The sequence below is a fragment of the Nostoc sp. UHCC 0870 genome, from assembly GCF_022063185.1.
GTDB lineage: Bacteria > Cyanobacteriota > Cyanobacteriia > Cyanobacteriales > Nostocaceae > Trichormus.
In genome coordinates, this window is the sequence record NZ_CP091913.1 from 2,912,570 (window position 1) to 3,667,500 (window position 754,931).

Below are 754,931 nucleotides of genomic sequence, written 5' to 3' on the forward strand. Positions count from 1 at the left end.
TGCTTGTTTCCAATCACCAATTTGTTGATAAGCTAGTGCTAAATTACTCAAAGCTACAGATTGTTTTAAACTATCTCCCTGCTGTTCATAATCTTGGACAGCCTGCTTTAAAATTTGTACTGCCTCAGCAAATCTACCACTTTCATATAAGATTTGGCTTTCAACAACTTTCGATGGTGAATTTTGACTTATAGAACTACTTGCTAAAGCCGGAGTCACTATAATACAAATACTCAACACAACCAGCAACCAAAAATTAATAAACTTCTTCTTCACCACTCCCCACTCCCTTAAACAGAAACCCCTACTAAAAACGTAAAATTTCAGGCTCATACTCTCTCGGTAAAGGTATAACTTCCCAAACCAACCCTTCACCAGATTCCAACATCACCTCCACAGATAATTCTTCTACAGGAGTTATTGCTCTATCTTCATTATTGGGAAATTGTTGTAAATCTTCCGTCAGTAGCCTCAGTTCAAACCCGACAGGAATCATATTTTCTGGATTTGCACAGCGTAATTCAAAACGCCAAATTTGTTCATCTGGATTACCTTTAGGGAAAACTCTTAACTCATAAGTATTTCCAGCTACTAGTATTTGTCGAGATAAGCCGAGAATAGACTCTTGACTTTCTCGACTCCTCATTCCTGAAGATAGTGCGGTAAATTGCTGTCGTTTCCAGCCGAGTTGTTGAGCAAAATTTGATACACCTTCCTCAAGCCATTTTCCTATGGATGCGGGTTGAACAATTCCTTGGCGCAACTCATACAAACGTTGTCGCCAACCGCCGTGTGCTATCAATGCTCCCCAAATAGGAAAGGGAACTTCTAGGCGGGGAAATTTGATATCTGCATTACTTAATCTTTGGAGTAAATTGTCTGCTTGGGTTTGGGGTAAAGGTGGTAGAGGTGCAACCGGCGCACGGGTGATTTCTTCAGGAGATAATTGGCGAGTGACCCAGAGTACATTCAAATCTGAGATTAGATGATCAGATTCTAAACTGTAAGTGCGATCGCCTGCATCATAAACCCCCACAGTTTTCAGTTGTTGATGAGTTGTATAACCAAAAACTCGCATCCAGCCTGCATCTGAATTTAATTGCACCGCCAAGTAATAATCAGCCACCAATTCGGGAATATCTACCCATTCTTGAGGTACGCGCAACTCATCTACATCCATCGCTAAGGTAGGAAGTAACACCAAGCGCGAGTTATCAAAACTTATAGCCGTACCGTTGACTACTTCCCAAAAACTCGGTAAAGCAGCCGTGTTGGGATGTACTCTAGCATGGGGTGTAATGTCCCCCTGCAACCAATCTAAAAACGTACTTAAACAAACATGATTAATCCAAGCACGCTGAAACCCACCAGACGTAGAGTAATTATGCTCTAGATTTGGTGATGTCTGAATCATTTCTAGAACCAAGTCATTATCAACAGCGAAACCCACAGCAGCATCAAACATAATCTCAAGAGGTTCTATAGTAATTGTTGAGCCATTCTTCCAGACTTTTACTTACGCCATCCACTACGACAGATGTCGGCGAAATATGCAAACTATCGCTGCTCCACTGGGTTAAGGTAGTGAGTAATGAGCGTTTAATACTGCTCAGACGGCGAGAAACTGAATATTGCTTAATTTCTAGCTGTTGGGCAATTTGTTGTTGAGTCAGCTTTTGCTCATAATAAGCTTGGAGTAATTTTTGAGACTGAATATCCAAAGCTGCTAAAGCATCTATTAAAACTTGGTTTAATTGTGCTTGTTGTGTTTGTCTAGTTGCAGCTTCCTCTTGGGCGATAATTTCTGTAAGTAATGATGCTGATAAATCTGCGGGTAATGTATCTAATAAATTACCTGATTCTTGCCCAGGAATAGGAGCATCTACAGATAAAAACTTGGGGTAAAGAAACTCTCGTACAGCTTTGGCGCAGGAACTCAGCCATTTGTCCAAAGTTTCTGGAGTCATTTGGCTTAAGCTTTGTCTATTATATAGCTGAGTAATTCCCTGCCATGTTGCAGTGTCCGGTTTTCCCAACTGACGGATAGTTTGACTCTCACTGGTGTAGAGTTCCTTAAAACATTCCCAAGCTAGGACGTAATTATTAATAATTTGACTATTAAAACCAGCATGATTTAGGGAATTTAGCAACCGCTTGCGGCTAATTTTATGCAGTAAAGCCCAGTCAGTGCAGATATCTGCTTCCTTCCCCAGACGTAGGGAGTCTTTAAGAAAACGCTCAAAAGCATATTCTGCATAGCTTTTTAAGCTTGTGCTGTATTCAGGATTAAAATTTTTGAGGATTTTATAAATGCAGGAAATAGCCATCTGAAAACAATCAGCAACAGAAAATTGACTCGAAAAATTTACGGCTATTTTTCTAGCAACCCAGAAGCATACCTCTTGTAAATAAGCTGAAATATGCCCCACCGCTAGAGGACTAGATTCTATTTCCCAGATTTTGTACCAGTAAAGCACCCAAAAATGATCAGATGTCTGTTGTGGGTATTTTTCTAAGCACTTTTTGATACTTCTGTTCAGTTTGCTGTCTGTCACCCAAACACTGAACCTATCTGCATCAAACTGCATAAAGTTAGAGAAGGTTTCAATAATACCCTGTCGGGGTTGCATGAAAATTTTGTGAGTATAGAAAATTAATAGTTTACGAATTTCTACTTAATTTTAGCATTTTCCACATTTTTCAAAAAAATTTTTCTTACTAGGTGCATAAAGACTAAAAGCCATCGTAGTAATGCTCAGAAGGAAGGTTCACTGAGACAACACTCAGAACTAAGTGCTGAGTAAAAAATACAAGGTTCATTAGGGACTACTTTCTTCAATATTTATCTAGCTTACGCATTAAAATTACACTCTCTCAGGAGAAATTAACATGGCTACCATTATTGGAACTTCAGGCAACGACAACAATTCTTTTCAATTCGTTAATGGCCTACTTGTTTATCGGGCATCACTAGCAGGCACTGCACAAAATGACAGCATTTTCGGGCTTGCAGGTAATGATATCCTCTACGGTAACGGTGGTAATGATATCCTCAATGGTGGTACTGGTGCAGATAAAATGTACGGTGGCACTGGCAACGATACCTACTATGTCGATAATGTTGGCGATGTAGTCACCGAATATGCTTTTCAAGGTACGGATACAGTCCGTTCTTCCATTTCCTATACTCTCGGTGCTAACGTTGAAAACCTAACTCTAACTGGTACTGCCTACAGTGGATATGGCAACACCCTCAACAACGTCATATCGGGCAACAGTTATAACAACTACCTCTCCGGCGGTGCAGGTAATGATACCCTCTACGGTTACGGTGGCAATGATATTCTCGATGGTGGTACTGGTGCAGATAAAATGTACGGTGGCACTGGCAACGATACCTACTATGTCGATAATGTTGGTGATGTAGTCACCGAGTACGCGTCACAAGGAGCTGATACAGTCCGTTCTTCCATTTCCTATGCTCTCGGTGCTAACGTTGAAAACTTAACTCTAACTGGTACTGCCTACAGTGGATATGGCAACACCCTCAACAATGTCATATCGGGCAACAATTCTAACAACTACCTCTCCGGCGGTGCAGGTAACGATACCCTCTACGGTAACGGTGGTAATGATACTCTGCTGGGTTATACAGGTAATGACAAGCTCTACGGTGGCAGTGGTAATGACAAGCTCTATGGTGAAGCTGGTAATGACTGTCTAGTTGGCGGTTTTGGTAATGATACCCTTTGGGGTGGTGCTGGTGCAGATAAGTTTGTCTTCAATTCTAAGTTTGAAGGTGTAGACACTATTAAAGACTTTAGTTGGGGTGAAGGCGACAAAATTTGTCTTGGCTCATCCTTTGGCGCAACCTCAACTAACCAGATTTCCTACAACAGCCTCACTGGTGCATTATCTTTCCAAGGTACTGTATTTGCAATTCTCGAAAATAAACCTGCTGCTTTCTCTACTTCCCTGGATATCCAACTCAATTGCAACTGTTAATTAGCTTGATAATTGAAGGGTGCAAAGAAAGCACCCTTTGATACTACAGCTAATCACTAGTAACCAATTTACTAGACATAAATAGACAATCGTAGTCAAATATTTATTGCTCTCTAAATATTTTCTCGATAGCATCACTTGAAACCGAATCAGATATAAATCCTTATTCCTTGTCATCTAGCTAATTTTTTTCATAAAAAATTTATGTTGATCTAGTAGAAATACGGAAATTTATGATTTAATTATATCTGAGATACAAAAATCTTTGATATTAGCCTAAATAGTCATCTACAGCAAACTAATTTAACAGAAGCTTCGGAGGAAGTTTGATGAAACTAATAATGGCTTTAGCTGCGTGTACCTTCATTGTGACATCAGCTTTTATACAACCAGCAGCAGCACAAAGAAGAACAGGTAACAGTTATTCACAAATGGGGGAAGATGAAACATTTGTAGGAGTGCAATTTGATTTAGTAGATAGAGATAAAGATGGCAACATCATAAATGAAAGCGAAGCTGATGAAAGTGGTAATACAACTGATGATTTGGTAGGATTCTTTCCAGGAGCAATAGAAAACTATAAGAAAGGTAATATAGCAAGAGCTTGCCTTTCTTTTGATGAACAACCAATTTGTAATTCTGGTTTAGCTAATGGAAGATACGTGTTTGATGATTCTGGATTTTTGATTCTTTTACAAGAGTTTGATACTTCTTCTATTACTCCAGTAGATGGGAATTTAAAGGCTGAATTAATAGTTAATGATCCTCTATTTCCAGGTAATCCCAACACCATAGCTTATAGCATTTTTAGAGCAGGAGAAACTGAGCCTGATCAACGCTACAGGTTAGATTTCTCTGCTTTTGGTTTTGATCAGTATCAAGCTATTAATGATTTGTCATATATTCTAGAGCAAAATTTATTAAGTAAAGTCAGAGTATTTAGTACATTTGATGAAAATGCGCTAGGAATTGCTGATGTCCTTCTACAAAATACTTTTGAGGAAGACATTGCTAGTGTCCCAGAATCACCAGCAACAAATGGTGTAATGATATTAGGATTTTTGGGAGTTATATCGTTGATTAAACGTCAGATTCGCGATTATATAAACTGAGTTTCAACACTACGCAGTGATCTATCATCCTGGAATACATTTAGTGTGATGGTTCTGCTTTATTTACACTAATTCGTCAAAACAGATAGCACAATGCTACAAATTTAAAAATTGGAATTTTCCCCTCAATATAGAATGATCTGATGAAATTAATAATAGCTTTAGCAACAACTAGTGTGATTGTGACATCAGCTTTCATACAACCAGCAGCAGCGCAAAGAAGAAGCACTGGTAATACATACAGTGTCATGGGAAGTAATGGAACGCAAATATATTATAAATTTAATTTGTTTGACACAGACAACAGAGGAAATCGTGTTTATGACACTGCACCAGATAATCCGCTAGTTGGTATTTTTAGAGGAGTGGTGAGGAACTATGTTCGTGTACCAGATTTATCTGGTGTAGGTTTTGGTGTACAAATTTGTGATCAAGAAGGAAGAAATAACTATGATTCAAATGGTTATCCTCTTCTATATAATGTTTATGACGACGTTATTGGCTGTGGTGAAGATAGACCTATTCTTACAGATCCATTTCGTTCAGCAACAACATTATTTGATGTTGGAGATTTCTTGGCTGACTTAATTACATTAGATGGGAAGCAATACGTTAGATACAGTATTTTTGATGAATATGGAAGACCTAGACCCTACAGCAACTTTATATTAGATCCTGAGAATCTTGCTCCAAGTTTCAGTCCTTTGAGTGAGCCTATTGAGCTAGAAAAAGCAGTTAATGATTTGGCATATATATTGAGTAATAATTTGCTGGATTATGTGGCAAATTATGCTGATTTTCGTCCTATACTTGGTCTTCTTGCTGTGGATACTGATGAAGAAATAGTCAATGATCTAGAAGTATTTTCTATAATTAAACAGGGATTTATAGAACCTCAAAGAGTCCCTGAAAATAATAACTTGATATCAGGTCTATTCGCTATAATCTATTCTGCTGTAACTTTGTTGATCAAACCCAAAGTTAAAGGTAATCCAAGAAATAAATAAGTTAAATAACCAGAATTTTTTGGTGATATTTCTGGTATTTGCTCTACTTAAAAAATTTTCAATTGGAATTGATATACAAAGTAATTGTAAGCGTTGTGAATCACAGTTTAATATATTAAAATGTTCAATAGAATATTCTGCAAATTTATTATTAGATGTTTGTTGTTAAATTGCAGCTTTGTACTTTATGCCCTGACCTCTACGCCAAGCCAAGCAGAAATAATTCCAGAACAAACATTACCAAATAACTCTGTTGTCCCGCCAAATTGCATAAATTGTGAAATCACAGGTGGTACAAAAGTGGGTAATAATCTGTTTCATAGTTTTGAGAAATTTTCTATTCCTACAAATGGAGTAGCACATTTTCAAAATTCAGCAGACATACAAAATATTATTACCCGTGTTACAGGTCAATCTCCATCTATTATTGATGGGTTAATTCGGACTAATGATGCAGCTAACTTATTTTTAATTAATCCGAATGGAATTGTTTTAGGTTATAATGCCACTCTCGATGTTAGTGGGTCATTTATTGCGACTACAGCCAATAGAATTAGATTTGCTGATGGGACTGAATTTTTAGCTACACCTAACCAAGTTAACCCTCTACTAACTATCAGTGTGCCTGTGGGGTTAGGTTTTGGGGAAGTACCAGGAAAAATTATTAATCAAGCGATCGCACTAGACCCATTTGAATTTCCTCTAGGTTTACAAGTGCCATCCCATAAAACCCTAGCACTGATTGGTGGCGAAATAGCCTTAGATGGAGGTTTCTTAACAACACCAGGCGGCAGAATTGAGTTAGGCAGTGTCTCAGGTAACAGTTTCGTCAACCTTATACCTACAGATAAAGGTTGGACTTTCGGTTATGAAGGTGTACAGAACTTTCAAGACATCACCCTATCTAAAGCCGCCTTTGTCGGTTCTAGTGATTTCCTGGGTGCTGATATTCAGATGCAGGGAAAACGTATTATTATCACTGAAGGTAGTCAAGTAAGTTCTGTGGCTGATTTTGATGGACAAGCAGCTAATGTCAACATCCTCGCTTCAGAACAATTAGAATTAATTGCAACGACACAAGACTTTTTCCCCACAGGTATTTTTAACGAAGTTGACGGAGACGTTACAGGGGAAGGAAAGACTTTGACAATTGCAACTCCCAATTTAATTGTGCAAGGAGGCGCACAGATTTCAACGACTACCTACGGAGCAGGCAGAGGTATAGATTTATCAGTCAAAGCGTCAGAATCTATTCAACTTGTAGGAAACTCCCCTGTTTTTGATATTCCTAGCGGTTTATTTGCTCGAGTTAATTCACAGGCTACAGGTGATGGCGGAGTATTAACCATTGAAACTGGAAATCTCCTAGTGCAAGGAGGCGCGCAGATTTCAGCCGCTACTTTTGGAGCAGGGAATGCTGGAGAATTGAAAGTTACAGCATCTAAGTCAATAACTGTGGAGGGAAGAACCCCAGATGACTTAATTGGAAGTGGTTTATTTGCTCAAGTGGAAGAGGATGCTACAGGCGACGGTGGTAATTTAACGATTAATACTCAAAAGTTAAATGTTTTAAGTGGAGCGCAAATTTCCACCTCAGCGCGGAGTGGTGGAAAAGGGGGGTTGTTAACCATCAATGCTACTGATTATATCTTGGTAAGTGGTATAGGAGCGATCGCAGACGATTTTAGCAGAAGTAACATCCTCGTGTCTGCTGAATCAGGAGCTATCCGTGATGGGGGAGCATTACAAATCACCACTCCTACCTTAACTGTAGAAAATGGCGGGAGAATCTCAGCAGATAACTTTGGTTCAGCCAAGGGAGGAATTGCAACTTTAGATGTCAAAAAATTACTGATTCGCAATGGCGGGGAAGTAAGAGCTGGTTCTTTTAGTCAAGGTGATGGTGGAACTTTAAATGTCAATGCTACCGAATCTGTAGATGTGGTTGGTATTGCTAATATTGGTGGTAAAGAAACCCCCAGTACCTTATTCTCCCAAGCTCAAGACAGTGGTAAAGCCGGAAATCTAATTATCACTACACCAACTTTTAACGTTAGTGATGGCGCATTAGTCACTGTCAGCGCGATAGGTACAGGCGAAGCAGGTAACTTAACAGCTACAGCCAACATTATCCGGCTCAACCAAGGTAAACTCACCGCCGAAACTAATGCAGGTGCAGGCGCAAATATCAGACTAGAAGATGTAAAACTGTTGGTGTTGCAAAATCAAAGTCTGATTTCTGCTCAAGCTTTTAATAATGGTAACGGTGGTAATATTACCATTGATGCACCAGATGGTTTTATTGTCGCCACCGCCAATCAAAATAATGATATTGTGGCTAATGCCTTTCAAGGGCGAGGTGGCAATATTAACATTAATGCTCGGAGTATTTTTAATTTAGAACAACGCCCATCACTACCACCAAATAATACTAACGACATTGATGCTAGTTCCCAATTTGGCTTAACAGGTACAGTTACAATTAATACACCCGATGTAGATCCGAGTAGGGGTTTGGTACAGTTACCCAGTAATCTTACGGATGCGTCACAACAAATTGTCTCTAGTTGTAACCCCGGTAGTGCTGCTAGGCGTAGTTCTTTCACCGTCACAGGACGGGGAGGAATTGCTCGCAGTCCCATAGAACCATTTCAAGGTGATGTATCTACAGCACGATGGATAACATTAGATACAGTCGATGCTGATCAAAATAGTAATGTCATGAATGAAAGTCCGCCATCTTCCCCAGCGAAAATAGTCGAGGCGCAAGGCTGGATTGTCGATAAAAACGGTAATGTATCTCTAGTAGCTCAAGTACCGAATACTACCCCTCGTGGTTCGTCTGTATCTAGTGGTACTTGCTCCTGAGAAATATTAGGTGACAGGTGACAGGTTACAGGTGACAGTAAAGAGGAAAAAAGAGTTTTTCTTTAATTCGTGGCGAGTAGTAACGCCGCCAGTGCGGTTGCTCTTAAGTAAAATCTGAATTATTTATGCGGCGAGACTCAATTTTTTACAAACTATTCCAACAATCGCCTAGTTTATTATTTGAACTATTGACAAATCCTCCAGAAAATGCAGATAAATATAACTTTGACTCAGTAGCTGTCAAAGAACCCAAATTTGAAATTGATGGGGTATTTTTACCACCAGAAAATGCGAGTCCGGGGACGGTGTATTTTTGTGAAGTGCAATTCCAAAAAGACGAAAAGCTTTATGAAAGGGTATTTGCAGAATCTTCTCTCTATTTCTACCGCAACCGTGACAGATTTAGCGATTGGCAAGCAGTCATCATTTACCCATCACGCAGCCTCGAACAAAGTGATATTAATCCCCATCGCTCATTTTTAAATGGCGGACAATTACATCGAGTTTATTTAGATGAATTGGGGGATATTCGCGCCCTACCTGTTTGGGTAGCACTGATGGTATTAACTACGGTACAGGAAGAACAAGCACCAGAAGCAGCAAGGTATTTGTTAAGTAGAACTCGTCAGGAAATCTCATCACCTAAGAGTCGCGCCATAATAGAAATGATCATGACAATTATGGTGTACAAGTTTGAGCAATTAAGTAGAACGGAGGTAGAAACAATGCTGGGAATAACACTCAAGGAAACGCGTGTTTACCGAGAAATTAAGGAAGAAGGTCGTGAGGAAGGTCGTGAGGAAGGTCGTGAAGAAGGTCGTGAGGAAGGTCGTGAGGAAGCAACTGTTAATATAATTATCCGACTGCTAACGAAGCGATTTGGTGAACTTTCTCCAGAAATGCGATCGCTAATTTCTAGTTTACCTTTGTCTGTCCTCGAAGATTTGAGTGAAGCACTGTTAGATTTTACCAGTGTTGCTGATTTGCAATCTTGGTTAGAAGCACGTTGACAACTTATTTACTGCATATACCCTAACAACAGTCGTACATAGTAGTGTAACCTTTCGTACTAAAGTAAGTTACATTGCCATATTTGGGGTACTGACGTTGGGTAAGTTAGTAGTTTTAAAGTTAGGCACAGGAAGTTTTGAGGCGGGATTTCCTGTCACATTGCAAATTGGTGATGAAAATGTCCGACCAATTGTAGAAATTATTGGCGAACTACCACCAAACCCAGAAATTCCCCTTTTTTACCATCAATGGCAGTCTATTTATCGTCAACTTAAATTTTCTGGTCGTCCTATCGGTATTCCTAAGCAATTAAAACAAACCCTTTCCTTAGAAGATTGCCAAAAAGCGGCGGATAATTTGAGGTTTCACTTAAATACTTGGCTATCATCCCATAGTTTTCGTCCTATCCGTGAAAAATGGCTGGAAAAGCTTGTACCGGAGGACCATATCCGCGTACTACTACAAACAAATGACCTGAGATTGCAAAAACTACCTTGGCATTTGTGGGATTTATTAGAACGTTATCCCAAAGCCGAAATTGCTCTGAGTGCGCCTAGTTATGAACAAGTTAGCCGCAACTCACCGCCTAAATCACAGGTGAAGGTTTTAGCAATTTTGGGTAATAGTCAGGGAATTGATATCCAAACGGACAGTCAAATCTTGGCAGAATTACCTCACGCCAATACTATTTTCCTAGTTGAGCCATCAAGCAAAGACCTGACTGACCAGCTATGGAAACAAGACTGGCAGATTTTGTTTTTCGCCGGACATAGTGCTACTGATGGAAGCGGTGATGCGGGGAAAATTTATATTAATCAAACAGAAAGCTTGACGATTACTCAATTAAAGTATGGCTTGCGGAAAGCAGTAGAACGGGGTTTACATCTAGCAATTTTTAACTCCTGTGATGGTTTGGGTTTGGCGCGGGAGTTTGCAGATTTGCATATACCCCAAATCATCGTCATGCGCGAACCAGTTCCTGATAGGGTAGCGCAAGAATTTCTGAAGTATTTTTTAGAGGCTTTTGCTCGCGGTGAATCTTTATACATAGCTGTTAGAGAAGCACGGGAACGGTTGCAAGGACTAGAAACTCAATTTCCCTGTGCTACTTGGTTGCCTGTAATTTATCAAAATCCGGCAACGATGCCTTTATTATGGCGAGAATTACACGTCAACCAGAATAGTCAGCAAATAACATCTGTACCCAAAACCCCAACTAGGAGAGGTATCAAACTACGACAAGCTTTGTCTGCGGTCATGCTGACGAGCATAGTCATCACACCATTTTTAATGGGTGTACGATATTTTGGTTTCCTGCAATCATGGGAGTTAATGGCGTTTGACCATATGCTGCGTTTGCGTCCCCAGGAAAAACCAGATTCTCGCATACTGGTAATTGAAATTACAGAAGAAGATGTACAAGCCCAATCTTCTAATAGGCGGGGGTCTTTGTCTGATGAGGCTTTGGATAAGTTATCAGCCAAATTGGAAGCGTATAAACCACGAGTTATAGGTTTGGATATATACCGAGACTATGCTGTACAATCGGCTTATCCAAAGTTGGCGGAACGGATGAGAAATAGCGATCGCTTTGTGGCAGTATGTCAAGTTAGTAACCCCCAAAGTAGCAAACCAGGTATCAAACCCCCGCCAGAAGTTTCTCCTGACTCTCTCGGCTTTAGTGATATTGTTATCGATGCCGATAATGTGGTACGCCGTCATCTTTTGGCTTTAACTCCCCCTCCCTCATCTCCCTGTACTGCACCCTATGCTTTAAATGTGCAGTTGGCTCTACGTTATTTATATCCTGAAGGAATTCAGTTACAATTTACCCCTGATGGAGCATGGCAATTAGGTCAGCTGAAATTTCAACCCATCGAAACCCATACCGGAGGATACCAAGGTGTTGACGCTTTGGGACACCAGATTTTACTCAATTATCGCTCGTTTCCGAACTTAGAAGCCATTGCTCCCCGCATCACATTACAGCAAGCATTAACTGGTAAAATACCAGCCGATGCAGTTAAAGACAAAATAGTTTTAATTGGCACAACAGCCGAAAGTTTTCGGGATTATTCATTGACTCCCTATGCTTCCTCTCAAGGTAAGTCACAGGAAATCGCCGGAGTTTCTTTACAAGCACAGATGGTAAGTCAATTGTTGAGTGCGGCTTTAGATGGGCGGCCTTTGTTATGGACTTGGAATATATGGGGTGAAGTGATTTGGGTTTGGGGTTGGGCTGTTATTGGGGGCTTACTTGCTGCATATCTGCGACAACCCACTTATTTAAGCTGGGCAGTTGGGGGGTTATTCCTGAGTTTATACGGGTTTTGCCTGATAATATTAATACTATACAGTTGTTGGATTCCTTTTGTACCTGCGGCGATCGCTTTAGGAGCTAATACCGTCATTCTCATAACAGTAATTAAGCCTATCAAACAATCATAAAAATATATTTTTAATTGACCACAAATTATGAAAATCCTACAATTAACCATAGCCTTGGGGATAGTATTCACCAGCAATATATCCTATCCTTTAAAACTCCAAGCTTTACCAGTTAATCATCATCTTGCCTCAGTCAAATTTGTCCCCCCACCGCCACCACCAGACCGCAGTGCAGCCGGTTCTAGAAGTGGGGCTGCAAGCCGTGGATGCGACGCAGGGAGTCAAACAGTAACAGCCTTAGTCCCAATCTATCAACAGACTATTAACCAAGGTCAGCAAGCGGTTGTTCCCATAACTCAAGTTTGGGGTTTAACAAACGCTGAACATCCTAACTTCTTCTTTTTTGTTCCCTACAATGCTTCATCTATCGCCAACATAGAGTTTGTTTTGCAAGAAAAAACAGGCAATAAAAGTATAACTTTATATCGTACTTATCTGACACCACCAGAATCACCAGGAATCATCAGCGTTAATTTACCCCCAACCGAAGCCTCGTTGCAGGTGGGAAAAATGTATCACTGGTTTTTTAAGGTACGGGTTCAATGCGACAAAAAACAACCTAAAAAACTGGATTATGCAGATGGTTGGGTGCAGAGGGTTAACCAAAATTCAACATTAACAGAACAACTCAAACAAGCAGAAATCCCAGAAAAGGCAACGCTTTATGCTGTAAATGGTATTTGGTATGATGCTATCACGAGTTTAGCAGAATTACGCCTTAAAAATCCTCATAACGAGCCTTTATTGGCAAAGTGGACAACCTTGCTTAATTCAGTTGGCTTAGAGGAAATAGCTAATCAACCACTGATTAATTGTTGCAAACCCAGCACTCAGTAATGAGTAATGAGTAATGAGTGCTGAGTAATGAGTAATGAGTGGTGGGTGTTGGGTGTTGGGTGTTGGGTGCTGAGTATCGACAGTCTTTAAACTCGGCACTCACTACGCTGCTCAATGCACCGCTACCGCTAACGGAACCGGCTAAACGCCGCGCTACCGCTAACAGCACTCTTCATTTGCGGCTACCTAACCACTTGGCGGCGGCTATACCGATAATCCCTGCAACTACAGGATTGCTGAGGAACTTGATAATACCTGGCTGTTCGGCTAGGACTTCGCGGAAAATGTCGGGGTGATTGTGATAGGCGAAGGATGCAAGCCGACTGACATCATCAGCATTCATGCGGCTGGCGTGGTGTGTGGAAAGACCTAATTGCTGTTCTAGGTGGCGATCGTCTAAACCTCTTTGCTTGAAATGTTTGAAAAAGGCGCGTGCGACATCATCCCGTTCATTGGGTTTAATTTGTGCGATCGCTTTTTGCAATTCGGGTTCCATTTGACTGGGGGGAATCCGTTCTGGTTGCAAGGAACGATTGAATAAATTACGGCGTTGATCTGGTGTTGTCCGTTGAGCAAAATCATCGAAGGTTTCGTATTGAGTCCCAGAATCACTACTCACATCATCTAGAGATTCAATATTTCCTCCAGCCAAATCCTTCATGATTTGCCGTCTGTATTCTTCACTGCTGGTCACTTTTCTCATCTCCTTGGGAAAATGGGGACTAATCAATTCAAAATTCAAAATTAAATACTGTCACCTGTCGCCTGTCACCTGTCACCTATTCCCTTCTTAGGTATACTGAATCTGATTGGTTTGAGTATCGTATTTGGCAGTTACAATTAATTTTTTGTCAGGCCCATAAATCAGAACAGTTAAATTTTGATTGGGGAAATTCTTCCGAAAACCTTGTGCTAAAGATTTGGCTAAAGGTTTCACCTCATTCGGACGTACTTGAGGAGAAATCACAACACCTAGTTTGTTGTTATCCCGTACATAAGCATCTTGAACTAATCCCCTAGATGTTTGTACAACCCAGTTACCAAAACTTTGCCCTGTTGGGGTATTACCTCTCTCTAACTCTGAATAAGTTATGTCTCGACCAATTGCTGGAGGCGAGGTAATACGGTCACTTTGTGTTACTGTTCCACCACCACAAGCGGTAACTATCATTAACACCAAAATTAAAACAAAAGTCGTCATAATTTTGCGACTTTGTTTTAGCAGAATCATATTTTTTCCTCCCATTAAAATCTTTGCTAGACAATTTACTAATTTTTTTATTTATTAAAAATGAATTATATGCTCAGAACCAGTGTAGAAAGGTAGAGATATGATATACATATCCCTACTGTGAATGCTATATCTCCACCTGGAAAAGCCTTCAAATACCTAAAAACCACTACAGTTAATCAAGCTTTTTCTTCACGTTATCTTTGACATCTTCAACGCCATGACGCACTTGACTTTCAGCTTGCTTGGCTTTGCCTTCAGCTTGATCTTCAGGATCACCGGTCACATTTCCGAGTGCTTCTTGGGCTTTACCTTCAATATTTTTACCTGTAGCTTTTGCTCTTTCTTCTAGACTCATTTTGCGACTCCTAAATTTATGAAAGATTAGCTCAAAGCAATAAATTAACTTTGAATTTATTTGGTTATCACTCTACACAATCTAACTTTATAAATTTCTGATAACTTCCCCCACAGGGTACATTGTTGACCTATACACAAAGACATAAAGCCAACAAATACGGCTTTTCTATCTATTGTGTGATAAATATGAAACTTGATAAACTAGCTTTATCTATATGTTGCACCAGCTTTTTATTCTGACAATAAATTAATTTCTTGGTGGAGCAAAAAAAATTAGTTTGCTTTGATTGTCTTTACTATATAAAATACCTCAAGAATTAGGGGGAAAATATATAAAGCTGCCGCCAAAGGTAGTGATGACTTAATTGTAGATTTAATCCAGCAACTTACTTTAGAAAATACAATTTTACAAGAATATTTCAGTTATTTAGCCCATAATTTTCAATTTGAAAAAATTATGGAATTAACTAATGATTTAGTTAATCAGGAGCAGAGAGAAGTTGGATCAGAGACTGCTTCTGCTCCAAGCTTTGCAGGAAAAATCAACACAGAGAAGAGCAAAAATTAAGACATAATGGATTATTTTCTTGGGACTACCTCTATCGATGAGTTTAGTAATGTCCATAGCTGCAAGTCATTAAAATCTGGAATTGCCATAAAAGCACCAACTTCTCGCAAACCTTGAGGATCATGGGTTGAAGCAATACCAATAGTACGGATATCAGCCGCAATCGCTGCACGAATCCCAGAAGGGGAATCCTCTAAAGCATAGGTTTGTTCTGCTATAACACCCAATTGTTTTAAAGCAACCAGATAGGGTTCAGGATCAGGTTTCCCTGCTACACAATCCTCTGATATTACAACTTGATGGAAGATTTCTTTAATTTCCAAAACCTCCAGCATAAACTCTACATTTAATCTAGGTGCATTTGTTACCAAAGCTCGTTTTAGCTGATGTGTTTCTGTCCACGCTACTAACTCAGAAAATCCTGTTAATGGTTTAAGATGGGAAGCAAGTTGACGAAACATTTCCTCTTTTTCATCAGCAAACTTTTCACCCTCTGCTGGTGATAAATGTGGCAAAATATCTTTGACGATTTCTGGGTTTAATCGACCACTAATCCGAGATTTATAGAATGTTTCATCAATTTTAATACTGTATCTCAACAGCATTTCTTGCCAAGCTTGGTAGTGTATAGGGTCAGTGTTGACAATAGTGCCATCTAAATCAAAGAGAATTGCAGCTAGCATGATTTTTAGGACAATGTAAATAATTGTTAATTTAGTGACAATAGTCTAAGTAAGTCGGTGGGAATAAACCTAACTATGTTAAGTAATATAAAGTTATTATGACCGAGTTCGTAGTAAGGACTTCAGTCCTTATTTTAGGACTAAAGTCCTTACTACAAACCTTTAATTATTTACGCCGTGCTGTACTAGTGCTGTTAAGCATTAGCAAAAAACGAAATAACCACTCTTCTCTTCTCTGTCCCCTGTCCCCTGTCACCTGTCCCCTGTCCCCTGTCCCCTGTCCCCTTAAGCAAATGATAGCCGCTACAAAATCTTTTCATGTCGATCGCCTCTCAGTACAGATTTACAAATCTGAATCAGACATGGCTCAAGACGTTGCAGGTATCACCCACAAGTATTTACAATCTATTCTCCAGCATCAGCACACAGCTGCTGTTTTATTGGCAACAGGTAATTCTCAGCTCAAATTTTTAGAGGAGTTGATTGCTTTGGGTGGTGTAGATTGGTCACGAATTACTTTATTTCATCTAGATGAATATTTGGGAATTAGTGCTGACCATCCTGCTAGTTTTCGGCACTATATGCGCGAACGTGTAGAAAAGCGAGTAAGTCCCCAAACGTTTCACTATATTGCAGGTGATACATTAGAACCATTAACAGAATGCGATCGCTACACCAAACTACTGCAAGCACAACCTATTGACCTTTGCTGTCTTGGGATTGGCGAAAACGGACACTTAGCTTTTAACGACCCATCTGTAGCCAATTTCCAAGATCCTTACAGCGTTAAACTAGTAAAACTAGATACCGCTAATCGTCAACAACAAGTAAATACAGGACAATTCCCGAATCTTGATAGCGTCCCCCAGTACGCTTTTACTGTAACATTGCCTTTGATTTGTTCAGCCAAAAAAATCCTTTGTCTAGCACCACAACAACGTAAAGCACAGATAATACAAAAAATGCTCCAAGGTTCAGTAACCACAGATTGTCCAGCATCTATCCTGCGTCAACAACCACAGGCTAATTTATTTTTAGATGCCAATTCTGCTAGTTTACTGTTTTAGTCATTAGTCATTAGTTTTCTTCCTTGTCCCTTTGTCCCTACTCCCCAATTGCTTAAAATTAGACAAACAAGCTTCCAGATAAACACAGTCTTCACACTGTAGTTCTTTTCCTGGATTGGGACAACCACAAGGGGGATTGACAAAACATTCAGATGGATTTTGAGGCGGTAAATATTTTTTATATATCAATTGTAAAGCTGCTTCTTGTAGACAAAAAATACAATCTCGTACAATCATTATCATTCTTAAAAAGTGGGAATATTATGCTACTGACCACCTAATCCATGCTGACACTTTATCTTCCACTACAAACACTCGCTTTTGCGAATTAGCAGTTTCAGCTACAACAACTTTTAATGTAACTGTGTATACATTATTAATGAGGTAGTTGCCGTAACCAACAACTTTACCTAAATGTCCAGTTTGTTGATTAAGCACATAGTCTCCAATAGATAACATAACAACACTTCAACATTCAGTAATATATCAACTACACTTTTTATTCTCCGCAAGTAGATAAATAAAAACTTCATACTTCTAGTGAATTCTATTTTCCACTTTAGAAATAACTTGTCAATGATCAATCTCTTCCCTAGGGTATACATCAAATACTACCGACATCCCCAGTTAACAATTCAAAATTCAAAAATAAATTTAATTTGTATATGACTGCATGATTAAAAATTATTACCACTCTCTGGAAGTAGATGAAGATTAATGTGTTTCCAGTTTCCATCAATTCCACTTCTCCGAAGAGAAGTGACACACAAACTTTGTTCAAGTAGAAGAAGAGTTCTCTGGAGTGCGAGTTTCCATTAATTCCACTTCTCCGAAGAGAAGTGACCAGATATTAAAGTACCTATTTGGGAAGAAAGTGAAGTACAAGTTTCCATTAATTCCACTTCTCCGAAGAGAAGTGACATAACGGCGTGGACGATGTTCGCAGTTTGAGAGAAAGTATTGTTTCCATTAATTCCACTTCTCCGAAGAGAAGTGACACGATTGGAGCGATCGCCATGAAGCTTGATGAGTTTCCATTAATTCCACTTCTCCGAAGAGAAGTGACTATTATCCTGCGTTGTATCCTGCGCCAGTCAGTAAAACAGTTTCCATTAATTCCACTTCTCCGAAGAGAAGTGACCATCCCAGGAGTCATTTACCGCCAGCCAAGAATGCTCGTAATGTTTCCATTAATTCCACTTCTCCGAAGAGAAGTGACTGACTCTAGGTTAGGGCTAGCTTCAATTAGCGGATTATGTTTCCATTAATTCCACTTCTCCGAAGAGAAGTGACCCTTCTTATTAAACCCCTTACGCAGCCTAATGTCCAGATGCCATTTGCGACGGGGTATACACATACAGCCAAATTAAACCATAATAGATAGGAATAAAACGCTGTAACCCTTACTAGAAAAGACATCGGCGGGGTCAACGAGAGAATAAGCATTTGTAGCTTTTGCCGACCCTGCCGCAGAGAAAGTAGGTTAAAAAGAATCTATGTACTGAGTTTGATATTACTAGTTAATCAAAATCAGGGAAATTACTTAGAACCCTAAACAAGCATTAAAGCAGTATGTATTTAAGTAATTGGCATAGGTAAAATAATAACTTATTACCCATGATCCATTACTATCACTGATTAAATAACTAGTAACATAAATTACACATAAATTCTTATCTATTGACTGCTAATTCTTGTTTCCTTTTCATGATTTCCAAATATTCATTGCGAGTTCCATCTATTCGGTAGTGGTCGCAGATTTGACAAAGTTTAAGCAGATCCAAACGGCTGAATACCTTTTGGCGTTCTATTCCATTATCATTTCTCCAACGCCAGAAAGTTGTGCGATCAATACGGCGATCGCTCTCAGGCCATCTTCGGCGTGATAGAAAATCTATTACTTCTTCTTCATAAAATGAGTAACCTTTTGGCAACTTGATTAGTTCATCTTTTAAACAGTTAAGCGGGATGAGTGGATCTAACGTAGATAGTCTCATGCCAGCAAGCCCTTATAGTCTTTGTAAATTAAATTAAACAGCCGGCTTCATGCAAAACGGTATCATCAAATTTAAATTACATCAAAACACTGTGCAATTTATAGCTAATGAAGTAATGAGGTAATCACGGAAAATTATATGTAAAGTATCCTTACCTCCATACCTGTCACTACACTTGAACAACAGTATCTTTGATATAATTATATCAAATAGAATAAATATATTTAGACATAATTTCAATCTATATGCAACAGAATTAGACTAATAATTTATTCATGTTTATCATTAAACCAAGTTGTAAAGTAGTCAAAAAAATTTGAATAAAGAATTTTTCATACCATAGATAGATTAGTTGGTTTTAAAAAGTACATTTAATAGAAATCTTGAATACAAATAGGAATTATGTATTTTTTTAATACACAATTTTACTAGAATTTTGTTGTATAAAAAATCAGTTCTAAGTATTTTTAATAAAATCAAAGTAAGCTTTATATGCTAATAAATATATATTTATTAGTGAAATTAATTGCATAGATAGGTGACAAAGAACAGGTAATCAGTAAAAAAAAGCTGATACATATTCCCTACTCCCTACCTGACTTTTCACGTTATGTGGAAAAGCTAACGCGAAACCTAACCCCCTTTGATTTATTCCCGTCGGCTTACAATATGTGATGCTTTTATACTAAGATTTGTAAATGATCATGTTTCCTAGCTGTGAATGTCAGCCAGCAAATTTCATGGGTGTGCATTTACATAGGATGCTGGTTGATTGGTTAGTGAGTATTTGTAAATGTCTATTGTTTCTTCAGTTACGGTTAATGTTCCTGGGACAACTGCTAATTTAGGGCCTGGTTTTGACTGCATCGGTGCAGCTTTGACGATATATAATCAGTTCAACTTCACCCGCCTGGAAGCAGGTAGCTTCATTATTAACGTCACAGGAGCGGAAGCGGAACGAGTACAAACTGATGAGAGTAATTTACTTTATCAGGCGTTTGTCAAGTTATATCAATATATAGATAAAACACCGCCACCTGTAAAAATTGAGATTGGTTTAGGTGTACCCCTAGCGAGAGGTTTGGGGAGTTCCGCCACAGCGATTGTTGGTGGTTTGGTTGCAGGAAATCAACTAGCGGGTGAGCCTTTATCTCAAACGCAGGTGATGGAATTAGCGATCGCAATGGAAGGACATCCTGATAATGTAGTTCCAGCTTTGTTGGGGGGATGTCGTCTAGCAGCTACTAGTCCAACAGGCTGGGAAATCTGTGATGTTCCTTGGGATAGTGATATCGTCCCAGTAGTAGCGATTCCTGATTTTGAATTATCAACCTCAGAAGCGCGGCGAGTTTTACCGACAGAATTTAGTCGTGCAGATGCGATTTTCAACACGGCTCATTTAGGGTTATTGTTACGCGGCTTGGAAACAGGTAAGGGACAATGGTTAAAGGCAGCCCTGCAAGATAAGTTACATCAGCCTTATCGCCAAGCTTTAATTCCTGGTTACGATGCTGTGAATGCGGCGGCTATGGCGGCTGGTGCTTACGGGATGGTGATTAGTGGTGCAGGTCCAACGCTGTTGGCTTTAGCAGATGTGTCTCACGCTCAAGCAGTAGAAGCAGCGATGTCTACAGCTTGGAAAGAAACAGGAATTAATGCTGTAGTGCGATCGCTTTCTCTCGATACCCAAGGCGCAATTGAAAATTCAAAATTTAAAATTCAAAATGAAACAACTTAACCCTGGCTGGCCTTTGGAGCAAATTCAGTCGGAGATTGCAGCACTCAAGTCGGAAATTCAAGTTCTTCAGCAAGAACGTGCTGACCTGACTATTAATCATGATGTCATAGCTAGTGAGCATGATTCCCCTCTGGCTATGGTGCAAGCTTATCGCCTGCAAGCCAGAGAAAATCCCCAATTATCGGCGGAACTCAAAGGCATAGATGATGCGATCGCAGCTTTAAAGTCACAGGTACAGCATAAACAAACTGAATTAGCCCAGTTACCTAGGAAAACACAACTAATTAGGCAACAACAACAGTTAGAAGAAGCCAAGGAACTGGCGCAAGTCCATGCTGAACGTATTAATGAACTCGCCGGGGAACTAGCAAAAGAAATTCGCAGCTTAAAAGCTTGTGCTGATCATCTGAGTCCTTTGTATTGGCAAGTGTACTACAAACCATTTATCACCGGATTTAAAACCATCTCTGTTCCTTATGTACGTTCAGACGGGGAAGTATGGATGATTGTCAATCGCATTATTTAGGAGTGGGAGCGTGGGGAGTAATGAGTGCTGAGTGCTGAGTAGTGAGTAGTGGGTAGTGAGTGGGCATTGTATTTTTCTCCCCCTGCTCCCCCTGCTTCCCCTGCTTTCTTTTCCCCAGTCCCATCAACTTTTGTAACGGCAGTTAAAGCTGCCGTTTTTTATTGACGTTGCAAAAGTTTACATTTAGGATAGACTTGCAGTCAAATTTTATAGGTATTTATTCTCTTTTATGCTGATCATCGTAGTTTTGTTAAGTATATATTCCTATGAAAAGCCTGATTTTTCTTTTTATAGGGATAAATAACATTTACAAAAGTACGAATTCCTTAATATAATGTAATCAAAAGCGGACAAAAAAAACGATTGTTAGAAGTGATGAATCCAGTTGAATTTCCCTGGCTAACAGCCATAATTGCCTTACCGTTGGTGGCATCCTTAGCCATCCCCATAATTCCAGATAAAGAAGGTAAAACAGTTCGTTGGTATGGTTTAGGAGTTGCGATCGCCGATTTTGCCTTAATGATTTACGCCTTTTGGCAACATTACGATTTTCAAAACTCAACTTACCAATTTGTCGAAAAATATGCTTGGATACCCCAAATAGGCTTGAATTGGTCTTTAGCCGTTGACGGCTTATCAATGCCTCTAATCTTGCTCACAGGATTAATTAACACACTAGCAATCTTCGCGGCTTGGAAAGTAACCAACAAGCCGCGATTATTTTATGGTTTGATGTTGGCGATGTACAGCGCACAGTTGGGTGTCTTTCTAGCCCAAGACTTGCTGTTATTCTTCCTCATGTGGGAAATCGAGCTAGTTCCCGTTTACTTGCTAATTGCCATCTGGGGCGGGCCAAAACGCCGTTATGCAGCTACCAAGTTTATCCTTTATACTGCTGCTGCCTCTATATTTATTCTCGTATCCGGTTTTGCACTAGCATTCTCTGGAGATACATTTACTTTCGATATCGCATCTTTGGGAATGAAAGAATATCCCAAAGCAGTTGAATTATTAGCTTATGCAGGATTCTTAATTGCCTTCGGTGTAAAACTACCAATTTTCCCTCTACATACCTGGCTACCTGATGCTCACGGTGAAGCGTCTGCACCTGGTTCGATGATTTTGGCTGGTGTGTTGTTGAAAATGGGTGGTTATTCTCTCATCCGCTTCAACATGGAGATGTTACCTGATGCCCATGTTTACTTTGCGCCAGTCTTAGCAATCTTGGGTGTCGTTAACATTGTCTACGGTGCTTGTTGTGCCTTTGCTCAAACCAACCTCAAACGTCGCCTAGCTTACTCTTCAATCGCCCATATGGGTTTTGTACTCATCGGTTTAGCTTCCTACACAGAAATTGGTGTCAGTGGAGCTATGCTACAGATGGTTTCCCACGGTTTAATTGCTGCTAGCTTATTCTTCTTAACTGGTGTGACTTACGAACGCACACACACCTTGTTGATGGACAAAATAGGCGGTATGGGTAAAGTAATGCCCAAAACCTTCGCACTCTACACCGCCGGCGCAATGGCTTCTCTCGCCTTACCTGGAATGAGTGGCTTTGTAGGTGAGTTGATGGTGTTCCTCGGTATCGCTAGCAGTGATGTTTACAGTTCCAGCTTCAAAGTTGTAGTTATCCTGCTGTCAGCAGTGGGTGTGATTCTGACACCGATTTACCTACTGTCCATGCTGCGTCAAGTGTTCTATGGTAAGCAAAGTGAAGAATTACATTTAGATGCTGTAGTTCCTGATGTAAATCCCCGTGAGTTGTTCATCACCGCTTGTTTGATTCTTCCCATCATCGGTATCGGTTTGTATCCCAAGTTGGTAACACAGACCTATGATGTGAAAACAGTAGAAGTTGCAGCCCATGCTCGTCAAGTATTACCAGTTGTGGGTGGACAACAGCCAACAAGTCTTTACTCACAGATTTTCACTGCACCAACACTAGCTTCGGCTGAAGTTGAAAGTTTAGTTAATCTTTCAAAGTAAATATACTTCCCAATCAGGGAACGAAAAGTAAATTCTAAATATGAGGGGAATATAGGGGTGGTTGCAAAACTACCCCTTAAATTTTTAGTTATTTTTTGGTAAATTATTTTGGCAATTTTTTAGACCATTCATAAAAATCATTTTCATATGATTCCCCACTAGTTTTATAAGCCTTCATACCAGAAAAGAACAAACCTAATCCCCAACCTAAAAGGGGGAAAATTGCCCAGAAATATGAAGGGCTTGTAAACAGATTCAACACAATCAAAAATCCATTGACACCAATAAAAGCAATTAGGTGTGATTTAAACTCATCACGTCGTTGAGCATGAAATCTCTGCCGCTTTTTCTCCCCTATTTCTTGGGTCAACCATTCTTGTTCAGCCGCTTGCAGCGATGCCGATGAAACTCCTAGTTCTGAGGCAATTTCTATAATCTGCTGCCGGGAAATTTCTCCCTGTTGCTGACGAGCAAAAGCTTTTTGGAGAATCTGTTGCATTTGTTCGGAATTGTAAGTCATATAAATACCCAAGAATGCGAAAAAATAGCTGGGAGAACTAATTGAGTTTTGAAACTTTAGCTACAAAATCATTAACAATATATTTATCCGTTGTTACGAACTCCTAAGACACATATTTTATCTCTGAAAAAATAAGCGATGCAGTAATCGAAAACACAAATTATGGATATATTGGCTTGTGTTTTATTGTTTGATATGTTCAATAAAATTTTGCTAATTCTGTATATTTAGCAACACAAAAAAATAGTAAATAGTCTAGCTTAGGGACTTCCAGATAAAAAAATATCCAATCTGTAGGGTGCGTCAGTGCGATAGAACCTAACTATACTCAGAAATTATTCATACTGACGCACCCTACCCAACTATCAATTGCGGATAATTTATTTTTTGGTGTTCCCTTAAGTGAAATTATAAAATTAAGAATACCCGGACTTTCCCAACAAATGAATATAGTGTTTGCGTAGCTTGTCGTTCACGATAACGTTGTCGAGTAAAAATAACTCCACCCCCAACCCTCACCACAGGCAAGGAGGGGGCTATAATATATCTCATGTGATTAGGAAACGCTATAGCAATCTATGGCAGCGAAAGACATATTCCATGATGCAGTAAAACGCGCTTTGGAGAAAGAGGGTTGGCTCATCACTAATGACCCGCTTTTCCTCCGTTTTGGTGGTTTGGATATGTACATTGACCTCGGTGCAGAGAAAGTTTTAGCAGCTGAACGAAATCAAGAAAAAATTGCGGTTGAAGTCAAAAGCTTTGTTGCTCCATCTACTGCAACTGAATTTAGTACCGCTCTAGGACAATTTCTCAAATATCAACTAGCACTTGAAGAAGAACAACCAGAGAGACTTCTGTATTTAGCCGTTCCCTTAGATACCTATCGTTCTTTTTTTACCTTAGAACTACCACGCTTGTTAATCCGACGTTACCAAGTCCGGCTGATTATTTTCGACCCAGAAGATGAGGTGATCGTGAAATGGCAAAAGTAGAACAGTACCGTCAAATTATTCAAGAACTGTTGCTAGCTTACAGCGAAATCAAAGCCAGTAACGAAGAAGTCGAAGCAGAAGTTATTTTTGATAGAGAACGCGATCGCTACCAACTTGTCCACGCGGGGTGGTCAAATAAACGTCGTGTATATGGCTGTGTTTTGCATCTAGATGTTAAAAACGAAAAAATTTGGATTCAACATGATGGTACTGAAGGAGGTATTGCCAATGAACTGATTAGTCGAGGTATACCCCAAAAAGACATCGTATTAGCTTTTCATTCCCCCTTTAAGCGACAATTTACTGAGTTCGCTGTGGGTTAAGAGAGTCCAAGTAATTCTAATTTTTCACTGTCGCTCAGGATTTACATAGCGCATTTCAAACCGACTCTGTTCCCAGAGTGGTAACAAAGCCTCTTTTGTGGCATTTAATTGAGATTGAGAGAACCGAGTCTTGCCATGTTCTATAATCCAGATAAAAGTTCGAGTGATTAAATCGGCTTTAAAACTTTGCTCGTATTGATAATTATTTATTCTGCCTACTTGAGCATCTAAATAATACAAAGCCTCTTTAAAATTCCATTGAGAAAAATTGCTATTCATTCTGTCTTTGGTATTACCTGCTTCCATTAAAGTCAAGTTGCGGATAATATAGTCCATCCCTTCTATTGATGAGTCAGTATTCCGTACTAGATTTGTTAGTGTTTGATAATATTCTTTTAAAAGCACAGCCGGAATATTTTCAACGTAATTATTTAACCAAGCTTGTATATCTCGAAGATAAGGCACTAGTTCTAGAATATCGTTAATTTCTGTAATAGGAGTGCGATGGTTAGCATAATCTGCAATATTTTTATTTAATTCTGATGCTGATAAATTATTTTTTTGTGCATAATAATCAATAACTTTAGGAATGAAAATTTTCAATAACCATTGTTTAGTATATTTGGCTGTCCAAGTTCCTCGCGTGCCAATATCTTGATGCCATGAATTAATTTCACCATTTTCTAAAGACTGGAGATGAATATGATTAATTTCATAAACTATGTTAATAATGCCATTGGGTAATAAAGAAAAATAATTAACAGGTCGAGGTAAAATAAACGCATGATCGCGAATTCCTCTACTTACGCGAATGGAAATTTCTTCTTGCTGAAATAAGTGCCATTCTGATTTACCTTGCACATAGTTAAATTCATTAGCAAAATCGTGCATTAACCGCCATAGTTTGGCATCTACAGAAAAAAGATGCACACCCCGACTACCTAAAAATTCGACAAATTCAAAATCCCAGGTTTCTAAAATATTTTCACATTCAATAATTGATTTTTTATATGCTTGGCAAATTACGTCAATACATAAACATAAATCTGCTGTCTCTAAATCAGATAAAATAACTGTAGTTTGACCTAAACTAACTTCAAACGCATTATCATCTATTTGTTTGATAAATCTCCGGCATCCCCATTCAGGGCGAGTATTCAATCCGGTCATTAATTGAGCTAAAATATCTTGGTGATTGAGTTTAATCTTGCAACCTCTTAAAATCACCCCACTAAATTGGATGAGACAATCACCCTCTCTGAAAGCCTTGGGTAAGTTACATTCTATGACTACTTTAGGCTTGACTACAATTAAGCGATCGCCTTCTCGTACAATCGCAGGTATAAAATCAGTTTGAGCTACAATTTCTGGTAAATTATGTCGTCTTAAGGATTTTTCAATTAAATTATATTGGCTATATTTTAAAGTATTAATTTGATTTTTATCAATATTTTTAAGACAGTAAAAATTATAATTATTATAAAATTCTAATGCTGTATGATTAGGTTTTAATGAATAAATATTTTTATCAAGTATACATTCTTCTCTATGATAGAGTAAATATTTGAAAACCTTAATTTGATAGCCATTGGTGATTACAAAAAATAAAGGTCTTAAATAGATACTGTAGAATCTTGCTTGGGCAATAGCTTCTTGAAAATTATTTGCTTGGGGAGATAAATAAATAATAATAATTAATGACGTATCAGCATTTTGTTTGACTACATCATCAGTAGAAAAATAAATTTGCACGTTTTCTAGTTTGTTTGCTTGACTTTCCTTAGTTTCAGCATTCAAACTACATTTTCTAGAACAAGATTCCTCTGGGTAACAGAGATGATGAAACATTGGTAGAATAAACTTAGTGTCTACATCTTCTTGGTGTTGTAAAACACGATAATCAAAAGATTGTATCCATGTGATAAATTTATTTTCCGCATCCGAGGGTGACATTTGATAATCCAAGGGATAATGCTCTAATAAAATTAACTATACAGACTCAATTTATTTATGTCGCCTTTAGTTAACCTTCCTCAGCAAAAAAATAAAAATAATTGTAATTGATTCCTTTCACATTTTCTCTTGCCATGCCTCTGTTGTGTAATTCTTCACATACATTGATATTTTGATACATCATAAAAAGGCACAGTCAGACTGTGCCTCTATCTTGTTGAATTATCATCTGTGTGAAGGTCAAAATTACGCCAAGGCTACTACCTTTTCTAGCAAACCTTTAAACAATTTTAACCCATCATCACCCCCAATTACGGGATCAGATGCTCTTTCTGGGTGTGGCATCATACCGACAACATTACCCTGACGATTGCAAATCCCTGCAATGTTATTTAGTGAACCATTGGGGTTTTCGCCTGCATAACGTAAGACTACCTGCCCTTTATCTTCAATCTCAGATAAAGTCGCCTTATCCGCATAAAATCGTCCTTCTCCGTGGGCAATTGGTAAAGTGATAACTTCACCAGTGGTATAAGCCTGTGTCCAAGGACTATTTGTGCTTTCAATTTTTAAAGGGACGCGATCGCAGATAAAATGCAAATCTCGGTTTCTGGTAAGTATCCCCGGCAAAAGTCCGGCTTCAGTTAATACCTGAAAACCATTACAAATCCCCAAGACTAACTTACCCTTTTGGGCGTGGGCAATTACCTGCTGCATCACAGGCGAGAATCGGGCGATCGCACCACAGCGCAAATAATCACCGTAGCTAAACCCCCCAGGGACGATAATGGCATCCAAATCATCAATATTTGTATCTTGATGCCAAACCATGCGAGTGGGCTGTCCTAGCAAGTCTCTGGTGACATAAGCAACATCGCGATCGCAATTAGAACCTGGAAAAACTACAACACCAAATTTCATAATTAATCAAGAATCTATGGGAATTGGTAATTGGGCGTGGTGCATTGGGCATTGGGTATGGGGCATGATAGGGCATGGGGAATTGGGTATGAGTTACCAAGCCAAGCCCCGTTGGGGCGGGTGTAGGGGTGTAGGGGTGTAGGGGTGTAGGGGTGTAGGGGGAAGAAAGAGCAGCCAATCCAACCCTTGGGTTAAAAGCCCTGTTTGGGGAAACGGTGTTGGACTCTTTTTCAATCCCCCTCCAACACCTTCAACCCCTACACCCTTACACCCTTAAACCCTTAAACCCTTACACCCCTAATAAATCTCTCCCTTCTCTTCCCTGTCACCTGTCACCTATCCCCTGTCCCCTATCCCTAAAACACTCCCGTTTGAGTTTCGACCTCAATTAAATCAAAACGGTAATTTTCAATGACAGGATTTGCTAACATTTGGTCACAGATGCGCTCCATGTCCTGACGTGCTTTAGTTTCATCAGAGGATGTAATCGTCAATTCAATGTACTTACCAATCCGTACATTTTCTACGGTATTGTATCCCATCTGCTGGAGACCAGATTGTACAGCCACACCAGCCGGATCTAAGACTGAAGGACGAAGGGTGACAAAAATTTTGGCTAGATACTTGGTTTGCACAGGTTTTTGCTGAATGCTGCGATCGCTATACTATAACTTTCTGTTCCAACTAGGTAAAAATAAGATTATAAAGCCGTTACAGTTAATTTATTAATTGGGCAGTCTTAACAGCTTCTACTATTAAACAAATGTCTATGAGAGCCATACGCACCCGCAGCCAAGAGCGCATTTTAAACCTCCTGCAAACCATGAAACAAGGGATTTCTGCCCAAGATATTTATGTAGAACTACGAAATCGTAATCAGAGTATGGGTTTAGCCACGGTTTATCGCTCCTTGGAAGCCTTAAAACTCGAAGGTCTGGTGCAAGTACGGACTTTATCTAATGGTGAAGCTTTGTATAGTATGGCACTTCAAGATAAACACCACTTGACTTGCTTGCAATGTGGTGCTTCGATTCCCATTCATCAATGCCCTGTGCATGATTTAGAAGACCAGCTACAAGTCACTCATAAGTTTAAAATTTTCTACCACACTCTAGAATTTTTTGGTTTGTGTGGTAAATGTCAGATGAATCATAGTCAATAGTCATTGATTTTTCTTCCCTGTCACCGTTTGGCTGAAGCTCAGGGCGGAAGCCTGTCACCTATCACCTGTCACCTATTCAGAATCATTAATTAGCCATCTGTTGCCTTGAGTATCCCAAACTAATTGATAGCGAACTACCTCAGTCTCAGGCTTATTTTTTGTAGTTCTCATTAGGTATTGCATACTAACATCGATAATAGCAGATTGAGACTTGTGCGATTTGAGCCTAACTCCATATACTTCAACTTTTTCAACTTTACTTTCCCACCAGTCCAAAAAATTTCTGTAGTTGCCAACTTTATTTTTATATTCATCAGATAAACTATTCCAGGCGATTGTATATTGCTGTCTATTAATGACTGCAAAGTATTCGCTAATAAACATTCTAGGGGCAGAACTATTCAGTAATATACTCTCATTATTATCTATTGCCCAATTTTCTAAAGAGTACCAAGATATTACTCCACTGTCGATTAATTTTGTAGCTTCATTTTCATCTATTTGTGGTCGTAAGTACCATATCAATATAAGACTGCTTGGTATTAATAATAAAACTTGAGACGAGAACCATCGGATTTTAAAAGCATAAATTGCTATTTTGGTACTTTTTTGTAAAATTTTATCCAGCACTTCACAGGCTTGAGCAGCAAAACTCACCGTGGCGATAATTACATCATCAAAGATATAAATAAAAAATGGAATTTGGAAAGCACGCTGACGTATAAATTTTGTAATTAAGTATTCTGGTAATAGTAAGATACTACCAAAAATTTGTACCATCTGAAGAACGAATTTTGGCAGTTTAATAATCAACATAATTTGGGATAATTGTGCAATTAACCAAGGAAATGCTCGCAAAAAAAGCCACGATAAAATAGGGATTAAAAGCAACACAATAATCGCACTTCGCCACGGCATCGGGACTGGCATTAAGAATTGCCATAAGGGACGAATTAGGCTTTGTATTAATTCCGTCATGGTTTTTCAAAAAACACTTGAATTAGAGATAATAAAGAGTTTTTAATATATTGATGTTATTGATTTTTACTATTCATATGATATTGCTATCACATGACTAAATCAAATTCTAGATTAAACAATATACAAAATTTAGGGTGCGTCAGTGTGCGAAAACTTAGCTGCATCCAAAAAATATTCATACTGACGCACCCCAAAAACCTATAGCATTGCTAACTTGTGCTTAGTCTGGAAAAACTTCTTCCGCATCTGGTATATTTTCTGGTGTTTGTCTTTTGCTGTCGTTGCTAGATTTATCTTCGAGTGAAGCTTCTTCTAGTGCAGGAGTAGTTTGTTCTGTCAAACCCACTAACTCTTGAAGTGCGCGTTTACCTACTTCAGAAAGTTGCCATCCTTCTACAGCGTCAGTATCAATTAAGATTTTGAGCATTTTGATTTGATGTTCTCTTTCTAGTAGCTTTTGCTGATTGAGACTTTCTAAAATTAGGGGAACATCCTGTGGATTTTGTGCCAGTTGTAGGGCTAGCATCTGCCATTGACCGGCTTGTAACATCGTGGAATAAAACTCAGTTCTTTGTTTCATAATTTCGAGTTGGAATAACTCCTGTCTTCGCGCTTGTTCCTCTTCAAATATTTTTTGCTGTTTTGCTAAATTTTGTTTGAGCATTTGGATTTCCATCTCATCTAAGAGTCCGGCTTTGACTTCTTGACGCTCTTGCTTATTACGCTTAGTTTGCAGTTCTGCTTCCTGTTGCAGCCGGATTTTTTCTAACTCATGCTCTTCCGATAAACGTTTTTTGCGGCGAATGCGTTCACGAGCTTCTTCTTCTAACGATAAAGTGACATAAAGAGTTTTTAAATTGAAACCTTCATGATGAATTTTGGCTCTGAGATTATTACTAATTTCTTGTTCTGCTGCACCGCTTTCTTCTACCTCGTATCTACGACTGATGCGTCGCATCTCATCAATAATTAAATGCTGTAAGACTGAGGAAATATTGGTCACATTGCGACGGATAATCATTTCTGGCTCACGCACGGAACAGGTAAACTTCACCTCAGCTTGGAAATCAAACGCATCGGTAGCACAAGGTAATTTACATTCAAAGCCTATGGGGAAGTCGCTCAGGTCAACTTTATAAACTAGACTATATTTACCCCAGACTATCTCTCCTCTAGTTAGTCCTTTTTGACCTTCGGTAATGGTGATTGTAGGTTGTCCATTACCCACAAAAACTAATGCAGTGTTAGCATCTGGAACAGGAATTTTATTTAAAATATCCCAGCGTAATAGTTCTTCTTTACTAATAATGGGGTTATATGAAATAGTCATTATATTTATCTCCGAGATTCAAATATTTAAATGCTTAAATACTGGGTAATAGTTGACACATTTTTTCGGAAGCGTCAATATTGATTCACTTTATAAATTTTATAAATATTTATGCCCAACTCTTATTTATTATCATCTTTTATTACGTTATACCCTGCAACATCACCTATAAATAAAGCGTTACCTCCAACATAAATACCACCTTTTAGACGTTGTGCAACTGGCAGAGCAAAAAGCGTCCGTTTATCAGTATGTGGTATCGTTTTGTAAAATTTATCTCTTTCTTTGATCATTTCCATATGAAATAAATTTTGTTGCTGTACTTGTTCTTCCTCAAATTGCATTTTCTGCTTTTGTAAATTTTGTCTGAGCATTTGTATTTCCATTTCCTCTAAGAGACTTAACTTTATCTCTTGACACTCTTGCTGATTACGCTTAGTTTGCAGTTCTACTTCTTGTTGAAACCGTATTATTTCTAATTCATGCTCCTCCAATAAAATTTTTTTACGGCGAATAAGTTTACGGGCTTCTGCTTCTAAAGATAGCCTTATATAAAGATTTCTAAAATTAAATATATCTATATCATAAATTTTTATTTTGAAGTTATCACTTATTTCTTTTTCTGCTACACCGATTTCTTCTAGCTCGTATTTACGGCTAATGCGTCGCATTTCATCAATAATGAAAGGCTGCAAGACTGAGTAAATGTTTCTAACATTGCGACGGACAATTATCTCTGGCTCACGCACCGAACAGGTAAACGTAACCTCAGCTTGGAAGTCAAACGCATCGGTTACACAAGGTAATTTACATTCAAAGCATATGGTGAAGTCGCTCAAGTCAACTTTATAAACTAGACTATATTTCCCCCAGACTATCTCTCCTCTGGTTAGTCCTTTTTGACCTTCAGTAATGATCATTGTAGGTTCTCCATTACCTACAAAAACTAGTGCAGTATTAGCATCTGGAATAGGAATTTTATTTAACAGACCCCAGCGAGATAGTTCTTCTTTACTGAGAATAGGGTTGTATGAAGTAGTCATTACATTTATCTCCGAAATTCAATATTTAAATGCTGACTAATAGTTGAAATAATCTTGGATGCAGAACAGGTAGGATCTGCAATAGCCCATCTTTTCAGGTAACTTAATATACGTTTTCCGTCTTCGCTAGGCTCTCTATTTTTACTCCCGTCTATAGCTAAGTTATAGATAATACGTCCTAGCACTGAATAGAAGCGGCTATCATAATCTACGTAGTCGAGCCATTGATGAATCCGATCTAAAGCATGATTACGAGTTGCTTTCAGGCTTAATGCACGCTGTAACAAAGAAGTAATAATTTGTGTATAGACTTTTTTTTCTTCTGTATCCTTTGCTAACCAGAGTAGAATAAGTGACTTGCTATAGTTGGAGTTATTAGGTGCTTTTTTTATTTGCATCAATTCCAAAAAAACAACCAAACCCAATTGGTGTGTTTTGGAAGTATCTACCTCTTGTGTCCAATCTTGGAGTACTTGTAAAACAGCCGCATACTGACCTGCATTAAACAGATTGACGATGCTTTCAGCGACAGCAAAAAATATTGATGGGTTATTAGATTGAGCGATCGCCAATAAATCTCGTAGTGCATTACCAGGAAACAGAATACCAACACCACTATAGGCAGCGATCACAGTCCCAGCCAAACGGGGATTATTCCCCAGATTGCTCCAGCTTTTGAGTAACTTTAAGACCTGTGGTGCTAGTTTGTCATCATAGATGCACAGACTAAAGGTGAGTGCTGCTAGTTGTTGCTGGCGTGGATGTTCACTATTTGCCCATGATCGCAGGACTTCTTTGAGTACCATATCAAAGTTATGCTTACTCAATTCACTAACAGCCGCCGCAGCTCTAACACGCACTTCAAAATTATTATGTGATCCTAATTGATGCAACCACGTTAATAGGGGTTCGCGCCATTTGTACAAAACTTTCCAGACATAAGCTAAAATTGCAGGCTGAAACTGAGGAATATCAAACACTATCAAGTCAACTTCGCGACTACCATACTCAGTAGGATTTCCTAATCCCTTTTCTAAATGAGCGCAAACGTCTTTAACTTCATCCCAAAGTTTTTTGTTTAACTCTTCCTCACGATTCGACTGTTCATCTTCTTGGGTCGGTGGTTTGGCGATCGCTTGTAAATTCTGGCTAGCGTTGAGAACTGTATCATCGCTTGTACCACTCAATACAGCCAGAGTAATCATCAAAACTCGTTGTTTGAGGTTAGGATGGGTTTCAAACCAACTCAAGACTTGTTTATCAACTAGCAAGCTAAAGCGGGAAAGAGCCTGGTTGAGTTTTAGCTGGTCTTCGGCGACTTCTACCAGTAGTTTTGCTAACTTATCAACGTCATTAGGTAGCAATTTATTTTGTTGCAGCAGTTCGCGGACTTCTTCTGTCTGCATCAGGGTCTCACCAATAGCCAATTTTTCTTTTGGTAGATACCATTGCAGATGTTTTGTCAAGAGGTCTGTAATGGCTGGTAAATTCTCCCAATGCACGATATATCCATCCACATCTTCCAACGAGATGGGAATGCGACTGTCAAGAGTGATGACGAGATGACTATTTTGCTGACGAAACTTGTGACTGAGACTGTTGAGTAGCGATCGCCTCAGTTTAATCACGCCTTCAGGTGCAAAGTTATCAATTACATATCCTACTTGGTTGGCACACTCAAATAAACCCAGGTCTTCGATAATCGGATCAAGTTCCAAAATTTCCTCATTGTGTAAGCTAGACAGCAGACAAATGGCTGTACTCCATTTGCCTAGATGTAAGTCACCACGAACAATCAGGATATGTTTCTCATGTAAAATGTTTTGTGCTTGGATGTAGCCGTCGGTTTGGACGTAGACGCTAGATATTTTTTGAATTTCTACTGGCGCAACTTGTCCTGCTACTCCCTTTGCAGAACTACTATTTGCTGTCACAGTAGTATTAACTTTTATATCTCGTCCACTGACATCTCCCTCAAACTTAGCATTACCGACAACATGAACACCGCCAATATATACTGTGGCAACTCCTAGTCCACGCTGTAACAAGTCATCAAAATTTTGGGCTTCGTTACTCTTGTGCTTAAAATAGTCTCCCAATTCTTCAGCTAAATTCTTACCCGTCGATGCTTCCGGTTTGACATTTTGAGGTTCACTTTTTTCAGCATCAGCAGATGGAGACGTAGGCGATGGTTGGGGTTCGGCAACAGGATGATCGCTCACGGGATACCTTTAATTTTAAGAAACACAGGTGACAGGTGACAGTGAAGAGGAAAGAAGCCTGCCTACGCAGAATTTTTCTTAATCCGCGCAGGCGGGTTAAGTCTGTATAGCCAAGCCAATGCGTTCGGTTGCCAGACTTGTAGCCACTGGCGTGCGATTTCTCATCGTCTGGTGTGTCTAGCACACCCTAAATTTGCCCTACATTTCAAATAGTTCCTTACTTATCACCTTTGCTTAAATCGCGTCCTGCAACATCTCCCCCAAAGGAAGCATTGCCGCCAACATAGATACCGCCATCTTGCTGAACGACTGTGGCAGTGGCAGTGGGAGTTGTAGAAAACGCCTTGGCTATTTCTGCTGCAAATTCAGTATCTTCAGTGAGTAATTTTTTGATTTGTAGGCGCAGGTATGCTTTTGCATCTTCATCGTCTGGATTGTTTACTACCTCAGCTATAGCATCTTGGGCTGATGGTTTTGCTTGTAACCTAGGGTGTAATTTTACCCAAAGAGTCTTGACTTTATCCGAAATATCCGATCCTATCTTTCCTAATGCTCCATCGCCTACTTTGACTAGAATTGGTAGTGCTGGAGTCAAAATTGCTGTTACAGCTTGGGCGAGTGCGTTAACATCAATCATGATGCTGACATCCTAAAATTTACAACTACAATAAACTGAGCCGGACTCGTGTTTAAAGAATCTCTCCCATACATTTCACTGCAACAGCAGTGGTTTATTCTCCGAGAAAATGCGTAAACACAACTATTGTAATATATGTCTTGATTTTTTGTAATACGTATATTTTGCGCCAAAATTAGTCAAAATTATTGCTATAGTTTTATAAAACTATAGCAATCCGCTTTGATGTGGAGAAGGAATAGGGAACAGTCAAGGATGACTAATGACTGTTAACTAATGACTGTTAACTAATGACTGTTAACTAATGACTAACGTCCATTAACTACTGAATCATTTTGAATGTCTGAAACAATCGAGCGTATACCTTCTAGAGTAGCGGGTATAGTGCGGGGATCCATAAACATGACTTTACTACTATCGCTCTTACCGATGGTAGAACCCATATCCAGATAACCTAAAGCCAACAAGACTTCTAAAGCTGGGCGGGCAGTAGCATTGGAGTTAATTTTTTGCGCTATAATTTCTGCGGATTCTGCGATCGCCTGAGCTTTGAGAACTTGCTGCTGACGTTCCGCCTGTGCTTTCAAGACGATCGCTTTTTGTTCTGCTTCTGCTTGTAAAATCACAGATTTTTGCCTAGCTTCTGCATCTAAGATTTGGGCTTCAGCTTTACCTCTAGCACTATTAACAGCCGCTTCCCGTTCACCCTCAGAATTTAAAATGGCTGCTCGTCTGCGGCGTTCTGCTGACATTTGCAGTTCCATCGATTCCGTTACCGCCTGGGAAGGGATAATGTCTCGCAGTTCTACCCGCGTCACCTTCACACCCCAAGGATCAGTAGCAATATCCAAATCTCTTAACAAAAGTTCATTAATTTGGGAGCGAGCGGTAAAAGTTTGGTCTAATTCCAGTTGTCCCATTTCCGAGCGAATTTGAGTCAGCACCAAATTGGTCATTGCTGAATGGAGATTTTCTACCTTGTACCAGGCTTTTTCCATATCGACAATCCGCCAATAAATCACCGCATCCACTTCAATACCTACGTTGTCGCGGGTGATACATTTTTGGGGTGGAATATCTAAAACCTTTTCTCGAATAGTTTCGTGATAGACAATTTTATCTAAAAAAGGAATCACAAAATTTAGCCCAGGTTCAAGTTTTTTGTTATAGCTACCTAATCTTTCGACCAAAGATTCATTACCTTGATTGATAACTTTAACAGACCCAGCCACAGCAGAACCACCAAGTGCCAAAAAGATAAGTAAAAAGAAGTTTTCAAACATTGATTAATGCTCCTGAATATTTGAGTTGGAATTTCAACTAATAACTAATAACTACGCAACAAATTTTCCGGCATCACAATTAATGTAGTACCTTCCCTTCTGACCACATACACCCTTTGATGAGCTGCAACATTAAGTTGTTCATCATCACATAACGCCCGCCAAGAATTGCCTTCATACAGTACGCGCCCTGTTTTACCTGCTGGAATTTCTGTTAAAGTCTCTGCTATAATTGCATCCTGAATTTTTGACTTGCGTTGTCGCGGTTGTAAAAACCTCCGAGAAAGTACAATCGACAAGGTAGAAAGCATTAGCCAAGCTACAACTTGCATCCATAAAGCCAAACCAAATTGGGATAGTAACGCCACAATTAAGGCACTAATACCCATCATGAAGGCGACAAAAGCCGACGGTAAAAACAGTTCCGTTAAACACAGAGCTGCTCCTGCTAGTAGCCAGATTAAGGTAGAAATTGGCATAGTGCCATCCTAGACAAACTTAGTAGTGAGTGATGAGTAATGAGTAATGAGTAATGAGTAATGAGTAATGAGTAATGAGTAATGAGTACAAGTTATCACTTCGGCTGACGCTAAGAGCTTGCACGTTGTAGCGGCAGTATTTTTGTCCAATTTAGGTAACAAAAATATGTAATCTGATGTACACAAGTCAAGTGTATTCTAGCCGTCAAGTCTTTGACAGCTAAATTTAATCGAAATTCACGAGTCGGTTTATTGATATGGGAATTTAGATTAATACACAACAAAATGACTCAGGATTCCTGAGTTGATGAGCTAAATACCTCAAATGTTCAATTCCTCAAAGTCTCCCAGTCGGGAATTGCCTCTCGTTGGGCGATTAATAATTGCTGAATGCCTTTTTCGGCGTAATCTAATAACTGATTTAATTGGATGCGGCTAAAACTGCCTTCTTCTGCTGTGCCTTGGGTTTCGATGATGCCCAAGTTTTGATTCATCACTACGTTAAAGTCTACTGTTGCGGAGACATCTTCTATATAGTTCAAGTCTAAATATGGCTCTTGTTCTAATAAGCCGACAGAGACAGCTGCTACTTGTCCACATAAAGGCGATCGCTCTAATACTCCTCGCTGTAATAATTGAGAAATAGCGTGAGCTAAGGCGACAAAACCACCTGTAATCGCTGCTGTTCTTGTGCCTGCATCGGCTTGCAACACATCGGCATCTACAGTTAAAGTCCTTTCTCCCAACGCCTCAAAATCTATTGCAGCCCTCAAACTACGACCAATTAAGCGTTGAATTTCTTGCGTCCTACCAGACAATTTCAACAATTCTCTTTCATGGCGTTGTTGCGTCGCTGATGGTAGCATACGGTACTCAGCAGTTAACCAACCCTTGCCACTTCCTAACAAAAACCTGGGAACACCTTCCGCCACGCTGACAGTACAGAGTACCTTAGTATCACCACATACTGTAAGTACAGAACCAGGGGCAAAGCGAGTAAATTCAGATTGAAACATTACAGGACGGAGTTCGTAGGGTTTCCGACCATCGGGACGCTGCCAAACCATTAGAGCTGCCTCAAAATTTTTATGGTGAAATCATGCCTTAAAGTTACTTTAGTATCGCAACTCATACTGATTCTGTATCGTAGGGTTGGCATCTCCATCTAAAAACAAAGTAAGAAGACTGAACTTAGAGTATAAGATTTATTGTGAAATATACAGTAGCCCCAAAGAAAAATTTTAGGATAACTAAAGACTTTGTTAAGGGACTTCCAGCAAGGTCAAAATATTTTGCAGCACTAATTCTGGTGACTGGTCGCCATTAATCGTTAACAGGCGACGGCGACGGTCATAATACTCTAAGATAGGAATAGTGCGGTCATAGAAAATTTCTACTCGACGCTGGACAATTTCCGGTTGATCATCTGGTAAAGAACGCCCTAGAGACCGACTCACCATGACGGCTTCCGGCACTTGTAAATAAATTGCCCAATCTAATTTCTGCCCCAACTCATCTAGCAAAAAATCTAACTCTTCCGCTTGAAAAGCAGTCCGGGGATAACCTTCTAAAATCCAGCCCCCACTGACATCAGGCTTTTTTAGGCGCAACCGAATTAATTCAATAATCATTTCATCGGGAACTAGTTCACCCTTAGACACATAAGGCTGTGCATAACGACCAAGTTCACCGAGATTAGTATAGACGCTTTCTAATGTCTGATTGCCAGAGATTGCTTCCCGCAAAATATCACCCGTAGAAATCTCAGAGACTTCCAAATATCTACCCAATCTTTGTGCTTGGCTGCTTTTCCCCGATCCTGAACCTCCTAGAATCACTAATCTCACAAGTATTTACTCCTCAACCAGTAACATTTACCACATAATAAGTTTGTTTTGCCCAACCTCGGAGGAAATCTAACATATAGCCAAAGAGTTACAAATTTAGAGGAGATCAGCAAGAATATTTCCCAGTCCCCAGTCTCCCATCCCTAATTCGACTCTTGACTTCAACACAAAGCTAGTGTTTGACTTATAGAGCAGATTGCCAGATCCTTTTAAACTGAGCAAAAACAAATTGATTATACAGGTGATTTCCTCAAAGGAATCTCTGCAAAATCTAGTGAATCTATTGTAATTTTTTGAAATTTATCATCCTATGGTTGCCCAGTTAGAAACACCCAGTGCCAATTCGGCTCTTAGCCTACCACATCCAATTGAAGGTCTAGTGCAAGTTTTCACTAGCACCCACCGTAACTTTTTTACTAGCGTTATGGGGGAAGCACTCAGAATTGCTGGTCAAGGTACACCAGTGTTGATAGTGCAGTTTCTCAAAGGAGGGATAAATCAAGGACAAGACCGTCCTATTCAGTTAGGACAAAATTTAGATTGGCTACGCTGCGATTTACCTCGTTGCATCGATACGCCACAGTTAGATGAGGCGGAACACCAATCTTTACAAAAATTGTGGCAGCATACACAGCAAGTAGTAAACGATGGCAAGTATTCTCTGGTAGTTCTAGATGAGTTAAGCTTGGCGGTTAACTTTGGTTTAATTCCCGAAACCGAGGTTTTAGCTTTTCTGGCAAAACGCCCTTCCCATATAGATATTATTCTCACCGGCACGGAAATGCCGCAATCTATTTTAGATGTGGCAGACCAAATTACAGAGATTCGTCGAAGTCATCGCCCCTAAACAAAAGACACAGTTCACGATATCCTAGTAATTCGGTTTGTATTACCTGTGAACTTGTGATTAAGAACGACATCTGGATTACTGAAATGGCTCAAAAAGGAATGATTTCCCCTTTTGAGCCAAGTTTAATCCGAAAAGTGCAAAAAGACGCATCTTCTGAGCCTCAACCTGTCATTAGCTACGGTTTATCTTCCTATGGCTATGACATCAGACTGTCATCGGCTGAGTTCCGCATTTTTCGCCACATTCCGGGAACTGTAGTTGATCCTAAATACTTTAATCCCCAGAATCTAGAACCGACACCATTGCATACAGATCAGAATGGTAGTTATTTTATTTTGCCAGCTCATTCTTACGGTTTGGGTGTGGCTTTAGAAAAGTTGGAAGTTCCGAATAATATTACAGTAGTTTGTATAGGTAAATCGACTTATGCACGTTGCGGTATAATAGCTAACTTAACTCCTGCGGAGGCGGCATGGCGTGGTCATTTGACTCTAGAGTTTTCAAATTCTTCTAGTGCTGATTGTCGTATTTACGCTAATGAAGGCGTGGTGCAATTACTTTTCCTAGAAGGTGAACCATGTGCTATCAGTTACGAAGCACGACAGGGTAAATATCAAGATCAGTTAGAAATAGTGACCCTGGCTAAAGTCTAATACCAATTTAATTAATAATTACAATACATACTTTTGTAGAGAAGCGATAAATCGCGTTTCTACAAAAGGTTAATTTGCCAGATGCTTTGTTAGTTATTTTAAATTTTATGTGAAATCTTTGTGAAAAATTAATACATATATTTTTAGTGTGATCCCTTGCTATCAATGAGATAATTAATATCAAGTTAAAAACAGCTTACATACAATAGGTTGTAATTCAAAACATATAAAATACAAAAATTACAGCGAAAAATATACCTTTAGATTCTGTAAATTTATATGTAAAAGTTGTATTTATAGAAACAGTTCTATTTATTTTTTAGAACTGCCATGCAAAGTGATTCCTGTTAAGAACACGTGCAGGTGCTAGTGGTTAAAGATATTACAAAATTCCAGCAGTCCCAAGAATTACTGCAAATTCCAGACAACGAGCGACGTAAGCAAAGCCGGACACTATTGCACTTGGCAACGAGCAAGACGTTCCAAACAGGTACGCTTAATGCTGTATTCCAAGAAATCACCGAGGCTGCGGCGCAAACACTTTTAGTGCAGCGCGTTAGTGTGTGGTTATACAATGAAGAACGCTCAGGAATTGAATGTATTGACTTGTATAATCTTAATACTGAAGAGCATACTTTCGGCCAGTCTTTGTCAGCAGCGAATTTTCCTCAATATTTCCAAGCTTTAGCAGAGGAACGCTGCATTGCAGTGGATGATGTCATTCATGATTACAGAACGCAAGAGTTATTTGTAAGTTATCTTTCTCTGTTTAATGTTATGTCACTACTCAGTACACCAATTTGGGTAGAGGATCGTTTATTAGGGATATTGTGCTACGAGCATTGCGCTGAAGTCCGAGAGTGGACTGTAGAAGAAGAGTATTTTGCAGGTGCGATCGCAGATTTTGTATCATTAGCGATAGAAGCGAGAGAACGCAACGCTACACAGGAAGCACTAAAAAAGAGTGAGGCGCAATTTCGCGCTATTTTTGAACGTTCCTCTGTTGGGATTGGATTAATAGATATAAAGGCGAAAATAGTAGATGTAAATGCAGCACTATGTCAAATGCTTGGGTATAGTCGAGAAGAGTTATTTGGTAAGTGCTTTACAGATTATATTTTCCAAACAAAAGAAGATTTAGATAATTATAAACAGCTATTTGTAGAAATATGCACAGATATTCAAGAATTTGATGGAGCAAAACACGTTGAAATTGAAAGAGGCTTCTTACATAAAAACGGCAACTTAGTTTGGACAAAACTTTCCATTTCTGTAATGCCTGGTTTTGATGGTGAACCTGAGTTGTTGTTAGTTATTGTCAAAGATATTACAGAATGCAAGCAGACTGAATTGCAACTGCGTGCCTCACAAGCAGCAGCAGAGTCTGGTAGTAGAGCCAAGAGGGAATTTTTATCAACTATGAGCCATGAACTGCGGACACCTCTAAATGCTATTATGGGCTTGTCTCAGTTACTTCAACAAGAAATAGCTGGCTCTCTGAATGACAAGCAAAAAGAATATATTACTTGTATATACGGTAGTGGTGAACATCTACTATCACTAATTAACGATATCTTGGATTTATCAAAGGTAGAAGTAGGCAAAGAAGAAATATTTCTGATGCCTGTAGTAGTATCAGATTTGTGTAATTATGTTTTATCAAGTGTGCGCGATCTCGCTATTGAAAAAAAATTAACCCTCACCAGTGAAATTGATACCAGCGCAGATATTTGCATTGCCGATGAGCGACGCATTAAGCAAATGTTACTCAATTTGCTGACTAATGCGATTAAGTTTACTCCCACAGGGGAAGTTTCATTGACAGTCAAAAAAGTGCCAAAAGGGATAACATTTACAGTCTCAGATACGGGAATTGGTATTGAAGCAAATCAATTTAAATTCTTATTTGAACCATTTAAACAGCTAGATAGTAAATTGAATCGTCAGTATGAAGGAACTGGACTAGGTTTAGCCTTAACAAAGAAATTAGCCCGGTTGCATGGTGGTGATGTGACAGTTACATCAACTTTGGGTGTAGGTAGTCAATTTACCTTGTTTTTGCCAGAACGGGAGAATAGGGGTATGGGGGTGTAGGGGTGTAGGGGTGTAGGGGTGTAGGGGAAATAAATTCTACCTTGTCTACCCAATGCCCAATGCCCCATACCCCTCTTCTATACCCAATTACGTAAAGCCTGCGGCATAGCTGCGCTTAGAGCGTAGCGGGGCGCAGCCCATTACGAATTATTCAGCTCCTTCAATTGGTGCAAAACCTTGGCGTTGAATGTTTTCGGTGATGGTGCGGGGTTCGAGGAATTGCAGGAGATAATCAGGCCCTCCAGCTTTAGAACCTACGCCAGATAGTTTAAATCCGCCAAAGGGTTGCCGAGATACGATCGCGCCAGTGATGTTACGGTTAATATACAAATTCCCCACTTCAAAATCTGCCTGTGCCTTTTGAATGTGGGAAGGCGTGCGGGAATAAAGTCCACCAGTCAAGGCGTAGTTAGTATCATTAGCAACTGCTAAAGCTGCGGTAAAATCTTTGACTTTAATTACTGCTAATACTGGCCCAAAAATTTCTTGCTGGGCGATTATGCCATCGGCCGGAACTTCGCCAAAAATGACTGGCCCAATAAAATAACCCTGTTCAGGTGCTGGTAATTCTAGTGCTAACTGTGATTCTGCTTTACCCTTGGCAATATACTCACGGATGCGATCGCGGGCATTAGCATCAATTACAGGGCCAACTTGGGTACTTGGTAACTCTGCTTCCCCAATATTCAGAGACTTTGTAGCCTCCACCAACCGCCGGATAAAGGCATCATAGATTGTTTCAACTACCACCACCCGCGAACAAGCAGAACATTTTTGTCCACTGTAGCCAAAGGCTGACTGTAATACACCCACAACAGCTTGGTCTAAATCAGCACTTTCATCAACGATAATGGCATTCTTCCCGCCCATTTCCGCGATTACCCGCTTCATATGCCTTTGTCCCGGCTTGAGGGTAGCAGCTTCCGCATAAATGCGACAACCCACTTCCTGAGAACCAGTAAAAGCGATGACATGGGTATCGGGATGACTTACCAAATAAGCACCCACCTGCGAACCCTTACCCGGTACATATTGAAATACACCTTTAGGGATACCAGCCTCTACCAAAATTTCCGTAAATTTGGCAGTAATGACAGAAGAAGTTTCCGCCGGCTTCAGCAAAGTACAATTCCCAGCCACCAAAGCAGCAACAGTCATCCCACAGGCGATCGCCAAAGGAAAATTCCAAGGCGAAATTACCACAGCAATACCACGCGGCTGATAAATATATCTATTTGTTTCCCCAGCTACATCATAAATTACACCCTTATCCAGGCGTTCCATCTCATCAGCATAGTAGAGACAAAAATCAATCGCCTCCGAAACCTCCCCATCTGCTTCCTTAACAGGTTTACCCACCTCCAAAACAATCCAAGCCGAGAGTTCCGCCCGACGAGCTTCCATCAACTCAGCCGCCCGACGTAAAACCCCCGCCCGTTCTTTCACAGGTGTACTCTTCCACCCAGGAAACGCCGCCTTAGCCGCCTGCATAGCCCGTTCCGCCTGCTCAACCGAAATCAATCCAACCTTCCCCACCACCTCACTAAAATTAGAAGGATTAACCGAATCAATCACCTCTAAAGTATTCACATACTCCCCATCAATCAGAGGTAAATAACTCCTACCCAACTCCCCACGCACAGCCGCAAAAGCCCGCGCCGCCTCCGTCCTTTCCTCCACCTCCGCATAATCCGTATCCGCCGCACCAACAAATCCTTCCTTTCCTTCTTTGCGACTTTGCGCCTTTGCGCGAGCTAAATCAACCTTCGGTGCAGCCAGCAACTCCTCAACTGGCCGATTCTCCAAATTTTGCCGTAAAAAAGAACTATTAGCCGTATTTTCCAACAACCGCCGAATCAGATAAGCCATTCCCGGCAACAATTCACCATAAGGACAATAAACCCGAACCCGATAACCCTGATCCACCAAAGCCTTAGCCAACTTATCCCCCATCCCGTAAAGCACCTGCATTTCAAACCGCCGCCGGGGGACATTGAGACTTTCCGCTATAGCGATCGCCCGTGCTTGCGATCGCACATTATGACTACCAATAGCAGAATAAACATACTGATGATTTTCCAATAATAACTGAGTAATCACCTCAAAATTAGCATCTGTTGCCGCTTTATCATTAAAAACAGGCTGTTGCCAATGTTTTTGAGTCGCCTTAATAGTTTCCTGATCCCAATACGCGCCTTTTACCAAGCGAATAGTTAAAGGATAGCCACGCTGTTTTAACCAAGCGATCACATTTTTGGCATCTTGTTCACTATCACGAAGATAAGCTTGGATAGTCATGCCAATATCTGTACGTTGACGAAACTCATCTTCCAATAAGATTTTTTGCAAAATATTGAGAGTTAAGTCTTTATAAGCATACTGTTCCATATCAAAATGGATAGCAGCCCCTAACTTTTGAGCATCACGTAACAGAGTCCGAATGCGATCGCTAACTCTCTCCTCACTACCCTGAGCATCTAATGGGTCAAACTGGGAATAAAACGCCGTTAACTTGACAGAAACCTGGACTTTTGGTAACTTTTCGCCATCAGCTTCATCAATAGCCGGAATATTTCCCCAACTCTTGGATGCTTCTGTTAATTGGGCGATTAATTCTAGATAACGTTCTAGATAAGACTGCGCCTCGATTTCGGTAATAACAGCCTCACCAAGTAAATCAATGGTGAAAGCCATTTTTTCTTTTCGCAGTCGTTCAACAGTTTTGATGACTTGTTTAATATTTTCGCCAGAAATATATTTATGAGCTAACGTCTCAACTGCCGTAGATACACTAGTTGCAGCCACTTGTCCCGGCATAGATTCAGGGTTGGCAAAATTCAGCATTCCCTTTAAAGCGGCTGGGAGTTCGACAGATTCATCTCCTAAATATTCTTGGAGATGGGCAGCAATTTCTGATTTACTCCGCAGTGCTGGGAGAGTATCGATAAACCGAAATAATTGCACCCGTAAACCGGGGTTACTCATCGCCCAAGCAAGTAATTTATCATCCCAGCGCATTTGATCACGCAGGGAAGCTAAAAATGAGCGATTTTCTTGCGTAGCAGCTAAAAGTTGTTTAGCAATTTCTTGGGTTTTAGCTTCGTAGGTGCTGGTTTGTATTTGTAATACCACTGATAGTGAACTCCTGATGTAAGTTAAGAGTTTAATCTATGAAGTCTGTGTTTTCTATTGTGACTCGTCCTTTTTTTTGTCACCACAGATAAGAAATTTTAAATTTATGCTTCCCAATCCCCAATCCCAGCTAGACACCAAATCATGCTAAAAATTGGTGTAAGTTTTCATAAAATTGTATGCTTGATCATCAAAAAGTTGAATTACCGTATTTTGACCAATTACTAGAAGGATTTAGTCAAGGTAACACCGAATTAATTAAAACCTTTGGTCTACACGTACATTGGGGCTACTGGGCAAACCCAAAGACATCAGATGGATCAATAGAGGATTTCGCCGCCGCCGCAGAAAATTTAACTCGGCGAGTGTGTGATGCAGGTGGCGCGGCTGATGGGCAAAAGGTGCTGGACTGCGGTTGTGGATTCGGTGGCACGATCGCCAGTTTGAGCGATCGCTTCAGCAATATGCAGCTGACTGGTTTAAATATTGACCCCCGCCAACTCGCTAGAGCTAGAGAACAAGTCCAACCGCGTAATCATAACGAAATCGAATTTATTCAAGGAGATGCTTGTCAATTACCTTTTGCAGATAATTCTTTTGATGTGGTACTTGCTGTTGAGTGCATCTTTCATTTTCCCAGTCGTGAACGCTTTTTCCAAGAAGCCTGGCGAGTGCTAAAACCAGGCGGTACACTAGCTCTTTGTGACTTTGTACCCTTAAAATTTGTCCGTCCCTTAATGAACATGGCAGGCAAGTTACCAGGGCCGAGTGTTAGTAACACATATGGAAAAGTTGATAGTAGTTTTACGCTAAATACTTATCGTCAACTGGCTCAAACTAAAGGCTTTACATCAATCGTAGAGGAAGATATCACTACTAACACCCTACCTACTTATCCATTAATCAAACGACTTCAGCGTGAATCAGGATATGAGCAATCTGCTAATTCTACAGCTGTTGCTGAGTGGATTAGTCGGCTGGGGATACTGCATTATTTGATTCTTTCTTATCGTAAGAAACCCTGAAGTTTAATTCAATAATCAAGATTGTGGCGAATAACTCGATTTCTTCTCAGTAGGTGGGTAAGATAACATCAAACTACACCCAGAGGAGAAACCGGGTTTTTGGGATTAGTAAATTGTTGTTTTATGAGTATTTATTTTTAATATAAACAGTGGCAATACTGCATCTATGTTTACAGAAAATCTCACGCATATTTTATTTCGTCACTGGCAGCAAACACTCCAACCCTTTGGAGTTAATCAAATAGCTATGGAGACAGGTTTTGCTCAATTAGTCGATTCCTATTCTGCTCCCCATCGTCATTATCATAATCTGAAGCACATTAATCATGTTCTGGAGATAATTCAGACTTTACAAACTTATACTGACAACTTACCTGCCGTACAGCTTGCTGCTTGGTTTCATGATGTTGTATATGAGTCTCAAGCAAAAGATAATGAAGAAAAAAGTGCTGCATATGCAGATAACTTACTGAGTAATTTAGGAATTCCTATTAATCAGATTAATACTGTCACCCGTCTGATTCTCAATACTAAGAACCATCAAGCTGATATAGATGATATTGATAGTCAAGTCTTATTAGATGCAGATTTGGGAATTTTAGCTGTTAATGCAGAGCAGTATCGGGAATATGCAAATACTATTCGTCAAGAATATTGCTGGTTGTCAACAGGAGAGTATGCGGTAGCTCGTCAACAAGTTTTGCAACAATTTTTGCAAAGGCAGCAGATATATTTTACGCCTTTGATGCTGGAGTTTGCGGAGCTATTTGCTAGATATAATCTGAATGCAGAAATGGAAATACTTTCCCAGTCATAGGTCTTTGTGGTGAAATTAAGGGTTTTTTCACCACAGAGACACAGAGATACGGAGAGATTATTTAGTAGGGGCCGATTTTGGTTAATAAATCAAACATGCGTAGGAAGTAGCAGGAGGCGATTAAAAAGACGATGGAAGCTACAATATGCAAATACTATTCGCCAAGAATATTGCTGGCTGTCAACAGGAGAGTATGCGGTAGCTCGTCAACAAGTTTTGCAAAGGCAGCAGATATTAAACCACAATAGCTAAAATCTTGCATCTTCTCAAATAAGCCTATTTTTCCTTGATACAATAAAAAATGAACTTAAATCATACTGTGGAGCAACCCAGATGCTTGTGAATTAGGTCATTCTCAAAAATAGAATACCTGTCATCAATCGGTTTCTTAATTTTGAACCCTCAATTAATTATGGCAACCCAACTCAGCGCAACCAAACCCCAAACTGAATTAATAATCACCTGGGAAGCCTTACCCAAAGACTTTAAACTAGAGGATGAACCAGTGGAGAATACAGGTCAGCCAATATTGGCTGGTGCTTTGCGCGAAAGTTTAGAAATCAGTGGTTTCATCCAACCACAAATGTTAATTGCTTCCAATTTCGGACTGTGTGCAACCGTCAATGGAGAACTTGTTATTAAAGCACCAGATTGGGTTTATGTACCTTCAGTTAAAGAAGTTATCCGCGATCGCAAAAGTTATACCCCAATTTTAGAAGGTGAAGTTCCGTTAATTGTGATGGAATTTCTCTCAGATAATGATGGGGGAGAATATTCAGTTAAGCGCACTTACCCGCCAGGAAGATGGTTTTTTTACGAGCAGATATTGCAAGTTCCCATCTACATAATTTTTGAACCAAATGGGGGATTATTAGAATATCATCAACGGGAAAATAATCGGTATGAATTAAAGCTACCCGATGAAAATGGTCGTCATTGGGTGCAGGAAATGGGTTTATATTTAGGAACATGGCAAGGAACGAAAGAAGGGCGGACTGGTTATTGGTTACGCTGGTGGGATAAAGATGGAAACTTGTTACCTTGGGCTGTGGAACAGATTGAACAGGAACGCCAACGTGCTGAACAGGAACGCCAGCAAAAAGAACGACTAACGGCTTATCTGCGATCGCAAGGTATCGACCCCAATAATTTACCTGTTTTTGAATAAAAAATATCAGTTTCAGATCCCCGACTTCTTAAAGAAGTCGGGGATCTTGTTGTAACTTCATGCTTTAGGTTGAAGTTCAATAACTCGATTAAAATCAGTTAATGCTTGTTGATAACTTTTCAACTCTTGATAAATACCACCTCTCGCTAGGTAGATTAGTGGATTATTAGGTTCAAGTTTTATCGCTTTACCTGCTCAAATGTTAATTGCTCGAACAATTGTTGTATGCGAGTGCGTAAGTCTTGTAAACAAGAAAAAAGTTCATTATGAAGTGATTTTTTGAGATACTGCCAAAGCCTCTCAATGGGATTAAGTTCGGGGGAATGAGGTGGTTGAAGTAGAGGAATGATATTTTCAGGCCAATTAATTGCACCACTGATATGAGCAGGAGCTTGGTCTATTTGTAAAATGGCATAATCTTCACCTAATTGTTGAGATAACCAGTCTAAAAACTGTTGAAAATAGTCACCATTAAGCTTGGGGTATTCTTGCTGAAAATGTTGTCCTGTTAATGGTTCAATTGCACCATAAATCCAAAAATTTTCTCTCTGCCATTTCACAGGTACAGTTGGTTTGACTCCAGAAGCTGTAATCACTTTTCCTGTTCAAGTTTTTAATCCCACCCTGGTTTCATCCTGACACAGATAATGAATACACTTTCCTGGTGCTAAATGTTTTTCTAAGCTCTTGAGGATAATACCGAGTTTTTTTTAATCAGATACTAACTTTTCCTCCTGCTTATGGCTTTGAGGGCGTGGTACTTTGAGTTTTGCCCCTAATTTATATCGAACTAACGCATACACTGTTGCATATTCAACCTCCAGCCCTTGTTCGAGTTTTAACCACTCTACGATGGCACCATAGCTCGCAAACCCTTTACCTGTTTTTAACTCTGACTCCAGTGCCGCGATCGCTCCTGGATGAATTTTTCGTTTTGCACCTGGGGCTTTCTTTATTTCCAATAAACTAGGTAGACCACCTGTTTTATACTTCTGTAGCCATCTGGTGATTGTTGAAGTATCTCTTGCCAAGCGGTTTCCAATTTCTTGCTGTTCCTTTATCTGACCGCTTTTTATCCACCACAGCATCTGTAATTTTTCTTTCTGATTTACCAAATTGGCTGTTTGAAGACGTTTTTTGAGTTCTTCTTCACTCTCTGCTATTTCCATCTTAAATGGGCGGCTCATTGCTATTTTAATTTATTGTTCTTGTTTTCCCTATTATATGCACTTTCATATTAAGATGGTATTACTTTTGTCACGATAAGTTGAGCAACTCGCGGATAAAATTTACCCCCAAATAATTAGGGGTAAATTTAGTTAATCGGTTTTAACCATCAAGGGCATTTAGCCACGGTTGGGTTCAACCCTAGCGTAAAACAGACCACGAACTTTGACTTCTTTGGGTTCATCAGCACCTAAATCAGTATCAGAGGGCTGTTCGCTCTCGAAAGTACCAGCAATTTCACCACTAGCACTATCTACTTTAGCTACTTGTAGAGAAATTTTACCTTTGAGAATGTCCGCACGCTTGACGTTAACGCGGGTGAGTTCTTCATCATCGGATTGAGCTGGTAGGGCTACAGCATTGTCATAGCCACTAACGATACCGCGACCTTTAGGATCGAGGAAAGCAGCACCACGATAGGAAGGTACTTTAAAAGTTCCTTCAAAGTCTGTGGAAGTATTAACACTGGTTAAACCAGGTTGAGTTTGAGCAACTAAGTTTTTAATAGTGAACAGGAATGGTACTCGTTCACCACCAGGTAGTTGCACGGTGATGGCTTGGAAGTCAAGACCATCTTTTTCCGTAAAAGTCAAGCTGTTATCAGGGTTGATAGTCAGATCGCCGGAAACTTGGTCAATGGTGGAAGTATATCTAGTCAACAATTTGCCAGCGACAAATTCTGCTTTTTGACGTTTATTCGCAGGTTCTTCTTTGACAAAGAAAGTGGTTGGTTCTAAGCAGAGTTCTTTAATGGCGTAGGATTGACTAGAATCCAGGGCAATTGATCCACGGCTTGTTTCTGTTAGTTGGGGGCATTTGTTAGCCAAGCCAGTGCCTCGAATTTGTTCGTAAGTGAGTATATCCCCACTGCTAGCAGCAGGAGCATCACTACAAGCAGTGAGTAGCCCCAAGCACACAGCTAAGAATGCAACAATTAAAGCGCGATACCTCATGGTCAACCTCAATGTCAAAAATTAGTATCTAAAGGGTTTGGGCGCATGGATGATTACACCCCGTTCCAGATCGGCATAAGTGCTTGAATAACGCGAAGATTGGCTTTGGCTTCGCGCTTTGCAAATACTGTAGGTATTTGCAGTGTCGCCCAAGTCGTTCTGTAGTATGTATGTATTGCCACTACATACAGCCCATTGCTTTATAAGGAAATCAGCCAGATCATACGATTTTTTTTAACTCAAAATCAAAGCACTCTGATCTCAATTAAGCAGGTTTGATCCCATTTAGCTACGATAAGGGATTTGTGACACGTTACTGCTCACTAAATGAAAGCCCATAATCCTGGGTAAATTTGAGTAGACTTAATTGTAATGGAGAGAGTGGAATGAGTAAAAACAGTAGTTCGGAATCAGGGCAATTGCCCGAAAAGTTACAAAAGATTGCGGCTGTAGTGCATGATGTAGCCCAGAGTTGTCAAGGAGATGTGACAAAACTGTTAAAATTGCTACGCCAGTTGGAGTATTTACATCGAGAGATTCGAGATAGTTCCTTTCAGGAGAGTTTGCCTAATAACCGTCAGCAACTCTACGCATTGCTGAAAGATATTGAATCTGAGGGTGGTTGGCCTTATATCGAACGCATGAGGCTGCAAGCTTTTTTAAAAAATTTGTTACAAGAGGAGGCTAGTCAAAACGGGGAGTTGGAAACCATTGATGAAATGTTAAGTAGCGATCGCCTCTCACCTTGATCTCATCAGCTAAACTCTAGCGATTTTCGCTGTTATCTTCACAGAGTGAGCGATCGCTGGCTTCTACATTGTTGTTGTGTTTGAGGTAATCATCTACCCAATTACAGCCACCCGACAATAGATCATCCAGATGCAAATTCCACAGAATAATCGTATTGTCATCACTAGCCGATGCTAAGGTTTGACCATCAGGGCTAAAACTGACACTCAAGACCGGAGATTGATGCCCGTTGAGGGTTTTTATTAATTTGCCCTCACGGCTCCAAAGCTTGACTGTACTGTCCCAATTAGCAGAGGCGAGGATTTCACCATTAGGACTGAAAGTGACCGCATTAACGCTGTCGCTGTATCCCTTTAATAAGGTTTGTAACAAAGTCCCATCTCGTCGCCATAGGCGAATTGTATTGTCCCAACCGGCAGAAGCTAGCAATTGATCCTTGGGACTAAAAGTCACCCCTAGCACCCAACTATCATGGGGAGTAAAGGTTTTAATTAAAGTTCCATCCCGTCGCCACAGTTTTATGGTTTTGTCGTCGCTAGCAGAAGCTATCACCTGACCATCGGGACTGAAACTAACACTGTTTACCCGCGCTTGATGCCCTTCTAAGGTTTTGAGCAGACTCCCGTTACGATTCCACAGTTTGATGGTTTTATCCCTACTAGCTGACGCTAACAACGCACCATCTGGGCTGAAATTCACACTGATCACCCCATCACTGTGTCCTAGGAGATTTTTTAGTAAAGTCCCATCACGTCGCCATAGTTTTACAGTTTGGTCATAACTACCAGAAGCGATAATTTCACCTTTGGGGTCAATACTGACGCTATTAACAATGTCTGTATGACCTACTAGAGTTTTGTAAATATTTGTTTCGGTTTTACCGTTGATCAAATCTCGTCGCCAAAGTTTCACGGTGCGATCGCGACTTCCAGAAGCCAACATCTGTCCATCAGGACTCCATGCAACGCTCAAAACCCTCCCCTCATGACCGCGCAAAATAGGTAGTGTCGGCGATTCAATACTCCACAATCTCACACTTTTGTCATAGCTACCTGATGCCAGCATTTTATTATCTGGACTAAAAGCCACGCTCACAACGGCATCGCTATGACCTTTAAAAGTTTTGATTAATGTCCCAGTTTGAGTCCAGAGGTTGATGATATTATCATCACTGGCAGAAGCTAACTTTTGACTATCAGAACTGAAGCTAAGACTCCAGACTGTACTGGTATGTTGCGTTAAATTTTTATATATTTGAACTTTGGAAATATCTTGCTGCGTGCGCTCTATTTGCCAAAGTTTGACTGTTTTATCTCGACTGGCTGAGGCTAGCAGTTCACCATTAGGGCTAAAAGTCACAACTGTTACACCCAATTCATGCCCTGACAAAGTTTTGAATAGGCTACCATCCCTCCGCCAGATTTTCACGGTTTTATCTTCACTGGCTGAAGCAATAAATCGACCATCAGGGCTAAAACTGACCCAATTTACAGATCCTTCATGTCCCTTGAGTGTTGTGACTAAGCTACCGTCTTTTCGCCAGAGTTTGACAGTTTTATCTCTACTCGCAGTAGCTATTAACTCCCCGTCAGGGCTGAAAGTGACGTTATAAACCCAATCTCCAGCATTAGCCAAGGTTATAGATGGTTCTTGGTCAAAGATTCCCGTGGTTGGATTTTTGCGCCAAATTAGCACTGTTTTGTCCAGGCTAGAAGAAGCTAGGCTTTGACCATCTGGGCTAAAACTCACACTAGTCACCGCACTAGTATGACCGGCAAGACTTTGGCGTAAAGTCCCATCAGGCTGCCATAACTTGATTGTTTTGTCAGTGCTTGCTGATGCCAATAACTTACCATCTGGGCTAAATGTTACACCCCAGACAATATCAGTGTGTCCTTCTAAGCGATTTAACTCTGTGACTCCATAAACTGCCTGTTGCAAGGCTGTCGCTACTCGCATTTGAGTTTCTGGAAGGATTCCCTTTGAATCTTTAAGTTTTCTCCAAGCACGCAAACTTTCTAGTAGGGCATCAAATTGCTGATTGGAAGTATAGAGGGCTTCACTAGAAGATGCGATCGCGCTAATTTGTAAGTTGGTTTCACTGCGTTCAGCCCGGATTGTTTGCATTTCTGCGGCTCTTTTTTGCATATCAGCTTGCCACCACAGGGAGGCAATTGTGCTACCCATGATCCCTAGCAATACACCTGCTATACGTGCTTCTCGCAATCGTCTTCGCAAAACTAAATTGAGTTGTTCTTGAGAAACCTGTTGAGCTACTTCAGCCTGCTTTTTTTCGCATTTTACCTTCTCTAATTCAGCTGCTATGCCGTGATTATTTTTTTGCCGAATTGGTTCTACTAAATAATCATGCACCAATTGATAACTATCGCCTGTTTCTGCTCGTAAACGTAATACTAAACCTGAGCCAACTAAAATTTCTAAAATTAAATCTCCAGCAGCATCAAAGTCTGGTATTACATCACTATACTGTTCGATGACGTGGAGAAAATCCATTTCACTTTTTAATGGACGTGTACCTTTTTCGTCAGTTAACTCAAATAATAATTGCCAACTTAAATCTTCATTTTTTGTCCCACAATCTTTGATAACTTCTTCTAACCATCTCTCTACTAATTTTTTCGAGCCACCACAAAGTTTATATTGTTCTAAGTTAGTAATATTCTCTGCTTGTAATTGTGCGCCTACTATTTGCAATTCGATTGGGTGTACTTCTCCTAGTTCTCCTGCCAAATCTTGGACTAGGGTATTAATGAGTTGACTGCTCATTTCATAATGCGAATTTTTAGTAAAGCTACATATAATACCTAAAGTATCCTCAATGGAGAAATTTCCTAAATAATAGCGAATATCTTTATCTAAGATATTTTGGTTGATTACACTCAAATCGTATAAAGTCTCATTACTACTTTTACTAAATCGTTCAAATTCCAATAAATAGTGTAAATAATCTTCTCTCAAAGAAATAATTATTTTTACATAAGGAAGATTTAAACATTGACTCAGGAAATAATAAAAATTAATTCTTTGATCGGCATGATTAATAAAGAAGAATTCTTCAAACTGATCAAGAATAATAACTATTGTGTAATTTCGTTCAACAGTTAAGCGAATTTTTTCAATAATACTAGTCGAAGTAAATTCAACTATACTTGACATATCTGTCTGTGCGATCGCTTGGTTAACACAGTTTCCCAAAGCGGAAATCCAATCAGTATAGGCAGATAAAACAATGGGTAAAGGGATACGATCACCAATAACTTTTCCCATAAGAGCAGGGACTAAACCTGCTTTCAATATTGAACTTTTGCCAACTCCAGATGGTCCGTGAACTACCGTAAGTTTATAATCAGCACGAGTAATTCTTTCAATTAAACGCTGAATATCTTGCTGTCTTCCAGATGCAGCTATTTCCTGTGCCACATCATCAGGAATAGATGCTATATTTTGAGATTCTAAAGATAAATCTTTTTTATAACGTTGAGGTTGTAATTGACTAGCACCTATGAAAGCACGAAAGCCATATTGATGTTCAATTTGAATTTTTTCTTGTTTAATTTTAAAGGCTTCTAGATAGTCATGCCGTTCGATGAAATAGAGCGATCGCAACTCTTCTAAAATTTCTAGATAAAGTGAGGGTTCATACTGTAGTTCACATATTACCTTAGCCCATTCTAGGTTACTAATCGCTTCTTCTGGCTTTCCTAAATGCCATTGGGTTCTGGCTAATAATAACAGATATCTACTTTCTTGGTGAGGAGAAACTTCTGTAGATTGTTCTGCGATCGCTAGAGATGAATTGACTAGTTCATGAGCTAATATCCAATTAGATTCCGTAATTGCGATCGCAGCTAAAAAGCTATAATCTTGAGCAACCTGTGCTGGAAACCCATAGATTTTATGTAATTTTAAAGATTGGTGAGTTAATATATTTAATTCTTCCCAGCGTTGTAAGCGTTGTAGCATTTCACAGGCTGAAAGAATAAACTTAGCAATTAAATCTTCTCTTTGCGCTTCTTCTAATATCTCCAGACATTGTTGAAACCATAACAAAGCACGTTGCCAATAGCTACTCTTACTACCTCGGTGTAAATCTGCCATCCGGCGATAACATAACCCTAAGTGAAATGAGATGATTGCCTGCCAAAGCTGATGAGAATAATGACACTTTACAGCACCTAAATCTCTTAGCCTTCTTGCTTCTTGCTGCCACAAAGCTAGGCTTTTTTGGTAATGAGCTAAGGCACTATTAATTTGATCATTGGCATATTTATCTCTTCCCAGAACAAATTCTAAGCTAGCTTCTAAACCAGGTTCTAATTGCACACTATATAAGCGCAGTAAATCATTACGTGCTGATTCTATTTCGTGACGGTGTTGCGACTTGGGGTCTAAATTAAGCGCAGCATTAGAAATAAATTTATCAGCACCTGTTTCTAACACTCTAGCAAATAAAGACTCCGTTTCTTGCCTAATTAAGGCAATTAAATCTTCTTTCGCTAGTTCAAATTTAATTGTAGTTGCTGCCCAGCTTTTAAAATCAGGAGCTAACCTAGAAAGCGATGATGCTACTTCATCTTGTAGCCATAAAATTAGCGGAAAAGGGAAAGTAGCTGCATAGATATCTCGTGCTTGATTAATGCCAATAATTAAATCATCAAGAGAAATTATTGATTCCAGACCAAAAACCATTACAGCCGATGGTAATGAATCTGTAGCTACAGCAGGGTTTTCTAGAAATAGTTCTGAAGATATTGTTGTATGTAAGGTGGTAATAGATGATGGCAGAAATATCTCTTTGATATTGATATCTTTACTTTGAGAGCGTAGTTCATTTAGCATCTGCTCCCGTAGATGTTTATAATTACAACGTACTAAGATCAGAGCGAATTGGTCTTTAGAAAGCTTAATAGACCTAATTAGTCTTTGTAGAGAGTGTTGATTATTATTAGCGATCGCTATTGTCAGTTGGCATTGTGTCATAACTATAAACTTAAAACAATACAAAACAAAAGTTTCACCACAACAGAATGTAAAAGGCTAACTATGCCTTTTACATTGTTGATTCATCAAACGATATACACATAAAAATGTGTTGTGTTAAAAAAGTGGCTAACTGCCTTTGCAGCGTGCTTGTAACAATTTAAAATTAATCATAATTCAAACTTGAATAAAGTTTAAACTTATAAGTTTGAATTTTGCGTATTGAGTTCCTTAAGTTATTGTTTTCTTACTTAAGTTTTTGCCAAGCAACAACTTTTTCTGTCTCTGCTAATGCTGGGCTAATACCAAACCAACGACCTCTAGGATCTCGATATTCAAACAGATACATACTTCTGAGCAAACTCTGGTAGTCTGACTCTCCTTTCACACTCTGCTGTTGTACTACTTCAAATAGCAATTCCCACTGACATTCATCGATTGCTAATAGCAGATCATCTCGGTAATCTTTAATGACAGCTTCTAAACAGTCTCTGGAAAATGGCGGATCTTGCCTTTGCAGACAACTGTAAAGTAACCCCAATAAATTACGTATGTGTCCACCACTGACACGACATAAACGATCTAAAGTTTCTGGTGAATCAAATAACTCTCTAATAAATTGCTCCCGGTCATCAGAGGTAAATTCTGGAAAAGCTCTTGCTAACACCAATTGGCGCAGTAGAGACATCCCTGGTTCATAATCACTACCATCTCTTTGTCGCACCAATACCATTGGTAAAACCTTGGGTGCAATACCTCCACCCAAGCGATTTTTGAGTGCTTCGTACTCATTAGAGAAAATTAACGCCAGTGGAATAGTGTAAACTACATGACATTTAAGGCGGCGTAACTGTTCGCCTCTATCAATGAAGAGATATTCTGGTTGCGTCCGTCCAGAGGCCATTGGACGCATATCTACTCTATCTAAGTTATCTACAATTACTACTAGTCCTTTTTGACCCCGCAACTTTAGCTGTTCAATTGCTTTCTCTAATATTTCTTCATTAATCGCTTGCAGAATGCTATTGGTACGGGGTTCTAAATACTGTCGCAGTTGATTGCGTAACTGAGTGCTATCTTTGGTTTTAGCCGTAATTTTGGCAATCCCCAAGGAAAATTCTGCTTCTCCAGAAAGTTCTATGGGTGTTTGCAAAAAATCTCCTATTTCTCTAAATAAATTGGTAAAATATCCTGGCTTCTGTTTGACACCAATTGCTTCTAAACTGACACTAACTTGACGAGCCACACTCAGCAGAATATCACTGATGTCAATATCCGCCATGTCTAGGTCTTGGCTGGACTCGAAATAAACTACATGAAATCCTGCTAATTCTAGCTCTGCTTTGAGGCGTTGCAGCTCCGTTGACTTACCACAACCAATATGACCTGTAAACAACTGACAGGTAGGCTCGTCAGGAGAAATACGACTGATTGTACGTTGTAATTCTTCCACAATCTTGCATCCACGCACATCAGCAAAATCTATATAGTATTGCTGATCTAACTTCACACCCATATTTAATGTGTAGCTAGGATTACACGCTTTGTAAAAGCGCGACAAGTTTAATGTATTTCCCATTTGCAGATGTAGATGCTATTTTCTGTCTTATTAGTCACTAATTATCTCTAACTTTTATGAACAATCTGTATGTATTTATTCGTATTTTATTGTTTAGTTGTCATAAAAATTATCACTTGTCTCTGAAGAGGGATTTTGAAGTAACCTCCTATAAACGAATACCTGATTTTTATTAGGGTTGCTGTAAAGTGTTACTAGCAATAGCACCACTTTTAAACAAAGCAGCTATTTGATGGCAGCATTTATACTGAAACCCATCGAAAAATCTAAGCATAATAATAAATTTAGAATGCAATCAAAAATGAGGTATTAATGCCTGAGATCGTATCTGTTTCTCGCAAAGATTTAGCCCAACGCCGCCAAAAATTACGCCGACAACGCCAAGTAAAAATTTTGCAAACGATTTGGCGTACCATCGCCATTAGTGGGCTAGCTGGTGGTTTGCTGTGGGTGGCTATCCAACCGATATGGGTGTTAAAAACACCTAAACAAGTATTGATAACATCAGGTAATCAATCACTGTCACAAGAGGCGGTTCAGTCGGTGTTAAAACTATCTTATCCCCAGTCTTTATGGCGGATTCAACCCTCGGTGATTGCAGAATCCTTGAAGAAACAGCCAACTATTGCACAAGCGACTGTCAACCGTCGCCTTTTTCCTCCAGGATTAATTATCGAAATTGAGGAAAGAGTACCTGTAGCTGTAGCGCAAAAAACTAAGGCACAAGGAAATACTAATAAAGATAGTACAGGTTTATTAGATGCAAATGGGGTTTGGATACCTTTAGAAAAATACACACTGATGAATCCTAACTTTAAATTACCTAGTCTTAAAGTTATCGGGTCGCCAGAGAAGTATGGCTCATACTGGAATCAACTGTATTCCTATGTCAGTCAAAGTTCCGTGAAAATTACGGAAATTGATTGCCAAGACTCAACAAACTTAATATTGAAAACAGAAATAGGAAATGTCCATATTGGGGCTTTGAGTCCTCAATTACCTGAACAAATTAATTTACTTGCTAGAATGCGTAACTTACCGAAAAAACTTAATCCGAGTGAAATCGAGTACATTGATTTGACAAATCCCAAATCTCCGTTAGTACATATGATCCAAAAACAAGAGATGATTAACTCTTCAAGTCCTTAGTACCTCTACGCGGAATTAAAACTATATATTTGTTTTTGCCATATTGCACTAGCAGTAGAGTGTTCTATAACTGATAAGCAGAGTCTCCCTTTGCGGGTAATTCCCTGATAAACCACAGTTATAGAACTAGTTTTTGCCAAAATTTGGAATTATTCCCAATTGTGAAACCTATCAACTATATTATTAAGGCAGATAAGACATACTGTGGCTTATCTTTGGAAGCTGTGTTATTAATTCATAATTTTTAGAAATAGTTTACTTGTATTTTTATTAAATGTATGTATAAATGCTTAGAATTAACCCCTAGAACTAATCATCAAGGAATCAAAAATATTTATTGTAAGTATTATTTTTCTAATGATCATAAAAATAAGCACGGCGTATACTCAGTACAGACTGCCGTAAATAAGATAAAAAGCAATAGTGTGAATAGTAATAGCAGTGATCAATTTCAACCCTTAACAAAGAGAGTGTATCGTGTATGCCAAAGGTATACTATGCAAAATCGACAATGTGGCGCAAATATTAATGACTCGTTGAAGTTATACAGATCAATTTTAGGTAAATATAGGTATACTTCTCTAGAATTAGCTGTGAGATCATCTGCCTTCATCGCTTATGCCATAGCAAATTTCCCCACTAACGATCTTGTTAAGGTTGGAAATGGTGACAACAATAAATAACAGTGCCAAAATCTATAGCACTGTCGAACTATAGTTGAGTCCTAGGCAAATAACATCGGAAATAAAGTCGTTTATCTACCTTTCTGAATCCCATGACACTTGATAATAACCAAGAGCTTACCTATAAAAACTCCCAATCTTTGGGGCAACCTGGTTTTTCTTTAGCAGTGAACGCATCTAACCCCTTTAATCACTCTGGACTGAATTTTGGACAAAATCACGACAGCAAGAAAATCAATATCGAAAGTGGCAGAATTGGTGAGATTGTCCCAGGACGGGTAGCCAATATTAAAGTGATAGGTGTCGGTGGTGGTGGTGGAAATGCGGTTAACCGCATGATTGAATCTGATGTTTCTGGAGTAGAGTTTTGGTCAATTAATACAGATGCCCAAGCTTTGACTCTAGCAGGTGCGCCTAGTCGGTTACAAATTGGACAAAAACTCACACGCGGCTTAGGGGCTGGTGGTAATCCGGCTATTGGTCAAAAAGCAGCAGAAGAATCGCGGGATGAAATTGCTACGGCTTTAGAGGGTGCTGATTTAGTGTTTATTACTGCCGGTATGGGAGGCGGTACTGGTACAGGTGCTGCTCCCATTGTCGCAGAAATAGCCAAAGAAATGGGCGCACTAACTGTTGGTGTGGTAACACGTCCTTTTGTCTTTGAAGGTCGCCGCCGCACTACCCAGGCAGAACAAGGTATTGAAGGACTCAAAAGCCGGGTTGATACACTAATTATTATTCCTAACAATAAGCTATTGGAAGTGATTCCCGAACAAACACCAGTGCAAGAAGCTTTTCGCTATGCAGACGATGTATTACGTCAAGGTGTGCAAGGTATTTCCGATATCATTACGATTCCTGGCTTGGTGAACGTAGACTTTGCTGATGTTCGCGCTGTGATGGCTGATGCAGGCTCGGCGTTGATGGGAATTGGTGTGAGTTCTGGAAAATCAAGAGCGAGAGAAGCTGCGATAGCTGCTATTTCTTCACCACTATTAGAATGTTCTATTGAAGGAGCTAGAGGAGTTGTCTTTAATATTACAGGTGGTAGCGATCTGACTCTACATGAAGTCAATGCTGCCGCAGAGACAATCTACGAAGTAGTTGATCCTAACGCTAATATTATTTTTGGTGCAGTCATTGATGACAGGCTACAAGGTGAGGTGAGAATTACTGTAATTGCGACTGGATTTACAGGGGAAATACAAGCAGCACCGCAACAGGGTGTAGCGAATGCGCGTGTAACAACTCCACCTAAACGGCCATCTTCACCACCACCAGCAGGTAATCCCCCAGCAGTTACCCCAGAGCCTAAAGAAAAGGGTGGCTTAGATATTCCTGACTTTCTCCAGAGGCGACGCACACCACCACGGAATTAAGAGTTTTAGATTTGAGATTATTAAAATTTGTAGTCTTAGGTCAGACTGAGTGGTATATAAAATCTGTTAATTCTCAAGCTCTAAGAGAGATAGGGAAAATACAGTAGTTAGCAGCATGGTTGCTATCTGCTGAAATATCTGTGTGTTAACAAATCAACATCAATTAACCAAGATTGATGTTGATTCGTGAACCAACGGCTATGTTGTATTGCCTACAAAAAAACTTGACGTGCAGTAACGTCTGGCTAGAGCAAATGAGAAGCGTGGCAATAAATGTAAGTTATTTTAGTTTTTTATTTTTTCAAAGTTTGCTCAACCCATTTAATGACTTGATGAGCCAGGCGAGTACCAGCGAGCCTGTCGATTTCTCTAATTCCTGTGGGACTGGTAACATTTACCTCTGTTAAGTAGCCGCCAATCACATCAATACCCACAAAAATTAAACCGTCTTGGCGCAATTTTGCAGCTACTGCACTGCAAATTTCGTACTCTCTGGGGGTAATTTCCGTTTTAGCCACTGTACCACCAGTTGCCATATTGTTACGAAAATCACTCCCACTAGATAGACGATTGAGTGCGCCAATTGGCTCTCCATTGAGCAGGATAATCCGCTTATCCCCTTCTTTCGCCTCTGGTAAATAAGTTTGTACCATGACTGGTAATCGACCTTGGTAGGTACTGAGTTCGACTATAGAATTAAAATTGCGATCGCCTGACTGCAAAAATAAAATCCCTTCCCCAGCTTTATTACCCAGTGGCTTGATAATGGCTGCCCCTTTAGCTGCAACAAATTTGCGAATGAACTCCTTATCTGCACTCACAATGGTTTCTGGAATAGCATTGGTAAACTGGAGGGCATACATTTTTTCGTTTGCATCCCGGATACCACTAGGATTATTGATCACCAAAGTTTTATTTTGGTCGATGTAATCCAGAATGTAAGTAGCGTAGAGGTAAGCATCATTTACAGGTGGATCTGTCCGCATAAATACAGCATCCATCGTTTCCAGGGAGATGAAGGAACGCTGGCTTAACTTATACCAAGGATTCGCCGCTATCCAGCGTCCTTCCAGCAACTCCACTGGTGTAATTTCCACCTGCTGCAAATTCGCCCAAGCTTTGCTGTCTACTACACTCAGCAAATTTGCCTGAGTTACCCAGATTTCATGACCCAAAATTTGTGCTGCTTCCATCAAAGCAACGCTCGTATCATGACATGGGTCAAGCTGATGGATGGGATCAATAATAAAAGCCAGTTTCACACTTTTTGCCTCAATAGCCAGAAAAATAGGGGACAGGGGACAGGGGACAGGGGACAGAAAGCAGGGGGAGCAGGGGGAGCAGGGGGAGAAAAATACAATGTCTACCTACCTACTCACTACTCACTACTCCCTGCTCCCTGCTCACAAAGCAGTTGCTAGTAACTCATTTAGCTTACCTTGAGCTTCTAAAGCGTGTATATCATCACAACCACCGACATGGCGATCGTTGATAAAAATTTGTGGTACAGAACGTCTACCATTGGCTCTGTCAGACATTTTATCTCTTGCTACTTCATCGCCATCAATGCTGTATTCAGTAAATTCAACACCCTTACGTGTTAGTAAGTTTTTTGCACGGATGCAAAATGGACAAGTTGCCCAAGTGTAAATCTCTACCTTAGCTGCCATAAGTTTCTCAATATGGTTGAATACTTATTAATTTTAAAGCTTTAGTTTTAAAGTTTAGTAAAAAGGACGGCTGATCTCATAAGTAAGAAGGAATGACAGCCGTCCTTGTATGATGTGATAATTTCTGAAAAATCTGATTTATACTGATAGCAGAGGTTGTTTCTTTTTCAGGCGCGACGCACCCACAGCCAATAAACCGATAGCTGCTGCTGTAGCTGGCTCAGGTACTTTTTTAGGTGGTGGCGGTGGAGCAATATAGTATCCTCGACCTGTACCACTAGCACCATTGAAGGTTTTATTATCAATAGTGCTTGTGCCGTCAATACTTTGGTAACGCACGCCTAAATTACTGAGGGTAAAGTTAGTGACATTACCTGCGAAAGCAAGGATAGGAGATAAAGTAGCAGCCGCACCAGTGCTAACACCACCACTTGCACCACCCTGACAGGTATTACCGTTAGTGAAGCAGACATCAACGCCGCCAAATTGATTGGGAAATGAACCACTTCTATCTTTAGTAAACAGCCCAGAGACTCGTGTGCTTCCAGAATTGTTGGTGTTTCCAATTCCAAGTAGATCACTACTAACGTCAAAACCTAAAGCAGATGTTCTAGAGGTGATACCGTTACTAGATGTGTTGGATAGGGTGATGTCAAACTTTGCCTCGGTTTTAATATTAGAGCCACTACCGATTGTAGTAAATCCTAAGAATTTAAAGATGGCGGTAGATGAGAGTGCTTGAACATCTTTTTCACTAACGTTCCCGTCAAAGTTAATTTCAAAAGACTTATTGATGTCCGCAGCACCAATTGTGACGCTATCGCCGCTTTGAGAAAAAGTAAAAGCTGATGCAGAAGGCATTACAGCCAATAAACAAACACCAAATCCATAAATAGCAGATAGCCTAAAGATTATTTTTTGCACAGACATTGATAAACTCAGCCAATTTTTTAAGGTGATACATCAAAAATAATTGAGTATAAAAGATATTGTCTACCCTGAGAGAATATATTCATTACAGCTTCAATCAACGGTTTACATTCACTAAATAACCGTATAAATACTGATAAACAGCATATTTTATTTTAAAAGCAATCTTTATGTAAATTGATTATATGGCTATCTATTATTCATAGATTCAACATGAATTGTTTGCTAAAAAATAAAATTTTATAATGGTAATTTTATTTCTCATTTTAATTAATCAAGCGGTCACGATATTAATGTTAGCTTCAAATAAAAAAACCCAGTGCTATGACTGAGTTAAAATATAATATATACCCTTGTCTTTCTGTATTTACACAGAGTCAACAGCATATTGAATTAACTGGCTAAGACGATGACGTAGGGTTTCTAACCCTAAACGCTGACTAGCCGAAATAAATACAGCTAAGGGAAACTCTTCTTGAGCTAAAGCTAGAGTCTGGCTATCTACTTGATCAATTTTGTTAAAAGCCACCAGCGCGGGGCCGGGAGTAACTGGCATTTGGGCCAGAATTTCCCGCACTGCGCGAATATGACTTAACCAAGCCGGATGGGATAAATCTACTAGGTGTAATAGGGCATCCGCTTCGGTGACTTCTTCCAAAGTGGCGCGGAAGGCATCCATTAGGGATGGTGGTAGCTCATGGATAAACCCTACAGTATCTGTAATCAGAATTTCTTGGGTTTTTCCATTTTCATCGCCAGGAATCACCAAACGGCGTGTAGTGGGGTCAAGGGTGGCAAACAATTGGTCTGCTGTGTAAACTTCGGCGTTGGTGAGAGCATTTAACAAGGTCGATTTGCCCGCGTTGGTATAACCAACTAAAGCCACTGAGGGAACTTCCTGATGTTGTCGTCTTTGGCGTAACCGTGAACGGTGTGCTTGTAATTGGTCAACTTCTTGCTGTAATCGGGAAATACGTCTTTGAATGGTGCGGCGTTCGGTTTCTAGTTTGGTTTCACCAGGGCCACGAGTCCCGATACCACCCCCCAGTCGAGACATTGCTTGACCTCTGCCGGTGAGTCTGGGCAGCATATATTCTAACTGTGCCAATTCTACCTGCAACTTACCAGCGCGGGATTGAGCGCGTTGAGCAAAGATATCTAAGATAACTTCGGTGCGGTCAACTACGCGGATACCAATTTGCGCTTCTAGGTTGCGGACTTGGGCGGGTGAGAGGGAGCGGTCAAAGACGACGAGGTTGCATCCCAAGGTTTGGGCTGTGAGGGCGACTTCTTGGACTTTACCTTCACCGATGACGGTTTGGGGGTGAATGCGCGATCGCTTTTGTTGTACTGTCTGTAATACATCACCGCCAGCCGTATCCACCAGCCGTGCTAATTCTGCTACGGTGTCGTGGAATTGTTGGAGTGATATTTGATCAGTCATTACACCCACAATTAAAACGCGATCATGGTCAGCATCTACTTCCTGGGCGACAAATTCCCGGCGGAACTCTTCTTCCAGTCCTTCCACCAAGTCCATGAAATCTTGCTCTGCTAGATTATCTAAATCTAGTGGTGGTGATATACTCCAACTGGGGGACTGACCATTATTTGATCCTGCGATCGCTGCACTAGGAATCAAAGCACGGGCATCTTGAGGGACTAGATGAGCTAAATAAGCTTCTTTAACGTAACCTGTAGCCCCACCACCGCGCCGTGTAAAGCCTGTCCCAGTAATATTGATTACCACTAAAGCATCTAAACGTTGCATTGCCATTGCTGTTAAAGCCCCTTCATTCGGCGGTTCTGCCTTGAGATGGGTGGCTAGACAACGAATACCACTGAGACGTTCTGCACCATAACGCGGCAATTCCATTGGTGGAATTTGCGTTTGACGCGGAGTGCCTACGCCAATCCGAATCACTTGTCCGCGACGGTTGACGTAGGCACACAAAGGTTGATTAATTTCCGTGCTAATTGCTGCCAGACGCTGGGAGAACTCAGGCGTGGTGATGCGATCGCCTGGTATGCGCTGGTGGTACAGTCGCTGTAGTTGTTTCAGCTGACTGGACTTTAAACCCTGAAGATTACCGAAAATAGTTTCTATAGGCGTTTCGACCAGTTAACTGGCCCCCCGAATCCTTCTATTGTCTATTTTACAACAGTGCTAGGAGTGCAAGGGAGTCAGAAGAATGATTTGCTGCTTTTGGAGCGATCGCACATCTTCTAAACTAGCATCTACTGACTGCAAGATTTGATTGACTGTTTGATTCTCATCACAGGCGTGGAGAAACTGCCACTCGGCATCATTGAGACGCACAATCTGATAGTCGTGATTAAAGAATTGTGTTCAATTAACAGTTCTAGAGGGAATGCCTAGTCAGGTGAGGATTAATAGACTGTTTTGAGAGGAATCTTAATAGTGAATTCACTACCTTCTCCAAGTGCAGAGTTGATTTCTATGATGCCGTTATGCTTCTCAATGATAATTTGACGAGCGATCGCTAGACCTAATCCTGTTCCCTTACCAACTTCCTTCGTCGTAAACAAACGCTCAAAAACCTTGTGCTGTGTTGCTTGTGTCATACCAACACCGTTGTCTTGAATCCTAATCACTCCAAACTTTTGACAAGAAGACAACTCTGTCAAAACTTTGATGCAGTTAGGATGGCACTGAATTTCTTGAAAGCTTTTTCCTTGACTAGATTCCTCTAAAGCATCAATCGCGTTTGCTAGCAAATTCATAAAAACCTGATTCAGTTGACCTGGAAAACAATTGATGCAGAGAGATTCATCATATTCAGTAATCACCTGAATGGCTGGGCGATGTTCATTAGCTTTCAAGCGATGTTTCAGAATCAGCAATGTACTATCAAGACCTTCATGAATCTTGAAGGGAACTTTAGATTCTGTGTCTCCTCGGGAAAAAGTGCGTAGGCTAGTGCTAATAGACCTAATCCGCTCAACCCCTTTCTCCATAGAAGAGAGCAAATTCGGCAAGTCTTCGCGAATATACTCTAAATCAATAGTTTCACTTTTCTCCTCAATCTCCCGTCCTGGACTGGGAAATGTCACTTGGTATAAATCAATTAATTCCCACAAATCTCTGATATATTCCTGTGCGGGTAGTAAATTTCCTGCCAGAAAGCCGACGGGATTATTAATCTCATGGGCTACACCTGCAACCAGATTGCCCAGAGCTGACATTTTTTCGCGCTGTATGAGTTGTAATTGAGATTGTTGGAGTTGGTGTAATGCTGAAGTAAGTTCTAAGGTCTGAAGTTCTAGCTTTTGGTTCAATTCGTGTAAGGCTATTTCTGCTTGCTTGCGTTCCGTAATGTCCTGATAAGTACCAAGAATCCCTATAACGTTGCCATGAAGATCGTGTAAAGGAACTTTATTTGTTTCTAACCATGCTTGTTTGCCATCGGCCTGAAGTTGGGGTTCGACAATTCCTACTTCGGGGCGATTAGAGAGAATGACTCGGCGATCGCACTCCTGGAAGAATCGAGCCTCTTCCTTTTTCCACGCCAAGTCATAATCTGTTTTACCCACAATATTTTGAGGAGAAAAAACTCCAGCATCTTCGGCGAAGTTCCGGTTACAGCCTAGATAAACTGAATTGCGATCTTTCCAAAAAATGGCTTCTGGCAAAGTATCCATTACCAATTGCAACATATGTTGAGAAGTTCTTAATTCACTTTCCACATACTTACGATCAGCCACTTCTTTTTGATGAGCTTGTTTAAGTAATTGGATCTCTTGCTGAGACTGACTGAGTGCCAACTCTAAATCGATAATTTTTTCTTTAAGCAGGATAAATGCTTCATCTAACTGATTCATCACCAAGACCTCGGATTAAGGTTAGTCGTTTAGACTTAGGATACCCAGATAGATTGACACTTACCCTATTGTGGTCGAACACCCCTAGAATCATTATGTGGCAGTCAGGAGAATGATTTGCTGCTTTTGGAGCGATCGCACATCTTCTAAACTAGCCTCCATTCCCTGCAAGATTTGATTGACTGTTTGATTCTCATCACAGGCGCGGAGAAACTGCCACTCGGCATCATTTAGACGCACAATCTGATAGTCGTGATTAAAGAATTGTTGACTATCTCGCCATCCCTGAATGCAAGGACTTGGTTCGGGTATTGCAGACAGTAGCTTTGCATCAGATGCCCAATCTTCTCTGGTGATAGGGCTGCGTCCTAAGAAAAACTCGTAGTGGGTAATGGCTGGCGGATCGAGCAGTTCAATCAACCGATAAAGTTGGCGATCGCTCAAATTTTGAGAACGCTCAATCAATTCTGGTGCTTTACTAATTAATCGCTCTAAATTCCAAATCTGCGGATTAGAAAAGCCGAGAAACTCCAATTCTGACGCATCAATCAACTCAAACAGTGTATTGATGTTGTAATCAATCTCTTGCGGATGTACATACATATCTGCAAAGTAGCCATCCCGTTGATTTTCCCAAGACCAGCGTTCTTCTTCTCGGTTGCGGAGGCGGTTATCTTCTGGTAATGCTGCAAACAGTTGTCGCCCAACCGCTACACCGTCAGTGTAATCACCCCGTTTATCACCTTGTAGTAGTGCGATCGCCTCTTGCATTAACTTGATTTCCCAACGTCCCAGTTCACCATACACAAAAATGTGCATTATCCCACCAGGCGACAGCTTTTTTGCCAAGGCTTGAATCCCGCGAATCGGGTCAGGGGTATGGTGCAGAACTCCCACACAATTAATCAGATCAAACTCACCCGGTAGCTGTTCCGCATCAAATAAACTCAGGTGATGAAATTCTACCCCTGTAGCCCCAGATTTTTGACAACGCTCTTGAGCTACAGCCAATGCGCCAGCACTCAAATCAATCCCCACCACCGCCGCATTAGGGTTGAGATGCACCAAGTATTCTGTTCCTACCCCCGTTCCACAGCCAGCATCGAGGATGCGGACATTGTGATGAGAGGGTTTTTGCCCGGTACAGAAGTTATACGCCGTCAGCCAGTTCCAACGCCAGTTATAACCCGGAGGTGGTTCATCTAATAACGGTTCTGGCGGGAATGGATAGGTATTGTATAGTTTGGCAACTGCTGCACTAATTGTTTGGGAATCTGACATGGCTGGAGTACAGGAATAAGATTTAATTTTTTTAATTTAATGCCTTAATAGTCACTGTCAGCCACACACAGTCCCTTACATTTGATGCCGTTTGTAGCTGTGCGCTGACAATGAGGACAGAGAATTTTTTCTGTTTCTGGAGCAATATTTTGACTGGTGCTGGCTTGTGTTTTGTCTTTGTCGGTTTGAAGGTTCACGGTTATCAAGGTAAAAAAAACTTTTTTTGTGGTTTATCTTTACATTTTACAAACACAAATTTTTTTTCTGTCACCTGTCCCCTGTCCCCTGTCACCTATTATTGTTCTCCCCTCTGAAACTTCACAGTCATCTCTAGGCGAGACAATGCACTAGTCGCCGACTCGCGGACATAGGAATCCGTCGATTCATTCTGAATTAAAGATGTTAACACCTCTACGCCTCGGCGATCGCCAATTGAAGCCAGAGCATTCACTAGGGAAATTCCCAGTGCTGGGTTATCTGTGGTTTGCAATGCTTCAATCAAAACATCCACAACGGGAGTACCAATTTCACCCAACGCCATCACGGCGGCAATATGCACTACAGGATTGGAGTCATTGAGAGCAGTCTTTAAACCCTGTACACCTTCTTCTGAAAAGGGAACATCTGGATGATTAATAGCAACTTGAGCCAGTGCTTTGGCGGCACTTCCTCGCACTGTGACATTTTCACTATTGAGCAAAGCTGCAACCAGAGGAGTTACTGCATCGGGGCCGATCGCGCCTAAAGCTTTTACAGCCGCTCGTCGATAGGTGGTATCTTCCTCATCTAGAATACTCATCAGTCGGGGAATCGTTGTGGCATCAGGATTCTCAGCTAAAGCCCACATTGCTTGGTCGCGTAGGTGTGGGTTGGGGTGTTTAAGTTGTTGAAATAATTCTTCTGTAGACATAACAATTCAAAATTCAAAATTCAAAATTCAAAATTGAAGACTGTACACCATTTCATTAATGCGTAGCGCATCGGCTTTGGAAATACTCTGTATTTAAATAAAGCTACGAACTGATTACGAATTAAGAATTGGTTGAAGTTGTGATTTAGCTTTTTCCCGAATCAGCCAATCGTCATCGTTTGTAAGCTGCTCATAACCACTGGTATCGCCGAGTTTTTCTAGTGCCATCAGTGCTGCATACTTTAAATCCCAAATTTTGGTTTCGAGACAGACTTTCAGTTCAGGAATTGCTCGTGCTTCACCGAGTTCACCAAGAGCGATCGCCGCAGCCGCCCGTGATTTTTGAAATTGTGGTTGTTTGTTATACAATCCTTCAATCAGCAAATCGTAGGCTGGGGAATGTTTCAACCAACCGAACAACTTAATCACATGGAAGTGTGCGCCATAGTCATTATTAGCTTCTTCGGCATAGGTTGCAAATAGAGCTTCAGGCGCGACATCGGCGTGATCATCAAGAATAGTTTTGGTTGCCAAATAGCAACGTCCAAAGTCGGTTTCGTACAGTCCTCGAATCAGACTTGGCAGAGTTGGGGGACTTGGGTAACTATGCACCAAACCCAAATCATGGGGATGGTCATATAATGTCTGCTCTAAATAAGGTTGAATTGTGGCAAAACTAATTGCTCCCGCAGAGATTCCGGCTTCTGCTAAAGTCCGAATGCCGCGTAGTCTAAATATCAGAGATACTGGACATCGGGCAATATGAGGAATTGCGTCATAATATCGAGCATCCATCAAATCTTGGATGGATAACCGCCGCCCTAACACATTCGGGTGCTGCAACATCGCCACAACCTTCCCCATTTGGGAATAGTCCCCAGTTAAACGGCAAACTGCGGCCATTGCAGCACTTGCTGTAGGTGGGTCAGCATCATCTACAAACTTGCGAATACGTTCTAGGGCAGGTTGATAATTAAACTTTGTCAGCGTATGAATAATTACGCGGTGGGTTTGCCCCGGCTTATCCAGCAATTGAGCCACATCTTCTAGAATATCGGTGTCTTGAGTCCCAATTTCACCGATCGCCCAAACAGCATTTTCCACCGTGTAGCAGTCTTCATCACTTAGACAAGTGCGAATTACTGGTATGGCTACCTCAGCTTGCAGTCGTCCCAAAGTCTCCACCGACTTACGGCGGACAATACGGTTATCTAAGCTGGGGTCAGTTTGCTGCACAGCCCGCATCAGGGCATTAATAGATTGCTCCGTCGGGAAATTTACCAAATGAGAAGCCGCAATATAGCGTGAATCATCCTCACTCAACTGGTCTTGAGGCGTATCCAAAAGAGCGATCGCCTGATCTTCTGTAAGATTAAAGAAATTAAAAAAGCGTTTATCCATATACCATATATATATCAGCAGTTAGCTGTCAGCCCTCAACAAATACTCCTTCTCTTTGCGTACCTCTGCGCTTACCTCTCTTACCCTCTGCGTTTAAATTTCACCCCTAAAACTGATAGTTTAAAACAAAACAAGTCCAGAGATTCTTTCCCCTTACTCAACCTTAACAGGCAAAGCAAAGAGCCAAGAACCTCCAGACTTGCAGGGTAAAGACTACCCCATCACCAAATCACAAGCCTAGCAATTGACTAGGACAAAGAATTGATAGCGTAGTCAAGTAGTGCATTGTACTCAGTCAATGCTTGAGCAGACATATCACGAGGAGCGCAACCACGGTTACGAGCATAGCTTAATGCTTCAACGTAAGGAGCGGTGGGCAAGCCCAAAGCGCGATAAACTTCACGTTGACCAGCAATACCCCATTCATCCAAGGGGCCTGTACCGCCAACTACCAAGCTGTACTGGATCAAGCGCAAGTAGTGCTTGATGTCACGAGCGCACTTAGCTTTAAAGGTATCGGTGGAGTTAGCTTCACCAGCATTGTTCAAGTAAGGATACTTTTTGATACAAGCGTTGTAAGCTTCGGTTGCAACTGCATCAATGTTGTTAGCTAGCTTTTCAGCAGCTTCCAAACGAGCAGCTGCACGTTGGATAGAACCTTGTACTGATTCTAAATCAGAGGTGCTAGGGAAACGACCTGCGGCATCTGCTGATGCAATAACGGTGGTAACAACTGATTTCATTTCTTCAATCTCCCAAAAGGCTTTTAATTTAAAATGTGTTGGATGTTAATCTGTTGAGTTAATTGCAATTAGCAATTAATTAGCTCAGAGCAGAAATTACGCGATCGAAGTAGCTAGAAGCTTCAGCAACTAAGCTAGCGCAACGATCTTCTACAACAGGACTTCCCATCTTACGCAACTTAGCACCAGCACGAGCCTCACTTGGGGTGTCTTGAATGTGAGCAGCTGCTTGAGCCTTCATGATTTGAACAGCACGCACGGTTGAGGTGGTGGGTACGCCTAGAGCCGCATAGGTTTCTTTCAAACCGTTTAAGCAACGATCATCTAGAACTGAAGCGTCACCAGCTAATAGAGCATAGGTTACATAGCGGAGGATGATTTCAGCATCGCGTAAGCAAGCAGCCATGCGACGGTTAGGATAGCAGTTACCACCAGCTTGGATTAAACCTTGGTTTTCGCAGATCATTCCAGCTACAGCATCAGAAACCATGCAGCTAGCGTTACTAGCGATCGCATTTACTGCATCCAAACGTCTGTTACCACTAGCAACAAAGGCTCTGAGGGCAGCAATATCAGATACGGTGGAAGTGCTGGCATCTGCTGAAACTACAGCTCTAGAAAAAGCGTCAAGCATTTCGCTCTCCTTGAATATTGGTTATCTATAAAACTTGAGTGTCTGTTCTTTGAACCAGACAATATAGAACATAAAAGATGATGCCTATCTCAGTCTCAGTTATGAGAAACTAAGTAACAATCCTTAATATGATCGCACAGGCAATGTCTTCATTTTGTCTGGCGATAATATACAAATAGAGATATATCGTAATGGTCGTTGGAGATTTCTCTAGTGAAGATTGATTTTAACAAGATGACAAAAGCTGAACTAAGAGCTTATTGTAGTTGCTCATCCGCAAGATAAAGCAGCATTTTATGCCTTTGTTGATCGTTTCACATCTGTAGCATCTCCAGAAACATTTACTATGCTCCAATCACCAGCAGGGATTGCAGAAATTGATCACTTAATTCGGCAGAAAGTAGCACAAATGCAGACCGAATAATTGAGAATTGATTTGTTTGAACTTATGACCACATTTCGTATAGGTGTAGCAGGCCCTGTTGGTTCAGGGAAGACGGCTTTAGTAGATGCTTTGTGTAAAGCATTGCGCGATCGCTATCAAATTGCTGTGGTGACGAATGATATTTATACTCAAGAAGACGCTCAGTTTTTGGTACGCTCTCAAGCCTTAACTAGCGATCGCATTTTGGGCGTAGAAACTGGTGGGTGTCCCCATACTGCCATCCGAGAAGACGCTTCGATGAATTTGGCAGCCATTGAACAACTAGAACAGCGTTTCACTCAGCTAGATTTAGTCTTTTTAGAAAGTGGTGGTGATAATTTAGCTGCTACCTTTAGTCCTGAATTGGTAGATTTAACCATTTACGTCATTGATGTCGCAGCTGGTGATAAAATCCCCCGCAAAGGCGGCCCCGGTATTACTAAATCTGATTTACTGGTAATTAATAAAACTGACCTTGCCCCCTATGTGGGCGCAGATTTAAGTGTCATGGAACGAGATGCAAAAAAAATGCGCGGTGATAAACCTTTTATTTTTACCAATTTGAAAACTCAACAAGGCCTGGCTGATGTGATTGAATTTGTTTGTACTCATGTATAGGTAATATATTACACTAGATTTTGAATAACTTCGCTAAATATCCCTCTCCGAAGAAACCGTATTTACCTTGGTACTAGGTGAGAAAAAATTACTTTCTTTAATCTTGACATTACAATTTACATCATTTAATGTAAACACATATTGATGTAAATCAAATATATGAAATTTGAAAGCGTGCGTCAATGGCAGGGAACTGCGGAGGCACTGACAAAAGAACTTAAACGCCAGATTGAACGCTTGAGACTGTCAGTAGAGCCACCAGCCTTGCGAACCGTGCGGTCGTGGAGAGCAAAGCAACTGCTATCACAACCGAAAGGGCAGGAATTTGGATTCCGTCAAATGTTGGAGGGATTGGCAACAACTTTACTACTAAAGAAGGGTTGGACACTAGCAGCGATCGCTCAAGTATTACCTTCTTTCTCTGAAGATACTTTGGAGATGCAAATTCTGGCAGAGGCTCAAGGTCAAGACCCGACGTGGCTACCTGCAATCACCGCAACTTCCTTGCCGTTACCTACTGGACACAGACCAGCAATGGATCTGGCAGAAGATGCCGTAGTTTTGTTAGCACAAGGAATTATTCGCCAATATGACCGATTGCTACCAGGGCAACAAATTGTTCGTCAAGAGGATAGTACATTGCCGCCAGAACTCTATCAAGCAATGTGCAAATTGGGTCGTCTATATATTGAAGAAGGACAATGCGATCGCGCGGCTTGTGTACATACTGTTTTGGATAACGCACGCTACCCACTTGGTTCTGAGCGTTGGGGGTTAGGAATTTTTAGCCAATCAGACTTTCGCTTTGCTAACGCAACCATCATTGATCCAGATTTGCGAGTTCCTACCTCAGACTGTGCCGAGATTGCCAACCTCAGTAGCGGTTTTGGTGAAAATAACGTCATTGAACATCGGCTTTATACTGACTTATGCGACGCAACTCAAAGATTGGGCGGTCGTCGTCAACATAAGGCTTACACTGCATTACGAGAGTTGCTTGGTAGGTATTCTCTGATTGGACAACGCCAACTATTTGATTACTTGGTTGACAATGACTTAACTCCTTTACAGGGAATAATTCTTGATAATTTTTTCGATTTAGTACCGGATATTTGGCTAATTAATGGTTCAGCACACCGTTGCGCCCACTGTGGCACACTTATGCGACCTCAATCTAACAATAGAATTTTTGCACAAGGGCGTTGTCCTATTCGCCAGTGTATTGGCCATGAATTGCCAAAAGTATCTGAGAAGCTAGATCCCGACAAAGATATTTTACGAATTGCCAAGCCACAAATTCTTACTTACTGGACAGGCCCAGCAATTGACGAATTAGCCATATTTGATACAGCTAGAAAAAACGGACTAGATGCTGAACTTTATCCAGAGTCAGATTTATGCGATATAGCGATTAATGGAAAAGTAATTGGGATTGATGCTAAATCTTACACAAGTCCCGTGACTCTGGCTTTACGGCTCAATCGTAGTATTGGCGGGCTGATTTATTATCGTCGTCGGATTTTGGCTGTGAGCGATCGCTTAATTGAGGATAACCCAAGCTACATTTCCACCCTCAAATCAACACTGGATAAAAAAGGTGATGCGGCCAGTTTAGAGATTATGTCAGTTTCCGCCGTCATTGAGTTTTTAAAGAAGATGCCCTATGCGAACCAAACCTGATTTTTGGAAAGGTGCAGAGCGAATTTGTTGGCTTTGCGTCTTTATGGAAGAATTTATCGGCACTAATTCACTGGAGTATGCACCAGTAGTAATGTCAGGTATGGACAGCATTTTAAATGCACCTACCTTTGCACAAGCCCGTCAAGCTATTTTCAATATGCGGCAGATGTCACTGGCTTATGTAACCCACCAATCAGTGAAACACGCGATCGCTCTCTATATCAATTATCATTACTGCAATAATACTCAAGGGACGTATGAAATTGATATTGAAACACTTCACTTTCATAGGACTGATGCTTTAGAAGATTCTTTAATTACAAAGGCGCGGCAAATTCTCAGTACCTGTTTGCCATACGAAACCTATGGTTTTACAGTTGCTGATCCTCGTCAGCCAATGGCTGTGGCGTTAGGTGAAGACTCAACCTCCGTAAAGTTAGACATTCCTCGTATTACTGCACCGATTGCTGCACATCGTACACATTCCCTCAACCGCCAACCAAGAGGAAAGATTTGCATTCCCCTAAAAGAACTGCGTGATTTGGCTCATGAGATGGACGAACGTGAGAAGCAAGATCCTGAACGACGATTAGGTAATTGGGCCGATCGCTTTGAACGCTTCGACCTGATGGTGTCGGAGGCTGGAAAAGGACTGCGGAAAGAAGATGATGTGCTGGAACTGGAGGATATCAAGCACTTAATTGGTTTACCAGGGTCAGGTAAAACAACATTGCTGGTGTTAATAGCTGTCTGGTTGGGGCTACATGACTATAAAGCCATGTTTGTTTTTCCTTCCATTGAAGTTGCTAGACAGTACATGGCTGATTTAGCATTTCATCAAGTTAAGGTGGGAATGCTTGTTGGTCAAGGTGATGAAACTCGTCGCCGCCATGCAGACAATATTGCGGAAGCGATCGCCGCTACCGGAAATAATGGTGGTTTTGCTTACACCTTAGAACAGGCGGAAGTTTTCGGACTCAACTGTGTTCTACCAGCCTTTTCTACTGCGGATATGTCTTTTTGGGGCTTTGGTTACGCACCTTGCAACGGGATATTGCAAGGAGGGGGGAAACAGGGAAAGATGAAAAAATGCCTGTGTCCTCTATGGACAATGTGCGGTCGCAACAAAGCACAGCGAGATTTATTGGATGCGAATATTTGGGTTGGTCATGTGCGATCGCTTGATACTCAAATATCACCCCATGCGACTTACGAACAATTACGATATTTTGAATTAATTGCTCGTACCTTTGACCTAGTTGTTTTCGACGAAGGCGACATGGTGCAAAAAGTCTTAGATGATTATGGGGCGGCAACTTTAAGTATTTCTGGCTCAGAACACTCAATTCATAAAGTAATTCTCGAACAAATTCATAATCGCTTTGCTCGTGGTGAAAACTATCGACTATTTGATCGGGATATAGAACTTTACAGCCGTGACTTAGCGGAATTTGGCAATCATAATACCTCTTTGATTACTACCATCCATAATATGTCAGGGTCGCGGGTAAAAGAACGTTACGAAAATCAATTATTGACTGTATTACGGATTGTTAGCGAACTCTTGAATAGTGTTAAAAAATCCACTAAACAAGATGAAATTGATGAACAAGAAGCCAAAACAGAAGTTACCAGAAGTCGAGCCTTAGCTGAATTTTGGGAAAAAGCAGCATATAACGCCTTTTATGACCGCACAGGAGTTAATAACCCTCAAGATTTTAAAGCTGATTTTTGGCCTCATTATATAGGCATAAACAAAGAAACCTTAGAACAGCAATGGAAAAATCTCATTCATCATTTCCGTCGTTACTTAGCTGAAAATCTGATTAAACAACGTGATGCGATCGTTCAAGAAATTATTGAATTATTTTTTAAACTCTGTTTTCCCAAGCATCAATTAACTATAGAAGCTGAGGATTTAATTAAACTACTTATAACTGTTACATTCGTAATTCTAGGTTATCAGCGAATTGTACCAGGGACGAGAACAATGGTTGCAGAAGGCTTCATTCGTGAACCAATTGTAGAATCCACTGCATCACCAGAACTCAGAAAATTCATTCCCGAAAGTATTTTAGGTTCATTTTCTGGTGTGCGATACAGTTTTTTCAAAGCACTAACAACGCGCACTGCGGCTAGAAATATGGAGTTATCTTACATTACATTTGTAGGTGCGCCTCGGATGTTAATGCACCGCTTTCATCGGTTGTTAGAGGCAGATAATGGACAAGCAAGTCCAACTATTTTAATTACCTCAGCCACATCATTTTTACAAGCTAGTCCTGCCTATCATATTAACGCCAGACCACATTATTTACTCAAAGCAAAACCGCGTACATCAGATGATAATCGAGAACCCAGCGTTTATCGTTTCAAATGGTTTTCAGATAGTCAACGGGGTGATGAACCCCTCAAATATAGCGGTGCTGGCGACCTGCAAAAACGTAATCTTGAGATGATGGTAGATGCTCTTGTCAAAGGAGGAACTACTAACTCTGAAATTTATAAAGCTATGAATAGATTTGATGTCAAGTCTGGTATTTGCCGTAAAGCAGCTTTAGTTGTCAATGGTTATGACCAAGCACGCCATATCAAAAAATATATCAATAACTATTATCCTGATATTGGTAGGCATACAAAAGCAGTTGTTAAGTCTCTAAAAGAAGGGGAACAACCAAAAGATTTTGTCACTTCTGCTCAATGTGAAGCATTAGGAGATGATGAAAACTGTCACGTTTTAATTTTTCCCATGCTGGCAATTGGTAGAGGTGTCAATATCGTTTTTACCAAAGGAGAAAGAAAACTAGATGCAGCAATTGGCGCAATTTATTTCCTCACTCGTCCTCACCCTACTAAAGATGATATGCAGCTTTTGTATAGCTTGGCAGGACGAGCAACACAAGAATTTGATAGTCAAGTTTTTAGTGAGTCAGAAGATTTGAATGCCATAGCAACAGCTTGGCGACAATCAAGAAAAGACCTGTGGTTAATTGCCAATAGATTGTTACGTGAACCCTTAATGGCAAGCCGTTTAGGGACTGAACTATTCAAATCATTTACGGCTAATCAAATGGTAGCTATTCTGCAAACAATCGGTCGAGGAATGCGGAATGGATGCCCAGTATCAGTTTATTTTGTTGATGCAGCTTGGGCTAAAAAATCAACAGAAGGTAAGCCCGATTCTGGACGAGATAGTATGCTGGTTCAGATGCGAATTATTTTAGAAGAATGTGTTAACCATGAAGACCCCGTAATTCGGGAAATTTATCAAGAACTGTATGGCGCATTTCTAGAACCTTTACAACACATTCAAGGAGTAATTTATCCTGGTGAATTACATTCTGTAGAAGAATCGGCGGATGAAGAAGCAGGTTTCGATGAATTTTCACAACTATTGGAGATGTAAAAATGATGAATAATTTTGATAATGAGATTAAATTTGAAGAAGATTTATTGGCAGAAGAGGAAGACGAAGAAACTGAAGGTGATTTTGTTTCAGATACATTATATATTCAGCCAGGGGCAATCAAACCAATTGCCAAATTTCCTTTAGCTTTCACCGTACCAGATAAACTCCCCCCAATTATAGTAGAGGGTTGTACTCTTACTTGGACAAAACCAGCGTTGCAATGTTTTGGCGAGATTCAAAAAGGAGCTAATGTCAAAAATGTTCCTTATGGCTCATTGCGAAATTTTCTACAAGTAGTCTTAAAAGATGCAGCAAGAATTGAACCAGAAGTAGGTCTTAGCAAATATGCCTTAAATTATGCTAAAGGTGATAAGTTGCCAGAACCTTTTGTTTATTTTACTGGTGGCAATGAAGAAGAAATAAATAGAATGCTTCGCCCAATTATTAATGATTGGTTGACAAACTATCTCAAACCATTTGCTGAGAAGGAAGATATATCGATAGAAATTATTAACCGCTTGGAAGATTTGCAAGAAAGAGCAGAGTTAATAAAAGTTTCTTCATTCAAATCTCAAGTATTACCTTGGACTTGGGATAAAGAGACAGATACAACTCAAGCTAAAGCTAAAGATAAATATGCGTATCGAATGCTTGCAGATTATGTGGCTCGTCAAATTGCTGGACAGGTAATTTTTCCAGAGTTAGGGTCAATTAAACACATTATTTCCAGCAATACAACATTTAACTCTAGTATTGCAGAACTAATTACTGAACCGAAATCCTTAGATAATAAAAAAGGAAAATTTAGTTTTGTAGTAAGTTTGGAAGTTGTGACTTATCCATCTTTACATCAACCTTTATTAAAAGTTGAGGTTTCTAAACGTCGCTGGTTAACTCAGTTAAAACCTCCTAAATATGACCGCAGAAATATTAGCGGCTTCATATTTTCTCAAGAGCATACTGATCGCGCCTTTAGCTATCAAGTCAAAGCCGAACGAGATAAAAACAGCAAAAATGGTAAAAATAACAAGGAAGAGAAGATAAAATGGGTTTGGAAAACAGATAAAGATTTTGAAATCCTACGGAGAAAATTAAATCTAGGGTCATCTTTTGATGGTCAAGAAATCGCTTTGGGTTTAGCTTCTACTGATAGTTGTGAGGTACTTCTTACTCACCGTAATGGACTTCAAGATAATTCAGAAGACGACGAAGAAACTTCAGAAAGATATGGTATTGAAACAGGTGTACCAGAGATTGATAAATTAGATGCGTTTGAGGCGATTGCTAAAATTCTTCAACCACTAGGAATGGAAATATTCGATAAATATTCTTTGGTTAAACCAAGCCATGACTTGAAGGAAACAAAGAAAGCGACACGTATGATTAATCTTCCTACACTGCTTGGTAGTGTTTTGGAAGCTCTGGAAACAAATACCAACTTTGAGTTTACACCAAAATATCTCGATCAATTCAAAGATAAACAAATTGATGATTTACTAAGTAAACACTTTGGCATTCGTTTAGAAGGGATTCATTGGGGAAGAAAAGCTCTTCAATTCAAGGTAGGTACACTGAATCAAACAACTAAACTTCAAGACTTGATTCAAGCAAACCAGACAGCGATGCAGAGATTGTATCCCAATGAACGACCTTTATTATTTATCTTTTATGAAGCTGAACTACAAACAGAAGTGAAACTGTTGCAGAAAGTTACTCAACTTTTGTGGGGAGACATACTTAAAGTAGAAATTAGTCGCTTGCCAGAATATACTCATGGGCCAAAAGAGATTCTACCAGGAAAAGAGTTGAAGGCTAAAGAGCGATCGCGTGAGCGAATTAAAGCATGGGAATCCACCGCACAACAGATTAAAAAGCTCAATCAGCCAACTTTCTGCTTAATAATGGCGCGACAGTTTTATCCAAATCCTAATGGACAAAACAAGGAAATTTAGCAATCATTCCGTGGATTAGTTTTTCTGCTGCACGAGCTTTTGTTGCTGAACTTACTCCCATTAAACTGGCTGATAAAGAAGAGGTACGCAAGACTAGATTCATGGACTTTGTGGAACAGGTTGTTTCTGATTCTGTAGAGGAAGGTAAACAACCACTGATTATGATTGATTCTTCCAACTGTGTTCAACTATGGCCTTGGTTAGCTGATATTAGAATAAATGCTAATTAAATTAGCCTTAATTCGTATCAAGATATGCAAGTTAACTGGCAAGGCGCACGTATAATTCGTATTCGCCAAGAACTTGCTCCTGGCATTATTGAAAAAAAATCCAGACATTTAATAGAGACTTATCTAGACGATACTAGAACTAAAGAAGAACTCAAAAAACTGCCACCTGACATAGAAATTCCTTCAGCATCTAGTGCGACTGGTTTATTTCGACTCAGCGCGACTAACAAAACTGGATGCGTAGCTTATCTATCTGTGGCGCGTGAATTACCACATCAATATACTCGTGGTCAAAGTTGCTATCGATCAACCTACAGTCTAGATAAAAAAACTAATTTACTCACTAAACAAGCTCCGTTTGCAGGTCGCTGGCCTACTCCCAACCCCCTTGAGATTGTCGTTACCTTACGCCAACCAGAAGACAACCCTGACGACTTAGCCGCCTTTGTAGAGTCACTACGCTATGGCTTTGGTCACTACAGCGATTGGACAGCCTTACCTGCGCCCTTATTTTTTGAGCGCGTTGTGCGTGACTACATCAGCGATTTTACTATTGAAGATGATGAAAGCGAGGGTGATAAGGCAGATTCATAGATCAAAATAGAAATATAGCCTGTTGTTTGTCCAACTTTGAACCAAACTAACTCTGTGCGTAATTTGCAAGAAACTCACCTCAACCGCGCCCGTGCTAGTCTCAGACAAGCAATGTCCTGGTATGGATATCTTCGCAAACCAGGGCATTTATCATCTAATCCAGAATTGTCAGCTTTAGTCAAACCCGAAATAGAAGCTTTAACTGCTACACTCAGCAAGCTTGACGCTAACGTAATTAGAATTGCCGCCTTTGGTTTGGTGAGTCGTGGTAAGTCGGCGATCTTAAATGCTGTGTTGGGAAGCAAGATTTTGCAAACTGGCCCCCTCAATGGTGTAACTCAATGGCCGCGTTCTGTACGCTGGCAACCAGGGGGTAAGGTGATAGTAGAGTTAATTGATACCCCTGGATTAGATGAAATTCAAGGTGAGTCACGCGCACAAATGGCTAAAGATGTAGCGCGTCAAGCTGATTTAATTTTGTTTGTGGTATCTGGAGATATTACCCGCACTGAATATCAGGCACTTTTGGAATTACGTCAGGCACAAAAACCCCTGATTTTGGTGTTCAATAAAATTGACTTATACCCAGATACAGATAGGGCAGCTATTTACGAAAATTTACAGCAATTAGGTGCAGCGAATCCCCATACCCAGCCTCTGTTACCTGATGAAATTGTGATGGTGGCGGCAGAACCCGCACCAATGGAAGTCCGGGTGGAATGGCCTGATGGTAGTGTCAGTTATGAATGGGAAACGCCTCCGCCACAGGTAGACGAACTCAAGGAAACGATTTTAAATATTCTCAATCGAGAAGGGCGATCGCTATTGGCATTAAATGCACTGATTCAAGCACGGGAAGCAGAAGCTGCGATCGCTCAAAAAACTATTGATATCCGCGAACAAGAAGCGGAAGATATCATTTGGAGATTTACCAAATATAAAGCTTTAGCCGTCGGGTTAAATCCCATAGCTTTCTTCGATATTCTCGGTGGAAGTGTGGCTGATTTAGCTTTAATTCGCGCTTTGGCAAGATTGTATGGTTTACCTATGACTAGCTATGAAGCTGGGAGAATTTTAAAAACAATTTTATTGAGTTCTGGGAGTTTATTATTAGGAGAATTAGGTAGCAGTTTTCTATTAGGATTAGGTAAGAGTACAGCAGCGTTAACTAGTGGTGATAACCCGATTAATATGACGGCATTTGCTGGTAGTGCGATCGCTCAAGCTGGAATTGCTGGTTATGGTGCATATTCTGTAGGGAAAGCGGCTCAAGTCTACCTAGAAAAAGGCTGCACTTGGGGACAATTGGGTGCTGATACTGTTATTCAAGAAATTCTCTCTCAAGTTGACAAAAATACTATTCTGTATCGGCTGCAACAAGAATTAAACATGAAATCTTCAGATTAAATAAAAAATATTGGCTGAATTGTTGCTGTGATTGATAGTTGGTCAATTAATATCAAATTCCTCTGATAATCGCCCACAAATCTAATTTTGAGTGCAACATAAAAGAAATGGCAATTATTAGCTAACCTGAGTTCGGGTTAAAGATAAGGAGGTAAAAGCCACTCCAGTTGAAGGCTAGGTTTCTTAGGTTGATGACAATAAGCGATTAATCCGCAAAGAACGTTAACGCAAAAATTAACAGGGCTGACGCCGGGGTACCGGCTACCGCTTCGCTATCGATGTCTGGAATGCTCAATTTGAGAAATATTTTTGAGTTGGTCATTAATCGTCTCAATAATTGAGCGTTTACGGGACAAAAGCTTGTCATGAAGACGCATTAGCTTATTCTTCATATTGCGACGGGGTTTGGCAAAAAATTCAATTCCGAAGTCTTGTAAAAGTTGAGAAGCAAGTTTTTGTGAAACATAACCTCTATCGGCAAATATTTTGCCAAACAGACCACTCAGTAAATCGGGTACTGGTTGACGGTCATCGACATTACCAGGAGTCAGAGATACATTTAAGAGTTGACCAAACTCATTGACGACCAGATGCAGCTTAAAACCAAAAAACCAATCCACAGAAGTCTTGCCACGAGCGGCTAAACCTTCAAACACCTTATGCCTAGAAATCCGACGATTATGACATACCTTCAAGCAAGTTGAATCGATAAAACCGATACCTGTACATTGTCCAAAACAATGCTTCAGATAGACACACAAAGGTATCAAGGTTGATGGCATCCATTCAATAAATCGTTGATAAGAAGGAAGACCTGGAAATGCAGAACTCCACTGTTGTTTCACTTGATTTAAATAAAAATGCTTGAAATTCCGGTAGTGATTTTGATGAAAAGCGATGATAATTGTCATGATTTCACTTAAACATAAGCTTTTAGCACGAAAACGTTTTATTCCTCCATGATTTAACAATTTTTTGTGCCATTGCGCTTCAAACGCTTTACAGAAATCATCTACATGACAGAACAAAGCATCTAAACTAAACATAGGACAGGCTGCTGGATTTGTTGTTATTTTCAGCTTACTACCTGTCCTTTTCCTTATCCCGAACTCAGGTTAGCTAATAAATAGACAGGAATTACTAAGAAAAGGTGTTGAAAACTAGAACGGTATTCACCACTACATCTTTTAGTCAGCCTATCTAAACTAGGAATATCAGCTATTAATCACATTTTGATATCAGTCAATAGAGGCGATAAAGATAATGACAGGAACTTTCAACGTAGGTCTAAATACTGTTAACTCTGGTGGTAATGGAATTACAGATTTAGAGAAAGCAATTTTAGCAGCGATCGCAGAAGCCCGTAGCACCTGTGAACAAAGTGGCGATAATTCTCCTAATTGTGCTGTAGCCTGGGATATTGTAGAAGAATTACAAGCCGAAAAATCTCATCAACAACAAGCCTTAAAATATAAAACCGCTTTAGATAAATACTGCGAATTATATCCAGAGGCTTTAGAGTGTCTAATTTATGATGTTTAGAGTGTTGACGGTTGACGGTTGACTGCACTTTTTTGGTGAAAATCAGCTATGGCTGATTCCGTCATTTGTTGGATAGCACTTAAATCTAGCGGTGGTGTTTCACCTTCTGTTTGTAACCATAAGAGGTATTCAATATTTCCAGCCGGGCCAGTAATGGGCGACCAAGTTAAACCTTTGTATCTCCAACCTAATTCGTTAGCTACTCGCAACACCTGGAAAATAGCATCAGCTTGGTCATCGGGGTCGCGCACCACACCTTTTTTACCTACACGAGATTTCCCGACTTCAAACTGAGGCTTGACCAGCAACACTGCTTCACGAGGGGGTTGAGTTAGTCGCCAGACAGCAGGCAAAATCTTGGTTAAGGAAATAAACGAGACATCCACCACCGCCAAATCAGGAATCGGGTCATCTTCACCATATAAATCCCCAGGTTCTAGTTGACGTAAATTTGTACGTTCCCGCAACTTCACCTGGGGATTATTGCGTAAACCCCAGTCGGTTTGTCCATAACCGACATCAACGCCGTAAACTAATTTAGCTCCAGCTTGTAGTAAACAATCAGTAAAGCCGCCTGTAGAAATCCCCCCATCTAAGCAAACACGCCCTGCAATGGGAATCGCAAATACATCTAAAGCCTTAGCGAGTTTATCACCACCACGAGACACAAACCGCGATCGCTCTTTAATCTTAATTTGAGCAGCAGCATCAACCTCTGTCCCAGGCTTATCAATTACCTGTTGATTAACCATCACTTCCCCCGCCTGAATTAGCCTCTGTGCTAAAGCGCGAGAAGTACATAAATCTAACTCTACTAATAAGGTATCAAGTCGCTGCTTAACCAATCTCACCTGCCAAAAACATTTTTAAAATACTATTACCTATTACCACTCAAAACTCATTACTCAAAACTCATTACTCATTACTCATTACTCATTACTCATTACTCATTACTCATTACTCATTACTCATTACTCAAAACTCAAAACTCAAAACTCATTACTCATTACTCATTACTCATTACTCATTACTCAAAACTCATTACTCATTACTCATTACTCATTACTCTCCACTATCTAAATCCTCCAAAAATGGCTAACCCATAATACTTCCAAGGTACTGCTACAGTCTTAAATCCAGCCTGAGTCAGCATTTGCAGATGAGTGTCTAAAGTAGCAAGTTGGTCTTGATCAGAGTATCCTTGTTGACTGCTGTTACCAACTTTAGCGCGAATCTCTGTTAAATTAGTCCCTTGTTGGTTTGCCCATTCTTCTCGCGCCTCTTGATAAATTTCCGCTAGGGCTGGCGATTCGGGTAAAATTGGGTCTGCATTCCAAAAACAACCATCTTGTTTGAGACTGGCAGCAATACGCTTAAATAATTTTAGCTTCATCTCATCCTGAAGATGGTGAATCGCTAAGGATGAAACACAAGCATCAAATTCACTACCAATATCTAATTTTTCTGAATTAATAGCCCATTCACCGAAATCCGCTTGTATTCCCGTCCATCTTTGTTCGTATCCGGCTGCGGTGATTTTATCTTGGGCAAATTGCAGCATCCGGGGTGAGTAATCTAGGGCAATAATTTGCGCCTCTGGACAGCATTTAAGTACCTTGAGACTAACTTCACCTGTACCGCAGCCTAATTCTAAAATGTAATGACTATTAGAAGGCAGACAATGGGTAAGAACATCTAGTATTTCATCGTATCGTGGCAATAAACTACGAATCCCGTGATCAAAATCAGCCGTATTGGCGAATACTTCTCCAGGAAATAGCTGTGACATAGTTACTTTAATCAGGTACTCCGCCTATTATATTTTGCATGATTCCCCAACCTCTACTATTTCTACTCTCGTTTTTGACTAGCACAGTGGATATTAACTCATAATGAGAGGTAGCCACTCATGAGGAGATTCTCGATTCCCATTGTTGGGAAACAATATGCTACAGCTAATCACTATCATCTTTGTTGTAATTCTAGGTTCAGCGTTGTGTTCTAGTATAGAAACCGCGCTGTTTTCTGTTTCTACCCTCAGGGTCAGACAATTAGCACAATCAAATAACCCGTCAGCCGTTGCACTATTGGCGATTCGGGAAAATATGAATCGCCCAATTGCAACCATTGTGATTCTCAATAACATCTTTAATATTATTGGCAGTATCGTCACAGGTAGCGTTGCAACTCAAGCATTAGGATCACGGTGGTTAGGTGTATTTTCAGCTGTCTTGACTTTCTTGATTATCATTTTTGGTGAAATTATTCCCAAAACAATAGGAGAAAGGTATTGTGAACCAATTGCAATGCTAACAGCTATACCCATTACTGGGCTTTCTATTGTCTTTACACCCCTAGTATGGATTTTAGAAAACGTCACTGCACCCTTTTCTAAAGGTAAAAAAAGACCTACTACTAATGAGGCAGAAATCAAGCTACTTGCAAATATTGGTCAGCAGGAAGGGATCATTGAAAGTAATGAAGCAGAAATGATTCAGAGGGTGTTTAAACTCAATGATGTCACAGCTTCGGATCTCATGACCCCCCGCATTATGCTGACACATATCGACGGACATCTCACGATCGCTGAGGCGACAGCAGAAATTATCGCTTCCCAGCATACCCGGATTATTGTGACGGATGACTCGATTGATCAAGTCATGGGTTTTACTTTAAAACAGGAATTACTCACTGCGATCGTTCAAGGAAATCAAAATCACCAAATTTCTACACTGACTCGCAAAGTTCGCTTCGTACCTGAAGTAATTCAAGCAGATAGACTGCTAAAAAACTTCATCGAAGCCCGTGAACATCTGGCTGTAGTAGTAGATGAATATGGTAGTGTCGCCGGTGTAATCACTTTAGAAGATGTGCTGGAAGTGATAACCGGTGAAATTGTCGATGAGACTGATAGAAGTGTTGATTTGCAAGAAATCGCCCGTAAAAAGCGAGAAAAAATGTTGCAATCTATTAGTAATAGTAATTCCTCTTGGCAATGATTTGTTAGTAATTAGTGATTGGTAATTAACGTGAGCTTTTCAGGAATGCAATTCTTAAAAGCTCACGTTACAATACCTTTCTGGTGGTAAATTGGGTAGATAAATTTCTTGAACCCTGGTAATTGTCTATAAAAAACTATAGACCCAATAATACAAGCTACACCATCAATAATTAATGTATTAGGCGCACCTATATGACTTGCTAATACTCCACCTAATAAATTACCTACAGGTATCATTCCTAAAAATGACATTGTGTATAAGCTCATTAATCTGCCGCGCTTATCTTCTTCTACAATTGTTTGCAAAAATGTATTACTACCAGCTATTTGTAAAATTGTTCCTAACCCTACAAATAACATACTAAATAGAGAAACTGGTAAAAATCTAGAGTTAGCAAAGGTAATCAAACCAACACCTAAAATTGCTGGTGCTATGGCGATTAATTTACCAAGTCCTAAAATTGTTCTGCGTGTAACTAAATAGATTCCTCCAGATAATGCTCCTAGTCCTGAAGCTGCCATCAAAAATCCTAATGTTTCTGCATTACCTGCTAATATTTTTTCAGCAAAAATAGGCACAAGAATAGTATTTTGTAGTCCCATCAAACTGACTAAACTTGATAGGATTAAAATAGCTCGAATCGGGGGAAAACTAAAAGCATATACAAATCCCTCTTGAATTTTTTGTAAGGGATTTCCTGGACTTGCTGAGATTGTCCAAGGTTTGATGGTCATCGCTAATAAACAAGCAATAACTGCAATATAACTCAACCCATCAATTAAAAAACAGTACGCTATCCCAAACTGAGCAATTAATAAACCACCCACAGCCGGGCCAATTAACCGCGCACCATTAATCATAGTTGAATTGACAGCGATCGCATTGGCTAAATCGCCTCTGTGTTCTACTAGTTCTGGTACAAATGCTTGTCTAGCTGGTGCATCTAAAGCATTAATAAATCCTTGAAACAGGCTTAAGGCGATGATTTGCCATATTTGAATCACCCCAGTAAATGTTAATGTGGCAAGCACTAACGACTGTACCATAGATAGTATCTGTGTACCAATTAAGGTACGATAGCGCGAAAAGCGATCTACAAATACTCCGGCAAAGGGAGCAAGAAAAAAGTTAGGAATTTGGCTAGAAAATCCCACAATTCCCAGCATTAGAGGTGATTTTGTTAAATCGTAAACTAGCCAAACTGTCGCCAGTTGCGTCATCCATGTGCCAATTAAAGAAATTCCCTGTCCCGCAAAAAACAAACGATAGTTTCTTGAGCTAAATACAGGTATTAGCCGCCATTTCTGATGATTCATGAATTATTTAAAATGCTAGTTTTTTTGAAATTAATATTTAAAATGCGTAATATACGTAGTCTATAATTTTTATATCTGTTTTTTCGTGTACGTAGTATTTTTTACAAAAAATTAGGAAATTTCTTCACCCAGTTGGATGATTCAGAAGCAATACTTAAGAAAGGTTAGCGATCGCACGATTGAGAAGTTGGGAAAAAATTTCCCGATCAGCAATAGCAATACCTTGCATGGCTTCCTCACGCACCTCAGCTGCGATCGGTGGTAATACAGTTTCTAATTCCTTCCCAGCATCAGTTAGCCAAATTCGCCAGATACGGCGATCGTGGGTATCCCGTTCTCGACGCACTAAACCACGTTCTTCCATCCGGTCTAGGACACCAGTTAGTGTACCCCCCACTTGTTGAAGTTTTTCCCCAATACTAGAAGTAGGTAAACCATCTTCTTGCCACAAACAGCATAAAACCAGCCAATGAAATGGTGTTAAGCCAAAGGGTTCTAGCTTATCAGTAAACTTGCGGGTAAGTAACTGTGAAAGTAGTTTGATTCTATAACCCAAGTTATAAGGGGCTAGGTTATGCTGCCATGACTCTGTAGTTAGAGAATGATCGGGTTGAACAATCATCGAATATTTATTTAGTGTGCGTAATATTTATTGTAAATTGATTTAATATTTTTGGCAATTAAGAGTGCTGAGTTAAATTTGCTTTTAGCGTAGGTACAAGAACCCCACCCCCAACCCCCTCCCCGCAAGCAAGGAGGGGGCTATGATATACCTCATGTGATTAGGAAACGCTATCAGCCCATACTTTTTTACTTTTTAACACTCAAGACTCAGCACCGGCTAAACGCCGCGCTACCGCTAACAGCACTCTTCCGCTTCTAATTGACTCCCTTGAGTTTGCGAGTGTTGTCAACTAAACTTTGAGCGAATTGATCAAATCTTTGAGAAAGCTTTTCATCTAAAATTTTACCTTCGGGACTGAAAGCACCATAAGCTTGTCCGATCGCAATTTGTTCTGGAATTACCCAACCATGTACCCAACGGATAATCAACCGCAGATCGTTTAAAGCGTTGCTATTGGATTGACCACCCAGCACACTAATTAGTCCTGTGACTTTTCCAGACAATTCCTCAAAACTCATTAAATCTAGGGCATTTTTGATGACACCGCTAACACCGCCATGATATTCAGGGGTAGCTAAAACTAATCCATCGCTGTTGCGTACAGTATCACGCAACTTCTGAACATCAGGATATTCTGAATATTCTTTAGCTCCGGTGCAAAATGGTAATTGCAACTGTCGTAAATCGAGAATTTCTACCTCTGCACCTATAGCTTCTAGCCGTTGTGCTGCTACTTGTAAAGCCAATTGGGTGTAGGAGTTGGGTCTTAAACTACCGCCGATGCCAACAATTTTTACCATAATTCACCCATCATTAAGTATTTGTAAAATACGAAGTCATTACGACTATGTTGATTATCTTAACGATTTATTTTTCCACAGTCAAATTACTGAGAATTGGGTATAGGGCATTTTCCTCTCCCTTGTCCCCTCCGTCCCCCTGCCCCTCTGCCTCTTTTGGGAGTTAGACTAGATTAGATAAGTAGTAATTTCCAGTTATCGCAATTTTTGCTAGAAGAGTAGTCAGAAAAATATGCTCGGCTTATGGCAGCAGACAAAGGGTAATTTTTATGAAAAATTTTGCTAAGAAGGCATTGATGAAACAGCAATCACCAAAGCGCGTTGCTTGGACTGGTGCATTAGCAGCCAGTTTGATTATGTTACCGACTATGTTTGGAGGTAATCCTGCTTTAGCAGAAAAGACGGAACGCGATTCTTTAACCTATGGGGGATTAATTCAGAAAATTAATCAAGATCAAGTCAAAAAAGTAGAACTGGATGAAACTGAACAGATAGCAAAAGTTTATTTAAAAGGTGAAAAGCCAGACGCAGCACCAAAACAGGTGAGGCTATTAGAGCAAAATACAGAGTTGATTTCTAAACTCAAAGAAAAAAACGTTGATTTTGGTCAAGTCTCTTCTGCCAATAGTAGGGCTGCGGTGGGGTTATTGATTAACCTCATGTGGATTTTGCCTCTGGTGGCTTTAATGCTGCTGTTTCTGCGTCGGTCTACCAATGCTTCTAGCCAAGCGATGAATTTTGGTAAATCGAGAGCGCGTTTCCAAATGGAAGCCAAAACCGGCGTGAAATTTGATGATGTAGCTGGTATTGAAGAAGCTAAAGAAGAATTACAAGAAGTTGTCACTTTTTTAAAGCAACCGGAAAGATTTACAGCCGTTGGCGCACGTATTCCCAAAGGGGTGCTGCTGGTAGGCCCTCCAGGTACAGGTAAAACTTTACTAGCAAAAGCGATCGCTGGGGAAGCTGCTGTACCATTCTTTAGTATTTCCGGTTCTGAGTTTGTGGAAATGTTCGTGGGTGTAGGTGCTTCCCGCGTCCGCGATTTATTTAAGAAAGCCAAAGAAAATGCCCCCTGTCTCATATTTATTGATGAAATTGATGCGGTAGGTAGACAACGGGGTGCGGGTATTGGTGGCGGTAACGACGAGAGAGAGCAAACCCTCAACCAGTTACTGACTGAGATGGATGGCTTTGAAGGTAACACTGGCATTATTATTATTGCTGCTACCAACCGTCCTGATGTCTTAGATGCAGCATTACTCAGACCGGGACGCTTTGATCGCCAGGTGATAGTTGATGCACCCGATCTTAAGGGTCGCTTGGAGATTTTGAGAGTTCATTCCAAGAATAAGAAAGTTGATCCTGATGTATCTTTAGATGCGATCGCCCGCCGGACACCAGGGTTCACCGGTGCAGATTTAGCCAACTTACTCAATGAAGCTGCCATTCTCACCGCCAGAAGACGCAAAGAAGCCATTACCATCCTCGAAATTGATAATGCTATAGACCGAGTTGTCGCGGGGATGGAAGGGACACCCCTAGTAGACAGCAAGAGCAAACGCTTGATTGCTTACCACGAAGTCGGACACGCCTTAATTGGCACATTAATTAAAGACCATGACCCAGTGCAGAAAGTCACCCTCATTCCACGGGGACAAGCACAAGGTTTAACTTGGTTTACTCCCAACGAAGAACAAGGCTTAATTTCCCGTTCCCAACTCAAAGCCAGAATTACGTCTACTTTAGGCGGTCGTGCGGCTGAGGAAATTGTTTTTGGTAAATCAGAAGTGACAACAGGTGCAGGAGACGACCTGCAAAAAGTCACATCAATGGCACGCCAAATGGTGACACGTTTTGGTATGTCTGAATTAGGGCCATTATCCCTAGAAACTCAAAATAACGAGGTATTTTTAGGTCGTGACTGGATGAATAAATCAGAATATTCTGAGCAAATAGCTGCCAAGATTGATTCACAAGTTCGTGAAATTGTCAATATTTGCTACCAAACATCTAAGGAATTATTGCAAGAAAACCGAGCATTAATGGAACGTCTAGTAGATTTGTTGGCAGACCAAGAAACAATTGATGGTGATTTATTCCGCAAAATTGTGGATGAGAATAATACACAATTAATTGATGAAAAGGTCGCGGTATCTCATTAAGAAGGTGACAGGGGACAGGGGACAGGGGACAGGGGACAGGGGACATGAGTTATATAATAGCCCCCTCTCCTTGCTTGCCTACGGTGTACACACAAGTGCTACCCACATACATTTCAGAACCTTGAGAAAATTCTCAACTGTCATGTTGAATGTAGCGATAGCGAAATGAAACATCTAGAGACTACGGTGGAAGTCCGAGATTCTTCCTTTCGCTCCGCTCCACTCAGAATGACATTGAAGGGCTATAAAGCAAGTGGTGACTGGGATTTTAAGACTTGTGTGTACACGGTAGCCTTGCTTGCGGGGAGGGGGTTGGGGGTGGGGTTCTTGTACCTCAATAAAGCAAGAACCGCTATAACAGTCATTCTCCCTTGTCTACCTTGTCTCCCCACTCCCCAATTCCCTAACTAACGATGTAAGGTGAATTAATTGCCGGTACACGACGAGCATCGACTAAAGCTTGATACACTATCGCTACTACCTCGCCGCGTGTAGCATCGCGGGTAGGATTGAGTAGTTTGATATTGGGGTAATTAACGATAATTTTTTTGTCTATGGCTTTGGCTACCTGATTTTTACCATAATCAGGAATTTTGGCATTATCATCAAAAACTTTAATGGCGTTGGCAACATTAGTAGGTAAACCTAATCCTAGCCCATTGACCAAGGAAACTATAACTTGCACACGCTGAATATTCTGATTGGGTTTGAATGTTCCATCGGGATAACCAGAAAGGAATAGACCTTGATATGCCTGTACAATCACCTTAAATGCCCAGAAGTTTTCAGGTACATCTTGAAATCTGATGACAGCCCGATTTGGTGCTGGGTTAAAAGCTTTAACTAATAAGGCTGCATATTGTCCGCGTGTCATTGTAGCATCAGGTTTAAATGTCCCATCTGGAAAACCGCTAACTATTCCCTGTTTGACTAATTCCTGAATAAATGGTGCAGCCCAATGATTACCAATATCTTTTAAGTTTATAGGGCTTGGAATTGGAGTTGGTGTCGGCGTTGGAGTTGGTATTGGAGTTGGAATTGGCGTTGGCGTTGGAGTTGGAATTGGTGTTGGTATTGGAGTTGGTATTGGCGTTGGTGTTGGCGTTGGTGTTGGTATTGGCGTTGGTATTGGCGTTGGTGTTGGAGTTACTATTGGTTCAGGTTCAAGTTCAGGTTCGGGGGTTGGTATTGGTATAGGTACGGGGATAGGCGTTGGTATTGGAGTTGGCGTTGGTGTTGCTATTGGAGTTGGAGTTGGAGTTGGAATTGGAGTTGGTGTCGGCGTTGGTGTTGGAGTTGGTGTCGGTGCTGTAACTTGAATATCTACAAACTCTATATTCCCTGCAACCTTAGTTTTATCTATTTGATTACCGACAGATACTAACTTATTGGCACTAACATTTTGTACATCAAATTTAGCATTATTGCGTAGAATGTTACCGCCTGGGGTATTGGTATTACCAAGATCAGGTAGGGCATTAGCAATAACAGTCAAACCATCATCTGTATTGTTTTCAATAAGATTATTACGCAATATGGGACGGGAATTACCAGAGGCGATTATCCCAGAACGGTTTTCGTAAATTTTATTATCTATAAGTGTGGGTGATGCAGTGTCACTAATGGCAATGCCAAAACCTGTTTTAAAGCAGACATTACCTTGAAGTTTACCTTGAGAATTTTTAGCGATCGCAATTCCGTTGGCTGCATTCTCGGTAAAAACATTCCCAATAATTACTGGGTTAGCATCACCTGTAGCAAATACACCCTCGCGCTTGCAATTAATAAAGGTGCAATTAGCAACAGTGGGGGTAGTTGATTCCGCCCAGACACCACTACCACGACTATCGGGATTAGTCACCGTCACGCCTCTTAGTTCCGCACCATCCAACATCACAAAGGTAACGTTTTGACGAGCAAAAGTCCGGCTGAGGTAGTTTCCACTACCTTCTATGAAAATATTATTGCCTTTGTTGGCTTCATTACCGATAACTTTGACACTAAAGGGAATCGCTAGGGGGAAAATTTCACCGTTATCGGCTTTGTAATTCCCACCAGCTAGTTGAATAGTGGTATTGGGTGAAGCGACTTTTAGGGCTTGGGTAATCGTTTTGAAGGGGGCTGCTTGGCTACCGGGATTGGTGTCGCTGCCTATAGCTGGATTTACGTAAAGATTTTGAGTCATATTTATACTGTAGAAAAATACATAGCCATACTAACGCTAACTGTGAAAATAGCTAGCGATCGCTAACATTTGCAACATTGACTACCAAATTTCGACAGCATATTCCAGAAAATTATCAGATGAATGGCTGTAAGACTGGCGATTGGCGACTGGAAATAGCAGTTAAATTATCAATTGTTGTACGATAATTTGAACTACACCAATGACCATCTCTACAAACAGCCAGCCAAATACGCAAATGAAAATCACCTGCATCAGGTTGATATTTAATAAAAATATTTCTATAAATTAAGTAGAAATCAAAAGTAGTTGCAATTGAAAAAATATGGGTTAAATTTCCAATTTTTAACTGTTTGAAGATTTGAGAAGTATGCAAGAAGTCTATATGATTTCAGCAGTACGCACGCCTATTGGTCGGTTTGGAGGGGTTTTAGCGGATTGTCTCCAGTAGATTTAGGTACTATGCGAACAGCTTTAGAAAGAGCAAAAGTATCGGCTGCATCTTTAGCGATCGCTATTACCGCCAGATTACTCAACAATCCTGATATAGCAGTGTCGGCTGCTGCTGTTTACAGTAATATCTAATTACTCATTTTTTGTCATCAAGAAGATGCACGTTATTAGTTTTAAACTATTAAGAGAATATGGAGAAAATCACGCTGATTCTGAGGAAGCTCTGAATAACTGGTATAAAATTGCTAGTAAAGCTAAATGGTCAGACTTGGTTGAAGTACAGCAAGTTTTTGCTAAAGCTGAGGCTGTAGGTAACTTTACAGTTTTCAATATTAAAGGCAATAAATACCGCTTGATTGTTAGTATAGATTATGAAGGTCAATTAATTTATATTAAATATATCCTCACTCACGCAGAATACGATAAGGATAATTGGAAAAATGACCCTTACTTTTAATTCAGAAAAATACAAAGAACTATTAACAGCGTATCTTCCCAAGCTGATCAAAACTGAAGCAGAAAACGAACAAGCGTTAGCCATTGTTGAAGATTTAATGCACCGTGAACGCACTCCTGAAGAGAATGAACTCTATCAATTATTAATAACTTTAATTGAAAAATTTGAACAAGAATATTATCAACCTGATCAACCAAATATACCTCAATCTATGCTGTTATTTCTTTTAGAACAATCTGATAAAACCAAAGCTGATTTACAAGCTGTTTTAGATTCAGAAAATTTGGTTGATAATATTTTAAACGGCAATCAAAAGATAACTCCAGAATTAGCGCAAAAACTTGGAGGCTTTTTTCATGTGGAAGCAAGTTTATTTGCAAGTCCCTGAATTACAGCATAGACATAGCCTATTAAGGGACTTCCAGATAAAAAAATATCCAAAATGTAGGGTGCTTCAGTGCGAGAGAACTTAACTTTGTCATAGTCATCATGTCATGATATCTTCCCTAGAATAGGCACTATCTCCACGTACTAAAATTTCAACCTCCTCCCTGCATCTCTTCAATGTTAAACAAACTAATTAATACTCCCGCTAAGGGAATAGATAAGAAAACTCCCACCAATCCTGCAACTTTAGCTCCTACTAATAAGGCAAAAAACATAAAGACTGGATTCATGTTAATTGAGCCTTGCATAATTCGCGGCATGAGTAAATTTTCTTCTACTTGCTGGAGCAGAATACAACCAATTAATACTTTTATACTCACCCAAATTCCTTGAGGTAAAACAATTAGAGAAACCAGAGCAATTCCGATTGTAGCTCCGATGCCAGGAATTAAATCAAATACCCCTGCGATCGCTGCTAAAAATAGCGCGTAAGGTAATTGCAAAATAATAAATACAATAAATACTGAAACTCCAAAAAACAAAGATAACAATAAGCGTCCCCAAAAGAATCCTAAAAAGTTCTGTTGAATTGCTACTGTGAGTTTATCCCGCATATTCTCTGGGAAAATTTTTAAAATAAAACACCAAACTCTTTGACCATCTAGCAACATAAAGAAAGCTACAACTGCTATCAGAATCAAATCTATGAAATTAAATAATAACCCTGGAATATTTACCAAACCAGTACCAATAAATGATAGTACCTGATTGCGGAGTTCATTTTCTATAGCTTTAAAATCAACTCGGAAATTTAAATTTGTCAAGAAAATTTGTAATCTATCTAATATACTAATAGCAGAATCTAGAAATTTAGGTGCTTGATTTACTAGTTCTTGTCCTTGAGATAAAATTGCAAAACCCAGTGTAGCTACTAACCCTACAACAATTAGTAAACTGAGTAAAAAAACTATGATAACTGCAATACTATGTGGTAAAAATCTCTCAGACCACCGTACTGGATAACTCAACAAAAATGCGAGAATACCTGCAAAAATAAAAACAACAATTACTGTAGCAAAATAACTTAAAAATTGAACAATTCCCCAACCCAGTGCAAAAAGTAATACATAGCGGATCAGCTTGGCATTATTTAGCTGATCCCAGATTTTTGTAATATTTGTCTCATTCATATATAAAAATTAAATATTATCATATTTTATTTTTCAAAAAAAGTTTACCAAGAAGACAATATAAATTCATCTAACTCTAGTAAGCAAAAAATTACTAACATGGAAATAGTGTTGAGTCACCGAAGTTTGCCCGGAGGGAAACCCTACTTGCAACTTCTCGCTGTTAGCGGTAGCGGGACGTTGAGCAGCGTACTGAGTTCTAAGTATCTTTATCAAGTTATGGTAATAAAAAGATTACATTTACTAGTCTTATTTAATTTTCTTAATTCATAGCAATCAGTAAACAAATAAACAGCAATCCCAGTAATAGTAACAAAGTCTGATGACGTTTAATCAAGTTACGAATAGTGTTTGTCAAACTAGTATTAATACGCTGTTGTTCTAAAATGGATTGCTTTTCAGAAATATTTTGGTAAAGAGTACAGTCTTTAGCGTAGGGACGTTGGGGAAAGTTGCAAGTATCATCAGCATGGTATGTGCAACTATTGCACAGATATTCATTTTTATTGGCACAGTGCAGAGTAATACCGGGATGTCCGTAGGCTTTAAGTGTTGTTCGACAATAAGGACAAGTCAAAGCCTGACTATCAATGAGTTGGTGACAGTGGGGACAAGATACAGTAGCCACAATTTAAGCTCAAATTACTAAACACTCTGATTTTAACTATTATGGGTTGAGTCCAGGGGGAATATTATTTCCCGCCCCTCTCAGTTAGATCCGTGCGTACCCGTTTCCGTGTACACGGCTCCCGATGTTCTTAGCTTTCGCGTTTGCTCATGTGAATATAATCGTGGCAGCTTTCGTGAATGGCAAGAAGGTTTTTAGTTTTCCAGTTTTGGTGGTTTCCATCAACATGATGTAAATGTACCTTCTCATCACTGAGCATTTTTAGACCACAATTACCACATTTATGGTTTTGCCGTTTGAGGGCTTTAGAGGTATCGTTATCATAGAGCTTGCTGTTGCGCTCGCTCCAGTAACTCAAATCTCCGTCGTAGGGTGATTTCTCGCCTTTGACATTGATATGTTTATTTTCGGAGTAAGGAACTGCTGGGAATGACTTATCTAGTAATTTCTTGCTAGTGTAGCGATTCTGTTTAGTTTCCTTATTGAATACCCTAAATGCTCTTGTTTCGATGTGGTATAACGAGTTTCTAGTCCCGTCCATCTTGCAGAAGCGGTGATAATTCCTCCAACCTCTGACTACCGGGGCTAATTTCTCAGCCTTTGTTGTAGCACCATAATTCGAGTTGTTGACGATGAATTTTACTTTCTTGCGAAAAGCTTTGTAGTTGTCCACTGATGGAACGCATTTAAACTTCTCGTTTTTCTGGACTTTAAAATTCCAGCCGAGGAAATCAAACCCATCTGTCGCAGCGGTTAGCTTTGTCTTTTTCTCACTGACTTTCATTCCCCGCTCTGCTAGGAACTGACTGATTTTGTCAAGTATTTCTGTGGCATCGTCTTGAGGTCTAAGTATTATTACCATGTCGTCCGCATAACGGATTGTTGGTTCAATAATCCTTTCCTTTGAGGTTTTGTCGGTAATTCGACTGTTAGAGTCCACGTGGTATCTATGAATACCTTCAATTCCATTTAAGGCGATGTTAGCTAGAAGTGGACTTACCACCCCACCCTGGGGAGTTCCTTGTTCGGGAAATTCTGGATTGACTCCGGCTTTGAGACATCGGAATATTCCTTGTCTTATGCTCTTAGGAGCAATGAGTCTGTCCATTATGGCGTTGTGGTTTATCCGGTCGAAGCATTTTTCAATATCGAGTTCTAGAACTCGTTTATCTATTCCGTTGGCGTTTGAACTTAGGTTAAGGAACAAGATTTTCTGAGCGTCATGCGCTGAACGTCCCGCTCTGAACCCGTAGCTGTATGCGTGGAAGGTTGCTTCGTGTGCTGGTTCTAATGCGTATTTGATAAGGCATTGGTAAGCCCTATCTGCTAATCCCACTATGGATTGAGGGGAAACCGGAAAATCTAGTTCCCATTTCCAAGGGGAGGGTTAGCGTGGGGTAAACAGAGGATTGATAGTGATTCGATAACTTGTGTGTACACCGTAGGCTACGCTGAGGAAGGGGAATTACGCGAAGTTTGTTAAATTAATGGATAAGCAAGTTTGCAGTCAGGACTTTAGTCCTTAGAAAAATTAGGACTGAAGTCCTGACTACGAACCGTCAAAACTAAATTGACACAGGAGTATTCGACCTTCGGCAACCTTACCCAGTAAAAATGTGTCAACATATTCAGTGCGCGATGCGTCGGTTGTTGTCCATACACAGAAGCAGGTTTACGGTGGTAAGAACTATGCGTCCTTGGCTAAGTACATTTTCTTTAGTGCTACTACTCCAAAGCTTCCCAGTAATTGTGCAAGCGCAAGTGACCGAAACTACTGCGGGAGTGACATCAGAGGCAATTCAACAGGTAGTTGCCGCTAAGTTGATGACTAATTCATCTGATGGTAACTTTTATCCAGAAAGGTTGATAAGTCGTGCAGAATTAGCGACGATTTTAGTCAAAGCATTTAAGTTAGATAGACAAGAAGCTGCTCAACAAGAAAAACCAATACCTATATCAGATGTTTCCCCTTCTCACTGGGCATATCGAGATATTCAGATAGTGCTAAGAACAGATGTGATGAGAGGTTATCGGGGGAATTTGTTCTTCCCTAATCAACGGGTGACAAGGGCAGAAGGCTTGGCTATTTTCGCCCAAGCTTATGGTGTGTTTCAGTTTGGTGATGATTATGTGAACGAAATTCTCGCCGCACACCCAGACGCAGCATCTATACCTAGTTGGGCTAGAAGAGCGATCGCCACAGTAATCACTGAAGGGTTTATTAATACTGATGCTCAAAACAATATATCCCCCTTAAGACCGATGAATCGCGGGGATATGGCCTATCTTTTGAGTAAATATTTGCAAAGACAACAAAAGCAACCGGAAATGCCAGAAGTTCCCAGTGTTACCAACACTCCACCATTTTTCTAGTTCTCAAAAGCAAAAATAAAAAAGTGCAAGTCACAAAAATGACACACCCATAATGTGGGCTTTTTTTGATATTTTCCTAATAACTGTCTATTTTGTTACTGTCCTTGCAGGTAACTGGATACATACTTTAAAGTAATTTTGCGGTATGAGCTTTCAGCATAAATACTAAGAAAAAATGCTGAAGGTATTGTGACTAATTCCCCGTTACATAAAAATACATTTTAGACTGCTACTTAGTACCAGTCTAATTCTATCGGCAACCCGACCGTGGGAAAATCAAAATACCGAAAGTTAGAGATTAAAGAGGAAAACACTATAATATGCACTTGAGCGAAATCACCCATCCCAATCAGTTGCACGGCTTATCTATTCGGCAACTGCAACAGATTGCCCGCCAAATTCGAGATAAGCACCTGCAAACAGTCGCAGAATATGGTGGACATCTAGGGCCTGGTTTGGGTGTTGTAGAGTTAACACTAGGGCTTTACCAGACTTTAGATTTAGATCGGGATAAAGTAACTTGGGATGTAGGACACCAAGCTTATCCCCACAAACTCATCACAGGACGTTACAGTAACTTCCACACCCTCAGACAAAAAGACGGAATTGCCGGTTATCTCAAGCGTGGTGAAAATCAATTTGACCACTTTGGCGCGGGTCATGCTTCTACTAGTATCTCAGCCGCCTTGGGTATGGCTTTAGCACGAGATTTAACTGGGGAAAAATTTAAGGTAGCGGCGGTCATTGGTGATGGTGCTTTAACTGGCGGTATGGCTTTAGAAGCCATCAACCACGCCGGACATTTGCCCAAAACTAACCTGCTGGTGGTTCTCAACGACAATGAGATGTCCATCTCTCCCAACGTGGGGGCAATTCCTCGCTACCTGAATAAAATGCGCCTCAGTCCACCGGTGCAGTTCATCAAAGATAATTTTGAAGAACAATTCAAACACATTCCTTTTGTGGGTGAATCCTTATCTCCCGAACTAGGACGCATCAAGGAAGGGATGAAGCGTTTGGCTGTTCCCAAAGTAGGGGCAGTTTTTGAAGAACTGGGCTTTACCTACATGGGGCCAGTAGATGGGCATAATTTGGAAGAATTAATTGCTACCTTCCAACAAGCACATCAAATTGCTGGGCCAGTTTTAGTCCATGTGTCTACAGTTAAGGGTAAAGGTTATGAAATCGCTGAAAAAGACCAAGTAGGCTATCACGCCCAAACCCCTTTTAATTTGACCACGGGCAAAGCAATTCCTTCCAATAAGCCTAAACCCCCTGCTTATGCCAAAGTCTTTTCTCACACCCTCGTCAAACTTGCCGAACAAAACCCCAAAATTATTGGGATTACGGCAGCAATGGCGACAGGAACAGGCTTAGACAAACTGCAAGTCAAATTACCCAATCAATATATTGATGTCGGTATTGCAGAACAACACGCTGTCACCCTAGCGGCTGGATTAGCTTGTGAAGGTATGCGCCCTGTGGTTGCTATCTACTCTACCTTCTTACAACGGGCTTATGACCAGATCATTCACGATGTCTGTATCCAAAAACTCCCAGTATTCTTTTGCTTAGACAGGGCAGGTATTGTGGGTGCGGATGGCCCTACCCACCAAGGTATGTATGACATTGCTTATCTGCGTTGTATTCCCAATATGGTGTTGATGGCCCCTAAAGATGAGGCAGAATTGCAACGGATGATTGTTACTGGTATTGAACATACCAGTGGCCCTATTGCTATGCGTTTCCCCAGAGGTAACGGACACGGTGTTCCCCTGATGGAAGAAGGTTGGGAATCTTTGGAAATCGGTAAGGGTGAAATTCTCCGCAATGGCGATGATGTGTTGATCGTTGGCTATGGCACAATGGTTTACCCCAGTATGCAGGCGGCGGAAATTCTCAGTGAACATGGTATTGAAGCAACTGTGATTAATGCCCGATTTGTTAAGCCTTTAGATACAGATTTAATTGTACCTTTGGCTCAGAAGATTGGGCGCGTGGTCACTCTTGAGGAAGGCTGTGTGATGGGTGGCTTTGGTTCAGCTGTAGCGGAAGCCTTGCTAGATGCTGATGTGGTAGTTCCCGTGAAGCGCATTGGTATTCCAGATGTGTTGGTTGAACACGCTACACCAGATGAATCGAAGGCAGAATTAGGATTAACTAGTCGTCAGATAGCCGAAAGAGTTTTGGAGGCGTTCTTTCAGCCAAAAGTGTCTGCTGTTGTTTAGTTGATCAGTTTTTATTTCTTGCATAAATATTTTTTTGTTTCGCGCAAAGGCGCAAAGACGCAAATAAGAACGCTGTAATCGTGACTTTTGCAAGAGGTCTAATAAATAACCCCTCAAGACAGGGGTTATTTTTTTATGGAAAATAAATTTTTTAGGAAACTGTCAATATATCTAGAAAGGGATTAATTAATCATAATTTGCTGAGACGATCGCCATAAAGCTGACTCTATTGGTGATGCGATCGCCTGTTGAAGATGGTACTAATATGTGAGTCAATTTAACTAACTATCAGTTCCCTACCACTATGCAATCAATTCTCTGGCAGGGTATAACTCATGCTTCTATAGGTTCAGTGTTATCAACACCAATTAAAGACCCAGTACCCGTCTTTTTGATGATTTTGGGGATTATGTTGATTGCTCCCCTACTTTTTGAGAAAATCCGGCTACCTGGTATTGTCGGCTTAATTTTGGCGGGTGTGGTAGTCGGCCCTAATGTACTAGGACTTTTGGCACGGGATCAAACAATTGTCCTGCTGGGTACTGTGGGTTTGCTGTTTCTTATGTTTATGGCAGGTTTGGAAACTAGCTTAGATGACCTGAAATACAATGCTGATAAGGCGGTTATCTTTGGACTGGCTACTTTTCTTGTGCCGATGGGATTAGGAACGGCAGCCATGATGGGTATTGGCTACGATTTATTACCTGCGGTTTTGGTGGCTTCCTGTTTCGCTTCCCATACCTTACTCGCGCTACCCATCGCCAGTAAATTGGGCATTATGCGTTCTCAAGTTTTAACTACTACCCTTGGCGGCACGTTAATTACCAATATTTTGGCACTTTTGGTATTAGCAGTAGTAGTCAGAGCGCATCAAGGTAATTTAACTCTGAGCTTTTGGCTATTCTTGATTCCAGCTTTAATTATTTACACCTTCTTGACTTTATGGGGTGTACCTCGCATCGGTCAATGGTTTTTTCAGAAATTTGGCCATGATGAAGGGGCAGAATTTACCTTTGTTTTAGCTACTTTGTTTGTAGTATCCTACGGAGCAGAATTAGTCCAAATTGAGCCGATTATTGGGGCTTTTTTGGCAGGGGTAGCTATTACACAACTGATTCCCCAACTTAGTCCTTTGATGAATCGGATTCAATTTATCGGGAATACCTTGTTTGTCCCGTTCTTCTTGATTTCTGTGGGGATGTTGGTTAATCCTGGCATTTTGATTAAAGAACCGCGATCGCTGATAGTATCTGGTGTGATGGTAGTGGTGGCGATTGTCGCTAAGTACATACCAGCTTGGGGTGCAGGTAAGTTATTTGGCTTGGATTTTAACAATATTATGGTGATGTTTGGGTTATCAGTGGCTCAAGCAGCATCAACTTTGGCTGCTATTACTGTGGCTTATAATATCCAGTTAGTTGACCAACTTACAGTTAATGGCACAATTGCCATGATTCTAGTTACCTGTATTGCTTCACCTTGGGTAACAAATCAGTGGGGGCAAAAACTCAAGCCAGAAGTAACTAGTACCCAAAAAATTCAAGATGGTAGTAGTATAGGCGATCGCGTTTTAGTCCCAGTGGCTAATCCCAGTACAGAAGATAATCTCCTCAAATTAGCCATTATTCTGGCAAAATCTGCAAATGGTACTCTGTTACCTCTGCACATATTATTAGAAGAAACTGCCCCCATTTCCCCAGAGGCCAAAGCCAGACAAAACCAATTACTATCCACAGCCGAAATGATCGCCCATGCGGCGGTTGCTAATGTCACCCCCATCGGTCGTATTGATGAAGCTATAGATAAAGGTATCGCCCGTGTTGCTGAAGAAAAGCACGCGAGTGTAATTATCTGCGGTTGGAAAGGTTACTCTACTTATCAAGAGAACTTATTTGGTGGTGTGATTGACAAAATTGTGCAGCGTAGCAGTGTCCCCGTTTTGGTATCTCGCTTTCCTTTACCAATTGAACATACCAAGCGAGTGTTTTTGGCTTTCACCAGCCAACAGATGCGTACTAGTTCTTTCTCCCAAAGCATTCAATTGGCTAAAAGTCTAGCCACAGAACTCAAAGCCTCTTTACAACTGTTACAAGTCGTCCCAGTTAGGGAGACAACTAGTGAGTTAACTGATATCGAACTACCCCCAGACACACCAATTCAACAGGTGCGCGGTAATTTTGTGAGGCAAGTTTCCCGATTACTCAAAAGCAATGATTTACTGCTGTTAAATGGCGCAGTAGAACACAAAAACCAACTATTGGTACTATTTGGCAAAGCACCAGAAGCGATCGCTCGTAATCACCCGGAAATTGCTATGATTATCGGTTACTTTCCCCAATAGAATGGGGTGTAGGGGTATAGGGGTGTAGGGGTATAGGGGTGTAGGAGAAAAGAAGGAAGAAAGAGTTTTTCCCTGTCACCTGTCACCTGTCACCTGTCCCCTGTCCCCTGTCCCCTATCACCTGTCCCCTATCACCTGTCCCCTGTCCCCTGTCCCCTGTCCCCTTCCTATGATTTACCCCGTTATTTGGCAAAATAATTCCGTCTTACTAATTGACCAAACCCGTTTACCTAATGAATATGCGGTTGTAGAAATTCACCGTAGCGAAGACATGGCGCGGGCGATTAAAACTATGATTGTGCGGGGTGCGCCGGCTATTGGTGTAGCAGCCGCCTATGGGATGTATTTGGGGGCGCGGGAAATTGAGACAAGCGATCGCCACGAATTTTTAGCACAACTAGAACAAGTCGCTGATTTATTACGGGCTACTCGTCCCACCGCCGTAAATTTATTTTGGGCAATTAGTCGGATGATGAAAATTGCCTACGCTACCCCAGGAACAGTCACAGATATTCAACGAGTTTTATTACAAACAGCCCAAGCCATTAATGTTGAGGATGTGCAAACCTGTCAGGCGATCGGTGATCATGGTTTGCAACTATTGCCCACAACCCCAGAAAAGCTAACACTACTAACGCACTGTAATGCTGGGGCTTTAGCTACGGCTGGTTATGGTACAGCATTGGGGGTTGTGCGTTCTGCTTGGCGTGAGGGACGTTTAGCACGTCTGTTTGCAGATGAAACCCGTCCCCGGTTACAAGGCGCAAAACTCACGGCTTGGGAAGCTGTGCAAGAAGGTATCCCCGTCACTGTCATTACTGATAACATGACAGCCCATTGTATGCAGCAGGGTTTAATTCATGCTGTGGTCGTCGGTGCAGATCGTATTGCTGCTAATGGTGATACTGCCAATAAAATTGGTACTTATAGTTTAGCTATTGTAGCTAAGGCACATAATATTCCTTTCTATGTGGCAGCACCTGTTTCTACCATTGATTTTGAATTATCTGATGGTAGTCAAATCCCCATTGAAGAACGCAACCCAGAGGAAATTTATCAAGTTGGTGATACCATCCTGACACCATCTGGTGTGGAATTTTATAACCCAGCTTTTGATGTGACTCCAGCCGATTTAATTACAGCCATCATCACAGAAAATGGTGCGTTTGCTCCTAGTGAGTTAAGGAAATCTCAAATACAATCAGTAGCTTAAGTGGCTATTTTAACAGTCAACAGTGATCTATTTATCCCTGGTGAAACACCACACCCTAAAGGTGGAATACGTTGGTGGCGGGTATAAATACTAGTGTAAGTCCCTTTCATCCCTATACTCTTGCAGGATACGCTACAGTTGCAGCTATATATTGACATAATACAAATTATATGCGTAAAAATAAGCATCTGTTATTAGGCTGATATCAATCTAATAGAGCTATGCAAAGAAGATTTAATGGTAAAATTATTTCTGTAAAAGTCAATTTGCTGTGAGTGGTAGATACACATTCAACACAATTCGGTTAAGGTGCATAGTTTTTGAAGATACCCCTTAGTCCCAAGGGAGTTAGCCGGTTGATTTCATACAAGCAGAGAAAAAATAAAACTGGGTTTCCAAACCTCGCTTGGGGGAGAGGTTTAGAGATGGGTAAAAGCCATGCCACAAAACGAGAAATAAAGACCTTATATATTTTCTTTTTTCGTATGAAACCACCTTGCTTAGTCCCAAGGGGGTTGGGTGAATCTAGTATTATCCGAACCGTATTAGATACACATTTTATTCTTCTACTACTTTTTTTGTTCTATTTATATTGCGGTCAGGTCTAATAATGATGGTCAATAAAATAGTTGCCAACAAATACTATATTTACACTAAACCCCAAGAAAAGTTAATTTCCTGGGATATCTACGAAGTTAATCCACAGAATTGTGGGTTTGTTGCTTATTTCGGAAAAGTTTTTCAGGTAATAGAAAAGAATTTGCAAAAAACAGGACTTACCTTCTATGTAACAATGTCAGAAATCAATGAACTCCCATCCTATGGAGACAATGTTGTTGTTTTCATACTAGGAGATGAGTTGTGTCGTATCCCAAAGTATACACACAAGGTAGGAGCAGTCTTTAAATGCTATGGCACAAACCAAATACTCGGATGTAATCCCTTTCTGAATCCTTCCTATCTCAACTTAGTCACAACAATTAAATTTTTGAAAAACTGGGCTATTCGTTTACCTGAGATGGTAAATTATAAGTTTCACAAGTTTAAAAATTCGAGGTTGGGTAAAAGAAAAATCACGCCCATTTTCGACATTCCTTTGGGGTACTTCAATTCAGAAGATTTGCCAATAAAAAATATGCAGGAGCGTCTTTACGATGTTTTTTTTGCTGGTAGTGTAGTACATACTCATTATCCCATATGGTCATTGCAATTTTGGTTGAGAACTCCAAAAACTATTGCTCGTGAAAATATGCTATCTGCTTTAAATAATTTTAAGAAAAAACATCCTGAGTTGAAAGTAGAAATCTCATTGACTCAATCTTTTGGTACTGCAAGTGCGAGTGCAGAAGCTATTAGCTATAATCAGAAGATGATGAATTCAAAAATATGTCTCGCTCCTAGAGGCACTTCATTTGAAACATATCGCTTTTTTGAAGCTATCAAATATGGCTGTATAGCCATAACAGAAGCTTTGCCTCAAAGGTGGTTTTATAAGAATTCTCCTGCTATCCAAATGAAAGATTGGCAACATCTGGAAGCAGTATTAGAAAACTTACTTCAAAACCAAGCATATATGGAACGAATGCACCAAAAATCTTTGCATTGGTGGAAAACTAAGTGTTCAGAAACCGTTGTTGGTGAGTATATATCCAAAGAATTAAACCATCTGTTTTATAGATAGCTGATGGGAAAAGGAGCGATGGTAGATTTTAATTGCTCCTTTTACTATTATCATAGTAAGTCTAATCTTATTAGAGCCATAGTTAATCTAAAGGTAAAAGTCTATCGCCTGTCTTGGGGTCAAATACAAACAACTGATTTAAATCTAGTTGTAAATGTAAGCGATCGCCTGGATGAAGACGCACATGACCACCCAATTGAATATTTAGCAACGTCGTAGCACCAGGTAAACCAGCGCGTACTAAGGTTTCCCTTCCTAAAGGTTCTATCACCTTCACTTCTACTAAAAGTCCTGAGTCTTCACTGATTGTCATGTGTTCTGGACGAATACCCAAATCAATGCTTTGTCCTTGGGGTATCTGCAATTTATCTTGGATGAATGTGGGAATTTCGATTAATTGCCCACTCACATCAAAACAACCATTTTTATAAATAGCAGGCAAAATATTCATGGGTGGACTACCTAAAAAACTTGCCACCATTTGATTTGCAGGACGAGCATAAATTGTTTGAGGATCACCAATTTGTTGAATCCTTCCCCGATTAAGTACCACAATCTTATCTGCCAAAGTCATGGCTTCGACTTGATCATGGGTGACATAAATAGTTGTCACACCTAATTGTTGATGTAGCTGTTTTAATTCTGCCCTGGTATCATCTCGCAATTGAGCATCTAAATTAGATAAGGGTTCATCTAATAAAAATACTTGGGGTTCACGGGCGATCGCTCTCCCTAATGCTACTCGTTGTTGTTGCCCACCAGACAGTTGCTTGGGTTTACGGTCTAATAAGTGTTCCAAAGATAGCGATCGCGCTACACTCACTACCCTATCTTGAATGATTTTCGGGTCAACTTTCCGCATCTTCAAGCCAAAGGCGATATTTTCACCCACCGTCATGTGGGGATACAGTGCATAGTTTTGGAACACCATCGCCACGTCTCGCGCTCTTGCTGGGACGCTATTCACCAATTGATCGCCAATAAAGAGTTTGCCAGATGTAGCAGTTTCTAAGCCTGCGATCGTCCTTAAAATTGTAGATTTACCACAACCGGAAGGGCCGACTAACACCCAAAACTCACCATCGGGAATTTCAAAGGTAATATCCTCGATCGCAGTGACATTGTTAAATTTACGCTTAATATCTTCTAGAAGAACTCTGGCCATGATTCAATTTGATATTTTTAACTAGGGACGGCTGAAAAAATTTCCTGATTTATCTGATTCTAGGAATAAAATAAACTCCTGCTTGTTTCGTTAATAGTTATGAGGTTTTTTTCCTCCCCAAGTCCCTACCCCCTATTCCCTTCACCAAAGTCCTCGTGCCGTGGAAGCCCCTACATTCATGTATAGGAGTAAGGCGCAGGCGAATTTATTCGCTGTCAAGATAGTTTTAAACTCCATACGAATATCCATCCTTTTTGTGAATTGCTGAACAATATTTGTGACTGATGCCAGAAATTCTTCCAATCTTGGTAGCAATATCAAAACTACCTGTGGCACGACACAAAACACGCCCTAGATATTCGCCAACTTTTTTACCATTAGTGACCACAGCTTTCACAATATCTCCAGTGCTAAAACCATAATGAATCTGTTTATTTGTACGGTGGCGATTCGGAAACCCAAACTTATCCGTACCAGCCATCTGTCTAGTACCATGACCATTAGCAGTGATTAACAAAGGCTTGACACCTTTAATTCTGAGAATTGGAGTTAATTCGCCAACACAAGCGGCATCTAACCAATGAATTTTAGGCAAGTTTTGATTATTGCGATTGAACTTTGTTAAACCTCCTGAACCTATTTCTATAGGTAAATCAGTTTCTTTTAATGTGTTCAACAATGCGAATCTGGTTGTGTTTACTGCTGCTGCATCTGCCAATGGTTTTTCAGCTTTGTTCAATATTTTCTGCAACTTGCTAGGGTCTTTTTTTAGAAACTCTTTGATATCCCTAGTCCCTTTTTTTGTGTTGCATTTCTCGCAACTTAATGTGAGATTTGTAATCGAATTACTACCTCCTTTGGCTTTAGGGTGAATGTGTTCTATCTGAAAAGGAACTTTTTTAGCACCACAGTAAGCGCATTGTCTACCCCATTTTTCTAATAGATATTCTCTGGTTTCGTAACCAGCTAATGTTCCTTGTTGATATTCCTTGCCTTTAATTTCAGGATTACGCATCAACTGCATATCAAAGCGTACTAGTTCCTGACTGATATTTGCAATTGGTGCAAATTTGCGTAATCTCTCAACCCAAGTTTTGATGTTTTCAACACGACTTTGTAAACTTGGTGCTAACCATCCTTTTGAACGGGTTCTGTTAAGAAATTTTGGTTTTCTGTAACGAGTTTTGCGATTTCTTCTGCCACGTCTTAATTGTCTTCTAGAGGTTAAAGAATCTCTGATTGCAAAACCTCTATGCTTTAATTCAGCCGCAAAAACTACTTCGCCAGTAGTATCATTAACCAATGCAATCCCTGTGGTTTTAGCACCAGGGTCTAACTTAATTCTTAGACTAGATACGGGCGCATCTGGTCTAGCATCCTTCAGAATTATTGTCAAAGGAAAACGCCGAAATATTGCTGCTTTCTGGTTTTTCAATAATTGTCTAGCTTGTGCAGGATGAATTGGATTTAATGTTTTTTTGTTGGTATCAATAACTAAAACTTTGGACATAAAGTCCCTCCTTGCGGGTAATGTTAGCTTCGCCAATGTTAGCGGTCGGTACTATCCAAACTGCACTGACTTAACCCTTGTACATCTGTTTAACAGTTTGGTTCTAGAGCAAGGAACTAGCTACGCATTCCTTGGTAGGTCTTTAACTCTTGCCGCTAACGTAGTCAGTTAAGACTTTGGCTGGTCAGATGGGCTTTTTCAAGCCCCCGGCTAAAGCCGTGGGGTTTCTGACTTAGACCATGCAGGATGAGCAAATAGAGAAGCAATTACACGCACTCCCCGCAATTGATTTGATAGGGGTAAATGACCTTTAGGCGCACTCATTTCCCAGGTGAATTCGTTAGGGTATCTTGTCCATTTATTACCACTTTTCCAGCCGATTTTTGTCCAGAGATTGTCCCAATTCTTGCCCAAACTTAACCAAATTTCTCGTTGTACTGAAAAACCAAATTTACCTTCAGAGTGAACTATCCACAGATTATTGATAGTGTGTAAATCGACCGTGGGGAAATTATCGACATCAGTAAAATACAGCCATTTTCTCTGTACTGCCGTAGTTCCTGCCACCTCACACATTTTTTGAATAGTCATGAGATCAGCTGCTTGAAAGTCTTGGACAGCTAGTAATTGTTGCAAAGAATTATAATTAACCCCTGCCTCTGATTTTAGAGGTACAATTCCTTCAGGAAAATAATTTTGCAGAAATTCTTGGGCTTGGGGTGCATCAGAGTTGTAGAGGAATTGATAGGCTTTGCCTTCAACCCAAGTAACTGGGCGATCGCGACGTTGCAATAAAAACTCTGACAACACATTTAATCCCTCATTACCCAAAGCAGCTAATTGTGGGATGATCTGTTGTTGGACTTGCATAGACCCAGCGATTAACTTTTGTCGGAGGGAGTCGATTTCGTTAGCAGTGCCTGATACAATCATTGGGTCTGTCATGCCATTACTCATGTTAGCGGTCAGTGGAAAAGCAATTGGCTATCTAGCTTGATCATAGATAAAGCAGTGATAGCGAAAAGTAGTTTACTATTTTTGATCGTACAAAATTGCGACACTTTCACTGAAACCTACACTTGAATCCCTAAATGCTGTACAAGGGAAATAGGGGGAATATCTGCTCATCAACAAGATAGGGGTGTAAGGGTGTAGGGGTTTAGGGGTGTAAGGGAAGACAGGAAAGAAGTTTTCCATAATGCCCAGTTCCCAATACCCAATGCCCAATATCCAATATCTACAGTAAAATTTGCAAGCCTACACAAGAAGAATCTTCTCTCTGGCGGCGTATCTTTGTGGAGTGTGTGAAGTATGTACGACAAGATTAACCCCCCTACAACTGGATCAAAAATCACCTTCAAAAATGGTGAACCTGTTGTACCAGACAATCCTATTATCCCTTTTATTCGGGGCGATGGCACGGGTATTGATATTTGGCCAGCTACGCAAAAGGTGCTAGATGCGGCGGTAGCTAAAGCGTATCAGGGTAAGCGTCAAATTAGTTGGTTTAAGGTTTACGCTGGTGATGAAGCCTGTGATTTATACGGTACTTATCAGTATTTACCTGAAGATACTCTGACGGCTATTAGAGAGTATGGTGTGGCAATTAAAGGGCCTTTGACTACTCCTGTGGGTGGTGGTATCCGGTCTTTGAATGTGGCACTCAGACAAATTTTTGACTTATATGCCTGTGTGCGTCCTTGCCGTTATTATGCGGGTACGCCATCACCTCACAAAAACCCCGAAAAACTGGACGTGATAGTCTATCGGGAAAACACAGAGGATATTTATTTGGGGATTGAGTGGAAGCAAGGTAGTGAAATAGGCGATCGCTTAATCTCTATCCTCAACAATGAACTCATCCCCGCCACCCCCGAACACGGGAAAAAGCGCATCCCCCTTGATGCTGGTATTGGGATTAAACCCATCAGCAAGACAGGTTCTCAACGCCTGGTAAGACGCGCTATCAAACACGCCTTAACATTACCTAAAAACAAGCAACAGGTAACTCTGGTGCATAAGGGTAACATCATGAAGTACACCGAAGGCGCGTTTCGTGATTGGGGTTACGAACTAGCAACTTCTGAGTTTCGTCAAGAATGCGTCACCGAACGGGAATCTTGGATTTTGAGCAACAAAGAGAAAAATCCCCATATTTCTCTAGAAGAAAACGCCCGTTTGATTGATCCTGGTTTTGATGGTCTTACCGAAGAGAAGAAAGCCCAAATTGTCAAGGAAGTGGAAACGGTTCTTAACTTAATTTGGGAAACCCACGGTAACGGTAAGTGGAAAGAGAAAATCATGGTCAATGACCGGATTGCTGACAGTATCTTTCAACAAATCCAAACCAGACCAGATGAGTATTCGATTCTGGCGACGATGAACTTAAACGGTGATTACTTGTCTGATGCTGCTGCTGCTATTGTCGGTGGCTTAGGAATGGGGCCTGGCGCAAATATTGGCGATGCTTGCGCCGTTTTTGAAGCTACCCACGGTACAGCACCCAAACACGCCGGCTTAGACAGAATTAACCCTGGTTCGGTGATTTTGTCTGGGGTGATGATGTTTGAGTTTATGGGTTGGCAAGAAGCCGCAGACCTAGTTAAGAAAGGTTTAGGGGATGCGATCGCTAATAGTCAAGTCACCTACGACTTAGCACGGTTAATCGAACCACCCGTAGAACCACTCAAATGTTCTGAATTTGCCGACGCAATTATCAAACATTTCGGTTAATTTTAGTTAATTATCGGGGCGGGATATCTCCGCCCCATAAATAATTTTACTGATAATAAATAGTGTATTTAATAATTTTATTAGATAATTAGTATCTTTAAATAATCAAATTTTCATGATTGAGACTCTATGCTATAAAGCTAGATTCTCTCTAATTTTATCGAAACTTAACCTGACTACTAAATCATTTCATACATTAAATGGGAATAATAACTATGTGATACTTCAGGGATGTAGTAATATGGCTAGCATTCAAATCGATATTCCCGGATACCAGATTAACGAAGAACTATATAAAGGTTCTAGAACTCTTGTTTATCGAGGTGTTAGGCTCAAGGACTCCTTACCTGTTGTGATTAAACTGCTGAAAAATCCTTACCCCACCTTCACGGAATTGGTGCAGTTTCGCAATCAGTACACTATTGCCAAAAATCTCCAGCTACCTGAAATTATTCAAACTTATAGCTTAGAAGCATATAGGAATAGTTATGCTTTAGTGATGGAAGACTTTGGAGGCGTATCTCTCAATAAATGGATAGAGAAGAACGAGAGAAACCTACCTCTGAATGATTTTTTGCAAGTAGCTATGTCTTTGTGTGACATATTAAATATTATCTACCATCATCGCATTATTCATAAAGATATAAAACCTGCGAATATTTTAATTAATCCAGAAACCAAACAAGTTAAATTAATTGATTTCAGTATTGCATCTCTACTCCCACGGGAAACTCAAAGTTTAATCAGTCCCAATGTTTTAGAAGGAACACTAGCTTATATTTCACCCGAACAAACTGGACGGATGAATCGGTGTATTGAATACCGTACAGATTTCTATTCTTTGGGTGTAACATTTTACGAATTACTGACAAGAGAATTACCATTTCAGTCAGAGGATGCAATGGAATTGGTACATTGTCAGATGGCAAAATCTGCACCATTGGTACATGAAAGTAATTCAGCAATTCCATTTGTACTATCAGAAATTATCAAAAAATTGATGGCGAAAAATGCAGAAGACCGCTATCAAAGTGCATTAGGTCTGAAGTATGATTTAGAAAATTGCTTGATACAACTGAAGGAAACAGGCAAAATTGAGAGTTTCCCAATTGCACAAAGAGATGTGTGCGATCGCTTTATTATTCCTGACAAACTTTATGGACGAGAAACCGAAGTAGAAACCCTACTCCAAGCATTTGAGCGCGTCAGTTTAGGTACAACCGAAATGATGCTGGTTACTGGTTTTTCAGGAATTGGGAAAACTGCGGTTGTCAATGAAGTTCATAAACCAATCATTAGACAACGCGGTTATTTTATTAAAGGTAAATATGACCAATTTAATCGCAATATCCCTTTTTCGGCATTTGTGCAAGCCTTTCGGGATTTAATGGGGCAATTATTAACAGAAAGTGATGCTCAAATCCAAGCATGGAAAAAGAAGATTTTAGCGGTTGTAGGTGAGAATGGCCAGGTAATTATTGAAGTCATTCCCGAATTGGAAAGAATTATTGGTCAACAAGCACCAGCAATAAAGCTATCAGGAACTGCGGCTCAAAACCGATTTAATTTGTTATTTCAGAAGTTTGTGGAGGTATTCACTACTAAAGAACATCCCTTAGTGATGTTTTTAGATGATTTGCAGTGGGCTGATTCGGCATCTCTAAAGTTGATAGAGTTACTGATGAGTGAATCAGCCGGGGGATATTTATTATTAATTGGTGCTTATCGAGATAATGAAGTTTCAGCTGCCCATCCTTTGATGTTCAGTTTGGAAGAAATTAGGAAAGCCCAAGCCACAATCAATACTATTACCCTTGCTCCCCTTAGTAACTCTAGTTTAAATCAACTGGTGGCAGATACACTGAGTTGCTCTACAGCAGTTGCACAAACATTAACAGAATTAGTTTATCAAAAAACTCACGGAAATCCATTTTTTAGCACGCAGTTTCTTAAGGCACTCCATGAAGATGGACTAATTAAATTTGATTGGAACGGTGGAAATTGGCAGTGCAATATTGTTGCAGTGAAGGAGTTATCGCTCTCTGATGATGTTGTTGAATTCATGGCATTGCAGTTACAGAAGTTGCCAGAGAAAACACAGAAGATTTTAAAATTTGCGGCGTGTATTGGTAATCAATTTGACTTAGGAACATTGGGGATTATCTGGGAAAAATCGGAAACTGAAACCGCTACAGTCCTATGGAAAGCATTACAAGAAGGACTGATTTTACCCCAGAGTGAAGTTTATAAATTTTATGTCGGGAGGGAAGTGCAGGATGGGGTGACAGGTTCACAAATTGTCACCTACAAATTCCTCCACGATCGCGTTCAGCAAGCAGCATACTCATTAATTCCCCAAGAGCAAAAGCAGTATACTCATGGCAAAATTGGTCAATTGTTGTTGCAAGGGTTATCTCAGCAGGAACAGGAGGAGAGGATTTTTGATATTGTCAACCAATTGAATATGGGAAAAAGTGTCATCACTACCAATGAGCAAAAACAACAACTGGCTGATCTGAATTTAAAAGCTGGACAAAAAGCTAAACTCTCAGCAGCCTATCAAGCGGCTCAGGATTATTGCACCATTGGGATGGCTCTATTATCCCCAGATGCTTGGCACGAAAACTATACACTCATGTACAGTTTGCATCGTGATGGTTCAGAAGCGGCTTATCTTTGTAGTAAATTTGACCAAGCTGAAGTCCTGTATGGGGAGACACTCAAATATGCTCAAACTCCCCTGGACAAAGCCATAATTTATCGCGTGCAGATGACCCAGTATCAGCTTCAGGGACGAAATGCTGAGGCGATCGCTATTCAACGTCAAAGTTTACAGCTGCTGGGGTGGACAATGCCCACAGAGCCGGAGATTATCCAAGCTAGCTTAGATGCAGAAATCGCCACAGTTCAGCAATTTATAGAGCAGCATACCATTGAGTCAATTCTCGCAGCCCCCAAAATGACAGATCCCAGCATTGCAGAAATACTGCGAATTTTACAAATTCTGTTCTATGCTGCATGGCTCGATGGTCAACCAACTTTAGCATTACTCGCACTCGCCAAGATGACCACGCTGTCATTACAGTATGGTAATAGCGATATGTCTCCCTTTGGTTATGTCGGCTATGGCTTAATTGCTAATGGTGTCCTCAAGGACTGCGCTACTGCTTATCAGTTTGGGGAAATAGCAGTACAGCTTTGTGAACAGTTTGACAATGCTGATGTGCGTGGTATGACTAATTTCCTCTTTGCTGCTGATGTGCATAGCTGGAATCGTCCCATTCGAGAGGCGGATACATACTATAACAACGCCTATAAATATGGGATGGAAGCTGGAAACTGGCTGACAGTAGGCTTTATGATGATGCAGAGTGGTTCTGATCGCCTGACTTATGGTAAAAACTTAGATGATTTGTATGCGATCGCTCAAAATCACGCAGCTTTTCTGGATCAGATCAAAAGCTTAGATAACCTGAATGCTTTAACAGTCGGAGTAATTCAACCAATACGCCAACTTTTGGGTTTAACCAAAACGCCGTTTACCTTTGATGATGACAGCTTTAGTGAAGCCCAGTATTTACAAAAATACGTCAATACTCCTTATCATTTGGCTTGGTTATATTCTGTCAAAATTCGCCATGCCTATTTATTTGATCATCAAGCTGCATACCCTGATTTAATCCCCCAACTAAGCATCATTGAAAATACAATTTCCAGTCATGCAAAAGTCCCTTCCAGCGTTTTTTATGTGGCATTAATGCACCTCGCTTTAGCTGAAGCGGCTTCCGAAGATTCTGAGCGTCAACACCATTTACAAGCACTCGTCCCCCTAGAAGAACGCTTGAATCTGTGGGCAAAAGCTTGTCCTGAAAATCTTCTGCACAAGTGTCTACTCATCCAAGCAGAAAAAGCCAGGTTAAACAAACAAAAAACCGCAGCTATTGAGCTTTATGATCAAGCAATTACTCAAGCTCAAGCAAATGAGTATGGCTACGAAGAAGGGTTAGCCAATGAACTGGCGGCTAAATTCTACCTTGACTGGGGCAAAGAAAAAGTTGCCGCAGGTTATATGCAGGAAGCATACTATTGCTATGCTCGTTGGGGTGCAAAAGCCAAAAACGATGATTTAGAACAACGTTATCCTCAACTGCTGCAACCCATCCTGCAACAACAAAAAGTTGGTTTCAATTCCCTAGAAACCATAGCTACTCTTGTCAGTACCTCAATTTCCTCATCTACTTCCACTTTTAGAACTAGTATTTCAGATGTACTAGATTTGACTTCATTCCTCAAAGCAGCTCAAGCGATTTCCAGTTCTCTCGAATTAGAGGCACTTATCGCCCACCTGACTCGTATTATCTTAGAAAACTCTGGCGCGGAAAAATCTGTAGTCATTCTTCCCCAAGATTATGAATGGCAAGTTCGCGCAATTACCGTTATCAATCACCAGTCAAATTCCCAAAGGGATGTGAAAACCATTCTTGATTCACAACTACTAGATACTTGTGAGGATATCCCTAAAAAAATCATCAATTACGTTAAGAATACCCGAAAAACTGTAATTATAGACAATTGCCAAACAGATATTCCCGGTGTAATTGGGGAATATATGCTGCAATATCAACCCCAAAGTGTATTATGTACACCGATTATTAACCAAGGGCATTTGTTAGGGATTATCTATTTAGAAAACAAATTAACAAGCGGGGTGTTTACTAACGAGAGACTACAAGTAATTAATTTACTGTCTTCCCAAGCTGCAATATCTCTAGAAAATTCTCAGCTTTACCAACAAGCGCAACAAGCATTACAAGATTTACAAGCAGCACAATTACAAATTGTGCAAAGTGAAAAAATGTCTGCACTGGGTAACTTAGTTGCTGGGGTAGCTCATGAAATGAATAATCCTTTGGGATTTATTTCTGCTACTCTCCAACAAGCTAAACCCAGCTTGGATGATATTTTTGAACATTTAAAACTATATCAAGAAAGCTTTCCTCATCCAGTTGCAACAATTATTAACCATGCCAAGGAAATTGACTTGGATTATAGCTTAGAAGACCTACCCAAGATGATTAACTCAATGACAATGGCGTGCGATCGCCTCTGCAACATCAGCACTAGTTTAAGAACTTTCTCCCGTATGGATAAAGATTACAAAGTGCCTTTTAATGTTCATGAAGGTATTGATAGCACAATTTTAATTCTCAAGCATCGCCTGAAAGCCAACGAACAACGTCCAGCCATTGAAGTAACTACAAACTATGGTGATTTATCTCTAGTGGAATGCTTCCCAGGCCAATTAAATCAGGTATTTATGAATATTCTGGCAAATGCCATTGATGCTTTAGAAGAAACAAATATTGGGCGGAGTTTTAGCGACATTCAAGCAAATCCCAACTGTATTAAAATTACAACATCAATGGAAAATCATCAAGCCAAGATTCAGATTGCTGATAATGGTAATGGGATGAGTGAAGCAATCAAACAAAATATTTTCGATCATTTATTTACTACTAAAGCTGTAGGTAAAGGGACAGGTTTAGGACTAGCGATCGCGCGTCAAATTGTTGAACAAACCCACGGTGGTAAATTGAATTGCAATTCTATGCTGGGTGAGGGTACAGAATTTGTAATTGAGATTCCAATCTATTAAAGTGGCTTTTGAGTAGGTACACCCAAAGCACGAGTAAAGTATGATGGCCTCTGACGAACCAGAGGTCATTGCCTAATCAAGCATCTTTTTTGCCCATGTTTGGGTGCGGTTTTTAGTTTTCATGCTCTTTTTGATGATTATTTGTGGGTTGATCAGTTTCTATGAGTTGTGAAATAAAGACATCTGGTTTTCTACTCACAACAGATATAACTCTATCCATCGCAATTACTTCACTGATTTTTACAACCATTTCCCACAGAGTATCTTCCTCTGTTTCTTTGTTATGAGTCCTATGTTGAAACCACAATAAATCATCCGAAACCCGAATGATTTTTGCAAAATACCATTTATCTCGTATCAGTATCCAAATTTCTTGATCTAAGTATGATTCTAGAATAGACTTCACAATATTTCAAATAATAAAAAATGATGTGCTAAATACTATTTGAGTATTCCATCCTAAAGCAACAGTAAACATACGATATATTAAAAATATTTTGATATATTTTATACTATGCTTATTAATTCAATATCACAAAAACAAAAAGCGTCCCCAGTGAAGAGGACGCTTTTTGTTTAATTAGCTAAAGCTTGAAGATTAACCGTTGATAGCAGGTGCGCTGATAGCAACAGGAGCAACTTCACCAGCAGCCAAGTCTAGGGGGAAGTTGTGAGCGTTACGCTCGTGCATTACTTCCATACCCAGGTTAGCGCGGTTGATTACATCAGCCCAGGTAGCGATAACGCGACCTTGGGAGTCGATGATGGATTGGTTGAAGTTGAAACCGTTCAAGTTGAACGCCATTGTGCTGATACCCAAGGCGGTGAACCAGATGCCTACTACTGGCCATGCAGCCAAGAAGAAGTGCAAGGAACGGCTGTTGTTGAATGAAGCGTATTGGAAAATCAAGCGACCGAAGTAACCGTGTGCTGCAACAATGTTGTAGGTTTCTTCTTCTTGTCCGAATTTGTAACCGTAGTTTTGTGATTCGGTTTCGGTGGTTTCACGCACCAAGGAGGAAGTTACTAGAGAACCGTGCATTGCGGAGAACAATGAACCGCCGAATACACCAGCTACACCCAACATATGGAAGGGGTGCATCAAGATGTTGTGTTCTGCTTGGAACACGATCATGAAGTTGAATGTACCGGAGATACCCAAGGGCATACCATCGGAGAATGAACCTTGACCGATTGGGTAGATCAAGAATACTGCGGTTGCAGATGCCAAAGGTGCAGAGTATGCTACGCAGATCCAGGGGCGCATTCCTAAGCGGTAGGATAGTTCCCACTGACGACCTAGGTAACAAGCACATCCGATCAAGAAGTGGAAAATTACCAATTGGTAAGGACCACCGTTGTACAACCACTCATCTAAGGAAGCTGCTTCCCAGATTGGGTAGAAGTGTAAGCCAATGGCGTTGGAGGAAGGAACAACTGCACCAGAGATGATGTTGTTTCCGTAGATTAATGAACCTGCTACTGGTTCACGGATGCCATCGATGTCTACTGGAGGTGCAGCGATGAAGGCAATGATGAAACAGGTGGTTGCGGCTAGCAAGGTGGGGATCATCAATACGCCGAACCAACCGATATAAATCCGGTTTTCGGTGCTGGTGATCCACTCGCAGAACCGCTCCCATACATTCGCGCTTTGACGCTGTTGTAAGGTTGTGGTCATTTTTTTATGATTGCTTTGGTTTTTATGATTGAGGTAAGTATTTTTCCCTACCTGTTTACTACCTTAGACGGAAGATGGAGTTTTGTAAAGGTAATTTAATTAAATATTACTTATTGAAATTATTTGCTTTACTTATCAATCCCGTCAGTGGACGGGATTAATTAGTTTAAATCAACCAGGAGGCCATGCCATTTGCCTTCCGCCTAGGATGTGCAGATGTAGGTGGTAAACGGTTTGACCGCCATCATTACCAGTATTGATAACGACACGATAGCCGTCTGTTAGTCCCACTTCTTCAGCCACACGCTTGGCAGTTAACAAAAGATGCCCTAAGAGCGCATGATCTTCAGGTGTAGCATCAGCTAATTTGGGAATCGGTTTTTTAGGAATCAGCAGAATGTGTACAGGTGCTTGGGGATTAACATCTTTGAAGGCCAGGGCTAAGTCATCTTCATAAACGATGTTGGCGGGGATTTCCCGACGGATGATTTTGCTGAAAATTGTCTCTGTGGTTTCACTCATGCGTTTCTAATTATTCATCTGCTAGAGATTCTAAAGGTTTACTGTTTATAGAAGAAATATTTAACCAATGCTTGCTAGAGTCTGGAGTGCGTCAATTGTCGGCATCGATGCTGTGAAAGTCGGCGTAGAAGTGGATGTTTCAGGGGGTTTACCAGGAATTGTGATTTTGGGGCTACCAGATTCAGCAGTTCAGGAATCGAAGGAGAGAGTCAAAGCCACTTTGAAAAATGCCGGGTTTGCGTTTCCGATGCGAAAAATTGTGATTAACTTAACGCCAGCCGATTTACGCAAGGAAGGCCCCTGTTTTGATTTGCCTATTAGTGTGGGTATTTTGGCGGCTTCTGAGCAAGTTAGCGCGGATTTGTTGGGAGATTATATTTTTTTGGGCGAAGTGTCATTAGATGGCAGCCTGCGTCCGGTGGCTGGTGTTTTACCGATCGCAGCTACGGCTCAGAAAATGGGAATTGCAGGTTTAGTTGTGCCTGCTGATAATGCTCAAGAAGCATCGGTGGTACAAGGGTTAGATGTGTATGGCTGTAAGAATATCTCTGAGGTAGTTGATTTATTGAATCATCCAGGGAAGTACAAACCTGTAAAGTTAGATGAATCAAAAGAGTCACCACAGATAGCTCATGCTGTTGCAGATTTAAAGGATGTGAAAGGACAGGCTCATGCTCGTCGGGCTTTAGAAATTGCGGCGGCTGGGGGGCATAATTTAATTTTTGTGGGGCCGCCGGGGAGTGGCAAAACGATGTTAGCACGACGCTTACCGGGGATATTGCCCCCATTAAGCTTTGCGGAGGCTTTAGAAGTGACTCGGATTCACTCTGTTGCTGGGTTATTAAAGAATCGTGGCTCATTAGTACGCGATCGCCCTTTTCGTAGTCCCCACCACTCAGCATCAGGGCCATCTTTAGTTGGTGGTGGCGGGTTTCCGCGTCCTGGGGAAATTTCCTTATCTCATCGGGGTATCTTGTTTTTGGATGAATTGACAGAATTTAAACGAGATGTCTTAGAATTTCTCCGTCAGCCTTTAGAAGATGGTTTTGTGACGATTTCCCGCACCAGACAATCAGTTACATTTCCCGCACAATTTACTTTAGTCGCCAGTACAAATCCCTGTCCTTGTGGTTACTATGGCGATACTATTCAGCAATGTACCTGCTCACCAAGACAACGAGAACATTATTGGGCAAAACTTTCTGGCCCCTTGATGGATCGGATTGATTTACAAGTGGCGGTGAATCGCTTGAAACCAGAAGAAATTACCCAACAACCGACAGGAGAAGGTTCGATGTCTGTACTGGCTAGGGTAAAACAAGCACGCGATCGCGCCACTATTCGTTTCCAAGAAGAATCAAATCTGCGGTGCAATGCCCAAATGCAAAGCCGACACCTCCAGAAATGGTGCAAACTAGATGATGCTAGCCGGAATTTATTAGAAGCCGCAATTAAAAAATTAGGTTTATCAGCTAGGGCTAGCGATCGCATTCTCAAAGTCGCCCGCACAATCGCAGATTTAGCGGGCGATGAAGAACTCAAAGCTAATCATGTGGCTGAAGCCATCCAATACCGCACTATAGATAGAATGCAGTAGGAAGGTGACAGGTGACAGGTGACAGGTGACAGGTGACAGGTGACAGGTGATAGGTGATAGGTGACAGGTGATAGGTGACAGGTGACAGGTGACAGAGGAGCAGAGGAGAGGAAATCCCCAATGCCCAACTCATTACTCAGCACTCAGTACTCATTACTCATTACTCATTACTCATTACTCATTACTCATTACTCATTACTCAGCACTCAGCACTCATTACTCTTTGGGTTTGTATATCGAAGCAACGTGTAGTTCTTTTAACTGCTTGACATCTACGCCAGAAGGTGCATCTGTTAGCAAACAACGAGCTTGTTGTGTCTTCGGAAAAGCAATAACATCCCGAATAGATTCTTCCCCAGCAAGTAACATCACCAACCGATCTAAACCATAGGCGATGCCACCATGCGGCGGTGTACCATATTCAAAGGCTTCCAAGAGAAACCCAAATTTATTTTGTGCTTCTTCGGGAGACAAACCAATGGCTTCAAACACCTGTTCTTGAATGTCTCGTTGATAAATCCGCCGACTACCACCGCCAACTTCAAAGCCGTTGAATACTAAATCATAAGCTTGGGCGCGGGCGGTTTTTAAGTCATGCAAATCTTCGGGATGGGGGGCTGTAAATGGGTGGTGTAATGCTTCGAGGCGTTTTTCGTTTGCATTCCACTCAAACATCGGGAAATCTACAATCCACAGGAAGTTAATTTTTTCGGGATCGATTAAGTTAAATTCCTTGGCGACAACTTGACGTAATCTATCTAAGGTTTTATTGACAGTAGGTGCATCACCTGCACCAAACAATAATAAATGTCCTGGTTTTGCACCTGTACGCTGTAAGATTTCCTGTTTTTGCTCTTCTGAGAGGTTGTCTTTGATTGCGCCAATGGTGTCAATTTCGCCGTTGTCTCTCACCCGGATGTAAGCTAAACCTTTAGCACCGGCTTCGCTGGCTTCTTTGAATAAATCTCCACCTGGTTTGATGCGGACATTAGAAATTTGGTCGTTACCGTTGGGGATGGGGAGAATTTTGACGATACCACCATTGGCTACAGCATCCCGAAAGACTTTAAAACCGGAGTCTTTCATCACATCGGAAACGTTGACTAATTCCAAACCGTAGCGGGTATCTGGTTTATCACTACCGTAACGTTCCATTGCGTCAGCGTAGGTGAGACGGGGGAAGGGTGTATGTAATTCAATCCCTTTAACGATTTTGAAGATATAACTAACTAACTTTTCGTTAAGTTCGATAATTTCTTCTTGGGACATGAAACTCATTTCCATGTCCAACTGGGTAAATTCTGGTTGTCTGTCGGCGCGTAAGTCTTCATCGCGGAAGCAACGGGCAATTTGATAGTATCTATCCATTCCCGATACCATCAATATTTGTTTAAATAATTGTGGTGATTGGGGTAAGGCGAACCATTCACCTTCATTAACGCGACTAGGTAGAATATAGTCTCTTGCGCCTTCTGGGGTAGAACGGGTGAGGATGGGGGTTTCAACTTCAATAAAACCCTCTATATCTTCCAAGTAGCGGCGCATGGCTTTAACGACTTGATGACGTAGCTGCATATTCCGCGCCATGCGATCGCGTCTTAAATCCAAGTAACGATATTTTAACCGCAAATCTTCCCGCACGTTTTCGGTGTCGGCACTGGAAACTTGGAACGGTAACTGTTTTCGTACACCGTTTAGCAGTGCGATTTTATCAGCGTAAATTTCCACTTCGCCTGTAGGGATGCGGGTATTCAGGGATTCTTCGGGACGTTGTGTGACTCTTCCTGTAATTTCCACAACGTATTCGTTACGTAGAGAGTTAGCCTGTTCGTAGGAATCTGGGGTGCGTTGCGGATCGCTGACAATCTGGACAGTGCCAGAGCGATCGCGTAAATCTAAGAATATCACGCCCCCATGATCGCGGCGACGGTCTACCCATCCATACAAGGTAACAGTTGCTCCAATATGCTCTTTTCGGAGTTCGCCGCAATAGTGAGTTCGCATAGTTATTAATCTGTTCTTCCGGGCTAGATTGGCTGGTGAATGACAAAGCTTTCCCATTATCTAGCATCAATCGTATCTAATTGAAGAACAGTTAGCATAATCTCATATAACTAGATTCTAAAACTTAAAGACACTGTAAGGATATTTCTACAATAGTTCTCTCAATTCCTCACGGGTTAATTAGCAGTCACGTAGTATCTGAGCTAACAAACCAGAACCCATTGTTTCACCAGGATGCACCAATAAACTCTAGTGCTTGAGTGTGTTCTTGTTCAACTTCTAAGCAAAGTTCAATAGCTTCTTTAATACGCTCCATCAGTTCGTCTAAAGATTTAGCTTGGGTGTGACATCCAGCTAGAGTAGGTACGGAAGCAACAAAGTAACCATCAGAGTCCCGTTCTATGACCACGTTAAATTCTCTTGTCATATTGAAATCTTTGCTTAATCGGGTAATGTAATTTTAGCTAGCTTTTCACGTAGGGTGCGTGACGCTGCGAAAATATTGCAACGTAGTCATGAGACTGATAGCGTCACGCACCAACTATCGACTGTGAAACTTGCGTAAGTCCTGATAAGTTAATCTAGCGGCAAAGATATTACGACAGTTTAAATGTTGTGAACGACAGCTTATTGATTCATAAATGCGCTTAAAGTGTCGTAACGACAACTTTAATATTTCTCATGACTGATAGAACTTTCACTAACAACGGTGCGATGTTGTGCGCTGATGTTTAGTTTTACATCGAAAATATCCCCATTTTGACAAAATCAGGAAAGTTGTACAGTAAACTTGTATAAAATCTCCGTATTAACCCTTATTGACGCAGTTATGCCGCCAGACTATTCGGGTCAAAATTTGCGAGGTCGTTCATTTGAAGGTCAAGATTTGACTGGGACTAATTTTAGTAAAGCAGATATTCGAGGGGCTAATTTTAGCAAGGCGATTCTCAAAGAAGCTAATTTCACAGGTGCTAAAGCTGGACTACAAAAACGTTGGACTGTTGGGTTGCTTATAGCCTCATGGCTGCTGTCAGCAATATCAGGTATTTTCTCGATTTTTCTGGGCATATTAGCAGAATATATTTCTGATACCAGCCAAACTGAAAACTTTATTACAGGAATACTCAGCTTAATTATTCTTATAGTTTTTTGTATTGTAACTGTTCGTAAAGGTTTAACAGCAGGTTTTGGAGCCGTAGCCGTAGCCGGAGCCTTCGCCGGAGCCGGAGCCTTCGCCGGAGCCTTCGCCGGAGCCGGAGCCGGAGCCGGAGCCGTAGCCGTAGCCGTAGCCTTCACATTATTTAGTGCTTATATTGGCTGGCGTAGTTTAGCTGGAAATGAAAAAGATGCTTGGGTTCGCTCATTTGCCATTACTTTTGCCGCAACAGGCGGTACAAGTTTCTTTGGTGCTAATTTAACTTATGCTGACTTTACTGGTGCAATTCTCAAAAATACAGATTTCAGAACAGCTAATCTAACACGCACTCGTTTTTATGAAGCGAAAAAACTAGACCTTGCTAGAGTAGACGATTCAATATTAGCTAAACGAGATATTCTCAATTTGCTAGTTAGTTGTAATGGTAGAAATAAAAAATATCCTGGCGCAAATCTCAAAGGCGCAAACCTCACAGGCGCAGATTTAAAAGAAGCTAATCTTAAAGACACTGATATTACTGAAGCCACATTTGCAGGTGCTTGTTTAGAGTGGGCAAATCTAACTCTAGCTCAAGCTGTAGGTACTGATTTCACTCGCTCTCAAATGACTGGTGCTTGTGTAGAAGCTTGGAATATTGAAAGCACAACTAAATTAGATCATGTCGATTGTCGCTTTATCTATCTTCTAGAAAATCCCCATACTGGAACTGATGATAGAGAACGCCGTCCCAGTAGTGGCGACTTTCAAACAGGAGAATTTACCAAACTATTTGAAGAAGTATTAAACACTGTCGATTTAATTTTCCGTAACGGTATCGACTGGAAGGCTTTTGTTGCTTCCTTCAAAAAAGTGCAAGCAGAAAATGAAGACACAGATTTAGCTATCCAGAGTATTGCTAATAAAGGGGATGGCGTAGTTGTAGTTAAAGTTAACGTCCCTGATGGAACTGATAAAGAAAAGATTCATAGTGATTTTATGCAAAATTATCAGTTAGCCTTGCAAGCTGTGGAGGAAAAATATAAAGCACAACTGCAAGCTAAAGATAATGAAATAGTCATCTATCGCCAAAAAAGTGCAGAGATGAAAGAGATTATTGGTTTATTAGCAAATAAGCCAATTAATGTTCAAGTTGATAATAAAGTAGAAGCTAAAAACATGACTAACAGTAATGATTACAGCCGTAAATTTGAAAATAGCGGTACTTTAAATAACAGTGGTCAAATTAATTTAGGTGAAATTAGCGGTACGGTGACAAATACTATTAATGCGTTACCATCTGCGTCTGAAACTGAAAAGCCGGGAATTAAGGAATTATTGACGCAATTAAAAGCGGCGATTGAAGCGGAAAAAGATTTATCTGAGGAAGATAAGGCGGAAGCTTTAGAACAAGTGCAAGCGTTAGCGGAAGCGGGTAAAAATCCCCAAGCTGAACTGCATCAGAAGGGGGCGAAAACTGCGATGAAGATTTTGAAAGGGACAATTACTGGTTTACCTGCGACGGCTACATTAGTTGAGGCTGTTAGTAAATTGTTGCCGTTGATTTCTAAGTTTTTGGGCTTGGGTTGAGTGTAACTCAATAGATAATTTGGTGATTTTAGATGAATTAGAAGAACCTCTCCCCAAACCCCTCTCCGACGCGGAGAGGGGCTTTAACCCACATTTCTCACACACAGTAGGGGCGGGTTTACAGATATGCTCGAATCATTCACGAATATTCCGCTCAACCCGCCCCTACGGATTCTGTGTCTTAGATTTAACCTTGGTGGCGTGGTGCGTTGAAGGCTTCCCAGCCGGCTTTTAGTGCGTGTTGTAGACGGGTATTAAAGTCTACAACCTCTTTCATCATTAAGTGCCAGTTTCTTTCTGCTTCTTCTTGAAATACTACCCAGAAATATTCTAGGCGATCGCTCTCAATGATTTTTTCTTTTTCAATGGTTTCCCTTGCTTTGCGAACCGCTTTTAAGTAAGTCTCACGGGTGAGAGTTCCGGCTGATTCGGCTTCCGCTTGGGCGCGTCTCCTGAGTGCTTCAATTAGTGCTTTGGTTTCGCGCTTCAATTCATCAGATTCGCCAGCCATTTCGGTTTCTACAAGTTCGTCAGTTTGTGAGCTAATTTCTACTACTATTGTAGATTCAACGATTTCGACAGATTCGATGTTGTCATTATTCATGGTTGAAACATCCTTTGAGTCAAAAGTCAACAGTCATTATTCATTCACACTTACACCCCATTCCCTACTACCTACTCCCGGCAATTTGTTGTTCTAATTTCAGCAATTGTTCAACTCGTGCTTCAGTAGCTGGGTGACTGGAGAACAAGTTACCAAGAAACTGTCCAGAGATGGGATTGATAATTAATAGTGGTTCAAAAGCGGGGTTAGCATCTAAAGGTAGTTGTCGTGCAGTGGCTTCTAATCTTTGTAATGCACGAGCTAAGGCGCGGGGATTACCTGTTAATCTAGCAGAACCTGCATCAGCAGAAAACTCTCTTGTGCGGGATATTGCTAACTGAATAATTGTGGCAGCTATGGGGGCTAGAACAACAGTTAATAATACTCCTAAAGGATTACCCCTTTCGTTATCTCGTCCACCTCCACCACCAAACCATAAGCTATAACTCAGCATCTGCGCTAAGAAAGAAATTGCACCGGCAACGGTAGCAGCAACGGCTTGGGTTAAGGTGTCACGGTTAATAATGTGAGTCAATTCATGAGCAATTACACCTTCTAGCTCATCCTCTGGCAAGATATTTAAAATACCTTCAGTCACAGCTACAGCCGCGTGTTCTGGATCTCTTCCTGTGGCGAAGGCATTAGCAGTTTGGCTGGGGATTATATAAACTCCTGGTGTGGGAATATTAGCACGTTGTGACAATCGCTCTACCATGCGATATAGTCCTGGTGCTTGGCTTTCACTTACAGGCTGGGCGCGGTAAACAGCTAGGGCAATTTTGTCTGATTGATACCAAGAAAATAAATTAGTGACTGCTGCTAATCCAATACCTATAATTACGCCGCTAGTACCACCAATTACCCAATAACTAATAGCAATTAATAAGCCACTGAGGGCAGCAAGTAAAGCAAGTGTTTTGAATTGATTTCCCATTTTTATGCTCTCCTGCTTATGCTGTCTTGATTTTTTACAAGAACATTGCTTGGTTATAGGGAGCATCCCAAAACGCAGAGGGGCGCGGAGGTTTTATTTGAGCCATCTGTGTTTTATTCAAAGAATTGGGATGCTCTCAAGTTGTACTTTGATTGTATCTATCTCATCAGGGATTTATCAGGTAGAAATTGTGTCCCAATATAAGTACGGTTTTCACTATCAAATGGGAAATAGGTACAAGAACCCCACCCCCAACCCCCTCCCCGCTTGCGGGGAGGGGGCTATGATATACTTCATGTGATTAGGAAATGCTATATGTTTTGGTATTTATTAATATTCATTTTTAGTTGTTTTTTTGCAGAATATTTTTTTTGCTTATTTAACAATTAAATATTAAATAATTTTATCGTAAATTCAATGGTTTAAGACCCCTACGTCTACACGTAGTATCAGTTGAGTTGGGGTTTAAATCCCCGACTCCAACTGTCTTTAATTTTGAATTTTGAATTTTGAATTTTGAATTGTTAATGCTCTGCTAGCAATTGCTGTACTTGGCTAGAGGTCATTTGTTCAACTTGCTCTATTAGTGCTGTCAATGCTTCTGTATCATCAGTAATTGACGATTGATTTTCAATGATAATTTTGGCTATTCCAGCAACAGTGGGTGATTCAAATAAAAATTGTCGCATGGGTAATTCTACTTGAAATTCTTCCCGGAGTTGGGAAACTGCTTGAATTGCTAACAGGGAATGTCCTCCTAATTCAAAGAAGTTATCATTAACCCCAATAGGTGCGATTCCCAATAAATTCTCCATTACTTGGGTGACTCTGGTTTCAATTTCATTGCTGGGAGGAACGTAGGTAGCGGCAATTTGGGGACGGGCGTGGCTGGTTGTAGATGTATTATTTTCTGGTGGCTGGGATTGTTGGCGAGATTCTAAGTCTACGGGGGAAACGGTGATTTGTGCTGCTATAGGTTGGGCGAGAATGCGTTCTGTGACTTGCCAAACTTCTTGGGGAGTCATTGCCAAATCTATGAGGGCTGCACCTGTGGGAGTGGTGATTTCTGCTAAACTGACGGCATCCCAGTTGATACTAAGCCAAGGGGTGTGACTGTTTTGACTACGTTGTGAAGCGATCGCATCCATAAAGCAGTTTGCCCCCGCATACGCCGCAAATCCTATACCACCAACGACAGCCGAGAGAGAAGATTGCAATAGGAAGAAGTCTAGGGGTTGATTTTGAAGTGCTGTTTCTAACGCCAGTAGACCGTGAATTTTGGTATGGAATTGTTTTTCACACTCTGGGATAGTGAGATTGCGAATTAGACAACTAGCGCGATCGCCCATTACGCCAGCATGAATCACACCGTTGATTTTACCAAATCGCGTGAGGGCTTGAGCGATCGCCTCTTCCACTTGGGTAATCTCTGCTAAGTCAACACTGGTAAATAAAAATTCACACCCTTGAGCCTGTAAACCTTGCAGTTGTTGAATACAATGGCTTACAGCGTCTTGACGACCATGGGTAGCCAGCCAATTATCCCATTCTTTTGGTTGCGGTAAATCTGAGCGTCCCAGAAACACTAATTTTGCATTTACTGTTGCTGTGAGGAACTTGGCATAAATTAACCCTAAACCTTCCACTAAATCCCCAGCAATCAGGTATGCACCCCCTGTAATTAGGGGTAATTGGGTGGGTTCGGGGAGAGAAATTGGTTGAAATTCTTGTATCCAGCGAGTTTTCCCCCGATAAGCAACACCCCTCCCCAACCCTCCCCTTACTAAGGGGAGGGTGTCCGATAGGACGGGTGGGGTGGTGATTTCCCTAACTATTTGCTGGAAGTTAATGTCAGAAATGGACACATCAATATGTTGACAAGTCAAATTCGGGTATTCTTGGGAAATTACCTTTACTAAACCCAGAATCGTGGCATTATCAGGGTTAAGATTTTCATTGCCCAAAACATTCTGTACTTGCTGAGTCAGTACATAAATTAATAGGGTTGAGGAAGATAAAGCCTGAGTGAGCCAAAGTAAACTGTAAAAGCCCAGATTTTGCTGTTGTTGAAAATCTGTGCGCTCTTGGAGAGTCCAGGAATGTATAATTACATCAGGTAAATTGCCATCTGTTTGTAATTGTAACCACAGTGTTTTGTAGTCTTCAGGGTTATGAGGTGCAATTCTATAATTATCACCTTCTTGAGTAAATCCCTCTCCCGGTTTGACAGTGACTACTTCCTGTCCCGTTTCCTGAAGATGTTGTACTAATTGTTCCCCAACATTCCCAGCATGGCAAAATACCAAATATCGCTGTTTATTTAGCGTTGCAGCAGAACGCAACAGGGGTTTTTGTCTCCAAGAGGGCAAATAAAACCAATTTGAGATTTCTTCCTGCTTCTGGAGCGTTTTAGAGGTAGTAGAGGTAGTTTCTGGTAAGGTATCCCTTTCCACCCAATAGCGTTGACGTTCAAAGGGGTATGTTGGGAGGGGTAATCGTCGGCGTTGTTGTTCGGTGTAAAATTCTGACCAGTTCACAGTCACACCCCGCAGCCAAAGTTGTCCCAAAGTTTTGCAAATCAAAGCTATATCAGATTGGGTATCTTGGGGATGTCGTCCAGATGATAAAGTTAGGGGTGCGTTGGGAAACTGTCTAATAATGGTACTTAAAGTTTGACCAAAACCGACCTCTACAAAAATCTGATTGGGTGTTTGTTGGAGTTGGGTAATTCCCTCAGCAAATAATACTGGTTGACGTAAATGGGTAGCCCAGTAATTGGGGTTTGTAGCTTGTTCTGGAGTTATCCAAGTTCCCGTAACGTTGGAAATGAAGGGAATTTGTGGCGGATGGAGGGGAATATTGTGTAATATTTGCGTTAAGGGAGCGATCGCTGTTTCCATCAAAGGCGAATGGAAAGCATGGGAAGTGTGTAACCGCCGATGAGCAATATTTTGATGTACTAAAAGTTTTTCTAGTAGAGTAATTGCTGCTTCCGTCCCCGATACGACGCATAACTGAGGTGCGTTATGGACAGCAATAACTAAATCATCTGTCAAAAACGGTTGCAGTTTCTCAGGCGCAAGGGAAACCGAAAGCATCACTCCCGATGGACATTGTTGCATCATTTTTCCGCGCTGTGCCACTATCGCCAAAGCATCAGCTAAGGTGAAAACACCCGCCAAAGTTGCAGCCACATATTCCCCGATGCTGTGACCAATCATAGCCTGTGGCTGGATACCATAAGATAACCAGAGTTTAGCTAGGGCGTACTCTACAACAAATAGAGCAGGTTGGGCGTAGGTGGTTTGGGTGATGGGGACTGGGGACTGGGGACTGGGTGAATTTTCGTTGTCCTGTTTAAAGAGGATGGAGCGCAAATCTAAGCCTAAATGTGGTAGTAATAATTCACAGCAATGGTCAATTTCTTTGCGGAAAACTGGTTCGGTGTTGTAGAGTTCTTGTCCCATATTCACATATTGACTACCCTGTCCAGGAAACATAAATACTAGACTGGGTTCGCTGTTTTCTGGGGAATGACTCAAAAGCTGGGAAGTATTAACTCCTGTGAGTATTTCGATTGCTTGGGCGGAAGTTTGACAAACTAAGCAGCGACGATGAGTAAATGCTCTCCTACCGATTTGCAGAGTATAAGCCACATCTGCAAGGTCTAATTCTGGATGCTTTTGTAAATGTGTAGCCAGATTAATTGTTGCTTGCTCAAGTGCTTTTTCACTTTTAGCCGAAAGTACCAACACTTGATAATCTCTCCCCTGCTCCCCTGCTCCCCTGCTCCCCTGCTTAAAAACAGGTGCTTCTTCTAAAATGGCATGAGCATTAGTTCCACCCATCCCAAAGGAACTAACTCCAGCCCTTCTGGGATATTCATGATTTGCCCAAGCTTTCAATTGAGTATTCACCAAAAATGGACTATTAACAAAATCAATTTGGGGATTCGCCATAGTAAAATTTAAACTAGGGGGAATTTGTTTGTATTTGAGAGCAAGGGCAGTTTTAATTAAACCACTGATACCCGCAGCTGCATCCAAATGACCGATATTAGTTTTGACTGAACCAATAGCACAGAATTGTTTTTTATTAGTATGTGGTGAAAATGCCTTAGTCAAAGCCGCAATTTCAATAGGATCACCTAAAGTTGTTCCTGTTCCGTGGGTTTCAATATATTGAATTGTTTCTGGATTTATCTTGGCTTTTGCTAAAGCAGCAGTTATGGTCTTTGCTTGTCCGGTGACACTGGGTGCAGTTAAACCTACCTTTTGCGAACCATCATTATTAATTGCCGTTGCTTTGATAATTGCATAAATATGGTCGCCGTCCTTAATAGCATCCCGTAGTCTTTTCAAAACAACAATTCCTACACCATTACCGAAGACTGTACCTTTAGCATTGACATCAAAAGCCCGACAATAACCATCTGGAGAAAGTACACCATCCTCTTGATAAAAATAACCTGTTTTTTCCCCAGAACCGATAGACACACCGCCAGCTAGTGCCATATCGCATTCTTTATTTAATAAACTTTGACAAGCAATATGTACACTTACCAAAGAAGTAGAACAACCAGTTTGAACACCACAACTCGCCCCTGTGAGATTCAATTTATAGGAGACGCGAGTAGGCATTAAACCCATAACATTGCTGATGACGACTTGAGTGCGATCGCTATTTTCTCGATAATGGGAATTATTCGATAAATTCACCAAATAACTATTCAGTGCAGCCCCACCATACACAGCAATATTACCCGAATACTGCTCCGAATCATAGCCAGCATTCTCTAAAGCTTCCCAAGCACATTCTAAAAACAATCGATGCTGAGGATCAAGAACTTCCGCTTCTCTAGGAGAATAGCCAAAAAACGCTGCATCAAACTCATCAATTCCCGCCAAACTAGCATAAGCCCGCACATAATTCTGTTTTTCTAAATCCTCCGCTTTTACCCCATTTGCTAATAACTCTTCATCACTTAAAAACTCAATCGAGTTAACACCATTCTTCAAATTATCCCAAAAATCATCAACATTTCTAGCCCCCGGAAACCGCCCCGACATCCCAACAATAGCAACTTCCTCAGACCTTTCTAATTCCACCGCTTCTAACTTAATCCGAGCCTCCTTAAGTGCCGCCAAAATACGCTCAGATGCAGGGTAATTTTTAATATCATCAATAGAATAATTCATAATCTTTCTCCCCTTAAAAATCTCTAATACTTTGCGCCTTTGCGCCTTTGCGCGAAACAATCTTCCAAATTCTCAGGATTAATAAACTGACAACGACTACGAGCAAAAGCATCTAAAACATCAACAGCACAACTACGCTCAAATCTTAAACTACCAGCCTCCTCCCCACCGAACTTTTGACAAACTGCTCGATGAGACTTAGCCAGATAAAGATAAGCATCAACAAACGCTTGATGTTCAGCCTTTAATTCTGTTGGTAAATTAGCAAAATGAGGTCGTAACTGTTTCCAAACTTTAATCAAAACTGAATGTTCCCAAGACATCAACCCACTAAAATCATGAGATTTAACATGAGGAGGCATCATCGAAGGACGAATTTCTGCTTCATATAATTCTGGACTTAAGCTACCTGCTAATTCCATTGATGCACCAGAAGCTAACATTAATTTTGTAGCTGTTTTTAACTCTGTTCGTGCTTGTTGTAAATTTCCATCTATTAATTCTAAATCAAAGCGACGCAAACAAATAATTAATCCTTGAATATTGATAAAAAATGCCCAATGGAAACCTTGCCAAATTTCCTGGGGTGTGAGTTTTAACATGACTCTAAGTTAAGTTGAAATACTCTGTCTAAAAGATAGACATAATTTTTAAAGCCTTCTCTTTGTAGTTCAATTTGAGTAATATCTAGAATTAAATTGTCTTGTTGGAGATACAAGAAGGTTTGACAAGCTGATAATAAACCTTTGACTAAGCACAATTCTGGTTCATTGCTTTGGACGTGTTGGACATGAAAGTAGGTGTCAAAGTCTTCTATTTTCCAGTATTTTAATGTTGTTTTTGTGGAGATGGTTTCTAGGGGGAACACATCATATATTTCTATTTCAGCTATTGCGGTTTCAATTGTGTTTATGGCTGGTTCAATATCGGTTTGGGTTAATGCTGTTAATAGTTCTGTGAGGATTTTTTTGAGCTTAATTTGGGTAGGTGGGGTTAGCTGTTGTTTGATGGGGAGTTCTGCGGGGTTTAAGAGTTCTAGGAGCATATTTTGTTAACGCAGAGGGGCGCGGAGGGAAACGCGGAGGTGCGCGGAGATTTTAGGAGGGGAGGGAGAATTTTAAGGTTTGGTGGCAGAATTGTTGCCATTCGGGGGTGATATTGTTGAAGATGATGTTTTCATCTACATAAATTCCGGTTGTTACTACATAATTTTCTTGGAGATATAAGACGCTTTCTTCTGTTAGTTGATTTTCGGTAGTTTCTTGCCATTTGGGATATTGGCGGAGTTGTTCTAATAGGTAAGCTTTGCAATATGTTCCGATTTGGGGCATGGTTTTATTTCTGTTTCTGATGTGAATGAGAATCAGGACTAAAGTCCTTACTACGAACTAAATTAATTGTTAATAAATCCTTCGTTGCGTAATTCGTTAATACTCTCGATAAAGGCTTGTTTGATGAGGTTAATATCCTCGTCTGTGTGTGCGGTGGAAAGAAATCCGCCTTTGTCTCCTTGGCGCAGATGTATTCCTCTTTCGATGAGGTGATAAGAGAGTAAATTCATCGCCATTGGGGGAACTGCGCTTTGGGAGGCTGCTATAGCAAAAAATGACCCAAAGCTAGTAAACTTGATGGCTATGCCCTGTTGTGTCATGTGAGCATTTAAATCGTTGACAAGTTGCGTAGTCCGTTGATTTAACTCTTCGTGTAATGCAATACCTTCTGTTTTGAGATGTTGTAAGGTGGCGCGGGCGGCGGCGAGGGCGAGGGGATGTTTGCAAAATGTCCCTGCAAAGAAGGTTGTGGGAACTTGGGGCGCGGAATCATCTCCAAATTGCCATTGTCCACCATCTATGTAGTTCATGTAACTAGCTTTGCCAGCAATTACGGAAAGTGGTAGCCCACCTCCAACGATTTTGCTATAGGTGGCAATGTCGGCTTTTACACCAAAGTGGGCTTGCGCTCCTCCGGGGTGGATGCGAAAACCTGTCACCATTTCATCGAAAATTAGGGCTATCCCTAGTTCTTGGGTGATTTGTCGTAGTTGGTGCAAAAATTCGCGGGGTTGGAGTTCGGGAAAACGGCTTTGTACTGGTTCTACTAAGACGGCGGCGAGTTCTCGGCGGTGTTTGCGAATCAGCTTTAAGGAATGTTCGTTACCGTATTCTAAAATCAGCACGTCAGCAGCTGCACTCTTTGGTATTCCTGGGGCTGCGGGTACGGCTTTGGGGTTGAGGTTGGCTGTAAAAAGGGCTTGAATTGGTTGGGCTAGTCTACCGAGGAGGCTACCAGATTTGGCGGCGATGACGCGACGGGCGGCTTTTTTGGCATATTCTGTCATTGTTGCCCTTACAAGTACAGAGTCAAAGTGTCCGTGGTAGGAGTTGGTGAAAATCGCTATTTTTGGGCGTTTTGTGGCGGTACGGGCGATACGCACGGCTGTCATGACTGCTTCTGTACCTGTGTTGCTAAAGGTGACTCGTTCTGCACCTGTTAGTTCGCTGATGAGTTGGGCTACTTCGCCAGCTATTGCATTTTGGACACCGATGTGCATTCCTCGTTGTAGTTGTTCGGTGATGGCTGTTTGGATGAATGGGGGGTTATGTCCAAATAGGTTGATTCCTAGTCCCATGAGGATGTCTATGTATTCGTTTCCATCGACATCCCACAGGCGAGAAGCGTTGGATTTTTCGATGGCGATGGGGTAGCAGAGTTCTTTGGTTTCTGGCGTGAAGTTGAAGCCTATTGAGGTTTTATCTGCTAGTATTTGGCGATTTTTTTGGGCTAGGTTTTTGGAGGTTTGGGTGCGTTTGGTGTAGTTTTGGATGAAGTTTTTTAGGTAGTTTTGTTGGGGGGTTGTTTGGGGTTTTTGTGTGGTGGTCATGGGTGATTTTTAGCTCGCGCAAAGGCGCAAAGACGCAAATAAAGAAAGGTTAGATGTTTATGGGTTTACGACAGAGGAAGTAGGCTGATTGTCTATCGTCTATTGTGGGGTTTCCTTCTAGGGTGAGGATTTGAATGTCGGTGAAGCCTGTTTGTTGTAGGGCTATTTCGATTTCTTGGGGGATATGTCCTCTGACAAAATATTTTTCGTCCATTCTTTGCCAGTTTTTTTCTTTGGTTTGAAATGCTGATAGGAGTTTTATACGGATTCTATATAAAAGTCTGTGGTTTAATATTGGGGAAAATAAGTGCCAAATTGTTTTTAGTATTGGCGCGGATGATGGTTTGGTTTTTTTCTGAAACATGGTGACTTGAAAGTAGCCTTTACGTTCTTCGGGGTTGTAGTTTGGTGTCACCATCCAGGCGTATTTATTTTCTATTTCTCCTTCGGCAATTTTTCCTCTCCACCAGCGTTGCATTTGTTGATGATGGTTGATGTCAAAGAGAAACCAGCCGTTTTGTTTGAGGGCTGAATATACTTTTTGAAAGACTTGCTGAAGTTCGGGAATTGTCATTATGTGGTTGAGGGCTGCGCTTGTGGAAAATGCTGCGTCGAAGGATGGGGGAAGTTCAAAGTGACGCGCATCTGCTAGGAGAAATTCTCCGTTGGGGGCGTTCTGACGGGCATAATTTAACATTTGGGTGGAGTTATCTATGCCTGTTATTTGATATCCTCTATTAATTAATATTTGTACTAGTTGTCCTGTTCCACAGCATAAGTCTAAGATTTTGGCGTTTGGTTTTATTTGGGGGAGAAGGATTTTTTCTAGGGGTTTTAGTTGGTTTTGGCAATATTCTGGCCCCATTGTTTGGTTATATAGCCAAGCCCAGGTGTCGTATTCTGTATGGTTTGGGGTGTTTGATATCATTGTTTTTATTCACGCAGAGGCGCAGAGGCGCAGAGAAGGTTTATGAGGGGAGTTTTGTTTTAATCCAGTTTTGTTGGATGAGGTGGGAGAGGTAGGTTTGAATTAGGGTTTCGTTGATGGTTGGTGGGGGGATTAGTTGATTGAGCAAATTTTGGGTTTTACTGTTGTCGAATTGTAGTTTTTTGTTGGTTGGTATTTCGCTGGTGGTTCTGTTTCTCGGTAATAGGGGGATTAGGGGATATAAGATGTGTTTTGGGGAGTTTTGGGCTATTTCTAAGATTTGGTTACGCCATTGATGATATGAGGTTTTATCAATTTCAATGCCGATTTTTTTTAGTTGTTCAAATACTATGTCTGAGGAGATGGGTTTGGGTTGGATGATATGGAATATTCGTTGGGTGGATGGGATTTTTGATAGTTCAACAATGGCTTGAGAAACATAATCTACTGGTAAGATTTCTAATGGCATTGGTGTATCTGGAATACTGCCTAATTGGACGTAACCTAACAGAAGTTTGTAGAGGAAATCGTTTTGATTAAATGCTCCGGTTTTACTATCTCCTGATACTGCTCCTAATCGGTAGATGTTGACTGGTATTCCTCGGTTTATAGCGTTTATAGCTAGTTTTTCTGATGCCCATTTACTCTGAGAATAACCACCAATAGGTATACCATAATCATCTAAGTTAGCATCTTCTGTCACCTGGGAATTACTATTATTATTGGCTGCAAAAATACTGGTTGAGGAAATTAAATGTACTGGTTTGAGTTTGCTCTGGCTGGCTAGTCGGAAAATTTCCTGTGTACCTAAAACATTTGCAGATTTTAAGCGGTTGTAAGGTTCTGTGTGATTTACTCGCGCTCCGTTATGATAAATTACGTCTATCTGGTTGGCTAGGTTTTGAAATTCTAGTTCAGATAGTCCTAGCTTTGGTTGGGTTAAGTCGCCTACTATGGGAATAATTCTTTCTAGATATGAGCTATCCCAAATTTGGTAATCTTTTAAGGTTTTGATGATTCTTTGGGTTGCGGTTTCAAGATTTTCGGATTTGATTAAACAATAAACTGATGCTGTTGTTTTGTTTAGTAATTCTCTTAGTAGAAATGCCCCGATAAATCCGGTTGCACCTGTTAATAATAATGAGGAATATGAGGAAGGTAAGGAAGATGGGGAAGGAGGATTAATTGTCGGGTCAAGGGTTGTTTCTTGTTCCCAATCTATTTCTACTTTTGGTTGTTGACAATTGTGTATAAATTCGATGATTTCTGCTTTGCGTTCTTGTAATTGAACTTTTAAATTCTGGGTTAAAACTCCTTTGGGAGCGTTACATCTAAGTTTGGGTGTGCTATCAGTATCTTCTAGCCAAATCCGAATATCTAAACGCTGCAATTCTGAAAGTAATGATTGAATTGAAGATACCCCTCCCCAACCCTCCCCTTGTAAAGGGGGAGTTTTAATATTCGCTAGGATAAATGATGGTTGAGAGTTGGGTGTTAAATAGATTTCTTCACAACCATAGAGGCGTTTACTGAGAATTTCTTGGCTATGACAATATTCGATGAGTTTGTTAGATTCAATTATGGCCTGCGATTCTGCGGTATATATAATTGAGGTGATGAATGTCAGCCACGGTTCTTGTCCCATTGCATAGACGTATACTTGCTGGGGATGGAGTTGTTGCACTAGGGCGATCGCTCTGCTACTATCAGAACCATCTAAGCGTCGTGTTTTGGCTATCTTTCGCGGTACTTGATTGGTTAATAATGCCCCATAAGCCCATGTATAAGGCGCACCTTCGCATTCCATCCCAATAAATAGTACGTCTATATCCCCAAAAATTTGCTGTAGGTGGCTGTACAATTGGGGTTCAATATTATTAGAATCGGCTGCACATAAGATTGAACGTCCTTTAAGATTTACTAAATACGCTGCTTTCGCACCTATATTTAAATCTCCATGTTCTCCTAAAAATGGCAATGCGGTGATATATCCTTCAGTTAGATTAATTACTTCTAATTCGTCAATTTCTCGGATATCCGCAAAACCAATTTGTTGCAGCATCAATTTTAGGGAAGGGTCTATTAATATTCCCTTATTGCTTTTAGGAACGACCACTGTTTTAATTTTGTGGCGTAACTGCAACAGTGTTTCTAACATTACATGGTCTTGGTGATTATGGGTGAGGAGAACGTAATCAATCACCGGGGGTAGATTTTCGTAGGTGTAGCGATTTATCCCCGAATCATGGGGATAACTAATGATGGGGTCACAGAGAATACTGACTGATTCGGTTTGAATTAAAACACAAGCATGACCAAAGTAGCGAACGCGTACAGCTTCCCCTGTGTAGTCGGGTTCTGGGTTGGGGGGTGTGGTGGTGAAAAATTCGGCAAAGATTGATTCTTGGTGGGGTTGAATTTGCAGGGTTTCTTGAATGTCGTTGTAGGGTTGGGGAGTGTGACGCATTTGGAAAAGTTGGTCAAGACGGCGATCGCTAAATGCTATTTTTAGATGTATACTCTGGTCATCTTCTAAACGCGGTGTACTTAAAACAAAAGCGCGTTTATCCCCGTCACCCAAGTACAAATTTACCGATTGATTGGCACGATTATAATATGGACTGCGATATAGTAGCCCTTCAATGAAGCGAATCGAGGGGTGATTGTTACTATCCTGTACCATTTCTACGTAACCCCGTAGTGGTTTGGGAATTTGACTATACAAAGGTTCTAAAGAATAACCCTGGGGGTGTGCAGCTAAGAGTTTTTCTAAATCTTCAATTGCTTGCGCTAGTTCTAGCATTTGCGCTTGCTGCTTCTGTGTTGTTTCCAGTAATACCCGAATATCCTCAACTTGACTGGGATTATGGTTGATGAAGGGGCTACCAGTCATCGCCGGATTTTTCAAAGCATCATGGTGTAACTGTGGCGCAGCAATGAATGATTGCATAATTGGTACATGAGAATTAGCAATGTACATTGCGGCTGTAGCGGGAGAAATTAGGTAAGACCAGGCGTACCACTGATTAATTAGGGGTTCAATGATGACATTGGGTTTGAGATATAGCGGTTGGTTCATGGTTAAATTTCAAACTCCTCTCGTTCATCATCGGCGGTATCAGATATTACTAAAATTTCTGCCTTTAGTTGTCGTTGCAAAATGCGTTCCGCCATACCTGCTACTGTTGGTGCATCAAACAAATCCATAACAGTCAGTTCGACTTGAAACACTTGCAAAGCTTGGGCGATTAATTGAGTGGCGATGAGAGAATGTCCCCCCAATTCAAAAAAGTCATCGTGAATACTCACCTTTTCTAACTTGAGTATCCGGGCGTATATATCGGCTAATTGCGCTTCGATTTCTGTACGGGGGGCGATAAATTCAGCGTTTGCTAGGACTTGTTCGGGTGCGGGGAGTGCATGGGTGTCTATTTTCCCATTGGGTGTCAGGGGTAAATTTTCCAGTAAAACAAACGCTGACGGGACAAGGTATTCTGGTAATTTCTCTCGCATGAAGGTGCGGAGAGATTGGGGACTGGGTAAATTCTCCCTCCCCTGCTCCCCTGCTCCCCTGCTCCCCTGCTCCCTTCCTTCCTCATTGGGAATGACGTAGGCGACTAAACGCTTTTCTCCTGGTTTGTCTTCGCGGACAATTACTACTCCCGCACGTACCCCAGGATGTTGACATAATACGGTTTCCACTTCTTGCGGTTCAATGCGAAAACCGCGAATTTTGACTTGGTTATCAACTCTCCCTAAAAGTCTGATACGACCATCAGGTAAGTAACAAGCTAAGTCACCGGTTTTATAGAGACGAGACCCCTCCCCTACCCTCCCCTTACTAAGGCGGGTGGGGTGATTAAATGGATTAGGTATAAATCTTTGTGCTGTTAAATCTGGGCGATTTAGATAACCTCGCGCTAAACCTATTCCACCAATGTAGAGTTCACCAATTACGCCGATGGGGACGGGTTGTAAATAATTATCTAATATATATAGTTGTTTGTTGGCACTGGGGCGAATGGTGGGAAGTAAAGGATGACCGTTTCCACAAAGTACCATGCTGGCGTTGACTGTAACTTCGGTTGGGCCGTAAGCATTGATAAAACGTCTTCCTTGTGACCATTTGGCGATTAATTCGGGGGATGGTGCTTCACCTCCTACCAGTACCATTCGCAGATGTGGTAAGTCTGCTGAGGGGAGTAGGGATAGGGCTGAGGGGGTGATAGTTATATGAGTAACTGCGTTTTCTCGTAGCAGTTGGAGTAAAGTTTCTCCTGGTAGTAAAGATTCTGATTTGGCTAGACAAAGTTTTGCACCGCTTCCCAAAGCCATGATGATTTCGGGGATGGAAGCATCAAAGCTGAGTGAGAAAAATTGCAGTACACAATCACCGGGATGAACATCACAAACTTGTATTTTATGTTGTGTGAGGTTGGTTAAGCCGATGTGGGGAATTAACACTCCTTTCGGTTTACCAGTAGAACCGGAGGTGTAAATTAAATAAGCTAAATTTTCTGGTTTAACTTCACTTTCTGGGTTTTCTATACTGCATTGGGAAATTGTTTCCCAGTCGGTGTCTAGGTAAATTATTTCGTAGCTTGAGGAAGTGGCAACTTTCAGGCTGATTTCTGTTAGTAAAATCGGAACTTGGGAATCAGCCAACATATACCCCAGGCGTTCTGGGGGATAATTTGGGTCGAGGGGGAGATATGCGCCACCAGCTTTGAGGATACCAAGTAAAGCGATGATCATTAATGGGGAACGCTCTACACATAATCCCACAATTACCTCTGGTTTGACTCCTTTTTGTTTGAGGTAATGAGCAACTTGATTACTTTTTTGATTGAGTTCTTTATAAGTAAGGTACTCAACAACTACTCCCTCGCCTTTATAAGCTTCGGTGTATGCACCTGTTCTCGAATTACCCCACCCTAACCCTCCCCTTGTAAAGGGGAGGGAACTAGATTTTTCGTTTTCCCCCCTTAGAAAGGGGGGATTAAGGGGGGTATAAACAACCGCTACTGCATCGGGTGTCTTTTCTACCTGCGCTGCAAATAAGTCTTGAAAGGTTAAATGACTGGGAAATTCTACTTGGGTTTGATTCCAATCAATGAGAATGGTTTGCTTTTCTTTATCTGTCAGTAATGGTAATTCGGAAATCCGTTTTTCTGGATTCTCAACAATCGCCGTCAATAGAGTTTGAAAATGTCCTACCATTCGGTTAATTGTCTCTGGTGCAAACAAATCTCGGTTATATTCAAATGCACCTAAAAAACCTGTTGATGTCTCGTACATATCCAAACTTAAATCTAGTTTGGCACTTGCTTCTGTCCGATTTACAGGTGTGAGAGTTAATCCTGGTAATTCTAATTTTTCTGTAGGGGCATTTTCTAACCGAAATTTTACCTGAAATAGAGGGTTAAAACTTAAATCTCTTTCCGGTTGCAGAACTTCTACTAATTTCTCAAAAGGTATATCCTGATGATCATAAGCTTGCCAAGCGGTGGTTCTTAGCTGCTGTAATAATTCCTGAAAACTGGGATTATCTGCTAAATTTGTCCGCAATACTAATGTGTTGACAAAAAAGCCAATTAAACCTTCGATTTCCCGGCGATAGCGATTAGCTACGGGAGTACCAACGAGTATATCTGTTTGTCCGGTGTAGCGGTGCAGGAGAATTTTATAAGCCGTGAGGAGGGTAACAAAGGGAGTGATACCTGCATTTTTTGCGAGTTTGATAATGTCTTGACTCAACTGAGGAGAGAGAGAAAAAGACTCAATTGCACCCCGAAATGTTTGTACTCTTCCACGGGGGTAGTCGGTGGGTAATTGTAATACTGGAAGAATACCGCCTAATTGTTGTCGCCAATAGTCTAGTTGAGTTTCTAAAACTTCTCCTTGTAACCATTGTCTCTGCCAAACTGCAAAATCAACGTACTGAATCGCTAACTCTGGTAAGGGTGACAGTTGATTGGCACTAAAAGCAGTATAAAGGGTTGCCAACTCCTTAACTAAAATTTCCATTGACCAACCATCAGATATGATGTGGTGCATGGTAAATAAAACTACGTTTTCATCTTTAGCTAGTTGGAGAATTTTCACGCGCAATAATACATCCGTGGCTAAATCAAAAGGTGTCTGTGCTTCTTTTAAAGCCAGGTGACGGACTTCTTCATCTTGTTCTATGGGGTTAAAATTTTGTAAATCAATAACAGTTAGGGGAAGGGTGACACTCGGCTGAATGTGTACAACCGGATTCCCATCTACAGTTTTGAAGTTTGTGCGTAGTAGCTCATGACGTTGGATAATTGTATTTAGCGATCGCTCCAACACTGCAACATCCAAAATCCCCGTCAATCTGACTGCTGTCGGTAAATTATAAGTATAACTGTCGGGTTGTAGTTGTTCTAAAAACCACAATCTTTGTTGAGCAAAAGACAGAGGTAGGTTGCTGTTGCGTGCTGCTGGGGTAATTGCTTGTGTATAATTTGTAGATGACTTAGCTTGACGTAAAAAGTTGATGATTTCAGATTTGCGCGATCGCAATTCTACACTAAGTTCATCCGTCAGCACATCTTCAGGAATACTACACCGCAAATTAGCATCTTCTATCCACAGTTTGGCATCCAGGCTGTAAAGGTGTGCCAGAAACTTTTCTATTGTCTTCATAGCGAAATCTCCTTACGACCTGGTTGACTAGATGGAGTAGTTTGCATCTGTTGGATACTCTGTTGCAAAATTTCAATCAGTTCTGCAAGTCCAGCAATTGTTGGTTTTTCAAACACACTATGTAGTGGTAAATCCAATTGAAAAGCTTCCCTCAACCGCGATGTCACCCGAATTGCTGAGAGGGAATTTCCCCCCAATTCAAAAAAGTTTTCATCTATTCCCACACTTTCTAACCGCAACACATCCGCCAAAATATTTGCAATCAGCGTTTCTGTAGAATTACGCGGTGCAATATATGCTTGATTAGCATGGCGTACAGTCTCAGGTTGAGGTAAAGCTTGACGATTGATTTTACCGTTGGGTAACAGAGGTAATTCTGATAACACCACAAACACAGACGGCAACATATACTCTGGTAATTGAGATATCAGAAATTTCTGTAATTCACTGGTGAAATCTGGCGACTCTGGGCTAGTTGATTTCCTCACAACATAAGCCACCAAACGCTGATTATCAGCTTGTTTCGAGTCCAACATCACCACCGCTTGCTGCACATCAGAATGTTGATTCAGTACCGCTTCAATCTCCCCTAACTCAATCCTTAAACCACGAATTTTCACCTGATTATCCAATCGACCCAAGTATTCCAAACTACCATCAGGCAAATAGCGGGCAAGGTCGCCTGTTTTATATAAAGTGCTGAGTTGTGAGTGCTGAGTGCTGAGTTGGGAGTTGAGAGTTGGAAGTGAGGAGTTGAGAGTTGGGTTATTTTTTTCCCCAGTCCCCATTCCCCCAATAAACCTTTCCGCCGTTAAATCTGGACGTTTCCAATAACCCCTTGCGACTCCTACACCACCGATGTAAATTTCACCTGGGACACCTAAAGGGACTGGTTCTAGATAATCATTTAAAAGGTAAATTTGTGTATTAGAAATAGGACGACCGATAGGTACTGTATGTAAATCATTTGTAGGTTGACATTCCCAGTATGTGACATCAATTGCTGCTTCTGTAGGGCCATATAAATTATGTAATTCTGCATCCAAACGCTGAAAAAAACGATTTTGAATTTCTATTGATAAAGCTTCACCACTACAAATTACCCGCTTTATACTGCGACAACGTTCAGTTAAATTTGGTGCTTCTAAAAACACTCCCAACATTGCCGGCACAAAGTGTAACGTAGTGATTTGCTGCTGTTCAATTATTTCTAATAAATAATCTGTATCTTGATGTCCTCCTGGTTTAGCTATTACTAAACAACCACCATTTAGTAATGTCCAGAAAAATTCCCACACCGAAACATCAAAACTAAACGGGGTTTTTTGTAAAACGGCTTCTCCTATCTGTAAACCATACTGTTGCTGCATCCAATACAACCGATTACTCACACCGCGATGAGTGTTAATTACTCCCTTGGGTGTGCCAGTAGAACCAGAAGTATAGATGATATAAATTGCATTATCAGGATTAATAGATGTAGTGAGAATATTGTCAGGTTGGTGGGCTATTTCTTGCCAATCTGTATCCAAACATAACCACAGAGTTTTACTCAAACCTTTGCTATTTGAAGCTTGGGGAGAGGTAAAACCCAGCAATTTTGCTAACAAACTTTCCTGAGTTAATACCACTGATACTTCAGTTTCATCAATAATATATGCCAACCTAGACTCAGGATAAGCGGGGTCAAGAGGAACATAACAACCCCCAGCTTTGATAATACCTAATATCCCAATCACCATTTCTAAGGAACGCTCAATATAAATCCCGACTGGTGTTTCCGCTTGTACACCCCAGGTTTGTAAATAATGAGCTAATTGATTAGCACGGTGATTTAATTCTTTATAGGTAAGTTGTTCTTCTCCAAACACCACAGCAATACTATCTGGTGTCCGTTCTACCTGGGTTTCAAATTGCTGATGAATAGATTCTATAGGATAATATGCTTCTGTTTGATTCCATTTGTGGATGGTTTCATACTCCTGATGAGTTAATAAGGGTATGTTCCCCACAGTTTGTTCTGGCTGACTCATTCCTAATAACAGGTTACAGAAATGCTCTAATAATTGAGTAATGGCATTATCTGTAAATCTATTGCGGTCATATTTTACTTTTAATGATATTTGATTCCCTACAGAAACCAGCATTGTTAAGGGAAAACTTGTCCATTCTAAAGATTGAATATCAGTAATATGTAAATCTTGATTTCCTGAAATTCCCGATGTATCAACGGGATAATTTTCAAACACTAAAATACTGTCAAATAATGAAGTCCCTGGTGCAAGTTCGCTCCATTCTTGAATCTCTAAGAGGGATGTATATTCATAGTCTAGAGCTTCTGCTTGTTGTGCTTGTAATTTTTGCAACCACTCAACTAAATTATCTGTCGGTGACACCTGCACCCGCACCGGCAAAGTGTTGATAAATAACCCCACCATCGACTCTACACCGGCTAAGGTGGCGGGTCGTCCTGATGAAGTTGCACCAAATACTACATCTGTGGTGTTGCAATAGCGACTTAATAATAAAGCAAATGCACCCTGTAAGAGCGTATTCAGGGTTAATTGCTGCTGTTTTGCCCATTGTTGCAGAGAAGCTGTTTGATTAGGCGTAAGGCTGCGGCTTTGTTCTTGGGGGGTGATGTTCTCGCTTTTACCCCTTCCTAACCCTCCCCTTGTAAATGGGAAGGAAGAAGTTGGTGTGGTGAATCCTGCAAGTTGCTTTTTCCAGAATGTTTTAGCGGCGATTTTATCTTGTTGTTGTAACCAGGCGATGTAGTCACCGTAGGGGCGGGAATTAGGATAGTAAGATGGGGAATTATAATAATTTTGAAATACTTCTCTTATTACTAATGCTGATGACCAGCCATCAAGAATTAAATGATGTTGTGTCCAAATAAGAATATGTTTAATTACTGATAATTGAATGAGAGTAAAACGCATTAGGGGAGGCTGTTTGATGTCGAAAATGAAAATGCGATCGCTCTCTAAAAACTTTTCTAATTCTACTGTCTGTTCCGCCTCGGATATTGTCTGCCAATCTAACAATTTCCAAGGAATTTCTACTTGGCGAAATACAACTTGAAAGGGTTTATCTCGCTGTTCCCAATAAAAGGCTGTGCGTAAGGCTGGATGGTTAATTACAACCTGATTCCATGCTGTTTGTAAGGTGTTTGTATCTAGTTTTCCTTCGAGGTGCAAGCAAACCTGTGGGACATATACGCCTGCTTGCGGGGTTAGCAAGGTATGAAACAGCATTCCCTGCTGCATGGGAGATAGGGGATAGATATTTTCTATATTTTTGCGTTTATCCACAGGTTGCATGATTTTTAGTTTTGATGTTGTGATGCAAGTATTTATTGGTTTCGCGCATTCGCCCTTGGCGTTCCCGCAGGGTAGGCGCAAAGACGCAAAGGTAAAAAGAAAGGATAAAACTTTGCGTACCTTTGCGTTACCTCCGCGTACCTCCGCGTTTCAAAAAAACTCCTCTCATAACTCTCCCAACAATTTATCTAGTTCATCTTGGGTGAAATCCATTTGCGGGAAGTCGGAGGGGGTAAAGCCGCTAATTTCAGGGGTGAGGCAATGTTGAATTAATGAATGTAGTATTTTTTGATAGTTGTCTGCTAAGGTGGTGATGGTTTGACGGTGATGCAGTTTTTGGCTGTACGTCCAATCACATCGCAGTTTTCCTCCTGTGACGATACTGTTAATTTCAATCAGAGTGTTACGCTTCCCTCTAGGACTACGGCTGTGTCCGATAGATTCACTCGCTGGGGTAAACAGCGAATTTTTCGAGAAGATTTGGTCAGATTGTCCTAAATAGTTAAATCTGACTTGTGGTAAGGGTATTGCTTTAAGAGTGTCTCGAACTGTTGGGGATGCTAAATAGCGCAACAACCCATAGCTAATTCCACGGTCGGGAATTTGCCGTAGTTGCTCTTTGACTGATTTGAGGGAAATCCCTAGATCGGCAGAAGGATTTATATTTAATAATACCGGGAATAGGCTAGTAAACCAACCCATTGTCCTAGATAAATTAATACTTGGAAACAAATCTTCTCTACCATGTCCTTCTAGTTCTACTAACAAGCGATTTTCACCCGTCCAAGTTTGGAAGGTTAAGGCTAAGGCTGTTAACAAAACATCATTGATTTGGGTGCGGTAGGCTTGGGGAACTTCTTGCAGTAGAGCTTGGGTATCTGTGACGCTGAGAAATGTAGAATAGGTGTCTACATCTGCCATTGTGTTAGAACCTGGGGCATAATCTACGGGGAGAGGTGGTATTTTTTGCCAAGTGGGAGATGTCCAATAATTGAAGGCTGGTTGTAAATCGGCACTCCAGGTATATTCTTGTAGTTTATTTGCCCACTGTTGATAGGATGTGGTTTTGGGTGGGAGTTGGATTTCCTGACTTTGGCTAAGTTGCTGGTATGCTAGTTGCAAATCTTCTAAAAATAGCCGCCAGGAGATGCCATCAATAATTAAGTGGTGGAAGATGATTAATAAGCGATGATTTTGGGTTTCACCATTGTCAAAGTAGGCGACACGTAGTAATGGCGGTGTTTCTAGGTTGAAACTTTCTTGAAAGTAGGGTGTAGGGGTGTAGGGGTGTAGGGGTGTAAGGGAAAGAGGGGTTTTTTCGTCATTATTTGAGATATCAACATGATAGAAGTATGAGGTTTGGTTGATTTCCTCAATTGACAAAATCTCCTGTCGCCAACCGTCGGGGGTTTGTTGGAAGCGCGATCGCAAGCCGTCATGGTGTGCTAATAGTTGATCTATTGCTTGCCGTAAGTAATGAGGGTTGAGAGATTGATGTACTTCTAAAAGAATGGCTTGATTCCAATGATGTGCATCTACTAGATTTTGATCAAAAAACCATTGCTGAATGGGAGTTAGAGGAACTTGCCCTGTAACTGGTGTTTGCTCACTAGATAATGTGGTGTCAGTGTCTACAATGGCTGCTAATTCTGCCACTGTTTGATATTGGAACATCTGCCGGGGACGTAAAGCCAAGCCTTGTTGATTTGCTTTGGCTACGGCTTGAATGGCTAAAATTGAATCACCACCCAAGCTAAAGAAGTTATCGTGAATGCCAAGTGATTCTACCCCTAACACCTGAGTCCAAATATTAATTAATTGTTGTTCTATGGGTGTGCGGGGTGCGGTTGTGGTGGTGGTGACTGGTGATAAATCAGGTATGGGCAAAGTATGACGGTCTACTTTACCATTAGCTGTTAACGGTAAAGTTTCCAGGATGACAAACGCTGTCGGTAGCATATACGCAGGAAGTTTCGCCGCTAAAAATTGCCTTAATTCTGCTGCTTCAATGTGAGATTTAGGAACAACATAAGCTACTAAGCGGTTATGTTCTGGGGTATCGTTGCGAACAATGGCGACAGCTTGGGTTACTTCTGGATGTTGGTTAAGTACCGCTTCGATTTCCCCTAATTCAATGCGAAAACCGCGCAATTTTACTTGATGGTCCAAACGCCCCAGATATTCAATATTACCATCTGGGAGATAACGAGCGCGATCGCCTGTTTTGTAAAGTTGACTATTCCCTATTCCCCAATTAATAAACCTTTCGTCCGTCAATTCTGGACGCTTCCAGTAACCTCTTGCTAACCCTGTACCACTCAGGTAAATTTCACCGGGTACACCTACGGGAACGGGTTGCAGGTTTTGGTCTAGGATATAAACTTGAGTGTTGGCAATGGGTTTACCAATTGTCGGAGCTTGTGGACTATTGCGGGGAATCAGGGCAAAGGTAGAGTAGGTAGTATCTTCTGAAGGCCCGTAGAGATTGTATACTTTCTCAATTGTGGATTGTTGATAAAGTGCGTCTACAAGGGATTTGGGTAACGGTTCACCGGCTAAATTGACTGTCTGCACTGATGCGGGAATACCATTTAAACGTAGCAGTTCTCTGGCGGCTGAGGGGACTGTATTGATTAACCTTACTTGTGAGGCGGCTAGTAATTCCGGTAATTGTAAGGCATTATCGGCGAGGATGACACAACCTCCCCAACTTAGGGGAACGAAGATTTCAAATACTGAAAGGTCAAAACAAATTGAGGTGGAAGCTAAAACACCTGTTAATTCTGCTTGTGAGTAAACTTCCCGCGCCCAATACATGAGTGTAACTGGACTTTGGTGAGTAATTGCCACACCTTTGGGAATGCCTGTAGTGCCGGAGGTGTAGATGATGTAGGCTAGGTTGGCTGGTTTTACACCCCTCCCTAACCCTCCCCTTATAAAGGGGAGGGAACTAGATTCTCCGGTTTCCCCCCTTTCTAAGGGGGGATTAAGGGGGGTAATTCGACTGGTGTGTATACCGTAGCTTGCTAAGGGGAGGGAGTCCGATAGGACGGGTGGGGTATTTGTATCAAGGCAAACTATCGGGATTTCTAATGGGGGGAGTTTGGTTAATTGCTTTTGCTGGGTGAGTAACACCTGCATTTGGGCATCTTGAATAATTAATGCTAATCTGGCTTCGGGATAAGTGGGGTCTAGGGGAACGTAAGCACCACCAGCTTTGAGGATAGCCAATAAGCCGATAATCATATCTAGGGAACGGTCAACGCAAATTCCCACAGGCGTTTCTGGCTGGACACCTAAATTTTGCAGATGACAGGCTAATTGATTGGCTTTGGTGTTTAATTCGTCGTATGTTAGCTGTTCTTCACCCCAAATGACCGCTATTCGTTCGGGGGTTTGTTTTACCTGTGTCTCAAACAATTCATGTAAACACTGCTGAGGATATTGGCGTTGGGTGGTGTTCCATTGTGCGAGTTGCTGCTGTTCAAAAGTGGTTAATAACGGTAAATCATTAATATGCTGTTCGGGATTGAGAACTACTGCTTGTAATAATGTTTCTAGATGTCCAGCCAACCGCTCAATTTTTGTGGCTGCGAATAAATCAGTATTATATTCCAACTTACAACTTAACCCCTGAGCAGTTTCGCTCACGAACCAAGTCAAGTCAAATTTTGCTGTACCACTATCCGCCTCAATTACTTGCCATTCGATGCCCCCCATATCCAAATCTGGCAAAGGTAAATTTTGCAACACTAACATCACTTGAAAAATCGGCGAATGACTGAGCGATCGCACTGGTTGCAGCACATCTACCAATTGTTCAAAAGGCAAATCCTGATGGGCATAAGCACCCAAAGCTGTTGCCCGAACCCGTGACAATAAACCAGCAAAACTAGGATTGCCACTCAAATCAGTACGCAAAGCCAGAGTGTTAGCAAAACAACCAATCAACCCTTCCGTCTCTACACGATTGCGATTAGCTACCGGACTCCCAACCACAATATCATCATCACCACTGTAACGAGATAACAGCACATTCCAGACAGCCAACAAAGTCATAAATAAAGTGCTGTGATAACGCCGACTCAACCCCCTCAACCCCTGAGTCAATTCCCCCGACAAACCAAACCCATACACAGCCCCCCGAAAAGACTGTACAGCCGGACGGGGGTAATCAGTCGGTAATTCCAACATCACCGGCGCAGACTCCAACCGTCCCCGCCAATACTGCAAATGCTCCTCCAAAACCCTCCCCTGCAACCGCTCCCTCTGCCAAAAAGCAAAATCCACATACTGAACTTGAGTATCCTTTCTTTCCTTCTTACCTTTGCGCCTTTGCGCCTTTGCGCGAAACACTTCCCGAACCAACAAACCCAAAGACCAAGCATCAGCAATAATATGATGCAAAGTCAACAACAAAACCTGATTCCCCTCCCCCAATCGTACCAACCGCACCCGCCACAACAAACCAGCCAAATCAAAAGCCTGCTGCGCCTGAGTTCGCGCCAACTCCTTCACCTGCTGCTGTTGCTCAAACTCCGGTAATCCCTGTAAATCAATCACTGGTATCTTTACATCACAAACATCAGCAATCCTCAAAACAGGCTGTCCATCGACATTTAAGAAATTCGCCCGTAAAATTTCCTGTCGCCGCACCACTTCCGTAAAACTGCGCTGCAAACTATCCAAATCAATATCACCCCGAATTTGCACCGCCAAAGGAATATTATAAAAAGGACTATCCGGCTCTAACTGCGCTAAAATCCAAAAGCGTTGCTGGGCAAAGGATAGAGGTAAATTACCAGTGCGAGGAATCGGCAATAAGGGGCTACTTTCCCTATGACTTTGGGCAATTACCCTTGCTAAATCCCCAATTCTCGGACTTTCAAACAGATGACGCAAAGGTAACTCTACACCAAATACCTGCCGCACTTGAGAAATTAACCGCGTCGCCAGCAGGGAATGTCCCCCCAAATCAAAGAAATTATCCTCAATACCCACCGACTCGACACCCAACACCGTCGCCCAAATACTCGCCAAAACTTCCTCTGTTGGTGTGCGAGGAGTTTCATGTACCAGTGCTTGAGTATTGGGAGTAGGTAAGGCTTTACGGTCAACTTTACCATTGGGTGTAAGGGGTAAGGCTGTTAATGGCACAAATACCCCAGGAATCATATATTTGGGGAGTTTGCTGGCGAGGAATTGCTGTAAATCATGTACCCAACCTACGCCGTTATATTCTGGATTTACCCCCCTTAATCCCCCCTTATAAAGGGGGGAAACTGGAGAATTATCTATCTCCCTCCCCTTTATAAGGGAAGGGTTGGGGTGGGGTAAGTTTGATTCTGGGCAACATGGAACTATATATGCTACTAAACGCTGTTCTCCTGGTTCATCTTCTCGCATAGTCACCAAAGCTTGTGATACTTGGGGATGTTGTGTTATTACCGCCTCAATTTCTCCTAATTCAATCCGAAAACCGCGAATCTTGACTTGATAATCTAGTCTCCCTAAGTATTCGAGTTTACCATCTCTTAGGTAGCGGACGCGATCGCCTGTTTTGTATAGGGTGTATTCACGCAGAGGCGCAGAGGCGCAGAGAGGAAGAGTTTTGATGAGAAATCTTTCTGCTGTTAAGTCTGGACGTTGCCAATATCCTCTGGCGACTCCTGCACCACTAATATATAATTCTCCGGGTACGCCTATGGGGACTTGTTGTAAATGCTCATCGAGGACGTAAAATTGAGTGTTGGCGATGGGATGACCGATGGTTACGGGTTCATCTATACTGAGTTTCTGGGCTGCTGACCAAATGGTGGTTTCTGTTGGGCCGTATAAGTTCCAGACTTCTTGGGTGCAGGATAGTAGTTGTTGTGCCAAGGTATGATCTAATGCTTCGCCGCCACAGAGAATTTTTAAGTCTTGCTTACCTTCCCAACCACTGGCTAGGAGTAATCGCCAAGTTGCGGGGGTGGCTTGCATGACGGTGATTTGATGTTGCGCGATCGCTTGTGCTAATCTCTCTCCATCCAGGAGAACTTCCCTTTCTACCAAGACTAAACAAGCACCGACAATTAAGGGTAAGAAAATCTCTAAGGCTGCAATGTCAAAGGCTAGGGTGGTGACAGCTAAGAGGTTATCTGCTGCTGTGAGTCCTGGTGCTTTGGACATTGCAGTTAAGAAGTTGCTTAAGCTTCTGTGCAAAATTTGCACGCCTTTGGGTGTGCCGGTTGAACCGGAGGTGTAGATTAGGTAGGCGAGTTGTTCTGAGTGAGGAGGGGTGTAGGGGTGTGGGGGTGTAGGGGTGTAGGGGGGGGAAGAGGGAATTTGTTGACTGTTGTCTAAACAGATGATTTCTGCTGAGTGTTCTGGTAGGTTATTTAATAAGGAGTGTTGAGTTAATAAGATTGATATTTGTGAATCGTTAATTATAAACTGTAAACGCTCTTGGGGATAGCTGGGGTCGAGGGGAACGTAAGCACCGCCGGCTTTGTGGACTGCTAATAAAGAAATTACCATTTCTAGAGAGCGATCGCAGCAAATTCCTACTCTTGTTTCTGCTTTTAATCCTATGTTCTGTAAATAGGTTGCTAGTTCACAGGCTGCTTGCTCAAGTTGCTGGTAAGTTAGGGAATTATCACCAAAAATAACAGCAATTTTATCTGGTTTTTTCGTTACTTGTTGCCTGAATAATTCATAAACTGTTAATTCAGGAATTTCTGTAAATGTATCGTTCCATTCTGTTAATAAATTTTGTTCTTTTGCTGTTAGTAATGATAATTCATTAATAGATTGTGCTGGATTAGCGACAATGCCAGATAATAAAGTTTGGAAATGTTCATTTAACCTTTCAATAGTAGCTTGTTCAAATAATTCTGTACTGTATTCCCAAGTTCCCCTTAAACCGCTTGGAGCTTCGTACATATCTAAGCTGATATCAAACCGAGATGTAGAATGTTCTGTTTCTAGAGGTTCTATTTTTAATCCAGGCAAACTTATAGTTTGATGAGGTGTGTTATGGAGAACAAACATTACCTGAAATAGAGGATTTTGACTTAAATTTCGTTCTGGTTGTAGTTGTTCTACTAAATCTTCAAAGGGTAAATCTTGATGAGATAACGCGCCTAAAACTGTTTCTTTTACTTGGTTGAGAAGTTCGATAAAACTGGGTTTACTAGATAAATTAGTGCGAAATATGAGATTATTAACAAATAGCCCGATGAGGTTAGCAATTTCTGAGCGATCGCGGCTAGTAACTGTAGAACCAACTAATATATCATCCTGTCCACTGTAGCGATATAATAAGATATTAAATGCTGTCAACAAAGTCATAAACAGCGTAGCATTATGCTGTTGGCTCAATTGTCGCAATTGTTCAGATAATTCTGATGACAAAGTAAAAAATAGTCGCGCACCTCTAAAAGTCTGTATAGCTTTGCGTGAATAATCTGTAGGGAGAGACAATTCACGGGGATAATTTTTCAGTTGTTCTTGCCAGTATGATAATTGAATTGTCCTAGCTTCACTTTGCAGCCATTTTTGTTGCCAAGTTGCAAAATCTGCAAATTGAATTGGTAATTTTGTTAAGGTTTGCCCTTGATAAAGTGATATTAATTCTCGCACCAAAACACGAAATGACCAGTAATCTGTAATGATGTGGTGCATCACCAAAATCAATACAAATTCAGTATCACTCAGTTGTAGTAACGCAACACGTAATAAAGGCAGTTCTGTAAGTTGAAACGGCTGTTCCGTGAGTAATTTGGCTTGCTGTATGACTTGTGATTCTTGATTTTCTGGTGATAATTCCCGCAAATCAACTAAAGGTAGATTTAGTTTGACGTTTGCAGCAATATTCTGTACAGGTTCATCATTAACTACAGCGAAACTGGTGCGTAAAATCTCATGACGTAACACGATTGACTGTAAACTTTGCTCTAGGTGCGTGACATCGAGATTACCCGTCAACCGCAAAGCCGCAGGTAGGTTATAAACTGATAATCCTGGCTGTAATTTATCGAGAAACCACAATCTTTTTTGAGCAAAAGAAAGGGGGAAATGTTGTTTGGTGACTTTTTGTTGTAGTAGTTTCGCTAATAGTTCGCGTTTTTGGGATGTGGAAATATTCATATATTAATCAAGTAAAATAATATTTTTTTGCCTCACGCCAAGGGCGAATGCACCTTTGCGTGAGATAAATCATCCGCCTCTAACTGCATTTTTTGAAGTAATATTTCTACTTCTTCATCGGACAGTTCATCTAAGTTTGCTAGTATTTCTTGTGGATTAATACGTTCAATAGGTTCAATTGTAATTTCTTGTCTTGCTTCCCACTGATGTTTAAGTAATTCAACTTGTGCAGTTAAGGTAGGGTTGAGGAAAAATTCACGGATGGGTAAATCAAGTTGGAGATTTTGCCGCATCTGAGTAATTATCTGAGTGGCTGATAATGAATTACCTCCCAATTCAAAGAAGTTATTGTGAATACTTGAAACTTCTACATTTAAAATAGATTGCCATAGTTGAGCTAGTGCTATTTCTAATTCGGTAGAGGGAGGTATAATAGGCTGGTCAGATTCGCTAAATTGATATTCTGGTTGAGGTAAAGCGCGACGGTCAATTTTACCATTTTGTGTTAATGGCAGCGTTTCTAGGGGAATATAGAGGCTGGGAATCATATATTCTGGCAATCTTTGTTGGAGGAATTGCCTTAATTTTTGGGTGATTAATTCGGCTTTTGTTATCTTGGTTTGAGCAGTTTCGGGTGATAACCAACGGGTTGTCCAATGGGGATCTATAGTACCGCCTACAAACCCATGTAAGAATATTTGCTGCTCATGTAAAATGAAATTTTCGCGGATAGCATCAAATTCTAAATCACCTATGGGACATAAACCTAAATTTTGATTGGGTGCGGTTTCCATTAATAATTGACCAATATAACCGGCTTCTAATAAACAGAAGTCCCTAGATTTATCACCATAAACTGGTGAAATTGCTTGTAAGTCACCAATTAAAAATATGGCAAATGCTGCTTGTGTAAAAACATCTTGGTTGATGCCATAGATACTACTATCAATGTTTGCTTCATCGCTTAAATGAATAAGTTGATGTTGTTGGGGATGATAGTAGTAAAAACCAGTCGCTAAATTTTCAACTCTATGAGGTTTTATATATATATATGTTTGGACTGGATATAAACTACCAGCCGAAGCATAGCGATATTTTGGTAGTGGGGAATTTTCTAGTTGGTGCATTTGCAAACACTCGAAAAATTCACCTAATGTAGTCAGGGAGACAATTTCCTCTAAAAACTGACGATAACTTTGTCGTCTCAGGTTAACTTGAGGAGATTCTAACCCAGGTAAAGCTACAGTACGCACGCCAGCATCAAACGTTCTTACTCCCTTTTGTTGCAGTTTGAAATCCAGTTGTGAGGAAGAATTAAAGGTGTTTTGGCTGGAAATTACCTCTGGTTGTAATACCAGATAAGCGACTAACTGCTGTTGAGATGGTGCAGTTCCCGCAGTTTTCACAACAGCTTGGGTTATGGCTGGATGTTGTTGTAAAGCTGCTTCAATCTCCCCTAATTCAATCCGATAGCCATTAACTTTAACTTGAAAATCTTCTCTTCCTAAAAATTCTATTGTCCCATCAGGTAAGTAGCGTCCTAAGTCGCCAGTTTTATATAGGGGTGTAGGGGTGTAGGGGTGTAGGGGTGTAGGGGGGAAATTCTCTCCCATGCCCAATTGAATAAATCTCTCTGCTGTCAATTCTGGATTTTGCCAATATCCTTTGGCTACTCCTAAGCCACCTATGTAGATTTCGCCAATAGCCCAGGTGGGACAGGTTTCTAGGGAGTGATTGAGGACGTAAACCTGTTGATTAGTCAATGAATAACCGTAGGGAATGCTTTTCCAATTGGGATCTATTTCGCCTATGGGGTAGAAAATTGACCAGATGGAAGCTTCTGTAGCACCGCCTAAGCTAATAATTTGGGGATGATTAAACTGGCTGCGGATGCGTGGGGGTAATGTGAGAGGAATCCAGTCACCACTGAGTAAAATTAGGCGTAGTGTCTGGTTTTGGGTGGGGGAGGTGTCGAGTAAAAGCTGCATCAGGGCGGGAACTGAGTTCCAAATTGTCACCTGATATTGGTTAATTAGCTGCATCCAGTGGGTGGGATCGTTACCGCTATCAGGGATGACGATTGTTCCGCCAGCCGCTAAAATGCCAAAGATGTCATACACTGATAAATCAAAACTTAGGGACGACACCGCTAAAACTCGGTCATTCTCTGTCACGCCAAAGCGTTGATTAATATCTAATATTGTGTTGACTGCGCCTTGATGATCAATCATTACACCTTTGGGTGTTCCTGTAGAGCCGGATGTGTAAATTACATAGGCTAAATCTGTGGGTTGCTGTCTTACTCCCTCTCCTTTGCAAGGGGAGAGATGGGGTGGGGTATCAACACATATCCGAGTTAGATGATCAGCCAATTCTAAAGTTTTATCTAACCAGGATTGGGTAAGTATAATTTGTGCTTGGGTTTTTTGTAATAGGTGCAAACGACGCTGTGCTGGTAATTGCGGGTCTATGGGTACGTAGGCAGCACCAGCAGTTAGAATTGCTAAGGCTGCTACTATTTGTTCCCAACCTTTATCCATGACAATTGCTACTAATTGGTTGGGAATTACACCTAAGTGTTGTAAATGTTCGGCAAGATGACAGACGCGATCGCAAACCTGTTGATAAGTTAAAGTGTTTTCTGTAGTTACGATTGCCGGTTGGTTAGGTTGTTTTGCTACTTGCTCGAAAAATAGGGTTTGGAGACAGGGGAAAGGAGGCAGGGGGCAAGGGGCAGGCTTGCCCTGAGCGCAGCCGAAGGGGGGCAGGGGGATGTTGATAGTATCAGGTTCTACTAAATTTTCCAAGAAATTACAGTAGGTGTGGAACATCTCATCTAACATTCCGGCGGGGAAAAGTTCATCGATGGTGTCCCAATTAAATACTAATGCGCCGGCAACTTCTCCTACTTGATGGTCAAAATACACTTGGGAAGTTTGGCTGAGGCTGTATATTAAGTTACCCTGCCAATTGCGCTTATCTTCTGCTTGTTGATGATCTTGGGTGAGGGTACTGGTAAAAACTACAGGCATTAATGCTTCTGTCACCCGTTGTTGCTGACGCGCTAGTTGACGCAGTACCTCTACACCACTGAAATAGCGATGGTCTAAATCATCCCACAGTTGGGTTTGGATGCGGTGAGCTAGTTCGAGGAAGTTATTACACCCTGCACTGGTAATTTCTAGAAGTAGAGACGCGGTAAAATCTCCGACAATTTGATTGACTTCGGGATGCAGAGGTAGACGGTTAAATAAGGTCAGATTTAGGGTGAAATTGGGTTGTTTGCTCCAGCGTGAGAGAATTTTGGCAAAAGCAGCCAAAAGTATACCTGATGGTGTAATTCCCGCTTCGCTGGCTTGCTGTTTGAGTTTTTGCCATTGGGTTGGGGATAAAGTCCCACTGCGACGGGTGAAATGCGGTTCTGTAATTTTGCTGAGAGGTTTTGTTAAAGGTAATTCTGGTGCAGGGGGTAGGGTGGTAAGGCGATTTTGCCAGTAGGCTTGAGAACGGTGATAAATTGCTGAATCTTGTAATGTTTTTTCTGTGAGGACGTAATCTCGGAAAGTTAAGTTAATGGGTGGTAACTCGACATCGGGATTTTCCAGAATTTGGACTAATTCTCTACCTAATAAGCGAAAACTCCAAGCATCACCAATTAAAACATCAAAGCTGATGCAGAAGCGGATTTTGTTGTCATCTAATAAAATTGCTTGAATTTCAAATAAAGGATAGCTGTCAGTGGGGCGAACTTGATGAGAAAGGTGTTGGCGGATATCCTGGAGTGCAGAATCTACCCCACGCAAATCTGTCACCGCAATTTTGAAATCCGGGACTTGTGATAAAACTTGTTGCTGTCCATCAGCTTGGACAATCACCCGCAGCATATCATGGCGTTCAATCAATCGCTGCATTGCCATTTCTACCTGTGCAACACTTAACCCCACCGTCTCAATTTCTTGATAACCGTGAGTAGCAATGTTACCCAACTCAAAAGCGGCGTTACGTCCGATGAGGTAAGCTTGCTGAATATCTGTTAAGGGAAAAGGTTGATAGCGTTCTTCGGGTTGGGGTTGGATTTTGGGTGGTCCCAACTTAATTTCATTGCGCTGTAACTGGTCAATCTGTGCGGCTAAACTAGCAATGGTGGGAAACTGAAATAAATACTTGAGGGGTAATTCTACCTGTAAGGATTCGTTGATTCTCGCTACTAACTGCATCCCCAGTAATGAATGTCCACCTAATGTAAAAAATTTATCATAAATCCCGATTTGCTCAACTAAAAGTATTTCTCGCCAAATCACCTCTAAAGCTTGTTCTGTAGCTGTGCGCGGTGCTACATAACCAATTCCTAATTCCGAAGATAAATTTTCAACTGCGGGTAACGCCTTACGGTCAATCTTACCATTGGGATTACGTGGCAGTGCATCCAAAGTCATGTAATGAGCAGGAATCATGTAATTTGGCAATTTATATGCTAAATATTGCCGTAAATCTAGAATATTGATGCTTTTAGGAGCAATATAAGCAACTAATCTTTTATCACCTGATGCTGCCTCATTAGCAATCACTACAGATTCTTGAATTTCTGGATACTGACTGAGTAAAGCCTCAATCTCGCCTAATTCAATGCGATAACCACGTATTTTTACTTGATTATCTAATCTACCCAAGTATTCAATATTGCCATCTGGGAGATAACGAACGCGATCGCCTGTTTTATAAAATACCTCACCCGCGCTGTCGCGCACCCTCCCCTTACCAAGGGGAGGGTTGGGAAGGGGTGTATTTTCTATAAACCTTTCTGCTGTTAATTCTGGGCGTTGCCAATATCCTCTGGCGACTCCTGCACCTGCAATGTATAATTCTCCTGGAACACCAACGGGTACTGGTTGTAAATGTTTGTCTAAAATATAAACTTGAGTATTTGCGATCGCACGACCAATAGGAGGAGTAGGACTATTTGGGGTAATATCTTTCAGTTCTATGTAAGTAGAATAAGTAGTATCTTCCGAAGGCCCATAAAGATTATAGATGTACTGAACATGGGGGAGTTGTTGAAGTTGCTGTACCAATTTCCATGTCAGAGGTTCACCCGCTAAATTAACTGTGTTCACAGAATGAGGAATAGCATTAAAGTTGAGAAGTTGAGTTACTGCACTTGGTACAGTATTAATTAACGTCACTTCATCTTTAGCCGCTAAATTCGGCAATTCCAGAGCATTTTCAGCCAAAATTACCTTACCTCCCCAACACAGAGGGACAAAAATCTCAAACACCGATAAATCAAAACAAATAGAAGTAGCCGCCAACACCCCAGAAATCGCATCATCACTAAAAACCTCACGCGCCCAGTACAATAAACAAACTGGACTGCGATGCTCAATCATCACCCCCTTCGGCTTACCAGTAGAACCCGAAGTATAAATCAAATAAGCCAAATTCCCCGGTGTAACATCCGTCACAGGATTAGTAACAGGATATTCCCCAATACTCTCCCAATTTCCTAAATCAACAACCCTCCCAAACTCCCCTCTGCGTCTCCGCGTCTCTGCGTGAGCCAAAAAAATTCTAACCTCTGCATCATCCAAAATATACTGTAATCTCTCATCTGGATAAGCCGGATCGAGCGGAACATAAAAACCCCCAGCCTTGAGAATAGCTAACATCCCAATCACCATTTCCGGGGAACGTTCCAGACAAATTCCCACAGGCGTTTCTGGCTTAACTCCCAAAGTTTGTAAATAATGAGCCAGTTGATTAGCCTTAATATTAATTTCTCGATAAGTAAAAACTTCCTCACCAAAAATCAAAGCAATTGCATCAGGAGTTCTTTCAACCTGCGCTGCAAATAATTCATGAATACACTCATGCTGAGGATATTCCCGTGAAGTCGTATTCCAGTTAATTAATAATTCTGCTTCCTTCGCAGTTAATAAAGATAAATCTGAGATTTTTGCATCAATATTTTTAACTATACTTTCTAAAATAATCTGCCAATGCTCCGCCATTTGAGAAATAGTAGCAGCATCGAATAATTCCGAACTATATTCAAATTTTCCCTTAATTCCCTGGGGAGTATCTTGTAAATTCAGACGTAATTCATATTTTGCTGTATCTTCCTGAATCTGTAACCTTTCTAAAGTCAATCCTGCTAGTTGAGGTGGTTGGACTGTTGCCAGTTGTAAATCAAATTTTACCTGAAATAAAGGCATCATTTGATTAAGATGCCGTTCGGGATTCAGAACTTCTACCAACTTTTCAAAAGGTAAATGTTGATGAGCAAAAGCACCAAGTGTCACCTCACGCACTCGTTTTAATAATTCCACTATTGTGGGATTACTACCTAAATTGGTACGCAATACTACAGTGTTGACTAATAAGCCAATGAGATTTTCTGTTTCCTGGCGATCGCGGTTAACAATATCTGTACCAATTAATAAATCTTCTTCTCCTGTGTAGCGATATAGTAATACTTGAAAACTCGCCAGCAGTAGCATAAATAAGGTGACACCCTGCTTGGCTGCTAAGGCTTTTAAGGCTTGGGATAGAGAGGAAGAAAGAGAAAACGCATACCGTGAACCTGAGTATTTAGATACATCTTTACGCAGAGTAGGTAATTGTAAAACAGGCAATTCACAGCCTAATTTTTGTTGCCAATAATCAATTTGTTCTTCTAGAAATGAGCCTTGTAATTGTTGTCTTTGCCATAATGCCCAATCAGCATATTGAATTGGTAATTCTGGTAATGGTGAACATTCTCCCCGCACATAAGCGGAATATAATATAGAAAGTTCTTTGAGAAAAACACCTACTGACCATCGGTCGGAAATAATATGATGGGTTGTGATTAATAATATATGTTCGTTTTCAGCTAAACGGAAGAGGCTAGTTTTGAATAAAAGTTGAGTTAAATCAAATGGTGTTTGTGCTGCTGTTAATGCTATTTTTTCGATTTCTTCGGTTGTATCTATAATTTGTAAGGAGATTGGTTGCCAAGGTTCGATAATTTGAATGGGTTGATTTTCGGAATTGGTGGTGAAATATGTTCTTAAGGTTTCGTGTCTTTTTCTAAGTTCGTTGATAGCTGATTCTAGTGCGGATAGTTGTAAATCTCCCTGCATTTTTAGGACACAGGGAACGTTATAAATGTAGCTATCTGGCTCTAGTTGTTGGATGAACCAGAGGCGTTGTTGGGCAAAAGATAGGGGGATGTTTTCTGTTTGGTTTCGTGGGGGAATGGTGGAGGATTGAGGTAGGGTTAATCCTTTTTCTTTGAGGCGGCGTTCAAATAAGGCTTTTTGTTCTGGGGTTAGGGTTGAGAGGATTTGTGAGTAGTTAGACATTTTTTTAACGCAGAGGTACGCGGAGGTAAGCGCAAAGGTACGCGGAGTTTTAAGAGGGGGTGTTGAGTTGTTGGAGGATTTGTTCTGGGGTGAGGGTTTGGATTTCTGTGAGTAGGGCTGTCATTTGTTCTAGGTTTTGGTTTTGGGTGGTGATGATTGTGGCGATTGCGGCGATGGTGGGTGCTTCGTAGAGGAGGTTTCGCATTGAGAGTTCGACACCAAAGCGATCGCGTAATCTGGAAATGGCTTGGATGGCTAGGAGGGAGTGTCCGCCTAAGTCAAAGAAGCTATCATTAATTCCTATGGGGGAAATTCCTAATAGGTTTTGCCAAATTTGGGCGATCGCTGTTTCAATTTCGTTACGGGGTGCAATATATTCATTTGTTAGTTGGGGACGGGTATAACTGTTATCGCTTTCTGTTTTGCTTGGGGTGTTTGTTACCCACTGTTCTAAACGTTTGTATAAGTCGGCTTTTGTAACTACAACTGATTCTGGTAAACCCAATTTGATAATATGTTGGGTTGATTGCCATACTTCTGCCGGTGTGAGTGCTAATGTTGCTAAATTAGCGGCGAAACTATGATTAATTTCTGTTTCTAAGTCGCTACGACAAGCATCCCAGTTAATGCTAATCCAGGGGAATTTGCTATTTTGATTTTGTTGGATAACAAACATATCAATTACAGCATTCGCCCCAGCATAAGCGGCTAAACCTAAACCACCTAAAACTGTGGAAAGGGAAGATTGTAATACACAAAAATCTAAAGGTTTATGGCGCAAAACTTTAGCTAAAACAGATAAACTCTGGATTTTGGTACGGTAGTTATATTCCCAGTGTTGTAGAGTTAATTGGGGTAAAAATGCCATTGAATGCTCATTACTCATGGGTGTGGAGTAAAATACGCCATTTATTTGTCCGAATTTTGTCTCGGCTTGAGCTATTGCATTTTCTAATTCTGGTTGCTGGGTAATATCTATACTGAGTGCTAAGTAATCAATACCAACATTATCTAAACTTTGTTTGATACTTTCGGGAATGACATCACTAATTAGCACTAATCGCGCTGACATTTTCATCAGAAACTCAGCAAATACTGTTCCTAATCCTGTTGTTAAATCTCCTAAAATTACATAAGTTCCCCCTTCACGCAAAGATAATTGTGATGTAGTGGTATCTATTGATAAGGGTTTAAAAGTCTGATTCCAGCGATAATTACCGCGATAGGCAACTTGCTGTTTCAAGATTCCCGACTTCTTAAAGAAGTCGGGAATCTGATTATTTAAACACTCTGTAATTAATTGTTGGGCAATTTGTTGATTTGTTCTTACTGCGGTGGATAATGAAATGTCAACACAGAGACAAGTTAATTGTGGTATTTCTTGAGAAATCACCTTACCCATACCCCAAGCTGTCGCTTTCATTGGGTGGATATTTTCATTCCCTAACACCAATTGCCCATCATTTGTGACTAGCATTAATGTTATTGCTTGCTCAATTGACTGGAAGTAAATTGCTTGTGCTAGATATAATAAACTGACGGGTTGCTGTTGTGAATCAGTTAAATCCCATAAATATAAAATATGGTGAGGGATTAGCTCTCGCAGTTCTAAATCTGACCACAACTCGACAAAATTCTGTGAGCGTTGAGGATTAACTGTAAAATTACGATATGCGGGTTGGTCGTATTCTTCACCTTGGCTCACAATAATTACATCATGTCCAACCGCTTGTAAGGTATTAATTATTTCTTGACTAATACCGTAGTTATCCTTTAGTACCAACCAACACAAGCGTTTTTTAGCTATGTCTACCTGAGGATGGGGTAAACTACGTTCCCAAGAAGGGAGATAAAATTGAGGGACTGGGGATTGGAGATAGGGGATTGGGGACTGGGTATCCTCTGCTTTCAAATCAATCCAGTAACGCTGGCGTTGGAAGGGATAGGTGGGTAGTGGTAGACGTTGACGTTGTTGGTGAGTGTAGAAATTTGACCAATCAATTGATACACCTGTTAACCACAATTGACCCAAGGTTTGCAGTAAAAATGCTACATCTGATTGTGTATCTTGGGGATGGTGTAGGGAAGATAAAATTGTGTGGGTGTTGGTTTGTTGTTTGGCTAAGGTAGAAAGTGTCCGTCCTGCTCCTACTTCTAGTAAAATTTGCTGAGGTTCTGTTAGCAGTTCTTTAATTCCTGTGGCAAATTGTACAGGTTGACGCGCATGATTTGCCCAGTAGTGCGGATGAGTTGCTTGTTCTGGTGTAATCCAAGTCCCGGTAACGTTAGAAATAAAGGGAATTTTGGGTGTTTGCAGTTCGATTTTCTGGAAAGCGGCGATAAATGGAGTAATCATGGACTCCATTAAGGGTGAATGGAAAGCGTGGGATGTCTGCAATCTACGGTTGGAAATTCCCTGTTGATTTAAGTTTGTTTCTAGTTGAGCAATTTCTGCTTCAGTACCAGATACTACAGATAATTCTGGTGCATTGTATGCCGCTATAACTAAATTATCTGTCAACAGAGATTGTAGTTTAGCTGCGGACATTCCTACCGAAAGCATTGCACCAGTTGGACATTGCTGCATTAAACGACCACGCAATGCTACTAATTTTAAAGCATCGGGGAGAGAAAAGACACCGGCTAAAGTAGCTGCTACGTATTCGCCAATACTATGTCCAATCATGGCCTGTGGTTGAATACCCCAAGATATCCATAATTTTGCTAAGGCATATTCGATTATAAATAATGCTGGTTGTGCTACTGATGTCTGGTTGATTTGTTCAGACTCTTGTTGATAAATTTGTAACCGCAAATCTAACCCCAAATCATGCTGTAATAATTCACAGCAATGATCTATTTGTTCTCGAAATATGGCTTCTGTATCATATAATTCCTTACCCATGTTGAGGTACTGACTACCTTGTCCGGGAAACATGAAGGCGATACTTGGGCTTTTTTCGGAGTTTGTATGAGTGTATTTAGTTTCTTTCTCTAAAATTTGCGCTGCTTCTTGCGTAGTTTGACACAACACCATCCGGCGATATGCGAAATGTTGTCGTCCTATGTGGAGGGTATAAGCAATATCTGCAAGGTTGAATTGTGGATGCTGTTGTAAATGTGTAGCCAGATTAATTGTTGCTTGCTCAAGTGCTTTCTCACTTTTAGCCGATAAACATAACAATTGATAATTAATTTTGAATTTTGAATTTTGAATTTTGAATTGAATTGGTGCTTCTTCTAGAATTACATGAGCATTTGTCCCCCCAATTCCAAAGGAACTGACACCAGCACGGCGGGGGGTTTTGTCGGTTTCCCAGTCAACTAAATTGGTGTTGACATAAAAGGGTGTTTGGGAAAAATCTATTTGAGGATTTGGTTGTTGAAAATGTAAATTGGGGGGAATTTGTTGATGTTTGAGTGCTAAAACTGTTTTGATTAAACTCGCAATTCCCGCAGCCGCATCTAAATGTCCAATGTTGGTTTTTACTGATGATATGGCACAAAATCCGGTTTTCTCTGTTCCAGCGCGGAAGGCTTGAGTTAAGGCGGCGATTTCAATGGGGTCGCCTAATGCTGTTCCTGTTCCGTGGGTTTCAATATAACTAATCTCTGTTGGTTCTACTTCAGCTAATGCTTGTGCGGCGCGAATTACTGCTGCTTGGGTATCAATTCTCGGTGCTGTGTAGCTGACTTTTAAACCGCCATCATTATTAAGAGCTGAACCTTTAATTACAGCATGAATATAATCTCTATCTTCAATAGCTTCTTGCAGTCTTTTAAGGACAACAATACCTAAACCACTACCTGCAACTGTTCCTTGAGCATCAGCATCAAAGGCGCGACAATGGCCATCAGGTGAGTAAATTCCGCCTTCTTGGTATAAGTAACCTGTGGCTTTTGCTAAGGATACACCGCCGGCTAGGGCTATGTCACATTCTCCACTTAATAAACTCTGACAAGCTAGATGGACTGCTACTAATGATGTGGAACAAGCTGTTTGAATATCTAAACTTGGACCTCGTAAATTTAATTTATAAGAAACTCTGGTGGTAAGAAAGTCTTTATCGTTGGATAAAAATAGTTGATAGCGGCTAATTTGATTTTGAATTTGTGGATTAGTGATTAAATTTAATAAATAGTTATTCATGGCTGCACCGGCATAAACTCCTATTGCTCCGGTGTAGTTTTCTGGGTTATATCCTGCGTCTTCTAAGGCTGTCCAAGCACATTCTAAAAATAGTCGGTGCTGGGGGTCGAGAATTTCTGCTTCTCTGGGATTGAAGCCAAAAAATTCTGCGTCAAAGTATTCGATGTTGTCTATTATGGCTTGTCTTTTGACGTAATTGGGATGTTTTAATAGTGTGGGTTCTACGCCGTTTTTTTGGATTTGTTCGTCGGTTAAGTCGGTGATTGATTCTACTCCGTTGCGGAGGTTTTGCCAATATTCTTCTAGGTTATTAGCACCGGGGAATTTCCCGGTTATGCCGATGATTGCTATTTCTAATCCTGTGGGGTTGTTCATAGATTTTTTAAACGCAGAGGGGCGCGGAGGTTTACGCGGAGGGGCGCGGAGAGTTTTTTTGAGGAAGGGGATGGTTAGGTTTTTAATCGGGTTTGTCTTTGTTGGAGAAGTCTTTGTTTTCCGGTTTGTTGTTTGGATATTCTGTTTTCTATTTCTTTATCTGGTGTGGGGGTGTTTTGGGTTAGGTGTTTTGCTAGGGAGTTGATTGTGGGATAACGGAATAGGTCTACTAGGGGAATGTTTTGGTTGAGTTTTAGGTGTAGTTGTCCTTGTATTCTGACTATTAATAAGGAATGTCCTCCTAAGTCGAAGAAGTTATCATGTATACTGATGTTTTCTCTGCCTAATAATTGTTGCCAAATATCGGCTATGGTTTGTTCTATTTGTGTTTGCGGTGGTATGAAGTTATTAGTGGTTGTTAAAGGTAAATTGTTGGGTTTTGGTAATGCTTTGCGGTCTATTTTACCGTTGGGTGTGAGGGGGAATTTTTCTAATAATATGAATGCCGATGGCATCATGTATATAGGTAGTTTTTCTCCTAAAAATGTGCGTAGTTCTGTTTGGATAATTTCAGGGTGGGAGACTATATAGGCTACTATGCGGGGTTCTGTTGGTTCATCTTCTCGCAGGGTGACTACTGCTTGTTCTACTGCGGGATGTTGTGCTAGTACCGCTTCTATTTCTCCTAGTTCGATGCGAAATCCGCGAATTTTGACTTGGTAATCTAGTCTCGCTAAGTATTCGAGTTTACCATCTCTTAGGTAGCGGACGCGATCGCCTGTTTTATATAGGGTATTCTCACGCAGAGACGCAGTTCGCTGAAAGCGTTCCCGAAGGGTGGCGCAGAGAGGAGGAGTTTTGATGAGGAATCTTTCTGCTGTCAATTCTGGACGTTTCCAATAACCTCTGGCGACTCCTGCACCACCTATATATAGTTCTCCTGGTACGCCAATGGGAACGGGTTGTAAATGTTCGTCGAGGATGTAAAATTGGGTGTTGGCGATGGGATGACCGATGGTTACGGGTTCATCTATACTGAGTTTCTGGGCTGCTGACCAAATGGTTGTTTCTGTTGGGCCGTATAGATTCCAGACTTCTTGACTGCAAGATAATAGCTGTTGGGCTAGGGTGTTATCTAATGCTTCGCCACCACAGAGGATTTTTAAGTCCTGTTTCCCTTCCCAACCACTGGCTAGAAGTAACCGCCAAGTTGCGGGGGTGGCTTGCATGATGGTAATTTGATGGTGTTCTATGCAGTTGGCGAGTTGGCGAGGGTCAACTAAGGCTGTTTGGGGGGGTAATACGACTTGTGCGCCTGCAATTAAGGGGAGAAATAATTCTAAGGCGGCGATGTCAAAGGCGATGGTGGTGACGGCTAAGAGTTTGTCGTTAGGGGTGATTGATAAACGTTGTTTCAGGTCTGTTAAGATGTTAACGAGCGATCGCGCTTCAATCATCACCCCTTTTGGTTGCCCTGTTGAACCAGATGTATAAATTAAATAAGTTAGTTGTTCTGGTGTTACTTTAATTTGTGGGTCAAAGATTGGCTGCTGGCTAATATCTTCCTCTAATTCATCGAGGTTAATTTTTGCTGTTTTCTCAGTAATAATTCTATTTAAAGATGTCTGTGTGAGTAATAATATTAACTCTGCATCTGCCATCATGAAACGCAGACGTTCTGGGGGAAAGGTAGGATCTAGGGGTACGTAGGCTGCACCAGCTTTGAGGATACCGAGTAAGGCTATGATTAATAATGGCGATGAACGCTCTAAACAAACCCCAATTCTGGCTTCTGGTTTGACTCCCTGTTGTAGTAGATAATGGGCGATTTGGTTGGATTTGGCGTTTAATTCGGCGTAAGTTAGGGTTTTATCTGCAAATACAACTGCTGTCGCGTCCGGTGTTTGTTGTGCTTGCTGGCTGATGATTTCATGAACACATTGCTGGGGAATTTCCTGGGTGGTGGCGTTCCAGTCAATGAGTATTTGCTGTTGTTGGGTGGGACTGAGAAATGGGAGTGCGGCTAAAGTACAATCTCCCTGTGTCATTCCTAACAACAGGGTTTCTAACTGTTCTAAGATTTGGGTGATGGTGGTATGGTGAAAGCGATCGCGATCGTATAAAATTCTCAAAGCAAGCTGCGAATCGGAAACAGCATACAGTGTCAGAGGATAATTCGTCTGTTCCGTCCCTTGAATATTGCGAATTTCCAAAGATTCTAAAGACTGTTTCAGAGCAGGTTCAATAGGATAATTTTCAAATACCACCAAAGTTTCAAATAGTGGTATGGATGGTGAAACTTCACTCCAACGATGAATATCTACTAAGGAACTATATTCATATTGCCGTATTTCTACTTGCTGAGTTTGTAGCTTTTGCAGCCATTGATATAGTGTCTCTTCAGGAGAAACTAACACCCGGAATGGTAAGGTATTAATAAATAATCCCACCATTGCATCAGCACCATTCAGCGCACTGGGACGACCTGCACTAACAGTAGCAAATAAAACATCTTTTTCCCCACTATAGCGACTTAACAACAATGACCAAGCACCTTGGACAAAGGTATTAATGGTTAATTGTTGTTGTTTGGCTAGGGTTTGCAGTTTGCTAGTTAATTCGACGGAAAGCTGAATATTTTCCTCGTGATAATGACTATGTAAATTATCGGGACGAACATCTATATTTTGACCAACATTTAACCGCGTTGGCGACACAAACCCCTGTAATTGCTGTTTCCAAAAAGTCTCAGCTTCCGCCAAGTTTTGTTGCTGTAACCACCCAATATAATCTCGATAGCGACGCGGGTTGAGTAAAATAGGTGTTTGTTGTTGACTATATGCTTGATAAATAACAATAAATTCTTTTAAAATTACCTGAACTGACCAACCATCTAAGAGTAAATGGTGATAACTCCAAACAAACTGATAAACTTCAGATTTTAACTGAATGAGTGTCATTTGCATCAGAGGTGCTTGGGATAAATTAAACCCCTGTTCTCGCTGTTTTTGTAGCAGATTTTTTAAAGTTTCTTGTTGTTGCTGAACTGAAAAATCACACCAATCAAGATGATTAATGTGACATTTTAATTGCTTACCAACTACTTGTAGAGGCTTTTCTAAATTATCCCAAACAAAAGCTGTGCGTAAAACAGGATGACGATTGATTAAATCTTGCCAAGCGTCCTCAAAAGCCGCAATATTTAAATTACCATGTAACTCATAACTTACCTGTACCACATAAGCACCAGAGTTAGGCGCATATAGACTATGAAATAACATACCCTGCTGCAAAGGTGAAAGGGGATAAATATCCTCAATCATTTTTTGATTTAGAGTTGTATTCATTGCAAACCCTCCGGTGCAAAACTAATCATCCCCATCACCAAATCTAAAGTTTCTTGATTTAAATTAGCCAAGTCAAAATCAGAAGGTGTGTAACCTCCCACATCAGGTAAATGACAATGATTGATAATTGCTTGTAATCCTTGCTGGAAATTATTTGCTAATTGGGAAATAGTCTTTTGTTGATACTGCTGTTGACTATATATCCAATCAAACTGTAATTTACCTTCGCGGACAACCCCAATAATTTCTATAGCATAGCGTCGAGTTTGTTGTTTATCTTGAGTTGTAATTCCTGCTAAGGGTAGCCATTTCAATTTTCCATTGTCTAAACCTAAATCTAATTGTCCTAAATAGTTAAAGCTGATTTCCGCTTGGGGTAAATCCCGCAAACTTTGACTTGCTTCACTATCATAAAGGTAGCGTAATATTCCATAACCAAATCCTTGATTGGGTACTGCGCGTAATTGTTCTTTAATACCTTTAAGCATTTCCCCCCAATCATCACTATCTTTTGATAAAAAACAGGGATAAATTGCTGTAAACCATCCCACAGTTCGAGATATATCTATATCTTCACCCGGAAAATTACGACCATAACCTTCTAAATCAAGCAACACCAAAGGATTATCTATCCAATTTGATATAGTAGCAGTTAAAGCCGTTAATAACACATCATTAATTTGTGTATTGTAGACCATAGGAACTTCTGTAAGTAAAGCTTGAGTATCTTCCACAGAAAGTTTTATAGTCACAGTTTCAACATCAGCCACCTGATTACCACCATCAGGATAATCAATTGGTAATAGTTTGATTTCTGCGTATTTACTTGATAACCAATATATTAATTCCTGTTTTAAACCTTCCGACCGAGCATAATCATATAACTTTTCCGCCCAACTTAGAAAAGAAGTAGTTTTAGCAGGTAAATTAATCGTCTGTTTCCCTAAAGCTTGTTGATAAGCAGTTTGAAAATCCGCCAATAAAATCCGCCAAGAAACCCCATCAACAACCAAATGATGAATAAGAATTAATAACCTAGACACCTCACCTAAATCAAAATGAACTACCCTCAATAAAGGAGCATCACCAATATTTAAACCAGCCTGTAACTCACCAGCAAATTCTTTAATTTTTATTTCCTGCTCACTCCCAGACAAACCCGACAAATCACAAAAAAACAAAGGAACATCCCCACTCACCTCAACAACTTCTCCTCCTATCTCTTCCTTTGCGTCTTTGCGCCTACCCTGCGGGAACGCCAAGGGCGAATGCGCGAAACAATTCTTAAATCCAAATTGACACCGCAACATATCATGATGCAGCAATAACTTATTAATAACTGTAACCAAAACTTCCTGTTGTAACTTCTCCCCAGACTCCAAAAACACCACCTGATTAAAATGATTCTGATTCACCAAATCCTGCTCAAAAAACCAATATTGAATCGGAGTCAACCGCACAGCACCAGTAACCATAACCTGCGGCGGTAAAGTAGATTTATCAACAGTAACAACTGCTGCAAGTTCAGCAATAGTTTGATATTGAAAAAGCTGCTTAGGCGTTAATTGCAATCCCACTTGATTAGCCTTAGATATCAACTGAATAGCCTGAATTGAATCGCCACCAAGCGCAAAGAAATTATCATAAATACCCACTTGGGACAAACTCAAAACCGATGACCAAACTTCTACTAACTTAGCTTCTATATCAGTACGTGGTACAGTTTCATCTGGAAAACTTGTAATTTCCGGTGCTGGTAATTTCTGTTTATCCACCTTACCATTAACTGTCAGAGGTAGAGTTTCTAAAGCAACAAAAAAGTGAGGAATCAAATAATCAGGAAGACGTTGTTGTAAAAATTCTCGTAGATTATCTGGTGTACTATCTGAAGGTATAAAGTAGGCTATGAGTTGTTGTTGACGCGCAATAACTATACATTCTTTTATTGCTGGATGCTGATTTAATACAGCTTCAATCTCACACAACTCAATCCGAAATCCCCGGATTTTTACTTGATTGTCTAATCTCCCTAAGTATTCAATTGTACCATCAGGAAGGTAGCGGGCGCGATCGCCTGTTTTATAGATAGTGCTGTTAGCGGAAGCGGGGCGTTTAGCCCGTGCTGAGTTCTGAGTGCTGAGTAAACAACTCTTTAATTTTGAATTTTGAATTTTGAATTTTGAATTGATTGGTTGATTTAAGTAACCACGCGCTAGTCCATCACCAGTAATATATAACTCACCGGGAACGCCTACAGGTAAGGGATTGAGGTATTTATCGAGAATATAAACTTGAGTATTATTGATAGGGCGACCGATGGGAACAGTGTTACCCTCACAGATATCAGTCACACTATGACAACAGGTAAAGGTAGTATTTTCAGTAGGGCCGTAACCGTTAATTACACGACATTCAGGATGAGTTTGCAGCAATTTGTTAATATGCACAGTAGATAAAACATCACCACCAGCGATTAATTGTTTAACTGGTTTCAAACTCTCAAGATGTTCATCTACCATCAGGTGAAATAAGCCGGCTGTTAACCACAAAGTAGTAATTTGGTAATCTGTAATAGCCTGTCCGATTTCTGCTAATGTGGGTTGTTGACTAGATAAAATCACTAAACGACTACCATTTAACAATGCTCCCCAAATTTCAAATGTAGAAGCATCAAAAGCTATGGGTGCGGCTTGGAGTATGCTTTCATCAGCACTTAAATTTACATAATTGCAATCTTTAACGAGTCGCACTACACCGCGATGGGGGATACATACACCCTTGGGAACTCCTGTAGAACCAGAGGTGTACATGACGTAGGCGAGATTTTCGGGTGTGGTGTGGTTGACGGGGTTGTTTGTGGGGTACTCTGCTAAATTTGCTGTGTCTGTATCAAAACAGAAGATAGGTAAATCGGGTAATTGGGGGATGTGCTGCTGTTGGGTGAGTATTACCTGTATTTGAGCATCTTCAATTAGAAATTCTAGACGTTCTTGGGGATAAGTTGGATCTAAGGGAACGTAAAAACCACCAGCTTTGAGGATTGCTAAAATACCGATGATAAAATCCAGGGAACGGTGAGAAAAAATTCCTACGGCTATTTCTGGCTGAACTCCTAAAGATTTGAGATGATATGCAAGTTGATTGGCTTTGGTGTTGAGTTCTGAGTAAGTAATTGTTTGATGTTGATAAATAACTGCAATTTCATCACCAAATTTTGCAACTTGCTGCTCAAACAATTCTTGTATGCAATGAGTTATAGGATTTGTTGGCGAAGTACTAAAATTGATGATTTGCTGAAGTTCTCCCTCACTCATTAAAGGTAAATCAGAGATGTTTTGACTAGGTTCAGAAGTCATTCCCAGCAAAATATTCTGCAAATGTTCTGTAAAACGGTGAATAGTTGTTTCAGTAAACAAATCACAGTTATATTCCCATTTACCTTGTAAACCTGCGTCTGTTTCCGCAATCATCAAGGTAATGTCAAATTTTGCAGTACCGCCATCAATTTCTAGGGGACTCCAACGCAAACCAGGAATTTCTATTGGCTGGGTTGGTGCATTTTCCACTACCAGCATAACTTGAAACAAGGGTGAATGAGAGAGCGATCGCACCACGTTCAACTCTTCTACTACCTGCTCAAATGGTACATCTTGATGGCTATATGCAGATAACACCATTTCCCGCACCCGTGGTAATAATTCCGCCACGGTGGGATTATCTGCTAGGGAAATTAACAGCGCAAAGGTATTCACAAAAAAGCCAATTAATCCCTCTGTCCCAGGATAATGACGATTAGCAACAGGACTACCAATGACGATTTTTTCTTGTTGACTATAGCGATGCAAGAGAATACTAAACGCCGAAAACATTACCATAAATAATGTAGTTTGCGTTTCCTGACCAAGTTGTTTAATTTTCTCTGCTAATTCCCCAGATATTGTAAAACTATAACGCTGACCTCGAAATGTTTGAATAGCTGGACGCGGATAATCTGTAGGTAATTCTAATAGTTCTGGTGCTGACTCTAATTGTTGTCGCCAATATTCCAGTTGATAGTTAAATTTATCATTTTGCGACCTTTGCCAAGCTGCAAAATCAGCATATTGAATTTTTAATGGTGTGAGGGGAGAAGGTTGTCCTTGAGAAAAGGCTTGATATATAGTCGCCATTTCCTGCGCGAATACATTAATTGACCAACCATCAGTAATAATGTGGTGCATAGTCAATAATAGGATATATTCGTGAGTATTTAAATATAATAATTTAGCTCGTAAAAGTGGACTGATTTCTAAATCAAAAGGTTGTTGACTTTCCTCTTTTGCAAGTTGTTTAACGAGTTTTTGCTGTTGAGATGGGGGGAGAAAACTTAAATCTACAACCGGGATATGGAAATTGATTTCTGTTGCAATGACAGCTATACCTTGACCATCGACATTGACAAAACTGGTACGCAAAACTTCATGACGGTGGATAATTTCTTGCAAACTTTGTGTCAGAACATCAACATTCACATCACCAGTAAGTTGTAAAGCAGCAGCTACGTTGTAGGATGGGTTTTCAGGTTCGATTTGCGCCAGCATCCACAAACGTTGTTGAGCGAAGGAAAGCAATATTTTATCTGTACTTTCCCTCACAGGAATTGAGTTAGATAGGGATGTATTTAATCGAGAAGAATCAATTAAGTTTGCTAATTCAGCAATGGTAGGTTTTTCAAATATTTGTCGTAACGAAATATCCACCCCAAACACCTGCTGAATTTGGGAAACCAGACGAATAACTAATAAGGAATGACCACCTAAAGTAAAGAAATTATCGGTAATTCCCACTGAGGTTAAATTCAATATATTCTGCCAAATATTCAGCAGTAATTCCTCTGTGGGTGTGCGTGGTGCAATTGTCTGTGATGATGTTTGGAATTGTGGTTTTGGTAATCCACGACGGTCAACTTTACCGTTAGGAGTTAGCGGCAGTGCATCTAAGATGATAAATTGAGAAGGAATCATGTAATCTGGGAGATTCCTTGCCAAAAATTGCCGCAAATCTGTTATTTCTGGATTTTCTGAGACAATATAAGCAACTAACCGTTTATCGCCAGTGGTATCTTCCGTTACAACTACAATAGATGCTTGTACCTCTGGATGTTGGCTGAGTATGGCTTCTATCTCACCTAATTCAATCCGAAATCCCCGAATTTTTACTTGGTTGTCTAGTCTCCCTAAGTATTGAATTGTACCATCTGGGAGGTAGCGGGCGCGATCGCCTGTTTTATATAGGGTATTCTCACGCAGAGGCGCAGAGGCGCAGAGAGGAGTTTTGAGGAGAAATTTTTCTGCTGTTAGTTCGGGGCGATTTAAGTAACCTCTGGCGACTCCCGCACCACCAATGTATAGTTCTCCGGGTACACCGATGGGAACGGGTTGTAAATGCTGGTCAAGGATGTAAAATTGGGTGTTGGCTATGGGATGACCAATGCTGACAGGTTGATCATGAGAAAGTTTTTGTGCTGCTGACCAAATAGTTGTTTCTGTTGGTCCGTATAAGTTCCAGACTTCTTGACCAGATGATAACAACTGCTGCGCTAGTGACTTATCTAAAGCTTCCCCACCGCAGAGAATTTTTAAGTCTGCTTTACCCGTCCAACCATGAGCGATAAGTAAACGCCAAGTAGCCGGGGTAGCTTGCATCACCGTGATTTGCTGCTGTTCGATGATGGCTGCTATTTGCGAGGGGTCAACCAAAGCTGTTTGTGGCGTTAAAATAACTCGCGCACCGACAATTAAAGGCAAAAATAACTCTAAAGCCGCAATATCAAAAGCAATAGTCGTAATAGCTAACCAAGAGTCTGTAGAACAGATTCGTAACTGCTGCTGCAAAGCAGTGATCAGATTGGTGAGCGATCGCTGTTCAATCATCACCCCCTTCGGTTTCCCCGTAGAACCAGAAGTATAAATCACATAAGCCAAACTTTCTGCTGTAATATCACTGATAGGATTCTCAATAGATTGTAGAGCGATCGCTTGCCCATCTCCCTCCCAACAAACAACCCTCTCAAACTCCTCTCTGCGTCTCTGCGTCTCTGCGTGAACTAAAAGAACCCTCACCTGAGCATCCCCCAAAATCCACCTCACCCGCTCATCAGGGTAAGCTGGATCTAAAGGTAAATAAACCCCACCCGCCTTGAGAACTCCCAAAATCCCAATTAACATTTCCGGGGAACGTTCCAAACAAATTCCCACAGTAGTTTCCGATTTTACCCCCAACTGCTGCAAATAATGAGCCAGTTGATTAGCCTTACTATTCAGTTCTCTATAAGTCAAACATTCCTCACCAAAAACCAACGCAACTGCATCTGGTGTTCTTTCCACCTGCGCCTCAAATAGCTGATGAATGCACTGATTTGGATATGCTTGTGTAGTTTGATTCCAATCTTTTAATATTAATTGCCGTTCCTGGGGTGTTAAAATTGATATTTGTGAAAGCCTTTGCTCAGGCTCATTCACCATTGACATCAGCAAAGTTCCCAAATGTCCTAAAAGACGCGAAATCGTTGCTGCATCAAAATAAGAGACATCATAACTAACTTTAAATAATAACTCCTGCCCAGGAATTACTGTTAATGTCAGAGGATAATTTGTTTTTTCAAATCCTTGGGTATCCTCAATTTGTAGAGTTTGATCAAAACTTTTGATAACTGATTCTATCGACACTGGATAATTTTCAAATACCAGCAAACTTTCAAATAAAGGTGTACCACGGGGTACTGAACTCCAGCCTTGAATATCTACTAAGGAACTATAACTATATTGTTCTCTTTCTACCTGTTGTGCTTGCAATTGTTGCAGCCAAGGTATTATTTGCATCGCTCCATCTACATCGACGCGCACAGGTAAAGTATTGATAAATAGCCCAACTATCCTTTCTACCTGTGGTAATTCTGGAGGACGACCGGAAACAGTAGTACCAAACAATACATCATTCTCACCACTATAGTGGCTTAATAATAACGCCCAAGCTCCTTGTACTAAAGTGTTAAGGGTGAGACGATGCTGACGGACGAAGTTTTGTACTGTTTCAGTTTTTGGAGTGCTGAGTGCTGAGTGCTGAGTAAGTAATTCTTGAATTTTGAATTTTGAATTTTGAATTGATTTGTCCCCAATATCCAAAACTGTTGGTGCTGTAAAATCTTGCAGTTGCTTACGCCAAAAACTTTCTGCTTGCTCTAAGTTTTGTTGCTGTAACCACAGAATATAATTACCGTAAGGTGTAGGTGGTGGTAATGTTACATCTTGCCCTTGACAAAATGCTTTATATAGTGTAAAGACTTCTGTTAATAAAATCCCATTACACCAACCATCCATGAGTAAATGATGATGACTCCAGATAAACTGGTGTTTATTAGATTCTAAGCGAATTACAGCACAACGCATGAGGGGAGGTTGCTGTATATTGAAACCAGAATTACAGTCGCTCTCTAAAAACTCAGTTAATTTAGCTTTTTGTGCAGCAGCTTCTACACCACACCAATCTAATTCTTGCCAAGGTAATTCTACATAGTCATACACCACTTGAAGCGGTTTTTCTAACTCTGAATAGTGAAAAGCAGTCCGCAGCACTGAATGACGTTCAACTACACGCAGCCAAGCTTGACGAAAAGCTGCTTTATTCAAATTACCGCGAATTAGACAACTACGCTGTTCAAAATATACCCCCGAATTGGGAGCATATAAGGTATGAAATAACATTCCCGCTTGCATGGGAGAAAGTTCGTAGATGTCAATAATACTGCTTTCCACTCTCACTACCTTTAACGTATAGTCCGCTTTAAAGAAGAAGCCTTTTCAGGTTTTAATCAACTATTGTGCAAAAATCGAATAAAAGTCTTTACCTGTCACCTGTCACCTATCACCTGTCCCCTGTCCCCTGTCCCCTGTCACCTGTCACCTTCGTCTGTAGCTTGTTTAATAATTTGTCGAGTTGTTGCTGATTTAAACGCGCACCTGCAAAATCTGACGGTGTGTAACCGCCATTCTCTGGTGCTTGGCAATGTTGAATTATTTCTTGTAATGTTTTAATAAATTGCTGGGCTAAATTTTCAATGGTGTCTGTGTCATGTAAATTGCGACTGTATCGCCATTGAATTTGTAACTGAGATTCGACTATCCAAGCATTGATATTTAATACATACCGACGCTCATTTAGAGGGTGAGATGATAATCCTGTTGATTCTTTTGCTAGTCCCAGAATCCATCCTTGGGAGGTAAATAAATCTAGTTGCCCCAAGTAATTAAAACTAATAGCAGATTGTGGTAGTGCTTGTAAAGTTTGAGATATCTGTGGATTGGGATTTAAATATCGTAGCAGTCCATAACTAATACCTTTTTGCGGAATTTCTCTAAGTCTTTCTTTTACATATTTTAAGTTTTCTTCCAGGTTATTTATATTTTTTAATTCTAAAAATACTGGAAAAATGCTAGTAACCCAACCTACTGTGCGAGTGATGTTGATATGAGCAAATAAATCTTCTCGTCCATGTGTTTCTAAGTCAATCAGTACAGAATTTTGTTGTGTCCATTGACTATAAGTTAGTGCTAAAGCTGTTAATAATATATCATTAATTTGTGTGTGGTAGGCTTTGGGTACTGCTTCTAGTAAGGCGCGAGTTTGGGTGATGTCTAGATTAACCTGAACTTCAGCCTCAGATGCAATGTTGTTATCACCTTTACCAATCTTATCTAACGGGAATTGGGGTAATTGTTTGGGGAGAATTTCTAACCAAGTTTTGAATTGTGCAACAACTTGATCGGATTCGGCGTAATTAACCAAATTTTGCGTCCATTCTCGGAAAGATGTGGTTTTTGGTGGTAGTTTTACAGGTGTTTGCTTGGCTTTTAGCTGTTGATAGGCTGTGACTAAATCTTCTAGCAAAATCCGCCAAGAAACTCCATCTACAACTAAATGATGAATGATAAATAGTAGGCGATGATTCTCTCTATCTCCTAGTTTAAATAAGGCTACTTTAAATAATATACCGTTGGCTAAGTTTAAACTAGCTTGCAGTTGAGATGCGATTGATTCAATTTGCTGGGGTTGCTGATTTAGTGATGATCCATTTAAATCAACAACTGTCAATATATCCCCATTCTCGAAGGGGGGAATTATATCTTGCTCCCATGCAGCATCTAAGGAAGAATTTGTAAAACAAGATCGCAATACGTCATGATGTACTACTAACTCCTCAATTGCCTGCCTTAAGTAATCTACCTCTAAATCTGCCGCTACTTCCAAAAGCACAGCTTGGTTAAAGTAATCCCATTTGTGCAAATTTTGCTCAAATAGCCAATGTTGAATCGGCGTTAGGGGGACTATTCCCGTCGCTATCCCTTGTTCTACTTGAGTCGTCGGCGCGATTTCTATCACAGTTGCGAGTTCAGCAATGGTTTGATGCTGGAATAATTGCTTGGGGGTTAACTTTATCCCTGCATTATTCGCCTTCGCTACCATCTGAATACTCAGGATGGAATCTCCCCCACGCTCAAAGAAATTATCATGAATACCAACACTAGTACCAAGAATTTCTGTCCAGATTTCTACTAGGGTAGCTTCTGTGGCGTTACGTGGCGCGACTTGTTCTGACTGTGGTTTGGCTGTGGGTGCAGGAAGTTGCTGTTTGTCAACTTTCCCGTTGGTTGTCAATGGTAATTGTTCCAGCCAAACAAAGGCTGAAGGTAGCATATAAGCTGGTAATTTTGTAGCTAAATATTGCCGAAAATCTACGGTTTCCTGATTCCCGACAAGATAAGCGACTAATTGAGATGGCTGGGGGTGATCTTTTCGCAAGATGACTACTGCTTCTTGTACTGAGGAATGAGCTTTTAAAATTGCCTCAATTTCGCCTAATTCTACCCGAAAACCGCGAATTTTTACTTGAGCATCTAATCTTCCCAAGTATTCAATTGTACCATTTCTTAGGTAACGAGCGCGATCGCCTGTCTTATATAAAGTGTTGAGTGAGGTAATTCCCAGTCCCCAATTAATAAACCTTTTTGCTGTTAAATCAGGGCGATTCAAATAACCTCTGGCGACTCCCGCACCACCAATGTAGAGTTCACCGGGAACACCTACAGGTACAGGTTGTAAATAGCGGTCTAAAATATAAAGTTGCGTATTGGCAATAGGACGACCAATAGGAACATTACTAGAATTTTTCTCAGTCCCCAACGTCGCATCATAAACACAGCAGCCTACAACGGTTTCCGTCGGCCCATATTCATTAATTAGCTGTGTCTGGGGAAAATAACTGCGCCAAAATTCTAAATGCTGTTCCGTTAGTGCTTCTCCACCAATGATGAATGCTTGGGGTTGTCCTACTTGCACTTTTTGAGGTAGAAGTTGAGACAATATGCTCAAATGGGCGGGGGTAAGTTTAACTAAACTAAAATTGCTTGGGGAACGGAGGGCGTTTTGAAGTGCTTCAATTTCTTCTGCTTCTGGTAGCAATACTACGGCTTTACCAACGAGCAGAGGAGTATATAAACTGGTAATTGTGGCATCAAAGCTAATGGCAGATTGTACAGGTACACCCACACCTAAATCTACTGGATAGGTTTGAATTGCCCATTGGAGATAATTGGCTAATCCTCGATGGGTAAGCATTACGCCTTTTGGTTTACCCGTCGAACCTGAAGTATAAATGATGTAAGCGAGGTTTTCACCTGTAACTATGTTGGCTGGGTTTTCTGCGGGGTGTTGAGCGATGCTTTGCCAATCTTCATCTAAACAGATTACAGTTCCTTGATAGTCTGGTAATCCTGTCTCCGATGCAGCCATTGTTAATATAATTCCCGGTTGAGCATCCCCAAGCATATAGGCTAAACGTTCGGGGGGGAGTTTGCTATCTAGGGGTATGTATACGCCTCCAGCTTTGAGAACTGCTAGTAAAGCAATCATTAATTCTAGCGAACGTTCTAGATAAATTCCCACTAAAGACTCACAACCTACGCCTAATGTATGTAAGTGATGGGCGAGTTGATTGACTTTGCTGTTGAGTTCTTTATAGGTAAGGGTTTGCTGTCGATAACAAACAGCAATACTATCAGGTGTACGCTGAACTTGCTCCTCAAATAGTTGATGTAACCACTTTTGGGGATATTCTACCTGGGTTTGATTCCATTCCACCAATATTTGATGTTGTTCTTGGGGGGTGAGAATGGGTATTTGGGAAATTTTCAGGCTGGGGTTCTCTACAATGGCTGCTAGTAACACCCGCAAGTGCTGAATCATCCGGGTGATAGTCTGCTGGTCAAATAAATCTGTACAATATTCCATCACCACCAGCAACCCTTGGGAACGTTCCACTATATGACAAGTTAAGTCAAATTTGGTTGCGCCAGTTTCTACCCAAGTTTGCTGAATTTCTAAGTCTGGTATTTTTAAATCTAACTGGGAATCATTCTGTAACTGATAAGCTTCATTTTGTACCTGAAACATCACTTGCACTAAGGGATTATGGCTCAAATCCCGTTCTATTTGCAGTGCTTCTACAACTTTGGCGAAGGGAATTTCTTGATGTTCAAAGGCTTCGACGGCGGTGGTGCGTATGCGTTCTAGGAGGGTTGTAAAGCGAGGATTTCCAGATAAATCTGTGCGTAATACTAACGTGTTGACGAAAAAACCGATTAAAGTTTGTGTTTGTTGGCTGTTGCGGTTCGCACTGGGTACTCCTAAAACAATCTCATCTTGCTGACAATAGCGATGTAACAAGACTTTAAAGGCTGCTAATAGCAACATAAACAGCGTTACACCTTGCTGCTTACTTAATTGTTTCAGGGATTCTGAGAGGGTTTTTGGCAGTAAAAATGACTCTGTTTTCCCGCTAAACTTTTGTAGTGCGGTGCGTGGGTAATCTGTTGGTAGTTCTAGGGTTGGCAATTTGGCTAATTTTTGCCGCCAATATGCCAATTGTGTTTTCATTTCTTCCCTTTGCAACCATTCTCTCTGCCAAAGGGCGAAATCTGCATACTGAATCGATAATGCAGGTAAGGATGGTTGCTCACCGTTGATAAATGCACGATAACAAGCTGCTAACTCCCGCAGCAGGATTCCCCTTGACCATCCATCGGCGATTATATGGTGTAATGTTAGCAGTAAAGTTGCTTGATGGGGTGCGATACGAATTAATTTGACTCGCATCAGGGGTGCTTGAGTCAAATCAAAAGGTTGACTAGCTTCTAGTTTGGCTAAATCTTGGGCTGTTTGTGCTTGTTGTTGCGGGGGTAAGTCTTGTAAGTCAATAATTGGTAGTTGTAAGTTAATATTTGCCGCAATTTTTTGATAAGGTTTACCTTCTTGGGATAAAAAGGCAGTTCTTAAGCTTTCGTGGCGTTGAATAATTGTTTGTAAACTTGCAAATAAAATCGAAATTTGTAATTTTCCTGCTAATTGCCAAGAAATAGCAATATTATAGGCTGAATCACTGGGGTTAATTTGATGCAGAAACCACAGTCTTTCTTGGGCTAAGGAAAGGGGTAATTCGGTGTGATTGTTGCGGGGTGAAATAGTTTGGCTGGAATTGGCTTGTTGGCGGAGTAGTTTTTCTAGTAAAGCTCGTTTTTCAGGCGTTAGTGAGGCTAAACGGCTTTGTAACTGCTGGGGGATGTTGGGCTGGGAGGATGTCATATAAATATTTACTTACTCTTGGGGATTGCTGAGTAAGGTAGAAAGTAATGATTAGTTAGAAGCTTAAAGGTTAGTTATGTAGTTTTATTATTGCAAGTTTCTACTAATAAGTCTAGTGGGTGATTAAACGCAGAGGGGCGAGGAGGTTTACGCGGAGGGGTGCGGAGATTTTATGAGTTCGAGTATGTGGTGATGGAAGGGGCGGAGTGAGGAGCGATGTCCGACGCTAATGTAGGTAATTTGGGTTTTTTGGAGTTGTTGATAAAGTTGGCTTTGATTGGTTTCGTCTAAGGCACTGGTGGCTTCGTCTAGAATGGCGTATTGGGGAGACTGTATTAGTAAGCGGGCAAAAGCTAGTCTTTGTTGTTCTCCGATAGATAGAACTCTTTCCCAGTCGGTGATGCTATCTAAGCCGTTGAAGTGTGTTACTAAGTCAGTTAAGTTTACTTGCTGCAAAACTTGCAAGAGTTCATCATCTGATATGCTCTTGTTAGTTTGGGGATATAGTAGTTGTTCTCGTAAGCTGCCGAGAATCATGTAGGGACGTTGGGGTAAAAAGAGTAGGTGCGATTTTGGATAGGTAATTTTTCCAGTTCCAGACTGCCACAATCCTGCTAATGCACGCAAGACAGAGGTTTTACCTACGCCACTTTTACCAGTGATTAATAGGGATTCTCCAGGGGTTATGGTAAAGGATAAATCTTTAACTAAAATCTTTTGATAGTCGGGTGTGTGTAGGGTGACGTTTTGAAAACTTATATACGAATCTTCAACTAAGTTAATTAAATACTCCTCTCCATCACTCTGATTTTTTAGGTTATTGGTAGAACCTAACCCCCTAACCCCCTTCCCTACTAGGGAAGGGGGAATATTGAAAGCCTCTCTCCTTTTAGGGGAGAGGTACTCTAGCGAGAAGCCGCTCCGCGTCTTTGGAGAGGGGTTTTCTAGTTTCTCAATATGATTTTGCAACTCATCTAAGCGAGTGACTGCTGCGGCTAAGTTACTTAGTTGCTCAAATTGGCTAATAATTAAGCCTAAAGCCAGTAAAATACTACGAAAAGCTACTCCAGCTTGCGCCGATACGCCTATTTCTAGTTCACCCGCTAAGATTCGGGGAGCTAATATAAATGTTGGTAGTAAAAATGTGATGTATTGATAACTGTTTTGAAATAAGTCTAAGCCTAATTGCCAACGAATTAGATGTGTAAAGTTGCTGACGACTCGGAGAAACCTTTGCCAGAGTTCTTGATATTCTACCGCTTCTCCTTGGTAGAATGCGATCGCCTCTGCATGATCTCGCACCCGAATCAAGCCGTAGCGTAAATCAGCTTCTCGTTTGAGTTGTTCAAAGTTAATCCCTACTAAAGTCTTACCAAAAACTATTGTAGTGAATATTGTGCCAACTACAGCATAAATGATTAAAAACACCATTAATGATGGAGCAATCCGCCAGAGGACTCCAGAGAAGCCAATCAGGAGTAAAATTGAGTCACATAGGACAACAGCAAAATAAAGCGATTGTTGGGTAAAATTTTGAATATCTTCGGCAATGCGTTGATCTGGGTTATCAATATCCGATGTTGTAGTCAGGTGGTAAAAGTTCCGTTGATGCAGATATTGATTCAGAAAATATGTAGTTAACCATTGTCGCCAAGATAAACTTAATTGAGCTTGCAAATAGGTTTTCAGCGCGAGAATTGGTACACCGATGAGTAAAATTCCTAGGAAAATTACCACTGCTTCGATAAATCGGTTGCTATCTACTGCGGCTAAAGAGGATTCTAATTCACCGAGAAAAATACTTAAGACAACTGTGACTACTGTACCGATGAGTGAGAGACATAGTAACAGAAAAAGAAGTGCGATCGCTTGCCACTTCTTTTCTGAAAGCCAATAAAGTTTACCAATGCGCCAAAACTGTCTAAGCATTTTAATGAAAAACATCTGCGGGGTCAGCAGAACGGAGTTTATTGGAGGCGATCGCAGCTGAGGTGAGACACATGATAAATGTTAAAATAAATACCATAATTGCTAGATCAGGTGTCATCGCCAATTCTAATCGTGTCGAACTTGCGAGAAAATTATACATACCCACAGACACAAAAAAACCTGGGATAAAACCTAATATTGTCAGAATCGTCGCTTCTTGGAAAATAACTAATAAAAGATAAATATCAGAATAACCCATTGCTTTAAGGGTAGCGTATTCAGCTAAATGATCCCTCACATCGGCATACAATACTTGATAGACAATTACCACCCCAATAATAAACCCCATAACCGCACCAAAACTAAAAATCAGTCCGGCTGGATTTTCTTGTTGGTATTTCAACTCTTTAGCTATCAATTCTTGATGAGTATAGACACTAATACCAGGTACATTCTTTTCAATACCAGCTTTCACAGCTTCTGGATTAACACCGGGGTCTAAGATAACTATACCAATGCTGACTCTGTTTAAAATCTCCTTCCCAAATATCTCGGCATAATTAGCCTCACTTGTAATTAAATTACCTGTGCCTAAAAAGAAGGAATTACCTAAGTTAAATAGTCCGACAATATCAGATTTACGCCTATTAATTAAAGCTGTAATTATTGGATTTTGAGTATTAGTAAAATCTTGAACAACAGTCCCTAATTCTTGTTGAGCCAATCGATCAAATAAAAAACTATCAGGTACACTTATCTTATGACGTTGATAATTAACTTCAGGAATATCAAGAACTTTTTTGTTAGGATTAAACGCAATTACTCGTGCTTCATAAGATTGATATTTTTGTGTATAAGACCAAGAAACAGCAGAATTGAGATAAAGAGGAATAGTATCAGCAACACCTTTAATTCCTGCTGCTTGATAAAGACGCAAACGGTCAAATTCTATTGAACCCAAAAATCTAGTATCTGGATGTAATAGGAACAAATCTCCTGTAAGACTTTCCGGTAAAAGAGTAGCTCCACTAGTAAATAATTGCCTAAAACCCAACTGCATAAAAATCAATATATTCGCAAATGCAATCCCTCCCATTGCCACCAAAAGACGTGTTTTTTGATATGATAGCTGTGACCAAGCAAGTGAACGCTGAAATCGTATTTTTTTAGAAATAGATTTTAACATCGATAAATTTTAATTCTTAATTTACTCAACAAAAAACCTTAACTAACACTTTGCACCCCTCTGTGTTTAAAACTCTTACAAACTAACCCTCAATATTAATTTTCACCCGTACTAACATATAAGTTAAAGCAGCAATTTTAGAATTATATTTAGGGTCAATACGTATCTTAACAGCAATCACCCGTGAATTATCATCAGTTGTAGGTCCTCTGGAATTAGCTGCATTTTGCAGAGTTCTTTTACCAATTTGTAAAGCAATTTGTTCGACAGTACCTTTAATTTCACCACTAAAACCGCCATACTCGCTGCTAATAATTGCTTGTTGTCCGCGACGCACTTTATCAATATCAGTTTCCGCAACCTCAGCTACAGCAAACATTCGGTCAGTTTGAGCAATTTCTACAATCCCTTGACTAGTGTTGACTTGTTCACCAATACGAGTATTGATTCTTAATATTTGACCAGCAGAAGGAGCGCGGACTTTGGCATTTTCTAACCGAGCTTTTCTTTGAGTAACAGCAATTTTGGCTTTTTCTAAGCGCACTTTAGAAATTTGTACATCTACAGGACGAATTTCTTTTAATTGTGCTAATGTTGCTTCTTCTTGAGTAATTTGTGCTTGTAAAGTTGTAATAGTTTTATCTAATTCTGCTTGGCGTTCCATCAACGTAGCTTCAGCCGTGGCTAATTCTCGTTGTGCTGTGTCTGCATCAGCAATAGAAATAGCACCTTCCGTAGATAAATCTTGACGACGTTGATAAGTTAATTGTGCTTCTTGTAACGTTGCTTCTGCGCTATTTATAGCTGCTTGCTTTTGGATAGTTTCTGCTTTTAACTGTGCTTCTAAACGAGCAATAGTAGCTCTTTGTGCAGCCATTTCTCCTTTTTTAGCTTCACCTTGTTTTACCTTTAAAAGTTCCGCCTCGTGCAAACGTACATCAGCTTCTGCATCTCGCAAATCAGCTTCTAATTGGTCAATTCCTTGTAAAATTGCTATTACTTGATTTACCTTAACAAAATCCCCTTCCTTCACTAAAATTTGGTTAACTCGGCTATCTTGAGCATTAGGAACAGAAAGCTTAATTACTTCCCCTTCTGGTTCAACTTGTCCCAACGCAATTACAGCAGTCACAGGTGCAGGCTCGACGGCAATTTGAGCAGTAGAATTAATATTTGCCTGTGATGTTGTACAAGCTGTAGATAGACTCAACAAGCCCAAAATAATCGTTAAGTTACACCATTTTTTCATGAACTTAAAACCTAACCAAAACACCCCTACACCCCTACACCCCTTGTCCAACCATTGATTTTCTGTTTTCAGACGTAAGTTTGATTAATTGTTGTAATTGACTGACAAATGGTAAACTTGCCATCACTAAATCGTAATCTTGGACAAAATCAATTAAGCAAGCAATTTCATCTACACCAGCAGCGCGAATTTGTTCCACAAAGGGAAGACAACTTGCAGGAGTGCCGATGAGCGATCGCCCCTTCATAAATCCTTCTACGCCGAATTGCAGTAAACTATCAATATCATCTTCCGAGAAGTTTTTGATACTGACATTTAACCCCATACCCTTAGCTAGATTTTCCAGCAAGTCGTAGTGAGTTTTCAGATAATTGCAAAAAGGCTGTGTAACTTTTGCTTTCACATCATTGATATCATCCCCCAAAAAGGTATGAATCATCAATGCCACTTTCCCCGATTGGGGGTCGTGTCCATGTTTGGCTAAAGATTTCCGATAAAGTTGAATTTTTGGAACAATATCATTAAGAGTACCACCTAATAAGGAAGTCAAAACATGAGTTCCTAATTTCCCTGCTTCCACAAAAGTTTCTGAAGATTGACAAGTCATCCAGACAGGAAGTTCATTCTGCACAGGTCGAGGTAGTGTTTTTACGGTGAAACTTTTTCCCGTAGCATCTTGACGTTCCACAGCTTCACCCCGCCACAGCTTCCGCATCACCTCCAAATCACGCCACATTACAGCTTTGCGGTTGTTGTGGGGTTCACGAGCCAAAACAAAATCATCCACAGTCCAACCAGAAGCAAAGGCGATCGCCACCCGACCATGTGATAAATTATCTACTACAGCCCACTCTTCCGTAGCTCGTACAGGGTCATGTAAAGGTAGAACAAAACTCCCAGCCCGTAGCTGCACCCTTTCAGTAATCATCGCCAAAGCCGCACTTGTCAGAGTTGGATTAGGGTACAGACCACCAAAAGAGTGAAAATGCCGCTCTGGAGTCCAAACAGCCGTAAAACCGTGAACATCAGCAAACTTAGCACTTTCAATCAAAAGCTCATATTGATTCGGACGAGCAACAGAACCATCACCATCAAAATAAAATAAACTAAAATCCATACTTCTAGAACCTATCTAAAAAATGTCAGTAGAGACATAGCAATGCTACATCTCTACTTTGCGTACCTCTGCGCTTACCTTTGCGCTCCTCTGCGTTTAAACTCTCACTTAAACAACAGTAAACGACGAAGAACTCAAGCTACTAGATTGAACAAACTTCAACACAGCCAGAGTTTCATCACCGACTTGAATTAGCGTATCCAAACCGCTTTGATTCAAAGTCAATTGTTCAAAGCTGAGTCCACCACTTAAACCAACCTTTTGTCCCAAGCTGACTTGGAAGTTGTTGATAGTATCAACACCAGCACCTTGAGCGACAACGACGGTATCTTGACCACCATTCAAGAAAATGAGGTCATTACCAAGACCACCGTTAATCAGGTTTTGACCAGAGCCACTGTAGATGATGTCATCACCAGCACCACCTAGTAGGGTGTTATTGCCAGCACCAGCATAGAGGATATCGTTACCGTCACCTCCATCTAGTAGGTTGTCACCAGCACCACCAGTTAAGTAGTCATTACCAGCACCACCCAATAAGGTGTCATTACCATCACCACCAAATAGTGCGTCGTTACCGTCGCCACCATCTAAGTAGTCATCGCCAGCACCACCAAATAGGTAGTCATTACCCAGACCACCAAAGATTCGGTCGTTACCAGCATTACCAAACAAACTGTTGTTGCTGTCATCACCAACTATGACATTGTCACCAGCATCACCAACAGGATTGGTTGGGGCATCACTAATGGTCAAAGTAATACCACTAGCATCGGGGTTGACTTCATACAGTTCCCCATCAACTAAGTTGAAGGTGATGTTTTCAATCCCTTCATTCGCACCATCATCAAACACCTTGAGGGTGAGGGATGCTGTCGGTTCGGTTAAAGTGACAAAGAAACCGCCACCAGTACCATCTGGTTCTGGGAAGCCTGCAATACCTTCCCAAGTGACAGCAGGTGTACCATCTTCATTGAAGATGACAAACTCACCTAATGCTCCTCTAGTGGGGCTGAGGACAAATAATTTCAAGCCGCCCTCTGGGATTTCTCCATCGACACTGAAGTTGACTGTTAGGGTGTCACCTTCCTTGAGGTTGGTTTGCTCAGTGGAGATGCTCACAACTGGGCCGATACCTCCAGATACACCATCTACATAGGTGACATCTACAGAACTGGCTGCGGGGTCTAGAGCATAAGCTTCACTCGCTAGCAGTTGATAGGTGTAAGTAGTGTCTGCTTCCTCTACGATGTCATCGAAGACAGGAATGGTAACAGTAGCGTTAGCTTGAGTTAAGCGGAACTCGTAGGCTTGAGTGTCACGGTTAAAGCGGAGATATTCTACGCCTTCTGACTCAACTACTTGCCGGAATTGTAATCCTTGCTCGACTGCTGAGGGTCGCAAATCTCCACCGACGCTGACTACTATGCCTTCTTCTGGAATGATGCCTTGGGCGTTGAAGATTAGCACCAAGCCTGGCCCTTCTGCTTCATTGACTACTGGGCTGGCTGTGAATCCTACTACTGGTAATTCACTAATAGTGAGAGTGATACTACCAGCATCGGGGTTAACTTCATACAGTTCCCCATCAACTAAGTTGAAGGTAATATTTTCTACTCCTTCATTTGGACCATCATCAAACACCTGTAAGGTCAGGGATGCTGTCGGTTCAGTTAAAGTGACAAAGAAACCGCCACCAGTACCATCTGGTTCTGGGAAGCCTGCAATACCTTCCCAAGTGACAGCAGGTGTACCATCTTCATTGAAGATGACAAACTCACCTAATGCTCCTCTAGTGGGGCTGAGGACAAATAATTTCAAGCCGCCCTCTGGGATTTCTCCATCAACACTGAAGTTGACTGTTAGGGTGTCACCTTCCTTGAGGTTGGTTTGCTCAGTGGAGATGCTCACAACTGGGCCGATACCTCCAGATACACCATCTACATAGGTGACATCTACAGAACTGGCTGCGGGGTCTAGAGCATAAGCTTCACTCGCTAGCAGTTGATAGGTGTAAGTAGTGTCTGCTTCCTCTACGATGTCATCGAAGACAGGAATGGTAACAGTAGCATTAGCTTGAGTTAAGCGGAACTCATAAGCTTGGGTGTCACGGTTAAAGCGGAGATATTCTACGCCTTCTGACTCAACTACTTGCCGGAATTGTAATCCTTGCTCGACTGCTGAGGGTCGCAAATCTCCACCGACACTGACTACTATGCCTTCTTCTGGAATGATGCCTTGGGCGTTGAAGATTAGCACCAAGCCGGGCCCTTCTGCTTCATTGACTACTGGGCTGGCTGTGAATCCTACTACGGGTAATTCAATTACAGGAGCAGGAATCAAGTCAATGGTGAGGTCGTATCTGCCGATGTTGATACCAGAAGCGGGAATAATACGACCACCGCCACTACCAGCTACAAAGGGGTCATAATGACGGTTGGAGTTAGCAGCAACACCTATGTAGTAAGCGCCATCTGTGGTAGCAGTGAACTCTAAATAGGGGTCACGGTTGGAGACAAACAACTCATTGGGTGCAGGAGCAAGAAAGTTTCTGGCTAATTCCTGACCTGCGGCATCAAACAGGCGCAATTCTGTATCAACAAACTGGGTTCTTTCAACTCCGTCAATATTAAAGGGCAGGGAGTCGATGTCAATCTTAATGCTATCGCCTGCTTTGAGTTCTACCTTGTAGATGTCAACATCTTCAGATCGGTCGATGAAGTTAGGAGCAGCATTACCAATTGTTGCTTGAATTTTGAATTGGGTGTTGTCTTTAGTTAACTGTGTATCGACTGCTTGAGGAATAGTATCGTTGATCGCTGCTAGGTTGTTACCTTCTGTCTCAACTAACGGGACATCACTGGTATTGTCGTAGATTGTGAAGGTGGCAGTGTTAGCAGTGGGGCTAACTTCATAGCTATCACCAGGGGCAATGGAGAAGACTGCTGTCTCTACACCTTCAGCAATACCATCATTGCTTATAGGTGTTCTAACTACAGCTTGATTATCTGTGATTTTCAGACTAAAGCCATTTTCAGCAACGCTGACGATTTCTCCACCAGTAATTTCAACTCCACTCAGGTCAAATTCACCTAAACTTTCACTGTTAACAAAGATGGTGAGACCTTCTGCGGGTGGTGGGGAACTGAGGCTGAAAGTATGTACGCCTACTGTGTTCTCTGACTCAACCAGAGTTGCGGGACTGAAGGCATAGCTAACTAATACCTGAGATGCTGGTGTATCAGCAATGCTCAAGGTAACTGCTGGTTTAGCTGAGTCAATTGTGTACCCTGCACCAGTTTCTAAGCTGAAGGTGAAGGTTTCGATACCTTCAACTAGACCATCATCAAAGGCTGACAGGGTAATAGTTGAGGTTTGTTCGGTTAACTTGACGTAGAAACCACCTGCACGGAAGTTACCAATGGGGAAGGAAGCACCGTTAACTTCTGTGGCAAAGACATCAAACTCACCCAAAGCTGCACGAACCCCACTGTTGACGTAGACTAATACGCCTTCTGCTGGTGGTGCTTGGTCTAGGGTAAATGTGAGTGTGGCACTAGTTCCTTCTGATTCAATCAGTTGGTTTTGGCTAATTTCTATGCCTACTTGCGGCACGACTGTGGGTACAGGTGCTTGCTCTAAGGTTGGGTAGAAGGTAACTGTGGAGAAGTCGCTATCTGGGTTAACTCTGGTGTTGTTTCCAGGTAGTAGGGAGAAAGTTGCCGCTTGCGGTGATTCAAGTTGCAGACTGGTGGGAATAACAATGTTGATGAAGGCGTTATTCTGAGTCAGTTTGAAGGTAAAACCTGTAGCTTCACCGGTGGCTGGGTCATAAATTGCTTCGCCAATTTCGCCACCAACACTAAAGGGTCTGACTCTAACGGAGTTACCAAAGTATTGCCGCAGAATAATGTCACTGTTAATGATGACCTCTGCACCACCTTCAGGAATTACACCATCTGCTGTTAAGGCGATCGCTAATACTGCTGCACCTGATGGGGGAGCAGTTACTAGGTATGGAGACAGAATCCTCTCACCTGTGCCGGCGGATGAGTAAGTCCCTGTGATTGTATCTATGGAGATGAGGGGGCGATCGCCACTAGGAACTGGTAGGGCAGGGTTGACAACTGCGCCAACTTCTGGGTTGAGGCTGAGATTTAGGGTATATGCCCCAGTAGTTGTGCCTGTACCGCTTGCCTGTACGTTGGGATCGTAGGGGTTGAAGTTGGACAGGTTGGGATTTTCTGCACTGCGATCGTAGTTGGGATTGCTGCTGACACCAATGTAATAAACGCCGTCTGCTGGTGCAGTGAAGTTGATGTAGGAGTCGTTTCTGGAAACGAATATCTCGTTGGGGGCTGGGGCGATGCGGTTAGCTGCTAACACGTTGCCTTCAGCATCAAAGACTTGCAGGGCTGAGGAGAGGGTAGAACCGTCTTTTTGTGCGTCGATGTCAATCGCTAGGCGATCGCCTGCTTTCAACTCAACTTTGTACAGGTCTACATCTTCGGTGTTGTCAACGTAGGTAAAGCCTGCATCTGTGGGGTTGATTCGGTATCTATTTACACCGCTATAATCGATTGCCCCGGTGATTGATAGTGTGGGGTTAGCCTCACTCAATCTGGTGTCGTTGGCTGTGGCAATGGTGTCATTGCTTTCTACTTCTGCACTTAGGGGTAGTGGTGCATCTAAGATGGTGAAGATTGCTTGATTGTTGGTTTCCCCAATGATGTAACCTGCTCCTGACTGCAAGCTGAAGACGGCTGTTTCTGTACCTTCCGTAATGCCGTCGTTCTTCACAGGTAAATCAATCACTGCTCGTTGTGCAGTCATACTCAAGTCAAAGCCATCTTCTCTGACTGCGACAATCGTACCGCCAGTAACGCTAATTCCTGCCAGGTCAAATTCACTCAGATTCGGTGCGCTGACGGAAACAACTACGCCTTCTGCGGCTGGGGGTGCAGTTAAGGTGAAGGTGTGACGCGAAACCGTCCCTGCTGTCTCAATCAGAGTGGCTGGTGTTCTGGTGAGTGTGAGTAATGGTAGGGTCGATTCTGGGGTGTCTTGGATGGTAACTACCACAGTATTTTCTGTGGAGTTGACTGTGTAACCAGGGTTTGCTACTACGCTATAGCTTTGAACTTCTAAGCCTTCTGTTACACCGTGAGGGAATGCCGCTACTGTAATACTTGCGGTCTGTTCGGTGATGCGGAAGTAGAAGCTATTGCTACCAATGAGAGCGGGGAACTCTCCACCTACTACTTCTGCTTGCAGGACATCAAAATCACTCAAGCTGGAGAATTGCGCGCCTCTGACTAAAACTACTACACCTTCTGGTGGTGGTGGTTCACTGAGGCTGAAGTTGAGGGTAACTGTGCCACCTTCTGACTCAACTATGGTGGTGTTGGTGGCACTGAAGCTAACTTCTGGGGTGACGCTTGGTGCTGGTACGTCTTGCAGTGTGTTGTAGACCGGGAATGTGGTGGCTGCTGCCTCTGAGTTGACACTGTAGCCTTCCCCTGCTTGGACTGAGAAAGTAGCTGAGGCTAGGTCATCTGCTGCTAGTCCACTCTTGAGCCGGAAGACAATTAAGGAGTTGGGTGATGTGACTCTGACTTTGAAGCCGATACCGTTACCTGCTTCGTCGTAAATTCCCTCTAAAACTTGCGCTCCTGGTGAGAATGGTGGGGCGTTTAGTCCATTGACGTATTTCCACAGGTCTAGGTCGGTGATGACATCAACTACTAAACCTTCTTCTGGGATGACACCATCTACATTCAGGGATAGGTTGAGGATGGCTGCACCTGTTCTGGTTGTGCCTTCTGCGTCTGTATATTCTGGTGATTTTACTAACCCATAAGCTAGTAGGTTATTTTGAGCATCTGCTGTTACGGGGGTAGCACTAATACCTACTACGGGCTGTTCAATGGTCATAGCGTCGTCAATTGTTATGGTTACTTGGCTGGCATCGGGGTTAACTTGATACTGCTCACCATCGCGGAGGACATAGGTATAAGTCCTTGGCCCATCTACTTCACCGTTATTAAACACCGGCACTGTAATAGTTGCAGTCTGCTCGGTGATGCGGAAAAGTACGGCACTGACAAATTCATTTGTGCCGGAGATCGTGCCGCCTGTGGTAGTTAAACCAACAGGGTTGAGAGTATCTTCTGGATTACGGGGGTTATCCACCGTCACATCAAATTGAGCAATGGAGCGAGGTACACCACTATCTAGGTAGACGACAACGCCGCCTTCTGGGGGTGGGCTGTCGAGAGTAAAGGTGATAGTAAGGACTGTTTGTTCTGATTCAAACAGGGTGGTGGGAGTAGCAGAAACACTAACTACTGGCCCGACTCCTCCGGGTACTCCATCAGTTACGGTGAAGTTGGCAGAACTGGCGGCGGGATCTACTGCGTAACCTTCTCCTGCTTCGAGGGTGTAGGTAAAGGTAGCGTCGCTTTCTTCTAAGATGTCGTTTAAGACAGGCAGGCTAATTGTTGCTGTCGGTTGGAGGATGGTAAAGGTGAAACTGCTCAGGTCTGTTTCTAGAGCAAACAGATCCAATGTTCCTCCGGTCACTCCTGTATTTACCAGGGGACGATCAAAGCGGTAGAATGTATTGCCTTCGGCATCAAATCGCACTTGGGCGGCGGTAAACTGCCTCATGATGTTGGCAACATCACCTTGTAGACGCACAGTAATTCCTTCGGGGGGAATATCGCCTGTGGTGTTGAAGGTTAATGTTAAGACTGTTCCTTCTGCTTCGCTGACTACATCTGGTGATGCTGTGAATCCTACTACTGGTAATTCACTTATAGGGGCAGGAATAAGTTCAGCAGTAATCCTATAGGGGCCTGGTTCATAGAAACCAGGGAAAATCCAACCACTACCGCTACCAGCCACATTTGGATCGTAGAAGTCGTTGCCCAGATTACTGATGCCGACATAGTAAGTACCTGTTGCTGGCGCAGTAAATCTGATGTAAGGATCTCCGTCAGATTGGAAGACTTCATCGGGGGCTGGGACATTAGACGCAATAGCTAACTGATTGCCCTCTGCGTCAAAGACTCGCAACACGGAGTCTAAAAGTGAGCCAGGAATACCAGCATCACCAACACCACTAGCATCAATATCGACAACTAATGTCTGACCGGCTTCTAGGTCAAAGGCGTACATATCTACGTCTTCGGTAGCGTCGATGAAGTTGCGGGTTTGGTTAGTAATACCAATAGCCCCATTCATCACAAAAGTCGGATTGTCTAGGCTGAGTCCGGTAACGATCGCAGTAGCAATTGTCTCATTAAGAGTGGTCGGCTCGCTGGGAATTGTCGGTTCTTCACCGCCGCCACTACCATCGGGCGTTGGTAAAACTACGGATTCAGGATTGTCGGCAATAGTGAGAGTCACAGCACTGGCATCAGATGCGATCGCATAACCTACCCCTGGCTGTACTGTGAAGGTTAGTTCTTCGATCCCTTCTAAAATGCCGTCATCAAAGGCAGATAAAGTAATGCTGGCAGTCTGTTCGGTAATGCGGAAGAAGAAGCCGCTAGACCGGAAATTGGGGGCTGGAATCGCTCCGCCAACAAACTCGGCGTTGAGGACATCAAATTCACCCAATGCACCCCTAACACCGCTATCAACATAGACCAGTACACCTTCTGCTGGAGGTGCTTCATTTAAGGTAAAGGTCAACGTGGTAGTGTTGCCTAGAGATTCTACTAGGGCTGTTTCGCTAATAGATAAGCCAACAGTTGGCACAGTGGGAAGGGTTGGGACATCTGCCAGAGTGCTGTATACCGGAGCAGTGATAGTGGCGTTAGCACCAACGCTGTAACCAACACTTTGTAATAAAGTAAAGGTGATTGGTTCAGGAGTCTCAGAACTTGGCTCTGGTAAATTCTGAAGATTCAGGTTAGCGATCGCATTTCTCTCAGTTACGAGTAACCTAATACCAGTAGGCACACCAGCCGCGTCATAAACTGCGCCGAGAACTTCAGCACCAGGGCTAAAAGGTGCGCCTAGTTCAAAATAGTCGCGCAGGTCGATGTTGCTGTTCAGCACCACCTCTAGTCCGTCTTCATGGATAGCACCACTTACGGTTAACCCCAAAGTCAAAATAGAAGCACCGTCTTCTAGAGACTGCACCAGGGCATTAGCCAGCAAATTATCACTGGAGTCATAAGTACCTGGTGTTGCCAGTAGCGATACTGTTACACCATCACCAGTGCCTGGGTCAATCACGGTTTCAGCCGGTACAATCGGCTGATTTAGGGAGAGATTGAGGGTGTATGTCCCACTACTGCGACCTGTACCACTACCTGCTACCAAGGGGTCATAGGGATTATTATTGAAGCTAAATTCACCATTGGGGAAACTGCTCACCCCAACGTAGTAAGTACCAGCAGTTTCGGCGGTAAATTCCAGATAGGAATCAACACCGGCGACAAATAGCTCATCTGGTGCGCCATCGTCATCACTCTGGGCTAACTGGTTGCCTTCAGCATCAAATACCCGTAGTACCGAATCTAGTGTAGACCCCAATTGCTCTGCATCGGTATCGATTCTGACTGTGTCACCTGCTGCCAACTCGAAGGAGTACATATCTACGTCTTCGGTTTGGTCTACCAAGCGATTATTGCGGAAGTTGAAGTTAATCGCACCTTCAATAACCACCTGATTTTTGTCCACGCTCAGACCAGTGGCTTGAGCTGTAGCAATGGTGTCATTTGGTTCAGCTTCCATCATCGGCAATATGGGAGCTTGAGCCGGTATATCCACAATAGTGAAGCTACCTGTAGCTGCTTGTGGATTAACTTGATAACCTTCCCCGTCTACCACGGTAAAGACTGCCGTCTCTAGTCCTTCAGCAATACCATCATTAGCTACTGGCAGGTTGATAGTTGCAGTTTGGTCAGTGATTGTAAAATCAAAGCCATCGGCACGAACTGCGGCAATAGTGCCACCTGTAATTTCAATTCCCCCTAGATCAAACTCACCTAAATTAGGCGCACTGACAGAAACAGTCACACCTGTTGCTGGTGGGGGTGAACTGAGGCTGAATTGATGCACCGATACCGTACCCTCTGATTCCACTAGTACAGTCGGCTCTGTCACCAAACTGACCTGAATCAGAGAACTTTCATCATCGCGGATGGCTAAGGTAGTTGTTCCCCCATCTGCTGCAACCGTGTAGCCTGGGTTGGGTTGCAGAGAGAAAATAAAGCTTTCAATGCCTTCGACAATATCATCGGCGAAGGGTTTGAGGGTGATACTAGCTGTCGGCTCAGTAATTTTGAAGAAGAAGCCACTGGCAGAACTATCGGGAGCGGGGAAAGAACCGCCTGTAAAACTAGCATTGAACAGGTCAAACTCACCCAAGCCGTTACGCACATTATTATTCACATAAACCAGCACGCCTTCTGGTGGGATTTCACCATTAACAGTGAAGGTTAATGTCGTTTCATCAACACCTTCAGTGAGTGGTCCGGCATTAGTTACACTGATACCCACTTCTGGTACAGAGGTGGGTACAGGTACTTGATCTAGGGTGTTGTAAACTGTGACTGTGGAAGTTGCCGTTTCGCTGGGGTTATAGCCTTCTCCCCCTTGAACAAAGAAGGTGACAGTTTCCGGGTCTGTAACATTCTCAGTGCCAGGGCTAATAAAGTTGATGATGGCATTGGGTTGATCCATGCGGAATTGGAAACCTGTTGCCAAACCTTCTTCGTTGTAAATAGCAGCAATTACCTCACCGCCAAAACTCCGTGGACCAGGGCCAGCTTCTCTGATGAATTGCGTAATGTCAGTAATATCACTGTTGACATTAACGATTAAACTACCTTCGGGTATCGGCGCATCTGCACTTAGGGAAACACTCAGCACTGATGCTCCAGAACCAGCAGATTTTACCAAATTGGGGGTAACAATCTCGTTGGTACGGGAGAAAGTACCACCGATGATATCCAGAGAAACGGTAGGCACTAATGGTGCTTGTGGTGCATCATCAATAGTGATGGTGACAGCACTGGCTTCGGGGTTAACTTGATACTGCTCCCCATCGCGCAGGCTATAAGTAAAAATGCGTGGTCCGTCGATTTCTCCGTTATTAAAAACAGGTACTGTAATAGTTGCAGTCTGCTCGGTGATACGGAAAAGTACGGCACTGACAAATTCATTTGTGCCTGATATTGTGCCGCCTGTGGTAGTCAGACCAACAGGGTTGAGAGTATCTTCTGGATTACGGGGGTTATCCACCGTCACGTTAAATTGAGCAATTGAGCGGGGTACACCACTATCTAAGTAGACGACAACACCTCCTTCTGGGGGTGGGCTGTCGAGAGTAAAGGTGATGGTAATGGCTGTTTGCTCTGACTCAAACAGGGTGGTGGGAGTGGCGGAAACACTAACGACTGGTCCAACTCCTCCGGGTACTCCATCAGTCACCGTGAAGCTGGCAGAACTGGCTACAGGATCTACTGCGTAACCTTCTCCTGCTTCGAGAGTGTAGGTAAAGGTAGCGTCGCTTTCTTCTAAGATGTCGTTTAAGACAGGTAGGCTAATTGTTGCTGTCGGTTCGAGGATGGTAAAGGTGAAGCTGCTCAGGTCTGCTTCTAGAGCAAACAGATCCAGTCTTCCCCCAGTGACTCCAGTCTCTACCAACGGACGGTCAAAGCGGTAGAAAACATTCGCTTCGGCATCAAAGCGTACTTGCGCTGCTGTGAACTGCCTCATAATATTGGCAACATCACCTTGTAGACGCACAGTAATTCCTTCGGGGGGAATATCGCCTGTGGTGTTGAAGGTTAATGTTAAGACTGTTCCTTCTGCTTCGCTGACTACATCTGGTGATGCTGTGAATCCTACTACTGGTAAGGTAGATGGTGCAGTGTCGTTAATGGTGAAAGTAATTGCATTTTCACCAGGAACAAAGTCATATCCTGGTACGGGGCTAAGGGTGTAGGTAAAGGTTTCTGCACCTTCTACAACTTCATCTCTAAATAGGGGGAGAGTGATGGTTGCGGTTTGCTGAAGTAATCTAACTGTGACAGCACTGGAGGTAGCATTGGCTCTTAAAAACCTTAATCCATCAAATGCTGCACTAAAAACATCAAATTCAGCAAGCGATCGCTCTACGCCACTATCAAATGTGACTTCTAACCCTCCTTCTGGGGGTGGTTCGCTGAGTTGAAAGGTTAAAACAATACTGTCGTTGTTGGCTTCAACTAACGTAGTTGGACTAGCGGTAAAGCTAAGTGTTGGCATAGTTGCTGGTGCGTTAACGGTAATATTGACTGTTGCCGGTGCAGAATTTACCTTAGTATCGTTGGCTAAATAGGTAAAGCTATCTGTACCAATAAACCCTGCATTGGGTATGTAAGCAAACGACCCATCAGGATTGAGGGTGACGCTACCGTTGCTAGGTGCTTGCACTACTGCTGCTGTCAGTGGGTCTGACTGAGCATCTGTGTCATTACTTAATACACCGTTAGCAACAGCCACTACCAGTTGTTGACCTGCTTCTGTGCTGTAGCTGTCGTTGACTGCTACTGGCGGGTCGTTTGGTGGTGGTGCTGGTGCGTTAACGGTAATATTGACTGTTGCCGGTGCAGAATTTACCTTAGTATCGTTGGCTAAATAGGTAAAGCTATCTGTACCAATAAACCCTGCATTGGGTATGTAAGCAAATGACCCATCAGGATTGAGGGTAACGCTACCATTGCTTGGTGCTTGCACTACTGCTGCTGTCAATGGGTCTGACTGAGCATCTGTGTCATTGCTTAATACACCATTAGCTACAGCCACTACCAATTGTTGACCTGCTTCTGTGCTGTAGCTGTCGTTGACTACAATCGGCGGGTCGTTTGGTGGTGGCGGTGGTGCGTTAACGGTAATGCTAACTGTCGCCGGTGCAGAATTTACCTTGCTGTCGTTAGCTAAATAGGTAAAGCTATCTGTACCAATAAACCCTGCATTGGGTGTGTAAGCAAATGAACCATCAGCATTGAAACTGAGAGTCCCGTTGCTGGGTGCTTGTACTACTGCTGCTGTCAGTGGGTCTGACTGAGCATCTGTGTCATTACTTAACACACCGTTAGCAACAGCTACTACCAGTTGTTGACCTGCTTCTGTGCTGTAGCTATCGTTGACTGCTACTGGCGGGTCGTTTGGTGGTGGTGCTGGTGCGTTAACGGTAATATTAACTGTCGCCGGTGCAGAATTTACCTTGCTGTCGTTAGCTAAATAGGTAAAGCTATCTGTACCAATAAACCCTGCATTGGGTGTGTAAGCAAATGAACCATCAGCATTGAAACTGAGAGTCCCGTTGCTGGGTGCTTGCACTACTGCTGCTGTCAGTGGGTCTGACTGAGCATCTGTGTCATTGCTTAATACACCATTAGCTACAGCCACTACCAATTGTTGACCTGCTTCTGTGCTGTAGCTGTCGTTGACTGCTACTGGCGGGTCGTTTGGTGGTGGTGCTGGTGCGTTAACGGTAATATTGACTGTCGCCGGTGCAGAATTTACCTTAGTATCGTTGGCTAAATAGGTAAAGCTATCTGTACCAATAAACCCTGCATTGGGTGTGTAAGCAAATGAACCATCAGGATTAAGGGTGACGCTACCGTTGCTAGGTGCTTGCACTACTGCTGCTGTCAGTGGGTCTGACTGAGCATCTGTGTCATTACTTAATACACCATTAGCCGCAGCTACTACCAGTTGTTGACCTGCTTCTGTGCTGTAGCTGTCGTTGACTGCTACTGGCGGGTCGTTTGGTGGTGGCGGTGGTGGAACTTGACTAGCATTATCGTAGAAGTTAACAGTAACCCCACTGAAATTGGGATCAACTGTATATCCTGTGCCTGGTTGTAGAGTATAAACTACGCTTTGGGGTGTTTCTGGAGTTCCATCTGGAAAAATGGGTGCGCTGACGGTGGCAAGTTGGGATGTAATGTTAAAGAAAAACCCGCTAAAGTCAAAGTCTCCCTGTGGAACACCACCACCAGTGAAGCTGATTTGAAATAAATCTAGTTGCGTTAATGACTGAGGTACGTTACCTAAGAGATAAACTCTCACACCTCCCGGTGGTGGCGGCTCACTTAACTCAAATCTAAAGGTAAGTACAGTCTCTTGAGTCTCTATGAGGGTTGTAGTATTGGTTGTAAACTTAATTGTTGTCATAAATAGTTTGCTACAGATGGGTCAATCTCGAATCTGATCGACAGAACTAACTGAGTTACTCTTCCTCCCAAGTTTTAACTAGGATCACATCGTGTAAAAAACTTAAAGCAATCTCATTCAACTGAATATTTGACAGTTAAAACTGTGCCATATACATATGCTTCTGGCAGTCAGTAACTTTCAAGTAAATAGCTAGATGAATGAAGCTATTACGTTGTATGCTATCTAGTCTGACTATCTTGTCTTGGCTATGCTCAAAGGATGTTTGCAGTCAGTCATGATATTGACAGCTAAATAACCAGCCAGATACAACGTCCCTAGGTGAAAACTAGGATTATGAAATTGATAAAATATTCAGCTAATGACACTCTCATAGTCACCGTTTACTAGCTATTAAGACCAGTTTCGGCGACTCTAGTACAACAATGAATAAAACGGGTAATTCATTATTGCTATTTATTCTCGATAATTGGAATCACACTCCAAATAATAACACATCCGTAATTAATCGGATATATGAATTATAAAATTTCTGTAAAGTCTATTTAACTCAATATATTTTCGTAGAGATAAATAGTTTGTGCAAATTTTGCACGAATGGGGACTGGGGACTGGGGACTGGGGACTGGGGACTGGGGAAAGAAAGGGCGAATTTACTTCCCCTACACCCCTACACCCCTACACCCCTACACCCCTACACCCCTACACCCCTACACCCCTACACCCCTACACCCCTACACCCCTACACCCCTACACCCCTACACCCCTACACCCCTACACCCCTACACCCCTACACCCCTACACCCCTACACCCCTACACCCCTACACCCCTACACCCCTACACCCTTACACCCTTACACCCCTACACCCCTACACCCTTACACCCCTGGTCTTGCTCTAACTGTCAGCATACCGACTGTTATTAACAGCACACTAAGGATCATTCCTGGTTCGGGGACTGGTGCGGGGGGTTCATAGCGTCTGAGGGTGGTGAGTGTTGCACCGGCTAAGTTACGACTGGAACGGGCGTTAATTAATTCGATATATGTGATGTTTTCCAATGGTGAATACCACATATTGGAGCGATAACCTAAGGTTTGTCCGCGATCGATGTACCAAAAGCGATTGGGGGATTCAAGCGTGCCGATGCCTAAACCATAGGTAGTATAGTTTGGGGAGGTGATGGGGCTGATGGTGGTGAGCATTTGTTGGAGGGTGTCGGGTTCTAGTAACTCTCCGCCGATGAGGGACTGAATGAAGGTGGCTAAGTCGCTAGTGTTGGAAACCATTGCGCCGCTAGCCCAAGTCCAAGATAGATTAGTGACAGAAATATCATTGAGTGTGCCATCTTGGTCGAAGTCCCAATAACCTCTGACGTAACCGCCGGGGATAGCTTCTTCTTCGGCAAAGAAGGTGTTGGTGAGGGCTAAGGGTTCAAGAATGCGATCGCGGATTTCTTCAGCAATACTATTATTTGTCGCTGCTTCTACGACCATACCTAACAGTAAATAATTGGTGTTGGAATACTGCCAAGACTCTCCCGGTTGAAAACTTGCTCCTAAACCATCGATGAAGCTGACTAATTCTTCTGGTTGCCAAGAATTGAAAAATACCCCTGGATTTACGGCAGCCCATCTAAACAACACATCTGTATAATCAGCAACACCACTTGTATGGTTCAAGAGGTTGCGTAGTGTAATCTGATTGGCGTTGGGAATCCAATCAGTGACAGATGTTGGTAGTCTGTCTGTTAGCTTATCGTCTAAATTCAGGATGTCTTCTTCTACTAGCTGTAATGTAGTCGTGGCGACAAATGTTTTCGTAATACTACCAATTTGGAAGCGATCGCTCGGTTGTAATGCTCTACCTGTGGCTAGGTCTGCTACTCCACTAGCCCCAAACCAATTTCCTTGCGGGCTGATAATTGCTACAGACGCGCCTGGGATGTCTCCCCGTGCTTGATCTAAGGCTGTTTGTAGCTGTTGTCCTAAGTCTCTATTAACAGTATTTCTGAAGCTAATGGACTGGCTTGAGTTAGTTGTTAAGGTTGCAGCTTGGGCGATCGCTGGAGTACATAACAGGGCTGAAGTCAGAATTGTTGTACGAAAAAATTTTGAGAGCATATAAAAAAGGTAAAAGTAAAAAGGCAAAAGCAATCAAGAAAAGGACAGTAGTCCGATTTTCTTGATATCTGATATCTTGCATCTACCTGATGTGACACCTGGGAATGAATCAATTCAAAATTCAAAATCAGGTTATTTCTTGGTGGGATAAAAAGCTGGTGCAAGATATCAGATATACAAAGTTATGTGTTGTGACAGTAAATCTAATAACTGTCGGCGATGTTCATGAATAAAGAAATGATTTCCTGGTAGCATTTTTAAAGAAAAATTACCAGTTGTATGTTCTTGCCATGCTGCTAGTTCTGTTTGATTCACTTCCGTATCTGCAAGCCCTCCAAAGGCTGTAATTCCACAGGATAACGGTGCAGCTTTTGGATAAACATAAGTTTCTAAAACAGCGAAGTCTGCCCTTAAGGTTGGTGACATTAATTCAATTAATTCGCTATTTTCTAATACTACTGTTGGTGTGCCATTAAATCGCCGTAACTCCTGGATAAAATCTGATGGTGGTAAATTATGAATTGGTGGTTTTGTATCGGTAATATGGGGCGCACTTGCACCAGAAACAAATAAATGTACTGGTGTTAAACCATAAAGTTTTCTTAAATAACGCGCCAATTCAAAACATATTAAACCACCCATACTATGACCAAAGAAAGCAAAGGGCTGATTTAAGGTTGGTAAAATTTCTTGGCTGAGTGTATTTATTAAAGGTTGAAGACGATTAAAAGGTGGCTCTGATAACCTATTTTCTCTTCCTGGTAATTGGACTGCACAAACTTCCATTTTGGGGTTTAATTCTTTGTACCATTGCCGAAAAATTCCTGCTCCACCTCCTGCATAGGGGAAGCAAAATAAACGTAGTTTGGCTTGGGGATTTGGTTGAGGAAAAATGAGCCAAGGATTGTTAATTTTGGTATGCTTCACGATGGATATGAGGCGAAGTAGGGTGTGTTACGGCAGTGTAAATATTTGAGGTTTGGAGAGAGGATAAACTAGACATAACGCACCATAATCATACGGTGCATTACACGTTGCTTTAGCGCACCCTAAAACTGCGTTTGATTTTGATTAATTTAAACCACTCGCGAAAAGGTAAAATAGACGCTTCCCACAGATGATTATATGTTTCTTTTGTTGTCAGTCCGGTAGCTGGAAACTCACCTGGTTGGGGATGACAATAAGAGCCAAAAACTATGTCCCAAACTGGGAAGAATACGGCATAGTTTTTATTAATGTGTTGGGGTTGAAATGAGTGATGAATTCTGTGGTATTGTGGACTAACAATTATTGGTGAGAAAATACCGAATCCTAAACGTAAATTCATGTGAATAAATTGCAGCCATAAAATTTCCATGAAGACTAGTAACCCAGCTTGTATAGGTTCAATATTGAAGAATAAATTCATCGGCAGGAGTATAAAGAAGATTACTAACGGTTCTTCTAGCCAATGTACTCGTCTAGTGCTGGTGACATTTAAGGAAACTTCACTATGATGAAACTTATGTTGTCCCCATAAAAATGAATTTGTATGTTGTAATCTGTGAAACCAATAATAGAAAAAGTCAACAATTAAAAAGTAAAGAATTACTCCGATAACTGTTTCTATCCAGTTGCGAGGTGCGGGGAAATTTAGATAAGCTCCACCTAACCAACTACGTGTTAATTCTACTAGTGTAGCTAAACCCAGGGCATTTATTACAGATGCCAACAAAATATAGACAACATACCATTTTAAGTTAAAAATAATATGGCGAAATGGTTGATTTGGTTCTACTGGACGCACTCTTTCTATTACAATAAACACGCCATACATTAGCATTCCCTTCAGCACATATTCCAAAAAGCTGAAGACAGCATCCATCCATTCCATGATGAATTAACCTATTTTTCGTGTAGAGAAAATGAATTTTATGTTTTTGCGGTAATTGTATTAATTTACCACAAGTCTGGCTCAATAGTTGCAAATTTATCTCAATTTATTTTCGGAAATAATACCATGAATTGGAGTATTTTTTTGGCTGCACTCGGCAGTACAAGTATTGAATTTTTGGAAGTGGTGGCGATCGCCTATGCTATTGGTAGTTCTGGTTATGTCATAGAAGCTATTTGGGGTTCAATCGTCGGGTTAATAGCTGTCTTATTTGTAGCGATCGCTCTCGGCACTGGGTTACAATTCTTACCACTACAACCATTACAAATCTTGATTGGGGGGTTGTTGCTGTGGTTTGGTTGGGGATGGGGGAAGAAGTCTGTACGCAGGCTAGCAACGGGAAGGCGAGCCGGTTGGATTGATGATCGTGTATTAGAAAAAGAAGGTATTGTTTTAGAGCAGGAATCAACAGGATTTAGCAAACTCAATTTCTTGATTATGACCAAAAGCGTTGCGCTGGAAGCCTTGGAAATCTTTGTGATTGTCATCACGTTGGGTTTAGCAACGAGTGCATGGTATGAAGCGATCGCGGCTACAGGGTTAGCTTTGTTATTATCATTAGTATTGGTAGTTTTCTTACATCCATATTTGGTGAAATTGCCAGAAGTGTTAATCAAACTGGGTGCAGGAATTATGCTCAGTGCGATGGGGACTTTCTGGTTAGGGGAAGGTATGGGGTTAGAATTCCCCTTTGATGAGTTTTCAATTTTGATTTTAATTACTTTATATAGTCTAACCGCCGGAATTTCTGTTTATTGGCTTAAAAATCAACCTGTAACAAGTTTAGATAATTAGTTACTTTTCCCACAGTCGTTACACCCAACCCCCAACCCCTCCCCGTGAACGGGGAGGGGAGAAAAAGCGTAGGTGCGGTGGGGTGCTTCGGGTTTTATCAGCAATCAAACGGACATGATCTAACATGAGAGACTTAAATAATGATTGTCGTTACTGTTCCGTAGTTTCTAAAGCGAACCGTGAAAACCCCATTGGGACAGCAGGTACAGTAGATGAATGGTTGCTGGTGGAAGTCCCCCAACCTTGGAAAACCCATCTTTGGGAAGAAAAACCCGAATTTAAAGCACTGCTGCAAGTTGTTGAGAGGTTAGCATCCCAGCCTATACGATACTTTAAAACTAGACTACTAGCGATCGCTCCTGATAAAACCCACACTAACCCAGAACTCGTCCGCGTCTTTCACTACAAGCGTCCCGCCAAGATATTTGCTCAATACACCAAACGAGAATATTTACTTCCCCTGACTCAAGTTGCACCTCTTGCAAAAGCTTTATTATTCAAATCCCGTCAACTCATCCGCTTTCAGCAGTACCAGCAACCCACAGAACACATTCGAGAAATTCTTATCTGTACCCATGCGAACTATGACCGAGCCTGTGGACGTTTTGGTTATCCTCTTTACCAACAGCTACGCAAGCAATATGCTACAGAAAATTTGCGCGTGTGGCAAACTAACCATTTTGGCGGACATCAATTTGCACCAACATTAATTGATTTTCCCAATGGACAAATTTGGGGACATTTGGAGATTGATGTTTTAGATTGTTTAATTTATCGCCAGGGTGATGTTTCTCAATTACGTCCTTTCTATCGCGGTTGGACAGGGTTGAGTAAATTTGAACAAATAGCAGAACGGGAAATTTGGATGCAGGTGGGTTGGGACTGGTTGAACTATGAGAAAACTGGACGCATCCTAGTACAAGAGGAAGGGGGGATGAAAAGAAAGCTTCTGAAAAGCATCTTTAAGCGTCTTCCCTGTCCCAAATTCAACCTTTTAGTGGAACGCTGGAACGAGCAAGCAACCTGGGTGAAATTGGAAATTAGCTATACCAGTAAAGATGGTAACAATTGGGGTACATACTCAGCCATCGTCAAACAAACCGGAACAGTCACCACAAAACTCAAATCCGGTGATGATGCACCCTTGGCGAGTGTGAATCAGTATAGTGTTGAAGAGTTGAGAAACTAAAGTATTGGGGACTGGGGACTGGGGACTGGGGACTGGGGACTGGGGACTGGGGATTGGGGATTGGGGACTGGGAAAAAGAATGTGTGATAAACGATGTCTCCGTAATCACGAATTACGTAGCTTGCTTTACTGCGTAACGCTCCGCGAACTCGCTTTGCTAGTATTACGAATTACGAATTACGAATTACGAATTACGAATTACGAATTAAATGTGTTCCACACTCAACCCTGAAGCAATGACGGCTTGCTGACACAATTCTAAAGACGGATCACCGGCTATTACCCGTCGCTGCAAACGATGAGCGATCGCAATCATATCTGCTTGTGGCAACCAGGGAAATACTACCAAGTCCCCTGGGTGAGAAAACATGGTAATTAGTTGCTCTAAAGTATTTGTTTGCAAATCAGATGCTTGGAGAACAATTACTGTTTTTGCTTCCTCAATTAGCCACTCATGATCCCAATCATCTTCTGTCACACCCACTGCTAAAGCGATGGGAGGGATGTTAGTAAAAAACTCTGGTGAGGCTGTGTCACCATGAAATATCAAATGCTGTTTACCTAAACGTAACCATTGGCGATTTGTTGAGGGAGTTGTTTCTGGTATCTGTGGCGCAGCGATCGGCACTTCAACTATAGAGTTATTAACATCATCAGAATTGCTTTTATCTATAGATTTAGGTATGATAGCGATGACTTCTGATGTGGTAGTTACAGGTAATTCTGGTTGTTCTGGAAGTTTTTCTTGTTGATGTTTAATAGTTTGGACTAATTCTTTATGGGTGATGCGTTTACCTGCTTTAGCTTCTTCTATGTACTGTTCCCGCAGATTCTGAGGTGTCGAAGGTGCAGCCAGGAGATAAAGAGCCGAGGTAGCAATGTCAATTTGTGCAAGATTTGCACGATTCCCAAAGGTTTCGTAGACATTAATGAAATTATAAGCCGTACGGCGACTCCAACCAAATTCAGCTTTCAACCAGGTATCAAACTGGCCATGCTTAAGTTGAGCGCGTACTTCTGCCAAACTTTGTCCAATCTCCCAAATATCTTGGGCTGTCCGGCGTAACTGTTCTCTAATTTCGCTGGTGCGTTGCTCAACTAGCGATCGCTGCTCTGGAGTGAGAATGCCATAATCAAAACTAGTCAAAATATTCTCTTTCGGATGCTGACGCTTTGAGTTAATCATAGTTATGGGTTTCTAAATCCATTGAGCAAAGAATTCAGCTACCTTGGATCGCTGATAGGACAAAAAATGACGATGTTATTTGACTCAGTTGTAGGTATAATCCCTATTTAGTAGACACACTATATTTAATCTTAGTGGAAAATGGGCAATTAATGGAACTGAGACGGGCAAATACTTCACCTTTAACCCACGTTGGGGGTTAAATTTTCCGTTACAAAACGTAATAGTAAATCGTTTTAACCGGGTAATGCCTACCACTCATTAACTTCCAGGTAGCTAGTACAGCACGGCGTAAATAAACATACCTTCAAAATCTCTGCAAACCTTATGCTGTATTCATTTTGAATTTTGAATTTTGAATTTTGAATTCCGCCTTGCGGTACTAGAGCCATTCTAACCGCAATAAAATTAAAGTCACATACGAAATATTACGGATTTTTTTGACATATCTGATGAATTTTTTGCAAAATCTTGCTATCAGAATTGTGAGTCAATGTCTTGATATTGCTGTTATTTGAGGTAATAAAAAAAGGACTTGACAAAGTATGCCATTTATTGATTTATTGAGAATAATTCTTAAAAATTTTAAGTAGTTAGTAAAAGTGATGATGTGGATTTTACGGTATGGGGGCGGATCTATTTTGCTGATTGTTTCTAATCTAGACGCAGGCTTGATTTTCCATCTTTAATCGCTGAGTTAAAAGGCACTGAATACGTGCAGAAACAACATTTTCAACTATCTATAGCCATGCGAGCTAATTTATGAAAACTTCATTGCTACCGTCGGTAAATAGTTCCTTGTTAGAAGTTGACCATATTTTTATCTGTGTTGAGACAGCACCAGACCTAGAATTCTTTGCTAAACAGGGAATAACAGTTGCTAAAACTCCTGTCAAACAACCGGATAGAGGTACAGCCTCGCATATTATTTTTTTTGATAATTTTTATCTAGAACTTATCTGGGTTGAAGATGAAGTAGCTGCGGAAATTTATGCCGTCCGCACAGGTATAGATTTTTTAGCGCGATGCTTACGACAGAATAAACCCAAGCACTTTTATGATCCGAAAATTTCTCCCTTTGGGATTGCTCTACGTCAACAATCTCAGACAAAACGTTCCCTCGACGAGTATGAATTTAGCTATTCACCACCGGGACGATCAGAATTATTATTAAGTTTTTCCAGTGAAAATTTAGTAACTCCAACAGAACCTCTATGTTTTGTCATTCCTGATGCGATCGCTTTACCCAGACTCAAAAGAAACTTTCCTAACTTGCAACATCAGTGGATGTCTCATGCTTTGGGGTTGAAAAAGATGACAGGGATTGAGATTAGTGCTGCTTGTGGGAATACTTTAACTCAACCTCTAGCACTGTTATCCCAAGATGGAGTAGTACAAATTGACTCTGGTTGTCCATCTATCCAGATGACATTTGATAATCGGGTGCAAAGAGGTGTGATAGATGCGCGAAAAATAGATATTCCTCTAGTGTTAAAGTTTTAGGTACAAAAATCTCATGAGTTTGGGGAATCCTCAAATCTGGCAGCAATTTTGGCAAATTATTCAACCATACTGGTTATATCGTTGGCGAGGAGATGCGATCGCCCAATTAATCATGCTGGTGATTTTATCGTTGGGAAGTAGTTATTTCATCATTTTTGAGATTCTCCAACGCGGGGAACTGACTTCTTCCTTAGCCGCACAGAATTTTAATCGGTTCTATCAGACCTTTTGGTTTTTTAGCGGCGTTGTTATTATTAACGTTATATTTATCTCTCTCAAAAACTATATCCAAGCCCAAATCAGCCTTGATTGGCGAAAATGGCTAACATCTGACTATTTCCAGCAATATTTTGCCAAACAATCCTTTTATCAATTACAGGTTAACGCTGAGATTGATAATCCAGATCAACGTTTGGCGGAAGATATCAAAAATGTCACCCAAAGATTAGTAGCACTATTTGTAATTTTTCTTGATTCTTTAGTACAGCTAATAGGTTTTATTGGTGTACTGTGGCTGATTTCTCCCTTCCTGATGTACTCCTTGGTGACTTACGCTGTAGTCGGTACACTGGTGACAACGCTGGTGTTTGGGAAAGTTTTAGTCGGAATTAACTTAGAGCAAATCAAGCGGGAAGCGGATTTTCGCTATGGTTTAGTCAGAGTCAGAGAAAATGCCGAAGCGATCGCATTTTACAATGGACAAACCCAGGAATCACAACAACTCAAACAGAGATTTAGTCAAGTATTCGCCAATTTTAGACGTTTAATTAACTGGCAATTTCGGCTCAATGTCTTTCAAAACGGTTATCAGTTTCTCACCTTCATCTTACCTTTTTTGATTTTAGCCCCCCGAATTTTCTCCCGCGAATTAGAAATAGGTGCAGTCACCCAATCCCAAGCCGCCTTTGAGCGAGTAGGGTTAGCACTGGGATTAATTATTACTCAATTTAATCAAATCAGTGCCTTAGTTGCAGGAGTTGAGCGACTCACAGAAATCTCTAATAGTATGGAAAGAGAGCCACAAGGAGAAATCCAGCTTGTGGAAAATACAGAGATTAATATCAAAAATTTAACACTAGAGATTCCCCAAAAAGCCAACTTAATTCAAGATTTATCTTTAACAGTCAAACCAGGAGAATCATTAATCATTGTCGGAGAGAGTGGAGTAGGGAAGACATCATTATTGCGAGCGATCGCAGGACTATGGTTACATGGAGAAGGCATAATTGAGCGTCCAGCGAATGATAGTTTGTTATTTCTCCCCCAACGTCCCTATATAACCTGGGGAAGCTTACGACAGCAACTAACCTATCCCCAAACAGCAACTAACATTCCCCCCGAAATCCTCCTCAAAACCCTTCAACAAGTACACCTACCGGACTTAACCCAACTCCACGGAGGCTTAGACACAGTAATTGATTGGTCAAGAGTATTATCATTAGGAGAACAACAAAGACTAGCCTTCGCCAGATTGCTCCTAATTCAACCAAAATACGCCATTCTCGATGAATCCACCAGTGCGCTAGATGAAGAAACAGAAGCCAGCTTATATCAACAACTGCAACAAACATCAGTCACCTATATCAGCGTTGGACACCGCAGCACATTATTAAACTATCATCAACTAGTTTTAGAACTATCACAAAAACAACAGTGGCAATTATTATCTACAGCAAATTATAATCTCTCCTCAAACCCTCCGCGCCCCTCCGCGTAAACCTCCGCGCCCCTCTGCGTTTAAAAACACCCTAATCACCAACCCCAGAACCTTCAGGAAGCTTGTGATCTGGAATTAAATCTTCTACTTTTCTTAAGGTGCGCCAGCTATACCCGAAAATCCCTACCAAGACTGTGCAGAAAGTCATACTGACAAATAGTAAAGTAATCCCTGCACCAGTCCCAGTCCCAAAGATATTGCCGAAAATCGGGGCTAAAATCCCTGTGGGACGCATGGCTGGTTCAAATACTCGATCTGCCAGAAAGCCAGCAATTAAGGGAGTAATAGCGGCTACAGTTACGCCTATAAGTTGATCTGCGGCTAGGACTCGTCCTTGTAAGCCTGGGGGAATTGTGGCATACCAAATGGCGTTACTAGAACTGTAAAACAAGGGAATGAGTGTAGATGAAAGAAAATGCGCTCCCATCCAGACTGGTACTGTTTGCCCAAGTCCGATCAGGGTTCTAAAAATACCGTGTCCGATGAAACCGATTAACATTCCGTGTATGCGGCGATGGAAACCGCCCCAAACACCCAGGGTTAATGCCCCGATGACACCACCAATACCCGCAGCCGTGGTGACAGTGCCGAGAATTTGCGAGTCTCCACCTGTACGGGCTAGAATCATGGGGCTGTAGAGGACTTTACTGATATCGTTGGGAATGGCAAATAATGTGAAAGCGATCGCCATTGCTGTTAAAGATGGATTAGCCCAGATATAACGAAACCCAAATGTTAATTTTTCCCATAAACTCTCAGTGTTTTCACTGTGAGATTTATTGACGGTAGGCTGGGGAATTTTGACGATTAGTAAGGTGATGAAGGCAGCTGCAAAAGTTGTTAAGTCAATCCAGAAGATAGCCTGCAACCCCAGACGGGGATAGATAAACCCGGCTAAAGCGGGAGAAAATATGGCTGCACTGTAGTTAACCGCAGAACCTAAGCTTTCTGCACGGGTAAATTGTTCTTTGGGAACTAATAAGGAAATAGAGGCAGAATAGGCGAGAACTTGTAATTGCCCAAAGCCACCGTAAAGCATGACAATTATATATAAATGCCACACCTGTAATTGTTGGTTTAGATAGAGGATGGCGATCGCTAGGGTACATAAAACGGCGACAACTTCCGCTAAAATCATCAGCAAGCGACGATTAAACCTATCTACCGCAATACCGGCAAAGGTGGTAATCAGGACTTTTGGTAATTGGGCGAAGAAGCCCACTAATGCCAAAGCTGTCGCCGAACCAGTTTTGTCCCATACCCAAATTGTGAGGGCAAAAACTGTCATAAAACTGCCGATGGTAGATACTATCTGTCCTAGCCAGATGATCAAAAAAGTTCGCATTTTGGGAAAGTGTGAAGAGCTAAAACCTTTCTCACTGTATCTTTCGTGATTTGTTTCATATCCTGGTGTTACCCCCCTTAATCCCCCCTTGGAAAGGTGGGAAACTGGAAAATATACTTCCCTCCCCAATACATACGGGAGGGTTAGGTGGGGTAATTAAAATTCAAAAGAAACGCTACCTGTCAAGGTAAAGGGCGCACCTGGGACTATACGTACAATGTCCCGCGCACCTTCGTAGTAATTTTCATCAAAGAGGTTTTGGATGTTGATGGCGGCGCGGAATTTGTCACGGCGGTAGAAGATGGAAGCATCTGTACGCCAGTAACTAGGTAAGGTAAAGGTGTTGCGTAAGTCTCCTTGGCGTTCTCCTTGGGTGAAAACACCTAAACCGAATCCTAAACCTTTGAGGCTTCCAGATTGCAGTTCGTAGGTACTCCACAAACCAAAGGCGTTTCTGGGAACGTTTTGTAATTGCTTATCCTGAAATTCGGGGCGACTATCTTCGGTAATTTTGCTATCTGTATAGGCGTAACTGGCTGTTAAGTTCCAACCAGGGAGAATTTCACCAGCTACGTCTAATTCTATACCTTGGCTGCGTTGTTTGCCGATTTGGATTTGGGAGAGGGGTTCGCTTAATCCTTGGGCTGCAACATTGGTTCGTTCTAGATTGTAAAATGCCAGGGTGGTGGAGAGGCGATCGCCTAATAAATTTGCCTTTAACCCAATCTCATACTGAGTTCCCCGTTCTGGTTCAAAGGGTTCACCTATTGTTGTTATTCCTGTGTTTAAATCTAAAATCCTGGTTCTACCTACAACGGGTGTAAAGGATCTACTGTAGCTAGCATACAGAGAAAGGTTTTCACTAGGTTTAAAAACAATACCGACACGGGGACTAAAAACTGTGTCGCTACGTTCAAAACTTTCTTCTGCTGACAGCAAATCCTCATATTCTTGATTAGCAAAATCCAATCTTCCACCCAAAACTAAAATAATATTCTTGGATAGGGAAATTTGGTCTTGAGCATAAATACCAACAGAATTTTTGCGCGTATTGGTATTAGCAAAGGGAAAAGCAAATGATGACACACTCTCAGGTCGATAAACAGGATTAAAAATATCAATTTCTCTGAGTTGTCTAAAATCTAGACTATCTTCTGTCTGCTCTCTAGTAACTTCTACACCGAACAGTAAACTATGTTCAATACTGCCTGTGTTAAATTTACCTAAGAGGCTATTATTAAACGTCAAACTGGTGGTACTAGATGGGTTTTCTACTAAAAAGCGTCGAACTGTCCGACCATCTCTATTTAGTCCATCTGATGTAGCAGTGTTAGTAATAGGAGTTACCCCAGTATTTTCAGGAATATCTAAAAATGCCGTGGAAAGTTCACTTTTTATTGTCCAATTAGAACCTATGCGATGTTCTAACTGATAACCCAAGCGGGTTACAAGTGATTCAGTTTGAGATAAAGATGGCTCACCTAAGTTAGCCTCCCGTGAGACTCTACCATTGGGGTTAGAAATAACTGTTCCTGAAGCTGGTAAGTCTGGTGCTGTCTCAAAACTGCGGTATTTCAGATATTCTATACTTGCTGTTAGGGTCGTATTTTCGTTACCAATTAATCTAACAACAGGGGCGATAAAAAATGATTCGCTATTCTCGAAATCTTTAAAGCTTTCAGCTGTTTGATAAGCCGCATTCAAACGATAAGCAACACCATCTTTATCTAAGGGGCCGGAAAAGTCGATGGTGGGACGATGTAAACCAAATTGCCCTACTTGATACTCAAAGCCATAATAGGGTGTATTTAAAGGTTGTTTAGTTACTAGGTTGACTACCCCACCTAAATCACCCTGTCCAAAGAGTACGGAAGCAGGCCCTTTGAGAATTTCTACTCGTTCAACGTTAGCTATTTCACTTTGAAACCGTAAACTGTCATCCCTTAAACCGTTGCGTAATAAGTTACGAGATTCAAAGCCACGAATTACTGGAGTTAGTGCTGGTGCTTGAGAAGAGGTACGCCCGGTACTAGCACTACTAGTATTTTTTAAGACTTCACCGACGTTACGCGTACCTTGGTCTTTGATAACTTCTTGGGGTATGACTTGAATAGCCTGGGGTACGTCAATGAGTGGGGTGTCTGTGCGCGTTCCCACGGAAGAATTAGGAACTTGATAAGTTGGTCGCAATTCATCCCCCACAACAGTAAGTTCGATTGGTTCGTCTGGTTCTTCTTCTGGAGGTGGGGTTTCTGCTGTGGATGTTTCTGGGGTTGGGGTTTCTGTGGTAGGTGGGGTTTCTGCTGTGGGTGTTTCTGGGGTTGGGGTTTCTGTGGTAGTAACGAAAGGAAGACTAACAATAAATTCTTGTCCATCCTGACGCAGATTAAATTGCGGGACTGCATTAACACCGGTGATTTCAATTTCAATGGTGTTAGGGTCAGACTGTCCCACAAAAATCTCAGCAATACCAGGGATGGGATTATTGGTAGTGATGGGGGGTTTTCCTTCTACCAATTGCAGTTGAGCATTATTGACGGTAATAATTAGGGTTTTGTCTTCGGTGCTGGTTTGAGTGTTTAAGGTTACTCCTGGTGAAGTTTTCAAGACGACTTCTAAACCTTGATCTGTATCATAGAGTTCTACTGCCGTTACCGGAACAGGAGCAGCCCAAACTGGTTGGGATACAAGAACAGTTATTACACTAGCAACACCAATGGCGGGTTGCCAATAATTCCATGTCATAAATACTGATTTTCCTAATTTAACTGGTGTAGACGCTTACAGATCAAGGGAAGAGTGTCGTAATGTGTGGGGAGCGAAATTTTTATGCTCAGTTATTTAACTGGAATAGAATACTACCATTTTTTCTATAATCTTCGTCCAACTTTTCAATACTTCTACAAATTTGTTTGTAGTGAGGACTTTAGTCCTCCTTCAATAAGGACTAAAGTCCTTACTACGAACTGAGTATTAGCGCACGAATTTCAAGCTTTCTCCGGTTTTATTGAAGAAATCAGTGAAGATGCTCATAACTGTACGTTCTCTAATTTTGATGTTGGCGTTTAATGACATTCCTGACTGGAGGGCTATTTTGCGTCTGTTGCTGTTTAAGTATTGTTGATCAAGGGTGACTGTGGCTGGGAAGGTGTAGTATGGCTGAAGTTGGGTTGGTGGTAGGGCATCAGAACCAATCCAGGTTAAAGTACCTTTGATGTCACCAAATTCGCTGTAGGGGAAGGAATCTATGCGGACATCAACGCGCATTCCTTCTCTAATAAAGCCGATGTCTTGGTTGGTGATGGAAACTTTTGCTACTAAGTTAGCTTGAGGAACGATTTTCAGCACTGGTTCGGTGGATTTAGCCACAAATCCGGGGGCGTGGGCTTTTAGGTCAAAGACTACACCATCAACAGGCGATCGCACTACACTATATTTTAATGCCTGATTTGTTTGGCTCAGTTGGCTGTCAAGTTCGGCGATGCGTTTTTTGTTATCAACAATAGCTTTGCTTAATTGGCTGTCAATCTCAGCTATTCTCTGGCTATTATTGCCAATACGGGCGGTTAAATCCCGTCTATCAATGTGTTTGGTGTTTTGAACTTTGGCTTGGGCTTGGGCTATAGCAGCTTGCAAGCGGATCTTTTCTTCTTGCAATTGTGCAATTTCTGCACGAATGGATTCTACTTCTTGCTGTTGGTTAAGGTATTGAATGCGGGAAATTCCCCCTTCTGTGGCTAATTCCTCCAAATCCTTAAAAATTTGCTCATTAACTTTTAACTTTTCCTCGTTGGATTTAAGTCTAATGTCTGCTTGGCTATATTGCTTTTGTAATTGGTCAATTTCTAACTGAGCAGATGTAACTCGTGATGTTAACTCTTCTAATTCAGATTTTACCCGTTGTTGCTGTTCAGCACTCAACGACATTTCCCCCGCATTGCCATCAAGTTGAGCTTGAAACAGACGATTTTCGGCAAGTAATACCGCCCGGCTTCTGGTTAAGCTGACAAATTGCGCGGGAATGGATACTGTAGGTGAGGTGTCCTCTTTCCCACTTAGTTGTGCTTGGTAAAACTGATTTTCTTGTTCTAAAACTGTGCGAACTTGTTGGAAGGAATTTTCCTGGGCTTGGGAAACGGTGGGATCAAGACTGACGAGTAAATCCCCAGCTTTAACCCGCTTTCCGTCTTTGACGTGAATGGTTTTGACAACACCCTCGATAGGGATTTGCACCTCTTTGACATTATCTTGAGGTTCGAGTTTTCCTTGGGCTGGAACTGCTTGTTCGATTTTGGAGACACTAGCCCAAGCTACTGCTGCAATTGAGACAAACATCAATGTCCATAATATCCCCCGCGACCACCCAGAGGATTGTTTGAGCATTAGGGGATGTTCAAAGGAGGATGCAGCAGGATTTGATGTTTTAGGTGGTGTGGGAGTAATATTCGTATCCTGTGATATCGTTGTCAGGCGACCGTTGTTAGAACTCATAGTATTTAGGGATTGGGGACAAATCAATTCAAAATTCAAAATGACGCTCGTTCGCCCTTGGCGTGCCGTAGGCATGACTCGCTAACGCTGCGCTAACAAAATTCAAAATTCAAGAATTACTTACTCACACCACTACAGCTTCTTGCTGGCGGTATAAACAGTAATAAAGTCCTCTGAGAGCCATTAATTCGTCATGTGTACCTTGCTCGGCAATGCGTCCTTGTTCCATCATTAAGATAATGTCAGCATGGCGAATAGTACCTAAACGATGGGTGATGAAGAAGACTGTTCGCCCTTCTAGTGCTTGTTGGAGATTTTGACAGACTTGGCGTTCGCTGTGGTAGTCTAAGGCACTTGTGGCTTCATCCATAATTAGGAGGCGGGGGTTTTGCAGGACTGTACGAGCGATCGCAATTCTTTGTCTTTGTCCCCCAGAAAGTGCTGATCCTCTTTCCCCAACACGGGTGTTATATCCCATTGGTAGGCTCATGATAAAGTCATGGGCGTAGGCAATTTTGGCAGCGTTGATGATTTCTTCTGGTGTGGCTTCGGGGTTATTCAGGGCAATATTTTCTTGAACTGTGGTATCAAATAAAAGGGTATCTTGTAATACCATGCCGATTTGTCGCCGCAGGGAATACAGTTCAACTTTGTGGATGTCGTAACCGTCGATGAGAATGCGTCCAGCTTCGGGATCATAGAGACGGGTTAGGAGTTTGGTGAGGGTGCTTTTACCTGCGCCACTTTGTCCGACTACACCGACAAATTTACCAGGGGGAATATCTAAAGTAATGTTGTCTAGTTGGGGTGTGGGGCTATTGGTGAAGCGGAAGGTGATATGGTCGTATTTAACTGCTCCTTGAATATCTGGTAAGGGTATATCTTGACGCACTGCTTCTTCTTGGGGCGTGTCTAAAATATCACTTAATCTTTCCAGTGATAAGGCGGTTTCCTGGAAGTTTTGCCACAGTTGCACTAGCCGCAGTAGGGGGCTTGTGGTGTAACCGGCGATGATGCGGAAGGCGATTAATTGACCGAGGGTGAGTGTGCCTTGTAATACTAAAAATGCGCCCACCCAGAGGAGTAATAACCCTGAGAGTTGGTTCAGAAATTTACTGATAGAACCTGCTGTGGTCGAGGTGAGGGCATTTTTGAAACTATCAGCTACATAACGAGCATAACGGTCTTGCCATTGCCAACGCGATCGCAGTTCAATATTTTGGGCTTTGACTGTTTGAATCCCCGAAACAACCTCGACTAAATAAGATTGGGTTTGGGCGTTGCGTTCGGCGCGGGTGCGGGTTTGTTGGCGGATGACGGGGGCGACAATTATACCTAACAGGGCAAATAGGGGAACTGTGGCTAAGGCGACTAAGGTCAATAGCCAACTGTAGTACAGCATGACGATGATGTAAATCACGGAAAATATCGCGTCTAGGACTACTGTTAAGGCTGTACCGGTAAGGAATTGGCGGATGTTCTCTAGTTCGTTAATGCGGGTTGAGAGTTCGCCTACAGGACGCTTTTCAAAGTAACCTAGGGGTAGCCGTAACAGGTGGTTAATGACTTCTGACCCCAAAGCCATGTCTATACGGTTGGTGGTTTCTACAAATAAATTTGTCCGTAGAGTGGTGAGGATGGCTTCAAATAGGGCTGTAGCAACTAACAATGTCCCCAACACATTCAAGGTAGCAGGGGAGTTTTGAATTAGGACTTTATCAATAATTACCTGGGTAATTAGGGGATTCGCCAAGCCGAACAATTGGACAAAGAAGGAGGAAATTAATACCTCACTCAACACCCGGCGATACTGGGAAACGAAGGGTAAAAACCAACTTAAGCCGAAGCGTTTACGAGGGGTTTCCTTGGTTGGTTGGAGGAGAAGAATTTCGCCTTGTTCTCCCCAAGTTTCAATGAAGGCTTTGGGTTTGTGGCGTTGTATTCCCTTTCCTGGGACACCTAACACCAGTTCGCTATCGGTAGCTTTGTAGAGGATAGCAAAGCGATTTTGCCATTGCAGCATGACTGGGGTTTGTAAGCGACTGATAGCAATGGCGGGAACTACGGCTAATTGCGCCCGTAAACCCAACATTTCGGCTAAAGAACCGCATAATTGCAAAGAAACACTACCTAATCTCTGTTGTTGATTCTGCAATACCCGACGAATAACATCACGACGGAAAGGCATATTCCAATACTGGCTCAACATCTGGAAGCAAGCCAGGGTTTCATTTAAGACCCCTTTTCCACCCACGTAAGGATATTTACCCTGTCTATCTTTGGATTCTAAGGCTGGGGGTTGTTCAGAAGCGTAGGGGATATCGTCTGTGACTGTCTCTATTTCTGGTTCTATTTCTGTGGGTGTGGGTTGAAAAGATACCGGGGGAATACCGATTAACCTCGCTATACCGCTTTCTACCTTGAGACTTTGCTTCTCTGGATATGGCTCTATGCGATCGCCTATGGCAAAGTTAGTATTACCACTACTTAACAACCAAAGCCGATGGGGATCTAGTTGGCTAAGGGCTGTTTTCCCCTTGGATAAATTCAACACGACAGTTTGGGGAAGAATTTGCTGGACTAAATCTGTCAGTTCAACTTCCCCCAAAGCGCGACGTTGAACTTCTAAACTCAGTAAATCAAATAACTCTGAGGTAGCACAGTGTTTAGTTAGGGCATCATTAAAGGCTTTTTCTTTTTTTAATAAAGTCTGAAAAATAACAGATGGAATAGTTAAACATACGGTTTCCGTGGAGGCGATCGCAGTTTCACAACCCATGCCCCTAAGCAAACTTACCCAACCCAGAATCGCCCCTGGTTGGAGTAATTCTATGGTATCGGGAACAACAGAATTGTAGCTATAGCCAATTAGCCGCGCTTGCCCTTCGTAGATAATTGCTACATGAGCCGGCATTGTTTCTTTGACAACTATTGTTTGTCCCATACGGTAGCGCAATAGTTGTGCTTTCTGTGTCAATTGCTCAATAGCAGAGGTAGATAGAAGGTTAAAAGGCGGCGTTGTTGTGAGGAAATCAGAAATTGAGGGTATAAAAGTAGTCATGTCATCTCTATAGGTCAAGTCTTTTTACCTTTGCGCCTTTGCGCCTTTGCGTGAGGTTTTTTAAACGCAAAGTATCGCAGAAGTTCACGCGGAGGTACACAGAGTTTTATTTAAAGTTGCTTGTAATGATTCTTGTAACCATTCCTGAAAGAGTTTATTCAGGAGTTTTTTCCGCGTAGAGTCATCTAATTTGGCGTGAACCATCTGTTCTAACCGCACAATAACAATCCATTCTCCTAGACGCGTGGGGGGTAATAGTTGTCCTGGTTGACTGGCGCGGAGTTTGGCTACTAGCTGGGGATGGGGTTGAGTGAGGGGTGTGGGGCCGATTAATCCGCCTGTTTGTGCTTCTGTCCCTTGGGAGTATTGACGCGCAATTTCTGCAAAACTTTGCTCTTTGGCTTTAATGCGAAAGTATAATTCTTGAGCGAGTGCCATATCACGGGTTCGTAGCAGAGAGTAAGTCACCTGGTCTAGTTGGGCTTTTTGGGTGAGAAAATAAGACTCTACTTTATGTCCCCATGTCGCTAGTTTAAATTTTTCTAACCGTAATTTTCTGGTTGCTAGTGTCTCTATCTGTTGGGGATCTTCCTGTTTTGCCTGTTCTATTTCTTCTGGAGTACATTCTATAGAGGCTATAGCTTGGTCAATTAACAACTCACGATATAGTTGAGGTAACATCTGATAACCTGCCAACAGAGACATTAACTCTGGTGCAGTGATGGTTTGCTGACACAATCTTTCTAGATAAGAATCATTCATTGCAAAATCAAGTGGACAGTTTAGTGGGATGTAGTCTTTGCAATAGTAATTACTGTTGCAAATCGCTTGATCAAGTTGATAACATTCAATAAGAATTACGGCTCAATTTAGAGCCATTGCAATCAAATTATTGAGAAATTTTATTAAAAATAATATACCTTAGATTACAGAGGTTAGATTGTAAAAAGATTATGTTTTTATGTGTAACAAAGTAAGAAGGTTAAATATAGCCACCCTAACTGCTAGTAAAATCATCAACAATCAGGTATACTAACCTTCAGTGAAATCTTTATCAATCAGGTATTGGTGATTGAGTCCGCACCCAAATGTAACTGCCAAGAAGCGCAGTTGAAAAGTGCAAATTTTTCACAAACCCTTTTAGCTAATTTCATTCCCCCAAGGCGAATTGGTGCATAATGATTAACCGCCAGAGAGAAGTATTATCATTAAGTCCACACCATACAGCGACACTTGTGGATGTCTTACGTGCATGGACGCAACAACGAGGTGATTCTCTAGGTTTTGCTTTTTGGCAAGATGACAAACAGGAGGATTTTACCTATGGGGAGTTAGACCACAAAGCACGAGCGATCGCAGTGCATTTACAAGCTATGCGCTGGCAGGGAGAACGTGTATTATTAATGTATCCTCCAGGGTTGGAATTGATTGCAGCTCTTATGGGTTGCTTTTATGCGGGTGTGGCGGCAGTGCCAGTTTATCCACCTCGTCGCAATAATAACATGGCGAGGTTGTTGGCAATTACGGCAGATGCCCAAGCCAAAGGTATTCTGACTACAGTATCCCTAGAAGATTCTTTAAAAGAGGTAGTTAAAGGTACTTTAATTGAAACTTTGCCGAAAGTTGCTACAGATGGCATGATTTTATCTGTAGGTGAAGCTTGGCAGAATCCTCGACTGACAGCCGATAGTCTGGCTTTACTACAATATACTTCTGGTTCTACCGGCACACCCAAAGGTGTGATGCTGAGTCACGGTAATTTGCTGCATAACTTAGGGCAAATTTATCAACGTTTTAGACATTCTGCTAGTACCCACGTTGTCAGTTGGTTGCCACCTTATCATGACATGGGTTTGATTGGGGGAATTTTGCAACCTTTGTATGGTGGTTTCCCTGTCACCTTGATGTCTCCTGTAGCTTTTCTACAAAAACCCCTGCGTTGGTTGCAAGCAATTTCTCAAACTCAAGCTACCACAAGCGGCGCACCGAATTTCGCCTATGAAATGTGTGTCCGCAATATTCGTCTTGATGAATGTCTTGATTTAGATTTGAGTAGTTGGGAGTTAGCGTTTACAGGTGCAGAACCAATTCGCCGGGATACATTGGAAAGATTTGCTACGGCTTTTAAAGTTTATGGGTTTCGGCAAGAAGCGTTTTATCCTTGCTATGGTTTAGCTGAGGCGACTTTGTTCGTCACGGGGAAAACTAAGGATAATTTAGTATTTAATCATACTTCTCAACCTCTTGTTAGTTGTGGTTCTCCCAGTTATGAGCAGACTGTAATTATAGTTAATCCTGAATCTCGACAACCTTGTGTAGCCGGGGAAGAGGGGGAAATTTGGGTTAAGGGTGCAAGTGTCGCCCAAGGTTATTGGCAAAATCCCCAGGAGACGGAAGCAACTTTTCAAGCGGCGTTGGCTTCGGGAACTGGTGGGTTTTTACGCACGGGGGACTTGGGTTATTTAAGCTCTGGTGAGTTGTTTGTCACTGGTAGGATTAAAGATGTTATTATCATTCGGGGACGAAACTATTATCCTCACGATATTGAAGCGACTGTTTCCCAATGTCATCAGGCTTTAAGTGCTTACTGGGGTGCGGCGTTTACTGTGGAAGTGGACGGGGAAGAACGGTTGGTGGTGGTGCAGGAGGTGGAGCGTAGTAGTTGGCGTAAGCTTGATGAGGATGGGATGATTACGGCGATTCGGGGGGCTATTTCCCGTGAGTTTGGGTTGCAGGTGTATGGGATTTGTTTGTTGAAGCCGGGGAGTATTCCGAAGACTTCTAGTGGGAAGGTGCAGCGTTTTGCTTGTCGGGAGGGGTTTGTTAATTCGGGGTTGGATGTGGTTTGTCGCTGGGAGTTGTTTCGCGCATTCGCGGAGCGTCCCGCAGGGAAGGCGCAAAGACGCAAAGAGGAGAAGAGGGAGAAGATAGTGGATGGGTTGATTGGGTGGTTACGGGATTATGCGAACCATCATATTAATTCGCGGTTGATGGATGAACGGCGTTGTATTTCTCCTCATGTGGTTTTGGATTTTGGGAATAAGGGTTTGTTGGGGATGCAAGTCCCGCGTTGTTATGGTGGGTTGGGTTTGGGATATACGGACACCATCAGGATTATACAACAGCTTGGGGCGATTGATCCGACTTTGGCTTTGTTTGTGGGGTTGAATAATGTTTTGGGGGTGCGTCCTATATTAATGTATGGGACGGATGCTTTGAAGGCGGAACTTTTACCGATTTTGGCAACGGGGCGGGAATTGGCGGCTTTTGCACTGACGGAAACTGGTGCAGGTGCGAATCCTCAAGCTATCCAGTCGCAAGCGATTAGTGATGGTGATGGGTGGTTGTTGCGGGGTGAAAAGATTTGGAGTGGTTCGGCTGCTTGGGCTGGTGTGATTAATGTGTTTGTGAAACATCAGTCGGGAATTAGCGGCTTTGTGGTGCGTCGGGGTAGTCCTGGTTTGCGTCAAGGTGCGGAAGCGTTGACGATGGGAATGCGGGGAATGGTACAGAATACGGTTTATTTGGAAGATATTCCGGTGACATCAGCGCAAGTTTTGGGTGAAGCTGGGAAGGGGATGAATGTCGCTCAAGATGCCATGATGTATGGAAGGTTGGCGATCGCAGCTGCTTGTGTCGGTGGGATGCAACGTTGTGTACAATTAATGTGGCGTTATAGTGGACGGCGACAAGTCGCTACGGGTAAGTTACTTGATCATCCTGTGGTGTTGCATCGTCTGCAAGAATTGACGAATGCAATTACAGCCGTGCAGAGTTTGGTGATGCGGGTAGGAGAATTACTCGACCAAGATTATACTGTCCCCGCAGAAGTTTATGCAGCTTGTAAAATCTCTGCACCGGAATTTTATTGGCAAGCAGCTGATTTACTGGTACAAACTTTAGGGGGACGGGGATATATAGAAAGTAATATTGCACCGCAAATTCTCAGAGATGCTAGAGTTTTGCGGATATTTGAAGGACCGACAGAAACTTTATGCGGGTTTTTGGGTGCGCGTGTTCTCAAACAAGGTGAGACGCTGCAAAATTTCCTCTGTCAAACTTTGGGTGCGGTAGAAGTAGGACAAAGATTAAAGAATGCTGTCGATACAATTCGAGAACGTTTCTTTGATGATGCTAACATTACGGTGCAGCGTTGGGTTTACCATCAACTCGGTAAACTCGCAACTGAAGCGATATTATGGGCTGTATTAGATGAGCCATCAGCAACAGCTTGGGTAAAACATCGCTTTGATGAACAACTCCAAGAAATTTTGAGTTTCAACACCGACAACTTATTATTTCTCAGTTCCCAAAGTTTAGTACATCACCTCAACGAATATACAAAAACCATCGGTGATATTGAACAAAACTTGGCTGGAGAAGAACAGAAGTTAGATGAATTATTGCGTCAGTCTGGAGAAAGTCCCCAGTTCATTCCCACAACAACCGATTTACCAGCATCCTCGGAGATTCAAACCTGGTTGAAAACTTGGATATCTCAAAAATTACGTCAGCCAATTTCTACTATAGATGTAAATAAAGCCTTCGCTGATTACGGTATGGATTCCGTCACAGCCATAGAACTAACCCAAGATTTACAAGAATGGTTGAATACCTCTCAACCATTAGATGCGACTATCGCTTGGAATTTTCCCACTATTAATGCTTTAGCTAATTATTTAGGGGAAGTCTCCCAGGAAAATTCTGTACCTTCAGATAACAACTTGGATGACTTGTCTACTACAGATATAGCACAACTCTTAAGCCAAGAAATTGCGATCGCTCGTTACCGTAAACCTCAAATGAAATAAGTTTCGCGCAAAGGCGCAAAGACGCAAAGGTACAAAGTTTCTATCTCCTCTGCGTTCATCTGCGTTTATCTGCGTTTAAAAAAACTCCTATGAATAACTCACCCAACTACCAAACATTGCTCAAAGACGCACTCGTAGAAATGCGACAACTACGAGCCGAAATCACAGCCTTAGAAGCACAACAAACCGAACCCATAGCTATCATTGGGATGGCTTGTAGATTTCCTGGTGGTGCAAACAACCCCGAAGCATTTTGGCAATTGTTACGGGATGGTGTGAATGCAGTCGGTGAAATTCCTGCTCAACGTTGGGATATAGAGAACTACTACGACGACAATCCTGACACCCCAGGGAAAATGTACACTCGCTACGGTCATTTTATCGACCGAGTAGATGAATTTGATGCTCAATTTTTCGGGATTTCTCCCCGCGAAGCTCAAAGTCTCGACCCCCAACAACGTCTATTATTAGAAGTTAGCCACGAAGCTTTAGAACGCGCTGGACAATCGACGCAAAAAATTAAGGGTAGTAAGACATCTATATATATAGGACTATGTTTTGATGACTACGCCAAACACAGCCTTTCCCATCCCACACAAATTGATGCTTTTAGCAGTTTAGGTAACACTCGCAGCATCGCCGCCGGACGTATCGCCTATGTGTTGGGGTTGCAAGGGACAGTAATGCAACTAGATACAACCTGTTCTTCCTCCTTGCTAGGGGTACATTTAGCTTGTCAAAGTCTCCGCAATGGTGAGTCTGACATGGCTTTAGCGGGAGGAGTGAATTTAATTTTATCCCCAGAACCGATGATTGGCATTTGTAAATTGAAAGCCTTAGCAGTTGATGGACGTTGTAAAACCTTAGATGCGGCGGCGGATGGTTATGGACGCGGTGAAGGTTGTGGGATTGTCGTCTTGAAAAAATTGCGAGATGCGATCGCAAACCATGACCCTATCTTAGCAGTAATTCGCGGTTCGGCAGTCAATCACGATGGTAGCAGCAACGGTTTAACAGCCCCCAACGGCACAGCCCAAGAAGCTGTCATTCGCCAAGCTTTGCAAAACGCTCAAGTCGAACCGCACCAAGTCCAGTATAGTGAACTGCATGGAACAGGTACAGTTCTCGGCGACCCCATCGAAGTTTTAGCATTAGCTAAGGTACTCGGTGAAGGTAGAACTTCTCATCAACCCTTATCTATTGGTTCAGTGAAAACCAACATCGGACATTTAGAAGGTGCAGCTGGTGTAGCGGGATTAATTAAAGTCATCTTGGCACTGCAACACCAACAAATTCCCGCCCATGTCAATTTTCAACAACCAAACCCCTACATTCCCTGGCAGAAATTACCCGTCACCGTCCCGACTCAGTTAACTCTGTGGCAAAGTGAAAACAGTCAACGCATCGCCGGTATCAGTTCCTTCGGAATGAGTGGAACGAATGTACATCTAATATTAGAAGAATTTACCCCTGTTCCACATTCCCAGGAAGACACAGGATATCATCTACTAACCATATCCGCCAAAACACCCCAAGCATTGCGGGGACTTGTAGAAGAATACATCAAATACTTTGCTTCTCAACCGGAAGATAACTTAGGTGATATTTGCTTTACTTCCAACATCGGGCGATCGCACTTCCCTTACCGCGTAACGATACCCGCCAATTCTTATAATTCAGTTTATGAGCAATTATGTAATTATCTGCACAATACCGCAAAAACATTTGATAGTCAACTAATTTCCCCAAATCCGCCCAAAATCGCCTTTCTCTTCACCGGACAAGGTAGCCAATATCTCAACATGGCCAGGGAACTCTACGACACCCAACCCTACTTTCGTCAACAAGTTGATAAATGTTGTGAATTATTGCATCCCCACTTAAATATAGATTTACCTGAAATTTTATTCACACCAGAAAACAAAATAAATTCTTCCCCCTACACCCCTACACCCCCACACCCCTACACCCTTTCCCAAACCATCTACACCCAACCCGCCATATTCGTTATCGAATACGCCTTAAATCAACTGTGGCGACACTGGGGAATTACACCTGATTTTCTCATAGGACATAGTTTAGGGGAATATGTCGCCGCTTGTATTGCTGGTGTCTTCACCTTACCAGACGCAATCAAACTAATTGCTAGCCGCGCTCAGTTGATGCAACAATTGCCTGAGAACGGAAAAATGTTAGCTGTAAGTGCATCAGCCACAGAAATCGCCGAATATATTCAAGCATATTTTAACAGGATTGCGATCGCTGCCATCAATTCCCCAGATAATACAGTAATTTCCGGTGAACAGACAGCCATTGCACAACTAGCAGAAATCCTGCAAAATCAGGGAATCAAAACTACACCCTTATCAGTTTCCCATGCTTTCCATTCTCCCTTAATGGAGACAATGGTAGAAGAATTTAGACAAATCGCCGAGAGTATCACCTTTCATCTTCCCAAAACACCGATAATTTCTAACATCACAGGTAAACTGATTGGTGAAGAAATTGCGAACGCCGAGTATTGGTGTCATCACATTTTACAACCCGTACAATTTGCACTGGGGATAGAAACATTAACCCAAGAGAACTGCAAAATCTTTCTCGAAATTGGAGTAAAACCCACCCTGCTGAGTATAGCTAAAACCTGTTTATCAGCAGCAGAAAATTATTCCTGGTTGCCCAGTTTACGTCCTGGACAAAGTGACAGACAAACAATCTTATCCAGCCTCGCATCATTATATATGCAAGGTATAGATATCAACTGGGAAAACTTCACCGACAACCAACCACATCAACGAGTAATTTTACCAACCTACTCATTTCAACGCCAGAGATTTTGGGTAGACAAACCTGAGTTTACCCCACCCCAACCTTATAAAGGGGAGGGAGTAAGTCAGCATATTTCTGATATCCATCCTTTACTGGGACAGAAACTACAACTAGCCAAATCAGAAACCATATATTTCCAAAGTCAAATTTCCCCAAACAACCCAGACTTCCTCAAACAACATCAAGTCATGGGTAATAGTATCATGCCAGCCGCCGGCTATATCGAAATAGCAATAACAGCAGCAGAACAAATATTTCCATCCAACACCTACAACCTACAAAACATCCAAATCATCCAACCCTTACCCACCAACCAAGAAATCACCCTACAACTAATCCTCACCCCCCTAGAAAAACAAACCTACCAATTTGAAATCCTCTCTCTCTGCGCCTCTGCGCCTCTGCGTGAGAAAAAAAACACCCATATAACCCACGCCACCGGAATCATCCAAACCTCCCCACCCCTTCCAGACTCCCCCCAACTCCCAACAACCTGCACCCAAAAAATCGACCCCACCACCTACTACCAAACCTGCGAAAAAGTAGGAATACAATACGGAAAATCCTTCCAAGCCATTCAACAACTGTGGCGAGGAGAAAACCAAGCATTAGGCGAAATAAAACTCTCACCAGAAATCGACATAAAACCCTATCAAATTCACCCCATAATTTTAGACGCTTGCTTACAAGTAATGGGAGCAATTTTCCTCGACTCCCAACCATTAACAGCCTACTTACCCGTAGCCATAGAACAGTTCCAATGGTATGGAGAAAAACACCAAACTCACCTTTGGAGTTACGTTAAACTGCGAGAAAAATATATCGCCGATATTCAAATATTCAATGCTGATAGAAAAATCATAGCCACTATCACAGGCTTAAAAATTCAGCCAGTCAAACAATTAAATAACTGGCAAGATTGGTTATATAGTATTGCATGGCAAGAAAAACCCCTAACTCACCATCACTTACTAACTCCCACTAAAGTTAGTAACTCATCAATATTAAATCAGTCAGAATTAGATAATTATTTATCCCTATCATCCCAACTAGAAAAGCTGAGTGTCGCTTGCATATTACAGACATTACAACTTAGTCAAGAATTGGGTATAGTAACCCAACATAAAAAACTATATCAGCATTTACGGCAAATTCTCCAAAACCAAGAACACAGAGAAACACCCCCCAGCTTTACCCAATTACGTCAAACCTATCCCAACGCCACATCAGAATTAAACTTACTCGAACGCTGTACCAGCCATTTAGCAGAAGTCTTACAAGGAAAAATCGACCCATTACAATTATTATTTCCCAACGGAGACTTCAGCGACTTAACGCACCTTTACCAAAATTTACCCATTGCCAAAATGATGAATACCTTGGTAAAACAAGTAATCATCACAGCCATAGCAGACATTCCACCAGAACAACCCCTGCGTATTCTCGAAATAGGCGCGGGAACTGGCGGAACTACCGCACATTTATTACCAGAACTCGCACAAAGAAACATTGAATATTTCTTCACCGACGTTTCACCCTTATTTCTCAGCAAAGCACAGCAACAATTCGCCAATTATTCCTGTGTGCGATATCAATTATTTGATGTCGAAAAACCTCCCGCTACCCAAGGCTTCACAGAAAATAGCTTTGATATCATCATCGCCGCTAACGTACTCCACGCCACCCAAGATTTACGGCAAACTCTAAATTACATCAAGCAACTTTTATCAAGAGGTGGTTTACTAATCTTATTAGAAGGAGTACAGCAAGTATGGTGGTTAGACTTAATATTTGGTTTGACTGAAGGCTGGTGGCGTTTCCAAGACTATGATTTACGTCCTCATCATCCCCTAATTTCCAGCGAACAGTGGCAGAAATTATTAACACAAGAGGGTTTTGAGTCTACAACCTTACTCAAAACCATAGGAAACCAAGCAGTAATTACCGCGCAAACTCCAAAATTACCAGATAATTGGTTAATTTTGGCAGATAAACAAGGACTAGGACAAGAACTCGCCACTCATCTACAAAGCCAAGGAGTAACTTGTCATCTAATTTTTGCTGACTCAGAACTTCCCAACCTTCCCACACCAGCATCACACCTAATTAACCTCTGGGGTTTAGACGTACCCCCACCGGAAAAATTAACCACAGAAGAATTGATCAAACAACAAAAGATCCTCTGCGAAAGCCTGTTATATTTGCTACAAAATAATGTGAAACTTTCTCAATGGTGGCTAGTCACCCAAGGAGCAGTAAACACAGGTGAAGACGCTTCTATAAAAGGACTCGCAGCCACAACATTGTGGGGGATAAGCAAAGTAATACAACTAGAACATCCAGAAATCAAATGTCACTGTTTAGACCTAGAACCCACTCAAACCCCCACAGAACAACTAGATATTCTTTTAAAAGAACTCCTCAGCAACTCAAGAGAAACACAAATCGCTTGGCGCACCAAAACCCGATACACCCCAAAACTCACCCAAAACTCTCTTTGCGCCTTTGCGCCTTTGCGCGAAACAAACCACCAACTAACCATCTCCAAGAGAGGAACACTAGAAAACCTAACCTTCCAAACAACTCATCGCGTCTCCCCAAACCCAGGAGAAATAGAAATCCGCATTCAAGCCACAGGCGTAAACTTCCGCGACATATTAAACGCCTTAGACTTATACCCAGGCGAACCCGGAATGCTAGGCTGTGAGTGCGTCGGCGAAATCGTAGCCATCGGTAGAGACGTACATCATCTACAAATCGGACAAACAGTCATAGCCTTAGCCAGTGGTAGCTTTAGCCAGTATGTCACCATCAAAGCTGCGATCGCAATCCCCCTCCCCCAACACTTAAATATCATCGATGGCGCAACCATACCAGCCGCCTTCCTCACCGCCTTTTACACCCTACACCAACTAGCCAAAATTCGCCCCGGTGACAAAGTTCTCATCCATGCTGCTGCGGGTGGTGTGGGACAAGCAGCCATCCAAATCGCCCAACTAGCAGGTGCAGAAATATTTGCTACCGCCAGTCCCCAAAAGTGGGAAACCCTGCAAAACTTAGGCGTAACTAATATTTTCAACTCACGCACCCTAGATTTTTCCGCCCAAATTCTCACCCAAACTCAAGGAGAAGGTGTAGATATCGTCCTCAATTCCCTCCGTGGTGATTTTATTGCTGCAAGTTTCGCTGTTCTCAAACCCCAAGGAAGATTTGTAGAAATTGGCAAAATTGATGTGTGGACAGAGGAACAGGTAAAACAAGTCAAACCAGCTGCAAATTACTTTTTGGTAGATTTAGTTGACTTGTGCCACCAGCAACCTCAACTGATACAGAATATGTTACAGCAGTTAGTGGAGGAATTTAAGCAACATCGACTGCAACCCCTAGCTGCAAAAGTATTCCCCATGACACAGATAGTAGATGCTTTCCGGTATATGCAGCAAGGTAAACATATTGGGAAAGTAGTAGTAGATTGGGGACTGGGAAATTCTCTATATCCTCTCAAAGAGAATTGTACTTATTTAATTACTGGTGGTTTGGGTGGCTTGGGCTTACTCGTAGCGGAATGGCTGGTGAAAATGGGTGCTTGTCATTTGCTGCTATTGGGACGCAATGCACCTACACCTGATGCAGTGTTAAAGATTCAGGAATTAGAAACTACTGGTGCGAGAATAGCGATCGCCCAAATAGATGTATCCCAAACAGCAGCCTTAAGCAACATCTTGACAGAAATTGAAAACTCTGCATATCCCCTAGCCGGAATTATCCACGGGGCGGGAGTATTGGATGATGGCGCGTTATTACAAATGAACTGGGAACGCTTTCAAAAAGTCATGGCGGCGAAAGTCATGGGGGCGTGGAATCTGCATACATTAACCCAACACCTACCCCTAGATTTCTTCGTCCTCTTCTCCTCAGCCACCGCCCTATTCGGTTCACCGGGACAAGCAAACCACGTAGCTGCAAACACATTTCTCGATACCCTAGCCCATTACCGACAAACCCAAGGCTTACCCGCCATGAGTATTAACTGGGGAATTTGGTCAGAAATTGGTTCAGCTACCCAAGCTACCAAGCAAATGCAGCAAAGAGGAATTGAAGCGATCGCACCAGCCGATGGTATTCAAATTCTACAACACCTCATGACCCAACCCCTCACCCAAATCGGAGTAGTACCCATTAATTGGCAAAAATTCCCCATTAACTCACCCTTTTTCGAGAATTTTTACCCAACTAACAACCCAGAAACCAGCCAAACACCACCCCCCAACACAGATTTACTAGAAAAGCTATCTCAACTAGATAAACAAACAGGTTACGAACTACTCGAAACCTATCTTCAAGAACAAATAGCCAAAGTCTTAGGTTTCCCACCCCATGAAATTAACCCACACACCGGATTTTTCGACTTAGGAATGGACTCACTCACAGCCATCGAATTCAAAAACCGCCTCCAAACCAACCTAAAAATCACACTCCCCTCAACAATAGCCTTCGACTATCCCAACATTCAAACATTAGCCCACCACCTCAACAATCAACTACACCCCCCAGAATCCCAAACCGAACTATCCACCGCAGAAATCGCCCAACTACTAGCCCAAGAACTAGAACAACTCAACTGAATCAATTCGCAATTAAACTTCTTAAACCTCCGCGCCCCTTTGCGTTTCCCTCCGCGCCCCTCTGCGTTTAAAAAACCATGACACAAGACTACCGCCCCCTCATCCAAAACGCCCTCAAGCAAATCCAAGACTTGCGGGAAAAACTAAAAGCTCAAACCGAACCCATAGCAATAGTTGGGATGGGCTGTCGCTTCCCTGGCGGTGCAGACACCCCCGAAAAACTGTGGCAATTATTACGCAATGGACATGATGCAATTACGGAAGTGCCGAGCGATCGCTGGTCTGTAGAAACCTTATACTACAACAACCCCGCCACCCCTGGCAAAATGTCCCCCCGTTACGGCGGTTTCATTGGACACTTAAAAGAATTTGACGCAGACTTTTTCGGTATCGCCCCAAAAGAAGCCATTTCCCTAGACCCCCAACAACGACTATTATTAGAAGTCACTTGGGAAGCCTTAGAAAACACAGGTATCTTACCCGAACAACTTACAGGTAGCCAAACCGGAGTTTTCATTGGTATCAGCAGCAACGACTACACCACCCACCTATTAAATCGTCCCCTTACAGACATCGATGCTTATTTAGCCACAGGAAACTCCCACAGTACCGCAGCCGGTCGAATTTCCTACATCTTAGGATTCACAGGCCCCTCCCTAGCCGTAGATACCGCCTGTTCCTCCTCCCTAGTCGCCGTACATCTCGCCTGTCAAAGCCTCCGCCAAGGAGAATGTCAACTCGCTGTAGTTGGTGGTGTAAATCGCATCCTTTCCCCAGAATTTACCATCAACTTTTCTCAAGCGCGGATGCTAGCCGCCGATGGAAGATGTAAAACCTTTGATGCTAAAGCTGACGGCTTTGTCAGAGGTGAAGGCTGCGGCGTAATCATTCTCCAAAAACTTAGCGATGCTCAAGCCGCCAGAAATCCTATACTAGCAGTGATTCGGGGTAGTGCCGTCAACCAAGATGGACGCAGTAGCGGCTTAACCGTTCCCAATGGACTCTCACAACAGGCTGTAATTAGACAAGCCTTAAAAAATGCGACTGTAGAACCTAGTGATATTACTTATATAGAAGCACATGGAACAGGTACAGCCTTGGGAGATCCCATTGAAATTGGGGCGTTAGGGGCTGTATTTGGCGAAAGTCATCAAAAATCGCCTTTATTAGTAGGTTCACTCAAAACCAACATCGGACATTTAGAAGCAGCTGCGGGTATAGCCGGGTTAATGAAAGTAGTGCTGGCGTTGAAACATGGAGAAATTCCGCCACATTTGCATTTTGAACAACCAAATCCCCATATTCCTTGGGAACAGTTCCCCATTCAAATTCCTACCACTTGTACACCTTGGCATGGTAAAAAATTAGCTGGGGTGAGTTCTTTTGGCTTTAGTGGAACTAACGCCCACGTGATTTTAGCAGCTTCAGAAATTCAAAATCAAGAGAAAGAAAATAATATAGAACGTCCTCTGCAAATTTTAACTTTATCAGCTAAAACTGAAACAGGATTAAAACAACTAGCGCAAAGCTATATTAGCCATTTCAATGATAATGATTGGGCAGATATTTGTTATAGTGCAAATACTGGGAGAACTGAATTTGAATACCGCCTTTCTATCATCGCGGATTCCCTCACCACAGCCCAAGAAAAATTAAATTGTTTCATCAAAAATGAAGCAACAACAAATCTATTTACAACTAAAGTAAATTCTCAACCTCGCCCCAAAATCGCCTTCCTCTTCACCGGACAAGGTTCACAATATCAAAACATGGGTTGGGAACTATATCAAACTGCACCTTTATTTCAACAAACAATAGATAAATGCTGTGAATTATTGCATCCTTACTTAGATGTAGATTTACGTTCAATTCTATTCACAACAGAAGATAAAACAAATATTTCCCCCTACACCCCTACACCCCTACACCCCTACACCCTTACTCAAACCCTCTACACCCAACCAGCATTATTCATTCTGGAATACGCACTGTGTCAACTGTGGCTATCCTGGGGAATCAAACCTGACTTCCTCATAGGACATAGCATTGGCGAATATGTAGCCGCTTGTATCGCCGGAGTTTTTAGTTTAGAAGATGGCTTAAAACTAATTACCGCCCGCGCTCGTTTAATGCAGGAACTACCACAAGGTAAAATGGTAGCAGTAGCAGCCAGTGCATCTCAATTACAAAACCTTTTATTACCTTATCATCAACAAGTTTCTATTGCCGCAATTAACGCACCTAATAATACAGTAATTTCCGGTGAAACCTCCGCCATTGAGAAAATTATTGCCGTTTTAACGTCCCAAAATATTCAAACCACAGCTTTATCAGTATCCCATGCTTTCCACTCACCAATGATGGCAGCAATGTTAGGAGAATTTGAAAAAATTGCTGCTATTATTAATTTTCATCCGCCAAAATATCCCATCATATCTAATGTTACAGGTAATTTAATTAATTCAGAAATTTCTACTCCTGAATATTGGTGTCGTCACATTCGTCAACCAGTACAGTTTCTCGCTGGTGTCGAAACCCTCATTCAACAAAATTGCAGCATATTTTTAGAAATAGGAGCAAAGCCAATTTTACTACAAATGGCACGCTCTGTTATTGCCCAAGCCGATAAATATTTATGGCTACCAAGCTTACAACCCAAACAACAAGATTGGCAGGTAATACTATCAAGTATTGCCGCATTATATGGCAGAGGAGTAAAATTTGATTGGCAGAGATTTGACCATAATTATAACCGCCAACATTTAGATTTACCAAATTATCCTTTTCAAAGACAAAGGTTTTGGGTAGATATTAAACCAAACAGTAAAAATTATGATTCATCTGCAAATAATAGCATTCATCCCTTATTAGGACAAAAATTAAACTTATCTAAATCTACTGATATATACTTTGAGCAACAACTGACTGACAATCATCCTAATTATCTACAAGATCATAAAGTATTTAACCAAATTATCTTACCTGGAGCGGCATATTTAGAAATAGCACTAGCTGCGGGAAAGGAAATCTTTCAAGATGATAGTATTTGTTTAGAAACAGTTAATTTCCAACAAGCTTGTATTTTAACTCCAGATAATCCCAAAAATATCCAATTCATTCTGAAGAATAATCATGAATTTGAAATTCTCAGTAGCACCTCAACAAATGATTGGATAACTCATGCTACTGGTAAAATACAACCTCACAGCAATATTCCTCAAAACCAGCAGATAAATCTTGGAGAACTGCAAAATACATTCACCCAAATCACCGACATTACCGACTTTTATCAAACCCTCAACCAAGTAGGAATAGATTACGGTGAAACCTTCCAAGCTATTACCAGAATTTGGCATCATGAAAATCAAGCTTTAGCAGAAATTCAGTTAACTTCAACTTGTAATTGTCGTGATAATTATCAATTTCATCCTATTATTCTCGATGCTTGTTTGCAAACCATAGCAGCTATTTTTTACAATCAACCTACACCCTCTAATTCTTCACAAACTGTAGAGACGTTTCATGAAACGTCTCTACATATTCCCCCTTCCCTAGTAGGGAAGGGGGTTAGGGGGTTAGGTTTCAATTTAAAAAATCAAGTTTACCTACCTATTGGTGTAGATAAGTTAAAAATTTCGCAACCAATCGGCGAAGCAGTTTGGAGTTTAGTTAAATTACGTAATCAAGATAAAAATTCCCCCATTTTAATCACAGATATTCAAATTCTGTCACCAGTAGGACAAATAATTGCTGTAGTGGAAGGATTACAACTCAAAAAAATCCAATCATCAACTATTACAGATTGGCAAAATTGGTTATATGAAATTGAATGGAGAAGTGAACCTTTAAGCATCACCTCTGATAGTTCTCTCACCTCTCCAGCAGAAATAGCCCAAGAATTAGCACCTAAGTTCACAGAACTATTAACAACAGAGGAAATTAAAACTTACGCCCAATTACTACCACAACTAGAAGAATTAAGTCTTTACTATATTTCCCAAGCCTTACAAAATATAGATATTTTATCAGCAGAAATTACCCCGCAACATCAGCAATTATATACACACCTACTTTCTCTCATCAAAAATCAACCTAAATATGAAAAACCCCAACTTTCCCCAACTCAACACCCACAAATAACCGCCGAATTAACTCTCATCGAACGTTGTGGTACAAACCTAGCTAAAGTTTTGCAAGGAGAATATAATCCTGTAGATTTGTTATTTCCCAAGGGAGACTTAACAACTCTCACCCAACTCTATCAAAATTCCCCTGGTGCGAAGGTAATGAATACCTTAGTACAACAAGCGATAAAATCAGCTTTACAAAAACTACCTCCAGGGGAAAAAGTAAGAATTTTAGAAATTGGTGCGGGTACTGGCGGAACAACAGCTTATGTTTTACCTGAACTCGTCAACAAATCTGTAGAATATGTATTTACAGATATTTCACCTTTATTTTTAGCAAAGGCGCGTCAGCAATTTTCAGAGTATGAATTTGTAAGTTACCAAACTCTAAATATTGAACAATCTTTAAACAATCAAGATGTTAACCCTCATAGGTTTGACATAGTAATTGCAGCTAACGTCTTACACGCCACAGAAAATTTAAGTCATACAATTACTAATGTTAAATCATTACTCAAAAATCACGGTTTACTCATCCTTTTAGAAGGGACAATTCCTAGTATTTGGATAGATTTAATTTTTGGTTTAACTGAAGGTTGGTGGCGTTTTCAAGATAAAGATTTACGCCCACATCATCCCCTGATTTCGACTGACGCTTGGCAAAGTTTATTAGAAACACATAGCTTTACCAACATTGCTAATATTACGCCTGATTCAGTTTTCCCAGAAGCATTAGCCCAACAAAGTGTAATTGTGGCACAAAATACCCCACCCCAACCCTCCCCTTATAAAAGGGAGGGAGAAGAATGGTTAATTATTACAGATTTACCAGCATGGGAAGAAGCTATAAAACAAAAATTACAATTGCCATATTTTACCTTCAAACCTTCAGATAACATTGCAGATTTTCTCCATCAATCTATCAAACAAATCATTTATATTGCTAGTTGTCAAGACAGTATTAATGAATGTAATAATGTTCTTCACCTAGTCCAAACCCTAATTAAAAACCAACATTACCCCATCAACCTTTGGTTAGTAACTCAAGGTGCTGTCAATCCCCACACCATCACAGGATTAAATCAATCTTCTGTTTGGGGAATGGGTAAAGTCATCCGTTTAGAACACCCAGAATTAAATTGTCGTTGTGTCGATTTAGACCCCACACAAGAACTATTTACCCAAGTTGAAAACCTCGTTTCTGAAATTAACCATCCTGGAGAAGAAGCACAAATCGCTTTACATAAATCTGGGCGCAAAGTAGCTAGATTAACTCACTGCACTTATCAAATTCTCCCCGATGAACCTTATCATTTAACAATTAACAAACGCGGTGTACTTACATCCTTAAAATGGCAATCTTCACCCCGTCGTCAACCCCAAACCGAAGAAGTAGAAATTCAAGTAAAAGCCACCGGATTAAATTTTATTGATGTTCTCGATGCTTTGGGATTACTACCTTTTGAACGTAACTGGTTTGGTGTGGAATGTGCTGGTGAAGTTGTCGCCATTGGTGAAGGAGTCACACATTTAAATGTCGGTGATGCTGTGGTTGCACTGGCTACTGACAGTTTTAGTCAATATGTGACAACTAACGCTAATTACGTCATCAAAAAACCAGATTCCTTGAGTTTTACAGCAGCAGCTACTATTCCCGCCAATTTCCTCACTGCTGCTTATGCTTTACGGGAAGTTGCCAAAATTCAACCAAAACAACGCATCCTTATTCACGCGGCGACTGGGGGAACAGGAATGGCTGCTTTACAAATCGCCCAACAAGCAGGTTTAGAAGTCTTTGCTACAGCTAGTCCTGGGAAATGGGAGATTTTACGCGCTTTAGGTGTACAACATATCTTTAATTCGCGTACCTTGGATTTTGCCGAGGAAATTTTGGAAATCACCCAAGGGGAAGGAGTTGATATTGTATTTAACTCTCTGTCTGGTGAATTTATCCCGGCTAGTTTATCGGTACTCAAACCCCAGGGACAATTTATCGAAATTGGTAAACGGGGAGTGTGGAATGCAAAACAAGTTGCTCAAGTCAAGCCTAATGTTGCTTATCATCTAGTGGATTTGATGAGTGTTGCTCAACAACAACCCCAAATAATCCAAACCTTGTTACATTATCTCATGGCAGAGTTTTCTACAGGGAAAATGCGATCGCTTCCTCAAACCATTTTCCCCGCCACCAAAATAGTCGCAGCGTTGCAGATGATGCAACAAGCCCGACATATTGGTAAAATTGTCATTGCCCACACACCCACTGAAACAGTACAACCCCATGCAACCTATTTAATTACAGGGGGAATGGGCGGTTTAGGTTTACGTGTAGCCCGTTGGTTGGTAGAAAAAGGTGTGAAACATCTTGTACTTTTGGGACGTAACCAACCAGATACAGACGCACAGCAACAAATTCAAGCCTTACAAGCAACTGGGGCTAAAATTATTACCACTCAGGCGGATGTCAGCCAAAAAGACCAATTAGCAGCAGTTTTGGCAGATATTCAGCAAAACTATCCACCTTTGCGGGGAGTCATTCACGCAGCCGGAGTTTTAGATGATGGAATTTTACAACAATTAACTCCAGAGCGATCGCACCGCGTCATGAATCCTAAAATCACCGGTGCTTGGAATCTCCACCAATTAACGCAAAACATCCCCCTAGATTATTTCATCATGTTTTCTTCCGCAGCTTCCCTATTAGGTTCTCCAGGACAGGTAAACCACGTAGCTGCAAATACCTTCCTCGATGCTTTAGCCCAATATCGCCGCCATCAGGGATTACCTGCACTGAGTATAAATTGGGGTGTATGGTCAGATATTGGTGCAGCCGCTAAAAGACAAGTCTCTAATCAAATGAGTTCACGGGGTATCGGTGAAATTACTCCCGACCAAGGTATAGATATTCTAGAATTTCTCCTCACCCAATCTTCCACACAAGTAGGGGTAATTCCCATCAATTGGTCAGAACTGCTCAAGCAAAAATTATCCTCACCTTTCTTTAGCGATTTTTACAACCAAACTTCAGCAACCACCACTCAAAATCAAACTTCCCAGCTAATAGAGCAAATCAAAACTTTAGGGATAAAAGAACGTATTTCATATTTGAGAAATTACCTACAAACAGCAGTAAGTCAAGTTTTAGGTTCGTCCTCATCTCAACTACCAGATGTGCAGTTAGGATTTTTTGATATGGGGATGGATTCACTGATGATGATAGAGTTGCGGAGTCGTCTAGAAACAAGTTTAAAGCAAACAATTCCTTCTACAGTGTTGTTTGAACATCCCACCATCAACGCTTTAGCTGAATATATCGCTAACGAATTACTATCACAAAAAGCTGTAATTTCCACAATTACTGAACAGCAGAATCCTACTTCTTCAGATGTCACCTCTGAACAGAGAATTGAAATGTCTATCACAGCAGAATTAGCAGCCCTAGAAGCTCTATTAAGTAGCTAAACAGAATATAAAACCAATTCGCAATGGACTAACGTCCCGCTCCGTTGGCGCAGCCTCTGTCTACGACACGCTCCGCGAACGCAGAGAAGACAGCAATTCGCAATAAATCTTGCAAAAGTCAGAAAATGAGATGTGTCATTCTGAATGAAATATAGAATCTTTGAGATGTTTCGCTTTGCTCAACATGACACCTTAAGCATTTATGCAAGAGGTCTAATAATTACACCATATCATTGCTAATGGAGCTTCCCCTTGACTTTGTTATCTTTTTATGAAAATATACATACTGTGTATAAATAAATAATAGTTCATTAAAGATTTCAGGATATTTATTGTAAATTCAAGGGTTTAAGACCCCTACGTCTACACGTAGTATCAGTTGATTTTGGGTTTAAATCCCCGACTCCAACTGTATTTAATTTTGAATTTTGTTAGCGCAGCGTTAGCGAGTCCGCGAGCGTCATTTTGAATTTTGAATTGTTAATTAGGGGGTCATCGTGTTTATAGATTTATTTCTAAGTGGCGGAATACTATTAAATAATAGTGTAGCAATTCAAGGAAATTTAACTGGTTATAAAACTAGCCAGTTAGATATGGTGAAAACTATATCACCCAGCCTTTTACAGGCTAACAAAAATCCCCTAGAGTTACCTACAAATTCTGAAGAAGTCAAAATTACAAACAATTATCCAATTACTCTTCAACAAGCTGTAGAACTAGGGCAAAAAAACAATAATCAGTTACAGGTAGCATTACTGACGGTAGAACGCAGTCGATATGTACTGCGCCAACGGGAAGCGGAAGCTGGTTTATATCCCACGGTTAGTTTAAATGCAGGTGTGACATATCAAAAGTTAGCTGAAGGTCAACTTCAGCAAGAACAATTGCGGCAACAGTTAAGTGATGCTAGAGAGAGAGACTCTAATCTTTCTTCTAACTCAGAAGCAGCAACTTCTACTTTTAACGGGAGAGTGCAAATCATTCAAAATCTCAAACCAGAAACATCCCAGAGAAAGATAGCTGAAGAAGAAATAATTGTCAATGAGTTAGAAGTAGAGCGTCTGTCTGAAGAAATTCGTTTGAATATTGCCACAGATTACTATAATCTACAACAGGCAGATGAAGAAGCACGGATTGCTTTGTCCTCTGTAGAAAATTCCCAGGCTAGTTTACGAGATGCAGTAGCTTTAGAACGCGCCGGCGTGGGGACAAGATTTGATGTTTTGCGATCGCAAGTCAATTTAGCCAATGCTCAACAAAGGTTGACTCAATCCATTGCTAGACAACAAACCACTCGTCGTCAGTTAGCGGCTCGGTTAAATTTATCGCAAACGACGAATATCAGTGCAGCTGATCCCGTGCAAATAGCAGAGTTGTGGCAAAAAAGCTTAGAAGAAAGTATTCTTCTAGCTTTTCAAAACCGTCCTGAACTGCAACAGGAACTAGCGCGGCGCAAAATTGCCATAGAACAAACATCCACACCAGATGCAACTTACAATTCTTTTATCAATTACAATCTCCTTGACCGATTTAATGATCAAGTTGCCATTACAGATGGTTACGCAGCAGGACTGAGCATCAATAAAACTTTATTTAATGGGGGAGTAACCAGAGCCAGGGTAGCTCAAGCAAAAGCGGATATTGCGATCGCAGAAACAAGATTTGCCGATCAAATTGATCAAGTCCGGTTACAAGTAGAGCAAGCCTTTTTTAACAAGCAAGCCAATTTAAAAAATATCCAAACCGCCGACACAGCCTTAGAACAAGCTAAAGAATCTTTACGCCTTGCAAGGTTAAGATTTCAGGCGGGTGTGGGGACTCAAACTGATGTCATCAACGCTGAAAATGAGTTAACACAAGCTGAAGGAAATCGACTTACCGCAATTTTAGATTACAATCGCGCTCTGGTCAGTTTAAAACGAGCCGTTGCCGGAAATCGAGTTAAATCTACTTAACTACCTTTAAACTTTGGAGAGTCGTATCACAACAACCGCTAATAAATCCGCCTTGCTCTTGAATATGCTGTAAATATTCCAGCACAGATGATGTAATAACTTCCCCAGGAATTAACGCCGGAATTCCTGGGGGATAGGGACAAACAATTTCCGCACAGATGCGATCGCAACTCTCTAACACAGGTACAATTTCACTAGCAGCAAAAAAAGCCTCACGGGGAGAAATTCGCTTTAACTCTTGCTCCCTACAAGGGAAGGAGTTGGGGGTTAGGTTCGAGAGTTTGGTAGGGTGCGTCAGTATGTATCTTTTCTGGGTATAGTTGGGTTCTATCGCATTGACGCACCCTACATTGTGGATATTTTTTTGTCTGGAAGTCCCTAAACTCCTAAAACCCTGCACCAACTGCTCAATATCATCTGCTGTGTTACCCAAACTAATAATAAAAGTAATATTTTGCAGTGTAGCAAACTCCGCCGTTACACCCTGTGCATCCAATATTTCCTCCGCCTCAAACCCCGTCAAACCTAAACCAGAAACCGTAACAGTTAGCCGTGTTCTATCCAAATCTACAAACCCAGGTGATAAACAACCTTCTTCTGGTAACTGCAAAACTGATAAACCTGATATTTGACTGATTCTAGTTCTCGCATCATCTGCAAGCTGCAAAGTGCGAGACATGAGTTCTTTCCCCTCCATCGCCATTTGCTGACGTGCCGCATCGAGGGAAGCTAACAATACATAACTGGGACTGGTAGACTGTAAAAGTTGCAAAGCTTTACTTACTCGGTCAATATCTATCCTCTCACCTTGGACGTGCAGCATTGATGCTTGTGTCATTGCACCGAGTACCTTGTGAATCGACTGCACAGTTAAATCTGCACCGGCGGCTAAAGCTGGGGTAGGTAGTTGGGGATGAAAAGCAAAATGTGCGCCGTGGGCTTCGTCTACCAGCAAAGGAATATGATATTCATGGGTAATGTGAGCGATCGCCTGTAAATCTCCACAAACACCGTAATATGTCGGGTAAACTGTCAACACCGCCTTAGCATCTGGATGTTGTTCCAGAGCAGCTTGTAAGCTCTCAGGCGTGATACTGTGGGCAATATCTAAAACTGAGTCATATTCAGGGTTAACGAAAATTGGCATTGCACCAGAGAGAATTAAACCAGCGATCGCAGATGAATGCACATTACGCGGCAAAATTATCTTATCCCCTACACCACAAGTAGCCAGAATTGCCGCCTCAATTCCACAAGTAGAACCATTGACTAAAAACCATGTTTGTGAAGCACCAAAAGCCGCAGCCGCTAACTGTTGCGCCTGTTGAATTACCCCTTGAGGTGCAGATAAATTATCTAAATCAGCCAATTCTGTTAAATCAACACCAAACACATCCCTACCCAACAAATCAGCCAAAGGTTGAGCAATTCCTCGTCCCCGCTTATGTCCTGGGGTGTAAAAAGCAGCGTGAGGACGAGCAGCACAGTTTTTTAAAGCTTCTAGTAAAGGTGCTTGGTTTTGATTCATTAATCTGACTCGTAAATTAATTTTTTGACTTGTAAATCAAGTTTTTGACTTGTAACGCTGTGATTCTCGCCAACGAATTAGATAGTGGGGGGAAATTGAAGACATCCACCACCGTTATTTTCTCCAGAGTGACGCAAAGCTCTAAAAGGGATTAATTTTGAATTTTGAATTTTGAATTTTGAATTGTTAATTGTATCTTGCTCTGTTTCTAGCTAAAATAACACTTTTGGGCATAGCTATTTGGGGAGATGTCAACAATTCCAGTTTTCATCTAGTTTGAGAAGGTTGAATAATTTATGAGATGAATCATGATTCGACCTACAGTTATTACTATCCCCGAACCGCAAGTTCCCAACCCTGAGCCAAACCCATTACCAGAACCAACACCCACACCAGAGCCTACAATTCCCCGTCCCTTTCCTGAGCCTGTACCAGAACCAGTACCTGCTCCCATTCCCCAACCAGCACCTGCTCCCATTCCCCAACCAGTACCTGCTCCCATTCCCCAGACTATACCAAGTCCTGTTTAGTTTAACCCTGTCCATAAACTCAAAATCTAAAATCTAAAATGCTAAGAGCCGGAATTGTCGGACTTCCCAACGTCGGAAAATCTACTTTATTTAATGCTGTAGTTGCTAACGCCAAAGCAGAAGCAGCTAACTTCCCGTTTTGTACCATTGAACCCAATGTCGGCGTTGTTGCAGTACCAGACGAACGCTTAAACGTGCTTGCTAAAATTTCCGGTTCAGCACAAATTATCCCCGCACGAGTTGAGTTTGTGGATATTGCTGGCTTGGTGAAAGGTGCTAGCCAAGGTGAAGGACTAGGTAATCAGTTTCTCTCTCACATTCGGGAAGTTGATGCGATCGTTCATGTGGTACGTTGTTTTGAAAATGATGACATTATCCATGTCGCTGGTTCAGTTGACCCAGCGCGAGATATTGAAATCATTAATCTAGAACTAGGTTTAGCAGATTTATCACAAATAGAACGTCGCATTGAACGCACCCGTAAGCAAGCACGTACTAGTAAAGAAGCACAATTTGAAATCACAATCTTAGAAAAATTAGCTGCGGCTTTAAATGAAGGTAAATCAATCCGTCAAGTCAGTTTAACTGATGAAGAAGCCGAAATTATTCAAGGCTTAGGAATGCTTACTAATAAGCCAATTATCTACGCTGCAAATGTATCTGAAGATGACTTAGCAACAGGTAATGATTTTGTAGAACAAGTACGAAAAATTGCATCTCAAGAAAATGCTCAAGTCGTAATTGTCTCTGCTCAAGTAGAAGCGGAATTAGTAGAATTACCAGAAGAAGATAAAGCTGATTTTCTGGAATCTTTGGGTGTGAAAGAAGGTGGTTTAAAATCTTTAATTACTGCAACATACACCCTATTAGGGTTGCGGACATATTTTACCTGTGGTCCAAAAGAAACCCGCGCCTGGACTATTAATGCTGGGATGTCAGCACCTCAAGCAGCAGGTGTAATTCACTCCGATTTTGAACGTGGCTTTATTCGCGCTGAAACCGTTGCTTACAATGATTTAGTCACAAACGGTTCAATGAATGCAGCCAAAGAAAAAGGTTTAGTACGGAGCGAAGGGAAAGAGTACACTGTGCAAGAAGGGGATGTAATGTTATTCAGATTTAATGTCTAATTGTAGAGACGCGACTTACCGCGTCTTAATTCATCACTTTTTGATCTATCCCACTTCCAAACCAGGATTTCAAAGTCTCTCTCCTCGCAGGAGAGAGATTTAGAGAGAGGTTTTCCAGATACCGTGAAAAGTTAGATTCCATATTTACAAAACATCATCACCCAAAATGTAAATATAACCGCCTAAATTTTCATCATCCGTACCTACAACTACGCCACCATCTGCACCGGGAATAAGTTCTATAGCTTCGATATTTTTATAACTAATTTATGTTTAAGGTTTTTCATTAATAGCTCTGCTATTGAATGCAATAAAAATAACATAAAGGTAGCGATCGCCTTAAAAAACCCAAAAGCACAAATATTTTACGCCATCCTACTACCTTGGTGTATTATATTTTGGTGAACTTATTAAGAATATTTCCTATTTAATCTATGGTTTTCTTGTTTGGTATTGAACATGAAGTAGCTTTCCTCAACCGAGAGGGAAAGTTTGCAGATTTTACCTGTACAAAATTTGCAGATTTTGCTCAAATTATCGACAAACTGCCCATTTATGCTGATGACCATCTGCAATTGCGTGTGGGTGATGCTGGTATTAGAACCAAGAGATGGTACATCGAAGGATTTGAAAGATTCGCAGATTCTGACAAGGTAATCGATTGTACCTCAAAAGGTATAGAAATTAGAACCACAATCCACTCTCATATTCAGGGAGCGATTCAGGAATTATCCGCCAGTTTTGATTTACTACGTGAGGTAGCTGTTGAATTGGGCTTTTCCCCAGTGTTAACTAGTTTTAATCCCTACAAAACAGCTTTTGAACCCAACCCACCATTAAATGAATACGAAATTCAGCAGTTACAGGCTTATCCTGATGAACAAACTGCTTACATTTACATGGTTTCATACGGGCCAGACTTAAATATTTCAGTCCCAGATTTACCAATTGAACAGGTAATTGATATTGGTAAAAAGTTGACTTATTACAGTCCTTATATTGTACCTTTTAGTTATAGTTCTCCTTTTTATAACGGCACACTTTGGCAAGGCTTATCAGTCAGAACATTTATCAGAACTGGTAAAAGATCAGCAGCTTTAGTATTTGTTCCAGAAGAGGAGCAACTAATTAAGAGTGTGCCATCATTAACAAAAATTGCCCGTCTACCAGCCGAAATAGGACGGATTGAATTTAAAGCTTTTGATAGTTGTGATGATTTTTCTATTTATGCAGCACTATTAGCATTATTAAAGGGTCTAATATTAGATGAATCTTTAATTGGTAGAGCCATTACACCAGACGCATCTCTACACCAAATTTCAGCAAAAGAAGGCTTTGGCAACGAAGATATATTAATGAATGCTAGAGAAATTTTGCAAGCAGCAGAAGTTGCCCTAGGAGATGATCCAGATATTAAATTATTAACACCATTGAAGTTAATGTTAGAACAACGCCGAACAAAATCTCATGAGTTAATAGAAGTTTTCCAGCGTTTAGGCTCTATTGAAGATGCACTCAAGCAAACCTATTAATAGGGGATAGGTGACAGGTGATAGGTGACAGGTGACAGGTGATAGGTGACAGGTGACAGGGGATAGGGGATAGGGGATAGAGAAAAAGGGCGCAGCCCATTACGAATTACGTTAGCGTAGCGGGACGTTAGTCCATTATGAATTACGAATTAATTCAATCTCTGACTGTTTCCTTTGTGCTATTTTGAATAGACTTTGGCTCAATTTCTTGGCTGGGGGGAATCTTTTCAATGGGAATTAGTGCATTCATTACATCCTTAACAATAGGGGCTGCAACCGTAGAACCATAGGCATTTGCGCCTTTTGGTTCATCTACCACAGCCAAAATCACATAGCGAGGAGATTCCACGGGTAAAATAGCGACAAAACTAGTAATTCTTGCCCCAGGAATATAACCACCGTTAGGGCTGGCTTTTTGGGCTGTGCCGGTTTTGCCTGCAATGCGATATCCAGGAATTTGGGCAGCCTTACCAGTTCCTACAGTAACAACAGTTTCCATCATTTCTACTACCTTTTGAGCTGTAGTAGTTGAGAAAATTTGGCGTGGTGCTGGGTGATTAGGTGTGTGATGGATTTGTCCCTTGCTATCAACTAACCCTTGGATGACGTGAGGTGTCACCAACTTACCACCGTTAGCTAATGCACCTTGCATTTGTACCAGTTGTAATGGTGTTAGAGAAAAACCTTGTCCAAAGGAAGTGGTTGCATTTTCAATCGGTGAACGAATAAATATTTCTTGATTTTTGAGTTTACCACTAGCTACAGAGGGTAAATCTGTATCAACTGCTTGTCCTATCCCCAAACGTTCTAGCCAGTTGTAATAAACCGAAGGTTTTAACTTTTGGATGATTTTCACCATGCCAATGTTGCTAGAATTTTGCAGAATTTGAGCAATATTAATCTGCCCGTAACCATTAAGTCCGGCATTCCTGATAGTATATTTACCTATTTGAATTGCCCCAGGATCATTAAATGTATCATCTGCATTGATTACACCATTTTCTAGTGCGATCGCTACAGTCAATGGTTTAAATGTTGATCCCGGCTCATAAAGATCCGAGACTGTCCAGTTCTTAAATAGGGAAATATCGGCTTTAGAATAGTCATTAGGGTCATAGGTAGGCTGAGAAACTAGGGCTAAAATAGAGCCATCTAAGGCATCCATGACAATTACTGCCCCACGTTTGCCCTTAAACTCTTCCATTTGCTTTTTGAGTGCCGCACGGGTAGCCCTTTGGAGACGACTATCAATAGTCAATTTCATCCTTAAATCGTCGGCAGCCAAGAAACCTTCAGGGGCATTATCTGGCATCACCGCCCCATTTCCAGCTCGGTTTAAGCTCACAGTTTTTTGAGAACGTTCTAACCACTGGTCTTGGGAGAATTCCACACCAGCCTGACCACGACGGTCAATATTTACGTATCCTACAATATCAGCCATCAAATCACCCTGGGGGTAATATCGGGAATATTTGGAAATCAACTCTAAACCATTTAAGCGCAATCCCTTCACCTGATCACCAATAGTTTCAGGTAAAGCTGAGGACAATGTAATTCCACTTTTTCGGCTTTGAAAAATTTTGACTAACTCAGGCGGAGTTTTATCTAGAAGCGGAGCTAGTTGTTCGGCTATGGCTTCATTTGTCTTGTCAAACAGCTTGGGGTGGGCATATAAGGTATAGACAGGACGGTCAATAGCTAACACATTATCATTGCGATCGACAATGAGGCGACGGGGCGTATAGGGGCGCAATTTCATCATTTGCTGGTTTTTAGCTCTTTGGGTAAGCTTTGGACCCTGAACAATTTGTAAGTTATACAAATTGATGGCTAAACCTAGCCCCGCAGCCATTAATAGCCCCCAAACAGTCAATAGTCGGAATTTAGCATTTGCTATTTGTTCTTGAGTGGGGGGGACAGTAGCTTTCATGTCCCTATTTTTAGCAACCCTTCGCTGTCCGGTAAATTCCGGCTTACGTAATTTTCTAAACTTTAATTGACTTGGTGTTTTTTGCATAACCCTACTCCTTTTCTATTCCCCGTTCCCTATCATTAGTATCCCCGTGAAGAGGACGTGGGCGACTGTATTTCTGAGGCTGGTTTTGTACTGGGAGATAGTACATCAGGTTGAGAGGATGAGGAATCGAGGAAAATAGTGTTGGTAGGAGTTGGTAATACTAGACCAGTTTTTGAGTTTTCTGCCTCTTCAGCTATTTTGTTGGTTAGTGTGGCATTAGTTGTTGTCAGGTGTCGCTCATGACGTTGGAGGTTTTGCAGTCTGCGATAGTTTTTACTCCAAAGGTCTTGAGTATAGACTGTGCATCCATATACAACTAACGTTGCTGCCACTAATAGAAACGCTACAACAGAGGAATGACGATGTAAGGTATGCAGTCGCAATAACCATAAAGGCATGGCTGTGGCAGTAGGGACTACAGGCACATTGAGAAATTTTGAGTTTGAGCTTCTTGGTTGAGGACTTGACCGACCTGTAGAATGAGATATCTGAGATGATTTTAAATTTTGCCTTCCTGGAGTAACGGGAAGCGATAAATTTTTTGAGGATTGCCGTTGTTTTGTGGTCGGTAATGACGCGGTTGGAGTTACATCGATAGAAGCATTCTGCACTGTTGATTCTAAACGTGCCGATTGACGCTTCCTGCGCCTGGGAGTAGAACCTTGTCTACTTCCCGGTTTAGCAGTATTTGATTTGCGAACAGCAGTCATAAATTTTTGCGATTAGAAATAATGTATTGTAAGCTGATTATTCATTTTTGCTAAGGTTAGGCTCACCCTCTTTGTCACAAATACAAATAACACGTTGATAGATGGGTATTACATCTCAAGTATGGCAACCCCAATCTCCTAGGGCAAGAGTCACCAGAATATTGCTGCATCCTGTTATGCCTATTGCTGACACTATCGATTTTTCTTTTTTGGATGTCAATTCGCATCAACTTAGCTGGCTCTGAAATCTAAGCTACCTAATGAACTCAGACATAAGACCAATCCCAATAAACTTAGTCCAAAGTATAGCTTTTGAATATGTATTGGCAGTGGTTTAAAAAATTAGCAACAAATAGGTTATCGTATTCAACAGGCGAATTTTTTTTATTGCCGCAATTGGTGAAAGAGGAGTTTATGAAAACAAAAATCTTTGGTTTTGCATTGATGTTAAGTCTGGCTGGATTTCTAGGAGCTTGTGAAGGTACTCCTGATCCTGCTGCTACCCCTGCTGCTACTACCCCTGGTGAACCAGCTGACACAGGTGCTGCTACCCCTGCACCTGCTACCCCTGCACCTGCTACTCCATAGAAGATAGTTAGTCGATCTTCTAAGAAAGTTTTGTAACTAATCCTCATAGCATGGCTTGAGGTAATTAGTTACAAGATCAATCAACTAGCTTCTGCATTTGAGTGTAGCTAATGGACAACTTGAAGCTTGCTTCAGATTGTTATTTTTGGTAGAGCAGTAGTTATGGGACACTGGTGATGATATTTACTTTCTCACTTCAGTGTCCAAACAATGGGTAATTGGGTATGAAAAATTACCAGATTATGAAGCAGATTAAATTTGTCTTTTGGAGCATTAGTAGTAGCCTTGTGGTGTGGTTAAGTAGTCATTTGGGGCTAGCGGTAATGGCACTACCACCGATAAATGATACACCAGAAGAGATATTACGTACAGAAATTATTATAGATGCGCGATCGCCTATAGATGGTAAACTGCTCACACCTGTTGAGTATGCACAACTACAAGAAAAGCTACAAGTTAGCCCACCTCCTAAACTGAGTCAGAATTTACGGCAAACAGTTTTTTTGTTACGGTTACGGAAAGTTTTACTTCAAGTTTTCCCGTTTTTAGATTTGTAAGGGTCAAGTTTAAACGCAGAGGGGCGCGGAGGTTCACGCAGAGGGGCGCGGAGGGTTCATTTGAAAGAAATCTCCTCTTCCCCTCATCTGCTGTCACCTGTCACCTATCACCTATCTATAATCTTGACTTTGGATGTCTCGCAGACGGGCGGCGTTACGCATATTGTATTCTGTGCGGGTAAAGCGGTTGAGTTGGGCTTCAAAAAACTCGCGGTTGGCTTGCAGGTGTTTGGGGTTGGGGTCGTCTAGGGGATATAATAAGGCGGTTCGTAATGCTTGAATTACCGCAGAGGTGACATTATACATGGAACGTTGGAAGGTAATACCTAACTGAATGAGGATGTCTTCTTCTCCACGACAATATTGTTGGTAATAATCTACAAGATATTGGGGTAAGAAATGCAACATATCTTGCATTAATAATGTCGGTGGAATCCCTGCTGTACCTACGGGAAATACATCGGCGTAGAGAATGCCATAATGAAAGTCTTTTTGGTCATCGGGTACTTGACCAGCTTGGGCATTATAGGATTTTGTGCCTCTAAAGGGGGCTGTGCGGTAAAATACAGCTTCTACGTAGGGTAGTGCGGCTTCGTATAGCCAAGTAAAACCTTTGGATTTGGGGATGATTTCGTAACATTCTCCACGAATATACACATGATGATAAATCGGACGACCAGCGATCGCAAATATGCCATTGACTAAAAAGTTCATCGCGTCGGGGACACCTTTAAAGCCGCCTTCATCATAAATATCCGACATCTCAAAGAATACCGGGGCCATGACTTCCCAGAATAAACCGAGGTTGGAGTAGTAAGACATCTGGCGACACTGTTCTAAAAACATATCGGGGAACAGCTTGTACATTCCCAGCATGACTGGGTTGCCTTGAAAGTACGCTTTAATTGCCCTGTCTGCATTGGCTTTGTATTCTTCCGAGTCGAGGTAAGCATCAAATTGGTTAACTGGGGCATACATCTGACGATGCCACAGCATAGCCCGCATACACGCTTCCGCAAATTCCATATTAATGCGATCGTGTAATAAATGATGCAATAGCTTTGGCATTTTGACGGTTTCACCCTTTTCCATAAATGCCAATAATTCAGGGTGGGCAGTTGCTTCACCACGCCAAATTCTTAAATCAGCATCATCACCAGCATAGTGATTATGTCTGTCTAAATATTCTTGGGATATAAAATATTTAAAAAAGGGAAAAGGATTTAAAAATTCTTGTTCAGCAATATAAAGCAAGTCACGCCAATAAAAATCCATCGGTACAGCATAAGCTTTATAAATACCGATAATTTGCATCAAATTCTCTGGCGTATCTGGCAACATCGAACCGCCAGCTTCTAGGCGATGAATGATATCAGCAAATTCGTGCTGGGAAGGAGGTAATTTCGTAACAGGTTTATCTGGAGTTTGTACCATTGCAATTTCTTAGATAATAAAATTAACCTCTGTGCCTCTGTGCCTCTGTGGTGAAAAATTTTTCTTAACCACAGAGACACAAAGAAAAATCGATTTCTTACTACTTCAAAGCCACTTGAGAGACTACGGTTTTTTCAATAGGAGGAATTGTCGCTATCATTGCTGTGGTTGTGTTTTCACTCCAACGCACTAACCAAGTAGGTTGTATACCTAAAAAGATAATCAGAGATGCCAAAACTAAGGCGGGTATTTTCTCAGCCCATACAACTTTGGGATAATAGGCGAGGTTATCTAACTTGCCAAAGCAGGTACGGTTGAGGAGGATGACAAAATACACGGCTGTTAAACCGCTAGATGCTACACATAAAAGTGTCGGCAGTGGAAAGACCGAGAAACTGCCCTGAAAAACGATAAATTCCGCGATAAATCCTGTTAAACCGGGAATCCCGGCACTCGCCATCCCACTGAGAACTAGTAACGCACTAATTAAGGGTAAACCGCGAATAGGACTCATTAAACCATTGAGTTTGTCTAACTCCCGTGTGCCTACTTTCGCTTCTACAATCCCTACTAGGTGGAATAGAATTGCCAGAATCAAACCGTGGCTGAACATTTGGGAGACAGCACCAACTAGTGCTAAAGCGGTGCTAGAGGCACTAGCCAGCAATACATAGCCCATGTGACCAATAGAGCTGTATGCTACCATGCGCTTGATATCTTTTTGCGCGATCGCAATTACTGCCCCATAAATTGCACTAATTGCCCCCCAAATGGCTAAGGTTGGGGCTACAGCACTCCAAGCTTCGGGAAACATTCCCATCCCAAACCGCAATAGTCCATAAGTTCCCAACTTCGCTAACACTCCACCTAACAAAATAGCAATGGGTGCGGAAGCTTCTACATAAGCATCGGGTAGCCAAGTATGGAAGGGAACAAGGGGAATTTTGATGCCAAACCCTAAGATAATTCCGACTAAGAGGATGAATTGCAACCCGGCGGAGAGAGTTTGTGTAGATACGGCATCAAAAGCAAAGCTGGTAGAACCAGTTAAAAAGACCATCCCTAAGAAAGTCGCCAGAATTAAAGCACCGGAAACAGCCGTGTAAATTAAGAATTTGATGCCAGCATAAGCCCGTTTTTCTCCTCCCCAAATAGAAATTAGTAAATAAAACGGGATTAATTCTAGTTCATAAAACAGGAAGAATAGCAGTAAATTTTCTGCTAAGAATGCTCCCGCCACACCACCACTAATTAATAAAATTAGGGAGTAAAAAAGTCTGGGGCGGTGAGTTTCTTTATCACTGCTATAAATCGCAATCCAGGTGAGTAGGCTATTGAGTACCAACATCAAAATTGATAAGCCATCAACCCCTAGTTGATAACTCAAACCCAAGGTTTCATTCCAAGGTAAATATTCTCGAAACTGCATCCCTGGATTGCTGATATCAAATTTCAGCAAAATAAACAAGTTCCAGAGTAAAACTATGCCGGCAATAGTTAAAGATACTAATCTCACCCGACTAGCTGGAACGACTTTACCAGGTAAAAACCCGATAATTATAGCACTTAAAATTGGTATCCAAATTAGAACACTTAGCATATAGCAGTCCGCTTTGATTTTGGAAATTACTTGCTTAGGAGGGAATTAGGGGACAGGTGACAGGGGAAAAGAAAGCAGGGGAAGCAGGGGGAGAAAAATACAATGCCTACCTATTCAGCACTCACTACTCACTACTCACTACTCAGCACTCAGCACTCAGCACTCAAGAACTCAGCACTATTAAAAAATCAGACTTAAAAACTGTACTCCCCAGAATGGCCAAGTTACCCATGCGCCTAAAACACCTACACCTAAAAGCACTGTCAAGGCATAAAATTGAGTTTGTCCATTGGTGCTGTACTTGAGACTTTCACCACCTAAAAGTGAAAACAAACCAACTAAGTTAACAATGCCATCAACTACAAAACGGTCAACCATATCAGCAAATTTGGAAAGTTGGGCAACGCTGAAAATGATTGTCATCCGATAGAGTTTAGGTGTGTAAAAATCGTAAGCAAACAAGTCTTGTAAAGGTTTCCAAGGGAGGCGGACTGGCTTGGGAATATTGCCTAAATAAATGACTGCGCTAATACTGCAACCGAAAATACTTGACCAAATTAGTAATAGTGCAACGTCTTTGTTGAGTTCTGCCCAACTGGGTAGTAGTGATAAACTTTGTAACACCAAAGGCAGATGGAGAACAAAACCCAATAAAATCATCATGGGTAATATCATCGGCCAGTGAACTTCAGGCGATCGCTCACTCATTTGTTTGACTTTACCACCGAAAATTAAGCCGAATTCTCTGGTTAAACTGACGGCTGTTAAGGCGTTAACTGTAATCACAATTCCCACTAACCAAGGGTAATTTCCCCAAAGACCATCAGCTAGTTTTAATAAAGCCCAAAAGCTACCCAAAGGGGGAAACCCAATTAGCCCCAAAGTTCCCACAATAAAGGCTAAACCAGAAATGGGGCGACGTGACCATAAGCCACCCAGTTGCGTAACATCTTGGGTGATGTTATTCCAAACAATTCCGCCGGTACTCATGACTAAGAGTGCAGAGGATAAAGCGTGGGTGAGTACCAAAAGTAATGCTGCATCGTCTTGCTGTGCGCCTACGGCAATGAACACTAAGCCCATGTAAGCACTAACAGAATAAGATAAACAGCGTTTCAGGTCAATTTGCGCGATCGCAATTAAGGAAGCACCAATGGCTGTAACTGCACCAATGGCAATAATAAACGCCGAAACTACAGGCGAAAGTGTTAATACAGGTTGGAGTTTAATTAGTACCCACGCACCACTAGCAACTACTACCGAATTTCTTAAAATTGTACTGGGGACAGGGCCTTCCATCGCCTCATCTAACCACAGATGCAAAGGAAACTGAGCGCACTTACCCATCGGCCCAGCAACTAAGGCTAAACCTACCCATGTCATTACAGTCGGGTCAACTTTAGCTGTAGCAGCCCATTCCGCTAAGTCTGTATAATTCCAAGTCCCTGATAGATTCCACAGTCCCAAGACTCCCATCAGCAAGAATAAGTCTCCCACCCGCTTGGTTAAGAAAGCATCTCTTGCGCCGGTGACTACCAAGGGTTGACTAAACCATAAGCCTACTAATAGGTATGTTCCTAAAGTCAGGACTTCCAAAATTACATAGCTAAAAAATAGATTATTGCATAAAGCTAAAGCACATAATCCCGCTTCAAATAATCCCAATAAAGAATAGAAGCGTCCCCAACCCCAGTCCATTTCCATGTAACCAATCGCAAAAATTTGTGCAAGCAAATTTAAGCTAGTAATTACCACCATTGCACCCACACTTACCGAAGAAATTTCTAAGGCGATAGTGAGGTTTAAACCTGCGGTTGATAGCCAAGGTATAAATACTTCTTGGGGTGGTTGATTCCAGGTTGTTTGTAAAGCTAGGACGCTATGAACCAACGCCAAAAATGTCATGATTAAATTTACATAACCTGCTGGCCTTGGCCCCATTCTGCGAATGACTCCCGGCGACCAAGGAATCGCCAACATTCCACCTATTAAGGCATAGCACGGAACTAGCCAAACAGTCTCTAGTAGAAACTGAGCCATGAAATTAACCTCTGGATTTACAGCAGAAATTAACCAAACTGGGGCAAATTTAACCTTGCTCCCAGTCAGCTAATTATTGTAGATAAGGGAATTTATTTTTGCTTAATATTATTTTCAGCTTACCGTTATATTTACCAAAAAGGAATTATTTAACAAAATAAATCTACGATGTCTACTCTAATTAATTCTTATATAATCAATTTTCTGATTTTAATCATAGACTCTATTCTATAGGTTAACTTACGGCTAACCCATAGGAATCATCGACTTTTATCTATGGATATAAAGATTAATATAGAGACGCAGCGAATAGCGTCTCTAGGTTAGCAACTAAAAAACAGAGGTAATTACCAAAGCCATAACTGTTGATAATTGCTGAAATTCGCTGATGGGGGCGGGCTGCATATCACGATAGTCTAATATTTGCACAACAATGAGATAGGCGATCGCTAACAGAACAGAAATTGCCCCCGTGATAATTGCTACAATTTTAGAGCGATTCATGAGTATTTCCTACAATGCAGATGATGGGAGTGTACCTATATCTACATTGCCACAGCCGATGCCAAAAATTAATCTTTAACCTAACCGCGATCGCGTCTAGCAGGTAAAATATTATTTGAGGTGCAATCAATATCACGTTGAGGATGTCATCCCAAATTTTTCTTTTGGATACGCAAAGCTAGAATTTACAAGCTTTTTGACCAACAAGACACTACAGGCAATGCGTTCAGTTTGCCGAAAGCCTATAATATCTTGCATCAGCCGATAGACTGTTCTCTTACTGTTAGCTTTAAACTCTGGAAATATTACCAAAGCTTTTTCTAAGAACATTAAATATTGGACATAATCCAAAAATAAAGCTTCTCTAGCCAGTTCAAAATATGATTTGGCTAAAGCCTGGCGGTACTTTATTAAAAGTTGCTTCCTTTGCAATAGTTCCTGTTCTACTTTCTGTAATACTAGATGGTGGCTTTTTAACCACCGACTTTTAGAAGCAGTAGAAACTGTCACAGAACCATATTTTCTGTAAATAGCATAACAGCCTGGTTGGTACACAACTTTACCTCCATTCATCACCACGGATAGAAAAAAAGCTCTATCCTGGGCGGCGGGTAAATTTTCATCCCATCCCCGACTATTTTCTACTGCACTTCTCTTATACATTAAAGCCGCCAAAGCCACCCACCAATTTGCTAGTAAAGCCGCTAAAATGTCTGTTTTCGCTTCAGCTATTTCTATTTTATCCAAGACACTAGAACCATCAAGTAAATGATGCTGATGTCTCCAGTCACTATAAACAACATCTGCGCCTGTAGCTTCTAACAGACTGACCTGTTTTTCTATCTTTTCAGGTAAAATATAATCATCTGCATCTAAATATTGAATATATTTTCCCTGAGATAAATCAAAGCCTCGATTGCGAGCGTAATTACCGCCTTGATGTAAATAACTACGCCAAATAATTTTATCACCGTAGCTTTTGATAATTTCCAAAGAGTTATCTGTAGAACCGTCATCAATGACAATGATTTCCAAATGAGAATAGGTTTGTTGTAAGCAGCTATCAATCGCTTCAGATAACCACTTCTCAGCATTAAAACAGGGTATGATTACTGAAACTAATTGGGACATAATATAGATTCTCTTATTTTTATCTCAAATATAGAAATCCGATTTGATTTATGAAACAATCTAAGTAGAAGTAGTAGAAGTAGAAGTAGGGTGTGTTAGGCGTAAGCATTAACGCATCGAAGGCGTTGGGGAAGGTGCGTTAAGCCTGCACATTTTCTCTCTTATAAATCAACACGAGTTGAGTATATAATAAAAATATTTATTATTCAATTAAAAAAATAATATTCTTACTAAAGACAGATTTTAATATTAATTTTCTGCTAACTCTCGATCAGTAATGTATGGGATAAAAGCCTACAAGTATCAATATTTTTATTTGGGCTGTAAGAAATATTTAATGTCTTATTTACTAGAGGAATTTTGTTCATCACAAACAGAAACACAATGATATGTAATTAATAAAATAGCCATCATTTACACAATTAGCAAAAATCGAATTGAAATTATGTATATAATAAACTTAAGTTAAATTAAAAATACTTTTAATACTAGGAACTCTGCTAGAGTTAACTGTTATGTCCCTGACTGAAGAGATTCTCTCCCAACTACCAGGTAATGTTTTAGGCGGCTTGCGTAGTGCCGATCGCATCCTCGAATCTATCAGAGAAAATACCGCACCAGTCCCTTCAGTAGTCAAAGAAAATCAACAGCCTTTAGGTGCTGTAGACTGGGACGTAATTATCTGTGGTGGGACTTTAGGCATTTTAATTGGTTGCGCCTTAGCAGTGCGGGGACTGCGGGTGGCGTTGCTGGAAAGGGGTATTTTGCAGGGGAGAGAACAGGAGTGGAATATCTCCCGTCAAGAGTTAGAAGTCTTTGTAGAATTGAACCTGCTAACAGAGGCAGAATTGGCAAGTGCGATCGCTACACAATACAATCCAGCTAGAGTTAAATTTAAAGATGGTGCAGAGGTTTGGGTAGAAGATGTCTTAAATATCGGTGTAGATCCGGTTTATTTATTAGCTACACTCAAAACCAAATTTCTCGCGGTTGGTGGAGAGTTATTAGAAAATACACCCTTTAGCGATGTAGTGGTTCACCCAGATGGGGTAATAGTTAATCATCAATTCAAAGCCAAATTATTACTCGACGTAATGGGACATCTTTCCCCCATCACCCAACAAGCACGCCAAGGGAAAAAACCAGATGCACTATGTTTAGTAGTAGGAAGTTGCGCCCAAGGTTTCCCAGCAAATAACGCTGGAGATTTAATCTTATCATTCACCTCTTTACAGAATCAATGTCAGTATTTTTGGGAAGCCTTCCCCGCTAGAGACGGGAGAACAACTTATTTATTTACATATATGGATGCCCATCCCCAACGCCTGGGCTTAGAAGATTTATTTGCAGAATATCTGCGTTTATTACCAGAATATCAAGGCGTGGAATTGAGCCAACTAAAATTTCAACGCGCTTTGTTTGGTTTCTTCCCAACTTACCGCCAAAGTCCCCTGCAAACCCCTTGGCATCGCATTTTACCAGTGGGAGATAGCAGTGGTAGTCAGTCCCCCTTAAGTTTTGGTGGTTTTGGTGCAATGGTGCGTCATCTGAAGCGGTTAACAATTGGCATTGAAGAAGCATTACAAACTGAGCAATTATCTGCAAAGGCGTTGGCACAATTGCAACCATATCAACCTAGTCTGAGTGTGACTTGGTTATTTCAAAAAGCTATGAGTGTTGGTGTTAATCAGACCATTCCACCAGAGCAAATTAACCAATTACTTTCTGCGGTATTTCAAGAAATGCAGCAGTTAGGAACGCCAGTGCTAAAACCATTCTTACAAGATATAGTGCAGTTTTCCGCCTTGACACAAACACTATTAAAAACTGGGTTAAATCATCCGGTTTTAGTTGCTAAAATAATTCCCCAGGTAGGTTTAATCAACTTACTAGATTGGCTATTGCAGTATAGTAATTTAGGTTTTTACTCTGCCTTATTTGCACTAAGTCCCATAATAGAAACATGGATTAAGAATTTACCCCCTACACAACAATATTACTGGCATCGCTTAATTGATGCTTGGAAGTTTGGTTCTGGCGGCGATTACTCTAATTCGTAATTCGTAATTCGTAATTCGTAATTCGTAGGACTTACGCAACTGGCATATTTTTCATGTAGGGGAGGCAAAAAGCGGTGTGGATTTTCCTCCCGCTTTATTGCCGTTGTGTGACGCTGCAAAAGTATTTGAACGTAGTCATGAGACTTATAGCGTCACGCACCAACCATCGATTGTGACATTTGCGTAAGTCCTGATTCGTAATGGACTAACGTCCCGCTATGCTCTAAGCGCAACTATGCCGCAGGCTTTACATAATTCGTAGTTCAAGAATACATAACTTGAGAGGCAGATGAAAGGCTTAATTACGTTGTCAAAAAAACTAAAACGAAGTTTCCACGTTTGCAAGAAGCCTTTAGTAAGTTTTAGCACGCTAGAATTTAACAAAGTATTCTGCATTTAACCAGCAAATATACTGTAGAGTAATTACTGAGAAAAACTAGTTAAATAGAGACATTAGTGGACTTTTCACGTACCCCTAGCGATCAAAACTCAGTGTCTGCATCGGGTAAGGCTGCGGTTCCTTCCTTAGAAATCAATGCTTCCCGCCAGTTTACCCCCTGGCTACTCGAGCAAAATCTCAGTCTGGCATTTACCACCTATCAAGCAGGTAAATTATTTTTTATCGGCTTGCAACCAAGCGGCAAACTATCGGTATTCGAGCGCACCTTTGAGCGATGTATGGGTTTATATGCCCAAGATGGCAGCTTGTATATGAGTTCTTTATATCAACTGTGGAGGTTTGAAAACACATTGCAACCGGGGCAAATACACAACAACTACGATGCTGTGTATTTGCCCCAGGTGAGTTATGTGACTGGAGATTTAGATATCCACGATATCGCTCTGAGTAGTTCTCCAACAAATAACGATGCACTTAATTTAATATTTGTCAATACATTATTTAGCTGTTTAGCTAGAGTTAGTCAAACCCATAGTTTTATTCCCTTTTGGCAACCGCCGTTTATTAGTAAATTAGCAGCAGAAGACAGGTGTCATCTCAACGGGTTAGCACTGCGAGATGGTCAACCCAGATACGTCACGGCTGTTAGTCAATCGGATGTAGCAGAAGGATGGCGGGATAGACGGGGTGATGGTGGTTGCGTTATTGATATAGAGAGTAACGAGATACTAATTACAGGACTTTCCATGCCCCATTCGCCTCGGTGGTATCGAGACAAACTGTGGTTACTCAACTCTGGCACAGGAGATTTTGGCTACCTAGACTTGAAACAAGGCAGCTTTGAACCAGTGGCATTTTGTCCGGGATATATGCGCGGTTGTGCATTTCATGGCGACTTTGCTGTAGTGGGGATTTCTCAGCCGAGACACAACAAGACTTTTAGCGGGTTGCCTCTAGATGAGAAATTACAACAAAAAAATGCTGAACCTCGCTGTGGGTTACTGGTGATTGATCTGCGGAGTGGGGATATTGTGCATTCACTGCGAATGGAGGGGGCAGTATTGGAATTATACGATGTAGTAGCACTAGCTGGGGTGCGTCGTCCAATGGCGATCGGTTTTAAGAGTGATGAGATTCGCCGGATGGTGACGATGGGATAACAGATGAGAAATTTCCCATCTTTTGACCCGTTTAAGTCGGTAGTTGGGGTATTAGGGACTTCCAGATAAAAAAATATCCAAACTGTAGGGTGCGTCAGTGCAAAAAAACCTAACTGTACCAAGAAATTATTCATACTGACACACCCTACCAACCATCAATTTAGAATAATTTATTTTTTAGTGTTCCCTTAAACCAGATCAAAAACAACACTTCGACAAGCGGTAGTTGAGCGCAGTCGAAACTTAGTGCATCGCTGACAACTAACAACTAACAAACGAGAATCAACAACAATGGCTAATGCAGTTTTAAATCTATCTGACCTGAATGGCAGCAACGGCTTTGTGATTAACGGCATTGATGTGCTTGACAGATCAGGTAGCTCCGTCAGCAGTGCGGGGGATATCAACGGCGACGGCTTCGATGACCTGATTATCGCGGCAAGAGTGAATAATGCAGGGGTGAGCTATGTGGTCTTTGGTAGTAGTAGTGGTTTTAATCGCCAACTCAACCTTTCTGACCTGGATGGCAGCAACGGCTTTGTAATTAATGGCATTGACAGGTTGGACTACTCAGGTAGCTCCGTCAGCAGTGCGGGGGATATCAACGGCGACGGCATCGATGACCTGATTATCGGGGCAAGAGGTGCCGACCCCAACGGTCAGAATGAAGCAGGGGAGAGCTATGTGGTCTTTGGTAGTAGTGGTGGTTTTAATGCCCAACTCAACCTTTCTGACCTGAATGGCAGTAACGGCTTTGTCATTAACGGCATTGACAGGTCTGACAGATCAGGTAGCTCCGTCAGCAGTGCGGGGGATATCAACGGCGACGGCATCGATGACCTAATTATCGGGGCAATTTTTGCCGACCCCAACGGTAAGGAAAATGCAGGGGAGAGCTATGTGCTCTTTGGTAGTAGTAGTGGTTTTAATGCCCAACTCAACCTTTCTGACCTGAATGGCAGTAACGGCTTTGTGATTAACGGCATTAATGAGTTTGACAGCTCAGGTCGCTCCGTCAGCAGTGCGGGGGATATCAACGGCGACGGCTTCGATGACCTGATTATCGGGGCAATTTTTGCCGACCCCAACGGTCAGAATGGTGCAGGGGAGAGCTATGTGGTCTTTGGTAGTAGTAGTGGTTTTAATGCCCAACTCAACCTTTCATCTCTGGATGGCAGCAACGGCTTTGTGATTAACGGCATTGATGCGGGTGACTACTCAGGTAGCTCTGTCAGCAGTGCGGGGGATATCAACGGCGACGGCTTCGATGACCTGATTATCGGGGCACCAAATGCCGACCCCAACGGTCAGTATAATGCAGGGGAGAGCTATGTGGTCTTTGGTAGTAGTAGTGGTTTTAATCGCCAACTCAACCTTTCTGACCTGGATGGCAGTAATGGCTTTGTCATTAACGGCATTAACAGGTATGAAAGCTCAGGTGGCTCCGTCAGCAGTGCGGGAGATATCAACGGCGACGGCTTCGATGACCTGATTATTGGGATAACTCGTGGAGAGAATAGCAGCTATGTGGTCTTTGGCCGCAGCAGTGGCTTTGGTGCTGGCTTCAACCTCTCGTTGCTAGATGGCAGCGAGGGCTTTGTGATTAAGGGCATTGATTTGCTTGACAACTCAGGTGGCTCCGTTAGCAGTGCGGGGGATATCAATGGCGACGGCTTCGATGACCTGATTATCGGGGAACGTTTTGCCTCCCCCAACGATCAGTTTTTTGCAGGGGAGAGCTACGTGGTCTTTGGCTTCGCAACTGCGGCTACAAATAAACCTCCTGTCCCGGTTAATGACGAGGCTACAACCGATGAAGACACTGCTGTTAATATAGATGTCTTAGCTAACGACAGCAATTCCCTCATGGTGACAGCTGTCGATGGTAAAACAATTGTTGTTGGCACTGCCATTACCCTGAGTTCTGGTGCTTTAGTTACCCTTAATGCTGATGGCAGTTTGACCTACGACCCTAATGCTTCCTTTCGCGCTTTGGCTGTGGGTCAAACCAGCACTGACACCTTTACATACACCACCAACAATGGCAGCTTGACTAATACAGCTAGAGTCAACTTGACCATTAAAGGTGTGAATGAGGCACCTACTGTGATTTCAGTTTTTAACCTTTCTGACCTGAATGGCAGCAACGGCTTTGTGATTAACGGCATTGACAGGTATGACTACTCAGGTAGCTCCGTTAGCAGTGCGGGGGATATCAACGGCGACGGCTTCGATGACCTGATTATCGGGGCACGTTTTGCCTCCCGCAACGGTCAGAATCGTTTAGGGGAGAGCTATGTGGTCTTTGGTAGTAGTAGTGGTTTTAATGCCCAACTCAACCTTTCATCTCTGGATGGTAGCAACGGCTTTGTAATTAACGGCATTGATGCGGGTGACAGATCAGGTAGCTCCATCAGCAGTGCGGGGGATATCAACGGCGACGGCTTCGATGACCTGATTATCGGGGCATATCGTGCCGACCCCAACGGTCAGAATTATGCAGGGGAGAGTTATGTGGTCTTTGGTAGTAGTAGTGGTTTTAATGCCCAACTCAACCTTTCATCTCTTGATGGCAGCAACGGCTTTGTCATTAACGGCATTGATGAGCGTGACTTCTCAGGTAACTCCGTCAGCAGTGCGGGGGATATCAACGGCGACGGCTTCAATGACCTGATTATCGGGGCATATCGTGCCTCCCCCAACGGTCAGTTTTTAGTAGGGGAGAGCTATGTGGTCTTTGGTAGTAGTAGTGGTTTTAATGCCCAACTCAACCTTTCATCTCTGAATGGCAGCAACGGTTTTGTCATTAACGGCATTGATGCGAGTGACACATCAGGTTGGTCTGTCAGCAGTGCGGGGGATATCAACGGCGACGGCTTCGATGACCTGATTATCGGGGCAAGAGGTGCCTCCCCCAACGGTCAGGGTGCAGGGGAGAGCTATGTGGTCTTTGGTAGTAGTAGTGGTTTTAATGCCCAACTCAACCTTTCATCTCTTGATGGCAGTAACGGCTTTGTCATTAACGGCATTGATGCGCGTGACTACTCAGGTAGCTCCGTCAGCAGTGCGGGGGATATCAACGGCGACGGCTTCGATGACCTGATTATCGGGGCACCAAATGCCGCCCCCAACGGTCAGAATTATGCAGGGGAGAGTTATGTGGTCTTTGGTAGTAGTAGTGGTTTTAATGCCCAACTCAACCTTTCTGACCTGGATGGCAGCAACGGCTTTGTCATTAACGGCATTGATGAGCGTGACTTCTCAGGTAACTCCGTCAGCAGTGCGGGGGATATCAACGGTGACGGCTTCGATGACCTGATTATCGGGGCACCAAATGCCGCCCCCAACGGTCAGTATGGTGCAGGGGAGAGCTATGTGGTCTTTGGTAGTAGTAGTGGTTTTAATGCTCAACTCAAGCTTTCATCTCTTGATGGCAGCAACGGCTTTGTCATTAACGGCATTAACAGGTTTGACAGATCAGGTAGCTCTGTCAGCAGTGCGGGGGATATCAACGGCGACGGCATCGATGACCTGATTATCGGGGCATCAGGTGCCGACCCCAACGGTCAGAATTATGCAGGGGAGAGCTACGTAGTCTTTGGCTTCGCAACTGCGGCTACGACTAACGAAGATACTGCCGTTAACATCCTTGCCAGCAATATTCTACGTAGATTTACAGATGCAGACGGCGATACCTTAACCATCAGTGACTTCACTAACCCCATTAACGGCACACTCACACTTAACGACAACAACACTGCTGGCAATCCCAGCGATGACTTTTTCATCTACACCCCCAATGCCAACTTCAATGGCACTGATAGCTTTAATTTCACTGTCAGTGACGGCAATGGTGGTAGCATTGGTGGTACATTTAACCTGAATGTCAAGCCAGTTAACGATTCACCCACTGCCGTTAATGATAGATTCACTAGTGCCTTGAATATTCCGGTGAATATCTCGGCTACTAGTCTGCTCGCTAATGATACTGACATCGATAGCAATAACCTCAAGATTACTCAGGTTAGTGGTTTCAAAAATGGTATTGCCGTGCTGAATAATAACGGCACTCCCAACAATTTTGCAGATGATTTCATTGTCTTTACCCCAACCAATGGGTTTAGTGGCAATGCCGAGTTCGACTACACCATCAGCGATGGTAATCTGACTAGTAGTGCTAGTGTGGCGATCGCGGTTGGTAATAAAATCAATGGCACTAACAAAAATGATATCCTCTCTGGCACTCCAGGTAATGACACTATTTCTGGTCGCAATGGTAATGACGCTATTTCTGGTGGTGAAGGGGATGATACTATCTCTGGTGATAATGGTAACGATATTCTCATAGGTGGTGGCGGTAACGATATTCTCACAGGTGATAATGGTAACGATATCCTCACAGGTGGTGACGGTAACGATATTCTCACAGGTGGTAGCGGTAAGGATATTCTCATAGGTGGTGACGGTAACGATATCCTCACTGGTGGTGACGGTAAGGATATTCTCACAGGTGGTGCCGGTAACGATACATTTATCTTGGCTTCAAAAGAAGGGACTGATATTATTACTGACTTCCGCAAGGCTACTGACTTGATTGGATTATCTGGTGGTTTAACCTTTGGTGAACTGAGTTTTTCTGGCAGTAATATTTTGGTGAGTTCTACGAATGAAATCTTAGCAACACTGAAGGGAATTAATACCACGACCCTAACTGCTTCCGATTTCACTAACATTTAAAACAGCCGGAAATGCTGTAAATAGAAAAGCCCCCTCCTCGCAAGCGAGGAGAGGGGGTTTGGGGGTGGGGTTCTTGTCGAAACCCTATAAACTAACCCAAATGCTACCTTCTTCCACGCGGGTAGGGAAGACGGCGAGTGCTTTTTCTTTGGAAATCATACCCATTACCTTGCCAATACCAGGAGGGAAGGGAGTCCAGTCTTGAGGATTACCAGTAGCTAAGTCAAAGGCAGTACGATGGAAAGGACATACTATTGCCCCATCATCTGTGATTTTGCCTTTCTGTAAGGGTAATTTAAGGTGGGGACAGGAATTTTCTACGGCAAAAACTTGATTATTGTGGCGAATTAACAGAATCTTGCGTTGTTCAACTTTCACCACTTTACGCCCATTGGGTGGTAGTTCATCTTGGGGAATCACTTTAATCCAGTTCATCGATATTTCTCTTGATCTTTAAAAGGATGCAGCCTATTAAGTACATCATTCCACAACTGCGTCAAGGAAATGTTAGTTTGACTCATTGATGGGGAAATATATATATACGCCCACAGGTCTAGCCATGCACGTAAGTTATCACTGGATGAAAAGTATCTTTTTTAATTACCTCGTGAGAAATTAAATATTGTGTATCTGTTGTTGTACGTAAATTTTAAACCGTGCTCCACGCTCTGGGAGATATTGGGTAAAACAAGGAGTAAAGCAGGATGACGGTTAATTAACAACAGATTAAACTGTGGATAATGCCACTCAATATTTGCTGAAGCAACACTTAGATGAATTTCTAAAATTAAATCCTGCTATATCAAAAATTACTTATGTCAGTGCAACAGCGTAGTTTTGGGGAGACGGCTGATTTGATTATTGGTGTTTCCAACCAAGAAAATGAAGGATTGCCAGTAAATGCTTCTCCTGTCGGGAATCTAGCCCGCCGGAAAGGCACTATTTCCACATTTCTTGCTCCCCTGACTCAAGATACTTTTAAACAAGTTGTTACAGAAGTTGAGCAGAAATTACAGATTGTGCATCAAACTCTGTCAATGCTGGACTCTCAAGGGTTTGAGACGATTCTGCAAGAAATGTTGCATTCTATTACCTTAAAAACTGGGGAATTATTGGGAGCAGACCGGACAACTATATTCTTATTGGATGAAGAAAAACAAGAACTCTGGTCAATAGTCGCCGCAGGAGAAGGCGATCGCTCTTTAGAAATTCGTATCCCCGCCGATAAGGGAATTGCTGGCGAAGTGGCTACTTTTAAGCAAGTAATTAATATTCCCTTTGATTTTTATAACGATCCACGTTCGATATTTGCTCAAGAAAAAGAAAAAATCACTGGCTATCGTACCTACACGATGCTAGCTTTACCGCTACTCAATGAACAAGGGCGATTAGTCGCCGTGGTACAGTTACTCAATAAATTAAAGTCTACATATAATCATGATGCACCACTAGCAGAACGCATCGATACTATTGGCTTTACTGGTGCTGATGAAGATTTATTTCAGGAATTTGCACCCTCTATTCGCCTAATTCTAGAATCGTCACGTTCTTTTTACATTGCGACTCAAAAACAAAGAGCCGCAGCTGCGATGATGAAGGCGGTTAAGTCTCTAAGTCAAAGCAGTCTAGATTTGGAAGATACCCTCAAACGGGTAATGGATGAAGCCAAGGAACTGATGAACGCCGATCGCAGTACCCTATGGCTAATAGACCGCGATCGCCATGAACTCTGGACGAAAATCACTCAAGATGATGGTTCTACCAGGGAATTAAGAGTTCCCATAGGTAAGGGTTTTGTTGGTATGGTTGCAGCCTCCGGTCAAAAACTCAATCTCCCTTTTGATTTATATAACCATCCAGACTCGGAAACAGCCAAACAAATTGACCAGCAAAATGGCTATCGTACCTGTAGCTTACTCTGTATGCCTGTCTTTAATGGCGATCAAGAGTTAATCGGCGTGACGCAATTAGTCAATAAAAAGAAATCAGGGGATTTTCCCCACTATAATCCCGTTGATTGGCCTCAAGCTCCTGAATGCTTCCAAGCAAGTTTTGACCGCAATGACGAAGAATTTATGGAGGCTTTTAATATTCAAGCCGGGGTAGCACTGCAAAATGCTCAGTTATTTGCCAGAGTTAAGCAACAGGAACAAATGCAACGGGATATTCTGCGGAGTCTTTCTAATGGTGTAATTTCCACAGATAAAGCAGGAGCAATTATTGCGGCTAATGAAAGTGCTAAACGCTTGTTGGGATTGGCAGATGAAGACCGTTTAGAAGGTAAATTAGTTAGTGAAGCGATCGCCATTAAAGAAGGCGATTTTAGCAAGTGGTGTAGAGATGCTTTACACGGTACAGACCTCAAGCTTCGCCAGCAATATTACCCAGACCGCACCTTATTAAGTACAGGTTCAGAATCAGACAAACATAGTATCAATTTATCAATTAATACTATTGCTGATGCTAGCGACCCGCAGCAAGTTTGTGGCGCACTGGTAGTCATGGACGATATCAGTGATGAAAAGCGTCTCAAGAGTACAATGTACCGCTACATGACCCAAGAATTAGCAGAAGAATTGTTGAAACTAGATGATGCTAAACTTGGAGGCGATCGCAAGGAAGTTTCAATTTTATTTTCCGATATTCGTGGCTACACCACTTTGACAGAAAATCTGGAAGCAGAAGAAGTGGTAAGTATGCTCAATGAATATTTTGAATCAATGGTAGATGCTGTTTTTAAACACAAAGGTACTCTCGATAAATACATCGGTGATGCGATTATGGCTGTGTTTGGTTCGCCTCTCCCCCTAGAAGAACACGCTTGGATGGCGGTACAAACATCTTTGGAGATGCGCCATCGGTTACAGGAATTTAATCAACGTCGCTACGCCGCTAATAAACCGAGAATTAATATTGGCATTGGCATTAATTCTGATACCGTCATTAGTGGTAATATCGGTTCTAGTAAAAGAATGGAATTTACTGCCATTGGTGATGGTGTTAACTTAGGTTCTCGCCTAGAAAGTGTAAGTAAGCAGTACGGTTGCGATATTATTCTCAGTGATAATACTTTTAAACCCTGCCAAAATCACATTTGGGCGAGAGAACTAGACTACATTCGTGTTAAAGGTAGAAACGAGCCGGTAGCTATATACGAATTAGTGGGTTTACGTTCCGACCCTATTAGTAGCGAGAAATTACAAGTAATAGAGCATTATCATAAAGGTCGTGAGTATTATCTTCAGCAGGATTTTGCTTTAGCCAGAGCGGAATTTGCCACTGTTTTAGCCGCAGATAAGCATGATAAAGCTGCGATGCTGTACCTTTTACGTTGTCAGCATTGGTTACAATCACCCCCAACCACTTCACAATGGGATGAGGGTGTTTGGACTTTTCAGGAAAAATAAATCCGGTGTATCTACCTAATCACAGAAGATACTTGCTCTTTTAAGGGTGCAACATTTAAAATACTACCAATCTCGCGCAGAGATAGCCTGACAAAATAAGTTACCCAAATCGTAATTCCCACTAACTTGAAGGTATCCTCTACAACAGTAGGTATTCCTTCCCATATCGTGTCACAAATTACAGATAGCCCTAAAGATAGGATTGCAGCTAAAAGAATCAGAAACTCTGTTTTCTTAAAATTATTATTACCAACCATAAAGGGAAGGAAAATAGTTACTTTTTTGGTTATAAAAATGCAATCTGCCAAAACCAAGAAATTGACTATGGGTTTTTTCACCTTGGGGAAAAGCGGTCACTCCAAATAAATAAACACCCGCAGATGTGGGATTTTGCCAGGGTTTTAAACCTATGGTAACGGTTTTACCTGGGGATATTGGTAAGTCGAACATTAAAGACACTGTTCTAGTTTTGCGATCGCTAGTTACATCTTTTAATCCAATTCTCTCACCTCTGCGTGAGCGTGTACCCTCAAAAGCAATACTGTTTTTCAAGTCAAAACGAATATTATCTACGCCATCACGCTGATTAATTGTAATCTTTTGTAATGGTTCGCCAGCATTCTCTGGCAAACTGACAGTGAAATAATAGGTCGCACCCCAGACATAGAGTTCATTATAGGTAGTTGTAGATTCCACTAGACGAGGCGGTTGAGCAAAATAGACTGTCCCATCTTGCAACTGAATCGCTTGACTCTGACTACATATTAAGACTGTGGTGGCTATCGCTGTACCTAATACAACTGCAAGGCGCATAACTTTATTGATATAACCAACTAGATCACAATCATACTGGAGATATTAGTTTAAAACTCTCTAAAAAAATTAATATTTATTATTAATACATAGCAATAATCACTATTATTACTTAAAGCTTCAAGGTTTTGTTAAACTTAATTGATAAGTGTTGTCAAAGTTACTGTTGAAGTTAGAAACTAAAGATACAACACAGGCAATTATTTTTATGAACGCTATTTCTAAATTTGAATTCAGACGGTCAAGTTGGCAAACTGCTGTCTTGTTTGCCCTTGGCTTTTGGCTAAGTGCTAGCTTAGTGTTAGATTGGGTAATTATGCCTAGTTTCTATCTCTCTGGCATGATGAACCAAGATGGTTTTACTACCGTCGGCTATGTGATTTTTTGGGTTTTTAATCGCCTAGAATTATTATTTGCAGCCGGAGTCTTAACTGGTGTACTGGCTTGGAGAAAAACCTATGATCAGTGGAATACTAACTGTCTACTTTTCGCAGTTATACTATTTGCGATCGCGCTTTTAAACACCTATCTATTAACTCCGCAAATGTGTGCGCTTGGTGTTCATCTCAATTTATTTGACACAGTATCCACAATTCCCACACAAATGAATATGCTTCATGGTAGTTATTTCTTCCTAGAAGTCATCAAGCTGGTAGCAGGTGGAACACTGTTTATCCGTTGCTGGCAAAAGTCATAAGGATATTAATATCGTGTCGGCGAATAGTTATGAAAATTAATCGAGTTGCTCGGATACTGAAAGTATTAAGTTTAATCTCGATTAGTTTTCTAATTTTAGTTTTCTCATTTTTTTTGACTTTTGACTTCACGGCGGTACTAGTCCCTAGCCTCTAGTCCTTTTTCTTCCCTTTCCTCCTCTAAAAGTGCCAAAGTCGGTATTTGAATAATAAAAGGAAGTTCTGCACCTATCAGACCCCGTTGAATGCGTTCCGAGGTTTCGCTAAAAATTAAAAATAACGGATATATACTATTAGCCCCCTCACTGAGAATGTGACTATGACGATGAGGCATTAACCATTCATAATCTTGATTGAGGAACACCTGAGTTTGTCGCCAACGTCCCAACAAATCAGAAAAATCTTCATAGGGACGATGGATAAACAGTAAGATTTCTGCTCCAGTTTTAACTTTCCACTCTGGATCGCACATTAAAATAGCTACATCACAGGGTAGTAAAATTGCTTGTGCAGTTGCAGAGGTAGTTTTCCGTAAACGAACAATTGGTAGAGGGATAGTGATTAAGCTTTCATCAGGACGGCGCAGACTGGGGATCATTTCCAAATATGGACGATGTTGCTTGAGTAATGCGATCGCAGCCAAATGATTGCTATACTCTGCCAAGCTTGCTTCATAGTAAGATTTTTGCACAGGCATAAGAAATTCAAAATTAATGATTAATGTTCATCTAGTACAACACGGCGGAAATAAACAGACCATTCTAAATCAATGAAACGCTTACGCTGTATTCATTTTGAATTTTGTTAGCGCAGCGTTAGCGAGTCCGCGAGCGTCATTTTGAATTTTGAATTCCGCCGAACTGTACTAGCCCAATTTTTCAAATACCTTGAATAAAGGCAGATACATCGACAGCAAAATCGTACCCACCATACCCCCCAAGAACAAAATCATAATTGGTTCTAAAACGCTGGTTAATGCTTTGACAGCTTGCTCTACTTCATCTTCATAGAAATCAGCAATTTTCATCAACATTGCGTCTAATTCTCCTGTTTCCTCGCCAATACTAATCATTTGAATTGCCATTGCTGGAAAAACTTGCTCTTTCTGTAGGGCAATACTAATCATTCCACCTTGTTGAATTTCCGCTCGTGCTGCATCGATAGCATTAGCAACTACCTGATTTCCTGATGTATCGCGCACAATTTCTAAAGATGTGAGAATGGGTACACCAGAACGAGTCAAAGAACCAAAGGTGCGACTAAAACGAGCCACTGAAGATTTTTGAATCAAGTCACCGAATATCGGCATTTTTAAAGAAAGACGGTCAATTGTTTCTTTACCAAGGCGGGTTTTGTAATACTGTGTGTAACTAAATTTCACACCGACAATTCCACCAATAATTAATCCTGATTTCCAACTTCTTAAAATTTCACTACAATCCATTAAGAATTGAGTTAACGCAGGTAATTCTGTACCTAATTCTATGAAAATTTTTCCAAAAATAGGCAGAAGAAAAACAGTCATTCCCACAAAAATCCCGGTTGCCAAAATACCAACTACGACTGGATAAGCTAAGGCTGATTTAAGTTGGTTCTGTAATCTAGCCATATCTTCTAATAACTTAGCTAGACGATTTAGCACTTCATCAAGAACACCTCCAACCTCCCCAGCTTGAATCATACTGACATACAAACCATCAAAACAATCAGGGTGCTTACGCATCGCATCTGAAAGGTTAACACCGCTTTGTACATCATTACTAATATCGTTTAGAGCCTGTTTTAACTTACTATTAGTAGATTGGTCAGCTAACACACCCAGACCTCTAACAATCGCTACGCCAGCATTTACCAAAGTAGCAAGTTGTCGAGAAAAGACTGCTTTTTCTTTAACAGTCACCTTCACAAAAGAAGTCTGGATTTTTTGTAAATCAAAGTTTGCAGAAAAATTTTGAGACTGCTTAAGTTCTTGAACTACAAAACCTTTATCTCTAAGATTAGTACGAGCGTCTGCCAAGGATTCGGCAACCACTTTTTCACTTCTGGTTTTACCCTGTGAATCACGAACACGAGCAACAAATGTTGGCATAATTTAATTCAAAATTCAAAATTCAAAATTTAGTCAATAGTCAATTGTCCATAGCTATGAAAACTGACTAATGACTAAAACTAATGGGCTTTTGCACCAGCTTTAGCTGCGCCTGGTGGTGGAGCAGATGCACCGATGAGGCGTTGAATCTCGTCTGGTTTAGAGGTTTTAGACATGGCCGCTTCAAAAGAAATCATGCCCGATTTGTAATAATCAGCTAAAACCTTCTCTAAAGTTTGCATTCCTAATTTACCGCCAGTCTGAATAGCCGAATAAATTTGCGAAGTTTTACCTTCACGAATTAAGTTAGAAATAGCGGGAGTAATAATCATAATTTCTTGTGCCATAACCCGACCATATTCACCTGGTTTGGGGTTTTTCTTCGGCACTAATGTTTGACTAAATACTGCTACTAAAGAGTTAGATAATTGCACCCTCACTTGAGTTTGTTTTTCGTGAGGGAAAACGTCAATAATCCGGTCAACAGTCTGAGAAGCTGAACTAGTGTGTAGCGTACCAAATACTAAGTGACCTGTTTCTGCTGCGGAAATTGCCAAGGAAATAGTTTCTAAATCCCGCATTTCCCCCACCAGAACAATATCTGGGTCTTCCCGTAATGCTGCTTTCAAGGCATTAGCAAAACTCTTCGTATCTTCACCCAATTGTCGTTGGTGAACTAGACTTTTAATTGGTTCATAGACAAATTCAATAGGGTCTTCTACTGTGAGAATATGCTCTGCTTTGGTGCGATTAATCAAGTCGATCATTGCCGCTAGGGTCGTTGTTTTACCAGAACCTGTAGGGCCTGTCACCAGAATCAATCCTCTGGGTTTATCACACATTTCTCTAACAACATCTGGCAGACCTAATTTTTCAAAATTAGGAATTTTGGAACTGAGCGCTCTTAAACAAGCAGCATAAGCACCACGCTCTTTATAAACATTCACCCGAAAACGTGCTAAACCTTTCACTCCATAGGAACAATCTAACTCCCAGGTTTGTTCTAGGGTTTTACGCTGGGTATTGTTGAGCATACTAAAAATCAGTCTTTGACACTGTTCTGAGGTCAATATATGCTCACCAATGGGTGTGAGCTTGCCACTGATGCGAAAATAGGGAGGCAAACCTGCGGATAAGTGCATATCCGAGCCACCCATTTCAATCAACTGCTCCATCAAGTCTTCAATCATCATTTCCATAGTGTCTTACCAATTCAAAATTCAAAATTCAAAATTCAAAATTCAAAAATTTCTGGGGTTTAGGGTGTGAAAGAATAGTAAAGCCCCTCTAATTACCCAGTCCCCAGTCCCCAATCCCCAATCCCCAGTAACTAATCATCAAACCGAGGTGTCATACAGTAGGGACAATCTAGCCATTCTGGTTGTAATACAGCATTACAATTTCGACAGGTTAGTCCACTCTTGCGCTTGGCTTTTAACTCAGCTTCTAAACCTGTGTCAGTAAACGTCACCCGTTCTACTTCTTCTAGGGTTGTAGAGCCTTGGCGAACTAAGTCTAGGCTGTAAGCCAACAAGGTTTTCATCCCTTCTTCTACTGCTACTTCCTTAATGCGTTCTGTGGGTGCTTCTTCGTTGATTAAAGTTTGTAGCTGTTCAGTTACCCGCATTACTTCATAAACACCACAACGCCCTTTGTAACCGACACCATTACAGGTGGGACAGAGATTATTTTTAGCTTTAGCTTCAGCGATCGCTTCTAGTGATAAAGTATTAGCCTTATAGAAAGTCACCCCCACATCTTGGGAAGCTGACATTCCATAACGAGCCAGTTCTTCAGGTGTAGGAGTATAAGCAATGCGACAATCACCACACACACGCCGCACCAAACGTTGTGCTAATACCCCAATTAACGAACTAGAAACCATGAACGGCTCAATGCCCATTTCACCCAAACGCGCGATCGCACCTGGGGCATCGTTAGTATGTAAGGTAGTTAATACTAAGTGACCAGTTAAAGCCGCCTCAATCGCTGTTTTAGCTGTTTCTTTATCTCTTGTTTCACCCACCAGTAACACATCTGGGTCTTGTCGCAAGAATGCCCGCAATGCTGTAGCAAAATCTAGTCCTTTTTCCCGAATTACCTGTACTTGGGTAATCCCCGGCAAGCTGTACTCAATCGGGTCTTCTACCGTACTGATATTAATACCGGGAGAGTTCTTTTCTGATAATGCTGAATATAGGGAAGTTGTTTTACCAGAACCAGTAGGCCCTGTCACCAAAATTAACCCAAAAGGCTTACTGACCATATCTTGGACAATCTGCAAAGTTTCTGGGTCGGTAATTAACTTATTTAATCCCAGTTGGGTAGAAGAGTTATCTAAAATCCGCAGTACGACCTTTTCCCCGTAGCGGCTGGGCAAGGTATTCACCCGGAAGTCTACTTTCCGTCCCTCGAACATCCGCCTGATACGTCCGTCTTGGGGTAAACGTCTCTCAGCAATATCCAAGTTAGAGATAATTTTAAATCTGGCTGTAACTGCGGGAATGATTTTTTTTGGGAGGGGGTCAAAAGCCTCCCGCAACACCCCATCCTTACGGAAGCGAATCCGCAGATTTTCTTCTTGCGGTTCGACGTGGATATCAGAAACCTGCTCGTGTAGAGCCTTTGCCAAAATTCTATTAACGAGGTTGATAACTGGCGCATCTTCTGCACCCTTCATCGCCGCCCCTAAATCCGCCTCCATCTCTTCAGGAGCATCTTCTAGGTTAAGATTGCTAAGATTTTCTAAATCCTGATTAATATCTGTAAACTTTTCTTGTTCTATATGCTTTTGTCGCACAGCCAAGTCATCCAGATATTGGTTGATCAGCTGTTGGTAGTCATCCTGGGTAATCACCATGCGCTTTAATGCCAAACCTTGTGGGCGCAAGATCCGGTTGAGGTCATCGGACGCTTCTAAGTTGTCCGGATCGACCATCGCTACTAAAATGCAGGGTGGATTTTGTTGATCATTCTTCAATAGTGGTACTAAACGATGGCGACGGCAGATATCAACTGGGATGAGGGTTTCTATAAGTTCCCCCATAATCGTATCGCCGACGTTGTTGACTTCCGGATCGAGGAATTCAACACCGTATAGTATTTTCAGTTCAAATAATTGTTGTTTCTTGTATTGTCTGAGGAACTCAGGTGATAGTTGTCGCCCGGTAATTGACTCCAGCACTTCCGTTAAGGGTCTACCAGATTTGCGACTTTCAATCAACGCCTGCCTCATTTGGTCATTATTAACATAGCCAGCTTGGACTAGCTTGTTACCAAAAGGCGAAAACTCTGTTCTTGTAGTGAGAGCGGTACTACGCCGTTGCGGAGACGATTGAGTCATAGGTGAGCAATGAGTAAGGAAAACCTCTGCTTAGAGTATTCCCAACCTGAGCTACATAATTTTCATGCAGACTCATTAAAACTTTAAACTGCTTTAGGAAGGAGAAGAGAGGGGAAGCAGGGGAAGCAGGGGGAGAAAAATCCAATCCCAAATTTCATTTCGGTTTATCACACCTAGAAGGTCTGTTCACCATTTGTCAAAATAGGATAACGGTAAAACCCGTTCCAGAGATATTTCGGCAAAAAATTAGCTTTAGCGTATGACCATAAATTGCAATGGTTGCTTATTGTAGCGAAATACTGCCTTAATCAATACCTGGGATGAGTAGACTTAGATAATGATGGACGAAAATAAACAGATAAACAATACAAACCAGCCATTGGGTGAATCAACAGAGGTAAATCAAGCAATGATGAGCGACTCCCAAGCCCCAACCAATTCTTACGAATCTGGTAGCGAGGTTACTGAGCAAGTGGCAACCCCAACTAATATAGCGGGAGACACTGTACTCACAGAAGAAAATAACTTCGCTGCACCAGAGACTACTGAAGTCGAAACAGCAGCTTTGGCAGAATTGACTCAACATATTGAGTCACTCAAAGCCCAACTAGAAGAACGCAGTACACAATACATGAGAATTGCGGCAGATTTTGAAAATTACCGCAAACGTACACAAAAGGAAAAAGAAGAGCTAGACCTACAAGTAAAGCGAAATACTCTCATGGAGTTGCTGCCTGTGGTCGATAATTTTGAACGGGCCAGAGCGCACCTTAAGCCACAAACTGAAGGCGAGATGACAATTCACAAAAGTTATCAGGGAGTCTATAAACAACTTGTGGATTCCCTAAAACGATTGGGTGTATCACCCATGCGTCCTGAACTACAAGAATTTGATCCTAATCTTCATGAAGCAGTAATGCGCGAACCTACGGATGAACATCCTGAAGGAACAGTGTTAGAAGAGTTAGTACGCGGATATTATTTGGGCGATCGCGTGCTACGCCATTCTATGGTTAAGGTGGCTGCTCCAAAGGAAGATGCACCACCCGCACAAGAAAGTCAGTCGAGTCCAGCCGACAGTTAACCTGTATTTGCTCGCCTCTCTGACCAATAGTGCCTAGGTCATAGTAGAGGCGAGCATTGCTAGGGATTGGGTACTGGATACTGGGGACTGACAATTGGGTATTGGGTGTTGGGTAAGAGTCAAGTCTTAATTTTGAATCTTGAATCTTGAATTTTGAATTGTTTGCCTCAAGTTAATCCGCGTAACATTCCGGCAACAGCAGTCAGTAAAAATATTTAATATGGGAAAAGTTATTGGGATCGACTTAGGCACTACAAATAGTTGTGTTGCAGTTTTGGAGGGTGGTCAACCAATTGTGATCACTAATTCCGAAGGGGGAAGAACTACACCGAGTATTGTAGGATTTGGTAAAAGTGGCGATCGCTTGGTCGGTCAATTAGCAAAACGCCAAGCCGTAACTAATGCTGAAAACACGGTTTTTAGTATAAAAAGATTTATCGGTCGGCGTTGGGATGATACAGGAAAAGAGCGCGATCGTGTACCTTATAATTCTATTAAAGGTCGAGACGATACTGTTGATGTGCAGATTCGCGGGCGAAATTACACACCCCAAGAAATATCTGCCATGATCCTGCAAAAGCTCAAGCAGGATGCAGAAAATTTCTTGGGTGAAGCTGTAACGCAAGCAGTAATTACCGTACCAGCATATTTCACCGATGCCCAACGACAAGCCACTAAAGACGCTGGCACAATTGCCGGACTGGAAGTGCTACGAATTATCAATGAACCTACGGCTGCGGCTTTAGCTTTTGGCTTAGAAAAGCAAGACCAAGAACAGCTAATTTTGGTCTTTGACTTGGGAGGCGGAACGTTCGATGTATCTATATTGCAACTGGGAGATGGGGTTTTTGAAGTCAAAGCCACCAGTGGTAATAATCAGCTAGGAGGTGATGACTTTGATAGCTGTGTTGTCAATTGGATGATTGAACGCTTCCAAAAACAAGAGGAAATTGACCTTGCTCAAGATAAAATGGCACTGCAACGCCTGCGAGAAGCCGCAGAAAAAGCCAAGGTTGAACTCTCTAGCATGGCCAATACCTCCATTAACCTGCCTTTTATTACGGCTGATGAAGCTGGGCCAAAGCATCTAGAGATGGAACTCAGTCGCTCTAAATTTGAAGAATTGGTGGGACATTTAATTGAAGCCACCATCGAGCCAATGATTCAAGCCCTCAAGGATGCAGACCTGAAAGCAGAAGATATCGACAGAATTATTTTAGTAGGTGGTTCTACGCGGATTCCTGCCGTACAAAACGCGCTGATCAAGTTTTTTAACGGCAAAACTCCTGACCGTTCGGTGAATCCTGATGAAGCTGTAGGTTTGGGTGCAGCAATTCAAGCTGGTGTTCTAGGTGGCGAAGTTGATAATCTTTTGCTCTTAGATGTCACACCACTATCATTGGGAATTGAAACTTTGGGAGAAGTATTCACCAAAATCATCGAACGTAACACGACAATTCCCACCAGTAAGTCACAGATATTTTCTACCGCCGTTGATGGACAAACTTCTGTAGAAATTCATGTCCTCCAAGGTGAACGGGCAATGGCACGAGATAATAAAAGTCTCGGCAAATTTCTGTTAGCAGGAATTCCTCCCGCCCCCCGTGGTGTACCCCAAATTGAGGTATCGTTTGAAATCGATGTTAACGGTATCCTCAAAGTTGCTGCCCAAGATAAAGGCACAGGTAGAGAACAGAGTATTCGTATTACTAACACAGGTGGATTAAATAGCAATGAAGTAGAACGGATGCGCCAAGAAGCGGAAGTTTTCGCTGAAGAAGATAGAAGACGCAAAGAACTAGTTGACCTCAAAAACCAAGCAGATAATCTGTTATCTAGTTATGAATCTACCCTGAAAGAGAATGGCCAATTGATTGGTGAGCAGATGAAAGTCTTAGCCAACGAAAAAGTTGCCCTCCTCCAGAGTGTCATGACTAATCCCGCTATTTCCCTACAAGAATTTCAACAGTGTCTAGAAGACTTCCAACAAACTCTGTTTGCGATTGGTGCAAATGTCTACGAGCGAGCTAGTGGTCAAAATGATGGTGAAGTAGAAGCAATTTCCGATGCTTCATTATCCTTAGACTTAGAACATCCAATGAATGGAACTCTAATTCCCCAATTTAATTTTGATTTTGATGACGAAAGCACAGCACAAGCTGATTATGAAGCAATAGATTAGAGATTGGGCATGAAAAGCTCAAAAGTTAAAAGGCAAAAATTATTTAATTTTGAATTTTGAATTGGTTTATCCCCAGTCCCTAATAACTAGCAAGGGGGGTTTTCCACACCTGATGGTGCGGCTAGCCCCTCTAGTTCATGAGCAGGGTTTTATCATCGCACGTAGCACAATTGTAAAAGAGACAGCCAATTGGTCAGTGACAAGTCCAATCTGTGTTGCTTCATACTGCCAAATTTAGTAGCTTTTTCGTTTCCCACGAAGAAAGCACCTACTTCTGGCAACTTGCTGGTGATTTTTGTAAAAGGTAACAGGTAAAATAAATTAATTATTAAAATAAGTTAACGTCTACCTTCTGCCTAGTACAACACGGCGTAAATGAACATACCATTTCAAACGAGCAAAAGCATTGATATACGAAACTTTTGACTTTTGATTTACCCTCCGGGAAGCCGCTTTCGCGTCTATGACTTTTGACTTCCGCCCTGCGGTACTAGCCTCCAGCCAGCCCCACTTGTGGTGCTTGCTGCCTTATCATCTATTCGTCCTCACTTTTACCTTTGCTATATGTCCCGCGACTACTATGAAATTCTGGGCGTCTCTCGTGACGCTGACAAAGAAGAACTCAAACAAGCTTACCGTCGTCTAGCCCGGAAGTATCACCCCGATGTGAATAAAGAACCGGGGGCGGAGGAGCGATTTAAGGAAATTAACCGTGCTTACGAAGTCCTGTCTGAGCAAGAAACCCGTGCGCGTTATGATCGCTTCGGCCCAGAGGGTGTTTCCGGTGCTGGTGTTGGTTACCAAGATATGAGCGATATGGGCGGCTTTGCTGATATCTTTGAAAGTATTTTTAGTGGCTTTGCCGGTGGTATGGGTGGCCCAACCCAAAGACGGCGTAGCGGGCCGGCGCGGGGTGATGATTTACGGCTAGACTTAAAGTTAGAATTTCGGGAAGCTGTCTTTGGCGGTGAAAAAGAAATTCGCATTTCTCACCTAGAAACCTGTGAAACCTGTGGTGGTTCGGGTGCTAAACCAGGAACTCGTCCCCGCACTTGTTCAACTTGTAGCGGTTCTGGTCAAGTCCGTCGTGTAACTAGAACACCTTTTGGCAGTTTCACTCAAGTATCCACTTGTCCCACCTGTAATGGTACAGGCATGGTAATTGAAGACAAATGTGATACTTGTGATGGTAAGGGTACAAATCAAATTACCAAGAAACTGAAAATTACTATTCCCGCAGGTGTGGATAATGGTACACGTCTACGCATATCCCAAGAGGGTGATGCAGGTCAACGTGGTGGTCCTCCTGGAGATTTGTATGTCTACTTGTTCGTCAACGAGGATGAAGAATTTCACCGGGACGGAATTAATGTTCTTTCGGAAATTAAAGTTAGCTATTTGCAAGCAATTCTAGGCTGTCGTTTGGAAGTAGATACCGTAGATGGGCCTGTAGAATTAATTATTCCCGCCGGCACTCAGCCTAATACGGTGATGAAGTTGGAAAATCGAGGTGTACCACGCCTAGGTAATCCTGTGAGTCGGGGGGATCATCTGTTAACGGTGTTAATTGATATTCCTACCAAGGTGATACCAGAGGAGAGAGAATTGTTAGAGAAGTTGGCTAAAATTAAGGGAGACCGTACTGGCAAAGGTGGTTTAGAAGGATTCTTGGGAAACTTGTTTAAGTAATGAAGGTATCTTATTTATCAACTCCCGATGCTCAACTAGATTTGCGTGGCACTCCTTGCCCGATTAATTTTGTGCGGACTAAACTTCGTCTGGAGCAAATGTCCCCTGGGGCTTTGCTGGAGGTATGGTTAGACCCTGGTGAACCAATTGAACAAGTTCCTGATAGCTTGACAATGGCTGGTTATCAGGTAGAAAAAATTACCGACTGTACTGGCTATTTTTCTTTGTTCATCCGCCGTCCCGTAACTGCCTAATGAAACTTGGTACTACTGGACAGTTTTTGGGTACGGTGTTAGCCGTGCAGGCTAATTTTTACAAAGTACAGCTAGATGAGGCAAGGGAGCAGGGGAGCAAGGGAGCAGGGGGACAATTAGATTTAGATTCCCCTCTACCCCCCTTGCTACTCTGCACTCGCAGAATGCTGTTGAAGAAAATCGGTCAGCAAGTAATGGTAGGCGATCGCGTGGTCGTAGAAGAGCCAGATTGGTCTGGAGGACGGGGAGCGATCGCGGATGTCTTACCCCGCCGAACTGAATTAGACCGCCCACCAATCGCCAATGCTGACCAAATTCTATTGGTTTTTGCGGTGGCTGACCCACCCCTAGAACCTTACCAACTCAGCCGATTTCTAATTAAGGCTGAATCTACTGGTATAGATGTGCTGTTATGTTTGAATAAAAGCGATTTAGTCAGTCCACAAGAAAAGCAAGAAATTAGCGATCGCCTGTTAAATTGGGGCTATAAACCCCTGTTTATTAGCGTTCAGCAGGAAATTAATATTGCCGAAGTAGCAAAATATCTCAGCCAAAAAATCACCGTTGTCGCTGGCCCTTCTGGTGTGGGTAAATCCAGCTTAATTAATGCCTTAATTCCCGATATTAACCTGCGTGTGGGGGAAGTTTCTGGTAAATTAGCCCGTGGTCGTCACACCACACGCCATGTAGAATTATTTGACTTACCCAATGGTGGTTTATTAGCAGACACCCCCGGCTTTAATCAGCCTGATTTGGATTGCAGTCCAGAAGAATTAGTACATTATTTTCCAGAAGTCAGAGAACGCCTAGCTAATGGTAGGTGTAGATTTAATGATTGTTTACATCGAGATGAGCCAGATTGTGTAGTGCAGGGTAATTGGGAACGCTATGAACATTATTTAGAGTTTTTGGACGAAGCGATCGCACGACAAACACAACTTAACCAACAAGCCGATCCCGAATCAAATTTAAGGCACAAAACCAAAGGTAAAGGTCAAAGCCAATACGAACCAAAACTAGAAAGTAAAAAATACCGCCGCACTTCCCGACGCACTCAAATACAAGGGTTACAAGATTTATATCAGGAAGAAGATTAAGCAGCAGTTCATTGGGTAGGGAGTGGAAGGGGACAAGAGGGACAGTAGTGAAAAATTTATTTTGGGTTGATAGTTAATTTCCTCAGATTACTAGTCAGATACGATCCCCAGAAGGTCTTAAAATATTGTTAATTTCCACCTACTCCCTAGACCTTCAATTTATCAGTATCACCCTAAAACACTATGGCTATTGGCTACGTCGCGCTTGTACTCCACGCACACCTTCCCTTCGTTCGTCACCCAGAAAGTGATTATGTGCTGGAAGAGGAATGGCTCTATGAAGCTATTACAGAAACTTACATTCCTTTATTGAAAGTATTTGAAGGCTTAAAGCGAGACGGCATTGATTTTAAAATCACTATGAGTATGACACCGCCGCTTGTGTCCATGCTCCGTGATCCTTTGCTGCAAGAACGCTATGATGCACATCTAGCTCAATTAGAAGAACTTATAGAACTGGAAGCCGAACGCAATGTCCAAAATGGGCATATGCGTTACTTAGCTGAACACTACGCCACTGAGTTTAACGAAGCGCGTCAGATGTGGGAACGCTACAATGGCGATTTAGTTACGGCTTTTAAACAGTTTCAAGACTCTAACAACTTAGAAATCATCACTTGTGGTGCGACTCACGGCTATTTACCACTGATGAAAATGTATCCCCAAGCTGTGTGGGCGCAAATTCAGGTAGCTTGTGAACACTACGAAGAAACTTTTGGCCGACCCGCTAAAGGTATTTGGTTGCCAGAATGCGCCTACTATGAAGGCTTAGAGAGGATGCTAGCCGATGCTGGTTTGCGCTACTTCCTCACTGATGGGCATGGTATTCTTTACGCCCGTCCTCGTCCCCGTTTTGGTACTTATACCCCAATTTTTACAGAAACGGGTGTTGCAGCCTTTGGTCGCGATCATGAATCTTCTCAGCAGGTCTGGTCTTCTGAGGTAGGTTATCCCGGTGCGGCAGAATATCGGGAATTTTACAAAGATTTGGGTTGGGAAGCTGAGTATGAGTACATCAAACCCTATATCATGCCCAACGGTCAGCGTAAAAATACGGGGATTAAGTATCATAAAATTACTGGGCGCGGCTTAGGGCTATCAGATAAGGCACTTTATGATCCTTATTGGGCAAAGGAAAAAGCGGCAGAACACGCGGCTAATTTTATGTATAACCGCGAACGGCAAACAGAGCATCTTTACAATATTATGCAGCGTCCGCCGATTATTGTGTCGCCTTATGATGCCGAATTATTTGGACATTGGTGGTATGAAGGCCCTTGGTTTATTGATTATCTGTTCCGCAAGTCTTGGTATGACCAAGGAACTTATAAAATGACTCATTTAGCAGACTATTTACGGGCAGAACCAACCCAACAAGTCTGTCGTCCTTCCCAGTCGAGTTGGGGTTATAAGGGTTTCCATGAGTATTGGTTAAATGAGACTAATGCTTGGATTTATCCACACTTGCATAAAGCTGCTGAACGCATGATTGAAATCTCTAGTCTAGAACCAGAGGATGAATTAGGCTTGAAGGCACTGAATCAAGCAGCGCGGGAGTTACTATTGGCGCAATCTTCAGACTGGGCGTTTATTATGCGGACAGGAACAATGGTTCCTTATGCTGTGAGACGCACGCGATCGCACTTGATGCGCTTTAATAAGCTCTATGAAGATGTGAAAATCGGCAAAATCGATAGCGGTTGGTTGGAAAAGGTCGAATTAATGGATAATATTTTCCCCAATATCAACTACCGTGCTTACCGTCCTTTGTAAAGAGTGCTGAGTAGTGAGTAGTGAATGCTGAGTAATAAAAAATTAGATTCTCTAGCCTCTAACCCTTTAGTAGCTTAAAAGCAAAACCCCCAGGATCAATTACTGGGGGTTTATTATTAGTGACAAATTTAGCTAAAACAAAAAGAAGCCTCTCACTCAGTCCGAAGGACGAGTGATGAGATGAATTTTTGGCTGACGACGAATTGACCCACAACTAATTCAATCCGCAGGATTAACAGGGCAGGGGGTCGATGTTAGCGCAGCGTTAGCGAGTCTGCGAGCGTCGGAGTCAGCATTTTTAACTTTGAGCGAATCGATAAAATCTTCAATTACATGAGTCATAGTTTTATCGTTTTGACTTGCATATAATCTTAATTTATTTAATCTGCGCTCAGATATTCTTAAATTTAATGTTTTGCTTTTCATGAATGCCAGTACAACGTCGTTACATTTATGTAATGCTAAACATAGGTCGAAAACAAGGATAAAGCAATGAAAACCTCATACCAATACAAAATCAAGCCGACTAAAGAACAAGCAGAGAAAATAGACAAGACGCTAGAAATGCTGCGTTGTCAATACAATTATTTGCTTGCTCAAAGGTTTGACTGGTATGAGCAAAATCGTTGTCCTATCGACAGATGCCCATTAATTTGTCACTTGCCAGAATTAAAGGAACAGCCTAACTACTACAATCAAAAAGCTTCTTTGGTTCAATTGAAAGTTGATAGACCTTGGTATAAGGATATTCATTCTCAAGTATTACAGGAAGTCCCAAAAAAAGTTGAACTAGCTTTTGATAGATGGCTAAAAGGTGATATTAACGGTAAAAAGTCTGGTAAACCTAGATTTAAAGGTAAAGGGCAGTATAAAACTTTTACTTACACCCAATTCAAGCAGCATCACTTTGTTAACAATAAAATCACACTGTCAAAGATTGGAGAAGTTAAAGTAATTGTCCATAGACCTATACCCGATGGATTTGATATAAAAACTGTATCCATTACAAAGAAAGCTGATGGTTATTATGTCACCCTTAGCCTTGATGACAAAACAGTGCCAACTGTTAAACCTGATTTTAATCCTGACAATATTGTTGGTATTGATGTTGGGTTAATTGATTTTTATGTAGCGTCTGATGATTCTAGAGTTGCTGCGCCAAAACATTTACGCAAGGCTGAACGTAGATTAAAATCAGCACAGCGTAAAGTGTCAAGACGTAAAAAGGGTTCTAATCGTCGTAAAAAAGCTATTCAAAAATTGGGTAAGCAACATAAAAAAGTTGCTGATACCCGTAGAGATTTTCACTTCAAAACAGCCAAAACATTGCTTGATAAGTATGATGTTGTAGCTGTTGAAAAGTTAAATATCAAAGGACTTGCTAAAACAAGACTGGCTAAAAGTGTCAATGACGCTGGATGGGGGCAGTTTATAACAATACTTTCAAACAAAGCCGAAAATGCTGGTTTGAAGGTAATAGCTGTTAAGCCAAATGGTACTAGCCAAGAATGTTCTAGCTGTGGTCATATAGTCAAAAAGCCGCTATCCCAGAGAATACATAATTGTCCTGTTTGTCATACAAGTATTTGCAGGGATTTGAATGCGGCTATAAACATAAAGAACCGTGGGACGCACGGTCTTAAAGCTCAATTAATGTCTTCATAGAAGAGTCGTTGAGAAGCCCACACTCACCCGTTCGCGTAGCGTCTCGCAGAGAAGGGGAGTGTGTGGAGTACGTCACCATTTTGAATGTTATCGGGACAGATTCCGGCTAGTATAAGCATCCATCGCATAGGCAGGAGTGCGATCGCTATAGTCTATATCTGTACCAGTGATAGATTTAGCTAACTTTTCAAAGGATTCAGAACTCCAGTTACGTTCATGGATAGGCTTTTTCTGCTCTCCTAGGAAATAAGCCATTGTGCCTAATACAGAAGCTGCTACCCAACCTAAGGCTAATACTGCAAATAAAATAGTCATGACAAACCTCTTTTTTTATTTTTGTAATCTTATGTAAATAAATATAACTTTATTGCAACAAAGTTTGCAAGATGCTCTCATGTGTGCATACCGATCAGGTAGGATGGGTATTCCTCACTGCCTGAAAATAAAAAAGACAGGTAGTTAGCCTGTCTGAAAAATATTGATTTAGCAAAGAATTTAGAAATTAAGTTCAGCAGCTTGCACTTTTTCAACCTGCTTCTTCTTGAGAACTAGCATTACTTGAGCCATCATTACAAGCGCAACGAAAGCAATCATCCAGCCAACTCTGTTAGCATCTTGCAATACGATTTCTACATCTTTTTGGCCGAAACCACCAACGTTGGGGTTGCTGGTTAAAGCATCGCCTGCTGTCACTGCTTGACCTTCGGAAACAATCAATTCTGGGCCTGCGGGAATGCTATCAGTAACAACTTCACCGGACTCAGTTTTGATGTTTACTAGATACTTAACGCTACCGTTTTCATCTTCTTCTTTAGCAATCTTGCTAATTGTGCCTGTAGCAGCAGCGTTATAGACGTTATTGTTGCTCTTTTCGCCTGTAGGATAAACTTGTCCACGTCCACGGTTTGCACCGACGTTTACTGCATATTTTCCGAAGTGGATGTTTTTATCCGTTGCAGGGTTGGGAGAAAGGACTGGGAAGACGATTTCCTGATACTGTTCGCCAGGTAAGGGGCCAACAATTACGACGTTTTCTTTCCCTTCGCCGTAGGCTTGGAAGTAAACATCGCCTACTTCTTCTTTCAATTCTTCAGAAATGCGGTCTGCGGGTGCAATTTTGAAGCCTTCGGGTAACATCAACACAGCACCGACATTTAAGCCGACTTTAGAACCATCAGCACCAACTTGTTGCAAACTGGTGTCGTAAGGAATTTTGACAACGGCTTTAAATACCTGATCAGGTAGTACCGATTGGGGAACTTCTACTTCTGTTGGCTTGGCTGCTAGGTGGCAGTTAGCACAAACAATTCTCCCTGTCGGTTCGCGAGGGGTTTCTGGGTAGGTTTGCTGCGCCCAGAAGGGATATGCAGCAGCAGATTGGGGAAGGGCTATGTCGCTGGTAAAGAAAAATGTCACGGCAGCGATCGCTACGAGCAATACTTTTACCATTGCTCTAGCACTGCGAGTTAACCTCGCTGTTATACAAGCATTTCTCATCTCATTTAAGGACAACGATTGAATTAGTCATTGATCATTAGTCATTAGTCATTAGTCATTAGTCATTGGTCATTAGTCATTAGTCATTAGTTGATAATTTCTACTATGGACTTTGAACTAAAGACTTAGCACTCTCAGCCGCAATAAGTTAAGAGTTATGAGTGGAGACAATAATACTCAATACTCAGCACTCAGCACGGGCTAAACGCCCCGCTACCGCTAACAGCACTCAATACTCAGCACTCAATACTCAGCACTCAATACTCAGCACTCAGCACTGATTAAGACCACCAAGGTTCTTCGTTTGTACGGAAGTCAGTTTCAGTCCAAGTGGTGAGAACGATTTTATCTTCTTCCACTTTGGCGTGACTTAATGCCAAAGAACGTGGTGCTGGGCCACGTACTACCTTACCTGTGGCATCGTATTGAGAACCGTGACAAGGGCATTTAAACTTGTTTTCTGCCACATTCCAAGGAACGACACAACCTAAGTGGGTACAAATGGCGTTGATGCCGTAATCAGTAATAGCTTCTTTGCTTTCCACCACAATGTAAGTTGGGTCTCCCTTTAGTCCTTGAACTAGGGTACGATCGCCTACATTATGGCTGTCTAGAAATTTGCTGACGCTAACATCGTTGCCCAGCTCGTCTTTTGCTGTTGTTCCGCCACCTGCTCCACCAGCTGCTGGTGGAATAAAGTAATTGACAACGGGATACAATGCACCCAGGGCTACACCTGTGACAGTTCCAAAAGTTAGCAGGTTCATGAATTGACGTCGCCCCATATCGGGAACGTCCATAGATTCAGAAAATTGAGCCATAATCTACGCGCTCTTTCGTGTATTTTGTTAAGCGTGTTGACAAGAGTGCTAATACTTGAGCATCTCCTGTCTGAGTCGAAATGCTAACGCCGACCGTGATGCTGTATTTCTTTGTTTCAAGATATATTTAGCATCCATTTTGTTAGCATTACATTTCTTTATATCCTTATCATACTTGAGTTACGGAACTTAACATCATAACTAAATGTGAAAAGTTCTGGGTGGGGAGTGAGGAGTGCTGTTAGCGGTAGCGGGTATCACCCGCTAAAATTCTGACTTTGATTCGGTTTCTTCATTTTGAATTTTTAATTGCTTATGACAGGACAGGAGTTACACCAACTATTGCTGGATAAATGGGGACATTCATACGATGTTCAGTTCCGGCGCACCCAGGGGAAGATATTTCTGCAAGTCATGTGGAAGTATCTAGAGCAAGCGTCTTTCCCGATGAGTGAGGCAGAATATCAAGAGCATTTAGATAGTGTGGCGAATTATCTTCATGCTTTGGGTGGTGCGGCGCAGGTGCGGACATTTATTGCCCAAACACGCGATCGCCCCCGTCTTGGCAAAGCTGTTAGCATCCCCTTAGATTTGGGTGAACGCGCTTCTGAATGGATTATTTAATTTTATACCTGAACAATTTTCCTGCACCCTCAAAAATACTGCTGATTAATTACTGCGATCGCCATCCTTGTAGCTATTTGCATTGGCATTGATGTTTCTAAAGAATAACTGATTATATGTTGCAAATTAAACTCTAAGTATTTATATTGGTTTTATTTTTTAATTTGCTGTTGTCATAAGGCTTATACAGGTTGTTTTAAATATTTAAATTTTCATAGTAATACAAAATTAAAAATTAATTAAATTGTTATTTTTACGATCTGAATTAATAATTTCAAAAATCTCCAAATAAGCTTGCGGATTTCAGGACTTAATAGACGTATAAGTTTCTAGTTACAGTCATCTTGGCTGGCTATAAATATTGACCGTCTCAACTTTGATCGTGGTTTAAAATTCGCTTCTGAGTCTGACACACAGATCAATTAATCGCTGCAAATATTCAAGTAGGAGATAAATATGAAACAGCTAATTACCTTCATAGTTACTGGTTTTTTATTAGTTGGTGCTTTTGGCTGTGAAGAGGCTGCTAAAAACACCTCAGAAACGCCTAAAACTACGGATAAAACTATCAACTCTCAGACAAAACCAACTACTATTCCCGCAGCTAGCACAGAAACTAAAGCAAAAACTGAGACTCAGAAAAACTCAGTAGGAAAAGCTGAGGTAGATTTAAAAACCACAGTTAGTAAAAAACTACAGGCTGGCTTACCCGGAAATAAATTAGAAGTGGAAAATAAAGATGGTGAAATCATCATCAAAGGCACAGCTACTTCTCAAGAAGAACTGAAAAAAGCTGAAAAATTAGTTAAAGAAGTTAAAGGTGTCAAAAGTGTCACCATAGAGGCACAAGTCAAAGCTACAAACAAGCCTTAGAAGGTGAATGGGTAAGTAGTGCGACACAATTAAATTCATGGGCAGGGATAGGGGGACAGAAAAATATTCTGTATAATTAATTTCGCCTAAATACTTAGATGTTGTAGGGGTGCAAAGTTTTGCACCCCTACAAATTATCAAAATTATCTATTTATATAAAATTTCTTAAAAAAAACTGCAACTGAAAGTCTCGTTGCCATAATACCTGTATCTTCGTGAAATTTGTCAAAAATTCACCTAATTTGAATTCATAAAACTTTGCAAATCACCTGATTGATTACATAAGTGAATTAAAAAGGTTATTTGCAATTAACTTTTAAGACTCTTGGGAAATCATTTGCTGTGCGGAGTTTTCATGACTACTTCATTACCTCATAATTCGAGCAGTGCTTCAAGCAACCCCAGTCTAGAAATAGCTAGACAGCGATATAAATATAACTACAGCTATATTCCACCTATGGCGATGGTGGATCAGCTACCTGACGGGGAAGGATTTCAAACTAGATGGTTTTTGTTGTTAGTTGAAGAGTTAAAGATTATTTTTGTGAATACTTTGATTACCAACCGAGGTAATCGCGGTTCGGAATTGATTCGTGATGATGTCAAACTATTTATCCTGGAAGCTATACTGAAAGGGGCAATACCAGCCAACATCAGCGTTATTGCTAGACTGCTGCAAATTATCCCGCAATTGCTGCTTCGGGGATTTTCTACAGATTTTCGAGAACTGGATGATTTGTTGTTTTCGCTGATTAAACAAAGTGGAGTCTTAATCTTGGGGGATTCCCTGAGTCGAATTAGGAAACTGCTTGATCAAGGAAAACCCACAGGTCACGTTAAAAGTCTTGAAGATTATAAGAAATTATTCCCGGTCATTCCAGTACCAGCGATCGCAGATTCTTTCCAAGAAGACGAAGTGTTTGCTTATATGCGGGTAGCTGGCTACAATCCCGTGATGATTCAGCGAGTCACTAGTCTAGAGGACAACTTCCCTGTCACCGATGCACACTACCAAGCCGTGATGGGAAATGACGATTCCCTCGCAGTTGCAGGAGAGGAAGGCCGACTATACCTTCTAGACTATGCCATTTTTAAAGGTGCTATTAATGGTACATTTCCCACCGCGCAAAAATATCTCTATGCACCTTTAGCACTTTTTGCCGTACCCAAAGGTTCAGACCCCAACCGTCTGTTAAGGCCAGTAGCCATTCAATGCGGTCAAACCCCAGGGGAAGATTACCCAATTATTACCCCTAAATCTGGTAAATATGCTTGGCTCATCGCCAAAACCATTGTTGAGATTGCCGATAGCAACTTTCACGAACCTGTCACCCACCTAGCTAGAACACATCTATTAGCTGGAATTTTTGCGATCGCCACCCATCGTCAATTACCCAGTAGCCACCCCCTCAACTTGCTGCTACGTCCTCATTTTGAGGGGACTTTAGCCATCAACGATGCTGCTCAACGCGCTCTGATTGCTCCTTTTGGTGGGGTTGATACTTTACTCTCATCAACAATTGATAACTCACGCGTGTTAACAGTGCTGGGTTTACAAAGCTTCGGCTTTAACACTGCTATGTTACCCAAACAACTCCAACAGCGTGGTGTGGATGATCCTCAACTCTTACCTGTTTATCCTTACCGAGATGATGCCTTATTAACTTGGGATGCTATTCGTCAATGGGTTTCAGACTACCTGAAGCTTTATTACACGACAGACCAAGATATTCAAAATGACGCATATATTCAGGCTTGGGCGGCGGAAGTGCAAGCTCATGATGGCGGTCGTATAGCCGATTTTGGGGAAGATGGTGGCATCAAAACACAAGAATACTTAGTTGATGCCGTTACTTTAATTATTTTTACCGCCAGTGTGCAACACGCTGCTGTCAACTTTCCCCAAAAAGATTTGATGGGTTACGCCCCAGGCTTCCCATTAGCCGGTTATTTACCAGCCTCAATTCTCAAAGAAGAAGTAACTGAGCAAGATTATCTCAAATTATTGCCACCACTAGAGCAGGCGCAACAGCAGTATAGCCTGTTGGCTTTGTTAGGTTCTGTATATTACAACAAATTGGGTGAATATCCGCAAAAACACTTTCCAGATCCCAAAGTCGAACCCTTATTGCGATCGCTCCAAAGCCATCTCGAAGAAATTGAAATCACCATCAAAAAGCGCAACTTAATTCGCCCACCCTATGAATATCTGCTTCCTTCTAAAATTCCTCAAAGCATAAATATCTAGTTGGGGAATTGGGAATTGGGCAATTCACTGAGTAGATTTTTATATCATGTCCGCTTAATTGCTGATGAAACCCGAAGAACCCCACCCCCGCCAAAGCTACGCCTTGTCTCCCCTCCCCGCTTGCGGGGAGGGGATTAAGGGGTGGGGTGTAAGGACTTTGGGAAACAAGGGACTAAAGTTTTTTCTAATCCTTTTCAGCGTAATAATGTTGTGCTGCTTGGGAGATATTTAGTTGTAATAGTGTTTCTGTTCCCAACTTATACTTAATACGGGGTTTAACAGGCGATATATTCAAACTAAGAATAATTTCTTTGGCTACCGCCTTGGCTAGTAAGGGTGGTACAGAATTACCCACTTGGCGAAATCCGTGCCATTTGGTGATGTGGAATCTAAACCAGTCGGGGTAAGAATGCAGGCGTGCAGCTTCCCTGACTGTGATACATCGTGGGGTCAGTGGATGAATTGGTCTAGGGGAGGTAAAAGAACCCTTGTATTTATCTGTGCCGGCTCTTAAAGTATTGCAAACACCAGCCGGATGTAACTTATGAAATCTGCTAATAGGTTCTCTTTCTCCCTGGGGAGTATCTTGAAAACGTTGCATAGTCGTTAATGAATGCTTGGTTCTCAGGCTGGAAGAAAGAATATGGGAATCAAATTGGCGATCGCCAGAATAATCATCTCTCACCCTCCTGATACCACGGAGCATCTTAGCGTAATTACTAGGCTTACCATACTCTGCTATTACCCAATCTTGATGTAATAACTCTGAATAATTTTCTACCTCTGGTAAATCTCCAATTGCTTGCCAAACCGTGGGGGAAATTGGCAGTATTGAAGTTTTACACCGCTTATGATTCGGCTTGGCTGGTTGGGTAATTGGCTGGGGATAGTTCGGTAACTGGAAATCTTGCCTAGCACCGAGAAGAAATAATCTTTCGCGTGCTTGGGGTACACCGTATTTAGCAGCATTGAGAATTTGATAATTTTCCTCTACTTGATAACCACAAGCTTTAAATTCATCAATTAATATTTTGAGGATTTGTTTGTGTTCACCAACTGTAATTCCCCGGACATTTTCCATTACAAAAAACTTAGGTTGTAACTCTAAAACCAACCGATGAAAGTGAAAAACTAAGGAATTACGCGGATCATCGAACACCCGTTTACCCATGAGAGAAAAACCTTGACAGGGTGAACCACAAATTACCACATCGATTTCTTGATTACCAATTTGCGATCGCTGGCGAATTTCTGTCCCTGATGTATGCTCAACACTTTTACACAAAACCGAGCAGAAAGGAAAATTAAACTCATGGGTAGCACAGTGAATCGGGTCAATTTCCACCGCCGCCAACACATCAAAACCAGCCTGCTCAAAACCCAAACTCATACCACCAGCACCCGCAAACAAATCTACGGCGATCGGTCTTCTTTTAGTGCTGAGTAGCGAGTGCTGAGTGCTGAGTCTCATTTCTGTTAGCGGTATCAAGGTTTAGCATGAAAATGTTGGACTTGTGTGTACATCGTAGGCAAGCAAGGAGGGGGCTATTATATACCTCATGTGATTAGGAAACGCTATAACGATTATCTTTGAACTATTTAAGAAAAATTATCGTATTACAAAAATATTTTGGCAATATAGCAGACTTCACAAGTCAAACAGCCATTCTCTAGCGCAAATCATCACTTTTGTACAGATGCGATTCATCGTATCGCCATCGGCTAAACGCCACGCTACCGCTAACACAACTCACAACTCACAACTCAGCACTCTCTTAGCATTTGCAGAATTTCTTGAGCCGCGCGATCGCATACTCCTACTTCTCCTAAATACTGGCGCATTTGTTGATAGTCTGCCAAAGTTTGCTGTCGCCGTTCAGAATTGAGCAATAATTCTATTGATGCTTGCGTAATATTCTCTGGGGTTGCTTCTTCTTGCAACAACTCCGGCACAATTGGTTTCATTACTACCAAATTAGGTGGCGACGCAAAGGGGATAGAACCTCTGAGAATTTTTCTGGCAATCCAGGCTGTGACGGGATTTAGGCGATAAACTACCACCTGCGGCACATTTAATAAAGCTAGTTCTAAGTTAACTGTACCGGATTTGGTGATGGCGAAATCTGCCGCCGCAAAAACTTCCTTTTGTTGACCTGATATGACTGTAGCCCGCAAACCATAACGCTGGACTGCTTCCTCTATTGGCTGTCTGTAAACTTCCAGTGACAGAGGAATCCAAAAATGAACTTCTGGTAATTTGGTTTGGATGGTTTGGGCAGCTTCAAAAATTACTGGTAGTAAATATTTTAATTCTTGCCGTCGGGAAGCCGGGAGGAGTGCGATCGCTATCTGCTCAGAATCAATTCCCAAATTAGCACGGGCTTCGTCACGGCTAGGAGCGTTTTGCATCCTATCAATTAGGGGATGTCCTACCCAAGTGACATTCGCCCCATTTTGGCGAAAATAGCGGGCTTCTTCCGGGAAAATTGCCAATAACTTATCTGTAAACCTGACAATGCGGTTAGTATTCTGCAAACTCATCGACCATACCCACTCTTGGGGCGCAATGTAGTACGCCACAGGCACATCTGGTAAATGCTTTTGCATATAAGTACCGATGCCAAGATTTGGCCCCATGTAGTCAATCAGCACTACTAAATCTGGGGGATATTGTTTTAAGTAGGCGATCGCGCGACGCTGTACCATCAGAGTTGGCAGCACATAAGGCAAAGATTCCAGGATACCCATTGAACCAATACCACTGGTATTCCCCAAAATCTTCGCCCCAGCTTCAGCCATCTTGTCGCCACCCAAGGCCACAATCTCTAATTCCAACCCAGCAGCCATAGCTTGACGCTTCATCGCCGCAATCAACAGCGATCCTTGCAAATCGCCAGACACTTCACCAGTGCTGATAAATATCCGCATTTGAAACCAATTCAAAATTCAAAAACTGGGGACTGGGGACTGGGGACTGGGAATCAAAAAGAATTATCTCTTGTCTCCCGTGTCTCCATCTGCCTAAGACTCATCACTCCTGCCTATCTTACCTCTACCGGGAATCAAACCCCGTCTCCCTGGCATTTGTGACAGTAACAGAAAGCGGCGGAGATTTTGCAGGGTTTCGGTATCGCCCAAAAATTCTAATTGTTCCAAGGCTTCTTTAAAGCTCAACTTAGAACGGTAAAGAATGCGGAAGGCTTTTTTCAGAAGTTGTAACTCGTTGCTATCAAACCCAGAACGTTTGAGTCCTATCAGGTTGAGGGTTCTGATTTTGGCGGGATTGCCCTCTACTAACATATAAGGCGGCACATCGCGGTCAATGCGTGCCATTCCTCCTACCATTGCGTGTCTACCGATACGTACAAATTGATGTACACCTAAAACACCACTGAGTCGGGCGCGTGATTCTATATGGACGTGACCAGCTAAGGCGACGGAGTTAGCAATGACTACAGAGTCTTCAATAACACAGTTATGAGCTACGTGGACATAAGCCATCAGTAGGTTGTTATTACCAATTATCGTTGCTTCTCCCGCCCCGGTGGCGCGGTTAATGGTGACGTATTCACGAATCAAATTGCGATCGCCAATTCTGACCCAAGTGGGTTCGCCCACAAATTTCAGATCCTGGGGTTCCATACCGATAGCTGCACCGGTAAAAATCTGATTTCCCACCCCAATTTCACAAGGGCCTTCTAGCACTGCGTGTGCGCCAATAATAGTATCAGCACCAACTTTGACGTTTGCTCCAATCACAGCATAAGCACCGACTTGCACCGTTGGGTGTAGTTCCGAATTTGGATGAATTACAGCAGTTGGATGAATAAGCGTTTTCAAGGGTAAATCTCCAGAACTGTCTTGAGAAGCCAGTGTCTGACTTTGATAGCCAAAGTTGAGACGACTGGCGTGACTGAGTGTGTGAGTATCAGTAGAAAAATTGTCGGGAAAATTATGTGTGAGGGTAGCGAAAGTCAAGAATTGATACAAGGCTCTTGTGGCGATTTTTGGAAATTGCTATCCTGCTTTGAGACTTCAGGAAAAGCAGTTTAGGGTTGTATCTGCGCCAGCTAGGTTTTAGCTAACCAAAGAAAACATTAATTCGCCTTCAGCAGCAAGTTGTCCGTCAACCTCTGCACGTGCCTGCATTTTACCGAAACGACGTTGTTTGATCCATAACAGTTCCACCGTCATTACCAGTTGATCTCCTGGTACTACTTGACGACGAAAGCGGACTTTATCTATACCAGCAAAAACAAACAGTCCTCCTTCTACCTCTGGTAATTGTGTCAAAACAATACCACCCACTTGAGCCATTGCTTCTACAATTAGCACACCTGGCATCAGTGGTCTACCTGGGAAGTGTCCTTGAAACTGTGGTTCGTTGATAGTAACGTTCTTAATACCTACGGCTCGTTTACCTGGTACGTAGTCAATAATTTTATCTACAAGTAAAAATGGGTAGCGGTGGGGTAGCAATTTCTGAATTTCTTCAGAGGTAAGAGTTGTTTTGATCTCAGGTGCAGTCTCATCATGAGATGCGGGACTATTTACTTCAGACACGATTGACATTAGCAGTGCAGTTGAATTTTAATCTGGGTATTTAGTTAGGAGGATTCAGAATTTTAGATGAGAGCTAAAATTCTTTGTGCCAGCTGAATATGTAAATTATGACTGGCTTTGTACGCTAAAAAGTGAGCGCGGGGAAAATATCCCAATAAACTCAAATCCCCTACTAAATCCAAGATTTTATGACGGACTGGCTCATTTGCAAATCTTAATGGTGGATTTACCCAGCCATCAGTCCCACAAACTAGCGCATTATCCAAGCTACCACCTTTGATTAACCCAGATTTTTGTAAATGTTCAATTTGATGCGCTAATCCAAAAGTCCGCGCCGGCGCAATTTCTTCACTAAAGCTAAATGTAGATTTTTCTACGTCAGTAGCCACAGACCAACTGTGCCATTGATTACCAATTGCAGGTAAATCAAAATCAATACCGTAACTAAAGCGGGTTTCTGCTGCGGGGATAGCAGCAACAAAAGCATCGTCTTGGTAAATCCAGATGGGTTCTTGAATGGTTAAAGGGTCTTTTTGCTGAGTAACTGGAACTGTTTGTGATGTCAAACCAACTTCAGCTATACTTTTTGCCCAAATTTGAGCCGAACCATCCAAAAGTGGTACTTCTGACCCATTAATTTCAATGCGGGCATTATCTACACCCATCCCCGCCAAAGCCGCTAATAAATGTTCTACTGTGCGAATGGATGCTTCACCTTTACCCAACTGAGTCGAGAGGACAGTGTGATTAACGGCTGCTACTTGGGCTGGGATAATTGGCAAATCCGGCAAATCCACCCGCACAAAATACCGTCCGCTTCCCACGTCTGCCGGTAGTACCCGCACTTTGGTACTGATACCGCTATGTAGTCCTATCCCAGTTTGGGTAATTGCCGCCGCTAGAGTGTGTTCTAGCATAGGCAAAAACTCAATATATTTTTATACTTATTATTCATGTGGAATTTTGATAAACACCCTGACAAGTAATTCGTAATTCGTAATTTTAGGATGTTAACAGTTAACAGTTAACTGTCAACTGTCAACACTAAAATCTTTCGCCAATGCCAAAATTAATCCGGCTATCACCGTCATCGTTGATACCGTAGTCAATCCGAATTGGCCCTAGGGGTGATTGTACGCGCACACCCAGACCATAGCCGTAGCCAGTACCATTTTTATTCAATACCTCAGCTGGTCTGGTGGTAGTGCCTAAGTCGCTACCTACATCAAAGAATAATGCACCACTGACAACTGAGAAGACAGGAAAGCGATATTCTACTGTTGCTTGTACATAGCTGCGTCCACTGCTTAATGTACCTTCTTCATAACCCCGAACGGAGTTACTACCACCAAGGGTAAAGGCTTCATAGGGAGGTAAATCACCAAAGACTGTACCACCTTGGATGTTAAACGCTAGGGTTTCTGGGCCTTTTGTAAAGCCAGTAAATTTTACTGGTAAATATTGGCTGTAGCTACCCCGGAGTCTGGTAAGGAAGATATTACCTGAGCCAACAGGTACTGATTGGTCTACCCCAACACGCAGGAAAGAACCGCCTGTTGGTTGTAAAGCATTGTTACGGCGATCGCGCTGCGCTCCTAATTGCAGTAACAATAAATCATCTTCACCTGTGCCAGAAAAGCTGAGGGGAACATCTTCACTGGTTTTGTTTCCAGCATCATCAAATACTGCCCCAAATTTTCTTAAGTTCCCGTCAGCATCGCGGGTAGAAACTCGTTGATACTGTAACCCAGCTGAAGCAGTCCATTCTGACCTTTCGTAAGGGTTAGCGGATAGGGGACGAGTAAAGGTAACACCACCACCTAAACGGGTAACACGGGGGCGGTCTTGGTCTTCGTTATTATTGGGATTAAATGTTCTAATATCGCTGTCTGCACCATCAAAAATCAACGAAATGGAACGACGGCGGAAAATATTGGTTGTATAGGAAGTCCGATAAGGATCGCCGGCAATCCAAGGGTCTGTGAAGCGGAGATCAAACAGCAACTCCCGTTGACCTACCTGAACTTCTGCCCCTAGTTTCTGGTTTCTACCACCCAGGTTCTGCTGCTGATAGCTAACTGTACCGAAAAGTCCACTGGCAGAACTAATACCAGCCCCAGCTGCAATAGAACCGCTACTGCGCTCAACGACGTTCACGACTACATCTACTTGGCTGGGATCAGTACCAGGGTCAAGGGAGACGTTAACATCTTCAAATAGTCCTGTCCCAAATACCCGTTGTAAGTCTTTCTGGACAATATTGCGGTTAAATACTTGTCCTGGCTTTAGCTCCAGTTCCCGCGTAATCACATATTCCCGTGTGCGACCCCGAATTGGTTGTCCTTTCTCGTCGGTTTCTTGACCTTCTTTGTTACGGAAGCGGACTTTAATGTTCTGTACTACCCCTTCTGCTACTTGGAGGGTGACAACTCCACTTTCTGATACTTGTGGCGCACCAATGACATTGGCTAGGACGTAACCTTGGTCTTGATACCGTTTGGTTAATTGCTTGATGCCTTCTTGTAAGTCCCGCAAGTTGAGGATTTTGCCATACTGGTCACGGAAGATTTCATCGGTAGTAGCAGGCGGAAGGACGGAGGGAATTTGAGTACCGGGATTCGCTTGTATTTCTACCTTGGTTAAGACAGGGTTGGGTTGGACAACAAAGCTGACTCTAACACCTAGGGGTGTGTCTTCTGGTGCTGCTTGGACGTTGGAAAATAAACCAGTGCCAAAGATAGCGTTAATATCTTCTTGCAGTTGGGCGCGGGTTGTTGTTCGTCCTGGTTGGGTACGAATAACGTTATAAACTTGGGCTTCTAATTCTGGGGTGAGTTGCCCTGTTTGAGCTTTGACTAGTACCTCTGATACCAACACACGGGGTTCAGTCGTTTCTGGCGTGTTGTTGGGGGTGTTTAAATTCTCTTGAGCGGGGGGAGTATTACTAGGCTCTGGTGCTGGTGTTGCTGGCTCAATGCTGGGCGCGGTAGGAGTAGTTTCTGGTGCTTGTACCAGTTGCTTTGCAGTTCCCCTCTGGCTCGCTACTTCTTTCGTGGTGGTTACTGCTGTTGATGGAGATGCAGAAATCACAACAGGGGATTTCTTTGTTGATTTCTTCAGCTTTGAATCTATGGTAACAACATCATCTGGTGGGGTTTTGTCAACAGATGAAAGCTGAATAGTGGGAAATAAAGTAGGGTTTGCGGTTGTGGATACTTCTGTTGCTACTTCTAAAGTAGGTACAATGACCTCTTTTGTTGCTGTTATTGCGGACTTTGTTGATTTATTAACAGATGATAAAGCCGCAGAGGCAGAAATTTCAGGGGCGGGAATTTCTGTCAGTGCCTTAACTTCCTGGAAGTTGGGCTGCTGTTCTAGTGAAATTTCACCCTGTTCTGGCTGCTGATTAGTCTCAGTGGGAAAAACTTCTGCCGTCTGCTCTACGTTGTTAGGAGTTTGTGCATTTGCACTCAAAGAGCCACTTAAGGGTGCTGTAATTGCTACAGCTGCCACCAATACTGGAGATAAACGCATTTTATTTAGATTCCTCTTCACATCCACACACCATTACAAGGAGATTTTAAGTGCTGAGTGCTGTTAGCGATAGCGCGGCGTTTAGCCGGTGCTGAGTTATGAGTGGAATACTCACTCGGAACTCGGAACTCGTAACTCTTAACTTGTAACTCGTAACTATGAAAGCACTTTTAAATCAGGACTATTCATATTTAATTTTGAGTTGCCACAGTTTGTAAAACTCTTTGTAAAACCTCCTGATACGCATCTTCTACATTCCCTAAGTCTTTGCGGAAACGGTCTTTGTCCATAACGCGGCGATTAGGGTCTGCTTCTGTTATGTTCCACAAACGGCAGGTGTCGGGACTAATTTCATCTGCTAAAAGTAGATTTCCTTGTGAGTCAACACCAAATTCTAGTTTGAAGTCAACTAGGGTAATGCCGCAACGTGTCCAGAATTCCTGGAGAAAATGATTAATTTCCAATGCTAGATGAGTAATTGCATCGACTTGTTCCGGTGTCGCTAGTTCCAACAGCAAAAGGCGATCGCGTGTCAATAGCGGATCTCCTAATTGATCATTTTTATAATAAAACTCTACTAGGGGCTGTTTTAATGATGTACCCAGTTCTAACCCTGTTTGTTGACACAAACTACCAGCCGCAATATTACGGATAACAACTTCCAAAGGTATTATTTTCACTGCCTTTACCCGCATTTGATGGGGGGCAGGACTATCAATAAAGTGTGTTTTAATACCAGATGCTTCCAACTGTTGAAAAAGCTGAGTGGAAATGCTACAGTTTATTTTCCCTTTGCCAAGGATGCTACCTCGCTTTTGGGCATTAAATGCTGTAGCATCGTCCTTAAAGTCAGCTAGCAGGACTTCAGGATCATCAGTTGTATAGAGAATTTTTGCTTTGCCTTCGTATAGCTTGGAATGAACAGACATGGCAGGAAGTAAGGTTTTAGACGTTAGACAGCTTTTGTCCTTTCGGGCTTACCCATTTTATCTTTAGTTCTTGAAGATTAGCTATTAGTCCGCAATCTGTATATTCCGAATTGGTTTTGAGTATTAAAACTTATCCATCTACAAGATAAAGTAAGTCACTCAGTAGAGAGTATTAACGAGTGAATATCTCACCGACAATAGAAGATGATTGCTTTTTATCTATGATATTTATTGGGTTAAGTTAATTTTTTCACAAATGTACTGGAAATATTTTTAGAGTAAAGACTGGCAGTATATATTAATACTTATAGTTTTGTATCAAGAAGGAAGTATTTCATCACATTTTTATAAATGATCAAATAAGATCAAGCAAGTACGTTGATATGTAAGGAGCGTCTACAACCCAAAATCATCAATTCAGCGATGAGCGCGTTTGTTAGTCTTCCTTGCACAGCAGCATCTCCAATGCAATCAGTCTTTTTTGCATATTTGCCAGTAAAACTGGTGTCAATATCTCAACAGCCCCAAAAGCATTTTCAAATCAGCATAATATTTTTCACAAGAAGAAAAATATATCAATACTAAATAATTGATAGTAGCAGTACCGAAAATTCCCAAAATTATAGGTAAACAGGCTATTAGCGATTCATATTCAAAAATAAAAACAATTAGGGAGTTGAATAAATGGAGCAAAAAATAGTGACGAAAGAGAACTTTCTCTATCCTCGTAGTCGTTATTACGGTCAAGTGAAGCCAGAAAACTTAGTTTTTAATGCCAATCTCCAGGAATTTGCCCAAAAGATAAGTTATGTCTGTAACTTAGAAACTGGTGGAAAATTGCAACCAGAAGAAGCATATGAACAAATTAAAGCTTTGTGGAAAAACTTAAAGCGTACAAGAAAACAGCTGCAAATTGGTGATAATCCATTTCAAAATGGAGATGAGAACGCTGAAGGGTAAGTACAGGGGACAGGGGACAGGGGACAGGGGACAGGGGACAGGGGACAGGGGACAGGGGACAGGGGACAGGGGACAGGGGACAGGGGACAGGGGACAGGGGACAGGGGACAGGGGAAGAGAGGGGAATGTCAATTCCTGTTTATTTGACTGTCATTGTCCAGACTCCATCCCAGTTTTCTGGAGGTGGTGTGTGTTGGTAATTATAGGCGCGTTCTAGGTGGAGATTCACTCCTTGGTCTGTGGGGCGAATTTTTTTGGCAGCTGTAAAACAAGCGATCGCTCCTGTAAAATTACGAGATAAATAAGCTGCACGGCCAGCATGGTAGTGAAACAAAAACTCCTGGGTGGTAGCATCTAAAGTAGTAGTGCGATCGCTAATTAACTCGTAGATATTGACGGCTTGGTGTTTCCCTTTAACTCTGATTTTATCTAATTGGCGTACCCAAATGCGATCGCTGCATAATTGATAAGTAAACTCGCTCAAAAGAATGTCACAACCATATTCTTTAGTGACTGTTTCCAAGCGTGAACTTAAATTTACACTATCCCCAATCACTGTATAATCCATCCGTTTTTGAGAACCTATATTTCCTGAAACCACGTCCCCGGAACTAATACCGATACCAATATGAATTTCTGGCTGCGCCTGGATAATGCGGCGTTGGTTAAATTCCTCCAAGCGTCGGCGCATATCTAAAGCTGATTGTACCGCTCGCCAAGCATGGTTTTCTGTGAGTGGTAAGGGTGCGCCAAATACGGCCATTAACGCATCGCCAATAAATTTGTCGAGAGTACCTTCGTAGTTAAAAACGGCTTCCACCATTGTTTCAAAATACTGATTTAGCAGTGAAACCACCTCCGCCGCACCGAGGTTTTCTGTGAGTGAGGTGTAACCGCGAATATCTGAAAATAATATAGTTACTTCCTTCCGTTCACCCACCATTAAAGCATCTTCCCCAACAGCCAATACTTGTTCTGCTACGTGGGGTGTCAGATAGCGGTACATGGTAGTTTTCAAGCGTTTTTCTCGGCTGATATCTTCCAAAACTACCAAACCACCTCTAACGCCGCCTTCTGGGTTAGTTAGGGGATTCACCGTCAGATTAATACTGCGGTCGAGGATTTTTACCTGTTCAGCCGTTAAAAACTTGGATTGGGGGGTGAGGGGTAAATTCCAAGTCAGAAAAATGTTAGGATTGGTGCGATCGCGTATTGTCAAAATAGAATACTGTGTTTCACTCGTTAGAATCCCCTCAGCACTTTGTAACTGATAAATCCCCACTGTTAAACTTTGTTCCGGTACATAATGTTTAGCACCAGTTTTTAAACTATCTTCTAAACGCATTTGTAAATTTTCAACTGGTACAATCTCCCAAACGAGACGACCAATTAAATTGTGTTCCCACAGCATTTTATTGCTTTTATTGTTGGCTTCCCTCAAAGGACAACCCAATAATGCTAAGGCTGCATCGTTAATAGTGACAATCCGACCAGCCATATCTGTAGAAATCACAGCATCTGATAAACTTTGTAAAATATCTTTTTGGTACTGTTTTTCTAGCAGGACATTTTCAAATAAGCGAGCATTTTCTAAAGCAACTCCCGCCTGAATATTAAAAGCCCGCATAAACTCTTCATCAGAGGAAGTAAAACTACCTTGTTGTTTATTAATTAACTGCGTTACCCCAATTAATTCATTAGCTGAATTGAATACAGGTAAACATAGAATATTCCGCGTTACATAACCAGTTTTTTTATCTGTTGAAGGGTCAAACCGAGGGTCTTTATAAGCATCAGGAATATTGAGTGCTTGTCCTGTTGATGCTACATAACCAGCAATACCACGGTTAGCAGGAATACGAATTTCCATTGAATTTATAGTATCTGCGGCGGCGGCTACCTTTGTCCACAGTTCCCCCATTTCTTTGCGATACAAAAACAGCGTACTGCGGTCTGCTTGCATTAAAATTCGGGCTTGTTCCATAACTATTTGCAAAGTAGCTTCTAAATCTAAACTTTGCCCTAGGGTTTGAGTCGCCCGTAAAAGTGCCGTTGCGCCCCGTTGATTGCGAGCTGCTACATAAAAAGACTGACAAGTTTCTAAGATAATGCCAATCGAAGCTGCAAAATCTCGAAAATGTTCTTCATCTTCCTGATTAAAAGGTGTATCACCAGCTTTATTTGCTAGTTGTACTACTGCAACTATCTGGTTTTTGCTACTAACAACGGGCATACATAAAATATTGCGAATTTCATAGCCCATTTGTTTTTCTAGGTCTGGATTAAATAGAGGATGAGTAGACGTTTCATCAATATTTAAATATTGACCTGTACTAGCAACATGACCAGGAATACCGAAAGTAATGGGAGTACGAATTTCTAAAAACTTCTGTCCATTATCTTGAGGAACTTTTGACCACAATTGACCTTTATCATAGTCAACTAAAAAAATAGCTGTATGTTCTGCTTGGAGAATTTGACCAATTTTGAGTGTGATTGCTTCTAAGACTTTCTCCAACATATTTTCTAGAGCTTCATTATTAATCAGTTCAATAGCTCTCAGAAATTGCTGAAATTCGGCAGTAATAAAGTCTAATAAGCAAACAAATTCATTAACAGAAAGGTCTTTGACCCGCCGCAATAAAGCGTGGGTGCGATTCCCTTGAGTCAGTTCTGTTAATGTAGCCAAGACGCTACCAGGGTTCGGAAGAGTCAAGTCGCTTCGCTCCAATTCAAAATTCAAAATTAAAAATTCAAAATTAAGAACCCCACCCCCAACCCCCTCCCCGCAGGCGAGGAGGGGGCTATGATATACCTTCATTTGATTAGGAAACGCTATAGCGGAAACGGGGCGTGAGCAGTGCGCTGAGTGAAAATCTCTCTACCTATTTCCCAGTCCCCAGTCCCCAGTCCCCAGTCCCTGTCACCTGTAACCTGTCCCCTGTCACCTTCCCATACAGTATTTTTTGATAATAATCTTGTAGCTGATGCGTCGCAGATGCCCAGCCCCACTTTTCTGCTTCTCGACGCGCATTTTGACGGATGATGTCACGTTCTTGTTTATTTTCTAAAAGCCTAACAGTTGCGTCAATAGCATCTTGAATATCAGCTTGGGGGTTAAACAAATACCCATTGATCCCATCTGTGACAATATCAGGAATACCTCCAGAACGAGCTGCTACTACTGGACAACCAGCCGCCATTGCTTCTAGTAGGACTAAGCCTAATGTCTCTGTACGGGAAGGAAAGATAAAAGCATCAGCACTAGCAAAGGCTGACCCTAACTCGCGTCCCATGAGATAGCCAACAAAATAAGTATTTGTACCTGCAAAATGTTTTTCTAGGGTTTGGCGATGGGGCCCATCTCCTACGAGTGCCAATCGCGCTTGGGGAATTGCTTCTAATATGGGTTTGATGCGCTCAATTTCTTTTTCGGCAGAAAGGCGACCTACGTACAATAATAAGGGGCTTTCTGGGTGATTTTGCGTTAAGCGATCGCGCATTTCTAAACTAGCTAAATCTGGGTGAAATAGTTCTGTATCTACTCCCCTTTGCCACAAATCTACCCTTTCGATGCCATGTCCTGAGAGTTCTGCCATCATGGCGGTAGAAGTACAAAGATTCAAGGCGGCTTGATTATGCGCCCCTTTCAGCAGTTCCCAAAGTACCCCCTCTAGCATCCCTAAACCATAATGCTGAAGATATTGGGGTAAATGTGTATGATAAGATGCTACTAAGGGTATTTTCAGGACTTTACTATAAAAAATCCCGGATAGTCCTAAAACTGCGGGATTGACAACATGAATGATATCTGGTTTGAACTGTTCTAGGGTATAACCGATAGCTGGGCGGGGGAGTGACATTTTCAACTCTGGATACAGAGGTAAGGGAAAGCCACTCACACCGTACACTTTTGCTCCTTTATATTCAGTAATGCCACCATCAGGGGCAATTACTAAAACTTGATTTCCATGACGTTGTAAATAGTCAACAGTATGGCGCAGGCGTGTCACAATACCGTCAACCTTGGGTAGAAAGGTTTCGGTGAATAAGGCAATTCTCATACAAAACTATCTATGTGAAAAAAGGGGTGTAGGGGTGTGGGGGTATAGGGGTATAGGTGATGAAAACCTTTACACCCATACACCCTTACACCCTGATACCCCTAGAAAACGAAAAAGCCTTTTGCTCTAGGCTTTTTTAATTCCTATGCCAAGAGACTTTGGGTAAAATCTGCTTGTTATCAACGCGTTTTTGATATTTGACAGCAAAGTTTAGCAGAGAATCAAGTAGCGAATCCGAGAGATAGTGAGGTTGTAGCCCTAAATCGAGTAATTTAGTGTTGATAGCGTTGAAGTAATGTTCTTCTTTCTCGACTCTAGGATTATCTAAGTTGCTGATTTCTACATTTAATCCCAAAGCGTTGCCGGCTTTTTTCACCATTAATGCCAAGTCACCGATGCTGAATAGTTCGGTAAATTGGTTAAATACGCGAAATTCTCCAGCTTGGGCAGGATTAGCGATCGCAATTTCCATACATCGCACCGTATCCCGAATATCCAAGAAGCCGCGAGTTTGCCCACCTTTACCGTAAACGGTGAGGGGATGACCAATCGCCGCTTGAATACAGAATCGGTTCAATGCTGTACCAAACACACCATCGTAATCTAGTCGGTTGATCAACAGTTCGTCCATCCCCGTTTCTTCGGTGAGGACACCATAAACCACGCCTTGGTTTAAGTCTGTAGCCCGTAAACCCCAAATCCGGCAAGCAAAGTGAATATTGTGGCTATCATGAACTTTGCTCAGGTGATACATTGACCCAGGCTGTTTAGGATAAGGTAGGGTATCCTTACGCCCATTGTGTTCAATGGTGATGTAACCTTCCTCAATGTCAATGTTGGGTGTGCCATATTCACCCATTGTCCCTAACTTTACTAAGTGACAGTCGGGAAAGTCTTCTTTCATTGCATATAGCAGGTTTAACGTACCAACCACATTATTGACCTGAGTGAGAACGGCGTGTTCTCGGTCAATCATCGAAAACGGTGCGGAACGCTGTTCACCAAAATGCACGATCGCATTTGGTTCAAATTTGTGCAACGTTTTCTGAAGAAATTCGTAGTTAGTAATGTCGCCAACGAACAAGTCAATGGATTTACCAGTTAAATCTTGCCAGCGTTGGAGGCGTTGCTGAATCGGTGCGATCGGCGTGAGGGTGTCCAAACCCAGTTCGTTATCCCAGTGCCGTCTCACCAAACTATCTAATATTCCAACTTCATAACCGCGATTGGAAAGGTAAAGTGCGGTTGCCCAACCACAATACCCATCGCCACCAATAACTAGGACTTTCATTTTCACCAGTTTTTACTCGCTGATAGCTTAATCTATCAGGTTTGTGTACCCTCTCACTCATCATTCTGGAAGATGTGGGATGAGAAAGGACTCCTTATTTCAACGAGAAAACAATATTTTCTGGTGGCGATCGCATTATCAGGATTATTTTCCAACCCCTGCTCGTCTCATTAATCATGCCCAATTGATATAAAAATATTCATAGTTTAAATCTATTAATATCATCGATAAATCTCATAAAATTAATGTACTTCATGACGGCGTTGATACTAAGTTCTTTATTCCCAAACCAGGAGCAAAGTTAGTTCTTCCCCGCATTAATGTAGATATTTTTCATGTTGAAGAACTTGTTACTTATAAAGAGGTGATGCTAGAAAAATATGAATTTGACCTCAGCCGAATTCATTTTACAGGTTGGCTACCTTAATCCCTCTTTACCGAGAAACCCGATATTGCTGGGCTATATAGTAAAACAAGGGATAGTAATTTTGAAATTCTTGACTGGGGGTGCGTCCTTGCCAGTTGTATTTCACTTGATTTTGCGTTAGTGTCAGCGTCATTGAACTTACAGAATTACCTACTTCTACCGCTAAGATTCCCGTTAAACCTTGAGTAGTTTGAAAGTTAGGTTTTTCTGGTGTTATAGATTCTAGTATTTGATTACTCGCCCAGGCTCGAATTTCTACGGTGTTGTTTTTGGGTGAGACAAAAACAATTCCATCGGCGTTTGTTGGTGTTGCTAAAGTCTTCCAGTTGCTGGGATAGGGAAACTCAAAACCATATCGGGGATTTTTGTAAATTTGCCATGTCATATCTGTGACATCTAAGCTGGGGGTAAAACAGCCGTACAGGATCAATAACAAAGCGATCGCTACACTAAACCAGGAAGTTTTAGTATAAAAAAGTTGTCTTAATCTCAGAGCTTTTGCTGGCAAGATAGTTGTAATCCTACCTTTTTGAAATGCTGTAAGCCATTGTATATAAAGCATTTTCGAGATAAATTTAGTCATTTGTCTCTACTTGGATTTTATTAATAGTTTAGTCGCTTATATAACTTAAGTTAGCCACAATCTTTGTAACAAACAAAGCTCAATTGTAAAGAAGAGTAACAAAAATGCCGTCAAAACGTTTTACTGTCTTGACAACTAAGAGAACAGCCGATAACGTGATATACATACCCGGGTAAGACCACTAAAAAGTGATATGCAAACTAAGCAAAAGGTTACGTTATATTTATCGGCAGAACTGCATAAAAAGCTGAAGATTCGGTCAGCAATCGAATCTGAGCGAATGTCAGAACTAGCTGAACGGGCCATTTTTTTCTACCTAACTAACTCAGATATCGTTGATGAAGTTGAAGCTTCAGCTTACGGCAGAACACATAAAGTTTATTCCTGTCCTAATTGTGAAAGTTCATTAGCATTAAAAGATGGGGAATTAGTTGGTTTAGGCAGTCAGCCAGGCTTAATTGGCCAAGAACATCTTTCTCTTGATGAAATGGTAGAAGCAGAAACCCATCCCAAGGGAGAGGAAGAATTAGTTCCTTGCTAGGTAGGAATTAGATAAGTAATTCATAATTTCGGTTGTTGTCATCAGCAAAACGATGTCTTTACTGTACTAGGGTCTCCAGAAGGTCGATTTATGAAAGAAGAGCTCAATATTCTCATTCAAGCTCAATACCCACTAATCTACCTTGTGACCTCCGAGGAAGAACGGGCAGAGCTAGCAATTTCCACAATTGCCCAAATGTTAAGACCCCAACGCCGAGTGTATGTTTGGACAGTAACTCATGGCATCGTGGAGTATGGTCAACCCCGGAACGTAAGCCAACACAACACCGTTTCCCCAGAGGCGGCGATCGACTGGATCATCCGGCAGAAAGAACCTGGTATATTTATTCTTAAAGATTTACATCCATTTATTGATGCTCCTGCGACCACAAGGTCATTACGTGATGCGATCGCCAGCTTCAAGGGTATGCAAAAGAACATCATTTTGATGTCACCCATGCAACAAGTACCCATTGAATTGGAAAAAGAAGTTGTAGTTTTAGACTTCCAACTACCCGATATGTCAGAGTTAAACAAAGTATTAACTCAACATCTCGAACAGCATCGCGGCAGACGCTTGACTACAGAAGCACGCGAAAAACTCCTCAGGGCGGCTTTAGGCTTAACTAAAGATGAATCTGAGAAAGTCTATCGTAAAGCGCAAGTCACCACAGGGCGGCTGACAGAAGAAGAAGTAGATATAGTTCTATCTGAGAAAAAGCAACTAATCCGGCGCAATGGTATTTTAGAATACATTGAAGAAGATGCAACCATTGATGCAGTCGGTGGCTTAGAAGAATTAAAAAAATGGCTCAAACAACGCTCTAACGCCTTTACAGAAAGAGCCAGAGAGTATGGTTTACCCCAACCAAAAGGGATGTTAATTCTCGGTGTTCCTGGTTGTGGTAAGTCATTAATTGCTAAAACAACGTCCCGCTTGTGGGGTTTACCACTGTTGCGTTTGGATATGGGTCGAGTTTACGACGGCTCGATGGTGGGACGAAGTGAGGCTAACCTGCGAAACGCCCTCAAAACAGCAGAATCCATCTCCCCGGCGATTCTGTTTATCGACGAGTTAGATAAATCCTTTGCTGGAAGTTCTGGTTCTGGTGATTCTGACGGTGGTACATCTAGCAGAATATTTGGGTCTTTCCTCACATGGATGCAAGAGAAAAAATCCCCAGTGTTTGTGATGGCTACAGCCAACCGAGTAGAACGCTTACCTGGAGAATTTTTGAGGAAAGGTCGTTTCGATGAAATTTTCTTTGTAGATTTGCCTACACCTGAAGAACGGTGTGATATCTACAAGATCCACCTCAACAAACGCCGTGAAGACATCACTCGCTTCGACTTGGAACAACTAGCCAAGATGTCCGATGGTTTTTCTGGGGCAGAAATTGAACAAGCGTTAATTGCGGCAATGTACGAAGCTTTTGCCCAAGACCGCGAGTTCACCCAACTAGATATTATTGCTGCGCTCAAAGCAACTTTGCCACTGTCTCGCACGATGCAAGAACAAGTCACAGCCCTCAGAGATTGGGCTAGACAGCGAGCCAGACCAGCCGCAGCCTCCGTTGCTGAATATCAGCGAATGGAGTTTTAAAAGCTTTCCCTTGCTAACCCAGGGGGAAAGGCTAGCCAAACCCGCTAGCAGTTACGAAAAAAGCCGCACCCCAATAATCGCGGCTCTCTAAAAACAAACCGTTGTCCTAACTTCTCACTCTTCTCATTGGAGGAAACCCAAATGTCTCATTTTAGCACTCTTCGCACCAAAATCACCGATGCCGAAATTTTAAAAGCTTCCTTGCGCGACCTGGGTATCAGCGTAAAAACAGAAGCTGATGTACGCGGTTATAACGGTCAGCGTCTTCGTTCCGACATCGTTGCAGTATTGGAAGGCGAATATGACTTGGGCTGGTCTCGCAACAGTGATGGTTCTTTTGACCTAATCGCTGACCTGTGGGGTGTTGCTAAGAAGCACAACCAAACCGAGTTGATCAACTCCATTAACCAAAAATACGCTGTTAACAAAACCTTGGCTGAAGTAAAACAGCGCGGTTTGCAAAACGCCAACGTGAAATTAGTATTGCAATAACAATTTCTCTGCGCGTTCCCAAAGCTGATCGGGTTAACCACGTTATAGCGGTTAACCCGCTTTTTTTATGGGTAGAAGCATCCTTTACACCAAACCAGCTTGAAAAATTTGGGTTGGGGTGAGATTTAATTCAGGAAAGGTTTGGGAGATAATGCGATCGCTGTCGTGAAACTTACTGATTTGGTATTCTCCATCCACTAAGTTACAGACAGAGATGGTTGTTTGTTTGGGGTTGCCGATAAAATTGCGTCCACCCAACGCAGCATAGTCTACAATCCAGTATTCAGGGATACCCATCTCTTCATAATCAGCATATTTTAAGTAGTAATCGTCCCGCCAGTTAGTTGAGACAACTTCAATTATCAAAGGTATTGATGCACCTAAGCTAACGATAGATTCTTTTTTCCATAATGTTTCATTGACGAGATTTGCCTGATTTAGCACCAACACATCAGGAAAATAACCAGAATCTTTTTCCAGAGGTCTAACTATAACTTGGTTGGGGATAATATAGGGGAGGTTTAATCGGTCAAATTCAACCGTGACTTTTCTGGCGATAAAACCCTTGACTTCCTCATGTTCCCCTATTGGTTGTGCCATCTCAACAATGCTTCCATTATGTAATTCGTAGCGTACCGCAGTATTTTCGGGTAGCCAATTGACAAATTCCTCAAATGTTACTGGCTTGGGTATGGCTTGAGTCATAGCTGTTGGAGAATTACTGCTTTGAACATATTATCTCTAATCTAGGGGATTGCGAACAGAGCGTTTTATGTCAGCAGAAATATAAAATCGAGCCATGATATTTAGTTAATAGCAGGCTCTAGAACCACTTTCAACAGCTACTTTCCAGGCTCTAGGTTGAGCTACCAAACCACGTCCATAAAACTGCATGAGTTCGTTTAATCGGTGAACTTCTACAGTTGAGCTAAGATTCCTTGTGATATTAAACTTTCTTTGTTGGCTTCATAAATAATTTTATTTTCAAAAATTTTCCACAGCCAAACCCTTATAGCATTTGAGTTGGTTATAATAATTACCGTTGATTAAATAATAAAAATACTGTCTGCAATGACCCTACAACAAAACCTAAGATTCCTCCTAAAGTAACAATTGCCTGCAACTCATTTTTGACAATTCCTTCAATAGCATTTTCTAAATCAGCAGGTGATGTTGATTTTACGCGGTCAACAATTACTTGATCTATTGATAAAATAGGGATGGTTTGGGCTACAATTTTTTCTAAATCTTTTTCTAAATATCGCTCTAAAATTAGTGCTAATTCTTGACTGACAACTTCTAACGAATTTATAACTACAGGTGAGTTACTTAGACGATTTAACAGTAATTTAGCAATATTTTCCCAATTTACAGACTCAGTTAACCCTTGCAGTAATTCACCACCACTTGTTTGAATGTATTGGCGGACGGTTTCTCGTGTGGTTTTTCGCAGTTGGCGGACTGTCCCAATTGGTAAATTTTGCAATGATAGATTTTGCAGAGTTTTTCTGAGGCGATCGCGCATCTGCAAATCTTGTATTAATTCCTGTAACCTAGCATTGGTGGCTTCTTTTTCATCTAAGCAAAAAGTCCGTAGCCGTGTAAGAGTATTCCGCAAACCAAACAGATTCGCCACTACCCAATAAGTACCACTGGTTTTTTCGCGAAAGCTTTCGTCAATAATTTGAATCGTGCGATCAGTTAAAAAATCTATAATTGCCTGCCTTAACATATCTGGCGGCAAAACTACTTCCAAGAACCAATCAGCCAATCGAGTAGCTTGTTCTTCACTCAGTTGTAACTCTAGTAATATCTGGTCAAAAATTTGATTTATTTGTGCTTCTAAAAAGTCTTCCTGTCTTGCTAGCACCTTCAAGAGACGCGGTAAAGATTCTCCCAACAAATCACGCAGAATCCCCGCCACAATTTTTGTAGTTTTCTGGTTTTTATCGGCTTTAATTTGATCTATAGCCAGTCGCAATAACCAAAGAATTGCTGACTCTACCCGTTCTGTTTCTAATAACCTACGGGCCAGTTTTTGTAACTCATCTGGTGTCAGCAGTGACCCCATGATTGTATCAGAAATATTTTTTGCCAACCGTTCTTGATTCGCAGGAATCAATCCAGGGGTGAATGGTACTCTCCGTCCGGCAATATAAATTGCTCTGTAGGGACGAAATAACATTTTGATGGCTATGTCATTCGTGAAATAGCCAATAATTGCACCCAATACAGGGGGAGATACATAAAGTAAAAGATGAGACCAATCCACAGTTTTTTGGGTGAATAATGAGGAATGGGGACTGGGAATTTTAAATCAGTTATCAGTCATCAGTGAACAGTTATCAATTTACTGGTAACTGTTCACTGATAACTGTTGATACCCAATGCCCAATTACCTATTTAATAATTACCAATATTCCCATCATACCGTTCGCGATGGGGTAGTGTGTGGCTGAGGTAAAACCAACTTGGTAGGCTAACTCTACTTGCTCTCTCCCTTGGGGAAAGCGATCTAAGCTGGGGCTGATGTAGGCATATTCTTCTTTCATACCCATATGCTCGGCCATCGGCACAACTATATGATCTAAATACCATTGCTGAAAGGTGCGGAATTGGTGATTTGTAGGGCGATGAAAGTCTAAAATGGCTGCCCGCGCACTAGGTTTGAGGACACGGTGTAATTCTTGCAGACTACGGCGAATATCTGTTACATTTCTTAAACCATAGCCCATTGTTGCGGCATCAAAGTGATTGTCATCAAAGGGTAAATTCAGTACATCTGCTTCTACCCAAGAGAGGGCAAATTGGGGGTAATGTGTTTGAGAGCGTTCTTTTGCCATTGTTAGCAGGTTGCAGGAAAAGTCTACTCCGTAAATTTTTCCTGTTGTTCCTGCACGTCTAGCCAAACTTAAGGCTAAATCACCACTCCCACAACATAAGTCGAGGCAAGTATCTCCAGGTTTAGCCGCACTCCATTTGATAGCCATTTCTTTCCATATGCGGTGTTGTCCCAGGCTTAACCAATCGTTGAACTGGTCGTACACTGGGGCAATACGGTCAAAAATGGCACGGATTTCGTTACTCATTAGTCATTAGTCAATGGTCATTAGTTATCTTATAGCTTGTGCCTAAGCCTGGCGATTAATCGCGTCAATACTTCCCATATCCCCATTTTCTCATGCAAGCCTCCCTAGAACAAGTTGCCCAAATTAATGTGCTTGCTGGTTTACCACTGGCAGATCAGGTAAGTTTACAACGCCATACCCTAGTGCAGAGCTACAGCAAAGGTGAGATTATTCTCCATGAGGGCGATCGCCTACCTGCAAAATTGTATGCTGTGGTCAGTGGTACAATTCAAATCACCAAAACTGCGACCACAGGTAAAGAAACCATTCTACGGAATTTAGCAGATGGAGAAATTTTTGCTGCACCAGCTTTGTTAGGAAATGGTACTTCTCCAGCCACTGTTATGGCTGAGTCTGATTGTGAAATACTCACTGTTGAAAGAGATGCTTTATTAAAGGCGATTCAACATATTACCTAGACCTCATGTATTTTATTTAAATTTAAGTATGCCGAATAGTACGATGAAGATTGCAAGTACCATCAGAATGCAATAATAGTAAATTCATATAAATTGTTTATGTATCCTAGATATTTATACGTAAATTCATGAATTTCGGGACTTCCAAATACCCGAATTTTATCGAAATTAAAGTCCGGTGGGCAATGCGGAAAATTTACGTTTTCGCCATTGCCCACTGTAGAATTATTGAGAATGCTGCAAGATAGGAGCATATCTATCTTGTTCACGAGCAGCGACAACTAAAACTAAGCATAGAGCTGCGATCGCTTTTTGCCATTGTTTTTTTACCTGCACATCTTCTACACCATCAAACAACCCGACTAAGCGAGGGATAGCAGCTTCTAAAGCCAGACGAGGTACTGGACGATGTAAATCAACTAAGTTCATCAAACTTTCCTGGCGATTTACAAAACCAATCACCCATGTAGTCGTGTGATTTGGACTATCAGGAACACGTTTGACTCCCAACTCATTTTTGAGCCAGGTGTAAAAAGGTGGTAGTTCCTGCGCTAAAACTGCGCCTGCTGTAGGTAAGGTTTGTTTAAGTAAATCGATGTCTAAACTTTCTAGTTCTCGTTGTAATTCAGGAGATACAAGCACTTCAGTTAATGGTTTAGCGATAATTGCGTCTAACTGAGTTGAGGAAAGGTCTAAATGTTGGACAAAAGTCGTCAGTAGTGATTGCATTTTACAAAACTCCGAAAATAATTATTAGCTATCTGCTGCTTTCTCAGAAAGAGTAAGTAGAAAGGCGAGATTGTCTTCAGCTTTTAAAGCATGAGGTGCATTAGCAGATATCAAAACGAAAACACCAAGTTCTAAAGCAATTTTTTCTCCTGATAATGTGAGTAAACCTCTGCCATCAAGTACATTTATCGTTGCATTGCGAGTTGATGTATGTTCAGAGATTTCAGCATTAGCAGCTAGACAAAATAAAGTATATTGACAAGCTTTATCTTGAAAGATAACTTTGCTGAGAATTCCCGCACTGGGATATTCAATCTGTTGTTGTAGTTGAGTGACAAAAGATTGATGAGTGATAATTTGAGAAGTCATAATTTTGGGAAAGGGTAATGATGAGAAATTTTAATTAGCAACAGCACACAAAATTATGTAGCCTAATTCATCATGATATTGATGAAATATTCGGTGCATTTCTAAAACTCTTTTACGGATAGATGTTTGCGTCAAAACATTCCAAAAAATCTGTAATGTATTGAAAAAGCCTTCATCTTGAAGAATCTGCTTTAAGTTCAATAAATTCATCGAACCTGTTTGATGTTTCGCTATTTTTAATCCAGAAGTAGCAAAAGCATCAATCCAGTTATTTTCTGAAAGTGGTGTAGAATTAACTTTAATAACTCTGGCTAAATCCGTGTGTATTTCTGCTTCTTTAGCACGAGCTAATAATTCATGGGAGAGAAATTTACCCCCCGGTTTTAATCTTTTATGAATTTCTGTTAATAGCTTGGTCTTTCCTACAGGGGATTGCATGGTAAGAATAGCTTCTGCTAAAACATAGTCAAATTGCCCCAAGGTGTCATCTAGATGAAAAATATCGCCTTGAATAATTTTGATTTGATTTTCTAAACCAGCAGCCCGGATATTAGCGCAGGCTTTAGCTACACTCTCAGGATTTTTTTCTATTCCTAATACTTTAACATTGTAATGTTGAACCAGATAAATTGCACTATAACCAAAGCTAGAAGCTAATTCTAAAACTGTTGCGCCTGGTTGAAAATTAGCCCACTGCAATAATGTTTCTGTAGCTATTCTGCCACCGGGACGTAGATATTTTTTACCTGCGGCTGCTAGAACTTGGTGTCCGCTAGCTGTTTGCAAATTAAGGGTAGTATTGGTCATTTATTTGACCCCTGAAACTTATCTATCCCTAATATGCCAGGAATTTATTATCTCGTCTTTGAGGTAGCTCAAAGAAGGAAGATTAAATTGCTTTTAAGAAATCTAGGTGATAGGTGACAGGTGACAGGTGACAGTGAGAGGATGTTTGAAAAGTCTGTTTCTTTGTCATGTTGTAGCTTGCTTCTCCGCAGGAGTATGCAGCGTAGCGGAATGAAACATCTGGTGTATGTGCCACAAAGCCTAGATTCTTCCTTACAGTTCCTACCCTTCGGGAACGCTGGCGCGAACGCTTCGCTCAGGACTCCAGTCAGAATGACATTTTTATACCTCATGAAACTTTTCAAACAACCTCTGAAGAGGGAAGTAATTTTAGGGTGGGCAATGCTAACGAGAGGAAAATAAGTGCTTCAGCTAATTTTCAGGATTGCCCACCTGACAAAACCGACAAGAAAAAACTGGTGCAAGATTTCTGATTACTTACATTTTGACCCTTGCGGAGTGGCATCAGGGTAGAAAGTAACAATCGCCTGATTTTTTCTGACAAAAACAGTAGGAAAAGTTTTGCCTGTGTCCTCGTCACGCACGTTGTAAATACAAGCCCCTTCTGTATTTTTTTGTTTTTTAAATGCTAGGGTTGCATCGACAAGCATTTCTTCGGCGTTGCTGAGGTAGCTGTAACCTTTGATGACATCTTTTATTGTCTGATTACCTTGATTAATAACTACACCCATTGTATAAATTACCCCAGGAACAACTTCTTCTCTCTGGCGATTATTGGGTAATCTACCGCCAATTCCTTGATTTTGAATTTGCAAATATCTGCCGTAAAAATGCAAGCCACCAATGTCATTGGCGTTATATATTTCCCCACAAAAGATGTGTTCAAAGCCTCGACGCTTAAACCAAATATTAGTTAAGTCTTCGAGAAATTGTGTTTTACTTTTGCGTCCTGGGAATATTTCACCGCCGCTAACTGTTTGCAGTTTTTGTAATACCTCTGGGTAAGAAGATAATAACTGTTGAAATTTATTCTGGCTCACTCTTGTGCCAATAGCACCACAGGTATTAAGTACAGCTTTGTCAAAAGCATTTAACTTTGGTGCTGGCGGTGTAATATCTACCTGTTGTCCTCTGGGAAAATTTACAGGAACTGGGTTATCTACGTCATCAAAAAATGGTAATAGTTCTTGTTCTGGCTGCGCTGCAACTGGATTTTGCCAATAAAGTGGGCTAGTCAGCAATAAAACAGTAAACATCCTCAGAATTTTTTGGACTCTCAGGTTTGACATAGATTTAAATGTAGTGTTTTGCTGACAATCTAACACCAAAAAACAAAGACGCAAAGCACTTTTTAGTACATTTGCGTCTTTTTGAAGGATTTAAAAGAATTTTTTAAACTTTCTTTAACCAGCTAAACATCGCCCGTAAATCTTTACCTACTTCTTCAATGGGGTGTTCGGCTTCTTGACGACGCATGGAGGTAAATCCAGGTTTACCAGCTTGGTTTTCTAATACGAATTCCCGTGCAAATTGTCCAGATTGAATTTCGCTGAGAATCTTCTTCATTTCAGCTTTGGTTTGGGCGGTGACAATCCGTGGGCCACGGGTATAATCGCCGTATTCAGCAGTGTTAGAAATACTATCGCGCATTGTGGCTAAACCGCCTTCAACAACCAAGTCAACAATTAGCTTAACTTCGTGTAGACATTCAAAATAAGCCAATTCTGGTTGATAACCGGCTTCGACTAAAGTTTCAAAGCCAGCTTTAATCAAGGCACTCAAACCACCGCACAATACGGCTTGTTCGCCGAACAAATCGGTTTCAGTTTCTTCGCGGAAAGTGGTTTCGAGAATACCCGCGCGAGTCCCACCGATACCTCTAGCGTATGCCATTGCGCGATCGCGTGCTTTACCTGTGGCATCTTGATAAACTGCAAACAACGCTGGTACACCTTGACCTTGTTCGTAAGTGCGTCGTACCAAATGCCCAGGGCCTTTGGGTGCAACCATTACTACGTCTACATTAGCAGGGGGTACAACTTGTCCGAAGTGAATATTAAAGCCGTGGGCAAAGGCTAAAACATCGCCTTCTTTGAGATTTGGTTCAATTTCGTTTTTATAAACTGTTTTTTGGACTTCATCGGGTAATAAAATCATGATGAAGTCAGCAGCATTGGCAGCATCTGCCACATTTTTTACAGTTAACCCAGCTGCTGTGGCTTTTTGTTCCGACTTACTACCCGGATATAGCCCCACAATTACATTCAAACCACTATCTTTCAAATTCAGGGCGTGGGCATGACCTTGAGAACCATAGCCGATAATTGCGATGGTTTTTCCAGCCAAAAGGTCTAAATTGGCATCTGAGTCATAGTACATCCGGGCCATATGAAGTCTCTCCTGTCAGCAAGCTTTGTCATGTATTGGCAGGTTTTTGATTGTACCTCAAATCATGTCACTACGGACGAACAATTAATTTTGGGGATTGGGGACTGGGGACTGGGGATTGGGGATTGGGGACTGGGGAGAATTTTTCACCACACAGCACTCACCACACAGCACTCATTACTCATTACTCATTACTCATTACTCATTACTCATTACTCATTACTCATTACTCATTACTCAGCACTCAGCACTCATCACTCATCACTCAGCACTCAGCACTCAGCACTCTTACGTTTGTTGATCAATTTTTCTAACTTCTGCTTCAGATAGTTTCACATCTACAGCACGGATAGAGTCTTCAATGCTGTAAATTTTGCTTGCGCCGGGGATTGGTAAAATACAGGGGGACTTGGAACGCAACCAAGCCAACACAATACAGTATACTGATACGCCCTTTTGCTTGGCTAGTTGTGCGATCGCTGGAATATCTTCTAAGTTTTTATGGCGACGACTACCACCAAAGGGACTCCAAGGTAAAAAGGTTAATTCTTCTTGTTCGCAATACTGTAATACGCCGTCTCTTTCTGGCTGACGTTCCCACGGGTTGTATTGATTTTGGACTGAGACAATATCTACCACCTCCCGCGCCTGTTTAATTTGTTCCACAGAAAAGTTAGATACTCCCACAAACCGAATCAAACCATTCTGCACAGCTTCTTTAACTGGCGCGAGGGATTCTGCAATGGTGTATTGTGGGTCTGGTGAGTGATATTGCCACAAATCAAGCGGTTTTTCACCCCCCAAAGCCTCAAAACTGACGCGAATGGTTTGGCGCAGGTGTTCTGGATTTCCGTTACGTACCCAAGTCTGATTCGGACGCATTAAACCGCCTTTAGTCGCCACAATCACTTGGCTAACGTCACCTTGGTAACTGCTAAGTGCTTTGTGAATGAGTCGTTCATTGTGGTGTTTGTCTGATTCATCTTTGCAATAGGAGTCAGCAGTGTCAATGAACGTGATACCCAAATCTAAAGCCCGATGGATAACTTGAATTGATTGCGATTCGGGGGGATGGTTATATATTGACATCGGCATAGCACCCAAACCAATCGCACTGACAAAGATACCTGTTGTTCCTAGTTGTTGAGTTTCCATGCTTCTCGCCTGACTATATAGCATTATTAACTATTTATTAGCGAGTTTAAGCTATGTTGGCAATTTGTCTAGAGAAATAGAGATAGGGAAAGAGGTATTTTCTTGAGAGTAGCCACTCTAGCAGCGCACCACCCGCTAAGAATCAATTCAAAATTCAAAATTCAAAATTCAAAATAAAACACACACCTCCTTCCCTTCTATCCTGTCACCTGTCCCCTATCCCCTGTCCCCTATCCCCTGTCACCTGTCACCTATGATTCTGTAGACTCAATTAACTTGAAACCCCAAGGCTTCAAAGCTGCGATCGCTATTTCTGGATTTATACCTTCATAAGCCTCCCATTCATAGGGGTGTTCCTTGGGGTGTCCGTCGCCAACGTTACCTGCAACTTTGATCACGGGAAAATTCGCCACGCGATCGCGTTCCATTCCTTTTGGTACGACTAGCCGGATTTTATAACCAACAAACTTCGACACACCTGAATTAGCTACAGATTCACGGACTAAACAGATGTCACCAGCAGTCCCCCAAGTAGTTTGATAGATGTAGAGGAATGATATATAGGTGTCTGGTTTGATGGATCTTTTTAGAACTTGCATTATCTGTAATCCTTACACTAAGAGAGAAAAATCATAGGAGTATCTTCTATGATTGGCTACAACTAATTTAATTTTGCAACCCCGACAAAATAAAGTTTATGGCGTTTTTATAGCAATCGTGCGGAAACTTCCCGAAGACAAAAGTATTCCCCACTCGTGATCAGCAAAGCGATCGCTTGGTTTCCTCTTACCTAGTTTACTCAAACTCTCACTAAACTCTCCCAATTGTGGAAAATAATAGATCAAGTGGAGTAACACAAAACTCACTTAGTTTGCTTATTTCCTCTTTTGAAAATATGACCCATCCTTTTCTTAAACATTTGCGTAGTCCAGATCGCCCGGTGATCGTCTTTGACGGTGCAATGGGGACTAACCTGCAAACCCAAAACCTCACGGCTGAAGACTTTGGCGGGGCGCAGTATGAAGGCTGTAATGAATACCTAGTCCACACGAAACCGGAAGCTGTTGCTAAGGTTCACCGTGACTTTCTCGCTGTGGGTGCAGATGTCATCGAAACTGATACTTTCGGTGCTACGTCGATTGTGTTAGCAGAATATGACCTAGCAGACCAGACTTACTACCTGAACAAAAAAGCCGCCGAATTAGCGAAAAGTGTCGCTGCGGAATTTTCCACCCCGGAGAAACCCAGGTTTGTGGCTGGTTCTATCGGCCCGACAACCAAACTACCAACTTTGGGACACATTGACTTTGATACTTTAAAAACATCTGTTGCGGAACAAGCTGAAGCCTTGTTTGATGGTGGAGTTGATTTATTTATTATCGAAACTTGCCAAGATGTGCTGCAAATCAAAGCAGCTTTGAATGGAATAGAAGAAGTCTTTGCCAAAAAAGGGGAACGAATACCCCTGATGGTTTCTGTGACAATGGAAAGCATGGGGACAATGCTGGTAGGTTCAGAAATCAGTGCGGTGTTGACGATTTTAGAACCTTACCCAATTGATATTCTCGGTCTAAACTGTGCCACTGGGCCAGATTTGATGAAACCACACATCAAATATTTATCCGAACATTCGCCATTTGTGGTTTCTTGCGTTCCCAATGCGGGTTTACCGGAAAATGTTGGTGGTCAAGCACACTACCGCCTAACACCAATAGAATTACGCATGGCGTTGATGCACTTTGTTGAAGATTTGGGTGTCCAAGTGATTGGGGGTTGCTGTGGGACACGTCCAGAACACATTCAACAATTGGCTCAAATTGCTCAAGAACTCAAGCCAAAAGTTAGACAACCGAGTTTAGAACCAGCAGCCGCATCAATTTATTCTACTCAACCCTATGACCAAGATAATTCTTTCTTGATTGTGGGTGAACGTCTGAACGCCAGTGGTTCTAAAAAGTGCCGTGATTTGTTAAATGCGGAAGACTGGGACGGACTGGTATCAATGGCTAGGGCGCAAGTTAAGGAAGGCGCGCATATCCTAGATGTCAACGTTGATTATGTAGGACGGGACGGCGTGCGGGATATGCACGAGTTAGTTTCGCGCATTGTCAATAATGTCACGCTACCCTTAATGCTTGACTCCACTGAATGGGAAAAAATGGAGGCGGGTTTAAAGGTGGCTGGGGGTAAGTGTTTGCTGAACTCCACCAACTACGAAGACGGCGAACCGCGCTTTTTAAAGGTGCTGGAAATAGCGAAGAAATACGGTGCAGGTGTCGTCATTGGCACAATTGACGAAGAAGGCATGGCGCGGACAGCCGAGAGGAAGTTTCTAATTGCCCAACGTGCTTACCGCCAAGCTGTAGAGTATGGTATACCTGCCACGGAAATATTCTTTGATACCCTAGCCCTACCTATTTCTACGGGGATTGAAGAAGACCGAGAAAATGGCAAGGCAACCATTGAATCGATTCGCCGCATTCGCCAAGAATTGCCGGGATGTCACGTTATTTTAGGGGTATCGAATATATCCTTTGGTTTGAATCCCGCCTCACGCATGGTGCTAAATTCAACATTCTTGCATGAGGCCATGTTAGCGGGAATGGATGCTGCGATCGTTAGTGCTAGCAAGATTTTACCACTATCTAAGATTGAAGCCCGCCATCAAGAAGTTTGTCGGCAGTTAATCTATGATGAGCGCAAATTTGAGGGTAATGTTTGCGTTTACGACCCCTTGGGAGAACTGACTAAATTATTTGAAGGTGTCAAAACCAAACGCAACGCAGGGGTTGATGAAAGCTTACCCATCGAAGAACGGCTCAAACAACATATCATCGACGGTGAACGCATCGGCTTAGAAGCACAGTTGACTAAAGCCTTAGAGCAATATCCCCCCTTAGAAATTATCAACACCTTCCTGCTAGATGGGATGAAAGTTGTGGGTGAGTTGTTCGGTTCAGGGCAAATGCAACTACCATTTGTATTACAGTCTGCGGAAACCATGAAAGCGGCTGTAGCCTATCTTGAACCATTCATGGAAAAGTCAGAATCTGGGAATAACGCCAAAGGAACTTTTCTCATTGCTACCGTTAAAGGCGACGTTCATGATATTGGTAAAAACCTCGTCGATATCATCTTATCTAACAACGGTTACAAGGTGATTAACCTGGGAATTAAACAACCAGTAGAAAATATCATCGAAGCTTACAATCAACACAAAGCTGATTGTATTGCTATGAGTGGTTTGTTGGTGAAATCCACCGCCTTTATGAAAGAGAACTTGCAGGTATTCAACGAAAAAGGTATTACCGTACCTGTAATTTTAGGTGGTGCGGCACTAACTCCCAAATTTGTGCATCAAGATTGTCAAAACACCTATAAAGGTAAGGTTGTTTACGGCAAAGATGCTTTCTCGGACTTGCATTTCATGGATAAATTAATGCCAGCAAAAGCATCTGGTAATTGGGATAACTTACAAGGATTTCTAGATGAAGTAGAAACTGAAGAAGCAAAAATTATTTCTGAACAGCCAGAAACTAAAAAGACTTCACTCAAAACTCAGAAATTAGAACTCAGCACTGAAGTAGATACCCGACGTTCCGAAGCTGTAGCGGTAGACATACCACGTCCCACGCCGCCGTTCTGGGGAACGCAACTGTTACAACCTAATGATATTCCCATCGAGGAAATATTCTGGCATTTAGACTTACAAGCCTTAATTGCTGGACAGTGGCAATTCCGCAAGCCAAAGGAACAATCTAAGGAAGAATATCAGGCTTTCTTGCATGAGAAAGTATATCCCATTTTGGAAAATTGGAAGCAGCTAATTATTGCCGAAAATCTGTTGCATCCCCAGGTAATTTACGGCTATTTCCCTTGTCAGTCTGAGGGGAATACTTTGTATATCTATGAAAACAATAGTGAAGATAAGAAGGAAGTAGCTAAGTTTGAGTTTCCCCGTCAAAGGTCATCAAGAAAACTGTGTATTGCAGATTTCTTTGCCCCAAAGGAGTCGGGAATCATTGATGTTTTCCCCATGCAGGCGGTGACTGTGGGGGAAATTGCCACAGAGTACGCTCAAAAATTGTTTGCCAATAATCAATACACTGATTATCTGTATTTTCACGGGATGGCGGTGCAAGTGGCAGAAGCAGTGGCTGAATGGACACACGCTAGAATTCGCCGTGAATTAGGATTTGGTGCGTCAGAGCCCGATAACATTCGGGATATATTGGCACAGCGTTATTGTGGTTCGCGGTATAGTTTCGGCTATCCGGCTTGTCCAAATATTCAAGACCAATACAAGCAACTGGAATTGTTGCAGACTGACAGAATTAACTTGTATATGGATGAAAGTGAGCAACTTTATCCAGAACAGTCTACAACGGCGATTATTGCCTATCACTCAGTAGCGAAGTATTTCACTGCTTAATTTTGCCAATAGTCGGTGTTAGGTAACAGCAAAAATGGGGAAAGCATTAAATAGCTTTCCCCATTTATTTGGACTAAAAATATAGGTACAAGAACCCCACCCCCAACCCCCTCCCCGCAGGCAAGGAGGGGGCTATGATATACCTGTTCTCATTTAACTGACTTCTGTAACAGTTCTGCCATACCAATATTTCCCTGTAAGCCGCCTGTGTGGACTAAGAGTAGGCGATCGCCACCCAAATCTCCTTTACGTATTAAATCTATCACACCATAAAACATTTTTGCGGTATATACGTAATCAAGTGGGATGCCGTGAATTTGAGTAAAATCATGACTAAATGATACAAGCTGATCATTTACCTTGGCATAACCACCGAAGTGATAATCACATACTAATTCCCAAGGTGCGGGAGTGCTGGATGGTGCGGGTAGTCCAGAGGCGAGGTACTGCGTTAGTAGGTTGGTGATATCTTGTCTGAGAAAGTCGCCATTTTTCAACACAGGGAAACCAAGCGATCGCTGTTTTGGTTGTAGCGAAAGTGTCAACCCAGCTAAAGTAGTAGCTGTCCCACAAGCTACACAGATAGTATCAAATCCTGCTGTAACTTCAGAAAGTATCTCTGTACACCCGCGCACACCATTAAGATTACAACCACCTTCAGGAATGATAAAAACCTCACCAAAACGCTGGCGTAAGTCTGCGTGTAATTCTGGGGTGTGGCGTTGACGGTAAGTTTCGCGGTCAATATATACTAGCTGCATCCCTTGTTCCACAGCAAAACTTAAGGTGGGGTTTAAAGGAAGCCGTTCTTCACCACGAATCACGCCAATAGTGCGAAAACCTAAAAGATTCCCAGCCGCAGCCGTTGCATAGATGTGATTAGAATAAGCACCGCCAAAGGTGAGAATTGTGGTGTAATTTTCTTCTTTGGCTGCTAATAGGTTGTATTTCAGCTTGAACCACTTGTTACCATTTACCCAAGGGTGCATTAAATCAAGGCGCAGCACAGAGACTTCCACCCCAGCGCGACTAAATATTTCGCTGTTGATTTGCTGTGTGGGAGGTGGGATTAAACTCAAGGACATAAAATTGGTGATTGGGGATTATACTAACGCTTGACGGTAGTAACACAAAACGATAGTATTATATTGTGATTGTAAGTTTCAAATCTGAAGAGACAAAGCTCATTTTTGATGGCTTTATATCTGCTGAATACCCGCCAGATATTCAAAAAGTTGCTTTACGAAAGCTGCTGATGCTGAATGCAGCAACATCAATTCAAGACTTGCGCGTTCCACCAGGTAATCGATTGGAAAAGCTAGTTGGGGACAGACAAGGACAATATAGCATTCGTATTAATGACCAGTGGCGAATCTGCTTTGTCTGGAGTAATGAAAATAATGCGGATGAAGTTGAAATTGTAGACTACCACTGAGTAAAAAATGATAATGAATAGTAATTGTTTACCAAATATCCATCCAGGCGAAATTCTGCAACTAGAATTTTTAGAGCCATTGAATATTACCCCTTATCGGTTGAGTAAAGATATAGGTGTCACTCAGACAAGAATTGGCGAAATTTTATCAGGTAAACGCAGTATTACAGCAGATACAGCTTTGCGTTTATCGCGTTATTTTGGTAACAGTCCCCAGTTTTGGCTGAATTTGCAAATGCAATATGATTTACGTCAAGCTTGGGTAGAAAAGGCAGATGTTTACAACCAGATTCCTGTGAATCCGTTTAATAGTGTAGCTTAATAGGTATCTAACCGCAGCTCAACTTGCATCCTCAGCAGTGGTTGTGAATAATACATAGGTAAAACAATATTAATTCAAGCTCCCGAATTTATCCGTGGGGTAATTAATTTTGAATTTTGTAGGCTTGCCTTTCCTACGGAACGCTACGCGAACCCGTAGGGTATTTTGAATTTTGAATTTGGAGCGCAGCGACGTGACCACTGTAATCTTTGTACACGGCACAGGGGTAAGGGGACGGGAATATGAGGAAACTTTTCAGATAATTGAGCAAAAAATTCACGCCCACAATGCAGATATTACAGTTGCGCCTTGTGTTTGGGGTGATGTGTTCGGCACAAAGTTAAATGCTAACGGTGCATCAGTGCCTTTGTATGATGGGACACTGGCTTTAGATGAGGTGGAGACAGAAGACCCAGATGTTGTCCTGTGGGGTGAATTATACCGCGATCCTTTGTATGAATTGCGCCTGCTCTCATTAAAATCGATTGAGGAAGGTAGCTCAAATCCTTTTGAGGAACAGCCCGCAGATAGGTTACAGAGGCAAGTTGAGAATTTTACACCTACCCCCGAATTGGAAGCGGAATTGTCCAAAGCGGGAATTACTGGAGTGTTTAGAGAAGCGCGAGAGGTGGTGATTCACTCTCAGGCTTATGAGGAAGTTTTACCCATAGTTAGCGAATCTGATTTAAATGAGTATTCGGCAGTTGTAGCTAGGGCAATTGTCGCCGAAGCAATGTTGATTAGTGAACAACAGGAAAGATTTCCGCCCATACTCACCGATGCAAAATTGCGAGACAAAGTTGTAGAATCCCTGGTTTTGACTTTAGCTGAGGCGCAGTTAGGTTTGGGTAATTGGTTAGTCAAGCCATTGCTGCACCTGGGAACAAATTATGTCAAGCGCAGGCGTGGTGCTGTGACTGATAAGGTTTCGCCTATGCCCTCTGATATCCTGTTTTATCAGACGCGGGGGAAGAAAATTCGGGCTTTTATCAAAGAACAAATCGCCCAAGCTGAACCGCCAGTAGTGTTACTCGCCCATAGTTTAGGGGGAATCGCTTGTGTAGATTTGCTGGTGCAGCAACCACTGTCTCAGGTGGAATTATTAGTTACGGTGGGTTCTCAAGCACCGTTTTTATATGAGATTAACGCTCTGTACAGTCTAGAATATGGTCAACCATTGCCGGAATATTTCCCGGAATGGTTAAATATTTATGATTTACGGGATTTCCTCAGCTACGTTGGTAGTAGAATTTTTCCTAATGTTGAGGATGTAGTGGTGGATAGTAAACAACCATTCCCCCGTTCTCATGGTGCTTATTGGACAAATGCTAAAACTTGGGAGGCGATTTTTGCGCGGTTGCCGTGATGAACAAAAAGATACCTCTAAGATCCCCGACTTCTCAAAGAAGTCGGGGATCTGAACCCCTCGATTTTCCAAATATTAGCTGAGTAAAGGTAAATTTGATATGTCCTATAAAGTCAGCATTGTCATCGAAAAAGATGAAGATGGATATTATGCTTATTGTCCTGAACTTCCTGGTTGTCAATCTCAAGGTGATTCACTAGCAGAAGTACAAGAAAATATTAAAGAAGCTGTTGAACTGTACATAGAAACATTGTCTCATGCAGAAAAGCAGGCACTTCAAAACAAAGAAATATTAACAATGACGTTGGAGGTTAAAGTTGCCTAAACAGCCTCGCCTCACTGCAATAGAAGCTGAAAGCCTTGAAGCCGAACCTTTATTAGTCGAGGCTTTGGCAATGAGAAAACGCCTGCTGGGGGAAGAACACCCCGATGTGGCAACTAGCCTGAACAATTTGGCTCTACTCTACGATTCCCAGGGAAGGTACAGCGATGCCGAACCTTTGTATATCGAGGCTTTGGCAATGATAAAACGCCTGCTGGGGGAAGAACACCCCGATGTGGCAACTAGCCTGAACAATTTGGCTCTACTCTACGATTCCCAGGGAAGGTACAGCGATGCCGAACCTTTGTATATCGAGGCTTTGGCAATGATAAAACGCCTGCTGGGGGATGAACACCCTTATGTGGCAACTAGCCTGAACAATTTGGCTTACCTCTACCGTTCCCAGGGCAGATACAGCGAAGCCGAACCTTTGTATATCGAGGCTTTGGCAATGATAAAACGCCTGCTGGGGGATGAACACCCCGATGTGGCAATTAGCCTGAACAATTTGGCAGCACTCTACCGTTCCCAGGGCAGGTACAGCGAAGCCGAACCTTTGTATATCGAGGCTTTGGCGATTTTAGAACAACAGTTAGGGGCAAATCATCCCAATACAATTACTGTGCGAAATAATTTGGAATATTTGCGCCGGAATAATTCGTAATTCGTAATTCGTAATGGGCTAACGCCCCGCTCCGCTAACGTAATTAGTAATTTTTAGTTTTGTTAGTCTTTAAACTCCGTGAACGAGTATTTTTGCTCCGTCGATGAGCCTTTGAACTCCGTGAACGAGTATTTTTGCTCCGTCGATGAGCCTTTGAACTCCGTGAACGAGTATTTTTACTCCGTGAACGAGTATTTTTGCTCCGTCGATGAGTCTTTTAACTCCGTGAACGAGTATTTTTACTCCGTTAACGAGCCTTTGAACTCCGTCGATGAGCCTTTGAACTCCGCGAACGAGTATTTTTGCTCCGTTAACGAGCCTTTGAACTCCGTGAACGAGTATTTTTGCTCCGTGAATGAGTCTTTTAACTCCGTCAACGCTCCGATCGCAATAACATTATATTCTTTTCCCTACACCCCTACACCCCTACACCCCTACACCCCTATACCCTTACACCCCTCCCCTATACCCTTACACCCCTATACCCCTTCCCCAATGGCAGATATAATCGAGTTTTACAAAAAAATCTATGGTTGCTGCTAAACGAGTTTATTTATTATTACTTTTGGGTTTAGCGATCGCTCTCCTATTATCCTTTTTCATCAGCATTCCCGCTAGCATCGTTATCACCCTCATCTTTGATATCGCTGTCTTAGCTTTAATGGTTATCGATGGTTTGCGTGTCAAGCCTCTGCGGGTGCAAATCACTCGCCAGTTACCATCCCACTTTTCTATTGGGCGAGATAATCCGGTTGTACTGACAATTACATCCGAGAAAACTAACGCCATCATTCAAATCCGCGACTATTACCCCGCCGATTTTGGCGTATCCACACCTACATTAAATACCACTATTGCCGCCAACACTACCCAAGAATTAACCTACACCGTCTACCCCACACAGCGCGGTGAGTTTAATTGGGGGAATATTCAAGTTAGACAATTAAGCCCTTGGGGTTTAGCTTGGGATGATTGGCAGATTCGCCACGCTACCACAGCTAAAGTTTATCCTGATTTAATCGGATTGCGATCGCTCTCTATCCGCCTGACATTACAATCATCTGGTGCTATCCGCCAATCAAAACGATTAGGTATTGGTACAGAATTCGCCGAACTGCGGAACTATCGCACTGGTGATGATTTGCGCTTGATTGATTGGAAGGCTACAGCCAGGCGAGTGGGGACACATGGAAATACACCGCCTTTGGTGCGGGTGCTAGAACCAGAACAGGAACAAACTTTATTGATTTTACTAGACCGTGGGCGATTGATGACCGCTCAGGTACAGGGTTTGCAACGCTTCGACTGGGGTTTGAATGCAACCTTATCTCTCGCCTTAGCGGGATTACACCGGGGCGATCGCGTGGGTGTGGGTGTATTTGATAACCAAATGCACACATGGATGCCGCCGGAACGGGGACAACATCATTTAAATCAACTCATCGACCGTTTAACCCCCATTCAACCAGTTTTATTAGAATCAGACTACTTGGGGGCTGTAACTCATGTAGTCCAGAAACAAACTAGGCGATCGTTAGTAGTAATTATTACAGACTTAGTAGATGTCACCGCTTCTACTGAACTGCTGGCGGCATTGTCTCGGTTAGCACCCCGCTATCTACCATTTTGCGTCACCCTGAGAGATCCCAAAGTAGATAATTTAGCTCACACTTTTACTGATGATGTGACACAAGCTTACACCCGTGCAGTAGCGTTAGATTTATTAGCACAGCGTCAGGTGGCTTTTGCTAAGTTAAAGCAAAAAGGTGTGTTGGTACTAGATGCGCCAGCTAACCAAATTAGTGATCAACTAGTAGAAAGATATCTGCAACTCAAAGCCCGGAATCAGCTTTAATGCTGATGAAACCCGAAGAAACCCACCCCGCCACAGCTACCCTTTCTCTTCCCTACTCGTTCACCTACAGTGTACACACAAGTTTTGGCGGAGTGTATCTATCCCGCCTCAGAATCAATTCCGAGTCTCATAGCGCAAGTCCTCTAAAGAGGACTAAAAGAGAAATTCCATTTAGTCCACTTGAGTGGACTTTAGCTATTAGCCTAGAACTTAAGTTCTAGGCGGTATCAGGGTTCAGCATGAAGTAAAATCTTTGAGATGTTTCGCTTCGCTCAACATGACAACTTCAGCATTTATGCAAGAGGTTTATAGCGTTTCCTAATCACATGAAGTATATCATAGCCCCCTCCCTGCGGCGGAGAGAAGTCTGAGCGGCGGTTTCCGCCGAACAGAACTTCGGGGGAGGGGGTTGGGGGTGGGGTTCTTGTACCTCACTCAAGCAAGAACTTAAAACGCCACTTTTTTGCTTGAATTTAACTGAAATCCCTGACTAACACCATAGCGAACAGTTTTAAATTCTACATGGTTGCTAGTGGGATTATAAAGAGTATATTTAGCTTCTCCTGGTGTTTTTCCTACATTTCCCACTCCGATAACTTGACGCGGCAAAATTTCCACCCTTTGGGGAGATACTTCACTATCAAGAGTAGTGATACCTGTAGTAACTGAACCTGCTTGCAATTGATATTGAAAAGCCAAACCAGAACGTCCACAAAATAAGTTATTGGCTTGCATTCGTGAGAGGCGGTCAAGCATTTGAATTGGTGGTGTATCAGGTGTTAATTCTTCATCTACAGATACAGTTGTACCGTGAATTAATAAAGAATCTAGTTCAAAAAAACCAAAATCTAGAGTTCTTAGCCATTGTACTGTTTGACGAGAAATAGATTCCCAGAGTAACTTAACAGTTTCTCCGCCATATTTTGCCATTAAATCATCTGCTTCGCCAGTAGACCCTAGACCATGCAAAATAAAACATTGTTCTTCCCACCAACCTTTACAAACGAGTGGTTCTAACTCGCCGCGCCGTGGGTTGCGTACTCGTTCTACTAATTTCTCCGCTTCTGGTCTTGGCCCTACTAAATCACCCAAAATATATAAAGCCTCGACTTGATTAATTTGGCGTTTAATATCTGCTAATACAGCTTCATAAGCCGCTAAATTACCTTCAATTCCGCTTAAGATTGCCCACTTATTCATTTAAATTTTCGCTCTTAAATTACTTTTAAAAGTGCTGAGTTGAGTGCTGAGTGCTGAGTAATGAGTAATGAGTTACTCTACCTTCGAGTCCCCAGTCCCCAGTCCCCAATCCCCAATCCCCAGTCCCCATCATCTAGTACAAACATGGGTTGGGTCGTCAGCCCTTTCTGCGTATTCCAAACCTTGGGCTAAACGCCATGCGAAAATTGCTGGTAAACCTTTTTCGATGATGGCTGCACAGGTTTTGTGATAGTCGTAAGGTACTTCTCTTAAACTTACTGCTTGAGTATCTGTGTCATAAATTACATATGTGGCATTGGGTCGCCCATGTCGGGGTTCTCCGACTGAACCTACATTGACAATTCGCTTGATAGGAGTAGAAAAGTTAATTTCCTTCTCTTCGACTCCCGCACCTTGAACGCGAACTTGCAGACTACCTGCGTCTAAAGTACGGACATAGGGTACATGAGTATGACCGCAAAACAATACATCTGCATCTGCGGAAATTACTCTTTCTAAGGCGGCAAAAGCGTCAAGTTCTGGTAATAAATATTCATGGTTACTTTGGGGGCTACCATGAAAGAAAACCAAATTATCTTGACTTAATCCGTGGGGTAGTTTGGCGAGAAATTCCTGATTTTCGGGATAGAGTTCTTTATGTGTCCATTCGTGGGCTATTTTGCCGCGTTTTTCAGCTAATAGTGAAGGATAACTACAGTCACAGGAATTTAAGCCTTCTACAATATCTTCATCCCAACAACCAGCGCAGGTAGGAATATCTAGAGAACGGATTTGTGTAACTACTGCATTAGGATATGGGCCGTATCCGACTAAATCACCCAGACAAAATATTTTTTCGGCTTTTTGTTGGTCAATATCTAACAAGACTGCATCCAAGGCTTCATAGTTACTATGAATGCAGGACATAACTGCTATTTTCATTCTATAATCTCCTCAACTAAAATTTGTTTTACCTGTTGTTGGTATTGTGCGATCGCAGTTTCTGATAAATAGCAATCTTCTAAGGTTTGTCTCATGGTAGACTCATCTAAATTCTGTCCTAATACCTCCATCCCACTAAATCTTTGCGGTCTACCTTCTAAGTGACGTGGTAAGTCTAATTCCAGAAAATCGATTGTTGGTACACCAGCAACAAAATCTGCATATAGCACCCGACCATCAGCCACATCAAAAATCCCCTTGGCGCGACTCACAAAACCATAAGCACCATGAGTTACTTCGTACCAAAACTCTCGTAAACTGTCTTCATCAATCACTTGGCCACTACTGGGAACACGCCAAAGCTTATTGGCGGTAATATTAGGGTCAATATCTGCACCTTTAATAATTTTGTCTGCCCAAGCATGATACTCAGAATCCTGAAGTTTTGGCGGCAGGATAGCCAAGGCTTGGTAAGATAAACCATCTAATATTTTTTGGATACTACTTAATTCCAGATAAAACCCCAATTCGATATAGACAGTCTCGGCTGTTGCTAATTGGTGCAGAAACTCAACTTCTTGTCCATCCTGAAAAACTTGCACATGAGGAAATTCCGCAGCTAGGCGCGTCTGGTCAATGGGAACGTTTCCAGTCCCAGGGTTAAAATAAATTATATTCTCACTAGCGGTGAGATTCTGCATTTGTTGGCAAATCCAGGTAGTTTTGCCACTGCCAGCCAGTCCAGCCACAACAGTTATATTTAGTACCTTCATTCTTAAATGATAATCATTTTCATGATTTTTGAAAAGCTTTAGTCAATTGGCATAGATAAAGGAGTTACTCATTGACTTTTGACTTCCGCCGACCTGTACTAGGTATCCGAGAATCAAAGAAATCAGCAAACCCTCCACAAAAAACCAGATACATGGCTGAGTACGGTAAATGGCAATACAAAACCCATGAGGTATCCTTTAGAATTGAGCTAAAAAGATATATGAGGAGTCATAAAGATGCAAGGAACATACAATGCTGATAAGCGCAAATTGCTATCATCTTTGAGTCATGGGGCGATTTTCTTTAGTACCACCTTGTTTTCCATTGGAGTTCCCATTGTCATCAACTTACTTTCCGATGACCCGGTTGTCAAAAGCAATGCTAAAGAATCTATTAATTTTCACTTTAATGTTTGGTTTTGGGCAACAGTTATAGGTGTACCCCTAGGTATTATATCTTGGATAACCTTTGGTCTGGGCGGTATTTTGTTTTTCCCTGTGGTGGCTTTGGGTTTTGCACTGCATTGGGGATTGACAATTTGGGCTTTGTTTCATTGTCTTACCCAACCTGATGAACCTTTCCGTTATCCGTTTATTTTTCGACTCTTTTAAAATGACGCTGAGTTATCTGTGTTCAAATAAAGAGTGTAGAGACGCTATTTATCACGTCTCTACAAATAATCAATTTAAAAAGCCGTTTGACGTAATTGATTAGTCACTTTCTCAACAGTATTAATACTTGTGGGACTAATCAACCCGTCATGATGAAAAATATAAACTTGATTATTGCGAGTGGCTTTGAGTTGATTCCAAAAAGGTAACTTTTTAAAATCATCTGGATTTACGGTATCAGATTCCATAATAAATATCTTCTCTGGGTTAGCCGCTAATATTTGTTCTTGAGAAAGAGTCAAATAACCTTGAAACCTGGTATTAGCTTGTAAATCTGCTGTAACGTTTTTGTAATTAAACCTTTCTAGTAAATCTCCAGACCAACTATTTTTATTAGGCGATAATGTTGGCTGAATGCTAACTAATACGACAACAGATTTGCCATTTTCAGGGATTTGAGATATAAAAGATGCGTATTTATCTAAAATAGATTTAGGGTCAGCACCGATACGCCCAGCTAAATCTACTGTCAGATTTTTTAAATCTTGCCAATTTCGAGTCTCATGAGAAATTGTCTTAATTCCTAATTCCTTCAGTCTATTTAAGGCTTGACTTTGAAATGTTTCTGAACCAATCACTAAATCTGGTTTTAAAGCCACAATCTTTTCTAAATTAATATTCCCCCTACCACCAATTCTAGGTAATTCAGCAAATTTAGCTTGCGCCACGACATCAGTATATCTTCCAGAGGGAACGCCTAATAATTTGCTCTTATCCAAGTTGTAAATTAAATCTGCGGACAAAGGTGTTAGTGCTACAACTCTATTGGCTAATTGAATTGGTTGTTGTAAATTATTATCTAGATTCTTCTCTTGATTTGTAGCTGTGTTGTTATTTGGTTGACTGGAACAACCCACTAGATTAAGAGTTACGAAAAAAGTTGTTATCACAGCTATTAGATGTTTATTCATTAATCACCTCTTCAAAGAAATAAATCAAAATTTCCAAGTTAACCCAACAGCTAAATTTGTCCCAGGTTGAGCATATCGACCGCGTTGTGCTTCAAAAGCAGCAGCATTTCTATTGATAGTGCGGACATCAGCATACTGATAATATTCAGTATTAAATATGTTATAAACACCAGCAGTTAATGTGACATTACGACTGATATTGTAGTAACCAACAAAATCAACTAAGGTGTAAGCATCAGGTTCATAAAAATCGATTTTTCTCGTTGGTTGACCAGCATTTTGGACACTTGTTTGGTCATCTACTAATGCTTGTTCTCTTGATTTAGCTACAAAAGTGCCAATTAATTCTGCACCCCATGTATCACGAGGGGATTGATATCCTAAACCAATCACTACTTGTAATGGGTTAATGGTTGTTAAGGGAATATCTTTTGTTAAATCATTACCAATTTGCCATCCTAATACACCCTTTAAACTAAAACCACCAGGTTCTTTACTAAAGCGATAAGCAGTTTTAATTTCTAACCCATAAATTGCAGCGTCTGGTATATTCTGCGCTTGAAAAATCTGGAAAGGAATGGCTCTTCCCGCAGTTCTAAATGTTCCAAAATCATTCGGGTCAAAGCCAACAAAGGCTGAGGCTTGAATGAAATTACTATAGCGATTGTAGAAGCCAGTAATATCAAAATCGAACTGTTGAGACCGAGTACGTAATCCCAATTCAAAATTATTGCTAGTTTCCGCTTGTAAATTGGCGTTAGAAATACCTTTATGGGGTCGAAAAGGAATATCTGCACGGAAAGCAAAATTAAGTTCACTATAAAGTGGGGGACGGAATCCGCGAGAATATCGACTAAATAATGTTAACCCAGGGGATGGTTCATAGACGATTCCCAAGCTAGGAGAAATTGCAGATGTTGAATAATCTACTGCGTCTAACCCTTGCTGTTTTTGTGTAAATTCAGGGTTATTTGCTGTGGTTAAATTATAAACATCAAAGCGCAAACCAGGAATTAATTTCACCTGACCATCACCAAAGGCTATTTCGTTTTGTAAGTAAGTACCAAAGCGGAAAGTATCACTATCAGGAAAATCTTTCTGAGGAAAGCCAGGTGCAGTTACTCTTGTCCCAGTAGTGGTAATAAAGTTAAAGTAATTACGCTCGTTGTAAGTGTTAGAAATATCAAAACCATAAGTCAGGCGATTTTTGGTATTTCCTAAATTGAAATCACTGCGAAGTCGTAAATCTACTCCAAAAACTCTGTCGGCTAAATCCTTGTCTGCGGCTTCTCTTCTAATAGTTCCAGCACTGCGGACACTTCTATTACTATCTTCCTGTGTAATGGCATTTTGATAATAAATATGAGCGCGAGCAAATTGCAACCATGATGTACTATCAGGATTATCATATTGATACCCAAGACTAAATCTCTCACGAGTTGTTGTCACTTCTTCTTGTAAGTCTTGAGTTGCAGCTTCAAAAGCCATTCCTGGTAAATTCGCGGTGGAAAAGTTACTATCATTAACGTTGTTGAAATATTCTCCAGTTAACTCTAGAAAACTTTGCTGATTAAAGTTATAAGTTAATTTTCCCAGAAAGTTATTGCGAGTTCTATCTTGGTCATCTTGATAAATACTGTTTCCTCCAGCAACTTCTAACGAACCGCTATCTCGTCTGGTATAGATAAATAAAGTATCGATATTATCCAAACGGTTGGCTTGGGTAAATGTCCCAACAAATCCACTATCTTTGCTACTATATTGAGTGCGAAAACTGGTGTATGAATTTTTGCCAATACTATCTAACAAATTTCCAGTTCTAGCGGTTGCAAAATTAACTGTTCCACCTAAAGCGTCGCTTCCTAAAACTGCTGAATTATTTCCCCGGAATATTTCTAAAGCATTTAAAGTTTCAATATCTACAAAGTCTCTACCAAGACGAGTTGTACCATAGTTATATTCGTAAGGTAGACGAATACCGTCTACTTGCAAATTAACTCGGTTTCCACTCAACCCTCGCAAATTGATTCCTTGTAAACCACCGCGACTGTCATAGGGTACAGAAATCCCTGGTTCATAACGTAATAAGTCTCTAACATCTCGCGCTTGTTGTTTTTCTATTTGTTCCCTATTGATAATAGTCACGTTAGCAGGTGCTGTTTCATTTGGGTCACGAGTTCCCACAACGCTTAGTTCTATAGTGTCTTCTGGGTTCTTATTCTCTGTTGCTACTGTTTTGGGTATAGGAAGTATATTCAGCACTAATCCTTGCTGACTTTCTAGTTCTTCCACATTTGGTAATGTTCCATCTCCTGCAATTTTAATTTCTACTTCTGTAGGAGAGTTTTGAGTAATGCTAAGAGAATTGATTCCCTGAATTGGCTTATCTTTGATGAAGTTTTTACCATCATTCAGGTTCAGTTTTATATTCGTTAATTTAATAACTACGTCGGTATCATTTTCAATAATTTCGCCTTCAGGAATCTCTCCATTGGTAGTTTCTATAATTACTGTAATTCCTTGATCAATTTCCTGAACTCTGACGGCGGTTATTTCAATCAAATCGGTATTTTGTACCAGATTAACTTGAGGATTATTTACTGGTATATCTATCCCTGAAGCGGCTAGAGGAATTGTGATTATAAAAGATGTGGTCAATAAATAATAACTTAAAATTGGTGTTAGCTTGTTCATTGATTTTCCTCATAAAACAAATCGAGACGTGCAAAAATTACACCATTAATATGAATTAATGGCAAAGTAAAATTTGGCATAGGAAATTACCAATAATATTTACCTCCTCTATATTGGTGATTTTTGGTAAATATTATTGTTGCTAAATTCGGTTTTATAATCCCAATTAATTAGATAGCTTTTATGGCAGTATTTAATACTTAGCTAAGGCAGATTTTAGATTCATCATTGCTCAATTTTTATACTTAATTATTACCAGTATTCAGTATATCATGGCTACGATAATCATTATCATAAATTTTCTATAGGTATTATTTATATTTACTTACGTATATAAATATTGTGGACAACCTCCCTGTCAAAATGATGGATGAATTGGTGCTATAGGACAAATTTGCAATCCTACAGGTGTATTTAAAACTGCCACTTCTACTCCTAACACTTCGGCTAAATTCTCTGGTGTTAGGACAAGTTTGGGTTCTCCTAATGAAAAAATATTACCTTGATAAAGTAAGGCAATCCGAGAACTATATCTAGCAGCTAAATTGATTTCATGTAAAACAGTTAAAATCGTGATTCCTTGATTTTGATTTAGTTGTTTTAAAAGTTCTAATAATTCTAATTGATAGCGTATATCTAAATAAGTCGTGGGTTCATCTAATAATAAAATTTGCGGATTTTGTGCTAAAGCCAGGGCTAAAAAAGCCCTTTGTCTTTCACCACCAGAAAGTTGTTCTACCAGACGTTCTTGATAAGTTTCCATCTGGGTTAAATGCAAAGATTCTGTAACTTTTTCTCTGTCTTCTGCATTTAAATCCCATTGCCACCAAGGTTGATGGGGGGTGCGTCCTAAAGATACCAATTGCCGGACTGTTAACCCTGGGGGAATGGCTTGTTGCTGAGGTAATAAGGCTAATTTTTGGGCGACAACTGCGGCGGGTTGAGTATGAATGGCTTTACCATCTAATAAGACAATTCCTGTTTGGGGAACTAACAGGCGACTCATGAGTTTAAGTAGTGTAGATTTGCCAGAACCATTAGCACCTACTAAACTCAACCACTCTCCTTTTTCAATTGCTAAGGATATGTTTTTAACTACAGTTTTAGCTGTATATCCACCAGTTAAGTTTTGCGTTTCTAAGGGCATATTAACAATTCAAAATTCAAAATTCAAAATTCAAAATTTGGAATTAGAAGATTTAAATTCCGGTTTTACGACGATAAAGTAACCAAATAAATAGGGGTGAACCTAATAAAGCGGTTACTGAACCTACGGGAAGTTCTACAGCACCTAACCGGGATAGTAAGTCTGCAATCGTCATGACTACTGCGCCTCCTAATGCACTGAGTGGTAATACGGCGCGATAGTCTGTCCCTACGAGTAGGCGGATACCATGCGGTACTATTAAGCCAACAAACCCAATTAAGCCGCCAATGCTGACAGCACCTGCGGCTAATAGTGTAGCAACTCCGCCAATTAAAATGCGCGATCGCGTTAGGGAAACCCCCAAACTAACTGCTAATTCATCCCCTAGATTTAATAAGTTCACCGATCGCGCTAACAAACATCCCAATACTAATGCCACACTAATATAAGAGCCGGCCGTGGTTACTTCTGTCCATCCCCTTCCATTCAAACTCCCAATCAGCCAATTTAGCGCAGCCTGTATGCGTCCATCCTCTGTTAAAAGTAGTAGCACAGACTGGATTGCACCAAACATTGCACTTACTGCTACACCACCTAAAATCAACCTTTCAACAGAAACACCATCCCCAGTCTTGGCTAAAAAATAGACAATCACTGTTGTAAATACACCCCCAACCCAAGCCGCCAAGGGAATCCAAGCTACGAATACGCCTAAACTGAACATAGCGATCGCAACTAAACCAGCACCCGCAGAAATACCTAGTAAAAACGGGTCGGCTAGTCCGTTACGTAACATTCCCTGGAGTAGTGAACCTGCCATTCCTAAAGCTGCACCAACCAAAATAGCAGCCACAGTTCTCGGTAAGCGCAAATCCCAAAGAATAGTTTGATAAAGTTCGTCTCCTTTTCGCCAAAGAGCTTGCCATAATTGTTCAGGTGTCATGGCGACAGCACCAAAAGATAAGGATAATCCTACCGCCAATACTAGAACAACAACTAAAAATAAGGTAGCCAAGATTACCCGCGCTTCATTTTTAGAAGCAGCGTTAACACTCCTGAACATTGCTTGCTGTCGCTGCTTGAGTTTCATGTATTTCTCTTGATTACTACAGGGTGATTAATCTAGTACCGCAAGGCGGAATTCAAAATTCAAAATGACGCTCGCGGACTCGCTAACGCTACGCTAACAAAATTCAAAATGAATACAGTGTAAGCGTTTCATTGATTTGGAATGGTCTGTTTATTTCCGCCGTTCTGTACTAGTAGGGTGGAATCCCAAGCAGGTAAGAATGAGGATAAGTCTAATTGATTATTAATGTCAATAGACAGGCTGTCGTAGAACTTTTTAATTCAGATGACACTAATGAAGCGGGTTCATTTTGCATGGTGGCGATCGCCTCTGTCCTGATTGTTGGTGCTATCCTCATTTTACTAGCTGGGGTTAGTAAGCTGTTACACACCAGAAAAGAGGTAAGTAGCACTACGCAAAATTCCCAAGAAATAATACTGATTTTGTAATTTTTTGATGAACTATTATTTACTAAAACTTTATAGAATATCGGTAATTAGTTTGTGTTTTTCAAAGTTTTGATATTCTCCTCACTGATTGCGGATGAGTTTATATACTTAAGTACAGATTGATAGTAATTCTTGATACATGAGATTCTCAATTAATTGCTGAATGAAACATTTTTGTTGGAGAATTGTTAACAGGAATTTAAAAATCAACACAGCAAACCTATACGAAACTTGATACCTTGATACAAGGAGACAATTACTGAAAATCGCCAATCGCAAATTCATGGAATCTTTATCAATTAGCTCTTTACTTGAAGATTTAAAAAAGCCTGATGCTTTAGTCCGGGAGCAAGCAACAAAGAAACTCTGGCGTATTTGGTTTCAGCAAAAGGGAGTTTACGGGCTGGAAAAAATCGACCAAAGTCAAAAATTGCTTGATGCTGGGGAAACTACTGAAGCTGAAAAAATTCTTAACGAACTTATCAAAGAACAACCTGACTTTGCCGAAGCTTGGAATCGTCGTGCTTTTCTCTACTACAGCACAGGCGATTATCGCAAATCCCTAGGCGACTGTCAGATGGTGATTCAGATTAACCCTGTACATTTCGGTGCGCTACATGGTATGGGTTTATGTTACGCAGCTTTAGGAAAATACAGTAAAGCTATCAAGGCTTTTAGACGCGCCTTAGAAATTCAGCCCTACTCTTTGGTGAATCAAAAATTAATTTTAGAATGTACACTCAGACTGAGCTAAAACAGCATAAATAAAACCAATTCGCAATTCGCAATTCGCAATTCGCAATTAAACTAAGCCACCCACAAGGGGTGGGGTTTTTACCTACCTTGCGATACAAGGACTGTTTCGCCCACCAGGGGCGTTAGCGGAGCGGGACGTACCCCTCCGGGGAAGCAAGCTACGCGTCAGCGTCTCGGAGAGAAGTACGGTTTTGAACCTTCACTTTTTGATAAATGTTGTTTCTCCTAACTTCATGGATTGAGCCTAAGCCAAACAAGGGGTATTTATCAAGCGATCGCTACAGGTATTTACAAAGACTTATATTAAGTTAAGTGGCACGACACCACCATAAACCATGACTAAAACCCAGAGGGACGCTCAAGAAAGCGCAAAGTAACGGGGAGTTCAAATTCTCAGCGTTACTTTGCGTAAACCTCAGCGTACCTCTGCGTTAAAAAAAGGATATAAGCTAATGACGATCGCCAACTTGGATACCCTCATTAACTCCCTCACAGACATAGAAACTATTACAGATCCCCACCAAATAGCAAAATTATCCCAAGACTACCACACCTTTAGCCCAGTCCTAGTCCCCAAACTAGAAGGCAAAGTCGGGGACATCGTAGTGCGTCCCGCCAACGAACAGGAAGTGATAAAAGTTGCCGCCACCTGTGCCAAATACCGTATACCTATCACCGTCAGAGGTGCGGGAACAGGCAATTATGGGCAATGCGTACCCATGCACGGTGGCGTAATTTTAGACATGACCAAAATGCAAAATGTGTGTTGGGTAAAACCGGGGGTAGCGCGGGTAGAAGCTGGGGTAAAATTAGCCGCCTTAGACAAAAAAGCACGAGAAATTGGCTGGGAAATGCGGATGTCCCCTTCTACTTACCGCACAGCCACCATTGGCGGATTTATCGCTGGGGGGAGTGGGGGTATAGGCTCAATCCAATATGGATTATTAGGCGATCGCGGTAATCTATTAGCATTAAAAGTTGTCACCGTAGAAGATGAACCCCGTGTCATTGAGTTGCGCGGCGACGATGTACAGAAGGTAAACCATGCTTGGGGTATTAACGGCATTATTACAGAAGTCGAAATTCCCTTGGGGCCAGCCTATCCTTGGGCCGAGGTAATTGTCACCTTTGCCGATTTCATGACAGCCGCCAAGTTTGGGCAAAGCCTAGCTAACGCCGATGGGATGATAAAAAAGTTAATTAGTGTCTTTGCGTCACCAATTCCCCAATACTTCCACCCCTTACAACAATATATCCCTGAAGGTACTCACGCAGCATTTTTGCTAGTAGCTGAACCCAGCCTAGAATTATTACCGGGGTTAGTACAGCAATACGGTGGAAAAATCACCTACCAAAAACCAGCCCACGAAGCAGGTAAAGGTGTTAATTTAGCAGAATTTACCTGGAATCACACCACCTTACACGCCCGGAATGTAGATACCAACATTACATACCTGCAAAGTATGATTCCCTCAGCCAAAGGTCTGGAATTAGTAGAGCATTTATATCATCACTTTGGCGATGAAGTCATGATGCACTTGGAATTTATTCGGGTGAGTGGTGCAGTAGTTCCCGCCGCTTTACAACTGGTACGCTACACCACAGAAGCACGCCTCAATGAGATTATCAGCTATCACGAAGCGCAGGGCGTGCTTATTGCTAATCCCCACACCTATATTATTGAAGATGGGGGCAGGAAAGTTATTGATCCTGAACAATTAAAATTTAAGGAAATGGTTGACCCCTATGGATTAATGAACCCTGGCAAAAGCAAAGTGTTACAATTTAAAATTCAAAATTAGGAATCACAAAAATACACATAGCGTATCCTCATCACATGAGGTAAATCATAGCCCCCTCCTTGCGGCACAGAGAAGTCTGAGCGGCAGTTTCCGCCTAACAGAACTTCGGAGGAGGGGGTTTCTTGTACCTCACTACAGCGAGAACCGCTATATAGAAATCTAAGTATATGTAGGGTTGACATCCTCACCGACCTGAAAGTGCGGTGATTCCAAAGATTACTCTTTGGGTTTCCTCTTTCCACGAGTTGATTTGCTTAAAGGAGTTTCCCCACTTAAGTATTGATCAGTCTCTCCAGAGGCTGGGCAATTATGAGGTGATGAATTCGGTTATACAAAGTTAAAATTTATACTGAGTGGTATAGTACAGCCAGAAAATTACAGTTTTGATGACAGTGAAACGCAGTAAGGGCGTTCGGCGGGAGCAATTACTTTGCAGCAGTAGCCAATATAATGTACTCTGTATATCTGATGGTGTTGTCATGCTGATATAGTGTAATTATTCACGCCCCTGCAAAATTCTGGAAACCCTTAATTGATCTTTGAGAGGTAGAAGGAGCGTAAAAGGTTAAGTCATACTTCAATGCAGCACTTAGATAATTTTTTAAAATACAGCATTCTACAATTACACGGAATCTGGGCTAATAGAAGTAATTATTGAAAATAAATTTTATGACTACACAAAATTTTTTTAGCCAAATATCTAAACAGCAAGTGATTGTTACAGCTACATTTACCAGCGAGCCTATTGAGGATTCCCTATCGTATTGGTTGAGAGCAATAGGAGTCCCTTATTCAATAGAGTTTGCTCCTTACAATCAGGTATTTCAAGAACTGCTCAATCCAACCAGCCTTTTGGCTAACAATCAAAATGGAGTCAATGTAGTTCTGGTTAGGTTTGAAGATTGGGAAGGAACTAAGAATCGTCTTAAATTGACAGTTGACGATGATCTAAAAGCACACATTATTGGCGATCGCCTCCGCCACACTTTACCCAATCACTTAGAAATAGCTCACCTTAACCAGTACGAAACCGAGTATCTATACCAAGAAATTTTTGTCGATCGCGTCTATCTCAGACATGGAATTGTCTTCAATGAAGACGACTGTATCATCGATGTCGGCGCAAATATTGGTTTATTCACCTTATTTGCCCAGCAAAAATCCCCAAAAGGCACTATTTACTCATTTGAGCCTGCACCCCACGCCTTTGATAAGTTAGCAACTAACGCCAAACTCTACTGTCAAAATACCCATCTTTTTAATTGTGGCTTAGGTGGTGAACGTACAGAAGAAACCTTCACTTTTTACCCTCGTTCATCAGTTTTCTCAAGTTTTGCAGCTGACACAGAGCAAGATGAAAAAGCTATCCGCTCAGTCATTATTAATATGCTGCAACGTGATAATTCTCTGGATGAAGAGTCATTAGAGCGTCTGGCTGATGAATTTCTCAAAGATAGATTAGAGCGAGAAACTTATCAGGCTCAACTGCGGACTCTTTCCGAAATTATCGAAGAATATAAGATTGAAAAGATTGATTTACTCAAACTAGATGCAGAAAAAAGCGAATTAGCCATTCTCCAAGGAATTAAAGACAATCACTGGCCTCTGATTAAGCAAATAGTCATGGAGGTGCATGACCAAGAAGGGAGTACCTTGAAGCGAGTCTTGAGCTTGCTGGAAGACAAAGGCTTTAAATTTGTTGTTGATGAAGAGTCTCTACTACACGGTTCGGGACTCTTTAATATTTATGCGACTCGCTACAACCAAAACCACAACCCAGAATCGCCACGACTTGGAAAAAACATAGCCCACTTAGAACAAACCGTCAAGGATTTTGGCAGTGCTTTAAAAACAGCAGCAACGCGATCGCTAAATCCCTACTTGATCTGTATCTGTCCTCCCTCTCCAACTACTGATACAGCAAATAGCCTTTTGTATGAGAGAATACAAGAATCGTTAGCAGATGATCTCGATAACGTCAGTGGTATGTATCTCATAAAAAGTCAAGAATTGACCAATACTTACCCAGTAAAAGAGTACTACGACCCCTACGGTGACGAACTAGGACACATTCCCTACACGCCAACCTTTTTCTGCGCCTTGGGGACAATGCTAGGACGGAAAATCTTTGCATTAAAAAGCTCTCCTTACAAAGTGATTGTTCTTGACTGCGACCATACTTTATGGAGTGGTGTTTGTGGAGAAGATGGAGTTGGTGGAGTAAAAATTGATGCACCATTTCGATATCTCCAAGAATTTATCGTCGCGCAGCAAGCAGCCGGAAAGTTGATTTGCTTGTGTAGTAAGAATCAAGAAGAGGATGTATTTGCAGTCTTTGACCAAAATCAAGATATGGTGCTTAAACGCCATCATCTCGTCAATTGGCGCATTAACTGGCAATCAAAATCGGAGAATCTCAAGTCTTTAGCTAGGGAACTGCAACTGAGTTTAGATAGCTTCATCTTTATTGACGACAATCCAGTTGAGTGTGGTGAAGTTAGAGCCAACTGTCCAGAAGTTCTGACTCTCCAACTTCCCCAAGAAAGCGATCGCATCCCCCAATTTTTAGAGCATATTTGGGCTTTCGACCAACTCCAAACCACCCAAGAAGACCAACAAAGAACCAACCTCTATCAAGAAAATATCCAACGCCAACGTTTACAACAAGATTCACTTTCCTTTGCTGATTTCCTAGACCAACTAAACCTAGAAATCGAGATTTCCCCCATGCAAAACGAGCAACTTGCACGGGTTGCTCAACTTACCCAACGCACCAATCAGTTTAACCTCACAACTATCCGGCGATCTGAGTCTGAAATTCAACAACTTTGTCATTCAGGAAAATTAGAATGTCGAGTAGTCCAAGTTAAAGACCGCTTCGGAGATTATGGCTTAGTCGGTCTGCTCTTATTTGCAACGGAGGAAAATGCACTATTTGTAGACACATTTTTACTGAGTTGTCGGGTACTTGGTCGGGGTGTAGAGCATCAAATGCTGGCTTATTTGGGAACTCTCGCCCAAGAAAGAGAATTAGAACAAGTCCAGCTTTTCTATACACCCACAAACAAGAACCAACCAGCCAGAGATTTTCTCACTAGTGTGGGTAGAGAATTTCAGCAGGAGCAAAATGATAGTTGGTTATTCAATTTTCCATCTCAAACCGCATCCCAAATTAGTTTCAGACTAATATCCAATAACGATCGCCTAGTTAACAATCCCGAAGCGGAATCTCCTCAACCTCCCCGCGACAAGTCTCCTTTTCTGGGTGAGTCTTCCCCCGACTTCCTTGAACACATAGCGCGAAATCTCTACACCCCCGAACTCATCCTCAAAGAGATTACATCCCAACAACAACGCCAACGACCCCAGTTAGAGATAGAATTTATCGCCCCTCGCACTTCCATAGAAAAAGCGATCGCTAATTTATTCGCAGAAATCCTCAAACTAGATCAAGTGGGTGTTAACGATAACTTCTTTGAACTAGGTGGCGATTCGATTCGGGGAGCGATACTAATTAACAAACTGCAAGCGCAGTTAAACGAAATCATTCACTTTGTCGTTCTTTTTGATACTAAAACAGTCGCTAATTTAGCGACTTACATAGAAACAAACTACCCACAGACCGCAGCAAAACTACTGGGTAAACAAACTGCAATTATTGACCTACCAGAAGAACGCATCGATGAAGCGAAAGTTTTGCAAATGCGATCGCTAATTCCCCCTCTTGCTCCCCCAGTAGATGACGACCCAACCCAAAACCCCCCAGCTATCTTTATCCTGTCGCCTCATCGTAGCGGTTCTACCTTACTCCGCGTCATCCTGGGAGGAAATCCCCAATTATTTGCCCCTCCAGAATTGGAACTACTAACGTTTAATACCATTGGAGAACGCAAAGCCGCATTTTCTGGACGTTACAGCTTTTGGGCGGAAGGGGCGATTCGCACCATCATGCAAATTAAAGGGTGCAGTGCAGAAGAAGCGATCGCACTAATGGCAGAATTAGAAGCGCAAAACCTCACCACCAAGCAATTCTATGGACTCATACAAGAATGGCTGGGCGATAAAATCTTGGTAGACAAGACCCCCTCCTACTCCATAGACTTAGAAACCCTCAAACGGGCAGAAACCAACTTCCAAAACCCCCTCTACATCCATCTTGTACGTCATCCCTATGCTACGATGCGCTCCTATGAAGAAGCCAGAGTAGAGCAAACATTTCCCTACGAACATCCCTTCAATAGACGAGAACTCGCCGAACTAGTTTGGCTGATTAGCCATCAAAATATTCTCGAATTTTTGCAACAAGTTCCTCAAGAACGCCAGTATCAAGTCAAATTTGAAGACATAGTTAGCCAGCCCCAGACTACGGTAGAAAGCCTATGTCAATTTTTAGGGCTAGAATTTCATCCCGATATGCTGCAACCATACAAAGAGAAAAAGCAGCGCATGACTGATGGCATCTATGCCCAGTCTAGAATGGTAGGGGATGTAAAATTTCACCAGTATCAGACCATTAATGCCAGCACCGCAGATACATGGAAGCAGTATTACAGCAGTGACTTCTTGAGTGATGTGGCTTGGGAAGTAGCAGAGTCTTTGGGATATCAAAGCAATAACGGTGCGATTTTGCCTGTTAGTCGAGGAAATCAAACAGAACCTCAGACTTTCCCTGTTTCCTTCGCCCAGCAGAGGCTATGGGTTTTAGCTCAATTAGAGCCGGACAACCCTTTCTACAATATGTTTAAAGCTGTTCGTCTCCAGGGGCGTTTGGATATAGAAATTTTAGAACGTAGCCTTAACGAGATTATCCGCCGTCACGAAGTTCTACGCACCACCTTTAGTTCCGCAGAGGGAACACCAGTACAAGTAATTGCTCCCCACGCAACTATGAAACTCGTGGTGGTAGACTTGCAAGGATTGTCAGGACAAGCACAGTCAGAACAACTGCAACTCATCGCCACCCATGATCAATTGCAACCCTTTGACCTGACCCAAGGATTGTTGCTGCGAGTTACCCTAGTACAACTAGAGTCAGAGTCTTATGCTTTGTTATTGACCATGCACCACATCATCGGTGATGGCTGGTCAATGGGAGTATTCATCAAAGAATTGTCGAGTTTGTATCAAGGCTTATTGGTTGGTGATGCTTCTCTCCTCCCAGAATTACCAATTCAATACGCAGATTTTACGCTTTGGCAACGCCAATGGTTGCAAGGACAAGCATTACAAACCCAAGTCAATTACTGGAAGCAACAATTAGCAGCCGCGCCACCGCTTTTAGAACTCCCAACAGACAGGCCTCGTCCCTCCGTGCAGACTTTCCGGGGTTGGTGTTTTTCCTTCCAGCTAGATGCACATCTGACAGCATCGCTGAAAGAACTCAGCCAAAGGTCAGGAACTACCCTATTTATGACCTTGATGGCAGCTTATGCCACCCTACTGTTCCGTTACAGTGGTCAAGAAGATATTCTATTGGGAACACCCATCGCTAGCCGTAATCGTCAAGATATAGAAGGGTTAATTGGCTTTTTTGTCAATACCTTAGTGATGCGAACTCGCCTAGAAGGAAATCCCAGTTTCTCAGAACTACTAACTCAGGTACGGTCTACCTGCATGGATGCCTACGCCAACCAAGACGTACCCTTTGAGCAGATTGTCGAAGCTTTGCAAATAGAGCGTAGTCTGAGCCACAGTCCACTATTTCAGGTCATGTTTGCCTTGCAAAATGCACTCATGGAGGAAATAGAAACACCTGATTTAACTATCGCTCCCCTCAATCTAGATAATGTCAATGCCAAGTTTGACCTCACCCTACAAATGTGGGAACAAGGTAATTGCTTACAAGGCTTTTGGCAATACAACACCGATTTGTTTGATGAAGATAGAATCGCTCGCATGACTGGTCATTTCCAAGAGTTATTAGCGGGAATTGTCGCCAATCCACAAGAATCGGTAGGTACATTGCCATTATTAACTGAGCGGGAACATCATCAGTTGCTAGTCGAATGGAATGATACTCGTATAAGCTATCCTGATACAAAGTGCATCCATAAAGTATTTGAGGAACAGGTAGAACAAACACCAGATGCGATCGCTCTGGTGTATGAGAATGAGTCTCTCAACTACCGGGAATTGAACGATCGCGCCAATCAACTAGCGCACTATCTGCAAACCTTGGGAGTCAAACAAGAAGTATTAGTAGGTATTTGTGTCGAGCGATCGCTAGAAATGATTATCGGCATACTAGCCATCCTCAAAGCTGGCGGTGCATACGTTCCCTTTGACCCCGCCTATCCCCAAGAACGCTTGGCTTATATGTTCCAAGATACAGGGGTATCGGTGCTGCTCATTCAACAGCAGTTGATGGGATTACTACCCCCCAACTCAGCTAAAGTCATTTGTCTAGACACAGACCGGCAAATTTTCACCCAATATAGCCACGAGAACCTGAAAACAGATGTGACACCAGACAACCTCACTCACATCATGTATACCTCTGGTTCTACAGGAACACCCAAAGGTGTCTGCATTATCCATAGAAATGTTGTGCGCTTGGCTAAGGGAACAAACTATGCCTCATTAACACCACAGGAAGTCTTTCTGCAACTTGGCCCCCTGTCCTTCGATGCCTCCACACTGGAAATATGGCCTTGTCTGCTCAATGGTGCTAAACTCGTGCTGATGCCCAGCCAGAAGCCGTCCTTAGAAGAGTTGGGTGAAATCATCCAACGCTATCAAGTGAGTATTTTATGGCTCACAGCCAGCTTGTTTCATCTGATGGTGGATGAAAGATTGCCAGATTTACAACCTGTGCGGCAATTGATGAGTGGAGGTGATGTATTATCTGTAACTCACGTCCAGAAGGTCGTGCGCGAACTCCCCAATTGTCAATTCCTCAACGGTTACGGCCCTACAGAAAACACCGTATTTACTACCTGCTGCCCTGTAACGCCTGAAACTAAAATCGAGAAATCAATTCCCATTGGTCGTGTTATCGGCAATACACAAGTCTATATATTAGACCCCCATCTCCAACCTGTACCCGTCGGGGTTTGGGGTGAAATGTGTGTTGGTGGTGCTGGGTTATCTAGAGGCTACTGGAATCGTCCCGAACTGAATCAGCAGAAATTTATTCCCAACCCTTTTGGACATCCAGATGCCGATCGCCTGTATAAAACAGGAGATTTGGTTCGTTACTTACCCGACGGTAATATAGAATTTTTTAGTCGCATTGACAACCAAGTTAAAATCCGTGGTTTCCGCATTGAACTTGCTGAAATTGAGGCGTTTTTAACTCAAAACCCCCAAATACGGGATGCCGTTGTCATTGCCAGAGAAGATAAGCCTGGTATCAAAAGTTTGGCAGCCTATGTAATACCGGAAGGAAAACAACCCACAAGTAGCGAGTTGCGATCATTCCTCAAGGAAAAGCTTCCTGAGTATATGATACCTGCTTCCTTCACAGTTCTAGAGGCCTTGCCAATTACCCCCAATGGCAAAGTAGACCGCCGTGCCTTACCAGTACCAGAATTTGAGTTTAATGACACAACAAACTTTGTCTCTCCTCGTACCAATACGGAAAAAATCTTGCTAAAAATTTGGCAAGATGTTTTACTATTAAACAAAGTTTGTATTCATGACAACTTTTTTGAATTGGGTGGCGATTCCATAATTGGCATCCAAATAGTTGCCAGAGCTAATCAAGCTGGATTAAAATTAACGCCAAAACAGTTATTTCAGCATCAAACCATCGCTGAGTTAGCTGCTGTAGCGGTGACAACTACCGCCAAAGAGGCAGAACAAGGCTTAATTCAAGGCATTGTTCCCTTAACACCGATTCAGCATTGGTTCTTTGAGCGCAATTTACCCGAACCCCATCACTTTAACCAATCTGTCCTGCTAGAAGTTCCGCCAAATATCCAACCGGAATTACTAGAGCAGGCATTACAAAAGCTGCTGTACCATCACGATGCTTTAAGGCTACGGTTTGTGCAGCAAGCAACGCAATGGCAACAGTACAACAGTGATGTGTGTGATGGAGTATCTTTAGTCATCGCTGATTTGTCCAACCTGGCGCAAACAGAACAATCCCAGGCTATTGAGTTAAAGGCAGATGAAATCCAGCGATCGCTAAATATAGCAGATGGGCCGCTACTGCGGGTCGTTCTGTTTAACTTAGGCAAATCTTCCCCAGGACGTTTACTCATCGTCATTCATCACTTGGCTGTAGATGGGATTTCCTGGCGGATTTTGCTAGAAGATTTAGCGGCGGTATACAAGCAATTAGATACAGGGAAAAACATCCAACTCCCTGCAAAAACCAATTCCTTTCAGGATTGGGCTATCCGATTGCAGAATTATGCAGACGACCAAGGACTGCACTCAGAACTAGAATACTGGCTGCACTCAAGGTCATTGGCAGTTGCTCCTTTACCTTTGGATTCTCTTGCTGTTGAGTCAGAAAACACCGTCGGCTCAAGTCGTATTGTTTCTGTATCCCTGAGTGTAGAACAGACTCGCGCCCTGTTACAGGATGTCCCTAGAGCCTATAACACCCAAATTAATGATGTCCTATTGACCGCATTAGTGCAGAGTTTTGCTGAATGGACAGGCTATAACTCTTTACTAATTGAATTAGAAGGTCATGGACGAGAAGATTTGTTTGAGAATGTAGACTTGTCTCGCACAGTAGGTTGGTTTACCAGTCTATTCCCGGTTTGCTTAGAACTTAGAGGTCTTCACCATCCTGGAGAGACTCTCAAGTCAGTCAAAGAGCAACTGCGACGCATTCCCAACCGAGGTATTGGCTATGGTATCCTGCGCTATCTAAGCATGGATACAACCATCAACAAGCAACTTGAGCAGCTTCCTCAAGCTCAGGTCAGCTTCAACTACTTGGGTCAATTCGACCAAACGCACCTAGCACCCCTTGGTTGGAAATATGCTCAAGAGTCTAGCGGTTCTATTCACAGTCCCAAAGGACAACGTCGCCATTTGTTGAATGTGAGTGGATTAGTTATTGAAGGGAGATTGCAACTGGAGTGGAAATATAGCTCGGCTTTTCATCACCAGGCTACTGTAGAAAACTTGGCTAGAAATTATCTGCAAGTTTTAGCAGCTATTATTGACCACTGCTTATCCCCAGAAGCAGGAGGCTATACTCCTTCAGATTTCCCTGAAGTTAGTTTCAGCCAAGAAGCGTTGGACGAACTGCTAGCAGAAATTGAATGAAGTAGTTCACAATTCATCTCTCTCCAGAAAAGACTTGTCCTCACTTTGTCCATAGTTTTTAGTTTTCCACACCAACCTTATTCATTGTTTATGACAATCTCAAAAGCTACACTCACAACCACGCGTAATCCAGGAATTTTGGTTAATAAATTTGCTTCCAAAATCTCTTGCATTTCCTACCAAAGTATGCGTCGGTCTAGCAGAGTATTGAGAGAGTTTATGCTTTATTATTTTCCAATTTATAATCTCTCAATGAATGACTTTTTTCGGTTTTATCCGATCTTAGGTTTTATTGAAGCTCTGGTTTATCAAACTGATGATGAAGTTGAAAAATTTCAAGATGAAGGCTATGGAACACTGCAATATTCTCCTTGGCAGTCCAAGCAAGAAATTATCTTGTCTGTTTTAGAAGAGTATAATATCAAGCATTGTAAAGTTGAATTTTATATGGAAAAGTTGGGAGAATATTTTGAATTAGAAACCAAGATATTAGCCACTTCTCATGTTAGCCATGAAATGGTTAAAAAAGCCTCTGAATTACGCTCCTCTGACTATCGAATATTACATTGTACCTTGCTCAAAATGTTAGGTCTAAATTACTCAGAAGATGAATTAAATGAAGAATTAAAACTGATGTGGCCTCTAGAAGTGGTCAATGACATTGAAGATGATTTGATGTTTTACGCAGATGATGTGTCTGCCAAGCATTATAATACCTATAGAATGTTTGTGAAAATTTACGGTGAAAAAGCTCCTTATTACTTAAAGAAGGAGTTAGATTTTTATGAAAGTTTATTTCATAAACAGTTAAGGAGATTTTCCCCCATGAAGAGAGAATCTTTTATGAAACCTTGGAATGCCTATCGTCTTGACCATCCAGTACCAGTGATTCCCGAACCAATTCTTGAAAATTAATATCAAGTATTGCTAATAACCAATTGCTAGTTATTGATTGAAAACCGCTATTGGTTATTAGCAACCGATTGATGAAGCGAACAAAAATACATAACAGGAGTATAATTTATGTATGCAAATAGCAATTCGCAAATTATCACAAATTACGGTGAATTGATAGTTGAGTTATTTGATGCCGTTGATTCTTCTCATTGGGAAGCTCTAGCAGACATTTTTCATAGTAATATCATCTATGAACGTCCGGGTTACAAGCCTTTTGTTGGCATTGATCGTCTGCTCACCTTTTATCAAATGGAAAGAGTAATTGCATCAGGTAAACATCACATTGAGCATATTACAATTGACGGTAGTTATGGAGCTTGTTGGGGTAGATTTATTGGTGTGAGTAAAGAGGATTGTCAAATAGATGAACTTTTTGCTGATGTCTATTCTTTTGAACAAGGCAAGATTAAAACTCGGAAAACACACTTTTTTAGGCCAGCAGTTTAGTAAAATAGTGGAGGTAAGATGTTGGAAAAACAGCGTGGTGTAACAATCTGGTTAACTGGTTTGAGTGGTGCGGGTAAAACCACCATCTGTCAGTTTTTGGAAACAGAACTGCGATCGCAGGGGTATAAAATTGAGGTACTAGATGGCGACGTAGTGCGCCAAAACTTAAGTAAGGGTTTAACTTTCAGTAAGGAGGATCGAGATGAAAATATTCGGCGGATTGGTTTTGTAGCTAACCTGCTAACTAGAAATAATGTTATCGTCTTGGTTTCGGTGATCTCGCCATATCGAGAAATTCGCAAAGAAGTCAAAGAAAAGATTGGAGATTTTATTGAAGTATACGTCAATGCACCATTAGAAGTGTGTGAACATCGAGATGTGAAAGGTTTGTATAAAAAAGCTAGAGCAGGTGAAATCAAACATTTCACTGGAATTGATGACTTATACGAAATACCTCTTGCACCTGATGTTGAATGCCAAACTAATCAAGAAACAGTTACCCAAAGTGCCAATAAAATTTTAAATAAGTTAGAAGATTTAGGTTACATCAATCCTCTACCATTGCCACAGTTGAATAACAATTACTCACGGATATAGGATACTCATTGTGTTTTTCAGAAATTACATCGGCTTGTTATCAGGTGAAAAGTGGGAAAAATGAAATGGTTTTAATCAAAGAAAAGGAACTATGTAAACTTTTTGTCGAAGGTGGACGACAGCAATATTCCCTGGCTGCGGTGGGGACAAATTTGGCGAATCATGATGAAGTAGCATGGCATAATTTTGTCACTACCCTATTATCAGCAAAGGGCGACCCGGCTGTTGAATCAGTCTATAAATATCTAGTAAATGCAGTTGTTGAATATAATCAACGCCATCAGACAGAAATTAATATCGAAATTGTTTATAAATACTTTGCTGCTAAAATTATTCGTTCCATCTTTGTTGAACCATCGGAACTAGAGAAAAACTGGTATTTTATTTGTCACACCACCGAAATTCCCCAGACTGGAGATTTTGTGACTGTGCAGATTTTTCAAGAACCTTTGGTAGCTGTACGTCAATCAGACGGAACGATTCGCGTTTTCCTGAATGTCTGCACTCATCGCCAATCACCAGTTTTTGAAGGTCACGGTTGTTTAGGCGTAGATAAATCGGCTCTTTGTCCGTATCATGGATGGGCATTTGGCATAGATGGCCATTGCAAGAATGCACCAGGGGCAAATAGAGGAGAGTTTGGGGCTGATTTTGACCTTAAAGATTATAGTTTACAGGGGTTTGAAGTCAAAATTGATGAAAATCAACGGGTTTTCGCCCACCTTTCCCAAAATAAACCCCTCAAACCAGAATCGCCACCTCAAAGCCATCAAAACATCGGGGTAGAAATTACCAATCTGCTCAATTGTGTGAGTCCAGGCTATGCAGATGGGGAAACAGCCACACTTCCAGAACAAATGCGCCTGTGGTTGAGAATTGGTTACTTAGAAGCAGAAGTACAACAGCTAATTGCAGATATTACCCAAGGACGAACTAGCGATAGTCGCCAGTTAATCTTAGAGTCATTGATTGGCGAACTCAAACACGCTATCCTCACCGTCGATAGTGATGGGTTAAATCCAGAATTGAATGAAGTCCTGCAACGAGTCTACAGCAGTGACGAACAAAGACAGTCAATTGGCAAATCCATAGAGTATGCCAAAATTGATCCTGATGGTGTAGAATCCTCGGCATCAGATGAAAGAAGACAAGCATTACCAATCTGGATTTATGGTGATGCAGCATTGTTTGCTCTGGAAGTTGAGCATTTAATTAAACCAACCTGGCAATTTGTTTGCCATATCAACGAAATTCCCCAACCGGGTAACTTCACCTGGTTGGATATTGTCGGTGAACGAGCCTACGTCATTCGCACTGAAAGCGGTGAAGTGTTCGCTGGTAAACTTCTCGATGTCACCCAACGGGGTAGCTATCCGAAATTTGGTTTACCCAATTACGGTTTAGAACCCATAGACATTGACATTTTTTATGGATTTATTTTCATTCGCTTTACCTGGGAAGGCTCAAGATTAGCCGAGAGTTGGTATCAACCTGGCTTATTAGAACCCTACCAACTCGAACAGATGCAGCCGATTGGGGGAGTCGGTCACTATGACATTAATGTGGAGGTGGATTATAAACTGCTGTGGGAAAACTTCTTAGAAGATTACCACTTTCCCATGATGCACAAAGGTTTAACCCGTCGGTTTGGAGTGTCGAGTGATTGTGAAGGCATCAACGGCATGATTATTCCCATGCGCGATCCGGCTTCACCCAGCTTAACCCCAATCGAGCGACAATATTATGATTGTGCCAAAGCGATCGCCAGACATTCTTGGGAACATGAGCAGGAATTACAAGATTTTGCGGCTGAAAACCATACCCTACCCGAAACCCTATGTTTCTCAGCCTTCTGCTCCATGTCGGCGCAAGAAGAAATCCCCATGCCTTTTTCCTTGAGCGTATTTCCCGAACACGTCCAAACTTTTGCCCTAGTTCCCGCCGGGCCAAGGGAAGCTCGCTTTCATGTGCGTAGTTACGGCCATGTCCTCGACCCCAATGACCCCAACACAAAAGCCATTGAAGATGCACGGCTCGCAAATATCCAACTACTTATAGAATCGTTACACGAGGACATTCGCGTTAACTATATTTGTCAAGACAGTGTTTCTTCAAGGCTATTTGAGAAAACAGGAGTATTCAGTATTGCCGAGTTTGATGTTGCTAAATTTCAGGAGGCTATCCGCATTAAATTACCAATCACCAGTCATCAAAGAAAACCATTATGACTACCACCGTGCCATCAGTCAATGCTGTAACTGAAATTGAGACTCGCAAAGCCGACCACATACGTGTCTGCTTAGAGGAAGATGTCCAGTTTCATCAAGTAACTAGCGGGTTGGAGTGCTATCGCTTCACTCATAATTGTCTTCCCGAAATCAACCGCAGTGATATTAACCTGCAAACAACCTTCCTGGGTAAAAATCTCGGTGCGCCACTCCTCATGTCTTCCATGACAGGGGGAACGGAATTAGCACACCTAGTCAATACTCGTTTAGCAACAGTTGCTCAACGTTATCGATTAGCAATGGGAGTTGGTTCGCAACGAATTGCGATCGAACAACCTCATTTAGCCTCTACCTTTGCTGTGCGCTCCTTTGCTCCTGACATTCTCTTGTTAGCCAACTTGGGGGCGGTGCAACTAAATTATGGATGTGGGCTGGATGAGTGTTTGCATCTGGTAAATTCCCTAGAAGCAGATGCACTAATTCTGCACCTTAACCCCCTGCAAGAGTGTGTACAATCGCGAGGAGATACTAATTTTCGCGGATTAATCAGTAAAATTGCCCAGCTTTGTGAAAAACTACCCGTACCTGTAGTTGTCAAAGAAGTGGGTAATGGCATTTCGGCTGTAATGGCACAAAAGTTAATTGATGCTGGAGTTACAGCCATTGACGTAGCTGGTGCAGGGGGAACTTCCTGGGCAAAAGTCGAAAGCCAACGCGCTCAAGACAACAAACAGCGTCGTTTGGGACAAACTTTTGCAGATTGGGGTTTACCCACCGCAGAGTGTTTAAATTCCATCCGGGCGATCGCACCGACAATTCCCTTAATTGCTTCTGGTGGGCTAACCAACGGATTGGATGCAGCCAAAGCGATCGCATTAGGCGCAGATTTAGCCGGGTTAGCTCGACCTTTTTTAGCAGCCGCCATCCAATCGGAAGCCGCCGTTGATGAGTTAGTAGAAGTTCTGATTGCTGAATTGGAAACAGCTTTATTTTGTACTGGTAATGCCACATTTGCAGAACTCAGAACTTCTGAGGCACTGCAACGTATATAAACGATAGATAGAAAATTAATATTTGGTGCAGAAGAGGTTTAAAGATTAATAAATTTAACTTACTTTTTTCTAATAGCTGATTTTGGTTAAAACTATGCTCAAGTTTTCAATTGAATTTCGACCTCCTATTCCTCCTGAAAAAAATTTAATTATAGGTACATTAGGGCCTAGCGGTACTAGTAGTGACTATGCTTCAAGTTATATAGTCAAACAATTAGAGTCAGAACAATTAACTGGAGAAATTCAGTTATTTGATAGCTTTTCAGGAGTCAAAGAAGCTTTATTACAAGACAAAGTGGATATAGCAGTAGTTCCTCATGCTTACCACTCGATTAATGAGTTTTATATGGAGCCAAATCTTGATTTAGGCTTCATTTTCATCTATCCAACTCCAGTTTATGGATTAGCTAAGAGGAAAAATACAGAGGTGGTTTTTAAAGGAGCTAGACTTGTTACCCATCCTGCACCCTTACCTTTGTTGTCAAAACTTTTACCAGAGTCTCAAGACCAATCAGAAATTCAGGTTGATTTTTCTCCTTCTACTAGTGATGCAGCAATTCAAGTACAACAGGGTTTAGCTACTCTAGCTATTACTAATAAAAATGCTGTTGACGCTTATGATTTAGAGTTTATTTCCACTTACGGAAAAATCCCTATGAGCTGGTCAATTTTTTATAAAAAATTAGCATAAACTAATGTCTAAATTTTTTCCAAATCCCAAAACCACACAACTTAATTCAGATGTAGAGCTAATAGCATTTGATTGTCAAGACACCCTTGTGCAATTAGTCTATCTTGCTCCCGGAGCTAATTTTGCCCTACATCAACATCTAGAAAGTCAGATGGGGATGATAATTTCTGGACGTTTAGAAATGAACGTCAACGGCATTAAAGAAATTATCGAGCCACTGCAACAAGCTTACATTGCCAATGCTTATGTTCCTCATGGTTCTGTAAATATTTTTCCAGAAACAGCACTAGTATTCGATGTAAAACGTACTATAACTTCTTTGTCATCACCAAAAACTGACGAAGTGTTTCTCAAGGTATCGCCTAAAAACGATGAAATTACAGGACTACCATGCCAATTTCTTGTAGCTTCTTGGTTTGAAATTATCATCATGAAAATTCCACCAAGAGGTATCATCCCCCGACATCAATCTAATAGCGAACAAATGGGAATCATCCTCAACGGTCAGTTGACTATGACTGTGGGAGACGAACAACAGCAATTAGAATATGGTAGTATCTATTATGCTCCGGCTAATGTTTTTTGTGGGGGATATAATTCCTCTGATGAAACAGTATCTTTAGTGGAAATTTTGATTCTGCCTTGCTCTGATTTGTCTGCTCAAGAAGCTGCTTTAAGTAAAAGAACTGTGGGATCTTTAACTGCAACCTAGAGGACTATTGAGCATGGATTTAGGACTAATAGGGAAAGTAGCCTTAGTGACAGGTGCTAGTGCTGGTATTGGTTATGCCATATCTGAAAAACTAGCAGCAGAAGGCTGTAATTTAATAATTTGTGGGAGAAATGCCGACAGATTAGAACAAGCATATCAAAAATTGCTTGACTCTCCAGCCAAAATCATTACCTGCTGTGCTGATGTTCAGAAAGTAACTGAATCGGAAAAATTAGTGCAGTTAGCCCTCAATGAATTTGGTAAAATTGATATATTGGTAAATAATTCCGATGGGGCTAAATTTTCTAGCAGTGCAGTAGAAAACCTATCTGATGAAGATTGGACAACTGTATTTGAAGGCAAATTAATGGGCTATATCCGCATGACCAATCTGGTTTTACCTCCTATGAAAAATCAGCAATGGGGCAGAATAGTCAATATTATTGGTACATCTGGAAAAGAACCTTCCCCTCGTTTAATTAAATCAGGAGTAGCGAATGCAGCATTAATCAACTTTACTAAGTCAGTGGCTACCCAAGTTGCCCAATGGAATGTATTAGTTAACTCTGTCAACCCTGGGATTATTGATACTCCCAGACATAGAGAATATCTAGAAGTATTTGCCCAAAAAGAAGACCGCAATATTGAGGCGATTATAGAAGGAATAGATCAAACTATTCCTATAGGTCGTCGCGGACTTTCTAGTGAGGTAGCCAATTTAGTGGCTTTTCTCAGTTCAGAATGCGCCAGTTATATAACAGGTGTAAATATTCCAGTCGATGGCGGATTATCTAAAGCAGCTTTTTAATAACGCAAATTAGGTATAAATAATTTAGCCGTAAAAAATCTAAATACTTTCCCTATTTAAACTGCATTCTATTCTAGTACAGCACGGCGTAAATAAACATACCATTCAAAATCTCTGAAAACCTTATGCTGTATTCATTTTGAATTTTGAATTTTGAATTTTGAATTCCGCCTTGCGGTACTAGGTAGTTAATTTTAAGAAAATATATTACAAAAACATCAAAATGGTAGCCATACAAAATCAAAATAAAACCAAAGATATCGAAGCCATATATCCCCTTTCGGCAATGCAGCAGGGGATGTTATTTCATACTCTTTATCAGCCAGAGTCAAGAATATACTTTGAGCAATTTCGCTTCACTCTGCATGGGGATTTAAATCAGAGTGCGTTTGAGCAAGCTTGGCAACAAGTAGTACAGAGACACTCGGCTTTACGGACTCTTTTCGTTTGGAAGAACCGTAAACAGCCAGTCCAAGTAGTGCGTAAACAGGTGAATTTACCTTGGATTAACAAGGACTTGCGTTTACTCTCAACAGAAGAACAGCAAACACAAATTAACTATTTCTTAAACACCGATAAAGAGCAAAGTTTTGAACTTGACAAAGCTCCCTTGATGCGGTTTGTTTTATTTCGGTTAGCCGACGAGACTTATCATTTTATTTGGAGCTTTCATCATATATTGCTGGATGGTTGGAGTTGGCCGATTATCTTCAAAGAAATCTTTGCTTTTTATGATGCCATCACCAAGAATCAACAATTATATTTAACTCCATCTCGCCCTTACCGAGACTATATTAATTGGTTGCAGCAACAAGATTTATCTGATGCAGAGGAATTTTGGCGGCGGAATCTCGAAGGTTTTACTGCTTCTACCCCTCTCGTTGTAGAACAAACTGTAGGGCAGATTGCTCACCAGCAAACCAATTATATTCGACACCAGCATCTATCAACCGAGGCAACTACTCAATTAAAATCTTTTGCCCAACAACATCATCTCACCGTCTCTACCTTGGTGCAGGCAGGTTGGGCATTATTATTGAGTCGCTACAGTGGTGAGTCGGATGTAGTATTTGGGGCTACAGTATCCGGTCGTCCTCATGACTTATCTAGTGTTGAGTCGATGGTAGGTTTGTTTATTAATACCTTACCTGTACGGGTAAAAATTCCCGAAACACCTGATTTATTGCCTTGGCTAGTGCAGTTGCAACAAGAACATATAGAACGGGAGCAGTATTCATACACCTCATTGGTAGATATTCAAGGCGTAAGTGAGATTCCTCGGAATCAACCTTTGTTTGAAAGCATTGTGGTATTTGAAAATTATCCTGTCAACGCAACCTTACAAGCACTACCGGGAAATTTGAGCATAGGCGATCGCCAAGCCTTGGGAGAAACCAATTATCCCTTAACGATAGTTGCAATTCCCGGTGAAGAACTGGTGATCAAAATTAACTACAACCGCGATCGCTTTGATGCAGATACTATTGACCGAATGATTAGTCATTTACTCACCCTGTTGCAGGGGATTGTGACTAATCCTCATCGTAGTGCTGGCAAATTACCCCTACTCACACCAGCCGAACAAGATTTACTTTTAGGAGAATGGAACGCTACCCAAGCTGCCCAACCCATCAATGATTGCATCCATCGAGTATTTGAGCAGCAAGTTGCCAAAACACCCGCATCTGTGGCGGTGGTGTATGAGAATCAAAGTCTAACTTACCAAGAGTTAAATCAACGCGCCAATCAACTAGCCCACCATCTACAACATTTGGGTATCAAACCAGATGCACCAGTGGGAATTTGTCTAGAACGTTCCCTAGAGGCGGCAATTGCCATCTTAGCTACCCTCAAAGCTGGTGGTGCTTGCGTCCCCCTTGACCCTACTTATCCCCCGGAACGGTTAGCATTTATGCTGGCGGATACTTGTACAAGTGTTGTATTGACCCAAGCTAGTTTAAAAGGGATGGGGGATGGGAGATTAGAGACTAAAGTCATTTTGTTAGATGAGGGATGGGAAGAGATAGCCCAAGAATCTGACACCAATCCTCAAACAGATGTACAACCGCATAACTTAGCTTACGTCATCTATACTTCAGGGTCTACAGGTACTCCTAAAGGTACGCTTGTCCCCCATTTATCCCTCACCAATTTAATCGAACACCATCAAGCAAAGATGGCTACAGGCGTGGGTGTGCTTCAGTTTGCCTCCCTAAGCTTTGATGTCAGCTATCATGAAATATTTGCGGCGTGGGGTTTGGGTGGCACACTGTATATGATTCCCGAAGGCGATCGCAAAGACTTAGATAAATTAATTAAATTACTGGCTCAAGCACCAATTGCGAAAGTCTTCCTTCCCGTCACCCTCTGGCAACAATTAGCAGAAATATACGGAGAAGAAGCACATCTATTTAAAAACATTAGAGAAGCGATCGCCTGTGGCGAACAACTCCAGATTACCCAACCAATGATTAAGCTATTCCAACGTCTGGAGAATTGTAGACTCTATAATTTCTACGGGCCAACGGAAGCAGATTTAGTTACAGCTTATACCTTTAGTCAGCAGCCAGAAACATGGCCGATTTATCCCCCCATTGGTAAACCTGCCGTTAACGTGCAAGTTTATCTATTAGACTGCAATTTCCAACCCGTACCCATCGGCGTTCCTGGGGAACTCTACGTTAGCGGTGATGGTTTATCTCATGGCTACCTCAACCGCCCAGATTTGACAGAGCAAAAATTTGTCCCCAATCCCTTTGACAATTCAAAATTATATAAAACAGGGGACTTAGCTAAATACCTCAGCGATGGGAATATCGAATTTTTGGGGCGGATAGACGACTTAGTCAAAGTCCGGGGTTTTCGGGTGGAACTGGGTGAAGTTGAAGCAGTCTTGAGTAAACATCCCCAAATTAACCAAGCCGTCGCTAAGGTGTTTGGACAAAGTGCTAGGGAAAAATATTTAGTCGCTTACTTTGTCGCCATTCAAGGACAGACAGTCACCGTTGAAGAGTTGCGTACTTTCCTAGAAGACCAATTGCCAGATTACATGATTCCCTCGGCTTTTGTGCAGTTGGATTCCTTTCCCTTAACCCCTAATGGTAAAGTTAATCGTCGCGCTTTAAAAGAACCAACAAATAGCCGACCAGAATTAGCCCAAACTTTTGTTGCACCCCGGACACCCACAGAAGAAATTTTGGCAGGTATTTGGAGGGATGTTTTAGGACTAGAACAAATCGGCATTTACGACAACTTCTTTAATTTGGGAGGACATTCTTTACTTGCCACCCAAGTTATTTCTCTGACCCGTAAAGCATTTAAGATAGAATTACCCTTGCGGAGTTTATTTGAATCTCCAGCGATCGCCACATTAGCTAGAACAGTTGAGACGACTAGCCAGCAAGAACTTATACCAGAAATCGTACCTTTAAAAGTCGGGCAATCTGAACACGCAATCCAGCCAATTTCCCTAACTCAGCTAGAGCTTTGGTTTTTCGAGCAATTCTATCCTGGTAATCCTGTATACAACCTTCCCCTAGTCTATCGCGTCACAGGTCTGCTGGATGTGAAAGCATTGGAGCAGAGTTTAAGAGAAATTGCCCGGCGACACGAAACATTGCGAACCACCTTTAAGGTTAAAAATGGACAAGTGGTTTATGCAATTTCCCCTGAACCTGTATTTGATTTTACCGTAGTAGACGCACAAGACATATCTGAAGCGAAACGCCAAGCAGAGAAAGAAATTAAGCAGCCCTTCGATTTGGCACAGGGGCCTCTATTGCGGAGTAAGCTTTGGCGGTTGAGTGAAACAGAGCATTTACTTGTTGTCACTACACACCATATTGTCGCCGATGGTTGGTCTTTCAGCGTATTGACCCAAGAAATGGCCAGCCTTTACGAAGCCTTTTCTCAAGGTAAACCCTCACCCCTGAAGGAGTTACCCATCCAATATGCAGACTTTGCACATTGGCAAAGACAATTATTGCAGGGTCAAACCTTAGAATCACAGATGCAATTCTGGAAACAAAATCTAGGTGTCACCCCTCCAGTATTGAAACTACCAACTGACTATCCACGCCCGTCAGTGCGAACCTTCACAGGTGCGCGTCATACCTTAGTAATTTCTCAAGACTTAACCAAAGCACTGAAAAACTTGAGTCAACAGGAAGGCGCAACCTTATTTATGACCTTGTTAGCAGCACTCAATACATTACTTTTCTGCTACACAGGACAACCAGACATCATTGTGAGTACCACAGTTGCCAATCGTACCCGCCCAGAAGCAGAACAGCTGATTGGTTTCTTTGTCCAATTACTGCCATTCTGCACCAACTTAGAAGGCAATCCCACCTTTCGAGAACTACTGCGGCGAGTCCGGGAAGTAGCTTTAGGAGTGTATGCACATCAAGAAATGCCCTTCATCAAACTATTAGAAGAACTGCAAATAGTGAGAGACTCTAGTCAAACACTACTTGCTCAAGTGATGTTTGTCTTCCAAAACATTCCAGAAGATGATTTAAACCTAGCAAATTTGACCTTAAAGGAGGAATTTATTGCCACAGATACCAAAGACACAGCAGAATTTGATTTAAATCTGACACTCCAAGAAACATCAGAGGGAATTGAAGGGGCTTTTGCTTACAGAACTGATTTATTTACAGCTAATACTATCAGCAGAATGGTAACTATATTTCAAAATATACTGGAATATATAGTTACTAATCCTGAACAACGTCTTGGTGAACTGCCCTTTTTAAATGAAGGCGAAACTTTGCCATTTCAAAATAGCAAATTACCCATAGCTAACAACAATTCTCAGCATGAATTTACTGAACCTAGTAACCCTATAGAAGAAGCCCTATTAGCTATTTGGAAAGAAATATTAGGGTTAGAACATATCAGCACTCAAGATAACTTTTTTGACCTGGGAGGACATTCCGCACTAGTTCTACAACTCACATACAAATTACAACAAGCTTTGCAAATAGAATTACCCTTAGTTGCTCTATTTGAAAAAGTTACCATTGTTCAGCAAGCAGAAACTATCCGCAATTTACATCCTGCTCTCTAACTCCTCCTCTCTGCGCCTCTGCGCCTCTGCGTGATCAATAATCTTAAAATCACCCTTACTCTAACGAAACAACTGTGAAACCCTCCCTTTTTGACCTAACAGGTAAAGTTGCCATTATCACCGGATCTGCACGAGGTATCGGCAGAGCCATAGCACAAGGATTAGCATCTGTAGGCACAAAGGTTGTAATTGCCGATATTAAAGCACCAGAAGCCGAAAAAATAGCCCAAATAATTCAAGAGGCTGGAGGGGAAGCGATCGCCATTCCCACCGATGTCAGAAATCGCCAAGACTGTTTACAGCTAATTGAGCAAACCATAGGCTACTATCAACGGCTGGACATTATGGTGTGTAATGCCGGCATTGACATCATCAAACCGGCGGCTGACTTAGAAGAATTAGAGTGGGATAACATCATCAACGTCAATCTCAAAGGATACTTCCACTGCGCGCAACTGGCGGCGCGACAAATGATTGAGCAAGGTACAGGCGGCTCAATTATCATGAACTCTTCCATTGGCGGCGTAGTGGGAATCGGTGGTTCGGCGGCTTACACAGCATCAAAAGGAGGGGTAAATTTACTAGTGCGATCGCTAGCTCTAGAATGGGCAGATCATCAGATTCGAGTCAATGCTTTTGCTCCTGGCTATATCGACAACATCATGGAAGGTACGGAAGGATTTAGGCGATCGCCACAAGAGGATCAGCAACATCTGAGTGCTGTGATTCCCATGCAGCGACGCGGTAAACCAGAAGAACTCATCGGGCCAGTCATATTTCTTGCCTCTGAAGCAGCCTCCTATGTAACGGGGGCAGTTTTGATGGTGGATGGGGGATACAGTGCCATGTAGGGCAGATAAATGCAATTTCTGGGAACACAACTATGGGAAGATTGAGCAAATTTAATGCTATCCGCCGTCGGCAATTGCCAGTTCTACTAGGATTTATCTTGGGGATTGTGGCGATCGCTGTAGCTAGTTGTGTGCAAACTCAGTTATTAGCTAAACCCGTAACCGCATCTCAAATCATTCTTAGTAGCCCTGTCGAACCCAACACCTTTAATCCTCAGCTAATGGAGCAGGGAGGAGGTATTTTAATTTTCCTCTATGAAGGACTAATTTATGAAAATGGTCAAGGAGAAATTCAACCAGCGTTAGCTAAGTCATGGGATATTTCTGAAGACCAAAAGCACATTATTTTTACACTCAGGAAAGGACTGCAATGGTCAGATGGTAAACCTCTAAATGCTGATGATGTGGTGTTTACTTATCAAGATATTTACACAAATCCTGCTATTCCTTCCTATGCCAAAGATTTTTTAGAAATAGGCGAAACTCGCAGCTTTCCTAAAGTGAGAAAGCTGGATAATTGGCGCGTTGAGTTTACCCTACCACAACCTTTTGCTCCCTTTCTTCGCACAACCAAACTAGAAATTTTACCTGCTCATATACTGCGAGACAGTATCATCAAAAAGGACTCCGCAGGTAGGCCACTATTTCTCTCAACCTGGGGTACAGATACTCCACCCAATCAAATTATCAGCAACGGTGCTTATAAATTGGAGTCTTATGTTCCAGGTGAGCGAATAACTTTTCGCAAAAATCCCTATTACTGGCGGAAAGATTCTCAAAATCATACTCAGCCCTATATTGACCGTATAATTATCAGTACGGTCAATAATAATGATACGGCATTAATTCAATTTCGTTCTGGAGGTCTTGATTTTATTCATGTCAATCCTAGTTATTTTTCCTTATTAAAACAAGAAGAAAAAAGAGGTAAATTCACAATCTATAACGGTGGTTCTCAGCCAGGAACTACAGCAATAATGTTTAATTTAAATACCGGGGTGAGAAATGGTCAGCCTTTAGTTAATCCAATAAAATCTCGCTGGTTCAATACAGTAGCATTCCGCCAAGCTGTTGCATATAGTATCAATCGCCAGGGTATGCTCAACAACCTATTTGCAGGGGTAGGATCGCTGCAAAATTCGCCCATTGCAGAACAGAGTCCTTACTATCTTGCTCCAACAGCAGGTTTACCAGTCTACGACTATAACCCCCAAAAGGCAAAAACATTACTTCTCAAAGCAGGCTTTCGATACAACAATCAAAGTGAGTTATTTGATAGTGATGGGAATCGCGTCCGGTTTACCATCAACGTCAATGTCAGTAATAAGATGTTGCAGAATATGGCCTCTTTGATTCAAGAAAATTTAAGCCAAATCGGAATTCAGGTAGATGTGAATTTGATTCCCGTGGGATTGATTGTAGACAAATTAGCAAATCGTTTTGATTGGGATTGTCAGATTATTGATGGTTTTCCCATGTCCATAGAACCTCACGAAGCAGCAAATATTTGGTCTACTAAAGGGAATTGGCATTTTTTTAATCGTCAACCCCAAGCTGGACAAGTACCAATTACTGGACAACAGGTAGCAGATTGGGAACAAAAGATTGCTGATCTCTACATTCAAGGTGCAGCAGCAAATGAAGCAGATCGAAAACAAATTTATGCAGAAACTCAAAGGCTGAGTCAGGAATATCTACCGCTTATTTATCTTGTGAACTCTTTATCAATAGTGTCTGTACGCAACCGGATTCAAGGTGTGAGACATTCCGCTTTAAAAGGAACATTTTGGAATGTTTATGAACTAAAAATCAATTCCTTGTAGTACAAATCTTAATCAGGAAAAGATAACTATCAAATCCCCAGGTAGACTTCAATCAATAGCTAACACCCATTTTCAATCAAGAATTTTTTATTAACTTTTAAACAAATAATTATGAGTGTATATATTTTAAAAAAAGTATTACCAAAACCAGTAGTTATGTTTTTTTATAGCATAATTTTTATCCTGGCTTTGATTTCTAGCTCTGGATTAATCAATACAGTTTTACGCTCTTATGAAAATCCACAAAATCTTGGTGATATTGCTGTGAAATTGCAATATTTTACTGAACATAAAGATGATTATGATGCAATTTTTTTGGGGGCAAGTACCACCTATCAAGAAGTTATTCCTAAAGTATTTGATGAATCAATTTCAGCCAACGGCAAGAATATCAAATCCTTCAATTTTGGGATTATGGCAGCCAATGTAGCTGAGTTAGATTTTTATCTGCAAAAAATTTTAGCTTTAAACCCAGCAAAATTAAAATGGATATTTTTAGACTGTTTAGTTAATGAATTTCATGAAATTGCGCCAACTTCGGCTAGAAATGTTTACTGGCATACACTTCCTCAAACTATAGATAATTTTCAATTAATTGCTAATTCAAATTATTCCTTAAAAGAAAAAATAGGTGGATTTTACGCTAATTCCATAAGCTTTATCTATCGGTCGTTAGGAATTGGTTACTTTTCTAATTTTTGGCAGCAAATAGATGAAAAACAACTACCCGATGGAATACAAAAAATAGCATCTACTGACAAAATGTTAGAGGAATCTGGATATTATGCAATGGATTGGATGCAAAATAGTGAAGCATGGAAAAAAACTTTTCAAACCAAATACTTGCAGAACTATCAAAAAAGATTAGAACAAGCCAAATTAGGAGATTCTGAACAAAATAATACATCTACACTGCCACTTAATGATTATGGAATTAAAATCATTCAGCAGATTATTTCTAGAATTGAAGATTTTGGGAAAACTAGCAAAAATAAAGTTGATGCTATCTTCTTTATTCCTCCCATCTTAGAAGCTGATGTTGATCATTCTGCTATTATGAAAGCTTATGAATTAGGATATATTCCCACTCTATTTGCTTTTAATAATCCTAATACCTTCGCTAATTTCTACGAACTGGATTACCGAAGTGATGGCAGGCATTTAAATCACAAGGGTGCTAAAGAATTTACTCTAGCTCTAGCAGAAAAATTTTCACAGCATCTTCATAAATCTCAGGAAGTTTTTAGCAAAACATATAGCAAAGCATAGTTGTAAATTATGCTTCCTATTCTCGTAATATTAACAGCAGTTAAAACCAAAATTATCTAAGTTAGTTATTAAGGTTTTAAGTGATGTTTAAAAACTCATGGCAATGTAGTCTTGTAATTTGAGTTGAACCCATATGAAAATCGAACAAAAAAACAACAGCCTTTTTAATCAAGATAAAAGCACTATAGATTGTGAAGTCATTCTCAATGAATATTTGTTGAAAGAAGTTATCTTACCCAAAGCCTACGTTACCACTCCTGCGGAATACTGCACTAATTTTAAGATTGAAAAAGAAGAACTGTTGCTTGAACTTTTTTGTGATGACCATCCTGGCAATATTCAAAATTGGGTGGAAATATCTGGAGGTGCTAATGCTGATTTCGATTGGCATGGATTGCAGGAAGACTGGTTAGCTTTATTGCAAGGCTCACACAAGATTGAAGTTATTGAACTACCAAAAATTGATTTAAAATCTGTATACCAAGATGTGATGAATTTAGAATCAGAAGGTAAGCCGATTACCCTTGATAGCCTTCAAGCTACTAACTATCGCAGTTACAAAGAACTTAAGGAAGCCGGGTTAACTAGAATAATTGAATTATCTGCTCCAGCAGAATTAAATGTTAGTAATATCCCAATTGTGGTTATTCCCCAAGGAGTGTTTCACTCTGCTGTGACACCTGAACGCTGCTTAATGCTTAACTTAGGGAAAAAATTTGGAATTTCCAGTAGTTACAGTGAGTATAGGAGGTTAGAATATCAAACATACGCAAGATAGATTACGTTTGAAATTTAAGTATAAATCAGCCATATAAAAACTAAATTTTAGGAAAATCAAAATGGCATATTTAATCCAACAAATTTTAGAAATAAGTGCAAATAATTATCCAGATAAGGAAGCTGTAATCTATAAGAATAAAAGCATAACTTATCAGGAGCTAGATCAGCTTTCTAATCAGTTCGCTCGTTTTCTAAACGATGCTGGCATAGGTAAGGGCGATCGCGTCGGTATTTGTCTCAACAAATCTATCGAAGCAGTTGCAACTATTTACGGCATACTGAAAGCTGGTGCTACCTATGTTCCTATAGATCCATTAGCTCCCATCAAGCGGCTGAGATTCTTAATTGCAGATTGTGAGCTAAAAGCTCTGGTGACTACTCAGACAAAGCTGACTAGCCTCTATCAAGACGCAGTAGATAATTTTTCCCAATATTTACAATGCGTCATTCTCGAAGATAAAAGTACGCTAGGCAATGAAAGTGAGTCTTTCCCAACAAAAGTAGTTACATGGGAGGAAGTATTGCGATCGCCTGACACTCCCTTATCACTAACAGGTGTTATTGACCAAGATTTAGCCACTATCATATACACTTCAGGCTCAACAGGCCAACCGAAAGGCGTAATGATTAGTCATCAAGCTGCTCTGACTTCTATTAACTGCTTGTGTGAAGGTTTTAATGTGCAGCCTAGCGATCGCGTATCAGGTCTGTTTCCTATCTATTTTATCGGCTCATTTTTTGATATTTTCATGCCAATTAAGGCAGGAGCTACACTAGTTTTAGTTCCTCCAGAACTCTCAGTGTTACCAGTAGAATTAAGCAAGTTTACTGAAAATCAACGCATCACAATTTGGTCTTCAGTCTCATCATTGCTCACCCAACTTGTACTCCGGGGAAATTTAGACAAGTATAAACTACCAGATTTGAGAATAATTATATTTGGTGGCGAGATATTCCCCCAAAAATACCTACGTGATATGATGAAAGCCATTCCCCAGGCTAGTTATTATCAACTCTATGGTTCTACAGAAGCATTCCCTCGTACCTATTATTTACTTGATCAAAGTTCTCCAGAACTGCCAAAAATTCCCATTGGTAAAGCCTTTAATAATATTGATTTATTTGTGGTGAATGAAAAAAATCAAATTGTTAATCCAGGGGAAAGTGGGGAACTTTGTATGCGGGGTTCATCACTCATGAAAGGATACTGGAAAATGCCTGAAAAAACCAAAGAGGCTCTAGTTCCCTATGTATTTAATCCTCACCTAGGTGAAGAAATTGTCTTCCGTACTGGCGATATAGTTCAACAAGATATAGATGATAACTATATCTATGTAGGTCGGAGTGACCACCAAATCAAAAGCCGGGGATACCGGATTGAACTAGGAGAAATCGAGAGTATCCTTTACAGCCATCCAGATGTTGAAGAAGCAGTAGTTCTTGCTATTCCTGACGAGCAAATCAGCAATCGTATTGACGCTATAGTTGTCATCAAAGAAGGTAGTAACCTGAAACAGAACGAGTTGCAATATTTTTGTGCAGAGCGTATTCCTAAATACATGATTCCTGAGAATATTGAGTTTCGTAGTACCTCTTTACCTAAAACACCCACAGGCAAAAGTGATAGAAATTTACTACGCACAGCAGCAATTGAGAACAATTCAAAAGTATTAAAAACAGTTTGACAAGGAGATTGATAATTATGCCTATAAACAACTACACCGATGCAGAGATTGAACAAATAATTAAAGAACATATTGTGCAGAAGTTTATGTACAATCGCCCTGATGCCACTTTGTCAAATGATATCCCCTTAATTTTGGAAGGTATTATTGACTCAATGAGTCTTTTTAAGCTGGCTAATTTCTTGGAAGAGAAATTTGGTTTTACTTTCAATCCAGATGAATTTTCAACAGAGAACTTTGAAACAGTTAACGCTGTCAAGTCTTTGGTTATAAAAAAAATGTAAGCCCTAAATAAACATGGTATTTACAGAGTTTCGTTTTTTATTTTGCTTTCTGATTGTGTTCTGCATCTATTGGGCTTTGCGGAAACACAATCATCGTAAATTTTGGTTGCTAGTCTGTAGTTATAGCTTCTATGGTGCTTGGGATTGGCGATTCCTGTCTTTGCTCTTGCTCTCGACAGCCATTGGTTACTTTGCTGGTTTGATGCTATCTAAACCACAGGAGCAAGACAGCCAATTAGTAGAGAAAGGAGAAACTAAAAATAGATGGATAAAACTATTTTCTGGGGATTGGGATACCCTGCTTGCTAAACCACTAAATCAGAAGCAACGCCAAGCATGGTTAGCACTCTGTTTAGTATGGAATCTAGGAATATTAGGATTTTTTAAATACTATAATTTCTTTGCTGATTCGGCATCAAACTTATTAACTTTTTTGGGGCTACCTGTTAACTTAACAACCCTGGAAATTATTCTGCCAGTAGGCATTAGTTTTTACACTTTTCAAATTCTCAGTTATTGCTTTGATATCTATCTAGGCAAACTCAAAACCACACGAAATTTTGGTGATTTTGCTCTGTTTGTAGCTTTTTTCCCTCAATTGGTTGCAGGGCCAATTGTCCGTGCATCTAGCTTTTTACCTCAACTGCTAACCCCCAAAACCATCAACGAGGTTGATATAAGGGGATGTTTAATGCTGTTTTTCGTGGGATATTTCAAGAAAGCGTGCATTGCAGACAATCTCTCTCCCTTAGCAGACCAGTATTTTGCCAATCCAGAAATTTATACCGTCTTGAGTTGTTGGTTTGCAGTTATTGCTTTTGTTATACAAGTATACTGCGACTTTTCCGGCTATTCAGATATGGCGATCGCCTGTGCAGGTTTACTGGGATACAAGCTACCTCTCAACTTTAATTTCCCCTACTTTGCCAGTAATATTACAGACTTCTGGCAACGTTGGCACATCACTCTCTACAATTGGCTGCGCGACTATGTATATTTCCCTTTAATGATCAAGTTCCGCAAAAATCAATACATAGAACTGCTGGCCTACGGAAATATTTTAATTACCATGCTCCTATCAGGACTCTGGCATGGAGCAGCTTGGCATTTTGTAGTTTGGGGAGGATTGAACGGAATTGCTTTAATTTTTCACAAGCAATGGTCAATGTGGATTGCTCCCTATAAGCAACTTTTGCCACTGCGAAATATATTAGGTATCCCTCTCACCTTTTACTGGGTTTGTGCCTCTACCATCTTCTTACGGAGTAACGATTTGGCCAGTGGTCTGCAAGTGGAGAAATCTTTTGTATTCCTCAATTCCTCCGGTTCGCAAAATCTAGACCTGCAAATGGCATGGATTTTTATCCCTTTAATTATCATGCACTGGGCTAACTATAAAGGTTGGTTCAGAGATTGGTGGGAAAAAATTCCTCAATGGAGTTTTGCAGTTTTCTATGGGGTGTTAGTTTCCACAATACTTCGGTTTATCGCTATAAGTCCTCAACCCTTTGTCTACTTCCAGTTTTAGCGTAGTTAGTATTCAACTAACAATTAATTATATTTCATATCCTAAAAATTATGAAAATCGCCTTCTTCGATTATCCCATGACCCTAGCCGAACCTCCTAAAACCGGGGGAGTGCGCCTAGTATCCTATGCCTTAGCACTGCGTTTAGCTCGTGCTGGTCATGAGGTTTTATTCTATGGTTCTAAAGGTAACTATCAAGAATTAGAATATAAAGAAGATGGCATCACCTATCGCCGCATCCCCGAATCATGGCTTGATAAAATATTAGATACATTCAGCTTGCTTGATAGCTGGAATATCTCTAATCCTCAAAGACCTTTTTATGCCTCCACATTATTTTTTCCTGAATTTTACCGACAAGTCGCCAAGGATATTCAAGGACAAAAATGTGATGTCATCCACATGAACATTGTTCCTCAATTTGTTCCCTTGATGCGTGCTTATAATCCCCAGGTGAAAATTGTCTTACATATACATAGTGATTTTCTCCCGTTGTTAGATCCAGTCATAGTAGAAAAGCAGATTAAGTCTATCGATTTGGTCGTTGGATGTAGTAATTACGTGACAAATCAGGTTCGTAAATATTTACCACACGTTAATAGTCAAACTCTTTACAACGGTGCAGATACTCATCACTTTAGTATCCCTAATAATTACAACCGAGAAGCTAAGAAAAAAAAGATTAAACAAATTCTATTTGTCGGCAGAATTTCACCGGAAAAGGGTGTACATATTTTAATTGATGCCTTTAATAAAGTAGTATCTAAATATCCTCAAGTAGAACTAAAACTTGTAGGAGCAGAAAACGCATTAGTGCCGTGGTACATACTGGATAAAGAAGATCCACAAACTCAAAAGCTTCGTCCTTATTATCAAGGTAGTTATAGAGCGCAATTGCAAAAGCGAATTGCTGCTAGTGCAGCTAATTCAGTTTCTTTTTTGGGTAAAATTCCCCATTTTCAGCTATTAGAATATTATCAACAAGCAGATATATTTATTTTTCCCTCTGTCTGGAATGAACCATTTGGGATGCCGGTTGTAGAAGCAATGTCAATGGGATTGCCCGTGATTACTACCCGTGGGGGTGCTTTCCCCGAACTGGTAGAGGATGGGAAAACAGGGTTATTGGTCGAACGCGGGGATGTAGAGGCTTTAGCTGAGGCAATGCTGCGACTGCTTTTAGACGATAACCTCTGTCAAGCAATGGGAGGCGAGGGCAGGCGGCAAGCAGTCGAAAAGTTTGATTGGAATCATCAGGCGGATCAGCTTTTACACCACTATCAGACAATGATGAAAAGTCTAACTACATCACTGAGGAGTTAATCATGTTGGCAAGCCTAGAAAAAACGCCACTGACTATTTTCCGTGAAATGAAACTGTTTATCATTGTTTGGGTGGGGCAACTTATTGCATCTATTGGTACTACCATTAGCGCATTTGCTTTGGATGTTTGGGTTTACGAACAAACGGGTTCTGTCACCCAATTTGCTTTAATTGCCCTTGCCAATACTTTACCCCTGATTTTACTTGCTCCCGTAGCTGGGTTATTCGTGGATCGGTGGGATCGTAAATGGACAATGATTATCAGCGATTTATTGGCAATTTTACCAACTGTGGCGATCGCTATTTTATTGCTCATCGGTCGGTTGGAAATTTGGCACATTTACTTAGCCAATACCTCCAGTGCTGTCTTTATGGCTTTTCAAATGCCAGCTTTCATTGCTTCCATCACTCTCCTAGTGCCAAAACAGCACCTTGGTCGGGCTAATGGAATGCTGAGTTTGATGAACGGTACGGCGCGACTTGTCGCACCACCTTTAGGTGGTGTCCTGCTAGGACTGATTTCTCTGCAAGGGATTATTGCGCTGCATATAACCACCATCTTTTTGAGTATTGGTATCCTCTTGCTGCTTCAGTTCCCTCAATCCAGAACTCCTGATATTACCAACGAAGGAAGTTCCTTTCTCAAACAAACAACCTATGGCTTTACCTATTTATTAGCTAGGCCAGGACTACTAGGAGTATTAATCATCTCAGCTTACAGCTTTTTTCTTGTAGGAGGTGTTCAGGTCATCACTACACCCTTGATATTATCTTTTGCGCCTGTAACGGTTTTGGGGACTATTATTTCCCTCTTTGGCGTAGCTATTTTAGCAGGTGGCTTGCTGATGGGTATCTGGGGCGGTCTAGAGCGTAACATGAATATGATTTACGGCTGTATGCTTCTCACGGGTGTGTTTCTGATTGTCGCCGGTGTGCAAGCTTCTATTTTTGTCTTTATTGTTGGCATCTTCTTATTCTTTTTGCTCCGACCAATCATTGCTAGTTCAACCCAAGCTATTTTTCAGGCAAAAGTAGAACCATTAGTGCAGGGTAGAGTCTTTTCAATTAAAGGCGCGATCGAAGCTGTCGGTTTACCTCTTGGCTATATCACAATAGGCCCCCTGGCAGAAAAGGTTTTTGAACCTTTAATGGCTACTGATGGTTTCTTGGCAGGTAATATCGGACAAATTATTGGTGTCGGTACAGGTCGGGGGATGGGGCTTCTGTGCATCATCATGGGAATCTTGACTATTTCCGCAACCTGTATTGCTTACTTCTTCCCTCGTCTGAGACTTGTAGAAGATGAACTACCTGATGTGATTGATGAAGTAGCGTTGGCTACACCCGCCGCAGACATCCCTGCTATGGCGAAGTGATAAAAAGTATATGCAGTATATTTTCAAGCTATATTTGCCTCTACTTAAGTGATACAGTGATAGAAAATTTTCAACGTATTTACGTATCTACTATAAAATATGCAAGCTGAAGTGATTCGCAATCAAGCATTAAAAGATACCAAATCTCCATTTTCGTCTTTCATTCAATTTTGGGAGAGTGTGAGAGCGATCGCAAGGCCTTACTGGTATCCAACAAAGCCAGGTGAAAGAGCATTTTCAGATGTGATTGGTGCTTGGGGAATGCTCTTGCTGTTGTTATTCTTAATAATTGCACTTGTAGCTACGACTGTTTTGAATAGCTTCATTAATCGTTATTTACTCGATACCATCATTAAAGATAAGGATCTTTCTAAGTTTGTAAATATTTTATGTTTTTATGGTTTAAACCTTTTATTAGTAACTCTGTTGGTAGGGTTTTCTAAATTTGTCAGAAAAAAAATTGCTCTTGATTGGTATCAATGGCTAAATAATCATATTTTATCAAAATATTTAAGCAATCGAGCCTATTATAAAATCAACTTTAAATCTGAGGTTGAAAATCCAGATCAACGACTATCTCAAGAAATTGAACCTATTGCCAGTAATTCTCTCCGCTTTTTAGCTACGTTACTAGAAAAAGTTCTAGAAATGATAGCTTTTTTAATCATTCTTTGGTCAATCTCTCAGCAAGCTGCAATTATTCTAGTTACTTATACATTTATAGGTAATTTGATTTCCCTCTACTTAACTCAAGAATTAAATAAGATTAATGGAGAAGAACTTGAATCGAAAGCTAACTACAGTTATGGACTGACTCACATTCGGACTCATGCTGAATCCATAGCTTTTTTTCAGGGAGAGAACCAAGAACTAAATATTATTAAACGTAGATTTTTGATATTAATTAAAAGTGCTAAAGATAGAATTGGTTGGGAAAGAAATAACGATATTTTCAATAGAGGATATCAGGCTGCAATTCAAATATTTCCATTTATTGTATTCGGTCCTTTAGACATTAAAGGAGAAATGGAATTTGGTGAAATTAGCCAAGCCGCTATAGCTTGCAGTCTGTTTGCTACTGCTCTGGGAGAATTAATTAATGAATTTGGGACTTCTGGAAAATTCTCTAGTTACGTTGAGCGTTTATCTGGGTTTTCAAATGCGTTAGCAGATGCTACCAAAAAACCAGAGAATGTCAATACCATTAAAACAGTAGAAGACAACCGATTGGCTTTTGAAAATGTCACCTTACAAACTCCTAACTATGAGCAGGTGATTGTTGAAGATTTATCGTTGTCTGTGCAACCAGGAGAAGGTTTATTGATTGTTGGGCCGAGTGGTCGAGGTAAAAGTTCTCTGCTAAGAGCGATCGCTGGTTTGTGGAATGCGGGAACTGGTCGTTTGGTTCGGCCTCCCCTGGAAGAGGTATTGTTTTTACCCCAACGTCCTTACATTATTTTGGGAACTTTACGCGAACAGTTGCTTTATCCTCATACAAATCGTCAGATAAGCGATGCAGAACTCAAAGACGTTTTGCAACAAGTTAACCTGCAAAACTTGGTAAGTCGAGTCGATGGCTTTGATACAGAAGTTCCTTGGGAAAATATATTATCCCTTGGAGAACAACAACGCTTGGCATTCGCACGGCTATTAGTGACCCGTCCTAGCTTTACTATATTAGACGAAGCAACCAGTGCTTTAGATTTGACAAATGAAGGAAATTTATATCAACAGTTACAAGAAGCGAAAACAACGTTTATCAGTGTTGGACATAGGGAAAGTTTATTTAATTATCATCAATGGGTTCTGGAACTTGCACAAGATTCTAGTTGGCAACTCGTGACTGTGCAGGATTACCGGAATCAAAAAGCAGTTGTTAGTATTCCTTCCGCAAATCCTTAAATAAAAATAGGCTCGTCTTGAGTGTTTTAAGCAAATTCCAAGACCAATTAATGATCGCTAGTTCCAAGCAGCAAATATTTAGATAAGATGCTCTCTCAGCACTCTATTGAGCCGTGCTGACAAGTTGCTTCCAGGCTTTAACTGCTGTCTGTAAACCCTTTGGTAAATTGTTTTGGGAAATATCGTTATACTGCACCGTACCTTTGCGGCTAGTGAGAGTATACGTAATATAATCAGCCGCACCTCTAGACGCTGGATAACTCAGATTTTGAAATTCTCCTTGTGCGCGGTTGATGACTCTTTGAAATTGACGTACCTGTGCTGAAGTCACCCGACGCACACTCCGTTCAGAATCATTAGCATCACCAATCCGCACCCGAATTAACCTACCATCATTAAGTAATACTGTTTCGTAGGTTCTACCAATAAAGCCACCACTAGATATTTGTCGAAACACCACATTTCTATCTAAAGGTGGCGGTAACTCATTAGCAGGAATCGGTACTGGACGAAGAGTGCTAGAATTATTCTCTTTGCGTCTTACAACAGATCCAGTTTCGTTAGTGTGATAAATCCACCTTTGTTGACCACTAGTAACCACAACTCGCCAACCAGGAACTAAAGCTTGAGTACAAAATTCATCTGGTCTTGGTAGTTCCAAACAACCATTACCCCAAGTTTTACGAATAGAATCAGTAATTTTGAGTTTTTTTGTAGCAATCCCCTCTCTGCGCTTGATATCTTGCAAGACTGCGTTAGCTACTGCTCGTGGTAAAGGCTCTGATTTAACGTTTTGTTTAACGACTTCCTGGGGAGTCTCTACTAAAAAATTGCTAGGTAAAGCAGAGGCATTTTGAATCAATATGAAACCACTACTAACAGATAAAATACCACTCAACATTACAGCAGTAAAAATTCGAGCTTGTTTAGCATGAAAATGAGTTTTCAGCATAAGATTGTTAGCTAACAATATAACTGATTTGATCATATTTTGCGCCCAACGGCTGTAGCTACCGGCTTTAAGCTAGCAACTAAATTCACCATATCTTCTAAAGATAGGGCTTGACGAGCATCAGACACAGATTTTTCTGGTTCTGGGTGACACTCAATAATTAATCCATCTGCACCACAAGCTACAGCAGCTTTAGCCAGAGGTGCAACTAGTTCCCGTTTACCGACAGCATGGGAAGGGTCTACAATCACGGGTAGGTGAGTAATTTGCTTGAGGGCGGCTACAGCAGCTAAATCTAAGACGTTGCGGGTGTAAGTATCGAAGCTACGGATACCCCGTTCACACAGCACTACATTAGGATTACCGTGGCTAACAATATATTCAGCCGCCATGACAAATTCTTCAATAGTCGCAGCTAAACCGCGTTTGAGTAATATTGGTTTACCAGCTTGTCCCAAGGCTTTCAGCAAGTCAAAGTTTTGCATATTGCGGCTACCGACTTGTAGCATATCCACATGGGCGGCGACTACCTCGATTTGGGAAATCGCCATGACTTCAGTGATAACTGGGATATTGTAGCGCGATCGCACCTCGGCTAAAACTGCCAATCCTTCTTCTCCCATTCCTTGGAAAGCATAGGGCGAAGTACGCGGTTTGAAAACACCACCACGCAAGGCTTGTACAGGTGCAGCCGCTATATTTTGGGCGACTGTCTCCATTTGTTCTAAGCTTTCTACTGTGCAAGGACCACCGATAATTACTAAGTCTTCTCCACCGAAAGCCACTGTTTCGGTAAGTTTAACGATTGTCTGATGATTGGAATGCAATTGGGCAACTAGTTTGGCCTGAATCATGATTTTAATCTCCTAAAAATTTGAGGATTGGGAAGAAATTCTTCCTTGTCTAGCTTGTAAAAAAAAGCCCAGAACCTTTGACAGTTCCGGGTGCGTATGATTTATCAGCATGACGCTATTTACCCGGAACTTGCTCTAGGCCAAAAGTAAAAGCTATAAAACCAGTTACTGGAATAAGTCATCATGATGAGATTTTGCTCCTTAAAAACACAAAAACCGCAGAGTTCGCTCTGCGGTTCACCTGGCGGTTTCCATTAGGAAACTAATTCACCGCCGGTGAACCGCCTTCAACCAAAAATAAAAGTAACGAGTGCTGCTGAACATTTTTGAAATGGTAAGCTAGATAGATTAATGTACAACTTATATTAAGAGTAAACATAACAGAAGGTTTTGGTAGCGTCAAGGCCAGTCAAAAACCCAAAAAAGCGATAAACTCATTAGCAAGTTTGGAAATTACAACTAGATTGTATACAAACTAGATAACGAGTTACGGATTAATATTTATAGGCATCCCATATCATTCGTGAGAGCCAAGAACCCCCATTTCTCCAGAAAAGAAAGGTTGCCCAGTCTCCCATTTCTCACAAATCAAATAGGATTGCTATATGTCTAGAGTTATATAAATTTTATTTTTAGGTAATTGTGATGAGGTATATCAGCAAAACAAGATGAAAAATACCACCCCTGATGATAGTGGTAATTATAACCAAATTGTGCATCTATCTAATCAACTTTTAAGCACAACTTAGTTCAATTATGCCCAGGTCTAAAATCTTCACTAAACCTTTTGATACTCACGATGTTTACCCTTGTCCAGTCTGTCGAGTCGGCAAAATTTCCCATATACCATTGATGGAAGCTATGGGTTGTGATTTTTGCCATGAAATTTTTACTATTAATGTAGAACAACAACAAATTAAAATGCCTTCTCGACAACCGCCATTAATTTGGCGATGGAATGGATTGAATTGGTCAGAAGTCCAATTAGAGGGTGTGGAATTAGGTTTGGGTTATGTCTTAGCAGCAATTAGTTTTGTAGTTCTGCCCACTTTCTTAATTGGGATAGTAGCTTATTATTTTCCTCCTCACCCTCATGATCCTATTAGTTGGTTGCCTTATATCTGGACAATATTCACTTTTTTGTCGCATTTATCAATTATTATTTGGATTTTTATAGAAATTTATCAAATACCAATAGCTGTATATTTGCAAGCATTGAATAGATGGAGAAATAGACAAATGGAAAGATAGGGAAAAATTACGCATTGATGAATATATCTATCAAGATGAGTATAGCGATCGCCTACAATGGGGTAACGCATCATTAAAATTTCTTAGCTGTTTCGTATAAAAAGATTCTCTATTAAAACATCTTATGAGCGAACTGGAGCGATATTATAGGGTATTAGAATTAGAACCTGGTGCGACCCTTGAGGAAGTTAATCAGGCTTATAAAGATTTGGTGTTTGTATGGCATCCAGATCGTCTACCTAAAGATAACCTCCGCTTACAACAAAAAGCACAAGACAAGCTCAAAGCAATTAATGAAGCGCGTGAAAGATTGCGTTCTTTGAATGGTAAAAACCAAAATATTTATCATTCTTCATCACCTCAACCTCAAAACCCATCCCCAAATAACTACCAGCCACCCAAGCAAAATTCAGATTTAAGTGGTAAAGACTTCAGCAGAGCAAATTTAAGTAACAAAGATTTATCCGGCAGAAACCTCAGTTATGCTAACTTAAGCGGTGCTGACTTGAGTGATACTTTCATGCACAAAGTTATTCTTAGAGGTGCAGATTTATCAGAAGCTAATTTATTTAGAGCCAATTTGCTTTTAGCTGACTTAAGAGAAGCCAATTTACGCGCGGCTAACCTAATTGGTGCGGATCTTAGCGGTGCGGATTTGCGGGGTGCTGACTTAACAGGGGCGCGGATTCGTTCAGGCGATCGCCTACTGGTAAAATTAATTGGTGCGAATTTAGCAGGTGCAATTATGCCTGATGGACTTGTGCATAAATAGTCATTAGTCATTAGACATCTTGCGTAAATGCTGAAGCTGTCATGTTGAGCGAAACATCTCAAAGATTATATATTTCATTCAAAATGACGCATCTCATTTTCGGACTTTTGCAAAAGGTCTATTAGTCATTGAACTTTAGATTATTCAATCCAAAATCTAAAATCTAAAATTCCCAGTCCCCAGTCCCCAGTCCCTATTATGAATATTGCAATTATTGGGTGCGGCTACGTTGGTTATGCTATTGCTAAATATTGGCAGCAAAATTCATCCTTTAACGTTACTGTCACTACAACTACACCTGAACGTGTATCAGAACTACAATCTATCTCACAAAAAGTTATAGTTACCAAAGGTGATGATTTAGAAGGATTAAAATCAGCTACAGAAAATCAAGATGTTGTTCTGTTAAGTGTTGGGGCGAAGAGAGGTAGATCATATCAAGAAACTTATGTCAATACTGCTAATAATTTAGTAGCTATTCTCCAACAAAATACCACTGTCAAACAAATAATATATACAGGTAGCTATTCTATTTATGGTGATAGGGATGGCGAGTGGGTAGATGAAGAAACGCCAGCTAAACCTATTACTCCTAATGCAGAAATTATGAAAGCGACAGAAGATATTTTACTAGCGGCTGATAGTGAAAGTCTGCGCGTTTGTATTGTGCGATTAGGGGGGATTTATGGGACTGGTAGAGAATTAATCAAAATATTTAGTAGAGTCGCTGGTACAACTCGCCCTGGTAATGGTAGTGATATCACAAACTGGATTCATCTAGATGATATTGTAGGGGCTATAGAGTTGATCAGACAGCACCAACTACAAGGTATTTATAACTTAGTAGATGATGCCCATCTCACTAGGAAAGAACTACTAGATACTCTGTTAACAAAATATAACTTACCCTTAGTATCGTGGGATGATTCAATTAAGAGCGATCGCCAATATAATGTTACAGTTTCCAACCAAAAAATTAAAGACGCTGGTTATCAGTTAATCCATCCCCAAATGATTTTTTAGCAACTACCAAAACCTGGGAATTATGCAAGCATCTCCACCCACGCAATTTTATACTTGGCAGAATTATAACTGTGCATATAAAGTCTATCAACCCGATAAATTAAACACTGAAGCTATTCCCTTATTATTAATTCATCCTATTGGCGTGGGTTTATCTGGGAAATTTTGGCAACGTTTTGTCAGTGAATGGTTTAGTCAGGGAAACCACAATGTTATTTACGCTATTAGTATTTTTTATACGGAGAACTTAGTGTGGTAAATTGACGCTTACTAGCTGACTATACTCAAAATCAGCTAACTTTATCGTAAACTTTATATAAAGAACTAGTAAAATTACATAAACGATTCACTGCTCACCAACTAGATTTTTTCAGAAAAAATTCTTTATAAGCTTGATTATGTCTAGATTTAGTCGAAAAAACTACCAGACTCTGCAATATATTTTTTCTGTAAAGGGTCGAACTATTACTTGTGGACTATTTTCTGTAAAGGGTCGAACTATTACTTGTGGACTAAGTAAATTTATCCTAAAGTATTGAGTGTTCAAATGAGGAACATACGGAGTCAAGTTTCGCTTATAGATGAAATCAAGACACAAAGAAAGTAAATTCTAGTATAAATGCTGAGACTGTTTGTGTGCGATCGCGGCAAGGATGCTCATCAAAGGCTCTTGCGTGTATGTATTTATAAGCAACTTTATCCTGAATCTTCAATTGGACTATTTACTGCAATAAATAAGTAATTTCACAGTCAAAATCCACGGTTGTTGATGTAGCGAGATTAACCAATGAAAACTTCTTTCTTTTTCCAGGCAACACTCACAACAGTAGCTGGTACTCTGTCTGCTCTAGCTATATCGACAAGTGCTAACGCTGCTACTTTTGTTGATACTGAGTTATCTTTACTTGTTGATGTATCTGGTAGTATAAGCACCAGTGAATTCAACTTGCAAAAACAAGGCTATGTAGATGCTTTTAATAATGCTGATCTTTTCAACAACTTTATCTCAAAGGGAGACATCGGCAAGATTGCTGTTAACTTAATCTATTGGTCTGGTACTACTCAGCAGCAACAGTCTGTAGGCTGGACACTAATTGATAGTGTGGAAGCGTCCCAAAATTTTGCCAATGCAATTAGTGCGACAACTCGTCCCTTCAGTGGAAGTACGGTCATTGGCTCTGCCATCAATTTTGCTACCCCCCTTATCTTTAATAATGATTTTGACAGCACACGCCAAGTAATTGACGTGTCTGGTGACGGTACAAGCAACGCAGCTAGTACAGCAGCTGCCCGCGATGCTGCTTTAGCAGCTGGCGTTGATGCCATCAACGGTCTAGTCATTGGTAACAGCACATCTCTATTCAACTTTTATGACGATAACGTCAAGGGCGGTGCTGGTGCTTTTGTTTTACAAGCCAATACATTCGCAGATTTTGCTAGCACAGTTGAACAGAAACTCAAGAGAGAAATTATTAGTACACCTCCTATTACCTCTGTTCCCGAACCTGCAACTCTCATTGGCTTACTGGGTCTAGGTGCTTTCGGCGTAACCACCAAACTCAAGCGTCATCAAAAACAGGCAGTTAAGTGCTAACAAGAGAAATTTGACTTGAAACTGTACGTTGATCACTGTCGTGTTTAAGAATCAGCAACACGGCAGTTTTTATTTTTGCCTAACACTACTGAAATTAGCTTGACGTTCTGATGTTGTAAGTCCTAAGAATCAATTTATGGTCAACTGCCCCACCCACAAGGGTATGGGGCTTGTAACTGACCGAGAGAATCGGTCGAAACATCTGGCATATTGACTGATGCCTGCTCCTCTGTCCCTTGGGTAGAGGAGAGAATATAGTCATCCCTGATATTCTTCGCAGCATTGAGATCCGCGTGTGTCCGATGTCCACAATTTTTGCAATGGAATCTAGACTTGTGGCGGTTTGTCCGTCGAATGTGCTTACAAATATTGCACTTCTGAGACGTGTAACGAGGATCTTGGTGAACTACTCGTTTACCCAATGCTTCTGCTTTGTAACTCAGGAATTGCTCTTGTTGGTAAAAAGCCCAACTACCCAACCATTTATTCATTTTCTTGCCTCGGCGCTGTGTGCGAATGCTGGACAAGTCCTCTAGTACAAAAACTGCTACTCCTGGTTGGTTGGCTAACTTTTTACTGACACAATGATTCGTATCCTTCATGAACCGCTTCTCACGTCCAGACATCGCTTTTAAGCGATGTCTGGCACTACGAGTGCCTTTTTGTTGGAGTTGACGACGATTGTATAAGTAACGTCTTTGTACTTTTCTAATCTTAGAAGAACTGAAGAATTGACCGTCACTTGTAACAGCTTGGTGATATAAGCCTCTGTCAATTCCTTGAATCTGTCCTTCTATTTGTTGCGGATCTTCTGTCTCAAAAACCAATCTCACCCAGAATTGCTTGGTGTTTTTGGTATAAGTTACAGTTGCTCCACAAAAATCCCAAGTTTCAAAAACTTCTCTGAAATATTCAGGCACATCAAGAATTAAAGTAACTCGTTTACCAATACAACTAAGAGTTAGTTGCTTCCCTCTTAGTGTCATTGTGCGCTTATCGTACCTTAATCCTGATGTTGGCTTTTTCTTGGGGATACCTTTAAATTTTGTGGCTTTGATGGACTCAAGCGCATTATCTCGAACTGTTTGCAACAAAGCAGAAGGCACACTTGGAAACTGAACCCTTAACAGGTGATACAGTTCCTTGTGTGCCTTGTTTTTGTTATAGGTGCTGTTAGCAATAGCCCAGTCAACGTGTGCGTTAAATATCTCTGCACACTGATTCATTAGAGGTAAAAACCTTTCTGATGGTAATTCAACTGGGATGCTAACAGTACGTTTCATGTGGATTCTACTGGCTTGTAGTAAGCAATAATTACAGCTTCGTAAAGAGAGTTTTCTTGTTGATATACTTCAGTATCAACCAACTCCCAATCAGGAATTTCTGAATTTAATGAGCAAGTTTTTTGATGATGCTCCTTGATGAATTTCAGGCTATGTTCTGGCGAGTTCATCATTGGCATAGTTGGTAAGATATTCTCGTCTGAGAACCCTGGCAAGGCTTGTAAAATGCAAAGAGTTCTAGGTTTATTTTCTGTGTAGAAATCTTTTAAAAACTGGTTCATATTTAATCCACCTTGTTTGTGCAGTACCAGCGACCTTTGCGTTGAAAGACTTTGAATTTTTGCCCGTACAAATGCCAAGCGCATTCTCTTTGTGCTGCTTGCCAACTTTTTGCATTTAATGAAATTACAGTTTCTTCCGGTTGTTCCTCCGGGTCTTCTAAATATTCGGATCTGAATATACTGCCTTTTGCATCTGCTGCAACTCTCCGCCCATCCGAAAGTTGCCAAATATAGTAGATACCACCACCTATTAACGCTGTTCCGACTAAAATAAAATACACCCTACTCCCGCAGTCCCAGCACACAAAGCCACAGGGGCTAAAATTGCTGGGTTGGCTTGTGAGGGTTTAACACTGGCCGAAAGACAGAAAGACGCAAGAGCAACGCTTACTGTTATCTGCTGTAGAATTTTCATGTTGACCTACCAACACTAGGTTGACCAAGCCCAGGATGTTAACGGCATCGCTGGGCATTTTTGTGTAAGATTACTATATCACACTTTTTATATGTTTTATTGATATACACTAAAAATATGAAAATACTGTCAAGCTCACACGCTAAACATTGTCTGGGATACCACATCATTTTTTGTCCCAAGTACCGCCATCAAATCCTTGAAGGTGCAGTGGAAGTAGAATTAAAGCGCATCATCGGGGAAACCTGTAAAACCTATGGATGGATACTTCACGCATTGGAAATAATGCCTGACCACGTTCATGTATTCGTACAGGCAGATCACACCACCGCACCAGTAGAAATCGCTAAAACCATGAAATCAATTTCTGCTGTGCATATATTTAATACATTCAAAGACCTTAAAAAACGTCGCTTTTGGGGATCTGGAATGTGGAGTGATGGCACGTTTTACTCGTCTGTTGGCGGAGTCTCAGAAGAAGCAGTGAAGCGGTACATTGAGACTCAGAAACAGAGGGGTGACTCACTTACCCGTTCGCGTAGCGTTCCGAAGGAAAAGGATAATGCAACCTAGGAGGGGGCATCGTAGCTTGCTTCCCGCAGGGTACCCCCTCCTAGGTTGCCGCGCTTACATCCCCGCCCACAAGGGGATGGGGTTTTACGCGCGATCAATAAAAAGTTGGGTCATTCACTTTCTTCGGGTGGGAAGAAATTCGCCAAACTACTTTTTAAGGAATTACTAACGGAACTCTGTCCCCCTCCGGTGTTACAGTGAAAGATGACATTGCATAATCTTATGTCTTCTAAGACCCATTCTGAAATATAGCTTCAATCATTAGGCGCAGCATGGTCACCACCGCAGAAAAAACAAACATCGGTTACATTACCCAAATCATTGGTCCAGTTGTAGACGTTAAATTCCCTGCCGGAAAATTACCGCAAATCTACAACGCTTTGACCATCAAAGGCACTAACGAAGCTGGACAAAACATCAACCTAACCGTCGAAGTACAGCAACTTTTAGGCGACAACCAAGTTCGCGGCGTTGCTATGAGTTCTACTGATGGTTTAGTGCGTGGTTTGGAAGTTGTTGATACAGGCGCGCCCATCAGCGTACCAGTCGGTAAAGCTACCCTCGGTCGGATTTTCAACGTCCTCGGCGAACCCGTAGACAACAGAGGCCCCGTCAACAACGAGGAAACCTTACCCATCCACCGTGCAGCACCTAAACTCACTGAGCTAGAAACTAAGCCTTCCGTTTTCGAGACAGGAATTAAAGTTGTTGATCTGCTAACCCCCTATCGTCGTGGCGGTAAAATTGGTCTGTTCGGCGGTGCAGGTGTTGGCAAAACCGTGATCATGATGGAGTTGATCAACAACATCGCTACCCAACACGGTGGCGTGTCTGTATTTGCTGGCGTGGGAGAGCGTACCCGTGAAGGAAACGACCTCTACAACGAAATGATTGAATCTGGGGTAATCAACAACGAGAACCTCAACGAATCTAAAATTGCCCTAGTTTACGGTCAAATGAATGAACCACCCGGAGCAAGAATGCGGGTTGGTTTGTCTGGTTTGACAATGGCAGAATATTTCCGTGATGTGAACAAACAAGACGTACTACTGTTTGTTGACAACATTTTCCGCTTCGTACAAGCTGGTTCTGAAGTATCCGCACTATTGGGTCGGATGCCTTCTGCTGTGGGATATCAGCCAACCTTGGGTACTGACGTAGGTCAACTGCAAGAACGGATTACCTCCACCACCGAAGGTTCTATTACCTCCATTCAAGCTGTATACGTACCTGCGGATGACTTAACTGACCCCGCACCTGCAACTACCTTTGCTCACTTAGATGGTACAACCGTGCTATCTCGTGGTTTAGCATCTAAAGGTATTTATCCAGCAGTTGATCCTCTGGGTTCTACTTCCACCATGTTGCAGCCCAACATTGTTGGTGATGAACATTACAACACTGCGCGTGCTGTACAAGCGACTCTGCAACGCTACAAAGAATTGCAAGACATCATCGCCATCTTGGGTCTAGATGAATTGTCTGAAGATGACCGACTCATCGTAGCACGGGCGCGGAAAGTTGAGCGTTTCTTGTCTCAGCCCTTCTTCGTCGCGGAAGTATTCACAGGTTCGCCTGGTAAATACGTGAAGTTGGAAGACACCATCAAAGGATTCCAGAAGATTCTGTCTGGTGAATTGGATGAGCTGCCAGAACAAGCATTTTACTTGGTAGGCGATATCAACGAAGCGATCGCTAAAGCCGAAAAAATGAAAGGCTAAAAATTAGTGCTGAGTAATGAGTAATAAGTAATGAGTAATGAGTAATAAGTAATGAGTAATGAGTAATAAGTAATGAGTAAACTCTCTTTTTAACTCAGCACTCAGCACTCAGCACTCAGCACTCAGCACTGATAACTGATAACTGATAACTGACAACTGAAAACATGACCCTAACTGTCCGTGTAATTTCCCCAGATAAAACAGTGTGGGATGCAGAAGCTGATGAAGTGATTTTACCCAGCACTACCGGTCAGCTAGGTATCCTCAGTGGACACGCGCCACTATTAACTGCACTAGATACAGGTGTACTGCGAGTACGCGCTAACAAAAACCAACCTTGGCAAGCGATCGCACTTTTAGGTGGTTTTGCCGAAGTTGAAGAAAATGAAGTAACCATTCTGGTGAATGGTGCTGAACGCGGCGACAAGATTAACCTAGAAGAAGCTCGTACTGGTTATAGCCAAGCTCAAGCCAAATTGAGTCAAGTACCAGCAGGCGATCGCCAAGCTCAAATCCAAGCCAACCAAGCCTTCAAACGCGCCCGCGCTCGCTTTCAAGCTGCTGGTGGTTCGGTGTAGGATCGTCAAGATTGGGAATTGGCAATCAGTCCTTCAATATTGTAGGGTGAGTAGAGTTACTCACCCTATATTTTTGGGGTCATCAACTAATACGAGGAAAACTACTGTAATGGAAGAGTAATTATAAACTCTGTACCTTCTCCTAGAGACGAATTACAGTCTATAGAACCGCCGTGTTTTTCCACAATGATTTGATGAGCGATCGCCAATCCTAATCCTGTACCTTTACCAACACCTTTAGTAGTAAATAAATGGTCGAAAATTCGTTTTTTGACTGCTTCACTCATGCCCCTACCATTATCTTTAATGGTAATTGTTAAGTGCTGATTTTCTATCGCTGTGGTAATTATAATCAGATTTGGTTTTTTCTGTATTTCTGTATAGGTTCGTCCTATACTAGCTTCTTCTAAAGCATCAATTGCATTTGCTAATATGTTCATAAACACCTGATTTAATTGCCCAGGAAAGCATTCTATAGGAGGTAAATTACCATATTTAGTTACTACTTCAATGGCTGGATGTTGTTCGTTAGCTTTAAGGCGATGTTTAAGAATTAGGATAGTGCTATCAATACCATTATGAATATTAAAAGGTACTTTATAATCTTTATCTGCACGAGAAAAAGTTCTTAAACTATTACTGATATTTTTAATCCGATTAATTCCTTCCCGCATTGAACCAATAACTTTCGGTAAGTCTTCACGGATATATTCTAAATCGATGTTTGCAATTTCTTCTTGGATAACTGTACTAAGATTTGGATATTCTTCGTGATATAAGTTGAGTAAACCGAATATATCTTTAATATAATCTAGGGCAGGTTGAACATTGCCTGCTAGGAACGCAATGGGATTATTAATTTCATGGGCAACACCTGCAACTAAATTACCCAAAGCAGACATTTTTTCGCTTTGTACTAGTTTGATTTGGGTTTGTTGCAGTTCATTTAAGGCTTGCTGTGTCTGCTGATAAAGTTGAGCATTGGCTAGAGAAATTGCTGCTTGAGTGCATAGCAGGTTGAGGATTTCAATCCGTTCCTTTGTAAATACTCCTGTTAGCAAATTATTTTCTAAATACAAAATGCTAATGAGTTTACCTTGATTGACAATCGGCATACAAAGCATACTCTTGGGTAAATGTTTCACTATATAGCTATCTGCTTCCCAAGTGGTTGTTTTACTAATATCATCAACAATAATTGGTTGTAGTGTGCGTTTGACTGTATAAACAATTTTGGTAGGAACATCATGGCTGATATCCAGAGGCGTTGAGGTTAATTCTATGGTTTTTCCTGTTGCTAAATCTTCAAGATTACTCACAGCTACAACTATACAATGAGTTTCCTCTGGTAAAATCAGCGCGATTTTTTGTGCGCCGGAATTTTGCAACAAAACCTGCATCAAAGCAGTAATTAGTTTGTCTAAATGAATTTCACTAGATAAGACTTGAGAAGCTTTGAGAATAGCAGCAAAATCGAGGGTAAAAAACACAGTAGAACTACTAGATGAATCTAATAAATGACTACTGTAGTTAGTAATGGTAGTATCTACAATGGTTTCTAACGTATCGAGGTTAAGTTGTCGCTGTTGTAGAATTGGTTGTAGTAGTCGGGGATAATGTTTTTCTAAGTCATCGGTTTTGGCTTTAGCTCCCCAACGAGCATAGCAGTAATAGGCTTCTTGCAGATATATTTGGGCGACTTTTTCTTTATCCCAGTTGAGGTAAAACTTGGCTGCAAGTTCATTAGCCAATGCTTCATCTTGGAGAAAGGCGTTTGCTTTGGCTCTAGATATGGCAAGATCATAGAGAGCGATCGCCTCGATTTTATCACCCAAGATGGCATATCGTTCTGCCTCCACCAATTCCCAACGGTGTTGATGATTATATTTACAAACATCTGCCCAACTTTGCATCTTCGCTTGATTAGCTGCAACTCGTGTGAGTATCTGTTGTTGTTCTTCTTGATTTGCTTCTTTATAGAGTGACAAATGAATTAAAGAATCATAGAAGACATACACAGGAATGCTAAATTGGCTGATACCACCATCTAAATACTGCTCTACCAACCTTGACTGCTGGGCAGCTTGTCGGTAATAACCAAATAAGTACCAAAGAATAGTTTGATAGAAGTGCCAATGAAATAATCCTGTTATGTCTTGATTAGCCTGATGTACAGGTAGCTTTTGTTCTGCATGATAAATGTTGCCAGTTAAGCGTTCAGGAAATTGGTTTTCTCCCAATAAGTTCTCTACAGCTTGATAGGCAATTTCTAAATAATGCAGTGTAGTTTCTTGCCGCAGGGAACGGATACTTTGGGCATAAGCTGACATCTCAGTTGCTAGTCCAGTTAACTCTCGACCAGCAAAATAGGCATAGTGACAGTAAGCTTGGGCATTGAGTGCCGTACTTTCTATATCTCCGGTTTCTAGTCCACTGTGGTAGCCTGTAAGTAAGTGTGGTAATTGTTCATGTAGTGTTTCTTTCCAGTGAAATATAAAGCTGTAGACAATAAAGTAGGTTCTACATTGGAGAGTTTTAGATTCTAACTTTTGCAGCAGATTTAATGCTAGTTGTCCAAATTCATAGCCAGCTTCTAAACTTTCCATCTGACTGGACAAGATGACACCATAATCAGCATAACCATACACAGAAACAGCACAGTTACCATAAAGAATAGAAAATTCTACCTGCTTAAATATCAGCAAAAACATTAAGGCAGGTGTTGTTAGATAGGCAGAGGAAACCATATTAGTCATGATGGTCATACTTGCTAGGTAATGAGCATCAATCATCGAGGGTGAATTGAGTAAATTCAGAGGTGAATTTCCCCGCCATAAACGCATAGTGACTTCCCCGGCTCTGGTAATATCTGCGGGAGTTGGCTGGGGAGGAAATTCAATACCTAATAGTTGCAATACCTGCAAGCCAATACGAAGGGTAGTTAATGGATGTCCTTGGGATTTGGCCGCCATCATCCTCGTGACATAGACTGGAATGCTATCCAGTAATGTCTGAGTGTGTTGCAACACGATGGTAGCCCATTGCTCCATTTGCTTAAAGTCTGTATTGAGATAAGTGGCTTCAGTCACCTCAATATGCAGGGACAGGGTGAGGTTGTAGTGACTTTCCCAAGCATCATGGGGTAGTAAAGCAATACCTGTAGCGAAATACTCAACGGCTGCTGCATAGGCGGTGGCAGATTTAGCCTTGCGTCCCGCTATGAGATTTAACTGAGTCAGTTCTTCTAACTCTGACGGTTGCGTAATTAAAGTTCTGGCTGCGTTCAAATGGGTAACAATTTCAAACAATCGCTCTTCCCGTTCAGCATCTGAGGAATTGCATAACAATAATGTCCCTATTTTGTAATGGGTGAGTTGCTTTTGGTCATCTGGAATCAGTAAATAGGCGGCTTGTTGCACGCGATCGTGTAAGAATTTGTAAACAATATGATGAGAAGTATCTTGAGTTGGTATGTGTTCTGTTCCCACATAAAATTTATAAACTTCACTTTGGGGCAGAATCAAACCTTCGTGTAACCCATTCCACAGACAAGCTGCCGTTTCCATTGGCGACTGTTGAGCTGCGATCGCTAATGTGTTTAAATCAAATTGATTGCCGATACAAGCGGCTAACTTTAACACCTGTTGAGTTGATTCTGGTAGCCTCAACAATTGGAAGACCATAAATTTGACAACATCATCTGTCAATGCTTGCTGATTGATTTTGGCAATATCACATTGCCAACAGCATTCTTCAACGTTGAATATAATCAATCCATCTTGGTGTAATGCTTTGAGAAACTGGATGGCAAAGAATGGATTACCTTGAGTTTTTTGACTTACCAATTGTGAAAGTGGAAAGGCTAATTTTTCTTCACAACCCAATGTATCTGATACTAATTGATTTACTTTTAATTGGCTCAGAGGTTGTAAAGTAATTGAGTTCATAATTGCACCAGTTTTTTTAATATCGGCTAAAGTTGATATTAGTGGATGGACAGGAGATACTTCATTGTCTCTATACGCGCCAATTAATAATAAATATCCCGTATGTAATTCACCCATTAATAATTTGATTAATTTTAAAGATGTTAAATCTGCCCATTGCAAATCATCTAAAAAAATCACTAAAGGATGTTCTTTTATCGTAAAAATTTGAATAAAATTTTGTAATAGTAAATTAAATCTGTTCTGGGCAGCATCTCCTGTTACTTCTGGAGATGCTGGTTGTTGACCAATTATTTGTTCTAATTCAGGGATTACATCAATTATTACCTGGCTATTGTTTCCTAATGCTGCCAGAATTTTTAGTTTCCATTGTTGCAGTTGCCCTTCGCTTTCGGTTAATAACTGTATGATTAAATCCCTTAAGGATTCGACAAAGGCAGACAAAGGAATATTGCGATTAAATTGATCAAATTTACCTTTGATAAAATATCCCCGTTGGCGAATAATTGGTTTATGAACTTCATTCACTACTGAAGTTTTACCAATACCGGAAAATCCTGCAACTAGCATCATTTCACTATGAGGTGTGTGAGCATCAGTCACAGGGTTTTGTTCGCTGTTCCCTGCAACTCTCTCAAAGGCTTCTAGGAGTTGTTGGACAATGGTTTCTCTGCCGTATAACTTTTCGGGAATCATGAAGCGATCGCAAATATCATTCTTGCCAATCTCAAAGTCTATAATTTTACTTGTTGCTGTTAACTGAGTTAGACATTTTTCTAAATCATGGTTTAATCCCAAAGCACTTTGATAGCGTTCTTCAGCATTTTTCGCCATCAACTTCATCACAATATTACTCAATACTGGGGGAATTTCTTCACTCGTGTCTTCTAAAAGAGGTGGTTTTTTGGCAATGTGACAATGTACCAAGTCCATTGGTTCATTTGATTGGAAGGGTAACTGTCCTGTCAGTAATTCAAAAAATGTTACTCCCAGAGAATAGAAATCACTACGATAATCAATTCCCCGGTTCATACGTCCGGTTTGTTCAGGAGATATATAGGCCAGAGTTCCTTCTAAAATATTAGGACTAATAATACATTGGGTTTCTCTGGGTAATAGAGAAGCAATACTAAAATCAGTAAGTTTAATCTGTTTTGTTTGAGGATGAATCAGGATATTAGCGGGTTTAATGTCTTTATGAATAACGTGGTGATGATAAAGGTAATGGAGAATGCTGCATATTTGGAGGGCTATTTCTAGAAACTCCTTTAATTCCAATTTATTGGTTTTCAGATATTCCTTCAAGGAAATACCGCCAAAATCTTCCATTACTAATACATAGCTATTGCGATATGCTTCTAAACATAACGGACGCACAATACCTGGATGTTCTAGCTTTTGAGCAATGATGTACTGGTTACGAAATTGTAAAAGTTCAATAGAAGTTGGGTATTCTTGCCGCAGTAGCTTAATTACAACAGGTTTTGCATCTAAAACTCGTATACCTTGATAAACCTCTGTTTTCGTACCACGATAGAGCAATTGGCTCATCTGATAGCCAAAAATAGAAGGAGTTCCATCGCAGGTTGTTATCATGCTTCTTTTCCCAAACTGAAATCTTCTCTGGAGTTTGATTCAGATTAATCTGTACTCATCTAATATTGTTCCCAAACCAGCTGTTTTAGTTACTGTTGCTCAAATAAACATTACTTGAAAAATTAATACCCAATCAAAAATAAATAATCGGCAGTGATAAATACACCACTGCCGATGCAGATTTTTAACATCAATTAGGTAATTGTTATGGCTGTCAATCAAAATTTCCTAGCCGATAGGGGTTGTTCTAGGTAGCCATAGACTAGACGAGAAACTTGATTGATAAAACTCTTTGCTCTTGCATCACGAAAAGGCCTAGCCACCATAATACCTGCTAGGTAACGTTTGCCTGAAGGTGTTTGCACAATTCCCACATCTCCTAGCACTCTTCCTAGTGTGCCTGTTTTATGGGCAATCACTGCACCTTTACCCAACCCAACTGGTAATAAACTTCTATTTTTGCATTGCACCATAATGTCCATAACTTTGGTGTTACTGCTGCTACTCAGTAACTTATTATTAGAAATTAACGCTGCCACGCGTACCAAATCTTTGGCACTAGTTGTGTTAGTACCCTTAAAATCGCCTAGCAGATTGCGAATCACAGTATTTTGCAGTCCCCAACTACGAAACCTCTGATTCAATCTATTTTTGCCACCCAATCTATCAATCACCATATTAGTAGCAGTATTGTCACTGATAGTCATCATTCTGGTTGCAGTTTCCAAAAGACTAAACTTAGTCCCTGGTTTTCTATACTGCATATTTCCTGAACCACCAGTCATCAAGTCACGTCGCATTACCACTGTTTCATTTAGCTTGACTCTACCAGCATCAACTTCTTGGAATAATGCAACTAAAATGGGGAATTTAATCGTGCTAGCCGCAGGAAATATTTTCTCTCCATTGATGTCTAAATATTCTCCTGTCTCCATATCCAAGAAAAACATTCCCGGTGAGAGGGAACGGTAACGAGCCATCAATTTTTTGATTTCAGTATCAAGCTGAGAGATTTCTTTATTTAAAGGAATAACACCTGCAAAATTGGAATTATTACTGATAGGAATAAAAACTTTTTCTTCACTGGCAGTAGATATGAGAGTATCACTCTTCTCAATTGCCGACAGGTTGAGAATCCAGTTTGAGCCGGCCTCCCCTTTAACTACTAACTTGTCTGGAGAAGCCGTATAACCTTGCGCTAACTCAACTACGATTCTGGTAGTGTTATCGTCAACTTTGCCAACCCGAATTTCTTTTACTTGTGACCCAAAATTTTTGCGGATTGTATCACTTTTGAGGCTTGTTTGAGGGAGGTCAATGACAATTCTTGTCGGGTTATTAATTAAAAAAGCCCTCGGTTTAACTTCAGAATCAGTGGTGATGCTCAGTTGATTTTTAGCTGGGTTGAAGTTCCATGATTGCAGTCTAGCTGCATTGACTGGAGACGATAAAAGAACTGCGCCAAGTAAGCTGAGTAAGACAAGAGGTGATTTCATGTGTGTGAGTTGTGAGGAAGCAATAGAGCGTATGTGCCAGATTTTCTCAGGTTTGTTTAGGTTTTCCGGAAGAAGATCCAACAAGGGTGTACTTTTATGTATTTGCTGACATCGAGACGTTGGTCAAATAAAATAGTTCCAATGCGAAATCAACAAATCAGAGCGATATTTTTTAACAGCATGACAATACACCTGGAAACAGGTCTTGCCAAACTTAACAGATTTTATTAAGATTACAACAAATTGTGATCCCATAGTTGCCAAGTTGCTCTTTTTTTGGGGAATGAAGATAGAAGATAGAGTTTTTATTGGTTGGTTCAGGTGCAAGAACCCCACCCCCAACCCCCTCCCCGCAAGCGAGGAGGGGGCTATGATATAATTAATGCGATTAGTAGTAAATTTTGTATGTTTTTTATAATTTTGAAGGGTTTAAATTGACTTGTTTTATTGATCAGAAATATAAAATATTTTATATCGATATGTAAGGAGCGATACGCAAGGTAATATCAAAAAAAATATTTTTTAAAATAGGTAAAATTTATTAAATTTGGGTTAATTGACTTGATTTACCACTATAGTCATTAATCAGCAAAATGCTTATGTTTTTAATTGAAAAAAATTGCAGGACTCTTTAAGCTTTGAGAGCGAATTTCCAGAGCATAACTGCAATTATGGTGCATGGAAGGCGATCGCATCTCAATACGGTTAGGTTAAATATATCAGTAACAATATTTACAGTCATTGCGAGCAAAGCGATCGCAATGACCTTAACAAAAGCTTATTGGTAGCTAAAGTCCTCTGACAATGAGTAAGTATATCATGTGGTTTTCTTGGACAAATTATACTTAACCTCAATCTCAAAATTACTCTCCGCCGAGCCTTCTGTCAAAAATGGAATGCCAGTTTTACCACCCAACTTGATGCCAAACTTAACTGTTACCTCCTCAGCTTCAGGTAAATTCTTAAATGCACCAACAGCTAACTTGGCATAATCACGAATTTTGTCTTGAAAATCTTTAATATTCAGCGTGGGTAGACCATCACGGTATCCAGGCTCTTCCTCTTCTATTAATTCCGGGGCTGTCTTGGATTCTAGATAGATAGTGTATTCTTGATCATCATCTTTGATAATCAAACTTTGTATTTCTGACATTTAAGAGCCTCAGTTAGTTTTTTAGTTATTATTCTAGTAATATTACGTAAAAACATCTGCCAAATAAATATGGCTCGATATGCGCTGGTAATTGGCATTGCCAAGTATGAGAACTTCACTAACCTACCAAAAGCCGTCAACGATGCAGCACAAATCGCACAGCTACTAAGTCAACATGGTCGGTTTGATGTTGAGCCATTACCAGGGAAGTTAATCGAGAGTGATAATAGTTGGCAAGTCACACCTGATAAAAAGTTAGCGGGTAAAGACCTCGGACAAGCATTGAGAGTATTTTTGCTAGAAAAAGCCAAAGGTGCAGAAGCATTAATTTATTTTGCTGGACATGGCTTTGAAGCAACTAGCCTGACAGGAGAACCGAAAGGATATTTGGCGACATCTGATTGTAGTAAAGATGGACAAAATGCGATCGCCTTTGATGATTTCAACACCCTGATTAGTAAATCCCAACTTAGCAGCCTTGTGGTACTGTTGGATTGCTGTTATGCCGGGTCTTTACTAGAGAGAAGCTTTATCAAGTCTAGTTTTCCGGTATTCAACAGTAAACAAGACTATTGTTTAATTACCGCCTCCCGTGCGTTTGAAAGAGCGAGGGAAGATGCTGAAGGTGGAATATTTACCCAGGCGGTGTTAGCCGGGTTAGCTAACTCAGAAGCGGATGAGGCTACCGGAGAAATCAACGCCAATGATTTGATGAGCTTTATAACACGCAAACTCAAGGGAAGCGGCCAAGAAGCAATTTATATGGGTGGCGGTAGGTCAATTCCTTTGGTTTGGTATCCGCCGAGAAATCCGGTAGCAGTTGGGGTGGTGAGTGAAGAATGTCCCTACCGAGGTTTAGAAGCTTTTGATAAACAACACGCCAAATTCTTTTTTGGTCGTCAAAAAGTTGTTAACTACATCCAACAAAAACTAGCTCAAGCGAATTTTGTCCCTATTATTGGCGCGTCGGGAAGTGGTAAATCTTCGGTGGTGCGGGCGGGTTTGATTCCAGTGTTAGAAAAAAATGGTTGGCGAGTCTTAGAACCAATTATGCCCGGAGTTGAACCATTAGCAGAGTTAAAACGAGCCTTTACCCAGTTGTTTGAACGCACGCAAATTAGAGAAATTTCGGCTTTGATTGACACAGCAGGTTTATCTTCGGTAATTTCTCGGCTGACTGGTTCTGAGCGTTGGTTGTTGGTGGTAGACCAATTTGAAGAAATTTTTACCCTTGGTTGTAAGGAAGAAGAGAGACAGCGATTTATTGAGTTGTTAACTCAAGTTGCTGAAGGGCGGTTAGCAATCGTCACCACCATGCGAGCTGATTTTCTAGAATACTGTTTAAGCTATGAGTCGCTGACACAAATAATTCAGGAACAGGCTGTGTATATGCCGCCATTACTGGGTGCAGAATTAGAAGAAGCGATCGCATCTCCAGCTATGTTACAAGGTTATCAATTAGAAAGGGGATTACTGGGAGCGATTCAGCAAGAAGTATTAGGACAAGAGAAAGGCTGCTTACCATTATTGCAGTTTGCCCTGACTGAACTTTGGGAACAGCGCGATCAAACAACTCACCAGTTGACAGTCACTAAGTTTAACGAACTAGGTGGAGTCATTGGGGCGTTGAATCGTCATGCAGAAAAGCTGTATGCAAGTTTCACAGAACTGCAACAAACTTGGGTAAAGCGGATTTTGTTGAAATTAGTGCGTACAGGTGCAGAAGACAAAGATACCCGCCAGCGACAAACGAAAAATGAATTGTTGAGTGTTGCTGGTGATAACTCAGATGAGCAGCCAGTCATAGAACAAGTTTTAGAAAAGCTGATCCAAGGACGCTTAATAGTAACTGACACTGAAGCTAGAGAAAAAGTTTGGATTGATTTAGCTCATGAAGCCTTAATAGAAGGTTGGCAGAGGTTGCGAGAATGGCGACAACAAGACCGAGACTTGCGACGGTTACATGATAAATTAGCCGATGCTTTGCGAGAGTGGTTGCACAAGGGAGAAGATGAACAATATCTCATGCCCAGAGGATTGTTAGCAGAGGTACGAGAAAATTGGGAACAGTTACAACCTGATTTATCATCGCAGGCTGAAAAGTTTTATCAGCGCAGCGTTGCTGATGAAAAAGAACGTAGTTCCGATCAGCAACTTGCTTTCAGAGTCCGCACTGAAGCCTCATTGCAAGAGAAAGTAGCAACTATCAAGAAAATACTTCCTGTCGAACCTCTCAAAGCTTTAGTTATAGCAATACAAGCAATAGGTGAGAATTTGGAGAAAATGCCAGAACAAATTCTCACTCCAGTTCAGAATAGCTTGCAACAAGTAATGGAGGTCTTAACTCCTTTCCGTGGTCATCAGGGTGGGGTCTGGTCTGTCGCCATAAGCCAGGATAGGCAGACAATTGTCAGTGTAGGTCAAGACAGTACAGTGCGCTTGTGGAATCCCCAAGGTCTGCCCTTAGCTGATCCTTTCCGTGGTCATCAGGGTGGGGTCTCGTCTGTCGCCATAAGCCAGGATGGGCAGACAATTGTCAGTGGAGGTCAAGACGGTACGGTGCGCTTGTGGAATCCCCAAGGTCTGCCCTTAGCTGATCCTTTCCGTGGTCATCAGGGTATGGTCTCGTCTGTCGCCATAAGCCAGGATGGGCAGACAATTGTCAGTGGAGGTCAAGACAGTACGGTGCGCTTGTGGAATATCCAAGGTCTGCCTTTGGCTGAACCCTTCCGTGGTCATGAGGATTGGGTCAGGTCTGTCGCTATGAGCCAGGATGGGCAGACAATTGTCAGTGGAGGTCAAGACGGTACGGTGCGCTTGTGGAATCCCCAAGGTCTGCCCTTAGCTGATCCTTTCCGTGGTCATCGGGGTATGGTCTTGTCTGTCGCTATGAGCCAGGATGGGCAGACAATTGTCAGTGGAGGTCAAGACGGTACGGTGCGCTTGTGGAATCCCCAAGGTCTGCCCTTAGCTAATCCTGTCCGTGATCATAAGAGTTGGGTCTCGTCTGTCGCTATGAGCCAGGATGGGCAGACGATTGTCAGTGGTGGTCGTGTCAGTGGTGGTCTTGCCGGCACGGTGCGCTTGTGGAATTCCCAAGGTCTGCCCTTGGCTGAACCTTTCCGTGATCATGAGAGTTGGGTCTCGTCTGTCGCCATGAGCCAGGATGGGCAGACGATTGTCATTTTAGGTCAAGACGGCACGGTGCGTTTGTGGAATCTTGCCAGTGGGGGTGAAGACGGTAAAATGCAGTTGTGGAATCTTGTCAGTGGGAGTGATGACGGCACGGTGCGGTTGGGGAAGAGTGACTGGTGCGAGTGTTTACAAGTTTGCTGCGATCGCTTGCGTGATCATCCCATCTTCACAAATCCGCAAACTGAAGAAGCAAAAGCCGCTTGCGAAGTCTGCCGTAAATATGTTTGGAGTCAAGAAGCAGATAAAACCAGCAAGTAAGGGATTGTTTGAAGCGTGATTGACTGTTATTCTCAGCAATTATTGATCCCTTCTTCAAAAGGCTACAGTTGACACACAAATTTTGGTTTCATGTACCGTCCCGCCTCAGAATAAATTTCGAGTCTCATAGCGCAACTCCTCTAAAGAGGACTCAACGAGAATATTTCTGCCAGTCTACTTCAGTAGACTTTCCCTATTAGCCTGGAACTTTAGTTCTAGGCGGGATACAATTTCAACATAAAAAATCATGGTGTGTGAAAAGCGATCGCCCAGTGTAGCGTTAGTCCGCGTTATCTTCTATTTGAGTTTCTTGCTCATATTTTGCGATCGCTTCTTCAATGATTTTGGTTGGGAATTACCTGAATCAGTCAAGTTTGGAAGACTGCATTATATAGGATATGCGTGTCAATCAGGTAGCTCATTCCCATTGCTGAAGTTCCTCTTCTGGTAATGGCTCAAAAAAAGCATCGCTGAGTTTTCCAGTTAATATTCCTGGGGTTCGCGCCGGGGAAGCTTCTCGATCTAAACCTAAGCGAAAGTAGTGAATCAGATCATAAATTTCTGCGAGTTTTTCTTCGGGTATTCCTTGCAGTTCTTGGACAATTTTCTGAATCAGCATAAGTCAAACCCTCGGTATTTTGTGGTTAATTGGGTTTACGCTTCGTTTATTATGGCTCATCTTGGGAATATGGCAGAAAAGCACTCAACATTTGGCTATAAAAACAGGAAGTTTTGAGCTTGAAACGACTGGATCAACAATAATGGTGAGTAAAGAGCGATCGCTGTCATAATGACTAACCTAGCTAAGATGCGATCGCCTGCATTTCCCTGATTTGATACACCAAAACAGCTTTGAATGGTAGATTATTGATGATGACTTATTGAATAAATATATCAAAATTATAGAGCCAGAATTATTATGAAATTTCTACACCGTCCTGATCTATATGGCTGGTCTCATTTCAACCCGGCGAGAAATATTGATTTCAATGGGATTGCCTGGATTCGTCCCGGTGGTAACATCTTGATTGATCCTGTGGCTCTATCTAATCATGATTGGAATCACTTGGAATCCTTGGGTGGTGTGGATTGGATTATCATCACCAACTCAGACCATATTCGGTCAGCCAAGGAAATCGCTGATCAAACCTACGCGAAGATAGCCGCGCCTATGGGAGAAAAAGAGTCTTTTCCCTTAATGTGCGATCGCTGGTTAGCTGATGGTGATGAGTTTGTCCCAGGACTAAAGGTGCTGGAAATGCAAGGTTCTAAAACTCCGGGAGAGTTGGTACTGTTACTAGAAGAAACTACATTGATTACTGGGGATTTGGTGCGAGCCTACAAAGCTGGTAGTTTAGGTATATTACCCTATGACAAGCTGTTGAATAAAGCCGAGGCTGTAGCTTCAGTTCGCAGATTAGCAGCCTTGGAGAAGGTGGAAACTGTATTAGTCGGTGATGGTTGGTCAGTGTTTCGAGATGGACGCGATCGCTTAAAGGAACTAGTGGCGACTTTGGGATAAGCTCTGTGATAGATTGAGATTTTAGATAGCTGAAAAGACTGCAATGACCTCTCAAATAACTTACCCTCACATAGAAAAGCCAGAGAGTCAGCCTGCTTACTTACAAAGACTTCCTCGTATCCGAGTCGCTCAAATTGTCATGGATTATTTGGCGTATGGGTGGTCAGTTGAGGAGATATGCTGTCAACATCCTTACTTACACCCGGCTGAAGCCTACGCAGCAATGGGGTATTATTTTGATCATCAAGAGGAGATAGACAGCGAAATTAGTGCTGAATGGGAACAAGCACAGCAATCTAAAGTTCAGGCTACAGCCTCTCCTTTTGTTGTGCGAATAAATCTCAAAAAGCAATTATTCAGGTAAAACTCAATTTGTTGCTATTTGGGCTTCTTGATAAATTATCTCTTGGAATTGAATCACGTCTTTTTGCGGGTCAGAGATGCTAACTTTCACACATACCTGTTCTCCCAGGTTGACTGAACGCTTGAAGACCATTGGTAACTGTAAACCCAAATCTTCTATCAGGATGAGTGCTAAATTGCTGTCTTCCCGCAGCCACATTAAGACTGTGATTGGCCAAACTTGCTCTGGATGACGGCGTAAATACTCTAATGCCCAGTATCTATTGGTTTGCCGTTCTACCATTGTCACCTCTTGGGTGGTGCTGGTGACGGTCATCATTACTTCTTTGAGTTGTTCGGCACTAAAGGGGAGAACTTCCCCCCGCAGGTGGGCTTTGAGTTGAAAGTGAGTCAGCAAATCACTATAACGACGAATGGGAGAAGTTGCTTGAGTGTAAGTATTCAAACCTAAGCCAGCGTGACGCACAGGAGTAATACTCATTTCACTCTTGGGCATACAACGCCGCATAGCACAGGAGCGGACAAATCCTGCCGGTAGTAGGAGTAATTCTTCTTCTGGGGGTAATTCTGGCTGTGGTTGACCGCGAAAAGGTAAGGGAATGTTGTGTTCTTGACCGTAACGGGCTGCAACTTCTCCAGCGAGAATCATCATTTCTGCTACTAAATGCCGCGATAGGGAATCATCTAAGATGTCGATACTAATATCGTCATCTTTCACTTTAATCATCGCCTCTGGCATATTAATGCTGATTGCACCTTGATTGTAACGCCAAACTTTCCGCTTCTTTGCCCAAGTGGCGATCGCGGCAATTTCTGGTTCTGCTTGTACTCCTAATTGCAACATCTCATCTACATCTTCGTAGGTGAGGCGGTAGGTAGGTTTAATCAAACTGGGATGAATGGTGTAATCTTCTACTCCACCATTGGCATCTAAAATAATCCCAAAGCTCAAAGCACAACAGACTTTTCCCTGTACCAAACTCATTGGCCCAGTTGCCAATACCTCTGGAAACATAGAAACCATGCCCGTAGGTAAATATACGGTACTACCACGCTTTCTCGCTTCTAGGTCTAAGTCATCTTCTGGTGCTAACCAACGGGTGGGATCGGCAATATGCACCCACAGTCTTTCTCTGCCATCTGGTAGTCGTTCCCAACTCAGTCCATCGTCAATTTCCGTGGTGCTTTCATCATCTATTGTGTAGACCTTCAGATGGATCAAATCAAGGCGATTTGTATCTAAGTCTGTTGGCAGATCATCTAAACGCTGTTGCGCCACTTCTAATACCTTGCTAGGAAACTGGACGGGAATTGCAGAACGACGCAGGAATAAATTCTCATTCGCACTCCACCACCCCAAATCTACCAATAATTGAAATGCTCCTTGGGGGGTTGCAGGTCGCCCCAGCATATTCATTGTTTCTAAAACTGGGGCTGGGGGGGGATAGGCACGGGCTAGGGAATCATAGTTGACTCCCACTCTGACAATATCCGCCAACAGTGCTGCGTACTTTTCTAAAGCTTCTAAACGTTGGCGGTCATGCCGTTGCCACTCGACGGCTTCACCTTGGAGTGCTTGTTCTACCCGGACTAAAAATTCCTGCTGTCCCCTAGCTTTGAGGCCTTCTACTTCTATTTGGTGTTTGCGTTCTGCTACTTGTGCCGTCGTTCTCGGCTCATAAGCATCACCTTTTTGCTTGAAATAGAGTTTGTCATCTGACAATAAGCAATGGGCTGCGTAACAAGGGGCTGATTCTGATTCAGAAAACAGCAGATTAGCCATTTGATCTGGCTTGACTGTTTCCCCATCTTCTACCAGCAACTCCCAAGCCACTTCCAAGCTAGAGGGGTCTAAATAAGGCTTGACCTCTTCTAAAAAGGCGGGAATTTCCGATGACTTGTAAGTTTTACCGTTAACTGTATATGTAATTTGTCTAGGCGCGAGGCTGTGGGATTGACCGCGTTCATCTACCACAAACCAACGGGTCTTTCCGTCTGGACGGTCTATCACGCCCAAACGGCGATCGCCTTGAACCCTAAATTCAACTAGCGTCCCCTTCTCCACAACTCTCGCTATTATTATTATTGGTTAACAAATAAATTTCCGATTTTGGCATTGAATAATTGCTACTAAACCCAAAATCTCATGATTTTAACTGTAGAACAAGATTTTATCACTGACTGAGATTTTAGATAGTGGACTCCGACAATCTCAAGCTACATATCACCATTTATCCAAAGAATAAGGTTTAAAACCCCACACCTTGTAGGTGACTGAATTAATTGCGAATTGCGAATTGCGAATTGCGAATTGCGAATTGCGAATTGATTTTATGTAGCTTTTCCCGCTCATCCAAAATCTAAAATTCTCGCCACTGACAAGTGTTTAGGCTTCCGCATTAATAAATGGCAATAAAGCCACAATCCGCGCCCGTTTAATCGCTAATGTCAATTGTCGCTGTTGTTGACAAGTCAATCCTGTGATTCGACGTGGCAATATCTTACCGCGCTCAGTTACAAACTTCCGCAATAAATCAACATCTTTGTAATCAATTGGTTCTCCAGGCTTAATTGGAGACAAACGCCGACGATAATAACTCATCTTTACTTGATTTCCTTGTGAACGGTATGTTTATTGCAGTGGGTGCAGAACTTAGCAAGTTCTAACCGGTTGGTAGTGTTACGACGGTTCTTAGTTGTTGTATACCGTGAAACACCAGGGGATCTTTTGTCTGGATTTGTCCGACACTCAGTGCATTCTAGTGTCACTATGATGCGGACACCTTTACTTTTAGCCATAATCTTACAAACAATAAAGCCTGAAGAGAATTAACACAAATAACTATCTTCTCACATTTCGGCGCAAAGTTCCAACTAATCGTTTAATTTTTAAGTCTAACGAATAGCCCCGACGCGACGAAACAATGAAAGTTCCAGCATAACGGTCGTGCAATGCTTGGCGCATCTGAGTATCAGATATCGCTGCACCACAGTCAATAGCTAGGGGAATCACTAGCAGTATAGCAGTGGGATTGGCACTAATATTGCCCAAGGCAACAGATACCAAAATTGCCCCAAAGCAAATTATAGCTTCTCTTTTAAATAGTGCTAGTAACTGGGGAATTCTGCCGACGACTTGTCCGTCTTCTACTTCTAGCACTTTTAAGTCAAACGCCCACCGCCCTAAACTTTGCCCTTTGTTGTTGAATACCACTAGCACCCGCAAAATCAGCCAACCAAAGATAAACACTAGAATTTGGATGAATTGAATACTCCCTTGATTACTTCCCAATAGAGAACTGACTAGCCAGACGACGAGAAAATCCAATCCCAAAGCCATACTGCGCCGATTAATCTCAGCTTTGGGATAGTGTTGTTGAGGAACTCGTTCGATAGTCATAAAAATAGGGATGAGGGACAAATCAAGTCAAAACTCAAAATTAATGTTTACTTGCTTGACTTACTACCTTGATTTTTAATCAGGGGAGTACGTCAAGCTTTGATAGAACCCATTTAGGATCTAATTTATCTCTAGGGGGATTTTTCTACCGTCCTAACCAAGTCTTGATAATATCTAGGAGACTAGAACCACCCCAAGCTAAGGCCATCAGAATAGAAGTAGTTAAAATTAGTCCCATTAAACACAGCACTAAACCCCCTAAACTGATTGCACCATCGTCTTCTAATAAGCCAAAACCAGTCACGAAAATACCCATTGCTGGTAAGGTGTTAGTGCCGGGGATGGGAATCATCATCGAAATAGCCATTATAGCGATCGCAATCCCAATGGTGACTCTCCCAGCTAAGGTAGTACAAATATAAGATAACCTCGGACGGGCGATCGCTTCAATTCTCCGCAACCAAGGAATACCCGCTTTCAAAAACCCCTGGACTGTTTCCAGTTTGATGGGATGATTCATCATTTTTGGCGGTAGCCAAGGGGTTTTAGCACCAATAATCATCTGTATAGCTAAAATAAAAATCAAAATACCAAAAGGAACTGAGTATCCTGGTGCTGGTATGGGTAAAGCTGACGGTAAAGACAATATAACCAATAGAAACCCAAAAATTCTTTCTCCAGCCAGCAGTAAAATATCTGCTAAATTTACATTTTGTGGTCTGGTTTCTTCAAAAAAATAACGTTGTAATTCGTTGGAGAGTTTAGCCATAAATTCTGTAATCTTTCGGTGTCTACCTAATTTGGAGATACTTAAAAAGTAGCTTCTATACCCTTTGGGATTTAGACTCTTTGGTTCTCAAAGGGTATAAATAATGTGCATACCATATCTTAGCGGCGATAATTTATTCAACAGGATTAATCTTGTTAAGATTACATCAACTTACTGACTTAGATCATGGGTGTTAGGTTACGGGTGCAACATGGGAAGATATTGGAAAGTTCTGAGACTATTTTGGGCAACTGCGATCGCCGCAGAGTTAGAATATCGAGTTAACTTCTTAATCGCTACCCTCAGTAGCTTAGGCAATTTGGGCGGCAGTTTGTTTGGGCTATTCTTGTTTTATCGCACTGGCTATACTTTTACTGGCTGGTCATGGGATGCTGCTTTGATAGTTCTCGGAATCTTCACTTTGCTGCAAGGCTTTTCTGCTAGCTTTCTTGCAGCTAACCTCAATCGCATCGTCCGTCATGTCCAAGAAGGAACTTTAGACTTTATATTACTTAAACCTATTCGCAGTCAGTTCTGGCTTTCCACCTATACACTATCCCCTTGGGGAGTTCCAGACTTAATTTTTGGCGGAATCACTATTGGTTACGCAGGTCAACGCCTAGGTTTGAGATTAGAAAACTATCTCCTCAGTTTACTACCCTTATTTTGCAGTTTGGTAATTCTCTATAGCCTCTGGTTTATGTTGGGTGCTACTAGTATTTGGTTTGTAAAAATCTACAACGTTACTGAGGTATTACGGGGTTTAGTAGAAGCTGGCAGATATCCAATGCTAGCCTACCCCGCGACTTACCGCTTTTTCTTCACCTTTATAGTTCCAGTAGCATTTTTAACCACAGTTCCAGCAGAAGTGATGTTAGGACGGGTGCAAATTCACTGGTTGATAGGTGCGGTATTTTTAGCCGCCGCTTTGTTTTGGATATCTACCAAGTTCTGGCGGTTTGCGTTACGCTTCTATACTAGTGCTTCAAGTTAAAAGCAAAGGTGATATTTTCAGCATCTTTGCTGAATTTTACAGAATTTTTATCCACAATAAAAAGCACCGTCTATCATTGGATAAGCTTTTCAAAAATTTCTTTTTAAAACTGGGGCGCTAGGATTCGAACCTAGGGATGGCGGGACCAAAACCCGCTGCCTTACCACTTGGCTACGCCCCAAAGATTTGACTTTATTAATATAGCAGATCGTACCGGGGTAATGTCAAGTACTTTAAAATTAAATTTCCCATTTCATGCCACTACATACTGAGTAATGAGTAAAACGACATAAAAAAACAGAGAAGAAAAACTCTTCCCTGTTCTTTTGATTTTGTTGATTGTCTTGCTTGTTAGCTTCTTTGAGCTTTTGGCGTAACATTTGCCTTTGTTTTTTGAGTTGTCTTTTTCTGGCAGAACCGCCTCTACCTTTATCGTTTCTCCCTTCACGACGGGGAGATTCCCATCTTTTGAGTCTCATCTGTTTTAGCTTGGGATTTAGTTAATTGACAGTGGGCAGGAGGAGAATCGAACTCCTATGACCGTAAGGTCGCCACATTTTGAGTGTGGTGCGTCTACCAATTTCGCCACCCGCCCTTGGGTGCAACTTCACTATTATAGTCACTTAATGAATTTAATGCAAGGAGTAAATCAGAAATTTTTACTAAATTGAGTAATGAGTAATGAGTAATGAGTAATGAGTAATGAGTAATGAGTAATGAGTAATGAGTGAGGATCAACTCAGACACAATTAATTATATTTTTTCCTGTCACCTATCACCAAAGTAGAGTCAATATCTTGTAACTGAGCAACGCCACTAAGGGACATTGCTACTTCTAGCTCATCTTGTAGTAGTGAGATAAGGTGTGATACACCTGCTTGTCCGGCTAGTGCTAGTCCCCACAAAACAGGTCTACCAATTAAGACGGCTTTAGCACCTATAGCTAAAGCTTTGAGAATATCTGTACCGCGACGGATACCGCCATCTAATAATACTTCCACCTGACCATCTACGGCTGTGACTATCTCAGCTAGGGCATCTAAAGAAGCGATCGCACCATCTAGTTGTCTGCCACCATGATTGGAAACTACAATGGCTTTAGCTCCATACTCTACAGCTCGCACTGCATCATCTTCTCGTAAAATGCCTTTCAGTACCAAAGGTAGCGGTGATAAAGATTGTAACCATTCCAAGTCACGCCAAGTTAAGGAGGGGTCTAGTTGTTGGGCAAAATAAGTAAACAAACCAGACTCCCCTTGCTCATAGGGAATATCCAAACCAGAGATATCAGCAAGATTAGCTAGATGTAACCCTGGGGGTAAAGCAAACTCGTTGCGTCGGTCTCGTTCTCGCTGTCCCAGTACGGGAGCATCGACGGTGAGACAGAGAGCTTTGTAACCTGCGGCGTAAGCTCTTTCTACTAAGGCGCGAGTTAAACCCCGGTCTTTGTGGATGTAAAGCTGAAACCATTGCAAAGCATGGGGAAATTTAGCCCCTATATCGGCGACTGCTTCTAAACTTTTAGTGGACATTGTACTTAATACCATCCCCACCCCAGCAGATGCAGCAGCCATTGCGGTAGCTAGTTCACCATCTGGATGAGCCAGACATTGAAAAGCCATCGGTGCAATTAACAGAGGAAATTCTAGAGACTGTCCTAAGATTGTGGTATTCAGGCTGATTTGGCTAACATCTACTAACATCCTCGGACGCAGTTTGACTCGCTCAAACGCAGCCTGATTATCTCTCAATGTGATTTCATCCCACGCGCCACTGCTGTAATAGTCAAATGCCATCTTTGACAGATGGGTTTTTGCTAACTGTTCATATTCAAATAAGTTGATGGGATTTGAGGCAGCTGTCAAGTCGCTTCGCTCCAATTCAAAATTCAAAATTCAAAATTCAAAAAAGGTCATGGTGGCGATTGAGAGTTAACCAGATTTATCTTAAATTGTTTTGTAGAGGTGCGATCGCCTGATCAAGAGATCGCAGCTACTCACTCTATCACCTGTCCCCTGTCACCTGTCCCCTGTCACCTGTCACCAGTTACGCCAGCCACCTTTGGGTGCTACCTCGCTGGTGTATTTTTGCCCGTGAGTTTGTAATAGAGACTGGTATTCTTGACTACTTGCCCAACGGTCAATCTCTCTGGCTCTCAGGACTGGTACAGGGTGGGTCAATTCGGCTGTACGAGCTAGTTTGACCATTTCCCCAAGTTCGGTTTTACTAATATCATCGTAAGCACGAGCTTGGTCAATAAAAGCATCAAGATTGAGTTTTGGGGCGAGGGTGGGTGAACCACCGGCTAATTTCATTAACACGGACATCACCACTTTGGGGTCTTGGGTGGCTAGCAATGCGGCGCGATCGCAGGTAAACTCAGCACAGCGTACCCATTCTAAAAGTTGTGTTTGGATAGTTTGGGCAATAAAAGCCCCAACATTAGGTAATATTCCTGCCGCTAATACTAATAAATTAACCGGTGTTAAATAAACGCTATGGTCACACTTGAGATGTCCTAACTCGTGGGCAATTACCGCCTGAATTTCCTCTGGAGTCAGCATATCAACCAAAGAAGTGTGCAACATAATAAACGGTTGCTTCCCTCGCATAGCAAAGGTATAAGCATTAGGTGCAGGGTGTTGCCGCACATATAATTGAGGCGGTTCAATATCTAAAATCTTGCAGGCTTCTAATAAGAGTTTGTGTAACTCCGGTAGTTGTTGTTCACCTACCAAAACACTAGAAGCAATATTTTCTACATAAAAAACTTGCTCTGCCATTGGCCCTAGCAAATTTCTGACTATCATATCCAAACCTGGTATTTGCTTCAGAGTTTTGGTTGCTTCCAAGTCTAATGGATGACGAAACGAGTCAGCTTTTAAACCGATGAGCGAGGATTTAAGCACAGACATGATTTAGCCGGCTGGAAAAACAAAGTACCAACAGCCTCCCACAGTTAGTATAACGATTTGAGTAATGAGTAATGAGTAATGAGTAAGAAAGGGAAGTGCGATCGCTCCTCATCTATCAATACGCACCAAATTTCTTTATAATTTCTTTATTAAAAACCCTGATTTTTACCGATATTTTCTAGTATTTTTCCGAAAATCGGTAACTTAAACTTGTAGCAACCCCTATAATAATACTTAAATTTAAATTGAGTTTTTAATTCTTGCTCCCCTTCCCTTGTAGGGAAGCAGGGTGGATTAATTGTCGGGAGAGAAAATATAACATAGAAGGATGATTCCTTAAGAAAAACACTGCTCTCTCTACCAGAGGAAAGTTAGCAATGAATTTAATCGAAGCAATCCAAGGTGTTCCCGATTATCGACATGCCAGAGGTATTAGACATAAACTTTGGATAATACTAACTATAGTTTTGTTAGGTAGTTGTACAGGATATTGGGGGTATAAACCTTTGGCTGAGTTCACAAAAAATCATCGATCGATACTAATTACCATGATGAAAATTTACATGGCCGAAAGACTACTCGTCAAGTCAAAGTCTATCCAATTCCATTTGAGTCACTACCTGATTGGGTTGGTGCTAAAAGTTTAATAGAGGTTAACAGATATGGAACTCGACCTCAAGGAAAGAAAAGTCGTCGCCAGATTGTTGACTATCATGAACAACACTTTTATTTAAGTAGCTTAAATTATTCAGCCTCAGAATTTGCGGAGATTATTCGTGGTCATTGGTCAATTGAAAATCAACTTCATTGGGTCAAGGATGTAACTTTAAATGAAGATAACTGTATTCATACTGGTGGGTTTTCACCAGCTAATTGGGCGATGGTCAGACAGTTTTTAGTTTCCTTGGCTCGTCAGTTAAATTGTCGGACTCTTCCCGAAGCGTTAAGGCTGATGGCTAACCAACTTCAAATGATTTTTGATGCGCTATTTGACCACTCCGACTCCTTTTGCCCAACACCTGTGAGTCCAATGGTCGAGAGAGAAAACTTTTTCTCTCTCGACAATTAATCCACCCTGCTCCCCGCTTGCGGGGAGGGGGCTATGATGTACTTTATGTGATTAGGAAATGCTATAAAGGTATTTACGACTTTTGGAAAGTTATGAGGATGTTAGATCAATGTCTTCTTGGTACTTTATGAGCAATTTGGGAATATAATCATATCCATCTACGCCGATGATGGCTATTATTTTGGGGCGGTGTTGTTGCAGTAGATTTTGGAAATTCTCTACACCTATTTGTCCTTGTAAAATTATTAATAACCTTGCTGGTTGTCGCCATTCACTAGAAGCTATTTGCTCTAAAAGATACATTCCTAGAGAACCAGTGTAAACTGCTTTTTCAAAATTTTGTAGTTGATAATCAGCTTCAGCAAGATAAGCTAAATTTCTACCTTGGAGATATAAATCACCGGAAATTTGCGCTGTTTTAAACCCTTCTTCTAGATATTTAATGGCATTGTGTGGTTCTTGAATTACTAAATATGCTATGCCTAAACTACTTAAACATAGGGCTTTACTTTGAATGTCGCCTAATTTTTCTGTTAATTTTAATCCTTGTTGTAAATAGTTAATTGCCATTTCATAGGTTTCTGGTTCTACTTGTTCCAGTTGTTGCGCTTGCATGACTTCGCTGTAACCTAAGTTAACTAGGGCGTTGGCTTCTCCTGTTTTATCGCCTGCTTGTCTACTTAACATTAAGGCTCTTTGACTATTATTAATGGCTTCAGGATAATTTTTTTCTTGTACGTAAGTACGGCTGAGGTGATTGAGATTAGCAATTTCACAGGGGCGATCGCCTGAGTTCCTGGCAATTTCTAATGCTTGCTCATGAAACTGTATAGAACGCTGATATTGACCTAAAGCACGCTGAGAATATCCCAAAAGGGTCAAAATACGCGCTTTTTCTTGAGTTCGCGCCACTTTTCGCAATGGTTCATCTAAATAATCTAGGGCATCGCGTAAATAACTACCAGAAAAGGAAGCGAAAATCCCACCATAAAGGGGAAAATATGGACGTTGGGCAAAGGTGCGTAAAGTTTGGAGCATGATTTGTGATGCTCCATTACTGTATACTGCCTGACTTTGGAAACCACTTGCCAACTGACTCCAAATTACAGCAAAGGTCAAAAAGGTAGAAATCGACAACTTTGAACCGGCTTGAATGTTGTAAGCTTGTTGGTCAAACCAACTAACTAACCCCCGTTGCAAATACTGCAAAATTAACGCTATTTCCACCCAATCACTCAGGGTGAGATTGCTGTGGTTTTCTGCAAATGGAATAGCAGATTGTTCTATTGCTAAGGTACGTAATAATTTTTGGGGTAAATCACTATTAACTTTTTTTGCCCAAGTTCCCCAAGGGCCAGTTTCTCCAGCTACACCACCAAATCCCAGGGCTTGATTTGACTCATACATCCAGCTAACTAAGTGGTCTTGTAACCTTTGCCAAGCAGCTAATCCACGGGTAATTCCCTGGGATATTTGCCCTATATCTTCGTTAAACTGGGCAAATTGTTGCAATGATTTGGCTAATTGCTGTAGTTGGGATATATTCAGGGGATTTTTCAGATTAGGGTCAGTCAGACGTAAAAATATAGCTAGACGTTCATCAGCCGCAGCTGTAGTAATTTCTTGAGATGCAGCTGCGATCGCTTCCGTAGATTTATTCTGTTCTCTATACCGTTGCCATTGACTTTGAATTGTCTTAATTGCCCGTAAACTGCGGTTAGCCTTGGCTTTTTTTAGTTCATCTGATTCACTATCTACCTGAGTTTGCATGGCGTTGAGGCGATCGCTCAAACCTAACTCAAATATTTCCCCCGTGCCTGCTAAAATGCCTTTTTGCAGCATTTGATACACCATCTCTACAGAGCTAATTTTGCCCTGGAGGGTGAGTTGGACAATTTCATCAATCAATCCGAGATAGCGATCGCGCAATGGCAATGAGTCAGACACTTTAGTTAATAGAGAACTTCACTTCCCATTTTAGTGTGAAGCGAGGTAATGATACCAATTCTCTATAGAAGATGCCCCGCATTATTTTGGGATATAGCGACTCATCTTGAGAAAATCTCCGTGTACCTCTGCGTTGAAAAAGCGAATATTTGGCACTAATCAAATCTTCTCATCAATTGCAATAAAATAGCCTCCAGCCTCTCTAATGCAGCATTTGTAGTTCTTTGGTTTTCTTCTACATTGCGTTGATGTTGCTCGAAATTACGCAGATGCTGCTCAAAACCACGACCGAGGGTTTCTGTTGTATCCCGCAACTCCAATACCACATCATCTAAAACCGCACTACGCGCTAGAACACTGCTAGCTGTGTTGATAAAAGAATCTAGTTGTTGCTGACTATTAGCTTGCTGTTGGGCAACACGTTCTAATAATGCCTCAATTCTGTCAAGTCTACTAGATTGTTCTGGTATGTTTGTCATGCTGTCTTTTCCTTATCTTGTCTCACTTCATCCAGAATTGATTGTTTTTCCCAAGCCCAATGAGTAATCATTTCTTCAAGTGCTTTGCTTTGATCTGTTTCAGTAGCAGCGCAAATAGTTTTGAATAGTAATGCTAGGTCTTTTGGTATGTAACCAGAGATTAATCGATAGTTAGGATCTCCTCTCTTACCTCGCAGATTTTCAGCCATAGATGTTCATCAGCATAGATATTAAATCTATGGTGACATGAACCCAGACAATAGCAATGTATTTTGTCAGTTGGTGTTCATGTACATTTGTCATTCTATCAGCAAGTACACCAGTATACAATCCATAGCTAAGTTCTACCCAATCCCCTATCGTTCCTTAATTTTGAATTTTGAATTGATTTCCACTCCCTCATCTCACTAACTGTGCGGCAGAATTGAAAAACTGACGACATAATCCTTTGGTAATCAAAACTGTGGTGAGTAAATTGGCGAAAGCCACCATGAAAATAATCAAAATTTCATAGGATACAGCCTCTAAAGGTGTAATCCCAGCTAGTAACTGTCCAGTTGTGATTCCGGGAATAGCTACCATCCCTACCAAAATCATTTGGTTGATAGTTGGTAGTAATGCGGCGCGGATAGCTTCCTTGCGGTATTGGTTGGTTGCTTGTTGGGGAGTAGCACCTAAACTTAAATGGGTTTCGATTTCGTTGGGAAAGGTGTTCATGCTGTTAACTAGACGTTCCCCTGCGATCGCAGCTGCATTCATCCCATTTCCTAAAACAATCCCCGCTAGGGGAATAATATAACGTGGTTCGTACCATTTATCTGGTTGAATGATTAAGAAGTTGGTGTAAACCAGTGTCATCAGGGTACTAACACAAATTGCACCCCAAACCAAAGGCAATACACCAGGAATCTTTTGACTGATGCGATTTCGTGCGACAATCGCCGTAATCGTCAGCATTACTACTAAAGCCGCCAAAACTCCCCAAGGATTGCCCAAAGCAAATATGAAGTCTAAAATATATCCCAAAACAGCTAATTGTAAGATAGTTCTACCGGTAGCGATCGCTAAATTTAACTCTAGTCCCAATCTTTCCCAAGCAGATACACCAATAGCGATCGCCATCAATCCTACAGCGATCGCTAAATCAACCAAATCCAACTTGATTAAATCCTGCATTGGTTTTATGGGGGTGTAGGGGTGTGGGGGTGTAGGGGTGTAGGGGAAGAAAAACTCTTGAATTTTGACCCTTCACTTCGTTCGAGGGCATAATTTTGAATTTTGAATTTTTCTGCTCAATCCCCAAAATAGTCAGTTTGCAAACAGGCACTCATAATTTACCACTGATCCATGTTTTACCCATAGAATTATTCCGGTAATAACGCTTGATTAATACGTATCTAAGACGACAGTCTTTACCAGCTTTTTTGAGAAGAAATTCCATTAGCAATAATTGACAGTCGAAGTGTATCTTTTGTATCTTCAAATAAAATGAAAACTTATGATCCAAAGCATAAATTTTGTTCCTGCTTTTGATATCAAGCAGCAATACACCTCAATAGAAGCCGAAATTAGTGCGGCTGTGGTAGAAGTTCTGTCATCTGGCCGCTATATTGGTGGCCCCTTAGTGGAAGGTTTTGAGCAGCATTTTGCTAACTATCACGGTGCAAGTGATTGTGTAGCCTGTAACTCTGGTACTGATGCGTTATATCTAGCACTACGCGCCCTCGAAATTGGTGCAGGTGATGAAGTAATTACTACGCCTTTTACATTTGTCGCCACAGTAGAAGTGATTATTTCTGTTGGTGCAAAGCCAGTGTTTGTAGATATAGATGCGACAACATTTAACCTGGATTTGCAACAAGTAGCAGCAGCAATTACACCCCAAACTAAAGCGATTATCCCTGTGCATCTATTTGGACAGCCTGTGGATATGACAGAATTAATGGCGATCGCACAATCTCACAATGTAGCAGTGATTGAAGATTGCGCTCAGTCTACAGGCGCGACTTGGGATAATCAAAAAGTCGGCAGTATTGGGCATTTTGGTTGCTTCAGTTTCTACCCTACCAAAAACTTAGGTGCTTGCGGTGATGGTGGCGCAATCACCACCAACGATCCAGCATTGGCGGCTAAGGTGCGGATCATTAAAGAGCATGGACAGAAAAACCGCTATCAATATGAAGAAATTGGGGTAAATAGCCGTTTAGATGCCATACAAGCCGTAATTTTGCAAATTAAGCTGCGTTATCTTGATCAATGGAATCAACAACGTCAGGCGATCGCAGCCTATTATCAACAATTTCTCACTCAAATTCCCGGTATCATTGCACCACAAGAATTAGCTGGCGGTGTGAGTGTTTGGAATCAATATACTATCCGCGTATTAAGTGAGGGAAATAATGGTACTACCACCACACACCGCGACTCGGTACGCAACCAACTACAAGAAAAGGGAATAGGTTCAATGGTTTACTATCCCTACCCTTTACATTTACAACCCGCCTATCAACATCTCGGCTATCAGTCAGGACAATTACCAGTAGCAGAGCAAATTTGTCATGAGGTGTTATCTTTACCCATGTTTCCAGAACTAACACCCCAGCAACAAGACCAAGTAATTTATGCTTTGAAAGATATCCTCGTGTAGTCAAAAGTCAAAAATAAAAAGGCAAAAGAAAAAGAAACACCCAAATTCCTTTAACTTTTGCCTTTTATACTTCTTTTAACTCAGCACTCACTACTCAGAACTCAGCACTGACTACGCACTCTAGTATTAGCTAAAGCCTCAACTAAACCTCGCACAGCAGCAATCATCGCCACTTCGCTATTGAGTTGATTGATTGCAGAACCGACACCAACACCAGCCGCACCAGATGCGATCGCCAATGGTGCAGTAACATTAGAAATCCCAGAAGCACACAATACTGGTACTGACACAGCACGAGCAATTTCATAGGCTGCGGCTAAGGTAGGAGCAGCTTTTTCAATTAATCCTAGGCTTCCAGCGTGAGATGGCTGGCTGCTAGTACCGCCTTCCGTTTGGATGATATCTGCACCAGCTTTCACTAGTTCTTCAGCTAGTTGTACCTGTTGATCTAGTTCTAGGATATGGGGAACGGTAACAGACAGGGTAATTTCTGGTAATAAAGCGCGGGTTTGATGTGTTAACGCCAATACTTCCTCGGCTTCAAATCTGCGTCCTTGAGCGTAAAAAGCATCAAAATTACCGATTTCAATCAAATCTGCACCAGCAGCGACGGCTGAAACAAATTTGTCTGGTTCTACTGCGGATACACAAACGGGTAGGTTGATTAATTTTTTAGCGAGCTGTACTAAAACAGGATCAGCTGCAATATCTACAAAAGTTGCACCACCCAGTTCAGCAGCTTTCACAACGGCTGCGACACGATCAGTGTCAAAGTTGTTCAAACCGCTAATAACTTTCAGGACGCGGCGGTTAGTAAATGCACTTTGCAGTTTAGAAGGCATTGCCATAATTGTTCTTTTGAAGCTACGAAAATAACGTCTATTTTACAGCCCCTTCGATGATGGCAGGACTATATTGCTACGAAAATCAGCAAAAACTTTATGGCGAGAAGATTTGCGATGGCTTAGGTGATCGCTGTAGATCAGGTTTGGTTCAGGTTTAGGGTAAGCTGTTGGCTCACAAGTAAGTATAGCTACGCTCCCCCAAGAGATACAAAAGTTCAAGTGGATAACTATAATTTTTAGTCCTTTTTATCATAAAGTTTTGCCAATAAGGCAGTCATCTCACATTATGAGTATTTGAGATATTTTGATAACCTTTTCTTAAACCAACATTTCTAATAAAACATCCCTATTAATCAAAAATATATTCCGTACTATCACAGAAGTTTTTAGCATAATCAAGACTTAAAATTCCTATTATTATTGTTCATTGTTCATTGCCAATTATTGAAATAATATTGCAGGCATGAAAAGACGCAATTTAATTAAGTATTCCTTGCTATTCATTGCTGGATGTACAGCTAGCAATAATTCTAATACAAATATAAATAATCAAGAAGCATATTCAAAATTTCCTAAATCTCTCAAATTTGCCGTTACAGATGTAACTGGAATTGATGATTTAAAAAGAGATTTTGGGGCATTTAGCACTGTTTTAGCAGAAGTATTAGGTATCAATATAGAATTGTTTCCTGTAGAAAACCCCACGGCCGCAGCCCCAGCATTATTATCAGGAAATCTGGATCTTGTATTTGCCGGCCCTTCAGAGTACCTCATTTTAAATTCTAGAGCTAAAGCAATTCCTATAATTAGCGTTAAACGTAAAAACTACCATTCTATATTTATTGTGCGTGCGGATAGCAATATTAAAACATTAGCTCAATTAAAAGGCAAAACAATTGCGATGCGTAAAGTTGGATCTACTTCTGGACATATTGCACCTACTAGTTTACTGATAGATGCAGGATTAGATCCAAAAACTGATTTCAAAACTGTCATGTTAGATAATAAAGGAGGAAAAGCATTAAAAACAGGTGAAGTAGATGCCTGGAGTATGTCATCTGATAGATACCAAAGTGTTCTAGACTCTGAAGGTTTATCAAATAAAGATTTTAAGATAATTTTTCAAGGAACGGAACTTCCTAGTGATGTATTTGTTGTTAGTAATCAATTAGCATCTAGCTTTATTGAAACCCTGCGATCGCAGATACTAAAAAATCAGGATAAACTCATTCAAAGTATGGTAACTGCTAATGCAAATCGTAAGTATGTGGGAAGCCAAATGTTTCTAGCCAATGATGCTGATTACAATATGATTCGTGAAGTTTATAAAAAAATTGGTCAAGATAGTTTTTTAAAATAATTATTACATTAAAATGATCATATTTTCTCTCAATAAATTTAGAAATCATATTTTAAATTGTCTTAGTAATTTTACGAGCAACTGGAGCATTACTAAAAAAATTGGCTATGGTTATACTATTGTGATTACGACTACTTTAATTGGCACAGTTAGTGGTTCATTAATTGCTTATTACTATGAAATAAATGCCTATAAACAGTTAAGTTTATCTTATCAACAGCAATATCTTTTGAAAGATTTAGAAAATGGCGTAACTAGAGCAAGACTCCATCCACAAAGATTAGTTTCTGTGCTAGAAGATTCTGTTTGGTTAGAGTTTGAGAAAAATAGATTTTTAGAAGATATTAATCGCATCAATAACCAATTATCTAAACTCGAAGATTTTATAAATCATAATCCTCATGATTTAGCATTAGACTATCAAATTTTCCAAAACCTGTTAAACAAATATAGGAAAACTACAGAATTATACAGTTATAATATTAAAATATTATGGGGCGAAATAGAATCAAATAGATCAAATACTTTACCACTTTACAAACTGTTAAATGCCCTAAAAAAGAAAGATAGTATTAATCTTGCTGTTGAGTTTGAAAAACAATCAGATGAGTTAATTCACATGATTGTCCATGCAGAAAAGCAAAAACAGCGAGCAAATAGAAGTTTTAATTATGCCAAAAATTTAAGACTACAGCTTATTAGTATCAGTGTACTATTATCTACTGCGATCGCTGCAACAATTGCGTTATTAACTAGTAATTTAATTGCTCGTCCCCTACAGGTAGTAACGAAAATTTCCAGAAAAATTACCCAAGAATCAAATTTTCAACTTAGAGCTAATGTAAGTAGTAAAGATGAAATAGGAACTCTAGCTAATTCTTTAAATCAATTAGTGGAATGGGTGGGAGATTATACTGAAGCACTAGAAATAGCACGTCAAACTTTAGAGGAAAGAGTAGAAGAACGCACCCAAGAACTTCAAGAAGCTCACCACACTTTAGAAGAAAGAGTGGAAGAACGAACTCACGAATTACAAATAATATTAAAAGAATTACAAGAAACACAAGGACAACTTATTCAAACCGAAAAAATGTCATCTCTTGGGCAAATGGTTGCAGGTATAGCTCATGAAATAAATAATCCTGTTAACTTTATTTATGGAAATATTGAATGTGCAGACAACTATATTAAAGATTTAGTACATCTAGTAGATTTATATCAACAGCAATATCCTGAGCCAGACTATATAATCACAGAAACAATAGAAGAAATTGATCTAAATTTTATTAGCAAAGATTTGTTAAATATATTGTCTTCAATGAAAATAGGCGCACAACGCATTCGAGAAATTGTCTTGTCTCTGCGTAATTTTTCTCGTTTAGATGAAGCTGAGATGAAAGAGGTAAATATTCATGAAGGAATTGATAATACTCTGCTAATTCTCAATCATCGGCTCAAATCACAGATTGAAGTGATAAAAAACTACGGGGAATTACCTCATGTTGAGTGTTACCCAGCCCAACTTAATCAGGTATTTATGAATATAATTAGTAATGCTATTGATGCCTTATTAGATTATACTGATCAAAACAATAAAAAGATTTTAATATCTACAAGAAAAATAGGCAAAAATCAAATTCAAGTTGAAATTGTAGATAATGCTTTGGGGATTCCCCCAGAGATGATCAAAAAGTTATTTGATCCTTTCTTTACAACTAAGTCCGTGGGTAAAGGTACAGGGTTAGGATTAAGTATTTGTTACCAAATAATTGAAAAACATCAAGGTAAAATAGAAGTATTTTCAGAATTGAATCAAGGGAGCAAGTTTATAATTTCTTTGCCAATATATACAGATATCCCTAAAACTTAAAATAAGTTAATTTTTGTCAAATTTACTTTATTACGCATATGACTATCTATTTTTATACCGCCCGCGAACAGTATGGCTGTTTCTCCAACTTTTCACTCCACGGATTTATGTTGGATGATCTATATTGGTATACAAGTGAACATTATTTTCAAGCCCAAAAGTTTGCAGGTACATTTCATTTAGAACAAATTCGCCTAGCCATAACGCCTAAAGAAGCTGCAAAAATGGGACGAGAAAGAAAACGTCCTTTGCGCCATGATTGGGAAAGTGTAAAAGATAGCGTGATGAAGAAAGCGGTGTTAAGAAAATTTGCAACTCATGCAGATATCAGAGAAATCCTACTTTCTACAGCTAATGAAGAAATAGTTGAAAATTCACCCATTGACTATTACTGGGGTTGTGGGGCTGATGGTAGTGGTAAAAATATGTTGGGTGTAATTTTAATGGAAGTCAGAGAGCTATTACGCACCATAGATAAAACTTAAGTTAAAAAGGTAATGGTAAATAAGTTGGCTTGAATATTTATTGTTTAATGTTGCCAACGATTAAAATCGTTACAATAAGGAAAGTAATCTCAGCGTGTAAAATTAATATCTATTAATTGATAGCCAGTCAGCTTGTTCTCAGCAGCATACCAGTGACTGTAGTTAACTTTTAATCTTATCTAAATATACTCACTTAGATCCATACCAATTATATTCTTATAGAATATCTTGCAAGTAGTCCTTTATAGGAGAAAAGAGATTATGTCTGTGTCCATCAAAGAAAAGAAATATTGTAAATGGTTTTGGGATGAATCCCTTGGTGGTGACTTTGACACTTGGGGAACTAGTACCTACTTTATTGAATTAACGTTAGTAGGTAATGATTTATGTCCTACCAGACAGATAGAGGTTTACGAAAATGGCAACGTCTTGTTTTATGACGACAACCATTTTGCCGATAATTATGGGATGTTAAGCGATAAACCCTTAGAAAAGAAGGATTTACAGGAATTTGGTATTAGTAAAGCAGAGTTTGAATTAGTGTGGAGTACAAACACACCCATGAACAGATGAATCCGCCTAAATGAAGCTGGTGAAGTTAGCTTGACTGTAGCTGGATTGATTCTGAGAAATCAGAGACAGCCTAATTCACCAGCTAGTACCGTTACGCAGAAGTCATAGACGCGAAAGTGGTAAAGTCCAACTGCGTTTAGCAGTCCAATGGCGATCGCTTGATTGATAAACCTGCAATCCAACTAAATCTGCTGCTACAATCAACTCATTCACTTCATCTATTGTCAGTGCTGCCAGCAGAGAGTCACGAAATAATTTCTTTTGGTGGTCGTCGTATTCCTTCCCAATACTTTCAACTAAAGCATTCGTTGTCACTACATCCTGTGGACGGATTAAATCCCGTAAAAAAATACCACCATGAGGTTTCAAAACACGCTTTAATTCTTTGAAAAACGGTAAGGGATTGGGCAAGTGATGGACAAGGCTATTTGAAATAACCAAATCAAAGCTACCATCCTCATAAGGTAAGTTTTTTGCATCCACCAATTCCAAGGAAATTTTTTCTTGCAACCCCGCCTCCTGAACATGGTGTGCAGCAATTTGCAGCATATTTTTAGCCATATCAATAGCGATAATTTGCCACTGAGGACGCATTTGACACATTAACACTGGAATCCGACCAGTACCAGTACCAGCATCCAGCACTAACCCCTCTTCTAGTAGTCCGAGGGTAAGCACTTCTTCTACAAAGGCAGTATTTACCTCTGTAAAATCCATAGCATCATATTCGATAGCTTCTTCCCAGCTATCCATCACTTCCGGTTCTAATTGTCTGTGCATAGCTAATTCCTCAATTTCTTGACATAAATTACTTGATTCTTGGGAACACTATAGGTATCACCACAGTTAGCAGGGATTGGTCAATGTCACAAGGGGAACATAACAACAGCAGCAAAAATACCGTTCCTGTGGAAGTTGCGAAATATCTCAAACAAATCAAACGCAACACAATTACCCATGAATTTGACCAAGGTTTGCCAGAAGAATTACTACTGAGTCAAGAGAGTGATAGCCAATTATCAGCAGCATCCCACCTGCTAAGGCAAGGAATTAAACAGCAAAAAGCGGGAGATTTGATAGCAGCCATCAAATATTTTCAACAATCCCTAGAGATGTTTCAATTGGCTGGTGATTTAGAACAACAAGAGCAAATACTGTCTTTATTGGCATTAGTAACTTACACTTCTGGCGATTATAAAAGTGTAATTACTTACTCTCAACAATGTTTATCTTTAAAAGATACCTCAGATTTATCAGTACGGATGCAAGTGCTTTCTCATTTGGGTAATGCTTACCGTCATATTAATAATTACAACAAAGCGATTGAATTTTTAGAAGAGTGTCTCAAATTAACTCAACAGTTACAAGACAAGCGCAGTCAAGTTGCGGCTTTAAATAATTTGGGATTGGTGTATAAAGCTTCTGGCAATTTTATCAAGGCAATTGAGTATCAGGAGCAAAGTTTAGAAATTGTGCAGGCAATGCAAGATAATTGGGGCATAGAACAAGTTCTCAAAAATTTAGGTAATGCTTGGTATGGTTTGGACAACTACCCAAAAGCGATCGCCTATTATGAAAAATGTGTCAAAATAGCCCTTTCCCTGAATAACCCCCGCAGTGCGACTCAAGTGCTAAAAAATTTGGGTAATGCGTGTTACGCCATAGGCGATTACGCCAAAGTAATCAAGTATTATGAAAAGCGTTTGCAGTTAGCCAGACACCTCAAAGATCAGCGTAGTGAAGAACAGTCGCTTGGTAGTTTAGGCGTTGCTTGCGAAGCTTTAGGCGACCATAGCAAAGCAATTATATACTATGAAACCCGCTTGTTGTTGGCTAGAACCCTGAAAGACCGCCGCATTGAAGAACAGGCACTTGCTAGCTTAAAAATTGCTTGCTATGCCTTGGGTGATTACGCTAAGGCTATGCAATATCAGGAAGGGACGGGGGAGAGGTGACAGGGGACAGGGGACAGGGGACAGGTGACAGGGGACAGGGGACAGGTGACAGGTGACAGTTAACTTTCTTTAGCTGCATCACGCCTTGAATTCGCTGATACAATAGAAAGTCTAGTCAATTTTAGTATTCAGTAACAGTTTTTGTCTGAGAAATATTTCTAAAAAACTATAGCTATATTTAAATTTAGACAAGTTTGCTGGTGCTGACTCCATTACCCAGATTTTCATGAGCAGCGAAATCCAACTCAGCCTCTTTAACGAAGAAACCAATTTTAACCAAAAAGAGCTGATTCCCAAAGATCCAAAAATTCCCATTCCACCGGGAACTTACCCCAATATGACCGATTTGGCACAGGATTGCAATCAGTGCCATCGCTGTGAATTAGGTAATACCCGTACCCATGCCGTAGTCGGACGGGGAAACCTCAAAGCACCGATTATGATTATCGGAGAAGCACCAGGTCAAAGCGAAGATGAAACAGGTTTACCCTTTGTTGGTAGGTCAGGACAGTTGCTAGAGAAAATATTGGCATCGGTAAATTTGACTACTGAGCATGATGTATATATCGGTAATATAAATAAATGCCGTCCACCTAGTAACCGAGTGCCGACTCCCGACGAAATGGCGGCTTGTTTACCCTATTTATTAGAACAAATCCGCCTTGTTGACCCCAAGATTATTTTGTTAACAGGTGCAACAGCAGTGAAAGGTATCACTGGCGATAAGCGAGGAATTACTAAAATTCGTGGTCAGTGGCTAGAGTGGGAAGGGCGTTTGTGTATGCCTATTTTTCATCCATCTTACTTATTGCGTAACCCTTCCAAAGAAAAAGGTAAGCCTAAATGGTTGATGTGGCAGGATATCCAGACGGTACGCTCCAAGTATGATGAAATTACGGGCAACAGTGGTAGCGATATTTAATTTTTGGTGTTCCCTAATAACTGATAACTGATTTATAGCTGGGAATTACGCAAACTTCCTGCTTGACAATCCCTCAGCCAAGCTTTGATACCTTGGGCAATTGTACCGTTGCTACTATCTCGTGGTGGTGATGGCGGCTGTCCTTTGGGATAAGAACCAGTTTGGGTAAACATCATGACTAATCGCCAACTATCTTGAGTTTGTGTCAATAATACCCAGTGAAATTCTTGTAATTCCACTACTGTTTTATTTATGTACTGCCTTTTTAAAGTAGTAAAAAATACTTGCTTAATATTTTGATTAGTGCTTTTGTTTTGATCTATAGGTTGCAATGGCAACGGCTGAAATTCAGGTCTACCAGCTAGCAGTACGTAACTATAAACATCACTACTTCTACCCAAACGGCGACCGCGTTGACTAGCACGATTGGCATAACTAGGTAAATCCCGCAATAAATGAGTAGTTAATGTTTCTAAATCTTGTGCGGCACAAAAGGACTTCTTCCCCCTCTGGCTTTGTAAAGACGGTTTGGGGGAAAGTGTCTGAGAAAATGCTGCGTTATCCCAGCCATTCATTACTACCAGCCATAAGCTGCAAGTTAACAGCCACCAGAGATAATTATGCTTCTGGATTAATGCTTTCATGCTGTGGTTAATTCTTGGGTAATTCGTTGCCAAGCTAACTCAGGTTCAGCCGCCGCAGTGATGGGACGACCAATTACTAGGTAATCTGCACCGGCTTGGATAGCTTGGGAAGGGGTAAGCGATCGCTTTTGATCTCCCGCTTCTGCCCATGTGGGGCGCACTCCTGGACACACGAAAAGAAAGTCATCGCCGCAAGTTTGCCGTAACTGCGCCACTTCTTGGGGTGAACACACTGCCCCATCTAACCCTGATTCTTTAGCCATCAATGCCATTTCTAAGGCATATTCTGGCAACTCTAGGGGAATTTTTAAATCAAATGCCAACTGTCTAGCAGAAATACTCGTTAGCAGCGTTACTGCAATCAATTTCGGTGGTTTGACTCCTGCTTGTTCCGCCCCCTCTTTTACTGCCTCAGTGGCTGCTTTGAGGGCATTTCTCCCCGCCGTAGCATGAATAGTCAGCAAATCCACCCCATAACCTGCCGCAGCCCGACAAGCCCCCGCCATAGTGTTGGGGATATCGTGAAACTTTAAATCTAGAAATATCTGCTTATCCCTAGATTTCAGCACTTCTAGAATTTTTGGCCCCACACTGGTGAATAATTCTAAACCAACTTTCCAGAAACTAACGGCTTCTAACCTATCGATGAGAGCGATCGCACTTTTTTCATCCGCTACATCTAAAGGGACAATAATTCGCTGTTCTTTCCCATTCCCCATTCCCCATTCCCCCTTTAAGGTACTAAGCGCACAAACTTATTTTTACCAACTTGCAAAACTTTACCGTGTAAATCACTCCCTTGCTCAAAAGTGGTATCAACATCAGTAATGCGATCGCCATCTAAGCGTACACCACCTTCTTGAATTTTCCGTTTACCTTCCCCGGTGCTTTTACACAAGCCACTCACATTGAGTAAGTACGCTAACTTCACAGGAAATTCGGCAACCTCGGTTAACGAAAATTCGGGAACTGCACCTTCTTTACCGCCGCTTTTGGCTGCTTCCTTCGCTTCGTTAGCAGCCTGTTCACCGTGGTATTGTCTAACGACTTCCCAGGCTAATAACATTTGGCGATCGCGGGGATTTTCCGGTAACTTGTCTAAAGGTAAATCTGTCAACAACTCAAAATACTGTGCCAGTAAATTATCTGGTACACCCTGCAACTTTTGATATTTTTGTCCTGGGTGTTCCGACAAGCCCACATAATTTCCTAAAGATTTGGACATTTTTTGTACCCCATCTGTACCAATTAAAATTGGCAGAAGTAGTCCAAACTGGGGCTTTTGATGAAAATGACGCTGTAAATCTCGACCAACAGCAATGTTAAACTTTTGATCAGTTCCCCCTAATTCCACATCTGCCTCAACAGCCACCGAATCATAACCTTGCATCAATGGGTAGAGGAACTCATGGAGAAAAATCGGATTCTCTTTCTTATAGCGTTCTGCAAATCCTTCCTTGGCTAACATCTGCCCCACCGTCATGGTAGCTAGTAACTCCGTAGTTTTCCCTAAATCAAGCCGGGAAAGCCATTCCGAGTTATAACGCACCTCTAATCTACCCGGTGTGTCAAAATCCAAAATAGGACGCACTTGGTCAAGGTAAGTTTGAGCATTTTGCATTACCTCTGCCTCTGTCAGTTGGCGACGCACCTCAGATTTACCAGTTGGATCACCGATGCGAGCCGTAAAATCGCCAATAATTAGGACTGCCGTATGACCAGCATCTTGAAATGCTCGCAGTTTTCGTACTGGTATGCTATGACCAAGATGAATATCTGCACCAGTAGGATCAATTCCCAATTTCACCCTTAGAGGACGGTTCGTAGTCGCCAAGCGTTTCTCTAAACTTTCAACTTCCTGATCAGTATCAGTTGGTTGTGGGAATACTTCCACTATCCCACGATTGAGCCAAGAAAAATTTTCCGCCATACTAGGAGATTCGCTATTCACTACGCTTTTTACTTTATAAGTTAGGTTGGTTATGTTCACGGCCAAATTGTCCGCCATTTAATCTGCCAAACTAATATAATTGCAAAAAATTAACCGCCCTGCTGCAAAGAATCAATTACAGTAATATTTACAAGTGAGGAAGTGAAATCGCCGTGTCGTCTAGGACTTTTGAAGAAAAGCAATCCCAACGTCGGACTTCATCGGGTTTTGAGTTTTTAAAAGGAGTCGGCCAGATAGCTGGCGGTACTCTTTTATCAATCACGATGCTAGCAAGTTCCATTGTAGCCGGAGGGCTAGTTGGCCTGGCTATCAGCTTCCGCAATTTGCCGGATGTGAGGCAATTACGTAACTTTTTACCCTCAGAAACGACGTACATTTATGACATTAAGGGCAAACTGTTAGCCAGTCTCCACGGAGAAGCTAACAGAGAAGTCGTACCTTTAGATAGAATTTCCCCAAATCTCAAACGAGCGGTATTAGCTAGTGAAGATAGTCATTTCTATTATCACCACGGCATTAACCCTACAGGGGTAGGACGTGCTGTTATTACTAACTGGTTGGCGGGTGGTGTGAAAGAAGGTGGCTCTACAATCACCATGCAGTTAGTCAAAAACCTATTTTTGTCTCGCAGACGGGAATTTACCCGGAAGTTAGCTGAGGGAGTCCTGGCAATTCGCTTAGAGCAAATTCTTACTAAAGATCAAATTTTAGAAATGTACCTCAATCAAGTATATTGGGGTCATAATAATTACGGTGTCCAAACCGCAGCACGTAGCTATTTTAATAAGTCAGCTGAGAACTTAACTTTGGGTGAATCAGCAATGATGGCGGGTTTAATCCAAGCACCAGAGGAATTTAGCCCCTTTGCCAGTCTAAAGCTTGCCAAACAGAAACAAAGAGAAGTATTGGGGAGAATGCTGGACTTAAGCTGGATCACCCAGCAAGAACATGATGATGCCCTCAAGCAAGAAATTAAACTAGGCAGAATCAGGTCATTCCAAGGTAGTGCCTTACCATATATTACCAATACTGTGTCACAGGAATTGGCTAAAAAGTTTGGGCGAGAAGCATTGCTTAAAGGTGGAATGCGGGTACAGACAACAGTTGATGCTAGCTTCCAAACGATGGCAGAAGATACTGTCAAAAAGTGGCATAAAACCCTTCTAGGAAAAGGATTAAGCAAAAATCAAATTGCTTTGGTAGCAATTGATCCACGGACACATTTTGTGAAAGCATTGGTCGGTGGCGTAGATGCGAGAACAAGTGAATTTAACCGCGCCACCCAAGCGCAGCGTCAGCCAGGCTCTTCTTTTAAGCCTTTTGTGTATTATGCTGCCTTTGCTACGGGTAAGTATGCACCAGACAGTACAGTCATAGATTCTCCAGTCAGTTATCGAGATGGTAGCGGTTGGTACTTCCCCCGAAACTACGATGGTGGTTTTGCAGGGGCGATGTCAATTCGCACAGCTTTAGCTCAATCACGTAATATTCCCGTGATTAAAATTGGCAAGACTATAGGCATGAATAAAGTTGTAGAGACTTGCCGCATTTTAGGTATTAACAGTCCGATGGAACCTGTCACCTCTTTACCTCTGGGTGCAATTGGTGTCACACCAATGGAAATGGCTACTGCCTACGCTACCTTTGCTAATTATGGTTGGCAGTCACAAACAACGGTTATTGCCCGAATTACAGACAGCAGTAATAATGTATTATTGGACAATACGCCCAAACCCCAGCGAGTCTTAGATCCTTGGGCTTCAGCAGCTACGATAGATGTCATGCGCTCAGTTATGACCGATGGTACTGGTAAAGGTGCAGCAATAGATCGCCCATCTGCTGGCAAAACAGGTACAACTTCATCAGAAAAAGATATTTGGTTTGTAGGGACTGTACCACAGTTAACAACTGCTGTCTGGGTTGGTAGAGATGACAACAGACAACTAGCTAGTGGTGCAACTGGTGGTGGTATGGTAGCCCCCATCTGGAGGGAATTTATGACTAAAGCACTCAAAGGTGTACCAGTGGAAAACTTTAAGCCACCTTCTCAGTTTCCTCGCCCCAAGGCAAATTAAAGTAATTGGCCGTAATCAGTTATCAGTCACTTGATAACTGATTTAATTTTCCCATTCCCAATTAAGACTGTTTCTGCTCTGAAATACTTACCTAAACTTAGTAAAACTAGGTTTAGTGATTTCTTCATGCTTCTTCCAAGGTAGAAGGCTACTTCTTGTCCACAGGCGTTAAGTTCAGGTCAAGCCGACCTTACTTTTTGTTTTTCAACTAAAAAGCTGATTGGTTTGTGCGTCCTTGGTTTTCGGACATACTATGATTTTACAGCACTTAACGCTACTTTTTTTAGATATCTTTAAGCAGATTTAGCTAACAATTTGGCTACTTAGTAAAGCTCTAGCTCAGATTTCATCCGTTCCAGAGTCATCTGCATTTGATCAAACATTTGCTGCGGGGTAATACCAAATTGATTTAGCTGAGTTTTGAGTTGCTCTACAGTCATTTGCGCCATAAAATCCTCAGATAGCTCGAATCGCTTCATGAAGACGCGATAGCGATCCATCATTGCTTCCATTTGCTCAATGAACAGCTTTTTACCCTCACGGTCAAACTTACCGTAGCTGTTACCTAACTGAATCAGTGCTTGATAATCTTCAAACAACTGCTTTGCTTCTTGCTGAACTATATCAGAGTCAAAGAATCCCATGTGCCTCTATTCACCTGAGTCATGACACTCAGTAGCTTACAGTTTTGCTTTTATCTATGTTTATTTTAGTCTAGGGGACTCAATTCAAGAAATAGCTACGGTTAAAGTACGGTTTTTTACCGAAATTTCAACACTTGACTTAAGTTAGCTTCTGCCTTGGCAAAGAATTTATTTAACCAAGCTGCAATTCCTAAAGCTTTAGCTACTGATTTGGGATCAATGTGATCCTGGAGCGTAATGTTTAGATGGTTAGCATATTTTACAGCTAGTGGGTGTTGTGGGTTAAGCTTTAATGCCTGACGAATATAGACTTTGGCCATACCAGTAAAATTCTGTCGTAAATGCACCACGCCCAACAAAGCATAGTAATCACTGTTATTTGGTTCTAGTTTAATGGCATCACGCAGTTCCCGTACTGCTAATGACCAGTGGGATTGTTTAGAATAATCCATTGCTCGCTGATAGTGACGTTGAGCATAATTGACAACAGCTGGTGTAAGATGTTCTGTGTTTTCTGTTTTGTCTACTTCAACTGCTGCAACTGGCTGGGATTTAACTTCAGAAATTATAGGATGAGGTGGTTCTACTATAAATGAGTTGTCTGTGTGCAGGTACAAGTAGGCTAAGTTCAATTCATTTAATTTTTGGATCATCCAATAGGATTGAGTTAGGGATTCATATTGGAGTGTGGTGTAAGAGGCGATCGCTTGCTCATAGAATAAATCAGCTTCCTTGATAGACATCCCCTTGAGTTGTCTAATTAAAGGATTTTGCATAGATACAGCGTTTTTTCCCCAATTAATCGCTTCTAACCGCAGCGTTTTTATGATATCAGTCCGCTTTTGGAGATATTTCAAATCTTCGTAAGCTGGGTTAATTAAACGGGTAAATATTGCTGTGGCTAATTTTTGGTCTACACCGTTTTTATTAGCATAGTGATCGGGATGTAACAGCTTGGCTAAAACATGATAACGCTGGAGAATATGGCGTTCATCTGCTGTCACAGCAATACCCAACACGGCGTAGGGATCTGATAATTGCTGTAACCATTCTATAGGGAGTGCAGTCTGGGACATCGTTTTAGATTGGCAGATGAGAATTTTAAGATAACATTAGGCATTGGATACTGGGAACTGGCAAATAATAATTAATACAATAGATTTATGTTTGCTTGTCAATCTGAATTTTGTAATGCTGTATTTATGCGGGTGCTTTGTTACTATGGCTGTCTGATGGTCAAAATTGTGGTATTCGTGGATTAAGAGAGGATATGCTGATTAAGCGTAAAAGTAGAAGTGTTGCCGCTATTCTAGCCTTTGCTGGGACAGTTAGCATCTCTGGATTGCATAAGTTTTATTTAGGACAGCCTGTATGGGGTTTATTGTATCTTTTGCTATCGTGGACACCCATTCCCAAGGTTGCTAGTGCCATTGAGGGGGTTTGGTACTTAGCTCAAGATGAGGAAGCTTTTGATCGCAACTTTAATTTTGGCAAGTCAGCAGTAAAAATTTCACAATCTGTAGGTAATCAAGTTGGCGCGATCGCTGATGCTTTACGTGAGTTAGATAATTTGCGCCAAGATGGATTGATTACTGAGTATGAGTTTGAGCAAAAGCGTCGCCATCTACTTGACCAGATTTCTTGATTGTTGACTGGGAAAGGGCGAATAATTTTTGACTAATGACTATTGACTACTATGCAATGGCTACCTTGGAATTCTAAGTTACAAAAGCTTAGAGCTAAACTACTGAATGACCCCTACTATCGGCTACAGTCTGGGGAAGAAATTCAGATAGCAGCACAATTGGGTATTCGCATTGATGCTAATCAAGCAACTGTTGATGATTGGTTGCGCTTACCGGGTTTATCGATTCATCAAGCGCGATCGCTTGTAGACCTGTCTCGTTCTGGTGTAACATTTTACTGCATTGAAGATATTGCTGCGGCTTTGGGAATGCCCACACCACGATTAGAACCATTAAAACCTTTATTAAATTTTAGTTATTACGATCACGAATCTCTAGTTAATTCTACTTATATAATTAATCCTAATACCGCATCAGTAGAACAGTTAGCGCAAATTCCATTTATGGATATGTCATTGGCTGAAGCGGTGGTACAAAATCGCCTGTCATCTGGGTCTTACCGTAATTTAGCTGATTTCCAGCGCAGATTAGAACTATCTGGTGAAGCGATCGCGCAATTGATGTATTTTTTGAGGTTTTAGAAGGGATTGGGGATTGGGGATTGGGGACTGGGAAAGAACTTCTCCCTTGTCTCCCTTATCTCCCTAGCTTCTAAATTATTCCAATTCGATCAGGTGGCCAAAAGCGAAATACTGCGCGACCAATGATATTTTCTTGAGGTAAAAAGCCCCAGTAGCGGGAATCGTTACTGTTATTGCGGTTGTCTCCCATGACAAAAAATTGGTCTTCTGGGACTTTGACTGGTTGGAATGGTTGGCTAGGGGGTTCAGCGATATAGTCTTCTGTTAATGGTTGTCCATTGAGATAGACTTTACCGTTAGCGACGCTAACTATTTCGCCAGGTCTTCCAATAACCCGCTTAATGAAAGCTTGGTCTTTGGGATATCCCCGTTTTTGCAATTCTGCGGGTGGCTGAAAAACGACGATATCCCCAGATGTGGGTGGATGAAACCGATAAGAGACTTTCTCGATCACTAGGCGATCGCCTTCATATAAAGTGGGAAGCATTGACTCGGAAGGGATGTAACGAGGTTCAGCGATAAAAGTCCGAATCAACAGTGCTAAAACTAGAGCGATCGCAATTAGAGTAAAATTTTCTTGCCAATTACGCCATGATTTTGACGATGCAGGAGTTTCTTTCGGATTATTTTCCTGAGAATTCATAGAATTTTTCAGCCAGTTAAACAAGTATAAATTCCTTATTTTGATGCCAAATTTCTGCCAGTAAGCAAGGTTTTCGCTTACTGCACTTACAAATACTAATTCATCATAGGGCTATCTCACATACTATCACCAAGCAAAAATACTTACGAGCAAGGAGGATGAGTTAGCGATCGCATGATGGATATTTAGCGTTAGCGGAACTGACCAGAGGTATCGCTGTTTTATCCTCCGCAGCCCAGAGGGGAAGAAAAGATTAATTTAGCAAAATTTCCAGTGTTGAATCTGACCGCACTACATATTTTTCCGGCTGGAGTTCTGCCAAGGTAGATATTCTGATTTAAAATGTTAAATAATCTAGCCATAAAATACTTATGCAAAATGATCAACACATTGCAGAAACGTCATCAAATAATTTCCGTAATGATTTGTTATTAGAAATCGAAAAAACACCAGAAAGATACATACCAGAATTACTAGAAATTGTTCGGCTATTTCGCCAAAGTGTAATGCTTAAACAAGCATCTAGTCAGCAGTGGGAAAATGCTATTAATCAAGTTAACCATAGTGATGTAGTTAAACAACAAGAAAGAAAGTCTAAAATTAAACATTTATTTGATTCATGGAATGAGTTGGAGACTCAAGAAGAACAAGAAGAGATTTTAGAAGTCATTAAATCTATGCAAGATGTTTCTATTTAAAATTGAATGAGTAAAGTTATTGTTTTAGATTCTGCACCTGTGGGGTTAATCACGAATCCAAAAGCAACGCCTCTAGCTGTAGAATGTCAAGAATGGTTTTATACTCTATTTGATCGAGGCTATGAAGTAATTTTACCGGAAATTATAGACTATGAAATTAGACGAGAATTGTTAAGGGCGAATAAATTATCAGGGATTAGAAAGCTTAATCAACTTAAATTAGAAATAATTTATCTGCCAATTACAACAGAGGTGATGTTAAAAGCAGCCGAATTATGGGCTGAAGTCCGAAATCAAGGTAAATCTACAGCAGATAATAAAGCATTAGATGGTGATGTTATTTTAGCTTCTCAGTCTATTTTAGTTGCTAGCTATGGGCATGAGGTTATTATTGCTACGAGTAATAAAAAACATCTGTCTATTTTTATTGATGCTAGAGAATGGCAAGAAATTTAGTTTGTGGAAACTTTGTATAAGTTCGTAGTGTAAATTTTTTAAACGCAAAGGGATGCAGAGGTTAGCGCAGAGTGTTTCCGATATCAAAGTTTAGCAGCGATCGCTCTTCCAATGCTATGGAAATATTCATTTGGTAAAGCTCTAGGAAATTTAGCGATCACAAATACAGTTTGACTATTTCTAGTAACCAAGAAATCTTCTAAATAAGATGATGAAGGTTTTGTAAATTCTATAGGGTTTATATTATTCGTAATTTCTTTCCAAAAATCGTCAAATTCTCTTCCATAGAAAACAACTAATTCAGGTTTCTGTTCTTTAATTTTTTGACTAATGTGATTTATTCGCATATCAATACAATAATCTTCATAATTTTTTCTATTAGCTAAAAAAGGAAGATTACAATGTTTACCATATATCCAATGCTTACGAGATGGTGAGGGTAAAGGCAATAATTCTAATAAACAAGTCTCTTTATCTTTTCTACCTAATTCACTTATTTGATATTTACGAATATCTTCTACAGTAATATTTTCTTGTCCTTTCGCACTTAATACCATACGCATTATTGCCCTCCATACCGGGACACTTAATTTTGCACCTTCCTCAAAACCAGCCGCACATCCCATCGCTATATGATATTCTGCAAGATCATCTAGTTCTTTTTCTTTTCTTTCCGCCCATATATTTATTCTGTGCTTAACGTCTTCAAAATCTCCTCCTGCTTCTTCCATACCAATAAACCAATATTTTCCTAGATAATTACCATATCCATAAAAAGTCTCAATTCTTTTTTCTAGAAGTGCATCATCAAAAAAATCTGAATTATTCATATTTAAGTGTTTATACTTAAAAAGTTATCTTTATTAAGTCAAAAATAATGGGTTATAACAAAAATGTCTAGTCACATTACAAAAATTATCAGGAATCAACATGGGTGCATATTGGTGTTCTCAAGCTGAAGTCGTCACAACTGAACCTAAAATAGTCAAAAATTTAATTCTGCAAATTGCAAGTAAAAAAAATACAACATCAGTCCATAACCTAGAAATAAAAGGCAACTCTATATTTTTCGACTCAGATGGATACGGCTGTTTTGGTGTAGAGTGGGAAAATTATGCTAAGGATCTTTTATTTGAAAAACTATTTGAAAAGTACACAGGAGCATTAATTTGCTTTGAATCTGTCAACCAATATCAGGATTTAGGCTATTTATTTTCATCAATTTGGATTAAGCCTGAAGGTGAAGTTAACTGGGATGATGATGAAGAAATTGATGAAATAACTGAAACTTTTTATAAAAGAACTCGCGTTTTGTGGATAGAAGGGGATGTTTCGGAACAACCGTGTGAAGGTCGATTTAATGAAGCTGATATATGGTATATCACATTTGATTATTTAGAACAAAATAAAGAAGATATGCCCAGTCTCTATGCTGCTTACCGTAAAGCCAAAGTCGAAGGATTTGATGATTGGTCAATTTCCTTTATTGATAAGAAGAAAGTGATTAGTTGTGAAATTGCCCAACAAATAGGAGAATTATATAGTGATAATCAAGATGCTGTACTTGAAGAATGCCTAGAAAATATGAGACAGTTAAATTCTTACCCGATAGATGCTGAGTATGCAGATTTTGAGTTTGAACTTCCAGAAAATTTTCCTAAATTATCCAAATTATAGTCAATATAGCTGTAGCCATTTTGATCAGGAAATTGACATGAGTATAAGCAAGCGACAAATCTTAAAATTTGCGTCCTAATTTACTGAGTCCATAGCTATAAACTTCTTTCCTTTGCGTCTTTGCGCCTTTGCGCGAAACAATCCAAAAAAAACTTGCCTCAGAAGCATCACACCCCCAAGGCAAGCAAACCACATAAATGATTTTTAGCTATCTAAAGTTGCTTCACTTCCGAAACTAACTTCGACACCATATCTTTCGCACTACCAAAAAGCATAGTGGTTTTATCTTTGTAGAACAACTCATTATCTACACCAGCAAAACCCGCACTCATCCCGCGCTTAATAACAATGGTGTGCTTCGCCCGATCAACTTCCAAAATCGGCATCCCGTAAATTGGACTAGCGGTATCACTACGCGCCGCAGGATTAACTACATCATTAGCCCCAATTACCAAAGCTACATCAGCTTGTTCAAACTGAGGGTTAATATCTTCCATGTCATACAACTGGGTGTAAGGCACATTCGCCTCAGCTAACAACACATTCATGTGTCCCGGCATTCTTCCAGCGACGGGGTGAATGGCATACTTAACATCAACACCCATGCGTTCTAGTTGATCTGCCAATTCTCTCACACTATGTTGTGCTTGAGCTACAGCCATCCCATAACCAGGGACAATCACTACAGAACGGGCATAACCTAACATCATCGCCCCTTCTTCGGGATCAATGCTGTGGACGGTTTGATCTATTGCACCAGCAGCTGCACCACCAGCCGCCGTACTTCCCCCTGAACCAAACGCGCTGAACAGCACGCTGAAGAGGGAACGGTTCATGGCTTTACACATAATTTCGGTGAGGATTAAACCAGAAGCCCCCACTAATGCACCGGCGATGATTAACATATTGTTCATCACCACGAAACCAGCCGCCGCCGCCGCGACACCTGATAAAGAGTTTAACAGCGAAATGACTACGGGCATATCACCGCCACCAATGGGGATGACGAACATTACACCCAAGAATAGGGAAACTCCAACGACTGCCAAAAATACAGGTAAGCTATCTGGTGTGATGATTAAGTAGGCACTACCTGCTAGATAACTACCCAACAACAAAAGGTTAAATGGTTGCTGTAACGGAAATGTAATTGGTGAACCGCTAATTAAACCTTGCAATTTGGCGAAGGCGAGAAAACTACCTGTGAAGGTGACACCACCAATTAACACATCCAATAACATGGAGATGTTGACATCTAGGGGTATAGCTGCGCCAGCATCCAATAAACGCCAGAACTCAGCCACAGCGACTAATGCCGAAGCCGCACCGCCCAAACCGTTAAGTAAGCCCACCATTTGGGGCATTTCTGTCATCTGCACTTTGTAGGCTGCGATCGCACCAATTGCTGAACCAATCGCTAAACCTATCAAAATCATCTCATAATTCAATACGTGCTGGTCTAGCATGGTGGCAACAATCGCCAGCAGCATCCCCACCGCCGCAATCACGTTACCGTTGCGTGCAGTAGCAGGAGAACCCAGTTTTTTCAAACCCAAGATAAATAAAGACGCAGCGACTAAATACGTCAGCTGAATCCCAGTTGGTAAAAAATCGCTCACGCTTTAATCTCCTTCTTCTTGAACATTTGCAACATTCTGTCAGTCACAAGAAACCCAGCCACAACGTTGACTGTGGCTAAAGTCACAGCAATCAAACCGAGAATTACTGATAAATTAGTGTTTCTTTCTCCGGCTGCTACTATCGCCCCAATTACAGCAATACCCGAAATGGCATTTGAGCCTGACATTAGGGGAGTGTGTAAGGTTGGGGGAATTTTGTTGATAACTTCAAAGCCGATGAAAGATGCCAACACAAATACAAACAAAGCTGCAATTAATGCCTCTGTCATGGAAAACTCCTTATTTTTTAGGGGTGTAGGGGTGTAAGGGTGTAGGGGTGTAGGGGGAAGATTTTACCCCAATTCCCCATAGCCCAGTCCCCATTACCTCAGCACTGCATCTTGTAGCGCATCTTTGACGCGCTGATTGCGAATTTCTCCCGCGTGGGTAATGCAGACTGCATCGATGATGTCATCAGCAAAGTCTATTTTTAAGGCTTTGTCTTTAATGAGCAGCTGTAACAAAGATGTGAGGTTCTTGGAATAGAGTTGACTGGCGTGGACTGGCATTGATGAAGGGAGATTAATCGGCCCGATAATTGTCACACCATTCCAGACAATATCTTTACCGGGATCAGTGCAAGCACAGTTACCACCTTGTTCGGCGGCTAAATCTACAATGACTGAACCGGGTTTCATCTGTGCCACCATTTCGGCTGTAACTAGCAGTGGTGCTTTTCTACCGGGGACTTGGGCAGTTGTAATTACTACATCCGCATTTTTGACGTGTTCGGCGACAACTTCCTGGGTACGTTGTTTGCTAGCTTCGGAGATTTCTTTGGCGTAACCACCTGCGGCGGTTGTTTCTTCTTCTAGCTTGACTTCCACGAATTTTGCGCCTAAGCTTTGCACTTCTTCTTTGACGGCTGGACGAATATCAAAGGCTTCTACTACTGCACCCAAGCGTCTGGCGGTGGCGATCGCTTGCAATCCTGCTACACCAGCCCCCATAATAAATACTTTCGCTGGGGCAATTGTACCAGCAGCAGTTGTCAGCATGGGAAAATATTTCGGTAATGCGGCTGCGGCAATTAACACTGATTTATAACCCGCCAGGGAAGCTTGAGAAGACAAAGCATCCATACTTTGCGCCCTGGTGCTGCGGGGGATCAACTCCATACTCAACGCGGAGATTTTGCGATTAGCTAGTTGCTGCGCTACCACAGGATTTCCCAAAGGATTGAGGAAGCTAATTAATACAGTTCCTTCCCGCATTAACTCCACTTCCGAACGTCCATCCTCTCGTTCTTGTGGTGGGCTAACTTTCAATAAAATATCTGCTTCGCCCCATAATTGTGCTGAATTATGAATAATTTTAGCTCCTGCTGCTTCATAGTCAGCATCGCTAAAAAATGATCTTTCTCCTGCACCTGCTTCTACGCAAATTTCCAACCCTTGTTTAACTAATTTAGCAACGGTGTCAGGATTTAATGCTACACGCCGTTCACAAACTTCTATTTCTTTAGCAACTGCTATTTTCATGAAATCTCCTGGAGATAAATACCTAACCTCTGCCCAATCCGCCACTGTTGCAATTAGCTATGTAATGAACTCACAGCTACTGCTTTGAAGCATGAGTGATGGCTTTTTCGTTGAGATAGAACCTTGAACTTTTCCGTTTATTCTTGCTTTACGACAGACCAAGCTTTACTTTGATTTTTACAAGTCTTACTTTTACTAATAACTGCCAATTGCATTACTTATTGCAAATCTTAATTTTAATACTCTATTTTCTATCTATGTCTTTAGTATTTTTTAGGGATCTAAAATTTTTGGTTATATTTTTGATTACATCTTTTAATATTTAACCAATTTTTTGATTTTTCAGCTTGAGAGTTTCCCAATGGTTGTTTAATGATAATTGATGAGATGCTAGCCTATTTTTTACGATCTCTCCCAACTTAACAGGCGATCGCTAATTACATCACTCAACTTTTATAACGAAAAGACTAAATTACGATACACTTGTACATATTTAGCAACACTATCAAATGTCAACGGTGTTTATATGTAGCACAAATTTGACCAAGCTCATGGCAGCAGACAAAGGTTAAACCAATTCGCAATTCGCAATTCGCAACGATGCTCCCGCCCCGCTCCGCTAACGCAATTACGTTTTGTGTTAGCGGAGCGGTAGCGAGTCCGCGTTCGCGCAGCGTCTCGTAGAGAGCGTCCGGGGATTTAGCTGAGGCATCAAAACTCGCTGCCTATAGAGGCAGGGGACTTAAACCCCCAAAGTTCGTTCAAAGGCAAAAGATACAAGAAAAAGTTACTATATAAGGCACTTTTTATCTCTACATCACGTCTCTTGTCAGCAAGCTAATAGTAAAGTTTTAGTTACAAAAACTCAAATCACAGACCTAATTTTTGGTGGAGGAGTCACATTATGCGCCGTTTACTTTCCGTTTTAGCTTTGACTGGCTGTGTACTGACTAGTTTACCAGCTATTGTCTTGGCACAAGGCGGGCAAGGATTTGTACTGTTTAGCGGCATTAAACGGGAAAATCAGCTGCCCTTTCGGTTAGATTTTGGTGGTCAAACTGACAGTATAGATAGATACATATTTAGGATTCCTCCCCAAAATATGAAATTGGCAGTTGCTCAATTTGCTGTTACTTATCCTAACTATTACAAAGGCAGTTTTGATCCTAAAAAGATTGAAGTCAGAGTCAAGGGTAAGAAAGTACCCCTATCTGAAACTAAATGGAATAAAGAAAGCGGTTTAATTGAAATTTTTCCAGAAGAACCAGTACCAGCAGGTAGCAGAGTAGAGTTAGTGTTTTCTGGCGTCAGAAATCCAGCCTTTGGTGGTACGTTTTATTTCAACTGCCAAGTTCTCTCTCCAGGAGATGTACCATTATTGCGTTACATTGGGTCTTGGATTGTGACTATTAGTTGAGTCTTTGGGCATTGGGTATTGGGCATTGGGAAATAGTTACTCTCTGTTCTCCTCTGTCCCCGCTCCACCCTACTTTAATTTTTAGCTATGGGCTCTGAACTATGTACTCTGGACTATTGACTCTTAACAATGATATATTTTTAGATTGTGACTTTTTATAAAAATCGCCTAAAAGGAGAACAGTATGCAGAGAACACTGGGTGGGACTAACCGCAAGAGAAAAAGAACCTCTGGCTTTCGTGCCAGAATGCAGACACCAGACGGCAGAAACGTCATTAGAGCCAGAAGAAAGAGAGGACGGCATCGTTTAAGCGTGTAGGGTATTTTCAGCGATAAAGAACAGCTGTGGCGTTGCCAAAAGCAAATCGATTAAAATCCCGCCGAGATTTTCAGGCAGTTTTCCGGGCAGGAATGCGGCGATATAGCTCCCATTTAACTTTGAGAGCTTTAAAACCGTCATCTGCCAAAGAATCTTCTTTGGATACTGCCCCTAAAAATCCCATAACTACTGAGCGTGAAAATTTCACCAGTACAAAAATTGGCATCTCAGTTAGCACCAAAGTCAGTAAAAAAGCCGTGGTGCGTAACCGAATTAAACGCCAGATTGCGGCAGCGTTGCAGCAATTATTGCCAAAAATAGCACCAGGATGGAAATTGGTGTTAATTGTCAAACCAACAGCAGCAGAATCTGAGTGCGGAAGCCAACAATTTCTGCAAGAATTAGAGCAGTTGTTGGCACAAACTGAGGTATTAAATGGGCATTCGTGAAGAAATTTATTATGAAGGTGGCCCCCACATCGGGGACTTGATTTTAAATATCCTGATTGGCTTCACCGTTATAGGTATACCACTGGCAGTTGGTGCAATAGTTAGAGCCTTGTGGTTGCGTTACCGCATCACCGATCGCAGAATATCTGTCATGGGTGGTTGGATGGGACGCGATCGCACTGACGTAATTTATGCAGAAGTTGTCAAAATTGTCAAAGTTCCCCGTGGACTAGGAATTTGGGGTGATATGGTAGTGACTTTAAGAAATGGTAGTCGTCTGGAAATGCGGGCAATTCCCAACTTCCGCGAAGCTTATGACTACATCAATGAAAAAGTTGCTGCTAAAAATCCTCAATACACGGCTAAGTAGAGAATAGGGAGTAGGAAGTAGGGAATATCCAATTTGCTGATATAAAACAAAAAATTTCCCATATTCCACTTAACAAAGTCTACAGACTACTCCCCACTGCTGACTGCGACTCCCATTTTTGGCGTTGTGCGGCTATCCGTAGCAGAGGATAGTCGCATAGTCATCACTATTTAGATAAATTAGATTCAGATCAATTTACAGTACCTCAGGTTGAATTCAGAATAATGGATTTTGGTATCGGGTTTCTCTCAAACAACGTAATGCTGCCAATCATAGACTTGTTCTACAGCATTGTACCTAGCTATGGATTGGCGATCGTTGCCTTGACATTGATAATCCGCTTCGCGCTCTACCCCCTGAGTGCTGGTTCAATTCGCAGTATGCGGCGGATGCGAGTTGTACAACCTCTGATGCAAAAGCGGATGGCGGAAGTTAAAGAACGTTATAAGGACGACCAGCAAAAACAGCAGGAAGAACTGATGAACGTGCAGAAGGAATTTGGCAACCCCTTGGCGGGATGTTTGCCACTCCTGTTGCAAATGCCAGTCCTGTTGGCTTTGTTTGCCACCTTGCGGGGTTCGCCGTTTGCTGGAGTTAACTATTCTGTTAACCTGCAAATCGTTCCTTCTGAACAAATCGAACAAATTCAACCCCAAGCCTTTGCTACTGCTCCTCAGAACATTTATGTTGCTGATCAGGAACACGTTAAAGTTGCAGCTATTATCCCTAGCGGCAACAAATTAGCAGTAGGTGAACAAACTAAGATTCAATATCAGACCCTTGAAGGTAAACCATTCCCGGTATTACTGGCAGAACACCCAGAAACCAAGTTAATCCCTGAATGGAAAATTACCAAAGGGGAAGATAGGATCAAAATTGACGCGGAAGGCAATATAGAAGCCTTACAGCCAGGTGATGTCACAATTCAAGGTACAATTCCTGGATTGGCAGCCGATAAAGGATTCCTGTTTATTGATGCCTTGGGCAGAGTTGGAGCAGTAGACCCAGATGGTGTAGTCCACTGGGATATTGTGGCGATGATTCTCTTTTTTGGGGTCAGCCTTTACGTTAGCCAAATACTTTCCGGGCAGAACTCCAGTGGTGGCAATCCACAACAAGAAACCGTCAACAAAATTACCCCTGTCATCTTTTCTGGGATGTTCTTTTTCTTCCCGTTACCTGCTGGGGTATTGATGTACATGGTGATTGGGAACGTTTTCCAAACCCTGCAAACTTACATCCTCTCTCGCGAACCCTTACCAGAGGAACTACAAAAAATTGTAGAAACTCAGGAAAAACAAGTAGCGGCAGAACAAAAAACATTGCCTTTTGAGCCAAAAAGTTCCAAGAAAAAGACCACAGGTTAATAGATGAGCAATATTCCCATGCAGCGAGGTCAGCAGTGGCTAAAATCACTGCTGGAACTCACTGGGATGTCATCTGAGATTAGAGGTAGTGTAGAAGCTCCCCATTCTCCAGAAGAAGATGCCCCAGCAATAGATAGTTACTGGTTGACAATAGATGAAACCAGCTTGACCCCAGAGCAAATTCACGCCCTAATTGGTGCTGATGGTTCTGTGCTAGATGCAATTCAGTATTTGGCGAATTCTACCCTTAACCTCAATCAACCCGAAGAAGAACAAGCTTCCTACACGGTGGAATTGAATGGGTATAGAGTTAAAAGACAAGCTGAAATTCAAGCAATAGCCGAAGCAGCAGCCGAGCAAGTACGCTCCACAGGGCAAGAAGTGGAAATTAAATCTCTGAGTTCTGCGGAACGGCGGTTGGTGCATACCTTCTTCCAAGAGATGGGCGATTTAGAAACCTTTAGTCGTGGCAAAGAACCCCATCGTCATTTGGTTGTCCGTCCCGCAGGGGTTGAATCCTGAACATCTCAACCAGTACAGAATATTCGTTCTTGCTAAAGGCTAAACTATATATGGATTGTCAGCAATATTGCTGATAATCAACATACATTTTCGTGATGATGTTTTACCAATCCTATGGACGCAATTTTTATTCCGCAGCTAAATAAAGCCCCGGAGCGGACAGAGGAAGTTCAAGTTAAAGAATTTCTGCCTGGGCTAGAAACGTTGACACCAGTGCGTGGCCACGTCTGTGTGCAGCATCATGGCAATTATTTGGATGTGTCAGCTCAGGTAGAAACTATTATTACTTGTACCTGTAATCGCTGCTTACAACAGTACAATCACCGTTTAGTGGTGAATGCTCAAGAAGTTATTTGGTTAGATGAGGCGGTAAATCAAGAGCAAGACTTGCCTTTAGAAAGGGAAGTGGCTATAGAAGATTTGGTGGAAACTTTATCACCCAATGGTTATTTTTATCCCAGTGAATGGTTGTATGAGCAGATGTGTTTGGCTTTGCCTCAGCGTCAGTTATGTGATTTAAAATGTCCAGGTATTCTTAGCACTGCTATAGAGAGTGAAGAAGATTCTGTTGATAATCGTTGGGCTGGGTTGAAGGCTTTGAAAAAGCAACTTCCGGGATAGGTTTTGATCAGCTCACGCTCCAGGCGCAAAGTGAACTTATTGGCTAAATTTGCGCTCTTACCCAGTTCCTAAATGACCTGAGTGTTGGACTTCTCCCTATAGTTTGGCTTTGTTCATAGAATTGAGAAATTGCTTCCACAATTGGCAAGTTGGGAAAAGTTGGACTGATTTCTGACTCAACATACTTGCCATCTTGAAGGATGTTTATTTGGAGTCTGCCTTTTTCATATCGCCACAGTTCAGGGACTCTTAAGGCTTCGTAGGCTGCAAGTTGAGTTTTAGAGGTGACATCAACTTCAATAACTAAGTCGGGTGGTGGGTCAACTGTTAGGTCGATACGTTCTTTCCCAATCATCCGAGCGTGATTTTTAATATAGAAAGAATCATCAGGCTCTACACCAAAACTCATATCTTCACGTTTAAAGGTTGTTGAGCCAAAGGATTCACAATCAATTTCTAATTCTTCCAAGAGAATTTTTACCATATCACCAATGATGACTTTGGCTACCTCATGCTTCGGTAATGGCATTCTTATCTCCAACGTTCCCTGAATGTAAGCCAACCGAGTTGCACGATGGTCGCCTAGTTCGGTGAGAATTGCCTCAAATTCTTGCCAGTTAATATTTTGGAGTATTACTCTATGTCCTGGCGGTACACTTAATTGTCTGAATTGAAGTGTTACCATTAGTAACTTAGGTTATTTCTAATAGTTTGAATAAATTCCTGCACAGCATCATATTGGTCAGGCATAGAAATATAATGCAGCAGCAAAGCTGGGTCTAAATCTGGGAAAAATCTACTCCGGTTGACTTCTTCATATTCTCCCTGCTCATTCAGACAGAATATTTGAATTTGATTAGCTTTCCAGAACCAAACTTCGGGTATTCTCTTGGGCTTGTATAAATCTTTCCTATTAATAGTTCCACTGGTGACGATAACTTCAATTACAATGTCGGGTGTTTCTTTATTACTCCCAATGCAGTAAGATTCATCCGGTGTACCAGAAGCATACCCTGGTTCTTCTAAGGTAAAACCACCGCGACCGTAGAAGCGGATACCTTTCTCCCTCATATAAGCTTCGAGTAAATAACCGAGAGTTGTTTTCACGTACTCGTGTTTATCTCCAACGGGAGACATAATTTCCATTACCCCTGCTAAATAAGTTAGTCTGACTTCTCGGTTATCTTCTAGTTGTGCGGCGATGATTTGGAACTGTTCCCAAGAAACGCCATGAACAGTGACTAATTTTTCTTCTGTTGGCTGTTCTAATAATGAGATTGCCATGAGCGATCGCAATTTCAATAAATAATCTGTATATTCTCTAGTCTAGTATTGTCAACAAGAAATTGGAGTGACAATTATTGCCACTCCAAGATTCTGAATGGAAAGAAACAAAGCTGAGAGTGAACGATAAAATAATGTATAATGTGATGTATACATTAATATATTTAAACAGTGTCGAGTAAAATTCGTAAGCAGATTTATATTGAGCCGCGTCAAGAGCATCTGCTAAAAGCGATCGCACAACAGGCGGGTGTCAGTGAAGCAGAAATTATTCGCCAAGCAATTGACCTACATTTGGGCAAAATAACTCCACCGCCAACAAATACCGCAGTTTGGGAAGCAGAAAGAAAATTTATCGAAGATATGAAAACTCGACCTGCTCAACCTAGAGGACGAGACTGGCAGCGTGAAGACCTCTATGAACGGTAGAGTGTTAATTGATACGAATATTTTGGTTTATATTTACGATCCACTAGATAGTACAAAACAAGAAAAGGCGATCGCAGTTACTGACCACTTGATTCGTTCGGGTAAAGCTGTAATTAGTACCCAGGTAATGGGAGAGTTTTTCATGGCAACAACCCGTACTCGAAGGTTACTTTTGACTCCTGCTGAGGCACTGGAGCGAATGCGTAACTATTTAGCTGCTTGTCATGTTGTTGATATTACACGACTCATCACCTTAGAAGCGATTCGTGGTGTAGAAACTCATCATTTTCAGTTTTGGGACGCGCAAATTTGGGCGACAGCGCGACTTAATCAAATTGAAGAAATTTACAGTGAGGATTTCGCATCCGGTTCTATGGTTGAGGGCGTGAGGTTTACCAATCCTTTTCAGGGCGGGTTTTGACAAAAGAAATTGGAGCGATAAAAATTACCGCTCCAAGATTCTGAATAGAGGAGAAATTTTTGAACTTAAGACTACTTGCTGTTACCATTGCTAGCAAGCAGACGTTCAGCCAGCTTTTCTGGTACTTCTTGCAGGTGGTCATATTCCCAGTGGAAAGAACCAACGCCGAGAGTGAGCGATCGCAGCTCTACAATAAAGTCTTGCATCTCGGCTTGTGGTAAGTAAGCAGAAATATTATCCCAACCTTGCCAGTCGTTTCTACCTTCATAGCCCAAAATCTGACCCCTACGACCACTCAGCAATTGCAGCACCTTGGAGGTAAATTCGCTGGGTGTGGTTACTTGTAACCGCAAAATTGGTTCTAGGAGGGTGGGTTGCGCCTGGGGTACTCCTGTTTGCATGGCTAACCGCGCCGCTTGCTTAAAGGCTTGTTCGGAACTATCAACGTTGTGATATGAACCATTGGTTAATGTCACCGCCACATCTACAATTGGGAAACCTAAAGGCCCGTGGGTGAGGAATTCCCGCACTCCCATTTCTACGCCGGGAATGTATTGTTTGGGAACTACACCACCAACGATAGTTTCCTTGAAATTAAAGCCTTCCCCACGGGGTAACGGTTTAATATCTAGGAAAACATCCCCAAATTGCCCATGACCGCCGCTTTGATGCTTGTAGCGTCCATGTACTGAGTTTACAGATTTGCGAATGGTCTCTTTATAAGGGACTTGTGGTAGGTGGGTAGACATGGGTAAGTTATATTTGCGTCGCAGTCTATCTAAGGCGACTTGCAAATGAATTTCACCTTGTCCCCACAGAATCACTTCGTGGGTGTCACCGTGCTGTTCCCAAGTTAAAGAGGGGTCTTCTTCTAATAACTTAGTAATAGCAGCACTCAATTTCACTTCATCGTTGCGCTTTTCTGGGGTAATCGCCAGGGCATACACTGGTTCTAGTGGGTCAGGTTTGGGTAATGTTAACGCCTGTTCTGTAGAGATGATATCCCCGGTTTTAATCCCTTCCAATCGGCTCAAGGCCACAATTTCACCAGCCGTAACTTCATTGACTGACTGCTGTTGTTGTCCCATGAGGCGATAAATACCGCCAGTCCGTACACCGTTGAGAACAATCCCATCGGTTAATTTACCTTGCCAAATCCGCACGAGGGAGAGTTTACCTCCTTGGGGAGTGTAATAGGTTTTCAAAACCTGGGCTATGGGTGTATTGCTGGGTTTATTCCCTTGAAGGCGGCGTTCTGCGGTGGCTTCTGGTGCTGGTGCTTCCCGTAGCAGTGCATCTAATAGGGGTCTTACACCATAATCTTGTTCGGCTACGCCAAAGAAGACGGGGACTACCAAATCTGCCCCTAATTCCATTTTTAAATCTGTGAGAATTTCTTCTTGGGGTGGTTCGATATCTTCTAAAAGTTCTTCGAGTAAATGATCATCAAAATTGGCTAAAGCTTCGAGCATTTCGGCTCTGGCTGTATGTTCTTCTGCTTTTAAATTTTCGGGAAAAGGAATGGGGTCAGCTGGTGCGCCTGGATGATATTGATAGGCTTGTTCGCTCACCATGTCGATAAAGCCTGTTAGCTGTTCCCCTTGCATGATGGGGTATTGATGGGCTACTAATGGACGGCTAGAAACCGCTTTGAGGGCGTGTAATGTTTCTAGGACGTGGATATTCGCCCGATCCATTTTATTAACAAAGACAAGATGGGGAATTTCCCAATCGTCTAGGAATTTAAATAGAGGCGCAAGGGTGAGGACTCGTTCACGGATAGGTTCGCAGATGACAATGGCTGCATCAACCCCGATTAAAGCGTTATAAGTCTCTTGAGCAAATTCTATACTGCCTGGACAGTCAATAAAAGTAAAACGAGTGTCATTATACTCTGCGCTAGCGGCACTAACTTCTACACTCATCTGGCGATCGCGTGCTTCTGCTGCACTATCACCGATTGTGTTACCATCCTTAACGCTGCCTTTGCGAGAAATCGCTCCTGTGACAAATAACAAGCTTTCTAATAATGTTGTTTTTCCACTTAAATAAGGGCCGACAATGGCAACATTCCGCGAACCTGATATGACTTTTTGGCTCATAAAACCTCCTTTGCAGTAAGTTTCTCTTACCGCGTAGCCCTGTGTTTTTGAGAGGATGAATAATTACACCCATTGCCGGAGAATTATCCCCCCTTTAACTTGCAATTATGCTCTCTTTAACTAAAAACAAAAAAAATTGTAGCCTGTTGTAAGATTTACCTTAAGAAAAATTAAGTAAAACTAACTTTAATCCCGAATAGAAAAGTTTTGTTAAAACCTGATTTTTGACGGAACTTTTTATGAATAACAGTGACATAAATTAGATTGAGTCAATACATCAATGGACGTATATTTCTATAATTATCCTATCGTCGGGATGCTGGGTTTAACATTACTATGGGGATGTATGCTGCCAGTCTCAGCTAACTCTCTTACTCCCCAACTTTTCAATATAGCACAGTCTAGTGTGCCAACAGCAACAAGCTTGCTAAATCAAGGCTTACAAGCAATTCAATCGGGGAGAGTACAAGATGCGATCGCAGCATTTCAAAATGCCACTCAGTTAGATCCTAACTTAGCCGCAGCCCATTACAATTTAGGTTTAGCACTGCGACAAACTGGACAATTACAACCAGCAGCTAATGCTTTTTATCGCGCTACTCAAGCTGATCCTAATTTCTCTCTCGCCTTTGCCAATTTAGGGGGAGCGTTGTTAGAAGGTAATAATTTACAACAGGCGGGTGAATACTTACAACGGGCTTTACAAATCGACCCCCAGCTAGGTTTTGCTCACTATAACTTAGGATTAGTCAGACAACAGCAACAAAATTGGTCAGGCGCGATCGCATCTTTTCAAAAAGCGATTGCATATAGTAAAAATGCCCCAGAACCTCACTATCATTTAGGTGTCTGTTATTTACAACAAGGTAAAATTAATCAAGCTCAAGAAGCCTTTGAGCAAGCCATCAAAATTAATCCTAAATATCCAGATGCTCATTATAATTTAGGCGCAATTTTGTTAAATCAAGGCAAACTGCAAGAAGCTTTAGTTTCATTTAGAAAATCAGCAGAAGCTAATCCTAATTATCCTAATGCTTATTATGGTGCAGGGTTAGTTTTTATGCAGTTAAATCAGTATGGGGAAGCGGTGAAAGTCTTTACCCATGCGAAAAATTTATATAACGCTCAAGGTAATCCTCAATGGGCAAAAAATGCTGAAAGATTGTTGCAGCAAGTACAAAATACAAAACAATAAATAGTCAATATCGAACAGTTATTTATGAGATTGTGTGATTTGTATTCGATAATCAATTTTAGAGCTATTAGCTAATAAATGATAACTCTTAAATTATCATTAGTGCTGAGGCAAAAATAATTAAGATTAGATAAGAATAAACATAAGGCATGAATTGGCTGTGGTGGTCTGCCCTGACCAGATAGAAACGGAAATCTACATGAAAAAGCGCGTCAAGAGTCGATTTTTATTTTGCGATCGCTGGCTAGATAGACACGCGATCGTTGGCTATATGGAAGCTTTCCAAGACTTGCTGGTAATTATTTTGTGTTTAGCTTTATTTGCAGTCATGGTCATACAATTGTGGGGAATATTTATTGCGATTACCCAACAAGTAAACTATAAGCTATTAACAGCCAAAGTCCTTTTTGTATTAATTTTGGTTGAATTATTTCGGCTCTTAATGGTTTATCTAAAAGAGCATAGCATTTCCGTAGGGGTAGCGGTAGAAGTAGCAATCGTTTCTGTTCTCCGAGAAGTGGTTGTTCACGGCGTATTAGAAATTTCTTGGATTCAAACTATAGCAATTTGTGGCTTATTATTTATTTTAGGTGGTTTATTAATAGTTTGTGCTAAGACACCGCACATGGATTGTATGAGTGCTAATACTAAATTTTGTCCAATTAGAGATAAAGAAAAACACAACAAAATAGAATTTAATTATTCACAAAAATATGATGATAATCAAACCCGAATTAAAGAATAGAGATGTTTTCAACTAATCGCAGTGTTGTACGCATAATCCAACTTTTTACGTTATGTGGAAAATCTAACGCTAAACCTAACCCCCGTCTCTACTAGCTAAGGTGTACACACAAGTCCAACATTTTCACGCTGAACCCTCATCCCGCCTAGAACTTAAGTTCTAGGCTAATAGCTAAAGTCCACTCAAGTGGACTAAATGAAATTTCTCTTTGAGTCTTCTTTAGAGGACTTACGCTATGAGACTCGGAATTGATTCTGAGGCGGGATAGATACACTGCGCCAAAACTTGTGTGTACACCTTATCTACTAGGGAAAGGGGAAGATGTAAAGGAGATTTACTCTAGCGTTTGCTGATAGCGAACTTGACACTCTCCGGGCTGAAGCCACGGAGATTCTTAAGACCTCACGGACTTAATATCCTGATTGCTCAGGTTTCCAAACTCACCACGTGTGCTTCGTTGAGCGTGGTGATACGCCAGTTGCTCTACTTGGGGAGACCCCAAGACCGCACTGGCTCATCTTTTGGACGTTTAGCTGTTAAATAGCAAGTTTCGCGGAGTCCCCACGTACTATTCTTAAACCTCTATCCCTAATGGTCTTTGCCGCACCAATGTCAGCGTGTTCGCGATGTCCGCATTCTGTACAAATGAACTTCTCACCATCACGATTTGACTTATCGATATGTCCACAGTTTCTGCACTGCTGACTAGAGTGTTTAGGGTTAATTTTAATTACGGCCTTTCCTTGCTTTGCAGCGAGATACTGAATCTTTAAAATTAACTCACTCCAACTTGCATCAGAGATAGCACGATTCAAACCTTTTTTTCTGGATTGCCCATTCTTTAAAAATCTCCCGGTTTTTTCATCAACTTTGACTTTACAACGCTTCAACATTCCAGATATATTTAAATTCTCTAACGCAATAGCATCAACCTTTCTGGATACTATTTTGTTAGCAACATCCCACTGGTAGGCGACTCGTTTATCTGTAATCTTCTTGTAAAAACGTCCTAGTTTACTTGCTGCTTTTTTACGATTTTTACTACCCTTAACTTTTCTGCTAACTCGTCTTTGTCTAATCTTCAAAGTCCGCCTAGCTTTTTTGTTAGTTGAAAATTTAGGATTATCGATTTGATGCCTATCCGACAAGTGGACAAGTTTGGTTATTCCCAAATCACAACCAAGAATAGAATTGACTTCATCCAGTGGCTTTGATACGTAATCTGGAACGGCTTTATCTTCAATCCTAATCGAGACATACCAACCATCTTGACGCTTGCGAATTGTTGCAGCTTTGATGGTAAATCCTTTTGGTATCAAGCGGGAATTAAAAAAACGCATCCATCCTAACTTGGGAAGATAGATTTTATTGCTTTGAATTTTTACACCCATCTGGTAAGTAAAGGATGTAAAATTACTTCGGTTTTTAAACTTTGGAAAACCTCTACCCTCTCCTGACGGAGACGCTACGCGAACAAAAAAGTTTTTGTAAGCAGTATCTAGACGTTTAACATTTTGCTGTAGCACTGTAGAGTCAATTCGACCAAACCAAGGTCTAGCTTTCTTTAACTCTGGTAATGCCGTTATTTGGATATCTCCAGCACTACGTCGTGGGTTTTTGAGTTTGCCATCCTTGTCAACTTTGGTATCTTTCCAAGGTTCTCCACTTGCACCATTCTTGCTCACAAAACAAGTTAGTGGACAGGCTTCTCCTTTTGTCCTGATGTCGCAATATTCACCCTGAAAGAATTGCTGATTATATTGGGCTATTCTATCAGCTAGACTCCAGTTGTAAGTGGAGCGCAGCATATCTAGCCATCCATCCATTTCTTTTGACTGAGTAACATTAGGACGCAGCTTGTAGGCGTAATTTGTTAGCAAATACTATCACCTCCCGTTGTTGATTGGCTTGGTCAAATATACACTATATATATACAAAACACAATCAGCGATTATAGAAAAATGGGAATTTTTTCTCCAGATGAATACAGACATGAAGGCAATGCAATATCACTTCTTAACTATCACTTCGTTTTTATACCCAAACGCAGAAAGAAGGTATTAGTAGACGCAATAGCACAGAGATTACAGGAAATCATCTGTGAAGTTTGCAATGAGAATAGATGGAGAATTATTGCAATGGAAATCATGCCTGACCACGTTCACTTATTTTTGAACGTAAAGCCAACAGACAACCCATCCCAAATCATGAACAGAATTAAAGGACGGGCTTCTCATCACTTAAGAAAAGAGTTTCCAGAATTACTTAAGCTTCCAACTCTCTGGACACCGAGCTATTTTGTTTCCACTGCTGGCAATATTTCTACAAAGAATGTAATAGAGTATATTGCACACCAAAAAGATTAAGTCAGAACACCCTAAAGGGTGCTGTTAGCCTTCATCCCCTCCCCTGCCTGTTCGCGCAGCGTCTCCCTTTGGGAGAAGTACGAGATGCGGTGCTTACGCACCTGTCTCTCAGGGGTTTTCGGCATTTCCCTTATAATCCTTCTGTTTAGACGCTAATAGTTTTCTTTGTCTGCTATTGCTTTGAGGCAGACTTTTTGATTTAATAAAAACTATTGTCAAATATTTATGAGAATTATATTTATTGCCATTCTCAAGATAATCCATCAAAAATTCCTGTAATAGCTAGTAAATGATGCTTATTAGCTGATTTAGCAAAGATGGTATACTCAATTGGCAATAATTAAAATAGCCTATCTTAAATAAAATAAAATCTTAATTATTTATAATATTTTAATGAAATAAGGAGAAAATATGCAGCGTCGTCAGTTCATCTACTTAGTAGGATTAGCAACAGTGAGTGGTGGATTAGCGATCGCCTGTGGTGCTAATCCCAATCCTAGTGATACGGCTGAATCAGCAACCCAGGCGACAACTACCAGTACCACCAGTAGTGAATTAGAAAAAACCTTGGTAGTTTACTCAGGACGCAACGAAAAACTCATAGGTGAATTGATTAAGCAATTTGAGCAACAAACAGGCTCTAAAGTAGAAGTCCGCTATGGTGATACGGCTGAGTTAGCATCAGCAATTTTGGAAGAAGGTGCAAATAGTCCCGCAGATGTTTTCTTTGCTCAAGATGCAGGTGCTTTGGGAGCTATACAAAAGGCAGGTAAAGCATCACAGTTACCTGCATCCTTGCTGAATCAGGTAGATAGTGTTTACCGTTCACCTGAAGGTAAATGGCTAGGTATTACTGGCAGAGTAAGAACAGTTGATTACAACACAAAATTAGTCAAACCAGGGGAATTACCAACTTCTATCTTTGGCTTTACTGAACCAAAATGGCGCGATAAAATTGGCTGGTCTCCCACAAACGGCTCATTTCAATCCTTTGTTACTGCCTTGCGGGTCGCCGAGGGAGAAGATAGAGCTAAACAATGGTTAGAAGGTATCAAAGCTAACAATGCTAAAGTTTACCCCAACAATACCTCCATCGTGGAAGCTTTATCTAGAGGGGAAATAGCTGTAGGGTTTGTCAATCACTACTATCTAGAACGCATCAAAAAAGAAAATCCTCAAACCCCTGTAGAACATCACTTTACCGATGATGTTGGTTCTTTGGTGAATGTCGCTGGTATAGCGATTCTCAACAACGCCAAGAATCCTAATATTTCTCAAAAGTTTGTGGAATTTATGCTGAGTGAAACCGCCCAAAATTATTTTGCTAATCAAACCTATGAATATCCTCTCACCTCAGCAGTTGCTACCCCAGGAAAATTGAAATCTCTCAAAGAGATTAAACAGCAAACTCAAAAAATTGACTTGAGTAATCTGGATGACTTAGAAGCAACACTCAAACTCATGCAGCAAGTGCAAATTATCTAAGATGTTATTAGCTGCATTGTATAAAGTAAAAAAAAATATCTAAAGTTTTTGAGAAATTTTCTTGCTTACTAGTGCTAGTTAATGGTAATGGTTGAAAGGAAGAAAACTATTGCAAAAACTTCCTGTTAAAGGGAAATGGAGACCAGGAGATTGAAAACTTTGCCATTAATGAAAGTGACAGCTGGAGCTATGGCTTTTATGCTCAGCTGGGGGGTGGGCTTAAGTGTCAACGCCCAAACCAAAACTATTACTATCTATTCAGGTAGAGGGCAAAAACTGATTGAGCCATTGCTCGCCCAAGCCAAAAAAGACTTAAATTTAGATATTCAGGTGCGTTATGGCGATACAGCCGAATTAGCGATCGCACTTTTGGAAGAAGGTAAAAATAGCCGTGCTGATTTATTCTTTGCCCAAGATGCCGGCGCATTAGGCACACTAGAAAAACAAAAGCGCACCCTGCCAATTTCGTCTAACTTACTGAATAAGGTAGATTCTCGCTTTCGGTCTCCCCAAGGACAATGGATAGGAATTTCGGGACGCGCTCGTGTAATTAACTACAACACCAAGCTAGTCAATAAAAATCAATTACCGACCTCTATTTTGCAGTTAACACAACCACAATGGCGCGGTAAAGTTGCTTGGGCCCCAACAAACGGGTCATTTCAATCATTTGTCACCGCCATGCGGGTGCTAGAGGGAAACCCCAAGACTCTGCAATGGCTACGGGCAATGAAAGCTAATGGGGTCAAAGATTACCGCAACAATAGCACAATAGTAGAAGCACTAGGGCGCGGAGAAGTTCAGCTAGGTTTAGTTAATCACTACTACTTACCTAACTTAAAAAAAACTAATCCCAACTTACCTGTAGCGGCTCACTACACCAATAAAGACTCAGGCTCAATGATTAATATTGCTGGAGTCGCCATTATGAACTCCACCAAGCAAAAACCGGAAGTAGAAAAATTTATTGGCTACCTACTCAAACCGAGTTCACAAACTTACTTCGCTAAAGAAACTAATGAGTACCCCCTAGTCAAAGGGATACCAGGACCAGCAAATCAATTACCACTGAACAAGCTCAATCCGCCTAACGTTAACCTGACCAACTTAAATGATTTGCCAGGAACATTGGAATTACTACAACAGGCAGGAGTTTTGTAGGCATTGAAATCTTCGATTCGCCCTCCCTTATTTCTTACCATAGCCGCAGGAGTAGTAGCGATCGCTATTGCCCTGCCTTTGGTCTACTTAGTTACCCGTGCAGTAGGTATTGGCGGGGAAGAGTTCTGGCAATTGATCTCTCGTCCCCGCAATATCTCCATTTTTTTCAATAGTGCATTAATGGCGGCAACTGTCACCGTGTTCTCAGCACTGATTGCTGTACCATTAGCATTTTTGACAGTGCGGACAGACTTACCAGGGAGAAACTTTTGGTTAATAGCCACAACATTACCCCTGGCAGTACCTAGCTACGTCGGCAGTTTTGCCCTCATTGCCACCTTAGCCCCCAGGGGTAGCTTTTTACAATTGTTGCTAGAACCATTGGGGGTAGAAGAGTTACCTTCGATTTATGGTTTTCCGGGAACAGTCCTCGCAATTACTTTATTTACCTATCCCTATTTACTGCTGAGTGTACGTTCTGGCTTGCAAGGAATAGACCCTTCTATAGAAGAAGCCTCCCGCAGTTTAGGTTACAACAGTAGAGAAACCTTCTTCCGGGTAGTATTGCCACAGTTGAAACCATCAATCATCGCCGGGGGATTATTGGTAGCCTTATATTCCTTGCGGGACTTTGGTACACCCTCATTGATGCGGTTTGATACCTTTACACGGGCTATTTTTATCCAATACAAAGCCAGTTTTAACCGTAACACCGCCGCAGTTTTATCTTTAATGTTAGTGACACTGGTGCTGGTAATTTTATGGCTAGAATATCGAATGCGATCGCGTGCTGCATATTATAGTCGTGGTTCAGCCTCCCTACGCCCACCGAAAATAATTAAATTGGGAATTTGGAAATGGCCAGCCCTCGGTTTTTGCTTACTCATCACTAGCTTTGGTGTGTTCTTACCAGTCGGTATCACAATCTTTTGGCTACTGCGTGGATTCAATACTGGTTATACCTTCCCTAATTTACTACCCAGCATCTTCAACTCAGCCTTGGCAGCCGGACTAGCGGCTTTAGCTGCTACCATCTTTGCCTTACCCATCGCCATTTTATCAGTGCGTTTCCCCAGCAAAATCACAGCCGTTATTGAACGTTTTTCTTATATAAGTTTTGGTATTCCAGGAATTGTCATAGCCTTATCACTGGTGTTTTTTGGAGCTAATTACCTCCCATTCCTGTACCAAACTCTACCGATGCTGGTGTTTGCATATTTGGTATTATTTTTACCACAATCAGTGGGAGGAGTCCGCACTTCCTTATTACAAGTAAATCCCCAGTTAGAAGAATCAGCCAGAAGTTTAGGCAGGTCAGCTTGGCAAACTTTAATAGAAATTACCCTCCCCTTAGTCAGACCAGGAGTCTTAAGTGGTGCAGTCTTGGTATTTCTCACAGCAATTAAAGAACTACCTGCAACCATGCTGCTAGCCCCCATAGGCTTCAACACCTTAGCAACGCAAATTTGGCAAGCCACAGAAAATGTTGAATTTGCCGATGCCGCAGCTGCTTCACTAGCTATGCTATTAGTCTCTATGAGTTCAACCTTATTAGTGTTATCTCAAGAGAATATTAAGAAAGAGAAAGTGATAAACCAAGTACCAGCAGCAACAAAACTCTAATTCATTTCGCCTTTGTATCTTCTTCGTTATCTATCTATGCAGCCAGCCATCCTACACCTACAAAATGTCACCAAGCAGTTTTCCGATAACACCTCTCCTGCTGTGGATAACGTATCATTCACACTGCAACAAGGTGATGTTTTAGGATTACTTGGCCCCTCTGGCTGCGGTAAAACTACTTTGTTGCGTCTAATTGCAGGTTTTGAGCGTCTACAAACAGGAACAATTAAAATCGGGGAACAGATAGTTAGTAATAACTCTATTTTTATCCCCGTAGAACAGCGTGATATTGGAGTTGTCTTTCAAGATTATGCACTGTTTCCTCATCTCAATGTGGCAGACAATGTAACCTTTGGGTTGAGAAATATTAGTAAACAGCAAATACAAAAACGTGTAACCGAAGTCCTCGCCTTAGTTAGATTAGAAGGACTAGAAAAACGTTACCCTTACGAACTATCTGGTGGACAGCAGCAGCGTGTTGCCCTAGCCCGTGCTTTAGCACCCCAACCTCAACTCATGCTTTTAGATGAACCATTAAGCAATCTGGATATTCAAGTTAGGTTGCAGTTGCGGGAAGAAGTCAGAGACATTCTCAAAGCAGCAGGTACTTCAGCAATTTTCGTCACCCACGATCAAGAAGAAGCCTTAGCTATTTCTGATATAGTCGGCGTGATGCGACAAGGGCATTTAGAACAAATAGGCACACCAGAAGAAATTTATACTCATCCAGCATCCAGGTTTGTCGCGGAATTTGTCACCCAGGCTAATTTCCTCGCAGCCCATCGCCAAGGTAATGTTTGGGAAACAGAAGTTGGGTGTTTTGAGTTACCAACTAATCACGCCAACAATTCAGGCGAAATTATGATCCGCCAGGAAGACTTGATTTTAACACCAGCTACCGATGCCTCTGTATTTATACGTACCCGCAGGTTTTTAGGGCGCGAGTACCAATATTGTTTGCAAACTCCTTCTGGTCAAGAAATTCATGTGCGGACAACGACAGATACGTCATTACCTGTGGGTACACGAGTGCAGATATCCATAGCAACTGATGCTGTACATATTTTTCCGCAAGACACGGGGAAATAGTCAAGATTATACTTGAAAAGTCTATTGTTTTTCTAGAATTTTATGAGGTAAAGGGTAATTTGCTCACATAATTACCAACCTCATAAACTATTTAGGTTATCGAATTAGGGACTTCCAGAGAAAAAATATCCAAACTGTAGGGTGCGTCAGTGCGATAGAACCTAACTATACTCAGAAATTATTCATACTGACGCACCCTACCCAACCATCAATTGCGGATAATTTATTTCTTGGTGTTCCCTTAAACGAGGCGCAAAATTTTACATCAAAAAAATCATAGCCAAGGTTATAGGAAGGCAAATTTATTTTTATTTCAATTTAGTTATTGCCAGATAAAAAGACAAAATACTATAAATAAAAGCCTAATTTTAGAGTATTTTAAGCTACTTTACAGAAGAAAAAACCAGTCTTAAAAAGACATTAATTCTGATTTTATAAACAGAAAAAATATTAAACTATCTAATATACATTCTCTGCAATCAAGTTAATTCAGCCTTTAGTTAAATAGAATTAATTAATTTGCTAGGTTACTATCTTTAGCAATATGTTCGCTATATGTTAATACAGAGCAGATAAGACTAAAACCCTCATCTAGAGATGCGATTTATCGCGTCTTTAAAGACAAATTACCTACACAAATATAGCGTTTCCTAATCACATGAGGTATATCATAGCCCACTCCTTGCTTGCTTGGGGGGGGTGAGGCTTTGCGTTCGCATAGCGCAAACCTAATAAATGCTTGTAAGTGTTGGGTTTCGTACCTCAACCCAACCTACAGATTTTGATTTTTTAACCTTAATCAAACCGTATTGAATGTACTTCAATGTGAAATATTCATCATTGTTTACTCCATCAAATCATGTAAAAATAGTTATTAAGATAGCTATTTTTACAGTTTTATTAACAACTAATCTCATAGCAGGTAGAGTGAGTGCAAAAAAACATTCAGACCTAAAATTGTTAGTACCTAGTAAATTATTTGACGATACAACAGAAAAACTATCTCACAAGAGATTATTGGAAGATATCTCAAAAGCTTTAGACTCTAAAGTCATTACACAAAACTTATCTCCAGACCAGATCAGAGTTATTCCTAATCCCAATAATACAAATATCCTAGACCCAATCAATCCATTCCAGAAACCAGATTCTGATGCTGATGAAAATGACACAATAAAACCAAATACTCCTGATGAACAGGATGAAAATACAAAATCGCCAAAAAATACTTTGGAATTATTAATATCAAATGCTCTTAGCAATAGTGTATTAAGATATCCTTGGATAATTGATCCTAGAGATAATTTTACATTTTATTCTTCGACATTTAATCCTATTGAGGACAGTAAATATATTGATTTTTCAATTAAATTTTCATCACAAGATGCCGTATTTAACCGATTTACATTTGCTGAATTTCCCCAAAAAGATCAATTTTATTGGGTACTACCGGGTAATCGGGTTGTTGTAGAAACCAAAGGTTGGCAGAGTGGAGTTATTTATCAAGGAGAATCAAGTAATACTGAAATTAAACAGACTATTAGATTGACCCAAAGACTTTGGGGTATGCAAACAGTTTTCTCTCTTCCCGAATCACTGGAAGAATTAACAGAGGAAGTTGGTATGAATCAATTTTCTATTGAATCAATTGCGGCGGAGGTAAATAATCCTGTAGGTGTTCCTGCTGCTTCTCTTATGATCAACAGTGGAAGTAATCAAAATAATTCTATCAGTTCTCTTGTCCCAAATATCTCTAGCTTTAATGCAGATAGAGACCCATTAATTTTACAAACATTCCCCACAAGCAATTTGCAGCCATTATTAGGAGAGGTAAGTCTTTCTCGTGGCTCTGTAATTCCTCAAGATACTTTAGAGAATGCTGGCTTTATTTGGGGAAATCCTTTAACTAGGGAAAGAACTCAATTCCAGCCTCCAATCACATCTAATCCAGGAATAAAAGTTGGGAATAGAGGAGAATTTGATAATTTTGATTTATATAATGTTTTACTCAATCCATCTATTAGTGATAACCAACGTAATTTCTATTACTTGAATTCTCTATATTGGGTTTCCTTAAGTGAAAGACAAAATAATAGAGGAATTAGAGAGAGAACTGAAAACTATGATTGGCATAGATTTTCTTTTAGCTATTCTCATAATCGTACTCTATTGGAGTATGATCCTTTAGAAGCCAAAGCAACTTATACTAATATTTCTACTAATCCTGGACTTTCTTTATCTTTATCATTTGGTGAAAGAGAAATAGATAAATTACAAACTGCTAACTCTACGCTAGGAATGCTCATGGGAGGAATCTTTGGGTTAATTGATTTTCCCCATTTAACGCAAAGTTTACAGGAAGCTAAAGAACGTTTTGCTAGACAAGAGAGTTTTACAAATCTAGACTCAAAAGCAACACCAGAGCAAAGAAGACAAATTAACCAAAGACTAAATAGAAGTTTATTTTTAGGTGATCGCACGAGTGGTTTAGAACAAGTTTCTGGAAAATTGACATTTCCTAGTACAATTACACCAAATAGCTCCAATATTTTACAAATTCGTACTGGTAATCATCGGCGATTAGTTCAGTTTTTAGATGGAAAGCGTACTTGGAGAGAAGGAGAGACTTTCATTTCTAATGCTCAAGTTTCTAATAATAGTTTTGGTCGTTTAACTTCTGTGAATGTACCTGTTCCGTCTCAAGGAGGAAGCAATCGCTCATCAGCTCTACAGGTAACTTTAACTGATCCTAATGGTCAGCAGTTTTCCCAAAGCTTAAGTTCATCTGATATGACATCATTACCAATTGATGTTCGGTTGTTCGATATTGCTTTTGACCGTATTGAATTAAGTCAAGATGGTCAACTTATGACTTATTTACAAGCTTTTGATGGATACTTGTATTTACCAACTATAGAAATTTTATTGGCTGGTTCTTCTCGTAAATGGAATTATAGTATTAATTCAGGTATCTGGTTTAACCTAAATGCTGATACTGCCTTTAATGTTACAAACAATTTTGGTTTTTTAGAGCCAACACTGGGGATTTATGCTAATGGTGCATTGAATTATATTAATACTTCTGTAGAGGTTAATGCAGAGGGTAAAACTCAAGCTATTACTAACCATATTCCATCCTTGCAATTTTATTGGAATAGTGCGGCTAATTTCCAAAATCCTAATTATCTGAATTTGAACTACTTTTTTTCTCGTCAAGATAAGAATTTGAATTATTCTTTATCTACAGGGATTATATTGCTGGATGATGAAACTAGCTTCATACCTTCAGGATTCTTTCAGGGAAGATTGGTATTAAATACAGGTTTAGAATTTAGCACATCTGTAGAAATAAGAGACCAGTTTTTTTATACATTAGAAGGCATTAAACCAATAAATCCACAGTGGTCTTTGGGAGTTTATCTACAGAATTTTATAAGTATTGAGCGAGGTATAAAAAATAGAGTTAATGATTTTTCATATGGGTTGATAATTCAGCATAATACTCCTGGTAGTAGGATGTTTTGGGAGTCTCGGATTGGGATGAATGGAGATATTTTTAAAACGACTTTTCAAGGTGGTTTTAGCTTTTAAAATTTTTATGCTATGAGCTTTAGAAGTAATAATTAAAATACATCCCTTGCTTAACAAGAAAGGGATGTATTTTCTAGTTTGAGTTTAGCAGTTCATAATCTAATTTATGCAAGATATCTAAGAGTGCAAGAGGTCTAATGACTAAGAATTTGTTATTTCTTGCACGGAAGAGGGTGAAAATTATTTTAATCTAAGCCATCGCCCCCAATCGCAGCCCTAATAATTGCTGTATATTCATCTAGTGTAAGATTGCCGTTTCTTAGTCTATCAACGATCGCACCTCTAATAGATCCCGCTACATTATATGGAAGTGCCATTAGTCCACCTGTATGAAGTGTTAAGCTCGGATATGCTACATGAGTAATCGGATCTATATATGAAGTTGCTGTTACTGTATACATACCATTGAATCCTGCAAAATAAGTTCCTCTAGGCGCAACCGCTTCAGCCGCGATACTGGACAAATAAGCACCAGGGGTAATATATACTGCTGCACCAGCCAAACTAGAAGGTTCTCCAGAACTGAAATCGGAGATAGGGTTTTCTATTAAGGCTTGTGCTGACGCTGGTAAAGCTCCCAAGGTTAAGCACCCAATTAAACCTGTGAGAGATACGCCAACTTGTAACCAGTTACCAGCAGAATAGGAAGGTAAGTTCATATTTGGAAATCCTTTGTTTTGATGACTTGAGATTGTTGGTGGGATGTTATCTAAATAGCTTATATAAACTGAATTTATAACCTAGTATTAAGGCTTTTATTCTATTGGTGATTAAGGTAAATTTATTTTTTATTTATTGCTCGAAAAAGCATGACTATAATTCTGTATCTCCCTTATTAATTTACAATACTTTTTTAAAAAGGAGAATATTTAACTGGTGAATAAGTTAAATAAAAAAGACATTTAAAGGTAGGTTTAAAGACATAAAAGTATGATATTTATTTAATATGAAATAGACAAATATCATATTTTCATACATAATTTATGCCACAGAGAAGCGATCGCAGCACAAATACCTAGGGAAACCCAGCAGACTAATCCCCAGGGAGGCCAGCAGGCTTTAACATAGACAATCAATACTAATAAGGGTATTAAATCAGGGCAATGCCAAATGAAAAACCTTCTAGCAAACAACAATCGCACCAAAGGACAAAATTTCGCTTGGGGATGTTTGTGCTACTGGTGATCATAAGTGCGATCGCTATTTTTCTTTTTTATCCACGTCCACAACCAATAGTTAAGCAAGAAAGCAATTACGCCATCCACAAACGCCAAAGCTTTAATCAAACACAGTTTTATCCCCTCAATCAAACCGTCAACCCTGATTTATATCAACCTGTAGCTAAGTGGATAGGTAGGTTAATCTTACCCGCATCACCACAAATCCAACCGGGAGAAGACTGGGTATGGATGGAAGTACAACACGCACCCCCCCAAGCCCAGTCTTTGCTGGGTAAAATCATCCGCTTGGAATGGCAAGATCAACCACAGTTAAAGTCTTACGTCCAGGCTGTACAGCGAGATGTGAATTTTACCGCCAGCACTAAAAACAGCGAAATAGCAGGTAATATCCATCCGGCGCGTTTGGATGGTCGTCTCCAAGTAGGGGCTTTGCAATCATTGGCTGGTGCAAGACCGAATGACGATGTAATTGTCTCTTTAGATGATGTTGTGGTGGTGACAGCAAGTAATAATCAACCACGCTTGCAAATTGCCCATGAACCTGTACTAACCACGGGTAGGTTCTATGGCTTAGTGAAAATTCTCAATCCCGAACCAACTAGCCAGCAATATCCTGCGCCTTCAGCTTGTCCAGGAAGCTCACCTTGTCCCAGTGATTTCTTCCGTGTGCGTCATTACAATCAAGTTTCTCGCCAATTTGATGGTGTAGAAGAAACCATTCGCATTCCCCAACAGGTATTTGATACACGTAATCTACCACCGTCTACCCCTAGACAAATTGAAACTTCCCCAGTAGGAATAGCCGGCTGGTATATATATGGGGCAAAAGACCCCCAAGGAATATTTACTGTTCAGGGATTAGTACCGCGATCGCTCCTGCAACTCCAACCCAGTAAAATAGTATTAGGGCAAGAAGCTGGACTAACCTACACCAAGGATCACAATTGGCAGATTACACCCCAAGCACAAGGGAAAATCAGCAAGGTTTTGCTTGATCCCAACGCCAACTCATCACCCAACGCCTTATTAGATTGGCGAGAAGGAGACAAAGCCATTGTCTTACACAACTTCGGCGGGATTGGGGGTAAAAAAGCGGAAGGATTCCCAGTTTTTACAGTCACCGGTCACTTTGCCTTTGGACTAGCCGAGGTAGTGCGTGAACCCATCACCCAAGAATTACAGTTTGCCATTGAATATGCCCAGATTTACGCTAATAATTCCGATGGGATCATTGCTGGGAAACATTCCTGGGCTGATTATATGGGTAACTTACAATGGGGATGGGTAGCCACACGCCCCATTTCCGACGTACTAATTAAGTTTGCACCTGTTACACAAGATTATGATTTCGGGGGGATCAAACTTTCCCCCACCACAGAATTCCTGCAACAGTTGCAAATCATGATGGCGCGTTATCGCATAGGTGATGGTACAGGTAGCGCGACAGTTTCCCCGGCGACTTCTTGCGTCCAAGATGCCAGTCAAGCACTATATATTGCCATTCAAGTCATTACTCAACAAGTTAAATCCAACCCAGCAATTCAGCAATGGCTAGACAATCATCCCGATGATCCCCAAACATTACGCTTTCAGCAGTTAGCTAGTTTGGGTAAAGCTTTGGAACGGCAATTAACACCATTGGGGATCGTTCGTGCTGACTGGCAAAGTAATGCAGACTATTTAATGGGGACTAGCGACGGGAAACAAGCAGTACGCGCTCGCAGTATTTGGGCGGCGTTCACAAGTTGGCGGACGATGCTACCGAGACAAGCACACGACGAACTCGCCAACCTATTCTTAAGACATGGTGCAAAACTGTGGTTTCTGAGAACCAATCAAATTGGTGGAGTCAATCCCGATATAGCCCCCTTAGCACCTACAATGGGATTAGGGTATCTGAAAATTCCGAAAACAAACATTGCACCCATCACAATGTTTCTCAACCGATTACTAGCATCTTTTGTACTACCACGAACCCAAGATTGGCTAGTGATGGGAGTAACCCTATTAATTTATGCTGCGATCGCTTTACCATTGGGTTTAAAGTCAGGCTTTTTACGCTGGAGTTTCACGCCGACTCAGAAAAAAGAGAAAATAGCGATCGTATTACAGACAGCCATTTCCCCAGCCATCACCGAAGAATTAGTATTTCGGGTTTTGTCCCTTCCCCATCCCATAGAAGTCATCAACTGGTACAAATGGGTATTCTGGGCAGCATTTATCCTATTCCTGTTTATCATTTACCATCCCCTCAACGCCAAAACCTTCTTCCCAGACGGAAATCCCACATTCTTCCACCCCATTTTTCTCACCTTAGCCGGACTCCTAGGGCTATCCTGCACAGTCGCCTATGCACTAACCGGCTGTTTTTGGGTAATCGTCCTCATCCACTGGATTGTAGTAGTAGTTTGGCTATTAGGATTCGGAGGACTAATCAAACCTCCGCGCCCCTCCGCGTAAACCTCCGCATCCCTCTGCGTTTAAAAATACTAAGTGTAAGTGAGAGATGCCTTTATTGCGATCGCCTGATATTTTTCTAGTAAAAGAGGGTAATTTATTTTTGAAAGAAAAGCAACTTACCCCAGATATTAATCAATCAATTATCTTTCTAGATTAGTTTATACTTATCAAACGTTAAGAGGGAACTTATTAAATAATATTCAGGTCAGCTTATGTAGCGTAGATGACAATTTATTTGATACTCAATAGCCTACAATCAATTGTCCGTAAACCTTAAACTCAATTAAACATTACTAAAACCTCAGCAAAGTAGCATTTCTACCTATAAAAGTACATTTCCATACACTGTGTAGTTTCCCAACCGGAGATTTTTCCTAGACATATGAAATTGCTATTAGCAATATCAGAAGTCAATAAGTTAAAGAAATACCACTTTTATATTTTCTTTGTTATTTTGTATTTAACGGGACAGTTCTCACCCATTCAGTAAGTTTAAATATCAATTAGTTACCCGTTTACCGACAAACTTCCTAAAAATTAACCTACATTTGTGCTTATCTTAATTTATCTCCACGGAACATAATTCCTGAGAACAGATTGTATGGTAAGCTGCACAATTGATAAGTAGTTTATTCTCACCAAAAGGCTGAGTTTATGAGTGTAATCAAGACCAAAAATCAACATATTGTTCTATCTGCTTTCATTAAACATGAGGGTATCTCCCCAAAAGCAGATATTTCCCAAAAATTTGATTTGTTAGAACCCTTACGTCAACGGCTTGACGCTCTAGAAATCCACAATCGTAAATTAGCTTACTTTCTCGCCAAATATATTCCTGCTCAGTGTCCTTTTGAGCGTGACGTGATGTTATTTGGCCATAAGATAGCTCATATTCCCCCAATGTGTAAGCTTAATCCCTTATACGATCAATTGGTTGGTTTGCGTTTTCGCGCTTTGTGTTATTTAGTAGATAAATGTGGAGAGGACATACAGTCCTACTGCTAATCTCATAATCGAGCAAGCGTGATATGGAAATCAAAATTGAGCATCAACCAAGTCAAGAGAGTCTACACCAATTAGGTGTATTTAAATGGGGAATTTGGCAAAAAGAAATATCTAAATTTCCTTGGACTTATGATACTCAAGAAACTTGTTATTTTTTAGAAGGTGATGTAATTGTTACGCCTGATGGCGGTGAACCAGTGCAGATGGGTAAAGGGGATTTAGTGACCTTCCCTGCTGGAATGTCTTGTACATGGGAAATTAAAAGCGACGTAAAAAAGCATTATTTATTTGATTAGCTAAAAGTTAACCATCAAGGTTATTTCCCTTGTATTCTGAATCTCCTCTTGCAAACAGTAAATATCTGAAATTCAGTCGAGTTAGAAATTGTATGGAGTTTCGCAGCGAGTATTGCTAAAGTAGCAGAATCGATAATTTGTTGTATCCCTATATTTGAAACCTCGTAGCGACTCCATACCCACAACAGTATTTATCAAATTAAATAGTTCTATCTGTTTCTGCGTTTTAAAGCCTGTTCTACTGTTCCACCCTTACGAAACCGAGACAGAAGTACAGCAGCTTCAGCCCTTGTCACAGCTTTTTGGGGTGCATATATGCGAGTTGTACCATAAACACGCGCAAAGTTTCTGCCACTAGCCGCATTACCTAAATCAAAAGCAATGTGAGAAAGATACCTTTCGCTGATTTGCTCAACATCAGAAAACCCTTTGGTTTTACCGATGAAATTACGCAGCGCAGCAGGTGAACGATTATCTCTACCAGTAGAATCTAGAGTTGTTTTGAGCGCAATCATCTGCTCTCGTGTCAAAATATCATCAGGTCTAAAGTTGCCATCATCAAAACCAGCCAAAAAACCTGCATTGTAAGCAGCTTGAATAAAATTGAAGTGGGGATGAGAGGAAGCAAGATCAGGAAAAGCTGATCTGGTATTCTGAGGTATAGTAATTGGCTTTTTGTGTAGCTGATTGTAAGTCTTGACGAGCCAAGAAACAAACTGACCACGAGTAATTGATGCTTGTGGTTTAAACTGACCTGATGTAGTTTCTAATACTCCTAGTTCTGCTAGTTGTCTAATTTCCGTTTCGCCGGGAAAACCAGCAATATCAGTAAAACTTGTTGAGGAATTTAATTGGCTAATTGTACTATCAGCAGTTAAGTGTAGTCTTGGAGACTGAGCAGAAGATGAATTACTGTTACCCAAGCAAACCAAAGCTACAGCAGTCAGACTGACAGCATTTACAGCGAATTGAATTTTAGAATACATGATCATTTTCCCTTTACTTGTAGATGTTAAAAGTATAAAAACGATTTGCGTAATTCATATTGAGTAATGTTTGAGTGAGCAAGAATATTTTGTAGACTCAAAAGTAAATATGTGTGAGTGGGAAAGAATATGCTCTAAAAGATGCTGTTTAGCAGCGAAAGGTTGCTGATTACGAAAATTTTTATGAGGATACTTAGCAAAAATGTTACTGCATTTAAGCACCTGGCAAGAAGTTGAAACCTATTTGCAAACATCCAGAGGGATTATTTTTCCCATTGGATCAACAGAACAACATGGCCCTACGGGTTTAATTGGGACTGATGCGATTTGTGCAGAAGCGATCGCGCGTGGAGTGGGTGAAGTGACACAGGCGATCGTTGCCCCTACAATCAATGTAGGGATGGCACTACATCACACAGCTTTCCCTGGTTCTATTAGTCTGCGTCCCAGCACTTTAATTCAAGTAGTGCGCGACTATGTAACTAGCCTAGTTAAAGCAGGTTTTACTAAGTTCTACTTCATTAACGGACACGGTGGTAACATCGCCACCCTCAAAGCTGCATTTTCTGAAACTTACGCCCATCTGGAAGAATTACAGATTAAGAATGCACAAGAGGTGCAATGTCAAGTTGCAAATTGGTATATGTGCAGTTCTGTCTACAAACTAGCAAAAGAATTATATGGGGATCAAGAAGGTTCTCACGCTACCCCTAGTGAAGTAGCTGTCACCCAATACGTCTATCCAGAAGCGATTAAACAAGCATACTTATCACCAGAAGTTGCATCTGGACATAAAATTTATAGTGCCACAGATTTTAGACTGCGTTACCCAGATGGACGCATGGGTTCTAACCCTGCTTTAGCAACACCAGAACATGGTAAACAGTTTTATGATTTAGCCGTTAAAGAACTCAGCCAAGGATATTTAGAATTTCTGGGGATAGGGGATAATAGGTGACAGGGGACAGGGGACAGGGGACAGGGGACAGCTAAATATTTTCTTCTCTGTGACTTTGTGGTGAAAAAAATCAGTTTTTTAACATAAAAATACGTAGACACAGAGAAATATCCATTCATCAGTTAAAGCTGTTCATTAGTCATTAGCTTTTTACCATTGTCACCATTATATTGAGGATTGTAATAATCATCGGGGTCATAGCCGACATCACCGACAAAACAGAAAGAAGTCGCTAAATTAAAACCCACATTCCGCACTTCAAAATGTATTATCTCTGTTTTCAATAAAAATTCTTAATAATGTTCAACCTATTAAGTATTAATATTGAATCCTATTGGTAATTTATGTTGTTGATTTAACCATCATTAAACAGGTTTTGGAAATATACGCATGGCCACAGAAACTTTCTCCCCCTGCTCCCTGCTCCCTGCCTTATTCCAACAATAATTATTTACGCCGACCTACTTATCCGCTTACCAAATTTGACTTAAATCTAAAACAAATCCTGGTAATATATCTTCACCGCTTAATGTCGAAGGATTATCTAATTCTTTTACAGCTTGATCGGGACAATAAATAAATACTTTACGTTGTTTTCTATCCAGTAACCAACCTAATTCTGTACCATTATCTATATATTCTTCCATCTTTTCTTGTAATGTTTTCAAATTATCTGTCTCTGAACGCAATTCCACTACAAATTCAGGACAAATAGGGGCAAATTTCTTTCTTTGTTCTACAGGTATTGCTTCCCATCTTGCTTTTTTAATCCAGGCTGCATCAGGAGAACGCACTGCACCGTTAGGTAAGGTAAAACCACCGCTAGAACCAAAACCTACACCTGTACCATCTTGCTTTGTCCAAATACCTAACTGGACAATTAAATTAAAATTACGTTCATCTGTTTCTGCGCCTGTGGGTGGCATAATCAATAATTCTCCAAGGTGATTACGTTCAATGCGAAAATCACGATTTACTTGACAGAAATCAAAAAATTGTTCGTCACTCACGATTATGTTTGGTTGCATTTTCAGCACCATTCCTAAGATGTCTGTGGCTACAGGTGATTGCGTGTTCATAATCTTGGAAAATATCAATTCCTACATAAACGTAGAGACGTTGAATAAAACGTCTCTACATTCATGTTAAACCTGTTTTAAAACTCACCAGCTAAGGCAGGAACGCATCTTTCACATAACAGGGGATGCTCTGCTGATTCTCCCACATGGGTGGAATAGTTCCAACAGCGATCGCATTTTTCGCCCTCTGCATTCACTATCCCAATTCCCCAGTCTTGTGTTTGCGCGGTATATTTTAATCCTTGCAATCCTTCCGCAGAGTCTAATACTTCCACCTGAGAAGTTAGCAATAAATACCGCAGTTCATCAATACTGTTACCCTTGACTGGGTTAAAGGCTTTGATAGCATCACCTAACTGTTTGTGTGGTATATGAATCAAAGCTTTAGCTTCCAGGGAAGAACCAATCATTTTTTCTACCCTAGCTTGTTCTAAAACTTTGTTAACATCTGTGCGGAGTTGTCGCAGTGCTTCCCAAAATTCGCCCAATTCTGGATTATGCCATTTCTCATCTACCTGCACCCAGCCAGCTTGAAACACTGATTTGTAGGGTGTTTTGTAGGGGAGAAATTGCCAGATATCTTCAGCAGTGTGACATAGAACTGGTGCGATCGCTCGTGCTAAATTTTCTAAAGCGATATGTATCACTGTCTGACAACTGCGACGGCGGAAAGCATCGGTTGCACTGATATACAACCTATCCTTAGCCACATCTAAATAGAAGTTGGATAAATCCACCACGCAGAAATTCTGCACAGTTTGGAAGAAACGGAAGAATTGGAAACTTTCAAAAGCTTCTGTAACTTCCTGGAACACCTCACCGATGCGGTGCAGCATATACTTATCTAGCTGCGGTAACTCCTCAAAGGGTACAGCATCTTTTTCGGGGTCAAAATCATGCAAACTACCCAACAAGAACCGCGCCGTATTGCGAATTTTCCCTCTGACATCGTTGAGTTGCTTAATGATATTGCCACCCAAACGCACATCAGCAGTATAATCCACCGACGACACCCACAACCGCAACACATCAGCACCATAGGGGGGTTCTTGTTTCTGGTTTTTTCCCCCCAGCATCATCACCTGGGGGTCAACCACATTACCCACCGATTTACTCATCTTGCGCCCTTGTTCATCTAAAACAAAGCCGTGAGTTAACACAGTTTTATAAGGTGCAATGCCATTCACCGCTACACTAGTTAGCAAACTCGACTGAAACCAACCGCGATGTTGGTCTGAACCTTCCAAATACATATCAGCCGGGTAGCGTAACTCTGGACGTTGCTTAACTACAGCCGCCCAAGACGAACCAGAATCAAACCAGACATCCATCGTATCAGTACCGCGACGGTAAGACCGACCATTATTTCTGTAGGACTCTGGTAATAATTCCTCTACCGACAGTTCCCACCAAGCATCAGAACCCTTTTCAGCGATGATAGCTTGGACGTGGTTAATAGTTTCCTCATTCAGTAAAGGTTCGCCGGTTTCCTCATCGTAGAATACCGGAATAGGTACACCCCAAGAACGCTGACGGGAGATACACCAATCAGAACGTTCCGCTATCATAGGCGTGATGCGATTTTCACCTTGGGCTGGAATCCATTTTACAGCAGCGATCGCCTTTAATGCCTCATCCCGAAATCCAGCCACCGAAGCAAACCATTGTTCAGTCGCCCGGAAAATCGTCGGCTTTTTCGTCCGCCAGTCATAAGGATACTTGTGTGCATAAGCCTCCTCCTTCAACAGCGAACCCGCAGTAGCCAGCGCATCAATCACCGCCTGATTCCCATCACCCAACACATTCAACCCAGCAAACTGTCCCGCTTCCTCGGTAAAGTTGCCATTATCATCCACCGGCGCAAGAATCGGCAAACCATAACGCAGACCTACAATGTAGTCTTCTTGACCATGACCGGGAGCAGTATGTACCAACCCAGTACCCGAATCAGTAGTGATATAATCACCACCCACAACCACCGGACTTTCCCTATCAAATAGCGGATGTCGGTAAGTAGTATGTTCTAACTCCTTACCCTTAAAAGTAGCCTTCACCGTCAACTCAGCCGAGATAGTAGCAGCCAAACGCTCCACCAAATCCGCCGCTACAATGAGATATTTGAAATTACTTTGCGTCTCTGCGCCTTTGCGCGAAACTTCCACCAAAGAATAATTCAACTCGCCATTAACAGCCACCCCCAAATTCCCCGGAATAGTCCAAGGAGTAGTAGTCCAGATAGCCACACCCAAATCAGGCAAAAACTCACCCAAAACTGGTTTAACAGCCTCAGCCAAACCCGTCACAGGAAAAGCCGCATAAATACTCCGCGAAGTATGCCCTTCTGGATATTCCAACTCCGCCTCAGCCAAAGCCGTCTTAGAACTAGGACTCCAGTGAACCGGCTTCAAACCGCGATAGATGTAACCTTTTAAATACATCTGCCCAAACACCCCAATTTGCGCCGCCTCATATTCCGGCTTCAGCGTCAAATATGGATTATCCCAGTCACCCCAAACACCGTAGCGTTTAAAATTCTGGCGTTGGTCATCAACCGTAGCCAAAGCAAATTCCTTAGCTTTTTGCCGCAATTGCAGAGGTGTTAAATTTTGCCGTTCTGCCGACTTGAGATTTTGCAGAACCTTCAACTCAATTGGTAAGCCGTGACAGTCCCAACCAGGCACATAACGCACCTTCCGCCCTTGTAGCAGTTGGTAGCGATTAATAATATCTTTGAGAATTTTATTTAAGGCATGACCAATATGAAGTGAGCCATTAGCGTAGGGAGGCCCATCGTGCAGTATAAATAATTCGCCTGGGTTAGTTTGCGACAGGCTCTCAAAAATTTTATTGTCTTCCCAAAACTTCTGTATCTCAGGCTCACGCTTGATGGCGTTCGCCCGCATATCAAAATTAGTCTTCGGTAAATTTACGGTATCTTTGTAGCTTCCAGGTTCTGTCACAGCTTCATGCCTAAGTTTTACGTGTACAGGTTCTATCAATTATAGAAGATGGCAGGAAGTCCCAAATTCCCCCTTTTTTTCACCTAGCCTTGATGATTAAGTAATAATACTTGATGTTAGATAAAAGAAATACAATAAATTTTACTAATTATCAAATTAACTCTAGTGAATCTACTTCCAAATGCAGAAAATGCAGTTGTTGAAATTCGTAAACTAAGGGAATATTGTCTCAATCCAGAGCATCCCAAAGGTAAAGATAAAGCTCGTCTGTTTTCATCAATCCTGGGTATAACGGCTGATAATGCTGAGGAATTACGCCAAATTATTTTGAAAGCAGCTAAAATTTACGAAGTTAGCTTAAATCGACGTGATCAGTTTGGACAACGCTACACTTTAGATTTCCCTCTGACATGGCAAGATAAAACTGCAACCATTCGCACTGGCTGGATTATAGAAGATGGTTCTGATGTTCCCAGATTAACTAGCTGCTATCCTTTGCTGTAACGTTGTAATATGTGGAGGCTATATAAAATGAGTACAAATACACCAAAGTTGTTGGATATAGTAGCACTCACAATTGATCTACCTGAGTATAATTTGTTGCGTGGTCAAGTTGGGACAGTAGTTGAATTATTAGCCAACGGTACTGCATTTGAAGTAGAATTTAGCGATCGCAATGGACAAACCTATGAATCTGTTGGTTTACGTCCAGAGCAAATTATGGTGTTACATTTTGAGCCAGCATCCCCTAGTTCAGTAACAGAAATGGTTACAGCATAAATAAGCCTAGGCTTGTTTCAGACATGAATCCTACACTCATCACAACAGAAAATGTCACCCCAACATTGTTTATCTAGCTGACTATATTTAATTTATTTAAATATTAGGCGATCGCCTCATCCTAGCAACAGCAAAATTTTATCCTAAACTCCAATCTTGCAACTCTAGTCCTTCAATCCTACCGAAGTGTCGCTGATTGTGAGAGATCAAGACTAGATTATTAGCAATGGCAACTCCAGCAATCAGTAAATCAATATCATCGATGGGAATACCTTGGAGTCTTAAATTTGCGTAAATATTTGCGGATATAGTAACTGATTTTTCACTGAGGGGCAAAACCGAATTTTGGGCAGAAAACTCTAAAAACAAAGCAAGTTGCTTTTGGGCATCGCGGTGCTTTAAGCCACTCAGAATTTCATAATAAGTGATAATGCTGAGGTTGATTTGATTATAGGTAGCTAGATAAGCCTGAAACTGGCCTACCACATTGGTGTTGCCCCGGAAAAACAGGGATAGGATATCAGTATCAATCAATGCTGGTTTCACGGCTTGTTCTTTGAGAGAATGCTTGCTGACGACGGATAGCGATCTCATCTACGAATTCGCTGTATGCTTCGTCTGACAAATCACTCCAGCAACTGGCGAACTGCATGATATTTGTCGTATCGCTACTGTTAGGTTCTGCGCTTAGTCGAAATTCATGAATCAACTCATACAGTTGTGCTAACTTCACATCTGGGATTTGCTGCACTTCTTCCCAGAGCTTGATTTTCCATTCAGAAGGGTTCATTACCTAATTTTTTCCGATTTTTGGATTGAGCTTGCAAATATTGTAAGACAACAATTATAGGAGGCGTAGAGGCATTGCTGGGAACTCTACATAAAAGCAAAACCCAACATAATATATGAGTTAATGCTGGGTTTAACTCTATTCAACCAACCTGATTATCTGGCGGTACTGCCCCTGGTGGTGCTTCGGCTGGGGGAGCTAACACCGCATCCGGGGCAATTTCTTCTACAGGGATTGGTGTTTTGTCCTCAGTCTCATTATGTGCTTGAGCAGCTTCCACCAGTTCAGGGGACGGCGGATGGGGTGGAATTACTTCTGGCACAGTTGCCCCTTGAGGTTCAGTTTCAGTGGTGACAGATGCCTCTGTTGGCTGTTCTAGTGCGACAGTTGGGGATTCAGGTTCAGTAGTAGTAACAGGCTCTTGGGTTGGTGCTTCTGTTTTGTCGATAATCTCCACAGCAGGTTTTGTTGTTATTTCTGGCTCTGGAGTGGTGGTTTTGGGAGTGACAGGTTGTTGAGTGCGATTTTTCAACCCTCCGAAAAAACCACTGACAGCTTGCTGCAATTGCGCCAAAGGTTGTGGTAAAGACAACTTATTGGCCTGTTCTTGCAATGTAGTTTTCACCGCCTCAGAACTGGGGACTTGAGTTTGCTGTAGCAGTGGAGTCAACTGGCGACGTAACGAGAGAGTTTGCCAGCCAAACCAAACCAAAAGAGCCACACTAGCCACATGACCCAGTAAAAGCCCACCAGAAATGCGTGGGGCAAACACCCATAAAACAAGAGCGTAGAAAAGTCCTACACCACTCCAAATAAAATCATTCTTGCGGTGGATTTCTGGGAAAAAGAAAGCTGATAGGTAGATAGCTAAACTACCAAGCCCGACCACCAAAGCTAGGACATTTGCTAGCATTTTCTCGGTACTCCTTTTACGAGCGACTGGGTACTCAGTCCCTAATTTCACAAATTTTACAAGTTAATTGTGGATTTAGATACAAATTAAAACTATTGAACGGTGTTAACAGTGAGCTTTTATTGTTTAGATTAACTCTTAATGTCTTCTTTAGGGGAGAAGAGAAAAACTCAGACTACCCTTAAAGATGAAAGAACCTGCAAGAGTTAGCCAAACATAGTTTATGACACTACAAAGCTTTGGTGTGATTGGTTTAGCCGTTATGGGCGAGAACATCGCTCTAAACGTTGAGCGTAATGGCTTTCCAATTGCAGTTTACAATCGCTCCAGAGAAAAAACCGATGCTTTCATGGCACAGCGTGCCGGAGGCCGTAACGTTAAAGCCGCTTTCACCTTAGAAGAATTCGTTGCCGCACTGGAACGTCCCCGCAAAATTCTTGTCATGGTGCAAGCTGGTAAACCCGTTGATGCGGTAATTCAGCAGCTCAAACCCCTGCTAGATGAAGGCGATATCATTATCGACGGCGGTAACTCTTGGTTTGAAGATACCCAAAGACGCACTCAAGAATTAGAACCCCTTGGTTTACGATTTCTCGGTATGGGTGTCAGTGGTGGTGAAGAAGGTGCGCTGAATGGCCCTTCACTGATGCCTGGTGGTACACAAAGCTCTTACGAGTATCTGTCCCCAATTTTCAACAAGATTGCGGCTCAAGTCGATGACGGCCCTTGTGTAACCTACGTTGGACCTGGTGGTGCTGGTCACTATGTCAAAATGGTACACAATGGCATTGAGTACGGCGATATGCAGTTAATTGCAGAAGCCTACGACTTGCTGAAAAATGCTGGTGGGCTAGACGCAAAACAGCTACACGAAGTATTCACTGAGTGGAACACCACCGACGAACTCAATTCTTTCTTGATTGAGATCACAGCCAATATCTTCCCCTACGTTGACCCAGAAACCAAGTTACCTCTAGTTGATTTGATTGTTGACGCAGCAGGTCAAAAGGGAACTGGACGCTGGACTGTACAAACTGCTTTAGAATTGGGTGTTTCTATTCCCACCATCACAGCAGCCGTAAATGCTCGGATTATCTCTTCCATTCGCGATGAACGGATTGCCGCATCTAAGCAGCTTACAGGCCCCAGTGGTAAGTATGATGGCTCTACCAAGGAGTTTATCAACAAGGTACGGGATGCTCTGTACTGTTCCAAGATTTGTTCTTATGCTCAAGGGATGGCATTGCTATCTACAGCATCAGCAACATTTAACTGGAATTTGAATCTGAGTGAAATGGCGCGGATTTGGAAAGGTGGTTGTATTATTCGCGCTGGCTTCTTGAATAAGATTAAGAAGGCATTTAACGAAAATCCCGCATTACCCAACTTGCTACTAGCTCCTGAATTTAAACAAACAATTCTCGACAGACAAGCAGCTTGGCGGGACGTGATTATCACAGCTGCCAAACTCGGAATCCCTGTGCCTGCATTTAGTGCATCCTTGGATTATTTTGACAGCTATCGCCGCGATCGCCTACCCCAAAACCTCACCCAAGCACAACGCGACTACTTCGGCGCGCACACCTACCTGCGTACCGATAAAGCTGGTGCATTCCACACGGAATGGGTTCCCATCGCTGAAGCGAAGAAATAAGTTTGTAATCTTCTAAATTCTCAATTTATTTATCAGTGGCTCTAAATATTAGAGCCATTTTTTTATCCTCAGTATCAATCAATACCTTTATCTTCACCAGAATATTAGGTTGGATTGATCGACCGCCTAAGTCTACGCACAGAGTCACCCAACAAAACCTTGATAAGGCTACATGACCCTACGGTGCATACATACACAAACATTTTTCTATCCAAGAATTAAGGCTTTGACCCTCTTTCTTTGCTTTGATAGCAATTGTTTTATGTAATTCAGGGTTAATTCTGAGCATGAGCTTACCTGAAAATGGTTTTTCAGGTTCTTCGCCACGTTTTTGGCAAAATTCTAAATAATCATCAACTGAGTCGTGGAAAGCTTGCCTTAGCTCTTTCACGCTGTCACCCTGAAATGTAATCACATCTCGCAGGTTGACTACTTCGCCATGAAAAATCTCAGCTTCATCGTCAAATTCCACAACAGCTTCATATCCTTTATATTTCATTGTCACTAAGTCCTCCCGTGTCCGTGTCTTCTTTAACCCTGGACTCTGTTAAGAAACGGCGCATAGATTTAACAGCACCTTTATTAGTTTCTTTTTCCGGGTGTGGCCTGTGAAAAGTTGCCTTTACGCTATTAAGAGCTATTCTCACTCTTGACCCCCTTCCTTCTGACACTTCCGCACCAAGTGCAATTAGCATAGATTCAATATCACTCCAAGGAATATTGGATCTAACGGGATTTTCAAAAATGTCATCCAGTGTTTTTTGATGCTTACTGTTAAGTCCCATTATATAGTATCACTTTATGATACTATTATCCACTAAACTTGTTAAACTTAAACTTGAAGCAGGAATCAAACAAATGAGCGTCGTGTGAGGTTCAAATCTAGCTTGCTCATGGATTTGGTGTGTTATTGTTCCCAAGATATTTAGCTTTTAATTCCTCTAGTTCTAAATCTATTTCGCTTTTACTAGCAGACTGAGAGTTTGAATTTGGAGGCTGTATTTTTTTTGTTTGGGGCTTCCCACTACCTAGAAATTGCGTTTTTAATTCCTCTAGTTCTAATTCAACTTGACTAGGTGTTGGACTAATAAAAGTTGGCGGAGAAGTTGGCGGTGCTTGATAAATTGGTTTTGCTGGTGTTACTGGTGTTACTGCTACAGCAGATTGTTGATTTAAAGCTTGCAAAACTTCATCTGCCGTTTGATAGCGTCTAACGGGAATGCTCTCTAGCATCTTGTTGATAATTCCAGTTAGATAATTACTAACAGGCGTTTTTAAGTATTGCTGCCAAACCCAGGTGTCGTTATTAGTGTCATAGGAATCAAAAGGCGATCGCCCAGTCAATAAATTAATACAAGTCACGCCTAAACTATAAATATCACTGGCAAAAATAGCCCGTCCTCTAATTTGCTCTGGCGCAACATATTCAGGACTACCAATACTAGTTCCAGTTCTATTTAAAGCAGTGCCAGTTACAGATTTAGAAGCACCAAAATCAACTATAACTAATTTGTTATCACTACCACGTAAAATAATATTTTCTGGTTTAATATCTCTGTGAATCACTTCTCTAGCATGACAAAATTGCAATACGGGCAATAAGTCATTTAATAATTGAATAATTCGCTTTTCATTGAAAGTACCTTTATGTGCCAATTCCTGCGCTAAGTTTAGCCCGTCAATAAATTCTTGTACCAAATATTGGCGATCGTCTTGGGTAAAATATGCCAAAAGTTCGGGAATTTGCGGATGCTTACCCAATTCATCTAACTGCACGGCTTCTTGGGTAAATAACTCCACCGCCTTTTGGACTGTGTTCGTGCCTTGAGCTTGGGGGTAAAATTGCTTAATTACACAGCGCGGCTTGGAAGGTTTATCTTCATCCACAGCTAAGAAAGTTCTGCCAAAACCACCTTGTCCGATGGGTTTGATAGCACGATAACGTTCTTTGAGCAGTAACTTAGAGCCACAACTCAAGCAAAACTTGACATCATGAGGATTTTCTGGCTGGGGACAACGGGGATTAAGACAGTAACTCATTGGCAGGATCGCGCTTTACATCGCTCTTACTGTCTTTATTTTGCCCTGTGCTAGCCAAGAGTGGTTATGTTCTTTATCCCTAGAGACACTTTCATCTTTTGTACAGCAGAAGCAATATCCAATAACTATTGACTCAGCACGCTGCTCAACGCCCCGCTACCGCTAACAGCACTCTGTTCTGTTGAGTCAATGTCCCCAGATTGTGTAATAATAAGCCGATCGCTAAGACTAATAAGTTATCAACTGTGCAATCAACGGATAATATCAATGACCTCGCTGCGGCTTTGCAACAGCCTGCGGATCTTACTTTTGAACTTCCTGATCCGGAAGATGAACAGATTCTAGAGTCAGATTTCCAACAGCAGTTGGATGTAGCTTGGCAGGTATGCGATCGCTTTGATTTGCAAACTGAAATTTGGCGGGGACGGATCTTAAGGGCAATCCGCGATAGAGAAAAAAAAGGCGGCGATGGACGCGGTGCTGGTTTTCTCAACTGGCTCAAGCAACGGGAAATTAGCAAAAGTCAAGCCTATGCCTGGATTCAACTGGCTAATAGTGCTGATACCCTGCTAGAAGAGGGCAAACTTGCACCCAGTGCAGTTAATAATTTCAGCAAACGCGCCTTTGTGGAAACCTCTAAAGCTTCCCCAGAAGTGCAACAGATGGTAAGTGAGGCAGCTAGTAAAGGCGATCGCATCACTAGGCGCGAAGTTCGTCAACTCACCGATGAATGGACGGCAATGTCTTCAGATTTATTACCAGAACAGGTCAAGGTAAAAGCCGCAGAAAATTCCCTTCCTCCGCGCTACATTGCCCCTTTGGTGAAGGAAATGGAAAAACTGCCAGAATCCCACCAAAAATTCATCCAGAAAGAAATAGCCGCTAATCCCGATGTGGATACTCTCAAGCAGGCTACTACAGAGGCACGACAGTTAGCCAAATATCTCAAATCTGCCGCCCAAGTCCAAGCCTTGACACAAGAAGATGTAGATATTGAAACAGCCCTAGAAGAAGCCCAAAGAGTCGGCTGTTTGAGTGTAGCGGCTGATTTGGTAAATCAAGCATCCCAAATAGAACAAACCATTGCTAAGTTGTACATGACTTGGAAACGCATCGGTAATTTAGCGGATAGGTTATACGTAGATACTGGTGCAAGTACACCCAACCTGCGATCGCTCCTCAATTGCATTGAACCTCTAGGCGGCGAAATTATGGAGGTTCAACTCAGTGGGGCGACTGAACACACCGTCCGCCTGCAAATTCAGGAGACAAGTTAGGGGAAGGTGACAGGTTACAGGTTACAGGTTACAGGTTACAGGTGACAGGTTACAGGTTACAGGTGACAGGTTACAGGTTACAGGTTACAGGTTACAGGTTACAGGTTACAGGTTACAGGTTACAGGTTACAGGTTACAGGACAGGTTACAGGTTACAGGTTACAGGTTACAGGTTACAGGTTACAGGTTACAGGTAGTTAAAATTCTCCCTTATCTGCTACAGTCTGCCGACTTCATTCCTGTACTATGAGGTTTGACAGTGGGTGCTTGGGCAACGAGAACTATATTACCATTGGGATCTATGACCCAACCTTGGGCTTCGATAATTTGACTTGAGGGATCGGCTATACTCCACCGTAGGCGATCGCCTGATTTAATTTTCCCAGTATTTTCTTCTTTACGTCGCTGAATATTATCAGCACCATTTTCTTGATGATCTACTGGTAATTTAATCCAGTCTGCTAGCACTGCATCATCTGTCAGTGTATCCGTAGGATTGGGTGTAACTCCTCCCCGACCTGTGGTAATAAACGAGCTTCTTTCAGTTTTTTTCTCAGTATGGCAAATAGAAGCAATTTGCCTAGAAGCTTCAACCACATTTGTGGGCAGTTCTACTAAGCCTTGACTGGGATCAACATCAGGTGTGTTGATTTCTACATCTCCATTTAATGAAGGATTTTGTTGAGAAAAGGCTGTAATGTCATTCGTTGGCAGTTTACTGGCGTTTAACTCCTCTGGATTTTCAGTTCCTAACAACTCCACCAACTCTGCGCGAGTACGTGGTACAAATCCAAAAATGTTCTTAGCGTTAATTGTGACTTTACCTCCTGTGCCGGCGAAAGCATTGGCGGTGATATCACTATTTTCTAAAGGAAAGCCAACGATGAAGCCATTAGCTGCATTGATAGCAATATTACCGCCATCTCCTTGCCCTAATGTCTGACCTGCATTGGTAGAGATTTGACTTTCATGGCGCATCAATAGTAAATCTTGCACTTTGAGGTTGATATTCCCACCTCTACCGGCTTCGCTTTCTGCTACCAGTTTTCCTTGGTCTAAATGGATGAAACGAGCATTGATATTGATTTCACCTGCTGCGCCTAACTGAGTGGGATCTCCGAGGTAGATAACATTTTTTTGCGCTGCGCTGCTAACAATTATTGCCCCCCCATCCTGTATAGTCAATTTCTTAGTAGTCAAAGTTAAATTGCCTGCTGCGCCAATACCTCTTGTGGCAGTAAAAATACCACTGGGAGAATTATTCGCTGAAGTGCCATTTATTTGTACAGATTCAGAAGCGTTGATTATCACATTGCCTCCCCTACCTGTAGCTGGTGAAAATTGATTAGATCCTGCTACTATTTGTAATCTTCCCGCAGACTCAGTGGATATTCTCGCTCCGTCTTCAATGCGTAAATTTTTAGTGTTAATGATAATATCACCAGCATCTCCACTATCAGGAGTTGCAGCCAATAGTCCAGTGAAAAGCAGGAAGTTACCAAAAACACGACTACCACTCAACTCTACAGAATCTGAGGCATTTACAATCAATTTGCCACCTGAACCCAAGCGCAATGCTCCGACATTATTCAAAAACTGCGCTCCAGTTTGGACTTGTGCTAAATCTTTTACAATTAACTTACCAGTTGTAATTGTTAAGTCTCCAGCGTTTCCAGAACCAAAAGTTCTGGTTGTCAAAGGTGTACCACTAACTAGTTCCACAGATTCTGAGGCATTTATCGTTAAATTACCCCCTTGTCTAGAACCCAAGGTATTAGCCAAAAGCTGTGAAGAGCTATTAATCAATACTTGTTTACCTTGCACATGAATACTACCGCTACCTGCGCCACTCACATCTACTTGAGATGGACTGTTAGGAGTGCCTAAAGTCTGCCGTGTTAGTTGAACGTTTTGAAAATCTCTGACGTTTTCGTACCCCAGAACCCAACCTTGGTTTGTGGGGTTGATACTGACTACACTATTCGCACCGACGCTTCCTAGTTCAATTCTTCCTGATTTTGCAGTTAGATTTCCACTCTCCAATGTCAAATCACCACCTACCAATGCCAATGTTTGATTTGCCTGCACCTGTAAACCAGCAGGACGATTTAAACGATTGGTTGCTCCTCCCAGACTTGCTTGGGATTGATTGCGTATTGTTGCGGCTGTAGTTCCAAATTGTAAGCCAATGGGAACATCGATGGACAATAACGGCGCAGTTTGAGGGTTTACAGCACTAAATTGGAGATTATTGCCAAAATTTATACTAGTAGCTGTACTAGCTAAAAACGACCCTTGAATATCTAAAGCAGCTTGAGAACCAAAAATAATGCCGTTGGGGTTAATCAAAAATAAGTTAGCTGTCCCATTAGTTTTGATAATGCCATTAATATTAGAGATAGAATTGCCAGTTACCCGACCAATAATATTTTGAATATTTGTAGCGTTATTAAAATAGGCTGTATTGCCAGGAGAGACAGAAAATTGCTCAAAGCTATGAAATAAATTATTACCACGAATTGCCCCACCATCTATTTGATCAACATTTTGACCATTAATCAAGTTAGGTGTAACCACTGAATTCTCAGCACCCAATGTGTCATCCTTCGTAATTTGGGCAAGGGTACAATCTCCAAAAAAGACAGATATACTAGCAATTGTTAAAGCACTTACTAGCCTTAAGTTGGCATGGCGATCGCTTCGGCTTTGATACATGAACAAATCTTTACTCCAAGTTGTTATACACTAGTACCGCTACGTGGAAATCAAAAATCAAAAAGGCTTTTACTTGTTTGAAATGGTCTGCTTATTTACGCCGACCTGTGCTAGTAATACTGACGGAATATTTCACGGTATCAATTAGCTAAACCGTGTTCTAAAGCAAAACGAACTAATTCGGTGCGACTATTAGTACCGGTTTTACTGAACAAACGACTGACATATTTTTCTACATTTCGCACACTTGTTTCTAAACGGCGGGCGATTTCTTTGTTCATTAGCCCTTCAGCCACTAAGTTTAAAACACTTTGTTCCCTGGGGGTCAAGTCGATTTTGAAGGGGGCTGGAGATTGAGAAATTGCGCTTTTTTGAGTTAATAAAGCTTTAATTTGAGCAATCTGATTGGCTAGTTCAGCAATATTAGGTGTTTCGCTTTCTTCACCTGAAAATTTTAGCTTGGCGGTGCGCCGGGCAAGTAAATTTTCGACGATCGCAATTAGTTCATCTGGATCGAAGGGTTTGGAGAGATAAGCATCAACACCAGCTTGATAACCTTGGATGCGATCGCTAGTCATGCCTTTTGCTGTTAAAAATACCACAGGCAGGGATTGGAAGCGGGGGTCATCTCGTAGTTGCTTGAGAAATTGATAGCCATCTACCTGGGGCATCATAATGTCAGAAATCACTAGATCGGGTGTATTTTGCTGCATCAAATCCCAACCTTCACGGGCGTTACTGGCGACTTGAACGCCGAAACCGCTTTCTTGTAAATAGTCTTTCACGGCTTCTCGTAATCCGGGTTCATCATCTACCAGTAACAATTGTGCTGACATCGAACATTTCCTTAAGGTCTATCTGTCTCCAATGTAGCGAATCCTGGATCTAAAATTCAAATTTTCTAGAGCCATTCTATTGTTTTGGCTCGTTCTGGTAGCTTGGCATCTCGTTGTCCCTCAGCCCGCGCTTTGGCGTTAAATAAGCCTATGGGAGTATTTAATAAATCTATGAATGTAGCTTGACCAGCGATCGCTCTCATACTATCCCGTGGCAATTCCTTAAGTAACCAACGTGCTAAACGATAGCTAATATCTTTAAGTTTCATCTCTGGCATTAAGGCTACGCCATGCAGTTCATGTAAATAACGATTAGACCGTCCGTAACGCCGCCACTGACTAGCTAATTCCTTGAATGTGGTACGGTGGCGATGTTGAACGGTGGCGATGGGGGCAAATTCTAACCGCCCAATGTTTTGTTGCAGAATGCGCCAACAAATATCTGCATCACCGCCAGTGGTGAGATGAGGGCGAAATAAACCCGATGTAGCTAAAGCAGTACGACGAATAGCTAAGTTAGCAGTTTGACCGTAGGGACAAAAGGGATGAGCCAGGGTATGTTTTTGGGACAGCGTTTCTTGACGGTCTGCGTGCTGTTCTAAGAAAGTTTTACCTGGGAGTGCTGTAATTTCCCCGGCTACAATCACTATGTCTTGGTTGACAAAAGGCTGAATTAATGCTTCTAGCCATTGGGGTTGGGGACGACAATCTGCATCTGTAAAAGCCAGAATTTCACTCACCGCCGCCCGAATACCTGTATTGCGAGCCGCATAAGAGCTTTGAATTTGGGTTTCGCTCAAGGGGTGAATGGTAATTGGGCAATTGGCAGCCGTTGTTTTGAGATAGTCTAGGGTGCGATCGCTACTGTTATTATCTACCAGCAGGTACTCTACCCTATCTTTGGGGTAGGTTTGAGAAATCAGACAGTTAATTAAGTCTGGTAAATCTGTCTCACCGTTATAAATAGGAATAACCACCGAAACCATTGGCAAGAATCTGCTAGTGGTGGTTGGATCAATTTCCTGATAATTCATAAAATCTTTGATTATAAATTAGAGGTTTTAGGGGTCTGTTAACCCTCAGATTAAGTTGATGTGAAATCACTAGTTTACTTGTAAAGATTCAGTAATTTTTTTTCCCTGTATAAAAGTTGATTTTGCCTGTAACTACTATATAACAAGGTTTAATTAGATTTTATTTTGGTAGCTAGGATCACTTAAAAAATACTTCTGGATAAGTTTTTTGTGATAGTCTACAGAGAACTTACGGACATTTTTGTACTTCTTAGATAGGCAAAATGTTCGTCAAGGGCGGCTGTAGATCATCGAGATCAAGATTAAGAGAAATCGTTTTTGGTGTATTTACTGATTTAGTGTTTCTCTGGTTAATGGTAAGGCGGGGTATTGTGGGCAAGCAGGCTACTCTTCAATCAGATCAACTACCAAGATTTGAAAATCCTACATTTGCACTTGATAAATTGGGTGTGCAGAATCAAATCATAGCTTCAGCTAGGCGTGGGCAACTAGAAGAAGTGACAGATATCATGGTGCTTGATGTACCTACGTGTATATCTCTGAATTTAGAAGATTTAAAATGCTTTGAAGTTGTAGAGCGTCAGTATGAGCAATGGGGTGTAATTTTTCAAAATTCCCTAGCCATACAACCATCAAATCCAGCCTTCCCAACTAAGTTAGGGTCAACAGTATTAATGGGTTCACCGAAGAGTGGATTTTTAGAAGCTACTTTCCTCCGTCCTGTCAATTGGGTAAGTACCTGTGTCACTAGCTCACAGCGATTGGTGCTTTCTGCCTACAATTGCGATCGCCAACTATTATGCCAAACTATCTTACCAGGCGCAAATCTCGCCAATTCTGATTCATCCTTATCCCCCAATATTTTATTATCGGTCGCGGCTAAAAATATTCACTCCATTACTTTCTGCGCCTTTGATGGTCAATTCACCATCGATGAGTTCCGTTTTTGTGTTTAACATAAAGAATTTACTTAGGTGTCAGCCTATTACTTAGTATTCTTTTAAAACTGAAAATTTACAAAAATCAGTAATAAAACCTGATTTTGCTACTTCAGCCTAGATATGCTTGTAGAGTAATATTGAAATTCGATTTATATTACTGAGTACGAGGCAAGTGGCAAGTGTGAAAAATGCTGAAAATTCCAGATTTTACTAACAGTCTTACTTTCCCGTACCTAGTGGAATCCATCCATCTATATAGATATTTTGTAATTAGGTAGGTAAACACTGTGGCAAAGGCTGTATCTTCTTGGCAGCAATTGATCAACCAGATACCCAACTGGCTGCTTCCAGAGTTTAAAACCAAAGCCACCAAGCAACGGACTATTCAGCGTTTTTCAGAGCCTGGAGTAATTCTAGGCTTGCTAACGTTACTTGTTGGTATGCTGTTGTGGAACTGGAAATTATTATTGGCACTGGTAGTTGGTATTAGTGTCATGTTAGTGGTCTACTCAATGCAAAAGTGGGACTTGCAAGCGCATTGGGGAGAAATTAAAAAGTTTTTTAATAGTCCCAACCGTCAACTAGTTTTAGCTGTTAGTAGTGGTGGTATTGCTACTCTCAGTACATATATGGCGGCGGCAATTTGGGCTGACTCCAGCAGCCCTTGGATAGCTGCTGGGGCTATTGTCCAAGGGTTGGGGACTTTATTAACTTTAATTTTATTAGTCTGGCAAATTGTCAACTTTTACAGCCATCGTCAGGAAGATAGCTTTGAGAGGTTGTTACTTGATCTCACAGAACAAGATCCCATCAAGCGTTTAATTACTATCCGTCGGTTAACTAAGATAGTTAACCGTCAGCAAATTGATCTGGCATTACAGCAAGACGTTCTGCGATGTTTATATCTCCTCTTGAGTCGAGAGGAAGAAACCGCAATTCGAGAAGCAGCCTTTGAGAGTATACAAACTTTGGAGCGATCGCAGTTACCATCCACTCCTTTACCAACTCTTATGCCTCTAGCAACCAAAATCAAGGCGCGTGTTTCTATGTAGGGGTGTAGGTGACAGGTGATAGGTGACAGGTGATAGGTGACAGGTGACAGGTGACAGGTGACAGGTGATAGGTGACAGGTGACAGGGAAGAAATACCCACTTCCTACTCCCTTTTTACTACTGATTGGCGATATAGTTTACCATTACGAACTTGTACTACTGGCTTATTACACCGACGCACTAGTTGTTCATCATGGGTAGTGACAATAACTGTAGCCCCAAAAGAATTTAATTTTTGCAGAATTTGCATCACCTGCCAGGAGTTATCAGGATCAAGATTACCTGTGGGTTCATCAGCTAAAATTAGAGGCGGTGTACCTACAATTGCCCTGGCAATACTAACTCGTTGTTGTTCTCCGCCCGAAAGTTGATTAGGAAAACAATCAGCCTTAGAAATTAACCCCACTAGTTTTAATGTCGGTTCTAAACGCCTTTGAATTTCTTTGCGGGTGTAACCTTGGGCTTGTAATACAAAAGTTACATTTTCTGCCACTGTGCGCTGGGGAATTAGTTTATAGTCTTGAAACACAATCCCAATGCGTCGCCGTAATAATGATAAGCGATCGCCCCGCAAAGCTGATACATTGCATTCACTGACTATCACTTCTCCCTGTGTAGGTAATTCTTCACCATACAGCAGCTTTAAAAGTGTTGACTTACCAGAACCACTAGGCCCTGTAATAAACAGGAATTCTTTCTCTTTGACCTCTAAGTTGATATCTAACAAAGCATGACAGCCATTACTGTAAGTTTTGGTAACAGCACTTAGTTGCACCATGTTACCAGCAATACCACTGTGCTGTTGCTTTTGATTATCCGTCTGTTGTTCAGTTGTGACTGGATTGGTTAATACGGGCATTGCTAAAAATGGGGATTGGGGCTAATCAATTCAAAATTCAAAATTAGACTTTGACTAATGACTAAAAATAATGATTCCCAGGAAATACCTAGGAATCACAAATTCAACACTCAAAATTTAAAAATAAATTTTGAATTTTTAAGCTGCACTTTTAGTTGTCAAACGATAAATAAAAGCTTTAACCGCGAACTTAGGCAAAGCCAACATCCGCCGCCAACGCCAAGGTTCTTGATAAAGTCGATACAACCATTCCAAATTGTTATTACCCAACCAAGAAGGCGCACGAGATTTTGTCCCTGCCCAAATATCAAAACTACCACCGACACCAACCCAAATGGCTTGGGGACACAAATGACGGTTTTGGGCAATCCATAATTCTTGACGTGGTACACCCAAACCCACCAAAATTAATTGCGGTTGCAATTGCGCTAAAGTTTGTTGCAGTTGTTGTTCTTCTTCAGCAGTGTGGTAGCCAGAATGATTACCAGCTATATTTAACCCAGGATTTTGTTGCTGCCAAAACTCTGCTGCTTTTGCCGCTACACCTGGCGCACCACCGTAAAAAAATATTGTTTTGTCTGTCTGTTGTTGTCCAATGGCACACAACAGCATTTCTGCTAGTTCAATACCTGGACAACGGTTGATTTTTTGCCACAGTAGCCATCGTAAATACAGAACTACCCCTGCACCATCTGGAATGACTAATTCGGCACTTTGAATGATGTTAGCCAAAGCAGGATTTTGCTGTGCCTGCATGGTCATTTCTGCATTGAGGGTGATGACATGAGTTCCTCGGCTGTGTTGCCAGCACTCTAGCAACCAAGTTGGATAGTCATTCATCACATGAACAGGTATTCCCAAAACGGAAAACACTTTAGGGGCTGGAAACATAGCCTTTCTCTTGATTAGTCTCACACCAGATGATATAGACCGATAGTTTATCAAATTTTTTAATAGGGTGTCTCTTTCTCTCTGCTCAAAGTTAAATTAGTCAATTACCAAGCCCCGTTGGGGCGGGTGTAGGGGTGTAAGGGTGTAGGGGGAAGAAAGAGCAGCCAACCTAACCCTTGGGTTAAAAGCCATGTTCCTTGGGGCAACAGTGTTGGGTTCTTTTTCAATCCCCGTCCAACACCTTCAACCCCTACACTCCTACACCCTTACACCCCTAATGAACCCACGCGGTAGATAGTTTTTTGCCTAGTGTCGATGATAAAAACAGCTTATAATTCATCAGCAGAGTTTTATGAGCTATTTTTGCTAAATTCTTACCAAGATAGACCTATTCCGGGACTAGCATCAAAGCAGACTAGAGGCACAATATCCAACGCGTTGAAGTGGACTATTAGGTAAAATTCTATATTTATCTGCGGACAAAATTATTTACACTGCATCTATTAAGTCTTTTTAGTACACTCAGTTTTAAAGTTAAGGTAGCGTAACGGGTAGAAGTTGACTATGAATAAAATTCGGATTGTGTTGATTGAAGATCATGACCTTACTCGTGTGGGTATTCGTATGGCTTTACTACAAAAGGAAGAAATTGAAATTGTCGGAGAAGCTGCCAATGCTGTCGAAGGGTTAAAAATGTTAAAAATGGTACAACCAGATATTGCTATTGTCGATATTGGATTACCTGATAAAGATGGAATTGAACTGACACGGGAGTTCAAAGCCAGTGAGAATGGAGATCAGCTAGAAACAAAAGTATTAATTTTAACGCTTCAGGATAATAAAGAAGCGGTGTTAGCGGCTTTTGCGGCTGGGGCTGATTCCTACTGTATGAAAGATATTAAGTTTGATAATTTGTTGGAAGCGGTGAGAGTCACTTACGATGGCAACGCTTGGATCGATCCAGCGATCGCTCGCATTGTATTACAACAAGCACAACAAAATCCACATCAGCCCGACAATGTGGCAGCAGATCGCAAATATCTTGGCTCACACCCAGATTCTCCAGAAAATCAAGAAAATCCTCAATCCTACGCCCTCACAGAAAGAGAATTAGAAGTCTTACAGTTAATTGTCGAGGGTTGTAGCAATGCACTCATTGCCGAACGTCTTTACATCACAATTGGGACTGTTAAAACTCACGTCCGCAATATTTTAAACAAACTATGCGCCGATGACCGCACCCAAGCAGCCGTCCGTGCCTTACGTTCTGGATTAGTAGGTTGAATTTAATCTCCTAATTTTCTAAAATTTCATCGTCTGAAAATTCAATATAAGCCTACAGAACATCGAGAGTAAAGTTATACTCGTAAAAACAAATAATTTTGCTGGAAAAAACTGCTTTTTCAGTAAATTTTTAGGTGGACGAGATAAAAATTTTACTATCTTGCCATATATTTACCTGCAAATAAAAGTCAAATATGACGCAAACCGAGGTAGAAAAACTTAAGCTCATGGTCGTAGACGATGAGCCAGATAACTTAGATTTACTCTACCGCACTTTTAGGCGAGATTTTCAAGTATACAAAGCCAATAATGCCCGTGGCGCATTGGCAATTCTGGACAAAGAAGGAGAAATGGCGGTCATTATCTCCGACCAACGAATGCCAGAAATGAACGGTACGGAATTTCTCAGTCAAACAGTAGAGCGATTTCCTGACACCATTCGGATTTTACTGACTGGTTTTACTGATGTCGAAGATTTGGTAGATGCCATTAACTCTGGTCAAGTCTTCAAGTACATCACCAAACCTTGGAATCCAGAACGGTTAAAAGTTCTAGTTGAGCAGGCTACTGAAACATATCGCGTAGTTAAAAAGCGTACTCAAGAGTTAAGTCGAGCTTTACGACGGGAATCTTTATTTAATGCCGTGACAACGGCTATTCGAGAGTCATTAGACTATGAGAGTATGCTGCAAAAGATTGTCGCTACAATCGGACAAACCTTTGACGCTACTTGTTGTCTACTTAAACCAGTAGAAGATGATCTTCTACTACCAGTCCAGTTTTCTTATCAAAATCCGGCATTCCATACTCCTGATAATGCTTTTGACCCCAGTCTTTTGATTGACAAGGTGCTAGCAACTCGTCAATGTCAAATTTCTCAAGAGATATATGAAGAAAAATCTTGTAACTACTTAGTTGTCCCCCTATCCTACCAGCAAGACCTGTTAGCAGTGCTGGCGTTATACCAATGGGGTCAAGACGAACCTTGGCATGATGAAGAAATCCAACTCATTACAGGTGTATCAGAACAAGCCGCTTTAGCTCTTTCCCAAGCTAAACTTTACCAATGTCTCCAAGAAAAGCAAGAGCAAATTAAAGCTGAGTTAGAAGTTGCTCGCCAAATTCAAAATAACCTGTTACGCCAAACTTTACCTGATATTAAAGGTGCAAAGTTACAAGCTTGCTGCTACCCAGCACGAGAAGTAGGCGGTGATTTTTTTGAAGTCTTTGTCCACCCCAAAGGAGACTTGTGGTTAGCTGTGGGAGATGTTTCTGGTAAGGGTGTACCAGCTGCTTTATTTATGGCTAGTGCTATTTCTGTATTGCGTCGGGAATTATCTCAGGAAACACCTGCTGATCCCAATGTAGTTCTACATAATCTCAATCATGCTTTATGCACTGACTTAATTAGCAACAATTGCTTCATTACTCTTGTCTTAGCGTGTTTTACCGCGAATACTAGAGATTTGGTGTATGCCAATGCTGGACATATCTATCCAATGGTTTGGTCAGACCAAGCCACAGGAGCAGAAGAACCAAACTATCTCAAAGTCCGAGGTATTCCTATAGGAATCTTACCGGAATGGCAAGCCCAGTCAGGTCGCCTAGTTCTCTCACCTGGAGACACATTACTGCTTGCTAGTGATGGAATTACAGAAGCTATGGTATCAAATAAATTATTAGCACCCGCAAAAACCGTGGATGGCGTTCTATCAACAAGTCGTTCTATGCTGAAACAAGATGGTCTGTGGCAAATATTACAAGACGAACCAAAACCACTGTCTCTAAACCATTTACTAGCTCGCATCCAGGCAGATAACCCCGTGCAAGAAGATGATCAAACTATACTATCTCTGGAGGTTTTGTAAGTAATGAAAAGTGAGCTGCACGTACCAAGTGACTTAAATTATTTAAACATCGTTGAAAACTGGTTACTGGGATGTTTAAAAATCCAATTGGGTGAATCTGTTGATTGGTCAAGACAGTCCAGTCGTTTGCGTCTAGCATTGGTCGAAGCCTACTCCAATGTAGTCCGTCATGCTCACAAGGAGCAATCTAATATACCTATTTTGCTGCGTTTGGAACTAAAGGATCGAGATATTTCTCTAGAGGTTTGGGATCACGGTACTGGCTTTGATTTGTCTACTTATTTTCCACCTAATCCTGTAGACAAACAGGAAGGGGGTTATGGGTGGCTGATTATGAATCGTTTGATGGATAAAGTGGAATATGAGTTACAAGTTGATGGTGCTAATTGTCTAAAACTAGAAGCTACCATCCCAGAACTCGCTAATAGTTAATAGGGATTGGGGATTGGGGATTGGGGATTGAGGGAAATATTTCCTGCTCCCACAGACCCTATTCCCAGCCCAAGTTATTATCTTTGAGGTGTTTTTAGTCCTAAGAGACTTTGTTGAGAAATATTAACTATTTTAATAACTTTTGCTAACTTTATTTGATTTATAGCTATTACTTATTGGATACTTAGGTAATTAAGCTGGTATCGCGTTTATCAATTTCAACGTGAAGCAGTAGTGCAGTAGAAAGTTTTCCAAAATCAAAGCTAAAGTCATGATTGCACCTATGGAAGCCTTATTTTGCTTATCACCACGCTACCGTCTTGATGATGAGTCACCTTGGTTAGAGGGGATTGATCCTAGCCGCCATTACTGGCTAGCGGTGAATGGAAATAAGGATTTAATAGTCGCTTTGCCTGGGTTGATGGTGTCTTCTCTAAATGAACTGAAACAGGTGATGCGTCAGTTTCGCGCTCTCCAACCAGGGGAAAAAATGACTTTAGCTAGGGCAGCAAGTGGTTGTATGATTCACTGTGTTGGGATTAATTGCTATGCCCTGGAAACTGAAATGAATGGCCGTCTTGTTTGGCATCTATTTGATCAAGAGGCTCTAGATAGTTTGTTGATGACAGCACACCCAGATTGGCAATGTGCGCCATCAGATGTTGAGTTGGGCAGAAAATTATTGATGCGTTCTCTGCAATCAGCTATTGTTAACCCTAAATAGAAAGCTATTTTTCAGGACGCAAAGCCAGTAATTCTTGAGGCGATGCGAGAAGTTTGATATGAGTTTCGAGGATTTGTCGTTGCTGGTTGAGGCTAAATAACCATAGGACGTTGACGCTACACCAAGAGGTCTGTGTTCTGCCCCTAACTTGTATTTGGATACGACCATTTTCTAAGGTTTCGGCTATTCCCTGGTGAGGGTCAGCTTTGATATCTTGGGCTTCTTGTTGTAGATAACGAGCGATCGCATCTGTCCCCACAATACCAGATTCAAACGGCGGATACATCACACCCTCGGCTGCAAATAAAGCCGCCGTGGCTGTAAAGTTTCCAGCGTTTAAAGTTGTGAAATACTCTATGATTGTAGACTCTGTAATTCCTGGAATCTCAGGTACAGTGCTTGCTGTAGGAGATGAATATTCAGCAGCTTTCATAAAAATTACCTAAAATAGCGATCGCTGAACATTAATTAAAATAAAAAAGCAGATATAAAAAAAGCTGCTATTGGCGTGTATTAGTAAGCAAATAAATCTCACCTGAGAAAGAGTTTGTTCCCAAGCTGTTACTTGGGAACATTGACTGGTGTGACATTGAGGTTGGAAAGATTAAGCTAAGGGGTCAAAACCCATATCAGCCACGACTCTACGTAAAATTGTGATTTGTTGACCAAAGTCTAACTGTTTGAGTGCTTCTAATACTTGAGAGCCATCACGGGAGATTTGATAGTCTGTAGGGACAGGGACAACAAAACCTTTCACCATCAATTCTGATAGTTCATACCAGAAAGCTAGCTTGGTATTGGCACTAAGAATCCCGTAGGAGCGAGTAAATTGAGTATTTTTCTTGGCTACTAAGTCACGCATTACCTGCAATTGCTCTGGATGAGACATTTGCTTGATTTGATTGAGCAGACCTTCGGCTAATTGTAACCGAGCCGCACCTGTCGCAGCCGGTGTAATGGAACGACCCATTTCTGTGTAGGCGTACCATAGCACGGCTAATTGATCGTCTACGCTCAGGCTTTGAAATACGGTAGTAGTAGAAGTAACAGCATCAGCTTGGATGCTGGGATTGAATGCTTGAGAGAAACGGGTGGAAGCGGAATCAGAAGTGAATGTCATGATTGCACCACAGTCGATGGGTTTAAGTACACTGCGAATCAGTGGGAGGCTCGCATCACTCTGGTAGCTTTACCTCTTGGTTCACATTTTGCATTATTTATTTACAAATCGCCAATAAAATTTACAAATGATGTCAGTAAGAAATATTGAACCCAACGCTTGACTGAGTTAGGTATAATCGATAAGCCGCAGTTTTGGCAAATTTTGGTTAGAGAAATGAACTACTGTTCCGTAGTTAGCAGCAGTGTGGTAAAGGAAAAAGCCCAAGAGCTAGGTTTTCATAAAGTTGGCATTGCTGCTGTAGATAGGGGTAATCATACAGAAGCCGAGAGGCTGCAAGCATGGATCAAAATGGGTTATCACGCTGATATGGAGTGGATGAATAACCCAAAGCGTCAGGAGATTAACTTAATCATGCCAGAAGCGCGATCGCTTGTTTGTGTGGCACTTAATTACTACACCCCACACCAACGTCCAGAAGGGGAAGAGTACGCCAAAATCTCCCGTTATGGCTGGGGGAGAGACTATCACAAGGTAATGCACAAGAAACTCAAAGCCTTAACTACTTGGTTACAATCCCTAGAGCCAGGGGTGCAAGCTCGTTACTATGCAGATACTGGCCCTATCCAAGATAAAGTTTGGGCGCAACGAGCTGGGATTGGTTGGATTGCCAAAAACGGGAATGTGATCACTAGAGAGTATGGTTCTTGGGTATTTTTGGGTGAAGTATTGACAAATTTGGAACTAGAAAGCGATCGCCCCCACACAGAACATTGCGGTAGTTGTACACGTTGTTTAGCCGCTTGTCCTACCGGGGCAATTACCCAGCCATTTGTAGTAGATGCTAATCGCTGCATAGCTTATCATACCATTGAGAATCGGGCAGAAAAATTACCAGAGGCGATCGCACCCCATATGCAAGGTTGGGTAGCTGGTTGCGACATATGTCAAGATGTTTGTCCTTGGAATCAGCGTTTTGCTCAAGACACGGATGTGGTAGATTTTCAGCCCTATCCTGAAAATATTGCTCCAAAGCTGATAGAATTAGCGCAAATCTCAAATGAGGAGTGGGAAAGAAGATTTCCGGCATCAGCGTTGCGGCGGATTAAGCCAGAAATGTTAAAACGGAATGCCCGTGCTAATCTTGACGCATCTAGGCAATGTAATGACACAGAAAGTAATTATCTTTGATTTTGATGGCACAATTGCAGATACTGTAGATGCACTTGTAAGTATTGCCAATCGTTTAGCGGTAGAGTTTGGTTATATCCAAATTACACCAGAACAATTCACCCTCCTCAGAAATTTCTCATCGAGAGAAATTATTAAATATTCAGGAATTTCTCTGTTTAAAATACCTTTTTTAGTCAAAAAGGTAAAAGCTGAATTAAAAAATAAAATCCAGGGATTGAAACCAATTCCTGGCATGAAAGAATCATTATTAGAACTAAAAAATCATGGTTATCAGCTAGGGATTATTACATCCAACTCCAAAGATAACGTTACAGCTTTTTTGTCAATTAATGAATTAGATAATTTATTTGAATTTATCTATTCAGGAGTGACAATTTTCGGCAAAACCACCATTATTAATAATGTTCTTAAGCAAAAACAACTCAAGCCGCAAACAGTTATTTATGTAGGTGATGAAACTAGAGATATTGAAGCATCAAAGAAAGCTAATATTAAAGTAGTTGCCGTCACCTGGGGATTTAATTCTCCTGAAATACTAGCTAAACAAAATCCTGATTTTTTAATTCACCAACCTAGTGAATTGCTGCAAGTCATACAAAATTGTTAGATGTAGTGAATGTAAATATATTGTAATTTCGTTTGTAGTAAGGGCTTTAGCCCTTTTTTGATGACTAAAGTCCTTTCTGCGTTCTCTCCGTTCCCTGCGGGACGCTGCGCGAACGCGGAGCGTGTCGTAGACAGACGCTCTTGCTAGCTTGCTTCCCTGGAGGGGTACACTACAAATATTTGATTAGACATCTCCAGAAATTAAATATGCGTTTTTCAGAAACCTTGTAGAGACGTTCCGTGGAACGTCTCTACATTTTTGGAGATGTCTATTATTTACACCCACCTAATAAATGAATAATGACTATTTTTTAGGTTGACCTTTTTGCAGGGCTTTTTGGACTAAATCGTCACTGACTGTAGTTACAGCCTCATTCTTTGAAGCTCCTACTTCCTTCGCTAATTCTAAGTAATCATCAGGATTACCAGTGGATTGAATTTCTGTTTTTGTTGGTTCAGGTTCAAATTTCTCATCTTCAGGTGTCGTATCTGCTTCCACAACAACACCTTGACTCAATTGCTGTGCGGCTGCATAGTCAGCGTCAAAATTAACCTCTGGTGCTTTTGTATCACCACTAGCTATACTTTCAGCAACTAGTTGTGCATCATGGGTAGGAGCTTCACTAGGATTGGGCTTAACTTCATCAGTCATAACTAACACCTTAAGTAATTTTTTTATTGCTGGGGTGATTGTAACAACTGAGTTAGCCAGTTTTTAACACTCTTGGGAAAGATTTATACCTCTATTAAAAGGTAGATAAAACCAATTCGCAATGGACTAACGTCCCGCTCCGCTAACGCAATTCGCAATAAATATGGCAATTACTGCGCGTAGAGGGTGTTTGAAAAGTTTCAGTAGGTATAAAAATGTCATTCTGACTGGAGCGGAGCGTAAGGAAGAATCTAGGCTTTGTGGCACATACCGAGATGTTTCATTCCGCTACGCTGCATTCAACATGACAAAGAAACAGACTTTTCAAACTTCCTCTTAACCAATGTGAATGAGTAAGGAGTGATATTTACTCCTTACTCAATTTAGCTACCTGGAAAACTAAGCTCCAACTGCTTCTTTCGCGGCGTATAGTACCTCAGCCGAGATATCTTTAATGCCGCGATCGCGGGCAAATTTTTCAGTATTTCGCTTGACTTTACCGCGCACAAAACCAGGAATTTTGTTCAATTCGGCTGAACCGTCTTTTGTCCAATTGAGGTCAGAGCCGGCAGAAATGCCTTTGGTAATTACTTCTTTGGTATCATGTCCGCCGAAGATTTCTAATAGATGATCTTCCATTCCTAAAGTAAAGGAATTGTAGATTAAATCTGTAATTTGATTTGTCCCTTCGTAACCCAAGAATGGTTTGTAACCAATGGGGAAGTTTTGGACATGGATAGGTGCAGCAATTACACCGCAAGGAATATCCAAACGCTTACCCACGTGGCGTTCCATTTGTGTACCGAAGATGGCGGAGGGTTCAGCGCGAGCGATCGCATCCCCAATTTCGCCATGATCTTCAGTAATCAGCACTTCATCACAATATCCGCTTACCTGTTCACGAAACCAATCAGCATCGTATTTACAGTATGTTCCCGCTAAAACTACGTGAATCCCCATTTCCCGTGACAGAATCTTGGTCAGGGCGGCGGCGTGGGTATTGTCACCAAATACCACAGCTTTTTTACCAGTCAAGTTTTGACAGTCGATAGAACGCGAGAACCAAGCAGCTTGAGAAACATACAGGGTTTGCTCGTTGATATATTCTTCGTAGTCAACGTTTGCACCTTGCTCGTTAATTATCTGCTGAATTTTACGGATACATTTGGCAGTTTCTACAACACCCATCGGGGCAATATCTACGTAGGGTGTACCAAACTCTGTTTGCAGGTAATCAGCAGTCATTGGCCCTAATTCCCGGTAAGGGACGAGGTTAAACCAAGCTCTCGGTAAGTTCTTCAATTCATGAACTGACGCACCTTCAGGAAGGATGGCGTTTACCTCAATTCCCAAATCAGCCATCAGCCTTTTGAGTTCGGTGCAGTCGTGGTTATTGTGGAAACCAAGGGTAGAAATCCCGATGATGTTAACTGAGGGTTTTTCTGTCTTACCCGTTGGTAGTTCGCCTTTTTTACGAGCTTTCTCAAGGTAGAACTGCACAATTTGGTGTAGAGTGCGATCGGCTGCTTGTAGTTCGTTGAAACGGTAGTGATTTACATCCGCCAGCATCACATCCCCTTTGGCTTCTATCTGCGCCCGTTCGACAAAGTTTCCTAGGTCTTCTTGCAGAATACTAGAGGTACAGGTGGGAGTTAATACAATTAAGTCTGGACTTTCCTCTGTATCTTTGCGGGTAATATTATCTACCACCTTTTCTTGAGAACCACGCGCCAACACGTTGCGGTCAACTACACTGGTTGTCACTGGGGTAAAGTCCCTTTCCCGCGATAGCATGGAGCGCATGACGTTAAAGTAGTCGTCACCTATAGGCGCGTGCATGATGGCGTGGACGTTTTTAAAAGAGGTGGCGACTCGCAGAGTGCCAATGTGGGCTGGCCCGGCATACATCCAGTAAGCTAATTTCATTAATATGTTCTCCCTTGTAAATTTAAATTGGGACTGGGGACACTTCGACAAGTGATACAGTGAGCCTGTCGAACTGCTCAGTGCATCGCTGGGGACTGGGGACTGGGTAAAAATATTCCTTGTCTCCCTTGTTTCCTTTGTCTCCCCCTGCTTTGCAGCCTATTTATTTTGATTGATTTTCCCAAAACTGGAAGCGTTTATGAAGTGGGGTATTTGGGTTTTTTTCTGATGTTGCGATCGCTCAAAACTACTTCCTGATTATGATTCAGGTTGTACTTAAAACAACTTGATGCTTGTTAAATTACATGAATCTTAAAATTCAGCAAGTTTTGTTATTAATTGGGAAGGATAGGTATTAATTACTTTTTTGTAGGCGGAGGGGAGTGGAGGTTTATCAAGAATGTGGATTAAATAAACAGGACTTACGCAACTGGCATATTTTTTCTGTAGGGTGCGTGACGCAGCGAGAATATTTGAACGTAGTCATGAGACTTATCGCGTCACGCACCTGCGTAAGTCCTGAAATAATCAGGTTAGCCTGATTGAGAATGGTGCAAATTATCATTCTCTAGATTTCGAGAGTATTTAAACCTAGAATCAAAACAGAAATAAAGTTAAAATTATTGAAAATGATCTGCATTAATATTGCCCTTTATCAAAGCTTGTAAAGCTTACTATATAAGACTTATCAGCACTATTGAATATCACTTTTAATTAAACATTAAAAAAATATGAATTACATTTTTCCCTAAAAAAAAATGATATGTTGGATACAGAATTGAATTTCGCACGTATCTGGGGTATTACAACGTAATCTACCCCAGTTTTTCCCTCCTCAATCCCTTGCTAATTATGACTTTGAGCAAGATTTCTGGAGGATTTGAGTACAAAACTGTATAGTCATAAATTAGCCCAAACAGCACTCAAACCTTTGCTAGTATTGGGTCATAGATGAGTACAACTAAATCCTGAACCCCTTTCCATAAATACTCGTACCCCAACTAAAAAATACTAGAACCCCTACCCGAAAAGATTTTTTAAACTTATTTAAACCCGCTCAAAATCACAGTTTTAGATTTTGAGTACAACCCTAATAAATCCAATAAATTCTATTCCAGAGTGTCGCAGCGAGGCAGTCAAAGACTACTGCTATAAATCTTATATCGCCAATCACTTAACGCTTCTACATAAAACAAAAGCGAAAAGTGAGTGGAGGGATGAGATAGCACTATGCCTTCCTGAATAGAAGTCGCGGCTGTACACACAAATTCTACCAAGAACCAAAGTTGACACACACCAGCCGAAACCCCAGGACTTCATCGCCTAACCTACTGAGCGAATCCGCTACAGGTAGTGTAACAGAAGCGACTTCCATTCGTCAGGCAACAAGAGTAGCAACAGCATCTCCCACAGTGGCAGCTAGTCCACCGACCTTTGCGAAATTCAATGACACTACCAGTTACAGGCTCTTCCGTTACTGAATCGACCTCTACCCAAGCAAAATCAGGTGGTTGCGGATGCGATAGCAAAAGCAGCTCCACCGTGGAAATGGACGAAAAGCTTCAAGAACGCATTGCTAAACATCCCTGCTACAGCGAAGAAGCTCATCATCATTATGCCAGGTTGCACGTTGCAGTAGCTCCTGCCTGTAACATTCAGTGCAACTATTGCAATCGTAAATATGACTGCGCTAATGAAAGTCGTCCTGGAGTAGTTAGCGAATTACTCACACCAGAAGAAGCAGCACACAAAGCTTTAGTAATTGCTGGCAAAATTCCCCAAATGACAGTTTTGGGAATTGCTGGCCCTGGCGATCCTCTGGCGAACCCAGAAAAGACTTTCCGCACCTTTGAGTTGATAGCAGACAAAGCCCCAGATATTAAGCTGTGTCTATCAACCAATGGTTTAATGCTGCCGGAATATATCGATCGCATTAAACAACTAAATATCGACCACGTTACCATTACTCTGAATACTATTGACCCAGAAATCGGCGCACAGATTTATTCTTGGGTTCACTACAAACGTAAACGCTATAGAGGCGTAGAAGGAGCTAAGATTCTCCTAGAGAAGCAGATGGAAGGCTTACAAGCCCTCAGAGAAGCTGACATCTTGTGCAAAGTCAACTCCGTCATGATTCCCGGTATCAACGACCAACATCTAGTTGAAGTCAACAAGATGATTCGGGAAAACGGTGCATTCTTGCACAACATCATGCCTCTAATTTCTGCACCAGAACATGGTACACACTTCGGCTTAACAGGTCAGCGCGGCCCTTCCCAGAAAGAACTGAAATCAGTCCAAGACCAATGTGCCGGCAACATGAAAATGATGCGCCATTGCCGCCAGTGCCGTGCCGATGCTGTAGGTTTGTTAGGAGAAGACCGCAGCCAAGAGTTTACCAAAGATAAATTCTTGGAAATGGATTCAGAATACGACTTCGGTAAACGCCAAGAAGTACACGCAGGTATTGAAAAGTTTAGAGAAGAACTGAAAGTAGCGAAAGAAAAGGTATTGATTGGCAAGCAACAAGTTGCCAACAGCCCTAAAATCTTAGTTGCAGTCGCAACCAAAGGCGGCGGATTAGTTAACCAACATTTCGGTCATGTGAAGGAATTCCAAGTTTACGAAGTGGATGGTAGCGAAGTTAAGTTTATCAGTCACCGTAAGGTAGATCACTATTGTCAAGGTGGATACGGCGAAGCTGCCACATTTGACAATATTGTGAAAACAATAGCAGATTGCAAAGCAGTTTTAGTTGCCAAAATTGGCGAATCCCCCAAAGAAAAACTGCTCCAAGCTGGCATACAGACCGTAGAAGCTTACGACGTGATTGAGAAAGTTGCTTTAGAGTTTCACGAGCAATACGTCAAGGAAGGGAATAAGGAATAGGTTATAGGGAACAGGTTACAGGGAACAGATGATTTCCTATCACCTGTCACCCGTCACCTGTCCCCTCTCCTCACTCACTACTCCCACTCAACAAGGAGAATAGTCATGGCTTACCAAATCACCAGCCAATGTATTTCCTGCAAGCTTTGTCTGTCTGTATGTCCTACTGGTGCAATCAAGATTGCTGAAGACGGTCAACACTGGATTGATACGGAACTATGTACAAATTGCGTTGGTAGCATTCACACCGTCCCTCAATGTAAAGCTGGTTGCCCCACCTGCGATGGTTGCGTTAAAGTACCTAGCGATTATTGGGAAGGTTGGTTTGCTAACTACAACCGAGTTATAGCGAAATTGACAAAAAAACAAGACTATTGGGATCGTTGGTTTAATTGTTATTCTCAAAAATTCATGCTATCAAATAACTAAAAAGGCTTATTTTGCAACGTTTCATGAATATCTGCGTCAAGTCGCTTTGCTCATTCCATCGCCGCAAGTAACTATGAAACATTCCTCTAGGATTAAAAAAAGGGTGTTTAAAAATAGCAATTGTAAAATCAGATTATTTTTTATTGTTTTTACTTTCCCCCATAAAATCTCCGAAATAACCGAAATTGCGCTCTTCTTGAGCAATATCTGGCAAATCAATAGATGTTAAAAAGTTAACCCAATTAGTCTTCAAAGTATTATCTTGTGAATTAGTCTGAAGTAGTTTCCCTAAGTCAGTGAGGGCATCATACCAAATATTTTGATTAAAATAAGTTAGATACCTCTGAGATTTTGCCGCTTTTAATCTTATATCTAGCTCTTTTGTGAGAGCAATTCTTTCTATCCAGGCATCAACGTAAAAATATTTAGCTTCTGCTTCTGGTTGTCCACAATAGATTTTAAAATACCAATGATATTTCTTACCTATTTTTAGAGAATATTGAGGGTTAGATGGCAGGGTAATATTTATGAATGCTGATACTGGAGGAAGTTTTAAAAATGTTCGGTAGATATCTTCCCCAGCTTCATCCTGTAAAATAAATTCTCCATTGCGAATGTTATTAGGTAACTCAGGAACATAGACCCAAAAGGTGGGATGCTCAGAAATGGTTGAGGCCAGAAAAGATATAGAGCCTTGGATATTATCCAATCTTTCTTTACCAGGAACTAAAGCAGTAACTGGAATCTTGAGTGCTGGACAATCATTGCGACTAGTTCCGCCTCTACGACGACCGAGGGGCGCGCCATTGTCTGGTAACTGGAGTTGCTGAATTAACTGATTTTTCTGACTACTGGCATGAGTCGTGTATGATTTAATAACTGATGCCTCTATTGGTAAAGCAGAAGTTGCCAAACTAGCGATCGCCAAAGCAACAAAGTATTTTAGGCTAATCAATGATAAAGGCAGTGCTTTCTGAGTCATAGTTCACTAGATTAAGTGTTAGCGATATCTGGAACTGAACCAGACAAATGTGACTGGGACAGTTACTAGTAATAGTGCGGGTGGAATGAGTGGTATCCATCCGCCATTGATCAATGTGAGATAGCAAATAGCGAAAAGTAGGAAAAGTGCGATCGCTACGGCTAGTCCCAGATACAGGGGACGACGAATCGACCAAGCAAGCATACCCCCAAACATTGACCATCCCAAGATCCACAATGCTTCTAGCCAACTAGGCCACCACCAAATTAAGGGTCGCCCATCAAGAACTGCACTGAGAATTTGAGCGATCGCCTGAGCCTGAACAAATATTCCTGGTATTTGTTTCCGACTGGGGATGGCTGTAGCACTATAGGGGGTTTTCCATTGATCGGCGGTGCTGGCGGCAGTTACTCCTATAATCACTAGCCGATCTTTCAGCGATTTGATTAATTCAGGGGTAACTCGATTTTCTAAAATCTCTTTGAGAGACAATTGCTGGGCAATCTCTACAGGAGAGTGTAAGGAACGATAATTCAACAGTATTTGATAACCAGAGGCATCTATGTTTTGATAACCACTGGTATGGGTTGTTAATTGCTTGAATACTACTTTGCCAAGCTGTAGTTGTCCATCGGCTGTCACAGTTGATTTAATACCTTGATTATCTAGATAGTGGAATGCTGTTTGGAGACTAAAGGCATATTGTGTATTACAAGCAGAGGTGACTGGAGGGGTTAAATGTAAGAGATGGCGACGAGCAACTTCGTCATCATCTGCGACAAAATCACTAAAGCCCACCCGTGATTCTGGTATTTCTGGTGGTGGTGGAATGGCAGTTGGGGCATCATCTTCAGGTGCGGAAACTTTACAAGGAGCAAAAAAGCGAGTATCCGAGTGTAAGCGATTTGCTAAATCAGGATATTCCGAACTGACGGGAAAATCTCGATAGATATCTAAACCTATGGTTCTTGGTTGATATTGTTCTAGTTTTTCTATCAGTTGCAGCAGTGCTTGATCAGATAAAGACCATCTGATCGGCATTTTTAGGCGATTTTGATATTGAATATCAGCTTCATCAATAGTCACCAACAGTAGGCGCGGATCTGGTTTTTCGATTGGTCGTAAAGCCATTAGGTGATCGAAACTTTTTAATTCCCAAGGTTGGAGTATGCCTACATATCTGATACCCGTGATTAAGAAGGCGATCGCTAAACTCACACTAATCACTTTACAGAGATTGCGCCAAGTGCTGACCAATGTACCAGTAGCTAAGGTTATTCCTGTCGATGAAGATAACTCTTTTTTCCCTGCACTTAATTCATTAATTTGCAGGTCTTGGTTACGACTGACCCTGAGTTGCTCTAATATTACCTGCGGTTTTAGAGGACGCTCATGGGGCGCAGGTATCATCATATCGTCGATTAAATTTGCTAACCCTGAAGAAATTTGGGGTGCTTGATGTCGCCAAATTAACCGATCTGTTTGGGGATCTTTTGGTAAATCATTGGGGTGTATACCTGTGAATAAATTCACAAAAGTCCGCCCTAGAGCAAAATAATCTGATTGATAACCGGCTTGGCCATTAATTTGTTCTGGTGCTGTATATCCCAGAGAATAAACTCTAGTAATGTCACCTCCTTCTAATTTTTCGGCATAAGTCATGGTCACTTGTCTGGCTGCGCCAAAGTCAATCAATATCAGTTGTCCATCTGGACAAATCATGATATTGGATGGCTTAATATCTCGGTGTAAAACTTTCTCTCTATGCAATTGTTCTAATAAATTTATCAGTTGCAGTAACCAATCAATTGCTAATTCTTCAGATAATATTCCATGTTCTTCTAACCAATTAGCTAGATTCTGTCCGGGAATTTTCTCCATTACCAGACAATGCAATTTTTCATGTCTATCTTTGGGAGAAAAACAGAAATAAGTATCAATTTGAGGTACTCTCAGATGTCTTAATTGTTTGAGAATCTTAGCTTCTTGCTCAAACAGTTCAATTAATCGACGGCGATTACTCGTCAGAACTTTGAGAACTTTTGTTGTTCCTAAGTTATCTATTTCAAATATTTCTGTATGATGATTTTGATTTAATTCTCGTAATGGCTTAATCACATAATAACGCTCATTTATGATTAAGCTAGAGCCACAACTCTGGCAAAACTCTTGATCGTCAGGATTTTTGCGATGAAGACACCAGGGATTGATACAGTAGCTCATATTGCAATATTTTATACTGAGAACACACGATTAATTGTTATCGATAGCTGATATTAGTGAGGTCTAATTTTAGTTCTAAAAGCAGACTTTCAATATTGCTTTTGGCATAACCAACAACCAGGGGAGTTTTCCCATGCAACACAGAGAGAATTTTAGTTAAGTGTTCTTCAATCAGATTTTCATCTTTTAAAATTTTACATAGTTGGTTTTTGATGGGTTTAAGAATGAGGCGGACTTGCATTTCTTGGATGACTACATCTGTTTGTCTCTTTTTTACCAGAGCAAGAATTCGCAAAAGTTCAATTTTCTCAATTTTTTGATGTCTGGCGAATTCCTGAATCTCTGTACAAATATGCTCACAAATTTGGTTGATCACATATTGAGAAATTACAGGCTGCTGAAGTGAGAATACCACATCTTCTTCCACAACAGTTCTTTCAATTAGCGATCGCCTCAAGAGAGATTCTATGGCTTCGATTAATTCTGCTTGCGCCACAGGTGCTAAAATGTCGGCACGTAATTGATACAGGGAAATTGGTTGACACTCAATTGCCAGCCAGTAGAGAATTTCTTGTTCCAGAGCCGATATATACTCGAATTGCTCGTCTAAAATATCGTTCAGCTCACCAAAAACAATCGTCTCTTGTTTCAAGAAGGCGGAAACTTTGCCACCAAACAATTCTTGAATGGTATTAGCCACTATTTTTAAAGCTAAAGGATTACCCCGATAAAGTTGTATCAAGTCGTCCCAACTATCTTGATCTAACAATTTCTTCTCTCGGAAGATTTCCTTGGCTTGTGAGTCTAGCCCTTTGAGAGATAATGAGCGAACAGGACTGTTTTCTCCTTCCATCAGGACAATTTCTCTTGGTTTCTCACGAGCTATCCACATCAAACAGCTACGATGAGATTCTTGCCCTAATCGTCTGAGTAACTTGCCATAACTTTGATATCCTTCTCGATAATGTCCAGAAAAATGACTAATTTGCTGGATTCCTGTGGTTGTATCTAGAACGATTAGACAACGGTGTTGGCGCAGCAGACCAATAAAATTAGAGATTTGAGCGTCAATATCTTCTGCTATCACATAATTATTTAGCTGTGGTGAAATAAGTTGTGTGAGTTCCGCCAACAGTTGGCTGACTGATGGATCTTTTCGCAAATCTCGCCAAACCACAGACTCAAATTCATGCTGTGTCTGTTGAGTGCAATGTGCGGCTAGCGTTGTTTTGCCAATTCCCCCCATTCCTACAACTGCTAATAGTCGGCAACGATCATTGATGAGCCACTCTTTTAATGTGCTAAGTTCTTGAGTGCGCCCATAGAAAATACCGATTTCTGGTACTTCACCCCAATACAATTGGGGTTTTGTCTGAGGGCTGGTGAGGTGATCGGCTACACTAGGTACAACGCCATCACTACTGCTGTGAGATTGTCTTTCCTCTATCTTATTGATGCTGGCTTGTGACAAAGGATTGATCAATTCAGAAGAATATATGACTTTCTCTGGTATTCCTCCCCACAACCGCTCAATCATAAATCGGAAATTAGTTTTACTAATGTCCTCTTCCAAGGCTTCCGACAATAATTTCCACAGTTTGGGAGCTGCTACTTGTTTGATGTAACCCAGGCTGTACTGACAAGTTTCTGCAATCTGTTCATAGGTCTTAGCTTGCCAAGCTCCTCTCAATATAGTAGTCTCCACATCTCTCAAGTGCTGACCTGTGTTATTGAGAAGGACATTATCTATAGTTTTTATGACTTCTTCCACATTCATGGACGGTTAAGAGTATACATAAATTACTTTCTATAGATTAACTCTTATATTAACTTTATTTAAATATGAGAGTACATATTTACCGCCATTGTTATGTTACCACCTAAAAATAGTACCAACAATCCGTATTGACTATTTTTAACCAAAATTTAGCAAAAAAACTTTATAAATTTGAGTAAAGCCTATAATTACAGTTTTTCCTCAATAATATTGCCCAGCCAGTCATAAAATCGTTCCTATGACTCCAGAAACAACTGATTCAGTTGTTTCTGGAGTCACTATCCTCGATAATTTTACTCAGCATTCAGATAAAAAAATATTCTGTAAAGTTTTATCAAGAGATAAACTAAATTTAATCTTGGTTTATTAACGTAACAACATGAACCTTTATTAACTTAGTTAATAAAGGTTTGAGATTAACTTAACTACTAAGTACAATTTTGCCCATACTTGCAAAAGTTGCGCTTTTGGTCAAATTTTGACCAATTCCATTTACCCTGCTAGTACATTTGCTCTAAGTTTAGATCGTTGTGCTATGTGAATGCCGTCAAACCCAATTAAATAGACTACCTGACACGGCTGCATCTTTACCATCATTCCTAAAATGTGTTTTCAGTAAGTGGTTTTCTATTTCGGATCAGTCTATTAATTAAAGTGAGGTTGAACTATGGTTGCTAGCACCTGTATTGCTGGGCAAAGTAATTCTCAAATGACACTGAGACTCCAACAAGAAGAGTTACGCTTTACTAAGTTTTTGATGGATCGTGTAGCAGATCCAATTTTCTGGATAGAGCCGAATGAAAAACCAAACGCACAACTGTTATATGTTAATCAAGCAGCTTGTGGTTTGGTTGATTATCCTCACGATAAATTGGTATCTATGGGGATACAAGACCTAAACCTGGATTTCTTGAGCGATGTTTGGTCAAATTTCTGCAAAACTGAGAAAAAGCAGCGTTATTTATCTTTTGAAACACAACATCAGACAAAAGCAGGTCATAGCCTACCAGTAGAAATAACTGTCACTTCTATAGAATGTGAAGGCAGAAAGTATAGTTATCTCTTTATCTGTCATATCAAGTCACAACCAGTTTCTTCATTAGCGTTACAAAAAAATCAACAACCTATTTCCGCCAAAGAGATCGGCGATCGCCAATATTCCCTTACAAATACCCAGACAATACCACAATATCCTCTGTCAATATTTCCTTCAGACTCCCTGTTGCATCAAGTATTCAATTTTATTGAAGAAAATTATCATCAATCCATTAGCTTGTGTGATGTAGCCACAGCAGTCGGTTACTGTCCGGCTTACTTGACTAATTTAGTCCGTCGTCATACAGGGAAAACCGTGAATCATTGGATTGTTGAGCGTCGGATGTTAGCCGCACGTAATTTACTCCGGGAAAGCAATTTGTCGGTAAGTCAGATTGCGGAGGTAGTAGGCTATCAGCATGAAGGGCATTTTTTCCGGCAATTTCGTCAGAATCATCAAACTACACCTCAAGCTTGGAGAAAAACTCAGTTTATCAGTGTAGAACAATCTTCGGCATTACTGATGAAGAATATGGCGATCGCCGCTAACTAGCTGTTGTCAATACGTAAGTTCTAGCTTCTTTACCTAGAGTTAACCTCACTGCCAGATGCTAATACTGGCCCAGGAATTGGGGGTAATGGGAATGCAGGGGATTTAAGAATTACAACTGGCTCTTTAACTCTACAAGGGCGATCGCGTTTATTAGCAGATACATTTAGTGGTGAAGGTGGGAATATTCAATTGCAGGTGCAAGATGTACTCTTGATAAGGGAAAATAGTAGCATTTCTACCACAGCAGGACAATAAAACGCTGGTGGTAATGGCGGCAATATAGATATAAACACCAAATTTTTAATTGCTGTTCCTGGAGAAAATAGCGATATTACCGCCAATGCCTTTGCCGGCAAAGGTGGTTTGATTCAAATTACGACTCAGGGAATTTTTGGCATAGAAGAGCGCAACAACTTCACTACATTGAGCGATATTACAGCTTTTTCCCAACAAAATCCCCAACTCAATGGGAAGATAGTCATTAATATCCAAAATGCACAGATCAGTAATAATTTAGTTCATCTCCCAACAAATATTGTCGATGCCCTTAACGGGTGACAAGGTAGTTAAACAGCTTGTTTCATAAGGGATAGTCTCATTCACTTTAGTGTCCTCTAAATTATAGCCACCAGTTTTACAATCTTTAAATTTCTCAAATTATTGCCACATCTCATCTTCAACCACCTTGTCACCCGTTAAGACTTTGCTTATTGACATGATGTGGCCGCCCTAGGTGGGCAGCTAAGTAATCGCAAAGGCTTATAGGAACAACAAAAATGTGAGTCTTAGAGGAAAATCCGGTATTGAAGTCAATATTCATATATCTTATGATGCGAATTATCAATAGGAGCAACTAGGCAACTTCTGAAATTGAGTTCACCTCTTTATCAGTTCTGTTGATAAATATAATCTTTCAACAGTTCTCAGTATTGATTCCATGAAACTATTTAAGCGGTTATTTTTTATACCTAGTTGGGCGATCGCTACTAAAATTTCCGTAGCATTGATATCAGCAGTTTTCATACCGATGAGCTTTACAGCGTATTACAATCTGCGAGAGAGCTTAGATCATGTGGAGAAGGCTGAATACCGTAAACTGGAGCTATTGGCTACTAGTACCGCTAGTCGCCTAGATCAACTGATTGTTGATATTCACCGTCTAGTTATTCAAGTTAGTGGTGATCTCAATGTCGTGGATTTCATGTCTGCTAAAACACCTGAACAGCAAGAAACCTTATATCCCAGACTGCAAAAAACTCTAGAAAATATTTACCGTTCCAATCCAGATTTTGATGCTGCTTATATTTTAGATATCAAAGGTAAATGTATTGCTGCCACTGATCCTGTATTTATTGGTAACAACTATGCCTTTCGCCAATACTATCGCTCCGCCATCCAGGGAAAACCCTATGTATCTAGTATCTTGATGGGTAAAACAACCAGACGACCTGGATTATATTTTTCCTCTCCTGTGAAATCGGAAAGTGGCACGATTATAGGAGTCATGGTACTCAAAATCAAAGGACAAGGCATTTGGACGATAGTCGATTCATTAAGCGTAGACGATCAAACCCACGGTTTCCTGATTGATAAAGATGGGTTAATCGTCAGTCATGCCGATAAATCTCTTTTATATAACTCTATTCTCCCCCTTTCACCAGAGAAAACACAACAATTAATGTCTGATAGAGGAAATGCTTTCACTTCAATTAAGAACTTGAATATTCCCGAATTGCAAGTGATGGTGAGAGCCAAGCAGACAGGACACACCAATTATTATTCTCAACTTGAACAAAAGCCAATGATTGTTGGCTTTTCTCCCATGAAAATAGAACCGTGGGTATTAGGAATAAGTCAATCTAGAGAACAGTTTGAAGTTCCTTTGAATCACCTTGTTTTGTTCAATGTTACTATTGTCATAATTGTGGGAGGAATTACCACAATCGTTGCTTTGTTTTTAGGTTCTAATATTTCTCGACCGATTCACGCTCTGACAGCAGCTGCAAAAGCATTAGAAAATGAAGATTTTAATCAGGAAGCGCATGGTACGTTAATTAAAGTTTCTCATAGTCAAGATGATATCGGTCAATTAGTCCGTGTCTACTTAGATATGTCCAAAAAAGTGAGGATGCGAAATCAGGATTTAAAAATGCAAGTTCAAGAACTTCGCATAGAAATTGACGAAGGAAAAAGGGCTAAATATGTTGAAGAAATTACAGGAAATGAACACTTTGAAAATATCCAAAAAAAGATTCAAAAGTTGAAACAAAATGGAGTGGTTGCTAGCGAAACTGAGATGGGCTACTACGATCGCTTGCAAAATCAAGTACGATCGCTCAAGACGAGATCAGCTTTGAGTGTACCCGTTGCCGATATTAGTAAAACTTGACAAATTAATTAATATAGGCATTGAAATGTTGCGAAGTCAGAAAGGGAATTTACCATATTTGCCAGGAGGTGACATATATGTCATCCAATGATGAACTGATATCTCGTGAAGAGGTACTAGCAGGTTTACCCGCCAGACGGGCTAATACACTACTATTTTTAATCGAAAGTCGAACCGCCCAGATAGCGGCGCGATCGCGTGTAGAGTTTTCATTAGCAGAACAATCTGCTAATGAGCGCGATTTGGCTTTCCTAGAGGCTTTTGCTTTAGGAAATTCGCCACCACTGCGTCCTACCATTCAGCAACTAGAACGCCATGCTAGTCAGTGGGCTTCTTTAGTACCAGAGAACCCCAGACTCAAAGCCGCGATCGCTCAAGCTCTGGGACAGAAGTATACTTTTACCTATCAAGCAGTACCTAATATTCGGGCAACTTTAGGTCTAGATGACAAAGCGGTGCAAACAGCTTACTCTCGTCTGTATAGAACGCAGCTATTAAACATATTTGCATCCAGCGTCACATTCATAGAAGAGTTCCGTTGGAGGTTGACAGACGTATCGCAAAAAATCGAATCTTTACCACCTTTTTGGCTAGCCTCATTACTTACAGTTTCTCTTGGTCTACCCCAAGCTTTTTTAGCCTTACCCATTGCTGTAGTTGATATTGGTCCATTACCGACTGTGGCCTTTTTGCTGATTATCGGTGTGATTAACATTGTGACTATGGCTTGTATGGCCGAGGCTTTTGGTCGTAGTAGCGACTTTCGTTATGGTCATACTTTTATCAAGCAATTAGTATCTAATTATTTAGGACAAGTCGGTTCATTTATACTTTCAATATCTGTTGGTATCCGGGTCTTTTTCATCGCTTTGGCTTGTTATATCGGTTTGTCAACGACAATGGCCAACTTTACCCAGATACCAGCAGCACTTTGGGCTGTATTGCTGTTTGCTGCGGGACTATATCTGCTATCGCGCAAATCCCTAAATTTCACAGTTTCGGTATTGGTATTACTAGCAGCAATCAATGTTGGTTTGCTGCTCATCCTTTCCCTGCTGGCATTACGCCATGTGCAGATGGAAAACCTATTATATGTCAACTTACCCTTTCTCAATGGTCAACCTTTCCAACCCTGGATACTACAAAGGGTTTTTGGTGTTGGTCTGATGCTTTACTTTGGACACGTCTATGTTGGTGAATGTGCTAAAATTGTCCTTCCCCGTGACCCTAGTGCCTCATCCCTAATTTGGGGTAGCGTAGCGGGAACTGCTTTTTTAACTGTAATTTTTTGCCTCTGGATCTTGGTTGTCAATGGAGCGATCGCACCTCAATTATTAGCCAAACAGTCAGGAACAGCCTTAGAACCACTAGCCGTTCAAGTTGGTTCTATCGTTCCAGTTTTAGGAACAGTTTTAGTTATCCTGCTGTTGGGAATGGCTTGGCTGCGTAGTTCCAGTCTCCTAGTCAACCTAGCAAAGGAGTGGATACCTGCCCCATCTCGTCCTATTTTGATGTTACCTCGTCAAGGGGGAACATTGAAATTTCACCCCCCTAGTAACTCTATTTGTGTTCCTTATATCGGTATCACTTATTTGGGAATTGTAGATGCTCAACCAAAGTTTCAAATAGATATTCAGTTAAAGGGTAACATCTACCATGTAGAGATTGCGGTGACGGAGCATTGGGAGATAAAAGAGTTATTTACTCAATTTCCCGACCTAGGCCAGTTTAATACCCAGTTGATGCTTGATATCCAGTCAGCTAACAATGATCGTGTATATCTGCGAATCACTTCAGCAATGAGCCTAGGTTACGAAGCTAATTTGAAAGTTGAACACAATCATACGACTTCTGAATACAAAAAGCAGACACCACGCTTCTGGGTAAAACTACTCAACCAGCGTCGCTTCTTATTATCCGTTAGCCCCTTATTCTTGGTCTTTGTGCTGACTGAGTGGCTATTCTTTGTGGGTACGCAATCCTTTACGAATATACTCGCGTTTGCTGGTGTACTTGGTAACTCCCTCGTAGGCGGCATTTTCCCAATTTTACTCTTGGTTTCTAGTCGACGAAAAGGTGAACTGATGCCCGGAGTAGTTTTTAAGATCCTCAATCATCCGCTTTTCAGTGCGGGTATATATAGTATCTTTTTAGGCATTCTGTTTGTTCACGGTTTATTCATCTGGCAAAATCCTCTGGCGCGAATCAGTGCCTTAAGCATTGCCTCATTATCACTCGGAGCAACTGTAGTGATGAAAATTTATGGTGCTTTTGCCTCCCGTGTGGTGGTAGAACTGCGAGAGGAGCAGCAACAAGGTGGGCATTCTGTCTTTACAATCACGGCTGGTGGACAACCAAAGATTGCACAGGTGCTATTGGGATATGCAGATGGTGAAGTACATCACCAAGCCGCAACGGTGGATATTCCTGTACTCTCATCTCTGCGTTATGCCATCTTTTGCCTACCAACCAAAGGAGAGAAAGAAATGAAAGTGTGGACACATGGGAGTAAATATGAAAATAAATCTAATAGTCTGCCTACATTGGTGGAAATTGAGAGTGGCAATAAAAAAATGCAGTTTGATTTAAAGTTATCCAGTGGCAAAGTTTTGCTACCCCTGATTAGTGATAACTGCTGGTTGAAGTTCACATTTCCAGAGCAATTGTCTCAGAAGGAGCGTAGCCTATCGCTTCCTTAAAAATAGCCGGAAATATGGACAAGGAAAACCCACAAACAATGATGAATTTCTGAATAAAAGGTGAATTATGGCACAAATTCTATCTGTTCATTCCTTCCGTGGTGGCACTGGTAAATCAAACACCATTGCTAATATTGCAGCTACTATGGCAATACAGGGAAAACGAGTGGCTATTGTTGATACTGACATTCAATCTCCTGGGATTCATGTAATTTTTGGTCTGAACGAAGACAAAATTACATATTCTCTCAATGATTACCTGTGGGGACGTTGTGAGATCAAAGATACTGCCTACGATGTTACGCATACTCTGATAACTGGACAGAACCATACAGATAAAATCAAGGGTAGTCTTTACTTAATTCCCTCTAGTATTAAAGCTGGCGAAATTTCCAGAATTATACGTGAAGGGTATGATGTAGTTAGACTTAACGATGGCTTTCAAGAAGTTATCGTTAGTCTCAATCTAGATTATCTATTCATTGATACTCATCCTGGTTTGAATGAAGAAACGCTAATTTCCATTGGGATTTCTAATATTCTGATCATTATTCTCCGCCCAGACCAGCAAGACTTCCAAGGAACTGCTGTCACCGTGGACGTAGCCCGCAAGCTGCGAGTGCCAAAAATGTTCCTCGTGATTAATAAGGCACTACCCAGCTTAAATTTTACCGACTTGCAACAACAGGTAGAAAACATCTACAACGTCCCTGTAGCTGGGATTTTACCCCTCTCTGAAGATATGGTGCAATTAGCTAGCAAAGATATTTTCTCTGTACAGTATCCTGAACATCCCATCAGCCAAGCGATTAGAAACATTTCTGCCCAAGTTGCTAAGATTGCTTAATGAAATACCTATGAATGACCAAAAAAACTTTCGCGCTAGTGTACTTGCTTCCTATGGTGCTAGTAGCTCAGAAATAAATGAGTTACTCGCATACAACCATAATGTTTTTCATCATCAGTTCAACCATCCGATTACATTTCCCTTACCACCTGAACCCCATTTAGCTATTTGGGAAGAGTACGCTGCTAAGGCAAACCTTGTTGGAGCATTTGCAGTTCTCCAGCAACACCTAGTACAATTTCAGTTCCCCATACTTGAGGGTATCAGTGAAACTCAAGCATATAGACGTGCTACCCGTAAGGGTGCGTCTGTCGATGACATGGTTGAGGCAACTGGTTTAGTCTTGCAGCAACCAGAGCAACTGCAATTAAGCATACATCCCAGTCTGGGCGGCAATATCCCGGTTTTAATACCTGCAAACCGGGAAGATTTTGTTTCTCTGGTACAAGCTCTCACAATGAAAAACGAACCCAAGCCAGTTCCCGCATCAATGGGAGCTTGTATTGTCAGTGGGTTCAACAATTGGGATAGAATTCGCCGCTATCGCCAACAATGGGAGTTGCAAAATCCGCTTAATTGTTCTGCAAGTAATTGGGTATTGGAGTTTCAACGCCTGACTCTGAAGAAAGAGCTTTATCAAGATAGATTCATCATTTTGAGTAATAGTCCTTATAGTAATATTGCAGCCAAAGAAATCGGTCTAGATAAATTTGTCTGGCAGCATTTATCCTTAACAATTCGGCTAGAACATGAATGTACTCACTATTTAACACATCGCTTGTTTAACTCAATGCGAAACAATGCCTTTGATGAACTTATTGCCGATTACAGAGGTATTGTAGCTGCAATTGGATATTATCGAGCCGATTGGTTTTTACGTTTTATTGGCTTAGAATCGTTTCCTGATTATCGAGAAGGAGGTAGATTGCAAAATTACCGGGGACAGCCGCCACTTTCTGATGGTGCTTTCAAAGTTCTCAAGTCATTGGTGAAGGTAGCAGCAGAAAATTTACAGCGTTTTCACACAGAGTATATTAATGATTTTAAAACTCCCAAATACCAACTTCGATTTTTAGTCGCTTTATCTTATTTAACATTAGAAGAATTAGCCGAGCCAGGATTCAAATTATGGATTCAACAAGCTTTGCAGAAATCATCTGCAACAGTGCTGAGTAACGTGTAGTGAGCCAAAATTACATAATTGTACTCGGTAAATGGAATAGAGAACTTGTCGTTCTAAATGAGGATAATTTTGTTATGACAGAAGTTTTACTGAAAGAATTGAGCAACAGTGATATCAATTGGATAGTTGCCAATAGTCGTCAGGAAGAATTATCACCTGATAGTGTACTAATTCCCGAAGGGGAAGCTGTCGATTATTTATATATTTTATTAGATGGAACATTAACAGTTAGGATTTCTCAATCTGAAAATAATCCTTTGAATCGAGCCTTTGCCGCTATTGATAGTAATGTTAATTCAGATTGGGAAATAGCTAGGTTTTCCAGAGGTGAAATAGTCGGAGAAATTCCCTTTGTAAATACTCGTCCAGATGTCACTACTATTAAGACTTTAGAGAAATCATTAGTGATGTCAATTCCTCAAGAAAAATTAGCCCCAAAATTGCAGCAAGATATTAGTTTTGCATCTCGCTTTTATCGAGCGATCGCAATTATGTTTCTAGACAGACTACAAAGGATCATCGGTCAGATTGGTCGGCGTAACCTGACACAAACTAAGTCTTTGAGAGATATGCTATTTGTGTTAGCCGAATTACATGATAGTGACATTGATTGGATCATGGCTTGTGGTGTTCCTGAAAAAATTCCTGCTGGTCAAATTATCATTTATGAAACCAGCCCTGTGGATGCGCTATATATTATCTTGAGTGGAAAAATGTCTCTGTCTATTTCTGAAGATGAGCGTAATCCCTTGGTTCGTGCTTTTGCAGCTATTGAAGGTAACGAAATTGTTAGTCGAGAGATAGCGAGGTTATCGAAAGGTGAAATCATAGGAGAAACACCCTTTGTTGATGGTCGTCTTTCTTCTACAACAGTTAAAGCTATGGAAGACTCTATTGTTTTGTCAATTCCTCGACAGAAATTAGCAGTCAAACTACAGCAGGATATAGGGTTTTCATCTCGTTTTTATCGAGTAGTTTCTATTCTAGCTGCTAATAGATTACAGGATATTGTGAGTAGAGTCAGTTATGGCAGAAGGGTTTATAGTCAAGGTCTATCACTGGGCAAAAATGTGGAATACGAAGATGAGTTAAATATCCATGTTTTAGATAAGATGGCATTGGCGGGAAAAAGATTTGATTGGATGATTGAGCGCATGAGTATGGCTTAAATGTGAACTGGTCAATTTCTGCACATAAATAAAACGTTTTTATTTGACGATCTACCTTATTCATGGGTGGTTATTGCTGAAAAATATTCATGTTTAAAACTGTATATTTTTTACAGTTAGTGGAGAAATATTCATCATATATATTTCTCCAAACTACGGGAATTACAGTCTTAAATATGAATATTATTAGGTATGTTATATATCTATTCTATACCCTGATTTATTCTGGTCTTCTTATCGGGACAGGTGGAGAAAATAATTTAGGTGCAGATACTCCCCAAGGTATATCCCATTTGTGGGGTTTCTTCAAAAGTTGTCAGTATGCAGAACTCTGTCGGGGTGGCTGTAATTGGACAGCACACGTTTTCTTTAATAAACGCGGTAATAATCCTTACGAACTATCAATCCAGGGTTATTGCCATGTGGGTAGCTGAGTTTTTTCAGTTACCCATTTTTTTTAGATGATTTCAATAAAATAGTGAGTTCCATCTAAATATTGTGCATTTGTTCAGGAATAACTTTTCTATAATCTTGGGTGTATACCAAAAAAAGTATCCCTCACTCAGCAATAATTTCATCATTATATTTAGACTGAAAACTTATTTATTAAAATGAGTACCAATGTTAGAGCAAAAACGTCGCCTATTTCGCCAAGAATCTGTAGAGCGTTTATCTTCTCCTGAAAGATTAGACCAACTAATGCAAGTAGTCAGTCCTAGAAGCTGGCTACCTCTTGTTGCTTTAGCCTCCTTAGTGGGAGTCGCTATTATCTGGAGTATTTATGGACGTGTTCCCATCACAATTGAAGGTCGAGGAGTATTAATTTATCCACGTAAAGTAGTGCCGCTACAATCGAAAAATTCAGGGCAATTAATGACTTTAAATTTTCAAGTTGGGGATGTTATTCAAAAAGGACAAGTACTAGCAACAATTGACCAAGCTGATCTCCGCCAGCAATTGCAACAGCAACGAGCTAAACTGGTGCAACTAGAGTCACAAGACCAAGCAGCCAACTCAATATTTAATCAGCGTCTAAAACAAGACGAACAGTCAACACAACAACAACGTCAATATCTCCAACAACGCATTCGAGAACTGCAAACTCTCACACCAATTCTGAAAACTAGAGATAATAGCTCTCTTGAGCAACAGCGTAAAAGCTTAAAACAAAACCTCCAACGCTTCCAAACTCTGAGTCCTGTTTTCCGACGCAGAATGGAAATCCGCCAACAGTTATTCCGCCAAGAAGGAGTATTTTCAGCCGATGAAGCTTTGCAAGCAGAACAGGAATATCTAGAGAATTTGCAAAATATTTCTGACATCGAAACCCAATTAAAAGCACTCGATGTGACAGAGGCTCAAAAACAAAAAGAATATAGTGAAAATATCTCGACAATCTCCGATTTACAAGCCCAATTAAAGAAACTAGATAGTGAACTTACCTCTCAAGCGCAACAAGACCTAGAAAATACGAATGTTCGCAAAAAAGAGATGCAGGAAGTTAAACGGGAGATAGCTAGACTGCAACTACAACTAGGCGATAATAGTAAAATTATTAGTCAATATAATGGCAGAGTCTTAGAAACTACTGTGGCATCTGGACAGGTGATTAATGTCGGTACTCGTCTGGCAAATATAGAAGTAGAAAATCCTAGTAGTAAGTTAGTTGGGTTAGCTTATTTTTCAGTTGCAGAGGGGAAAAAAATTCAGTCGGGAATGACAATTCAAATCACCCCGGAAACTGTGAAACGGGAACGCTTTGGTGGCATTGTTGGTAAAGTTACTAATATTTCCAATTTCCCCATTACCAAAGAAGCCGCAGCGAATGAAGTAGGTAATTCAGAAGTCGTGGAAGGTCTAGTTTCTCAAAAACAAGAAGGACTAATACAAATATTCTCTGATATAGAACAAGATTCTCAAACTTTCAGTGGTTATAAGTGGTCTTCTTCCAAGGGGCCACAGATGAAAATTTCTTCTGGAACTACTACCGTTGTGCGAGTTCAGGTCGAAGAACGCGCTCCTATCACCTTTGTACTACCTATCTTGAGGTCTTTCAGTGGTATCTACTAATTCTACCTTAGCCCCACCTTTTAATTTTTGGCAGTATGTGCAGAAATTACTGCCTACAAGAAGCAAGCGGGCAAAAACACCCACGCTTTTGCAAATGGAAGCTGTGGAATGTGGTGCAGCCGCTTTAGGAATTATCTTAGGTTACTTTGGTCGAATTGTTCCCTTGCCAGAATTGCGTCGAGAGTGCGGTGTTTCCCGTGATGGTAGTAAAGCATCTAATGTGTTGAAGGCTGCAAGAAATTATGGTCTTGATGCTAAGGGTTTTAAAAAGGAACTAGATAAACTACAAGAGCTAAATCCACCTTATATTATTTTTTGGGACTTTAACCACTTTTTAGTAGTAGAAGGATTTCGCAAACAGAGAGTTTATCTCAATGATCCCGCTACAGGCCCCCGGAGTATATCTTTGCAGGAATTTGACGAGGGTTATACTGGGGTAGTGCTGGTGATGGAACCAAGCCCAGAGTTCCAAAAAGGTGGACGCAAACCTAGCATGATGGGATCTTTGTGGGAGCGGCTACAAGGGTCAACAAGTGCGTTAGTTTACTGCATAGTGGCGGGATTTTGCTTAACTCTGGTGGGAATTGCTGTACCAGTATTCAGCCAAATATTTGTAGATGAAATCCTGGTAGAGCAAAGATTAGATTGGCTAAATCCTTTACTTGTAGGAATGGCGATCGCAGCTGTATTGCAAGGGTGTCTAACGCTACTGCGCCTGCGATATCTGCGCCGCTTAAACATCAAATTGTCTGTGGGAATGTCCAGTCGCTTTCTCTGGCATATGCTGCGCCTACCGGTGGGGTTTTATGCCCAACGTTTTGCCGGAGAAATCACCAGTCGCATCAGTCTCAATGACCAAGTTGCTAATGTGCTTTCAGGACAGTTGACAACGACAATCATTGATGCAGTCATGGTAATTTTCTATGCCATCATCATGTTTCAATATGATTGGCTGCTGACCTTGATTGTGATTAGTTTAGCGATCGCCAACATTGTAACTTTACGCTTAGTATCCCGTCAGCGTGTAGACCTCAATCAAAAGTTGATGCTAGATTTCGGCAAAGCTGAAGGGGTTTCTATTGCGGCTCTCCAAGGCATAGAAACCCTTAAAGCATCAGGCTTAGAGTCCGATTTCTTTTCTCGCTGGTCAGGCTACCATACGAAGGCGATCAATAGCCAACAGCAAATGGATGTCACCAATCAATTATTTTCCATCCTACCCACACTCTTACAAGCGATTTCTGCGATGTTATTGTTAGTGATTGGTGGTTTACGAGTGATGGATGGCCATCTTAGCATCGGGATGCTTGTAGCTTTTCAAGGTTTGGTAGGAAGTTTTGAAGCACCTGTGAGCAGTTTACTCAACTTTGGTAGTACCCTGCAAGAATTAGAGGGTAATTTGATTCGCCTAGATGATGTCCTAGATAACCCAACTGATACCTCAATAGCACAGCGCAACTTGGCTGAAGACCTAGAAAACCAGGAAAATGTTACCCTACTTTCTTCCTCTACCGCTTTACCAAGATTGCAGGGATATGTAGAGTTACGTAATCTCACCTTTGGTTATAGCCGCCTAGACCCTCCCTTGATTGAAAATTTTCACCTCTCACTAAAACCCGGACAGAGAGTGGCTTTGGTCGGCGGTAGTGGCTCTGGTAAGTCTACCATTGCCAAACTTATAAGCGGACTCTATCAACCTTGGGCGGGAGAAATTCTTTTTGATGATCAATTAAGAGAACAGATTCCCCACCAACTACTAACTAACTCTGTGGCCATGGTAGAACAGGATATTCTGTTATTTGGTGGCACAGTTAGGGACAATTTGACTCTTTGGGATCACACCGTATCCGATAAAAACTTACAGCGTGCTTGTCAGGATGCAGCTATTGATGATGTCATCCTCTCCATGAATGGGGGATATGATGCAGAACTGATGGAAGGTGCGGCTAATTTAAGTGGTGGTCAACGACAACGGTTGGAAATTGCCCGTGCTTTGGTCAATAATCCCTCAATACTTGTCATGGATGAAGCCACCAGTGCTTTAGATGCAGAGACAGAAAGAATTATTGACCAAAATCTCCGGCGGCGGGGATGCACCTGCATTATTGTGGCGCACCGATTAAGCACTATTCGGGATTGCGATGAGATTATCGTCCTAGAACGAGGCAAGGTAGTACAACGAGGTAGTCACCAACAGTTGTGGCAAGTTGAAGGTGTGTACTCGCGCTTAATCCGCACAGAAGGGGAAGCCTTGGAGGAGGAATAAAGATGCAGCAAAAAAGAGAGCATCAATTGTCAATACATGGTCAAACTTATATCTTTCAAGGTAATCAGCCGATCCTACTAGATGACCCCTCTAAGGTGTGGGTGATTCAATCTGGCTCTGTGGCATTATTTGCCGTTACAGTTAAAGATGGTGCGATCGCCGGAACTCGCCGTTATTTATCTAGTATCACTCAAGGACAGGCCTTATTCGGCACTAAAACTATTAATCACCAACAGCAAATTTTAGCTGTGCCGATGGGGGAAGTTGAATTACTACAACTACATCAAGAATGTTTTCGGGAGTTAGTTGCTAATGCAGATTCGAGACCAGTTGAGTGGGTAGATACTTGGCTGTTGCAACTGGGTAGTGTGTTATCTGGGGAAAATATCCCAGAAATTCAGGTGAAATCTAGAGGTGAAACCCGGTTTTCTCTGTTGAATGGTCAAACCTTCCAAGGGGAAACAGAGGTCTATTGGGTAGAAATTAAGCAAGGGACTGTCCGCCTCTTGGGGTTGCCAGAACTGACGCTGACAGATGCAACGGGATATTTTCCCCTGACTGACAAAATGTGGTTAGAAGCTGTTGAGGGGGTTCAATTAACCATCCAAACAACTAGCCAATTTTGGCACTCAGATCACCTCTTGGCTGGGTTGTCTGGGATGCACATTCAATTACTGCAATGTGTTGACTTTTTCGACCGACAAGAAGCAGAAGCAGAAATGATGCGATTGCGCGATCGCCAGCGTCTGAATCGTCAGGTGACATCTCAGGCATTGGGAGAGTTAGCATCTACATTGAGTCCTCAAGATGGTAACTTTTTCTTAGAAGGTACACCCCTGTTAGTGGCGGCTGGGGCTGTGGGAAAAGCTTTAGGGGTGAAAATTTGTCCTCCAGCCCGCTCAGAAAACCTCAAACGAGTTAAAGAGCCATTAGAGGCGATCGTCCGGGCTTCTCGCCTGCGGATGCGGCGAGTTTTATTACGGGACAACTGGTGGGAAAAGGATTGTGGCCCAATAGTAGCCTATACGGAGGCAGACAATCGACCAGTCGCACTCTTACCAATTTCGACTAATTCCTATGAACTCTTTGATCCAATTGGGCAAACCCGCATCAAAGTCAATGAACTGGTAGCTGAAACACTTTCTCCCGTCGCCTATGTGTTTTATCGGTCTTTTCCCGATCAGGTACTCAATACTTATAATGTGATTCTGTTTGCCCTCAAAGGACGTAGGCTAGATATTCTCGTCACCTTATTGACGGGTATTGCTGTCACACTTTTAGGGATGATCACACCCCAAGCTACCGCCATTATCATGGATAATGCCATTCCCGATAGCGATCGCGGCTTATTGCTGCAAATCGGCATGGGGCTACTAGTTGCGGCATTGGGTACAGTTTTATTTCAGCTAGCCCAGGGTTTTGCCCTTTTACGCATCGAAACAGCCGCCGCCACAGCGACAGAAGTTGCTGTATGGGATCGGCTGATGAATTTACCTGTATCCTTTTTTCGCCAGTATACAACTGGGGATCTCCACTCACGAGCATCATCTGTGGGTGAAATTAGTCGAGAACTCAGTGCTAACACGATCATCCAACTGATTACCAGTTTCTTTGCATTGTTTTATTTGGGGCAATTATTTAATTACAACTTTCAATTAGCCTTACTTGCAGTTGCAGTGGCGATCGTCACCGGCGCAGTTACTATAATTTCTGGTATTATCCTCGTTGGTAAAGTGCGTCCCCTACTGGAATTACAAGGCAATATTTTTGGACAGACAGTACAAATAATTAACGGGATTTCCAAGCTGCATATTGCTGGAGCAGAAGAACGCGCCTTCGCCACTTGGGGTAAAGACTACACTCGCCAACTCAAACTTACCCTCAGTACACAACAAGTAGAAGATGTTGTAGTTCTTTTCAATACAGTGATGCCTATATTGACCTCTGGAATCCTTTTCTGGCTGACTATCAACCAGTTTAAAGAAGCTCAGACTTCAGGAACTATGGTAATCACCATTGGTACTTTCTTGGCGTTCAACGCAGCTTTTGAACAATTTGTAGGCGGAACAACAAATCTGAGTAACATAGTCACAGATATTGTGCAAATTACTCCACACTGGAAACGCACTCAGCCAATATTGCAAGCCATACCAGAAGTAGATTTGAGTAAAGCTGATCCAGGAAAACTCATCGGCAAAATTGTCATAGACCATATTATGTTCCGCTACCGCAGTGACGGGCCACTGACACTAGATGATGTAAGTATCACCGCACAACCAGGGGAATTCATCGCCCTTGTAGGCGGTTCTGGAAGCGGTAAATCCACAATCTTCCGATTATTGCTGGGGTTTGAAACTCCTGAAAGTGGCAGCATCTACTACGATGGTCAAGACTTATCTGGGTTAGATGTAGAAGCTGTACGCCGACAGTTAGGTGTCGTCTTACAAAATGGTCGCCTGAATGCAGGCTCTATTTTTGAAAATATCGCCGGTGGTGCAAATATTACCTTTGATGAAGCTTGGGAAGCAGCTCGGATGTCTGGCTTCGCTGATGATGTAGCCGCCATGCCAATGGAAATGCACACGGTAGTTAGTGAAGGAGGTGGTAATCTTTCGGGAGGACAACGCCAACGCTTGCTCATCGCTCGCGCTTTAGTATTAAAACCCCGCATTCTTTTATTTGATGAAGCAACCAGCGCACTTGATAACAGAACTCAAGCAATTGTTAGTGAGAGTCTAGATAAAATGCAGGTGACTAGGATAGTAATTGCTCACAGACTTAGCACCATTCGTAATGCTCATCGCATCTATGTACTCCAAGCAGGACGAATTGTGCAGCAGGGAAGTTTTCGTGAACTAGCTGCTGTTGAGGGGCTATTCGCTCAACTAATGGCTCGCCAAATGGCTTAGTAATATAGCGTTTCCTAATCTGGTGAGGTACTGAGTACACCACTAATAAAATTGGGCAATCTCCGCGCCCCTCTGCGTTTTTCTCTGCGCCCCTCTGCGTTTAAAAACATTAGTTATGTACCTCACTTAACTAGGAATCGCTATAAGCTAATTCACTGACAGATGCAATTTTTGCTCAACAACACAACTAATCAACAATAACCATAGAGGTGCAAAATGAAAATTCAAATGATTGGTCATGCTTCCATATTTGTAGAAACACAAGATTGTAAAATAATGATGGACCCAGTGCTTTGGGATGAATTTTGTGAAGTGACCACAAGTATATGCCCTCAGCGCGAAGTTATTTACGACCAAATTCCTGAGTATGATGTATTAGTCATTTCCCACAGACATTTAGATCATTTTGATATTCGTTCTCTTGCTTATCTGCCTAAAAATGTTGATGTTTTTATTCCTAAAGATAAGTTAGTAGAAAATTCTCTCCGTCAATTAGGATATTCTCGAATCTACACCTTAAGCGATTCTAGTGAAGTTACTATTGGCTCTACTACTCTCATTGCTACCCGTTCAGAAAATCGTGTACCTGAGTATGGAATGATATTTGCTGATCCATCGGGAGTTTTTTGGAATCAAGTAGACTCAGAAGTAAATGCAAAAACAATTAATTTTGTCAAATCTCGTTACCCAACAATAGATTTTTTGTTGGCAAGCTGGCAACCTATGTTAGAAACCGAATATCAATATAACCAAAGCCTATCATTTCCTTTTCCAGGTTATAGCCATATTCTTCAACTTATCGGTTTGATTAAACCAAAGTCAATTTCTCCTGGTGCAAATGGGTTCAAATTTATAGATGGTTCAGCATGGTTAAATAAAGTCGTATTTCCCGTCACTCAAGAACAATTTTGTAGAGACATAGAGAAAGTTTGCCCAGCAACAGAAAATATATTCGCTCTTCAGCCAGGAGATATTTGTGAAATTCAAAATGGCACATCAACCTACCTAGCTGGGAAGTCACAATTTGTCAAAACAGTGAAAAATGATAGAGAAATATTATATTTCTCGCCTGTAACTGCAAATGGTGAATTAATTGATAGAAATCCAAATAATTATGATATTTCTGAAATGAAACAAACAATCGAAGAAGAAGTTTGTGTCAATTTAGAAAAATTCTTCATGGAACATAAGAATGATCTATTTGCAGAATATTTTCACTGGGAAGTTAGATATCAAATAGAAATAGTATTCCCCGATAGTTCTCAAAAATGGTATTTTGACTTCACTGAAGATCCTATTCAATGCAGAACAGGGTCGAATCCTTTAGCTAATGTGTTTAATATCATTACAGCTTCAAGTTTCTATGGAGTTTTAAAATCTGATAAAACTTGGGATTATCCTGGCACTGGGGGCTATTTACGAGCATTTGAAAAATTATATATAGCTAGCACTCACGGTACTATGCGCCCCGATATTAAATCAATAAATTTTTCTCCTTTAGCTTTAAAATATCCCTATAAAACAGTTTTTGAAAATTTCTTGTGTAAAGAAGCAGAGAAATGGGCTAAAAAATATGAAAATAAACAGATTCCTAGTGAGAATAAAACCAGAATGATGAAGTTCGGAAATAATCTAATTCGGGTGTATCCTCAAAATATCCAAGAGCATCAATTGATAACAGCCAGTACCTAAAATATTGCACTAGGTTACAGCCGATTTATCGCTAAATTATTGCTATAAAATGTAGGTAGGGCTGACGTAAGGAAAACCCGCATCCTGTGTCCAACTCCAAAGCCCTTCCTATAATCTTTCTACTCTTTAAGCAAACCACAATTACTTTTACAAAAGAAATAATTGATGAACACAACAAAAAACACCATCAAAACCATTATCACAGAAGAACATTCTTCTCAACTCCATGTCTGGCATCAATTAGGCTGGAAAAATATCACTCTCATTTATTTAGATGAACACTTAGATTTTCAATATATTAGTAAAAATCGTATAGAAGCACTGAAAAAATGCCAAACTTCAGCAGAAATTGCTCAATTAGAAAAACCTTATCACATATTACCTGATCAGGGATATAGTTATGGAATCGAAGATTTTCTTTTTGCGGCTCATCGTTTGGGCATAATTGAACACCTCATTTGGGTAACTCTAACGCCAAAAAATCAACTACCAAATTCCATTAACTACATTCGGAAGTTACGTAGTTTTTTGCAAAATCATGATGGGTTTGAAATCAGTGATCTGACAAGTATTAAAATTACAGGCAATACAGTAACAACGAAAATATTGGGATTAAATCTAACGATATGTGGATATGAAGATTTAAAAAATTTAACCTTTCCCTCCAACACTTTTATTGATATCGATATTGATTATTTTATTGGATTGCCTGAAGATTATCCGTTAGCAGATCCAAAAAATATTTTTGACTGTTTAAAATCTCTTCCCATTAATTATGATACTGTCACTTTCACGCGCTCTGTGAATAGTGGTTATATGCCTCTACGTTACCGTTTTATTGCCGATTACTTAGCGGCTCTTTGGCGTAATGATCTTCGTGAAATAGAACACTATCAACACTTATATACTCTTGATCAACAAGCACGAAATAATCAAATTGAACTAGCCAAGAAAGGTTGTCTCCAAGAATTGCGAATAATACCAAACTGTGCTGCTACTTATTACCTACTGAGTCTTTGCGAATCTGAACCTCAAAAGGCTGCTAATTATGAACGAATTGCAGGAGAACTTTGCCCTAGTTATCGTTATAGTGTGCTTCGTTCAGCTAATGTGATTATTAGTCGTGAATTTCAATATGATACTAATACAATCAAATTATTAGAAGAGAAATTAATGTTAACTGAAACAGATGTAGAAGAGAAACGTTTAACTCACTACACTCTAGGAATTTTATATAGTATCAAATCGGCAAAGGAAGAAAGTATTAAACATTATAGATATTGCCAAGAAGTTCAACCGGGAAATTATCCTGAATTAAGCTTTAACATAGGTCTTATTTTTATGAAAGATAATGATTACGAAACAGCAATAAGCTTTTTTGAGCAGGCATTAGCTGATGAATCAACAAAAGCTAAAGCACATAAAATGCTTGGAAAAATTTATCTGGAACAGGGCAAATATGATTTAGCACAAGAGAATCTGAGATTAGCTACAGAAACTATACCCACTGATGAGCAACCTATGAAACTATTAGCTAAACTATACAAAATAATAGGAGATCAAGCAAGATACGATCATCAAATACTAAAATACTATCAGATGAAATTACTGTTTCAGAGATTCATATAGGAATAAATACTTTATATTAATAATCCTTGAAGATATTAATATTGTATTAGAAAAAAGATGTTAGTTTCTAGTAAATTTAGCTTGCTTTTTCTGTAATACAGCCCTTGATATATCTTATTTCTAATAAATGATAAATTGCCATGAATACCTGTACATTAGAAAATTATCTTCAGGTTGTTGTACCTCACCTTTCACCTGAATTAGTTTCTCCCGAAGCTTTGTTTAATATCCAGCCAATAGCAAAAATTTTCCCTCCCTCATCAGAGGGGTTATTTGAGTTTCGGCTGGGTGCGAATAACTCCAAAGTAGATTTTTCAGTTCTCGCCACAGATTTGACTGGAAGTAATAATAGTATTGGAGAAATCAATTCGGTTGTGAATTTGTCGAATATAATGATTACTAATCCTATATGGAGACGTATTCAGGATTTTTGCTCTATTTGTTGTCAGCCTAATTCCCTATTATCGAGCAATGCAGAAAATATTTGGCTGGAATTTGACCTTGATGAACCGTCAGATAATTTACCAATTCCTAGCCTATTTTTAGGACTAAAAGAATGGGATTTGGAAAAACCTGACACACAAATCTCTAAGATTATTGATGAACAAAGGCAAACTATAAAAACGGCTTTGCAGATATTATTTGCAGATAATTTTTCACCTTTAATTGAAAACAATCTAAATTTTTGTGTAAATTCTTTACCGCCTGGCTCTCAGGTGCTTTATGTAGGAGCTATGTTTTCCCGCCAGTTAGATGCTGTGAGAGTGAATATTGCCGGGATTCCTATTGACGCGCTTGAAGATTACCTGACTCAAATTGGTTGGACATATTCAGTCAAACCTCTCAAAGAAATAATTCAATTACTTACTAAGTTTGTAGATGCCGTAATTTTGAATCTCGATATAGGAACTAGTGTTTTTCCAAAGATAGGACTAGAGTGTCTATTCGCAAAGAAAAATCCGCGATTTGAACCTAAATGGCAATTACTTTTAGATTGTTTAGTAGAACAGGAATTATGTACCCCAGAAAAACATAATGCACTTCTGAATTGGTCTGGATACTCTGACAATAAGTCTCATCCAGATTTATGGCCAGATAATTTGAGTAATGTGTCTCACTTCCTTGGTTCAAGATGGTATAGCATTTGTTTTAGAAATTTGAACCATATAAAAATAGTCTATCATCCAGATGGTAATTTAGAGGCAAAAGCATATTTAGCGTTTGGACATAAGTTTGTCTATAAGCAATAGTTCCTATATATTTGATTGATGAAAATATGGCTCTTGCGTTGCTTTTATGGTAGGGCATTAAAATAGCCATTTTATAGAAAGGCTCAAAAATTTAAAATCCAGTCATAGTAAGGAATATAGGCTCTGATTAGATTTTATTTATTATTCTGCTCCATAAAAAGAACTGAAGAGCAATTTTCTCCTCATTAAATAAAAAAGTATATATCTACAAAATGTGTATTTTGATCAAATAATTGTGCATTTTGATGATTTATAGAACCACTGTATTATATGGTTATGGCTCAGACAAGCAGGGATGAATCATCTACTAAAAACTTCATTTAGCCATACTAAAAAATGGTCAGCCAACAGCAGACTTAAATAAGAATTGCAACTACATTTTTTAGTATAAGACCAGATTGAAGAACTATTTTTAACAATTGATGATTTACCAATGTATATAGTCTAAGCCAATACGCACTCTATCTATATGCTTAATAAATTGGTTAACTCCTAAAAAATGTAGTTAACCAAGTTAACTAGGCATGATTAGATTCGCTGAGATGTTCTAAAAAAACAACTATTCAATTAAGGAGCAATTTCATGTCAGGACAACAATTTTCCCGGGAAGAATTTAACACAAGGATTGCTACTAAAGCATGGCAAGATCCTGCATTCAGACAAGAGTTATTATCTAATCCTAGAGCAGTTATAGCTAGAGAATTAGGAACTACTCTGCCTGATAACTTGCAGGTTCATGTATGTGAAGAAAATGACAACAACGTATATCTAGTGATTCCACCCGTACCAAGTGTGGAAGAAGAACTAAGCGAGGAAGCATTAGAGCAAGTTGCTGGTGGTTATGTAGCGAGTAGGAAGAAAAATACGTTCTACTTTTTAACCTTGTACGGAGTTGTTGATCATCAAAATCTTGGTTAATTTTGTTGAGACTACCCAAATAAAAGCTGACGAATGAGTGAAAATCACGATAGATTTTCGTGAGGAATTTCAACAATATTAATTGCACAATCGATTAAGAGGAGAATGTAAGCTCAACTATAGTCTGATGTTTACATTCTTCTTTACCTATAAGTAATTGTGCATTCCACTCTGGTGTTCAAATTACCATAACAAGTTAAAACTTTATAATAGTTAATACAATCCCCCATGTTTATGCAAACTCAAGAACTAAATCATCAGGTAGAAGCAGAACTTATTTCTCCACCTTTCGATATCACAGAATACTATATAGATAATCATGCTATTTTCACAACAATCGATCAAATCGACCAAAAATTACTAGCTAAATTTAGTCAAGTCAAGCGGTTTAAAGAACTTTGGCAAATGGATGTGCAATTTCGTCAACAAGTTTCTACACATCCTCATCATGCTTTTGTGCGCCACGGTTTAAAACTACATCCTGAAGATGTCAGACCAATATGGGATGAAGATTGCAATAGCAAGTGGGAACAAGGAATATTAGAGTTTCCACTTTTGAAAATGAGTAATGAGTTCTTTGCAAGGCTGGACTATATAACAAATCTCCATTTAAAGACTGCTCCCAATAATATTTATATTCAACAATGGCGAGAGAGGCAAATTGCACGTACTGCCAGTCAATTTCAACCATTAGTTAACCAAATTGTTGTTCACGCTCCAGTTTCTTTTGAACTTTGCAAGGGTTGTTCAGTAGGATGCCGATTCTGTGGTGTATCAGCACCCCCTCTCACTGAGATATTCTTCTACACTCCCGAAAATGCCAAATTGTGGCGTGAAGTATTAGAAGTGATGACAGGCTTTTTGGGAACTGCGGCCGGGAATGGCTTTTGCTATTGGGCCACTGATCCCTTAGACAACCCAGACTATGAAAAGTTTTGTCTTGATTTTCATGCTATTACGGGATTTTTCCCCCAGACTACAACCAGTCAACCGTTAAAGTATCCAGACCGTCTACGCTCGATTTTAAAACTCTCAAGAGAGAGAAATGGTATCTGCAATCGTTTCTCAATTCTCTCTTTAAAGATGTTTGAGAAAGTACATACAGAATTTAGTGCTGAAGAACTATTGAAAGTACAACTACTGTACTTGAATGATGAGGCAGAAAATGCTCATAAAGCTCATGCAGGCAGACAGCGAGAAGCAAACCTCCAAAAAAGTCAAGGAGATGAAGAACCTCATGTACAAGGAACAATTGCTTGTGTATCAGGATTTTTATTTAATATGGTGGAGCGCAGCGTCAAGCTGATTAGCCCTTGTAATGCCAATGAACGATGGCCATTAGGTTATATAGTCTATGATCAAGGAACTTTCGTAGATGCTGATGACCTGAAGAGTTTGATTGAGCGAATGATTCGGGATAATATGCCACAGACAGTGAGACTAGGCGATGTGTTGCGCTTTCGTCCTGATCTGAAGTATGAAGCGCTTGTTGATGGCTTTCAACTTTCTACTCACGTTAAAACCTTCAAGTTCCGCCATGATTCTTTGTGGAAACAGTTAGGGGTTTTAATTCATCAAGGTAATCACACAACCGCAGAGATTACCCAATTTTTTACTAACAAAGGTGTGTTATCAACACAAACATCTTACTATCTCAATCTTTTATTTGAGCGTGGAGTTTTAGACTCTGAGCCTCAAATTTAGAAGGTGTTTGAAAATTGTCAAAATCTCAAAAGCTACAGTCTACACTAAGCCTGATGATATATTTTTCTATGATGATGCAAACTGAAGAATTACAACAGGAAATAATTACGCCTCCTTTTAATATTAAAGAATTTTGCTTAGATTATCATGATAGTTTTGCAACTATCGATCAGGTTGATCCAAAATTACTAGCTAAATTTAGTCAAGTCAAGCGGTTTCAGGAACGTTGGGAAGCAGATGGTAAATTTCGGGAACAAGTTGTTCAAGATCCCTACAGTGCGTTTTTCCGTTACGGCTTGAAGCTAAATCCTGAAGATGTGAGACTTAAATGGGATACAAGTTGTAAAGATATTTTACAGTTTCCACTACTGAAACTAAGTCAGGGCTTTTTCGATCGCCTAGATAAAGTCACAGACATCGATTCTGAGGTGAGTGATTCCCATATTCGTGCGTGGCGGGAACGACAAATTGCACGCACTTCTAGCCAATTTAATTTAGCTTTTCACAAAGTAATTCAGCACATTCCAGTTTCTTTTGAACTGAGCAAGGGTTGTTCTGTGGGATGTCGGTTTTGTGCTGTATCAGCACTGAAATTTAGTGATATTTTTTTATATACTCCCGAAAATGCCAAATTATGGCGCGGAGTGTTAGAAGTCATGACAGGCTTTTTGGGAACTGCGGCCGGGAATGGCTTTTGCTATTGGGCGACTGATCCCTTAGACAACCCAGACTATGACAAGTTTTGTCTTGATTTTTACGCCATTACGGGATCTCTCCCTCAAATGACAACGGCTCAACCCCTAAAAAATATAGAGCAAACACGCGCGATTTTAAAACTCTCAAGAGAAAAAAATGCTATTTGCAATCGCTTCTCAATTCTGTCTTTGAAGATGTTAGAGAAAGTTCATCAAGAGTTTAGCGATGAAGAACTGCTGAATGTACAAATGAATTTTTTGAATGATGAGGCAGAAAATTCTGTCAAAGCTCATGCAGGACGACAGCGAGAAGCAAACCTTAAAAAAGGTCAAGGAGATGAAGAATCTCATAGACAAGGGACAATTGCTTGTGTTTCAGGATTTTTATTCAATATGGTGGAGCGCAGTGTCAAGTTGATTAGCCCATGTAATGCTGATGAACGCTGGCCATTAGGTTATATGGTCTATGATCAAGGAACTTTCGTAGATCCTGATGATCTCAAGATTTTGATTGAAAGGATGATTCAGGATCATATGCCACGGATGCTAAGGCCTAGTGACTTGATATGCTTCCGTCGGGATCTCAATTATCAAACTCTGGTAGATGGTTTCCAACTCTCAACTCGCATCAAAACTTTTAAATTCCACCATGACTCTTTATGGAAAGAGTTAGGTGCTTTAATTCACCAAGGTCAGTATACCACCGCAGAGATTACGCAGTTGTTAGCTCTTAAAGGAGTGACATCAGCAAACATATCTTTTTATCTCAATGTTTTGTTTGAGCGTGGAGTTTTAGATTTTGAACCTCAACCTCAAGAGGGATAAGTTAATTGTAGTGAGCAGTAAGCGATACATATCTTTGCTCTCATACAAGGATTGATGTTATTTATACACTCGCCTTTGCAGGAGAAATCTCCTGCAATTTTGATAGGTAAATCTCAATTAATTGGGTAGCGATCGCCCACTCCTTCAGACTGCTCACTAGCTAATGATAATCGGAAAGATTGGGCATGGAAACTAAATATAATTGGTCTGACACACAAAATAATAGCAAAATCGTCAATTCCACCAATACTAAGTTTGACGATTTTAGCCATACAGGAATACCACAACGTCTGCATTACTTTTTTGAAAATCGATGTGATATTGACCCTGATGCTGTGGCTTTGCTCTGCGATACTGAGTTGATCACATATGGAGAGCTTGATATCCGAGCCAATAAGTTAGCTAATTACTTAGTAAATGAGGGTATCAATCAAGGTGACAGAATTGGTATTCTGCTGGAACGCTCAATTAATACCTATGTAACATTGCTGGCTATACTCAAGAGTGGCGCAGCTTTTATACCTCTAGATGCGTCTTTTCCTCAAGATAGAATCGCTTTCATTGCGGAAAACGCATCCCTTGATTTGGTTGTAAGTAGCACACAATTGAGTAATCTAACGGCGGGGGTTTGCTGTCGAGTGTTGATGCTGGATGCTGTAGCAACAGATATTGCAGCCCAGCCCAAGGGGCGAATTGCACTGTCAGACCAAGAAGACGAACTCTGTTACATTATCTACACTTCAGGCTCGACTGGCCGACCCAAAGGTGTGGCTGTCAACCATTCCAATATATGCAGTTTTATTTCCATCTGTACACCGATCTATGGTGTGAAAAGTTGCGATCGCGTTTATCAGGGTATAATCATTGCCTTTGATTTCTCTATTGAGGAGATTTGGCCTACCTTCGCTGTGGGAGCTACCCTCGTTGTCGGCCCTACTGATCATCGCAAAATCGGTTCAGACTTAGCTGATTTCTTGATTGAGCAGCAGGTGACAATACTGTACTGCGTCCCCACCCTACTAGCAACGGTAGATAAGGATGTACCTGCAATACATACATTGATAGTTGGTGGAGAAGCCTGTCCCCAGGATCTAGTCAAGCGTTGGAGTATTGGGGGACGGCGGATGCTAAATACCTACGGGCCAACGGAGACAACGGTTACTGCTCTCTGGACTGAATTAATTCCAGACAAACCTGTAACTATTGGTAAACCCCTACCATATTATAGTGTTTATATCTTAGATGAGGATCTGCGGGAAGTAGCACTAGGTGAGATTGGGGAAATCTGCATAGGTGGAATTGGTGTCACCCCAGGTTATGTTAACCTCCCAGAAAAAACCGCCACTAAGTTTATCCCTAATCCCTTTGTGTCCAGTGAGAAGGAAGAAAAACTATATCGTAGTGGTGATCTTGGTCGGATTACGCCAGATGGTGAAATAGAATATCTAGGGCGCATTGACCATCAAGTGAAGATACGGGGTTATCGCATTGAATTGACAGGAATTGAGGCTGTTTTACTAGAGAATCAGGAAGTTGAGAATGCTATTGTCTCCCTGATATCTATTAACGATACAGATAAAGAATTAGTAGCTTATATCACATTGCATATTCCTGTCAGTGACTCTGAGGCTCTGAAACATCGCCTGTACACATTACTCAGTAGCCGTCTGCCTAACTACATGGTGCCAGCATTCATCGAGATTTTGGATGCAATTCCCACACTACCCAATGGTAAAGCCGACCGTTCTCAGCTACCTGCACCAACCACTAAACGACTCCGGCAAAACTCTGGTCAATATGTACCACCAGCCACACAACTTGAGCAAGAACTAGCTAATGCTTGGGGTAATGTTTTTGGGAATAACGATATTTCAGTAGAAGAAGACTTCTTTGAGGATCTAGGTGGTCATTCCCTCTTTGCTGCGCGCATCATCTCTAATTTAAGACAAAAACCAGAATTACAGTATCTTTCCATTGCTGATCTGTATGCTCATACAACTATCCGCACTTTAGCAAACCACATTGAGAGCATCCAAGAAAAACATAAGCAGTCTGCTTCACAAGTATCTACCAAGTCGCATCCTCGTACAGTCCGACATCATAGCAACCTGCGAGTGTGGTTTTGTGGGAGTTTACAAATAGTAATGCTCTATCTCCTATTTACTGTTTTTGGACTCCCATTCATATTGCTGTTAGGAGACTTTCATCAATGGACATCACCACTTCAGGTATGTACTGAAGTTATCCTGTTTTCAATTACTTGGTTAGTTACTAGCTTGATGCTGCCAATCATTGCTAAATGGCTACTCATTGGTAAGTTCCGTCCTGGTCGCTATCCGTTATGGGGTTGGTATTATTGTCGTTGGTGGTTAGTCAGAAAGATTATCGATATAGCTCCACTCGATTATCTAGCAGGTTCGCCTCTGATGCCCTTATATATGCGATTGTTGGGTGGAGACATCGGTGAAGGATGCCATATCGGGACTAGAGACCTACACACACCGGATTTGATCACAATTGGGGACGGAGTTAGCATTGGCTACGGGGTTCAAGTACAGCCTTTTATTGTTGAGGATGGATGGTTATATCAAGCACCCATCCAGATTGGTAATAATAGCTTTATTGGGACTAACTCAGTAGTCATGCTTGGTAGTAATGTTGGTCGGGGAGTGCAGTTAGCTGAACAGTCTTTGGTGGCGCAAAACCAAGTGATTCCAGATTATCAGGCTTGGTCTGGATCTCCCTCTGGACAAACTACTGAGGTTGATCAGATGTTGACCGAAATGACCTATCGGAAAACACCCTCTGACCATTGGTCGCCGATGCTCTGGCTAGGTTTTATCGGGGGATTTCTTCTCCTTTGGACTCTACCTTCGATGATCTTCACCCCAGGACTCGTATTTGAGTATTTTGTATCCCAAGGGCAATTCCTCAATGGCCTTGTGTATACACCCATTGCAGGTCTATTGTACACACTTACGGCTTGTACTTTGGTCGCCCTTGGTAAGTGGTTGGTGATGCCAAATACTCGCCCTGGCATTTTTCCAGAGCAGTCTGGTTTTGGTGTCCGCAAGTGGCTAGCAGACAAGCTCATGTTTGTGAGTTTGGCATTTACTAACACACTCTACGCTACGCTTTATACTATGCCTTGGCTGCGTCTGTTGGGAGCAAAAGTTGGGTCTAGATCAGAAGTTTCGACAGTATCACAGATTGATCCAGACTTGCTGACACTGGGTAGTGAAAGTTTTGTGGCTGACTTTGCTACAATTGGCGCAGCTAAATATTACAACGGTTTTGTGGCCTTGGGAATTACGGAAATTGGTAATCGTTCTTTTGTTGGTAATGCGGCTCTAGTACCCAGCAATACATTCCTGGGCGATAATAGCTTAATTGGTGTGCAGTCTGTACCACCGAAGAAGCCTGTACAATCTGGTACATCATGGCTTGGCTCACCAGCGATTTTCCTCCCACGTCGTCAGCAAGATGAATGTTTTGACGAACGTGTGACTTTCCGTCCATCTTTTCAGCTAGTCGTTGGTCGTTTAGCGATAGAATTAGTGCGAATTGTCTTGCCATCAGCACTGATATATGTGCTGTTTATTTTGAATCTTGTAGGGTTAGCTTGGCTGACAACAGCATTTTCAACACCAATGCTCATAGTTTTGTCACCAGCACTTTTTATAGGCTCTTCGTTGTTGGTAACTCTATTCGTAGTGATGTTGAAATGGATGATAGTCGGACGCTATCGACCCCGTGTAGAACCACTGTGGTCTATTTTTGTGCGGCGTACAGAGTTTATCACTGGTTTATATGAAACTGTTGCTGTACCATTTTTACTCAGATGGTTTACTGGTACACCATTGCTAGCACCACTTTTAGGTCTATTTGGTGCAAAGATAGGCCGCCGAGTTTACATGGAGACGACATATTTAACTGAGTTTGATTTAGTGCGTGTTGCAGATGATGCGGCGATCGCTAATTTAGTCTCTCTTCAGACTCACCTGTTTGAAGACCGCGTGATGAAAATGTCCAAATTGAGGATTGGTCGCGGTTGTAGTGTGGGGCCTCGTTCTGTAGTTTTGTATGACTCAGAGATGGAGGCTGGGGCTAAATTAGATGCTTTATCTCTGGTAATGAAGGGAGAAATGCTGCCATTTAAGAGCCACTGGCAAGGTATTCCATCTCGCTTAGTTGAATAAACTCAGTGCTGAGTCATGAAGCGAAAGTTTGTGAATATACCTGAACAGCACTAAGAAAAACTGGCAAATAAGGATAAATAATTATCATTTATGCTAAAAATCTAGTAGTGAATAATCAAAATAAAGCAGTCAAATCTTGATTATGAAATACTATGATTGAGATATGATGCAAAAGCAGAAAACGATAACTCTTGATTGGTAATGAGGGATATATTTTCGCTCATTACCAGCCTTTACTTTTTACTAATCTCATTTCTAGAGTAAGACGTATATAAATAAAACATCACCTAATACATATGTCCTAATTATTGTGGCATTTGAGGTGCTTAAAATCATATGCGGCTTATCAAAGAATTAGCATCTGTCAACTTACTTTAACTAGGATAAAATTATGTCGGAAAACAACCAAGAACAAGAAAATAATCAAGAAAATACCCCCTTTTTTGAACGCTACTTAGAAGGTCAGGAGTCTGAGGAAGCCTCTGAAGAGCTTTCTGAAGAAGAGTCTGACTCCATTAGTGGTGGTCTTAAGTTCGCCCTAACAAAACGCTATCCCTCTGATCATGAAGGCTTTAGAACTATTAGAACACAACGCTATCCTTCCTTCTGATAAGGAATGAAAAATAAAGCGGATAAATTTTAATTCTTTTCCTCCCTGTGCTTATTCATTGGAGTTTAGACTAATTTGACCTATCAAACCGCTAAACCCTTATTCAGGAAGGCTTTTAACAGTTATGAGACTGTTCTGGCTCGGAAATCTAAAATGCTTACTACACAAGGGTTATAGCCTGAAAAATAGAATTTAGTCTAAACTCCAGTATTCAAGTTGATAAAATCTGTCTTTATATCAATATTCATTGGCAGACTTTTTTTTAAAAAAATTATCAGATTTCATCAGAAAATAATAATTTTAAACATGAATATTTTAATCATTACTCACAGTCAAGATAACGAAAGCATACCTCTAGTTATCAAGGCAATTGAGAATCAAGGTGGGAAAGCTTTTCGGTTTGATACTGACCGATTCCCTACAGAGGTACAGTTAAATGCTTACTATGGTAAAGGTGAACAACTAATTCTCTCTGACGATGAGCAGAAGTTAGATTTGAGTGAAGTTTCCGCAGTTTGGTATCGGCGGATTGAAGTGGGGAAGAAAATTCCCAAAATGACAAACCCACAAATTAGAGAGGCTTCAATTGGTGAATCCTACACCACGATTCAGGGGATGATTAGCAGTATCAAGGGATTTCACCTTGACTCTGTACCAAATATTCGTCGAGCCGAGAATAAGCAACTGCAACTACAAGTAGCAAGAGAAATAGGCCTTGATACCCCAAAGACTCTAACTACAAATAATCCAGAGGCAGTAAGGCGATTTGCTCAAGAGTGTGAGCAGGGTATGATTACGAAAATGCTTTCTTCATTTGCTATTTATGATGAGCAAGGTCGAGATAGTGTTGTCTTCACTAATCTAGTCAAACCTGAAGACCTCAAAGACATGAATGGACTGCGTTTTTGTCCGATGACATTTCAGGAAAATATCCCCAAAGCCTTAGAACTGCGGACAACTATCATCGGAAAACGCGTGTTCACCGCCGCAGTTGATTCCCAATCATTGGAAAAAGCACATTATGATTGGCGACAAGAAGGTATTGCCTTCATGAAGTCTTGGCAGCCCTATGCTTTACCCCAAGATGTAGAAGAAAAGTTGTTAAAACTCATGGCTTACTTTAATTTGAACTATGGAGCTATTGATATAATCCTCACCCCTGATGGTCGATATGTATTCCTAGAGGTGAATCCTTGCGGTGAATTTTTCTGGCTAGAACTATGTCCTGGCTTGCCAATTTCTCACGCTATTGCTGAATGTTTGCTAACTCAGGCTGACAACTAGTAGGAAGATCATATAACTCTGGATGATTTTATCAAATTAGAAATGAAGGGATTAATGATCAAGCTTAACAAATTTGCGTTCTTCCTTCCCAAAGGCATATTATCACGATTGATTTTCCGAGGATTTGCCCGGAGTATTGTGGTATTTTCTACATTAACAATTGTTAGTATTCCTTTGAGGGTAATTGCATCCGTAGATAGTATTCTTAGCAATCAGCAACTTGAAACTCTCCAAATAGAGATTACACCGCAAGATATCAAAAATATTGATAATCTCGTTACTGTTGCTGAAGGCAATTCTCCTCAAATCCGGGAGGCAAAAGCTGCAATTGGGTTAAGCACCTTCAATGATGTGATGAGTATAAGTTTATCTGCATCAAGGGATAACTCAAGTTCTGAGGAGTATTATATTAGTCTCACAATTAACCCGATTCGACTCTTGACTGCAACTCAACAATCATCTGTTGTTGAAGCTCGTTGGCTTGAAGAAAAGCGTCAAAAGCGAGTAGCTGTTGTACAGTATTATGTTGAATATCTGCAAGCGCGCCAAGCCTCGAAAGTTGCCGCCTACCAAATGCAAAAATTTGCTAGTGACTCACGTATTGCCAGTGTTGATACGCAAAATCAGCCTCAAAAGGCGATTAATCATATTGGCAATGCTGATTATGTTGCAGCTGCAAAAGAAATGCTGAATACAAATACGCGGGAACGAGTGACTTTAGAACAATTAGCAGCCTCCGTCGGCTTATCGCCAAAAGCAACAACTACAATTATCAACCAACCATAAATAATTATCACCAATAGTTTTAATATGAATAATGTAGCAATTTCCAATAATTTAACCTCCAACAATCAGCATGATGCTAGCATTTCAATAACTAAACAAGACTTGGTAGAGATTGTCGAAAAATCTAGCAACATTTGGGAACGACTAGATGGACGTTTTATCACTGAAGATTCTGAAACATATCAAGAGTTAATTCAAACTCGTTTAGATAAATGGTGTCAAATTATAGCTAAAGGAAATGAGCAAAAATTTAGCAAACGTTTAGCTTTTGATAAACTAGACATTAATATTGTTCGCTCTGCTTTAGGTCAAGTTAGTCTGCCAGATCATGCTGAATTACCAAATTGGACTGACACGTTAAGGCAAGCAATGGTAGTTGCTGGCTCTATTGGAGGAGAAATTTTTGACGAGACAAGTGTACAAAAATATTCTTATATAGACATTCAAGATCCATTGCCATTTCAAGAAATATATATACCCTTTATTGAAGTAGCCAAACAAAAGTTAATGGCACGCTTAGGTTTTAGTAACACATTATTATCAAGCGATGCTCAAGCTCAATTAGAGCGTAATCTTATCCATAGATTAAGTGATCTTTTAGCAGAATGTTTAAACATTGAATTTACATTATTTCGTTCTTCTCGTAGTTCTGGATTAAATCACCTTATCCAGAAATTGCAAGGAAATTATTCTAGTTATAAGTATAAAAATTTCGTCAAACAAATACTAGACAATAACCTATTATTCTTTTTTAAAGAGTATAGCGTTGCTGCTAGATTAGCAGCGACAGTTACAGATTTATGGGTAGAAACGGTAGAAGAATTTATCCTAAGATTGGCTTCGGATTGGGATAAAATTAATCAAGTTTTCTCTCCTGAAAGAGAATTAGAAAAAGTAATTAATATTGAAGGTGGACTATCTGATCCTCATAATCGTGGACGTTCAGTGATGATTGTCCAGTTTGCTTCTGGATTAAAGCTAGTATACAAACCAAAAGACTTAGGTTTAGAAAAGGCTTATTTTGAGTTTCTGAGCTGGATCAATCAACAGAACGTTACTTTACCTCTGAAGTTACTGACAATTCTCAACTGTTCTACTCACGGTTGGATGGAATTTGTTGAGTCTTTACCTTGTGAAAATCAACAAGCAGTAAACCGCTATTATCAGCGCGCAGGTATGGTTTTGTGTATTGCTTACGTTTTAAGAGGAACAGACTTTCATTATGAGAACATTATTGCATCTGGAGAACAACCAGTTCTAATAGATTTAGAAACGCTCTTTAATCCCGAAATCATCAATCAAGACATTGATGATGCTATGTCTAAATTAAGATATCAACTAGGTAATTCAGTATCTGCTACAGCTTTATTACCAGGAGCGTGTATTCCTGTTGGGCAAACTAGCAATCTAGCAATAGATATAGGTGGACTTAAAGATGCGAGTGGAGATAATATTCCTTTACTGAAATTTGTATGGAATTACATTAATACAGATGGCATGATAATGGAGGTGCAAGAAGATACAAATAATGAGTCGCAAAAGCAAAAAAATCAACCTTTTGGGGATGGTATTGATACCTCGCTGAAAACCCATAATCAAGAATTAATAGATGGTTTTCAGCAAATGTATGGATTTTTCCGACAATACCAAGAGTATTTATTAGCAGATAATAGCCCAATCAAGCTATTTAAAAATCAGAAATTACGTATTGTCTTGCGGAATACGCAACTTTATTTCAATATACTGTCCAACTCCCTACGTTATCAGTATCTTCGAGATGGTGTAGAACGTAGTATTCAGTTAGATGTCATCAGCAAAGGATTTATTTCACTAGCAGATGAGCTACATCCTTTATGGGGAATTATATCACCGGAAAAGCAGGCTTTAGAACAGCTAGATATCCCCTATATCGCCGGAAATTCCAACAGCAAAGCTATCATCATTAATTCAGAAACAACTATTGATGATTTCTTCGAGGTTTATAGTTATGATGCTGTTATTGATCGGTTGCGGCAACTAAAGGATGAAGATTTAGCCCACCAAATTAAGATTATTAATGCTTCACTCTACTCCAATTTGAGTACAGAGGATCTGAATAGTTCCTTGTTGGAGAACCCAAATCTGAATGTTAGTGCCAACACTATTGTTCCTTTAGCAGAGGATACCATCTTACAGCAGGCGATCGCCATTGGTAGAGAAATCCAGCAACAAGCAATTCTCGGTCATGATCAAGATGTGGCTTGGGCAGGAATGATATATCAGACTAACATTCAAAGGTTTCAACTGCTACCCCTCGATTTTAGTTTATATAATGGCAATTGTGGCATAGCTCTATTTTTGGCAGCATTAGCAAATGTCACCAATCAATCAGAATTTAAGGAACTAGCATTAGGATCTATATATTTATTACGTCAGGCTTTAGCAGAAAAAGACCCATCTTTTCAGGAAATTCTCACTAAAAACATGGGTCTTAGCGGTACTAAAGGTCTAGCTTCTCTAGTCTATGCTTTAGTGCAGATTTCGGAATTGTTAGGTGAAACAAAGCTAATTGATGATGCTAAACAAATAGCCTCTTGGCTCACACTAGATACAACTGCTGACAAACAAATACCTGGCATATTAGATGGTACGGCTAGTATTATTCTGAGCCTACTAGCTTTATATGCAGTTACCAAAGAAGCAGAAACTTTAGTACAAGCCACTAGCTGGGGTCAGCATTTATTAGACTTACGGCGAAATGCAGACATCGGCGAGCAAGTATGGACAAACTCTAACGAAGAACCAGAAGTATTGATAGGATTTTCTCAAGGTATAGCTGGTATTGCCTATGCTTTATTACGCTTGTATGAAGTTACTCAAAACTCGGTCTTTTTATTAGCAGCGAAAGAAGCTATTAGCTACGAGCAGAATTATCTAACTGACAAAGATGATTTAGCAGATAGCAGCACCTTATCATTGTCATCTATCAATAGTTGGTATGATAGTTTAGCTGGAATTATTCTTGGTCGTCTAGGAAGTTTAAGGATTCTGGATAGCAATGAAATTTACCAAGAAATAGATACTAATTTGCCAAAAATCCTCAAATCCAACTTAGAGCGATTAGATAGCCTCTGCTGTGGTAGTTTTGGAAATTTAGAAGTGTTGCTACTAGCATCTGAGCAATTAGATCGTCCAGAACTTTTAGAAACTGCACGTCAAAAGATAGCTTTAGCTTTGCACAGAAGACAGCAAAATGGGTCTTTTCAACTGCTTCCTAGCTTATCTCCAGATGTTTATAACCCAGGTTTTGCTCAAGGCACAGCTGGTATTGGCTATGAGTTGTTGAGATTCTTATATCCTCAAAGATTACCATCTGTATTGTTATGGCAGATTTAAATTTATTGATCCAGCCTAAAACTACATCCCCTTATGGTTGAAGATTTACGCTAGGCTAATGTCACTTACACATAATATTTTGGCAGTCAAAGAAAGCAAGTTACCAGTTATGTAACTTGCTTTTTAGTGTGGATTTGAGTTTTATAAAAAACTACACCTACAAGGGATAGAGTTTATCAGCGACTTCCAATCAATAACTCAATTACTCATTTTTTGCTTGTCGAATGAGCCGGAATAATTCTCTAGGAGGTAAGTTCTTAATATTGATATCATACCGAACCATATCCGCATATAAATTGAGATAATCAATTTCTTTAGGGGAAAGTTTGCCTTTCTGGATTGCAGCGATCGCCTGATCAATTTCCTCTCTGTTTGTCACCCCTGTCAAGGCGATGTCTACACAGTTTTGTGATAGGGAATAACGATAAAAATCAGGTACATCAGGCCGCCAACACCACTCAGGCAATGTTGGATGGGGCATTATATGCTCCCCTATAGATTTAAATGTCACGATTCCTGAACGTTGTGGATCTTCTGCATCTAAATTTGCAAATATTTTTTTCTGTGCTGCTCGATGAGCTGGATTATGTCTCACCATCATCACATCTAAAAAAGGATGGTTAAGCCATGCTTGAGCGAGATTGAGATTGTGAAATGATGCACCAATATAACGAACAGCACCCATTTTTTTCAGCCGCTCAGATACCCCATAAGTTTCTTCTACAAATCTTTGATATACCGTATTTGGCCCTCGCAAGTGGGGAGAATGTTCTAAGCAATCTTGGATAACTACAGCATCGCGATCGCCAACCCAGCCCCAGAATAATACATCAATATAATCAATCCCTAATTCTTCAAACTGATCAATCAGAATACCAAATAAAGATTCTGGACTCTTAATATAAGTCACCGTCGCTAAAACTACTTTTTCCCGTACAGAAGAACCACGCCCACACAGTTGACGCAGGGCATCTGCCATATTTATATAAGTATAATGATGCAAATCACTAGAATAGAAAAAGTAGTTAATTCCTTGTTCAAACGCATAGATGGTATCTTCACTAGAGATACCGCCTCCACCACCTATACCCAAACAACTTACTGTTAAATCAGTACGCCCTAGTTGGCGGTAAAAAGGCAAACTAGGATGACTGTTAGCGGATAGATGATTATCAGATTTAACTACAGAAATTAGCTGTTCCATAAACTTAATTTGTGATTAATTGAAAATTATTCCTAAAAAATAGGGGAGAGTTGATTTTCAATCTCCCCCGAACTATAGGCTTTTACGAAGCTATAAAATTTGTGTTCCTCCCATTCAAAATAAGGGATTCATGGTTGATTTAAAGTAAGATTAGTTAAGGTTATTTACAAATGTTAAATACTGTATATGTGGTGAAATTAACAGCAAATAAACTTTTGTAATTAACTTAACAAAAATCATCCTCCCAATCAGGAACAAGCAAATTTATTTTTTCTTCAAGAATTCTTTGGTATAGAGAGATGCAGCGTAGCTTCCACCTACTGCTGATGCACCCAATCCTGAAGTATAGACTTTGTGGGCAAGCCTTTTAGTGTCCTTCGATGGATTAAGTGCTTTGGAAAGGGCTTTGGTAATAGCTAGGAAACCACCACCAGCGATCGCTTGTAGCTCTTCCTCGGAAATATCTTCTAAATCCCCTTCTTTAAATTGTGGACGCATAGGTAGTACAAAGTACAAGTTTGTTGGGGTTTCTTCTAGAACTTGTACACTCACTTCTGCGGGTAATTCTACATCGAATTCCCGTGCGATTACTGCTCTAGGATTTTCCAGTAACTCTTGTCTATAGGCTTCACTCTTCCAAGCTCTAGCAATGATTTTTGCTTCTAGATTCTCTTGGGTATTGTCTAGTGTTTGTTCTTGTTCGCTCATTTTTTTCTCCTTAATTCAATGATGTATCGAGCAATCAACTGTGCAGAATATGGAGGATAAGGCTTGATATGTTTATAGGGTAGATATTGCTTAATGTCTTCCACCGCTACCAATACCTGCGGATATACCTCCGGCACTCACTGATGCTGCTGTGTATCTAAGGGATTTGTTTTTTGCCACAGCTATTGACCATTTCCTGGTGAAAGCGACAGAGACGGAAATGGCTTTGGAAAATGCAAAACTACCACCAGCTATCGCTTCTAGTTCTTCCTCAGAAATATCCTCTAAATCGTCTTCTTCAAATTGCGGACGCATAGGGAGTACAAAGTACAAGTTTGTTGGGGTTTCTTCCAGAACTTGTACACTCACTTCTGCGGGTAATTCTACATCAAATTCCCGTGCGATTACTGCTCTAGGATTTTCCAGTAACTCCTGTTTATAGGCTTCACTCTTCCAAGCTCTAGCAATGATTTTCGCTTCTAGATTTTCTTGGGTATTATCTAATGTTTGTTCTTGTTCGCTCATTTTTTCTCCTTAATTCAATGATAAATTGAGTAGTAGAAATTGTGGATATGTATCGTGAAAATTCTGGAAATTAGCTACTTAGCCTTGTCTTTACGCCGCTGGGTAAATCGTCTGAACTGGTCAACAGCAACACTAAGGACAGATGAAAATATTCCTTTAGACAACTCTATTTTACCAGCTATACCTCCAGCTACTTGTGCTAGTTCTTCATCGGAAATATCCTTTAAATCTGCTGCTGAAAAGTCTGGGCGCATAGGCAGTACAAAGTACAAACTTGTCGAAGTTTCTTCTAAAATTTGTACATTCACTTCTGCGGGTAATTCCACATCGAATTCCCGTGAAATTACTGCTTTAGGATTTTTGAGTAACTCTTGTTTATAAGCCTCACTCTTCCAAGCTCTAGCAATAATTTTTGCTTCCAGATTTTCTTGGCTATTCTCTAGTGTTTGTTCTTGTTCACTCATTTGCCTGTACACTTAGTATTTACTTAGTCAACTAAATCTGAACAAAGTATTTCATCAACCCAGATATATTGTTCTAGGATGAGGCGAGAAGGTGTTTTTTTTGAACTCATTTGTTGAACTAACATAAGTTCGTTGTCTTTTTGTAGTTCAACATTTAAATGATATTAAGTAAAGATTGATATTGCTATGCAGATTTTATAGTAACAACTCTCATTTTTTTATTTATGAATAGGGTCATATCTAAGCATTTTTTATATTTATTGTCAATGTGTAAGTGCTAGTAGTTATAAATAAATATTTGTCATTTACAACCTTGGATAATACGTCTAATCTGAAGGCAAGATAGATTAAGGCAATACAGATTAATATCGCTATTAACTAGGAAAATCAATCATGACTATAAACTCCGAAGAATTCGATACTGAAACCCTGGAAGAGCGCATGATTGCTAAGGCAATAGAACACCATGCTTATAAACAACGTTTATTAAGCAATGCCAAAGCAGTTTTAGAAGAAGAGTTAGGTGCTGAGTTACCAGAAGATGTATCAGTTGAGGTCTTACAACAAAGTTCAAAACAACTCTATTTAGTGCTGCCAATTGATATTGATGAGATTGTTCGCGATGGTATTCTCTCTCACGAAGAACTGGAGACTATTGCAGGAGGAACTATATTAGCCGTATCAAAGTTAACTGCTAATCTAAGTGTTTTTGCGAGCATAGACTATGCTGCTAGAAAAGCGTGGGGGAAATGGAAAAGTAAACGATAACCTTGCTTTTAAACTGCACAATTGCTAATGAAGTTTGTTGATAGGAGTCAATAAATAAAATCAAAGAGTTTGCAAGTTAGAAACCCTACAGATTAACAGACATCTTGCGCTTGTGTCGGAAAGCAGATTTATGACGAATATTGACTTATCAAGTATTAACCTATTTTTGCTTGTTGACAAAGTTACAAGATATGAATTTAAGTACAAAAATTATCCATTGGAGAATTAATCATGACTACTAATTCTGAACCATTAACTCCTGAAAGTTTGCAAGAGCATATTATTGCTAAAGCAATGGAAGATCCCGCTTACAAACAACGCTTGTTAAGCGATACTAGAGCGGTTTTAGCAGAAGAGTTAGGTGCTGAGTTACCAGAAGATGTATCAGTTGAAGTTTTACAGCAGACTTCAAAACAACTCTATTTAGTATTGCCAATTGATATTGATGAACTAGTTCGTGATGGTATTATTTCTCAGTCAGAACTAGAGGCTGTTGCAGGGGCATCAATATCCGCACTATCAAGGTTAATTCGTGATGGAGCTGCTAGTGCAGCTATTTTTGCATCCATTGAATACTCTCTTAAAAGAGTGAAGCGTAGAAAGTAAGATCGTTGCCATCATTCCTGAAATTTTTCGACCTTTTTCTTTCTTTATATTCTAGTCAAAGATGAAGGTTAAATTTAATTCTGCAAAGGTTATATTCTCCAAATTCATCATCTATTATGGCTACAAACTCTGAACCATTAACTCCTGAAAGTTTGCAAGAGCATATCATTGCTAAAGCAATAGAAGATCCCGCTTACAAACAACGTTTATTAAGCGATACTAAAGCGGTTTTAGCAGAAGAACTAGGTACTGAGTTACCAGAAGATGTATCAGTTGAGGTTTTACAGCAGAGTTCAAAACAACTCTATCTAGTATTACCAGTTGATATTGACGAACTAGTTCGTGATGGTATTATTTCTCAGTCAGAACTAGAGGCTGTTGCAGGGGCATCAATATTCGCAGTATCAAGGTTAATTACCAAGACAGCTGCTCAGGTAGCTGTTTTTGCATCTTTTGAGTATTCTATTAAACAAAATAGGAATAGGAAAAAGTAAGAGCATCAATATTCAAGTTCATTATTCAAGTTCATTTACTAGTGGAGAATCAATCATGTCTACAAATTCTGAAGCATTAAATCCCCAACAGGTTCAAGAGCGCATCATTGCTAAAGCAATGGAAGACTCTATTTATAAGCAACGCTTATTAAATGACCCTAAAGCAGTCTTGGAAGAAGAGTTAGGTGAAAAACTACCAGCAGATTTGACAATTCAGGTTCTACAACAAAGTTCCAAAAATCTCTATTTGTTGTTGCCAATTGATATTGATGAACTAGTTCGTGATGGGATGTTGTCTGAGTCTGAATTAGAGGCTGTAGCTGGAGGATTTCTTTTTCTTGCAGCTACTCCCTATGTTGTTAAACAATCTCCCAAAATCTCAAAAGCAGTCAAGAAATGGTTTTAGTAATCATTCAAGATATCTCCTCCCTCTGTTAGAGAACTGTTTCACACATCAATGTATTTCTAGCAACTCCGTCAATTGCAACTTTTAATAACCACTGGAGAGTAAATCATGAGTACAAATCACCAAGAATCTAATGTAGAAGACTTTAAAAATAGACTAATTGCTAAAGCAATGGAAGACTCTGCGTATAAAAAACGCCTGTTAACTAATGCCAAAGCAGTCGTCGAAGAAGAACTAGGTACAAGTTTACCTTCAGATTTGAGTATTCAAGCTGTACAACAGAGTCCAAAGCAACTTTATCTGTTGTTACCACCAGAGATTGATGAAAATATGAATGATGGAGAACTCAGCGAACAAGAATTAGAGGCTATAGCTGGTGGTGGGTATCTTGATAATGTTAAGAAATTTTTTCGTAATAAGTTTGTGCCGCAGAGCAATCGGTAACATCATATTTAGGGGAATGTAAAAAAGTAAGGAAGCAGGGGGAGCTTTTACATCCGATAGGAAATAGTTTGTAGCTTTTTCCTTTCCCATCTCATAGATTTCCACACCTTAACTCTAATCTCATCTAGGTGTTGTGCATTTTTATGCACAACACTTAACTCTATCAACAAATAAGCTTATTGGAATTAGATTTAATTCAGTTTTTAGAACGTGGTTACTATTTTTTATTCAAGCCCTATTTTTTTGATATCCTATGGAATTTACCCACGAACAATTAATTAGCATTGTAGAAAAAGCTAGTACTTTGTCTGAGCGTCTTAGTTCTAAATTTATAGTAAATTATATAAAAAATATAGATGATTTAGTGAATACCAGAATAGAGAAATGGCGTGAAGCTGCTGCTAATGGGGACGATAAAAAATTTGAAAATCGCCTAATTTGGGATGGGTTGACATTAGAAGATGCTCGTCGTGCTGTTTCTCCCGTTTCTCTAATCGATCAAATCAGTTTACCCTCTTGGACAGAAACATTAAATAGGGGTGTTAAGGCAGCAACAATTGCCTTTTCAGAAGATATAAAATCTAACTGTATCGACTCTGAAGAACCTATTCCTTTTGAAGAACTATTTTTACCTTTTATTTATACAGCTAGAGAAAAATTAGCGGCGCGGATAGGAGAAAATTATCAGCAGCTTTCCGATACAGCTCATGGATTGCTAGAAAGGAGATTACTGATTTCTCTTTCTGAAATTGCTGCTTATGCGGTGGAGTTGAAATTTTCTAGTTTTCGCGCAACTAGACAATCTGCGATCGCTTATATTTTCAAACAGTCAGATAATAATGTTAGACGCGATCGCTATGAAGCATTTATCAAGCAAATGCTCCATGAGCATGGACTCATAGGTTTTTTCCTGGAATATCCTGTTTTAGCAAAGGTGTTAGCTTTAAGCATAGATTTCTGGGTTGATGCTATTGCCGAATTTTTGTCACAATTAGCCGCAGATTATGCAGAGATTCAGCAATTATTCCAACCAGATGGGGATTTGGGACAAGTTGTGGAAGTTAATTCTAATCTTTCCGATCCTCATAATAATCATCATACGGTGATAATTATTACTTTTACTTCTGGCTTAAAATTAGTATATAAACCAAAGGGTTTACATATAGATGAAGCATACTTCAATTTGTTATCTTGGTTGAACCAACAAGAAATTGATTTAAAATTTAAGTGCTTAAAAATATTAAATCGTCCCAATTACGGATGGGTTGAATTTGTAGAATATTCACCTTGCGAAGATCAAAAAGCAGTACAACGGTTTTACCAGCGCACTGGAATCTTATTAGGGTTGTTATATATCTTGAGAGGTAATGATTGCCATGTTGAAAACCTCATAGCTTGTGGGGAACATCCAGTTATCATTGATTTAGAGACAATAATACACCCCACAATTAAGGATAAAGAAGACGATAGTCAACCTCTCAACGCATTTGAATTAGCTCTAAGATTTTTGCTACAGGATTCTGTATTACAAACTCACTTACTACCACAGTGGCACACAGTACTGGGTGGAAAACTAGTCTATGATCTCAGCCCATTAGTGGTAAATGATGAGCAAGATGCTCAATACAATAGTCCCATTTTTCTTAACATTAACACCGATACAATGCGTCTTAAGTATGAGCAGATTCCTATAGATTTTGGCAAAACTCATCTACCATCATTGGGAGAAGTGCAGATATCTCCAGATAATTATGTAGAAGATTTAATCATCGGCTTCAAAAAAATATATTCTTTGATCATCAATCAAAGAGAATTTCTGTTAGGTGAGAATAGTCCCCTATTAAATTTTTCTCATCAACGAATTCGGCTGTTATTTCGGGGAACTCAGTCTTATGCTTCTATATTAAGTAATGCCCAAAAACCAGAATATTTCAAAGACGGAGTTGATCACAACATCAAATTAGAACTTCTTAGTAGAGCTTATATTACACAGGAAAGTAAGCCCTTATTTTGGCCATTGTTAGAGCAAGAACTCCATTCAATGGTGCAGATGGATATTCCTTATTTTAGCACTTTTACAGATAGTGATTCCTTATTTGCTGGATTGTCATCAGTGCCTTTTGTAGATTGCATCATACCCACTTATCCAGAAGTTGTAAGTCGAATTAAAAAATTGTGTGAAACCGACTTAAAGCGACAAATAGAAGTTATTCGAGGTGCTTTTAATACTAGTATTATCGCCAATCATTCAGAAGGTACTTTGGCTATTAATCTTGCACAAACAGAGCCAAATCCTGAGAATATTACACCATTAAGTCGAGATGAATGTTTAGAACAGGCGATCGCCATTGCTCAGAAAATCCAATCCCAAGCATTTTATACTGATGATAGTGCTGCTTGGATTGGATTGGAATATATTCCGAAATTCCAACGGTTTCAGTTAAAAGCTCTTGGACATCATTTATATGATGATAGTGGTGGAATCGCTTTATTCTTAGCCGCATTATGGTCAGTTACCAAAGATGAACAGTATCGTCGCTTATCCCTCAAGGGATTGCACCCATTGCGTCAATATTTAAGTAATTTAACCCCAGATAAGTTAACAGAATTAACCGAAAGTGTAGATATTGGAGTTTGCACGGGATTTGGCTCGCTTATCTATGCACTATTGAAGATTAGTAACCTGTTAGATGAGCCAGTTTTGTTAGATAATGCCAAACAAGTTGCTAATTTAATCACACCAGATATCATTAGTAAAGACCAAGATTTAAATATTAGTTCAGGCTCGGCCGGTGCGGTGTTAGCATTCCTCTCGTTGTACACAACGACTGGCGACACATGGTATTTAGAACAGGCTATTAGTTGTGGAAATCATATATTGCAGCAGGGAATCGCCAGTGATATAGGGATTAAAGCTTGGAAGACCGCAGAGAAGAAACTGTTACCAGGGTTTGCTTATGGTGCGGCTGGTATTGCCTATGCCTTGCTGAGATTATATGATATCACTTTGGATGGTAGTTTCTTGTTAGGTGCAAAAGAGGCGATCGCCTATGAACGCAGTCTTTTAGTTGCCGAAACTGCTAATTCCTCGGAAGCCAGCCATCAAAATCATTCATTCTCCCTTGGTTGGAGTCATGGGACGGCTGGTATTGTGTTAGCTCGTTTGGGTAGTCTGACGATATTTGATCATGAAGAAATTCGTCAAGAAATTGCTAGTGGTTTAAATACTATCCAAAAAAGTAATTCCAATATAGTTGATAGACTCTCTTGTGGTAACTTTGGCATCGTTGATGTTCTCCTAGAAGCTTCTATGAGATTTTTAGATCCTAATTTGTTACAAGATGCACAACAACGAGCAGTGTTGCTTATAAATAAATCACAGCAATCTGGTTCTTTCTATTTGTTTTCTCCACATCACCAAGATATGTATAATCCCGGTTTCTTCAATGGTATGGCTGGAATTGGATATGGGTTATTAAGACTTAGCTATCCACAATTATTACCTTCAATTTTGTTATTTGATTAACTCCTAAGTAAGTCGGCGGAAAAATTTAGGCTCTCCCAGAGTAGTTATGCTAGAATAGCATGAATAAATCCAGTATAATTCAATAGAATTAGCAGTGATTAGTGGCGATAATCCAAGCTGGGAAGGAGTTATACAAGCAATTAAGACTATAAATAAGCAAGAAAGGTTGAGAATAAAATTAGCATTTTAATAAATATGCCTTCTAATCCCCTACTTCATTTTATTACTAAAGTTATTAATATTGAAGATATTAAGGTTGTGAATTACAATTTTATCACCGATGATGAAATCGTAATTGAAATCCAAAGTCAGTCAAAAGTTGCTCAGTGTCCTCGCTGTGGAAAGACAACTGATAAAACTCATCAAAATCATTGGTATATGGTCAGAGATATACCCATGAGTGGCTATCAAGTAATTTTAAAAGTAAATCGTCGTCAATTGAAATGTACAGAATGTCAGAAAGTATTCAGCGAAAAACTGTCTTTTGTAAAAAGTAGAAGAACTTACACAACAAGACTAGGGATGAAAGTAATCAAGGAAGTATTAGAGACGGATGTGGAGAGTGCAGCTAGAAGAAATAGAATGACACCATCTGAGATAGAAACAATATTAAAAGAGTTAGAAGCAGATTTGCTAAAAGAAAAACCTCGTCAGATAAAAAAGCTAGGAATAGATGAAATCACACAATTAAAAGGGGGAAAGAATTATGCAGCAGTATTAGTAGATTTAGAGACAAGAAGACCCATAGCTTTGTTAGAAAAAAGAAATAAAGCAGTTATAGCAGAATACTTATCCAGTCTAGGTTCAGAGGTACTGAATCAAATAGAAGAAGTCAGCATAGACTTATGGATACCCTATAAAAGTTTAATCCAAGAAATGCTACCGAATGCTCAAGTGGTGGCAGATAGATTCCATGTCATGAAACAAATAAACCAGGAGTTAGACGCAAGAAGAAAACAGGAAAAAAGAGCAGCAGAGAAAATTAAAAATCGCCAAGAAAGAGAAAAGAAATTAGCTGGCTTAACTCACAGTAAATACCCTTTGCTAAAGAAAAAAGAAAGCCTGAGTGATGAAGAAAAGGCGAAGATAGCTTCACTCCAAAAAGTTGCTCCAGAGTTAGGAGAAATGTATCGGAATAAAGAAGCAATTAGAGATATATTTGAAAGTCCGATAACCAGTGATGAAGCCTTAGATAAATTCCTGGAATGGACTCAAGCAGCTTATAAATTATTCCCCAAAAGTTGTCGAACCATCTGTAGATGGATAGATGAAATTCTTGCTTATTTTGATCACCGAACTACTCAAGGTATCGTAGAAGGAATTAATCAGAAGATTAAGCTCATTAAACGCAGAGCTTATGGCTTAACTAACTTTAATAGTTTTAGAAGAAGGGTTTTACTAAATTGGTATTTCTGTTGTTAATTTAACATATCTAGTCTGGGAGAGCCAAAATTTATAGCTATACGGATAGAAAAAGCGAAAAGTTTGTGGGGAAGGTTTCCTTCCACAAAACTTTGCTTTACTACGTCGCATTGCCATCAATGCTTTAGAGCGAGAATCGTCTTTTCGTCGCAGTATTCGCCAAAAATCACGACGAGCAGCTATGAACGATCGCTACATGCCTTCTGTGTTAGCTGCTGTTCTCTCAAACTCAGTCCCATAATCCCCCTGTCAATAGGGTTTGAGACGCGCTAACCCTGCCACAAAATTTCCAATTTAAACTTCAATTCCCAAGATTTCTACAATTGTAGAAATCTTGTATCCGCTCAATAGTTCGGGGTCAGGAGTTATTCGGGCATCCATGACCAACCCAAGGGATGAAGAGCAGATTTTTCGCGAATAATAGACCCCAAAGATGGAATATTCCCAAGCTGAGAAATGCGGTCACACACATACTCAAAAAAGCTGATTTCTAACTCCCAGTTCGCCCATTTTTTTGGGAGTTAGAAGAAAGACTACTCAGGAGTAAAAGATTGACCATCAAGTTGGGTGTAAATACTGATTGGAAAGCCCAGTAAAGCAAGAATACGCTTTTGCAAAGGTGAAAGAGCAGTCAAGTGAGCATAAATTTCGTTTTTAACCTCAATCAATAGCAATGTAATCTCTTTAAATGCAGCCAGAATTATTTCTGCGCCCTTGTCTTGCAGTTTCTCGCTTCGGATTGCCAACATAGAGACCCGCAAGTTTTTCTTTCTCTTTTTCTAGATTGTGGCGAACCTGAAATTCTAAAAGGTTTAAAACTCGCAAACCAATAGAAAGTAGTCTGATTAAACCAGTAATATGGTCTTCACGTTGTAAATACATCGGAGTCAAGGAAAGAGGAAAGTTTTTCAGCCTCGCAAATCCTCGTTCCATTAAGTACTCATCTCTATAGGCACGAACTGCTTGTTTTAAACTAAATTCAGTTTGATGTTTATTTGTAACGTAAACCCGCCAGCCTAACATTTGGATTTGTGCTTTAACTGCGGATTCGTCAATCTTAAAACTCAGGTCAAACGATACTTCTTCTACTATTCTAGCTGGGCGGTCTCGGTATCTTTGTTGAACTTTTTTAACTTTTTTTGTTTGAATATCAACTTGAAATAATCCACTGGTTTTATATTTGTTGAGAATAGCTTCACATATTTCTAACCATTCCAAGTGTGAAGTGAGCTTTTTCTTGCCACGTCGAGGCACTTTCAGTTGTTCTAGAGCATCTACTGTTTTCTGTATTCGTTCACGTAGATGTTTTTCTGCTGTTTTTTGAATCGCAAACGAGCGCACAATTAATTGTCTTTCCGACCAAGATATTTCTTGTCCATCAATCTCTATTTCATGGATAATCTCTCTTTCAAAGCCATCAGCTATGTTTTTGCTTTTTGCATCTGCATATTCGTAATCTATAGTTGTTAGTTCTTGTTGACCATCCCAAACTGGTTGGAGATATTTGCTTAGTTCTTCGTTAGATACTTGCTTGGCTGTTAAAGGACATAAGTAAAAATCTCCGCCCCATACTAATTCAAGAAGCGGAATTAAAAGAACAAGCAAGGCAGGTAGCAATTAAATGTCAGAGCGATATCAAACGATTACTGCGCTGGTATCGGGAAGAGCGGAAAGTTTCACCAGGTATGGAGCAGGCAGTTATACTTGTCCACATTTTTGTTGCTAAATTCTTATATCGTGATGAAACTGACAAGCTTCAAGCAGAGGACTATGAAGATATCCCTGTAATTATCATGTTACGTCAACTCTTAAGGGAGGTGATGAAGCGGGTAGATACAGCTGCTCCTACCATTGATATAGACAAGAAATGGTTAGACTGGCCAGAGTGGTTGAGACTGGTGGAGACCTTGCGTCAGGAAGCTACTGTAGTAGCCTATGTACGCCCAAACAGAAAACAGCCTTCCGGATTACGTGTGCTTCGTGGCATAGGGCAAAGTCTTCAGGTTTTCTTATTATGTAGTTTTTGGGCTTTCTTGCCACCTGACCGTCAAAGAACTGTGCGAGAGCTAGAGGAGGGGAAAACTTTAGTTTGGAAAGATGATAAATGGCAGATTCACCTGAAATCTGGCGATACGAAGATTGACAATGAAGAGGAATGGATTCCTATTCCTAACGTCAAATTTGAGGATGGTACTTGTTTGTATCAATATTTCCAGGCTTGGTTGCATGATTGTAAAGCTTTACCTAGTTATGCCCACTTGCAGTGGGAAGGGGGATTAAGAGCTGTGTTTGCTCCCCAACATAGTTGCTGTTTCACAATGGTTGACAGTGGTAAACCTTTAACAGGTGATGCCGTTTGCAATTATGTCAAGCGCAGAGCTTATCGATTGACTAAAAAAGCAATTACGCCACATCTAACTCGTTCCATGTATATTACATACTTAGAAGAAAATGGTGTGCCAGAAAACGTAATGGTGTCTACTGCTAAATCTATGCACCACAGTCGAGCTACTCAACGTAAGCATTACGATAAGCGTCAGCAGTCTAAGAAAATGCAGCCAGGACTTGATTTGGCTGTCCAAGTTGCAGAGTCTATTCTGCACAAGTAAGTGTTTATAGCGTTTCTCAATCTAGTGAAGTACATTTTTAAAGCTACTGGTTTTTATATAGAAGGTTGAGTGTACTTCAGTTGCCTGGGAAACGCCATAAATGATGAATGAAATGAAGTAAATTTTTGAGTCAGGATTTTTAACAAGTTTTTAGGCCTAGTCAAGCAAAAAATGGGTGAATTGCGTTTTTTGAGCTTGCAGGAGTTAGAAAACCTCCAATCTTCTGATACTTTGGCTGAAACACTTGAATAATTAAATATGTAATAGTATGATTTGATACGGATGAATTAAATCTGCTGCATACACTTAATTCTCCAATAGATTTTCATAGCTTGGGAAATTTATTGCAACACGATTTCCTTTCCTAACGTAAAGCTACCACATTCATCTATCTCAAATTATTCAGTAGATTTATTTGTCAGCCCTTCATTTATCGCATCTCAAATACTTTCAACATTTTGTTCTCTCAGAGCTGATTCGTAAAAAAATCTGAAGGAGATTCAACTAATTACCAGTTTTAAGTTTCAGCGAACAATTGCTGTATTAGCTCAAATTCCTGAAACACTTACAAGGTGATTATTTTACTTTAGTTCATAAGTTAGCTCTCCAAAAATTCTCATTTCACTCGAATGGCTTGCAATGAACAAAAAAGATTTCAACTTTCGCTATTCTCAAATTAACTAACAACGATACTTATGATTTATGAATCTTGGTCACAAGTTGTAATTCGCACAGTTCTTGAATGGGAAAAACGTAAAGCCGAGTTAAGTTCTACCCCGGCTATCCCAGAACAAAAAACAAAGTCCAAAAACAAGACTGCTTAGTAATGATACTCAATGGCTTTTACAAGGTTGTCATCTACACATATTTTTTAATATAGCCGTTGAGTATTAATCTATTATATGGAGAATTTACTCATTACCAGGAACGGCGATATTCATCTAATTTAGCCATTGCACTATTTCCTCTGTTTCAAGTTTTGTAAGGTGCGTCAGTATAAATAGTTTTGTGTCTGATTAGATTTTTTCGCACTGACGCACCCTAGAGCTACTACAGCTACAATACCTGATGAAATTTATCATAGTTGCAATGTAACAGCGCGATCGCAATCTGGTTTTGAGGTCATACTATTCTGCTTCTGTTCCCAAGATAACCAGGGCGAACGCATCTAAATATAGTACATAAATACTAAACTAAGGCTGGAAAAAAGGCAGCGTTCGCTCATGGGATAGAGGTTGAGCAATGAGGCTTTGATGGTAAAGTCATAGTAAAAATAGTAATATTGCCCAAGGAAAGCGTGAAGCTCAAGCCCAAAATCACAATAGCAGACCATTTTGCTGTGATGTCAGACCCACGAATAGATCGTACAAAGCGACATAAATTGATTGACATTTTGACCATTGCTTTGTGTGCAGTGATCTGTGGAGCAGATAGTTGGGTGGCAATTGAACTATATGGCGGCACAAAATATGAATGGTTAAAAACGTTTTTGGAGTTACCAAACGGCATTCCGTCACACGATACATTTGCGCGAGTCTTTGCACAGTTAAACCCCCAACAGTTCCAAGAATGTTTTCTGTCATGGATGAGATAAGTACAAAAGATAACATCAGAGGAGATAGTAGCAATCGACGGGAAAATTTTGTGTGGTTCTAACGATAAAACATCTGGGCAAAGTGCGATTGAAATAGTTAGTGCCTGGGCGACGACAAATAGAATGGTACTGGGTCAGGTAAAAGTAGATTCTCATTCTAATGAAATTACAGCAATCCCAGAGTTATTAAAGGTGCTAGAACTGTCTGGATGTATTGTGACAATAGATGCAATCGGCTGTCAAAAAAATATTGTGAAGTTAATCGCCCAGCAAGATGCAGACTACGTAATTACCTTAAAAAAGAATCAAGGAAATCTTTACAATCAAGTAGAAGAACTAATTGCTGAAGGAATAAGAACAGACTTCCAAGGATTAAAGCATAGCACGTATAAAACAGAAGAATTTGGTCATGGTCGTCACGAAATTCGTCATTATCTAATGTTATCTAATATCGGAGAAAAGCTTGACCCAGATTCAGTCTGGGCAAAATTAAATAGCATAGGCATGGTGGAGTCTGTACGAGAATTCGATGGCGAGACAACTGTAGAAACCCGTTATTTTATTAGTAGCCTGCAAGATATGGATAATCATTATGGCTCTCCTAGACTAGCTATGTAAAATTCATACTTAATACTACATTGAATTATTACATAGCCAGGGATTTAAAAAAATAAAGCGAATTTTTATTAAATTGTTTATTTTGTATCGCTACAACCTTGCTATAGCAACTACTTAACCATGTTTTTATTATTAATTTATCATAACGACTCTGGGAGAGCAATCATTATTTAACTAGATTACTTTCCTTAGCTTAAAGCTGTTTTATCAGACATTGAGTTAGGCTGTCAATACTTTTATATTTAAGGTTGCAATCATCTAATTAATCTTGCTTACTTTCTGCTAATTGTTGATTAAAATTACATCTTCATGTCAAATTATAACTTTTTAATATCTGAGTTGACACTTTGATTTGCACTCACTATTTATCTAAGTTAGTTGACTTTATTTTAGACATTTGAATTTGCTTTCCGATTCTTATTAGCAATTAAGATGCGTTCGCCCTGTCCTTGTAGTACAATCATCTCGACATCTCTTAAATGGCGACCTACTCTAGCAAAAACTACACCATCTATATTTTTTAGCACTATTTCTAAATTCATCAATTTCTCCCAAATAAAATAGGACTGTGGAGTATACATTACTTTGTAATTTACTCACACTAATTTTATATTAATTTTATTATTTTAATTGGCTGATGGAGACAAGTTAACATAGTTAACATATTAAATTACATTAAAACTTAACCAAATCAAATGTAGAACCTATAAGTTATTTTATTCTTAAACGAAGCTTAACATTCAAAGATAAACATTTGCGATACTATGCTTTAGGTTATTAAGAATAACTTAGTTAACTCAAAAGATTACAGAGATCAAAAAAATGTTCCCTAAGAAGTTGTTTGAAAAGTTGTTTGAAAAGTGGTTAGGTGTGATTCTAAGCACTTGTAGATCCCCACTAAACCCCAGAAAGCTTCCTAAAATACCTATTTTTAAAGGGATTTGAGGGGTATATAAAAAGTTTTACTACCAACAAAAGGAATTTTCACACATCCTCTAACAATCGGTTATCGGAATCCTGTTCTTGATTAAGTAGATCAACAAAAATATTTACAGTCATTCCGAGAGCCAGTTCACTAGGCCTCTGTTTTGTTTTTAAAGATCAACAATGACAAGGCTTTTTGGTAATAATTGGTAGTCATGCAGATATCAGACAAAGTGAAACTATATTTCAAGTCTTAATAGAAGCAACTGATGTCATGATACTTGTCCTTCGAGATGGGTACATTTGCTATGCAAATCCTACGGTTAAGGAAATCACTGGTTACACAGAAGCAGAGTTGAGAGTCCATACTGATTTATATCAACACATCCAAAAGCAAGAGAAGCAGCAATATATTGCTTCACAACGCCAAGAGGCTAAGTTAATCAAGAAAAATGGTGAAGAATGTTACCTAAATTATTCGCTTAAAACCATTACATTTGAAGGCAAGCCAGCTAAATTATTGACAGCGGTAGATATTACCAAACACAAGCAAGTAGAAAAGAGAATTCAACAAACTCTAGAACGAGAAAAGGAAATCGGAGAAAACAGATTACAGTTTATCTCTATGATTTCCCATGAATTGCGTGTGCCATTGAAAGTCATCTCATTTGCGACTAACTTACTCAAACTTTACAGTGAATGTTGGAGTCACGAAAAAAAACAAGAATACTTTAATCGGCTGCAAAAAGGAGTCGAAATGCTGAATCTGCTAATTGATGAAGTTTTAATTATCGGTAGAATGGAGACAGGAAAGTTAACGTGTGAGCCAAAACCACTCGATCTCTTACAGTTTTGCCACAATCTCCTAGCTGAACTATATCCAAATGATAGATACCAGCACCATATTAATTTTTCCAGTCAAGGCAATTCTTCATTAGTTAGCGTAGATAAAAGAATGCTTCAGCTGATTCTGACGAATCTGCTAGAAAATGCTGTTAAATATTCTCCAGATGGCAGTATTGTCAGTTTTTTATTATCCTACCAATCTGAAAAAGTGATTTTTCAGATTAAAGATCAGGGTATTGGAATTGCACCTACAGATTTAGAAAAATTGTTTGAACCATTTTATCGAGGTAAGAATGTCGGTGATTTACCTGGTAATGGATTGGGACTAGCCATGCAAAATACTAATTTTGGCAACTTGTTATTAGGGTGAGGAAGAAATAGATGACAAAAGTATTAGTGATTGAGAATGAGCAACAAATTAGAGAGATGTTGCTAGATTGTTTAGAGACAGAAGGATTTGAAACGATTGGCGCAAATAATGACAGCAGCACGCACTTTGTTGTTAGAAACAAACCAGTCTGTAGAGAAAATTGCTTTAGCAGTAGGCTATCAGAGTCTTAACCATTTTTTTCGTCAATTTTGCGAATACTATGGCAACACTCATCAATCCTGGCGAAAAAAATATGGCATTAATACAAGAAGTCTCAGATCAACAAAAAAATTAGAACTTGCTAAAGAGTTAGTTAGGTAAGTCTGATTTTGTACTAGGTTCAAAAACAGGGTTGATTAAAAATTTGTGGAGATGAAACCCTAAATTATTCGTTGATCAACATTTATATCATTGCAACACAATCAACCTAGAAAACTATTTTGTATCAGAGGGTGGAATGTTTGAGGCAACTATAAGCTTAAGTAGTATAGTCAGGTTAAATATGGCGATCGCTGCGGTCATAGGTGCAGTAATTTGGTCTAAAAATCCTGCCATTGCCCAAATTAATCCAGATACCACTCTACTCAATAATTCTACGGTCACGACGAATGGTAATATCATCAATATTCAAGGTGGTACTCCAGTCGGAAGCAATTTATTCCACAGTTTTCAAGACTTTTCTGTCCCCACTGGTAACATAGCGTATTTTAATAATGCCCTAAATATTCAAAATATTATTAGTCGAGTTACGGGGCAATCTATATCTAATATTGATGGGTTAATTCGTAGCAATGGTACAGCTAATTTGTTTTTCATTAACCCAAATGGCATTGTATTTGGTCAAAATGCACGGTTAGATATTGGTGGGTCATTTTTTGCTAGTACAGCCAACATGGTGAAATTTGCTGATGGCTTTGAGTTTAGTGCTGTCAACACTTCCCAAACTCCTTTGTTGACTGTAAGTGTACCTGTGGGTTTACAAATGGGTCAAAATCCAACTTCAATTCAAGTACAAGGTAACAGTCTAGAAGTACAACGAAATCAGACATTAGCTTTAGTAGGTGGTAATTTAAGTCTAGAGGGAGCAACCTTAAGGACTACTGGAGGATCTATAGAACTAGGTAGTGTTGCAGGTATTGGTTTAGTTAGCATTACTCCTAAGAATCAAGGCTTTTCCTTGGGTTATGAAAACCTCCAAAGTTTTGGGAATATTGACATATCCCAACAGGCAGAAATTAATGCTAGTGGTATAGGTGGTGATATACAGGTGCAGGGTAAACGAGTTACCTTAACCGATGGGGCGAATATTGAAACATCTACTACCTTATCAGAAAAAGGTGGTAATTTAACCGTCACGGCTGAATCTATCAATATCACTGGTACATCCACTAACGGAGTTCCCAGTACATTGATTGCTTTATCCCTGCCTGATTCTACAGAGGATGGCGGAAATTTGACAATTAACACCCGTGATTTACTGATTGAAAATGGCGCACGGATATTTGCTGGTACATTTGGTGCGGGAAAGGGTGGTAATTTAACTGTCAATGCTGAATCTATCAATATCACTGGTACATCCACTAATGGAGTTCCCAGTACATTGCTTGCTTCATCGCAACTTGGTTCGGGGAATGGGGGCAATTTGACAATTAACACCCGTGATTTGCTGATTCAAAATGGGTCGCAAGTTGGTACTACTACATTTGGCACGGGAAAGGGTGGTAATTTAACTGTCAATGCTGAATCTATCAATATCACTGGTACATCCACTAATAGGGCTGTCACTTTCTTGCTTGCTGCATCGGGTCGTGGTTCGACAGGGAATGGGGGGAATTTAACTATTAACACCCGTGATTTGCTGATTCAAAATGGCGCGCAAGTTATTACTAGTACATTCAATACGGGAAAGGGGGGGAACTTAACCGTTACTGCTGACTTTATCAATCTCACTGGTTCTTCCACTCGCTTATCTGCTTCATCAGAAGGTAATAACATGGGGGATGCAGGAGATATAACCATTAAAACCCGTGATTTGCTGATTCAAAATGGCGCACAGGTGAATGCGAATACATTTGGGTTAGGAAAGGGGGGGAATTTAACCGTTACTGCTGACTCTATCAATATCACTGGTACATCCACTAACGGAATTTCCAGTGGCTTGTCTGCTTTATCAAGTTCTGATGCCACAGGGGATGCAGGACAGATAACCATCAACACCCGTAATTTGCTGATTCAAAATGGCGGACAAGTTAATACTAGTACATTTGGTGTGGGCAAGGGAGGAGATTTAATCGTCACTGCTGAATCTATTAATCTCAGTGGTGCTTCCAGTGGCTTGTTTGCTATATCGGGTTTTGACACCACAGAGGATGGAGGAAATGTGACTATTAACACCAGTGATTTACTCGTTGAAAAAGACGCACGAGTTGCAACTGGTACATTTGGCGCGGGAAAGGCAGGGAATTTAAGCGTTACTGCTGACTTTATCAATATAACTGATTCTAGGAGTGCGTTGTCTGCTTTCTCAAGTTTTGATGCTACAGGGAATGCAGGAGATATAACCATTAATACCCGTAATTTGCTAATTCAAAATGGTGGACAGGTTTTTACTAGTACATTTGGTGCGGGAAAGGCAGGGAATTTAAGCGTTACTGCTGACTTTATCAATATAACTGATTCTAGGAGTGCGTTGTCTGCTTTCTCAAGTTTTGATGCTACAGGGAATGCAGGAGATATAACCATTAATACCCGTAATTTGCTAATTCAAAATGGTGGACAGGTTTTTACTAGTACATTTGGTGCAGGAAAGGGGGGGGATTTAAAGGTTACTGCTGATTTTGTCAATCTCACTGGTGCTTCTGGTTTATTTGCTTCCTCAGAACTTAATAGTACAGGGGATGCAGGAGATATAACCATTAATACTCGTGATTTGCTAATTCAAAACGGCGCACAGGTGAATACTAGTACATCTGGCGTAGGAAAGGGGGGGGATTTAAAGGTTACTGCTGAGTCTATCAATCTCACTGGTGCTTCGACTGGTTTATCTGCTTCATCAGACCTTAATAGTACAGGGGATGCAGGAGATATAACCATTAATACTCGTGATTTGCTAATTCAAAACGGCGCACAGGTGAATACTAGTACATCTGGCGTAGGAAAGGGTGGGAATTTAAACCTCACTGCTGATTTTATCAATATCACTGGTAGATCCACTACCACTAATGCTCCGAGTGGCTTGTTTTCGTCATCAGACCCTGATACGACAGGGAATGCGGGAGATATAACCATTAAAACCCGTGATTTGCTAATTCAAAACGGCGCACAAGTGGTAACTGGTACATTTGGCACAGGAAGGGGGGGGGATTTAACCGTCATGGCTGAGTCTATCAATGTCACTGGTTCTTTCAGTGGCTTGTTTGCTTCATCAGCCCCTGATACGACAGGAGACGCAGGAGATATAATCATTGATACGAGTAATTTGCTGATTCAGAATGGTGGAGTAGTTAGTAATAGTACATTTGGTGCAGGAAAGGGTGGGAATTTAACGGTCACGGCTGAGTCTATCAATCTCACTGGTTCTTCCAGTGGATTGTTCGCTGCATCAGAGCCTAATGCTATAGGGAATGCGGCAGATTTGACAATTAAAACTCGTGATTTACTGATTGAAAATGGCGCAGTAGTCAGTGCTAGTACATTTGGTGCAGGAAAGGGTGGGAATTTAACGGTCACGGCTGAGTCTATCAATATCACTGGTAGATCCACTAATAATAATTTTCCTAGTGGGTTATTCACTTCATCAAGTTTTGATGCTATTGGTAATGCGGGAAGTTTAACTATTAACACCGGTGATTTATGGATTCAGAATGGTGGAGTAGTTAGTGCTAGTACATTTGGTGTGGGAAATGGCGGGAATTTAACCGTCACGGCTGAGTCTATCAATATCACTGGTTCTTCCAGTGGATTGTTCGCTGCGTCAGAACCTAATGCCATAGGGGATGCAGGAGATTTGACAATTAAAACTCGTGATTTACTGATTGAAGATCGAGGGGGAGTATTTGTGAACAGTTTAGGCCAAGGTAATGCTGGGAATTTAGACATTAATGCTAATTCTATTCGTCTTGATAAACAGGGAACAATTAACGCAGATACTAGAGGTGGTGGGGGCAATATATTCTTGAGATCGTCTTTAATTGTATTACGTAATCAAAGTGCGATCGCTACCAATGCTACTGGCGAAAATATTCCTGGAGGCAACATCACTATCGACACTACAGATGGTTTCATTGTTGCTGTTCCCCAAGAAAACAGTGATATCAGTGCTAATTCGGCTGAATTTCGAGGTGGTAATGTGACAATTAATGCTATGGGGATTTTTGGCATCCAGTCCCGCAATGTAATTACTCCAGAAAGCGATATTACTGCCACAGGTGCAAGTCCAGAATTAAGTGGTAACATCCAAATAAACACATCCGATACTACTCCCAGCCGAGGATTGATTAATTTACCCAGCCAACCAGTAGATATGAAAATTGCTCAAGGTTGTCAAGTCAGTGTCAGTGAAAATCAAAGTAGTTTTGTAGTTACAGGAAGAGGTGGCTTACCACAAAATCCCAGAGAAGTTTTTTACACAGATCAAGTACAACTAGATTGGGCAACTCTTAGCCCAAAAGGTAACAACCGCGATGAGCCAACTGTCACCATAAATTCTACTATTGGTCAACCCATGAAGATTGTCGAAGCTACAGGGTGGGTAACTAATATGAAGAATGAGATATTACTCACAGCCAGTTCCACAAATTTGGCTGATCAAAATCCCTCAGAGCAACCAGCTATCTGTGCTGTAGCTAAATAGGGTTAAATTCAAGTTATATAAAATATGTTGTTAAAAATTGGTAAATTTTGGGAAATATTACCAGAAAAAAGCACACATCTGCTAAAAAAATGGCAACGCCATATCAGCTTAATTATGCTGGTGATATTATTTTTAGTAGGAATGATTTTGCCTAGTACAGCTCAGAGGGTGGGGCTAAAACTACTCGCTTCAGATTTAAATAACACAGAAAAGTTGGCACAACAGGGTAGAGATTTGTACGAAGCTAAACGGTTTGGTGATGCTATCGAAATTTTACAGCAAGTTGCCAGAAACTATGCTGCGGAAGGGGATAAATTGCGTCAGGCAATGACTTTAAGGAATTTATCCTTAGCTGAACAAGAACTTGGCTTATGGACAGAAGCACAAACAGCGATCGCTCAAAGTCTAGAGTTATTAGAAGCACTAGAAAAATCTCCAGAGCGATCGCTCCTTCTAGCTCAAACTCTAGATGTCAAAGGACGCTGGCAATTAAAACGAGGACAAACGGAAGCTGCACTGCAAACTTGGCAACAAGCTGCTGATCTCTATACGCAAATCGGCGAACACACTCAATTAATCCGCAATCGCATTAATTCAGCCCAAGCTTTGCAAGTTTTGGGATTTTACTCTCAAGCTCAGAAAATGCTGATCAATGTTCAGAAAAAATTAGAAAGTCAAGTAGAATCACCTCTAAAGGCTACTGGACTGCGTAGCCTCGGTGACGTTTTGCAAGCAATTGGTGATTTAGATCAATCAACGCAGATATTACAGCAGAGTTTAAAAGTAGCTTTATCCTTCCAAGCAAATCAACAAGTTGCGGAGGCTCTCATCAGTCTCGCGAATACAGCCCGCCTCAAAGGTGATATTCAAGGCACTTTCAACTTTTATCAACAAGCTCTCAACATATCTATTCCCACAAGTACCCGCGTTCAATTGCTGTTGAATCAATTTAGCTTACTAGTAGAAAGAAAACAATGGCAAACTGCCGCAGAGTTATCACCTCAAATTCAGTCGGAAATTAATCAGTTGCCTCCCAGTCGCATGGCAATTTACGCTCAAGTTAATTTTGCTCAGAATTTAGCCAAACTAAAACAGAAATCTACATTAGATATTCATTCATGGTTAGATATTGCCCAAATTTTGGCAAAAGCTATGGAACAGGGGCAAAGCTTAGAAGATAAGCGAGCGGAATCTTATGCTATGGGTACTCTGGGCTGGTTATATATGCAAACTGACCAATTAGCTAATGCAGAAGACCTGACAAAAAAGGCTTTATTGATCTCTAATAGTATTCAAGCATCGGATATTAGCTATCAGTGGCAATGGCAGTTAGGACGTTTACTCAAAACTAGAGGGGATATTAAAGAAGCACTTACTCTATACAACTCAGCATACAAGACTTTACAATCTCTGCGTAGTGATTTAGTGGCGTTTAACTCAGACGTGCAGTTTTCCTTCCGGGAAAATGTCGAGCCAGTATATAGAGAGTTAGTAGATTTGCTGTTGCAAACAGATAAAGATATTACTACTTCAGGATCAAAGGAATTGGCTAACAATCAAGAGCGTCTCCAGCAAGCTCGTGATGTCATTGAATCCTTACAATTGGCAGAGTTGGATAATTTCTTTCGGTCAGCCTGTTTACAGCCGAAACAAACAATTGATCTAGTAGTTGAACAACAAGACCCACAAGCAGCATTTATCTATCCGATTATTTTGCCAGACCGCCTAGAGGTGATCCTGAAATTACCATCACAAGAAAAATTGCTGCAACATAAGACAATAGTAGCCCAAGATAAATTTGAGAATACCATAACAGAACTAAGAAAATACCTGCTAGATGTGACTGCAACTATTAAGGTACAGCAAAAATCTCACCAGGTATATGATTGGCTAATCAGACCAATCGAAACAGAACTGACCAACAGTGGTATCAAAACTTTAGTATTTGTTATGGATGGTGTATTACGGAATATCCCGATAGCTGTTCTCTATGATCAGCAACAGGAAAAATATTTAGTAGAGAAATATGCGATCGCCTACGCACCTAGTTTACAAATTATTGAACCCAAACCTCTGCAAAATATTAAGTTAAGTATTTTAACAGGTGGAGTCGGAGAACAACGCCGAATTGAAAACCGCGAATTTCCTACACTCCAAAATGTAGGGCGTGAATTAGCAGAAATTAGGTCACAAGTATCTCTAAGTCAACAACTATTCAATCACACATTTACCAAAACTAACCTACAGAAGCAACTAAAATCAAAATTCTTCTCCGTTGTTCATATAGCTACTCACGGTGAGTTTAGTTCCAATCCCGAAGAAACCTTTATTCTCACTTGGGATAAATTACTCAAGGCTAAAGATTTTGAGAACTTAGTTAAACTTAGCGAGTTTAATCAGATTAGCCCTATTGAATTATTGGTACTAAGTGCTTGTCAAACCGCCAGAGGAGACAAAAGAGCAGCTTTGGGACTAGCTGGTATAGCTGTGCGGGCGGGAGCGCGTAGCACTCTAGCGACTTTATGGTCAGTAGATGATAAATCTGTCACTGAAGGTATGAGTCGGTTTTATCAACAACTGAAGACTGGAGTGAATAAATCAGCAGCACTTCAGAATATGCAACTGTTTCTCATGAATCAGGACAAACGCCCATACTTCTGGTCTTCTTATGTTCTACTAGGAAATTGGCTTTGAGCTTTTGCTAGTTTGAAGCAGGATATTCCATCTCGGACGTTACATACTGGAATTTAGACTAAGCAATGCAAAATAACACAGCAGGGCTGAGTGAATCGGAGGCATCCCAAAAATATGCTAGCGTGGCAAAGCTAGCTAGAGCAAAAACTTAAACCTAGTAAATTCGTTATTATTGAAAATTTTGGTTTACCTATTTACGCCTATTTCAATCATTAAAAATCTACTCTAGCAAGTTTTACCGCTCTAGGTGATTTTGGGCTTGAGCTTCACGCTTTCCTTGGGCAATATTACTATTTTTACTATGACTTTACCATCAAAGCCTCATTGCTCAACCTCTATCCCATGAGCGAACGCTGCCTTTTTTCCAGCCTTAGTTTAGTATTTATGTACTATATTTAGATGCGTTCGCCCTGCCTGCTCATATCAGTGGTACAATTAATTGGCCTGAAAATATTATTCCTCTACTTCAACCACCTCATTCCCCCGAACTTAATCCCATTGAGAGGCTTTGGCAGTATCTCAAAAAATCACTTCATAATGAACTTTTTTCTTGTTTACAAGACTTACGCACTCGCATACAACAATTGTTCGAGCAATTAACATTTGAGCAGGTAATGTCTATCTCATCTTATAACTTTATTTTAGAAGCTCTTTTCTATGCAGCTTCATATTAAATTGGTATTAGCTATTGAAACAGAATCAGCACGTCAGTTAAGTGAATTAATTAGTCGTAGAAGACAATTAGTCGAAATGCAGACGGCGGAGAAAAACCGCCGCTCACGCTCTCGTGGTAAGGCTTTAGCGGATATTGAGGCACATCTTGATTACCTGGATAAACGTTTGGAGCAAATTAATTCTGACATTGAGCAATTAACTCAAAACAATCACCAATTAATTGCTAAAGTCAACTTACTCAAAACTACTCCTGGTATTGGTCAAGTCATTTCCACTACTCTAGTTTCGGAATTACCAGAACTTGGTCAACTGACTGGTAAACAAATTTCTCGTCTAGTGGGTGTTGCACCAATTAATCATGATAGTGGTCAACATAAAGGTAAACGGATGATTCAGGGTGGTCGTGGTCATCTTCGTGCTTCTCTTTATATGGGTGCTGTGGTTGCCATTCGTCACAATCCCATCATTCGGGATTTTTACACTCGCCTTATTGACCGTGGTAAAGCTAAAAAATTAGCTCTGACTGCTTGCGTTCATAAGATGTTAGTCATTTTAAATGCAATGGTGCGAGATAATTCTCCTTGGCAGATTTCTGACAACTTACAACCGATTCTTAACACTTAGGAATTTAGCAGTTTTTATACTTTATTTGCGGATGACATCAGCCATCGCCCAGCATCCCCAATCATGGATTCTCACCACTTGGGTAAATTTTTCATGCTCTTTTTGCCTACACCAGAGATCCAGCAACTGAGGAAGATTCGGCGGCGCAGCGTAGTGTCTGGTGCGGGCTGTGACTATCTAGACTATCTAGCCACAAGCTTGTAGCCCGTACCAGACACCCTCGAATCTAGCGCAGCGCTCCTCAGTTGCGTCCATGTTTCCACTCCCACTTTTTTGTTAGCGATCGCTTGACTTTTAAGACAGTCGCTACAGCTACTGTTAACCATCAACAGTCAACAGCCATAACAGTGCGATCGCAACATTGGCTAGTAACGATACTCAATAGCTGTAACAAAATTACCATCTACGGAGATTTTTTTGACGCAACCATTGAGGATTGCTCGTTTATCTTGGGCATTTAGTCCTTGCCAGTAACTTTTATGAGCAAAAGCCTGTATAATTCTTTCCTTGGCAATTAGAGATTGTTTAGAAGCATTATTTGTTGTTCCCAGTGCGATCGCAATCTGTTCTTTGAGGTCATTTTTGATTTGTTCAATTGCTGAACTTGCTGGCAATGTTTCCAGACTATTCAGGGATGCGCGGAGCGTTTTGACTTCTGGGGGTTCTTCTACAATAAGCGGCTCATCTGTTTCCACCAAGTTCGCTAATCGTTCGGCTTCTTGTGCCAATAAATCTACCACTTGGATGTCTAATATTTTGGATGAAATCATATTTTTATTGCTACAGTTGCCAGCTTTATACAATCGGCACTGATAATAATAGATAGCTTGTCCACTCTTATCTACACGTTTGGCGTGGCGTGTCATCGAGCCGCCGCAATGGGTGCATTTAAGTAAATTAGAAAACGGGTTCACTTCGTTGTCTTCTCTTGCAGCCCATCGATTATTGCGATTGTCTCGAATCATCTGTTTGATGCGTTCGTGTTCGGCACAGGTAATGATTGCCTCATCGTCGTGGGTTCCCCATTTAACTTTCCATTCGTCAAAGTGCTTACGTTTTCCCTTTGACTTAACGTAAGTATCAAAAGGCAGACCCCCAGCATAAACAGGGTTGACTAATAAAGCTTTTAAGCCAGGGATTGACCATCTTAGCCCAGACCACGGATAACGTAAGGGGTGGTTAGTTTTATTTGGTGTAAAGGCAATTGTATCTAAGTCATCGTCGCTAACAATCCGGGAAGATTTTTCTAGCTTGTTCCAATTGAGAACTTTTGTTTCGATGCCAAAATCTGAGTGCAGCTTACGTACAGTAGCAGCAACGGAACTGCATTCAAAAAAAGTTTGAAAAATATACTGGGCTAAGTCAGATACCGTTAATTCTCTTCGTCCTGCCAATAAGCAAACGCATGGTGAGGAATCGCGTACATATTTATCTTTGTCGATGCGGTATCCCAATGGGGCGACTCGGTGACTTTTTCCTTGGTTTACCCTATGACGACGTTCGCTTTTTAACCTCTCCGTCACCATTCTCACCTCAAATTTGGCAGCAGCCAGTAACATATCAATCGTTAGTTCCCCGCCAAGACTGTCTGGGTCAACTCCTTGATCTAAGGCTATCAGTTTAATTCCCTTGGAGCGCAATACCTCTAACAAGGAATAAAACAACCGCGATGATGAGCCGATCCGATCAATCCGAGTAAATTGCAATGATTTTACCTTACCCGTTGCAGATGTCTTTAAGTCATTAATTAGTTGTTGTAGCCCTTCCCTGACTTCAGTTGTCCGCGATTGAATATCCCAGTACACTTTTGAACATCCAGCGTTACGCAAGCGTTCTATTTGCTTACGCAACGCACCTTTATCTGTTTGCTGTTCCTCACCGCTAACTCTCGCGTAGCCCCAATTTTCCATAACAACCCATAGATACGACTTTCATTATATTTGATAGTGGATACTTCTATTCTCAGAAATTTTCCGAACAGTTGCAAAAGCATCAGGGTGAAATCTTAGGGGTATAAAGATGAGTGTTATTTATCTCGACAATAATGCTACCACTAAGGTAGACCCAGACGTTGTAGAGGCAATCATGCCCTACCTGACCGAGTATTACGGCAATCCCTCTAGTATGCACACCTTCGGGGGGCAACTTGGGAAGGCAGTAAGAACAGCCAGAGAACAAGTTGCAGCTTTGTTGGGTGCTGATGAATCAGAAATTATTTTTACTAGTTGTGGAACTGAAGGTGATAATGCCGCCATTCGCGCTGCATTGTTAGCCCAACCAGAAAAACGTCACATCATCACTACGCAAGTTGAACACCCCGCAGTCTTGAATGTCTGCAAACAATTAGAAACCCAAGGCTATAGTGTTACCTATCTTTCAGTAAATCGTCACGGGCAATTGGATCTAGATGAACTAGAAGCCTCGTTGACAGGTAACACTGCCTTGGTGACAATTATGTATGCCAACAACGAAACCGGAACTATATTCCCCATTGAAGAGATTGGGATGCGGGTGAAGGAACGTGGCGCAATCTTCCATGTAGATGCGGTGCAAGCAGTAGGTAAGATACCTCTGAACATGAAGACCAGCACCATCGATATGTTAACCATATCTGGTCACAAAATCCACGCACCCAAGGGTATTGGGGCTTTGTATGTGCGGCGTGGTGTGAGATTCCGCCCCTTGTTGATTGGTGGACACCAAGAACGCGGCCGGCGCGCAGGTACAGAGAATGTACCGGGAATTGTGGGCTTAGGTAAAGCCGCAGAATTGGAATTACTGCACATAGAAACAGCGATTAAGAAAGAAACAAGGCTGCGCGATCGCCTGGAACAAACCTTACTCGCTAAAATTTCTGACTGTGAAGTTAATGGTGATATTACGCAGAGATTGCCCAATACCACTAACATCGGTTTCAAATACATCGAAGGCGAAGCTATTCTGCTCTCCCTAAACAAATATGGCATCTGTGCGTCCTCTGGTTCGGCTTGTACCTCTGGCTCACTCGAACCATCCCACGTCCTGCGGGCAATGGGTTTACCATATACAACCCTCCACGGTTCGATTCGCTTCAGTCTTTGTCGCTACACTACAGAAGCACAAATCGATCGCGTCATCGCAGTCATGCCCGAAATTGTCGAACGCCTCCGCGCTCTCTCTCCCTTCAAAAATGACGAAGCGGTTTGGCTGCAAGCACAAGCACAAACATTGGCTCATCATTAATTAGGGGATAGGGTACAGGTTACAGGGTACAGATAATTTTCTATCACCTGTCACCTGTCACCTATCACCTATCACCTATCACCTCTCTTCACTCAGCACTCGGAACTAAATATGTGGGAATACACTGATAAAGTATTAGAACTGTTTTACGATCCCAAAAATCAGGGAGTGATCGAAGACATCGGCGAACCTGGCGTGAAGTTAGCCACGGGAGAAGTAGGAAGTATTGCTTGCGGTGATGCGCTGAGATTGCACATCAAAGTTGAAGTCGAATCTGATACGATTGTTGACTCTCGCTTCCAAACTTTTGGTTGCACCAGTGCGATCGCATCTTCTAGCGCATTAACTGAAATGATTAAGGGTCTGACCTTAGATGAAGCCCTAAAAGTTTCTAATAAAGACATTGCTGATTACCTCGGTGGCTTGCCAGAAGCCAAAATGCACTGCTCTGTCATGGGTCAAGAAGCTCTAGAAGCTGCTATATATAACTATCGTGGCATTCCTCTCGCCACCCATGATGACGATGATGAAGGGGCGTTAGTTTGCACTTGCTTTGGTATCAGTGAAAACAAAGTTCGTCGCGTGGTTGTAGAGAATAATCTTACCAGTGCCGAAGATGTAACAAATTACATTAAAGCTGGTGGCGGTTGCGGTTCTTGTTTAGCTAAGATTGATGATATCATTAAAGATGTAAAGGAAAAGAACGCCGCAACGAATCTCAACACAAATGGCGTGAACCCTGCTAAAGAAATAGCTAATTCCGGGCAGAAACGACCGTTAACCAACGTGCAGAAGATTGCCCTGATCCAAAAAGTATTAGATGAAGAAGTTAGACCAGTATTGATAGCCGACGGCGGAGATGTAGAACTCTACGACGTAGACGGCGATATTGTCAAAGTAGTGCTGCAAGGCGCGTGTGGCTCTTGTTCTAGCTCTACAGCAACTTTAAAGATAGCAATTGAATCCAGATTACGCGATCGCATCAGTCCCACTCTTGTAGTCGAAGCAGTCTAGCACTCAGCACTAAATTACTAAATCTTATGCACACTAATTCTATAGGTTTTTCTGTGGAGCGTTCGCCCCCTTTCTAGCGACGTTCTACATGAGGCTCACTGCCAAAGCTCCATCCGGCATGAGCAGCCCACAAACAAACGCAAAGACCCACCAACCAACTAACCAACTAATTGCAGGAATAAAGAACCATGACTGACGAAAATATTAGACAGATAGCTTTCTACGGTAAAGGCGGTATCGGTAAATCTACCACCTCCCAAAACACCCTAGCAGCTATGGCAGAAATGGGTCAGCGCATTATGATTGTAGGTTGCGACCCTAAAGCCGACTCCACCCGTTTGATGCTCCACGCCAAAGCTCAAACAACCGTTCTTCACTTGGCTGCTGAACGCGGTGCAGTAGAAGATTTAGAACTCCACGAAGTCATGTTGACCGGTTTCCGTGGCGTTAAGTGCGTAGAATCTGGTGGTCCAGAACCCGGTGTAGGTTGCGCCGGTCGTGGTATCATCACCGCCATTAACTTCCTCGAAGAAAACGGTGCTTACACAGACCTAGACTTCGTATCCTACGACGTATTAGGTGACGTTGTATGTGGTGGTTTCGCTATGCCTATCCGTGAAGGTAAAGCCGTGTTTGCTAAAGTTGTTGATTATGCAATTGAGTCAAGATTTTGATTTTATATCACCCTAATTCCGCCCTGGGGCAAGCAGAGAAATTAGTAATTGGCTTTGTTTACATTTCATTTTTTACCCTATATTACACCTTGTGTCAATAAGGATACATGATTTTTGATAAAAATGTTACTGGTTAAGATTTTATAATTGATTGGACAAAGATAAGCAACTAGCAAAAGTAAGGACAAGTTATAGTTATGGACTCAAATGCAGAGCCACCCAATACTCAAAATAATAACCAAATTTGGGAATGCTTACCTACTACTTCCAACTATGTAGATAGGATTGCTTTCAGTCCTGATGGAAAATTATTAGCAAGCTATCATGGGGGGTCAACTGAAATGATCAAACTCTGGGATGTGGCGATTGGTCAAGAACTTTATACTGCTAATTTTGTGGAGCTTCTAGAGATTGCTGGAGGTTCTGATGATTTCAATTTTTGCAGATATTTATTCTTTAAGCAGAATGAAAAAGCCTTAGATTATACTTGGACTTTTTTAGGCTTTATTTGGAATTTAGCACTGGGCAAAGTAGTTAGCGTCAAAGCACTACAGTCACCTTTTAAGGCTTACAAGTGGAAAAGTGTTGCTCTCAGTCCAGATTTGAAAATAGCAGTTTCAACTAATATGAAAACTGGCATCATTAATCTGTGGGAAACATCTACTGAGAAAGAAATTCATAATTTTTCTGTTGGAGAAAACCCAAGGGATATTTATATCAACCAATTTAGCCCGGATGGGAAAATATTTGCCAGCTTAATCTGGTTGGATAATTTTGATAATGACGAGACAATAAAGCTGTGGGAAGTCGGAACGGGGAAAGAGCTTTGTAGTATCCCAGTGCAAGGCGTTACAGGAGAAAACAAGTATGGTGGTGTTCTTGCCTTTAGCTCAGATAGTCGTATCTTAGCAAGTAATTGTGGGGATAGCTTCGCTAGATTAGCAAACGGTCGTATTCTGAGAGGAGAAACTGAATTATTGAGAAACACTATATTATTAACAGATGTACTAACTGGTCAACAATTGTGTAAGTTTGAAGGAGTCAAGAATTACTCTAAGAATATCTGGGGTTATTGCGCTTTCTTGGGTAATAAAGTTGTATCCCTTGCTTTCAGCCCAGATAACAAACTTTTAGCAAGTGGTGACTTAACTGGCACAATAACTTTATGGCAAATTAAAAAGGGGTGGTTTAAACCACTCACAGCTAAGAAAATTCGGACTTTTTCCCATGTTTCTAAACAACCCATTAAAACACTTGCATTTAGCCCAGATGGACAAACTTTAGCCACTGGACATGGCGACAATAATGGCGGGATTACCTTGTGGGATATAAAAAGTGGGGAAAAAGTTCAAACCCTTGCTGGTCATGCGGTATCAGCTTCTAGAGTGTGTTGTAATGGTTTTTTGGATCGTGACCAAGTAGCTGTTAGTCCTGATGGAAAGACGATCGCTAGTAGTGGTTACAATGACATAATTAAACTTTGGGACACACAAACTCGCTCTTTCCTCCGTTCACTTGAATCTAAATCTCATCCGTTCCCTACTGGAAAAATCACTTTTAGCCAGGATGGTAAATTTCTAGTTAGTGTCAATAACTCAGATATTGTCCTATGGGAAGTATCAACAGGTAAGGAAATCCAATCAATGATACCCGCTCCTGAACTTGATAATTTTTACTCACCACGTTGGAGTTCAAGAACTTTAAATCAGTATGGAGATTTATTAGCAATCATAGAAGAATCGACAACTATCGATAGTGGAAAGTTACAGATTAAAGTTCTGCAAGTTCCCACTGGTAAAACTGTTTGTAGCCTCATTGGTGACTATGGATTTCCTTCCCAAATTATCTTCAGTCCAGACAAGTGCTTTTTAGCTACTCGGCATAGTATGTCTAAGTTTGCAATATGGGATATTGCTACTGGTAGGTTGCTTCGTACCATCAACACTGACTACGTTGAAGGTGATACTGACCCTGGAGATCCAGATCCAGTAATTTTAAGCCCAGATGGTAAAATTTTAGCAATTGCAGGAACTGCAAATATCACCTTATGGCAAGTTAGCTCTGGAGAAAAATTACAGACTATTAATCGTTATCATCGGGGTTGGGGAAGTTGCTTGGCTTTCAGTCCCAATGGACAAACTCTGGCTTTTACTGAAAGCTCCGGTGAATCAAACACTATCAAACTTTGGGATCTAAAAACTGGCAGCGAGATTTGCATCGTTCAACAAACCGTATATCGTATTACCTCGCTTAATTTCAATGATAATGGACAAGTTTTAGTGAGTAGTTATCGAGATGGCATGATCGCAGTATGGCAGCAAAAGAGCGTTTAGTCTGAGAGTGCGGTAGTGCGATCTCATTTCCGCTATATGGTTTGCAAAGAGCGATCGCACTACTCACCTACTAACCTAAGTGCTGACTCTAAAACTTGTGTACTAACTCTGAATCCAACCTGAATTAGTTGTTCAAAAATTGGTCTAGCAGCTTCTACCCTACCTTCTTGTTTCGCTAGTAAAATCACACCTAAAGTTCCCCTGGTAAGCATCCCTAAAGCAAGTGCGGCGATTTTGGCGGCGCGATCGTCTAAAATTGCTTCATAGCCTGGGTTGTTATGTATCCAGGTAAGAACTTGACTTTCTCCCAAACCAAGATCCCACGCTGCAATCATGGGTTCAATTTGTTCTACATCTCGAACATAGCCAGATCCTTCATTTAAAATCCACAGCTTTGCAGGATCATTATCTGGTGCAATGCAGATTTCCCGAACCACACCACTAGGAATAATAACTTCATCGCAGAGTTCAAATAGCAGATGAACCTGATTAATCTTAGTAAGTACAATCAATGGCGAAGAATTTACAACCCATCGTCTAGTCACGCTCTAACTCCTCGGCTAATTCTTCAGGAGTCACTTGAAAAGGTGAAACATTATAGCGATGCAGTGCTTCTAGAAACTGGTGACGACTCACTCCAGCAATTTCCGCAGCTTTAGATTGAGAAAGCATCCCAACCTCATACCATTTGACAGCCGCAGCTAAACGCATTTCCTGAACAAAATTTTCGGGATTACTGCGGAGTGCTGAAAACACATCATTTGGCAGTTCGATGCTAATTTGTATGGTCATAGGTTAATTAAGGTCTACGGATTTCTATTACACTAACACTACATTACTCTTCCTCAACACACAGGATTTTTCATGAGAAATTTGACGTTTTTGAATAGAACCACCAAATTTCAAACATTACTCTCTCACACTCTTACTCTCTGCGCCTCCGCGTCTCTGCGTGAAATGAATCACTATTCTTAACCAGTAGCAACAAAATTTAATTCATCATCCGTATCAACTCTTGATTTTCTATCTGTAACCGCAATCGCTCATTTTCTAACCTCAACTTCTCATTTTCCTGCTGAAGCTCAATAGCTATCTCTTGTAATTCTTGTACCTTAGACTTTTTCTTAATTGCTTCTTCAATAGCAACCTTGCGATTTTCCAAACTAAACCATTTTTGATAAATCGATGTGTGCATATTCACCGAATGACCCAAATTATCGGCAGCCGCTTTAATAGGAATCCCCATTAAATGCGCCCGAATTGCCCAAGCATGGCGTAAATCATAGGGTTGAAAAGGAATACCGACAAATCTAAACCATCTATCTGTACCATGCCGAGCAGAATTGATTTGTTTACTGGTAATTTTATCTATAATTTTCGTTTTCAATAACTCAATTGCTGCTGTATCCGTTTTTAAATTAAAAATCTCCACCCAGCGCGGATATAATGGTAGAGCTTCTCTTTCACCAGTTTTACACTCTTCATTTACACGCCAAGTATTCATAGTATTATCTGATGATAACCACCAATCTAAATCAGGATTGACAAAAATTTCTCTTGGTCGTAATCCATAAGCGGCTAACATCCCATATACCCAACGCCACAGTTTCCAGTTATTCCTATCTTCCCTTGTGAGCAATTTACTTGGGCGGTTGAGTGAGTAAGTTTCAAACTTGAGATATTCCTGCTCTATTTCTGCATCAGTAGGTATATCACGCTTGCGTGTAGAACTGGCTTTGATTTTTAAATTACTTAATTCTGGGACTTCTAACCCAGAACATTTACACAATACCCGAATAACTTTAATTAACTCATTTTTGACACTATCTGAAGATGTGCAACATTGTACAGCTTCAATAAAGTTGGCATTTATCGCTGATTTATCTTTTGGTAAGTGTGTTTGAGCAATATAGAAATAACTATTAAATGTGTTCTCACTTTTAAGGTTACGTTTTCTAGTTTGGAAATAATTTCTCTCGAAATCTGCAATCAAATCACCTATTGTTTTTGCTTTAACCTTATTGCGAGTTTTGCCTAAATATTTCTCAGTCCATTGAAATTGTTTTCTAGCAATCAATTTCCCTAATTCATGAGCTTCTTCTTCCGCAGTGTTTAAACCATCAAAATTAAACGGAATACCCAAAGAAATATCATATTGCTTTGTTCCTATACCGTTTTTATCAATATCTCCTGGTTTAATGGGTAGGGTTGTTCTCAGTTGCAGTGAATTACCAGATTTTCTGACGGAAACATTCACCCTAGCTGCTTTGAGTCTAGCATTTACCGCCTTTAACTCCACTTCCAATTTTGCCGCCAGGTGGTTTTCTTGATTTGTGACTGCTTGCATTCTGCCTAAATATCCTCCATCAGTGATGGCTGTTTGTTGAAAATCGGCAAATGCTTCCTGTGTTCTGTTCATACCCTAGATTTACCCTAATAAAAAAACTGTTCATCATTGTCAATGATGACAGCAAACATTGTTTAAAATGGACATTTTTAGTCTATAAAGATAATATCACTGCTCTTTACCGTGAAGGTAAAGCACAGGAAATCTACATCGTTACCTCTGGTGAAATGATGGCGATGTACGCTGCAAACAACATCGCTCGCGGTATTTTGAAATATGCTCACACTGGTGGTGTACGCTTGGGTGGCTTGATTTGTAACAGCCGTAAAACTGACCGGGAAGCCGAATTGATTGAAAACTTGGCTGAACGTTTGAACACCCACATGATTCACTTCGTACCTCGTGACAACATCGTTCAACACGCAGAATTGCGTCGGATGACAGTTAACGAATACGCACCAGACAGCACTCAAGGTCAGGAATACCGCGCATTAGCCAAGAAAATCATCAACAACGACAAGCTCACCATTCCTACACCAATTGAAATGGATGAACTAGAAGCACTGTTGATCGAATACGGTATCCTTGATGATGATTCTAAGCACGCAGAAATCATCGGTAAGCCCGCAGAAGCTACCAAATAGGTGATGCCGTAATTAGGAGATACGGAGAAAGGAAGATGAGGAAGCAATTCACCTTCCCACTCTCCCTTCCCCACTTCTCCCTCTCCCCTCCCTCTAATCCTTCTATTTCCCCATTCGTAAGAGTCATCGAGGCAGACTATGACACCTCCAGAAAACAAGAATCTTGTAGATGAAAATAAGGAACTTCTTCAAGAAGTTCTGAAAGCTTATCCCGAAAAATCTCGCAAAAAACGCGAAAAACACCTCAACGTCCACGAAGAAAGCAAGTCTGATTGCGGCGTTAAGTCTAACATCAAATCCGTTCCTGGTGTAATGACCGCCCGTGGTTGTGCTTATGCAGGTTCTAAGGGTGTGGTTTGGGGTCCTATTAAGGACATGATCCACATCAGCCACGGTCCTGTAGGTTGCGGTTACTGGTCTTGGTCTGGTCGTCGTAACTACTACGTTGGTGTCACTGGTATCAACTCTTTTGGTACTATGCACTTCACCTCCGACTTCCAAGAACGCGACATCGTTTTCGGTGGTGACAAAAAACTCATTAAACTCATTGAAGAACTCGACGTTCTTTTCCCTCTCAACCGTGGTGTTTCCATTCAATCTGAATGTCCCATCGGTCTAATTGGGGATGACATCGAAGCTGTAGCTAAGAAAACTTCTAAGCAAATTGGTAAGCCTGTTATACCCTTACGTTGCGAAGGTTTCCGTGGTGTATCTCAGTCTTTAGGACACCACATCGCTAACGACGCTATCCGTGACTGGATTTTCCCAGAATATGACAAGCTGAAGAAAGAAAACAGACTTGACTTCGAGCCAAGCCCCTATGATGTAGCTCTAATCGGTGACTACAACATCGGTGGTGATGCTTGGGCTAGCCGGATGCTGTTAGAAGAAATGGGCTTACGTGTAGTAGCTCAGTGGTCTGGTGATGGTACTCTGAACGAGTTGATCCAAGGACCTGCTGCTAAATTGGTTCTAATCCACTGCTACCGTTCTATGAACTACATCTGCCGTAGTTTGGAAGAAGCTTACGGTATGCCTTGGATGGAGTTCAACTTCTTTGGTCCTACCAAGATTGCTGCTTCTTTACGTGAAATCGCAGCTAAATTTGACTCCAAGATTCAAGAAAACGCTGAGAAGGTAATTGCTAAGTACACACCAGTAATGAACTCTGTACTTGAGAAGTACCGTCCTCGCCTAGAAGGTAACACCGTAATGTTGTACGTAGGTGGTCTACGTCCTCGCCACGTTGTTCCCGCTTTTGAAGACTTGGGTATCAAAGTTGTTGGTACTGGCTACGAATTCGCTCACAACGACGATTACAAACGTACCACCCACTACATCGATAACGCCACCATCATTTACGATGACGTTACCGCCTACGAATTTGAAGAGTTCGTAAAAGCTAAGAAGCCTGATTTAATTGCTTCTGGTATTAAAGAGAAGTACGTCTTCCAAAAAATGGGTCTTCCCTTCCGTCAAATGCACTCTTGGGATTACTCCGGCCCTTATCACGGTTACGACGGATTCGCTATCTTCGCCCGCGATATGGATCTAGCACTCAACAGCCCCACTTGGAGCTTGATTGGCGCACCTTGGAAGAAAGCTGCTGCAAAAGCTAAAGCTGCTGCCTAATTAATTCCAGGAGACGGATAGCCTGGGGTTTTTGCCCCAGGAAGCTAGGGAAGAATGTGAATGCTGAATGCTGGATGAATATTTTCATTCATTATTCATGATTCATCACTCGTGACTCTCTTGGCAGGAGTGAATGTCCCAGGCTATTCCCACACATCACTTACTAAACCAACCAGCAAGCGTAGAGAGAGAGACAAATGCCACAGAATCCTGAAAGAATTGTAGACCACGTTGATCTATTCAAACAGCCAGAATACACCGAGTTGTTTGAAAACAAGAGAAAGAACTTTGAAGGCGCACACTCTCCTGAAGAAGTTGAAAGAGTTTCTGAATGGACAAAATCTTGGGACTACCGGGAAAAGAACTTTGCTCGTCAAGCTTTAACCGTTAACCCCGCTAAAGGTTGTCAACCTGTAGGCGCAATGTTTGCTGCTTTGGGTTTTGAAGGTACTCTTCCCTTCGTTCAAGGTTCTCAAGGTTGTGTTGCTTACTTCCGTACCCACCTCAGCCGTCACTACAAAGAGCCTTGCTCCGCAGTATCTTCTTCTATGACAGAAGACGCAGCAGTATTCGGTGGCTTGAACAACATGGTCGAAGGTATGCAGGTTTCATACCAACTGTATAAGCCTAAGATGATTGCTGTTTGCACCACCTGTATGGCTGAAGTTATCGGTGATGACTTAGGCGCATTTATCAGCAACTCTAAGAATGCTGGTTCTATTCCTCAAGACTTCCCCGTACCCTTTGCTCACACACCTAGCTTTGTTGGTTCTCATATCACTGGCTATGACAACATGATGAAGGGTATTCTGTCTAACCTGACAGAAGGCAAAAAGAAAGCTACCAGCAATGGTAAAATCAACATTATCCCTGGTTTTGATACCTATGTAGGTAACAACCGCGAAGTTAAGCGGATGATGGGTGTAATGGGTGTTGACTACACCATCCTGTCTGATAGCAGCGACTACTTTGATTCACCTAACATGGGTGAATACGAAATGTACCCAGGTGGTACAAAGTTGGAAGATGCGGCTGATTCTATCAATGCTAAAGCAACCGTAGCTCTCCAAGCTTACACCACACCCAAGACCCGCGAATACATTACAAAAGAGTGGAAGCAAGAAACAAAAGTTCTGCGCCCCTTTGGTGTTAAGGGTACTGATGAGTTCTTGACTGCTGTTTCTGAATTGACTGGTAAAGCGATTCCTGAAGAATTGGAAATCGAACGCGGTCGTTTAGTTGATGCTATCACCGACTCCTACGCTTGGATTCATGGTAAGAAGTTCGCTATCTACGGCGACCCAGATTTGATCATCTCCATTACCAGTTTCTTGTTAGAGATGGGTGCTGAACCAGTACACATCCTCTGCAACAATGGTGATGAAGTCTTCAAGAAAGAAATGGAAGCTATCCTTGCTGCTAGCCCCTTCGGTAAAGAAGCTAAAGTTTGGATTCAAAAAGACTTGTGGCACTTCCGTTCCTTGTTGTTCACTGAGCCTGTAGACTTCTTCATCGGTAACTCTTATGGTAAGTACCTGTGGCGCGATACCAGCATCCCAATGGTGCGGATTGGTTATCCTCTCTTCGATCGCCACCACTTACACCGCTATGCGACCCTCGGCTACCAAGGTGGTCTAAATATCCTCAACTGGGTTGTTAACACCCTTCTGGATGAAATGGATCGCAGCACCAACATCACTGGTAAGACCGATATCTCCTTTGACTTGATCCGCTAGAACTTGATTTCAGGGTTCTATTAACAGGTAGAGATTAGGGACTGGGGACTGGGGACTAGGGATCGGGAAGTTAATTCTTCCCAGTACCCAGTACCTGATCCCCAGTGTCCTAACTTATCTTTTTCCTCTATTCCCTCTGTTCCCTTCAGATAAGTAGTATGTCATCAACTCACACTCACCATCATCACCCTAATTTACATCCACCCAACTATAAAAAAGCCGGCACAATTGATGTGCTTCGTCCTTTGCGTCGTTGGGTTGATACTATTCCGGTTAAAAATTCTCGTTTCGCTCATCTTGTTTGCCAGGTAATTCCTTGCTGTTGTCCTTTTGAGCGAAATATTAGTTTATTTGGGTGGAATCTACACATTCCACCACTGTGTAAGCTCAATCCTCTCTATGATGAATTTGTGGGATTGCGGTTTCGGGCTTTGTCTTATCTGGCTGATGAATGTGGAGAGGATATCACGAAGTACATTTGCTAGAGGCTAGAAGCTAGGGACTAGAGGCTAGGGAAGAGGAATTTTCTGGCTTTTTGTTTTAGCTAATTAGCTGTCTTTCTTGCAAAGGTCAAGTTTATGAAAATTTAACCGCCGGTGAGTTAGTACTGCTTTGCGTAAAGGGTTGGTTTTTTTAACGCAGAGGTACACGGAGGTTAGCGCAGAGGTACACGGAGTATTTCTTAAGTTAATTCGCTGGGAGTTAAGGGAATGCTTGGTGTATTTTGTGGGGTTAGAGAAGATTTTTGCTGGAAGTTTATGATGAACGGTCATCAGTAAACAGGTTGGTAGTTAATAACTGTTTGCTGATGACTGATAACTGACAATTGAAAATGTCGATCTAGGACGAGAAGAGAGATGAACACCCAAGGTAAAATCAACGAGCTGCTTAATCAGCCTGGATGCGAGCATAATCAAGAGAAACACGGTGCAAAGAAGAATAAGTCTTGTACGCAACAAGCACAACCGGGTGCGGCTCAAGGGGGATGCGCTTTTGATGGGGCGATGATTGCTCTAGTACCTATTGTCGATGCGGCTCATTTGGTTCACGGACCGATCGCCTGCGCTGGTAATTCTTGGGGTAGTCGTGGTAGTCTCTCTTCTGGCCCCCAACTCTATAAAACGGGCTTCACTACCGATATGACTGAAAATGATGTGATTTTCGGTGGTGAGAAGAAGCTATATAAGGCAATTCTGGAAATTAACAAGCGTTACAATCCAAAAGCTGTCTTTGTTTACGCTACTTGTGTGACGGCTTTGATTGGTGATGATATTAATGCTGTCTGTAAAACGGCGGCTGAGAAAATTGGTACTCCGGTGATTCCTGTGTTTGCGCCTGGGTTTATTGGTAGTAAGAATCTCGGCAACCGTTTTGGCGGTGAAGCTTTATTAGATTATGTTGTCGGGACAGCAGAACCGGAGTTCACCACACCCTATGATATAAACTTAATTGGCGAGTACAATATCGCCGGGGAAATGTGGGGAGTCCTGCCGTTACTAGAAAAATTGGGTATTCGCGTCCTGTCAAAAATTTCTGGCGATGCTCGATTTGAAGAAATCCGCTATGCTCACCGCGCCAAGCTGAACGTAATGATCTGTTCGCGGGCGTTGCTTAATATGGCGAAAAAGATGGAGGAACAATACGGCATCCCCTACATTGAAGAGTCTTTTTATGGCATCGATGATATGAATCGGTGTCTGCGGAATATTGCTGCCAAATTGGGCAACCCTGATTTACAGGAACGCACAGAAAAGCTGATCGCTTCAGAAATGGCAACTTTAGATTTGGCACTTGCTCCCTACCGCGATCGCCTCAGAGGTAAGCGAGTTGTCTTATATACTGGCGGTGTCAAGAGTTGGTCAATTATTTCGGCAGCTAAGGACTTGGGTATAGAAGTTGTCGCCACTAGTACCAGAAAAAGTACCGAGGAAGATAAGGCTAAAATCAAGAATTTGCTTGGTACTGATGGCATCATGCTAGAAAAGGGCAACGCCAAAGAATTACTAGAACTGGTAAAAGATACACAAGCTGATATGTTAATTGCCGGTGGACGTAACCAATACACTGCCCTCAAAGCCCGGATTCCTTTCCTCGATATCAACCAAGAACGTCATCATCCCTACGCTGGTTATGTAGGAATGTTAGAAATGGCGCGGGAACTGTACGAAGCCCTCTACAGCCCGATTTGGGAACAAGTTCGTAAGCCTGCACCTTGGGACGAAGATATGGGGACATGGGCGAGTGAATATACAAAAAATCAAGATCGCGCCTTGGCATCCATAGAAGAATTGATCTAATTGGACATGGGGCAAGAAAAAATCTTTTGACTTTTTCTTTTCCCTGTCCCCTGTCCCCTGTCCCCTCTATAGAGGAGTTAATCCGATGGCGGTTGTCACTGTTCCCAATAAATCAGTTGCAGTCAATCCTCTCAAGCAAAGTCAAGCTTTGGGTGCGTCGCTGGCTTTTTTGGGATTGAGGGGGATGATTCCTCTGTTCCACGGTTCTCAAGGTTGTACAGCCTTCGCCAAGGTGGTGTTAGTTCGTCATTTTCGGGAAGCGATTCCCCTGGCTACGACAGCGATGACGGAAGTAAGTACCATTTTGGGTGGGGAAGAGAACGTTGAACAGGCGATTCTCACCCTAATAGAGAAATCTAGCCCCGATATTATCGGTTTGTGCAGCACAGGACTGACAGAAACCAGAGGCGATGATATTGAGAGATTTTTAAAGGATATCCGCGATCGCCATCCTGAAATTGCTCACATTCCAGTTGTCTTTGCACCCACACCCGACTTTAAAGGGGCGTTGCAAGATGGGTTTGCGGCGGCTGTAGAGTGCATAGTTAAAGACATTCCCCAACCAGGCGGAATCAAAAGTGAGCAAGTTACAATTCTCGCCGGTTCTGCTTTTAGCCCAGGGGATTTGCAAGAAATCAAAGAAATTGTCACCGCTTTTGGATTAGAACCTATTTTTGTACCTGACATCGGTGCTTCCTTAGATGGACACCTGGAAGATGGTTACAGTGCGGTGACAACTAGCGGTACAACAGTCAAACAACTAAGAGAAGTTGGTTGTTCCGCCTTTACTATCGCCTTGGGTGAAAGTATGCGGGGTGCTGCCAAAATTCTAGAAGAACGGTTTGGTATTCCCTACGAAGTGTTTAGTGAACTCACTGGCTTAGAACCAGTAGACGAGTTTTTACAAGCACTAGCCATCCTCAGCAGCAACCCCGTCCCCGAAAAATACCGCCGTCAACGCCGGCAATTGCAAGACGCGATGTTAGACACGCACTTTTACTTTGGTGCGAAGCGAGTATCCTTAGCATTAGAACCCGATTTACTGTGGTCAACAGTGCGGTTTCTGCAATCGATGGGGACGCAAATCCATGCAGCCGTTACCACTACACGTTCTCCCCTGTTGGAGAAACTCCCCATCAAAAGCGTCAGCATTGGAGATTTAGAAGACTTTGAAGAATTGGCAGTTGGATCTGACCTGCTGATTGGTAATTCTAACGTAGCTGCGATCGCCAAACGACTTTCTCTTCCTCACTATCGTCTCGGTATACCTATTTATGACCGTTTAGGTAATGGTCTGTTCACAAAAGTAGGTTATCGCGGCTCAATGGAAGTCTTATTTGGCATCGGCAATCTATTTTTAGAAGCAGAAGAAGAACGAGTGAAACATCTATGGGGACTGGGGACTGGGGACTAGGGACTGGGGACTAGGAAAATGTTCCCAACAGTATCTCCCAATACCCAATACCCAGTACCCAGTACCCAATCCCCAAAAGCAGGAAAACCAGCATGAAAATTGCCTTTACGACTACCGACCACGTTCATATTAATGCTCACTTTGGTTGGGCGAGAGAAATTGATGTCTACGAAATCAATGCCGAAGGATATCAATTTTTAGAAACATTAAACTTTGAAGGTGACTTACAACAAGACGGCAACGAAGATAAAGTCACACCAAAACTAGAAGCATTAGTTGACTGTGCCATTGTTTATGTTACAGCTATTGGTGGAACTGCGGCTGCTAAATTAATTAAAAAAGGCGTAACCCCAGTTAAGGCACGTTCTGAAGAAGAAGAAATTAAAGAACTTCTAAATAAATTAGTCACAACCCTCAAAGGTAATCCTCCACCTTGGTTACGTAAAGCATTGCAACCAAAAACCACCAGCTTTTTAGATGAATTGGAGGATGAAGCAACAGTATGAGTTCAGAAAATAATGTCAACGACACCACAAATAGCGTAGTTGCCAACTCAGCTTTCCTAAAAGTATTAGTATTACAAATCCGTGGACAAGACAGCTACGGAATTTACCGTAATTGGTCGGATGAACTACTACTAAAACCCTTCGTTGTTCCCAAAAAAAAGAAGCGGGAAATTTCCATCGCAGGTGAAGTTGATGCAGTTACCCAAGCGCGAATAATGTCATTTTTCCGCGCCATCGCCGCCAGAATCGAACAAGAAACAGGACTAATTTCCCAAGTAGTCCTTGACTTAAGTCATGAAGGCTTTGGTTGGGCATTAGTATTTTCCGGTCGTCTATTACTCACCGTCAAAACCCTACGTGACGCTCACCGCTTCGGCTTTGACTCCCTAGAACATCTAGCAGAAGAAGGCGAAAAATTCATCGAAAGAGGACTTGACTTAGCCAACCGCTTCCAAGAAGTCAGCAAATTGTAATAAAAACTCTGTGTCTCCGTGTCTCCGTGGTTCATCAAATCTTCTTAACCACAAAGACACAGAGACACAAAGGAGAAGAAGGTGCAAATAGAAGAAACCAGCATCGAAGAAATCCAAACTAAAATCAAACGCCTCAACAGTAAAGCCGGGCAAATGAAAATGGATCTGCACGACTTAGCAGAAGGCTTACCCACAGATTACACACAATTAATGGATGTTGCAGCCGCAACTTATGAAATTTATCGTCAGCTTGATGAACTTAAGCAATATCTCAAGCAATTGGAGAACGCTAAATGACTAAAACTATTGAAGAATTCAAAAAACTCGTAGATGCAGAAGAATATTTTAAATTCTTTGAATTAGACTACGACCCCAAACTTGTTAATGTAAATCGTTTACATATTCTCAAAAAATTCTCTCAATTCATGAGTGAAATTGATAGTAACCCTGACTTAAATACAGAAGAAAGGTTAAATCAATATTCATTGGCATTGCAACAGGCTTATGAGACATTTCTCGAATCATCACCTCAACAACAAAAGTTGTTTAAGGTATTTAAAGACAAGCCAAAAAATGTAATTACGCTGACAGAACTCAATTCTGATTAGGAGGTATAAAGTGATCAACCTAACGCCTACCGAGTTAGAACGATATAGTCGCCAAATGATGCTACCAAACTTTGGCGAAGTAGCTCAAAAGCGTCTGAAGTCAGCGACGGTTTTAGTGACAGGTGTGGGGGGATTAGGCGGTACGGCTGCGCTTTACCTAGCAGTAGCAGGCGTTGGGCGGCTAATCCTAGTCCGGGGCGGTGATCTGCGACTGGATGATATGAATCGTCAGGTTCTGATGACGGATGATTGGGTAGGTAAACCCAGGGTTTTCAAAGCAGAAGAAACCCTCAAGGCGATCAATCCTGATATTCAGATAGAAGCAGTTCACGACTATATCACCCCAGAGAATGTAGACTCGTTAGTGCAGTCTGCTGATATGGCTCTTGATTGCGCTCACAACTTTACAGAGCGTGATTTGTTAAACGCAGCTTGTGTACGCTGGCGGAAGCCAATGGTAGAAGCAGCGATGAACGGGATGGAGGCTTACTTAACCACGATTATTCCTGGTGTGACTCCTTGTTTATCCTGTTTCTTTCCAGAGAAGCCGGAATGGGATCGACGTGGCTTTTCTGTATTGGGTGCTGTTTCTGGGACATTGGCTTGTCTGACAGCATTAGAAGCAATTAAGCTGATCACTGGATTTAGTCAACCTCTGTTGTCGCAATTGTTGACAATTGACTTCAATCGGATGGAATTTGCCAAGCGTCATTCTCAGCGCGATCGCTCTTGTCCAGTATGCGGTAACAATGCCCCTTGGCGATACGCACAACCCAATTCGATGGAAGCTAGTAGTAATTGCACACATAGTTAACTGGGAGAGTAATACTAATATCTCCTGACTGACTACTCATAACTCAGCACTACAAACAGCCCACACCTAGAATTACAAAAACTAATCGCTACAAATCAGGAGATTTAATGACCATAACCTTAACAGAAAAAGCAGAGTTTCGTTTATGGGCATTCTTGCGCGGTTCAGCCTCTGAGACTGATGAAACCACTACAAAGGGTGTCCGCCTATCTATCAAAGATGGTGGTTGCAGTGGCTATGAGTATGGTATGGATATCACCAGCAAGCCACAGCCGGATGATTTAGTCATCCAGCAAGGTAAAGTTTTGGTTTATCTCGATGCCAAAAGTGCGCCTTTATTAGAAGGACTTGTCATCGATTTTGTAGAAGGGGTTGTTGAAAGTGGCTTTAAGTTCACTAACCCCAAAGCAACCAGTACCTGCGGTTGTGGTAAGTCCTTCAAAGCGGGTGATTCTTCCCCCAAAGGCGTACCTTGCAGCTAAATAATTCGTAATCGATCATGCGTAATTCGTAATTTAGGTTAATTACGAATTACGAATTACGAACTACGAATTAATAAAAGTTTCCCTTAGACAAAATAAAACAGACACTTGTCTTTAACCTCGCAACAAAAGCAGTGTCTCTCTCCGCCCCAATTCTCGAAGAGTCAAGGGAGATTTAAAAACTTCGAGAAATTTATCCCATCCTGTAAATCTTGAGGAGAATCGGAAAATGGCAACCTATCAAGTTAGATTGATCAACAAAAAAGAAGACCTCGACACCACAATTGAAGTCGATGAAGAGACTACAATTTTGGATGCAGCAGAAGAAAATGGTATTGAATTACCTTACTCCTGCCATGCAGGTTCTTGCTCTAGCTGTGTAGGCAAAGTTGTTGAAGGTGAAGTTAATCAAGAAGATCAAAACTTCTTGGATGACGAACAGATGGGTAAAGGATTCGCTTTGCTTTGCGTTACCTACCCCCGTTCTAACTGCACAATTAAAACCCACCAAGAAGCATATTTGGTTTAATCAACTGCTGTAGTCGCTACCATATACAGTTTTTGAAAGTATATCTTTAATCAGGATGAAGGATGTAATTCATCCTTCATTTTTCTATGTCATTTTTTTTGTAATTGGCAATGCTTTTAGTATCATAAAAACACAATTTTACGTTACGGGTATTGACTAAATTACAGTTATTCAAGATGTGCAGGTTATCATTTACAGTTTTCTTGATTTTCAATCACTTACTACTATGTTTACTCCTTTTAGTGTGACTGGCTGCTCATTAGAATTGCTCAGACTAGGAGAAAGAGGCATTATCACTTTTTGTAAAATTCCAGATAAAACTCTTCTAAAAAAACTTGCCTCACTGGGTTTAACAACAGGCGTTACCATCACTGTAGAACAAGAATTTCCTACGTTAATCATCAAAGTTGGTAGCATTCTATTAGAGATAAACAAAGATTTGTCACGAGCTATCTATGTTCGTATTATTTAGATTTTTCAGTAAAGCTTGTTAATAATTAAGACTTTTTTATTATACTAAAATTGCCATATTCATTATTATGTCAGCTTTTTAGCGTCTTTTATATCACCTCAATTTCTTCAATCTACAACAAAAATTCTTCAGTAACTACAGCACCATTAAAGCTGACTTCAACCTTAAATTGTTGTCCTGGAGATTCGTTAAATTCTAACTGAATAGCATTATCAGACGTTCTTGCAGTAACTTCTTGACTTTCTGACTCAGAAGTATTGTAGTTAAGGGTAACTTTGAGTTGCAACCCAAGTGGTAGATATTGCTTGTTGCTTGGTAGAATTTGTACAAGAATATCTTTATCATTGTTAACTGCACTTTTTTGGTTAACAACTAAGGCAAAACTTTCTCCATTTAGTAGGATTCCAAAATCAAATAACTTAGTACCTGAAATTTCATAACTATTTGACTTATTGACACTCCTAGCAAAACCGACATCTAAGTTAATAGGAAGCGTCTTCCAAATAATTTCCGTAGATTGCCAACCTTCTGTAAAAATTCCACTCAACCAATCACTCAAGCTGACAAGTATATTACTCGTGTTTTTTTGTGCCTGATTAGCTTTAAATTGAGATGGTAAAGGTATTGCTTTTACTTCTAAAAAACGAGCAGATAACAAAAGATTATTTATCTCTTGATCAAACCACTTAAGCATTAGTATACAAGACCCATCTTCCTGGATCTCTAAATTATTTGTATAGCAATGTTCAACTATTTGATCATGACGCAAAAAGCCATAAATAGTTAATTTTTCCTCTTCTTCTGACACCTGCAACAAGACATAAAAATGCGCGGCTAAGTTCGGTGAATTTATAACTTCTTCTGGTATAGTTAAAAAATCATTATCTAAGTTATCTACAGTAATCAAATAGACATTAAAATCCTCTAATATTAATATAGGAACGTCAATAAGTGCATTTGTACTAATGCGTTGAGATATAGAACAACTAACTCGATGAATTTTAATATCTGGGGTTGTTTCTCTCAGCCATTGTTCAAAACCAAGTAATGCTAGTGCATTTAGATAGACTTTCCATTCTCTTGCTTCATCTAAGTTGCAGTTGCTAATTTTTTTAGCTTCTTCAAAATGTTCCGGTTCTAGCCAAACAAATTTATGTGACAATTTTTGTCTCCAGTATTGTGGATAAACTAAAGCATTCATTATATCTAATCTCCTGCTTATATTGCATCTCATGATAATTCATCTAAGTATTATTACTAATAATTAAGGATTAGCTCATGCTGCATTATTAATCGAATCATTGATATAGCGGCATAAAATTTGAGCAAATAAGCTATTTTTACTCTTTTTTTTACCACTTTGCATTTCTGCGTGTGCTTCTAGAAATGTTGTAGTTAACGCATAACTTCTAATTTCCTTAGCAATATTTTTTAAATATTCGGGGTCAGTAGAAATCGCTGTCACCCTATTTGCTAAGTCAGGTGGTGTAGTCACTTTTGATATTTGCTCAATAAATCTCTCTTCCGTGCGGTATTGAACATTGTCTAAAAGACTTTCTAATTTAAATACGCGTCTAGCTTTACACCAAGGTATATCCCATAGTTTAGCAATCTCCCCTAAAGACATATTCTCTTGGTAGTAAAGTCGCAAGCCTTCATAGAATTTATCAGCAAAATTTTTATAGCCTTTACTATTTTGTAAATATTTATAATGCTGAGAAATCACTTCTGATATTGCTTGATATAAAACATTTTCAAACAAGGCATTACAGACAGATTGTAATTGCTGTAATTCAATATCCTCTGGATCTGGATCTGTATGGTGAGGTAATTCTTGATTAGGGAGATAATCATTAATTGATTGATCATAAATTTCTGTAGGTATGGTTTTGAGTTTACCTGTTTTCTGGTAAATTATATCCTGACGTAAAATTTCTGCAATTCTTTTCAAATGATTTATGAGTTCTCTAGAAGAATTAACAACAGTATTTCGTTGTTGCAACAAAATGATCATTTCTTGAATTTGGTTGATTGTTGGTTCAGAACAAAGCCCTCTTTCGTTGGATTTACGTCTATCTCGGCGGTAGACTGCATGAAACACCTCGACAATTTCACTGTCCCCTTTTTCAAAAAGTGCTTGTATAGAACGGGGAATTTCTCTACATAATAATCCCCAATCACTGGGTGTTTGGATGCCGAAATCCCACAAAAATAACCTGAGATTTTGATTTTGTTTTGTTAGTCTCCACGTCCAATTATCTAAACTTTCAGTAGAATTTAATTTAGGATTAAATTTTCGCAAAACTTCCACAGTAAAAAACTCTGCTTCTTTCGCTAATGGCTGAGTTGTGCCATCATTATTTAATCTTTGCTGAGTTTGTTCTTGACTATCGAAAATTACTAGGCTTTTACCATCATCATTTAAAACAAATGGCAGAAAATCAAGATAGCTAAAAAGTAGTGCTTCAACTTCAGATTTATAGATGCTAGCGATTTTTTTACAGGCGACAAGAATGGTTTTAGAAATATAGCATCTTAGACAAAGCCCTGCGATCGCACGTTGGCGAATATCAGCAGCATGATGAAACATCTCCCACAGAACAGTTTGAATATGTTTGTTGTCTGCTGGTGATAGTGTGGATTTACTAACGAATTCGGAGAAATGTATCTTAAAATACTCCTGTGCTGGATAGACTTGTTTAAGTTTGTAACCTCCTTTTAGCTGATTCTCTTGGAATGTAGGAGAATCAATGACTTGAATTGTCCAGTATCTTGACGGAATTAGCATAGTTCTTCAAATTACATCGCTTCTTATCAAACTTGAGATTCTCAGCGAAGCTATTTCTCCAGAAACCATAATTAGGAATATTCTGGAGAGCTACATCTATATATATTGGAGTTTTGGGAACTTATACAGATGCTGCTGCTAGAGTATCAATATTTATGTACCAGGTCTTGACAAAGTAAAGAAACAGAAAATGAATCTGGTAAAAAAGCTCTCTTTGGTGACTAAGTGTATAAGTAGATTTTAGTTGAATCTATATAAAACTAGAAGCGAGATTAACAAAATCAAATCTGCTGCTAAATCTATAAGTCAGTTTTGCTGGAATTTATGTAGTAGAAGCAAGGTAAAACAAACCATACTTTTTCATAAAGTTCACGTTCTGCATTGCACATTACAAGGATAAAAGCTACAAATATGTAGACTCTATTCTTCTACATAGATATGCTGAATTACTTTCTTAGATTTGGAACATATTCAACCTTTCACAACTAAAAAAAGCAACGAAAACATGGCTAAATTTATAGTTAAAACAAGCTTACTAGCTGCGGCTATTGTTCTGCTTAATGCTGGACAACAAGTTCAAGCCTCTACATCAAACCAAGTAATTCAATTAGTTAATCAAGCTAGGTCTCAAGGACGTGTGTGTGGAAACCGAAGATTTAATGCTGCAAGGCCAATATCTGCAAATGGTAGCCTGAATCGTGCTGCACAGGTACATAGTTCAGACATGGCTGCAAGAAGGCAAATAAGTCATACAGGTTCTAATGGTAGTTCTGTTGGACAGCGCACAAAGCAAGCTGGGTATCAATGGAGAGCTATTGCTGAGAATGTGGCTGTTGGTCAAAACTCTACGAGTGCTGTAGTCCAAGCATGGCTAAAAAGTCCAGGACATTGCGTTAATATTATGAACCCAAATTATACCGAGGGTGGTGTAGGCGTTGTTCGGGGTCGTGATAACAGGCTTTATTGGACAATGGTCTACGGTAGACGTTAAAGCAATTAGCTTGCACAAGTGTATAAGTTAATTGAAGGAAAACGTATCTAAAAATAGAAGCAGGAAAACAAATTACCTTAATTTCTTGCTTCTACTCATCTGTATTTCCAGGTTTTATCTCACTGACACACCCCAGATAGGAGATATTTTTCAATTTAGAAATACGTAAAAAATAAACGGTATTCACTACAAACTTAACTACAATGCTCGTTGTTTAAATTAAAGTAAGAGTAAGAGTATAAGTTAAGTGAACTTGCATTTATCTAAAAGTGGAAGTAAAAAAGCAGAAATAATGATTTCTGCTTAGTATTAAGGCTAGTTGATATAAACTTAAATTTTTAAAAATATCAATCATATACAGGGAGGATCAATTCAATGACTTTTGCAAAGCAAATTGATGAAATTATTGGTAAGCGTCACGAGCAAGCAAATATATTAGCAGGTGTTATAGAAAAATGGAGAAATCTTAAAAAGGAACTGGAAATACTTGAGCAAGAACGAAATAACCACATTTCAATTATTTCGGATACCAACTCCAATGCTTATTTACGTTTACAGAAGATTAATTTATCAGCATGGATCAAGAAAATTAATAATAAGATAGATGAATTAGATAATCTCAAAACACGGTTATCTCGCGGAACATTGAATATTGGCGTAGTAGGAAGAATGCGTCAAGGAAAAAGCCAATTACTACAAAGTTTAACGGGACTAACTAATGCTGAAATTCCTACTAGCTCAGATGGAGTATGTACAAGAATTTTGAGTAAAGTTTTTCATGAACCAAGCACAGTCAGAAATGAAATCCAATTTCATTCTGCTGATTCTTTACTAGAAATTATTCATCTATACTACGACATTCTGGGATTAGCTACTAACTCTAAACCAAAATCTATAGATGATTTCCACTCCATAAAGAATGAAGATTTTCCCAGGCTACCTCCAGAGATAATAAAGAAAAATCCCAGTGCCAAATATCTTTACGGGATTCTTCGCGGCAATTATTATAGCAACTATGAAGAATACAAAAAACTCCTTACTGGACAACTTCAAGTAATTCCTCAAGCAGAAATAATTAATTATGTTACTAGAAATCAACAAAATAGTAACGTGAGACCAAATAGCAAATATCTGTCAGTAAGAGAACTGAGGATATTTTGCGAATTTCCTGATGGCGATGAAGTAGGCAAAATTGGAGTAGTTGATTTACCTGGTTTAGGTGATGATGACGTATCAGATGCGGAGTTATTAATTAAAACTATCAAGCAAGATATTGACTTTATTCTATTTGTCCGCAGGCCTGATACGAAAGGAGATAATTGGCAAGAAGCTGATAGAAAAATGTATGGATTAGCAGAAAAAGCTCTTGAGGGTTTTCCTATTAAAGAATGTTCTTTTATAGTTTTAAATAAAGACAAAGATAACCCTATTAAAAGTGAAAAAGATTGCAACCGTTTTCGTGATGAAGTTAAAGAACAAGGACTTGTAGTTTCCAATGTAGTAATTGCTAACTGCACTAACTCTGCTGATGTTAAAAAAGAAGTTCTGACTCCTGCTCTAGAGAACTTAACTAAAAATATTGGCAGGGTTTATGAGCAATATTTACGTTTTCACAATCAAGATTTAATAACTTTTCAGAAGGAAATTTCTCATATCCTAAGTGAAGCATTTAAAGCTACAGAAGGCTTTCAATCTACAGAAAATGAAGAGTTTAATGATTGGTTTGAAGATAAAATTTGGGTGGAAATGAGGAAGAAATTCAACCAAGAAAATAAGAACCTATTGAATAATCAGAATAAACCCCATGAGGAGTTTGAAAAAGAAGTCAATAACGTTGTAGAAAAGTGTTTAAATGGAAAAGCCAAAATTGTTCCAGACACGAATGAAATTGAAGATTTATATGCTAGTTGTGGTAGTTCCTACAAAATGGCGTTCTATATGTGTATTAACGAAGTTAAAACAAACCTAATTAGGGAATTTAAAACATTAGACAAGGCATTAAAAAAATCGGAAATAAAATTACAATTATCAGTAGCTAAAATTTTGTACGAACAGGGTTGGCTTGAAAAACATAGCTCTTTTCAAGAATATAGCTTAAAAGAGGAAGAGTGTGTCGATTTTTTTGTTAAAGTCAAAGAACTAGTTCCTCAACATAGAAAAGAGCTTAAGCAAGCTTTTGAAGAAATTCAACAGTGTACCGATACATATGGAGACACTATTATCAGTTGGATTCAACCTCATCTTGATACTCTAAAACCTGACCAACATCTTGATCCAATATCTAGAAAACAATTTTTCACTGATGAATCTAATTTAATATCTCAACAAGTTAATGAACTTCAGCAGACAGTTGTCAATCTATCTGAAGAGGAAGTTAACAAGTTGGATAGCACAATGCAACAACTTACAGATGATATTAAAGCTGAGTTACTGTCTAAAATGATGGAAGCTATATCGCAATATATGCCTTTTCCTTTATCGCAGAAATTAGTTCAAAATATTTTATATCTTAGCTTGCAAAAAGCATATGTTTTGGTAAAAGGATTTATTAATAGTTCCGCATCTGAAAGCATTGCTACCAATACATTACCTTCTCCAAACAAACCACAAATGGAAAAAATAGAAGAATCAATTATGTCAGAGATTGATTCTTTACGTAAGAAAGTTGTAGAAGACTGTCAGCATACTTTGAAAGATAAGCTAAACTTCCCTAATAAAGAAGCACATACAAAATTTGACAAATTTTTCGCTAATGCTATAGCTTTTAACAAAGCTGAGACTGCATGGCGAGATTTTTATCAATACGAGAAAAATCAAGAACTCTGGCCAGGTGCTAAATCTAAGGAAAATGCTCAACAGCTAGAGAAGGAATGGCAAGATTTAGTAAATAATGCGATAGATGCAAGCAGTGCTGATGGTTTAGTGTTACCTTGATGTGGATTTTTTCAAGATTCAAATATCCTTTAGATTTGCCATTTTGCAAACCAGATTCACAATCTATCAAGAGTCTCCTTCTCAGCAAGAAAACATCACACAAACCAATACAACATCCTATGAATCTTAAACCTTATTTTCTACAGCATTCAATGATTTCATTACTCAAGACTAAAAAATTCATCCGCAGCATTAATAAATTCCCTGCTATTGGATTAATGATATTTTCCTCTTTAACTGGCTCATTGTTATTACCTGAACTTGGCGATGCTGTTTTCCAAAAAACTGATGCTGTCGCCCAAGCGCAACAGGGAAATGGAACTCGACACACAGTACAACCTGGTGAGTTCTTATCAAATATTGCTGAGAGATATTATGGTGATGGTGGCGAAGCTTCTTGGAGAAGAATTTATGAGGCTAATCGGGGTGTAATTGGGCCTGATCCTACACAACTCAGGGCGGGAATGGTACTGGTTATACCTGGAAATAATCAGCCTCGGCCTAATCCTGTTGCTAATAGGGGCAGTTTTCAAGATATGCTATTAGCACTTGGACGAAGAGAAACAGGGCGACAAAATCCCCCCTATAATATTGAGAATTCCTTAGGTTTTATGGGTAAGTATCAATTCGGTGAAGCTCTATTAATTGACTTGGGATATTACAGAGCTAATACTTACTACGGACAACCGGGTGTTAACAAGAATTATTGGCGCGGTACATGGACGGGAAAAAATGGTGCTAATAGCAAGCAAGATTTTTTAAATAATAAAAATAATGTCCAAGAAAGAGCAATTAGCGAGGCTATGAGTTTGAAATGGAGTCGTCTCAATGGTGAACTCCAACAGAGAGGACGTTCTACACGGGATTTTATCGGGCGGAGACAAAGAGGAATAGTCATCACTAGTTCTGGACTTCTGGCGGCTTCTCATCTACGTGGTCCAAAAGCAGCTGCGGAAATGTTACTGTTTGATAGGGACAACCCCGATGAAAATGGTACGTCTATTTTTGCTTATTTGAACGAATTTAGGGGATTTAGAACGCCTTTTGACTAGAAAAACCAAAATATAGCTGTAGAGCGCGTCAGATTGAGATTTAACTGACGCGCTCTACATATTGGATATTGTTACTGGGGGAGTCTTTTACATAAATTGCGATCGCTCTCATTCACTTTGATGTTATGTTGCAAATAATCACTCACCCAACTGCAACTATCAACTAGTAGCTGATTTGTGTTCAAGTTCAAATCCCAGAGAATTAATTTTCCAGTCTTGTCAACTGAAGCAAGAGTTTTACCATCTGGGTGGAAATCGAGACTAAAGACGTAATCATCATGTCCTTGATAGGTTTCCAGTTCCTTCCCGTCAAGACTCCAAAGTTTAACTTTGTAATCTAAACTAGCAGTTGCAATTGTTTTACCATCTGGACTAAATCTCACATGAAAAACACCAGCATTATGTCCTTTAAGAGTCGTAATTAATTCACCTGCCAGCGTCCAAAGTTTGACTGTTTTATCTTCACTAGCAGTTGCAATTATTTTGCCATCTGGACTAAAGCTGACACTATGAACTCCATCATTATGTTGAGCAAAAGTGTTTAGTAATTTACCGTCAAGCGTCCAAAGTTTGACTTTTTTGTCCCAACCAGCAGAGGCGATAATTTTACCATCAGGGCTAAATGTAACACTATTAACCCCCTCTCCATCTTCATCTTGACCTTTTTTATGTGCTGTAATGGTATGAATTAATCTGCCATTCAAGTTACGAATCTCGATAGTACCATTATGTCCAGCACTAGCAATGGTATTACCATCTGGACTAAAACTGACTTGCCAAATCCATTTTTGATCATGTCCTTGAAAAGCATTTATTTTATTACCTAAAAGATTCCAAAGTATGATATGTCCATCTTTAGTTGCGGCAGCTATAATCTGTCCATTAGGGCTAAAACTAACGTTGGTAAACTCTTTATTCTCGCATTGGAGAGGTTTAAGTAACTTCCCCGAATGCTCCCAAATTTTAACGGTTTTATCTTTACTAGCAGTGGCATATTTATTACCATCAGGACTAAAACTTAAGCTATAAATAGCATCTTTATGTGCCTGATGGATTTGATATTTATCCTTTTTGATTTGCCAAATTTTAGCTGTACCATCTTTGCTAGCTGTAGCCATCATCTTGCCATCAGGACTAAAATTAACGCTCCAAACCCAATCTTTATGTCCCTGGAGAGTTTGAATTTCTTCGCCTGATTCACTCCATATTTTTACTGTTGTGTCTGCACTACTGCTAGCAATAAGGGTATTATCTGGACTAAAACTCACACTAGTAACAGCATTTTTATGACCATTAAATGTTTTGAGTAAATTTCCTTTTATACTCCATATTTTTGCAGTTTCATCCCTACTAGCGGTAGCAATTTTCTGACCATCTGGACTAAAAGTAACGCTCCAAACCCAATCTTTATGTCCATTCAGAGTTTGCAGTTCTCTTCCATCTAGATTCCAAAGTTTTACTGTTTTATCTTGACTGGCACTGGCAAGAATATTACCATCAGGATGAAAACTCAAATTTAGAATAGGTTGATCATGTCCTTTGAAGGTTCTGATCAATTTACCTTCCTCATTCCAGAGTTTAATATCTCCTTTGGCATCACCCATAGTAATTATCTTACCATCAGGGCTAAAACTTACACTATCAACCTTGATATTATTGCCTAATAGGGTAGTAATTAATTTACCTTCTATTGTCCAAAGTTTAACGTTACCATCCCAACTTGATGTAGCAATTGTTTTTCCTGTCGGACTAAATTTGACACTACGGACTAAATCTGTATGTCCTATGAGTGTGGCAATTTCTCGCCCTGTTACAGTCCATAATTTTACAGTTTTGTCCTGACTGGCAGTAGCAATAATTTTACCATCTGGACTAAAACTAACATCTGTCACCTCATCTTCATGTGTTTCTAATTGATTGCGTTTTGTAACTTTATAAAGTGCCTCTTGTAATACAACATCGACTTGCTTTTGAAGTTTACTCTTATCTTGAAATACATCAAATGTTAAATTAGGAATTGTTTGCTGGATTTTTTTAGATGCTTTCAAGCCTTCTATAATAGCATCAAAATATTCACCTGAATTTAAAAGAGCTTTGCTTGATACACTAATAGCTTTAATTTCATTCCAACGTGCATTCTGCGATTGCCACCAAGCTACTCCAGCCAGTATCAATGTGAATACTAAACCACCACTAAGTCCTAACATAATCAGTTTTTGTCTGTGATTATGTTGACGTTGTTCCTGTTGTTGACGTGTAATACTAGCATTAATAAAATCTTGCTCTAGTTGTGTTAATTGTTCTCTTTTTTGTTGATACCAATATGATGCTATAGCTAGCCGCGTTCCTGTTAATAATATATCAGTGTTAGGATTATTTTTTTCCCATTCACGCACTTCTGGCTTGATCATTTCTTGCCAAATGCGAAACTCCCGGTTAATTTCTATCCAGTCCCGTAAGGTTGTCCATTCACGAATTAATGCTTCATGAACAATTTCTACTGTTTCTATTTGCTCAATTTCATCCCATTCCGTAACTACTAAACGTTTATCGGCTAAATGTTTCACTAAACTCCAGTTTTCTGGTTTCACATCGTGACGAGTCGCCACACGCTTAGTATCTTCTGTTCCTTCCCCTGGACGCACTAATTGAATAAATACTTTTTCTGCTTGTTGTTTTTCTTGTACAGATAGGGAATTAAAGACTTGATCTGCGTGTTTTGCTAAAGCTTCTTCTAAACCGCCAATTTCTGCATAAGCTTGATGTGTTAAATACCAATTCTTCTGTTTTAACCAAAGCTGTGTAAGTGCAAATTCCAACAAGGGTAAACGACCAGGATGATTACCTACATCATTAATTAGGTTACTTGTTAGCCCCTCTTCTAGTTCCACCTTCATTTTTAAAGCAGGTTTTTCAATTACATCTTGTAATTCCTCCTTTTCCATTGGAGTTAATAACAAAGGGGTGTATTGTTGCAAAACTTTAGCCATCGGGGGATAATCGAGTGCAATTCCCAAAAAATCCGCTCGCATTGTCAAGACTAAAGTAAACTGGGAAGCATAATTGACTGCTAAAAGTAGTGCATTAAGAAAGCTGTAGGATTCGGCTGTCTCGGTAAGAGTATAAATTTCTTCAAACTGGTCTGCAACTAACACAAAATGCTTATTTTTTGTAGAAACAATAATGTTTTCAATAAATTGGTATAATAGATTTTCATCGTGCCGCAAGTTGATACCTAATTCTAGTTCTGCTAATCTATTGGCAATATTTGTTGATATATCTGTTAGGTTTTGTTCCTGAGAATGAAGATATTTGCTTAGGGCGATCGCTAAAGCATCAAATGGATATTTCCCTGGGCGAAAACTGACTATTTCTACATTACCATTTGCTTGTAAATGGGGAAGCAAGCCAGCAAAAACCACAGAAGATTTTCCACTTCCAGAAGCACCCATTACAGGTACTATTGGTTGATTATTTACCGCTTCTACTAATTGAGTAATAAACTTTTCTCTACCAAAAAAGAAATCTGCATTTTCCTGACGAAACGCAGATAAACCTTGATAAGGACACTCAGGAAGTTCGCCAGTCAGCCCTCCTAAATTTTCCCAAGTGGGTGGGGGAGTAATTGTATTTTGACAGATAATTGGTAACCAGCTTACCCCCGGTAGTCGCTTCTCAATATCTTTGTCGTCTGCAAGTTCTTTGAGTTTATCTCTTGCTTGTCTAACTGAATTAAATAACGATTCACCTTGGGAAAACGAACTTAAAAAATATTGGAGAAATTTTTGTGCTGACTTATCAGGTACAGCTTCCCGCCAAACAATAATATAGGGCAAATTTAAATCTGCTAATTGTCTTGCTAAACCTAAACCATCACAAGAGTTAAAAATTGCTAATTTTAACCCTTTACTAATTGCCGATCGCAGAGTTTTTTTAATTTCTTCCAAGCTTAAACTATCATCGGCATTAATATTAATTACACCAGTTTGACCATCACTTTTAGTTGCACTATGACCTGCGAAAAATAAAATATCGTAAGCTTCTTCCCACAAGGCATTAAAATCAGAACGATTTGGTTCTTTAAGAACTATCAGTTCTGCTGCTCGTTTATGCAGATGTTGCAGTAGTTTTTGATCTACAATAGTATCAATATTCCTACTATCACCAAAAATACTGATAATTCTTGCTCTTCTAATTTTACCATCATTCAATGATTGTTCTGATATTCTAGTAGTGGGAGAGTAAGTGTTAAAACAAACAGCAGCTTCACAGGCAGAATTTCCTGATAATAAATCCCACTCCTGCCAAGGTAGTCGATGCAAAATATCTTTGGTTGCCAAACAAGTAATTTTCTCTGTGTGGATAACTAGACTAATCTCTAAATTTGGGTGAGAGGGTAGTATCTGGATTAATTTTGAATGTAGCGGGGAAAGCCATTCATGTAATCTATGCCGTAAAGACTCTGCATAGTTAAGACAATCTGTTTTGGATATATGAGTTACTTGGTTACTTTTGAAACTACCCCTATAGCCGTTAAGTATTGAGTAGTATTGTTGTTTCCAACGTTGATACAGAAGAGGAATTTCTTGATCTGGGGGTAGATAGACTTCTAATTCTGTGGTTTGGCCTTGTGCATTTGCTAGTGTCACTTCAAGCTGATTTTTACCAAATCCGCCCTCAAAGTCCCCTTCGCCAAACTCTAATTTGACCCATATTTCCATATGAAACCTTAAGTGATTTAACTGATGATATTAGGTGTGCTAATTTTTATATTAGCTGTTTTTAGTTATTTATACTTAAGGAATTAGCAAGAATTTATATTATTTGGCAATATTTTTAGACTGTCTATCCACCTGAAAAAATAGCTAGCATGATACGACATAACCATCAAAATGGCTATTAATGTAGTAATTTTTAAGCGGTTTTAACGAATATATACGGCAATGTTTATAAACATTCATAATCTAAACTTATCAGAGTGATAATATATAAGTAAGCTAAATTGTTGCTAGTGAACCAATACCTCAGCAAAAAGCGATTAAAGGGTTATCGCAGACATTCCTACCTTAATACTGGTCTAGCGAAGAAATGTAATGGACAGTAAGATAGCCAGGATTGACGCAAGAGTCACAATTGGTGGTTGGTGCGTGACGCTATAAGTCTCATGACTACGTTCAAATATTCTCGCTGCGTCACGCACCCTACAGAAAAAATATGCCAGTTGCGTAAGTCCTAATAGCTTCAATTGGATGGAAACTGTGTAAATCTATCTCTCAAAGTAACCAGAATTATTAAGGTATTAAATAGTTACGAAACTGCATAAAAGGTATGTCTAATTACCTAAAGCTTTTTCAGACAGCAGCAAATTTAATAACTCACAATTCCATTGGAATTGGGGTTAAGTATGCAGTCTATGCAAAAGCAGTTTGGGACAATTGCAGCAGTTTAGAAATAATTCCCGTCCTTGCAAACATAAGGAGCAGTAATTATGAGAGCCAAACAAATTATGACTCAAGATGTAGCTACTATTCGCGGTTCAGCAACTGTAGCAGAAGCAGTCAGACTATTGAGGCTCAAAGGACTGCGAGCGTTAATCGTAGAACCTCGTCATAGTGCTGATGCTTACGGTATTGTAACCGTTGCTGATATTGCAGGTAAGGTTGTGGCTTATGGTAAAGACCCTGAAAAAATTCATGTCTACGAAATCATGAGTAAACCCTGCATCGTTGTTGATCCTGACCTCGATGTAGAATATGTAGCACGATTATTCTCAACCACAAATATATGGTGTGCGCCTGTAATTCAAGGTGAATTAATGGGCGTGATTTCTGTTACTGATATTGTGAGCAAGGATGACTTTATGGCTAAACCCAAACTAGTATTCTTGCGTAAAGAACTGCACAAAGCTGTTTCTGATGCACGGGCGATTTCTGCTAACTATGGGTCAGACTCTAAACGAGCTATTGAAGCTTGGGATTTCGTAGACGAAATTGAAGCAGAAGCACGTTATTATGGCTTACCAAAATCCGAGAAATCCACTAGAGAGATATTTGCTGAAAAACCACAGCTAGTTAGCATCTAGCGTTAGAAGTCAAAAGTAAAAAGGTAAAGATAAAAAAAGTTTTACTGCCTTTTTACTTTTTAGAGTCTGAGTTTACAACTCTAACTTTCAGAATTCTATAGCATTGTGTTTAGAAATGGTGGGCATTGCTCACCATTACCTTTATTAGACCTTTTGCAAAAGTCTGAAAATGAGATGTGTCATTTTGAATGAAATGTAGAATCTTTGAGATGTTTCGCTTCGCTCAACATGACAGCTTATAGCGTTTCTTAATCACATGAGGTATATCATAGCCCCCTCCTTGCGGCGGAGAGAAGTCTGAGCGGCGGTTTCCGCCGAACAGAACTTCGGGGGAGGGGGTTGGGGGTGGGGTTCTTGTACCTCACTAGAACGATAACCGCTATAAGCATTTATGCAAGAGGTCTATTGTGCAAATTGTTTCTAAATACAACAACCAATGATGAATCAAATCAGTAACCCCAATTTTAGTACAGCAACTCAACAATGGTTGATAGCGAACGGTTACAGCATTCAAGACTTAAATCAGCCTGGGGAAAATGGCGATACAGCTTTGATGAAGGCTACAAGGGAAGGAGTTTACACAGTCGTGAAAGAATTAATTGATGCGGGTGCGGAGATTAATGCCAAAAATAATGATAGTAATAATGCTTTATGGTTTGCTTGTTTTGGCAATCACTACGATTTAATTAATTTGCTCCTAGCTGCCAAAATTGATATCAATAATCAAAATGATAATGGTGCAACTGTTTTAATGTATGCCGCTTCATCTGGTAAAGCAGAAGTTGTGAAATTACTTTTACAATACCATCCTAACTTAGATTTAAAGAATTTGGATGACTATAGAGCCATAGATTTTGCTAGCACAACAGAAGTTTTAAGGATATTGAAAAATGCGTCAAGATAATAGTTCTGGTAAAGCTTACCATGAGGCTACCAAGCATTCTTACTTATCGGTGCAGCTTGATCCAAATTATATTGATGCTTCAACTCAACCAATTGCATTTAAAGTTTATCCAAAGTTTTATAGAAGAGTGAAATTAAATCTCAATAATAAAATTCACTCTTTTATTTGGTTAACTAGTGCAGTTACTTTAGAGAAGGTATATAACAATGTTCCCTACAAACTGCGGGTAAATCCATCAGCTGGCGCACTGTATCCTACGGAGGTGTACGTACAGATTCGAGGTGTGTCGGATATAGTAGATGGTATCTATCATGTAGAAGTTGAGAATAATTGTCTAACACTCATCTATGAATTAATTGATGATGGGTTAGAGAGTTATATTATACCGAACAAAAGTATAAGCGGATTCATTTTTTTCATTAGTTCTGTTTATTATAGGTCTAGTTGGAAATATAAAAACAGGAGCATAAGATATTGCCTGTTAGATAGCGGACACCATTTAGGTGCTATTGCAGCTTCAGCTTATCTTCATGAACGTGATATCCAGCTAATTTTTGACTTTGATAAACTTGCTCTCAATACAGCTTTAGGGTTTGAGAATAAAGAGTTTATTACGGCTTGTGTGGTATCTGGTGAAGCACAAGATCAGAAAGTTAGACAACTCAGACTGAAAGTTCCTTTTGTTTGTGGTACAGATTATTTTGAAGCTAATCAATTTATTGAAGATAGCTATCAAACAACAGCTTGTCAAACAAGTCATCAACAACAACTTAAGCAGCCTCAATTTGATTTTGAACCAGACAAATTTTATGAAACTGTCTGGAATAGACGTTCAATTAGACGTTTCCGGAAAGAGTCTATTTTGCAAGAACAATATTTATATGTCTTGCAAAAAATAGAGCAGTCAATCCCCACAGAAAACTTTGAGGAAGTAGAAATTTACTCTGTGGTGCATCGTGTTGAGGGAATGTTACCAGGGTTATATAAAGGCGCGAATTTGATTAAAGCAGGTAACTTCAGCGAACAGACTGGTTACTTGTGTATTAATCAAGCAATAGCGAAAGATTGTGGTGTGATTTTCTTTTTTGTATGTGAATATACCAGCTATCAAACAGCTATGCAGATAGCGGGGTTTCTGGGACAAAGAATTTATCTGGTGAGTAATTATATAGGCATTCAATGTAGTGGCATTGGTGCTTTTTATGATAATGAAACTCAGGAATTCTTAGAAACAGATAAAGATGTGCTTTATGCAATGGCAATTGGAATTTAAGTAGGGATGTAAACAGAAATGAGCGGGCAGAGGTATCATTTTAACGGTGATGACTATCATCCTATGCAGCAATCATCGGCTGATATTATATTGAGACAGCAACTAGAGTATTCGATTAGTAGATACTTTTACGAAGCGTGCGATCGCACTCTACAAAATCTGCTATCTAATTGTCGATGGTATGTGACAACCCAAGCCAACGCCATGACGTTGGTGATTGAATGTCCCGATCAAGTTACCAACTGGCGGGTTTTACAAAAACTTGTCCCAATGGGGAAATTGCTCAACCAAATAGTTAGCAGTGCTAAAATTCGGGTTTGTCCCCCAGAAAGTGAAGGTGTACCGTTTGAAATGAGGGTAGATGAACTCTCTGTTTATCGGGATATGGCCTAAGTGGGAGACAAGGGAGACGAGATTTTTCCCCGTCCCCAGTCCCCAGTCCCTAACTACGAATTATTGTAATTATTTTCTCAAATACCAAATCAGCCGAATTTTGCACCATAGGACTTAAATCAAGTCCAAAATCAAGATTTGCTGCTTCAATTAAATAAACAGTCACCTCTTGGGGAAAATCATCTTGAAAGATTTTCCTACCGATGGCTAAAGCATGATCCCAACGAAAATCATGCAAATTATAACTAGGTTCTGGTAAGGCTGCCAATTCCTCACCAGGAACTTGAAACACTGCGCCAGGTTCAGCACCAGTTGAACTTGCATCAATAATGACTAATTTTTTACTCCCTCTAGCTTGAAACATTACCTCCATTCCGGCTGTTCCACAGTCATATACCTGCACATCAGGATGGGGATTTTCAGCTAGATATTTTTGTAGGCGTTGAGCAATAATTACGCCTATACCGTCGTCACGGCGATTCAGATTTCCACAACCAATAATAGTGAGCATTTTGTATCCTATTATTCTAGTAGTCCATCAAATTTGAATTGAGGGATAAGCTTTTTTTGTAGTAAGGACTTTAGTCCTTAGAAAAATCAGGACTAAAGTCCTTACTACGAACCGTCAAAACTAACTTGATAGACCACTAGACTGTAGAGATGTTGTATGCAACGTCTCTACGTCATTGATTTGGTGCAACTTCATAGAGAATTGGTATTAATATACAATTTTTCTATCTACAGAGGGATTTATTTATTTATCATGTATCTGATGCACATGATGTAATCACATTTAGCTAGAGTGAAATTAGAAATATTAAAAATTTCATTAAGAAACATACTACATTCTCAATTGCGATCGGCTGCATATAATGAACTCTAGGCAATCTTCTGAAAATTTTCCATCTGATTCCTCTGACGAGCCACAGGAGAACCAAAATGAACTGTTTCCAATAGTTAGCATGGGTGCATCTGCGGGAGGATTACAAGCATTCACAGAATTACTCAGCCATTTGCCCACAGATACGGGTATGGGATTTGTGCTAATTCAGCATTTAAGTCCCCATCAAAAAAGTATGTTGACAGAGATTCTGGGTAGGACAACCCAAATGCCTGTAGTAGAGGCACAGGATGGGATGTGTGTAGAACCAAATCATGTCTACGTGATTCCACCCAACGCCGTGATGACAATTTCGCAAGGAGTATTAAAACTGTCACCGCGAGACAAAATCCAGGGGTTGCCTACGACAGTGGATACTTTCTTTTGTTCCCTAGCAGAAGATTACGGAAACAAAGCTATTGGAGTGATTCTATCGGGGGGAGACTCTGACGGCACAAAGGGACTGGAAATGATCAAAGATGCTGGCGGTATTACCTTTGCTCAGTGTGAAGCCTCGGCACAAGTCAGTAGTATGCCAAATACGGCTGTGGCTTCTGGTCATGTAGATTTTATCCTCACCCCGCAACAAATCGCTGAGGAGTTGGGAAAAATCAGCCGTCATCCCTACGTCAAACACCCTACCCCAATCCCACCAACAGAGGAGATACCAGAAAGCGGTAATGCGCTGGCGATAATCTTCCGGTTGTTGCGGGTGTCCACAGGTGTTGACTTTACCCATTATAAGCAGAATACTCTGAAACGGCGGCTTTCCAGGCGGATGATGTTGTACAAGCTGGAAAATTTGGAAGATTACGCTCGGTATCTCCAAAATAACCCGGCAGAAGTAACCGCGTTGTATCAGGATTTGCTAATTACTGTCACCAGTTTTTTCCGTGACCCTGAATCCTTTGCAGCCTTAAAAACCACAATTTTTCCGCTTATTGCCAAGGAACACCAGCCAGACTCGCCCATTCGCGTCTGGGTAGCTGGATGTTCCACTGGGGAAGAAGCCTACTCTATTGCTATTTGCTGGATGGAGTTTTTGGATGTTCAGAAAATCAATCTGCCCATCCAGATTTTTGCTACGGATATCAATGAGGTAGCAATTGAGAAAGCCAGAGGAGGGATTTACAAGCCCAACCAGGTAGCAGATATCTCTCCCGACCGTCTACAGCGATTTTTTGTGCAGGTAGATGGTAATTATCAGATTAGTAAGCCAGTGCGTGAACTGTGTGTTTTCGCTAGGCACAACCTGATTAATGATCCGCCATTTTCTCGACTGGATCTGATTACTTGCCGCAATGTATTAATTTACTTAAGCTCTCCTTTACAGAAAAAACTCCTGCCCATGTTCCACTATGGTCTCCAGCCAACAGGCTTTCTGATGTTAGGCACTTCGGAGACAGTGGGTGAGTTTTCTAACTTATTTACTTTAGTAGACAAAAAGTACAAGATTTATTCTCGAAAAATAGCACAGGCTCGGATCAGTATTGATCTGATGCCTAGTAATTATCCCCCAGACACTCTGAACCCTCTGCCCTCAATGCGAGAAGATACCTGGAATGGCCAAGAAATTTTGAAAGCAGCTGACAGGATTGTGTTGAATCAATATGCCCCAGTGGGGGTAATTATCAACAACGAACTGGAGATTTTGCAGTTTCGGGGACAGACTAGTTCCTATCTACAACCGCCACCTGGTAGACCCAGCTTTAACCTGCTGAAAATGGCTAAAGAAGAATTACGGATAGAACTACGCACCGCCGTCCACCAGGCTAAAAAGCAGAAGCTATCCGTGAGGAAGGAAGGCTTACAAATCAGAGAAGATCATCAAGTGAGGCTGGTGAAGATTGATGTGATTCCGTTCCAATCTGTGGCGGATACAGAACTGTACTTTATAGTGCTGTTTCAAGATATGCCCCCAGAAGTAGCTAGTGATGCTCGTACAGAAAATACTACTACTAGCGATGGACGCAATGTCAAATCTAGACGGGGCAAACAAGCGAGTTACGAGCAGGAAAACTCTCGGCTCAAACAGGAATTAGCAAATACTAAAGAATATTTGCAATCTATTATTGAGGAGCAGCAAGCCACTAATCAAGACCTGAGAGCAGCCAACGAAGAAATTCTCTCCAGTAACGAAGAACTGCAAAGCACTAATGAGGAATTGGAAACAGCCAAGGAAGAGATTCAGGCTACTAATGAAGAACTCTTCACAATTAACGCCGAACTACAACGACGGAACATTGAGTCCATTCAAATTAGTAACGATTTGCAAAATCTCCTGACTTGTATTAGTATTCCTATCCTCATGTTGGGTAGTGATCTGGCGATTCGGCGTTTTACTCCTGGAGCAGAGAGAATATTTAACTTGATTCCTACGGATGTGGGGCGACCGCTTAGTGATATTAAGCACAATTTAAATATTTCTGATTTAGAACCAAAAATTTTACAGGTAATTAGCACTCTTAATTATAAAACTCAGGAAGTTCAAGACGGAGAAGGGCATTGGTATGACCTAAGAATTAGACCATATCGGACAATAGACAACAAAATTGATGGTGCTGTGGTGATTTTGGTAGATATTGATGCTCTCAAAGAAAGTGCCAAGCAGCTGAGAGTATCCATAGATTATGCCCAAGCAATTGTGGATACAATGAGGGAGTCTCTAGTGGTTCTAGATAAAGACTTACGGGTGATCAGTGCCAATCAGTTTTTCTACGAAACATTCCAGACTATACCAGAAAATACAGAAAACTATCTCATCTATGAAATTGGTAATGGACAGTGGAATCTTCCCCTGTTGCGATCGCTCCTAGAAGATATTCTCCCCCAGCAAACCCAGGTTCAAGGTTTTGAGGTTGAGTGTAATTTTGAGGAAATCGGACACAAAATTATGCAGCTCAATGGCCGGAAAATGACTACACAAGAGAATCGAGAAATGATTCTTCTCTTGATTGAAGACATCACAGAACGAAAGCAATTGGAGGCAGAACGTACTCAACTTTTGGCTCAAGAAAAGTCAGCCCGGAATGCGGCTGAGGTAGCCAACAACGCCAAAGATGAGTTTTTATCAATTCTCTCCCACGAATTGCGAAACCCACTCAATGCTTTACTGGGTTGGTCGCATTTATTACAAAAGCATCAGCTTGATGAAGCAACTACTAATCAAGGTTTAGAAGCGATTGAGCGTAGCGCGCAGGCTCAAGCTCATCTGATTACAGATTTGCTCGACATTTCCCGCATTAGTTCTGGTAGGCTGCGTCTAGATGCTGAGACGATTGAGCTGATACCAATCATTGAATCTGCGATCGAGGTTGTCCGTCTCTCCGCAGAAGCCAAAAATATTCAACTTATCTCCAGGCTAGATCCTGCCTTTAGAAACATATTAGGTGATCCCACTCGCTTACAGCAGGTGATGTGGAATTTACTTTCTAATGCCATTAAATTCACCCCCCAAGGTGGCAGAATTGACATCACATTAGATTATACTGATCTTCATGCTCAGATCCAAGTTATTGATACAGGTAAAGGTATCAGTGCTGACTTTCTCCCCTATATTTTTGAGCGATTTCGTCAGGCTGATGGTAGCAGAACCCGCTCAAATCCTGGATTGGGATTGGGGCTATCGATTGTCCGCCATTTAGTAGAACTCCACGGCGGTACAATTGAAGCGGCAAGTCCAGGCGAAGGTCAAGGGGCAACTTTTACAATCACGCTACCTCTGCAAATTACCCAAGCAGAAATATCTGTACCGATTACACCAGTAGAAACTTCACTATCTAACCCCCCTATTTTATCTGTTGAGACATCTTATCTATCTACTGATGAAATTCCATCCTTAGAAGGTGTGCGGGTACTAATTGTAGATGACGAAACAGATATACGCCTGTTATTTAAAATAGTGCTGGAGGATTATGGCGCACAAGTAACAGAAGCGACATCAGCAAGGGATGCACTATCAAAGCTGACAGACAACCCTGGTAGTTACGATGTACTTTTATCTGACATTGGGCTACCACAGGAGGACGGTTATGCACTAATTCGTCAGGTGAGACAGTTGAGTGATGAAGCAACTAGAAAAATTCCCGCCGCCGCTCTCACCGCCTATGCTGGAAATGTGGAGTATGAAAAAGCTGTAGCCGCAGGATTCCAAACCCACCTTGCTAAACCTATTGAACCTCCTCAGTTGTTATCTGTGGTTGCTACTTTGGCTGGGAGAATTAGTAATTAAGAAAAACTTTAAAGAACCCCACCCCCAACCCCCTCCCCGCAAGCGGGGAGGGGGCTATTATTATATACGTCATGTGATTAGGAAACGCTATAAGAAACAAAATATCAAAATTAACGTTCTATTTAGGTAATAGCTATTAATAAAGTGAACAGTAGACCTCTTGCATAAATGCTGAATTTGTCATGTTGAGTGAAGCGAAACATCTCAAAGATTCTATATTTCATTCAGAATGACACATCTAATTTTCGGACTTTTGCCAGAGGTATAGTACATCTGCTCATAGTGGTGCAAGTGTTTGCGCTACTATGCTTGTACTTCATGGTGTTTTATTATTTTGAATGTTGTAGCTTTCTTCCCGTAGGGTATTGAAAATTATGCGTGTTTCTTCTACTGCAATTTTGACTTTAGCTACTTTGGCGGCTGGTAATGTTACTCAACAAGCCATAGCTGCACCTGTTACCGCCTCAAATCAGGTTACACCAGAGGAAAATTTAGTAGTTCCAGTAGTGGAAGAAACCCCCGCACCTCTCAACGCTGTGGCTGTACCGGAAACAGAGATGACTCCCCAATTTTCTCCATCTACAGTCATAGCTCAAAAACCTGTTGTTCTGCCTCCTACGTCTCCTGTTGTGAATCCACCAGCACCCAAGCCTACCACGACTGAAAGCGGTTTGGTTGTCACAGCTACTGATGTGCAGATAGTAGGCGCGACTCCTGAATTACAGCAAGTTATTCGCCAATTAATTAAAACTCAAACGGGAGGAGAAACCAGCGAAAGCCAGTTACAAAGGGATGTCGCCGCAATTTTGCAGACTGGTTTATTTGTTAATGCTAACGTCAATACCCGCATTACCCCATCAGGGTTAAATGTAGTATATCAAGTGCAGCCAGTGGTAGTGCGATCGCTCCAACTCGAAGGAGCAAAAGCCCTGACTTATCAAGTCGCCCTCAAACCTTTTCAATCCCAAATCGGTAAACCCATTAGTCCCGAAGGGCTGAAAGCAGCCGTCCAACAAGTAAATAAATGGTACGCCGACAATGGTTATAACTTGGCGCGGGTGTTAACTATTAAACCTAGTAATCAAGGTATTCTCACGGTTAATGTGGCGGAAGGTTTAGTCAGTGATATCAAGTTTCGCTTTGTAAATGACGATGGTAAAACCGTTGATAATAATGGTAATCCCGTTTCTGGACGCACCAAACCAGATTTCTTAAAGCAACAACTCCAACTGAAACCCGGACAAGTTTTTAAAGAAAATACTGTCCAGCAAGATGTCCAAAATTTGTATCGCACTGGCTTATTTCAAAGTATCAATGTCGCCTTTGAAGGCGATGCTAGCAACCTAGATGTGATTTACGAACTCAAGGAAATTGGGGCGCGGGGGATTAACTTGGGTGGTAGTTACAACGGCGATACAGGATTAATTGGAACTCTGAACTATCAAGACCAAAATATTGGCGGTAGAAATGATATTTTAAACGTCAATGTCGGCTTAAGTCGCCGGGATTTGCAATTTGATAGTAAATTTATTAGCCCCTATCGCGCTACGAATCCTGACCGTTTAGGCTACACCGTGAACATCTTCCGCAGTCGAGAACTTTCGGAAACCTTTGATGATGAGATTAAGTTAGCTAATGACGATAAAGTCCGTGAAGGTAAGATTGGTGCATCTATCAGCTTACAACGACCGATTGATGATTGGGATGCGTCTTTAGGGTTTAATTATACTCGTACCAGCATTCGCGATCGCCAAGGCAATATTAACTCTACTGATATTCAAGGAAACCCCCTCTCTGCTAGTGGTGCTGGCGTTGATGACTTAGCTACCGTCTCTTTCACCGCCACCAAAGACCAACGGGATAACCTGATTAATCCTACCAAGGGTTCTGTATTGAGTTTGAGTACAGAGCAATCTGTCCCCATCGGTCAAGGTAACATTTCCATGAATCGCCTCACAGCCAATTATAAACAGTATGTTCCAGTGCAGCTATTTAACAGCCAACAACCCCAAGTATTTGCCTTTAATGTGCAAGCTGGTACTGTCTTAGGTGACTTACCACCCTATGAAACCTTTAACTTAGGGGGTTCTAATTCCGTGCGTGGTTACGACGCAGGGGATGTAGGTAGTGGTCGCAGCTATGTACTAGCCTCTGCTGAATATCGCTTTTCCGTCTTACCAATCGTAGGGGGAGTATTGTTTGCTGACTTCGCCTCAGACTTAGGTTCTGGTGACACCGTTCTCGGAGACCCCGCAGGTGTACGCGGTAAACCCGGTTCTGGTTTTGGTTACGGTGCAGGAGTGCGAGTAGATTCCCCATTAGGTTTAATTCGCGCTGACTACGGCATTAGTGACCAAGGGGAAAGTAGAATACATTTAGGCATAGGTCAACGGTTTTAAAAGCAAGACGAGGCTTGAAAAAATAAATATATTTACTTCTTTTTCTGAGAGTGTGAATTTTGCTGTGATTGGCTATCTGCTCTGAGTTGTTGTCTGCCGTTGGTAATAACTCGTAACATATCTTTTAAGTCTTGCTCGATTCCTTCCAAGACATGATCAGCATATTCATCAGCACCACCTTCAATTTCTTGAGCTTGAGCGATCGCTATTTGTCGCATTTGTTCCAACTCTTCTTGACAAGCAAGCCGCTTCAATTCTATCTCATTGAGAGTATCCTTCATCATCGCCTCACACTCTTGCTGCACTTGTCGGCGCAGTTGTTCAGCTTGATGTTCCGCCTCCCTGATAATATCGCTCTCCGCTAGAATTTGCGCTCTTTTGGCTTGGGCAGCATCAACAAGTTGCTGTCCATATTCTTCTGCTTCTAGGAGAATTTCATCTTTTTGTTCTAGAATGGCGGCGGCTTCCTGAAACACTGACGGTAAGGAAACCCTGATGTAATCTAACTGTTCTAATAATTTTTCTTCATCTACTAGTGTCCGTCCCGTTAGGGGGATGCGGAAACTAGTAAGCATAATTTCTTCTAGACGATTAAGTTCTTCCTGAATATCTAAGCTTCCTGCTTGGGGAATTTCTCCGGGGGAGATTCCGTTGACGTACTCTGGGGGATAGCTTCCGTTGCGATTGGGTTCGCTATTGGATACTTGTGGTTGTAGCATTTGTATATATCTAGGGCAATGAGGGGAGGGACAAGATGATCGACTGAACCACCAAACCTTGCAATCTCTTTTACCACACTACTACTTAAAAAACTATACTCATTTGATGTTGCTAAAAAAACTGTCTCGATTTGGGTTGAAAGCGTTTTATTAGTATGTGCCATCTGTAGTTCTACTTCAAAGTCAGAAATAGCCCGTAGACCTCGTAATATAACTTGTGCTTTTCGTTGCTGGGCATAATTGACAGTTAAACCATCAAAACTATCTACTTTCACATTAGATAGATGTTTTGTCGCCAAACCAATCTGTTCTAGGCGTTGCGGTACGCTAAAAAGTGGTACTTTATTTGGGTTTCGCAATACAGCAACAATCACCTCATCAAACAACCGACTACCACGTTGAATAATATCGAGGTGTCCTAAAGTAATGGGGTCGAAGCTACCGGGATAAATAGCAATCACAATAAATCACGATATTTAATGTATCAAAGTTACTGAGGAGATTATATCGAAATTAGGTTACAGGTTACAGGTGACAGGTGATTAAGGACTGGGGACAAAGGATACAAGGGATACAAGGAAGTAAAAAGGTAGACAAAAAGAATCTTTTGCCCCAATACCCAAGACCCAATCCCCAGTTATTTAATTTTGAATTTTGAATTTTGAATTTTGAATTGATTTGTCCCCAATACCCAATCACTAATTACTATTTAGGAAATTTTACATGGTACTGGATCTTTCTATTTTGCCTTTGGCGTTTTTATTCACTTCCCCCGGCCCTATTCTGGTGGAAATCGGCCCAATTACTATTCGCTGGTATGGCTTATTAATCGCCTCTGCTGTCTTAATCGGTGTTAGTCTTTCCCAGTATTTAGCAAAACGCCGTCATGTTAATCCAGAGTTGCTGAGTGATTTGTCAATTTGGCTGGTAATTGCAGCCATTCCCGCAGCCCGAATTTATTATGTTTTATTTGAATGGTCAGAATATGCCCAAAATCCAGGCAGGATTATTGCGATTTGGCAAGGAGGTATTGCCATTCATGGGGCAATTATTGGCGGTACTTTGGCTGCACTGATGTTTGCCAAGCTTAAACGGGTTTCTTTTTGGCAATTAGCTGATTTAATCGCACCTTCGCTGATTTTAGGACAGGCGATCGGGCGTTGGGGTAATTTCTTCAATTCTGAAGCTTTTGGTCGTCCTACCAATTTACCTTGGAAATTGTACATTCCACCCGAAAGCCGCCCCCCAGTTTTAGCCAGTTATGAATATTTTCATCCCACTTTCCTCTACGAATCTGTGTGGAATTTAATGGTGTTTGCGCTGCTTATAACTTTATTCTTTCGCGGTTTATCGGGTAAGCCACGCTTGCGGGTAGGTACTTTATTTATGCTTTACCTGGTAGCTTACAGCCTAGGACGTTTTTGGATTGAGGGACTTCGCACTGATAGTTTGATGTTGGGGCCATTACGAATTGCACAAGTGGTCAGCCTCACTGGTATATCCTTGGGATTAGCTGGTTTAGCGTGGCTGTATCTCCGTAAACGCCCTTTACCTGACGTGGTTTCTCCCGTTAAGGAGGAGTAGGGAGGTTGAGCAGGGGACAGGGGACAGGGGACAGGGGACAGGGGACAGGTGACAGGTGACAGGGGACAGGTGACAGGGGACAGGTGACAGGGGACAGGTGACAGGGGACAGAGGGCAAGAAAGCAGGGGGAGAAAAACACAATTCCCAATTCCCAATTCCCAATTCCCAATTCCCAATCCCCAATCCCCAATCCCCAATTCCCAATCCCCAAAAATAAAAAATGCCCCAGAGTTTTGTTTTCTCCAGGGCTTAACCAGGGTGCATCTACCATTACTCTCTACTACTCCTATAGGGTTAATCCGGAAAGATACTGAGCAAATTCTCAAAAAATTTTTTGAGCTTGGATTGTCTACTGGGAATTACTTAGATTTTATGGAAATTCAAGTATGAAAGCTAATCAAAATATCTTAGAACCGAAAGTTTATATTGTGGGAGCAGGCCCTGGAGATCCAGATTTACTAACGCTGAAAGGTCAAAAACTGCTTGCTGTTGCGGATGTGATTTTATTCGCTGATTCCCTAATTCCTGAACAGCTCTTGCAATTTTGTCGGGAAGATGCGGAAATTATTCGCACTGCTAATAAAACTTTGGAAGAAATTTTACCTCTAATGATCGAACGGGTGCGATCGCAACAAAAATCTGTGGTACGCTTGCAATCAGGTGATCCTAGCCTCTACAGTGCTATACATGAGCAAATACAGCTTCTGGCTGAGGCAAATATTCCCTTTGAAGTCATCCCTGGTATTAGTGCTTTCCAAGCCGCAGCCGCTAAACTCAATGTAGAGTTGACTGTCCCAGGTTTAGTGCAAACGATTATCTTGACACGCATTAGCGGGCGTACAGAAGTCCCAGCCAGAGAAGAGTTAGCCTCTTTAGCAGCCCATAAAGCTAGTTTATGTTTATATCTGAGTGCGCGTCATGTAGAAAATGCCCAAGCTAAATTACTAGAACACTATCCAGCAGATACCCCCGTAGCTATTTGCTTCCGCATCGGCTGGCCAGATGAAAAAATTAGGGTTGTACCTCTGACCCAAATGGCAGACTGTACTCAGCAAGAAAATTTGATGCGGACAACGCTATATGTGATTAGTCCAGCATTATCGTCAACAAATGGGCGATCGCGGTTATATGATCCTAAGTATAGTCGTTTATTCCGTCAGGTTGGGAGATAGGTATAGGGACTATTGATTTCTTGCACCAGCAACTTAGGTTAATATTAAATTTTGAATTTTGAATTGATCATATGCCTTTAATTAAAGTCCAAACTTCTGCATCTGCACCGCAAAAAGCTGAAATTGAGGCTATGTTGAAAAGCCTGTCAGCTAAGTTAGCCAAGCATTTAGGTAAGCCGGAATCTTATGTCATGACTGCATTTGAAGCGGAAATGCCTATGACTTTTGCTGGTACTACAGAACCAGTTTGTTATATAGAGATTAAGAGTATTGGCACAATGGAGCTCAATCAAACTGAGGCGATGAGTCAAGATTTTTGCCAACAGATTAATCAAACTCTCGGAGTGTCGCAAAATCGCATTTACATTGAGTTTGCTGATGCTAAGGGTGCAATGTGGGGCTGGAACGGCTCAACGTTTGGTTAGGTCTGAATTGGCACTATTGATGATGAGGCGATCTCACCCAGTATCAATATATATTCACCAGACACCTCGCGCCGTGGAAGCCCCTAAATTCATGTATGGGGGTAAGGCGCACTTCGACAAGCTCAGTGACTACCAAATTGAGTTGAAAGTTGTACGATAGAGATTCAGCTTCAACTTGTGATTTTTTATGTCTGCTACGCCTCTTGTTTACCCAGTTAACTCAACCATCTCAGAAACAACAACTTTGCCGCCCTTACTCGGTGCTTCGGTGACGGAGTTAACTGCTTGGGTACAGCAGCAGGGACAACCTGCTTACAGAGGGAAGCAACTCCACGATTGGATATATCACAAAGGAGTGCGATCGCTAGCTGATATTTCTGCGTTTCCTAAGCAATGGCGAGCAGATGTTGCAGATATCCCCATCGGGCGTTCTCAGATTCATTACCGATCTGTTGCACCAGATAGCACAGTAAAGTACCTTCTGCAACTATCCGATGGGCAGATTGTGGAAACAGTGGGGATTCCGACAGATAAGCGTTTAACTGTTTGTGTATCTACTCAGGTGGGTTGTCCAATGGCGTGTGATTTCTGCGCTACTGGGAAAGGTGGCTACAAACGTAATTTGGGCAGACATGAAATTGTTGATCAAGTATTAACTGTGCAAGAAGATTTTCAGCAACGGGTGAGTCATGTGGTATTTATGGGCATGGGTGAACCGTTGTTAAATACAGAGAATGTTTTAGGGGCAATTAAATCTTTAAATCAAGATGTAGGGATTGGACAGCGATCGCTAACTTTATCTACTGTAGGAATCCGCGATCGCATCCGGGAGTTAGCCGAACATCATTTACAAGTTACCCTGGCGGTGAGTCTGCACGCCCCCAACCAAGCACTACGCGAACAACTTATCCCCAGTGCGCGTTCCTATCCCATCGAAGATTTAATGGCTGAATGTCGGGAATATGTAGAAATTACTGGCAGACGTGTAAGTTTTGAATATATCTTGCTGGCTGGTGTGAACGATTTACCAGAACACGCCTTACAACTAGCCAAGCGTCTGCGGGGATTTCAATGTCATGTCAACTTGATTCCTTACAATCCTATTCAGGAAGTTGAGTACAAACGCCCTAAGAGCGATCGCATTCAAGCTTTTGTCACAGTTCTGCAACAGCAAAAAATCGCTGTTAGCGTCCGCTATTCCCGTGGTTTAGAAGCTGATGCGGCCTGTGGACAACTAAGAACAAGTAAGTCGTAATTACGCAAAAATACTTGCGTTGCCAGTTTGTCGATCGTGGCGAAGTTTGGTAAATAAAAGATAGCTTAAATAGTTAGCTTTTGTCCCATACTTAACACCAAGCATTGTGAGTGCTAAACGTTTGCCAGAAACTACCGCCCATGTCAAAATCACCCGCCAATCCTGGCAACACGGCTTCCTAGAAGGTGAAGTGAGTGCAGGGGATTTTGAGTGGTATTTCCAATGGAATTTTCGCCTGGGGGAACTTTCCGTGAAGCCTTCCCAGGGTCGGGCTTTAATCAAAGAACCTCTGGGAAGGTTCTTGGAACAGCAAGATTATCAGCTAGAACCAGGCGGAGACTATGCGTTTACGATTCGCGCAAAATTATGAAGAGTGCTGAGTTCCAAGTTCTGTTAGCGGTAGCGCAGCGTTTAGTCGGTGCTGAGTTTAAAGACCGCCTACAACTGGGCGTGGCTTTATACCATAGTGCGAAATTACTGAGTAATCTTCTTGTTACTCAGCACTCAGCACTCAGCACTCAGCACTCAGCACTCAGCACTCAGCACTCAGCACTCAGCACTCAGCAGATTAACTGTTAACTGATTCAGTTAGGCGGCTTAAATATCTTTCGATTAAGAGAATAGCCACAATGTCATCTATAGGCCGTGGTGGCTGGCGCATTCCCTGTGGAAGTAGCTTTGTCAGTCCTTTGGGCGGATACATCTGCCAATAGCGATCGCGTGCTTCTAAGGTACTATAACGCTCGTCTACTAACACAATATTTAATGGTTCGGCTAATTCTTGTTGCAATTGCTGTTTCCAACGTTTGGCTGTAGTTTGATTACCCATCACCAACAAGGAAACGGGAAACCTTTGACGTAGGTTATTAATGGTAGCGATCGCCTCATCTGAAAGCACTACTTGGTGATAATACAATTGTCGGTCTAATCCCATCAAGGCTACACCACATTTATCTTTACCGGGATCGAAACCTAAAATGACTGGTTGTGTTGGGGAAAATTCACTAAAAGCCATAATAAATTTTTATTAAGTGCTTAAAACCACTTTGCCGTTTTGAATTGCTACTAGTCTTACTCTCAAAGGGCCAGCCGTGTAAGTGTCTTCTGCTGCTACTGCTTTAATGTCTACAGGTTGCTGGAACTGTCTCAACAAGGCCACAAAGCGAATAAACGTACCATCAATTTGTACACCTTCGACAATACCCGCATTTCTAGCACGAAATTGGGATGCTGAAATTAATAAATCCAATCTTTGCCTTAACTGATATGAGGTCATAGTTTTAGAATCGGCGGTAGTTGTCGCCAGTACCTCACCTTCAGAAAAGACTAAGACGTTTCTAGCTGTATCAGCGAAAAATTCTATCTGTTTTTCCCCCCTCACATAATTGCCAGCCGAGAAAATTCTCACTACGTATTCTCGACCGTCACTAATTTGTTTTATCAGCTGCTCAACCCTGTCTGGAGTCACACGCAGTAGTTGTGTATTAGCAGCAGTTCCAGGTTCAGCTAATTCGATGCTAGCATTACGATTGGCTTCTTGCAGTAGTTGTACAATTACTTGCTGGGCAGTAGTTGACTGATTAACACGCACTACAGCCGCCGCAATAACTTGACCTCGAACTAAGGCTAATTTACCTAAGCGTAAGTCCCGATATGACTGGTAATATTTTTCCAGTCTTGCTACTTCCTGTTCTAGATAGTCCTGTTGTTTTTCCAATTCTTTGAGAAGAGATTCCCGTTTGGCTATGACCTTTTCTCTCTCGATAATCTCTAGATTGCGATTTTGGATGAGTTTATCTAGTTGAGAAATTTTTTGATCGCGCTGTTCTATGGCTTGTTGACGGTTACTCAGTTCTTGATCGCGCTGTTCTATCGCAGTTTGGCGTTTAGCTATTTCGCGATCGCGTTCGGCAATTGCTTTTTGAGCTTCAACATACAGCCGTCTACGTTCTGCTTCCAGCTTGGTGACAGCTATTTGTAGTGCTTTCCTTTGATTGTAAACACTTTGGAGTTCAGCTATGGCTTTTTGATACTGATTCTGGGTGCGCTGAAGTTTAGTTTGGGTTTGAGCTAAATCTTGCTGCGCTGTAAATTTTTCTTTTTTGGTGGTTTCTAATTCTTGATTGGCTTGGTTGCGTTCAGCCTCTACCTGACTTTTTTGCTCTTCAGCCACTTTGAGCTGTTCTCGTTTTTGTCTGAGGTCTTTTTGAATATCTTCTAACTCAAATACCCCTTTCCGCAAGCCTTCATCAGCCAAAAACAGGATAGCTAGGGTAGTGGCTGCTGTCAATACACCACTAAAAATAGTTACCACTACAGCCGTGTTTTTGGGGCGAAGCTTAAAGAGAGAGAGGCGTGCTTTGCCAACTCTTGTGCCGATGCGATCGCCAGCAGTGGCAATTACGCCTCCCAAAATTAAAATTGCTGCGATGAGGATGTAGCCGGTGGTCATCTTCAGCTACCGAAATGTTTCCAGATACAGCCTACTACTTTCAGTCATTGTCTGTGGAGTTTGGGGGGGTTGGTAATAGCTGAAATTACTCAAGATTTTAGATTTAATGCCAACTATTGAGTGTTATCTAAAGAAATATAACACGCTCCACCTCCCCTGACTCCAATGGATTTTATGTGAACTGTCTGCTGAGAGTCACAGGTTTATGCACGGTAATCTTCTTTTTGTGGATCGAAATCATCTTTTTCTCACGCAGATCCCCTAATAATCTGGTGACTGTCACGCGAGTCGAACCAATTGCTTCTGCGATCGCTTGATGAGATAACTTCAAATCAATTGTGATCCCATCTGCACAAGGAACGCCAAAATCACGGCAGAGAATCAGCAGAAAACTGATTAACCTAGAACCCATATCTCGGTGCGCTAAGGTTTCAATCATCATCTCTGTTTGTAAAATCCGCGAAGATAAACCCCGCAGCATCAACATTGATAATTCTGGATTCTCCTTGAGTGCTTGCTCAACTTGTTCAATTGGTGCAGACAGCAATTCTACCGGGGTAAATGCCACCGCATGGTAAAACCGATCAGATTTATTGCCTGTCAATAAAGACAGGACTCCAAAAACGCTATTTTCCCGCAATAGTGCAACTGTAATTTCTTCTCCTGCCTCGTACACCCTGGAAAGTTTTACTGCGCCTTTCAAAAGAAAATAAACTCGTTCGGCAGGATCGCCTGGAAAAAAGATCGTTTTATTTCGTTCAAACGTTTCGACAACTGGTGGAAAAGCTCCAGTTGCCATCTGGCGAAAAACATTTGCTAGGGCCTTATCTTGTGTCACGATCATCTCCCTTCCCCTACCCAATGCCGGAATAACAAAAAAGTGAAAACTAATTACCTAAGAATACACCTGAAAAATCAATAAAGCACCGTTAACCTTGCTGTACTTTACTATACTTAAACCCATAACTTCATAGTTATTTGTTTATAATGATACCTAATTTCTGCTATTTTTAGCTAGCAGTTCTTGATAGATACTTCTGCTTGCTATAACCATCAGGTTTTTTCTCTAAAAACTTAAGTAATCTTGAGAATTTCTTAAGGAATAATATGTATTTTAAATCAAAAAAACACATTTACTAATTATTATTTTTGCCAATCATGTATAAAACAAATACAAACGTGCCTCAGATTCTAGTATGCTCATGAAGGCAGGAGGCAGGAGGCAGGAGGCAAGAGGTAAAAGGTAAAAAAAATAAGACCTAATCCGCCGTTCCTCATCCCCAGTCACCAGTCACCAGTCCCCAGTCCCTAGCCTCTATTTTCATAAATCGCTTACATCAAGGGTTTCTATGCTGAATCTGAATGGAAAAAAACGCTCTGGTAACAGGTATTGCCAATAACCGCTCGATTGCTTGGGGGATTGCCCAACAACTACACGCCGCAGGAGCGAATCTCGGCATTACCTATCTACCAGATGAAAGGGGCAAAATGGAAAAGAAAGTTGCTGAACTAGTAGAACCTCTCAACCCCAGTTTATTTGTTCCCTGTAATGTTCAAAACGATGAACAGATTCAATCTACCTTTGAGACAATCCGTGATAAGTGGGGCAGACTAGATATTCTGATTCATTGTTTGGCCTTTGCTAACAAAGATGATTTAACTGGAGATTTTAGCCAAACTTCTCGTTCTGGCTTTGCTACAGCTTTAGATATTAGTACCTATTCACTCGTGCAGTTAAGTGGTGCAGCCAAACCTTTAATGACAGAGGGAGGAAGTATCATTACCCTGACATATTTGGGTGGTGTGAGGGCAATTCCCAACTACAATGTTATGGGTGTAGCTAAGGCAGGATTAGAAGCTAGTGTGCGTTATTTAGCATCTGAACTCGGCCCTCAAAACATTCGCGTTAATGCCATCTCTGCCGGGCCTATCCGCACCTTAGCATCTAGTGCCGTTGGTGGCATCTTAGATATGATTCATCATGTCGAAGCAGTCGCTCCTTTACGTCGTACCGTTACTCAGACAGAAGTAGGTAACACGGCTGCTTTCTTAGCTAGCGATTTAGCAAGCGGGATTACAGGACAAGTCCTGTACGTGGATTCAGGATATGAAATCATGGGAATGTGAACCTATACTCAGGTCAGTGTGAGCCTTCTTGCTGTTTCACGTAATACGATTTAGAAATGGGGCAATTCAATGAGTGGATTTTGGATTTTAGATTTTGGATTGGGTTTCAATCTAAAATCCCCAGTCCCCAGTCCCCAGTCCCCAATCCCCAATCCCCAATCCCCAATCCCCAATCCCCAACCTCTATGCAAATCAGCGATTATCCCCAAGTTAATTTCTCCTCAGCCTCTCGCATTGCCTCAGTACATCGCACTACTGGTGAAACTGATGTGCAAGTTACCATTAACCTAGATGGCAGTGGCATTTGCAAAGCTGCCACAGGGATTCCGTTTTTGGATCATATGTTGCATCAGATTTCCTCCCACGGCTTGATTGATTTGGATGTCAAAGCCACAGGCGACTGGGAAATTGACGACCACCACACTAACGAAGATGTGGGTATTACCCTAGGCCAAGCTTTCCATCAGGCATTAGGCGACAGAAAAGGTATTGTCCGCTTTGGTAATTTTTTAGCCCCTTTAGATGAAGCTTTAGTACAGGTTGCGCTGGACTTTTCTGGTCGCCCTCACCTCAGCTATGGTTTAACAATTCCTACCGAACGAGTGGGGACTTATGACACGCAATTAGTACGGGAATTTTTTGTGGCGTTAGTCAACCATAGTCAAATGACGTTACACATTCGCCAGTTAGACGGGATAAATTCCCATCACATCATAGAAGCCACGTTTAAAGCATTCGCTAGGGCTGCACGCATGGCAGTAGAAGTCGATCTTCGTCGCGCTGGGACTATTCCTAGTTCTAAGGGAGTGCTTTGATTCAGAAAAGGGGAGGGTTATCAAGCAACAAGCTTCCCTTCTCAGGAATATTGATTGTGAATTTTGCTCAAGCGATCGCTGCGCTGATTTTTGGTTATTGGGTGGGGTGCAACAGTGCAGCTAGCTTGCGAGGTGTTAGCTTTGCTTGCGTGTAACCACCAAAGTAAAAAATCAAATGTTAAATTTTTTGACTTTGTAGACAAATACCTCTACCGGACACGCAGCGACATTAAATTTCATCCAAACTCCACTCAGAATTTGAGAAATTATTTGATATTTTCATCATAATTGGCGATATTATGCCCTAAAATCGCATTAATTAGCAGTGCTATTTAGCTAGATAAAGCTTCAACATTCAGCAAAAATTAGGGCAATAAAAATGGAAAGTTTTGGTATTCCTGGAGCTGCATTAACGCCTGTTTTATCTGCGATCGCCAAAGAAATTATAAAAAAAGCTCAAAGCAGATGGAATCCAACAGAATTAGAAAAGTCACTCAAAGCAGCGATAAAAGCGGCTCAAGACGAAGAAAAGAAGAGATTACAAAAAGGACTTTTTTCTTATTGTGATGACAAGAAAACTGCTGACTTCCTTGCTAAAGTATTTAAATGTTCAACCGTTAAGCAAGAATTAGAGAAACCGCTAACAGATAAATTTCCCGATATACCGAATCTGATTGCAGCATTTACACAGATCGCACAAGACCTAAAAATTAGTCTGAATGAAGTTGGTCTGAAACCTTGGTTATGGACATTTAGTAATACATACTTTCAAAAAAGTCCAGCTTACATACGCTATAAAACTACGAAAGAAAATTACTTCAACCAAATAAAAATACATTCAGAAAAAATACATTTTGCTGGAATTAAAGTTTCAGGAGAGGACAGGGATATTTCGGAACAGTTAGTAAAGATTTTTGTAATGCCTGATGTAATAAAAGAGGAGAATAACACCCAACCTATCATTACATCAAATGACGCATATATTGCAGCTAATACACTTTTAATTAATTCTCCTATCCAGCAGATGGTAATTTTGGGTGAACCGGGTTCAGGTAAAAGTACTTTAATGCAGTATTTTGCTCTTGATTTTGCCTCGAATGCAGAACATGATTTATTACCAATTTTAATTCAGATTCGTGATTTAGCAAAATATGTAGAAAATAATATTTTGTCATACTTGCAAGAGATAATTCCTAAAAAATACAACTTAACAGATATACCAAATGGATTTTTTGATTATTGGCTCAAGCAAGGAAAAGCCTTAATATTACTTGATGGTTTAGATGAAATTGCTGATGAAAATAAACGCCGTGAAGTTGTGAGACTTCTTTATTCTTTTATCAAAGATTCACAGTATGCTCAAAACCGGGTAATTATCACATCTCGTCCTGCCGAATATGAGCGATATTTCTTCAAAACTAATGAGTTTCCTCACTATATTATACAGCCCTTTGACGAACCAAAAATTAACTTATTTATCGATAAATGGCATAATAGCCGTTTTCCAGACCTTGTTGAATCAGATCGCTGGCAAACTAGCTTAAAAAATGTATTAAATAGCCAAGAACGCATTAAATTATTAGTACAAAATCCTCTACTATTAACGCTGGTTTGTTTAATTCATAGGTATGATGTGTATCGTCTACCCCAGAAACGTCACCATCTTTATGAAGCAGCAGTAAAAACCCTACTCATGAGTTGGGATATGAATAAAGCAGAACCTCTAGATCAAAGATTAATATATGTAAAACCTGACGACTTACAACGATTAATGGAACAACTGGCATATTGGATTCATAGTCAGAAAAGTCAAGCAGATATAAATAGTAGTACAATAGTTGAACGAAGAGAAATTGTTGATAAGTTAAGTCAAGACATTAAAAATCTAAGACAAATTGAACTTTACCAGGCTAAACAAGAAGCAGAAAAATTCATCAAATATATATCTGCTCGTTCTGGTTTGCTCAATGAACAGGGACAAGAATGCTACGCATTCGGGCATAAAACATTTCAGGAATATTTGTGCGCTCAAGAAATTGATTATCGTCGTCAAAATGATGATGATTTCGGTATTGTCTTAGAGCATATCAAAGACCATCTACACGATCCTCACTGGCGGGAAGTATTGTTACTGCTGATTGTGATTCAAAAACCTAAACCAATCGCTAAAGCAATTAAGTTTATTCTTGATCTAGACACAGATAAACCAGAATTGTATCATCATAATTTATTATTTGCGGCCAGTTGTCTAGCTGAAGATCCAAAGGATTTGAGGACTGTAGAGAACGAACCATCCTCGCAAATTTTGAGGGAATTGGCAAACCTAGAAATAAATCCTGATTTGGATGAAGAAATACGCTCACAAGTATTTTTAAGTTTTTGTAATCTTAGTCAAACACAGTTTGCAAAATCAGCACTACAAATTTTATCAGACAATGAAGCGAATATAGATGAGCAAAGAATGCAGCAGTATCTAAGTAAACTGTAAATATCAACAGTTTTAGGACTTACGCAAAATTAACGTAATTACGTCATTAGGAGTGATAACGACGTAATCCGCCTAAAACTCTGGGATTGCTTCCCTAAACTCTGTTCTGGTCGCAATAACGAATTTTGCTTGCGTAAGTAGAACGGCGTAAATAATTAAAGGTTTGTAATCAGGACTTTAGTCCTAAAATAAGGACTGAAGTCCTTACTACGAACTCGGTCACAATAACTTTATATTACTTAACATAGTTAGGTTTATTCCCACCGACTTACTTAAGTCCTGAGTTTAATACTGCTATAATGATTAGCCAGAATGCAGTCCATAATAGGTAAATAAGGGCAGCATGAGTACAAAAATATTTCAAGATGCTAAAGCAGAATACTGTATAAAACTAGCAAAGTGGTTTGATGATATTAAGTTTGCTGGGATTGCAGTAGCCGGACAAGAAGTAGATAAATATGCAAAATCTAGCCAGATTTTTGTGATGCCTGATGTAGTTGAGGAAATAAAATCTAGTCAAAAACATATAGATTATAAAATAGATACTTCTTTAGAGGAAGCTGATAACTTATCAAATAAGCGTCAGTTAGAATTAATCCGTGAGCAACGCCAACTAGTGCAATTAGAAAGCCAGACTGGAAAAAAGTTTTCTGCACAGCAGCTATTAAGTGAAAGCAATAATCGTAAATTAGTTTTGTTGGGCGCACCAGGGTCAGGTAAAACGACTTTGATGAGTTACTTTGCTGTCATGCTGGCTCAAAAAAAAACCAGAAAATCTGGGGCTAAAAGTAGATGTAGAGCTACTGCCCATTTTGGTTAAAATTCGTGAATTAGCTAGACAAGAAAACAGCAATATTTTAGAATATGTGAACCAGTTTGTCCAACGCAATCTATCTATAAAACAGCTACCACCTAATTTTTTTGAGTATTGGCTTGAAAATGGAAAAGCTTTAATTTTATTAGATGGTTTGGATGAAGTTTCAGATGCGATTCAACGGTATGAAATTGTCAAGCAGATTGAGAATTTTTTAGGAAGATTTTCTCAGAATATGGCAATTATTACCTCTCGTCCGGCTGGCTACAAACGGGACTTGTTCCACACAGAAGATTTTCCTCACTATCAACTGCAACCATTTGATGATGCCAAAATAGGAGAGTTTATTCAACGTTGGTACGATAGCCGCATTGTAGATTCACTAGAGGCGCAACGTCGCAAAGATAGCTTAAAAAAGGCAATTGCAGAGAGTGATCGGATTAAGTTGCTATCAAGAAATCCGTTACTCTTAACGATTATTGCTTTAATTCATCGCTACGAAGCTATTTTACCGAAAGAGCGTCATAAGCTTTATGAAAAAGCAGTAGAAACTTTATTAACTTCTTGGGATTCCAATAAAGAAATCAGCAATCATTTGACCTTTCAATATTTACTGCTTGATGATTTGCGACGGTTGCTAGAAAGGCTGGCTTACTGGATTCATACCCAAGGAAATACAGGAGATCAAGAAGGCGGTACGCTAATTGATAGAGATGAGTTAATCTCTCAATTAAGTAAACATATCGAAACACTAAAACAAATTGAAAATCATCAAGCTAAAAGAGAAGCAGAAATATTTGTAAAGTTTATCCGCGAGCGGACAGGTTTGCTCAATGAACAAGGACAAGATTGTTATGCCTTTGTGCATAAAACTTTTCAAGAATATCTTTGCACTCAAGAAATTATTTATCAGCGAGACAACGAAGATGATTTCGATATTGTTCTACAGCATATCAAAGACCATCTTCACGATCCTCATTGGCGAGAAGTGTTGCTGCTACTAATTGCTCAACAAAAACCTAAACCAACGGCCAAAGCAATTCGAGCAATTTTAAACCAGCACAGCGAATATGAGCAATGGCTGCACCGCGATTTATTTTTTGCTGGTAATTGCCTGGCTGAAAATCCTAAAGACTTAAAAGTTGCAGATAACCACTTAGCAGAAGAAATTTTACAACCTTTGGTAGAACTGGAAATCAGTAACTCACCACAAGTCAATTCTAAGATTAATTCAAAAGTTTTCCAAACTCTTTGCAGTCTGAATGAAACAGCCTTTGAAACTCAAGCATTGCAATTCTTAAAAAACAGAGAAAAACAAATAAATAAAGTACGACTTCAACAATATCGTGCCGCATTGGGAGAGAAAGAAGCCGCAATTCCTGGCTTAATTCAACTCATAGAACACCCAGATTCCTCTGTGCGTTATCGTGCGGCAGAAGCACTGGGTCAAATCGGTTCAGAAGCCGCAATTCCTGGCTTAATTCAACTCATAGAACACCCAGATTCCGATGTGCGTTATGGTGCGGCAGTAGCACTGGGTCAAATCGGTTCAGCAGCCGCAATTCCTGGCTTAATTCAACTCATAGAAGACCCAGATTCCGATGTGCGTTATGGTGCGGCAGTAGCACTGGGTCAAATCGGTTCAGCAGCCGCAATTCCTGGCTTAATTCAACTCATAGAAGACCCAGATTCCGATGTGCGTTATGGTGCGGCAGTAGCACTGGGTAAAATCGGTTCAGCAGCCGCAATTCCTGGCTTAATTCAACTCATAGAAGACCCAGATTCCGATGTGCGTTATGGTGCGGCAGTAGCACTGGGTAAAATCGGTTCAGCAGCCGCAATTCCTGGCTTAATTCAACTCATAGAACACCCAGATTCCGATGTGCGTTATGGTGCGGCAGTAGCACTGGGTCAAATCGGTTCAGCAGCCGCAATTCCTGGCTTAATTCAACTCATAGAACACCCAGATTCCTCTGTGCGTTATGGTGCGGCAGTAGCACTGGGTCAAATCGGTTCAGCAGCCGCAATTCCTGGCTTAATTCAACTCATAGAAGACCCAGATTCCGATGTGCGTTATGGTGCGGCAGTAGCACTGGGTAAAATCGGTTCAGCAGCCGCAATTCCTGGCTTAATTCAACTCATAGAAGACCCAGAATCCTCTGTGCGTTATGGTGCGGCAGAAGCACTGGGTCAAATCGGTTCAGCAGCCGCAATTCCTGGCTTAATTCAACTCATAGAACACCCAGATTCCGATGTGCGTTATGGTGCGGCAGTAGCACTGGGTCAAATCGGTTCAGCAGCCGCAATTCCTGGCTTAATTCAACTCATAGAACACCCAGATTCCTCTGTGCGTTCTCGTGCGGCAGTAGCACTGGGTAAAATCGGTTCAGCAGCCGCAATTCCTGGCTTAATTCAACTCATAGAAGACCCAGATTCCTCTGTGCGTTCTCGTGCGGCAGTAGCACTGGGTAAAATCGGTTCAGCAGCCGCAATTCCTGGCTTAATTCAACTCATAGAAGACCCAGATTCCGATGTGCGTTCTCGTTCTCTGTCCGTAGATGTGCTGGGTAAAATCGTTGCCGACTGGTAAACAACACGCTTAATGTATTTTTTTTTGACTGCGGTTTCTGTATCCTAGGATATTTAGGGCTTGGCGAAATTTGCAACAATTAACACACTTGTGACCGATCGCGGTTATCCTATTGGGTAACTTGTCACCAACGCTGTGTTAATTAAACTCAAATGAAGTCTGTTAAAGACACTGCTGATGCTCAACTGGCTACTATAGATACCCCGCCAGTAGTCATTACTTCTGATTTAAGAAAGGTCTATCGCACTGGCTTTTGGATGAATCAACAGATTGTCTCCCTCAAAGGCTGTTCTTTAACGGTTTATCAGGGGGAAACTTTTGGTTTACTGGGGCCTAATGGTGCAGGGAAGACAACCCTGTTAAAACTATTGCTGGGAATTATCCGGCCTACTGCTGGCAAAGGTTTATTGTTGGGTCAACCTTTAGGCGATCGCAACGTCAAGCAACGCATTGGCTATTTAAGTGAAAACCCTTACTTGTACGAGTATCTTACAGGCTGGGAGTTCTTACAGTTAGCCGCCGGATTATTCCAAATTCCCTCTAGTGTACAACGTCAACGCATTCCACACCTACTAGACTTAGTGGGTTTATCGGTAGCTGATGCACGCAAAAAACAGATGCGTCGCTACTCCAAAGGGATGTTACAACGTGTGGGTATGGCGCAGGCATTAATTAACGATCCAGACTTAATCTTTCTGGATGAGCCGATGTCTGGACTAGATCCCCTCGGACGCTACCGGATGCGGGAAATTATCTTGTCCCTCAAAGCCGCCGGGAAGACGATTTTTTTTAACAGCCATATTCTCAGTGAAGTAGAACAAATTTGCGATCGCATCGCTATTCTTTCTCAAGGCGAATTAATCTGTATCGGTTCTCTAGGGGAACTATTAGGCAGAGATGAAATATATCATGTCAAAGGTGAAGGGGGTGATTTGGCAATCCTCAAAAAATGGCTACCGAGTATAGTATTTGAGCCTGATGGTTCTTGGCACGGGACATTACAAGCAGATTACTATGACTTTCTAGGTAGTTTGCGCTTAATGGGTGGAAAAGTAATTTCAATACACCTATCGCGGCAATCTTTAGAAGAGTTTTTTATCCAACAGATTAGTGAACTAAATCACGTTGTTAATTAGTACAACAGGGTGAACATTTAAGATACAATCTTCAATAGCTAAAAATCCGCGAAATCAAGGTTTATTATTTTGCTTGCTTGTACTAATATGCTGTATGTTTATTTTCCAGGGTCATTAAAATGTATGACTTTAGATAGGTTTACAAGTTACTGATTAAGAATATGATATTTTTCACTTTATTGTGCATTTATTGACACAAAAATATGTGCCAATCATGCCTAATAATGTTGCTTGAGAATTAGAAAATATAGTGTTTTTAGCTACCTTTTTTAAAACTCCATAAAATCAGGCAACACTATAAATAAACTATAGTATTTCTAGCAGTTATTCTTGCAACTAAGTTTACTAAAAATTCAAACATATTTTCCGGAAAAGATAACTTTTTAAGGAAAATAAGATTGTCGGGAAACCTAAATACTTAAGTATAGTCAAGATTAAAATGTTTAGACAATACTTTATCACTTGTAGTCTCAGAGTCTAAGGTAAATATGGTTAACACAGGTTCGCTGAAATTTCTAACCCAGCCAGCTGTGGGTGCAGCTTTATTAACAGCTGTTCATCTCATTCTGCCGTCTGCTAGTTTAGCTCAGGGACAATCAGTATCTCCTAATTCACAAACAGTACCTGCAACTAGAGCGCAAGTATTTCCTAATTCCCAACCCGTATCTCCACAAATCCAACAACCAGATACCAGGTATCTATTAGGAGGCGGAGACCTCATCCGTGTAAATGTCTTTGAAGTACCCGAATATACGGGTGAATACCAAATTCCTCCAGGTGGAGCTATTAACCTACCTTTAATTGGTAGTGTTTCTGTTCAGGGATTTACCACTGAACAAGCAGCTGATATCATCACCGAAAAATATCGCAAGTTTTTGAAACGTCCCCAGATTTCTATCAATCTTTTATCTCCACGTCCTATTAATATTCTCGTGGCCGGAGAAGTCACCCGTCCAGGTTCTTACACCTTGAGTTTGGCAGGAGGTGCAGGTAACAATCCGGGGGTACAATACCCAACTGTATTAGCTGCATTGACAACAGCGCAAGGAGTCACCTTAGCAGCAGATGTGACTCAAGTTCAGCTCAAGCGCAAAACAGGAAATTCTACTGAGCAACTTGTGACTCTCAATCTCAAACAACTGATAGAAACAGGTAATACAGCCCAAGATATTACCTTAAGAGATGGTGATGTTATAGTTGTGCCAACAGCAACCTCTTTTAATGTTGCAGAAGCACGCAATTTATTTGCTGCTAACTTTGCGGCTAGTCAAACCGCACCGCGCACAGTTGCTGTGATTGGTGAAGTATATCGCCCCGGTTCTTACCTTGTCTCGGCAGGTTCAACAGATGCACAGAATGGTGGCGCAGCAGGCTCTGGTTTGCCTAATCTGACACGAGCAATTCAATTAGCTGGTGGGATCACATCTCAAGCGGATATTCGTAATATCAAGCTACGCCGACCCACAAGAACCGGTAAAGAACAAACTGTAGATATTAATCTTTGGCAATTGTTACAAACTGGGGATATCAATCAAGACATAATTGTCCAAGATGGAGATACGATAGTTATTCCCACCGCTACCGAGATTAGTCCAGCAGAAGCTACTCAATTAGCTACTACTACTTTATCTCCATCCAGAATTCAAGTTGGGGTGGTAGGTGAAGTTAAGCAACCAGGAGCAGTACAATTGCAACCCAATAGCTCCTTAAATCAAGCATTACTAGCAGCCGGTGGGTTCAATGATGCTAGAGCGAGTAAGGGGAGTGTAGAGTTGATTCGCCTCAACGCTAATGGTTCAGTTACTAAGCGTAATGTAAAAGTTGACTTCAAACAAGGAATTAATGAGGAAACTAATCCCATCCTCCGCAACAATGATGTTGTCGTAGTTAACCGCTCTGGTATAGCTAGAACTGGTGATGGTCTCAATATTTTAGCGGGGCCTCTAGGTATTATCCTTAATCTTGGCAGATTGTTCGGTTTGTAACTTTACTTCAGCAATTGGGGACGGAAGTTAATTCTTTTCGTCCCCAATTTTGTATGGGTATAATTTTTGTATATTTTATTGAATAGATAACGCGATCGCTACATCACGCTGAAAAATTTTAATTTTACCTTTATACGGAAAATATTTTTTACCCCATTCTGGTTTAATCTAGTTACAAACTTCAAACATTAGACTTAAATGTAAAACATGGTATTACCATGTCCTTTAAACTAAAATCTCCTTAAAAGCTAATAGGAGCATATATGGAGCCAATTATTGCTGTAGTCTTAGCACTTATAGCTTATGCCTTAGGATCTGCCAAAATTATCAACGAAGGGAATGCAGCCTTAGTTGAACGATTGGGAAGAAAACATCGCACACTCACGCCAGGTTTAAACTTTGTAGTACCTCTGGTGGATCAAGTTGTGATGGAAGATACCACGCGAGAACAGTTCATAGATATCCAGCCGCAGAATGTGATCACCAAAGATAATATCTACTTAGAAGTTGATGCTGTTCTGTTCTGGAAAATCAAAAATATTGAGAAAAGCTTTTATGAAATTGAAGACTTGCAAGGTTCACTCAAACAGCTAGCTACAACTACACTTAGGGAAATTATCGCCCAGAATACCGTAGAAGAAACCAATGTCTCAAGAGCAGAGATGGATAAAGCCATCTTAGACCAGTTGAACAGCACAACAATGGACTGGGGAGTTGAGATTATCCGGTTAGATATGCAAAGAATTACACCACCGGAGAGTGTACGCAAGTCAATGGAAGAGGAGAGAGCGGCGGAAATCAAAAAAAGGGCATTGATTACTGAAGCAGAAGCCGAGAAAGAAGCTGCCATCAAAAAAGCGGAAGGAACTATGACTTCCATACAGATAATTGCTGAAGGCTTACGTAGCAATCCCGAAACTAAAGAAATTTTGCGTTATTTAGTGGCACAAGATTATATCAATGCTAGCTATCGGCTGGGAGAAAGCTCAAATGCCAAAGTTGTCTTTGTAGACCCTGGAAAATCAGGTGAATTAATGAAAGAAGTGATTGCTGAAACTGTTAATACTGAAGGCAATGGTAAAAATACTTAACATAGTTAAGTCTAGCTGTAAAAAGGGTTTGGGGATTGAAAAAGAAAGATTTTGATTGATTTCCTCTTTCTGTGGTTATTGATAGCAGGCGCACCACCCCTGAAGAATGAAAAAACTTCTTATCCAGTCCCCAGTCCCCAGCGATGCACTGAGCAGTTCGACAGGCTCACTGTATCACTTGTCGTTCGCGGAGCGTCTCGCAGAGAAGTGTCCCCAGTCCCCTATCCCCCGTATTGTTTCTCTCGAAAGATTGCATCAGCAACTAGAGATACATCGCGCATTTCCTGGATATCGTGAACTCGGAGGATATCAGCACCATTCAAGATAGCCGCACAACACGCCGCCGCCGTTCCCCAAACTCTGGCTTTCGGATCTGGTTGATTTAAAATCCGACCGATAAAACTTTTGCGGGATACCCCCACCAAGATAGGACAATTGAGCGATCGCAATAAACCCAATCGCCGCAGAATTTCTAGATTTTGCTCATATTTCTTAGCAAAACCAATACCGGGGTCAATGATGATTTTTTCTCGTTCCAGACCCAAATCAGTTGCTATTGTGATCTGTTGAGCTAAAAAACTAGAAATTTCTCCTAATAAGTCCTGATACTCAGTCATTTGTTGCATCGTCTGGGGTGTCCCTCGGATGTGCATCAACACAATTGGCACGCCTAAACTAGCTACGGTGGGCAACATTTGGGGGTCAAATGTGCCGCCAGAAATATCATTAATAATATCTGCCCCAGCCTCTACAGAAGCTTTAGCGACAGATGCCCTAGTTGTATCTACTGATATGGGGACAGAAATTTTTGACCGTAGCACCTCTAATATTGGGACTACCCGATTTAGTTCTGCTTCTAGGCTGATTTGCTCTGCACCTGGCCTAGTTGATTGACCACCCACATCGATGATATCAGCACCAGCCGCTACCAAGGCCTCAGCCTGGGATAGAGCCGCAGCAGGAGTATTAAATTTACCACCATCACTAAAACTATCAGGTGTCACATTCAAGACACCCATTAAATAAGTACGCTGTCCCCAGTCGAAACAGCGATCGCGTATTATTAACTTGCTGTACATATAAAATTTAGCCAACAGTCAACAGTCAATAGTGATTTAAACACAGACTAATGACTATGGACTATTGACTGTAAAGGGGTTAATGATAGTTGACAATGCGGGCAAAACTCTCAGGTTCAAGACTTGCTCCGCCTACAAGTACACCATCGATTTCTGGTTGTGCCATAATCTCATCGATGTTAGTTGGCTTTACTGAACCACCATATTGAATTGGGACATTAGGATTTTTTAACTGGCTGCGAATCAAGCCAATAACTCGATTAGCTTCTGTCGCTTCGCAAGTGTCGCCAGTACCAATTGCCCAAATTGGTTCGTAAGCAATTACCAAACTTTCCTGATTAATATCAACTAAGTCTTTTTCAAGTTGGCTAATAATCAGTGATTCAGTTTCCCCAGCGTCTCGTTGCTGCTTAGTTTCGCCTACACAAAGAATCGGGGTTAAACCATACTTTTGGGCAGCTTTCAGGCGTAAATTCACAGTTTCGTCCGTTTCACCGAAGTATTGCCGTCTTTCACTATGACCGACAATTACATAACGGACACCAAGTTCTAACAACATGGGGCCAGAAATTTCACCAGTGTACGCACCACTTTCTTCCCAGTGGACATTTTGCGCTCCCAGTTGTACAAGACTCCCATGTAAACTCTTGGACAAAACGCTCAGGTCAGTGAAAGGAGGACATAAGACCACTTCCCGCTCTGCAAGCGTTTCTTGTAAGGACGGCAGAAACCCTGTTAAAAACTCTTGTGATTCTGCCTGGATTTTAAACATTTTCCAGTTACCGGCAATAACGATTTTCCGCACAGGTGATTTAGTCAAGTTCTTAACGCTACTAGATGCACTTTTCACTCTACTACTTTTTCGGATCAACCGATGCAATGGTTCAAGATTCCCGTGATGAAATAGTACAGCGTAAGTTCGGCGGAGTGAATTGGCTATGGTAATAGGTTAGAGGTTCAATTCCAGAATAGGCGATCGCCAACAAGTATCTGCTTTATCTCAAATCTCGGATGGACACAACACAGGTTTTTGTGGGGTAAAAAAGTCTTTTCAAAGTTTCAGAAAAACTGCCGATAAAACCTCTGGATGGAAACTTTCGCCAAATAGGAAAGCCATCACATTTCCAGACAAAAAGAATATCGGGACTCCCAAACTAAAATATCCCAAAAATTAAGCGTGTCCGAGTAGTGAGTTAAAAGAACCACTCGGTACTTATAACTCATCACTCAACACACTTTTAGCTAGCAATACTGCGAGGTACACCTTCTAAGGCTTCATCTTCAGTTTCAAAAATTTCAAACACTGTATCCATCATTGTCACTTCAAAGACAAGTTTGGCTTCTGGATGAACGTTGCAAATACGGAAACTGCCCTTGACTTTATCAGCATCACGCATCCCAGCAACCAAAGAGGTCAGACCGGAACTATCGATAAAATTAACTTGTCCCAGATTCACCACTATATGACAGCTCAATTTAGAAATACATTCCTGCAACTTCAGGCGAAATTGCCAAGCTGTGGTGATATCTAGGCGACCTGCTGGGGTCAAGATAATAACTGTATTACCATCTTGAGTTGTATAAGTTGTTTGTTCTATTTGAATCACTAAGCCCCCTGTGGCACTCATCTTAAAATTTACTGTGGCTAAGTTATACTAATTCGTCAATTCGTAATTCTTAATGGGTTACGCCCCGCTATGCCCCGCTACGCTAAAGTAATTCGTAATGGCCTAGTACAGCAGAGCGTCAAGAAACAGACAATTTTCAATCGTTAAAAGCCTTAATATATAGGAATTTTGACTTTTGACTTTTGACTTTTGACTTCTTCATAGAGGTACTAGGTGCTTACGTTTAGTAGTTTAACTCACCAAATCTGTGCTGAGTACCCTGTAAAAAATACTTAGTCAACCAGACAAAATAATTTTGACTCCATCATAGATGAGTTATTTAGAATTACCCAAGGCAAGTAACTATTCCACAGAGTTACAAAAATTTGCAATGGACTTCTTTCCCAAATGCTATAGCGAAGATCCCACTCCGCTAATAGCACTTTCAACTCAGCACTTTTAATGCGATCGCCAATTAATCCAATCTTGGGGCTTGAGGAATGTATTATACAGTTCTGCTTCAGGGGTATTAGGTTCTGGTTGATAACCGTATTCCCAACGCACCAAAGGTGGTAAGGACATCAAAATCGATTCTGTCCGTCCGTTGGTTTGCAAGCCAAAGATTGTGCCTCGGTCGTAAACCAAGTTAAATTCTACATACCTACCCCGACGGTAAAGTTGAAAATTGCGTTCGCGATCGCCATATTCCATCCCATGACGGCGTTCAACGATGGGTACATAAGCGGGTAAAAAGGCTTTACCAGAACCTTGAACAAAGCTAAACAAATCTTCCCAATTACGTTGTGCTGGTACTCCGACTTGGTTACTGTATTCGGCTGCATCCCCTTGAGGATTAGGGCCGCGATACAAAAGCCCTTGTCCATCTTGGTAATCGAAAAATAACCCGCCTATACCTCTGGTTTCACCGCGATGTTTGAGGTAAAAATATTCATCACACCAACGTTTAAAGACTGGGTAATATTCTGGGTGATGTTGATCACAAGCCTGCTTTAATGTGTTGTGGAAATGGGTAGCATCTTCCGCAAAGGGATAATAGGGTGTTAAGTCAGCACCACCACCAAACCACCACACAGGGCCAGCTTCAAAATAGCGGTAATTGAGGTGAATTGTAGGAACATAAGGGTTACGGGGATGTAACACCAAAGATGTACCCGTAGCGTAAAAGCCATGCCCTTCTGCTTCTGGACGCTGGGCTAAAATTGAAGGAGGTAGATGAGAACCCCAAACTTCAGAAAAATTTACACCGGCTTGTTCAAATATTGCACCTTCACGCAGTACGCGCGATCGCCCGCCACCTCCCTCTGGACGTTCCCAACTATCTTCTTGAAAAGTACCTCCGCCATCTAGTGCTGCTAGTGCTTGTGTAATTTCATCTTGCAACTGTTTCATAAATTGACTGACACGCGCCTTAGCATCAGTCACTGGTAAAGACGTAGATAATTTTGTTTCTACAGTTGGGGTATGCGAATTAGTTACCATGAGATTCCCGAAACTAAATTATATTTTCCAAAACAGCCACAAATTTTCATTTTAAAAATTTGTGGGCAGCACGAGCCAGAAATAAGGCTCAACTTGCCCAAACAGTCTTTTGCTTGTGAAACATTTATATGATCAATGGGCATGACTAGAATTATTTTCCCTCAAATGCGTATAGGCTTGTATATTGACTAAATTTTTGTTGTACTTCTTGATGGGAACATTCTGGTGCATTAGTCTACAAACATCTTGAGTGCTGAGTGCTGTTAGCGGTAGCGCGGCGTTTAGCCGGTGCTGAGTGGGGAGTGGGGAGTATTGAGTGCTGAATGGGGAGTATTGAGTGCTATTAGTTAAGAGTAGCTGAATATGCCAGAGTTACCAGCAAGCTTGTAGCGAGGAAGATTAGGCAAATGAGAGCTTGGTTATCCAAATTTGTCCAGCGCAAACACCGTCGATTTTGCGTTTCTCTGGTACGGACATATAGAGAAATTAGTTATGCTTCTGTAGATGATCTCTGGCAAAAGGTAGTTGACTTAACAGATGTTTCCTGGCATCCACTACTCAAAAGTACCAACGTCCCCTATGGATTAGTACCCAAACCCGGATTAATTTACCAAGCAGTAACACGCTTTTCACCAATTCCGATTAGGATTTTTGTGGAGCGAGTCAACCCTAGAGAATTGCTGAGTATCAGAGTGATGGCAATTCCTGGCGTAGAAGAACGAATTACTTACCAAGTGGAATCCACGGTTTGTGGTACTTATTTATCTTATTCAGTCACCCTACGAGGCTGGTTATCTCCGCTTATTTGGTCGTTTTCCCGTCCCTACGCGGATCGTGTGGCACGTTCTTTAGTCGAAGCCGTAGAAAAAGCAGCATTGCAAGCAGTATCAGCACAGAAAAAACCAATGAAGGGCATTGGGGACTGGGGATGAGGAAGTCAAACGTCAAAAGGCAAAAGGCAAAAGTTAAAAGACATCCCTAAAGAAAGTTAAGATTCTATTAGGTGATAATAAAAATTTTAAAATTTTGTTACGCCGATCGCAGAGAACACAGAAACTAATTACTGCTTTAGATTTCTTCATTTTGAATTTTGAATTTATATGTATGATGTCCTTGATGCCCAATCTGTTTTAGAAGTGTTGCGGCCAGTGCAAGACCCAGAACTGCGAAAGAGTCTCGTAGAACTGAACATGATTCGCAATGTCAAAATCGCAAGTGGTAAGGTAAGCTTCACTTTGGTTTTAACCACACCCGCCTGTCCCCTGCGGGAATTTATCGTTGAAGACTGTGAAAAAGCAGTGAAACAGCTGCCTGGGGTGACAGATGTCAGTGTAGACGTAACAGCAGAAACACCCCAACAAAAGAGCTTACCTGACCGCAATGGTGTTCCGGGGGTCAAAAATATTATTGCTGTCTCCAGTGGTAAGGGTGGTGTCGGTAAAAGTACGATCGCAGTTAATGTGGCCGTAGCGTTGGCACAAACGGGGGCAAAAGTCGGCTTACTAGATGCGGATATCTACGGCCCCAATGATCCCACCATGCTCGGACTAGCGGATGCTCAAATTGTGGTGCGCTCCACAGATAAAGGTGAAGTTTTAGAGCCTGCCTTTAATCATGGTGTCAAATTAGTCTCAATGGGATTTTTGATTGACCGAGATCAGCCTGTGATTTGGCGTGGGCCAATGTTGAATGGAGTCATTCGCCAGTTCCTCTATCAAGTGCAATGGGGCGAATTAGACTATTTAATTGTTGATATGCCCCCCGGAACAGGTGATGCTCAGTTAACCTTAACTCAGTCCGTACCAATGTCAGGGGCAGTAATTGTTACTACACCGCAAACTGTAGCACTGTTAGATTCCCGTAAAGGGTTGCGGATGTTCCAACAAATGAATGTGCCTGTATTGGGAATAATAGAAAACATGAGTTATTTCATTCCTCCCGATATGCCAGATAAACAGTACGATATCTTTGGTTCTGGCGGTGGTTCTAAAACTGCAACTGAGTTAGGAGTACCCTTGTTAGGTTGTGTCCCACTAGAGATTGCGACTAGAGTGGGTGGTGACAATGGTGTACCGATAGTTATTGCTAATCCAGATTCAGTCTCAGCCAAAGCCCTAAAAGCGATCGCATTAACTATTGCTGGTAAAGTATCAGTCGCAGCTTTGACATAATCAATTCTAATTTCTGTCTGATTCCTAGGCCACAACCTAGGAATACAGAGTTATTCATAGTGATAAGTAGAACGACTTGAAAAAACCAAAATATGTAAAGTAATGTAAAAAAATTACATTTAGTTCGTAGTAAGGACTTTAGTCCTCTCATCAGGACTAAAGTCCTTACTACGAACCTTCAATTATTTACACCGTTCTACTTACATCTAATTGCTAAACTTTAAAATCCCACAATGTTATTGAAACGTTCGCTCCCCAAAATTCGCTGGAAGTATTGGGTTAAGCCTTGGCAGCAAGTAGACTGGCTTTTATTTTTATTAGCTGTTGGTCTCAGCATATTTGGCGGACTGATGATCCTCAGCACCGAACTTAAGCAACCTGTTACAGACTGGTGGTGGCACTGGTTAGTTGCTGGTATTGGTACTTTCATCGCTGTTTTTATCGCCCGGTTTCGTTACGAAAACTTACTCCAGTGGCATTGGATAACATACGCACTCACTAACCTTAGTCTAATTGCGGTGATGATTATCGGCACTACTGCCAAAGGCGCACAGCGATGGATAAGCGTAGGGGGTTTTAATATCCAACCCTCAGAATTCGCTAAAGTAGGGATAATCATTACCTTAGCGGCTTTATTACACAAAACTACGGCAGCTACTTTACCCAACTTTTTTCGAGCTTTGGCATTTACGGCTGTACCCTGGTTATTAGTATTTACTCAACCTGATTTGGCAACATCACTAGTATTTGGAGCGATCGTTTTAGGGATGTTGTATTGGGCTAATGCTAACCCAGGTTGGTTAATCCTGTTGATTTCTCCTGTAGTCGCGGCAATTTTATTTGGTATATCTTGGCCATTATCACAACCCCTATTAGTTTTTCACGAAATATCGTTGGGTCTTTTAGGTTTAATGTGGTCAATTGCTATGGGAATTTTAGGTTGGCAAACTCTCCCTTGGCGGCGGTTTGGTATTAGTGGTATTGGTGCTTTGTCACTCAATATGCTAGGTGGTGAACTGGGGGTCTTCGCCTGGAATAATATTTTGAAAGAATATCAAAAAGCCCGCCTGACAACCTTTTTACGCCCTGGACAGGATATATTAGGTGCAGGTTATCACCAACATCAATCGCGCATTGCTATTGGTGCTGGTGAGATGTGGGGTCGGGGTTTGTTCAAAGGGCCAATGACACAACTGAATTTCGTCCCTGAACAGCATACAGATTTCATTTTCTCGGCGGTAGGTGAAGAATTTGGTTTTGTGGGATGTTTAGTGGTGTTATTTGTCTTCTGTTTGATTTGCTGGCGATTACTGCACGTTGCTCAAACAGCCAAAGATAATTTTGGTTCTTTGTTAGCGATCGGTGTTTTATCGATGATTGTGTTTCAGTTGATAGTAAATGTAGGTATGACCGTGGGTTTAGCACCTGTAGCTGGTATACCTCTACCGTGGATGAGTTACGGTCGTTCTGCTATGCTGACCAATTTCATTGCTTTAGGAATAGTAGAATCGGTAGCAAATTTTCGCCAACGTCAGAAGTATTATTTTTGATTGAAATACCTGAACTGTGAACTATTGACTCTGGGCTATGAACTCCTCACAAGTATTAAGCTAGTAACAGGAAATAACTGAGGAAATAGGTCATGATATTACCTGGAGCAACTGTTCGTGTCAAAAATCCCGCAGATACTTACTATCGCTATGAAGGATTAGTACAGCGTGTAAGCGACGGTAAAGTAGCTGTGTTGTTTGAAGGCGGTAACTGGGATAAAATCATTACCTTTCGCCTATCGGAACTCGAACAAGTAGAAATCACCACTGGTAAGAAAAAAGGAAAATAAATTAGTCCTGAGTCATTAGTCACTAGTCTTTTACTAATGACTAAGTGACTCAGAACTCACAACTCAGAACTCACAAATCACAACTCACAACTCAGGACTCAGGACTCACAACTAATAAAGATGCGTCTTCCTCTACCACAGTTTGACACAGGCGATCGCCACCCTAACCACATTGCGGAGGTGATTGAAACTACTTCTACTGAATTTCTGGCACAGTGTTTAGAACCGGAAGACTTGAGCTTCCCATCGATGCCACCTTTTGGTAGTTGGGTGCGGGCTGTGGATGAGGAAACAGGTAATCAAGTCTATGCTGTAGTGTATTATGCAACTACAATGCCTGTTGATTCCGTCCACCGAGCCGTGGCTTTAGGTTTATCATTGCAAGATTTGCGTGAGGAACAACCCCAGATATTTGCCATGCTCAAAACGGAATTTCGGGCGGCGATCGTCGGATTTGAGAAGCCTTCGCTAATTCCAGGTGCTAACCAAATAGTTTATCAGTATCTACCACCCCGTCCCCCCAAATTCATCAAGCTGTTTATCGGTGCGAACCAGAATTAATAGTTAAGTTCACAGAAGAAATAGATTTTTTGCGGACGTTACTGGCAATTAATGGCGCACCAGTGGACGCTTTAACTGCTGCGGCAATTAGGGAGGTTTATCAGCTACGCAAAGCTGATCGTGAATGGCTAATTAAAGCCGGACGCACCCTTAGTATACTCCTCAAAGACGATTACGATCGCCTAAGGTTCATTTTGAGCCAGATCCACCCATAGGCAGTGAGTTATAAAAAAATTGCCTAGATAATATAAGTTTCCAGTGTGTTGATTTTTTAGGGTAGCTTTTACTGTTATTGACGATTTTAGAAAATTACTAAAAGGTAATCATAGCTTCACCATTGCCCCTTCAACTCCTACCTATGGAACGAATATTACCAGTTCTTGCTCTAGAAGCAACTACCCAAGTTCTGGGACAAGAACCGATTGTTCCCTTTGCTATTTTGCTGGTAGTCATCTTAGTCATACCTATTCTATTTGAGCGTCTGAAATTACCAGGAATATTTGGTTTAGTTTTCTCTGGATTAGTTCTTGGCCCATCAGGATGGGATCTATTTCAAACCGAATCAGTGATGATTAACCTGCTAGCAGATATTGGTCTAGTTTATTTAATGTTTGTAGCAGGTTTAGAAGTAGAAATTGAGCAGTGGCGAAGGCAGAAAAACCGCGCATTAGGCTTTGGCTGCTTTACCTTCAGTGTGCCGTTTTTTCTAGGAACTTTAATTGGGAAAATTTTTAATTTGAGCTGGCAAAATTCAATATTAGTCGGCTCTCTATTTGCTTCTCATACTCTTTTGGCTTATCCTCTCATCAGTCGCCTGGGTGTAATCAGTAATGAAGCTGTCACTACCACAATTGCAGCTACAGCTTTTACCGATGTTGGCGCACTTCTAATATTAGCAGTTTGTGTTGCTATATCCCAGGTGGGACTATTTAGTTTAGCTAAAATATTCAGCTTATTGGGCTGGTTAATTGTTTATGCAATTGTTATTTTGGTGGGCTTTGATTGGGCAGGTAAAGAATTTTTTCGCCGTTCAGGAGACGATGAAGGTAACAAGTTTTTGTTTGTGCTGTTGGCTGCCTTTTTAGCTGTGATGGGAACTCAATTTATTGGGGTAGAGAAAATTGTTGGCGCATTTTTAGCAGGTTTAGCAGTCAACGAAGTTGTAGGTGAAGGGCCAGTTAAAGAAAAAATATTATTTATTGGTAATGTTTTATTTATCCCGATTTTTTTTATTAATCTGGGCTTACTTATTGAACTACCGAGTTTAATCAACAATCCGGTTATATTCAAGTTATCTATTTTAGTTATTGTTGGTTTGCTGGCTGGTAAATTTATTGCGGCTTGGTTAGCAAAACTCATATATCGGTATAACTGGCAAGAAATGATCACAATGTGGTCATTATCAATCCCGCAGGTGGGTACAACATTAGCTGCAACATTTGTAGGATATAGGGCTGGACTGTTACCGCCAGAGTTTTTAAGTAGCTTTGTCATCTTGATGTTAGTAACATCTATTTTGGGGCCATGGATTACTAGTCGCGCAGCTGTAGCTTTAACCCCTCAACCTGTCACCGCCACAGTAGCTGTAACTTTTCCACCACCGCTACCAGAAGCACCCCGCACCGATACTTTTACAATAGTTGTACCTATTTATAATCCTCATACTCAGCAGTATTTGGTGGAAATGGCGGCATTATTAGCACGTCAGGCAAAAGGTAGAATTATTCCATTAGCGATCGCGACAGCTGCGGCTCAGATGGATGCACCACAATTAGAATCCTCTGTGCAAAGAAGTGAGCGTTTGTTAACAAAAGCCACAACCCAAAGTCAAGTCTTAGGTGTAGAAGCAGAACCGTTGCTGAGAATTGATGATGCCTTCGCACCCGGAATTAGCAGAGCCGCCCGTGAGCAAAAAGCCAATTTAATTGTTATGGGTTGGGGTAAACGTACCGGGTTAAGAGCGCGGTTATTTGGCAATGTTATTGATGGTGTACTTTGGGCATCTCACTGTCCGGTAGCTGTGACAAGGCTTGTAGATTCACCCCGCAAAATTCAACGCATCTTAGTACCATTAGAAAATCTTATCACTCCTGGATTACAGCCGGTGCAGTTGGCTCAGATGCTAGCAGAAGCTAATCAAGCCCAGGTGACAGTATTAAATGTATGCGATCGCCGCACCAGTTCCAGTAAAATTGCATCTCGGCGATCGCATCTTTCCGATTTAGTATCTCATTTATCTTTGGTAAATCCACCAGAAATTCAAATTATTGCCCATGAAAATGCTGCCCAAGCCATCTTGCAAGCAGCAAGATTATATGACTTAGTAGTGTTGCCCTTTACCCGTAATCGTACAAGTCCTAGTGGATTAGCTATCAGTGATGTAACAACTCAGCTAGTCAGACAAATCACCTGCTCAATTGTTATGCTGGGCGAACCACAGCAGATACCAACAGGAATCACGACACCAGGAATTACTAACAGTATAACCCGTGTATAAAAAACTGATTGTGGCATTAATCCAAAATCTAAAATGCCCATTCCCCAAATTTGACAATTTTGTCTAACGAAGACTTTATTTTGTTGAAGATTTGATGAATTTTAAGTTAGGCAAGCACAAAGTTTAAACGATGTTTGTTATTTTGCTAAATGAATTAGCCGTAATACTCAATATAATGTAATAGAAATAAATACATAGTAAAATTGCTCAATTATTCAGTGTTAGATTTTGGATTTTCCCTGTTGTTTCTGTATTTTCATACTTAGACTGGGTACTCTAAATTAACAATATCAACAACAGCTAGCAATATTTTGTAAGTAACTGAGAAAATATGAGAATTTTGGTGACGGGCGGTGCTGGGTTTATTGGTTCTCATCTGATTGACCGACTTATACCTGAAGGGCATGAAGTCATCTGCTTAGATAACTTCTACACAGGACACAAACGTAACATCCTCAAATGGATGAATCATCCCAACTTTGAACTCATCCGCCATGACATCACCGAACCAATTCGGTTAGAAGTAGATCAAATTTACCATCTAGCTTGTCCAGCTTCTCCAGTACATTACCAGTACAACCCTGTAAAAACCGTTAAAACTAACGTCATGGGAACACTGAATATGCTGGGATTAGCCAAGCGCGTTAAGGCGAGATTTTTCCTGGCTTCTACTAGCGAAGTATACGGAGATCCAGAAGTTCACCCCCAACCAGAAGAGTACAGGGGTAGCGTTAATCCTATTGGTTTGCGTTCCTGCTATGACGAAGGTAAGAGAATCGCTGAAACTCTAGCATTTGACTACTACAGACAAAATAAAGTCGATATTCGAGTTGTCCGTATATTTAACACCTACGGGCCAAGAATGTTAGAAAATGATGGGCGGGTTGTCAGTAATTTTATAGTTCAAGCCTTGCGAGGTACACCTCTAACTGTCTATGGTGATGGCTCACAAACTCGCAGTTTTTGCTATGTATCCGATCTAGTGGAAGGATTTATCCGCTTGATGAATAGTGACTATATCGGTCCACTCAATTTGGGTAATCCTGGTGAATACACGATTTTAGAATTGGCTCAAGCTGTGCAGAATTTAATTAACCCAGATGCAGAGATTAAATTTGAGCCTTTACCTGCTGACGATCCTCGTCGTCGCCAACCGGATATCACAAAAGCAAAAACCCTGTTAAATTGGCAACCGACTATTCCTCTAGAAGAAGGATTAAAGATAACAATAGAGGATTTCCGCGATCGCGTCAAAAATAGCGTCTAGATTTCACGTCGTCGATGCTACGTTTAGATACAGGTTTAATCTATTTGTCAACCGTAGTTATGTAGCGGTTTTCCCTAAAAGAGTTTCAACGTTGTAATTAATACTTCGTTTCTGAATAAAAGCCCCAAACAAAGTGAGGAGTTCAAGAAATGCGTGTTTGTGTAATAGGTACTGGTTACGTTGGCTTAGTTACAGGTGCTTGTTTAGCTCATATTGGACACGATGTTATTTGTGTAGACAATAACGAAGAAAAAGTCAAACTGATGAAATCTGGGCAGTCGCCAATTTTTGAGCCTGGACTATCAGAAATTATGCAGTCTGCGATTCAAAGTGGAAAAATCGAATTTACCACGGATTTAGCTGCTGGCGTTACCCACGGAGAAATTTTATTTATTGCCGTAGGTACACCACCTTTGCCCACTGGTGAAAGTGATACTCGTTATGTTGAAGCTGTAGCCCGTGGGATCGGTGCTAACCTCAACGGTGGTTATAAGGTAATTGTGAATAAATCCACAGTACCCATTGGCTCAGGTGATTGGGTGCGGATGATTGTGATGGACGGTATTGCTGAACGCGAAAAAACTCTGGTGACAGCCGGTGGGGGAACTAGTGAAGATCAACTACCTGAGCTAGTACCTCAGTTTGATGTCGTCAGTAATCCAGAGTTTTTACGGGAAGGTTCAGCAGTATACGATACATTTAACCCTGATCGCATCGTCTTAGGTGGCAATAGCACTAAAGCCATCTCCATGATGCAAGAACTGTACTCCCCCATTGTGGAACGCAAGTTTGCTGAAGACAAATCTTTACCTCCCGTAGCTGTACTAGCAACAGACCTCAGTTCAGCAGAAATGATTAAATACGCTGCTAACGCTTTCCTCGCTACTAAGATTAGTTTTATTAACGAAGTAGCTAACATTTGCGATCGCGTTGGTGCTGATGTTACCCAAGTAGCAAAAGGTATTGGTTTAGACTCCCGCATTGGCAGTAAGTTCTTACAAGCTGGTATTGGTTGGGGTGGTTCTTGTTTCCCCAAAGACGTTTCCGCGCTGATTCATACTGCTGATGACTATGGCTATGAGGCTCAGTTATTAAAATCTGCTGTTACTGTCAACGAACGTCAGCGTCTCATTGCGCTAGAAAAACTTCAGCAAGTGCTAAAAATCCTTAAAGGTAAAACTGTTGGTTTATTAGGTCTTACCTTCAAGCCTGATACCGACGATTTACGCGATGCACCAGCACTAAATTTAATCGAACAACTAAACCGCTTGGGTGCTAAGGTCAAAGCCTACGACCCCATCATTTCCCAAACAGGAATGCGTCATGGTCTTTCTGGTGTACTAGTCGAAACTGATGCTGAACGTTTAGCTGATGGCTGCGATGCTTTGGTACTCGTCACTGAATGGCAACAGTTTAGCTCTCTTGATTACACCAAGATGGCACAATTGATGAGCAACCCTGTAATTATCGATGGTCGTAACTTCCTCGACCCCGAAACAATGATCCGCGCAGGATTCCAATACGTAGGTGTTGGTAGAAGATAGAAAATTAGCACGTAATTAGTTTTATAGCGGTTCTCGCTTTAGTGAGGTATAAGAACCCCACCCCCAACCCCCTCCCCGCAAGCAAGGAGGGGCTATGATATAGCTCATGTGATTAGGAAACGCTATATATCCCAATTAAAGACCGCCTAGAAACTTCTAGACGGTCTTTAATTACGAATTACCAAGCCCCGTTGGGGCGGGTGTAGGGGTGTAGGGGTGTAGGGGGAAGAAAGAGCAGCCAACCTAACCCTTGGGTTAAAAGCCCTCTTCTTTGGGACAACGGTGTTTGGTTCTTTTTTAATCCCCGTCCAACACCTTCAACCCCTACACCCTTACACCCTTACACCCCTACACCCCTACACCCCTAATGAAGAATTACGAACTACGCGGAATCCTTTCAATTTCTGCATAACCACTAAAAATCAACCTCTGACCTTCAGTTTCTAAGCGATTGAGGCGCATTTTTACCCCATCCAGGTCAAAGCGATCCAAATCAACCATATTATCTAAAATTTCCGCTAATGCTAGGCTCAAAGTTTGTGATATTTCTTTTTGGGCTTCTGGTACTTGGTCAAGCTCAATTTTGGGATCTTTAAAAGCAATCCGGCGACGCTTTTCTACAGAAAGGCTTAAAGTCATTTGTAGTGGTATCAGTTCCCCACTGTTTAAATCTGCCTTAGCTGACAGTCGTAGGCGACTTTGCGGTAATAGCTGTACTTGCACCTCGGTAAACGATACTGGCTTACCACCGGATAATTCTGTTAAAGCAGGTACAGAGAGATTAATTAGGCGTTTTTTGACCAGTTCAGCATTAAAAGCTTGGTTGATTCCATCCTCGGATAATACTATTTGAGCGATCGCCTGAGTTGGTTGCTTAAGATTTAATTTCCCACTTAACACTGCACCAAAGTCAATAGCCACCGCATCCGTTTCAAAAGACATTTCTTCTACAGCAAAATCCCTACGGATAACCAAGCCGCGACCACTCATTTTAAAACTATCGATACTGCCTTGCAACAGTTTGCTGGAGGGATAGCAGCGCACAAGGACTTCTACCAACTCGCTTTGGGTAAATAAATGGCGAATCGTTTGGCTGGCGACCGTGTTGAGCATTTTTTCGCCCCAATCAGTGCCTTTAGGATCTTGTAAACCAGTTAGTCCGCCGAACATTTGGTTGTGGGTCTCTAGAAGTTCTTTGTACTTTTGTAACAAAATGTGAACGATACCGCAAGCGATCCCGTGATTAAATGTGCTGATAGTTTGACTTGGGATAACTGATGATAGAAAAAACAGGGTAAACCAACCCCCTTTGGGGGAAGTCAAAACTCAAAACTCAAAAATATTCATTCACCTATCACCTGTCACCTGTCACCTGTCCCCTGTCACCTGTCCCCTGTCACCTGTCACCTGTCACCTGTCACCTATCACCTGTCACCTATCACCTAATTTTTCCCATTGGGTCGTTGAATAATGGTCTCGACGACTCGCCGCTTCGCTTTAGGGTCAATTCCAACCAAACGCACGTACTCACCGCTATATTCAGCTAAACAAGCTTCTAAAGCGGATATAGCGTCAGATTCAGCATCAATGTGAATAGTACCGCAACTCTGCCAAGAACCTATGCGGAAGCGGCGTTCATCTACGTGTTCAAAATTAATTTGATGACCTTGAGATAAAATTTGCCGGATTTGTTCTTGTGTCTCTAAACTTAAGTGGCTACTAACACTATGGTGCGTTGGTGAACCATTAGTTGAAGGCTGAATTTTTGGTGTTACTTCAGGTAATGGTGCGGGTTGATAGCTTCTACCTCTATTCAGACGATTGTATTCATCCACTAACTGGGAAGTTTCTACTCGTTGTTGTTCACCCACGATGAATTTCCCAGACTCGATTAAGTGAGAGAGGTTAAAATTGGGCTTTTTAAATGCTGGTGGACCTTCTAAGCTATTCACGACACGTGAAGATATACCCTCATACCCTACTTGATGGATAAATTGGCGGATTTGTTCGTCGTAAATGCGCGATCGCAATGCACTATAGAAATCAATAGATTGATTAGGAAACGTATCAACTAGTTGTTCAATTTCCCTGGGTGAGATTCCATCTTCAGCAAAAATCCCGCCAACAATCCCCACTTTGTCATCACGGTTAGGATCCCAATAAAACTTCTCCATCCGTCCATCCCGAATTAATGGCGCATAGAGTGTGGAAAAATCATTCCCTGTAACAATAATGGGGACGCGTCTTATCGGGTTCGAGTCATAGCTTCCAGGTAACTGCACATCTGTAGGATTATCAGCAATATTCATTAGTGTGGCATTCACCAACTGAGTATTTACAGTGTATTGAGTCCCTTCGTCAAAGCGTCCTGCACCTGCATCTAAATCATTAATCATCAGTACGCACATTTTACCGCGTACTTTAATCAGTTCTGCTGTTTCCCGATAGCGTAGGCGGATTAACCGTGCTGGATCTCCCGCGTCTGGACTTTCTAATTCACCGCCAGAGATGAGTGTGACTTCTATACCCATCTTTTCAAAAGCTAACTCACATTGAAAGGTTTTTCCTTCGCCCTTGCGTCCATGAATTCCTAAAATTAAAGGGACTCTAATACCAGGAATATTCAAGAAGTTCTTGGTGATGTGAACAGCAAGTTTGTCTAAAAAGCGCGGAGCAATATAATAAGCCACAAATTTATCCCTGGTTAAGTTAATATTTATTAAAATTAATGCTAAGTTTTTTTGGGGTCTAATGTTTATTTATCTTTCGGTAGAATTTAAAAAGTTCTACCATAAACGTTGTACAGGATAGGTATCAAAAATTGCATCTGCACTGAGAATAGGTATATTTTCTGCTATAGCTTGTGCAATCAACATTCTGTCAAAGGGGTCACGATGATGTAAAGGTAGTTGGGAAACAGCTAAAACATGATCAATTTTGATGGTAATTAATTGAATATTAGTCATAGTTATTTGCTGTTCGACAAAATCAGCAAAACTCGAATTTAAGTTGAGTTTACCAATACTGTGTTTGATTGCGATTTCCCAAACACTGATAATGCTTAAGACATTTTCATTCCTTTCAATTTGCGATCGCACATTACCAGTTATTCGAGGATCACCCATAATAAACCAAATAAACGTATGGGTGTCCAGTAGTTGTCTCATTCCATATACTCCTTAAAATCTTCTAGTGGTTCATCAAAATCATCAGATATTGTAACTATTCCCTTAGCACTACCAAATTTAAGGCGGCGTTTAACTGGCAATACAGGAGTTAATTTTACAACAGGTTGATTATCTTTAATGATGATAATTTCCTCCCCCTCAAGTGCTGCATCAATTAAGTCTGACAAATGTTGAGATGCTTCAGCTAAAGTAATTTGTGTCATAATTTTTGCCTAAATGAGTGTCGCTGCATCTAGTATAGGCAATTTTTATCTAAACCAATTTATCCACGCATCCCAATTGTCAACAATTTGGGCAAATTCTCTATAACCTGCGGCTCTGGGATGTGCGCCATCATAATTTCTGGCTTCTTCTAACCAAATATTGGACTTATTCAATATGGAAAAAACGTTCAGATAAGGGACATTTAATTCATAACAAATTACTGCAAATTCTTCAGATAAATTAGCAATTCTTTGATTTTGTTTCTCATCGCCACATGGTGCAGTGCTAATCATTAAAACAGGATATAACTGTTGAGCTTCACTCAAAATACTATGGATATTTTCCAATGATTCTGTGATATCAACACGAGGTTTACCATTTTCGATAGTTGTGTCGTTTGCTCCAAGGGAAAATACTACCCTACCATCGTATTCTTTGGGTAAACGATACGAAACTTCTCTGAGCCAACGATGTCTCAGTTCTGTACTCGTTTCCCTCCTTACGCCTAAATTATAGTAGGTGATATCATGACCTTTTTTGTTAGCATTTACACATATTCTACCTGTCCAACCCAAGCATTCTGGATCACCTGTCCCATTAACAAATGATTCGCCTAGAAAGCAAATTCTGAATTGTGATATATGTTTTAAATTCATAAAATTTTATGGTTTTGTAAATTTGTGTTAAAAACTGCGAGTATTCCCGCAGATATTCTGGTGAAATTGCGCTCCGATAAATTGACCCCTGGGCGAGTTGCTCAAGCTATGGGAGGAGTTTTTGCGGTGATTGGTACTCCCACAAGCTCACCCAAACCTCGCGGAAAGTCCCCTGGTTGGCAAACAGGGAAAAAGCGTCACAGTAGAAACCGATGCCCCATTGTTAAAAAAACAGTAACTCCACCACGTAAAGAACCATCTATTGCGGTTTAATTAGAGTTTAAGCGATCGCACCAGGCACAGCATAAATGGTTATAGACATTAACTTTTCCCCCTTCCCTAGTAGGGAAGGGGGTTAGGGGGTTAGGTTTCGCGTTAGCTTTTCCACATAACCTGAAAAGTCAGAGTTACTTCGAGGATAATACTAGCCTTTGAGATACTCCCACGGTTTTAAAATGGGTGATTTTGGGTTCAAACAGTTTCAATCCATATTTGGAGTTTAAATACATTCCAAAACTGTTTAAATAAAAAGAATTACACTATAAATTACAAAACAAACATAAAGCAACATAAAAACTTAGATTAAAAACAATAAAGCTATTAAATACATACAATTCAAACAATTAACTTCTATTTTTTGCTTACATTATCCAAAGGTTTCCCTTGGTTTAGCAATTTTTCTTCTGTCAAACTATTTACATACTGAAAACGTATGTTTAATATAAATTCAGTGGTGAGCAAAGACAGATGTCTAGCAACTACTCAAAATCAACAATGAGTTCAAGTACAAAAAAATGGCAGTCGAAAAAACTAATTCTTCTTCAAGCTTGGCAGAAGTTATTGACCGTATCTTAGACAAAGGTATCGTTGTAGATGCTTGGGTACGTGTTTCTTTGGTTGGGATTGAATTACTAGCTATCGAAGCTCGCATCGTGATTGCGTCTGTTGAAACCTACTTGAAATATGCAGAAGCTGTAGGTCTTACTCAGTCCGCCGCAATGCCTGCTTAATTCTTAAACAGATACCATAACATCAGCATTGTTAATTTGGTAATTCTCATGTTTATCTGCTTTTATCTGATTATCTAGATAGTCTTAAACCAAGATTTATCTGAAGATGAAAAGAAAAAAGCAGATATTCTTTTAGTTACAGGACTTACGCAAGAGTCACAATTGGTGGTTGGTGCGTGACGCTATAAGTCTCATAACTACGTTCAAATATTCTCGCAGCGTCACGCACCCTACAGAAAAAATATGCCAGTTGTGTAAGTCCTAAGTTAATTATTGGTTATTTTTTTATGCCTTATGATCGATTATGTAATTATATATTGGAAAATAAAATTGAATAAGAAAATCCCCTAATCTTCTAGCGAAAAAGCTAGTCAGAATAGGGGAAAGATTAAATTCAACAATGAGTTCTAATTTAAAAATTCAGATATAAATACCCTGGGCTATTAATTATTTCAGTATAAGACCTACCAAAGCTTAAAATTCTACTCAATCTTTGTGGCATTTAATAACAATTAACTCCTTTATTGGGAGGAGTTAATTAGATGACAATACTTATTGATAATCCCTGTATACAGGATAACACAAAAAAATTAATTTTGCATATAATTATTTAATTTTTGATTTTAAAAATCTGTGCTAAATAACTCTTGCATAAATGCTTAATCTGTCATGTTGAGCAAAGCGAAACATCTCAACGATTCTACATTTCATTCAGAATGACACATCTCATTTTCGGACTTTTGCAAGAGGTCTTAGCTATTTCAGTAAGTAGCTATAATGAAAAATTTCTTCTCCAAATCCGCCAGCTTTTTCCAGTCAGATAGGCGCAAAAAGCGAATCTAAACAAAATTTGCCACTCCCTGGGTTTATACTTAAAAGATATCAGGAATTTAACGTTTAAGTAAGTATTTTTACTGTAGTTTTAAGTGCTACTATCTATATATTCTTGATCATATTCTTTTAAGATACCAAATTAAACCCGATCATTAACTGCAAATATGTACAGATATTAAGCCATGTCTTTTCAAGTAACAGATGTATTAGAAGCAGGGCGTATATATAGAAGCATAGGCAAAATACCTATTGATTTATTGCGTGTAGAGGTTTATCGTGCTTGGGAAAGATCACATCTTCAAGGAGCTAACCCTCACGCTTTACAAGCAGAAAAACTTTCAGTCTTGGATACGGAACGTTTAGTAGAGTCAAATACCTATTTAATTAATGCGGCTCGTCCTTATTTCCGCATATTATCACAAGCGGTTGGCAGAGAACGTCATGCGGTAATGTTAAGCAATCATCATGCCATCTTATTAGATGTAGTTGGCGATGAGCAAACGATACATGGGACAGAAGGATTTCCTGTACCCGGAACTCTGCTGTCAGAAGCAGTAGCTGGTGCTAATGGTATCGGTACACCACTAGCGGAAGAAAATTATACAGAAATTGTGGCAGCAGAACATTTTATTGAGGGGTTTCATCCTTTTAGTTGTCAGGGAACGCCTCTGCGTAATGATCAAGGGGAAATTGTCGGAGTCTTAAGTATTTCTGCACGTAGTCCAGATGTAAGACAACGGCTTAAAGAGATACTAATTTGTGCTTCCCAAGGTATTGAAGCAGAATTTTTGGTAGCCAACCTCGAAAAAGATGTTCGTCATGTCCTAGAATCTCATGCCGATGACTATCAACCATTAGAAAATCTGCGTCAGGACATTATCCAAGCGCATCAAGCAACTCGCTTACAACTAGAAATTGTATCTCGAATGGTAGTCGCTAATCGTATAGATTATGCAATGCAATTGCTTCAGCAGGCTGAAAAATCAATTCAATTATTTCGCCGCCGTGCTACATTTTGGCGCAACTTAGCATCTTTGGAACGTGATGTACCTAAACCTTTGTCACTCACCGATGTCATCTGTAATTTAGTTGATTTGCTATCGACTGAGGCCACAATTCGTAAGGTTGAAGTTGTTTTGTGCTTGACAGAGCCAATTATAGTAGTGGCTGATTTAAACAATCTTCTACGGAAACTATTGCGCTATTTTCTGCAAGCTTTTGAGATTGCAAATCAAGGCGGTACAGTAGCAGTAGAAGTAAATAAGATACCGAATTCTGAATTGGTAGAAGTGGCTTTTAAACCAATTCCAGTATTCAATATTTCTCAATTAGATATTGCTCCTTGTACTTTTACTATACCAAGAGAGGAAAAAAGGTGATGCAATCTAAGAATTTAAGTGGGCGCAAAGTGCTGATTGCTGATGATGACGATGATAGCCGAACTCTGCTAGGTTTTTTACTTGAACAAGAGAACTGGGAAGTTATAGAAGCGCGCGATGGCAAAGAAGCTGTAGAAAAAGTGCTGCAAGAGAAACCCGATTTACTTATTTTAGATTACAGAATGCCTGAGTTAACAGGAACTGAAGTGTGTCAACATCTCATGTTAACAGGAATTAATTTGGTAACTGTGTTAGTTACAGCCCATAGACATATAGAGGAATTAACCTCATCTGTGGGTACTTCTTATTTTGTGAGTAAACCCTATGATATTGTAGAATTACTTAACACCATTGAGTCTGCATACGAAAAATCTCTAACTCAGAATAATCATCAACTTTGTCCTAGGATTGGCTAGGAGATGCTAACAACCAGCATTTTGACCATATGCTTTATCTCTGCGCTTTGAGAGAAAGAATTAAGTTGCTAACTATTTATTATTGATTTGCGGCTGCCAAATTTTGATTGTTTTGTCTTTACTGCTACTCACTAGGATTTGCTTAAGAGGGCTGGTGGCGATCGCTAAAATCCAGTCAGAATGTCCAGAAAGGGTACGGAGCAATTCGCCGGTGTGCCAATCCCAAATTTTGATTTTATTGTCAAGACTTCCACTAACTAAGGTTTGTGGATCACTACCCAAACTCAGAGTCACAACCCGTGAAGTATGACCGACTAGGGTATGCAGGAGTTCGGTTTTTCGCCAATTCCAAATTTTAATTGTCTTATCCCAACTAGCACTGGCGAGTGTTTTACCGTCCCGGCTAAAGATCACCGATCGCACCGCGTCTTTGTGTTGTGCGATCGCACAGATGAGTTTCCCTGTATGCAAATCCCAAACCTTGATGGTTTTATCAAGTCCTCCAGTCGCAAAAGTCTTCCCATCAGGACTGATCGCTACAGAGAAAACCCGACCCTCATGTCCATGAATTGTATGCAGCAGCTTGTCTGTATATAAGTTCCAAATTTTGATGCTACCATCTTCATTGCCACTGACGAGGATCTGTCCATCATGACTGATAGCAACTGACCAAACAGCACCGGAATTGGTATTGATTGTCCTCATCAGTTCAAAGGTTTGAAAATTCCAAATCTTTATCGTCTGATCTCCACTCCCACTAGCAAGAGTTTGCCCATCTGTGCTGAGAGCGATCGCCCTGACCGTATCGTTATGTCCTATAAGTGTGAATATAATCTCTTTAGTATTTAAATTCCAAACATTAATAGTTTTATCTGCACTAGCACTAACTAAAGTCTGCCCATTTTTGCTGAGTGCAACAGACCATACAGAATCTGAATGACCAGTTAAAGTTTTGGTCGGAGTAATATTTTTGGGAGTAAAAAGAGGATTTCTTGTCGGAATAGAATTGGGAACTTTTGGGACATCACCAGCAAATGGTGCGACTTTAAGAAAGTAGTAACCGATAAGTATTAATGTGAGTAGGAAAACATTGCTGGCTATGATTCCTAGTATCAAAGCCGATTTACCAGAGAAGTTAGCAGCTGCTTTGTGACGATCTTTTACGTTAGTTCTAGCTAGGAGTATCTGTTGATAATCTTCTGCTGAGGGCATTACTAATGGCAAGTCATTCTGGATAATCGTGTTATGAGTAGTTTCATGAGCATAGACGACACCCTGCATTCCTGAAGGTGTTGTTTTCTGTCTGGTAGTATAAAATAAATTCCGATCAGCAATTGAATTATCTTGTATTTTTTCCTCAACCGCAAAAACAAACAAATTGATTAATTCTCCCTGATGAAGGGCAATCTGGCTTTGCTCAATCATATCTCTAGGAATCTTTACCCCAGTACAGGCAGGTTGATAACTCCACAAGTCGGGGATGACCAAGTTTTCTAAAGAAACAGGAAGATTTTGCCTATCCATGAGCCTGACTGGCCCGGTGCATAAGCAAATAAAAATATTTTCGAGTTGTGAAGGCTGTAGTTGACCTGCTAAATAATAACAAACAAAGTAGGGAACATCACTGCGGCCAAAATCATCTAGTCCATCGTTATATAACCAACCAAACAAGCTCTGCTCTGAGGTTAGCTGATATAGATAAGCCGCTCGATAACCAGCACTGGGAGGATTATAGGAATCCCAATACTGATAAACTACCTGTTCGATGAAGGCTTGCTTAATTTCCGTGGGAATCTCTCTACTCACCACGGTTTTAAATCCCACGACAGGAAAGCTGGTATGTACAAGTTGACCTAGGCGCAAAGAGTCCATACTAATCTAGAAAAGCCTCTGGAGTATGAGTTGGCGACTTCAATTTTGTGGAGGAGTGTTTGGTGATGCTTCTGTTGTCGGCATTTGTTGGGGAACAAGTGTCAATCGATTGAAGGCAAAGAAAAGTGACGCGATCGCCCCAAGTAAAGTTACACCAACTAAAGACATGATTAAAATAGACCTGTGGTTTTTTGCTGGTAATATCTCAGCAGTGGATAAGCTCTGGGTTGAGTTACTCGCTACATCTGGTTGTGATGAAACATTGTCAGCATGATGGAGATGTGATAATAGCCAGAGGAGTGGAGTCGCCGCACCTTTAGCCATGAGACGAGAAACACCTTTTATAGAAACAATAGGTATAGCTGAATAGAATATTTGATGCGTGGCTTTCACAGTATCAAGGTAAGTAATCAGTGGTTGCAGGTTTTGCTCAATTTTTAGCTGGGTGGCTGGATTGAGTTCCAGCAAGTCGCACTTAGTTAAAATTAGTGCAAAAGCATATTTTATATTATACTTGTAGACCACAGAGGCGATCGCGGCTACTTGATTGTAAATGTCCTCAATTGACCGTAGATAATCTTGATCCTGTATCAGAGAATTGGCATTAATAAATACACAGCAACCATTAGAAGTAAGTATCATTTCTTGAAATTCAGGATTATTAATATTACAGGACTCCCCAGGAACATCCCACCAGCGAAAATGACACACTGTTTTTACACCCTCTGGACTTTGAGTTTTCAAACTAAAGTTAAAATTAGTGATTTTTATGGTGGCGGGTGGATATAGATTGGTGCGAGCAACATGGTTTTTAATCTTTTCCAGGTTTGCTTGTACATCGTTATCTTGACAATCGAACCACAACTGCTGAGAATTGTCTGCGTGATTATCAGGATGTAATTCTGCGTAGCTACCAGCTAGAAAAACTGTTTTGCCTACTCCTCGTTGACCAATACTTAACAGGCTAAATGTTTCTGGGGTAGTTGTAGGTAATAAGTTCATATCATCACCGTATCTGTAACAGCTCTGTAATTTGTCGTGATGTGGCAATCTTTGCGGTAGCAACATAGCAATACAGGCAGTGACTACAAGTGCCTTCTCCGATAGTCATTACCCAAAAGCTAGATAAAGATAGGATTGCTATAGTGATCCTAAACCATTTGCGACCCATAAAAAGGCTGAAAATCTGATAAATACGTAGTTTTAATGTGAAGATAGTAACTAAGAAATAAGTTTTAATTTATACATATAGATGAATAGCTTTGAATTATTTGGATAGGCGATCGCCATTTTTTATAAATCAGTCTAAATGTCTGTGTGTGACTTTAACCATAAGTTTACGGGAGTAGTAAGTTTATGGTTTCAAATCACTTGGACAAGTTTAGTTGACGTTACCGGGAACGTTCTCACCCCTAATGGGGTGAGCTAATCACATCTCTTTCAGGAAGAAAGATACTGCTCAATGGATGGTTGTTGACGACGTAGAGCAGTCATTGCTTGTTGCTGAATTTGACGAACTCGCTCTCGACTGACATTTAGCTTCTCACCAATCTGAGCTAAACTTCGTTCTTGATTATCCAACAATCCAAAACGTAAAATTAATACTTCGCGCTGCACGGGTTTGAGTGATGCTAATAAATCACTTAAGTCCTGGCGCAACATTTCTTGGGTGATCTGGTCATTTGGTGATATACCCTCATCCGCTAGAAGTTCACTCAGTTCTGTATCTTGGTTATCCCCCACTTTTAAATCTAGAGAAATTGTCCCACTAGCAGCACGCAGATATTCTCGAATTTGGCTAGCTTCTAAGTCCAATTTCTGAGCAATTTCTGCAACAGTAGCACGGCGACCCAGTGATTGAAACAATTCTCGCTGTACTTTTTTAATTTGATTTAATTTCTCGTTAACATGAATCGGTAGCCTCACCGTGCGTGATTTTTCAGCGATCGCCCTGGTGATTGCTTGACTAATCCACCAGTATGCGTATGTTGATAACTTATAGCCTCGGTTGGGATCAAACTTTTCGATCCCTCTTTGTAAACCTATTGCTCCTTCTTGAACCAAATCCAGAAACTCCAGATTGCGACGCTGGTATTTTTTAGCAACCGAAACCACTAGCCGCAGATTGGCTGTGATCATCTTTTGCTTGGCTCGTTGACCAATCTGAAGTATTTGATTTACTTCAGTTTCGCTTTTATTGACAAGATTCGCTAATTCTGCTACCGTTGGTTCTCGATCCAATTCTTGACTGAGCTGCTGTTTCTGCTGCTCAATGGCAATCATTTGTTGTACTTGCCTGCCATAAGTTATTTCTTGGTCTGATGTTAATAATGGAAACTGACCAATTTCTTGCAAATATACGCGAACCATGTCAGAACTCAGGCTAGACATACAACTTTAATATTTCTCCATAATTAGACGAACTTAAAAGTATAAATCAAATAAACCCATATATTTTCTAAAACCTGATAATTCAGGTTTAGCAATACACTGGGGAAAACTCCTTGAGGAAATCTTCGGGTAAGACGTGGGGCTACTGTCGCTTCCAGCTTCATGTAATACACAAGCGTAGACAGGCCGTTTGTTTTCCCAAAGCACATATACTAAGAGTTGGAGTTTTAGGAACTGGGAGGGAGTCGCGGAGTGAGTGATGATGAACTTGCAAATATCTTAGAACAGATAAATCCAAAAGACTTTACTTGGTCTTTCTGGTTCACTTTGCCACTCTATCCATACAGTAAGCGGCGAACACTGCGTCAAGAAATTATTAAAGACACAATCTGGACTTTTGACCAGATGCAGGGCATTTTCTACGTTATCGTCCCCATTCGGATGACGGTTGTCAAACTAGATGAAGGGGGACTTTTTGTATATGCACCCGTCGCCCCAACTCCCGAATGTATCAGGCTAGTCAATGAACTAGTGGCAGAACACGGAGATGTCAAATATATCATTCTGCCGACTATTTCCGGTTTAGAACATAAAGTCTTCGTTGGCCCCTTTGCCAGATGCTTTCCCCATGCACAGGTGTTTGTTGCTCCGAATCAATGGAGTTTTCCCCTAAATTTACCCCTGAGTTGGCTAGGTTTACCTCCTAAACGCACTTATATACTGCCAGCAGATAGTAGCCAAACTCCCTTTGCTGACCAGTTCGACTATGCGATATTAGATACAATTGACCTTGGCTCTGGTAAATTTGCAGAAGTGGCATTTTTACATAAGCGATCGCATACTCTATTAGTAACAGATTCAATCATTTCTGTCCCGGAAAATCCCCCAGCAATTATCCAGTTAGATCCATACGCCTTACTATTTCACGCCAAAGATCAAGCCGCAGATATAGTTGTCGATAATCAAGCCAACCGCCGCAAAGGATGGCATCGCATCACCCTATTTGCTTTGTATTTTCGCCCAAGCGCGTTAGAAGTACCCTCTTGGGGTGGTGTATTACGAGATGCCTTTACAGCCCCAGAAAAGTCATATAAAGCTTATTTTGGGTTATTTCCCTTTAAGTGGCGGCATGATTGGCAACGTTCATTTGATGCTTTGCAAGGAAATGGACGTTTATTTGTCGCACCTATATTACAGACATTGATTCTCAACCGCGCACCGAGAGAAACTATCAACTGGGCTAATAAAGTTGCCAGTTGGGACTTTCGGTGGATTATTCCCTGTCATTTTGATGCACCAATCAAAGCCGAACCCCAACAGTTTCGCCAAGCCTTTTCATTTTTAGAAAAACAGCCTGCTGTCAGCCCAGGTTTACCAGAGGAAGACTTTAAACTGCTGAGGGAAATTGATGCAGGTCTATATAAAAGCGGTATTGTTCCCCAAGCACAAGAGAAAGTATAGAGAGTGGGGATTGGAGACAAGGTAGACAAAGGGGATAAAACTAATTGATTATAGCGGTTCTTGCTTTCGTGAGGTACAAGAACCCCACCCCCAACCCCCTCCCCGCAAGCGAGGAGGGGGCTATTATATACCTCATGGGGTGTAAGGTGTAGGAGAAGAGACAGCCTTATTTTTGACTAAATCTACTTGTTTTAGTAAATCTGCTAAATTACCGGAATTATCTAAGACAACATCAGCACGGGAGGCTTTTTCTGCTAGGGATAATTGACTATTTATTCGGGCTTTTGCCTGTTCTGGAGTTAATTGATTACGTTCAATTAATCTTTGTAATTGCGCTGATTCCGAACAAAACACCACCCAGATTTCTGTCACCAAATTAGTCATCTGAGCTTCAAATAACAAAGGGATGACTAATACTATTGTAGACGCAGAAGATTCAGCAATTGCCTTGAGAAAGCGATCGCGCACATAAGGGTGAATAATACTATCTATCCATTGACGTTCTGCGGGATGAGAAAAAATAATTTCCCCCAACTGGGAACGGTTGAGACTACCATCGGGGAGTAAAATTTCTTGACCGTAACGCTGTGCGATCGCATCTAAAATAGGTGAACCGATAGATACTGCATCCCTAGCATAGATATCTGCATCCAAAATCGGTAAATCATATACATTCGCCAAATAATTAGCTACAGTAGTTTTACCTGTAGCAATACCCCCGGTTAAGCCAATAATGCGCTTTGTCATTAGTTATTAGTTATTGACAATTTCTCCCTTCCCTCATCTCCTCTGCGCCTCTGCGTCTCTGCGTGACTTAAAACTTCTCTACCCATTTAATTAAAGCTTGACTTAAACCATCCAATGTATATTCTTCAGCCTCGACATCGACACGTCCTAAAAAAGCATGACAAGTTTTTGAGGTTTGAGGGCCAATGGAAGCAATACAAACTCCCCTTAAAGCATTAGCAACATTGCTAGTAAACATACTGTCTACCAATTGATAGAAAAATTGTACAGTTTTAGAACTAGCAAAGGTAATCACATCTACCTCGCCATTTTTTAACGCAAATTCTGCGGCTGGTGCGATACTACTGGGACAACAAGATTGATAAGCAGCAACTTCAATTACTTCCGCACCTTTAGCTGTTAGTTCCTTAACTAAAACTTCTCTACCACCGCTTTCCACCCTAGGAAATAAAAGCTTTTTCCCTTGTAGTGCTTCAGGAAAGTTTTCTACTAAAGAATCAGCAACAAAATTGGGGGGGATAAAATCGGGTTGGAGTCCTTGCTGTTGCAGACTTTGAGCAGTTTTCTCCCCAACTACAGCAATTTTTACCCCAGCTAAAGCGCGACTATCTTTCCCTTGGACTTTCAACCTATCAAAGAAATAATCTACCCCATTGGTGGAAGTCAGGATTAACCAGTGAAAATCAGATAAATTATTGATTGCCCTATCTAATGCTACCCAACTAGAAGGAGGGCCGACTTCTAAAGCTGGCATTTCGATGACTTTAGCACCAAAGGAGGTGAGGCGATCGCTAAATTGACTCGATTGTCCAATAGAACGCGTAACTAAAATAGTTTTACCAGTAAAAGGTAGGTTGTGAGACATAGCGGTAGTTGAATGCTTTAAAGATATTGTCTCAGGTTGTAGGAAATTACGTAGCCCCACCACTTCCCCAATCACGATGACTGCTGGTGAAAGCGATAAACCAGCCGTTTGTTCTATAATATTGCCCAGTTGACCAGCCCAAATCTGTTGATTAGGAGTTCCTGCCCATCGGATAATAGCTATGGGTGTTAATTGCGATTTCCCGTATCTGACTAACTGATGTACAATTTCCCGCAGGTTTTTTCCACCCATCAAGATTACTAGTGTGTCTAACCGTGACAACGCCTCCCAATCTAAAGCTTCTGGTTCGTGGCCTGTCAACACTGCAAAACAACGACTTAAAACAGCATCTGTTAAGGGAATCCCCGCTAACAAAGGTGCAGCCAACGCTGAAGATATTCCTGGTATAACTGCAAATTCACATCCCAAAGCCTTTAAAGCTTCAATTTCTGAAGTACACCGTCCGAAAATAAACGGATCACCTGATTTTAGCCTGACGACTTGTTTACCCGCTTGACAGTGCTTGATGAGTAACTGATTAATTTCACCCTGGGGTGTGCTAGGTTTTCCGCCACGTTTCCCCACATCCAACTTTAAGCAATCAGGTGGTACACACTCTAATAATTGTTCATCAACTAGGGCATCGTAGATTAAAACCTCAGCCACGGCCAACAGATGATAAGCTTTTACCGTCAGGTAAGCCACATCACCTAACCCTGCACCTACAAGATAAACTTTACCTGTCTTATTCATTAGCCATTAGACCTCTTGCATATAGCGGTTCTCGCTTTAGTGAGGTAGAAGAACCCCACCCCCAACCCCCTCCCCGCAGGCAAGGAGGGGGCTATGATATACCTCATGTGATTAGGAAAAGCTATAAATGCTGAAGCTGTCATGTTGAGCAAAGCGAAACATCTCAAAGATTCTACATTTCATTCAGAATGACACATCTCATTTTCGGACTTTTGCAAGAGGTCTATTAGTTATTAGCCATTAGTTTCAACTAAGTTGATTTAGCACTCATTTTTTCTAAAACTTGACTAATCTTTGCAGCTTTTTGAGGTTGACGCTGTTTTTGGAATAGTTCTTGAGATTTTCTGAGATTAATTGTGGCTTCTTCCTGTTGATTTTGCTGCATCAAAATATTAGCTAAACGTAGATAAGCGTCAGGATTTTTCGGACTACGTTGAATTACTTCTTGGTATAGTTCTGTCGCTTCTGTCATTTTGGCTTGCGCTTTTAAAACATCACCCAAGAATAAGCGCACGACATCATTAGTAGAGTTGATATTAATCACTTTCCGAAAAGCTGCTTCTGCACCTGGATAATCTTTTTGTTGAGAAAGATTAACGCCTTGTTGGAATAAATTGGCGGTAATTAAAGTTTTACCAGCAAAATAAATCAGTAATAAAATTCCAATAGCAACTACAATAATTGCCAAGATATCATTTATTTGCAAATTATCTAACATAATTTTAAGCTAAAAGACAAGCAACGGGGAACATTAAGTATTCTAAGAAAAATAGCTTCCAGATGAATTGATAAAATTGAGCGATCGCGCTTTTATCTTGTAAGTCTACGGCTAAACTCCGCACCCACATCCAACACAATGCAACTAAATGGGTGATGACTAAAAATGCTGGGTTAATTGACTCTACACGCAACACCCCAACTATCACCATACCTAAGTAGCAAATTGTGATTACCCACAGAGCCAAATTAAATACAGCCTGTGAGCCTAATTGAATCGTAAAGGTAGTGATATTGTAGAGGCGATCGCCTTCCATATCGGGAATATCTTTAAAAATAGCGATCGCAAAGGTAAACACCAAAATAAATAATGTTAATACCCATACTGGCAAAGGAATCGAGGGAGTTTTCTGTAGTACCCAATTAAAGTGCAGGAACAACCCTAAGTTAACAATAGTCCCCCGCACAGAAAAAATGCACAGTGCAGCCCAAAATGGAAATTGTTTTAAACGAATCGGCGGTAAAGAATAAGCTGTACCAATGGCTAAACTCAAAACCACCATACCAAATAAATAAGGGCCATTGAACCATGCTAAAACCAGGGCTAAAATCCCCATAAGCATCACGATTATTTGCCCTTGTTTCTGGGTAAACTCTCCTGAAGCTAAGGGGAGATGAGGCTTATTAATTTTGTCAATCTCAATATCTTCTAGTTGATTTAGCCCCACAATATAAACGTTGCCACATAAACAAGCAATCCATGCACCCACAACAGGCATGATTTGAGTTACAGCAAAACCTGTAGAACTAATTGCCACAGCGACTAAGTATAAACCCAATGCACTTAAACTTGTACCGATAATTGTGTGGGGGCGAGAAAACTTCCAAAAAGCATAAAGCCACTGCAAAGGGGATGGTAATGATTTACGCTGCGAAGGACTGTTTTGAGAACTCTGAGTCATGAGTAGCTGGGATAAGTAGATATTCTGGCTAACTATTCATCCATTGTCACAGAATTTGGGGAGCAGAGAGTAGAGAGAAAGGATACAAGTGGACACAAGGGAGAATTTTTCACCTGTAACCTGTAACCTGTAACCTGTAACCTGTAACCTGTAACCTGTAACCTGTAACCTGTCACCTACTTATTCCCACACAGTAACCCAAACTTAATCAACCCACGCTCATAACCGCGACGCATCAAACCCAGGGATAGCGCACCTTGAATGGTAGTCCAACCAGCACGCAATAAGCCGAATATTGCTTGGGGAGTAATGGCGGAATCTATCACTATGTTCCAAAATTGGGCAACGGCCTGCGACCAGTCAGCAGTGCGAATATTGTTTAATGGTAATTGACGTGCGATCGCTTCATACTCAGGTAAAGAAATTACATAGGGCAAACAATACACTTGATAAATATCCTGCAAGTGTTTTTGTTCATCTGCTGATAGAGGTAATTCATCAGTAGGGCGATGACACCATGTAACCATAATGAATTTACCACCAGGTTTTAACACCCTGTAGCACTCTTGCATAAACTTGGTTTTATCTGGCATATGTTCACCACTTTCCAGCGACCACACCAAGTCAAAAGTATTATCATCAAAAGGCATTGCTTGAGCATTTGCCACAAGAAACTTACTTTTAGCACTCAACCCTTTTTCTTTAGCTCGTTCCGTGGCTCTAGCCGCTTGTACTGGACTCAAAGTAATCCCTGTAGCCTGAGCCTGAAACTTTTCTGCTAAGTAGAGAGAACTACCACCTATACCACAGCCTACATCTAAAATGTTTTCTGCTGTCTCTACCCCTGCCCAACTTAGCAGTTCTTCGATTAAATCTATTTGCGCTTGACGACGGTCTTTTTTTTCAGTCCCATTCACACCGTAATAGCCGTGGTGCATATGTTCGCCCCAAATCTGTTCCCACAGACCAGAGGACGCATCGTAAAATTCCTGGATTCGCTGGTAAAGTGTTGCACTCATGAAGAAAGCAGTGTTAAGACAAAGTTGAATTTAAAAAAACATATTCGTAGGCTACCATGTGTGTTTTTAATTAAATAAGAAAGTTTTTCTTTCCTGGGAGGGTTGATGAACTTTACTCTCTCAGGAAACATTTATTGATTAAGTTCCTGTCTTACTTGATACAGCAGTAAGTACCAGATTACACAATTTTGTAGGGCCGCCTTCCCGTAGGGTATTTTGAATTTTGAATTTTTAATTGTTTATGACTGTTTCTCGCACAATTTGTTTGGGATTTTTGGCTGTCATCGCCGTAGGAACTATCTTACTAATGATGCCATTTTCTACCAGTGATGGTACATGGAATAATCCTGTGGTGGCATTATTTACATCAACATCCGCAGTTTGTGTTACTGGTTTAGCTGTAGTAGATACTGGTACTTATTTTTCCTTCTGGGGTCAGTTGTTTATTTTGATGTTGGCTCAAATTGGTGGATTGGGCTACATGACAACTACAACTTTTCTGATTTTGCTGATTGGACGTAGGTTTGATTTACGCCAGAAAGTTGCTATTCAACAAGCTTTAGACCGTCCAGGGATGAGTGGTAGCACGCAAGTGATCCGCTCCATTATTGCCACAACGCTAATTTTTGAGATTACAGGAATAGTATTATTAATACCAACCTTTGTTGCTGATTATGGATGGAATCAAGGTGTTTGGTTAGCAATTTTTCATAGTATAAGTGCTTGGAATAATGCCGGATTTAGTTTGTTTCCAGATAGTTTGATAAAATACCAATCATCTTGGTTAGTAGTCTTCACAATTACCTTTTTAATTATCTTTGGAGGGATTGGCTATCAGGTAATTTTAGAAATGTATATTTGGTTGCGCGATCGCCTGGTCAAGAAAAAGGCTACCTTAGTATTTTCTCTAGATTTTAAAGTTGCAACCAGTACAACATTAATACTTTTAGCTTTAGGGACAGTTGCATTTTTCTGTATAGAAGTGAGAAATCCCAACACCTTTGGCTTACAAGGTCTTAGCGGCCATTTATTATTAGCATGGTTTCAATCAGTTACAACTCGAACTGCTGGCTTTAACTCTATAGATATCGGTAAAATGACAACGGCAGGTCTATTTATTACTATTGCACTGATGTTTGTTGGTGCTAGTCCTAGTGGAACGGGAGGTGGTATTAAAACCACTACATTACGCGTATTAACTAGCTGCACTAAAGCAATTCTTCAAGGTAAAGAAGAAGTATTATTATATGAACGTAAAATCGCAATTCCTTTAATCTTAAAAGCTGTTGGGGTTCTAGTTGGTTCTGTTGCCACAGTGATTTTGTCCACAATTATCATAGCTCTTACAGACCCCAAATTAGAATTTATTCAAATTTTGTTTGAAGTAGTATCAGCATTTGCTACAGTAGGACTTTCTACTGGCATTACCAGCAGTGTTTCCCCAGCAGCCAAAATAATTTTAATTATCACAATGTATGTAGGTAGAGTTGGTGTTTTATTGCTGATGTCATCTCTATTAGGAGATCCCAAACCTACCAGAATTCACTATCCTGAAGAAAATTTACTCGTGGGGTAGTTAGGGAATAGGGACTTAGGGGAAAAAGACAAGGGGAGAAGGGAGACAAGAAAGAGAATCGCTCATGACTATTGACTCCTGATAATATGTAAAAGAACAGGCAAAAAATAAAACTTTTTAATAAGTCAGTCTAAGGTTTTTGCCCTAAATACAGGGATTGATCATAAGGATTACATTGTGAATCTTTCATCGTTAGGTTTTTTTCGTAGTTTACGTAGAGATAACCACCAATTTGCCATAATTGGTTTAGGTCGTTTTGGTCGTTCTGTTTGTTCAACACTGCATAAATTAGGCTACCAAGTGTTAGCAACAGATATTGATGAAAAACGCGTATCAGCAGCATTGACTGAAGATATAGTTGGTCATGCTTTACAATTAGACTCTACTGAGCCGGCTGCGCTTAAAGAAGCAGGAATATATGAATTTGACACGGTAATTGTAGCTATTGGCAACTATGTTCAGGAAAGTATTATCACAACTCTCAATGTGAAAGAATGTGGTGTACCTCACGTAGTAGCCAAGGCTTCTAGTGAAGTTCACTACAAGTTGTTAAAACGGGTAGGAGCTGATCATGTTGTCTTTCCTGAATATGAAGCAGGTTGTGCTTTAGCACGTACACTTACTAAACCATCTATATTAGATAGATTTGACCTTGACCCAGATAACAGTATTGTTGAAGTCATCGTACCTGATGAATTTCACGGTAAAACTGTTGCAGAACTCCAACTGCGTAACCGCTATGGGTTAAATTTGTTAGCTGTGAGTCATGATGGCAAATTTCAAATAAATCCCGATCCTTACAAGCGTTTAGAACGCGGTTCAGCAATGGTAGTGATTGGTTGTAATAAAGATATTAATCGCTTACCGATTTGAACATGGAATTTCCCTTCAAGTCGCACTAACAATTCCTGACCACTGCACTTTTTTTTGTTGCTCACGTCGGTAGGAAAAGAAATGCTCTGGAGTTTGGTAAGTGCAATAAGGTGCGATCGCTATTTGCTCTACACTAATACCTAAATTTTCCATTTGCAAAGCATTGACTCGTCGCACATCTAGCCTTACTCTTCCTGCTTCAGGGTCAGCTAATAATGGTGAATTGGGTAGCTCATGTAATCCATGAACAATTTTGTGGGTGTCATCATATGGTATAATACTAGCTCCAATTTCTGCTGCTACCTCCACAGAGACTTGGTAAACTTCGCCTGCAATAGCTGGCCCCATCGCAATCCGTAAGTCTGATAACTGACTACCTTGAGCTTGCATTCGGGCGATCGCTTCGGGGACAATTTTCTTAGCTGTACCCCGCCAACCTGCGTGTAATGCTGCCACCTGTCCAGTTTTCACATCGCCAATCAAAACAGGTGTACAATCGGCACTTGCTACCCATATTGCTTGTAAGGGTACTTCACTCATTAAACCATCTGCCAAAGCTAGGGCATCTTCAACATCCAGGTTGTTCTCTATTTCCGTGGGGGTGAGAACTGTATTGCCATGTACCTGTTTCAAGCGATATGCTGATGCTTCTGGGTGCAGCATCTGCGTTAATTCCTGGGGCGATCGCGGCCAAAACTGCTGAGTAAAAAAGCCGTGTTGCCAATTTCCTAAGAGACTACAAGTTAGGTATGGTAGTCCCTCCCAATTATGCCAATCCCAAGTGTGCATCTTGAACCAAACCTAAACAGAAACTTATCCGCCAATCAATGCTAACTTGAACAACGGAATTTCGGTTAATGGCTGTGGAACTTGATCAGCAAAAATTATTAGCCGCCCTCACCGCAGGGCGTGAGTATGATTATTTACCGTTTTCGCTACACATTTTTGATAGTGTTGCTTCCACTAACCGCACCCTATGGGAATTAATCACCCAAGGGGCAGGGGTAGGGAATGTAGTGGTTGCCACACAGCAAACAGCAGGTAGGGGACAATGGGGACGACAGTGGACTTCCCCAACAGGAGGACTATATCTTTCTGTGGCGATCGCGCCTAATTTAGCAGCTAACGCTAGCTACCAACTGACTTTAGCTACTGCTTGGGGCATTGCTGATCAGTTGCGTCGATGTGGTATTAGTGTAGGGATTAAATGGCCGAATGATTTAGTATTAGATGGTCGTAAATTAGGCGGCATTTTGACAGAAACCAAAGTTAACCAAGGCAAAATCACACAAGCCGTGATTGGCGTTGGCATTAACTGGTCAAATCCAGTGCCGGAGACAGGGATTAATTTACAGTCATGGCAACAGAGCAGGGGGGCAGGGGGGCAGGGGGGCAGGGAGCAGGGGGAGAATACTCATACAAATTCTGTCTCCCAGCCCCCAATCCCCAGTCCCCAATCCCCAATCCCTTGTCTAGAAATCCTCACCTGTAAGGTTTTACTGGGAATAGAATCCGGTATGGCTTGCCTTTTGGAAGAAGGAGTAAGCATACTATTGTCTCGCTATGTAGAATTTTTGGTGAACATGGGCGATCGCGTTTACGTCAATGATCTACCAGGCAATGTTGTCGGCGTAACACCTCAAGGGAACTTACGAGTATCCTTAGAGAGAGATTGCATAACTGATATGAAAACACCAGAAATTTCTTTAGAACCCGGTAAAATTAGTTTGGGTTATCGTAAGTCTTGAGGTTCATATTAGGTTTGTTCACAATGAAAGCTCTTTGGGCAAGACAAACCACTAGCATCATCTCTTTAGGCAAATAAGACACAACTCAACTGAGAGAAAAAATGACGCAGCGCAATCACTCTGCCCATAATCCGAAAAAACACCTAGCCCATACTCTACCAGCACAAAGTCTGTGTTGGTTAAGTAGCGTTAGCCTCCTAAGTGGCGGTATGGTGTTTGCTCAAACGGAAAAATCAATAGATAACATCGTTCCTACTATTGAAAATTCCCAACCGACAGCAACAACGAATTTCGTGAAAAAAGATGTTGTTGTACCAACAGCATCTCAACCCCAGCCAAAATTATCTGAACGGCAAACCCAACTCAGACAAAGACTACGTAAACCAGAAGTTTCTCAATCACCAAAACCAGTCAGACAATCTAAACCCAAAGTTGAGATTGAGCCGACTGAGCCAGTTTTTAGTGTGAAAAAGTCACAACCGCAAGTAGAAACTTCCCAAGTTGCACCAGAGCAAGACTCAAAGGTTAAACCAAAACTAGAAGTAACTACCCCAAAACTTTCCGTACCTGATAAGAAACCAGCAGTTGCTCAACCATCATTAACTAATAAAAAACCAGTAGTTGCCCAGCCATCTAACGAATCAGATAAGAATCAAAGCATTACAGTTCGGCAACCCAAGCGGGATTATAACAACGCCTATATTGACCCCCAAGATTACAACCCTAATACTGCGGGTACTTATCAAGCACCAAATTCTGTAATTCTCACAGAACGTTCTAGTGGTTGTCGCACCATTTTGTCTTCTGGACAAGGGGTAGCTAGCGCGTGCGCTCAAACACCATCTGTAGCTAATTCCAGTGGTAAATCATCCCCCACATGGCTGAGAAGAAGTCAAAATGCTCAGTTAGCTACGACATCACCAGTCCGTTCCCTCGCTAATGCGAACAGCCAAAGCAGATGGCGTGGTTCACAAGTGAGTTCTGGTAGCGTCAATAAAGGGGCTTTTCAATCTAACCGATTTATTCCCAACCCCAGCGAATTCGCCACCACTAGAGTTAGTGCCACCCCCATTGCACCCAGTGGTGGTACACTAACCCCACCAATGGCAGAAGGGAACATCGCCCCTCGCGTTAGTACCGTAGCTTATGACATTCCATTGGCATCAGTATTGCCAAAAATTCCCTACACAGGTACATTAGCCTACCGTGGCGGTAGTGGTATGGTGTATCCCCTTGCCGTAGCATCGCCCATTACATCTTTATTTGGCTGGCGAATTCACCCCATCACAGGCGATCGCCGTTTCCATGCTGGTACTGATTTAGGTGCGCCTCTAGGTACACCCATTTTAGCAACCGGGAAAGGTCAAGTAGCAACTGCTGATTGGGTGGGTGGTTACGGTTTAACTGTCATCCTCAACCACAGTTCTGCTCAACAAACCCTCTACGGTCATATGTCAGAAATCTTGGTTCAACCAGGACAATGGGTAGAAGCAGGAACTGTAATTGGGCGAGTAGGTAGCACTGGTAACTCCACAGGCCCCCACCTCCACTTTGAAGTCCGTCACCTCACACAGAACGGATGGGTGGCTGTTGACCCCGGTGTACAATTACAGGTTGCCCTCAGCCAGTTATTGCAAGGCGTACAAACAGCGCAGGCGTTGAAGAGGGAGTAGGAAATTAGGGGTGTAGGGGTGTAGGGGTGTAGGGGTGTAGGGGTGTAGGGGTGTAGGGGTGTAGGGGTGTAGGGGTGTAGGGGTGTAGGGGAGACAAGGTAGATTATGCCCAATCCCTAATCCCTAATCCCCAATCCCCAACCCCTATAAATACCCGTGTTCTGCTAAGAATGCGGGTGTAACTTCACTGAAACTGGAATCATCTAAATATGTGAGAGATTTTTTGCCAGGGTGAAGGAACTTTTCCACGTATTTGCCAAGAATATCACCTTCTAAATTTACCAAACTGCCAGAAACGAGATAGCGGAGATTGGTGTCAGCGTAGGTGAGAGGAATAACCGCTACGGTAAACTGAGATAATTCGGGATTGTAAGCAGCTACTGTCAGACTAATGCCATTGACAGTGATACTACCCTTAGGGACAATGTAACGAGCGATCGCTTCGGATGCAGTGAAAGTCATTTCCCAAGAACTGGCAGTCTGTTGAGCATCTAGCAAGCTGCCTACACCGTCTACGTGACCCATGACAAAATGACCGCCAACTTTACCGCCAACGCGAAGTGAAGTTTCTAGGTTAACGTACCTTTGTTGTGTCTGCTCATAGCCTAGAGTTGTCCGGCGCAAAGTTTCCGGGGAAGCTGAGGCGATAAATCCATCAAGCAAAATTTCTTCTACTGTTAGGCAAACACCGTCTACCGCAACACTGTCACCGTAAGCTAGATCATCCATAATTAAGGATGACTGACTCACACAAGTAATTTGCCATGAATCACCCTCTAAGGGTTTGATTGTTCCTAATGCTTGAATTAATCCTGTAAACACGGTTCTTTTGCAAAACTATCTCTATTTATTACTTAATTTTGCCGAAAATCCACTGGTAATTCTCACAATAATGTCGAAAATTCTGAGTATATTTTCTGACTGTCTTTATTATAAGTTAATTAACACAATGGCATCCTTCACAAGTCATACTTGGTTAAGAAGGTTATTGTCTACAAAGACCCATTTAATTTACTCTGGTGTTCACAACCAGTTCGGAGTTTAATAGAGGCAATTATAGAAAACGATGCCTATGTTTATTCTTGATCTTAGTTACCCGCTTCAGGGTATTATTTATCACTTAACAATTAAGCACTTAAAGGATTGTAGAGGGTTAGCCAATGATTGAAATGAGAGTCGCTGGCATAGCATTAGATGCCATAACCCGTAGTCCGATAGTCTTGTTGAAAGATGCCTCAGATCGGCGGGCGTTGCCAATTTATATTGGTCAAGAACAGGCTAGGGCAATTATGGGCGCATTGGAGAATCAAAAGCCTCCTCGACCCTTAACCCATGACCTAATTGTCAATATTCTCGAAACCTGGAGTATGACTCTAGAAAAAGTGATTATTCATTCTTTGCAGAAGGATACATTTTATGCAGCGTTAATTGTGCAACAAGGCGAAGTCAAAAAAGAAATTGATGCGCGTCCTAGCGATGCGATCGCAGTGGCGTTGCGGACAAATACTCCAATTTGGGTCATGGAAGAAGTCATTGCTGATGCTTCTATTCCTGTTGATCGTGATGCTGATGAAGCAGAACAACAAGCCTTCCGAGAATTTATTTCTAACCTTCGTCCTGAAGATTTAATTAAACGATTTGGTAATGACGAAAGTTAAATCAGTGATGAGTGATGAGTGCTGTTAGCGGTAGCGGTAGCGGGGCGTTTAGCCCGTGCTGAGTGATGAGTGCTGAGTGCTGTTAGCGGCGCGTGAGCAGCGTGCTAAATAGCTACAAGTACAAACCTGAACTCCAAACAAAATCTAATTTCCTAATTACGAATTACCAAAACTCAGCACTTTCAACTGAGAACTTAACTTTATGCACTACCGACGCTTTGGGAAAACAAATCTCTATTTATCGGTTTTTTCTCTAGGTACAATGCGCTATCTTGCTGATGTTGAAACCGCACAGCAAACCATAGCCAAAGCCTTAGAAATGGGAATTAATCATATAGAAACAGCCAGAGGTTACGGTAAAAGTGAGGAGTATCTGGGTGCAGCGATCGCTCTTGGATTATCAGTAACCCGTTCCAAAGTGTATATTACTACCAAAATTCCACCTACTGCTGATGCTGATAGTATGCGGCGGTGCATTGATGAATCCTTAACTAGATTGAACTTAGATTATCTAGATTGCTTAGGAATTCATGGCTTAAATACTTGGGAACATCTGGAGTTGGTGCAGGCCAAAGGTGGCTGTATGACAGCTGTAGCAGAGGCGATCGCTGACGGTAGAGTTAGACACGTTGGCTTTTCCACCCACGGATCATTAGAAGTAATTCAAGCCGCCATAAATACAGATTTATTTGAATTTGTCAATCTGCATTATTACTATTTTTTTCAAAGAAACGCGCCAGCGATTCAGTTAGCAACTGAGAAGGACATGGGCGTTTTTATTATTTCTCCAGCCGACAAGGGAGGAAGGCTATACACACCACCCCAAACCCTCAAAGATTTGTGTCAGCCGTTTTCACCTTTAGAATTAAACTATCGGTTTTTATTAAGTGACAACCGCATAACTACCCTGAGTATAGGGCCAGCTAACCCAGAAGAATTAATTGAACCTTTACAAGTTGCTGATAGTAATGGTGAGCTAACATCAGCCGAAAATTTGATTTTACAAAATTTAGAAAATCATCAAAACCAAATTTTAGAAACTGAAAAATGTAGCCAATGCTATGCTTGTTTACCCTGTCCAGAAAAGATTAACATTCCCGAAGTTTTGCGGCTACGCAATCTAGCAGTAGCCTATGACATGACAGATTACGGGCAATATCGTTATGGTATGTTTGAAAACGCTGGTCATTGGTTTCCAGGAATGAAAGCCAACCGTTGTATAGAATGCGGTGATTGTTTACCTCGGTGTCCAAAAAACCTAGATATTCCTGCTTTATTAGCAGATACGCATGATCGACTTAAAGGAAAATCTGGTAGAAGACTTTGGGGATAATTCGTAATGGACTAACGTCCCGCTCCGCTAACGTAATTTAGAATATAGAGCAGTAGCATATCTTGCCTTCTCTTGAGGCTGTCGCTACCTAATAAAACTATGCAAATAACGCAACAGCGATATTACACCCCAGAGGAATATTTAGCACTAGAAGAAGCGGCTGAATACAAAAGTGAATATATTGACGGGCAAATAATTCCAATGGCAGGTGGAACAGTAAATTATAATCAAATAGCACTTAACTTAAGCACTGAGTTGAATTTTGCTTTCAAAAAGCAAAACTATCACGTTTATATGGGTGATGTTCGGTTATGGATACCTCAAAGGCGTATTTACACATACCCAGATGTCATGATTGTGGCGGATGACCCGGAATTTTTCAATAACCGCACAGATATGATTCTCAACCCACAGGTAATAGTTGAAGTTTTATCTGAGTCTACCAAAGGTTATGAGCGCGAATATAAGTTTCAGATTTATCGGACAATTTCTACCTTCCAAGAATATTTATTAATTGATCAAACCAGAATCTACATAGAACATTTTTCTAAAACTGGTAAAAAGCAATGGAATTTACGCGAGTACGATGCAGAAGATGAAAAAATATCTTTGGTTAATATCCCCTTTGAAATTTTCTTACAGGATTTATATAACAAGGTAAAGTTTGAACTTGTGGAATCGGAGGGAGTGAGAACTGAAAGTGTTGATGTGGAGTGAGGAGTGCAATAGTCTGCGCCCAAAGGTCAGTCATCGCTGATTATTTGGACAATATTTTCTGTTAAATCTGTTAAAGTGGATTTTGAGTAGGTATACCTATAGCGCGGGGAAACTTCGCTGGTGTAGCTGCTACCTTCCGTAAATACAAGCAATGACGAATACTGTTAGTTAGAGGTGTCGTAAACTCTTCAATTGATTCAATTTCGCCACCCAATTGATTGACTGCATTTTGTAAAGTTATAGTTTCTTCCTCCGTCCAAGTACCACGATAAATTACTGCTAAACCACCTTCCTTGAGTAAAGGGAGAGTATATTCAGCACAAACTGAGGCATTACCAACAGCGCGGATTAATGCTATATCGTAGTGTTTTCGATGTTGCGGTTGCTGACCAATTTCTTCAGCCCTTGCAACGAGAGTTTTAGCATTAGTAACAGCAAGTTCGCTCAATATTTGGTCTATAAAAGTAATTTTTTTGCGGGTAGAATCTGCCAGGGTAATTGTCGAATTAGGTACAATCATCGCTACAGGAATACCAGGAAAACCAGCACCTGTACCAATATCAATTACAGATGCACCTGTTTCGAGAGACGAGATAAATTTTTGCTGTGGTGCAATTCCCCGCAAAGAATCCCAAAGATGCTTTTCCCAAAACTCTTGAGGTTCGGTAATGCGAGTTAAATTTAACTGACGATTTCCTTCCAAGATTAATTCATACAGTTGCTGAAATCCCCTGTTCTGTTCGTCAATAGGTTGCCAATTAAGAGTTTGTTGCCAAATTTCTGCCATTTCTGGCAATAAGCTAGTCATTTCCCCTACATCCATATTTCACACGGTCGCTTGAGCTTCTTTCGCCTTAGCTTCTAGTATTGCAGGGTCAACTGATTCTAGTTCACCCTGTTTGAGTGTCCAGCAACGGTCTGCGATCGCTAGCATATCACCGGCATCATGTGTTACTACTAACAATGTCCAATCTTGTTTGAGTTTTGCTAATAAACTCACTAGTTGCCGACGCATTGACCAATCTAAGCCGGCTGTGGGTTCATCTAACAATAATAGGTTTGGCTGGCGAATCAGTTGCACTGCTAAGGCTAAACGGCGTTGCTGTCCTCCACTTAAAGCATGAGGCGCGGCGGAAAGGGATAAATGCTCTAATCCTACTTCGCTTAATGCTTGCCTAACACGTTCAGAGCCTAGTTCGGGATGCCCTAAACGTAATTCTTCTAAAATCGTACCACCACAAAAATGTCGTTCTGGAAACTGGAATACTAAGCCAGCTAATTGTTGTAGTTGTTCAGCAATGAGTTCTTGTTCTCGCCAAAAAACCTTACCGGATGTGGGTTCAGCCAGTCCAGACAATATCTCTAGTAAGGTACTTTTACCAGAACCACTAGGGCCAATAATCAAACATAGCTGTTGGGGTGGTAATTCCAAGTTGACCGATTTGAGAATTGCCGTTGGGCAAGCTGTGGGATGATACGTTAGATTTCTGAGATAGAGCATTTGTTAAGATTACCAAAAAGTTGGCGAAGAACTCACTAATTAAGATTAACTACAACCAGAACACCTAGAAAATTCGGACAGGGTTCATAGAGTATTTTTCATGAAAATTCCAACTCAAGCAGTCACAATCATCTTTATTTTCTCATTTTGACAAATTCAGCCATTAGTAATAGCTACAACAAATATGGGAACTTAGAAAAATTACTCATGTCAACTGTATAGACTATTCTGACTTAAAAAAAGGTCATTTTTAGTTAACTTTTTTCTGCATTTTAAGTAACATATAGAACCATTTCAACCGCAATTTTTCTGAGGCTAGTAATGAATAAAAAGTTCTTTTCTCCTCAAACGCTAAGATTTTCCCAATTAACTAGACTAGCTCAGGCGACTTTTGGCGTGGCGATCGCACTAAATCTTTGGGTAAGTCCAACTTTCGCTGGTGATCCGTTTCGTACTAGTGAGCCGCGTAAGATTGGCGACAACACAGAAGCGGCCTTTAAAGCAGTTTTTTACAAAGGTGACTATCCAGCCGCAGAACGTTATCTCAAACAAGCAGTATCTAGCGAATCAAATGAACCCCTAGCTTATGCGATGAAGGCATCTTTAGCATACATGAAGGGAGATTTGGCAGGACTAGACAATTTCAGCCAAAAAACTCTAGAAACTGGGCAAAAATTGATTGCTACTGACGAATTACGGGGTAATATATACAGTGCTGTCGGGCATTTTTTGTCAGGAGCAGTCATTCTTACCCGTGAAGGGACAATCAAAGGCGCGCCCAAAGCCTTAACTCGGCTCAGACAAGTTTATCAACATCTAGATAAAGCTGAGGCTATTTCTCCTAAAGACCCAGAACTCAACTTGGTTAAGGGTTACATGGATTTGATGCTGGCTGTTAGTTTACCCTTTGCTAATCCAGATGAAGCAATTGAACGTTTAGAAACCAATGCAGCACCTGAATATTTAGCTCATCGGGGGATTGCGATCGCCTATCGTGACTTAAAACAATACTCTCAAGCCTTAGATTACGCCAACCGCGCCATAAAAGTTGCAGCAGACAACCCAGAGTTGTATTATCTAAAAGCCCAAATTCTTAAAGAACAGGGTACAAAAGACCAAAACCAGCCACTAATTAAAGAAGCGATCGCTAATTTTGACAAAGCCTTAACCAAAAAATCTCAACTCCCCGGAGATTTGGTAAAACAAATCGAACGTGAACGCAATAGTGCAGTAAATAGTTTAAATAAATAATTCAAGTGGGTGATGAAAGGAATGGGAATTGAGCATGGGTAGAAAAAAGTTAAAAGTTAAAATATCTTTTCCTTTTACCTTTTTACTCCCCAGTCCCTAATCCCCAATCCCCAATCCCCAATCCCCAATCCCCAATCCCTAATAACCAAGATGTACATTCAATTTCGTGAAGTTAATCAATTTGATGTTTGGATTTGGCTGAAATTTAGTACAGTCCCTTCTCAACGTGAAAAACAGTATATAGAAGAAGTATTTAATTCCTGGTTTTACTTAGGAAAATTAGGTGGGTTTAATGCTGAAAACCTGCAAGTGCAGGAAACAGGGCTAGATTTAAGTTATATGGATTATGACACCCAAGGTTATGACAAAAGCCTACTGGCGTTAATGCACAACATGGGTGAGTTTGAGTATGAAGGAGAGTGGGGACGTTGTTGGTTTGACTTGGGGACAAGTGATGCGATCGCTTTAGATATTTTAATCAATGCTCTCACCCAAATCAGTCAAGAATACGTCACTATTGAAGCCTTGTATATTGGTGGCGAAAATGAAGATTGGCCTGTAGAAGATAGTGATAGTCGTACTTACTCTATTTACGATAATTAATTAGACACAATGGGTAAACACAATGAAATCCGGGTGATAGCCTTGGGGCTAATTCAGGATGAAAAAAGAATTTTTGTTTCTGAAGGTTATGACCCCGTAAAACAATCAAAATTTTACCGTGCTTTGGGTGGTGGTGTTGACTTTTGTGAAACTAGCTTGGAAGCTTTAAAACGAGAATTCCAAGAGGAAATCCAAGCTGATTTAACTAATATTCGCTACTTAGGTTGTATAGAAAATATATTTATATACAATGGTCGCAAAGGACATGAACTCATTCAACTTTACCAATGTGATTTTGCCGATTCTAAATTTTATCAATTAGAAAGTTTAGTATTTTCGGAATCTGAACACCATCAACATACAGCACTCTGGATAGATATTGCCCGCTTCACATCAGGTGAACTGAGATTAGTCCCAGAGGAATTTTTTAATTATTTATAAATAAAATTTATACACTAATCATATCTATGCTTTTTAGATTTAATCACTTCAATTACATCATCATGACGCTGACCTTCAATAACGTCATTTAAATGAATTTTCCCGTCAATATATTGCAAATGAACGCGCCATCCAGATAATTTATCGATATCAGCACGGTATACTGCCTGCTTAATACCTTTTACTTTACGAAGTCTTGTTTTTGGAAATGTTCTAGTTCTATGACATTCATTATCTTCCAGTTCTGCCAAAGCTTCTAGAAAATCTATTTTGAGATTATCCGGTAAAATCTCCATAGCTTCATGAATAACACCATGCTCATCTAGAAGTGGTTTAATACGTGACATTAGCTAGAACTAACCTCAATTTCTTGATGTTTGACGCTAAAGTCTTGGTAGAGAGACTCTGCAATTGCAGCATATGCAATTGCAGCATCTTCAGTATGGACAACCCTAAATAATGTAATTACTGTAGTGTCAAAGATTGGGTCATCATCAATAGTCAGAATCAATCTGATATCTTTATCAATAATTAAGGCGTATAGCGAAGAATCATAATCATCACTAAGCTTAATTTCTTTGAGTTTAAAAGCCTGGTTTTCTAATAATTTTTTGTTTTTTGAGAGAATTTCAACGTAGCGATTTAATTTCTTAATAATTTTAAATTTTTCTTTATTTTTAAACCTGTATAAATCTTGCTCAAAATCTTTTGTCGATTCAATAAGTATTTCCATTTAACTGATTCCAGACCTGAAATACTAAACTTATTTCAAATTTAACTTATATAGCGGTTATTAGTCTAGTTCAAGTCTAGTTCAGTACACTAGAAGAGAGCAATTCTACTGATAAAGCGAATTGCGGGAAGCTCAAAAGCCCAACCGCAAAGGAAAAAATGTCTCGGTAATTGGTGCCATTAGCTTGAAAGGACTGCTCACCCCATGAAGTGATTTAGGTTCTATCGATGCCTTGACCTTTGATTGTCTTACTCATGCGTAATTCCTCTCCAACTAGTGCCTCGTAGAGAAGATGGAGAGGAATAGGCGCGATAAGTTGAATTTTTTAAGTAGCACTAGCTAATTTACTTTCAATGTCTGTTAGCTGTACAGCCCCAGAATAGTTTTGACCATTCATCACAAAGAAGGGTGTACCGGGAACTCCTAATTGTTGAGCTAGCTGCATATCTTGTTTAATGCTAGGCTCGGCAAGTAGGCGATCGCTGTTAAACTTCTCTATATCTAGATTTAGTTTCTTGGCAATATCTAAATATAAAGTTTCTCCCAATTGCTGTTGATTGGTAAACAACCCATCATGATATTCCCAAAACTTGCCCTGCTGATTTGCAGCCCAAGCGGCTTTTGCAGCTGATAGGGCTTCAGCATGATTTGGTAAAGGTAAATTTTTATAAACTAATGTCACCTCATTTCGATGCTTGACTAGCAACTCATGCAATTTTTTATGAGCCTCAGCACAGTAGGGACATTGAAAATCAGAAAATTCTATTAATACGTTTTTTGCGGGTATCGTTCCCATCGTGGGAGAATTAGCAATCACCGCTTTTGGATTAGCTTGCAAATCCTCTAAAAATACCTGTCGTGATTGATTGACTTGCTGTTGTTGCTGTTGCTGATATGCTTGGACAGATTCAATAATTACTTCTGGGTGTTTGCGGAGAACTTCTAAGACTTGCTGTTCTAGTTGAAGACTAGGATAATTGGCTGCTTGTACAGGGAATGACCAGCTTAGGAATAAGCAAAGTAAGCTGATTATTAGGTAGATGCGTAAATACCGAAACAACTGACCCATAGAAAAATACTTGATAATTAACTTTCTTTGACTCAGCACGCTGCTCACGCCCCGCTACCGCTAACAGCACACTGCTCAACGCCCCGCTACCGCTAATACAACTCAGAACTCAGCACTCACAACTCAGCACCGGCTAAACGCCGCGCTACCGCTAACACAACTCAGCACTCAGCACTCACAACTCAGCACTCACTCAGCACTCTCAAGACCCTGTTGGTACTGCTTGCGGTTGCAAATAACCAATTAAATCTTGAATTCCCTTTTGTAAATACCGCGTTACTGTCATAGGGCTAGTACCAATACTTTTGGCGGCATCCTTACGGGACAATTCTTTCAAAAATACCATTTCTACGGCTTGGCGGGGCTTTTCTTCTAACATATTAATTGCCCCTTGAAGTTGTTGCCGTTCTTCGTTTTGCTGCTGTAAAGCTGTAGAACGGGGACAAGGAAGTGCTTCACCCAAGGTAATTTGGCAATCAACATAGTGAACGGCTGTAGCATCCAAACTCAAAGGCATCCGATTTTGGGCGGCTAACTTGGTTTCTTGCCATTCTTGTACAGAGACCTTAAGTTCCTTAGCAATTTCTGAATCCTTTGGAGGACGACCTAAAGAGACTGCCAAATCTTTACGGACTTTTTGCCCTTCATTGTACAGTTCTTGCCAACGGCGGGGGATCTTTAATAGAGTACTGCGATCGCGCAAGAAATGCAGCATTTCACCGCGAATATATGGCACAGCAAAGGAACTAAAAGCGTATCCTTGACTGGGATCAAAACGCTCAATCGCCCTGATTAAACCAAAATAACCAATTTGTTCTAAATCTTCATAAGGTTCATTACATTGATGACTAAATTTATGAGCCATCTTTCTCACTAGTCCAGTATGTAACTGAACTAGTTGATTACGAAGTTTAATAGAAGGATTGTGGTGGTATAAGTGCAATAACTCCATACCATCAATTTGCATAGAGGACTCACTTGCTGCCATATAAAAATTCCTTTGTTGTAACTCCTTTTTTTGCCAAAATGGAGCTGCTTATCTCTTTAAATCTGTAATTATTTTCCTTAGACAAGGCTGATTAAACCATCGTCGTTTCACTGAAATTATTGGTGGGACATCTCCATTATTCAGTATTTTTACGCATGATTTATATCTACTATTTATTGCAGGCTGTTTTGTTTTTTAAAATAAAAATTACTCTTTCAATAAAGTTTATTTTTCGCAACAAAGCTAGCTATTTATGCTGAAGAATGCTTGACTAAGCCCACTGAGAAAATCAAAATTCAAAAGAATAAAATTAAGTGCTAGTCAGGACTTTAGCTAGGTGATTTGTACAAATTAAATGTGGAACATCTCACCGTCTATGTATTGTTGATAGTTTTTATGACTACTATGAAATGAATGCTCCAGCCAAATTGGGGAACACCAAAAAATAGATTATCCGCAATTGATGGTTGGGTAGGGTGCGTCAGTATGAATAATTTCTGAGTATAGTTAGGTTCTATCGCACTGACACACCCTACAGTTTGGATATTTTTTTATCTGGCAGTCCCTTGGTCAAATTATTTCTAGATTTTCTGCCTAGCTAAAAGCGATAAATCTGGGTAAGAATAAGAATAATCAGGAAGTTTTCCTAAAAAATTAGTCTTGCCATATCCATATGAGTAATACCAGCAATTTTCGCGAAGCTTTCCGTAAAGCCCAGTCTCATGCCCTAGTAGGCCCTAATGTCATTGCCAACGCCCTGCCTTATGTTGGTGGGGGTCTGATACTTACAGCATTGGGAACTTACGGTGGTCTGGGTGTTATCCGTACCAACCCTGGAATATTTTTCCCCACCTTTATTGCTGCAATCATTGTAGAGTTAATACTGTTTTTTGTTGCCCAAAATGTCGCTGAAAAAGGTAACAAAAGTCTGGCATTGCCACTTTTAGCTACCTATAGCTTGTTGTCGGGATATACCCTGAGCGGTTTAGTGTTTATGGCCTTGAAAACTGAAGGTGTTGGCATCCAAGGCATTGGTTTAGCAGCCCTTGGTTGTGGTGTCACCTTCATCGTTGCTCGCCCAATTGGTTCAAATCTCTCAGAGCAAGATGGCATGGCTTTGACCAAAACCATCTCTCTCGGCATTATTGCCTTGGTGGTTGTTTGCCTCACTCAATTTGTCTTGGCCTTGTTTGGTGTTTATACACCTAATTGGTTAGAAATTGCCATTTCCGGTTTAGGGGTATTTCTCTTTGCTGGCGCATCAGTTGTAGATTTTTACATCTTGCCTCGTACATACCGTAATGACCAATATCTACCTGCGGCTTTATCGATTTATCTGACTTACATCAACCTGTTCATCTTTATTTTGCGCTTACTCATCGCCATAAATGGCCGTCGTTAAGCACTATCGTACTTATGCTGAGAACCTCCGGCTTCTAGCCGGGGGATGAAAGCTAATTGTCTAATTTATTAGACAACATGATAAAATCAAATAGCGTGAATATAGGATGAAAAACTCCGTAACAAAAACGTATTCACGCGTTTCACCTAACATTCAAGTAGCCATACAACTAGATTTAATCTAGTCGAGGTGGGTAGGGCATTTTGACAGTGCCAAAGCTAATTGAGTTATTTAACAATCAATTAGTAAACGTTGCGGAGAGGGTCTTTCAGACCCCGTAGCAACATCAGTTTATAATCCTCCTGACTTCCAGTCGGAGGAAATGTCAATCAGTAAATATACTTAACAAGTTATAAACCGTAGTTACAACATCAGCAATTACGGTTTTTTCTTGATTCAAAATATCAATAAGGCAGAAGGTTGGAAAATTTCGGGGAGAAGTCAAAGCTAGAATCCGAAAGTCAAATACAATAAATACCAATATCTCAAAATTTGTCCGCAACGATTTACTTCAAGCCAGCACAATGGATGTATTAGAACTTAAACGCGAAATCGAAACGTTGTCTAGTCGCCTGGGCAAGACCCAGGACTATCTTTGACGTACCTGCACTGACAGCTAAAATTCACGACCTAGAACAAATAGCAGCACAGCCAGAATTTTGGGATGACCAAACTACAGCCCAAAAAACGCTGCAAGAACTCAATGACCTAAAAGACCATCTAGAACAGTATCGTCAGTGGCACGTCAGCTTGGACGATACGAAGGCAGTGGTTGAGCTTTTAGAACTGGAAACCGATGAAGCATTATTAAAAGAAGCCGAGTCTACCATCAGCAACTTGAATCGTGACCTCGACCAGTGGGAATTACAACAATTGTTGTCTGGCCCCTATGATGCAGAAGGGGCGGTATTGACCATCAACGCTGGGGCTGGTGGTACAGATGCTCAAGACTGGGCATTTATGCTGTTAAGAATGTATACCCGTTGGGCAGAAGCGCATGGTTATAAGGTAGCTTTAGCTGAAGAGTCAGAAGGTGACGAAGCCGGCATTAAATCAGCCACCTTAGAAATTACTGGTCGCTACGCTTACGGCTATTTGCGTTCAGAAACAGGTACACATCGACTTGTACGAATTTCACCTTTTAATGCTAATGGTAAACGCCAAACTAGCTTTGCTGGGGTGGAGGTGATGCCGCAGATAGATAGTAAAGTGCAGTTGGATATCCCTGACAAGGATTTGGAAATTACTACAACTCGGTCTGGTGGTAAAGGTGGACAGAACGTCAACAAAGTAGAAACAGCAGTGCGGGTAGTTCACCTACCGACAGGAATTGCTGTGCGCTGTACAGAAGAACGTTCTCAGTTGCAAAACAAAGAGAAAGCCCTAGCCAGACTCAAAGCCAAGTTGTTAGTGATTGCCCAAGAACAACGCGCTCAAGAAATTGCCGAAATTCGCGGTGATATGGTAGAAGCTTCCTGGGGAAACCAAATCCGTAACTATGTATTTCACCCTTACCAGATGGTAAAGGATTTACGTACCAATGTGGAAACAACTGCGATCGCTGACATAATGAACGGCGAACTGGATATGTTCATCCAAGCCTATCTACGCCAGGAAAACCAACTTGTAGAATCGGTGTAATTGGGGCATAGGAGATGGGGCGATATGGGGCATCGGTAAAAGCTCAAACAGATTATTCCTGTCACCTGTCACCTGTTCCCAGTCCCCTAATCTTGCGATATAACTGCTGGCAAACTGTTACATTTATATATAAAAGAACTTGTTATTTAATTTATGAGCAATTCTCCTACAACAGAAAATCAACCCAGCTACGTCAAACTGGCGATGCGAAATATGGTGCGGAAGGGTGGTACTTCTTTGAAGCATTTCCTGCTCACCACAGTAGGACTATTAGTGGTTTTTGTCGGTTTAGCTTACCTCACACACTAAACAAACCATTTCATTAATTCGTAGCGAATCCTCCGCGTACCTCCGCGCCTCCCTCTGCGTAACTTCGCGTTGAAATTTCCCTCTTCAATTCGCCACGATGCTAAACCCTTATAAGGAAATTTTGCAGTTGGTAGAATTCGACCTTGATGTACAAGATATTTTTTGCGAGTCTTCCCCTGAAGAAGCTGTCAAATCTCACTATCTTCAGAACCAAATTGCACCTGAAACGTGGGAAAACTGGTTTAATTGCTGGTTAGAGATTCTGCAACCCCATCTACCGCCAGCGTCTAGTTATGAAATTGGGCTGCGTTTGACTGATGATGCAGAAATTCAAGAACTGAACGCCCAGTATCGTCAGCAAAATAAGCCAACAGACGTTCTGTCATTTGCAGCCTTAGAAGTAGATTTTCCAGAAGTGGCGGAAATGTCCCTTGCGCCTTTGTATTTAGGGGATATAGTTGTTTCAGTAAACACGGCACAACGTCAAGCTCAACAACAGGAACATAGTTTATCTACTGAGTTTGCTTGGTTGGTAGCTCACGGCTTACTGCATCTGTTGGGCTGGGATCATCCTGATGAGGAAAGTTTAATGGAAATGTTAAAGCAGCAAGTAATTTTACTGGGGTCAATTGGTATTCATATAGACATAGAATATTAAATATTTTTGTGTCTATAAGTGTGAAATTTAGACGAGCCTAATATAATACTTCTGTAAAAAAGTGAGTTAAAGTTTGTTGCAATAGTAAAATAATCACAGATTCTCCGTATATTTACCTTAGCCTACTGATTTTAAGCCTATGTCTCAACAAATCTCTCCCCCACCCACTCAAAATCAATTATTCACCTTCGTCAACAAAGAACGAGACCTTTCTTGGCAAGTAGCTTCTAGTCTACTTGTGAGTTTCAAGTACGCTTGGGCTGGAATTACCTACAGTTTTCAGACGCAACGCAATTTTCGCATTCATGTAAGTGTTTGCACATTAGCGATCGCTCTCAGCGTCTTTTTACATTTACAACCAGTTGAAATCGCCATTATTGGCATCACTAGCGGTTTAGTATTGGCACTGGAGTTATTAAACACGGCGATCGAGTCCCTTGTAGATTTAACCGTCAAGCAGACATACCATGAATTGGCAAAAATCGCTAAAGATTGTGCGGCAGGTGCTGTGCTTGTCTCCGCTTTGGTAGCAGTGTTAGTGGGATCTGTGCTGTTGCTTCCACCCTTGGTAGTTATGATGATGTCAGCTTTCTAAATTGTTTACTCCACCTAGCGCAGCATTAATTACTAAGATTTACTTGGCGTATAGTCATAATTGATGGCGATCGCGTTTACACTGGTGCAAAACTAGTGACAATTAAACACGGTGAGAGTAAAAATTAGGAGCTATTATAGGCTGTGATTATAGTTATCGATAATTACGACAGCTTCACTTATAATTTAGTGCAGTATCTCGGAGAACTAGCAGCTGAGTTCCCCGTAGCGTCAGATATTCAAGTTTTTCGCAACGATAAAATATCCTTAGCCGAAATTCAGCAATTACAACCGGATGCTATAGTCATCTCCCCTGGCCCTGGTCGTCCAGAAGATGCAGGTATATCCCTAGATTTAATTCAAGAATTAGGGACGAGTTTACCTATATTAGGCGTATGTTTGGGTCATCAAAGTATTGGTCAAGTATTTGGTGGTAAAATTGTTTCTGCTCCAGAATTAATGCACGGTAAAACTTCTCAGGTAACTCACACTGGGATAGGTGTTTTCCAGGGGTTAGAAAATCCTATGACAGCCACTAGGTATCATAGTCTGGTGATTGAACGCGAGACTTGCCCGGAAGTTTTAGAAATCACCGCTTGGGTAGAAGATGGCACAATCATGGGAGTACGACACCGGAACTATCCTCACATTCAAGGTGTCCAATTTCATCCAGAGAGTGTTCTCACATCTTTAGGAAAACAGTTACTACGAAACTTCCTGCAACAGTTACCAAGCCCCGTTGGGGCGGGTGTAGGGGTGTAGGGGTTGCATGGTGGTAGGGGGAATAAAGAGCAGCCAACCTAACCCTTGGGTTAAAAGCCCTGCTCCTTGTGGCAACCGTGTTGGGTTCTTTTTCAATCCCTGTCCAACACCTTAAACCCTTAAACCCTTACACCCTTAAACCCTTACACCCTTAATGAAAAGAGAAGAATTAATGAAACGACGACAGTTTATTGGCTATGCTGGGGTGGGACTCGCCACGGCTATAGTTCCTACCTTTGCTTCTTACCTCCCAGCTAATGCCCAATCTGGTGGGGTATCTGTACAATGGTTGGGTCATACTTGCTTTCTATTTACTGGTGGCGGGGTGAAAATTCTCGTTAACCCCTTTCGCCAACTAGGTTGTACGGCTGGATATCGTTTGCCAAAAGTCTCAGCAGATTTAGTCTTGATTAGCAGTCAATTACTAGATGAAGGTGCGGTGGATGGCTTACCAGGGAATCCTAAGTTAGTATTTACCGCCGGATCTTATGAATTTAAAGGGATTCAGTTGCAAGGAATTGCCATCGATCACGATCGCAAAGGTGGTAAGCAATTTGGGATAAATACTGCTTGGAAGTGGCAGCAAGGGGGAGTTAATATCTTACATCTAGGGGGAGCAGCCGCGCCTATTTCTCTAGAACAAAAAATCCTCATGGGGCGACCAGATGTATTATGTGTCCCTGTGGGTGGTAGTGACAAAGCTTATAATGCTGAAGAAGCAAAACAAGCGATCGCAGTTTTAAATCCCAAAATTGTTATTCCCACCCACTACCGCACACAAGCTGCTGATCCTAACGCCTGTGATATTGCGCCACTGGATGAATTTTTAACCGTGATGCAGGGTACTACCGTGCGTCGTAGTAATAGCGACACGATTAATATTAATTCTGGTAATTTACCTGATAGTAGTCTGATTCAGGTTTTAAGTTACAAATTTTGAATTGATAACTGTGAATAGCGATCGCATCAAATTCATTACATTGTAATCACTTTGTCACAATCACTTGATACTCTAGGTAATAAGTAAACATTATGTTTGCTCCTCACACCATAAAATCCCCCTCTGACTATTAATCAGCAGAGGGATTTTTTTAGGGAACACCAAACAATAAATTATCTGTAATTGATGGTTGGGTAGGGTGCGTCAGTATGAATAATTTCTGAGTATAGTTAGGTTCTATCGCACTGACGCACCCTACAATTTGGATATTTTTTTTATCTGGAAGTCCATCTAGTTCTAGAACAACAAAAATTAGTAAATATTTTCACAGAACGAGATGTAGTAAGAGCGATCGCTAATAAAATTAATTTTGCAGAGATGACCATTGCAGAACGGATGCTGCAACTTAGTTGCTGGAGTTTAGACTAAAAGCAATATGAGAGAACGCAAACGTATAGAAACGCAACTATTGCAAACAGAAACTCAATATCGATTGTTGTTTGCAACTAACCCCAATCCCATGTGGATTTTTGACCTTGAAACTTTGAGATTTCTAGCAGTGAATCAGGCTGCAATTCTCAACTATGGGTACTCTGAGCCAGAGTTTCTCTCAATGACCCTTGCAGATATTCGTCCCCCTGAGCAAATTTCCTATTTACAAACTGCTATCTCCAATTTTAAGCGTTCTTCCTGCCCCATATTTGTCTGTGAAGCCAAACATTGTAAACGAGACGGTACTATCATTGATGTAGAAATTAATTCCCATCGCATCACTTGGGAAGATAAAGCAGCTGGATTTGCGCTGATAAAAGATATTACAGCAGAGAAAACTGCGCTACGCGATCGCCAGCAGAGTCAAGCCTTGTTAGAAGAAGCCCAACAAGTCGCTCGTCTGGGAAATTGGGAATATAATCTGGAAACTGGCAAAATTAACTGGTCAAAACAGCTATTTAATTTATATAATCGAGACCCAGCCCAATTAGAACCAAACTATCAAGAACTTCTGCAAATTTTTCATCCAGAGGATGCAGAAAAACTAACTCAAGCTGTTCAACATACTATTGCTACAGGTGAATCTTATAAACTGCTTTTGCGGGTAATTAAAGCTGACAATTCTATCATGTACCTGGAAGCGATTGGACACGCAGACTTCCATCCTAATGGAGAAATAGTTCGCCTCTATGGTACTACCCAAGATATTACCGAACGTATCCAAGCAGAAGAAAAACTGCGCCAAAGCGAAGCACAGCTAGTCAACACTCAAAAAATTGCCCATGTCGGCAGTTGGGAGTTAGATTTCAATACTTACCAGCGCAGTTGGTCAAAGGAAACTTTTCATATTTTTGGCTTAGATCCTCATCAGGTAGAACCAAACCACGCGGAGTTTTTACAGATGGTTCACCCAGAAGATCGCGCAGCAGTGCAGACTCAGTTACGACAGATCATTGCATACAGCACCCCTTTCTGTTTGGAATACCGCATTATCCGCCCTGATGGTTCAATCCGTTATGTGGAATCTAGGGCAGAAGTCACTCAGGATCATCAAGGAAATCTAGCCAAGCTATTTGGAGCTATTTTAGATATTACAGAACGCAAACAAGCCGAAGCAGCCTTAGCCAGAAGTGAAGAACAACTCAGGCTAACATTTGAATTTAATCAAATTGGGACTTGGAACTGGAATGTAAAAACTGGTGAAGTAGTCTGGAATGACAACCACTATCGTCTGTTAGGTTTAGATCCAGCCACATCAGCCGCGACGTATCAAACATGGCGGGACACTGTTCATCCAGAAGATATTGAACGAGTTGAACAGCTTGTATCCAAAGCCCTGATTGAGCATACTAATTTTGACGCGGAATATCGAGTGATTCATCCCGATGGTAGTATGCACTGGCTAACGGGGAGAGGTCGCGGAATTTATAACGCAGCAGACGAACCGATCAGAATTTTAGGCATAATTATTGATATTAGCGATCGCAAATTTGCAGAACAAGCCCTTCAAGAAAAAGAAACCTTTTTACGCAGTATCTACAATAGCGTCGGACAGGCAATTTTTGTCGTTGATGTGATCAATAATGATTTTCGCTATGTAGGTTTAAACCATACTCACGAGATCCTCACAGGTTTAGATTCTAATGAGTTACAAGGTAAAACCCCAGAGCAGATTCTCCCACCAAATTTAGCTGCTATTATACGGCAGCATTATCAAGATTGTCTTGATGCTGGAGATACTATTACCTATGAAGAGTCTCTACCTTTCCAGGGTCAGCAAACTTGGTGGATTACTACCCTCACGCCTTTAAAAGACGTAAATTCACGCATTTATCGTATTGTGGGTAATAGCGTCAATATTAGCGATCGCAAACGTACTGAACAGATGCTGGAACTACAAGCCGTCATTACCCGGAACATGGCTGAGGGTATTTGCTTGATTCGGGCGGATGATGGTGTAACTGTCTATACCAACCCCAAATTTGATCAGATGTTTGGTTATGAATCTGGTGAATTAATAGGTCAGCACGTTTCAGTTATCAACTACGAAGACGACGAAATTACAGCTAAGTCTGTGAATGAAGTGATTACCGCTAATATTATGCAATATGGTGAATTCACCTATGAAGTTAAGAATATAAAAAAAGATGGTACTTGCTTTTGGTCTAGTGCCACTAGCTCTGTTTTTGAACATCCTGAACATGGCACAGTGTTTGTGACTGTTCAACAAGATATCACGGAACAAAAGCAAGCTGAGGAAAAAATTAAAGCATCTTTAAAAGAAAAAGAAGTATTACTCAAAGAAATTCACCATCGCGTTAAAAATAACCTGGGAATTGTCAGTAGTCTACTACAAATGCAGTACAGACGCACTCAAGATTCTCAAGCCACCGCCATCCTACTAGATAGCAAAAATCGCATCGCTTCCATTTCTCTAGTACACGAAAAACTTTATCGTTCTGATGATTTAGCTAACATCAATTTTGCTCAATATATTCCAGACTTAACAACTCACTTATTTGATTCATATAATGTTAGTTCCAGTAATATTCAATTGAATATTCAAGTTGAAGATGTCAGTCTAGACATTGAAACGGCTATTCCTTGTGGCTTAATTATTAACGAATTAGTTTCCAATGCCTTGAAATATGCCTTTCCTATAGATTGTACAGGCAAAATTCAAGTTAGCTTATCTCAGGCGAGTAATCATACCTTAATACTCATCATTCGTGATAATGGTGTTGGGCTACCTGCGGAATTTGAAAGCAAAAAAACCAAAACCCTGGGTATGAATCTCATCCAGGGGTTAGTCAAGCAGCTAAGAGGAACACTAGAAATTAACAGTCAGCAGGGAACAGAGTTTAAAATTTCTTTTACAGCAGGTAAAGCGTAAAGATGTTCAGTATCTCCTCAGACACACAAAAATTTAAAACAATCAGGATTCTAGTTGTAGAAGATGAATATATCTTGGCAATCAACCTGCAAGAAACTTTAGAATCCCTAGGCTACAAAGTTGTTGATATTGCTGATACCGCCGAATTAGCAATTGCAAAAGCCACTGAGTTAAGCCCAAACTTGATTTTGATGGATATCCGACTGCGAGGGGAAACCGACGGTATCCAAGCAGCAGAACAAATCTGGAATACTCTGCAAATTCCCATTATCTATGTCACTGGACATTCTGACAAAAGCACTGTAGAACGCGCCACCTTCACATTTCCCTTTGGCTATATCCTGAAACCAGTTAGAGATCAAGAACTTTATGTTGCAATTCAAACAGCACTCAATCGCTATGAACACGAACAATTTTTGAGTTCTGTACTGCGAGGAATGGGGGACGGGGTGATTGTTGTTGATGCTCAGTTGCACATCAAATACATGAATCAAGTTGCTGAAGCACTCACAGGATGGCAACTAAATCAAGCCAAAGACCAAATAGTAACTGAAATCTTACAACTAATTGACGAGAAAACCCTACAATCAGCCCCAAATCCCCTGTTCTCTGCTATTCAACAAGCCACAACTATCTATCTAGGCAGTGATATCCTATTAAGCACTAAAGATGGCACATCAATTCCCATTGCAGATAGTGCTACTTGCTTGCGAGATCACAATGGTCTGATTACAGGCGGTGTGATGGTATTCCGAGATGATACCCAAAGAAGACTAGCAGAAGAAAGCAATCTTGCAGCCGAGCGTTCCCGCCAGCTAGAATTGCAAATGGTAGAGATGCAAAGAATCAACCAGTTAAAAGAGGATTTTTTGGCTACTACTTCCCATGAAATGCGATCGCCATTATCGAACATCAAAATGGCTATTAGTACCCTTAAAGATATTCTCAATCAACAAAATATTTTTAAAGCTTTTTCCCCAGATGCTTTCGAGTCTACATTTCATTACTTGAATATCCTCTATTATGAATGCGAACGGGAATTAAATTTAGTGGATGATTTGCTGAGTATGCGAATCATGGATGCAGAATCTTATCCATTAGAGTTAACTTTGATTCAAGTCCAAGAATGGCTACCTCAACTAGTTGAAAGTTTTCAAGATATTACCCAAAATCAAAAACAGATTTTAAAAGTAACTGTTCCGCCAGACTTACCATCTTTAGTTTCTGATTTAGGTCTTTTAACTCGCATCATGTCAGAGTTACTCACCAATGCTTGTAAGTACACTCCTCCTTTTGGTCATATCACAGTAACCGTTCATTTTACCCAAAACCCGAAAAATCTCCGCAATCAGGATAATCCCGTAGATGGTGACGAGTTTCATCTATTACCCTCCTTGCAAATTACAGTTAACAATTCTGGAGTAGACATTCCCACACAAGAACAATCTCATATTTTTGAACCTTTCTATCAAATCTCTCAAAATACAACAAAAGACCAGTTATCAATTTTTGACGCATCTTACCAACTTCCTCAAGGTGATTCCTGGCAAGATAGTGGTACAGGTTTGGGGTTAGCATTGGTTAAAAAGTTAGTGGAATATCTCCAAGGCACAATTGAAGTTAAGAGTGGTAACGGTTTGACAAGTTTTACGATTCAGTTGCCTTTAAGATTTTCAAAGTAACGTAAACTTCTTACATAAATGCTGAAGCTGTCATGTTGAGCAAAGCGAAACATCTCTTAGATTCTACATTTCATTCAGAATGACACATCTTATTTTTGGACTCTTGCAAGAGGTCTAGTGTTTTGATATACAATCTTGATGCTCTGAGAGAATATTTTATCTATCTAATGGCAGAATTGCAGTGTAGGCGATAAATACTAAATAAATAACTATTCCGATCACCTGACGAACTGGAATTTTAAATCTACCCGTTACTATCTAGCAACGGGAGATTTTTTTTATAAATATAAAATTATGTGCCTAGATGTAGCTTGGGTTGAGGCTTTGCGTAGGTGCAGCCTTATCGGTAGATTAACCCAAAATTGATAACGGTGTTGGGTTTTCATGGTCAACATAATTCGTAATTGATAATGGACTAACGTCCCGCTACGCTCTAAGCGCAGCTATGCCGCAGGCTTTACGTAATTCGTAGTTACAATCAGTAGTGGCTTGCACCCTCTTTAATTACGAATTACGAATTACGAATTAGTAATTATTTAGTCAAGGGTTACAGTACATACATTGAGCAGGATTGGCAAATTTTTGACCATTAGGAAATAATTGTTCTTGTCTAAAACCACATTTTTTACATTGATATATGACTGTATGGATTAATGTAGTTGGCGTATGACAAACTTCACAGGGTAATCCGGGAATGCGTTCAGTAACTTCAAATCCTGGTGTTTGGCATTTAGGGCAACAACTGTTGATTTTATGTAGTAAATTACGGGTAGCTTTTTCTATATTTTTCATGCGGGTTGGATTGTAAATTGCCCGCATATCTGTCTCAAGATTTATTTTGTTGTTATGTGCATTTTCTAAAGCAAAGTTCACAGCATCTAGGAATTTTTCTTCGGTGTTAATACCTTTGATAACTTCACTACGGCAATTTTCTGAAACTTCAAACCAGACACAAATGCCATGTTTAGGGAAGCCTATCTTATGAGCAAATTCATAGGCTTCTGCTACACTTTTAACAACCTGATGATTAAAATTAGTATCTGTAGAAAATTCCTCACCAATAATTTCTAAATTATTAACTTTATCTAATAAAACTACGATTTCTAGATTAGCGTAAATATAAGGTACTATGGGATGAGGATTAAAACTACCTTCGCTAGCGATCGCTAAATTTTCTCCAGTGAGTTCTAAAGCTTTTTGGGCTTTTAACTTAGCGGCGGCGATTTGCGTACCTGGGCGTTTAATGTCTCTGGTAAATGTACCGAAAATATCTGTATTAAATTCTTGGGGTACTATAGCCCTAATTCCTAATTCCTGTTCTAATAAGGGAGCAATCACTTTTTCTTTGTGGTGCATTGTCGCTATGACAGCCACGCGATCGCTAAATAATTCCTGATATTTCATATAAGATATACCTGAGATATCGCAACTATTTTGTGATATTTCCTAATGCTACGATATCTCCGGCAATCCAGTCTAACTTTGTTCTTGAGGAACTTGTCCTATTTGGGCTGTCAGTTTCTCTTTATCCAGCCTGCGTTTTCTGGCGTATAGTTGAATTGTCACCGCCATCAAAATAATCAGTGCAAAAATCAACCAAGCTGTCAGGTCGGTGGGTAGATTATTCTTAAACACAGCCAGCATCACTATCACTACTAGCATAACTGTAGGTGCTTCATTCAACGCCCGTAACTGCTGCCCACTCCAGCGACATTCATCGGCGGCTAACTTCTTCATTAACCGACCGCAGTAATGATGATAACCCAACAGCAAAACCACAAACAGCAACTTGAAGTGTAACCAACCCTCTTTTAAAACTTCCGGTTCTGTACTTAATAAACCAATAGCCATTGCTACCGTCACCAACATTCCTGGGGTAGTAATGATGTTATAGAGGCGTTTTTCCATAATTTGATACTGATTTTTCAGTATCGTCCGTGCTGGTTCTGGTTCTTGGTTAGCTTCTACATGATAGATAAATAGACGTACCAGGTAGAACAACCCCGCAAACCAAACCACAATGCCAATAATATGAAATGCTTTAAACCAGGAATAAGCCATGAATTGCAACCTGCCTTTGTGAATCTCTTCTCTCAATAATTGCCGGTACTATCATTATCAGGTTACGGCAAAACTTGATTCCACATTGCAGATATGTGAAGAAGTGTAACTTTCAGCAGGGGATTGGGGACTGAGGACTGGAAGATAGACATGATTTTCAGCACAAACCATTGCATGAATCCGAGTGAAGTACCAACTATTGCACCAGATACAGATACCCAAAACCACCCGTCAGAATAATAACTATAACTCTGATTTGAAAATGGAGTTGCCAGAAAAATTCCTATAGCCGTACCTAAAACAGTGAACAATACCCACTACTTACAAGGAAACAGATGTCTCAGTATTAACCACTGTATACTGCCCCACAAAGTAAAAGGAATAATAAAACCAATTCGCAATTCGCAATTCGCAATTCGCAATTAAACTAAGCCACCCACAAGGGGTGGGGTTTTTACCTACCTTGCGATACAAGGACTGTTTCGCCCACCAGGGGCGAGGTTTTGAACCTTCACTTTTTGATAAAACAAGCGTTATAAAAGTCAAAGGATTACTAGAACTTTGATTCATTTTGAACATAACGAGCCAGACAAGCAAGGCCACGGTATTTGCTAACATCCATTGTAGCCAAAAGCTCCGTCCAACGGTCGTAGTTTGAGTTGCTACTGGAGTTGTTGCTGGTGGCTGGGGTGGATTTATCTCCGTTATAGGAAATAGGGCATGGAAACCTGACTTATTCCCCAATTCAATCTTCTAATTGCTGACTTGGTATTTCTACTGCTGTGACATCAATTGTCCCTTCTGGTGCGAAGCGTTGAAAATGACCTTTTTGTACTGTTAGTTGTTCTCCACAGTTAGGACACTGCAATTGGCTATTATTTAAACCTGTAAATTCATATGCACAGACCGGACATTTATCAGCCACCAAGTTGCGTTCTAACCACCAGCGCAACCCAAAAAACGCTACCACAGGGGCTAGCAATAGCAATCCAAAAAGAATCACCAACGAATTTACTAACCAGCCCAAACCCAAAGAAGCCAGCAACCAAGTAACTGCTAACAGTGTCAGCAAGGGACGGAGATTCAAAAGATTCAGTTGAGAATTGTTAAGCCGCATTTTTAAATATTATCTTGCTCTTTCTCTAGGATAACGAGTTTATTCGATGGTCATTAATCATTAGTTACTCTCACCTGTCCCCTGTCCCCTGTCCCCTCTCAAGTAGAGACAAAAGTTGCTGTTGCAAGGCTGCTTGACCAAAATTAGCGATCGCCTGTTCTCTTAGCCATTGTCCATCACAACGCGGATCTTTTCCTTGAAGAATTTCGATACAAGCTGCGGCTACGGCTTCTGGATTACGGTGGGGGACTTGCCACCCAACTTTACCATCTTGCAAGGGGTCAGCAGATCCATCATTATCACCAGATAATACTGGTATGCCACAGGCCATAGCCTCTAAATAAACAATGCCAAAACCTTCTTGAGACGGCATGATATAGGCATCAGCGAGGCGGTAATGTGCTATTAAATCTTCTGTAGGGACAAAACCAGCAAAGACAACGCGATCGCTTACACCTAAATCTTGGGCTAGCTGTGCTAATCGCGGTTGGTCATCCCCGCGACCAATAACTAAATATTTTACTTCTGGGAACACCTGTAATATTTTGGGTAAGGCGCGAATTGTCACATCTACACCTTTATATATATCTCCTGACCACAATCGCGCTACGGTCATGATGACCTTAGCATCCGTTAAGCCGTATTTCGTTACTAATTCCGGTAGCTTTGCGCCGGGAGTAAATCTATCCCCATCAATGGCACAAGGTAGCATTCTGACCTTGTTAGGATCTATGCCATTAGCAGCACAGGCTTGATCACGACTATAGCGGCTAATTGTCCAAATTTCGTTTGCTGCGGCTATTGCGCGGCGTTCTCGTTTTGGGAGTTCTTGCCAAACTTCTTTACCATAGGTGAGGATGGTGTAAGGAATCCCCAGTGGTTGACAGAGGGTTTGGATAAGTGCAGCCAGTTTAATATGACCGCAGAAAACCCGTTCGGGGCGGTTTTGCAATAAATACTTAAGTAATGCCCCAGCCATTGTAATTCTTCCCATCTGGGGCGACTGATTTTTAAAGTAATAAAATTTTAAGCCATGACCGTCTATCGGTCGTAGACTATCGCCCTCAAACGGATTTGAACAATTGGGACTATCGCGCAACAAAAATACTTCTGCTTGATAACCTGCACCCAAGCTTAAATAAGCACGAAAAATATCCTTCACATAGGATTGAATACCACCTTCCAGTGCAAAAATCTCTAAGAACACAAAAACATGATTAACTTGTTGACTGGAATCTGCACCCAAATTAATTTTTTCTGCCACTGGATCAATTAGCATTGATATTCTTATTATTTATTTAATTTATGAAATACACCCAGGAAGGGAAGTTGATAACTGATAACTGATAACTGATAACTGTTAAAAGCACTCTACTCTACGAGGAGTTGTTTGCTAGACACTTCAGCTATTTTACCGTTTTGTAATCGCTCTATATCTGTTTGCACCATTTGCTCTAAAAGTCGTTCAAAGCTAATTTGCCCTTCCCACCCTAGATTCTTTTTCGCTTTAGCGGGGTTAGCTACCAGTTGAAAATGCTCATCTGCTCTGAGGAAATCAGGATTGATAACTACGTGATTTTGCCAATTTAATCCTACACATTCAAAAGCTATAGATACCAGTTCCCTAACACTATGTAATTTACCTGTGCCAATTACATATTCCTCTGGCTCATCAACTTGTAGCATCAACCACATAGCTTTTACGTAATCACCTGCAAAACCCCAATCCCGTTTGGCATCTAGACTACCCATTTCCAGTTTGTCAGCTAAACCAAGTTTGATCGATGCTGCGGCCAAAGAAACTTTACGGGTAACAAATTGTGGTGGACGTAGAGGTGATTCATGATTGTATAAAATCCCACTACAAGCAAATAGACCATAGCGTTGACGGTGATGCACCATTGTCCAATGAGCGTGGAGTTTAGCTGCTGCATAGGGATTTTTGGGTCTACAGGGAGTGTCTTCATCTTGAGGAGAACAGAAAACATCCCCAAACATCTCCGAACTACTAGCTTGATAAAACCGGGTAGATAAACCCACTTGTCGGACTGCATCTAATAAACGTGTAGCAGTCCCAGTAATTAGGTCTAGTGTTCCCAGTGGATCTTTCCACGAATCAGGGACAAAACTAGGTGCAGCCAAATTATAAATTTCGTGGGGACGGAGTTGTTCTACTGCATTCAAAATTGCCGTGCTATCTCTCAAGTCCACAGTGTAGATTTCCACCTGATTAGCTAAGTCACCCAACTTTGCTAAATTCGGTTGTCGGTGTGGAGAGACTAATCCCACCACTCTGTAACCATGCTTAAGAAGTAAATGGCTGAGATAGTAGCCATCTTGACCAGTAATTCCTGTAATTAAGGCTGTTTTAGTCATATTTTTTCTCCTCTTTCAGCACGTAACACCTACTATTGAGCGATCGCCAAATTACTTATAAGAAATTTTTGTACATTTACCAACCCAATCAACCGAACCAACCATAAAAGTTCTGACCAATTCTAACAAAGTAGTTACAACTACTCGTATGCAAACCTTACTATTATGCACAATAACTTTTTATACAACCAATAAAGAATATTTTCTTCTCTGTGTCTCCGTGTCTCTGTGGTTAAAAAATAATATATCTACAGAGAAATAAAAAAACCCCCATAGGGGGGGCAGAATTTTTAGTTGTCCGCGTGGAGTGAACAACTAATAAAGAATACCTACAGTAAATACAACAATCCGAACAAAATAATCCAAATTACGTCAACAAAGTGCCAATAGATTTCCGCAGCTTCCACACCAAAGTGTTTTTCATTACTGTAGTGACCAGGAGTGCGCGATCGCCACAACACAGCCACAATCGCTAAAACACCGATAGTTACGTGCAAACCGTGGAAACCAGTCAACACATAAAACGCACTAGCAAACAAATTAGTCGTCAGACCAAATTCAAGATGCGTGTATTCATAAACCTGTCCTACCAAGAAAATCGCACCCATTGCGGCGGTAATTGCCAACCAGGTACGCATACCCTTCGTATCATTCTTTTTGATAGCAGTATCAGCATTATGCATAACAAAACTACTAGCAATCAGATTGACAGTGTTCACTCCAGGTAACAATAATTCTAAATCTGGTGTCCCGGCTGGCGGCCACACAGGTAAAGTTGAACGGAAAGCTAAATAAGCCCCGAACAACCCCATAAAAATCATCCCTTCAGCAATCAAGAACACAAATATCCCAAACAGGCGATGATCGGGATGTTCTTCATGATGTCCCTCCACCGCCGCGTGGTGATGATTCAGTTCCGTTTGCGCTGGGTCAATAGTTTGACTTTGCATGAATTTTGACAAGTGTGAATGTATTGGGGATTGGGGATAAAACCAATTCGCAATTCGCAATGGACTAACGTCCCGCTTCGCTAACGCAATTCGCAATAAAAAAGGCAAAAGGCAAAAATTCTTTAATTTTGAATTTTGTTAGCACAGCGTTAGCGAGTCCGCGAGCGTCATTTTGAATTAGTTTGCTCCCCGGCTGTTTCGTTAGATTCTAGTCTCTATATCCGACTCAATGCTGGGGTATGGCTCATCGAGATCAGCCCTGAATACGGGATTCTCAGATGGAGATACATTTGCAGGTGCGTGTTTTACCCCATAGTCGTAGGGGCCTGTGGTCAATATTGGGAGAGTTTCAAAGTTTTCAATTTCTGGTGGCGAGGTGGTCATCCACTCTAAGGTGAGGGCTTTCCAGGGATTATTGCTAGCTTTCTCGCCGTATAACCAACTCCAAATAGCATTGATGATAAAGGGGAAGGTGGAAACTGCGAGAATGTACGAACCATAAGTACAAATTTCATTTAATAAGGTAAATTTGGGGTCGTACTGAGCAATCCGGCGATTCATCCCCATTAAACCTAGCTTGTGCATGGGTAGGAAAGTCATATTCAAACCCACAATTGTCAGAGCAAAATGTACTTTACCCCAAGTCTCATTAAACATCCGTCCAGTCATTTTCGGAAACCAATGATAAATGGCTGCGAAAATACCCAGCACACTACCACCGAAAAGTACATAGTGCAGGTGCGCTACTACAAAGTAAGTGTCGTGGACGTGGATGTCAAAAGGCACAGCTGCCAACATTACACCACTAATCCCACCAATTACGAAAGTCCCGACGAAACCCATCGCGAACAGCATGGGACTGTTGAACTGGATTTTGCCACCCCACATTGTTGCCAACCAGCTGAAAATTTTAATTCCTGTGGGTACGGCAATGATCATGGTGGTGATCATAAAGAACATCCGCAACCAACCGGGAATACCACTGGTAAACATATGGTGCGCCCAGACAATTAGCCCTAAGAAACTGATGGCTAAGGATGAGTAGGCGATCGCTTTATAACCGAAAATTGGTTTACGGGAGTGAATGGGAATAATCTCTGAAATTGCCCCGAAAAATGGCAAAATCATGATATATACCGCCGGGTGGGAGTAAAACCAGAACATATGCTGGTAAACTACCGGATCACCGCCACCAGTCGGGTTAAAAAATGTCGTTCCTGCTAATAAGTCAAAAGCCAGCAGAATCAAACCGGCGGCTAATACTGGTGTTGAGAGTAAAACCAACGCTGAAGTAGCCAGCATCGCCCAACAAAACAAGGGCATTTGATGGAAGCCCATACTGGGAATACGCATCTTTAGCAGGGTGACGAGAAAATTAATCGCCCCCAAAATCGATGACGTACCCAACAGCAGGACACTCATAATCCAAATACCCTCACCTACCTGTCCTGTCACCAAACTTAAGGGAGGGTAGGAAGTCCAACCGGCTTCGGCTGCATCCCCGATGACTAAACTAGCAACCAGCAACAAGCCGGCTGGGGGGATCATCCAAAAAGCTACAGCATTCAGCCTAGGGAATGCCATATCTCTAGCCCCAATCATCAGGGGAATCAGATAATTAGCAAAACCTGCCCCGGCTGGCACAATCCACAAGAAAATCATGATTGTGGCGTGCAGTGTAAATAGGCTGTTGTAGAGTTCTGGACTGACAAAATCTACTTCTGGGGTTCGCAATTCTGTACGCACCAAGTCAGCTAAAACGCCGCCAATGCAGTAAAAAATGAACGAAGTGACTAGATATTGTAGCCCAATTACCTTGTGATCGGTATTGAAGCTAAAGTAGTCTTGCCATTTTCTGACCCCTGGTTCTGGAATATGAACAGGGATGTTGGCAGTTTCTTGTAACTGAGCTTGTGTCATGGTTAAGAGTCAATAGTCAATGGTGATTAGTCAGTAGTTCTTGGTTATGGCTTTGGATTGTGGACTGTTGACTATTTAACGCGATGTGCAACTTATTTTTGAAACCCCTCTCCATAGAGCGAAGCTCTTCTCGTAGAGTACCTCCCCTGCAAGGAGAGAGGCTTTAAATCTTGCTCCCCTTCCCTACAAGGGAAGGGGTTGGGGGTTAGGTTTGAGAGAAAGTTGCACACGGCGTTATTTATGAATGTGATGTAACATTGCTGGTTGAATTCCCATGTCTTTGGTGTAAGGTGCGAGGAATTCATCTGGAGTTAGGTTAGCTGGGTTGACAGCAACGGCTTCCTTAAGAGTGTTATTATTCGCAACTAACTGCTCTTGCATCCATTTTTCAAATGCTTCAGGTTTCTCCACTACCACCTGTGTTCTCATCGCGCCGTGGTAGGGGCCGCACAGTTCAGCACAGATGAGAGTATAATCACCCTCAACTTTTGGTGTAAAGCGGAGTTCGCTTTGTCTACCAGGGATCGCATCCTGTTTCAGCCGAAATTCGGGGACCCAAAAGGCGTGAATCACATCATTAGCTGTCATATTAATTTGCACCTCCCGCCCAATGGGAACGTGCATTTCCCCAGTGGTAATACCTGTTTCGGGATAGGTAAAAATCCAAGCGTATTGTAAACCAGTGACGTTAATTTTTAACCCAGGTGGTTTGCCGGCATTTTCAGGGCTAGCCCCAATGCTAGGAGATACAATACCTACCCCTGGAGCATCCTGCTTTTGAGGAATTTGGTCAGCATTGCGGACTGCGGCTGTTGCTGGGTCTTGCATCGCCTCATCAGATTTTTGTTGATTAAGGTTGGGTGCAGTGCTAGGAGGCGTATCATTTAAAGTTGCAGCGATCGCCGCCCCAGGCATCGCCATCGATTCCTGCATAATGGGGGATTCATGGACAGAGTGGGGATCAAAGCCACCGATGTCATTATAAACTTCAAAGCTATAGACAGAAATACCGATAACAATAATTGCGGGGATCGCTGTCCAAAGTATCTCTAAAGGTACATTACCCTCAATTGGTGGGCCGTCTTCATTGTCGCCAGCCCGCCGACGATATTTAACTGCACAGTAAATTAATACACCTTCAACAATCAGAAATATACCTGCTGAGACGGTCATCATCGTATTGAAAAGACCATCTACTAGCACGGCTTCATCCGAGGCTGCTGTTGGCAACAAACCGTGATTTTGACCGTACCATAGGCTTGTTAGGGTTAGCCCGATACCAATTAATAATGTCCAGATGGAACTTGGGATTTTCACGGCTCACTTAAATGAATTAATGACGTTATCTCGAAGCGACTTACTTACTAAGGTAATCTAGGCTATTAGATATTGACCCGAAAGGTCTGAAATTTTTATTAATTTTTTCGAGTATTTTACTAATCTTGAGTAAAAGAGATTTATTACATACTTTCCAGAGTAGATATCAAAAATTAGAAAAATTTAAGGAAAATTTAGCAAATGAAATGGTATTGATAATAACAAATTTCTGACAACTTGAAAAATACCTAAAGCTTCCGGCTAGCAAGGGCAAAAGTGATTCAAATTATTAGAAGAAAGCTCATCAATAAACCTTGGTATATACGCTAGGGTGGATATGGGTCGGTATGAAAATTGCAAATTTTAAGAAGTTCTACCAAAAAGTGGGCAGAAGGTATTGTTCATGAGCGAATTTGTCCTAAAACAACAAAATGAAGCAGCAACAGAGCAGCAAAAGCCCAAGGAAGTAATTCGTCGCCTCGTGTGGAAAATGAGCATAGCCACCTTGATTTTGATGGCTATAGGCAGTGCTACCCGCGTGATGAATGCTGGGCTTGCTTGCCCAGACTGGCCACTTTGCTATGGAGAACTAGTACCAGCCAAGCAAATGAATCTCCAAGTGTTTTTGGAGTGGTTTCACCGTTTGGATGCCAGTTTAATTGGCATTAGCGCGATCGCCTTGTTTGGTTTATCCTGGTGGCATCGGCAGGCGTTACCCCGTTGGCTACCTTGGGCGGGTACATTTGCCCTGTTTTTAATCGTCTTCCAAGGGATTCTGGGCGGACTCACCGTTACTCAACTGTTACGATTTGATATCGTCACTGCCCACCTGGGGACAGCGTTATTGTTTTTCATTACCCTACTGATTATTGGCATGGCTCTGACTCCCTACCAGGGAACAGGCAACGTTGGTAAACTGCCTTGGGTGGGTTTAACAGCCGCGATTTTAGTTTATCTGCAAAGTCTATTAGGTGCTTTAGTCGGCTCTCGTTGGGCGTTACATCAGTGCTTTGGTGGTTCTCAACTGTGTGGCGTGATGTATAGCCACATTTTCGGCTTAGTACCGCCAACAGTCGCAACTTTAGCCGTAGTGTTGATTTCCTGGCGTACACCAGCACTACACCCAGCTTTGCGGAAACTAGCTAATATGGCAGGTGGGTTGTTAATTTTACAAATCTTGTTGGGATTTGCTACCTTCCGATTACATCTACAAGTCGAGCCTCTGACTGTCACTCATCAAGCTGTAGGTGCCACACTTTTGGGTGTTTTGGTGGGTTTTACAGTTCTCGCACTGCGCGACTGGGCTGCAAACGGTGAGATTGAGGTGATAGGTGTGACAGGTGACAGGTGATAGGTGACAGGTTACAGGTTATAGGTTACAGGTTATAGGTTACAGGTTACAGGTTACAGGTTAGAGATTAGTTTTTTGAATACTCAATGTAATGAATCACACAACAAGGGCATAAAAATTACTCTTTACCCTTATACCCCTACACCCCTACACCCCTACACCCCTACACCCCCACTCCTATGTTGATAATGAACTACTGACACCAAAAAAGTATGAAACAGTGAGGAGGAAGGGATCTGAGCGAAAAAGCAGGAAGCGTTTTGACTTCCACCCATCGTTGGCAGACTTTCTCCCTACAAATGAAGCTCAAAACTCTACTCCCTGCCTTTTAACTCAACACTCTCTACATGGCAGTAGTAAAGGCAAGGATTACCAATCTAGAGCAATGGCTGCACATCAGTTCTTGAAAAAAAAGGAATTAAAGTAAAAATGATCGAGACTAATGTCTCTCGCCACCACGAAACCTTTCTTCAGGTAGTTCAAAGCTATTATCAGCTAACTAAACCTAGAATTATCCCATTGCTACTAATTACTACTGCTGGGAGTATGTGGATTGCGGCAAAAGGGGAAGTAGACCCTTTGCTGTTGTTAGTTACTTTGGCTGGTGGGACGTTAGCAGCAGCTAGCGCGCAGACAATTAACTGCATTTATGACCGAGATATTGATTACGACATGGAACGGACGCGTCATCGTCCCATGCCTTCTGGGAGGGTACAACCCCGTGATGCCCTGATTTTTGCGATCGCCCTAGCAATACTTTCTTTCACCCTTCTCACGGTATTTGCAAATCTCCTAGCCGCTTTGCTAGCATTCTCTGGCATTATTTTTTATGTTTTGGTTTACACCCATTGGCTAAAGCGTCATAGTACCCAAAATATTGTCATTGGTGGGGCGGCTGGTGCAATTCCGGCTTTAGTTGGTTGGGCAGCCGTTACAGGCACTTTAAGCTGGGCTGCATGGCTAATTTTTGCGATCGTCTTTCTGTGGACACCGCCCCACTTCTGGGCTTTAGCTCTGATGATTCGTGATGACTACGCCAAGGTGGGCATTCCCATGCTACCTGTAGTGGAAGGTGCTACAGTCACGGTGAAGCAAATTTGGTACTACACTCTGATTACAGTCGTAGCAACGATGTTATTAGTTTTTCCTCTACACGCTAGCGGGATCGTTTACGCCGCCTTCGCAGCTGGTTTAGGAGGATTATTTATCCGCAAGTCTTGGTGTTTGTTACACAACCCCGAAGACCGCACTACAGCTAGAAATTTGTTTCTCTACTCTATCTCTTACATGATGCTGCTGTGTTTGGCGATGGTGGTAGATAGTCTACCCATTACCCATCGTGTGGTTACGGCTGTGATCGGTTTGATTGGTTAGAGCAATTAGCGATCGCGTTGGTATAATCTAGGACGCGATCGCATTTCTCGATATTAAACAAACTACTAAATAATTCCTTTTTATTTATCCTCTAGCTCGATATCATCATCTGTCAGATATCTTTGTGCAGTATGTCTAATTCGGTAGATATTCACTTCTGTTTCAGAAATACCAAAAAGGATTCGGTAACGAAATCGTTTTGATTTTCCGTAGAGCAGTTGGCGGATTTCTATTCCTAACTCCTCGCTTTCAGGAGCAGTAGGACAACGAGCCGGAAGATGTTTAAGTGAATCAATTGCATCAAGAAGTCCGTTAAACCATTTGTCCGCCATCTGTGGATCTCGCTCTCGAATCCAAAGGTAGGCAGCTTCCGCATCAGCCAGAGCCGACGGAGAGATGCTAATGCGAAATTCCATGCTTTCTTCTTAACCCTTCCAATGCTTCTTTTGCTAGTACTCCTTTTCCTTGCTCGATTTCCTGAATTCCTTCTCTGAGTGCAGCGACAGTTTCGGCATATTCTAACCGCTCCAAAAGTTTCTGATAGGCTTTGGCATCCTGCACGACAAGTTGAGCTGCACCGTTGACAGTCAGCACAATGGGTTTTTCACTTTGTTCCATCTGCTGAATGTACTGCTTGGTGTTCCTTTGAAACTCCGAGAGCGAGTGAATATTGTTTAGGTCGATCATAGACTAAACATGAAATTAACCGTTAATTATATGTTACATCAAATAGAAAAATAGCTAGAAAATAACCCAAGAATCAAGCTAATTCCTAAAACACAAACAATTCCCGCGACCCCGGCTAGGGGTTTTTTGTTTTTCCCAGTCCACCACTCGGAGACTTTACCTGTATAAGTGACTAGTTGGGCTGTATCTATAGTCGCGATCGTAAATACTAAAGCGGAATGTAATCCCCAGGCTATACCTAAGTTATGGCGATCGCATATTCTTGCCAAAACTAGCATCATTCCCAATAACCAAAGTCCCGGTAGTTGGGGGATAGTTTCCTGTTGTTCCCAAACTAAATGTAAGACAGCAAAAATTATGCTAGAAATCACTGCTGCTACCCATACAGGATAATCTCGCTCTAATTCTGTGAATAAAAAACCCCGAAATACTAATTCTTCTATTCCCCCAACAAGCAACGCTATCAATAAAATAGATGGCAAGATAGATGCTATTTGCTTGATATTTATTTTTTTAAAGTCGCACCAACCTAGCCAAAATTGACAGGTATATGAAATAGCTATAGTTAACACTCCTAACCCAAAACCTAGTGCTAAAGAGCCTAAAATAGCAAAATTAGGAGCAAATCCATAGTTTGAGAAAGAACTATTAGTTAGCAAAATAACACCCCAAACAATCAGAGGTGCTAATAGATACAGTGAGACAATTAATGGTAATTTTTGTTCTGGTTGTAACGGTTTTATGGGTTGCCAATGCAACAACCTGAGTAATATGAGTGCGATTGGCAGCCAACAACCTATCCAAGCAATAAAAAATGCCATCACGACAACTATTACTGGTGCATCTTTCATAAATGCCAGTACATTGTTGATGGATGGCTGAAGGAAATTGGTCAAACTAAACAAAAAAATCACGATAAAATTCTTGCAGAGTAAACATCTTGCTGATTACTCAAGACTCTACCAAAATTGGTGACTTCTGCAAGGGGTCTAATCGTATTTTTACGTTAGATAAAATTATTTAATTAGGAAAGCAAGTCTTTTCTGGTTTTAGGGATAAGTTACAAAAACTCACCCCCACTACCAGAAAATTTATTCTTCGTCTTCCAAATCTTCGTCAGCGTCTTCAACATCAATATCAGCTACAAGCTTCTTATCACTTTCACCCAGTTGAATTAAGTGAATATGCTTGTATCCTAGTCTGATTTCAAATTCATCACCTGGTTTTAAGCCCATTGCTTTGGTGTATGTAGCACCAATAACAATTTGACCGTTTTGATGAACGCTAACGCGATATGTCGGTTCACGACCACGACCATCTTTTGGTGCTTCTGGACTCAGAGGAATTCCTCTAGCCGATAGCAAAGCATCATAAAAATCAGTAAGATTGACGCGGACTTGGTTATTCTTAGTAACAGTGTAATAACCACACTGCTTGGCTCTTTCTCTTCGTGGTAAATTAGAAAGTTCTTTTACTTTCGCCAGCAGTGATTTTCCAGTTAAAGGCGCGGTTGCAGTTTCACTCATTATTCTCAAGTTTTCCTTACTCTCTCCAAACTGATAAATTATGTCGTCCTAGTCCAGTATTTGACTTTTTAGCATCTGTACAAAGCTACTGGGGACTTCAAGTTAAAGGGTGAATTCCTGCTGATATTGTTCTCAAGTACCTCTATTATGGATAACCACAACAGATGAGAGGTCACGAGTTCCACAGGTATTAGTTTCAGTGATTTTACGGCATTTTAAACCATTATTCATGATTGAGAAGGCAATCATTTTCTCGTTTGGTCTGACTGTTACAAAGTAGTTATAGACCAAAGAAATTGCAGGTTTTACTCTTGCACTGCCTACCTTTATAGCTTTTGAGTTCTCAGGTTTTACCTACTTTACTCTTGAGCTAAGGACAGCATCGTATTTGAATATGGTCTTACGGACATACACCCTTTTGTCCTACCTGTCGAGACATGAAATTTCTGTCTCTACACTACGAAGAAACTAAACAGTGTTGGCTGTACTTCTACAGCTATTAATCCTGGTTTTGTGACTTCGTAATTTTATATTAAATACTAGCATGGACTAATAATAGCAAAATAATTGTTTATTTTAAAATTTAACTTGAAGTAAACTTATATCTAAATCCCCTAGCTCCTAGAAACAGAAACCAGTAAGGATTTTATTTAAGTTCATGACGAAGAGTGACTATTGCTGTATGACTTTTATAAAAATTAATCTAAATTCAGATGAGCAGTTTTGATGAGTAAGTTATATCTTTTGGTTTTCTTGATTCAGCCCAGACAAAAAGCTGTGAGTATGACCCTCCTGGTTTATTGTCTTTAGAGAAAAAGGTCTGCTGTTTTATGTACGTCTGTCTATGGGAAGAATAAATCTGTCCATCTCTACTGGAGACTTGATCGATGATCAAATGTTTATTTTCAGCTTTAATGCTTCAATACAGACAAAAGATTTAAAATTTAGTAACTTTTTGAGGTGTTTTATGAATCTTTATGCTCTTAGATGTTGACTTCAAGATGTCTCACTAACCTGAAGAGCATTTATTGTATATATTTCGCCAATATAGAGAATAAACCTATATTCATTCTTGGTAAACCCCCTTGACTGATCCTGCCAAACAGGTAATTTGAATAATACACTACAATTAATTTTCGCATCCGATGTGAGATGGCAATATAAATTTAGCTGATGGTCGTTCTACGACTAAAATTATCTTGGTTATCTTTAAACTAGAATCAGTCACGCTTGAAGGATCAGCCTATTAATGCCAATCGGCGAATTAGGGACAACAATATATATAGTTCACTTTTTACAACCACCAGCCTAGACTCAAGATTTTTTTTAGGCTGATGCAGCAATTTTAAGAATTTGGTTGGTAATCATGGAAGTTAATTTTAAAATCATTCGGCAACAGCAAAATTCTGCTGCTGTTGTGGAAACTTACCTTTTAGAGACAGAACCTAGTAATACCATTTTGGATTGCCTCAATCGCATTAAGTGGGAGCAAGATGGAACTTTAGCATTTCGCAAAAATTGCCGCAATACGATTTGTGGTAGTTGTGCGATGCGAATTAATGGCCGTTCGGCTCTAGCTTGTAAAGAAAATGTGGGTAGTGAACTGGCAAGATTAAAAAATTCAGCCAATAATATTCCAGAAATCACGATCGCACCCCTAGGCAATATGCCAGTGATTAAAGATTTAGTCGTGGATATGAGTAGTTTCTGGAATAATTTAGAAGCGGTAACGCCCTATGTTAGTACAGCTGCTAGGCAAGTACCAGAAAGAGAGTTTTTGCAAACACCCGAAGAGCGATCGCTTCTAGATCAAACTGGTAATTGTATTATGTGCGGTGCTTGCTACTCGGAATGCAATGCTCGTGAAGTCAACCCCGATTTTGTTGGCCCTCACGCCCTCGCCAAAGCCTACCGCATGGTTGCCGACTTGCGTGACAGCGATACAGCCAATCGCCTAGAAAATTACAACGAAGGGACTAAAGGTGTGTGGGGCTGTACCCGTTGTCTATACTGCGATGCAGTGTGTCCAATGGAAGTCGCCCCCTTAGAACAAATCACTAAAATTAAACAGGAAATTCTTAGCCACAAACAAGCTAGTGACAGTCGCTCAATTCGCCACCGCAAAGTATTAGTAGATTTAGTCAAAGCAGGTGGCTGGATTGATGAAAGACAATTTGGTGTACAAGTAGTGGGTAACTACTTTAAAGACCTGAGAGGATTACTAAGTCTTGCACCGCTAGGATTACGCATGATTGCCAAAGGTAAATTTCCCCTCTCATTTGAGCCATCCGAGGGAACAGAGCAAGTGCGATCGCTCATTGAAGCTGTGAAACAGGAGGAAGGTGACAGGTGACAGGTGACAGGTGATAGGTGATAGGTGATAGGGGACTGGGGAGAAAACTAATTACTCATTACTCATTACTCATTACTCATTACTCATTACTCATTACTCATTACTCAGCACTCAGCACTCACTACTCCCTCATCGTGGATCTTGAGGGACGTTTATAGGCTGCCCAAAACGGTCATAGACTGAAATATCCCACTGCCCGTTATTACTAAACTCAAAAGCAATCTTACTACCATCAGCACTAATTGTAGGGTTGCGAACTTCTGCTTGTAAGTTGCCGGTTAAATTGCGTGCTTGTCGTGTTTCCCGGTCATAGAGAAAAATCGCCGATCGCCCCTGACGACTAGCAGCAAAAACAATATAACGAGCATCTTCGGAAACACTGGGATGAGAGGCGATCGTATCTAAAGCATTTAAACCCGGTAATTCGATTAAATTACGCGCCAGGGTATCAAATAAATAAACGTCTTGGCTACCCCGGCGATCGCTAGTAAACACAATATATCTACCCGAAGTTTGCGGATTGAGTTCCGAAGCAAGACTATTTATACTCCTCCCACCCGGATCAAAGGGATAACTCACCAACCGAGGATAACCAAAACAGCCAGTTAATAACCCTGCACAAGCACATATAGGAATAAAAATACGTTTATTCATTAGTCATTGGTCATTCGTCAAAGTTTCTCTAACCCCTAGTTGCAGTCACTCTTCAATTTTGAATTTTGTTAGCGCAGCGTTAGCGAGTCATCGAGCGTCATTTTGAATTTTGAATTTACTGTGGCGGATTCACAGTCGCCCCATTGGGAATATCTAATTCAATATTCGGCCCCCTATCGAGAACTTCAATATCCCACTGACCACGGGCGGCTGTTTCAAAAATTATATAACGTCCATCGGGACTGATGGCAGGATTTCTGACCCAACCGCGATAAGTTGGGGTAGCAATTTGTGATTGTTGTGTGGCGCGATCGTATAGTGCTACCACTGGTCTACCTTGGTCGCTGGTGAGGTAAGCAATATAGCGTCCAGTGTAGCTGAGGCTAGGACTTTCGATAATTGTTTCACGTCGGTTTAGCCCCGGTGTACTAATAAAACTTTGCTGTTGCAAATCATACACAAGTAACTGGTGAGTATTATTACGATTGGAAATCAACGCCAAAAAGCGACCATTACCACTTAAAGCTGGTTGTTCTTCTGTGTAGCGACTATTAAGGGAAGTAGGGCCAAGAGGAATATCACCAGAGCCACAAGAGCCTAGCAAAGCGGTCAAACCAAAAACTAAGCTGCAATAAATTGGTTTTTGCAGCCAAAACTCAGAAGTAAATTTTTTCACCTCAGATATCTACTGTTTTCCGTCGCCTATAAGCTTACATCTATCCCGACCGCTTTATACATCATCATAATCTGTAGAATTATCAGAATCTACATCTGATGAATCTATGGGTTTATACGGTACATAATCAGTTGGGATTGCTTCATCATCCTCTATCTGTCTGCGAGGATTGGTATCAGCAGGTGGACGACGTTTTCTTGGTCTGGGTGGCGTATCTTCGTTTACTTCTGAGCGCGGGGAAGTGTTATTACCCCGACGAGAAGGTTTTCTGGTTTCTCGGCTAGAACTTTCCCAATCACCAACTTCTTTATTAGAGGAAGAATTCCAATCTTCTTGTTCGGATCTTTCAGGAGTCCGACTAGATGGACGCGTAGGAGGACGGCGGCGCGATGTTCTATCTGTCGTCGGTTCTGGTCTGTCGCTACTGGGGCGGCGTTCCCTGCGGGGTGGTTGCTCCTCATAATAGTCATCACGAGCGGAACGATCATCTCTACTAGGTCGAATCCGGGCGCGTACAGGACGTTCTTCTTCTTCTTCCTCTTGATAAGGTAGTGGTTCATAGTCTGATTCCACTTCAGCCTCGTATCCGCTCCGTTTCCTGTTATACGAGTAATCTCTGCTCACCTCGCGCTCATCCACAATCGGTGTATTGCGTTTGGCTTGTTGAGTAGCAATACTCCGTAAGCGAATACTTTCAATAGCAAAAAATACAGTTGTCCCCACTAAAAGCAGTTGACCAAATTGCAAAATCGGGTCTAAACGCCATCCTTGGAAAACAAGAATGAACCCGCACAGCAAGCCAACAGCCGCAAAAAAGATATCTTGATCTCTTGACAGTTCTGGACGCACGGTACGGAGAAAATACAGTGCTGCCCCAGCCACAGCCAGGAAAATCCCTAGAATACTGGCTGAGTTCGTTCCAAAATTTACCTGAGCCAGAACACTGGCTGAGTTCAGCCCAAAATTTAGCATTGTTCTTTATCCCAATATCAAATCTATGTTAACGAGCCACACTTAAAATCACTACTTTACGCAATCACAATATAATATTTAAGCTTCAAAGCAACTGGCAAAGAAGCTCTGAAGCTATTCACCGCAAGCTAAAAAAAGCTTAAGTCTGTCAGCAGTCTAATAAGCTGACAGACAATCGTTTGAGAAAGTCGAACGGACTCACTCAAACATTAGGAACGTTGGATTTTATCTTTTTGGCTGATGAAAATCAAACCAACTGTAGCAGGGATAACAACAATTAAAGTACCCCAACCTAGACTCCAAAGAAAATTTGATAAAGATGGTGTCATGGATCTCAACCTTTATTTACACACTTCATCATAATTCTAATGGTGTATCACATCCTTGAGAAGTCTATTGTGTTGAAAGGCAACAAAGAAAAGGGAACAGGGGACAGGGGAAAGGTTACAGAAAGTAGGGAGTATGTCACCTTAGTTACTTTTCGACACACGCTAATAATTAACAGCATTTGGTTAGAATTTAAATATAGAATACTTTACAATGCTTAAATTATTCAGCTTGCACCCCTAGTTTTTTCTCTGTTCACAAATAGTAGCTCAGATCAATTTCATGACTGGTGTTAACCTAACTGCTTGGATTCTTGGCCCTGTGCTGGGGCTAATGACGTTTTTGTTTATTTTCCGCATCATTCTTACTTGGTATCCGCAAGTGGATCTGAATCGGTTGCCGTTTAATCTCATTGCCTGGCCAACTGAACCATTTTTAATCCCTTTGCGAAAACTAGTAGCACCCATAGGCGGCGTTGACATCACCCCTATTATTTGGGTTGGGATTTTGAGCTTGCTAAGAGAAATTCTCTTAGGTCAGCAGGGATTAATCACCATGATGTCTCGTGTCAGTTAACGAATGGGCAGGTGCATAAAAGGCTATCTCACGTCAAGGGTTGTCGAATTGTGAAGATTTTATCTACCAGCCCTCAACACCTGTTCAGCCGTCAGTTTTAAATTTGGGAAGGTGAGAGAGCCTATGGTTTGATTACCCCGAAACTGCTGAATTTCATATTCCCCATTTATTAGCGTACAGATAGAGAGAGTGGGTTGTTTGGGTTTCCCAATATGTTTAGTACCACCATTACCTGCGTAGTCTGCAATCCAATATTCGGGAATACCTAAAACTGCGTAGTCTTCAACCTTACGGGCATAATCATTTTGCCAGTTGCTACTAACAACTTCCGCCACAAATTTAATCGAACTACCCAGCGTCAGGATAGACTGGTCAGACCAAAGCGGTTCTTTGGTAAGTTCATCTCGATTGACAACTGCAACATCCGGTCGAAATGCTGTCATACCAATATTAGAAGGCCGCAATAGTCCTCGCTGAAGGACAAACCAGGGTAAGCCTGTTCTGTCGATCTGGACGCATATCTTTGCAGTAATGAAGGCTGCAACCTCTTCATGCGATCCTGTTGGTTCCAAGTCAAACACTTCTCCATCGATCAGTTCATAGCGGTTATCGCCACTATAACGGCCGAGAAACTCGTCAAAACTGAGTGGCTTCTGTTGTATTGGTTGGTCGTTCGGCTTTGCTGTCCCGGAGGGAATCGTAATAGTCATAGGTCAACTTAGCCCAATCAATGCGTTCAGTGTACCAGATCAAAACTCTTTGTCATAAGTTTGTCTAATCACAAAATGCTCCTACTCTAATTTCTACTCCTCTTTCATTTTTACAAAATTTACAAATTTACAATTACCATTTTCTAACATTTATAAAGTGACATTATTTAAACAAACTCAAGGGTTGAAATTATTACTTCCACCCTTTCAACTTCTGCCTTCTGCCTTCCCTCAGCCTAGATCACCAAAAGTTGCCAATACTCGATAATCGGTCTTAGAGACGTGATATATCGCGTCTCTACATCTAAACCAAGCTGGGTTTGAGGTCAGGCAAGGGAAAGGTATTAAGTTGAAAATAAGAGAAACACTTATCAACCTTTTATGCTTTACCCTTTACCTTTCAACTTCTAATCCTCAATCCCCAATTTCCTAAAGTTTCATCTCCTGAATGAAATTGGTGTAAACATGACCTGCTAAAAACTGGGGATTTTCCATAATTTTTTGATGAAATGCAATTGTCGTGGGCAAACCAGTAATTGCACATTCCCTGAGAGCGCGTTTCATGCGGTTAATAGCAGTAGCACGATCTGGCCCCCAAACGATTAATTTACCGATGAGGGAGTCGTAATAGGGGGGAATTTGGTAATCGGTGTAAACGTGGGAGTCAATCCGCACCCCAGGGCCTCCAGGGGGAAGATAGCCGCTAATACGTCCGGGAGCGGGGCGAAAATCATGGTCGGGGTCTTCGGCGTTGATGCGACATTCGATCGCATGACCCCGCAAAACTACTTGGTCTTGAGTTAGCCTCAGTCTTTCCCCTTGAGCAATTCTAATTTGTTCTACTAGCAAGTCTACCCCAGTCACCATCTCAGTTACAGGATGTTCTACTTGAATCCGGGTGTTCATTTCCATAAAGTAAAACATACCGGATTTATCTAAGAGAAACTCGATAGTACCTGCACCGGTGTAGTTAATGAACTGGGCAGCTTTGACGGCTGCTTGTCCCATTTTTTCCCGGAGGTCTGAGTCAAGTGCAGGGCTGGGAGATTCTTCTAGTAACTTTTGGTTGCGGCGTTGAATTGAGCAATCTCGTTCACCTAAGTGAATAACGTTGCCGAAATTATCAGCCAAAATTTGAAATTCAATGTGGCGCGGACGTTCGATAAACTTTTCGATATAAACGCCAGCATTACCAAAGGCTGCACCTGCTTCACCTTGGGCGGCTAAAAACAGTTTGACAAATTCATCTTGCGATCGCACTAAGCGCATACCTCTTCCACCACCACCAGCCGTGGCTTTAATCATGACCGGATAACCGATGTCTTTGGCAATTGCTAATCCTTCTTCCTCTGTTTCTACTAAACCATCACTCCCCGGTACAGTAGGAACTCCGGCTTTTTGCATGGTTTCCTTAGCCGTGGATTTATCCCCCATCAACCTGATTGCTTCCGGCGTGGGGCCAATAAACGCAATGTGATGGTCAGCACAAATTTCTGCAAATTTGGCATTTTCCGACAAAAAACCATAGCCAGGATGAATAGCACTGGCATTGCGCGTTAAAGCTGCCGCAATAATATTGGGAATATTCAAATAACTTTTACTGCTAGCCGGTTCACCAATGCAAACCGCTTCATCAGCAAGTTGGACGTGCAGAGCATTCCGGTCAACAGTCGAGTGAACCGCGATCGTCGCAATCCCCATTTCTTCACAGGCGCGGAGAATGCGAAGGGCGATTTCTCCCCGATTGGCAATTAATATTTTGTCAAACTTCATTTTCCAGCTTTGATATCAGTACCAGTAGATAGAAATTGTCTCCCATCCAAGTTGCAAAACGAGCGATCGCTTTATCTCAAATTATGACAGGAGATTTACCAGCCTCATCTAGAGTAGAATGCACGAGCGGGGCATAGCCTGTGCTGAGTGTGCTTCAGTCCTGAGTCACGAGTCTTGAGCATAGTTATTTACTTTCTACTCACCACTCCCCATTTAATATCACTTGTGGAGCTACTATATTTCTGTTAGTCTCGTATCCTCCTTCGGGAAATTTGTGATCCGGCAAAATTAAATTTTTGGTAAAGTTGCCTAAATTGCTAATTACGTTTATTTATTCACGTTTATTGTGCTACAATCTATAATTGTGAAACTTCATGCGGATGTGGCGGAATTGGTATACGCGCACGTTTGAGGGGCGTGTGGCTTTGCCTTGCGAGTTCGAGTCTCGCCATCCGCATTTTTTAGTACCAAAGTCCAGTAGGGGCGGGTTTACCCAAATCATCGTGAATAACTGAGGATATCTGTGAACCAGCCCCTACTAAAATCCAAAATTGCTTGACTCATCAACCTTTAGTGGGTGTAGCGGTATGGGGATATAGGGGTGAATGTTTTTTACTCTGACACCCTTCTTCCCCTACACCCATATTTATTTACTAATGACTAATAACTATGGACTTAATTCTAGTTTTTTGTGCTTTTATAGAAATAGGTAAACTTTTGTAAAGAACATTGACTGCAATTTTTACTTCAACTAACAACTCAACACTGCCAACCGCATGGCATCGCCTTACCCCAATTTGGCAAGGTGGGGAGGAAGTAATTAAAAAAAGTTTGCCCCACACTCAACTAGCTCCGGCGTGGCAAATGCTGCTGCTTGGCGACGGCTCACCCACAAGGCACTTAGAATTACTTACAGGTGAGTCTACAGAGGTAGATGTCATTGATATGTCATTAATTGGCACAGATTTGGATGGTGCGCCAGATTTAATTAAATCCGTCCCAGAGCCAAGGCTCAGGCGACAGGTGTGGCTACGCACGGCATCAGGTCAGCGATTAGCCTATGCTACCTCATGGTGGGAAGCTAGTCATGTAGATGAGTATTTACAGAACCGTTCCTTAACGATTTGGGCTAGTCTAGCGAGTCTCCGTACAGAGTTATATAGAGATGTGCGCGGCATTTATTATGGCTACTCACCAGCCCTAGAAGCAGGATTTGAGGTAGAAGGGCCTTTTTGGGGTCGCCATTATTTATTTTGGCATCATGGTCAACCGTTAACGTTGATTTACGAGGTTTTTTCACCATATTTAAGCAAATATCTGGGGGCGACGCAGGTAAATCCCGAAAATGGCAAAGCATAGAAATATTTGCCAATAATATTAAAGCTTGTTTAAATTCTGACTTTTAAATTTTGACTTTTGAATTCGGAGCGAAGCGACGTGACACCACCTATATTGTCTGCTCCCAAGAAGAAAAGCAAGAAATCTTCTTTGGTATTGACACTCTCAGGTGCTGGGTTATTAATTGGTGTGGGGAGTGCAGCGTACTGGTTTTTGAGCCAAGGACAGTTATTTTATAGAGATTTGCTCACGGGTGCAAATATTATTCCTAGTGATGCGTTATTTGCTGTTTCCCTGACTACAGACACCAAACAATGGCAGAAACTACAAGAATTCGGCACAAAAGAAACTCAAGCACAACTTAATCAAAGCTTAGTCCAATTACGCGATCGCTTTCTTACTAATCACGGTTACAACTTTGAGCGAGACGTTCAACCGTGGGTAGGTGATGAAGTTACCTTGGCAATTTTAGCCCCCCAAAATAAATCAGCCCCTAAACCAGTTTCCAATATTGAAAATCCTGTCAGTAATTCGCAGTCGATGGTAATGGTTTTACCGGTGAAAAACCCAGAGAAAGCTAAAACTATCTTTGCTCAACCAAAAACCCGCACACAAGGTAAGTGGATTGACCGTATTTATCAAGGGATTACGATCAAACAAAGTCAAGGACAGCCTGGAGAAAACTTATCGGCTGCATTCCTAGATGGAAAATTTCTGGTGATTACAGATAATCCCCAAACAACAGAACGGACAATTGACGCTTACAAAAGTAGAACCTCCTTGGCGACTGTAGGCGGTTTTGCCGACAATTTCCCGAAAATTGCTAGCTATCAACCCTTAGCGCAGTTTTATCTCAACGTACCCAACGCCGCCAAAATAGCGGCTACAGCTCCTAATCGACCTTTACCTGCTCAAGTTTTAGCCCAGTTGCAAAACAACCAAGGTTTAGCCGGAACTGTAACACTAGAACCAGAAGGGTTACGCATTAAAGGAGTTTCTTGGCTTAATCCTAGGAGTCAAAGGGTTTTGGCTGTAGAAAATAAAGCTGGAACTATGCAAAATCGTATTCCAGCAGAAACCTTAATGATGCTGTCTGGAGGTAATTTAAAGCGTTTATGGAGTGAATACGTTTTAACATCCCAAGGCAATCCCCTGTCACCCATTACACCAGAACAACTGCGAAATGGAGTGAAATCACTTACCAGCATGGATTTAGAACAAGATTTCCTGAGTTGGATGAAAGGCGAGGTTGCTGTAGCAGTGATTCCTGGAACTCCCAAAGCAGGAAATTCACAAGATTTTCGGGCGGCTTTCGTGTTGATGATTCAAGCGAGCGATCGCCAATTAGCCGAGGCATCAATCAAACAGCTAGATGAAGTGGTGAAAACTCAGTATCAGTTCCAAATCAAATCCACAACAGTAGCGGGTAAACCTGTTGTTAACTGGATTAGTCCGTTTGGAACACTCACCGCCACTCACGGTTGGTTAGACGGAGATGTAGCTTTTTTAGCAATAGGTTCTCCCATCACCGATAAAATTCTTCCTAAACCTAGTACCACCCTCGCTAACAGTCTGGCATTTCAACAGACAGTACCGACAGAACCTAATCCCACAAATGGTCAATTCTACATTGACGTAGAAAAAATAACGAAAAATTTTCCCCTACCAAGACTGATTCCCCAACAACAACCCTTACTAGCCGCTACACGTTCCATTGGTATAACATCTGCCATCAGCGACAATCGCAGCACCCGTTATGATATTTTTTTGACACTCAAAAAAGGTGAGAAGTAAGACTAATTCGTAATTCGTAATGACGCTCGAAGACTCGCTAACGCTACGCTAACGTAATTCGTAATTAACGTCAGTTGGGGTTAAGACGATTTCGCTGCTAGTTATACCCAATTCCCGAAAATTTTTGAATTTTGAATTCCTGAAACAGATTAGGATCAGAACAGTCAGAATCAAAATTTTCAAACATCCCCTGCGGAGAACACTTTATGAATCTGGTTTTACTCCAGAATTGGTTAGATAACGCTTCATTTGCCGTTTTATTTATCACCATGCTGGTGTATTGGGTGGGAGCAGCGTTTCCCAATCTGCCAGCAACTAATGCTTTAGGAACGGCTGGTATGGCGATCGCTAATTTGTGCATCGCTACCCTTCTTGGTGCGCGTTGGTTGGAAGCTGGTTATTTTCCTTTGAGTAATTTGTATGAATCCCTATTTTTCTTAGCTTGGGGAATCACTACAGTGCATCTGATTGCAGAAAATTCCAGTCGTAGCCGCCTAGTGGGAGTCTTTACAACTCCTGTCGCTATGGGAATCAGTGCTTTTGCTACCTTGACATTACCATCAGAGATGCAAATAGCAGAGCCGCTAGTACCAGCGTTGAAGTCTAATTGGCTGATGATGCACGTCAGCGTCATGATGTTGAGTTACTCAGCTTTGATGGTTGGTTCTTTGCTAGCGATCGCTTTTTTGGTCGTCACTCGCGGAAAAAATATTCAATTACAAGGCAGTTCTTTTGGTAATGGTGGCTATCGTACCAATGGCTACCGTCTGCACAAAGCAGGTGAACTAATTTCGCAACCAGCAACACCACCTGTAGAAAACAATGGCTTTGTTCGTTTAGAAAGCAATAACAACGGTAACGGCAACACAGCCGTTTTAAACTTAGTTACCACTCCCCAATCTCCAAGTGTAACATCTGCTGAAACCCTCTCACCCCAACGCCTAAGCCTAGCTGAAACCCTCGACAATATCAGCTATCGCATCATTGGCTTGGGATTCCCTCTACTTACCATCGGTATTATTGCCGGTGGAGTTTGGGCTAACGAGGCTTGGGGTTCTTACTGGAGTTGGGACCCGAAAGAAACTTGGGCTTTAATTACTTGGTTAGTTTTCGCCGCCTATCTCCACGCTAGAATCACTCGCGGTTGGCAAGGTCGCCGTCCTGCAATTTTAGCCGCCAGTGGCTTAGTTGTCGTTTGGATTTGCTACCTCGGCGTAAATCTTTTAGGTAAAGGTTTACATTCTTACGGGTGGTTTTTTTAACAGTTTTATCCCCTCTTGGTCAATTGAGAGGGGATTTCATCACGATGGTTCTTTTGCAATACTAAATAACTGTAAACAATATGATAAAAGCCCAAATCTTAAAAGCAATCAAGGAGATGCCAAATATAGAAAGACTGGAGGTGATTGAATTTGCTCTGCGTTTAGTGCGCGAAGACATGGATAAACCAGAGGAATTGAGTTTGATATCTGCTGCTGAACTTATGCGTACCTACTACGTAGAAGGAAGTGAACTAACTGAGTTTGTTGATACTTGTAATGAAGACTTTTATGAATATCATGACTATGCGTAGGGGTCAGATTTGGCTTTATAGTGCCGACCCTACTGTTGGTGATGAAATTGGTAAAACCCGCCCTTGTATCATTGTCAGCAATGATGAAATGGGGGTTCTTCGTTTAAAAATTGTTGTGCCGATTACAGGCTGGAATAACGCATTTGGTCAAGTGCCTTGGATGGTAAGAGTTGAACCTACACCAGAAAATGGGTTGAGTAAGTTGTCAGCCGCAGATGCGTTTCAGGTGCGTTCTATTTCCCAGCAAAGACTGGTCAGGCAAGTGGGAACTGTGGCTGAAGAGACAATGCAAGGAATTAGCCAAGCTTTAGCGATTATTTTGAATATAAAGAGCTAAATCTCGTGGATATAAAAATAGAATTTTATTACGGATGAACTACTATATTGGGCGAAATTATAAATTTAGTTGCGGGAGATGATTATGACAGATGGATTTGAGATCCTGAATCATGATGAAGTTGTCACCATAGAACCAGACACCTTCAATAAATTAGATATTGCGAAAACTTTTAAAGTCCGTGATTTGATTACAGCTATTAAAGAATATATTGGTGCAGAAGACACAGCCGAGGCAAATTTATATACCCAAGGCTTAAATTGCGAAGTTTTGAAATTTACTGCTCAGGGATGGATTAAAGGAAAAGTTAGACTGGCTTTAGAGTTTTGTCCTGATGAACCTGATTCACCATTAGATGAAATTTATGAAATTCATCAACAACTCCAACAAATTGCTAAGGAATCAGTATGGTAATATTCCATACAAAAATCATCAGATTAACACCTGAAAAATTACTCAATGGTATGGACTGCTCTACACGCAAAAATACATCGTACTATCCGATCGCGCCACCTATTTGAGCGTCAACAACGGCTGTTAGTAGCAGTTTCAGGTGGGCAAGATTCTCTGTGCTTGTTTAAATTATTGTTAGAATTACAACCTAAATGGGGATGGGAATTAGGTATTGCCCACTGTGATCATTGCTGGCGTGATGATTCTCAAGCTAATGCTCATCATGTAGAAACTTTAGCTAAAAACTGGGGTGTATCTTTTTATTTAGCAACAGCGACTAAACCAGTAAATACTGAGGCTGCGGCTCGTGATTGGCGTTATCAAGCTTTAATTGCGATCGCGCAAGCTAATAATTACCAATATATAGTCACCGGTCACACCGCTAGCGATCGCGCCGAAACTCTCCTATATAATTTAATTCGCGGGACTGGCTCTGATGGTTTGCAAGCTCTAACTTGGCAACGTCCCCTTACTGATAAAATTTTGTTAGTGCGTCCCCTGTTAGAAATTACCCGCAAACAAACAGAGCAATTTTGTCAAGAGTTTAACTTGCCAGTCTGGGAAGATTCCACCAATCAAGATTTGAAATACGCCCGCAACCGCATCCGCCAAGAACTCATCCCCTATTTACAACAAAACTTTAATCCCCAAGCTGAACTAGCCATAGCCCAAACGGCTGAACTACTACAAGCAGAAGTGGAATATTTAGAACAAGCAGCCCAAAAGTTGCGGGAAGAGGTGACAGGTGATAGGGGACAGGTGACAGGTGACAGGGGACAGGTGATAGACAATTTAGAAAGTGATGCGTTGTCTTCTTTTCCAGTACGTTTAAATCGTCGGGTATTGCAAAAAGCACCATTAGCACTGCAACGGCGTGTCATGCGTCAAGTGTTACAACAAATACTTCCTGACGCTCCTAATTTTGAACATATCGAGAAATTAACAGCCTTAATTATAGCCCCCAACCGATCGCAAACCGATCCCTTTCCCGGTGGTGCGATCGCTCAAGTCCAAGGTGACTGGATATGTTTAAAATAGTGTTGAGTAAAAAGTGCTGAGTACCGAGTTAAGGACTAGAAATAAAGCTGATAATTCAGCACTCATCACTCAAAACTCAGCACTCAAAACTCAGCACTCAAAACTCAGCACTCAGCACTCAGCACTCAGCACTCATCACTCCCTAAGAAGCTAACAACTCCTGCTGAGATAACAAACTACCGATAGTGTGACGGATTTCAGTAATAGTTTGGAGTTGATAATCACCAGTTTCTTGGATTTGACCCAAAGATTCCCCAATGCTTTGTAGTTTACTTCTTAACTCATCTAAGCAATCTTGAATGGGCTGTACTGTTTCTTGATAGAGATTTACCCGACCCCAGAATTCAGCATTAGCCGTCCGTAGAGAACGTAGATTTTCTTCCATTGTTTTTAGTTCTTGCTGCTGTTGCTGGAGGTCGTGGGTTTGATTATCAATCATTCCTTGGTCTAGTTCCAGCGCAGCACGCATTTGCTCAATGTCACGTCCCAATCTCTGTAATTCTTGTAACTGTTGTTGTTTATGTTGTTCCATTTGTGAAAGAATTGGGCTAAAGTCCATGCTGTTTTCTTCCTCAGCATTAGCAACTGTCTGCCCTTGTCGCCGTAGTAAGATATTTTGATGTTGCTTGATCATTTGTTGCCGCATTAACAGATTGCGTCTTTGTCCCACCAAAGTTTCATTCAGCATTTGATAAAGGTCTTGTTCATCTGCAATTTCTGTTTGCAAATTGATTAAATCCTGACCAGATGCCTGATTCATCTTGCTTTGCAGCTCTTCTATGGTTTCTTGTTTATATTTAAGCTCTTGTTCTTGATCATGAACAAAGCTAGAGTCTATTTCTAACTTTTCTAATAAATCTTGTATTGTCTTTTGCAGTTCACCTAGAGACATATTTTCTAGAGCCTGCACATCAATTTTTTGACCGGGAAACGTGCAGCCAGAAGTTGCTGCTAAAGAATAAATTCGTTGGTATAAATCATCTTGAGATTGCAGCTGCTGTTTAATTATCTGAATTTGTTCTTGCTTACTGGCAAGAGTTGCTGTATTCACCTTGAATTGGGTAGTTTGTTGATCTAAAGTATTTTGTGCTTGTTGCCATGTGTTTTGGCGATCGCTATAAGTTTGCGCTAGTTGCTCAACTTCTTGTTGCTGTTGATCCGCTATAGTTTTTTGTTGGGTAAATTTTTCCCAATGGGGATTGAGGGTAGCTTGTTGCTTTTCGACGAGTTCAAAAGCTATTTGGAGATGTTCCCGCAGTGTTTCTATAGGAGCAATACGACTAGACAGGCGATCGAGTAACTCGCTCATCTTGCGACTTTGCGCTTCATCTAATACTCCCCCCTCTCGCAGACGCTCTTCTAAACGATTCTGCTCACCCCGTAGATGCTCCCAAGCACCTTCTAATTCCTCTCGATTACGTTCAATTTCTGTTTGCAACTGTTCAATTTGTGCGCGGGATGTGTCAACTTCCTGTTGTTGTGATTCTAGGCGTTGAAACTCCTCTTCCATGTTTTGCAACTGTTCTAATCGCACTTCCATGTCCATTTCACGGCGATTTAACTCTTGCGCCTGAAATGTCAGCGATTCCTTCCATTGATCGATTTCGTCTTCCTTGAGCTTATATTTTTCTAGCTGACGAGAAAAATTTTGCAAAATATTCACAAGTGGCCTACTAGCCTCTTGAATTCTCTGCACTTGGCGATTTGGAGTCACTTCCACCAACACCAATGCACCATCATTTAACTTACTAGCTTCCTCAGCAGCTATAACATCTTCCGACACAGGACTCCAATTCTGGTCGGTTCGCTGACAAGCTAGCAGTTTTAGTTCAGTTTTGGAACTCCCACTCAGTAAGCCGCCTTTCTGCTTTTGTACTTCTGCTAAATACAGCACACCGCTAGTCCTCTTGGTACTTCATGTATTTGTTAGAAAATATACTTTATATAATTCTGCTAACTTGTCTTATTCACCTAAAATTGGGAAAAACAAAACAAACAAAACTATTTATAGACGCTGAATTTTGCGTCCTGATATTTTTATAGAAGCGATTTGGTCGCGTCTTTATATTCTGTACTTATGATAGTTACGATGACTTCCGTGTTATCACTAACTTTGTCAAAGACTGTTAAGAAAATTTACGGTTTATAGCTGATTGGATTCCCTGATTAAAACTGGTACAACAAGGCAAAATCAATAACTTTATTTATCGGTTAATATTAACTGCATCAAGAGGAGCTACTTAGAACTAAATGCAGGGAAATTTACGGGAAATTGATATTCGCAGCATCCTGCAATTAATTGAAATAGGACAGCGAACTGGGCAACTCTTAATAGAAAGCTACAGTTTTCACCATCAAGGTAAAGTTTCTGAAGAAGAGGAACAGAAATCTTGGTTGATCTTTTTCCACAATGGCCAAATTATTTATTGCCAAGAAGGGAATAATAATTTGTCACGAATTGACGATTACTTACGTCAGTATCGTGGGGAATTATCGCTAGATGAACAGCAAATAGACTTGTTAGGTGCAGAAAATGCTTCAGAATATGGCTACATTTGGATGCTATTAGAGAAAAATATTATCAACCCCGAAAAAGCACGCGTTCTCATCTATCGCTTGGTTTGTGAAACACTGTTTGACTTGCTGAGTTTACACCGGGGTAGTTTTATTTTTCAACAGGATACAGCACTAGCACCACAATTAACTAGCTGGGAGATTGCGCCTTTAATGGCTAAAATTACCCAACAATTACAAGAGTGGAAGCAGTTATACCCATACATTCAATCTCCAGAACAATTACCGATACTCGCCCAAACAGTTCATTTACACTCCTCGCTACCAACAACCACAGTCAATAAACTCAAGCAATGGGCAGATGGTCAAACATCCTTACGCCAACTCAGTCGCTATCTCGACCGCGATATTTTGACGCTGGCCAAGACAATATATCCATACATACAGCAGGGTTGGCTCAAGCTAACATATCCAGAAACCATTAAATCCCAGGCGCAAGTGAGCAATAAACAAAAGATGAAGATATTATGTATTGACAAAAGCCAGACTACTGGGGAGGCTGTAGAGTCTATTTTGCGGACAAAAGGATACGAAGCAATCAGCCTCAGCAATCCTCTGGAAGCACTCAGTCTAATTTTTCAACTCCAGCCCAACCTAATTTTATGTGAAATGGCCATGCCGGAATTAAATGGTTATGAGATGTGCGCGATGCTGCGACAATCTCAAGCATTTCGGTATATACCGATGATTATGATGGCCAGTAAAGATAAATTTATAGATCAAGTTAGAGCGAAAATGTTCGGGGCAACAGATTTGTTAATAAAACCTTTTAATGATGCAGAATTACTTATGTTGATCAACAAATATCTCAATATTTGATCTGGTGTGGCGAAATAAACTCAAGGCAATACTTGTTCATCCCATAGAATATGGGGTAAAAAATGTTATCACAGAATCAACCAACTCTCAGACTAAAGTTAGTATTCAGTAAACTTGCTGAAAGCTTAAATTTAATTTATACAGTAACTATTGGCGGGGAGATCAGGGAATGTTCCAGAAAGGAACGTCTACACCAGGAGGTAGATAGCCATTTATGAGTACAGTTCTGATTGTGGAAGATAGTCTTGCCCAGAGAGAGATGATTACAGACCTCCTGAAAGCCAGTGGTTTAACAGTCACCCATGCCACTGACGGACTAGAAGCATTGGAGGCAATTCAAACTGAACCCCCTGACCTGGTGGTTTTGGATATTGTCATGCCCCGAATGAATGGCTACGAAGTTTGCCGTCGATTAAAGTCCGACCCCAAAACCCAAAATGTTCCCGTGGTGATGTGTTCTTCTAAAGGTGAAGAATTTGACCGCTACTGGGGCATGAAACAAGGGGCGGATGCTTACATAGCTAAACCGTTTCAACCGACCGAGTTGGTGGGAACAGTCAAACAACTGCTGCGAGGATAAGGATGAAAACAACATGGTTAGCAAACCGGACTTTTTAAATGGTGGTGGTCAAGATCACTTTCGTCCTGAATTACAAGTAGAAAGTCCTGAAGGTGAGTTACATTTGCGGTTTTACATTCCTTCGCATCAGGAGTTTGCACTACCCGCAACTGGTATCCGAGAAGTTATGGAACTAAGTCCTGACAGAATCACCCCGATTCCTAATGCTTCTCCTTTACTTTTGGGTACTCTAAATCTACGAGGTCGAGTAATTTGGGTAGCTGATTTAGGTCAGTTTTTAGGGGAAGCAACTCCGTTAAACACAGACAAAGCAGAGATTCCGGTAATTGCAGTGCAAGAACAAGACACAATCGTCGGTTTAGCCGTAGAAGCAATTGGTGGTATGGATTGGCTAGATGTACAAAATCTCATGCCACCTACCAACATACCGGATACCATGACTCCCTTTTTGCGTGGAGAGTGGTTATTAGAACCTAAAAATAATAAGTGTCTAAGACTACTTGATCAAATGGCAATTTTGCGGAGTGCGCGCTGGGCAGGATGAAATTGGGAGGGAGGAAATGGCAGCAAGTATAGAAGATTACCTCGAAACATATCAACAGGCTTATACAGCCTACGCGCAACAAAATTATGAAGTTGCCGCTACTTTAGTTGATAAGGTGGTGCAAAATGTCCCAGATGACCCTAATTGCCATTTACTGCGGGGTCACATCTACTATGTTTTGCAACAATACGATATAGCCGAAGTAGAGTATCAAAAAGTTTTGCAATTGACTGATGACTTAGAACTTATTAGTGCAGCGCACAAGAGTTTAGAAAATATCAGCCAATATCAAAAACTAATAGCAGAGCAAGTTGAGCATCAAGAACCAATCGCTCTGACAACCACATCGGATTTACTAGAGGTTGAGACATCAGAATTAGAAGATTTAGGAACAATAGATAACTTTGATATCAATAGCTTTAATTTGAATGACTTGGAAACTGACCAAGCACTGATGAATCCAGCAGAAATTTCGGTGGATAATCCATTTGAAATTCCCACAGATAGCTTTCCATTGCAACCAACATCAGAATCTATACTACTTTTGAGTGATGATCCTTTTGCTCTGAATGAACAATCAAGTGAGCAAGGATTAGATACTACTACTAAAGAAGATTCTAGAGAATTAGATTTACCTGTTTTCTGGGAAGAAGATTCCTCAGAAGATAGCTTTGAACAGTTACAAGTTGAGCCTAATTTTTTAGATATTAGTACAGATTACCCAATTGAGAATCAAAATATTATCGATTCACAATTTGGGAAATTTGATACCCCAACAAACCTCAATGGACAATATACAGCTGCTGAATTTCTCGAAAATGAAGAGGCTGAAACACCCAATTCTTTAGATTTTGAATTGAGCAGTAAGAGCCAATTAATTGAGGACTTATCCTTAGAGCAGGAGGAAATAAAGAATAGCCTCATATCAACAGAGAATTTTCTCAGTGGCGATGAAAATTATACCTCTGAAGCTGAACCGAGTAACTATTTACAAACAATAGCAGACCCAGAGGAATTATTAGAGACTCCCCCCGAAGTAAATGGCAATTTTGCTTTAGCAGAACAGCCATATCCAGAGGTAGTCAAACAAGAAATTCAGAGCTTTGATGTCGATGAAAATTTTGATTTTGAAGCATTTGAATCAGCTTTTGGTTCAGAAAGTATGATGGATGATGAGGATACAAACAGCATTCTCAATAAAGACAATTCCAAGAGTAATATAGAATTTTTAGACGACTTTGATGAGTTTGACGATTTAGGAAATATTCCTGGGTTTGACTTATCAGATGCAGATTCTAGCTTTAGTGATGTGATGCTTTCCAGTTCTACAGAAATTGGTAGCATTCCCCAGCATAAAGTTCCAGAACCTACAAACAATGCTAGTAGCGACGATCGCGATGAAGAACTATTTAGCATGACTGGTTCTCAAGAGTCAGTACCAATCTTTACCCAAACAGATGTCGCTAAAGTAGAACCTCAAGTCAGCGTCGAACAGGGTTGGTTAGCCCCATTAGAAAACGCTAATCTAGACACCAAACCTTGGTTAGTAGCTGGAACTGTGGGTATTTTCTCGGCTTTGGTAGTGGCAACAGTCAGCTTTACATCCACCAGCTTTTCTCCACCCCAGCAACGGGAAACAGTGCGGAATACTGGTTGGGCAATGTCACTAGCAGCCGGGATAACAGGTTTTGCTACGGCTGCTTTTATGGGTAGTCTCACCCTCAAACAAATTCGCCGCACTACCAAGGATTTACAAGCACAATTTGATGCTGTGCGTCAAGGCAATCTGAATGTGCAAGCTACGGTGTATTCCGAAGATGAACTGGGGCAATTATCAGCTGGTTTTAACGAAATGGCGCGGGTAATTTTTACTACTACCCATGAAGCCCAACGCAAAGCTGATGAACAAGAAGAAGCTAAAGAAAATCTACAACGCCAAGTAATTCGCCTCTTGGACGATGTGGAAGGGGCAGCCAGAGGAGATTTAACAGTACAGGCGGAAGTCACAGCCGACGTATTGGGAGCAGTTGCTGATGCCTTTAACCTGACAATCCAAAACCTGCGGGATATCGTACAACAGGTGACAGTCGCGGCTAAAGAAGTGACAAAAGGTGCAACCAACTCCGAAACCTTTGCTACAGCACTGTCTAGCGATGCCTTGCGCCAAGCAGAAGAATTAGCTGTCACCTTAAATTCTGTGCAGGTGATGACTGACTCAATTCAACGGGTAGCAGAAGCAGCAAGGGAAGCAGAAGCTGTGGCTCGTGATGCTAGTGCGATCGCTCTCAAAGGTGGTGAAGCAGTAGAAAACACCGTGGCAGGGATTTTGGAAATTCGGGAAACCGTCGCCGAAACTACCCGCAAGGTGAAACGACTAGCGGAATCTTCCCAAGAAATTTCTAAGATTGTGGCTTTAATTTCTCAGATTGCCTCCCGTACTAACTTACTGGCACTCAACGCCAGTATTGAAGCGGCAAGGGCAGGGGAAGCTGGGCGCGGGTTTGCGATCGTGGCAGATGAAGTCCGACAGTTGGCGGATAAATCAGCCAAGTCCTTAAAAGAAATTGAGCAAATCGTCATGCAAATCCAAAGCGAAACCGGCTCAGTTATGACCGCAATGGAAGAAGGGACACAACAGGTAATTAAAGGCACAAAACTGGCAGAAGAAGCCAAGCGATCGCTAGAAAATATCATTCAAGTGGCAAATCGCATTGATAGCCTGGTGCGCTCAATTACCAGCGATACCGTAGAACAGACGGAAACCTCCCGCGCCGTCGCCCACGTAATGCAATCTGTAGAACTCACAGCTCAAGAAACATCCCAAGAAGCACAACGAGTTTCCGGCGCACTGCAAAACTTAGTCGGTGTATCCCGCGACTTGATTGCTTCTGTAGAACGTTTCCGCGTGGAAACTATGGAAACAAGGTAATTAGTCAATAGTCCCAAGTTCCAAGTCCAAAGTTTACATAATTGGCTATTGACTAATGACTGATGACTGATAACTCATGACTATTGACTATTGACTAAAAAACTATGCTGCCGGAACAACAACAGAGGATATTAGGTTACTTTATTGAAGAAGCTAGAGACCACCTCAACACTATTGAGCAAGGGTTACTCAATCTTCAAAGTACCTTGAACGACCCGGAAATGATTAACGAAGTTTTCCGGGCGGCTCACTCCATTAAAGGTGGTGCGGCAATGCTGGGATTGAATAGCATTCAGCATACCTCCCATCGTCTGGAAGATTGTTTCAAAGTTCTCAAAGAGAATCCGATTCAGGTTGACCAAAAACTAGAGTCATTATTTCTGGGTGTTTCTGACACCCTCAAGGCACTTTTAGAGCAGTTAAGCGGGCCTTTTGGTTTATCAGAAGAAACTGCTAATACCTTGATGTCAGAGACAGAGCCTGTCTTTCAATGGCTGAATCAGCATTTGGAATTACTAGTACAACAAAGTGGTACTGGAATAGTAGAGACATCTACTTTCGTTCAACCAACGGCAATAGAAAGTGTAGCTACACTCACAGAAATATTTTTCCGGCAGGATTTACCGACAACAACAGACAACACCGCCATACCTCAAGAAGCACCTACACCAGTTACGACAACAACAAACGATTATTGGGGTGAATTTCAAGCCCAGGTGCTACAAATACTGCGGGAAATGTTGCAACTGTTTAAACAAAAAGCAACACCAGAATCTCGCCAAAATCTTCAGCAATGCTGTCACCAGTTAGTTAAACTAGGTCAAAACTGGAATTTACCTAATTGGTGTACTTTGTCTAAAGCCGCAGCCACCGCTATTGGTAATTCTGAAAATAGCTATCTCACCTTAGCTAAGATTGTCATCACTGAAATTAAAAAAGCTCAAGAGTTAGTGCTGCAAGGTAGAGAACTTGAGATTACAATTAGTCAGCAATTAGAATCTCTTTGGGGTTTTCCCGAAACTGCATTACTAGAAGTAGCTCAAGGTTTATTGGGCGATGTACCTTCTACGGTGACACAATCATTAACTACACCAGCACCTAGCGTATCTCAACAAAAAATTCATGAAGTAGTAGTGTCTGCAAAAACCGAAGAATTGCCAAAAGATAGCATAACTAGTCTAACTGAAGTATCTGAGCAACTTGATCTCCAGGTAGATACTCAAGTAACTTCAGAAAGCACTGCTGCCGAAAATGACATTAACACTAATCTTTTCTGGGAAAGTCAAGAGCGTCCATTTGTTCATGCTGCAAAAATAGACAATCATGGCCCAGAGGTAGGATTAGCTGAGTTAAATAGCTTGGCTGATTTATTTGAAGGTGAGACACAAGAACTAGATGATACTTGGCAGCATGAGGAAATTATAGAAAAAAATGGAGATTCTAGTGAATTAGAAGTAGAAATTAACGAAACTATTATTCAAGAAATTGATAACGATTTAGCTGATTTCCTCTCACTTGATGGCGATGCTCATCAGTTTGGAACTAGTACAGATAAAATAGAAAATTTAGGGTTGTTATTTGGTGATATCCTAACGGAGCAAGAAAAATCGCCACAAAACTTTAATAATACTGGTGAAATAATTCCAGAAAATATACATACTACTGAGATACAGGAAGATCCTGAAATTTTAGAAGAGTTTTTGAATATAACAAATAGTGATATAAATCAACTAGAAAATGAAACTATTACTAGTATTGAGGAAAGCACTAACTCATCAAATAGTTTCGATGATTTATTCCTAGAGCAAGATTTAAATACAAACACATTAGAGGAAGTTAAACTTCATCATCAACCTGTAAACAATCTGAACACACCATTAGAAAGTGTAAGTTTAGATAATATATTTGAGGATTTAGAAGAGAATACTGAAATATCTACAGATGAACTAGAAACTAGCAATATCTTGGATGAGCAGCCTATCAGAGTCTGGGAATTTGCTGCTAATGCAGAAGATTTGGGTAGCTTATGGAATCAAGAAATTTCAATAGAACCAGAGCAATTATTAGCATCTGTTGTTGAAAATGAGATAGGACAGGAGTTAGAAGATAGTTTATTGGCTGTGGCGGAGTCTGGTGAAATTTTCCGTGATAGTGAAGAATCTATGACCTCTGGGTTAGAGAATTTTGATGTAGAAGATTTGAATACAACTTTTCTCCAGCCAGAAGAGGATTTGGATTTAATATTAGAATCAAATACTGATGAGAATTTGTTTGCAGAGTTAGCAAGTACAGACTCCATCATTACTCCTGATCTAGGCGATCGCAGAATTTATGCTACAGAATCCCCAGAATTTTCACAAGCACCAGAAGCTTTAGATTTTATACCGGAATTTACCAATCAGTTACCAGAAACATCCTCTGTAAATTCTCAACTATCATTCGCAGAATTGGCAGTTGGTTTATTTAATGAAAGCGATGATAATGATCCTATTGAATCATTGGAAGGTATAGATAATATAGATGATAATTTCTTTACTGCAACTAGTAATTTGAATTTACAGCAGAATGCAGAAGTTTCAAATGATATTTCTATGGGATTAGAAAGCGATATTGAGCTTTCAGATATTGATGAAAATAGTGAATTTGATTTAGATGCTAATTTACGAGCAATAACAAATGAATTACCAACAAATAATTTAGAAGAATGGGCTATACCTATTAGTCAATTAACAGATATTGTCATTGAAGATATCACTATTAATGATAGTCAATTAAGTAGTGATGAACTTTTAGATACAGCAGGTGAGGAAAATAGCGAATTAGACTTTGGTGAATATATACTGGCGACAACTCATAGTGAGTTGTCACAGACGACAATTCAAGACTTTACAGAAAATATCAGTTTTGACCTGGGTAATACAGTCGGTGAGGAAACTAGCAACTTAGATTTTGCTGAGTTGTCACAGACGACAATTCCAGACTTTACGGAAAATATCAGTTTTGACCTGGGTAATACAGTCGGTGAGGAAACTAGCAACTTAGATTTTGCTGAGTTGTCACAGACGACAATTCCAGACTTTACGGAAAATATCAGTTTTGACCTGGGTAATACAGTCGGTGAGGAAACTAGCAACTTAGATTTTGCTGAGTTGTCACAGACGACAATTCCAGACTTGACCGAAACTATTGGTCTTGACCTGGGTAATACAGTCGGTGAGGAAACTAGCAACTTAGATTTTGCTGAGTTGTCACAGACGACAATTCAAGACTTTACAGAAAATATCAGTTTTGACCTGGATAATACAGTCGGTGAGGAAACTAGCGACTTAGATTTTGCTGAGTTGTCACAGACGACAATTCAAGACTTGACCGAAACTATTGGTCTTGACCTGGGTAATACAGTCGGTGAGGAAACTAGCAACTTAGATTTTGCTGAGTTGTCACAGACGACAATTCAAGACTTTACAGAAAATATCAGTTTTGACCTGGATAATACAGTCGGTGAGGAAACTAGCGACTTAGATTTTGCTGAGTTGTCACAGACGACAATTCAAGACTTGACAGAAACTATTGGTCTTGACCTGGATAATACAGTCGGTGAGGAAACTAGCAACTTAGATTTTGCTGAGTTGTCACAGACGACAATTCAAGACTTGACCGAAACTATTGGTCTTGACCTTGGTCATACAGTTGATGAGGAAACTAGCGACTTAGATTTTGCTGAGTTAGATATAGAGCCTAGCAGCGAGTTAAAGGATGAAAATCCAGATGCTAGTTCTGAATTAATACTCAATGCAATTACACCAGATATTGAAGAGACAAATACCGTTGCATTACCACTAGAAACAGACACCAGTATCCTAGATGAGTTTGCTGATTTAGACGCATTACTAGAAGTAGAATTATCACCAAATAATGATGTTAGTTCTATACAAGAAGATGATTTTGCAGATTTAGAGGCGTTGCTGGGTGAAGACAATACTTCAACAACACCAAACGAGCAGCAAAATGCAGCAATTCCACCTGCTACACCAAAATTTATTCCACCTACTACTAGCAACCAAGTTTCATCACCAGTAGTAAAAGATGAGTTTAGCGATCTGGAAAAATTGTTAGCAGAAGCAGATCAAACTATATCTCAGTCAACACCAGTCAAACAAACTACAGGAAAACTGCAACGTTCTTCTACTCGTCGTCAGGCGAAATTTGAAGAAACGATGAAAGTTCCAGTTAAGCAACTGGACGATATGAGTAATTTGGTGGGTGAATTGGTAGTCAATCGCAACACCTTAGAGCAGGATCACGAAAGGTTGCGACAGTCCCTAGATAATTTGCTGGTTCAAGTGCAGCAGCTCTCAGATGTGGGAGCGAGAATGCAGGAATTGTATGAGCGATCGCTATTGGAAGCGTCTTTGTTAGCTAGTCGCAAAACTAGGGAAATTCCCCTCATCATTCATGATCCCAATGCTGATCGGGGTCTTAGCGCATTAGAAATGGATCGCTTTACTCCCTTCCATACACTCTCTCAAGAAATGATTGAATTAATTGTCAGAGTGCGTGAGTCGGCTAGTGACATTGATTTTGTGACAGAAGAAACCGAACGAGTAGCACGACAGTTCCGTCAGGTAACAACTCAGTTACAAGAAGGACTGACACGCGCTCGCATGGTTCCTTTCTCCCAAACAATTGATCGCTTGCGGCGCGGCGTGCGGGACAATGCCATTAAATGTGGTAAACAAGTTGAGTTGATGATTGAAGGTGGTGATACCTTGATTGACAAGATGATTTTGGATCATCTCACCGACCCGTTAACGCATATGCTCAACAATGCGATCGCTCACGGGATTGAAACCCCAGATATTAGACAAGCATCTGGTAAACCACCAGTGGGAATTATTACCATCCGTGCGTTCCACCAAGGTAATCAAACGGTGATTTCCGTGGGTGATGATGGAGCTGGTATTGATACAAACAAGATTAAAACCTTAGCAGTTAAACGGGGTATGATTACACCAGAGCAGGCAAAAAATATTTCCCGCCTGGAAATCTATGACCTATTATTCCACGCTGGGTTTAGTACCAAAGATGAAGCCGATGAAATTTCTGGTCGTGGTGTCGGGATGGATGTGGTGCGATCGGAAATTAGCGAGATTCGCGGCATAGTCAATACAGATTCTACTCTAACTAAGGGAACAACCTTTACAATTCGTTTGCCACTTACCCTAAGTATTTGTAAGGCTCTATGTTGTGTCTCCGATAAAGCTAAGATTGCCTTCCCGATGGACGGTGTGGAAGATACCCTAGATATCCCCAGCAAAAATATCCAAAAAAATGCCGATGGACAATCATTTATTTACTGGCGTGATACCATCCTCCCATTCCGTCCCCTCAAGGAATTATTAACCTTCAATCGTCAACTCAGTCGCGGTAGTGTTTACGGCGGTAACAGAGATGATGATATGATTTCCGTTGTTGTAGTGCGATCGGGAAATACCCTGCTGGCTCTCCAGATTGACCTAGTATTGAGTGAGCAGGAAATTGTCATCAAGCAATTTGAAAGTCCAGCACCAAAACCCATTGGTGTGGCTGGTGCTACAGTCTTGGGTGATGGTCGCATCATGCCTATTGCTGATGTATTAGAATTAATCGACATCTTCCAAGGACGGATGTCCAAACAAAGTGGCAATACTCTCTGGCCACAAGCAGGTTCTCCCAGTCTGCCAGAACCTCTACCTGAGAAGATTGATCCGACTGTACTTATTGTTGATGACTCAATTACAGTCCGAGAATTACTATCTCTGACCTTTAATAAAGCTGGTTATCGAGTGGAACAGGCGCGAGATGGTCAGGAAGCTTGGGACAAACTCCGTTCCGGGTTGCCTTGTGATATTGTCTTTTGTGATATTGAAATGCCTCGTTGCGACGGTCTGGAGTTGTTATCACGCATTCAAAAAGACTCGAATCTCAACCACCTACCTATTGCGATGCTCACCTCACGGGGTGCAGATAAGCACAGACAAATGGCGATTCAGCTAGGTGCTAGCGGCTACTTTACTAAACCCTACTTAGAAGAAGCTTTACTAGAAGCAGCCGTGCGGATGTTGAAAGGGGAGAAATTGGTAAATAGTGTTGGTTAATTAACGTTTTTGACCTCTCCCCCAACCCCTCTTCGACGCAGGGCTGTTTCATTCCCTAAAGAGCGATAAATATCAAGGGTTCTAGCGATTTAAAATTGATTATTTTGTTACCAGAGTGCCAAGAAAATGAACAATTTTACTGTTGTTTAAGTGCTTAAAAATTCATCTTCTCGTCACCCTCACTTACAATTTTCTCGCTAACCATCTTGACAAATTGTGTTTGAAATGGAATGAAACAGCCCTGCTCTTCGACGCGGAGAGGGGTTAATTAATTGCTTTGCAGTGGGGCATTTAAGGCTTTTTCGATGCGATCGCGTGTTTCGAGTAAATGGGCTTTGGTATATTCGTCATTAGTATTCATTTGGGGTAATTTTTCATTTAATTGCTTAAGCTTATACCAAGCGAGGGAACGGGCATCTTCTGGGACATGTTCTCGACGTAATACCATCCCAATCAAAATGTCGATATACTCCCTTTGTAAACCCCGGCGAAAACTGGTGATTTTTAGCTTTCCACCCTTTGGTTGTAGTACCTCTGTCCAAATGCCAGTCTGCAAAGTATCAAATAATTCTGGTAAAGGCAGTGCTTTATCTGGTGGACTTTTAACTTCGATATCCTTCAGTAGTGAGAGACGACTACCTGAGAGTAAGTCCCTTAATACGGCACTTTGCAATAGTAATGTTAAATCATGGATGGGATAATCTAAACGCCCAACTTGGGGATAGCTGCCCCAATGTCGCCACCGGGAAGGTGCTAATTTATTCAGTAAATCTGGGGGAAAATTTAAAGCATTTTCAGCAAAGACATAATTTTGCAGGGTTTTTAAAGCTTCCCTTTGTTTTTCTAGTGGTACTTGTGTAAATGGTAATCTTACTGCTTGATTTTCCAGGGTGCTAGATGATATTTCTCTGCCCTGCATTCGATAAAAAGATTGTCCACCAATGTATTTTGTAGTGTAGAAAATATTGTCAAAGTAGTTACGGAGAATACTGTTAAAACGGTATCTGACATCGCTGTAGCTATCTCCCGCTAGTGGGTAACGTTTGTTGAGTCTTTCCCACATCACCTGTAAATTATTGAGCTGCCACTGGGAATAAACGAGTACATTATTGCTATAGTCCCAAGCATCAGCAGTGGGGTCAAGATGATATACATCTTCATCGGTGGCGTAACTTAACTCAGGCTTGTAGGATTGGTTGGCGATTTCTTGCAGTATTGACTTTTCAGCAATGGGGGTTTTGGCTTGGGTTGGTGTGTAGCCATACTGAATCGCCCACTGATCATAAAGCCCAACTATGCTAGGGAAATAATCTCCCTGCTTTGTCCCTTGAGGGGCAATATTGGGGGGAATATAGTCCATCACCGAACTTGTCAAACCTTTGGTACGGGTAATTTCTTGATTATTCATTTCTTCTGGTGCTAGGAAGGTGCTACCCCGGAAGTTATGACGTAAACCAAGAGTATGACCGACTTCATGAGCAATAATTAAACGTAAATATTCATGGACGTATTGTTCTACTTGTTCTTGGCTGGGTGGTTTATCTGCCAAGAGTGACATCGCCACAGAACCATAGGCAAATTGATTGGCTGCTTCTATGCCATAGCAAAGATCGTATTTACTTGCTAATAGGGATAATCGACGTAAGAGATCATTTGACTTACTGTTATTGCTGGTGGCTCGATTATTGTTACACAAACGGCGATCGCGAATTAATTCTGATAAGGAAGTGCGGGTTGGGGTTTGATTCGGTTGTACCAGTTGTTCATATTGTCCTCTGAGGAAGCGGACAAAGCTGGCATCGACTAAGATGTCTGCATCCAAAATTTCCCCTGTTAATGGGTTTACACGGGATGGTCCCATTGCAAAATAACCATCGACGGTGTTAATCCAGCGAATTGTATTGTAGCGGATATCAGCCGGGTCCCAAGTGGCATTATCTGGCATTTGTCGGACTTCAATCGCATCCTTAAATCCAGCTTGGAGAAAGGCTTGATTCCACATCAGCACCCCTTCTTTAATAGCATCGCGGTACTTTAACGGTACGGCGTTATCAATCCAGAACACAATCGGCTTTTTGGGGCGAGAGATGGGTGCTTCGGGGTTTTGTTTTTCTAGATGCCAGCGATTAATGTAGCGCACAAAGGTATCATCGCGATCGTCTCTTGATAAATCTTGGTAAGCGGTGATGAAATACCCCACACGTTCGTCAGCTAACCGGGGACGATAGTTATTGTTTGGTAGTTGTGAGAGACTGTAGTGAACTCTGAGGGTAAAAGCACGGTTGTCAGGTAGGGATGTCAAACCTAGCATTTCAATTTCTTTGCTACTACTCCCAAAAAAGTTCAACACCGATTCAATTTCTAAGTTTTGGGGAAAGGCTTTAGCGTTACCAAAATAGGATTGCTCTGTGTTGGGGGCAATGCCTATACTGGAAGCTAATCCTGCCAAGTCTGTTAGTAGTAAGTCACCTAAGTCAATCAGTAAAGTTTTGCGTTGGGGATGAATGCTTTTAATGGCTATGGAGTAGAGAATTGAATCACTAAAAGACCTGGCGCGCGATCGCGCTTGAGGATCTCCTTCACGCGTGCGAAAATTAACGTTACGCACCACAAATTTTAATTGATTATCCAGCTTTTGGAAATAAAACAAAAAATCTTGCAGTGGCATCCCACTATAAATTCCTCTTTCACCAATGCCAGATTCTAGTGTGGTGGTAGCTAGGTAGTTTTTGTTGAGTTGTTCTGGCTTGATTTCTAGATAAATTTTATTTTTTTCTTTATGACGATATAAGGTAAATAAACCCTCTAACTTTTCAGTATCTTTGGTGAGTTCGCTAAATTCTTCTAAATCATCTTTTTTATCAGGCTTAGATGCTGTTTTAGGTTTATTTTCTGATTTATCCGTAGGTTTTCCAGCCTTTAAAAATGGTTGCTGTGGTGATTTTTTAGTATCTTTAACTAGCCAATAAAACAACTGGCTTTTTACCTGTTGCTGCTGATCAATTACCCATATCTGTCCCGGTATTTGTACCTGAGATTGCAGGGGTAATTTGAGAGTATTAGTCACTAATTTTTTGGATATTACCGAATTATTGGTGGTTAAGTTTTTAGGAATAGGGGCAGATATTTGATTATTTTTATATAGATTTTGATATTGTTTTGTTTGGTCTTGTACTTTGTCCGCTATATCGTGCCTAGGCGGTATTAAATTAGCATTAGCTGTTGTGATGGAGAACAACAAACTATGCAACAAAATTACATAAAAGCTCAATCTATTCATTGACTTTATCCCTGATAAATATCATTAATTAATTTTTTCTAATTAAAGTATTTTTACTTATTACCAACAAACGATCAGCTACAAGCAGCCAATCAGTTTATTTTTAATAATCATTTTTAGTCTGGTTGTTTTATTTTGGTGTAGTATTTTTCCTAACAATTGTCTTTGTAGCAAACATTACGCATTATTTTGACATCAGTTTCGTAAAGTTGCCTGTTACAAATATCATATCTTAGCCAAAATCGTTGGAAATGGCTAGTTTTTCCGCAAAAAAAGCCCTAATTATCAAGCGATTTATTTAGTTTTACGTAGAGAAAAATATCTTTTGAGGTGAGATGTTATTGATGGATTGCCAAATTTACTTACTGAGCTTTATTTTATACTGTGTTTCTTAGACATTAGGCAAGCCATATCAAACATAAATTTTTCTAGAAAATCTTGCTATTGAAAAATAATCAGTATTATTGGATACAAATATGTCACAATTACCTCAAGTTTGGAAACTTTTACAAAATTATGTCAAAGGTACGAGATCACAAGATAGACCGATAAAGAAGCATTTGGAATATACAAGATTTTTGCATCTCAGAAAAAACCTGCAAAAACCAGATAGTGTAAATGTTTATCGAGATAATTTACAAAAAGATATTTTTTTGCAACAATTACAAAGAAAATTAGCCGCATGGACAGACTCAGGGAAAGATTGCGAGTTTGATGTCAGCGATCGCCAATTTTATCAAGAAATTTACGACTTACTAGGCAATGGTGCATTGACAGCAGAAATAGTAGAAAAGCTCATGGATTTGCTCATCACTGAAAATCTTTGGCAACCACTACTACTATTTCAGCGTTTGCAAGGTTTTTATGAACGTTGGTGTGGGGGAGAATTTATTGACGCGCCGCCTGATGATAACTTCCCTCAGCAAAAATTGATGGAGATGGTAGCACAGAATCAGGCGATCGGGCTAAGACAAGTAGATATATATACTGGACTAAATGTATTAATTTTACTACTGAAGTTACATCGTTACGCTCAAGCACAAGACGAACTACGGCATCAAATTAACTTTTATCCCTCCAGCCAACCAGACACAGACAGCTTTTTCACCTCCCAACTACTGCGGGTGATTAACTATAGCGATGCCATTGAAATTGGTAACTTTAGTAATATAGTCGGGGAATTTCTCAAAGGTGCTAACTTTAGAGGCGCATATTTAGGTGATGCCAATCTCACAGGAGTTAATTTTAGCGGCGCGAATCTCTCAGGTGCATATTTGGGTGATGCAAACCTGACTGGTGCAAACTTTCAAGATGCTAACCTAGCAGGCGCAAACCTAGGTGATACCAATCTCAGTGGTGCAAACCTCACAGGTGCTAACCTCAGTAATGCAGACCTCAGCAGTGCCAATCTCACAGGGGCAACCCTCATAGGTGCTAACCTAGATCGTACCGACTTAAGCCGTGCCGACCTCAGCAGTTGCCAGATCAACGATGCTGAACTATGCCATGCTAACCTGAGTGGTGCTAACCTCAGAGATGCGGAACTTGCACGCGCCAACCTAGCCAACGCTGTTCTTTTCGGTGCAAATCTCAGCGATGCTAACCTCAAAAACGTTAACCTCAACCACGCCGACCTTTGTCGCGCTGATTTATCTGGTGCTGATTTATCTGATGCTGTTCTGAATGGTACTAACCTCAGTGACACCATTCTATTCAGCACCAACTTGAGTGCAGCCAGCCTCATAGCCGCAGACCTCAGCTATGCCAAACTCAACGGGGCTAAACTTAACGATGCGAAACTCAACGGTGCAATGTTTTTAGGTGCAGACCTCAGTGGTGTTGACCTGAGTCGGGTAGTTCTCCACGATGCTGATTTGAGTGGCGGTCTTCTCAGCGAAGCTGACTTGAGTGGTGCAGACCTGACTGATGCGGTACTCTTGGGTACTGACCTGAGTTTTGCCAATCTCAATAGTGCTAATTTGAGTGGTAGTAATCTCAGTGGTGCAATGCTCAATGGTGCAGATTTAACGGAAGCTAATCTTAGCTATACCATTCTTGACGATACAGACGTAACTGAAGCCAACTTAGAAGCCACACAGTGGGGTGAAAAGCAGCAATGGGAAGGCGTGCGAGGTTTAGAGACAGCCCTGAATGTACCTGTAATGTTAAAGAAACAGTTGGGGAGATAACTGATTAAAAATTATTATCTATAACTACTCATATCTACATAAACATAGATGATCAACTTGTCTCAGGACATTTATTTAACAACTGTGCCAAGATTAACACTGAGTTTATTGGCTGGTGAACAATGACTTGGGCTTCAGGGCAGCATTTGCAAGGTGGTAAGTACACTATTGAACACGAATTAGGCGAAGGTGGCTTTGGTATAACTTATCGAGCCAAAGATAATTATGGACGTTTGGTTGTGATCAAAACTTTGAATGATCAAGTGCAACGCCGTCCAGATTTTGCCAAGTTTCAGCAAGACTTTATTAATGAGGCAATCAAACTAGCTAAATGTAGTCATCCTCATATTGTCCAAATCCATGAGGTTATTAATGAGGATTCCTTGTGGTGCATTGTGATGGAATATATCGATGGGGAAAATTTAGCGAGTCGGGTAGAAAATCAAGGCGTTTTGTCAGAAGCGGAAGCATTGGGTTACATTCAGCAGATTGGTGAAGCGTTAACGGTAGTTCACAACAATGGATTGCTGCATCGAGATGTAAAACCGCAAAATATCATGCTGCGTTCTGGTAAAACAGAAGCGGTGTTAATTGACTTTGGCATTGCACGGGAATTTTCTCATAATTTAACTCAAACCCATACAGGAATGCTATCTGATGGTTTTGCGCCAATTGAGCAATATGACAAAAGAACAAAACGGGGTGCTTACACAGATGTTTATGCCTTGGCAGCAACATTATATTCTATTTTAACGGGTGAAGTTCCTACCATAGCTCCAATCAGAGCTATTAATACATCATTAGAAGAACCAATAAAAATTAATCCAAGTATTAGTAACAGGGTTAATCAAGCGATTCTATATGGAATGCAGATCAAGCCAGAAAACCGACCTCAATCAATAGAAGAATGGTTGCCTTTAATTCAATTGCCACTAAATGCCAATACTAGCTCTTCTCACTTGTTTTTTCTGAGTGATTTGAGTTCACCAGTAGCAATGGAATATCACAGGCTTAACAGACTACTTGCTGCCAGAAATTGGAAAGAGGCTGATCAACAAACTAGAACCCTTATTCTGTGCATAGCTAATCGCAGCACAGAGGGCTGGCTACGAGATAAAGATATTGATACTTTTCCCTACCAAGACCTTCATATCATCAACCAACTTTGGCTTGAATACAGTAATGAACGCTTTGGTTTTACTGTACAAAAGCGTATCTGGGAAAATGTGAATAAAAATGTGGATAGGTTTGGTAATCGTGTTGGATGGCGTGAGAATAAATCATGGATTAAATATAGTAACTACACATTCAATCTCAATGCACCTGAAGGGCATTTACCACAATTTCTAGAAGTATTGGGTTTTGTATGGAAATCAGGTTGGTTCGGTGCATATTGGGACGGAAATTTGAGTAGGCTTTATTCTTTTATATCGAGATTGGAGAAGTGTAAAATAAAGTAGAAACCGGTTTTTATCATAAGTTTTGCCATCATTGATGAAATGAGATTGCATTGCAATTTATAATCGGTAAACAGTGAACACGTTCATTCTAGGCTGATAAAGTTTATTTAGTGCTGAGTAGTGTTGGCGGTAGCGCGGCGTTTAGCCGGTGCTGAGTCCTGAGTAAACAATTCTTTAATTTTGACCCTTCACTTCGTTCGAGGGCAAGATTTTGAATTGATTAGTCCCTCACGTCTTCCCGCTACCCAACAAATACAACAACGCCATCCGCACAGCGACACCACTTGTCACCTGTGACTGAATCAAACTAAATTCTGGGTCATCCATTAAATCAGAACTGATTTCCACACCCCGATTAACAGGCCCCGGATGCAAAACTTTGACATGAGGCTGACACAGTTGCAACTTGGCGCGGGTAATGCCAAATAACTGATGATATTCTCGTAAACTGGGTAATAAATGGGAAGTCATGCGTTCTTTTTGCAAACGCAATGTCATGACAAAATCAGCATTTTCTAAAGCTGGTTCTAACTGCCAATGAATGAATAGTTTACCTGGAGGTACTTCTATTCCTTCTGCATAGATATACTCACTAAAAAATTTAGGTAATAGAGTCGGCGGTGCAGCTAAATGTACTTCCGCACCACTAGCGATTAAACTCCAAATATTGGAACGGGCGACACGAGAATGTAAAATATCTCCTACGATCGCAATTTTTTTATCCTTTAATAGTTCCAGACGGGGATTAGCTGGATCAATTAGACTACAAATTGTAAATAAATCTAGCAATGCTTGGGAAGGATGCTCATGTTGTCCATCGCCAGCATTGAGGACACTAACTTTCACACCTAAACGATCCATTTCATCAGCGATCGCATTTGGTACTCCGGCCTCTTTATGGCGGATCACCATAATATCAGTTCCCATCGCCAAATAGGTTTTCGCTGTGTCGAGAATTGTCTCGCCTTTAGTCATGGAAGAAGTAGCAGCCGAAAAGTTCAGTGTATCTGCACTCAGGCGTTTAGCAGCGATTTCAAAACTGCTGCGAGTCCTGGTAGATGGTTCAAAAAATAAATTCGCTACCACCTGTCCCTGCAAAGTTGGTACTTTCTTCGTTCGCCGTGATAATACCTCCCGAAAACTAGCAGCAGTTTGTAAAACGATATCGTATTCAGCAGGCGTGAAGTCAGCTAAAGACAGGACGTGATGACGATTCCAAGTAGATGTAGGCATGGACTGGGGACTGGGGACTGGGGACTGGGGACTGAGGACTGGGGACTGGGGACTGGGGACTGGGGACTGGGGACTGAAGATGGGTAGAAAAGCTAGAAACAACTTTACCCTTATACCCCTATACCCCTACACCCCTACACCCCTCCTTTCTAAGTTTGTAAATTAAAAACTTTCAAAGCTACAGAAATCATACTGAGGAAAGTTAAAAACCCAATTGTATCAAGCATGGTGGTGACTAAGGGGCCACTCATGAGGGCAGGGTCTAGCTTTAGGCGTTTTAAAGCCATTGGCAGTAGAGTCCCAAGGGTTACAGCTACCATTGTATTAGTTGCCATGACCACTCCAGCAATTAAAGCTACCCATCGCTCTTGGGGTTTAGCCCAAATTAAAGAAAGAGCAAACATCGTTATAGCTAAAACTACTGCTGTACCTAAACCTGCTAAAATCTCCTTACGGAGAATTTTCATAGTATCTTTGGGTGTGACTTCTCCTACCCCCAAACCTCGGATAGTAACTGTGAGTGATTGAATGCCCACAGTGCCACCTGTATTAGAAAATATCGGCATAATTACCGCTAATACTGGCACAGCCGCAATTACAGATTGAAATGGCGCGATCGCACTGGCTGCACCAATATACAAAGCCATAATTCCCAACAACCAAGGCAAACGCTTACGTATAGTCTCTTGGGGAGAAGACAAAGTATCTTCATCACCGCTAACACCTGCCAATCTTTGGAAGTCTTCTGTCGCTTCTTCTTCTAAAACATCGACTACATCATCAATAGTAATAATACCGACTAATCGATCCTCCTTGTCAACCACAGGGATAGCGATTAAGTCATAGCGTTTCATGACTTGAGCGACTTCTTCCTGGGGTGTATCAGTTCTGACCTTAATGACGCGATCGCTAGCAATATCTCCAATCAAAACTTCTGGGAAGGTAAACAACAACTGTCGCAGTGACACAACCCGCCCCAGCTTGCGGTTATCGTCTGTGACGTAAGCATAGTAAATTGTTTCTTTGTCTTCATCTTGACGGCGAATTTTACTGAGGGCTTCACCTACAGTCAAGCCTTCCCGCAACCGCACATATTCTGTAGTCATGATCCGCCCGGCTGTGCCTTCGGGATAACCGAGAATAGTTGCTGTAGCTTGCCGTTGTTCTGGACTCAGCTCTCGTAATAGCCGTTTAATCACTAAAGCAGGCAATTCATCAAATAATTCTGCCCGTTCATCAGGACTCATCGCTTCTACAAGCTGCACCACTTGAGTGTCGTGTAAGGAGTTGATGAGTTCTTCCTGAACCTCTGTTGGTAAATATTCAAATACATCAATTGCTTGATCTTTGTTGAGCAGACGAAAAGCGATCGCACGCTTTTTTTCCGGCAATTGTGCAATATATTCTCCCACATCCACAGGTGGTGACTGATTTAAATCCCATTTCAGCTGGTTTAAATCAGCAATATCCATGAGCGAATTGCGAATATCCTGTGTGAGCATGATACTACCTCCTATAGTCTCCCCCGCGCTGGGAGACTAACTCGCCAACTCAGAGGAGGATGATACTGCCATCTAGTGGACTTTTGTCCATAAAATTTCAAAAATTGAACTCGATATTGAATTAAAGCACCGCTAAACAATAATCCTAACCCGGAATTTGTTTAACCGAATAGGTTTTGATGGAAAATGTGCAAGATTTTCACTTTTCCACACAAGTTCACTATACCGCCATGATTTTTAATTAGCTGTAAATTCTACTATTATCAGCATCTATAGATAAACTTATCTGAGCATAACTGACTACAGAATTTCATTAATTCTCTGCGTACCTTTGCGCTGCCCTCCGCGCCCCTCTGCGTTTAAACTTCCACCTCAATTCTCACCCAATCAAGTTAAAATAGCACCACCCATCAAACGTTCGTAGCGATATTTCAACTCTGCCTTCATTAAAGTCCAACGCTCTAAACTAGCATCTATTTCTATCACTTTCTCAGCAGCTTGCCTTGCTAACAATAAAACTTCCTCATCTTCTACTAAACTAGCCAAAGTAAAATCCGCCACCCCTGATTGGCGAGTCCCTAAAACCTCTCCCGGCCCCCGAAACCGCATATCCATTTCCGAAATAAAAAAGCCATCTTGGGACTGTTCCAAAACTTTTAATCGTTGTTGAGCATCAGGACTTTTGGAACTACTCATTAATAAACAGTAGGATTTAGCAACACCACGTCCAACCCGTCCCCGCAATTGGTGTAATTGTGATAAACCAAAACGCTCCGCATTTTCAATGAGCATTACAGTTGCATTAGGCACATCTACTCCAACTTCCACCACAGTAGTAGAAACTAAAATCTGCGTTTGATTATCACGGAACTTAGTAATGGCTTCGTCCTTCTCAGCCGAACTCATCCGCCCATGCAACAACCCCACCTGGAACTCTGGAAAAATACTTTCTTTCAGCTTTTGGTGTTCTTCCACCGCCGATCGCAAATCTAGTTTCTCTGATTCTTCCACCAAAGGTAATACTACATAAACTTGCCGACCTTGGGCAATTTCCCGGCGTATCAAGTCATAAGCTGAACTGCGTTGCTGACTTGTCAATGCAGTAGTTTGAATTGCTTCTCTTCCCGGCGGTAACTCATCAATTTGGCTGACATCCAAATCCCCATGTACAGTTAACGCCAATGTGCGGGGAATTGGGGTAGCAGTCATAGTTAATACATGGGGTTGTTCGCCTTTTTGTTGTAACAACGCCCGTTGTTTCACCCCAAACCGATGCTGCTCATCAATCACCACTAATCCCAATCGCTGAAAGTTTACGGTGTCTTGAATTAAGGCGTGAGTTCCGACTAGTAAGGGTAATTCACCAGTTACTAGCTGTGAATGAATTTGTCGCCGTTTGACTGTTTTAGTTGAACCTGTAAGTAATTCCACTGGCAAATATAACAGGTTAAACCAACTAACTAACTTACGGTAATGCTGTTCTGCCAAAACTTCTGTCGGGGCCATTAAGGCTGCTTGATAGCCCGATTGAATGGCGGCTAAAATTGCCACTACCGCCACAACAGTTTTACCTGAACCCACATCACCCTGTACTAGCCGATTCATCGGTGTGTTTTTTTGCAGGTCGTTGAGGATATCATTCAGGACTCGTTGCTGTGCGCCAGTCAGTTGAAATGGTAGGACTTCGTAGAATTTCTCGATTAACTGTCCTTTGGGAGCGAGAATAGCACTAGTTTGGATAGCTTTGGCTTGCTGCTGACGTTGTAATAAACCTAGTTGTAGGTAGAAAAATTCATCAAATACCAAGCGACGACGGGCAGTTTTGAGAGTATCGCTATCATCAGGAAAATGGATATTAGCGATCGCATCCTTTAATTCCATCAAACCATACTTTTCCCGCAAACCTTTGGGCAAGGGGTCTTTCAGTTGCGCCGCCGCAGGTAAAACCGCAATTACCGCCTCTCGTACCATATTCGCCATCACTCCCTCAGTGAGAGCATAAATTGGTACTACCCGCCCCATAGTTAAGGATTCAATGCTATCTCCTGGATTTGCCAACACTTCCAACTCAGGGTTATCCAGAGTCAAGCCATATTTACTACCTTTAACTAACCCACAAGCCGCCACCACACTCCCCACTGGGTAGCGTCGTTTTAAAGTTTCTTGCCAAGCACGACTAGTAAAACGCGCCCCCGCCCAAAAACGGCCTACTTTAATTTGACCCGTATTATCTTTGAGGACTAATTCTAAAATCAATAATTTTTGATTTTTGGGGCTAGTAAAGCAGTTGCAACGTTTGACTGTAGCCACAATTGTCACCGTTTCACCCCCCTGTAACTCCCGAATATTCACCTGACGGGCATAGTCAATATGGTCACGGGGGTAGTAAAACAGTAAATCGCGCACAGTATACAAACCCAACGCTGCCAATTTATCGGCTTTACGAATGCCTATTTCTGGTAAATCACTGAGTTTTTGGTCAATTTTAGGAGCTAACCTCCGGCTAACTTCCGCTACAAGCGGCGCAGAATTTGGAACTTTCGCTTTATAACTGCTCCTTTGTTCACCTGCGCCTCCGCTTCCCTGCTCCCCTTCCCCTTTTTGCACTTGGTAAAGATATCGTCGGGTTTCCGCTATTAAATGTTGACGCTCTTTCAGTTGTAGATTGGGATAATTAGCAAACTGCACTGCCAGTTCTTGCCAACGACGGCGTTCAGTTGGTGGTAAACTCGTAGGAAATTTCCCAAATGTGAGGCTGAGAAATTCACTGAAGCGGTACTGTCTACCCACCAAGTCTGTAAAACCGTGTTCGGCTTCTACTGCCAAGGCTTTATGTAAGCGTATCCAATCTGGCTGATCGTTAATCATTTAAAATTCAAAATTTCAAATCTCTTCTCCAGTCCTCAGTCCCCAGTCTCCTCTCATTAATCCTCATACCAACTAGAACGCCATGCAGCTTCGGCTTCCGCAATTGAGCGTTCCCTTTGCTTTCTTTGATACTCCCTTCCTAGTTTATTCAGTTGTACTAAAATGTCACGAATTTGCTTCCGACTAGCAGCAAGTGTTGCATCAGCAAATTCTATTTCTCCTAACCGCAAATTAATAGTCATAATTTGGGTTAAGCTCGATGCTTCTGCATCCTGCTCATCTTCAATTTCAATGACTAAGTTTAAGATGTTAGGCGGCCCTGGCATCATTTCTGCTGAAGCTTCCGAGGCTACTGCTGCTGCTTCTAAAATGGGTTCTGGTAATTTTTGAGGTAAAACTCCAGCTTTTTGTAAGCTCAAATTAGCTTCATGAGAAACTTTTCGTAGTGTCTGTTGCGTTTGGGCTTCTAAATGCTGTTGCCATTTGGCTAATTCTATGGGGTTAGAAATGTCAAAAATATGAGTCTGAGGAGAAACATCATGAGATGGTTCGGCAGATGCGGATGATAGGGTAGATGTTACTTCCTCATTTTCCACATCCTCCACACTATTGGTATCTTCCTCATCTTCAATGTTGTCGGAATCTGTAATTATTTCTACTTCTTCCTCAATCATCAGATGGGTGAGCAATATCTCTGCTGCTTGTTGACCCAAATTGCGGATACTTTGTTGTAATTTTTGTCGCTGATTTAATGACAACTTCAAAAAGTTTTCGGGATACCCTTGGGTACATAGGTGGTAACTTGCCAGAATTAACTGTTTTCGTAGTGCTTGACCCAAGGCTACTAAATAATTAGTATAAGCACTTTGGAGTTCTGTGGCGATCGCTTGAATTGCTTCTTGCAACACCGTAATATCCCGTTCAATTCGCTCAATTGCTCTGGCCATATCTTTAAATCTACTTGAGCCTTAATAGTACAAATGTATGTAATTTTTCGCAAATAATCATCTATATTTTTTATAATTTTAAATAAAATACAGGTCAGGCTATTTGCTTGACCTGTCCATAAAAAGTGATGAGTAATGAGTGTTCAGTTGTGAGTAACGAGTGCTGAGTCACGAGTGATTCTATCATTTCTCAATACTTATGTGCTTGTATTTGATGTCAGCCCTAAGCATTGTAGAAGTCTTTTAACTCACTACTCACTACTCAGCACTCACTACTCAGAACTATTTCGCACCCATTTGAGCAGCAACTTCTTCAGCAAAATTGCTTTCTTGCTTTTCAATGCCTTCGCCTAGGATATAGCGAACAAAGCGACGTGCTGAGATGTCTTCGCCGACTTTAGCCTTCACTTGCTTCATTAAGTCTTCTACAGAAATACTTTGGTCGCGAATGTAAGGTTGGTCTAGCAAAGTCATTTCTTTCAGGCGTTTTTCAATTCGTCCCTGAACGATTTTTTCTCTGATGTTTTCTGGTTTGTTAGCCAAGTCATCCTTACCCATTTCGATGTCTTTTTCTTTGTTGACAAACGCGGCAGGAATTTGGTCTACACTGACATACTCCACATTGGGACAAGCTGCAACTTGCATTGCTGCGTTGCGAGCCAATGCTCGGAATTCTTCATTAGTAGCAGCTGCTTCCGATTGAGAATTCACTTCGAGTAACACACCAACTCGACCACCAGTATGAATGTAGCTATCGACTACTCCTGGTGTATCGGCGATGGCAAAATTCACAAAGCGACGTACCTGAATATTCTCACCTAAATTAGTAACTGTTTGCTTGATAAATTCATCTACGGTAACGCTGTTATTTTCGATGTAAGGTTGAGCTAGCAAAGACTCAACACTATCAGCAGTCGCTGCTTGCTGGGCTAGATTTTTAACTAGAGCTTTAAAAGCATCGTTACGGGCAACAAAATCTGTTTGACAGTTGACTTCGATGAGTACGCCTACTTTGCCATCAGGCTGAACGTAGGTTTCCACCAAACCTTCCGCCGCAATGCGATCGCTTTTTTTACCCGCAGAGGCGATGCCTTTTTTCCGTAGCCAATCTATAGATTGTTCGATGTCGCCATCATTTTCTTTCAGGGCTTTTTTGCAGTCCATCATGCCTGCACCAGTTTTTTGGCGTAGCTCTTGGACGAGTTTTGCAGATATTTCCGCCATGTTGCCTCAATTCCTAACTTGACCTTGAGTTGTAATCGCTCACTAAAACAGTGCTGAGTTAAAAGTGCTGAGTTCACTCATCACTCATTACTCAGCACTCAGCACTATGCAAGAGTTTTAAGTATTTCTATCTTACTCAGGGCTGGGGAAGAAAAACGATGAAATCCAAACTCTTAAAGATGAAGTATGAAGTGTGAGCTTTGTCTGTTTCATGCTTCATCCTCATATTATGCTTATGCTCCCTCTTCTCCGTCGGGAGCAGACTCAGCATAATCACTTTCGTCGTATTCGTAATCTTCCTCGCCGCCTTCGTAGTCTTCGTAGTCTTCTTCTGCATCTAGCTGACCGTGACGACCTTCATAAATTGCGTCTGCCAATTTACCAACGATCAATTTAATTGATCTGATAGCGTCATCATTCGCTGGAATGGGAATATCTACTACATCTGGATCACAATTTGTATCCAGCATCGACACGATGGGGATAGACAGTTTTTGGCATTCTTGAACTGCGTTATATTCCCGACGTTGGTCTACAATTACCACCACATCAGGCACTTTCCGCATTGTTTTGATGCCGCCCAAATATTTTTGTAGCTTTGTCATTTCACGACGCAGCATAGATGCTTCTTTTTTCGGCAATAAATCTAATGCACCGTTTTCTTCCCGACGTTCCAAGTCTTTGAGGCGGTCTACTCTGGTTTTAATGGTTGCCCAGTTGGTGAGCATTCCACCTAACCAGCGTTGATTAATATAGTGAGAACCGCAACGGGCAGCTTCTTGGGCGATAATACCTGCTGCTTGCCGCTTAGTGCCAACAAAGAGAAACTTTTTACCTTGCTCGGCTTGTGATCGCATATAGTTATACGCGTCATCCATCAAATGGGCTGTTTGCACCAAATCGATGATGTGTACACCATTGCGAGATGTGTAGATGTAAGGAGACATCTTAGGATTCCAGCGTCGGGTCTGATGCCCAAAGTGAACTCCTGACTCCATCATTTGAGCCAATGAAACTACTGGCATATATTTTCTTACTCCTATTCGGGTTAAACCTCCACCCAGGTGTATTTCCCAATTTGGAAACACCCGAATTCCTGGATGTGCGGAATTTTAGACAACCCCCCTAGGGTAGCACATTTATGCTAATGGTGAACCCCAGAGGGATTATTGCAAATATGACCTTTATAAATTCAAGTATAAATTCAAGATAAAATAAATAAAAAAACGTCCTAGCAATAATTATTGCTAGGACGTTTTTTTATTTAAAAATAGAACCTGGCACTGAGCGATTGTGGCGGGAGGCAACCCTCCAACTATCGTAGCCGCAGCAATGTTTCACCTCTGAGTTCGGGATGGGGTCAGTGTGGTGCCAT

General features: G+C 41.0%; 557 protein-coding genes, 3 tRNA genes, 1 rRNA gene, 15 pseudogenes and 1 CRISPR repeat array (2 of these 577 running past the window's edge). Of the genes and pseudogenes, 305 read left to right on the forward strand and 271 right to left on the reverse strand.

Going from position 1 to position 754,931, the window contains the following annotated elements; all coding sequences use genetic code 11:
• The 3 genes in view from L6494_RS12630 to L6494_RS12640 are tightly spaced (at most 28 nt apart) and all read right to left on the reverse strand, a layout consistent with a single transcriptional unit that may run on beyond the window.
• Window positions 1–279, reverse strand: the 5' end (the start) of a protein-coding gene (locus tag L6494_RS12630) for a CHAT domain-containing protein (protein WP_237995377.1). Its footprint begins 2,256 nt before the window's first position; only the first 279 of its 2,535 coding nucleotides appear in the window; it begins with the start codon at window positions 277–279; the stop codon falls past the left edge of the window.
• A gap of 28 nt (window positions 280–307) precedes the next feature.
• Window positions 308–1,465: a DUF1822 family protein gene (locus L6494_RS12635; protein ID WP_237995379.1), complete on the reverse strand. Its 1,158-nt coding sequence runs from the start codon at window positions 1,463–1,465 to the stop codon at window positions 308–310.
• A 4-nt stretch (window positions 1,466–1,469) separates the two neighbouring features.
• Window positions 1,470–2,630, reverse strand: coding sequence for a sigma-70 family RNA polymerase sigma factor (locus tag L6494_RS12640; RefSeq protein WP_237995381.1), 1,161 nt, complete (start codon window positions 2,628–2,630; stop codon window positions 1,470–1,472).
• A gap of 259 nt (window positions 2,631–2,889) precedes the next feature.
• Here L6494_RS12640 and L6494_RS12645 point away from each other — a divergent pair, with 259 nt between their 5' ends.
• From L6494_RS12645 to L6494_RS12675, 7 genes are all read left to right on the forward strand, one after another.
• Window positions 2,890–4,005: a calcium-binding protein gene (locus L6494_RS12645; protein WP_237995383.1), complete on the forward strand. Its 1,116-nt coding sequence runs from the start codon at window positions 2,890–2,892 to the stop codon at window positions 4,003–4,005.
• Window positions 4,006–4,334: 329 nt separating this feature from the next.
• Window positions 4,335–5,117 carry a hypothetical protein gene (locus tag L6494_RS12650; RefSeq protein ID WP_237995385.1) on the forward strand — a complete coding sequence of 261 codons (783 nt, stop codon included), beginning with the start codon at window positions 4,335–4,337 and terminating at the stop codon, window positions 5,115–5,117.
• A 143-nt stretch (window positions 5,118–5,260) separates the two neighbouring features.
• Window positions 5,261–6,124, forward strand: coding sequence for a hypothetical protein (locus L6494_RS12655; RefSeq protein WP_237995387.1), 864 nt, complete (start codon window positions 5,261–5,263; stop codon window positions 6,122–6,124).
• 120 nt (window positions 6,125–6,244) lie between these two features.
• A complete protein-coding gene (locus L6494_RS12660) occupies window positions 6,245–8,992 on the forward strand; it encodes a two-partner secretion domain-containing protein (protein ID WP_237995388.1) in 2,748 nt (915 codons plus the stop codon).
• A 125-nt stretch (window positions 8,993–9,117) separates the two neighbouring features.
• Window positions 9,118–10,002 (forward strand): Rpn family recombination-promoting nuclease/putative transposase, encoded by an 885-nt coding sequence (locus L6494_RS12665; RefSeq protein ID WP_237995391.1) that lies wholly within the window; start codon window positions 9,118–9,120, stop codon window positions 10,000–10,002.
• A 97-nt stretch (window positions 10,003–10,099) separates the two neighbouring features.
• Window positions 10,100–12,451, forward strand: a complete 2,352-nt coding sequence (locus L6494_RS12670; protein WP_237995393.1) for a CHASE2 domain-containing protein — start codon at window positions 10,100–10,102, stop codon at window positions 12,449–12,451.
• A 27-nt stretch (window positions 12,452–12,478) separates the two neighbouring features.
• Window positions 12,479–13,288, forward strand: a complete 810-nt coding sequence (locus L6494_RS12675; protein WP_237995395.1) for a DUF928 domain-containing protein — start codon at window positions 12,479–12,481, stop codon at window positions 13,286–13,288.
• Between the two features lie 172 nt (window positions 13,289–13,460).
• Here the strand turns inward: L6494_RS12675 and L6494_RS12680 are convergent, their stop codons facing one another.
• The 4 genes from L6494_RS12680 to L6494_RS12695 all read right to left on the reverse strand — a co-directional run bounded on the left by L6494_RS12680 (window position 13,461) and on the right by L6494_RS12695 (window position 16,130).
• Window positions 13,461–13,982 carry a hypothetical protein gene (locus L6494_RS12680; protein WP_237995396.1) on the reverse strand — a complete coding sequence of 174 codons (522 nt, stop codon included), beginning with the start codon at window positions 13,980–13,982 and terminating at the stop codon, window positions 13,461–13,463.
• Between the two features lie 96 nt (window positions 13,983–14,078).
• Window positions 14,079–14,519, reverse strand: a complete 441-nt coding sequence (locus L6494_RS12685; protein ID WP_237995398.1) for a hypothetical protein — start codon at window positions 14,517–14,519, stop codon at window positions 14,079–14,081.
• Between the two features lie 175 nt (window positions 14,520–14,694).
• Window positions 14,695–14,877 (reverse strand): CsbD family protein, encoded by a 183-nt coding sequence (locus tag L6494_RS12690; RefSeq protein ID WP_190701575.1) that lies wholly within the window; start codon window positions 14,875–14,877, stop codon window positions 14,695–14,697.
• Between the two features lie 581 nt (window positions 14,878–15,458).
• Complete coding sequence (locus L6494_RS12695; RefSeq protein ID WP_237995400.1) at window positions 15,459–16,130, reverse strand: HAD family hydrolase; 672 nt, start codon at window positions 16,128–16,130, stop codon at window positions 15,459–15,461.
• Window positions 16,131–16,423: 293 nt separating this feature from the next.
• On the opposite strand from L6494_RS12695, the gene L6494_RS12700 reads away from it, so the two are divergent.
• A complete protein-coding gene (locus L6494_RS12700; protein WP_237995402.1) occupies window positions 16,424–17,197 on the forward strand; it encodes a glucosamine-6-phosphate deaminase in 774 nt (257 codons plus the stop codon).
• A gap of 261 nt (window positions 17,198–17,458) precedes the next feature.
• On the opposite strand, the gene L6494_RS12710 is transcribed toward L6494_RS12700, so the two are convergent.
• Window positions 17,459–17,656, reverse strand: coding sequence for a hypothetical protein (locus tag L6494_RS12710; protein WP_237995404.1), 198 nt, complete (start codon window positions 17,654–17,656; stop codon window positions 17,459–17,461).
• Between the two features lie 269 nt (window positions 17,657–17,925).
• Window positions 17,926–18,490: a CRISPR direct-repeat array (repeat unit 36 nt; unit sequence GTTTCCATTAATTCCACTTCTCCGAAGAGAAGTGAC).
• A gap of 380 nt (window positions 18,491–18,870) precedes the next feature.
• Window positions 18,871–19,194 (reverse strand): hypothetical protein, encoded by a 324-nt coding sequence (locus L6494_RS12715; RefSeq protein ID WP_237995406.1) that lies wholly within the window; start codon window positions 19,192–19,194, stop codon window positions 18,871–18,873.
• A 793-nt stretch (window positions 19,195–19,987) separates the two neighbouring features.
• Between L6494_RS12715 and thrB the strand changes: the two genes are divergently transcribed.
• The 3 genes from thrB (at window position 19,988) to L6494_RS12730 (ending at window position 23,447) form a co-directional block, all read left to right on the forward strand.
• Entirely contained in the window at window positions 19,988–20,932 is a 945-nt protein-coding gene (gene thrB, locus L6494_RS12720) for a homoserine kinase (protein WP_237995408.1), read from the forward strand.
• The gene (locus tag L6494_RS12725) at window positions 20,919–21,458 is read left to right on the forward strand and encodes a hypothetical protein (RefSeq protein WP_237995410.1); all 540 of its coding nucleotides are present in this window, start codon (window positions 20,919–20,921) and stop codon (window positions 21,456–21,458) included. Before thrB ends, L6494_RS12725 begins: the two co-directional genes overlap by 14 nt.
• A 375-nt stretch (window positions 21,459–21,833) precedes the next feature.
• Window positions 21,834–23,447, forward strand: coding sequence for an NAD(P)H-quinone oxidoreductase subunit 4 (locus L6494_RS12730; RefSeq protein WP_237995412.1), 1,614 nt, complete (start codon window positions 21,834–21,836; stop codon window positions 23,445–23,447).
• Between the two features lie 103 nt (window positions 23,448–23,550).
• Here L6494_RS12730 and L6494_RS12735 read toward each other — a convergent pair whose 3' ends face one another.
• Window positions 23,551–23,967, reverse strand: coding sequence for a 2TM domain-containing protein (locus L6494_RS12735; RefSeq protein ID WP_237995414.1), 417 nt, complete (start codon window positions 23,965–23,967; stop codon window positions 23,551–23,553).
• A 578-nt stretch (window positions 23,968–24,545) separates the two neighbouring features.
• Here L6494_RS12735 and L6494_RS12740 point away from each other — a divergent pair.
• Both L6494_RS12740 and L6494_RS12745 read left to right on the forward strand, forming a co-directional pair.
• On the forward strand, window positions 24,546–24,962 hold the full coding sequence (locus L6494_RS12740; RefSeq protein WP_237995416.1) for a XisH family protein: 417 nt from the start codon (window positions 24,546–24,548) through the stop codon (window positions 24,960–24,962).
• Window positions 24,950–25,285 (forward strand): XisI protein, encoded by a 336-nt coding sequence (locus L6494_RS12745; protein WP_237995418.1) that lies wholly within the window; start codon window positions 24,950–24,952, stop codon window positions 25,283–25,285. The genes L6494_RS12740 and L6494_RS12745 overlap by 13 nt, the downstream gene beginning before the upstream one ends.
• Window positions 25,286–25,309: 24 nt before the next feature.
• Here the strand turns inward: L6494_RS12745 and L6494_RS12750 are convergent, their stop codons facing one another.
• The 4 genes from L6494_RS12750 to purS form a co-directional block, all read right to left on the reverse strand.
• Window positions 25,310–27,238, reverse strand: coding sequence for a type I restriction enzyme HsdR N-terminal domain-containing protein (locus tag L6494_RS12750; RefSeq protein ID WP_237995420.1), 1,929 nt, complete (start codon window positions 27,236–27,238; stop codon window positions 25,310–25,312).
• 246 nt (window positions 27,239–27,484) lie between these two features.
• On the reverse strand, window positions 27,485–28,159 hold the full coding sequence (gene purQ / locus L6494_RS12755) for a phosphoribosylformylglycinamidine synthase subunit PurQ (RefSeq protein WP_237995422.1): 675 nt from the start codon (window positions 28,157–28,159) through the stop codon (window positions 27,485–27,487).
• A 93-nt stretch (window positions 28,160–28,252) separates the two neighbouring features.
• A complete protein-coding gene (locus tag L6494_RS12760) occupies window positions 28,253–28,393 on the reverse strand; it encodes a hypothetical protein (protein ID WP_237995424.1) in 141 nt (46 codons plus the stop codon).
• A 122-nt stretch (window positions 28,394–28,515) separates the two neighbouring features.
• Window positions 28,516–28,794 carry a phosphoribosylformylglycinamidine synthase subunit PurS gene (purS, locus tag L6494_RS12765; protein ID WP_237995426.1) on the reverse strand — a complete coding sequence of 93 codons (279 nt, stop codon included), beginning with the start codon at window positions 28,792–28,794 and terminating at the stop codon, window positions 28,516–28,518.
• A 134-nt stretch (window positions 28,795–28,928) separates the two neighbouring features.
• Here purS and L6494_RS12770 point away from each other — a divergent pair, with 134 nt between their 5' ends.
• Window positions 28,929–29,321 carry a Fur family transcriptional regulator gene (locus tag L6494_RS12770; RefSeq protein WP_190697525.1) on the forward strand — a complete coding sequence of 131 codons (393 nt, stop codon included), beginning with the start codon at window positions 28,929–28,931 and terminating at the stop codon, window positions 29,319–29,321.
• A 72-nt stretch (window positions 29,322–29,393) separates the two neighbouring features.
• On the opposite strand, the gene L6494_RS12775 is transcribed toward L6494_RS12770, so the two are convergent.
• The 9 genes from L6494_RS12775 to L6494_RS12815 all read right to left on the reverse strand — a co-directional run bounded on the left by L6494_RS12775 (window position 29,394) and on the right by L6494_RS12815 (window position 39,143).
• Entirely contained in the window at window positions 29,394–30,299 is a 906-nt protein-coding gene (locus L6494_RS12775) for a hypothetical protein (RefSeq protein WP_237995428.1), read from the reverse strand.
• Between the two features lie 223 nt (window positions 30,300–30,522).
• A complete protein-coding gene (locus L6494_RS12780) occupies window positions 30,523–31,632 on the reverse strand; it encodes a hypothetical protein (RefSeq protein ID WP_237995430.1) in 1,110 nt (369 codons plus the stop codon).
• 122 nt (window positions 31,633–31,754) lie between these two features.
• Window positions 31,755–32,675 (reverse strand): SPFH domain-containing protein, encoded by a 921-nt coding sequence (locus L6494_RS12785; protein ID WP_237995433.1) that lies wholly within the window; start codon window positions 32,673–32,675, stop codon window positions 31,755–31,757.
• Window positions 32,676–32,680: 5 nt separating this feature from the next.
• Window positions 32,681–34,897, reverse strand: a complete 2,217-nt coding sequence (locus L6494_RS12790; RefSeq protein WP_237995437.1) for a hypothetical protein — start codon at window positions 34,895–34,897, stop codon at window positions 32,681–32,683.
• Window positions 34,898–35,114: 217 nt separating this feature from the next.
• Entirely contained in the window at window positions 35,115–35,534 is a 420-nt protein-coding gene (locus L6494_RS12795) for a hypothetical protein (protein ID WP_237995438.1), read from the reverse strand.
• A gap of 308 nt (window positions 35,535–35,842) precedes the next feature.
• Complete coding sequence (locus L6494_RS12800) at window positions 35,843–36,817, reverse strand: SPFH domain-containing protein (protein ID WP_237995440.1); 975 nt, start codon at window positions 36,815–36,817, stop codon at window positions 35,843–35,845.
• A gap of 44 nt (window positions 36,818–36,861) precedes the next feature.
• On the reverse strand, window positions 36,862–37,296 hold the full coding sequence (locus L6494_RS12805) for an NfeD family protein (protein WP_237995442.1): 435 nt from the start codon (window positions 37,294–37,296) through the stop codon (window positions 36,862–36,864).
• A gap of 329 nt (window positions 37,297–37,625) precedes the next feature.
• Window positions 37,626–38,363, reverse strand: coding sequence for a ribonuclease PH (rph, locus tag L6494_RS12810; protein ID WP_237995444.1), 738 nt, complete (start codon window positions 38,361–38,363; stop codon window positions 37,626–37,628).
• Window positions 38,364–38,558: 195 nt separating this feature from the next.
• The gene (locus L6494_RS12815; RefSeq protein WP_237995446.1) at window positions 38,559–39,143 is read right to left on the reverse strand and encodes an adenylate kinase family protein; all 585 of its coding nucleotides are present in this window, start codon (window positions 39,141–39,143) and stop codon (window positions 38,559–38,561) included.
• A gap of 310 nt (window positions 39,144–39,453) precedes the next feature.
• Between L6494_RS12815 and L6494_RS12820 the strand changes: the two genes are divergently transcribed.
• The 3 genes from L6494_RS12820 (at window position 39,454) to L6494_RS12830 (ending at window position 42,740) form a co-directional block, all read left to right on the forward strand.
• Window positions 39,454–39,990, forward strand: a complete 537-nt coding sequence (locus tag L6494_RS12820; RefSeq protein WP_237995448.1) for a P-loop NTPase family protein — start codon at window positions 39,454–39,456, stop codon at window positions 39,988–39,990.
• Window positions 39,991–40,076: 86 nt separating this feature from the next.
• A complete protein-coding gene (gene dcd, locus L6494_RS12825; protein WP_237995450.1) occupies window positions 40,077–40,646 on the forward strand; it encodes a dCTP deaminase in 570 nt (189 codons plus the stop codon).
• A gap of 357 nt (window positions 40,647–41,003) precedes the next feature.
• A complete protein-coding gene (locus L6494_RS12830) occupies window positions 41,004–42,740 on the forward strand; it encodes an ATP-binding protein (RefSeq protein ID WP_442946997.1) in 1,737 nt (578 codons plus the stop codon).
• A 147-nt stretch (window positions 42,741–42,887) separates the two neighbouring features.
• On the opposite strand, the gene pruA is transcribed toward L6494_RS12830, so the two are convergent.
• Complete coding sequence (gene pruA / locus L6494_RS12835; RefSeq protein WP_237995455.1) at window positions 42,888–45,872, reverse strand: L-glutamate gamma-semialdehyde dehydrogenase; 2,985 nt, start codon at window positions 45,870–45,872, stop codon at window positions 42,888–42,890.
• Between the two features lie 179 nt (window positions 45,873–46,051).
• Between pruA and L6494_RS12840 the strand changes: the two genes are divergently transcribed.
• The 3 genes from L6494_RS12840 to L6494_RS12850 all read left to right on the forward strand — a co-directional run bounded on the left by L6494_RS12840 (window position 46,052) and on the right by L6494_RS12850 (window position 48,882).
• Complete coding sequence (locus L6494_RS12840; protein WP_237995457.1) at window positions 46,052–46,897, forward strand: class I SAM-dependent methyltransferase; 846 nt, start codon at window positions 46,052–46,054, stop codon at window positions 46,895–46,897.
• Window positions 46,898–47,063: 166 nt separating this feature from the next.
• The gene (locus L6494_RS12845; protein WP_237995459.1) at window positions 47,064–47,714 is read left to right on the forward strand and encodes an HD domain-containing protein; all 651 of its coding nucleotides are present in this window, start codon (window positions 47,064–47,066) and stop codon (window positions 47,712–47,714) included.
• Window positions 47,715–48,126: 412 nt separating this feature from the next.
• Complete coding sequence (locus L6494_RS12850) at window positions 48,127–48,882, forward strand: Uma2 family endonuclease (protein WP_237995461.1); 756 nt, start codon at window positions 48,127–48,129, stop codon at window positions 48,880–48,882.
• A 57-nt stretch (window positions 48,883–48,939) separates the two neighbouring features.
• Here the strand turns inward: L6494_RS12850 and L6494_RS31150 are convergent, their stop codons facing one another.
• The 4 genes from L6494_RS31150 to L6494_RS12865 form a co-directional block, all read right to left on the reverse strand.
• Window positions 48,940–49,065 carry a hypothetical protein gene (locus L6494_RS31150; RefSeq protein WP_442947010.1) on the reverse strand — a complete coding sequence of 42 codons (126 nt, stop codon included), beginning with the start codon at window positions 49,063–49,065 and terminating at the stop codon, window positions 48,940–48,942.
• Window positions 49,062–49,478, reverse strand: coding sequence for an IS630 family transposase (locus L6494_RS12855; RefSeq protein ID WP_237995463.1), 417 nt, complete (start codon window positions 49,476–49,478; stop codon window positions 49,062–49,064). The genes L6494_RS31150 and L6494_RS12855 overlap by 4 nt, the downstream gene beginning before the upstream one ends.
• A gap of 114 nt (window positions 49,479–49,592) precedes the next feature.
• Window positions 49,593–50,051: a helix-turn-helix domain-containing protein gene (locus L6494_RS12860; RefSeq protein WP_237995465.1), complete on the reverse strand. Its 459-nt coding sequence runs from the start codon at window positions 50,049–50,051 to the stop codon at window positions 49,593–49,595.
• Window positions 50,052–50,228: 177 nt separating this feature from the next.
• Window positions 50,229–51,062, reverse strand: coding sequence for a photosystem II manganese-stabilizing polypeptide (locus tag L6494_RS12865; RefSeq protein WP_237995467.1), 834 nt, complete (start codon window positions 51,060–51,062; stop codon window positions 50,229–50,231).
• 386 nt (window positions 51,063–51,448) lie between these two features.
• Here L6494_RS12865 and L6494_RS12870 point away from each other — a divergent pair, with 386 nt between their 5' ends.
• On the forward strand, window positions 51,449–51,811 hold the full coding sequence (locus tag L6494_RS12870; RefSeq protein WP_237995468.1) for a hypothetical protein: 363 nt from the start codon (window positions 51,449–51,451) through the stop codon (window positions 51,809–51,811).
• Between the two features lie 16 nt (window positions 51,812–51,827).
• Here L6494_RS12870 and L6494_RS12875 read toward each other — a convergent pair whose 3' ends face one another.
• Both L6494_RS12875 and L6494_RS12880 read right to left on the reverse strand, forming a co-directional pair.
• Window positions 51,828–56,813 (reverse strand): nSTAND1 domain-containing NTPase, encoded by a 4,986-nt coding sequence (locus L6494_RS12875; RefSeq protein WP_237995470.1) that lies wholly within the window; start codon window positions 56,811–56,813, stop codon window positions 51,828–51,830.
• Window positions 56,814–57,060: 247 nt separating this feature from the next.
• Window positions 57,061–58,392, reverse strand: coding sequence for an ATP-binding protein (locus L6494_RS12880; protein ID WP_237995472.1), 1,332 nt, complete (start codon window positions 58,390–58,392; stop codon window positions 57,061–57,063).
• Window positions 58,393–58,704: 312 nt separating this feature from the next.
• On the opposite strand from L6494_RS12880, the gene L6494_RS12885 reads away from it, so the two are divergent.
• Together L6494_RS12885 and ftsZ are read left to right on the forward strand one after the other, a co-directional pair.
• Window positions 58,705–59,541 carry a cell division protein FtsQ/DivIB gene (locus tag L6494_RS12885; protein ID WP_237995474.1) on the forward strand — a complete coding sequence of 279 codons (837 nt, stop codon included), beginning with the start codon at window positions 58,705–58,707 and terminating at the stop codon, window positions 59,539–59,541.
• Between the two features lie 775 nt (window positions 59,542–60,316).
• Window positions 60,317–61,603 carry a cell division protein FtsZ gene (gene ftsZ, locus L6494_RS12890; protein ID WP_237995477.1) on the forward strand — a complete coding sequence of 429 codons (1,287 nt, stop codon included), beginning with the start codon at window positions 60,317–60,319 and terminating at the stop codon, window positions 61,601–61,603.
• Window positions 61,604–61,896: 293 nt separating this feature from the next.
• Here the strand turns inward: ftsZ and gshB are convergent, their stop codons facing one another.
• The 12 genes from gshB to cpeB all read right to left on the reverse strand — a co-directional run bounded on the left by gshB (window position 61,897) and on the right by cpeB (window position 73,015).
• The gene (gshB, locus tag L6494_RS12895; RefSeq protein WP_237995479.1) at window positions 61,897–62,865 is read right to left on the reverse strand and encodes a glutathione synthase; all 969 of its coding nucleotides are present in this window, start codon (window positions 62,863–62,865) and stop codon (window positions 61,897–61,899) included.
• 141 nt (window positions 62,866–63,006) lie between these two features.
• Window positions 63,007–63,273 carry a glutaredoxin 3 gene (gene grxC / locus L6494_RS12900; RefSeq protein WP_237995481.1) on the reverse strand — a complete coding sequence of 89 codons (267 nt, stop codon included), beginning with the start codon at window positions 63,271–63,273 and terminating at the stop codon, window positions 63,007–63,009.
• A 138-nt stretch (window positions 63,274–63,411) separates the two neighbouring features.
• The gene (locus L6494_RS12905) at window positions 63,412–64,203 is read right to left on the reverse strand and encodes a cistern family PEP-CTERM protein (RefSeq protein WP_237995483.1); all 792 of its coding nucleotides are present in this window, start codon (window positions 64,201–64,203) and stop codon (window positions 63,412–63,414) included.
• Between the two features lie 367 nt (window positions 64,204–64,570).
• Window positions 64,571–66,310, reverse strand: a complete 1,740-nt coding sequence (gene hflX, locus L6494_RS12910; protein WP_237995991.1) for a GTPase HflX — start codon at window positions 66,308–66,310, stop codon at window positions 64,571–64,573.
• A gap of 60 nt (window positions 66,311–66,370) precedes the next feature.
• A complete protein-coding gene (locus tag L6494_RS12915) occupies window positions 66,371–66,523 on the reverse strand; it encodes a hypothetical protein (protein WP_237995485.1) in 153 nt (50 codons plus the stop codon).
• Between the two features lie 71 nt (window positions 66,524–66,594).
• A complete protein-coding gene (locus L6494_RS12920; protein WP_237995487.1) occupies window positions 66,595–68,046 on the reverse strand; it encodes a PAS domain-containing sensor histidine kinase in 1,452 nt (483 codons plus the stop codon).
• Window positions 68,047–68,139: 93 nt separating this feature from the next.
• Complete coding sequence (locus L6494_RS12925; RefSeq protein ID WP_237995489.1) at window positions 68,140–69,327, reverse strand: class I SAM-dependent methyltransferase; 1,188 nt, start codon at window positions 69,325–69,327, stop codon at window positions 68,140–68,142.
• A gap of 44 nt (window positions 69,328–69,371) precedes the next feature.
• Entirely contained in the window at window positions 69,372–69,524 is a 153-nt protein-coding gene (locus L6494_RS12930) for a hypothetical protein (protein ID WP_237996326.1), read from the reverse strand.
• Between the two features lie 98 nt (window positions 69,525–69,622).
• A complete protein-coding gene (locus tag L6494_RS12935; protein ID WP_237995491.1) occupies window positions 69,623–70,237 on the reverse strand; it encodes a HEAT repeat domain-containing protein in 615 nt (204 codons plus the stop codon).
• A gap of 114 nt (window positions 70,238–70,351) precedes the next feature.
• Window positions 70,352–71,638 carry a HEAT repeat domain-containing protein gene (locus L6494_RS12940; protein WP_237995493.1) on the reverse strand — a complete coding sequence of 429 codons (1,287 nt, stop codon included), beginning with the start codon at window positions 71,636–71,638 and terminating at the stop codon, window positions 70,352–70,354.
• A 248-nt stretch (window positions 71,639–71,886) separates the two neighbouring features.
• The gene (gene cpeA / locus L6494_RS12945; RefSeq protein WP_190703025.1) at window positions 71,887–72,381 is read right to left on the reverse strand and encodes a C-phycoerythrin subunit alpha; all 495 of its coding nucleotides are present in this window, start codon (window positions 72,379–72,381) and stop codon (window positions 71,887–71,889) included.
• A gap of 79 nt (window positions 72,382–72,460) precedes the next feature.
• Window positions 72,461–73,015, reverse strand: a complete 555-nt coding sequence (gene cpeB, locus L6494_RS12950) for a C-phycoerythrin subunit beta (protein WP_237995495.1) — start codon at window positions 73,013–73,015, stop codon at window positions 72,461–72,463.
• A gap of 154 nt (window positions 73,016–73,169) precedes the next feature.
• Between cpeB and L6494_RS31155 the strand changes: the two genes are divergently transcribed.
• From L6494_RS31155 to L6494_RS12980, 8 genes and pseudogenes are all read left to right on the forward strand, one after another.
• Window positions 73,170–73,229: a hypothetical protein gene (locus L6494_RS31155; protein WP_442947011.1), complete on the forward strand. Its 60-nt coding sequence runs from the start codon at window positions 73,170–73,172 to the stop codon at window positions 73,227–73,229.
• Window positions 73,230–73,274: 45 nt separating this feature from the next.
• Window positions 73,275–73,439 carry a DUF6887 family protein gene (locus tag L6494_RS31160; protein ID WP_442947012.1) on the forward strand — a complete coding sequence of 55 codons (165 nt, stop codon included), beginning with the start codon at window positions 73,275–73,277 and terminating at the stop codon, window positions 73,437–73,439.
• Window positions 73,440–73,463: 24 nt separating this feature from the next.
• Window positions 73,464–74,057 carry an urease accessory protein UreG gene (ureG, locus tag L6494_RS12955; protein WP_237995497.1) on the forward strand — a complete coding sequence of 198 codons (594 nt, stop codon included), beginning with the start codon at window positions 73,464–73,466 and terminating at the stop codon, window positions 74,055–74,057.
• A 159-nt stretch (window positions 74,058–74,216) separates the two neighbouring features.
• A complete protein-coding gene (locus L6494_RS12960; protein ID WP_237995499.1) occupies window positions 74,217–75,737 on the forward strand; it encodes a restriction endonuclease-related protein in 1,521 nt (506 codons plus the stop codon).
• The gene (locus L6494_RS12965; protein ID WP_237995501.1) at window positions 75,721–79,143 is read left to right on the forward strand and encodes a hypothetical protein; all 3,423 of its coding nucleotides are present in this window, start codon (window positions 75,721–75,723) and stop codon (window positions 79,141–79,143) included. Before L6494_RS12960 ends, L6494_RS12965 begins: the two co-directional genes overlap by 17 nt.
• Window positions 79,144–79,145: 2 nt before the next feature.
• A complete protein-coding gene (locus L6494_RS12970; protein WP_237995504.1) occupies window positions 79,146–81,098 on the forward strand; it encodes a pPIWI_RE module domain-containing protein in 1,953 nt (650 codons plus the stop codon).
• A gap of 65 nt (window positions 81,099–81,163) precedes the next feature.
• Window positions 81,164–81,922, forward strand: a pseudogene (locus L6494_RS12975) (RNaseH domain-containing protein).
• Between the two features lie 54 nt (window positions 81,923–81,976).
• Window positions 81,977–83,329, forward strand: a complete 1,353-nt coding sequence (locus tag L6494_RS12980; protein ID WP_237995993.1) for a GTP-binding protein — start codon at window positions 81,977–81,979, stop codon at window positions 83,327–83,329.
• 137 nt (window positions 83,330–83,466) lie between these two features.
• Here L6494_RS12980 and L6494_RS12985 read toward each other — a convergent pair.
• Window positions 83,467–84,375, reverse strand: a pseudogene (locus tag L6494_RS12985) (IS982 family transposase).
• 217 nt (window positions 84,376–84,592) lie between these two features.
• Here L6494_RS12985 and L6494_RS12990 point away from each other — a divergent pair.
• Window positions 84,593–84,871, forward strand: a complete 279-nt coding sequence (locus tag L6494_RS12990; protein ID WP_237995506.1) for a Calvin cycle protein CP12 — start codon at window positions 84,593–84,595, stop codon at window positions 84,869–84,871.
• Here L6494_RS12990 and L6494_RS12995 read toward each other — a convergent pair.
• Both L6494_RS12995 and L6494_RS13000 read right to left on the reverse strand, forming a co-directional pair.
• The gene (locus L6494_RS12995) at window positions 84,868–85,716 is read right to left on the reverse strand and encodes a TlyA family RNA methyltransferase (RefSeq protein ID WP_237995509.1); all 849 of its coding nucleotides are present in this window, start codon (window positions 85,714–85,716) and stop codon (window positions 84,868–84,870) included. The two genes, L6494_RS12990 and L6494_RS12995, sit on opposite strands and share 4 nt — an antisense overlap.
• Window positions 85,717–85,943: 227 nt before the next feature.
• Window positions 85,944–86,660, reverse strand: a complete 717-nt coding sequence (locus L6494_RS13000) for a class I SAM-dependent methyltransferase (protein ID WP_237995511.1) — start codon at window positions 86,658–86,660, stop codon at window positions 85,944–85,946.
• A gap of 157 nt (window positions 86,661–86,817) precedes the next feature.
• Here L6494_RS13000 and L6494_RS13005 point away from each other — a divergent pair, with 157 nt between their 5' ends.
• A complete protein-coding gene (locus tag L6494_RS13005; protein ID WP_237995513.1) occupies window positions 86,818–87,870 on the forward strand; it encodes a hemolysin family protein in 1,053 nt (350 codons plus the stop codon).
• Between the two features lie 62 nt (window positions 87,871–87,932).
• On the opposite strand, the gene L6494_RS13010 is transcribed toward L6494_RS13005, so the two are convergent.
• From L6494_RS13010 to L6494_RS13020, 3 genes are all read right to left on the reverse strand, one after another.
• Window positions 87,933–89,189 carry an MFS transporter gene (locus L6494_RS13010; RefSeq protein WP_237995515.1) on the reverse strand — a complete coding sequence of 419 codons (1,257 nt, stop codon included), beginning with the start codon at window positions 89,187–89,189 and terminating at the stop codon, window positions 87,933–87,935.
• Window positions 89,190–89,343: 154 nt separating this feature from the next.
• On the reverse strand, window positions 89,344–89,811 hold the full coding sequence (locus L6494_RS13015; RefSeq protein ID WP_237995516.1) for a MarR family winged helix-turn-helix transcriptional regulator: 468 nt from the start codon (window positions 89,809–89,811) through the stop codon (window positions 89,344–89,346).
• A gap of 257 nt (window positions 89,812–90,068) precedes the next feature.
• Entirely contained in the window at window positions 90,069–90,614 is a 546-nt protein-coding gene (locus L6494_RS13020; RefSeq protein WP_237995518.1) for an NADPH-dependent FMN reductase, read from the reverse strand.
• Between the two features lie 269 nt (window positions 90,615–90,883).
• On the opposite strand from L6494_RS13020, the gene ftsH reads away from it, so the two are divergent.
• Complete coding sequence (gene ftsH, locus L6494_RS13025) at window positions 90,884–92,776, forward strand: ATP-dependent zinc metalloprotease FtsH (protein WP_330911082.1); 1,893 nt, start codon at window positions 90,884–90,886, stop codon at window positions 92,774–92,776.
• 403 nt (window positions 92,777–93,179) lie between these two features.
• Here the strand turns inward: ftsH and L6494_RS13030 are convergent, their stop codons facing one another.
• Window positions 93,180–94,961: a DUF1565 domain-containing protein gene (locus tag L6494_RS13030; protein ID WP_237995520.1), complete on the reverse strand. Its 1,782-nt coding sequence runs from the start codon at window positions 94,959–94,961 to the stop codon at window positions 93,180–93,182.
• 438 nt (window positions 94,962–95,399) lie between these two features.
• On the opposite strand from L6494_RS13030, the gene L6494_RS13035 reads away from it, so the two are divergent.
• The 3 genes from L6494_RS13035 to L6494_RS13045 are packed head-to-tail and all read left to right on the forward strand — an operon-like array spanning window position 95,400 to window position 96,259.
• The gene (locus tag L6494_RS13035) at window positions 95,400–95,546 is read left to right on the forward strand and encodes a hypothetical protein (protein WP_237995522.1); all 147 of its coding nucleotides are present in this window, start codon (window positions 95,400–95,402) and stop codon (window positions 95,544–95,546) included.
• Window positions 95,547–95,571: 25 nt separating this feature from the next.
• Window positions 95,572–95,871 (forward strand): type II toxin-antitoxin system HigB family toxin, encoded by a 300-nt coding sequence (locus tag L6494_RS13040; RefSeq protein WP_237995524.1) that lies wholly within the window; start codon window positions 95,572–95,574, stop codon window positions 95,869–95,871.
• Window positions 95,855–96,259, forward strand: a complete 405-nt coding sequence (locus tag L6494_RS13045) for a helix-turn-helix domain-containing protein (RefSeq protein ID WP_237995526.1) — start codon at window positions 95,855–95,857, stop codon at window positions 96,257–96,259. The genes L6494_RS13040 and L6494_RS13045 overlap by 17 nt, the downstream gene beginning before the upstream one ends.
• A 151-nt stretch (window positions 96,260–96,410) precedes the next feature.
• Here the strand turns inward: L6494_RS13045 and L6494_RS13050 are convergent, their stop codons facing one another.
• The 3 genes from L6494_RS13050 to L6494_RS13060 all read right to left on the reverse strand — a co-directional run bounded on the left by L6494_RS13050 (window position 96,411) and on the right by L6494_RS13060 (window position 99,412).
• Window positions 96,411–97,448 (reverse strand): AI-2E family transporter, encoded by a 1,038-nt coding sequence (locus L6494_RS13050; RefSeq protein ID WP_237995528.1) that lies wholly within the window; start codon window positions 97,446–97,448, stop codon window positions 96,411–96,413.
• A 262-nt stretch (window positions 97,449–97,710) separates the two neighbouring features.
• A complete protein-coding gene (locus tag L6494_RS13055) occupies window positions 97,711–98,076 on the reverse strand; it encodes a zinc ribbon domain-containing protein (protein WP_237995530.1) in 366 nt (121 codons plus the stop codon).
• 130 nt (window positions 98,077–98,206) lie between these two features.
• On the reverse strand, window positions 98,207–99,412 hold the full coding sequence (locus L6494_RS13060; protein ID WP_442946998.1) for a group II intron reverse transcriptase: 1,206 nt from the start codon (window positions 99,410–99,412) through the stop codon (window positions 98,207–98,209).
• Window positions 99,413–99,765: 353 nt separating this feature from the next.
• Here L6494_RS13060 and L6494_RS13065 point away from each other — a divergent pair, with 353 nt between their 5' ends.
• The 5 genes from L6494_RS13065 (at window position 99,766) to L6494_RS13085 (ending at window position 107,912) form a co-directional block, all read left to right on the forward strand.
• Window positions 99,766–100,449 (forward strand): S-layer homology domain-containing protein, encoded by a 684-nt coding sequence (locus L6494_RS13065; protein WP_237995997.1) that lies wholly within the window; start codon window positions 99,766–99,768, stop codon window positions 100,447–100,449.
• A 320-nt stretch (window positions 100,450–100,769) separates the two neighbouring features.
• The gene (dxs, locus tag L6494_RS13070; RefSeq protein WP_237995532.1) at window positions 100,770–102,677 is read left to right on the forward strand and encodes a 1-deoxy-D-xylulose-5-phosphate synthase; all 1,908 of its coding nucleotides are present in this window, start codon (window positions 100,770–100,772) and stop codon (window positions 102,675–102,677) included.
• A gap of 304 nt (window positions 102,678–102,981) precedes the next feature.
• Window positions 102,982–105,018: a cation:proton antiporter domain-containing protein gene (locus L6494_RS13075; protein ID WP_237995534.1), complete on the forward strand. Its 2,037-nt coding sequence runs from the start codon at window positions 102,982–102,984 to the stop codon at window positions 105,016–105,018.
• A 169-nt stretch (window positions 105,019–105,187) separates the two neighbouring features.
• On the forward strand, window positions 105,188–106,231 hold the full coding sequence (gene mtnA, locus L6494_RS13080; RefSeq protein WP_237995537.1) for an S-methyl-5-thioribose-1-phosphate isomerase: 1,044 nt from the start codon (window positions 105,188–105,190) through the stop codon (window positions 106,229–106,231).
• Window positions 106,232–106,841: 610 nt separating this feature from the next.
• A complete protein-coding gene (locus L6494_RS13085) occupies window positions 106,842–107,912 on the forward strand; it encodes a glycosyltransferase family 1 protein (protein WP_237995538.1) in 1,071 nt (356 codons plus the stop codon).
• 82 nt (window positions 107,913–107,994) lie between these two features.
• On the opposite strand, the gene L6494_RS13090 is transcribed toward L6494_RS13085, so the two are convergent.
• The 3 genes from L6494_RS13090 to L6494_RS13100 all read right to left on the reverse strand — a co-directional run bounded on the left by L6494_RS13090 (window position 107,995) and on the right by L6494_RS13100 (window position 111,532).
• A complete protein-coding gene (locus L6494_RS13090) occupies window positions 107,995–109,077 on the reverse strand; it encodes an ABC transporter ATP-binding protein (RefSeq protein WP_237995540.1) in 1,083 nt (360 codons plus the stop codon).
• Between the two features lie 226 nt (window positions 109,078–109,303).
• Window positions 109,304–110,587, reverse strand: a complete 1,284-nt coding sequence (iscB, locus tag L6494_RS13095) for an RNA-guided endonuclease IscB (RefSeq protein WP_237995541.1) — start codon at window positions 110,585–110,587, stop codon at window positions 109,304–109,306.
• A gap of 210 nt (window positions 110,588–110,797) precedes the next feature.
• Entirely contained in the window at window positions 110,798–111,532 is a 735-nt protein-coding gene (locus tag L6494_RS13100) for a GUN4 domain-containing protein (RefSeq protein ID WP_237995543.1), read from the reverse strand.
• Window positions 111,533–111,898: 366 nt separating this feature from the next.
• Between L6494_RS13100 and L6494_RS13105 the strand changes: the two genes are divergently transcribed.
• Window positions 111,899–113,320: an NADP-dependent isocitrate dehydrogenase gene (locus L6494_RS13105; RefSeq protein WP_237995545.1), complete on the forward strand. Its 1,422-nt coding sequence runs from the start codon at window positions 111,899–111,901 to the stop codon at window positions 113,318–113,320.
• A gap of 241 nt (window positions 113,321–113,561) precedes the next feature.
• Window positions 113,562–118,976: a trifunctional serine/threonine-protein kinase/ATP-binding protein/sensor histidine kinase gene (locus tag L6494_RS13110; RefSeq protein WP_237995547.1), complete on the forward strand. Its 5,415-nt coding sequence runs from the start codon at window positions 113,562–113,564 to the stop codon at window positions 118,974–118,976.
• Between the two features lie 112 nt (window positions 118,977–119,088).
• On the opposite strand, the gene L6494_RS13115 is transcribed toward L6494_RS13110, so the two are convergent.
• The 3 genes from L6494_RS13115 to L6494_RS13125 all read right to left on the reverse strand — a co-directional run bounded on the left by L6494_RS13115 (window position 119,089) and on the right by L6494_RS13125 (window position 121,179).
• Window positions 119,089–119,382, reverse strand: coding sequence for a DUF6679 family protein (locus L6494_RS13115; protein ID WP_237995549.1), 294 nt, complete (start codon window positions 119,380–119,382; stop codon window positions 119,089–119,091).
• A gap of 192 nt (window positions 119,383–119,574) precedes the next feature.
• On the reverse strand, window positions 119,575–120,657 hold the full coding sequence (gene psbA / locus L6494_RS13120; protein ID WP_237990876.1) for a photosystem II q(b) protein: 1,083 nt from the start codon (window positions 120,655–120,657) through the stop codon (window positions 119,575–119,577).
• A 171-nt stretch (window positions 120,658–120,828) separates the two neighbouring features.
• The gene (locus L6494_RS13125) at window positions 120,829–121,179 is read right to left on the reverse strand and encodes a histidine triad nucleotide-binding protein (RefSeq protein WP_237995551.1); all 351 of its coding nucleotides are present in this window, start codon (window positions 121,177–121,179) and stop codon (window positions 120,829–120,831) included.
• A gap of 67 nt (window positions 121,180–121,246) precedes the next feature.
• Here L6494_RS13125 and L6494_RS13130 point away from each other — a divergent pair, with 67 nt between their 5' ends.
• A complete protein-coding gene (locus tag L6494_RS13130) occupies window positions 121,247–122,776 on the forward strand; it encodes a YifB family Mg chelatase-like AAA ATPase (protein WP_237995554.1) in 1,530 nt (509 codons plus the stop codon).
• A gap of 216 nt (window positions 122,777–122,992) precedes the next feature.
• Here the strand turns inward: L6494_RS13130 and aspS are convergent, their stop codons facing one another.
• Window positions 122,993–124,780 carry an aspartate--tRNA ligase gene (aspS, locus tag L6494_RS13135; RefSeq protein WP_237995556.1) on the reverse strand — a complete coding sequence of 596 codons (1,788 nt, stop codon included), beginning with the start codon at window positions 124,778–124,780 and terminating at the stop codon, window positions 122,993–122,995.
• Between the two features lie 226 nt (window positions 124,781–125,006).
• Window positions 125,007–125,207, reverse strand: coding sequence for a type II toxin-antitoxin system HicB family antitoxin (locus tag L6494_RS13140; protein ID WP_237995558.1), 201 nt, complete (start codon window positions 125,205–125,207; stop codon window positions 125,007–125,009).
• A gap of 402 nt (window positions 125,208–125,609) precedes the next feature.
• Here L6494_RS13140 and L6494_RS13145 point away from each other — a divergent pair, with 402 nt between their 5' ends.
• Entirely contained in the window at window positions 125,610–127,502 is a 1,893-nt protein-coding gene (locus L6494_RS13145; RefSeq protein ID WP_237995560.1) for a pentapeptide repeat-containing protein, read from the forward strand.
• Between the two features lie 187 nt (window positions 127,503–127,689).
• Here the strand turns inward: L6494_RS13145 and L6494_RS13150 are convergent, their stop codons facing one another.
• The 22 genes from L6494_RS13150 to L6494_RS13255 form a co-directional block, all read right to left on the reverse strand.
• Window positions 127,690–128,106 carry a hypothetical protein gene (locus L6494_RS13150; protein WP_237995562.1) on the reverse strand — a complete coding sequence of 139 codons (417 nt, stop codon included), beginning with the start codon at window positions 128,104–128,106 and terminating at the stop codon, window positions 127,690–127,692.
• A 67-nt stretch (window positions 128,107–128,173) separates the two neighbouring features.
• Window positions 128,174–129,040, reverse strand: a complete 867-nt coding sequence (locus L6494_RS13155; protein WP_237995564.1) for a zinc metalloprotease HtpX — start codon at window positions 129,038–129,040, stop codon at window positions 128,174–128,176.
• Between the two features lie 524 nt (window positions 129,041–129,564).
• Window positions 129,565–134,238 carry a type I polyketide synthase gene (locus L6494_RS13160; protein ID WP_237995566.1) on the reverse strand — a complete coding sequence of 1,558 codons (4,674 nt, stop codon included), beginning with the start codon at window positions 134,236–134,238 and terminating at the stop codon, window positions 129,565–129,567.
• Window positions 134,239–134,261: 23 nt separating this feature from the next.
• A complete protein-coding gene (locus L6494_RS13165) occupies window positions 134,262–134,840 on the reverse strand; it encodes a siderophore biosynthesis protein (protein ID WP_237995568.1) in 579 nt (192 codons plus the stop codon).
• Window positions 134,834–135,283, reverse strand: coding sequence for a hypothetical protein (locus L6494_RS13170; RefSeq protein WP_237995570.1), 450 nt, complete (start codon window positions 135,281–135,283; stop codon window positions 134,834–134,836). Before L6494_RS13170 ends, L6494_RS13165 begins: the two co-directional genes overlap by 7 nt.
• A 52-nt stretch (window positions 135,284–135,335) precedes the next feature.
• Window positions 135,336–135,569 carry a hypothetical protein gene (locus tag L6494_RS13175; protein ID WP_237995572.1) on the reverse strand — a complete coding sequence of 78 codons (234 nt, stop codon included), beginning with the start codon at window positions 135,567–135,569 and terminating at the stop codon, window positions 135,336–135,338.
• Between the two features lie 62 nt (window positions 135,570–135,631).
• Window positions 135,632–137,119, reverse strand: a complete 1,488-nt coding sequence (locus L6494_RS13180; protein ID WP_237995574.1) for an aspartate aminotransferase family protein — start codon at window positions 137,117–137,119, stop codon at window positions 135,632–135,634.
• A gap of 49 nt (window positions 137,120–137,168) precedes the next feature.
• Window positions 137,169–138,047, reverse strand: coding sequence for a class I SAM-dependent methyltransferase (locus L6494_RS13185; protein WP_237995576.1), 879 nt, complete (start codon window positions 138,045–138,047; stop codon window positions 137,169–137,171).
• Between the two features lie 40 nt (window positions 138,048–138,087).
• The gene (locus L6494_RS13190; protein ID WP_237995578.1) at window positions 138,088–141,126 is read right to left on the reverse strand and encodes a thioester reductase domain-containing protein; all 3,039 of its coding nucleotides are present in this window, start codon (window positions 141,124–141,126) and stop codon (window positions 138,088–138,090) included.
• A 2-nt stretch (window positions 141,127–141,128) separates the two neighbouring features.
• Window positions 141,129–144,719, reverse strand: a complete 3,591-nt coding sequence (locus tag L6494_RS13195) for a non-ribosomal peptide synthetase (RefSeq protein ID WP_237995580.1) — start codon at window positions 144,717–144,719, stop codon at window positions 141,129–141,131.
• A complete protein-coding gene (locus L6494_RS13200; protein ID WP_237995582.1) occupies window positions 144,716–148,042 on the reverse strand; it encodes an amino acid adenylation domain-containing protein in 3,327 nt (1,108 codons plus the stop codon). Before L6494_RS13200 ends, L6494_RS13195 begins: the two co-directional genes overlap by 4 nt.
• 165 nt (window positions 148,043–148,207) lie before the next feature.
• A complete protein-coding gene (locus L6494_RS13205; protein WP_237995584.1) occupies window positions 148,208–156,172 on the reverse strand; it encodes a non-ribosomal peptide synthetase in 7,965 nt (2,654 codons plus the stop codon).
• A 32-nt stretch (window positions 156,173–156,204) separates the two neighbouring features.
• Window positions 156,205–163,515 carry a non-ribosomal peptide synthetase gene (locus tag L6494_RS13210; protein ID WP_237995586.1) on the reverse strand — a complete coding sequence of 2,437 codons (7,311 nt, stop codon included), beginning with the start codon at window positions 163,513–163,515 and terminating at the stop codon, window positions 156,205–156,207.
• Between the two features lie 49 nt (window positions 163,516–163,564).
• The gene (locus L6494_RS13215; protein WP_237995588.1) at window positions 163,565–168,040 is read right to left on the reverse strand and encodes a type I polyketide synthase; all 4,476 of its coding nucleotides are present in this window, start codon (window positions 168,038–168,040) and stop codon (window positions 163,565–163,567) included.
• 74 nt (window positions 168,041–168,114) lie between these two features.
• Window positions 168,115–171,387, reverse strand: a complete 3,273-nt coding sequence (locus L6494_RS13220; protein ID WP_237995589.1) for a non-ribosomal peptide synthetase — start codon at window positions 171,385–171,387, stop codon at window positions 168,115–168,117.
• On the reverse strand, window positions 171,384–179,141 hold the full coding sequence (locus L6494_RS13225; RefSeq protein WP_442947013.1) for an amino acid adenylation domain-containing protein: 7,758 nt from the start codon (window positions 179,139–179,141) through the stop codon (window positions 171,384–171,386). Before L6494_RS13225 ends, L6494_RS13220 begins: the two co-directional genes overlap by 4 nt.
• A gap of 148 nt (window positions 179,142–179,289) precedes the next feature.
• Entirely contained in the window at window positions 179,290–184,062 is a 4,773-nt protein-coding gene (locus tag L6494_RS13230) for a non-ribosomal peptide synthetase (protein WP_237995593.1), read from the reverse strand.
• A 147-nt stretch (window positions 184,063–184,209) separates the two neighbouring features.
• Window positions 184,210–185,991, reverse strand: a complete 1,782-nt coding sequence (locus L6494_RS13235; RefSeq protein WP_237995595.1) for an ABC transporter ATP-binding protein/permease — start codon at window positions 185,989–185,991, stop codon at window positions 184,210–184,212.
• A gap of 1 nt (window position 185,992) precedes the next feature.
• A complete protein-coding gene (devC, locus tag L6494_RS13240; protein WP_237995597.1) occupies window positions 185,993–187,177 on the reverse strand; it encodes an ABC transporter permease DevC in 1,185 nt (394 codons plus the stop codon).
• Between the two features lie 82 nt (window positions 187,178–187,259).
• A complete protein-coding gene (locus L6494_RS13245; protein WP_237995599.1) occupies window positions 187,260–188,426 on the reverse strand; it encodes an HlyD family efflux transporter periplasmic adaptor subunit in 1,167 nt (388 codons plus the stop codon).
• A gap of 34 nt (window positions 188,427–188,460) precedes the next feature.
• Window positions 188,461–189,543 carry an LLM class flavin-dependent oxidoreductase gene (locus L6494_RS13250; protein ID WP_237995601.1) on the reverse strand — a complete coding sequence of 361 codons (1,083 nt, stop codon included), beginning with the start codon at window positions 189,541–189,543 and terminating at the stop codon, window positions 188,461–188,463.
• A gap of 108 nt (window positions 189,544–189,651) precedes the next feature.
• Window positions 189,652–202,728: an Ig-like domain-containing protein gene (locus tag L6494_RS13255; RefSeq protein ID WP_237995603.1), complete on the reverse strand. Its 13,077-nt coding sequence runs from the start codon at window positions 202,726–202,728 to the stop codon at window positions 189,652–189,654.
• Between the two features lie 580 nt (window positions 202,729–203,308).
• On the opposite strand from L6494_RS13255, the gene L6494_RS13260 reads away from it, so the two are divergent.
• Window positions 203,309–203,629 carry a hypothetical protein gene (locus L6494_RS13260; protein ID WP_237995605.1) on the forward strand — a complete coding sequence of 107 codons (321 nt, stop codon included), beginning with the start codon at window positions 203,309–203,311 and terminating at the stop codon, window positions 203,627–203,629.
• On the opposite strand, the gene L6494_RS13265 is transcribed toward L6494_RS13260, so the two are convergent.
• The 3 genes from L6494_RS13265 to L6494_RS13275 form a co-directional block, all read right to left on the reverse strand.
• Entirely contained in the window at window positions 203,607–204,851 is a 1,245-nt protein-coding gene (locus L6494_RS13265) for a serine hydrolase domain-containing protein (RefSeq protein WP_237995607.1), read from the reverse strand. The two genes, L6494_RS13260 and L6494_RS13265, sit on opposite strands and share 23 nt — an antisense overlap.
• A 168-nt stretch (window positions 204,852–205,019) precedes the next feature.
• Entirely contained in the window at window positions 205,020–205,778 is a 759-nt protein-coding gene (locus tag L6494_RS13270) for a thioesterase II family protein (RefSeq protein WP_237995609.1), read from the reverse strand.
• Window positions 205,779–205,890: 112 nt separating this feature from the next.
• Window positions 205,891–206,724: a sterol desaturase family protein gene (locus L6494_RS13275; RefSeq protein WP_237995610.1), complete on the reverse strand. Its 834-nt coding sequence runs from the start codon at window positions 206,722–206,724 to the stop codon at window positions 205,891–205,893.
• A gap of 126 nt (window positions 206,725–206,850) precedes the next feature.
• Between L6494_RS13275 and L6494_RS13280 the strand changes: the two genes are divergently transcribed.
• Window positions 206,851–207,579: a COG4280 domain-containing protein gene (locus L6494_RS13280; protein ID WP_237995612.1), complete on the forward strand. Its 729-nt coding sequence runs from the start codon at window positions 206,851–206,853 to the stop codon at window positions 207,577–207,579.
• A 124-nt stretch (window positions 207,580–207,703) separates the two neighbouring features.
• On the forward strand, window positions 207,704–208,768 hold the full coding sequence (locus L6494_RS13285) for a sucrase ferredoxin (RefSeq protein ID WP_237995614.1): 1,065 nt from the start codon (window positions 207,704–207,706) through the stop codon (window positions 208,766–208,768).
• 205 nt (window positions 208,769–208,973) lie between these two features.
• Here the strand turns inward: L6494_RS13285 and L6494_RS13290 are convergent, their stop codons facing one another.
• Window positions 208,974–209,954: a DUF3102 domain-containing protein gene (locus tag L6494_RS13290; RefSeq protein ID WP_237995616.1), complete on the reverse strand. Its 981-nt coding sequence runs from the start codon at window positions 209,952–209,954 to the stop codon at window positions 208,974–208,976.
• A gap of 762 nt (window positions 209,955–210,716) precedes the next feature.
• Here L6494_RS13290 and L6494_RS13295 point away from each other — a divergent pair.
• Together L6494_RS13295 and L6494_RS13300 are read left to right on the forward strand one after the other, a co-directional pair.
• The gene (locus L6494_RS13295; RefSeq protein WP_237995618.1) at window positions 210,717–211,457 is read left to right on the forward strand and encodes a VOC family protein; all 741 of its coding nucleotides are present in this window, start codon (window positions 210,717–210,719) and stop codon (window positions 211,455–211,457) included.
• Window positions 211,458–211,470: 13 nt separating this feature from the next.
• Window positions 211,471–213,174, forward strand: a complete 1,704-nt coding sequence (locus L6494_RS13300) for an ABC transporter ATP-binding protein/permease (protein WP_237995620.1) — start codon at window positions 211,471–211,473, stop codon at window positions 213,172–213,174.
• Between the two features lie 31 nt (window positions 213,175–213,205).
• Here the strand turns inward: L6494_RS13300 and L6494_RS13305 are convergent, their stop codons facing one another.
• The 5 genes from L6494_RS13305 to L6494_RS13325 form a co-directional block, all read right to left on the reverse strand.
• Window positions 213,206–214,519: an MFS transporter gene (locus L6494_RS13305; RefSeq protein ID WP_237995622.1), complete on the reverse strand. Its 1,314-nt coding sequence runs from the start codon at window positions 214,517–214,519 to the stop codon at window positions 213,206–213,208.
• A 156-nt stretch (window positions 214,520–214,675) separates the two neighbouring features.
• Window positions 214,676–217,264: a TonB-dependent siderophore receptor gene (locus L6494_RS13310; RefSeq protein WP_237995624.1), complete on the reverse strand. Its 2,589-nt coding sequence runs from the start codon at window positions 217,262–217,264 to the stop codon at window positions 214,676–214,678.
• 228 nt (window positions 217,265–217,492) lie between these two features.
• On the reverse strand, window positions 217,493–219,085 hold the full coding sequence (locus tag L6494_RS13315) for an HlyD family efflux transporter periplasmic adaptor subunit (RefSeq protein ID WP_237995626.1): 1,593 nt from the start codon (window positions 219,083–219,085) through the stop codon (window positions 217,493–217,495).
• A 49-nt stretch (window positions 219,086–219,134) separates the two neighbouring features.
• Window positions 219,135–222,071: a peptidase domain-containing ABC transporter gene (locus tag L6494_RS13320; RefSeq protein WP_237995628.1), complete on the reverse strand. Its 2,937-nt coding sequence runs from the start codon at window positions 222,069–222,071 to the stop codon at window positions 219,135–219,137.
• Window positions 222,072–222,155: 84 nt separating this feature from the next.
• Window positions 222,156–222,833, reverse strand: a complete 678-nt coding sequence (locus tag L6494_RS13325; protein WP_237995629.1) for a peptidylprolyl isomerase — start codon at window positions 222,831–222,833, stop codon at window positions 222,156–222,158.
• A 416-nt stretch (window positions 222,834–223,249) separates the two neighbouring features.
• Here L6494_RS13325 and L6494_RS13330 point away from each other — a divergent pair, with 416 nt between their 5' ends.
• The 4 genes from L6494_RS13330 to L6494_RS13345 all read left to right on the forward strand — a co-directional run bounded on the left by L6494_RS13330 (window position 223,250) and on the right by L6494_RS13345 (window position 243,880).
• A complete protein-coding gene (locus tag L6494_RS13330) occupies window positions 223,250–226,882 on the forward strand; it encodes an AMP-binding protein (RefSeq protein ID WP_237995630.1) in 3,633 nt (1,210 codons plus the stop codon).
• 89 nt (window positions 226,883–226,971) lie between these two features.
• On the forward strand, window positions 226,972–234,336 hold the full coding sequence (locus L6494_RS13335; protein WP_237995632.1) for a type I polyketide synthase: 7,365 nt from the start codon (window positions 226,972–226,974) through the stop codon (window positions 234,334–234,336).
• A gap of 77 nt (window positions 234,337–234,413) precedes the next feature.
• Window positions 234,414–241,925: a type I polyketide synthase gene (locus L6494_RS13340; RefSeq protein WP_237995634.1), complete on the forward strand. Its 7,512-nt coding sequence runs from the start codon at window positions 234,414–234,416 to the stop codon at window positions 241,923–241,925.
• A 497-nt stretch (window positions 241,926–242,422) separates the two neighbouring features.
• Entirely contained in the window at window positions 242,423–243,880 is a 1,458-nt protein-coding gene (locus tag L6494_RS13345; RefSeq protein WP_237995635.1) for a TolC family protein, read from the forward strand.
• On the opposite strand, the gene L6494_RS13350 is transcribed toward L6494_RS13345, so the two are convergent.
• The gene (locus L6494_RS13350; RefSeq protein WP_237995637.1) at window positions 243,873–245,408 is read right to left on the reverse strand and encodes an aminotransferase class I/II-fold pyridoxal phosphate-dependent enzyme; all 1,536 of its coding nucleotides are present in this window, start codon (window positions 245,406–245,408) and stop codon (window positions 243,873–243,875) included. The genes L6494_RS13345 and L6494_RS13350 overlap by 8 nt on opposite strands.
• 308 nt (window positions 245,409–245,716) lie before the next feature.
• Here L6494_RS13350 and L6494_RS13355 point away from each other — a divergent pair, with 308 nt between their 5' ends.
• From L6494_RS13355 to L6494_RS13365, 3 genes are all read left to right on the forward strand, one after another.
• On the forward strand, window positions 245,717–245,938 hold the full coding sequence (locus L6494_RS13355) for a hypothetical protein (protein WP_237995639.1): 222 nt from the start codon (window positions 245,717–245,719) through the stop codon (window positions 245,936–245,938).
• Window positions 245,939–245,976: 38 nt separating this feature from the next.
• Entirely contained in the window at window positions 245,977–247,068 is a 1,092-nt protein-coding gene (gene ychF / locus L6494_RS13360) for a redox-regulated ATPase YchF (protein ID WP_237995649.1), read from the forward strand.
• Between the two features lie 434 nt (window positions 247,069–247,502).
• The gene (locus L6494_RS13365; RefSeq protein ID WP_237995651.1) at window positions 247,503–248,600 is read left to right on the forward strand and encodes a glutamate--cysteine ligase; all 1,098 of its coding nucleotides are present in this window, start codon (window positions 247,503–247,505) and stop codon (window positions 248,598–248,600) included.
• Between the two features lie 154 nt (window positions 248,601–248,754).
• Here the strand turns inward: L6494_RS13365 and L6494_RS13370 are convergent, their stop codons facing one another.
• Together L6494_RS13370 and L6494_RS13375 are read right to left on the reverse strand one after the other, a co-directional pair.
• Window positions 248,755–250,617, reverse strand: coding sequence for a peptidoglycan D,D-transpeptidase FtsI family protein (locus L6494_RS13370; RefSeq protein WP_237995653.1), 1,863 nt, complete (start codon window positions 250,615–250,617; stop codon window positions 248,755–248,757).
• A gap of 35 nt (window positions 250,618–250,652) precedes the next feature.
• Window positions 250,653–251,327, reverse strand: coding sequence for a hypothetical protein (locus L6494_RS13375; RefSeq protein WP_237995654.1), 675 nt, complete (start codon window positions 251,325–251,327; stop codon window positions 250,653–250,655).
• A gap of 414 nt (window positions 251,328–251,741) precedes the next feature.
• Here L6494_RS13375 and L6494_RS13380 point away from each other — a divergent pair, with 414 nt between their 5' ends.
• Both L6494_RS13380 and L6494_RS13385 read left to right on the forward strand, forming a co-directional pair.
• Complete coding sequence (locus L6494_RS13380) at window positions 251,742–251,915, forward strand: hypothetical protein (RefSeq protein ID WP_237995656.1); 174 nt, start codon at window positions 251,742–251,744, stop codon at window positions 251,913–251,915.
• Between the two features lie 242 nt (window positions 251,916–252,157).
• Complete coding sequence (locus L6494_RS13385) at window positions 252,158–252,472, forward strand: hypothetical protein (RefSeq protein WP_442947014.1); 315 nt, start codon at window positions 252,158–252,160, stop codon at window positions 252,470–252,472.
• A 111-nt stretch (window positions 252,473–252,583) separates the two neighbouring features.
• On the opposite strand, the gene L6494_RS13390 is transcribed toward L6494_RS13385, so the two are convergent.
• The 5 genes from L6494_RS13390 to L6494_RS13410 all read right to left on the reverse strand — a co-directional run bounded on the left by L6494_RS13390 (window position 252,584) and on the right by L6494_RS13410 (window position 259,181).
• Window positions 252,584–253,906, reverse strand: coding sequence for a CO2 hydration protein (locus L6494_RS13390; protein ID WP_237995661.1), 1,323 nt, complete (start codon window positions 253,904–253,906; stop codon window positions 252,584–252,586).
• Between the two features lie 100 nt (window positions 253,907–254,006).
• Window positions 254,007–255,506 (reverse strand): NADH-quinone oxidoreductase subunit M, encoded by a 1,500-nt coding sequence (locus tag L6494_RS13395; protein ID WP_237995663.1) that lies wholly within the window; start codon window positions 255,504–255,506, stop codon window positions 254,007–254,009.
• Between the two features lie 180 nt (window positions 255,507–255,686).
• Entirely contained in the window at window positions 255,687–257,546 is a 1,860-nt protein-coding gene (locus tag L6494_RS13400; RefSeq protein WP_237995665.1) for an NAD(P)H-quinone oxidoreductase subunit F, read from the reverse strand.
• Between the two features lie 330 nt (window positions 257,547–257,876).
• A complete protein-coding gene (locus L6494_RS13405; RefSeq protein WP_237995667.1) occupies window positions 257,877–258,050 on the reverse strand; it encodes a hypothetical protein in 174 nt (57 codons plus the stop codon).
• Window positions 258,051–258,182: 132 nt separating this feature from the next.
• Window positions 258,183–259,181 carry a glycosyltransferase family 2 protein gene (locus tag L6494_RS13410; protein ID WP_237995669.1) on the reverse strand — a complete coding sequence of 333 codons (999 nt, stop codon included), beginning with the start codon at window positions 259,179–259,181 and terminating at the stop codon, window positions 258,183–258,185.
• Between the two features lie 515 nt (window positions 259,182–259,696).
• Between L6494_RS13410 and L6494_RS13415 the strand changes: the two genes are divergently transcribed.
• From L6494_RS13415 to L6494_RS13425, 3 genes are all read left to right on the forward strand, one after another.
• Window positions 259,697–261,241 carry an FAD-dependent oxidoreductase gene (locus tag L6494_RS13415; protein ID WP_237995671.1) on the forward strand — a complete coding sequence of 515 codons (1,545 nt, stop codon included), beginning with the start codon at window positions 259,697–259,699 and terminating at the stop codon, window positions 261,239–261,241.
• 456 nt (window positions 261,242–261,697) lie between these two features.
• Window positions 261,698–262,801, forward strand: a complete 1,104-nt coding sequence (locus L6494_RS13420) for a TIGR03032 family protein (RefSeq protein WP_237995672.1) — start codon at window positions 261,698–261,700, stop codon at window positions 262,799–262,801.
• Window positions 262,802–263,092: 291 nt separating this feature from the next.
• Entirely contained in the window at window positions 263,093–267,538 is a 4,446-nt protein-coding gene (locus L6494_RS13425; RefSeq protein ID WP_237995675.1) for a beta strand repeat-containing protein, read from the forward strand.
• A gap of 84 nt (window positions 267,539–267,622) precedes the next feature.
• Here L6494_RS13425 and L6494_RS13430 read toward each other — a convergent pair whose 3' ends face one another.
• A complete protein-coding gene (locus L6494_RS13430) occupies window positions 267,623–267,973 on the reverse strand; it encodes a Rieske (2Fe-2S) protein (protein WP_237995676.1) in 351 nt (116 codons plus the stop codon).
• 380 nt (window positions 267,974–268,353) lie between these two features.
• Here L6494_RS13430 and L6494_RS13435 point away from each other — a divergent pair, with 380 nt between their 5' ends.
• Window positions 268,354–270,945: a GAF domain-containing protein gene (locus L6494_RS13435; protein WP_237995678.1), complete on the forward strand. Its 2,592-nt coding sequence runs from the start codon at window positions 268,354–268,356 to the stop codon at window positions 270,943–270,945.
• An 11-nt stretch (window positions 270,946–270,956) separates the two neighbouring features.
• On the opposite strand, the gene L6494_RS13440 is transcribed toward L6494_RS13435, so the two are convergent.
• Both L6494_RS13440 and L6494_RS13445 read right to left on the reverse strand, forming a co-directional pair.
• Window positions 270,957–271,202, reverse strand: a complete 246-nt coding sequence (locus tag L6494_RS13440) for a hypothetical protein (protein WP_237995681.1) — start codon at window positions 271,200–271,202, stop codon at window positions 270,957–270,959.
• Window positions 271,192–271,758: a DUF2808 domain-containing protein gene (locus tag L6494_RS13445; protein WP_237995684.1), complete on the reverse strand. Its 567-nt coding sequence runs from the start codon at window positions 271,756–271,758 to the stop codon at window positions 271,192–271,194. The genes L6494_RS13440 and L6494_RS13445 overlap by 11 nt, the downstream gene beginning before the upstream one ends.
• A gap of 208 nt (window positions 271,759–271,966) precedes the next feature.
• Here L6494_RS13445 and L6494_RS13450 point away from each other — a divergent pair, with 208 nt between their 5' ends.
• The gene (locus L6494_RS13450; protein WP_237995686.1) at window positions 271,967–272,455 is read left to right on the forward strand and encodes a hypothetical protein; all 489 of its coding nucleotides are present in this window, start codon (window positions 271,967–271,969) and stop codon (window positions 272,453–272,455) included.
• 137 nt (window positions 272,456–272,592) lie between these two features.
• Here L6494_RS13450 and L6494_RS13455 read toward each other — a convergent pair whose 3' ends face one another.
• The 4 genes from L6494_RS13455 to L6494_RS13470 form a co-directional block, all read right to left on the reverse strand.
• Window positions 272,593–273,150 (reverse strand): hypothetical protein, encoded by a 558-nt coding sequence (locus tag L6494_RS13455; protein ID WP_237995688.1) that lies wholly within the window; start codon window positions 273,148–273,150, stop codon window positions 272,593–272,595.
• A 168-nt stretch (window positions 273,151–273,318) separates the two neighbouring features.
• Window positions 273,319–274,542, reverse strand: coding sequence for a type II secretion system F family protein (locus L6494_RS13460; protein WP_237995690.1), 1,224 nt, complete (start codon window positions 274,540–274,542; stop codon window positions 273,319–273,321).
• Between the two features lie 80 nt (window positions 274,543–274,622).
• The gene (locus tag L6494_RS13465; RefSeq protein ID WP_237995692.1) at window positions 274,623–275,741 is read right to left on the reverse strand and encodes a type IV pilus twitching motility protein PilT; all 1,119 of its coding nucleotides are present in this window, start codon (window positions 275,739–275,741) and stop codon (window positions 274,623–274,625) included.
• A gap of 131 nt (window positions 275,742–275,872) precedes the next feature.
• On the reverse strand, window positions 275,873–277,885 hold the full coding sequence (locus L6494_RS13470) for a GspE/PulE family protein (protein WP_237995694.1): 2,013 nt from the start codon (window positions 277,883–277,885) through the stop codon (window positions 275,873–275,875).
• A gap of 337 nt (window positions 277,886–278,222) precedes the next feature.
• Here L6494_RS13470 and grpE point away from each other — a divergent pair, with 337 nt between their 5' ends.
• The 7 genes from grpE to L6494_RS13510 all read left to right on the forward strand — a co-directional run bounded on the left by grpE (window position 278,223) and on the right by L6494_RS13510 (window position 287,629).
• The gene (gene grpE, locus L6494_RS13475) at window positions 278,223–278,969 is read left to right on the forward strand and encodes a nucleotide exchange factor GrpE (RefSeq protein ID WP_237995695.1); all 747 of its coding nucleotides are present in this window, start codon (window positions 278,223–278,225) and stop codon (window positions 278,967–278,969) included.
• Between the two features lie 220 nt (window positions 278,970–279,189).
• Window positions 279,190–281,151: a molecular chaperone DnaK gene (gene dnaK / locus L6494_RS13480; RefSeq protein WP_237995697.1), complete on the forward strand. Its 1,962-nt coding sequence runs from the start codon at window positions 279,190–279,192 to the stop codon at window positions 281,149–281,151.
• Window positions 281,152–281,715: 564 nt separating this feature from the next.
• Window positions 281,716–282,840 carry a molecular chaperone DnaJ gene (dnaJ, locus tag L6494_RS13485; RefSeq protein WP_237995700.1) on the forward strand — a complete coding sequence of 375 codons (1,125 nt, stop codon included), beginning with the start codon at window positions 281,716–281,718 and terminating at the stop codon, window positions 282,838–282,840.
• On the forward strand, window positions 282,840–283,094 hold the full coding sequence (locus L6494_RS13490) for a sulfurtransferase TusA family protein (protein WP_237995702.1): 255 nt from the start codon (window positions 282,840–282,842) through the stop codon (window positions 283,092–283,094). Before dnaJ ends, L6494_RS13490 begins: the two co-directional genes overlap by 1 nt.
• The gene (gene rsgA / locus L6494_RS13495) at window positions 283,094–284,191 is read left to right on the forward strand and encodes a small ribosomal subunit biogenesis GTPase RsgA (protein ID WP_237995704.1); all 1,098 of its coding nucleotides are present in this window, start codon (window positions 283,094–283,096) and stop codon (window positions 284,189–284,191) included. The genes L6494_RS13490 and rsgA overlap by 1 nt, the downstream gene beginning before the upstream one ends.
• Before the next feature lie 183 nt (window positions 284,192–284,374).
• Entirely contained in the window at window positions 284,375–285,964 is a 1,590-nt protein-coding gene (locus L6494_RS13500; protein ID WP_237995706.1) for a glycoside hydrolase family 57 protein, read from the forward strand.
• A gap of 492 nt (window positions 285,965–286,456) precedes the next feature.
• On the forward strand, window positions 286,457–287,629 hold the full coding sequence (locus tag L6494_RS13510) for an RNA-guided endonuclease InsQ/TnpB family protein (RefSeq protein WP_237995711.1): 1,173 nt from the start codon (window positions 286,457–286,459) through the stop codon (window positions 287,627–287,629).
• 87 nt (window positions 287,630–287,716) lie between these two features.
• Here the strand turns inward: L6494_RS13510 and L6494_RS13515 are convergent, their stop codons facing one another.
• The 3 genes from L6494_RS13515 to petC all read right to left on the reverse strand — a co-directional run bounded on the left by L6494_RS13515 (window position 287,717) and on the right by petC (window position 289,947).
• The gene (locus L6494_RS13515; protein WP_190696990.1) at window positions 287,717–287,944 is read right to left on the reverse strand and encodes a photosystem II protein, Psb35-related; all 228 of its coding nucleotides are present in this window, start codon (window positions 287,942–287,944) and stop codon (window positions 287,717–287,719) included.
• Between the two features lie 180 nt (window positions 287,945–288,124).
• Entirely contained in the window at window positions 288,125–289,126 is a 1,002-nt protein-coding gene (gene petA / locus L6494_RS13520) for a cytochrome f (RefSeq protein ID WP_237995713.1), read from the reverse strand.
• Window positions 289,127–289,407: 281 nt separating this feature from the next.
• A complete protein-coding gene (gene petC / locus L6494_RS13525) occupies window positions 289,408–289,947 on the reverse strand; it encodes a cytochrome b6-f complex iron-sulfur subunit (RefSeq protein ID WP_237995715.1) in 540 nt (179 codons plus the stop codon).
• Window positions 289,948–290,262: 315 nt separating this feature from the next.
• Between petC and L6494_RS13530 the strand changes: the two genes are divergently transcribed.
• The 3 genes from L6494_RS13530 (at window position 290,263) to L6494_RS13540 (ending at window position 293,692) form a co-directional block, all read left to right on the forward strand.
• On the forward strand, window positions 290,263–290,571 hold the full coding sequence (locus L6494_RS13530; RefSeq protein WP_237995717.1) for a DUF3067 family protein: 309 nt from the start codon (window positions 290,263–290,265) through the stop codon (window positions 290,569–290,571).
• Between the two features lie 456 nt (window positions 290,572–291,027).
• Window positions 291,028–291,444, forward strand: a complete 417-nt coding sequence (locus L6494_RS13535; protein WP_237995719.1) for a BON domain-containing protein — start codon at window positions 291,028–291,030, stop codon at window positions 291,442–291,444.
• 355 nt (window positions 291,445–291,799) lie between these two features.
• Window positions 291,800–293,692 carry a lipoxygenase family protein gene (locus tag L6494_RS13540; RefSeq protein ID WP_237995721.1) on the forward strand — a complete coding sequence of 631 codons (1,893 nt, stop codon included), beginning with the start codon at window positions 291,800–291,802 and terminating at the stop codon, window positions 293,690–293,692.
• A gap of 184 nt (window positions 293,693–293,876) precedes the next feature.
• Here L6494_RS13540 and L6494_RS13545 read toward each other — a convergent pair whose 3' ends face one another.
• From L6494_RS13545 to purC, 7 genes are all read right to left on the reverse strand, one after another.
• Window positions 293,877–295,163, reverse strand: coding sequence for a DNA cytosine methyltransferase (locus tag L6494_RS13545; protein WP_237995723.1), 1,287 nt, complete (start codon window positions 295,161–295,163; stop codon window positions 293,877–293,879).
• Window positions 295,164–295,456: 293 nt separating this feature from the next.
• Window positions 295,457–296,620, reverse strand: a complete 1,164-nt coding sequence (gene lpxB / locus L6494_RS13550) for a lipid-A-disaccharide synthase (protein WP_237995725.1) — start codon at window positions 296,618–296,620, stop codon at window positions 295,457–295,459.
• A gap of 93 nt (window positions 296,621–296,713) precedes the next feature.
• On the reverse strand, window positions 296,714–297,532 hold the full coding sequence (gene lpxA, locus L6494_RS13555; RefSeq protein WP_237995999.1) for an acyl-ACP--UDP-N-acetylglucosamine O-acyltransferase: 819 nt from the start codon (window positions 297,530–297,532) through the stop codon (window positions 296,714–296,716).
• A 237-nt stretch (window positions 297,533–297,769) separates the two neighbouring features.
• Entirely contained in the window at window positions 297,770–298,264 is a 495-nt protein-coding gene (gene fabZ, locus L6494_RS13560) for a 3-hydroxyacyl-ACP dehydratase FabZ (protein WP_237995727.1), read from the reverse strand.
• Window positions 298,265–298,317: 53 nt separating this feature from the next.
• The gene (lpxC, locus tag L6494_RS13565; protein ID WP_237988252.1) at window positions 298,318–299,172 is read right to left on the reverse strand and encodes a UDP-3-O-acyl-N-acetylglucosamine deacetylase; all 855 of its coding nucleotides are present in this window, start codon (window positions 299,170–299,172) and stop codon (window positions 298,318–298,320) included.
• 127 nt (window positions 299,173–299,299) lie between these two features.
• The gene (locus tag L6494_RS13570) at window positions 299,300–301,789 is read right to left on the reverse strand and encodes a BamA/TamA family outer membrane protein (protein ID WP_237988253.1); all 2,490 of its coding nucleotides are present in this window, start codon (window positions 301,787–301,789) and stop codon (window positions 299,300–299,302) included.
• 191 nt (window positions 301,790–301,980) lie between these two features.
• A complete protein-coding gene (gene purC / locus L6494_RS13575) occupies window positions 301,981–302,718 on the reverse strand; it encodes a phosphoribosylaminoimidazolesuccinocarboxamide synthase (protein ID WP_237988254.1) in 738 nt (245 codons plus the stop codon).
• 684 nt (window positions 302,719–303,402) lie between these two features.
• Here purC and L6494_RS13580 point away from each other — a divergent pair.
• Window positions 303,403–303,678 carry a DUF7219 family protein gene (locus tag L6494_RS13580; RefSeq protein WP_237988255.1) on the forward strand — a complete coding sequence of 92 codons (276 nt, stop codon included), beginning with the start codon at window positions 303,403–303,405 and terminating at the stop codon, window positions 303,676–303,678.
• A 139-nt stretch (window positions 303,679–303,817) separates the two neighbouring features.
• Here the strand turns inward: L6494_RS13580 and L6494_RS13585 are convergent, their stop codons facing one another.
• The 4 genes from L6494_RS13585 to L6494_RS13600 form a co-directional block, all read right to left on the reverse strand.
• Window positions 303,818–306,394 (reverse strand): GAF domain-containing protein, encoded by a 2,577-nt coding sequence (locus tag L6494_RS13585; RefSeq protein ID WP_237988256.1) that lies wholly within the window; start codon window positions 306,392–306,394, stop codon window positions 303,818–303,820.
• Window positions 306,395–306,563: 169 nt separating this feature from the next.
• Entirely contained in the window at window positions 306,564–307,742 is a 1,179-nt protein-coding gene (locus tag L6494_RS13590) for a glycosyltransferase family 4 protein (protein ID WP_237988257.1), read from the reverse strand.
• 136 nt (window positions 307,743–307,878) lie between these two features.
• On the reverse strand, window positions 307,879–309,033 hold the full coding sequence (locus tag L6494_RS13595; protein ID WP_237988258.1) for an NAD-dependent epimerase/dehydratase family protein: 1,155 nt from the start codon (window positions 309,031–309,033) through the stop codon (window positions 307,879–307,881).
• Between the two features lie 434 nt (window positions 309,034–309,467).
• Window positions 309,468–310,043 (reverse strand): hypothetical protein, encoded by a 576-nt coding sequence (locus L6494_RS13600; protein WP_237988259.1) that lies wholly within the window; start codon window positions 310,041–310,043, stop codon window positions 309,468–309,470.
• A 193-nt stretch (window positions 310,044–310,236) separates the two neighbouring features.
• Here L6494_RS13600 and L6494_RS13605 point away from each other — a divergent pair, with 193 nt between their 5' ends.
• From L6494_RS13605 to L6494_RS13615, 3 genes are all read left to right on the forward strand, one after another.
• Window positions 310,237–310,584, forward strand: a complete 348-nt coding sequence (locus L6494_RS13605) for a hypothetical protein (protein ID WP_237988260.1) — start codon at window positions 310,237–310,239, stop codon at window positions 310,582–310,584.
• A 90-nt stretch (window positions 310,585–310,674) separates the two neighbouring features.
• Entirely contained in the window at window positions 310,675–312,186 is a 1,512-nt protein-coding gene (gene ycf46 / locus L6494_RS13610) for a stress-responsive protein Ycf46 (RefSeq protein ID WP_237988261.1), read from the forward strand.
• 141 nt (window positions 312,187–312,327) lie between these two features.
• Window positions 312,328–312,678 carry a DUF1257 domain-containing protein gene (locus L6494_RS13615; RefSeq protein ID WP_190696683.1) on the forward strand — a complete coding sequence of 117 codons (351 nt, stop codon included), beginning with the start codon at window positions 312,328–312,330 and terminating at the stop codon, window positions 312,676–312,678.
• A gap of 84 nt (window positions 312,679–312,762) precedes the next feature.
• Here L6494_RS13615 and L6494_RS13620 read toward each other — a convergent pair whose 3' ends face one another.
• From L6494_RS13620 to ubiE, 3 genes are all read right to left on the reverse strand, one after another.
• Entirely contained in the window at window positions 312,763–313,383 is a 621-nt protein-coding gene (locus L6494_RS13620; protein ID WP_237988262.1) for a Uma2 family endonuclease, read from the reverse strand.
• Window positions 313,384–313,714: 331 nt separating this feature from the next.
• Window positions 313,715–314,950 carry a DUF445 domain-containing protein gene (locus L6494_RS13625; protein WP_237988263.1) on the reverse strand — a complete coding sequence of 412 codons (1,236 nt, stop codon included), beginning with the start codon at window positions 314,948–314,950 and terminating at the stop codon, window positions 313,715–313,717.
• A gap of 127 nt (window positions 314,951–315,077) precedes the next feature.
• Window positions 315,078–315,767, reverse strand: a complete 690-nt coding sequence (gene ubiE, locus L6494_RS13630; RefSeq protein WP_237988264.1) for a bifunctional demethylmenaquinone methyltransferase/2-methoxy-6-polyprenyl-1,4-benzoquinol methylase UbiE — start codon at window positions 315,765–315,767, stop codon at window positions 315,078–315,080.
• A gap of 92 nt (window positions 315,768–315,859) precedes the next feature.
• Between ubiE and L6494_RS13635 the strand changes: the two are divergent.
• Window positions 315,860–316,213 (forward strand): annotated as a pseudogene (locus L6494_RS13635) (cyclic nucleotide-binding domain-containing protein); the annotation flags it as partial.
• 237 nt (window positions 316,214–316,450) lie between these two features.
• Here L6494_RS13635 and L6494_RS13640 read toward each other — a convergent pair.
• The 7 genes from L6494_RS13640 to L6494_RS13670 form a co-directional block, all read right to left on the reverse strand.
• Window positions 316,451–316,954: a hypothetical protein gene (locus L6494_RS13640; RefSeq protein ID WP_237988265.1), complete on the reverse strand. Its 504-nt coding sequence runs from the start codon at window positions 316,952–316,954 to the stop codon at window positions 316,451–316,453.
• 24 nt (window positions 316,955–316,978) lie between these two features.
• The gene (locus L6494_RS13645) at window positions 316,979–317,323 is read right to left on the reverse strand and encodes a cupin domain-containing protein (RefSeq protein WP_237988266.1); all 345 of its coding nucleotides are present in this window, start codon (window positions 317,321–317,323) and stop codon (window positions 316,979–316,981) included.
• 30 nt (window positions 317,324–317,353) lie between these two features.
• Window positions 317,354–318,130: an SAM-dependent methyltransferase gene (locus tag L6494_RS13650; RefSeq protein ID WP_237988267.1), complete on the reverse strand. Its 777-nt coding sequence runs from the start codon at window positions 318,128–318,130 to the stop codon at window positions 317,354–317,356.
• A 473-nt stretch (window positions 318,131–318,603) separates the two neighbouring features.
• The gene (locus L6494_RS13655; protein WP_237988268.1) at window positions 318,604–319,386 is read right to left on the reverse strand and encodes an EndoU domain-containing protein; all 783 of its coding nucleotides are present in this window, start codon (window positions 319,384–319,386) and stop codon (window positions 318,604–318,606) included.
• 136 nt (window positions 319,387–319,522) lie between these two features.
• On the reverse strand, window positions 319,523–320,518 hold the full coding sequence (ilvC, locus tag L6494_RS13660) for a ketol-acid reductoisomerase (RefSeq protein ID WP_190703744.1): 996 nt from the start codon (window positions 320,516–320,518) through the stop codon (window positions 319,523–319,525).
• A 288-nt stretch (window positions 320,519–320,806) separates the two neighbouring features.
• Window positions 320,807–321,673 (reverse strand): aldo/keto reductase, encoded by an 867-nt coding sequence (locus tag L6494_RS13665; protein ID WP_237988269.1) that lies wholly within the window; start codon window positions 321,671–321,673, stop codon window positions 320,807–320,809.
• Between the two features lie 251 nt (window positions 321,674–321,924).
• Window positions 321,925–322,272: a hypothetical protein gene (locus L6494_RS13670; protein ID WP_237988270.1), complete on the reverse strand. Its 348-nt coding sequence runs from the start codon at window positions 322,270–322,272 to the stop codon at window positions 321,925–321,927.
• Window positions 322,273–322,568: 296 nt separating this feature from the next.
• On the opposite strand from L6494_RS13670, the gene metH reads away from it, so the two are divergent.
• On the forward strand, window positions 322,569–326,105 hold the full coding sequence (gene metH, locus L6494_RS13675) for a methionine synthase (protein ID WP_237988271.1): 3,537 nt from the start codon (window positions 322,569–322,571) through the stop codon (window positions 326,103–326,105).
• Window positions 326,106–326,254: 149 nt separating this feature from the next.
• Here the strand turns inward: metH and L6494_RS13680 are convergent, their stop codons facing one another.
• Entirely contained in the window at window positions 326,255–327,190 is a 936-nt protein-coding gene (locus tag L6494_RS13680) for a 1-aminocyclopropane-1-carboxylate deaminase/D-cysteine desulfhydrase (protein WP_237988272.1), read from the reverse strand.
• A gap of 65 nt (window positions 327,191–327,255) precedes the next feature.
• Between L6494_RS13680 and L6494_RS13685 the strand changes: the two genes are divergently transcribed.
• The 6 genes and pseudogenes from L6494_RS13685 to L6494_RS13705 all read left to right on the forward strand — a co-directional run bounded on the left by L6494_RS13685 (window position 327,256) and on the right by L6494_RS13705 (window position 332,069).
• The gene (locus L6494_RS13685) at window positions 327,256–327,540 is read left to right on the forward strand and encodes a type II toxin-antitoxin system RelE/ParE family toxin (RefSeq protein ID WP_237988273.1); all 285 of its coding nucleotides are present in this window, start codon (window positions 327,256–327,258) and stop codon (window positions 327,538–327,540) included.
• Window positions 327,541–327,553: 13 nt separating this feature from the next.
• On the forward strand, window positions 327,554–327,862 hold the full coding sequence (locus L6494_RS13690) for a HigA family addiction module antitoxin (protein WP_237988274.1): 309 nt from the start codon (window positions 327,554–327,556) through the stop codon (window positions 327,860–327,862).
• Between the two features lie 193 nt (window positions 327,863–328,055).
• Entirely contained in the window at window positions 328,056–329,228 is a 1,173-nt protein-coding gene (locus L6494_RS13695) for a hypothetical protein (protein WP_237988275.1), read from the forward strand.
• Window positions 329,229–329,328: 100 nt separating this feature from the next.
• On the forward strand, window positions 329,329–329,553 hold the full coding sequence (locus L6494_RS30965) for a type II toxin-antitoxin system HicB family antitoxin (RefSeq protein WP_323269264.1): 225 nt from the start codon (window positions 329,329–329,331) through the stop codon (window positions 329,551–329,553).
• 37 nt (window positions 329,554–329,590) lie between these two features.
• A pseudogene (locus tag L6494_RS13700) lies at window positions 329,591–330,214 on the forward strand (tetratricopeptide repeat protein); the annotation flags it as partial.
• Between the two features lie 529 nt (window positions 330,215–330,743).
• Window positions 330,744–332,069 (forward strand): DUF58 domain-containing protein, encoded by a 1,326-nt coding sequence (locus tag L6494_RS13705; protein ID WP_237988276.1) that lies wholly within the window; start codon window positions 330,744–330,746, stop codon window positions 332,067–332,069.
• Window positions 332,070–332,516: 447 nt separating this feature from the next.
• Here L6494_RS13705 and L6494_RS13710 read toward each other — a convergent pair whose 3' ends face one another.
• The 3 genes from L6494_RS13710 to L6494_RS13720 form a co-directional block, all read right to left on the reverse strand.
• Window positions 332,517–333,269, reverse strand: coding sequence for a metallophosphoesterase family protein (locus L6494_RS13710; RefSeq protein WP_237988277.1), 753 nt, complete (start codon window positions 333,267–333,269; stop codon window positions 332,517–332,519).
• A gap of 129 nt (window positions 333,270–333,398) precedes the next feature.
• A complete protein-coding gene (locus L6494_RS13715; RefSeq protein WP_237988278.1) occupies window positions 333,399–334,211 on the reverse strand; it encodes a metallophosphoesterase family protein in 813 nt (270 codons plus the stop codon).
• On the reverse strand, window positions 334,208–334,984 hold the full coding sequence (locus L6494_RS13720; protein WP_237988279.1) for a GTP-binding protein: 777 nt from the start codon (window positions 334,982–334,984) through the stop codon (window positions 334,208–334,210). Before L6494_RS13720 ends, L6494_RS13715 begins: the two co-directional genes overlap by 4 nt.
• Before the next feature lie 237 nt (window positions 334,985–335,221).
• Between L6494_RS13720 and L6494_RS13725 the strand changes: the two genes are divergently transcribed.
• Window positions 335,222–335,596: a DUF4870 domain-containing protein gene (locus tag L6494_RS13725; protein ID WP_237988280.1), complete on the forward strand. Its 375-nt coding sequence runs from the start codon at window positions 335,222–335,224 to the stop codon at window positions 335,594–335,596.
• A 74-nt stretch (window positions 335,597–335,670) separates the two neighbouring features.
• On the opposite strand, the gene L6494_RS13730 is transcribed toward L6494_RS13725, so the two are convergent.
• The 4 genes from L6494_RS13730 to L6494_RS13745 all read right to left on the reverse strand — a co-directional run bounded on the left by L6494_RS13730 (window position 335,671) and on the right by L6494_RS13745 (window position 341,498).
• Window positions 335,671–336,567 carry an ABC transporter substrate-binding protein gene (locus L6494_RS13730; protein ID WP_237988281.1) on the reverse strand — a complete coding sequence of 299 codons (897 nt, stop codon included), beginning with the start codon at window positions 336,565–336,567 and terminating at the stop codon, window positions 335,671–335,673.
• A 24-nt stretch (window positions 336,568–336,591) separates the two neighbouring features.
• The gene (locus L6494_RS13735) at window positions 336,592–339,261 is read right to left on the reverse strand and encodes a TonB-dependent hemoglobin/transferrin/lactoferrin family receptor (protein WP_237988282.1); all 2,670 of its coding nucleotides are present in this window, start codon (window positions 339,259–339,261) and stop codon (window positions 336,592–336,594) included.
• A 358-nt stretch (window positions 339,262–339,619) separates the two neighbouring features.
• The gene (locus tag L6494_RS13740) at window positions 339,620–340,408 is read right to left on the reverse strand and encodes an ABC transporter ATP-binding protein (RefSeq protein WP_237988283.1); all 789 of its coding nucleotides are present in this window, start codon (window positions 340,406–340,408) and stop codon (window positions 339,620–339,622) included.
• Window positions 340,409–340,460: 52 nt separating this feature from the next.
• A complete protein-coding gene (locus L6494_RS13745; RefSeq protein ID WP_237988284.1) occupies window positions 340,461–341,498 on the reverse strand; it encodes a FecCD family ABC transporter permease in 1,038 nt (345 codons plus the stop codon).
• 215 nt (window positions 341,499–341,713) lie between these two features.
• Here L6494_RS13745 and L6494_RS13750 point away from each other — a divergent pair, with 215 nt between their 5' ends.
• From L6494_RS13750 to L6494_RS13860, 23 genes are all read left to right on the forward strand, one after another.
• Window positions 341,714–341,926 carry a hypothetical protein gene (locus L6494_RS13750; RefSeq protein ID WP_237988285.1) on the forward strand — a complete coding sequence of 71 codons (213 nt, stop codon included), beginning with the start codon at window positions 341,714–341,716 and terminating at the stop codon, window positions 341,924–341,926.
• Between the two features lie 283 nt (window positions 341,927–342,209).
• Window positions 342,210–342,680: a tetratricopeptide repeat protein gene (locus L6494_RS13755; RefSeq protein WP_237988286.1), complete on the forward strand. Its 471-nt coding sequence runs from the start codon at window positions 342,210–342,212 to the stop codon at window positions 342,678–342,680.
• Between the two features lie 454 nt (window positions 342,681–343,134).
• On the forward strand, window positions 343,135–344,484 hold the full coding sequence (locus L6494_RS13760) for an FAD-binding oxidoreductase (RefSeq protein ID WP_237988287.1): 1,350 nt from the start codon (window positions 343,135–343,137) through the stop codon (window positions 344,482–344,484).
• Between the two features lie 669 nt (window positions 344,485–345,153).
• Window positions 345,154–353,715, forward strand: coding sequence for a non-ribosomal peptide synthetase (locus L6494_RS13765; protein WP_237988288.1), 8,562 nt, complete (start codon window positions 345,154–345,156; stop codon window positions 353,713–353,715).
• 219 nt (window positions 353,716–353,934) lie between these two features.
• Entirely contained in the window at window positions 353,935–354,630 is a 696-nt protein-coding gene (locus tag L6494_RS13770; RefSeq protein WP_237988289.1) for a hypothetical protein, read from the forward strand.
• A 108-nt stretch (window positions 354,631–354,738) separates the two neighbouring features.
• Entirely contained in the window at window positions 354,739–355,119 is a 381-nt protein-coding gene (locus L6494_RS13775; protein WP_237988290.1) for a nuclear transport factor 2 family protein, read from the forward strand.
• 18 nt (window positions 355,120–355,137) lie between these two features.
• The gene (gene cysC, locus L6494_RS13780) at window positions 355,138–355,716 is read left to right on the forward strand and encodes an adenylyl-sulfate kinase (RefSeq protein WP_237988291.1); all 579 of its coding nucleotides are present in this window, start codon (window positions 355,138–355,140) and stop codon (window positions 355,714–355,716) included.
• A 65-nt stretch (window positions 355,717–355,781) separates the two neighbouring features.
• The gene (locus L6494_RS13785) at window positions 355,782–357,944 is read left to right on the forward strand and encodes a Rieske 2Fe-2S domain-containing protein (RefSeq protein WP_330911009.1); all 2,163 of its coding nucleotides are present in this window, start codon (window positions 355,782–355,784) and stop codon (window positions 357,942–357,944) included.
• Window positions 357,941–358,996 (forward strand): type 2 isopentenyl-diphosphate Delta-isomerase, encoded by a 1,056-nt coding sequence (gene fni, locus L6494_RS13790; RefSeq protein ID WP_237988292.1) that lies wholly within the window; start codon window positions 357,941–357,943, stop codon window positions 358,994–358,996. The genes L6494_RS13785 and fni overlap by 4 nt, the downstream gene beginning before the upstream one ends.
• Before the next feature lie 94 nt (window positions 358,997–359,090).
• Window positions 359,091–359,687, forward strand: a complete 597-nt coding sequence (locus L6494_RS13795) for a LysR family transcriptional regulator (protein ID WP_237988293.1) — start codon at window positions 359,091–359,093, stop codon at window positions 359,685–359,687.
• A 4-nt stretch (window positions 359,688–359,691) separates the two neighbouring features.
• Entirely contained in the window at window positions 359,692–360,399 is a 708-nt protein-coding gene (locus L6494_RS13800) for a cupin domain-containing protein (RefSeq protein ID WP_237988294.1), read from the forward strand.
• A 13-nt stretch (window positions 360,400–360,412) separates the two neighbouring features.
• Window positions 360,413–361,207 carry an SDR family oxidoreductase gene (locus tag L6494_RS13805; RefSeq protein ID WP_237988295.1) on the forward strand — a complete coding sequence of 265 codons (795 nt, stop codon included), beginning with the start codon at window positions 360,413–360,415 and terminating at the stop codon, window positions 361,205–361,207.
• A 223-nt stretch (window positions 361,208–361,430) separates the two neighbouring features.
• On the forward strand, window positions 361,431–366,278 hold the full coding sequence (locus tag L6494_RS13810; protein WP_237988296.1) for a non-ribosomal peptide synthetase: 4,848 nt from the start codon (window positions 361,431–361,433) through the stop codon (window positions 366,276–366,278).
• A gap of 74 nt (window positions 366,279–366,352) precedes the next feature.
• Window positions 366,353–367,129, forward strand: coding sequence for an SDR family NAD(P)-dependent oxidoreductase (locus tag L6494_RS13815; protein ID WP_237988297.1), 777 nt, complete (start codon window positions 366,353–366,355; stop codon window positions 367,127–367,129).
• Between the two features lie 32 nt (window positions 367,130–367,161).
• Window positions 367,162–368,952 (forward strand): ABC transporter substrate-binding protein, encoded by a 1,791-nt coding sequence (locus L6494_RS13820; RefSeq protein WP_237988298.1) that lies wholly within the window; start codon window positions 367,162–367,164, stop codon window positions 368,950–368,952.
• Between the two features lie 111 nt (window positions 368,953–369,063).
• Window positions 369,064–370,221: a hypothetical protein gene (locus tag L6494_RS13825; RefSeq protein WP_237988299.1), complete on the forward strand. Its 1,158-nt coding sequence runs from the start codon at window positions 369,064–369,066 to the stop codon at window positions 370,219–370,221.
• A gap of 133 nt (window positions 370,222–370,354) precedes the next feature.
• Window positions 370,355–370,999, forward strand: coding sequence for a hypothetical protein (locus tag L6494_RS13830; RefSeq protein ID WP_237988300.1), 645 nt, complete (start codon window positions 370,355–370,357; stop codon window positions 370,997–370,999).
• Between the two features lie 61 nt (window positions 371,000–371,060).
• Entirely contained in the window at window positions 371,061–372,686 is a 1,626-nt protein-coding gene (locus L6494_RS13835) for an amino acid adenylation domain-containing protein (protein ID WP_237988301.1), read from the forward strand.
• A 17-nt stretch (window positions 372,687–372,703) separates the two neighbouring features.
• Window positions 372,704–372,970, forward strand: coding sequence for an acyl carrier protein (locus L6494_RS13840; protein ID WP_237988302.1), 267 nt, complete (start codon window positions 372,704–372,706; stop codon window positions 372,968–372,970).
• Between the two features lie 13 nt (window positions 372,971–372,983).
• Window positions 372,984–374,498: an MBOAT family O-acyltransferase gene (locus L6494_RS13845; RefSeq protein WP_237988303.1), complete on the forward strand. Its 1,515-nt coding sequence runs from the start codon at window positions 372,984–372,986 to the stop codon at window positions 374,496–374,498.
• 50 nt (window positions 374,499–374,548) lie between these two features.
• The gene (locus L6494_RS13850) at window positions 374,549–375,820 is read left to right on the forward strand and encodes a glycosyltransferase family 4 protein (RefSeq protein ID WP_237988304.1); all 1,272 of its coding nucleotides are present in this window, start codon (window positions 374,549–374,551) and stop codon (window positions 375,818–375,820) included.
• 2 nt (window positions 375,821–375,822) lie between these two features.
• On the forward strand, window positions 375,823–377,196 hold the full coding sequence (locus L6494_RS13855) for an MFS transporter (RefSeq protein ID WP_237988305.1): 1,374 nt from the start codon (window positions 375,823–375,825) through the stop codon (window positions 377,194–377,196).
• 99 nt (window positions 377,197–377,295) lie between these two features.
• Complete coding sequence (locus L6494_RS13860) at window positions 377,296–379,098, forward strand: ABC transporter ATP-binding protein/permease (protein ID WP_237988306.1); 1,803 nt, start codon at window positions 377,296–377,298, stop codon at window positions 379,096–379,098.
• A 103-nt stretch (window positions 379,099–379,201) separates the two neighbouring features.
• Here the strand turns inward: L6494_RS13860 and L6494_RS13865 are convergent, their stop codons facing one another.
• Together L6494_RS13865 and aroF are read right to left on the reverse strand one after the other, a co-directional pair.
• Window positions 379,202–380,086, reverse strand: coding sequence for a hypothetical protein (locus tag L6494_RS13865; protein WP_237988307.1), 885 nt, complete (start codon window positions 380,084–380,086; stop codon window positions 379,202–379,204).
• Window positions 380,083–380,904 (reverse strand): 3-deoxy-7-phosphoheptulonate synthase, encoded by an 822-nt coding sequence (aroF, locus tag L6494_RS13870; RefSeq protein ID WP_237988308.1) that lies wholly within the window; start codon window positions 380,902–380,904, stop codon window positions 380,083–380,085. The genes L6494_RS13865 and aroF overlap by 4 nt, the downstream gene beginning before the upstream one ends.
• Before the next feature lie 756 nt (window positions 380,905–381,660).
• On the opposite strand from aroF, the gene L6494_RS13875 reads away from it, so the two are divergent.
• From L6494_RS13875 to L6494_RS13895, 5 genes are all read left to right on the forward strand, one after another.
• A complete protein-coding gene (locus L6494_RS13875) occupies window positions 381,661–382,155 on the forward strand; it encodes a hypothetical protein (RefSeq protein WP_237988309.1) in 495 nt (164 codons plus the stop codon).
• Window positions 382,156–382,279: 124 nt separating this feature from the next.
• On the forward strand, window positions 382,280–382,927 hold the full coding sequence (locus L6494_RS13880; RefSeq protein ID WP_237988310.1) for a pentapeptide repeat-containing protein: 648 nt from the start codon (window positions 382,280–382,282) through the stop codon (window positions 382,925–382,927).
• A 198-nt stretch (window positions 382,928–383,125) separates the two neighbouring features.
• On the forward strand, window positions 383,126–383,950 hold the full coding sequence (locus L6494_RS13885; RefSeq protein WP_237988311.1) for an SDR family oxidoreductase: 825 nt from the start codon (window positions 383,126–383,128) through the stop codon (window positions 383,948–383,950).
• Between the two features lie 22 nt (window positions 383,951–383,972).
• Complete coding sequence (locus L6494_RS13890) at window positions 383,973–384,209, forward strand: hypothetical protein (RefSeq protein ID WP_330911010.1); 237 nt, start codon at window positions 383,973–383,975, stop codon at window positions 384,207–384,209.
• Window positions 384,210–384,737: 528 nt separating this feature from the next.
• Window positions 384,738–385,544, forward strand: coding sequence for a DUF1194 domain-containing protein (locus L6494_RS13895; protein WP_237988312.1), 807 nt, complete (start codon window positions 384,738–384,740; stop codon window positions 385,542–385,544).
• A gap of 140 nt (window positions 385,545–385,684) precedes the next feature.
• Here L6494_RS13895 and L6494_RS13900 read toward each other — a convergent pair whose 3' ends face one another.
• The 3 genes from L6494_RS13900 to L6494_RS13910 are packed head-to-tail and all read right to left on the reverse strand — an operon-like array spanning window position 385,685 to window position 387,389.
• Window positions 385,685–386,827: an RNA-guided endonuclease InsQ/TnpB family protein gene (locus L6494_RS13900; protein WP_237988313.1), complete on the reverse strand. Its 1,143-nt coding sequence runs from the start codon at window positions 386,825–386,827 to the stop codon at window positions 385,685–385,687.
• Window positions 386,824–387,108 carry a hypothetical protein gene (locus L6494_RS13905; RefSeq protein WP_237988314.1) on the reverse strand — a complete coding sequence of 95 codons (285 nt, stop codon included), beginning with the start codon at window positions 387,106–387,108 and terminating at the stop codon, window positions 386,824–386,826. The genes L6494_RS13900 and L6494_RS13905 overlap by 4 nt, the downstream gene beginning before the upstream one ends.
• A gap of 2 nt (window positions 387,109–387,110) precedes the next feature.
• Window positions 387,111–387,389 (reverse strand): hypothetical protein, encoded by a 279-nt coding sequence (locus tag L6494_RS13910; protein ID WP_237988315.1) that lies wholly within the window; start codon window positions 387,387–387,389, stop codon window positions 387,111–387,113.
• 251 nt (window positions 387,390–387,640) lie between these two features.
• Here L6494_RS13910 and tnpA (L6494_RS13915) point away from each other — a divergent pair, with 251 nt between their 5' ends.
• The 3 genes from tnpA (L6494_RS13915) (at window position 387,641) to atpC (ending at window position 390,395) form a co-directional block, all read left to right on the forward strand.
• Window positions 387,641–388,096, forward strand: a complete 456-nt coding sequence (tnpA, locus tag L6494_RS13915; RefSeq protein WP_237988316.1) for an IS200/IS605 family transposase — start codon at window positions 387,641–387,643, stop codon at window positions 388,094–388,096.
• A 272-nt stretch (window positions 388,097–388,368) separates the two neighbouring features.
• Window positions 388,369–389,817 carry a F0F1 ATP synthase subunit beta gene (gene atpD / locus L6494_RS13920; protein WP_237988317.1) on the forward strand — a complete coding sequence of 483 codons (1,449 nt, stop codon included), beginning with the start codon at window positions 388,369–388,371 and terminating at the stop codon, window positions 389,815–389,817.
• Window positions 389,818–389,981: 164 nt separating this feature from the next.
• The gene (atpC, locus tag L6494_RS13925; RefSeq protein WP_237988318.1) at window positions 389,982–390,395 is read left to right on the forward strand and encodes an ATP synthase F1 subunit epsilon; all 414 of its coding nucleotides are present in this window, start codon (window positions 389,982–389,984) and stop codon (window positions 390,393–390,395) included.
• Window positions 390,396–390,496: 101 nt separating this feature from the next.
• On the opposite strand, the gene L6494_RS13930 is transcribed toward atpC, so the two are convergent.
• The 3 genes from L6494_RS13930 to L6494_RS13940 all read right to left on the reverse strand — a co-directional run bounded on the left by L6494_RS13930 (window position 390,497) and on the right by L6494_RS13940 (window position 398,587).
• Complete coding sequence (locus tag L6494_RS13930) at window positions 390,497–395,938, reverse strand: trifunctional serine/threonine-protein kinase/ATP-binding protein/sensor histidine kinase (protein WP_237988319.1); 5,442 nt, start codon at window positions 395,936–395,938, stop codon at window positions 390,497–390,499.
• 218 nt (window positions 395,939–396,156) lie between these two features.
• Entirely contained in the window at window positions 396,157–397,434 is a 1,278-nt protein-coding gene (locus L6494_RS13935) for a serine hydrolase (protein WP_237988320.1), read from the reverse strand.
• Window positions 397,435–398,251: 817 nt separating this feature from the next.
• Complete coding sequence (locus tag L6494_RS13940) at window positions 398,252–398,587, reverse strand: CU044_2847 family protein (RefSeq protein WP_237988321.1); 336 nt, start codon at window positions 398,585–398,587, stop codon at window positions 398,252–398,254.
• Window positions 398,588–398,656: 69 nt separating this feature from the next.
• On the opposite strand from L6494_RS13940, the gene L6494_RS13945 reads away from it, so the two are divergent.
• Complete coding sequence (locus L6494_RS13945; protein ID WP_237988322.1) at window positions 398,657–402,040, forward strand: nSTAND1 domain-containing NTPase; 3,384 nt, start codon at window positions 398,657–398,659, stop codon at window positions 402,038–402,040.
• Window positions 402,041–402,458: 418 nt separating this feature from the next.
• Here the strand turns inward: L6494_RS13945 and L6494_RS13950 are convergent, their stop codons facing one another.
• On the reverse strand, window positions 402,459–402,659 hold the full coding sequence (locus tag L6494_RS13950; RefSeq protein WP_237988323.1) for a hypothetical protein: 201 nt from the start codon (window positions 402,657–402,659) through the stop codon (window positions 402,459–402,461).
• Between the two features lie 300 nt (window positions 402,660–402,959).
• Between L6494_RS13950 and L6494_RS13955 the strand changes: the two genes are divergently transcribed.
• Window positions 402,960–403,562 (forward strand): MBL fold metallo-hydrolase, encoded by a 603-nt coding sequence (locus L6494_RS13955; RefSeq protein ID WP_237988324.1) that lies wholly within the window; start codon window positions 402,960–402,962, stop codon window positions 403,560–403,562.
• A gap of 43 nt (window positions 403,563–403,605) precedes the next feature.
• Complete coding sequence (locus L6494_RS13960) at window positions 403,606–403,926, forward strand: DUF433 domain-containing protein (protein ID WP_237988325.1); 321 nt, start codon at window positions 403,606–403,608, stop codon at window positions 403,924–403,926.
• A gap of 3 nt (window positions 403,927–403,929) precedes the next feature.
• Here the strand turns inward: L6494_RS13960 and L6494_RS13965 are convergent, their stop codons facing one another.
• From L6494_RS13965 to L6494_RS13985, 5 genes are all read right to left on the reverse strand, one after another.
• Window positions 403,930–405,990 carry a ribonuclease catalytic domain-containing protein gene (locus L6494_RS13965; protein WP_237988326.1) on the reverse strand — a complete coding sequence of 687 codons (2,061 nt, stop codon included), beginning with the start codon at window positions 405,988–405,990 and terminating at the stop codon, window positions 403,930–403,932.
• Between the two features lie 321 nt (window positions 405,991–406,311).
• On the reverse strand, window positions 406,312–406,527 hold the full coding sequence (gene rpsR, locus L6494_RS13970; protein ID WP_237988327.1) for a 30S ribosomal protein S18: 216 nt from the start codon (window positions 406,525–406,527) through the stop codon (window positions 406,312–406,314).
• Between the two features lie 2 nt (window positions 406,528–406,529).
• Complete coding sequence (rpmG, locus tag L6494_RS13975) at window positions 406,530–406,724, reverse strand: 50S ribosomal protein L33 (protein WP_190700638.1); 195 nt, start codon at window positions 406,722–406,724, stop codon at window positions 406,530–406,532.
• 43 nt (window positions 406,725–406,767) lie between these two features.
• A complete protein-coding gene (locus L6494_RS13980) occupies window positions 406,768–407,325 on the reverse strand; it encodes an RDD family protein (protein WP_237988328.1) in 558 nt (185 codons plus the stop codon).
• Between the two features lie 145 nt (window positions 407,326–407,470).
• Window positions 407,471–408,094 (reverse strand): exopolysaccharide biosynthesis protein, encoded by a 624-nt coding sequence (locus tag L6494_RS13985; protein ID WP_237988329.1) that lies wholly within the window; start codon window positions 408,092–408,094, stop codon window positions 407,471–407,473.
• A 211-nt stretch (window positions 408,095–408,305) separates the two neighbouring features.
• Here L6494_RS13985 and L6494_RS13990 point away from each other — a divergent pair, with 211 nt between their 5' ends.
• Window positions 408,306–409,088 carry an ABC transporter permease gene (locus tag L6494_RS13990; protein ID WP_237988330.1) on the forward strand — a complete coding sequence of 261 codons (783 nt, stop codon included), beginning with the start codon at window positions 408,306–408,308 and terminating at the stop codon, window positions 409,086–409,088.
• Window positions 409,089–409,197: 109 nt separating this feature from the next.
• Here the strand turns inward: L6494_RS13990 and L6494_RS13995 are convergent.
• The 5 genes from L6494_RS13995 to L6494_RS14015 form a co-directional block, all read right to left on the reverse strand.
• Window positions 409,198–409,269 (reverse strand) — tRNA-Gln (locus L6494_RS13995).
• A gap of 58 nt (window positions 409,270–409,327) precedes the next feature.
• A complete protein-coding gene (locus tag L6494_RS14000) occupies window positions 409,328–409,567 on the reverse strand; it encodes a hypothetical protein (RefSeq protein WP_237988331.1) in 240 nt (79 codons plus the stop codon).
• Between the two features lie 32 nt (window positions 409,568–409,599).
• Window positions 409,600–409,683 (reverse strand) — tRNA-Leu (locus tag L6494_RS14005).
• A 154-nt stretch (window positions 409,684–409,837) separates the two neighbouring features.
• On the reverse strand, window positions 409,838–410,953 hold the full coding sequence (locus L6494_RS14010; RefSeq protein ID WP_237988332.1) for an alpha-hydroxy acid oxidase: 1,116 nt from the start codon (window positions 410,951–410,953) through the stop codon (window positions 409,838–409,840).
• Between the two features lie 174 nt (window positions 410,954–411,127).
• Window positions 411,128–412,003: a M48 family metallopeptidase gene (locus L6494_RS14015; RefSeq protein WP_237988333.1), complete on the reverse strand. Its 876-nt coding sequence runs from the start codon at window positions 412,001–412,003 to the stop codon at window positions 411,128–411,130.
• 377 nt (window positions 412,004–412,380) lie between these two features.
• Here L6494_RS14015 and L6494_RS31165 point away from each other — a divergent pair, with 377 nt between their 5' ends.
• The 3 genes and pseudogenes from L6494_RS31165 (at window position 412,381) to L6494_RS14020 (ending at window position 413,072) form a co-directional block, all read left to right on the forward strand.
• On the forward strand, window positions 412,381–412,650 hold the full coding sequence (locus L6494_RS31165) for a transposase family protein (RefSeq protein WP_442946958.1): 270 nt from the start codon (window positions 412,381–412,383) through the stop codon (window positions 412,648–412,650).
• Window positions 412,536–412,850 (forward strand): annotated as a pseudogene (locus L6494_RS31170) (ISAs1 family transposase); the annotation flags it as partial. The gene L6494_RS31165 and the pseudogene L6494_RS31170, both read left to right, overlap by 115 nt.
• A gap of 33 nt (window positions 412,851–412,883) precedes the next feature.
• The gene (locus L6494_RS14020; RefSeq protein WP_237988334.1) at window positions 412,884–413,072 is read left to right on the forward strand and encodes a hypothetical protein; all 189 of its coding nucleotides are present in this window, start codon (window positions 412,884–412,886) and stop codon (window positions 413,070–413,072) included.
• A gap of 90 nt (window positions 413,073–413,162) precedes the next feature.
• Here L6494_RS14020 and L6494_RS14025 read toward each other — a convergent pair whose 3' ends face one another.
• From L6494_RS14025 to L6494_RS14040, 4 genes are all read right to left on the reverse strand, one after another.
• Entirely contained in the window at window positions 413,163–415,019 is a 1,857-nt protein-coding gene (locus L6494_RS14025) for a tetratricopeptide repeat protein (RefSeq protein ID WP_237988335.1), read from the reverse strand.
• Window positions 415,020–415,174: 155 nt separating this feature from the next.
• Window positions 415,175–415,498 carry a hypothetical protein gene (locus tag L6494_RS14030; protein WP_237988336.1) on the reverse strand — a complete coding sequence of 108 codons (324 nt, stop codon included), beginning with the start codon at window positions 415,496–415,498 and terminating at the stop codon, window positions 415,175–415,177.
• Window positions 415,495–415,707: a hypothetical protein gene (locus L6494_RS14035; RefSeq protein WP_237988337.1), complete on the reverse strand. Its 213-nt coding sequence runs from the start codon at window positions 415,705–415,707 to the stop codon at window positions 415,495–415,497. Before L6494_RS14035 ends, L6494_RS14030 begins: the two co-directional genes overlap by 4 nt.
• A gap of 190 nt (window positions 415,708–415,897) precedes the next feature.
• Window positions 415,898–416,674, reverse strand: a complete 777-nt coding sequence (locus L6494_RS14040; protein ID WP_237988338.1) for an ABC transporter permease — start codon at window positions 416,672–416,674, stop codon at window positions 415,898–415,900.
• A gap of 322 nt (window positions 416,675–416,996) precedes the next feature.
• Between L6494_RS14040 and L6494_RS14045 the strand changes: the two genes are divergently transcribed.
• Window positions 416,997–418,145, forward strand: a complete 1,149-nt coding sequence (locus L6494_RS14045) for a DegT/DnrJ/EryC1/StrS family aminotransferase (protein WP_237988339.1) — start codon at window positions 416,997–416,999, stop codon at window positions 418,143–418,145.
• Between the two features lie 101 nt (window positions 418,146–418,246).
• On the opposite strand, the gene L6494_RS14050 is transcribed toward L6494_RS14045, so the two are convergent.
• A complete protein-coding gene (locus tag L6494_RS14050; protein ID WP_237988340.1) occupies window positions 418,247–418,993 on the reverse strand; it encodes a DUF561 domain-containing protein in 747 nt (248 codons plus the stop codon).
• 460 nt (window positions 418,994–419,453) lie between these two features.
• On the opposite strand from L6494_RS14050, the gene phnD reads away from it, so the two are divergent.
• The 4 genes from phnD to L6494_RS14070 all read left to right on the forward strand — a co-directional run bounded on the left by phnD (window position 419,454) and on the right by L6494_RS14070 (window position 423,278).
• Window positions 419,454–420,350: a phosphate/phosphite/phosphonate ABC transporter substrate-binding protein gene (phnD, locus tag L6494_RS14055; protein ID WP_237988341.1), complete on the forward strand. Its 897-nt coding sequence runs from the start codon at window positions 419,454–419,456 to the stop codon at window positions 420,348–420,350.
• Between the two features lie 121 nt (window positions 420,351–420,471).
• Window positions 420,472–422,220: a sensor histidine kinase gene (locus L6494_RS14060; RefSeq protein WP_330911011.1), complete on the forward strand. Its 1,749-nt coding sequence runs from the start codon at window positions 420,472–420,474 to the stop codon at window positions 422,218–422,220.
• 38 nt (window positions 422,221–422,258) lie between these two features.
• Window positions 422,259–422,705 carry an NADAR family protein gene (locus L6494_RS14065; RefSeq protein WP_237988343.1) on the forward strand — a complete coding sequence of 149 codons (447 nt, stop codon included), beginning with the start codon at window positions 422,259–422,261 and terminating at the stop codon, window positions 422,703–422,705.
• Window positions 422,706–422,966: 261 nt separating this feature from the next.
• A complete protein-coding gene (locus L6494_RS14070; protein WP_237988344.1) occupies window positions 422,967–423,278 on the forward strand; it encodes a hypothetical protein in 312 nt (103 codons plus the stop codon).
• Window positions 423,279–423,380: 102 nt separating this feature from the next.
• Here the strand turns inward: L6494_RS14070 and L6494_RS14075 are convergent, their stop codons facing one another.
• Window positions 423,381–424,058, reverse strand: coding sequence for a class I SAM-dependent methyltransferase (locus L6494_RS14075; protein ID WP_237988345.1), 678 nt, complete (start codon window positions 424,056–424,058; stop codon window positions 423,381–423,383).
• 83 nt (window positions 424,059–424,141) lie between these two features.
• Here L6494_RS14075 and L6494_RS14080 point away from each other — a divergent pair, with 83 nt between their 5' ends.
• Together L6494_RS14080 and L6494_RS14085 are read left to right on the forward strand one after the other, a co-directional pair.
• Window positions 424,142–425,233, forward strand: a complete 1,092-nt coding sequence (locus L6494_RS14080; RefSeq protein ID WP_237988346.1) for a tetratricopeptide repeat protein — start codon at window positions 424,142–424,144, stop codon at window positions 425,231–425,233.
• Window positions 425,234–425,459: 226 nt separating this feature from the next.
• Window positions 425,460–426,155, forward strand: a complete 696-nt coding sequence (locus L6494_RS14085; RefSeq protein WP_237988347.1) for a uracil-DNA glycosylase — start codon at window positions 425,460–425,462, stop codon at window positions 426,153–426,155.
• 32 nt (window positions 426,156–426,187) lie between these two features.
• On the opposite strand, the gene L6494_RS14090 is transcribed toward L6494_RS14085, so the two are convergent.
• The 3 genes from L6494_RS14090 to tyrS are packed head-to-tail and all read right to left on the reverse strand — an operon-like array spanning window position 426,188 to window position 428,729.
• Window positions 426,188–426,799: a hypothetical protein gene (locus L6494_RS14090; RefSeq protein WP_237988348.1), complete on the reverse strand. Its 612-nt coding sequence runs from the start codon at window positions 426,797–426,799 to the stop codon at window positions 426,188–426,190.
• On the reverse strand, window positions 426,796–427,518 hold the full coding sequence (gene pyrF / locus L6494_RS14095; RefSeq protein ID WP_237988349.1) for an orotidine-5'-phosphate decarboxylase: 723 nt from the start codon (window positions 427,516–427,518) through the stop codon (window positions 426,796–426,798). Before pyrF ends, L6494_RS14090 begins: the two co-directional genes overlap by 4 nt.
• Before the next feature lie 14 nt (window positions 427,519–427,532).
• Window positions 427,533–428,729: a tyrosine--tRNA ligase gene (tyrS, locus tag L6494_RS14100; protein WP_237996001.1), complete on the reverse strand. Its 1,197-nt coding sequence runs from the start codon at window positions 428,727–428,729 to the stop codon at window positions 427,533–427,535.
• A 173-nt stretch (window positions 428,730–428,902) separates the two neighbouring features.
• Between tyrS and L6494_RS14105 the strand changes: the two genes are divergently transcribed.
• Window positions 428,903–430,825, forward strand: coding sequence for a transglycosylase domain-containing protein (locus tag L6494_RS14105; RefSeq protein WP_237988350.1), 1,923 nt, complete (start codon window positions 428,903–428,905; stop codon window positions 430,823–430,825).
• A 323-nt stretch (window positions 430,826–431,148) separates the two neighbouring features.
• Here L6494_RS14105 and L6494_RS14110 read toward each other — a convergent pair whose 3' ends face one another.
• Both L6494_RS14110 and L6494_RS14115 read right to left on the reverse strand, forming a co-directional pair.
• Window positions 431,149–431,469, reverse strand: a complete 321-nt coding sequence (locus L6494_RS14110; protein ID WP_237988351.1) for a DUF1825 family protein — start codon at window positions 431,467–431,469, stop codon at window positions 431,149–431,151.
• A 116-nt stretch (window positions 431,470–431,585) separates the two neighbouring features.
• Window positions 431,586–432,545: a J domain-containing protein gene (locus L6494_RS14115; protein WP_237988352.1), complete on the reverse strand. Its 960-nt coding sequence runs from the start codon at window positions 432,543–432,545 to the stop codon at window positions 431,586–431,588.
• A 194-nt stretch (window positions 432,546–432,739) separates the two neighbouring features.
• On the opposite strand from L6494_RS14115, the gene L6494_RS14120 reads away from it, so the two are divergent.
• Window positions 432,740–433,114: an NINE protein gene (locus tag L6494_RS14120; protein ID WP_237996003.1), complete on the forward strand. Its 375-nt coding sequence runs from the start codon at window positions 432,740–432,742 to the stop codon at window positions 433,112–433,114.
• Between the two features lie 51 nt (window positions 433,115–433,165).
• Entirely contained in the window at window positions 433,166–433,696 is a 531-nt protein-coding gene (locus L6494_RS14125) for a helix-hairpin-helix domain-containing protein (RefSeq protein WP_237996005.1), read from the forward strand.
• Between the two features lie 70 nt (window positions 433,697–433,766).
• Here L6494_RS14125 and lepB read toward each other — a convergent pair whose 3' ends face one another.
• Entirely contained in the window at window positions 433,767–434,339 is a 573-nt protein-coding gene (lepB, locus tag L6494_RS14130) for a signal peptidase I (protein ID WP_237988353.1), read from the reverse strand.
• 425 nt (window positions 434,340–434,764) lie between these two features.
• Here lepB and L6494_RS14135 point away from each other — a divergent pair, with 425 nt between their 5' ends.
• Window positions 434,765–435,037: a hypothetical protein gene (locus tag L6494_RS14135; protein WP_237988354.1), complete on the forward strand. Its 273-nt coding sequence runs from the start codon at window positions 434,765–434,767 to the stop codon at window positions 435,035–435,037.
• Window positions 435,038–435,043: 6 nt separating this feature from the next.
• Window positions 435,044–435,493, forward strand: a complete 450-nt coding sequence (locus tag L6494_RS14140) for a nucleic acid-binding protein (protein WP_237988355.1) — start codon at window positions 435,044–435,046, stop codon at window positions 435,491–435,493.
• 83 nt (window positions 435,494–435,576) lie between these two features.
• Here L6494_RS14140 and L6494_RS14145 read toward each other — a convergent pair whose 3' ends face one another.
• A complete protein-coding gene (locus L6494_RS14145) occupies window positions 435,577–436,323 on the reverse strand; it encodes a hypothetical protein (RefSeq protein ID WP_237988356.1) in 747 nt (248 codons plus the stop codon).
• 100 nt (window positions 436,324–436,423) lie between these two features.
• Here L6494_RS14145 and L6494_RS14150 point away from each other — a divergent pair, with 100 nt between their 5' ends.
• Complete coding sequence (locus tag L6494_RS14150; RefSeq protein ID WP_237988357.1) at window positions 436,424–437,170, forward strand: hypothetical protein; 747 nt, start codon at window positions 436,424–436,426, stop codon at window positions 437,168–437,170.
• Window positions 437,171–437,382: 212 nt separating this feature from the next.
• On the opposite strand, the gene L6494_RS14155 is transcribed toward L6494_RS14150, so the two are convergent.
• The 3 genes from L6494_RS14155 to L6494_RS14165 form a co-directional block, all read right to left on the reverse strand.
• Window positions 437,383–438,789, reverse strand: coding sequence for an NAD(P)(+) transhydrogenase (Re/Si-specific) subunit beta (locus tag L6494_RS14155; protein WP_237988358.1), 1,407 nt, complete (start codon window positions 438,787–438,789; stop codon window positions 437,383–437,385).
• Window positions 438,786–439,079: an NAD(P) transhydrogenase subunit alpha gene (locus L6494_RS14160; protein WP_237988359.1), complete on the reverse strand. Its 294-nt coding sequence runs from the start codon at window positions 439,077–439,079 to the stop codon at window positions 438,786–438,788. Before L6494_RS14160 ends, L6494_RS14155 begins: the two co-directional genes overlap by 4 nt.
• A 93-nt stretch (window positions 439,080–439,172) precedes the next feature.
• On the reverse strand, window positions 439,173–440,330 hold the full coding sequence (locus L6494_RS14165) for a Re/Si-specific NAD(P)(+) transhydrogenase subunit alpha (protein ID WP_237988360.1): 1,158 nt from the start codon (window positions 440,328–440,330) through the stop codon (window positions 439,173–439,175).
• Between the two features lie 904 nt (window positions 440,331–441,234).
• On the opposite strand from L6494_RS14165, the gene L6494_RS14170 reads away from it, so the two are divergent.
• The 7 genes from L6494_RS14170 (at window position 441,235) to L6494_RS14200 (ending at window position 445,395) form a co-directional block, all read left to right on the forward strand.
• Window positions 441,235–441,747 (forward strand): DUF2808 domain-containing protein, encoded by a 513-nt coding sequence (locus L6494_RS14170; RefSeq protein ID WP_237988361.1) that lies wholly within the window; start codon window positions 441,235–441,237, stop codon window positions 441,745–441,747.
• 184 nt (window positions 441,748–441,931) lie between these two features.
• The gene (gene rpmH, locus L6494_RS14175; protein ID WP_190705043.1) at window positions 441,932–442,066 is read left to right on the forward strand and encodes a 50S ribosomal protein L34; all 135 of its coding nucleotides are present in this window, start codon (window positions 441,932–441,934) and stop codon (window positions 442,064–442,066) included.
• 26 nt (window positions 442,067–442,092) lie between these two features.
• A complete protein-coding gene (gene rnpA, locus L6494_RS14180; protein WP_237988362.1) occupies window positions 442,093–442,515 on the forward strand; it encodes a ribonuclease P protein component in 423 nt (140 codons plus the stop codon).
• Entirely contained in the window at window positions 442,502–442,885 is a 384-nt protein-coding gene (locus L6494_RS14185; RefSeq protein WP_237988363.1) for a PH domain-containing protein, read from the forward strand. The genes rnpA and L6494_RS14185 overlap by 14 nt, the downstream gene beginning before the upstream one ends.
• 224 nt (window positions 442,886–443,109) lie before the next feature.
• On the forward strand, window positions 443,110–444,252 hold the full coding sequence (yidC, locus tag L6494_RS14190; protein ID WP_237988364.1) for a membrane protein insertase YidC: 1,143 nt from the start codon (window positions 443,110–443,112) through the stop codon (window positions 444,250–444,252).
• A 3-nt stretch (window positions 444,253–444,255) separates the two neighbouring features.
• A complete protein-coding gene (locus L6494_RS14195; RefSeq protein WP_237988365.1) occupies window positions 444,256–444,774 on the forward strand; it encodes a Jag family protein in 519 nt (172 codons plus the stop codon).
• A gap of 114 nt (window positions 444,775–444,888) precedes the next feature.
• A complete protein-coding gene (locus tag L6494_RS14200; RefSeq protein WP_237988366.1) occupies window positions 444,889–445,395 on the forward strand; it encodes a YceD family protein in 507 nt (168 codons plus the stop codon).
• A gap of 43 nt (window positions 445,396–445,438) precedes the next feature.
• On the opposite strand, the gene L6494_RS14205 is transcribed toward L6494_RS14200, so the two are convergent.
• Entirely contained in the window at window positions 445,439–446,080 is a 642-nt protein-coding gene (locus tag L6494_RS14205; RefSeq protein WP_237988367.1) for a Uma2 family endonuclease, read from the reverse strand.
• Complete coding sequence (locus L6494_RS14210) at window positions 446,080–446,679, reverse strand: Uma2 family endonuclease (RefSeq protein ID WP_237988368.1); 600 nt, start codon at window positions 446,677–446,679, stop codon at window positions 446,080–446,082. The genes L6494_RS14205 and L6494_RS14210 overlap by 1 nt, the downstream gene beginning before the upstream one ends.
• A gap of 171 nt (window positions 446,680–446,850) precedes the next feature.
• On the opposite strand from L6494_RS14210, the gene L6494_RS14215 reads away from it, so the two are divergent.
• Entirely contained in the window at window positions 446,851–447,108 is a 258-nt protein-coding gene (locus L6494_RS14215) for a hypothetical protein (RefSeq protein ID WP_237988369.1), read from the forward strand.
• Window positions 447,098–447,529, forward strand: coding sequence for a PIN domain-containing protein (locus L6494_RS14220; RefSeq protein WP_237988370.1), 432 nt, complete (start codon window positions 447,098–447,100; stop codon window positions 447,527–447,529). The genes L6494_RS14215 and L6494_RS14220 overlap by 11 nt, the downstream gene beginning before the upstream one ends.
• Before the next feature lie 71 nt (window positions 447,530–447,600).
• Here L6494_RS14220 and L6494_RS14225 read toward each other — a convergent pair whose 3' ends face one another.
• Window positions 447,601–449,631, reverse strand: coding sequence for an elongation factor G (locus L6494_RS14225; protein ID WP_237988371.1), 2,031 nt, complete (start codon window positions 449,629–449,631; stop codon window positions 447,601–447,603).
• A 280-nt stretch (window positions 449,632–449,911) separates the two neighbouring features.
• Between L6494_RS14225 and L6494_RS14230 the strand changes: the two genes are divergently transcribed.
• Together L6494_RS14230 and L6494_RS14235 are read left to right on the forward strand one after the other, a co-directional pair.
• Window positions 449,912–450,826, forward strand: coding sequence for a tetratricopeptide repeat protein (locus L6494_RS14230; protein WP_237988372.1), 915 nt, complete (start codon window positions 449,912–449,914; stop codon window positions 450,824–450,826).
• A 199-nt stretch (window positions 450,827–451,025) separates the two neighbouring features.
• Window positions 451,026–451,571, forward strand: coding sequence for a phosphate-starvation-inducible PsiE family protein (locus tag L6494_RS14235; protein WP_237996006.1), 546 nt, complete (start codon window positions 451,026–451,028; stop codon window positions 451,569–451,571).
• Between the two features lie 536 nt (window positions 451,572–452,107).
• Here the strand turns inward: L6494_RS14235 and L6494_RS14240 are convergent.
• A complete protein-coding gene (locus L6494_RS14240; RefSeq protein WP_237988373.1) occupies window positions 452,108–453,451 on the reverse strand; it encodes an RNA-guided endonuclease InsQ/TnpB family protein in 1,344 nt (447 codons plus the stop codon).
• 81 nt (window positions 453,452–453,532) lie between these two features.
• Here L6494_RS14240 and tnpA (L6494_RS14245) point away from each other — a divergent pair, with 81 nt between their 5' ends.
• The 6 genes from tnpA (L6494_RS14245) (at window position 453,533) to L6494_RS14270 (ending at window position 462,886) form a co-directional block, all read left to right on the forward strand.
• On the forward strand, window positions 453,533–453,937 hold the full coding sequence (gene tnpA / locus L6494_RS14245; protein WP_237988374.1) for an IS200/IS605 family transposase: 405 nt from the start codon (window positions 453,533–453,535) through the stop codon (window positions 453,935–453,937).
• A gap of 411 nt (window positions 453,938–454,348) precedes the next feature.
• Window positions 454,349–455,422, forward strand: a complete 1,074-nt coding sequence (locus L6494_RS14250; RefSeq protein ID WP_237988375.1) for an iron ABC transporter substrate-binding protein — start codon at window positions 454,349–454,351, stop codon at window positions 455,420–455,422.
• A gap of 198 nt (window positions 455,423–455,620) precedes the next feature.
• Window positions 455,621–456,583 carry an iron ABC transporter substrate-binding protein gene (locus tag L6494_RS14255; RefSeq protein WP_237988376.1) on the forward strand — a complete coding sequence of 321 codons (963 nt, stop codon included), beginning with the start codon at window positions 455,621–455,623 and terminating at the stop codon, window positions 456,581–456,583.
• Window positions 456,584–456,586: 3 nt separating this feature from the next.
• Complete coding sequence (locus L6494_RS14260; RefSeq protein ID WP_237988377.1) at window positions 456,587–458,206, forward strand: ABC transporter permease; 1,620 nt, start codon at window positions 456,587–456,589, stop codon at window positions 458,204–458,206.
• A gap of 36 nt (window positions 458,207–458,242) precedes the next feature.
• Window positions 458,243–459,295 (forward strand): ABC transporter ATP-binding protein, encoded by a 1,053-nt coding sequence (locus tag L6494_RS14265; protein WP_237988378.1) that lies wholly within the window; start codon window positions 458,243–458,245, stop codon window positions 459,293–459,295.
• Window positions 459,296–460,135: 840 nt separating this feature from the next.
• Window positions 460,136–462,886 carry a hypothetical protein gene (locus L6494_RS14270; RefSeq protein WP_237988379.1) on the forward strand — a complete coding sequence of 917 codons (2,751 nt, stop codon included), beginning with the start codon at window positions 460,136–460,138 and terminating at the stop codon, window positions 462,884–462,886.
• 185 nt (window positions 462,887–463,071) lie between these two features.
• On the opposite strand, the gene L6494_RS14275 is transcribed toward L6494_RS14270, so the two are convergent.
• Window positions 463,072–463,545, reverse strand: coding sequence for a hypothetical protein (locus L6494_RS14275; protein ID WP_237988380.1), 474 nt, complete (start codon window positions 463,543–463,545; stop codon window positions 463,072–463,074).
• 444 nt (window positions 463,546–463,989) lie between these two features.
• Between L6494_RS14275 and L6494_RS14280 the strand changes: the two genes are divergently transcribed.
• From L6494_RS14280 to L6494_RS14290, 3 genes are all read left to right on the forward strand, one after another.
• The gene (locus L6494_RS14280; protein ID WP_237988381.1) at window positions 463,990–466,527 is read left to right on the forward strand and encodes a CPBP family glutamic-type intramembrane protease; all 2,538 of its coding nucleotides are present in this window, start codon (window positions 463,990–463,992) and stop codon (window positions 466,525–466,527) included.
• A gap of 654 nt (window positions 466,528–467,181) precedes the next feature.
• Entirely contained in the window at window positions 467,182–467,532 is a 351-nt protein-coding gene (locus L6494_RS14285; RefSeq protein ID WP_237988382.1) for a Mo-dependent nitrogenase C-terminal domain-containing protein, read from the forward strand.
• Window positions 467,533–467,555: 23 nt separating this feature from the next.
• Window positions 467,556–467,828 carry a cupin domain-containing protein gene (locus L6494_RS14290; protein WP_237988383.1) on the forward strand — a complete coding sequence of 91 codons (273 nt, stop codon included), beginning with the start codon at window positions 467,556–467,558 and terminating at the stop codon, window positions 467,826–467,828.
• A gap of 209 nt (window positions 467,829–468,037) precedes the next feature.
• On the opposite strand, the gene L6494_RS14295 is transcribed toward L6494_RS14290, so the two are convergent.
• Complete coding sequence (locus tag L6494_RS14295; protein WP_237988384.1) at window positions 468,038–468,814, reverse strand: S-layer homology domain-containing protein; 777 nt, start codon at window positions 468,812–468,814, stop codon at window positions 468,038–468,040.
• 202 nt (window positions 468,815–469,016) lie between these two features.
• On the opposite strand from L6494_RS14295, the gene L6494_RS14300 reads away from it, so the two are divergent.
• On the forward strand, window positions 469,017–469,772 hold the full coding sequence (locus L6494_RS14300; protein WP_237988385.1) for a creatininase family protein: 756 nt from the start codon (window positions 469,017–469,019) through the stop codon (window positions 469,770–469,772).
• Between the two features lie 122 nt (window positions 469,773–469,894).
• Here L6494_RS14300 and L6494_RS14305 read toward each other — a convergent pair whose 3' ends face one another.
• From L6494_RS14305 to ileS, 3 genes are all read right to left on the reverse strand, one after another.
• The gene (locus L6494_RS14305; RefSeq protein ID WP_237988386.1) at window positions 469,895–470,056 is read right to left on the reverse strand and encodes a hypothetical protein; all 162 of its coding nucleotides are present in this window, start codon (window positions 470,054–470,056) and stop codon (window positions 469,895–469,897) included.
• A gap of 189 nt (window positions 470,057–470,245) precedes the next feature.
• Complete coding sequence (locus L6494_RS14310) at window positions 470,246–470,851, reverse strand: Uma2 family endonuclease (protein ID WP_237988387.1); 606 nt, start codon at window positions 470,849–470,851, stop codon at window positions 470,246–470,248.
• Window positions 470,852–470,928: 77 nt separating this feature from the next.
• Window positions 470,929–473,811 (reverse strand): isoleucine--tRNA ligase, encoded by a 2,883-nt coding sequence (ileS, locus tag L6494_RS14315; RefSeq protein WP_237988388.1) that lies wholly within the window; start codon window positions 473,809–473,811, stop codon window positions 470,929–470,931.
• Between the two features lie 165 nt (window positions 473,812–473,976).
• Between ileS and L6494_RS14320 the strand changes: the two genes are divergently transcribed.
• Entirely contained in the window at window positions 473,977–474,315 is a 339-nt protein-coding gene (locus L6494_RS14320) for a DUF6883 domain-containing protein (protein ID WP_237988389.1), read from the forward strand.
• A gap of 27 nt (window positions 474,316–474,342) precedes the next feature.
• A complete protein-coding gene (locus L6494_RS14325; RefSeq protein ID WP_237988390.1) occupies window positions 474,343–474,591 on the forward strand; it encodes a DUF4926 domain-containing protein in 249 nt (82 codons plus the stop codon).
• 138 nt (window positions 474,592–474,729) lie between these two features.
• On the opposite strand, the gene L6494_RS14330 is transcribed toward L6494_RS14325, so the two are convergent.
• From L6494_RS14330 to L6494_RS14340, 3 genes are all read right to left on the reverse strand, one after another.
• Window positions 474,730–475,185, reverse strand: coding sequence for a type II toxin-antitoxin system VapC family toxin (locus L6494_RS14330; RefSeq protein ID WP_237988391.1), 456 nt, complete (start codon window positions 475,183–475,185; stop codon window positions 474,730–474,732).
• Window positions 475,118–475,381, reverse strand: coding sequence for a hypothetical protein (locus L6494_RS14335; protein ID WP_237988392.1), 264 nt, complete (start codon window positions 475,379–475,381; stop codon window positions 475,118–475,120). Before L6494_RS14335 ends, L6494_RS14330 begins: the two co-directional genes overlap by 68 nt.
• A gap of 142 nt (window positions 475,382–475,523) precedes the next feature.
• Window positions 475,524–476,294: a Ycf66 family protein gene (locus tag L6494_RS14340; protein ID WP_237988393.1), complete on the reverse strand. Its 771-nt coding sequence runs from the start codon at window positions 476,292–476,294 to the stop codon at window positions 475,524–475,526.
• Between the two features lie 223 nt (window positions 476,295–476,517).
• On the opposite strand from L6494_RS14340, the gene gndA reads away from it, so the two are divergent.
• Window positions 476,518–477,948 carry an NADP-dependent phosphogluconate dehydrogenase gene (gene gndA / locus L6494_RS14345; RefSeq protein ID WP_237988394.1) on the forward strand — a complete coding sequence of 477 codons (1,431 nt, stop codon included), beginning with the start codon at window positions 476,518–476,520 and terminating at the stop codon, window positions 477,946–477,948.
• Between the two features lie 178 nt (window positions 477,949–478,126).
• On the opposite strand, the gene L6494_RS14350 is transcribed toward gndA, so the two are convergent.
• The 3 genes from L6494_RS14350 to L6494_RS14360 all read right to left on the reverse strand — a co-directional run bounded on the left by L6494_RS14350 (window position 478,127) and on the right by L6494_RS14360 (window position 479,988).
• Window positions 478,127–478,447 carry a type II toxin-antitoxin system HicB family antitoxin gene (locus tag L6494_RS14350; protein ID WP_237988395.1) on the reverse strand — a complete coding sequence of 107 codons (321 nt, stop codon included), beginning with the start codon at window positions 478,445–478,447 and terminating at the stop codon, window positions 478,127–478,129.
• Window positions 478,437–478,733, reverse strand: a complete 297-nt coding sequence (locus L6494_RS14355) for a type II toxin-antitoxin system HicA family toxin (protein ID WP_237988396.1) — start codon at window positions 478,731–478,733, stop codon at window positions 478,437–478,439. Before L6494_RS14355 ends, L6494_RS14350 begins: the two co-directional genes overlap by 11 nt.
• Window positions 478,734–478,839: 106 nt before the next feature.
• Entirely contained in the window at window positions 478,840–479,988 is a 1,149-nt protein-coding gene (locus L6494_RS14360; protein ID WP_237988397.1) for a serine/threonine-protein kinase, read from the reverse strand.
• Window positions 479,989–480,233: 245 nt separating this feature from the next.
• Between L6494_RS14360 and L6494_RS14365 the strand changes: the two genes are divergently transcribed.
• Window positions 480,234–481,265, forward strand: a complete 1,032-nt coding sequence (locus L6494_RS14365) for a hypothetical protein (RefSeq protein WP_237988398.1) — start codon at window positions 480,234–480,236, stop codon at window positions 481,263–481,265.
• A 210-nt stretch (window positions 481,266–481,475) separates the two neighbouring features.
• Here the strand turns inward: L6494_RS14365 and L6494_RS14370 are convergent, their stop codons facing one another.
• The 3 genes from L6494_RS14370 to L6494_RS14380 form a co-directional block, all read right to left on the reverse strand.
• Window positions 481,476–483,980 carry a two-partner secretion domain-containing protein gene (locus L6494_RS14370; RefSeq protein ID WP_237988399.1) on the reverse strand — a complete coding sequence of 835 codons (2,505 nt, stop codon included), beginning with the start codon at window positions 483,978–483,980 and terminating at the stop codon, window positions 481,476–481,478.
• A gap of 140 nt (window positions 483,981–484,120) precedes the next feature.
• On the reverse strand, window positions 484,121–484,816 hold the full coding sequence (locus tag L6494_RS14375; protein ID WP_237988400.1) for a response regulator transcription factor: 696 nt from the start codon (window positions 484,814–484,816) through the stop codon (window positions 484,121–484,123).
• A 65-nt stretch (window positions 484,817–484,881) separates the two neighbouring features.
• The gene (locus L6494_RS14380; protein ID WP_237988401.1) at window positions 484,882–485,850 is read right to left on the reverse strand and encodes a glycosyltransferase; all 969 of its coding nucleotides are present in this window, start codon (window positions 485,848–485,850) and stop codon (window positions 484,882–484,884) included.
• Window positions 485,851–486,203: 353 nt separating this feature from the next.
• Between L6494_RS14380 and L6494_RS14385 the strand changes: the two genes are divergently transcribed.
• Complete coding sequence (locus L6494_RS14385) at window positions 486,204–486,806, forward strand: hypothetical protein (RefSeq protein ID WP_237996008.1); 603 nt, start codon at window positions 486,204–486,206, stop codon at window positions 486,804–486,806.
• 272 nt (window positions 486,807–487,078) lie between these two features.
• Window positions 487,079–487,843: an armadillo-type fold-containing protein gene (locus L6494_RS14390; RefSeq protein ID WP_237988402.1), complete on the forward strand. Its 765-nt coding sequence runs from the start codon at window positions 487,079–487,081 to the stop codon at window positions 487,841–487,843.
• A 103-nt stretch (window positions 487,844–487,946) separates the two neighbouring features.
• On the opposite strand, the gene ftsE is transcribed toward L6494_RS14390, so the two are convergent.
• Together ftsE and L6494_RS14400 are read right to left on the reverse strand one after the other, a co-directional pair.
• Window positions 487,947–488,702, reverse strand: coding sequence for a cell division ATP-binding protein FtsE (gene ftsE / locus L6494_RS14395; protein WP_237988403.1), 756 nt, complete (start codon window positions 488,700–488,702; stop codon window positions 487,947–487,949).
• 138 nt (window positions 488,703–488,840) lie between these two features.
• Complete coding sequence (locus L6494_RS14400) at window positions 488,841–489,593, reverse strand: WecB/TagA/CpsF family glycosyltransferase (protein ID WP_237988404.1); 753 nt, start codon at window positions 489,591–489,593, stop codon at window positions 488,841–488,843.
• 564 nt (window positions 489,594–490,157) lie between these two features.
• Here L6494_RS14400 and L6494_RS14405 point away from each other — a divergent pair.
• The 4 genes from L6494_RS14405 to L6494_RS14420 all read left to right on the forward strand — a co-directional run bounded on the left by L6494_RS14405 (window position 490,158) and on the right by L6494_RS14420 (window position 493,901).
• Window positions 490,158–490,877, forward strand: coding sequence for a response regulator transcription factor (locus L6494_RS14405; RefSeq protein ID WP_237988405.1), 720 nt, complete (start codon window positions 490,158–490,160; stop codon window positions 490,875–490,877).
• A 194-nt stretch (window positions 490,878–491,071) separates the two neighbouring features.
• Window positions 491,072–492,745, forward strand: a complete 1,674-nt coding sequence (locus L6494_RS14410; protein WP_237988406.1) for a SpoIIE family protein phosphatase — start codon at window positions 491,072–491,074, stop codon at window positions 492,743–492,745.
• A gap of 3 nt (window positions 492,746–492,748) precedes the next feature.
• Window positions 492,749–493,177 (forward strand): ATP-binding protein, encoded by a 429-nt coding sequence (locus L6494_RS14415; protein WP_237988407.1) that lies wholly within the window; start codon window positions 492,749–492,751, stop codon window positions 493,175–493,177.
• Window positions 493,178–493,460: 283 nt separating this feature from the next.
• Window positions 493,461–493,901 (forward strand): hypothetical protein, encoded by a 441-nt coding sequence (locus L6494_RS14420; RefSeq protein WP_237996010.1) that lies wholly within the window; start codon window positions 493,461–493,463, stop codon window positions 493,899–493,901.
• A 4-nt stretch (window positions 493,902–493,905) separates the two neighbouring features.
• Here L6494_RS14420 and L6494_RS14425 read toward each other — a convergent pair whose 3' ends face one another.
• The gene (locus L6494_RS14425; protein ID WP_237988408.1) at window positions 493,906–494,334 is read right to left on the reverse strand and encodes a nuclear transport factor 2 family protein; all 429 of its coding nucleotides are present in this window, start codon (window positions 494,332–494,334) and stop codon (window positions 493,906–493,908) included.
• Between the two features lie 171 nt (window positions 494,335–494,505).
• Window positions 494,506–495,021 carry an orange carotenoid protein N-terminal domain-containing protein gene (locus L6494_RS14430; RefSeq protein WP_237988409.1) on the reverse strand — a complete coding sequence of 172 codons (516 nt, stop codon included), beginning with the start codon at window positions 495,019–495,021 and terminating at the stop codon, window positions 494,506–494,508.
• A 216-nt stretch (window positions 495,022–495,237) separates the two neighbouring features.
• Between L6494_RS14430 and queG the strand changes: the two genes are divergently transcribed.
• Both queG and L6494_RS14440 read left to right on the forward strand, forming a co-directional pair.
• Complete coding sequence (gene queG / locus L6494_RS14435; RefSeq protein ID WP_237988410.1) at window positions 495,238–496,212, forward strand: tRNA epoxyqueuosine(34) reductase QueG; 975 nt, start codon at window positions 495,238–495,240, stop codon at window positions 496,210–496,212.
• Window positions 496,187–496,822 (forward strand): HAD-IA family hydrolase, encoded by a 636-nt coding sequence (locus L6494_RS14440; protein WP_237988411.1) that lies wholly within the window; start codon window positions 496,187–496,189, stop codon window positions 496,820–496,822. The genes queG and L6494_RS14440 overlap by 26 nt, the downstream gene beginning before the upstream one ends.
• 303 nt (window positions 496,823–497,125) lie before the next feature.
• Here the strand turns inward: L6494_RS14440 and L6494_RS14445 are convergent, their stop codons facing one another.
• Together L6494_RS14445 and bchB are read right to left on the reverse strand one after the other, a co-directional pair.
• Window positions 497,126–497,473, reverse strand: coding sequence for a hypothetical protein (locus L6494_RS14445; RefSeq protein ID WP_237988412.1), 348 nt, complete (start codon window positions 497,471–497,473; stop codon window positions 497,126–497,128).
• Between the two features lie 399 nt (window positions 497,474–497,872).
• Window positions 497,873–499,399: a ferredoxin:protochlorophyllide reductase (ATP-dependent) subunit B gene (bchB, locus tag L6494_RS14450; RefSeq protein WP_237988413.1), complete on the reverse strand. Its 1,527-nt coding sequence runs from the start codon at window positions 499,397–499,399 to the stop codon at window positions 497,873–497,875.
• 1,446 nt (window positions 499,400–500,845) lie between these two features.
• On the opposite strand from bchB, the gene nifB reads away from it, so the two are divergent.
• Window positions 500,846–502,291 carry a nitrogenase cofactor biosynthesis protein NifB gene (gene nifB / locus L6494_RS14455; RefSeq protein ID WP_237988414.1) on the forward strand — a complete coding sequence of 482 codons (1,446 nt, stop codon included), beginning with the start codon at window positions 500,846–500,848 and terminating at the stop codon, window positions 502,289–502,291.
• 105 nt (window positions 502,292–502,396) lie between these two features.
• The gene (locus L6494_RS14460) at window positions 502,397–502,720 is read left to right on the forward strand and encodes a DUF362 domain-containing protein (RefSeq protein WP_237988415.1); all 324 of its coding nucleotides are present in this window, start codon (window positions 502,397–502,399) and stop codon (window positions 502,718–502,720) included.
• Between the two features lie 133 nt (window positions 502,721–502,853).
• Here the strand turns inward: L6494_RS14460 and L6494_RS14465 are convergent, their stop codons facing one another.
• The 3 genes from L6494_RS14465 to L6494_RS14475 are packed head-to-tail and all read right to left on the reverse strand — an operon-like array spanning window position 502,854 to window position 507,702.
• Window positions 502,854–503,702, reverse strand: a complete 849-nt coding sequence (locus L6494_RS14465) for a DUF928 domain-containing protein (RefSeq protein ID WP_237988416.1) — start codon at window positions 503,700–503,702, stop codon at window positions 502,854–502,856.
• Window positions 503,703–503,720: 18 nt separating this feature from the next.
• Complete coding sequence (locus tag L6494_RS14470; RefSeq protein WP_237988417.1) at window positions 503,721–505,925, reverse strand: CHASE2 domain-containing protein; 2,205 nt, start codon at window positions 505,923–505,925, stop codon at window positions 503,721–503,723.
• 37 nt (window positions 505,926–505,962) lie between these two features.
• The gene (locus L6494_RS14475; protein WP_237988418.1) at window positions 505,963–507,702 is read right to left on the reverse strand and encodes an NB-ARC domain-containing protein; all 1,740 of its coding nucleotides are present in this window, start codon (window positions 507,700–507,702) and stop codon (window positions 505,963–505,965) included.
• A gap of 667 nt (window positions 507,703–508,369) precedes the next feature.
• Between L6494_RS14475 and L6494_RS14480 the strand changes: the two genes are divergently transcribed.
• From L6494_RS14480 to L6494_RS14585, 22 genes and pseudogenes are all read left to right on the forward strand, one after another.
• Window positions 508,370–509,290 (forward strand): helix-turn-helix domain-containing protein, encoded by a 921-nt coding sequence (locus L6494_RS14480; RefSeq protein ID WP_237988419.1) that lies wholly within the window; start codon window positions 508,370–508,372, stop codon window positions 509,288–509,290.
• Window positions 509,291–509,653: 363 nt separating this feature from the next.
• On the forward strand, window positions 509,654–509,848 hold the full coding sequence (locus tag L6494_RS14485; RefSeq protein WP_237988420.1) for a hypothetical protein: 195 nt from the start codon (window positions 509,654–509,656) through the stop codon (window positions 509,846–509,848).
• 379 nt (window positions 509,849–510,227) lie between these two features.
• Window positions 510,228–511,679 (forward strand): HAMP domain-containing protein, encoded by a 1,452-nt coding sequence (locus L6494_RS14490; RefSeq protein WP_237988421.1) that lies wholly within the window; start codon window positions 510,228–510,230, stop codon window positions 511,677–511,679.
• Between the two features lie 77 nt (window positions 511,680–511,756).
• Window positions 511,757–514,378, forward strand: a complete 2,622-nt coding sequence (locus tag L6494_RS14495) for a hypothetical protein (RefSeq protein ID WP_237988422.1) — start codon at window positions 511,757–511,759, stop codon at window positions 514,376–514,378.
• A 67-nt stretch (window positions 514,379–514,445) separates the two neighbouring features.
• Entirely contained in the window at window positions 514,446–515,225 is a 780-nt protein-coding gene (locus tag L6494_RS14500; RefSeq protein ID WP_237988423.1) for a MinD/ParA family ATP-binding protein, read from the forward strand.
• 10 nt (window positions 515,226–515,235) lie between these two features.
• The gene (locus L6494_RS14505; RefSeq protein ID WP_237988424.1) at window positions 515,236–516,408 is read left to right on the forward strand and encodes a DUF7005 family protein; all 1,173 of its coding nucleotides are present in this window, start codon (window positions 515,236–515,238) and stop codon (window positions 516,406–516,408) included.
• 74 nt (window positions 516,409–516,482) lie between these two features.
• Entirely contained in the window at window positions 516,483–517,577 is a 1,095-nt protein-coding gene (locus tag L6494_RS14510; protein ID WP_237988425.1) for a cyclic nucleotide-binding domain-containing protein, read from the forward strand.
• Window positions 517,578–517,834: 257 nt separating this feature from the next.
• Window positions 517,835–517,972 (forward strand): annotated as a pseudogene (locus L6494_RS14515) (heme biosynthesis protein); the annotation flags it as partial.
• A 226-nt stretch (window positions 517,973–518,198) separates the two neighbouring features.
• The gene (locus L6494_RS14520) at window positions 518,199–519,647 is read left to right on the forward strand and encodes an NHLP bacteriocin system secretion protein (RefSeq protein WP_237988426.1); all 1,449 of its coding nucleotides are present in this window, start codon (window positions 518,199–518,201) and stop codon (window positions 519,645–519,647) included.
• Window positions 519,634–521,913: an NHLP family bacteriocin export ABC transporter peptidase/permease/ATPase subunit gene (locus L6494_RS14525; protein ID WP_237988427.1), complete on the forward strand. Its 2,280-nt coding sequence runs from the start codon at window positions 519,634–519,636 to the stop codon at window positions 521,911–521,913. Before L6494_RS14520 ends, L6494_RS14525 begins: the two co-directional genes overlap by 14 nt.
• 2 nt (window positions 521,914–521,915) lie before the next feature.
• Complete coding sequence (locus tag L6494_RS14530) at window positions 521,916–524,822, forward strand: NHLP bacteriocin export ABC transporter permease/ATPase subunit (protein ID WP_237988428.1); 2,907 nt, start codon at window positions 521,916–521,918, stop codon at window positions 524,820–524,822.
• 216 nt (window positions 524,823–525,038) lie between these two features.
• The gene (locus L6494_RS14535) at window positions 525,039–526,514 is read left to right on the forward strand and encodes an MBL fold metallo-hydrolase (RefSeq protein WP_237988429.1); all 1,476 of its coding nucleotides are present in this window, start codon (window positions 525,039–525,041) and stop codon (window positions 526,512–526,514) included.
• Between the two features lie 165 nt (window positions 526,515–526,679).
• Window positions 526,680–528,143: a tetratricopeptide repeat protein gene (locus L6494_RS14540; protein WP_237988430.1), complete on the forward strand. Its 1,464-nt coding sequence runs from the start codon at window positions 526,680–526,682 to the stop codon at window positions 528,141–528,143.
• 140 nt (window positions 528,144–528,283) lie between these two features.
• Window positions 528,284–529,393, forward strand: coding sequence for a hypothetical protein (locus tag L6494_RS14545; protein ID WP_237988431.1), 1,110 nt, complete (start codon window positions 528,284–528,286; stop codon window positions 529,391–529,393).
• Window positions 529,394–529,975: 582 nt separating this feature from the next.
• A complete protein-coding gene (locus L6494_RS14550; RefSeq protein WP_237988432.1) occupies window positions 529,976–530,311 on the forward strand; it encodes an NHLP leader peptide family RiPP precursor in 336 nt (111 codons plus the stop codon).
• A 228-nt stretch (window positions 530,312–530,539) separates the two neighbouring features.
• Window positions 530,540–532,015: a radical SAM family RiPP maturation amino acid epimerase gene (locus L6494_RS14555; protein WP_237988433.1), complete on the forward strand. Its 1,476-nt coding sequence runs from the start codon at window positions 530,540–530,542 to the stop codon at window positions 532,013–532,015.
• Window positions 532,016–532,083: 68 nt separating this feature from the next.
• The gene (locus tag L6494_RS14560) at window positions 532,084–533,535 is read left to right on the forward strand and encodes a radical SAM family RiPP maturation amino acid epimerase (protein ID WP_237988434.1); all 1,452 of its coding nucleotides are present in this window, start codon (window positions 532,084–532,086) and stop codon (window positions 533,533–533,535) included.
• A 185-nt stretch (window positions 533,536–533,720) separates the two neighbouring features.
• Window positions 533,721–537,734 (forward strand): Pls/PosA family non-ribosomal peptide synthetase, encoded by a 4,014-nt coding sequence (locus L6494_RS14565; RefSeq protein WP_237988435.1) that lies wholly within the window; start codon window positions 533,721–533,723, stop codon window positions 537,732–537,734.
• 391 nt (window positions 537,735–538,125) lie between these two features.
• The gene (locus L6494_RS14570) at window positions 538,126–538,344 is read left to right on the forward strand and encodes a microviridin/marinostatin family tricyclic proteinase inhibitor (protein WP_237988436.1); all 219 of its coding nucleotides are present in this window, start codon (window positions 538,126–538,128) and stop codon (window positions 538,342–538,344) included.
• Window positions 538,345–538,650: 306 nt separating this feature from the next.
• The gene (locus tag L6494_RS14575) at window positions 538,651–539,628 is read left to right on the forward strand and encodes an MvdD family ATP-grasp ribosomal peptide maturase (protein WP_237988437.1); all 978 of its coding nucleotides are present in this window, start codon (window positions 538,651–538,653) and stop codon (window positions 539,626–539,628) included.
• 54 nt (window positions 539,629–539,682) lie between these two features.
• Window positions 539,683–540,414, forward strand: coding sequence for a hypothetical protein (locus tag L6494_RS14580; RefSeq protein WP_237988438.1), 732 nt, complete (start codon window positions 539,683–539,685; stop codon window positions 540,412–540,414).
• 24 nt (window positions 540,415–540,438) lie between these two features.
• Complete coding sequence (locus L6494_RS14585) at window positions 540,439–543,789, forward strand: type 2 lanthipeptide synthetase LanM family protein (protein WP_237988439.1); 3,351 nt, start codon at window positions 540,439–540,441, stop codon at window positions 543,787–543,789.
• A 202-nt stretch (window positions 543,790–543,991) separates the two neighbouring features.
• Here L6494_RS14585 and L6494_RS14590 read toward each other — a convergent pair whose 3' ends face one another.
• The 4 genes from L6494_RS14590 to L6494_RS14605 all read right to left on the reverse strand — a co-directional run bounded on the left by L6494_RS14590 (window position 543,992) and on the right by L6494_RS14605 (window position 546,690).
• The gene (locus tag L6494_RS14590; RefSeq protein ID WP_237988440.1) at window positions 543,992–544,993 is read right to left on the reverse strand and encodes an aldo/keto reductase; all 1,002 of its coding nucleotides are present in this window, start codon (window positions 544,991–544,993) and stop codon (window positions 543,992–543,994) included.
• A 264-nt stretch (window positions 544,994–545,257) separates the two neighbouring features.
• Complete coding sequence (locus tag L6494_RS14595) at window positions 545,258–545,701, reverse strand: NHLP leader peptide family RiPP precursor (RefSeq protein ID WP_237988441.1); 444 nt, start codon at window positions 545,699–545,701, stop codon at window positions 545,258–545,260.
• A gap of 90 nt (window positions 545,702–545,791) precedes the next feature.
• Complete coding sequence (locus tag L6494_RS14600) at window positions 545,792–546,226, reverse strand: NHLP leader peptide family RiPP precursor (protein ID WP_237988442.1); 435 nt, start codon at window positions 546,224–546,226, stop codon at window positions 545,792–545,794.
• A gap of 74 nt (window positions 546,227–546,300) precedes the next feature.
• Window positions 546,301–546,690 (reverse strand): NHLP leader peptide family RiPP precursor, encoded by a 390-nt coding sequence (locus tag L6494_RS14605; protein ID WP_237988443.1) that lies wholly within the window; start codon window positions 546,688–546,690, stop codon window positions 546,301–546,303.
• 393 nt (window positions 546,691–547,083) lie between these two features.
• Between L6494_RS14605 and L6494_RS14610 the strand changes: the two genes are divergently transcribed.
• The 8 genes and pseudogenes from L6494_RS14610 to L6494_RS14645 all read left to right on the forward strand — a co-directional run.
• Complete coding sequence (locus L6494_RS14610; RefSeq protein ID WP_237988444.1) at window positions 547,084–547,458, forward strand: NHLP leader peptide family RiPP precursor; 375 nt, start codon at window positions 547,084–547,086, stop codon at window positions 547,456–547,458.
• Window positions 547,459–547,689: 231 nt separating this feature from the next.
• Window positions 547,690–548,064 carry an NHLP leader peptide family RiPP precursor gene (locus L6494_RS14615; protein ID WP_237988445.1) on the forward strand — a complete coding sequence of 125 codons (375 nt, stop codon included), beginning with the start codon at window positions 547,690–547,692 and terminating at the stop codon, window positions 548,062–548,064.
• 116 nt (window positions 548,065–548,180) lie between these two features.
• Window positions 548,181–548,558, forward strand: a complete 378-nt coding sequence (locus L6494_RS14620; RefSeq protein ID WP_237988446.1) for an NHLP leader peptide family RiPP precursor — start codon at window positions 548,181–548,183, stop codon at window positions 548,556–548,558.
• A gap of 55 nt (window positions 548,559–548,613) precedes the next feature.
• On the forward strand, window positions 548,614–548,964 hold the full coding sequence (locus tag L6494_RS14625) for an NHLP leader peptide family RiPP precursor (RefSeq protein WP_237988447.1): 351 nt from the start codon (window positions 548,614–548,616) through the stop codon (window positions 548,962–548,964).
• Between the two features lie 108 nt (window positions 548,965–549,072).
• Window positions 549,073–549,408 carry an NHLP leader peptide family RiPP precursor gene (locus L6494_RS14630; protein ID WP_237988448.1) on the forward strand — a complete coding sequence of 112 codons (336 nt, stop codon included), beginning with the start codon at window positions 549,073–549,075 and terminating at the stop codon, window positions 549,406–549,408.
• Window positions 549,409–549,661: 253 nt separating this feature from the next.
• Complete coding sequence (locus tag L6494_RS14635) at window positions 549,662–552,934, forward strand: type 2 lanthipeptide synthetase LanM family protein (protein ID WP_237988449.1); 3,273 nt, start codon at window positions 549,662–549,664, stop codon at window positions 552,932–552,934.
• 195 nt (window positions 552,935–553,129) lie between these two features.
• Complete coding sequence (locus L6494_RS14640) at window positions 553,130–554,356, forward strand: ISL3 family transposase (protein ID WP_237988450.1); 1,227 nt, start codon at window positions 553,130–553,132, stop codon at window positions 554,354–554,356.
• Between the two features lie 76 nt (window positions 554,357–554,432).
• Window positions 554,433–554,597 (forward strand): annotated as a pseudogene (locus tag L6494_RS14645) (ISAs1 family transposase); the annotation flags it as partial.
• Window positions 554,598–554,889: 292 nt separating this feature from the next.
• Here the strand turns inward: L6494_RS14645 and L6494_RS14650 are convergent.
• Window positions 554,890–555,931, reverse strand: a pseudogene (locus tag L6494_RS14650) (IS1634 family transposase); the annotation flags it as partial.
• A gap of 110 nt (window positions 555,932–556,041) precedes the next feature.
• On the opposite strand from L6494_RS14650, the gene L6494_RS14655 reads away from it, so the two are divergent.
• Complete coding sequence (locus tag L6494_RS14655; RefSeq protein ID WP_237988452.1) at window positions 556,042–556,965, forward strand: hypothetical protein; 924 nt, start codon at window positions 556,042–556,044, stop codon at window positions 556,963–556,965.
• Window positions 556,966–558,262: 1,297 nt separating this feature from the next.
• Window positions 558,263–559,132: pseudogene (locus L6494_RS14660) on the forward strand (ISAs1 family transposase); the annotation flags it as partial.
• A 434-nt stretch (window positions 559,133–559,566) separates the two neighbouring features.
• Here the strand turns inward: L6494_RS14660 and L6494_RS14665 are convergent.
• Window positions 559,567–559,758 (reverse strand): hypothetical protein, encoded by a 192-nt coding sequence (locus tag L6494_RS14665; RefSeq protein ID WP_237988453.1) that lies wholly within the window; start codon window positions 559,756–559,758, stop codon window positions 559,567–559,569.
• Between the two features lie 539 nt (window positions 559,759–560,297).
• Here L6494_RS14665 and L6494_RS14670 point away from each other — a divergent pair.
• The 6 genes and pseudogenes from L6494_RS14670 to L6494_RS14690 all read left to right on the forward strand — a co-directional run.
• On the forward strand, window positions 560,298–561,317 hold the full coding sequence (locus L6494_RS14670; protein ID WP_237988454.1) for a PAS domain-containing sensor histidine kinase: 1,020 nt from the start codon (window positions 560,298–560,300) through the stop codon (window positions 561,315–561,317).
• Between the two features lie 108 nt (window positions 561,318–561,425).
• Complete coding sequence (locus L6494_RS14675; protein WP_237988455.1) at window positions 561,426–561,638, forward strand: helix-turn-helix domain-containing protein; 213 nt, start codon at window positions 561,426–561,428, stop codon at window positions 561,636–561,638.
• A gap of 136 nt (window positions 561,639–561,774) precedes the next feature.
• The gene (locus L6494_RS14680; protein ID WP_237988456.1) at window positions 561,775–566,169 is read left to right on the forward strand and encodes a two-partner secretion domain-containing protein; all 4,395 of its coding nucleotides are present in this window, start codon (window positions 561,775–561,777) and stop codon (window positions 566,167–566,169) included.
• A 24-nt stretch (window positions 566,170–566,193) separates the two neighbouring features.
• Window positions 566,194–568,863, forward strand: a complete 2,670-nt coding sequence (locus L6494_RS14685; protein WP_237988457.1) for a CHAT domain-containing protein — start codon at window positions 566,194–566,196, stop codon at window positions 568,861–568,863.
• Between the two features lie 497 nt (window positions 568,864–569,360).
• Entirely contained in the window at window positions 569,361–569,537 is a 177-nt protein-coding gene (locus L6494_RS31175; RefSeq protein ID WP_442947015.1) for a hypothetical protein, read from the forward strand.
• A 4-nt stretch (window positions 569,538–569,541) separates the two neighbouring features.
• Window positions 569,542–570,162: pseudogene (locus tag L6494_RS14690) on the forward strand (IS110 family transposase); the annotation flags it as partial.
• 365 nt (window positions 570,163–570,527) lie between these two features.
• On the opposite strand, the gene xisF reads toward L6494_RS14690, so the two are convergent.
• Complete coding sequence (gene xisF / locus L6494_RS14695; RefSeq protein WP_237988459.1) at window positions 570,528–572,072, reverse strand: fdxN element excision recombinase XisF; 1,545 nt, start codon at window positions 572,070–572,072, stop codon at window positions 570,528–570,530.
• A gap of 109 nt (window positions 572,073–572,181) precedes the next feature.
• Between xisF and nifS the strand changes: the two genes are divergently transcribed.
• From nifS to L6494_RS14715, 4 genes and pseudogenes are all read left to right on the forward strand, one after another.
• Window positions 572,182–573,384: a cysteine desulfurase NifS gene (gene nifS / locus L6494_RS14700; RefSeq protein WP_237988460.1), complete on the forward strand. Its 1,203-nt coding sequence runs from the start codon at window positions 572,182–572,184 to the stop codon at window positions 573,382–573,384.
• A gap of 111 nt (window positions 573,385–573,495) precedes the next feature.
• Complete coding sequence (gene nifU, locus L6494_RS14705; protein ID WP_237988461.1) at window positions 573,496–574,398, forward strand: Fe-S cluster assembly protein NifU; 903 nt, start codon at window positions 573,496–573,498, stop codon at window positions 574,396–574,398.
• A 188-nt stretch (window positions 574,399–574,586) separates the two neighbouring features.
• Window positions 574,587–575,027, forward strand: a pseudogene (locus L6494_RS14710) (AAA family ATPase); the annotation flags it as partial.
• Between the two features lie 242 nt (window positions 575,028–575,269).
• Window positions 575,270–577,405: a WD40 repeat domain-containing protein gene (locus tag L6494_RS14715; RefSeq protein WP_237988462.1), complete on the forward strand. Its 2,136-nt coding sequence runs from the start codon at window positions 575,270–575,272 to the stop codon at window positions 577,403–577,405.
• 59 nt (window positions 577,406–577,464) lie between these two features.
• Here L6494_RS14715 and L6494_RS14720 read toward each other — a convergent pair whose 3' ends face one another.
• The 3 genes from L6494_RS14720 to L6494_RS14730 form a co-directional block, all read right to left on the reverse strand.
• Window positions 577,465–577,950 (reverse strand): DUF3368 domain-containing protein, encoded by a 486-nt coding sequence (locus L6494_RS14720; protein WP_237988463.1) that lies wholly within the window; start codon window positions 577,948–577,950, stop codon window positions 577,465–577,467.
• The gene (locus L6494_RS14725; protein ID WP_237988464.1) at window positions 577,943–578,197 is read right to left on the reverse strand and encodes a UPF0175 family protein; all 255 of its coding nucleotides are present in this window, start codon (window positions 578,195–578,197) and stop codon (window positions 577,943–577,945) included. Before L6494_RS14725 ends, L6494_RS14720 begins: the two co-directional genes overlap by 8 nt.
• A 199-nt stretch (window positions 578,198–578,396) precedes the next feature.
• On the reverse strand, window positions 578,397–579,824 hold the full coding sequence (locus L6494_RS14730; protein WP_237988465.1) for an integrase: 1,428 nt from the start codon (window positions 579,822–579,824) through the stop codon (window positions 578,397–578,399).
• Between the two features lie 110 nt (window positions 579,825–579,934).
• On the opposite strand from L6494_RS14730, the pseudogene nifH reads away from it, so the two are divergent.
• The 14 genes and pseudogenes from nifH to L6494_RS14800 all read left to right on the forward strand — a co-directional run.
• Window positions 579,935–580,396: pseudogene (nifH, locus tag L6494_RS14735) on the forward strand (nitrogenase reductase); the annotation flags it as partial.
• 138 nt (window positions 580,397–580,534) lie between these two features.
• Window positions 580,535–582,028, forward strand: coding sequence for a nitrogenase molybdenum-iron protein alpha chain (gene nifD / locus L6494_RS14740; protein ID WP_237988466.1), 1,494 nt, complete (start codon window positions 580,535–580,537; stop codon window positions 582,026–582,028).
• 197 nt (window positions 582,029–582,225) lie between these two features.
• The gene (gene nifK, locus L6494_RS14745; protein ID WP_237988467.1) at window positions 582,226–583,764 is read left to right on the forward strand and encodes a nitrogenase molybdenum-iron protein subunit beta; all 1,539 of its coding nucleotides are present in this window, start codon (window positions 582,226–582,228) and stop codon (window positions 583,762–583,764) included.
• A gap of 158 nt (window positions 583,765–583,922) precedes the next feature.
• A complete protein-coding gene (locus L6494_RS14750) occupies window positions 583,923–584,249 on the forward strand; it encodes a Mo-dependent nitrogenase C-terminal domain-containing protein (protein ID WP_237988468.1) in 327 nt (108 codons plus the stop codon).
• Window positions 584,250–584,621: 372 nt separating this feature from the next.
• Complete coding sequence (nifE, locus tag L6494_RS14755) at window positions 584,622–586,061, forward strand: nitrogenase iron-molybdenum cofactor biosynthesis protein NifE (RefSeq protein ID WP_237988469.1); 1,440 nt, start codon at window positions 584,622–584,624, stop codon at window positions 586,059–586,061.
• A gap of 85 nt (window positions 586,062–586,146) precedes the next feature.
• Entirely contained in the window at window positions 586,147–587,475 is a 1,329-nt protein-coding gene (gene nifN / locus L6494_RS14760) for a nitrogenase iron-molybdenum cofactor biosynthesis protein NifN (protein ID WP_237988470.1), read from the forward strand.
• Window positions 587,476–587,567: 92 nt separating this feature from the next.
• The gene (gene nifX / locus L6494_RS14765; RefSeq protein WP_190710115.1) at window positions 587,568–587,981 is read left to right on the forward strand and encodes a nitrogen fixation protein NifX; all 414 of its coding nucleotides are present in this window, start codon (window positions 587,568–587,570) and stop codon (window positions 587,979–587,981) included.
• On the forward strand, window positions 587,978–588,454 hold the full coding sequence (locus tag L6494_RS14770; RefSeq protein ID WP_237988471.1) for a NifX-associated nitrogen fixation protein: 477 nt from the start codon (window positions 587,978–587,980) through the stop codon (window positions 588,452–588,454). The genes nifX and L6494_RS14770 overlap by 4 nt, the downstream gene beginning before the upstream one ends.
• Before the next feature lie 81 nt (window positions 588,455–588,535).
• Window positions 588,536–588,751 (forward strand): CCE_0567 family metalloprotein, encoded by a 216-nt coding sequence (locus tag L6494_RS14775; protein ID WP_190710119.1) that lies wholly within the window; start codon window positions 588,536–588,538, stop codon window positions 588,749–588,751.
• Window positions 588,748–589,062 (forward strand): nitrogenase-stabilizing/protective protein NifW, encoded by a 315-nt coding sequence (gene nifW / locus L6494_RS14780; protein ID WP_237988472.1) that lies wholly within the window; start codon window positions 588,748–588,750, stop codon window positions 589,060–589,062. Before L6494_RS14775 ends, nifW begins: the two co-directional genes overlap by 4 nt.
• A 10-nt stretch (window positions 589,063–589,072) precedes the next feature.
• The gene (locus tag L6494_RS14785; RefSeq protein ID WP_190710123.1) at window positions 589,073–589,876 is read left to right on the forward strand and encodes a HesA/MoeB/ThiF family protein; all 804 of its coding nucleotides are present in this window, start codon (window positions 589,073–589,075) and stop codon (window positions 589,874–589,876) included.
• A gap of 107 nt (window positions 589,877–589,983) precedes the next feature.
• Window positions 589,984–590,358, forward strand: coding sequence for a HesB/IscA family protein (locus L6494_RS14790; protein WP_237988473.1), 375 nt, complete (start codon window positions 589,984–589,986; stop codon window positions 590,356–590,358).
• A 229-nt stretch (window positions 590,359–590,587) separates the two neighbouring features.
• Window positions 590,588–590,887, forward strand: a complete 300-nt coding sequence (locus tag L6494_RS14795; protein WP_237988474.1) for a 2Fe-2S iron-sulfur cluster-binding protein — start codon at window positions 590,588–590,590, stop codon at window positions 590,885–590,887.
• A gap of 226 nt (window positions 590,888–591,113) precedes the next feature.
• Window positions 591,114–591,359, forward strand: coding sequence for a FeoA family protein (locus tag L6494_RS14800; RefSeq protein ID WP_237988475.1), 246 nt, complete (start codon window positions 591,114–591,116; stop codon window positions 591,357–591,359).
• Window positions 591,360–591,471: 112 nt separating this feature from the next.
• On the opposite strand, the gene L6494_RS14805 is transcribed toward L6494_RS14800, so the two are convergent.
• Both L6494_RS14805 and L6494_RS14810 read right to left on the reverse strand, forming a co-directional pair.
• On the reverse strand, window positions 591,472–592,560 hold the full coding sequence (locus L6494_RS14805; RefSeq protein WP_237988476.1) for a DUF1822 family protein: 1,089 nt from the start codon (window positions 592,558–592,560) through the stop codon (window positions 591,472–591,474).
• Between the two features lie 75 nt (window positions 592,561–592,635).
• The gene (locus tag L6494_RS14810) at window positions 592,636–594,147 is read right to left on the reverse strand and encodes a hypothetical protein (RefSeq protein WP_237988477.1); all 1,512 of its coding nucleotides are present in this window, start codon (window positions 594,145–594,147) and stop codon (window positions 592,636–592,638) included.
• Window positions 594,148–594,652: 505 nt separating this feature from the next.
• Between L6494_RS14810 and L6494_RS14815 the strand changes: the two genes are divergently transcribed.
• From L6494_RS14815 to L6494_RS14825, 3 genes are all read left to right on the forward strand, one after another.
• A complete protein-coding gene (locus tag L6494_RS14815) occupies window positions 594,653–595,138 on the forward strand; it encodes a CAP domain-containing protein (RefSeq protein WP_237988478.1) in 486 nt (161 codons plus the stop codon).
• A 375-nt stretch (window positions 595,139–595,513) separates the two neighbouring features.
• Complete coding sequence (locus tag L6494_RS14820) at window positions 595,514–598,072, forward strand: dynamin family protein (RefSeq protein ID WP_237988479.1); 2,559 nt, start codon at window positions 595,514–595,516, stop codon at window positions 598,070–598,072.
• A 218-nt stretch (window positions 598,073–598,290) separates the two neighbouring features.
• A complete protein-coding gene (locus L6494_RS14825) occupies window positions 598,291–599,124 on the forward strand; it encodes a LysM peptidoglycan-binding domain-containing protein (RefSeq protein ID WP_237988480.1) in 834 nt (277 codons plus the stop codon).
• A gap of 71 nt (window positions 599,125–599,195) precedes the next feature.
• On the opposite strand, the gene L6494_RS14830 is transcribed toward L6494_RS14825, so the two are convergent.
• Window positions 599,196–603,845 carry an nSTAND1 domain-containing NTPase gene (locus L6494_RS14830; protein ID WP_237988481.1) on the reverse strand — a complete coding sequence of 1,550 codons (4,650 nt, stop codon included), beginning with the start codon at window positions 603,843–603,845 and terminating at the stop codon, window positions 599,196–599,198.
• 767 nt (window positions 603,846–604,612) lie between these two features.
• Here L6494_RS14830 and L6494_RS14835 point away from each other — a divergent pair.
• The 4 genes from L6494_RS14835 (at window position 604,613) to L6494_RS14850 (ending at window position 607,776) form a co-directional block, all read left to right on the forward strand.
• Entirely contained in the window at window positions 604,613–605,206 is a 594-nt protein-coding gene (locus L6494_RS14835; protein WP_237988482.1) for a CBS domain-containing protein, read from the forward strand.
• 439 nt (window positions 605,207–605,645) lie between these two features.
• Window positions 605,646–606,110, forward strand: coding sequence for an ankyrin repeat domain-containing protein (locus L6494_RS14840; RefSeq protein ID WP_237996013.1), 465 nt, complete (start codon window positions 605,646–605,648; stop codon window positions 606,108–606,110).
• Window positions 606,097–607,383, forward strand: coding sequence for a SagB family peptide dehydrogenase (locus L6494_RS14845; RefSeq protein WP_237988483.1), 1,287 nt, complete (start codon window positions 606,097–606,099; stop codon window positions 607,381–607,383). Before L6494_RS14840 ends, L6494_RS14845 begins: the two co-directional genes overlap by 14 nt.
• An 18-nt stretch (window positions 607,384–607,401) precedes the next feature.
• Window positions 607,402–607,776: a hypothetical protein gene (locus L6494_RS14850; RefSeq protein ID WP_237988484.1), complete on the forward strand. Its 375-nt coding sequence runs from the start codon at window positions 607,402–607,404 to the stop codon at window positions 607,774–607,776.
• A 49-nt stretch (window positions 607,777–607,825) separates the two neighbouring features.
• On the opposite strand, the gene L6494_RS14855 is transcribed toward L6494_RS14850, so the two are convergent.
• Window positions 607,826–608,287 (reverse strand): hydrogenase maturation protease, encoded by a 462-nt coding sequence (locus L6494_RS14855; RefSeq protein WP_237988485.1) that lies wholly within the window; start codon window positions 608,285–608,287, stop codon window positions 607,826–607,828.
• Between the two features lie 361 nt (window positions 608,288–608,648).
• Here L6494_RS14855 and L6494_RS14860 point away from each other — a divergent pair, with 361 nt between their 5' ends.
• Both L6494_RS14860 and L6494_RS14865 read left to right on the forward strand, forming a co-directional pair.
• Window positions 608,649–612,887, forward strand: a complete 4,239-nt coding sequence (locus tag L6494_RS14860; protein ID WP_237988486.1) for a chemotaxis protein CheB — start codon at window positions 608,649–608,651, stop codon at window positions 612,885–612,887.
• 374 nt (window positions 612,888–613,261) lie between these two features.
• Window positions 613,262–615,286, forward strand: a complete 2,025-nt coding sequence (locus tag L6494_RS14865; RefSeq protein ID WP_237988487.1) for a BamA/OMP85 family outer membrane protein — start codon at window positions 613,262–613,264, stop codon at window positions 615,284–615,286.
• Between the two features lie 32 nt (window positions 615,287–615,318).
• Here the strand turns inward: L6494_RS14865 and L6494_RS14870 are convergent, their stop codons facing one another.
• Together L6494_RS14870 and coaD are read right to left on the reverse strand one after the other, a co-directional pair.
• Window positions 615,319–616,005 (reverse strand): DivIVA domain-containing protein, encoded by a 687-nt coding sequence (locus tag L6494_RS14870; protein WP_237988488.1) that lies wholly within the window; start codon window positions 616,003–616,005, stop codon window positions 615,319–615,321.
• Window positions 615,897–616,466, reverse strand: coding sequence for a pantetheine-phosphate adenylyltransferase (gene coaD, locus L6494_RS14875; protein ID WP_237988489.1), 570 nt, complete (start codon window positions 616,464–616,466; stop codon window positions 615,897–615,899). Before coaD ends, L6494_RS14870 begins: the two co-directional genes overlap by 109 nt.
• 262 nt (window positions 616,467–616,728) lie before the next feature.
• On the opposite strand from coaD, the gene lgt reads away from it, so the two are divergent.
• The 6 genes from lgt to L6494_RS14905 all read left to right on the forward strand — a co-directional run bounded on the left by lgt (window position 616,729) and on the right by L6494_RS14905 (window position 621,021).
• Window positions 616,729–617,589 carry a prolipoprotein diacylglyceryl transferase gene (lgt, locus tag L6494_RS14880; protein ID WP_237988490.1) on the forward strand — a complete coding sequence of 287 codons (861 nt, stop codon included), beginning with the start codon at window positions 616,729–616,731 and terminating at the stop codon, window positions 617,587–617,589.
• A gap of 387 nt (window positions 617,590–617,976) precedes the next feature.
• Window positions 617,977–618,762: a precorrin-4 C(11)-methyltransferase gene (cobM, locus tag L6494_RS14885; protein ID WP_237988491.1), complete on the forward strand. Its 786-nt coding sequence runs from the start codon at window positions 617,977–617,979 to the stop codon at window positions 618,760–618,762.
• Window positions 618,763–618,833: 71 nt separating this feature from the next.
• Window positions 618,834–619,187: a phenylpyruvate tautomerase MIF-related protein gene (locus L6494_RS14890; RefSeq protein WP_237988492.1), complete on the forward strand. Its 354-nt coding sequence runs from the start codon at window positions 618,834–618,836 to the stop codon at window positions 619,185–619,187.
• A 187-nt stretch (window positions 619,188–619,374) separates the two neighbouring features.
• Window positions 619,375–620,442: a 23S rRNA (adenine(2503)-C(2))-methyltransferase RlmN gene (gene rlmN, locus L6494_RS14895; protein ID WP_237988493.1), complete on the forward strand. Its 1,068-nt coding sequence runs from the start codon at window positions 619,375–619,377 to the stop codon at window positions 620,440–620,442.
• 106 nt (window positions 620,443–620,548) lie between these two features.
• On the forward strand, window positions 620,549–620,812 hold the full coding sequence (locus tag L6494_RS14900) for a DUF3146 family protein (RefSeq protein WP_237988494.1): 264 nt from the start codon (window positions 620,549–620,551) through the stop codon (window positions 620,810–620,812).
• A complete protein-coding gene (locus L6494_RS14905) occupies window positions 620,809–621,021 on the forward strand; it encodes a hypothetical protein (RefSeq protein WP_237988495.1) in 213 nt (70 codons plus the stop codon). The genes L6494_RS14900 and L6494_RS14905 overlap by 4 nt, the downstream gene beginning before the upstream one ends.
• On the opposite strand, the gene L6494_RS14910 is transcribed toward L6494_RS14905, so the two are convergent.
• The 3 genes from L6494_RS14910 to ntcA form a co-directional block, all read right to left on the reverse strand.
• On the reverse strand, window positions 621,011–621,457 hold the full coding sequence (locus tag L6494_RS14910; RefSeq protein WP_237988496.1) for a pre-16S rRNA-processing nuclease YqgF: 447 nt from the start codon (window positions 621,455–621,457) through the stop codon (window positions 621,011–621,013). The genes L6494_RS14905 and L6494_RS14910 overlap by 11 nt on opposite strands.
• 12 nt (window positions 621,458–621,469) lie before the next feature.
• On the reverse strand, window positions 621,470–622,894 hold the full coding sequence (locus L6494_RS14915; protein WP_237988497.1) for a DUF3084 domain-containing protein: 1,425 nt from the start codon (window positions 622,892–622,894) through the stop codon (window positions 621,470–621,472).
• A gap of 172 nt (window positions 622,895–623,066) precedes the next feature.
• On the reverse strand, window positions 623,067–623,738 hold the full coding sequence (gene ntcA / locus L6494_RS14920; RefSeq protein WP_067763620.1) for a global nitrogen regulator NtcA: 672 nt from the start codon (window positions 623,736–623,738) through the stop codon (window positions 623,067–623,069).
• 505 nt (window positions 623,739–624,243) lie between these two features.
• On the opposite strand from ntcA, the pseudogene fabI reads away from it, so the two are divergent.
• The 8 genes and pseudogenes from fabI to L6494_RS14960 all read left to right on the forward strand — a co-directional run bounded on the left by fabI (window position 624,244) and on the right by L6494_RS14960 (window position 635,940).
• A pseudogene (gene fabI, locus L6494_RS14925) lies at window positions 624,244–625,021 on the forward strand (enoyl-ACP reductase FabI).
• A gap of 185 nt (window positions 625,022–625,206) precedes the next feature.
• Window positions 625,207–625,836, forward strand: coding sequence for an imidazoleglycerol-phosphate dehydratase HisB (gene hisB, locus L6494_RS14930; RefSeq protein WP_237996015.1), 630 nt, complete (start codon window positions 625,207–625,209; stop codon window positions 625,834–625,836).
• A 379-nt stretch (window positions 625,837–626,215) separates the two neighbouring features.
• Complete coding sequence (locus L6494_RS14935) at window positions 626,216–628,324, forward strand: NACHT domain-containing protein (RefSeq protein WP_237988499.1); 2,109 nt, start codon at window positions 626,216–626,218, stop codon at window positions 628,322–628,324.
• 343 nt (window positions 628,325–628,667) lie between these two features.
• Window positions 628,668–629,144: a hypothetical protein gene (locus tag L6494_RS14940; RefSeq protein WP_237988500.1), complete on the forward strand. Its 477-nt coding sequence runs from the start codon at window positions 628,668–628,670 to the stop codon at window positions 629,142–629,144.
• Window positions 629,137–631,728, forward strand: a complete 2,592-nt coding sequence (locus tag L6494_RS14945; RefSeq protein ID WP_237988501.1) for a HEAT repeat domain-containing protein — start codon at window positions 629,137–629,139, stop codon at window positions 631,726–631,728. Before L6494_RS14940 ends, L6494_RS14945 begins: the two co-directional genes overlap by 8 nt.
• Before the next feature lie 152 nt (window positions 631,729–631,880).
• Complete coding sequence (locus L6494_RS14950; protein WP_237988502.1) at window positions 631,881–632,864, forward strand: ABC transporter ATP-binding protein; 984 nt, start codon at window positions 631,881–631,883, stop codon at window positions 632,862–632,864.
• Window positions 632,865–633,352: 488 nt separating this feature from the next.
• Window positions 633,353–634,849, forward strand: a complete 1,497-nt coding sequence (locus tag L6494_RS14955; RefSeq protein WP_237988503.1) for an SLBB domain-containing protein — start codon at window positions 633,353–633,355, stop codon at window positions 634,847–634,849.
• Window positions 634,850–635,112: 263 nt separating this feature from the next.
• Window positions 635,113–635,940 (forward strand): SPFH domain-containing protein, encoded by an 828-nt coding sequence (locus L6494_RS14960; protein WP_237988504.1) that lies wholly within the window; start codon window positions 635,113–635,115, stop codon window positions 635,938–635,940.
• Between the two features lie 221 nt (window positions 635,941–636,161).
• On the opposite strand, the gene folP is transcribed toward L6494_RS14960, so the two are convergent.
• Entirely contained in the window at window positions 636,162–637,019 is an 858-nt protein-coding gene (gene folP / locus L6494_RS14965; protein WP_237988505.1) for a dihydropteroate synthase, read from the reverse strand.
• A gap of 79 nt (window positions 637,020–637,098) precedes the next feature.
• On the reverse strand, window positions 637,099–637,824 hold the full coding sequence (tpiA, locus tag L6494_RS14970) for a triose-phosphate isomerase (RefSeq protein ID WP_237996017.1): 726 nt from the start codon (window positions 637,822–637,824) through the stop codon (window positions 637,099–637,101).
• Between the two features lie 231 nt (window positions 637,825–638,055).
• On the opposite strand from tpiA, the pseudogene L6494_RS14975 reads away from it, so the two are divergent.
• Window positions 638,056–638,179, forward strand: a pseudogene (locus L6494_RS14975) (RNA-guided endonuclease TnpB family protein); the annotation flags it as partial.
• A gap of 78 nt (window positions 638,180–638,257) precedes the next feature.
• Here the strand turns inward: L6494_RS14975 and L6494_RS14980 are convergent.
• Both L6494_RS14980 and hemF read right to left on the reverse strand, forming a co-directional pair.
• Entirely contained in the window at window positions 638,258–638,626 is a 369-nt protein-coding gene (locus L6494_RS14980) for an STAS domain-containing protein (protein ID WP_237996019.1), read from the reverse strand.
• A gap of 459 nt (window positions 638,627–639,085) precedes the next feature.
• On the reverse strand, window positions 639,086–640,126 hold the full coding sequence (hemF, locus tag L6494_RS14985) for an oxygen-dependent coproporphyrinogen oxidase (protein ID WP_237988506.1): 1,041 nt from the start codon (window positions 640,124–640,126) through the stop codon (window positions 639,086–639,088).
• Between the two features lie 407 nt (window positions 640,127–640,533).
• On the opposite strand from hemF, the gene L6494_RS14990 reads away from it, so the two are divergent.
• The 8 genes and pseudogenes from L6494_RS14990 (at window position 640,534) to L6494_RS15025 (ending at window position 650,006) form a co-directional block, all read left to right on the forward strand.
• Window positions 640,534–641,058 (forward strand): SRPBCC family protein, encoded by a 525-nt coding sequence (locus tag L6494_RS14990; protein WP_237988507.1) that lies wholly within the window; start codon window positions 640,534–640,536, stop codon window positions 641,056–641,058.
• Window positions 641,059–641,226: 168 nt separating this feature from the next.
• Window positions 641,227–642,297 (forward strand): Mrp/NBP35 family ATP-binding protein, encoded by a 1,071-nt coding sequence (locus L6494_RS14995; protein WP_237988508.1) that lies wholly within the window; start codon window positions 641,227–641,229, stop codon window positions 642,295–642,297.
• Between the two features lie 233 nt (window positions 642,298–642,530).
• Window positions 642,531–643,847 carry a rod shape-determining protein RodA gene (gene rodA / locus L6494_RS15000; RefSeq protein ID WP_237988509.1) on the forward strand — a complete coding sequence of 439 codons (1,317 nt, stop codon included), beginning with the start codon at window positions 642,531–642,533 and terminating at the stop codon, window positions 643,845–643,847.
• A gap of 92 nt (window positions 643,848–643,939) precedes the next feature.
• Window positions 643,940–644,137, forward strand: coding sequence for an NAD(P)H dehydrogenase subunit NdhS (locus L6494_RS15005; RefSeq protein WP_237988510.1), 198 nt, complete (start codon window positions 643,940–643,942; stop codon window positions 644,135–644,137).
• 120 nt (window positions 644,138–644,257) lie between these two features.
• A pseudogene (locus tag L6494_RS15010) lies at window positions 644,258–644,913 on the forward strand (HAS-barrel domain-containing protein).
• Window positions 644,914–645,056: 143 nt separating this feature from the next.
• Window positions 645,057–647,195: a cation:proton antiporter domain-containing protein gene (locus tag L6494_RS15015; RefSeq protein WP_237988511.1), complete on the forward strand. Its 2,139-nt coding sequence runs from the start codon at window positions 645,057–645,059 to the stop codon at window positions 647,193–647,195.
• A gap of 331 nt (window positions 647,196–647,526) precedes the next feature.
• Window positions 647,527–648,462, forward strand: a complete 936-nt coding sequence (locus L6494_RS15020; protein ID WP_237988512.1) for a UDP-glucuronic acid decarboxylase family protein — start codon at window positions 647,527–647,529, stop codon at window positions 648,460–648,462.
• A 149-nt stretch (window positions 648,463–648,611) separates the two neighbouring features.
• Window positions 648,612–650,006, forward strand: a complete 1,395-nt coding sequence (locus L6494_RS15025) for a UDP-glucose dehydrogenase family protein (protein WP_237988513.1) — start codon at window positions 648,612–648,614, stop codon at window positions 650,004–650,006.
• Window positions 650,007–650,381: 375 nt separating this feature from the next.
• Here L6494_RS15025 and L6494_RS15030 read toward each other — a convergent pair whose 3' ends face one another.
• From L6494_RS15030 to L6494_RS15050, 5 genes are all read right to left on the reverse strand, one after another.
• A complete protein-coding gene (locus tag L6494_RS15030) occupies window positions 650,382–651,176 on the reverse strand; it encodes an LmeA family phospholipid-binding protein (RefSeq protein WP_237996021.1) in 795 nt (264 codons plus the stop codon).
• Between the two features lie 272 nt (window positions 651,177–651,448).
• On the reverse strand, window positions 651,449–652,696 hold the full coding sequence (locus L6494_RS15035; protein WP_237988514.1) for a ribulose bisphosphate carboxylase small subunit: 1,248 nt from the start codon (window positions 652,694–652,696) through the stop codon (window positions 651,449–651,451).
• A gap of 96 nt (window positions 652,697–652,792) precedes the next feature.
• Complete coding sequence (locus L6494_RS15040; protein WP_237988515.1) at window positions 652,793–653,173, reverse strand: type II toxin-antitoxin system VapC family toxin; 381 nt, start codon at window positions 653,171–653,173, stop codon at window positions 652,793–652,795.
• Window positions 653,170–653,397, reverse strand: coding sequence for a type II toxin-antitoxin system Phd/YefM family antitoxin (locus L6494_RS15045; RefSeq protein WP_237988516.1), 228 nt, complete (start codon window positions 653,395–653,397; stop codon window positions 653,170–653,172). Before L6494_RS15045 ends, L6494_RS15040 begins: the two co-directional genes overlap by 4 nt.
• Before the next feature lie 45 nt (window positions 653,398–653,442).
• Window positions 653,443–654,054 carry a GDSL-type esterase/lipase family protein gene (locus L6494_RS15050; protein ID WP_237988517.1) on the reverse strand — a complete coding sequence of 204 codons (612 nt, stop codon included), beginning with the start codon at window positions 654,052–654,054 and terminating at the stop codon, window positions 653,443–653,445.
• A gap of 24 nt (window positions 654,055–654,078) precedes the next feature.
• Here L6494_RS15050 and L6494_RS15055 point away from each other — a divergent pair, with 24 nt between their 5' ends.
• The 4 genes from L6494_RS15055 to L6494_RS15070 all read left to right on the forward strand — a co-directional run bounded on the left by L6494_RS15055 (window position 654,079) and on the right by L6494_RS15070 (window position 657,693).
• Window positions 654,079–654,327 carry a hypothetical protein gene (locus L6494_RS15055; RefSeq protein ID WP_237988518.1) on the forward strand — a complete coding sequence of 83 codons (249 nt, stop codon included), beginning with the start codon at window positions 654,079–654,081 and terminating at the stop codon, window positions 654,325–654,327.
• Between the two features lie 521 nt (window positions 654,328–654,848).
• Window positions 654,849–655,064, forward strand: a complete 216-nt coding sequence (gene gvpA, locus L6494_RS15060; protein ID WP_010996411.1) for a gas vesicle structural protein GvpA — start codon at window positions 654,849–654,851, stop codon at window positions 655,062–655,064.
• A gap of 1,016 nt (window positions 655,065–656,080) precedes the next feature.
• The gene (locus L6494_RS15065) at window positions 656,081–657,277 is read left to right on the forward strand and encodes a GAF domain-containing protein (RefSeq protein ID WP_237988519.1); all 1,197 of its coding nucleotides are present in this window, start codon (window positions 656,081–656,083) and stop codon (window positions 657,275–657,277) included.
• Window positions 657,277–657,693: a response regulator gene (locus L6494_RS15070; protein ID WP_237988520.1), complete on the forward strand. Its 417-nt coding sequence runs from the start codon at window positions 657,277–657,279 to the stop codon at window positions 657,691–657,693. The genes L6494_RS15065 and L6494_RS15070 overlap by 1 nt, the downstream gene beginning before the upstream one ends.
• A gap of 72 nt (window positions 657,694–657,765) precedes the next feature.
• Here the strand turns inward: L6494_RS15070 and L6494_RS15075 are convergent, their stop codons facing one another.
• The 3 genes from L6494_RS15075 to L6494_RS15085 all read right to left on the reverse strand — a co-directional run bounded on the left by L6494_RS15075 (window position 657,766) and on the right by L6494_RS15085 (window position 661,956).
• Window positions 657,766–659,565: a WD40 repeat domain-containing protein gene (locus L6494_RS15075; RefSeq protein ID WP_237988521.1), complete on the reverse strand. Its 1,800-nt coding sequence runs from the start codon at window positions 659,563–659,565 to the stop codon at window positions 657,766–657,768.
• Window positions 659,566–659,604: 39 nt separating this feature from the next.
• Window positions 659,605–660,567, reverse strand: coding sequence for a hypothetical protein (locus L6494_RS15080; protein WP_237988522.1), 963 nt, complete (start codon window positions 660,565–660,567; stop codon window positions 659,605–659,607).
• Window positions 660,568–661,005: 438 nt separating this feature from the next.
• A complete protein-coding gene (locus tag L6494_RS15085) occupies window positions 661,006–661,956 on the reverse strand; it encodes an RpoD/SigA family RNA polymerase sigma factor (protein WP_237988523.1) in 951 nt (316 codons plus the stop codon).
• A 252-nt stretch (window positions 661,957–662,208) separates the two neighbouring features.
• Here L6494_RS15085 and L6494_RS15090 point away from each other — a divergent pair, with 252 nt between their 5' ends.
• Complete coding sequence (locus tag L6494_RS15090) at window positions 662,209–663,417, forward strand: DUF4336 domain-containing protein (protein ID WP_237988524.1); 1,209 nt, start codon at window positions 662,209–662,211, stop codon at window positions 663,415–663,417.
• A gap of 132 nt (window positions 663,418–663,549) precedes the next feature.
• Here the strand turns inward: L6494_RS15090 and coaE are convergent, their stop codons facing one another.
• From coaE to L6494_RS15115, 5 genes are all read right to left on the reverse strand, one after another.
• Entirely contained in the window at window positions 663,550–664,164 is a 615-nt protein-coding gene (coaE, locus tag L6494_RS15095; RefSeq protein ID WP_237988525.1) for a dephospho-CoA kinase, read from the reverse strand.
• A gap of 67 nt (window positions 664,165–664,231) precedes the next feature.
• Window positions 664,232–665,782, reverse strand: a complete 1,551-nt coding sequence (gene cobA, locus L6494_RS15100; protein ID WP_237988526.1) for a uroporphyrinogen-III C-methyltransferase — start codon at window positions 665,780–665,782, stop codon at window positions 664,232–664,234.
• A gap of 250 nt (window positions 665,783–666,032) precedes the next feature.
• Complete coding sequence (locus tag L6494_RS15105; RefSeq protein ID WP_237988527.1) at window positions 666,033–666,500, reverse strand: tetratricopeptide repeat protein; 468 nt, start codon at window positions 666,498–666,500, stop codon at window positions 666,033–666,035.
• Between the two features lie 4 nt (window positions 666,501–666,504).
• Window positions 666,505–667,461, reverse strand: coding sequence for a homogentisate phytyltransferase (locus L6494_RS15110; protein WP_237988528.1), 957 nt, complete (start codon window positions 667,459–667,461; stop codon window positions 666,505–666,507).
• Window positions 667,462–667,637: 176 nt separating this feature from the next.
• The gene (locus L6494_RS15115) at window positions 667,638–668,480 is read right to left on the reverse strand and encodes a methyltransferase domain-containing protein (RefSeq protein WP_237988529.1); all 843 of its coding nucleotides are present in this window, start codon (window positions 668,478–668,480) and stop codon (window positions 667,638–667,640) included.
• Between the two features lie 241 nt (window positions 668,481–668,721).
• On the opposite strand from L6494_RS15115, the gene L6494_RS15120 reads away from it, so the two are divergent.
• Entirely contained in the window at window positions 668,722–670,056 is a 1,335-nt protein-coding gene (locus L6494_RS15120; RefSeq protein WP_237988530.1) for a TrkH family potassium uptake protein, read from the forward strand.
• Window positions 670,057–670,233: 177 nt separating this feature from the next.
• Window positions 670,234–670,929, forward strand: a complete 696-nt coding sequence (locus tag L6494_RS15125; RefSeq protein ID WP_190707031.1) for a potassium channel family protein — start codon at window positions 670,234–670,236, stop codon at window positions 670,927–670,929.
• A gap of 15 nt (window positions 670,930–670,944) precedes the next feature.
• On the opposite strand, the gene pgeF is transcribed toward L6494_RS15125, so the two are convergent.
• Entirely contained in the window at window positions 670,945–671,718 is a 774-nt protein-coding gene (gene pgeF / locus L6494_RS15130; RefSeq protein ID WP_237988531.1) for a peptidoglycan editing factor PgeF, read from the reverse strand.
• Window positions 671,719–671,786: 68 nt separating this feature from the next.
• On the opposite strand from pgeF, the gene L6494_RS15135 reads away from it, so the two are divergent.
• Together L6494_RS15135 and L6494_RS15140 are read left to right on the forward strand one after the other, a co-directional pair.
• On the forward strand, window positions 671,787–672,677 hold the full coding sequence (locus L6494_RS15135) for a biotin--[acetyl-CoA-carboxylase] ligase (protein ID WP_237988532.1): 891 nt from the start codon (window positions 671,787–671,789) through the stop codon (window positions 672,675–672,677).
• A gap of 101 nt (window positions 672,678–672,778) precedes the next feature.
• On the forward strand, window positions 672,779–674,350 hold the full coding sequence (locus L6494_RS15140; RefSeq protein WP_237988533.1) for a peptidoglycan DD-metalloendopeptidase family protein: 1,572 nt from the start codon (window positions 672,779–672,781) through the stop codon (window positions 674,348–674,350).
• A gap of 144 nt (window positions 674,351–674,494) precedes the next feature.
• On the opposite strand, the gene L6494_RS15145 is transcribed toward L6494_RS15140, so the two are convergent.
• Complete coding sequence (locus L6494_RS15145; RefSeq protein ID WP_237988534.1) at window positions 674,495–675,172, reverse strand: riboflavin synthase; 678 nt, start codon at window positions 675,170–675,172, stop codon at window positions 674,495–674,497.
• Between the two features lie 338 nt (window positions 675,173–675,510).
• Here L6494_RS15145 and L6494_RS15150 point away from each other — a divergent pair, with 338 nt between their 5' ends.
• The 3 genes from L6494_RS15150 (at window position 675,511) to L6494_RS15160 (ending at window position 678,058) form a co-directional block, all read left to right on the forward strand.
• The gene (locus L6494_RS15150) at window positions 675,511–676,008 is read left to right on the forward strand and encodes a bifunctional nuclease family protein (RefSeq protein ID WP_237988535.1); all 498 of its coding nucleotides are present in this window, start codon (window positions 675,511–675,513) and stop codon (window positions 676,006–676,008) included.
• 202 nt (window positions 676,009–676,210) lie between these two features.
• Entirely contained in the window at window positions 676,211–677,341 is a 1,131-nt protein-coding gene (locus tag L6494_RS15155) for an aldo/keto reductase (RefSeq protein ID WP_237988536.1), read from the forward strand.
• A 99-nt stretch (window positions 677,342–677,440) separates the two neighbouring features.
• On the forward strand, window positions 677,441–678,058 hold the full coding sequence (locus tag L6494_RS15160) for a Uma2 family endonuclease (RefSeq protein ID WP_237988537.1): 618 nt from the start codon (window positions 677,441–677,443) through the stop codon (window positions 678,056–678,058).
• A gap of 70 nt (window positions 678,059–678,128) precedes the next feature.
• Here the strand turns inward: L6494_RS15160 and rsmG are convergent, their stop codons facing one another.
• Both rsmG and L6494_RS15170 read right to left on the reverse strand, forming a co-directional pair.
• Window positions 678,129–678,866 carry a 16S rRNA (guanine(527)-N(7))-methyltransferase RsmG gene (gene rsmG / locus L6494_RS15165; protein WP_237988538.1) on the reverse strand — a complete coding sequence of 246 codons (738 nt, stop codon included), beginning with the start codon at window positions 678,864–678,866 and terminating at the stop codon, window positions 678,129–678,131.
• 18 nt (window positions 678,867–678,884) lie between these two features.
• Entirely contained in the window at window positions 678,885–679,559 is a 675-nt protein-coding gene (locus tag L6494_RS15170; protein ID WP_237988539.1) for an ABC transporter ATP-binding protein, read from the reverse strand.
• Between the two features lie 321 nt (window positions 679,560–679,880).
• Here L6494_RS15170 and L6494_RS15175 point away from each other — a divergent pair, with 321 nt between their 5' ends.
• The 3 genes from L6494_RS15175 to L6494_RS15185 all read left to right on the forward strand — a co-directional run bounded on the left by L6494_RS15175 (window position 679,881) and on the right by L6494_RS15185 (window position 681,854).
• Complete coding sequence (locus tag L6494_RS15175; RefSeq protein ID WP_237988540.1) at window positions 679,881–680,810, forward strand: Sll0314/Alr1548 family TPR repeat-containing protein; 930 nt, start codon at window positions 679,881–679,883, stop codon at window positions 680,808–680,810.
• Between the two features lie 150 nt (window positions 680,811–680,960).
• Complete coding sequence (locus L6494_RS15180) at window positions 680,961–681,413, forward strand: DUF3531 family protein (RefSeq protein WP_190707002.1); 453 nt, start codon at window positions 680,961–680,963, stop codon at window positions 681,411–681,413.
• Window positions 681,414–681,422: 9 nt separating this feature from the next.
• Window positions 681,423–681,854: an NUDIX hydrolase gene (locus L6494_RS15185; RefSeq protein WP_237988541.1), complete on the forward strand. Its 432-nt coding sequence runs from the start codon at window positions 681,423–681,425 to the stop codon at window positions 681,852–681,854.
• A 14-nt stretch (window positions 681,855–681,868) separates the two neighbouring features.
• Here L6494_RS15185 and L6494_RS15190 read toward each other — a convergent pair whose 3' ends face one another.
• The 4 genes from L6494_RS15190 to L6494_RS15205 form a co-directional block, all read right to left on the reverse strand.
• The gene (locus L6494_RS15190) at window positions 681,869–682,201 is read right to left on the reverse strand and encodes a hypothetical protein (protein ID WP_237988542.1); all 333 of its coding nucleotides are present in this window, start codon (window positions 682,199–682,201) and stop codon (window positions 681,869–681,871) included.
• The gene (locus tag L6494_RS15195; protein ID WP_237988543.1) at window positions 682,201–682,587 is read right to left on the reverse strand and encodes a hypothetical protein; all 387 of its coding nucleotides are present in this window, start codon (window positions 682,585–682,587) and stop codon (window positions 682,201–682,203) included. Before L6494_RS15195 ends, L6494_RS15190 begins: the two co-directional genes overlap by 1 nt.
• A gap of 325 nt (window positions 682,588–682,912) precedes the next feature.
• Window positions 682,913–683,656 (reverse strand): DsbA family protein, encoded by a 744-nt coding sequence (locus tag L6494_RS15200; protein WP_237988544.1) that lies wholly within the window; start codon window positions 683,654–683,656, stop codon window positions 682,913–682,915.
• A 202-nt stretch (window positions 683,657–683,858) separates the two neighbouring features.
• Window positions 683,859–684,644, reverse strand: a complete 786-nt coding sequence (locus tag L6494_RS15205; RefSeq protein WP_237988545.1) for an RNA polymerase sigma factor SigF — start codon at window positions 684,642–684,644, stop codon at window positions 683,859–683,861.
• A gap of 673 nt (window positions 684,645–685,317) precedes the next feature.
• On the opposite strand from L6494_RS15205, the gene L6494_RS15210 reads away from it, so the two are divergent.
• From L6494_RS15210 to L6494_RS15250, 9 genes are all read left to right on the forward strand, one after another.
• Window positions 685,318–686,046 carry a Bax inhibitor-1/YccA family protein gene (locus L6494_RS15210; RefSeq protein ID WP_237988546.1) on the forward strand — a complete coding sequence of 243 codons (729 nt, stop codon included), beginning with the start codon at window positions 685,318–685,320 and terminating at the stop codon, window positions 686,044–686,046.
• 524 nt (window positions 686,047–686,570) lie between these two features.
• Window positions 686,571–687,687 (forward strand): peptide chain release factor 2 gene (gene prfB / locus L6494_RS15215; protein WP_237988547.1). Its coding sequence is split into 2 segments (ribosomal slippage): window positions 686,571–686,642 and window positions 686,644–687,687, totalling 1,116 coding nucleotides; the frame shifts between segments, so codons are not numbered across the junction.
• A gap of 153 nt (window positions 687,688–687,840) precedes the next feature.
• Window positions 687,841–687,996, forward strand: a complete 156-nt coding sequence (locus tag L6494_RS15220; protein WP_237988548.1) for a DUF3285 domain-containing protein — start codon at window positions 687,841–687,843, stop codon at window positions 687,994–687,996.
• Window positions 687,997–688,093: 97 nt separating this feature from the next.
• Window positions 688,094–688,654 (forward strand): rRNA maturation RNase YbeY, encoded by a 561-nt coding sequence (gene ybeY, locus L6494_RS15225; RefSeq protein WP_237988549.1) that lies wholly within the window; start codon window positions 688,094–688,096, stop codon window positions 688,652–688,654.
• Window positions 688,655–688,793: 139 nt separating this feature from the next.
• The gene (locus L6494_RS15230) at window positions 688,794–689,249 is read left to right on the forward strand and encodes a diacylglycerol kinase family protein (RefSeq protein ID WP_237988550.1); all 456 of its coding nucleotides are present in this window, start codon (window positions 688,794–688,796) and stop codon (window positions 689,247–689,249) included.
• Between the two features lie 143 nt (window positions 689,250–689,392).
• Window positions 689,393–690,010 (forward strand): anthranilate synthase component II, encoded by a 618-nt coding sequence (locus tag L6494_RS15235; protein ID WP_237988551.1) that lies wholly within the window; start codon window positions 689,393–689,395, stop codon window positions 690,008–690,010.
• Between the two features lie 172 nt (window positions 690,011–690,182).
• Window positions 690,183–690,950, forward strand: coding sequence for an MBL fold metallo-hydrolase (locus L6494_RS15240; RefSeq protein ID WP_237988552.1), 768 nt, complete (start codon window positions 690,183–690,185; stop codon window positions 690,948–690,950).
• A gap of 436 nt (window positions 690,951–691,386) precedes the next feature.
• Window positions 691,387–694,335: a PAS domain S-box protein gene (locus L6494_RS15245; protein WP_237988553.1), complete on the forward strand. Its 2,949-nt coding sequence runs from the start codon at window positions 691,387–691,389 to the stop codon at window positions 694,333–694,335.
• 2 nt (window positions 694,336–694,337) lie between these two features.
• Complete coding sequence (locus L6494_RS15250) at window positions 694,338–696,017, forward strand: hybrid sensor histidine kinase/response regulator (protein WP_237988554.1); 1,680 nt, start codon at window positions 694,338–694,340, stop codon at window positions 696,015–696,017.
• A 540-nt stretch (window positions 696,018–696,557) separates the two neighbouring features.
• Here L6494_RS15250 and L6494_RS15255 read toward each other — a convergent pair.
• From L6494_RS15255 to L6494_RS15290, 8 genes are all read right to left on the reverse strand, one after another.
• Window positions 696,558–697,421, reverse strand: a complete 864-nt coding sequence (locus L6494_RS15255; RefSeq protein ID WP_237988555.1) for a DUF6671 family protein — start codon at window positions 697,419–697,421, stop codon at window positions 696,558–696,560.
• A 72-nt stretch (window positions 697,422–697,493) separates the two neighbouring features.
• A complete protein-coding gene (hemJ, locus tag L6494_RS15260; RefSeq protein ID WP_190703530.1) occupies window positions 697,494–698,078 on the reverse strand; it encodes a protoporphyrinogen oxidase HemJ in 585 nt (194 codons plus the stop codon).
• A 745-nt stretch (window positions 698,079–698,823) separates the two neighbouring features.
• Window positions 698,824–699,195, reverse strand: coding sequence for a hypothetical protein (locus L6494_RS15265; protein ID WP_237988556.1), 372 nt, complete (start codon window positions 699,193–699,195; stop codon window positions 698,824–698,826).
• A gap of 70 nt (window positions 699,196–699,265) precedes the next feature.
• On the reverse strand, window positions 699,266–700,474 hold the full coding sequence (locus L6494_RS15270) for a glycosyltransferase family 4 protein (protein ID WP_237988558.1): 1,209 nt from the start codon (window positions 700,472–700,474) through the stop codon (window positions 699,266–699,268).
• A gap of 92 nt (window positions 700,475–700,566) precedes the next feature.
• Window positions 700,567–701,571, reverse strand: a complete 1,005-nt coding sequence (locus tag L6494_RS15275) for a GDP-mannose 4,6-dehydratase (protein WP_237988559.1) — start codon at window positions 701,569–701,571, stop codon at window positions 700,567–700,569.
• Between the two features lie 329 nt (window positions 701,572–701,900).
• Complete coding sequence (locus tag L6494_RS15280) at window positions 701,901–702,521, reverse strand: cytochrome c oxidase subunit 3 (RefSeq protein ID WP_237988561.1); 621 nt, start codon at window positions 702,519–702,521, stop codon at window positions 701,901–701,903.
• Between the two features lie 201 nt (window positions 702,522–702,722).
• Window positions 702,723–704,441, reverse strand: a complete 1,719-nt coding sequence (gene ctaD / locus L6494_RS15285; protein WP_237988563.1) for a cytochrome c oxidase subunit I — start codon at window positions 704,439–704,441, stop codon at window positions 702,723–702,725.
• 234 nt (window positions 704,442–704,675) lie between these two features.
• Entirely contained in the window at window positions 704,676–705,758 is a 1,083-nt protein-coding gene (locus L6494_RS15290; RefSeq protein WP_237988565.1) for a cytochrome c oxidase subunit II, read from the reverse strand.
• 403 nt (window positions 705,759–706,161) lie between these two features.
• Here L6494_RS15290 and L6494_RS15295 point away from each other — a divergent pair, with 403 nt between their 5' ends.
• Window positions 706,162–707,109, forward strand: coding sequence for a COX15/CtaA family protein (locus tag L6494_RS15295; RefSeq protein WP_237988566.1), 948 nt, complete (start codon window positions 706,162–706,164; stop codon window positions 707,107–707,109).
• Between the two features lie 429 nt (window positions 707,110–707,538).
• Window positions 707,539–708,483, forward strand: a complete 945-nt coding sequence (locus L6494_RS15300) for a heme o synthase (protein ID WP_237988568.1) — start codon at window positions 707,539–707,541, stop codon at window positions 708,481–708,483.
• Window positions 708,484–708,563: 80 nt separating this feature from the next.
• Here L6494_RS15300 and L6494_RS15305 read toward each other — a convergent pair whose 3' ends face one another.
• The 4 genes from L6494_RS15305 to L6494_RS15320 all read right to left on the reverse strand — a co-directional run bounded on the left by L6494_RS15305 (window position 708,564) and on the right by L6494_RS15320 (window position 710,696).
• On the reverse strand, window positions 708,564–708,899 hold the full coding sequence (locus tag L6494_RS15305) for a type II toxin-antitoxin system RelE/ParE family toxin (RefSeq protein ID WP_237988570.1): 336 nt from the start codon (window positions 708,897–708,899) through the stop codon (window positions 708,564–708,566).
• On the reverse strand, window positions 708,883–709,170 hold the full coding sequence (locus L6494_RS15310) for a type II toxin-antitoxin system Phd/YefM family antitoxin (protein ID WP_237988571.1): 288 nt from the start codon (window positions 709,168–709,170) through the stop codon (window positions 708,883–708,885). Before L6494_RS15310 ends, L6494_RS15305 begins: the two co-directional genes overlap by 17 nt.
• Before the next feature lie 38 nt (window positions 709,171–709,208).
• Window positions 709,209–710,084: a lysostaphin resistance A-like protein gene (locus L6494_RS15315; protein ID WP_442946959.1), complete on the reverse strand. Its 876-nt coding sequence runs from the start codon at window positions 710,082–710,084 to the stop codon at window positions 709,209–709,211.
• Window positions 710,085–710,261: 177 nt separating this feature from the next.
• Window positions 710,262–710,696: an AbrB family transcriptional regulator gene (locus L6494_RS15320; protein ID WP_237988572.1), complete on the reverse strand. Its 435-nt coding sequence runs from the start codon at window positions 710,694–710,696 to the stop codon at window positions 710,262–710,264.
• A gap of 1,366 nt (window positions 710,697–712,062) precedes the next feature.
• Between L6494_RS15320 and L6494_RS15325 the strand changes: the two genes are divergently transcribed.
• Window positions 712,063–713,049, forward strand: a complete 987-nt coding sequence (locus L6494_RS15325; protein ID WP_237988573.1) for a succinate dehydrogenase/fumarate reductase iron-sulfur subunit — start codon at window positions 712,063–712,065, stop codon at window positions 713,047–713,049.
• A gap of 129 nt (window positions 713,050–713,178) precedes the next feature.
• Here L6494_RS15325 and L6494_RS15330 read toward each other — a convergent pair whose 3' ends face one another.
• From L6494_RS15330 to psbX, 4 genes are all read right to left on the reverse strand, one after another.
• A complete protein-coding gene (locus L6494_RS15330; RefSeq protein ID WP_237988574.1) occupies window positions 713,179–713,703 on the reverse strand; it encodes a TolB family protein in 525 nt (174 codons plus the stop codon).
• A 115-nt stretch (window positions 713,704–713,818) separates the two neighbouring features.
• The gene (locus L6494_RS15335; protein WP_237988575.1) at window positions 713,819–714,379 is read right to left on the reverse strand and encodes a TolB family protein; all 561 of its coding nucleotides are present in this window, start codon (window positions 714,377–714,379) and stop codon (window positions 713,819–713,821) included.
• Window positions 714,380–714,433: 54 nt separating this feature from the next.
• A complete protein-coding gene (locus L6494_RS15340) occupies window positions 714,434–715,351 on the reverse strand; it encodes a Ycf66 family protein (RefSeq protein ID WP_237988576.1) in 918 nt (305 codons plus the stop codon).
• A gap of 209 nt (window positions 715,352–715,560) precedes the next feature.
• The gene (gene psbX / locus L6494_RS15345; protein WP_237988577.1) at window positions 715,561–715,680 is read right to left on the reverse strand and encodes a photosystem II reaction center X protein; all 120 of its coding nucleotides are present in this window, start codon (window positions 715,678–715,680) and stop codon (window positions 715,561–715,563) included.
• A 280-nt stretch (window positions 715,681–715,960) separates the two neighbouring features.
• Here psbX and L6494_RS15350 point away from each other — a divergent pair, with 280 nt between their 5' ends.
• Window positions 715,961–716,254: a YggT family protein gene (locus L6494_RS15350; RefSeq protein WP_237988579.1), complete on the forward strand. Its 294-nt coding sequence runs from the start codon at window positions 715,961–715,963 to the stop codon at window positions 716,252–716,254.
• 59 nt (window positions 716,255–716,313) lie between these two features.
• On the opposite strand, the gene L6494_RS15355 is transcribed toward L6494_RS15350, so the two are convergent.
• Together L6494_RS15355 and accC are read right to left on the reverse strand one after the other, a co-directional pair.
• Window positions 716,314–716,964 carry a Uma2 family endonuclease gene (locus L6494_RS15355; RefSeq protein ID WP_237988581.1) on the reverse strand — a complete coding sequence of 217 codons (651 nt, stop codon included), beginning with the start codon at window positions 716,962–716,964 and terminating at the stop codon, window positions 716,314–716,316.
• Window positions 716,965–717,393: 429 nt separating this feature from the next.
• Entirely contained in the window at window positions 717,394–718,737 is a 1,344-nt protein-coding gene (accC, locus tag L6494_RS15360; RefSeq protein WP_237988582.1) for an acetyl-CoA carboxylase biotin carboxylase subunit, read from the reverse strand.
• Between the two features lie 376 nt (window positions 718,738–719,113).
• Here accC and L6494_RS15365 point away from each other — a divergent pair.
• From L6494_RS15365 to tilS, 8 genes are all read left to right on the forward strand, one after another.
• A tRNA-Leu gene (locus L6494_RS15365) sits at window positions 719,114–719,194 on the forward strand.
• A 272-nt stretch (window positions 719,195–719,466) separates the two neighbouring features.
• The gene (locus L6494_RS15370; RefSeq protein ID WP_237988583.1) at window positions 719,467–720,096 is read left to right on the forward strand and encodes a chorismate lyase; all 630 of its coding nucleotides are present in this window, start codon (window positions 719,467–719,469) and stop codon (window positions 720,094–720,096) included.
• Between the two features lie 78 nt (window positions 720,097–720,174).
• On the forward strand, window positions 720,175–721,869 hold the full coding sequence (locus L6494_RS15375) for a DUF3352 domain-containing protein (RefSeq protein WP_237988584.1): 1,695 nt from the start codon (window positions 720,175–720,177) through the stop codon (window positions 721,867–721,869).
• 206 nt (window positions 721,870–722,075) lie between these two features.
• On the forward strand, window positions 722,076–723,131 hold the full coding sequence (gene ccsB / locus L6494_RS15380) for a c-type cytochrome biogenesis protein CcsB (protein ID WP_237988585.1): 1,056 nt from the start codon (window positions 722,076–722,078) through the stop codon (window positions 723,129–723,131).
• Between the two features lie 80 nt (window positions 723,132–723,211).
• Window positions 723,212–723,442 carry a hypothetical protein gene (locus L6494_RS15385; protein WP_237988586.1) on the forward strand — a complete coding sequence of 77 codons (231 nt, stop codon included), beginning with the start codon at window positions 723,212–723,214 and terminating at the stop codon, window positions 723,440–723,442.
• The gene (locus tag L6494_RS15390; RefSeq protein ID WP_330911012.1) at window positions 723,429–723,779 is read left to right on the forward strand and encodes a type II toxin-antitoxin system PemK/MazF family toxin; all 351 of its coding nucleotides are present in this window, start codon (window positions 723,429–723,431) and stop codon (window positions 723,777–723,779) included. The genes L6494_RS15385 and L6494_RS15390 overlap by 14 nt, the downstream gene beginning before the upstream one ends.
• Window positions 723,780–723,863: 84 nt before the next feature.
• On the forward strand, window positions 723,864–724,193 hold the full coding sequence (locus tag L6494_RS15395; RefSeq protein ID WP_237988588.1) for a KGK domain-containing protein: 330 nt from the start codon (window positions 723,864–723,866) through the stop codon (window positions 724,191–724,193).
• 45 nt (window positions 724,194–724,238) lie between these two features.
• A complete protein-coding gene (gene tilS / locus L6494_RS15400; protein WP_237988590.1) occupies window positions 724,239–725,270 on the forward strand; it encodes a tRNA lysidine(34) synthetase TilS in 1,032 nt (343 codons plus the stop codon).
• A 142-nt stretch (window positions 725,271–725,412) separates the two neighbouring features.
• Here tilS and hmpF read toward each other — a convergent pair whose 3' ends face one another.
• Entirely contained in the window at window positions 725,413–727,164 is a 1,752-nt protein-coding gene (gene hmpF, locus L6494_RS15405) for a pilus motility taxis protein HmpF (RefSeq protein WP_237988591.1), read from the reverse strand.
• Window positions 727,165–727,520: 356 nt separating this feature from the next.
• Here hmpF and L6494_RS15410 point away from each other — a divergent pair, with 356 nt between their 5' ends.
• The 5 genes from L6494_RS15410 to L6494_RS15430 all read left to right on the forward strand — a co-directional run bounded on the left by L6494_RS15410 (window position 727,521) and on the right by L6494_RS15430 (window position 738,853).
• Window positions 727,521–728,663 (forward strand): response regulator, encoded by a 1,143-nt coding sequence (locus L6494_RS15410; protein ID WP_237988592.1) that lies wholly within the window; start codon window positions 727,521–727,523, stop codon window positions 728,661–728,663.
• A gap of 214 nt (window positions 728,664–728,877) precedes the next feature.
• Entirely contained in the window at window positions 728,878–729,243 is a 366-nt protein-coding gene (locus tag L6494_RS15415) for a response regulator transcription factor (protein WP_015139860.1), read from the forward strand.
• A 13-nt stretch (window positions 729,244–729,256) separates the two neighbouring features.
• Complete coding sequence (locus tag L6494_RS15420; RefSeq protein ID WP_237988594.1) at window positions 729,257–729,787, forward strand: chemotaxis protein CheW; 531 nt, start codon at window positions 729,257–729,259, stop codon at window positions 729,785–729,787.
• A gap of 16 nt (window positions 729,788–729,803) precedes the next feature.
• On the forward strand, window positions 729,804–732,716 hold the full coding sequence (locus tag L6494_RS15425; protein WP_237988595.1) for a methyl-accepting chemotaxis protein: 2,913 nt from the start codon (window positions 729,804–729,806) through the stop codon (window positions 732,714–732,716).
• Window positions 732,717–732,820: 104 nt separating this feature from the next.
• Window positions 732,821–738,853 (forward strand): response regulator, encoded by a 6,033-nt coding sequence (locus tag L6494_RS15430; RefSeq protein WP_237988596.1) that lies wholly within the window; start codon window positions 732,821–732,823, stop codon window positions 738,851–738,853.
• A 268-nt stretch (window positions 738,854–739,121) separates the two neighbouring features.
• Here L6494_RS15430 and L6494_RS15435 read toward each other — a convergent pair whose 3' ends face one another.
• On the reverse strand, window positions 739,122–742,133 hold the full coding sequence (locus tag L6494_RS15435; protein ID WP_237988597.1) for a zinc-dependent metalloprotease: 3,012 nt from the start codon (window positions 742,131–742,133) through the stop codon (window positions 739,122–739,124).
• Window positions 742,134–742,609: 476 nt separating this feature from the next.
• Here L6494_RS15435 and L6494_RS15440 point away from each other — a divergent pair, with 476 nt between their 5' ends.
• Window positions 742,610–744,322: a pentapeptide repeat-containing protein gene (locus tag L6494_RS15440; RefSeq protein WP_237988598.1), complete on the forward strand. Its 1,713-nt coding sequence runs from the start codon at window positions 742,610–742,612 to the stop codon at window positions 744,320–744,322.
• 122 nt (window positions 744,323–744,444) lie between these two features.
• The gene (locus L6494_RS15445; RefSeq protein WP_237988599.1) at window positions 744,445–745,782 is read left to right on the forward strand and encodes a serine/threonine-protein kinase; all 1,338 of its coding nucleotides are present in this window, start codon (window positions 744,445–744,447) and stop codon (window positions 745,780–745,782) included.
• A gap of 228 nt (window positions 745,783–746,010) precedes the next feature.
• Here the strand turns inward: L6494_RS15445 and L6494_RS15450 are convergent, their stop codons facing one another.
• The 7 genes from L6494_RS15450 to rrf form a co-directional block, all read right to left on the reverse strand.
• Window positions 746,011–747,015, reverse strand: a complete 1,005-nt coding sequence (locus tag L6494_RS15450; RefSeq protein ID WP_237996035.1) for an aspartate carbamoyltransferase catalytic subunit — start codon at window positions 747,013–747,015, stop codon at window positions 746,011–746,013.
• A 149-nt stretch (window positions 747,016–747,164) separates the two neighbouring features.
• Window positions 747,165–748,517, reverse strand: a complete 1,353-nt coding sequence (gene mgtE / locus L6494_RS15455) for a magnesium transporter (RefSeq protein WP_237988600.1) — start codon at window positions 748,515–748,517, stop codon at window positions 747,165–747,167.
• A 387-nt stretch (window positions 748,518–748,904) separates the two neighbouring features.
• Window positions 748,905–751,385: an ATP-dependent DNA helicase RecG gene (recG, locus tag L6494_RS15460; protein ID WP_237988601.1), complete on the reverse strand. Its 2,481-nt coding sequence runs from the start codon at window positions 751,383–751,385 to the stop codon at window positions 748,905–748,907.
• Window positions 751,386–751,441: 56 nt separating this feature from the next.
• Entirely contained in the window at window positions 751,442–752,332 is an 891-nt protein-coding gene (locus tag L6494_RS15465; protein ID WP_237988602.1) for a hypothetical protein, read from the reverse strand.
• Window positions 752,333–752,614: 282 nt separating this feature from the next.
• Complete coding sequence (gene tsf, locus L6494_RS15470; protein ID WP_237988603.1) at window positions 752,615–753,556, reverse strand: translation elongation factor Ts; 942 nt, start codon at window positions 753,554–753,556, stop codon at window positions 752,615–752,617.
• Window positions 753,557–753,789: 233 nt separating this feature from the next.
• Window positions 753,790–754,581 carry a 30S ribosomal protein S2 gene (rpsB, locus tag L6494_RS15475; protein WP_237988604.1) on the reverse strand — a complete coding sequence of 264 codons (792 nt, stop codon included), beginning with the start codon at window positions 754,579–754,581 and terminating at the stop codon, window positions 753,790–753,792.
• 250 nt (window positions 754,582–754,831) lie between these two features.
• Window positions 754,832–754,931: ribosomal RNA gene (rrf, locus tag L6494_RS15480) — 5S ribosomal RNA — on the reverse strand (it continues 18 nt past the right edge of the window).

Excerpts from the sequence above, each read along its gene's own strand:
- L6494_RS14725 (WP_237988464.1), bottom strand. The coding sequence starts at position 578,197 with ATGACCATACAAATTAGCATCGAACTGCCAAATGATGTGTTTTCAGCA.
- hemF (WP_237988506.1), bottom strand. The coding sequence starts at position 640,126 with ATGGTAACTAATTCGCATACCCCAACTGTAGAAACAAAATTATCTACG.
- L6494_RS13745 (WP_237988284.1), bottom strand. The coding sequence starts at position 341,498 with ATGAAACTCAAGCAGCGACAGCAAGCAATGTTCAGGAGTGTTAACGCT.
- nifS (WP_237988460.1), top strand. The coding sequence starts at position 572,182 with ATGAGTGTTATTTATCTCGACAATAATGCTACCACTAAGGTAGACCCA.
- L6494_RS14555 (WP_237988433.1), top strand. The coding sequence starts at position 530,540 with ATGTTTATGCAAACTCAAGAACTAAATCATCAGGTAGAAGCAGAACTT.
- bchB (WP_237988413.1), bottom strand. The coding sequence starts at position 499,399 with ATGAAATTAGCTTACTGGATGTATGCCGGGCCAGCCCACATTGGCACT.
- L6494_RS14600 (WP_237988442.1), bottom strand. The coding sequence starts at position 546,226 with ATGAGCGAACAAGAACAAACATTAGATAATACCCAAGAAAATCTAGAA.
- lpxC (WP_237988252.1), bottom strand. The coding sequence starts at position 299,172 with ATGCTAGAACACACTCTAGCGGCGGCAATTACCCAAACTGGGATAGGA.
- cpeA (WP_190703025.1), bottom strand. The coding sequence starts at position 72,381 with ATGAAATCAGTTGTTACCACCGTTATTGCATCAGCAGATGCCGCAGGT.
- L6494_RS13935 (WP_237988320.1), bottom strand. The coding sequence starts at position 397,434 with ATGAAATCACCTCTTGTCTTACTCAGCTTACTTGGCGCAGTTCTTTTA.
- L6494_RS13105 (WP_237995545.1), top strand. The coding sequence starts at position 111,899 with ATGTACGACAAGATTAACCCCCCTACAACTGGATCAAAAATCACCTTC.
- nifE (WP_237988469.1), top strand. The coding sequence starts at position 584,622 with ATGAACACCCAAGGTAAAATCAACGAGCTGCTTAATCAGCCTGGATGC.
- L6494_RS14490 (WP_237988421.1), top strand. The coding sequence starts at position 510,228 with ATGAAACTATTTAAGCGGTTATTTTTTATACCTAGTTGGGCGATCGCT.
- purQ (WP_237995422.1), bottom strand. The coding sequence starts at position 28,159 with ATGAAATTTGGTGTTGTAGTTTTTCCAGGTTCTAATTGCGATCGCGAT.
- L6494_RS14220 (WP_237988370.1), top strand. The coding sequence starts at position 447,098 with ATGAACGGTAGAGTGTTAATTGATACGAATATTTTGGTTTATATTTAC.
- rlmN (WP_237988493.1), top strand. The coding sequence starts at position 619,375 with ATGTCTGCTACGCCTCTTGTTTACCCAGTTAACTCAACCATCTCAGAA.
- L6494_RS13740 (WP_237988283.1), bottom strand. The coding sequence starts at position 340,408 with ATGCCCTTAGAAACGCAAAACTTAACTGGTGGATATACAGCTAAAACT.
- L6494_RS14825 (WP_237988480.1), top strand. The coding sequence starts at position 598,291 with ATGATATTTTCCTCTTTAACTGGCTCATTGTTATTACCTGAACTTGGC.
- L6494_RS15435 (WP_237988597.1), bottom strand. The coding sequence starts at position 742,133 with ATGAATAGATTGAGCTTTTATGTAATTTTGTTGCATAGTTTGTTGTTC.
- purC (WP_237988254.1), bottom strand. The coding sequence starts at position 302,718 with ATGTCTGTTCATTCCAAGCTATACGAAGGCAAAGCAAAAATTCTCTAT.
- L6494_RS12800 (WP_237995440.1), bottom strand. The coding sequence starts at position 36,817 with ATGTTTGAAAACTTCTTTTTACTTATCTTTTTGGCACTTGGTGGTTCT.
- L6494_RS13455 (WP_237995688.1), bottom strand. The coding sequence starts at position 273,150 with ATGCCTGTGCAAAAATCTTACTATGAAGCAAGCTTGGCAGAGTATAGC.
- fabZ (WP_237995727.1), bottom strand. The coding sequence starts at position 298,264 with ATGTCAATCGTGTCTGAAGTAAATAGTCCCGCATCTCATGATGAGACT.
- L6494_RS14680 (WP_237988456.1), top strand. The coding sequence starts at position 561,775 with ATGTTTGAGGCAACTATAAGCTTAAGTAGTATAGTCAGGTTAAATATG.
- L6494_RS15430 (WP_237988596.1), top strand. The coding sequence starts at position 732,821 with ATGCTGCCGGAACAACAACAGAGGATATTAGGTTACTTTATTGAAGAA.
- L6494_RS14535 (WP_237988429.1), top strand. The coding sequence starts at position 525,039 with ATGAAAATTCAAATGATTGGTCATGCTTCCATATTTGTAGAAACACAA.
- nifU (WP_237988461.1), top strand. The coding sequence starts at position 573,496 with ATGTGGGAATACACTGATAAAGTATTAGAACTGTTTTACGATCCCAAA.
- L6494_RS12770 (WP_190697525.1), top strand. The coding sequence starts at position 28,929 with ATGAGAGCCATACGCACCCGCAGCCAAGAGCGCATTTTAAACCTCCTG.
- L6494_RS14610 (WP_237988444.1), top strand. The coding sequence starts at position 547,084 with ATGACTATAAACTCCGAAGAATTCGATACTGAAACCCTGGAAGAGCGC.
- L6494_RS12920 (WP_237995487.1), bottom strand. The coding sequence starts at position 68,046 with ATGAATCAGTTAGATGAAGCATTTATCCTGCTTAAAGAAAAAATTATC.
- ubiE (WP_237988264.1), bottom strand. The coding sequence starts at position 315,767 with ATGAGTAACGAAATCCGTGCCATTTTTGACCGTATTGCCCCAGTGTAC.
- L6494_RS15065 (WP_237988519.1), top strand. The coding sequence starts at position 656,081 with ATGTCTTTTCAAGTAACAGATGTATTAGAAGCAGGGCGTATATATAGA.
- L6494_RS13410 (WP_237995669.1), bottom strand. The coding sequence starts at position 259,181 with ATGTCCCAATTAGTTTCAGTAATCATACCCTGTTTTAATGCTGAGAAG.
- L6494_RS14065 (WP_237988343.1), top strand. The coding sequence starts at position 422,259 with ATGACTATCTATTTTTATACCGCCCGCGAACAGTATGGCTGTTTCTCC.
- L6494_RS15070 (WP_237988520.1), top strand. The coding sequence starts at position 657,277 with ATGCAATCTAAGAATTTAAGTGGGCGCAAAGTGCTGATTGCTGATGAT.
- L6494_RS14470 (WP_237988417.1), bottom strand. The coding sequence starts at position 505,925 with ATGAGCTACTGTATCAATCCCTGGTGTCTTCATCGCAAAAATCCTGAC.
- L6494_RS13755 (WP_237988286.1), top strand. The coding sequence starts at position 342,210 with ATGGAATCTTTATCAATTAGCTCTTTACTTGAAGATTTAAAAAAGCCT.
- L6494_RS13645 (WP_237988266.1), bottom strand. The coding sequence starts at position 317,323 with ATGACTTCTCAAATTATCACTCATCAATCTTTTGTCACTCAACTACAA.
- L6494_RS15310 (WP_237988571.1), bottom strand. The coding sequence starts at position 709,170 with ATGATCGACCTAAACAATATTCACTCGCTCTCGGAGTTTCAAAGGAAC.
- L6494_RS13665 (WP_237988269.1), bottom strand. The coding sequence starts at position 321,673 with ATGGAAACTCAACAACTAGGAACAACAGGTATCTTTGTCAGTGCGATT.
- L6494_RS14290 (WP_237988383.1), top strand. The coding sequence starts at position 467,556 with ATGGAAATCAAAATTGAGCATCAACCAAGTCAAGAGAGTCTACACCAA.
- L6494_RS13545 (WP_237995723.1), bottom strand. The coding sequence starts at position 295,163 with ATGAGACTCAGCACTCAGCACTCGCTACTCAGCACTAAAAGAAGACCG.
- L6494_RS14385 (WP_237996008.1), top strand. The coding sequence starts at position 486,204 with ATGGTAAGGCGGGGTATTGTGGGCAAGCAGGCTACTCTTCAATCAGAT.
- L6494_RS14790 (WP_237988473.1), top strand. The coding sequence starts at position 589,984 with ATGACCATAACCTTAACAGAAAAAGCAGAGTTTCGTTTATGGGCATTC.
- L6494_RS13955 (WP_237988324.1), top strand. The coding sequence starts at position 402,960 with ATGAAATTTCTACACCGTCCTGATCTATATGGCTGGTCTCATTTCAAC.
- L6494_RS14350 (WP_237988395.1), bottom strand. The coding sequence starts at position 478,447 with ATGAAATATAAAGGATATGAAGCTGTTGTGGAATTTGACGATGAAGCT.
- L6494_RS13800 (WP_237988294.1), top strand. The coding sequence starts at position 359,692 with ATGTCTAAATTTTTTCCAAATCCCAAAACCACACAACTTAATTCAGAT.
- L6494_RS12960 (WP_237995499.1), top strand. The coding sequence starts at position 74,217 with ATGAAATTTGAAAGCGTGCGTCAATGGCAGGGAACTGCGGAGGCACTG.
- L6494_RS13765 (WP_237988288.1), top strand. The coding sequence starts at position 345,154 with ATGACTACACAAAATTTTTTTAGCCAAATATCTAAACAGCAAGTGATT.
- L6494_RS13265 (WP_237995607.1), bottom strand. The coding sequence starts at position 204,851 with ATGCTCTCAAAATTTTTTCGTACAACAATTCTGACTTCAGCCCTGTTA.
- L6494_RS13615 (WP_190696683.1), top strand. The coding sequence starts at position 312,328 with ATGTCTCATTTTAGCACTCTTCGCACCAAAATCACCGATGCCGAAATT.
- L6494_RS12730 (WP_237995412.1), top strand. The coding sequence starts at position 21,834 with ATGAATCCAGTTGAATTTCCCTGGCTAACAGCCATAATTGCCTTACCG.
- L6494_RS14860 (WP_237988486.1), top strand. The coding sequence starts at position 608,649 with ATGAACTCTAGGCAATCTTCTGAAAATTTTCCATCTGATTCCTCTGAC.
- L6494_RS14125 (WP_237996005.1), top strand. The coding sequence starts at position 433,166 with ATGCAATGGCTACCTTGGAATTCTAAGTTACAAAAGCTTAGAGCTAAA.
- L6494_RS14730 (WP_237988465.1), bottom strand. The coding sequence starts at position 579,824 with ATGAACAGAACACAGGAAGCATTTGCCGATTTTCAACAAACAGCCATC.
- L6494_RS13075 (WP_237995534.1), top strand. The coding sequence starts at position 102,982 with ATGCAATCAATTCTCTGGCAGGGTATAACTCATGCTTCTATAGGTTCA.
- pyrF (WP_237988349.1), bottom strand. The coding sequence starts at position 427,518 with ATGGGGAATGGGAAAGAACAGCGAATTATTGTCCCTTTAGATGTAGCG.
- L6494_RS14340 (WP_237988393.1), bottom strand. The coding sequence starts at position 476,294 with ATGCTAGCAAATGTCCTAGCTTTGGTGGTCGGGCTTGGTAGTTTAGCT.
- L6494_RS14165 (WP_237988360.1), bottom strand. The coding sequence starts at position 440,330 with ATGAAAATAGCAGTTGCTAAAGAAATAGAAGTTTGTGAACGGCGTGTA.
- L6494_RS14625 (WP_237988447.1), top strand. The coding sequence starts at position 548,614 with ATGTCTACAAATTCTGAAGCATTAAATCCCCAACAGGTTCAAGAGCGC.
- L6494_RS14800 (WP_237988475.1), top strand. The coding sequence starts at position 591,114 with ATGTTTACTCCTTTTAGTGTGACTGGCTGCTCATTAGAATTGCTCAGA.
- L6494_RS13320 (WP_237995628.1), bottom strand. The coding sequence starts at position 222,071 with ATGACTACTTTTATACCCTCAATTTCTGATTTCCTCACAACAACGCCG.
- L6494_RS14495 (WP_237988422.1), top strand. The coding sequence starts at position 511,757 with ATGTCATCCAATGATGAACTGATATCTCGTGAAGAGGTACTAGCAGGT.
- L6494_RS14070 (WP_237988344.1), top strand. The coding sequence starts at position 422,967 with ATGTCTGTGTCCATCAAAGAAAAGAAATATTGTAAATGGTTTTGGGAT.
- L6494_RS13990 (WP_237988330.1), top strand. The coding sequence starts at position 408,306 with ATGGGAAGATATTGGAAAGTTCTGAGACTATTTTGGGCAACTGCGATC.
- L6494_RS14870 (WP_237988488.1), bottom strand. The coding sequence starts at position 616,005 with ATGCTACAACCACAAGTATCCAATAGCGAACCCAATCGCAACGGAAGC.
- L6494_RS12875 (WP_237995470.1), bottom strand. The coding sequence starts at position 56,813 with ATGACACAATGCCAACTGACAATAGCGATCGCTAATAATAATCAACAC.
- L6494_RS13820 (WP_237988298.1), top strand. The coding sequence starts at position 367,162 with ATGGGAAGATTGAGCAAATTTAATGCTATCCGCCGTCGGCAATTGCCA.
- L6494_RS14475 (WP_237988418.1), bottom strand. The coding sequence starts at position 507,702 with ATGAATGTGGAAGAAGTCATAAAAACTATAGATAATGTCCTTCTCAAT.
- L6494_RS15255 (WP_237988555.1), bottom strand. The coding sequence starts at position 697,421 with ATGAAATATCAGGAATTATTTAGCGATCGCGTGGCTGTCATAGCGACA.
- L6494_RS12685 (WP_237995398.1), bottom strand. The coding sequence starts at position 14,519 with ATGATTCTGCTAAAACAAAGTCGCAAAATTATGACGACTTTTGTTTTA.
- ilvC (WP_190703744.1), bottom strand. The coding sequence starts at position 320,518 with ATGGCCCGGATGTACTATGACTCAGATGCCAATTTAGACCTTTTGGCT.
- L6494_RS15250 (WP_237988554.1), top strand. The coding sequence starts at position 694,338 with ATGTTCAGTATCTCCTCAGACACACAAAAATTTAAAACAATCAGGATT.
- L6494_RS15300 (WP_237988568.1), top strand. The coding sequence starts at position 707,539 with ATGATCGAGACTAATGTCTCTCGCCACCACGAAACCTTTCTTCAGGTA.
- L6494_RS14640 (WP_237988450.1), top strand. The coding sequence starts at position 553,130 with ATGCCTTCTAATCCCCTACTTCATTTTATTACTAAAGTTATTAATATT.
- L6494_RS14370 (WP_237988399.1), bottom strand. The coding sequence starts at position 483,980 with ATGTATCAAAGCCGAAGCGATCGCCATGCCAACTTAAGGCTAGTAAGT.
- L6494_RS12845 (WP_237995459.1), top strand. The coding sequence starts at position 47,064 with ATGTTTACAGAAAATCTCACGCATATTTTATTTCGTCACTGGCAGCAA.
- L6494_RS13795 (WP_237988293.1), top strand. The coding sequence starts at position 359,091 with ATGCTCAAGTTTTCAATTGAATTTCGACCTCCTATTCCTCCTGAAAAA.
- L6494_RS15205 (WP_237988545.1), bottom strand. The coding sequence starts at position 684,644 with ATGGCAGCAAGTGAGTCCTCTATGCAAATTGATGGTATGGAGTTATTG.
- aroF (WP_237988308.1), bottom strand. The coding sequence starts at position 380,904 with ATGATTCAGGCCAAACTAGTTGCCCAATTGCATTCCAATCATCAGACA.
- ftsZ (WP_237995477.1), top strand. The coding sequence starts at position 60,317 with ATGACACTTGATAATAACCAAGAGCTTACCTATAAAAACTCCCAATCT.
- L6494_RS13065 (WP_237995997.1), top strand. The coding sequence starts at position 99,766 with ATGCGTCCTTGGCTAAGTACATTTTCTTTAGTGCTACTACTCCAAAGC.
- L6494_RS15325 (WP_237988573.1), top strand. The coding sequence starts at position 712,063 with ATGGAAGTTAATTTTAAAATCATTCGGCAACAGCAAAATTCTGCTGCT.
- L6494_RS15005 (WP_237988510.1), top strand. The coding sequence starts at position 643,940 with ATGATATTACCTGGAGCAACTGTTCGTGTCAAAAATCCCGCAGATACT.
- L6494_RS13515 (WP_190696990.1), bottom strand. The coding sequence starts at position 287,944 with ATGACTATTTTATTTGCAGTATTAGCCTTAGGTTGGGTAGCAGCTTCT.
- L6494_RS14265 (WP_237988378.1), top strand. The coding sequence starts at position 458,243 with ATGCAGCCAGCCATCCTACACCTACAAAATGTCACCAAGCAGTTTTCC.
- L6494_RS14420 (WP_237996010.1), top strand. The coding sequence starts at position 493,461 with ATGGAAGCCTTATTTTGCTTATCACCACGCTACCGTCTTGATGATGAG.
- L6494_RS15025 (WP_237988513.1), top strand. The coding sequence starts at position 648,612 with ATGCGTGTTTGTGTAATAGGTACTGGTTACGTTGGCTTAGTTACAGGT.
- nifN (WP_237988470.1), top strand. The coding sequence starts at position 586,147 with ATGGCGGTTGTCACTGTTCCCAATAAATCAGTTGCAGTCAATCCTCTC.
- L6494_RS14110 (WP_237988351.1), bottom strand. The coding sequence starts at position 431,469 with ATGGGATTCTTTGACTCTGATATAGTTCAGCAAGAAGCAAAGCAGTTG.
- L6494_RS13050 (WP_237995528.1), bottom strand. The coding sequence starts at position 97,448 with ATGAATGAGACAAATATTACAAAAATCTGGGATCAGCTAAATAATGCC.
- L6494_RS15185 (WP_237988541.1), top strand. The coding sequence starts at position 681,423 with ATGGGTAAACACAATGAAATCCGGGTGATAGCCTTGGGGCTAATTCAG.
- L6494_RS14795 (WP_237988474.1), top strand. The coding sequence starts at position 590,588 with ATGGCAACCTATCAAGTTAGATTGATCAACAAAAAAGAAGACCTCGAC.
- L6494_RS13285 (WP_237995614.1), top strand. The coding sequence starts at position 207,704 with ATGAGAGACTTAAATAATGATTGTCGTTACTGTTCCGTAGTTTCTAAA.
- L6494_RS13865 (WP_237988307.1), bottom strand. The coding sequence starts at position 380,086 with ATGATCAAATCAGTTATATTGTTAGCTAACAATCTTATGCTGAAAACT.
- L6494_RS13840 (WP_237988302.1), top strand. The coding sequence starts at position 372,704 with ATGCCTATAAACAACTACACCGATGCAGAGATTGAACAAATAATTAAA.
- mtnA (WP_237995537.1), top strand. The coding sequence starts at position 105,188 with ATGATTTACCCCGTTATTTGGCAAAATAATTCCGTCTTACTAATTGAC.
- L6494_RS13490 (WP_237995702.1), top strand. The coding sequence starts at position 282,840 with ATGAAGGTATCTTATTTATCAACTCCCGATGCTCAACTAGATTTGCGT.
- L6494_RS15245 (WP_237988553.1), top strand. The coding sequence starts at position 691,387 with ATGAGAGAACGCAAACGTATAGAAACGCAACTATTGCAAACAGAAACT.
- L6494_RS14075 (WP_237988345.1), bottom strand. The coding sequence starts at position 424,058 with ATGCACAGACAATTAGAACCGGAAGTGATGGATAGCTGGGAAGAAGCT.
- atpC (WP_237988318.1), top strand. The coding sequence starts at position 389,982 with ATGACCCTAACTGTCCGTGTAATTTCCCCAGATAAAACAGTGTGGGAT.
- L6494_RS14630 (WP_237988448.1), top strand. The coding sequence starts at position 549,073 with ATGAGTACAAATCACCAAGAATCTAATGTAGAAGACTTTAAAAATAGA.
- L6494_RS15440 (WP_237988598.1), top strand. The coding sequence starts at position 742,610 with ATGTCACAATTACCTCAAGTTTGGAAACTTTTACAAAATTATGTCAAA.
- L6494_RS15410 (WP_237988592.1), top strand. The coding sequence starts at position 727,521 with ATGCAGGGAAATTTACGGGAAATTGATATTCGCAGCATCCTGCAATTA.
- iscB (WP_237995541.1), bottom strand. The coding sequence starts at position 110,587 with ATGTCCAAAGTTTTAGTTATTGATACCAACAAAAAAACATTAAATCCA.
- phnD (WP_237988341.1), top strand. The coding sequence starts at position 419,454 with ATGAAAAGACGCAATTTAATTAAGTATTCCTTGCTATTCATTGCTGGA.
- L6494_RS14020 (WP_237988334.1), top strand. The coding sequence starts at position 412,884 with ATGGTCAGACAGTTTTTAGTTTCCTTGGCTCGTCAGTTAAATTGTCGG.
- L6494_RS13825 (WP_237988299.1), top strand. The coding sequence starts at position 369,064 with ATGAGTGTATATATTTTAAAAAAAGTATTACCAAAACCAGTAGTTATG.
- L6494_RS15320 (WP_237988572.1), bottom strand. The coding sequence starts at position 710,696 with ATGAGTGAAACTGCAACCGCGCCTTTAACTGGAAAATCACTGCTGGCG.
- L6494_RS13380 (WP_237995656.1), top strand. The coding sequence starts at position 251,742 with ATGAAAACAAAAATCTTTGGTTTTGCATTGATGTTAAGTCTGGCTGGA.
- L6494_RS15420 (WP_237988594.1), top strand. The coding sequence starts at position 729,257 with ATGGTTAGCAAACCGGACTTTTTAAATGGTGGTGGTCAAGATCACTTT.
- L6494_RS13030 (WP_237995520.1), bottom strand. The coding sequence starts at position 94,961 with ATGACTCAAAATCTTTACGTAAATCCAGCTATAGGCAGCGACACCAAT.
- L6494_RS15240 (WP_237988552.1), top strand. The coding sequence starts at position 690,183 with ATGAAACGACGACAGTTTATTGGCTATGCTGGGGTGGGACTCGCCACG.
- L6494_RS14675 (WP_237988455.1), top strand. The coding sequence starts at position 561,426 with ATGACAGCAGCACGCACTTTGTTGTTAGAAACAAACCAGTCTGTAGAG.
- L6494_RS14520 (WP_237988426.1), top strand. The coding sequence starts at position 518,199 with ATGTTAGAGCAAAAACGTCGCCTATTTCGCCAAGAATCTGTAGAGCGT.
- L6494_RS14990 (WP_237988507.1), top strand. The coding sequence starts at position 640,534 with ATGAGAGCTTGGTTATCCAAATTTGTCCAGCGCAAACACCGTCGATTT.
- L6494_RS14770 (WP_237988471.1), top strand. The coding sequence starts at position 587,978 with ATGAGTTCAGAAAATAATGTCAACGACACCACAAATAGCGTAGTTGCC.
- L6494_RS15280 (WP_237988561.1), bottom strand. The coding sequence starts at position 702,521 with ATGCAAAGTCAAACTATTGACCCAGCGCAAACGGAACTGAATCATCAC.
- L6494_RS12640 (WP_237995381.1), bottom strand. The coding sequence starts at position 2,630 with ATGCAACCCCGACAGGGTATTATTGAAACCTTCTCTAACTTTATGCAG.
- L6494_RS14955 (WP_237988503.1), top strand. The coding sequence starts at position 633,353 with ATGGTTAACACAGGTTCGCTGAAATTTCTAACCCAGCCAGCTGTGGGT.
- rpsB (WP_237988604.1), bottom strand. The coding sequence starts at position 754,581 with ATGCCAGTAGTTTCATTGGCTCAAATGATGGAGTCAGGAGTTCACTTT.
- ftsH (WP_330911082.1), top strand. The coding sequence starts at position 90,884 with ATGAAAAATTTTGCTAAGAAGGCATTGATGAAACAGCAATCACCAAAG.
- L6494_RS14355 (WP_237988396.1), bottom strand. The coding sequence starts at position 478,733 with ATGGGACTTAACAGTAAGCATCAAAAAACACTGGATGACATTTTTGAA.
- L6494_RS13290 (WP_237995616.1), bottom strand. The coding sequence starts at position 209,954 with ATGATTAACTCAAAGCGTCAGCATCCGAAAGAGAATATTTTGACTAGT.
- mgtE (WP_237988600.1), bottom strand. The coding sequence starts at position 748,517 with ATGCTCACACAGGATATTCGCAATTCGCTCATGGATATTGCTGATTTA.
- L6494_RS13255 (WP_237995603.1), bottom strand. The coding sequence starts at position 202,728 with ATGACAACAATTAAGTTTACAACCAATACTACAACCCTCATAGAGACT.
- ctaD (WP_237988563.1), bottom strand. The coding sequence starts at position 704,441 with ATGACACAAGCTCAGTTACAAGAAACTGCCAACATCCCTGTTCATATT.
- L6494_RS13730 (WP_237988281.1), bottom strand. The coding sequence starts at position 336,567 with ATGAATAAACATCTAATAGCTGTGATAACAACTTTTTTCGTAACTCTT.
- ycf46 (WP_237988261.1), top strand. The coding sequence starts at position 310,675 with ATGAAAGAAGAGCTCAATATTCTCATTCAAGCTCAATACCCACTAATC.
- L6494_RS30965 (WP_323269264.1), top strand. The coding sequence starts at position 329,329 with ATGTCCTATAAAGTCAGCATTGTCATCGAAAAAGATGAAGATGGATAT.
- L6494_RS14210 (WP_237988368.1), bottom strand. The coding sequence starts at position 446,679 with ATGGCAATCTCATTATTAGAACAGCCAACAGAAGAAAAATTAGTCACT.
- L6494_RS13715 (WP_237988278.1), bottom strand. The coding sequence starts at position 334,211 with ATGAAAATAGCAGTTATGTCCTGCATTCATAGTAACTATGAAGCCTTG.
- L6494_RS13295 (WP_237995618.1), top strand. The coding sequence starts at position 210,717 with ATGAAAACTTCATTGCTACCGTCGGTAAATAGTTCCTTGTTAGAAGTT.
- L6494_RS13305 (WP_237995622.1), bottom strand. The coding sequence starts at position 214,519 with ATGCGAACTTTTTTGATCATCTGGCTAGGACAGATAGTATCTACCATC.
- L6494_RS13195 (WP_237995580.1), bottom strand. The coding sequence starts at position 144,719 with ATGAAGACAATAGAAAAGTTTCTGGCACACCTTTACAGCCTGGATGCC.
- L6494_RS14195 (WP_237988365.1), top strand. The coding sequence starts at position 444,256 with ATGAGCAATATTCCCATGCAGCGAGGTCAGCAGTGGCTAAAATCACTG.
- L6494_RS15180 (WP_190707002.1), top strand. The coding sequence starts at position 680,961 with ATGTACATTCAATTTCGTGAAGTTAATCAATTTGATGTTTGGATTTGG.
- L6494_RS13310 (WP_237995624.1), bottom strand. The coding sequence starts at position 217,264 with ATGACATGGAATTATTGGCAACCCGCCATTGGTGTTGCTAGTGTAATA.
- rsgA (WP_237995704.1), top strand. The coding sequence starts at position 283,094 with ATGAAACTTGGTACTACTGGACAGTTTTTGGGTACGGTGTTAGCCGTG.
- petA (WP_237995713.1), bottom strand. The coding sequence starts at position 289,126 with ATGAGAAATGCTTGTATAACAGCGAGGTTAACTCGCAGTGCTAGAGCA.
- L6494_RS13100 (WP_237995543.1), bottom strand. The coding sequence starts at position 111,532 with ATGACAGACCCAATGATTGTATCAGGCACTGCTAACGAAATCGACTCC.
- L6494_RS14360 (WP_237988397.1), bottom strand. The coding sequence starts at position 479,988 with ATGAGTTACTGTCTTAATCCCCGTTGTCCCCAGCCAGAAAATCCTCAT.
- L6494_RS15270 (WP_237988558.1), bottom strand. The coding sequence starts at position 700,474 with ATGCTAATTGATCCAGTGGCAGAAAAAATTAATTTGGGTGCAGATTCC.
- xisF (WP_237988459.1), bottom strand. The coding sequence starts at position 572,072 with ATGGAAAATTGGGGCTACGCGAGAGTTAGCGGTGAGGAACAGCAAACA.
- L6494_RS13375 (WP_237995654.1), bottom strand. The coding sequence starts at position 251,327 with ATGACTGCTGTTCGCAAATCAAATACTGCTAAACCGGGAAGTAGACAA.
- L6494_RS13315 (WP_237995626.1), bottom strand. The coding sequence starts at position 219,085 with ATGCCTACGGCACGCCAAGGGCGAACGAGCGTCATTTTGAATTTTGAA.
- L6494_RS13670 (WP_237988270.1), bottom strand. The coding sequence starts at position 322,272 with ATGCAAGTTCTAAAAAGATCCATCAAACCAGACACCTATATATCATTC.
- accC (WP_237988582.1), bottom strand. The coding sequence starts at position 718,737 with ATGAAGTTTGACAAAATATTAATTGCCAATCGGGGAGAAATCGCCCTT.
- L6494_RS13125 (WP_237995551.1), bottom strand. The coding sequence starts at position 121,179 with ATGAGTGAAACCACAGAGACAATTTTCAGCAAAATCATCCGTCGGGAA.
- L6494_RS14655 (WP_237988452.1), top strand. The coding sequence starts at position 556,042 with ATGGAGCAGGCAGTTATACTTGTCCACATTTTTGTTGCTAAATTCTTA.
- L6494_RS14950 (WP_237988502.1), top strand. The coding sequence starts at position 631,881 with ATGAAGTCTGTTAAAGACACTGCTGATGCTCAACTGGCTACTATAGAT.
- lepB (WP_237988353.1), bottom strand. The coding sequence starts at position 434,339 with ATGAATTCTCAGGAAAATAATCCGAAAGAAACTCCTGCATCGTCAAAA.
- L6494_RS15115 (WP_237988529.1), bottom strand. The coding sequence starts at position 668,480 with ATGAGTGCAACACTTTACCAGCGAATCCAGGAATTTTACGATGCGTCC.
- L6494_RS15050 (WP_237988517.1), bottom strand. The coding sequence starts at position 654,054 with ATGAATTTAAAACATATATCACAATTCAGAATTTGCTTTCTAGGCGAA.
- L6494_RS13090 (WP_237995540.1), bottom strand. The coding sequence starts at position 109,077 with ATGGCCAGAGTTCTTCTAGAAGATATTAAGCGTAAATTTAACAATGTC.
- L6494_RS14325 (WP_237988390.1), top strand. The coding sequence starts at position 474,343 with ATGAGTACAAATACACCAAAGTTGTTGGATATAGTAGCACTCACAATT.
- L6494_RS13985 (WP_237988329.1), bottom strand. The coding sequence starts at position 408,094 with ATGGCTAAACTCTCCAACGAATTACAACGTTATTTTTTTGAAGAAACC.
- L6494_RS13705 (WP_237988276.1), top strand. The coding sequence starts at position 330,744 with ATGGTTGCTGCTAAACGAGTTTATTTATTATTACTTTTGGGTTTAGCG.
- L6494_RS13205 (WP_237995584.1), bottom strand. The coding sequence starts at position 156,172 with ATGAATATTTCCACATCCCAAAAACGCGAACTATTAGCGAAACTACTA.
- L6494_RS15085 (WP_237988523.1), bottom strand. The coding sequence starts at position 661,956 with ATGTCTAGCCTGAGTTCTGACATGGTTCGCGTATATTTGCAAGAAATT.
- L6494_RS14935 (WP_237988499.1), top strand. The coding sequence starts at position 626,216 with ATGGAAAGTTTTGGTATTCCTGGAGCTGCATTAACGCCTGTTTTATCT.
- L6494_RS12870 (WP_237995468.1), top strand. The coding sequence starts at position 51,449 with ATGAGTAAAAACAGTAGTTCGGAATCAGGGCAATTGCCCGAAAAGTTA.
- L6494_RS12715 (WP_237995406.1), bottom strand. The coding sequence starts at position 19,194 with ATGAGACTATCTACGTTAGATCCACTCATCCCGCTTAACTGTTTAAAA.
- L6494_RS13045 (WP_237995526.1), top strand. The coding sequence starts at position 95,855 with ATGACCCTTACTTTTAATTCAGAAAAATACAAAGAACTATTAACAGCG.
- L6494_RS13845 (WP_237988303.1), top strand. The coding sequence starts at position 372,984 with ATGGTATTTACAGAGTTTCGTTTTTTATTTTGCTTTCTGATTGTGTTC.
- L6494_RS15195 (WP_237988543.1), bottom strand. The coding sequence starts at position 682,587 with ATGGAAATACTTATTGAATCGACAAAAGATTTTGAGCAAGATTTATAC.
- rpsR (WP_237988327.1), bottom strand. The coding sequence starts at position 406,527 with ATGAGTTATTATCGTCGGCGTTTGTCTCCAATTAAGCCTGGAGAACCA.
- pgeF (WP_237988531.1), bottom strand. The coding sequence starts at position 671,718 with ATGCACACTTGGGATTGGCATAATTGGGAGGGACTACCATACCTAACT.
- L6494_RS14230 (WP_237988372.1), top strand. The coding sequence starts at position 449,912 with ATGGACGTATATTTCTATAATTATCCTATCGTCGGGATGCTGGGTTTA.
- L6494_RS15175 (WP_237988540.1), top strand. The coding sequence starts at position 679,881 with ATGAATAAAAAGTTCTTTTCTCCTCAAACGCTAAGATTTTCCCAATTA.
- L6494_RS13425 (WP_237995675.1), top strand. The coding sequence starts at position 263,093 with ATGGCTAATGCAGTTTTAAATCTATCTGACCTGAATGGCAGCAACGGC.
- L6494_RS14015 (WP_237988333.1), bottom strand. The coding sequence starts at position 412,003 with ATGTCTGTGCTTAAATCCTCGCTCATCGGTTTAAAAGCTGACTCGTTT.
- lpxB (WP_237995725.1), bottom strand. The coding sequence starts at position 296,620 with ATGCGGATATTTATCAGCACTGGTGAAGTGTCTGGCGATTTGCAAGGA.
- L6494_RS13810 (WP_237988296.1), top strand. The coding sequence starts at position 361,431 with ATGGTAGCCATACAAAATCAAAATAAAACCAAAGATATCGAAGCCATA.
- L6494_RS12750 (WP_237995420.1), bottom strand. The coding sequence starts at position 27,238 with ATGTCACCCTCGGATGCGGAAAATAAATTTATCACATGGATACAATCT.
- L6494_RS13330 (WP_237995630.1), top strand. The coding sequence starts at position 223,250 with ATGATTAACCGCCAGAGAGAAGTATTATCATTAAGTCCACACCATACA.
- L6494_RS13165 (WP_237995568.1), bottom strand. The coding sequence starts at position 134,840 with ATGTTAAAACTCACACCCCAGGAAATTTGGCAAGGTTTCCATTGGGCA.
- L6494_RS12850 (WP_237995461.1), top strand. The coding sequence starts at position 48,127 with ATGGCAACCCAACTCAGCGCAACCAAACCCCAAACTGAATTAATAATC.
- L6494_RS14620 (WP_237988446.1), top strand. The coding sequence starts at position 548,181 with ATGGCTACAAACTCTGAACCATTAACTCCTGAAAGTTTGCAAGAGCAT.
- L6494_RS14050 (WP_237988340.1), bottom strand. The coding sequence starts at position 418,993 with ATGGCAATGCCTTCTAAACTGCAAAGTGCATTTACTAACCGCCGCGTC.
- L6494_RS14255 (WP_237988376.1), top strand. The coding sequence starts at position 455,621 with ATGCTCAGCTGGGGGGTGGGCTTAAGTGTCAACGCCCAAACCAAAACT.
- L6494_RS14960 (WP_237988504.1), top strand. The coding sequence starts at position 635,113 with ATGGAGCCAATTATTGCTGTAGTCTTAGCACTTATAGCTTATGCCTTA.
- L6494_RS13530 (WP_237995717.1), top strand. The coding sequence starts at position 290,263 with ATGACAGGACAGGAGTTACACCAACTATTGCTGGATAAATGGGGACAT.
- L6494_RS13895 (WP_237988312.1), top strand. The coding sequence starts at position 384,738 with ATGAAAACTTCTTTCTTTTTCCAGGCAACACTCACAACAGTAGCTGGT.
- L6494_RS13500 (WP_237995706.1), top strand. The coding sequence starts at position 284,375 with ATGGCTATTGGCTACGTCGCGCTTGTACTCCACGCACACCTTCCCTTC.
- L6494_RS15330 (WP_237988574.1), bottom strand. The coding sequence starts at position 713,703 with ATGAATAAACGTATTTTTATTCCTATATGTGCTTGTGCAGGGTTATTA.
- L6494_RS15210 (WP_237988546.1), top strand. The coding sequence starts at position 685,318 with ATGAGTAATACCAGCAATTTTCGCGAAGCTTTCCGTAAAGCCCAGTCT.
- L6494_RS13435 (WP_237995678.1), top strand. The coding sequence starts at position 268,354 with ATGTCAGTGCAACAGCGTAGTTTTGGGGAGACGGCTGATTTGATTATT.
- grxC (WP_237995481.1), bottom strand. The coding sequence starts at position 63,273 with ATGGCAGCTAAGGTAGAGATTTACACTTGGGCAACTTGTCCATTTTGC.
- L6494_RS13390 (WP_237995661.1), bottom strand. The coding sequence starts at position 253,906 with ATGGTACAAACTCCAGATAAACCTGTTACGAAATTACCTCCTTCCCAG.
- L6494_RS12710 (WP_237995404.1), bottom strand. The coding sequence starts at position 17,656 with ATGTTATCTATTGGAGACTATGTGCTTAATCAACAAACTGGACATTTA.
- L6494_RS14380 (WP_237988401.1), bottom strand. The coding sequence starts at position 485,850 with ATGAATTATCAGGAAATTGATCCAACCACCACTAGCAGATTCTTGCCA.
- L6494_RS12690 (WP_190701575.1), bottom strand. The coding sequence starts at position 14,877 with ATGAGTCTAGAAGAAAGAGCAAAAGCTACAGGTAAAAATATTGAAGGT.
- L6494_RS14030 (WP_237988336.1), bottom strand. The coding sequence starts at position 415,498 with ATGACAAACATACCAGAACAATCTAGTAGACTTGACAGAATTGAGGCA.
- dcd (WP_237995450.1), top strand. The coding sequence starts at position 40,077 with ATGGCTCAAAAAGGAATGATTTCCCCTTTTGAGCCAAGTTTAATCCGA.
- L6494_RS13370 (WP_237995653.1), bottom strand. The coding sequence starts at position 250,617 with ATGCAAAAAACACCAAGTCAATTAAAGTTTAGAAAATTACGTAAGCCG.
- L6494_RS14410 (WP_237988406.1), top strand. The coding sequence starts at position 491,072 with ATGACGCAAACCGAGGTAGAAAAACTTAAGCTCATGGTCGTAGACGAT.
- L6494_RS15385 (WP_237988586.1), top strand. The coding sequence starts at position 723,212 with ATGATAAAAGCCCAAATCTTAAAAGCAATCAAGGAGATGCCAAATATA.
- L6494_RS14840 (WP_237996013.1), top strand. The coding sequence starts at position 605,646 with ATGAATCAAATCAGTAACCCCAATTTTAGTACAGCAACTCAACAATGG.
- L6494_RS14170 (WP_237988361.1), top strand. The coding sequence starts at position 441,235 with ATGCGCCGTTTACTTTCCGTTTTAGCTTTGACTGGCTGTGTACTGACT.
- L6494_RS14715 (WP_237988462.1), top strand. The coding sequence starts at position 575,270 with ATGGACTCAAATGCAGAGCCACCCAATACTCAAAATAATAACCAAATT.
- L6494_RS13415 (WP_237995671.1), top strand. The coding sequence starts at position 259,697 with ATGTCCCTGACTGAAGAGATTCTCTCCCAACTACCAGGTAATGTTTTA.
- L6494_RS12905 (WP_237995483.1), bottom strand. The coding sequence starts at position 64,203 with ATGTCTGTGCAAAAAATAATCTTTAGGCTATCTGCTATTTATGGATTT.
- L6494_RS14505 (WP_237988424.1), top strand. The coding sequence starts at position 515,236 with ATGAATGACCAAAAAAACTTTCGCGCTAGTGTACTTGCTTCCTATGGT.
- L6494_RS12885 (WP_237995474.1), top strand. The coding sequence starts at position 58,705 with ATGCCTGAGATCGTATCTGTTTCTCGCAAAGATTTAGCCCAACGCCGC.
- L6494_RS14835 (WP_237988482.1), top strand. The coding sequence starts at position 604,613 with ATGAGAGCCAAACAAATTATGACTCAAGATGTAGCTACTATTCGCGGT.
- L6494_RS15040 (WP_237988515.1), bottom strand. The coding sequence starts at position 653,173 with ATGAGACAACTACTGGACACCCATACGTTTATTTGGTTTATTATGGGT.
- L6494_RS14400 (WP_237988404.1), bottom strand. The coding sequence starts at position 489,593 with ATGTTTCCAGCCCCTAAAGTGTTTTCCGTTTTGGGAATACCTGTTCAT.
- ychF (WP_237995649.1), top strand. The coding sequence starts at position 245,977 with ATGCTAAGAGCCGGAATTGTCGGACTTCCCAACGTCGGAAAATCTACT.
- L6494_RS14150 (WP_237988357.1), top strand. The coding sequence starts at position 436,424 with ATGGGTGCATATTGGTGTTCTCAAGCTGAAGTCGTCACAACTGAACCT.
- L6494_RS14570 (WP_237988436.1), top strand. The coding sequence starts at position 538,126 with ATGTCGGAAAACAACCAAGAACAAGAAAATAATCAAGAAAATACCCCC.
- ftsE (WP_237988403.1), bottom strand. The coding sequence starts at position 488,702 with ATGCCCGTATTAACCAATCCAGTCACAACTGAACAACAGACGGATAAT.
- L6494_RS14090 (WP_237988348.1), bottom strand. The coding sequence starts at position 426,799 with ATGAAAGCATTAATCCAGAAGCATAATTATCTCTGGTGGCTGTTAACT.
- thrB (WP_237995408.1), top strand. The coding sequence starts at position 19,988 with ATGTCTATTGTTTCTTCAGTTACGGTTAATGTTCCTGGGACAACTGCT.
- cpeB (WP_237995495.1), bottom strand. The coding sequence starts at position 73,015 with ATGCTTGACGCTTTTTCTAGAGCTGTAGTTTCAGCAGATGCCAGCACT.
- L6494_RS13385 (WP_442947014.1), top strand. The coding sequence starts at position 252,158 with ATGAAGCAGATTAAATTTGTCTTTTGGAGCATTAGTAGTAGCCTTGTG.
- L6494_RS13130 (WP_237995554.1), top strand. The coding sequence starts at position 121,247 with ATGCTTGCTAGAGTCTGGAGTGCGTCAATTGTCGGCATCGATGCTGTG.
- petC (WP_237995715.1), bottom strand. The coding sequence starts at position 289,947 with ATGGCTCAATTTTCTGAATCTATGGACGTTCCCGATATGGGGCGACGT.
- L6494_RS13470 (WP_237995694.1), bottom strand. The coding sequence starts at position 277,885 with ATGACTCAATCGTCTCCGCAACGGCGTAGTACCGCTCTCACTACAAGA.
- L6494_RS12795 (WP_237995438.1), bottom strand. The coding sequence starts at position 35,534 with ATGATTGATGTTAACGCACTCGCCCAAGCTGTAACAGCAATTTTGACT.
- rph (WP_237995444.1), bottom strand. The coding sequence starts at position 38,363 with ATGGTTTGGCAGCGTCCCGATGGTCGGAAACCCTACGAACTCCGTCCT.
- dnaK (WP_237995697.1), top strand. The coding sequence starts at position 279,190 with ATGGGAAAAGTTATTGGGATCGACTTAGGCACTACAAATAGTTGTGTT.
- L6494_RS14375 (WP_237988400.1), bottom strand. The coding sequence starts at position 484,816 with ATGTCAGCACAATTGTTACTGGTAGATGATGAACCCGGATTACGAGAA.
- L6494_RS13005 (WP_237995513.1), top strand. The coding sequence starts at position 86,818 with ATGCTACAGCTAATCACTATCATCTTTGTTGTAATTCTAGGTTCAGCG.
- L6494_RS14905 (WP_237988495.1), top strand. The coding sequence starts at position 620,809 with ATGAAGAGTGCTGAGTTCCAAGTTCTGTTAGCGGTAGCGCAGCGTTTA.
- L6494_RS14605 (WP_237988443.1), bottom strand. The coding sequence starts at position 546,690 with ATGAGTGAACAAGAACAAACACTAGAGAATAGCCAAGAAAATCTGGAA.
- L6494_RS13275 (WP_237995610.1), bottom strand. The coding sequence starts at position 206,724 with ATGGAATGGATGGATGCTGTCTTCAGCTTTTTGGAATATGTGCTGAAG.
- L6494_RS12940 (WP_237995493.1), bottom strand. The coding sequence starts at position 71,638 with ATGGATAAACGCTTTTTTAATTTCTTTAATCTTACAGAAGATCAGGCG.
- coaE (WP_237988525.1), bottom strand. The coding sequence starts at position 664,164 with ATGACAAAGCGCATTATTGGCTTAACCGGGGGTATTGCTACAGGTAAA.
- L6494_RS14615 (WP_237988445.1), top strand. The coding sequence starts at position 547,690 with ATGACTACTAATTCTGAACCATTAACTCCTGAAAGTTTGCAAGAGCAT.
- L6494_RS14430 (WP_237988409.1), bottom strand. The coding sequence starts at position 495,021 with ATGACATTCACTTCTGATTCCGCTTCCACCCGTTTCTCTCAAGCATTC.
- L6494_RS13805 (WP_237988295.1), top strand. The coding sequence starts at position 360,413 with ATGGATTTAGGACTAATAGGGAAAGTAGCCTTAGTGACAGGTGCTAGT.
- L6494_RS15350 (WP_237988579.1), top strand. The coding sequence starts at position 715,961 with ATGACTGGTGTTAACCTAACTGCTTGGATTCTTGGCCCTGTGCTGGGG.
- L6494_RS13535 (WP_237995719.1), top strand. The coding sequence starts at position 291,028 with ATGAAACAGCTAATTACCTTCATAGTTACTGGTTTTTTATTAGTTGGT.
- L6494_RS14890 (WP_237988492.1), top strand. The coding sequence starts at position 618,834 with ATGCCTTTAATTAAAGTCCAAACTTCTGCATCTGCACCGCAAAAAGCT.
- L6494_RS14295 (WP_237988384.1), bottom strand. The coding sequence starts at position 468,814 with ATGTATTCTAAAATTCAATTCGCTGTAAATGCTGTCAGTCTGACTGCT.
- L6494_RS13830 (WP_237988300.1), top strand. The coding sequence starts at position 370,355 with ATGAAAATCGAACAAAAAAACAACAGCCTTTTTAATCAAGATAAAAGC.
- L6494_RS13215 (WP_237995588.1), bottom strand. The coding sequence starts at position 168,040 with ATGAACAACCCCACAGGATTAGAAATAGCAATCATCGGCATAACCGGG.
- L6494_RS15305 (WP_237988570.1), bottom strand. The coding sequence starts at position 708,899 with ATGGAATTTCGCATTAGCATCTCTCCGTCGGCTCTGGCTGATGCGGAA.
- L6494_RS14460 (WP_237988415.1), top strand. The coding sequence starts at position 502,397 with ATGGCTTACCAAATCACCAGCCAATGTATTTCCTGCAAGCTTTGTCTG.
- psbX (WP_237988577.1), bottom strand. The coding sequence starts at position 715,680 with ATGACACCATCTTTATCAAATTTTCTTTGGAGTCTAGGTTGGGGTACT.
- L6494_RS14145 (WP_237988356.1), bottom strand. The coding sequence starts at position 436,323 with ATGAATAATTCAGATTTTTTTGATGATGCACTTCTAGAAAAAAGAATT.
- L6494_RS14560 (WP_237988434.1), top strand. The coding sequence starts at position 532,084 with ATGATGATGCAAACTGAAGAATTACAACAGGAAATAATTACGCCTCCT.
- L6494_RS12650 (WP_237995385.1), top strand. The coding sequence starts at position 4,335 with ATGAAACTAATAATGGCTTTAGCTGCGTGTACCTTCATTGTGACATCA.
- L6494_RS14845 (WP_237988483.1), top strand. The coding sequence starts at position 606,097 with ATGCGTCAAGATAATAGTTCTGGTAAAGCTTACCATGAGGCTACCAAG.
- aspS (WP_237995556.1), bottom strand. The coding sequence starts at position 124,780 with ATGCGAACTCACTATTGCGGCGAACTCCGAAAAGAGCATATTGGAGCA.
- L6494_RS14565 (WP_237988435.1), top strand. The coding sequence starts at position 533,721 with ATGGAAACTAAATATAATTGGTCTGACACACAAAATAATAGCAAAATC.
- L6494_RS15295 (WP_237988566.1), top strand. The coding sequence starts at position 706,162 with ATGAGCGAATTTGTCCTAAAACAACAAAATGAAGCAGCAACAGAGCAG.
- L6494_RS13960 (WP_237988325.1), top strand. The coding sequence starts at position 403,606 with ATGACCTCTCAAATAACTTACCCTCACATAGAAAAGCCAGAGAGTCAG.
- L6494_RS12965 (WP_237995501.1), top strand. The coding sequence starts at position 75,721 with ATGCGAACCAAACCTGATTTTTGGAAAGGTGCAGAGCGAATTTGTTGG.
- L6494_RS14855 (WP_237988485.1), bottom strand. The coding sequence starts at position 608,287 with ATGCTCACTATTATTGGTTGTGGAAATCTGAATCGCCGTGACGACGGT.
- gndA (WP_237988394.1), top strand. The coding sequence starts at position 476,518 with ATGACACTACAAAGCTTTGGTGTGATTGGTTTAGCCGTTATGGGCGAG.
- L6494_RS13775 (WP_237988290.1), top strand. The coding sequence starts at position 354,739 with ATGTATGCAAATAGCAATTCGCAAATTATCACAAATTACGGTGAATTG.
- tsf (WP_237988603.1), bottom strand. The coding sequence starts at position 753,556 with ATGGCGGAAATATCTGCAAAACTCGTCCAAGAGCTACGCCAAAAAACT.
- L6494_RS15425 (WP_237988595.1), top strand. The coding sequence starts at position 729,804 with ATGGCAGCAAGTATAGAAGATTACCTCGAAACATATCAACAGGCTTAT.
- L6494_RS14910 (WP_237988496.1), bottom strand. The coding sequence starts at position 621,457 with ATGGCTTTTAGTGAATTTTCCCCAACACAACCAGTCATTTTAGGTTTC.
- L6494_RS15390 (WP_330911012.1), top strand. The coding sequence starts at position 723,429 with ATGACTATGCGTAGGGGTCAGATTTGGCTTTATAGTGCCGACCCTACT.
- nifW (WP_237988472.1), top strand. The coding sequence starts at position 588,748 with ATGACTAAAACTATTGAAGAATTCAAAAAACTCGTAGATGCAGAAGAA.
- L6494_RS13930 (WP_237988319.1), bottom strand. The coding sequence starts at position 395,938 with ATGATAACAACCTGCGATGGAACTCCTTCTATTTTTGGCTATCAGATG.
- L6494_RS12675 (WP_237995395.1), top strand. The coding sequence starts at position 12,479 with ATGAAAATCCTACAATTAACCATAGCCTTGGGGATAGTATTCACCAGC.
- L6494_RS12695 (WP_237995400.1), bottom strand. The coding sequence starts at position 16,130 with ATGCTAGCTGCAATTCTCTTTGATTTAGATGGCACTATTGTCAACACT.
- L6494_RS14550 (WP_237988432.1), top strand. The coding sequence starts at position 529,976 with ATGTCAGGACAACAATTTTCCCGGGAAGAATTTAACACAAGGATTGCT.
- L6494_RS13140 (WP_237995558.1), bottom strand. The coding sequence starts at position 125,207 with ATGACAAGAGAATTTAACGTGGTCATAGAACGGGACTCTGATGGTTAC.
- nifB (WP_237988414.1), top strand. The coding sequence starts at position 500,846 with ATGACACTACCAGTTACAGGCTCTTCCGTTACTGAATCGACCTCTACC.
- L6494_RS12660 (WP_237995388.1), top strand. The coding sequence starts at position 6,245 with ATGTTCAATAGAATATTCTGCAAATTTATTATTAGATGTTTGTTGTTA.
- L6494_RS12880 (WP_237995472.1), bottom strand. The coding sequence starts at position 58,392 with ATGGGAAATACATTAAACTTGTCGCGCTTTTACAAAGCGTGTAATCCT.
- nifX (WP_190710115.1), top strand. The coding sequence starts at position 587,568 with ATGAAAATTGCCTTTACGACTACCGACCACGTTCATATTAATGCTCAC.
- L6494_RS15190 (WP_237988542.1), bottom strand. The coding sequence starts at position 682,201 with ATGTCACGTATTAAACCACTTCTAGATGAGCATGGTGTTATTCATGAA.
- L6494_RS13355 (WP_237995639.1), top strand. The coding sequence starts at position 245,717 with ATGATTCGACCTACAGTTATTACTATCCCCGAACCGCAAGTTCCCAAC.
- L6494_RS13605 (WP_237988260.1), top strand. The coding sequence starts at position 310,237 with ATGCAAACTAAGCAAAAGGTTACGTTATATTTATCGGCAGAACTGCAT.
- lgt (WP_237988490.1), top strand. The coding sequence starts at position 616,729 with ATGGTACTGGATCTTTCTATTTTGCCTTTGGCGTTTTTATTCACTTCC.
- L6494_RS14750 (WP_237988468.1), top strand. The coding sequence starts at position 583,923 with ATGTCATCAACTCACACTCACCATCATCACCCTAATTTACATCCACCC.
- L6494_RS12725 (WP_237995410.1), top strand. The coding sequence starts at position 20,919 with ATGAAACAACTTAACCCTGGCTGGCCTTTGGAGCAAATTCAGTCGGAG.
- L6494_RS14540 (WP_237988430.1), top strand. The coding sequence starts at position 526,680 with ATGAACACAACAAAAAACACCATCAAAACCATTATCACAGAAGAACAT.
- L6494_RS13510 (WP_237995711.1), top strand. The coding sequence starts at position 286,457 with ATGAAAACCTCATACCAATACAAAATCAAGCCGACTAAAGAACAAGCA.
- L6494_RS15340 (WP_237988576.1), bottom strand. The coding sequence starts at position 715,351 with ATGCTAAATTTTGGGCTGAACTCAGCCAGTGTTCTGGCTCAGGTAAAT.
- L6494_RS14000 (WP_237988331.1), bottom strand. The coding sequence starts at position 409,567 with ATGAGACTCAAAAGATGGGAATCTCCCCGTCGTGAAGGGAGAAACGAT.
- L6494_RS13210 (WP_237995586.1), bottom strand. The coding sequence starts at position 163,515 with ATGTCTAACTACTCACAAATCCTCTCAACCCTAACCCCAGAACAAAAA.
- L6494_RS13465 (WP_237995692.1), bottom strand. The coding sequence starts at position 275,741 with ATGGAAATGATGATTGAAGACTTGATGGAGCAGTTGATTGAAATGGGT.
- cysC (WP_237988291.1), top strand. The coding sequence starts at position 355,138 with ATGTTGGAAAAACAGCGTGGTGTAACAATCTGGTTAACTGGTTTGAGT.
- hemJ (WP_190703530.1), bottom strand. The coding sequence starts at position 698,078 with ATGGCTTATTCCTGGTTTAAAGCATTTCATATTATTGGCATTGTGGTT.
- rpmG (WP_190700638.1), bottom strand. The coding sequence starts at position 406,724 with ATGGCTAAAAGTAAAGGTGTCCGCATCATAGTGACACTAGAATGCACT.
- L6494_RS15030 (WP_237996021.1), bottom strand. The coding sequence starts at position 651,176 with ATGTTCGGCGGACTAACTGGTTTACAAGATCCTAAAGGCACTGATTGG.
- L6494_RS13590 (WP_237988257.1), bottom strand. The coding sequence starts at position 307,742 with ATGAGAATTGCCTTATTCACCGAAACCTTTCTACCCAAGGTTGACGGT.
- L6494_RS13200 (WP_237995582.1), bottom strand. The coding sequence starts at position 148,042 with ATGCAACCTGTGGATAAACGCAAAAATATAGAAAATATCTATCCCCTA.
- L6494_RS15445 (WP_237988599.1), top strand. The coding sequence starts at position 744,445 with ATGACTTGGGCTTCAGGGCAGCATTTGCAAGGTGGTAAGTACACTATT.
- L6494_RS14115 (WP_237988352.1), bottom strand. The coding sequence starts at position 432,545 with ATGTCCCAGACTGCACTCCCTATAGAATGGTTACAGCAATTATCAGAT.
- L6494_RS15150 (WP_237988535.1), top strand. The coding sequence starts at position 675,511 with ATGATTGAAATGAGAGTCGCTGGCATAGCATTAGATGCCATAACCCGT.
- L6494_RS13580 (WP_237988255.1), top strand. The coding sequence starts at position 303,403 with ATGGAGCAAAAAATAGTGACGAAAGAGAACTTTCTCTATCCTCGTAGT.
- L6494_RS14850 (WP_237988484.1), top strand. The coding sequence starts at position 607,402 with ATGAGCGGGCAGAGGTATCATTTTAACGGTGATGACTATCATCCTATG.
- L6494_RS13650 (WP_237988267.1), bottom strand. The coding sequence starts at position 318,130 with ATGACCAATACTACCCTTAATTTGCAAACAGCTAGCGGACACCAAGTT.
- L6494_RS14160 (WP_237988359.1), bottom strand. The coding sequence starts at position 439,079 with ATGACAGAGGCATTAATTGCAGCTTTGTTTGTATTTGTGTTGGCATCT.
- L6494_RS14200 (WP_237988366.1), top strand. The coding sequence starts at position 444,889 with ATGGACGCAATTTTTATTCCGCAGCTAAATAAAGCCCCGGAGCGGACA.
- L6494_RS14280 (WP_237988381.1), top strand. The coding sequence starts at position 463,990 with ATGCCAAATGAAAAACCTTCTAGCAAACAACAATCGCACCAAAGGACA.
- L6494_RS14120 (WP_237996003.1), top strand. The coding sequence starts at position 432,740 with ATGCTGATTAAGCGTAAAAGTAGAAGTGTTGCCGCTATTCTAGCCTTT.
- L6494_RS13570 (WP_237988253.1), bottom strand. The coding sequence starts at position 301,789 with ATGCGTTTATCTCCAGTATTGGTGGCAGCTGTAGCAATTACAGCACCC.
- L6494_RS14045 (WP_237988339.1), top strand. The coding sequence starts at position 416,997 with ATGATCCAAAGCATAAATTTTGTTCCTGCTTTTGATATCAAGCAGCAA.
- L6494_RS15045 (WP_237988516.1), bottom strand. The coding sequence starts at position 653,397 with ATGACACAAATTACTTTAGCTGAAGCATCTCAACATTTGTCAGACTTA.
- L6494_RS14335 (WP_237988392.1), bottom strand. The coding sequence starts at position 475,381 with ATGAACCCTTCTGAATGGAAAATCAAGCTCTGGGAAGAAGTGCAGCAA.
- ybeY (WP_237988549.1), top strand. The coding sequence starts at position 688,094 with ATGCTAAACCCTTATAAGGAAATTTTGCAGTTGGTAGAATTCGACCTT.
- L6494_RS15135 (WP_237988532.1), top strand. The coding sequence starts at position 671,787 with ATGGCTGTGGAACTTGATCAGCAAAAATTATTAGCCGCCCTCACCGCA.
- rodA (WP_237988509.1), top strand. The coding sequence starts at position 642,531 with ATGTTATTGAAACGTTCGCTCCCCAAAATTCGCTGGAAGTATTGGGTT.
- L6494_RS14830 (WP_237988481.1), bottom strand. The coding sequence starts at position 603,845 with ATGGAAATATGGGTCAAATTAGAGTTTGGCGAAGGGGACTTTGAGGGC.
- L6494_RS12925 (WP_237995489.1), bottom strand. The coding sequence starts at position 69,327 with ATGTCAGATTCCCAAACAATTAGTGCAGCAGTTGCCAAACTATACAAT.
- L6494_RS15080 (WP_237988522.1), bottom strand. The coding sequence starts at position 660,567 with ATGAACTTATTACCTACAACTACCCCAGAAACATTTAGCCTGTTAAGT.
- tilS (WP_237988590.1), top strand. The coding sequence starts at position 724,239 with ATGGTATGGACTGCTCTACACGCAAAAATACATCGTACTATCCGATCG.
- L6494_RS14300 (WP_237988385.1), top strand. The coding sequence starts at position 469,017 with ATGTTACTGCATTTAAGCACCTGGCAAGAAGTTGAAACCTATTTGCAA.
- L6494_RS14040 (WP_237988338.1), bottom strand. The coding sequence starts at position 416,674 with ATGCAGGATTTAATCAAGTTGGATTTGGTTGATTTAGCGATCGCTGTA.
- L6494_RS14275 (WP_237988380.1), bottom strand. The coding sequence starts at position 463,545 with ATGAACTTACCTTCCTATTCTGCTGGTAACTGGTTACAAGTTGGCGTA.
- L6494_RS15140 (WP_237988533.1), top strand. The coding sequence starts at position 672,779 with ATGACGCAGCGCAATCACTCTGCCCATAATCCGAAAAAACACCTAGCC.
- L6494_RS12780 (WP_237995430.1), bottom strand. The coding sequence starts at position 31,632 with ATGACTATTTCATATAACCCCATTATTAGTAAAGAAGAACTATTACGC.
- L6494_RS12990 (WP_237995506.1), top strand. The coding sequence starts at position 84,593 with ATGACAGGAACTTTCAACGTAGGTCTAAATACTGTTAACTCTGGTGGT.
- L6494_RS15200 (WP_237988544.1), bottom strand. The coding sequence starts at position 683,656 with ATGGGTCAGTTGTTTCGGTATTTACGCATCTACCTAATAATCAGCTTA.
- grpE (WP_237995695.1), top strand. The coding sequence starts at position 278,223 with ATGATGGACGAAAATAAACAGATAAACAATACAAACCAGCCATTGGGT.
- L6494_RS14425 (WP_237988408.1), bottom strand. The coding sequence starts at position 494,334 with ATGAAAGCTGCTGAATATTCATCTCCTACAGCAAGCACTGTACCTGAG.
- L6494_RS13940 (WP_237988321.1), bottom strand. The coding sequence starts at position 398,587 with ATGTCAGAAATACAAAGTTTGATTATCAAAGATGATGATCAAGAATAC.
- L6494_RS14580 (WP_237988438.1), top strand. The coding sequence starts at position 539,683 with ATGATCAAGCTTAACAAATTTGCGTTCTTCCTTCCCAAAGGCATATTA.
- L6494_RS13040 (WP_237995524.1), top strand. The coding sequence starts at position 95,572 with ATGCACGTTATTAGTTTTAAACTATTAAGAGAATATGGAGAAAATCAC.
- L6494_RS13445 (WP_237995684.1), bottom strand. The coding sequence starts at position 271,758 with ATGCGCCTTGCAGTTGTATTAGGTACAGCGATAGCCACCACAGTCTTA.
- L6494_RS14585 (WP_237988439.1), top strand. The coding sequence starts at position 540,439 with ATGAATAATGTAGCAATTTCCAATAATTTAACCTCCAACAATCAGCAT.
- L6494_RS13110 (WP_237995547.1), top strand. The coding sequence starts at position 113,562 with ATGGCTAGCATTCAAATCGATATTCCCGGATACCAGATTAACGAAGAA.
- L6494_RS15265 (WP_237988556.1), bottom strand. The coding sequence starts at position 699,195 with ATGCGGCTTAACAATTCTCAACTGAATCTTTTGAATCTCCGTCCCTTG.
- L6494_RS13175 (WP_237995572.1), bottom strand. The coding sequence starts at position 135,569 with ATGCCCCAAATCGGAACATATTGCAAAGCTTACCTATTAGAACAACTC.
- L6494_RS14225 (WP_237988371.1), bottom strand. The coding sequence starts at position 449,631 with ATGAGCCAAAAAGTCATATCAGGTTCGCGGAATGTTGCCATTGTCGGC.
- metH (WP_237988271.1), top strand. The coding sequence starts at position 322,569 with ATGACCCATCCTTTTCTTAAACATTTGCGTAGTCCAGATCGCCCGGTG.
- L6494_RS13860 (WP_237988306.1), top strand. The coding sequence starts at position 377,296 with ATGCAAGCTGAAGTGATTCGCAATCAAGCATTAAAAGATACCAAATCT.
- L6494_RS14510 (WP_237988425.1), top strand. The coding sequence starts at position 516,483 with ATGACAGAAGTTTTACTGAAAGAATTGAGCAACAGTGATATCAATTGG.
- L6494_RS14815 (WP_237988478.1), top strand. The coding sequence starts at position 594,653 with ATGGCTAAATTTATAGTTAAAACAAGCTTACTAGCTGCGGCTATTGTT.
- L6494_RS15395 (WP_237988588.1), top strand. The coding sequence starts at position 723,864 with ATGACAGATGGATTTGAGATCCTGAATCATGATGAAGTTGTCACCATA.
- L6494_RS13335 (WP_237995632.1), top strand. The coding sequence starts at position 226,972 with ATGAATAACTCACCCAACTACCAAACATTGCTCAAAGACGCACTCGTA.
- atpD (WP_237988317.1), top strand. The coding sequence starts at position 388,369 with ATGGTCACCACCGCAGAAAAAACAAACATCGGTTACATTACCCAAATC.
- L6494_RS14465 (WP_237988416.1), bottom strand. The coding sequence starts at position 503,702 with ATGACTCAGAAAGCACTGCCTTTATCATTGATTAGCCTAAAATACTTT.
- L6494_RS13905 (WP_237988314.1), bottom strand. The coding sequence starts at position 387,108 with ATGAACCAGTTTTTAAAAGATTTCTACACAGAAAATAAACCTAGAACT.
- L6494_RS14035 (WP_237988337.1), bottom strand. The coding sequence starts at position 415,707 with ATGGCTGAAAATCTGCGAGGTAAGAGAGGAGATCCTAACTATCGATTA.
- L6494_RS13440 (WP_237995681.1), bottom strand. The coding sequence starts at position 271,202 with ATGGTTGGTAATAATAATTTTAAGAAAACAGAGTTTCTGATTCTTTTA.
- L6494_RS12740 (WP_237995416.1), top strand. The coding sequence starts at position 24,546 with ATGGCAGCGAAAGACATATTCCATGATGCAGTAAAACGCGCTTTGGAG.
- L6494_RS14545 (WP_237988431.1), top strand. The coding sequence starts at position 528,284 with ATGAATACCTGTACATTAGAAAATTATCTTCAGGTTGTTGTACCTCAC.
- L6494_RS14635 (WP_237988449.1), top strand. The coding sequence starts at position 549,662 with ATGGAATTTACCCACGAACAATTAATTAGCATTGTAGAAAAAGCTAGT.
- L6494_RS13220 (WP_237995589.1), bottom strand. The coding sequence starts at position 171,387 with ATGAATACAACTCTAAATCAAAAAATGATTGAGGATATTTATCCCCTT.
- folP (WP_237988505.1), bottom strand. The coding sequence starts at position 637,019 with ATGTACAGCAAGTTAATAATACGCGATCGCTGTTTCGACTGGGGACAG.
- L6494_RS14575 (WP_237988437.1), top strand. The coding sequence starts at position 538,651 with ATGAATATTTTAATCATTACTCACAGTCAAGATAACGAAAGCATACCT.
- L6494_RS13245 (WP_237995599.1), bottom strand. The coding sequence starts at position 188,426 with ATGAAAAAATGGTGTAACTTAACGATTATTTTGGGCTTGTTGAGTCTA.
- L6494_RS13430 (WP_237995676.1), bottom strand. The coding sequence starts at position 267,973 with ATGAACTGGATTAAAGTGATTCCCCAAGATGAACTACCACCCAATGGG.
- L6494_RS14805 (WP_237988476.1), bottom strand. The coding sequence starts at position 592,560 with ATGAATGCTTTAGTTTATCCACAATACTGGAGACAAAAATTGTCACAT.
- L6494_RS13655 (WP_237988268.1), bottom strand. The coding sequence starts at position 319,386 with ATGTTTACTGTTTTATTGCTGACTAGCCCACTTTATTGGCAAAATCCA.
- L6494_RS13900 (WP_237988313.1), bottom strand. The coding sequence starts at position 386,827 with ATGAAACGTACTGTTAGCATCCCAGTTGAATTACCATCAGAAAGGTTT.
- L6494_RS15355 (WP_237988581.1), bottom strand. The coding sequence starts at position 716,964 with ATGACTATTACGATTCCCTCCGGGACAGCAAAGCCGAACGACCAACCA.
- L6494_RS12745 (WP_237995418.1), top strand. The coding sequence starts at position 24,950 with ATGGCAAAAGTAGAACAGTACCGTCAAATTATTCAAGAACTGTTGCTA.
- L6494_RS12970 (WP_237995504.1), top strand. The coding sequence starts at position 79,146 with ATGATGAATAATTTTGATAATGAGATTAAATTTGAAGAAGATTTATTG.
- L6494_RS13835 (WP_237988301.1), top strand. The coding sequence starts at position 371,061 with ATGGCATATTTAATCCAACAAATTTTAGAAATAAGTGCAAATAATTAT.
- L6494_RS12840 (WP_237995457.1), top strand. The coding sequence starts at position 46,052 with ATGCTTGATCATCAAAAAGTTGAATTACCGTATTTTGACCAATTACTA.
- L6494_RS13160 (WP_237995566.1), bottom strand. The coding sequence starts at position 134,238 with ATGAATTATTCTATTGATGATATTAAAAATTACCCTGCATCTGAGCGT.
- L6494_RS13690 (WP_237988274.1), top strand. The coding sequence starts at position 327,554 with ATGAATAGTAATTGTTTACCAAATATCCATCCAGGCGAAATTCTGCAA.
- L6494_RS12645 (WP_237995383.1), top strand. The coding sequence starts at position 2,890 with ATGGCTACCATTATTGGAACTTCAGGCAACGACAACAATTCTTTTCAA.
- L6494_RS15450 (WP_237996035.1), bottom strand. The coding sequence starts at position 747,015 with ATGCCTACATCTACTTGGAATCGTCATCACGTCCTGTCTTTAGCTGAC.
- L6494_RS13230 (WP_237995593.1), bottom strand. The coding sequence starts at position 184,062 with ATGACATCCTCCCAGCCCAACATCCCCCAGCAGTTACAAAGCCGTTTA.
- tnpA (WP_237988374.1), top strand. The coding sequence starts at position 453,533 with ATGGGAATTTTTTCTCCAGATGAATACAGACATGAAGGCAATGCAATA.
- L6494_RS14085 (WP_237988347.1), top strand. The coding sequence starts at position 425,460 with ATGAGCAGCGAAATCCAACTCAGCCTCTTTAACGAAGAAACCAATTTT.
- L6494_RS13710 (WP_237988277.1), bottom strand. The coding sequence starts at position 333,269 with ATGAATAAGTGGGCAATCTTAAGCGGAATTGAAGGTAATTTAGCGGCT.
- L6494_RS12935 (WP_237995491.1), bottom strand. The coding sequence starts at position 70,237 with ATGTCTACAGAAGAATTATTTCAACAACTTAAACACCCCAACCCACAC.
- L6494_RS13145 (WP_237995560.1), top strand. The coding sequence starts at position 125,610 with ATGCCGCCAGACTATTCGGGTCAAAATTTGCGAGGTCGTTCATTTGAA.
- L6494_RS15015 (WP_237988511.1), top strand. The coding sequence starts at position 645,057 with ATGGAACGAATATTACCAGTTCTTGCTCTAGAAGCAACTACCCAAGTT.
- recG (WP_237988601.1), bottom strand. The coding sequence starts at position 751,385 with ATGATTAACGATCAGCCAGATTGGATACGCTTACATAAAGCCTTGGCA.
- nifD (WP_237988466.1), top strand. The coding sequence starts at position 580,535 with ATGACACCTCCAGAAAACAAGAATCTTGTAGATGAAAATAAGGAACTT.
- ntcA (WP_067763620.1), bottom strand. The coding sequence starts at position 623,738 with ATGATCGTGACACAAGATAAGGCCCTAGCAAATGTTTTTCGCCAGATG.
- L6494_RS13300 (WP_237995620.1), top strand. The coding sequence starts at position 211,471 with ATGAGTTTGGGGAATCCTCAAATCTGGCAGCAATTTTGGCAAATTATT.
- L6494_RS13540 (WP_237995721.1), top strand. The coding sequence starts at position 291,800 with ATGACTACTTCATTACCTCATAATTCGAGCAGTGCTTCAAGCAACCCC.
- L6494_RS14250 (WP_237988375.1), top strand. The coding sequence starts at position 454,349 with ATGCAGCGTCGTCAGTTCATCTACTTAGTAGGATTAGCAACAGTGAGT.
- L6494_RS13350 (WP_237995637.1), bottom strand. The coding sequence starts at position 245,408 with ATGAATCAAAACCAAGCACCTTTACTAGAAGCTTTAAAAAACTGTGCT.
- L6494_RS13735 (WP_237988282.1), bottom strand. The coding sequence starts at position 339,261 with ATGAACAAGCTAACACCAATTTTAAGTTATTATTTATTGACCACATCT.
- L6494_RS13785 (WP_330911009.1), top strand. The coding sequence starts at position 355,782 with ATGGTTTTAATCAAAGAAAAGGAACTATGTAAACTTTTTGTCGAAGGT.
- L6494_RS14330 (WP_237988391.1), bottom strand. The coding sequence starts at position 475,185 with ATGAGATCGCTATCCGTCGTCAGCAAGCATTCTCTCAAAGAACAAGCC.
- dxs (WP_237995532.1), top strand. The coding sequence starts at position 100,770 with ATGCACTTGAGCGAAATCACCCATCCCAATCAGTTGCACGGCTTATCT.
- L6494_RS15415 (WP_015139860.1), top strand. The coding sequence starts at position 728,878 with ATGAGTACAGTTCTGATTGTGGAAGATAGTCTTGCCCAGAGAGAGATG.
- L6494_RS13980 (WP_237988328.1), bottom strand. The coding sequence starts at position 407,325 with ATGACTATCGAACGAGTTCCTCAACAACACTATCCCAAAGCTGAGATT.
- L6494_RS13945 (WP_237988322.1), top strand. The coding sequence starts at position 398,657 with ATGGCTCGATATGCGCTGGTAATTGGCATTGCCAAGTATGAGAACTTC.
- L6494_RS14205 (WP_237988367.1), bottom strand. The coding sequence starts at position 446,080 with ATGGTAACACTTCAATTCAGACAATTAAGTGTACCGCCAGGACATAGA.
- L6494_RS13640 (WP_237988265.1), bottom strand. The coding sequence starts at position 316,954 with ATGCAATCACTACTGACGACTTTTGTCCAACATTTAGACCTTTCCTCA.
- L6494_RS13880 (WP_237988310.1), top strand. The coding sequence starts at position 382,280 with ATGAGCGAACTGGAGCGATATTATAGGGTATTAGAATTAGAACCTGGT.
- L6494_RS12865 (WP_237995467.1), bottom strand. The coding sequence starts at position 51,062 with ATGAGGTATCGCGCTTTAATTGTTGCATTCTTAGCTGTGTGCTTGGGG.
- L6494_RS13400 (WP_237995665.1), bottom strand. The coding sequence starts at position 257,546 with ATGGCTCAGTTTCTACTAGAGACTGTTTGGCTAGTTCCGTGCTATGCC.
- hisB (WP_237996015.1), top strand. The coding sequence starts at position 625,207 with ATGCAAATCAGCGATTATCCCCAAGTTAATTTCTCCTCAGCCTCTCGC.
- L6494_RS13280 (WP_237995612.1), top strand. The coding sequence starts at position 206,851 with ATGAATTGGAGTATTTTTTTGGCTGCACTCGGCAGTACAAGTATTGAA.
- L6494_RS15020 (WP_237988512.1), top strand. The coding sequence starts at position 647,527 with ATGAGAATTTTGGTGACGGGCGGTGCTGGGTTTATTGGTTCTCATCTG.
- L6494_RS13850 (WP_237988304.1), top strand. The coding sequence starts at position 374,549 with ATGAAAATCGCCTTCTTCGATTATCCCATGACCCTAGCCGAACCTCCT.
- L6494_RS14865 (WP_237988487.1), top strand. The coding sequence starts at position 613,262 with ATGCGTGTTTCTTCTACTGCAATTTTGACTTTAGCTACTTTGGCGGCT.
- L6494_RS12655 (WP_237995387.1), top strand. The coding sequence starts at position 5,261 with ATGAAATTAATAATAGCTTTAGCAACAACTAGTGTGATTGTGACATCA.
- L6494_RS13155 (WP_237995564.1), bottom strand. The coding sequence starts at position 129,040 with ATGGGAAATCAATTCAAAACACTTGCTTTACTTGCTGCCCTCAGTGGC.
- L6494_RS14480 (WP_237988419.1), top strand. The coding sequence starts at position 508,370 with ATGGTTGCTAGCACCTGTATTGCTGGGCAAAGTAATTCTCAAATGACA.
- L6494_RS12820 (WP_237995448.1), top strand. The coding sequence starts at position 39,454 with ATGGTTGCCCAGTTAGAAACACCCAGTGCCAATTCGGCTCTTAGCCTA.
- L6494_RS13020 (WP_237995518.1), bottom strand. The coding sequence starts at position 90,614 with ATGGTAAAAATTGTTGGCATCGGCGGTAGTTTAAGACCCAACTCCTAC.
- L6494_RS15230 (WP_237988550.1), top strand. The coding sequence starts at position 688,794 with ATGTCTCAACAAATCTCTCCCCCACCCACTCAAAATCAATTATTCACC.
- L6494_RS12665 (WP_237995391.1), top strand. The coding sequence starts at position 9,118 with ATGCGGCGAGACTCAATTTTTTACAAACTATTCCAACAATCGCCTAGT.
- L6494_RS13150 (WP_237995562.1), bottom strand. The coding sequence starts at position 128,106 with ATGAATAATGACAACATCGAATCTGTCGAAATCGTTGAATCTACAATA.
- psbA (WP_237990876.1), bottom strand. The coding sequence starts at position 120,657 with ATGACCACAACCTTACAACAGCGTCAAAGCGCGAATGTATGGGAGCGG.
- dnaJ (WP_237995700.1), top strand. The coding sequence starts at position 281,716 with ATGTCCCGCGACTACTATGAAATTCTGGGCGTCTCTCGTGACGCTGAC.
- L6494_RS13325 (WP_237995629.1), bottom strand. The coding sequence starts at position 222,833 with ATGAATGATTCTTATCTAGAAAGATTGTGTCAGCAAACCATCACTGCA.
- L6494_RS14595 (WP_237988441.1), bottom strand. The coding sequence starts at position 545,701 with ATGAGCGAACAAGAACAAACACTAGACAATACCCAAGAGAATCTAGAA.
- L6494_RS14405 (WP_237988405.1), top strand. The coding sequence starts at position 490,158 with ATGAATAAAATTCGGATTGTGTTGATTGAAGATCATGACCTTACTCGT.
- L6494_RS14530 (WP_237988428.1), top strand. The coding sequence starts at position 521,916 with ATGCAGCAAAAAAGAGAGCATCAATTGTCAATACATGGTCAAACTTAT.
- L6494_RS13235 (WP_237995595.1), bottom strand. The coding sequence starts at position 185,991 with ATGCTTAGACAGTTTTGGCGCATTGGTAAACTTTATTGGCTTTCAGAA.
- L6494_RS13450 (WP_237995686.1), top strand. The coding sequence starts at position 271,967 with ATGAACGCTATTTCTAAATTTGAATTCAGACGGTCAAGTTGGCAAACT.
- cobA (WP_237988526.1), bottom strand. The coding sequence starts at position 665,782 with ATGAATAAGACAGGTAAAGTTTATCTTGTAGGTGCAGGGTTAGGTGAT.
- L6494_RS13015 (WP_237995516.1), bottom strand. The coding sequence starts at position 89,811 with ATGATTGTTCAACCCGATCATTCTCTAACTACAGAGTCATGGCAGCAT.
- L6494_RS14235 (WP_237996006.1), top strand. The coding sequence starts at position 451,026 with ATGAAAAAGCGCGTCAAGAGTCGATTTTTATTTTGCGATCGCTGGCTA.
- L6494_RS14820 (WP_237988479.1), top strand. The coding sequence starts at position 595,514 with ATGACTTTTGCAAAGCAAATTGATGAAATTATTGGTAAGCGTCACGAG.
- L6494_RS14500 (WP_237988423.1), top strand. The coding sequence starts at position 514,446 with ATGGCACAAATTCTATCTGTTCATTCCTTCCGTGGTGGCACTGGTAAA.
- L6494_RS15110 (WP_237988528.1), bottom strand. The coding sequence starts at position 667,461 with ATGACTCAGAGTTCTCAAAACAGTCCTTCGCAGCGTAAATCATTACCA.
- L6494_RS14445 (WP_237988412.1), bottom strand. The coding sequence starts at position 497,473 with ATGACTGATGAAGTTAAGCCCAATCCTAGTGAAGCTCCTACCCATGAT.
- L6494_RS14140 (WP_237988355.1), top strand. The coding sequence starts at position 435,044 with ATGAGTAAAGTTATTGTTTTAGATTCTGCACCTGTGGGGTTAATCACG.
- tyrS (WP_237996001.1), bottom strand. The coding sequence starts at position 428,729 with ATGGCGGAAAATTTTTCTTGGCTCAATCGTGGGATAGTGGAAGTATTC.
- L6494_RS14685 (WP_237988457.1), top strand. The coding sequence starts at position 566,194 with ATGTTGTTAAAAATTGGTAAATTTTGGGAAATATTACCAGAAAAAAGC.
- L6494_RS12700 (WP_237995402.1), top strand. The coding sequence starts at position 16,424 with ATGATAGCCGCTACAAAATCTTTTCATGTCGATCGCCTCTCAGTACAG.
- L6494_RS15465 (WP_237988602.1), bottom strand. The coding sequence starts at position 752,332 with ATGGCCAGAGCAATTGAGCGAATTGAACGGGATATTACGGTGTTGCAA.
- L6494_RS14915 (WP_237988497.1), bottom strand. The coding sequence starts at position 622,894 with ATGACCACCGGCTACATCCTCATCGCAGCAATTTTAATTTTGGGAGGC.
- L6494_RS12775 (WP_237995428.1), bottom strand. The coding sequence starts at position 30,299 with ATGACGGAATTAATACAAAGCCTAATTCGTCCCTTATGGCAATTCTTA.
- L6494_RS15160 (WP_237988537.1), top strand. The coding sequence starts at position 677,441 with ATGCAAATAACGCAACAGCGATATTACACCCCAGAGGAATATTTAGCA.
- L6494_RS13875 (WP_237988309.1), top strand. The coding sequence starts at position 381,661 with ATGCCCAGGTCTAAAATCTTCACTAAACCTTTTGATACTCACGATGTT.
- L6494_RS13190 (WP_237995578.1), bottom strand. The coding sequence starts at position 141,126 with ATGAACCAACCGCTATATCTCAAACCCAATGTCATCATTGAACCCCTA.
- L6494_RS15170 (WP_237988539.1), bottom strand. The coding sequence starts at position 679,559 with ATGCTCTATCTCAGAAATCTAACGTATCATCCCACAGCTTGCCCAACG.
- L6494_RS14665 (WP_237988453.1), bottom strand. The coding sequence starts at position 559,758 with ATGTATACTCCACAGTCCTATTTTATTTGGGAGAAATTGATGAATTTA.
- L6494_RS13395 (WP_237995663.1), bottom strand. The coding sequence starts at position 255,506 with ATGCTAAGTGTTCTAATTTGGATACCAATTTTAAGTGCTATAATTATC.
- L6494_RS14080 (WP_237988346.1), top strand. The coding sequence starts at position 424,142 with ATGTCACAAGGGGAACATAACAACAGCAGCAAAAATACCGTTCCTGTG.
- L6494_RS13680 (WP_237988272.1), bottom strand. The coding sequence starts at position 327,190 with ATGTCCTTGAGTTTAATCCCACCTCCCACACAGCAAATCAACAGCGAA.
- L6494_RS13185 (WP_237995576.1), bottom strand. The coding sequence starts at position 138,047 with ATGATATCAAACACCCCAAACCATACAGAATACGACACCTGGGCTTGG.
- tnpA (WP_237988316.1), top strand. The coding sequence starts at position 387,641 with ATGAAAATACTGTCAAGCTCACACGCTAAACATTGTCTGGGATACCAC.
- L6494_RS13460 (WP_237995690.1), bottom strand. The coding sequence starts at position 274,542 with ATGCCAACATTTGTTGCTCGTGTTCGTGATTCACAGGGTAAAACCAGA.
- L6494_RS13770 (WP_237988289.1), top strand. The coding sequence starts at position 353,935 with ATGCTTTATTATTTTCCAATTTATAATCTCTCAATGAATGACTTTTTT.
- L6494_RS14940 (WP_237988500.1), top strand. The coding sequence starts at position 628,668 with ATGAGTACAAAAATATTTCAAGATGCTAAAGCAGAATACTGTATAAAA.
- L6494_RS13085 (WP_237995538.1), top strand. The coding sequence starts at position 106,842 with ATGATGGTCAATAAAATAGTTGCCAACAAATACTATATTTACACTAAA.
- L6494_RS31165 (WP_442946958.1), top strand. The coding sequence starts at position 412,381 with ATGAATTTAATCGAAGCAATCCAAGGTGTTCCCGATTATCGACATGCC.
- L6494_RS13010 (WP_237995515.1), bottom strand. The coding sequence starts at position 89,189 with ATGAATCATCAGAAATGGCGGCTAATACCTGTATTTAGCTCAAGAAAC.
- fni (WP_237988292.1), top strand. The coding sequence starts at position 357,941 with ATGACTACCACCGTGCCATCAGTCAATGCTGTAACTGAAATTGAGACT.
- L6494_RS14285 (WP_237988382.1), top strand. The coding sequence starts at position 467,182 with ATGAGTGTAATCAAGACCAAAAATCAACATATTGTTCTATCTGCTTTC.
- L6494_RS13950 (WP_237988323.1), bottom strand. The coding sequence starts at position 402,659 with ATGCTGATTCAGAAAATTGTCCAAGAACTGCAAGGAATACCCGAAGAA.
- L6494_RS13760 (WP_237988287.1), top strand. The coding sequence starts at position 343,135 with ATGACGATCGCCAACTTGGATACCCTCATTAACTCCCTCACAGACATA.
- L6494_RS13225 (WP_442947013.1), bottom strand. The coding sequence starts at position 179,141 with ATGCAAGCGGGAATGTTATTTCATACCTTATATGCTCCCAATTCGGGG.
- L6494_RS12735 (WP_237995414.1), bottom strand. The coding sequence starts at position 23,967 with ATGACTTACAATTCCGAACAAATGCAACAGATTCTCCAAAAAGCTTTT.
- L6494_RS13595 (WP_237988258.1), bottom strand. The coding sequence starts at position 309,033 with ATGAAAGTCCTAGTTATTGGTGGCGATGGGTATTGTGGTTGGGCAACC.
- L6494_RS14590 (WP_237988440.1), bottom strand. The coding sequence starts at position 544,993 with ATGGAACAGCTAATTTCTGTAGTTAAATCTGATAATCATCTATCCGCT.
- L6494_RS13890 (WP_330911010.1), top strand. The coding sequence starts at position 383,973 with ATGCAAGCATCTCCACCCACGCAATTTTATACTTGGCAGAATTATAAC.
- queG (WP_237988410.1), top strand. The coding sequence starts at position 495,238 with ATGAACTACTGTTCCGTAGTTAGCAGCAGTGTGGTAAAGGAAAAAGCC.
- L6494_RS13600 (WP_237988259.1), bottom strand. The coding sequence starts at position 310,043 with ATGACTAAATTTATCTCGAAAATGCTTTATATACAATGGCTTACAGCA.
- L6494_RS12860 (WP_237995465.1), bottom strand. The coding sequence starts at position 50,051 with ATGGAAATAGCAGAGAGTGAAGAAGAACTCAAAAAACGTCTTCAAACA.
- L6494_RS15075 (WP_237988521.1), bottom strand. The coding sequence starts at position 659,565 with ATGGACTCTTTGCGCCTAGGTCAACTTGTACATACCAGCTTTCCTGTC.
- L6494_RS13725 (WP_237988280.1), top strand. The coding sequence starts at position 335,222 with ATGCAAGGAACATACAATGCTGATAAGCGCAAATTGCTATCATCTTTG.
- yidC (WP_237988364.1), top strand. The coding sequence starts at position 443,110 with ATGGATTTTGGTATCGGGTTTCTCTCAAACAACGTAATGCTGCCAATC.
- gvpA (WP_010996411.1), top strand. The coding sequence starts at position 654,849 with ATGGCAGTCGAAAAAACTAATTCTTCTTCAAGCTTGGCAGAAGTTATT.
- cobM (WP_237988491.1), top strand. The coding sequence starts at position 617,977 with ATGAAAGCTAATCAAAATATCTTAGAACCGAAAGTTTATATTGTGGGA.
- L6494_RS13720 (WP_237988279.1), bottom strand. The coding sequence starts at position 334,984 with ATGAAGGTACTAAATATAACTGTTGTGGCTGGACTGGCTGGCAGTGGC.
- L6494_RS12635 (WP_237995379.1), bottom strand. The coding sequence starts at position 1,465 with ATGTTTGATGCTGCTGTGGGTTTCGCTGTTGATAATGACTTGGTTCTA.
- L6494_RS13250 (WP_237995601.1), bottom strand. The coding sequence starts at position 189,543 with ATGGATTTTAGTTTATTTTATTTTGATGGTGATGGTTCTGTTGCTCGT.
- L6494_RS14415 (WP_237988407.1), top strand. The coding sequence starts at position 492,749 with ATGAAAAGTGAGCTGCACGTACCAAGTGACTTAAATTATTTAAACATC.
- L6494_RS13000 (WP_237995511.1), bottom strand. The coding sequence starts at position 86,660 with ATGTCACAGCTATTTCCTGGAGAAGTATTCGCCAATACGGCTGATTTT.
- L6494_RS13405 (WP_237995667.1), bottom strand. The coding sequence starts at position 258,050 with ATGAATCGCTCTAAAATTGTAGCAATTATCACGGGGGCAATTTCTGTT.
- L6494_RS15220 (WP_237988548.1), top strand. The coding sequence starts at position 687,841 with ATGAGCAATTCTCCTACAACAGAAAATCAACCCAGCTACGTCAAACTG.
- L6494_RS15155 (WP_237988536.1), top strand. The coding sequence starts at position 676,211 with ATGCACTACCGACGCTTTGGGAAAACAAATCTCTATTTATCGGTTTTT.
- L6494_RS14310 (WP_237988387.1), bottom strand. The coding sequence starts at position 470,851 with ATGAACACGCAATCACCTGTAGCCACAGACATCTTAGGAATGGTGCTG.
- L6494_RS12805 (WP_237995442.1), bottom strand. The coding sequence starts at position 37,296 with ATGCCAATTTCTACCTTAATCTGGCTACTAGCAGGAGCAGCTCTGTGT.
- L6494_RS14185 (WP_237988363.1), top strand. The coding sequence starts at position 442,502 with ATGGGCATTCGTGAAGAAATTTATTATGAAGGTGGCCCCCACATCGGG.
- devC (WP_237995597.1), bottom strand. The coding sequence starts at position 187,177 with ATGTTAAAATCTATTTCTAAAAAAATACGATTTCAGCGTTCACTTGCT.
- L6494_RS15120 (WP_237988530.1), top strand. The coding sequence starts at position 668,722 with ATGACTGTTTCTCGCACAATTTGTTTGGGATTTTTGGCTGTCATCGCC.
- L6494_RS12785 (WP_237995433.1), bottom strand. The coding sequence starts at position 32,675 with ATGACTACTTCATACAACCCTATTCTCAGTAAAGAAGAACTATCTCGC.
- L6494_RS15275 (WP_237988559.1), bottom strand. The coding sequence starts at position 701,571 with ATGACTAAAACAGCCTTAATTACAGGAATTACTGGTCAAGATGGCTAC.
- L6494_RS14810 (WP_237988477.1), bottom strand. The coding sequence starts at position 594,147 with ATGCTAATTCCGTCAAGATACTGGACAATTCAAGTCATTGATTCTCCT.
- nifK (WP_237988467.1), top strand. The coding sequence starts at position 582,226 with ATGCCACAGAATCCTGAAAGAATTGTAGACCACGTTGATCTATTCAAA.
- L6494_RS14995 (WP_237988508.1), top strand. The coding sequence starts at position 641,227 with ATGTATGATGTCCTTGATGCCCAATCTGTTTTAGAAGTGTTGCGGCCA.
- L6494_RS13170 (WP_237995570.1), bottom strand. The coding sequence starts at position 135,283 with ATGCTCCTAGAACTCTTAAACCCCGCAGAACTCCCCATCAAACAACAG.
- L6494_RS15105 (WP_237988527.1), bottom strand. The coding sequence starts at position 666,500 with ATGTTAGATAATTTGCAAATAAATGATATCTTGGCAATTATTGTAGTT.
- L6494_RS14440 (WP_237988411.1), top strand. The coding sequence starts at position 496,187 with ATGACACAGAAAGTAATTATCTTTGATTTTGATGGCACAATTGCAGAT.
- L6494_RS13620 (WP_237988262.1), bottom strand. The coding sequence starts at position 313,383 with ATGACTCAAGCCATACCCAAGCCAGTAACATTTGAGGAATTTGTCAAT.
- L6494_RS13365 (WP_237995651.1), top strand. The coding sequence starts at position 247,503 with ATGGTTTTCTTGTTTGGTATTGAACATGAAGTAGCTTTCCTCAACCGA.
- rsmG (WP_237988538.1), bottom strand. The coding sequence starts at position 678,866 with ATGACTAGCTTATTGCCAGAAATGGCAGAAATTTGGCAACAAACTCTT.
- L6494_RS13885 (WP_237988311.1), top strand. The coding sequence starts at position 383,126 with ATGAATATTGCAATTATTGGGTGCGGCTACGTTGGTTATGCTATTGCT.
- ureG (WP_237995497.1), top strand. The coding sequence starts at position 73,464 with ATGACCACATTTCGTATAGGTGTAGCAGGCCCTGTTGGTTCAGGGAAG.
- L6494_RS13855 (WP_237988305.1), top strand. The coding sequence starts at position 375,823 with ATGTTGGCAAGCCTAGAAAAAACGCCACTGACTATTTTCCGTGAAATG.
- L6494_RS13340 (WP_237995634.1), top strand. The coding sequence starts at position 234,414 with ATGACACAAGACTACCGCCCCCTCATCCAAAACGCCCTCAAGCAAATC.
- L6494_RS13180 (WP_237995574.1), bottom strand. The coding sequence starts at position 137,119 with ATGACCACCACACAAAAACCCCAAACAACCCCCCAACAAAACTACCTA.
- rpmH (WP_190705043.1), top strand. The coding sequence starts at position 441,932 with ATGCAGAGAACACTGGGTGGGACTAACCGCAAGAGAAAAAGAACCTCT.
- ccsB (WP_237988585.1), top strand. The coding sequence starts at position 722,076 with ATGAATCTGGTTTTACTCCAGAATTGGTTAGATAACGCTTCATTTGCC.